At 67.8% G+C, this 904,468-nt stretch carries 804 protein-coding genes, 3 tRNA genes and 3 pseudogenes (1 of these 810 running past the window's edge); 362 read left to right on the top strand and 448 right to left on the bottom strand.

The window, feature by feature from the left end; genetic code table 11:
- From ACUDCK_RS13370 to ACUDCK_RS13360, 3 genes are all read right to left on the bottom strand, one after another.
- Window positions 1–161, bottom strand: partial view of a hypothetical protein gene (locus tag ACUDCK_RS13370; RefSeq protein WP_054502568.1) — the beginning only. 193 nt of this gene lie to the left of the window's left edge; the window shows 161 of its 354 coding nt (coding positions 1–161); it begins with the start codon at window positions 159–161; its stop codon lies off the left edge, out of view.
- A gap of 128 nt (window positions 162–289) precedes the next feature.
- Window positions 290–3,292, bottom strand: a complete 3,003-nt coding sequence (locus ACUDCK_RS13365; RefSeq protein ID WP_175167856.1) for a PAS domain S-box protein — start codon at window positions 3,290–3,292, stop codon at window positions 290–292.
- Between the two features lie 128 nt (window positions 3,293–3,420).
- Window positions 3,421–4,134: a DUF2325 domain-containing protein gene (locus ACUDCK_RS13360; protein ID WP_445659318.1), complete on the bottom strand. Its 714-nt coding sequence runs from the start codon at window positions 4,132–4,134 to the stop codon at window positions 3,421–3,423.
- 291 nt (window positions 4,135–4,425) lie between these two features.
- Here ACUDCK_RS13360 and ACUDCK_RS13355 point away from each other — a divergent pair, with 291 nt between their 5' ends.
- Complete coding sequence (locus ACUDCK_RS13355) at window positions 4,426–4,734, top strand: flagellar transcriptional regulator FlhD (RefSeq protein WP_054502571.1); 309 nt, start codon at window positions 4,426–4,428, stop codon at window positions 4,732–4,734.
- A gap of 75 nt (window positions 4,735–4,809) precedes the next feature.
- Here ACUDCK_RS13355 and ACUDCK_RS13350 read toward each other — a convergent pair whose 3' ends face one another.
- Window positions 4,810–6,093 (bottom strand): MFS transporter, encoded by a 1,284-nt coding sequence (locus tag ACUDCK_RS13350; RefSeq protein ID WP_175167858.1) that lies wholly within the window; start codon window positions 6,091–6,093, stop codon window positions 4,810–4,812.
- 106 nt (window positions 6,094–6,199) lie between these two features.
- Here ACUDCK_RS13350 and ACUDCK_RS13345 point away from each other — a divergent pair, with 106 nt between their 5' ends.
- Together ACUDCK_RS13345 and ACUDCK_RS13340 are read left to right on the top strand one after the other, a co-directional pair.
- The gene (locus ACUDCK_RS13345) at window positions 6,200–7,108 is read left to right on the top strand and encodes a LysR family transcriptional regulator (RefSeq protein ID WP_064527619.1); all 909 of its coding nucleotides are present in this window, start codon (window positions 6,200–6,202) and stop codon (window positions 7,106–7,108) included.
- Window positions 7,109–7,249: 141 nt separating this feature from the next.
- Window positions 7,250–8,893, top strand: a complete 1,644-nt coding sequence (locus ACUDCK_RS13340; protein WP_244976933.1) for a mucoidy inhibitor MuiA family protein — start codon at window positions 7,250–7,252, stop codon at window positions 8,891–8,893.
- 28 nt (window positions 8,894–8,921) lie between these two features.
- Here ACUDCK_RS13340 and ACUDCK_RS13335 read toward each other — a convergent pair whose 3' ends face one another.
- On the bottom strand, window positions 8,922–10,145 hold the full coding sequence (locus ACUDCK_RS13335) for an EAL domain-containing response regulator (protein WP_054502574.1): 1,224 nt from the start codon (window positions 10,143–10,145) through the stop codon (window positions 8,922–8,924).
- A 274-nt stretch (window positions 10,146–10,419) separates the two neighbouring features.
- Here ACUDCK_RS13335 and ACUDCK_RS13330 point away from each other — a divergent pair, with 274 nt between their 5' ends.
- On the top strand, window positions 10,420–11,547 hold the full coding sequence (locus ACUDCK_RS13330) for a 3-deoxy-7-phosphoheptulonate synthase (protein ID WP_054502575.1): 1,128 nt from the start codon (window positions 10,420–10,422) through the stop codon (window positions 11,545–11,547).
- A gap of 60 nt (window positions 11,548–11,607) precedes the next feature.
- Here ACUDCK_RS13330 and ACUDCK_RS13325 read toward each other — a convergent pair whose 3' ends face one another.
- The gene (locus ACUDCK_RS13325; protein ID WP_054502576.1) at window positions 11,608–12,843 is read right to left on the bottom strand and encodes an NAD(P)/FAD-dependent oxidoreductase; all 1,236 of its coding nucleotides are present in this window, start codon (window positions 12,841–12,843) and stop codon (window positions 11,608–11,610) included.
- 129 nt (window positions 12,844–12,972) lie between these two features.
- On the opposite strand from ACUDCK_RS13325, the gene ACUDCK_RS13320 reads away from it, so the two are divergent.
- The 9 genes from ACUDCK_RS13320 (at window position 12,973) to ACUDCK_RS13280 (ending at window position 22,755) form a co-directional block, all read left to right on the top strand.
- Window positions 12,973–13,575: a GNAT family N-acetyltransferase gene (locus ACUDCK_RS13320; protein WP_054502577.1), complete on the top strand. Its 603-nt coding sequence runs from the start codon at window positions 12,973–12,975 to the stop codon at window positions 13,573–13,575.
- Window positions 13,576–13,697: 122 nt separating this feature from the next.
- Window positions 13,698–14,204, top strand: coding sequence for a hypothetical protein (locus ACUDCK_RS13315; protein ID WP_054502578.1), 507 nt, complete (start codon window positions 13,698–13,700; stop codon window positions 14,202–14,204).
- Window positions 14,205–14,585: 381 nt separating this feature from the next.
- The gene (locus ACUDCK_RS13310; protein WP_054502579.1) at window positions 14,586–15,305 is read left to right on the top strand and encodes a response regulator transcription factor; all 720 of its coding nucleotides are present in this window, start codon (window positions 14,586–14,588) and stop codon (window positions 15,303–15,305) included.
- 4 nt (window positions 15,306–15,309) lie between these two features.
- The gene (locus ACUDCK_RS13305; RefSeq protein WP_175167859.1) at window positions 15,310–16,191 is read left to right on the top strand and encodes an HpcH/HpaI aldolase/citrate lyase family protein; all 882 of its coding nucleotides are present in this window, start codon (window positions 15,310–15,312) and stop codon (window positions 16,189–16,191) included.
- Window positions 16,192–16,430: 239 nt separating this feature from the next.
- Window positions 16,431–18,065, top strand: a complete 1,635-nt coding sequence (locus ACUDCK_RS13300) for an ATP-binding cassette domain-containing protein (RefSeq protein WP_175167860.1) — start codon at window positions 16,431–16,433, stop codon at window positions 18,063–18,065.
- A 106-nt stretch (window positions 18,066–18,171) separates the two neighbouring features.
- Window positions 18,172–19,119, top strand: coding sequence for a cupin domain-containing protein (locus tag ACUDCK_RS13295; RefSeq protein WP_054502582.1), 948 nt, complete (start codon window positions 18,172–18,174; stop codon window positions 19,117–19,119).
- 171 nt (window positions 19,120–19,290) lie between these two features.
- A complete protein-coding gene (gene asd / locus ACUDCK_RS13290) occupies window positions 19,291–20,157 on the top strand; it encodes an archaetidylserine decarboxylase (protein ID WP_054502583.1) in 867 nt (288 codons plus the stop codon).
- A gap of 97 nt (window positions 20,158–20,254) precedes the next feature.
- The gene (locus tag ACUDCK_RS13285) at window positions 20,255–21,460 is read left to right on the top strand and encodes an alpha-hydroxy acid oxidase (protein ID WP_175167861.1); all 1,206 of its coding nucleotides are present in this window, start codon (window positions 20,255–20,257) and stop codon (window positions 21,458–21,460) included.
- Between the two features lie 131 nt (window positions 21,461–21,591).
- Window positions 21,592–22,755: a metallophosphoesterase gene (locus tag ACUDCK_RS13280; RefSeq protein ID WP_054502585.1), complete on the top strand. Its 1,164-nt coding sequence runs from the start codon at window positions 21,592–21,594 to the stop codon at window positions 22,753–22,755.
- A gap of 47 nt (window positions 22,756–22,802) precedes the next feature.
- On the opposite strand, the gene ACUDCK_RS13275 is transcribed toward ACUDCK_RS13280, so the two are convergent.
- On the bottom strand, window positions 22,803–23,258 hold the full coding sequence (locus tag ACUDCK_RS13275) for an Lrp/AsnC family transcriptional regulator (protein ID WP_175167862.1): 456 nt from the start codon (window positions 23,256–23,258) through the stop codon (window positions 22,803–22,805).
- A 92-nt stretch (window positions 23,259–23,350) separates the two neighbouring features.
- On the opposite strand from ACUDCK_RS13275, the gene ACUDCK_RS13270 reads away from it, so the two are divergent.
- On the top strand, window positions 23,351–24,562 hold the full coding sequence (locus tag ACUDCK_RS13270) for an MFS transporter (protein WP_175167863.1): 1,212 nt from the start codon (window positions 23,351–23,353) through the stop codon (window positions 24,560–24,562).
- A 4-nt stretch (window positions 24,563–24,566) separates the two neighbouring features.
- Here the strand turns inward: ACUDCK_RS13270 and ACUDCK_RS13265 are convergent, their stop codons facing one another.
- Together ACUDCK_RS13265 and ACUDCK_RS13260 are read right to left on the bottom strand one after the other, a co-directional pair.
- Window positions 24,567–25,538, bottom strand: a complete 972-nt coding sequence (locus tag ACUDCK_RS13265; RefSeq protein ID WP_231133008.1) for a sensor domain-containing diguanylate cyclase — start codon at window positions 25,536–25,538, stop codon at window positions 24,567–24,569.
- A gap of 149 nt (window positions 25,539–25,687) precedes the next feature.
- A complete protein-coding gene (locus tag ACUDCK_RS13260) occupies window positions 25,688–26,509 on the bottom strand; it encodes a MetQ/NlpA family ABC transporter substrate-binding protein (protein WP_175167864.1) in 822 nt (273 codons plus the stop codon).
- 154 nt (window positions 26,510–26,663) lie between these two features.
- Here ACUDCK_RS13260 and rocF point away from each other — a divergent pair, with 154 nt between their 5' ends.
- The 4 genes from rocF (at window position 26,664) to ACUDCK_RS13240 (ending at window position 30,270) form a co-directional block, all read left to right on the top strand.
- Complete coding sequence (rocF, locus tag ACUDCK_RS13255; protein ID WP_064526688.1) at window positions 26,664–27,602, top strand: arginase; 939 nt, start codon at window positions 26,664–26,666, stop codon at window positions 27,600–27,602.
- Window positions 27,603–27,707: 105 nt separating this feature from the next.
- Window positions 27,708–28,769, top strand: a complete 1,062-nt coding sequence (locus tag ACUDCK_RS13250) for an alcohol dehydrogenase (RefSeq protein WP_445659317.1) — start codon at window positions 27,708–27,710, stop codon at window positions 28,767–28,769.
- A 137-nt stretch (window positions 28,770–28,906) separates the two neighbouring features.
- Window positions 28,907–29,284 carry a DUF423 domain-containing protein gene (locus ACUDCK_RS13245; RefSeq protein WP_054434041.1) on the top strand — a complete coding sequence of 126 codons (378 nt, stop codon included), beginning with the start codon at window positions 28,907–28,909 and terminating at the stop codon, window positions 29,282–29,284.
- A 77-nt stretch (window positions 29,285–29,361) separates the two neighbouring features.
- Window positions 29,362–30,270 carry a DMT family transporter gene (locus ACUDCK_RS13240; RefSeq protein ID WP_144657240.1) on the top strand — a complete coding sequence of 303 codons (909 nt, stop codon included), beginning with the start codon at window positions 29,362–29,364 and terminating at the stop codon, window positions 30,268–30,270.
- Window positions 30,271–30,344: 74 nt separating this feature from the next.
- Here ACUDCK_RS13240 and ACUDCK_RS13235 read toward each other — a convergent pair whose 3' ends face one another.
- Together ACUDCK_RS13235 and ACUDCK_RS13230 are read right to left on the bottom strand one after the other, a co-directional pair.
- Window positions 30,345–30,983: a glutathione S-transferase family protein gene (locus ACUDCK_RS13235; RefSeq protein WP_064526703.1), complete on the bottom strand. Its 639-nt coding sequence runs from the start codon at window positions 30,981–30,983 to the stop codon at window positions 30,345–30,347.
- Between the two features lie 5 nt (window positions 30,984–30,988).
- Window positions 30,989–32,161 (bottom strand): PQQ-dependent sugar dehydrogenase, encoded by a 1,173-nt coding sequence (locus tag ACUDCK_RS13230; RefSeq protein WP_175167865.1) that lies wholly within the window; start codon window positions 32,159–32,161, stop codon window positions 30,989–30,991.
- A 117-nt stretch (window positions 32,162–32,278) separates the two neighbouring features.
- Between ACUDCK_RS13230 and ACUDCK_RS13225 the strand changes: the two genes are divergently transcribed.
- Entirely contained in the window at window positions 32,279–32,893 is a 615-nt protein-coding gene (locus ACUDCK_RS13225; RefSeq protein WP_175167866.1) for a glutathione S-transferase family protein, read from the top strand.
- A 90-nt stretch (window positions 32,894–32,983) separates the two neighbouring features.
- Here the strand turns inward: ACUDCK_RS13225 and ACUDCK_RS13220 are convergent, their stop codons facing one another.
- Window positions 32,984–33,937, bottom strand: a complete 954-nt coding sequence (locus ACUDCK_RS13220) for a LysR family transcriptional regulator (RefSeq protein WP_054502593.1) — start codon at window positions 33,935–33,937, stop codon at window positions 32,984–32,986.
- 120 nt (window positions 33,938–34,057) lie between these two features.
- Between ACUDCK_RS13220 and ACUDCK_RS13215 the strand changes: the two genes are divergently transcribed.
- The 4 genes from ACUDCK_RS13215 to ACUDCK_RS13200 all read left to right on the top strand — a co-directional run bounded on the left by ACUDCK_RS13215 (window position 34,058) and on the right by ACUDCK_RS13200 (window position 37,824).
- Entirely contained in the window at window positions 34,058–35,038 is a 981-nt protein-coding gene (locus ACUDCK_RS13215) for a Bug family tripartite tricarboxylate transporter substrate binding protein (RefSeq protein WP_054502594.1), read from the top strand.
- Window positions 35,039–35,046: 8 nt separating this feature from the next.
- A complete protein-coding gene (locus ACUDCK_RS13210) occupies window positions 35,047–36,543 on the top strand; it encodes an N-acyl-D-amino-acid deacylase family protein (RefSeq protein ID WP_175167867.1) in 1,497 nt (498 codons plus the stop codon).
- A gap of 46 nt (window positions 36,544–36,589) precedes the next feature.
- On the top strand, window positions 36,590–37,279 hold the full coding sequence (locus ACUDCK_RS13205; RefSeq protein ID WP_233639140.1) for an aspartate/glutamate racemase family protein: 690 nt from the start codon (window positions 36,590–36,592) through the stop codon (window positions 37,277–37,279).
- 95 nt (window positions 37,280–37,374) lie between these two features.
- Window positions 37,375–37,824, top strand: coding sequence for a lysozyme inhibitor LprI family protein (locus tag ACUDCK_RS13200; RefSeq protein WP_240806502.1), 450 nt, complete (start codon window positions 37,375–37,377; stop codon window positions 37,822–37,824).
- A 572-nt stretch (window positions 37,825–38,396) separates the two neighbouring features.
- On the opposite strand, the gene ACUDCK_RS13195 is transcribed toward ACUDCK_RS13200, so the two are convergent.
- From ACUDCK_RS13195 to proC, 7 genes are all read right to left on the bottom strand, one after another.
- Window positions 38,397–39,098 (bottom strand): ABC transporter ATP-binding protein, encoded by a 702-nt coding sequence (locus tag ACUDCK_RS13195; protein WP_049073552.1) that lies wholly within the window; start codon window positions 39,096–39,098, stop codon window positions 38,397–38,399.
- Complete coding sequence (gene livG, locus ACUDCK_RS13190) at window positions 39,099–39,866, bottom strand: high-affinity branched-chain amino acid ABC transporter ATP-binding protein LivG (RefSeq protein WP_049073551.1); 768 nt, start codon at window positions 39,864–39,866, stop codon at window positions 39,099–39,101.
- Window positions 39,863–41,098, bottom strand: coding sequence for a high-affinity branched-chain amino acid ABC transporter permease LivM (locus ACUDCK_RS13185; protein ID WP_175167868.1), 1,236 nt, complete (start codon window positions 41,096–41,098; stop codon window positions 39,863–39,865). The genes livG and ACUDCK_RS13185 overlap by 4 nt, the downstream gene beginning before the upstream one ends.
- A complete protein-coding gene (gene livH / locus ACUDCK_RS13180; protein ID WP_049073549.1) occupies window positions 41,098–42,024 on the bottom strand; it encodes a high-affinity branched-chain amino acid ABC transporter permease LivH in 927 nt (308 codons plus the stop codon). The genes ACUDCK_RS13185 and livH overlap by 1 nt, the downstream gene beginning before the upstream one ends.
- 191 nt (window positions 42,025–42,215) lie before the next feature.
- Entirely contained in the window at window positions 42,216–43,331 is a 1,116-nt protein-coding gene (locus ACUDCK_RS13175; RefSeq protein WP_175167869.1) for a branched-chain amino acid ABC transporter substrate-binding protein, read from the bottom strand.
- A gap of 395 nt (window positions 43,332–43,726) precedes the next feature.
- Window positions 43,727–44,251, bottom strand: a complete 525-nt coding sequence (locus tag ACUDCK_RS13170; RefSeq protein WP_063581743.1) for a queuosine precursor transporter — start codon at window positions 44,249–44,251, stop codon at window positions 43,727–43,729.
- A 26-nt stretch (window positions 44,252–44,277) separates the two neighbouring features.
- Window positions 44,278–45,111 carry a pyrroline-5-carboxylate reductase gene (gene proC / locus ACUDCK_RS13165; protein WP_054416640.1) on the bottom strand — a complete coding sequence of 278 codons (834 nt, stop codon included), beginning with the start codon at window positions 45,109–45,111 and terminating at the stop codon, window positions 44,278–44,280.
- Between the two features lie 193 nt (window positions 45,112–45,304).
- On the opposite strand from proC, the gene ugpB reads away from it, so the two are divergent.
- From ugpB to ACUDCK_RS13145, 4 genes are all read left to right on the top strand, one after another.
- A complete protein-coding gene (gene ugpB, locus ACUDCK_RS13160; RefSeq protein ID WP_049073546.1) occupies window positions 45,305–46,618 on the top strand; it encodes a sn-glycerol-3-phosphate ABC transporter substrate-binding protein UgpB in 1,314 nt (437 codons plus the stop codon).
- Between the two features lie 233 nt (window positions 46,619–46,851).
- Window positions 46,852–47,733: a sn-glycerol-3-phosphate ABC transporter permease UgpA gene (gene ugpA, locus ACUDCK_RS13155; RefSeq protein WP_006386446.1), complete on the top strand. Its 882-nt coding sequence runs from the start codon at window positions 46,852–46,854 to the stop codon at window positions 47,731–47,733.
- An 18-nt stretch (window positions 47,734–47,751) separates the two neighbouring features.
- Entirely contained in the window at window positions 47,752–48,603 is an 852-nt protein-coding gene (ugpE, locus tag ACUDCK_RS13150) for a sn-glycerol-3-phosphate ABC transporter permease UgpE (protein WP_006386445.1), read from the top strand.
- A 48-nt stretch (window positions 48,604–48,651) separates the two neighbouring features.
- Entirely contained in the window at window positions 48,652–49,740 is a 1,089-nt protein-coding gene (locus ACUDCK_RS13145; RefSeq protein WP_054502599.1) for a sn-glycerol-3-phosphate import ATP-binding protein UgpC, read from the top strand.
- An 80-nt stretch (window positions 49,741–49,820) separates the two neighbouring features.
- On the opposite strand, the gene ACUDCK_RS13140 is transcribed toward ACUDCK_RS13145, so the two are convergent.
- The 5 genes from ACUDCK_RS13140 to ACUDCK_RS13120 all read right to left on the bottom strand — a co-directional run bounded on the left by ACUDCK_RS13140 (window position 49,821) and on the right by ACUDCK_RS13120 (window position 55,378).
- On the bottom strand, window positions 49,821–50,702 hold the full coding sequence (locus ACUDCK_RS13140) for a MipA/OmpV family protein (protein WP_116791204.1): 882 nt from the start codon (window positions 50,700–50,702) through the stop codon (window positions 49,821–49,823).
- Between the two features lie 83 nt (window positions 50,703–50,785).
- Window positions 50,786–51,889, bottom strand: coding sequence for a serine hydrolase domain-containing protein (locus ACUDCK_RS13135; RefSeq protein ID WP_054502601.1), 1,104 nt, complete (start codon window positions 51,887–51,889; stop codon window positions 50,786–50,788).
- Window positions 51,890–52,049: 160 nt separating this feature from the next.
- The gene (locus tag ACUDCK_RS13130; RefSeq protein WP_054502602.1) at window positions 52,050–53,342 is read right to left on the bottom strand and encodes an ATP-binding protein; all 1,293 of its coding nucleotides are present in this window, start codon (window positions 53,340–53,342) and stop codon (window positions 52,050–52,052) included.
- The gene (locus tag ACUDCK_RS13125; protein WP_054502603.1) at window positions 53,335–54,036 is read right to left on the bottom strand and encodes a response regulator; all 702 of its coding nucleotides are present in this window, start codon (window positions 54,034–54,036) and stop codon (window positions 53,335–53,337) included. Before ACUDCK_RS13125 ends, ACUDCK_RS13130 begins: the two co-directional genes overlap by 8 nt.
- Before the next feature lie 214 nt (window positions 54,037–54,250).
- Entirely contained in the window at window positions 54,251–55,378 is a 1,128-nt protein-coding gene (locus tag ACUDCK_RS13120) for a branched-chain amino acid ABC transporter substrate-binding protein (RefSeq protein WP_054502604.1), read from the bottom strand.
- Window positions 55,379–55,647: 269 nt separating this feature from the next.
- Between ACUDCK_RS13120 and ACUDCK_RS13115 the strand changes: the two genes are divergently transcribed.
- Entirely contained in the window at window positions 55,648–56,253 is a 606-nt protein-coding gene (locus ACUDCK_RS13115; RefSeq protein ID WP_054502869.1) for an RBBP9/YdeN family alpha/beta hydrolase, read from the top strand.
- A gap of 46 nt (window positions 56,254–56,299) precedes the next feature.
- Here ACUDCK_RS13115 and ACUDCK_RS13110 read toward each other — a convergent pair whose 3' ends face one another.
- The 14 genes from ACUDCK_RS13110 to ACUDCK_RS13045 form a co-directional block, all read right to left on the bottom strand.
- Window positions 56,300–57,463 (bottom strand): pectate lyase family protein, encoded by a 1,164-nt coding sequence (locus tag ACUDCK_RS13110; protein ID WP_054502870.1) that lies wholly within the window; start codon window positions 57,461–57,463, stop codon window positions 56,300–56,302.
- A 130-nt stretch (window positions 57,464–57,593) separates the two neighbouring features.
- On the bottom strand, window positions 57,594–59,525 hold the full coding sequence (locus tag ACUDCK_RS13105; protein ID WP_244976934.1) for a Vi polysaccharide transport protein VexE: 1,932 nt from the start codon (window positions 59,523–59,525) through the stop codon (window positions 57,594–57,596).
- Window positions 59,518–60,549 (bottom strand): hypothetical protein, encoded by a 1,032-nt coding sequence (locus ACUDCK_RS13100; protein ID WP_054502871.1) that lies wholly within the window; start codon window positions 60,547–60,549, stop codon window positions 59,518–59,520. Before ACUDCK_RS13100 ends, ACUDCK_RS13105 begins: the two co-directional genes overlap by 8 nt.
- Window positions 60,550–60,670: 121 nt before the next feature.
- Window positions 60,671–61,384 (bottom strand): ATPase, encoded by a 714-nt coding sequence (locus tag ACUDCK_RS13095; RefSeq protein WP_054502606.1) that lies wholly within the window; start codon window positions 61,382–61,384, stop codon window positions 60,671–60,673.
- A gap of 9 nt (window positions 61,385–61,393) precedes the next feature.
- Window positions 61,394–62,734, bottom strand: a complete 1,341-nt coding sequence (locus ACUDCK_RS13090; protein ID WP_175167871.1) for an ABC transporter permease — start codon at window positions 62,732–62,734, stop codon at window positions 61,394–61,396.
- A gap of 7 nt (window positions 62,735–62,741) precedes the next feature.
- On the bottom strand, window positions 62,742–63,902 hold the full coding sequence (locus ACUDCK_RS13085) for a polysaccharide biosynthesis/export family protein (RefSeq protein WP_054502608.1): 1,161 nt from the start codon (window positions 63,900–63,902) through the stop codon (window positions 62,742–62,744).
- Window positions 63,903–63,944: 42 nt separating this feature from the next.
- Window positions 63,945–66,008, bottom strand: coding sequence for a glycosyltransferase (locus ACUDCK_RS13080; protein WP_054502609.1), 2,064 nt, complete (start codon window positions 66,006–66,008; stop codon window positions 63,945–63,947).
- Window positions 66,005–68,485, bottom strand: a complete 2,481-nt coding sequence (locus ACUDCK_RS13075; RefSeq protein WP_064526642.1) for a hypothetical protein — start codon at window positions 68,483–68,485, stop codon at window positions 66,005–66,007. The genes ACUDCK_RS13080 and ACUDCK_RS13075 overlap by 4 nt, the downstream gene beginning before the upstream one ends.
- A gap of 40 nt (window positions 68,486–68,525) precedes the next feature.
- Window positions 68,526–69,755: a nucleotide sugar dehydrogenase gene (locus ACUDCK_RS13070; RefSeq protein ID WP_231133006.1), complete on the bottom strand. Its 1,230-nt coding sequence runs from the start codon at window positions 69,753–69,755 to the stop codon at window positions 68,526–68,528.
- A 724-nt stretch (window positions 69,756–70,479) separates the two neighbouring features.
- Window positions 70,480–81,159 (bottom strand): autotransporter-associated beta strand repeat-containing protein, encoded by a 10,680-nt coding sequence (locus ACUDCK_RS13065; RefSeq protein ID WP_445659316.1) that lies wholly within the window; start codon window positions 81,157–81,159, stop codon window positions 70,480–70,482.
- Between the two features lie 380 nt (window positions 81,160–81,539).
- Window positions 81,540–82,040 (bottom strand): Dps family protein, encoded by a 501-nt coding sequence (locus tag ACUDCK_RS13060; RefSeq protein WP_006386428.1) that lies wholly within the window; start codon window positions 82,038–82,040, stop codon window positions 81,540–81,542.
- Between the two features lie 120 nt (window positions 82,041–82,160).
- Complete coding sequence (locus ACUDCK_RS13055) at window positions 82,161–83,111, bottom strand: LysR substrate-binding domain-containing protein (RefSeq protein WP_054502614.1); 951 nt, start codon at window positions 83,109–83,111, stop codon at window positions 82,161–82,163.
- 81 nt (window positions 83,112–83,192) lie between these two features.
- Window positions 83,193–85,283: an ATP-dependent DNA helicase RecG gene (gene recG / locus ACUDCK_RS13050; protein WP_054502615.1), complete on the bottom strand. Its 2,091-nt coding sequence runs from the start codon at window positions 85,281–85,283 to the stop codon at window positions 83,193–83,195.
- Window positions 85,284–85,323: 40 nt separating this feature from the next.
- The gene (locus tag ACUDCK_RS13045) at window positions 85,324–85,710 is read right to left on the bottom strand and encodes a Rid family detoxifying hydrolase (RefSeq protein WP_054502616.1); all 387 of its coding nucleotides are present in this window, start codon (window positions 85,708–85,710) and stop codon (window positions 85,324–85,326) included.
- Window positions 85,711–85,894: 184 nt separating this feature from the next.
- On the opposite strand from ACUDCK_RS13045, the gene ACUDCK_RS13040 reads away from it, so the two are divergent.
- Both ACUDCK_RS13040 and ACUDCK_RS13035 read left to right on the top strand, forming a co-directional pair.
- Complete coding sequence (locus tag ACUDCK_RS13040) at window positions 85,895–86,368, top strand: YbjN domain-containing protein (RefSeq protein ID WP_116791208.1); 474 nt, start codon at window positions 85,895–85,897, stop codon at window positions 86,366–86,368.
- Window positions 86,369–86,504: 136 nt separating this feature from the next.
- On the top strand, window positions 86,505–87,749 hold the full coding sequence (locus tag ACUDCK_RS13035) for a hypothetical protein (RefSeq protein ID WP_175167873.1): 1,245 nt from the start codon (window positions 86,505–86,507) through the stop codon (window positions 87,747–87,749).
- Between the two features lie 37 nt (window positions 87,750–87,786).
- Here ACUDCK_RS13035 and ACUDCK_RS13030 read toward each other — a convergent pair whose 3' ends face one another.
- The gene (locus tag ACUDCK_RS13030; RefSeq protein ID WP_064522968.1) at window positions 87,787–88,701 is read right to left on the bottom strand and encodes a LysR family transcriptional regulator; all 915 of its coding nucleotides are present in this window, start codon (window positions 88,699–88,701) and stop codon (window positions 87,787–87,789) included.
- Between the two features lie 91 nt (window positions 88,702–88,792).
- Here ACUDCK_RS13030 and ACUDCK_RS13025 point away from each other — a divergent pair, with 91 nt between their 5' ends.
- From ACUDCK_RS13025 to ACUDCK_RS13015, 3 genes are read left to right on the top strand one after another with little or no spacing between them, the layout of a single operon-like run.
- A complete protein-coding gene (locus ACUDCK_RS13025) occupies window positions 88,793–90,151 on the top strand; it encodes an acyclic terpene utilization AtuA family protein (protein WP_054502620.1) in 1,359 nt (452 codons plus the stop codon).
- Window positions 90,148–90,531, top strand: coding sequence for an AtuA-related protein (locus tag ACUDCK_RS13020; RefSeq protein WP_175167874.1), 384 nt, complete (start codon window positions 90,148–90,150; stop codon window positions 90,529–90,531). Before ACUDCK_RS13025 ends, ACUDCK_RS13020 begins: the two co-directional genes overlap by 4 nt.
- Window positions 90,532–90,585: 54 nt before the next feature.
- A complete protein-coding gene (locus tag ACUDCK_RS13015; protein WP_064522970.1) occupies window positions 90,586–91,563 on the top strand; it encodes a Bug family tripartite tricarboxylate transporter substrate binding protein in 978 nt (325 codons plus the stop codon).
- 94 nt (window positions 91,564–91,657) lie between these two features.
- Here the strand turns inward: ACUDCK_RS13015 and ACUDCK_RS13010 are convergent.
- Window positions 91,658–92,886, bottom strand: a protein-coding gene (locus ACUDCK_RS13010; RefSeq protein WP_197487112.1) for an IS3 family transposase whose coding sequence is annotated in 2 segments (ribosomal slippage) — window positions 91,658–92,536 and window positions 92,539–92,886 — 1,227 coding nt in all. Because the reading frame shifts where the segments join, the coding sequence is not laid out codon by codon here.
- Window positions 92,887–93,004: 118 nt separating this feature from the next.
- Window positions 93,005–93,781 (bottom strand): ferredoxin--NADP reductase, encoded by a 777-nt coding sequence (locus ACUDCK_RS13005; RefSeq protein WP_026383518.1) that lies wholly within the window; start codon window positions 93,779–93,781, stop codon window positions 93,005–93,007.
- Between the two features lie 299 nt (window positions 93,782–94,080).
- Here ACUDCK_RS13005 and ACUDCK_RS13000 point away from each other — a divergent pair, with 299 nt between their 5' ends.
- The 3 genes from ACUDCK_RS13000 to ACUDCK_RS12990 all read left to right on the top strand — a co-directional run bounded on the left by ACUDCK_RS13000 (window position 94,081) and on the right by ACUDCK_RS12990 (window position 97,729).
- Complete coding sequence (locus ACUDCK_RS13000) at window positions 94,081–95,124, top strand: Fe(3+) ABC transporter substrate-binding protein (protein ID WP_175167343.1); 1,044 nt, start codon at window positions 94,081–94,083, stop codon at window positions 95,122–95,124.
- Between the two features lie 152 nt (window positions 95,125–95,276).
- Window positions 95,277–96,947, top strand: coding sequence for an ABC transporter permease (locus tag ACUDCK_RS12995; RefSeq protein WP_175167344.1), 1,671 nt, complete (start codon window positions 95,277–95,279; stop codon window positions 96,945–96,947).
- Window positions 96,948–96,952: 5 nt separating this feature from the next.
- Window positions 96,953–97,729, top strand: coding sequence for an ABC transporter ATP-binding protein (locus tag ACUDCK_RS12990; RefSeq protein WP_175167345.1), 777 nt, complete (start codon window positions 96,953–96,955; stop codon window positions 97,727–97,729).
- 95 nt (window positions 97,730–97,824) lie between these two features.
- On the opposite strand, the gene ACUDCK_RS12985 is transcribed toward ACUDCK_RS12990, so the two are convergent.
- Window positions 97,825–98,802 carry a Bug family tripartite tricarboxylate transporter substrate binding protein gene (locus tag ACUDCK_RS12985; RefSeq protein ID WP_175167346.1) on the bottom strand — a complete coding sequence of 326 codons (978 nt, stop codon included), beginning with the start codon at window positions 98,800–98,802 and terminating at the stop codon, window positions 97,825–97,827.
- Between the two features lie 418 nt (window positions 98,803–99,220).
- On the opposite strand from ACUDCK_RS12985, the gene ACUDCK_RS12980 reads away from it, so the two are divergent.
- On the top strand, window positions 99,221–100,357 hold the full coding sequence (locus tag ACUDCK_RS12980; RefSeq protein WP_175167347.1) for an RNA ligase RtcB family protein: 1,137 nt from the start codon (window positions 99,221–99,223) through the stop codon (window positions 100,355–100,357).
- Window positions 100,357–100,980 (top strand): peptide chain release factor H, encoded by a 624-nt coding sequence (gene prfH / locus ACUDCK_RS12975; protein WP_175167348.1) that lies wholly within the window; start codon window positions 100,357–100,359, stop codon window positions 100,978–100,980. The genes ACUDCK_RS12980 and prfH overlap by 1 nt, the downstream gene beginning before the upstream one ends.
- 57 nt (window positions 100,981–101,037) lie before the next feature.
- Here prfH and ACUDCK_RS12970 read toward each other — a convergent pair whose 3' ends face one another.
- Both ACUDCK_RS12970 and ACUDCK_RS12965 read right to left on the bottom strand, forming a co-directional pair.
- Window positions 101,038–101,943: a pirin family protein gene (locus tag ACUDCK_RS12970; protein ID WP_175167349.1), complete on the bottom strand. Its 906-nt coding sequence runs from the start codon at window positions 101,941–101,943 to the stop codon at window positions 101,038–101,040.
- A 77-nt stretch (window positions 101,944–102,020) separates the two neighbouring features.
- Window positions 102,021–102,719, bottom strand: coding sequence for a pirin family protein (locus ACUDCK_RS12965; protein WP_064522982.1), 699 nt, complete (start codon window positions 102,717–102,719; stop codon window positions 102,021–102,023).
- 180 nt (window positions 102,720–102,899) lie between these two features.
- On the opposite strand from ACUDCK_RS12965, the gene ACUDCK_RS12960 reads away from it, so the two are divergent.
- Window positions 102,900–103,814 (top strand): LysR family transcriptional regulator, encoded by a 915-nt coding sequence (locus ACUDCK_RS12960; RefSeq protein WP_175167350.1) that lies wholly within the window; start codon window positions 102,900–102,902, stop codon window positions 103,812–103,814.
- A gap of 72 nt (window positions 103,815–103,886) precedes the next feature.
- Here ACUDCK_RS12960 and ntrC read toward each other — a convergent pair whose 3' ends face one another.
- From ntrC to rdgB, 5 genes are all read right to left on the bottom strand, one after another.
- Window positions 103,887–105,389 (bottom strand): nitrogen regulation protein NR(I), encoded by a 1,503-nt coding sequence (gene ntrC / locus ACUDCK_RS12955; RefSeq protein ID WP_054502629.1) that lies wholly within the window; start codon window positions 105,387–105,389, stop codon window positions 103,887–103,889.
- The gene (gene glnL, locus ACUDCK_RS12950) at window positions 105,389–106,453 is read right to left on the bottom strand and encodes a nitrogen regulation protein NR(II) (protein WP_064522984.1); all 1,065 of its coding nucleotides are present in this window, start codon (window positions 106,451–106,453) and stop codon (window positions 105,389–105,391) included. The genes ntrC and glnL overlap by 1 nt, the downstream gene beginning before the upstream one ends.
- A gap of 190 nt (window positions 106,454–106,643) precedes the next feature.
- A complete protein-coding gene (gene glnA / locus ACUDCK_RS12945; RefSeq protein ID WP_049073515.1) occupies window positions 106,644–108,056 on the bottom strand; it encodes a type I glutamate--ammonia ligase in 1,413 nt (470 codons plus the stop codon).
- 184 nt (window positions 108,057–108,240) lie between these two features.
- Window positions 108,241–109,464: a radical SAM family heme chaperone HemW gene (gene hemW, locus ACUDCK_RS12940; protein WP_175167351.1), complete on the bottom strand. Its 1,224-nt coding sequence runs from the start codon at window positions 109,462–109,464 to the stop codon at window positions 108,241–108,243.
- Window positions 109,465–109,500: 36 nt separating this feature from the next.
- Window positions 109,501–110,124, bottom strand: coding sequence for an RdgB/HAM1 family non-canonical purine NTP pyrophosphatase (rdgB, locus tag ACUDCK_RS12935; RefSeq protein ID WP_054502632.1), 624 nt, complete (start codon window positions 110,122–110,124; stop codon window positions 109,501–109,503).
- Window positions 110,125–110,249: 125 nt separating this feature from the next.
- On the opposite strand from rdgB, the gene ACUDCK_RS12930 reads away from it, so the two are divergent.
- On the top strand, window positions 110,250–112,106 hold the full coding sequence (locus ACUDCK_RS12930) for an EAL domain-containing protein (RefSeq protein WP_231132851.1): 1,857 nt from the start codon (window positions 110,250–110,252) through the stop codon (window positions 112,104–112,106).
- 198 nt (window positions 112,107–112,304) lie between these two features.
- Here the strand turns inward: ACUDCK_RS12930 and ACUDCK_RS12925 are convergent.
- Window positions 112,305–113,690, bottom strand: a pseudogene (locus ACUDCK_RS12925) (methyl-accepting chemotaxis protein); the annotation flags it as partial.
- A gap of 233 nt (window positions 113,691–113,923) precedes the next feature.
- Between ACUDCK_RS12925 and ACUDCK_RS12920 the strand changes: the two are divergent.
- Window positions 113,924–115,084 (top strand): acyl-CoA dehydrogenase family protein, encoded by a 1,161-nt coding sequence (locus ACUDCK_RS12920; protein ID WP_175167352.1) that lies wholly within the window; start codon window positions 113,924–113,926, stop codon window positions 115,082–115,084.
- Complete coding sequence (locus ACUDCK_RS12915; RefSeq protein ID WP_175167483.1) at window positions 115,081–116,451, top strand: MmgE/PrpD family protein; 1,371 nt, start codon at window positions 115,081–115,083, stop codon at window positions 116,449–116,451. Before ACUDCK_RS12920 ends, ACUDCK_RS12915 begins: the two co-directional genes overlap by 4 nt.
- A 16-nt stretch (window positions 116,452–116,467) precedes the next feature.
- Here the strand turns inward: ACUDCK_RS12915 and rph are convergent, their stop codons facing one another.
- A complete protein-coding gene (gene rph / locus ACUDCK_RS12910; protein ID WP_445659315.1) occupies window positions 116,468–117,202 on the bottom strand; it encodes a ribonuclease PH in 735 nt (244 codons plus the stop codon).
- 179 nt (window positions 117,203–117,381) lie between these two features.
- On the opposite strand from rph, the gene ACUDCK_RS12905 reads away from it, so the two are divergent.
- From ACUDCK_RS12905 to ACUDCK_RS12895, 3 genes are all read left to right on the top strand, one after another.
- Window positions 117,382–118,311, top strand: a complete 930-nt coding sequence (locus tag ACUDCK_RS12905) for a YicC/YloC family endoribonuclease (RefSeq protein WP_054502637.1) — start codon at window positions 117,382–117,384, stop codon at window positions 118,309–118,311.
- A gap of 298 nt (window positions 118,312–118,609) precedes the next feature.
- A complete protein-coding gene (locus ACUDCK_RS12900) occupies window positions 118,610–118,954 on the top strand; it encodes a hypothetical protein (RefSeq protein WP_064522992.1) in 345 nt (114 codons plus the stop codon).
- Window positions 118,951–119,235 carry a helix-turn-helix domain-containing protein gene (locus ACUDCK_RS12895; protein ID WP_064522994.1) on the top strand — a complete coding sequence of 95 codons (285 nt, stop codon included), beginning with the start codon at window positions 118,951–118,953 and terminating at the stop codon, window positions 119,233–119,235. Before ACUDCK_RS12900 ends, ACUDCK_RS12895 begins: the two co-directional genes overlap by 4 nt.
- A 96-nt stretch (window positions 119,236–119,331) precedes the next feature.
- On the opposite strand, the gene ACUDCK_RS12890 is transcribed toward ACUDCK_RS12895, so the two are convergent.
- Window positions 119,332–120,915 (bottom strand): amino acid permease, encoded by a 1,584-nt coding sequence (locus ACUDCK_RS12890; RefSeq protein WP_277355994.1) that lies wholly within the window; start codon window positions 120,913–120,915, stop codon window positions 119,332–119,334.
- 160 nt (window positions 120,916–121,075) lie between these two features.
- Window positions 121,076–122,575: an AMP nucleosidase gene (locus ACUDCK_RS12885; RefSeq protein ID WP_369815833.1), complete on the bottom strand. Its 1,500-nt coding sequence runs from the start codon at window positions 122,573–122,575 to the stop codon at window positions 121,076–121,078.
- A 222-nt stretch (window positions 122,576–122,797) separates the two neighbouring features.
- On the opposite strand from ACUDCK_RS12885, the gene ACUDCK_RS12880 reads away from it, so the two are divergent.
- The 3 genes from ACUDCK_RS12880 to ACUDCK_RS12870 all read left to right on the top strand — a co-directional run bounded on the left by ACUDCK_RS12880 (window position 122,798) and on the right by ACUDCK_RS12870 (window position 126,104).
- On the top strand, window positions 122,798–123,151 hold the full coding sequence (locus ACUDCK_RS12880) for a hypothetical protein (protein WP_054502639.1): 354 nt from the start codon (window positions 122,798–122,800) through the stop codon (window positions 123,149–123,151).
- A 59-nt stretch (window positions 123,152–123,210) separates the two neighbouring features.
- Entirely contained in the window at window positions 123,211–125,298 is a 2,088-nt protein-coding gene (locus ACUDCK_RS12875) for a TonB-dependent receptor (RefSeq protein WP_175167354.1), read from the top strand.
- 212 nt (window positions 125,299–125,510) lie between these two features.
- Complete coding sequence (locus tag ACUDCK_RS12870; RefSeq protein ID WP_175167355.1) at window positions 125,511–126,104, top strand: C40 family peptidase; 594 nt, start codon at window positions 125,511–125,513, stop codon at window positions 126,102–126,104.
- A 469-nt stretch (window positions 126,105–126,573) separates the two neighbouring features.
- Here ACUDCK_RS12870 and ACUDCK_RS12865 read toward each other — a convergent pair whose 3' ends face one another.
- The 5 genes from ACUDCK_RS12865 to ACUDCK_RS12845 form a co-directional block, all read right to left on the bottom strand.
- Window positions 126,574–127,062, bottom strand: coding sequence for a contact-dependent growth inhibition system immunity protein (locus ACUDCK_RS12865; RefSeq protein WP_175167356.1), 489 nt, complete (start codon window positions 127,060–127,062; stop codon window positions 126,574–126,576).
- Window positions 127,063–127,067: 5 nt separating this feature from the next.
- Entirely contained in the window at window positions 127,068–129,854 is a 2,787-nt protein-coding gene (locus tag ACUDCK_RS12860; protein ID WP_175167357.1) for a hemagglutinin repeat-containing protein, read from the bottom strand.
- 518 nt (window positions 129,855–130,372) lie between these two features.
- On the bottom strand, window positions 130,373–138,334 hold the full coding sequence (locus ACUDCK_RS12855) for a two-partner secretion domain-containing protein (RefSeq protein ID WP_175167358.1): 7,962 nt from the start codon (window positions 138,332–138,334) through the stop codon (window positions 130,373–130,375).
- Window positions 138,335–138,372: 38 nt separating this feature from the next.
- Entirely contained in the window at window positions 138,373–140,076 is a 1,704-nt protein-coding gene (locus ACUDCK_RS12850) for a ShlB/FhaC/HecB family hemolysin secretion/activation protein (RefSeq protein ID WP_175167359.1), read from the bottom strand.
- A 240-nt stretch (window positions 140,077–140,316) separates the two neighbouring features.
- Window positions 140,317–141,087 carry an SDR family oxidoreductase gene (locus tag ACUDCK_RS12845; RefSeq protein WP_175167360.1) on the bottom strand — a complete coding sequence of 257 codons (771 nt, stop codon included), beginning with the start codon at window positions 141,085–141,087 and terminating at the stop codon, window positions 140,317–140,319.
- Window positions 141,088–141,447: 360 nt separating this feature from the next.
- Between ACUDCK_RS12845 and ACUDCK_RS12840 the strand changes: the two genes are divergently transcribed.
- The 5 genes from ACUDCK_RS12840 (at window position 141,448) to ACUDCK_RS12820 (ending at window position 146,380) form a co-directional block, all read left to right on the top strand.
- Entirely contained in the window at window positions 141,448–142,170 is a 723-nt protein-coding gene (locus ACUDCK_RS12840; RefSeq protein ID WP_054502645.1) for a c-type cytochrome, read from the top strand.
- On the top strand, window positions 142,167–143,096 hold the full coding sequence (locus ACUDCK_RS12835) for a c-type cytochrome (RefSeq protein ID WP_116791228.1): 930 nt from the start codon (window positions 142,167–142,169) through the stop codon (window positions 143,094–143,096). The genes ACUDCK_RS12840 and ACUDCK_RS12835 overlap by 4 nt, the downstream gene beginning before the upstream one ends.
- Before the next feature lie 84 nt (window positions 143,097–143,180).
- Window positions 143,181–143,813, top strand: a complete 633-nt coding sequence (gene gmk / locus ACUDCK_RS12830; RefSeq protein WP_020927510.1) for a guanylate kinase — start codon at window positions 143,181–143,183, stop codon at window positions 143,811–143,813.
- Window positions 143,814–143,859: 46 nt separating this feature from the next.
- A complete protein-coding gene (gene rpoZ, locus ACUDCK_RS12825) occupies window positions 143,860–144,063 on the top strand; it encodes a DNA-directed RNA polymerase subunit omega (RefSeq protein ID WP_006394760.1) in 204 nt (67 codons plus the stop codon).
- Between the two features lie 22 nt (window positions 144,064–144,085).
- The gene (locus ACUDCK_RS12820) at window positions 144,086–146,380 is read left to right on the top strand and encodes a RelA/SpoT family protein (RefSeq protein WP_006394759.1); all 2,295 of its coding nucleotides are present in this window, start codon (window positions 144,086–144,088) and stop codon (window positions 146,378–146,380) included.
- A 117-nt stretch (window positions 146,381–146,497) separates the two neighbouring features.
- Here the strand turns inward: ACUDCK_RS12820 and glnQ are convergent, their stop codons facing one another.
- The 3 genes from glnQ to glnH all read right to left on the bottom strand — a co-directional run bounded on the left by glnQ (window position 146,498) and on the right by glnH (window position 148,799).
- Window positions 146,498–147,226, bottom strand: a complete 729-nt coding sequence (glnQ, locus tag ACUDCK_RS12815) for a glutamine ABC transporter ATP-binding protein GlnQ (RefSeq protein WP_049073501.1) — start codon at window positions 147,224–147,226, stop codon at window positions 146,498–146,500.
- Entirely contained in the window at window positions 147,223–147,879 is a 657-nt protein-coding gene (gene glnP, locus ACUDCK_RS12810) for a glutamine ABC transporter permease GlnP (protein ID WP_035360348.1), read from the bottom strand. Before glnP ends, glnQ begins: the two co-directional genes overlap by 4 nt.
- A 167-nt stretch (window positions 147,880–148,046) precedes the next feature.
- Entirely contained in the window at window positions 148,047–148,799 is a 753-nt protein-coding gene (glnH, locus tag ACUDCK_RS12805; protein WP_006388205.1) for a glutamine ABC transporter substrate-binding protein GlnH, read from the bottom strand.
- Between the two features lie 165 nt (window positions 148,800–148,964).
- Between glnH and ACUDCK_RS12800 the strand changes: the two genes are divergently transcribed.
- The gene (locus ACUDCK_RS12800) at window positions 148,965–150,026 is read left to right on the top strand and encodes a C45 family autoproteolytic acyltransferase/hydolase (RefSeq protein ID WP_175167361.1); all 1,062 of its coding nucleotides are present in this window, start codon (window positions 148,965–148,967) and stop codon (window positions 150,024–150,026) included.
- Between the two features lie 30 nt (window positions 150,027–150,056).
- On the opposite strand, the gene ACUDCK_RS12795 is transcribed toward ACUDCK_RS12800, so the two are convergent.
- From ACUDCK_RS12795 to nudC, 3 genes are all read right to left on the bottom strand, one after another.
- Window positions 150,057–153,680 (bottom strand): hydantoinase B/oxoprolinase family protein, encoded by a 3,624-nt coding sequence (locus ACUDCK_RS12795; RefSeq protein ID WP_175167362.1) that lies wholly within the window; start codon window positions 153,678–153,680, stop codon window positions 150,057–150,059.
- A gap of 84 nt (window positions 153,681–153,764) precedes the next feature.
- Window positions 153,765–154,274: a winged helix DNA-binding protein gene (locus tag ACUDCK_RS12790; protein WP_006388202.1), complete on the bottom strand. Its 510-nt coding sequence runs from the start codon at window positions 154,272–154,274 to the stop codon at window positions 153,765–153,767.
- A gap of 200 nt (window positions 154,275–154,474) precedes the next feature.
- Window positions 154,475–155,245, bottom strand: coding sequence for an NAD(+) diphosphatase (gene nudC, locus ACUDCK_RS12785; protein WP_054502648.1), 771 nt, complete (start codon window positions 155,243–155,245; stop codon window positions 154,475–154,477).
- A 284-nt stretch (window positions 155,246–155,529) separates the two neighbouring features.
- On the opposite strand from nudC, the gene ACUDCK_RS12780 reads away from it, so the two are divergent.
- From ACUDCK_RS12780 to ACUDCK_RS12765, 4 genes are all read left to right on the top strand, one after another.
- The gene (locus ACUDCK_RS12780; RefSeq protein WP_116791231.1) at window positions 155,530–156,504 is read left to right on the top strand and encodes a TRAP transporter substrate-binding protein; all 975 of its coding nucleotides are present in this window, start codon (window positions 155,530–155,532) and stop codon (window positions 156,502–156,504) included.
- Window positions 156,505–156,511: 7 nt separating this feature from the next.
- Window positions 156,512–157,012, top strand: coding sequence for a TRAP transporter small permease (locus tag ACUDCK_RS12775; protein ID WP_049073496.1), 501 nt, complete (start codon window positions 156,512–156,514; stop codon window positions 157,010–157,012).
- Window positions 157,005–158,306, top strand: a complete 1,302-nt coding sequence (locus ACUDCK_RS12770) for a TRAP transporter large permease (protein ID WP_175167363.1) — start codon at window positions 157,005–157,007, stop codon at window positions 158,304–158,306. Before ACUDCK_RS12775 ends, ACUDCK_RS12770 begins: the two co-directional genes overlap by 8 nt.
- 335 nt (window positions 158,307–158,641) lie before the next feature.
- Window positions 158,642–159,712, top strand: a complete 1,071-nt coding sequence (locus ACUDCK_RS12765; protein ID WP_054502652.1) for a porin — start codon at window positions 158,642–158,644, stop codon at window positions 159,710–159,712.
- Between the two features lie 101 nt (window positions 159,713–159,813).
- Here ACUDCK_RS12765 and ACUDCK_RS12760 read toward each other — a convergent pair whose 3' ends face one another.
- From ACUDCK_RS12760 to ACUDCK_RS12700, 13 genes are all read right to left on the bottom strand, one after another.
- Window positions 159,814–160,521 (bottom strand): ABC transporter ATP-binding protein, encoded by a 708-nt coding sequence (locus ACUDCK_RS12760; protein ID WP_054502653.1) that lies wholly within the window; start codon window positions 160,519–160,521, stop codon window positions 159,814–159,816.
- A gap of 4 nt (window positions 160,522–160,525) precedes the next feature.
- On the bottom strand, window positions 160,526–161,248 hold the full coding sequence (locus ACUDCK_RS12755; RefSeq protein ID WP_054502654.1) for an ABC transporter ATP-binding protein: 723 nt from the start codon (window positions 161,246–161,248) through the stop codon (window positions 160,526–160,528).
- The gene (locus ACUDCK_RS12750) at window positions 161,229–162,218 is read right to left on the bottom strand and encodes a branched-chain amino acid ABC transporter permease (RefSeq protein WP_054472166.1); all 990 of its coding nucleotides are present in this window, start codon (window positions 162,216–162,218) and stop codon (window positions 161,229–161,231) included. Before ACUDCK_RS12750 ends, ACUDCK_RS12755 begins: the two co-directional genes overlap by 20 nt.
- A gap of 1 nt (window position 162,219) precedes the next feature.
- Window positions 162,220–163,071, bottom strand: coding sequence for a branched-chain amino acid ABC transporter permease (locus ACUDCK_RS12745; protein WP_064523012.1), 852 nt, complete (start codon window positions 163,069–163,071; stop codon window positions 162,220–162,222).
- 45 nt (window positions 163,072–163,116) lie between these two features.
- Window positions 163,117–164,367 carry an ABC transporter substrate-binding protein gene (locus ACUDCK_RS12740; protein ID WP_175167364.1) on the bottom strand — a complete coding sequence of 417 codons (1,251 nt, stop codon included), beginning with the start codon at window positions 164,365–164,367 and terminating at the stop codon, window positions 163,117–163,119.
- A gap of 296 nt (window positions 164,368–164,663) precedes the next feature.
- A complete protein-coding gene (locus ACUDCK_RS12735; RefSeq protein WP_054502876.1) occupies window positions 164,664–165,470 on the bottom strand; it encodes a putative hydro-lyase in 807 nt (268 codons plus the stop codon).
- 101 nt (window positions 165,471–165,571) lie between these two features.
- On the bottom strand, window positions 165,572–166,483 hold the full coding sequence (locus tag ACUDCK_RS12730) for a LysR family transcriptional regulator (protein ID WP_054502656.1): 912 nt from the start codon (window positions 166,481–166,483) through the stop codon (window positions 165,572–165,574).
- A 194-nt stretch (window positions 166,484–166,677) separates the two neighbouring features.
- Window positions 166,678–168,024, bottom strand: coding sequence for an amidase (locus ACUDCK_RS12725; protein WP_064523014.1), 1,347 nt, complete (start codon window positions 168,022–168,024; stop codon window positions 166,678–166,680).
- Window positions 168,025–168,116: 92 nt separating this feature from the next.
- Entirely contained in the window at window positions 168,117–168,800 is a 684-nt protein-coding gene (locus ACUDCK_RS12720; RefSeq protein WP_175142395.1) for a DUF2848 domain-containing protein, read from the bottom strand.
- 71 nt (window positions 168,801–168,871) lie between these two features.
- Entirely contained in the window at window positions 168,872–170,155 is a 1,284-nt protein-coding gene (locus tag ACUDCK_RS12715) for a TRAP transporter large permease (protein ID WP_006388187.1), read from the bottom strand.
- The gene (locus tag ACUDCK_RS12710) at window positions 170,152–170,772 is read right to left on the bottom strand and encodes a TRAP transporter small permease subunit (RefSeq protein ID WP_175167365.1); all 621 of its coding nucleotides are present in this window, start codon (window positions 170,770–170,772) and stop codon (window positions 170,152–170,154) included. Before ACUDCK_RS12710 ends, ACUDCK_RS12715 begins: the two co-directional genes overlap by 4 nt.
- Before the next feature lie 86 nt (window positions 170,773–170,858).
- Window positions 170,859–171,905, bottom strand: coding sequence for a TRAP transporter substrate-binding protein (locus tag ACUDCK_RS12705; protein ID WP_175167366.1), 1,047 nt, complete (start codon window positions 171,903–171,905; stop codon window positions 170,859–170,861).
- A 435-nt stretch (window positions 171,906–172,340) separates the two neighbouring features.
- Complete coding sequence (locus ACUDCK_RS12700) at window positions 172,341–173,249, bottom strand: LysR family transcriptional regulator (protein WP_054416693.1); 909 nt, start codon at window positions 173,247–173,249, stop codon at window positions 172,341–172,343.
- Window positions 173,250–173,335: 86 nt separating this feature from the next.
- On the opposite strand from ACUDCK_RS12700, the gene ACUDCK_RS12695 reads away from it, so the two are divergent.
- Both ACUDCK_RS12695 and fabV read left to right on the top strand, forming a co-directional pair.
- Window positions 173,336–174,286 (top strand): DMT family transporter, encoded by a 951-nt coding sequence (locus ACUDCK_RS12695; protein WP_064523016.1) that lies wholly within the window; start codon window positions 173,336–173,338, stop codon window positions 174,284–174,286.
- 100 nt (window positions 174,287–174,386) lie between these two features.
- Window positions 174,387–175,583, top strand: a complete 1,197-nt coding sequence (fabV, locus tag ACUDCK_RS12690) for an enoyl-ACP reductase FabV (protein ID WP_054502877.1) — start codon at window positions 174,387–174,389, stop codon at window positions 175,581–175,583.
- Between the two features lie 82 nt (window positions 175,584–175,665).
- Here the strand turns inward: fabV and serB are convergent, their stop codons facing one another.
- Window positions 175,666–176,400, bottom strand: a complete 735-nt coding sequence (gene serB, locus ACUDCK_RS12685; protein ID WP_175167367.1) for a phosphoserine phosphatase SerB — start codon at window positions 176,398–176,400, stop codon at window positions 175,666–175,668.
- Window positions 176,401–176,411: 11 nt separating this feature from the next.
- Window positions 176,412–177,320 carry a LysR substrate-binding domain-containing protein gene (locus ACUDCK_RS12680; protein ID WP_054502662.1) on the bottom strand — a complete coding sequence of 303 codons (909 nt, stop codon included), beginning with the start codon at window positions 177,318–177,320 and terminating at the stop codon, window positions 176,412–176,414.
- 243 nt (window positions 177,321–177,563) lie between these two features.
- On the opposite strand from ACUDCK_RS12680, the gene ACUDCK_RS12675 reads away from it, so the two are divergent.
- The 3 genes from ACUDCK_RS12675 to ACUDCK_RS12665 are packed head-to-tail and all read left to right on the top strand — an operon-like array spanning window position 177,564 to window position 181,306.
- Window positions 177,564–178,640: an ABC transporter ATP-binding protein gene (locus ACUDCK_RS12675; RefSeq protein ID WP_054502663.1), complete on the top strand. Its 1,077-nt coding sequence runs from the start codon at window positions 177,564–177,566 to the stop codon at window positions 178,638–178,640.
- Window positions 178,641–178,653: 13 nt separating this feature from the next.
- On the top strand, window positions 178,654–180,300 hold the full coding sequence (locus ACUDCK_RS12670; protein ID WP_049073477.1) for an ABC transporter permease: 1,647 nt from the start codon (window positions 178,654–178,656) through the stop codon (window positions 180,298–180,300).
- Between the two features lie 22 nt (window positions 180,301–180,322).
- Window positions 180,323–181,306 (top strand): ABC transporter substrate-binding protein, encoded by a 984-nt coding sequence (locus tag ACUDCK_RS12665; RefSeq protein WP_064523029.1) that lies wholly within the window; start codon window positions 180,323–180,325, stop codon window positions 181,304–181,306.
- 106 nt (window positions 181,307–181,412) lie between these two features.
- Here the strand turns inward: ACUDCK_RS12665 and ACUDCK_RS12660 are convergent, their stop codons facing one another.
- Entirely contained in the window at window positions 181,413–182,084 is a 672-nt protein-coding gene (locus tag ACUDCK_RS12660) for an ABC transporter ATP-binding protein (protein WP_049073475.1), read from the bottom strand.
- On the opposite strand from ACUDCK_RS12660, the gene ACUDCK_RS12655 reads away from it, so the two are divergent.
- The gene (locus tag ACUDCK_RS12655) at window positions 182,083–182,742 is read left to right on the top strand and encodes an arylesterase (protein ID WP_162876562.1); all 660 of its coding nucleotides are present in this window, start codon (window positions 182,083–182,085) and stop codon (window positions 182,740–182,742) included. The genes ACUDCK_RS12660 and ACUDCK_RS12655 overlap by 2 nt on opposite strands.
- A gap of 38 nt (window positions 182,743–182,780) precedes the next feature.
- Here the strand turns inward: ACUDCK_RS12655 and ACUDCK_RS12650 are convergent, their stop codons facing one another.
- Complete coding sequence (locus tag ACUDCK_RS12650) at window positions 182,781–184,751, bottom strand: SurA N-terminal domain-containing protein (protein ID WP_054502666.1); 1,971 nt, start codon at window positions 184,749–184,751, stop codon at window positions 182,781–182,783.
- A gap of 335 nt (window positions 184,752–185,086) precedes the next feature.
- Between ACUDCK_RS12650 and ACUDCK_RS12645 the strand changes: the two genes are divergently transcribed.
- From ACUDCK_RS12645 to ACUDCK_RS12635, 3 genes are all read left to right on the top strand, one after another.
- Window positions 185,087–186,382, top strand: a complete 1,296-nt coding sequence (locus ACUDCK_RS12645; protein ID WP_175167368.1) for a M20/M25/M40 family metallo-hydrolase — start codon at window positions 185,087–185,089, stop codon at window positions 186,380–186,382.
- A gap of 532 nt (window positions 186,383–186,914) precedes the next feature.
- Complete coding sequence (gene ugpQ / locus ACUDCK_RS12640; protein ID WP_006388171.1) at window positions 186,915–187,664, top strand: glycerophosphodiester phosphodiesterase; 750 nt, start codon at window positions 186,915–186,917, stop codon at window positions 187,662–187,664.
- A 12-nt stretch (window positions 187,665–187,676) separates the two neighbouring features.
- Window positions 187,677–188,567 (top strand): 23S rRNA (adenine(2030)-N(6))-methyltransferase RlmJ, encoded by an 891-nt coding sequence (locus ACUDCK_RS12635; RefSeq protein WP_054502668.1) that lies wholly within the window; start codon window positions 187,677–187,679, stop codon window positions 188,565–188,567.
- 85 nt (window positions 188,568–188,652) lie between these two features.
- On the opposite strand, the gene ACUDCK_RS12630 is transcribed toward ACUDCK_RS12635, so the two are convergent.
- From ACUDCK_RS12630 to ACUDCK_RS12610, 5 genes are all read right to left on the bottom strand, one after another.
- On the bottom strand, window positions 188,653–189,339 hold the full coding sequence (locus ACUDCK_RS12630) for a GntR family transcriptional regulator (RefSeq protein ID WP_116793577.1): 687 nt from the start codon (window positions 189,337–189,339) through the stop codon (window positions 188,653–188,655).
- Window positions 189,336–191,000: an HAL/PAL/TAL family ammonia-lyase gene (locus tag ACUDCK_RS12625; RefSeq protein ID WP_175167369.1), complete on the bottom strand. Its 1,665-nt coding sequence runs from the start codon at window positions 190,998–191,000 to the stop codon at window positions 189,336–189,338. The genes ACUDCK_RS12630 and ACUDCK_RS12625 overlap by 4 nt, the downstream gene beginning before the upstream one ends.
- Window positions 191,001–191,196: 196 nt before the next feature.
- On the bottom strand, window positions 191,197–192,633 hold the full coding sequence (locus tag ACUDCK_RS12620) for a dihydrolipoyl dehydrogenase (protein ID WP_175167370.1): 1,437 nt from the start codon (window positions 192,631–192,633) through the stop codon (window positions 191,197–191,199).
- Between the two features lie 204 nt (window positions 192,634–192,837).
- Window positions 192,838–193,566: a glutathione peroxidase gene (locus ACUDCK_RS12615; protein WP_175167371.1), complete on the bottom strand. Its 729-nt coding sequence runs from the start codon at window positions 193,564–193,566 to the stop codon at window positions 192,838–192,840.
- A 170-nt stretch (window positions 193,567–193,736) separates the two neighbouring features.
- Complete coding sequence (locus tag ACUDCK_RS12610; protein WP_064528716.1) at window positions 193,737–193,937, bottom strand: heavy-metal-associated domain-containing protein; 201 nt, start codon at window positions 193,935–193,937, stop codon at window positions 193,737–193,739.
- Window positions 193,938–194,102: 165 nt separating this feature from the next.
- Here ACUDCK_RS12610 and ACUDCK_RS12605 point away from each other — a divergent pair, with 165 nt between their 5' ends.
- Both ACUDCK_RS12605 and cueR read left to right on the top strand, forming a co-directional pair.
- Window positions 194,103–196,379: a heavy metal translocating P-type ATPase gene (locus ACUDCK_RS12605; RefSeq protein WP_175167372.1), complete on the top strand. Its 2,277-nt coding sequence runs from the start codon at window positions 194,103–194,105 to the stop codon at window positions 196,377–196,379.
- 26 nt (window positions 196,380–196,405) lie between these two features.
- Window positions 196,406–196,798: a Cu(I)-responsive transcriptional regulator gene (gene cueR / locus ACUDCK_RS12600; protein ID WP_020927477.1), complete on the top strand. Its 393-nt coding sequence runs from the start codon at window positions 196,406–196,408 to the stop codon at window positions 196,796–196,798.
- 62 nt (window positions 196,799–196,860) lie between these two features.
- On the opposite strand, the gene rlmD is transcribed toward cueR, so the two are convergent.
- From rlmD to surE, 7 genes are all read right to left on the bottom strand, one after another.
- Entirely contained in the window at window positions 196,861–198,366 is a 1,506-nt protein-coding gene (gene rlmD, locus ACUDCK_RS12595) for a 23S rRNA (uracil(1939)-C(5))-methyltransferase RlmD (protein WP_175167373.1), read from the bottom strand.
- Window positions 198,367–198,531: 165 nt separating this feature from the next.
- Complete coding sequence (locus ACUDCK_RS12590) at window positions 198,532–199,284, bottom strand: TorF family putative porin (protein WP_054502674.1); 753 nt, start codon at window positions 199,282–199,284, stop codon at window positions 198,532–198,534.
- A 347-nt stretch (window positions 199,285–199,631) separates the two neighbouring features.
- The gene (locus ACUDCK_RS12585; RefSeq protein WP_175167374.1) at window positions 199,632–200,237 is read right to left on the bottom strand and encodes a hypothetical protein; all 606 of its coding nucleotides are present in this window, start codon (window positions 200,235–200,237) and stop codon (window positions 199,632–199,634) included.
- A gap of 169 nt (window positions 200,238–200,406) precedes the next feature.
- Window positions 200,407–201,186 carry a 3'-5' exonuclease gene (locus ACUDCK_RS12580; RefSeq protein WP_445659314.1) on the bottom strand — a complete coding sequence of 260 codons (780 nt, stop codon included), beginning with the start codon at window positions 201,184–201,186 and terminating at the stop codon, window positions 200,407–200,409.
- On the bottom strand, window positions 201,183–202,037 hold the full coding sequence (locus ACUDCK_RS12575; protein ID WP_054502677.1) for a peptidoglycan DD-metalloendopeptidase family protein: 855 nt from the start codon (window positions 202,035–202,037) through the stop codon (window positions 201,183–201,185). The genes ACUDCK_RS12580 and ACUDCK_RS12575 overlap by 4 nt, the downstream gene beginning before the upstream one ends.
- Window positions 202,038–202,054: 17 nt before the next feature.
- Window positions 202,055–202,879, bottom strand: coding sequence for a protein-L-isoaspartate(D-aspartate) O-methyltransferase (locus tag ACUDCK_RS12570; protein WP_054502678.1), 825 nt, complete (start codon window positions 202,877–202,879; stop codon window positions 202,055–202,057).
- On the bottom strand, window positions 202,864–203,622 hold the full coding sequence (gene surE, locus ACUDCK_RS12565) for a 5'/3'-nucleotidase SurE (RefSeq protein WP_054502679.1): 759 nt from the start codon (window positions 203,620–203,622) through the stop codon (window positions 202,864–202,866). Before surE ends, ACUDCK_RS12570 begins: the two co-directional genes overlap by 16 nt.
- 190 nt (window positions 203,623–203,812) lie before the next feature.
- Between surE and plsY the strand changes: the two genes are divergently transcribed.
- The gene (gene plsY / locus ACUDCK_RS12560) at window positions 203,813–204,454 is read left to right on the top strand and encodes a glycerol-3-phosphate 1-O-acyltransferase PlsY (RefSeq protein WP_054502680.1); all 642 of its coding nucleotides are present in this window, start codon (window positions 203,813–203,815) and stop codon (window positions 204,452–204,454) included.
- A gap of 75 nt (window positions 204,455–204,529) precedes the next feature.
- Here plsY and tsaD read toward each other — a convergent pair whose 3' ends face one another.
- Window positions 204,530–205,561: a tRNA (adenosine(37)-N6)-threonylcarbamoyltransferase complex transferase subunit TsaD gene (gene tsaD, locus ACUDCK_RS12555; protein ID WP_175167376.1), complete on the bottom strand. Its 1,032-nt coding sequence runs from the start codon at window positions 205,559–205,561 to the stop codon at window positions 204,530–204,532.
- Between the two features lie 108 nt (window positions 205,562–205,669).
- On the opposite strand from tsaD, the gene ACUDCK_RS12550 reads away from it, so the two are divergent.
- Entirely contained in the window at window positions 205,670–206,962 is a 1,293-nt protein-coding gene (locus tag ACUDCK_RS12550; protein ID WP_049073458.1) for an NCS2 family permease, read from the top strand.
- An 84-nt stretch (window positions 206,963–207,046) separates the two neighbouring features.
- On the opposite strand, the gene ACUDCK_RS12545 is transcribed toward ACUDCK_RS12550, so the two are convergent.
- Window positions 207,047–207,403 (bottom strand): VOC family protein, encoded by a 357-nt coding sequence (locus ACUDCK_RS12545; RefSeq protein WP_049073457.1) that lies wholly within the window; start codon window positions 207,401–207,403, stop codon window positions 207,047–207,049.
- A gap of 314 nt (window positions 207,404–207,717) precedes the next feature.
- Between ACUDCK_RS12545 and ACUDCK_RS12540 the strand changes: the two genes are divergently transcribed.
- Both ACUDCK_RS12540 and ACUDCK_RS12535 read left to right on the top strand, forming a co-directional pair.
- Window positions 207,718–208,740: an LLM class flavin-dependent oxidoreductase gene (locus ACUDCK_RS12540; protein WP_445659313.1), complete on the top strand. Its 1,023-nt coding sequence runs from the start codon at window positions 207,718–207,720 to the stop codon at window positions 208,738–208,740.
- Window positions 208,741–208,936: 196 nt separating this feature from the next.
- On the top strand, window positions 208,937–209,311 hold the full coding sequence (locus ACUDCK_RS12535) for a thioredoxin family protein (protein ID WP_006388150.1): 375 nt from the start codon (window positions 208,937–208,939) through the stop codon (window positions 209,309–209,311).
- 33 nt (window positions 209,312–209,344) lie between these two features.
- On the opposite strand, the gene ACUDCK_RS12530 is transcribed toward ACUDCK_RS12535, so the two are convergent.
- From ACUDCK_RS12530 to ACUDCK_RS12500, 7 genes are all read right to left on the bottom strand, one after another.
- Window positions 209,345–209,932, bottom strand: coding sequence for an IMPACT family protein (locus ACUDCK_RS12530; protein WP_175167378.1), 588 nt, complete (start codon window positions 209,930–209,932; stop codon window positions 209,345–209,347).
- Window positions 209,933–210,004: 72 nt separating this feature from the next.
- Window positions 210,005–210,823 carry a transporter substrate-binding domain-containing protein gene (locus ACUDCK_RS12525; RefSeq protein WP_175167379.1) on the bottom strand — a complete coding sequence of 273 codons (819 nt, stop codon included), beginning with the start codon at window positions 210,821–210,823 and terminating at the stop codon, window positions 210,005–210,007.
- Between the two features lie 5 nt (window positions 210,824–210,828).
- Window positions 210,829–211,602, bottom strand: coding sequence for an ABC transporter permease (locus ACUDCK_RS12520; RefSeq protein WP_049073452.1), 774 nt, complete (start codon window positions 211,600–211,602; stop codon window positions 210,829–210,831).
- Window positions 211,599–212,597 (bottom strand): ABC transporter substrate-binding protein, encoded by a 999-nt coding sequence (locus tag ACUDCK_RS12515; RefSeq protein ID WP_116793052.1) that lies wholly within the window; start codon window positions 212,595–212,597, stop codon window positions 211,599–211,601. The genes ACUDCK_RS12520 and ACUDCK_RS12515 overlap by 4 nt, the downstream gene beginning before the upstream one ends.
- A gap of 73 nt (window positions 212,598–212,670) precedes the next feature.
- Window positions 212,671–213,441 (bottom strand): ABC transporter ATP-binding protein, encoded by a 771-nt coding sequence (locus ACUDCK_RS12510; protein WP_054417510.1) that lies wholly within the window; start codon window positions 213,439–213,441, stop codon window positions 212,671–212,673.
- A 111-nt stretch (window positions 213,442–213,552) separates the two neighbouring features.
- Window positions 213,553–214,770, bottom strand: a complete 1,218-nt coding sequence (locus tag ACUDCK_RS12505) for an MFS transporter (protein WP_116793051.1) — start codon at window positions 214,768–214,770, stop codon at window positions 213,553–213,555.
- Between the two features lie 123 nt (window positions 214,771–214,893).
- A complete protein-coding gene (locus tag ACUDCK_RS12500) occupies window positions 214,894–216,498 on the bottom strand; it encodes an ABC-F family ATPase (protein WP_054502686.1) in 1,605 nt (534 codons plus the stop codon).
- A gap of 259 nt (window positions 216,499–216,757) precedes the next feature.
- Between ACUDCK_RS12500 and ACUDCK_RS12495 the strand changes: the two genes are divergently transcribed.
- Genes ACUDCK_RS12495 through ACUDCK_RS12485 form a run of 3 tightly spaced genes read left to right on the top strand, consistent with a single transcriptional unit; the run spans window position 216,758 to window position 220,298 of the window.
- On the top strand, window positions 216,758–218,353 hold the full coding sequence (locus ACUDCK_RS12495) for a CHASE2 domain-containing protein (RefSeq protein WP_167517613.1): 1,596 nt from the start codon (window positions 216,758–216,760) through the stop codon (window positions 218,351–218,353).
- Between the two features lie 6 nt (window positions 218,354–218,359).
- Window positions 218,360–218,713 carry a hypothetical protein gene (locus tag ACUDCK_RS12490; RefSeq protein ID WP_049073447.1) on the top strand — a complete coding sequence of 118 codons (354 nt, stop codon included), beginning with the start codon at window positions 218,360–218,362 and terminating at the stop codon, window positions 218,711–218,713.
- On the top strand, window positions 218,700–220,298 hold the full coding sequence (locus tag ACUDCK_RS12485) for a M48 family metalloprotease (protein ID WP_238909852.1): 1,599 nt from the start codon (window positions 218,700–218,702) through the stop codon (window positions 220,296–220,298). The genes ACUDCK_RS12490 and ACUDCK_RS12485 overlap by 14 nt, the downstream gene beginning before the upstream one ends.
- A gap of 36 nt (window positions 220,299–220,334) precedes the next feature.
- On the opposite strand, the gene ACUDCK_RS12480 is transcribed toward ACUDCK_RS12485, so the two are convergent.
- The 10 genes from ACUDCK_RS12480 to ACUDCK_RS12435 all read right to left on the bottom strand — a co-directional run bounded on the left by ACUDCK_RS12480 (window position 220,335) and on the right by ACUDCK_RS12435 (window position 229,566).
- Window positions 220,335–221,390 carry an LD-carboxypeptidase gene (locus ACUDCK_RS12480; RefSeq protein WP_175167380.1) on the bottom strand — a complete coding sequence of 352 codons (1,056 nt, stop codon included), beginning with the start codon at window positions 221,388–221,390 and terminating at the stop codon, window positions 220,335–220,337.
- Window positions 221,387–221,878, bottom strand: coding sequence for a tRNA adenosine(34) deaminase TadA (tadA, locus tag ACUDCK_RS12475; protein WP_064527664.1), 492 nt, complete (start codon window positions 221,876–221,878; stop codon window positions 221,387–221,389). Before tadA ends, ACUDCK_RS12480 begins: the two co-directional genes overlap by 4 nt.
- A gap of 10 nt (window positions 221,879–221,888) precedes the next feature.
- Window positions 221,889–222,737 carry an HAD family hydrolase gene (locus ACUDCK_RS12470; RefSeq protein ID WP_054502690.1) on the bottom strand — a complete coding sequence of 283 codons (849 nt, stop codon included), beginning with the start codon at window positions 222,735–222,737 and terminating at the stop codon, window positions 221,889–221,891.
- A 114-nt stretch (window positions 222,738–222,851) separates the two neighbouring features.
- Window positions 222,852–223,355 carry a hypothetical protein gene (locus ACUDCK_RS12465; protein ID WP_372413505.1) on the bottom strand — a complete coding sequence of 168 codons (504 nt, stop codon included), beginning with the start codon at window positions 223,353–223,355 and terminating at the stop codon, window positions 222,852–222,854.
- A 228-nt stretch (window positions 223,356–223,583) separates the two neighbouring features.
- Complete coding sequence (gene mnhG, locus ACUDCK_RS12460) at window positions 223,584–223,922, bottom strand: monovalent cation/H(+) antiporter subunit G (protein ID WP_054502692.1); 339 nt, start codon at window positions 223,920–223,922, stop codon at window positions 223,584–223,586.
- Window positions 223,919–224,200, bottom strand: coding sequence for a K+/H+ antiporter subunit F (locus tag ACUDCK_RS12455; protein ID WP_006394683.1), 282 nt, complete (start codon window positions 224,198–224,200; stop codon window positions 223,919–223,921). The genes mnhG and ACUDCK_RS12455 overlap by 4 nt, the downstream gene beginning before the upstream one ends.
- Entirely contained in the window at window positions 224,197–224,679 is a 483-nt protein-coding gene (locus tag ACUDCK_RS12450) for a Na+/H+ antiporter subunit E (RefSeq protein ID WP_054502693.1), read from the bottom strand. The genes ACUDCK_RS12455 and ACUDCK_RS12450 overlap by 4 nt, the downstream gene beginning before the upstream one ends.
- Window positions 224,679–226,310, bottom strand: a complete 1,632-nt coding sequence (locus tag ACUDCK_RS12445) for a monovalent cation/H+ antiporter subunit D (protein ID WP_054502694.1) — start codon at window positions 226,308–226,310, stop codon at window positions 224,679–224,681. The genes ACUDCK_RS12450 and ACUDCK_RS12445 overlap by 1 nt, the downstream gene beginning before the upstream one ends.
- A complete protein-coding gene (locus tag ACUDCK_RS12440; protein ID WP_006227452.1) occupies window positions 226,307–226,651 on the bottom strand; it encodes a Na+/H+ antiporter subunit C in 345 nt (114 codons plus the stop codon). The genes ACUDCK_RS12445 and ACUDCK_RS12440 overlap by 4 nt, the downstream gene beginning before the upstream one ends.
- Window positions 226,651–229,566: a monovalent cation/H+ antiporter subunit A gene (locus tag ACUDCK_RS12435; RefSeq protein WP_054502695.1), complete on the bottom strand. Its 2,916-nt coding sequence runs from the start codon at window positions 229,564–229,566 to the stop codon at window positions 226,651–226,653. The genes ACUDCK_RS12440 and ACUDCK_RS12435 overlap by 1 nt, the downstream gene beginning before the upstream one ends.
- A gap of 551 nt (window positions 229,567–230,117) precedes the next feature.
- Here ACUDCK_RS12435 and ACUDCK_RS12430 point away from each other — a divergent pair.
- On the top strand, window positions 230,118–231,104 hold the full coding sequence (locus ACUDCK_RS12430; RefSeq protein ID WP_054502696.1) for a Bug family tripartite tricarboxylate transporter substrate binding protein: 987 nt from the start codon (window positions 230,118–230,120) through the stop codon (window positions 231,102–231,104).
- A 518-nt stretch (window positions 231,105–231,622) separates the two neighbouring features.
- Window positions 231,623–232,504, top strand: coding sequence for a hypothetical protein (locus tag ACUDCK_RS12425; RefSeq protein WP_054502697.1), 882 nt, complete (start codon window positions 231,623–231,625; stop codon window positions 232,502–232,504).
- A gap of 124 nt (window positions 232,505–232,628) precedes the next feature.
- Here the strand turns inward: ACUDCK_RS12425 and ACUDCK_RS12420 are convergent, their stop codons facing one another.
- The 5 genes from ACUDCK_RS12420 to ACUDCK_RS12400 form a co-directional block, all read right to left on the bottom strand.
- On the bottom strand, window positions 232,629–233,501 hold the full coding sequence (locus ACUDCK_RS12420) for a DMT family transporter (RefSeq protein ID WP_175167381.1): 873 nt from the start codon (window positions 233,499–233,501) through the stop codon (window positions 232,629–232,631).
- A 170-nt stretch (window positions 233,502–233,671) separates the two neighbouring features.
- The gene (locus tag ACUDCK_RS12415) at window positions 233,672–233,881 is read right to left on the bottom strand and encodes a hypothetical protein (RefSeq protein WP_175167382.1); all 210 of its coding nucleotides are present in this window, start codon (window positions 233,879–233,881) and stop codon (window positions 233,672–233,674) included.
- A gap of 168 nt (window positions 233,882–234,049) precedes the next feature.
- Window positions 234,050–236,677: an AAA family ATPase gene (locus tag ACUDCK_RS12410; RefSeq protein ID WP_175167383.1), complete on the bottom strand. Its 2,628-nt coding sequence runs from the start codon at window positions 236,675–236,677 to the stop codon at window positions 234,050–234,052.
- Window positions 236,674–237,801 carry a metallophosphoesterase family protein gene (locus ACUDCK_RS12405; protein WP_064527652.1) on the bottom strand — a complete coding sequence of 376 codons (1,128 nt, stop codon included), beginning with the start codon at window positions 237,799–237,801 and terminating at the stop codon, window positions 236,674–236,676. The genes ACUDCK_RS12410 and ACUDCK_RS12405 overlap by 4 nt, the downstream gene beginning before the upstream one ends.
- Window positions 237,802–237,982: 181 nt before the next feature.
- The gene (locus tag ACUDCK_RS12400; protein WP_175167384.1) at window positions 237,983–239,284 is read right to left on the bottom strand and encodes a D-amino acid dehydrogenase; all 1,302 of its coding nucleotides are present in this window, start codon (window positions 239,282–239,284) and stop codon (window positions 237,983–237,985) included.
- Between the two features lie 135 nt (window positions 239,285–239,419).
- Between ACUDCK_RS12400 and ACUDCK_RS12395 the strand changes: the two genes are divergently transcribed.
- The 6 genes from ACUDCK_RS12395 (at window position 239,420) to ACUDCK_RS12370 (ending at window position 243,941) form a co-directional block, all read left to right on the top strand.
- The gene (locus ACUDCK_RS12395) at window positions 239,420–239,887 is read left to right on the top strand and encodes a winged helix-turn-helix transcriptional regulator (RefSeq protein WP_006394672.1); all 468 of its coding nucleotides are present in this window, start codon (window positions 239,420–239,422) and stop codon (window positions 239,885–239,887) included.
- Between the two features lie 108 nt (window positions 239,888–239,995).
- On the top strand, window positions 239,996–240,679 hold the full coding sequence (locus tag ACUDCK_RS12390) for a DUF502 domain-containing protein (RefSeq protein WP_144655078.1): 684 nt from the start codon (window positions 239,996–239,998) through the stop codon (window positions 240,677–240,679).
- A gap of 34 nt (window positions 240,680–240,713) precedes the next feature.
- A complete protein-coding gene (locus tag ACUDCK_RS12385) occupies window positions 240,714–240,938 on the top strand; it encodes an RNA-binding S4 domain-containing protein (RefSeq protein ID WP_049073430.1) in 225 nt (74 codons plus the stop codon).
- Entirely contained in the window at window positions 240,935–241,510 is a 576-nt protein-coding gene (locus ACUDCK_RS12380) for a restriction endonuclease (RefSeq protein ID WP_175167385.1), read from the top strand. The genes ACUDCK_RS12385 and ACUDCK_RS12380 overlap by 4 nt, the downstream gene beginning before the upstream one ends.
- Window positions 241,511–241,623: 113 nt before the next feature.
- Window positions 241,624–242,016, top strand: a complete 393-nt coding sequence (locus ACUDCK_RS12375; protein WP_175167386.1) for a DUF2784 domain-containing protein — start codon at window positions 241,624–241,626, stop codon at window positions 242,014–242,016.
- A gap of 11 nt (window positions 242,017–242,027) precedes the next feature.
- Window positions 242,028–243,941, top strand: coding sequence for a tetratricopeptide repeat protein (locus tag ACUDCK_RS12370; RefSeq protein ID WP_175167387.1), 1,914 nt, complete (start codon window positions 242,028–242,030; stop codon window positions 243,939–243,941).
- A 96-nt stretch (window positions 243,942–244,037) separates the two neighbouring features.
- Here ACUDCK_RS12370 and ACUDCK_RS12365 read toward each other — a convergent pair whose 3' ends face one another.
- Together ACUDCK_RS12365 and ACUDCK_RS12360 are read right to left on the bottom strand one after the other, a co-directional pair.
- A complete protein-coding gene (locus ACUDCK_RS12365; RefSeq protein ID WP_175167388.1) occupies window positions 244,038–245,165 on the bottom strand; it encodes an acyl-CoA dehydrogenase family protein in 1,128 nt (375 codons plus the stop codon).
- Window positions 245,166–245,297: 132 nt separating this feature from the next.
- Window positions 245,298–246,203 carry a LysR family transcriptional regulator gene (locus ACUDCK_RS12360; protein ID WP_175167389.1) on the bottom strand — a complete coding sequence of 302 codons (906 nt, stop codon included), beginning with the start codon at window positions 246,201–246,203 and terminating at the stop codon, window positions 245,298–245,300.
- A gap of 134 nt (window positions 246,204–246,337) precedes the next feature.
- Between ACUDCK_RS12360 and ACUDCK_RS12355 the strand changes: the two genes are divergently transcribed.
- Window positions 246,338–247,222: an NmrA family NAD(P)-binding protein gene (locus ACUDCK_RS12355; protein ID WP_054502708.1), complete on the top strand. Its 885-nt coding sequence runs from the start codon at window positions 246,338–246,340 to the stop codon at window positions 247,220–247,222.
- Here the strand turns inward: ACUDCK_RS12355 and ACUDCK_RS12350 are convergent.
- On the bottom strand, window positions 247,197–247,637 hold the full coding sequence (locus ACUDCK_RS12350) for an Rrf2 family transcriptional regulator (RefSeq protein WP_064528104.1): 441 nt from the start codon (window positions 247,635–247,637) through the stop codon (window positions 247,197–247,199). The two genes, ACUDCK_RS12355 and ACUDCK_RS12350, sit on opposite strands and share 26 nt — an antisense overlap.
- A gap of 93 nt (window positions 247,638–247,730) precedes the next feature.
- Here ACUDCK_RS12350 and ACUDCK_RS12345 point away from each other — a divergent pair, with 93 nt between their 5' ends.
- Window positions 247,731–248,690, top strand: coding sequence for an NAD(P)/FAD-dependent oxidoreductase (locus tag ACUDCK_RS12345; RefSeq protein ID WP_116793175.1), 960 nt, complete (start codon window positions 247,731–247,733; stop codon window positions 248,688–248,690).
- A gap of 75 nt (window positions 248,691–248,765) precedes the next feature.
- Here the strand turns inward: ACUDCK_RS12345 and ACUDCK_RS12340 are convergent, their stop codons facing one another.
- Together ACUDCK_RS12340 and ACUDCK_RS12335 are read right to left on the bottom strand one after the other, a co-directional pair.
- A complete protein-coding gene (locus ACUDCK_RS12340) occupies window positions 248,766–250,121 on the bottom strand; it encodes a hypothetical protein (RefSeq protein ID WP_244976890.1) in 1,356 nt (451 codons plus the stop codon).
- Complete coding sequence (locus tag ACUDCK_RS12335; RefSeq protein WP_244976891.1) at window positions 250,118–250,753, bottom strand: DUF2971 domain-containing protein; 636 nt, start codon at window positions 250,751–250,753, stop codon at window positions 250,118–250,120. The genes ACUDCK_RS12340 and ACUDCK_RS12335 overlap by 4 nt, the downstream gene beginning before the upstream one ends.
- A gap of 90 nt (window positions 250,754–250,843) precedes the next feature.
- Here ACUDCK_RS12335 and ACUDCK_RS12330 point away from each other — a divergent pair, with 90 nt between their 5' ends.
- The gene (locus ACUDCK_RS12330) at window positions 250,844–251,296 is read left to right on the top strand and encodes a hypothetical protein (RefSeq protein WP_054502712.1); all 453 of its coding nucleotides are present in this window, start codon (window positions 250,844–250,846) and stop codon (window positions 251,294–251,296) included.
- A 68-nt stretch (window positions 251,297–251,364) separates the two neighbouring features.
- Here ACUDCK_RS12330 and ACUDCK_RS12325 read toward each other — a convergent pair whose 3' ends face one another.
- On the bottom strand, window positions 251,365–252,324 hold the full coding sequence (locus ACUDCK_RS12325; RefSeq protein WP_175167392.1) for an alpha/beta hydrolase family protein: 960 nt from the start codon (window positions 252,322–252,324) through the stop codon (window positions 251,365–251,367).
- Between the two features lie 61 nt (window positions 252,325–252,385).
- Window positions 252,386–253,630, bottom strand: coding sequence for a hypothetical protein (locus ACUDCK_RS12320; RefSeq protein WP_445659312.1), 1,245 nt, complete (start codon window positions 253,628–253,630; stop codon window positions 252,386–252,388).
- 158 nt (window positions 253,631–253,788) lie between these two features.
- Here ACUDCK_RS12320 and catB point away from each other — a divergent pair, with 158 nt between their 5' ends.
- Window positions 253,789–254,439, top strand: a complete 651-nt coding sequence (gene catB, locus ACUDCK_RS12315) for a type B chloramphenicol O-acetyltransferase (protein ID WP_054502714.1) — start codon at window positions 253,789–253,791, stop codon at window positions 254,437–254,439.
- Here the strand turns inward: catB and ACUDCK_RS12310 are convergent.
- Both ACUDCK_RS12310 and ACUDCK_RS12305 read right to left on the bottom strand, forming a co-directional pair.
- Window positions 254,414–254,776 carry a winged helix-turn-helix domain-containing protein gene (locus ACUDCK_RS12310; protein ID WP_175167393.1) on the bottom strand — a complete coding sequence of 121 codons (363 nt, stop codon included), beginning with the start codon at window positions 254,774–254,776 and terminating at the stop codon, window positions 254,414–254,416. The two genes, catB and ACUDCK_RS12310, sit on opposite strands and share 26 nt — an antisense overlap.
- Before the next feature lie 31 nt (window positions 254,777–254,807).
- Complete coding sequence (locus ACUDCK_RS12305) at window positions 254,808–255,113, bottom strand: DUF4148 domain-containing protein (protein WP_054431309.1); 306 nt, start codon at window positions 255,111–255,113, stop codon at window positions 254,808–254,810.
- Window positions 255,114–255,405: 292 nt separating this feature from the next.
- Between ACUDCK_RS12305 and ACUDCK_RS12300 the strand changes: the two genes are divergently transcribed.
- On the top strand, window positions 255,406–256,110 hold the full coding sequence (locus ACUDCK_RS12300; RefSeq protein WP_156330757.1) for a RipA family octameric membrane protein: 705 nt from the start codon (window positions 255,406–255,408) through the stop codon (window positions 256,108–256,110).
- 63 nt (window positions 256,111–256,173) lie between these two features.
- Here ACUDCK_RS12300 and ACUDCK_RS12295 read toward each other — a convergent pair whose 3' ends face one another.
- The 6 genes from ACUDCK_RS12295 to ACUDCK_RS12270 all read right to left on the bottom strand — a co-directional run bounded on the left by ACUDCK_RS12295 (window position 256,174) and on the right by ACUDCK_RS12270 (window position 262,206).
- A complete protein-coding gene (locus ACUDCK_RS12295) occupies window positions 256,174–257,904 on the bottom strand; it encodes an ABC transporter substrate-binding protein (protein ID WP_054502716.1) in 1,731 nt (576 codons plus the stop codon).
- A gap of 111 nt (window positions 257,905–258,015) precedes the next feature.
- Window positions 258,016–258,324, bottom strand: coding sequence for a DUF2160 domain-containing protein (locus tag ACUDCK_RS12290; RefSeq protein ID WP_054502717.1), 309 nt, complete (start codon window positions 258,322–258,324; stop codon window positions 258,016–258,018).
- Window positions 258,325–258,340: 16 nt separating this feature from the next.
- Window positions 258,341–259,153, bottom strand: coding sequence for a carbohydrate ABC transporter permease (locus ACUDCK_RS12285; RefSeq protein WP_020927431.1), 813 nt, complete (start codon window positions 259,151–259,153; stop codon window positions 258,341–258,343).
- Window positions 259,146–260,036 carry a carbohydrate ABC transporter permease gene (locus ACUDCK_RS12280; protein ID WP_006385278.1) on the bottom strand — a complete coding sequence of 297 codons (891 nt, stop codon included), beginning with the start codon at window positions 260,034–260,036 and terminating at the stop codon, window positions 259,146–259,148. The genes ACUDCK_RS12285 and ACUDCK_RS12280 overlap by 8 nt, the downstream gene beginning before the upstream one ends.
- A complete protein-coding gene (locus ACUDCK_RS12275; RefSeq protein ID WP_116793180.1) occupies window positions 260,033–261,121 on the bottom strand; it encodes an ABC transporter ATP-binding protein in 1,089 nt (362 codons plus the stop codon). Before ACUDCK_RS12275 ends, ACUDCK_RS12280 begins: the two co-directional genes overlap by 4 nt.
- Window positions 261,121–262,206, bottom strand: a complete 1,086-nt coding sequence (locus ACUDCK_RS12270; RefSeq protein ID WP_175167394.1) for an ABC transporter ATP-binding protein — start codon at window positions 262,204–262,206, stop codon at window positions 261,121–261,123. Before ACUDCK_RS12270 ends, ACUDCK_RS12275 begins: the two co-directional genes overlap by 1 nt.
- Window positions 262,207–262,436: 230 nt before the next feature.
- On the opposite strand from ACUDCK_RS12270, the gene ACUDCK_RS12265 reads away from it, so the two are divergent.
- Window positions 262,437–263,228, top strand: coding sequence for a DeoR/GlpR family DNA-binding transcription regulator (locus ACUDCK_RS12265; protein WP_054502720.1), 792 nt, complete (start codon window positions 262,437–262,439; stop codon window positions 263,226–263,228).
- Window positions 263,229–263,331: 103 nt separating this feature from the next.
- Window positions 263,332–264,930 carry a glycerol-3-phosphate dehydrogenase/oxidase gene (locus ACUDCK_RS12260; RefSeq protein ID WP_175167395.1) on the top strand — a complete coding sequence of 533 codons (1,599 nt, stop codon included), beginning with the start codon at window positions 263,332–263,334 and terminating at the stop codon, window positions 264,928–264,930.
- A gap of 169 nt (window positions 264,931–265,099) precedes the next feature.
- Here ACUDCK_RS12260 and ACUDCK_RS12255 read toward each other — a convergent pair whose 3' ends face one another.
- The 3 genes from ACUDCK_RS12255 to ACUDCK_RS12245 all read right to left on the bottom strand — a co-directional run bounded on the left by ACUDCK_RS12255 (window position 265,100) and on the right by ACUDCK_RS12245 (window position 267,592).
- On the bottom strand, window positions 265,100–265,714 hold the full coding sequence (locus ACUDCK_RS12255) for an HD-GYP domain-containing protein (RefSeq protein WP_054502722.1): 615 nt from the start codon (window positions 265,712–265,714) through the stop codon (window positions 265,100–265,102).
- 136 nt (window positions 265,715–265,850) lie between these two features.
- Window positions 265,851–266,531 carry a type 1 glutamine amidotransferase domain-containing protein gene (locus ACUDCK_RS12250; RefSeq protein ID WP_054502723.1) on the bottom strand — a complete coding sequence of 227 codons (681 nt, stop codon included), beginning with the start codon at window positions 266,529–266,531 and terminating at the stop codon, window positions 265,851–265,853.
- A 23-nt stretch (window positions 266,532–266,554) separates the two neighbouring features.
- A complete protein-coding gene (locus ACUDCK_RS12245; RefSeq protein WP_064528071.1) occupies window positions 266,555–267,592 on the bottom strand; it encodes an NADP-dependent oxidoreductase in 1,038 nt (345 codons plus the stop codon).
- Window positions 267,593–267,713: 121 nt separating this feature from the next.
- Here ACUDCK_RS12245 and ACUDCK_RS12240 point away from each other — a divergent pair, with 121 nt between their 5' ends.
- From ACUDCK_RS12240 to ACUDCK_RS12195, 10 genes are all read left to right on the top strand, one after another.
- Window positions 267,714–268,499: a TetR/AcrR family transcriptional regulator gene (locus ACUDCK_RS12240; RefSeq protein WP_175142424.1), complete on the top strand. Its 786-nt coding sequence runs from the start codon at window positions 267,714–267,716 to the stop codon at window positions 268,497–268,499.
- A 2-nt stretch (window positions 268,500–268,501) separates the two neighbouring features.
- Window positions 268,502–269,473, top strand: coding sequence for an HlyD family secretion protein (locus tag ACUDCK_RS12235; protein WP_064523332.1), 972 nt, complete (start codon window positions 268,502–268,504; stop codon window positions 269,471–269,473).
- Window positions 269,470–270,432 (top strand): ABC transporter ATP-binding protein, encoded by a 963-nt coding sequence (locus ACUDCK_RS12230; RefSeq protein WP_049073409.1) that lies wholly within the window; start codon window positions 269,470–269,472, stop codon window positions 270,430–270,432. Before ACUDCK_RS12235 ends, ACUDCK_RS12230 begins: the two co-directional genes overlap by 4 nt.
- Window positions 270,429–271,574, top strand: coding sequence for an ABC transporter permease (locus tag ACUDCK_RS12225; protein ID WP_054502728.1), 1,146 nt, complete (start codon window positions 270,429–270,431; stop codon window positions 271,572–271,574). The genes ACUDCK_RS12230 and ACUDCK_RS12225 overlap by 4 nt, the downstream gene beginning before the upstream one ends.
- A gap of 8 nt (window positions 271,575–271,582) precedes the next feature.
- The gene (locus ACUDCK_RS12220; protein ID WP_175167396.1) at window positions 271,583–273,064 is read left to right on the top strand and encodes an efflux transporter outer membrane subunit; all 1,482 of its coding nucleotides are present in this window, start codon (window positions 271,583–271,585) and stop codon (window positions 273,062–273,064) included.
- Window positions 273,065–273,207: 143 nt separating this feature from the next.
- Window positions 273,208–273,927, top strand: coding sequence for a response regulator transcription factor (locus ACUDCK_RS12215; protein WP_054502730.1), 720 nt, complete (start codon window positions 273,208–273,210; stop codon window positions 273,925–273,927).
- A gap of 88 nt (window positions 273,928–274,015) precedes the next feature.
- Window positions 274,016–274,504, top strand: coding sequence for a YbaK/prolyl-tRNA synthetase associated domain-containing protein (locus tag ACUDCK_RS12210; RefSeq protein ID WP_054502731.1), 489 nt, complete (start codon window positions 274,016–274,018; stop codon window positions 274,502–274,504).
- Window positions 274,505–274,520: 16 nt separating this feature from the next.
- On the top strand, window positions 274,521–276,512 hold the full coding sequence (locus ACUDCK_RS12205) for an FUSC family protein (RefSeq protein WP_445659311.1): 1,992 nt from the start codon (window positions 274,521–274,523) through the stop codon (window positions 276,510–276,512).
- Window positions 276,513–276,515: 3 nt separating this feature from the next.
- A complete protein-coding gene (locus ACUDCK_RS12200; protein WP_175167397.1) occupies window positions 276,516–277,325 on the top strand; it encodes an NRDE family protein in 810 nt (269 codons plus the stop codon).
- A gap of 77 nt (window positions 277,326–277,402) precedes the next feature.
- Window positions 277,403–277,837, top strand: a complete 435-nt coding sequence (locus ACUDCK_RS12195) for a carboxypeptidase-like regulatory domain-containing protein (RefSeq protein WP_064523924.1) — start codon at window positions 277,403–277,405, stop codon at window positions 277,835–277,837.
- A 71-nt stretch (window positions 277,838–277,908) separates the two neighbouring features.
- Here the strand turns inward: ACUDCK_RS12195 and ACUDCK_RS12190 are convergent, their stop codons facing one another.
- Entirely contained in the window at window positions 277,909–278,283 is a 375-nt protein-coding gene (locus tag ACUDCK_RS12190; RefSeq protein ID WP_054502733.1) for an MAPEG family protein, read from the bottom strand.
- Window positions 278,284–278,512: 229 nt separating this feature from the next.
- Between ACUDCK_RS12190 and ACUDCK_RS12185 the strand changes: the two genes are divergently transcribed.
- Window positions 278,513–279,364 (top strand): CPBP family intramembrane glutamic endopeptidase, encoded by an 852-nt coding sequence (locus ACUDCK_RS12185; RefSeq protein ID WP_175167398.1) that lies wholly within the window; start codon window positions 278,513–278,515, stop codon window positions 279,362–279,364.
- 49 nt (window positions 279,365–279,413) lie between these two features.
- Here ACUDCK_RS12185 and ACUDCK_RS12180 read toward each other — a convergent pair whose 3' ends face one another.
- The 3 genes from ACUDCK_RS12180 to arfB form a co-directional block, all read right to left on the bottom strand.
- Window positions 279,414–280,472 carry an alkene reductase gene (locus tag ACUDCK_RS12180; protein WP_054502735.1) on the bottom strand — a complete coding sequence of 353 codons (1,059 nt, stop codon included), beginning with the start codon at window positions 280,470–280,472 and terminating at the stop codon, window positions 279,414–279,416.
- A gap of 45 nt (window positions 280,473–280,517) precedes the next feature.
- Complete coding sequence (locus ACUDCK_RS12175) at window positions 280,518–280,859, bottom strand: ArsR/SmtB family transcription factor (RefSeq protein ID WP_054502736.1); 342 nt, start codon at window positions 280,857–280,859, stop codon at window positions 280,518–280,520.
- A gap of 99 nt (window positions 280,860–280,958) precedes the next feature.
- Window positions 280,959–281,375 carry an alternative ribosome rescue aminoacyl-tRNA hydrolase ArfB gene (gene arfB / locus ACUDCK_RS12170; RefSeq protein WP_049073397.1) on the bottom strand — a complete coding sequence of 139 codons (417 nt, stop codon included), beginning with the start codon at window positions 281,373–281,375 and terminating at the stop codon, window positions 280,959–280,961.
- A 537-nt stretch (window positions 281,376–281,912) separates the two neighbouring features.
- Here arfB and queE point away from each other — a divergent pair.
- The 11 genes from queE to ACUDCK_RS12115 all read left to right on the top strand — a co-directional run bounded on the left by queE (window position 281,913) and on the right by ACUDCK_RS12115 (window position 293,072).
- Window positions 281,913–282,545 (top strand): 7-carboxy-7-deazaguanine synthase, encoded by a 633-nt coding sequence (queE, locus tag ACUDCK_RS12165; protein WP_049073396.1) that lies wholly within the window; start codon window positions 281,913–281,915, stop codon window positions 282,543–282,545.
- Window positions 282,542–282,985: a 6-carboxytetrahydropterin synthase QueD gene (gene queD, locus ACUDCK_RS12160; RefSeq protein WP_054502738.1), complete on the top strand. Its 444-nt coding sequence runs from the start codon at window positions 282,542–282,544 to the stop codon at window positions 282,983–282,985. The genes queE and queD overlap by 4 nt, the downstream gene beginning before the upstream one ends.
- Before the next feature lie 176 nt (window positions 282,986–283,161).
- Window positions 283,162–283,635: a MarR family winged helix-turn-helix transcriptional regulator gene (locus tag ACUDCK_RS12155; protein WP_006387237.1), complete on the top strand. Its 474-nt coding sequence runs from the start codon at window positions 283,162–283,164 to the stop codon at window positions 283,633–283,635.
- A complete protein-coding gene (locus tag ACUDCK_RS12150) occupies window positions 283,632–285,683 on the top strand; it encodes an FUSC family protein (protein WP_175167399.1) in 2,052 nt (683 codons plus the stop codon). The genes ACUDCK_RS12155 and ACUDCK_RS12150 overlap by 4 nt, the downstream gene beginning before the upstream one ends.
- The gene (locus ACUDCK_RS12145; RefSeq protein ID WP_020927916.1) at window positions 285,680–285,892 is read left to right on the top strand and encodes a DUF1656 domain-containing protein; all 213 of its coding nucleotides are present in this window, start codon (window positions 285,680–285,682) and stop codon (window positions 285,890–285,892) included. Before ACUDCK_RS12150 ends, ACUDCK_RS12145 begins: the two co-directional genes overlap by 4 nt.
- Before the next feature lie 2 nt (window positions 285,893–285,894).
- Window positions 285,895–286,815, top strand: a complete 921-nt coding sequence (locus ACUDCK_RS12140; RefSeq protein WP_175167400.1) for an efflux RND transporter periplasmic adaptor subunit — start codon at window positions 285,895–285,897, stop codon at window positions 286,813–286,815.
- A gap of 55 nt (window positions 286,816–286,870) precedes the next feature.
- On the top strand, window positions 286,871–288,292 hold the full coding sequence (locus ACUDCK_RS12135; protein WP_054502741.1) for an efflux transporter outer membrane subunit: 1,422 nt from the start codon (window positions 286,871–286,873) through the stop codon (window positions 288,290–288,292).
- Between the two features lie 383 nt (window positions 288,293–288,675).
- Entirely contained in the window at window positions 288,676–289,539 is an 864-nt protein-coding gene (locus tag ACUDCK_RS12130) for a hypothetical protein (RefSeq protein WP_175167401.1), read from the top strand.
- Complete coding sequence (locus ACUDCK_RS12125) at window positions 289,523–291,256, top strand: thiamine pyrophosphate-binding protein (RefSeq protein ID WP_175167402.1); 1,734 nt, start codon at window positions 289,523–289,525, stop codon at window positions 291,254–291,256. Before ACUDCK_RS12130 ends, ACUDCK_RS12125 begins: the two co-directional genes overlap by 17 nt.
- Before the next feature lie 42 nt (window positions 291,257–291,298).
- Window positions 291,299–292,276: a Bug family tripartite tricarboxylate transporter substrate binding protein gene (locus tag ACUDCK_RS12120; RefSeq protein WP_047990922.1), complete on the top strand. Its 978-nt coding sequence runs from the start codon at window positions 291,299–291,301 to the stop codon at window positions 292,274–292,276.
- A gap of 1 nt (window position 292,277) precedes the next feature.
- On the top strand, window positions 292,278–293,072 hold the full coding sequence (locus ACUDCK_RS12115) for an SDR family NAD(P)-dependent oxidoreductase (protein WP_175167403.1): 795 nt from the start codon (window positions 292,278–292,280) through the stop codon (window positions 293,070–293,072).
- 30 nt (window positions 293,073–293,102) lie between these two features.
- On the opposite strand, the gene ACUDCK_RS12110 is transcribed toward ACUDCK_RS12115, so the two are convergent.
- Window positions 293,103–293,909, bottom strand: a complete 807-nt coding sequence (locus ACUDCK_RS12110) for an IclR family transcriptional regulator (RefSeq protein WP_175167404.1) — start codon at window positions 293,907–293,909, stop codon at window positions 293,103–293,105.
- Between the two features lie 10 nt (window positions 293,910–293,919).
- A complete protein-coding gene (ypfH, locus tag ACUDCK_RS12105) occupies window positions 293,920–294,639 on the bottom strand; it encodes an esterase (protein ID WP_054502746.1) in 720 nt (239 codons plus the stop codon).
- Window positions 294,640–294,800: 161 nt separating this feature from the next.
- Between ypfH and ACUDCK_RS12100 the strand changes: the two genes are divergently transcribed.
- Window positions 294,801–296,342 (top strand): amino acid permease, encoded by a 1,542-nt coding sequence (locus tag ACUDCK_RS12100; RefSeq protein WP_244976894.1) that lies wholly within the window; start codon window positions 294,801–294,803, stop codon window positions 296,340–296,342.
- Between the two features lie 64 nt (window positions 296,343–296,406).
- Here the strand turns inward: ACUDCK_RS12100 and ACUDCK_RS12095 are convergent, their stop codons facing one another.
- Entirely contained in the window at window positions 296,407–297,459 is a 1,053-nt protein-coding gene (locus ACUDCK_RS12095) for a methyl-accepting chemotaxis protein (RefSeq protein WP_175167405.1), read from the bottom strand.
- A 326-nt stretch (window positions 297,460–297,785) separates the two neighbouring features.
- On the opposite strand from ACUDCK_RS12095, the gene imuA reads away from it, so the two are divergent.
- The 5 genes from imuA (at window position 297,786) to ACUDCK_RS12070 (ending at window position 304,992) form a co-directional block, all read left to right on the top strand.
- Window positions 297,786–298,484, top strand: coding sequence for a translesion DNA synthesis-associated protein ImuA (gene imuA / locus ACUDCK_RS12090; protein ID WP_054502749.1), 699 nt, complete (start codon window positions 297,786–297,788; stop codon window positions 298,482–298,484).
- Window positions 298,414–299,883, top strand: coding sequence for a Y-family DNA polymerase (locus tag ACUDCK_RS12085; protein WP_175167406.1), 1,470 nt, complete (start codon window positions 298,414–298,416; stop codon window positions 299,881–299,883). Before imuA ends, ACUDCK_RS12085 begins: the two co-directional genes overlap by 71 nt.
- 7 nt (window positions 299,884–299,890) lie before the next feature.
- Entirely contained in the window at window positions 299,891–303,118 is a 3,228-nt protein-coding gene (locus ACUDCK_RS12080) for an error-prone DNA polymerase (protein WP_175167407.1), read from the top strand.
- A 153-nt stretch (window positions 303,119–303,271) separates the two neighbouring features.
- On the top strand, window positions 303,272–303,652 hold the full coding sequence (locus ACUDCK_RS12075; RefSeq protein WP_049073382.1) for an I78 family peptidase inhibitor: 381 nt from the start codon (window positions 303,272–303,274) through the stop codon (window positions 303,650–303,652).
- A 311-nt stretch (window positions 303,653–303,963) separates the two neighbouring features.
- Window positions 303,964–304,992: a MerR family transcriptional regulator gene (locus ACUDCK_RS12070; RefSeq protein ID WP_175167408.1), complete on the top strand. Its 1,029-nt coding sequence runs from the start codon at window positions 303,964–303,966 to the stop codon at window positions 304,990–304,992.
- A 138-nt stretch (window positions 304,993–305,130) separates the two neighbouring features.
- Here the strand turns inward: ACUDCK_RS12070 and ACUDCK_RS12065 are convergent, their stop codons facing one another.
- Window positions 305,131–306,030: a LysR family transcriptional regulator gene (locus ACUDCK_RS12065; protein WP_175167409.1), complete on the bottom strand. Its 900-nt coding sequence runs from the start codon at window positions 306,028–306,030 to the stop codon at window positions 305,131–305,133.
- Window positions 306,031–306,138: 108 nt separating this feature from the next.
- On the opposite strand from ACUDCK_RS12065, the gene ACUDCK_RS12060 reads away from it, so the two are divergent.
- The 5 genes from ACUDCK_RS12060 (at window position 306,139) to ACUDCK_RS12040 (ending at window position 311,185) form a co-directional block, all read left to right on the top strand.
- Window positions 306,139–307,011, top strand: coding sequence for an aldo/keto reductase family oxidoreductase (locus ACUDCK_RS12060; protein ID WP_175167410.1), 873 nt, complete (start codon window positions 306,139–306,141; stop codon window positions 307,009–307,011).
- Window positions 307,012–307,083: 72 nt separating this feature from the next.
- Complete coding sequence (locus tag ACUDCK_RS12055) at window positions 307,084–307,734, top strand: NUDIX hydrolase (RefSeq protein ID WP_064528147.1); 651 nt, start codon at window positions 307,084–307,086, stop codon at window positions 307,732–307,734.
- Between the two features lie 90 nt (window positions 307,735–307,824).
- A complete protein-coding gene (prs, locus tag ACUDCK_RS12050; protein ID WP_054502756.1) occupies window positions 307,825–308,697 on the top strand; it encodes a ribose-phosphate diphosphokinase in 873 nt (290 codons plus the stop codon).
- A 22-nt stretch (window positions 308,698–308,719) separates the two neighbouring features.
- The gene (locus ACUDCK_RS12045; RefSeq protein ID WP_175167411.1) at window positions 308,720–310,414 is read left to right on the top strand and encodes a nicotinate phosphoribosyltransferase; all 1,695 of its coding nucleotides are present in this window, start codon (window positions 308,720–308,722) and stop codon (window positions 310,412–310,414) included.
- Window positions 310,415–310,528: 114 nt separating this feature from the next.
- Window positions 310,529–311,185, top strand: coding sequence for a hypothetical protein (locus ACUDCK_RS12040; RefSeq protein ID WP_064523920.1), 657 nt, complete (start codon window positions 310,529–310,531; stop codon window positions 311,183–311,185).
- A 79-nt stretch (window positions 311,186–311,264) separates the two neighbouring features.
- Here ACUDCK_RS12040 and ACUDCK_RS12035 read toward each other — a convergent pair whose 3' ends face one another.
- From ACUDCK_RS12035 to ACUDCK_RS12000, 8 genes are all read right to left on the bottom strand, one after another.
- The gene (locus tag ACUDCK_RS12035; protein WP_157130042.1) at window positions 311,265–312,230 is read right to left on the bottom strand and encodes a LysR family transcriptional regulator; all 966 of its coding nucleotides are present in this window, start codon (window positions 312,228–312,230) and stop codon (window positions 311,265–311,267) included.
- A gap of 218 nt (window positions 312,231–312,448) precedes the next feature.
- Complete coding sequence (locus ACUDCK_RS12030; protein WP_054487540.1) at window positions 312,449–313,183, bottom strand: amino acid ABC transporter ATP-binding protein; 735 nt, start codon at window positions 313,181–313,183, stop codon at window positions 312,449–312,451.
- 62 nt (window positions 313,184–313,245) lie between these two features.
- Entirely contained in the window at window positions 313,246–313,935 is a 690-nt protein-coding gene (locus ACUDCK_RS12025) for an amino acid ABC transporter permease (RefSeq protein WP_006386294.1), read from the bottom strand.
- On the bottom strand, window positions 313,928–314,617 hold the full coding sequence (locus ACUDCK_RS12020; RefSeq protein WP_006386293.1) for an amino acid ABC transporter permease: 690 nt from the start codon (window positions 314,615–314,617) through the stop codon (window positions 313,928–313,930). Before ACUDCK_RS12020 ends, ACUDCK_RS12025 begins: the two co-directional genes overlap by 8 nt.
- 16 nt (window positions 314,618–314,633) lie before the next feature.
- The gene (locus ACUDCK_RS12015; RefSeq protein ID WP_175167412.1) at window positions 314,634–315,455 is read right to left on the bottom strand and encodes an ABC transporter substrate-binding protein; all 822 of its coding nucleotides are present in this window, start codon (window positions 315,453–315,455) and stop codon (window positions 314,634–314,636) included.
- Window positions 315,456–315,527: 72 nt separating this feature from the next.
- Window positions 315,528–316,787 (bottom strand): aminotransferase class I/II-fold pyridoxal phosphate-dependent enzyme, encoded by a 1,260-nt coding sequence (locus tag ACUDCK_RS12010; RefSeq protein ID WP_175167413.1) that lies wholly within the window; start codon window positions 316,785–316,787, stop codon window positions 315,528–315,530.
- The gene (locus ACUDCK_RS12005) at window positions 316,784–317,464 is read right to left on the bottom strand and encodes an RraA family protein (RefSeq protein ID WP_076469602.1); all 681 of its coding nucleotides are present in this window, start codon (window positions 317,462–317,464) and stop codon (window positions 316,784–316,786) included. Before ACUDCK_RS12005 ends, ACUDCK_RS12010 begins: the two co-directional genes overlap by 4 nt.
- Window positions 317,465–317,583: 119 nt before the next feature.
- On the bottom strand, window positions 317,584–317,913 hold the full coding sequence (locus ACUDCK_RS12000) for a hypothetical protein (protein WP_175167414.1): 330 nt from the start codon (window positions 317,911–317,913) through the stop codon (window positions 317,584–317,586).
- A gap of 537 nt (window positions 317,914–318,450) precedes the next feature.
- On the opposite strand from ACUDCK_RS12000, the gene ACUDCK_RS11995 reads away from it, so the two are divergent.
- Together ACUDCK_RS11995 and ACUDCK_RS11990 are read left to right on the top strand one after the other, a co-directional pair.
- A complete protein-coding gene (locus ACUDCK_RS11995) occupies window positions 318,451–319,647 on the top strand; it encodes a phospholipase D-like domain-containing protein (protein WP_175167415.1) in 1,197 nt (398 codons plus the stop codon).
- A 312-nt stretch (window positions 319,648–319,959) separates the two neighbouring features.
- Window positions 319,960–320,886, top strand: a complete 927-nt coding sequence (locus tag ACUDCK_RS11990; protein WP_175167416.1) for a hypothetical protein — start codon at window positions 319,960–319,962, stop codon at window positions 320,884–320,886.
- 309 nt (window positions 320,887–321,195) lie between these two features.
- Here the strand turns inward: ACUDCK_RS11990 and ACUDCK_RS11985 are convergent.
- Window positions 321,196–321,322, bottom strand: a pseudogene (locus tag ACUDCK_RS11985) (integrase core domain-containing protein); the annotation flags it as partial.
- Here ACUDCK_RS11985 and ACUDCK_RS11980 point away from each other — a divergent pair.
- Window positions 321,307–321,483 (top strand): annotated as a pseudogene (locus tag ACUDCK_RS11980) (integrase); the annotation flags it as partial. The pseudogenes ACUDCK_RS11985 and ACUDCK_RS11980 sit on opposite strands and share 16 nt — an antisense overlap.
- 111 nt (window positions 321,484–321,594) lie before the next feature.
- On the opposite strand, the gene ACUDCK_RS11975 reads toward ACUDCK_RS11980, so the two are convergent.
- Together ACUDCK_RS11975 and ACUDCK_RS11970 are read right to left on the bottom strand one after the other, a co-directional pair.
- On the bottom strand, window positions 321,595–324,732 hold the full coding sequence (locus ACUDCK_RS11975; protein ID WP_175167417.1) for a DEAD/DEAH box helicase: 3,138 nt from the start codon (window positions 324,730–324,732) through the stop codon (window positions 321,595–321,597).
- A complete protein-coding gene (locus tag ACUDCK_RS11970) occupies window positions 324,722–325,558 on the bottom strand; it encodes a virulence associated protein (protein WP_175167418.1) in 837 nt (278 codons plus the stop codon). Before ACUDCK_RS11970 ends, ACUDCK_RS11975 begins: the two co-directional genes overlap by 11 nt.
- 405 nt (window positions 325,559–325,963) lie before the next feature.
- On the opposite strand from ACUDCK_RS11970, the gene ACUDCK_RS11965 reads away from it, so the two are divergent.
- Window positions 325,964–326,170, top strand: coding sequence for a hypothetical protein (locus ACUDCK_RS11965; protein WP_175167419.1), 207 nt, complete (start codon window positions 325,964–325,966; stop codon window positions 326,168–326,170).
- 260 nt (window positions 326,171–326,430) lie between these two features.
- Here the strand turns inward: ACUDCK_RS11965 and ACUDCK_RS11960 are convergent, their stop codons facing one another.
- The 7 genes from ACUDCK_RS11960 to ACUDCK_RS11930 form a co-directional block, all read right to left on the bottom strand.
- Window positions 326,431–326,982: a cytochrome b gene (locus ACUDCK_RS11960; RefSeq protein ID WP_175167420.1), complete on the bottom strand. Its 552-nt coding sequence runs from the start codon at window positions 326,980–326,982 to the stop codon at window positions 326,431–326,433.
- Window positions 326,983–327,007: 25 nt separating this feature from the next.
- Window positions 327,008–327,985 (bottom strand): cation diffusion facilitator family transporter, encoded by a 978-nt coding sequence (locus tag ACUDCK_RS11955; protein ID WP_175167421.1) that lies wholly within the window; start codon window positions 327,983–327,985, stop codon window positions 327,008–327,010.
- Between the two features lie 125 nt (window positions 327,986–328,110).
- The gene (locus ACUDCK_RS11950; RefSeq protein ID WP_063568803.1) at window positions 328,111–328,296 is read right to left on the bottom strand and encodes a hypothetical protein; all 186 of its coding nucleotides are present in this window, start codon (window positions 328,294–328,296) and stop codon (window positions 328,111–328,113) included.
- 261 nt (window positions 328,297–328,557) lie between these two features.
- On the bottom strand, window positions 328,558–329,127 hold the full coding sequence (locus tag ACUDCK_RS11945) for a cysteine hydrolase family protein (RefSeq protein ID WP_175167422.1): 570 nt from the start codon (window positions 329,125–329,127) through the stop codon (window positions 328,558–328,560).
- A gap of 158 nt (window positions 329,128–329,285) precedes the next feature.
- Window positions 329,286–330,908: a methyl-accepting chemotaxis protein gene (locus ACUDCK_RS11940; protein WP_175167423.1), complete on the bottom strand. Its 1,623-nt coding sequence runs from the start codon at window positions 330,906–330,908 to the stop codon at window positions 329,286–329,288.
- A 243-nt stretch (window positions 330,909–331,151) separates the two neighbouring features.
- Window positions 331,152–331,511 (bottom strand): Rap1a/Tai family immunity protein, encoded by a 360-nt coding sequence (locus ACUDCK_RS11935; protein ID WP_054502767.1) that lies wholly within the window; start codon window positions 331,509–331,511, stop codon window positions 331,152–331,154.
- A gap of 77 nt (window positions 331,512–331,588) precedes the next feature.
- Window positions 331,589–332,209: a hypothetical protein gene (locus ACUDCK_RS11930; protein WP_175167424.1), complete on the bottom strand. Its 621-nt coding sequence runs from the start codon at window positions 332,207–332,209 to the stop codon at window positions 331,589–331,591.
- An 86-nt stretch (window positions 332,210–332,295) separates the two neighbouring features.
- On the opposite strand from ACUDCK_RS11930, the gene ACUDCK_RS11925 reads away from it, so the two are divergent.
- Window positions 332,296–332,835, top strand: a complete 540-nt coding sequence (locus tag ACUDCK_RS11925) for a hypothetical protein (RefSeq protein WP_155755508.1) — start codon at window positions 332,296–332,298, stop codon at window positions 332,833–332,835.
- A gap of 24 nt (window positions 332,836–332,859) precedes the next feature.
- Here the strand turns inward: ACUDCK_RS11925 and ACUDCK_RS11920 are convergent, their stop codons facing one another.
- The 11 genes from ACUDCK_RS11920 to ACUDCK_RS11870 form a co-directional block, all read right to left on the bottom strand.
- Window positions 332,860–333,684 (bottom strand): hypothetical protein, encoded by an 825-nt coding sequence (locus ACUDCK_RS11920; protein ID WP_006386271.1) that lies wholly within the window; start codon window positions 333,682–333,684, stop codon window positions 332,860–332,862.
- A gap of 37 nt (window positions 333,685–333,721) precedes the next feature.
- Window positions 333,722–334,330: an LON peptidase substrate-binding domain-containing protein gene (locus tag ACUDCK_RS11915; RefSeq protein ID WP_054502769.1), complete on the bottom strand. Its 609-nt coding sequence runs from the start codon at window positions 334,328–334,330 to the stop codon at window positions 333,722–333,724.
- Between the two features lie 9 nt (window positions 334,331–334,339).
- Entirely contained in the window at window positions 334,340–334,747 is a 408-nt protein-coding gene (locus ACUDCK_RS11910; protein WP_026384362.1) for a carboxymuconolactone decarboxylase family protein, read from the bottom strand.
- A gap of 110 nt (window positions 334,748–334,857) precedes the next feature.
- Entirely contained in the window at window positions 334,858–336,351 is a 1,494-nt protein-coding gene (locus tag ACUDCK_RS11905; RefSeq protein WP_175167425.1) for a M81 family metallopeptidase, read from the bottom strand.
- Window positions 336,348–337,001: an ANTAR domain-containing response regulator gene (locus tag ACUDCK_RS11900; protein WP_175167426.1), complete on the bottom strand. Its 654-nt coding sequence runs from the start codon at window positions 336,999–337,001 to the stop codon at window positions 336,348–336,350. The genes ACUDCK_RS11905 and ACUDCK_RS11900 overlap by 4 nt, the downstream gene beginning before the upstream one ends.
- Window positions 337,002–337,003: 2 nt before the next feature.
- Window positions 337,004–338,164, bottom strand: a complete 1,161-nt coding sequence (locus ACUDCK_RS11895) for a transporter substrate-binding domain-containing protein (RefSeq protein WP_175167427.1) — start codon at window positions 338,162–338,164, stop codon at window positions 337,004–337,006.
- 53 nt (window positions 338,165–338,217) lie between these two features.
- Entirely contained in the window at window positions 338,218–338,928 is a 711-nt protein-coding gene (locus tag ACUDCK_RS11890; protein WP_054502771.1) for an ABC transporter ATP-binding protein, read from the bottom strand.
- Entirely contained in the window at window positions 338,925–340,826 is a 1,902-nt protein-coding gene (locus ACUDCK_RS11885) for an ABC transporter permease subunit (protein WP_175167428.1), read from the bottom strand. Before ACUDCK_RS11885 ends, ACUDCK_RS11890 begins: the two co-directional genes overlap by 4 nt.
- On the bottom strand, window positions 340,819–341,652 hold the full coding sequence (locus ACUDCK_RS11880; RefSeq protein WP_054502773.1) for a branched-chain amino acid ABC transporter permease: 834 nt from the start codon (window positions 341,650–341,652) through the stop codon (window positions 340,819–340,821). Before ACUDCK_RS11880 ends, ACUDCK_RS11885 begins: the two co-directional genes overlap by 8 nt.
- Window positions 341,653–341,707: 55 nt before the next feature.
- Window positions 341,708–342,874, bottom strand: coding sequence for a substrate-binding protein (locus ACUDCK_RS11875; RefSeq protein WP_054502774.1), 1,167 nt, complete (start codon window positions 342,872–342,874; stop codon window positions 341,708–341,710).
- Between the two features lie 39 nt (window positions 342,875–342,913).
- Window positions 342,914–343,804, bottom strand: a complete 891-nt coding sequence (locus ACUDCK_RS11870; RefSeq protein WP_054502775.1) for a nitrilase family protein — start codon at window positions 343,802–343,804, stop codon at window positions 342,914–342,916.
- 264 nt (window positions 343,805–344,068) lie between these two features.
- On the opposite strand from ACUDCK_RS11870, the gene ACUDCK_RS11865 reads away from it, so the two are divergent.
- From ACUDCK_RS11865 to ACUDCK_RS11855, 3 genes are all read left to right on the top strand, one after another.
- Window positions 344,069–344,497 carry a VOC family protein gene (locus tag ACUDCK_RS11865; RefSeq protein ID WP_175167429.1) on the top strand — a complete coding sequence of 143 codons (429 nt, stop codon included), beginning with the start codon at window positions 344,069–344,071 and terminating at the stop codon, window positions 344,495–344,497.
- A 63-nt stretch (window positions 344,498–344,560) separates the two neighbouring features.
- Window positions 344,561–346,006 carry an MFS transporter gene (locus ACUDCK_RS11860; protein ID WP_175167430.1) on the top strand — a complete coding sequence of 482 codons (1,446 nt, stop codon included), beginning with the start codon at window positions 344,561–344,563 and terminating at the stop codon, window positions 346,004–346,006.
- 100 nt (window positions 346,007–346,106) lie between these two features.
- Window positions 346,107–347,282: a low temperature requirement protein A gene (locus ACUDCK_RS11855; protein ID WP_175167431.1), complete on the top strand. Its 1,176-nt coding sequence runs from the start codon at window positions 346,107–346,109 to the stop codon at window positions 347,280–347,282.
- 36 nt (window positions 347,283–347,318) lie between these two features.
- Here ACUDCK_RS11855 and ACUDCK_RS11850 read toward each other — a convergent pair whose 3' ends face one another.
- Complete coding sequence (locus tag ACUDCK_RS11850; RefSeq protein WP_175167432.1) at window positions 347,319–348,239, bottom strand: helix-turn-helix transcriptional regulator; 921 nt, start codon at window positions 348,237–348,239, stop codon at window positions 347,319–347,321.
- Window positions 348,240–348,450: 211 nt separating this feature from the next.
- Here ACUDCK_RS11850 and ACUDCK_RS11845 point away from each other — a divergent pair, with 211 nt between their 5' ends.
- From ACUDCK_RS11845 to ACUDCK_RS11835, 3 genes are read left to right on the top strand one after another with little or no spacing between them, the layout of a single operon-like run.
- Window positions 348,451–350,514 (top strand): TonB-dependent receptor, encoded by a 2,064-nt coding sequence (locus ACUDCK_RS11845; protein ID WP_175167433.1) that lies wholly within the window; start codon window positions 348,451–348,453, stop codon window positions 350,512–350,514.
- A gap of 22 nt (window positions 350,515–350,536) precedes the next feature.
- A complete protein-coding gene (locus tag ACUDCK_RS11840) occupies window positions 350,537–351,559 on the top strand; it encodes a class I SAM-dependent methyltransferase (protein ID WP_144658119.1) in 1,023 nt (340 codons plus the stop codon).
- Window positions 351,556–352,857, top strand: coding sequence for an MFS transporter (locus ACUDCK_RS11835; protein ID WP_175167434.1), 1,302 nt, complete (start codon window positions 351,556–351,558; stop codon window positions 352,855–352,857). The genes ACUDCK_RS11840 and ACUDCK_RS11835 overlap by 4 nt, the downstream gene beginning before the upstream one ends.
- Before the next feature lie 20 nt (window positions 352,858–352,877).
- Here ACUDCK_RS11835 and ACUDCK_RS11830 read toward each other — a convergent pair whose 3' ends face one another.
- Window positions 352,878–353,717 (bottom strand): IclR family transcriptional regulator, encoded by an 840-nt coding sequence (locus tag ACUDCK_RS11830; RefSeq protein ID WP_175167435.1) that lies wholly within the window; start codon window positions 353,715–353,717, stop codon window positions 352,878–352,880.
- 205 nt (window positions 353,718–353,922) lie between these two features.
- On the opposite strand from ACUDCK_RS11830, the gene ACUDCK_RS11825 reads away from it, so the two are divergent.
- Both ACUDCK_RS11825 and ACUDCK_RS11820 read left to right on the top strand, forming a co-directional pair.
- The gene (locus ACUDCK_RS11825; RefSeq protein WP_175167436.1) at window positions 353,923–355,575 is read left to right on the top strand and encodes a GMC family oxidoreductase; all 1,653 of its coding nucleotides are present in this window, start codon (window positions 353,923–353,925) and stop codon (window positions 355,573–355,575) included.
- Window positions 355,576–355,643: 68 nt separating this feature from the next.
- Window positions 355,644–356,978, top strand: a complete 1,335-nt coding sequence (locus tag ACUDCK_RS11820; protein ID WP_064524488.1) for an MFS transporter — start codon at window positions 355,644–355,646, stop codon at window positions 356,976–356,978.
- 40 nt (window positions 356,979–357,018) lie between these two features.
- Here the strand turns inward: ACUDCK_RS11820 and ACUDCK_RS11815 are convergent, their stop codons facing one another.
- The gene (locus tag ACUDCK_RS11815; RefSeq protein ID WP_054502886.1) at window positions 357,019–358,029 is read right to left on the bottom strand and encodes an aldo/keto reductase; all 1,011 of its coding nucleotides are present in this window, start codon (window positions 358,027–358,029) and stop codon (window positions 357,019–357,021) included.
- 171 nt (window positions 358,030–358,200) lie between these two features.
- Window positions 358,201–359,259 carry a serine hydrolase domain-containing protein gene (locus ACUDCK_RS11810; RefSeq protein WP_175167437.1) on the bottom strand — a complete coding sequence of 353 codons (1,059 nt, stop codon included), beginning with the start codon at window positions 359,257–359,259 and terminating at the stop codon, window positions 358,201–358,203.
- 190 nt (window positions 359,260–359,449) lie between these two features.
- Here ACUDCK_RS11810 and ACUDCK_RS11805 point away from each other — a divergent pair, with 190 nt between their 5' ends.
- A complete protein-coding gene (locus ACUDCK_RS11805; RefSeq protein ID WP_244976896.1) occupies window positions 359,450–360,469 on the top strand; it encodes a tripartite tricarboxylate transporter substrate-binding protein in 1,020 nt (339 codons plus the stop codon).
- Window positions 360,470–360,529: 60 nt separating this feature from the next.
- On the opposite strand, the gene ACUDCK_RS11800 is transcribed toward ACUDCK_RS11805, so the two are convergent.
- Window positions 360,530–361,090, bottom strand: a complete 561-nt coding sequence (locus ACUDCK_RS11800; protein WP_231132919.1) for a TetR/AcrR family transcriptional regulator — start codon at window positions 361,088–361,090, stop codon at window positions 360,530–360,532.
- A gap of 103 nt (window positions 361,091–361,193) precedes the next feature.
- Between ACUDCK_RS11800 and ACUDCK_RS11795 the strand changes: the two genes are divergently transcribed.
- A complete protein-coding gene (locus ACUDCK_RS11795) occupies window positions 361,194–361,664 on the top strand; it encodes a hypothetical protein (protein ID WP_064524485.1) in 471 nt (156 codons plus the stop codon).
- A 114-nt stretch (window positions 361,665–361,778) separates the two neighbouring features.
- Window positions 361,779–362,300 (top strand): hypothetical protein, encoded by a 522-nt coding sequence (locus ACUDCK_RS11790; protein WP_064524484.1) that lies wholly within the window; start codon window positions 361,779–361,781, stop codon window positions 362,298–362,300.
- Between the two features lie 99 nt (window positions 362,301–362,399).
- Here the strand turns inward: ACUDCK_RS11790 and ACUDCK_RS11785 are convergent, their stop codons facing one another.
- From ACUDCK_RS11785 to ACUDCK_RS11745, 9 genes are all read right to left on the bottom strand, one after another.
- A complete protein-coding gene (locus ACUDCK_RS11785) occupies window positions 362,400–362,726 on the bottom strand; it encodes a hypothetical protein (protein WP_054502790.1) in 327 nt (108 codons plus the stop codon).
- A complete protein-coding gene (locus tag ACUDCK_RS11780) occupies window positions 362,716–363,222 on the bottom strand; it encodes a DUF523 domain-containing protein (RefSeq protein ID WP_175167438.1) in 507 nt (168 codons plus the stop codon). Before ACUDCK_RS11780 ends, ACUDCK_RS11785 begins: the two co-directional genes overlap by 11 nt.
- A gap of 13 nt (window positions 363,223–363,235) precedes the next feature.
- Window positions 363,236–363,925, bottom strand: a complete 690-nt coding sequence (locus ACUDCK_RS11775; protein WP_175167439.1) for a VIT1/CCC1 transporter family protein — start codon at window positions 363,923–363,925, stop codon at window positions 363,236–363,238.
- Between the two features lie 58 nt (window positions 363,926–363,983).
- Window positions 363,984–364,421: a PaaI family thioesterase gene (locus ACUDCK_RS11770; RefSeq protein ID WP_175167440.1), complete on the bottom strand. Its 438-nt coding sequence runs from the start codon at window positions 364,419–364,421 to the stop codon at window positions 363,984–363,986.
- 1 nt (window position 364,422) lies between these two features.
- Window positions 364,423–365,313, bottom strand: coding sequence for a 3-hydroxyisobutyrate dehydrogenase (gene mmsB, locus ACUDCK_RS11765; RefSeq protein ID WP_175167441.1), 891 nt, complete (start codon window positions 365,311–365,313; stop codon window positions 364,423–364,425).
- 80 nt (window positions 365,314–365,393) lie between these two features.
- Window positions 365,394–366,569 (bottom strand): enoyl-CoA hydratase/isomerase family protein, encoded by a 1,176-nt coding sequence (locus ACUDCK_RS11760; protein ID WP_064524479.1) that lies wholly within the window; start codon window positions 366,567–366,569, stop codon window positions 365,394–365,396.
- A complete protein-coding gene (locus tag ACUDCK_RS11755) occupies window positions 366,566–367,720 on the bottom strand; it encodes an acyl-CoA dehydrogenase family protein (protein ID WP_054502796.1) in 1,155 nt (384 codons plus the stop codon). Before ACUDCK_RS11755 ends, ACUDCK_RS11760 begins: the two co-directional genes overlap by 4 nt.
- Before the next feature lie 209 nt (window positions 367,721–367,929).
- Window positions 367,930–368,277 carry an RnfH family protein gene (locus ACUDCK_RS11750; RefSeq protein WP_054472210.1) on the bottom strand — a complete coding sequence of 116 codons (348 nt, stop codon included), beginning with the start codon at window positions 368,275–368,277 and terminating at the stop codon, window positions 367,930–367,932.
- A complete protein-coding gene (locus ACUDCK_RS11745; protein WP_006385176.1) occupies window positions 368,267–368,701 on the bottom strand; it encodes a type II toxin-antitoxin system RatA family toxin in 435 nt (144 codons plus the stop codon). Before ACUDCK_RS11745 ends, ACUDCK_RS11750 begins: the two co-directional genes overlap by 11 nt.
- A 104-nt stretch (window positions 368,702–368,805) precedes the next feature.
- Between ACUDCK_RS11745 and smpB the strand changes: the two genes are divergently transcribed.
- Window positions 368,806–369,273: an SsrA-binding protein SmpB gene (smpB, locus tag ACUDCK_RS11740; RefSeq protein WP_006385177.1), complete on the top strand. Its 468-nt coding sequence runs from the start codon at window positions 368,806–368,808 to the stop codon at window positions 369,271–369,273.
- 1 nt (window position 369,274) lies between these two features.
- On the opposite strand, the gene ACUDCK_RS11735 is transcribed toward smpB, so the two are convergent.
- From ACUDCK_RS11735 to ACUDCK_RS11725, 3 genes are all read right to left on the bottom strand, one after another.
- Entirely contained in the window at window positions 369,275–370,465 is a 1,191-nt protein-coding gene (locus ACUDCK_RS11735; RefSeq protein ID WP_175167442.1) for a GGDEF domain-containing protein, read from the bottom strand.
- A 26-nt stretch (window positions 370,466–370,491) separates the two neighbouring features.
- Window positions 370,492–371,418, bottom strand: a complete 927-nt coding sequence (locus ACUDCK_RS11730; RefSeq protein ID WP_049074219.1) for an SPFH domain-containing protein — start codon at window positions 371,416–371,418, stop codon at window positions 370,492–370,494.
- A 150-nt stretch (window positions 371,419–371,568) separates the two neighbouring features.
- Complete coding sequence (locus tag ACUDCK_RS11725; RefSeq protein ID WP_006394517.1) at window positions 371,569–372,009, bottom strand: NfeD family protein; 441 nt, start codon at window positions 372,007–372,009, stop codon at window positions 371,569–371,571.
- Between the two features lie 156 nt (window positions 372,010–372,165).
- On the opposite strand from ACUDCK_RS11725, the gene ACUDCK_RS11720 reads away from it, so the two are divergent.
- Together ACUDCK_RS11720 and ACUDCK_RS11715 are read left to right on the top strand one after the other, a co-directional pair.
- On the top strand, window positions 372,166–372,903 hold the full coding sequence (locus tag ACUDCK_RS11720) for a glutamine amidotransferase (protein ID WP_169535749.1): 738 nt from the start codon (window positions 372,166–372,168) through the stop codon (window positions 372,901–372,903).
- Between the two features lie 111 nt (window positions 372,904–373,014).
- On the top strand, window positions 373,015–373,857 hold the full coding sequence (locus ACUDCK_RS11715) for a bifunctional transcriptional activator/DNA repair enzyme AdaA (protein WP_054507600.1): 843 nt from the start codon (window positions 373,015–373,017) through the stop codon (window positions 373,855–373,857).
- A gap of 187 nt (window positions 373,858–374,044) precedes the next feature.
- Here the strand turns inward: ACUDCK_RS11715 and ppsA are convergent, their stop codons facing one another.
- Window positions 374,045–376,408 (bottom strand): phosphoenolpyruvate synthase, encoded by a 2,364-nt coding sequence (ppsA, locus tag ACUDCK_RS11710; RefSeq protein ID WP_175167443.1) that lies wholly within the window; start codon window positions 376,406–376,408, stop codon window positions 374,045–374,047.
- 192 nt (window positions 376,409–376,600) lie between these two features.
- On the opposite strand from ppsA, the gene ppsR reads away from it, so the two are divergent.
- On the top strand, window positions 376,601–377,428 hold the full coding sequence (ppsR, locus tag ACUDCK_RS11705; protein ID WP_054502802.1) for a posphoenolpyruvate synthetase regulatory kinase/phosphorylase PpsR: 828 nt from the start codon (window positions 376,601–376,603) through the stop codon (window positions 377,426–377,428).
- A gap of 73 nt (window positions 377,429–377,501) precedes the next feature.
- On the opposite strand, the gene ACUDCK_RS11700 is transcribed toward ppsR, so the two are convergent.
- The 17 genes from ACUDCK_RS11700 to rpsB form a co-directional block, all read right to left on the bottom strand.
- Window positions 377,502–377,930 (bottom strand): hypothetical protein, encoded by a 429-nt coding sequence (locus ACUDCK_RS11700; protein WP_175167444.1) that lies wholly within the window; start codon window positions 377,928–377,930, stop codon window positions 377,502–377,504.
- Window positions 377,931–378,012: 82 nt separating this feature from the next.
- Window positions 378,013–378,801 carry a TrmH family RNA methyltransferase gene (locus ACUDCK_RS11695; RefSeq protein WP_144658124.1) on the bottom strand — a complete coding sequence of 263 codons (789 nt, stop codon included), beginning with the start codon at window positions 378,799–378,801 and terminating at the stop codon, window positions 378,013–378,015.
- Complete coding sequence (gene rnhB, locus ACUDCK_RS11690; protein WP_054502805.1) at window positions 378,798–379,406, bottom strand: ribonuclease HII; 609 nt, start codon at window positions 379,404–379,406, stop codon at window positions 378,798–378,800. The genes ACUDCK_RS11695 and rnhB overlap by 4 nt, the downstream gene beginning before the upstream one ends.
- A complete protein-coding gene (gene lpxB, locus ACUDCK_RS11685; RefSeq protein WP_054502806.1) occupies window positions 379,393–380,589 on the bottom strand; it encodes a lipid-A-disaccharide synthase in 1,197 nt (398 codons plus the stop codon). The genes rnhB and lpxB overlap by 14 nt, the downstream gene beginning before the upstream one ends.
- Window positions 380,586–381,380 (bottom strand): acyl-ACP--UDP-N-acetylglucosamine O-acyltransferase, encoded by a 795-nt coding sequence (gene lpxA, locus ACUDCK_RS11680; RefSeq protein ID WP_054502807.1) that lies wholly within the window; start codon window positions 381,378–381,380, stop codon window positions 380,586–380,588. Before lpxA ends, lpxB begins: the two co-directional genes overlap by 4 nt.
- Window positions 381,381–381,836 (bottom strand): 3-hydroxyacyl-ACP dehydratase FabZ, encoded by a 456-nt coding sequence (gene fabZ / locus ACUDCK_RS11675; protein WP_006385190.1) that lies wholly within the window; start codon window positions 381,834–381,836, stop codon window positions 381,381–381,383. It lies immediately after the preceding gene.
- 71 nt (window positions 381,837–381,907) lie between these two features.
- The gene (gene lpxD / locus ACUDCK_RS11670; RefSeq protein WP_175167445.1) at window positions 381,908–383,005 is read right to left on the bottom strand and encodes a UDP-3-O-(3-hydroxymyristoyl)glucosamine N-acyltransferase; all 1,098 of its coding nucleotides are present in this window, start codon (window positions 383,003–383,005) and stop codon (window positions 381,908–381,910) included.
- A gap of 14 nt (window positions 383,006–383,019) precedes the next feature.
- Entirely contained in the window at window positions 383,020–383,580 is a 561-nt protein-coding gene (locus ACUDCK_RS11665) for an OmpH family outer membrane protein (protein WP_054502809.1), read from the bottom strand.
- A gap of 110 nt (window positions 383,581–383,690) precedes the next feature.
- A complete protein-coding gene (gene bamA / locus ACUDCK_RS11660) occupies window positions 383,691–386,036 on the bottom strand; it encodes an outer membrane protein assembly factor BamA (RefSeq protein ID WP_054502810.1) in 2,346 nt (781 codons plus the stop codon).
- A 53-nt stretch (window positions 386,037–386,089) separates the two neighbouring features.
- Entirely contained in the window at window positions 386,090–387,421 is a 1,332-nt protein-coding gene (rseP, locus tag ACUDCK_RS11655) for an RIP metalloprotease RseP (protein ID WP_054502811.1), read from the bottom strand.
- Between the two features lie 71 nt (window positions 387,422–387,492).
- Entirely contained in the window at window positions 387,493–388,692 is a 1,200-nt protein-coding gene (locus tag ACUDCK_RS11650) for a 1-deoxy-D-xylulose-5-phosphate reductoisomerase (protein WP_054502812.1), read from the bottom strand.
- Window positions 388,689–389,546 carry a phosphatidate cytidylyltransferase gene (locus ACUDCK_RS11645; RefSeq protein WP_064524467.1) on the bottom strand — a complete coding sequence of 286 codons (858 nt, stop codon included), beginning with the start codon at window positions 389,544–389,546 and terminating at the stop codon, window positions 388,689–388,691. The genes ACUDCK_RS11650 and ACUDCK_RS11645 overlap by 4 nt, the downstream gene beginning before the upstream one ends.
- Window positions 389,547–389,610: 64 nt before the next feature.
- Entirely contained in the window at window positions 389,611–390,375 is a 765-nt protein-coding gene (gene uppS / locus ACUDCK_RS11640; RefSeq protein WP_054502814.1) for a polyprenyl diphosphate synthase, read from the bottom strand.
- Window positions 390,376–390,541: 166 nt separating this feature from the next.
- Window positions 390,542–391,102, bottom strand: coding sequence for a ribosome recycling factor (gene frr / locus ACUDCK_RS11635; protein ID WP_049074267.1), 561 nt, complete (start codon window positions 391,100–391,102; stop codon window positions 390,542–390,544).
- A gap of 15 nt (window positions 391,103–391,117) precedes the next feature.
- A complete protein-coding gene (gene pyrH, locus ACUDCK_RS11630; RefSeq protein ID WP_006394495.1) occupies window positions 391,118–391,834 on the bottom strand; it encodes a UMP kinase in 717 nt (238 codons plus the stop codon).
- A 97-nt stretch (window positions 391,835–391,931) separates the two neighbouring features.
- Window positions 391,932–392,810, bottom strand: a complete 879-nt coding sequence (gene tsf / locus ACUDCK_RS11625; protein ID WP_049074268.1) for a translation elongation factor Ts — start codon at window positions 392,808–392,810, stop codon at window positions 391,932–391,934.
- A gap of 181 nt (window positions 392,811–392,991) precedes the next feature.
- A complete protein-coding gene (rpsB, locus tag ACUDCK_RS11620) occupies window positions 392,992–393,741 on the bottom strand; it encodes a 30S ribosomal protein S2 (protein ID WP_054502815.1) in 750 nt (249 codons plus the stop codon).
- A gap of 823 nt (window positions 393,742–394,564) precedes the next feature.
- On the opposite strand from rpsB, the gene map reads away from it, so the two are divergent.
- From map to ACUDCK_RS11590, 6 genes are all read left to right on the top strand, one after another.
- Window positions 394,565–395,386: a type I methionyl aminopeptidase gene (gene map, locus ACUDCK_RS11615; RefSeq protein ID WP_054502816.1), complete on the top strand. Its 822-nt coding sequence runs from the start codon at window positions 394,565–394,567 to the stop codon at window positions 395,384–395,386.
- A gap of 19 nt (window positions 395,387–395,405) precedes the next feature.
- The gene (locus ACUDCK_RS11610) at window positions 395,406–398,012 is read left to right on the top strand and encodes a [protein-PII] uridylyltransferase (RefSeq protein WP_054502817.1); all 2,607 of its coding nucleotides are present in this window, start codon (window positions 395,406–395,408) and stop codon (window positions 398,010–398,012) included.
- 75 nt (window positions 398,013–398,087) lie between these two features.
- Window positions 398,088–398,801: a MarC family protein gene (locus ACUDCK_RS11605; RefSeq protein WP_144658129.1), complete on the top strand. Its 714-nt coding sequence runs from the start codon at window positions 398,088–398,090 to the stop codon at window positions 398,799–398,801.
- A 67-nt stretch (window positions 398,802–398,868) separates the two neighbouring features.
- Window positions 398,869–399,351 carry a disulfide bond formation protein B gene (locus tag ACUDCK_RS11600; RefSeq protein WP_054502818.1) on the top strand — a complete coding sequence of 161 codons (483 nt, stop codon included), beginning with the start codon at window positions 398,869–398,871 and terminating at the stop codon, window positions 399,349–399,351.
- Window positions 399,352–399,458: 107 nt separating this feature from the next.
- Window positions 399,459–399,758: a nucleotidyltransferase family protein gene (locus ACUDCK_RS11595; protein ID WP_244976897.1), complete on the top strand. Its 300-nt coding sequence runs from the start codon at window positions 399,459–399,461 to the stop codon at window positions 399,756–399,758.
- A 4-nt stretch (window positions 399,759–399,762) separates the two neighbouring features.
- On the top strand, window positions 399,763–400,263 hold the full coding sequence (locus ACUDCK_RS11590; protein WP_054502820.1) for a M48 metallopeptidase family protein: 501 nt from the start codon (window positions 399,763–399,765) through the stop codon (window positions 400,261–400,263).
- 32 nt (window positions 400,264–400,295) lie between these two features.
- Here the strand turns inward: ACUDCK_RS11590 and ACUDCK_RS11585 are convergent, their stop codons facing one another.
- The 7 genes from ACUDCK_RS11585 to ACUDCK_RS11555 all read right to left on the bottom strand — a co-directional run bounded on the left by ACUDCK_RS11585 (window position 400,296) and on the right by ACUDCK_RS11555 (window position 407,884).
- The gene (locus ACUDCK_RS11585) at window positions 400,296–401,717 is read right to left on the bottom strand and encodes an efflux transporter outer membrane subunit (RefSeq protein ID WP_175167447.1); all 1,422 of its coding nucleotides are present in this window, start codon (window positions 401,715–401,717) and stop codon (window positions 400,296–400,298) included.
- 10 nt (window positions 401,718–401,727) lie between these two features.
- Window positions 401,728–402,657 (bottom strand): efflux RND transporter periplasmic adaptor subunit, encoded by a 930-nt coding sequence (locus tag ACUDCK_RS11580; RefSeq protein WP_054502822.1) that lies wholly within the window; start codon window positions 402,655–402,657, stop codon window positions 401,728–401,730.
- Window positions 402,650–402,844, bottom strand: coding sequence for a DUF1656 domain-containing protein (locus tag ACUDCK_RS11575; RefSeq protein ID WP_054502823.1), 195 nt, complete (start codon window positions 402,842–402,844; stop codon window positions 402,650–402,652). The genes ACUDCK_RS11580 and ACUDCK_RS11575 overlap by 8 nt, the downstream gene beginning before the upstream one ends.
- Entirely contained in the window at window positions 402,834–404,846 is a 2,013-nt protein-coding gene (locus ACUDCK_RS11570) for an FUSC family protein (RefSeq protein ID WP_175167448.1), read from the bottom strand. The genes ACUDCK_RS11575 and ACUDCK_RS11570 overlap by 11 nt, the downstream gene beginning before the upstream one ends.
- Before the next feature lie 241 nt (window positions 404,847–405,087).
- A complete protein-coding gene (locus ACUDCK_RS11565; protein ID WP_054502824.1) occupies window positions 405,088–406,020 on the bottom strand; it encodes a LysR family transcriptional regulator in 933 nt (310 codons plus the stop codon).
- A 111-nt stretch (window positions 406,021–406,131) separates the two neighbouring features.
- Window positions 406,132–406,992: a DMT family transporter gene (locus tag ACUDCK_RS11560; RefSeq protein WP_054502825.1), complete on the bottom strand. Its 861-nt coding sequence runs from the start codon at window positions 406,990–406,992 to the stop codon at window positions 406,132–406,134.
- A gap of 7 nt (window positions 406,993–406,999) precedes the next feature.
- Window positions 407,000–407,884: an SIS domain-containing protein gene (locus ACUDCK_RS11555; RefSeq protein WP_116793427.1), complete on the bottom strand. Its 885-nt coding sequence runs from the start codon at window positions 407,882–407,884 to the stop codon at window positions 407,000–407,002.
- 74 nt (window positions 407,885–407,958) lie between these two features.
- Here ACUDCK_RS11555 and ACUDCK_RS11550 point away from each other — a divergent pair, with 74 nt between their 5' ends.
- A complete protein-coding gene (locus ACUDCK_RS11550; protein WP_175142471.1) occupies window positions 407,959–408,855 on the top strand; it encodes an oxidoreductase in 897 nt (298 codons plus the stop codon).
- A 265-nt stretch (window positions 408,856–409,120) separates the two neighbouring features.
- On the opposite strand, the gene purF is transcribed toward ACUDCK_RS11550, so the two are convergent.
- Genes purF through folC form a run of 4 tightly spaced genes read right to left on the bottom strand, consistent with a single transcriptional unit; the run spans window position 409,121 to window position 413,319 of the window.
- On the bottom strand, window positions 409,121–410,641 hold the full coding sequence (purF, locus tag ACUDCK_RS11545) for an amidophosphoribosyltransferase (RefSeq protein ID WP_175167449.1): 1,521 nt from the start codon (window positions 410,639–410,641) through the stop codon (window positions 409,121–409,123).
- A gap of 30 nt (window positions 410,642–410,671) precedes the next feature.
- On the bottom strand, window positions 410,672–411,160 hold the full coding sequence (locus tag ACUDCK_RS11540) for a CvpA family protein (protein WP_006385208.1): 489 nt from the start codon (window positions 411,158–411,160) through the stop codon (window positions 410,672–410,674).
- On the bottom strand, window positions 411,160–411,987 hold the full coding sequence (locus ACUDCK_RS11535; protein ID WP_175167450.1) for an SPOR domain-containing protein: 828 nt from the start codon (window positions 411,985–411,987) through the stop codon (window positions 411,160–411,162). Before ACUDCK_RS11535 ends, ACUDCK_RS11540 begins: the two co-directional genes overlap by 1 nt.
- 21 nt (window positions 411,988–412,008) lie before the next feature.
- Window positions 412,009–413,319, bottom strand: coding sequence for a bifunctional tetrahydrofolate synthase/dihydrofolate synthase (gene folC / locus ACUDCK_RS11530; RefSeq protein WP_054502828.1), 1,311 nt, complete (start codon window positions 413,317–413,319; stop codon window positions 412,009–412,011).
- 164 nt (window positions 413,320–413,483) lie between these two features.
- Between folC and ACUDCK_RS11525 the strand changes: the two genes are divergently transcribed.
- The 4 genes from ACUDCK_RS11525 (at window position 413,484) to ACUDCK_RS11510 (ending at window position 417,345) form a co-directional block, all read left to right on the top strand.
- Entirely contained in the window at window positions 413,484–413,900 is a 417-nt protein-coding gene (locus ACUDCK_RS11525) for a cupin domain-containing protein (RefSeq protein ID WP_054502829.1), read from the top strand.
- 78 nt (window positions 413,901–413,978) lie between these two features.
- Window positions 413,979–414,950: a Bug family tripartite tricarboxylate transporter substrate binding protein gene (locus tag ACUDCK_RS11520; protein ID WP_175167451.1), complete on the top strand. Its 972-nt coding sequence runs from the start codon at window positions 413,979–413,981 to the stop codon at window positions 414,948–414,950.
- On the top strand, window positions 414,947–416,179 hold the full coding sequence (locus tag ACUDCK_RS11515) for a CaiB/BaiF CoA transferase family protein (protein WP_175167452.1): 1,233 nt from the start codon (window positions 414,947–414,949) through the stop codon (window positions 416,177–416,179). The genes ACUDCK_RS11520 and ACUDCK_RS11515 overlap by 4 nt, the downstream gene beginning before the upstream one ends.
- Entirely contained in the window at window positions 416,179–417,345 is a 1,167-nt protein-coding gene (locus ACUDCK_RS11510; RefSeq protein WP_175167453.1) for an acyl-CoA dehydrogenase family protein, read from the top strand. The genes ACUDCK_RS11515 and ACUDCK_RS11510 overlap by 1 nt, the downstream gene beginning before the upstream one ends.
- Window positions 417,346–417,424: 79 nt before the next feature.
- Here ACUDCK_RS11510 and ACUDCK_RS11505 read toward each other — a convergent pair whose 3' ends face one another.
- The gene (locus ACUDCK_RS11505) at window positions 417,425–418,162 is read right to left on the bottom strand and encodes an IclR family transcriptional regulator (protein ID WP_054502833.1); all 738 of its coding nucleotides are present in this window, start codon (window positions 418,160–418,162) and stop codon (window positions 417,425–417,427) included.
- Window positions 418,163–418,305: 143 nt separating this feature from the next.
- Here ACUDCK_RS11505 and ACUDCK_RS11500 point away from each other — a divergent pair, with 143 nt between their 5' ends.
- The 7 genes from ACUDCK_RS11500 (at window position 418,306) to ACUDCK_RS11470 (ending at window position 423,557) form a co-directional block, all read left to right on the top strand.
- Window positions 418,306–418,683 (top strand): flagellar protein FlaG, encoded by a 378-nt coding sequence (locus ACUDCK_RS11500; protein WP_054502834.1) that lies wholly within the window; start codon window positions 418,306–418,308, stop codon window positions 418,681–418,683.
- Window positions 418,684–418,826: 143 nt separating this feature from the next.
- The gene (gene fliD, locus ACUDCK_RS11495; protein ID WP_054502835.1) at window positions 418,827–420,215 is read left to right on the top strand and encodes a flagellar filament capping protein FliD; all 1,389 of its coding nucleotides are present in this window, start codon (window positions 418,827–418,829) and stop codon (window positions 420,213–420,215) included.
- Between the two features lie 18 nt (window positions 420,216–420,233).
- Window positions 420,234–420,662: a flagellar export chaperone FliS gene (gene fliS / locus ACUDCK_RS11490; protein WP_054502836.1), complete on the top strand. Its 429-nt coding sequence runs from the start codon at window positions 420,234–420,236 to the stop codon at window positions 420,660–420,662.
- Window positions 420,663–420,709: 47 nt separating this feature from the next.
- Window positions 420,710–421,063: a flagellar protein FliT gene (locus tag ACUDCK_RS11485; RefSeq protein WP_035360316.1), complete on the top strand. Its 354-nt coding sequence runs from the start codon at window positions 420,710–420,712 to the stop codon at window positions 421,061–421,063.
- Complete coding sequence (gene fliK, locus ACUDCK_RS11480; RefSeq protein ID WP_175167454.1) at window positions 421,060–422,421, top strand: flagellar hook-length control protein FliK; 1,362 nt, start codon at window positions 421,060–421,062, stop codon at window positions 422,419–422,421. Before ACUDCK_RS11485 ends, fliK begins: the two co-directional genes overlap by 4 nt.
- Entirely contained in the window at window positions 422,421–422,735 is a 315-nt protein-coding gene (locus ACUDCK_RS11475) for an EscU/YscU/HrcU family type III secretion system export apparatus switch protein (RefSeq protein WP_054502838.1), read from the top strand. The genes fliK and ACUDCK_RS11475 overlap by 1 nt, the downstream gene beginning before the upstream one ends.
- A 24-nt stretch (window positions 422,736–422,759) precedes the next feature.
- Window positions 422,760–423,557 carry a flagellar brake protein gene (locus ACUDCK_RS11470; protein WP_054502839.1) on the top strand — a complete coding sequence of 266 codons (798 nt, stop codon included), beginning with the start codon at window positions 422,760–422,762 and terminating at the stop codon, window positions 423,555–423,557.
- A 176-nt stretch (window positions 423,558–423,733) separates the two neighbouring features.
- Here the strand turns inward: ACUDCK_RS11470 and fliE are convergent, their stop codons facing one another.
- Window positions 423,734–424,066, bottom strand: a complete 333-nt coding sequence (fliE, locus tag ACUDCK_RS11465) for a flagellar hook-basal body complex protein FliE (protein WP_035360311.1) — start codon at window positions 424,064–424,066, stop codon at window positions 423,734–423,736.
- A 347-nt stretch (window positions 424,067–424,413) separates the two neighbouring features.
- On the opposite strand from fliE, the gene fliF reads away from it, so the two are divergent.
- The 13 genes from fliF to fliR all read left to right on the top strand — a co-directional run bounded on the left by fliF (window position 424,414) and on the right by fliR (window position 435,696).
- A complete protein-coding gene (gene fliF / locus ACUDCK_RS11460) occupies window positions 424,414–426,087 on the top strand; it encodes a flagellar basal-body MS-ring/collar protein FliF (RefSeq protein WP_054502840.1) in 1,674 nt (557 codons plus the stop codon).
- Window positions 426,077–427,087, top strand: coding sequence for a flagellar motor switch protein FliG (gene fliG, locus ACUDCK_RS11455; protein WP_054502841.1), 1,011 nt, complete (start codon window positions 426,077–426,079; stop codon window positions 427,085–427,087). Before fliF ends, fliG begins: the two co-directional genes overlap by 11 nt.
- Complete coding sequence (gene fliH / locus ACUDCK_RS11450) at window positions 427,080–427,823, top strand: flagellar assembly protein FliH (protein ID WP_064523621.1); 744 nt, start codon at window positions 427,080–427,082, stop codon at window positions 427,821–427,823. Before fliG ends, fliH begins: the two co-directional genes overlap by 8 nt.
- Complete coding sequence (fliI, locus tag ACUDCK_RS11445; RefSeq protein ID WP_054502843.1) at window positions 427,820–429,295, top strand: flagellar protein export ATPase FliI; 1,476 nt, start codon at window positions 427,820–427,822, stop codon at window positions 429,293–429,295. Before fliH ends, fliI begins: the two co-directional genes overlap by 4 nt.
- Window positions 429,288–429,737, top strand: coding sequence for a flagellar export protein FliJ (fliJ, locus tag ACUDCK_RS11440; protein ID WP_054502844.1), 450 nt, complete (start codon window positions 429,288–429,290; stop codon window positions 429,735–429,737). Before fliI ends, fliJ begins: the two co-directional genes overlap by 8 nt.
- Window positions 429,738–429,757: 20 nt before the next feature.
- Entirely contained in the window at window positions 429,758–431,113 is a 1,356-nt protein-coding gene (locus ACUDCK_RS11435) for a flagellar hook-length control protein FliK (RefSeq protein WP_144658142.1), read from the top strand.
- Window positions 431,114–431,283: 170 nt separating this feature from the next.
- On the top strand, window positions 431,284–431,892 hold the full coding sequence (locus ACUDCK_RS11430; protein WP_035360305.1) for a flagellar basal body-associated FliL family protein: 609 nt from the start codon (window positions 431,284–431,286) through the stop codon (window positions 431,890–431,892).
- A 2-nt stretch (window positions 431,893–431,894) separates the two neighbouring features.
- Window positions 431,895–432,902 (top strand): flagellar motor switch protein FliM, encoded by a 1,008-nt coding sequence (fliM, locus tag ACUDCK_RS11425; protein WP_006394458.1) that lies wholly within the window; start codon window positions 431,895–431,897, stop codon window positions 432,900–432,902.
- The gene (gene fliN, locus ACUDCK_RS11420; RefSeq protein ID WP_144658143.1) at window positions 432,895–433,455 is read left to right on the top strand and encodes a flagellar motor switch protein FliN; all 561 of its coding nucleotides are present in this window, start codon (window positions 432,895–432,897) and stop codon (window positions 433,453–433,455) included. The genes fliM and fliN overlap by 8 nt, the downstream gene beginning before the upstream one ends.
- A gap of 13 nt (window positions 433,456–433,468) precedes the next feature.
- Entirely contained in the window at window positions 433,469–433,792 is a 324-nt protein-coding gene (gene fliO / locus ACUDCK_RS11415) for a flagellar biosynthetic protein FliO (RefSeq protein ID WP_116793262.1), read from the top strand.
- A 22-nt stretch (window positions 433,793–433,814) separates the two neighbouring features.
- A complete protein-coding gene (fliP, locus tag ACUDCK_RS11410; protein ID WP_020927351.1) occupies window positions 433,815–434,597 on the top strand; it encodes a flagellar type III secretion system pore protein FliP in 783 nt (260 codons plus the stop codon).
- A gap of 9 nt (window positions 434,598–434,606) precedes the next feature.
- Window positions 434,607–434,876: a flagellar biosynthesis protein FliQ gene (fliQ, locus tag ACUDCK_RS11405; RefSeq protein WP_025138879.1), complete on the top strand. Its 270-nt coding sequence runs from the start codon at window positions 434,607–434,609 to the stop codon at window positions 434,874–434,876.
- A 31-nt stretch (window positions 434,877–434,907) separates the two neighbouring features.
- Entirely contained in the window at window positions 434,908–435,696 is a 789-nt protein-coding gene (fliR, locus tag ACUDCK_RS11400; RefSeq protein WP_054502848.1) for a flagellar biosynthetic protein FliR, read from the top strand.
- A gap of 91 nt (window positions 435,697–435,787) precedes the next feature.
- Here the strand turns inward: fliR and ACUDCK_RS11395 are convergent, their stop codons facing one another.
- The 16 genes from ACUDCK_RS11395 to flgB all read right to left on the bottom strand — a co-directional run bounded on the left by ACUDCK_RS11395 (window position 435,788) and on the right by flgB (window position 454,808).
- On the bottom strand, window positions 435,788–437,383 hold the full coding sequence (locus tag ACUDCK_RS11395; RefSeq protein WP_054502849.1) for a methyl-accepting chemotaxis protein: 1,596 nt from the start codon (window positions 437,381–437,383) through the stop codon (window positions 435,788–435,790).
- Window positions 437,384–437,699: 316 nt separating this feature from the next.
- Window positions 437,700–439,430, bottom strand: coding sequence for a methyl-accepting chemotaxis protein (locus tag ACUDCK_RS11390; protein WP_175167455.1), 1,731 nt, complete (start codon window positions 439,428–439,430; stop codon window positions 437,700–437,702).
- A gap of 138 nt (window positions 439,431–439,568) precedes the next feature.
- On the bottom strand, window positions 439,569–440,042 hold the full coding sequence (locus tag ACUDCK_RS11385) for a hypothetical protein (RefSeq protein WP_054504566.1): 474 nt from the start codon (window positions 440,040–440,042) through the stop codon (window positions 439,569–439,571).
- A gap of 29 nt (window positions 440,043–440,071) precedes the next feature.
- Complete coding sequence (locus ACUDCK_RS11380; protein WP_175167456.1) at window positions 440,072–441,964, bottom strand: methyl-accepting chemotaxis protein; 1,893 nt, start codon at window positions 441,962–441,964, stop codon at window positions 440,072–440,074.
- Window positions 441,965–442,078: 114 nt separating this feature from the next.
- Window positions 442,079–443,989, bottom strand: a complete 1,911-nt coding sequence (locus ACUDCK_RS11375; RefSeq protein WP_175167457.1) for a methyl-accepting chemotaxis protein — start codon at window positions 443,987–443,989, stop codon at window positions 442,079–442,081.
- A gap of 143 nt (window positions 443,990–444,132) precedes the next feature.
- On the bottom strand, window positions 444,133–445,392 hold the full coding sequence (gene flgL / locus ACUDCK_RS11370) for a flagellar hook-associated protein FlgL (RefSeq protein WP_054504532.1): 1,260 nt from the start codon (window positions 445,390–445,392) through the stop codon (window positions 444,133–444,135).
- A gap of 48 nt (window positions 445,393–445,440) precedes the next feature.
- On the bottom strand, window positions 445,441–447,117 hold the full coding sequence (gene flgK, locus ACUDCK_RS11365) for a flagellar hook-associated protein FlgK (protein WP_175167458.1): 1,677 nt from the start codon (window positions 447,115–447,117) through the stop codon (window positions 445,441–445,443).
- Window positions 447,118–447,190: 73 nt separating this feature from the next.
- Window positions 447,191–448,174 (bottom strand): flagellar assembly peptidoglycan hydrolase FlgJ, encoded by a 984-nt coding sequence (gene flgJ, locus ACUDCK_RS11360; protein ID WP_054504534.1) that lies wholly within the window; start codon window positions 448,172–448,174, stop codon window positions 447,191–447,193.
- A 5-nt stretch (window positions 448,175–448,179) separates the two neighbouring features.
- Window positions 448,180–449,316, bottom strand: coding sequence for a flagellar basal body P-ring protein FlgI (locus ACUDCK_RS11355; RefSeq protein ID WP_054504535.1), 1,137 nt, complete (start codon window positions 449,314–449,316; stop codon window positions 448,180–448,182).
- 2 nt (window positions 449,317–449,318) lie between these two features.
- Window positions 449,319–450,011 (bottom strand): flagellar basal body L-ring protein FlgH, encoded by a 693-nt coding sequence (locus tag ACUDCK_RS11350; protein ID WP_054504536.1) that lies wholly within the window; start codon window positions 450,009–450,011, stop codon window positions 449,319–449,321.
- Complete coding sequence (gene flgG, locus ACUDCK_RS11345; RefSeq protein ID WP_006385244.1) at window positions 450,011–450,796, bottom strand: flagellar basal-body rod protein FlgG; 786 nt, start codon at window positions 450,794–450,796, stop codon at window positions 450,011–450,013. Before flgG ends, ACUDCK_RS11350 begins: the two co-directional genes overlap by 1 nt.
- 69 nt (window positions 450,797–450,865) lie before the next feature.
- Window positions 450,866–451,627 carry a flagellar basal body rod protein FlgF gene (locus tag ACUDCK_RS11340; protein WP_054504537.1) on the bottom strand — a complete coding sequence of 254 codons (762 nt, stop codon included), beginning with the start codon at window positions 451,625–451,627 and terminating at the stop codon, window positions 450,866–450,868.
- A gap of 38 nt (window positions 451,628–451,665) precedes the next feature.
- Complete coding sequence (locus tag ACUDCK_RS11335) at window positions 451,666–453,135, bottom strand: flagellar hook-basal body complex protein (RefSeq protein ID WP_054504538.1); 1,470 nt, start codon at window positions 453,133–453,135, stop codon at window positions 451,666–451,668.
- 70 nt (window positions 453,136–453,205) lie between these two features.
- Window positions 453,206–453,901, bottom strand: a complete 696-nt coding sequence (locus ACUDCK_RS11330; RefSeq protein WP_054504539.1) for a FlgD immunoglobulin-like domain containing protein — start codon at window positions 453,899–453,901, stop codon at window positions 453,206–453,208.
- Window positions 453,902–453,958: 57 nt separating this feature from the next.
- The gene (flgC, locus tag ACUDCK_RS11325) at window positions 453,959–454,378 is read right to left on the bottom strand and encodes a flagellar basal body rod protein FlgC (protein WP_054504540.1); all 420 of its coding nucleotides are present in this window, start codon (window positions 454,376–454,378) and stop codon (window positions 453,959–453,961) included.
- Window positions 454,379–454,400: 22 nt separating this feature from the next.
- A complete protein-coding gene (flgB, locus tag ACUDCK_RS11320) occupies window positions 454,401–454,808 on the bottom strand; it encodes a flagellar basal body rod protein FlgB (protein ID WP_006394438.1) in 408 nt (135 codons plus the stop codon).
- A 165-nt stretch (window positions 454,809–454,973) separates the two neighbouring features.
- Here flgB and flgA point away from each other — a divergent pair, with 165 nt between their 5' ends.
- The 3 genes from flgA to ACUDCK_RS11305 all read left to right on the top strand — a co-directional run bounded on the left by flgA (window position 454,974) and on the right by ACUDCK_RS11305 (window position 456,634).
- Complete coding sequence (gene flgA, locus ACUDCK_RS11315; RefSeq protein ID WP_054504548.1) at window positions 454,974–455,684, top strand: flagellar basal body P-ring formation chaperone FlgA; 711 nt, start codon at window positions 454,974–454,976, stop codon at window positions 455,682–455,684.
- A 127-nt stretch (window positions 455,685–455,811) separates the two neighbouring features.
- Window positions 455,812–456,105: a flagellar biosynthesis anti-sigma factor FlgM gene (gene flgM, locus ACUDCK_RS11310; protein ID WP_006394436.1), complete on the top strand. Its 294-nt coding sequence runs from the start codon at window positions 455,812–455,814 to the stop codon at window positions 456,103–456,105.
- Between the two features lie 52 nt (window positions 456,106–456,157).
- Window positions 456,158–456,634: a flagella synthesis protein FlgN gene (locus ACUDCK_RS11305; RefSeq protein WP_175167459.1), complete on the top strand. Its 477-nt coding sequence runs from the start codon at window positions 456,158–456,160 to the stop codon at window positions 456,632–456,634.
- Between the two features lie 76 nt (window positions 456,635–456,710).
- Here the strand turns inward: ACUDCK_RS11305 and flhF are convergent, their stop codons facing one another.
- The 16 genes from flhF to flhD all read right to left on the bottom strand — a co-directional run bounded on the left by flhF (window position 456,711) and on the right by flhD (window position 475,744).
- Window positions 456,711–459,626, bottom strand: a complete 2,916-nt coding sequence (gene flhF, locus ACUDCK_RS11300) for a flagellar biosynthesis protein FlhF (RefSeq protein WP_175167460.1) — start codon at window positions 459,624–459,626, stop codon at window positions 456,711–456,713.
- Window positions 459,623–461,743, bottom strand: a complete 2,121-nt coding sequence (gene flhA, locus ACUDCK_RS11295) for a flagellar biosynthesis protein FlhA (RefSeq protein ID WP_064528008.1) — start codon at window positions 461,741–461,743, stop codon at window positions 459,623–459,625. Before flhA ends, flhF begins: the two co-directional genes overlap by 4 nt.
- Window positions 461,744–461,746: 3 nt before the next feature.
- Window positions 461,747–462,901, bottom strand: coding sequence for a flagellar biosynthesis protein FlhB (gene flhB / locus ACUDCK_RS11290; RefSeq protein ID WP_054504543.1), 1,155 nt, complete (start codon window positions 462,899–462,901; stop codon window positions 461,747–461,749).
- A 197-nt stretch (window positions 462,902–463,098) separates the two neighbouring features.
- The gene (locus ACUDCK_RS11285) at window positions 463,099–464,649 is read right to left on the bottom strand and encodes a methyl-accepting chemotaxis protein (RefSeq protein ID WP_155755608.1); all 1,551 of its coding nucleotides are present in this window, start codon (window positions 464,647–464,649) and stop codon (window positions 463,099–463,101) included.
- A gap of 202 nt (window positions 464,650–464,851) precedes the next feature.
- Window positions 464,852–465,484, bottom strand: coding sequence for a protein phosphatase CheZ (gene cheZ / locus ACUDCK_RS11280; RefSeq protein ID WP_054504545.1), 633 nt, complete (start codon window positions 465,482–465,484; stop codon window positions 464,852–464,854).
- Window positions 465,485–465,492: 8 nt separating this feature from the next.
- On the bottom strand, window positions 465,493–465,882 hold the full coding sequence (gene cheY / locus ACUDCK_RS11275; protein ID WP_006387517.1) for a chemotaxis response regulator CheY: 390 nt from the start codon (window positions 465,880–465,882) through the stop codon (window positions 465,493–465,495).
- A 50-nt stretch (window positions 465,883–465,932) separates the two neighbouring features.
- Window positions 465,933–466,991, bottom strand: a complete 1,059-nt coding sequence (locus ACUDCK_RS11270) for a protein-glutamate methylesterase/protein-glutamine glutaminase (protein WP_054504546.1) — start codon at window positions 466,989–466,991, stop codon at window positions 465,933–465,935.
- A gap of 46 nt (window positions 466,992–467,037) precedes the next feature.
- Window positions 467,038–467,874, bottom strand: a complete 837-nt coding sequence (locus tag ACUDCK_RS11265) for a CheR family methyltransferase (protein WP_116793268.1) — start codon at window positions 467,872–467,874, stop codon at window positions 467,038–467,040.
- A gap of 26 nt (window positions 467,875–467,900) precedes the next feature.
- A complete protein-coding gene (locus tag ACUDCK_RS11260) occupies window positions 467,901–469,607 on the bottom strand; it encodes a methyl-accepting chemotaxis protein (protein ID WP_445659310.1) in 1,707 nt (568 codons plus the stop codon).
- 139 nt (window positions 469,608–469,746) lie between these two features.
- Window positions 469,747–470,247: a chemotaxis protein CheW gene (gene cheW, locus ACUDCK_RS11255; RefSeq protein WP_006387513.1), complete on the bottom strand. Its 501-nt coding sequence runs from the start codon at window positions 470,245–470,247 to the stop codon at window positions 469,747–469,749.
- 15 nt (window positions 470,248–470,262) lie between these two features.
- A complete protein-coding gene (cheA, locus tag ACUDCK_RS11250; protein WP_445659309.1) occupies window positions 470,263–472,407 on the bottom strand; it encodes a chemotaxis protein CheA in 2,145 nt (714 codons plus the stop codon).
- 29 nt (window positions 472,408–472,436) lie between these two features.
- Complete coding sequence (locus tag ACUDCK_RS11245) at window positions 472,437–472,817, bottom strand: response regulator (protein WP_054504153.1); 381 nt, start codon at window positions 472,815–472,817, stop codon at window positions 472,437–472,439.
- Between the two features lie 2 nt (window positions 472,818–472,819).
- Entirely contained in the window at window positions 472,820–473,809 is a 990-nt protein-coding gene (gene motB / locus ACUDCK_RS11240; protein ID WP_054504152.1) for a flagellar motor protein MotB, read from the bottom strand.
- A gap of 11 nt (window positions 473,810–473,820) precedes the next feature.
- Window positions 473,821–474,690: a flagellar motor stator protein MotA gene (motA, locus tag ACUDCK_RS11235; RefSeq protein ID WP_006387509.1), complete on the bottom strand. Its 870-nt coding sequence runs from the start codon at window positions 474,688–474,690 to the stop codon at window positions 473,821–473,823.
- A gap of 117 nt (window positions 474,691–474,807) precedes the next feature.
- Window positions 474,808–475,389, bottom strand: a complete 582-nt coding sequence (gene flhC, locus ACUDCK_RS11230) for a flagellar transcriptional regulator FlhC (protein WP_054504151.1) — start codon at window positions 475,387–475,389, stop codon at window positions 474,808–474,810.
- A gap of 31 nt (window positions 475,390–475,420) precedes the next feature.
- On the bottom strand, window positions 475,421–475,744 hold the full coding sequence (gene flhD / locus ACUDCK_RS11225; RefSeq protein WP_006219025.1) for a flagellar transcriptional regulator FlhD: 324 nt from the start codon (window positions 475,742–475,744) through the stop codon (window positions 475,421–475,423).
- A gap of 429 nt (window positions 475,745–476,173) precedes the next feature.
- Between flhD and ACUDCK_RS11220 the strand changes: the two genes are divergently transcribed.
- The 6 genes from ACUDCK_RS11220 to ACUDCK_RS11195 all read left to right on the top strand — a co-directional run bounded on the left by ACUDCK_RS11220 (window position 476,174) and on the right by ACUDCK_RS11195 (window position 484,221).
- The gene (locus ACUDCK_RS11220) at window positions 476,174–476,935 is read left to right on the top strand and encodes an RNA polymerase sigma factor FliA (RefSeq protein WP_006387507.1); all 762 of its coding nucleotides are present in this window, start codon (window positions 476,174–476,176) and stop codon (window positions 476,933–476,935) included.
- Between the two features lie 207 nt (window positions 476,936–477,142).
- On the top strand, window positions 477,143–478,741 hold the full coding sequence (locus ACUDCK_RS11215) for a class I SAM-dependent methyltransferase (protein WP_175167463.1): 1,599 nt from the start codon (window positions 477,143–477,145) through the stop codon (window positions 478,739–478,741).
- A gap of 192 nt (window positions 478,742–478,933) precedes the next feature.
- On the top strand, window positions 478,934–480,664 hold the full coding sequence (locus tag ACUDCK_RS11210; RefSeq protein ID WP_445659308.1) for a flagellin N-terminal helical domain-containing protein: 1,731 nt from the start codon (window positions 478,934–478,936) through the stop codon (window positions 480,662–480,664).
- A gap of 160 nt (window positions 480,665–480,824) precedes the next feature.
- Window positions 480,825–482,894 (top strand): hypothetical protein, encoded by a 2,070-nt coding sequence (locus ACUDCK_RS11205; protein WP_054504148.1) that lies wholly within the window; start codon window positions 480,825–480,827, stop codon window positions 482,892–482,894.
- Between the two features lie 147 nt (window positions 482,895–483,041).
- Complete coding sequence (locus ACUDCK_RS11200) at window positions 483,042–483,923, top strand: hypothetical protein (protein ID WP_175167465.1); 882 nt, start codon at window positions 483,042–483,044, stop codon at window positions 483,921–483,923.
- A 103-nt stretch (window positions 483,924–484,026) separates the two neighbouring features.
- Complete coding sequence (locus ACUDCK_RS11195; RefSeq protein WP_054431993.1) at window positions 484,027–484,221, top strand: putative motility protein; 195 nt, start codon at window positions 484,027–484,029, stop codon at window positions 484,219–484,221.
- Between the two features lie 62 nt (window positions 484,222–484,283).
- On the opposite strand, the gene ACUDCK_RS11190 is transcribed toward ACUDCK_RS11195, so the two are convergent.
- The 5 genes from ACUDCK_RS11190 to aceE (ACUDCK_RS11170) form a co-directional block, all read right to left on the bottom strand.
- Complete coding sequence (locus tag ACUDCK_RS11190; RefSeq protein ID WP_175167466.1) at window positions 484,284–485,192, bottom strand: LysR family transcriptional regulator; 909 nt, start codon at window positions 485,190–485,192, stop codon at window positions 484,284–484,286.
- Between the two features lie 169 nt (window positions 485,193–485,361).
- Complete coding sequence (locus ACUDCK_RS11185) at window positions 485,362–486,135, bottom strand: SDR family oxidoreductase (RefSeq protein ID WP_175167467.1); 774 nt, start codon at window positions 486,133–486,135, stop codon at window positions 485,362–485,364.
- A 182-nt stretch (window positions 486,136–486,317) separates the two neighbouring features.
- Window positions 486,318–488,090, bottom strand: coding sequence for a dihydrolipoyl dehydrogenase (gene lpdA / locus ACUDCK_RS11180; RefSeq protein ID WP_175167468.1), 1,773 nt, complete (start codon window positions 488,088–488,090; stop codon window positions 486,318–486,320).
- Window positions 488,091–488,102: 12 nt separating this feature from the next.
- The gene (gene aceF, locus ACUDCK_RS11175; protein ID WP_175167469.1) at window positions 488,103–489,764 is read right to left on the bottom strand and encodes a dihydrolipoyllysine-residue acetyltransferase; all 1,662 of its coding nucleotides are present in this window, start codon (window positions 489,762–489,764) and stop codon (window positions 488,103–488,105) included.
- 12 nt (window positions 489,765–489,776) lie between these two features.
- Window positions 489,777–492,485 carry a pyruvate dehydrogenase (acetyl-transferring), homodimeric type gene (gene aceE / locus ACUDCK_RS11170; RefSeq protein ID WP_064525520.1) on the bottom strand — a complete coding sequence of 903 codons (2,709 nt, stop codon included), beginning with the start codon at window positions 492,483–492,485 and terminating at the stop codon, window positions 489,777–489,779.
- Window positions 492,486–492,916: 431 nt separating this feature from the next.
- Here aceE (ACUDCK_RS11170) and ACUDCK_RS11165 point away from each other — a divergent pair, with 431 nt between their 5' ends.
- The 4 genes from ACUDCK_RS11165 (at window position 492,917) to ACUDCK_RS11150 (ending at window position 498,485) form a co-directional block, all read left to right on the top strand.
- The gene (locus ACUDCK_RS11165) at window positions 492,917–494,671 is read left to right on the top strand and encodes a PAS domain-containing sensor histidine kinase (protein WP_020927319.1); all 1,755 of its coding nucleotides are present in this window, start codon (window positions 492,917–492,919) and stop codon (window positions 494,669–494,671) included.
- Window positions 494,668–495,294 carry a response regulator transcription factor gene (locus ACUDCK_RS11160; RefSeq protein ID WP_020927318.1) on the top strand — a complete coding sequence of 209 codons (627 nt, stop codon included), beginning with the start codon at window positions 494,668–494,670 and terminating at the stop codon, window positions 495,292–495,294. The genes ACUDCK_RS11165 and ACUDCK_RS11160 overlap by 4 nt, the downstream gene beginning before the upstream one ends.
- A gap of 55 nt (window positions 495,295–495,349) precedes the next feature.
- Window positions 495,350–496,201, top strand: coding sequence for a bifunctional methylenetetrahydrofolate dehydrogenase/methenyltetrahydrofolate cyclohydrolase FolD (gene folD / locus ACUDCK_RS11155; RefSeq protein WP_024068618.1), 852 nt, complete (start codon window positions 495,350–495,352; stop codon window positions 496,199–496,201).
- Window positions 496,202–496,418: 217 nt separating this feature from the next.
- Window positions 496,419–498,485: a M3 family metallopeptidase gene (locus tag ACUDCK_RS11150; RefSeq protein ID WP_054444259.1), complete on the top strand. Its 2,067-nt coding sequence runs from the start codon at window positions 496,419–496,421 to the stop codon at window positions 498,483–498,485.
- Window positions 498,486–498,544: 59 nt separating this feature from the next.
- Here ACUDCK_RS11150 and ACUDCK_RS11145 read toward each other — a convergent pair whose 3' ends face one another.
- Complete coding sequence (locus tag ACUDCK_RS11145; RefSeq protein WP_081273498.1) at window positions 498,545–499,276, bottom strand: class I SAM-dependent methyltransferase; 732 nt, start codon at window positions 499,274–499,276, stop codon at window positions 498,545–498,547.
- A gap of 221 nt (window positions 499,277–499,497) precedes the next feature.
- Here ACUDCK_RS11145 and ACUDCK_RS11140 point away from each other — a divergent pair, with 221 nt between their 5' ends.
- Together ACUDCK_RS11140 and ACUDCK_RS11135 are read left to right on the top strand one after the other, a co-directional pair.
- On the top strand, window positions 499,498–500,112 hold the full coding sequence (locus ACUDCK_RS11140) for an SCO family protein (protein WP_054504173.1): 615 nt from the start codon (window positions 499,498–499,500) through the stop codon (window positions 500,110–500,112).
- 142 nt (window positions 500,113–500,254) lie between these two features.
- Window positions 500,255–500,506: a GlsB/YeaQ/YmgE family stress response membrane protein gene (locus ACUDCK_RS11135; RefSeq protein WP_049074432.1), complete on the top strand. Its 252-nt coding sequence runs from the start codon at window positions 500,255–500,257 to the stop codon at window positions 500,504–500,506.
- A 78-nt stretch (window positions 500,507–500,584) separates the two neighbouring features.
- On the opposite strand, the gene adeC is transcribed toward ACUDCK_RS11135, so the two are convergent.
- Genes adeC through ACUDCK_RS11120 form a run of 3 tightly spaced genes read right to left on the bottom strand, consistent with a single transcriptional unit; the run spans window position 500,585 to window position 506,462 of the window.
- Entirely contained in the window at window positions 500,585–502,075 is a 1,491-nt protein-coding gene (gene adeC / locus ACUDCK_RS11130) for an AdeC/AdeK/OprM family multidrug efflux complex outer membrane factor (RefSeq protein WP_175143099.1), read from the bottom strand.
- Window positions 502,072–505,254 (bottom strand): efflux RND transporter permease subunit, encoded by a 3,183-nt coding sequence (locus ACUDCK_RS11125; RefSeq protein ID WP_054504140.1) that lies wholly within the window; start codon window positions 505,252–505,254, stop codon window positions 502,072–502,074. Before ACUDCK_RS11125 ends, adeC begins: the two co-directional genes overlap by 4 nt.
- A gap of 14 nt (window positions 505,255–505,268) precedes the next feature.
- Complete coding sequence (locus ACUDCK_RS11120) at window positions 505,269–506,462, bottom strand: efflux RND transporter periplasmic adaptor subunit (RefSeq protein WP_049074437.1); 1,194 nt, start codon at window positions 506,460–506,462, stop codon at window positions 505,269–505,271.
- Window positions 506,463–506,798: 336 nt separating this feature from the next.
- Between ACUDCK_RS11120 and ACUDCK_RS11115 the strand changes: the two genes are divergently transcribed.
- Window positions 506,799–507,704, top strand: a complete 906-nt coding sequence (locus ACUDCK_RS11115; RefSeq protein ID WP_006394388.1) for a LysR family transcriptional regulator — start codon at window positions 506,799–506,801, stop codon at window positions 507,702–507,704.
- Window positions 507,705–507,793: 89 nt separating this feature from the next.
- Here the strand turns inward: ACUDCK_RS11115 and ACUDCK_RS11110 are convergent, their stop codons facing one another.
- Window positions 507,794–508,525, bottom strand: coding sequence for a pseudouridine synthase (locus ACUDCK_RS11110; protein ID WP_054504139.1), 732 nt, complete (start codon window positions 508,523–508,525; stop codon window positions 507,794–507,796).
- A gap of 126 nt (window positions 508,526–508,651) precedes the next feature.
- Here ACUDCK_RS11110 and ACUDCK_RS11105 point away from each other — a divergent pair, with 126 nt between their 5' ends.
- Window positions 508,652–509,272 (top strand): chorismate--pyruvate lyase family protein, encoded by a 621-nt coding sequence (locus ACUDCK_RS11105; RefSeq protein ID WP_064525540.1) that lies wholly within the window; start codon window positions 508,652–508,654, stop codon window positions 509,270–509,272.
- 76 nt (window positions 509,273–509,348) lie between these two features.
- Here ACUDCK_RS11105 and ACUDCK_RS11100 read toward each other — a convergent pair whose 3' ends face one another.
- The 10 genes from ACUDCK_RS11100 to ggt form a co-directional block, all read right to left on the bottom strand.
- Window positions 509,349–510,767, bottom strand: coding sequence for a DHA2 family efflux MFS transporter permease subunit (locus tag ACUDCK_RS11100; RefSeq protein ID WP_054504138.1), 1,419 nt, complete (start codon window positions 510,765–510,767; stop codon window positions 509,349–509,351).
- A 56-nt stretch (window positions 510,768–510,823) separates the two neighbouring features.
- On the bottom strand, window positions 510,824–511,522 hold the full coding sequence (locus tag ACUDCK_RS11095; protein ID WP_064525525.1) for an SDR family oxidoreductase: 699 nt from the start codon (window positions 511,520–511,522) through the stop codon (window positions 510,824–510,826).
- Window positions 511,523–511,648: 126 nt separating this feature from the next.
- On the bottom strand, window positions 511,649–512,248 hold the full coding sequence (locus ACUDCK_RS11090) for a TetR/AcrR family transcriptional regulator (protein ID WP_054504136.1): 600 nt from the start codon (window positions 512,246–512,248) through the stop codon (window positions 511,649–511,651).
- Window positions 512,249–512,368: 120 nt separating this feature from the next.
- A complete protein-coding gene (locus ACUDCK_RS11085; protein WP_175167470.1) occupies window positions 512,369–512,950 on the bottom strand; it encodes a hypothetical protein in 582 nt (193 codons plus the stop codon).
- A gap of 31 nt (window positions 512,951–512,981) precedes the next feature.
- Complete coding sequence (locus ACUDCK_RS11080; RefSeq protein ID WP_049074453.1) at window positions 512,982–513,518, bottom strand: YaeQ family protein; 537 nt, start codon at window positions 513,516–513,518, stop codon at window positions 512,982–512,984.
- A gap of 125 nt (window positions 513,519–513,643) precedes the next feature.
- A complete protein-coding gene (locus ACUDCK_RS11075; protein ID WP_116793293.1) occupies window positions 513,644–515,503 on the bottom strand; it encodes a dipeptide ABC transporter ATP-binding protein in 1,860 nt (619 codons plus the stop codon).
- A 14-nt stretch (window positions 515,504–515,517) separates the two neighbouring features.
- Window positions 515,518–516,396 (bottom strand): ABC transporter permease, encoded by an 879-nt coding sequence (locus ACUDCK_RS11070; RefSeq protein WP_054504133.1) that lies wholly within the window; start codon window positions 516,394–516,396, stop codon window positions 515,518–515,520.
- On the bottom strand, window positions 516,393–517,337 hold the full coding sequence (locus ACUDCK_RS11065; protein WP_116793295.1) for an ABC transporter permease: 945 nt from the start codon (window positions 517,335–517,337) through the stop codon (window positions 516,393–516,395). The genes ACUDCK_RS11070 and ACUDCK_RS11065 overlap by 4 nt, the downstream gene beginning before the upstream one ends.
- A 75-nt stretch (window positions 517,338–517,412) precedes the next feature.
- Window positions 517,413–518,927, bottom strand: a complete 1,515-nt coding sequence (locus ACUDCK_RS11060; RefSeq protein ID WP_175167472.1) for an ABC transporter substrate-binding protein — start codon at window positions 518,925–518,927, stop codon at window positions 517,413–517,415.
- A gap of 60 nt (window positions 518,928–518,987) precedes the next feature.
- Window positions 518,988–520,616, bottom strand: a complete 1,629-nt coding sequence (gene ggt / locus ACUDCK_RS11055) for a gamma-glutamyltransferase (protein WP_175167473.1) — start codon at window positions 520,614–520,616, stop codon at window positions 518,988–518,990.
- 105 nt (window positions 520,617–520,721) lie between these two features.
- Here ggt and ACUDCK_RS11050 point away from each other — a divergent pair, with 105 nt between their 5' ends.
- The gene (locus ACUDCK_RS11050; protein WP_054504129.1) at window positions 520,722–521,624 is read left to right on the top strand and encodes a LysR family transcriptional regulator; all 903 of its coding nucleotides are present in this window, start codon (window positions 520,722–520,724) and stop codon (window positions 521,622–521,624) included.
- 105 nt (window positions 521,625–521,729) lie between these two features.
- On the opposite strand, the gene ACUDCK_RS11045 is transcribed toward ACUDCK_RS11050, so the two are convergent.
- The 3 genes from ACUDCK_RS11045 to ACUDCK_RS11035 are packed head-to-tail and all read right to left on the bottom strand — an operon-like array spanning window position 521,730 to window position 526,119.
- Window positions 521,730–523,904, bottom strand: a complete 2,175-nt coding sequence (locus ACUDCK_RS11045) for a phosphocholine-specific phospholipase C (protein WP_116793297.1) — start codon at window positions 523,902–523,904, stop codon at window positions 521,730–521,732.
- A 37-nt stretch (window positions 523,905–523,941) separates the two neighbouring features.
- A complete protein-coding gene (locus tag ACUDCK_RS11040) occupies window positions 523,942–524,109 on the bottom strand; it encodes a hypothetical protein (RefSeq protein WP_167517661.1) in 168 nt (55 codons plus the stop codon).
- A 21-nt stretch (window positions 524,110–524,130) separates the two neighbouring features.
- Window positions 524,131–526,119, bottom strand: coding sequence for an alkaline phosphatase family protein (locus tag ACUDCK_RS11035; RefSeq protein WP_175167474.1), 1,989 nt, complete (start codon window positions 526,117–526,119; stop codon window positions 524,131–524,133).
- Window positions 526,120–526,382: 263 nt separating this feature from the next.
- On the opposite strand from ACUDCK_RS11035, the gene ACUDCK_RS11030 reads away from it, so the two are divergent.
- The 11 genes from ACUDCK_RS11030 to ACUDCK_RS10980 all read left to right on the top strand — a co-directional run bounded on the left by ACUDCK_RS11030 (window position 526,383) and on the right by ACUDCK_RS10980 (window position 535,047).
- Complete coding sequence (locus tag ACUDCK_RS11030; RefSeq protein ID WP_054504127.1) at window positions 526,383–526,829, top strand: type II secretion system protein N; 447 nt, start codon at window positions 526,383–526,385, stop codon at window positions 526,827–526,829.
- A 132-nt stretch (window positions 526,830–526,961) separates the two neighbouring features.
- Complete coding sequence (gspG, locus tag ACUDCK_RS11025) at window positions 526,962–527,333, top strand: type II secretion system major pseudopilin GspG (RefSeq protein WP_240317415.1); 372 nt, start codon at window positions 526,962–526,964, stop codon at window positions 527,331–527,333.
- Window positions 527,305–527,793 carry a type II secretion system minor pseudopilin GspH gene (gene gspH, locus ACUDCK_RS11020; RefSeq protein WP_054504125.1) on the top strand — a complete coding sequence of 163 codons (489 nt, stop codon included), beginning with the start codon at window positions 527,305–527,307 and terminating at the stop codon, window positions 527,791–527,793. Before gspG ends, gspH begins: the two co-directional genes overlap by 29 nt.
- Window positions 527,780–528,184 (top strand): type II secretion system minor pseudopilin GspI, encoded by a 405-nt coding sequence (gspI, locus tag ACUDCK_RS11015; protein ID WP_175167475.1) that lies wholly within the window; start codon window positions 527,780–527,782, stop codon window positions 528,182–528,184. The genes gspH and gspI overlap by 14 nt, the downstream gene beginning before the upstream one ends.
- On the top strand, window positions 528,181–528,801 hold the full coding sequence (locus ACUDCK_RS11010) for a prepilin-type N-terminal cleavage/methylation domain-containing protein (RefSeq protein ID WP_175167476.1): 621 nt from the start codon (window positions 528,181–528,183) through the stop codon (window positions 528,799–528,801). The genes gspI and ACUDCK_RS11010 overlap by 4 nt, the downstream gene beginning before the upstream one ends.
- Window positions 528,798–529,742: a type II secretion system minor pseudopilin GspK gene (gene gspK / locus ACUDCK_RS11005; RefSeq protein WP_175143088.1), complete on the top strand. Its 945-nt coding sequence runs from the start codon at window positions 528,798–528,800 to the stop codon at window positions 529,740–529,742. Before ACUDCK_RS11010 ends, gspK begins: the two co-directional genes overlap by 4 nt.
- On the top strand, window positions 529,739–530,731 hold the full coding sequence (gspL, locus tag ACUDCK_RS11000; protein WP_175167477.1) for a type II secretion system protein GspL: 993 nt from the start codon (window positions 529,739–529,741) through the stop codon (window positions 530,729–530,731). The genes gspK and gspL overlap by 4 nt, the downstream gene beginning before the upstream one ends.
- On the top strand, window positions 530,728–531,315 hold the full coding sequence (gene gspM, locus ACUDCK_RS10995) for a type II secretion system protein GspM (RefSeq protein WP_175167478.1): 588 nt from the start codon (window positions 530,728–530,730) through the stop codon (window positions 531,313–531,315). The genes gspL and gspM overlap by 4 nt, the downstream gene beginning before the upstream one ends.
- Window positions 531,315–532,082: a type II secretion system protein N gene (gene gspN / locus ACUDCK_RS10990; RefSeq protein WP_175167479.1), complete on the top strand. Its 768-nt coding sequence runs from the start codon at window positions 531,315–531,317 to the stop codon at window positions 532,080–532,082. Before gspM ends, gspN begins: the two co-directional genes overlap by 1 nt.
- A 257-nt stretch (window positions 532,083–532,339) precedes the next feature.
- Window positions 532,340–534,517, top strand: coding sequence for a TonB-dependent receptor plug domain-containing protein (locus ACUDCK_RS10985; protein ID WP_175167480.1), 2,178 nt, complete (start codon window positions 532,340–532,342; stop codon window positions 534,515–534,517).
- Entirely contained in the window at window positions 534,517–535,047 is a 531-nt protein-coding gene (locus ACUDCK_RS10980; RefSeq protein WP_116793304.1) for a TlpA disulfide reductase family protein, read from the top strand. Before ACUDCK_RS10985 ends, ACUDCK_RS10980 begins: the two co-directional genes overlap by 1 nt.
- Window positions 535,048–535,183: 136 nt before the next feature.
- Here the strand turns inward: ACUDCK_RS10980 and gspE are convergent, their stop codons facing one another.
- On the bottom strand, window positions 535,184–536,611 hold the full coding sequence (gene gspE, locus ACUDCK_RS10975) for a type II secretion system ATPase GspE (protein WP_054504116.1): 1,428 nt from the start codon (window positions 536,609–536,611) through the stop codon (window positions 535,184–535,186).
- Entirely contained in the window at window positions 536,608–539,229 is a 2,622-nt protein-coding gene (gene gspD, locus ACUDCK_RS10970; protein ID WP_175167481.1) for a type II secretion system secretin GspD, read from the bottom strand. Before gspD ends, gspE begins: the two co-directional genes overlap by 4 nt.
- 174 nt (window positions 539,230–539,403) lie before the next feature.
- Here gspD and gspF point away from each other — a divergent pair, with 174 nt between their 5' ends.
- Both gspF and ACUDCK_RS10960 read left to right on the top strand, forming a co-directional pair.
- Complete coding sequence (gspF, locus tag ACUDCK_RS10965; protein WP_175167482.1) at window positions 539,404–540,609, top strand: type II secretion system inner membrane protein GspF; 1,206 nt, start codon at window positions 539,404–539,406, stop codon at window positions 540,607–540,609.
- Window positions 540,610–541,243: 634 nt separating this feature from the next.
- Window positions 541,244–542,599 (top strand): IS110 family transposase, encoded by a 1,356-nt coding sequence (locus tag ACUDCK_RS10960; RefSeq protein ID WP_049073553.1) that lies wholly within the window; start codon window positions 541,244–541,246, stop codon window positions 542,597–542,599.
- A gap of 213 nt (window positions 542,600–542,812) precedes the next feature.
- Here the strand turns inward: ACUDCK_RS10960 and ACUDCK_RS10955 are convergent, their stop codons facing one another.
- From ACUDCK_RS10955 to ACUDCK_RS10945, 3 genes are all read right to left on the bottom strand, one after another.
- Window positions 542,813–543,151: a P-II family nitrogen regulator gene (locus ACUDCK_RS10955; protein WP_006386376.1), complete on the bottom strand. Its 339-nt coding sequence runs from the start codon at window positions 543,149–543,151 to the stop codon at window positions 542,813–542,815.
- Between the two features lie 138 nt (window positions 543,152–543,289).
- Window positions 543,290–545,356 (bottom strand): NAD(+) synthase, encoded by a 2,067-nt coding sequence (locus tag ACUDCK_RS10950; protein ID WP_064523773.1) that lies wholly within the window; start codon window positions 545,354–545,356, stop codon window positions 543,290–543,292.
- 93 nt (window positions 545,357–545,449) lie between these two features.
- On the bottom strand, window positions 545,450–546,781 hold the full coding sequence (locus ACUDCK_RS10945) for a mechanosensitive ion channel family protein (protein ID WP_054504113.1): 1,332 nt from the start codon (window positions 546,779–546,781) through the stop codon (window positions 545,450–545,452).
- A gap of 198 nt (window positions 546,782–546,979) precedes the next feature.
- Between ACUDCK_RS10945 and argH the strand changes: the two genes are divergently transcribed.
- Window positions 546,980–548,401, top strand: coding sequence for an argininosuccinate lyase (gene argH / locus ACUDCK_RS10940; RefSeq protein WP_020927273.1), 1,422 nt, complete (start codon window positions 546,980–546,982; stop codon window positions 548,399–548,401).
- 174 nt (window positions 548,402–548,575) lie between these two features.
- Complete coding sequence (locus tag ACUDCK_RS10935; protein ID WP_175168141.1) at window positions 548,576–550,615, top strand: PEP/pyruvate-binding domain-containing protein; 2,040 nt, start codon at window positions 548,576–548,578, stop codon at window positions 550,613–550,615.
- A gap of 173 nt (window positions 550,616–550,788) precedes the next feature.
- Here ACUDCK_RS10935 and lpdA (ACUDCK_RS10930) read toward each other — a convergent pair whose 3' ends face one another.
- From lpdA (ACUDCK_RS10930) to ACUDCK_RS10900, 7 genes are all read right to left on the bottom strand, one after another.
- Complete coding sequence (gene lpdA, locus ACUDCK_RS10930) at window positions 550,789–552,192, bottom strand: dihydrolipoyl dehydrogenase (RefSeq protein WP_054508127.1); 1,404 nt, start codon at window positions 552,190–552,192, stop codon at window positions 550,789–550,791.
- Window positions 552,193–552,194: 2 nt separating this feature from the next.
- On the bottom strand, window positions 552,195–553,550 hold the full coding sequence (locus ACUDCK_RS10925) for a dihydrolipoamide acetyltransferase family protein (RefSeq protein WP_175168140.1): 1,356 nt from the start codon (window positions 553,548–553,550) through the stop codon (window positions 552,195–552,197).
- A 1-nt stretch (window position 553,551) separates the two neighbouring features.
- Window positions 553,552–554,595: an alpha-ketoacid dehydrogenase subunit beta gene (locus ACUDCK_RS10920; RefSeq protein ID WP_054415994.1), complete on the bottom strand. Its 1,044-nt coding sequence runs from the start codon at window positions 554,593–554,595 to the stop codon at window positions 553,552–553,554.
- A 3-nt stretch (window positions 554,596–554,598) separates the two neighbouring features.
- Window positions 554,599–555,831, bottom strand: a complete 1,233-nt coding sequence (locus ACUDCK_RS10915) for a 3-methyl-2-oxobutanoate dehydrogenase (2-methylpropanoyl-transferring) subunit alpha (protein WP_006386387.1) — start codon at window positions 555,829–555,831, stop codon at window positions 554,599–554,601.
- A 206-nt stretch (window positions 555,832–556,037) separates the two neighbouring features.
- On the bottom strand, window positions 556,038–558,440 hold the full coding sequence (locus ACUDCK_RS10910; protein WP_372414558.1) for a TonB-dependent siderophore receptor: 2,403 nt from the start codon (window positions 558,438–558,440) through the stop codon (window positions 556,038–556,040).
- A gap of 61 nt (window positions 558,441–558,501) precedes the next feature.
- A complete protein-coding gene (locus tag ACUDCK_RS10905) occupies window positions 558,502–559,473 on the bottom strand; it encodes a FecR domain-containing protein (protein ID WP_175168138.1) in 972 nt (323 codons plus the stop codon).
- Window positions 559,470–559,982: a sigma-70 family RNA polymerase sigma factor gene (locus tag ACUDCK_RS10900; protein WP_116793314.1), complete on the bottom strand. Its 513-nt coding sequence runs from the start codon at window positions 559,980–559,982 to the stop codon at window positions 559,470–559,472. Before ACUDCK_RS10900 ends, ACUDCK_RS10905 begins: the two co-directional genes overlap by 4 nt.
- A 234-nt stretch (window positions 559,983–560,216) precedes the next feature.
- On the opposite strand from ACUDCK_RS10900, the gene ACUDCK_RS10895 reads away from it, so the two are divergent.
- Window positions 560,217–560,543, top strand: a complete 327-nt coding sequence (locus ACUDCK_RS10895) for a hypothetical protein (RefSeq protein ID WP_054504110.1) — start codon at window positions 560,217–560,219, stop codon at window positions 560,541–560,543.
- Window positions 560,544–560,599: 56 nt separating this feature from the next.
- On the opposite strand, the gene ACUDCK_RS10890 is transcribed toward ACUDCK_RS10895, so the two are convergent.
- Both ACUDCK_RS10890 and cadR read right to left on the bottom strand, forming a co-directional pair.
- Complete coding sequence (locus tag ACUDCK_RS10890; protein WP_116793315.1) at window positions 560,600–561,193, bottom strand: nitroreductase family protein; 594 nt, start codon at window positions 561,191–561,193, stop codon at window positions 560,600–560,602.
- 125 nt (window positions 561,194–561,318) lie between these two features.
- A complete protein-coding gene (cadR, locus tag ACUDCK_RS10885) occupies window positions 561,319–561,753 on the bottom strand; it encodes a Cd(II)/Pb(II)-responsive transcriptional regulator (RefSeq protein ID WP_006386392.1) in 435 nt (144 codons plus the stop codon).
- Between the two features lie 98 nt (window positions 561,754–561,851).
- On the opposite strand from cadR, the gene ACUDCK_RS10880 reads away from it, so the two are divergent.
- A complete protein-coding gene (locus ACUDCK_RS10880; protein WP_175168137.1) occupies window positions 561,852–564,320 on the top strand; it encodes a heavy metal translocating P-type ATPase in 2,469 nt (822 codons plus the stop codon).
- A 157-nt stretch (window positions 564,321–564,477) separates the two neighbouring features.
- Here ACUDCK_RS10880 and speG read toward each other — a convergent pair whose 3' ends face one another.
- Both speG and ACUDCK_RS10870 read right to left on the bottom strand, forming a co-directional pair.
- The gene (gene speG / locus ACUDCK_RS10875) at window positions 564,478–565,062 is read right to left on the bottom strand and encodes a spermidine N1-acetyltransferase (protein ID WP_049074529.1); all 585 of its coding nucleotides are present in this window, start codon (window positions 565,060–565,062) and stop codon (window positions 564,478–564,480) included.
- A 227-nt stretch (window positions 565,063–565,289) separates the two neighbouring features.
- A complete protein-coding gene (locus ACUDCK_RS10870; protein ID WP_054504107.1) occupies window positions 565,290–566,204 on the bottom strand; it encodes a LysR family transcriptional regulator in 915 nt (304 codons plus the stop codon).
- A gap of 169 nt (window positions 566,205–566,373) precedes the next feature.
- On the opposite strand from ACUDCK_RS10870, the gene ACUDCK_RS10865 reads away from it, so the two are divergent.
- Both ACUDCK_RS10865 and ACUDCK_RS10860 read left to right on the top strand, forming a co-directional pair.
- Complete coding sequence (locus ACUDCK_RS10865) at window positions 566,374–567,675, top strand: MFS transporter (protein WP_175168136.1); 1,302 nt, start codon at window positions 566,374–566,376, stop codon at window positions 567,673–567,675.
- Between the two features lie 18 nt (window positions 567,676–567,693).
- Window positions 567,694–569,187 carry a M81 family metallopeptidase gene (locus ACUDCK_RS10860; protein ID WP_175143078.1) on the top strand — a complete coding sequence of 498 codons (1,494 nt, stop codon included), beginning with the start codon at window positions 567,694–567,696 and terminating at the stop codon, window positions 569,185–569,187.
- Window positions 569,188–569,239: 52 nt separating this feature from the next.
- Here ACUDCK_RS10860 and ACUDCK_RS10855 read toward each other — a convergent pair whose 3' ends face one another.
- Both ACUDCK_RS10855 and ACUDCK_RS10850 read right to left on the bottom strand, forming a co-directional pair.
- Window positions 569,240–569,944, bottom strand: coding sequence for a riboflavin synthase subunit alpha (locus ACUDCK_RS10855; protein WP_175168135.1), 705 nt, complete (start codon window positions 569,942–569,944; stop codon window positions 569,240–569,242).
- A 110-nt stretch (window positions 569,945–570,054) separates the two neighbouring features.
- Window positions 570,055–571,488 (bottom strand): aldehyde dehydrogenase family protein, encoded by a 1,434-nt coding sequence (locus ACUDCK_RS10850; RefSeq protein WP_054504103.1) that lies wholly within the window; start codon window positions 571,486–571,488, stop codon window positions 570,055–570,057.
- Window positions 571,489–571,824: 336 nt separating this feature from the next.
- On the opposite strand from ACUDCK_RS10850, the gene ACUDCK_RS10845 reads away from it, so the two are divergent.
- Together ACUDCK_RS10845 and ACUDCK_RS10840 are read left to right on the top strand one after the other, a co-directional pair.
- On the top strand, window positions 571,825–572,628 hold the full coding sequence (locus ACUDCK_RS10845) for a FadR/GntR family transcriptional regulator (protein ID WP_064523704.1): 804 nt from the start codon (window positions 571,825–571,827) through the stop codon (window positions 572,626–572,628).
- 107 nt (window positions 572,629–572,735) lie between these two features.
- Window positions 572,736–573,512: a 3-oxoacyl-ACP reductase gene (locus ACUDCK_RS10840; protein ID WP_064523701.1), complete on the top strand. Its 777-nt coding sequence runs from the start codon at window positions 572,736–572,738 to the stop codon at window positions 573,510–573,512.
- 28 nt (window positions 573,513–573,540) lie between these two features.
- Here the strand turns inward: ACUDCK_RS10840 and ACUDCK_RS10835 are convergent, their stop codons facing one another.
- Window positions 573,541–576,882: a DEAD/DEAH box helicase gene (locus ACUDCK_RS10835; protein WP_175168134.1), complete on the bottom strand. Its 3,342-nt coding sequence runs from the start codon at window positions 576,880–576,882 to the stop codon at window positions 573,541–573,543.
- Between the two features lie 426 nt (window positions 576,883–577,308).
- Between ACUDCK_RS10835 and ACUDCK_RS10830 the strand changes: the two genes are divergently transcribed.
- The 4 genes from ACUDCK_RS10830 (at window position 577,309) to ACUDCK_RS10815 (ending at window position 578,955) form a co-directional block, all read left to right on the top strand.
- Window positions 577,309–577,623, top strand: coding sequence for a type II toxin-antitoxin system RelE/ParE family toxin (locus ACUDCK_RS10830; RefSeq protein WP_054504100.1), 315 nt, complete (start codon window positions 577,309–577,311; stop codon window positions 577,621–577,623).
- Window positions 577,620–577,931 (top strand): addiction module antidote protein, encoded by a 312-nt coding sequence (locus ACUDCK_RS10825; protein ID WP_054504099.1) that lies wholly within the window; start codon window positions 577,620–577,622, stop codon window positions 577,929–577,931. The genes ACUDCK_RS10830 and ACUDCK_RS10825 overlap by 4 nt, the downstream gene beginning before the upstream one ends.
- 95 nt (window positions 577,932–578,026) lie before the next feature.
- Entirely contained in the window at window positions 578,027–578,809 is a 783-nt protein-coding gene (gene xth / locus ACUDCK_RS10820; RefSeq protein ID WP_054504098.1) for an exodeoxyribonuclease III, read from the top strand.
- A 70-nt stretch (window positions 578,810–578,879) separates the two neighbouring features.
- Window positions 578,880–578,955 (top strand) — tRNA-Ala (locus ACUDCK_RS10815).
- Between the two features lie 77 nt (window positions 578,956–579,032).
- Here ACUDCK_RS10815 and ACUDCK_RS10810 read toward each other — a convergent pair.
- The 7 genes from ACUDCK_RS10810 to ACUDCK_RS10780 are packed head-to-tail and all read right to left on the bottom strand — an operon-like array spanning window position 579,033 to window position 584,047.
- On the bottom strand, window positions 579,033–579,692 hold the full coding sequence (locus tag ACUDCK_RS10810) for a hypothetical protein (RefSeq protein WP_175168133.1): 660 nt from the start codon (window positions 579,690–579,692) through the stop codon (window positions 579,033–579,035).
- Complete coding sequence (locus ACUDCK_RS10805) at window positions 579,667–580,050, bottom strand: thioesterase family protein (protein WP_054504096.1); 384 nt, start codon at window positions 580,048–580,050, stop codon at window positions 579,667–579,669. Before ACUDCK_RS10805 ends, ACUDCK_RS10810 begins: the two co-directional genes overlap by 26 nt.
- Entirely contained in the window at window positions 580,051–580,836 is a 786-nt protein-coding gene (locus ACUDCK_RS10800; RefSeq protein ID WP_175168132.1) for a hypothetical protein, read from the bottom strand.
- A gap of 58 nt (window positions 580,837–580,894) precedes the next feature.
- On the bottom strand, window positions 580,895–581,851 hold the full coding sequence (locus tag ACUDCK_RS10795) for an NAD(P)H-dependent flavin oxidoreductase (protein WP_175168131.1): 957 nt from the start codon (window positions 581,849–581,851) through the stop codon (window positions 580,895–580,897).
- A gap of 13 nt (window positions 581,852–581,864) precedes the next feature.
- The gene (locus ACUDCK_RS10790; protein WP_064523684.1) at window positions 581,865–582,758 is read right to left on the bottom strand and encodes a diiron oxygenase; all 894 of its coding nucleotides are present in this window, start codon (window positions 582,756–582,758) and stop codon (window positions 581,865–581,867) included.
- Between the two features lie 19 nt (window positions 582,759–582,777).
- On the bottom strand, window positions 582,778–583,026 hold the full coding sequence (locus ACUDCK_RS10785; RefSeq protein WP_054504092.1) for an acyl carrier protein: 249 nt from the start codon (window positions 583,024–583,026) through the stop codon (window positions 582,778–582,780).
- Window positions 583,027–583,057: 31 nt separating this feature from the next.
- A complete protein-coding gene (locus ACUDCK_RS10780) occupies window positions 583,058–584,047 on the bottom strand; it encodes a methyltransferase (RefSeq protein WP_144655095.1) in 990 nt (329 codons plus the stop codon).
- A 340-nt stretch (window positions 584,048–584,387) separates the two neighbouring features.
- Here ACUDCK_RS10780 and ACUDCK_RS10775 point away from each other — a divergent pair, with 340 nt between their 5' ends.
- Window positions 584,388–585,152, top strand: a complete 765-nt coding sequence (locus ACUDCK_RS10775; RefSeq protein WP_006386411.1) for a sulfite exporter TauE/SafE family protein — start codon at window positions 584,388–584,390, stop codon at window positions 585,150–585,152.
- A gap of 123 nt (window positions 585,153–585,275) precedes the next feature.
- Window positions 585,276–585,977: a YoaK family protein gene (locus tag ACUDCK_RS10770; protein WP_047992824.1), complete on the top strand. Its 702-nt coding sequence runs from the start codon at window positions 585,276–585,278 to the stop codon at window positions 585,975–585,977.
- On the opposite strand, the gene ACUDCK_RS10765 is transcribed toward ACUDCK_RS10770, so the two are convergent.
- The 3 genes from ACUDCK_RS10765 to ACUDCK_RS10755 are packed head-to-tail and all read right to left on the bottom strand — an operon-like array spanning window position 585,965 to window position 587,911.
- Window positions 585,965–586,168: a hypothetical protein gene (locus ACUDCK_RS10765; RefSeq protein WP_175143074.1), complete on the bottom strand. Its 204-nt coding sequence runs from the start codon at window positions 586,166–586,168 to the stop codon at window positions 585,965–585,967. The genes ACUDCK_RS10770 and ACUDCK_RS10765 overlap by 13 nt on opposite strands.
- Window positions 586,165–587,229 carry an Lnb N-terminal periplasmic domain-containing protein gene (locus ACUDCK_RS10760; protein ID WP_175168130.1) on the bottom strand — a complete coding sequence of 355 codons (1,065 nt, stop codon included), beginning with the start codon at window positions 587,227–587,229 and terminating at the stop codon, window positions 586,165–586,167. The genes ACUDCK_RS10765 and ACUDCK_RS10760 overlap by 4 nt, the downstream gene beginning before the upstream one ends.
- Window positions 587,213–587,911: a MarC family NAAT transporter gene (locus ACUDCK_RS10755; protein WP_080977447.1), complete on the bottom strand. Its 699-nt coding sequence runs from the start codon at window positions 587,909–587,911 to the stop codon at window positions 587,213–587,215. The genes ACUDCK_RS10760 and ACUDCK_RS10755 overlap by 17 nt, the downstream gene beginning before the upstream one ends.
- A gap of 182 nt (window positions 587,912–588,093) precedes the next feature.
- Between ACUDCK_RS10755 and ACUDCK_RS10750 the strand changes: the two genes are divergently transcribed.
- Window positions 588,094–589,488: a lysozyme inhibitor LprI family protein gene (locus tag ACUDCK_RS10750; RefSeq protein ID WP_244976959.1), complete on the top strand. Its 1,395-nt coding sequence runs from the start codon at window positions 588,094–588,096 to the stop codon at window positions 589,486–589,488.
- Here the strand turns inward: ACUDCK_RS10750 and ACUDCK_RS10745 are convergent.
- Window positions 589,485–590,867, bottom strand: coding sequence for an amidase (locus ACUDCK_RS10745; RefSeq protein ID WP_175168129.1), 1,383 nt, complete (start codon window positions 590,865–590,867; stop codon window positions 589,485–589,487). The genes ACUDCK_RS10750 and ACUDCK_RS10745 overlap by 4 nt on opposite strands.
- Window positions 590,864–592,204 carry an MFS transporter gene (locus ACUDCK_RS10740; protein ID WP_064523665.1) on the bottom strand — a complete coding sequence of 447 codons (1,341 nt, stop codon included), beginning with the start codon at window positions 592,202–592,204 and terminating at the stop codon, window positions 590,864–590,866. The genes ACUDCK_RS10745 and ACUDCK_RS10740 overlap by 4 nt, the downstream gene beginning before the upstream one ends.
- A 140-nt stretch (window positions 592,205–592,344) precedes the next feature.
- On the opposite strand from ACUDCK_RS10740, the gene ACUDCK_RS10735 reads away from it, so the two are divergent.
- From ACUDCK_RS10735 to ACUDCK_RS10720, 4 genes are all read left to right on the top strand, one after another.
- The gene (locus ACUDCK_RS10735) at window positions 592,345–593,385 is read left to right on the top strand and encodes a LacI family DNA-binding transcriptional regulator (RefSeq protein WP_144655100.1); all 1,041 of its coding nucleotides are present in this window, start codon (window positions 592,345–592,347) and stop codon (window positions 593,383–593,385) included.
- A 132-nt stretch (window positions 593,386–593,517) separates the two neighbouring features.
- Window positions 593,518–593,898: a DUF4180 domain-containing protein gene (locus tag ACUDCK_RS10730; RefSeq protein WP_054416029.1), complete on the top strand. Its 381-nt coding sequence runs from the start codon at window positions 593,518–593,520 to the stop codon at window positions 593,896–593,898.
- 211 nt (window positions 593,899–594,109) lie between these two features.
- The gene (locus ACUDCK_RS10725) at window positions 594,110–594,691 is read left to right on the top strand and encodes a TetR/AcrR family transcriptional regulator (protein ID WP_116793374.1); all 582 of its coding nucleotides are present in this window, start codon (window positions 594,110–594,112) and stop codon (window positions 594,689–594,691) included.
- 86 nt (window positions 594,692–594,777) lie between these two features.
- Entirely contained in the window at window positions 594,778–595,986 is a 1,209-nt protein-coding gene (locus ACUDCK_RS10720) for an MFS transporter (RefSeq protein WP_175168128.1), read from the top strand.
- Here ACUDCK_RS10720 and ACUDCK_RS10715 read toward each other — a convergent pair.
- Window positions 595,974–597,161 (bottom strand): MFS transporter, encoded by a 1,188-nt coding sequence (locus ACUDCK_RS10715; protein ID WP_175168127.1) that lies wholly within the window; start codon window positions 597,159–597,161, stop codon window positions 595,974–595,976. The genes ACUDCK_RS10720 and ACUDCK_RS10715 overlap by 13 nt on opposite strands.
- Window positions 597,162–597,350: 189 nt before the next feature.
- Here ACUDCK_RS10715 and ACUDCK_RS10710 point away from each other — a divergent pair, with 189 nt between their 5' ends.
- The 3 genes from ACUDCK_RS10710 (at window position 597,351) to ACUDCK_RS10700 (ending at window position 600,356) form a co-directional block, all read left to right on the top strand.
- Window positions 597,351–598,280: a LysR family transcriptional regulator gene (locus ACUDCK_RS10710; protein ID WP_175168126.1), complete on the top strand. Its 930-nt coding sequence runs from the start codon at window positions 597,351–597,353 to the stop codon at window positions 598,278–598,280.
- 241 nt (window positions 598,281–598,521) lie between these two features.
- Complete coding sequence (gene hutG / locus ACUDCK_RS10705; protein ID WP_054504084.1) at window positions 598,522–599,322, top strand: N-formylglutamate deformylase; 801 nt, start codon at window positions 598,522–598,524, stop codon at window positions 599,320–599,322.
- A 20-nt stretch (window positions 599,323–599,342) separates the two neighbouring features.
- Window positions 599,343–600,356 (top strand): LysR family transcriptional regulator, encoded by a 1,014-nt coding sequence (locus ACUDCK_RS10700; protein WP_054504083.1) that lies wholly within the window; start codon window positions 599,343–599,345, stop codon window positions 600,354–600,356.
- A gap of 22 nt (window positions 600,357–600,378) precedes the next feature.
- Here ACUDCK_RS10700 and ACUDCK_RS10695 read toward each other — a convergent pair whose 3' ends face one another.
- Together ACUDCK_RS10695 and ACUDCK_RS10690 are read right to left on the bottom strand one after the other, a co-directional pair.
- Window positions 600,379–601,566: an NAD(P)/FAD-dependent oxidoreductase gene (locus tag ACUDCK_RS10695; protein ID WP_175168125.1), complete on the bottom strand. Its 1,188-nt coding sequence runs from the start codon at window positions 601,564–601,566 to the stop codon at window positions 600,379–600,381.
- Between the two features lie 96 nt (window positions 601,567–601,662).
- Window positions 601,663–602,130 (bottom strand): winged helix-turn-helix transcriptional regulator, encoded by a 468-nt coding sequence (locus ACUDCK_RS10690; protein ID WP_231132876.1) that lies wholly within the window; start codon window positions 602,128–602,130, stop codon window positions 601,663–601,665.
- A 226-nt stretch (window positions 602,131–602,356) separates the two neighbouring features.
- On the opposite strand from ACUDCK_RS10690, the gene ACUDCK_RS10685 reads away from it, so the two are divergent.
- Window positions 602,357–602,776 (top strand): tautomerase family protein, encoded by a 420-nt coding sequence (locus tag ACUDCK_RS10685; RefSeq protein WP_116793335.1) that lies wholly within the window; start codon window positions 602,357–602,359, stop codon window positions 602,774–602,776.
- A gap of 86 nt (window positions 602,777–602,862) precedes the next feature.
- On the opposite strand, the gene ACUDCK_RS10680 is transcribed toward ACUDCK_RS10685, so the two are convergent.
- On the bottom strand, window positions 602,863–603,834 hold the full coding sequence (locus tag ACUDCK_RS10680) for a LysR substrate-binding domain-containing protein (RefSeq protein ID WP_064523640.1): 972 nt from the start codon (window positions 603,832–603,834) through the stop codon (window positions 602,863–602,865).
- Between the two features lie 93 nt (window positions 603,835–603,927).
- Between ACUDCK_RS10680 and cydC the strand changes: the two genes are divergently transcribed.
- Window positions 603,928–607,539, top strand: coding sequence for a thiol reductant ABC exporter subunit CydC (gene cydC, locus ACUDCK_RS10675; RefSeq protein ID WP_175168124.1), 3,612 nt, complete (start codon window positions 603,928–603,930; stop codon window positions 607,537–607,539).
- On the opposite strand, the gene ACUDCK_RS10670 is transcribed toward cydC, so the two are convergent.
- On the bottom strand, window positions 607,505–610,108 hold the full coding sequence (locus ACUDCK_RS10670) for a penicillin G acylase (protein WP_175168123.1): 2,604 nt from the start codon (window positions 610,106–610,108) through the stop codon (window positions 607,505–607,507). The two genes, cydC and ACUDCK_RS10670, sit on opposite strands and share 35 nt — an antisense overlap.
- Window positions 610,109–610,258: 150 nt before the next feature.
- On the opposite strand from ACUDCK_RS10670, the gene ACUDCK_RS10665 reads away from it, so the two are divergent.
- Window positions 610,259–611,221: a LysR family transcriptional regulator gene (locus ACUDCK_RS10665; RefSeq protein ID WP_175168122.1), complete on the top strand. Its 963-nt coding sequence runs from the start codon at window positions 610,259–610,261 to the stop codon at window positions 611,219–611,221.
- Here ACUDCK_RS10665 and ACUDCK_RS10660 read toward each other — a convergent pair.
- The 7 genes from ACUDCK_RS10660 to ACUDCK_RS10630 form a co-directional block, all read right to left on the bottom strand.
- Window positions 611,208–611,552, bottom strand: coding sequence for a hypothetical protein (locus ACUDCK_RS10660; protein ID WP_020927230.1), 345 nt, complete (start codon window positions 611,550–611,552; stop codon window positions 611,208–611,210). The genes ACUDCK_RS10665 and ACUDCK_RS10660 overlap by 14 nt on opposite strands.
- Before the next feature lie 74 nt (window positions 611,553–611,626).
- The gene (locus ACUDCK_RS10655; RefSeq protein WP_006387040.1) at window positions 611,627–612,019 is read right to left on the bottom strand and encodes a PPC domain-containing DNA-binding protein; all 393 of its coding nucleotides are present in this window, start codon (window positions 612,017–612,019) and stop codon (window positions 611,627–611,629) included.
- A gap of 2 nt (window positions 612,020–612,021) precedes the next feature.
- Window positions 612,022–612,585, bottom strand: a complete 564-nt coding sequence (locus tag ACUDCK_RS10650) for a PCC domain-containing protein (RefSeq protein ID WP_054504075.1) — start codon at window positions 612,583–612,585, stop codon at window positions 612,022–612,024.
- A 58-nt stretch (window positions 612,586–612,643) separates the two neighbouring features.
- Window positions 612,644–613,408: an SDR family NAD(P)-dependent oxidoreductase gene (locus ACUDCK_RS10645; RefSeq protein ID WP_064522867.1), complete on the bottom strand. Its 765-nt coding sequence runs from the start codon at window positions 613,406–613,408 to the stop codon at window positions 612,644–612,646.
- An 84-nt stretch (window positions 613,409–613,492) separates the two neighbouring features.
- Window positions 613,493–615,124, bottom strand: coding sequence for an acyl-CoA synthetase (locus tag ACUDCK_RS10640; RefSeq protein ID WP_116793341.1), 1,632 nt, complete (start codon window positions 615,122–615,124; stop codon window positions 613,493–613,495).
- Window positions 615,121–616,293 (bottom strand): acetyl-CoA acetyltransferase, encoded by a 1,173-nt coding sequence (locus tag ACUDCK_RS10635; protein ID WP_175168121.1) that lies wholly within the window; start codon window positions 616,291–616,293, stop codon window positions 615,121–615,123. Before ACUDCK_RS10635 ends, ACUDCK_RS10640 begins: the two co-directional genes overlap by 4 nt.
- 44 nt (window positions 616,294–616,337) lie before the next feature.
- A complete protein-coding gene (locus ACUDCK_RS10630; protein ID WP_244976958.1) occupies window positions 616,338–617,165 on the bottom strand; it encodes an IclR family transcriptional regulator in 828 nt (275 codons plus the stop codon).
- A 235-nt stretch (window positions 617,166–617,400) separates the two neighbouring features.
- On the opposite strand from ACUDCK_RS10630, the gene ACUDCK_RS10625 reads away from it, so the two are divergent.
- The 3 genes from ACUDCK_RS10625 to ACUDCK_RS10615 all read left to right on the top strand — a co-directional run bounded on the left by ACUDCK_RS10625 (window position 617,401) and on the right by ACUDCK_RS10615 (window position 622,618).
- A complete protein-coding gene (locus ACUDCK_RS10625) occupies window positions 617,401–618,414 on the top strand; it encodes a TRAP transporter substrate-binding protein (protein ID WP_064522872.1) in 1,014 nt (337 codons plus the stop codon).
- Window positions 618,411–620,303: a TRAP transporter large permease gene (locus ACUDCK_RS10620; protein WP_175168119.1), complete on the top strand. Its 1,893-nt coding sequence runs from the start codon at window positions 618,411–618,413 to the stop codon at window positions 620,301–620,303. Before ACUDCK_RS10625 ends, ACUDCK_RS10620 begins: the two co-directional genes overlap by 4 nt.
- A gap of 416 nt (window positions 620,304–620,719) precedes the next feature.
- The gene (locus ACUDCK_RS10615; RefSeq protein WP_175168118.1) at window positions 620,720–622,618 is read left to right on the top strand and encodes an ABC transporter ATP-binding protein; all 1,899 of its coding nucleotides are present in this window, start codon (window positions 620,720–620,722) and stop codon (window positions 622,616–622,618) included.
- Window positions 622,619–622,656: 38 nt separating this feature from the next.
- Here the strand turns inward: ACUDCK_RS10615 and ACUDCK_RS10610 are convergent, their stop codons facing one another.
- The gene (locus tag ACUDCK_RS10610) at window positions 622,657–623,286 is read right to left on the bottom strand and encodes a LysE family translocator (RefSeq protein WP_054504067.1); all 630 of its coding nucleotides are present in this window, start codon (window positions 623,284–623,286) and stop codon (window positions 622,657–622,659) included.
- Between the two features lie 135 nt (window positions 623,287–623,421).
- Between ACUDCK_RS10610 and ACUDCK_RS10605 the strand changes: the two genes are divergently transcribed.
- Window positions 623,422–623,904 (top strand): Lrp/AsnC family transcriptional regulator, encoded by a 483-nt coding sequence (locus tag ACUDCK_RS10605; protein WP_054504066.1) that lies wholly within the window; start codon window positions 623,422–623,424, stop codon window positions 623,902–623,904.
- Here the strand turns inward: ACUDCK_RS10605 and ACUDCK_RS10600 are convergent.
- Window positions 623,861–624,565 (bottom strand): DJ-1/PfpI family protein, encoded by a 705-nt coding sequence (locus ACUDCK_RS10600; RefSeq protein WP_175168117.1) that lies wholly within the window; start codon window positions 624,563–624,565, stop codon window positions 623,861–623,863. The two genes, ACUDCK_RS10605 and ACUDCK_RS10600, sit on opposite strands and share 44 nt — an antisense overlap.
- Here ACUDCK_RS10600 and ACUDCK_RS10595 point away from each other — a divergent pair.
- Together ACUDCK_RS10595 and ACUDCK_RS10590 are read left to right on the top strand one after the other, a co-directional pair.
- On the top strand, window positions 624,560–625,534 hold the full coding sequence (locus ACUDCK_RS10595) for a GlxA family transcriptional regulator (protein WP_082401991.1): 975 nt from the start codon (window positions 624,560–624,562) through the stop codon (window positions 625,532–625,534). The genes ACUDCK_RS10600 and ACUDCK_RS10595 overlap by 6 nt on opposite strands.
- Window positions 625,531–625,911, top strand: coding sequence for a hypothetical protein (locus ACUDCK_RS10590; RefSeq protein WP_054504064.1), 381 nt, complete (start codon window positions 625,531–625,533; stop codon window positions 625,909–625,911). Before ACUDCK_RS10595 ends, ACUDCK_RS10590 begins: the two co-directional genes overlap by 4 nt.
- 45 nt (window positions 625,912–625,956) lie before the next feature.
- Here the strand turns inward: ACUDCK_RS10590 and ACUDCK_RS10585 are convergent, their stop codons facing one another.
- Complete coding sequence (locus tag ACUDCK_RS10585; RefSeq protein ID WP_116793349.1) at window positions 625,957–626,679, bottom strand: SDR family NAD(P)-dependent oxidoreductase; 723 nt, start codon at window positions 626,677–626,679, stop codon at window positions 625,957–625,959.
- The gene (locus ACUDCK_RS10580) at window positions 626,676–627,680 is read right to left on the bottom strand and encodes a Bug family tripartite tricarboxylate transporter substrate binding protein (RefSeq protein WP_054504062.1); all 1,005 of its coding nucleotides are present in this window, start codon (window positions 627,678–627,680) and stop codon (window positions 626,676–626,678) included. The genes ACUDCK_RS10585 and ACUDCK_RS10580 overlap by 4 nt, the downstream gene beginning before the upstream one ends.
- A gap of 158 nt (window positions 627,681–627,838) precedes the next feature.
- Between ACUDCK_RS10580 and ACUDCK_RS10575 the strand changes: the two genes are divergently transcribed.
- The 4 genes from ACUDCK_RS10575 to ACUDCK_RS10560 all read left to right on the top strand — a co-directional run bounded on the left by ACUDCK_RS10575 (window position 627,839) and on the right by ACUDCK_RS10560 (window position 632,701).
- On the top strand, window positions 627,839–628,873 hold the full coding sequence (locus tag ACUDCK_RS10575) for a cyclase family protein (RefSeq protein ID WP_054504061.1): 1,035 nt from the start codon (window positions 627,839–627,841) through the stop codon (window positions 628,871–628,873).
- Between the two features lie 4 nt (window positions 628,874–628,877).
- A complete protein-coding gene (locus tag ACUDCK_RS10570; protein WP_175168116.1) occupies window positions 628,878–630,485 on the top strand; it encodes an AMP-binding protein in 1,608 nt (535 codons plus the stop codon).
- An 11-nt stretch (window positions 630,486–630,496) separates the two neighbouring features.
- Window positions 630,497–631,240 (top strand): GntR family transcriptional regulator, encoded by a 744-nt coding sequence (locus ACUDCK_RS10565; protein WP_064527991.1) that lies wholly within the window; start codon window positions 630,497–630,499, stop codon window positions 631,238–631,240.
- 174 nt (window positions 631,241–631,414) lie between these two features.
- Window positions 631,415–632,701, top strand: a complete 1,287-nt coding sequence (locus ACUDCK_RS10560; protein ID WP_420867718.1) for an ABC transporter substrate-binding protein — start codon at window positions 631,415–631,417, stop codon at window positions 632,699–632,701.
- A gap of 23 nt (window positions 632,702–632,724) precedes the next feature.
- Here the strand turns inward: ACUDCK_RS10560 and ACUDCK_RS10555 are convergent, their stop codons facing one another.
- The 4 genes from ACUDCK_RS10555 to ACUDCK_RS10540 all read right to left on the bottom strand — a co-directional run bounded on the left by ACUDCK_RS10555 (window position 632,725) and on the right by ACUDCK_RS10540 (window position 636,545).
- Window positions 632,725–633,324: a 2-hydroxychromene-2-carboxylate isomerase gene (locus tag ACUDCK_RS10555; protein WP_175168114.1), complete on the bottom strand. Its 600-nt coding sequence runs from the start codon at window positions 633,322–633,324 to the stop codon at window positions 632,725–632,727.
- A 7-nt stretch (window positions 633,325–633,331) separates the two neighbouring features.
- The gene (locus tag ACUDCK_RS10550) at window positions 633,332–634,660 is read right to left on the bottom strand and encodes an MFS transporter (RefSeq protein WP_175168113.1); all 1,329 of its coding nucleotides are present in this window, start codon (window positions 634,658–634,660) and stop codon (window positions 633,332–633,334) included.
- Between the two features lie 43 nt (window positions 634,661–634,703).
- Window positions 634,704–635,483 carry an aldolase gene (locus ACUDCK_RS10545; RefSeq protein WP_116793353.1) on the bottom strand — a complete coding sequence of 260 codons (780 nt, stop codon included), beginning with the start codon at window positions 635,481–635,483 and terminating at the stop codon, window positions 634,704–634,706.
- Window positions 635,484–635,669: 186 nt separating this feature from the next.
- Complete coding sequence (locus ACUDCK_RS10540) at window positions 635,670–636,545, bottom strand: LysR family transcriptional regulator (RefSeq protein ID WP_175168112.1); 876 nt, start codon at window positions 636,543–636,545, stop codon at window positions 635,670–635,672.
- A gap of 287 nt (window positions 636,546–636,832) precedes the next feature.
- Between ACUDCK_RS10540 and ACUDCK_RS10535 the strand changes: the two genes are divergently transcribed.
- The 3 genes from ACUDCK_RS10535 to ACUDCK_RS10525 all read left to right on the top strand — a co-directional run bounded on the left by ACUDCK_RS10535 (window position 636,833) and on the right by ACUDCK_RS10525 (window position 638,541).
- On the top strand, window positions 636,833–637,279 hold the full coding sequence (locus ACUDCK_RS10535) for an NUDIX hydrolase (RefSeq protein ID WP_064527988.1): 447 nt from the start codon (window positions 636,833–636,835) through the stop codon (window positions 637,277–637,279).
- A gap of 50 nt (window positions 637,280–637,329) precedes the next feature.
- Window positions 637,330–638,139: an aminoglycoside phosphotransferase family protein gene (locus ACUDCK_RS10530; protein WP_175168111.1), complete on the top strand. Its 810-nt coding sequence runs from the start codon at window positions 637,330–637,332 to the stop codon at window positions 638,137–638,139.
- A 150-nt stretch (window positions 638,140–638,289) separates the two neighbouring features.
- Window positions 638,290–638,541 (top strand): hypothetical protein, encoded by a 252-nt coding sequence (locus ACUDCK_RS10525; RefSeq protein WP_054504054.1) that lies wholly within the window; start codon window positions 638,290–638,292, stop codon window positions 638,539–638,541.
- A 55-nt stretch (window positions 638,542–638,596) separates the two neighbouring features.
- Here the strand turns inward: ACUDCK_RS10525 and ACUDCK_RS10520 are convergent, their stop codons facing one another.
- Window positions 638,597–639,355, bottom strand: coding sequence for an AraC family transcriptional regulator (locus ACUDCK_RS10520; RefSeq protein ID WP_144655124.1), 759 nt, complete (start codon window positions 639,353–639,355; stop codon window positions 638,597–638,599).
- 138 nt (window positions 639,356–639,493) lie between these two features.
- Here ACUDCK_RS10520 and ACUDCK_RS10515 point away from each other — a divergent pair, with 138 nt between their 5' ends.
- Window positions 639,494–641,653: a TonB-dependent siderophore receptor gene (locus ACUDCK_RS10515; RefSeq protein ID WP_054504052.1), complete on the top strand. Its 2,160-nt coding sequence runs from the start codon at window positions 639,494–639,496 to the stop codon at window positions 641,651–641,653.
- 119 nt (window positions 641,654–641,772) lie between these two features.
- A complete protein-coding gene (locus ACUDCK_RS10510) occupies window positions 641,773–643,167 on the top strand; it encodes a GntP family permease (RefSeq protein WP_020927202.1) in 1,395 nt (464 codons plus the stop codon).
- On the opposite strand, the gene ACUDCK_RS10505 is transcribed toward ACUDCK_RS10510, so the two are convergent.
- Window positions 643,146–644,066, bottom strand: a complete 921-nt coding sequence (locus ACUDCK_RS10505; RefSeq protein WP_175143009.1) for a LysR family transcriptional regulator — start codon at window positions 644,064–644,066, stop codon at window positions 643,146–643,148. The genes ACUDCK_RS10510 and ACUDCK_RS10505 overlap by 22 nt on opposite strands.
- A 110-nt stretch (window positions 644,067–644,176) precedes the next feature.
- Between ACUDCK_RS10505 and ACUDCK_RS10500 the strand changes: the two genes are divergently transcribed.
- From ACUDCK_RS10500 to ACUDCK_RS10490, 3 genes are all read left to right on the top strand, one after another.
- Complete coding sequence (locus ACUDCK_RS10500) at window positions 644,177–644,920, top strand: SDR family oxidoreductase (RefSeq protein WP_064527981.1); 744 nt, start codon at window positions 644,177–644,179, stop codon at window positions 644,918–644,920.
- Between the two features lie 26 nt (window positions 644,921–644,946).
- Window positions 644,947–645,843, top strand: a complete 897-nt coding sequence (locus ACUDCK_RS10495) for an SDR family NAD(P)-dependent oxidoreductase (RefSeq protein ID WP_064527979.1) — start codon at window positions 644,947–644,949, stop codon at window positions 645,841–645,843.
- 109 nt (window positions 645,844–645,952) lie between these two features.
- On the top strand, window positions 645,953–646,669 hold the full coding sequence (locus ACUDCK_RS10490) for a YiiX family permuted papain-like enzyme (protein ID WP_175168110.1): 717 nt from the start codon (window positions 645,953–645,955) through the stop codon (window positions 646,667–646,669).
- A 60-nt stretch (window positions 646,670–646,729) separates the two neighbouring features.
- Here ACUDCK_RS10490 and ACUDCK_RS10485 read toward each other — a convergent pair whose 3' ends face one another.
- Window positions 646,730–647,611 carry a dienelactone hydrolase family protein gene (locus tag ACUDCK_RS10485; protein WP_175168109.1) on the bottom strand — a complete coding sequence of 294 codons (882 nt, stop codon included), beginning with the start codon at window positions 647,609–647,611 and terminating at the stop codon, window positions 646,730–646,732.
- A gap of 204 nt (window positions 647,612–647,815) precedes the next feature.
- Here ACUDCK_RS10485 and ACUDCK_RS10480 point away from each other — a divergent pair, with 204 nt between their 5' ends.
- From ACUDCK_RS10480 to ACUDCK_RS10465, 4 genes are all read left to right on the top strand, one after another.
- Entirely contained in the window at window positions 647,816–648,610 is a 795-nt protein-coding gene (locus ACUDCK_RS10480; protein WP_054504164.1) for an enoyl-CoA hydratase, read from the top strand.
- Window positions 648,607–649,752, top strand: a complete 1,146-nt coding sequence (locus tag ACUDCK_RS10475) for a CaiB/BaiF CoA transferase family protein (protein WP_175168108.1) — start codon at window positions 648,607–648,609, stop codon at window positions 649,750–649,752. Before ACUDCK_RS10480 ends, ACUDCK_RS10475 begins: the two co-directional genes overlap by 4 nt.
- Before the next feature lie 73 nt (window positions 649,753–649,825).
- Window positions 649,826–650,770 (top strand): LysR family transcriptional regulator, encoded by a 945-nt coding sequence (locus ACUDCK_RS10470; RefSeq protein WP_175143004.1) that lies wholly within the window; start codon window positions 649,826–649,828, stop codon window positions 650,768–650,770.
- Between the two features lie 159 nt (window positions 650,771–650,929).
- On the top strand, window positions 650,930–651,913 hold the full coding sequence (locus tag ACUDCK_RS10465; protein WP_175168107.1) for a Bug family tripartite tricarboxylate transporter substrate binding protein: 984 nt from the start codon (window positions 650,930–650,932) through the stop codon (window positions 651,911–651,913).
- Between the two features lie 15 nt (window positions 651,914–651,928).
- On the opposite strand, the gene ACUDCK_RS10460 is transcribed toward ACUDCK_RS10465, so the two are convergent.
- The 3 genes from ACUDCK_RS10460 to ACUDCK_RS10450 form a co-directional block, all read right to left on the bottom strand.
- Window positions 651,929–652,249, bottom strand: coding sequence for a helix-turn-helix domain-containing transcriptional regulator (locus tag ACUDCK_RS10460; protein ID WP_024068535.1), 321 nt, complete (start codon window positions 652,247–652,249; stop codon window positions 651,929–651,931).
- On the bottom strand, window positions 652,230–652,574 hold the full coding sequence (locus ACUDCK_RS10455; RefSeq protein WP_054504163.1) for a type II toxin-antitoxin system RelE/ParE family toxin: 345 nt from the start codon (window positions 652,572–652,574) through the stop codon (window positions 652,230–652,232). Before ACUDCK_RS10455 ends, ACUDCK_RS10460 begins: the two co-directional genes overlap by 20 nt.
- Window positions 652,575–652,755: 181 nt before the next feature.
- Window positions 652,756–654,855 carry a TonB-dependent receptor gene (locus tag ACUDCK_RS10450; RefSeq protein ID WP_175168106.1) on the bottom strand — a complete coding sequence of 700 codons (2,100 nt, stop codon included), beginning with the start codon at window positions 654,853–654,855 and terminating at the stop codon, window positions 652,756–652,758.
- A 435-nt stretch (window positions 654,856–655,290) separates the two neighbouring features.
- On the opposite strand from ACUDCK_RS10450, the gene ACUDCK_RS10445 reads away from it, so the two are divergent.
- Window positions 655,291–656,175, top strand: coding sequence for a crotonase/enoyl-CoA hydratase family protein (locus tag ACUDCK_RS10445; RefSeq protein WP_054504043.1), 885 nt, complete (start codon window positions 655,291–655,293; stop codon window positions 656,173–656,175).
- A 21-nt stretch (window positions 656,176–656,196) separates the two neighbouring features.
- Here the strand turns inward: ACUDCK_RS10445 and pdeR are convergent, their stop codons facing one another.
- Window positions 656,197–658,194 (bottom strand): cyclic di-GMP phosphodiesterase, encoded by a 1,998-nt coding sequence (pdeR, locus tag ACUDCK_RS10440; RefSeq protein WP_054504042.1) that lies wholly within the window; start codon window positions 658,192–658,194, stop codon window positions 656,197–656,199.
- 303 nt (window positions 658,195–658,497) lie between these two features.
- Complete coding sequence (locus tag ACUDCK_RS10435) at window positions 658,498–659,493, bottom strand: tripartite tricarboxylate transporter substrate binding protein (protein WP_054504041.1); 996 nt, start codon at window positions 659,491–659,493, stop codon at window positions 658,498–658,500.
- Window positions 659,494–659,713: 220 nt separating this feature from the next.
- Here ACUDCK_RS10435 and ACUDCK_RS10430 point away from each other — a divergent pair, with 220 nt between their 5' ends.
- Window positions 659,714–661,489 carry an IlvD/Edd family dehydratase gene (locus ACUDCK_RS10430; protein ID WP_175168105.1) on the top strand — a complete coding sequence of 592 codons (1,776 nt, stop codon included), beginning with the start codon at window positions 659,714–659,716 and terminating at the stop codon, window positions 661,487–661,489.
- A gap of 17 nt (window positions 661,490–661,506) precedes the next feature.
- Window positions 661,507–662,190 (top strand): GntR family transcriptional regulator, encoded by a 684-nt coding sequence (locus ACUDCK_RS10425; protein ID WP_059269918.1) that lies wholly within the window; start codon window positions 661,507–661,509, stop codon window positions 662,188–662,190.
- Window positions 662,191–662,209: 19 nt separating this feature from the next.
- Here the strand turns inward: ACUDCK_RS10425 and ACUDCK_RS10420 are convergent, their stop codons facing one another.
- Complete coding sequence (locus ACUDCK_RS10420) at window positions 662,210–663,118, bottom strand: LysR family transcriptional regulator (RefSeq protein WP_064528485.1); 909 nt, start codon at window positions 663,116–663,118, stop codon at window positions 662,210–662,212.
- Between the two features lie 173 nt (window positions 663,119–663,291).
- Between ACUDCK_RS10420 and ACUDCK_RS10415 the strand changes: the two genes are divergently transcribed.
- Both ACUDCK_RS10415 and ACUDCK_RS10410 read left to right on the top strand, forming a co-directional pair.
- A complete protein-coding gene (locus tag ACUDCK_RS10415) occupies window positions 663,292–664,254 on the top strand; it encodes a 3-hydroxyacyl-CoA dehydrogenase family protein (RefSeq protein ID WP_175168104.1) in 963 nt (320 codons plus the stop codon).
- Window positions 664,251–665,105, top strand: coding sequence for a BKACE family enzyme (locus ACUDCK_RS10410; protein WP_175168103.1), 855 nt, complete (start codon window positions 664,251–664,253; stop codon window positions 665,103–665,105). The genes ACUDCK_RS10415 and ACUDCK_RS10410 overlap by 4 nt, the downstream gene beginning before the upstream one ends.
- Before the next feature lie 73 nt (window positions 665,106–665,178).
- Here the strand turns inward: ACUDCK_RS10410 and ACUDCK_RS10405 are convergent, their stop codons facing one another.
- The 7 genes from ACUDCK_RS10405 to ACUDCK_RS10375 form a co-directional block, all read right to left on the bottom strand.
- Window positions 665,179–668,367, bottom strand: a complete 3,189-nt coding sequence (locus tag ACUDCK_RS10405) for a tetrathionate reductase subunit A (protein WP_175168102.1) — start codon at window positions 668,365–668,367, stop codon at window positions 665,179–665,181.
- Window positions 668,368–668,404: 37 nt separating this feature from the next.
- Complete coding sequence (gene nrfD / locus ACUDCK_RS10400) at window positions 668,405–669,439, bottom strand: NrfD/PsrC family molybdoenzyme membrane anchor subunit (RefSeq protein WP_175168101.1); 1,035 nt, start codon at window positions 669,437–669,439, stop codon at window positions 668,405–668,407.
- A gap of 13 nt (window positions 669,440–669,452) precedes the next feature.
- Window positions 669,453–670,220: a sulfate reduction electron transfer complex DsrMKJOP subunit DsrO gene (gene dsrO / locus ACUDCK_RS10395; protein WP_175168100.1), complete on the bottom strand. Its 768-nt coding sequence runs from the start codon at window positions 670,218–670,220 to the stop codon at window positions 669,453–669,455.
- A 102-nt stretch (window positions 670,221–670,322) separates the two neighbouring features.
- Window positions 670,323–671,024 (bottom strand): molecular chaperone TorD, encoded by a 702-nt coding sequence (torD, locus tag ACUDCK_RS10390; RefSeq protein WP_244976957.1) that lies wholly within the window; start codon window positions 671,022–671,024, stop codon window positions 670,323–670,325.
- 26 nt (window positions 671,025–671,050) lie between these two features.
- Window positions 671,051–673,576 (bottom strand): trimethylamine-N-oxide reductase TorA, encoded by a 2,526-nt coding sequence (gene torA, locus ACUDCK_RS10385; protein ID WP_175168099.1) that lies wholly within the window; start codon window positions 673,574–673,576, stop codon window positions 671,051–671,053.
- A gap of 7 nt (window positions 673,577–673,583) precedes the next feature.
- Window positions 673,584–674,804: a pentaheme c-type cytochrome TorC gene (torC, locus tag ACUDCK_RS10380; protein WP_175168098.1), complete on the bottom strand. Its 1,221-nt coding sequence runs from the start codon at window positions 674,802–674,804 to the stop codon at window positions 673,584–673,586.
- Between the two features lie 38 nt (window positions 674,805–674,842).
- Window positions 674,843–675,007, bottom strand: a complete 165-nt coding sequence (locus ACUDCK_RS10375; protein WP_116793383.1) for a hypothetical protein — start codon at window positions 675,005–675,007, stop codon at window positions 674,843–674,845.
- Between the two features lie 413 nt (window positions 675,008–675,420).
- Here ACUDCK_RS10375 and ccmA point away from each other — a divergent pair, with 413 nt between their 5' ends.
- Genes ccmA through ccmI form a run of 9 tightly spaced genes read left to right on the top strand, consistent with a single transcriptional unit; the run spans window position 675,421 to window position 682,257 of the window.
- Window positions 675,421–676,047: a cytochrome c biogenesis heme-transporting ATPase CcmA gene (gene ccmA / locus ACUDCK_RS10370; protein ID WP_175168097.1), complete on the top strand. Its 627-nt coding sequence runs from the start codon at window positions 675,421–675,423 to the stop codon at window positions 676,045–676,047.
- Complete coding sequence (ccmB, locus tag ACUDCK_RS10365; protein WP_054504032.1) at window positions 676,044–676,724, top strand: heme exporter protein CcmB; 681 nt, start codon at window positions 676,044–676,046, stop codon at window positions 676,722–676,724. Before ccmA ends, ccmB begins: the two co-directional genes overlap by 4 nt.
- Window positions 676,725–676,726: 2 nt before the next feature.
- On the top strand, window positions 676,727–677,530 hold the full coding sequence (gene ccmC / locus ACUDCK_RS10360; RefSeq protein ID WP_420867717.1) for a heme ABC transporter permease CcmC: 804 nt from the start codon (window positions 676,727–676,729) through the stop codon (window positions 677,528–677,530).
- Window positions 677,527–677,736 (top strand): heme exporter protein CcmD, encoded by a 210-nt coding sequence (gene ccmD / locus ACUDCK_RS10355; protein WP_240806400.1) that lies wholly within the window; start codon window positions 677,527–677,529, stop codon window positions 677,734–677,736. The genes ccmC and ccmD overlap by 4 nt, the downstream gene beginning before the upstream one ends.
- Complete coding sequence (ccmE, locus tag ACUDCK_RS10350) at window positions 677,733–678,182, top strand: cytochrome c maturation protein CcmE (RefSeq protein WP_049074719.1); 450 nt, start codon at window positions 677,733–677,735, stop codon at window positions 678,180–678,182. Before ccmD ends, ccmE begins: the two co-directional genes overlap by 4 nt.
- Window positions 678,179–680,170, top strand: coding sequence for a heme lyase CcmF/NrfE family subunit (locus ACUDCK_RS10345; RefSeq protein ID WP_175168095.1), 1,992 nt, complete (start codon window positions 678,179–678,181; stop codon window positions 680,168–680,170). Before ccmE ends, ACUDCK_RS10345 begins: the two co-directional genes overlap by 4 nt.
- Window positions 680,167–680,700: a DsbE family thiol:disulfide interchange protein gene (locus ACUDCK_RS10340; protein WP_175168094.1), complete on the top strand. Its 534-nt coding sequence runs from the start codon at window positions 680,167–680,169 to the stop codon at window positions 680,698–680,700. Before ACUDCK_RS10345 ends, ACUDCK_RS10340 begins: the two co-directional genes overlap by 4 nt.
- A complete protein-coding gene (locus tag ACUDCK_RS10335) occupies window positions 680,690–681,253 on the top strand; it encodes a cytochrome c-type biogenesis protein (protein ID WP_082401990.1) in 564 nt (187 codons plus the stop codon). Before ACUDCK_RS10340 ends, ACUDCK_RS10335 begins: the two co-directional genes overlap by 11 nt.
- The gene (gene ccmI, locus ACUDCK_RS10330) at window positions 681,250–682,257 is read left to right on the top strand and encodes a c-type cytochrome biogenesis protein CcmI (protein ID WP_175168093.1); all 1,008 of its coding nucleotides are present in this window, start codon (window positions 681,250–681,252) and stop codon (window positions 682,255–682,257) included. The genes ACUDCK_RS10335 and ccmI overlap by 4 nt, the downstream gene beginning before the upstream one ends.
- A 118-nt stretch (window positions 682,258–682,375) precedes the next feature.
- Here ccmI and ACUDCK_RS10325 read toward each other — a convergent pair whose 3' ends face one another.
- The gene (locus ACUDCK_RS10325; RefSeq protein ID WP_049074728.1) at window positions 682,376–682,918 is read right to left on the bottom strand and encodes a DNA-deoxyinosine glycosylase; all 543 of its coding nucleotides are present in this window, start codon (window positions 682,916–682,918) and stop codon (window positions 682,376–682,378) included.
- Window positions 682,919–683,170: 252 nt separating this feature from the next.
- Here ACUDCK_RS10325 and ACUDCK_RS10320 point away from each other — a divergent pair, with 252 nt between their 5' ends.
- Window positions 683,171–684,034, top strand: coding sequence for a pirin family protein (locus ACUDCK_RS10320; protein ID WP_064522632.1), 864 nt, complete (start codon window positions 683,171–683,173; stop codon window positions 684,032–684,034).
- 229 nt (window positions 684,035–684,263) lie between these two features.
- Here the strand turns inward: ACUDCK_RS10320 and ACUDCK_RS10315 are convergent, their stop codons facing one another.
- The 4 genes from ACUDCK_RS10315 to pdxR (ACUDCK_RS10300) all read right to left on the bottom strand — a co-directional run bounded on the left by ACUDCK_RS10315 (window position 684,264) and on the right by pdxR (ACUDCK_RS10300) (window position 689,585).
- Window positions 684,264–685,274, bottom strand: coding sequence for a hypothetical protein (locus tag ACUDCK_RS10315; protein WP_175168092.1), 1,011 nt, complete (start codon window positions 685,272–685,274; stop codon window positions 684,264–684,266).
- Between the two features lie 190 nt (window positions 685,275–685,464).
- Window positions 685,465–686,508 carry a hypothetical protein gene (locus tag ACUDCK_RS10310; protein ID WP_175168091.1) on the bottom strand — a complete coding sequence of 348 codons (1,044 nt, stop codon included), beginning with the start codon at window positions 686,506–686,508 and terminating at the stop codon, window positions 685,465–685,467.
- Between the two features lie 267 nt (window positions 686,509–686,775).
- On the bottom strand, window positions 686,776–687,663 hold the full coding sequence (locus tag ACUDCK_RS10305) for a LysR family transcriptional regulator (protein ID WP_081273349.1): 888 nt from the start codon (window positions 687,661–687,663) through the stop codon (window positions 686,776–686,778).
- Window positions 687,664–688,166: 503 nt separating this feature from the next.
- Window positions 688,167–689,585 carry a MocR-like pyridoxine biosynthesis transcription factor PdxR gene (gene pdxR / locus ACUDCK_RS10300; protein WP_045953178.1) on the bottom strand — a complete coding sequence of 473 codons (1,419 nt, stop codon included), beginning with the start codon at window positions 689,583–689,585 and terminating at the stop codon, window positions 688,167–688,169.
- Between the two features lie 156 nt (window positions 689,586–689,741).
- Here pdxR (ACUDCK_RS10300) and ACUDCK_RS10295 point away from each other — a divergent pair, with 156 nt between their 5' ends.
- The 7 genes from ACUDCK_RS10295 (at window position 689,742) to ACUDCK_RS10265 (ending at window position 700,225) form a co-directional block, all read left to right on the top strand.
- Entirely contained in the window at window positions 689,742–690,188 is a 447-nt protein-coding gene (locus ACUDCK_RS10295) for a carboxymuconolactone decarboxylase family protein (protein WP_029580638.1), read from the top strand.
- 329 nt (window positions 690,189–690,517) lie between these two features.
- Complete coding sequence (locus tag ACUDCK_RS10290) at window positions 690,518–691,039, top strand: sigma-70 family RNA polymerase sigma factor (protein ID WP_175168090.1); 522 nt, start codon at window positions 690,518–690,520, stop codon at window positions 691,037–691,039.
- 16 nt (window positions 691,040–691,055) lie between these two features.
- On the top strand, window positions 691,056–692,051 hold the full coding sequence (locus ACUDCK_RS10285) for a FecR domain-containing protein (protein ID WP_175168089.1): 996 nt from the start codon (window positions 691,056–691,058) through the stop codon (window positions 692,049–692,051).
- 208 nt (window positions 692,052–692,259) lie between these two features.
- A complete protein-coding gene (locus tag ACUDCK_RS10280; RefSeq protein ID WP_244976956.1) occupies window positions 692,260–695,025 on the top strand; it encodes a TonB-dependent siderophore receptor in 2,766 nt (921 codons plus the stop codon).
- 284 nt (window positions 695,026–695,309) lie between these two features.
- Window positions 695,310–696,164, top strand: coding sequence for a hypothetical protein (locus ACUDCK_RS10275; RefSeq protein WP_175168088.1), 855 nt, complete (start codon window positions 695,310–695,312; stop codon window positions 696,162–696,164).
- 170 nt (window positions 696,165–696,334) lie between these two features.
- Window positions 696,335–697,867 carry a surface lipoprotein assembly modifier gene (locus tag ACUDCK_RS10270; protein ID WP_258955795.1) on the top strand — a complete coding sequence of 511 codons (1,533 nt, stop codon included), beginning with the start codon at window positions 696,335–696,337 and terminating at the stop codon, window positions 697,865–697,867.
- Window positions 697,868–698,596: 729 nt separating this feature from the next.
- Window positions 698,597–700,225, top strand: a complete 1,629-nt coding sequence (locus ACUDCK_RS10265; RefSeq protein ID WP_395757616.1) for a diguanylate cyclase — start codon at window positions 698,597–698,599, stop codon at window positions 700,223–700,225.
- Between the two features lie 50 nt (window positions 700,226–700,275).
- Here ACUDCK_RS10265 and ACUDCK_RS10260 read toward each other — a convergent pair whose 3' ends face one another.
- From ACUDCK_RS10260 to ACUDCK_RS10250, 3 genes are read right to left on the bottom strand one after another with little or no spacing between them, the layout of a single operon-like run.
- Window positions 700,276–700,890, bottom strand: coding sequence for a flavin reductase family protein (locus tag ACUDCK_RS10260; RefSeq protein ID WP_054504017.1), 615 nt, complete (start codon window positions 700,888–700,890; stop codon window positions 700,276–700,278).
- A 3-nt stretch (window positions 700,891–700,893) separates the two neighbouring features.
- Window positions 700,894–701,853, bottom strand: coding sequence for a carbon-nitrogen hydrolase family protein (locus ACUDCK_RS10255; protein ID WP_054504016.1), 960 nt, complete (start codon window positions 701,851–701,853; stop codon window positions 700,894–700,896).
- Between the two features lie 20 nt (window positions 701,854–701,873).
- Window positions 701,874–703,526 carry an MFS transporter gene (locus ACUDCK_RS10250; RefSeq protein ID WP_054504015.1) on the bottom strand — a complete coding sequence of 551 codons (1,653 nt, stop codon included), beginning with the start codon at window positions 703,524–703,526 and terminating at the stop codon, window positions 701,874–701,876.
- A 172-nt stretch (window positions 703,527–703,698) separates the two neighbouring features.
- Between ACUDCK_RS10250 and ACUDCK_RS10245 the strand changes: the two genes are divergently transcribed.
- Complete coding sequence (locus ACUDCK_RS10245; RefSeq protein ID WP_054504014.1) at window positions 703,699–704,544, top strand: IclR family transcriptional regulator; 846 nt, start codon at window positions 703,699–703,701, stop codon at window positions 704,542–704,544.
- Between the two features lie 85 nt (window positions 704,545–704,629).
- On the opposite strand, the gene ACUDCK_RS10240 is transcribed toward ACUDCK_RS10245, so the two are convergent.
- The gene (locus ACUDCK_RS10240; protein WP_175168086.1) at window positions 704,630–705,520 is read right to left on the bottom strand and encodes a LysR substrate-binding domain-containing protein; all 891 of its coding nucleotides are present in this window, start codon (window positions 705,518–705,520) and stop codon (window positions 704,630–704,632) included.
- Between the two features lie 115 nt (window positions 705,521–705,635).
- On the opposite strand from ACUDCK_RS10240, the gene ACUDCK_RS10235 reads away from it, so the two are divergent.
- The 6 genes from ACUDCK_RS10235 to ACUDCK_RS10210 are packed head-to-tail and all read left to right on the top strand — an operon-like array spanning window position 705,636 to window position 712,943.
- On the top strand, window positions 705,636–706,517 hold the full coding sequence (locus tag ACUDCK_RS10235; protein WP_049074737.1) for a hydrolase: 882 nt from the start codon (window positions 705,636–705,638) through the stop codon (window positions 706,515–706,517).
- Between the two features lie 60 nt (window positions 706,518–706,577).
- Complete coding sequence (locus ACUDCK_RS10230) at window positions 706,578–708,155, top strand: ABC transporter substrate-binding protein (RefSeq protein WP_175168085.1); 1,578 nt, start codon at window positions 706,578–706,580, stop codon at window positions 708,153–708,155.
- Window positions 708,156–708,162: 7 nt separating this feature from the next.
- Window positions 708,163–709,104: an ABC transporter permease gene (locus tag ACUDCK_RS10225; protein ID WP_445659307.1), complete on the top strand. Its 942-nt coding sequence runs from the start codon at window positions 708,163–708,165 to the stop codon at window positions 709,102–709,104.
- Entirely contained in the window at window positions 709,101–709,958 is an 858-nt protein-coding gene (locus ACUDCK_RS10220) for an ABC transporter permease (RefSeq protein ID WP_054416095.1), read from the top strand. Before ACUDCK_RS10225 ends, ACUDCK_RS10220 begins: the two co-directional genes overlap by 4 nt.
- Window positions 709,959–709,960: 2 nt before the next feature.
- A complete protein-coding gene (locus ACUDCK_RS10215) occupies window positions 709,961–711,592 on the top strand; it encodes an ABC transporter ATP-binding protein (protein ID WP_175168084.1) in 1,632 nt (543 codons plus the stop codon).
- A gap of 34 nt (window positions 711,593–711,626) precedes the next feature.
- Entirely contained in the window at window positions 711,627–712,943 is a 1,317-nt protein-coding gene (locus tag ACUDCK_RS10210; protein WP_175168083.1) for an aminotransferase class III-fold pyridoxal phosphate-dependent enzyme, read from the top strand.
- 53 nt (window positions 712,944–712,996) lie between these two features.
- Here the strand turns inward: ACUDCK_RS10210 and ACUDCK_RS10205 are convergent, their stop codons facing one another.
- Window positions 712,997–713,929: a LysR family transcriptional regulator gene (locus ACUDCK_RS10205; RefSeq protein WP_175168082.1), complete on the bottom strand. Its 933-nt coding sequence runs from the start codon at window positions 713,927–713,929 to the stop codon at window positions 712,997–712,999.
- Window positions 713,930–714,120: 191 nt separating this feature from the next.
- On the opposite strand from ACUDCK_RS10205, the gene ACUDCK_RS10200 reads away from it, so the two are divergent.
- From ACUDCK_RS10200 to ACUDCK_RS10185, 4 genes are read left to right on the top strand one after another with little or no spacing between them, the layout of a single operon-like run.
- The gene (locus tag ACUDCK_RS10200; RefSeq protein WP_175168081.1) at window positions 714,121–715,101 is read left to right on the top strand and encodes a Bug family tripartite tricarboxylate transporter substrate binding protein; all 981 of its coding nucleotides are present in this window, start codon (window positions 714,121–714,123) and stop codon (window positions 715,099–715,101) included.
- Window positions 715,101–715,886, top strand: coding sequence for an SDR family oxidoreductase (locus ACUDCK_RS10195; protein ID WP_049074757.1), 786 nt, complete (start codon window positions 715,101–715,103; stop codon window positions 715,884–715,886). Before ACUDCK_RS10200 ends, ACUDCK_RS10195 begins: the two co-directional genes overlap by 1 nt.
- Window positions 715,887–715,898: 12 nt before the next feature.
- Window positions 715,899–716,576 (top strand): RraA family protein, encoded by a 678-nt coding sequence (locus ACUDCK_RS10190; RefSeq protein ID WP_080977453.1) that lies wholly within the window; start codon window positions 715,899–715,901, stop codon window positions 716,574–716,576.
- Window positions 716,569–717,789: a mandelate racemase/muconate lactonizing enzyme family protein gene (locus tag ACUDCK_RS10185; protein WP_081273646.1), complete on the top strand. Its 1,221-nt coding sequence runs from the start codon at window positions 716,569–716,571 to the stop codon at window positions 717,787–717,789. Before ACUDCK_RS10190 ends, ACUDCK_RS10185 begins: the two co-directional genes overlap by 8 nt.
- Window positions 717,790–717,871: 82 nt before the next feature.
- Here the strand turns inward: ACUDCK_RS10185 and ACUDCK_RS10180 are convergent, their stop codons facing one another.
- Entirely contained in the window at window positions 717,872–719,029 is a 1,158-nt protein-coding gene (locus ACUDCK_RS10180; RefSeq protein ID WP_175168080.1) for an alpha-hydroxy acid oxidase, read from the bottom strand.
- Between the two features lie 172 nt (window positions 719,030–719,201).
- Between ACUDCK_RS10180 and ACUDCK_RS10175 the strand changes: the two genes are divergently transcribed.
- The 5 genes from ACUDCK_RS10175 to ACUDCK_RS10155 all read left to right on the top strand — a co-directional run bounded on the left by ACUDCK_RS10175 (window position 719,202) and on the right by ACUDCK_RS10155 (window position 724,371).
- Window positions 719,202–720,101 carry a LysR family transcriptional regulator gene (locus ACUDCK_RS10175; protein WP_049074773.1) on the top strand — a complete coding sequence of 300 codons (900 nt, stop codon included), beginning with the start codon at window positions 719,202–719,204 and terminating at the stop codon, window positions 720,099–720,101.
- Between the two features lie 126 nt (window positions 720,102–720,227).
- A complete protein-coding gene (locus ACUDCK_RS10170) occupies window positions 720,228–720,896 on the top strand; it encodes an RraA family protein (RefSeq protein ID WP_054416106.1) in 669 nt (222 codons plus the stop codon).
- Window positions 720,893–721,936, top strand: a complete 1,044-nt coding sequence (locus ACUDCK_RS10165) for a hydroxyacid dehydrogenase (protein ID WP_116793203.1) — start codon at window positions 720,893–720,895, stop codon at window positions 721,934–721,936. Before ACUDCK_RS10170 ends, ACUDCK_RS10165 begins: the two co-directional genes overlap by 4 nt.
- 77 nt (window positions 721,937–722,013) lie before the next feature.
- A complete protein-coding gene (locus ACUDCK_RS10160; RefSeq protein ID WP_064528063.1) occupies window positions 722,014–723,003 on the top strand; it encodes a tripartite tricarboxylate transporter substrate binding protein in 990 nt (329 codons plus the stop codon).
- A 300-nt stretch (window positions 723,004–723,303) separates the two neighbouring features.
- The gene (locus ACUDCK_RS10155; RefSeq protein ID WP_175168079.1) at window positions 723,304–724,371 is read left to right on the top strand and encodes an AraC family transcriptional regulator; all 1,068 of its coding nucleotides are present in this window, start codon (window positions 723,304–723,306) and stop codon (window positions 724,369–724,371) included.
- A 153-nt stretch (window positions 724,372–724,524) separates the two neighbouring features.
- On the opposite strand, the gene ACUDCK_RS10150 is transcribed toward ACUDCK_RS10155, so the two are convergent.
- The 11 genes from ACUDCK_RS10150 to ACUDCK_RS10100 all read right to left on the bottom strand — a co-directional run bounded on the left by ACUDCK_RS10150 (window position 724,525) and on the right by ACUDCK_RS10100 (window position 737,345).
- Window positions 724,525–724,947 carry a hypothetical protein gene (locus tag ACUDCK_RS10150; protein ID WP_175168078.1) on the bottom strand — a complete coding sequence of 141 codons (423 nt, stop codon included), beginning with the start codon at window positions 724,945–724,947 and terminating at the stop codon, window positions 724,525–724,527.
- Between the two features lie 12 nt (window positions 724,948–724,959).
- Complete coding sequence (locus ACUDCK_RS10145) at window positions 724,960–725,334, bottom strand: glutaredoxin family protein (protein ID WP_049074789.1); 375 nt, start codon at window positions 725,332–725,334, stop codon at window positions 724,960–724,962.
- 170 nt (window positions 725,335–725,504) lie between these two features.
- Window positions 725,505–726,398, bottom strand: a complete 894-nt coding sequence (locus tag ACUDCK_RS10140; protein WP_144655159.1) for a SphA family protein — start codon at window positions 726,396–726,398, stop codon at window positions 725,505–725,507.
- The gene (locus ACUDCK_RS10135) at window positions 726,395–728,023 is read right to left on the bottom strand and encodes a phytoene desaturase family protein (RefSeq protein WP_175168142.1); all 1,629 of its coding nucleotides are present in this window, start codon (window positions 728,021–728,023) and stop codon (window positions 726,395–726,397) included. Before ACUDCK_RS10135 ends, ACUDCK_RS10140 begins: the two co-directional genes overlap by 4 nt.
- On the bottom strand, window positions 728,023–728,526 hold the full coding sequence (locus ACUDCK_RS10130) for a flavin reductase family protein (protein WP_054432234.1): 504 nt from the start codon (window positions 728,524–728,526) through the stop codon (window positions 728,023–728,025). The genes ACUDCK_RS10135 and ACUDCK_RS10130 overlap by 1 nt, the downstream gene beginning before the upstream one ends.
- Window positions 728,526–729,767 (bottom strand): styrene monooxygenase/indole monooxygenase family protein, encoded by a 1,242-nt coding sequence (locus tag ACUDCK_RS10125; RefSeq protein ID WP_175168077.1) that lies wholly within the window; start codon window positions 729,765–729,767, stop codon window positions 728,526–728,528. Before ACUDCK_RS10125 ends, ACUDCK_RS10130 begins: the two co-directional genes overlap by 1 nt.
- A 68-nt stretch (window positions 729,768–729,835) precedes the next feature.
- Complete coding sequence (locus ACUDCK_RS10120) at window positions 729,836–730,624, bottom strand: SDR family oxidoreductase (RefSeq protein ID WP_175168076.1); 789 nt, start codon at window positions 730,622–730,624, stop codon at window positions 729,836–729,838.
- 363 nt (window positions 730,625–730,987) lie between these two features.
- Complete coding sequence (locus tag ACUDCK_RS10115) at window positions 730,988–732,343, bottom strand: IS110 family transposase (protein ID WP_049073553.1); 1,356 nt, start codon at window positions 732,341–732,343, stop codon at window positions 730,988–730,990.
- Between the two features lie 560 nt (window positions 732,344–732,903).
- Window positions 732,904–733,533, bottom strand: a complete 630-nt coding sequence (locus ACUDCK_RS10110) for a class I SAM-dependent DNA methyltransferase (protein WP_175167705.1) — start codon at window positions 733,531–733,533, stop codon at window positions 732,904–732,906.
- Between the two features lie 159 nt (window positions 733,534–733,692).
- Window positions 733,693–735,549, bottom strand: coding sequence for a phosphoenolpyruvate carboxykinase (GTP) (locus ACUDCK_RS10105; protein ID WP_116792111.1), 1,857 nt, complete (start codon window positions 735,547–735,549; stop codon window positions 733,693–733,695).
- Window positions 735,550–735,722: 173 nt separating this feature from the next.
- A complete protein-coding gene (locus tag ACUDCK_RS10100; protein ID WP_175167704.1) occupies window positions 735,723–737,345 on the bottom strand; it encodes an acyl-CoA synthetase in 1,623 nt (540 codons plus the stop codon).
- Between the two features lie 132 nt (window positions 737,346–737,477).
- Here ACUDCK_RS10100 and ACUDCK_RS10095 point away from each other — a divergent pair, with 132 nt between their 5' ends.
- Window positions 737,478–738,203 carry a TetR/AcrR family transcriptional regulator gene (locus ACUDCK_RS10095; RefSeq protein ID WP_175167703.1) on the top strand — a complete coding sequence of 242 codons (726 nt, stop codon included), beginning with the start codon at window positions 737,478–737,480 and terminating at the stop codon, window positions 738,201–738,203.
- Here the strand turns inward: ACUDCK_RS10095 and ACUDCK_RS10090 are convergent.
- Window positions 738,167–739,078 (bottom strand): SDR family oxidoreductase, encoded by a 912-nt coding sequence (locus ACUDCK_RS10090; RefSeq protein WP_064526324.1) that lies wholly within the window; start codon window positions 739,076–739,078, stop codon window positions 738,167–738,169. The genes ACUDCK_RS10095 and ACUDCK_RS10090 overlap by 37 nt on opposite strands.
- 135 nt (window positions 739,079–739,213) lie before the next feature.
- Here ACUDCK_RS10090 and ACUDCK_RS10085 point away from each other — a divergent pair, with 135 nt between their 5' ends.
- From ACUDCK_RS10085 to ACUDCK_RS10070, 4 genes are all read left to right on the top strand, one after another.
- Entirely contained in the window at window positions 739,214–740,005 is a 792-nt protein-coding gene (locus ACUDCK_RS10085; protein ID WP_144655166.1) for an enoyl-CoA hydratase/isomerase family protein, read from the top strand.
- Between the two features lie 89 nt (window positions 740,006–740,094).
- Complete coding sequence (locus ACUDCK_RS10080) at window positions 740,095–741,366, top strand: Zn-dependent hydrolase (RefSeq protein ID WP_445659306.1); 1,272 nt, start codon at window positions 740,095–740,097, stop codon at window positions 741,364–741,366.
- An 18-nt stretch (window positions 741,367–741,384) separates the two neighbouring features.
- The gene (locus tag ACUDCK_RS10075) at window positions 741,385–741,720 is read left to right on the top strand and encodes a thioredoxin family protein (RefSeq protein ID WP_049074821.1); all 336 of its coding nucleotides are present in this window, start codon (window positions 741,385–741,387) and stop codon (window positions 741,718–741,720) included.
- A gap of 62 nt (window positions 741,721–741,782) precedes the next feature.
- On the top strand, window positions 741,783–742,670 hold the full coding sequence (locus tag ACUDCK_RS10070; protein ID WP_445659320.1) for a DMT family transporter: 888 nt from the start codon (window positions 741,783–741,785) through the stop codon (window positions 742,668–742,670).
- Between the two features lie 114 nt (window positions 742,671–742,784).
- On the opposite strand, the gene ACUDCK_RS10065 is transcribed toward ACUDCK_RS10070, so the two are convergent.
- Both ACUDCK_RS10065 and ACUDCK_RS10060 read right to left on the bottom strand, forming a co-directional pair.
- Complete coding sequence (locus ACUDCK_RS10065) at window positions 742,785–743,672, bottom strand: DMT family transporter (protein ID WP_054503788.1); 888 nt, start codon at window positions 743,670–743,672, stop codon at window positions 742,785–742,787.
- Window positions 743,663–744,397 carry a GNAT family N-acetyltransferase gene (locus tag ACUDCK_RS10060; protein WP_049074824.1) on the bottom strand — a complete coding sequence of 245 codons (735 nt, stop codon included), beginning with the start codon at window positions 744,395–744,397 and terminating at the stop codon, window positions 743,663–743,665. Before ACUDCK_RS10060 ends, ACUDCK_RS10065 begins: the two co-directional genes overlap by 10 nt.
- Window positions 744,398–744,519: 122 nt before the next feature.
- On the opposite strand from ACUDCK_RS10060, the gene pdxR (ACUDCK_RS10055) reads away from it, so the two are divergent.
- Window positions 744,520–746,061, top strand: a complete 1,542-nt coding sequence (pdxR, locus tag ACUDCK_RS10055; RefSeq protein WP_172802750.1) for a MocR-like pyridoxine biosynthesis transcription factor PdxR — start codon at window positions 744,520–744,522, stop codon at window positions 746,059–746,061.
- 104 nt (window positions 746,062–746,165) lie between these two features.
- Here pdxR (ACUDCK_RS10055) and ACUDCK_RS10050 read toward each other — a convergent pair whose 3' ends face one another.
- A complete protein-coding gene (locus ACUDCK_RS10050) occupies window positions 746,166–746,798 on the bottom strand; it encodes a LysE family translocator (RefSeq protein WP_054503790.1) in 633 nt (210 codons plus the stop codon).
- 306 nt (window positions 746,799–747,104) lie between these two features.
- Here ACUDCK_RS10050 and ACUDCK_RS10045 point away from each other — a divergent pair, with 306 nt between their 5' ends.
- Window positions 747,105–747,935 carry a DUF72 domain-containing protein gene (locus tag ACUDCK_RS10045; protein ID WP_175167701.1) on the top strand — a complete coding sequence of 277 codons (831 nt, stop codon included), beginning with the start codon at window positions 747,105–747,107 and terminating at the stop codon, window positions 747,933–747,935.
- A gap of 66 nt (window positions 747,936–748,001) precedes the next feature.
- Here ACUDCK_RS10045 and gorA read toward each other — a convergent pair whose 3' ends face one another.
- Entirely contained in the window at window positions 748,002–749,360 is a 1,359-nt protein-coding gene (gorA, locus tag ACUDCK_RS10040; RefSeq protein WP_064526332.1) for a glutathione-disulfide reductase, read from the bottom strand.
- A gap of 262 nt (window positions 749,361–749,622) precedes the next feature.
- Between gorA and ACUDCK_RS10035 the strand changes: the two genes are divergently transcribed.
- Window positions 749,623–750,246, top strand: a complete 624-nt coding sequence (locus tag ACUDCK_RS10035) for a LysE family translocator (RefSeq protein WP_049074834.1) — start codon at window positions 749,623–749,625, stop codon at window positions 750,244–750,246.
- 8 nt (window positions 750,247–750,254) lie between these two features.
- Here the strand turns inward: ACUDCK_RS10035 and aceE (ACUDCK_RS10030) are convergent, their stop codons facing one another.
- Window positions 750,255–752,912, bottom strand: coding sequence for a pyruvate dehydrogenase (acetyl-transferring), homodimeric type (gene aceE, locus ACUDCK_RS10030; protein WP_175167700.1), 2,658 nt, complete (start codon window positions 752,910–752,912; stop codon window positions 750,255–750,257).
- A 256-nt stretch (window positions 752,913–753,168) separates the two neighbouring features.
- Between aceE (ACUDCK_RS10030) and ACUDCK_RS10025 the strand changes: the two genes are divergently transcribed.
- Both ACUDCK_RS10025 and ACUDCK_RS10020 read left to right on the top strand, forming a co-directional pair.
- Window positions 753,169–753,624, top strand: coding sequence for a MarR family winged helix-turn-helix transcriptional regulator (locus ACUDCK_RS10025; RefSeq protein ID WP_054503794.1), 456 nt, complete (start codon window positions 753,169–753,171; stop codon window positions 753,622–753,624).
- A gap of 21 nt (window positions 753,625–753,645) precedes the next feature.
- Entirely contained in the window at window positions 753,646–754,347 is a 702-nt protein-coding gene (locus tag ACUDCK_RS10020) for an aspartate/glutamate racemase family protein (RefSeq protein ID WP_175167699.1), read from the top strand.
- A 40-nt stretch (window positions 754,348–754,387) separates the two neighbouring features.
- Here the strand turns inward: ACUDCK_RS10020 and ACUDCK_RS10015 are convergent, their stop codons facing one another.
- Window positions 754,388–755,098, bottom strand: a complete 711-nt coding sequence (locus ACUDCK_RS10015; protein WP_049074844.1) for a Crp/Fnr family transcriptional regulator — start codon at window positions 755,096–755,098, stop codon at window positions 754,388–754,390.
- Window positions 755,099–755,559: 461 nt separating this feature from the next.
- Between ACUDCK_RS10015 and ACUDCK_RS10010 the strand changes: the two genes are divergently transcribed.
- From ACUDCK_RS10010 to ACUDCK_RS09985, 6 genes are all read left to right on the top strand, one after another.
- Window positions 755,560–757,197: an acyl-CoA synthetase gene (locus ACUDCK_RS10010; protein WP_175167698.1), complete on the top strand. Its 1,638-nt coding sequence runs from the start codon at window positions 755,560–755,562 to the stop codon at window positions 757,195–757,197.
- Between the two features lie 28 nt (window positions 757,198–757,225).
- The gene (locus tag ACUDCK_RS10005) at window positions 757,226–758,995 is read left to right on the top strand and encodes an acyl-CoA dehydrogenase (protein ID WP_054503798.1); all 1,770 of its coding nucleotides are present in this window, start codon (window positions 757,226–757,228) and stop codon (window positions 758,993–758,995) included.
- Entirely contained in the window at window positions 758,992–759,504 is a 513-nt protein-coding gene (locus tag ACUDCK_RS10000; protein ID WP_054503799.1) for a hypothetical protein, read from the top strand. The genes ACUDCK_RS10005 and ACUDCK_RS10000 overlap by 4 nt, the downstream gene beginning before the upstream one ends.
- 115 nt (window positions 759,505–759,619) lie before the next feature.
- Window positions 759,620–760,633: an ABC transporter substrate-binding protein gene (locus ACUDCK_RS09995; protein ID WP_175167697.1), complete on the top strand. Its 1,014-nt coding sequence runs from the start codon at window positions 759,620–759,622 to the stop codon at window positions 760,631–760,633.
- Window positions 760,630–761,448 (top strand): ABC transporter permease, encoded by an 819-nt coding sequence (locus ACUDCK_RS09990; protein WP_231891719.1) that lies wholly within the window; start codon window positions 760,630–760,632, stop codon window positions 761,446–761,448. The genes ACUDCK_RS09995 and ACUDCK_RS09990 overlap by 4 nt, the downstream gene beginning before the upstream one ends.
- Entirely contained in the window at window positions 761,436–762,176 is a 741-nt protein-coding gene (locus tag ACUDCK_RS09985) for an ABC transporter ATP-binding protein (protein WP_054416132.1), read from the top strand. The genes ACUDCK_RS09990 and ACUDCK_RS09985 overlap by 13 nt, the downstream gene beginning before the upstream one ends.
- A gap of 21 nt (window positions 762,177–762,197) precedes the next feature.
- Here the strand turns inward: ACUDCK_RS09985 and ACUDCK_RS09980 are convergent, their stop codons facing one another.
- Window positions 762,198–763,394 (bottom strand): MFS transporter, encoded by a 1,197-nt coding sequence (locus ACUDCK_RS09980; protein ID WP_175167713.1) that lies wholly within the window; start codon window positions 763,392–763,394, stop codon window positions 762,198–762,200.
- A 292-nt stretch (window positions 763,395–763,686) separates the two neighbouring features.
- Here ACUDCK_RS09980 and ACUDCK_RS09975 point away from each other — a divergent pair, with 292 nt between their 5' ends.
- Window positions 763,687–764,145 carry a winged helix-turn-helix transcriptional regulator gene (locus tag ACUDCK_RS09975; protein WP_054503970.1) on the top strand — a complete coding sequence of 153 codons (459 nt, stop codon included), beginning with the start codon at window positions 763,687–763,689 and terminating at the stop codon, window positions 764,143–764,145.
- 69 nt (window positions 764,146–764,214) lie between these two features.
- Here ACUDCK_RS09975 and ACUDCK_RS09970 read toward each other — a convergent pair whose 3' ends face one another.
- From ACUDCK_RS09970 to ACUDCK_RS09955, 4 genes are all read right to left on the bottom strand, one after another.
- Window positions 764,215–765,258 (bottom strand): pyridoxamine 5'-phosphate oxidase family protein, encoded by a 1,044-nt coding sequence (locus ACUDCK_RS09970; RefSeq protein ID WP_240317318.1) that lies wholly within the window; start codon window positions 765,256–765,258, stop codon window positions 764,215–764,217.
- 30 nt (window positions 765,259–765,288) lie between these two features.
- Window positions 765,289–765,918: a glutathione S-transferase family protein gene (locus tag ACUDCK_RS09965; protein WP_020927112.1), complete on the bottom strand. Its 630-nt coding sequence runs from the start codon at window positions 765,916–765,918 to the stop codon at window positions 765,289–765,291.
- Between the two features lie 101 nt (window positions 765,919–766,019).
- Window positions 766,020–766,907: a LysR family transcriptional regulator gene (locus ACUDCK_RS09960; protein WP_080684470.1), complete on the bottom strand. Its 888-nt coding sequence runs from the start codon at window positions 766,905–766,907 to the stop codon at window positions 766,020–766,022.
- Window position 766,908: 1 nt separating this feature from the next.
- Window positions 766,909–767,859, bottom strand: a complete 951-nt coding sequence (locus ACUDCK_RS09955; RefSeq protein WP_244976922.1) for a LysR substrate-binding domain-containing protein — start codon at window positions 767,857–767,859, stop codon at window positions 766,909–766,911.
- Between the two features lie 97 nt (window positions 767,860–767,956).
- On the opposite strand from ACUDCK_RS09955, the gene ACUDCK_RS09950 reads away from it, so the two are divergent.
- Complete coding sequence (locus ACUDCK_RS09950; protein WP_175167696.1) at window positions 767,957–769,291, top strand: MFS transporter; 1,335 nt, start codon at window positions 767,957–767,959, stop codon at window positions 769,289–769,291.
- Window positions 769,292–769,328: 37 nt separating this feature from the next.
- Here ACUDCK_RS09950 and ACUDCK_RS09945 read toward each other — a convergent pair whose 3' ends face one another.
- Complete coding sequence (locus tag ACUDCK_RS09945; protein ID WP_175167695.1) at window positions 769,329–770,213, bottom strand: LysR substrate-binding domain-containing protein; 885 nt, start codon at window positions 770,211–770,213, stop codon at window positions 769,329–769,331.
- Between the two features lie 125 nt (window positions 770,214–770,338).
- Here ACUDCK_RS09945 and ACUDCK_RS09940 point away from each other — a divergent pair, with 125 nt between their 5' ends.
- Entirely contained in the window at window positions 770,339–771,001 is a 663-nt protein-coding gene (locus ACUDCK_RS09940) for a flavodoxin family protein (protein ID WP_175167694.1), read from the top strand.
- Here the strand turns inward: ACUDCK_RS09940 and ACUDCK_RS09935 are convergent.
- From ACUDCK_RS09935 to hmpA, 7 genes are all read right to left on the bottom strand, one after another.
- Window positions 770,910–771,848, bottom strand: a complete 939-nt coding sequence (locus tag ACUDCK_RS09935) for an alpha/beta hydrolase family protein (protein WP_049074866.1) — start codon at window positions 771,846–771,848, stop codon at window positions 770,910–770,912. The two genes, ACUDCK_RS09940 and ACUDCK_RS09935, sit on opposite strands and share 92 nt — an antisense overlap.
- A gap of 121 nt (window positions 771,849–771,969) precedes the next feature.
- Window positions 771,970–772,779: a helix-turn-helix transcriptional regulator gene (locus ACUDCK_RS09930; RefSeq protein ID WP_049074868.1), complete on the bottom strand. Its 810-nt coding sequence runs from the start codon at window positions 772,777–772,779 to the stop codon at window positions 771,970–771,972.
- A 63-nt stretch (window positions 772,780–772,842) separates the two neighbouring features.
- Window positions 772,843–773,802 (bottom strand): proline dehydrogenase family protein, encoded by a 960-nt coding sequence (locus ACUDCK_RS09925; RefSeq protein ID WP_049074869.1) that lies wholly within the window; start codon window positions 773,800–773,802, stop codon window positions 772,843–772,845.
- Window positions 773,803–773,882: 80 nt separating this feature from the next.
- Window positions 773,883–774,797: a DMT family transporter gene (locus ACUDCK_RS09920; RefSeq protein WP_049074872.1), complete on the bottom strand. Its 915-nt coding sequence runs from the start codon at window positions 774,795–774,797 to the stop codon at window positions 773,883–773,885.
- A gap of 284 nt (window positions 774,798–775,081) precedes the next feature.
- Entirely contained in the window at window positions 775,082–776,329 is a 1,248-nt protein-coding gene (locus tag ACUDCK_RS09915) for a D-amino acid dehydrogenase (protein WP_054503808.1), read from the bottom strand.
- A 173-nt stretch (window positions 776,330–776,502) separates the two neighbouring features.
- Complete coding sequence (locus tag ACUDCK_RS09910) at window positions 776,503–776,940, bottom strand: Rrf2 family transcriptional regulator (RefSeq protein WP_054503809.1); 438 nt, start codon at window positions 776,938–776,940, stop codon at window positions 776,503–776,505.
- Window positions 776,941–776,959: 19 nt separating this feature from the next.
- Window positions 776,960–778,177: an NO-inducible flavohemoprotein gene (hmpA, locus tag ACUDCK_RS09905; RefSeq protein WP_175167693.1), complete on the bottom strand. Its 1,218-nt coding sequence runs from the start codon at window positions 778,175–778,177 to the stop codon at window positions 776,960–776,962.
- A 168-nt stretch (window positions 778,178–778,345) separates the two neighbouring features.
- Here hmpA and ACUDCK_RS09900 point away from each other — a divergent pair, with 168 nt between their 5' ends.
- Window positions 778,346–778,807, top strand: a complete 462-nt coding sequence (locus ACUDCK_RS09900; protein WP_054503811.1) for a GatB/YqeY domain-containing protein — start codon at window positions 778,346–778,348, stop codon at window positions 778,805–778,807.
- A 2-nt stretch (window positions 778,808–778,809) separates the two neighbouring features.
- A complete protein-coding gene (locus ACUDCK_RS09895) occupies window positions 778,810–779,949 on the top strand; it encodes a hypothetical protein (RefSeq protein WP_116792074.1) in 1,140 nt (379 codons plus the stop codon).
- Between the two features lie 22 nt (window positions 779,950–779,971).
- Here ACUDCK_RS09895 and dinB read toward each other — a convergent pair whose 3' ends face one another.
- Entirely contained in the window at window positions 779,972–781,054 is a 1,083-nt protein-coding gene (gene dinB, locus ACUDCK_RS09890; RefSeq protein WP_054503813.1) for a DNA polymerase IV, read from the bottom strand.
- 167 nt (window positions 781,055–781,221) lie between these two features.
- Between dinB and ACUDCK_RS09885 the strand changes: the two genes are divergently transcribed.
- The 4 genes from ACUDCK_RS09885 (at window position 781,222) to ACUDCK_RS09870 (ending at window position 795,186) form a co-directional block, all read left to right on the top strand.
- Window positions 781,222–781,647: a PaaI family thioesterase gene (locus tag ACUDCK_RS09885; protein ID WP_054503814.1), complete on the top strand. Its 426-nt coding sequence runs from the start codon at window positions 781,222–781,224 to the stop codon at window positions 781,645–781,647.
- 108 nt (window positions 781,648–781,755) lie between these two features.
- On the top strand, window positions 781,756–785,637 hold the full coding sequence (locus ACUDCK_RS09880) for a S6 family peptidase (RefSeq protein ID WP_175167692.1): 3,882 nt from the start codon (window positions 781,756–781,758) through the stop codon (window positions 785,635–785,637).
- A gap of 463 nt (window positions 785,638–786,100) precedes the next feature.
- Window positions 786,101–791,164: a S6 family peptidase gene (locus tag ACUDCK_RS09875; protein ID WP_175167691.1), complete on the top strand. Its 5,064-nt coding sequence runs from the start codon at window positions 786,101–786,103 to the stop codon at window positions 791,162–791,164.
- A 122-nt stretch (window positions 791,165–791,286) separates the two neighbouring features.
- Window positions 791,287–795,186, top strand: coding sequence for a S6 family peptidase (locus tag ACUDCK_RS09870; RefSeq protein WP_175167690.1), 3,900 nt, complete (start codon window positions 791,287–791,289; stop codon window positions 795,184–795,186).
- 62 nt (window positions 795,187–795,248) lie between these two features.
- Here ACUDCK_RS09870 and ACUDCK_RS09865 read toward each other — a convergent pair whose 3' ends face one another.
- Window positions 795,249–795,704, bottom strand: coding sequence for a BPTD_2524 family lipoprotein (locus ACUDCK_RS09865; protein ID WP_054503816.1), 456 nt, complete (start codon window positions 795,702–795,704; stop codon window positions 795,249–795,251).
- 163 nt (window positions 795,705–795,867) lie between these two features.
- On the opposite strand from ACUDCK_RS09865, the gene ACUDCK_RS09860 reads away from it, so the two are divergent.
- A complete protein-coding gene (locus ACUDCK_RS09860) occupies window positions 795,868–797,775 on the top strand; it encodes a S9 family peptidase (RefSeq protein WP_374700857.1) in 1,908 nt (635 codons plus the stop codon).
- Here the strand turns inward: ACUDCK_RS09860 and ACUDCK_RS09855 are convergent.
- Window positions 797,765–799,030: a GGDEF domain-containing protein gene (locus ACUDCK_RS09855; protein ID WP_175167689.1), complete on the bottom strand. Its 1,266-nt coding sequence runs from the start codon at window positions 799,028–799,030 to the stop codon at window positions 797,765–797,767. The genes ACUDCK_RS09860 and ACUDCK_RS09855 overlap by 11 nt on opposite strands.
- Before the next feature lie 585 nt (window positions 799,031–799,615).
- Between ACUDCK_RS09855 and pgaA the strand changes: the two genes are divergently transcribed.
- Genes pgaA through pgaD form a run of 4 tightly spaced genes read left to right on the top strand, consistent with a single transcriptional unit; the run spans window position 799,616 to window position 805,911 of the window.
- Window positions 799,616–802,093 carry a poly-beta-1,6 N-acetyl-D-glucosamine export porin PgaA gene (gene pgaA, locus ACUDCK_RS09850; RefSeq protein WP_244976919.1) on the top strand — a complete coding sequence of 826 codons (2,478 nt, stop codon included), beginning with the start codon at window positions 799,616–799,618 and terminating at the stop codon, window positions 802,091–802,093.
- A 7-nt stretch (window positions 802,094–802,100) separates the two neighbouring features.
- Window positions 802,101–804,134: a poly-beta-1,6-N-acetyl-D-glucosamine N-deacetylase PgaB gene (gene pgaB / locus ACUDCK_RS09845; RefSeq protein ID WP_175167688.1), complete on the top strand. Its 2,034-nt coding sequence runs from the start codon at window positions 802,101–802,103 to the stop codon at window positions 804,132–804,134.
- On the top strand, window positions 804,131–805,468 hold the full coding sequence (gene pgaC / locus ACUDCK_RS09840) for a poly-beta-1,6-N-acetyl-D-glucosamine synthase (RefSeq protein WP_054503820.1): 1,338 nt from the start codon (window positions 804,131–804,133) through the stop codon (window positions 805,466–805,468). The genes pgaB and pgaC overlap by 4 nt, the downstream gene beginning before the upstream one ends.
- The gene (gene pgaD / locus ACUDCK_RS09835; protein WP_024068435.1) at window positions 805,465–805,911 is read left to right on the top strand and encodes a poly-beta-1,6-N-acetyl-D-glucosamine biosynthesis protein PgaD; all 447 of its coding nucleotides are present in this window, start codon (window positions 805,465–805,467) and stop codon (window positions 805,909–805,911) included. The genes pgaC and pgaD overlap by 4 nt, the downstream gene beginning before the upstream one ends.
- 60 nt (window positions 805,912–805,971) lie before the next feature.
- Here pgaD and ACUDCK_RS09830 read toward each other — a convergent pair whose 3' ends face one another.
- Window positions 805,972–807,225: an MFS transporter gene (locus ACUDCK_RS09830; RefSeq protein WP_054503821.1), complete on the bottom strand. Its 1,254-nt coding sequence runs from the start codon at window positions 807,223–807,225 to the stop codon at window positions 805,972–805,974.
- A gap of 168 nt (window positions 807,226–807,393) precedes the next feature.
- On the opposite strand from ACUDCK_RS09830, the gene ACUDCK_RS09825 reads away from it, so the two are divergent.
- The 5 genes from ACUDCK_RS09825 to ACUDCK_RS09805 all read left to right on the top strand — a co-directional run bounded on the left by ACUDCK_RS09825 (window position 807,394) and on the right by ACUDCK_RS09805 (window position 815,373).
- Window positions 807,394–808,200, top strand: a complete 807-nt coding sequence (locus ACUDCK_RS09825) for an AraC family transcriptional regulator (RefSeq protein ID WP_175167687.1) — start codon at window positions 807,394–807,396, stop codon at window positions 808,198–808,200.
- Between the two features lie 214 nt (window positions 808,201–808,414).
- Window positions 808,415–811,123, top strand: coding sequence for a penicillin-binding protein 1A (locus ACUDCK_RS09820; protein WP_175167686.1), 2,709 nt, complete (start codon window positions 808,415–808,417; stop codon window positions 811,121–811,123).
- A gap of 119 nt (window positions 811,124–811,242) precedes the next feature.
- On the top strand, window positions 811,243–811,758 hold the full coding sequence (locus tag ACUDCK_RS09815; RefSeq protein WP_175167685.1) for a sigma-70 family RNA polymerase sigma factor: 516 nt from the start codon (window positions 811,243–811,245) through the stop codon (window positions 811,756–811,758).
- Window positions 811,745–812,743, top strand: coding sequence for a FecR domain-containing protein (locus ACUDCK_RS09810; protein WP_244976918.1), 999 nt, complete (start codon window positions 811,745–811,747; stop codon window positions 812,741–812,743). The genes ACUDCK_RS09815 and ACUDCK_RS09810 overlap by 14 nt, the downstream gene beginning before the upstream one ends.
- Before the next feature lie 143 nt (window positions 812,744–812,886).
- Window positions 812,887–815,373, top strand: a complete 2,487-nt coding sequence (locus ACUDCK_RS09805; protein WP_175167684.1) for a TonB-dependent siderophore receptor — start codon at window positions 812,887–812,889, stop codon at window positions 815,371–815,373.
- A 31-nt stretch (window positions 815,374–815,404) separates the two neighbouring features.
- On the opposite strand, the gene ACUDCK_RS09800 is transcribed toward ACUDCK_RS09805, so the two are convergent.
- Window positions 815,405–816,124, bottom strand: coding sequence for a metallophosphoesterase (locus tag ACUDCK_RS09800; protein ID WP_054503825.1), 720 nt, complete (start codon window positions 816,122–816,124; stop codon window positions 815,405–815,407).
- Window positions 816,125–816,313: 189 nt separating this feature from the next.
- On the opposite strand from ACUDCK_RS09800, the gene ACUDCK_RS09795 reads away from it, so the two are divergent.
- Together ACUDCK_RS09795 and ACUDCK_RS09790 are read left to right on the top strand one after the other, a co-directional pair.
- Window positions 816,314–817,489 (top strand): PepSY-associated TM helix domain-containing protein, encoded by a 1,176-nt coding sequence (locus ACUDCK_RS09795; RefSeq protein ID WP_054503826.1) that lies wholly within the window; start codon window positions 816,314–816,316, stop codon window positions 817,487–817,489.
- The gene (locus ACUDCK_RS09790; protein ID WP_054503827.1) at window positions 817,486–817,683 is read left to right on the top strand and encodes a hypothetical protein; all 198 of its coding nucleotides are present in this window, start codon (window positions 817,486–817,488) and stop codon (window positions 817,681–817,683) included. Before ACUDCK_RS09795 ends, ACUDCK_RS09790 begins: the two co-directional genes overlap by 4 nt.
- Window positions 817,684–817,755: 72 nt before the next feature.
- Here ACUDCK_RS09790 and ACUDCK_RS09785 read toward each other — a convergent pair whose 3' ends face one another.
- Window positions 817,756–818,583, bottom strand: coding sequence for an aldo/keto reductase (locus ACUDCK_RS09785; RefSeq protein WP_049074951.1), 828 nt, complete (start codon window positions 818,581–818,583; stop codon window positions 817,756–817,758).
- Window positions 818,584–818,874: 291 nt separating this feature from the next.
- Between ACUDCK_RS09785 and ACUDCK_RS09780 the strand changes: the two genes are divergently transcribed.
- Both ACUDCK_RS09780 and ACUDCK_RS09775 read left to right on the top strand, forming a co-directional pair.
- Window positions 818,875–820,677, top strand: a complete 1,803-nt coding sequence (locus ACUDCK_RS09780) for an ABCB family ABC transporter ATP-binding protein/permease (protein WP_175142953.1) — start codon at window positions 818,875–818,877, stop codon at window positions 820,675–820,677.
- Window positions 820,678–820,728: 51 nt separating this feature from the next.
- On the top strand, window positions 820,729–821,115 hold the full coding sequence (locus ACUDCK_RS09775; RefSeq protein ID WP_175142952.1) for a Rieske (2Fe-2S) protein: 387 nt from the start codon (window positions 820,729–820,731) through the stop codon (window positions 821,113–821,115).
- A gap of 4 nt (window positions 821,116–821,119) precedes the next feature.
- Here the strand turns inward: ACUDCK_RS09775 and ACUDCK_RS09770 are convergent, their stop codons facing one another.
- Entirely contained in the window at window positions 821,120–822,106 is a 987-nt protein-coding gene (locus ACUDCK_RS09770) for a bile acid:sodium symporter family protein (RefSeq protein WP_116792086.1), read from the bottom strand.
- Between the two features lie 108 nt (window positions 822,107–822,214).
- On the opposite strand from ACUDCK_RS09770, the gene ACUDCK_RS09765 reads away from it, so the two are divergent.
- Window positions 822,215–823,057, top strand: coding sequence for a LysR family transcriptional regulator (locus ACUDCK_RS09765; RefSeq protein WP_054503831.1), 843 nt, complete (start codon window positions 822,215–822,217; stop codon window positions 823,055–823,057).
- A gap of 72 nt (window positions 823,058–823,129) precedes the next feature.
- Here the strand turns inward: ACUDCK_RS09765 and ACUDCK_RS09760 are convergent, their stop codons facing one another.
- The 8 genes from ACUDCK_RS09760 to ACUDCK_RS09725 form a co-directional block, all read right to left on the bottom strand.
- Complete coding sequence (locus ACUDCK_RS09760; protein ID WP_064528671.1) at window positions 823,130–823,660, bottom strand: OsmC family protein; 531 nt, start codon at window positions 823,658–823,660, stop codon at window positions 823,130–823,132.
- A 69-nt stretch (window positions 823,661–823,729) separates the two neighbouring features.
- Entirely contained in the window at window positions 823,730–825,160 is a 1,431-nt protein-coding gene (locus ACUDCK_RS09755; protein WP_244976917.1) for a c-type cytochrome, read from the bottom strand.
- Entirely contained in the window at window positions 825,154–825,951 is a 798-nt protein-coding gene (locus ACUDCK_RS09750; protein WP_054503833.1) for an ABC transporter ATP-binding protein, read from the bottom strand. Before ACUDCK_RS09750 ends, ACUDCK_RS09755 begins: the two co-directional genes overlap by 7 nt.
- Window positions 825,945–826,964 (bottom strand): ABC transporter permease, encoded by a 1,020-nt coding sequence (locus ACUDCK_RS09745; RefSeq protein ID WP_054503834.1) that lies wholly within the window; start codon window positions 826,962–826,964, stop codon window positions 825,945–825,947. Before ACUDCK_RS09745 ends, ACUDCK_RS09750 begins: the two co-directional genes overlap by 7 nt.
- Entirely contained in the window at window positions 826,951–827,982 is a 1,032-nt protein-coding gene (locus tag ACUDCK_RS09740; protein WP_175167683.1) for an ABC transporter substrate-binding protein, read from the bottom strand. The genes ACUDCK_RS09745 and ACUDCK_RS09740 overlap by 14 nt, the downstream gene beginning before the upstream one ends.
- A gap of 109 nt (window positions 827,983–828,091) precedes the next feature.
- On the bottom strand, window positions 828,092–828,412 hold the full coding sequence (locus ACUDCK_RS09735) for a hypothetical protein (protein WP_064528667.1): 321 nt from the start codon (window positions 828,410–828,412) through the stop codon (window positions 828,092–828,094).
- Between the two features lie 144 nt (window positions 828,413–828,556).
- Window positions 828,557–829,435 carry an N-formylglutamate amidohydrolase gene (locus ACUDCK_RS09730; RefSeq protein WP_175167682.1) on the bottom strand — a complete coding sequence of 293 codons (879 nt, stop codon included), beginning with the start codon at window positions 829,433–829,435 and terminating at the stop codon, window positions 828,557–828,559.
- A gap of 2 nt (window positions 829,436–829,437) precedes the next feature.
- Entirely contained in the window at window positions 829,438–830,427 is a 990-nt protein-coding gene (locus tag ACUDCK_RS09725; protein ID WP_049074970.1) for a Bug family tripartite tricarboxylate transporter substrate binding protein, read from the bottom strand.
- Between the two features lie 148 nt (window positions 830,428–830,575).
- Between ACUDCK_RS09725 and ACUDCK_RS09720 the strand changes: the two genes are divergently transcribed.
- Window positions 830,576–831,508, top strand: a complete 933-nt coding sequence (locus tag ACUDCK_RS09720; protein ID WP_175167681.1) for a LysR substrate-binding domain-containing protein — start codon at window positions 830,576–830,578, stop codon at window positions 831,506–831,508.
- A gap of 95 nt (window positions 831,509–831,603) precedes the next feature.
- Here ACUDCK_RS09720 and ACUDCK_RS09715 read toward each other — a convergent pair whose 3' ends face one another.
- The 5 genes from ACUDCK_RS09715 to ACUDCK_RS09695 all read right to left on the bottom strand — a co-directional run bounded on the left by ACUDCK_RS09715 (window position 831,604) and on the right by ACUDCK_RS09695 (window position 834,861).
- Complete coding sequence (locus tag ACUDCK_RS09715; RefSeq protein WP_006388022.1) at window positions 831,604–831,819, bottom strand: hypothetical protein; 216 nt, start codon at window positions 831,817–831,819, stop codon at window positions 831,604–831,606.
- 102 nt (window positions 831,820–831,921) lie between these two features.
- The gene (locus ACUDCK_RS09710; RefSeq protein WP_175167680.1) at window positions 831,922–833,028 is read right to left on the bottom strand and encodes an AGE family epimerase/isomerase; all 1,107 of its coding nucleotides are present in this window, start codon (window positions 833,026–833,028) and stop codon (window positions 831,922–831,924) included.
- Between the two features lie 148 nt (window positions 833,029–833,176).
- Window positions 833,177–833,389: a hypothetical protein gene (locus tag ACUDCK_RS09705; protein ID WP_006218759.1), complete on the bottom strand. Its 213-nt coding sequence runs from the start codon at window positions 833,387–833,389 to the stop codon at window positions 833,177–833,179.
- Window positions 833,390–833,682: 293 nt separating this feature from the next.
- Window positions 833,683–833,907, bottom strand: coding sequence for a hypothetical protein (locus ACUDCK_RS09700; RefSeq protein ID WP_006394087.1), 225 nt, complete (start codon window positions 833,905–833,907; stop codon window positions 833,683–833,685).
- A 42-nt stretch (window positions 833,908–833,949) separates the two neighbouring features.
- Window positions 833,950–834,861 (bottom strand): DMT family transporter, encoded by a 912-nt coding sequence (locus ACUDCK_RS09695; protein WP_064528659.1) that lies wholly within the window; start codon window positions 834,859–834,861, stop codon window positions 833,950–833,952.
- A 160-nt stretch (window positions 834,862–835,021) separates the two neighbouring features.
- Here ACUDCK_RS09695 and ACUDCK_RS09690 point away from each other — a divergent pair, with 160 nt between their 5' ends.
- Both ACUDCK_RS09690 and ACUDCK_RS09685 read left to right on the top strand, forming a co-directional pair.
- Window positions 835,022–835,492 (top strand): Lrp/AsnC family transcriptional regulator, encoded by a 471-nt coding sequence (locus ACUDCK_RS09690; protein ID WP_006388018.1) that lies wholly within the window; start codon window positions 835,022–835,024, stop codon window positions 835,490–835,492.
- 100 nt (window positions 835,493–835,592) lie between these two features.
- Window positions 835,593–835,826, top strand: a complete 234-nt coding sequence (locus tag ACUDCK_RS09685) for a hypothetical protein (RefSeq protein ID WP_054432335.1) — start codon at window positions 835,593–835,595, stop codon at window positions 835,824–835,826.
- 104 nt (window positions 835,827–835,930) lie between these two features.
- Here the strand turns inward: ACUDCK_RS09685 and ACUDCK_RS09680 are convergent, their stop codons facing one another.
- The 3 genes from ACUDCK_RS09680 to ACUDCK_RS09670 form a co-directional block, all read right to left on the bottom strand.
- Window positions 835,931–836,524 carry a BPSL1445 family SYLF domain-containing lipoprotein gene (locus ACUDCK_RS09680; protein ID WP_054503841.1) on the bottom strand — a complete coding sequence of 198 codons (594 nt, stop codon included), beginning with the start codon at window positions 836,522–836,524 and terminating at the stop codon, window positions 835,931–835,933.
- Window positions 836,525–836,766: 242 nt separating this feature from the next.
- Window positions 836,767–837,021 (bottom strand): hypothetical protein, encoded by a 255-nt coding sequence (locus ACUDCK_RS09675; RefSeq protein ID WP_054503842.1) that lies wholly within the window; start codon window positions 837,019–837,021, stop codon window positions 836,767–836,769.
- Window positions 837,022–837,228: 207 nt separating this feature from the next.
- Window positions 837,229–838,092 carry a MurR/RpiR family transcriptional regulator gene (locus tag ACUDCK_RS09670; RefSeq protein ID WP_054503843.1) on the bottom strand — a complete coding sequence of 288 codons (864 nt, stop codon included), beginning with the start codon at window positions 838,090–838,092 and terminating at the stop codon, window positions 837,229–837,231.
- A gap of 156 nt (window positions 838,093–838,248) precedes the next feature.
- Here ACUDCK_RS09670 and ACUDCK_RS09665 point away from each other — a divergent pair, with 156 nt between their 5' ends.
- From ACUDCK_RS09665 to ACUDCK_RS09655, 3 genes are read left to right on the top strand one after another with little or no spacing between them, the layout of a single operon-like run.
- Window positions 838,249–839,247: a Bug family tripartite tricarboxylate transporter substrate binding protein gene (locus tag ACUDCK_RS09665; RefSeq protein WP_054503844.1), complete on the top strand. Its 999-nt coding sequence runs from the start codon at window positions 838,249–838,251 to the stop codon at window positions 839,245–839,247.
- Window positions 839,248–839,256: 9 nt separating this feature from the next.
- Window positions 839,257–840,210: a succinylglutamate desuccinylase/aspartoacylase domain-containing protein gene (locus tag ACUDCK_RS09660; protein ID WP_116792095.1), complete on the top strand. Its 954-nt coding sequence runs from the start codon at window positions 839,257–839,259 to the stop codon at window positions 840,208–840,210.
- Window positions 840,211–840,567: a hypothetical protein gene (locus ACUDCK_RS09655; protein ID WP_175167678.1), complete on the top strand. Its 357-nt coding sequence runs from the start codon at window positions 840,211–840,213 to the stop codon at window positions 840,565–840,567.
- 19 nt (window positions 840,568–840,586) lie between these two features.
- On the opposite strand, the gene ACUDCK_RS09650 is transcribed toward ACUDCK_RS09655, so the two are convergent.
- From ACUDCK_RS09650 to ACUDCK_RS09635, 4 genes are all read right to left on the bottom strand, one after another.
- A complete protein-coding gene (locus ACUDCK_RS09650; protein ID WP_049075011.1) occupies window positions 840,587–841,090 on the bottom strand; it encodes an ankyrin repeat domain-containing protein in 504 nt (167 codons plus the stop codon).
- A 53-nt stretch (window positions 841,091–841,143) separates the two neighbouring features.
- Complete coding sequence (locus ACUDCK_RS09645; RefSeq protein ID WP_049075013.1) at window positions 841,144–841,578, bottom strand: GNAT family acetyltransferase; 435 nt, start codon at window positions 841,576–841,578, stop codon at window positions 841,144–841,146.
- Between the two features lie 279 nt (window positions 841,579–841,857).
- The gene (locus tag ACUDCK_RS09640) at window positions 841,858–842,775 is read right to left on the bottom strand and encodes a PhzF family phenazine biosynthesis protein (RefSeq protein ID WP_445659305.1); all 918 of its coding nucleotides are present in this window, start codon (window positions 842,773–842,775) and stop codon (window positions 841,858–841,860) included.
- A gap of 135 nt (window positions 842,776–842,910) precedes the next feature.
- The gene (locus tag ACUDCK_RS09635; protein WP_006388009.1) at window positions 842,911–843,216 is read right to left on the bottom strand and encodes an NIPSNAP family protein; all 306 of its coding nucleotides are present in this window, start codon (window positions 843,214–843,216) and stop codon (window positions 842,911–842,913) included.
- Window positions 843,217–843,575: 359 nt separating this feature from the next.
- Between ACUDCK_RS09635 and ACUDCK_RS09630 the strand changes: the two genes are divergently transcribed.
- From ACUDCK_RS09630 to ACUDCK_RS09620, 3 genes are all read left to right on the top strand, one after another.
- Window positions 843,576–843,851 (top strand): hypothetical protein, encoded by a 276-nt coding sequence (locus ACUDCK_RS09630; protein ID WP_116792099.1) that lies wholly within the window; start codon window positions 843,576–843,578, stop codon window positions 843,849–843,851.
- A 242-nt stretch (window positions 843,852–844,093) separates the two neighbouring features.
- Entirely contained in the window at window positions 844,094–844,252 is a 159-nt protein-coding gene (locus ACUDCK_RS09625; protein WP_054503977.1) for a DUF6726 family protein, read from the top strand.
- 210 nt (window positions 844,253–844,462) lie between these two features.
- On the top strand, window positions 844,463–844,900 hold the full coding sequence (locus ACUDCK_RS09620; protein WP_240317321.1) for a hypothetical protein: 438 nt from the start codon (window positions 844,463–844,465) through the stop codon (window positions 844,898–844,900).
- Between the two features lie 81 nt (window positions 844,901–844,981).
- Here the strand turns inward: ACUDCK_RS09620 and ACUDCK_RS09615 are convergent, their stop codons facing one another.
- On the bottom strand, window positions 844,982–845,257 hold the full coding sequence (locus ACUDCK_RS09615; RefSeq protein WP_175167676.1) for a DUF2164 domain-containing protein: 276 nt from the start codon (window positions 845,255–845,257) through the stop codon (window positions 844,982–844,984).
- A 6-nt stretch (window positions 845,258–845,263) separates the two neighbouring features.
- Complete coding sequence (locus tag ACUDCK_RS09610; protein ID WP_054503849.1) at window positions 845,264–845,461, bottom strand: hypothetical protein; 198 nt, start codon at window positions 845,459–845,461, stop codon at window positions 845,264–845,266.
- 80 nt (window positions 845,462–845,541) lie between these two features.
- Here ACUDCK_RS09610 and ACUDCK_RS09605 point away from each other — a divergent pair, with 80 nt between their 5' ends.
- Complete coding sequence (locus tag ACUDCK_RS09605; protein ID WP_244976916.1) at window positions 845,542–845,868, top strand: hypothetical protein; 327 nt, start codon at window positions 845,542–845,544, stop codon at window positions 845,866–845,868.
- 189 nt (window positions 845,869–846,057) lie between these two features.
- Here the strand turns inward: ACUDCK_RS09605 and ACUDCK_RS09600 are convergent.
- The 10 genes from ACUDCK_RS09600 to ACUDCK_RS09555 all read right to left on the bottom strand — a co-directional run bounded on the left by ACUDCK_RS09600 (window position 846,058) and on the right by ACUDCK_RS09555 (window position 854,060).
- Window positions 846,058–846,134, bottom strand: a tRNA-Pro gene (locus ACUDCK_RS09600).
- Between the two features lie 177 nt (window positions 846,135–846,311).
- Complete coding sequence (locus ACUDCK_RS09595; RefSeq protein ID WP_054503851.1) at window positions 846,312–846,743, bottom strand: MerR family transcriptional regulator; 432 nt, start codon at window positions 846,741–846,743, stop codon at window positions 846,312–846,314.
- 57 nt (window positions 846,744–846,800) lie between these two features.
- On the bottom strand, window positions 846,801–847,139 hold the full coding sequence (locus ACUDCK_RS09590) for an integration host factor subunit alpha (RefSeq protein WP_006388001.1): 339 nt from the start codon (window positions 847,137–847,139) through the stop codon (window positions 846,801–846,803).
- 3 nt (window positions 847,140–847,142) lie between these two features.
- Complete coding sequence (gene pheT / locus ACUDCK_RS09585; RefSeq protein ID WP_175167675.1) at window positions 847,143–849,560, bottom strand: phenylalanine--tRNA ligase subunit beta; 2,418 nt, start codon at window positions 849,558–849,560, stop codon at window positions 847,143–847,145.
- A 14-nt stretch (window positions 849,561–849,574) separates the two neighbouring features.
- Window positions 849,575–850,597, bottom strand: a complete 1,023-nt coding sequence (pheS, locus tag ACUDCK_RS09580; RefSeq protein ID WP_054503853.1) for a phenylalanine--tRNA ligase subunit alpha — start codon at window positions 850,595–850,597, stop codon at window positions 849,575–849,577.
- Between the two features lie 77 nt (window positions 850,598–850,674).
- Window positions 850,675–851,034, bottom strand: coding sequence for a 50S ribosomal protein L20 (rplT, locus tag ACUDCK_RS09575; RefSeq protein ID WP_006387998.1), 360 nt, complete (start codon window positions 851,032–851,034; stop codon window positions 850,675–850,677).
- 17 nt (window positions 851,035–851,051) lie between these two features.
- Window positions 851,052–851,249, bottom strand: a complete 198-nt coding sequence (rpmI, locus tag ACUDCK_RS09570) for a 50S ribosomal protein L35 (protein ID WP_006387997.1) — start codon at window positions 851,247–851,249, stop codon at window positions 851,052–851,054.
- A 346-nt stretch (window positions 851,250–851,595) separates the two neighbouring features.
- Window positions 851,596–853,134 (bottom strand): YifB family Mg chelatase-like AAA ATPase, encoded by a 1,539-nt coding sequence (locus ACUDCK_RS09565; RefSeq protein WP_175167674.1) that lies wholly within the window; start codon window positions 853,132–853,134, stop codon window positions 851,596–851,598.
- Window positions 853,135–853,220: 86 nt separating this feature from the next.
- A complete protein-coding gene (locus ACUDCK_RS09560; protein ID WP_006394062.1) occupies window positions 853,221–853,472 on the bottom strand; it encodes an accessory factor UbiK family protein in 252 nt (83 codons plus the stop codon).
- A gap of 150 nt (window positions 853,473–853,622) precedes the next feature.
- Window positions 853,623–854,060 (bottom strand): DUF5339 family protein, encoded by a 438-nt coding sequence (locus ACUDCK_RS09555; protein WP_064526960.1) that lies wholly within the window; start codon window positions 854,058–854,060, stop codon window positions 853,623–853,625.
- 546 nt (window positions 854,061–854,606) lie between these two features.
- On the opposite strand from ACUDCK_RS09555, the gene ACUDCK_RS09550 reads away from it, so the two are divergent.
- Entirely contained in the window at window positions 854,607–854,945 is a 339-nt protein-coding gene (locus tag ACUDCK_RS09550) for a P-II family nitrogen regulator (protein WP_006218735.1), read from the top strand.
- Window positions 854,946–854,976: 31 nt separating this feature from the next.
- The gene (gene amt, locus ACUDCK_RS09545) at window positions 854,977–856,215 is read left to right on the top strand and encodes an ammonium transporter (RefSeq protein ID WP_054503856.1); all 1,239 of its coding nucleotides are present in this window, start codon (window positions 854,977–854,979) and stop codon (window positions 856,213–856,215) included.
- A 172-nt stretch (window positions 856,216–856,387) separates the two neighbouring features.
- Here the strand turns inward: amt and ptsP are convergent, their stop codons facing one another.
- The 7 genes from ptsP to rfbD all read right to left on the bottom strand — a co-directional run bounded on the left by ptsP (window position 856,388) and on the right by rfbD (window position 863,957).
- On the bottom strand, window positions 856,388–858,082 hold the full coding sequence (gene ptsP, locus ACUDCK_RS09540; RefSeq protein ID WP_175167673.1) for a phosphoenolpyruvate--protein phosphotransferase: 1,695 nt from the start codon (window positions 858,080–858,082) through the stop codon (window positions 856,388–856,390).
- A gap of 124 nt (window positions 858,083–858,206) precedes the next feature.
- Window positions 858,207–858,476, bottom strand: a complete 270-nt coding sequence (locus ACUDCK_RS09535) for an HPr family phosphocarrier protein (RefSeq protein WP_006387993.1) — start codon at window positions 858,474–858,476, stop codon at window positions 858,207–858,209.
- Between the two features lie 110 nt (window positions 858,477–858,586).
- The gene (locus ACUDCK_RS09530; protein WP_064526963.1) at window positions 858,587–858,988 is read right to left on the bottom strand and encodes a PTS sugar transporter subunit IIA; all 402 of its coding nucleotides are present in this window, start codon (window positions 858,986–858,988) and stop codon (window positions 858,587–858,589) included.
- A 17-nt stretch (window positions 858,989–859,005) separates the two neighbouring features.
- Window positions 859,006–859,986 carry a glutathione synthase gene (gene gshB, locus ACUDCK_RS09525; protein ID WP_175142939.1) on the bottom strand — a complete coding sequence of 327 codons (981 nt, stop codon included), beginning with the start codon at window positions 859,984–859,986 and terminating at the stop codon, window positions 859,006–859,008.
- A gap of 164 nt (window positions 859,987–860,150) precedes the next feature.
- The gene (gene infC, locus ACUDCK_RS09520; RefSeq protein WP_076410237.1) at window positions 860,151–860,702 is read right to left on the bottom strand and encodes a translation initiation factor IF-3; all 552 of its coding nucleotides are present in this window, start codon (window positions 860,700–860,702) and stop codon (window positions 860,151–860,153) included.
- A 20-nt stretch (window positions 860,703–860,722) separates the two neighbouring features.
- Entirely contained in the window at window positions 860,723–862,675 is a 1,953-nt protein-coding gene (gene thrS / locus ACUDCK_RS09515; RefSeq protein WP_049075048.1) for a threonine--tRNA ligase, read from the bottom strand.
- 367 nt (window positions 862,676–863,042) lie between these two features.
- Complete coding sequence (gene rfbD, locus ACUDCK_RS09510) at window positions 863,043–863,957, bottom strand: dTDP-4-dehydrorhamnose reductase (RefSeq protein WP_064526967.1); 915 nt, start codon at window positions 863,955–863,957, stop codon at window positions 863,043–863,045.
- Between the two features lie 290 nt (window positions 863,958–864,247).
- Here rfbD and ACUDCK_RS09505 point away from each other — a divergent pair, with 290 nt between their 5' ends.
- On the top strand, window positions 864,248–864,982 hold the full coding sequence (locus ACUDCK_RS09505) for a response regulator transcription factor (RefSeq protein WP_175167672.1): 735 nt from the start codon (window positions 864,248–864,250) through the stop codon (window positions 864,980–864,982).
- A gap of 53 nt (window positions 864,983–865,035) precedes the next feature.
- Here the strand turns inward: ACUDCK_RS09505 and hemN are convergent, their stop codons facing one another.
- Window positions 865,036–866,463 carry an oxygen-independent coproporphyrinogen III oxidase gene (hemN, locus tag ACUDCK_RS09500; RefSeq protein ID WP_175189103.1) on the bottom strand — a complete coding sequence of 476 codons (1,428 nt, stop codon included), beginning with the start codon at window positions 866,461–866,463 and terminating at the stop codon, window positions 865,036–865,038.
- 98 nt (window positions 866,464–866,561) lie between these two features.
- On the opposite strand from hemN, the gene ACUDCK_RS09495 reads away from it, so the two are divergent.
- Window positions 866,562–866,828, top strand: a complete 267-nt coding sequence (locus tag ACUDCK_RS09495; protein WP_054503863.1) for a hypothetical protein — start codon at window positions 866,562–866,564, stop codon at window positions 866,826–866,828.
- A gap of 43 nt (window positions 866,829–866,871) precedes the next feature.
- Here ACUDCK_RS09495 and ACUDCK_RS09490 read toward each other — a convergent pair whose 3' ends face one another.
- Window positions 866,872–868,296, bottom strand: a complete 1,425-nt coding sequence (locus ACUDCK_RS09490) for a glycosyltransferase family 39 protein (protein ID WP_064526968.1) — start codon at window positions 868,294–868,296, stop codon at window positions 866,872–866,874.
- A 353-nt stretch (window positions 868,297–868,649) separates the two neighbouring features.
- Here ACUDCK_RS09490 and ACUDCK_RS09485 point away from each other — a divergent pair, with 353 nt between their 5' ends.
- From ACUDCK_RS09485 to ACUDCK_RS09435, 11 genes are all read left to right on the top strand, one after another.
- Window positions 868,650–869,387 carry a FadR/GntR family transcriptional regulator gene (locus ACUDCK_RS09485; protein WP_175167670.1) on the top strand — a complete coding sequence of 246 codons (738 nt, stop codon included), beginning with the start codon at window positions 868,650–868,652 and terminating at the stop codon, window positions 869,385–869,387.
- A gap of 95 nt (window positions 869,388–869,482) precedes the next feature.
- Complete coding sequence (locus tag ACUDCK_RS09480) at window positions 869,483–871,198, top strand: thiamine pyrophosphate-binding protein (RefSeq protein WP_116793113.1); 1,716 nt, start codon at window positions 869,483–869,485, stop codon at window positions 871,196–871,198.
- 17 nt (window positions 871,199–871,215) lie between these two features.
- A complete protein-coding gene (locus tag ACUDCK_RS09475) occupies window positions 871,216–872,457 on the top strand; it encodes a Zn-dependent hydrolase (protein ID WP_144655218.1) in 1,242 nt (413 codons plus the stop codon).
- A 15-nt stretch (window positions 872,458–872,472) separates the two neighbouring features.
- Window positions 872,473–873,972, top strand: a complete 1,500-nt coding sequence (locus tag ACUDCK_RS09470; RefSeq protein ID WP_175167669.1) for an aldehyde dehydrogenase — start codon at window positions 872,473–872,475, stop codon at window positions 873,970–873,972.
- Between the two features lie 195 nt (window positions 873,973–874,167).
- Window positions 874,168–875,742, top strand: coding sequence for an ABC transporter substrate-binding protein (locus ACUDCK_RS09465; RefSeq protein ID WP_054503869.1), 1,575 nt, complete (start codon window positions 874,168–874,170; stop codon window positions 875,740–875,742).
- 93 nt (window positions 875,743–875,835) lie between these two features.
- The gene (locus ACUDCK_RS09460; RefSeq protein WP_006387978.1) at window positions 875,836–876,843 is read left to right on the top strand and encodes an ABC transporter permease; all 1,008 of its coding nucleotides are present in this window, start codon (window positions 875,836–875,838) and stop codon (window positions 876,841–876,843) included.
- Window positions 876,840–877,679 carry an ABC transporter permease gene (locus tag ACUDCK_RS09455; protein WP_006387977.1) on the top strand — a complete coding sequence of 280 codons (840 nt, stop codon included), beginning with the start codon at window positions 876,840–876,842 and terminating at the stop codon, window positions 877,677–877,679. The genes ACUDCK_RS09460 and ACUDCK_RS09455 overlap by 4 nt, the downstream gene beginning before the upstream one ends.
- A gap of 9 nt (window positions 877,680–877,688) precedes the next feature.
- Window positions 877,689–879,323: an ABC transporter ATP-binding protein gene (locus ACUDCK_RS09450; RefSeq protein ID WP_175167668.1), complete on the top strand. Its 1,635-nt coding sequence runs from the start codon at window positions 877,689–877,691 to the stop codon at window positions 879,321–879,323.
- Window positions 879,324–879,374: 51 nt separating this feature from the next.
- Entirely contained in the window at window positions 879,375–879,695 is a 321-nt protein-coding gene (locus ACUDCK_RS09445) for a cupin domain-containing protein (protein WP_064523301.1), read from the top strand.
- A gap of 16 nt (window positions 879,696–879,711) precedes the next feature.
- Window positions 879,712–880,770 carry a histone deacetylase family protein gene (locus tag ACUDCK_RS09440; protein ID WP_064523298.1) on the top strand — a complete coding sequence of 353 codons (1,059 nt, stop codon included), beginning with the start codon at window positions 879,712–879,714 and terminating at the stop codon, window positions 880,768–880,770.
- 8 nt (window positions 880,771–880,778) lie between these two features.
- On the top strand, window positions 880,779–881,675 hold the full coding sequence (locus tag ACUDCK_RS09435) for a DMT family transporter (RefSeq protein ID WP_054503873.1): 897 nt from the start codon (window positions 880,779–880,781) through the stop codon (window positions 881,673–881,675).
- A 7-nt stretch (window positions 881,676–881,682) separates the two neighbouring features.
- Here ACUDCK_RS09435 and ACUDCK_RS09430 read toward each other — a convergent pair whose 3' ends face one another.
- Window positions 881,683–882,708 (bottom strand): LacI family DNA-binding transcriptional regulator, encoded by a 1,026-nt coding sequence (locus ACUDCK_RS09430; protein ID WP_175167667.1) that lies wholly within the window; start codon window positions 882,706–882,708, stop codon window positions 881,683–881,685.
- Between the two features lie 130 nt (window positions 882,709–882,838).
- On the opposite strand from ACUDCK_RS09430, the gene ACUDCK_RS09425 reads away from it, so the two are divergent.
- From ACUDCK_RS09425 to ACUDCK_RS09410, 4 genes are read left to right on the top strand one after another with little or no spacing between them, the layout of a single operon-like run.
- On the top strand, window positions 882,839–883,381 hold the full coding sequence (locus tag ACUDCK_RS09425) for a TRAP transporter small permease (RefSeq protein WP_064523289.1): 543 nt from the start codon (window positions 882,839–882,841) through the stop codon (window positions 883,379–883,381).
- 32 nt (window positions 883,382–883,413) lie between these two features.
- On the top strand, window positions 883,414–884,694 hold the full coding sequence (locus ACUDCK_RS09420; protein WP_175167666.1) for a TRAP transporter large permease: 1,281 nt from the start codon (window positions 883,414–883,416) through the stop codon (window positions 884,692–884,694).
- A 59-nt stretch (window positions 884,695–884,753) separates the two neighbouring features.
- Window positions 884,754–885,770: a TRAP transporter substrate-binding protein gene (locus ACUDCK_RS09415; protein WP_116793102.1), complete on the top strand. Its 1,017-nt coding sequence runs from the start codon at window positions 884,754–884,756 to the stop codon at window positions 885,768–885,770.
- Between the two features lie 54 nt (window positions 885,771–885,824).
- Window positions 885,825–887,606, top strand: coding sequence for an IlvD/Edd family dehydratase (locus ACUDCK_RS09410; protein WP_054503878.1), 1,782 nt, complete (start codon window positions 885,825–885,827; stop codon window positions 887,604–887,606).
- Between the two features lie 9 nt (window positions 887,607–887,615).
- On the opposite strand, the gene ACUDCK_RS09405 is transcribed toward ACUDCK_RS09410, so the two are convergent.
- From ACUDCK_RS09405 to ACUDCK_RS09395, 3 genes are all read right to left on the bottom strand, one after another.
- The gene (locus tag ACUDCK_RS09405) at window positions 887,616–888,563 is read right to left on the bottom strand and encodes an alpha/beta hydrolase (protein ID WP_144655222.1); all 948 of its coding nucleotides are present in this window, start codon (window positions 888,561–888,563) and stop codon (window positions 887,616–887,618) included.
- A 158-nt stretch (window positions 888,564–888,721) separates the two neighbouring features.
- A complete protein-coding gene (locus tag ACUDCK_RS09400) occupies window positions 888,722–889,141 on the bottom strand; it encodes a YbaN family protein (RefSeq protein ID WP_205412712.1) in 420 nt (139 codons plus the stop codon).
- A 46-nt stretch (window positions 889,142–889,187) separates the two neighbouring features.
- Window positions 889,188–889,901, bottom strand: a complete 714-nt coding sequence (locus tag ACUDCK_RS09395) for a hypothetical protein (protein ID WP_054503880.1) — start codon at window positions 889,899–889,901, stop codon at window positions 889,188–889,190.
- Between the two features lie 131 nt (window positions 889,902–890,032).
- Here ACUDCK_RS09395 and ACUDCK_RS09390 point away from each other — a divergent pair, with 131 nt between their 5' ends.
- Both ACUDCK_RS09390 and ACUDCK_RS09385 read left to right on the top strand, forming a co-directional pair.
- Window positions 890,033–890,566 (top strand): phosphonate degradation HD-domain oxygenase, encoded by a 534-nt coding sequence (locus ACUDCK_RS09390; RefSeq protein ID WP_175167665.1) that lies wholly within the window; start codon window positions 890,033–890,035, stop codon window positions 890,564–890,566.
- A gap of 194 nt (window positions 890,567–890,760) precedes the next feature.
- Window positions 890,761–891,072, top strand: a complete 312-nt coding sequence (locus ACUDCK_RS09385) for a TM2 domain-containing protein (RefSeq protein ID WP_231132860.1) — start codon at window positions 890,761–890,763, stop codon at window positions 891,070–891,072.
- Between the two features lie 322 nt (window positions 891,073–891,394).
- On the opposite strand, the gene ACUDCK_RS09380 is transcribed toward ACUDCK_RS09385, so the two are convergent.
- The 12 genes from ACUDCK_RS09380 to ACUDCK_RS09325 form a co-directional block, all read right to left on the bottom strand.
- Window positions 891,395–891,471: transfer RNA gene (locus tag ACUDCK_RS09380), tRNA-Val, on the bottom strand.
- Between the two features lie 174 nt (window positions 891,472–891,645).
- On the bottom strand, window positions 891,646–892,299 hold the full coding sequence (locus tag ACUDCK_RS09375) for a phosphoribosylanthranilate isomerase (protein WP_240317394.1): 654 nt from the start codon (window positions 892,297–892,299) through the stop codon (window positions 891,646–891,648).
- Window positions 892,300–892,400: 101 nt separating this feature from the next.
- Window positions 892,401–893,495: a TRAP transporter substrate-binding protein gene (locus tag ACUDCK_RS09370; protein WP_064523276.1), complete on the bottom strand. Its 1,095-nt coding sequence runs from the start codon at window positions 893,493–893,495 to the stop codon at window positions 892,401–892,403.
- Between the two features lie 35 nt (window positions 893,496–893,530).
- Window positions 893,531–894,352, bottom strand: a complete 822-nt coding sequence (gene truA / locus ACUDCK_RS09365) for a tRNA pseudouridine(38-40) synthase TruA (RefSeq protein ID WP_064523274.1) — start codon at window positions 894,350–894,352, stop codon at window positions 893,531–893,533.
- A gap of 3 nt (window positions 894,353–894,355) precedes the next feature.
- On the bottom strand, window positions 894,356–896,152 hold the full coding sequence (locus ACUDCK_RS09360; protein ID WP_175167664.1) for a type IV pilus assembly protein FimV: 1,797 nt from the start codon (window positions 896,150–896,152) through the stop codon (window positions 894,356–894,358).
- A gap of 250 nt (window positions 896,153–896,402) precedes the next feature.
- Window positions 896,403–897,533, bottom strand: a complete 1,131-nt coding sequence (asd, locus tag ACUDCK_RS09355) for an aspartate-semialdehyde dehydrogenase (RefSeq protein WP_049075090.1) — start codon at window positions 897,531–897,533, stop codon at window positions 896,403–896,405.
- Window positions 897,534–897,764: 231 nt separating this feature from the next.
- A complete protein-coding gene (gene leuB / locus ACUDCK_RS09350) occupies window positions 897,765–898,841 on the bottom strand; it encodes a 3-isopropylmalate dehydrogenase (RefSeq protein WP_175167663.1) in 1,077 nt (358 codons plus the stop codon).
- 37 nt (window positions 898,842–898,878) lie between these two features.
- Window positions 898,879–899,529 carry a 3-isopropylmalate dehydratase small subunit gene (gene leuD, locus ACUDCK_RS09345; RefSeq protein ID WP_175167662.1) on the bottom strand — a complete coding sequence of 217 codons (651 nt, stop codon included), beginning with the start codon at window positions 899,527–899,529 and terminating at the stop codon, window positions 898,879–898,881.
- A 22-nt stretch (window positions 899,530–899,551) separates the two neighbouring features.
- Window positions 899,552–900,955: a 3-isopropylmalate dehydratase large subunit gene (gene leuC / locus ACUDCK_RS09340; protein ID WP_054503887.1), complete on the bottom strand. Its 1,404-nt coding sequence runs from the start codon at window positions 900,953–900,955 to the stop codon at window positions 899,552–899,554.
- Window positions 900,956–901,152: 197 nt separating this feature from the next.
- Window positions 901,153–901,992, bottom strand: coding sequence for a M48 family metallopeptidase (locus tag ACUDCK_RS09335; RefSeq protein ID WP_054503888.1), 840 nt, complete (start codon window positions 901,990–901,992; stop codon window positions 901,153–901,155).
- 42 nt (window positions 901,993–902,034) lie between these two features.
- Complete coding sequence (gene aroC, locus ACUDCK_RS09330) at window positions 902,035–903,102, bottom strand: chorismate synthase (RefSeq protein ID WP_054503889.1); 1,068 nt, start codon at window positions 903,100–903,102, stop codon at window positions 902,035–902,037.
- Between the two features lie 36 nt (window positions 903,103–903,138).
- Entirely contained in the window at window positions 903,139–904,404 is a 1,266-nt protein-coding gene (locus tag ACUDCK_RS09325) for a putative bifunctional diguanylate cyclase/phosphodiesterase (protein ID WP_445659304.1), read from the bottom strand.
- Window positions 904,405–904,468 lie beyond the last annotated feature (64 nt).

Here is a 904,468-nt window from a genome sequence, read left to right as displayed (position 1 = left end):
GCGGCCTGGCCCGGAGGGACCGGCCGGTTCGGCGGCACCGCCGTGCCGTCATTCGGCGCGGTGGACGGCGTCGTCGGACTGGCGGATTGGGCCCAGGCGGCGCCGGCTCCGCCCAGGCTGGCGGCGACAACGATGGCATAGGTCATGGCACGAATCTTCATGGTTCACTCCTTTTTCAGGTTGCCAGATCCATCCAGCAATTCGTATGCCCGGGATGATGCGCCAGGGCGGGCCCGCATCGCGACCGGCACTTTTTACCGTCCAGTGCAAACCTGACACCCGCACTCCCTCATTCGTCTCCCTCTCCCGTCCCGCGGGCATACGTCGATTCAAGCATGCGCTGGACGCGCGCGGTCAGCGCATCCAGCGCGAAAGGCTTCACAATCAGCTCCATGCCGACCTCCAGGAACCCGGAGCCACGCGCGGCGCTTTCCGCATATCCGGTCATCAGCAGGACCTTGAGCCCGGGATGCACGGCGCGCGCCGCGTCGGCCAGTTGGCGCCCGTTCAATCCCGGCAAGCCGACATCGGTCACCAGCAGATCGATATGAGCCGTGGCCCGCACTTGCTCCAGTCCGGCGTCGCCGTCGTTGGCGGTCAGCACCCGTATGCCCTGTTCGCCCAGGCATTCGCTGACCATATCGCGCACGTTCGCGTCGTCTTCCACCAGCACGATGATCGCCTGGTGCGACCGACCGCCGGGCGCGCGCGCCAAAGCCGGCGGCGCCACGGCATCCGCGGCGCTGCCCTGATGGCGGGGCAGGAAAATCCGGACCGACGTCCCGGTCCCCACGTGGCTTTCCAGCGTCACGACCCCGCCCGCCTGCTTGGCGAACCCGTAGATCATGGACAGGCCCAGGCCCGTGCCTTCCCCCTGCGGCTTGGTGGTGAAGAACGGATCGAAGGCATGCGCCAGCACGTCCGGCGTCATGCCACAGCCCACGTCCATGACCTGCACCTCGACGAAATCGCCCGCCGGCACGCCGGGATAGGGCCGCAGGAATGCCGGGTCCAGATGGATATTCCTCGCCGACACCGTCAACGGCCCGCCTTCCGGCATGGCATCGCGGGCGTTGATCACCAGATTGAGCAGCGCGTTCTCGAACTGGTTGCGGTCGCAGCGCACCGGCCACAGGTCCTGGTCCACGTTGAAGATCAGTGAGACGCCCTCGCCGGTATAGCGGCGGAACAGATCGACCATCGATTGCAACGTCGTGGCCACGCTGAACGGCTGCGGATCGATCGGCTGGCGCCGCGAGAACGTCAGCAGCCGCTGTGTCAGGTGCGCGGCGCGGTTGGCCGAGTCCATCGCCACGGTCACGAAACGCCCGGCCTGTTCCGGCACGCCGCTCGCCAGCTTGCGCTGGATCAGGTAGAGCGCGCCGGTGATCCCTTGCAGCATGTTGTTGAAATCATGGGCGATGCCGCCCGTGAGGCGCCCCACCGCCTCCATCTTCTGCGCCTGGCGCAGCGCGTGCTCGGTCGCCAGCAACGTCTCGGCCTGGGACTTCAGGTCCGTATCGTCGCGGCCGGCCATATAGAGGCTGTCCTGCGCCCACGACATGCTCCAGGTGATCCAGGCATAGCCGCCGTCCCGCTTGCGCATGCGGTTTTCCAGGTGCCGCACGCCCTGGGCCATCTCCGGGCGACGCGCGTGGGTCAGCGCTTCACGCGTCGTTTCGTAGTCGTCGGGATGGATCAGGTCGCGCAGCCCCATCGCCAGGAACTGTTCCGGGGTCCAGCCCAGGATCGGCCGCACCGCGGGGTTGACGCTGGCGAAGCGCCCCTGCCCGTCGACCACCGCCAGCAGCTCGGGCGACAGGCGCCAGATGCGGTCGCGTTCCGCAATGGCGCTCTCGACGCGCTGCTCCAGCGTGCGCGAATACTGCGAACGCTCGACCGCGGTGCACAGGCGTTCGGCCACGTCCTCGATGCAGGTCACGTCGCCGCGCTTGAGCCGGGTGCCGGCCGTCGGCCGCACCACCAGCGCGCCGCCGGGCCGCCCCCAACGGGCCGTCGGCACCACGATGGCGGACGGCATGATGTCGCCGTTGGGCTGGGCCAGCAACGGCTCCAGGAAAGCCGTGCGGCCGCCGCGCACGGCCTCGACGAAGGCAGAGTCGAACGTCAGGTCCAGGTCCGCGCAACCGTCGCGTCCCGGCCGCGGCCGCCAACAGGTCGACACCTGGGGCTCGGCGCCCTCGCCCGCTCCGTCCACCAGCGCCACCAGGCCCAGCGCCAGATGCTGGCCGAGGCTCTCGCAGGCCAACTGCTCGATCGCCGCCTGGTGCTGCTGTTCGCGCATGCGGTCGCCCAGCGCCAGCACGAAATGCTTGCGATGCTGCCCTTCCCACAATTCCGCCTCGGCGGTCTTGCGCGCGGTGACGTCCAGGAACAGCGCCATCATCTGGTTGTCGCCCTCGCGCCGCGCGCGGGCCTCGTACCAGGCCGGCTGCGGCGACGGCACCGCGAATTCGAACTGCGCCGGTTCGCCGGTTTCGACTACCTGCGCGAACGTGTCAAGGATCTGGTCCGGCACCCCGGGAATCATCTCGCGCAGGGTATGGCCCAGCGTATCGCCCTCCTTCATGCCGCTTTGCCGCTCGAACGCGGGATTGACCTCGATGAAGCGGAAGTCGACGATGCGGCCCTGCGCGTCACGCAGCGCTTCGCTCAGGAAGAAGGCTTCCTGCATGCCCTCGAACATGGCGCGCCAGCGTTCGCCGCTGCGGCGCAGCGCGACTTCGGTCAGGTGGCGTTCGATCGCCAGCGCGGCACTGCGCGTGACCACCGCGATGGCGTCGATATCGTCGGCCGACGGCGTGCGCGGCGAGCCGTAGTAATTCGAGAACACGCCCAGCAGGCGTCCATCGGGGGCCTTGATCGGCGTCGACCAACAGGCCCGCAGGCCGTGCGACAGCGCCAGGTCGCGCCATGACGCCCATGCCGGATGGCTGGCGATGTCCTCGACGTAGACGGGGCTGCCGGAATCCGCGGCCCTGCCCCAGGAGGCCATGTCCGGCCCGATCGGCGCACGGTCGACAGCGCTGTTGAACTCGTGCGGCAGGCTCGGCGCGGCGCCGTGCCGCAGGATCTTGCCGCTGTCATCGACCAGCGCGATCGAGGCGCGCAGTTCGACGCTGGATTGGGCCTCGATGGCGTGCAGCATATGGCCAAGCACCTCGGCCAGCGGCACGCCGGCGGCGATGCGCTGCAACATCACGCGCTCGTCTTCGAGACGCGCGAGGGTATTGGTCCAGGGGTGGGGCACATGGTCTCGCTGGGTCAGCATGGAATCTCCTGCAGGCTTCCCAGACTGTATTGCGGGCGCGGCGCGGCAGCCGCAACCCTCGGTAACTCGGCATTACATCTTGCCGGCGGCCCGCGGCGAGACATCGCCGATTGACCGCCTGGCCGCCTTCAGCGCGGCATGTCGACGCTTTCGCGTGCCAGCCCCAGCGCCGTCAACGCCTCGGGTTTGTCCACCAGCACGCACTGCTTGCCGGTGCGGGTGCAGTGGTCCTTGACGCGCCAATAGGCGCCGTGGCTGACGCAGCCGGTCTGGCAGATCACCAGGTCGGCGGCGACCAGGCTGGCTTCCAACGTATCGCCGTCGGCGCCTTCCGCGCCGCAGTGGCCCAGGTAGCGGCCACCGGCCATTTCCACTACTTTGCGCGTCAGCATCAGGGCCATGGCGTCCTCGCCGACGCACAGCACGGATTTCTCGCGCAGCGCCGTCGCGGCGATCACCGCGGGCGCCACGGCGGGTCCGGTGGCGGCGTCAAGCGAATGCGCGCGCGCCGCGGCGGACCGATCCTGCCAAGCCAGGCGCTCGCGCATCCGGCTCTGCACCCGTTCCATCAGTTGCGTGACGCGCCTGGCCAGCGCCACCCGCCTGGGCAGCCCCGGAACCGCGCCTTCGAATGCCGCGCGGTCTTCACGCGCCCAGGCCAGCGCGGTGTCGCGCTGGATCACCGCGGCCCGCAGCTTGAGGACCTCCCCTTCGAGGTGCTGGATGCGCTGCGCCTGGGCGCTGAGCAGGCGGCTGCAGCGGCCCTGCGCCTGCCCATAGGCGGCGAGCAGCGCCGCGTGCTCGCGCTGCAGCGAATTGGGCTCCTGGAATGCTAGGGTCATCGTGGGCCTCTCGGGTGACGGGCTACAGGCGGACGCGGATCATGCGCCGGCCAACGTGCAGGGCATTATAAATGAGAATGAGTCCGTTTCAATGAATGAGGATATGTCAATTCCGAGTACAGGGAAATCCATTACTGACGGCCCCTGATCGCTTAAATATGATCGACAAACCATATCGGCACGCAAGCCTTCGCGGGCTTGACTAGACGCCCATACAGGACGCCTCGCGCCTTGCCTGTCCTGGCCCGAGCACCCGCCGGGCCGCGGATTCAATGAAGTGAGGGGCACCCGATGCCGCGATCAACCGAGCTTCTGCGCGATATCCACGAAACCAATCTGATGTATCTGCTGCTGTTGCAGCGGATGGCCCGCGCCGGCAACCTGCCGGCCCTGGCGGGCATGCAGATATCGGAACGCGCCTGTCAGTGGCTGGCGGGCCTGCGGCACGAGGACGTGGCCCGGCTGGCCAAGAGCAGCGTGGTGCTGGCGCAGTTGAACCTGCCGCCGCACCTGCTGCTGGCGACGCTCAGCCAGGGCATGGAGGCCACCCTGGCCGCCGAGCCCCAGGCCGAGGCGCCCCCGGTCCGCACCCTCGCCTAGTCGGCGCCACCGGAAAGCCCGATGGCCGGGCGCGCGCGGCGGCCCGCGGCCGCCGCTTGCTCCCCTCAAACAGGCTCACGACGCGCCCCGCTCCACCGCCGCAGCCGACGGCACGCGGGCCGTGCGCCAGTAAAGCGCCGCGCTGATGGCCAGCGCCACCGTCAACAGGCTGCCGGCCATGGCCGCCACGCCAGGCCAGCCGCCATCGGTCCAGAAGTGGCCGCCCAGCGAGCCCAGCACACTGGACCCGACGTAGTACACCAGCAGGTACAGCGCGGCCGCCAGCGCCTTGTAGCCCCGCGACATCTGGCCGACCCAGCCGCTGGCCACCGCGTGCGCCGCGAAGAAGCCGAAGGTGAAGACCACGATGCCGGCGATCAGCACCGCCAAGGCGTCCGACAAGGTCAGCAGCAGCCCCGCCAGCGCGATGCCCGTGGCCGCCGCCAGCATCGCGCCGCGACCATGGCGGTCGGCCAGGCGGCCGAAATAGGTCGACGCGAAGATGCCGACCAGGTACACCACGAAGATGAAGCCAATGAAGGTCTGGCTCAGCGAGAACGGCGGCGCCACCAGGCGGAAGCCGACGTAGTTGTAGACGGTGACGAAGGCGCCCATCAACAGCCCGCCCATGGCGAACAACCCGCACAGCGGACCGTTGCGCAGGTGCGCCCCGATGCCGTCGCGCACGTCGCCGGCCACGCCGGCCCAGCCGCGCGAGCGCTGCGGCGTGAAACGGCGCGAGGCCGGCAGCAGCCAGATGAACAGCAGCGCCGCGACGATGCCCAGCAGGCCCAGCGTGCCCAGCGCCGCGCGCCAGCCGAAATGGTCGGACACCAGGCCCGTGATCACGCGCCCGGACAGGCCGCCGAAGGCGCTGCCGCTGATGTACAACCCCATGACGAAACCGAGCGTGTCGGGTTCGACCTCTTCGGCCAGGTAGGCCATGGCCACCGCTGGCACCCCGCCCATCGCCACGCCCTGCAACGCGCGCAGCGCCAGCAGGCTGTGCCAGTCGGGCGCCACCGCCGCCGCCGTGCCCAGCACGGCCGAGGCGAACAGCGACAACGCCATGATGCGCTTGCGCGGCAGCGCCTGCGAAAACAGCCCCACCAGGAAGATCGCCACGGCCAGCAGGCCGGTACAGAGCGACAGCACCAGGCTGCTCTGGGCCGGCGAGACGCCGAAGGCCTGCGTGAACAGCGGCATCAGCGGCTGCACGCAATACAGCAGCGAAAAGGTGGAAAAGCCCGCCGCGAACAGCGCCCACTGGGCGCGCCGCAAGGCCGGCGTGCCGCGCGCGAGGTAATCGGCCTGGGGCGCGGCGGGGGAAGGCGGAGGAACGACTGGGGCGGTGGACATCTCGCAAATCTCGAAAACATCGGGCAATGGACCCGTGCGATCAAGGTAGACTTTTCCCCTGCATATGTCCAATATATGAAACCGGCACTCGCTATATTTTAAAACGATGGAACTGAGACATCTGCGCTATTTCACCGTGGTCGCGGAAGAACTGCACTTCACCCGCGCCGCCGCCCGGCTGGGCATCGGCCAGCCGCCGCTGAGCCAGCAGATCCAGCAGCTCGAGCGCGAGATCGGCACGGCGCTGTTCCTGCGCCTGCCGCGCGGGGTCGAGCTGACCGAGGCCGGCGCGCAGTTCCTGGAGGACGCCCGCGCCATCCTGGCCAGCGCCGACCGCGCCATCGACACCGCGCGCCGACTGGGGCGCGGCGAGCACGGCGCCATCACCGTGGGCTTCACCGCCTCGGCCGTGTTCCACCCGTATCTGCCGCGCGCCATCCGCGCTTTCCGCGACCGCTATCCGGACGTGCGCATCAGCCTCACCGAAAGCAATACCGTCAGCCTGCTGCGCGGCCTGCGCGAAAATGCCGTGGACGTGGCCTTCGTGCGGCCGCCGTACGTGCTGGATCCGGAATTCGAGGCCGAACGCGTGCTGGACGAACCCATGCTGATCGCCCTGCCGCCCGACCATCCGCTCAGCCGCAAGCGCAGCGTGCCGATCGCCGCGCTGGCCGACCAGGATTTCGTGCTCTATCCCCGCCCCATCGGCGCCGGCCTGTACGACGCGATCCAGAACGCCTGCCTGCGCGCCGGCTTTACGCCGCGCGTCATCCAGGAGGCGCCGCAGATGGCCTCGATCGTCAGCCTGGTGGCGGCCGGCGTCGGCATCGCCATCGTGCCCGCCGCCATGCGCCACATGGGCGCCCAGGGCATCGAGTACCGGCCGATCAAGGGCGACGCGCCGCACGCCCTGCTGGACATGGCCTACCGCCGCCACGACCGCTCCGTCGCCGCCCGCAACGCGGTCGAGATGCTGCGACGGCTGGCGCACCCCGAGCCGTCCGCACCCGCATGAAAACAGGGCGGTATCGCCCTGTCGCTTTTGTCATCTTCTGTAAACCCGTGCACCGCCGCGCCCTGTAAATTGTCGCGCTATCGCCGCTGCGGCCCCGTTCACCGGAAGGCCGGCCGGCCCAACCTGCCTATAGGTGCACACGTGCAACGTACTCTTCTGGCGGTGGCCATCGCCACCCTCCCCGGTCTGGCCGCGGCGGCCGGGCTGGCCTCCTCCATCGGCGCGGTCACGGTCTACCAGGACCGCGCCGTCGTCACCCGCGCCGCCAGCAGCGACCTGCCCGCCGGCGAACACGAACTGGTCCTGGAAAAGCTGCCCGCCAGCCTGCAGGAGAATTCGCTGCAGGTCTCGGCCAAGAGCAGCGGCCAGGCCACCCTGCTGGATGTGCGCGTGCGCGATGCCTTCCAGGCCGACACCGCCAACGAGCGCGTCAAGCAGTTGGAAGACCAGATCCGCAAGCTGCAGGGCCAGCAGGCCGCGCTGGACGACGAAGCGTCGGTGCTGGACAACCAGCGCGAGCTGGTGGCGATGATGCAGCGCGGCGCCACCGAGCCGGCCAAGGATGGCCCGCGGCCGACGCTCGATGAGCTCAAGGCGATCCAGGCCCTCAGCGCCGACACCCTCAGCCGCACGCTCGCCGGCCTGCGCCGCGTGGCCGAACAGCGCGAGGAGCTCGAGCGCCAACTGTCCGCCGCGCAGGGCGAACTGGGCCAGTTGCAGGGCCAGCTTAACCGCCGCACCAAGACCGTCACGCTGCGCGTCAACCTGGCCCGCGCCGGCAAGCTCGACCTGAACGTCTCCTACGCCGTGGCCGGCGCGCGCTGGACCCCGTCGTACGATGCGCGCCTGCGTCCGGCCGACCGCAGCGTCGATCTCGGCTACTTCGGCGTGATCCGCCAGAACACCGGCGAAGACTGGAACAACGTCAAGCTGACCCTGTCCACCGCCCGCCCGGCGCTGGGCGGCGGCGCGCCCAAGCTGGATCCATGGATCATCGATGTGGCGGCGCCGCCTCCGCCGATGCCGGCCCCGGTGGCCGCGGCGCCGGTCATGCGTCCCGAGCCGCGGGCACGCCAGAGCGCCAAGTCGGCCTCCGCCGAGATGGCCGCCGGCGACATGGCGCCCGCCCTGGAAGAGGCCACGGTCGCGACCGCCGCGGTCCAGTCCGAGGCCACCAGCGCCTCGTTCCAGATCCGCACGCCCGCCACGCTGCCGTCCGACAACAGCACGCAGCGTGTCGCCATCACCACCGCCAAGCTGCCGGCCACGCTGCAATACCAGTCGACCCCGGCGCTGCGCGAAGCCGCCTTCCTGACGGCGCTGGCCAACAACAACACCGAATACCCGTTCCTGGCCGGCACGCTCAATACTTTCCTGGATGACGCCTTCGTGGCCGCCTCGTCCATGAAATCGGTGATGCCCGGCGAAAAGGTCGAGCTGGCGCTGGGCGCCGACGACGGCATTTCGATCAAGCGCCAACTGGTCAACCGCTACACCGAAAGCACCGGGTTCTCGGGCAATGGCAAGCGCGTGACTTACGAGTACAAGATCACGGTCAAGAACAACAAGGCCACCAAGGAACAGGTGAGCTTCAAGGACCGGTTGCCGATCTCGCGCAACGAGAAGATCGAGGTCAAGCTGCTGTCGCCGTCCGAGCGCGACATCAAGCGCGAAGACGACGGCGTGCTGGTTTGGAACTGGGAGATGGAGCCCGGCAAGTCGCGCGACGCGGTGCTCAAGTTCTCGGTCGACTACCCGGGCGACATCGACGTCGCCGGTATCTGAGCGGCGATGGCGACGCCGCCGGCCGGCCTCATTGCCGGCGGCAGAACGCGATGAAATCGGCGGGGGCCAGCGGCATCGAAATGCCATAGCCCTGCGCCAGCGTGCACCCCAACTCGCGCAGCAGCAGAATGTCGCGCTCCTGCTCGACCCCTTCGGCCACCACCCGCCGCCCCAGCACCCGCCCCATCTCGATGGCCGCCGCCACCACCGCGCGCGAGGCCGGTTCGCGGTGCATGTGGACGATGAAGTCGCGGTCGATCTTCAGTTCTGTGAACGGCATGGCCGAGAACAGCCGCATCGACGCGATGCCCGCGCCGAAATCGTCCATCGCCAGCTCGAAGCCGCGCACCCGCAGCAGGTTCAGGGCCGACGACAGCGCCAGCCAGTCGGTGACCGGCTCGTCTTCCGTCAGTTCGACCTTGACCAGCCGCGCCGGCAGCCCGGCCCGGGTCACCCGCTGCTCCAGGCTGTCCGGCAGCCCGGGCGCGCACAGCGTCGAGGCCGAGGCGTTGATCGCGATCGGCACCGCGATGCCCTCCGCGTGCATCTCGGCCAGCACCTCGACCACGCAGTCGGCGACACGGTTGAACAAGGTCTGGTCCAGCCCCAGACGGTGCGCCGCCGGCACGAAATCCACCGCCGGAATGACGCCCAGCGTCGGATGGTCCCAGCGCGACAGCGCCTCGGCCGCCACCGTGCGTCCCGTGCCCAGGTCCACCTGGGGCTGAAGCACCACGCTCATGCCGTCGCCGGAACTGAGCGCGCGCCCCAGTTCCGCCTCGATCACCTCGCGCCGCACCGCGGTGCGGCGCGGCGAGGCCGTGTCATCGTCCAGGCTGTGCAGCGCCGTCTTGATCGCATGCTGCATGGCGGTGCGCGTCACCGGCTTGGCCAGCGCCTGCGACGACGGGCAGCCGGCCTGCAGCGCCAGCCGCACATGCGATTGCAGCAGCTCGTCGGACAGGCTGCTGATCCAGACGATCGGCGGCATGCTCTTGAGCCGCCCCCCGTCGACCAGTTGGCGCAGTTCGTTGGGCAGGCGCGTGCCGTCGCCCTCGCCCATGACGATGTCGCTGATGACCACGTCGTAGGCCTGGCGCGCCAGGGCGGCGATGGCCTCGGCGCTGCTGCCCACGCCGGCCACCCGCCGGTATCCCAGGGCCAGCAGCATGTTCTGCAGATACGCCCGCTCCACCGGGTGGTCTTCCACCAGGAGGATCCGTCGAGAGGCGCCGGCGTGGAGTTTGGGCATCGGTCATGTCCTCGGGCGTGCGGCAGGCGGTGAGCCGGGCGCGGGGCGCTCGGCCTGGGGCGCGGTCGCGGGAACGCATGGCGTCATCGCTAAGGCGGTTGCGTCAATGCTAAGGCATCTGCCCCGACTGTAGCGCCACCGAACACGCCCTAGGCCCATTCGCCGCCCGGTCGCCATCGATCGTCCTAGGGCGCACGGGGACATAGCCCGGACGGACGACGCCGGCCGGTGCGATAATGATGGTCTTTTCCGCATCTACGGCACGGAGCTTCCCTTGACCCGCATTGACGATCCCCTGCACGACCGCGAGGTCGGCACGGCCGACGCCACCCAGGACAACACCCGCACGGACGACACCCGCATCAGCGCGGTGCGTCCGCTGATTTCGCCCGCGCTGCTGCAGGACGAGCTGCCGGTGTCGGCCGAGATCCAGACGCTGGTCGAGGACAGCCGCGCCCGCATCGCCGACGTGCTGCACGGCCGCGACGACCGCCTGGTGCTGGTGGTCGGCCCCTGCTCGATCCACGACCACGGCCAGGCGATGGAATACGCGCGCCAACTGCGCGCCGCCGCCGACCAGTACCGTGACGACCTGCTGATCGTGATGCGTGTCTATTTCGAGAAGCCGCGCACCACCGTCGGCTGGAAGGGCTACATCAACGACCCGCGCCTGGACGGCAGCTTCCGCATCAATGAAGGCCTGCGCCGCGCCCGCGAACTGCTGCTGGACATCAGCGGCCTGGGCCTGCCGATCGCCACCGAATTCCTCGATCTGCTCAGCCCGCAGTACATCGCCGACCTGATCGCCTGGGGCGCCATCGGCGCGCGCACCACCGAAAGCCCCAGCCACCGCCAACTGAGCTCCGGCCTGAGCTGCCCGCTCGGGTTCAAGAACGGCACCGACGGCGGCGTGCAGATCGCGGCCGACGCCATCGTCGCCGCCAGCGCCAGGCACGCCTTCATGGGCATGACCAAGATGGGCATGGCGGCCATCTTCGAAACCCGCGGCAATGCCGACACCCATGTGATCCTGCGCGGCGGCAAGCAAGGCCCCAACTACGACGCCGCCAGCGTCGACGCCTGTTGCGCGGTGCTGCGCGCCGCCGGCCAGCGCGAGCAGGTCATGATCGACTGCTCGCACGCCAACTCCAACAAATCGCACCTGCGCCAGGTCGACGTGGCGCGCGACATCGCCGCCCAATTGTCCCAGGGCGACACGCGCATCACCGGCGTGATGATCGAGAGCCATCTCGAGGAAGGCCGCCAGGACCTCAAGCCCGGCCAGCCGCTGCGTCATGGCGTGTCGATCACCGACGCCTGCCTGGGCTGGACCCAGACGCTGCCGGTGCTGGACCTGCTGGCCGACGCGGTGCGCCAGCGCCGCGCCAAGGCCCGCGCCTGACAACCCGCGCCGGTGCGCGCGGCATCGCGCCGGACGGCCGGGATTGCCCCGCAAAATGCGCTAGCGATTCAACGCATACGGCGCCGGATCCATGTCCGGCGCCTGTCCCGTCATCAGGCAGGCCAGCAGCTTGCCGGTCACCGGCCCAAGTGTGAAGCCGTGATGCGCATGGCCGAAGGCCAGCCACAGGCCCGCGTGGCGCGGCGCCGCGCCGATCACCGGGCGCATGTCCGGCATGCACGGCCGGCAGCCCATCCAGGGCGTTTTCTCCACCGCCTCGCCTAATGGCAACAACTGCGCTGCGAGCGCCCGCGTGCGGGTCACCTGCACCGGCGACGGCGGCGCGTCGCGCGGCGCGAATTCGGCGCCCGTGGTCAGGCGCAGGCCCAGCGTCATGGGCGACATCACGAACCCGCTGTCGATATCGGCCACCGGATGCGCCAGCGAGGCCCCGCCTTCCAACGCGAAATGCTGGTGATAACCGCGCTTGACCGCCATGGGCACGCGATACCCCAGCGGCCGCAGCACGTCGGGCGACCACGGCCCCAGCGCCACCACCGCCTCGCGCGCCTGGACGGGCCCCGTCACGCCGCGCACGCGCCAGCCGCCAGGCACCGCCTCGAGACTGCGCGCATCGCCACGCGCCAGCGAGCCGCCACGCCGCTGGAACAGCGCCGCGTAGCCGCGCGCCACCGCGCCCGGGTCCGACACATTGACCGGGTCGCGCCAGTGGATCGCGCCCACCATGCGCGGCGACAACGACGGCTCCAGCGCCGACAGGGCCTGGCGGTCCAGCAACTGGTAGTCCAGTCCGTACTCGGCCAGCGCGGCGGCCTCGGCCGCCGCGCGGTCCAGGCTTTGCTGGCTGCGCATGCCATCGATCCAGCCATTGCGGCGAAACAGCGCGCCGATGCCGGCGGCGTCCTTGAGCGCGTCGTGTTCGGCCACGCTGCGCTCGATCAGCGGCAGCATCGCGGCCGCGGCGCGCGCCAGCCGCGACGGCGCCGAATGCCACCAGTAGCGCAGCAGCCAGGGCGCGATGCGCGGCAGGAAACGCGCGTGGTAGCGCACGTCGGGGGTGCGGTTGCCGGCATAGCGCAGCAGGCTGCGCCAGTCGCGCGGAAAGGCGTAGGGAATGACGCTGGCGCGTTCGATCAGCCCGGCGTTGCCATAGCTGGTTTCCTCGCCGGGACCGCGCCGGTCCAGCAGGACCACCGAGCGGCCGCGCGCCTGCAGGTGCAGCGCGGTGCTCACCCCGATGATGCCCGCGCCCAGGACAACCACGTCAGTTTTCATGCGCCGCATTCTGCGCCCGGGCGCGGGGGTTCGGCAAGCCGCCGAGGGCGGGCGTAGAATCGCTGGGCGTCCGGGACGCCGCCATGACGGCGGGCGCCCGACCGCGACGCGTCCGCGGAGTCTCCCGTCATGTCTTCCCCCGCCCGCCTGCCGCCCGTCACCCTGGAAGGCGAGATCGTCCGGCTCGAGCCCCTGACCCTGGCACACGCCGCCGCGCTGGCCGAGGTTGGGCTGCACCCGGAACTGTGGCGGCTGCAGCCCGAACCGGTCGAATCCGCCGACGACATGCGCCGCTACGTCGAGCGCGCGCTGGACGGCCAGGCCGCCGGCGCCTGCCTGCCGTTCGCCATCGTGCGCCGCGAAGACGGCCGGGTCATCGGCACCACCCGTTATATGGATATCGCCCTGCCGCACAGGCGCCTGGAGATCGGCGCCACCTGGCTCACCCCCGCCAGCCAGCGCAGCGGCGCCAACACTGAAGCCAAGTACCTTTTATTGCAGCACGCCTTTGAAACAATTGGTATCATGCGGGTCGTGTTCAAGACGGAAGTGACCAACCTGCAATCCCGGCAGGCCATTCTCCGTATCGGCGGCGTCGAGGAAGGAGTCTTCCGCAAGCACCTCATCGCGCAGTCCGGACGCACCCGCGACATGGTCTACTTTGCCATCCTCGACGAGGATTGGCCCGCCGCCAAAGCGCGCCTGCTGGCGCGCCTGCGGCGCGCGCCGTAGCCCGGACGGGACCTTGCTCTTTGTTTGCATCAGGGCCGGCGCTCAAGTTCACCGGACGCGACGCCGTTAACGCAGTACCGCGGGGCAAGTTTCCACCCGCCCCCGCCTCTTTCAAGTCAGGTATGGATCGTTCTCCCCTCGCCCCGCCCTCGCCGCTCGGGCACAACCAGCGCACCATCTTCATCTACACCGAAGAGCAACGGGGCAACCAGTTGGTTGAATCATTGGTCATCGGCATGCTGTCGGACGTCTCGGGTTCGGACAAGCTCGTCGTGGTGCAGGACCCGTTCAGCGGCCTCAAATTCATCTACCGCATCGACCACGAAAGCAGCAATCTCGACGCCGCGGCGCTCACCGAACAGGACGAGTCCGCATTCAACGGCAAGACATCGGTCCAGATCAACTCGATGTCCTACAAGTTGGGAACCGCCGAGAACGCAATGAAGCTGCTGCGCGGCAAGACCCAATGGATCCAGGACAAGGGCGCGGTGCTGTCGGTGCTGCTGCAGAACGCCGCGGCCCGCAAGACGCGCTTCGCCCCGCCCCGCATCGAACGCGATCGCGTCCGCCGGGTGCCGCAGGGCGTGCCCGTGGAATACCTGACGGACCCGGCCGCGCCGCCGCAATGACCCGCGCGGCACGGCGCAATCGCTGAATCGATGCCGGGCGAATTTTTTATCCACAGTTTCTGTGGATAAAAAACTCACGGGCGCACGACTGCTGGCCGTTACGACGCCGCTACCGGGGCTGGTCATTTTTTGACCACCGGTATCGGCGCGGTTCGAGGCGCCCTGCGACGGCATTCGCTGCGCCGCAATATGCCGCGCCGCCGCAGCGGCGATAATGATATTCTCCGCGAAAGCGCCTCGAGGGGATCACACCGATGGCGCCGTATCCGGCCTGCGCCAGGCGGAGTCCTCCACACCAATAAGAAGCCGTAGCATGAAAGGAGCGGAAAGCGTGTTTGCCCTTGGAGCGCCTCGCGCACAACCGCTAGCTCGTCCGGCGCCGTGACCATCATCATCGTCGACGATCACGGGGACTGGCGCGACAGCATCGCCGAATTCATCCACGACCTCGGCCTGGGCGAAGCCATCCTCACCGCGGGGTCGCTGTCCGAACTCGACCAACTGCTGCTGAGCGTGACGCCCGGCATCCTGGTGCTGGACGCGATGCTGCCCGATGGCGACGGACTGGCGCGCGTGTCCCACCTGCGCACCACCTATCCCTCGATGGGCATCATCATGCTCACTGGTCGCCTGTTGAGCGAAGACAAGGTGTCCGGCCTGAGCCTGGGCGCCGATCATTACCTGACCAAGCCCGTCAACCTGGCCGAACTGGGCGCCACGCTGGTGTCGCTGTCGCGCCGGCTGAGGGTGGTGCCCGCGGCCGGCCCCGAAGCGCCCAGCGCCGAGATCTGGCGCTTCGATCCGGCGCGCCGCATGCTGGTCTCGCCCAAGCGCGTCCACGTCGACATCACCGATACCGAGAGCCGCCTGATCGGCGCGCTGATCCAGGCCGCGCCGCTGCCGCTGTCGCGCGGCCGGCTGGTCGAGGCGCTCGGCGCCAGCGCCGAAGCCTACGACACCCATCGGCTCGACGCCCACATGCACCGCCTGCGCCGCAAGCTGCGCGCGCAGGCCGGCGGCGACATGGGCATCCGCACGGTGTATGGCGTCGGCTACGTCTGCACCATGCCCGTGCAGGTCATCAGCAATCCCAAGAGTTGAATCCATGTCCCTCGCCGCCCGTCCCCGCCGTTCCGTCCTCTACATGCCGGGCGCCAATGCGCGCGCGCTGGACAAGGCCCGCAGCCTCGACGCCGACACGCTGATCCTGGACCTGGAAGACGCGGTCGCGCCCGACGCCAAGGCGCTGGCGCGACAGCAGGTTGCCGCGGCCCTGCGCGCCGGCGGCTATGGCCGGCGCGAATGCGTGGTGCGCGTCAATGCGCTCGATACGCCATGGGGCCTGGACGACGTGCGCGCCATCGCGCAGGCCGGCGCCGATGCGGTGCTGCTGCCCAAGGTGCAATCGGCGGCCGAACTGGAAGCCCTGGCGCAGGCGCTGGACGCGGCCGGCGCGCCCGCCGCGCTGCCGCTGTGGGCGATGGCCGAGACGCCGCTCGGTTTCCTGCGGCTGGACGCCATCGCCGGCGGCCACGCGCGGCTCGCGGCCATCGTGGTGGGCACGTCCGACCTGGTCAAGGACCTGCACGCCCGCCACACGCCCGAGCGCCACGAGACGCTGCTGGCGCGCTCGCTGGCGGTGCTGGCCGCGCGCGCCCATGGCCTGGCCGTGCTGGACGGCGTGCACCTGGGCCTGGATGACGACGCCGGGCTGGCCGCCGCGTGCCGTCAAGGACGCGACCAGGGCTTCGATGGCAAGACCTTGATCCACCCGAAGCAGATCGCCGCCGCCAACGCGGCCTTCGCCCCGACCGATGCCGAGCTGGCCAGCGCGCGCAAGCGGCTCGATTCCTGGCGCGCGGCCCAGGCCGCCGGCCAGGGGGTGGCGGTGGTGGACGGCGCGCTGGTCGAGAACCTGCATGCGCGCGAGGCCGAACGCCTGCTGGCCCTGGCCGACGCCATCGCCGCGCGTTCGGCCCCGGCCTGAGGCCGCGCCACGACTGGCTGAACCCGCCCTCGGGCGCGGGTCCGCGCGGCCGGCTACAATAGCGCCCGCGATCGGATGGGCATCCGCCCCGTCCGCCAGCCGCGCTTCGCGCGGCCCGCATGTCGCGCCGCCGGCGCGACCGCTCCACGGTTCCTTCTTTTTGCGCCGCACTTTGTGGCGGGAGCCTTGCCGCGCTTATTTCACGCCACCCCGGTCGGCTCCCTCCTGCCACACGATTCATGATCCGCTTCCAACAAGTTTCACTCATGCGCGGCGTCAAGCCCTTGTTCGACAAGGTCGACCTGCTCCTGAACCCCGGCGACAAGATCGGCCTGATCGGCGCCAACGGCGCCGGCAAGTCGAGCCTGTTCGGCCTGCTGCGCGGCACGCTGCATGCGGACCAGGGCGACCTGGACTATCCCGCCAGTTGGCGCATGGCCTACGTGGCGCAGGAAACGCCCGCGCTCGACCGCCCCGCCATCGAATACGCCATCGACGGCGACGTCACGCTGCGCAAGCTCGAAGCCGAGCTGGCTGCGCTGGAAGCGGAGCCCGAGAGCGCCGAGAACGGCCTGCGCATGGCCGACATCTACGCCGCGCTGGCCGATGCCGACGCCTACACCGTGCATTCGCGCGCCGAGCAGTTGCTGACGGGCCTGGGCTTCACCCAGGCGCAGATGCAGTTGCCGCTGACCAGCTTCTCGGGCGGCTGGCGCATGCGCCTGAACCTGGCGCAGGCCCTGATGTGCCCGTCCGACCTGCTGCTGCTGGACGAGCCCACCAACCACCTGGATCTGGACGCCATCATCTGGCTGGAAGACTGGCTCAAGCGCTATCCGGGCACGCTCATCGCGATCTCGCACGACCGCGACTTCCTGGACGGCGTGGTCAACGTCATCGTCCACATCGACGAGCGCAAGCTCAAGCGCTACTCGGGCAACTACTCGTCGTTCGAACGCCAGCGCGCCGCCCAGTTGGAACTGGCGCAAGGCATGATGGAAAAGCAGATGCGCCAGCGCGCACACCTGCAGTCGTTCATCGACCGCTTCAAGGCGCAGGCCAGCAAGGCGCGCCAGGCCCAGAGCCGCATCAAGGCGCTGGCGCGCATGGAAGAAGTGGCGCCGCTGCGCGCCGCCGCCGAATTCTCGTTCGAGTTCCGCGAGCCGCTGCGCGCGCCCAACCCGCTCTTGACGATGGACAAGGTCAGCGCCGGCTACCGCAACACCGACGAGGACAGCGGCGTCACTTGCGACAAGATCATCGTGTCGGGCATCGACTTCTCGCTGCAGGCGGGCCAGCGCCTGGGCCTGCTGGGCATCAACGGCGCCGGCAAGTCGACCTTCATCAAGACCATCGCCGGCGAGCTGCAAGCGCTGGCGGGCGAGACGCAATTCAACAAGGGCCTGTCGATCGGCTACTTCGCCCAGCACCAGGTCGAGATGCTGCGCCATGACGAATCGCCGTTGTGGCACATGACCAAGATCGCGCCCACGGTCCGCGAGCAGGAACTGCGCAACTTCCTGGGCAGCTTCAATTTCAACGGCGCCATGGCCACCAGTTCGATTGCGCCGTTCTCGGGCGGCGAGAAGGCCCGCCTGGCGCTGGCGCTGATCGTGTGGCAGCGCCCCAACCTGCTGCTGCTGGACGAGCCCACCAACCACCTCGACCTGGAAACCCGCGAGGCGCTGACCACCGCGCTGGCGCAGTTCGAAGGCACGCTGGTGCTGGTGTCGCACGACCGCCACCTGCTGCGCGCCACCACCGATCAGTTCATCATCGTGGCCGATGGCCGCTTCAGCCCGTTCGACGGCGACCTGGACGACTACAAGGACTGGCTCTACAAGACCAAGCTGTCGGCCAAGGCCGCGGCCTGACCGCGCGCCCCAACCGGCATAGAATCGCAAGCATGTCCCGCCGCGCCGCGGCGGCCCTCAGCGGGGCGGCCCGGCCGGGCGGCCCGCCCTCCTTCCCAGGGAGCCCATGGACAGTCTCAGCCAGCTCCTGTCGACCGCCGAGCCCGCGGGCACGGTGGACCTGCTGTGCCGCTACGGCGGCCGCTGGCGCGCCGATCATCCACAGGCGCCGGCCGGCCACGTGCCTTACCACGTCATCCTGCAAGGCGAAGGCGTGGCCCGCGTCGGCCGCGACGAACTGGCGCTGCGGGCCGGCGACATCCTGCTGCTGCCGCACGGCGCCTCGCACCTGCTGCGCGGCATCGACGAGCGCGCGCCGGCCGCCGCCGCGCCGCCCGACATCCGCCACAACGGCGTCCTGACCGAACTGACCCAGGAGGGCGCGGGTCCGCGCCTGGAAATGCTGTGCGGCGTATTCACGCTGGGCCGCGCCGGCAGCCTGCTGCTGATGGCGCTGCCGCAGGCGATGGTGCTGCGCGCCGCCACCCTGGGCGACAACACGGCGCTGGCCGCGCTGCTGGCGCTGATGCGCGCCGAGGCCGGACAGCCGCGGCTGGGCGGCGCGGCCATCATCAACCAGCTATCCACCGCCCTCTTCACGCTGGTGCTGCGCGCGCTGGTGCACGACGGCCAGCAGACGCGCGGCCTGCTGGCGCTGATGGCCGACCCCAGGCTGGCGCCCGCCGTGCAATCCATGCTGCGGTCCCCCACCGAACCGTGGACACTGGCCACCCTGGCCCAACGCTGCCATTTGTCGCGCGCGACCTTCGCCCGCCAGTTCGTGCGCGCCAGCGGCCTGACGCCGCTGCGCCTGCTGACCGCGATCCGCATGGAGCATGCGGCGCGCCAGTTGGAGCGGCTGAAGGAATCCGTGGCGCGCGTCGCCGCAGGCATCGGCTACCAATCGGAGGCCGCCTTTGCCCGCGCCTTCAAGCAGCACTTCGGCGTCGGCCCGGGCACGTATCGGCGCCAGGGCGCCGCGCCGGAAGGCGCGCCGGCCCGGGCGCGCGCCTAGGTGTGGCAAGAAAGCTGTCCGCGCCATGGTCCATTGGCGGGCCGGACGCGTTACAATCCCGCGAATTGCACGCCCGGCGCGATCTTCGACGCCACCTTCAACGGCCCCCGGGCGCGACAACCTCCAACCACGTCCCGCTGTCCGCGGGACGCGTTTTTTTAGCGCTCCTAGATGCCGATCAAAGACCAACTTTTCCTCGCCAGCCAGTACCTCGCGCCGCATCACCTGGTGTCGCGTTTCTTCGGATACGCCTCGGACTGCCGGGAACCCGCGGTCAAGAACTGGATGATCTCGCGCTTCGTGCGCAAGTACGGCGTGGACATGCGCGAAGCCGAGCAGGAAGACGCGCTGGCCTACGATTGCTTCAACGATTTCTTCACCCGCGCCCTCAAGCCGGACGCCCGCCCGCTGGACGATGAGCCCGGCGGCGTGCTGTGCCCGGCGGACGGCGCCATCAGCCAGATGGGCGCCATCGAGCATGGCCGCATCTTCCAGGCCAAGGGCCACAGCTATGGCCTGGCCGACCTGCTGGGCGGGGACAGCGAGCGCGCCGCGCCGTTCCAGGGCGGCGAGTTCGCCACCATCTACCTGTCGCCCAAGGACTACCACCGCGTGCACATGCCGGTGGCCGGCACATTGCGCGAAATGATCCATGTGCCGGGCCGCCTGTTCTCGGTCAATCCGCTGACCGCGCGCAACGTGCCGCGCCTGTTCGCCCGCAACGAGCGCGTGGTCTGCATTTTCGACACCGAGCACGGGCCCATGGCCCTGGTGCTGGTCGGCGCCATGATCGTCGCCTCGATCGAAACCGTCTGGGCCGGCCTGGTCACGCCGTACAAGCGGCGCGTCAAGGCCGTGCGCTACGACGACGCGGCGCGCGCGCCGATCCAGCTCGCCAAGGGCGCCGAGATGGGCCGCTTCAAGCTGGGCTCGACCGCCATCGTGCTGTTCGGCCCGGGCAAGGTGCGCTGGGCCGATACGCCGTCGGTGCGCGGTCCGGTCCGCATGGGAGAACTGCTGGCGCTGCCGCAGGCCTAGGGTCTATTTCCAAAAAAGCGAATAACCGCGTGCGGATTTATTCGCTTTATGCGATGAATCCGCCTGGGTAGATTGGCGGTTTTCCCCAGGCCCCGCCATGTCCGCCACGTCCCTGCCCGCTGCCGCCGCCCCCGCCACCGCCAGTCGTCCGTCCCGCGCCCTGATGCGCCTGCTGTCGCTGGACGACTTCGAGGCGGCCGCCCGCCGCCGCCTGCCCAGACCCATCTTCGGCTATGTCGCGGGAGCCGCGGAGGACAATCAGTCACTGCGCGCCAATCGCGAGGCCTTCGGCCGCTACGCCTTCCAGCCGCGCGTGCTGGTCGACGTGTCGCGCCGCAGCCAGCACGTCGAATTGTTCGGCCGCCGCTACGAATCGCCGTTCGGCATCGCGCCCATGGGCATCAGCGCGCTGTCCGCCTATCGCGGCGACATCGTGCTGGCGCGCGCCGCGCGCGAACAGGGCATCCCCGCCATCCTCAGCGGCACCGCGCTGATCGCGCTCGAAGATGTCATCAAGGAGGCGCCCGGTACCTGGTTCCAGGCCTACCTGCCCGGCGACCCGGTGCGCATCGACGCGCTGGTGGCGCGCGCGGCGCGCGCCGGCTACGACACCCTGGTGCTGACGGTGGACATCCCCGTGTCGGCCAATCGCGAGAACAACGTGCGCACCGGCTTTTCCACCCCGCTCAAGCCGAGCCTGCGGCTCGCCTGGGATGGCCTGACCCGGCCGCGCTGGCTCGCCGGCACCTTCCTGCGCACGCTGCTGGCCCACGGCATGCCGCACTTCGAGAATTCGTTCGCCACGCGCGGCGCGCCCATCGTGTCCGGCTCGGTGCTGCGCGATTTCAGCGCTCGCGACCATCTCAATTGGGAGCACGTGGCGCGCATCCGCCGGCAATGGCAGGGCGCCCTCATCATCAAGGGCATCCTGCATCCGGCCGACGCGCGGCTGGCGCGCGAGCACGGCGCGGACGGCATCATCGTCTCCAACCACGGCGGCCGCCAGCTCGACGGCGCGCTCTCGCCGCTGCGCGCCCTGCCCGGCGTGGTGGCGGCCGCCGGCGCCATGCCGGTGATGATGGACAGCGGCGTGCGCCGTGGTGGCGATGTCCTGAAGGCGCTGGCGCTGGGCGCGCGTTTCGTGTTCGTCGGACGTCCCTTCAACTATGCCGCGGCGGTCGGCGGCCAGGCTGGCGTGGCGCACGCGATCGGCCTGCTGCGCGCCGAGGTCGACCGCAACATGGCCATGCTCGGCATCAACCGCCTGGACCAGATGGACGCCAGCCTGTTGACCCCCGCGTGACGCCTGCCTGATGCCGCCGCCAGGCGCGCGGGTGTCATTTCCCTGCGGGACGCCGCGGCCGCAGGGCATAGAATGACGGTTCCTTCGCTATCGCCGGGCCGGCCTTCGCGCCGGCCCCCGCCCCGCCGCCCGTGTCCCTACGCCAATCCTCGTTTTTCCTGCGCTTTCTGACCCTGGGCGCGCTGGCCCACGTCTACGTCGGCGCCCGCCTGATTCCCGACGCCGGCCTGGACGGCCCGGGCTCGGCGACCGCGGTCCTGCTGCTGATCCTGTCGTGCATCCTGATCCCGCTGGGAATGCTGGCGCGCTCGTCCGTGCACCCGCCCTGGGGCGACCGCATCGCCTGGGTCGGCCTGATCGCCATGGGCCTGTTCTCATCGTTGTTCGTGCTGACGGTGCTGCGCGACGCGCTGTTGCTGGTGACGTGGCTGGTGAGCCTGGCGACCGGTCCGGGACTGCCCTGGATCGACTTGCGGCGCGTCAGCGCGATAGCGGTCGCCGCGCTGGCCCTGGCGGCCACGCTGGTCGGCTTCTACAACGCCCGCCGGCGCGCCCGCGTGGTGACGGTGGAGGTGCCGATCCGCGGCCTGCCGACCGACCTGGACGGCTTCACCATCGTGCAGATCAGCGATATCCACGTCGGGCCGACGATCAAGCGGCGCTACGTGCAGGCCATCGTCGACGCGGTCAACGAACTGTCCCCCGACGTCATCGCCATCACCGGCGACGTGGTGGACGGCAGCGTCGAGCAGTTGGCGGCGCAAGCCAGCCCGCTGGGCCAGTTGCGCGCGCCTTTCGGCGTGTACCTGGTGACCGGCAACCATGAATATTATTCAGGCGCCGCGCCCTGGGTCGCGGAATTCCGCCGCATGGGCCTGCGGGTGCTGATGAACGAGCATGCCGTGATCCATCCCGCCGGCCTGCCGGTGGTGGTGGCCGGCGTCACCGACTACAGCGCCGGCGCCTTCGATCCGCGCCAACGCAGCAACCCCGCGGCGGCGCTGGCCGGCGCGCCGGCCGACGCGTTGCCCAAGATCCTGCTGGCGCACCAGCCGCGCAGCGCGGCCGCGGCCGCGCCGCTGGGCTACACCCTGCAGTTGTCGGGCCACACGCACGGCGGCCAGTTCTTCCCGTGGGGCTTTTTCGTGCGCTTCCAGCAGCCTTATACGGCGGGCCTGCACCGCCTGGGCGACATGTGGGTCTACATCAGCCGCGGCACCGGCTACTGGGGGCCGCCCAAGCGCCTGGGCGCGCCGTCCGAAATCACCCGCCTGCGGCTGCGGCCGCTGCGCTGAATGCCGCCAGGCGCGGCGCGCAATCGCCGAGGCCGCGCCCCGGCGTCCTAGGCGTCGTCCGGCAGCGGGCCGCGCTCCAGGTAGCTGGTCAGCGCGATGTCGCTGGTGGTGTTGGTGATGCCCTCGATCTGGTGGATGCGCGCCAGCAGCGCCTCCAGCGCCTGGGTGTCGCGCACCCGCACTTTGAGCAGCATGGCGCTCTTGCCGGTGATGGTGTGGATCTCCTCGACCTCGGTCAATTCGGCCAGGCCGAGCACCTGCTGGGTAATGCTCCAGTTATTGGTATCCACATGCACGAACGCCAGCAGCGGCCTGCCGATGCGGGCGCCGTCCAGCCGCGCGGCGATGCCCTTGATGAGCCCGTCGCGCTTGAGGCGCTTGACCCGCTCGTGCACGGCGGGGGCCGACAGGTTCAGCAATTTGCCCAATTCGGCGTAGCTCGGCGAGGCGTCGTCCGCCAGCAGCGTTAATAGTTTTCGGTCGCGGTCGTCGAGATCTGACATTGGAATCTGGTTCTGCCTAACGGCATTCGAAGTTTTACGGGATAAAGGAATATCGGTATTAACCCTTATTTTATTCCAATAAAATTCCGCGGATGCAGAACCGCAACACCGCGCGCGCGCCGTCGCCCCGCCCGCCGCTTCCCCCCGCCATCCCCGCCTTGATGTTCGCCGTCAGCGTCGTCGGCTCGAACGGCCTGGCCCTCAGCCCGATCCTGTCGGACGTGGCGCGCTCGTTCGGCAGCACCGCGCTCACCGTCAGCACCGCCATTTCCGCCTACGGCGCGGCCACCGCCGCCAGCGCCTTTCTGCTGGCCGCCCGCATCGACCGCTGGGGCATCCGGCGCGCCCTGCTGATCGCCATGGCGGTGCTGATCGCGGCGCTGTCGCTGTCGGCCGCCGCGCCGCACTGGATCGTGCTGACCGTGGCCCAGGCGCTGGCCGGCGCCGCCGCGGGCGTGATCCTGCCGGCGGCCTACGGGTCGGCCTCGCTGGTGGCCGCCGCCGGGCAGGAAACCCGCGCGCTGGGCCGCGTGATTTCGGGCTGGTCGGTATCGCTGGTGGCCGGCGTGCCCCTGTCGGCGCTGATCTCCGACGCGGTCGGCTGGCGCGCCACCTACGCCGTGCTGGCGCTGTGCGCCGCGGTCGCGCTGGCCGGGCTGCGCAAGCTCCCGGAACGCCGCAGCGCCCACGCCGCCCCGCCCCGGCTGTCACGCCTGCTGGCGCCGCTGTCGTACCGCGACGTGCCGGTGCTGCTGCTGGGCTGCCTGGCGTTTTCCTCGGCCTTCTACGGGGTCTATGCCTTCCTGGCCGACCACGTGCGCACGCTGCTGGGCCTGTCGGCCGGCCAGGTCGGCTTCATCGCCTTCGCCTATGGCGCCGGCTTCCTGCTGGCCGGGCTGAGCGGCGCGCCGCTGATCGAACGCGTGGGCCCGCGCCGCGCCCTGCCGCTGGCCCTGGCCGCGATCGCCCTGGTCTACCTGGCGCTGCTGCCAGCCGCCCATGCGCTGACCGCCGTGCTGGCGCTGGCCGCGCTGTGGGGTGCGGCTTCGCAACTGAGCCTGAATCTGCTGGTGCTGTTGTTGTCGCGAGCCCGACCCGACGAGCGCGGCGCAGTGCTCGGACTGAACACCTGCACCACGTACCTGGGCGCCAGCGTCGGCACCGCCGTGGCCGGCGCGCTCTACACCCACGCCGGCTTCGAGAGCCTGGGGCTGGCCGCCGCGGCCGCCGTGGCGCTCGCCGCCCTGGCGCTGCGCTGGCGCCTGAACGGCCGCCGCGCCGGCGAACGCCGCGCCGCCGCCTGACGCCTCAGGCCGGCAGCACCACCGCGCAATCGCGCCCCGCGCGCTTGGCCTGGTACAACGCCTGGTCGGCGCGCCGCAGCACATCCGACATGCTGACGTCGGTTTCCAGGAAGCCGGTGATCCCCCCGCTGGCCGACAGCACCACCGCATGGCCGTCGATGTTGGCGGGATGCTGGCGCAGGCTGGCGCGCAGGCGGTCGCACACCGCCAGGGCCGCGTCCTGGTCGGCATCGGCCAGCAGCACCACGAATTCCTCGCCGCCCAGGCGTCCCACCGAATCGCCCTCGCGCAGGCAGGCCCGCAACTGGTCGCAGAAGTGCCGCAAGGCGGCGTCGCCGCCCAGGTGGCCGTAGCGGTCGTTGACCTGCTTGAAATAGTCCAGGTCCAGCATCAACGCCGTGTGGCCGGCGCCGCGCCGGGCAGCCTCCAGCAGGGTCTTCATGCGTTGCAGGATCTCGGCGCGGGTCCAGCAGCCGGTCAACCCGTCGACCTTCGCCAGCCGCGCCAGGGCGGCCTCGTTGCGGCGGTTCTCGGTCACGTCCATGCCGATGTTGACCACGCTGCCATCGGGCAGGCGCACGTTGGACCACATGACCGACAGGCACTCGCCGTCGCGTGCCAGCGGCCGCCATTCGCGAAAGCCCTGATGCGGCGTCGGCCCCACGCTGTCGAGGACGCGGGCGCGGACCTCGGGATCGGGGTAGAACAGCGCCAGCGGTTCGGGATGCCGATTGATTTCGTCGCGGGTCCAGCCGAAGCGGCGTTCGCAGGCGTCATTCCACAGCAGGCACTGGCCGTCTTCGTCGAAGGCGTTGATCAGCACGGGGGCGTTGTGGAACAGGGCCTCGTACTGAGCCACCACCTGGCGCAAGCGGGCCAGTTCCTCGTCGCGCGGGTCCGGCGCGCCCACGCCAGCCTCGCCGTCGAACCGCGACGGCGAGGCATTCAGGGCGTCATTCGAAGAAGCGAGTCGCATGGGATGGCGGGCGGGCAAAGGCGTCACGGCCGGGCCGCGGCGGCCCCGGGGATGCAAAGCGCGGCCAGTATACGTTCAAGGCCACGCGGCAACTGCCAAGAAACGTCAAGCCGCCCGGGGCGCCAGCCCGCCCCCGCCGCGGCGCGGCACTACCAGGGAAAACTGATCAGGTCGCCGTACAGGCTGCGCAGCCGGGCCTTGACCTCGGCCGACTGCTGATAGATGGCGATGAACTTGAGCAGCCGCGGGTCCTGCGCGCGGTCGGGCCGCGCGACCCAGCGGATGGCGTAGCGGCGCACATTGGCCGGGTCGGTATTGTCGAACGCCAGGCCGTCCTTTTCATCCAGGCCGGCCTGCTTGGCGAAGGTGGTGTACGTGACCGACGCGGTGACGTCATCGAACACCCGTGCCGACTGCGAGCCCTCGATCTGCACGAACTTCAGCTTTTTGGGGTTGTCGGTCACGTCCTCGAGCGTGGCCTGGTGCGCCACGCCGGGCTTGAGCTTGATCAGGCCGATGGACTCCAGCAGCAGCAAGGCGCGGCCGGTGTTGACCGGATCGTTGGGCACCGCGATGGTGGCGCCGTCCGGCAGCGGCTGGCCCTTCTTGAGCTTCTTGGAGAACAGGCCGATGGTGGTCGAATACCCATAGGCAATGGGCGTCAGGTTGGCGCCGCGACGGGCGTTGAACAGTTGCAGGAACGGTTCGTGCTGGAAGAAATTGGCGTCGACCGAGCCGTCGGCCACCGCGATGTTCGGCAGCACCCAGTCATTGAACTCGACCAGTTCCACCTCCAGGCCGGCCTTGCGCGCCTCGGCCACGGCCAGCTCGGTGGCGGCATTGGCCACGCTCGGGATCAGGCCGATGCGCAGCGGTTTGTCGGCCGCCAGCGCCGGACTGGCGCAGGCCAGCCCCAGGGCGGCCGCGGCGGCGCCGCGCGCCAGGGTCAGGAACAGGGATTGCAGAGACATGGGATCATCCGGAAAAGAATTCGATCGGCCCGGCTATTGTGCCGCAGCGCCGGCCCTGCCCGGCCAAAGGCCTTGCCCGCGCCATGGCGATCGCGTCACGCCACGGCGCTACACTCGACCCCGATACCGAAACCCTGCATGACGGAGTCCGACCTTGCAAAACACCGCCACCCTGCCCCCGCATGTCACCCTGATCGGCGCCCCCACGGACATCGGCGCGGGCGCGCGCGGCGCTTCCATGGGACCCGAGGCCCTGCGCGTGGCCGGCATCGGCCCGGTCATCGAGGCACAGGGATTTCAGGTCGCCGATCGCGGCAACCTCTACGGCCCGCCCAACCCCTGGCAGCCGCCCGTGGACGGCTACCGCCACCTGGACGAAGTGGCCGCCTGGAACCAGGCCGTGCACGACGCCATGTACGAGGCCCTGACGCAGGGGTCGCTGCCGATCCTGCTGGGCGGCGACCATTGCCTGGGCATCGGCTCGATCAGCGCGGTGGCGCGCCACTGCCGCGAGACCGGCAAGAAGCTGCGCGTGCTGTGGCTGGACGCGCACACCGACTTCAACACCAACGTGCTCACGCCGACCGGCAATATCCACGGCATGCCGGTGGCCTGCCTGTGCGGCCATGGTCCGGCCCAGATCACCGGCATGTCGGGCAAGACGCCCGACATCGATCCTGCCTGGGTGCGCCAGATCGGCATCCGCAGCGTCGACGACGGCGAGAAACGCCTGGTGCACCAGGCCGGCCTCGAAGTGTTCGACATGCGCTACCTGGACGAAATGGGCATGCGCGCGACGATGGAAGCGGCGCTGGCCGGACTGGACGCCGACACCCACCTGCACGTCAGCTTCGACGTCGACTTCCTCGACCCCGAGATCGCGCCCGGCGTCGGCACCACGGTGATGGGCGGCCCCACCTATCGCGAGGCCCAATTGTGCATGGAGATGATCGCCGACACCGGCCTGATGCGCTCGCTGGACGTCGTGGAACTGAACCCGGCCTTCGACGTGCGCAACAAGACCGCCGACCTCGCGGTGGACCTGATCGAGAGCCTGTTCGGCAAATCGACGCTGGTGCGGCGCGGCAGTTGACGCACGCTGGGCGGCGGCGGTGGCGCGGCGCGGGTTGCCGATTGCCACCGAACTGATTGAGAATGCCCCAGGTAGAACAAGAAACGCCCCCAGAGGAGACATTCCATGAAGTGCTATTGCGTCGTCAATTTCCGCGAACCGCTGCAGGAAGTGGATCAGCCCGTTCCCGTGCCGCAGGGCTCGCAGGTGTTGCTGAGGGTCCGCGCCGCGGGCGTCTGCCACAGCGACATCCACCTGTGGGAAGGCGGTTACGATCTCGGCCAGGGCCGCACCCTGTCGCTCAAGGAACGGGGCGTGACGCTGCCCCTGACGATGGGCCATGAGACCGTCGGCAGCGTGGTCGCCGCCGGCCCCGAGGCGACCGGCATCCAGACCGGACGCAACTACCTGGTCTATCCGTGGATCGGCTGCGGCGCCTGCCCCACCTGCCTGTCCGGTCAGGAAAACCACTGCACCGCCCCCGCCTGCCTGGGCACCCACCGCGCCGGCGGCTATGCCGAGCACATGCTGGTGCCGCACCCGCGCTACCTGATCGACATCGACGACCTGGATCCGGCCCGCATCGCTCCCTACGCCTGCTCCGGCCTGACCACCTATTCTGCGCTCAGGAAGATCGGCGAGACCGTCTACCGCGAGCATCCCGTGGTGATCTTCGGCGCCGGCGGCCTGGGCCTGATGAGCCTGACGCTGATCAAGGCGCTCGGCGGCAAGGGCGGCATCGTGGTCGATATCGACCCGGCCAAGCGCCAGGCCGCGCTGGAGGCCGGCGCGCTGGCCGCCATCGACGGCGCCGCGCCCGACGCCGCGCAGCAGATCATCAAGGCCGCCGGCGGCAAGCCGCTGCAGGCCGCTATCGACCTGGTCGGCGCGCCGTCCACCACCGCGCTGGCCTTCGACTTCCTGACCAAGGGCGGCAAGCTCATCATCGTCGGGCTGTTCGGCGGCGCCTCGTCATGGCCGATCGCGCTGATTCCGATGAAAGCCATGTCGATCATCGGCAGCTACGTCGGCAATCTGGCCGAACTGCGCGAGCTGATGGACCTGGTGCGGGCCGGCAAGGTGCCGCCGATGCCGGTGCACCGCTATCCGCTGCGCGAGGCCGACGGCGTGCTGGCCTCGCTGCGCGCCGGCAAGGTGCTGGGCCGCGCGGTGCTCACGGTGGATTGACCCTCCGCCGGGGCGCCGCGGCGGGTCGCGGCGCTCTCGGGGTCGGACGGATCGTCGGGCGTGCCTGGCCCCTGTCGCGAATGGGCCTATCATAGGCACCTGCGCAACCGCGCCCATCTTCCCGCAAAGGATCTCGCATGACCGACCGCCAGCTCACCATTCTCGCGGCCATCAACCTGCTGATCGCCGTCGGCGCCGGCGCCTTCGGCGCGCACGGCCTCAAGCGCCTGGTGACTCCCGAGCTGCTGGCGGTCTGGCAGACCGGCGTCATGTACCATCTGATCCACGGCCTGGGCCTGTTCATCATCGCGCTGCTCGGCGCGCGCTACGGTTCGCCACTGCTGTCGGCCGCCGGGTTGGTGATGTTCATCGGCATCGTGCTGTTTTCAGGTAGCCTGTACGTCCTGACCCTGACCGGCACCCACTGGCTGGGCGCGATCACGCCCGTGGGCGGCGCGGCCTTCCTGGCCGCCTGGGCGATGGTGGCGCTGGCCGCCTACCGCGCCCAGGGCTGAGCCCTCGCCGGGCCGCCGCCCGGCAACCCCGCATTACCTTCCTTGGCGGCCTCGGCCGCCTTTCCCGCTGAACCCCGATGTCCTCCTCTACCGTTTTTCCCGCCGCGCGTGACCATTCCGCCTTCGCAGGCATCGCCTGTGTCGCCGGCGGCATCTTCTTCCTGACGCTCAGCGACGCCAACGCCAAGTGGCTGGGCACCACCTACAACCCGCTGCAGATCCTGTTCCTGCGCGCGCTGATCGCGTTGCCGTTCGTCACCGCGCTGGCCGTCTGTCTGGGCGGGCGCCGAGTGCTGCGCACCGCCCATCCCGGCCTGCACCTGACGCGCGGCGCCATCAACGTGGTCTCGGCCTGTTGTTTCTACCTGGGGTTGCGCGCACTGCCGCTGGCGGAGGCCACCGCCATCGCGTTCGCCGCGCCGTTGTTCGTCACGGCGCTGTCGGTGCTGATCCTGAAGGAACGCGTCGATGGCCGCCGCTGGCTGGCGGTGCTGGCAGGGTTCGCGGGCGTGCTGATCATCGTGCGGCCCGGCACCGACGCGTTCCAGGCCGCGACCCTGCTGCCGTTGACCACCGCCTTCCTGTATGCCGTCATGATGATCACGGCGCGCGGCATCGGCCGCGGCGAAGGCATGCTGACCACCACCTTCTACATCGTTGCAGGCCAATTGGTGTGCAGCGCGGTGGCGCTGCCCTGGATCTGGCACACGCCGGCTCTGGCCGACCTGCCCTATTTCGCGGCGGTGGCGCTGTTCAGCACGCTGGGGCTGGCGCTGATCACGCAGGGCTTTCGCATCGCGCCGGCCTCCGTAGTGGCGCCGTTCGACTACACCGGCCTGATCTGGGCCACCCTGCTGGGCTGGATCTTCTGGCGCGAGGCGCCCGATGCCTACGCCTACCTGGGGGCGCTGTTCATCGCGGGCAGCGGCGTCTACATCGCGCTGCGCGAGGCGCGCGGCTCGCAGAAGCGGCGCGCCAAAGACTAGTGTGACGCGCCGCGGATACGCCCGCCCGCCGGGCAGCGATCGCCCCGCGCCCGTCGCCAGCGGCGGCGCGATGCCTACTCGGTCGGCGGCGGGAAATTGCGCTTGAGCGCGCGCGCCACGTTCGGTTCCTGGGCGGCCTGGCGCGCCACTGCCGTCAGCGCCGGACAGTTGGCCTCGAACCAGGCCTGGCCCGGCCGCCAGTGCGTCATCACCGTCACGTACAGGTCCAGCGCGGAAAAGCGGCGGCCCAGCATGTGCGGCGCGCCGGCCTGGCGTTCCAGTTCCTGCCACAGCTCCGCGCGCCGCGTATGTATCCGCTCGCGCAGCAGCTCGGCCGGGGCGCCCGGGGTGGTCCACTGCGGCGGGTCGTCGCCATACGTGAAGGTGGGATAGATCGCCGCCACCAGGCGCACCAGCAGGTTCAGGAAGCGCGTCCGTTCAGGCCGCGCAGGCTCCGGCGCCAGGCCCGCCTGCGGCGCGACGTCGTGCAGGTGCAGCACCATGGCCGCGCTTTCGGTCATCACCTCGCCGTCCGGCGTGATCAGCGTCGGCACCTGCCCCAGCGGATTCAGGTGCAGCAGCCGGTCGCGTTCGGGACCGGGCTTCAGATAAGGCACGTCGGTCAGCGTATGCGGCACGTTGGCCAGCGCCAGCGCCATTTCGACGACGGCCGAGCCGCAGCCCGGCGAGCCGATCAGTTCATACGTCTTCATGATTTTCACCCTCCCGTTTGCGCCGGCGCCAGCCGCAGCAACTCGCCCGGCGAGGCGTCGGTCAACACATAGACATAGCCGTCGAGTCCCTGCCGCACATCGCGGATGCGGGCCTTGCGCTCGCCCAGCAGGCGTTCCTCGGCCACCACCTTGTCGCCGTCCAGCGTCAGGCGGATCAGGTCCTGGTCGGCCAGCGCGCCGATGAAGAGCGAGTGGCGCCAGGCCGGAAAACGGTCGGCGTCATAGAACGCCATGCCGCTGATGGCCGGCGACTTGGCCCACCAGTACAGCGGCGACTCCATGCCCGGCAGCGTTTCGCCCTTGGCCTCGGGAATCGGCTGGCCGGAGTAATTAATGCCATACGTCGCCAGCGGCCAGCCGTAGTTCCTGCCGGGCTGTACCAGATTGATCTCGTCGCCGCCGCGCGGGCCGTGTTCGTTCTCCCACAGCGCGCCGGTCCAGGGATTGAGCGCCATGCCCTGCGGGTTGCGATGCCCGTAGGACCAGATCTCGGGGCGCGCGCCGGCCCTGCCGGCGAAGGGATTGTCGGTCGGCACCGAGCCGTCGACCTTCAGGCGCACCACCTTGCCCTGCAGCTTGTCCAGGTCCTGCGCGGTCGGGCGCTGGTTGTTCTCGCCCAGCGAGATGAACAGGTAGCCCTTGCCGTCGAAGACCAGGCGCGAACCGAAGTGCAGCCCCTGCGACAGCTTGGGCGCCTGGCGGAACAGCACCTGGAAATCCTCCAGCGCGCTGGCGTCGGCCGAGAGGCGGCCGCGGCCGACCGCGGTGCCGCTGCGCGAACCGTCGGATTCAGCATACGAAAGATAGACGTAGCGGTCCTGCGCGAAACCCGGCGACAGCGCCACGTCGAGCAGGCCGCCCTGTCCTTGCGCGGCCACCTTGGGCACGCCGGCCAGCGGCTTGGACAGGCCGCCCGGCGTGCGCAGCAGGCGCAGGGTGCCCGGCCGCTCGGTGATCAGCACGCCCCCTTCGGGCAGGAAGGCCATCGACCACGGATGATCCAGGCCGCCCACCACCACCGTCACCTGCGCGCGCGCGGCGGGCGGGTACTCGGGGCTTTTCTGCGGCGTGGCCCAAGCCGCGGCCGCGCACAAGGCGGCGCCGGCGAAGGCGATCAGGTACGAGGCGCGACGGATCGCGGACGGGCGTGACGGCATGGACATCTCCGGCGGCTGGGTGGGCGCGGCGGCGCTCGGCGGCGCCGCGCGGGTGGCGTACCATAGGAGCCAGCGACGGGTGGCCTCCCGTCCATTTCTCTCAGGAGACTCCCTTACATGAAACTGTACTACATGCCCGGCGCGTGCTCGCTCGCTTCCCACATCGTGCTGGAATGGATCGGCAAGCCCTACGACACACACAAGCTCAGCCGCGACGAACTCAAGGGCCCCGCGTTCCTCAAGGTCAATCCGCTGGGCGCCGTGCCTGCCCTGGACGACGACGGTTTCACCCTGACCCAGAACGTCGCGATCCTCGAATACCTGGCCGAACAGGCGCCGCAGGCCAAGCTGCTGGGCGACGGCTCGGCCCGCTCGCGCGCCGACGTGCGCCGCTGGCTCGGCTTCATCAACTCCGACATCCACAAGACCTTCTCGATGATCTTCGGCGCGGGTCGCTTCCTCGCCGAGGAAGCGCCGCAGCAGGAACTGGCCGCCTCCGCGTCCAAGCTGCTGACGCGCCTGTTCGCGCTGCTGGACGCCCAGTTGATCAACCAGCCCTACCTGGGCGGCGAAGCGCCGTCGGTCGCCGACGCCTACCTGTACGTGGTGCTGCGCTGGGCCCATGCCAAGCAGGTCGACCTGTCGGGTCAGGAGCACCTGGCCGCGTTCTTCAAGCGCATGCAGGACAACGCCGGCGTCAAGGCCGCGCTCAAGGCCGAAGGCCTGGAGTAAGCCTGCCAGGCCGGCATGAACGGCCGGCCCGAACGCCCCGCCGCCCTTGCGCGCCGGGGCGTTTTATCTTGCGCGCCGGCCTGATTGCCTTCAGCCGCCGACCAGCGCCGGCGCCGCGCTTTCCAGGACCTTCCTGACCGCCGCCAGGAAGCGCCGCGCCAGCAGCGGCGGCGCGCTCAGGTTTGAATGCGTGGCCCAGATCTCGACGCTGGCGCCCGGCGCGATCGGCCGCAGCACCATGCTGTCGGTCTGGTCGGGCGACACGCACCACGCGTCCACCAGCGCCGGCCCCAGGCCCTGCTGCACGAACGAACAGGCCGTCACCGGCGAATGCACCTCCACCGCCGCCGGGCAGGCCGGCGCGCCGCCGAAGAACGATTGCAGCGCGCGTCCCAGCGGCGTGTCGCGCGGATAGCCGATCCACGCCGCCGAAGCGAAATCCTCGGGGTGCACCACCTCGTGCGCGGCCAGCGGATGGCCCTTTGGCAGCGCGCAGATCACCGGCACCGTCGCCAGCCGGGTCGAGGCCAGGTTGGGATGATCGGGCGGTCGCATCGAGATGCCGATATCGGCCTGCCCCGACAGGAAATACGCCGCCAGTTCGTCGAACGTGACGCTGCGGTAATCGACCCGCGCGTCGGCGTTGCGGTCGCGAAAGCGCCCCAGCGCCATCGGCACCAGCCGCTGGCCATAGCTGGCGCTGGCCACGATCTTGAGCATGCCCGCGCCCGATTGCCCGAGGCTGGCCGCGAGATCGTTGACGCGCTGGATGCCGCCATAGACCTGCTCGACCTCGGCATACAGGCGCCGCGCCTCGGCGGTGGGCGAGAGCCGGCTCTTGACCCGCTCGAACAGGCGGTAGCCCAGGCGCGTCTCCGTCAGCGCCAGCACCCGGCTCACCGCCGGTTGCGACACATGCAGCATGCGCCCCGCGCCGCTGATCGAGCCGGCCATCATGATGGCGCGAAACACCTCGATCTGGCGCAGGTTCAGCGGCCGGCCGGCGCTCGGCCCGACCTCGTCGGCGTAGGCCTGCTCATCCATGTTGGTTCCCCTTGATCAATAACGGCGGATTATAGGTTTTCGACATTTTTCGATGACGCAGTGCCGCAATCCCGGTGCTAATCTGCCCGCCTCCACACAACAAAACAAGGGGAATCCAGCATGCAACGCACCTTCATCCGCAGCCTCGCCGCCCTGGCGCTGGCCGCCACCTTCAGCACGGGCGCGCAGGCCGCCGGCGCCTATCCCGACAAACCGATCACTTTCATCGTGCCGTCGGCCGCCGGCGGCTCGCCCGACGTGCTGTCGCGCCTGATCACCACGCAACTGGCCAAGGACACTGGCGCCACGCTGGTGGTGGAAAACCGCCCCGGCGCCGCCGGCAACATCGGCATCGCGCTGGTCAAGCGCGCCGCGCCCGACGGCTACACCGTGGGCTACGGCAACATCAATACGCTGGCCGTCAACCGCTCGCTGTTCAAGCGCCTGCCCTACGACGTCGACAAGGACCTGACGCCCGTGGCGCACATGTTCGACCTGTACAACGCGCTGATCGTGCCGGCGGATTCGCCTATCAAGAGCGTGCAGGACCTGATCGACCGCGCCCGCAAGGAGCCCGGCCGCCTGTCGTATGGCGCCTCGGGCGTCGGCACCACCGGCCACATGGGCGGCGAGCTGTTCAAGAGCATGGCCAAGGTCGACGTCATGTTCATCCCGTACAACGGCGGCCCGGCCGCCATCCAGGACCTGCTGGGCGGCCGCCTGGACTACCTGTTCGTCAACACCTCCGAGGCCACCCCGCTGGTCAAGAGCGGCAAGGTGCGCGCCATCGGCGTCAGCAGCCTCAAGCGCCTGGCGCTGATGCCCGACGTGCCGACGCTGGACGAAGCCGGCCTGAAGGGTTACGAAACCGTGGCCTGGGGCGGCGTGGTCGCGCCCAAGGGCACCCCGCCCGAGGTCGTGACCAAGCTCAACGCCGACATCCAGAAGGCGCTGCAGGCGCCCGAAGTGCGCACCGGCCTGGAAACGCTCGGCGCCGTGCCCGCCAGCGGCGCGCCGGATGAGTTCAAGCAACTGATCGATCGCGAAACCGCCAAGTGGAAGCAGATCATCGACACCGCCGGCATCGAGAAACTGGACTGAGCCCCGCCATGACGGACCGCAGCACCCGGATGAACCCCGCTCCGCAAGCCGACTTCATCGTGGCCGGCGCCACGCTCATCGACGGCAGCGGCGGGCCGTCGCGCCAGGGCGACCTGGCGGTGCGCGATGAGCGCATCGTGGCGCTGGGCGATTTCGCCCACATGCCGGGCGTGCCCGTGATCGATGCCCGCGGCCTGGCGCTGGCGCCCGGCTTCATCGACTCGCACACCCACGACGACGGCTACCTGCTGGCGCATCCGGACATGCTGCCCAAGGTCTCGCAAGGCATCACCACGGTCGTCACCGGCAACTGCGGCGTCAGCCTGGCGCCGCTGTCGCGCCGGGAGATCCCGCAGCCGCTGGACCTGCTGGGCCCGCCGGACCTGTTCCGCTTCGACACCTTCCGCGCCTGGCTCCAGGCGCTGGCCGAGACGCCCGCCGCGGTCAACGTCATCCCGCTGGTCGGCCACACCACGCTGCGCGTGGCCGTCATGGACGACACCGGCCGCGCCGCCACCGACGCCGAACGCCAGGCCATGCGCGCCCTGCTCGACGAAGCGCTGGCGGCCGGCGCCTTCGGCGTCTCCACCGGCACCTTCTACCCGCCCGCCAGCGCCGCGCCCACCGACGAGATCATCGACGTCTGCCAGCCGCTGCGCGGCCGCGCCGGCGCGATCTACGCCACCCACCTGCGCGACGAGGCCGACCGCATCGTGCCGGCCATGGAAGAGGCGCTGCTGATCGGCCGCGAACTGGAGTGCCGCGTGGTGTTCTCGCACCACAAGCTGGCCGGCGAACGCAACCACGGCCGCAGCCGCGAGACGCTCGACATGATCAGCCGCGCCGCCGCCACGCAGCGCGTCTGCCTCGACTGCCATCCATATCCGGCCACCTCGACCATGCTGCGGCTGGACCGCGCCCGCCTGGCCAGCCGCACCATGATCACGTGGTCAAAGGGCTACCCCGAGGCCACCGGCCGCGACTTCAGCGAGGTCATGGCCGAACTGGGCCTGGACGACGAAGCCGCCATCGCCCGCCTGGCGCCCGCCGGCGCCATCTACTTCCTGATGGACCCGGCCGACGTCAACCGCATCTTCAGCCATCCGCTGACCATGGTCGGCTCGGACGGCCTGCCCTTCGACCCGCACCCGCACCCGCGCCAATGGGGCACCTTCACCAACGTGCTGCGCACCATGGTGCGCGAACAACGGCTGCTGTCGCTCGAAACCGCCATCCACAAGATGACCGGCCTGGCGGCGGCCCAATACGGCCTGACCGAGCGCGGCCTGCTGCGCGAGGGGTATCATGCTGATCTGGTGCTGTTCGATCCCGCCAACGTCACAGACACGGCCACTTTTTCAGCTCCCATTCAGGTCAGCCAGGGCATCCACGCCGTGTGGGTCAATGGCAGGCAGGTGTGGGATGGGGAACGGACCGGCGCCGAACGCCCGGGCCAGGTACTGGCACCCGGTGATGCAATACCTTGGAGTCAACAAAGTGAATAGCTATTCCCAGGGCTGTTACCTGGGTGTTTTGGGCGGCATGGGCCCCATGGCCGGCGCCGCCTTCGCGCTCCGCCTCGCGGCGCTCACGCCCGCCGACGCGGACCAGCAGCACATCCCCACCCTGCTTCGCAACGATCCGCGCATCCCCGATCGTTCCAGCGCCTACATGGCCGGCGGCGAGAATCCCCTGCCCTACATGGTCGAAGGCGTGCGCTTCCTGGAACGCGCCGGCGCCCAGCTCATCGCCATCCCCTGCAACACCGCGCATCTCTGGTACGACGACATCGCCGCCGCCACCCAGCGCCCCGTGCTGCACATCATCCAGGCCGTCATCGACGACCTGCGCCGCCTGGGCCTGCAGCAGGGCCGCATCGGCCTGATGGGCACCGCCGCCACGCTCAAGCTCGGCCTCTACCAGCGCCACCTCGAAGCCCAGGGCTACGAATGCATCGTCCCCGACGACGATGAAGTCGAACGCTACTGCATGGCCTCGATCCGCGCCGTCAAGGGCAACCAGCTCGAAGCCGCCTTCGCCCCCGCCGCCGACTGCATCGCCCGCCTCAAGGCCCGCGGCGCCGACGCCGTCGTCCTGGGCTGCACCGAACTGCCCCTGGCCGTGCCCCACGCCCTGCGTCCCAGCCTCGGCATCACCCTGACCGACTCCATCGACGCCCTGGCCCGCGCCGCCATCGCCCACTACCTGGCCGACCAGCCCGAGCAACGCATCGCGGCATAGGCAAGGCCCGCGAGTTGCGCGACCGCGCGACAACCGGGAGAATCGATCCGTGGGCCACCCTGTCGGTGGCCCCGGACTATCCAGGAGTGAAGGACGTGCGCAACCCCGTTCTCGCGGCAATGCCGACCAGCATCATGAAAGGCCGGCGCCGGCAAAGCGCTCAAGGCAAACATGCGATCCTGCACGCGGCATTCTGCGCCGTCCTCGCCAGCGCCCCGTTCCTGCCAGTCAAAGCCGCCCACGCCGCGGGCTTCGACTGCAAGGCCGCGAAAACCCATGTCGAACATCTGATCTGCGCCGACCCATCGCTATCCAGGCTGGACGACCAGGTGAAGGATCTCTACGACAAGATCCAGGCCGAAACCGCAGGCCGTGACGGTGAAACCGGTGAATGGCGCGATCCCATGGCAAAAGAGCAGACCCAATGGCGCACCACCGTGCGCGACCGTTGCCCCGACGCCGCCTGCCTGAAATCCGCCTACGAGGCCCGCATCGCCGCCATGAAAAAGAACTGGGCAGAAGCGCTAGGCCCCGCGGACAAGTAATACGCGACGCGCTCCGGCGTCGTCGAATCCTGCTATTTGAAAGCCCAGGCGCCCCGATCCCAGTGCCAGAGATTGAAGGCTGCTAACCGTTGAATTCGATATCGTCCGAGCTCCATGCTCGGCGCAGTTCGGCAATCCCTCTCTCCCCCCTCCCCGGCGGGTCACCCCCTCCCCCCGCGCGCAGCGTCATCCTCCCGACGCAAACCCACCGCGTATGCAAAGATCGGCCGCCCGCGCGGCCGATCTTTGCGGGCCCCGCAAAACCCGCCCCTTACCCCACGCTCCAGCAGCGCGACAAGCCTCGCAATCCGCAGCCCGAGGCGGGTGGTGCCCTGGCGAGGCGCGCCGTCGATGCGCCCGAGGGAATCTGAAGGAGCAGCCGCAGGCTGTGACGAAGATGACGACGGGGCAGTCCGGAGCGAACGCTCCGGACCGCAATCGTTGGCGCGCCTCGCCAGGGCGCCGCCCGCCTCGGGCGACCTACGAAGACACGCCACTCCCAACGAAAAAAAAGGGCGCCCCTTTCAGTAGCGCCCAAATTTCCCTTCGCGGGGAATAAACCGTAATTCGAATCACCCGCCCAGATAAGCCTTCCGCACCTGATCATTGACCAGCAGATTCGCCCCCGTATCCTGCAGCACGACCCGCCCGTTCTCCAGCACATACCCGCGATCCGCCACCTGCAGCGCCTTGTTGGCATTCTGCTCGACCAGGAACACCGTCACGCCCTGCTCGCGGATCTCGCGGATGATGTCGAAGATCTGCGCGATCACCAGCGGCGCCAGCCCCAGCGTCGGCTCATCCAGCAGCAGCAGGCGCGGCCGCGTCATCAACGCCCGCCCGATCGCCAGCATCTGCTGCTCGCCGCCCGACATCAGCCCGGCGCGCTGGCTGGCCCGTTCCTTCAGGCGCGGGAACAAGCCATAGACGTGGTCGATGCCCGCCTGGATCTCCTCGCGCTTGGAGAAAAAGCCGCCCATCATCAGGTTCTCGGCCACCGTCAGATCCTTGAACACGCGGCGCCCTTCCGGCGAAATGGCGATGCCATTGCGCATGATGTGGTGCGTGTCCTTGTTGGTGATGTCCTCGCCCTCGAAGGTGATCTTGCCTTCCTTGGCGCGCGGATTGCCGCAGACCGTCATCAGCAGCGTCGTCTTGCCGGCGCCGTTGGCGCCGATCAGGGTCACGATCTCGCCCTTGTTGACGTCCACCGACACGCCATTGAGCGCCTGGATGGCGCCGTAGAACGTGTGAATGTTTTCCAGCTTCAGCATTTATTCCTCCCCCAGGTACGCCTTGATGACGCGCTCGTCGTTGCGCACCTGCTCGGGGGTGCCGGTAGTGATGGGCTTGCCGTGCTCCATGACCAGGATGCGGTCGGAAATGCCCATGATCAGGCTCATGTCATGCTCGATCAGCAGCACCGCCACGCCGAACTCGCGGCGCAACTGGTCGATCAGCGATTGCAGATCGCGCTTTTCCTGCGGGTTCAGGCCGGCGGCCGGCTCGTCCAGCATCAACAGGCGCGGCTTGGTGATCATGCAGCGCGCGATCTCCAGGCGGCGCTGGTGGCCATAGGCCAGGTTGCCGGCCTCGCGGTTGGCATACTCGCGCAGCCCCATGAAATCCAGCCACTGCGCCGCGCGCGACAGCGCGTCGGCCTCCGACTGGCGATAGGACTTGAGCTTGAGCAGGCCGGGCAGCAGGCGCGATTCGACCTGCGTATGCTGGGCCACCAGCAGGTTCTCCAGCACCGTCAACTGCTTGAACAGCCGCACGTTCTGGAACGTGCGCACCAGCCCGTGGCGCGCCACCTTGTGGCTCGGCAGGCCGGTGATGGACTTGCCGTCCATCACGATATCGCCGGCCGTCGGCGCGTAGAAGCCGCCCACGCAGTTGAACACGGTGGTCTTGCCGGCCCCGTTCGGGCCGATGATGGCGAACACCTCGTCGGATTTGACTTCGAACGCCACGCTATCGACGGCCAGCAGGCCGCCGAAGCGCATGGTCAGTCCGGATACTTTCAGCAATGCCTCGCTCATTTAGCCAGCTCCACGTGGGGACGCTTCATGGGCAACAACCCCTGCGGACGCCACATCATCATCAATACCATCACCAGGCCGAACATCAGCATCCGGTACTCGGCGAACTCGCGCGCCAGCTCGGGCAGCACCGTCAGCAGGACCGCCGCCAGGATCACCCCGATCTGCGAACCCATGCCGCCCAGCACCACGATGGCCAGGATCAGCGCCGATTCGATGAAGGTGAAGGATTCCGGGTTGACCATGCCCTGGCGCGCCGCGAAGAAGGCGCCGCCGAAGCCGGCGAAGGTCGCGCCCAGCGTGAATGCCGACAGCTTGATGCGGGTCGGGTTCAGGCCCAGCGAACGGCAGGCGATCTCGTCCTCACGCAGCGCCTCCCAGGCGCGGCCGACCGGCATGCGGATCAGGCGCGTGGAGACGAACAGCGTGATCAGCGCCAGCAGCAGCGCCATCATGTAGAGATAGATCACCATGTGCTGGTTCTGGAAGGTCAGACCGAAGAAGTCGTGGAACGTGGTGCCCCCTTCCGTGCTGGCGCGTCGCGTCATCTCCAGGCCGAAAACCGACGGCTTGGGAATGCCCGAGATGCCGTCCGGACCGCCCGTGAGCGTGTTCAGGTTGATCAGCAGCAGGCGGATCATTTCGCCGAAGCCCAGCGTCACGATGGCCAGGTAGTCGCCGCGCAGGCGCAGCACCGGAAAGCCCAGGATGAAGCCGAACAGCGCGGCCATGGCGCCCGAGAACGGCAGCGCCTCCCAGAAGCTCCAGCCGCCCCAGTGGTACAGCAAGGCGTAGGTATAGGCGCCGACGGCATAGAAGCCGACGAAGCCCAGGTCCAGCAGCCCGGCGAAACCGACCACGATGTTCAGGCCCAGGCCCAGCATCACGTAGATCAGCACCAGCGTGGCGATGTCGACCGAACTGCGGCCGGCGAAGAACGGCCAGGTCACGGCCACCGCCAAAATCAGCAGCATCAACAGCTTGTGGTTCTTGGCCGGCGCCGACGGCAGCGTCGGCAGGTCTTTCTTGAGCCTCTGGAACGGCTTGGCGATCCAGGGCCGCAGCAACTGGAACACGAACACGACCGCGGCGGCGATGGCCACCAGCGACCAATGCGACTCCATCGAGGTGCGCGCGCCCTGGCGGATCAGTTGCAGGCCGAAGACGGGGGTGACGATGACGGCGGTCAGCACCGCCGCCATGGTGGCGTTTTTGAGATTGTTGTTCGACATCAGACTTTTTCCACCTCAGGTTTGCCCAACAGCCCGGTGGGACGGAACAGCAGGATCAGGACCAGCAGCGAGAACGCCACGATGTCCTTGTACTGCGACGAGATATAGGCTGCCGCGAACGTTTCGGCCAGGCCCAGCAGCACGCCGCCCAGCATGGCGCCGGGGATGCTGCCGATGCCGCCCAGCACCGCCGCCGTGAAGGCCTTGATGCCGGCCAGGAAGCCGATGAAGGGATTGAGCTTGCCGATGGTGATGGCGATCAGCACGCCGCCCACCGCCGCCAGGATCGCGCCCATCACGAAGGTGAACGAGATCACCCGGTTGGTGTCGATGCCCAGCAGGTTGGCCATGTGCATGTCCTGCGAGCAGGCGCGCGAGGCGCGGCCCATGCGGGAATACTTGATGAACAGCGTCAGGCCGATCATCAGCACCACGGTCACCAGGATGATCATGATGCGCGAATACGGCACCGTCACATCGAAGTCGGATCCCATGTGGAACTGCACCGCGCCGGACACCAGCGAAGGCACCGCCATGTCGCGCGCGCCCTGGCCCAGGGCGACCCAGTTCTGCAGGAAGATCGACATGCCGATGGCCGAGATCAGCGCCACCAGGCGGGGGCTGCCCCGCACCGGGCGGTACGCGACCCGCTCGACGCTGAAACCGTAGATGCCGGTGACGACGATGGCCACCAACAGCATGGCGGCGATGATGAACGGAACCGGCAGGCCGCTGCCCGTGCCGATGGCCGTCAGGGTGACCAGGCCGACATAGGCGCCGATCATGTAGATTTCGCCGTGAGCGAAGTTGATCATACCGATGATGCCGTAGACCATTGTGTAGCCGATGGCAATCAACGCGTAGATCGCGCCCAGAGACAATCCGTTGAAGAATTGCTGGGTAAGTTGGGGTATGAGGTCGGACATTATTTCTCTTGCTCCAAATAGTTCCGGCTCCGGTAGAGAGACCCGGAGCCGGAAACCTGGGCGCATTTTAAGGGCCTGTGGTCACCGCATGCCGGCCGCACAGCGCTTTTGGCGCATCGCTACGCGGATTACGGCACAACGACGACGACAGGCCCTACGCGCCGGCAACACGCCGGCGGAATCGCGGGAGTTTACAGCTGGGTCTTCTTGCCGTTCTTGTCCCATTTGTAAACGGCGAACTCGAAGTTCTTCAGGTCGCCCTTGGCGTCGTACTCGACCTTGCCGATGCCGGTGTTGAACGTGGTCTTGTGCATGTAGTCGGCGACCTTGGCGGGGTCTTCGCCCACCGCGGTGATGCTGTCGGCCAGGATCTGCACCGCGGCGTAGGCCGGCATCTGGAAGGCGCCGTCCGGATCGCGCTTGGCGTCCTTGAAGGCCTTGACGATGCTTTCGTTGCCCGGCAGCTTGGTGAAGTCGGCGGGCAGCGTGACCAGCAGGCCCTCGATGGCCGGACCGGCGATCGCCACCAGATCCTGGTTGGCCGTGCCTTCCGGACCCATGAACTGGACCTTCAGGCCCTGTTCACGCGACTGGCGCAGCAGCAGGCCGAGTTCGGGGTGGTAGCCGCCGAAGTAGACCAGGTCGACGCCGGCCGACTTGAGCTTGGTGATGATGGCCGAGTAATCGCTGTCGCCGACGTTGATGCCTTCGAACAGCGCCACGTTCACGCCTTCCTTGGCCAGGGTGTCCTTGACCTGGGTGGCCACGCCCGAGCCGTAGGTCTGCTTGTCGTGCAGCACGGCGACCTTCTTGGGCTTGAGGGTGTTGGCGATGTAGCGCGCGGCGTACGGACCCTGCTGGTCGTCGCGGCCAATAGTGCGGAAGAAGAAGTGCGGCTTGATCGTGTCGGTGACCAGCGGCGACGTCGCGCCCGGGGTGATGCCGACGATGCCTTCCTGTTCGTAGACGTTGACGGCGGCCACGGTCACGCCCGAGCACGCATGGGCCACGGCGAACTTGGCGCCGGAATTGACCACGCGGTTGGCGGCCGGCACGGCCTGCTTCGGTTCGCAGCCGTCGTCGATGAGAATCGGTTCGAGCTTCTTGCCCTTCACGCCGCCCTTGGCGTTGATGGTCTCGATGGCAGTCAGCGCGCCAGCCTGGATCTGGTCGCCATACTGGGTGTTGGGGCCCGTCATGGGCTGCGGGATGCCGATCTTGATCGTATCGGCGGCGTGCACGGAACCTGCCAGGGCAAGCGCCCCGAATGCCATAGCTACCGGGGTAAGGCGATGCAGAAACTTCATGCGGAGTTCTCCAGCGAGGTTTTGAGCGGCTCTGTTCGATCCGGCCTGTCGGGTGGATACCCCGCAACCCGTATCGCGCGTCGCCGGCTTCTTGGGCAAAAACACGGTGTGGGCGGTATTCTGGAAGCAAGCCGACATACTGTCACTGCGTGTAATCCCCAATATTTCACGACAAACCTTTAATCGTGACGGATTACCGCGACAAGTGCGTGAAAACGCAGGAGAAATCCGCGCGGCGCCTGCGATAGCGCATGGCGCCGCGGGCAAAAACATGGCAGGCGGTTTATATGAATAATCATTAATACATCGTTTGACTTCGCATTTTCATACAGTGCTTACGCGAGTCTTACGGATAATGATTATCCCGTTAATAATAATCGCCGTTTTTTCGAAAATCAGGCGTTGGCCGGTTTGGCCAGGTTCCACATCAGGGCGCGGAACGGCGCCAGCATGCTGATATTGACGGCCAGCTTGATCGCCAGGTCGCCCATCATCCAGGTCACCCAGGGCGTGCCGGTGGCGGCGAAGGCCACGCTGAAGAACACCGCGGTGTCCAGGATCGCGCCCAGCACGCCCGAGACCAGCGGCGCGCGCCACCAGCGCTGGTCTCGCAGGCGGTCGAACACCTGGATGTCGACCAGTTGCGCGCAAATGTAGGCTAGGCCCGAGGCCAGCGCGATGCGCGGCGACGCCACCCACACCGACACCGCCAGCGCGGCGGCGAAACCGAACCACGCCACCCGGCGCGCGGCCGCGGGGCCGAAACGCCGGTTGAGCACGTCGGTCACCAGGAACGCCACCGGATACGACAGGCCGCCCCAGGTCAGCCAGTCGTTCAGCGGCACCTGCACCAGGATGTTCGACCCCACCACCACCAGCAGCATGCACAGCACGGCGATGCCGAACTGCGCCCGGCTCATGGGGGCAAAGCGCGCCTTGGCCACGCTCACTTGCCGAACTCCTCGGCCAGCTCGCGCGAACGCCGCGCGGCCGCGGCCATGGCGTCCTCGACGATGCCGGCGAAGCCGGCGGCATTGAACGCGGCCAGCGCCGCGGCGGTGGTGCCGCCCTTGGAGGTGACGCGCTCGCGCAGCACCGACGGCGGCTCGGACGATTCGGCCGCCAGCTTGGTGGCGCCCGCGAACGTGCCCAGCGCCAGCTGGCGCGCCTGCTCGGCCGTCAGGCCGACCTTCTGGCCGCCGGCGATCAGGGCTTCGAGGAACAGGAAGACATAGGCCGGACCGCTGCCCGACAGCGCCGTCACGGCGTCGAGCGCGGCATCGTCGGCCACCCACACCACCTCGCCGACGCTGGCCAGCATGGTGGCGGCCAGGTCGCGGTCGGCCTGCCCCACGCCATCCAGCGCCGCCAGGCCGGTGATGCCGGCGCCGACCAGCGCGGGAGTATTGGGCATGCACCGCACCAGGCGGCGCCACGGCGCCTCGGGCGTGCCCAGCCAGCCGGCCAGCGTATCGGCGCGGATGCCGGCCGCCACGCTTACCACCAAAGTGTCGTCGCGCAACCACTGACGCGTGGAAGCCACAACGTCTTTCATGTTCTGTGGCTTGACCGCGAACACCCACACGCGGCAGCGCGCCAGGGCCTCGTCCGGGGCGGTCGCGGTGGTCATGCCGCGGGCCTGCCAGGCGGCGTGCGAATCCTGGTTAATGTCAATGACATGAATGCTCCCGGCGGGGCATACTTTGCCCGCAAGACCGGAAGCCAGCGCGGCGGCCATGTTGCCGCCGCCGATGAACGCAATCGAAAGTTCGTTTTTCATAGCATGCGATTGTAAACCGGCCTGTTCCGGCGGGAAAAAAAAGAAAATGTTCGTTCGCGCCTAAAACGCGCAATTTGACAGGCGTTTTAAGTGATGTGAAAGTCACGGTTTTGTCACAAACAATTCATAAGGTGACGTGTTTTCCGCGCCCGGACAACCCGGTCGCGACACGCCCAACTGGAGGAAACCTCTCATGCGATCCCACCGAATTGCCCTCACCTTTGCCGCCGTCATGGCGGCCTTCGCGGGCGCTTCCGCGCACGCGGCCACCGAAATCACGTTCTGGCACTCGATGGAAGGCGCGCTGGGCGACCGCGTGAACGGTCTGGTCGACGAGTTCAACAAGAAGAACCCCGACTACCAGGTCAAGGCCGTCTACAAGGGCAACTACGGTGAGTCGATGAACGCCGGCATCGCCGCGTTCCGCGCCGGCAACGCCCCGGACATCCTCCAGGTGTTCGAAGTCGGCACCGCCACCATGATGTACGCCAAGGGCGCCATCAAGCCGGTGCAGCAGATGTCGGAAGAAGCCGGCAACCCGATCGACCCGAAGGAATTCATCGGCGCCGTGGCCGGCTACTACTCGTCGGCCGACGGCAAGCTGGTGTCGATGCCCTTCAACAGCTCGACCGTGGTGTTCTACTACAACAAGGACGCCTTCAAGAAGGCCGGCCTGGACGCCGACAAGCCGCCCAAGACCTGGGAAGAGCTGGCCGCCGCCGGCCAGAAGCTCAAGGCCGCCGGCCAGGAATGCGGCTACACCACCTCGTGGCCGTCGTGGGTCCAGCTGGAAACGTTCTCGGCCTGGCACAACGTGCCGTACGCCACCAAGGACAACGGTTTCGGCGGCCTGGACGCCCGCATCGCCATCAACACCCCGCTGCACGTGCGCCACCTGGAAAACCTGGCCAAGCTGGGCAAGGAAGGCATCTTCATGTACGGCGGCCGCGGCGACGAGCCGAACTCGCTGTTCATCAGCGGCAAGTGCGCCATGATCACCGGTTCGTCGGGCCTGCGCGCCAACATCGCCAAGAACGCCAAGTTCGAATTCGGCACCTCGACCCTGCCCTACTACGCCGACGTGCAGGGCGCCCCGCAGAACACCATCATCGGCGGCGCCTCGCTGTGGGTCTTCGCCAACAAGAAGCCGGAAACCTACAAGGGCGTGACCGCGTTCTTCAAGTTCCTGGCCAGTCCGGAAATCGCCGCCCGCTGGCACCAGCAGACCGGCTACGTGCCCGTCACCAAGGCCGCCTACGAGCTGACCAAGAAGGAAGGCTTCTACGACAAGAACCCGGGCACCGAAGTCGGCGTCAAGCAGCTGAACGTCGAAACCACCGCGCAGTCGCGCGGCCTGCGCCTGGGCTTCCTGCCGCAGATCCGTGAAATCGAGGACGCTGAAATCGAACGCATCGTGTCGGGCAAGGTCTCGGCCAAGGACGGCGCCGAGAACATCGTCAAGCGCGGCAACGAGCTGCTGGAAAAGTTCGAGAAGAGTGTAAAGTAACGCCCGTTGCAGGGCTTGCCGGCGAGTCCCGCGCCGCACAATTCCCTTTGTGCGACAAGGACTTGCCCAAGGCGAACAAGGCTTAAAGCCCTGGTTTTTTTGGGGCTTTAAGCCTATCGTGTTTTTATGAGTTCCGGCGCATTCGCGCCGCAGGCCGGCCGGCCCACCCCGGCGGCTGTTTCACCAGGCGGCGGTTAATCCAACCGCCGCTTTTCGTACCTTGGGTCCCCCCTATGGAAAAACGTGTTGTCTTCGGGCATAAGACGCTGCCCTATCTGCTGCTCCTGCCGCAGATCGTCATTACCGTGGTCTTCTTCTTCCTTCCCGCCGGCCAGGCCATGTGGCAGTCGATGCGGCTGGAAGATGCCTTCGGCCTGTCCTCCGAGTTCGTCGGTCTCGACAACTTCATGGAGCTGTTCTCGCAACAGGCCTACCTCGATTCCTTCCGTGTCACGGCGGTATTCTCGATCCTGGTCGCGGTGGTCGGCCTGGGCGTGTCGCTGCTGCTGGCCGTCATGGCCGACCGCGTGATCCGCGGCGCCGGGCTCTACAAGACCCTGCTGATATGGCCCTACGCCGTCGCGCCCGCCGTGGTCGGCGTGCTGTGGCTGTTCCTGTTCTCGCCCTCGGTCGGCATCCTGGCCGTGGCCCTGCGCCAGGCCGGCGTCGACTGGAACCCGCGCCTGGACGGCAACCAGGCCATGATCCTGGTGCTGATCGCCGCCGTCTGGAAGCAGGTTTCGTACAACTTCCTGTTCTTCCTGGCCGGCCTGCAGTCGATTCCGCGCTCGCTCATCGAAGCCGCCGCGATCGACGGCGCCAGCCCGTCGCGCCGCTTCTGGAGCATCGTCTTCCCGCTGCTGTCGCCCACCACCTTCTTCCTGCTGGTGGTCAACATCATCTACGCCTTCTTCGACACCTTCGCGGTGGTGGACACCACCACGCAGGGCGGCCCCGGCACCTCGACCTCGATCCTGGTCTACAAGGTGTACAGCGACGGCTTCCGCGGCCTGGACCTCGGTTCGTCCGCGGCCCAGTCGGTGGTGCTGATGTTCATTGTGATTGCCTTGACGGTCGTGCAGTTCCGCTACGTCGACCGCAAAGTGCAGTATTGATTTTCGAGGCAGATAACAATGGTTGAACGCCGTCCCTGGCTGGATATTCTGGCCCACGTCATCCTGCTGTGCGGGGTGGCCATGGTGGCCTTTCCGCTCTACGTCACTTTCGTCGCGTCGACCCAGACCGCGCAGGAAGTGGCCTCCGCGCCGATGTCGCTGATCCCCGGTCCGCACTTCGTCGACAACTACATGCAGGCGCTGTTCGGCGGCTCCTCCGGCGGCTCGTCCGGCGCGCCGGTGGGCCGCATGATGTACGTCAGCCTGATCATGGCGCTGGCGATTTCCATCGGCAAGATCGCCATCTCGCTGCTGTCGGCCTTCGCGGTGGTGTATTTCCGCTTCCCCGGCCGCATGTTCTTTTTCTGGATGATCTTCGTCACGCTGATGCTGCCGGTCGAAGTGCGGATCGCGCCCACCTACAAGGTGGTGGCGGACCTGGGCCTGCTCAACAGCTACGCCGGCCTGACGCTGCCGCTGATCGCCTCGGCCACGGCCACGTTCCTGTTCCGCCAGTTCTTCCTGACGGTGCCGGACGAGCTGATCGAGGCAGCCCGCATCGACGGCGCCGGCCCGGTGCGCTTCTTCCGCGACGTGCTGCTGCCGCTGTCCAAGACCAGCATCGCCGCGCTGTTCGTGATCCAGTTCATCTACGGCTGGAACCAATACCTGTGGCCGCTGCTGGTGACCACGCAGGAAGACATGTACCCCGTCGTCATCGGCATCAAGCGGATGATCAGCGGCGGCGACAGCGTGACCGAATGGAACATCACCATGGCCACCGCCATGCTGGCGATGATCCCGCCGGCGCTGGTCGTCATCCTGATGCAGAAATGGTTCGTCAAGGGTCTGGTCGACACTGAAAAGTGAAGATTGCCCATCACGCCTACCCGACAACGACTCCGATACGAATAACTCATGGCTACTCTCAGCTTTCGCAACGTAAAGAAAACCTACGCCGGCAACGTGCCGGTCATCCATGGCATCGACATGGATGTGAAGGACGGTGAATTCATCGTCATCGTCGGCCCCTCGGGCTGCGGCAAGTCCACGCTGATGCGCATGGTCGCGGGCCTGGAAACCGTGACCAGCGGCGAAATCGTGATCGACGACAAGGTCGTCAACAATCTCGAGCCGGCCGAACGCGACATCGCGATGGTGTTCCAGAACTACGCGCTCTACCCGCACATGACCGTGTTCGAGAACATGGCCTACGGCCTGAAGATCCGCAAGTTCTCCAAGGACGAGATCAAGAAGCGCGTCGACGCCGCCGCCCAGATCCTGGAACTGACCCACCTGCTGGACCGCCGCCCGCGCGCCCTCTCGGGCGGCCAGCGCCAGCGCGTGGCCATGGGCCGCGCCATCGTGCGCGAACCCAAGGTGTTCCTGTTCGACGAGCCGCTGTCGAACCTGGATGCCAAGCTGCGCGTGGCGATGCGCCTGGAAATCATGAAGCTGCACCGCCGCCTGGGCACCACCAGCCTGTACGTGACGCACGACCAGGTCGAGGCCATGACGCTGGCGCATCGCATGATCGTCATGTACCAGGGCGTGCCCGAGCAGATCGGCACGCCGATGGAAGTGTTCGAGAAGCCCGCCTCGACCTTCGTGGCCGGCTTCATCGGCTCGCCGCCGATGAACCTGATGGAAGTCAACGTGGCCGGCGACGGCACGGTGCAGACCGCCGACGGCCTGGCGCTGGAGATCTCGCCGCTGCAAGTGCCTTCGCCGGTGCGCGGCCGCAAGGTCATCATGGGCATGCGCCCCGAGCACATGCTGCTGAACACCCAGGGCGTGCCCGCCGAAGTCGAGATGGTCGAAACGCTGGGCTCCGAACAACTGGTCCACTGCCGCTGCGGCAAGACCACGCTGGTCGTGCGCTGCACCACGCGCCAACTGTCCGAGTCCTCGGCCAAGGTCGGCGACCGCGTCAATGTCGGTCCTGACGGCCGTCACCCGCTGCACTGGTTCGAGGCCGACACCGGCCGCCGCGTGCAAGGGCTGTAATCCATCGCGGCGGGGCCGGCGGCGATACGCCCGGCTGGCCCGCCCCGCCCTTTCCCGTCCGGGAAAGGGTCCCTTCCCGCTCAATACGTGTACGTCACCATGGTGCCGACAGAGTACTGGTTGCGCTCCTTCACGATGGGGCTGTCGGCCGCGTCGCCGTAAAGGCGGCGCGCTTCGCCCACCACCGACCAGGACCACGACTTGCTCAACGGCAGCGCCCAGGTCGCGCCCAGGCCGATGCTTTCCAGGCCGCCCTTGGGGTTGTAGCGGCGGTAGCCCGAGTTGGCGGACTGGCGGTCGCTCACGCCATACCAGGTGCGCATATAGTTGCCGTCGCCGAAGTTGCCGCTCAACGCCAGCGAGACCGAGCCGGCCGAGCCTTCGTACACCGTGGTGCTGGCGCCCAGGTTGAACAGCGTGTAGGCGCTGCCCACGTCGCGGTCGTCGCCCTTCTTGAACGCGTGCGCCACCGTGGCCGACAGCGTCACCGGACCCCATTGCGTCTCGGCGTCCATGCCGATCTGCGCGCGGCTCTTGATGTCGCCCATGCCGCGCAGCTTGTTCGACCCCTCGAAGCCTTTCTTGTGATCCTTGCGCGAGGCGCTGGGCGCGAGATAGAAGCGGAAGGTGCTGCTGAGCGCCTGCGTCTCCCAGCCCAGGCCGTGCGCGGTGTCCAGGAAGAACCCGTTCGGGCTGCGAATGCCCAGGCCGACGATCGGCAGGGCCGAGCTTTCATCGCTGCCGCTGTAGCGCGGCGCATAGCCGACGCCCAGCGTGCCGTAGAACTTCCACTCGTCGGCCGGTTTCTCGGTGCCGGTAGCGACCTCGATGCCGCGCGAGCTGGCGCCGCGAGAACCGTAGACCGAATTGTCGGCGACCTGCTGGCCGCCCGCGGCGAACGACAACACCGGCAGGCTGGCCAGCAAACACGCCGCGCCGGCGCGGCGCTGCATCAGGGACATAGGGAGATTTCGCTTCATAAGAACATCCGGGAAACGAGGTTGGGGGAAAAACTCGGTCACGCCGCGGCAATCGCGGCGCGTGCTTACTCTTGCGCCATGCCTTTGGCCTGGCGCATCAGGTTCATCGCGAGGGTCGAAACCGAGGCCACCAGCGGCTCGGCGCTGTCGGCATTGCTCATCACCAGCACCGCCAGCTTTTCGCGCGGCGCCAGCAGCCAGCGGGCATGGAAGGCTTCGGTGGCGCCGCTGTGTTCGCGCAGCGCGTCGCCTGCGATGTAGTCGGCATCGCAGGGCGCCGCCAGCCACGACAGCGCCAGGCGGCATTCCAGGTCCATGCCGTTGGCCACCGTCTCGAGATTGAGCAGCGTGAGCGCGGATTCGTCCTTGAGAATGCGGCGGCCCTGGTAGGCGCCGCCGCCAAACAGCATGCTGGAGAAGCGTGCCATTTCGGAGGAACTGGCCCACAGGCCTTCGGCGGCCTCGTTCGGCTGCGACTGTTCGATCCACGGCATGCCGCGGCGGTAGCCGGCCGCGCGCAGTTCGCGCGCGTCGTCGGCGGCGCCCGCGATCCGGAAGCCTGCGCGCGAGATGTTCAGCGGCTGCAGCAGCGTGCGGCGCACGTAGGCGTCAAAGGGTTCGTCGGCGGCGTGCGCCACCATGTCGCCGAGCATGGCGTAGCCCATGTCGGCGCGGGCCCGGCCCATGGTGTCTTCCAGCGTGTCGGGGCGCAGCGCCAGCAGGCGTCGCACGGTGAAGGGAGAGGTGCCCATCCAGTGCATGGCGGCGCGGCGCGGCTCCAGCTCCCATTGCGGCAGCGCCTGGGCCGCCGGAATGTCCAGCGACAGGCGGCCGTCGTCGGCGGCGCGCAGCACGCCCGCGGCGGTCACGAGCTTGGAGATGGCGCCTACGCGGTAGAGCGTGTCGCCGGTGGCGGTGCGATGACGCGCCGAATCGGCATAGCCGAAGCCGCTGCTCCAGACCGTGCGCTGATCATCGACGATGGCGATGGACAGGCCCGGCACCCGCTGCGCATCCAGGTCATAGGCGATGCGCTGCTTCAGATACGCCACCACCGCCGGATAGTCGCCCTTGGCGATCGCTGGCGGCGCGGCCGGCGCCCCGCCCTGACAACCGCCCATGGCGATCAGGAACATGGCGGCGGCAGCCAGGCGGGTGAGCGAAAACATGACGAACGGGCAACCCTCTTCTGAGAACTGCCGTCATGCTAGTGGGCGACGCGATCCCGATCTTTCCCGCTTTGTATGGAGTTTGTGAAGATTGGAAGGACAGATTGTTAAGTTTGTTAAAGGCGTGCCGGATGAATGCGGCCCGCCCCCGTCCCCGGCCTCAGGCCGCCTTCCAACTGACGATGAAACGGGCGCCGCCCAAGGGGCTGTCCGCGGCCTGCGCGGTGCCGTTGTGCCAGCGCGCCACGCGGCTGACGATGGCCAGTCCCAGGCCGGTGCCGCCGGTGCCGCGGTCGCGGCTCTCGTCCAGGCGGATGAAGGGTTCGAAAATGCGCTCGCGGTCGGCTTGCGGGATGCCCGGGCCGTCGTCGTCGACCATCAGCACGTACTCGCGCGGCGCGGGCGACACCAGGCTGACCTGGACCCGGCCGCCGGCATAGCGGATGGCGTTCTGCAGCAGATTCAGCAGCGCGCGCGTCATGTAGCGCTGGTGCAGGTGCACCTCGCGCACCTGGCACAGCACCACTTCGCAGCGCACGCCCGAGTGGTCCGCCTCGAAGCCCGCGTGCTGCACCACCGCGTCGAGCCAACTGCGGGCGTCCTGCGGCTGCAGCGCGACGCCGTCGCCCTTGTGCTCCAGGCGGGCGTACATCAGCAGTTCGGAGGCCATGCTGTCGAGCTCGGCGACGTCGCTCTTCATGTCGTCGATCAGGCGCTGGCGCTCGGCCGGCTCCTCGGCGCGGCTGATCATGTCGAGCTCGAACGACAGGCGCGCGATCGGCGTGCGCAGCTCGTGCGAAACGGCGTTGGTCAGCTCGCGCTGGTTGCCGATCAGCGCGGCGATGCGCTCGGACATCAGGTTGAAGGTGTCGCCCAGGTTGCCGATGCTGGAATGTCGCGACAGCCGCGCGCGGGCCTCCAGGTCGCCCTGCCCCATGCGCAGCGCGGCGGTCTTGAGCGCCTCCAGGTCGCGCCAGATCGGCAGCGCCCACACCAGCATGAAGGCGCACAGCAGCAGCCCCAGGGCCGAGTAGACCGCCGCCACCACCCACGGGCCGAACGACGGCTCGGGCGGCAGCTTGACCTCGAGCCACTGGTGGCCAGGGCCGGGAATCGCGGCCACGAAGGTCTGCATCTTGTCGCGGATGAAGAAATCGCCGCGAGCGACGATGCGCCGCTCGCTGTCGCTGGCGTTGTAGTCCGACGCGTTGAAGACGCGCAGGCCCAGGCCATAGTAGGGCTTGAGCTGCTTTTCGATGTAGGCCGCCCGCGCTTCGGGTTCGACCTTCGACAGTTCCAGCACCAGGCTGTGGATCTGCCCGCGCACCGACTCGCGGGTGTAGGCGTCGCTGACCGGCTCGAACAGGTAGTTGGCGGAACGGTCCACGACTTCGTTGGAAATCACGAAGCCAACCGCCAGCACCACGAAGAGCCGCAGGACGAATTTAATCATCGCCGCCCTCGTGCGCCTTGGGCGAGAACAGGTAGCCCTTGCCCCACACGGTCTTGATGCGCGCCGGATCGCGCGGGTCGTCGTCGAGCTTGCGGCGCAGCTTGCTGACGCAGACGTCGACGCTGCGGTCCAGGCCGTTGAACTCGATGCCGCGCACCGCATTGAGCAGATCGTCGCGGGTGAGCACCTGGCCGGCCTGGCTGGCCAGCGCCCACAACATCTCGAACTCCATCGTGGTCAGGTCGACCTCGACGCCGCCGTGAACCACCGCCCGGGTGCGCCGGTCGATGACCAGCGGCCCGAACTCCAGGCGCTCCGGCGGCTCCTCGAGCTGGCTGTGGCGCCGCAGCAGCGCGCGGATGCGAGCCAGCAGCACGCGCGGCTCGACCGGCTTGATGACGTAGTCGTCCGCGCCCGACTCCAGGCCCAGGATCTGGTCCAGGTCGTCCTCGCGGGCGGTCAGCATCAGGATCGGCGCCGACGAGAAAGCCCGCAGGTCGCGGCAGACCTGCAGGCCGTCGCGCCCGGGCAGCATCAGGTCGAGGATGGTGATGGCCGGGTCGTGGCGGCGGAACGCCTCCACCGCATGGTCGCCGCGGTAGGCCTGGGCGACCTGGAACCCGTGTTGCTCCAGGAACTGCGCAATCAGGCGCGACAGCTTCGGATCGTCTTCGACTAGCAAGGCCTTGGTCATGGGGTGTCCGGACAAAAAATGAGAGAGCGATTTCGCCGCATTCTACGCAAAACCGCGCGAGCGGCGTTCGACCCCACCGGCGCCGGCTCGGTTCCCGGCGGGCGGCGTGCACGAAAAAGCCGGGCGGGAAGACGTCGCTTCCGGCCCGGCCGAGGGGTCTGGCGGGTGGCGCGCGCCGGCGAACGGCAAAGCCGCCCGATCGCGCGCCAAGTCCTTATTTATAAACGGACTTCGAACCGTCCTTGTGCCACACAAACACGTCGAACTGGAAGTTCGTCAGGTCGCCCTGCTTGTTCCAGCTAACCTTGCCGATGGGCGTGTCGAACGAGTTGGCGTGCAGGTACTTGGCGACCTTGGTCGGGTCTTCGCTGCCGGCGCCCTTGATGCCGTCGGCGATGACCTGCGTGGCGGTGTAGGCCGTCATCTGGAACGCGCCGCTGGCGTTGCGCTTCTTGGCGGCGAAGGCCTTGACGATCTCGGCGTTGGCGGCGTTCTGGGTGAAGTCGGCCGGCAGCGTCAGCAGCATGCCTTCGACGGCATCGCCGGCGATGGCGTTGATGTCCGGATTGCCCGTGCCTTCCGGACCCATCCACTTGGCCTTCACGCCCTGCTCGGCCGCCTGACGCAGCAGCAGGCCCATTTCGGGGTGGTAGCCGCCGTAGTAGACGAAGTCCACGCCCTGACTCTTGAGCTTCGTGATGACCGCCGAGTAGTCGCTGTCGCCGGCGTTGATGCCTTCGAAGATGGCGACGGGCACGCCGCCCTTTTCGAGGTCGTTCTTGACGGCGGTGGCGATGCCCTGGCCGTACGACTGCTTGTCGTGCAGCACGGCGGCCTTCTTGGGCTTGAGCTTTTCCAGGATGAACTTGGCGGCGGCGGGGCCTTGCTGGTCGTCGCGGCCGATGGTGCGGAAGATGAAGTCGTAGTTCTTGCCGTCGGTCAGGGCCGGCGACGTGGCCGAGGGCGTGACCATGACCACGCCTTCGTTGTTGTAGATGTCGGCGGCGGCGATGGTGGCGCCCGAGCAGACGTGGCCCACGACGAAGCCGATCTTGCTGTTGACCACGCGGTTGGCGGCGACCGGACCCTGCTTGGGTTCGCAGCCGTCGTCGATGACCACGGTTTCCAGCTTCTTGCCGTTGATGCCGCCGGCGGCGTTGATGCGCTCCACCGCGGTGTCGACGCCTTCACGGACCATGTCGCCGTATTGGGTGACCGCGCCGGTGGTGGGGCCCACCACGCCGATCTTGATGGTCTGTGCCTGCGCGCCGGCGCTGAACGCCAACCCCGCGGCGACGCTGAGGGCCGCGATGACCGGGGTCAGACGAAATGCTTGCTTCATGAGTGCACTCCTTTAATGGCTTGTAATCGTTGGTTTTTGAACCGGGCGGACGGCCGGAAATGCATTGGTCACGCCCCGTTACGTTGCATTAGCACGGCAAGCATACACTGAAAAATAGCGGCTTTCGCAGGGGTTCCGGCCCGTCTTGCGCGGGGTTTCGATATTGCGGTGCCGCATCCGAGGGGCCGCCGCCCTTATGCCCGACACCGTATATGCAAAAGCGGATTTATTCGTTTGCGTTACTAAGCCGGCGCGGCATCATGGCCGCCATGAGACTCCAACCGATCATCGTCCCCGGATGGAAAGACTCCGGACCCGAACACTGGCAATCGCGCTGGGAGACCCTGTTGCCGCACGCGGTGCGGGTGCAGCAGCGTGACTGGCAGAACCCGGTCAGCGCGGAATGGATATCCACCCTTGCCGGCCTGGTCGACCAGGCCCGCAGCCCCGTGCTGCTGATCGCCCACAGCCTGGGCTGCCTGATCAGCGCGGCGCTGCCGGTGCCGCTGCGCGCCAAGGTCGCCGGCGCCCTGCTGGTGGCGCCGGCGGACGTCGAGCGTCCCGACGCGCCGGACTGTCTGCGCGGTTTCGCGCCGATCCCGCGCCACTCCTTGCCGTTCCAGAGCGTGGTGGTGGCCAGCGACAATGACCCCTACTGCCGGCTGGAACGCGCCCGCGCCTTTGCCGAGAGTTGGGGCAGCCGCGTGGTGGTGATCCCGGGCGCCGGCCACATCAACGCCGACAGCGGACTGGAAGACTGGCCGCAAGGCCTCAAGCTGTTCGGCGCGCTGCGCCGGCGCGCCTCGTGGCGCGTGTCGCCGCCGCCCGAACGCATCGCGCCGATTCCCGAGCGGCCGCTGTCGCACCAGGCCTGACCCCCGACTCGGGTTCCCCGCGCGCCGCGGCCTCGCCGCGCCGCCGCTATCTTGGGCAGCCCGCGCCCACCCGCGTCGCGGGCAGCGGCGTATCGCCGCTGGTGTTCCCCGCGTGCTTGCGGATCCGGTCCGCCAGTTCGGCCGAGGGCGTCTCATAGCCATAGCAATACGGCGGCGTCGGCGCGGCCTCGGGGCGGTAGTCCTGCAGCACGGGTTTCGCGTCTCCCAGATACAGGTTGTCCTTCAGGCGCAGGAACGCCTTGAAGTCGCGCGTATAGCCGTGCACCGCCTTCAGGTCCTGGTAGGCGCCCTCGTCCGACGCCCCGTTGTCCAGCGCGCTGCGCTTGGCGGCGGTGGGGATGTAGCGGCAGTAATTCACCTTCACCCCTTCCACCGTCGGGAAGAACTCGGGCTCCACGCATTGGCGCTTCGCATCGTTGTTGAAGATATTGCCCTCGACCAGCGCCTTGGCCTCCAGGCTGAAGCTCATGCCGTAGAAATCCCAGTTCTCCAGCAGGTTGTTGAACAGGTGGAACGTGCCGAACTGGCCCCGGGGATTGCGCTGCACGGTGTTGAAGAAATAATTGTGGTGCAGTGTCACGCGCGCGATGGAATCCCGGTCGTAGTTCGCGAACAGGTTCTTCGAGGTGATGTTGTTGAGCAGCATGACCTTGTTCGAGTTGTGGAACTTGGTCCACGAAATCGTGACGTCGGTGGAGCCGTTCTTCACGTTCAGCAGCCGGTCGGACATGCGCGACAGGTCCATGTGGTCCACCCACACGTCGCGGCTGTCGTTGGCGATGTTCACGGCCTGCGTCAGCCGGTTCAGGCGGCCATCGATGGTCAGGTGCGTGAGGATGACGTTCCTGCTGCCATACACACCCAGTCCGTCGTCGATCAGTGCCACGTGCCTGCCACGGCCGTCGATCGTGGTGTTGGACGGCACCCGCAACTGCGACTCCAGCACGATCGTCATGTCCGAGGCGAAGCGGATCCAGGTCGGCCCCTTCTTGGCCTGCGCCAGCGCCGCGCGCAGCGTGCCCGGTCCGGCGTCCTGGTCGGAGGTGACCTCGATGAACTTGCCGCCCAGCCCGCCCGTGGCCCGGGCGCCATAACCCTCGCGCTGCTGCAGCAGTTCGGAAACGAAGGGGCAGCGCTCGTCCGGACTGGCGCAGGATTCACTGGCGGCGGCCGCGCCGCCATACAGCATGCCCAGCGCGGGCAGCCAGGCCAACGCGCGCAGCAACCGGCGACGGACCGGACCGGCGCGCCTGCGGCGCGGCGCCTGCTCCGCCGCCGCTTGCCTTGAATTCGTTGTCGCTCTCATGGACATTCACTCCCTAACGCTGCGCGGACCGATCCGCGGACTGCACGTGACGCCAGATGCCGCCGCTCAGGCGCAGGTTTTCCGGCGGACCGGCCACGTGCGCCCGCAGATGCTTGAAATAGGCCGCCTGCCAGCGCGCCGCATACGCATCGGCGTCCTCGCCCGGTTCCACGGCGGGCAGCATCTCCAGCGTGTAGGCCACCTTGCCGTTCTCCCAGCGCGGCGTGTAGAACACCGACGGCACGCCCTGGCGGTGCGCCAGGTGCGCCGCGAAGCTGGAATAGGTCACGGACTGCCCTTCGAAATCCACGCGTGGCGCGGCCGGGTTGGCGGCGCCGTCCACGGCCAGGCACAGCACGTTGCCCGAGGCCAGCGCGCGCATGCAGGCCTTGGCGACCTGCGCCTCGGTCTGGTCGGCGGTGGAGATCAGGGCGGCGGCATAGCTGCTCTGGGCGATGCTGGGCGCGGTCGCCAGCCAGCGCGAGGGAATGCCCAGCAGTTCCAGCGCCATCAGGCCGGCATACATGGGCCCCACGTGCGCCGTGGCCACCACCACGCCCCGGCCGGTGGCCAGCAGCGGCGCGAAGAAACGCTCGCCGGTATCCAGTTCGCCCAGCACCTGCATGGCTTCCTCGACGCTGTCCTCGCGGCACTCGAGCCAGTCGAACAGCAGGTGATCCACCAGATGGCCCCAGCGCGCGCGCCGCTCCCATTGCGCACGGTCGGCCGAGGCGTCGTCGCGCAGCGACCAGGCCCAGTCCAGGCGGGCTTGCGGGATCGGGGCGGTATCCAGTTTGTGTTCCAACTGGTCCAGGGCTTCCTGGAAGGTCGCCGGCAGCGCCTGCCCGCGTTGCGCCACGTATCGCTCGAACAGGGCCTCGGCCTCCTGCTTGCGCCCGGCCTGCGACAGCGCGCCGATGGCCCCGCGCTGCCAGAGTCGCTTTTCGGGCGACTTCTCGACCAGCCGCAGCATCTGGTCGGCCGCCTCTTCATACTGCAGCGTGTAGCGCAGCGCGCGCGCGTACAGGGCGCGGGTCTGCTCCAGGTCCGGCGCCAGTTCCACGGCCTGGCGAAGCGGCGCCACGGCCTCCTTGTAGCGGCCGGCGCGCAGCAGGGTCTCTCCATGCAGCGTCAACAACCGCACGTCGGCCGGCGCCGCGCTCAAGCCCGCCTCGAAGTGCGCCGGGGCATGCAGCTTGCGGTCCTCGTCGGTGGCGCGCCGCAAGTGCGCCAGGCCCAGCGATGCGCGCAGCGCCGGGGCGTCGTGCCCTGCGTCCAGCGCGCCGTTGCCCAGCTCGATCGCCGCCTCGACCCGGTCGTCGTCCAGCAAGGCGCGCACAGCCACCGTCGCCACGCGCGCGTTCGGCAGATCGGCCGCCTGCAAGGTCATGGCAATGGCAGCCGCATCGGCCGAATCGTCGTTGCGCGCATGGGCCAGCATCCACCAATGCGCCTCGCCCGGATTGGCGCGCGCCACGGCAGCGGTCTGGCGCGCAACCTCGGCAGCCTGCGGAATGCGTCCGGCCTGCACGCGCAGTTGTATCCGCGCGGCCTGCAATGCCGCGTCCTGGGGCGCGATCGCGGCGGCGGCATCGGCCTGGGCGATGGCCCGGTCCCACTGCTCGGTGCGGCCCAGCAGGCTGGCGAGCAGGCGGCGGTCGTCGGTGCGCGTCGGATAGGCCTCGACCAGCCGCTCCAGCGCGGCGATCGCCGGCTCGAGCCGGCCCACCTTCACGAACGGCGACACCAGCAGGCGGCGCGCGTCGCGCCAGCCCTCCTCCACCCGCGCCAGCGCCGGTCCGAGCCCGGCCATCGCCTGCAACGGATCATCCGCCTCCAGGATCTGCTTGATGACGGCGCGCAGGCGGCTGACGCCATCGCTCGGAGCGGCCTGGGCGGCGGTCGGCGCCAGGGCGCCGGGGCGTTCTATCGTGGTATCAACCATGGCGCAATCCTCTCAGCAATGCCATCGCCGCGCGCAGCACGAACATGAGCACGAAGCCCAGCGCCAGCGCCTGCAGCAGCAACACCCCCGTGCGCGGGCTGCTGGGCCGGTCGGTGGAGACCGGTTGCGCGATGATGGACAGGTAACGCTGCAGGCGCAGGGCGTCCGTCACGGCCTGCTGGTAGGACTGCTGCGCCAGCGTCAGATTCGAATCGGCGAAGGCCTGCGTATTGCGCAGCGCCTCGTATGACTTGAGTTGTTTCGCTTCCGTGTTGCCCTCGCCGCTCAGGCGCTGGCGCACGGCGGCGAGCCGTTTCTTCAGGGCCACGACCTGCGTCTCGGCGGGCTTGAGCATGAAATGGTCCTTGTTGTTCAGCGCGCGGATCTTGTCCAGGTTGATCTGGGCGGTGCTCAGCTCCGCTTCCAACTGGCTCGACAGGTTCAGCAGCATGGCCACCGTCGCGGTCGGGTCGATGTTGCCGTGCGTGGTACGCCAGGTGGTCAGCGCTTCGCGGGCGCTCAGCGCCTTCTGCTCGGCCTGCCTGACCGATTCCTCGCTGACCCTGAGCTTGTCGGCCACGCCCTTTTCATTCATGGAGCTGACGAACTCTTCCGCCAGGCCGATCAGCGCCCTGGACAGGGTTTCGGCGTCCTCGGGCGAATACGCGCGCACGCGCAGCACGTCGATCTGCTCCAGCGCATTGAAGGAAACCTGCACCGAGGCCCGATAGGCGCGATACAGATCGTCCTCGCTCGAGTCCTCCGACAGATGGTTGGCCGGGTCCAGGCCCTTATTCAACAGGTATTGGCGCAGGCCGACCTTCTTGTCCAACTGCCGCATGCTGTCGCGCGACCTGAGGAAGTCGCTGACCGCCCAGCCGTCGACGAAGCCGCCGAGCATGCCGCCCGAGTTGCCGGTCGTGAGCAGGCTGGCCGCCATCGCGCCGCCGCCCTGCTGGCCGGAGCCCGACTGCACGAAGAAGCGCGATTCGGCTTCGTAGCGCGGCGTGGCGATGCAGAGCACGTAAACCAGCGCCAGGACCACCGGGGCGACGACGATGAGCGCGTTGATCCAGCGCCGGCGGCGTCGATCCTCCAACGCCGACTGCCGTTCGCGGCGCCGGCGCTCGATCTCGGAGCCGCTCTCAGAAGCCGAGCTGGCCCTCGTCGAATCCGCCGAAAACGTCGTCGCCTGTTCCGGATTCGCTTCGTGATCGTCGCGGGGGGAACTTCTGGATGCACTGGTCGAGGTCGTCTTCGATGCGGAGTGCGCTTCGTTCATAAATCAGGCCCTTCAGGCAATAGTCCGCCAATTGATTCTGGCGATAACTGGAAAGAATGAGCGTCCTGCCGACCAGCCGTTCTTCGAACAGCGCCAGCCAGAGACGGGTGAAACGGCAGGGCTCGAAGGGAATGGCCCCTTCGATCACGTAGACATCGAACGCCGGCGCCAGGGCCAGCGCGAACGAAAACTCCTGCCGCGCGAACAGCGGCCAATGCTCCATCGGCCGCGGCAGGCTCTTGGGGTCGGTAATCAGGTCGGCCACCAGTTCATAGGTGGCATCGGCGTCGAGCTCGTACATCTGGCTCACCAGCTCGATCATGTTCAGGCCGCTGGCCTTGCCACGGATGAAGCCCTGCCGGCCGATCGCCCACGACACGTTGCCGTCGTGCTGGACGAAGCCCTGGCGCGGCGGCCGCAGGCCGCACAGCAGGTCGATGATCTGGCGGTGCAGCTCCGGCGCCGGCGACAGCAAGGCATAGCGCCCGACGGGAATGTCGAGGCTGGCCTGGGCCAGCAACGCCTGCCGGTGGCCGAAGGCCAGGGGTTCATCCGTGACGCGATTGAGATGGATCATCGTCATTCCTCACATGGGCTGGATGTTGGGTCGGGCCAGCCGCTCGGCCGCCAGGGCGACCACCATCAGGAAAACCAGGCTGGTCAGGAAGTACCCCAGGCTCGCGTCCTGCGACGTATAGGAATCAAAGTAGGCCGAGCGCAGCAGTTGCATGCCATGCGAGAACGGCAGCCACAGCATCCAGGGCCGCAATTGTTCGGGCAACTGCTCCGAAACGAAAAAGACGCCCGAGAAAATCTGCAAGAAGCGTTCGATCACCGGCGCCAGCCGCAGGAAGAAGTGCCAGAACGTCGCGATCGCGCCGAACAGCAGGCCCATCGCCGCGGCGCAGCACGCCATCAGCACCACGTACAGCATGAAGCCCGGCCAGCTCTTGGGCAGCGTGATGAGATCGAGCGCATGGCCGGCGGTGATCAGGACCACGAACACCACCAGGTACACCGACACGTACAGCAGCGCCTGCACCATCGCGCACATCAAGGGCGACACGCCCTGGAAATTCAACAGGCCGCGCGCCGACACATACGCCGTGCTGCTGCGGAAGATGATCTGGCGGAACATGATCCAGGTCGTCGCGCCCAACAGCGAGAAGGTCTGCACGTCCATCCCCAGGATGTAGTGCGTGCCCATCAGGATGTAGAGCGACGAAATCAGCGTCAGCAGCACCACCGGGCCCACGAACGCCCACAACAGCGCGATCCGGCTTTCGCCATGCATCACATGCAACTGATAGACGAACAGCGCCAACAGCGTGCGTCCGCCTGGCCAGCCGCGGCCGGCGATATGCGGACGATGCCCGGCATGCAGGCCGCGCACCCGGTCCCGCAGGATCTCCAGGTCGCCGGCCTCGCCCGCCGGCAGCTCCATCTCCAGCGCGATATCGTTGCGCGAGGCACGGCGACGCGCCTCGCGCGCCTCGTCCTGCCTGCGCCGCTGCTCGCGCCGCTCCTGCGCCTGGGCCAGGCGCCGATCCTCCGCCACCAGCCGCGCGGGCATATAGCCCGGCGCGAACACCTCGACGCCGGCGCGGATGTCCTGCTCCAGCAGGCGCACGATGATGCGCAGGCGTCGCCGTGAAAAATCGGCCAGCGACTCATCGACCTCGGCGCGCGCGATCTCCGCGTCCAGCTCGGCCTGCACCGCCTCGTAGACCGCCCGCCGGGCGGCCACCGAGTCGTGCGGCTCGCCCTGCAGACGCGCCAGCAAGGGCTTGAACAGCACAGCCGGCTCCGCCTTGGCCTCGAACAGCGCGGCCGGGTCCAGGCGCCAGGCGGCGACGCCCGATCCCACCGCGTAGCTGCTGTCCTTTCTCCGCGAACGCCAACCCTTGATCCGATCCTCGTTGCTCATCGACACGCTACTGGCTGATGCCGTTGGAGGCGCCGGAGCCGGAGTCGGAGTCGATCGCCCGAGTGGCGCTGAAGCCGGCGCTCATGGTCACGCGGAACGCGGACAGCACCTTCTGCACCTGGGTGAACGGCGCGTCGGAGATATAGATCGCCTGGCCTTCCTTCACCGTGAATTCGCGGGCCAGCGCCACCTGTTCCGGACGCGTGAGATCGAACTGGTACACCACTGGCAACAGGTCCGGCTTGCCCTCGGCGCCTGCCTGCGCCGGCGTGAACAGAAACACCGAGCGCGGGTCGGCGGTCTGGTCGTCCAGCCCCTTGGCGTCGGCCAGCGCGTCCAGCACGCTGTAGTTACGCTTGCTGATGGCCACGCGGCCCTGGTTGCCGGCCGCGCCAAGCACGGTCAGGAACTCGCGCGATTCGTACGCGGTGATGACGTCGCCCGAGCGCAGCAGGATGTCGTTGTTCTGGTTGCGGTAAATGTCCGACAGGCGCACCGAGGCGACCTTGTTATCGCGACGCAGGCTGATGACGAGCTGCTCGGGATTGGTCTGCACCGGCGCCGCCTGCGCCAGCGCGCTGCTCAGGCGCTGGGACGTCTGCGTGATCGGGTACATGCCCGGCTTGGTCAGGTTGCCCTGCACGGTCACCATCTGCCCGCGCGCGTCGGTGGCGCGCGTCACGCTGACATCGGCGCCAGCCACCAGCCGGCTCAGCCGCGCCACGATGGCGTCATGCAGTTGACCCAGCGTCATGCCGCCCGCCTTGAATTTGCCGAGGATGGGAAAGGACACATAGCCATTGCGGTCCAGCTCCTGGTTGCCCAGGTCGCTCACCCCCGTCGGATCCGCCGCGAACACGCCCAGTCCGCCGCGTTCCCACACCTTCACGTTGATGCCATCGCCGGGCACCAGGGTGTCGAAGCCGGCCTCGGTCAGGTCGCGATAGCGAACGGGAAAATCGGACACCTCGGGCACCCGGCTCGCGCGCGCGAGTTCGCGCGACGCCGGCATCACGATGACGTCCTTGGCGTCGTGCGCGCCTGTCATCTCGCTCAACATGGGGCCCGAGCGCGGCAGTTGGCAGCCGCTGAGCATGAGTACGGTGATCAGCAGCAGGGCCGGCGCCGCAATGCGGCGCGGGCTCGCCGCCGGGACGTTCATTTGCATAACTTCCTTTATCTTCAGGACCAGGATGGGGCTGGCGGACGCTCAAGCCTGTTTGAGACGCATCGGGGGCAGTTCCATGCTCGCGTCGTTCTCCGACTCTGGCATGAGCGGCATGCACAGGCTCAGGAACTTGGCCAGCATCGCCTCCAGCGAAAACAGGGTCTGCGCCCGCTTGCGGCTTTGGGCTTTCAGGCTCTCGTCGGCGCGCACCCGATCGACGATCGAGGCGACTTTGTCGCAAGCCTCATGCAGGTCGGGATGCTCGACATCGCCCAGCAGGTGGCCCGTCTGGTCTTCCTCGAAGCACTCGCCCGCGCCGCCGGCCGGCGTCGAGACGACCGGCACCCCCAGCAACTGGGCTTCGATCAGCACGTTGGGCAGGCCTTCGTAGCGCGACAGCAGGACCTTGGCGTCCATTTGCGAATACCAGTAGCCCACGTGGTTCGACAGGCCGACGAGCAGCAGTCGATCCATCACGCGCAGTTCTTCCGCCAACGCCACGATGTTGTCGTGCAGCCGGCCATCGCCGACGATGACAAAGCGCGCACGCGGACGCTGTTTCAGGTACATGGCGGCCAGCTTGATCCAAAGCTGAGGGCGTTTGTCCGGCTCCAGGCGGAATACGCCGCCGATGGTTTCCGTGGCGTCGGCCGTGCTTTCCTGGAAGGCCCGCCACTTTTCCTGGTCGGCCTGCGCGGCGTCGGTGGTCAGGTCCGGCACGCCGTTGTACAGCACATGGAAGCGCACGATGGGGATGCCGAGCCACTCGGCATAGGCTTCGGCGGCCTTGCGGCTGTTGCTGACGAAATGCACGCCGGGCACCTGGGCCAGGGCCTGGTACAGCTCCGGGTACTCTTCGCGGAAGCGGTCCTTGCGGATGTTCGGCGGCAAGCCACGGAACACCAGGTGAATGGTTGGAGCGCCGGCCAGCAGCGCCGCCAGGGCGCCGAACAGGCAGGTGCCGTCCTGCCACAGGCTCACCACGTCGAACGTGCTGGCGCGCAGCACGGGCGCCAGCCGCGTCACGCCGTAGTGGACCGGCGGCGGCAACTGCTCCAGCAGGCGGCCCAGGCTGCCATCCGGCACCGACTGGTGAGCCACCGAGATCGCCGGCAACTTGTTGATTTCCGTGACCGGAATCCGCGCCTTGACCAGCACGGACAGGAAGAAGTCCAGTCCCTGCTTCTTGGTGGAACCGGCCGGCTCGGTGTGCTGCTTGACCAGCACTTCGACCTTTTCCGGCTTCATCGGCGCGTCGGCCGCTCCGGCATCGGGCGCGTCCGCCATGCGGGCCAGCTCTCCGGCCAGCCGCGTCAATTGGCGCTCGGCGCCGCCCGGGCCCAGGCTGCCGGTCACCAGGGCGACCGAAACCGGCTTCTCCGGAGAATATTCCGGGATCTGCCGATGACGGAAATGCAGGATGGCGTGCTTCATCGACACGATCCTGATGTCCTTTCCCGCCAGCGCGCTTTCGGGCTCCAGGCGCTGGTAGAAGGCGTAGTCGCTGGCCAGGCCGTTGGCCAGTTCCGCCGCCTTGCTGCCAGGCGCAAGGTGCCTGGCCACGGGCGCGATGACCTCGAACGCGTCCGCCAGCAGGCCGCGCTTGCGCAGGCGCTTGGCGAACTCGACGCGGATGTTGCGATCCGTATGCTGCAGGATCAGCCGGCGAAACAGCTCGTCCGACTGCGCGTGCGCGCGGATGTCGCTCAACAGCTTGGCGCGGGCGAACAGCCTGGAGGGATTGTCCGTGGATTCCGGCAGGTGCCGCTCGACCAGGGCCAGCGCCTCATCGACATGGCGCTCCTTGACCAGGCGGGTCGCCCGGTAGCGCACGATCTCCAGGTCATCGGGGCATTCGCGCAGCAGCGTGGCCCACTGTTCGGACATGCCCTCGTTCAGGCCCGCCGCCTCTTTCAACCTGAGCAGCAGGAAGCGGACCTTGGGGTCGGCCAGGTGGCCGCGCGCCAACGTCTGCGCGTCGGCCAGGTTCGCCTGCGCGACCTGGACCCGCACCGATGCCGCGACGATTTCCTCCAGCCGCGCCTGGACCTGCTGGAGCTCGGACGAGGCGGCTTCCTCGCGTTCGGTAATCAGCGGCGGATTCATGCGGCCTTCCTGCGGTTGGCCTTGTCGATCCACACCTGGCAGCGCTCGATGTAGTGATCGTACTGGGCAGGGTTGTCGGAACGCTCCTGAAGCGCGCGCCAGTAAGGCAGGGCCTGTTCGAAGCGGTGCAGGCGCATGGCGCCGACCGCGGCCAGACGCAGGCCGATGGGATCGTCGGGCACCAGTTGCAGGATGCGCTCGCCCAAGGCCAGGCGCTCGGTGGTGCTGGACGACTCCAGCGCGCGCGCTTCCGCGTACAGCACGGCCAGGATGCGCCGCTTCTCGTGGTCGACCTCCGGCATCCCGGGCCACGATTGCGCCACACGATCCAACAGGTCCCAGGCGGCCTTGGGATCGCCGGCCGCCAGGATTTCACGGGCGCCGCGAATGGCGCGCGGTCCGAGCCGTCCGAGCTGGCGCTCGGCCTCGTCCTTGGCGCTCTGGTCCGCCGAGGCATGCGCCAGGACCATCTTGTAGGCGTCGATGGCCTCGCCGAACCAGCCGCCGTTGAACGCCACCCGTGCGAAATGCAATTGCGTGCTGAACGGCGCGGATTCGTTTGCCGCGGCCTGCTCCAGGTGCCGCATGGCGGTCTGTTTGTCGCCCAGCGCGTCGGCCGCGCGTCCACGCATGGCGTGCAACTCGGGGAACTCGACCTGGGTATCGAGCGCGATGTCGGTCAGGTCGATCACTTCCTTGTGGTTGCCCGCCACCAGCGCGGCCCGCACGCCCAGGCGCATGGCGCGTTCAAAGGCGCGCTGCGCGCGCACGCCGGCCAGGGCGTCCGGATTGAGCAGGCGGTGCGCGCAGATGCGCTCGGCGGCATCGCGCAGCCGGCCTTCCTCCAGCGCCTGGGTGCCCTCCTCGGCCCACGCCGCGGACTGCGTGCGCAGCCAGCCGGAAATGTCTTCCTGTTCGCTGTCGGCCAGTTTGCACGACACGGCCAGCGCGGCCGCGGCCATGATGCAACCGCGCCAGGTCGCTTCCTTGACCAGTTCCAGCGCTTCCACGTCCTTGAGCGCGGGCGATTCAAAGGCCAGCGCGCGCAGGCCGGCGCGGTCTCCGGCGATCAGCCGGTCGCGCCACAGCATCGCGAAACTACGGCCATGCGACGGGATGGCGGCGCGCACTTCATGGACCCAGCGCAGGACGGCGTCCATATCGCTGCCCGCCTGCAGCAGCGACAGCACGGTGTCGGCCGCCTCTGTGGCGGTGGGATCCTGGGGCGAGGAGATGCGGAACAATTGCTTCCAGTTGCCCAGCGCCTCGTCCACGAACCCCAGGTGGCCGGCGGAGATCGCCGCGATGCGCACGATTTCCGGCGTTTCGATCTCGTCGCCCAGCAGGCCGGCGGCGAGCGAGTGCGCAAGCTCGTGGCGTCCCAGCTTGAAATGGTTGCGCATCAGGATCTGCTCGGCCTTGCTGCCGGTGGCCAGCGCGCCATCGGCGCCGTCCAGCAATGCCAGCGAGCCTTCGTAATCGCCCAGCTCTTCCTGGATGCGCGCGAACAGCAGCGTGTGGTCGGGCAGGCCTGGATGCCGGCGCAGCACGTCGCGCAGCCGGCGCGAGGCCTCGCGCAGTTCGCCGGCGTCCCAGAGCTTCTCGATGCGCTCGACGCTTTCCTCGGCGCCCAGCTTGGGCACGGCGGACTGCGGCGTGGAGGCGCTCATGCGCGGGCGCACGAAGGTCTTGAACCATTCGGTGTACAGGCGTTCGGCAAACAGCGGGGTGTAGTGCGTCAGGTCCAGCCCGCCGTCCTCCAGCGCGTCCGCCTGGCCGATCTTGTTCATCAGCGGGGTTGGGTCGTAGCAAGGCACGCCGATGTGCTGGGCGCTGGCGGTCACGGCCGCGATCAACTGCGCCCGCTGCTCGATCGGCACATTGTCGGGCGTCATGGCGTTGACGTGCGTGACGAACACCACCTTGTCGCGGCCCAGCAGATCGACCAGCGCCTGCATCTGCTGCGCGATCTCGTCATCCGTCTGTTCACGCTTGACGATGCGCGCGAGCAGGTCGCGGTTGTCCGCCGACAGGCTCTTGAAGACCGGATCCTGGTCCAGCCACGCGCGGCGCTCGGCCAGCCGCTCGTCGCTGGCCTGGGACCAGAACGTGCGGGTCCGCGCGCGGTCGGCGAAGAACTCGCTGAAGTAGCGCACCAGGTAGTTGGACTGGATGGGATAGCCGTCGACGGTCAGCAGCTTGCGCGAGGACAGTTCGACCATGTACAGGTCGGCCGGCTTGTGCACGCCGCGCCGGGCCTGCTCGCCGTTGGACGGACGGAAGATCACGCGCTGCACGTCGGCGGGAATCTCGGCCTGGCCAAACATGAAGCGGGCTTGCTGCAGCGCCTCGGCGCTGGTGTGCACGAAACCGTAGTTGCGACCAAGCTGCTGCTTGATCGGATAGCGACCCACGGCATCACGCAACGGCGTGTGGATGCGGCAGGTTCCAATCGGGGCAATGGTAAAGGCGGTCATTCCGGGCCTCTCCTGTGTTTGATGGGTTGCGGGCCTGGACTCAGAGCGTCCAGTACAAGAGGCCGGACGGCAGCCGGCGGCTGTCCAGCACGGACTTCAGGTCGCAGACCATGCCGTCGGCCTTGACCAGTTGCGGCAGGTCTTCCCAGAGGGTGTCCATGGTTTCGCGGTGCGGCACCGCCAGGATCAGCACATCCATGTCGCGGAACTCCTCTCGATTGACCAGGCTGATGCCGTACTCATGCCGCATCTGCTCGACGTCGACCATCGGGTCGCAGGCCACCGGCGTGATGCCGTACTCGCCAAGCGCGCGGTACAGGTCGACGACCTTCGAATTGCGGATGTCGGGCACGTTTTCCTTGAACGTCATGCCCAGGATGCCGACCCGGGTCGCGGCATTCAGGCGGCCATTGCGGGCCAGGGTCTGCACCACTCGCGAGGCCACGTGGCTGGCCATGCCGTCGTTGATACGACGGCCCGACAGGATGACTTCGGGGTGGTAGCCCAGTTCCTGCGCCTTGGACGTCAGGTAGTAGGGGTCGACGCCGATGCAGTGGCCGCCGACCAGCCCGGGCGTGAACTTGAGGAAATTCCACTTGGTGCCGGCGGCCGCCAGCACTTCGGCGGTGCGGATGCCGACCAGATCGCAGATCTTGGACATCTCGTTCATCAGGGCGATGTTGATGTCGCGCTGCGTGTTTTCCAGCACCTTGGCGGCTTCCGCCACCTTGATCGAGGAAGCGCGGTGCACGCCCGCATCGATAATCTGTTCGTAGACGCCGGCGATGATCTCCAGCGATTCCTCGTCCTGGCCGGACACGATCTTGACGATCTTCTCCAACGGGTGCTCGCGGTCGCCCGGATTGATCCGCTCGGGGCTGTAGCCGAGCTTGAAATCGACGCCGCAGCGCAGGCCCGAGGCCTTTTCCAGCTCCGGTCCGCAGATTTCCTCGGTCGCCCCGGGGTGCACCGTGGATTCGAAAACCACGATGCATCCGGGCCGCAGCACGGGGCCGATCGAGCGGCAGGCCCGCACCAGCAGCGAAAAATCGGGATTATTCTTTTCATCGACCGGCGTCGGCACGGCGACAACGAAGAAATCGCAGCCTTCCAGTTCGCTCACCTGGTCGGTGAACTGCATGGGGGACGCCAGCAATGCCTCACGCTCGATCTCGCCGGTCCAGTCCTCTCCCTGTTTCAGGCTCGTGATCCGCCGCTTGTCCACATCAAAGCCGACGACATCAAAGCGCCTGGAAAATGCCACGGCCACGGGCAGGCCGACATATCCAAGGCCGCATACTGCGATTCTCTTTACCACGGGGGACCTCACTGTTTTCGTCGTGTCGAATACATCAAAAAATCGACACCCAGGAACCAAATAACCCATGCGAAATCGAATCGCATATTGGCGGCTGGGTGGACGTCACATTCAAATTTGATTACAACTCGATACCCGGTCATACCGGTGGGCAGCGAGCCAACGAATCGTAGGCTGCGGCGGCAGCAAATTTTTTTCTAAAAGTTTTCGATGCTATGGAAATAAGTCGCCGCGGTCGTAATAAACGTGGGGAAATCCCTGAAATAATCTCTTTTTCCATACATATGGAAATAAATGAGACCTTTTGTCTTGTAAGAATATATTTAAAGTCGTTTTCTTATCTTGGTTTAATCAAACTGCAAGCAATGAGTATTCTCCGTGGGTATCTTTGGACGCCCCCAAGGGAAAATGTCGTTATTGCAACTTCAGGTCACTGATCGCGTCCGAAATAACCGGGGATATCGTGCTAGGGGTAAATCGGCACCCCCTATTCGCCATTGACCGCGCACCCCGTGTCATGGCATACGCGCGCGGCGCCAAAATGCCGTCGCACCCTGGCCGCGCAAATCTGTCCTGATATTGAAATGACTTCCACCCATGACAGGCCGGTGGATTACACATTTCAACAAGTGCGCCCCCTCTCGGGGCGCGCCTGGCGCGCCCCGAGAGGCCGGGATTAGAAGCGGAGCTTCAGGCTCACCCCGCCCTGCGTGTCGCGATAGCCCTGGCTACCATGGCGCTGCATCAGGTTCGCCGAGATGCTCACCCGCTCGTTCAGCTCGCCCTGCACGCCCGCAGACATCTCGACCACGTGCTTGCTCCCCTGGATCAAGACCCGGGTGTCGTCCACGCTGACGCCGTAGGGCCTGGGCGTGTGCACCCAGTTAACCTCCAGGAAGGTCTCGAACCCGCCCGCTTTTGCCGGGTCCGGCGACGCCTGCCGGCTGGTCATGGAGAATCGCGCGCCCAGACGGGTCTGCAGTTTGTCGCCCCCCACGCCCTTCACCGTCGTCCCGGTACGTTCCGTGTGCTCGCCGGCTTTCACCCCCGACCAGATGACTTGCGCCTGCGGCCGGACTGCATATCGGTTCTCCCTACCACCTCGGGTCGCATAGGCGCCCGTCTCCAGCACATAGCCCACTTCCACGGACCCGGTGATGCCTTGGCTCTTGTATTTCTCCGCGGCCAGACCCTCGCCCTTGACCGTATTGTCGAATCGGTTGTAGAGCGCCCAACTGTCCACATACAGGCCGCTGCGGGCCGACGCGTCCTGATACCAGGTCCCATACAGGCCCAAGCCATAGCCCACCACATCACCGCGGGATTGGTACCCTGACAGGCGGTTGCGAGTCTTGCTGCGGTGACTGCCGTAGCCAGCCATGACGCCCAACTGCCAAGCGTCTCGGCCGCCGAAAGCGCCCCCCGCGAACGATCCCCCCAGTTGGAGCATGCTCCGGTCCGCCGAGTACCGATTCTGCCCGTCCGACAGACTCCCGCGGCTGCGTCCGGAGGCCATTCTGGCCCAGCCGTGGCCGTGGGCGCCCGTAACGGGATCGACGGATTCCGCGCTCTGGCGGTCGCTCAGGCTCATATCGAACAGCGTACCCGCCGCGGCCATATTGGCGGCGTAGCTGCCCATTTCCGGGCGGTGGACACGAACCCTTCCAACGCCGACTCCCCCGCTCGCGTGATCGTCGCCCGGCTCAATGACGGGCTTGTCCGCCGGCGGTATCGCGGGCATATCGGCAGGCGGCACCCCAGGCGCCTCAACGGGCGGGACTTCCGGCTTGTCAGTGGGCGGCACCGACGGCGTCTCAACGGGCGGAACGTCCGGCTTGTCAGTCGGCGGTACCTCCGGCGCATCAACGGGCGGAACCTCCGGCTTGTCAGCAGGCAGCACCACGGGCGCATCAACGGACGGAACCTCCGGCTTGTCAGCGGGCGGCAACGACGGCGCCTCAGCGGGCGGAGCCTCCGGCTTGTCAGCAGGCGGCACCGGCGGGGCATCAACGGGCGGAACCTCCGGCTTGTCAGCAGGCGGCACCCCGGGCGCATCGACGGGCGGAACCTCCGGTTTATCAGCAGGCGGCACCACGGGCGCATCAACGGACGGAACCTCCGGCTTGTCAGTGGGCGGCACCACGGGCGCGTCAACGGACGGAGCCTCCGGCTTGTCAGTTGGCGGTACCTCCGGCGCATCAACGGGCGGAACCTCCGGCTTGTCAGCAGGCAGCACCACGGGCGCATCAACGGACGGAACCTCCGGCTTGTCAGCAGGCGGCAACGACGGCGCCTCAGCGGGCGGAGCCTCCGGCTTGTCAGCAGGCGGCACCGGCGGCGCATCAACGGGCGGAACCTCCGGCTTGTCAGCAGGCGGCACCGGCGGCGTCTCAACGGGCGGAACCTCCGGTTTATCAGCAGGCGGCACCACGGGCGCGTCAACGGACGGAACCTCCGGCTTGTCAGTGGGCGGCACCGACGGCGTCTCAACGGGCGGAACCTCCGGTTTATCAGCAGGCGGCACCACGGGCGCGTCAACGGACGGAACCTCCGGCTTGTCAGCAGGCGGCAACGACGGCGCCTCAGCGGGCGGAGCCTCCGGCTTGTCAGTCGGCGGTACCTCTGGCGCATCAACGGGCGGAACCTCCGGCTTATCAGCAGGCGGCACCGGCGGCGCATCAACGGACGGAACCTCCGGCTTGTCGGCAGGCGGGACCGGCGGCGCATCAACGGACGGAACCTCCGGCTTGTCGGCAGGCGGGACCTCCGGCTTGTCAGCGGGCGGCACCGACGGCGTCTCAGCAGGCGGAGCCTCCGGCTTGTCAGTGGGCGGTACCACTGGCGCATCAACGGGCGGAACCTCCGGCTTGTCGGCAGGCGGGACCTCCGGCTTGTCAGCGGGCGGCACCGACGGCGTCTCAGCAGGCGGAGCCTCCGGCTTGTCAGTGGGCGGTACCACTGGCGCATCAACGGGCGGAACCTCCGGCTTGTCGGCAGGCGGGACCTCCGGCTTGTCAGCGGGCGGCACCGACGGCGTCTCAGCAGGCGGAGCCTCCGGCTTGTCAGTGGGCGGTACCACTGGCGCATCAACGGGCGGAACCTCCGGCTTGTCGGCAGGCGGCACCGACGGCGCCTCAACGGGCGGAACCTCCGGCTTGTCGGCAGGCGGCACCGACGGCGTCTCAACGGGCGGAGCCTCCGGCTGGTCAGTCGGCGGTACCACGGGCGCATCAACGGGCGGAGCCTCCGGTTTGTCAGTCGGCGGCACCACTGGCGCATCAACGGACGGGACCTCCGGCTTGTCAGCAGGCGGCACCGGCGGCGCATCAACGGACGGAACCTCCGGCTTGTCAGCGGGCGGCACCGACGGCGTCTCAACGGGCGGAGCCTCCGGCTTGTCAGTCGGCGGCACCACCGGCCCATCAACAGGCGGGACCTCCGGTTTGTCAACAGGCGGAACCGACGGCTTCTCCGCAGGCGGCACCACTGGCGCATCGACAGGCGGGACTGCCGGCTCGTCGACGGGCGGCGCCTCAGGCTCGTCGGCAGGCGGCTCGCTTGGTTTTTCCGGCGGCGCGATGAAACTCGTCAGATACCAGTTGTTCTCGTTCTTCCCCGAAGCCGACCCCTTTTGCAGATGGTAGTCATAGGCGCCGGCGGCGATGCGGCCTCTTTGTACGAAGGCGTCCGCCGTGGAAGTCCCGGTCCGAATAAGTTCGATCCCCTCGATCGTCTGCGCGCCGGCCCCTCCCTCGTTGGTCACCACGACATAAGTCGTGCCGCTCGCAGCGCCACTGATCCGCAGTTGGTCCGTCTTGCTGGCGTCGCCGCCGAGCACCGTGCCGAAAGACACGGTGCCACCGTCTCCGACCCAGTCTCCGTCCTGTACGTAGACCTGGCCGGCGCAGTCGGCGCAAGTGTTCAGCATCAGCATGCCGCCGTGGCGCATGTTTCCGACCACCTGGATGCCGCCCCCGGCCGCGGGCGCGCCCTGGTCGTTGAACAGGATGATGCCGCGGTTGTCCAACTGGCGAATCGCCTGGTAGCCGGGTCCCCCCAGGTTGAGGATGGCGCCAGGCGCCACGGTCAGACCGGAGGACTGCGCGAATGCGTTCGCCACGCCGATCTTGAGCGTTCCCGCCTCGATGCGGGTCTCACCCTTATGGGTCGAGCCGTAGCGCAAAGTGAGGGTGTTGTTGCCGCGCTTGATCACGTCACCCGTGCCTGAGATCGCATTCGAGAAGGTCACCGCATCGCTGCGATCAAAGGCCAGGACGGCGTTGTTCACGATGGCGCCTCCCACCGACCCGCTCACCCTTCCGTCGCCAAGCTGCAGAACGCCTGCATTGATGACGGTGTTACCGGTATACGTGTTATCGCCGGACAGGATCAGGGTGCCGGCGCCATTCTTTTGAACCCCCACGCCGCCCCCCTTGATCACGCCCGCGTACTGCGACGCATCGCTGCGGTCAAACACCATGCTGCCCAGGCCCGTGAAAGTGACATCGCTGGCCAGGGAGCCGCTTGTACCGCCATCACCGATGCGCAGCGTGCCGCCTTCCACGGTGGTCAGTCCGGTGTAGGTGTTATCGCCCGCCAGCGTCAGGACATTGGGCCCCTTCTTCGTGACAACCCCCGCGCCCGAGATCACACCCGCGTAGGTTGCCGCGTTGGCACGATTGAAAACCAACGTGCCCCGGTTGGCGATATCGCCTGTGATCGAGCCGGTGTTGCCGCCCGCGCCCAACGCCAGCGTGCCGGCGACGATCGTGGTGTCGCCGCTGTAGATGTGATCGCCGGTCAGCGTCAGCATGCCGGCCCCTTGTTTGGTCAGGCTGGCGCCGTCCCAATGCGCGGACGGTTTCACATCCATCAACGACACGTCCACGGTATCCTGCTCGCCGGCGGCCAGGGTGAAGGTGCCATGCTCCAGCCCGTTGTCGGCCAGCCAGCTCAGGCCGTAACTGGCCAGGTAGCGTTTTTGGTCCTCGGATTTTCGGGTGACCACCGTCAGATAGTCGACCTTCTTCTGGAATCCGTCCGACCTGACGCGTGCAAAGTCGCCTTCGATGCCATCCGCCGCGCTGAACAGCACCTTGGTCTGGTTGGGCTTGTGCACGAAGCCGGACAGATCGAGCGAGACGTTATCGCCGATACGCACCTTGGAGGCCGTCAGATTGCCGAACGGCGCGCCGCTTTTCAGCGGGTCCAACATGGACAGCGTCGCCCCATTTTCGAGAACCACGGCGCCGGACAAGGCGACGGTCGCGGGCGCGTGCACCGACAACGTGGCGCCATCGGCCACATCGATCCCGCCGGCGAGCGTACTGACGGCCGCCGTGCCATTGCCGAACCGCAAAGTGCCAGCCCGGATCGCCGTATCGCCACTGTAGCTATTGCCGCCACCAAGCACCTGCACGCCGGCGCCGGTCTGGATCACCGTGCCCGTGCCCGAAATATCGCCCGTGTTTAGCGCTTCGCTGCCGTGGTCGAACACCAACGCGCCATTGTTGACGATGTTTCCGCGCACCGACCCGCCGCCGCCGCCGTCGCCAAGCTGCAGCGCGCCGGCGTTGATGACGGTGCCGCCGGTATAGGTATTGTCTCCCGACAGGACGAGCGTGCCGGCGCCGTTCTTTGCGACGCCGACAGCGCCGGAGACGACGCCCCCATACCGCGAGGCATCGCTGCGGTCGAACACCAGCGAGCCTGAGGCATTCTGGAAGGCGATGTCGCCCGCCAGGGCGCCGCTCGCGCCGCCGTCGCCCACCCGCAACGAGCCGGCTTCGATGGTGGTGCGGCCGGTGTAGGTGTTATCACCGGTCAAGGTCAGGGTGTTGCTGCCTTTCTTGGTGACCGTTCCAGCGCCTGAAATCTCGCCCGAATAAGTCACGGCATCGCCGCGATTGAAGACCAGCGCGCCCTGGTTGACGACATCGCCCGTCACCGAACCCGTGGCCCCGCCAGCGCCCAGCGCCAGCGTCCCGGCCGCGATCGTGGTGGCGCCGGTGTAGGTGTTGTCGCCGGTCAGGACCAGCGTTCCCCCTCCCTGCTTGGTCAGGCTGCTGCCGTCCCAACCCGTGGCGGTATTGGCGTCGGCGTTCGTGAGCGCGTCTTCAATGGTCTGCGCAAGTCCGGTGGCGATGGTGAACAGGCCGTCCGCCTGGCCATTGCCAAGCAGCCAGGTCAGGTCATAGTCCGCCAGGTACTGCTTGCCGTCGTCGGATTTGCGGGTGGTCAGCGTCAGGTAATCGACCGGCCTTTCGAATCCGTCCGTGGCGACACGCGAGAACTCTCCCTCGATGGCCTCGTCGGCGCTGAACAACAGCACGTCGCGCTGGATCTTGTGGGCGATGCCGGACAGCGCCAAGGTGACATCGTCGCCGATCGACACCTTGCTGGCCGCCAGGCCGGGGCCGGACGCGATGCCCTTCATGGCATCCTGCAGGGCCAGCGTGGACCCTTGCCGCAAGGCCACCTGGTCCGAAACACGGACGCTGGCCGGCACCTGGATCGCGAGACTGGCGCCGTCAGCCACGGCCACCCGGCCACCCAGCGTGTTGGCGGCGATTGCGCCACCGGCGAACTTCAAGGTGCCGGCATTGATGGCGGTCGAGCCGCCATAGGTATTGCTTGCGCCCAGCGTCAGGGTGTTGGCGCCCTGCTTGATGAGCTCGCCATTGCCGGAAATCCTGCCCGCGTACGTGACCGCATTGCCGCGGTCAAAGATCAGCGTGGCGTTGTTGACGATATTGCCCGCAACCGAACCGCCCGCGCCGCCATCGCCCAACTGCAGCACGCCGGCGTTGATGAGGGTGTCTCCGGTATAGGTGTTCGCCGCCGTCAGCAACAGGCGGCCGCCGCCGTCCTGGGTGACGCTGCCGCCACCTGAAACCACGCCCGTGTATTGCACATCGTCGCTGCGGTCGAAAACCAGCGCGCCGCTGTTGGAAATGTTCCCCACCACCGAGCCCGCGGTGCCGCCCTTGCCGATGCGTAGCGTGCCACCGTAGATCGATGTGCCGCCGGTATAGCTGTTGTCACCGGTCAGCGTCAGCGTACCGCCGCCCCCGCCGTAGAGATTGCCCTGTGCAACACTCCCTGCCCCGGAAATCACCCCACCGTATTCCAACGCATCGGAGCGCTGAAAGCCCACCGAGCCGGATTGAATGTGGATGTCTCCAGCCAGGGAACCGGTCGTGCCACGGTTGCCGATATAGAGCCTTCCGTTGTCGAGGGTAGTAAGACCGCTGTAGGAATTTTCGCCGACAAACGTGACAGCGCTGCTCGTCACCTTGACGCCGCCGGAGCCGGAGATCACGTCGTTGTACTGACCACTGACGGCGCGGAATTCCAGTGTGCCGTGGTCGATGATGTCCCCGGCCAGCATCGCCAGCGTGTATCCTCCATATCCGGAAGAGCCAACCTTCAGCGTGCCGCCCTCGATCGTGGTGACGCCGGCATAGCCCCGGCCATCGGCCCAGAGCGACAAGGTATTGGTCCCTTTCTTGGTGATCGTGCCCGCCCCTGCGATGGTGCCCATGAAAACCGCGACATCATCGCTATGATCGAAGACCAGCGCGGCGCCATCCTCGATGGACATGTTTCCCGTGACGACGCCCGCCGTGCCGCCGTCGCCGATGCGCAGCGTGCCCGCGCGCACCACGGTGCCGCCCCGGTAGCTGTTCTCGCCAGTCAGGGTCAGCGTCCCGAGCCCCTGCTTGGTCAGGCTGGCGCCATTCCAGCGCTTGTCCGGATCGGTACTGGCCGCCACATCCTTGAGCGCCTCACTGACCGTGTCGTCGGTATCGAGCGTGAAGGTGCCGTGCGACATGGAGGGGTGCGCATACCAGCTCAAGCCGTACCCGGCCAGGAAGCTGCTGCCCGATTTCCTGACGGTCAGCTTGCGATAGTCCGCCTCGGGCACGTACGCCTCGCCCAACACAACATGGGCAAAGTCGCCCCCGATGCCGCCAGCCGAACGGAACAACTCGACTTCAGCGGCAGGCCTGTCGACGAAGTTGGGCAGATGCAGGGTGGCGTCGGCGCCGATGTTCAGCGTGCCCATCGTCAGCCCCGGCGAAGACGAGGTGATTTGCATCGTGTCCCGCAGCAGCAGCGTCGAGCCCGCCCCGATCATCACGTTGCCGCCGACCCGTAGCGTCGCCGACGGGTCCCTGGCCAATGTCGCGCCCGGCGCGACCGTGATCCCGCCGCTCAACACATTGAGGGACGTGTCGGCGCCGGGCGCCCCGAATTGCAGGGTGCCGGCATCGACGCGGGTATCGCCGGAATAGATATTGGTGCCGGTCAGGATCAGCGTCCCGGCGCCGGCCTGCGTCAGGCTGCCTGTGCCGGACAGCCTGCCGCCATAGGTCAGGCTGTCGCCGCGGTTGAAGACGAGCGCGGCGTTGTTGGCGACATTGGCTTGCAGGGAGCCGGTGGCGCCGCCATCGCCAATCCGCAGCGTGCCGGCATTGATGGTGGTGCGCCCGGTGTAAAGGTGGTCGCCGGTCAGCGTCATCGTGCCGGCGCCGTTCTTGGCCACCGAACCCGAGCCCGAAATCTGCCCGGCGTACGCGGCCGCCTCGGCGCCATGGTCGAACACCAGCAAGCCCTCGTTGACGATGTCCCCCTGCACGCTGCCGGTGGCGCCGCCCTTGCCCAACTGCAACGTGCCTTCCAGGACGCGCGTGCCCGCGTCGTAAAGATTGTCGGCGCTGAGAACCAAGGTGCCGCCGCCGGCCTTGGTCAGGCGCCGGCCATCCCAGTCGGGATTGACCTGCGCCGTATTGTTCGAGAGCGCGCCCGTCACCTCGAAGGTCTTGCCATCGGCCACGTGGAACGTGCCGCTGGCCGCCGCATCCAACCCGTCCCAGCGCAAGGAGTACTGCATGTTGCGCCCGTCGGTGTTGAGGTAGCCGTACTCCGGAGCGGCCGAGCCGTTCACCAGCACCTCGCCGGCGCGCCATGCCCCCGTGATGCCACCGGTGGTGGTGATCAGCCTCACCGGGTGCTGATCCCACCCCGTCAGGCCGGCGGATACCGTGGCGCCCTCATCGAACGAAACCGCGCGCGCGCTCAGGCTGCTGCCCGGCTCGAAGGCCAAGGCGCCGGCCCCCAGCGCGGCGTCGCCGCTGAACGTCAATCCCTTGCCGGCCAGGGTAAGGCGGGTATGCGCGGCCGCCGTCAACGTGCCGCTCACCAGGGAATCGACATTGTTGACAATGCGCAAGGCAGTGAGATGATCCGCATCCGCGCCCGCGGACAGTTTCACGCCGCCGGCCATCCTGGCCCCGCGTTCGAGCGTCAGGGTATTGGCGCCGCCAGTCAGGACCAGCGCGCCATCGCCCGCATCGATGCTGCCGCGATTGGTGTTGGTGAAGGTCAGGTCGCTGCCGCGCAGGTCGGCGCCCGCCGTCCGGATGACGCCGCGATTCGTGAGCGTCGCGCCGGCGGCGAGCGTCTGCGAATGGCCGTCCAGGTTCCACTCCGCGTCGGCCCACACGGACAGCGCCGTGCTGTAGGCCATGGCGTCCGCCACCGCGGTATAGAGCGTGCCGGCGGTGATGGCGGTGGCGCCGGTGTAGGTGTTCTGGTTGCTCAATGTCAGGGCGCCGGTGCCGGCCTGCGTCACCGTGCCCGCGCCCGAAATCACGCCCGCGTAGGTCGCCGCGTCGCTACGCTCAAAGACCAGCTCGCCCTGATTGACGATGTTTCCCGCCACGGCGCCCGTCGCGCCGTTGTTGCCCACGCGCAGCGTGCCCGCCTCCACCACGGTATCGCCGCTGTAGGTGTTGTCGCCGCTCAGGATCAGCGTGCCCGGCCCCTGCTTGGTCAGGCTGTTGCCGTCCCAGTCATCGGTGGCCTCCACCTTGCTCAGCGCCGCGCCCACGGTAAACGCCTCGTCGTCACCGATCAGGAACGTGCCATGCGCCTTGGGCGGCGTGTCGAACCAGGCCAGCCGCCAGCTCCCCAGGAAATGCTCGCCGTCGTCGGACTTGCGGGTACGCAGGGTCAGATAGTCCGAGATCCATTGGGTCGGGTCGGCGGCGTCGTGCGCCGCCTTTTTCCCGCCGATGGCGACATGGGCGAAATCGCCTTCGATCTTTCCGCCCGTCGCGCTGAACAGCAACGCGTCCGTCGCGCTGCCCTGCCCGACCCCGGACAGGTTAAAGCCGACATCCGTACCGATGCTGACGGTTCTGGCCTGCATGCTTGCCGGCGATTCGCCCGACGGCGCGCTCGCCGACGTGATGGACAACATCGCGCCATCGCCCAACCTGACGCTGCCGTCCACTGTCATCGGATTGCCGGCGAATCCGGCATCGGCGCCCGCGCCGACGATGACGTCGCCCTTTACCCGGGCCGAGCTACCGCCTCGGTTGAGGATCGACAAGCGCGGCGCGCCCAGCGTCTTGTCGTCATGCGACAGCACGATATTGCCGTCGATGCTCGAGCCCGCTTCGAGCGTGAGGGAATTCTCGCCCCCCGTCAGGGAGATGGCGGCGCCGTCCCGGCCTGACTTAGCGATTCCCGTGCCAGCCCCGCCCGCGCCCTTTTCGATGTCGCCGCTATTGATGATGGTGAGGTTGCTGCCACTGATAGCGGTGCCGCCATCCCCCCCGGCAGCGCCACGCCCGGCAAGGGAAACCCTTCCACCCGCGCCCCCTGCTCCGCCCAATATCTGGGCGCCGCCAGCGTTGATGATTCGCAGGCCGTCACCCTGGATTCCATTCCCGCCCAAGCCGCCTGGAGCCGCGGAACTATAGGGTTGCCCCCAGCTGTAATAGTCCCCCATCCCTGAAGAACCCGAACCGCCCTGAATGACCAGACGGTTCGTGATGTTCAGGCGGCTTCCGCTGATTGCGCTTCCCGCCGAGGCAGCGGCGGTGACGTTCCATCCTGACCGAGCACTATCACCGCCGGAGCCGCCCAGAAGAATGCCCGCATTGGAAACGCTGAACCCCGCCCCCCGAATCGCGCTGCCTCCTGTCGTATACACCCCGCTCCCCTTGCCCCCCGTGACCACCGTGCGTCCATCGACGGACACCCGGTTCGCCTCGACATCGGCCCCGTCAGGGCTGCTGATCACATAGGCGGAGCTGCCCGTCGCGCCCAGCCCGTCCACCTCTTCCAGTGAATACGGATCCTCCTGGGCGGGCAGGCTGACGGTCTGCACGCCGGTCGCGGCGATCGCGGTGGAAAAGGAGCCAGAGACCATCAGGCCGGCGCAGAGCGCCGCGGTCGTCCGGTTCAGGCGAAACGGAACACGTGGCGCGGACGGCGTGCCGGCGGAATCTTTTTTCAAGGCCGCGCATGTCGCGAACGGCTCGGGCCAATGGGATATGGTCATGGTTGCCTACACAGGCGTCGAGCGTCATCGACGACGCTCGACGCACCTCCTCCGGAAATGAACGAACATGCGCATTGCCTGAGGGCAGACGCGATGAAAATTCTAGGTAGGCAAACAGGAGGAAAACCGGAGGCGGGCAGCAGTCACTTATACGTCGGCGGACCAGCCCGACATATCATCGATCCGGTATAGCGCGCTGCCGCCCCCGCAAAAATGCGGGACAGCCGCAAAGCGGACATTGCGCCGTTGCGTGGCCGCAGCCATCAATCGGCGCGCCATCCGCCCCGTGGCCCGGCCTTGTCCGCACGCAAAAAAAACCGGCGCCACGAGGCGCCGGCTTGGGGTGTCGCAGGCGCCCGCGGCGGGCGCCATCTCCATGCTTACTGCAGCAGGCTGCGCAGCATCCAGGCGTTCTTTTCGTGCACGTCCAGGCGCTGGGTCAGCAGGTCGGCGGTCGGCTGGTCGTTGGCGGCGTCGGCCTTCTCGAAGGCGGCGCGGGCGGTCTTGGCGACCGACTCATTGGCGTTGACCAGCAGGCGCACCATTTCCAGCGCTTCGGGCACGGATTCCGGCTCGGCGATGGACGACAGCTTGGCGTACTCGCGATACGTGCCCGGCGCGTAGTGGCCCAGGGCGCGGATGCGTTCGGCGATGCTGTCCAGCGCGTTCCACGACTCGGTGTACTGGGTCATGAACATCAGGTGCAGCGTGTTGAACATGGGCCCCGTGACGTTCCAGTGGAAGTTGTGCGTCATCAGGTACAAGGTGTACGAGTCGGCCAGCAGCTTGGACAGCTCGCCGGCGACGGCGGCGCGGTCCTTGTCCGAAATGCCGATGTTGATGCGCGGAACGCTGGGGGTCTTCTTGGAGGACTTTGCCATTGCTAGCTCCCTGTGGGGTTGGTAGACAAAACGAGGATAACACCGCGATTGCGACAATCCGGCGCTGCCGCCGGCCGCCGCCATGCGGCTTGATCGAGCGCAAATCCGCTCGTATTCTCTTCAGTCCTGCACGGCCGCGGCTTCGTCCGACAGCATCCGCACGCCAGGCAGTTCGCATTCGTACACCGCCTGGGCCAGCGCCTCGATCGCCGCCAGCCGCGGGAAGCTGCGGCGCCAGGCCAGCACCACGCGACGCTCGGGCACGTGGCCCTCGAACGGCAGGTAGCGCAGCAGGCTGTTGGCCGGCGGCTGCTCCGGCACCGCCGTCACCGGCAGCACCGTCACGCCGATCCCGGCCGCGACCATGTGGCGGATGGTCTCCAGCGAAGATCCCTCGAAGGTGCGCTGGATGCCGTCGCTGGCGGCCGAGAAGCGCGACAGCTCCGGACACACCTCCAGCACCTGGTCGCGGAAACAGTGGCCGCTGCCCAGCAGCAGCATGGTCTGCTGCTTCAGGTCCTGCGCGTCGATCGACTCGCGCTGCGCCAGCTCGTGGTCCTGCGGCACCGCCACCACGAACGGCTCGTCGTACAGCGGCTGCATCACCAGCCCCGCTTCGGGCAGCGGCAGCGCCATGATGGCGCAATCGATCTCGCCCTGGCGCAGCAGCTCCACCAGGCGCACGGTGAAGTTCTCCTGCAGCAGCAGCGGCATCTGCGGCGTGCGTCCGATCTGCACTGGCACCAGGCGCGGCAGCAGGTACGGGCCGATGGTGTGGATCACGCCGACCCGCAACGGACCGGCCAGCGGGTCGTGGCCCTGGCGCGCGATCTCCTTGATGCTGGCGCTCTCTTCCAGCACCTTCTGGGCCTGGGCGACGATGCGCTGGCCGATGGGCGTCACGCCCACTTCGGCCCCGCCCCGCTCGAACAGCGTCACGCCCAGCTCGTCCTCGAGCTTGCGGATCGCCACCGACAGCGTGGGCTGGCTGACGAAACAGGCCTCGGCCGCCCGGCCGAAATGGCGCTCGCGCGCCACCGCCACGATGTATTTCAGTTCGGTGAGAGTCATGGTGGACTACGCCCCCGGGAGTTGAGCGCGCGCCCGGCGGGCCGCGCTGGAAAATGAAAAGGTCATCGGAAAGCCCCTCCGCTAGGTGCGCAGGAAGTCTTCCCTGCCCCGCATCCAGCGGGCCAGGTGTGCCTCGACGGCGGCGGGATGTTCGGCGCGCAGCCACACCGCGGCGTCGCGCGCCTGCTCGGCGATCTCGGCGTCGGTTTCCAGATCGGCGAAACGCAGCAACGCCATGCCGGACTGGCGCGTGCCCAGGAATTCGCCCGGACCGCGCAGCTCCAGGTCGCGGCGCGCAATCTCGAAGCCATCCGAGGTTTCGAACATGGCGCGCAGGCGCTCGCGCGCCACCTGCGACAACGGCGTCTGGTAGATCAGGACGCAGACGGACTCAGCGGTGCCGCGCCCCACCCGGCCGCGCAGTTGGTGCAGTTGCGCCAGCCCGAAGCGCTCGGCGTGTTCGATGACCATCATCGAGGCATTGGGCACGTCCACCCCGACCTCGATCACGGTGGTCGCCACCAGCAGGTCGATCTCGCCCTCGCGGAAGGCCTGCATCACGGCGGCCTTCTCGGCCTGCGGCAGGCGGCCGTGCACCAGGCCGATGCGCAGGTCCGGCAGGTCGGCGCGCATGCCCTCGTAGGTGTCGACGGCGGTCTGCAACTCGAGGGCTTCGCTTTCCTCGACCAGCGGACAGACCCAATAGGCCTGCCGGCCGCCGCGCGCGGCCTGGGCGATATGGGCGATGACCTCCTCGCGGCGCGCGTCCGACACCAGCTTGGTCAGCACCGGCGTGCGGCCCGGCGGCAGTTCATCGATCACCGACACGTCCAGGTCGGCGAAGAAGGTCATGGCCAGCGTGCGAGGAATCGGCGTGGCGCTCATGTTGAGCTGGTGCGGCACGATGCGGCCGCGCACCGTCTCGCCCTTGCGCGTCAGCGCCAGGCGCTGGCCGACGCCGAAGCGGTGCTGCTCGTCGACGATCGACAGCCCCAGCCGGTGGAACTCGACGTGGTCCTGGATCAGGGCCTGGGTGCCCACCACCAGTTGCACGCTGCCGTCGGCCGCCGCGGCGGCGGCCTCGCGCCGCGCCTTGGCCGTCAGGCTGCCGCTGAGCCACGCAACGTTCACGCCCAGCGGCTGCAGCCACGACACCAGCTTGCGGAAATGCTGCTCGGCCAGGATTTCGGTGGGCGCCATCAGCGCCACCTGCGCGCCGCCGGCAATGGCCTGGGCCGCGGCGATCGCGGCGACCACGGTCTTGCCGCTGCCGACATCGCCCTGCAGCAGGCGATGCATCGGATACGGCCGCGCCAGGTCCGCCGAAATCTCGGCCACCACGCGCTGCTGCGCCCCGGTCAGCTTGAAGGGAAGCGCCTGGTACAGCCGGTCCACCAGGCCGCCCGGCTCGTCGCGCGCCGGCAGCGCCTCGGCTTCCTTGACGCGCCGCGCGGCGCGCGCCGCGGCCAGCGACAACTGCTGGGCCAGCAACTCATCGAACTTGATGCGGCGCCAGGCGGGATGCACGCGCTCCAGCAGGGCCGCCTCGGACTCGCCCTGCGCCGGCGTGTGCAACGCGCGGATCGCCGGCTCGAACGGCGCCAGGTCGTAACGCGCCAGCGCCTGCGGCGGCAGCGTATCGGACAGGTCGGCGCGGTCCAGCGCCTGCGCGATGGCGCGCCGCAGCGTCAACTGCGGCAGGCCCTCGGTGGTGGGATAGACGGGCGTCAGCGCGGTGGGCAGCGGCGCGTCGGCGTTGGTCAGGCGCGGATGCACCATCTCGCGCCCGAACAGACCGCCACGGACCTCGCCGCGCGCGCGCAGCCGCCTGCCGACCGTGACCTGCTTCTGCTGGCTGGGGTAGAAATTCAGCCAGCGCAACTGCAATTCGCCGCTGTCATCGGCCAGCGTCGCGGTCAGTTGGCGCCGCGGCCGGTACAGCACTTCGGATTTGGTGATCTCGCCTTCGACCTGGCCGGCGAAGCCCGGCCGTAACTGGCTGATCGGGATGACCCGGGTTTCGTCCTCGTAGCGCAGCGGCAGGTGCAGCACGAAGTCCTCGGGCAGCACCAGACCCAGGTTACGCAGCTTGCGCTCCGTATCCGTCATGGCTTTGCCGGCGCCTTTGGAATCGGCGCCGGATCGCTTGGTAGCCACTGCCGCGGCCGGCATATGGGAGGAAACCCCGGGGGAAAACGCGCGTGGGCGGGCGTTACAGGACCAGGACGGCCTCGACCTCGAACTGCGCGCCCTTGGGCAGGCTGGCCACGCCGACCGTCGAACGGGCCGGGAACGGCTGCGGAATGAGTTCGGCCATGATGGCGTTGGCGGCGGTGAACTTGCCCAGGTCGGTCAGGAACAGCGTCAGCTTGACCACATTGTCCAGCGTGCCGCCGGCCGCTTCGACCACGGCCGTCATGTTGGCGAAGGCCTGGCGCACCTGCGCATCGAAATTCTCGGAGACCAGGTCGCCGGTACCGGGCTCGAGGCCGATCTGGCCCGAAAGGTAGACGGTCTTGGTGCCAGTGACGGCAACCGCTTGCGAGTAAGGGCCAACGGCGGCGGGCGCGGCGTCGGTATGGATGATTTGCTTGCTCATGGGCGGAATCCTTCTGGTGACGGATAGCTACAACTATCGGATTTTAATCGGCAATAGGGTTTTGCGAAAGGCTCTATGCCAGGGAACCCCCGAACCGTCCATGTTACCCACACTTCGGGACGGAAAAACGCAATGCGGACCGCCCCGGCATCGCCCACCGGCATTCCCACCCAAGGAAAACATCATGGCCCAGGACTATCGCGTCACCCTCAAGGATTGGATTCGCCAGGCCACCGGCGCGCAAGACTCGGACGAATTCGAACAGACCGGCATCACGGTCTTGAGCATATCCCCGTTCCCGGAAGCCATCATCCTGGCCCACCCGCCCGAGAACAGCGAGGTGTTCATCCTGGCGGTCCAGGTCGACGCCCTGGATGCCGACGTCCACCCGACCCTGCTGCGCAACGTCCTGCAGCTCAATTGCGACCCGGATCTGCTGCCGGGCGCCTTCGCGCTGGAGCCGCAGGAACAGGTCGTGCTGTACCGCTGGGTTGTGGACCTGCCGGACATGGACGAAACCAGTTTTCAGAACGTCCTGGGCAATTTCGCCGTGCTGGCGGGCAAGGCGCTCGATGCCTATCGCGACGCCCTGCCCGTGGCCACCGCCGCCGCCAGCGCGGAGCCGTTCGGCCAGGCGCCCGGCGTCCTGCGCGCCTGACCCCGGGAGACCCGCCATGCAAAGCATTTCCCGACTCCTGACCAGCCAAACCCCCAAAATCGCGGACTCCGCCAGACGTGTGGTCACCAACCGCACCCAGAGACAAATCGTCTCGTCGTTCATGCGGCGCCAGAACTTGAGTACCCGCTCCCGGCCGGTGGGCACCCACATCCAGATGCGGCGCTACAGCTCGTCATCCATTCCGCCGGGGGGTACCGGACGCACCGGACACACCGGACACACCGGAGGCACCGGGGGCACCCGTGGCACTCGTGGCACTGGCTGCACGGGCACCACCACGGGCGGCATCCAGCGTTCACGCGGCCATTCGACCGCCGGCACCCAGGGCCACCGCACGCCGCCCAGTCCCGCCACGCCATCCTCGCAAGGCCCCGGCCTGCTGCGCATCGCGGTCGACGCCCTCGTCAACGCGGTCTCGGCCCTGTTCGGGCAGACCGGCACGGCCTCGCCGCCCTTGCCGACCGTCGCCCCCGAGCGCGCCAAAGAGGTCTACGCCTATCTGGGCGACCACAGCTTCAAACGCCCCTCGGCGCAACCCTTCCAGGGCGATGCCCAGGCGGCGGTCCGCTTCCACCAGCAACGCGCCAGCGAGACCGCGACCAGCCTCGGCGTGCCCAAGAGCGTGGCCGACCAGATGCCGCCGGAGGCGGATCTGGCCATGTGGATGTACCAGCAGGCGCAGACCGATGGCGGCAGCGTGGACGACAACCACGTGCCGCCCCCGTTCAACGGTCGCGATTTCAACCAGGCGCTACGCGGCGACGCGCCGCTCAGGACGGGAGAATCCCGCCCCCCGCGCGACACCCACGATGCCCGCGACATATCCCGCGAGAAACTGATCGCCGGGCTGGAACTGCGGGTGCTGACGCCCCCCACGCCGTCGGGCGAGCCCAAGGTTTATGCCCGCACCCTGGCCACCAACGACCACAACACCGAGTTGCTCAGGCGCCTGAACGCGGGCGAAGCGGTCACCGATGCCGGCGTCATCTCGGTCACCACCAAGCTGGACGCCGCGTCCCCCGCCATGTACCTGGTCTCCGTCGACAACGCCTTCGTCGACCCGCATGGTCCGGACGCCAATGACCTGGCGCGCGCGGAAGCCGAGCACATGGCGGTCGGGCAGGTACTGGTCAAGATCGGCGAACACAATGGCGTGCCGATCGTGGCGGCCCACGCGGACATGGCGGTCCATGCCAATGCGCTGGCCGACATCGCCCGTCACTTCACCTTCCAGGAAGGCACGCTGGAAACCGCCGTCCAGACCCAGGCCCGCACCGAACGCGCCGACGCCGCCCGCACGCGCATCGCCGAACACCCCGACGAACTGCTGGCCCTGGCTCGCGGCAAGCTGACGGCCTAGCGCCGCTCGCCCCATCCGGCGCCCTGCCCGCCCGGCGTCAACGGCGGTCCGCCAGGGGCGGGCCGCCGATCTCCGCCCGGCTGGCCCACAGCAGGTCGTACAGCGCCTGCGCCGCCAGCGGCAGGCTGCGGCCCTGGCGCCACACCAGATACAGCGGCCGCAGCAGCGCCTTGCCCGCCAGCGGCACGATGCGCAGGTCCGTGCCGCCGAAGTGGAACAGCGTCATCGCCGGCACCACCGCCACGCCCAGGCCGGCGCGCACCAGCCCGGTGACCGTGGCCAGGTGCTCGACCTCGAACACCGGCGGCGGCGCGTCGGCGCCGAAGGCCGCGTCCAGATGCTTGCGCACGCTGCTGTTGCGCGCCAACTGGATCACCGCGTAACGCGCCACGTCGCGCAGGCGCACCCGCGCCTGCGCAGCCAGCGGATGATCGGCGCGGCACACCAGGAAATAGCGATCGGCGTGCAGGAACTCGCTGTCCAGGTCGCTCATGTCCGGGCGTCGCGAAGCCACCGCGAAGTCCACCTGGCCGTCGCGCACCATGTCCAGGCACGGGTCGAGCAAGGCGTCGCGCAGGTCCACCGCGATGCCCGGATGCTGCTCGCGGAACCTCGCCAGCAGCGGCGGCAGCCAACCCGCCGCCAGCGACGGCAGCGCGGCCAGCGCCACCCGGCCGCGACGGCGGGCGGCGTGATCGCGCAGGTCTTCCATCACCAGGTCCATATCGGCCAGCAGGCGGCGCGCCGACGCGTCCAGCACGCGCCCTTCGGCCGTCAGCTCCACATTGCGGGTGTTGCGGTCGAACAGCCGCAGGCCGGCGCTGTCTTCCAGTTGCCGGATCAACGCGCTGAAGGCCGGCTGCGTCAGATGGCAGCGCTGGGCGGCGCGGGTGAAGTGCCTTTCTTCGGCCAGGGCCACGAAAGCGCGCAATTGCCGGGCGGATAGATTCATGGCTTTTTTGGATTAATTGATCCGATATTTCTATTTTACGGATGATCGGACGCTGCCTATAGTGGGCTCCGGCTTCCCTCACGCGACTTTTATGCCTTCCTCTCCCCTGCTCATCGGTTGCGCCTCCGGCTTCTCCGGCGATCGCAGCGACGGCGCCGCCGCCGTGGTGCGTACGCTGGCTGCCCGGGGCGGCGGCACGCTGATCTTCGAAACGCTGGCCGAGCGCACCCTGGCGCTGGCGCAACTGGCGCGCAATGCCGACCCGCGCCGCGGCTACGAGCCGCTGCTGGACGAACTGGTGGCGCCGGTGCTGGCCGACTGCCTGCGCCACGGCATCGCCATCGTCAGCAACTTCGGCGCCGCCAACCCGGTGGGCGCGGCGCGCCGCATTGCCGAACTGGCGGCGCAGCAGGGCCTGCCGGCGCCGCGCATCGCCGTGATCCATGGCGACGCGCTCGACACACCGGCACAGCGCGACCTGCTGCGGCAACGCCTGGGCGCGGCGCTCGACGGGGTCGAGGTGGTCAGCGCCACCGCGTACCTGGGCGCCAGCGAGATCGCGCAGGCGCTGGCAGCCGGCGCGCAGATCGTGGTCGCCGGCCGCGTCGCCGATCCGTCGCTGACGCTGGGCCCGGCGCTGGCCCATTTCGGCTGGGACGCGCAAGACTGGCCGCGCCTGGGTCGCGCCACCATGGCCGGCCACATGCTCGAATGCGGCCTGCAGGTCACCGGCGGCTATTTCTGCGTGCCCGGCCTGAAGGAAGTGCCGGACGTGCACGCCGCCGGCTTTCCCATCGCCGAGATCGACGCCGACGGCGAGTTCGTCATCGGCAAGGCCGCCGACACCGGCGGCGCGGTGAACGCCCGCACGGTCAAGGAACAGTTGCTGTACGAAGTGCACGACCCGGCCCGCTACCTGACGCCCGACGTGACAGCCGACCTCAGCCAGGCGCGGGTCGAGGAACTGGGCCCCGACCGCGTCGCCGTGCGTGGCATCACCGGCCACGCGCGCCCCGCGGAACTGAAGGTCAACGTCTGCCACCACGGCGGCTGGCTGGCCGAGGCCGAGATTTCCTACGCCGGCGTGCAGGCCGAGGCGCGCGCCCGGCTCGCCGCCGACATCGTGCGCCAACGCATCGGCTCGGCGCTGCGCCTGCGCGCCGACCTCATCGGCGCCATCAGCATCCTGGACAACGACGCCGGCGCCTTGCGGCAGGGCCAGGCGGCCGGACATGCCCGCGATGTGCGCCTGCGGATCGCCGGCGAGCACACCGATCGCGCCATCGCCGAACGCGTGCTGCGCGAAGTCACCGCGCTCTACACCTGCGGCCCGGCCGGCGGCGGCGGCGTGCGCACGGCGCTGCGCCCGCGCCTGAACATGGTGTCCTGCACCATCCCCCGCGATGCCGTGCCCAGCGGCTGGCGCTTCCTGGACGAGATCCCGCAATGAACACCCCGTCGATGACCGTCCCCCTGTACCGCCTGGCGCACAGCCGCTCCGGCGACAAAGGCGACACCTCCAACCTCAGCCTGATCGCCTGGGACCCCGAATGCTATGAAGTGCTGGCCGCGCAGGTCACCGAAGCGCGCGTGGCCGCCTGGTTCGCCTATCGCCAGCCGGCCCGCGTCACCCGCTACCTGCTGCCGACCCTGCACGCCATGAACTTCGTGCTCGAAGGCGTGCTGGACGGCGGGGTCAACGACGCGCTCAACCTGGACGCGCACGGCAAGAGCCTGTCTTTCCGCCTGCTGGACATGACGGTGCCGGTCAGCGCCACGCTGGCCGCCCGCCTGCCCGACATTCCGGAGGACCGCCCCGCCCCCGCCTGACCCCGCCGCACCACCACGACAACAACACACACAACACACGACAGGAGACACATCATGCGCTTTACCCTCAAGGGCCGGCTGGCCCTGCTGCTGGCCGCCATGCCGCTGACCGCCCTGGCCCAGGGCGCCGCCGCCAACGGCTTTCCGACCAAGCCCATCACCTTCATCGTGCCGTTCGCCGCCGGCAGCGCCACCGACCAGATCGGCCGCGCCATCGGCCAGGGCGTCACCGAACAGACCGGCCAGGCCGTGGTGATCGAGAACAAGCCCGGCGCCAGCGCCATGATCGGCGCCGCCGCCGCCGCCCGCGCCGCGCCCGACGGCTACACGGTGCTCATCACCACCAACACCACCCACGCCGCCAACGAACACCTGTACAAGACGCTGACCTACCAGCCGGTCAAGGACTACGCGCCGATCTCGCTGCTCGGCAAGGGCGGCCAGATCATGGTGGTCAACCCCAATTCGACCGCCAAGTCGGTCGGCGACTTCCTGGCGCAGGCGCGCCAGTCGCCCGGCAAGCTGAGCTTCGGCAGCGGCAGCTCCAGCAGCCGCATCGCCGGGGAACTGCTGCAGCAGATGGCCGGCGTTCAGTTGCTGCACGTGCCCTACAAGAGCAACCCGCTGGCCGTCACCGACCTGCTCGGCGGCCAGATCGACATGATGATCACCGACACCGCCACCGGGCTCCCCCAGGTCAAGTCGGGCAAGCTGCGGGCCCTGGGCGTGACCGGCCAGGCACGCTCGCCGCTGGCGCCGGACGTGCCCACCATCGCCGAATCCGGCGTGCCGGGCTACGAGATGGGCTACTGGTTCGCGGCCTATGCGCCGGCCGGCACCCCGCCCGACGTCGTCAAGCGCCTGAACGAACTGCTGGTCAAGGCCACGCAGAGCGCGCCGGCCAAGCAGTTCTACGCCCAGACAGGCACCGACCCGGCCAGCTCCACGCCGGACGAGCTGGCGCAGTTCCAGCAGGCCGAGTCGAAGAAGTGGGGCGACATCATCAAGAAGGCCGGCATCCAGCCGGAATGACCGTCCCGGGCGGCTGCGCGCCGCCCTGCTGGCGCCTTTCCCGCATGACCCGTCCTGCCCTAGGTTGACACCTACGGGACGGTATCCGTAGCGATTACGGACTGAGCACCCGATGAACTTCATCGGGTGTTTTGCATTGTAGGGACAGATGTGGGCGCTCGGTGTTGTAGATCTGGACAGACTGCCTGACCATGAGCCTGGCTTGGGCCAGATCAGCGGGTCTTTGGAGCAACAGCTCTCCCTTCAGGATGCCGTTGACCCGCTCGGCCAAGGCATTCTGGTAGCAGTCGTAGCCGTCGGTCATCGAGCAACGGATGCCATGGCGGGCGTGCAGGCGCTGGTAGTACGTCGAGCAGTACTGGATGCCTCGATCCGAGTGGTGCACCAACGGCTGACTCGAGCGCCGCGAGCGCAACGCCATCTCCAGCGCGCGGCGCACCCCTTCGGTCTGCAGATTCTCGGCCACGTGGTAGCCCACGATCTTGCGCGAGTAGGCATCGGTCACCAGGCTCAAGTAGGTGCACCGCTGGTCGGTCGGCAGGTAGGTGATGTCCGCCACCCAGACCTGCTCGGGGCCGGTCGCCACCACCTGGCCTTGACCCGCCTTGAGCAGGTTCGGGTGGCGCCGGAAGCGGTGATGGCTGTCCGTGGTCTTGTGATACGCCCGGCGCGGTCTGACCAGCATCCGGGCGCTGCGCAGGATGTCGAACAGCGCATCGCGCCCGGCCTTGATCCCCGCCTCGCGCAGCGGCTGGCGCAGCACGTGATGTAGCTTACGCGTACCCAACTTCGGTTGCCGGACCCGCAACGCCGTCACCATCGACACCACCTGGCAAGCCTGCTGCTGGCGCTCTCGCTCCCTGTGCCTGCCCTTGTAATAGGCCTGGCGGCTGTGCCCCATGTAGCGGCAAGCCCTTGCCACGCTCAACCCTTGGACGAGCTTTTGCGTGAGGACTTGCCCGAAGGCTTTTTTACGACGCGCACCCCGTAGTCTTTCTCCAGCACGTTGACCACGGCCTCGAACAACTGCGCCTTCTCGCGCGCCTCCTTGAGCTGAACCTCCAGCTCCTTGATCCGCTGCTCGGGCGTGAGTCCCTTGCCCTGACGATCCATATCCACTCCTCTGACCGTCGGCAAGCTCCAGCCACTCCAGCCCGGGCGACCATGCTTGCGCAGCCACACCAGCACCGTCGACCGGCCTTGGATCCCGTAGCGACGCTGCGCCTCTTTGTACGTCAGCTCGCCTTTTTCCACCTGCTCGACCACCGACAGTTTAAAAGCCAGGCTGTAATCCCGCTGGGTTCGCTTGATCCTTGATTCCAATTGACTCTCCTTTTTTCTCTCAAAAAGGTGTCAACCAAATTCAGGACGGGTCAGCAGAAACAAAAAAGCCCCGTCGCAGATGCGACGGGGCTTTTTGCTGGAGCGGATGAAGCGCGACTTATTTGTCGACGAAGGCGCGCTCGACCACGTAGTCGCCCGGCTGGCCCACGCCCGGCGACACCACGAAACCACGCTTGTCCAGCATGGCGCTGATGTCGGCCAGCATGTGCGGGCTGCCGCAGATCATGGCGCGATCGGTTTCGGGGTTGATCTGGGGAATGCCGATGTCTTCGCACAGCTTGCCGCTTTCCATCAGCTCGGTGATGCGGCCCTGGTTGCGGAACGGCTCGCGCGTGACGGTCGGGTAATAGACCAGCTTTTCGCGCACCACGTCGCCGAAGAACTCGTTGTTGGGCAGTTCGTTCTCGATGAAGTCGGCGTAGGCCAGCTCGCTGACCCAGCGCACGCCATGCACCAGGATGACCTTGTCGAAGCGTTCGTAGACGTCCGGATCCTTGATGATGCTCATGAAGGGCGCCAGGCCCGTGCCGGTGCCGAACAGGAACAGGTGCTTGCCCGGCTTGAGGTCGTCGACCACCAGCGTGCCGACCGGCTTGCGGCTCACCAGGATGGTGTCGCCTTCCTTCAGATGCTGCAGGCGCGAGGTCAGCGGACCGTTCTGCACCTTGATGCTGAGGAATTCGAGGTTCTCTTCGTAATTGGCGCTGGCGATGCTGTACGCCCGCAGCAGCGGCTTGCCTTCGACTTCCAGGCCGATCATGACGAAGTGGCCGTTGTGGAACCGCAGGGCCGCGTCACGCGTGGTGGTGAAGGAGAACAGGGTGTCGTTCCAGTGGTGCACGCTCAGCACGCGCTCGGTATTGAAAGCAGCCATGTCGTATCTAGTAAGGGCGGGACCAGGGGTCGACGGGAAACCGCGACGGCCTCGGCTCGTTCCGCGAGGGGTTCGCCATGGCGCACAAAAGACGCGCCCGGCATTAGGGTTGTCCCTATTCTACAGGGACTTGATGATAATTGCTCTCATTATTCCGTAATACCCTTATGCCGTATTGATGGGGATCAAGGGTCTTATGCGCAGTCTTACATTGAGTTGAATACGATAAAACTTCCTGTTATCGTCCCGCTCTGACTTGATAATCATTTTCGTTAGCAGACCGCTTTGCCGGAGTCCCTATGTCCAAGCGTCCCCAAATGACCACCCTGCTGCGCGCCCTGGCCCTGGCCGGCGCCGCCGCCTTCGCCGTCCCGGCCCACGCGGCCGAGGAAGTCAGCCTCTACACCACCCGGGAACCGAAGCTGATCCAGCCGCTGCTGGACGCCTTCACCAAGGAAAGCGGCATCAAGGTCAACACCGTGTTCGTCAAGGACGGCCTGCTCGAGCGCGTCAAGGCCGAAGGCGTCAAGTCGCCCGCCGACGTGCTCATGACGGTCGACATCGGCAACCTGCTCGACCTGGTGGATGGCGGCGTGACGCAGTCGATCAAGTCGCAGACGCTGGAATCCGTCATCCCCGCCAACCTGCGCGGCGCAGATGGCAAATGGTACGCCCTGTCGTTGCGCGACCGCGTGCTGTACGTCGAAAAGGACCTGAAGCTGGAATCCTTCCGCTACGAAGACCTGGCCGACCCGAAATGGAAGGGCAAGGTCTGCATCCGCTCGGGCCAGCACCCCTACAACACCGCCATGGTCGCCTCCATGATCGCCCATGACGGCGCCGAGGCCACCGAGAAGTGGCTGCGCGGCGTCAAGGCCAACCTGGCCCGCAAGGCCGCCGGCGGCGACCGCGACGTGGCCCGCGACATCCTGGGCGGCATCTGCGACATCGGCCTGGCCAATGCCTACTACGTCGGCCACATGAAGAACGCCGAGCCCGGCACCGACGCCCGCAAGTGGGGCGACGCCATCAAGGTGGTCCGCCCGACCTTTGCCAACGAAAAGAGCGGCGGCACTCACGTGAACGTCAGCGGCGCGGCCGTGGCGGCCCACGCGCCCAACAAGGCCAACGCCATCAAGCTGCTGGACTTCCTGGTGTCCGAGCCGGCGCAGGCCCTGTACGCGCAGGCCAACTACGAGTACCCGGTGCGCAAGGGCGTCAAGCTCGACCCGGTCATCGCCAGCTTCGGCGAACTGAAGGTCGATCCCCTGCCCCTGACCGAGATCGCCAAGTACCGCAAGCAAGCCAGCGAGCTGGTGGACAAGGTCGGTTTCGACAACTAAACGCGGCAAGGCGGCGCCCCCTGGCGCCGTCTCGCGGCTCTCAGGCCTGCCCTTGCTCGCCCGGAAAACTCCCGGGACGCGCGACGGCAGGCCTTGACGCTACTACAGGCGCCGCCCGCGCAGCGCCTTCCCCGCAGTAACTCTTGTGAAGCATGCATACAGATTCCCTGCCCCGGCCACTGCGTTTGCGCTGGACTGAACGCGGCGCTGGCTGGCTGGCCGGCGCCGCCCTGATCGGCCTGGCGGTGCTGGCGCCGGTGCTGACCCTGGTCTGGTGGGCGCTGGGCGGCGATCTGTCGCACTGGCGCCACCTGGCTACCTACGTGTTGCCGCAGGCGCTGACCAACACCGCCGCGCTGCTGGCTGGCGTCGGCGTGCTGGTGACCCTGCTGGGCACCGGCTCGGCCTGGCTGGTGACGGCTTACGAATTCCCCTCGCGGCGCACCTTGACCTGGGCGTTGCTGCTGCCGCTGGCGGTGCCGACCTACATCATCGCCTTCGCCTATCTCGACCTGCTGCACCCGATCGGCCCGATCCAGAGCGCCATCCGCGCGCTGCTGGGCTACGACAGCCCGCGCCAGTTCCGGCTGCCGGACCTGCGCTCGATACAGGGCGCGATCTTCGTGCTGGGCTTCGTGCTGTATCCCTATGTCTACCTGAGCACCCGCGTCATGTTCATGACGCAGGCGGCCAGCCTGCTGGAAGCGGCGCGCACGCTGGGCGCGGGCCGCTATGGCGTGTTCTTCCGGGTGGCGCTGCCGCTGGCTCGTCCGGCCATCGTGGTGGGCGTCAGCCTGGCGCTGCTGGAAACCCTGAACGACATCGGCGCGTCCGAATTCCTGGGCGTGCAGACGCTGACCGTCTCCGTCTACACCACCTGGGTCACGCGCTCGGACCTGGCCGGCGCGGCGCAGATCGCGCTGACCATGCTGGCCATCGTGATCGGCCTGATCCTGCTCGAACGCCATGGCCGCAAGCGCCAGCGCTACGCCAACACGCAACGCATGCGGCCGATGCAGCCGCGGCGACTGCGCGGCGCGGCCGCCGTGCTGGCGGCGGTGCTGGGCTGGATTCCCGTGATCATCGGCTTCGTGGCGCCGGCGCTGTACCTGGTGGTCGAGACCTACAAGCGCCTGCACCTGGTGGGCGGCGTTTCCAACCAACTGCTAAACGGCTTGGGCAACACGCTGATCGTGGCGTTCAGCGCCACCATTGTGACGCTGCTCTGCGGCCTGATCGTGGCCTGGGCCGGCCGCACGCTGCGCGAAAGCGCCGGCTTCAATCCGGGCCGCGCCTGCGCCCGCGTCGCCAGCCTGGGCTACGCCGTGCCCGGCACCGTCCTGGCCATCGGCCTGCTCACCCCCTTCGTCTGGATCGACACCGCCGTGGCCAAGGTCTTTGGCGGCGGCGGCCTGTTCCTGATGGGTTCGATGGCGGCGCTGGTGTGCGCCTATGCCATCCGCTTCCTGGCCATCTCCACCGGCGCGCTCGAAGCCGGCCTGGCGCGCATTCCGCCGTCGCTGGAACAGGCCTCGCGGCTGCTGGGCGAAAGCTCGGCGGGCACCTTGCGCCGCGTCCACCTGCCGCTGCTGCGCCCGGCGCTGGCGGCCAGCGCGCTGCTGGTGTTCGTGGACGCCATGAAGGAATTGCCGGCCACGCTGCTGCTGCGGCCCATGAATTTCGACACGCTTGCCACCTGGCTCTACGCCGAAGCGGCCCGCGGCACCTACGAGGAAGGCGCGGTCGCCGCGCTGGCGATCGTGCTGGCCGGCCTGCTGCCCGTCATCCTGCTGGCCCGCACCAATCTGAAAATGGGACATTGAACATCGTGCCCGATCTGCTTGAACTCGATCACATCTCGCTGGCCTACGACACCCCCAAGGGCCTGCGGCCCGTGGTGCAGGACCTGACGCTGGGCCTGCCGGCCGGCCACATCGGCTGCCTGCTGGGCGAATCCGGCTGCGGCAAGACCACGGTGCTGCGCGCCATCGCCGGCTTCGAGCCGGTGCGCGCCGGCCGTATCCTGCTCGATGGCGCGGTCATCTCCTCGCCCTCCGAGCAGGTCGCGCCGGAAAAGCGCCGCGTCGGCATGATGTTCCAGGACTACGCCTTGTTCCCGCACCTGTCGGTGGCGCAGAACGTGGCCTTCGGCCTGCGCCGCCTGGAGCGCGCCGAACGCACCCGCCGCGTCGAGGAAATGCTGGCGCTGGTCGGCCTGGCGCATGCCGCCAACAGCTATCCGCACGAGATCTCCGGTGGGCAGCAGCAGCGCGTGGCGCTGGCGCGGGCCCTGGCGCCCTCGCCCGACCTGCTGCTGCTGGACGAGCCGTTCTCGAATCTGGACGTCGACACCCGCGAGCGCCTCGCCTTCGAGGTGCGCGAGATCCTGAAGACCACGGGCCACACTGCCATCCTGGTGACCCACAACCAGGCCGAGGCCTTCGCCATCGCCGACCGCATCGGCGTCATGGCATCCGGGCGCATCGCCCAGTGGGACACGCCCTACAACCTGCACCACCACCCGACCGACGACTTCGTGCGCGACTTCATCCGCCGCGAAGCGCTGGTGGAGCAACGCGAGCAGGTCTTCGCGCGCGGGCGCTGATCCACGGGCCGCGCCCGGGCACGGGCGCGGCACGCGACGAACCGGCGATTGCGGCGGGTCCGGCCGGCGGCGCGGCCCGCGCCCTCGACGGCCGATCAGTCGGCCGACAGTTTCACCTTCTGCGACAGCGCCTTGAACGACTCGTACTGGCTGCGGGTCAGGCGCTCCACCTCCGCCGGCGTCGAGCCATAGGGCATGAAACCGGCCTGCTCCAGCTTGTCCTTGACGTCCGGCATCGCCAGCGCGGCCTGGAAGGCTTCGCTCAACGCGTTGGTGATTTCCGCCGGCATCCTGGCCGGGCCATAGACGGCGAACCACGGATCCACCACCGCCCCGCCATAGCCCAGCTCGGCCAGCGTCGGCACGTCCGGCAAGGCAGGCGCGCGCTTGCTGCCGGTAACCGCCAGCGCGTGGACCTTGCCCGACTTGATGTGCGGCAGCGAGGCCGGCAGGTTATCGAACAGGATCGGCAGATGGCCGCCCAGCAGGTCGTTCAGCGCCTGCGCGCTGCCCTTGTAGGGAATGTGCTGCATGCCGGCGCCGGTGAGCTGGTCGAACATGACGCCGGCCAGGTGCATCGAGGTGCCGGTGCCCGGGGTGCCGAAGGCCGTGCCGGGATGCTGCTTGGCGTAGGCCACCAGGTCCTTGACGCTGTCGGCCTTGAGCGACGGGCCGGTCTCCAGCACCACCGAGGACGCGCCCAGCATGCTGATGCCGGTGAAGTCTTTGGTCGGATCGAACGGCATCGACGGATAGACGAAGGGGTTCAGCGCATTGGTGGAGATGGCGCCGAAGCCGATGGTGTAGCCGTCCGGCGCGGCCTTGGCCACGGCGTCCATGCCGATGCTGCCGCCGGCGCCCGGACGGTTCTCGACGATGACCGGCTGGCCCAGTTTCTCGGCCACTTTCGCGCCGGCGGTGCGCGCCACCAGGTCGGTGGTGCCGCCGGCGGTGTACGGCACGATGAACACGATGGGCTTGGCCGGATAGCCGGCGGCCAGCGCGGCATTGGCGCCATGGATCAGCGCCAGCGCGGCCAGGCCGCGCAGCGCGTTCAGGGTAAAGCGTTGCATGATGTCTCCATCCCGATTGTTATCACGTTAGGGATGCGCATCATACTGTGTGGCGCAATTCAGACGCCATGACGAACGAAACCGCGGTTCTTCGCACGTGCGCGGATCAATCCGCCGCGATCGGTGATACAGTGCGGACTTCCCGGCAAGCGGCGCCCTGATTGCGCCGCGGCTTCGCCGGCCCCGAGGCGCCGCGCCCGATGCGCCGCCCTATCCCCACACACCGTACTGCACAGGAGGAAAGCACCATGCAACAACAGACTTCCCCCGTTGCAGGCCGCGTCTAGCACGTTCGAATTTCCTTGCCGCATCTTCGCGGCAGACCATTCGCATTGCCCAGGCCCGGACCTGCCTGACAGGGTCTCTCATTCGTATCGCAATGAGAGCGGCCCTCCTCATGACCTGATCTGGAATTTCCATGGGCAATTGCATTCAAGCACTGTCCGAGCGCGTCACATTGATCGCCTCGGACGACACCTGGATCGAAGGCAACGCGATCCAACAACTCCATACCACCGCCAGGCTCGCCGGCATGCGCCACGTCGCGGGCATGCCGGACCTGCATCCCGGACGCGGCTATCCGGTGGGCGCCGCGTTCTTCTCGCTCGGCCGCCTGTATCCGGCCTTGATCGGCGGCGACATCGGCTGCGGCATGGCGCTCTGGTCGACGCATCTCGAAAGCCGCAAAGTCGCGCCGGACAAGCTCGACAAGCGGCTGCGCAACATCGACGAACCGCTGGACGACTCGTGGCAGGCGCTGGTGTCGGAACTGGCGCCCGCCGGCGTCGGCCATCGGCAGGCGCTGGGCACCATCGGCGGCGGCAACCACTTCGCCGAGCTGCAGTGCATCGACGAAATCCACGATGCGCAGGCATTGGCGGCCTTGCGCATCGACGAGAAAAAGCTGCTGCTGCTGGTGCACAGCGGTTCGCGGGGCCTGGGCCGCTCGATCCTGGAGGAACACGTCCGTCGCCATGGCCATGACGGCCTCGAGCAGGACAGCGCCGCATGCCGGGATTACCTGGCGCAACACGACGACGCCTTGCGATTCGCGCAGGCCAATCGCCACCTCATTGCGCGCCGCATGCTGGCACGCTGGGGCGTGGATGGCGAACAGGTACTGGACGTCGACCACAACCTGGTAACCCCCGCCGTCATCGCCGGAGAAGCGGGCTGGCTGCACCGCAAGGGCGCGACCCCGTCCGACGGCGGACCGGTCATCATCCCCGGTTCGCGCGGCGACTTCAGCTATCTGGTGGCGCCGATCGCCAGCGAGGCCAGCCTGTTCTCGCTGGCACACGGCGCGGGCCGCAAGTGGATGCGCAGCGAGTGCAAGGACCGGCTGTTCAAGCGCTACAGTCCCGCGCAACTGAGCAAGACCCGGTTGGGCAGCCATGTCATCTGCCAGGACAAGCAACTGATCTATGAGGAAGCGCCGGAGGCGTACAAACCCGTGGACAGCATCATCGCCAGCCTGCAACAGGCGGGCCTGCTGACGGTGCTGGCCAGGCTGCGCCCGGTGTTGACCTACAAGACCCGGGGGGAGTGCTGCTGATGATGCTGCTACAGTTATCCGCGGCCCAGGGCCCCGATGAGTGCTGCCTGGCGGTCGCCAAGGCCCTCGCCTACCTGTTGCGCGAGGCCGAGGCCCGTGGCGTTGGCATCGATATCCTCGAACAGGAGACCGGCGTCCGAGCCGGCACCTATCGCTCGGTGCTGCTGGCCCTCGATGGTCCGGGCGCGGCCGGCCTGGCCGCGTGTTGGGAGGGATCGATCCAGTGGATCTGCCCCAGCCCTTATCGCCCTGGCCACCTGCGCAAGAACTGGTTCATCGGCGCGTTGCGTTGCGACCCGCCGGCCATCCGCCAGGACACGGAGATACGCTTCGAAACGACGCGCGCATCCGGGCCGGGCGGCCAGCACGTCAACAAGACGGAATCCGCGGTGCGCGCGACGCACGTGGCGACGGGCATCAGCGTGAAGGTGCAGTCCGAGCGCAGCCAGCATGCCAACAAGCGCATCGCCGCGCTGCTGATCGCGCATCGGCTGGCCCAACATGAGCAGGCCGCGCATGCCACGGAGCGGGCCCGGCGGCGCCAATTCCACCACGAGGTGGCACGGGGTGGTCCCGCGCGCGTGTTCAAGGGCGAGGCGTTCGAGTTGTTGAAAGCCGGATAGACGGCGAACCGGCCGGAGCCGCCAGGCGCATGTCGCCCGGCGCTCCGGCCGGGCGCGTCAAGCCCGCGGCGGCGGCAGCGGGATGAACTCGGTCTCGTCGCCCGGCACGGTCTGGCCGAAGCGGTTGCGCTGCCAGTCTTCCTTGGCCTGCTCGATGCGGTCCTTGCTGCTGGAGACGAAATTCCACCAGAGGAAGCGCGGGCCTTCCAGCGGTTCACCGCCCAGCACCGCGAAGCGCGCGTCGGTACAGGCGCGGATCTGCACCGGACGGCCCGGGGCGAAAACGATCAGGCGGCCGCTCTCGAACACTTGGCCATCGATCTCAACCGAGCCGATCGCCAGGTAGGCGGCGCGCTCTTCGTATTCCGCGGGCAGCACGGTGACGGCGCCGGCGCGCAACTGCATGTCGCCATAGAACAGCGGCGAGTGGGTCTTGACGGCCGAGGTCTTGCCGAACAGCGAGCCGGCCACGACCTGCGCGCGCACCCCCTCGCCCTCGACCACCGGCTGGGCGTCCAGGCCATAGTGGGTGAAACCGGGATCGGTTTCCTCGTGGGCCTTGGGCAGGCCGACCCAGATCTGCAGGCCGGCCAGGCGCTGCGCGGCCTGGCGGCTTTCGGGCGAGGAGCGTTCGGAGTGCACGATGCCGCGGCCGGCCGTCATCCAGTTCACCTCGCCGGGCAGGATGGTCTGGGTGTTGCCGGCGCCGTCGCGATGCACCATCGAGCCTTCGTACAGATAGGTGACGGTGGACAGGCCGATGTGCGGATGCGGGCGCACGTCGATGCCCGAGCCGGCCGTGAATTCAACCGGGCCCATGTGGTCCAGGAAGACGAACGGGCCGACGGTGCGACGCTGCGCCGAGGGCAGCGCGCGCCGGACTTCGAAGCCGCCCAGGTCGCTGCTGCGCGGCACCACCACGGTTTCGATCTGGCTGTCGCCGGCTTGGGACAAAGTGGACATGGGAATACTCCTGTAGGTTGGCCGTCTCGGGGCCATGTTAAGGCCGGGCGGATCGGCGATCCACCCGGCTGCCGGCCTCAAGCCAGATCGAACACCAGCACTTCGGCGTTGTCGCCGCCGGACAGCGCCACCCGCGTTTCATCGCTGATGGCGACCGCGTCGCCGGCCGCCAGCGCCACGCCGTTGACCGTCAGGCTGCCGCGGGCCACGTGCACCCAGGCGCGGCGGCCGGGGGCCAGTTCCAGCGTGGCCGACTCGTCGCCGTCGAACAGGCCGGCATAGAGCCGCACGTCCTGATGGATCGTCATCGAGCCGTCGACGCCGTCGCCCGACACCAGGGCTTGCAGACGGCCGCGCTTTTGCGCGTCGGTGAAGGCCTTTTCCTCATACTCCGGCGCGATACCGGTGACGTTCGGCTCGATCCAGATCTGCAGCATGTGCGTTTCCTTGTCGGCGCGCGGGTTGAACTCGGAGTGCATCACGCCGCGGCCGGCGCTCATCCGCTGCACGTTGCCGGGCTGGATGGTGGAGCCGCTGCCCATGCTGTCCTTGTGCGCAATGGCGCCGTCCAGCACGTAGGTGATGATCTCCATGTCGCGGTGGCCGTGGGTGCCGAAGCCGCGGCCGGCGGCGATGCGGTCGTCGTTGATCACGCGTAGCGCGCCGAAGCCCATGTGGGCGGGATCGTAGTAGTTGGCGAACGAGAAGGTGTGGAACGAATCGAGCCAGCCGTGGTTGGCGTGACCGCGTTCGGCGCTACGGCGGATGGTAAGCATGGTGACTCCTGTTTCAAATATGTGAATGGTTTCGCTTGGACCGGCGCCTGACTTTTTTCGCTTGGCGCTGGCTGCTCGACCGGCATGAGTGACATTGTGCGCGTACTCGCGCGCCAATTTGACGCTATGATTTGAAGAAACCATTCAGTTTTTTTGAACGATATTGCCCGGAGCTTCCCCATGCAGCCGATCACCCCCGAATTGCTCGTCCTGGTGGATGCGATCGCGCGCCACGGCAGCTTTGCCAAGGCGGCGCGCGAGCTGGACAAGGTGCCCTCCGCCGTGACCTACGCCATCCGCAAGCTGGAGGACGGGCTGGACGTGCTGCTGTTCGACCGCTCCGGGCACCGGGCGCTGCTGACGCCGGCCGGCGAGGCGCTGCTCAAGGACGGCCGCCACGTGCTGCAGTCGCTCGACGACCTGGCCTGCCGGGTCAAGCGCATCGCCACCGGCTGGGAGGTGGAGCTGCGCATCGCGGTAAGCGCGGTGCTGCCCTGGCGGCCGCTGTACGACCTGGTCGAGGAATTCCAGGCGCTGGGCAGCGCGACGACCCTGCGCTTTTCGACCGAGGTGCTGAGCGGCAACTGGGATGCGTTGACCTCGAACCGCGCCGACCTCGTGATCGGCGCGGGAGCGGCCGGCGAGCCGACCGGCCCCTACCGCTCACAGACGATGGGACAGGCGCAATTCGGCTTCTGCGTGGCGGCGCATCACCCGCTCGCATCGCTGCCGCAGCCGCTGAGCCGCGCCGACATCACGCGCTACTGCGCGGTGGTGGTGGCCGATACCTCGCGCAACCTGCCGCCGCAGTCGCGCGGCATCCTGGCAGAGCAGCCGACGCTGGTGATGCCCACGATGCAGGCCAAGATCGAGGCCCAGATTCGCGGGTTGGGATGCGGCTACCTGCCGTTGACGCTGGCCGCGCCCTACCTGGCGCAGGGCGTGCTGGTGGCCTGCGATACCGATGAGGGGATGTCGCTGACCGAGCATGTGGCGTATGCGTGGCGGGCGGAGGCGCCCGGCGAGGCGTTGAAGTGGTGGCTGCAGAAGTTGAAGTCGCCGCGCCTTTGCGAGGGCCTGCTAGGCATGGCCTGAGCGCGCCATTTTCCTCTGAAGGACGCCCCGCGGGCGGCGCAGCGGCCGCCCCGGGGTCCGGGCCAACGCGGCCTACTCGTCCTCGATGCCCAGCTCGCGCAGCTTGCGCGTGATGGTGTTGCGGCCGATGCCCAGCCTTGAGGCGGCTTCCACGCGGCGGCCGCGACTGGCGTCCAGGGCGCTTTGGAGCAGGATCTTCTCGAACTGGCGCGTCAGCGTCGCCATGACAGCGGGTTCGCCGCGCTCTAGGCGGTACTGCGCGTCGCGCAGCAGGGAGTCCTGCCAGTTGCGGGGCGTGGCTTCGTCGGCCGCGGCGGGCGCGGAGTGCTGGACCACGGTGCCGATGGCGGCAACGCCGGCGCTGGCGGGCGGTCGCGGCGATACGGAGCCGGCGGCCGGCGCGTGTTCCATCGCGCGGATTTCGGGCGGCAGGTCGGCGCGTTCGACGGTCTGACCAGGGGCCATGACGGTAAGCCAATGGCAGAAGTTCTCCAACTGGCGCACGTTGCCCGGAAAGTCGAACTTGGTCAGGACGGCCAGCGCTTCCGGAGTCAGCCGCTTGACCGGCACGCCAAGGGCGCGCGCGCTGGCGGTGAGGAAGTGGTTGGCGAGCGCGGGGATGTCCTCGACCCGTTCGCGCAGCGGGGGCAGGCGCAGGCGGATGACGTTCAGGCGGTGGAACAGGTCTTCGCGGAACAGGCCCTGCTCGACCCGCTGCTCCAGCGGCTGGTGGGTGGCGGCGACGATGCGCACGTCGACCCGCACCGGCTGGGCGCCGCCGACGCGGTAGAAGCTGCCTTCGGCCAGCACGCGCAGCAGGCGGGTCTGCAATTCGATCGGCATGTCGCCGATTTCATCGAGGAACAGCGTGCCGCCATGGGCTTCCTCGAAGCGGCCGCGGCGCAGCGTGTTGGCGCCGGTGAAAGCGCCGCGTTCGTGGCCGAACAGTTCGGCTTCCAGCAGATCGCGCGGGATGGCGGCGGCGTTCAGCGCCACGAACGGGCCGCCGGCGCGCATGCCATGGCCGTGCAGCGCGCGCGCCACCAGTTCCTTGCCGGTGCCGGACTCGCCGGTGATCAGCACGGTGACCTTGGACTGCGCCAGCCGGCCGATGGCGCGGAACACTTCCTGCATGGCGGTGGACGACGACTGCGTCATCATCCAGCGTTCGTTGTTCTGCGCCTCGCCCTGCCCTTCGGGACTCTCGGGCTGGGCCGATTCCTGCATGGCGCGCTGGATCAGCGCCACCGCTTCGTTCACGTCGAAGGGCTTGGCCAGGTAGTCGAAGGCGCCGCCCTGGAAGGCCGACACGGTGCTGTCCAGGTCGGCAAAGGCGGTCATGACGATGACGGGCAGGCCAGGATGGCGTTCCTTGAGCTGGCGCAGCAGTTCGAGGCCGTTGCCGCCGGGCATGCGGATATCGGAAACCAGGGCGACGGGCGTCTCGTGCGCCAGCGCGTCGAGCACGTCGGCGGCCTGGGAGAAACTACGGGTGGGGACACCGGCGCGGGCCAGGGCCTTTTCGAGGACCCAGCGGATGGCCTGGTCGTCGTCGACGATCCATACGGGTTTCATCAGAGTGCGGGCTCCATCGGTAGGACCAGGCGAAACTCGGTGCGCCCGGGTCGGGATTCAAATTCGATGATGCCTCCGTGCTGCTGCACGAAATCCTGGGCCAGGCTCAGGCCCAGGCCGGTCCCGCCGGCGCGGGCGGTGACCAGGGGATGGAAAATGCGGTCGCGGATATGGTCCGGCACGCCGGGACCGTTATCGATGATGGACAGCTCCAGCGCCAGGCGGTGCTGCCGATGCGCCAGCATGACCTGGCGCGCCACGCGGGTGCGCAGCGTGACGACGCCAGGTTCGAGTCCGGGCGTCTGCGGCCGCGCGACCAGTTCCTGCGCCGCGTTGCGGGCCACGTTCAGCACCGCCTGCATCAGGCGGGCGGCGTCGCCCTTCAGGTCGGGCATGGACGCGTCGTAGTCGCGCACCAGCGTGACGTCGTTGCGGAATTCGGCCTGGATCAGGGCGCAGACGCGCTCGCAGATCTCGTGGATGTTCACCGGCCGCGCGTTCAGCGGCACGCGTTGCGGGCCGCTCAGGCGGTCCACCAGCGCCTGCAGGCGGTCGGCTTCGGAAATGATGACCTGGGTGTACTCGGCCAGCGCCGCGCTCGGCAGCTCGGCTTCCAGCAGTTGCGCGGCGCCACGCAAGCCGCCCAGGGGATTCTTGACTTCGTGCGCGAGGTTGCGCAGCAGTTCGCGGTGCGCCTCGATCTCGTCGACCAGGCGATGGTTGCGATCGGCCAGCACGCGCTGCTCGATCTCGCGGGTCTCGATCAGCACCGGCCAGGCCTGGCCGCTCAAGCCGACCGTGGTCACCGCCACTTCCACCGATTCGGCGGCGCGGCGCAATGAGGCCAGTTGCCTGACGTCGGCATACCTGCCGGCCGCGGCGCGGTCGATGGACGATTGGATGTTTTCCGGATTGTCGAACAGCGTGGCGGCGGAGTGGCCGCAGAGCTGCTTGCGGGAACGGCCGAACAAATCCTCGGCGGCCGCATTGGCGTATTCGATATGCCCGCGTGCGTTGACCAGGAAAACGGACGTGGCAAGCAGATCGAGAGCTTCTACATTCATTTTCAACGTACCCGAATGACTACAAGGGGGAAATCGGCACACCGGTCCGGTGGCGCTTGCGTGCGCCGCCCTGCCCGCCGGCGCGAGGGCCGGCGGGACAGGCTGTCGGTCGGCGACCTGGCGGTGCGCGTGGTGTCGGCCCTGGTTTCTGCCTACATCATCGCGCTCCCCCAGCCACAACCCCTGGAAATCAGAGGCTGTAGTACATGTCGAATTCGACCGGGTGCGTGGTCATGCGCAGACGGTTCACATCGGCCATCTTCAGGTCGATGTAGGCGTTGAGCATGTCGTTGCTGAACACGCCGCCGCGGGTCAGGAACTCGCGGTCGTTGTCCAGCGCTTCCAGCGCCTGCTCCAGCGAGGAGCACACGGTCGGGATCTTGGCGTCTTCTTCCGGCGGCAGGTCGTACAGATTCTTGTCGGCCGGATCGCCGGGGTGAATCTTGTTCTGCACGCCGTCCAGGCCGGCCATCATCAGGGCCGAGAAGGCCAGGTACGGGTTGGCCAGGGGGTCCGGGAAGCGCGCTTCGACGCGGCGGCCCTTCGGGTTGCCCACGTACGGGATGCGGATCGAGGCCGAACGGTTGCGGGCCGAGTAGGCCAGCTTGACCGGGGCTTCGTAGTGCGGGACCAGGCGCTTGTACGAGTTGGTGCCCGGGTTGGTGATGGCGTTCAGGGCGCGGGCGTGCTTGATGATGCCGCCGATGTAGTACAGCGCGAATTCCGACAGGCCGGCATAGCCGTTGCCCGCGAACAGGTTCTGGCCGTCCTTCCAGATCGACTGGTGCACGTGCATGCCGGAACCGTTGTCGCCGACGACGGGCTTGGGCATGAAGGTGGCGGTCTTGCCGTAGGCATGGGCCACGTTGTGCACGATGTACTTGACGATCTGGGTCCAGTCGGCACGTTGCACCAGGGTGCTGAACTTGGTGCCGATTTCCAGTTGGCCGGCGCCGGCCACTTCATGGTGGTGCACTTCGACCGGCACGCCCATCTGTTCCATCAGCAGGCACATTTCCGAACGCATGTCCTGGAACGAATCGACCGGGGGAACGGGGAAGTAGCCGCCCTTGACCGCGGGACGGTGGCCGGTGTTGCCGCCTTCGAATTCCAGGCCGGTGGACCAGGAGGCCTCTTCCGACTTGATCTTGACGAAGGTGCCCGACATGTCGGTGTTCCAGGTCACGCCGTCGAACACGAAGAATTCGGGTTCCGGACCGAAGTAGGCGGTGTCGCCCAGGCCCGAGGCCTTCAGGTAGGCTTCGGCGCGCTTGGCCAGCGAACGCGGGTCGCGGTCATAGCCCTTCAGGTCCGACGGTTCGACCACGTCGCACGACAGGATCAGGGTCGGCTCTTCGCGGAACGGATCCAGGTTGGCGGTCGACAGGTCGGGGATGAGCAGCATGTCGGAGGCTTCGATGCCCTTCCAGCCCGGGATCGACGAACCGTCGAAAGCCTGCCCGCTTTCCAGCTTGTCTTCATCGATAGCGGAAGTGGGCACCGACACGTGGTGCTCGCGGCCAACCGTATCGGTAAAGCGGAAATCCACGAATTTGACTTCGTTGTCGGCGATCTGTTTCAGGACGTCTTTCGGGCTTGCCATGTCATCTCCATTAGATAAAAGGGTCGAGGGCTGTGCCGCTCGACTGGCATAAAAGAGGGAAGCAATAAGCGTGCCAGGTCTCACCCCCGGGATTGCCCGGGGAGGCCTGTGAGGTCATGGGGCAATGTAGCACCATCTTGGTGCAAATGATGGGGCATGATTGCCCCATCATGGTGCTTTATTGCTACAGGAACATTTCCTGCAGGTCGTTCAGGAAGCGCCAGCCCAGGGGCGTGGCCCGCAGGCGGGTGGGATCGGCGTCCAGCAGGCCCTTGGCGGACGCTGCCTCCAATTGGTGCGCGATGGCGGCCAGCGACAGGCCGGTGCGCTCGTTGAACAGCGTGGCCGCGACGCCGTCCTTCAGACGCAGGGCGTTCAGCATGAACTCGAACGGCAGCTCGTCGGGGCCGACCTGGCGGCTCTCCGCCAGGTGGCTGCCGTCGCCGGCGGCGGCCGCGCGCATCCAGGACTCCGGGCTGCGCAGGCGCGCCTCGCGCACGATGCGGTCATGGAACGACAGTTTGCCGTGGGCGCCCGGCCCCAGGCCGAGGTAGTCGCCGAACTCCCAATAGTTCAGGTTGTGGCGGCAGCGCGCCCCGGGCCGGGCATAGGCCGAGACCTCGTAGCGCGCCAGGCCGGCCGCGGCCAGCTCGGCCTCGACCGCGTCCTGCATGGCGGCGCTGGCGTCGTCGTCCGGCAGGTCCTCGGGCGGGAACTTGGCGAAGACGGTGTTGGGCTCCATCGTCAGGTGATAGAGCGACAGGTGCTCGGTGCCGAAGCCGATGGCCTGGCGCAGGTCGGCCACGCAGGCGTCCAGGGTCTGGCCCGGCAGCGCGAACATCATGTCCAGGTTGACGCGCGGCGCGGCGCGCTGGGCCATCTCGATGGCGGCGCGGGCCTGGGCCGCGTCGTGGATGCGGCCCAGCTTCTTCAACTGGGCGTCGTCGAAGCTCTGGATGCCCAGCGAGAAACGGGTCACGCCGCTGGCGGCGTAGTCGCGGAAACGGCCGGCCTCGGCGGTGCCGGGATTGGCCTCCATGGTGATTTCCGCATCGGGCCACATGTTCAGACAGGCGCGCAGCATGGCCAGCAATTCGTCCAGGCCGGCGGCCGACAGCAGGCTGGGCGTGCCGCCGCCGATGAACACCGAAACCACCTGGCGCCCCCAGATCGACGGCAGCGCCTGCTCCAGGTCGCTGCGCAGCGCGTCCAGGTAGGCGCGTTCGGGAATCTCGCCGCCGGGCGCGGCGTGCGAATTGAAATCACAGTACGGGCACTTGCGCACGCACCACGGCACGTGCACATAGACCGACAGCGGCGGCAGGCTGGCCAGGGTGGCGCCGGCCGGGGTGACCAGGCGCGAGCGGGCCGCGCCCATTTCGGAGCGGATGGGGATGGTGATGGACATTCGTGTTCCTGGCGGCGGCGCACACGCGCGCCGGGGTCAAGCCTGGTTCAGCTTGCTCAGCAGTTCGCGCAGCGCGCGGGCGCGATGGCTGATGCGGTTCTTTTCCTCGGGATCGAGCGCGGCGGCCGTCAGGCCCTGGTCGGGCAGGTAGAAGTGCGGATCGTAGCCGAAGCCGTTCTCGCCTTCCGGCTGGTCGATGATTTCGCCCTGCCACAGGCCTTCGCCGATCAGCGGGCGCGGGTCGTTTTCACCGCGCACCAGCGCCAGCACCGCCACATAACAGGCGCTGCGGTCGGTCGCCGACGCCAACTTGTCGACCAGCAGCGCGTTGTTGGCCTGGTCGGATTTCTCGCCGCCATGCATCTTGGCGTAGCGCGCCGAATACACGCCCGGAGCGCCGTCCAGCGCGGCCACGCACAGGCCGGAATCATCGGCCAGCGCCGGCAGCCCGGTCAGGCGGCTGGCATGGCGAGCCTTGGTCAGCGCGTTCTCGACAAAGGTGACGTGGGGCTCCTCGGCCTCGGGCACGCCCAGGTCGCCCTGGGGCACCAGCTCGATGCCGAGCGGGGCGAACAAGGCGGAGAACTCACGCAGCTTGCCCGGGTTGTTGGATGCCAGCACGACGCGGCGCAGGGAATCGGGAATCTTGGGGGAAGTCATGGCCAAATTGTATAGGGCGCGGTCACCGCCCCGGGCGGCATGTTACGTGTAAGCGCAACAACACAGACATATTTCGTCGTCAATATGGGCAATCTTGTCACTGATCGTATCTGAACGCCCCGGCGATGAACCCACTTCACGCTTTGCCACGGCCGGTTGCGGCCAGCGCGCCCACCCATTCCGCCGGCGCCGCTGCGCCAGCCCCCGTCAGCCTGGCCGGCATCCTGCGCGAACGGCTGCTGCGCCCCCGCTTCCAGCCGGTGATCGACCTCTCGCACAGCCGCATCTATGGTCATGAAAGCCTGATCCGCGGCCCGGTCGACACCACCCTGCACTTTCCCGACGCCCTGTTCGCCGAGGCCCGCCGCCAGGGCCTGCATCCGCAACTGGAGCTGGCCAGCTTCCGGGCCGGCGCCCAGGGCTTCGACCAGACCGCGGCCGCCGGCAAGCTGTTCCTGAACCTGTCGGGTTCGGCGCTGATCCACTACTGGACGCTGTGGGGCGACGAAATGCCGCTGCGCCTGCTCAAGGATTGCACGCTGGCGCCGTCCAACATCATCGTCGAACTGACCGAGCAGGATCCCCTGTCCGAGCACATGTCGACGCTGGGCAACGCCTTTGCCTGCCTGCGCGAATACGGCATGCGCATCGCCCTGGACGACTATGGCGTGGGCAATTCCAACCTGCAGTTGTGGGCCGAGATGCAGCCCGATCTGGTCAAGATCGACCGCTACTTCTTCAACGGCATCGGCCATGACGATCGCAAGCAGAACATGGTGCGCGCCATCCTCAAGGTGGCGCAGTACCTGGGCACGGCCATCGTGGCCGAGGGCATCGAGACCGCCGAGGACTTGGCGGTGGTGCGCGACCTGGAGATCCGCTACGCCCAGGGCTGGCTGCTGGGACGCCCCGACGAAGCCCTGCTGACCGAACTGACCCCGCCGCTGCGCGACTCGCTGCGGGTGCGGGCGCCCGCCCCACTGTCGCAGCGTTCGACCGGCGGCACCGCCGCCAGCCTGCGGGTCGAGGCTCCGGCCGCGCTGCTGCACAAGCACACCAACGACGACGTGCACCGCCTGTTCATCGAGCACAAGAGCCTGCACGCCGTGGCGGTGGTCGACGGCGACAACCGGCCGGTGGGCATCATCAACCGCCGCGACTTCTCCGAACACTACGCGCAGCGCTACACCCGCGAACTGTTCGGACGCGACGCCTGCTCGACCTTCATGAACGGCGAGCCGGTGCTGGTGGACCTGGACGTGTCGATCGACCAGTTGAGCCACGTGTTGATCTCGGAAGACCAGCGCTACCTGATGGACGGCCTCATCATCACCCGCGACGGCCGCTACGACGGCCTGGCCACCGGCGAGACGCTGGTGCGCTCGGTGACCGAGATGCGCATCGAGGCCGCACGCTACGCCAACCCGTTGACCTCGCTGCCGGGCAACATTCCCATCAGCCGGCACATCGCCACGCTGCTGGAGGACGCCGCCGATTTCACCATCTGCTACGGCGACCTGAACAACTTTAAGCCATTCAACGACGTCTACGGTTACTGGCGCGGCGACGACATGATCCTGCTCACCGCCGACATCATCAAGCGCCACTGCGATCCGCTGCGCGATTTCGTCGGCCACGTCGGCGGCGACGACTTCGTGGTGCTGCTGCGCAGCGCCGACTGGAACGAGCGCATCCAGCGCGTCATCGCCGAGTTCAACGAGCGCGCCATCGACCTGTACGACGACGAGGGCCGCCGCAACGGCGGCATCGAGGCCGAGGACCGTTACGGCGTGCCGCGCTTTTTCCCGTTCGTGACGCTGGGGGTCGGCGCGCTCACCGTCACCCCTTCCCTATGCGAGCGCATCCGCCCGGAGGACATCGCGTCGGCCGCTGCCCATGTCAAGCACAAGGTCAAGCATGGGAACCTGTCGCTGGTGACCGAGCGCTACAACGGCGGCGCCCTGCCGCAGCTCGTGCGCTGAAGCCTGCCCGGCGGCCTCCTGCGTCGCCTGGTCGATCTGGAATACCGACACCGCGCGCCGCAGGCCCTGGGCCTGCTGTTCCAGCGCGGCGGCCGCGGCGGCGGTCTGTTCGACCATTGCCGCATTCTCCTGGGTCGAGCGTTCGATATCCGCCACGGCGTCATTGACCGAGGCGATGCCCGCGGCCTGCTCGGCCGTGGCGCTGGAGATTTCCGCCACGATCTGAGTCACGCGGTCGACCGAGGCCAGCATGTCGCGCATGGTGTCGCCGGCCAGGTTGACCTGGCGCACGCCGGCCTCGACGCGCGCGGCCGAATCCTCGATCAAGCCCTTGATTTCCCTGGCCGCCTGGGCGCTGCGCTGGGCCAGCGAGCGCACTTCTCCCGCCACCACCGCAAAGCCCTTGCCCTGCTCGCCGGCGCGGGCGGCTTCCACCGCCGCGTTCAACGCCAGGATGTTGGTCTGGAAGGCGATGCTGTCCACCACCCCGACGATCTCGCCGATGCGGCGCGCGCTGTCGGCAATGCCCTGCATGCTGGTCACCACCTCCTGCACCGCCTGGCCGCCGCGCTGGGCCAGTTGGGTCGCGCTGAGCGCCTGGCGGCTGGCCAGATCGGCGTTGCCTGCGGTCATCTGCACCGTATGGGCCAGTTGCGTCATGTTGGCCGCGGCCTCCTGCAGCGAACCGGCCTGGCGCGCGGTGCGGTCCGACATGTCGGCGCCGCCGGCCGCGATCTCGCCCGAGCCCGTATGGATCTCCTCGACACCATGGCGCACCGACGCCACCGCCGCCGACAGGCCGGTCTGCATGCGGCGCATGGCCGAATACAGCACGCCAATCTCGTTGTCGCCATGGACGGCGATGTGGCCGGTCAGGTCGCCGTCGGCGATGCGGTCGAAATGCGCGCCAGCCTCGTTCAGCGGCCGCAGGATGCGGCGGCGAAAGCCCAGCCGGATCAACACCGCCAGCACCAGCACGAAGCCCAGCACCGCCGCGGCCACCACGGTCACGCGCTGCATGGTCTGGCTGGCCCCGGCCACCGCGGCCTGGCCCTGCTGGCGCGCATAGGCCTGGTAGGCGTCGGCCTGCTTCACGTAGGCCGAGCCGGATGCCGGCAACACCTTGTCGACCAATCGATTCACCTCGATGCCGTTCCAGCCCTTGATGGCCTTGAACATGGGCGCCAGCGTCTGGTCGGCAAAAGCGGCATAGGCCGCCAGCGCCTGGTCGAACAGCGGCGCGCCCTGGGCGCTGGTGTCGGGATTGGCTCGCAGCCGCGCCAGGCTGGCAGCGGCCTGCCTGAGCAGCGCATCGGCATGATTCAGCGACTGGTCGCGGGCTTCCTCCAGCCCGCCCTCCATGGCCGTCTTGGCGTCGGTCAGCGCGGCGCGCGCCTGGAACAGGCTGCTGGTCATGTCCGACAGGTCGCTGGCGCGCTCGATACTGCCCCGACCCAGCGCCTCGATGTCGGCGCGGTTTTCGCGCAGCACGAAGATCCCGGCCGCCGCGGCCAGCGCGAACAGCACCACAAACACTGCCAGAATGGCGGAAACCGCCGTCGTCACCCTGAGATTTTTCCGCATATCCATCCGTCTGTTGCATCGCCACACAGGCGCATCGGCGCGATTATGGGGATGCAGTTTGGCAATTTCTTGACACAACCCGGCCCCCCGCATGACGAACGGCCGTCACACAAATGCGCTTTTGCGAACAGGAACCCGGTATTAATGAATTGTGAATTGGCAGGCGCGGCGCCTTGCGGCACATTCGATCCTGTCCCGAATTCCATTTCACTGTCGACATCGCAGCCCACCCCATGCCTCACGCCTCCCACGCCTACCAGGACATCCGCGAAGCCGTCCGCGACCTGTGCGCCCAATTCCCCGCCGAATACTTCCGCAAGGTCGATGAAGAACGCGGCTACCCCGACGCCTTCGTGCGCGCGCTCACCGAAGCCGGCTGGCTGGCCGCGCTGATTCCCCAGGAATACGGCGGCTCGGGCCTGGGCCTGACCGAGGCCTCGGTCATCATGGAAGAGATCAACCGCAGCGGCGGCAACTCGGGCGCCTGCCACGGCCAGATGTACAACATGGGCACCCTGCTGCGGCACGGTTCCGAGGCGCAGAAGCGCGAATACCTGCCGCGCATCGCCGCCGGCGAGCTGCGCCTGCAGTCGATGGGCGTGACCGAGCCCACCACCGGCACCGACACCACCAAGATCAAGACCACCGCCGTGCGCCGCGGCGACCGCTACGTCATCAACGGCCAGAAGGTCTGGATCTCGCGGGTGCAGCATTCCGACCTGATGATCCTGCTGGCCCGCACCACGCCGCTGGATCAGGTCACGCGCAAGTCCGAGGGCATGTCGATCTTCCTGGTGGACCTGCACGAGGCGGTCAAGCACGGCATGTCGATCCGCACGATCCCCAACATGGTCAACCACGAGACCAACGAGCTGTTCTTCGACAACCTGGAGATCCCGGCCGACAACCTGATCGGCGAGGAAGGCAAGGGTTTCAAGTACATCCTGGACGGCCTGAACGCCGAGCGCACCCTGATCGCCGCCGAGTGCATCGGCGACGGCTACTGGTTCGTCGACAAGGTCACCGCCTACGCCAAGGAACGCATGGTGTTCGGCCGCCCCATCGGCCAGAACCAGGGCGTGCAGTTCCCCATCGCCCGCGCCCACATCAACGTCGAGGCCGCCAGCCTGATGCGCTACGAGGCCTGCCGCCTGTTCGACGCGCACGAACCCTGCGGCGCGCAGGCCAACATGGCCAAGCTGCTGGCCGCCGACGCCTCCTGGGAGGCCGCCAACGCCTGCCTGCAGTTCCACGGCGGCTTCGGCTTCGCCACCGAATACGACGTCGAGCGCAAGTTCCGCGAGACCCGTCTCTATCAGGTCGCGCCGATCTCGACCAACCTGATCCTGTCCTACGTCGCCGAACACATCCTGGGCCTGCCGCGCTCCTTCTGACCATGACCCCCGACACCTCCCACCCCAGCGCCACCCTCGCCGCCTTCGCCGCCAACCTGCGCTTCGAGGACATCCCCGCCCCGGTGCTGCGCCGCGCCGAAGACCTGTTGCTGGACTGCCTGGCCTCGATCCTGGCGGGCGCCGCGTCGCGCCCGGTGCTGGCCATCGACCGCTACGCCGCCGCCATGGGGCCGGCGGACGGCCCCAGCGAGATCCTGATCAACCGGCGCCGCACCTCGCCGGTGTTCGCCGCCATGGTCAACGCCGCCGCCGCCCACGTGGTCGAGCAGGACGACGTGCACAACGGGTCGGTGTTCCACCCCGCGGCCGTGGTGTTCCCGCCGGTGCTGGCGGTGGCCCAGGCGCTGGGCCGCAGCGGCCGCGACCTGCTGGTGGCGGCCGTGGCCGGCTACGAAGTCGGCATCCGCGTCGGCGAATTCCTGGGCCGTTCGCACTACAAGATCTTCCACACCACCGGCACCGCCGGCACGCTGGCCGCCGCCGCGGCCACCGGCCGCCTGCTGGGCCTGTCGCCCGCGGCCATGCTGGACGCCTTCGGCTCGGCCGGCACGCAAGCGGCGGGCCTGTGGGAGTTCCTGCGCGACGCCGCCGATTCCAAACAACTGCATACCGCCCGCGCCGCCGCCAACGGCATCGCCGCGGCCTACCTGGCGCAGGAAGGCTTCACCGGCGCGCGCCACATCCTCGAAGGGCCGCAGGGCATGGCCGCCGGCATGTCGAGCGACGCCGACCCGGCCCGCCTGACCGACCGCCTTGGCACGCGCTGGGCGCTGGCCGAAACCTCGTTCAAGTTCCATGCATCGTGCCGCCACACCCATCCGGCGGCGGACGCCCTGCAGCAGGTGCTGCGCGAACACAAGCTGGCCGAAAGCGATATCGCGCGCGTGGTGGCGCACGTGCACCAGGGCGCCATCGACGTGCTGGGGCCGGTGGTCGATCCGCGCACCGTGCACCAGTCCAAGTTCTCGATGGGCACGGTGCTGGGCCTGATCGCGCGCCAGGGTCGCGCCGGCCTGCCGGAATTCGACGCCGCGCTGGACGATCCGGCGGTGGCCGACTTCCGCGGCCGGGTCACGATGGAACTGGATCCGGAAGTCGACGGCGCCTATCCGCAGCGCTGGATCGGCAAGGTCACGGTGCATACCCGCGACGGCCGCGTGCTGCACGGCCGCGTCGACGAACCCAAGGGCGATCCCGGCAACACCCTGTCGCGCGACGAGATCGAAACCAAGACGCTGAGTTTGGGCCGCTATGCCGACGCCGCCACCGAGGCCGAGCTGCGCGGCCTGATCAAAGCGATCTGGGACCTGGAGCGGGCCGGCAAGGTGGGCGCCCTGCTGCCCTGAGGCCCGCGCCGACCGCTTACACCAGCGCCGCCCGCTGCGCCCGCACCAGGCCGGCGATGCCGCTCTCGGCCAGGCCCAGCATCGCGTCCAGTTCGGCGCGCGTGAAGGTCGCGCCCTCGCCCGTGCCCTGCACTTCCACGAAGGCGCCGCTGCCCGTCATGATGACGTTGACGTCGGCGTCGCAGGCCGAGTCTTCCTCATAGTCCAGGTCCAGCACCGGACGGCCCTGCACCAGCCCGACCGACACCGCCGCCACCGCGTCGCGGATCGGGTTCACGGCCAGGTCGCCGCGTTGCATCAGCAGCGCCACCGCGTCGGACGCGGCCACCCAGGCGCCGGTGATGCTGGCGCAGCGCGTGCCGCCATCGGCCTGCAGCACGTCGCAATCCAGGTGCAGCGTGCGCTCGCCCAGCGCCCGCATGTCGAACACGGCGCGCAGGCTGCGGCCGATCAGGCGCTGGATCTCCTGGGTGCGGCCGCTCTGCTTGCCGCGCGCGGCCTCGCGGTCGCCGCGGGTATGGGTGGCGCGCGGCAGCATACCGTACTCGGCCGTGACCCAGCCCTCGCCTTTGCCCTTGAGGAATGGCGGCACCTTTTCCAGCACGCTGGCCGTGCACAGCACGTGGGTGTTGCCGGCCTTCACCAGTACCGACCCTTCGGCGTAGCGCGTGAAACCGCGCTCCAGGCTGAACGGCCGCAGTTCGTCGACGGCGCGGCCCGACGGGCGGGCAATGGCGGTGGCAGAGGTCATGGCAAGGCTCCAATCAGATTCGGTTGGCGGCATTGTACGGGCTGCGGGTCGCGGCCCCGCCCGGGTTTGGAGTATCCTGCCGCGATACACGGGTTGCATATACCCGCCCGCGTCCGCGCACGACGGACAGGCGGAACCGGCGCGGCCCGATCCAAAACAAGCAACAGGATATCGACACCATGATTCGCAGTATGACCGCCTTCGGCAACGCCCGGGCAGACCTGGAACAAGGCACGCTGGCGCTGGAACTGCGCAGCGTCAACAGCCGCTTCCTCGACCTCTATTTCCGCCTGCCCGACGAGCTGCGCCACGTCGAGACGCCGCTGCGCGAACTGCTGACGGCGCAACTGGGGCGCGGCAAGGTCGAGATCCGCGTGTCCTACACCCGCAACGTCAGCGCCGACCTGTCCAGGCTGGACCCCGCCTGGCTCGAAACGCTGGCCGAACAACTGCAGGCCGCGCGCCGCGTCCTGCCCGACATCGCCGCCCCGCGACTGGTCGAGCTGTTCAACTGGCCCGGCCAGCGCGCCAACGACGCGCTCGACCCGCAGGTCTGGGGCGCCGCCTGCATGCAGGCCGCCCAGGAAGCGCTCAAGCAGTTGCAGGAAGGCCGCGCGCGCGAAGGCGAACGCCTGGCCGGCATGATGCGCGACTGTGCCGACGGCGTGGCCGCCATCGTCGAACTGGTGCAGAACCACCTGCCGCAGTTGCTCGCCGACCACCGCGACAAGCTCGCCGCCAAGCTGCGTGAAAGCGTGGAAACGGCTTTCCCCGGCGGTTTCACCCATATCTCGGGCGCCGAATTGTCCGAGCGGCTGTCGCAGGAAGCCAACCTGTTCGCGCTGCGCATCGACGTCGCCGAGGAACTGTCACGCCTGCGCTCGCACGTGGCGGAGCTGCGCCACCTGCTGACCGACGGCGGCGGCAAGGCCGAAGGCAAGAAAAACGCCGGCAGCGCCGGCAAGCGCCTGGACTTCCTGTTCCAGGAAATGAACCGCGAGGCCAATACGCTGGGCTCCAAGGCCGGCAGCATGGAAGTCACCCGCGCCGCCATGGACCTGAAGCTGCTGATCGAGCAGATGCGGGAACAGGCGCAGAACATCGAGTGACGGGTACGCAAGACTCACGCATCCGGATTGCCGATCTTTGTCGCTTCGGCTTGGCCGAGCCCCGACACCCAGCGCCGCAAATGGCAGGACTTCGGCCCTGCTTTGACCGGCAGTCCGGATGATCAACCTCCTCCTGCCGCCTCCTATTCCCGGGCTTGCCACCGACATTGGCTGCTCGCCCCAAAAGGGATGACGAATTGGTCTCAGGCCCGCCGATCGGCCCGCCGCCTATCCATACAATGCCAGTTGCTCTTGTATCAGCTAATCCAATGGATTAGGATAGGACTCACGCGAAGTCATGCACGGCCTTGTCGAACTGCCCTCTTATATTCGCTTGGCCGACAAGCTTCTGACCGAGCGGGAACGCCAAGACCTTATCGACTATCTGGCGGGGAATCCCAAGGCCGGAGACATCATGGAAGGCACGGGCGGCGTGCGCAAGCTGCGCTGGCGCCGCGGCGACCACGGCAAGCGCGCGGGCGTGCGCGTCGTTTACTACTATCACGATGACCAGATGCCCCTATATCTGCTGACGCTCTTTGCCAAAGGCGACAAAGGCAATCTGACCAAGGCGGAGCGCAATGATCTTGCCAGTCTGGTCGACGTCTTGACGAACCTCTGGAACCGGCGAGCGCAATCATGACCAGCACATTCAACAACATCAAGCAGGGCCTGCACGAAGCGATCGCCCATGCCGAGGGCGATACCCGGGGCGTGCGCGTGCACCGCCCCCGTCAAGTCGACGTCAAGGCGGTACGAGCCAAAGTGGGCATGACCCAGGAGCAATTCGCCGCCCGATTCGGCTTTTCCACCGCGACGTTGCGGCACTGGGAACGTGGTGACCGCTCTCCGCGAGGCCCGGCGCTGGTATTGCTCAACGTGATTGAACGGAACCCCGAAGCGGTGATGGAAGCACTGGCGTAAGTTGAACGTTTGTAGCGCTTCTGCTCGTGCGGGCTGTCGGCGACCCGCTGCCTCGGCGCCGTTCGTCGGCACCAGGACAACGGGGGAACCCGCATTTCAGCGGCCGCCAGTACTTGGTGTGGGCGCCGTCTCCGGCCCGACCGTGGCGGGCTCGCCGCGCAGGGCAGAATCCAGGTAGGCGCTGCGCGCCCGGGCGTCCGGGAACGTCATGTCCTTGTAGCTGACGAAGCGCGAGCCCTTGGCCAGGCGGTAGCCCAGCCAGATCAGCAGGAACAGCGGAATGCCGATGTAGGTGGCCGCGACGCCGCCCCAGTCGATGCGGTGTTCCAGGAAGGCCTGGTAGTTCTGCCCCAGCGTGATCACCAGGCACAGCACGAAAGCGAAGATCGGGCCGAACGGGAAGAACGGCGACACGTACGGCAGGTCGGCCAGGTTGCGGCCCTGCTTGACGTAGCCACGGCGGAACCGGTAATGGCTGATGGCAATGCCCAGCCAGGCGATGAAGCCGGTCATGCCCGAGGTGTTCAGCAGCCAGATGTAGACCGCCTTGGGGCTGAAGATGAACGAGAAGAAGCACAGCGCCGCCACCACGGTGGTGGCCAGCAGCGCCCACAGCGGCACGCCGTTGCGCGCCACCCGGCCGAAAATACGCGGCGCCTTGCCGTCACGCGCCAGGCTGTAGAGCATGCGGGTGGCCGCGTACATGCCGGAATTACCGGCCGACAGCACCGAGGTCAGCACCACCGCGTTCATGATCGAGGCCGCCGCCAGCAGCCCGGCGCGTTCGAAGATCAACGCGAACGGACTGACGCTGACGTCGGTGACGTCATTGCGCAGCAAGTGCGGATCGGTATAGGGAATCAGCAGGCCGATCACCAGGATCGCCATCACGTAGAACAGCAGGATGCGCCAGAACACCTGGCGCACGGCGCGCGGCAGGTTGCGCGCGGGGTCCTTGGATTCGCCGGCGGCGATGCCGATGAGTTCGGTGCCCTGGAACGAAAAGCCCACTACCATGGCCACCCCGATCAGGGCGGCGAAACCGCCGGCGAACGGCGCGTCGCCCACGGTCCAGTTGGCCACCCCGCCATCCTCGCCGCCGCGGATGATGCCCAGCAGCATCATCACGCCCATGGCGACAAACGCCAGCACGGCGATCACCTTGATCAGCGCGAACCAGAATTCGGCCTCGCCGAAGCCGCGCGCCGACAGCGCATTCAACCCGAAAGTGATGGCAAGGAACAGCGCGCTCCAGTACACGCCCGGCACGTCGGGAAACCAGTACGCCATCACCAGTTGCGCGGCCACCAGGTCCACCGCCACCGTGACGGCCCAGTTGTACCAGTAGTTCCAGCCCAGCGCGAAGCCGAAGCCATCTTCGACATAGCGCGCGCCGTAGGTCGAGAACGACCCGGACACCGGCATCGCGGCGGCCAGCTCGCCCAGGCTTGTCATGAGGAAATAGACCATCACGCCGATCAACACATAACCCAGCAGCGCCCCGCCCGGACCGGCCTGGGCGATGGTGGCGCCGGAGGCCACGAACAGCCCCGTCCCGATGGAGCCGCCCACCGCGATCATCGTCAGGTGGCGCGCCGACAGGGCGCGGCGCAATTCGGACGGTTCTGCCGCCCCCTTCTTGCCGCCGTCGCGGTGCTGGTCGTGTTCCGTCAATGCCAAAGTCGTGTTCCTTCAGAGCAAAAAAGCCCCCGCGGATTGTGCCCCCGGGCGCCGTGGGATTTCCACGCAACGCGCGAGCATAGCGCAACTGCCCCCGGTCGTCGAAACGGCCGGGGGCAGGCGTGGATCCGTCCCCGCGCGGGGGATATTCACGCCGGGGCTATTGAAACGCCGTTTCCATGAAGGTGCGCAGCTTGCGCGAATGCAGCCGCTCGGGCGGCATGTCGCGCAGGCGTTCGAGCGCCCGGATTCCGATTTCCAGGTGCTGATTGACCTGGCGGCGGTAGAACGCGCTGGCCATGCCCGGCAATTTCAATTCGCCATGCAGCGGCTTGTCCGACACGCACAGCAGCGTGCCGTACGGCACGCGGAAGCGGAAGCCGTTGGCGGCGATGGTGGCGGACTCCATGTCCAGCGCGATGGCGCGCGACTGCGCGAAACGCTCGACCAGCTCGACGTGGTCGCGCAATTCCCAGTTGCGGTTGTCGATGGTGGCCACGGTGCCGGTGCGCATGATGCGCTTGAGGTCCCAGCCGGACAGTCCGGCGACCTCTTCGACCGCCTGCTCCAGCGCCACCTGCACCTCGGCCAGGGCCGGCACCGGCACCCAGGTGGGCAGGTCGTCGTCCAGCACGTGGTCCTCGCGCACGTAACCGTGGGCCAGCACGTAGTCGCCCAGCCGCTGCGAATCGCGCAGGCCGGCGCAGTGGCCCAGCATCAGCCAGGCGTGCGGGCGCAGCACCGCGATGTGGTCGGTGATGGTCTTGGCATTGGACGGCCCCACGCCGATGTTCACCAGCGTGATGCCCGAATGGTCGCCGCGCACCAGGTGATAGGCCGGCATCTGCGGCAGGCGCTGCGCCTGGCCGTCGTCGGCCGGGCCGGATTCGCCGCGCCGCGTGATGCGGTTGCCCGGCTCCACCAGCATCTCGTAGTCTTCGTTGCCGCTGGCCATCAGCGCGCGGGCGCGGGCGCAGAACTCGTCGACGTAGAACTGGTAGTTGGTGAACAGCACGAAATTCTGGAAATGCGCCGGCGCCGTGGCGGTGTAGTGCTGCAGCCGGTGCAGGGAATAGTCCACCCGTTGCGCCGTGAAGGGCGCCAGCGGCTTGGGCTCGCCCTCCTTGCCGCGCCACGAACCGTTGACGATGGCGTCGTCGGTCACCGCCAGGTCGGGCACGTCGAACAGGTCGCGCAGCGGGCGCTTGAGCGCCTCGAGATGCTCGCCTTCGACATACGCGCCCTCGGGGAAAGCGAAGTGCAGCGGGATGGGCGAATCGGATTCGCCAACCTCGACCGCCACGCGGTGGTTCTGCAGCAGTTGGCCCACCTGTTCGATCAGATAGTCGCGAAACAGCGCCGGCTGGGTGATGGTGGTCTGGTAGATGCCGGGTTCGGCCACGTGGCCGTACGACAGGCGGGTATCGATGGGATCGTAGGTTTCCACCAGGATACGGATGGCCGGGTAATAGGCCCGGGCCCGTTCGCGGCCATTGGACGAGCCTTTCAGGACTTCGCGGAACGCCGCCCGCAGGAATGCCGTGTTGCGGGCGTAGATCTCCGCCAGCCGGTCGACCGCCGCCACCGCGTCTTGGTAGGGCTCGAAAGGAATGGCCTCGGGCCGGTTCATCGAGGACAAAGGGTGTACTGCGTTCATCATGCGCTGGACTCCGCTTTCTTATGGTCTTGTTTTCAGCGGCCGCTGTCGGCGATCAAACCGGCAAGGGCCGATGGCACCGATTATGCCCGACCCAATCGCTCGATGAAGTGCCATATTGGCCCGCCTGACCAGACGCCATCTGACGCCCGATCTCCGGCGCCAGGGTCGTCATTGCGATAGAAACAATATATCATTCCGTTTTTCCATTTTTACGCCCTGCCCATGCCGCCGGCCACCGGCTTTCGCCCCCGCCCGACTCAGCGCCTTGCCCGATGGGCGACGCTGGCGTGGCTGTGCGCCTGCCTGCTGCTGGCGCCGCTGGGCGGAGTCCGGCACGCGCTGGCGCACCTGTATGACGCACCCGAGTCCAGCCAGGACGCCGCGCATACCCCCGACAAGCTCGGCCACTGCGATCTCTGCCATATCTGGGATCTGCTGGACGCAACGCTGCCAGCCTCGTTTCCCGTCATCAACGGCAGTCCGCCCCGGCTGACGCCGCCGCCGCCCACCCCGCGCGGCGCCACGCTCGTCACCAGTCCCTGGTTCCAATCGCGCGCCCCGCCCGCCGCGGCCTGATCCCCTCGCGCCCGATTCCAACCGCCGCCGTCCATCGGCCGGCACCCAGGACTGCCACCATGTCTATTGCTTCTTCCTTTGCGGGGACGCGCTCGTCCCTGCGCGCCTTCACCCTCAGCCCGCTCGCCCTCGCCTGCCTGCTGGCCCTGCCGCAGGCCGCCCGCGCCCAGGCCGCCGCCGACGCCACCACGCTGTCGCCCGTCATCATCACCGCCAATCCGCTGGGCAGCGAAGCGCTCGCCTCGCCGTCGACGGTGGTGCAAGGCACCGGCCTCGACCTGCGGCGCGCCTCGAACCTGGGCGAGACCCTCAACGGGCTGCCCGGCGTCTCCACCACCACCTACGGCCCGATGGTGGGCCGCCCCATCATCCGCGGCATGGACGGCGACCGCATCCGCCTGCTCAACAACGGCGTCGGCTCGCTCGACGCCTCGTCCCTGTCGTTCGACCACGCGGTGCCGCAGGACCCGCTGTCCACCAACCGCGTCGAAATCCTGCGCGGCCCGGCCGCCCTGCTGTATGGCGGCAGCGCCATCGGCGGCGTGGTCAACACCATCGACAACCGCATTCCCACCGAACCCATCGACGGCATCCACGGCGACGTTGCCGGCAGCTACGGCGGCGCCAACAACGACCGCAACGGCGCAATCCAGCTCGAAGGCGGCGACGGCAACTTCGCCATCCACGCCGACGCCTTCAGCCGCAAGACCGGCGACCTGCGCATTCCCGGCTACGCCCGCACCTCGCAGCAACGCGCGATCGACGGCCCCGACCGGGACCAGCCGCGCGGCACCCTGCCCAACAGCGACGGCCAGGCCAGCGGCGGCGCGCTCGGCATGTCCTGGACCGGCGACCGCGGCTACGCCGGCCTGTCCTACAGCGGCTACGACTCGAACTACGGCTCGGTGGCCGAGCCGGACGTGCGCATCAGGATGCGCCAGGAACGCTTCGGCTTCGCCAGCGAGCTGCGCGACCTGGAAGGCCTGTTCACCAGCGTCAAGATGAACTTCGCCTACACCGATTACCAGCACAAGGAAATCGAGGACGGCGAGACGGGCACCATCTTCAAGAACCGCGGCTACGAGGCCCGGATCGAGGCCCGCCACGCCGACATCGGGCCGCTGCGCGGCGTGGTCGGCCTGCAACTGGGCCAGACGCGCTTCTCGGCGCTGGGCGACGAAGCGCTGGTGCCCACCACTGACACCGATTCCGCCGCGCTGTTCGCGCTGGAGGAATGGAAGATCAACGAGCGCCTGACGCTGAGCGCCGGCGCGCGCGCCGACCACACCCGCCTGACGCCGGGCGGCGGCGGCAACGAACGCTTCGACGGCTCCAACCGCCGCACCTTCACCGCCGGCAGCTTCTCGCTGGGCGGCATCTACAAGCTGGACAGCGCCTGGTCGGTGGCCGCCAACACCGCCTACACCGAGCGCGCGCCCACCTTCTACGAGCTGTACGCCAACGGCCCGCACGCCGCCACCGGCCAATACCTGCTGGGCGACCAGAACCTGGCCAAGGAACGCGCCTGGTCCGGCGACCTGTCGCTGCGCTACAAAAAGGACGCCGACAGCGCCAGCGTCGGCGTGTTCTACAGCCGCTTCTCCAACTACCTGGCCGAAATGAACACCGGCCGTTTCCGCAACGATAACGGCGACCTGGTCGCGGCCGGCGATGACGGCGCCCTGCCCGAGGCCCGCTACCAGGGCGTGTCCGCGCGCCTGTACGGCGTGGAAGCGGAAAGCAGCACGCGCGTGCTGCAATCGGGCGGCCACAAGCTGGACCTGGGCCTGTCGGGCGACTACACCGTGGCCCGCAACAGCGACACCGGCCGCTCGCTGCCGCGCATTCCGCCGCTGCGCCTGCGGGTGGGGTTGGACTACGGCTACGGCCCCTACAGCGCCGGCCTGAGCGTGTCCAAGGCCTTCGCCCAGCACAGCCGCCCGGACAACGACACGGCCACCGCCGGCTACTACAGCCTGGACGCCACCGCCGGCTACCGCTTCAAAGTCGCCGCGGTGCAATGGCAGGCCTACGTGCGCGGCATCAACCTGACCAACCAGGACATCCGCTACGCCACCTCGGTGCTGCGCGACGTCGCTCCCGAAGGCGGGCGCGCCGTGATGGTCGGCCTGCGCGGCAGTTTCTGAGCCCCACGCCTGGCGCCCGTTACCTTTTCCTGACGGCATGAGGTAACGGGCGCGACGGGGAAATGCTGCATTGCACTACAAATGTAATGAAACTTTATTCCATTACAATGCGATGGCAGTTCGTGAAGCTCAAGCCTCCCCTGCCCCCTTTCCGCCGGCTTGTCCCCCCGGGACAAAGCCATGCCGCCCACTCCGATTCCTGAAGTGACGTAATGACGCCGCCTACGCGAAAAGCACGATCCGCCCTGTTCCGCCTGCCCGCATTCCTGTCCGCCCCCCTGCTGGCCCTGACGTTCTCCTGGTTACCCGGCGCCGCCCAGGCGTCCATCCCCTCCGAACAAGCCCGCGCCACCCTGTCCGGCCTGAGCCTGGCGCAGGAACCCACCGTGCCCACCCTGCGCGAACGCGTGGTGCAAGCCGGCCTGGCCGCCATCGGCACGCCCTACAGTTGGGGCGGCGACGACGCCGCCGAAGGCTTCGACTGCAGCGGCCTGGTGCTGTACGTGTTTCGCGAGATCGCCGGCCTGGAACTGCCGCGCACCGCGCGCCAGCAGCGCACCCAGGGCGATACGGTCAGCAACAAGAAACAGCTCAAGCCCGGCGACCTGGTGTTCTTCGCCACCCGCGGCCGCGGCATCACCTCGCACGTGGGCATCTACATCGGCCAGGACAAATTCGTGCACGCCCCGCGCCGAGGCGCCAAGGTGCGCGTTGACGAGATGAAGAATCCGTACTGGTCCAAGCGCTATCTCGGCGCGCGCAGCTACATCGATACGGCCAAGGGCCAGATGCTGGCGCAGAAGTAGATCAGCCGCCACGCTGTGTGCCATGTGCTCGCGGCGCCGTGTAGGGAATGTCTTGTCATGAGGGCGCAGGCGCCGTCGCCCTCCCGCGAGTTCGAATCCGGCATTGCCATCACCTGATTGGCGGTCTTGCCGGTGCGATTCCGTTGGGCCTTGATACCGGCGGTCGACACGGCCGCACGGCAGATACCGTTGTGCGTCACGTTGCTTTGCTGTCCAGGAGCGTGCTCATGCCCGGCGCTGGCGCCGCCACCGAAGTTCCGGACGGCTCGCATCCCCGGTAACGCTGAAGCCGCACAACAGGCTCGCCCCGGGCACCTTGCAAAGGCTGTTGCTCTCGATGTCGCTGACGGTCAAGCTTCGCCTCGTCACGGCATTCCCCCATCACCGTCGCTTCGGACGAGCCTTGAGGCTGTAGACGCGCCCTGTTTGCGCTGAAACATCCGTTATGCGCTTCGGGCCGATGCGATCGTCATGTGCAGCGAGTAAATGCCTCCCGCAAAGCAAGACCCAGCTCCATGTCGCTGGCAGTCTGCGGGACGATTACTGGGACAAGATCTAAATTAGTACGCACCGTGAAGCCGTCCAGCCCTTTGCGGTGAGTCGGCTGGAATTCGATTCCCTCGCTCATCACGGAGACCGGACAAAACTTCATGCTCTTATATAAAGCCCGCTTGCCGGTATACCCAAACTTTCGCATCATCAACGAATCTTCTTCTTTGCCCCTTTTTTTAAGCTCACCCGAATTAATCATTTGGCTCACATACTCTCTAGGAACGGCTCTGCTCGTAGCAAGAGCCTGCCTGACAGCGCTGCCCAGTACTTCATCGTTTTCATCCGGCGGCAGAAATAACTTATATCCATCTGGATCACTAATTTCTATTAATGCAACTGCCAGGGAACTTACGCTGAAAAATTTGTCATTCGAAAGCACGATGGCAGATGGAATAAATTTTTTCATGCTCATTACCTCACTTTGGTTACAACGATATTTATATCGAACTGCTTTGCATATTCGATAGTTTTCGCGATGGCCGAAAACTGTTCGACAGTCGAGTTCGCCGGCACGGCAAGATGCATCTCGCGTCGCGCAAAAGAGCTCGCACGGATCATTTCTCCCTTTGCGCCATCCCTTCTGAACTCAACCATCGCATCCACGTATTTGTTGAGCGTTCTTGTGATCGCCGCAGGTTGTTGATAGCTCTTTGCCCCTGTATCCAGCGTTTTTGTGCTGATGGCTATTCCGTCCGGGGTGAGATGATCAAAAGTTAAGAAATTACTTTTGATCATATTCAGGTCGTCTGTTCCCGGAGGCAATTTCGCCTGAACGAAAGCTTCGAATGGCTTGCCTTGCTGAGCGATCCCCTTCCCCCATTGCATCCCGATCTCGCTCATCGAAACTGTACCGCCCAGGCCTTTGCCTTCAGCTTTCAGCAGTTGAGCGCCAAGCTTCATGACGTCCAGGGTCTTGGCACTTACGTTGATGCCTGCCTTTGCAAGTGCAATTCCCCCCTTTGCCGCAGTACCGACGCCAGTCACTGCGGTGCCAACCTGCCACGCCAGATTGCCGAGGTCCTCGCCAAGTTGAAGGGCATGGTCGGTGCCACCAACCTCAATGGCCTGACGCATCCGAGTGATCTTCGCGTCGAATTCGGCGACGAGCGAGTCGCCGAGTTGTTTCCGCATATCAGGATCGGTGATGAGCTCCTTGATTCCGTTCAATCCCGCGATCGGGTCGGACAGGAATGCCGCCAGACCCTTGACGTCATCCCAGCCCGCCAGGGCGAGACCTTTGCCAATGCCGGCAGTCGTCAGCACATCCTGCTTGCCCGATATGTAGACCCATTTGCCCTGAATCTTCAGGTACTCAAGCATGCCGTCGGCGGCCGCGAGTTCCTTGTTCATCTGGACGATCTGCTGGGTCGCTAGCCAGTTGTTGTCCACCGCGGTTGCCGCGGCGGTCGATGCCGGGGCTGCATCCAGGCCGCCTGCCGCACCGATGCCTGTCACGATGCTGACTATGAGATTGCGTTTGGCTTCGCGCTCAGTCGCTTTTTCATCGGGTGTCGTTTCGCCGAACAATCCTGTCAGAAGACTGCTGGCCGATGCTCCCAGCGCGGCGCTGGTGCAACTCTGGCTACTCGCCGCGGCGCCTGCGCAGGCCACTATCGCGTGCATCGACGCATGCAGCGCACTGCCTTCGGTCAGCGTTCCGTTGGCGACCAGTTTGCCGACGTAGCCCGCCCCCTGTTGCTGCACGTAGTTGACCAGCATGTTCTGAGCGAACTGCGAAGTCGTGCCAGTAACGTTGCCGCCAGCCGCAGCGGTAAGGGCGGCAGCAATCTGCCGGTACGTGCCGCCCGCCCCCCAATTGGCGTCAATGTTTCGTGCTTCGGCGTAGCTTGCCGCTGCCTGATCCCTGAGAGCCTGCCGTTGAGCATCCGAAAGACCATTGCCGGGGTCCGCGGCCATTGCTTCAGCCGCTTTGGCTTCGCTGACTCTGACATCGGCCTTCTTCGCCATATTGTTGAGCAGCGTGCCGGTTTCCCGCGTCAGCGCCCCCACGATCTCGAAGCCTGCCCTGATCTCCTGCTCGTTGAAGATGGGTTTGAGAGCGTTGGCGCCGTCTTGTCCGGTGAACACGTCACGGTTCAGTCCGGCCATCATTTCGTCGACCGACTGGCCTGACAGGTCCTGCTGAGCCAGTTCGTTGGTGATAGTGAGGCGCGCCCCGCTAATGCCGCTGCGGGTGGCGCTGGCACTGTTGCCGCTGGCGGCCATGACAACTGGCAGACTGGCGCTGAAGTTGCCCAGGGTCGGCAAGGTACTGCCGGGCACCTGGCCGCCGGTGGCGGCCTGCCCCTGCTGGTTGGTACCCACACCGCCGCCGGGGCCAGTTTCCTTCCTGTCGCCATTGCCAGTGCTGTACCCGCCGCCAACACTGATGCTGCTGGCGGAGTATTCGGCGTGGTTACTGATGTCACTCGTGGTGAGTGTGCCGGTGGTCAGCGTGTTGAAACCATCCCTGACCGCCTGTTCCGACGACGTGATGGCGGCTCCCCTGAGGTCGGTGTTGTCCCTGACTCTTATCTGGAACCCGCCCTCGCCGGCTTCGATGCGCGACTGTTCGGTGACGCTGGCATAGTCGCTGTGTATCTTCTGCTGGCTAAGGTTTACGCTGCCCGAGAAGCCCCCGCCCACGGTCACGCTGCCGCCAACGTTGGTGTCTTTGCTCCTGAAGGTACTGGTGTCCTGCAGGCTCTCGATGCTGAGGTTGCCGCCTACGTCGGCCATCACCTGCCTGCCGCTGGCGACCGCGCCGCGCAGGCGGGTGTCGCCGCCGGATCCCAGGATCAAACGTTCGCCGGCTGTTACGTGGCTGTTGGTCCAGGTGACATCCTTGCCTTCTCCCTTACCTCTGCCAATGCTGGCGTTCGCCGTGACGCCCATGGCGGCGCCGCCCTGGCCGACAGAGATCGCCACACCCACTCCCGCGCTGGAGTTGCTGCTGGTTCGGCGGGTTTCTATGGTGTTCTGCGCCGCCAGCAGATTGATATCGCCATCGGCCTTGAGCACCGCGTCGCCGCCCGCGCGGATGTCGCTGCCGCGCACGGTCAGGTTGGAAGCCGGGCCGCCGCGGGCGCCGATGCGCACATCGCCGCCCGCGGCCACGGCTGAACCGGCGGCCGTATCGGTGGTGGCGGTGGATTTGCTGTCGCTTTTACTGGCGCCAACGGTGATGGCGCGCGCCATCGCTCAAAACCTTTCTTGCCGCGGCGGTGAAAAATGCCGCGGTGGCGGGCGATCCCCCAGCGATTGCGGTGGCCACACGTCCGACGCCCAAGTTGGCCACGATACGCCATTTGGCGCTGGAGGCGGTGGGCCGCATCTTTCTAATTGGTAGCACGGGGGGACGAACTGGTAGCCCTTGTTCTGCATGCAGCGTTTAAGCTCATCGCTGAATGCCATTGACTCCCTACGATACCGTTCGTCATTAACAGTAAGCTTGTACGCGTCCTTAATATGGAAGCCCCCGTTTTTATCTCCACCGCACTCTTTCCAATCCACCCAACGGGTTTCCTCTGTTTGGCCATTTAGCGGCCAATACCACTCCATCGGTAGGACCTCGTGCTCAACCCACGCGCTCAACACGGGGTCGCAAAGGGTTTGCGACTCGGTGATGCTGCACAAATACCCCCTTTTGTTGATATAGAAGCAGCCAGTCACCGACAGCAAAAAAGCGGAGACAAAAAATAGCCTTATCGTCGTTTTCATCGCTTCATCCTCAACAAAATGTCCAGCGCTTTCCATGCCTGGGGCGGCAGCGCTTCCGATAACGCAAAGGGAGTGGCGGGCACCAGCGCAATACCGGTCCAGGTTTCATACATGAAATCCTGCACAGGCGTCAGACCGCGCCTGGCGTTGCCCTGCTCGTCGTAAAAGCCACTCAGGGTGCCGCCGATGAAGTCATGCGATCCGCCATAAGCCTCATGTGCAAGATCAAGAATTCCCCCAGGCGAATACGCAAAACCGAGAAGAGTTCCCGGTCCGCCCTGGTTCCCGCCAGTGGGCCCAGGCATTTCCTTGCCACGGTCGGTTTCGAGAAATTCGGCCATCGTCATCCCGACCTGGGATCGATCAAACTGGACACGCCCATTTCCATCCAACTCAAGTTTCGGAATACCGTTTTCATCCAGGATCTCCTTGCCTTGGAAATCCTTTTCTTTCTTGCACCGTTGATTTACTGGCCCACACAAAATATCCAACACCACCCGCGTCCCCGCCGTCTTAAATCCATCGCCCCGAATACCCGCACTTTCCCCGCTCTTGTTATCCAGCGTCGTCTCGCCATCGGTAATCCCCGCGAACTTCTCCGAGTCCGCGATCGTGTACCGCCGCATGCGGTCGGCCGCCTCCGACAAACCCGCTTGCAGCGCCGCCACGCCGCCCGAGCCGCCCAGCGCGCCCACCGCCACGTTCAGCAGCCGCTCCTGGGTATTGATCTCGTTGATCTGTGCCTGCAGCGCCTTGATCTTTTCCGGGTCTTGCGTGGCCTTGATCTGCTGGCGCAGTTCCGCGCGTTTCTGTTCCGCGTGACGTTCGATGGCGGCGCCGGCCTGCTGGCCGAACGCCGCGACGATTTCAGCTTCGGCCTGCACTTGCCGGCGCAGCTTGTCGCCGTCCCATTTTTTCGTCAGGCCACCAGCGCCGTCGCCCGCCCGCACGCGTCGATCCAGCATGGCCAGCACCTGATCGGCGGTCTTGCCGGTGCGTTCCCACTGGGCGTTCCTGTCGGTGATGGTCACGGCCGCGCCGCTGATGCCGCTGTGCGTCACGCTGCTTTCACTGCCCTTGCGCACGCTCATGCCTGGCGCGCCGGCGCTGACGCTGTTGCCGAAGTTCCGCGCCGACCAGGCGTCACCTTTGCCCGCGACATTGCTGGCCGCGGCCTCACCTGCCTTGCTGGCGCCGCCTTCTTCCTTGCCTGCGCTGCCTTCTTTCTTCGCGGCGGACGCCTTGTCATCGCCGACAACGCTGAAGCCTCCCGACAGGCTCACCCCTGTCGCCTTGTACCGGCTGCGGTTCTCGATGTCGCTAACGCTCAGGCTGCCTGTCATCACGGTATTCACTCCCCGCTCCACCGCCACTTCGGACGAGGCGATGGCCGCGCCCTTGAGGTCGGTGTTGCCCTGGACGCGGACCGTGAAGCCGTCGTCGCCCGCGTCAAGGCGCGATTGCTCGACGACGCTGGCGAAATCGCCATCCACCTTGTTGCTGGCGTAACTACCGCTGGCGGCGAACCCCACGCCCGCCGTCACGCTGCCGCCGATCTGGGTGTCGCTGCTCTTGAAGCTACTGGTGTCCTGCAGGCTCTCGATGCTGAGGTTGCCGCCTACGTCGGCCATCACCTGCCTGCCGCTGGCGACCGCGCCGCGCAGGCGGGTGTCGCCGCCGGACTCCAGGGCCAGGCGTTCGCCGGCAGTGACGTGGCTGTTGGTCCAGGTCACGTCCCTGCCCTCGCCCCGGCCCCTGGCCCCGCTGGCGTTGGCGGTCACGCCGAAGGCCAGGCCGTTTTGGCCCACGGATATCGCCACGCCGACTCCCGCGCTGACGCTGCTGCTCTTGCGGTCGGTTTCGAAGGTGTTGCTGGCCGCCAGCAGATTGATATCGCCATCGGCCTTGAGCACCGCGTCGCCGCCCGCGCGGATGTCGCTGCCGCGCACGGTCAGGTTGGAATCCGGTCCGCCGCTGGCGTCGATGCGCACATCGCCGCCAGCGGCCACGGCTGAACCGGCGGCCGTGTCCGTGGTGGCGGTGGATTTGCTGTCGCTTTTACTGGCGCCAACGGTGATCGAGATATTGACGCCGCCGGCCGACTGCGGGTCGGCCTGGACGGCATCGTAGGCGTTCTTGGCCGCCAGCCCCGTGGCCGCGCCTGCCAGCACCTGCATACGTCCGTCAGTCGTCTGGCCGGCAGCGCGCTTCATCTGCCCGGCGGTCTCAATGGCCGACAACACCGGCGCAGAAAGCGCCACGGTCAGGCCGGACTGGCGGAACTTGCTCTGTTCCACGCGCTTGCCGGTTTCCCGCGCGTCGACGATATCGACCTTCTTGGCGTGGATGTCGATAGCGCCCTTGGGCGCGAGGATATGGCTGCCGGTCTGCTGGTAGTGGCCGTCCGCCGCCAGGGTCACGTTGCCGGCCGTGGAGCCCGCGGTTGAGGCCGCCGCATGGGTACTGGCGTCCCGGCGGTCGCCGCTTTGCATCTGGCTGCCGATCGTGAAGGCGAGCCCCCCGTTGTAAAGGAAGCCGCTTTTCCGGTTTTCCTTGAAGTGGCTTTCCTGGCGGGCTTCGGTGGCGGCCAGCAGGGTCAGGTTGTTGTTGGCCACGATGGCCGTGCCGGCATCGGAGACGACGTTGCTGCCGGTGATGTTGACGTTCTCGCCCCGGATGGCGACGGTGTTGCCGCTGAAGGTGCTGGATAGCGCCGTGGTCTCTTCCAGGCTGTCGCGGGTCGTTTTGGTGCTGGAGCCCAGCAGGCTCCTGGACGAATGGCGACGGCCTTCGGCCCAGTTGCGGTTCGCTTTGCCTGCCAGGATATTCACGTCGCCCCGCGCAACGGCAACCAGGGCTCCCTGCTCGCTGGTGACAGCGCCCGCGGTGCTACTCAGATCGCGGCCAGCCTGCAGGCGCACGCCGCTGGCCGTGTTGATGGTGCTGCCGACATCCTGCTCGTAACCCTGCCTGAGATAGTTGCTGGCATTGCGTACGTTGTTCTCCTGCTCGGCAATCCTGACGGTGCCCAGCGTGAGGTCCCGGCCGGCGGCCATGGCGGTCTGACCATCCTTGCTGCGGTTGCCGACCCGGGCCGCGATCAGCTTGGCGTCACGCCCCGCCGAGGCCAGCAGGAGGCCATTCGGGTTGGTGACGTAGAGACCGGCCACGCGATCCAGGCTGGTCCGGCTGAAGTCGCTGCGTCCGACCCGCGTGGCGCCGCCGCGAGTGGTGCTGACCACGTTGAGGTCGCGTCCGGCACCGAGCCGCAGCGTCGAACCGGCATCCAGCGTGCCGCCGATGTTGTCGATGTCGGCGCGGGCGCTGAGCGCCACGGCATCGCCGGTGATGCGGCCGCCGAGAATGCGCAGGTTCTCGCCGCTGAGACTGACCACCGCGCGTCCCGCAATGGCGCCGGAACTAACGAGATCGCCTTTCAGGTTGAGATCGATGGAGTTGGCGGCCAGCAGGCTACCGTTGCCGTCAATGTCGCCAGGCCGTACGCGGACGTAGACCTGCGGCGCCAGGGCGCGTGTGATACTGCCATCGGCCAGCGTCACGTCGCGTTCGACCAGCCAGACGATATCGCTGGTGAGCTGGGCCATCTGCCTGGCGCTCAGCGCCACGCCAGGACGCAGATTCCATTCTTTCGCATAAGTGACGCCTGCGTCCAACAATGCCTGGAACTGCGCCTCGTCGCTGGCGTAGCCGCCGAGGAATCGGCGGCCAGTCAACTGGCCTATCTGGTCGCGGACCAGTTGCTGTTCGTAGAAGCCATCGCCCAGTCGCTTGTGCACGAGGGCCGGGTCATGGCCGAGCTGCGACAGCATGTAGTCGGAACTGAGCCAGTTGCGGTAGTCGGTGAAACGCGGATCGGTCTCGACCAGGTAACCCCTGGCGTTCGGGGCAACACGAAACAGGCTGTTGGCGGGCGCCGCCGTGTCCAGCCGCGCGGTAGCGAGACCGCTACCGCCGGCGGCATGTGTTCCTCTGTCGATTCCCGGCCCCTCGATGCGGGCTGCTTGCGCCCGGGGGTCCGTTATCCGCGCTGGGTCGGCATTGACGGCGGCACGGACGCCGCCGCCCACAATGGGGCCGACGCGATGGTCCTGGCGGTCGGTGACCGCGAAGCCGCTGCCTGCGCCCGCGGCGTTCTGCACAATGCGGGAAACACCGAGCTCGATGGTGGTCGACAGGTCGACCGGCGCGTAGGCGATCTTGCCGTCCCACTTGCGCTTGTGGTGGCGTTTGAAACCGCCGTGCCATTTCGAGTAGGTGTACTGGCTGGTTCCGACCCGGTTGATCGTGTGCTCGCCCAGGGCGGCCACGTTGTCGATTCGGTCCAGATCGCCGTGCAGGGCGCCGCCGGCCATGATCCGGCTCTTGTCGTTGACGAGCTGGTCGCCGCGCAGGGTCATGTTGCCGCCGGCGCGGATGAGCGCCGGCGCGCTCTCCATCACCTGCGTTTCATACTCGGTCTGCGCTATGTCGTATTGGGTCCAGTCGTGGATCTTCGCACCGGTTTCCCTGTGCCGATAACGTCCGGCCCTGCTCCAGCTTTCCCAGCGGTATTCGCCGGCATCGTGTTTTTCAGGATCGCCTTCAGGCTGGATGTACAGGTGCCGGGTCGGGCCGCTGATCCTTGCCAGTTCGGTGCGGAAGTGCAGGTTGCCATTGAACAGCCCAGCGCTGTCCAGGGTCAGCCCGCCCAGCGACTCGATGGTGGCGCTGTCGTTGCGGACGAGGTCGGCGCGCGCGGCCGCATGGCCGTTGACGTCCAGCGTACCGCCGATGTTCAGCGCATCGCCACCGCCGCCCGCGCTGAAAATCAGCGCCTGCTCGCGGTTGGTGATGAAGCGGGCGCCGATATCCAGGCGCTGACGCGCCGCGATGACGGCGGCGGCGCCCGCTTCTTCGCGATTGACGACGGTAGCCGCCTGGATGGCAAGCTGGTCGCCATAGAGCCGGCCGCTGCCGGCGTTATCGAGAGCGCCGGCTTCGATATGGGTCTGGTTGCCGTCGACAAGCCCCCGGTTGGTCAGGCTGTGTTGCGCGGCGACGGTGGCGCGTACGCCGTTCATCTTGCCGGTGACGCTGTTGATGATGTCCGCGCCGCGCACGTCGAGGTCACCGGCCTGCAACACGCCGTGGTTGATCAACAGGCCAGCGGTGCTGATGCGGGCGTGGCCATTGGCGGTGATTTCCCGGAGGTGGGTGAAGTCCTGCCGCAGGCTCAGGCGCAGATCCCCCCTGGACAACAGGCTGCCGTCACCGTCCAGGCTGTCGGCGGCGACGTTGAGCAATTTGCCGGCGATCAGCGTGCCGCTCGGATTCAGCACACGACTGACGGCCACATCGATGCTGCCGCCCGAAGCGATGTGACCGCGCGCGTTGTCGAGCTGGCCTGCGGCGTGCGCGCCACGGATGACGATGCGGCTGTCGGCGGCGACGATGCCGGCAGTGTTGTCGGTGCGACCGGCCGCCAGCATGACGCTGTCGGCCTGCAAGCCGAGCGGCTGGCTGTCTTTCGCGCCTTGCGTGTCGCGGTTGAGGATCTGCGAGGCGCCAAGGGTCAGGCCATGGCCCGCGACCATCAGGCCGGCGTCGTTGTTTGCGTGGCCGCGCAGGAATGCCTTCAGGTCATTGCCTGCCTGGACCCGGCCCCTGGCGTTGTCGATCGACGTCGCGCCGATATCGACGTCCGCGCGGCCGCCCAGCAGCCCGCCTGTGTTGTCGATGTCGCTGACCCGGGCGATGAGATCCTTTCCGCTGTGCACGACGCCGTCGCGATTGGTCAGATTGCCGCTGTTCAGTGCCAGCGTGGCGAGGCTGAGAATGCCGCCCGTGTCGCCGGCATCGGCATTGATCAATGCCTGACCGTGCGTATCCACGCGCATTCCCTGCCGGGACTGCAGGAGGCCGCCGGCATTGTTCAGCGCGCCGCTGTCGATGTCGAGCAGGCCGCCGGTGGTGGCGATGGTCCCGCGGGCATTGTCGAGCGCCGCCAGTCGTGTATCGACTGCGACGCTGGCGCCCAGCACCATGCCCCCGGCATTGCCGAATCCACCGTTGGCCAGAATGACGTTGCCCGCCCCCCGCAGCGCGCCGCCAGCGTTCCCGGTATGCCCGCGCGTAGCCACGCTCAGGTCGCCGTCGGTGGAAACGATCAGGCCGCCATCGCGGTTGTCCAGCACCGAGGCGATGGCGGTCATGTCACCGCCGGCCACAAGCAGGCCCCCGTCGCTGTTGTCCAGGCGCCCGTTGATCCTGATACTGGTATCGGACCTGCTGTCGTTCCGAAAAGTCCCGGCGCGGTTGGAGAAGTCCTGCGCGCTGACGGACACGGGGCCGTGCACTTGCATCAGCCCGACGTCGTTGCTGAGCAGGCTCGCGGCAATGCGCGCGCCGGCGGCAACCCGGATTTCACCCTGGCGATTGCTGAAATCGCCACCGCTCACTTCGAGCTGAAGCGCGCCCAGATGCCCGCCGTCATTGTCAAGGCCGCCGCTTGCGGTCAGGTCGATATGCCCGCCGGCCAGGATGCGGCCGCCGTTGTTGTCAAGCATGCCGGCGATCTTGAGCGCGCCATTGGGCATCGAGGCAAGCTCGGCGTCCGGCTGGGCGCCATTGCCGTCCGCGCCCTCCGCACCCGCTTGCGGCGCCTGCTCATTGCCCGAAGACGCGCCCGACCGCGGCGCCGCGAGACCGATACGGCCGCCATCCCGGTTACTAAGGCGGCCCGCATGAATCGCCAGGCTCAATGGACCGGTCTGCCCGATAACCCCTTCGCGGTTGGTCAGGGACTGCGCAGTGACGCCGATGCGCCTGGCGCTGAGCGTTCCGCCGCGATTGTCGATATCCTCGGGAGTGTCGAGCGCCAGTTCGCGGCCCGCGCTGAGCGTTCCGGCATTGGCAAGGCCGCCACTCGCGTCTATGCGCGTGTCGCTGCTGGCCTGCATCGTGCCGAGGTTTTCCAGGCGTCCGTCGGCGGTGACCAACAGTTGGCCAGCCTGAGCGCCCATCGTACCGGCGTTGCGCACCCCGACGCCATGCTCGGTTCCCACCAGGACGATCTTCTGGCTGTACATGCCGCCGAGCGCGCCGACATCCAGCGCAAAAGCTGGCGCATCGCCACTGGCGGCGATCTTGCGCACCTCCGCCTGGTCGGCGCTGAAATCATTGCCTCCGGTGGCGATCCGGAGCTGCCGCGCCCAGATCCCGGCGTTGGCTTCCACGGAGCGGGCGATCAGATCCGTGTAGTTCGCCGTGCTGGCATCCATGCCCTGGCCCGTAACGCGGATGGCGCCGCCCTGCACCCGATAGCGTTCCAGCGCCCCGCCGTTGATGACGGGCCGGCCGGTGGTGATGGTGGCCCGCTCCGCGTTGATGAAGCCGCAGCCATCGCAGGAAATGCCCGCCGGGTTGGCGATGACAAGCTGCGCCCGATCGCCCGCGACCTCGACATAGCCATTGAGCCGGCTCGGGTCGCTGGAGTTGACTTCATTGAGAATGACCCGGGCCGTACCGCGCGCCAGCCAAGGATTGCCCTGGACCCAGCCGCCAAGCTGTGTTTGCGCGCTGGTGCGGGAATTGTTGAGAATGACGCCCGGTTGCCCGACATCGAACTGGCGATAGGCATTGCGTGAAACGCCGGCTGCGCTCGGGGTCTGGATATTCACCAGCGGGACGCCGCTGGCCGCTTCCAATACCGTCGGTCGCTGATTGCCGGGGGCGCCGGGGTCGGCCACGACCTGCGCGTTCGCCAGGGGCACGATGACCACCAGGCCGAACGCGGATGCCACGGCAAAGCCCAACGGCCTGAGCGTGGCAACGAAACGGCTGCCGGCGGCGCTTGCCTCCCCGCCCTGGCCTGGGCCGTCACGCCGGGCAAGCTCCGTGACGGCCTGGAACAGGCCCAGCGCCCGATTGAAAACGATGCGGTGAAGGTTCCTGTTCATGCCATCGATACCGTTGCCTGCGCGCGATCCATGCGGCGTCAGCAGGACCAGTTGAGGCTGAAGCCGGTCGTCAGCGACCCGCTGCGAAAGCCCGCGGGCCTGGAGAGCGGCGTGCCGACAAACAGATCCCACCAGAATCCCGCGGCGCCGCCACGCAGACCGATGACCGCGCCTGCGAGGCTGCGTCCCTGCAACCAGCGCGTGGACGGGCCCGACACATGGCCGTAGTCGGCGCCGAAATAGAGTTCCTGTGCGGCGCCCAGTTGCAGACCGATTTCGTTGCGCCAGACCCAGCCACGCTCGCCCATGAGCGTCAGTTCGCCGTCAAAGCCGCGTACCGTGTAACGACCGCCGATCGAGAAGCGGTCCGGCGGCGCCAGCGGCGTGCGCGCCCATTGCGCGCGCCAGTTGCCGGAGTAACGGGCACGCTGCGATCCCGGCCGGAACGGAACCACCAGTTGCACGTCGGCGGTGAGGACCTTCATCCGCGAAGTGCCTTCCCCGAAGTCTTCCTCGGGCGCGGCCATCGCGTTGAAGGCGCCCGTGCCGCGCCGCCAGGCCAGACCCGCATCGAGCGTGCTTTCGTGCAGGAATTCGCGGTGGGTCAGCCCCAGCTCCCAACCGCCGGTGCGACGCCGTTGAACTCCGATTTCCGTGTCGTCGATGAAGTTGTTGGACCTGCGCATCCAGCCGCGTCCGTAGAACGAGGTCTTGCGGCTGGCATCCCGGTACACCACGCGCGACAGGCGCACTTCGGCGTTGTTGCTGGTGCCGCTGTAGAGGTAGTTCTGGCGGTATCCGGCAACGGTCTGGTGGTACCTGTAGCCGCTGAGGGTGGCGCTGATCGTCCAGTAGCCCCAGGGCGCGCCGTAGTGCGTGGTGTATCCCCGGGAGCCCTTGCCGCTGGCATTGAAGACGTCTTGACTGACGTTGATGTAGAACAGATCGTTCAACGAGAGTGGGGAATCGAGCGAAAGCGTGGCCGAACCCTGGAGCTTGCCGGTCGCCCTGCTGCCGGCGTCGTCCAGCGATAGGCTCAAGCGCACCGGAGGCAAACGCTGTCGCCAGAGGATCACCAAATCGCTGTCGCCGGGGCGCGCATCGTCAGCTTCAGCAGGCGTGATTTGCAGGTCGGCCGCTACGGTGGGGACGCGTCGGAAGTTTTCCAGCGCCTGTTCGATATCGCGCAGATTGAGCAGGTCGCCGCGCCTGGCCGGCACGGCATTCAAGGCAGTGGCCCGGGGCGACGTACCGGGCGCGAATCGGATGGCACGGACGCGGCCGGGCACGACGGTGAGCGTCAGCGTGCCGCCCTTCAGATCCTGGGGTGCGGCGAGAATGCGGGTGGTGACGAAACCCCGCGCGACGACGGCATTCTGCACGCGCGCCATGACCACGCTGATGCCCTCGGCGCCAAGGCAGCGCCCCGTGGCGGCGTCGTTCTCGGGGTCGGCGGCGCGCAAGGACCAGAGAAAGCGCTGCGCGTCCTCGCCATCAAGACGGATACGGTCAATCGGAAAGCATGGCGTCTCTTCCCGAGGCAACAGGTCCGGCGACGGCGCGCGCGCCGACCGCGCCCGTACATTCGGCGCCGTTTCCTGCTGTTTGCGCAACATCCTTTCGCGCTCCTGCTGGCGCAGCAGTTCCTGCGCGGCGCCAGCCTGCGTCTGTGCGGACGCCGATACCATGAACAGCAGCAGGCTGAACGAGATCCATACGCGCTGCGGCAACCACCCGACCATCCTCCCTCCCTATGTATCCGAGCCCGGTCATGCTTCGGCATTGGATGGCGGCAAGGCGGATATTGGGATGCGGCGAGCTGGTTTGTCGGACCAGGCGTTGGCCACCGCTCACGTTCTCGGATCACATAACCTATTGACGAGGAATGGCGACAGCGCCTCGCGTGATGCCCGGCAAGGAAAAACGGCAACCAAAGAAAAAAGCGCCCGAGGGCGCTTTTGTCATGGCCGGCGGAAACCCGGTCAGCCGCGGCCGACGAACGGCATGTTGGTCGCCATGATCGTCATGAACTGCACGTTGGCGTCCAGCGGCAGGCGGGCCATGGCGGCAACGGCCTGCGCGACGTGGGCGACGTCCATGCGCGGCTCGACCTTGGTGCTGCCGTCGGCCTGCAGGATGCCGGCGGCCATGCGCTCGGTCATGTCGGTGGCGGCGTTGCCGATGTCGATCTGGCCGCAGGCGATGTGGTACGGCCGGCAGTCCAGCGAAATCGACTTGGTCAGGCCGGTCACCGCGTGCTTGGTGGCGGTGTAGGCGATCGAGAACGGACGCGGCGCGTGCGCCGAGATCGAACCATTATTGATGATGCGGCCGCCCTGCGGCGTCTGCGCCTTCATGACCCGGATCGCCGCCTGCGCGCACAGGAACATGCCGGTCAGGTTGGTATCGACCACCTCGCGCCAGAGCGTCACCGGCAATTCCTCGATCGGCATGGCGGGCGCGCCGCGGCCGGCGTTGTTGAACAGCACGTCCAGACGGCCGTACTCGCGCTGGGTCGTGTCGAACAGTTCGCGCACCGCCTGCTCGTCCGACACATCGGTCGGCACCACCAGCGCCCGCACCCCGTCTTCGCCCGCCGCCGTGCGCGTGGCTTCGAGCGGTTCGCGCCGGCGGCCGGCCAGCACCACGCGATAGCCCTGCGCCAGGAACTCCAGCGCCACCGCCCGGCCGATGCCGGTGCCGGCGCCGGTGACCAGCGCGACGCGGGGAGGTTCGATCTCGTTCGTGTGCATCGCAAGCTCCTTGTTATCTGTCGGCGAAATGCTACCCGAATCATTCCGGCGATGCTGCAAGCGAACGTTCCATCGTTCTCGCCCGGCCGACCCTGGCTGCCCTCATCGGCAAGACGCCCGCTTCACGCCTTGCGCGCCAGGCGGGTGGCGTGCGCCAGGCGCGCCCCCGCGGCTGAAAACAACGGCCTCGAAAGCGCTATCGAACAACGCCCCTCGCCCATCGCCGCGCGGTCGAACGCCCTCGCCCGCCCCGGCTGACCTGGCGCAACATGCCATCAAGACTTTGCGCTGTCACAAATTTACATATAATTTTGGGAAATTAACTTATTACCAAAATTCCAATAAACCCCGGAGATACCCATGGCGTTACAGCCCTACCTCCCCCGCTGGGCGGGCGTGCTGGCCCTTGGCGCCAGCGGCCTGGCCGCCCTGCCTGCCGCGGCGCTCGCCGCCCCGGACGGCCGCCAGATCAGCACCCAGGGCGCCAACGGCGCGCCCGCCTGTATGACCTGTCACGGCGCCCAGGGGGAAGGCAACCCCGCCGCCGGCTTCCCGCATCTGGCCGGCATGGGCGCCGCCTACCTGGCCGAGCAGCTCGAGGCGATGGCCAATGGCTCGCGCGTCAGCCCGGTGATGGCGGCCACCGCCAAGGCGCTGGACCCGGCGCAGCGCCAGGCCGTGGCCCAGTACTACGCCGGCCTGCCGGCGCCGCTGAACATCGATCGGCTGGCCGCCACCGCGCGGCAATTGGCCAAGCCGGACGATACCGGCGCCTGGCTCGCCACGCGCGGCGCCTGGGACAGGAACATCCCCGCCTGCAACCAGTGCCACGGCCCGGGGGGCATTGGCGTCGGCGCCAACTTCCCCAGCCTGGCCGGCCAGCCCGCGGCCTACATCGCCGGCCAGTTGCGCGCCTGGCGCCAGGGCCAGCGTCCGCCCGGCCCGCTGGGCCTGATGCCGGCCGTGGCCACCCGCCTGACCGACGCCGAGATCGACGCGGTGTCGGGTTACTACGCCGGCCTGCCCAAGGCCGCCGACCTGCTTGCCACGCAAGCGAACGCCGCCGGGGGAGCCAAGCAATGACCTCGATCCGCAACCGAATCGCCCGCCTGCTGCTCGCCGCCGCGGGAACCGGCGCGCTGCTGTCGACCACGGCGGCCTTCGCCGCCGACGCGCGCCCCGAATTCACGCCGCCCAGCGCCGCGTCGCTGCCCGACAGCGAATTCGGCAAGATCGTGCGCCAGGGCGAACAGATATTCCTGCACACGCCGCAGAATGCCGGCAAGTTCGTCGGCAACGACCTGAACTGCGCCAGTTGCCACCTGGACGCCGGCCGCCGGCCCGATTCCGCGCCGATGTGGGCGGCCTACGTGCTGTATCCCGCCTACCGCGCCAAGAACGGCCACGTCAACACGCTGGCCGAGCGCCTGCAGGGCTGTTTCCGCTTCAGCATGAACGGCAAGCCGCCGGCGGCCGACGATCCGGTGCTGACCGCCTTGCAGACCTACATGTTCTGGCTCGCCAGCAAGGCGCCCACCGGCGTGGCGCTCAAGGGCCAGGGCTACCTCAAGCTGCCCAAGCCCGCGCAGAAAGCCGACTACGTGCGCGGCGGCGAGGTCTACGCCCAGTACTGCGCCGTCTGCCACGGCGCAGAAGGCAAGGGACAGAAGAACGGCGAGCACTGGGTCTTCCCCGCGCTGTGGGGGCCGGATTCCTTCAACTGGGGCGCCGGCATGCACCAGATCGGCAACGCCGCCGGCTTCATCAAGGCCAATATGCCGCTGGGCCAGGCCGGGATGCTCAGCGACCAGGAGGCCTGGGACGTGGCGTACTTCATGAATGCGCATGAACGGCCGCAGGACCCGCGCTACACCGAATCGGTCGCCAAGACCCGCGCCAAGTACCACGACTCGGACGATTCGCTGTACGGCATCGAGGTCAACGGCCACCTGCTCGGCAGCGATTCGCCCGCCCCCGGCGGCAAGCTGACGCAGGCGGCGGCCCGCTGACGACGCGGCGCGGCGGGTTTTCCCCCTGCCGCGCCGTGCGATTTGCTATCCTTCGGGTCTCGGCATCACACGCTCGTCACATTCATGCACGCCACCTCCGGCAATGTTTTCATGGTCGTCGCCCCCAGCGGCGCCGGCAAATCCAGCCTGGTCAAGGCCTTGCTGCAGCAAGACCCGTCCATCCTCCTGTCCGTCTCCTGCACCACGCGTGCCCCCCGCCCCGGCGAGGAAGACGGCCGCGAATACCGCTTCATCGGCATCGACGAATTCAAGCAGTTGCGCGACGAGCAGCGCCTGCTGGAATGGGCCGAGGTGCATGGCAATTTCTACGGCACGCCGCGTGACCGCATCGACGAAGCCACCCGCGAGGGCCGCGACGTGCTGCTGGAGATCGACTGGCAGGGCGCGCGCCAGGTGCGCCAGCGTTTTCCCGGCGCGATCGGCATCTTCGTGCTGCCGCCGTCCATCGAGGAACTCGAAAGCCGCCTGAAGGCGCGTGGCCAGGATGCGCCGCAGGTGATCGCGCGCCGGCTGATGGCCGCGGGCGGCGAAATCGCGCACGCGCCGGAATGCGAATATGTTATTATTAATCAAGAATTTAGCGTAGCCTTGTCGGAACTGACTCAAATCGTCAGCGCCGCGCGGCTGCGTTTTTCGTCTCAGGCCGTCCGCCACGCCGAGCTGTTCGCGCAGTTGGGCATCCCGGCGGCGCACTGAAACGAATCCGCATTCTCCCTATCCACCATCAGCACCAGGTGTCCTAATGGCTCGCATTACCGTCGAAGACTGTCTGAATCAGATCCCCAACCGTTTCAAGCTCACGCTGGCCGCGACCTACCGCGCCCGCGAGCTGGCGCAAGGCCATGCCCCGCGCCTGGACAGCAAAGACAAGCCCACCGTCACGGCCCTGCGCGAAATCGCGGGCGGCCTCACCGGCGCGGAAATGCTGCGTAAAGTTCCCACCTGATATTTTCCGGGGGGCGGCAAGCATGGCTTTTCCCGGGCTGAAGTACGCTTCATCAGGTCTGCTTGCCGCGCTACGTGCCGGCTCCCGTCTCGGGCGTCGCACGGGCAAGAAAGACAAGAATTCCCCCACGCCAGCCTCCGTCGCCGCGCAAGAAGCGGCGGACGCGACCGCCTCGCCGGTCGCCTCGCTGGCGCCGCTGACCGAAATCATCGGCAGCTATCTCGACAAGAAAGATGTAGAACGCGTGCGCGAAGCCTATCGCTTCGCCGACCAGGCGCACCTGGGCCAGTTCCGCGCCAGCGGTTCGCCCTACATTTCGCACCCCATCGCTGTCACGGAAATCTGCGCGGGCTGGAAGCTCGACGCGAACGCATTGTCCGCCGCCCTGCTGCACGACGTGATGGAAGACCAGGGCATCGCCAAGCACGAGCTGGCCGAGAAATTCGGCCCTGAAGTCGCCGAGCTGGTCGATGGCCTGTCCAAGCTGGACCGCCTGGACTTCGCCACCAAGGCCGAGCAGCAGGCCGAGAGCTTCCGCAAGATGCTGCTGGCGATGGCGCGCGACGTGCGCGTCATCCTCATCAAGCTGGCCGACCGCCTGCACAACATGCGCACGCTGGACGCGGTCAACCCCGAAAAGCGCCGCCGCATCGCCCGCGAAACGCTGGACATCTACGCGCCCATCGCCCACCGGCTGGGCCTGAACCTGCTGTTCCGCGAACTGCAGGACCTGTGCTTCGCGGCCATGTACCCGAATCGCTACCAGGTGCTGTACAAGGCCGTGCTGGCCGCGCGCGGCAACCGCCGCGAGGTGATCGGCAAGATCGCCGACTCGGTGCGCGCCGCGCTGCCGGCCGCCGGCATCGAGGCCGAGGTCACCGGCCGCGAGAAGACGCTGTTCGGCATCTACCGCAAGATGGTCGACCAGAAGAAGTCGTTCTCGGACGTGCTGGACATCTACGGTTTCCGCGTCATCGTCCACACGCTGCCCGAGTGCTACCTGGCGCTGGGCACGCTGCACCAGTTGTACCGGCCGGTGCCCGGCAAGTTCAAGGACTACATCGCGATCCCCAAGGTCAACGGCTACCAGTCGCTGCACACGACGCTGGTGGGCCCCTACGGCACGCCGGTGGAATTCCAGTTCCGCACCCGCGACATGCATCACGTGGCCGAGGAAGGCGTGGCCTCGCACTGGCTGTACAAGGGCGCCGACCTGACGCTCAACGACCTGCAGAAACGCACCCACCAGTGGCTGCAATCGCTGCTGGACATCCAGAGCCAGACCGGCGATTCGGGCGAATTCCTCGAACACGTCAAGGTCGACCTGTTCCCGGACGCCGTCTACGTCTTCACCCCGCGCGGCAAGATCATCTCGCTGCCGCGTGGCGCGACGCCGGTGGACTTCGCCTACGCCATCCATACCGACATCGGCAACCAGGCGGTGGCGGCCAAGGTCAACGGCGAGTTCGTGCCGCTGCGCACGGAACTGAACAGCGGCGACACGGTGGAGATCGTCACCTCCCCCGCTTCGCGCCCGAACGCGCAATGGCTCAACTACGTGCGCACCGGCCGCGCCCGCTCGGAAATCCGCCACTACCTGCGCACCGTCAAGTACGAGGAATCGGTAGCCTTCGGCGAGCGCCTGCTGGGCCAGGCGCTGCAGGAGCTGCACATGCCGCTGCCGGCCACCGACGATCCGGCCTGGCAGAAGCTGGCGCGCAGCACCGGCGCCAGCTCGCGCGAGGAAATCCTGGCCGACATCGGCCTGGGCAAGCGCCTGGCGGCCGTGGTGGCGCGCCGCTTCGCGCCGGAGCACCAACTGGTGGCCACCACCGCCGCCGCCGTGGACGAACTGACCTCGGCCCGCAGCGCCCCGATCCTGATCCAGGGCAACGAAGGCCAGGCGGTGCAACTGGCACCGTGCTGCGGCCCGCTGCCCGGCGACCCGATCATCGCCGGCATGCGCATGGGCCACGGGCTGGTGGTGCATACCGCCGACTGCCCGGTGGCCATGCGCCAGCGCCTGCGCGAACCGGAACGCTGGATCAACGTCGCGTGGGACGCCCACACCGCCAAGCACCTGGCCACGCGCCTGGACATCGTCACCCGCAACGAGCGCGGCGTGCTGGGCCGGCTGGCCGCGGAAGTCACGGCGGCCGACGCCAACATCATGCATGTGACGATGCACGATGATGCGGTCTCGACGGTGTCGCTGCACCTGACCATCCAGGTGGACAGCCGCAAGCACCTGGCGCAGGTGATCCGCGCGATCCGCCACGTGCCGCAAGTGCAGAAGATCGTGCGCGTGAAGGGCTGAGAGCGGAGCCCACCCCCGAAGCGCTGCGCGCTTCCCCCTCAAGGGGGCATGTCTACGGACCGGCGGAGCCGGATCCGTGACATCCCGCTTGGGGCGCGGTTCTGGGGCGATCCGCGCTCAGGCCACGTGTTGCAGGAAGTCCTTCAGGCGCTGGCTGGGCGGATTGTCCAGCAGCTCGGCCGGCGGACCGTCATGGGCGATCTTGCCGGCGTCGATGAAGATCAGGCGACTGCCGACCTTGCGCGCGAACTCCATTTCGTGCGTGACCACCACCATGGTCATGCCCTCCTCGGCCAGGTCGCGCATCACCTTCAGCACTTCGTGGCGCAGTTCCGGGTCGAGCGCCGAGGTCGGCTCGTCGAACAGCATCAGCTTGGGCTTGATGGCCAGCGCGCGGGCGATCGCCACGCGCTGCTGCTGGCCGCCGGACAGCTCGGACGGATAGTGGTTCATGCGCTCGCCCAGCCCGACCTTGCGCAGCAGTTGCTCGGCCAGTTCGCGCGCCTCGTCGCGGCCCTGGCCGCGCGTGTGGATCGGCCCGAACATGACGTTCTGCAGCGCGGTCATCTGCGGGAACAGATTGAACTGCTGGAACACCATGCCGGCCTCGCGCCGGATCTCGCGCACCTGGGCGGCCCCGCCATGCACGCTCAGGCCGTCGACCAGCAGGTCGCCGCCGTTGATCGTTTCGAGCACGTTGATGCAGCGCAGGAAAGTGGACTTGCCGGAGCCGGACGGCCCCACCACCACGACCACCTCGCCCGCGTCGATATTGAGCGAGATGCCGTTCAGGACCGTGGACTCGCCGAACGTCTTGGTGACGTCATGAAATTCAACCATGCTCATAGTATGCGCATCCTCTTTTCCACCAGGTGCAGGATCAGCGCCATCGTGCCCGTCAGGATCAGGTAGACGATGGCGATGGCCGACCAGATCTCGACCGCGCGGAAGTTGCTGGCCATGATCTCCTGGCCCTGGCGGGTCAGTTCCGCGACGCCGATCACGATGAACAGCGACGAATCCTTCAGGCTGATGATGCACTGGTTGCCCAGCGGCGGAATCATGCGGCGGAACGCCACCGGCCCGATGATGTGGAACAGGATCTTGTGAAACGGCAGGCCCATCGCCTGCCCGGCTTCCTTCAGGCCCTTGTGCACCGACAGCAGCGAGCCGCGCACGATCTCGGAGATATAGGCGCCCGAGTTGATGATGAGCGTGACGATGGCCGCCCACTCGGCGTCCACCCGGATGTTCGCCAGCAGCGGCAAGGCGAAATAAATGAACATCACCTGCACCACGATCGGCGTGCCGCGGATCACCGCGACGTACACCTGGGCGATGCCCGACAGGATCGGATGCCCGTAGGCCCGGGTCACGCCGGAGAGCGCCCCCAGCAGGAACCCGCCGAACAGGCCCCAGAAGGTGATCTTGATGGTCATCTGCGTGCCAACCCACAGGTTGGGCAGCGCATCCATCACTACATTCCAGTCAAAATCCACGAATTACCCCTCAATGGCGCGCCTCGCGCGCCGCATCATGGCGGAACGCCCGGCGACGCACGCGACTCGGGGCCGCCCCGTCCCGGGCCCGGCGCCGCCGGAGCGAAGCGCCGGGGCCCCAGACTGCCGGGCGGCCCCGAAATGCAACATCAATCCGGCGGAAAAGCTCAGGGCTTCTTGCCGAACCACTTCTCGTAGATGGCGTCGTACTGGCCGTTGGACTTGAGCGTGGCCAGGGCCTTGTTGACCTGCGGCACCAGTTCGCTGCCCTTGGGGAAGGCGATGCCGTAGAAGTCGCCGCTCTTGACCGAGCCGACCACCTTGACGCGGCCCTTGCCGGCCGTGTTGGCGTAGTACTGGACGTTGGGCGTGTCGTGCACGGCGGCATCGACCCGGCCGGTGGCCAGTTCCAGGTAGGCGTTGTCGATGTTGGGGAACAGCTTGAGCTTGGCGTCCGGCACCTGGGCCTTCAGGAAGTCCACCGTGGCCGTGCCGGTCTTGACCGCGACGGTCTTGCCGGCCAGCGACTTGGCGTCCTTGATGTCGGTGTTCTTTTCGCCGACCAGGATGGCCAGGCCGCTTTCATAGTAGGGATCGGAGAAGTCGATCACCTTCTTGCGGTCGTCACGGATGGTGATGCCGGCCAGCGCGACGTCGATGTTCTTGGTCTGCAGACCGGGGATGATGCCGTTGAAGTCCATCGGCTGCAGCTTGTACTTGACGTTCAGCTCCTTGGCGATGGCGGCCCACAGGTCGACGTCGAAGCCGGTGTAGGTGTTGCCCTGCTTGAACTCGAACGGCACGAACGCGGTATCGGTGGCCACCACCAATTCCTTGCCTTGGGCGTAGGCGCCGGAGGCGGCGCCGAACATGGCCATGGACAGGCCGACCAAGGCGGCGGCGACTTTACGTTTAATCATGAAACTCTCCTCTTGGGGCTGATAGCGCCCGGGGTTGCAGTTGGAACATGATGCGCGGGCCACGCCGGGATCGCCGGAGCAACTTACGGCGCATGTTAACGCATCCGTCCCCACCGCAGAGAGCTTAGAAAAATTACAATCCGCATGACACCCCGGAGAATCCCCATGCCCTACAAGTATGTACGCATCGCCGGCAACCGGCGCCAGGTCGGCGTGGCCCTCGGCAAACTGGCCCGCCCGCTGATGGCGACCTACCTGGACCAGAGCGCCACCTGGAAGGCGCTGCGCCCCTGGCGCGGCCATCCGTACCTGGACGAACTGGGCGAACAGGCCCGGCGCGCCCTGCCCGCCGTGTGGGACGAATTGGAGGGGCTGGCCGAGGGGCTGGGGATGCCGCTGGCGGACGTATTGCTGTGGAACTGCCGGGGCGACCTGCTGCACAGCAGCGGCAGCGGCGACGGCTGCACCTCGGTGGCGCTGAAGGCGGCCGATGGCACCCGCTGGATCGGCCACAACGAGGACGGCGATCCGTTCCTGTACGGCCGCTGCCATCTGGTCGACGTGGCGCTGGACGACGCGCCGGGCTACCTGAGCTTCTATTACCCGGGATCCCTGCCCGGCCATACCTTCGGGGCCAATCGCGCCGGCCTGGTGCAGACCATCAACAACCTGCGCACGCGCCTGCGCCAGCGCGGCCTGCCGCGCATGCTGCTGGCGCGCGCCGTGCTCGACTGCGCCACGCTGGACGAGGCCGTGGCGCTGCTGCGCGACGCGCCGCGCGCGGGGGGCTTCCACCATACGCTGGGGTCGGCGGCCGACGCCCGCATCTTCAGCGTCGAGGCGACGCCGGGCGCCGCGTCAGCGCAGGAGATCGGCACCCGGTATGGCCACGCCAACCACATGGTGCATCAGGCCAGCCGGGGGCAATCGCAGATCATCACCGACTCGTCGCGCGAGCGCCAGCGCCGCATCGAGGGCATCGTCGACACCTGGTCCCCCGCCACCATTGGCGCCGACCTGCTGACGGCGCTGCATGACACCGAGGGCGAGCTGCCGATCCTGCGCACCGATCCCAAGGATCCGGACGGCGAAAACACGCTCGCCACCGCGATCTTCGAAATCGGCGATGGCGAGGTGACGCTGCGGGTCTATGACCGCAAGGCCAAGGCGGACATTGTGCTGGATGTGATGAACGATCCGGACGATCCGGCGCCCGAACCCGCCTGAACGGGCTCGGGTGCCGATGACGGGCAGCGCTTAGACCGCCCCGTAGCCCCCGCCTCCCGGCGTTTCCACCACGAACACGTCGCCCGGATGCAGTTGGGCGCTATCCTGCGGGCCAAGCTCCTCGACCGTGCCGTCCAGCCTTTCGACATAGTTGCGGCCCATCGCGCCCGGCTCGCCACCGGCCAGGCCGAACGGCGCATAGCGGCGGTTGTTGGACAGGATCGCGGCGGTCATGTCTTCCAGGAAGCGGATGCGGCGCACGCCGCCGTTGCCGCCCGGATAGCGCCCCGCCCCGCCCGAACCGTGGCGGATCTCGTACGACTCCAGCCGCACCGGGAAGCGGAACTCCAGCACTTCGGGGTCGGTGAGGCGCGAGTTGGTCATGTGCGCCTGCACCACCGAAGTGCCCGGGAAGCCTTCGTCGTGGGGACCGGCGGCATCGATGCGCACGGGACCGGCGCCGGTGCCACCCGAGATGGTCTCGTAGTACTGGTGACGCGCGTTGCCGAAGGTGAAGTTGTTCATGGTGCCCTGGCTGGCGGCCAGCACGCCGAGCGCGCCGTACAGCGCGTTGACGATGCACATGGACGTTTCGACGTTGCCCGCCACCACCGAGGCCGGCGGGTTCGGGCGCAGCATCGAGCCTTCCGGCAGGATGATCGACAGCGGCACCAGGCAGCCGTCGTTCAGCGGGATGTCGTCGTTGACCAGGGTGCGGAACACGTACAGCACCGCGGCCACGGCGATGGCGCCCGGGGCGTTGAAGTTGTTGTCCAGTTGGTCCGAGGTGCCGGTGAAGTCGACCACGGCGCTGCGCGCCTGGTTGTCCACCCGCACCGCGACGCGGATGACCGCGCCGTTGTCCAGCGGATACTCGTAGCTGCCGTCCTTGAGCACCGAGATCACGCGGCGCACCGCCTCTTCGGCGTTGTCCTGCACGTGGCCCATGTAGGCCCGCACGACATCCAGGCCGAAGTGATCGCACATGCGCAGCAGTTCCTGCACGCCCTTTTCGTTGGCGGCGATCTGCGCGTGCATGTCGGCGATGTTCTGGTCCGGATTGCGCGCCGGCCAGCGGCCCGAGCCGAGGATGTCGCGCGCGGCCTGTTCACGGAACTCGCCGCCCTTGACCAACTGGAAGTTGGTGAACAGCACGCCTTCGTCTTCGACCGTCTTCGAATCCGGCGGCATCGAGCCCGGGGTGGTGCCGCCGATGTCGGCGTGGTGGCCGCGCGAGCCGACGTAGAACAGGATCTCGCTGCCCTTGCGGTCGAACACCGGCGTGATCACCGTGACGTCCGGCAGGTGGGTGCCGCCGTGGTACGGGTCGTTGACCACGTAGGCGTCGCCCGGCTGCATGCGGCCGGCGTTGGCGTTCATCACGGTGCGCACCGATTCGCCCATGGAGCCCAGGTGCACCGGCATGTGCGGCGCGTTGGCGATCAGGCGGGCCTGGGCGTCGAAGATGGCGCAGGAGAAGTCCAGGCGTTCCTTGATGTTGACCGAGTATGCCGTGTTCTGCAGGCGGTAGCCCATCTGCTCGGCGATCGACATGAACAGATTGTTGAACACCTCCAGCATCACCGGGTCGGCCTGGGTGCCGACAGCGCGGCGCTGCGGGCGGGCCTCGACGCGGCGGATCACGAAGTGGTCCTGTTGCGTCAGCTCGGCCTGCCAGCCGGGCTCGACCACGGTGGTCTGGTTCGGCTCGGAGATGATGGCGGGGCCCGCCACCACGTCGCCGCCGGCCATGTCTTCACGCACGTACAACGGCGTGTCGCGCCAGGCGCCGCCGCTGTACATGCGCACGGTGCGGCGCGGCGCCAGCGCGCCGTCGCGGCTGCGCGAAGCGGGCGTCTCGGTGACGCGCTCGCCGCCGCCGGTGGCTTCCACCGAGATGGTCTCCACCACCAGTTCGCGGTTGGGCATGAGGAAGGAATAGCGCTGGCGATAGGCCGCCTCGAAGTCCTTGCGGGCCTGGTCCAGGTCCGAATACGGCACTTCGAGCGCGGTGTCGGTGCCGCGGTACTTCAGGTGCAGGCGGCGCTGCACCTGGATGTCGCTGTCGGCCACATGCTGGCGGCGCAGTTCGCCCACGGCCTGCTCGGCCAGCGCGTCCAGTTCGCCTTGCAGCTCGGCCATCAGCGCGGCGTCGAGCGTTTTTTCGACGGTCTTCTGGCGCATGTCGGTCTGGTCGGCCAGGCCCATGCCGTAGGCCGACAGCACGCCGCCCAACGGGTGCGCGAACACGGTGGTCATGCCGAGCGCGTCGGCCACCAGGCAGGCGTGCTGGCCGCCGGCGCCGCCGAACACGGTCAGCGCATATTCGGTGACGTCGTGGCCGCGCTGCACCGAGATGCGCTTGATGGCTTCGGCCATGTTGCCGACGGCGATTTCCAGGAAGCCTTCGGCCAGTTGTTCCGGCGTCATGTCGCGGCCGGTAGCGGCGCGGACCTCGTCGGCCATGGCCTGGAAGCGCTGCACGACGGCGTCGCGGTCCAGTGGCTCGTTGGCGTCGGGGCCGAAGACCTTGGGGAAGAAATCGGGCTGGATCTTGCCGAGCAGCACGTTGCAGTCGGTCACGGCCAGCGGGCCGCCGCGGCGGTAACAGGCGGGGCCGGGGTTGGCGCCCGCCGAATCCGGGCCGACGCGCAGGCGCGCGCCGTCGAAATGCAGGATCGAGCCGCCGCCGGCCGCGACCGTGTGGATGCTCATCATCGGTGCGCGCATGCGCACGCCGGCCACCAGGGTCTCGAATTCGCGTTCGAATTCGCCGGCGTAGTGCGACACGTCGGTGGAGGTGCCGCCCATGTCGAAGCCGATGATCTTGTCAAAACCCGCTTGTTCGCTGGTGCGCACCATGCCGACGATGCCGCCGGCCGGGCCGGACAGGATGGCGTCCTTGCCGCGGAAGCGGTGCGCGTCGGTCAGGCCGCCGCTCGATTGCATGAACATCAGGCGGATGCCAGGCAGCTCGCTGGCCACCTGGTCGACGTAGCGCTTGAGGATGGGCGACAGGTAGGCATCGACCACCGTGGTATCGCCGCGCGAGACGTACTTGATCAGCGGGCTGACCTCGTGCGAAGCCGATACCTGGGTGAAACCGATCTCGCGCGCGATGCGGGCGGCGCGCTGCTCGTGGCCGGTGGCGTGCCAGGCGTGCATGAAGACGATGGCGACGGTGCGGATGCCGCTGTCGTACGCCGCCTGCATGTCGCGGCGCAGCGCCGCTTCGTCCAGGTCGCGGATCACTTCGCCATCGGCGGCGACGCGCTCGTCGGCCTCGACCACGGCCTCGTAGAGCATTTCCGGCAGCAGCACGTTGCGGTCGAACAGGCGCGGGCGATTCTGGTAGGCGATGCGCAGGCCGTCGCGGAACCCGCGGGTGGTGACCAGCAGCGTGCGTTCGCCCTTGCGTTCGAGCAGCGCGTTGGTGGCGACCGTGGTGCCCATCTTGACGCATTCGACCTGCTCGGCCGGCACCGGCTGGCCGGGCGCGATGCCCAGCAGCTTGCGGATGCCCGCCACCGCCGCGTCGCGGTACTGCTCGGGGTTCTCCGACAGCATCTTCGCGGTGGTGGTGGTGCCGTCGGGGCGGCGCGCCACGATGTCGGTGAAGGTGCCCCCACGATCAATCCAGAATTGCCACTTCATATTCATCCTCGGGTACAAGAAGCCGCCACGGCGCTGCCGGCCGCGGCGTGCGGGTGGTGGTACGGGAAGGATCCCGCGTATCGGTTACAGGGAGGTCGCGGCGCGCGCGGCCTGGTCGTACAGGCCGGACAAGGCGCGCAGCGTGTGCGCCAACTGGCGGCTGAATTCCAGGCCGCCCCCGCCCGGCGCGTCGAGGCCGGCGGTGAGGCATTGCTCGCGGATTTCGCCGTAGCGCTTGATGATCGCCGCGCCCTCGGGCGTGACGCTGTAGAACACTTCCTTGCTGGCGCGCTCGCCCTTGACCACGCCCAGGCGGTCGAGCTTTTTCAGCGCGTAATTGACGATGTGCGTGTCTTCGACATTGAGCGTGAAGCAAATGTCGGCCAGCTTCTTGGGACGCTGGCGGTGGAACACGTGGTGGAACACCATGACATCGGTGGGCGTCAGGTCAGGCAGGCCCGCCGCCGCCATGCAGCGCACGGTCCAGCGGTCAAAGGCGTGGCTGGCGATCATCAGGCCGAATTCGACTTCGGACAGATCGGGCGCGCTGCCCCCGGCCAGGTGGGCCGACGAGGCGATCAACGTGGAGGTCATAACGGCCGCGCAACGAGTTTATCTGCGCGAAATACTAATAATTTATCTATATTTCATCAATAAAAAATAAATCAGGGACATAAAAAAACCCTCGTTTCGAGGGAATACCCCTAGCTCCTGGCCCCCGCTGACAGAACCGTCCGGCCGCGCCAGGGCGTTCGCGGCAGACGCCCGCCGCGGCGCCTGCCCTGAACAAAAGACTACGGCGCGTCCCAGCCCGCCGGCAGATTCGCGCGGATCAGCGACCCCGCGATGGAGATGCGCGCCGCGATCTCGGGCATCGGATCGCCCGGGCCAAACCAGCGCGCATCGGCGATCTCGTCCTCCTGCACGCGGATGTCGCCGGATACGTACTCGGCCGTATAGGCCACCATCAGCGAATGCGGGAACGGCCACGACTGGCTGCCGAAGTACTTGAGGTTGCCGACCTTCAGGCCGACCTCTTCCAGCACCTCGCGGTGCACCGTCTGTTCGATGCTCTCGCCCGGCTCGACGAAGCCGGCCAGCGCCGTGTAACGCCCGGCGGCATTGGCGGTGTGGCGCGCCAGCAGGATGCTGTCGCCCTTGCGGATCAGCACCATCATGGCCGGCGAGATGCGCGGATAGGCCGAGAAGCCGCAGGCCGGGCAGCGCTGGCAGAACTCGCCGCTGACACGCGTGGTAGGCGTGCCGCAGGCGCCGCAGAAACGATGGGTGCGGGCCCATTCCGCGATCTGGTAGGCGCGCCCGGCAAGCGCCATGCGTTCCTCGTCCAGCACCCCGAACAGCGACCGCAGCTTCTTGAACGCGTAGCCGTGCGGCGCTTCGATGCCCGGCTCGACATGCGCGGCGCGGGCCGGCGATTCCGGCGCGGCCCAGACCGGCTGCAAGGCATCGGCCCCAAGCCCGGCGCGCACACAGGCGTCCAGATCCGGCAACACGCTGGTGGCTTCCTCGACCAGCAACTCGTCACGACGAAAAACGAAATTCACACGATCCTCTGCGGCACGACTGCGATGACGAGATCTTAGAAGAAAAAAGCCCCGCCGCAAGACTTCGTCCGGCCCGTGGGCACACTAGTTCAATCTTCAAGCAATCCGCGCGCGCCAGCCTAGGAATTACCCGTAAACGCGCATTTACAGGCACTTTGTGACCAATTGGCAACATAGAATGGCACGGCTTTTCAGCCTGGCGTCATGCCACGCCGCGCGCTCTTTTCGCAATGCCTAACCGGGCCAAGACGTCCCGCACTCCTCATTCGCAAAGAAGGACCATCATGTTCAAGAAGCTCTCGCTGTTGACCGGCAGCCTCATCGTGGCGTTCAGCGCCGGCGCCCAGGCCCAGACCAAGTGGGACCTGCCCAGCGCCTATCCCGCCAGCAACTTCCACGTCGAAAACCTGACGACCTTCATCAAGGACGTGGACACGCTGTCCGAAGGCAAGCTCAAGATCACGCTGCACAACAACGCCTCGCTGTACAAGGCGCCCGAGATCAAGCGCGCGGTGCAAGGCAACCAGGCCCAGATCGGCGAGATCCTGCTGACCAACTTCGCCAACGAAGATCCGATCTACGAACTGGACGGCCTGCCCTTCCTGGCCACCGGCTACGACGCCTCGTTCAAGCTGTACCAGGCGCAGAAGCCGTTCCTGGAAAAGAAGCTGAACTCGCAAGGCATGACGCTGCTGTACGCGGTGGCCTGGCCGCCCCAGGGCATCTTCGCCAACAAGAACATCAAGCAGATCAGCGACATGAAGGGCCTGAAGTGGCGCGCCTACAGCCCGGTGACGGCCAAGATCGCCGAGCTGGTCGGCGCCCAGCCGGTGACGGTGCAGCAGGCCGAACTGTCGCAGGCCCTGGCCACCGGCGTGATCGACTCGTACATGTCGTCGGCCTCCACCGGCTACGACACCAAGACCTACGAGTACATCAAGAAGTTCTACGACACCCAGGCCTGGCTGCCCAAGAACGCCGTGATCGTCAACAAGAAGGCGTTCGACGCGCTCGATCCGGCGACGCAGGAAGCCTTGAAAAAGGCCGGCGCGCAGGCCGAGGAACGCGGCTGGAAGCTGTCGCAGGAAAAGAACAAGTGGTACCAGGAAGAACTGGCCAAGAACGGCATGGAAACCATCAAGCCGACCGTCGAGCTCAAGGAAGGCCTGTCGGTGATCGGCAAGCGCATGCTGGATGACTGGCTCAAGAAGGCCGGCGCCGACGGCCAGGCCATGATCGACGCCTACCGGAAGCAGTGATACGACCATGCGCCGCTTTCTGGATGGACTTTACGGCGCGGCCGGCCTGCTGGCCGGCCTGTGCACGATCGGCGTGCTGGTGGCGGTGCTGGCCGCCATCATCGCCCGACAACTCGGCCTGAACATTCCCGGCACCGACGCCTACGCCGGGTATTTCATGGCCGCCGCGGGTTTCCTGGCGCTGGCCAGCACCTTCAAGCATGGCGAGCACATTCGCGTGACGCTGCTCCTGAACGCGCTGTCGCCGGCCGCCAGCCGCCGCCTGGATATCTTCGCGCTGGGCATCGGCTGCCTGATGGCTGCCTCTTTCGCCTTCTTCAGCGTCAAGCTGGCCTACGATTCCTGGCAGTTCAACGACATGTCCACGTCCAACGACGCCACGCCGCTGTGGATTCCGCAGCTGAGCATGGCCGTGGGCACGGTCCTGTTCCTGGTCGCCCTGCTCGATGAGCTGGTTCGCCGTTCACGCGGCCTGGCCGCCGCCACCTCGCAGCAAACCCATGAATGAACTTCTCGTCATTACCCTGCTGGTCGTCTCGATCTTCGCGTTCCTGGGATGCGGCGTCTGGGTCGGCCTGACACTGGCGGGCACCGCCTGGATCGGCATGGAGATCTTCTCCAGCCGTCCCGCCGGCGATGCCATGGCCGTCACCATCTGGGGCGCCTCGTCGAGTTGGACGCTGACCGCCCTGCCCCTGTTCCTGTGGATGGGTGAAATCCTGTTCCGCACGCGCCTGTCGGAAGACCTGTTCAAGGGCCTGGCCCCCTGGCTCAACCGGCTGCCCGGGCGCCTGCTGCACACCAACGTGATCGGCTGCGCCATCTTCGCGGCGGTGTCGGGCTCGTCGGCCGCCACCTGCGCCACAGTCGGCAAGATGACCATCCCCGAGCTGACGCGCCGCGGCTACCCCGAATCGAAGATCCTGGGCACGCTGTCGGGCGCCGGCACGCTGGGGCTGCTGATCCCGCCGTCGATCATCATGATCGTCTACGGGGTGGCGGCGGACGTGTCGATCGCCAAGCTGTTCATCGCCGGCATCGTGCCGGGCATCCTGCTGGCGCTGCTGTTCATGGGCTACATCGCCTGGTGGGCGATCCGCAACCCGGACGAAGTGCCGGCCGCCGATCCCGGCCTGACGTTCATGCAAAAGCTGTCGCGTTCGCGCCACCTGATTCCGGTGATGCTGCTGATCGGCGCGGTGCTGGGCTCGATCTACACCGGCCTGGCCACGGCCACGGAAGCGGCGGCGGTGGGCGTGGTCGGGGCGTTGATCCTGTCGGGACTGCAAGGCTCGCTGAACCGTTCCACCTTCATGCAGTCGCTGCTGGGCGCCACCCGGCTGTACTGCATGATCGCGCTGATCCTGGCCGGCGCGCAGTTCCTGACGCTGGCAATGGGCTACATCGGCCTGCCGCGGGCGCTGGCCGAATGGATCGGCGGGCTGGGCCTGTCGCAGTTCGGGCTGATCATGGCGCTGATGGTGTTCTTCATCGTGCTGGGCTGCTTCCTGGACGGCATTTCCATCGTGGTGCTGACCATGGGCGTACTGCTGCCGACCGTGCAGGCGGCCGGCATCGACCTGATCTGGTTCGGCATCTTCATCGTTTTCGTTGTGGAAATGGCACAGATCACGCCGCCGGTGGGCTTCAACCTGTTCGTGCTGTCGGGCATGAGCGGGCGCGAACTGCCCTACATCGCGCGCGCCTCGCTGCCGATGTTCTTCCTGATGATCCTGGCGGTGCTGCTACTGTACATGGTGCCCGGCATCGCCACGTGGCTGCCGCTGCATATGACGCTATGAGCCCGTAGCGCCCCCCAGAAACCCCGTTCTCGCAACGGGGTTTTTTTGGAACAATCGCCTGATTGTTTCAACCATCGCCTTTTTTGTAATTCTGTAAACCCAGGGAAAACGCGAAAAAGATAAACGCACTACACAAGCCGTAACTTTTTTAGAATCCCCGTGGCGTTCCAGTGCGCACCAAGATGGCGCACAAACGCAACCAGGGCCAACGCTCCGGACCCGCGCCAACCCCTGGCGTCGGTGCAGCGGCCCCGCTCCGGGCGAACCGCCAGGCGCATCCCGTCGAGTCAAAAGCCCGACGTACGCAAAGAACAGAAACATTAGGAGAAGCCTTCGTGAAACGCATCACCCTCTCGCTCGCCGCAGCCGGTCTCGGCCTGGCCGCCGGCGCCGCTTCCGCGGAAACCAGCGTCACCCTGTACGGTATCGCCGACGTCAGCATCCGCTACGTCAACACCAGCGACGGCGCCACCGGCCAGGACGGCAGCCGCATCTCCATGGCCAACGGCGCCATCTCCAACAGCCGTTGGGGCCTGCGCGGCTCGGAAGACCTGGGCGACGGCAACCGCGCCTTCTTCCGCCTGGAGCAAGGCTTCAACGTGCAGAACGGCAAGGCCTCCGACACCAGCAAGACCTTCAACCGCCTGGCCTACGTCGGCCTGGATGGCGGCAAGATCGGCGCGCTGACCCTGGGCCTGCAGAACACGGTGATCCAGGACCTGATGGCCGACTACTTCGACCCGCTGACGGTCGGTAACTACAACGAAAACTCGTGGCTGCCCGCCGCCATGGGCCGCGTGCGCAACAACAACTCGTTCCGCTACTCGAACACCCTGGGCGACCTGAACGTGATCGCGCAGTGGGCCAACGGCGACAAGTGGTCTGACCGCAAGGCCGGTCAGCAGATGGGTGTGAGCCTGCGCTACACCGTCGGTCAACTGGGTCTGGGCGCCGCGTACCAGAACACCTACGAAGGCAACGATTCCGACCTGCGCCAGCGCGTCTGGAACTTCAGCGCCTCGTACCAGTTCGAAAGCGCCAAGATCTTCGCGGGCTACTTCAACGGCCGCGACCAGACCGGCTGGGTCAACGCCGTCATGGGCGGCACCACCACCGCCCAGCTCGACCGCAAGGACAACGGCTACTTCGCCGGCGTGACCTGGCAGGCCACCCCGCGCTGGGCCATCACCGGCGCCGCCTACTACGACCAGAGCAAGAACGTGGTCGAGGACGGCGACAAGGGCAAGCGCTACGCCCTGGTGGCCGTGGCCGAGTACTCGCTGTCCAAGCGCACCCAGGTGTACGGCACCGTGGACTACAACAAGGTCCGCGACGCCGCCACCGGCGAAATCGCCGGCCGCACCAGCCAGGTCGGCGCCGGCGTGGGCATCCGCCACATCTTCTGAGTCCTTCGAGACTGTCGGCCCGCCCCCGGCCGCCTATCAAGAAAAAGCCCGTCGCCTCGCGCGACGGGCTTTTTTTCGCCTGGCGGAAAGCGGCCGACGGGCTACATCCCGAGATACGCCTTGCGCACCTCGTCCGACGCCGCCAGCTCGGCGGCATCACCCGACAGCGCAATGCGCGCGCTCTGCATCACATAGGCGCGCGACGCCACTTCCAGCGCCTGCGTCATGTTCTGCTCGACCAGCAGCACCGACAGGCCATCGTCGCGGTTCAGCGCGGCCAGGGCGTCGAACACCTGTTCGACCAGCAGCGGCGACAGGCCCAGGCTGGGCTCGTCGATCAGCAGCAGCCGCGGCCCGCTCATCAGGGCGCGGCCGATCGCCAGCATCTGCCGCTCGCCGCCGGACATGGTGCCCGCGAGCTGTTCACGGCGCTCCTTGAGCCGCGGGAACAGCGTGTAGACCTTGTCCAGCCGCTCCTGGTAGATGCGCTCGTCGCGCACGGTGTACGCCCCCAGCCGCAGGTTCTGCTCGACCGGCTGGCGCGCGAACACCCGCGCGCCTTCCGGAATCATGGCGATACCCTGCTTGACCAACTGGTCCGGCGGCGTTCCCGTGATGTCGCGCCCTTCGAAGACGACCCGGCCTTCCCTGGGCTTGACCGAGCCGATGATGGCCAGCAGCGTGCTGGACTTGCCGGCGCCGTTGGCGCCAAGCAGCGCGGCGATTTCGCCTTGCCGCACTTCCAGCGACACGTCGCGCACGGCCTGCACGCCGCCGTAGGCCACGCTCAGGTTGTCGACCTTCAACATCGCATCAGGCACGGTGCTTCCTCCCCAGATAAGCCTCGATCACGGCGGGATGGCGCACGATGTCCTGGGGCGCCCCTTCCGCGATCATCTGGCCAAAATTCAACACCAGCACCCGTTGCGCCAGCCGCATCACCACCTCCAGCACGTGCTCGACGATGATCAGCGTGACCCCGGCGGCATGGATGCCGCGCAGGATCTCGGCCAGCGCGATGGCCTCGGCCGGATTGAGGCCGCCGGCCACTTCGTCCAGCAGCAGCATGCGCGGCTCGGTCGCCAGCGCACGCGCCAGCTCGACCCGCTTCTGCCCTGCCACGTTCAACTCGGCCGCCAGCGTATCGGCGCGGTCGGCCAGGCCCACCAGCTCCAGCACCCGCGCCGACGCGCGACGCGCGTCGGGCAGGCGCGGATGGCGCAGCAGCGCGCCGACCATGGCGTTCTCCAACACCGTCATCTGGCCGAAGCTGCGCGGGATCTGGTAGGTGCGCACCAGGCCCATGGCCGCGACCTGCTCCGGCCGCCGGCCGATCATGGACTCGCCGGCGAACGCCACCGTGCCCGAGGTCGGCTCGTGATGGCCGACCAGGCCGTTGAACAGCGTGCTCTTGCCCGCGCCGTTGGGACCGATGATGGCGACGATCTCACCCGCCTCGACCGACAGCGAGATGTCCTTGTTGGCGACCAGGCCGCCGAAGCGCTTGGTCAGGTTCTTAACGTCGAGCAGAGCCACGGCGCCTCCTCAATGTCACCAGACCGCCTGGCAGGAACAGGGTGACGAGCAGGATCGCCAACCCGAAAATCAACAGGTCCAGGCCCAGGCCCGAACTGCCCCACAGCACCCGCGTGCCTTCCGACAGCGGCAGCAGCACCGCGGCGCCCAGCCACGGACCGACCAACGTGCCGACCCCGCCCAGGATGGCCACCAGCACCACCTGCACCGACATCGTCAGGCTGAACATCGACTCAGGATCGATGAAGCCCACGTACATGGCGAAGAAGCCGCCCCACACCCCGGTCATGCCGGCGGACAGCACGAACGCCAGCATCTTGTAGCGGTCCGCCGGCACGCCCAGGCTGCGCGAGGCCGCTTCGTCGCCATTGATGGCGCGCCAATAGAAGCCGGTCTTGGAATGCACCAGGAAGTACGTGGCGCAGAACGTCAGGAACGCCAGCCCCACCGCGATCCAGTAGTACGGCACCTTGCTGCGGAACAGCAGCATCCAGGCGGCGTCGCCGATCGGCGCCTCCAGCCCGACCGCGCCGCCGGCCCAGTCCCAGTTGATCATCAGCAGCAGCCCGATCTGCAACAGCGCGATGGTGGCCATGGCGAAATAGTGGCCGGACAGGCGCAGCGTCGGCCCGCCCACCAGCCAGGCCAGCGCCGCGCTGATCAGGCCGCCCAGCGGAATGCCGAGCAATGGTGTCAGCTTCAGATGATGCAGCAGCAACAGCGTGGTGTAGCCGCCCACGCCCACGAACACCGCGTGGCCGAAGGAAATGCGCCCGAGAAAGCCGCCCACCAGATTCCAGCACGCGCCGAGCGCGCCGAACATGATGGCCAGCAGCAGCACCTGCAGGGTGAACGAGTCGGTCACCACCAGCGGCACCAGCGCCAGCAGCACCGCCGCCGCCAGGGCCACGGCCACCGGCCATTTCGGCACGCCCGAGGCCGCGCCGTCCTTTTTCTGTGTCGTCGTCATGTCACCACCGCCCGAACAGGCCGCGCGGCCGATACCAGAGAACCAGGATGAAGAGGATGAAGACGCTGACCGTCTTCAGCGCCGGCGCCACGAAGTAGCCCGTCATTGCCTCGATGATCCCGATCAGGATGCCCGCGATGAAGGCGCCCGGCAGCGAGCCGAAGCCGCCCATGCAGACCGCCACGAAAGCCAGCAGGCCGAATACCGTGCCCACCGATGGGAACACGTAGAAGAACGTGGTCAGCAGCGCGCCGGCCAGGCCGACGGCGGCGCTGCCCAGCATCCAGACCTGGGCGTTGACGCGGTCGGGCGAAATGCCGACCAGCGCCGCCACCTGACGGTCTTCGGCCACCGCCTGCAGCGCATGGCCCCAGCGCGTGCGGTACACCAGCACGAACAGCGCGACCACCATCACCAGCGCGATCAGTCCGGTCACCACCTGCGGCCGGCCCAGCGAGATGCCCGCCACGGTGACGCTGCCGGACACCAGGGTGTCGGGCAGGCTGCGGTAGTCGGGGCTGAAGGCGATGAACGCCAGTTGCCGCAGCACCAGGCCCAGGCCGAAGGTGGCCAGGATCACCGCCATGGCGGGACCTTTCTGCAGGCGCTTGATGATCAGCGCATAAGTGAGGAAACCAACGAAGGCCAGCACGATGGCGACCAGAGGGGCCGACAGCGTGGGGTCGATATGACCCAGGGTATAGAGCCAATAGGCGGCATACATGCCGAGCATCAGGAATTCGCCATGGGCGAAGTTGATGACGTCGGTGATGCCCCAGATCAGCGCCAGCCCCACAGCCACCGCGGCATAGATCAGGCCGTTGAACAGGCCTGCCGAGAGAGCTTCAAACATGGAGTGCTCCTGTGGCGGGCCCCCGCGGCCCGCCACGGCTGATGATTACTTCCAGGAGAACGGCAGCGTGGGCAGCGTCTTGTCGGTGCGGTACTTTTCCGGCCAGACCGTCTGGTAGGACGAGCCCTTCAGTTCCAGGATCAGTCCCGAACCCTTGGTGTTCTGGCCCTTGTCGTCGAACTTCACGCCGGCCCAGGGCATGGCCACTTGCGCCTCGCCCAGGTCGGTGGCCGCCAGCGCCTTGCGGATCGCTTCCGGATCGGTGGAACCGGCGCGGTTGATGGCATCGGCCAGCACCAGCACGCCCTGCATCGAACGGGCGTTGTTGCCGTTCAGGTCCTTGCCGGTCTTGGCCTTGTACATATCGTTGATCTTCTTCAGGCCGGCCTTGGCGGCGGCGACGTCGTTGCCCCACACGTCGCGCGTCAGCACGCCCTGCACCTGCGGGCCCACTTCCTGCACGAAGCGCGAATCGATGAAGCCGGCGTCGTTGGCCAGCAGCACTGGCGGCGCGTACTTGCTTTCGCGCATGGTGCGCACGAACAGCATGGCGTCCGAGGTGTAGCTGGCGAAGATCGCCACGTCGGGCTTGGCGGCGGCCAGCTTCTGCACCTCGGCCGTCACCGAGGCCGAACCGGCGCTGTAGGCGATGTTGGCCACCACCTGGCGCTTGTACTGCTTGGCGAACTTCTCGACCGCCTTGTAGGTGTTGACGCCAAAGTCGGTGTTCTCGTAGACCACCGCGATCTTGGCGGTCGGCGTGCCCTTCACGCCGTCCAGGAACTGCATCATGTTCTCGACGAAGGTGTCGTCGTTGGGCGAGGTGCGGAAGAACCACTTGTAGCCGCGCTCGGTCAGGTCCGGGCTGCTGGACTCGCCATTCAGGTAGGGAATGCCGCGCTGCTCGGCGATGCGGCTGGCGGTCTTGGTGACGGCCGACTGGTAGGCGCCGGTGAGGGCCACCACCTTTTCCTGATCGATCAGCCGTTGCGCGTCGGCCAGGCCCACTTCGGGCTTGCCCTGCGAATCGCCGAACACGACCTCGATCTTGGCGCCGCCCAGCGCCGGCAGGCCGGCGCCCGCGGCCAGCGGGATCCCTTCCAGTTCGGGATGCGGATTATTGACGATGTCCACGGCCAGTTCGACCGCGGCCTTGATCTCGGCGCCGGTGGACGCCAGCGCGCCGGACAGGGGATAGATCGCGCCGATCTTCACGGTCTTGACCTGGGCCTGCGTCGGCGCGGCGGCCAACAGCGCCAGACTCGCGGCGACACACGCAATGAGCTTCATCTTCATTACCTGACTCCTGGAGAAATTCCACTGTGAAAGCAATGCAAAACGCGGGGCGCATGGCCCCGGGCCCGGGAAATCCGGGCCTGCGGCGACCCGCCACCCGTGCGCAGTCCGACGGGTGGTGGATCTTGAACTCTTGTCGCCTTTTCCCCTTGTCCTGTCATGGATCTTTCTGGAGGCAAAACCAAAGCTGCTGACGCGTCCGACCATGGACGCTTTGTAATGGGTACTGCTAGTGCGTGAAGACTGTGATTTCTAGCGGTTTTCCGCTGACGGTTGACTGAGAATCGGAGCGCGGCCTACAGGATCGCCATGCGGCTGTTGACCAGGTCGGTGACCAGCATATGCCCGGGCGCGTGGGTGATGCAGAAATCGGGGCGCACGGCGGCCACCACCGATTGCGGCGTCACGCCGCAGGCCCAGAACACCGGCAGCTCGCCGGCGCGGATCTCCACCGCGTCACCATAATCCGGTCGGTCGATATCGGCAATCCCGATCAATGCGGGGTCGCCGATGTGCACCGGGGCGCCGTGCACCGAGGGAAAACGCGAGGTCACCTGGATGGCGCGGATGGCGTCGGCGGCCTTCAGGGGCCGCATCGACACCACCAGCGGGCCGCCGAAGACGCCGGCGGCATGGGTCGGGATATTGGTGCGGTACATCGGCACATTGCAGCCCTGCTCGATGTGGCGCACCGGCAGGCCGTTGTCCAGCATCGCTTCCTCGAACGAGAACGAGCAGCCGATCAGGAACGACACCAGGTCATCGCGCCACAGGTCGCGCACGTCGGTCGGCTCGGCCACCAGCTCGCCGTTCTGCCACACGCGATAGCGCGGGATGTCGGTGCGGATGTCGATGTCCTGGCCCAGTTCGGGCAGGGAGGGATCGCCCGGCTCGGACATGGCCAGCAATGGGCACGGCTTGGGATTGCGTTGGCAGAAATGCAGGAAATCCGCCGCCAGCGCGCGCGGCAGGATCGCCAGGTTGGCCTGCACGTGCCCCGGCGCCAGGTTGGCCGTGGGACCGCTCAGTTTGCCGCTGCGGGCGTCGAGCCTTGCGCGACGCGCCAGTTCCACGCTGTTGCGGGCCGCCGAATCCAATGCCATGTCCATTCCCCTGAAGCCAGTGTTGGTATGGCGCCATTGCACCGGAACTCGGGCCCGGCGTCTAATCACATGTTGCGATAGACCCCGATCAGAATTCCTTATCAGGGTTTTGCCGGATGGCGCAGCGCTTCTTCACGCGCAATGTGCTGGGCGGCCTCGGCCACGGTGCGCGGCACCTGGCTGTCGGGGCCCTGCATCCAGCAGGCGGTGTAGTGCAGCGGCGGCAACGCCGGCGCCTTGACCTCCAGCACCCGCAGCTCGCCCTGGGTCAGCTCCTTGCGCAGGATCACCGGGGCGATCACGGCGGTGCCGATGCCGTCGAGCGCCATGCGCACGATCACGCTCAGCGCCGAACTGCCATACATGCGCGGCGCGTCCACGCCGGCCTGCTGCAGCAATTGCCGCACCGCGCGGTGCGGATCGGTGGTGGACGAATAGGTGATGACCGGCCATTCCCCCAGCCGCTTCAGGCTGATGGGCTGGCGTCCCACCTTCAGCTTGGGGCTGGCGACCCAACTGAGCGGGTAATTGCACAGGTACAGGTTTTCGATGCGCGGCTCTTCCATCGGCCCCAGCAGGAACGCCAGGTCGATCTGGCGCGAGGCCAGTTGGGTCTTGAGCACGGTGGTGGTGTCCACCTGGATCTCGACCATCAGCGCCGGGTAGGCGTCGTGCAGGTATTCCATCAGCGTCGGCAGCCAGGTATGCACGATGGTCTCGGACACGCCCAGCCGCAGGGTGCCTGTCATCACGCTCTTGGCCCGCGCCGCTTCCTGCATGTCGCGGCGCAGTTGCAGCATGCGCTCGGCGTGTGACAGCAGTTCCTGGCCCTTGCCGGTCAGCTTGATGCCGCGCACGTCGCGGTCGAACAGGCGGATGCCCAGGTCGGATTCCAGCGACGCGATGCGCTGGGAAATCGCCGGTTGGGTGGCGTTGAGCTTTTCGGCCGCGGCGCGAAAGCCGCCCAGCGTGGCCACCCAGAAAAACGTCTCGATATTGCGCAGATCTATCATGGCGCCCGTATCCTGCCCCGTTGCGCGGCATGTCCAGCCTGGATGTTAGCGTCAGGGGGACGGTTCCGATATGGCGGAAAACACCGCCCTGCCCGCCCGCGCGGCCGCCATCCCCACCCGACAGCCGTCCCCGCGAAGCAAGGCCCGACGGCGGGCGGCCCGGGGCCGTGAGCGGGCGCGGCCCGGGCCCGGGTTCAACCCGCGAGCAGTTCCTCGACCGCCAGGCCGATGGCCAGGATGCGGCGGTCGGCGCCGTTGCTGCCGGCGATCATCAGGCCGACCGGCGCGCTGCCGTCGGCGTGGCAAGGCAGCGACAGCGCGCAGCCGTCGAGGAAGTTGATCAGCGTGGGATTGCGCAGGATCAGGCCGTTGGCGGCGTAATAGGCTTCATCCGAGGCCGTCAGGTCGGCCACGGCCGGCGCCACGATCGGCGTGGTCGGCAGGATCAGCGCATCGTAGCCGGCGATGCGGCGGTCGACCGCGGCGACCCAGGCTTCGCGCGCGTCCAGCAGGTCCAGGTAGTCGGCGGCGCTCATGTCCTTGCCGCGCATGATGCGCGACACCACGCGCGGATCGTAACGCTTGCCGGCGCGGGCGATCAGGTCGCGATGCCAGGCCCAGGCCTCGGCGGCGGTGAAGCCGCCCTTGGCGTTGATGCCGGCCAGCTCGGCGAATTCCGGGATGGCAACCTCGTCGACCAGCGCGCCAGCCTCTGCCAACCGCGCCACGGTGCGCGCGAAGGTGTCGGACACGTGCTTGTCCATGGCGTCCAGCGCCAGCGTCTGGGGCACCGCCAGGCGCAGGCCGCGCAGCGGCAGCGCCTCGGGCACCGGCCCGCCCTCGCCCGACAGGATGGCGTCGAGTTCGGCGCAGCAGCGCACGCTGGCGGCGATGGGGCCGATGGAATCCAGGTTGGCCGACAGCGGCAGCACGCCTTCCATCGACACGCGCCAGGCGCTGGGCTTGAAGCCGGTCAGGCCGCACAGCGCGGCGGGAATGCGCACCGAGCCGCCGGTGTCCGAACCGATGGCGGCCACCGCCATGCCGTCGGCCACCGACACCGCCGCGCCCGACGAGGAGCCGCCAGGAATGCGGCCCGTGGCGCGGTCCCAGGGGTTCAGCGGCGTGCCGTAATGGGGATTGATGCCCAGGCCCGAATAGGCGAATTCGGTCATGTTGGTGCGGCCGATGATGACCGCGCCGGCGGCGATCAGGCGCTGCACCACTTCGGCGTTGGCGTCGGCCGCCGGTTCGCCCTCGCGCGCCACCGAGCCGGCCATGGTGGTCTCGCCCTCGATGTCGAACAGGTCCTTGATGCTGATCGGCAGGCCCTCGATGGCCGAGCGCACGATGCCGGCGGCGCGCAGCGTGTCCGAGGCGCGGGCCTGGGCCAGCGCCGCCTCGGCATACAGGCGGGTGAAGGCGCGGGCGCCCTCGCCGGCCGGATCGTTGGCGCGCGCCAGGGCGGCCTCGGTCAGTTCAACGGAAGTGGTGCGGCCGTCGTTGAGGGCGGCGGTCAGGTCATTCAGGGTCGAAAGCATACGGTTCCAGGGGGCCGCGGGGCGGCATGAAAGGTGTTGGACCGGCGCGCCCCGCCGGGGCGCGTCATGGCAATCAGGGCGCCTGCCGGGCGTCAGGCCACCACCGGCAGGATCTCGACATGATAACGGTGGCGCAGGCTGCGTTGGCGGCGCGGATCGAACAGTTCCATGGTGAATTCGGCCGACGGGCGGATGCCGCCGATGGCGCCGACGGTGCCGCAGGTCATGCCGGCGCCTTCGGGCAGCGTGGCGCCGCCGCCGGTGTAGCCGGCGATCAGGTCCTGCGGCGTGCGCAGCGAGGCCAGCGGGCCTTCCTGGTACAGCACCTCGGCGCCGTTCTCGACGATGTACGAACGGATTACCAGTTCGTCCCAGTATTCGGCCACGTCGGCCAGGCGCCACGCCGAGGTCGCCACCGGCTTGACGCAGACCTGCTTGGACATGGCCACACTGACCGTCTCCAGCTTGCGGTCGGTGTGGTCCGAGGCAATGCTCACGTACATTTCGCCGTCGGCCGCGAACACGAAGGTCTCGACCTCGCCGGACGAATCGCCGCCCACCGCCTGCACCCGTTCGGCCTGGGTCAACTGGTTGTCGGCGATGCGGTAGTACAGCGGCACGCTGGTGGGACGCGGCACGCCGATGGCGGCCAGTTCCTCGATGTGGTGCTCGATGGCGGCGATGTCGCGCCCGGCCCAGCCGGCCACGATGAGGGTATTGAAGTCCACCTCGACCTGGCGGGGGGAATCGGCTTCGATCTGGAATACGGCTTTCATGAAAAGTCCTGCGGAGGTAAACGGGAAAGAATGGGCACGGCCGCGCGGCCGTGCGCGAAGGGATACCGGGGCTAGCCGAACACGCGCGGCAGCCACAGGGCCAGGTCGGGCCACCACGCCAGCAACGCCAGCATCACGAACATGGCCAGCACGAACGGCAGGCTGCCGGTGATCACGGCGCTCATCGAGCCGCTCTTGCGCAGGCTCTGCACCACGAACAGGTTCAGCCCCACCGGCGGCGTGATCAGCGCGGCCTCGACCAGGATGATGATGATGATGCCCAGCCAGATCGGGTCGTAGCCCAGCGCGATCATGATGGGCGCGACGATGGGGATGGTCGTGATCATCATCGACAGGGTCTCCATGAAGCAGCCCAGCACCAGGTAGAACACGATCACGATCAGCAGCATCCAGCCCGGCGACAGGCCCAGCCCGGTGATGGACTGGGTCAGCGCGTCGGTCAGGCCGGTGGCGGACATGACGAAGTTCAGGAAGCTGGCAGCCACCACGATCAGCATGATCATGGCGGTCGAGCGCATGGTGCCTTCCATCGCCTCGCGCAGCATGGTCCAGGTCAGGCGGCGGAACCAGGCGGCCAGGATCAGCGCGCCCAGCACGCCCAGCGCGGCGGCCTCGGTGGGCGTGGCCAGGCCGGCGTAGATCGAGCCCACCACCAGCAGGAAGATGCCCATTGGCGGCGCCAGATGCACCAGGCTGGCGAAGCGCTGGCCCCAGGTGGCCTGGATCTTCTTGCCGCCCCAGGACGGCTTGACCACGCAGGCGATCATCACCGTCAGCATGAACAGCGCCGCCATGGCGAAGCCCGGGATGATGCCGGCCAGGTACAGCTTCGGCACGGACGAATTGGTCAGCACGCCATAGATCACCAGGTTGATCGACGGCGGGATCAGGATGCCGAGCGTGCCGCCGGCGGCCAGGCTGCCCAGGAACAGCGGCTCGTTGTAGCCATACTTGCGGATCTGCGGAATCGCCACCGTGCCGACCGTCGCGGCGGTGGCGACGCTGGAGCCGGAGGTGGCCGAGAACAGCGTCGAGGCGCCGATGTTGGCGTGCATCAGGCCGCCCGGCAGCCACGACAGCCACAGGCTCATGGCGCCGTACATGCGTTCGGCGAAGCCGGCCCGCAGCAGCACCTCGCCCAGCATGATGAACAGCGGAATGGCGACCAGCAGGAATTCGTTGTTGGTGCTCCAGGAGATCTCGCCGATCGCGCGCGACAGCGGCAGCATCGAGAACATCGGGTCCAGGATCAGGCCCAGCACCCCCAGGGCCGCGCCCACGGGGATCGACAGGCCGATCAGGACCAGCAACAGAGTCAGGGCGGTGGCGATCATGCGGCGGCTCCCTTGACCATGCGCTCGCCGGCGGCGGCTTCCTCGTCGGCTTCTTCCTGCGCGGAACGCACGCCGCAGATTTCCTTGACCAGTTCGATGTCGCCGGTCACCAGGGCGGCCGAGGCGCGCGCCAGCATCAGGGCGACGGTAATGCACATCCAGGCCAGGCCCAGCAGCCACAGGCCTTGGGGAATCCACAACGGCGTAGCCAGCGGCGTGTTGGCGGCGGACTTCTGCGCCCACGACATCTGCACCACTTCATAGGCGTAATAGGTCAGGAACACCATGAAGACCGCCAGCGCCACCATGGAAACCCAATCGAGCACGGCCGACACGCGCACCGGCAGCTTCTGGTAGAGCACGTCCACCCGCACGTTGGCGCGCTGCAGCGTGGCAAAGGCCAGCGCCCAGGAGGTGCTGATGGCGAAGGCGTAGCTGGACAGTTCGTCGGCGCCGCCGGTGTTGAAGTCCAGAAACTTGCGGGCCAGCACGTCGAAGGAAATGAGCAGCACGCTGGCGATGGTCAGCGCGCCGCCCGCCCACACCGCGACGCGCGAGAAGGTCTCGGCGCGACGCAGCAGCCCGCCCAGCAGGCGGAAGTGTTCGGTTCGGGTCATGGGAAAAACCTCTGCGGCCGGATACGGCCTCGATGATGAATCGCAGGCGCGCCGCCGCTGCAACGGCGGACGGCGCGCGGTCTCGCTTACTTGCTGGCGGTCACGCCCAGCGTCTTGCCGACGGTGGCGTTGAAGTCCTTGACGCACTGCGCCGAGCAACGCGCGGCCCACTTGGGCAGCACGGCTTCCTGCGTCACCTTCTTGAGCAGTTCGCGGTCGGCGTCCGAAGGCTGCACCAGCACCATCTTGCCCTTGACCGGGAACGGGCACGCGGCCGCGCCGGTGTTGCAGTCATAGCCTTCCTGGGTCTGGCGCGCCGCGGCATCCCAGATGTTGTCGACCAGCGTCTTGACGTTGGCCTGCAGGAAGGTGCGCACGTTGGGATCGAGCTTGTCCCAGGCCTTCTGGTTGACGGCGTGGATCTGCTGGTTCCAGTTGATCGGCAGCGCCACCAAATGGGTCGACACTTCGTACCACTTGGCCGAGTAGCCCGACAGCGAGCCGGTGATGGCGCAATCGACCACCTTGTTCTGCAGCGCCGGCACCACTTCGCCGAACGCCATGGTGACGCTGGAGCCGCCCAGCGCTTCCACGAATTCGGCGGTGGTGCGGCTGCTGGTGCGGACCTTCTTGCCCTTGATGTCGGCCAGGCCCTTGATCTCGGCGTTGCAGAACAGCACCTGCGCCGGATAGGTGGAGATGCCCAGCAGCTTGACGTTGCTGCCTTCGCCATAGAGGCGCGCGTAGACCGGCTCGAAGGCGTTGGTCACCTCGCGCGCCGTCTTCACGTCCGGCGCCAGGCCGGCCAGGTCGATGGCTTCGTTGATCGGGTTGTCGCTGGCGAAGTACGACAGCGTGGCGGTGCCGAACTCGACCACGCCGGTCGACATCAGGCGCAGCAGTTCCGGGCCCTTCAGGCCCATTTCATTGAAGCCCTTGATGTCCGCGGTGACCTGGCCCTTGGACGCTTCCGGAATGGTCTTGGTCCAGAACGGCTTTTCGTAATCGTTGTAGGCGGTCAGGTTGGACAGGCCGCCGACCACCTTCAAATGGGTCTTGGGCAGGTCTTGCGCCTGGGCGGTGCCGGCCAACAGGCTGGCGGCGACGGCGGCGAGAGCGAGCGACTTCTTCATGGAACAAACTCCTGGCTGGCGGGATGGTCTGGCGCGCGCGGGTCCCCGTTACCTTGAGCGCGCGGGTAGAAATCGGAACGTCAGAGGAGCAAAGTTTTTCCCCCGCGCCTGTGTTTCCAGGCGATCTTCTTGATGTGCCGCCATTGCAGCGTCAGGGGCGCCGAGCGTCCAATCGTATGTTGCGATGTGGGGGTATAAATATTTCTTGGGTCTCGCCGGCGGGCCGCCCGGCGCCGGCCGCAGAGCCAGCAACCATGCGGCCTGGCGCGGGATCGCGGGGTCGGACGCGGGCGCGCCGCGAGCGCTTCGCATGACCGCCCGCGCGCGCGGCGCTGGGGAAAACACCTAGGCGCGCGCGCCCCGGCGGATCATGATGCGTGCCGTTGCCGGCGCGGCCCGGGGTCCGTGCGCGGCTTGCTTTCGTGCGGACAGGCGCTAGGACGACGCCACGCCGTCGCCCGCCTGCGCGGCCACTTTCTGCGCCATCTGCGCGATCAGCCGCGCCGCGTGGCTGTCCGGCCCCTGCACCCAGGTGGCCGTGAAACTCAATTCGGGCAGCGGGTCGGCATCGACCCGCAGGATGCGCAGTTCGCCGCGCGCCAGTTCCTTGCCCAGGAACACCGGCGCGATCACGCTGGTGCCGATGCAGTCCTGCGTCATCCGCACCACCATCGACATCGAGGCGCTGCCGTACATGCGCGGCGACGCCACGCCGGCGCGCGTCAGCATGTCGCGCACCACACGATATGGCGCGCTGTTGGACGGATAGGTGACGATGGGCAGGCGGCCGATGCGTTCCAGCGTCAAGGGCTCGGGGCCCAGTTCCAGCAGCGGACTGGCGACCCAGGCCAGCGGATAGGTGCACAGCGGCAGGTTCTCGACCCGCGCCTCCAGCACCGGCCCCATGAGGAAAGCCAGGTCGATCTGGCGCGACATCAGGTGCGAGCGCAGCACGTGGGTGGTGTCCACCTCGATCTCCAGCACCAGCGCCGGATACGCGGCGTGCACCAGCTCGATCAGCGTCGGCAGCCAGGTCTGCACGATGGTCTCGGCCACGCCGATGCGCACCGTGCCCGTCATGACGTTCTGCTCGCGCGCCGCCTCGAACATGTCGCGCCGCACTTGCAGCATGCGCTCGGCGTGCGACAGCAGTTCATGGCCCTTGGCGGTCAGCTTGACGCCGCGGGCGTCACGCTCGAACAGGCGCACGCCCAGATCGGCCTCGAGCGAGGCGATGCGTTGCGATACCGCCGGCTGCGTGGTGTTGAGCTTGTCGGACGCGGCGCGGAAGCTGCCCAGCGTGGCGACCCAAAAGAATGTTTCTATATTGCGTAGTTCGATCATGAACCTTTCCCCTTGCCGCGATGAGCGTATCATGTCAGCCGCCCCGTGGCCCCTCCACGGCCCCATCGCGCACAAGGAGCCTGTCCATGTCCCCGGCCGATACCGGTCGCCCGCGTCCCGCCCCCAGCGGCCCGCTCGTCGGGATCCTGTTGCTGGTGCTGTCGATGTGGACGCTGTCCTGCCTGGACGCCAGCGGCAAATGGGTCATGAACGCGGGGGTGCCGCTGCTGGTGCTGTCGTGGTTCCGCTACGCCGTGCACCTGCTGCTGGTGCTGGCCCTGGTGCTGCCCACGCGCGGCATGGGCATCCTGCGCAGCAAAAAGCCGCGTGAACAGCTCCTGCGCGGCGGCTCGATGTTCCTGGCCACGCTGATGTTCTTCACCACGCTCAGCTACATTCCCCAGGCCGAAGCCACCGCCATCAACTTCCTGGCGCCCTTGCTGGTGCTGTCGCTGGCGCCGTGGATCCTGAAGGAGCCGGCGCGCATGTCGCGCTTCGTGGCCGCGGGCATCGCCTTCATCGGCGTCATCATCGTCATCCGCCCGGGCGGCGGCCTGCATCCGGTCGGCACCATTTTCGGGCTGCTGACGGCCTGTTGCTTCGCGGCCCAGTTCATCGCCACGCGCCGCGTCGCGGGCGACGATCCGTTCACCTCGCTGATCTGGAGCGGCGCGGTCGGCACCGGCTGCCTGACGCTGGCCCTGCCCTTCATCCTGCCGCCCGCCCTGCCGGTGCTGCAGGCGCTGACGCCGCTGGACTGGACGCTGCTGATCTCCACCGGGGTCACCGGCGGCCTGGGTCACCTGTTCCAGATCGCCGCCTATCGCCGCGCGCCGGCCTCGACCCTGGCGCCCTTCATCTACCTGCAGATCATCAGCGCCACCACGGTCGGCTGGCTGGTGTGGGACCACTTTCCGGATCCCCTGACCTGGCTCGGCATCGCCATCATCTGCGCCAGCGGCATCGGCATCGGCCTGGTGGAGTGGCGCCGCAGCCGCGTCCAGGCGGCCGCGCCGGCCAGCGCCAGCGCGCGCTGACACGCCCCCGGCGGCCGGCGGCCGCCCCGCCTCCCGTACAATGCCCGGCGCCGCCCGCCTGCGCGGGCCGTCTTCCCCGCATTTCCAGAACGAGGGCTCCATGATCATCAAACCCCGCGTGCGCGGCTTCATCTGCGTGACCACCCATCCCGTCGGCTGCGAAGCCAACGTCAAGAACCAGATCGACTACGTCCGCGCCCAGGGCCCGATCAGCGGTGGCCCCAAGCGCGTCCTGGTGATCGGCGCCTCCACCGGCTACGGCCTGGCGGCCCGCATCAGCGCCGCCTTCGCCTGTGGCGCCCAGACGCTGGGCGTGTTCTTCGAGCGCCCCGGCGAGGCCGCCAAGGCCGGCACCCCGGGCTGGTACAACAGCGCCGCCTTCGACAAGTTCGCCAGCGCCGAGGGCCTGTACGCCAGGAGCATCAACGGCGACGCCTTCTCCGACGCCATCAAGGCCCAGACCATCGCCGCCATCAGGCAGGACCTGGGCCAGGTCGACCAGGTCATCTACAGCCTGGCCGCGCCGCGCCGCACCCATCCGGTCAGCGGCACGGTGTTCAACTCGACCCTCAAGCCGGTCGGCCAGGCGGTCACGCTGCGCGGCCTGGATACCGACAAGGAAGTCATCAAGGAATCGGTGCTGGAACCGGCCACCCAGGAAGAGATCGACGCCACGGTGGCGGTCATGGGCGGCGAGGACTGGCAGATGTGGATCGACGCCCTGCTTGAGGCCGGCGTGCTGGCCGAGGGCGCCACCACCACCGCCTTCACCTACCTGGGCGAGAAGATCACCCACGACATCTACTGGAACGGCTCGATCGGCGCCGCCAAGAAAGACCTGGACCAGAAGGTGCTGGACATCCGCGCCAAGCTGGCCGCGCGCGGCGGCGACGCCCGCGTCTCGGTGCTGAAGGCGGTTGTGACCCAGGCCAGTTCGGCCATTCCGATGATGCCGCTGTATCTGTCGCTGCTGTTCAAGGTCATGAAGGAAAAAGGCACGCACGAGGGCTGCATCGAGCAGGTCTACGGCCTGTACCGCGACAGCCTGTGCGGCGCGGCGCCGATCCTGGACGACGAAGGCCGGCTGCGCGCGGACTACCTGGAACTGGACCCCGCCGTGCAGGCGCAGGTGCAGGCGCTGTGGCACCAGGTGACCGAGTCCAACCTGTATGAACTGACCGATTTCGCCGGCTACAAGCGCGATTTCCTGCGCCTGTTCGGGTTCGAGATCGATGGGGTCGATTACAACGCCGATGTCGACCCGGATGTGAAGATCCCCGGACTGATCAGCGCCTGAGGCGGGTTCGGGTCCGCCGGGGGCCGCGTTCGCGCCTCGCTCGCGCCTCTTTCACGCCCCCTCGCGCCGCGGTGGCGGCCCGTCAGCGCCGCGCCTGCGCCTTGCCGGCGCTGAACAGCCGCAACAACTGGTCCAGCCCGCCCTGGTCGATCGCCACCCTGGCCTCGCGCCGCACCGCCGGCTTGGCGTGATACGCCACCGACAGCCCGGCGATGCGCAGCATCGGCAGGTCGTTGGCGCCGTCGCCCACCGCGATGGCGCGCTCCGGTCCGACCCCCAGCGCCGCGCACACCTCCAGCAACTTGCGGCGCTTTTCCTCGCCGTCGCACAGGTCGCCCCACGCTTGCGGCAGCAGCCGCCCAGTCAGGCGGCCATCGACGATCTCCAGCACGTTGGCGCGCACGTCGTCCAGCCCCAGGCGCACGCGCAGCCGGTCGGTGAAGCAGGTGAAGCCGCCCGTCACCAGCAGGCAGAACAGGCCGGCGGCCTTGCAAGCCGCGATCAGCGTTTCCACGCCCGGGTTGAGCGCCAGGCGGTGTTCATACACCTCGTCCAGCGCCGCCGCCGGCATGCCGGCCAGCAGCGCCACGCGCTGCCGCAGGCTCTGCTTGTAGTCGACGATCTCTCCCTGCATCGCCGCCTCGGTCAGCGCGGCCACCTCGGCCTTTTTCCCCATCAGGTCGGCCATCTCATCCAGGGTCTCGATGGCGATCAGCGTCGAATCCATGTCGAAGGCGATGACCTTGTAGTCCGACAGTGTCAGCGGCGGCTCGATACCGCGCCAATGCAGGCCGGCGTCGCTCTGGAAATCTTGCATGGGCAATCCTTCTATTGCTCGGGTGGCGGATGGCCGGCCTCGCGGCCCAGCCAGTCGATGAAATGGCGCGCCGCGGCCGCGGCCGGCGCGTCCGGGCGGAACAGCGCATGCACGCCGGCATTGGGCAGGCGCGGCTGCAGGAACAGCGGCCGCAGCCGGTCGGCGCGCAGGTCGTCCTGCAGCAGGCACCACGGCGCCAGGGCGATGCCCAGGTCGTTCATGGCGGCCTGCATGCACAGGAATTGATGGTCGAACACCGGCCCGGGCAGTTGCGCCGGCACGTCCACCCTGGCCAGCGCGAACCAGCGCGGCCAGTGGTCCATGCCGCCCGCGACCTTCAGCAAGGGGTGCCCCAGACAGTCGGCCGGCGTGGCCAGGCGGTTGCGCTCGATGAAGCGCGGCGACGCCACCGGCACGTGGAAGTCGTCCAGGCAGTGCACGCAGCTCATTTCGGCGTGCGCCACGAAGCCATGGCGGATCAGCACGTCGCCGCCGGCCTCGTCGCCGCGATCCAGGAACGAGCGCCCCTGCGTGGTCAGTTGCACGTCGATGCCCGGATGCAGCGCCTGGAACGCCGACAGCCGGGGAATCAGCCATTTCATGGTCAGCGACGGCGTGGCGCTGACGCGCAGCACGCCGCCATGGCCGGGCGAGCGCAGCTTGGCGGTGGCTGCCGCGATGCGCTCCAGGCTGGCCTGGACCTCGGGAAAATACGCCTGCGCGCACGGCAGCAGCGTGACGCCGCGGGCCTCGCGCGCGAACAGCGGCTGGCCGACGTAGTCTTCCAGGATGCGGATCTGCTGGCTGACCGCGCTATGCGTGATGCTCAGTTCGTCGGCCGCCGCCGTGAAACTGCGCAGGCGCGCCGCGGCCTCGAATACCCGCAAGGCTTTCAGCGGCGGCAGGCTCGGGCCCGCCATCTCAGGCGCCGTCCGCCCGTGCGCGCCCCTGGCGCAAGGCTTTGCTGCTAATACCCACGATTTCCCTTGTCGTCTGTTTTTTGCCGGCGCCGCGCGAGGCCGCGCCGTGGCTATGAGCCGCATTCTAGGGGATTGCGGCGCCGCCGACCTCTTAGAAAAACTAACGCCAGCCCTTAAAAAACACCGCTGGTGGCAGCGCGGCCGGGTTCCTATGATGCGTCCAATCCCAGGCAGGAACCTTTCATGGCATCGATCACCGTAGACGGCATCATCAAGACATTCGGCGGCCAGCAGGTGCTGCGCGACCTGTCGCTGCACATTCCCGACGGCGGGTTCTACACGCTGCTGGGTCCCAGCGGCTGCGGCAAGACCACCCTGCTGCGCTGCATTGCCGGCTTCTACGCGCCCGACGGCGGCCGCCTGCTGTTCGACCAGGACGACGTCACGCACGTGTCGGCGCACCGCCGCGACATCGGCATGGTGTTCCAGGACTACGCGCTCTTTCCCGACAAGACCGCCTTCGACAACGTCGCCTACGGCCTGCGCGCCCGCGGCGTGGCCCGCGCCGAAATCAAGCGCCGCGTCGACGAGGCGCTGGACAAGGTCGGCCTGGCGGCACTGGCCGACCGCTACCCGGCGCAGATGAGCGGCGGCCAGCGCCAGCGCGTGGCGCTGGCGCGCGCCCTGGTGATCCGGCCGCGCGTGTTGCTGATGGACGAGCCGCTGTCGAACCTGGACGCCAAGATGCGCCTGCAGATGCGCGACGTCATCCTTGACCTGGTGCGCGAGGCCGGCATCACCACCGTGTTCGTCACCCATGACCAGGAAGAAGCCCTGGCCATGTCCGACCGCATCGCCATCATGGACCACGGCCGCATCGCCCAACTGGGCACGCCCGAGGAACTGTACGGCACGCCGGTCAACGCCTATGTGGCCGACTTCATCGGTTCGGCCAACGTGATCCCGGTGCCGGCGCGCGGCGGGCTGCCCGGCGCGCCGGCCGGCCACGTGCGCTACGAGCTGTGCGGCCTGGGTTTCGACGGCACGCTCGGCAGCGACACGCTGGCCGAACGCGCGGTGCTGATCGCCCGCCCCGAGGAACTGGCCCTGATGGCGCCGGCGCCCTACGTGCCCAACACGCTGCCCGGCAAGGTGCTGCGGCGCCAGTACCTGGGCTTCAAGACCGCCTACCGCATCGCGCTGCAGGACGGCTCGGAGATCCGCGTGGAGCTGCACGCGGGCAACATGGTGGCGCAGTTCCAGCCCGGCGAGGCCGTGCAGGTGCTGATTCCCGCCGACAGCCGCGTCGTCAACGCCTGAGGACCGCCACGCCATGAAAATCAAATGGTGGCCCTGGGGCATCCTGACGGCAATCAGCCTGGCGCTGCTGCTGTTCTTCGTGCTGTATCCGCTGGCGGTGCTGTTCAGCAACAGCGTCACCGGCCAGGACGGCGGTTTCTCGCTGGAAGGTTTCCGCGCGCTGCTGGCCGACTCGCAATACCTGGAGGCCTTCGGCAACACGCTGGTGCTGGGGCTGGTGGTGACCGCCTGCACCATCCTGGTGGGCGTGCCGTTCGCCTACATGGTGGCGCGCTACGACTTCCCGCTCAAGAACCTGGTGGCGATCCTGCCGGTGCTGACCATCGTCATTCCCGAGATCATCGTCGGCCAGTCGTGGCTGCTGGTGCTGGGCAACAACGGCATCCTGACCAATCTGCTGGGCGACGCGGGCATCTCGCTGCCGTCGTTCTACGGCTGGACCGGCATGGTGTTCTCGATGACGCTGGTCTACTACACCTACATCTACCTGGGCGTGCTGGCCGCGTTGCGCGGCTTCGACGGCCAGTTGGAGGAAGCCGGCCTGAGCCTGGGCACGCCGCCGCTGCTGACCCAACTGCGGGTGCTGGTGCCGGTGCTGCTGCCGGCGGTGCTGGTGAACGCGCTGGTGGTGTTCACGCTGGTGGTGGGCAACTTCGCGCTGGCGATGCTGCTGGGCAGCCGCGTGCCGCTGCTGTCGGTGATGACCTACAACACCTTCGTCAGCGAAATGGGCGGCAGCCCGACGCTGCAGAGCGCCATGTCGGTGGTGTCGATCGCCATCGTCGCCATCGTGCTGTTCGTGCAGAAGCGCGTGGTCGAGCGCAAGGTCTACACCATGACCCAGGGCCGCGCGCCGGCGGCGCGCCGGGTGCGTTCGTGGCAGGCCATCCTGTACACCGGCGGCGTCGGCCTGGTGATCCTGCTGTCGCTGCTGCCGCTGATCGTGGTGTTCATCGCCGCCTTCACCAAGACCAGCGGGCCGGTGATGCACTGGGGCTCGTGGTCGCTGGCCAGCATGCAGCGCGCCCTGCACGGCGCGCCCGAGCCGATCCTGAATTCGCTCAAGTTCGCCTCGCTGGCCACGGTGACGGGCGTGGCCTTCGCGGTGCTGGTGAGTTATCTCACCATCAAGAAGCGCAGCGCCTTCACCCAGGTGCTGGACTACATCGTGGTGCTGCCGCTGACCATCTCCGGCACGGTGCTGGGCATCGCGCTGGTGCAGACCTTCAACACCGGCTGGCTGGTGCTGGCCGGCACCTCCGGCATCATGGTGCTGTGCTACGCGGTGCGGCGCCTGCCCTTCGCGGTGCGCAACGCCTCGTCGGTGCTGTTCAACATACCCGACTCGATCGAGGAAGCCTCGATCAGCCTGGGAGTATCGCCGCTGATGACCTTCTTCAAGGTCATCCTGCCGGCCATGAAGGCCTCCATCATCTCGGCCGCCATCCTGATGTGGCTGACCACGATTTCCGAGCTGTCGGCCTCGATCGTGGCCTACAGCGGCGGACTGGAGACCATGCCGATCGCCATCTTCCGCCAGGTCGACGGCGGCCGCCTGGGCATGGCCTCGGCCTACGGCGCGGCGCTGGTCACGGTGATCGTGCTGCCCATCATCGTGTCGGTCAAGGCATTCCGCATCAAGCTGTTCTCCGGCAAATAACCCGCATCCACAAAGGCTAACCATGCACCTCAAACACTTCCTGCAAACCGGCCTGCTGGCCGCCACCCTGGCCGCGGGCGCCGCGCAGGCGCAGAACGTGGTCCTGTACTCGTCCAACAACACCGAGACCATCGAGACCGCGCTCGACGCCGTCAAGAAGCAGTCGCCCAAGCTGAACGTGCAGCCGGTCACCGGCGGCACCGGCACCATGATGAAGCGCATCGAGGCCGAGGCCCAGAACCCGCGCGGCGACCTGTTCTGGAGCGGCGGCTTCGGCACGCTGGGCGCCTACCGCCAGCACCTGCAGCCCTACCGTCCGGCCGACATCGACAAGATCCCGGCCGAGTTCCGCGGCCCGGACGATCTGTGGGTCGGCACCAACGTGCACATCATGGTGCTGATGGTCAACGAGCGCCAGTTGAAGGGCCTGGCGGCGCCGGCCACCTGGTCCGACCTGATGCAGCCGCAATGGAAGGGCAAGTTCGCCATCACCGATCCGTCCAAGAGCGGCACCGCCTACATGCTGGTCTACGGCCTGTACAAGCAGTTCGGCCAGGAAGGCCTGGACAAGATCGCCGCGAACGCCGTGGTCACGGCCTCGTCCGGCACCACCTACAAGGGCGTGGCGGCCGGCGAGTACGCGGTCGGCATGACGCTGGAATACGCCGCCCAGGAATACGTGGCCGGCGGCCAGAAGGAGATCAAGCTGGTCTACCCGACCGAGGGCAGCTACCTGGCGCCGGAAGGCATGTTCATCATCAAGGGCGCCAAGAACATGGAGGCCGCCAAGGCGCTGTACGACGGCCTGCTCAGCAAGGAGGCGCAGGAAGCGCAACTGGTGAAGAACTTCCGCCGCCCGACCCGCAGCGACATTGCGGTGGCCAGCCTGACCACCCTGCCCGACTTCAACAGCATCAAGATCTTCCCGGTGAGCCAGGACGCGGCCGCCAAGGAGTACGAAGCCGTCGTCGCCGCCTGGAACCAGGCGGTGGCCAAGGCCAAGTAAGGTCCGCGCCAGAGGTTTGCGCCAAGCAAGAACGCCACCTTCGGGTGGCGTTTTCGTTTCAGGCTTGCGCCGCTGGCGCGGGCCGCAGCGGCCGGTCGCGTCCCGCCTACGCGGCCATGCGTCCCGCCGCCAGCACCACCTGCCGGCCGCAACGCGCCGCCAGTTGGGGATCGTGCGTCACCAGCACCAGCGTGGTGCCGTGCTCGCGGTGCAGGTCGAACATCAGGTCGATGACGGTGACGCCGGTGGCGGCGTCCAGGCTGCCCGTGGGTTCATCGGCGAACAGCAGGTCGGGCTGCACCACGAAGGCGCGCGCCAGCGACACGCGCTGCTGCTCGCCACCGGACAGGGTGCGCGGATAATGATGCAGGCGCGCCCCCAGCCCGACGCGCTCGAGCATGGCCTGGGCCGCCTCGCGCGCCGGCTGGCCCGCCAGTTCCAGCGGCAGCATGACGTTTTCCAGCGCGGTCAGGTTCGGCAGCAACTGGAATGACTGGAACACGAACCCCACGTGATTGGCCCGCAGGCGCGCGCGGCCGTCCTCGTCCAGGGCGAACAGGTCCTGCCCGGCCAGGCGCACGCTGCCCGCGCTGGGAACATCCAGCCCGGCCAGCAGTCCCAACAGGGTGGACTTGCCCGACCCGGAGCTGCCGGTGATGGCCACGGCGCTGCCCGCCGCCACCGTAAAATCGATGTCTTCCAGGATAGACAGCGTCCCGCCGGCATCGGCCACCCGCTTGCCCAGCCCTTTCACCTCGATCGAATTCTTGCTATCCATGCGCCTGATTCCCCTGATTCGCCGTTCACTACTGATATCCACGCTGGCCACGGCCACCCTGATGGCGCCCGCCCACGCTCAGACCGCCCCGGCAGCCCAGGGTTCCGCGCAACGCACCGTGCTGGTGGTGGGCGACAGCCTGGCCGCCGAGTACGGCATCAAGCGCGGCACCGGCTGGGTGCCGCTGCTGTCCGCGCGGCTTTCCGAACAATACCCGAAGTACAAGGTGGTCAACGCCAGCATCAGCGGCGACACCACCAGCGGCGGCGTCGCCCGCCTGCCGGCGCTGCTGCGCCAGCACAAGCCGGCGGTGGTGGTGCTGGAGCTGGGCTCGAACGACGCCCTGCGCGGGCTGCCGCTGAACATGACGGAGCAGAACCTGCGCGCCATGGCGCAGGCGGCGCGTAAAGCCGAGGCCGAGGTGGTCATCGTCGGCATGCAGATCCCGCCCAACTACGGCCGCGACTACACCCAGCGCTTCGCCCAGGTGTTTCCCACCGTCGCCAAAGACGAAAACGCCCGGCTCGTGCCCTTCCTGATGGAAGGTATCGCAACGAACCGGGCGATGTTCCAGGCCGACGGCATCCATCCCAACGAGGACGCCCAGCCCCAACTGCTGGACAATGTGTGGCCGGCGCTGCGGCCCTTGCTGCAATGACGCGGGCCTGAGCGGCCCGCGACCTGCCGCGCGGCCGATCAGCCCGCCGCCTGCTGCGAGGCGTCGCCGCCGCGGATGGCGTCGGCGGCCGCCGGCAGCACCTGCACCTTGTATTCCTCGCGCAGCATGCGCACCAGCGCTTCGCTCTCGGCCTGGCCCCAGGCGCCCGCCAGTTGCTGCGCCAGGCGTTCCTTGTCTGCGGCCTCGACCGTGCCGGCCTCGACCTTCTCCAGGCGCACCAGCGTGTAATCGGCGCCCGACTGCACCCCGGTATAGGCCGGCAGCTTGGCGGCCGGCAGGCGCATCACGGCGTCCAGCACCGAGCGCGGCAGGTTCTTGGGATCCTGGCGCGACACCACCAGCGGACCGCCGAAGCCTTCCGGCGCGGCGGCCGGGTTGGCCTGATCGGCCGCCAGCGCGGCTTCGCCGGCCTTCTTGGCGGCTTCGGCCGAACGCTCGTCCAGCAGCTTGGCGCGGATCGAATCGCTGACCTTCTCCAGCGCCGGCACGTGGGCCGGTTCCACGGCGGCCACGCGCACCGCCAGCATGGTGTCCGGCGACAGCTCGATCACGCCGGAGTTCTGCTTTTCACGCAGCACGTCGGGCGAGAACAGCACCTGGCGCACGCGCGGGTTGTCCAGCAACGCCGCGTCCGGGCTGTCCACGGCGGAGCCCGGGCCGGCCTGGTCGGCGGGCAGCAGGCCTTCGCGCGTCACGCCCGAGGCGGTGCGCAGCTTCAGGCCGACCGCGTCGGCGGCCGGCTGCAGGCTGTCGCGCTGGTCATAGACCTGCTTGTTCAGTTGGCTGGCCATTTCCGAGAAACGCACGGCGGCCAGTTGCTTGCGCACTTCAGCGGTGATCTGGCTCTTGACCTCGGCCAGCGGCTTGATCGAGGCCGGCTGGATCTCGGTGACCTTGATGACGTGGAAGCCCGACGGGCTTTCGACCACGCCCGACACCTGGTCCTTGGACTGGCTGAAGATCGCCTTTTCCAGCGGGCCGGACAGCATGCCCGGCGCCAGCCAGCCCAGGTCGCCGCCATTGGCGGCCGAACCGGCGTCCTGCGAATTTTTGCGGGCCAGCTCGGCGAATTGCGCCGGGTCGGCGGCGGCCTGCGTGGCCAGAGCCTCGGCCTTGGCGCGGGCGGCCTTGCGCGCATCGTCCGAGGCGCCGGCCGGCACTTCGATCATGATGTGGCTGGCGCGGCGGCGCTCGGGCTGGCCGAAGCGGTTCTTGTTCTGCTCGTAGTACGAGGCCAGGTCCTCGTCCTTGACCTGCACACCCTCGGTGGCGGCGGCTTCGTTCAGCACCAGGTACTGCACCTGGACCTGCTCGGGAATCTGCAATTGCTGCTTGTTGGCGTCGTACCAGGCCTGGATGTCGGCCGGGGTGACCGTCACTTGCGAGCGGAAATCGGCGGCGGCGAAGCGGCGCAGTTGCACCGTGCGCTGCTGCGTCAGGGCGGTTTCGAGCGACGCCACCACTTCCGAAGGCGCGCTGGCCGACTGGCCGACCGGCTCGAGCACGCGGGCCACGGCCAGATCGCGGCGCAGGCCGGCTTCGAACGACGTCGGCGACATGCCCTGGGCCGCCAGCACCTGGCGGTAGCGCTCGGGCGAGAAGCGGCCGTTGTCCTGCACTTCCGGGATCGCGGCAATGGTATTGCGCAGCGTTTCGTCAGACACCGAGAAGCGGTTGTCCACGGCCACGTTCGCCAGCAGGCGCTGGTTGATGAGCTGGTTCAGCAGCGCTTCGCGCAGTTGCGGCGTGTCGATCACGGCCGGGTCGAACTGCGCGCCCAGGCGCTGCCGATATTGTTCAAGCTGGTTGCGGTGCGCCTGGTCGAACTCCGAGCGGGAAATGGGCTGGCCGGCGACCGTCGCCAGTTCCGGCTCCTTGCGCATGAAGCTCTCATAGCCCTGAATCCCGACGAGGAAGAAGGAAGGCACAATCAGAAGCAGCAGGATGAACTGCATCCAGCGCCGGTGGCTGCGAATAAATTCGAACATGGAATCCCTGTTGCCGCACTCGGGAGGAGACTTCCGCCCGGGCCGCACGAAAACGCATAAAAAAAGGCGAATCTCATTCGCCCTATTCCCATACCGGTCAAACCGGGTCAGCGGGCGGATTTTAGCATTTCTCATTCGTCCCGCAGCGTCTGCTTACATCGACCCGCCCGGCGCCCCCGCGCGCCCGACGACGAGGCTTGCCACCCCCACGGAAGCCGGCCCGGGTCAACCCGGGAAACCCCGGTTTTCGCCTTCCGTCCCCCCTCGTATCGTGACCTTCGGGCCGCCACGCCACGCCCGCCGTCTTCCTTCCTTTCTCACAGAGGTGACTTTCCATGCCGTTCCCGCTCTCACGTCCGCTCGTCCTGCGTGCCGCGCTCGCCCTGGGCTTCCTGGGCAGCGCCTCCTTCGCCGCGCTGGCCGCGCCCGTCGCCGCCGTGCATGAAGCCGCCGAGCAGCAGAAACAAGGCATGCTCGACACCATGCGCGACCTGGTCAACATCGAATCGGGCAGCAGGGACGTGGAAGGCGTCGAACGCATCGCCGCCCTCATCGGCGAACGCTTGAAGGCGCTGGGCGGCACCGTCGAGATCCTCCAGCCCACCGACATCTTCCGCCTGGACGACACGCCGGAGCGCGTCGGCCCCATGGTGCACGCCGAATTCAAGGGCAGTGGCCAGAAAAAGATCATGCTGATCGCGCACATGGACACCGTCTACCGCAACGGCATGCTCAAGGACCAGCCCTTCCGCATCGACGGCGACCGCGCCTATGGCCTGGGCATCGCCGATGACAAGCACGGCGTCGCCATCATCCTGCACACCGTGGCCCTGCTGCAAAAACTGGACTTCAAGGATTACGGCACCCTGACCGTGCTGATCAACGGCGACGAGGAAATCAGCTCGCCAGGCGCCCGCGCCACCATCACCCGCCTGGGCGCCGACCAGGACGCCGTCTTCTCCTTCGAAGGCGGCGGCGCCGAGGGCCGCCTGACCCTGGCCACCAGCGGCATCGGCGCCGCGTACCTGACCGTGCAGGGCAAGACCTCGCACGCCGGCGCCCGTCCCGAGGGCGGCGTCAACGCCCTGACCGAGCTGTCCCACCAGATCCTGCAACTGAAAGACCTGTCCAAGCCCGAGGAAGGCCTGAAACTGAACTGGACCGTGGCCCAGGCCGGCACCAACCGCAATGTCATCCCCGGCCAGGCGACCGCCCAGGCCGACGCCCGCGCCCTCAAGGTCGCCGACTTCGACGCCCTCGAACGCACCTTGCAGGAACGCATCCAGAAGAAACTGCTGCCCGAGGCCAAGGTCAGCGTCAAATTCGAAGTGCGCCGCCCGCCGCTGGAAGCCACCCCTGCCTCGCGCGCCCTCGCCAACCACGGCGTCGCCATCTACCAGGAACTCGGCCTGCCCATGAAAGTCATCGACCGCGCCAGCGGCGGCGGCACCGACGCCGCCTTCGCCGCCCTCAAGGCCCGCGGCCCCGTCATCGAAGGCATGGGCCTGAGCGGCTTCGGCGCCCACTCCAACGACGCCGAATACATCCAGATCCCCTCCATCGTCCCCCGCCTCTACCTGGCCGCCCGCATGATCATGGACGTCTCCCAGGACAAGGCCCCGATGAAATAAGCGCCGGGCGCCTCCGGCGGCGCAACCCTACGAAGGCCGCCCCTGCCCCCAGGCGGCAGGCTCCCCGCCCCCAAATCCCACCTCCCACCCCCGGATGCGCTCGCGCGAGCAGCCGCAACGTATGTCCGACAAGGCCGCGCAGGGCGGCCTCGTCGGACGGGCGCCAGCAAATCTTTCAGCCCCCCCCACTCCTTCCCACAAAGCCCAAGCACACCGCCCACCCCAGCGACGCCCCGAACTTTCCCCACCGCGAGCGGCTGCGGGGCCGTGGCGCGGGGCCGGGGCGTGTAGAGGCGCGCGCGATGGAATCCGAAGGAGCCGCAGGCGACGAGGATGAGCACGCGCTGTCCGGCGCGCAGGCGCCGGACAAGCCTCGTAGCCCCGGCCCCGCGCCACGGCCCCGCAGCCGCGCCAAAAGAACCGAACCCGCGACACAGGCACGAAGCAAGCCCCCCCCGCACGACAGGAAAGGAACCCCCAGAACAGAGTATCCTTCCACCCTGTCCCAAAGAACCCCAAAAGCATCAAAGAAATGACCGCATCCCTCCCCACCTGGCCCTATTCCCGCCACATCGCCCACCGCGGCGGCGGCCGCCTGGCCCCGGAGAACACCCTCGCCGCCATGCGCGTCGGCGCCGAACACGGCTTCACCATGTTCGAATACGACGTCAAGCTCAGCCGCGACAACGTCCTCGTCCTGATGCATGACGACGACGTCGACCGCACCTCCAACGGCCACGGTCCCGCCGCCGCCAAGACCTTCAGCGAACTGGCGCAACTGGACTTCGGGAGCTGGCACTCCGCCGCCTACGCCGGCGAACCCCTGCCCACCTTCGCCGCCGTGGCCCGCTACACCGTCGCCAACGGCATCGCCAGCAACGTCGAGATCAAGCCCTGCCCCGGCCGCGAAGCCGAAACTGGCGCCGCCGTCGCCCTGGCCGCCCGTGAACTCTGGAAAGGCGCCGCCGTGGCCCCGCTGCTGTCCTCCTTCGCCGAGGAAGCCCTGCAGGCCGCCAAGGACGCCGCGCCCGAACTGCCGCGCGCCCTGCTGGTCGAGAAGGTGCCCGCCGACTGGCTCGACCGCCTGGTCAAATACGACTGTGTCGCCCTGAACATCAACCAGAAGGACGCCACGCGCGAACTGATCGACGCCGTGCACGCCGCCGGCTACCGCATCGCCGCCTGGACCGTCAACGACCCCGAGCGCGCCCGCCTGCTGCTGGATTGGGGCATCGACGGCATCTTCACCGACGAACTGGCCGCCATCCGGCCGGCCGCCTGAGGCCCCCGCCCCGTGTTCAGCTATCGCCACGCCTTCCACGCCGGCAACCATGCCGACGTGCTCAAGCACGCCATCCTGGTCCACACCCTGGACTACTTCAACCGCAAGGACGCGCCCTACTGGGTCATCGACACCCACGCCGGCGCCGGCCTGTACAGCCTGGACAGCGACTGGGCCGCCAAGACCTCGGAATTCGCCGACGGCATCGGCCGCCTGTGGGAACGCGACGACCTGCCGCCCCTGCTGGCCGACTACGTCGCCCGCATCCGCGCCTTCAACACCAACGGCCGCCTCAAGCGCTACCCCGGCTCGCCCTGGCTGACGCTGGACGCGCTGCGTCCGTCCGACCGCCTGCGGCTGTTCGAAATGCACCCGACCGAGATCGACACCCTGGTCGGCAACCTCGAACACATGGACCGCACCGCGCAGCGCCAGACCACCATCTACGGCGACGACGGCTTCGAAGGCGTCAAGGCCCTGCTGCCGCCGCCGACGCGCCGCGGCATGGTGCTGATCGACCCGTCCTACGAGGACAAGAACGACTACCGCCGCACGCTGATCACCGTCAAGGAATGCGTCAAGCGCTTCGCCACCGGCACCATCGCCGTCTGGTATCCGCTGGTGCAGCGGCGCGAGGCCAGCGAAATGGCGCGCCACTTCGAGAACCTCAAGGTCAAGAGCTGGTTGCACGCCACGTTGACGGTCAAGAAGGCCACCATCGACGGCTACGGCCTGCACGGCAGCGGCATGTTCCTGATCAACCCGCCGTGGACGCTGCACGACGCCCTCAAGCAGGCCATGCCCTACCTGGCGCGCGAACTCGGCCAGGACGAGCGCGCCGGCTTCACGCTGCAGTACCGCGAGAATCCGTTCCCCGTGCCGAAGAAGCAGTCGGACGACTGATTGCCGCCCGGCAGCGCATGAAAAAACCGGCCCCGCGTTGCACAACGCGGGGCCGGTTTTTTCATGCAGGGCGCGCGCGGCCCGCTCAGGATTCGCCGACCACCGTCAGGCGCCAGATTTCCAGCCCGCGCACCAGGATCTCGCCCGCCTCCGCGATATGCGCCTCGAGCAGCCGGCAGGCCCGCTCGACCTCGCCATGGCGCACGGCGTCCAGCAGCTCCAGGTGCTCGCGCTGCGAGCCTGGATCCCATGCGACGCACGACGCCGTCACATGCATGTAGCGCGTGCGCGATTCATGCAGCATGTCGATCGTCGCCAATAGCCGCGGCATCGCGCACGGCCGGTACAGCGCCTCGTGGAAGGCGCGGTTGGCCGCCTCCCAGTCGCGCATGTCGCGCGCCTGGTCGCCCGCGTCGATCGCGGCCTGCGCCCGCGCCAGGTCGCCGGCGCTCATCGCCGCCATCGCATGGCGCAGCGCCAGCGATTCGAGCGCGCCGCGCATCCGCGTGATCTCCACGATCGACGCCTCGTCCAGCGAACTGACCCGCACGCCCTTGCGCGGCTCGCTCACCAGCAGTCCGCGCGCCTCCACACGGCGGAACGCCTCGCGCACCGGCACATGGCTGGCGCCGAACTCCGCCGCCAGCGCGTCCTGACCCACCCGCTCGCCGGGCCGCAACTGGCCTGTGATGATGCGCTCGACCAGCGCGCGCGCGATGCGTCCAGGCAAGGTGTCGTCGTCGTCGCGCGAGGCGCCGTGGGCCAGGGTCATGCCGCCTCCCGCGCCTGCCAAAGCGGGCCGCAGGCGGATTGCGTGGCGGCGGCCAGACTGCCGTCCGCGACCCGGGCGCGCAATAGCGCGATGTCGTCATGGACCCAGCGGTCATCGCCAAGCATTGGCGGCACCACCGCCCGCACCGCGGACCAGGCCGCGGCTGTGCCCGCGCCGACCGGATAGGCGGCCAGATCGGGCTCGGCCAGATCCAGCGCCTGCGCGGCCAACAGCAGCTCGACAGCCACCACCGCCTGGCTGTTCTCGACCACGGTGCGCGTGCGGCGCGCCGCGAAACACGAGTTGCTGATGTGGTCCTCGGTATTGCCCTTGGCGGGCAGGCTGGTGGCGCTGGCCGGGCCGCACAGGCCCATGTTTTCCAGCACCAGCCCCGTGCCCATGCTCTGTGCCACCGAAAAGCCGGTATTGATGCCGGGGCGCTGCGCGATCAGGTTGGCCGGCAGGCCGAAATTGCAGGCCGGGTCGACCAACCGCGCGCTGCGGCGGTCGCAGATCGCCGACAGGTCGGTCACCGCCAGCGCCAGCAGATCCATGGCCTGGGCGATGTATTGCCCATGGAAGTGGCCGCCCGAGACGATGGCGTAGCCCGCGTCTTCCGGGAAGATCAGCGGGTTGTCGGTGGCGCTGTTCATTTCGGTCGCGAGGATGCCGTCGACGTAGTCCAGCGCGTCCAGCACCGGTCCGTAGACCTGCGGCACGCAGCGCAGCGAATAGACGTCCTGAATGCGCGGGGCCAGCGGCGGCGCGTGCGGCGTGCCCGCCTGCGCCGGATCCAGGCCGGGCGTCCCGCGCAGGCGCACCTGTCGGGCCGGCTCGGTGCAGCGCCGGCTGCCCGCCACCAACTGGCGAATCGCCGCGGCCACCCGCCGCTGGCCGCGATGCGGACGCGCCAGCATGACGCGGTCCTCGAAACACGACAGTTCGCCGCGCAGCGCCTCCAGCGTCATGGCCATCGACAACGTCGCGCCGCCCAGCAGCTCGCGCGCGTCGTGCGCGGCCAGCACCGCGTAGGCGAGCGAGGCCGTCGCGCCGTTGATCAGCGCGGTCGCGTCCTTGGCCTGCACGTCCATCGTGGCGGCCATGCCGGCCTGTTCGAAGGCGCGCGCGGCCGGCATCACCTCGTTCCGGTAGGTGACGCGCGATTGCGGCAAGCCCATCAGGGCGCCGCTCATCAGGGCCAGGGGCGCCAGGTCGCCGCTGGCGCCGACGCTGCCCTTGGACGGCACCACCGGCGTGATGCCGTGGTTCAGCATGGCGATGAGCCGGTCGATGATCGCGACCCGCACGCCGGAATGATTGCTGGCGAAGGCGTTCACGCGCAACGCCATCATGGCCCGCACCACCTCGTCCGGCATCGGCTCGCCCGTGCCGGCCGAATGCGAACGCACCAGGCTGGCCTGGAATGTGGCGATCTCCGCCGGCGCGATGCGTTGGCTCTTGAGCGCCCCCACGCCGGTATTGAAGGCGTACATCAGCGGCGCGGCGTCGTTGAGCCAGTGCGATTCGATGTAGCCGCGCGTGGCGTCCAGCGCTTGGCGGGCGGCGTCGGCCAGGGCGACGGTGGCGCCGCCGCGCGCGATGGCAACGACGTCCTCGGCGCGCAAGTGCGCGCCGTCCAGCGAAATGACGGGAGTGTTCATGGGCAGGGGCCTGGTCAATTTTTATAGATTATCTATAAAATTTCCTGACGTGACAAGAAATCCACGGTCCGTGCGAGGCCCCCTCTCTTCCCCGGCCCGCCCCGCGCCAGTCGCGCCAACTGCGCCTGCCCGGACGGCCGCTCAAGACGAAGAAGAGGCTGCCCCGCGGGCAGCCTCTTCCATGCATGGCTCGCCCTCAGGCGGCCGCGCCTTCCGCTTCCACCTGGCGCAGCGCCTCCTGCGCCCGCGCCAGCTTGGCGGCCGCGTCGCGCAGCGCGGTGCGCAGGCCTTCCTCGATGACCGGATGGTAGAACGGCATTGCCAGCATGCGCGCCACGGTCAGCTCCTGTTGCACGGCCCAGGCCAGCAGATGACCGATGTGCTCGGCGCTGGGGCCGACCATTTCCGCGCCCAGGAAACGGCCGGTGGCGATATCGGCGTACACGTGCAGCAGGCCGCGGTTCTTCAGCATCACCCGCGAACGACCCTGGTCGCCGAAATCGACCTCGCCCGTCACGAAGGTGCCCGGCGTCAGGCGGGCATGGCCCTGCCCGGCCAACGCGATCTGCGGATCCGAGAACACCACCGCCAGCGGCGCGCGGCGCAGGCCCTGGCGCACTTCCGGATAACGCGCCGCGTTCTCGCCGGCGATGCGGCCTTCGTCGGCCGCCTCGTGCAGCAGCGGCGCGTCGGCGTTGGCGTCGCCGGCGATGAAGATCGCCGAATCGCCCGCCTGCATGGTGTCGCGGTCGAACAACGGCACCCCTTGCGCGTTCAACTGCAGCGAGGTGTTCTCCAGGCCCAGGCCGTCCACATTGGGGCGGCGGCCGGTGGCCACCAGCGCGTAGTCGAAGCGTTCAGTGCGTTCGGTGTTGTCCAGCGCCACGTAGCGCACCTCGACCTCGTCGCCCACTCGCTGGGTTTCCAGCACGCGCGCATCCGGGTCCAGGTAGAACTCCTGCTGGAAGATCTTGCGGGCGCTGTGGCGTACCTGCGGATCGCTGATGCCGCCCAGGCTGCCGCTGACGCCGAACACGCGCACCTCGACGCCCAGCCGCGCCAGCGCCTGGCCCAGTTCCAACCCGATCACGCCGGGGCCGAACACCGCCACGCGGCGCGGCAGGTCATCCCAGGCGAACACATCGTCGTTGAGCACCAGGCGGTCGCCCAGCCCCCGGAACGGCGGCGGCACCGACGGCCGCGAGCCGGTCGCGATCACCACGCGGGACGCATGGATCTCGGTGTGGTCGTCGACCCGCAGCACCGTATCCGATTCGAAGCGGGCGTAGCCGCGGATCTTGTCTTCGGCCGGGATGTTCTCCACGCCCTCCAGCACGAAGCCGACGAAACGGTCGCGCTCGCGCTTGACGCGGTCCATCACCTCTTCGCCGTTGACCGTGACCTCGCCCTCGACGTGCACGCCGAACGGCGCGGTATGCGCGGCGTGATACGCGGCCTCGGCGGCGGCAATCAGCAGCTTGGAAGGCATGCAGCCGACGCGGGCGCAGGTGGTGCCATAAGGACCGCCTTCGATCAGCAGCGCGCGCTTGCCCGCGGCCTTTGCGGCGCGGTAGGCGGCCAGGCCGGCGGTGCCGGCGCCGAGGACGGCGATATCGGTGTGCAGAGTCTTCATGAGTGGGATCCCCCGGTGTAGCGTGGAGCAGACATTGTCAAAGGCGGATTCCGCCTTGTTGCGCACCCTCAGGGACGAACGCCGTCCCGCGGCGCCCGCCGGGGCCGCGCGAAGATGCGGAAAAAGGGAAACCGGCGCGCCGGACCGCTCCTCGCGGGAGCGGCCGCGGCAAGGGAAAGGGAGCGCGTCCCCTTCCCGCCAGCATCAGGCGAAGTGCGCCTTCAGGTCGTCCAGGCCGCCGATCAGCGAACCGTTGATGAACACCTGCGGAGCGGTGCCCTTGCCGGACACGGCGCCGATCACGCGGCCGCGCACCTTGTTCTCCAGCGGGATCTCGATCGGGGCATAGCCCTTGTCTTCGAGCAGCGCCTTGGCTTCCACGCAGAACGGGCAGCCGGGCTTGGAGAACACCACCACCTGGTCGGGCTTCTTGGCCGTCGGGGCGAAGTGAGCCAGCATGGTGTCGGCGTCCGACACTTCAAACGGGTCGCCTTCCTTCTCGGGCTCGATGAACATCTTCTGCACCACGCCGTCCTTGACGAGCATGGAGTAGCGCCAGCTGCGCTTGCCGAAGCCCAGGTCGCTCTTGTCGACCAGCATGCCCATGCCGGCGGTGAATTCACCGTTGCCGTCGGGCAGCAGCGTGATGTTGGACGACTCCTGGTCCTTGGCCCATTCGTTCATGACGAAGGTGTCGTTGACCGACACGCAGACGATGCTGTCGACGCCGGCGGCGGCGAAGGCCGGAGCCAGTTCGTTGTAGCGCGGCAGGTGGGTCGACGAGCAGGTCGGCGTGAAAGCGCCGGGAAGCGAAAAGACCACGACCGTCTTGTTCTTGAACAGGTCGTCGGTCGTGACCTTTTTCCAGGTGTTGCCCTCGCGGACGGGGAACGTTACGTTGGGAACACGTTGGCCTTCACGGTTTTGCAGCATGCAATCTCTCCTTGGGGTAGCGGGGTCTTGTTCAACCACCATGGAAAGAATGATAAACGTCAGCTATCAATTATTCAAATTTAATTAATTTAATTGATTGATAGCTTAAATCAATAACCTAATGACCACCGCCAGGCTTTTTCTATCATACGCCTGGCGGCGGCGGGCCATCACACGCGCTGCGGCTCGTAGCCGGCATCGCGGATCGCGGCCTCGACCTTATCGGCCTGGTCGGTGCCCGTGACGGTGACGCGATGCGCGGGCAGGTCCACCGCCACGCTGGCGCCCGGCGCCGCCGCCGTCACCGCGCCGGTGATGGTCTTGACGCAGTGGCCGCAGGTCATGTCGGGGACTTGGAATTCGATGCTCATGGTGTTCTCCGGGGGGATCAGGGGGGATTGCCGCACCGCCTCCGGTGCCAGCTCAACCCCAGCTTAGACCTTCCCATTATAGGAAGGTCAAGCGTAGAATAGTCCTTGACCTTCCCATCATGGGAAGGATGAAACTGGGGTCTTCCTACCTCAACCGAGACAGCCATGAGCGTTGCCAACCCTTCCGTCGAGCTTGAACTTGCCATCGAAGGCATGACCTGCGCGTCCTGCGTGAAGCGCGTGGAAAAGGCCCTGACCCGCGTGCCGGGCGTCGCCCAGGCCCAGGTCAACCTGGCCACCGAACGCGCCCTGGTGGCCTATGATCCGGCCGCGGCCCAGCCCGATGCCCTGGTCGCGGCCGTGGTCAAGATGGGCTACGAGGCCCGTCCGATCGCCGCCCAGGACGACCACGCCGAACGCCAGTCCGAAGCGCGCGACGCCGAGGCACGGCGCCTGCAGCGCGCCTTCATCGCCGCCCTGGCGCTGACGCTGCCGGTGTTCGCGCTGGAAATGGGCTCGCACCTGATCCCCGCCATGCACCACTGGGTGCTGGCGAACATCGGCCAGCAAAATAGCTGGCTGCTTCAGTTCGTGTTGACCACGGCGGTGCTGGCCTGGCCCGGCCGCCACTTCTTCAGCAAGGGGCTGGCGGCCTTGTGGCGCCGCGCGCCCGAGATGAACTCGCTGGTCGCGCTGGGCGCCGGCGCGGCCTGGGGGTATTCGGTCGTCGCCACCTTCGCCCCCGCCTGGCTGCCGGAGAGCGCCCGCAACGTCTATTACGAAGCCGCCGCCGTCATCGTCACGCTGATCCTGCTGGGCCGCACGCTGGAAGCGCGCGCCAAGGGCAAGACCGGCGCCGCCATCAAGCGCCTGATCGGGCTGCAGCCGCGCACCGCGCGCGTCATGCGCGACGGCCAGCCGCGAGACATCGCCATCGAGCAGGTGCGCAAGGGCGACATCGTGGTGGTGCGCCCTGGCGAAAAGATCCCGCTGGACGGCGAGATCATCGAGGGCAGCTCGTACGTCGATGAATCAATGCTGACCGGCGAACCAGTGCCCGTGGAAAAGCAGCCGGGCATGCAGGCGACCGGCGGCACGCTCAATACATCCGGCAGCTTCACGCTGCGCGTCACCCACACCGGCGCCGACACCATGCTGGCCCGCATCATCCGCATGGTCGAGGCCGCCCAGGGCGCGCGCCTGCCGATCCAGGCGCTGGTGGACCAGGTCACCGCCTGGTTCGTGCCGGCCGTCATGGGCATGGCGCTGCTGACCTTCCTGGCCTGGTTCTTCCTCGGCCCCACGCCGGCGCTGTCGCATGCGCTGGTCAACGCAGTGGCGGTGCTGATCATCGCCTGCCCCTGCGCCATGGGCCTGGCCACGCCGACCTCGATCATGGTCGGCACCGGCCGCGCCGCCGAAATGGGCGTGCTGTTCCGCCAGGGCGACGCCCTGCAGACGCTGCGCGACGTGCAGGTGGTGGCCTTCGACAAGACCGGCACCCTGACGCTGGGCAAGCCCACCCTGACCGAACTTGCGCCGGCCGCCGGCTTCGCCGACCGCGACGTGCTGCAATGGGTCGCCTCGGTGCAGGCGCGCTCCGAACATCCGATCGCGCTGGCCATCGTGGCGGCCGCCGCCGAACGCCAGATCGACCTGTTGCCGGCGGAAGGCTTCGCCGCCATCACCGGCGCCGGGGTCGAAGCCAGCGTGGCCGGCAAGCGCGTGCTGGCCGGCGCCGACCGCCTGATGGCCGAGCGCGGCATCGACGTCAGCGCCTTCGGCCAGCGCGCCGAACAATGGGGCGACGAGGGCAAGACGCCGATCTACGTCGCCATCGACGGCCAGGCGGCCGCCATGATGGCCGTGACCGACCCGGTCAAGCCGTCGGCCGTGGACGCCATCGCCGCGCTGCACGCACAGGGCCTGAAGACCGCCATGATCACCGGCGACAACCGCCATACGGCGCAGGCCGTGGCGCGCCAATTGGGCATCGACGAAGTACGCGCCGAGGTGCTGCCCGACGGCAAGGTCGAGGCCATCGCCGCGCTGCGCGCCGGCGGCCGCAAGCTGGCCTTCGTCGGCGACGGCATCAACGACGCGCCGGCGCTGGCCGCGGCCGACACCGGCATCGCCATCGGCACCGGCACCGACGTCGCCATCGAGGCCGCGTCCGTGGTGCTGATGGCCGACGATCTGCACGGCGTGCCCAACGCCATCGCACTGAGCCGCGCCACGCTGGCCAACATCCGCCAGAACCTGTTCTGGGCCTTCGCCTATAACGCCGCGCTGATCCCGCTGGCGGCCGGCGCGCTGTACCCGGCCTACGGCCTGTCGCTGTCGCCGATCTTCGCGGCCGGCGCCATGGCGCTGTCCAGCGTCTTCGTGCTGGGCAACGCGCTGCGCCTGAAGACATTCCGCCCCCCGCGCGCCGCGCACTGACGCGCCGTTCTTCCAGGAGACCGCATATGAACATCGGACAAGCCGCGCAGGAATCCGGCATCTCGGCCAAGATGATCCGCTACTACGAGAGCATCGGCCTGATCGGCCCGGCGCTGCGCAAGGACTCGGGCTACCGGGTCTACAGCGAGCACGACCTGCACACGCTGCGCTTCGTGCGGCGCGCGCGCGACCTGGGTTTCTCGGTGGAACAGATGAACGAGCTGCTGGCGTTGTGGCGCGACCGCAGCCGCGCCAGCGCCGACGTCAAGCGCATCGCGCTCGAACACGTGGCCGAACTGGAACGCAAGGCCTGCGCGCTGCGCGACATGGCCGCCACGCTCAAGCACCTGGCGCACAACTGCCACGGGGATGATCGACCCGACTGCCCCATCCTGGAAAACCTGGGGCGCTCCCAGTAAGAAAAAGGGCAAGCCAACCGGCTTGCCCTTCTTGCATGCGGCCCGGCCGACGCCGGGGCGGGTCACGCCTGGCTTTGCGCCGGCGTCTCGCCCTCGGCCGCGACGCGGGCGTGGTAGGCCTCGGTGGCCGCCTGCTTGGACGCGGCCTTCTCGGCGGCCGCGGCGGCCTTTTCCGCTTCCGCGGCGGCCGCATCGGCCGCCTGCTGCAAGGCGCGCTGGCGGGAGCGCTCCTGCACTTCGCGCACGCCCTCGGCATCCAGCGATTCGAACACCGCGATCGACTCCACGTGCCCGGTGTGCGGGAACATGTTGATGACGCCGGCGCTCTTGAGCAGGTAGCCGCCCTCGTGCACCATGATGGCGGCGTCGCGCGCCAGCGTGGCGGGATTACAGGACACGTAGACGATGCGACGCGGGCGCTCCTCGGCCTTCAGTTGCGACAGCGCCTGCGCCACGGCCTGCGCGCCTTCGCGCGGCGGATCGATCAGCATGCGGTCGAAGAAGCCCAGGCCGCGCAGCCATTCGACGTCCACCTCGAACAGGTTGAGGGTGGCGAAACGGGTGCGCTCGCCCAGCCCGTGGCGCGCGGCGGCCTCATGGGCGCGGTCGGTCAGCGCCTTGCTGCCCTCCACGCCCACGGCCTCGCGGCCCTGGGTGGCCAGCGGCAGCGTGAAGTTGCCCAGGCCACAGAACAGGTCGGCGACGCGGTCCGTCGGCTGCACTTCCAGCAGCGTGAGCGCGCGCGACACCATGGAACGGTTGATGGCGTGATTGACCTGGGTGAAGTCGGTCGGCCGGTACGGCATGCGCAGGCCGAATTCGGGCATGGTGTAGGTCAGCGCGTCGCGATGCTCGGGCACCAGCGGATGCACCGTGTCCGGGCCCTTGGGCTGCAGCCACCATTGCACGTTGTGCTTGTCGGCGAAGGCGCGCAGCACGGCGATGTCGTTGTCGGTCAGCGGCAGCAGGTGGCGCAGCACCAGCGCGGTCACGCCGTCGCCCAGCGACACTTCCACCTGCGGCAGGCGGTCGGGCGCGGACATCGACGCGATCATGGCGCGCAGCGGCATCAGCAGGTCGCTGACGTGGCGCGGCAGCACATGGCATTCGCGCATGTCGGCCACGTAGCTGCTCTTGCGCTCGTGAAAGCCCACCAGCACCCCGCCCTTCTTGGGCACCACGCGCACCGACAGGCGGGCGCGGTAGCGATAGCCCCAGGTCGGGCCATGCAGCGGCGCCAGGATGCGGGCCGGCCGCAGCTTGCCGACATGCCAGAAGGTGTCTTCGAGCGAACGCTGCTTGATCGCCACCTGCGTGGACGGTTCGAGATGCTGCATGGCACAGCCGCCACAGACGCCGAAATGCGGGCAACGGGGCGCCACGCGCTGCGACGAGGGGCGCATCACCTGGTCGACCCGCGCGATTTCATAGGACGGTTTGCGGCGCACGGTGGTCGCCGTGACCCGCTCGCCGGGCAAGGCGCCTTCCACGAACACGACCTTGCCATCGCGACGGGCGATGCCCCGGGCTTCCAGGTCCAGGGATTCGATACTCAAAACGTCAGACATCTCACGCAGTCCAGAAAATTCACGCAACCCGGCATTGTAAGAGGATTCGGCAGCGCCCCGCCCGCGCCCGAAAAAAAGGGGGACTTGCCGGAGACGGCCCGCCGGGCAGTCTCCATCAAGCCCCCCAAAAGCCGGCGCCGGTCAGGGCGCCGCCACGGATGGGAATCAGAACGAACGCGACACCGAGAACACGGCGCCCAGGCGGCCCGACGGATGGCCGTACTTGGTCGGCAGCCAGTTGTCCTTGGTGGCGCCGACGGCGGCCAGGCCCAGCACCCAGCCCTTCAGGTCCTTGGTCACGCCGAGCTTGTAGTCGACGTAATGGCCGATGGAGTCGCCGTCCATGTTGACCTGGTTCTTGAGCTTCTGGTAACCCAGATGGCCCACCAGTCCCCAGCCGTCGCCCAGGTCGAAGTTGGCGGTGCCGTCCAGGTACCAGGTGCCCTTGCTGTCGGGCGTGCTGAAGAAGTCGCTGGGCGTGTAGGAATACTTGAGGGTGTAGTTGGCGTAGGTCGCGGCCAGGTACAGGTCGGTGTTGTTGTAATTGCCGCCCTTGGGCGAGCTGGAGCCGGGATAGTAGTAGTGCAGCACGCCGGCATCGAGCGTGAAGCCGCCGCCGACGTCGCCCTTCCAGCCGCCGTAGAAGTCCATTTCCAGGTTGCCGTCGGTGAAGACGAAACTGGATACGTTGGAGTTCCAGTTGCCCAGGTAGAAACCGGAGCTGTGGGTCAGATCGATGCCGAGTTGGGCCGCGGGCCGGAAATCGGTCTGCGAGTAGCCGCGGAAGCGATAGTCGCTCGCGATGGTGGCATTGCCGCTGAGCGAGAAACCGCCGCCCAGGTCGGTGGGTTCGGCCTGGGCCGTTGCGATGAAACAAGCGGCGAGCACAACGGGCAAGGCTAGCAACGTCTTCTTCATGGTGCGATGTCCTGATCGGATTTGACGAGGAGGAAGGCCGAAGGCGCATCCATCGGGCCGGTCCTGCAACGGCGGATGCCGGCTCCTTCCCCATCAAGCAAGGTCCGTGCCAGGTTTCAATTGCATCTCAACGGGCTGGCGCCGCGCTGAACGGGCATGCTGGTCGCACCAGGACGGTGCATCACGCCGCGCATGCAGGCGGCGGCGCATCAAAATGGGGCTGGCGCCCCGTGATGGCGCCGGGCACGAAAAAAACCCCGGCCCGCACAAAAGCGGGTCGGGGTCGCGCGGCGCCGCCCGCGATGGGCGGGCCGCCAGGCGGCGAATCGGGGGCCGCCCGGAGCGCCTCAGTTGGCGGCCGGAGCGGGCGGCGGCGGCACGGCGCCCGGCGCGTTGCCCGGGCCCTTGCCGTGGCGCCCTTCCATGCGCGCGTGGCGCTCCTGCATCTTGGCCTGGCGGTCCTTGAGCATCTGGGTCACCTGGGTGCGCTGGGCGTCGTTCAGGCTGTCCCACACGGCCAGCCATTGATCGCGGACCTGCTTGGCCTGCGTGCCGAACTGGTCGCGCGACTTGTCGGATTGCTCCAGCAATGCGCGCGGATCGAGCTTGCCGCTGTCCAGTTGCGCCTTGAGCAGATCGTGGCGCTGGTCACCGGAAGCGCGCATGGCTTCATGCAGGCTGCGCTGGCCGTCCTGCGCGGTCTTGACCAGGGCCTGCTGCTTGTCGTCCAGCTTGAGCTGATCGAGCTGCGCCTTGGACACGGGGCCCAGGCCCGGGATCCACAGGCCGTCGCGCATGCCCTTGTGGAAGCCGCCATCACGGGGGCCTTGATGCATCGCGGCGGGACCACCGTCGGCGGGCGCCGCCGCCATGACGGGACCGGCCAGCAAGCCGCCGGTGGCGGCGACCATGGCCAGGGCAGCCAGGTTGGAGCGGAGTGCGAATCGGGACATGTAGGTCTCCTGAAAGTGAAGAAAGCGAGGCCATTGTGCGATCCGCCCGGTTTCATCCAGGTTTCGTCCCCGCAAGCTATGTTTCAGTCGATTGCGCCTGCGCCAGGCGTGAAAACGGGGCCCGGCGGGCCCCGTCTGTCGAGCATGCCGCGCCAACCGCGCGCGCCGCTCAACTGGCGTCCCAGGCCGCCATGTACTCCTTCCAGTGCGGCGCATCGCTGGCCGTCAGCGTGTCGCGCACCAGCGCGATCTCGGCCTCGTAGGCCGTGCGGTCGAGTTCGCCGCGCAGGAAGCGGAAGCGGCAATACACCAGCCAGGTGTTGACCACGTCCGTTTCGCAATAGGCGCGGACCTCGTCGGCACGGCCCTGGCTCCAGGCCTCCCAGACCTTGCTGCCATCCATGCCGAGCTTGCCCGGAAAGCCGCACAGCTTGGCCAGTTCGTCCAGCGGCGCGTTGGCGCGGCCGTTGTACTTGGCCAGCAGGTCCATCAGGTCGGTGTGGCGCGAGTGATAACGCGAGATGTAGTTGTTGAACTTGAATTCGCGGTCTTCCTCGCCCATGTCCCAGTAGCGCGGCGCGGGCACGCCCTGGATCAGGCTGCGGTAGTGCAGCACCGGCAGGTCGAAGCCCGAGCCGTTCCAGCTAACCAGCTTGGGCGTGTAGCGCTCGATGGTCTTGAAAAAGCCGGCCAGCAGAGCGGCTTCGGGATCGTCGGGCTGGCCCAGCGTCTTGACGCGAAAGCCCTGGTCGTCGCGGAACACGCAGCCCACCACCGCCACCTTGTGCAGGTGCAGCGGCAGGAAGTCGTGGCCCACGGCCTCGCGGCGCGCGGTGAGCGCGCGCTCGACCACTTCGGCATCGGGCACGTCGGCGCTCCAGCCGTTGAGCTTGCGCAGGCCTTCCGCGTCGGGAATGGTCTCGAGGTCGAATACCAGGGTGGGCGTCATTTGGCGGGCAGGTACTGCATCGGATCCACGGGCGTGCCCTGGCGGCGGATCTCGAAGTGCAGGCGCGGCGAGGTGGTGTCGCTCTGGCCGATCTCGGCGATCTTGGCGCCGCGCTTGACGTCCTGGCCGGTCTTCACGAGCAGCGTGCGGTTGTGCGCATACGCCGTGATGAAGCCGTTCTGGTGGTTCACGATGATCAGGTTGCCCAGGCCGCGCACGCCGTTGCCGCTGTACATGACCTTGCCATCCGCGGCGGCGGTGACCGGGTCGCCCAGCGCGCCGGCGATATCGATGCCCTTGCTGTTGTTGTTGAAGCCCTGCATGATCTGCCCGCTCGCCGGCCAGGCCCAGTTGATCACGCCGGCATCGGCCGCGCGCGTGGCGGGCTTGGTCTCGGCCGGAGTCGGGGTGGGCGGAGGCAGCGACGCCGTGGCGGTGGCCGAGGTGTCGTTGGGCTGGTCCAGCGGACGCGGTTGCGGCTTGCTGCTGGCAATCGGCGCCGGTTGCGCGCCGCCGCCCGACGAACCGGACATCTTCAGCACCTGCCCGACCGAAATCTGGTTGGGATCGGTGAGGTTGTTCCAGCGCTTGATGTTCTCGACGTCGACATTGTTGGCGCGCGCGATCTTGTAGAGCGTGTCGCCCGGCTTTACGACATAACTGCCGCCCGGCTGGGCGGCGGCGGACGGCTGGCCGCCGGCCAGGTCGACGACCGGGGCGCGCGTGCCTTTGGATGCGCAGCCGGCCAGGATGGCCAGGCTGAGGACGCCAGCCACGAAAAGCGGGCGGCGCAGGCGCGTCATGGACACGCCGAGGGTCATATCGGTCAGTTGCAACTGCCCGTTGAGCATACGTTTCTCCTGTTTGCTCAAGATTGTATTCCGGCACGCAGCGGCACAAAGCGCACGGCCTCTAATTCGGTTCGTTTCCAGCTGGCCGCGCCCGTGCGTTCGATCAGCACCAGGCGCTGGTTCGAGCCCCCTTCGGGGGCGATCAGGCGTCCACCCGGCGCCAGTTGCTGGAGCAGCGCTTGCGGGATGGTCAGGCCGGCGGCAGCCACAACGATAGCATCGAACGGCGCCACGCCGGGCAGGCCCAGCATGCCGTCGCCGTAGATCAAGCGGATTCGCGTGGTCAGCCGCAAGGCGCGCAGATGCTCGCGCGCCAGCTCATAGAGACCGCGAATGCGCTCGATGGAATGGACCTCGCGCACGAACTGCGCCAGCACCGCGGCCTGGTAGCCGCAACCCGCGCCGACTTCGAGCACGCGGGTCGGCGCGCGGTCTTCGCAGACGGCCGCGATCATGCGCGCCACCACCCAGGGCTGCGAGATGGTCTGAGAATGGCCGATGGGCAGCGCCGCATCCTCGTAGGCCCGACTGGCCAGCGCCTCGTCGACGAACAAGTGGCGCGGCACCACGGCCATGGCGTTGAGCACGCGCTCATCGCTGACGCCCTGCCCGCGCAGGCGCTGCACCATGGCCTGGCGCAGGCGATCGGAATTGAGCCCCAGATTGCCGCCGGCCGTCGGCGTCGGCGCCTTGGCCTGGCTTTGCAGCGTGGCGGCCGAAACGCGGGTGTTGCTGTTGGCCGGTGTAACGCCGGGGCTGAGCCGTCCGGAGTCGTAGCGGACGGGACTGGGCCGACCGGGCACGGCCTGGGAGACGTCCGGCTGGCTTATGCGTCGGCGCATAGCGGCTCTGCCCAGGTCCGGATTTCGTCGAGCTGCCCGTGCTGGGTCAGGTCCAGCCGCAGCGGCGTAACCGACACCCTGCCCTGCGCCACCGCGTGGAAGTCGGTGCCTGGCGTGGCGTCGGCGGCCTGCCCCACCGGCCCGATCCAGTAGACCGTGTCGCCGTAGGGGGTGGTTGTGCGCACCACCGGCTGCGACGGATGGCGCTTGCCCAGGCGGGTGACCTGGAAGCCATGCATGTCGTCGAAGCGGCGGCTGGGAATGTTGACGTTCAGCAGCACCGGCGCGGCCAGTGGCTGCGCCAGGTGGCGCTCGACCACCAGGCGCGCGGCGCGGGCGGCGGAGTCGATGTGTTCCCACCCCTTTTCGGCCAGCGAGAAGGCGATGGCCGGGATGCCGAACAGGTAGCCCTCGCTGGCGGCGGCCACGGTGCCCGAATAGAGCGTGTCGTCGCCCATGTTGGCGCCGTTGTTGATGCCGGACACCACCAGGTCGGGACGCGCGTCCATCAGCCCGGTCAGGGCGACGTGGACGCAATCGGACGGCGTGCCATTGACGGCGATGAAGCCGTTGGAGGCGGTGCGCACCGACAACGGGCGGTTCAGCGTCAGGGAATTGGACGCGCCGCTGTGGTTGGTCTCGGGCGCGACGACGGTCAGATCGCCCAGGCCTTCCAGCGCCTTGACCAGCGCTTCGAGGCCAGGGGCCGAATAACCATCATCGTTCGAAACCAGAATTCGCATTGTGCATCCGAAAGAAAATAAAACGCGGGTGGACCGGCTGGATTGTACCGTCCGCGGAAGGCGCCGGCATGTCCGGCGCCAGCCGTCTCCGATCGTCCGCTCGCTAACCCGTAGGCGGGTCGGCCGGCGACCGGGGTAGAATCCGCAGCCATCGAGACAATTGCAAGATAACAACGGACTTCCTTACAACATGGCGATTACCGAACCGTCCCTGGCGTTTACCGCGGCCCTCATCCTGCTGGCCTACCTGATCGGCTCCGTGCCGTTCGCCGTGGTGGTCAGCAAACTCATGGGACTGCAGGACCCCCGCAGCTACGGCTCCAAGAACCCCGGCGCCACCAACGTGCTGCGCACCGGCAACAAGACCGCCGCCGCGCTGACGCTGCTGGGCGACGCCGCCAAGGGCTGGTTCGCCGTCTGGCTGGCGGCCAGGCTGGCCCCTGGCATCGCCCCCGGCCCCCTGGCTGCGGTGGCCGTGGCGGCCTTCCTCGGCCATCTGTATCCGATCTTCCTGGGCTTCAAGGGCGGCAAGGGCGTGGCCACCGCGCTCGGCGTGCTGGTGGCCATCCAGCCGTGGCTGGCGGTCGCCACCGCGGCCACCTGGCTGATCATCGCGGTGTTCTTCCGCTACTCGTCGCTGGCCTCGCTGGTGGCGGCGTTCTTCGCCCCGGTCTATTACGTGTTCGGCTCCGGCCTGGCGTGGTACGCCCAGCCGGCCATGGGCATCGCCCTGGCCATCATTGGCGTGCTGCTGTTCTACCGCCACCGCGCCAACATCGCGCGCCTGGTGCAAGGCACCGAAAGCCGCATCGGCGGCGGCAAGAAGAAGTGATCCGCGGGCCGGCGCGGGCGCCGCGCGCGGAATGAAAAAGGGGGCCTCGGCCCCCTTTTTCATTGCCCGTCCCGGTCAGGCGATATCGGCCAGGTCCCAGCGCGGCCGCACGGTGAAGCCGTGCGCGTCCGGGTCCAGCGTCACCAGCCCCGCCTTGACCCGCTCGGCCGCGGCGAAGGCGATCATGGCGCCGTTGTCGGTGCACAACGACAGCGGCGGAAAATAAGCCTGGGCCTTCAAGGGCTTGAGCGCGGCGGCCAGCCTGGCGCGCAGCAACTGGTTGGCCCCCACCCCGCCGGCCACCACCAGCCGGCGCAGGCCGGTCTGCTTGAGCGCGCGGATCGACTTGGCGGCCAGCACCTCGACGATCGCGGCCTGGGTCGCCGCGGCCAGGTCGGCACGGGTCTGTTCGTCCAGCCCGCCGTCCTGCTCGGCGGCCTTGACCCGGGTCAGTACGGCGGTCTTCAGGCCGCTGAAGCTGAAATCCAGGTCGCCGCTGTGCAGCATGGGACGCGGCAGGTCGAAACGCGCGGCATCGCCCTGCTCCGCCAGCCGCGCCAGCGCGGGGCCGCCCGGGTAGCCCAGCCCCATCAGCTTGGCGGACTTGTCGAAGGCTTCGCCGGCGGCGTCGTCCAGGGTTTCGCCCAGCAATTCGTAGCGCCCCACCCCGTCCACCCGCATCAATTGCGTGTGGCCGCCGGACACCAGCAGCGCCACGAACGGAAAGTCGGGCCGGGGATCGGCCAGCATCGGCGACAGCAGGTGGCCTTCCAGGTGATGAATGGCGATGGCGGGCAGATGGCGCGACCAGGCGAACGACTGCGCCACGCTGGCGCCCACCAGCAGCGCGCCGGCAAGGCCGGGGCCGGCGGTGTAGGCCACCGCGCCGATGTCCGACATTTCCAGGCCCGCCTCCTGCAGCACCTGGCGGGTCAGCGGCACCACGCGCCGGATATGGTCGCGCGAGGCGAGTTCGGGCACCACGCCCCCGTATTCCTGGTGCATGGCGATCTGGGTGTGCAGGGCGTGCGCGAGCAGGCCGCGTTCCGTACAGACGGCTGCGACGCCCGTTTCGTCGCAGGAGCTTTCAAAGCCGAGAATAATCATGGCGGCAGAGTTTACAACTGATGCGAAAATACGCCCGTTTACAAAATGACCGGGGGCGGCCAAGCCCCCTTCTCACCAACCAAGCCTGCAAGCACCCTGGGGACAAGAATGCTGGAGAAGCTATTCAACCTGCGTGAACACGGCACGACCGCGAGAACCGAGATCGTGGCCGGCCTGACGACATTTCTGACGATGTCGTACATCATCTTCGTGAACCCGGACATCCTGTCGTCCACCGGCATGGACCGCAGCGCCGTGTTCGTCGCCACCTGCCTGGCGGCCGCGCTGGGCTCGCTGGTGATGGCGCTGATCGCCAACTGGCCGATCGGCATGGCGCCGGGCATGGGGCTGAACGCCTTCTTCGCCTTCACCGTGGTCAAGACCATGGGCTACACCTGGGAGCAGGCGCTGGGCGCCGTGTTCATCTCGGGCGTGATCTTCCTGATCCTGACCATCTCGGGCATCCGGGTCTGGCTGGTCAAGGGCATCCCGCATTCGCTGCGCAGCGCCATCGCCGCCGGTATCGGCTTGTTCCTGGCCATTATCGCGCTGTCGAGCGCCGGCATCGTGGTGGCGCATCCCGCGACCAAGGTGACGCTGGGCGACCTGACCACGCCGGGGCCGCTGTTCGCCATCCTGGGCTTTTTCATCATCGCCTCGCTGGACGCGCTGCGCGTGCGCGGCGCCATCCTGATCGGCATCCTGGTGGTCACGGTGCTGTCGATGGCGCTGGGCTACAACGAATTCAAGGGCGTGTTCGCCGCGCCGCCGAGCCTGGCGCCGACGCTGTTCAAGATGGACATCCTGGGCGCGCTGCACACCGGCTTCGTGCACGTCATCCTGGTGTTCGTGCTGGTCGAGGTGTTCGACGCCACCGGCACGCTGGTGGGCGTGGCCAAGCGCGCCGGCCTGATGCCGGAGGGCCGTCCCAACCGCCTGGGCCGCGCGCTGTTCGCCGACAGCACCGCCATCGTCGCCGGCTCGATGCTGGGCACCAGCAGCACCACCGCTTATGTCGAAAGCGCCTCGGGCGTGCAGGCCGGCGGCCGCACCGGCCTGACCGCGCTGGTGGTGGCCCTGCTGTTCCTGGCCGCGCTGTTCATCTCGCCCCTGGCCGGCGCCGTGCCCGCCTACGCCACCGCGCCCGCCCTGCTCTACGTGGCCGGCCTGATGATGCGCGAACTGATCGACATCGACTGGAACGACGTCTGCGAAGCCACCCCGGCCGCGCTGACGGCGCTGGTCATGCCCTTCACCTACTCCATCGCCAACGGCATCGCCTTCGGCTTCATCAGCTACGTGGTGCTCAAGACCGCCACGGGCCGCGTGCGCGACGTGCATCCGGCCACCTGGCTGGTGGCGATCCTGTTCGTGATCCGCTACGCGTTCTTCCCGGAATAACGCCGGCAAGGCATGCATGCAAAACCGCCGCGCTTCCGGTCCGGAAGGCGGCGGTTTTTTCATTGCCGGCGCTCGTGCCAGCCATCAGGCCGTGGCTGTCCAGACCGCCAGCTCATAACCGTCCAGGTCGGTGAAGTGGAAGCGGCGGCCGCCGGGGAAATCGAAGGCCTCGCGGCTGATGCGGCCGCCCGCCGCCGTTACGCGGCGCTGCGCGTCGCCCAGGTCGTCGGCGTACAGGATCACCAGCGGCCCGCCCGGGCGCACCGGCTCGCCGGTGGTGAGGCCGCCCTTCAGCCGGCCATCGGTGAATTCCGTGTAGGTTGGCCCGTAGTCGGTGAACGACCAGCCGAAGGCCTCGCCGTAGAAGCGCTTGCTGCGCGCGATGTCCGCGACGTTGAATTCGATGTTGTCGATCTGGTGGTTGTTGCCGGTGGCGCCCATGCGTGTCTCCCGAGGATATTGAAGAAAACCGCATCATCCCCGATTCGCGGGGCCATGTCTTGGGGCGGGACTGGGGCCATGGGAACAATGCTTGCGGAGTCGAAATGACCACCATACCGGTACCACCGCCAGGGTGCCGGGCCGTGCGGCGAATCGTCGTCATTGAGCCCGGCTATCAACCCGCCGGCCCGCATGGTTGCTGGCGGGAGCGGTTGAATTCGCCGATACACTCCCCATGTATATAAGACCATGGAGCCGACCTTGTCCCACCCCCACCCGCATTCCTGTCCCCGCCGCCACCGCGAGCCCCGCGTATGAGCACCCTCGCCCGCATCCCCTTCTCGGTGCTGGACCTGGCGCCGATCGTGCAAGGCCGCGACGCCGCCGACGCCTTCCGCAACAGCGTGGCGGTGGCGCAGCATGTCGAGCGCCTGGGCTACAAGCGCTTCTGGCTGGCCGAGCACCACAACATCAACGGCGTGGCCAGCAGCGCCACGGCGGTGCTGATCGGCCACATCGCCGGGCACACCTCGACCCTGCGCGTCGGCTCGGGCGGCGTGATGCTGCCGAACCATGCGCCGCTGATCATCGCCGAGCAGTCCGGCACTCTCGAAACGCTTTACCCCGGCCGCATCGACCTGGGCCTGGGCCGCGCGCCCGGCAGCGATGGCGCCACCCAGCACGCGCTGCGCCGCGGCCCGCGCAGCGGCCTCGAATTCCCGGCGCTGGTCGAGGAGCTGCGCGGCTTTCTCGCGCCCTCGCGTCCCGGCCAGCCGGTGCGCGCGATTCCCGGCGAAGGCCTGGACATCCCCATCTGGCTGCTGGGTTCGAGCGATTTCAGCGCGCGGCTGGCGGCCGAACTGGGCCTGCCGTTCTCCTTCGCCGGCCACTTCTCGCCGGAAGGCATGGCGGCCATGCGCCTGTACCGTCACCTGTTCAAGCCGTCCGAGACCCTGTCCCGACCCTACGCCATGATCGGCGTGCCGGTCGTGGCCGCCCCCACCGATGAAGAGGCGCAGCGCCTGTCCACCACGCAGCAGCTCAAGTTCCTGTCGCTGGTGCGCGGCAACCGCCTGCAACTGCAGCCCCCGGTCGATAGCATGGACGGGCTGTGGAACGAATGGGAGCGCGAGGCGGTCAATCAAAGACTGGGCGCCGCGATCGTTGGCGGCCCCGAGACCGTCAAGCGCCGCCTGGAGGCCCTGGTGGCCGAGACGGAAGCCGACGAAGTCATGATCGTGTCGGATTTTTACGATATTGCCGACCGCCTGCGTTCCTTCGAGATCGTTGCCGCGCTCAAGCAGCGCGACGGCGTACCCACAACAACCGCGGCGTGAGGCCGGCGGCCCCGCCGCCGGCCCCACAAGCTCCGCAGACCGCGCTCGCCACAGCGCCAACCATTGCGACGCGACCGGTCCCCGCTCTACTATGGACCGGCAGGACCGGCAACCGCGTCGCCGCATCCGGTCTGGGCAGGCGTCCCCGGGCCGCTGATACCGACACTTTGCGCCGCGCCAGCGGCAAGGATCCAAAATGAGTATTGTTGAACTCACCAAAGACAGCTTCCAGGAAGCCATCACGCCGGACGGCACCTTGATCGTGGACTTCTGGGCCCCCTGGTGCGGCCCGTGCCGTGGCTTCGCGCCGGTTTTCGAGCAGGCCGCCACCGAGCATCCCGACGTCACCTTCGCCAAGGTCAACACCGACGTGGAACAGGAACTGGCCGGCGCGCTGGGCATCCGCTCGATTCCCACGCTGATGGTGTTCCGCGAGAAAGTCCTGCTGTTCTCCCAGCCCGGCGCCTTGTCCGGCGGCCAGCTCAATGAGCTGCTCGCCAAGATCAAGGAAGTCGACATGGAAAAGGTCCACCAGGAAATCGCCGCGGCCCAGGACAGCCAGGACGCGTGATGCACAAGGGCCCTTCGGGGCCCTTGTCGCATGTCACGCCAATTGTTCCCACGCCGAGCGGCCGCGCGTGATGTTGGCCGCCGTCATATCCAGGTCGGCCACGGCGCCGCGCGGCACCGTGAAGCGCAACGCCACCCCGTCCGCGCTGAAATCCTCCTGCACGATCACCGCGCCGGCCTGCGCCAGCCGCGACTTCAGCAGCGGCAGCTCGGCGAAGCCGCAGGCGCACGCCACCGTGGCCAGGTCCACGATCTCGGTGCGCGGGCCGTTGCGCAGGCAGTTGGCGGCACAGCCGCCATAGGCCCGCACGAGTCCGCCCGCGCCCAGCTTGACGCCCCCGAACCAACGCACGACCAAAACCGCCACGCGGTCCATGCCCTGCCCCTCGATCGCCTGCAGGATCGGACGCCCTGCCGTGCCGCCGGGCTCGCCGTCGTCATTGAAGCGGTATTCCTGGCCGATGCGGTAGGCCCAGCAGTTGTGGGTGGCTTCGGGCTCGCTGTGCGCCGCGAAGAACGCCATGGCCTCGTCGACGGTGGCGACGGGCGCGGCGTGCGCGACGAAGCGGCTTTTCTTGATGTCTTCCTCGTGCGAGCAGACGGCGGTCAAGGTGGTGGTCATAGCCCGGCATTGTAAGGGCGCGACCCACGCCGCGCTGGCACGGCCAGGGCGGACGGATCCGGCGCGCGGGCCTCAGCCGTGGCAGTCGGCGACTTCCTGGTCCAGGTAGACGTCGAAGGCCACGTCGCGCGCCCACTTGGCGGGCAGGGCCTTCCAGGCGCCGGCCCGCGCCCATTCGCGCATCCGCGCATCGAGCCAGGCCTGCGTGGCCGTGTCGGCCGCCGGCAGCAGCCACACGCGCTCCTGGCTGGCCCCCTCGGCGCCGAGCGTGGCCGAGAACTTCTTCCATTCGGGGAAACGCATCAGCGGCTCCCACGCCGCGTCATCGATCAGGCCGATGTCGCAACTGCCCTCGCGCACCGCCACCAGTGCGTCCGACGGCACGCGGTAGGTGCGCACCACCGCGCCCCAACTGCGGGCCAGCGCCTGCGCGCCGACGGCGGCTTCGGCCATGCAGACGCTGCGGCCGCGGGCATCGCTGCCCTGGCGCATGCGGGTATCGCTGCGGATCACGGCCTTGGGACGCGCGGCGTAACCGGTGGCCACCGCCGCCAGATCGCCGGGCAGCGCCTGGGCCGGCGACACGCGATCGGCCAGCACCACGTCGACTTCCCCCGCGGCCAGCAGCCGGGCCGCGTCGGCCGCCGCCACCTGCCGCAGGCTGAACGGCAAGCCCAGGTCCTGGGCCAGCTTCTCGGCCATGGCGACATCCAGGCCTTCGGGCGTGCGGATCTTGGCGCCGGCCGCCGGCGCGGGCGCCAGGTACGGCACGCCCACCACCAGTTCGCCACGCTGGCGCGCGGCCGCCAGGCCGTCGGGCGGCGCCGCGCCGCTGGTGGCGGACAGCAAGGCCAACAGGCAGGCCACGAAACGCAGACCGCGCCGCATCATGGGTCTCACACGTACTGGTAGCGCAGCAGCCGGTGCTTGAGGTTCTCGAGCACGAACTGGTCGATCAGCGCGGCCAGCACCGCGATGACCAGAATGTTGGTCATGACGCCGGTCATGTCGGCGATCTCGCCCGAATAGGCCAGCGAGCGGCCCAGGCCTTTGCCGAAGCCGATCAGCATCTCGGCCGATATCAGCGCGCGCCACGCGTTGCCGAACGCCAGTTGGGCGCCGGTGATCAGCTCGGGCATGACGGCCGGCAGGTAAACGCGCTTGACCAGGCCCCAGGGCGTGGCGCCCATGACGCGGGCGGCCGACACGTGCACGCGCTGTACCGACTCGGTGGCGTTCATCACGCTCAGGGCCGCCGGGAAGAACGCCGACAGCGCCACCACCACGATGATCGGCGTGCTGCCGAAACCCATCACGATCAGGAACAGCGGCACCCAGGCGATCGACGGGATCGACTGCAGGATGACGATGGCGCTGCGCAGCACTTCGCGAAAGAAGAACAGCACCGCCGCCACCAGGCCGAAACCGATGCCCGCCGCCAGCGCCAGGCCGTAGCCCGCGCCCAGCCGGCCCAGCGTGCCCATCAGGCTCTGGTGGAACGATTGCTTGCCGAGGTCTTCGAACAGGCGTTCGAGCACCGCCGGCACGCCCGGCATCAGGAAATCGGGCAAGGCGAACGCCGCCGCCTGCCACAGCGCCAGGATGAACAGGACGCCCAGCACGCCCGCCAGATGCTTGCGGGCGCCGGTCACACGGGTCGATGCGCTCAAAGCTTGCGAGCCTCTTGCCAGGACAGGTCGACGATGCTGGAGACGTCATACGGCTTGCCGTCGCGCGTCTTGAGCGAGCCCTGGGCCTGCAGGATGTCGGCGATCTCCTGCATGCGCTTGGTGTCCTTCTCGGTCAGCTTGGGCGTGAACACCTGCGTGCTGATGGCCTCGGCGATCACCGTCTCGCGCGGCAACTCGCCACGGTTCAGGGTCTTGAGCGTGGGCTCGGCGATGAAGTACGAGGCGATCAGCTTGGAGGCCTGCGCCGGCTCCTTCTGCAGCAGCGCGATGGCCTGGTTCTGCGCGTCCAGCGCCTTCCAGACGTCGTCCTTGCGCTTGGCCAGCGTCTCGCCCGAGGTGATCACCACCATGCACGGGAACGGCCAGGCCTGGCCCACTTCGTAGATCTGCTTGACCGGCGCCACCAGTTGCGCGATGCGGTCGTAGGGTTCGAACAGAAAGGCCGCGTCGACGCGCTTGCCCACCAGCGACTGCACCGCCACCGCCGGGCTCACGCCCATCACGTTGACGTCGTCCGCGCCCAGGTTGCCCTGCTTGAGCACCACGCCCTTGAGCACCACGTCGGCGGTGCTGCCTTCGGCCTGCGAGGCCAGCGTCTTGCCCTTCAGGCCGGCAATGTCCTTGATGCCCGAATCGTCGCGCACGATCAGCGAGTGGTAGCCCTGCTGCGCGCCGCCCACCACTTTCAGGTCCGCGCCCTTGGAGGCCCAGGCCACGGCGTTGGTGAAGCCCAGCACGCCGATGTCCAACTGGCCGCCGACGATGGCCTTGATCAGGTCGGTGCCCGACTTGAACTCGATCAGCTCGGAATCCAGGCCGGCCTTCTGGTAGTAGCCGCCCTCCTGCGCCACGATGGCCTGCGCGTCGTCCATCACGCGCAGGTAGCCGACGCGGAATTTCTCGGCGGCCATGGCGGGCGCCGCGGCCAGGAGCGCCGCGGCCAGCGGCAGGGACAGCCATTGCTTGAATTTCATGGGAAAGGCTCCAGGGAATCGAGGATGGCCGACGCCTGGTGGCGCCGCCCGTGAACCGGAAAATCGAAGGAGATCAGGCGGCCAACGCCAGATCGGAATGCGCCGCCGCGCCGTCGACCGCGATGCCCAGCAGGCGCAGGATCTCGCGCTTCTCGGCGGCCAGGTCGGACAGGTCGTGGCTCTTGGCGCGGTGCGCCAGGTTGAATTCGCGCAGCACGCGCGCCGGACGCGGGCTGAACACCACGATGCGGTCGGCCAGGAACAGCGCCTCATCGACGTCGTGGGTCACCAGCAGCACGGTGGGTTTTTCCTGCGCGATCAACTGGCGCAGCACGTCCTGCAGCGCCAGGCGCGTCAGCGCGTCGAGCGCGCCGAAGGGTTCGTCCATCAGCATGGTCTGCGGCTGCGCGATGAAGGCGCGGGCCAATGCCGCGCGCTGGCGCATGCCGCCGGACACCTGGTGCGGGTAATAGTGCTCGAAGCCGGCCAGGCTGACACGCGCCAGCCATTCGCGCGCCGCCTCGCGGGCGCGCTTCTTCGGGGTCTTCTGGAATTCCAGCGCCAGCGCCACGTTGTCTTCCAGCGTCAGCCACGGATACAGCGCATGTTCCTGGAACACCAGCGTGCGGCTGGGATGCGGGCCGGTCACGGCCTTGCCGTCGGCCAGCACCTGCCCTTGCGTCGGCTTCTCCAGGCCGGCGGCCAGGTGCAGCAGGGTCGACTTGCCGCAGCCGGACGGGCCGACCAGCGCGACCAGCTCGCCGGTCTTGAATTCGCTGGTGAAGCCGTCGACGACCGGCAGGTCGCCGAAGTGCTTGTGGACGTGGTCGAAAGTCAGGTTCATGGAACGAATCGTGGCGCGCGTGGGGAACGGGCCTAATCTAACAATTCGTTATATGAATCCAAACGATCAATATCGCATGTTCTTAAGACTTTTGGTTATGAACAAAGTACCTCAGGCCGCCGCCTGCGCGCGGCTGGCGTGGCGCTGCAGTCCGAATGCGATCAGGAAGCCGAGCAGCACCGCCACCGCCGCCGACAGGAAGATCGCCGGATAGCCGAAGCCGCCCGAGATATAGCCCGCCACCGGGCCGGTGGCGCCCAGCGCCAGGTCCAGGAAGGCCGAATAGGCCCCCAATGCCGCGCCGCGGCTGCCGGCCGGCACGCGCGCCACGGCCTCGACGCCGATGGCCGGGAACACCAGCGCGAAGCCGCAGCCGGTCAGGGCCGCGCCCACCAGCGCGGCGCCGGGATTGGGCGCCAGCCACAGCAGCGCCAAGCCCGCCGCTTCCACCAGGAACGACACCTGCGCCACCTTGAAGCCGCCAAAGCGCGTGATGGTGCCGGCGAACAGCAGGCGCACCCCGATGAAGGCACAGCCGAACGCGCTGAGCGCGTGCGCCGCGCCCTCCCACGAGAAGCTGGCGTAGTACAGCGCCACGAAGGCGGCCAGCGTGCCGAAGCCGACCGAGCCCAGCCCCAGCGCCATGCCGTGCGGGAACACCCGCAGCACCACGCTCTTGAAGGCCATGCGATGCCCGCCGACGATGGCCACCGCGGCCCGCGCCAGCGCCAGCCCCAGGCCGGCCAGGCCCAGCAGCAGCACCGCGCCGCCCAGCGCGCCCATGCTCCATTCGGTTTCCAGGTAGACGCCCAGCGGCGCGCCCAGCGCCAGCCCGCCGTAGGTGCAGATGCCGTTCCAGGAGATCACCCGCGCCGTGTGCAGCGGACCGACCCGGGCAATCGCCCAGGTGGCCGAGCCGGTGCCGACCCAGCTTTCGCCAAAGCCCAGCGCCAGCCGGCTGACGATGATGGCGCCCAGGCTGAGCCAGGCGCTGCGTTCAAAGGCATAGGCCAGCAGCAGGAACACGCCGCTGGCGGCGCAGGCCGCCATGCCGATGACCACGGTCTGCTTGGGCCCGACCGTGTCGGCCATGCGGCCGGCGTGCGAGCGGCTCAGCAGCGTCGCCAGGTACTGCACGCTGATGGCCAGCCCCGCCAGCACCGAGCCGTAGCCGAGCTGGCCATGCACGTAGCCAGGCAGAACCGCCAGCGGCAGGCCGATGGCGAGATAACAGATGAAGGTGAAAAAGGCGATCGCGACGATGCGCGCGGTCAAGGCGAACGTCCCGATGGGCTGGCCATCGGGCGTGGTATGCGGTGTGGGAGACATGTCGAACGGGGTGGAGCCTGGCGCAACGGGCCAGGGTTTACCCGGATGATAGCCCAGCAGGATTGCGGCAGGCTGAACGGACGCCAGCCCGCCGCATGGGCGCGGGGCTCAAGGCCCCGGGTGTCAGGCTTCGATGCCGCGCGAGGACAGGTAGTCTTCGTAGCCGCCGCGGTAGTCGACGATCTCGCCCGAGGGCAGGATTTCGATCACGCGGGTGGCCAGGCCCGACACGAATTCGCGGTCGTGCGAGACGAAGAACAGCGTGCCTTCGTACTTTTCCAGCGCGAACTGCAGCGATTCGATCGATTCCATGTCCAGGTGGTTGGTCGGCTCGTCGAGCAGCATGACGTTGTGACGACCCAGCATCAGGCGGCCGAAGGTCATGCGGTTCTTTTCGCCGCCGGACAGCACCTTGGGCGCCTTGGGCAGGTCGTCCGCCGAGAACAGCAGGCGGCCCAGCACCGAACGGATCGACTGGTCGTCGTCGCCCGGCTGGCGATGCTCGCCCATCCAGTCGAGCAGGTTGATATCGGTCTGCAGAAACTGATCCGAAACGTCCTGGGCCATGTAGCCGAGGTCCGCGTTATCCGACCACTTGACCGTGCCGGCGTCGGGCGCCAGGTCCGTGGCCAAGAGACGCAGCAAGGTGGTCTTGCCGACCCCGTTGGCGCCGATGATGGCGATCTTCTCGCCGGCGTCGACCATGGCCGAGAAGTTGCGGATCACGGGCGCGTCGTAGGACTTGGACAGATTCTCGACCGTGACCGCCAGGCGGTGCATGACCTTGTTCTGCTCGAAGCGGATGTACGGGTTCTGGCGCGACGACGGCTTGACCACGACCTGCTCGGCCTTGATGCGGTCGATCTGCTTCAGGCGCGAGGTGGCCTGGCGCGACTTGGACTTGTTGGCGGCGAAGCGGCGCACGAAGTCCTGCAGTTCGGCCACGCGTTCCTTGGCCTTGGCGTTGTTGGCCACCAGGCGCTCGCGCGCCTGCGTCGAGGCCAGCATGTAGTCGTCGTAGTTGCCCGGGTAGATGCGGATCTCGCCATAGTCCAGGTCGGCCATGTGGGTGCAGACCTGGTTCAGGAAGTGGCGGTCGTGGCTGATGATGATCATCGTGCTCTGGTAGCTGTTGAGCACGTTTTCCAGCCAGCGGATGGTGTTGATGTCCAGGTTGTTGGTCGGTTCGTCCAGCAGCAGCACGTCCGGGTTCGAGAACAGCGCCTGCGCCAGCAGCACCCGCAGCTTCCAGCCCGGCGCCACTTCGCGCATCGGCAGGTTGTGCTGGTCCACGGCGATTTCCAGGCCCAGCAGCAGCTCGCCGGCGCGGGCTTCGGCGGTGTAGCCGTCATATTCGGCGAACTTGGCTTCCAGGTCGGCCGCGCGCATGTAGTCGTCTTCCGACGCTTCCGGGTTGGCGTAGATCGCGTCGCGCTCGGACATCGCGGCCCACATCTCGGTGTGGCCCATCATCACCACGTCCAGCACGCGCAGGTCCTCGAAGGCGAACTGGTCCTGGCGCAGCTTGCCCAGGCGAACGCCCGGCTCCAGCGAGACGTTGCCGGCCGACGACTCCAGGTCGCCGCCGATGATCTTCATGAACGTCGACTTGCCGGACCCGTTGGCCCCGATCAGCCCGTAGCGGTTGCCTTCCCCGAACTTGACGCTGACGTTCTCGAAAAGGGGCTTGGGACCGAACTGGATGGTGAGATTGGCGGTGGATATCACGGTGGTGTCTTGGGGGGAATCTTGGTTTTGAGGTCGCGCAGCGGCCAAAGCGGATGCGGCGAAACCCGATAGTGTACCAAGCCCATCTATCCGGAGCTTGCCAGGCAAGCGCACGGGCGTGGCGCTCGGGCTCCCGCCGAGTGCCATTTGTTATCTTAAAGTAAAAATTTGTATTAAATGAGGTACCATTGCGCCCTCGACACGCGCGCTTCCTGCCCGCCGGGCCATGGAGGCTGATTCAACCCCTCGCCGCCGTCCCGTGAACGATTCGCCCCCGCCTTCCGGAAACGTCAGGTTCTATTTCCGCTCATTGATCATTGCCGCGCTGGTCGCGATCACCATGCTGTGGGCGACGCCCCGACTGACGCCCAGTTCGGATCTGCTGACCTACGCCATTGCCCGCCTGCAGGCGCGGCTGGTGGGCGGCTATTACAGTCCCGCGCATCGCAACGACACCACCGTGGTGCTGATCGACGACGATTCGCTCGATCCACAGAAAGGCGCCTGGCCCGTCTCCTACCGCACCCACGCGCGCTGGCTGCGCAATATCGGCCTGATCCACCAGCCTCGCGCCATCTTCCTGGACATTACCTTCGGCCGCGAACGGGACGACCCGACCTTGCCGGAGCTGGTTTCCGCCCTGTGTGACCTGCGCGATGCCGGCGTGCCGGTATTCCTGGCCGCGCTGCCTGGCGACGATGGCGGCCTGCGGCTGCGCGATGGCCTGGCCACGCCGGCCGGCGAGCCGCCCTGCTTCACGATGGTGGACGTGCGCTACGCCGCCAGCAAGGTCGACCGGCTGGTCTGGAGCTATCCGCTCTGGTCCGAAGGCGGCACGCGCAGCGCGGCGCTGGCCATGGCCCAGGACGCCGCCGGTATCCCGCTGACCCGCGGTGGCGAAGCCATGGCTCTGACCTGGGGGGTGGACAACCTGGACCAGCGGCGTTTCTCGCCCGACTGCCGCCAGGCGCGCGGCGGCTATCCGGAAATGCTGCCGGGCTACGTGCGCCGGCTGCTCAATGGGTCCGAGGCGGACAAGCCGATCTGCCCCTACACGCGCACGCTGACGCTATCGGAACTGCGCGCCGCCGACGCCGACCAGGCACGCCTGCAGGATCTGCTCACCGGGCGCTACGTCATGATCGGCGCGGCGTTGAGCGGTTTCAACGATACCGTGCTGTCGCCGGTGCACGACGTGATCCCGGGCGTGTTCATGCATGCCATGGCGCTGGACAACTTGCTGACCTACCGCGACCACTACAAGCGCGCGCTGGAATGGGAAATCTGGCCGCCCAATGTCCTTTGGCTGCTGGGCATCCCCATCGTCATGGCCGCGCATTTCCTGCATTGGTTGGCGCAATGGCTGGTGCTGCGCCTGCGTGGGCTCACGCCCTGGACCCGCCGCTGGCTGGTGCCGCCGCAACAGTGGCGCTTCTCGGCGGCGCCGCTCGCCGATGGCGCCGCCGACCCGCCACCGCCGCTGCGCGCGCTGAGCACGGCCCACGGACCGCTGGCGCAGGGCCGCCTGCTCAGGTCCGTCTTCGCCGACCGCGCCTCCCGCCGCTGGCTGTCGCTCAAGACCGCTGAAAAACTGGTGATCGTGGCCGCCCTGACACTTCGCAAGGCGGCCACCATCCTGCTGTCCTCGATGGTCGTCATGTACATCGTGCTGGTCGCTCAGGAATGGGTGGACGTCGGCACCCTGCCCATTGTCGACCTGGCGGTCATGGCGCTGGCCGCGCACTGGCTCGGCTGGACCGATACCGTCACCAAGTTTCTCGGCGGCAAGCCCAAGGCGGACGCGACCACACCGCCCCAGGCGCCCCCGCAACCTTCCGCCAAACCTCAGGAGTAGAACCGCATGATCCAGCCTTCCTCCATGATTGCCGCCGCCCTCGCGGCGCTGGCCCTGTACGGCGCGCCGGCCCTGGCGGCCGACCAGATCGTCGGCGCCAGCCTCAAGCCGCTGCCGCTCTATGCGCAGCCGGGCGGCGGAACGCCGGTCGCCAAATCCGATGGCCAGGGCATGCCGTGGCCGGTACTGGAAAGCCGCGAAGAGTTCTACCGGGTGACGGTGGACGGCGCCGACTACTGGGTGGACAGCATGCAGGTGCGCGTGGCGCGTAATTCGTCGGCGCAGTGCGGCCCGGTGGTCAAGCGCGTGCCCGGCCCCACCGGCTCCACCGCCGGCGCCGGCGAAAATGCCTGCCGCTGACATGGCGATGCCCTTCCATCCCGCGCCCCGCCTCGCGGCCCTGACCCTGGCGATGGCTCTGGCCGGCTGCGCCAACATGCCCGGCGCCGGCCTGTCGTTCAAGACCGGGGAATTGCCGCCCGCCCCCACCGACCGCAAGTGGCCCGACGCCGACCGCGACGCCCGCAATCAGCGCGCGCAACACATGGGCCTGGTTGCCATGCCCGAGATGCAGGGCTACCTGAACGGCCTGCTCGGCCGCATCAAGGATGCCGCTGGCGTGCCCGGCTGGCCGGGTGCCGTGTACGTCACCGCGTCCCCAGCCCTGGAGGCCTACAGCACTGGCGCGGGCAATATCTACCTGTCGATCGGATGGCTCTCGTCTGCGGAGTCCGAGGACGAGATTGTCGCCATCCTGTCGCACGAATTTGGCCACATCTACCTGGACTATCACCAGCTGGAAGCGGCCAATACGACCAGCGACCAAGTCGCCACGCTGGCGGCGCTGGGCGTGGCCCTGGCGCAAAAGGCCGGCAGCGCGACGGGCTGGAGCCCGGTGGACAGCGTGATCGCTTCCTATGCCTTCGGCAAGGACGTGTTGGTCCCCGCCTGGAACCGGCAGCAGGAGGAAAACGCCGATCGCTTCGGCGCCACCGTCAGCCTGCGGCTGGGCTATTCCTACACGCAAGGGTTCAAGGCCTTCCTGGAGCGTCAGGCCACCTGGGAAACGGACAACGCCAGGATCCAGGAAGAAGACCGCAAGCGCATGGTCGAGCAGATCAAGCAGGCCGCCGCGCAGGATGCGCGCAGGCAGGCCACGGCCTCGGGCAACAAGGTCGCGCCGCTGACCGAGATGCAGGCGTCGCTGAGTTCCGGCCTCGCTGGCGCCAGCGAAGACCTGCGCAATGGCCTGGACGACATCTGGAAGAAGCTGACCGTCAGCCATCCCAGCACCGAAGCGCGGCTGACCTCGTTGACCGGGCAGGTCACGCCGCTGATGGCCGGAAAGCCTCGCCCCGCGGCCACCATCGCGCCGTGGAACAAGGCGCGCGCGCAACGTCGCAGCGCGACCGTGCTGAAGAACTATCAGAGCGCCAACGCCGCGCAACAGGCGCTGCAGGCGCAGGACTATGTCCAGGCGCGCAAGCTCGCGGCCCAGGCCGCCTCCGGCCCGACCGCACAGCAGGCGTTGCCGCTGCTGGCGCTAAGCATGGCGCAAGGCGAACCCGGCAAGCCGTCCGCCCGCGCCGCCGCCCTGCTGGACCGCAACCTGCAATCCGAGGGCGACCGCGCCTGGCGCATTTATGTCCTGCGCGCCAACAATCTGCTGGGCTCCGGCCAGCGCGCACCAGCCACCGCGGTCATGAACCAGGGCTTCGAGTATTTCAAGGATGCCGGCCTGGCCTGGCCGGAGGCCATTGCCTTCTACGGGCAGACCGACAGCTGGGACAGGGCGCGCAAGCTGGCGCAGGAATGCGCGTCGCGCTTTCCCAGCTATGCCGGCGCCTGCAACAAAGCCGCGCAGACACCCGCCGAGCAGGCCGAGGCCAAGCGCCGCGGCGAGCAGAAGGCGCAGTCGTTGGTCGACAGGCTGTTCAAGAAGTGAAGCACGCCACGCGGCGGGCCTTCCGGCCCGCCTGCGTCAGTGATGGTGTTCGTCCAGCACCAGGTGGGCCAGGCCCTTTTCGGTGGCGATGCCGACCTTCTGGCCGATCGGCAGCGTCGCCTTGGTGGCCACGTGGCCGTACGGCAGGCCGGTCACCACCGGCACCTTGACCGTCTTGCGCAGCCAGGCCACCACTTCGTGCAGGTCGTAGCCCTTGTCGTGCGGCGCCAGCTTGTAGTCCGAGAAGCGGCCCAGCACGATGGCCTTCTGCTTGCCCAGAATGCCCGCCTGCCACAACTGGATCAGCATGCGCTCGATGCGGTACGGATGCTCGGCCACGTCTTCCAGGAACAGGATGCCGCCGCGCACCTTGGGCATGTAGGGGGTGCCCGCCAGCGAGGTCAACATCGCCAGGTTGCCGCCCCACAGGATGCCGCGGCAATCGACCGGGTCGGCGTCCTGGGTCTCGAAGCTGAGGATTTCCAGCTCGCCGCGCATCACTTCGCCGAACAGCGCTTCGGTCAGGTCGTCGACCTTCTTGCCGCCGAAGTCGTAGATGGCGGTGGCGCCGGTGTAGCTGACCGCGCCGGTCTGCGCCAGCAGCGCCAGGTTGAACGCGGTGAAGTCGCTCATGCCGACGAAGCGCTTGCCGCTGTCGGCCATGGCCTTCCAGTCGATCGCGTGCAGCAGCCGGCCCATGCCATAGCCGCCGCGCGTCACCATGACGATCGGCAGTTTCTGCTTGGCGGCGCGCGTCAGGCTGGCCAGGCGCTGCGCGTCGGTGCCGGCAAAGCGCTGATGCTCGGCCAGCGCGGTGCGGTCCAGCGCGGTCTTGAAGCCCTGCGCGGCCAGGCGCTCGCGCGCCACTTCGACGGTCTGCGGGTCGCGCACCGCCGACGACGGCGAGATCAGGTAGATGCCGCGGGCGTCCGGGAAGCCGTGGACGTGGCCCGGCTCGTGGTCGTGGCTGTGATCGTGGCCGCAGGCCTCGTCGCATTCGTGGTCGTGATCGTGCGCGTGGCTGGCGTGGTCATGCGCCGGGGCGGCGGCCGCCTTGGCGGCGCGCGCCTTGGCGCCTCGGGTGTTGCTCATGCGATGGATTCCTTGGCGCGGCGTTCGCGGAAGAACCGGCGCAGCAGCTCGCCGCAGGGTTCCGCCAGCACGCCGCCGGTGACTGAAGTGTGATGATTGAGTTTGGGCACCGAGCCCACGTCCAGCACGCTGCCGCAGGCGCCGGTCTTGGGGTCGTAGGCGCCGAACACCACCCGCGCCAGGCGCGCGTGCAGCATGGCGCCGATGCACATGACGCAGGGCTCCAGCGTGACGTACACGGTGATGCCCGGCAGGCGGTAGTTTTCGAGCGCGCGCGCGGCGCCGCGCAAGGCGACGATCTCGGCGTGCGCGGTGGGGTCGTGGTCGATGATGGTGCGGTTGTAGCCGCGCCCCAGGATGTCGCCCTGGGCCGAGACCACCAGCGCGCCCACCGGCACCTCGCCGATGTCATAGGCCGCCTGCGCCTGTTCCAGCGCCAGCGTCATGAACTCGGCATCCTGCGCGGTCCAGGGCGGCACGGCCGCCATGGCGATCGGCTCAACCACGGTACACCCGCGATTTGAGCGCGATGCGGCCGGCCAGGCTTGTCACGGCCTCTTCCAGCCACTGGTAGAGCTCGGCGTTCTCGTCGTAGCGCGCCTGGTTCAGGTTCGACACCCGGCCTTCCTCGATGAAGCCCCAGGCGCGGCTGCGCTTGTCGCGGTGCTTCGGATCCCAGACGCCGAAGGCGTAGCCGCCGGCGCGCCGGATCAGCGAGAAGCACGGGATGTCGGTGTAGCCGTCGCCGACGAACACCATCTGGTCGAACGGCACCCGCAGGCGGTCCTCGGGCACCTTGCGGTTGACCTCGAACGGCTTGTTGCGGAAATCGCGGCCGATGATGCCCTTCTGGATGTGGAACAGGTAGCGCGTCTTGTCGGTGAAGCTGACGATGCGGCGCGGAAACTCGATGCCGCCGTCGGCGCCGTAGGTGAATTCGGAGGCCCAGATCTCGGTGAACTCGTGCGCGATGGGCGTGGAGCGCACCACGTCGCCGATGCCGCTGGAGATCAGGTAGAACTCGAGCTGCACCTGCGGCTGCGCCGCCCGCACCGCGGCGCGCAGGCGCTGGAACAGCGTGGCCACGCCGTCGTGCAGTTCGAGGCGCGCGCCCCAGTCGCGCAGCCGCTGCTGCGTGATGAGGCCGTGCTTGCCCTCGCGCGAGAGCTGGATCATCTGGTAGAGATAGGCCGGGACCGGGTCCCAGTCCTGGTGGGACAGCAGCGGATCGACCTGGTCTTTCCAGAAGGACGCCGTGTCCACCCCGATGCTGTCCAGGAAACCGGACGTGCTGTCCGAGGCCAGCGTGTCGTCGAAGTCGAAAATCAGGGCGATGACGTCGGACATGGATATGCGTGAGTAAGGGCGACAGCCGCCATTTTGCCTGATTGTGGCGGCGGCTGGGCCCCGTGGCCGCGGGGAAAGGACGCGCCGCGCCCTCCCCTGGCCCGCCCAGCGTCGTTACTGGCGCATCGGCGCGGGCGGCGGCGGCGCCATGCCCGGGGCCGGCGCCATGCCGGGCGCGGTGGCCGGCGGCGGAGGCGGCGGCACCGTGCCGGCGGTGCCGGCCGGCACCTGGATCACGGTTTCACGCAGCACGCCGCCACCCTGCACGCTGCCGCGCACCTGGGTCGGCGAGGTCATCTGCGTGATGCAGTCCTGGCGCGAATCGGCGGGCAGGCGGTTGCAGCGATCCAGCATGTTCTGCTGGTGCTGGTCGGTGGTGCCATCGCTCAGTTGCTTGCGCATGGCTTCCTGGCGGGCGGCGCCAGCCTCGCGCATGCAGGCGGAGCGCTCCTGTCCGGTGCTGCCGTTCTTGCAAGCCGCCACATCCTGTTCGTATTGCGCCTGGATGCCGGCGCGGCCGATCGGGTCGGCCGCCTGCGCCGCTCCGGCGGCCAGCATCAGGCCAGCCGCGCAAAGGGATGCCGCAAGGCGTTTGGTGTGCATGGGACGTACATTCATGGCCAGCTCCTTGGAGAAAGAGGATTGAACCCGAACGGCGCGGGCCTGGCTGGGCCGGCACCGTCTGCTTGATACAACTATCCCACGATGGCACGACGGGGACATGTCCAGCAACGTGCAATCGTAAGCTGAAGTTTCCGCTGCTGCGGCGCAATATTCCTTGCGCCGGCGCAATTCGTCCCTAAAAAACGCCGATACGTCCCCGTGTATCCGGCGCCGCCCTGCCCGCTACCTCGCGTCCAGATCGGCGTCGGCCTTGGTCAAACGGTTACGGTAAACCGCCGCGCGCATCAGCAGCATCGCTGTCACCGGCGACGACACGATCAGCAGCAGCGTGATGATCACCTCATGGAACACGGGCCGCGACGATAGCGCCGAGAACACCAGGATCGACGCCGCCAGCACGCAGCCGCAACCCAGCGTGTTGCCCAGCGTCGGCGCATGGATGCGGGCGTAGAACGTCCGAAAGCGCAGCAGGCCGGCCGATCCGGTCAGGGCCAGCAGGCCGCCCAGCACCAGCAGCACGCTGGCCGGGATGCTGGCCCACAGGGGCAGGTTCTCGATCATGGCTCGATCACCTCGCCGCGCAGCAGGAAGCGGGCCATGGCTGTCGAGCCCACGAATCCGAAAAGCGCGATCAGCAGCGCAATATCGAAGTAGACCGATGTGCCCGAGCGGATGCCGAACACCAGCATGGTCAGCATGCCGTTGATGTAGAGCGTGTCCAGCGCCAGCACGCGATCCTGCGCGGTGGGGCCGCGCAGCAGGCGGATGGCGGCAAACACCATGCCCAGCGCGAAGCACACCAGGGCAAAGGACGCCGCCCAGTAAAGTATGGCGTTCATTCGAAGATCTCCATCAAGGGGCGTTCGTAGCGATCCTGCACCAGGCGTACCCAGTCTTCCTCGTTCTGCAGGTCGAGCACGTGCAGCTTGAGGCGGTGGTCGTCGCCCAGTTCGACCCAGACAGTGCCGGGCGTGTAGGTGACGATGCAGGCCAGCATCGCCAGGCCGTGCGGATCGCGCATGGTCAGCGGAATCTTGATGAACCCGGGCGAGAAATCATTGCGCCGCGGATTCAGGATCAGCCTGGCCACCGCGATGTTGGACTTGATGATGTCCACGGTCACGTGCAGGAACAGCGGAATCGCCTTCCACAGGCGCCGCGGCCGCGCCTTCAGCGGCCGCAGGCGCGAAGCGGCCCAGGTGAACCACAGGGCCAACGCCACGCCCAGCGCAATCTGGCCGGCCGACAGGCTCTCATTGAGCACCAGCCACAGGACGAACAGGAACACCGGCAGGAAGAGGAAATACAGGCGGCGCATCAGTTTCCTCCCGGCGTGGCGCGCACCGTCTGCGCGGACATGACGGCATCGATATAACTCTTGGGCTGGTCCAGCGAACGCGCGGCGTCGTCCAGGTAGGCCGACACCGGGCCCGCGCCCGCCGCCAGGCCCACGCACAGCAGCAGCAGAACCGCCACCGGCCCCGCTTCGATCAGCCGCAGGCGCGGCGTGCTGCGGTCGTCGCTGGCCCAGAACACGCGGATGCCGGTGCGGCCCAGGCCGATCAGGCCCGCCAGGCCGGACACCAGCACGGCTGCCACCAGGATCCAGGCGTCCATCGGCGGCGCCGATTCGTTGGCCGCTGAAACCGCCGCCGACAACAGCGAAAACTTGGCCACGAAGCCCGACAGCGGCGGCAACCCGGTCACCAGCAAGGCGCAACAGATGAAGGCCAGGCCAAGAAAGGCCATGGCCGCCGGAATGGCGACGCCGACCACGTCATCCGAACGATTCACCGAGGTCGGGTCGTCCAGATCGAAAGCGTCCAGCGTCACCGCCAGCACGTTGGCGCCGAAGCTGCGGGTGCGTTCGATGAGCTCGGCCAGCATGAAGAACGCGCCCGTGGTCAGCACCGAACTGATCAGGTAGAACAGCGCCGGGCCGGTCAGCGTCACGCCGGGCATGCCCAGCGCCGTCAGCAGCGTGCCGGCCGAGACGATGACGCAATAGCCCACCATCTTCTCGAGCTGCTGCGTGGCCAGCAGGCCCAGGCCGCCAAACAGCAGCGTGGCCAGGCCGGCCGCGAACATCCAGTCCAGGCTGAACGCCGCGGGCGCGCCGCTCGGCAGCAGCAGCGAACCGATGCGCAGCAGCGCGTAGATGCCGACCTTGGTCATGATCGAGAACATGGCGGCGATCGGCGCGCCGGCCGAGCCATAGCCCTTGACCAGCCAGAAGTTCAGCGGCCAGGCGCCCGCCTTCACCAGGAAGGCCACGCCCAGGATGGCGGCGCCGGCCTCGAACAGCATGCGGTCCGAACCGGTCAGGTCGCCGGCGCGCAGCGCCAGGTCGGCCATGTTGAGCGTGCCGCTCACGCCGTAGATCAGCGCGATGCTGATCAGCAGCAGGAACGAGGCCACCAGGTTGACCGCGATGTACTGCAGGCCGGCGCTGACGCGCGCCACGCCCGAGCCGTGCAGCAGCAGGCCGTAGGAAGCGGCCAGCAGCACCTCGAAGAACACGAACAGGTTGAACAGGTCGCCGGTCAGGAAAGCCCCGTTCAGGCCCATCAGCAGGAACTGGAACAGGGAATGGAAATGCACCCCGGCCCGGTCCCAGCGGGCCAGCGCGTAGGTCAGCGAGGCCAGGCCCAGCACCGCGGTCAGGGTCAGCATGACCGCCGCCAGGCGGTCCACCACCAGCACGATGCCGAACGGCGCGGGCCAGTCGCCCACCAGGTAGACGCCGACCCCATGCGGCCAGACGTCCGGCACGGCGCCGCCGGCGACCGCCAGCAAGGCGATGGCCGCGGCCAGTTGGGCCAGGGTCGACAGCATGGCGATGGCGCCGCGCGTGTAGCGGCGGGTGTCGCCCAGCAGCAGCATCGCGGCGCCGGCCAGCAGCGGCGTGACGATGGGCAGGACGGGAAGGTGTTGCAGCCAGAAACTCAAGATTGGGACTCCCGTCCATCGACGTGGTCGGTGCCCGTCAAGCCGCGCGAAGCCAGCAGCACCACCAGGAACAGCGCGGTGGTGGCGAAGCCGATCACGATGGCCGTCAGCACCAGGGCCTGTGGCAGCGGATCGGCATACCAGGAAGGATCATGGGCCATGGCCGGATCCACCACCGGCGGCCGGCCCGAGGTCAGGCGGCCCATGCCGAAGATGAACAGGTTGACCGCGTACGAGACCAGCGACAGGCCCATGATGAACTGGAAGGTGCGCGGCCGCAGCAGCAGCCAGACCCCCGAGCCCGCCAGGACGCCGATCGCGACGGCATAAATCAATTCCATCAGGCTTCCCCCGTTTGTGCGGCGGCCGCCTGGCTTTCGGCGGCTGCCTTGCGTTGTGCGCGCAGCGATTGGTGGGCCAGCGCCACCAGCACCAGCACGGTGGATCCGACCACCAGCATGTAGACGCCCAGGTCGAACAGCAGCACGCTGGACAGGTGCACGTGGCCCACCAGCGGCAAGGCGATGTCCCACGCCAGCGCGGCCAGGAACGGCTTGTAGGCGAGCCAGGCCGACACCGCCGCCGTGCCCGCGAACAGCAGGCCGATGCCGATCCAGTTCTGCGGGTTCAGGCGGCTGCGCGATTCGACCCAGTAGACGCCGCCCACCATGTACTGCAGGATCACCGCGGTGGCGAAGATCAGCCCGCCGACGAAACCGCCGCCGGGCTGGTTGTGGCCGCGCAGCAGGAAATACACCGAGATCAGCGCCGCCGTCGGCAGCAGCAGTCGCACCAGCACCGTCGGCACCATCATCGGGCCGGTCGGCACGATCGTCTTGATGTCCGGCGTGGCCGGCACCGGGCCGTCCTGGTCGATCTGCTGGCGCGGCAGGTCGGCGCTTTCGGCGGCCGGGCGGAAGCGGCGCAGCAGCGCGTACACCGTCAGCGCCACGATGCCCAACACCGTGATTTCGCCAAAGGTATCGAAGCCGCGGAAGTCCACCAGGATCACGTTGACCACGTTGGTGCCGCCGCCGTCAGGCAGCGCGCGGTCGACGAAATATGACGAGATCGTGTCGGTCTGCGGCCGCACCAGCACCGCGTACGCCAGCGCCGCCATGCCGGTGCCGGCGGCGGTCGCCATCAGCAGGTCGCGCAGGCGGCGGCCGCGGGCGCGCAGGGTCGCCCCCAGCCCCTCGTCCTCGTCCTGCTCGATGCGGCGCGGCAGCCAGCGCAGGCCGAGCAGCAGCAGCACCAGCGTCACCACCTCGACCGACAACTGCGTCAGCGCCAGGTCGGGCGCCGAGAACCAGACGAACGTGAGACAGGTCACCAGGCCGGCGCCGCCGGCCAGCGCCAGCGACGCCAGGCGGTGATACTTGGCCTGGTAGGCCGCGGCCACCGCGCAGACGCAACCCACCAGCCACAGCAGGGCGAAGGCCGGATCGACCTCGGCCGCGCGGCCGGTGCCCTCGAGCCAGCCGCCGGCGCGCAGCGGCAGCCAGGCCACGAACAAGGTGCCCAGCACGATCAGCAGCATCTGCACCTGCAGGCGCGACGACGCGAGCCAGCGCAGCAGCCAGGCGGCGGCCACGCTGGAGCCGTCCAGCAACGCCTCGAACGAACGGCGGCCGTCCAGGCGGTAGATGAATGGCACCCGGCCCGGGTTGGCGCGCTGGTGCGCGCGCAGCGCCAGGTAGAGGATCACGCCAGCGGTCATGGCCACGAAGCTCATCACCAGCGGCAGGTTGACGCCGTGCCACACGGCCAGGCTGTATTCGGGCATGTCGGCGCCCAGGATGCTCTGCGCGGCGGTGGCCAGGAACGGGCCGAGCGTCAGGCCCGGCAGGATGCCCACCACCAGGCACATCAGCACCAGCAGGCCGCTGGGCAGCAGCATCCAGCCGGGCGGCTCGTGCGGCGCGCGCGGCAGGTCGGTCGCCGGCGGGCCGAAGAACACCTGCAGGATGAAGCGCAGCGAATAGGCCACGCTGAAGGCGCCCGCCACCGTGGCCGCCAGGGGCAGGCCCACTTTCGTGATCATGTCGCCGCTGACGAAGGTGGTCTCGGCGAAGAACATTTCCTTGGAGATGAAGCCGTTGAGCAGCGGCACCCCGGCCATCGAGGCCGCCGCCACCATGGCCAGCGTGGCCGTGATCGGCATGGCCTTGTACAGTCCGGACAGCCGGCTCAGGTCGCGCGTGCCGGTCTCGTGGTCGACAATGCCCGCCGCCATGAACAGCGAGGCCTTGAAGGTGGCGTGGTTGACCATGTGGAACACCGCCGCCACCAGCGCCAGCGAGCTGTTCAGCCCCAGCAGCAAGGTGATCAGACCGAGGTGGCTGATGGTCGAGTACGCCAGCACCCCTTTCATGTCCTGCTGGAAGATGGCCGCATAGCCGCCCAGCACCAGCGTGATCAGCCCGGCGCCGCCGATGATCCAGAACCATTCGTCGGTGCCGGACAGCACCGGCCAGAAGCGCGCCAGCAGGAACACGCCGGCCTTCACCATGGTCGCCGAGTGCAGGTAGGCCGACACCGGCGTGGGCGCGGCCATGGCGTTGGGGAGCCAGAAATGGAACGGAAACTGGGCGCTCTTGGTCAGCGCGCCCAGCGCCACCAGCACCAGCACGGCGGGATACCACGGGTCGGCGCGCACCAGGTCGCCGGCGGCCAGCACGCGGTCCATGTCATAGCTGCCGACGATGTGGCCCAGGATCAGCACCCCGGCCAGCAGGCACAGCCCGCCGGCGCCGGTCACCGTCAGCGCCATGCGGGCGCCGCGGCGGGCATCCAGGCGGTGATGCCAGTACGCAATCAGCATGAACGAGGCCAGGCTGGTCATTTCCCAGAACATGACCAACTGGATCAGGTTGCCCGACAGCACCACGCCCAGCATGGCGGCCATGAAGGCCTGGAAGAAGGAGAAGAAGCGCGGCACCGGGTCTTCCGGCGACATGTAGTAGCGCGCGTACAGCACCACCAGCGCGCCCATGCCGGAGACGATCAGGGCGAACAGCCAGGCGTAGCCGTCCATGCGCAGGGTGAACTGCAGGCCCAGGGCGGGCGCCCAGGGAATGTCGACGCGGACCACGCCGCCGCCGGCGACCTGCGGATAGAGACTGGCGACCAGAACCGCGCAGGCCAGGGCGATGATGCCCGCCAACCAGGCCTCGGCATTGCGGGCGTTGGAAGGCAGCAGCGCGGCGCACAGGCTGCCGGCGAACGGCAGAGCGAGGATCAGTATCAGCGACATGGCGTTCCGAGAATGTCCGGGCCCCCTCCCGCCAGCGCAGCAGCGAGAGACGAAACAGACCGGGGATTGAAAAACGGACGGAACCCTGGCCCGGTGCGTCGCTGCACTACACGTTGCCCCGCGGGGACGTCAACCTACGCCATTGAACGGCGCGGACAGAAACAAACGCAATAGTTTTCTTGCAAGACCGGCCAAGAATCTCATCCGAAAAATATCAGATTCTTGTAAGTTATGCAGAGATTTATGCGCGTACCGGGGGGATGACGACATGATCGCTGCGCAATCATTACGCATCGATGACTGGCCCCGATTTCGTTCAAGTTCTTGTCAGCATACGATTTTTTGCGCCATCGTCGCACTTCTGGCGGGCTTCTTCCGGGGTAAAAATACCCACACGCGATGCAGGGGGAATACGGATTGACCGGTTCCCCGTAACTGTGTGGAATGGCGCCCACGAAGCGTCGGCCAGGCCAGCATCCGAGCCCGGCGCGCTTCGCCGACGCCGGCCATCGTAGCCGGCCGGCTCGGATTCAATAATATGGAGAAGACTCTTGACCGTGCTGTCCCAAGCCAAGGCCGTCCTGGCCACCGCCCTCGCCGGCCTCTGTCTCAGCGGCGCCGCGCAAGCCGCTGACGCCTACCCGAACAAACCCATCCGCCTGATCGTGCCGTTCGCGGCCGGCGGCACCACCGATATCGTCGCCCGCGTGGTGGCCGAAGGCCTGGGCCGCGAACTCGGCCAGGCGGTGGTGGTGGAGAACCGCGGCGGCGGCGGCGGCTCGATCGGCGCCGACGCGCTGGTCCGCTCCGCCCCGGACGGCTATACCCTGGGCGTGGCCACTGTCAGCACCATGGCCACCAATCCGGCCACCAACCCCAAGAACCCGTACAACCCGCTCAAGGACTTCGCGCCCATCACCAATATGGTGAACGTGCCCAATGTGCTGACGGTGAACCCGGCGGTGCCGGCCAAGAACCTGGCCGAGTTCATCGCCCTGCTCAAGGCCAACCCCGGCAAGTACAGCTACGCCTCGTCCGGCGCCGGCGGCATCGGCCACCTGGACGGCGAACTGTTCAAGTCGCTGACCAAGACCGACATGGTGCACGTGCCGTACCGCGGCTCGGGCCCGGCGCTCAACGACGTGATCGCCGGCCAGGTCAACGCCCAGTTCGACAACCTGCCCTCGTCCATGCCGCACATCCAGGCCGGCAAGCTGCGCGCCCTGGCCGTGGCCGCGCCCAAGCGCCTGCCCGCCCTGCCGGACGTGCCGACCTTCTCGGAAGGCGGCCTGCCGGAAATGGACAACATGGCCTGGTACGGCCTGGTCGCGCCCGCCGGCACGCCCCAGGCGGTGATCGACCGCATCCACGACGCCGCCGTCAAGGCGCTGAAGGATCCGAAGATCATCCAGCGCCTGGCCGACGGCGGCTCGCTGGTCGACGGCAACACGCCGGCCGAATACGCCGCGCAGATCAAGCGTGAACTGGAGCTGCGCCAGCGCATCGCCAAGGAGCGCAACATCCAGTCGACGAACTGAGGCTTGTCACGCGGCATCGCCGCGTGACCCGGGCGGCCAGTCCGCCTGCCCGCCGCCACGCCGTGCCGGCGGGCCCTTTCCGAGGCCGCCGGCGCAATGCGCGCCCTGCGCGGCGCCAGATTCGGACCGTCCCACGCCACATCGGCGATCGCCGGGCATATGACGCGCCCGCGCTCTGCTACCATTTCGCCCGTGCGAATCGATTTCTCCCATCCTTCCGACACCGCTTGCGTGCTTTGCGCCCTGCGCTCGACCCTGTTGAGCTCGCAGGAAGTCGCCGCGCGTTCCGCCTACGCGCGTTCCAAGCCCGGCTAATCGCCGGCATCCCCCCTTCCCGCTTTCCGTCACCGGCCCGCCGCCGGCCGCCTGCACGCCCGTACCCTTGTCGCGCGCGGCGCGGTTCGAGGCCGGCCGGCGCGACCGCCCTGCCGCATGGTCGGGCGGTCTTGCCACGTTTTCCGTCCGCGCGCCGACTGTGACCGGCGGGCGGCGCCACGCCTTGATTGCCACCGAACGCCATGCAACTCACCAAGAAATTCGTCAAAGCCAAGAACCCCTGCGCGGGCGGCTACAAATGGTTCCTGCGCGACCACAACGGACAGGGGGACTATCAGGCGGTCCTCGATGCCCTGGTGGCCGACGGGCGCGTCGGTGACGCCTGCTGGCTGCTGGACCAGTTCGGGCCGACCGACGCGGTGTTGAAGCTGGACACGCTCGACGCCCACGCCATCGTCTTCGCCGGCACGCTGGAAGTGCGCATGGGCATCAACGTCGACAGCGTGGTGCGGGCCGGACGCAGCATCATCACCGGCGGCGGCATCCGCGCCGGGGAATCGATCGTGGCCGGCGAAAACATCACGGCCGGCGCCAACATCGCCAGCGCCGGCGATCTGCGCGCGGGCGGCGACGTGTCCGCCGAATGGGGCATCGAGGTCGCCACCGCCTTCGACTGCCGCGGCAACCTGCGCGCCAAGTGGGACATCTGCGCCGGCCAGGACCTGGCCGTGACCGGCCACTTGCGGGCCGGGCAGGACGTGCAGGTGCAAGGCGCCCTCAAATGCGGCCAGGGCATCAAGGCCGGCGGCGGCGTCCAGGCCGCCAAGGACATCGATGCCGCCTGCGGCATCCAGGCCGGCGCCAGCATCGCCTGCGGCGGCCACCTGGCCGCGGGCTGGGGACTGATCGCGGGCGAAGACATCCGCGCCGACGGCTCGATCCGCGCCGGCGAAGGCGTGCAGGCCGACGGCCGGATCGAGGCGGGCGACGGCCATGGCGTCTATGCCGGCCTGAACGTGCGCCTGGACGCCTGGGCGGTCTGCGCCCGGGTCCAGGCGCGCGAACGCCCGGCGCAACTGGTCAGCGGCCACTGGGCCGGCCAGGAAGAAGCCGCGCACGCGTAGCGCGGACGAAGCGGCAGGACGGCCACGTCCCGGAGCGCGCCCTCGCCCCGCCCGCGCGCGCGCGATGCGCCCCCGAGGTGTGCGCCGCGCGGCGAACATCCCGCGACGCGGCGGCAAACCGCGATCAGCCCCCCGAGCGCGCCGCCGGCGTGCGCAACACCAGCATCAGCCCCAGCAGGATCCCGGCCATGCCGCCCAGGCTCAGCAGCGACAGGCGGTTGCCCAGCACCAGGTAATCCAGCGCCGCGGTGCCGGCCGGCACCAGGTAGAACAGGCTGGTGACGTTGACCAGGTTGCCGGACTGGATCATGCGGTAGAACAGCAGCGTCGCGCCGACGGAGATCACCAGTCCCATCCACAGCAGCGGCAGCACGAATCCCGGGCTCCAATCCACGTGCAGCGGCTGGAACGGCGCGAACAGCAGGCACAGCGCCAGGCTGGCCACGTACTGCAGCGGCATCACGTCCGTCGGCGCCTGGCGCACGCGCTTTTGCAGGATGGCGCCGGCGGTCATGCTGAGCAGCGCCGCGAACGCGAAGGCCATGCCGGCGAGCGAGAAACGCGCCATGCCGATGCTCTGGAACATCACCATGCCCAATCCGCACAGGGCCAGCAGCAGCCCCGCCAGCCGCAGCGGCGGAAAGCGGCGCTCGAGCAGCGCCAGGGTCAGGATGGGTTGCGCCCCCAGCAGCGTGGCCAGCACGCCGGGCGTGATGCCGTGGTCCAGCGCCAGCAGATAGCAGATGGAATAGCTGCCGATCAGCAGCAGCCCGGTCAGCGCGACGATGCCGCGCGTGCCGGGCGCCGGCAGCCAGCGCCGGCGCCCAACGCAGAGCGCCAGCAGGACGACCAGCGCCAGGACGAAGCGCCACAGCAGGAAACCGAAGGCCGAGGCGTGCGCCAGGCCCCATTTGGCGAAGATCGCGCCGCCGCTCCACAGCAGCACGAACAAGGAAGTGGAGCCGTAGGCGGCCCACGCATTGCGATTGAAAGACATGAAGATTTCTACCTGTCGGGTATGGAACAGGCTCCCGCGGCGTGCACGCGTCTTGCGGCGCGCGAACGGATCAGGCGTGGACGCGCGGCGGGCGGGCGCGAACGCAAACGCGTCGGCGCATCAGCGCGGCGGATCCAGGCGATAAGGCGGGAGCGGGAAGTGTGCGGCGGTCAGCCGACGACGGCGGCCACGGGCGGATAGGCGCCCGCGACACCGACGACGACATCGCACGGCGGCGAAGCCACCGGCGGCGATACGACCGTCGAGACGACAGGAGAAACAACGGGAGGCGACACGCCCTGCCGCCGGCTTGCGCGCAGGCCGGCGCCGGCTGCGCGGGCAGCGAAGGCGGATTCGGCGGAAGGCGTGAGGTCGGGCATGTGAAGCGCGTCGGGTTCGGTGATGAACCCGTGTAGGCTACCGGCGCCGCGCGCCAGCGTCAAGTTGCGGGGCGCCCGCACGCAGCCGGCGACGCGCTTGACGACACCGGTCCGCACGTGCGGGGGCAGTTTGCACGTGCGGACGCGGCTCGCACCGCCGCCAAGGCGTCAAGCGCCGATGCGGCGCTGCTCGACGCCCAGGTCGCGCCAGGCCTCGCCGTGGCAGGTGAACATCAGGATCTGGTGGCGCGTGGCGGCATCGAACAGCGCACGCTTCATCAGGTCGCGCCGCTCGTCGTCGGTGTGCACCAGCGCATCGTCCAGCAACAGCAGCGTCGGCCGTCCGGCCTCGCGCAGCAGGTCGGCGTAGGCGAAGCGCGCCAGGATGCCCAATTGCTCGCGCGTACCGAAGCTGAGCGCGTCCAGCGGATCCTCGCCGCCCGCGCGTTGCAGGGCCGCGGGCAGCAGCGCCTCGTCCAGCCGCAGCGCGGACTCGGGGAACAGCAGCGCCAGATAGTGGCCCAGGCGCCGCGCCAGCGGCGCCTGCAGGCGCTGGGTGGCGGCGTCGCGCTTGCCGGCCAGCAGGGTGGACAGCAATTCGAGCGCCTGGGCGCGGCGCTGGAATTCGTCGCGGCGGCGCTGCAGGCGTTCGCAGGCGGCCTCGGCTTCGGACAGGCGTTCGCCCAGGCCCTGCGCGCCGGCCTGCTCCAGCTTGCCCAGCAACTGCTGGATCTCGCTGTGGCGCTTGTGCTGGGCGTCGCGTTCGATGGCGGCGGACTTTTCGTAGCGCTGCGCGTCCTGCTCCAGCAGCTCCGGACGCAGCGCCTCCAGCGCGGCCTGCGCCTGACGCAGGCGCTGTTCGAGCAGGTCGTGGCCGCTGCGGGCCTCGGCCAGCCGGCCGGCGCGGGCCTGGCGCTGCGCCGCGCGTTCGGGCGATTGCAGGTCGGCGCCGCGCGCGGCGGCCTGGGTTTCGAGCAACTGGGCGCGGGCGCTGTCGGCATCCAGGGCGCGCTGCGCGGCCGCCAGGGCCTGCTCGGCCTGCGCCGCGCTGGCCTCGGCATCGCGCAGCGCCTGGCGCGCGGCGGGCGCATCGGCATCGCCCGCCTCAGCCGCCGGCGGCAGCAACGCCAACCGCTCGGCCAGTTGCGCGCGCCGCGCCTGGGCTTCGTTGCGTTGGCCGCGCAGCGCGTCCACGCCCTTGGGCGCATGGATCGCCAGCGTCTTGCGCATGGCCTCCAGTTCGCGCTGCAGGTCGACGCCGCGCGCATGGCGTTCCTCGGCCTCGGCCACGTGCGCCACGCCCAGGCGCGACAGCAAGGCCGCGCTGGCCGCCTGCACGTCGGCCAGTTCGCGCTTGAGCGCCGGCAGGTCCTGGCCGCCCGGCTCGATGCGCAGCCGGCCCAGGCCGGGCAATTCGAGTTCAGCCGCCGCGGTCAGCAGCAACTCGCCGTTGCCGGCCAGCGCGGCGCCGTCCAGCCGGGCCTCGCGGCCCGCGTCCAGCGCGTACGACAGGCGCGTGGCGATGGCCTGCTGGCGCAGTTGCAGGTCGCCCAGCGCGCGTTCGCTCTTGCGCAGGGCCTGGATGTCGGCGTCGGCGATCTCGATGCGCACGGCTTCGGCCTTCAGGATCGTGCCCTGCTCGATCAGGCGGGTGGCTTCTTCGAGCGCGCCGTCCAGGCGCTCGATGTCGCGCGCCAACTGGTCGATCTGGTGTTCGAGGTCGCGCCGGTCGGCCACGGCTTGCACCGCAGCGACCCGCTGGCGCGCCTGCTCGGCGGCGGCGGCGTGCGTGTCGCGCAGCGCGCGGGCCCGGGCCAGCGGCTCCTGGGCCTGCTGGACCGCGGCGCGGGCGGCCCGCGCCTGCGCCGCCAGGGCCTGCAATTCGGATTCGTCCTGCTGGTCGCGGCGCACCTGTTCCTGCAGCACGGCCAAGGTTTCGGCCGCCTGGCGCTGTTCGCGTTGCAGCCCTTCGAGCGCCTCGCGTTCCTTGGCCACGGCCGCGAGCCGGGCGCGCGCCTCGGCGGCGCGGGCCTCGAAATCCTTCCAGGGCTGGCCGGCCTCGGCGCGCGCGTGCTCGGCGCGCAGCGTCGCCAGCCGGTCGACGTCGGCGTCGAGCTGGGCCTTGGCCTGGGCGCATTGGTCGCGCTCGGCCAGGGCGGCGGCGAGCGCGTCCTCGGCGTCCTTGTAGATGCCCTTGGGGCGGCCGTTGCGCGCATCCAGCAAGGCGGCGCGCTCGGCGGCGACGCGCTCGTAGAGCCGGTCGCCGTCGCCGGAGGCCAGCTCGCCCGACAACTGCGTCAGGGCCTCGCGCAGATGCCCGCCGGCGTGGCCGGCCGCGGCTTGCAGGTTCTGGCCGTCGCCCTGCTGGATCCACAGCAGGCCCGGCACGCCGGCCAGGTCGGGCTTGCTCTGGCCGCGCGCGGCCAGTTCGAAGCCCAGCAACGCGGCCAGTGCGTTCTCGGCTTCCTCGCCATCGAGCCGTTGCGCGCCGTCGTCGATCAGCAGTTCGCAGCGGGCCCGCGACAGGAAGTGTTTTTTCAGCAGGTAATCGTGGCCCGCATGGCTGAACGCCAGTTCGACGCCGGGGCGTGCGCCGCTCTCGCCGCGCGGCGCCAGGTCGGACACGGTACGGGTGCTGTAGCGTTCCAGGAACGCGGCGCGGATGGCCGCGGCCACCGTGCTCTTGCCGGCCTCATTCGGACCGACGAACAGGTTCAGGCCGTCCTGCAAGCCATCCAGCACCAGGGGCTGGCGGAATTTGCGGAATTCTTCCAGGGCGATGCGCGTGAGCTTCATTGCGCGCCTCCCGCCGCCGCGCCTTCGCGCTGGAACCGCAGCAGCAGCCGCAGGGCCTCGCCGGCCACCGCCGCCTGGTCGGGATCGGCCTGCATGGCCTGCAGTTGCGCGGCCACTTCGCCGACGTAGCCGCTCGCGCCCAGTTGCGCCAGGTCGGCCTCGTCGGGTTCGAGCAGCAGGCCGGAGAAGTCCGGCAGCACCGCCCTCGCCTGCGCCGCCGCCTGGTCCACGGCGCGTTGCAGCGCCTCCCAGGTCGGCACGTTGACGTGGCCCTGCAGTTCCAGCCGCAGCACGTCTTCGGCGCGCAGCGCCGCCAGGCGGTCGGCCAACGCCTGGGCGTCGGTCGGCAGGCTCAGGGTTTCGGTCCAGGCGGACCAGCGGTATTTGCCGGTGGCCACGCGTTCGACGCGTGGCGGGGCGCCCGGCGCATCGATGCGCACGTCCAGCGCATAGCCGGGTTCGTTGCCGCGAAAGCGGTCTTGCTCGGGCGTGCCGGCGTACCAGGTGCGTTCGTCGATGGCCAGGCAGCCGTGCCAATCGCCGAGCGCCAGGTAGTCGAGCCGCGCACGGGCGGCGCGGTCGGGCGCGATGGGGTTGGTGGCGTCGATGGTGTCGGGCAGGCGGCCGGCGACACTGCCATGGGCCAGGCCCACGCGGACGCGGCCGGGTTCGGATTCCAGCGCGTCGAAGGCCTGGGTGACGTCGTCGTAGGTATGACGCTGGGTCAGCGGCGCGGCCAGCACCGCGAGGTTCTGCGCTGGCAGGTCGACCACGCCAGTACGCAACGGCACCCGCACGTTGGGCGGGATGCAGCCCAGTTGCGCGGCGCGGCTCCAGACGCTGTCGGCCAGCGCCGCGTCGTGGTTGCCGGCGATCATGACCCACGGCCCGGCGTAGGCGGCCAGCGCGGCGAACAGGCGGCGGATGGTGCGGTCGGACACCGCCTGGGTGTCGAACACGTCGCCGGCCACCAGCACCGCGTCGACCTGGCGCTCGGCGGCAAGCGCGGCGATGCGCGCGACGACATCGAAGCGGGCCTCGGCCAGCAAGGCGGCGTCATCGGTTTCGAACTGGCCGTACTGACGGCCGATCTGCCAATCGGCGGTATGCAGGAAATGGGTCATGCCGCCGATTGTAGAGGCCGGCGTCGATTCCCTGTGGCCTCAACGGGCCTGCAAGTGTCGCGGCAATGTCGCGCCGCGCCCGCTGGAACAACGGCCCGGCCGGCATCGTGCGCCGGGCGGGCCGTCGGGACGCCGGCTTGTGGCCGGCGCCGGAGGCAAGGATGCGGGCAACAGGCCGGAATCAGGCGCCCTTGCCGCCCAGCACCAGCGGCCGCTCGGCCGAGGCCTGGCGGTCGTAGCGCGACAGAGCCAGGCCGTCGGTGCGGATCTGCGGGCGCTGGCCCAGCACCTGGTCGGCCACCAGCTTGCCGGAGCCGCAGGCCATGGTCCAGCCCAGCGTGCCGTGGCCGGTGTTCAGGAACAGGTTGCCGTAGCGGGTCGGGCCGACCACGGGCGTGCTGTCCGGCGTCATGGGGCGCAGGCCGGTCCAGAACTCGGCGCGGGCCACGTCGCCGCTGCCGGGGAACAGATCGTTGACCACCAGTTCCAGCGTCTTGCGGCGCGCGTCCTTCAGGCGCAGGTCGAAGCCCGACAGCTCGGCCATGCCGCCGACGCGGATGCGGTCGTCAAAGCGGGTGACGGCGATCTTGTAGGTCTCGTCCAGAATGGTGGAGACCGGCGCGGCGGCCTCGTCCTTCATGGGGATGGTGAGCGAATAGCCCTTGACCGGGTACACCGGCAGGTCCAGGCCGAGCGGCTCCAGGAAGCCGCGGGTGTAGCTGCCGAAGGCCGCGACGTAGCGGTCGGCCGTCAGCACCTCGTTGCCGACACGCACGCCGGTCACCTGCCCGCCGGCGGTGTTCAGGCCGGCGACGGACTGGTTATAGCGGAACTCCACGCCCAGCGCCGCGGCCATTGCGGCCAGGCGGGTGGTGAACAGGCGGCAGTCGCCGGTCTCGTCGTTGGGCAGTCGCAGGCCGCCGGCCAGCTTGTGCAGCGAGCGCGCCAGCGCCGGCTCGGCGCTCACCAGGCGGTTGCGGTCCAGCAGCTCGTAGGGCACGCCGACCTCTTCCAGCACCGCGATGTCGCGGCGCGCGGCTTCCATCTGGGCCTCGGTGCGGAACAACTGCAGCGTGCCGCGGGTGCGCTCTTCATAATGGATGCCGGTGTCGGCGCGCAGCTCGCGCAGGCAGTCGCGGCTGTATTCGGCCAGGCGCAGCATGCGTTCCTTGTTGACCGCGTAGCGCTCGGCCGAACAGTTGGCCAGCATCGCCGCCATCCACTTGAGCTGGTACAGGCTGCCGTCCAGGCGGATCGCCAGCGGCGCGTGCTTCTTGAACAGCCACTTGATGGCCTTCAGCGGAATGCCGGGCGCGGCCCAGGGCGTGGAATAGCCCGGCGACACCTGGCCGGCGTTGGCGTAGCTGGTCTCCTGGGCGGCGCCGGGCTGGCGGTCCAGCACCGTCACTTTGGCCCCCTGGCGGGCCAGGTAATAGGCCGTGGTGGTGCCGATGACGCCGCTGCCGAGGACGATGACGTGCATGATTCGTTCCGAAGTTTGGATTTGGTCAGGAATTTCGGTAGTCTATGAGCCTTATCACAGTGAAAATCACTGAAGATTTTCATTCGGCAGTGGTTTTTCCCGGCCAAGCTCCTTTTTTCGACCGCCAGAAGTGAAATGCGCGATCTCGATCGTATCGACCTGAAAATCCTGGATATCCTGCAGCGGGAAGGCCGTATTTCCGTCACGGAACTGGCCGAGCGCGTCAGCCTGTCGGCCACGCCCTGCTCCGACCGCGTCAAGCGCATGGAGCGCGAAGGCGTGATCTCCGGTTACCATGCGCGCGTCAACCCGGCGGCGCTCGGCAAGAACCTGCTGGTGTTCCTGGAGATCAAGCTTTCGGCCAAATCGGGCGACGTGTTCGACAAGGTCAAGAAAGAGCTGCTGTATGTGCCCGAGGTCATGGAGTGCCACCTGGTGTCGGGCGACTTCGACTACCTGGTCAAGGCCCGCCTGACCGAGATGAATGAATACCGCCGTCTGCTCGGCGAGATCCTCAAGCGCCTGCCCGCGTCGGCCGAATCGCGCAGCTATGTGGTGATGGAGGAGATCAAGGAGACGCTGTACCTGCCCGTCGACCGGTAGCAATTCCCGCGTCTTGTTACCGGACTTTGCGCCGCCTGCTGCTATGCTTTCGGCCCTTCCGGTCCGCCGGCGCGCAGGACCCGACCCCGATTTCCTGGCTTCATGACTATGACCCGTCTCTACAAGTACTTCTTCCGCGGCCTGATCACCGTGCTGCCGCTGGCGCTGACGATCTACCTGCTCTACATCTTCCTGGCCTGGACCGAGGCGGTGGCGCTGACCTTCCTGCGCCCGTTCATCGGCGGCTTCTATTTTCCGGGCCTGGGGCTGCTGCTGGGGATCCTGGGCATCCTGGCGATCGGCTACCTGGTGTCCAAGGAGCGCGTCAAGCGCGTGATGGCGCTGCTGGAAATGCCGTTCACCAACCTGCCGGTGGTCAAGAGCATCTACTCGTCGCTCAAGAGCTTCGCCGACTACTTCTCGCCCAGCTCCAAGGCCACCGCCCAGCAGGTCGTGATCCTGCGCATCCCGGGCCAGCAACTGGAGCTGGTCGGCCTGGTGACGCGCCGCAACCTGGACGGCCTGCCGGAAGGCTTCACGCAGGGCGACCGCGTGGCGGTGTACCTGCCGATGGGCTATATGATCGGGGGCTATACCGTATTCGTGCCGCAGGAATGGGTGCAGCCGATACAGATGTCGGTCGAGGAAGCCATGCGCTCGTCGCTGATCGCCTGGATGGCGCGCGCAGAAGCCCCCAGCGACCGCCCCGTGGCGCCCGCCGACGTGCCCCCGGCGCCCCCCGCGCCGCCGGCCCCGCCCGTTGGCGGCAACGCCCCCGGCGGCCAGGCCTGAACCGCCCGATCCCCATTCAACGCCCGTCCGTGCCATGCCCATCATCGAATTCACGCTTGCCGAAGGCAGCCCCTTTATTGAAGTCAACCAGTTGCTCAAGGCCACCGGCGTCTGCGACAGCGGCGGCGCCGGCAAGATGCTGGTGGCCGAAGGCCACGTGAGCGTGGGCGGCGTGGTCGAAACGCGCAAGACGGCCAAGATCCGTCCCGGCCAGATCGTCACCTGCGGCGACGTGCGTATCGTGGTGCGCGCGTCATGAAGTTCAAGATGTCGCAGAACTCCATCTTCGCGGTGCTGCTGCGCTCGCCGTGGTGGATGAGCGCCGGCGTGGCGCTGCTGCTGGCGGTGGGTGGATTCGCCGCGCTGCCGCTGGAGTATGCGGCCATGGGCGTGTTCGCCGCCGTGCCGTTCGCGGTGATCGCCATCATGGCGGCCTACAAGCAATTGCGCGCGCCGTCGGGCGCCCGCGTCGAGGCCGTGGCGCAGGCCGCCGCGGCCATGTCGTGGCAGCAGTTCGCCGCCACGGTCGAGGCCGGTTTTCGCCGCGATGGCTGCGAGGTCGAACGGCTGCAAGGCCCCGGCGCCGATTTCGCCTTGGCCAAGGACGGCCACGTCGCCATGGTCAGCGCCAAGCGCTGGAAGGCCGCGCGGGTCGGCGTCGAGCCGCTGCGCGAACTGCAGGCGGCGCGCGAGAAGCGCGGCGCGCGAGAAGCCATCTACATCGCGTTGGGCGAGGTGTCCGACAACGCCCTGCAATACGCCCGCGCCGAGGGCGTGTCGCTGATGACCGCGCCGGAACTGGCCAAGCTGCTGCGCGACCTGAAACCCTGACGACCGGCGCCGGCGCCATCCGCGCCCGGCGCCCCTTCCGCCCGTCGCCACGAACGCGTCGTGTCGGCCCCGTCGCCCCGGCGACAGCGGATGCCCACCGGAGGAATGCCCGCATGATCCCTCGCCTGCTGGCCGACGCCGTCCTGATCATTCACGGCCTGTTCGTCGCCTTCGTCGTGTTCGGCGGCCTGCTGGCGCTGTGGCGCTGGCGCCTGGCCTACCTGCACCTGCCGGCGCTGGCCTGGGGCGCGATGGTCGTCGGCATGGGCTGGATCTGCCCGCTGACGCCGCTGGAAGTCTCGCTGCGCCAGCAGGCGGGCCAGCAAGGCTATGCCGGCGGCCTCGTCGAGCACTATATCCTGGCGCTGATCTACCCGGACGGCCTGACGCGCGGCGTCCAGGTCGCGCTGGCGCTGCTGCTGGTCGCCGGCAACCTCGTCATCTACACCCTCTGGGCGCGTCGCCGCCTTGCCCGCCGCGTCCGCGCGGCGGGCGCCCGAACCTAGGAACCGACCCGATGAGCTTTCTGAAGAAACTGCTCGGCAAGCAAGCCGCTCCCGCCGACGCCGCCGCGCACGCCGATCAGCCCGCGCCGCAGCCCGCAGACGCGGCGGCCGCTGACACACAGGCGCCGCAGGACGCCGACATGATCCGCGCCTACGACGCCTACGGCCGCGAGATCTTCGTGCCGCGCGACCAGTGGCGCGACAACGTGCTGGCCGGCGCCATCGAGCGCCATTGGGACGACCCCGACTCGCTCGCCGGCCTGATCATCCAGTCGCTCGGCGACGGCTTCATCGATGAAATGGTCAGGCCCGCCGACCGACTGGTCGAACTGCAACCCGGCGCCGAGCGCGGCGTGGTGCTGCAGGCCATCGTCTACATGAAGACCGGCCGGCTCGACGACGCCGAACGGGTGCTGCGCGATTTCATGGCCGCGCACGGCGAGACCGGCATCGTCCTGACCAACCTGGCCAAGATCCAGGACGAGCGCGGCGACGAGGCCGGCGCCCTGGCCACGCTGTGGCATGCGCTGGAGCTGGATCCCAACCAGGACAACGGCCTGGGCTGGTACGAGGCGATCCACCGCGAACACGGCGGCGACGCCGCCGGCGTGGCCGCCATGCGCAAGGTCGCCGCCCTGCCCGGGAGCTGGCGCGCGCAACTGTGGCTGGCGCACGGTGAACTGGGCGCGCACAACCTGTCCGGCGCGCTCGCCATGTATGAAGAATCGCTCGCCCGCGCCGGCACGCCCGCGCCCGCCGACCTGCTGGCGCAGATGAGCGGCGACCTGGGCAACGCCGGCGCGATCGAGCCGATCGTGCAACTGGCCGGGCCGCGCTTCGAGGCCGCCCACCACGGCATCCAGGTCGGCAACAACCTGATCCGCGCCTACGTCGAACTGGGCCGCCACGACGAGGCCCGCGCCATACTCGACCAGCTCTACGCGCAGCAGCGCCCCGACTGGAAGGACAACCTGGGCTATTGGGACACCGAACTGGCGCGCGCCGCGCTGGGTGACGGCGCCACCGAACCGGCGCAGATGCGGCTGGCGATGCTGCTGGGCCGCGGCCCGGTCTGGCTGACGCCCGATTCGCCCGCGGCGGCGCTGTTCACGCCGGTGACGCCCGACCGTCCGCTGGTGTCGTTCCTGGGCGGCTCGGCCGAGATCGGCGCCGCGCCCGAAGGCGCCGAGCGGCAACTGGCCGACGCCACCGGCCGCCTGAGCCGCGCGCTGCCGCTGTACTTCAACGAACAACTGGCGCTGCGCTGCGGCCTGCGCACGCAGACGCTGGTGCCGTGGCTGACCGAGCCGCATCCCGGCTTCCTGCTGAGCGGCGCGGCCTGGGACGACACCGACGCCATCGGCTACGCGCAGCAATGCGAGGCGCAGAGCGATTACGTGGTGATCTCGCACCTGGTCACCGTGGCCGAGCCGTGGCGCGCCGAGGTGCGCCTGGTGCGCACCGAGGACGCCGAGTGCATCGGCGCGTTGTCGGCCGAATTCCCGATGGCCGATCCGACCGCCGCGATCCAGCGCCTGACCGAGGAACTGGTGGCGCTGGTCGGCCGCGCCACCGCGCAGGCGCCGCTGGCGGCGCCTGCCAACTACACGGTGCCGGACGGCGCCGCCTTCCCGTACTACCTGTTGCGCCTGGAACAGTTGCTGGCCGTGCGCTGCAACGGCGCCGACCCGGACCAGCCGGGCCAGCTCAATGGCGAACGCGAGATCATTGACGGCAACCTGCGCCAGTGCCTGGACTTCCCGCGCAGCGTCAACGCGCGCCTGCTGCTGGCGCAGACGGTGCGCGCCATGAAGAAGGTGCGGCCGGATGTGGCGGGCGAGTTCGAGGAAAAGATCGCGCGGCTGCAACGTGAACAGCCGCTGGCGGCGCCGGCGCAGGCCGCCGTGCAGGCCTTGTTGGACTGAGCTCCCGGCAGGCCCTGCCGGCGCGCAGCGTCAACCATGCCGCCGGCGCCCGCGGGCCGCCCGCCTGGGCCGACACCGCCCACGCGTCGCGCCGTCCTACAAAGCGCGCGCGATCACCAGCCGCTGGATGTCGCTGGTGCCTTCGTAGATCTGGCACACGCGCACATCGCGGTAGATGCGTTCCACCGGGAAGTCGGCCAGGTAGCCGTAGCCGCCCAGCGTCTGGATGGCGGCCGAGCAGACCTTCTCGGCCATCTCGGAGGCGAACAGCTTGGCCATCGAGGCCTCGGTCAGCGCCGGCCTGCCGGCCTCGCGCAGCGCCGCCGCGTGCAGCACCATCTGCCGCGCGGCGTGGATCTGCGTGGCCATGTCGGCCAGCCGGAACGACACCGCCTGGTGCTCCATGATGGGCTTGCCGAAGGCCTGGCGGTCGCGCGCATAGTCGCGCGCGCATTCGAACGCCGCGCGCGCCATGCCGACCGACTGCGAGGCGATGCCGATGCGGCCGCCCTCCAGGTTCGACAGCGCGATCTTGTAGCCCTCGCCCTCCTCGCCCAGCCGCCACGCGGCGGGAATGCGCATATCCTCGAAGGCGATCTGGCAGGTGTCGGACAGGTGTTGGCCGAGCTTGTCCTCGACCCGCACCACCTGGTAGCCCGGGGTGTCGGTCGGCACGATGAAGGCCGAGATGCCGCGCTTGCCGGCCTGCGGATCGGTCACCGCGAACACGATCACCAGTTGGCCCGTGCGGCCCGAGGTGATGAACTGCTTGGCGCCGTTGAGCACGTAGTGGTCGCCGTCGCGCACCGCGCGGGTGCGCAGGCTGCTGGCGTCGGAGCCGGCCTGCGGCTCGGTCAGGGCGAAACCGCCGATGGCCGCGCCCGTGGCCAGCGGCCGCAGGAACAGGTCTTTCTGCGCGTCGCTGCCGTACTTCAGGATCGGCATGCAGGCGACCGAGTTGTGCACGCTCATGATGGTCGAGCAGGCGCCATTGCCCGCCGCGATCTCCTCGAGCGCCACGGCGTACGACAGGTAGCCGCTGGCGTTGCCGTCCCATTCCTCCGGCACCAGCATGCCGAAGAATCCCAGGTCGGCCATCTCGCGAATGGCGTCGGCCGGATAGTGGTGTTCGCGGTCCCAGCGCTCGGAATTGGGCGCCAGGCGTTCCTGGGCGAAACGGCGCGCCATGTCCTGGACGCTGAGCTGTTCTTCGGTCAATAGCATGTTCGATGTCTCCTGGTCGGGCAGTGCCGGACTGGCGCGGGTGGCCGCCGTCCGTGTTCTCTTGCGCGGGCCGGCGTCCGGGATGCGGGGCGGGCTCGCCTGCGAGGATACACCGGCGGCCGGCGGCGTGCCCTACCCCGCGGGATCGTCCAGGATGCCGACCACGAACTCGATGAACGCGCGCACCTTGGCAGCGGGCAGATGGCGGGAAGGATACAGCGCGTAGAGGGCGTAGCGGTCACCGACATAGTCCGGCAATAACTCGACCAGCTCGCCTTTGCGGATCAGTTCACGCACGCCGCTGGCCTTGAAACGGGCGATGCCCGCGCCCGCCAGGCACGCGCCCAGCATCGTCCAGCCGTCGGACAGGTGCAATTGGCCCGAGGTATGCGCCTGCGTGGTCCGACCGTTCTTGCGGTACGACCACGCCAACGGCTGGCCGGTCATGGGACTGCGCATCTGGATGCAGGCATGACGCGCCAGATCGGCCGGCGTCGCGGGCGCGCCATGCTTGCGCACATAGGACGGCGCGGCCACGGTCAGCGAACGGGTATCGAGCAGCTTGCGCGATACCAGCGAGGAAGACGGCGGCTCGCCGAAGCGGATCGCCACGTCGAAGCCCTCGGACACCAGGTCTCCCAATTGCTCGCGCGTGGCCAGATCGAGCGTCAGCTCGGGATGCGCCTGCAGAAACCGCCCCACGTGGGGCGCCAGGATCAGACGGGCGAAAAAGGCATCGGCGTTGACGCGCAGGCGGCCCTTGACCGCCACCGACGCGCCGCTGGCGCTGTCGATCGCTTCGCCGATGCCGGCGACGAGCGGATTGATCTGTTCGTACAGCCGACGCCCCTCTTCGGTCAGCGCCACCGCCCGCGTGGTGCGGTCCAGCAGTCGCACGCCAACGCCGGCCTCCAGCCGGCTCACGGCGCGGCTGACCCCGGAGGCTGTGATTCCGAGCGTTTGCGCCGCGCGCGCGAAGCTGCCGCTTTCCACCACGGCGGCCAATACGCCGATATTCGCCAATATGCGGCCATCCATCGAGACATTCCAGATAAGTGAGCAAACGTCATGAATGTTATGACTGAATTGCCATTCTCTCAATGATCGCCAGCGCCTACGATGCGTTCCGGCGTGATCGATCCGCATCCCGCCCCCCACCTGGAGAGAATCCCATGTATGCCATTACCGGAATCAGCGGCAAGGTCGGCGGCGCGCTCGCCGCCTCTTTGCTGCAAGCGGGCCTGCCCGTGCGCGCCGTGCTGCGCAACCCCGCCAACGCCGCCGCCTGGATCGCCCGCGGCTGCGACGTGGCCATCGCCGACATGACCGATGCCGACGCCTTGGCGCGCGCCTTCGCCGGGGCCGACGGGGTATTCATCCTGCCGCCGTCCGAATTCGATCCGAGGCCCGGCTTTCCCGAGGCCCGCGCCGTCATCGACGCGGTCACCTCCGCCATTGCGCTGGGCCAACCCGCCAAGGTCGTGTGCCTGTCGACCATCGGCGCCCAGTCCGACCAGCAGAACCTGCTGACCCAGCGCACCCTGATGGAACAGGCGCTGCGCCGCCTGCCATTGCCGGTGACGCTGCTGCGCCCGGGCTGGTTCATGGAGAACCTGGCCTGGGATGTCGCCAGCGCGCGCGACCAGGGCGTCATCGACTCGTACCTGCAACCGCTGGAGCGCGCCATTCCGATGGTGGCCACGGCCGACGTCGGCCGGGTCGGCGCGCAACTGCTGCGGGAAGACTGGACCGGCCTGCGTGTGGTGGAACTGGAGGGCCCGCAACGGGTCAGTCCGCTCGATGCCGCCCGGGCCTTTGCCGAGGTGCTGGGCCGGTCGGTGGCCGTCCGCGCCGTGCCGCGCGAGCGCTGGGGCGCGCTGTTCACGGCCCAGGGCATGCGCGATCCGATCCCCCGCATTCAGATGCTGGACGGCTTCAATGAAGGGTGGATCGACTTCGAAGGTCCGCGCGACCGGATCATCAAGGGCCAGGTCGCCCTGGTGGATGTGGTGCGCGCGCTGACGACCGCCGTCAGCCGCAATGCGGATGCTGCTTGAGCCGTTCCTGGAAGTCCCGCGCCAACTGATCCATGCGGATGGTCGCGAAGTGTTCCAGCAGCAGCCGGCGCGACTCGGCCATCGCGCCTTCCAGCCCGGCGTTGACGGCCTGCTCCACCAGGCACTTCGGTTCGCTCTGGTCCAGCCCGAGCGCGAAGATCGGCGGCTCGCCCAGCGCCTGGTAGACGTCCAGCAGCGTCAGCTCGGACAACGGGCGCGTCAGCACCCAGCCGCCGCCGTGGCCCTTTTCCGATTGCACGTAGCCGCGATCGCGCAGGCCGGACATCATGCGCCGCACCACCACGGGATTGGTGCTCAGCATCTTGCCGATGGTCTCGGAAGTCAGCGGCGCGTCCTGCTCCGCCATGTGCAGCAGCACGTGCAGCATGCGGGACAGGCGGTTATCACTGCGCATGGAAAGACTCCTGGTTCATGGTTTGAAACATTATAAGTTGCATGACCGGGCGGGATCGCCGTATCATGCAACTTTTAAAGTATCGATATAGCGATGAAGCCCGAAAAACTGCCCCCCTGCTACGACGCCATCATCATCGGCGGCAGCTTCGCCGGCCTGTCGGCCGCGATGCAGTTGGCCCGTGCCCGCCGCCGCATCGCGCTGGTGGATGCCGGCCTGCCACGCAACCGCTTTGCCGCGCATTCGCACGGGTTCCTGGGCCAGGACGGCAAGACGCCGGCCGAGATCGTCGCCGTTGGACGCGCCCAACTGGGCGCCTACCGCACCGTGGACTTCATTGACGGCGCCGCCGCCAGCGCCGCCGGCGAATCGGGCCGCTTCCTCGTCACCATGGAAGATGGCCGCGAACTGCGAGGCGCCCGCCTTATCCTGGCCATCGGCGTGCGCGACGAACTGCCCGCGCTACCCGGCCTGCGGGAACGCTGGGGCCGGACGGTGCTGCATTGCCCCTACTGCCATGGCTATGAAGTGGCCGACCAGCCGCTCGGCGTGCTGGCCGCCCACCCTATGTCCTCGCACCAGGCCGCGCTGCTGCCCGATTGGGGCCCCACCACCTATTTCACCCAGGGCGAGTTCGAGCCGGACGCCGAGCAGGCCGCGCTGCTGACCGCCCGTGGCGTGCGCATCGAGCGCACCCCGGTGACGCAGTTGCTCGGCCCGGCGCCGCGCATCGACGCGGTGCAGTTGGCCGATGGCCGCCGCCTGCTGGTCAATGCATTGTTCGTCGCCAGCCGCGTGCACATGGCCAGCCCGCTGGCAATGCAGTTGGGCTGCGCCTTCGACGAGGGCTTGCTGGGGCCTTACCTGCGGGTCGACGATTTCAAGCAGACCACGGTGCCGGGCGTCTACGCCGCGGGCGATGCCAGCCTGCAGATGGGCAATGCCACGCTGGCCAGCGCCTCGGGCGTGATGGCTGGGATCGGCGTGCACCAGTCGCTGGTGCGCGATGACCCCGTCAAGTGCTGGCGCGCGCAGGCCAGCCGGCCGGTGTAGGCATGCGCGCGGTCCGCGTCGCGTACGCAGTGAAAGGCGCGGCGGGGATCCCGGCTGATGCCGGCGGCGCGACGTTCAGGTGCATTGCCACAGATGCGCGCTGACGCGGCAGTGGCCGCACCAGAAGCTGTAGTTGCAGCCGCCGCTGCCCCACATCCAGTCGCCGCCGTCCGCCTGCGGCAGGTCGGAATCGAGCTGCATCGCGAACGACATGCGCTGGTCGCAATCCGGACAGGCGGGGTAGTCCGCCGACTGCACCCAGCTGGGCGGGCCGCCGACACGGCTCAGGTTCTGGCGGCCGTTGGAATCGCCCCAGTCCTGCCAGGCCCAGCGCGACGGGGCCTGGAACAGGGCCACGTCGGCCTCGCGCAGCGGTTCGGCGGGAAACTCCGGCGTCACCGGCTCGGCCCGGCGCTGCGACGGATGCGCTTGCGGCGCGCCGTCGCCGTCGTGTTGGAAGAAGAGGATCGGGCCGTCCTGTTCCCACCCCTGGCACGACAGGCAGGTGGCCAGCGTCAGCGGTGTGGCGCAATCGATACCGGCCACCTCGGGCCGCGGCAAGGTCAACAGGCGATGCAAGGGTCCATGGCACAGGCCGCAGGCGGCCGCGAGCGCGCCGCCCATCCGGCCCGCCGTCACGGTGGCCATCGGCGACGCGGGATCCGGCGCCGGCGAACCCCAGGTGGGATGCAGGCGCTGGATCTCGCGCCGCCACGCGGGTTGCGAGGCCGTCATCTGCTTGCGTTGCGCCGCGTCGAAACGGATGTGCAGGGGCTGCTCGCCATGCAGCGCGCGCGCCTGGCCGCCGTCGTCGGCATAGCCCACTTCCATCAGCCAATAGATGGCGTCGGGATCCACGCCTCCCCCGAAGCCCTGGCGCCAGGCGCGCGACACCGTCCGCGGCTGGCGCGAGTGCAACAGGGCGCGGGCGCGTAGTTGGTCCGGGGAATCCGCTTCGATCGTCGGCGGCAGTTGCGCCAGCCACGCCCGCGCCGTCTCGGCGTCCAGCGCGCGCCACGCCCGGTCGATATTGAAACGCGGGCCGCCCGCGCCGGCTTCCGCCATGGCCAGCAGCGCCGGCCAGTGGCCCGCGAACAACTGCGGCCATTGCAGCGCGGCTGAATCCAGCACTTCCGCCACGCCTTCCGAGGCCGGCCCGCGCAGCGCCCGCTGCCACGCCTGCCGCAACGTGGCGGCATAAGTGGCGTCGTCCATCAGGTCGAGCGCGGCGTCGATGAAGGTGGCGTGCTTGAGGCCGCGATCCAGGAACCGCGTGACCAGTTCCCCCAGCGCCGCCGGGTCATCGCGGCGCAGCCGCAACACCTGGCCCATGGGGTCGTTGTTCGTCCAGCCCAGCCGCTCAAAGGCGTCGACGATCTGCGCCGGCGACAGCGCGGCCTGCGCGGCCATCTTGTCGTTGCCGTCCGTCATGCCGGCTCCTTGCGGCCGGCGCTGGCGAATTTCTTCCAATCCTCGTTCTCGACCAGCGTCGAGCGGAACACGCGCAGTTTCTCGCAGCCCTTGATCGACTTCAGCACCTTCTTGACCTGGTCGCACACGGTGGCGGGCAGCCACGGGCTGAGCGTGACGCGCTTGATGGTCGCGGGTGCCACCGGAATGCGCAGCACCGGCGTATCGCGCGTCCTGCGGCAGACGAACAGGCGGAATTCCTTTTCATCGCGGAAGGCGTGGCGCTTGAGGAACGGCAGGTCGGCCTCGACGGGCGGCTGCTCGCGCAGCGACTTGATGGTGCGGTACTGCACCGCCTCGGCCCGCAGGTCGGGCACGGCTTCGACCTGCTCGATCAGCTTTTCCTTGTCGAACTCGATGCAGACCCCGCCGCTGCCGTGGGAGAACACGCGCCAGTGGTGATAGGTCTCGGAGGCCTCGGCCAGGCACAGCGCATAGATGCCGAGCAGGCGCTTGGCGCGGGCGTATTCCTCGATGTAGAACGAGTCGTTGCGGTCATCCCACGCCTTCGGATTGAGCAGCGCCAATTCGCCCGTCTGCAGGTAGTCGATCAGGTAGGGAAGCTCGGTGTATCTGCGCAACGAGGTGGCCAAGGCGGTGCTCCGGTGTGTACCCAGCCGCCAGTCTACCCGCATCGCCGCCGGCACGACGTTACACTGGCCCCTTGGCAAAAAGGAGACTCCATGCAGCAGAACAATGGTGAAGGAAGGCAAGCTCCCCGGCGTCACGCGCCTACCAGTCAGCGGTTCTGGTACATCGTCCTGGCGGGCACGCTGGTCACCCTCAGCTATGACCTCATGCCGCTGCTGCGCGGGCAGCTCTCGCCCCTGCTCAAGCTGATCATTCCCGGGCTGCTGCTGGCCGGGCTGTACCGTGGCAGCGAATGGGCGCGATGGCTGCTGATGGTATCGTTGCTGGGCTTTGGCGTGCTGGTCATGTACCTGACGACCTCGCTGATGCCCTACTCGATCGACATCTGGCTGCACCGCTTTGTGTGCAGTGCCGCCATGATCGCGACGGGGCTGTACCTGGCGCTGGCCAGGAAGGACTTCCAGCGCTATTGCAGCTACGTGGCGTTTCGCGACGGCCCCAAGGCCGCGGCCAGGAAGCGGGCCGCCGCCGACGCCCGCCGCTAGCGCCCGGCACGCCAGGGCGCATCGACCGTCAACCGCTCACGCCGGCAGGCCGGCGCTTCCCGGCGCGTTCAGCGCAACGCGGTCTTGAAGAACGCGACCACCGCCGCGTTGAAGTCACGGTGCCACGCCGCGCGGTCGAAACCCGGCGCGTCGCGGCAGATCGCCGGCGCGGCCTCGGCCTGCGCGGCCGAGCACGGCGCCAGGAACGCGAAGTGCCCGGCGCCAGCCACCGGGCGGAACTCGGATGCCGGCAACCCCTCGCGCACCGCCTCGACACTGGCCGGCGTGACGCCGTCGCCGCCCCGCTCCGAGGCCCACAACTGCACCGGCATCGACACCGCCTTGAGCGCATCCGCGCCGAACGCGTTGAGCGGGTCGGCGATGACCAGCGCCCTGATGCGCGCATCCTTCACATAGGGTTGCGCCGGCACCTTGCCGTCGCGGATGTCGCGGCACATCGGCAGTGACGGTTCGCCGCCGCAGAGCGCCAGGCCGCGCGTGAAATCGGGCGTCGCGCCGGCCAGCACCAGGCCGGTGTAGCCGCCGCGCGAAAAGCCGAAGAAACCCACCGCGCCGTCCAGTTGCGCCCGCTGCGGCCAGGCGCCGGCCAGGTAGTCGATCAGCCGCTTGATCTCGCGCGGCCGGGTCGAGAAGATCGACAGATAGCCCTGGCGCGAGCGGTCCACCGCGTTGTCGCCGACATGGTTGATCGCCGCCACCACGAAGCCGGCGTCCGCCAGCGCCGCGGCGGTGTCGTGATGGCCCAGGTACGAGCCGGCCGATCCGTGCGACATGACGATGAGCGGCTTGCGCCCGTCGCTCATCGGACAGTCCGGCGTCGCCGCGAGGGTGACGCGGCCGATGGCCACTTCCCTTGGCGGCGCGGCGCACGGATACCAGATGCCGCCCTGCAGGGCCGGGCCGTTCATGTCCATCGGCAGGTTCAGGCGCTGGAACCCCGCGGCGTGAACGCCGCCCCCGAAGGCGAACGACAGGACGAGGCAGCAGCGCAGGAAGGTCTTGAACATGGAATCGCAAGGAAATGGCGGCTTCGCGCCGCCGCGCCGGCCGCCCGAAAAGAATTTCATCCTAAACCTCCTCGATCACCGCCGTGGGCGCGAACGGCGTGCCCAGCCCCAGCGCGCGATAGATGCGCTCCAGGATGCGCTGGCGCCGCGTCGGCCTGCCCATGCGCCAGCGCGTGTCCAGGATCAGCAGCGGCAAGGCGACGCAAAGCCAGGCCACCAGCAGAAACACGAACGCCACCGCGGCCAGTTCGGGCGCCGTCTCGCGACTCGACGGCGAATCGGAGGAGGACAGCACCGCCACCACCACCAGCCAGCTCACCAGGAGCAGGATCGCCAGCAAAGACAGCATCGGCACGCGCTGCCTCAGGCCCACGCCCACGGGCGCGATGTCGGTGAAGGCGGCGCGGAAATAGTGGTGGCAGACATAGACGCGGCCGTCTTCCAGGTTGCGCAGGCCGTAGACCAGTTGCTCGGGCCCCGCGCCGGCGATCTGGCCGGCATAGGCGGCCACCTCCACCTGGTCGCCTTCGGCCAGGAACGGCAGCGCGTCGCCGAAATTCTCGGCGACGTACATGATGAAGCGGCGCGCGCCCACCTGAAAGCGATAGACGCCATAACTGGGCGCGGTGCGGACCGACGGCCTGGACTCGTGCGTCAGCGACGCCAGGACGCCGCGTATCAGCAGGATCTCGGGCGACGCGTCGGCGATCAGCGTCTCGCCCTCGCCTTGCGGGTGCGAGACGGACGCCTGCGCCGTCGGCGCGACGTGCCGCACGGGGGTCTGCAGCAAGTCGCGGTACAACGCTTCGCTGCGCAGGATCGCCGCCCGATGCCGGCGGTTGTCCCACAGGCCGTAGAGCGAGTAGCCAGCCAGCAGCACGGCAACCAGTGCCACCGTCAGCGCCAGCACAAGCAACAGCACCTGCGCGAACGACGACAGGTCCAGCAGGCTGGCGCCGGCGCCGGCCACCGCGGCCACGGCCAGGCTGATGCCGATGCCGCGCCATCCCCGGCGGCGCTGATCGACGTAATAGCGCGGCGGGATGCCCTGGCCCTGCCCCGCGTTCAACCAGGAAAAATGACGCAATCCCCGAGGGCCGCCTTCGAGCACGCCGACGCGCACCGGCGTGGCCTGTTGCCGCAAGCCCTGCAGCGTGCGGATATCGGCCGGGTCGTCGAAGGTGCCGTTGACCGCCACGCCGTTGACCCGGAACCACACCTGGCCGCGGACGAAAGGCACCGCGACCCGCATCGCGTCGATGCGGCCTTCGACCGTTGCGGCCACCGTGTTCGTGCGTCTGGACATGCGCGCTGACGGGCCGCAACGCGGGCGGCCAATGTTGGAAAGCGCCCAGCATACCGCAAGCCGCGGCGGGCTCGGGAATGTGCGATCATCGACGGTTGCGAGCCGCTCCGCCAGCCGCCGCGACACCACGCGGGCCGGAGCCGGCCACCGAGACCGCCATGACCAATCACTTCGAAAGCCCCTTCAAAGGCAAGCTGCTCTCCGACGACGTCACCAACAGGAACATCAAGGTCGGCCGCTACAGCTACTATTCCGGCTACTACCACGGCCATTCGTTCGACGACTGCGCGCGCTACCTCATGCCGGACCGCGACGATGTGGATCAACTGATCATCGGCAGCTTCTGCTCCATCGGCTCGGGCGCCGCCTTCATCATGGCGGGCAACCAGGGCCATCGGTACGACTGGGCGTCGTCGTTCCCGTTCTTCTACATGAGCGAAGTGCCGGCGTTCGCGCAAGCACGCGACGCGTTCCAGAAGGCCGGCGACACCGTCATCGGCAACGACGTCTGGATCGGTTCCGAAGCCATGATCATGCCCGGCATCACGATCGGGCACGGCGCCGTGATCGGCAGCCGCGCCCTCGTCACCCGGGACGTGGAGCCCTACACGATCGTCGGCGGCAATCCCGCCAAGCCGATCAGAAAGCGCTTTGCCGATGACGATATCGACTTGCTATTGGAAATGCAGTGGTGGGACTGGCCCGAGGACAGGCTGGCCGGCGCCATGCCCCTGCTGTGCTCGGGCGATATCAAGGGCCTGCACCGGTATTGGCGCGACGGCGTCACAACGGCGCCGCGGCCGGCATGAAGCCGCCGCCGCGGATCACGTGCAGCCATCGAGGGCGGCTGCCGCCATCGACCTTCCTGCGCAGGCGGCGCATGGCGATCGCCACCGCCTGGCACTTGACGTGCCCCGCGCCCAGGCCCGGCGCCTTGGCCTGCCAGACCGATTCGGCCAATTGCCAACTGGAGAACACCGCGCCCGGGCTGCCCATCAGCATGGCGAGCAGCCCAAACTCCTTCGGCGTCAACAGCAGTGGCTCTCCATCCCGGTAGGCGCGGCAGCGCAACAGGTCCAGCTCCAGGTCCGCGAAGTGCAGCCTGTCGCCGGACTCGGGAATGCATGTCAACAGGACGTGCCCCATGACCGCGGATGCCCCGATGCCGCGGGCGCGGCTATCGGCGGCTCTCGTTCTGGCGCTGCACTTCGGCCTGGTAGTCCGGGCCCGAACGCAGGCGCACGTATTCCGAGAACGCCGCCTTGTACTCGGGGCTGTAGATGTCCGGCGTGGCCTCGCCGCGCCAGAACCGGTCCACGCCCGCCCGCTTCCACAGCGCCAGGTCGGCCAGCACCTCGGCGCGCGAGAGCGACGCGCCGTAGGGGCTGGTCAGGGCCGTGGACGGCGCCTGCTGGGCCAGCGCCGTACCGGAAACGCCCGCCGCCAGGGCCAGGATCAGTGCGGTTTTACGAAGAATCTGCATGCTTCACTCCTATGAATCGTGGGGGGTAGTGCACGGGATTCATTCTAGGAAGGCGATGCAGACAGAAAGCGTATAAGCGGATTACGTTTTTGAAATATTTGACTAGAGCAAGGCACTGGCCTAACAAGATTTCCAACAAGACAAAGGTCGTAAAGCGCTATTATCACGTACACCTATCATCAAAGCACCAAAAACAGCTTTACCAAAAACCAAATCCATATCAAAAGATCGAATCCACCAAAGCGGGATTACACTAAGCCTCCAAACAACAACTTATCAGTCAAAAAATTACATGCTCACCCAAAGCAAGTATGATGAAATTTTTAAGAGCAATAGGAAAGTCCACAAGAAGGCTCTTAAACAAGCCTATGAAATAAGAAAATTCGAGATAGATCTTTATTGGAAAAGAGCCGCATATTTCTGGACGTTTATTGGCGTCGCGTTTGCGGGTTATGCCGCCGCATACAGCACCGAAACCAAAGGACATGCATATACCCTTGCAGACAAAGAGCTTTTATTAATAATAATTTCTTGCATAGGGGTAGTTTTCTCAGTTGCCTGGCATTACGTCAATAAGGGCGGGAAATTCTGGCAAGAGAACTGGGAGAATCACGTCGAACTCTTAGAGAACGAAATATTCGGCCCCCTCTATAAAACAATAGCTAAAAGACCAAAACGCGCCAGTATTTCATGGAAATCCATCTCCGACCTACTCACCAAACCGGAGCCGTTCTCGGTATCAAAAATAAACCAAATTGTCAGCACATTCACCGCCCTCATCTGGATATCGATGCTTGTCAAATCCAGCTTACCAATTTGCTTCGAAGCATGCTTCGTTGATTACAAAAAAGCTGTTCCAATATCATTGACTATCGCGACATGCTTGGCAATTCGCTTTGCAGGAAAAAGCCACCAAGACTCACACCACCCGACAGTTAGCGGTCGAACAGCAACAATTGAGGTTGAAAAACCTGCCTCCAACAGCATTAAGAAATAGCCAATAAGAAAAAGCGCCACGGACACCGTGGCGCTTCGGGATCGCGAAGATATCGCGCGGTGCTTACCGCACCTTCCCTTCCTTCCAGGCCTCCAGCAGCTTCTCGTACGCCACCGTTTCGCCCTTGGGCTTTTCATTGGCCAGCTTCTTCCACGGCGCGTGCTGGTCCGACAGCCACTTGTTCGGATCGCCCTTGGCGTTCAGCTTGGGCGCGCATTGCGCCATGCCGGCCCGCTCCAGCCGCGCCATCACCTGGTCCATTTCGTTGGCCAGGTTGTCCATCGCGGCCTGCGGCGTCTTTTCGCCGGTGACGGCGGTGGCGACGTTCTTCCACCACAGTTGCGCCAGCTTGGGATAGTCGGGCACGTTGTTGCCGGTCGGCGTCCAGGCCACCCGCGCCGGGCTGCGGTAGAACTCGATCAGGCCGCCGTAGTTGGCCGCGTTCTTGCTGAAGTAGTCGCTGTGGATGTCGCTGTCGCGGATGAAGGTCAGGCCGGTGATCGACTTCTTCAGCGACACCGTCTTGGCCGTGACGAACTGGGCGTAGAGCCAGGCGGCGGCCATCTTGTCGGGGTTGGTGGACTTGAAGAAGGTCCACGAGCCCACGTCCTGGTAGCCGTTCTGCATGCCGTCCTTCCAGTACGGACCGTACGGCGACGGCGCCATGCGCCATTTGGGCGTGCCGTCCTCGTTGACCACCGGCAGGCCCTTCTTGGTCATGTCGGCGGTGAAGGCCGTGTACCAGAAGATCTGCTGGGCGATCTGGCCCTGGGCCGGCACCGGACCGGACTCCGAGAACGTCATGCCCATGGCCTGCTGCGGCGCGTACTTCTTCATCCAGTCTACGTACTTGGTCAACGCATAGACCGCGGCCGGGCTGTTGGTGGCGCCGCCGCGCGCCACCGAGGCGCCCACCGGCGTGCACTTGTCGTCGGCCACGCGGATGCCCCACTCGTCCACCGGCATGCCGTTGGGCAGGCCCTTGTCGGCGGCGCCGGCCATCGACAGCCACGCGTCGGTGAAGCGCCAGCCCAGCGACGGGTCCTTCTTGCCGTAGTCCATGTGGCCATAGACCTTCTTGCCGTCGATCTCCTTGACGTCGTTGGAGAAGAAGTCGGCGATGTCCTCGTAGGCGGACCAGTTGGTCGGCACGCCCAGCTCGTAGCCGTACTTGGCCTTGAACTTGTCCTTCAGGTCCTGGCGCGCGAACCAGTCGGCGCGGAACCAGTAGACGTTGGCGAACTGCTGGTCGGGCAACTGGTACAGCTTGCCGTCCGGCGCGGTGGTGAACTTGGTGCCGATGAAGTCCTTCAGGTCCAGGCCCGGGTTGGTCCATTCCTTGCCGGCGCCGGCCATGTAGTCGGACAGCGGCAGGATGGCGCCGTAGCGGTAGTGGGTGCCGATCAGGTCGGAGTCGGAGATCCAGCCGTCGTAGATGGACTTGCCCGACTGCATCGAGGTCTGCAGCTTCTCGACCACGTCGCCTTCCTGGATCAGGTCGTGGTTGACCTTGATGCCGGTGATCTCGGTGAAGGCCTTGGCCAGCACCTTGGACTCGTACTCGTGGGTGGTGATGGTTTCCGACACCACGTTGATTTCATTGACGCCCTTGGCCTTGAGCTTGGCGGCGGTCTCGATGAACCACTTCATCTCGGCCATCTGCTGGTCCTTGGACAGGGTCGACGGCTGGAATTCCGAATCGACCCACTTCTTCGCCTCCGGCTCGCCGGCCCAGGCCCCTGACGTACCGATCAGGGCGATGGCGGCCGCCATGGCGTGCATGCGCAATTTCATGACCTGTCTCCTCGATAAGTCCTCCCCTGGGGTGCTGCGGACTTCTGGCCGGGGAAGACACTGGCCGATCGTCCTTCCAAACCGCTGATATCGCGCGGGGTCTGCGCCCCGTCAGCCTTTCCTCATGATGAAGGCCAGCAGCAGCATGGACAGCACGAAGCTGATCCACACCGATGGCGGCTCATCCAGCGAAAACCATTCCACCGCCTTCTGCCCGAATCCCAGGAACGCCAGGTTGAGCCAGGCCGCGGCCATCAGGCCGATGAAGAGGCGGTCGCCCCGGGTCGTGCGCAGCGGCAGGAAGCCCTTGCGCTCGACCGTGGGCGATTTCAGTTCCCAGACCGTCATGCCGACCAGCATCAGCACGATGCAGGAGAAGAACACGGCGACGGGGGTGGTCCATACCATCCAGCTCAACATGTTGCGCCCTCCCCCCTCAGACCCGGCCCATCGCGAAGCCCTTCGCGATGTAGTGCCGCACGAACCAGATGACGATGCCGCCGGGCACGATGGTCAGCACCCCGGCCGCCGCCAGCACGCCCCAGTCCATGCCCGAGGCCGAGACCGTGCGCGTCATGGTGGCGACGATGGGCTTGGCGTTGACCGAGGTCAGCGTGCGCGCCAGCAGCAGCTCGACCCAACTGAACATGAAGCAGAAGAACGCCGCCACGCCCACGCCCGACTTGATCAGCGGCAGGAAGATCGTCAGGAAGAAGCGCGGGAACGAATAGCCGTCCACGTAGGCCGTCTCGTCGATCTCGCGCGGCACGCCGGACATGAAGCCTTCCAGGATCCACACCGCCAGCGGCACGTTGAACACCAGGTGCGCCAGCGCCACCGCCAGGTGCGTGTCCATCAGCCCGAACGAGCTGTACAACTGGAAGAACGGCAGCAGGAACACCGCCGGCGGCGTCATGCGGTTGGTCAGCAGCCAGAAGAACACGTGCTTGTCGCCGATGAAGCGGTAGCGCGAGAACGCGTACGCCGCCGGCAGCGCCACCGCCAGCGAGATGACCGTGTTGATGACCACGTAGATCAGCGAGTTGATGTAGCCCGAATACCAGGCCGGATCGGTGAAGATGGTTCGGTAGTGCTCCAGCGTGAACTCGCGCGGCCACAGCGTCAAGGTGCTGACGATCTCGGTATTGGTCTTGAACGACATGTTCAGCATCCAGTACAGCGGCAGGATGGCGAACACCAGGTACAGCGCCAGGAAGGCGCCGCGCCACCAGGTCGATTGCTCACGCATTGGCGCGCTCCTCGTCGAAACCGCCGGTGGTGCCGGCGCGCTGCATCCAGTTGTACAGAATGAAGCAGAGCAGCAGGATGATCAGGAAGTAGATGATCGAGAACGCCGCCGCCGGGCCCAGGTCGAACTGGCCCACGGCCTTCTGCGTCAGGTACTGCGACAGGAAGGTGGTGGCGTTGCCCGGCCCGCCGCCGGTCAGCACGAACGGCTCGGTGTAGATCATGAAGCTGTCCATGAAGCGCAGCAGCACCGCGATCATCAGCACGCCGCGCATCTTGGGCAGCTGGATGTAGCGGAACACCGCCAGGCGCGAGGCGCCATCGATGCGCGCGGCCTGGTAATAGGCGTCGGGAATGGCGCGCAGGCCGGCATAGCACAGCAGCGCCACCAGCGGCGTCCAGTGCCAGACGTCCATCACCAGCACCGTGACCCAGGCGTCGAGGTCGTTGCCGGTGTAGTTGTAGTCCACCCCCAGCCACGACAGCGTCGCCCCCAGCAGGCCGATGTCGGTGCGGCCGAACACCTGCCAGATGGTGCCCACCACGTTCCACGGGATCAGCAGCGACAGCGCGATGATGACCAGCACCGCCGAGGCGCGCCAGCCGCTGGCCGGCATCGACAGCGCCAGCAGGATGCCCAGCGGGATCTCGATGGCCAGCACCGCCAGCGAGAAGCCGATCTGGCGCAGCAGCGCGCCGTGCAATTCCTCGTCCTGCAGCACGGCGGCGAACCATTCGGTGCCGACGAACACGCGGCGCTCGGGCGAAATGATGTCCTGCACCGAGTAGTTGACGATGGTCATCAGCGGCAGGATGGCCGAGAACGCCACGCACAGCACCACGGGCAGGACCAGGAACCAGGCCCGGTGATCGATCGGTTTCATCGGATCAGCTCCTCGTCGCGGTAGAAGCAGGTATGCGGATTGAGCGCCGACAGCCAGACCGTGGCGCCGGGCGCGATGGATGCCGCGTCGGTGCCCAGACGGGCGCGCAGCGGCGTGCCCTCGAAGTCGGCCAGCAGCAAGGTGTAGGTGCCCACGTCCTGCACCCGCTGGACCGTGGCCGGGATGGCGCCAGGCGCGTTGGCGTCGGCCAGGCGCAGGTATTCCGGGCGCACGCCCAGCTTGACCGGGCCGGCGTCGGCCAGCCGGGTCGCCATCGCATCCGGCAGGCCGTCGACGCGGCGCTGGCCCACCATCAGGCCGCCGTCGCGCCATTGCGCCGGCAGGAAGTTCATGCCGGGCGAGCCGATGAAATGGCCGACGAAGGTATGCGCCGGCCGCTCGAACAGGTCGTCGGCGCTGCCCACCTGCACCGCGCGGCCGCGCGCCATCACCATCACCTGGTCGGCGAAGGTCAGCGCCTCGGTCTGGTCGTGGGTGACGTAGATCAGCGTCAGCTTGAACTCGTGGTGGATTTCCTTGAGCTTGCGGCGCAATTCCCACTTCAGTTGCGGGTCGATCACGGTCAGCGGTTCGTCGAACAGCACCGCCGACACGTCGTTGCGCACCAGGCCGCGCCCTAGCGAGATCTTCTGCTTGGCGTCGGCCGTCAGGCCGCTGGCGCGGCGCTCCAGCACGTGCGACATCTCCAGCATCTCGGCGATGCGGCCGACGCGCTCGCGGATCTGCTTGGCGGGCACGCCACGGTTGCGCAGCGGAAACGCCAGGTTCTCGGCCACGGTCATGGTGTCGTACACCACCGGGAACTGGAACACCTGGGCGATGTTGCGCGCCTGCGGCGTCTTGTGGGTGACATCCTGGCCGTCGAACAGGATGCGGCCGTGCGAGGGCCGCAACAGGCCCGAGACGCAATTGAGCAAGGTGGTCTTGCCGCAGCCCGAGGGACCCAGCAAGGCGTAGGCGCCGCCGTCGCGGAAGGTGAACTTGAGCGGCAGCAGCGCGTAGTCCTCGTCGGCCTGGGGATTGGCGACGTAGGAATGGGAGAGGTCCAGCTCGATCTGCGCCATCAGGCGATCCCTCCGCTGGCGTGGGGTCGGGCGGGGGCCGCCAGCAAGGCGCCGTCGGCGCCGAAGGCGTAGGTCTGGGCCGGGTCGAAGTACAGCGTCAGGCGCTGCTCCAGCGTGTAGCGATGCACGCCCGGCAGCTGCGCGACCACGTCGCCGGCGGCCGTCTCGGCGTGCACGAAGGTGTCGGACCCGGAGATCTCGGCCAGCTTGACCACGCCGTCCAGGCCGATGTGGCCAGGGCGCGGCGCAATGTCCAACGCGCCCGCCCGCAAGCCGGCGGTGAGCGCCCCGCCCGCGCCCGGCGGCAGTGGCCGCGCGACCGCGATGCCGCCCTGCAGCGTGAAGCCGTCGGCGTCGCGCTGCGCGGCGAACAGGTTCATGGGCGGATCGCTGAAGGCGCGCGCCACCCGGATCGAATTGGGCCGGTGGAAGACCTCGGCGGTCGGGCCGTACTGCAGCAGTTCGCCCGCGTCCAGCACGGCGGTGTGGCCGCCCAGCAGCAACGCTTCGCCCGGCTCGGTGGTGGCGTAGACCACGGTCGAGCGGCCCTCGGCGAACAGGGCCGAGAGCTCGTCGCGCAGTTCCTCGCGCAGCTTGTAGTCCAGGTTGACCAGCGGTTCGTCCAGCAGGATCAGCGGCGCGTCCTTGACCAGGGCCCGCGCCAGCGCCACCCGCTGCTGCTGCCCGCCGGACAGTTCAGAGGGATGACGGGCCAGCAGGTGGTCGATGTGCAGGCGCGCGGCCATGGCCCCGACCTTGTCGGCGATACCCGACGCGCCGCGCAGCTTGAGCGGCGAGGCGATGTTGTCGAACACCGTCATGGACGGATAGTTGATGAATTGCTGGTACACCATGGCGACGTTGCGCTGGCGCACCGGCACCCCGGTCACGTCGACGCCGTCGGCCAGCACCCGGCCCTCGGTGGGCCGGTCGAGCCCGGCCATGATGCGCATCAGCGATGTCTTGCCCGCCAGGGTCACCCCCAGCAACACGGTCATGGCGCCCGGCACGGGGGCCAGGCTCATGGGATACAGGTGCGTCTGCGAGCCGGCTCGCAACGCAATCCTGTCCAGGGTCAGCTGCATCTGGTCTCCTCTGCCTTTAATACGTCCCCGGTTTATCAACCGGACTTCGGTACATCGGGTACAGCGGCCCTGCGAGCGCGCAAGAACGCGCCGGTTCGGGTTTTTCTTTCAGATCGCTTTCGTTTTTTGTGCGTTTTACTCAAGAAGCGAAAAAAATACAATCTTGCAGCGCGTCATTATTTTTCGCTTTTGTTGTTTTATGATGCGACTGTGACACTCCATACGCCAACATGACACTCAATCCCAGACAAAGCGCCTTGATCGAAATGGTGCGGGCCCAGGGCTCGGCCACGATCGAAGAGCTGGCCAAACGCTTCGACGTCACGCTGCAGACCGTGCGGCGCGACGTCAACATCCTGTCCGAAGCCGGCCTGCTGTCGCGCTTCCACGGCGGCGTGCGCATCGAAGCGTCGACCATCGAGAACATCGCCTACCGCAAGCGCCAGGGGCTGCACGCGGCCGGCAAGCAACGCATCGCCGAGGCCGTGGCCCGCGCCGTGCCCGATGGCTGCTCGCTGATCCTGAACATCGGCACCACCACCGAGGCCATCGCCCGCGCCCTGCTGCGCCATCGCGGCCTGCGCGTCATCACCAACAACCTGCACGTGGCCGACATCCTTTCCGACAACCCGGATTGCGAAGTCATCGTCGCCGGCGGCGTGGTGCGTTCGCGCGACCGCGGCATCGTCGGCGAGGCCACCATGGACTTCATCCGCCAGTTCCGGGTCGACATCGGCCTGATCGGCATTTCCGGCATCGAGGCCGACGGCACGCTGCGCGACTACGACTTCCGCGAAGTGCGCGTGGCCCGCACCATCATCGAACAGTCGCGCGAAGTGTGGCTGGCCGCCGACAGCAGCAAATTCAAGCGCCAGGCCATGGTGGAGCTGGCGCACATCTCGCAGATCGACCGCTTCTTCACCGACGCGCATCCGCAGGAACCGCTGGCGCAAGTGCTGCTGGACGCCGGCGTGCGCTGCGAAGTGGCCGCCGCGCCGAACGCGGCCAAGGTATCCGCCTGACCGGCTTGACCCGGACCGGAGCAAGGCGCTTGCGCCCCGCCCGGCCGGCACGAAAAGAAACGAACACCGCACCGAACCCTAGCGGCCCCGCCGCCCCACGCATATGAACCAACCGCTCGCCACCGTCACCCCGCCCGACCGCAACCGCCTGCTGGCGCAACTGGACAACACGCCCGCCTGGGACGTGATCGTCATCGGCGGCGGCGCCACCGGCCTGGGCACCGCCGTCGACGCCGCCAGCCGCGGCTACCGCACCCTGCTGATCGAGGCCGCCGACTTCGCCAAGGGCACCTCCAGCAAGGCCACCAAGCTGGTGCACGGCGGCGTGCGCTACCTGGCGCAGGGCAACATCAGCCTGGTGCGCGAAGCGCTGCACGAACGCGGCCTGCTCAACCGCAACGCGCCGCACCTGGTGTGGCCCCTGGGCTTCGTGGTGCCGGCCTACAACCTGCTGGACCAGCCCTTCTACGGCATCGGCCTGAAGATGTACGACATGCTGGCCGGCAAGCTCAACCTGTCGCCCAGCCGCTGGCTGTCGCGCCGCGACACGCTGGCCAACGCGCCGACGCTGGCCGAGAACGTCAACGGCCGCGGCCTGAAGGGCGGCGTGCTGTACTACGACGGCCAATTCGACGACGCGCGCCTGGCGCTGAGCCTGATGCGCACCCTGTTCGACCTGGGCGGCACGGCGGTCAACTACGTGCGCGCCACCGGCCTGACCACCACCGGCGGCAAGGTCGACGGCGTCACGGCGCAGGACGCGCTGGGCGGCGCCAGCTTCACCTTGCGCGCGCGCTGCGTCATCAACGCCACCGGCGTCTGGGTCGACAGCGTGCGCCGCATGGAAGACAAGAACGCGCCCACCATGGTGGCGCCCAGCCAGGGCGTCCACCTGACGCTGCCGCACGACTTCCTGCCCGGCAAGCGCGCCATCCTGATCCCCAAGACCGACGACGGCCGCGTGCTGTTCGTGGTGCCATGGAACGGCCACACCATCGTCGGCACCACCGACTCGCCGCGCAACGACCTGCCGCTGGATCCGGAAGCCGGCGCCCAGGACGTCGATTTCATCCTGAGCACCGCCGCGCGCTATCTCAGCCGCAAGCCGACCCGCGACGACGTCACCAGTGTCTGGGCCGGCCTGCGGCCGCTGGTCAAGGCCACCGGCGACGCCGCCACCAAATCGCTGTCGCGCGAGCACACCATCCTGGTGTCGCAGGCCGGGCTGGTGACGGTCACGGGCGGCAAGTGGACCACCTACCGCCGCATGGCGCAGGACGTGGTCGACACCGCCATCCAGCACCAGTTGCTGACGCAGGCCAGTTGCCGCACCGAGTCGCTGGCGCTGCATGGCGCCAACGGCCTGGCGCCGTCGCAGGAACACGCCGGCACGCCGGACAGCTACTACGGCAGCGACCTGACCACGCTCAAGGCCCTGCCCGGCGCCGAGCGCATGCTGGTCAAGAGCAGCGGCCTGTCCGAAGCCCACGTGCGCTTCGCCGCGCGCTTCGAACTGGCGCGCAGCGCCGAGGACGTGCTGGCGCGCCGCAACCGCGCGCTGTTCCTGGACGCAGAGGCCGCCATGCTGGCCGCGCCCGAAGTGGCCCGCATCCTGGCCGAGGAACTGGGCCACGACGCCGCCTGGCAGCAGCGCACGCTGCAGGAACTGGCCGGCGTCGCCGCGCACTACCGCCTGAAATGACGCGCTGAAAAGTGACGCGCCGACAATCGACGCGCTGAAGCCGCGCGCCCGGGGCGCGCCGTGATTGTCCGCACCCGCAACGCCGCACCCGCAACGCCGCGCCGGCATGGCGCGGCGTTGTCGCATGGCGCCGGAGCCTGTGCAAGGCGCCTTGCAGGGAAAACAGGCCCTAGGGCACGCGCAGCGGACTGGACTGGATCATGGTCTCGAACACGCGCAGCAGGTCCGGATCGCACTTGGCCCCGGCCTCGCGGTTGAGGATGCGCATGATCTCGGCGTGCGTGCGCGCCGGATGATAGGGCCGCGCGTCGCCCAGCGCATCGTAGGAATCGGCCAGCGAAATGATGCGCGCGTGCAGCGGGATGTCGTGCCCCGCGAGTCCGTCGGGATAGCCCGAGCCGTCGAAATGCTCGTGATGATGGCGCACCGCCAGCGCGATGCGCTCGCGCTGGGGCATGTTGCTGTGCAGGATGATGTCCGCACCCACGGCGGCGTGCGACTTCATGATCTCCCAATCCTCTTTTTCGAGGCGCTTGGGCGAGAACAGCACGCGATCGGGGGTGCCGATCTTGCCCACGTCATGCAGGCGGGCGGCCACGGCCACGGCGTGTTGGTCATCTTCGTTCAGGCCGCAGGCCCGCGCCAGCGCCACGCTCAGCGCGACGACGCGGTGGCAATGGCGGCCGGTGGCGGCGTCGCGGGCCTGCATCGCGGCGAACAGCGCCGCTTCACAGGATCCTGCGGCCTGCGCGGCAGGCGCGCTTGGGGGGACATCTGGAGGCATCGGTCTTGGCGCGCGCGGTTGCAACGGAACCGCGCGCCTGTGTCAGAAAGTATCAATTCTGACACAAGCACGTACCGTTCCGACAACACGCCGCGCCCCTGGACGTGGACGCCCGTAACCATGCCCTGCCTTGCGTTCAGGCCCGCAGGCGTTCCAGCAGCGCCTGCGCCACGCCGACCGACGATGCCGGATTCTGCCCGGTGATCAAGAGGCCATCGGAGACGATGTGCGGTTGCCAGTCGGCGCCCTTGCTGTAGAGGCCGCCCAACAGCGCCAGCTCGTCTTCCACCAGGAATGGCACGACGGCGGTCAACTGCACCGCCGCCTCTTCCGTGTTGGAAAAGCCGGTCACCTGGCGGCCCTGCACCAGCGGCTTGCCGTCGGCGGTCTTGGCGTGGCGCAGCACGCCCGGCGCGTGGCAGACCGCCGCCACGGGCTTGCCCGCCGCCAGCATGGTCTCGATCAACGCCACCGACTTGGGGTCTTCGGCCAGGTCCCATAGCGGGCCGTGGCCGCCGGGATAGAACACCGCGTCGTAATCGGCGGCCTGCACCTCGGCCAGCCGGCGTGTGCTGGCCAGGCGCCGCTGCGCCTCGGCATCCTGGCGGAAGCGGCGCGTGTCATCGGTCTGGGCGTCGGGATCGTCACTCTTGGGATCGAGCGGCGGCTGCCCGCCCTGCGGCGAGGCCAGTGTCAGCGTGGCGCCCGCGTCCAGGAAGGCGTAGTACGGCGCGGCGAACTCCTCCAGCCAGAAGCCGGTCTTGCGGCCGGTGTCGCCCAGCGTGTCGTGGGAAGTCAGCACGATCAGGATATTCATGTTGCGCTCCTCATGTTGCGTTCCTATTCATCCGGCCCGACGCGCACGATGCGCTTGCCGGCGTTCTCGCCCTTGAGCAGGCCCATCAGCCCGCGCGGCGCATTCTCCAGGCCATCGACCACGTCTTCGCGGTACTTGATGCGGCCGTCGCGCAGCAGCTCCTGCATGGCCGCGCGGAACTCGCCGAAACGCGGCGCGTATTCGTTGAAGATGATGAAGCCCTGCATCTTGATGCGCTTGGTCAGGATGGTGCGCATCAGCAGCGGCAGGCGGTCGGGGCCGTCGGGCAGGCTGGTGGCGTTGTAGGCCGAGATCAGGCCGCATACCGGCACCCGCGCGCGCGGATTGAGCAGCGGCAGCACGGCGTCGAACACCGCGCCGCCGACGTTCTCGAAATACACGTCGATGCCCTGCGGCACCGCCTTGGCCAGCAGGTTGGCCATGGCCGGATCGCGGTGGTCGATGCAGGCGTCAAAGCCCAGTTCCTCGACCACGTAGCGGCACTTGTCGGGGCCGCCGGCGATGCCCACCGCCTTGCAGCCGTGGATCTTGGCCAACTGGCCCACCACCGCGCCGACCGCGCCGCTGGCGGCGGCCACCACCACGGTTTCGCCGGCCTTGGGCTGGCCGATGTCCAGCAGGCCCATGTAGCCGGTGAAGCCGGGCATGCCCAGCACGCCCAGCGAATACGACGGACGCTCGGGCGCCGAACCCAGCTTGAGCAGGCCGCTGCCGTCGGAGACGGCGTAGTCCTGCCAGCCGGACTGGGACAGCACCCACTCGCCCACCGGATAGTCGGCGTGGCGCGAGGCCACCACCCGGGCCACGGTGCCGCCCACCATGGGCTGGCCGACCTGCACCGGCTCGGCGTACGAAGGCGCGTCGCTCATGCGGCCGCGCATGTAGGGATCGAGGGAAAGATAGACCGTGCGCAGCAGCAGTTGGCCCGGCCCGGGTTCGGGGACCGCGCCGGTTTCCAGGCGGAAATCGCTGTCGGCGGGTTCGCCGCTTGGCCGCGAGGCCAGGACGATGCGGCGGTTGAGGGAGGACGATTGCGGCATGGCGTGCTGACTCCTTCTGTTCCGATCAGCTCATTACACCACCTCCGCCGGCCGGCCCGCCCGCCAACCCTGCCAGCCGCTGCCCTTTTAATTAATTAAGTATTTAATTAGAATCTGCCTCATGCCTGCCAAGCCATCCCCCGCGCGCCGTCCCGGCCGCCCCGCCCGCCCCGACAGCGCCGCCGTGCGCGACCAGTTGCTGGACATCGCCACCGACCTGTTCGCCACCCAGGGCGTGGCCGCCACCCGCCTGGCCCACATCGCCGAACGCGCCGGGTTCACCTCGGCCATGCTGCACTACTACTTCAAGAGCCGCGACCAGTTGCTGGACGCGGTGGTGCTGGAACGCGTGGTGCCGGTCATCGGCTACGTCTGGAGCCCGGTGCCGCAGACGGCGCGGCGCCTGGACGGTTCGGCCGACACGGCGCGCATCGTCATCACCGAGATCGTCTCGCGCATCGTGCGCTGCGGCACCGACCGCCCCTGGCTGCCGTCCTTGTGGATGCACGAGGTCGTCAACGAAGGCGGCCAGTTGCGCGAGCGCGTGCTGCGCCACCTGCCGGCCCAGCGCCTGCAGGTGTTCGCCGGCCTGATCGCCGACAGCCAGCGCGCCGGCGCCATCACCCCGGGCGTGGAGCCGCGGCTGGTGTTCCTGTCGATCCTGGGCCTGACGCTGCTGCCGCTGGCCACGTCCAGCCTGTGGCGCCGCATCTGGCAGAACGATCCGCAGGTCCAGGCCATCGACCACGACGCCATTGCCGCGCACGCCATCGCCATGCTCACTGGCGGGCTGTTTTCCCCGCCGGCCCCGGGGCCCGAGGCCCCCGGCACGCCCGCCGCGCCGGCACAGCGGACCCGGCGCGCCAAGCCGGCCGCCACCACCGAACCGCCCGCCACAGGACGCTGACCATGCGCACCCCTTCCCTCCCGCGCTATGCCCTGCCCGTCGCCGCCGCGCTCGGCCTGTCGCTGCTGGCCGCCTGCGGCAAGCGCGACGATGCCGTCTACCAGGGCTACGTCGAGGGCGAGTATCTCTACATCGCCTCGTCCGAGGCCGGCCGGCTCGACACGCTGTCGGTGCAGCGCGGCCAGCAAGTCGCCGCCGCCGCGCCGCTGTTCGCGCTGGAGGCGACGCGCGAAATCGCGGCGCGCGACCAGGCCGGCGCGCAGTTGGCGGCGGCCAGCGCGCAGTTGGAAGACATCGCCACCGGCAAGCGGCCGCCCGAGGTCGATGTCGCCCGCGCCCAACTGGCCCAGGCCGAGGCCGCCAGCCGGCGCTCGGCGGCGCAACTGGCGCGCGACACCGCGCAGTTCCGCGCCGGTGGCGTGGCGCGGGCGCAACTGGACGACAGCCGCGAGCAGGCCCGGTCGGACGCGGCCCGGGTGCGCGAGCTGCGCGCCCAACTGGAAGTGGCCAACCTGCCCGGCCGCCAGGACCAGCGCCGCGCCCAGGCCGCCCAGGTCGAGGCGGCGCGCGCGACGCTGGCGCAGGCCGACTGGACCCTGGCGCAGAAACGCCTGGCGGCGCCCACCGCCGCCCTCGTTTTCGACACGCTGTACCGCGTGGGCGAATGGGTGCCGGCCGGCAGCCCGGTGGTCAGCCTGCTGCCGCCCGGCAACATCAAGGTGCGCTTCTTCGTGCCCGAAACCGTGGTCGGCGCGCTCAAACCCGGGCAGCAGGCCACCGTGCGCTGCGACGGCTGCGGCGACCCCGTGCCGGTGCGCATCGACTACGTCTCGCCGCAGGCCGAGTACACGCCGCCGGTGATCTACAGCCGCGAAACGCGCGGCAAGCTGGTCTACATGGTCGAGGCCCGCCCCGCGCCGGATGCGGCCACGCGGCTGCATCCGGGCCAGCCGGTCGAGGCGGCGCTGCAATGAACGGCGCCCCCGCCCGCCCCGCCGCCGAGCCCGGCTACGTCATCGACGTGCACGGCCTGAACAAGCACTTCGGCAACAAGCACGTGGTCAACGACGTTTCGCTGCAAGTGCGCGAAGGCGAGATCTTCGGCTTTCTCGGCCCCAACGGCAGCGGCAAGACCACCAGCATCCGCCTGATGTGCGGCCTGCTCACGCCCGACTCGGGCAGCGGCACCTGCCTGGGCTACGACATCCTCAAGGACAGCGCCGAGATCAAGCGCCACGTCGGCTACATGACGCAGAAGTTCTCGTACTGGGACGACCTGACCATCCGCGAAAACCTGGACTTCGTCGCCCGCATGTACGGCATGCCGAACCGCCGCGAGACCGTTGACCGCGCGCTCGAGGACCTGGGCCTGCAGACCCGCGCCAACCAGCTCACCGGCGCGCTGTCCGGCGGCTGGAAGCAGCGCCTGGCGCTGGCCGCCTGCCTGCTGCACGAGCCGCGCCTGCTGCTGCTGGACGAGCCCACCGCCGGCGTTGACCCGACCGCGCGGCGCGACTTCTGGGAACAGTTGCACGAGCTGGCCGCGCGCGGCATTTCGGTGCTGGTCAGCACCCACTACATGGACGAGGCCGAGCGCTGCCACAAGCTGGCCTACATCTCGTACGGCAAGCTGCTGATCCAGGGCACCGCCGACGAAGTCATCGCCCAGCAGCGCCTGACCACCTGGGCCATCCACGGCCATGACCTGGTGCCGCTGGCGCAGCGGCTGCGGGGCGCGCCGGGGGTGGACCAGACCGTGGCCTTCGGCACCGCGCTGCACATCAGCGGCCGCGACGCCGCCGTGCTCGAACGCACCTTGCGAGACGTCGTGGCCGGCCAGGACCTGCGCCTGGAACGCATCGACACCAGCCTGGAGGATGTCTTCATCTACCTGATGAACCGCTCCGACGACAACTACGCGAGCGCGGCATGAGACGCCACCTGGAGGGTTTCTCGTGGTCGCGCTGGTGGAGCATGGTGCTCAAGGAATTCCTGCAGCTGCGGCGCGACCGCATCACCTTCGGCATGATCGTCGGCATCCCGATCATGCAACTGGCGCTGTTCGGCTACGCCATCAACACCAACCCCAAGCAACTGCCGACCGCCGTCATCGTGGCCGACCACAGCCCGTTCACCCGCAGCTTCGTGGCGGCGATGACCGCGTCCGACTACTTCGACATCGTCGAGACCCTGCCCGACGAAGAGGCCGGCCGCGCCGCGCTGGCGCAGGGCCGGGTGCTGTTCGTGCTGACCATTCCACCGGACTTCTCGCGCCAGTTGCTGCGCGGCGAGCGGCCGGCGCTGCTGATCGAGGCCGACGCCACCGACCCGATGGCCACGGGGCTGGCGATCGGCTCTGCCACCCAACTGGCGCAGGCGGTGGCGCGCAAGGACCTGACCGGCCCGCTGGCGCACCTGGCCGGCGGCCAACCGCCGTTCGACGTGCGCGTGCACCAGCTCTACAACGAAGAACAGATCTCGCAATACAACACCGTGCCCGGCCTGATGGGCGTGATCCTGACCATGACGCTGGTGATGATGACCGGCCTGGCCATGACGCGCGAACGCGAGCGCGGCACCATGGAAAACCTGCTGGCCATGCCGGTGCGGCCGCTGGAGGTGATGACGGGCAAGATCGTGCCCTACATCGCCATCGGCCTGATCCAGTCCACCATCATCCTGCTGGCGGCGTATTTCGTGTTCCACGTGCCGTTCCTGGGCAGTTTGGTGACGGTGTACCTGGGCGCGCTGATCTTCGTGGCCGCCAACCTGACCGTCGGCATCACGCTGTCGTCGCTGGCGCAGAACCAGTTGCAGGCGATGCAACTGACGATGTTCTATTTCCTGCCCAACATGCTGTTGTCCGGCTTCATGTTCCCGTTCCTGGGCATGCCCAAATGGGCGCAGTACCTGGGCAACCTGCTGCCGCTGACGCACTTCAACCGGCTGATCCGCGGCATCCTGCTCAAGGGCAACGGCTGGTGGGACCTGTGGCCCGCCATCTGGCCCATGCTGCTGTTCACCGTGGTCGTCATGACCGCCGCCGTGAAGTTCTACCGCCGCACCCTGGATTGAAGGCCGCCATGCCCCGCCCCCACCTGCCCTTCGCCCGCCGCGCCGCGCTTGTGGCCGCCTGCGCCCTGTTGCCCGGCTGCGCCGTCGGACCGGACTTCGAGCGACCCGCCGCGCCGCCGGTCGCCGCCTACACGTCGCCGACCGACAGCGCCGCCCCCGCCAGCGGCGCCCAACCGCGCCTCACCGGCGCCGACATCCCGGCCCAATGGTGGCGCCTGTTCCGCTCCGATGCGCTGGACACGCTGGTGCGGCAGGCGCTGGAGGCCAGCCCGACCCTGGAACAGGCCCGCGCCCGGCTGCGCCAGGCCGGCGAGGATCTGAACGCTGAGACCGGCGGCCGCCTGCTGCCGGCCGTCAACGCCAACCTGTCGGCCACCCGGCAGAAGGTCGATCCTTCCGCCTACGGCGTGCCGGTGACCGAGCAGCCCGCGCCGTTCACGCTCTACAACGCATCGATTGACGTGTCCTACACGCTCGATGTGTTCGGCGGCAACCGCCGCGCGCTGGAGGGGCTGGCGGCGCAGGTCGACTACCAGTCGCACGAACTGCAGGCCGCGCGCATGACGCTGGCCGCCAACGTCGTGACCACCGCCATCCGCCAGGCCGACCTGGCCGCGCGCCTGGCCGACACCCGCGAGCTGCTGGCGGCCCAGCAGCGCCAGCGCGACATCATGGCGCAGCGCCTGCGGGCCGGCGGCATCGCCGAGGCCGACCTGCGCAACCAGGAACTGCTGCTGGCGCAGACCGCCGCGACCGTGCCGCCACTGGAATACCAACTGGCCCAGGCCACGCACCAGTTGGCCACCTACCTGGGCCAGCCGCCCGCCGCCTGGCAGGCGCCGCCGCTGCGCCTGGCCGACCTGGCGCTGCCGGCCGAGATTCCCACCGGGGTGCCGTCGGCGCTGACCCGCCAGCGGCCCGACATCCTAGCCGCCGAGGCCCTGCTGCACCAGGCCTCGGCCAACGTCGGCGTGGCCACCGCCAACCAATACCCGCGCTTCACCCTGACCGCCAGCTTCGGGTCGCAACGCACCCGGGCCGGCGATATCACCGATGGCGTCAATGTCTGGAACCTGGGCCTGGGCCTGGTGCAACCGCTGTTCCATGGCGGCGAACTGCGCGCCCGCAAGCGTTCGGCCGAGGCCGCCTACGAGGCGGCGGCGGCCGGTTATCGGCAGACCGTGCTGGATGGTTTCCGCCAGGTGGCCGATGCGCTGCGCGCGGTGCAGGCCGACGCCCGGGCGTATGACGCCTACGACACCGCCTGGCGTCGCGCCGACGACGCCGCGCGCATCGCTGACGCGCGCTACCAGGCCGGCGGCATCAGCCACCTGGCCCTGCTGGACAGCCAGCGCCAGTTGCTGCAGACGCGCATCGCCCGCGGCGCGGCCGACGCGGCGCGCTACGCGGACACCGCCGCCTTGCTGCAGGCGCTGGGCGGCGGCTGGTGGAACGAGCCGCCGGACAGTCTGGCCACTCCCGCCCGCTAGCCCGCAAACCCGCGCCAATACATACATTGCCCGGTCATGTCCGAGAATTCGGGTCAGAAAGTGGCGTTGTGCGACGTTTAGGAATCCGTTGTATCCGATGCATCATGCATGCGCTGAAGCTGCACTGATCCCGACAACGATTCATGAATGACTTACTAGACCTGATCGTCTTCTCACCCGATGCCCACCAACGCGCACGCCGCTGCGACGCGCTGGCGGGCATGGGCTTCTCGCCGCGCGGATGCGAGGACTCCAACGGCCTATTCCGCCTGTTTCAGGCGCGCCGCACGCCGCTGCTCGTGATGGAAGCCGAGCTGACCGATCTGTGCATGGCCGTCGCCGGCCTGCGCGCCATGGACACCACCGCCGGCATCGTCGCCGTCTCGACCTTCGATTCGCCTGAAAACCGCATCCTCGGCCTGCACTGCGGCGCCGACGCCTGCTTTCCGCCCGACGTGGCCACCGCCGAGATCGCCGCCGCGCTGCAGGCGCTGGTGCGCCGCGTGCCCGTGAGCGGTCGCCGGCCGGCCGACGCCGAGGCGCGCCCGGCCGCCGCCGCCCCCGCCGAGGCCACCGGCAAATGGCAGTTCCAGGATGCCGCCTGGACCCTGGTCAGCCCGCGCGGCACGCGCCTGCCGCTGACCCAGGCCGAACGCGACTTCCTGCTCAAGCTGACCACCAGCCCCGACAAGCGCCTGCCGCGCGGCGACGTGCCGCCCGGCGATCCGCAGGCTGGCCGCGAATCCGTGCGCCGCACGGACGTCGTGGTCAGCCGGCTGCGCCGCAAGGCGCAGGAGACCGACATGGAATTGCCGATTCGTACCGTCTGGGGCTGGGGCTACGCCTTCACTGGCGACATCTAGCCCGCGCCGCCGGCCCGGTGGCGGCGTATCATGCGGCATGGCCCGCCGGATCCCCGGCGCCGGCCTTGCCAACCCACCATTTCCCGCCATGGAAGTCTACGACCGCCTGCAGGCCCTGCTGACCGAGCACCAGGCCCGCTACCGCCTCATCTCCCACCCCGCCGCCGGCCGCTCCGTGGAAGTCGCCGCCGTGCGCGGCACCGCCGTCAGCCAGGGCGCCAAGGCGCTGGTCTGCCGCGTCAAGATCTCATCCAACCAGCGCCGGAACGTGCTGGCGGTGTTCCCCGCCGACCAGCAGGCCGACCTGGACGCCATCGCCCGCGCCGCGGGCGGCAAGAAGGCCTCGCTGGCCTCGCAGGACCTGGCGCGCGAGCTGACCGGCTGCGAGATCGGCGCGATCCCGCCCTTCAGCTTCAACCCCGACCTGCACCTGCTGGTGGATCCCACCCTGCGCCAGCGTCACGATGAAATCGTGTTCAACGCCGGCCGTCTCGACGCGTCCATCCTGATGGCCACCGCCGATTATTTCCGCCTGGCCGCGCCGCAGGAAGCGCCGCTGATCAAGGGCCAGGGTTAACCGGCCCGGGACCGCCGTGCCGCACTCAGCCGCCTCCCGCGAAAACCGCCGCGCGCGCGCCTCCAACATGCGCTGGCTCATGAGCCTGGCGCACATGGAACCGTCGCCGGTCAGCCGCTGGGTGGCGCTGCGCGCCGCGCTGGCCATCGGCCTGCCGACCGCCGCCGGCCTGCTGCTCGACCAGAGCGCGGCGGCCGCGCTGGTGGCGCTGGGCGCGCTGCCCGCCATCACCGGCGACAACGGCGGCCCCTACCGCAACCGCGCGCTATCCATCGGCAGCACCGTGTTCGGCGGCGCGCTGGGTTACTTCCTGGGCACGCTGCTGGCCGGCCACGGCCTGTTCAGCGTCGCCGGCATGACGCTGCTGGTGCTGCTGGCCAGCCTGGTCGGCACCTTCAATAACATCGCCGCCGTCGCCACGCTGCAATTCGCCACCTACGTGATCGTCGGCGCCAGCCTGACGTCGCCGCTGCCGCCCTGGCTGCCGCCGGCGCTGGTGGGCGCGGGCGGGCTGTTCGGCCTGGCGCTGACCCTGCTGGGCTGGGTGGTGAACCCGATCGCGCCGGAACGGGCGGCGGTGGCGCTGGCCTATCGCAAGCTGGCGGCCATGTTCGCCGCCATTGGCACCTCGCGCATCATGACGGCGCGGCGCGACATGGAAGCCGCCATGGCCGGCGCCTACGACACGGTGCTGGCGGCCCGGCGCCGCGCCGCCGGTCCCTCGCCGCGACTGGCCCGGCTGGCCGCGCAATTGCAGGCCTGCACGCCGCTGTCGGATGCGGCGCTGGCGCTGGCGCGGGCCGGCCGGGTGCTGCCGCCCGAGTGCGCGCGGGCCATGAACCGGCTGGCCGACCATGTCGAGAACGCCACGCCGCTGGCGCCGGGCGACGACATCGCGGCCGTGCGCCGGGCCGGCGCGACCGCGCTGGCCGACGCGCTGGAGCAGGCGCGGCCGTTGCTGGAAGGCAGCGGCCCGGCGCGGCCCGACGCTTTCCCGGCCCTGCCGCCGGCCCGCCCGCGCACGCCATGGCGAGTGCTGGCGCGCACCTACCGGCCCGGTCCGACCACGCTGCGCTACCTGGCGCGGCTCGGCCTGTGCCTGGTCGTCGCCGAGGCGGTGGCTCACACCCTGGCCTTGCCGCGCTCATACTGGGTGCCGCTGATCGTGGTGGTGGTGTTCAAGCCCAATTTCGGCTCGGTCTTCGCCCGCGCGCTGCAAAGCTGCGCCGGCAGCGTGGTAGGCGTGGCGATCAGCGCCACGGTGCTGGCGCTGGACCGCAGCGGCGTGGTCAGCCTGCTCACCGTGACCGCCCTGGCGGCCTTGCTGCCGTGGTCGATCCGCCGCAACTACGGCCTGTTCTCGGCGATCCTGCTGCCCATCCTGATGCTGCTGATCGGCGCGCTGCAGCCGGGCAGCTGGCCGATCGCGCTGGCGCGGCTGGAGGACGTCGCGGTGGCCGCCGCCATCGTGCTGGCGGTGGGCTACCTGCCCTGGATGCGGATCGAGCGCCACAACCTGGACCAGGCCGTGGCCACCGCCATGGACACCCTGGCCGCCTACCTGAACACCGTGTTCCAGGCCGATTCGGCGGCCCGCCACGACCTGCGCACCCAGGCCTATGCGCGCCTGTCCGACCTGCGCATCGCCTTGCAGCGCGGCCTGTCGGAACCCCGGCTGGTCAGCCGCCGCGCGCTGGCCTGGTGGCCGGTCGAAGTGGCCCTGGAACGCGTGGCCAACGCGGTCTCCGACAGCGCCTGGTCGCTGCCCGTGGGCCAGCCGCCGCCCGACCCGGCGGCGGTGGCGCGGCTGGCCGAGACGCTGCAGGCCATGGCGCGGGCCGTGATTCAAGGCATGGCGGTCCCCGCCACGCCCGTGACGACCGACACGCCCGCGCTGCGCGAAGCCGCCAGCGCCATCGAAGCCCTGCGCGCGACCCTGGCCGGCCCCGGCTTCGCGGCCGAACCGGGCCGTGTTCGCCCGCCTTCCCCGACCACCCAACCGGACTGAACCATGTGCCTAGCCGTCCTCGCCCTGCATACCGTGCCGGGCATTCCCGTCCTGATCGCCGCCAATCGCGATGAGTTCCACGCGCGGCCGACGCTGCCGGCGGCGCAGTGGGCCGACGCCGCCCACGTGTACGGCGGCCGCGACGCGCTGGCCGGCGGCACCTGGATGGGCGCCACCACTGGCGGGCGCTATGCGCTGGTCACCAATTTCCGCGAGCCCGGCCGCGTGGTCGCCGACGCCCCCTCGCGCGGCGCCCTGGTCGAGGACTTCCTGCGCGGCCGCGCGCCGGCCGCCGACTACATCGCCGCCGCCCATGCCGCCGGCCAGGCCTACAACGGCTTCAACCTGATCGTCGGGGACGCGCAGGGCGCCTGGTACGCCAGCAACCGCGACGGCGCGCCGCGGCCGCTGGCGGCCGGCGTCTATGCCCTGTCGAACCACCTGCTGGATACCCCCTGGCCCAAGCTGGCGCGCACCAAGGCCGCCTTCGAGCGGGTGCTGGCGCATGCTCCCCAGCCCGACCTCCCGGCGTTGTTCGAGGCGCTGGCCGACCGCAGCCCGGCCGACGACGCCGACCTGCCCGCCACGGGCCTGCCGCCGGATCGCGAAAAACTATTGAGCAGCCCCTTCATCGTCAGTCCGAACTATGGCACCCGCAGTTCCACCGTGCTGGCGCTGCGCGACGACGGCACCGGCCAACTGGTCGAAAAGCGCTTTGCGCCCGATGGCGCCGCCAACGGCGAGAGCGTGCTGGCATTCGCCTGGCGCGACCCCGGCGCGAGCGATACGCTTGGATCGTCCACGCCCCGGTAAAACGGGCAGCGCCGGCGAACTCGGCGCGCATATGCCGGTCGAATTTCCTGCGTGATCATCCCTTCAAGGAGAATTGCATGAACAAGCGCATCGAACGTTGCACCCTGGCCGCCGCGATGGCGGTGGGCACCATGGCCCTGGCCGGCTTCCTGACCGCCGCGCAGGCGGCGCTGCCCGCGGTGCAGCACCAGGGCAGCGTGGAATACGTCAGCGGCGGCATCGGCCTGGACGAATCCGAAGCCATGAAGGCCGCCGCCAAGGACTACCCGCTCTCGCTGACCTTCGCCGCGCAGCGCGACGGCAAGGCCGACTATGTGGCCAACGTCGCCGTCGTCATCAAGGACGGCCACGGCAAGCAGGTGCTGCAGGCCGAGTCCCAGGGCCCCTACATGCTGGTCAAGCTGCCCGCCGGCAGCTACAAGGTCTCGGCCACCTTCAACGGCAAGGCGCAGGAACGCGAAGTCAGCGTGCAGAACAGCGGCACGGCGCGCGCCGTGTTCGAATGGAAGTGAACCCCTGATGGCCATGCCGCCTGGCCAGGCGCGCGGGGCGCCCGGTGCCAGGCCGGGACCGCGTGGGCGCGCTAGACGCCCGCAAACAGGATGGCGATGACAAAGCCCACGCTGATCGTCCAGACCAGCGAGCGCAGCGCGCCCCAGCCCGCCAGGTACATCGCCAGGTAGCCCAGGCGCACGCCCAGCCAGCAGGCCATCAACGTGGCCACGTGCGCGGGCGCCGCCTGGTTGTACAGCGCGAACAGCACCGCCGCGTAGAAGAACGGCAGCGCTTCGAACGTGTTGGCCTGCGCCGCGTTGGCGCGCGCGCGCCAGCCTTCCTGCCGCGCCAGCCAGGCGCGCGGATCATTGTTGTCGAACTTCCTGCCGCCCGCCTTGGCGACGATCGTGCAGACGAACGGCAGGATCGCCGCCGCCAACATCAACCATGCGATCAATTTCATTGCAGCTCCTTGCGCGGAACGAGCCTCTTCCCGCCACCGGGCGGGACGCGCCGCTGCGGCATGGTCGCCCGAAAGCGCGGAAATGAAAAGCCGCCGGCGCGAACGGCAAACGCCTATCGGCCGCCCGCAAACGGCGGCCTCAAGATGCGGCGCTTACACTTGCGGCTTTGAGCGCCTCCCGCGCACGCGATGCCGGTGACGCGCCGCCCGTTGTCTCGCAGGAAGAACCATGCCTCTCGCCTCTCCCGGCTCCCTGATGTTCCTGGCCGCCGCCCTGCTGTGGCTGCCTGCCACCCGCCGCTGGGCCCTGCTGCCACTGGCGCTCGCCTATGCCTGGGCCTGGACGCAGGGCGGCATCGAGCCCGTGGCGCTGGCCTGGCCCGCGTTGCTGGCGCTGGCCGCCGTGCTGGCGCGGCCGACCATGGCGGCGCCAGCTCGCGCCACTGGCCATGCGCTGTTCCTGATCCTGGCGGTGCTGCTGTTCCTGCACTGGCTGCCCGGCTACCACAACCCGCTGGTCATCCCGCGCGCCGCGCTGACGCCCGATGCCGTGCCCTTCGCCATGTACCTGAACCTGGACAAGCCGCTGGTGGCGTTCTGGGTGGTGCTGGTCGCCGCGCCCGCCATGGCCGGCGCCAGCGCGCGCGCCACGCTCACGGCGGCGCTGGCCGCGTGCGCCGGCGCGATCGCGGCCTGCCTGGGGCTGGCCCTGGCGCTGGGGGTGGTGGGATGGGCGCCGAAGTGGCCCGACTCGGGCTGGCTATGGCTGATCAACAACGCGCTGCTGGTGACGCTGGCCGAGGAAGCCCTGTTCCGCGGCTACGTGCAGGAACGGCTGACGCGCGCCTGGCGCGGCCGCCCCTGGGGCGCCACGGCCGCGCTGCTGGTCGCCGCGCTGCTGTTCGGGCTGGCGCATTATGCCGGCGGCTGGCAATGGATGCTGCTGGCCGGCCTCGCCGGCGTTGGGTACGGCATGGCCTACCGCCACGGGGGCCTGGCGGCCGCGGTGCTGGCCCACGTGGGCCTGAACGCGGCGCACTACGGTCTGTTCACCTACCCGATGCGCGCCGCGCTGCATTGAAACGCCCATGCCGCTGCCGACCCGTCGTGGCCGGCAACGGCGCGGCGCTTCAGGCCGTCGCCAGGGCCGGATAGTCGGTGTAGCCCGTCGCGCCCGAGGCGTAGAAGGTCGACGAATCCGGCGCGTTCAACGGCGCGTTCAGCGCAAAGCGGCGCACCAGGTCGGGATTGGCGATGAATTGCACGCCGAACGCCACCGCGTCGGCGCGGCCCGCGGCAATCGCCGCCTCGGCCGATTCGCGCGTGAAGCCCTCGTTGGCGATATACACGCCGCCGAACGATTCCTTGAGCTGCGGCCCCAGGCTGTCGGCGCCCTCATGTTCGCGCGCGCACAGGAACGCCAGGCCACGGCGGCGCGCCGCCCGCGCCACGTAGTTGAAGGTCGTGGCCGGATCCGAATCCCCCATCGAGTGGGCATCGCCACGCGGCGACAGGTGCAGGCCGACGCGGCCGCCGCCCCACACGCTGACGCACGCATCCACCACTTCCAGCATCAGGCGCGCGCGTGCTTCGAGCGAACCGCCATAGCCGTCGGTGCGATGGTTGGTGCTGTCCTGCAGGAACTGGTCCAGCAGATAGCCATTGGCGCCGTGGACTTCGACGCCGTCAAAACCGGCTTCCTGCGCCAGTTGCGCGCCGCGGCGATAGGCCTCGACGATGCCCGGGATCTCATCGGTCTCAAGGGCGCGCGGCACCACATAACCGCGCTTGGGACGCACATGGCTGACATGGCCGCCGGCCGCGATCGCGCTCGGGGCCACCGGCAGTTCGCCATTGAGGAACACCGGATCCGAAATGCGGCCCACGTGCCACAGTTGCGCGAAGATACGGCCGCCGGCCTCGTGCACCGCCGACGTCACCTTGCGCCAGCCCTTGACCTGCTCCTGCGACCACAGCCCCGGCGTATCGGCATATCCCACGCCCTGCGGCGTCACCGAGGTGGCCTCGGTCAGGATCAGGCCGGCGGACGCGCGCTGGACGTAGTACTCGACCATCAGGTCGTTCGGCACCCGGCCCTCGCTGGCGCGCTGGCGCGTCAACGGGGCCATGATGATGCGGTTGGGCAGGGTCAGTTCCCCCACTTGCAAGGGTTCGAACAGCAGGCTCATAACAATCCTCGTGCCCGGCGGGCGGGCGTGGGTAGCGGCGGCAGGCTACATGTCTTGATTCAATTGCCGCAGGAACGCGGCAATCACGGGTTCATTGCGACGGAAGAACACCCACTGCCCCACCTTGGTGGCCGAAATCAGCCCCGCGCGCTGCAGCACCGCAAGGTGCGAAGACACGGTGGACTGCGACAGCCCGCAGCGCCCATCGATATGGCCCGCGCATACCCCGTGTTCGAAGGTATGCCCCGGACGCTCCTCGAAGTGCGCCTGCGGCGTCTTCAACCACCCCAGAATCTCGCGGCGCACGGGATTGGCCAACGCCTTGAGAATGGCGTCGACATCGATCTCCGTGGTGGCCTCGGCGGCGGGGGCAGCAGTGGTCGTCATATTGAAATATCGCAATTTATCGAATCTTATATCGAGACATCCCGATATATCGTTATACCCCTGCCGACCGAGGGGCCTTCTTCGGAATCCGAGGGACCATCACTCCCCCTGCACCCGCCCCCGCAACCGCTTCACCTCGCCATGCAGCACCTTGCGCTGCACCCGCCGCCGCTGCGACGCCCGCGTCGGCTTCGTCGCCCGCCGCGGCTTCTCCACCTTCGCCGCCGCCCGCACCATATTCACCAGCCGCTCGATCGCCTCCGCCCGGTTCTTGTCCTGGCTGCGGAACGACTGCGACTTGATGACGATCACCCCCTCCTTCGAAATGCGATGGTCGCTCATCGCGCACAACGCATCCTTGATATCCGCCGGCAACGACGACGCCCGCACATCGAACCGCAGATGCACCGCGCTCGACACCTTGTTGACGTTCTGCCCGCCCGCGCCCTGCGCCCGGATCATCGAGAACTCAATCTCGCGCTCGTCGATATAGAGAGAATCTTGAACATGAAACATAGCGCGAGAGTATATAAGCCTTCGCCAGGCGATAAACCCTCCGCTCCCCCCAGATCCGCCCCCCTCGCGCATCCGCCACGCCTGCGCGCCAGCGAACCCCGCCCAACATCCCACACCGCGTATGCCTGGAGCGGCCGCCCGGGCGGCCACTCCAGGCGGGCCCAGCAAGACTTTCCAGAACCCTGAGGCCTTGCAGCACCACCACCCAAGACGCTCGCAGCCCTGGGCGCGGGCGGGTCGGGAGGCGGGCAACCTCGATGCGCCCGAGGGAATCCGTAGGCAGCCGCCGTCAGGCGGCAACGAGGATGACGCAGGGGCAGTCCGGAGCGAACGCTCCGGACCGCAATCGTGGGCGCCCGCCTCCCGACCCGCCCGCGCCCAGGGCGACCTACGAAGCCCCCGCCAACGTCACGCAACCACCTCAACAAACGAGAAAAAGCCCACGACATCAAGGACATCCCAGCCCCCCGCAACCAAGACCGACTAAAATGACGCCCTTTTGCCCCTCCCTGGCGCGCCACCCAGCGCCACTCCCCCATGACCTACACCGCCAAAGAAATCTTCAAAACCCTGCAAGGCGAAGGCGCCCACGCAGGCCGCGCGGCGGTCTTCTGCCGGTTCGCGGGCTGTAATCTCTGGAGCGGCCGCGAAAGCGACCGCGCCAGCGCCGCCTGCACCTTCTGCGACACCGACTTCATCGGCACCGACGGCGACGGCGGCGGCAAATTCGCCACCCCCGAGCTGCTCGCCGACGCCATCGAAGCCGCCTGGGGCCCCGACACCGCCAACCGCTACATCGTCTTCACCGGCGGCGAGCCCCTGCTGCAACTGGACGAAGCCTTGCTGGCCGTCGTCCACGCCCGCGGCTTCACCGTCGCCATCGAAACCAACGGCACCGTCCAGCCGCCCCCCGGCATCGACTGGATCTGCGTCAGCCCCAAGGGCACCGCCCCCGTCGTCATCGAACGCGGCAACGAACTCAAGCTGGTCTACCCCCAGGCCAACGCCCTGCCCCCGCGCTTCGAGCACCTGGACTTCGACCACTTCTTCCTGCAACCCATGGACGGCCCCGCCCGCCTGGCCAACACCGAACAGGCCGTCCAGTACTGCATGCAGCACCCGCAATGGCGCCTGAGCCTGCAGACCCATAAATACATAGGCATTCCATGATTTCCGTGACCCGCAGGCTTGAATTCGACGCCGGCCACCGCATTCCCGACCACCGCAGCCAGTGCCGCAACCTGCACGGCCATCGCTACGTGCTCGAAATCACGCTGACCGGCGACATCGTCCAGGCCCCCGGCGAATCCGACAACGGCATGCTGATGGACTTCGCCGACATCAAGCGCATCGCCAAGACGCATATCGTCGACGTCTGGGACCACGCCTTCCTGGTGTACGAAGGCGACACCGCCGTGCGCGGCTTCCTCGACTCGATGCCCGACCACAAGACCGTGGTGCTGGACCGCATCCCCACCGCCGAGAACCTGGCCGCCGTCATCTTCGAGATCCTCGCGCCGCACTATCACGGCCACTACGGCGCCGACCTGCGCCTGACCCGCGTGCGCCTGTACGAAACGCCCAACTGCTGGGCCGACTGCAACGGTTGATCGTCCAGGGCGGCCAGCGTGGCCGCCCCGCAAGGCGATGCGACAGCATGGCCTTGCCGCCCCGCCTTTCCATCCACGGAAAACCCACCCCTGATTTTCCCGATTGAAAAAATCAATGGAGATCTTCGCCATTTTCAATTAATAGTAAGCTAATAGATAGGATACAATCGATTTCCATGGACACCCCCACCGACTCCCAACTCATGGCCACCACTGCCAACCTGATGGTGCTGTCGCGCGCCTACCGCGGCGCCGCCGACAAGGCCCTGGCCGACTACGGCCTGTCGCAAGCCACCGCCTGGCCCGTGATCCTGGCCGGCCGGCTGGGCGACGGCGTGCGCCAGGGCGCGCTGGCCGAGGCGCTGGGGGTCGAGGGTCCGTCGCTGGTGCGCGTGCTCGACCAACTGGTCGCCGCCGGCCTGATGGAACGGCGCGAAGACCCGCATGACCGCCGCGCCAAGACCCTGCACCTGACCGACGCCGGCCACGCCCTGCGCAAGCAGGTCGAGGACGTGCTGGTGGAACTGCGCCGGCGCCTGTTCGACGGCGTCAGCGAAGCCGACCTGCAGGCCTGCCTGCGCGTGTTCGACGCACTCAAGGCCGCGCTGGGCCGCAGCGCCGCCGGGGCCCAGGAGGACCCGCGGCCATGAAACTGCCCAACGTCCGCGAGACGATCTTCTCCCTCAAGAGCTACCTGAGCGCCATCATGGCGCTCTATCTTTCGTACAGCATCGGCCTGCCACGCCCGTTCTGGGCCATGACCACCGCCTACATCGTGGCCCAGCCCTGGTCCGGCGCGGTGCGCTCGAAGGCGCTGTACCGCCTCGTCGGCACCTTCTGCGGCTCGGCCATGACCGTCTACATGGTGCCGCGCCTGTCCAATTCGCCCGTCGTCATGACCGCCGCCATGGTGGCCTGGGTCGGCTTCTGCCTGTACCTGTCGGTGCTGGACCGCACGCCGCGCTCGTATCTCTTCATGCTGGCCGGCTACACCGCCGCCATGATCGGCTTTCCCAGCGTCACCGACCCGTCGCAGGTGTTCGACACCGCGCTGGCTCGGGTCGAGGAAATCAGCCTGGGCATCGTCTGCGCCACGCTGGTCCACAGCATCGTGCTGCCGCGCGGCCTGGCGCCCGCCCTGACCTTGCAGTTGGACAAGGCGGTGCGCGACGCCAAGCTCTGGATCCACGACACCCTGAGCGGCAAGACCGCCGAACAGAAAGACCGCGACCGCCGCGAGCTGGCCAACGACATCACCCAGTTGCGCCTGCTGTCGACCCACGTGCCGTTCGACACCGGCAACCTGCGGTGGACCGCCGGCGCGGTGCGCGCCATGCAGGACCAGATCGCCGCGCTCACGCCCGCCGTGTCCGCGGTCGAAGACCGCATGCGCGCCCTGCAGGCCAACGGCCAGACGCTGCCGGAGCCGGTCTCGCAAGTGCTGGCCGCCATCTCCGAATGGATCAACGCCGGCGCCAAGGCCACCCACGAAACCGCCGTGCAGTTGCGCGCCGCCGTCTCGCGCCTGACGCCCGCCATCGACAGCCGCTCCGGCTGGCGCGACGCGCTGCTGGCCAGCCTGATGACGCGGCTGCGCGAGCTGATCGACACCTACGACGAATGCCTGGCGCTGCGCCGCGAGATCCGCGCCGGCCTGGCCGGGGCGCCGCTGCGCGGCACGCGCGCCCCCGCCCGCACCGCGCCCAGCCGCACGCTGCACCGCGACCGCGGCATGGCGCTGCTGTCGGCGGCCGCCGCCGGCGTCGCCATCTCGGTCGTCTGCCTGTTCTGGATCGGCACGGCCTGGAGCAACGGCGCCACCGCCGCCCTGATGGCCGCCATCTTCAGTTGCTTCTTCGCCTCGCAGGACAACCCGGTGCCGGGCATCATGCAGTTCCTGACCTACACGGTGTATTCGATCCCGCTATCGGCGCTGTACCTGCTGGGCATCATGCCGGCCATCCATTCGTTCGAGATGCTGGCGCTGGCGATGCTGCCCACCGCCTTCGTGCTGGGCATCTTCATCGCGCGGCCGGCCTCCACCGGCAAGGCCATGGCGGTGCTGTTCGGCTTCCTGGGCACCATGGCGCTGCAGGACACCCACACCGCTGACCTGGTGTCGTTCATCGACACGCAGGTGGCGCAGTGCATGGGCGTGGCCACCGCCGCCATCATCGCCGCCATCTTCCGCACCGTCAGCGCCGACTGGAGCGCGCGCCGCATCCAGGCCGCCAACTGGAACGAACTGGCCACGCTGGCCAGCTCGCCGCGCGCCCCGGCCCGCCACACTTATGCCGCCCGCATGCTCGACCGCATCGGCCTGCTGCAGCCGCGCCTGGCCATGGCCAAGCGCCCCGACGATCTGGTCGCCGCCGACGCGCTCAAGGACCTGCGCGTGGGCCGCGACATCACAGAACTGCAACGCGCCCGCCGCCACCTGCCCATGGCCGACGCCACCATCGCGCCGGTGCTCGACAGCCTGGCGCGCTTCTTCCGCCAACGCTCGGCCTGGCGCGGCGGCGACAAGGCGCCGGAAATGCTGGCGCAGATCGACCGGGCCCTGGCCAGCGTCAGCGCCACGCCCGGCACCGTCGCCGCGCGCGACCGCGCCGTGGTGGCCCTGGTGGGCCTGCGCCGCGCTTTCTTCCCCGACGCGGCCGATTACCAACCCGCCCATCCCACGCTGGAAACACCATGATCGGCGAATTCAACCTCTATGGCATCTACTTTCCCTGGCTGCTGGTGCTGGGCGTGGTCACCCTGGGCGTGGCCTGGGCCGTGCGCCGCGTGCTGGCGCGCGCCGGGCTGTATCGCCTGGTGTGGCACCCGGCGCTCTTCGACCTGGCGCTGTTCATCGTGCTGCTGTATGGCGTCTCCCTGATTTCCCCTTATTTTCTGCAGAGATAGGTATGAAACTCCCCAATGCCCTGCGCCCCGCCGCCATCGGCAAATTCGCGGTGACCGCCGCCGTGGTCGCGGCCGCCGTCTACGCCGGCTGGCAACTGTGGGTGCACTATGAAGTCGAGCCCTGGACCCGCGATGGCCGCGTCAAGGCCTACGTGGTGCAGGTGGCGCCGGACGTGTCCGGCCTGGTGACCGCCGTGCCGGTGCACGACAACCAGGACGTCAAGGCCGGCGACGTGCTGTTCGAGATCGACCGCGCGCGCTTCCAACTGGCCTACGACCAGGCCCAAGCGTCCGTGCGCTCGCAACAGGTGGCGCGCGAACAGGCGCTGCGCGACGCCAAGCGCAACCGCTCTCTGGGCCAGTTGGTGGCCGCCGAGGCGCTGGAACAGAGCCAGACCAAGCTGCAGCAGACCGAGGCCGCGCTGGCCCAGGCCGAGGTGCAACTGAACACCGCCCGCCTGAACCTGGAACGCAGCCGCGTGCTGGCCGTGACCGATGGCCGCGTCACCAACCTCGACCTGCGCGCCGGCTCGTACGCCAGCGCCGGGCGCGGCGTGATGGCGCTGGTCGACGCCAGCTCGTTCTACGTCGAAGGCTATTTCGAGGAAACCAAGCTGCCCGGCATCCACGAAGGCGACCCCGTCACCGTCACGCTGATGGGCGACAACCGCCAGATCCGCGGCCACGTCGAGAGCATCGCGCTGGGCATTGCCGACCGCGACCGCAGCACCGGCGCCAACCTGCTGCCCAACGTCAACCCGACCTTCAACTGGGTGCGCCTGGCGCAACGCATCCCGGTGCGCGTGAAGATCGACGAAGTCCCCGCCGGCGTGCGCCTGGTGGCCGGCCAGACCGCCACCGTGGCGGTCGGCGCCGCCGCCGCGCCCGCGCAGACGCGGACCGACACGCGCCAACCCTCTTGAGCACGCGCTTTCACCCACTCGTCAACCACTTAGACAACGCCAAGCCGTAACCGCCATGAACACCAGATTCCTCCTGCCGCTGATGCTGTCCGCCGCGCTGGCCGGCTGCGCCGCCGTGGGCCCTGACTACCAGGTGCCCGCCGACGCGGCCGCCGCCCGGCCAGGCGCGCAGGCGCCATTCGCCGAGGCGCGGGAGGGCGTGTTCCAGCGCGACCAGGTGCCCGGCCACTGGTGGCGGCTGTACAACGATCCGGTGCTGGACGGCCTGGTGGAGAAAGCCCTCGCGGCCAACACCGACCTGCGCGTGGCCAGCGCCAACCTCGAACGCGCCCAGGCCGCCGTGCGCGAGACCGAGGCGCAGCAGCAGCCCAGCCTGGGCGTGAACGCCTCGCCCACCTTCGGCCACGTCTCCGGCATCCAGGAACTGGCGCCCGGCATCGATCCGCCCAACCGCTGGTCGTACTCGGCCGGCGCCAGCATGTCGTACCAGGTGGACCTGTTCGGCCAGATCCGGCGCGCCGTGGAAGCGGCCGGCGCCGACGCGCAGGCGGCGCAGGCCGCCTACGACGCCACCCGCGTCACGGTGGCGGCCGAAACCGCCCGCGCCTACGCCAACCTGTGTTCGGCCGGCATGCAACTGGCCTCGGCCGAGCATTCGGTGAAAGTGCAGCAGGAATCGCTGGACGCCGTCAGCCGCCTGCAACGCGCCGGCCGCGGCACCGCGCTGGACGTCACCCGGGCCCGCAGCCAGTTGGAACAACTGCGCGCCAGCCTGCCGCCGTTCCAGGCGCAGCAACGCACCGCGCTGTACCGGCTGGCGGCGCTGACCGGGCAGACCCCGGCCGAGATTCCGACCACGCTGCTGCAATGCGCCGCCGCGCCGCAATTGAGCCAGACGATCCCGGTGGGCGATGGCGCCGCGCTGCTGCGCCGCCGTCCCGACATCCGCCAGGCCGAACGCGCGCTGGCCGCCGCCACCGCGCGCATCGGCGTGGCCACCGCCGACCTGTACCCGAAGATCACGCTGGGCCTGTCCGGCGCCTCGGGCGGCCCGGCCGCCATGTTCGGCGATCGCGGCACCTTCAGTTGGAGCGTCGGTCCGCTGATCTCCTGGACCCTGCCCAACACCGGCGCGGTGCAGGCGCGCATCGCCGAGGCCGAGGCCAACACCAAGGCCGCCGTGGCGCGCTTTGACGCCTCGGTGCTGAATGCGCTGCGCGAAACCGAGAGCGCGCTGGTGGTGTACGCGCGCCAGCTCGATCGTCAGGCGGCGCTGCAAGCGGCGCGCGACCAGGCGGCGCAGGCCGCGTCACAGGCACGCCAGTTGTTCCAGTACGGCAAGACCGACTACCTGACGGTGCTCGACGCCGAACGCACGCTGGCCAGCAATGAAAGCGCGCTGGCCGCCGGCCAGGCCGAACTCAGCAACGACCAGATCGCCGTGTTCCTGGCGCTGGGCGGCGGCTGGGAAAAGTAGGCGCGGCAGGCGATACCCGGGCGGCCAGGTCGCCGCCCGCCTGTTGTTTCCCTCCGGCGCGTGGCGCCGACCTCCCCGAACGGGCCGACGCGCCCGCTTCTCCAGGGCTTCGCGCCCTTCCCCCCCCTCCTTCGCATGGATCGCGCGCGCCCGCGATGCGCGGCCGTACCACGCGCCTTTGCCCCGCGTCGGCGCGCCTGCCTCCCCGATGGATGGCGCCCCTCATTTTCAAATAGCTTCCACAATATGGAGACAGGATTGTTGGCGCCGCCCATAGCCTCTTAGAATCGGTCTCACATCATTATTCCAATTCAAGCAGAGACAGATCGATTTCCTGGCGGCCTCCCGTGGCGCCACCAGGAATCAAAACAAACATCCATAATATGGAAGAACAAAACAACGCCGAACCCGCCCGCGTCATGGACAGCATCACCAAGCTGCGCGCCGAAGACGCCGGGCGCGTGGTGATCGCCGGCTCCCATGGCGGCAGCTACGCCGCCTATTGCGCCGCCCGCGGCCGGGTTCGCGCGGTGGTGCTGAACGACGCCGGCGTCGGCTGGCAACAGGCCGGCATCGCCGGGCTGGACGAACTGCAGCAGTGGGGCGTGGCCGCCGCCACCGCCGACTACCGTAGCTGCCGTATCGGCGACGGCGCCGACATGGCGCGCCACGGCATCATCAGCCACGTCAACGGCCTGGCCCATGCGCTCGGCTGCCGGCCCGGCATGGCCGTGGCGCAGGCCGCGCGGCGGCTGGCCGATGCCGACATGGCGCCGACCTGGCCGGCGCCGCGCCACGAGGCCCGCGCCGTCCTGGCCACGGCTGCCGACGGCACGCCGCGCGTGATCGGCGCCGACTCGGTCTCGCTGCTGGAGCCGGCCGACGACGGCCTGATCGCCGTCACCGCCTCGCACGGCGAACGGCTGGCGGGCCTGGCCACCGACGGCGTGCGCCCTCGCCCCTGGCTGGTGACTTTCAACGACGCCGGCATCGGCAAGGACAGCGCCGGCATCGGCCGCCTGCCCCTGTTGCAGCAGCGCGGCATCGCCGCGCTGACCGTGTCGGCCCACAGCGCCCGCATCGGCGACGCGCGCTCCTGCTACGAGGACGGCGTGGTCTCGTGCGCCAACGCCCGCGCCCGCGAACTCGGCTGCCGCATCGGCGCCCCCCTGAAATCCTTTATTGACGCCCTGCTGGCCGGGCGCGCAACCCACCTGGAGCATTCCCCGCATGTCGGAAACCCTTGAAATCACCGGCGGCGAAGCCATCGCCCGCATGTTCGCCGCGCATGACGTCGGCCTGATGTTCGGCATGGGCGGCTTCCAGCTACTGCCGTTCTACGACGCCGTGCGGCGCCTGAAGCTGAACCACAACCTGATCAACGACGAACGCTGCGCGGTGTTCGCCGCCGACGCCTACACCAAGGTCAGCGGCCGTCCCGCCGTGTGCGACGCCACGCTCGGCCCCGGCGCCACCAACCTGGTCACCGGTCTGGCCGAGGCCTACAACGCCGGCACCGCCATGGTGGCGCTGGTGGGCGACTCGCACCGCATGCATTCGTGGAAGAACATGACGCAGGAGGCGCGCCAACTGGAAGTGCTGCGCCCGGTGGTCAAGGACGTGCTGCGGGTCGAGAAGATCGAGCGCATTCCCGAACTGGTGCGGCGCGCCTTCGCGGTCGCCACCAGCGGCCGGCCCGGCCCGGTGGTGCTGGACGTGCCCGAGGACATCGCGCATGAAGTCCACGCCTTCGACGCCGCCGCCTTCCACGCCAGCGAGACCTACCGCCGCGCGCCCGCGCTGCGCTGCCGCCCGGATGCCGACGCCCTGGCGCAGGCCGCCGCCATGCTGGCCGGCGCCGACCGCCCGCTGATGCTGTGCGGCGGCGGCGTGCACATCAGCGAGGCCGCCGAGGCGGTGCAGGATTTCGCGCGGCGCTACAACATTCCGGTCGCCCACACCATGAGCGGCAAGGGCGCCATCGCCTGCGACGATCCGCTGAACGCGGGCCTGTTCGGCCGCTACAGCCGCATCGCCAACGACCTGATCGCCAAGGCCGACTGCCTGTTCGTGGTGGGCTGCAAGCTGGGCGAAGTGGCCACGCGCCGCTATGACCTGCTGGCCACCGGCGCGCCCATCATCCACCTGGACATCGTGGCCGAGGAATTCGACCGCACCACCACGCCGGCGCTGCGGCTGTGGGGCGACGCCCGCGCCACGCTGGCTGAACTGGACCAGGCCCTGGCCGCCCAGCCCGACAACGGCGGCGCCCGCCGGGAAGGCTACGCCGCCGAAGTCGGCCAGGCGATGCACACCTGGCGCGAATCGGTGCGCGCCAAGCTGACCTCGGCCGACCGGCCCATCGGCATGGCGCGCCTGATGCACGAGATCAACGCCAGCCTGCCCGAAGACGGCGTGCTGGTGGCCGACGGCGGCTTCGCCGCGCACTGGGGCGGCCTGCTGTTCGACACCAAGCGCGCCGGGCGCGGCTTCGTGCCGGACCGGGGCTTCGCGTCGATCGGCTACGGCATCCCCGGCGCCATCGGCGCGGCCGCCGCCGCGCCCGGACGGCAGGTGGTGAGCCTGACCGGCGACGGCGGCTGCAACATGTCGCTGGGCGAGCTGGAAACCGCCGTGCGCATGGGCCTGGCCTTCACCCTGGTGGTGGTCAACAATGCCGCCTCGGGCTATATCAAGGCCTTGCAACACCTGATGTACGGCAGCGGCAGCTACCAGTCGTCCGACCTGGCCGAGACCAACTACGCCAACGTGGCGCGGGCGCTGGGCTGCAACGGCATCCGGGTGGAGGACCCGGCCGAGATTCCCGCCGCGCTGGCCGCCGCCTACGCCTGCAAGGACCGCCCCACCGTGCTGGACGTGGTGGTGACGCGCGACCCCGCGCACATGCTGCCCGGCGTGGACAGCCGCGCCGCCAAGATCAAGCCGGGCGACCGCATCGCCTGAGCCTGAATAACAACACAGACATCCCAAGCGAGGAGACAACCCATGAAGATCCGTACCTGGCTGACCGTGGCGGCCGCCGCCCTGGCCACCGTGCTAGCGCCGTCCGCCGGCGCCCAGAGCAACTATCCCGACCGTCCGATCCGCCTGATCGTGCCCTTCCCGCCCGGCGGCACCTCGGACGTGGTCGGCCGCATCTTCGCCGAGGCGCTGGGCAAGCAGATCGGCCAGCCCGTGGTGGTGGAAAACCGCGGCGGCGCCGGCGGCACGGTCGGCTCGCGCGCGGTGGCCAGCGCGCCGGCCGACGGCTACACGCTACTGCTGGGCACCTCCAGCACCAACGGCACCAACTCGGCGGTCTACAAGAACCTGCCGTACGACGCGGTCAAGGACTTCACCCCGGTCACGCAGATCATCCGCGTGCCGGGCGTGATCGTGGTCAACAAGGACTTCCCGGCCAAGGACTACGCCTCGTTCGTGGCGCTGATCAAGGGCGCGCCGGGCAAGTATTCGTATGCCTCGTCGGGCAACGGCGGCGCCACCCACATGGCGATGGAATACTACAAGTCGCTGTCGGGGCTGGACATGATGCACGTGCCGTATCGCGGCACCGGCCCGGCGCTCAACGACGTCATCGCCGGCCAGGTGCCGATCCTGTGGGACACGGCGGCCTCGTCGATGGCGCACATCCAGTCCGGCAGCCTGCGCGCCATCGTGGTGGCCGCGCGCAAGCGCCTGCCGCAACTGCCCGACGTGCCCACCTTCGCCGAGGTCGGTCTGCCGACGTATGACGCCGAAATGTGGAACGGCCTGCTGGCCCCGGCCGGGCTGCCCGCGCCGATCCTGGCCAAGCTGGGCGAGGCCTCGCGCCGCGCGCTGGCCGACCCCGAGGTGCAGGCCAAGTACGCCGGCGTGGGCGCCTACGTGGTGGCGGACAAGCCGGAGGCCTTCGCCGCGATGATCAAGGAAGACGTGGCCAAGTGGAAGAAGGTGGCCGAGTTCGCGCACATCTCGGTGGACTGACATGGGCCAGCGCATGCAAGGCAAGACCGCGCTGGTGTTCGGCGCGGGTTCTTCCGGCCCGGGCTGGAGCAACGGCCGCGCCGCCGCCGCGCTCTACGCCCGCGAAGGCGCCCACGTGTTCGCGGTCGACCTGCGCGCCGATTCGGCCGAGGAAACCCGCCGCATCATCGCCGAGGAAGGCGGCCGCTGCACCGCGCTGGCGGCCGACGTGACCGACAGCGCGCAGATCCTGGCGGCGGTGCGGGCCATGCTGGCCGAGGCTGGCAGCATCGACGTGCTGCACAACAACGTCGGCATCACCGAGATGGGCGACCCGATCGAAGCCAGCGAGGAGAGCTGGCACCGCGTCATGGACACCAACCTGACCGGCGTGTTCCTGACCTGCAAGCACGTGCTGCCGGTGATGCTGGCCCAGGGCGGCGGCAGCATCGTCAACATCTCGTCGCTGGCCTCGATCCAGGTCAACACCTACCCGTACACCTCGTACTACGCCGCCAAGGCCGGCTTGAACCATCTGACCCGCGCCCTGGCGGTGCGCTATGCGCCCGACAACATCCGCGTCAACGCGGTGCTGCCGGGCGTGATGGACACGCCGCTGATCTACACCCAGATCGCGGGCCAGTTCGAGGACGTGGAGGAAATGCGCCGGCGCCGCCACGCCGCCAGCCCGATGGGCCGCATGGGCGACGCCTGGGACGTGGCGCACGCGGCGCTGTTCCTGGCCAGCGATGAAGCGAAGTACATCACCGGCGTGTGCCTGCCGGTGGACGGCGGCAAGTCCTGCGCGGGGCGATAGCCGGCGGCGCGGGCCGGCCTGTGCCGCGCTTCAGGCCGGGCGCGGCGCCAGTTCGGCGCCCAGTTCCGTGGCGGCGCGTTGCAGCGCCGCCACCACTTCCTGCAGCCGCGCCCCCGACAGCCGCGAGCGGATCGCGGCCACGCTGAGCGCGGCCACCACGTGCTGCTCGCGGTCATACACCGGCACGCCCACCCCCAGCATGTCCGGGATGATGCGCCCCGGGTTCAGCGCATAGCCATTCTTGCGGGCCGCGGCGATGTCCTCGCGCAGCATCGCGGTGGACGGCAGGTCGGGCGCGGCCGAGGCGTCGTAGCGCGCCAGCACCCGCTCGATGTCGTCGTTGGGCAGGAACGCCAGCAGCGCCAGGCTGCCCGCCCCCACGCCCAGCGGCCGGCGGTGGCCGACCTCCAGCGTCAGGATCTTGATGGGAAAATCGCCCGTCTTGCGGTCGACGCAGACCGCCTCGTGGCCCGACCGCACCGACAGGAAGCTGGTGTCGCCGGTCGATTGCGCCAGCCGCAGCACCGCCGATTCGGCGATCGCCTTGATGCCGTGGCGGCTTTCCGCCGCCAGGCCCAGGATGTACGACTCGCGGCCCAGGCTGTAGGTCTTGAGCTTGGGATTGAGCGCCAGGAAGCCCTCTTGCAGCAGGGCCGACAGCATGCGGTGCGCGGTGGGCGGCGTCAGGCCCAGGTCGCGCGCCACGTCGGTCAGGCCGACCCCGCGCGCGGGCGCGGCGCCCACGTACTTGAGGATGCGCAGCACCCGGAAGATGCTTTGCGCGCCGCCGACCGGATCGGCGTCGCGCGCGGTGGCGGAGGATTTGGCGGGGCTCACCGGCGCGCCTTCAATGCACCGTGGTGCCGTCGGGCGGCGACTGGTTCAGGCCCAGCGCCGCTTCCCAACTGCGCAGCGGCACGCAGGTCTGCAGCCGCTCGATGGCGCGCTGGATCAGCGCCGGATGCAGCTCGTGGCCGACCTGCGAGGCCACGTCGATGGTGGCGTCGCCGTGCAGCTCGTCCAGCCGCGCCTGCGCCGCCTGGATGTGCGCCACCGGCATGACGGCGTCGGCCGCGCCGTGCAAGAGATGCAGCGTGGTGTACTGCGGCGCGGCCTTGGGCAATTGCGCATAGCGGCCAGAAAAGGCGATCACGCGGCCGGCCATGCCGTCATGCGCCTGCACCAGCTCCAGCGCCATGATGGCGCCCTGCGAGAAACCCGCCAGCGCGGTGTCGGACTGCAACAGGCCGAAGCGGGCCTGGGCCCGCTGCACGTAGGCCTCCAGCGGCGGCAGGGCCCGGGCCACGCGTTCGGGGCGGTTTTCCTCGGTGACGCCGCGCACCGAGAACCATTGCCGGCCGGCGCCGCCGCCATCGAAGGGCTCGAAGCCCTCGGGGATCAGGATCGCCGCCGCGGGGAACGCGGCGCGCACGGCCTGGGCCAGCGGCAGCAGGTTGTCGGGCGCGCCGCCGACGCCGTGCAGCAGGATGAAAAGCTGCCGCACCTCGGTGCCGGGCTCGGGCAGGAATTCGATTTCGTGGGGGGACGCGGGGGAAGAAGTGGCCATGCTACGGCTCCGGACAGGCACTGGATGGCCCCATTGTAAAATGCCCGTCATACGCAATCCTAGGCAAAGCGCCCCCCGGGCCGGCTCGTGCCCCCGGTGTCCACAAGGCGCCCAGGGGCGTGCGCGGTCGGCGCGGGGCTTTGCATCAACCTGTGCATTCCATGAAAACACCGACGACAGACTCGGGAACCCCGCCGGCCGGCAAGAACCAGTTGCACCGCGTGCTCAAGGCGCGCCACCTGACCATGATCGCCCTGGGCGGCGCCATCGGCACCGGCCTGTTCATCGCCTCGGGCGCGGCCATCGCCCAGGCTGGCCCGGGCGGCGCGCTCACGGTGTACCTGCTGATCGGCCTGATGGTCTATTTCATCATGACCAGCCTGGGCGAACTGGCCACCTTCATGCCCGTGTCGGGCTCCTTCTGCACCTATGCCTCGCGCTACGTGGACGGCGGCTTCGGCTTCGCGCTGGGCTGGAACTTCTGGCTCAGCTGGGCCACGGTGGTGGCGGTGGACGTGGTGGCCGCCCAACTGGTGATGGCGTACTGGTTCCCCGATACCCCCGGCTGGATCTGGAGCGTCGCCTTCCTGGCGCTGACCTTCGGCCTGAACGCCTTCTCGGCGCGCAGCTTCGGCGAGGCCGAGTACTGGTTCGCCATCATCAAGGTGGTGGCGGTGCTGTGCTTCATCGTGCTGGGCCTGGCCATGCTGGTGGGCATCATCCACAGCGACGCGCCGGTCGGCGTGCGCAACTGGACCGTGGGCGAGGCGCCCTTCGTCGGCAACGCCGCCACCTGGGTCGGGGTGGCCATGGTGGTGGCCTATTCGTTCCAGGGCACCGAACTGGTCGGCGTGGCCGCCGGCGAATCCGAGAACCCGCGCCGCAACGTGCCGCGCGCCATCAACCACGTGTTCTGGCGCATCCTGCTGTTCTACGTGCTGGCGATCCTGATCATCGGCCTGCTGATCCCCTATACCGACCCGCAACTGCTGCGCAACGAGGTCGAGGACATCGCCGTCAGCCCGTTCACGCTGGTGTTCCAGCACGCCGGGCTGCTGTCGGCGGCCACCGTGATGAACGCGGTGATCCTGACCTCGGTGCTGTCGGCCGGCAATTCGGGCATGTATGCCGCCACGCGGATGCTGTTCAACATGGCGGTCGAGGGCCAGGCCCCGGCCGTGTTCAAGCGCCTGACCGGCAACGGCGTGCCGCTGTACGCGCTGCTGGCCACCACCGCGCTGGCCTGCCTGTGCATGTTCAGCGTGGTCTACAGCCCCAAGGCGGTCTATATCTGGCTGCTGAATTTCGCCGGCATGACCGAGTTCATCGTCTGGCTCAGCATCGCCGTCAGCCACTACCGCTTCCGCCAGGGCTACGTGAAGCACGGCTACGACACCGCCAACCTGCCCTACAAGGCCGGACTGTTTCCGTTCGGGCCGCTGTTCGCCTTCGTGCTGTGCCTGCTGGTCACGCTGGGCCAGAACTACCAGGCCTTCCTGGACGAGCGCATCGACTGGATCGGCGTGGTCTCGACCTACCTGGCGATCCCGCTGTTCCTGGCGTTCTGGATCGGCCACCGGCTGGTGAAGAAGTCGCGCTGGATCAGCTACGAAGACATGCAGTTCTACGGCTTCGAGGCCGACCGCGCGGCGGGCGTGCCGCAGGACGAACCGGTAGCCGCCGGCCAGGCCGCGCGGACCTGAGCCGCGTGCGGGCCCGGAGGCATCCGGGGCCACGCGCCCGGCCGCCGTCCGGCCCGCGCCGCCCCTATTCGAAGCTGTCGCGCGGACGCTGCGCGATGACGCCGTACCAGCCCAGGCCGGCATAGGTTTCATAGCCCGGCGTCAGCGCGAACCCCACCAGGCCGCGATCGGCGTTTTCGTAGTAGCCGCGCGGCCGCTCGTCGTGGCGCAGCACGTACCGCTCTTTCAGCGATACCGCGCCATCCGAGGCGGCGATGACGCGCTGGCGGCTGTCGACCAGCAGGCAGCGGGTGCGTCCCCATTCCTCTTCCGACAGGCCCACCGACTTGACGATACTGTCGGCCTGCTGGCTCCAGTCGAAGAACACCCCCAGCACGCCCAGCGGTTCGCCCTGCTTGTCGGCGTCGCGCCGGATCGCGGTGGCGTAGGTGGCGACGTGGGCGCCCTCCAGCAGGCGCTCGCTGTCGATGTCCATGGCCACGTACTCGCCGCCGTCGGCCGTGGCCATCCCGCGCCGGAACCACTCGGCCTGGCTGACGTTGGCGCCGCGCGCCTGCGGATAGCGGTCGGGACGGCCGTTGGCCACCACCCGCCCCTGCGCATCGGCCACCCACAGGTCCAGGTAGACCGTATAGCTGTCCAGGATCACGCCCAGCCGGCCGCTGGCGTGGCGGGCGCTGTCGGCGCCGGGTTCCTGCAAGGCCCGCACCACCGACGAATCCGTCGCCCACCAGCGCACGTCGCAGGAACGCTCGTACAGGTTGCGGTCCATGGTCTCGATCATGTTCAGCGCCAGGTCGCCCAGGCGGCGGCCCTCGTAGCCGCGGATCTCGTGCAGGGTGTTTTCGCCGATGCGGATCAGGTCGGCGATGGACCCGGCCAACTCTTCCTTGAGCGCGTCGGCGATGCCGGTGATCTGCTCGGACACGTACTGCACCTGGTTGGCCACCACCGCGAAACCGCGTCCCGCCTCGCCCGAGCGCGCGGCCTCGATGCGCGCGTTCAGCGACAGGTACTTGGCCTGCTGGTTGATGTCGACGATGCTCTCGATCTTCTCGTTCGAAATGCGCTCGACGCGGCGCGACAGTTCGACGATGCGTTCCGGTTGATGGGCCATGTTCAGCACTCCTTTTGTTGGACGTTGTTGCGTGAGGAGACGGTGACATGGGGACAGAAGCAGGAAGCGTGCCAAGCCCTGCACGGGTTAACGACCGGCGCCTTCCAGGGGCGTGGCGGGGATGGCGACGGCGCATCGCGCCTCGAAGCGGGCCTTGCGGCGCGCACCAATACGGTGCAAGCGACAGATACATCCGGTGCCTTCCGGGTCGGGTAAAATACTGTATATTCATACAGCAATAAGCGATTCCGGCCAGGCGCCTCTCCGCCCGGCCGTGCCGCCACCCACCGAATCTTCACCCAGGAAAACCGGGTCGTCCGCCCGCCATGCCGTCGCCAGAACAGATCCACCCCGCGTTGTGGCGCGCCACCCAGTTGGCGCGCGGCGCCGCCCGCAGCCTGCCCACCGGCCACGCCGCCCTGTCGGCCGAGCTGCCGGACGGCGGCTGGCCGCTGGGCTCGCTGATCGAGCTGCTGGCGCCGCAACCCGGCATCGGTGAAATCCGCCTGCTGCGCCCGGCCCTGGCGCAGCTCGAAACGCGCCGCGCCATCGCCCTGGTGCAGCCGCCGCACGCGCCGCACATCGCCAGTTGGATGAGCTGGCGGCTCGACCCGCGCCAACTGCTCTGGGTCGCCCCCGAAAAACCGCTGGACGCCCTCTGGGCCGCCGAGCAGATCCTGAAGAACGGCAGTTGCGGCGCCCTGCTCTGCTGGCTGCCGCACGTGCGCCCCGAATCGCTGCGCCGGCTGCACCTGGCGGCCCAGGCCAGCGACCTGCTGTTCGTCGCCCTGCGCCCGGCCAGCGCCGCGCAGCACGCCACCCCCGCCCCCTTGCGCCTGGCGCTCGCGCCCGCGCCGGGCGGGCTGTCCGTCCATATCCTCAAGCGCCGCGGACCGGTCTGCGAGGCCCCGCTGTACGTGGGCCTGGAGCCCGGCGTCCTGGCGCCCACCCGCCATGCGCCTCTGGATCGCCGCCTGCCTGCGCTGCCTGCCGCTGGACGCACTGCGCCCGCACTGGCCGCTTGAGGCGCAGGCCTACGCGGTCCTCGACCAGGAACGCGTCGCCGCCCTCACGCCCGCCGCGCGCCAGGCCGGCGTGCGCGCGGGCATGCGCCGCGGCGGCGCGGCCGCCATCGCGCCCGAGGTCGAACTGCTGGCGCGCGACCCGGTGGCCGAGGCCGACACCCTGCAGGGCGCGGCGCTGGCGCTGCTGCAATACACCCCCGAGGTCGCGCTGGCGGACGCAGACACCGTGCTGCTCAACGTCGGCGCCAGCCTGCTGTTCTTCCGCGGGCCACGCGCGCTGCACCGGCGCGTGGCCGCCACGCTGGCCGCGCTGGACCTGCGCGTGTCGCTGGGCATGGCGCCCACCGCCGCCGGCGCCTGGCTGCTGGCGCATCGCGGCGGACGCCGGTCGCCGCGCCGGGTGCTCACCCCGCGCACCCTGGCGCGCCGGCTCGACGCCCTGCCCGTGGCCCTGCTGCCCCAGGCCCTGCCGCGCCTGGACTGGCTCAACGACATCGGCTGCCACACCCTGGCCGACCTGCGCGCCCTGCCGCGCGCCGGCCTGCAACGGCGCAGCGCGCCCGAGCTGCTGCAAGCGCTGGACGCGGCCTACGGCCAGTCGCCCGAACTGCATCGCTGGATCGAGCCGCCGCCGCGCTTCGAGCGCCGCATCGAGCTGATGGAATACCTCGAACACACCGACGCGGTGCTGGCCGTGGCGCGGCGCCTGGCCGAACAGTTGGGCGGCTGGCTGGCGGCGCGGCAACTGGCGGTGCGGCGCGTGCTGCTGCGCCTGGACCACGAGCGCGGCCGCCACGCACGCCCGCCCACCGAGCTGGAACTGGCGCTGGCCCAGCCCGTCTGGCAGGCGCCGCAGATCCTCAACCTGCTGCGCGAAAAGCTCGGCCGCCTGACGCTCGAAGCGCCGGTGATCGCGGTGACGCTGCTGGCGCCCGACACCACCGAACAGCCCGCCGCCAGCACCACGCTGTTCCCCGAACCCGGCGGCACCGCCGCCGACCACGCCCGCCTGCTGGACCTGCTGACCGCGCGGCTGGGCCGCGAGCAGGTGCGCCACGCCTGTCCCCTCCCCGACCACCGGCCCGAGGCCGCCAACGCCTGGGGCGACGCGCTGGAACCGCCGCAACGCCCCGAACCGCTGCCCGAGCCCCTGGACCGCCCCTTCTGGCTGCTCGATCCGCCGCTGCCGCTCAAGCTTGCCGGCCACCGCCCGCAATACGCCGGCCAGGCGCTGCGGCTGATGCGCGGCCCCGAGCGCATCGAAAGCGGCTGGTGGGATCCGGTCCTGACCGTGCGCGACTACTTCGTGGCCGAGGACGCCGCCAGCGCGCGCTACTGGATCTACCGCGAGCGCGACGACGCGCACGCGCGCTGGTACCTGCACGGGCTGTACGCCTGACCCCGCCATGCACGCGCCCGACGATCCCCATGACGACGCCCCCGGTCCGCCTGCCGGACTGCCCGGCTACGCCGAACTGCAATGCCAGTCGAACTTCTCGTTCCTGCAGGGCGCCTCGCACCCCGAGGAACTGACCGCCCGCGCCGCCGAACTGGGCTATGCCGCCCTGGCCATCACCGACGAATGCAGCCTGGCCGGCGTGGTGCGCGCCCACGTCGAGGCCAAGACCCAGAAGCTGCCGCTCATCATCGGCGCCACCTTCCGGCTGCGCGCCGGCCCCGAGGCCGCGCCGCTGGACCTGACCCTGCTGGCGCAGACCCGCGAGGGCTACGGCAACCTGTCCGAACTCATCACCCTGGCCCGCACCCGCGCCCCCAAGGGCGAATACCGGCTGGCGCCCGAGGACTTCACCGCCCCGCCGCCGGGCTACGAACACCTGCGCCACCTGCCCGAATGCCTGGCGATCCTGTCGCCCGTCTACGGCGACGACCCCGACCGCATGGCGCAGCAGGCGCGCTGGCTGGCCGCCACCTTCCCGCGCCGCGCCTGGGTCGGCCTGACCCTGCTGTACCGCTCGCGCGACGACCTGCACCGCGCCGCCGTCGACCGCGCCGCGCGCGCCGCCGAACTGCCGGTGGTGGCGCTGGGCCAGGTGCAGATGCACGTGCGCTCGCGCAAGCCGCTGCACGACACCCTGACCGGCATCCGCACCCACCAGTGCGTGTCGCAATGCGGCTACGCGCTGGCGGGCAACGCCGAGCAGCACCTGCGCACCCGCATGCGGCTGGCCAACCTCTATCCGCCCGAGGCGCTGGCGCAGACGCTGGTGGTGGCGCGGCGCTGCGCCTTCTCGCTGGACGAACTGCGCTACGAATATCCCGACGAGATCATCCCGCGCGGCCACACCCCCGCCACCTACCTGCGCCAGGAAACCCTGGCCGGCGCCGCGCGGCGCTTTCCGGGCGGGACGCCGGACTACGTCAGCGAGCAGATCGAAAAGGAACTGGCGCTGATCGCCGACCTGCAATACGAGGCCTACTTCCTCACGGTCTACGACATCGTGCAGTACGCCCGCGACCACGGCATCCTGTGCCAGGGGCGCGGCTCGGCCGCCAACTCGGCGGTGTGCTACTGCCTGGGCATCACCGAGGTCGATCCGCGCCGCGGCAACAACCTGTTCGAGCGCTTCATCAGCAAGGAACGCAACGAGCCGCCCGACATCGACGTCGACTTCGAACACCAGCGGCGCGAGGAAGTGATCCAGTACATCTACCGCAAGTACGGCCGCCAGCGCGCCGCCCTGACCGCCGTGGTGATCTCGTACCGCCCGCGCAGCGTGCTGCGCGACACCGGCCGCGCGCTGGGCGTGGACCCGGGCGTGATCGACGCGGTGGCGCGCGCCCACCAGTGGTGGGACAGCAAGCAGGAAATGCTGCGCACGCTGGGCGCCTGCGGCCTGGACCCGGAATCGCAGGTGGCGCGGCAGTGGGCCGCGCTGGCCCAGACGCTGATGGGCTTTCCGCGCCACCTGTCGCAGCACCCCGGCGGCTTCGTCATCTCGCGCGGCAAGCTGTCGCGGCTGGTGCCGATCGAAAACGCCGCCATGGCCGACCGCAGCGTGGTGCAGTGGGACAAGGACGACCTGGACGCGCTCAAGCTGCTCAAGGTCGACGTGCTGGCGCTGGGCATGCTGTCGGCGCTGCGCCGCACCCTGGAACTGGCCGGCCAGCGCCGCGGCCAGCCGCTGCGGCTGCAGGACATTCCCGAAGGCGACGAACCCACCTACGACATGATCTGCGAGGCCGACACCATCGGCGTGTTCCAGATCGAATCGCGCGCCCAGATGACCATGCTGCCGCGCCTGCGGCCGCGCGAATACTACGACCTGGTGGTGCAGGTGGCCATCGTGCGGCCCGGCCCGATCCAGGGCGGCATGGTGCATCCGTACCTGCGCCGCCGCCAGGGCAAGGAAAAGGAAAGCTACCCCAGCGAGAAAGTGCGCGGCGTGCTCAGCCGCACCATGGGCGTGCCGATCTTCCAGGAACAGGTGATGCAGATCGCGGTGGTCGCGGCCGGTTTCTCGCCCGGCGATGCCGACCAGTTGCGGCGCTCCATGGCCGCCTGGCGGCGCAAGGGCGGCGTCGACAAATACCGCGTCAAGCTGGTGGGCGGCCTGCTGGCGCACGGCTACACGCTGGACTTCGCGCAGGCGCTATTCCGCCAGATCGAGGGCTTTGGCGAATACGGCTTTCCCGAAAGCCACGCCGCCAGCTTCGCGCTGCTGGCCTACGCCAGTTCCTGGCTCAAGCGCCACGAACCCGAGGCCTTTCTGGCCGCGCTGCTCAACTCCCAGCCCATGGGCTTTTACGCGCCGGCGCAACTGGTGCAGGACGCGCGCCGCCACGGCGTGCGGGTGCTGCCGGTGGACGTGACCGTCAGCGGCTGGGACGCGGCGCTGGAGCCCGCGCCCGCCGACGCGCCGCCGCGCCGGCCCCATCCTCACGCGCCCTCGCCGGACGAAATCCGCCCCGCCGTGCGCCTCGGCCTGAGCCTGATCCAGGGCCTGCACCAAGACAGCGCCCGCCGCATCGAGGCCGCCCGCGCCGAGGCCCCCTTCACCAGCACCGGCGACCTGGCCCGCCGCGCCGCCCTGACGCGCCACGACCTGAACGCCCTGGCCGCCGGCGACGCCCTGCGCACCCTGGCCGGCCACCGCCGCCAGGCCAGTTGGGAAGCCGCCGCCAGCGTCCACAGCCGCGACCTGCTGCGCGACGCCGCCATCCACGAAACCGAGATGCCGCAACTGGCCGCGCCGACTGAAAACCAGACCGTGGCGGCCGACTATCGCAGCGTCGGCCTGACCCTGCGGCGCCACCCCGTCGAGCTGCTGCGGCCGCAACTGGCGGCGCGCAACTTCCAGCCGGCCAGCGTGCTCAACGGCTACCCCGACAAGCGCGTGGCCCGCGCCTGCGGCATCGTCACCGTGCGCCAGCGGCCGCAGACCTCCAAGGGCGTGATCTTCGTCACGCTGGAAGACGAAACCGGTCCGGTCAACGTGGTGGTGCGCCCCGAACTGATCGAACGCCAGCGCCGCGAGCTGCTCGGCGCCACCCTGCTGGGCGTGTATGGCTCTTGGCAGAGCGTGGACGGCGTGCGCCACCTGATCGCGCAGCGGCTGGTGGACCTGTCCGAGCTGCTGGGCGGCCTGAGCACGCCCAGCCGCAATTTCCACTGACGGCAGTGCGCGGCGGCCGGCGACGCTCCGGGAATCGACCGGACGCCACGGCCAAGCGCCGCGCGGGCGGCTGGTCTATGATGGATTTTCCGCGCCGCCCGCCGGCCCCGCGCCGGCCGCGCCGTGGAGACGTTTTCTATTTCAGGAGTGATCATGATCCGCAAGCTGATTCCCGTTCTGCTGGTTGCCACGCTGAGCGCCTGCGCCAACACCGGAGCCCCGCGTTCCTCATCCTCATCCGCCGCCTCCAGTTCCGCCAGCTCGCCCGCCGCGTCCGACAGCTCCTCCGGCGCATCGTACGGATCACCCTCCGCCCAGGCCGGCGCCCGCAAGACCTGCGACGCCGCCGCGCTGCAATCGCAGATCGGCCAGAAAGCCACCCAGTCCGTCCTGGAAGACCTGCGCACCCGCAGCGGCGCCGCCACCGCCCGCATCCTGCGCCCGGGCCAATTGGTCACCATGGAATACAACGACACCCGCCTGAACCTGATCGTCGACGACAAGGACGTGATGACGGCGATCCGCTGCGGCTGACGTCCCGGCATTCACGGCAAGACGGGCGCAACGGGCACTCGCCCGGCGCTCGCTTCTTCCAGACGGCGCGGTTGCCCGGGTCGTCCATGGACATCTTCCCGGGGCCGCCCCGCCCGCGGACAACCATCCCCAAGCGAACGACCGGCCAGCCCCACAGGCTGGGCCGGGCCGGCGCGCCAGCAAGCTTGCCGGCGCGACCGCCCCCTGCACGCCCGGCCCACGAATCGATCCACAAATCGATCCGCCAACGCTTGACCCTTACGTAACGTCATGCCCAAAAGTTCGGCCTGCGCCATTCACGAAGGAACCCCATGCGACTGAAAGTAGGAGAACTGGCCAAGCGCAGCGGACTGACGGTCCGCACGCTGCACCACTATCACGCGATCGGCCTGCTGACGCCTTCGGCGCGCGCCGACAACGGCTACCGGCTCTACGGCCGCGACGACATCGCCCGGCTGCACCAGATCCAGGCATTGCGTCGCTTCGGATTGCCGCTGGCCGAGATCGGCGCCTACCTGGACCAGCCCGGCACGCCGCTGGACGAGATCATCGCCAGACAGATCGCGATGCTCGACAGCCAGATCCAACACGCCACCCGGCTGCGCGAACGCCTCGCGCAGTTGCAAGGCCAATTGGCGATGGGAGCGGAGCCGGAACTGGCCGATTGGCTGACCACTCTGGAACTGATGAACATGTACGACAAATATTTCTCCCAGGAAGAACTGGCGCGTCTGCCCATGTACCGCCGAGGCCCGAACGACGATGCCGGCTGGCTTGCGCTCATCGCCGACGTGCGCCGGCAGATGGACGACGGCGCCCCGCCCGAGGACCCGCGTTCGCAGGCGCTGGCCCTGCGCTGGATGACGCTGCTGCTGCGCGACACCAACGGCGATGCGCGCCTGCTCGTGAAGCTCAACCAGATGCACGAACGGGAACCGGCCATGCAGGAACACATCGGTATCTCGCCCGCCATGCGCGACTACGTGGTGCGCGCCTTCTCCGAAAGCAAGCTGCGGCTCTACGAAAAACACCTGACGCCGGACGAGGCCCGGTTCATGCGGGCGCATTATCACGACCGCGCCGGCGAATGGCCGGCCCTGATGGCGCGGGTGCGCGACGCGATCGATGCCGGGCAGGCGCCCGACTCGGCCGCCGGCCGCGAACTCGCGCGGCAATGGCTGGAACTGTTTTGCAGCTACGCCGGCAACGATCCCGCGACCCACGCGAAATTCCGCCACGCCCTGATGACCGAGCCCGAACTGACCGCCGGCACCTGGGCCGATGACGCCACGCTGGCTTTCATGCGCCAGGCCATGGGCGCATTGGCGGCGGCGCGCTAAGCGGCGTCGGCGTCCGCGGACACGGACGCCGACGCGGTTACGGTCGAGGTCGTCGTCGCGGTCGAGGTCACGGTCGAGGTCGAGGTCTCGGTCGCCGTCGCGGTGACAGTCGCGGCGACAGTCGCAGCCGCGACCGCGCTACCAGCGCGCCGCCTGGACGAAATCCACGAAGGCGCGCAACGGCGCCGGCAGATAGTGCCGGCCCGGAAAATACAGCAAGGGGCCGGTGAAGCTGGGCCACCAGTCCGCCAGCACCGGCTCCAGTTCGCCCCGATCCAGGTACGGCTGCAGCCAGTCCTCGAACAGATAGACCACTCCGGCGCCCGCCACCGCCGCATCGACCGCCAGGTCCACCGCCGCCCCCAGGCTGACGATCAGCGGACCATCCACCTCCACCGTGACGGACTGGCCGTCGCGTTCAAACGCCCACGCCGGCATCGCGCCGCTGGTGAAACGGCCGCGCAGGCACAGGTGCTGGCGCAGGTCTTGCGGATGTTGCGGCCGTCCATGCCGGGCCAGATACCCCGGCGCGGCCGCCGCCGCCATCCGCTGGCGCCGCGGCCCGATCGGGACGGCCACCATGTCCTGGTCCATGCTTTCCTCGTAGCGGATGCCCGCGTCGCAGCCCGACTGCAGCAGCTCGACAAAACGATCGTCAACGATCACCTCCAGCCGGATCTCCGGATACTGCGCCAGAAACGGCGGCACGATGCGCGGCAGCACCAGCCGGGACGCCGCCAGCGGCACATTCAGCCGCAGCCGGCCCGCCGGCCGGTCACGGAAATTGTTGGCCACGTCCAGCGCCGACTCGACCGCGTCCAGCGCGGGCGTCAGTTGCTCCAGCAGGCGCTGCCCGGCCGCCGTGGTCGCCACGCTGCGCGTGGTGCGGTTCAGCAGCCGCAGGCCCAGCCGGGCTTCCAGCCGGCGCACCGCCTCGCTCAACTGCGACGCGCTGGTCCCCGTCTGGCGCGCCGCGCCACGAAAGCCCCCATGCGTGGCCACCGCGACAAAGGCGCTGATGTCTTGAAGGTTGGACACGGCAAGCCCCAATTGTTCGCTATTCCGCACAAGCTGTGCAATTACCAGGGATTGTCGCACGCCCCGCGCCGCCCTAGACTCGCTGTCATTCCCTCCCTGGAGCACGTCATGACCTCGATTCAACAAGCCGGCGCCTATGCGCTGGGCGACCTGACCGTCAACCGCCTGGGCTACGGCGCCATGCAACTGGCCGGCCCGCACGTATTCGGACCGCCCAAGGACAAGGCGCAAGCCCTGGCGGTGCTGCGCGAAGCGCTCGAACTCGGCATCAACCACATCGACACCAGCGACTTCTACGGCCCGCACATCACCAACCAACTGATCCGAGAAGCGCTGCACCCCTATCGCGACGATCTGGTCATCGTCACCAAGGTCGGCGCGCGCCGGGGCGACGATGCCTCGTGGCTGCTGGCCAATTCCCCCGCCGAACTGGAATCGGCCGTGCACGACAACCTGCGCAACCTGGGCCTGGACGTGCTGGACGTGGTCAACCTGCGCCTCATGTTCGACGTGGCCGGCCCCGCCGAAGGCGACATCGAACAGTCCTTCACCACCCTGGCCGAATTGCAGCGCAAGGGCCTGATACGCCACCTGGGCCTGAGCAACGCCACCGCGCGCCAGGTGGCGCAGGCGCGCGGCATCGCCGACATCGTCTGCGTGCAGAACCAGTACAACATCGCGCACCGCGCCGACGACGCGCTGATCGGGCAGCTTGCGCAAGATGGCATCGCCTACGTGCCGTTCTTCCCGCTGGGCGGCTTCTCGCCGCTGCAATCGGCCACGCTGGAGCGCGTGGCCGCCGACTGCCAGGCCACGCCGATGCAGACCGCGCTGGCCTGGCTGCTGCAACGCGCGCCCAACATCCTGCTGATCCCGGGCACCTCGTCGATCGAACACCTGCGGCAGAACGCCGCCGCGGCCAGCCTGGCGCTGCCGCCGCGGGCCGTGGCCGAACTGGACGGGATCGGCGCCGTGGGCTAGTTCAATGGGCGCGGTTGACCAATCCGCCGCATAGTGGCACCTTACCCCGAAGTGCCACGCCCGGAACCCCACTTGGACCACCCACAGCCCCTCGTCACCGTCGACGCCGTCCTGCTCACCCTGCGCGAGACCGGCCTGGAAATCGCCCTGCACCCGCGCGACCGCGCGCCGTTCAAGGGCGCCATGGCCTTGCCGGGCGGCGTGGTTCACGTGGACGAAGACGCCAGCACCGAAGCCAGCATCCGCCGCGTGCTGCGCGAGAAGACCGGCTTCGAGCCGCGCTACCTGGAGCAGTTGCAGGTGTTCTCCGGCCCCGACCGCGACCCGCGCAAGTGGTCGCTGTCGGTGTCCTACGTGGCGCTGGTGCCGGCCGCCGAACTGGAGGCCGCCCCGGCGGGCTTTCGCTTCGTCAGCGTGGACGCGCTGCCGCCGCTGGCCTTCGACCACGCCGGCATCGTCGCCGCCGCCGTGGCCCGCCTGCGCGGCAAATCCAGCTACTCCACCCTGCCGTTCTTCCTGCTGCCCGAACGCTTCACCCTGACCGAGCTGCAGCGCACCTACGAAGCCATCCTCCAGACCACCCTCGAGAAATCGAACTTCCGCCGCAAGATGGAAGCCTGGGACGTGCTCGAAGCCACCGACGACTACGCGCTCGGCGCGCAGCGTCCCGCCCGCCTGTACCGCCTGAAAGACTTCGCCCTGTTCGACCGCAGCGTCGGCTGACCTCGCGCCGAACTCCACTTAGTTGCAAACAAACAATAAGTAGGCTTATACTTGCCTCACTTAGTTTTAATCTGCCACTAAGGCCACATCATGTTCACTCTTACCGCGGTAGTAGCAGGACAACGCCACACCGATACGCCCAGCGCGTTCGTGTTCCCCGGCGGCGAAAGCCAGGTCACCGTGCCGGCGGCCTTGCAGGCCCGCGCCGACGCGGCCAGCGAATTCCGCATCCACGCCCTGCTGAAGTCGGCCGACGACGTCATGCAGTTGCTGCTGCTGACCGACGCGCTGCGCCGCCTGAACCCGGCCGCGCCCGTGCACCTGGACCTGCCCTACGTGCCCTATGCCCGCCAGGACCGCGTCTGCAATCCGGGCGAGGCGCTCGGCGCGGCGGTGTTCTGCAAGCTGATCAACGACCAGCAATACGCCACCGTCACCGTGGTCGAACCGCACAGCGACGTCACCCCCGCCCTGCTGCAACGCGTCCGCGTCATCGACGCCGCCGCCTTCCTGAAGAACGCGCTGGCCAACCCCGCCTTTGCCAACGGCGTCACCCTGATGGCGCCCGACGCCGGCGCCCGCAAGCGCGTGCAGGCCCTGGCCAAAAAGCTGGGCGTGGCCGACGTGCGCTACGCCGAAAAAGTCCGCGACCCGCAAACCGGCCGCATCACCGAAACCCGCGTGCCCGACGACATCCCCGCGCAACCGGTGCTGGTGGTCGACGACATCTGCGACGGCGGCCGCACCTTCCTGGAACTGGCCAACGCCCTGCGCGACAAGACCGACCAGCCGCTCTACCTGTACGTCACCCACGGCCTTTTCAGCAAGGGCCTGGCCGAGCTGAACGCCCGCTACGCCGGCCTGTACACCGCCTACGACTGGACCGCCGCCGAAGGCCCGGCCGCGCCCGTCATCGTCAACCCGATCGTAGCCGCCGACGCGCTCGCCACCGCGGCCAACTGAACATCAAGCAGGAGTCCACGCCATGAATGCCCCCGCCCCCGTCGCCACCAAGAACGGCATCAACCCTTTGCTGCAAGCCGACTTCTACAAGACCGGCCACCCCTTCCAGTATCCCAGGGGCACCAACAGGATCCTGGCCAACTTCACCCCGCGTTCGGCCCGGCTGGCGCCGGTGCTGCCCGAACTGTTCGACAACAAGATCGTCTGGTTCGGCCTGCAAGGCTTCATCAAGGAAATCCTGATCGACCTGTTCAACCGCGAATTCTTCGGCAAGCCCGCCGGCACCGCCGTGCGCCAGTACCAGCGCCGCGTCGACAACGCGCTGGGCAAGGGCGCGGTCACCGTCGATCACCTGCAGGCGCTGTATGACCTGGGCTATCTGCCGCTGGAGATCCGTTCCCTGCCCGAAGGCGCCCGCGTCGACATCCGCGTGCCGCCCGTCACCTTCATCAACACCAAGCCCGAATTCGCCTGGCTGGTCACCTACATCGAAACGCTGTTCAGTTGCGAATCGTGGAAGCCGTCCACCGTGGCCACCATCGCCTTCGAATACCGCAAGCTCCTGACCTACTTCGCCCGCCTGACCGGCAGCCCGATGGACTTCGTCAACTGGCAAGGCCACGACTTCTCGATGCGCGGCATGGCCGGCCTGTACGACGCCCGCAAGAGCGGCGCCGGCCACCTGCTGTCGTTCACCGGCACCGACACCATTCCCGCCATCGACTATCTCGAAGACCTGTACGGCGCCGACTCGGACCGCGAACTGGTCGGCGGCTCGGTGCCCGCGACCGAACACTCGGTCATGTGCCTGGGCAGCAAGGAAGGCGAAATCGAGACCATCCGCCGCCTGGTCACGCAGGTCTATCCGGCCGGCATCGTGTCGGTGGTGTCGGACACCTGGGACTTCTGGCAAGTGGTCACCGACTTCGCCGCCGCATTGAAGTCGGAAATCCTGGCACGCCAGCCTGATCCCTTCGGCAACGCCAAGGTCGTGTTCCGCCCCGACTCCGGCGATCCCGTGAAGATCCTGACGGGCTACTTCTGCACCGACGTGCCCAGTGTGGAAGACGCCGCAGCCCTGGCCGCCGCCCGTCGCGACGGATTCGAAGCCGTGCGGGATATCGAGACTGGCCGCTACTGGCGCCTGGACGACGACGCCCGCGCCGGCCAGGCGCTGCGCGAGGCCGAAGTCAACGGCGCGGTGCAATGCCTGTGGAACATCTTCGGCGGCGTCGTCACCGAGCGCGGCTACAAGCTGCTCGACCCGCACGTCGGCCTGATCTACGGAGACTCGATCACCCTGGCGCGCGGCCGCGACATCCTGGTGCGGCTGGAAAGAAAGGGATTCGCGTCGGGCAACGTTGTGCTTGGCATTGGCTCGTACACCTATCAATACCTGACCCGCGACAGCTTCGGCTGGGCGCTGAAGGCGACGTATGCCGAGGTCAATGGCGAACCGCAGGAACTGGTGAAGGACCCGGTCACCGACTCCGGCGTGAAACGGTCGGCCAAGGGCTTGCTGCGAGTCGATGAGACGGCGACGGGGTATGTGTTGCACGACCAGCAGACGCCGGAGCAGGCGGCCGGCGGCGCGCTGGTGCCGGTGTTCCGGGATGGGGTTCTGCTGGTGGAGCAGGATCTGGCGCAGATCCGGGAACGGTTGCAGGGGTCGTGGGTTTGTCCGGAGCCGGGGAGCATTGAATGGGGACGGCGTTGATGAGGCATACGAAGCACCCGGGACTCTGTCCGCGATAAATCTGGGAAAAATGGAAAAACTGAAAAAATTGGCTAAGCTGGCAATCAACCTGACTGTTCGCCTGAGGAGGTGACCATGGGCCTGCCCACCCGAAAGTACCAGGCGACTCCCAAAGATGTCCGGGCGATTGTCAATGGAAGCTATCCAGGCGATCCCCACGCAGTGATCCAAAGCATGGCGTCCACGCTGGCCAAGGAGCTTTCCCCGCTCCAAAAACCTGGCCACACGGATGCCCTGCTGAGCATTCTTGTGCGACAGCTCGAAGACTGGTTGGGATGTGACGCAAATCTAGCGCTGCCTGAAGAAAAGGCGACCGCGCTGCCAGTTACCATGTGGTCTCCCGCCGAGGTGGTGGCCAAGCAAAAGCTGAGCGCGTTGACGACCCTGTATCGATACGACAAGGCCGGCAAGCTCTATTGCGTGAAGCCGTCAGCGAAGCAGAACGGGCGCATGTTCCCGGCCTGGCAGTTCGTTGATCCGGTTCCCAGCCTTTTGCCGCACGTCATCACCGAGTTGCGTGGAGTGTTGCAGTTCGAGCTTCATGCTTTTTTCGTTACCCAGCAAGACGACCTCAATGAACTATCACCCGCGGAAATGCTGGCGGGGCTGCCGTTTGAAAATCGAGGCGCAGTATCGCCCGCACAGGCGCGACTGCTCTCGCTTCCAACGGCAGAACGGTTGCAGCGGGTTCTGGCGCTTGCACGGTATGCAGGAAGGGGCATGACTGATTGAAATCGGTCGTATGCGATTTGATGAACCAACGCGTTACGAGCCGCCGTCTCACCTACAGGCACTAGTTCCCAGTACCGCCCTACTCCCCGCCCGCCCCCACCGCCGGCGGCACATGCGGCAGGAACGCCCCCGCCACCTCGAACGCGCATTCCTCGCGCGCAATATCGATCACCCGCGACACCACCGGATTGACGATGCTCTTCTTGTGCACCGCGTAGTAATTAATCGTCGGCAAATCCGGCTGCACATCCAACTGGCACAGCGCCCCGCGCTCGACCAGCGGCGCGAAATACGCTCCCGGCAGATAGCTGATGCCCAATCCCAGCATGGTCAGCTGCGCCATCATGCCCAGGCTGTTGCAGGTCAGCACCCGCTTGACCGACAGGCCCTGCTCGGCGAACCAGGCATCGTACAGATGCGACAGCGCCGAATTGGTCGGCTGTGAGATCACCGGGTACGGCGCCAGGTCCTGCGGCGCCAGCCTTGCCGAGAAATCGATGTCCAGCGACGGGCTGGCCATCCAGACGTTGGTCACCGCGCCCAGATGGACGCAGTCGTATTGATAGCTCCAGAACGGCCCCGGCATGATGGCCAGGTCCAACTGGTCCTGCTCCAGCCGCTCATACAGCGTGATGCCGCCATCGATCTCGGGCATCAACTGCACCTTGGGATAGCGCAGGCTGATCTGGTTGACCAGCCGCGCCAGCCAGGTCATGCCGACCAGCTCGGTCACGCCCAGCCGCACCACGCCCTCGAAACTGGCCGGGTCGGCCATGTTCTGCACGATGCGGCTGTTCAGGTCCAGCATCTCGCGCGCCAGCTCGAACAGCTTGCGGCCCTGCGCCGTCAGCGCCAGCTTCTTGGCGCGGCGCTCGAACAGCGGCGCGCCCGCGAAGGCTTCCAGTTCCCCCACCCGCTTGGCGACCGCCGACTGGGTGGTGTGCAGCTTGCGCGAGGACGCGCTGAAGCTGCCCAGTTGCGAGCTCCAGTAGAACGCCTCCAGCTGTTTGAGGGTGTACATCGCGGCGGTGGACGTGAAATGCATGAAGAACCCTCACATTATCGTCGACAGGCGCGCGGCTGCGCGCCGTCCGGTCCGCGACCGAAACGTCGGTCGGCAGAAACGTCGGGCGGCCGAACCGGGCCGGTCGGCGCCGATCCGCCCCCGCCGGCACCGACGCATCCAAGTCAATGCCACCGCATGCCCACTCAGTCGTTCCCTGCCGGACGCAGCGGGTATCCCGCCACGCCCGGCACGGGCCCCTACCCCCGCGGATGCAGGATATCCGCCAGAAACCGCTGCGCCCGCGGATGCCGCGGCGCGCTGAAGAAGCGCTCCGGCGTATCCACCTCCAGGATCTCGCCCGCATCCATGAACACCACCCGGTCGCACACATCCCGCGCGAACCCCATCTCGTGCGTCACGCAGACCATGGTCATGCCGTCCTTGGCCAGGCCCTTCATCACCTGCAGCACCTCGCCCACCATCTCCGGGTCGAGCGCGCTGGTGGGCTCGTCGAACAGCATCACCGGCGGTTGCAGCGCCAGCGCCCGGGCGATCGCCACGCGCTGCTGCTGGCCGCCCGACAGCGAACCGGGATAGGCGTCGATCTTGTGCTCCAGCCCGACCCGCGCCAGCAGTTGGCGCGCCAGTTCGGTGGCCTGCTTGCGCGGCTGCTTGCGGATGTTGACCGGCGCGAACACCACGTTGTCCAGCACGCTCATGTGCGGAAACAGGTTGAACTGCTGGAACACGAAACCGATCTTCTGGCGCAGCGCGTTCAGGTTGACGCCCTTGCCGTAGATGTCGGCGTCGTCGATCAGGATGCGGCCCTTCTCGATGGGTTCCAGCCGATTGATGGTGCGGATCATGGTGGACTTGCCCGAGCCCGACGGCCCGCACACCACCAGCACCTCGCCGCGCGCGACCGACAGGTCCACGTCCTTCAGGACGTGATGCGCGCCATACCATTTGTTGACTTTCTCAAGCTTGATCATGATGAATTCCGATAAGCGCCGGCTCAGGGCCTGTTCTCGCTAAAAGGGGCCTCGCACGGGCCCTAGGCCATGGCGCGCTGGCGGCGGATGCGCAGGTCCAGCCAGGACAGGCCGCGGCTCAGGCTGAAGCACACCAGGAAATAGATGATGGCCAGGATGCCGAACACCTGCAGCGGCTTGGTCAGCACCAGGTTGTTGACCTGGTTGGCGGCAAATGTCAGTTCGTTCACGCTGATCACATACCCCAGCGAGGTCTCCTTGATGGTGGAGACGAACTGGCTGGTCATGCTGGGCAGCACGTTGAACAGCGCCTGCGGCAGCACCACCCGGCGCATCGTGGTCCAGTAGCCCACGCCCAGCGAGCGCGACGCCTCGATCTGGCCGCGCGGCACCGCCTCGATGCCCGAGCGGATCACCTCCGACAGATAGGCGCTCTCGTACACCACCAGCGCCGCGATCAGCGTCCAGAAGCCGCTGATCACCTGCCCCGTCAGCTTCGGAATGACGAAGTACGCCCAGAAGATCAACATCAGCAGCGGCATGCCGCGCACCACGTTCACCAGCGTCTTGCTGGCCACGCGCAGCCAGCCAAACGGACTGACCCGCGCCAGCGCGATGGCCAGCGCCAGCGGCAACGACAGCGCCAGGCCGCACAACGCCAGGATCAGCGTCAGCGCCAGGCCGCCCAGCGGCCCATTGGGGTATTGGCCGACCAGCAGCGTCGGCCAGTATTGCGACAGGAGATCAAGCACCGTGGCCTCCCCGGTTCAGGCGGTAGCGCGCATAGATGCGCGAGCCGATCAGCATGATGAGGAAGGATCCCAACAGATACATGAGGGTCGCCGCGCCAAACGTGGCGAAGGTGCGGTAGGTCTCGTTCTCGATCTCGCGCGCCTGGTAGGTCAGCTCCATCACGCCGATGGCCATGGCCACGCTGGTGTTCTTGAACAGCAGCAAGGCGCGGCCCACCAGCGGCGGGATGGAAATCCGCACCGCCTGCGGCACGATCACGAAGCGCATGCATTGCAGATAGCTGGCGCCCAGCGCCCGGGCCGCCTCGAACTGCGTGCCAGGAATGGCGCGCAGCCCGCTGCGGATATCCTCGGCGATATAGGCGGCCGACCCCAGCGCCAGCGCGATCGCCGCCAGCGACATCTCGGCGTTGTGCTGGTACAGCCACATCCGGAAACCCTCCGGCAGCAGCTCGGGCATGCCGAAGTACCAGAACAGCACCTGCACCAGCAGCGGCACGTTGCGGTGGTATTCCACATAGGCGTCGACCAGCCAGCGGCACGGCGCCAGGTTGGTGGCGCGCACCACGACCAACGTCACCGCGATCGTGAACGCCATCACCCAGGACACCAGGAACAACTGCAGCGTCACCACCATGCCGCTGGCCAGCAACTGGTATTGCGAAGCGTCAAGTAGGCTCATTGCGCGGTACCGGCGTTCAGCCCGCGATGGGGCCGATCTTGAAACCGCGTTCGAGCTTGTACGGCGTCTGCGCGCCGAACCACTTGTCGAACAGCTGCGCGGCCACGCCCGAGCTTTCCGCCTCGTCCAGCGCCTGGTTCACCACCGCCAGCATGCCCGGCTCCGACTTGCGCACGCCCAGGCCCCACGGCTCGTCGAACACCGACTTGGCGATCACGCTGACCGGCGCCGTCGGCGGGCTTTGCAGCACCAGGCGCACCAGCACCAGTTCCGACGCGAACTGCGCATCCACCTTCTTCTGCTGCAGGGCCAGATACGTGGCCGAGCTGTCGCCGTAGCCGATCACCTGCGACTTATCAAGAATGCGCTTGATCTCGCGCTCCGAACTGGAACCCTTGGTCGCGCCGATGCGGCGGCCGTTCAGCGACTCGATCGTGTCCAGTCCGGAATCCTTGCGCACCAGCAGCTTCTGCGGGCTGACGTAGTACGCGTGGCTGAAAGCGATCTGCTGGGCGCGGTCCGGCGAATAGCCCAGGTTCGCCGCCAGGATATCGACACGGCCCTCGTTCAGCTCCGGCACGCGCGCCGCCACCGACAGCAGCTTGTAGCTGATCTTCACGCCCAGCTTGTCGGCCACCAGCTTGCACACGTCCACGTCATAGCCCACCAACTGGCGCGTCGTCGCGTCCTGGAAACTGAACGGCTGCGACGTGCCCAGCGTGCCGCAGATCAATTCGCCGCGGGCCTTGATGTCCGCGACCTGGTCGGCGCGGGCGCCAGCGCCCAGCGACAACGCGGCCAGGCCCAGGCAGGCGGCGATAAGTGAATGGCGTTTCATGGTGATTCCCCTTGTGTTGTGGTTTGAACAGAAAAACGGAACCGGCCCGCTCGTCGGCGGGCCCGGGAACAACTAGACGAGCTTGGCGCAGGCCTCGCGGATGCCCGCGCAGCCCTGCCGGATATCGTCCAGCGAAGCCGCGAACGACAGCCGGAACGTGCCCGGCGCGCCATAGGCATGGCCGTCGATCACCGCCACGCCTGCCTCGCGCAACAGGTAATGCGTCAGGTCGGTATCGGTGCGGATCTCGACGCCTGCCGGCGTGCGCTTGCCCAGCAGCCCCGAGCAATCCGGAAACACGTAGAACGCGCCCTGCGGCACCACGATCGCCAGCCCCGGCGTGCCGGACAGCTCCGCCACCGCCAGATCGCGGCGCTCGCGGAACACCCGCGCGAACTCCGTCACGCAGTCCTGCGGCCCCGACAGCGCCTCCAGCGCCGCCGCCTGGCTCACCGACGACGCGCCCGACGTGCTCTGCGACTGCAGAATCGCCATGGCCTTGATCAACTCGTCCGGCCCGGCGCCGTAACCGATGCGCCAGCCCGTCATCGCATAGGCCTTGGACACGCCATTGACCACCAGCGTGCGCGCCGCCAGCGCCGGCGCCACCTGCAACGGATGCACCGTCGGCGCGTCGGTGAAGTTCAACCGCGCATAAATATCGTCCGTCATCAGCCAGACATGCGGATGACGCTCAAGCACCGCGGTCAGCCCGCGCAGCTCGTCGGCAGTGTAGACCGAGCCCGTCGGATTGCTGGGCGCGTTCATCATCAGCCACTTGGTGCGCGGCGTGATGGCGCGCTCCAGCGCCTCGGGCGTCAGCTTGTAATCCGTGGCCGGCGAGGCCGGCACCGTCACCGGCACCCCGCCGTTGACCAGCACCATGTCCGGATACGACACCCAGAACGGCGCCGGAATCAGCACCTCGTCGCCCTCGTTCAGCGTCGCCGCCAGCCCGTTGAAAATCACCTGCTTGGCGCCCGTGCTGACAATGATGCGCGCCGCCGGGTAATCGACGCCGGTCGCTTCGAGCAGATGCGCCCGCGCCGCCTTGCGCAGCGCCACCGTGCCCTGGGCCGGTGGATACTTGGTCTCGCCCCGGTTCATCGCGGCCGTGGCCGCCTGGCGAATATGCTCCGGCGTCGAGAAATCCGGCTCGCCGATCGTCAGGTCGATAATGCGCCGGCCCTGCTCGCGCAGCTCGGCAATGATCGCGCGCGCCGCCACGCTGGGCGACAGCTTGATGCGCTTGATGCGGTCGGCGACGATGCTGGCGGCTTGCGGGGGCTGGGTTTGCGGCTGGGTCGGGGTTTGCGTCGGGGCTTGGTTCACTTCGCGGCTCCCGTCTTCTCGGCCAGGGTCTTCTCCAGCCAGGGCTTGGTGTAGGTGCCGGCGCGCAGCTTCTCCTTGGCCACCGCCTCGTCGGCTTCCTTCTTGACCGCCAGCGCCAGCACCGCCGCCGCATGCTCGGCGGGAATCACCACCACGCCGTCGGCATCGCCGACCACCACGTCGCCCGGGTTGACCACCTGGCCGCCCACCGACACCGGCACATTGATCTCGCCCGGGCCGTCCTTGTACGGCCCCTTGTGCGACACCGCGCGCGCAAAGCAGCCGAACTGCCCCTGCGCGAACACGTCCAGGTCACGCACCGCGCCGTCGATCACAAACCCGGCGATGCCGCGCCCCTGCGCGTCCATCATCATCAACTCGCCGACCAGCGCATTGCTGGTATCGCCAGCGCCATCGACCACGATCACATCGCCCGCGCCACCCAGCGAAATCGCCTTGTGGATCATCAGGTTATCGCCCGGCCGCGTCTTCACGGTCAGCGCCAGGCCAACCGTGCGCTCGTTGCCGGCGTGCAGCGGACGCAGCCCGCTCACGCCGTACAGGCGGTTCATGCAATCGCTGATCTGGGCCGAGCCAATGGCGGCAAAACCGGCCAGCACGTCAGCGGCGACGGCCGGCGCGGGCCGGGGAAGAATGCGGTATCCGATGGGATTCATAGCGAGGAATTTTCTTGAAGGCGTGAACGGCAATAAGCGAACACGCATTACAAGGCCTCGCGGGGCGATCCTCAAAACGATATAAATTCCCGGTTATGTAGGAATTATTTTCGTGGATGTTATTGGATCGCGGGGGGAGCGTTGTGGGTGGGGTTGGGGGCTTCCCTTTCGTCGTCCGGTTGCAGGGCCTGGTCGAGCATGGCTTCGGTCAGGGTGCCGAGGTGCTCGCAGAGGCTTTCGACGCCGCCCATCAGGGCGGTGATTGCCCAGGGGTCCAGAGGTGGGGAGCCGGTGGCGTCGGGTTCGGACGCGCTGTTGCCGACCATGCGGGCGATGGTCTGGATGGCGTAGCGGGTGCGGTCTAGTTGGTGGAGGTGGGACAGGGAGACGGGGCCGGATTCGCGGTCGGTGTCGATTAGCCAGGGGTTTTGGGTGAGGGGGTGCAGCATGGGGGCTGCCTCCTATAGCGAGTAGAGAACCCGCCTCCCCGCTTCCAAACGGGGCGGGCGGGCACAAGACAGGGTTGGAAGACCGGAGCTATAGGACCCGGCGTGCGCAAGCGCACCCCCGTCCAGGCCCGCCCATAGGGACGTGCGTAGACGCTGGACATGAAAATGCCGCCTGAGCGGCGGCTGTCCCGCCTATAGCTTACCCGGCTTCCATTCCGGGACTACCGTTGGTGCGGTAGTGGGGGGAGTATACGGGAGGGAGGGGTGAGGGGTGGCGAAGAGAGGACCATTTAGCCACTATCCGGGGCGCTCAAATCTCACTTTCGGCCAAAGCATATATATCAACTTAATTCTAATGTATTCTTAATGCTACTTACTGAGGCTCATTCGACAATATGCTCGGCGGCTAACGTAGCGTTCATTGGCTCCATCGCGCGTCAGCCACTGATTCATCCGCCACCAGCTATGTCATCTTCAATTGCTGGTACCAGCGGAGGCTAGGAACATTAACAAAAGGAGGAACAAGTGGGATCCGATATGCAATTGGTACTCAATGGCGAACAAACCGGGCACGCAGACGCTCTTCTCGGATCGTTTATGCAAGCGCGTCACCTAGACTGTTTGGTGGCGTTTGCGAAAGGTTCGGCTCTCAAGCTGATGCTCCAAACACTGAAAGAATCCCTTATTCGAGGCATGACGGCTAGGTTTGCGATCGGGCTAAGCTTTCACCTCACTGAGCCAGCGTTGCTAAGGAGCCTTTTTAGACTTTCCCGAATCCACTCCTTGAAGCTATACCTGAGCAACACGGAGGAAACCTTCCATCCCAAGATCTATGCATTCGCGCACCCGAGTCGATCGAGAGTCTTCGTTGGGTCAGCCAACTTGACAGCCGGAGGTCTTTCAAGCAACTACGAGGCTTCACTCCGTGCTAATGATGCAGACGGCGGGCTTGTCGCTGAGGTGGCGGAGTATTTAGATAAGTTGATTGCAAACAAGGTCGTTGTGCCTGCGACTAAGCAGGGGATCGACGACTACGCTCGAGAATTCGCCGTCCAAAGGGCCTGGCGCGACATGGCCAAAAAACGTGCCGACAAGATCAATCGCGGAGCGGTTCCTGATCCGAGCGTGCTTGCCTACCAGTTAGACGAAATGAAGCGAGACACATCGGAACACGGCTTCGCTGCGCATCGGACCATCCGAGCTCGACACGTCGCCGAAGCAAGAGTGCGTATTCAAGAGCTAGCGGCCATGCAAAGGCCGACCTCGACGGCCTTTCTTCCCATGTACGAAGGCCTATATCAGCGATTCCACTCGGGTGGTCTACATAGACAGAAGACTAGGATAGAGTCACAGGCGTCACGCTTTGTGGCTTCCTTGGCTGACATCCTAGAACGTACCAAGCCCCAACCAGCAGAGGCCTTTGAGATACTTCGGGAACACTTTCTCAGTATAAAAGGCGCAGGTGTAAATCTACTGACAGAGGTTTTGCACGCGATCGACAATAAACGGTATGCGGTCATGAATCAGAACGCCGTGGCGGGTATGGCCAGTGCGGGGTTTTTCAACTACCCTCAGCACCCGAACAAAACCGCAGTTAGCGGCGAACTGTATGCCAGCTTTTGCCGGGAAGCCCTAACTGTTCAGCGGCAGCTTCGCCTGGACAACTTTTCTGAACTCGATGCCTTGTTCAACTATATCTACTGGCAGGAAGGCGAGGATGAGGCGGATGCATAGCCGAACACGATTGAGCAGCACGATAGATACCGTCGTTAAAAGCAGGTTCGGCAACGCGGTGACACGTAGCATTGACTGGCTATCCTATTCCTCCTGCTGGCTTGCAATGACTCGAGTAGGGTCGTCGATGAAGACCTTGGGAAGAACTAACCATAGCAAGTGACCACCCTCAGTCACGAATAGGCCAGAAACCATTTAATTTGAAAATACCATTTTTACCCCGCCCCCTCTTCCTCACTTCTTCTTGCGCTGGCACAATGGTTTATCGAGACTAGCACACTCCGCGACATTAAAATAACTGACAAAAGCGCCATGACAGACAATAGCTTCGAAATTTTCGAGAAAATTTCCCAGCAACCTTTTCCGGTTACTTATCTCAACTTCCGTTCAGTCGATCGCTTCCTTTACCGAATTCGAGATATAGGAAATCTACACCACCACATACCCAAAGAGCTAATCGAACGGCTAGACAAGTGCCATCTCTACATGATCTGTAAACGGCCACGTTTGTCGTTGATTCCAGGTACCATTGCATGGACGGCCGATTTCATTTCCCTCAGAGTCTCCTGTGCCTGCAAGGGTGTGCAATCTGAAGTCGATGCTCACATTACGCGACCTCCCGAACTATCCCACGCCAAGGCTTTTTCTGCTTCGCCCTACCCGCATCGTGAACTACTTGCTCTAGACAAAGACGGCCAAGTTATTCAAGAAATTCTGTTCGCGAACTTTGCTCATCTAGTTGTCTCGCTCCCCGCATTTGCCAAACAACTTGAAGTACTTTATATCGGAAAGGGATTATCTCGAAACACACAAGACCGCCTAAAAAATCATGGGACGCTTCAAAAAATTCTTGCAGAAATAAGCTCCGATGATCCTGATTCCGAAATTTTTGCTCTCGTCTATCGTTTTGACTATAGAAGATCAGCCGTCGGAATTATCACCGACAAAGCCGATGCAATGAAGCGCCTGCATAAGAATACAAAACCATACAAACCCACATTAGACGATCAAGTAAGTCTCATTGAGGCCGCCACCATAGCGTACTTTCACACCGAAAAATACAACTCACACTATATAAATTTCCCCAAAACCGACACTGATGCGGCACGACGCTCTCGTGAATCTGGCGCAGATTACATAGTCATTGAAATAAGCACCGAGAACATTGGTGGCGTTCCAATTTACTCACAACGGATTGAGCCAAGCGCTATGCATCTTGTCGTCCATCGAGTCGGTTGATAACTTTCAATAAACTTAACCTCGGCAGGCAAGTGTAAGAGCATCCCTGTGAAGTAGACAGTGGCCGACAAAGATTCGGAGCATGGTTTAACCGGGGCAAGTACTGCGACGGCGGGATGCAGCCCAGCACTTCTTCCTGACGGCATTCGTTGTAGTTGCAGCCACTCTCCAGTTTTGAACTGTCCACTTTGCGGGGAAAGGTCATAGTCGACCAGCCATTGGGCGTGACCTGCTCGGATTTTTCACGCCACCGGGATGTGGGATCTAGCTTCAGCTAGTAATCCTGCGGCAGCGACCTGAGCGGCCTGCCGCGTTGTAATGCTCGCGCCAGTCTTCGATCACGATGCGCCTCGGTCCGGCTGCGAAACCATTCCATATTCAGGCACTCGTCGCGCAGCTTAAAACTCTCGGTCGTGCCGTTCTGCCTGGTCTTGCCACACCATGCGCAGTACAGAAGCCTCCCCGATCTACCGTCGGACGAAGAATCCTCGGGAGGTACAGTCGCTAATTGGGCATACGAAGCTGGAAAGCACAGTTCGCTATCTCGGCATTGAGGTCGACGATGCTCTTGAGATGGCAGAGCAAACCGAGCTTTGATGCATCCGGCCTGAGGGCGCCAAGAGGATACTGGACTTTTTTTAAAAGCATATCGACCATATTAAATCCCCTTCCCGAGAATATGAAAGTAGGTAGCGGTTAGCATACAAATCAAAGGCTCTCAAGCACAGCGCCGAAGTAAGATGGGTAGGCTGCTAGCACACCCCCTACCATCTCGCGGTACTCGGGCAAAGCTGCGCGAAAATTTTGCCCATCGTAACCAGCCAACCCGAGTCCGATGGCGACGCCCTGGGCAATGTGCCGGTCAGCCAGCCCGGACTCGTACGTTGATACCGCAAGCCTGCTCGGTAGGCCATAGGCCAGAGACTTTTGGAATTCACTCAGTACTCCGGCCTCCTCGCGGTTGAGCCCCGCCGCCCCGAAAAGAAACAGACCGACGGCAGCGACGACCAGCGGGCAGTCAAAGCCGAGACAACCTTCCAAGAACTGAAGGACGTCAGCTTCGTTAAGGTTGCGTCGGCCAACCTCCCCCCAAGGTTTGGAAGCGTTGGCATCCTTGGCCATGTCTATCAGCTGCCGATATGAGTTCCCGCTCATCCATCCCCGCGCAAGCTGCAGGGAGATGCCAGGGGGTTCCATACTCGTCAGCAACTTGTCGTCGACCACGAGATTAAATAGCGGCCACACTGCCTGCAGCCATTCATCCGTACTCACGAGAGCCTGCAGTGTATCTGCCCGTTCCTGAACCCAGGCTTCAATCGTTGTTGAATCGGCTGCACTCAGCAGCGTCTTTGCGTACGCCGCCTGCCGCGCGGGGTCGGGCACCAATTGCTCAATATGCGTGGCTGCCGACTCAAAGAGCAGCACAAGTGATGCCTTCGTATCTTCATCTGCTAGGGAATAGGCCAGAGTCGAGGCTGCCAACTCGCGTACCCTGAGTAACATGTGGTCAAAACTCTCGACGCCACGGTTGGCCATTAAGTAGCTCTCGAGAGCGGACAGCAGTTTTTGCCTACTCGAAATTTCCTTCGCTAGGTACCGGTGGTTGAATCCAAGTTGCAGGTGATTATTAGCCATCTCGGCGGCCCAGGCCTGTAACTCGTCACCTCGCCTAAAGTAGGCCCGCAACACCTCGGCCGTCGAGACCGGCAACGCGTTCCTTCCATCGGGCGAAAAAATGGGTGCTAACAATTCGAGTAGAGAGCTTGAAGTCTCCTCAGAATTCTCTGGCTTCAATAACCCAACTGCCGCCTGGAGGCGCCAACGCTCCGTTCGTGTGTTATCAATCACCTTGGGATCAGCAAAAAGGATAAGTCCCTCTGTATGCATTCCGGCGCGACCGGCGCGGCCAATCAAGTTTTGGAAATCTCGCGTCTTGATGCGTTCAGCACCCTGATTTACCCCAGAGACGATGAGGTAGCGAATCGGCAAGTTAACGCCTTGTGCCAAAGTCGAAGTGCAAATTACCAGTTTGATGAGCTCGCCCTGCATCGCATGCTCAATGGCTAGCCGCAATCCTTGTGGCGTCGTTCCGTGGTGAACAAACACACCAAGTGCTGCAGCTTTCGTCACTATGGATTGCGCGCCAAAGTGCTGCGTTGCCAAGTGGGTTAAGCCTTGAATTTCGTTAGCGTCAGACGCCGCCGCAGGAGATGGTAAAGCGAACCCCCGGTCGTACACTTCTACCGCTCGTTCCGCCAAGCCACTCGCGGTGTCCTTTCTACCGCAGAACACGGCCACGGCGCCGTTCGGGGCCAAACGAATTCCGAGGTAAAGCGAAACGTCTTTCCAGGCATCGTTGCCCTTCTGCGGAAATAGTCGGACCTTTCGTTCCCTCCCACGTATTTGTAATTCTTGAGCCTCAATACTCCTAGGTACGAAGTAGTCCGGGCGCGTGTAGCTATCTGATTCAAAGAACAATAGTTGCCCAAGTCGCTCGCTCCAAGTAGTAAACGCAATCGATCGCGCCGTCGACAACAGTCCGGTACCATCAACGACGTTGGGCTCAGCACCGATAAGCCAAGTGCCGACAGCGACGGCGTTCTTGATAACAGCGGATATAAGAACCGTCTGCGCAGACGCTTGAAGCAGTTCCTTAATCTCCGTCAGCAGCAGTTCGTAGGTAATGCCGCGTTGTCCAGTGTCGAACTGGTGCCCTTCGTCATAGATCACTACCCCGATTTGCGCTATCAAGCTGGGCTCCTGTCTGAGCACATATAGCAGCTTCTCTGGCGTTAACACCATCAAATGACGGGTTGTGGGGGTAGCTTGGCCGAATAACTCGGCCAACTGGTCGACGAAGTCCATTTGCAGAGCATCGGAAAGTTCATTGACCTTGATGTCCTCGCCCATGAATGCTCGGCGCAGTGAAGTGGCAACCTCATGGCACAGGGCGCGGAACGGTGCAACGAGTACTGCGACCCGCGTCCTTTCAGCCAGGAATGAGCTGCGGAGAATTACTTCGACAGAGCGCGTTTTGCCTGCGCTTGTGGGCATTTGGACCACACCGGACCGTCCGAAGAAGAGCCCCGCCTGACCTAACAGTTTTTGCGACGGCCAGAGTTCTTTCGGAAAACCGGTACGACGGATTGAATCACTCCAAGTATTAGCGTGAAGCCCACTGAACCCGGGCAACAAATTCCAGGCTGAGCTCGCTAGGCGAAGCCTGACCACGGCCGATGCCACCTCCGCAAGAACCACTTCCCTAGACGTACCGCTGGCGTAAGTCAAACGACGCAGTTCGCTCAACAACTCGACGACCAGCTCGGACGACGTACCGTCGTTGAAGTGGCCCATCAAACGAAAGGCAAGCTCGTTAAGCAGTCCGTCGAGCCAGTGCGCAGCCAGATTGGGAGAGTGACGCCAGTCAGCCTGCAATATCCAGACTGTAAAGTGCTCAATAGCATTGGCGCTTTCTGCCTGAAGGCGTCTGGCAAGCACTAAGCTGCTTCCCGGACGCTGGCCCAGAAAATAGCTAGCAGATGCGAGCAGCGTGACTTCCCGCGATACTTCAGCATCGAACCGAGAGCCCAAGTAGGCATCAAAGAAGCTCGCTGCAAAGCCGATGTCGCCCCGCAGGTCCTCGGTCAATGCGCCCGGAACGTCAAGAGCGTCATTCAGCGCTGCCGCAGCATCCACCAGCGTTCCGATAGACAACGGGAACAAGGCGGCAGGTTCTACCTCTTCCGGCACGGCGATATGAGACTCTTCAGGCAGCCCCAACTCGTACATCTTCTCCTTCGAGCGAGTAATGCCAAAGTACCGTCGACTGTTGGATTCAGGCTTCATTCGCCGCTCGCTGGTAAAGGGCATGGGCAAGCGTCATCAGGTCTTTGCCCTTGATGGCAATCAGCTGCAGGTTACCCGCATTGTTGTGTCCAGCGATCATGGTTCCTGTGATGCCATTTATATCAAATGCCGTATCGGAAAGAATGGCTGCTGCACCTGAGAGAAGCCGGTAGGGTCGGTCAACAGCGTTCTGAAATCGCTGAACAACCAACATCGACGCACGCTCGCCGGCCATATGCATACGACGCTTCATTGCAGCCAGCGTTTCGCCGGCTCGCAGATAGTCTTTGCCCGAGTCATTAACTGCGACCTGCAGACGGTCCTTGTACTTGCCACCCCCGAGCTGAGCCTTCGCCTCAAAGGCCAGCATCTCGTCGGTCGGCTTCGGCTGCTCCGGGTTGGGGCACTGAAAACCCACGATGTCGACGCCTTTGACTGACTCGTCTCGGCTTCCCTTCTCCGCGTACTTGCCGCGTGGAACCCAATACCCGAGGACGAACTCGACGTAGTCCGAGACTAGCAACTCCGCAAAATCACCTGAGCGGATAGCAGGCCCAGGCGGCACATTCTTGTCCGGGAAGACTAGATCCAACAGATATTCTGATCGCGATTTTCCAGTACCTTCGCGCAGGATGTCGATATCACTGTCGGGACAATATGTCTGCCGGAATCGGCTGGCCCACTCGCTGAGACACGCGGCGTCATCGGGGACCGCAAGTTCCCAAACTTCGCAGGTCCCCCCGCTACTCAACATCAGTGATTCATCCTGCACCAGATGATCAAGGTATGCTGGCGAAGCCATTGGTTTTTTCTTGATATGTGTCATTCAGGTCTAACGTTCAATCTGGCCATCAGGTCGGGAATTTTTGATTCTTCAACCCCAGGTAACAGAAGGCACAAGCTCCGAAGCCAACCGGACGAGCCTTTGCGCAGGGGCATTATCTTCAGATTGAATCAGCCAGCGTGTACTAGCTGATTCGAAGCTTCCTTATAAATTGCTTTGATAGTTCGACCGAAGAAAATTCACTTGAAGATTAATACTCGCGAACTCACATTCTTGGCTGGGCAGTGGCCAAGCTGACCGCCACTGCGGACACCGTAAGCAAATATAACGTTTTTTTGTCTGCAATGTCCTCCAAGCGCATTGTCGATTTGGACAGCAGGGTATGGCACTGGGCTCACCATGCGCGCACTCTTCCAAGACGATCCGACTATAAAGGTGGAAGTGCGAATGGTCGCACATCTGAAATCCAAGACCGGCGATCTTTCAACGAACGACGCTGCGGATTGGCTGCAATTTTATAAAGCGATTCCATACTTGGACTGCCTCGTCGCCGAGAAAGCCGCGATCTCGCTTGCCAAGCAGGCCGGCGCGATTCGAAATTATGTTTGCCCTGTCCGGCCTCTGGAAGACCTAGTGACGCTTTACGTCAGCTAACGAATCCACTCTTTTTGAGCAGTGGCTATTCTCTTCGGTCACGTTACCGATGGTTAGGAAAAAGGATTTAGCTGGCAGATAAGCACTGCCAAGGTTGCTGAGCGTCCTCCATTGGCCGATCACGGACAAGGGAAAAAAGACGTTCAACTTGCATTGACGGTGAGTCACCATTTAATTACTGGGCAAGGGCACCTTGCATTCGCGGGTACTCTCCCCTCCCTAAATCACGCTTACCTCGCGCCCTTCAGCCCGAAGCAACCTCACCGCCTCCCCGGCAACATCCGCACCAACGTGTTATCCCGAAACACATAATGATGCAGCAACGCCGCAGCAGCATGCAGCCCCACCAGGAAATACCCCACCGTAGCCAAGGTCTCATGCAGCTCCTTGACCCGATCCGCCAAGGCCTTATCCGGCCCCACCAGCGCCGGAACCTCCAACCCAAACAACGGAATCACCTTGCCCCCCGCGCTGAGCGTCAGCCACCCCAAAATCGGCGTGACGATCATGAACGCATACAACGCGTAATGCATCACCCGTGAAAGCACGTCCTGCCACCTCGGCATCGGCGGCCGCACGCCTGGCGCCGCCCCCGAAGCCACCCGGATAACCACCCGCAAAACCACCAACCCGATCACACACAACCCGAGCGAAAAATGCAGCGCCTTGATGTTGTTGTACAGATCGGTGCCTTTGGTGGCCAGCCCGCGCAATTCCATACAGGCGTAGACCAATGCCAGGACCACGAGCATGAGCCAGTGCATGGTGATCACCAGGCCTGCGTACTGAGTATCGGAGTTCTTGATTTTCATGTTTTTTCCTTGTCGTCAAAACGCGCTACGGACAGCCTGGTTCGATAATCGCCCTGCCCTCGGCGCCCTGCTTGGGCGCGTCGGGAGGTCTCCAGGGATCAACATGGGTCATCACGTTCAATACACGATGCCGCTGCATGACGCGTTGGCGCGCTTGCACGGCGATCTTGTGGCCTTCGTCGACAGTCAGCCCGGCGTCGATTTCCAGGTGAGCGTCTACGACGATCATATCCCCCATTTTTCGGGTGCGTAGATCGTGCACGCCTTGAATTCCCGGGGTGTCCAGCAGGGTGCGCTGGATCGCGGCGGCTTCGCCTTCGTCGATGGCGCGGTCCAGCAGGTCGTGCAAGGCGTCCCAGCCGAAGCTCCAGCCCATTCGGGCCACCATGAAGCCCACGATGGCCGCGGCGATGGGGTCCAGTATCGGGTAGCCCAGTAGGTTGCCGATGATGCCCAGGCCCACCACCAGCGACGACGCCGCGTCGGAGCGCGCATGCCAGGCGTTGGCCACCAGCATGCTGGACTTCACGCGCTTGGCCACCGCAAGCATGTAGCGGAACAGGGCCTCTTTGATGACCAGGGCGGCACAGGCCACCCACAGCGCGACGAGGTGGACCTGCGGGATCGCGTCGGGCTGCTCCAGCTTGGTCACGGCGGACCACAGCATGCCGCCGCCGACCAGCAGCAGCAAGACGCCCAGCGCCAGGGACGCCGCGGTCTCGTAGCGATAATGGCCGTAGTGGTGGTCCGCGTCGGCTGCTTTCTGGCCATGGCGGTTGGCCAGCAGCACGATGAAGTCGGCGATCAGATCGGAAGAGGAATGAATACCGTCCGCGATCAGGCCTTGGGACTTCGAGAAAATGCCGATGACAATCTGCGCGGTGGCGAGCACCACGTTCACGCCCACGCTCACCCAGGTGCTGCGGGCGGCGGCGGCGGCGCGTTCGGCCGGGCTGTGTTCATCGTCCTCCGGGTCTTCCAGCGGAGGCGGAAAGGCGGTCATGGTTCATGCTCCCGTTCTTGCAATCTAGCCTTGCGGCATGCGGGCTGGAGCATAAGCACCGAACCCTGAACGGATGATGAACGTGGAGAAACCGGGCGCCGCCCCCGGTCGCAACGAAGCCTGCCCTACGTTGCGCTCATCTCCTTCTCTTTCTCTTTCTTCATCTTTTCCTTGTCCTTTTTGGCGCCTTCGTGGTGCGACTTGATGGCGAGAAACATGCCCGTGCCCAACACGAGGATCTTGAACGTACCGAAGATTACAGGGACCCAAAAATTCATCATTTCCTCAAAACGCTGCTGCGGCAGCTGCATTTACTGCGCGTGGGCCGGGCAAAGCCAAACGGGCGACGGACGCGAGAACCACGAAACGTATCAGCCCGATTCAGCGCGGTGAGCGCCCTGCTCCCTACAAGCGTCAAATTCTACCGCCGAATCCATACAAACTCTTGAATGATTCGCTATGTATGTTTTTTATGAGCCAAACATGGCTTAAAAATCCATACATTTGGGCCGCGCGGCGAAAAGCGGCGACTCGAACCGGGCATGGCGCGCTGCCCAGAGCGGCAACTGCGTTCAGCGCAGAGCGCGTAACAGCGCATCCGCGGTGACGACGGTGCAGTACTCGCCGTCCAGGTTGGCGAGCGACATGGCGTGGACATCCTCGGCGCTTCGCGCCGCCCCATTCCAGTCGATCCGGGCGAAGGTGAAACAGCCGTCGGCCACGAGCCACGCCTGCAAGCCAAGGTTGCCAGCCATGCGCACCGTCGCCTCGACGGAATTGTTCGTGATGACGCCCGCCACGACCAACGTGTCGTGGCCATGGGCGCGCAGCCGCTTTTCCAGGTCGGTGCCGATAAACGCGCTGTTCGTCTGCTTGGGAATGATCGCTTCCCCCGCGATGGGCGCTGTTTCCGGCTTGAAGGCATGCCCTGGCTGGCCCGGCCGATAGTGAGACGCGGGATCCGTGGAGTCATGCCGGACGTGCCAGACCGGCCACCCCTGGGCGCGCCAATGGGCGAGGAGCCGACCGACCTGGCGCTCGGCATCGGGATTGTTGCGCTCGCCCCAACTGGGATCGTCGATCGCGCACTGCAGATCGATGAGCAGAAGGACGGCGCCGCGTGGGGCAAGTGGGGAGCGCATGTGGACAGGCCGGGGATTTTCGAATCGCTTGGCGGGTCGAGACGGGGCCGAAAAGCCGAGCGACGCCGACTATACCGCAGGCCAACCACGGTCACCGTGCGGCCCTTCGGACGCGCCCAACGGCTTTGGGCGCGAAGTCCAGGGCCTTCGTCGGGCGATCAGGTCAACATCAGCGCGCCGCGCTCGCGCGGCCGGGCGCCGATGTCCTCGCGCCGCGCGGCATCCTCGCGCAAGCGGAACACGCCGACCGCCCCCACCAATGCATGCGCCTGGTCCTGCATCGAGCCCGCCGCGGCCGCGGCTTCTTCGACCAGCGCGGCGTTCTGCTGGGTCACTTCGTCCATCTGCGACACCGCGCGGTTGACCTGCTCGATGCCGGTGGCCTGTTCCTGCGATGCCGCGGCGATCTCGCCCATGATGTCCGTCACGCGCTTGACCGAGGCAACCACCTCCTGCATCGTGGTGCCTGCGTTTTCCGCGTGGCCCGCGCCCTCGGCTACCTTGCTGACGGACGCTTCGATCAGCGTCTTGACCTCGCGCGCGGCCTGCGCGCTGCGTTGCGCCAACGACCGCACCTCGCCCGCGACCACCGCGAAGCCCTTGCCCTGCTCGCCCGCCCGGGCCGCTTCAACGGCGGCGTTCAGCGCCAGGATGTTGGTCTGGAATGCGATCCCGTCGATGACCGAGACAATCTCGGAAATCTTGCGCGAGCTGGCGGAAATATCGCCCATCGTGCTGACCACCGCCGACACGACGGCGCCGCCGCGCTGGGCGACTTCGGAGGCGCTTGCCGCCAGTTGATTGGCCTGGCGCGCGTTGTCGGCGTTCTGCTTGACGGTCGACGCCAGTTCTTCCATCGATGCGGCGGTTTCTTCCAGCGACGCGGCCTGTTCTTCGGTCCGGCTGGACAGGTCCGCGTTGCCGGCCGCGATCTGCCTCGCTGCGCTGGAGATGGTTTCGGACCCGGCGCGAATGGTGCGAACGGCGCCGGCCAGCTTGTCCTGCATATCGTGCAGCGCGCGCAGCAGTCGGCCGGTTTCATCGCGGGTGACGGCGTGGATGGGTTGCCCCAGGTCGCCACGCGCCACGGTCTCCGCCACCGACACGGCCTGGGCAAGCGGCGCCGTGATTGACTTGGACACCCGCCACGCGAACAGGCCGCCCAGCACGACGGCCAGGCCCGACAGGATCAGGTTCAACATGCCCGCGTTGTCGATGACCTCCCGGCTGTCGGCGCTGGCGTCCGCCATCTCGGCCGCTTGAATCCGCGAAATCTCGATGATGTGGTCTTGCAGGCTGTCCAGAAGCGGAAGGGTCTCTTCCAGCAAGCGCTGGCGGGCGGCGTCGCGCTCGCCACGCTTGAGGAGCGCGCCCACGCCCTGGAATGACTTCACGTAGCGGCCGCGCACGTCTTCCAATAGCCGCAGTCGCTGACGTTCGTCTTCGGTGCTGAACAACGGCCGCAGGGTCTCCAGCGCCTGGTCGATCACCTTCCGATTGGTGTCGATGTGGGCAAACAGCGCTTCAGCGGCGCGGGGATCGGTATTGACGATCAACTCGAGGTTCGCGCGCGCATTGGCGCGCGTCGTGACGTCAATCCTGTTGATGGCACTTGCCTCGGCCCAAGTCTGTTCTGTGATCGCCCGGTTGATGCCGCCGATGTGGGACAGCTCGTATTGCGACAGGCCAGTGAGCGCCAGTAGCAGGACAAGTACGGTGCCGAAGCCCAGCGTCAGCCGGGTGCCAATGGAGAGGTTGCCAAGAGTGAGACGCGAGCGCATGAATTTGTATTACGACAAAGGGAAAACCCCTAGTTTAAATTTCATGTCACATATAGCAATGGTTTTGTAATGGAAGTTTGCGATTTCGCATGGCGGGGCGGAATTTTTTGTGGCTGCCAGCCGCTTCGGTATTCGGGGCGGCCGCACGCCTTTTTGCTTTTTCCTACGCCCGTGCGGGTGGCAGAAGGCCCGCGGCCCTTCCCCGCTAAGTGTCGCCGGAAGGCGTATTCGCGGAAATGAACCCTACCGGCAAGCGAAAGACTGATGGAGCGCCTCGCTCACCAGCGGGCCGGCATTTTCCGCGAGACGGCTCGCCGGCAGCTTGGACAAGTAGCTGTACACCCTGTCTTTCAATTCGTGAGGAAGGACGCCGGTAGGGGCGCACCAGACCGTGCCTTGTGTCTGGTCGGCGATGCCGACGACGTAGGCCTGCGCATAGGAGGAAGCAAATTGGCGGCGAAGCGATGCATCGCGGAACTCCGAGGGCATCCGGCCTTCAAGGGCCGCGGCCAGCTCGGCGCCAGTAAAGTGCCAGGTCCTGGTTCCCTGCGCCTGGCAGACCGCGCAAGCGGACAGCATGATAACCAGTGGTAGCAATCGCATTGGAAATTCTGCCTCTTTGGCCCGCCTGGCGGCCCTGTCGTGTGTACGCGTTGTCCCTGCTGGACGCAGGTCCGGTCTCAGAGATGGTCGAGTTGATTGCGCGGGTGGAACGCCGGGTCCTCTTTGCCTTCCAGCATCGCGTCCACCATGGCCTCGAATGCGCCTGCGGCTTGGCCGAGTGCTTCGGACGCCAGGAATACGGAGCCGCCGTTTGCGGCGAGTTCCAGCGCCGCCACCGTTTTTCGTTCGTCTTCCTCGCCCCAGAGATAGTCGTGAACCACCGCAAGGCCACGGCCATCCGCCTCGAGAAAATCGGCCGCTCCGCGCGCTATCGAAAAAAAGACGATGAGGTCGTAGAGGTTTTCGGAATAGGTCAGCGAGCCTGCAACGAAGCGCGTTCCTGTACGATCGTAGGCCGCCACTTTGATGTTCTCGGCCTCCGCGGATGCCAGGATGGCCCCCAGGGCCGCGCGGTTGTCCGGATGGCGAGCCAGCATGGCGTCGCATTCCGCAATGAGCCTGCCCAGATCCTGATTGCTGGAGGCAGCCAGATCCTTGCCTTCGGAGAGATACCACTGGCCGCCAATGGCACGCCAGTCCGACCATCTTGATGCCGCCGGCGCCGGGGCAGCGAGCCATCTGGCAAGATTCTCGCGGGGCATCTGGAGGTTGAGAAAGGCGGAATAGGGTTCGGACATGGCAGCCAGCGATTCCTCAGGTTCTGATCAACTTTGCTTTTACCAAATAAGGGCTGTCAGGCCAATTCTCGACAAGATTGCAACCGATGAGCGACTCCCCGATCTACATCGTCGATCTCGATGTCACCCTTGAAGACGCGCCCGCCTTCGCCGACAGCGGCATGCGTTGGATGGAAGCAATGGGCATTGCTGTTCGTTCCACTATTGCCGAGGTCGCCTTTTCACCTGTCAGCCACGCGCCTGGCCCGGGCATCGCTCGATGGACCGATTGGGTAAACGAGCACAGCAATAACGGGATAGGGGCAATCGTGGGGCGCCGTGTCTACAACGCCGGACCGCAAAGCGTCGAGGGGCTGCGCTGCCCATGCTGCGCGGTAGAGCATGACGCAGCTTCTCTCCCTTGGAGAAAAATGATTTCCGCCTGGTATTCGGGCGAACGTGGCGCGCTCGAGTGCCCAAGCTGTCGACACTCGGACAGTATCAATCAATGGCGATTCTTGCCGCTCGCATGGGGATTGGGAAACCTCGCGTTTGGGTTCGATGGTCCTGGCGTAGGGGACGCACTTGCCCTGGAACTGGGAAAAGTCCTGGGGCATAGGATGGTCGTCGTGTTTGATAAGTTCTAGCCGCGAATAATTAATATGCGCCCGTCAATCGTCCCCTGCCCCCGCCGACGCATTCCTGGCCTCGGCCAGCGCCACCGTCAGATGCATCACCTTCTTCTTCAACTGATCCCGCTCGTCCGTCAGCCGCGCCAGCAACTCCCGTAGCCGCGCCACCTCCGCCGGCAAATCCGCGATATTCTCGATCGGGATATCCGGCACCGCTTCTTTCGGCGGCGGCGCCTTGGCCTGGCGCACTTCGCGCGCCGCCTGCTGCAATTCCTTTCTGCCGCCCGCCACCGCCGCGGCCTGCCGCTCGGGCGGCAACGTCGCGACCGCCGCCGCGGCGTTGATGGAAATCGCCCCATCCTTCACCGCCCGCACCAGTTCCGGCGCGGCGGCCTTCTGGATCTTCTCGATCTGCCCCAGCGTGTTGCTGCTGATGCGCGCCTCGCGCGCCAGCGCCTGACGGCTCAGCGCGGCGGCCGGCGGGATGGGCGGCGGTTCAGGCGGCGGCGTGCTGCCGTCGTCTTCCCACGGCGGCACGCTGCGGGATTGCAGGATCTCTTTCTTGCGCAGCGCCAGCACCCCGCGCTGGAAGTCCGACACGCTGCGCCGGCCGAGGTGGTTCTCGATCATCCACAGGTGCACGTCGTCCATCGACTTGAACGAGGTGTTCTGGCGCGTTTCGAACGGAATGCCGTGCTTCATGCACAGCGCGTAGCGGTTGTGGCCGTCGATCAGCAGGTCGCCCCACAGCACCAATGCGTCGCGGCAGCCTTCGGCCAGCAGGCTGCGTTCGAGCGCCTCGCGCTCGTCGTCGGTCAAGGGGTCAATATAGGCGCGCAGGCCTTCGTCAATCCTGATATCCATGGTGTCCAAAAAACATTCAAGCGCCGCCCGCCGCTGGCTAGGCCTGCGGCCCTTCCAGCGCGATGCGCACGGCCTCCAGGCGAACGCGGGGGTCCGTCAGCGCCAGCAGCCGGGTCTTGTCGACCGCCGGCAGCGGCAGCAGTTCGCACCAGCGGTCGGCCACCCAGGCGCATTCATCCAGCCGGTACGGCGGCGCCACCGGCATGCGGTCGGCGGGCACGCCTTCCTGCTGCCATTGGGCCACCAGCCTCCCCAACGCGTCGGCGCAGGGTTGCAGCGGCGCCGGCACGGGCAGCGGCGGGTCGTCGGGGATGGGTTCGATTTCGCCCATCCAAAGACCGTATTTTGCCAGTTGGCTGGAGACCAGGCGGAAGCGGCTCGTCCCTACGCAGCGCAGTTGCAGCAAGGCGGGCATGGGCGCGTCCCAGGCGTCGACGCGGGCCAGGGTGCCGGTGTCGGCCAGGACCTCCTGGCCTTCGGGCGAGCGGACCTCGTTGCCGGACAGCAGCGCGACCACGCCGAACTCGGCGCCGTCGGCGATGCAGCGGCGGATCATGTCCAGGTAGCGCACTTCGAAGATGCGCAGGTGCAGCACGCCGGCGGGGAACAGCGCGTTGGACAGCGGGAACAGCGGAATGGTCGCCATGGCGGCGCCCTACTTCACGGTGAAGGCGTCGTCGACGGGCACCTGCATGGCGGTGACCAGCGCGTTGGTCTGGGCGGCCATGCCGATGACGGCGAGCAGTTCGGCGTGCTGGCCGTCGGTCATGCCCTTGGCGCGGGCGGCGGCGGTGTGGGAATGGATACAGTAGCTGCAGCCGTTGGCCGTCGATACCGCGATGTAGATCATCTCGCGCACCAGGGGCGGGATTTCCCCGTCGGCCATCATGACCTGCTTGAGCTGCTCCCAGACGCGCTTGAGCTGGGGCGGGTCGTTGGCCAGGGCGCGCCAGAAATTGTTGACGAAATCCGACTTGCGGGTGGCGCGGATGTCTTCGAACACCGCCCACGCCTCGGGGATCCTGCGCGCTTCTTCATCCGACAGCAGATGCACCGTAGCCATATGCCACTCCAACGGGTAAGGGGCCGGGCGGCGGCGTGCCGCCCGCGCAATGTCCCATTGAACTGGAAAGCCCGGCGCGGTTCAAGGCGCGGGGCGACATCCGCCCCACCCTACGCCGACATCTGCGCCGGCTTGAACGGATCGAGCGGATAGCGCGGCCGGTTGCGCCGCTGGTAGGGGAATAGCGAGAAGTCCGAGCTGGTGACGCCGGGGCTGTCGCATTCGATCAGCGCGCACGAGATGGGCACGAACACCGGGCGGCAGTACATGCGCGACTTGACCAGGATGAAGCGGGCGGCGCGCGGGTCGATGCCCAGGCTCTCGAAAACGCCCAGGTCCCAGGGTTCGTGGGTGCGTTCGGTGATGACCAGTTGCGCGGCGCCGATGTCCAGCACGGCGCTGCGGCCCATGCAGGCGGTCTGGCCGGTGTAGGTGGGGCCGGTGATGACGTAGCTGCCGTCGGTGATGGCGCGCACCACGCCGGTCAGCGTCACCGGCGCGGCGGGCCGGCCGATGGCGGGGATGGGCAGCTTGTTGCCGACCGGCAGTTCGACCCGGGCGCCCTGCCCGGCCGCGATCATGGCGGCGACCGCTTCGGGGTCGCAGTACAGGCCGGCGACGATGCCGGTCAGGCCGGCGTCGACGGCGGCGACCAGCACGTCCATGGTGTCGCAGGTGCCGCCGGACATGCAGTTGTCGCCGTGGTCCAGCAGCAGCACGGGGCGGTCGGCGCCGCGCGCCAGGGCGGCGGCGCGGTCAAGCGAGGCGGCCAGGGGTTCGGCCTCGTAGACGAAGCCGTCGCGGTCGTCCCAGATGGCGGCGGCCAGGCCCGCGGCGACGCGCTCGGCGGCCTCGGCGTCGCCGGCGGCGACCACCACCACGCTCAGGCACGGGTCGGGGATGTCGGCCAGGGCGAAGCCGGCCAGCACCGACACGGCCAGCATGCCGCCGGCCTCGGCGCCGCGCGCGGCCTGCACGGCGCGGCGCATGGCGCCTTCGGCGGTGTTGCTGCGCAGGGTGTGGCTCATGAGCGGCAGGCGGCGCCAGGCCAGGCGCGGGCGCGGACCGCCCGCGAGCCAGTCGAACAGGAGGCGGCCGGCGTGCTCGCCGGTTTCGTACATGTCGATGTGCGGGTAGGTCTTGAAGCTGACGATGACGTCGGCGTTGTCGATCATCTTCTGGGTGACGTTGCCGTGCAGGTCCAGGGCGACGGCGATCGGCACGCCGGGGGCTTGCTGGCGCAGGCGTTCGAGCAGGTCGCCTTCGCCGTCGTCGGTGGTTTCGACGGCCATGGCGCCGTGCAGGTCCAGCAGCAGCGCATCGCAGCCGGCGGCGGCGGCGACGATGCGGTCGCACAATTCACGATAGGCCTGGCCGTCGACGCGGCCGCTGGGGTAGGCGGTGGCGGACACCGGCGTGACCAGCGTGGCGCCACGCGCTTCGGCCAGATCGATGAAGGCGGACATGGCGGTGCGCTTGCCGTGGTTCTCTTCGTAGGCGGCGCGGTCGTAGGTGGGGCCGTCGTTGCCGAAGGCGGACAGCGGCGTGGGCACCGGCGAAAAGGTGTTGGTCTCGTGGTTCATGCGGGCGATCATGACTTTCATGCCTTGCCTCCGTTGTTGCTGTTGTTGTGCGGGTCGGGGCGCGCGCCGCCCAGGCCCAGTTTTTCCATGGCTTCGCTGGCCTCGACGATCATGGCGGCGACCTCGGCCACGCTGACCCGCAGGCCGGTGGCGCGGGTCCGCATGTGTTCGTAGGCGGCGCGTTCGTCCAGGCGCTGGTGGTCCATCAGCACGCGGATCGCCTTTTCGATCACGCGGCGCGCCTTGATGGTGCTTTCCAGCTTGTCGATCTTGTTCTGCTGGCGCGTCTGGAACTGCTTGGCCGAGCGCGCCAGCACCAGGGTGCTGAGGATGCCGGCCGAGCGGAACGGCCGCGTCAGCACGCCGTGGGCGTTGGTCTTGAGGAGTTGCTTCAAGGTGGTGGGGGTTTCGTATTCGGACAGCGCGATCAGGGTGGCGTCGACCTCGCTGGCGGACCAGGCGAACGAGTTCTGGCCGCATTGCGAGACCTGGAAGAACACCACGTCGGCGCCCGCCGGCGGTTTGTCGGGGAACGGCCAGACCAGATGGATGCGGCAGCCGATGCGCTTGAGCTGTTCGACCAGCAGGTCGCGGTCTTCGCCGGGCGGATAGGCCACGGCGACGGCCACGCTGCGCAGGTCTTCGTAAAGGCGGCGGAGGCTATGGTCCATGATCACGCCAACCAGAACTCGTCCAGGCCGAAAGCCGTCAGGTAGGGGTCCGGCTTGACCGGTGCGCCGCTGGCCCAGACGATGTCGAAGCGGCCGTCGACGCGGCAGACGCCGATGCGCGGCGTCAGCACGCTGTGGTTGTTTTCGGCCAGGATGGTCAGGCGGCCGCCGGGTGCGTCGAAACCCACCTGGTGCACCGCCTGCGCCAGCTTGCGCGTGTCCAGGCTGCCGGCGCGCTGCAGGGCGCGCGCGAACAGGTGCATCTGGCTGTAGCAGGCCTCGGCGTAGACGCTGGCCGGGCGGTCGCCGAAGCGGGCGCGCCAGCGGTCCAGGAAATGGGCGTTGGCGGGCGAATCGACGGTATTGAAGTAGGTGGCGGCGGTGATGTGGCCAGTGCACAGGGCCGGGCCGATCTCGGCCACCTCGGATTCGGCCATGGTGAGGCTGGCGATGGGGATGTGCGGCGCGCCCGGGTCGGCCTCGCAGGCGGCGTGGTAGCGTCGGTAGAAGCGCTGGGCGTCGTCGCCGATCAGGGTGGAGAACACCACATCCGGCCTGATTCGGCGGATGTCGCGCACCACGTCGATGATCTCGCCTTCGTCGCAGCCCAGCGGCAGGTAGGTTTCGTCGAGGATCTCGCCGCCATGCTCCTCGACGGTGTCGCGCATGATGCGGTTGGTTTCGCGCGGATAGATGTAGTCGGCGCCCACCAGGAAGATGCGCTTGCCGCAGTGCTGGATCAGGTAGGCGGCCAGTTGCATGCTGCCCTGGTTGGGCGCGGCGCCGGTGTAGATGATGTTGGGCGAGTATTCGAAGCCTTCGTAGACCGAGGCATACCAGAGCAGCGCATTGTTGCGCTCGACCACCGGCAGCATGGCCTTGCGGCAGTGCGAGGTGCAGCCGCCGAAGATCACGTTGACCTCGTCGTCCAGCAGCAGCCGCGCGGCCAGGCGGCGGTATTCCTCGGCGTCGCTGCGCGGGTCGTAGACCACCGGTTCCAGCGGCCGGCCCAGCACGCCGCCGAGCGCGTTGATTTCCTCGACCGCCAGCACGGTGCCGAAGAAGTGCTGCGATTCGGTGGTGCCGGTCACGCCGCTGCGCGAATACAGCACGCCGATGCGCCATCCCGGCGTGGCGGCGTCCCTGTCAGTGCGGGAGGTCATAGGAGCTTCCTTCTGCAAGATCGTGGCGGGCGCGCCGCGGGCGCCGGGACGGTTCATACCTTCAAGTGGTCCATGATATGGCCGGCGGCCCCGGGCGCGCCAGCCTCGCCCTGGTCGACGATGGCGCCCTGCTTGAGCACCAGGTAGCGGTCGGCCACGTCCAGCGCAAAGGCCACGTTCTGTTCGACGATGAACATGGAGGTGCCGCGCCGCTCGCGTTCCCAGTTGAGCGCCCGGCCGAGCCGCTCGATCACCGAAGGCTGCAGGCCTTCGGTGATCTCGTCCAGCAGCAACAGGGCCGGCCGCTGCATCAGGCCGCGCGCCACCAGCAGCATCTTCTGCTCGCCGCCCGACAGCGTGCCGGCATGCTGGCGCAGGCGGCTGGCGAAGACCGGAAACAGGTCGGCGATCTCGCCGAAGCGTTCGTCGAACAGGCGGTCGTTGGCCAGGCCCAGGCGCAGGTTGTCGCGGATGTTCAGGTCGGGGAACAGCGGCTGGTCCTGGGCCGCGTAGGCGACGCCGCGGCGCGCGACTTCGTGCGGCCGCAGGCGGGTGGCGTCGACGCCGCCCAGGCTGACGGTGCCGCGCAGCTTGGGCAGGTAGCCCATGACCGTCTTGAGCAGCGTGCTCTTGCCCATGCCATTCTTGCCCAGCAGCGCCACGCAGGCGCCGCCGGCCACCGACAGCGAGATGTCGTTCAGCACCACGGCGCCTTTGTAGCCGCTGGCGACGTTTTCCAGGCGCAAGGCCGGGGCGGCGTTCATGGTTGGGCTCCTTCGGGCGGGATGGACGGGGTTGCGGGTTGGGCGCCTTGCTGCGCGGGTGGCTCAGTGGCTTGCCGACTAGCTTGCCGGGTGGCTTGCGCGGTCTTGTTCGCGGCCGGCGCGTTGCCGGCGTAGATGGTGCGCACCAGTTCGGATTCGGCCACTTCGCGGAAGCTGCCGTCCATGACGATGCGGCCCTGGTGCAGCACGATGATGCGGGTGGCCACCTCGGCCACGAAGTCCAGGTCGTGCTCGACCAGCAGGCAGCACAGGCCGTGGGTATGGGCCAGGGCCGACAGCACCTGGCCGATGCGGGCGCGTTCGTCCTTGCTGAGACCCGCGGTGGGTTCGTCCAGCAGCACCACGCGCGGCTCCAGCGCCAGCACCATGGCCAGTTCCAGCGCCTGCTGCTGGCCATGCGACAGGTCGCGCGCCACGCGGTCGAGTTGCTGGTCCAGGCCGGTCATGCGCAGCACCTCCAGCGCGTAGGCCGGCAGCGCCAAGACGGGCGCGCGGCGTCGCCATGACGGGCGCTCGCGCAGCGTGGTGGCGATGCGCAGGCTTTCGGCCACGGTCAGCGTGTCGAAGATGTTGGCGTTCTGGAACTTGCGCCCCAGGCCGTAACGCACGCACTGCTCCGGCCCGTCGCGCCTGACGGCGTGGCCGCAGAGTTCGACCGTGCCCTCGCTGCGCTCGGCGCCGTCGGCGATGCAGCGCATCAGCGTGGTCTTGCCGGCGCCGTTGGGACCGATCAGGCCCAGCAGCTCGCCGCCGCGCGCCCGCAGGTCGATGCCTTCCAGCACCTTGAGGCTGCCGAAGCGCTTGGCCACGCCGGCCAGGACCAGGCCGCTTTCGGCGGCGGCCTGGGCCGGCGCGCGCGCCACCAATTCCGGCACCGGCGCCGGCCGCCGGCGGCGCCACGGCGCCAGCAGTAACGGCAGCAGCCCGCGCGGCAGCAGCAGGATCACCAGGATGAAGGTCACGCCCAGCACCAATTGGTACAGGAACGGCATGTTGCCGCTGAGGTACGAGCCGGCCACGTTGATCAGCACGGCGCCCAGGACCGGCCCCCAGACCGTGCCGCGTCCGCCCAGCGCCACCCAGATGATGAGTTCGGTGCCGAACACGAAGCCGGTCAGTTCCGGCGCCACCACGCCGCTGAAGGCGCCGTAGCCGAAGCCCGCCAGGCTGGCGACCGCGCCGCACACCACCAGCAGCGCGATGCGCCAGTGCGCGGTGTTCAGGCCCAGGTAGCTGCAGCGGCCCTCGTTGTCGCGCAGCGCGGCCAGGATGCGGCCGCCGTCGCTGCGCACCGCGACCCAGGCCAGCAGCGCCACGATCGACAGGCCGCCGGCGGCGATGACGTACCAGGCCTCCAGCGACAGGTCGAAGGTGTCGTAGCCGGTCAGGCCGGACGACGAACCGGTGTAGGTGCCGCCCGACAGCGCCACCTGGGTCAGCACTATGGGCAATACCAGCGAGATCACGGTGGCGAAGAACGGCGAGGCGCCGCGATAGAACGACAGCCAGCCGGTGGCCAGCGCCAGCAGCATCGCCGCGCCCACCGCCACCAGCGCGGCCGCGAGCGCGATGCCCGGCGAGAAGCCGTAGTGCGTGAAGGCCAGTCCGGCGGCATAGGCGCCGACCCCGAAGAAAGCCGACTGGCCGAAGGTCAGGTAGCCGGTGTAGCCCCACAGGATATCGACCGTGACCGCCGCCACGGCGAAGAACAGCGCCTTGATCAGCACGTTCAGCAGGTAGGTGTCGAACAGCCAGGGGCCGGCCACGGTCAGCGCCAGGCAGGCGATAGCCAGCCACAGCAGGTCGCGCCCGCGGGCGGCGCGGCGCGGGTCGGCGCGGGTCGCCAGCGCCGGTTGCGCAAGGGAGGAATCAGTCATGGGCGAATCCTTTGGGACGCAGGCGCAGGGTCAGGGCCGCAAGCACCGCGATGGTGACGCCGCCCAGGATCGGGCTGATGAACACGCCCACCAGCACCTGGCAGGCGCCATAGACCAGGCAGGTCAGGAGCAGCGCGGTGATCGAGTTGCCCGACACCATCACCAGCATGAAGGCGCTGACCAGCCACGGCAGCCCCATGTTCGGATCGACGCTGGACAGCGGCGTGATGAGCGCGCCGGCCAGCGCCCCCAGCCCCGCGCCCAGCGCGAAGGTGGTGAAGCGGATGCGTTCGGCGTTGATGCCCAGGCCGCGTGCCAGGTCCTCGTTCATGATGACGGCGCGGGTCCGCACGCCAAAGCGCGTGCCGTTCAGCAGCAGCGTCAGCGCCACGTACAGCAGCAGCGCGCCCGGCACCAGGAACAGCCGATAGGCCGAGTATTCGGTGCCCAGGAACGGCACCGCGCCCTGGATCGGCGCATCGGCGAACTGCACCTCGCGGCCGAAGGCCATGGTGATGAGTTGGCCGATCACGATGCCCAGGCCCCAGGTCGCCAGGATGGCGTCCAGCGGCCGCTTGTACAGCGGCTGCACGATCAGGCGCTCGACCAGCATGCCCACCAGCACGCCCGCCACCAGCGCGCACGGCAGCGCCAGCCACGGGTCCAGCCCCAGCCGCGTCACCACCAGGGCGGCGTAGCTGCCCAGCGTGATGATGGCGCCGTGGGCGAAATTGACGATCTTCATCACGCCGAAAATGATCATCAGCCCGGCCGTCACGATGAACAGCATGGCGGCCGTGCTCAGGATGTCCAGCATCAAACCCATTGTGTTCTCCTGCGCCGCCGGCGGACCGGCGGCGCGCAGGGTGTGGCTTACCGCGTTACTTCAGGTCGGGGCACTGCGCGCCCGGATCGACCTGGTCGAAGGTCTGCAGGATCTTGATGGAGCCGTCCGGCTGCACCTGGCCCAGCCGCATGGTCAGCGCGGCGTGGCGCTGGCGGTCCATCTTGACCGGGCCGCGCGGGCCGTCGAACGACACTTCGCTCAGCGCCTGCACCACCTTCTGCGGATCGAGGCTGCCGGCCTTCTCGACCGCCGCCTTGTACAGGAAGAAGGCTTCGTACTGCGGGCCCGAGAACTCGTTGGCGGTCTTGGCGTCGGCGCCGAACTTGGCCTTCAGGCCGTCGAGGAACTTGCGGTTCTGCGGCGTATCGATGCTGGTCAGGTACGAGGCCGACAGGTACATGCCGACCGCCGTGTCGCCCATGGTCTTGGCGGTGGCTTCGTCGATCGCCAGGTTGCCGTAGGGCATGGTCAGGCCGGCCGCCTTGACCTGCTTGGCCAGGCTGACGTTGGGTCCGCCGCCGGCGGTGGAGCTGATCAGCGCGTCCGGGTTGGCCGAGCGGATCTTCGACACAACCGGCGTCCAGTCGGAGCCGTCGATGGGCAGGTATTCCTCGCCCACCACGCGCCCGCCCTGCTTCTCGATGTATTCGCGGGTGAACTTGAGCATGCCGCGGCCGAAGGCGTAGTCGCTGCCGACCAGGAAGAAGGTCTTGGCGCCGCGTTCCTTCATGAAGTGGTCCACCACCGGCGCCACCTGCTGCTCGGGCACCCAGCCGTTGACGTGCATCCAGCGGTTGCACGAGCGGCCTTCGTAGAACGAGGTGTAGATGTACGGCACCTTGCCGCGCGAGACGATGGGCAGCGCGGCGTTGCGCGCCGCGCTGGTTTCCATGGCGATGATGGCGTCCACCTTCTTCTGGAACACCAGCGTGTCGTAGGCCTTCTGCGCGCCGACCGCGCCCGAGGCGTCGTCGGCGATCTCCAGCACCACCTGGCGGCCGAGGATGCCGCCGGCGGCGTTGATTTCATCGGCGGCCAGTTGCGAGGCCTGCACCACGCCGGGCGCGACCACGCTGTTGGCGCCGGACAGGCCGACCGGCACGCCAATGCGCAAAGGGTCGGCCGCGTGCGCGCCCGCCGCGCCGGTCAGCGCGGCGATGAAGGAAAGTCGGATGAGGAAGCTGCAAGTGGGTTTTTTCATGGGGATTTCTCCTTGGGGGCCGGCTGTCCGCCGTTGTAGTCAACGCTGCCGCGGCGCCTCGGCGGCGCCCAGCAGTTCGTCGTAAAGGTCGCGGCGCCGATCGCGCAGCACGTGGTTGAAGTCGTTCAGTTGCCGGGCGCGGCGCGAGGCGGCCAGGTCCACCGGCGCCACCAACACCTCTTCGCGGTCGTGGCTGGCGGGGCCGGCCACGGTCCAGCCCTGCGAGCCGACGATCAGACTGCGGCCGACGAAGGGCTGGCCGCGCTCGACGCCGACCCGGTCGGCGCACACCAGCGTCAGGCCGTTGCTGTGGGCGCCGGCCGCCGCCAGCGCATGCGCCATGGCCGGTCCGTCGGGCGTCTGCCCGGGCATCGGCACCCAGTTGGTCGGCACCGCGACGATGTCGGCGCCGCGCAGCGCCAGCAGGCGGTAGACCTCGGGGAACCAGCCGTCGTAGCAGATCGCCACGCCCAGCCGGCCGAATTCGGTATGGAACACCGGCAGGCCCAGGTCGCCCGGCTCGAAGAACAGGTTCTCGTCGCCCCACAGGTGCAGCTTGCGGTAGGTGCCCAGGTAGCCGTCGGGGCCGGCGATGATGGCGGCGTTGTACAGCCTGCCGCCGCTGCGCTCGGCGATGCCGGCCACCAGGTAGATGCCCAGGCGTTGCGCCAGCGCGATCCAGGCCTGCGAACTGGGGCCCTCGGGCACGGCTTCGGCCAGGGCGTGGGCCTCCTGGCGGCTGGCGAACACGTAGCCGGTGTTGGCCAGCTCGGGCAGCACCACCAGCCGCGCGCCCTGCGCGGCGGCCTGCTCGACCAGTTCGATGGAACGGGCCACGTTGGCGGCGACCTCGCCCATGACGGGGGCCGTCTGCACACTGGCCACGTGGATCGCGGACGCGGCGGCGTCCGGCGGCGGTGATACTTGCATGCGATCTCCCTGCAACGTTTTGGAAAACAAAAAAGCCCCCGACCACGCATTGCGTGTGAGTCGGGGGCTTCTATAGCCAGACGAAGGTTCGGGCAGCAATCATTGCTGCGGGGCACTGCCGCACCAAGCCGTGCCGGTGCGTGCGGATCAGTCCTGATCCTGTGGCGAATCATAGGGATGCGCGCGGACCGGCGGCAATAAGAGGTTTCCCGGACGGCGCCATGGGTGCGAGAATCAGGGTCGGCCATCAAGGAGGAACCCGCCATGCCCCAACTTTCCGCCTACCTCAGTTTCGACGGCAACTGCGCCGAGGCCATGCGTTTCTACGAACGCGTGCTGGGCGGCCGCGTCGAGGCCATGGTGCGCTACGCGGATGCGCCCGCCGATGCCGCCATGCCGGCGCTGTCGACCGAAGAATCCGAACGCATCATGTACGCCCGCCTGGCGCTGGACGAACAGGTGCTGATGGCCAGCGACGCGACCGCCGGCCATCCCTACCCCGGCAAGCAGGGCATGGCGCTGTCACTGGCCTACCCCACGGTCTCGGACGCGCAACGCGTGTTCGATCTGTTGGCAGAGGGCGGCAGCGTTACCATGCCGCTCCAGAAAACCTTCTGGGCCGACGCCTACGGCGCGCTGATTGATCGCTACGACACGCGGTGGATGGTCAGCGGCGGGCGGCTCAGCCACTGACACCCCCAACTGACAACCCCACTGACAACCGCATCCGCCACCCGCGGATGGAGCGAGACATCCATGACGCATGGCATACAGGGCAGGCAACGTTGGTGGGCACTGATGGTGCTGTGCCTGGGCGTATTGATGATCGTGCTGGACACCACCATCGTCAACGTCGCCCTGCCCTCGATCCGCGAAGACCTGCATTTCACCGAGACCTCGCTGGTCTGGGTGGTGAACGCCTACATGCTGACCTTCGGCGGCTTCCTGCTGCTGGGCGGGCGGCTGGGCGACCTGCTGGGCCACCGGCGCATGTTCCTGGCCGGCCTGGTGCTGTTCACGGTGGCCTCGCTGGCCTGTGGGCTGGCCCGGGGCCAGGGCCTGCTGATCGCCGCGCGCGCCGCGCAGGGGTTGGGCGGCGCGGTGGTGTCGGCGGTGTCTTTGTCGCTCATCATGAATCTCTTCACCGAGGCCGGCGAGCGCGCCCGCGCCATGGGCGTGTACGGCTTCGTCTGTGCCGGCGGCGGCAGCCTGGGCGTGCTGCTGGGCGGGCTGCTGACCAGCAAGCTGTCGTGGCACTGGATCTTCCTGGTCAACATTCCGATCGGCGTAGCCGTCTACGCGCTGTGCCTGCGGCTGTTGCCGGCGGCGCGCGGCGCGGCCGGCGGCGGCAGGCTCGACGTGGCCGGCGCGCTGGCGGTCACCGCATCGCTGATGCTGGCGGTGTACGCCGTGGTCAACGGCAACGAGGCCGGCTGGACCTCGGCGCAGTCGCTCGGCCTGCTGGGCGCGGCCGCGCTGCTGATGGCGCTGTTCCTGGCGATCGAGGCGCGCGTGGCCGAGCCGCTGATGCCGCTGGCGCTGTTCCGCCTGCGCAACGTGGCCACCGCCAACGTGGTCGGGGTGCTGTGGGCCGCGGGCATGTTCGCCTGGTTCTTCGTCTCGGCCTTGTACATGCAGTTGGTGCTGGGCTACGACGCCATGCAGGTGGGGCTGGCGTTCCTGCCGGCCAACCTGATCATGGCGGCGTTCTCGCTGGGGCTGTCGGCCAAGCTGGTGATGCGCTTTGGCATCCGCGGGCCGCTGGCCACCGGGCTGCTGATGGCGGCGCTGGGGCTGGCGCTGTTCGCGCGCGCCCCGGTCGACGGCCACTTCGCGGCGGACGTGCTGCCCGGCATGCTGCTGCTGGGCCTGGGCGCGGGCATCGCCTTCAACCCCATGCTGCTGGCCGCCATGAGCGACGTCGAGCCGGGCCAGTCGGGCCTGGCGTCCGGCGTGGTCAACACCGCCTTCATGATGGGCGGCGCGCTGGGGCTGGCGGTGCTGGCCAGCCTGGCCGCGGCGCGCACGGCCGCGCTGGCCGGCGCCGGCGCGGCCCCGGTGGCGGCGCTGGCGGGCGGCTATCGCGTGACCTTCCTGGCGGGCGCGGTGATCGCGGCCGTGGCGGCGGCGCTGGCCGCCGCGCTGGTGCGCTCGCGCAACCGCGAGCTGGGCGGACACGGCGACGCGCCGGCCGGCCACTGAGGCGTCGCGGGCGCGCCACGTCTTTTGAATTCTTTACGATTGGCCGGCAAGGCCGGGAGTAATCTGGCGACGCCCCCTCCACCGGACAGGAAGCGCCGCCATGCCATTTCTCGCCAGCGCCCATCTGCTGCGTCACCGCGACGGCCATGAGGCCCGTGTCACCTTCGTCGAGCTGTTCTTCGACCTGGTCTACGTCTTCGCGGTCACTCAACTATCCCACAGCCTGCTGCACGACCTGACCCTGATGGGCGCGGTGCACACGCTGGTGCTGTGGTTCGCGGTGTGGCTGGGCTGGCAATACACCTGCTGGGTCACCAACTGGTTCGATCCCGACGCGCTACCGATGCGGCTGATGCTGTTCGGCGTGATGCTGCTAGGGCTGGTGGCCGCCGCCGTGCTGCCCGGCGCCTTCGGCGAAAACGGGCTGATCTTCGCGATCTGCTACGTGCTGATCCAGGTGGGCCGCACGCTGTTCGTGGTGCTGCACCTGGGGCCGTCGCATCCGCTGGCGCCGAATTTCCGCCGCATGCTGGGCTGGCTGTGCATCTCGGCGGTGTTCTGGATCGCCGGCGGTCTGTCTTCGGGCGACACGCGGCTGGCGTTGTGGATCGTGGCGGTGGCCTGCGAATACCTGTCGCCCATGGCCGGCTTCTGGCTGCCCGGCCTGGGCCGCTCCAGCACCCGCGAATGGACCATCGAGGGCGGCCACCTGGCCGAGCGCTGCCAGTTGTTCGTGATCGTGGCCCTGGGCGAGACGCTGCTGATCACCGGCGCGACGCTGGGCGAGCACCCGCACTGGGACATCCCCACCCTGATCGCGCTGCTGGCCGCGTTCCTGGGCACGGCGGCGATGTGGTGGGTGTATTTCGACACCAGCAGCAAGGACGGCAGCGAGGCCATCGCGCACCACGCCGATCCGGGCCGGGTTGGGGCCTACTTCCATTACGTGCACGTGATCCTGATCGCGGGCGTGATCGTCTCGGCGGTGGCCAATGAACTGGTCATCCTGCACCCGGACGGCCGCATCGTCACGGCGGCCGCCGCCGCGCTGCTCGGCGGCCCGGCGTTGTACCTGCTGGGCAACGGCATCTACAAGACAGTGGTGTATGGCCGCTTCCCGCTCTCGCATGTGGCGGGGCTGGTGCTGCTGGCCATCCTGGCGCCGATCGCGTTCTTCACCGACAACCTGATGGTCGGCGGGCTGACGACGCTGATCATGATGCTGGTGGCCGGGTGGGAAAGCGTGTCGCGGCGGCGGATGCGGGTGGCGCACTAGAGCGGCCAGGGGCCAACGGCATCGTTGCGCGCCGCATCAACGCCGCTTGCCGAACACCGACTTCGGCGCGCGGCCATGGAAGCGGGTAAACGCAGCGCTGAAATTGGCCGGGTGGCGGTAGCCGACCCGGTAAGCCGCCTGCGCCACCTGGCAGCCGGTCTCCAGCAACTCCCAGGCGCGGCGCATGCGCATCTCGGTCAGCAGCCGCATCGGGCTGTTGCCGTACAGCGCCCGAAAGCCCTGCTTGAGCTTGAATTCATTCAAGCCGGTCGCCAGGCACAGGTATTGCACCGTCAGTTCGCGATCCATCTGTTCGCGCATCAGCGCATGGGCCCGCTCCAGCCGGGCAATGTCGGCCTGGCTGAACCGGCCCGCCGCTGGCGCCGGCGCCAGCGCGCGCAACTGGCGTGACAACAGGGTCAATGCCTTGATGTGGATGTCCAGCGGGTCGCTGGCCCGCGCCAGTTCGGCCGCGACGGCGGCCAGGTCGGCGCTGGTGCGGCCCTGCGCCAGCCGCCGCAGGCCGCCGGCGCCGAACAGCGCTTCGGCCTGGGCATGGCCGGCGTAGCGGCGCAGCGCCGCCTCGCCCACCAGCAGGCGCAGTTGCGAGACGGTACTGCCGCCCAGGTAGCGGCGCTCGCCCAGGTGACGGCGGAAGGCGGTCACCGTGGTCTGGCCGCCGCGGAAATCCAGCTCGGCGCCATCCGCGCCGCGATAGGCCGAGACGCCGCCCAGGGCCAGCGTGATGACCAGCGTGCGCCCGCCATGCGCGGCGGCATTCTCCTCGATCAGGTCGCGCACGGGGGTGTATTGCGAATGCACCAGGGCCAGGCCCTCGCCCAGGTCCAGGCGGTCGGCCACGCACTCGCCCAGATCCGCCGGCAGCGCCAGCCGCGACCAGCCGGGACGGACGGCCGGACCGGGTTGGGCGAGCGTGGCGGAGATGCGCAGGGACATGGTTTCGACGGGAGGTGACGGGTGGCGGGACGGAACCGGGATGGCGCCGGGACGGGTGCCTGAAATCGGCTCAGGCGCGGCTGCGCCGGCATGCATACGAATCCATCCGGTTCGCATATGAATGCTAATGATAGGCGTTCGCATAAAGAAATACCATCTTCGGGACGGCGCCGCGCGTTCGGCCGCCGTGACTGCTTGCACAGGAATCCCGATGAATCGCCCTCTTCCCCACCCTCGCGCCGCCTGGGTTGTGCTGTGGCTTTGCGCCACGCCCGCCGCGCTGGCGCAGCCCGCCGTGCCTTCGGCGGCGCCCGCCTCCCCGCACTCTTCCGCGCCTTCCGCCGCGTCAACGCCGGTTGCCGCCGCCGCGCAACTGCCCGCCATCACCGTCACCGCCGACAAGCAGGAACGCGCCCTCGAATCGCTGCCCGGCAGCCTGTCGGTGTTCGACGGCGACATGCTCGAAAGCCAGGGCGTCGTCGACCTGGAGGGCCTGCAGCGCATCACGCCCGGGCTGACGTTCCAGCCGTTCGGCCAGGCCGGCGTCAATGCGGCCGTGATGCGCGGCCTGTCGGCCAATTTCTTTTCGTTCTCGACCTCGACCCTGCTGGTGGTGGACGGCGTGCCCACGCTGATGGCGCAGGGCTTCGACGACCAGTTGCTGGACATCGACCGCGTCGAAGTGCTGCGCGGCCCGCAATCGGCGCTCTATGGCCGCAACGCGGAAGCCGGCGTCATCAACGTCCATACCCGCCAGCCGGGCGACAGCCTGCGCGGCAGCGTCTCGACCACCGTGGGCAGCCGCGACCTGCGCATGCTGCGCTTCGACCTGAGCGGGCCGATCGTCGACGACACGCTCTACGCCAGCGTGGCCGGCGCCTGGCGCGGCCAGGACGGCTTCATCGACAACACCTACACGGGCCGGCGCGAGGACGACCGCGAACTGCGCAACGGCAAGCTGGCGCTGCGCTGGACGCCGTCGGCGCGCACCGACGCCACCTTGCGCTATGCGCAGATCAACTACCGCGACGGCGCCGCGCTGTGGGGCTCGCCCACGGCCTCGCGCGCCACCGTGGCGTCCGGCACGCCGAGCTGGAACCGGTCCATCGGCCGCAGCGCCTCGCTGTCGCTGCGCCACGACCTGGACGACGGCCTGCGCCTGACGTCGGTGACGGCCTGGAACGATCTGCGCGACCGCGTGCAGCAGGACACCGATTTCCAGCCCGCCGACCTGCTGCACATCGCCCGCGACCACCATTTCCGCAATCTGTCGCAGGAGCTGCGGCTGGAGGGCGCGCTCGGCCGCGCCCACTGGCTCGTGGGGCTGTACGCCGACGGCGACGACCATGACCTGCGCAACACCCAGAAGATGCCGCGCGGCCTGACCGAAAGCGTGGTGCGGCTGCGCGGCCAGTCCGGCGCCGCCTTCACCCACTGGACCGTCCCGCTGGCCGAGCGCTGGACCCTGGAGGCCGGCGCCCGCGTCGAGCGCGACGCCGTGCGCTTCACGTCGCAAGGCGACAGCGCGCGCCGCGCCGACTGGACCCGCGTCACGCCCAAGCTGGCGCTGCAATACGCCTTCGCGCCGCGCCAGCAGGTCTATGCCTCGGTCGCGGATGGCTTTCGCGCCGGCGGCTACAACGTGTTTTCGCCAGCGGCGGACTACGCCGCCTACCAGCCGGAAACGCTGCGCGCGTACGAGATCGGCGCCAAGGGCTGGCTGCCCGGCAACCGCCTGCGCTACGCCGCCGCGTTCTACGTGATGACGGTCGACAACATGCAGGTGCAGCAGATGCCGCTGCCGGGCCTGGTGTACGTCACCAACGCCGCGTCGGCGCGTTCGATCGGGGCGGAATTCGAGCTCGAATACCTGCTGGGCCGGGGCTGGTCGTTGCAGACCGGATTGGGCCTGAACCGCACCCGCTTCAGCCACTTCCGCGACGGCGCCAACGACTACAGCGGCAACCAGAACCCGTTCGCGCCGCGCCTGAACGGCCACCTGACCGCGCGCTACGACGCCCCCGCCGGCTGGTACGCGCAGGCCTCGCTCAGCGGCACCGGCCCGGTCTACCTGGACGCCGCCAACCGCTACCGCCGCAACGGCTACGCGCTGGTCAACCTGGCCGCCGGCGTCACCGTTCGACAGGTGGAAATCGCCGCCTACGTCAACAACCTCGCCAACCGCCGCTACGACGCGGTGGGCTACCAGAACGGCATCGTCACCGTCTACAGCCCGCCGCGCGAAGTTGGCCTGCGCCTGACCTGGCGCCTTTGATCGTCAACACAAGGAACACGCCATGCCGACTTCCCCCCTGCCCCTGCAACGCTATTGGGACCTGGCCGCCGCGCCGGTCGAAACCGCCGCGCTCGACGCCGCCCTGGAACTGGACCTGTTCGCGCACCTGGTCGCGCCGGCCAGCGCCGCGCACGTCGCGCAGGCGCTGGCGCTGCGCCCCGCCGCCGCCGAGCACCTGCTGGACCTGCTGTGGAGCCTGCGCCTGCTGCACCGCATCGCCGGCGAGCCGCCGCTCTACCGCTGCGGGGTCACCGCGCGCGACCACTTCGTGGCGGGACGGCCCCACTACTGCGGCGACGCCTGGCGCTACCGGCGCCGCGCGCTGGCGCAGTCCGGCGAGCAGTTGATGCAACGGTTGCGCCAGGATCCCGCCGCAACACCCGCCGCCCCGTCCGAGGCCGGCGCCTGGGCCAACGCGGCGCGCGTGCAGATCGGCCAGGAGCAACGCGCCCTGGCCGTGGCGGCGGCGCGCGAGGCGGTCGCCTGCGTGCCCGGCGCCGACGCGGCGCGCCGCATCCTCGACCTGGGCGGCGGTCCGGGCCTCATCGGCATCGCGCTGGTGCAGGACCGCCCGCAGGCCAGCGGCGTGGTGTTCGACTGGCCCGAGACCGCCGCCGTGGCGCGCGAGAACATCGCCGCCGCCGGGCTGGCGGCGCGCATGGTGGCGGTGGGCGGCGACCTGGCCACGGCCGATATCGGCGCCGGCTACGACCTGATCTGGTGCTCGTCGGTGCTGCATTTCGTGCCCGACGCCGCCGCCACGATCCGCAAGATGCACGACGCCCTAGCACCGGGCGGGCTGCTGGTGATGGCGCATGCCGAGGTCCCGGACGACGCCGACGCCGCCGCGCGCGTGTTGCGCTATTACCTGCCGATGCTGCTGCTGGGGCGGCGCGTGACGCGCCAGGGCCAGTTGGCGCAAGCGCTGCGCGCCGCCGGCTTCGCCGACGTGCGCGGCTTCGATTCCGACCGCTTTCCGCTGGCGCCGCTGCATGTGCTGTCGGCGCGCCGGACCGCGCCATGACGCCGCGCCTGCGCCACGGCCTGGCCCAGGCCCTGTTCGGCTGGCTCAACCTGGCGCTGACCGCGCCGGGCGTCTATCTGTGGCTGGGGCTGCCGCTGGTGCTGCGCCAGCACGGCTGGTCCGGCACCGCCCTGGGCCTGTTCCAGCTGGCCAGCCTGCCGACCGTGTTCAAGTTCCTGCTGGCGATGCCGCTGGACCGGCGCGGCGCGCGCCATGGCGGCTACCGGCGCTGGACGGTGGCGCTGCTGCTGGCCTACGCCGCCGTGCTGCTGGCGCTGGGCTGGCGCGACCTGCTAAATGATGGCGTTACGCTGTTCGCGCTGGCGGCCGCCGCCGCGCTCGCCGGCACCTGGGCCGACGTGCCCGTCAACGCGCTGGCGATCCGCGTGCTGCCTGCGGCCGGCCGCGCCTCGGCGGGCGGCATCCGCTCGATGGCGCTGTGCCTGGGCGCCATCGCCGGCGGCGGCCTGATGCTGCTGGCGCAGGCGCGCTGGGGCTGGCAGGCGCCGTTCCTGATCATGGCGGGCGCGCTGGCGCTGGGCGCGGCGCTGACCTTGCTGCTGCGGGAGAGCATGGATGCCGGGCGAGCCGACGACGGCGCGATTGCCTCGCGCGACGAACACCTCGACACGAACGACGCGGCGACACTGGATGAAACAAAGGGGCAACCCCGCTCGCCCCCGCAAGCCGCCGACACCACCTCGACCACGCGCCACGCCATCGCTTACCTGCGCCTGCCCGCCAGCCGCCGCTGGCTGCCGCTGCTGGCTCTGCTGTTCCCCTTCATCGGCGCCGGCTGGTTCTATCTGAAGCCGCTGCTGCTGGACCAGGGGCTGGCGCCGCAACGCGTGGCCTGGCTGGTCGGCGTCGCGGGCGGCGCGGTGGGCGCCGTGGCCAGCATCGCGGGCGCGCGGCTGCTCAAGCGCCTGGGCGCGGGCCGCGCGGTGCGGCTGCATGCCGGCGCCGGGGCCGCCGCGTTGCTGGCGTTGACGCTGGCAATCGGCCTGAACGCGGCGCCGGCCGTGCTGGCGGCCTGCGCCATGATGGTGGCCGCGGCCATGGGCGCCACCGCCGCCCTGGCGTTCGGCCTGATGATGTCGCATGCCAGGCCGGGCCTGCAGGCGCTGGACTACGGCATCCAGTCCAGCGTGTTCGCACTGACGCGCATCGCCGCGCCGCTGGCGGCCGGGATCCTGCTCGACATGGCCGGACCGGTCGCGATGCTGGCGGCGTTGACGACAGGCGCGGCGGCGGTGCTGGCGCTGGCTTGGCGGCGGGCGGCCGCGCTGCCGGGCTAGGGGTTCGCGGCGCGGCGCCCTCAACCGCCCGGCCGGTGCCCCGCCAGCACCGCGCTCATGGACTGCGCCGCGCCCTGCAAGACCGGCACCGCGCGCAGCAGGTCGTCGAGCATCAGCCGCGCGGTGGGCGCATGGCACGCCACCGCCGCCACCACGCGGTCCTGCGCGTCGCGCACCGGCACCGCCACCGCGCTCATGCCGCGCACGAACTCCTCGTTGTCGATGCCGATGCCGCGCGCGGCCAACCGTTCCAGTTCGTCTTCCAGCCGCGCCGGATCGGTCAGCGTGCGCGGCGTGTTGCGCGTCAGCGGCAGGCGCGCCAGCACCCGGCCGCGTTCGAGCCGGTTCATCGACGCCAGGAACAGCTTGCCGCTGGCGGTGCAATGCATCGGCACGTGGCTGCCGACGGCGAAGAACAGGCGCAGCGGTTCGGTGGTCTCGACCCGCTCCATGTAGATCACCTGGTCGCCGTCGGGCGCGGTGAGATTGCAGGTTTCACCCAGCTTGCCGACCAGTTGCGCCAGCACCGCGCGGCAGGCGCGCGTGAAGGCCGAGGCGTGCAGCGTCGCCAGCGCCAGCGCGGTGGCCTGCGGCCCCGGCACGAAGCCGTTTTCAGTGGGCGTGGCGGCGACAAAACCGGCGCGCTGCATGGCCGCCAGCAAACGCATCAAGGTGGACTTGGGCATGTCCAGGCGCTGCGCCAGTTGCGCCAGCGTGGGCGGATGCTGGGCGCGGGCCAGGTAGTCCAGCACCAGCAGCGCGCGCAGCGAACGCGCGGCATCCTGCGGCTCGTCGGCGTCGTGCCTCCGCGCCGATGCTGCACTGCGATTTTGAAACCGAAGATCCATGTTCTGTGCCATTTCGCCGTTCCCGCGCTTGCCGCGCTTTCTTTCCCGTGGCGGCTTCCTAGAATCGCCACAGATACGGAACCTTTGCGCGTCGCCGCGCCCCCCTCGCATCAGGCCAGTATATAAGTGCGCGGCGATGCGGCAAGCAGGGTAAACGCGCCGTCCGGACGAGGGACTCCCCGCGTCACGGCACGGCCAGGCCAAGGAGGAAACAGACATGTCCGATGCCGTGGACTACATCGTGGTGGGGGCCGGTTCCGCCGGCTGCGTGCTGGCGAACCGCTTGAGCGCCAATGGCCAGCACAGCGTGTGCCTGCTGGAGGCGGGACCGCCGGACCGCTCGCCGTGGATCCACCTCCCCATCGGCTACGGCAAGACCATGTTTCACAAGGTGCTGAACTGGGGCTACTACACCGAGCCCGACCCCAACATGCTGGACCGCCGCATCTACTGGCCGCGCGGCCGCACGCTGGGCGGTTCCAGCGCCATCAACGGCCTGATCTACATCCGCGGCCAGCGCCAGGACTACGATGCCTGGGTCGCCGCCGGCAACCCGGGCTGGAGCTGGGAGGAATGCCTGCCCTACTTCCGCAAGCTCGAGAACAATGACCTCGGCCCGGGCGCCACGCGCGGCACCGAAGGCCCCCTGAACGCCACCTCCATCAAGACGCCGCACCCGCTGGTCGAAGGCCTGATCGGCGCGGCGCGCGCGCTCGGCCTGCCACACGTGACCGACTTCAACAACGGCGACCAGGAAGGAGTGGGCTACTACCAGCTCACCACCCGCAATGGCCGCCGTTGCTCCACCGCGGTGGCCTATCTGCGCCCGGCACGCGGCCGCGCCAACCTGCGTGTCGAGACCGGCGCGCACACGATGGCGGTGCTGTTCGAGGGCAGCCGCGCCTGCGGCGTGCGCTACCGCCAGGACGGCCAGGTGCGCACGCTGCGCGCCCGCCGCGAGGTGATCCTGTGCGCCGGCGCGCTGCAATCGCCGCAACTGCTGCAACTGTCGGGCGTAGGGCCGGCCGCGTTGCTGCGCCGCTTCGGCATCGGCGTGGTGCGCGACCTGCCCGGCGTGGGCGAGAACCTGCAGGACCACCTGCAGATCCGCCTCATCTACGAGACGCGCCGCCCCATCACCACCAACGACCAACTGCGCACGCTGCACGGCCGCGCCGCGATGGGGCTGCAATGGCTGCTGTTCCGCGGCGGGCCGCTGGCGGTGGGCATCAACCAGGGCGGCCTGTTCTGCCGCGTCGATCCGGCCAGCGCCACGCCCGACACCCAGTTCCATTTCGCCACGCTGTCGGCCGACATGGCCGGCGGCAAGGTGCATCCGTTCTCGGGCTGCACCTATTCGGTGTGCCAATTGCGGCCGTCCTCGCGCGGCACGGTGCGGCTGCGCAGTGCCGATCCGTTCGAGGCGCCCGCCATGCAGCCCAACTACCTGTCCACCGAGCTGGACCGGCGCATGACGGTGGCGGCGGTCAAGTACGCGCGCCGGCTGGCCGCCACCGAACCGCTGGCCGGCCTGATGAAGCGCGAATTCCGGCCCGGGCCCGAGGTGCGGAGCGACGACGAGATCCTGCACTTCTGCCGCGAGTACGGCGCCACCATCTTCCACCCGTCGGGCACCGCAAAAATGGGGCCGCGCGAGGACCCCATGGCCGTGGTCGACGAGCGCCTGCGGGTGCACGGCGTGAGCGGGCTGCGGGTGGTGGATTGCTCCATCATGCCGACGCTGGTCTCGGGCAACACCAACGTGCCGGTGGTGATGCTGGCCGAGCGCGCGGCCGACTTCATCCTGCAGGACCTGCACGCGGCGCGGCCGCGCGCGCAGGCGCAACCGGCATTGCAACAGGCGGCATGACATGAGCTGACCGCAACCCGCGGAGCGGCGCCGCAGAGCGCCGCCCGCTTCCCCCAAAGGAGACAGGCATGGCCAAGCAGAACGAAACCGCGGTGAGAAAAGTCGTCGCCGCGTCGCTGATCGGCGCCACCATCGAGTGGTACGACTTCTTCCTGTACGGCGTAGTCGCCGGCATCGTGTTCAACAAGCTGTACTTCCCCACCGGCGACCCGCTCATCTCGACCATGCTGGCCTACACCACCTTTGCGGTGGGCTTCATCACCCGGCCGCTGGGCGGGCTGGTGTTCGGGCATTTCGGCGACCGCATCGGCCGAAAGAGCATGCTGGTGGTGACGCTGATGATCATGGGCGTGTCGACCTTCCTGATCGGCCTGGTGCCCACCTATGACAGCATCGGCCTCTGGGCGCCGATCCTGCTGCTGCTGTTGCGCGTGTTCCAGGGCATCGGGCTGGGCGGCGAATGGGGCGGCGCGGTGCTGATGGCCTACGAATACGCCCCGCCCGACAAGAAGGGCTTCTATGCGTCGCTGCCGCAGATCGGCCTGGCGATCGGCCTGTGCCTGGCGTCCGGCACGGTGGCGCTGCTGTCGACGCTGCTGACCGACGCGCAGTTCATGGCCTGGGGCTGGCGCCTGGCATTCCTGGCGTCGGCCGCGATGGTCGGGGTCGGCATGTACATCCGCCTGAACATCAAGGAAACGCCCGAGTTCACCGCGGTCAAGCGCGACAACGCCGAAAGCCGCATTCCGTTCATGGACATGATCCGCCGCTATCCCGGCAACGTCGCCAAGGGCATGGGCGCGCGCTACATCGACGGCGTGTTCTTCAACGTTTTCGGCGTGTTCTCGATCTCGTACCTGACCCAGACATTGCAGATCACGCGCACGGAAGCGCTGACCGGGGTGATGGCGGCGGCGCTGGTGATGTGCTTCACCATCCCCTACTTCGGCCGGCTGTCCGACCGCATCGGGCGCACGCGGGTGTATTTCTGGGGCTCGCTGGTCACGGCGGTGGTCGCCTTCCCCGGCTTCTGGCTGATGCTCAACAGCCAGGGCAGCGTGATGCTGGTGTGGCTGGCCATCATCATTCCGTTCGGCATCTTCTACGCCGCCGTCTACGGGCCCGAGGCCGCGCTGTTCTGCGAGCTGTTCGACGCCAAGGTGCGCTACACCGGCATCTCGTTCGTCTACCAGTTCTCGGGCATCTTCGCCTCGGGCATCACGCCCATCATCGCCACCGCGCTGCTCAAGACCGGCAATGGCCAGCCGTGGCTGATCTGCCTGTACGTGCTGTTCTCGGGCGTGGTGTCGGCGTTGTGCGCCTGGCTGATCGGGCGCGGCGGGCGCACCGCGGCGCAGGACGGGCTGGCCCCGCCGGCCAGCGCGACCCTGCGCAAGGCCTAACCGGCGCGCGGGCGGCGCCACGCGCCGCCCCTGCCCGCCGTCAGGCCACTGTGACCGGACGGCCGTGGAACGGATAGTTGGGATCGTTGTAGCCGTGGGTCGAGGCGTGGCCCGGCGTGACCCAGCTATCCACCAGCGCCTCGTCCTCGGGCGTGATGGTGACGTCCAGCGCGGCGTAGTAATCGTCCATTTGCGCCAGCGTGCGCGGGCCGGCGATGACGCCGGTGACGATCGGATTGGCCAGCACCCAGGCGGTGGCGAAATGGCCCGGCTGCACGCCGCGGGTAGCGCTGTGCTCGACCAGCCGCTGCGCGATCCGCAACGACTCTTCCCGGAACTCGGTGGCCAGGATGCGGCGGTCGCCGCGCCCGGCGCGGGTGTCGGCGGCCGGCGCCTGGCCCGGCAGGTACTTGCCGGTGAGCACGCCGCGCGCGATCGGGCTGTAGGGCACCACGCCCAGGCCGTAGTGCTGGCAGGCCGGCAGGATCTCGACCTCGGGGCCGCGATTGAGCATGTTGTAGTACGGCTGGCACACCACCGGCTGCGGCACGCCCAGTTTTTCGCACAGGCGCAGGGTTTCGGCGATGCGCCAGCCGCGGAAGTTCGACAGCCCGAAGCTGCGCAGCTTGCCGGCGCGGATCAGGTCGCCCAGCGCCCACAGCGCTTCTTCCAGGTTTTCCTCGTGGTAGTCGCGGTGCAGGTACAGGATGTCCAGGAAATCCGTGCCCAGCCGCGCCAGGCTCTGCTCCACGCCGCGGATCAGCCACTGGCGCGAATAGTGCGACTGGTTCGGGCCCTTGCCCACCACGTTGCCGATCTTGCTGGCCAGCACCCAGTCGTGGCGCTGCCCTTGCAGCAGCTTGCCCACCACTTGCTCGGAACGGCCGTCGTTGTAGACGTCGGCGGTGTCGATGAAATTCAGGCCGTGGTCGCGCGCGGATGCGACGATGCGGGCGGCCTCGTCATCGGGCGTCTGCTCGCCGAACATCATGGTGCCCAGGCACAGGGGGGATACGCGAAGGTTGCTTGATCCGAGACGGCGGTAGTTCATGGCGAAATCCTTGGTCGGCGCGCGGGGTGCGCGGGGGAAGCGAAACAGGAAGCGGTGCGGCGCGCCCGGGGCGCGGCGGGGCAAAGGGTCATGTTGCCAGAAGCCGGCCGGCATGCCGCTGAAAATCCCTGCCCCGGGCAGGGACTCCACCGGCGACGCGCCGGCGGCGTGTCAGGCCGGCTGGGCGTCCACCGCCGCCAGGATCCTGCCGAACAGCGCGTCCGCGTGCGCCGAATCGAGCCAGCGCACGATCGCCACCAGTTTGCGTTCGGGCTCGACCCAGGTGAACGAACTGCCCGCGCCCACGCCGAAGAAACTGGACGCTGGCACGCTCGGAAACACGCGGCCCTCGTGGTTCAGCCAGATCAGGTAGCCATAGTACGGCGCGATCGCGCAGGGCTGGCGCATGGCGTTGATCCATTCCGGCGACAGCACCTGGCGGCCGTCGGCCGCGCGGCCCTGGTTCAGCAGCATCTGGCCGATCAGCGCCTGGTCGCGGGCGCTGATCGACATGCCGCCGCCCCAGTGCGAGCCGCCCGGCACCGACGGCATGCGCTGGCCGTCGATCTCGACCCAGGCGTTGTCGTAGCCGACCCACTGCCAGTTCTCGCTGGCGCCCAGCGGCCGCGTGACGGCCTCGCGGAACACCTCGGGCAAGGGCCTGCGGAACAAGTGCAGCAGCGCATACGACAGTTGGTTGATGCGCACGTCGTTGTATTCCCAGTACGTGCCCGGCGCCTGCAAGGGACGGGCCTCGCCCTTTTTGCCGTCGGGCGGCACGCCGAAGGTGACGGCGCGATAGCGGTCGGCCTGGTCGGAGACGCCGAAGCGCTCGCCTTCCCATTCGCTGGTCTGCTGCAGCAGATGACGCCAGGTGATGTCGGCGTTGCGTCCATGATCGAAGCCGATGCCGGGCACGCGCTTGCCCACCGGCTCGTCGACGTCCGGCAGCACGCCGCGGTCGTGCGCCAACCCGGCCAGGATCGCCAGGTACAGCTTGGCCACGCTGAAGGTCAGGTCGGCGCGGTCGGGATCGCCCCACGCGGCGATCTCGCGGCCCTCGCGCAGCACCACGCCCGACACCGGGCCCCGGTCGTGCAGCGGGCCCAGCAGGCGGTTCCAGGGCGGCGGATCGTTCTGGTGCACGCCGAAGACCCCGTTGACGCTGCGGTCCCAGGCGGTTTCGTGGTCGTTGGCGAACTGGATCGCCTGCTGCATGAGCGCGTTCATTGTTTTCCCTTGCGTCGTCGTCGGGTGTTGGCTGATGGCGCTAGCGAGTATATCCACCCGGCCGCGCTGCAGCGCCCGTCCGCGCGTTATGGCCACGGGCAATAAGCAACTCGGGAATCAATCGTTGGCGCGCGCCGCCGCGAACGGTAGAGTCCAACGCCCCGCATCCCTCGATGACATTTTCCGCCTCATGCCTGATCGCTTCATCTCTATCGCCGAGCGCGCCGCCCGCGCGACCTTGCCGGCCCTGCGCGGCGCCCGTGTCCGCCTCGGCGCCGCCTTGCTGGCGCTGGCCGCCTGCAGCGGCGCCGCGCACGCCGAATCGCGCGTCGTGCGCATCGTCGTGCCGTACGGCACCGGCGCGGTGCAGGACACCATCGCCCGCGCCATCAGCGACGAACTCGGCAGCGCCCTGGATGCGTCCATCGTGGTCGAGAACCGCGCCGGCGCCGGCGGCACCGTCGGCACCGCGCAAGTGGCGCGCGCGGCTCCCGACGGCAACACGCTGGTGCTGGCCGCGGCCAGCCACCACATCGCCGGCTACCTGTACAAGAACCTGAGCTACGACCCCTACAAGGATTTCACCGGCGTCGCCTACCTGGGCAACACCGGCTACATCCTGCTGGCGTCCTCGACGCTGAAGGTGGCCAACACCGCCGAATTCATCCAGGCCGTCAAGGCCAAGCCCGACGCCTACGACTACGCCTCGGCCGGCAACGGCAGCGCCTCGCACCTGGGCATGGCCTCGCTGCTGGCGGCCGCCGGCGCGCGGATGCAGCACATCCCGATGAAGTCCACCGGCGACGCCGTGACCGAGCTGCTGGCCGGCCGGGTGCAGGCCGTCACCGCCGCCACCATCGGCGTCACCGGCTACCGCAACGATCCCCGCGTGACCTTCCTGGCCTACACCGGCAAGCAGCGCTCGCGCTTCGCCCCCGACCTGCCGACCGTGGCCGAGAGCGGCCTGCCCGGGTTTGCCTTCGATTCGTGGCTCGGATTGCTGGCGCCGGCGGGCATCGCCCCGGCCGAACGCGACCGCATCAACGCCGCCGTCAACCAGGCGCTGTCCGATCCCAAAGTACAGGCGCGCCTGGCGGCGCTGGGCGCCGAAGCCGAAGCCAAATCGCCCGCGCAATTCCAGCAGTTGCTGAAAGCGGACTGGGAGGCCACAGGCGGCCTGGTGGCCGCCTCCGGCGCCCGCGTCGAATAGGCGGAACGAAGATGTTCCCGGCAGGCCGCCGGCAGCGGCCGCTCGGCCGGGATACGCCGGCTAGCGCTGGCGCACGCCTTCCAGGAACATATCCGTGATGAAATCGGCCAGCGCCTCGCGCTCTTCGGCATTGGGCTCGCGGCGCGTGAAGCGCTCGATCACCCCCATGAACGCGTGCGACAGCCATTCCGGCGGAATGTCCTTGCGGAACACGCCCGCGCGCTGGTCGATGCGCACGTTCTCGGAAATCATCTCGACCAGCTCGTCCTTGAGCGCCTCGGCCGCATCGACCTGGAAAAAACCGATGCGCGTCAGGTTGGGGTCCTCTTGCAGGATCGCCAGCCAATTGCTGACGCCGCGGCGCACCCGCACCTCGACCGGCAGGTCCTGGTCGTCGGACAGCCGCGCCTGGCAGACCTCCTGCCGCAACCGCTGCGCGAACATGCCCACGAGCTCATCGTACGCCGCCTGCTTGCTGGCGAAATACTGGTAAAAAACGGGTTGCGTCACCCCCGCGCGGGCAACAATATCGCTGATCCGGGTGTGCTGGAAACCGCGCTCGGCGAACTCCGCCGCCGCCACTTCCAGCAGTTGCAACCGGGTGCGCTCACCTTTCGTCAAACGCTTTTCTTGCGGTACAGATGGGGGTATTGCCGTCGTCATCGCGTGAAAATACTCTCATTCCGGCTTTTTTGCCATACATTCCTGCATACATAGGATCCTGATGCGCCGACTATCGCGCCCGCTGCACGCTTTCTGCGCCGCCGTGCTCCTGCCGGCCCTGGCGGGCTGTGTACCTTACCCCACTTACAAGACCCTGCAGCCGCGTGCGGCCATCGCTGTGCAGGACGAAGCCGGGCAACCACTGGCCGGCGCCCGCGTGGTGCTGATCGCCGGCGCCTACCCCTATGGCTACGACCGATACCGAGTCGAACAGCGCACCGGCGCCGACGGCCGAGCGGACTTCGATGCGCGCCATGAATGGCGGGTGGAGGTGCTGGCCATCCATGGCTCGGAACAGTTCTTCTGGAACTGGTGCGTCGAAAAGGCCGGCTACGAGACTTACGCCACCCACGACCGCAATGCCGAGGCCTTCGACGCCAAGGCGGTCGTCCGGCTCAAGGCCGGTGTGTCGCAAACCTGCGACAACCCCAATGGTTCGCCGTTCATGCGCGAGACCCGCACAAGCCCCTGAAATCACTTGAAATCTTCGTAATTCTTGACACAACTATTGCGTCGCCTCGGCGTTACAGTACGGTATCGTCGGCCGCCGCAGCACGTGGACGTCCGACGGCTCAGGAGCAAGATCATGAAGCGGTTTACAGGTCGTATGGTCGGCGTCGCGCTGGCACTGGCCTTGGCAAGTTCCCCCGCGCTGGCGGGCGGGTATCGTGGCGGCTATCACCATCACCACGGCGGTGGCGGCGGCAACGGCTGGTGGATTGGTGGCGCGTTTGCGCTCGCGGCCACCGGGCTGATCCTGGCGGCCAATAACTCCGGACCGAGCTACGTACAGACCGGCGTCTACGCCCCGGGCGTGGCCTACTACCCGCCCCCGGTGTACACGGCGCCCGTGTACGAAGCGCCGCCTGTCTATGAAGCGCCGCCCGTCTACCAGGCCCCGGCACAATACGCTCCGGTGCAGTACGAACCGGCCCCTCCGGTCAACCGGGCGCAGGCCAGCGCCTCGGCCGACTGCCAGCGCTGGGCCATGAACCAGAGCGGCTACGACCCGGCAACCATTTCGCAATGGACCACCCAGGTCATGGTGGACACCTACAACCGCGCGCTGGATTCCTGCATGAACAGCCGCGGTTACCGGGCCAACTGACGACCATCGCGCCCACGGCGCGTCAGCCAGGGAGGAGCCCCGCCAGGGCCTCCTCCCTGTTGTTTTCACGGCCGTTGACGCCCGCGTGCATGGCGCCCCTCAACCGCGCCCGCCGCCCCATCCGCGCCAGGCGAAAAACGCCCCGGCCAACAGGGCCAGCGCGGCCGGCAGCACCCAGACGAAGCCGCTGTCGGTGTAGACAACCCCATCGACCGGATCGTAGTAGCGGCCCAGCTCGTTGAAATCCCACTTCAGGTACTGCGCGTACCAGAGCCAGAAGAAGAACGCCGACAGCGCCAACGACACCACCGCCCCGGCCCGCGCCAGCAGGCGCCCGCGGCCGGTGCCCGCGATCAGCCGCCAGGCCGACAGTACGCCGGCCGCCACGGCTACCAGGACCAGCCAGTCGCCGACGTTAAAGCCCATGCCCCGCCTCCAGGCGCGCCAGGCAGGCAGCGGCGTCCGCCCATTGCCCTTCGCTGAAGACGCGCACCCCGGCATCGGCCAGCAATTGCGCGGTCACGCCCACGCCCGGCCGCCGCTGCCTCGAAAAGCTGCCGTCGTAGACATACCCGCTGCCGCAGGACGGACTGCCCTCCTTGAGCACCGCAATGCGGATGCCGCGCTCGCGCGCAGCGGCCAGCGCCAGGTGCGCGCCGCGCAGGAACGGCACGGTGGCATCCTCGCCCGACACCGCCATCACGCGGGCGCGACCGCCCAGCACGTCAGCGGCATTGGCGCCCGGCTCGATCTCGGCGGGCGGGCGCGGAATCGGCATGCCACCCGCCACCTCCGGACAGACTGGCACGACCCGGCCTTCATCGAGCCAGCGCGCCAGGATCGCGTGGCCTCGCGGCGCCGAGCGGCCGTCGTAGCGCACGGGGTGGCCCAACAGACAGGCGCTGACCAGGACGTATTGCATGAGCGGGAAACTCCTAGACCACGGTGCCGAACAAGGCGCCGACGCCAGCCGTCACTGCCATCGCCAGCGCGCCCAATATCGTCACCCGCACCGCCGCCGGCCCCTTGGGCGCGCCCCCGGCGCCAGCCGCCAGGGCCCCCAGACAGGCCAGACAGGCCACGGACGCGCCGATCACCCAGCCGATAAGCTGCGGCAACGGCACCACCGCGGCCACCGCAAGCGGCAACGCGGCGCCGCCGGCGAACGAGGCGGCCGAGGCCACCGCCGCCTGCACCGGCCGGGCGCGATTGTGGATCGAGATGCCGAGTTCGTCGCGCGCATGCGCGTCAAGCGCGTCGTGGCGCGTCAGTTGCCGCGCGACCTGCTCGGCCAGGTCCCGCGACAGCCCGCGGCCGACGTAGATCTCGACCAGTTCCTCGAGCTCTTCGCCCGAGTTGCGCTTGAGCGAACGCTGCTCCATGCGCAGGTCGGCGGCCTCGATATCGGATTGCGACCGCACCGAGACGTATTCACCCGCCGCCATCGACAGCGCCCCGGCCACCAGGCCGGCCAGGCCCGAGGTCAGCACCGCCTCGTGCGAGGCCTGGGCGGCCGCGACGCCGGTGATGAGGCTCGCGGTGGAGACGATGCCGTCGTTGGCGCCGAGCACCGCGGCGCGCAGCCAGTTGCTGCGGAATATCCGGTGATGTTCTTTGGAAGGCATTGCCGTGGACCCGTTCAAGGCGCGACAAGGCTGGCGGCGGACGGCCGCCGCCAGCGGCTCAACGCGGCGTCACGCGCACCGCGGTGAGCAAGCCTATCACGCAAAGCGTGGCCTGTTCGCCCTCGTAGGCATGCACTTCGACCTGGCAGATCGACAGGCGCTTGCCCGGCTTGACCACGCGGCCGCTGGCCACGTAGCGCTCGCCCTTGGCGGGCGCCAGGAAGTTCATCTTGAACTCCGAGGTCAACACGTCCTCGCCCGGGTGGAACAGGCTGAAGGCGGCATAGCCGCCGGCCGAATCGGCGATGGTGGTGGAGATGCCGGCGTGCAGGAAACCGTTCTGCTGGCACAGATCGGCGCGGTACGGCAGCACGATGTCCACCCTGCCCGGCTCGACCACGTCCAGGCTCGCGCCGAGCAGCCGCATGATGCTCTGCCGCTCGAAGCTCGCCTGGACCCGCCCGGCCGGATCGGCGCAAGTGGCGGGCGCGGCCATGTCAGTCCTGGTCGCGCTTGACCAGATTGACGATGCTGGAGAAGTCCAGCCGGCCCGAGCCGCCCGCGCTGTGCAGCGAATACAGGTTGCGCGCCAGTTCCCCCAGCGGGATCGAGGCGCGCGCCGACAGCGCCGCCTCGGCCGCCAGGCCCAGGTCCTTGAGCATCAGGTCGACGCCGAAGCCGCCGGCATAGCCCTTGGAGGCCGGGGCGTGTTCCATCACGCCGGGCCACGGGTTGTACAGCTCGGTGGCCCAGTTGCGGCCAGAGCTCTTGGCGATGATGTCCGACAGCACCTTGGGATCGAGGCCGTTGGCCACGCCCAGCGCCAGCGCCTCGGAGGTGCCGGCCATGAGGATGCCGAGCAGCATGTTGTTGCAGATCTTGGCGACCTGGCCGGCGCCCGCGGGCCCGGCGTGGAAGATGTTCTTGCCCATCTTCTCCAGCACCGGACGGGCGCGCTCCAGCGCGGCGGACTGGCCGCCGACGATGAAGGTCAGCGTGCCCGCGGCGGCGCCGCCGGTGCCGCCCGAGACCGGCGCGTCGATCATGGCGATGCCGCGGACCTCGGCGGCCTGCGCCACCTTGCGGGCCGAGTCCGGCGCGATGGTGCTGCACTCGATCACGAGCGCGCTGGACGCAATCTTGCCCAGCAGGTCCTGGTCCAGGTACAGGCCTTCGACGTGTTTGCTGGCCGGCAGCATCGAGATCACCACCTCGGCCCCCTTGACCGCCTCGGCGGCCGAGGCCGCCGACTTGGCGCCCGCATCGGTCAGCACCTTGACCGCCGCCGGCACCAGGTCGAACACCGTCAGGCTGTGGCCGGCCTTGACCAGATTCAATGCCATGGGCGCGCCCATGTTGCCCAAACCGATAAACGCGATACTGCTCATGATGTCCTGTCTCCTGTTGCTATTGCTGTAGGTATGAAATCAGTGTTGCGACGCGATGCCGGCCCGCTCCGCGGCGGACGTCAGCGGCCTTCCTTGCCCAGGTCGTCCAGCGGATGCGGCTGGCCCTCGGGCCAGGGCTCGTCGAAGAACTTCTGCACCCAGGCCTCGGTGGCCATGTCCAGCACCGCGGGGTTCCAGCGCGGCGTCTTGTCCTTGTCGATCAGCAGCGCGCGGATGCCCTCGGCGAAATCGCCATGCGCGGTGCAATGGAGCGCGGCGATGTACTCCGCGCGGAACACATCGTCCAGCGACCGCAGCCGCATGCGCTGCTGCAGCGCGAACGACAGCCGCAGCGAACCGGGCGAACCGGCCAGCATGGTGGCGGCGGCGCGCGCCAGCCACGGGTCGGCATGGTCCTTCAGGCCGGCCAGTTCCTCGTAGATCTCGTCCAGGCGGTTGCCACTGCACAGGCTGTTGATCATGAACGAGTGCTGGCGCAGGTGACCGCCCTCCAGCGGCGTCTGCGGTTCGAGCGCCGTCAGCGCCCGGCGCAACAGGCCGTCGTTGATCGAGCGCGGCGGGATCGCATCCTCCGCGCCGCCTGCGGCCTGGCCGGCCCAGGGCTGTTCCTCCAGCGAAGCCAGCAGCTTGGGCCAGTCTTCGTGGTTCAGGCGGAAGTCCGCCAGGCCGGCGAAAAACGCGTCGGCGGTATTGATCTGCGCGCCGGTCAGCGCCAGGAACACCCCGATGCGGCCCGGCATGCGGTTCAGCAGCCAGCTACCGCCGACATCGGGAAACAGGCCGATGGAGATTTCCGGCATCGCCAGGCGCGAGGTCTCGCTGACCACGCGGTGGCTGGCGCCCATCATCAGGCCGATGCCGCCGCCCATGACGATGCCGTGGCCCCAGCACAGCACCGGCTTGGGGTAGCTGTGGATGCGGTAGTCCAGGCGGTATTCATGCTCGAAAAAACGGCGCGCGTAGGCATTGCCCCACGCGCCCTTGCCGGCGTTCTCGGTCATGCTGCGGTACAGGCCATGCAGGTCGCCGCCGGCGCAGAAGGCCTTCTCGCCCGCGCCCTGAAGCACCACCAGCGCCACCGCCGGATCGCGCGCCCAGGCGTCCAGGCGCTCTGCCAGCAGGTCGACCATCTCCAGCGACAGCCCGTTCAGGGTCTGCGGCGAATTCAGCGTCGCGATCCCGAAGCGCATTCCATTGGCGGCGGCCCTTTCTTCGAACAGCACCGGTGCATTCATCTTATGTCGGCTCCTTTTTCCAACAATTGGCGGGCGATGATCACGCGCATGATCTCGTTTGTCCCCTCCAGAATCTGATGTACGCGAGTATCGCGCACCAGACGCTCCAAGGGATAGTCCCGCAGGTAGCCATAGCCGCCGTGGATCTGCTGGGCGTCCAGGCAGATCTGGAAGCCCATGTCGGTGGCAAAGCGCTTGGCCATCGCGCAGTAGGTGGCCGCGTCGGGCGCGCCGGCGTCCAGCTTGCAGGCCGCCAGCCGCACCATCTGGCGCGCCGCCACCAGGTGGGTGGCCATGTCCGCCAGCTTGAATTGCAGCGCCTGGAATTCCGCCAGGCGGCGGTTGAACTGGCGCCGCTCGTCCATGTAGCGGCGGGCCGCGTCCAGCGCGCCCTGGGCCGCGCCCACCGAGCAGGTGCCGATATTGATGCGGCCGCCGTCCAGGCCCTTCATGGCGATCTTGAAGCCCTCGCCCTCCTCGCCCAGCAGGTTGCCGGCGGGCACACGCACGTTCTCGAACACAATCGGACGGGTGGACTGGCTGTTCCAGCCCATCTTCTCTTCCTTGCGGCCGTAGCTGATGCCCTCGCTGTCGGCGGGCACGGCAAAGGCGCTGATGCCGCCCGCGCCCTCGCCGCCGCTGCGCGCCATCACCACCAGCAGGTCGGTATCGCCGCCGCCCGAAATGAAGGCCTTGGCACCATTGAGCAGGTAGTGGTCGCCCTGGCGCTGCGCCCGGGTCGACAGCGACGCGGCGTCGGAGCCGGCGCCCGGTTCGGTCAGGCAGTACGAGGCCAGCTTCTGGCCGCTGGCCAGCAGCGGCCCCCAGGCCTCGCGCAGGGCCGGCTGGCCCCACTTGCCGACCATCCAGGTGGCCATGTTGTGGATCGTCAGGAACGCGGTGGTCGACGGATCGACGGCGGCCATTTCCTCGAACACCAGGGTGGCGTCCAGGCGCGGCAGCCCCAGGCCGCCGATGTCCTCGCTGGCATAGATGGCGCAGAAGCCCATCTCGCCGGCGCGCGCGAACGCCTCCTTGGGGAAGATGCCCTCGGCATCCCACTGCGCCGCATGGGGCGCCAGTTCGCCCTCGGCATAGTCGCGCGCGGCCTGCGCGAACGCGCGCTGCTCGTCGGTCAGTTCCAAGTCCACAGCCTGTCTCCTGATGTCATCGGTATTGTCTGTTGGCGTTGCTGCCGTCTCGTGAACGTCAGCCGGATCATTTTGACATGACGTTGACGTAAACGTAAGGGTGCGGCGCCGTCAATGTTACGCCGGAAGGGCCGGCGTGATTTGTCCTGATGATGACAATGTGGCGGCAGCCCGCCGGGCTCCGGCGGCGCGCGCCCCGGGGCCGACTGCTACAGCAATCCGGCCGGACGCACGCGGCCGTTGCGAGCGGTCCTGGCGCGCCGGTGCTCGGCGCGGCGGCGGCGCGATTCCTTGGGATCGAAGCTCAGCCCGCGGTAGATCTCCACCCGGTCGCCGTCCGCCAGCGGCGTGGCGGCCTCGACCGCGCGGCCGAACACGCCCACGCCCCGCTCCCAGGGCTGGACCACCGGGAAGGCCTGGGCGAAGCCGCTGGCGCGCAGGGCGTCCGCCACGGTCGCGCCGGCCGGCAGCCGCACCTCGCGCAGCCAGACCTGGGCCGACAGGGCATAGCAGACCGACACGGCGATCTGCCCGTCGGCGGACGGCTCATTCCCCATACTTGGCCTGCGCGCGCTTGGTGAAGGAATCGATGAAGCTGGTGGCGATGCGGTTGAACACCGGCCCCACCACCATCTCCAGCGCCCGGTTGGAAAAGGCGTATTCCATGGTGAACAGCACCTTGCAGGCATCCTCGGCCAACGGCTGGAACTCCCAGTGCCCCACCAGGCTGGAAAAAGGGCCATCGACCAGTTCCAGGTCGATGCGGTCGGGGTAGACGTGCCGGTTGCGCGTGGTGAAGCGCTGCTTCATGCCCGCGAAACTGATCAGGATGGACGCCTGCATGCCGTGCTCGTCGCGCGTCTGCACCTCGGCGCCGCCACACCACGGCATGAACTCGGGGTACTTTTCCACGTCGGCGACCAGGTCGAACATCTGGGCGGCGCTGTAGGGCACCAGGACGGATCGCTGTACTTTGTGCATCGACTATCGCAAATGGCTAGAATGATAGGATTTTACCGGCACTGCGCCGCCGGGGCGCAAACGAGCACAAACGAAGAACAAACGGGCATATTGGGCCCCACAAGATGAGCATTATCGATAACCGCAAGGCCACGCACGACTATTTCATCGAAGACCGCTACGAAGCCGGCCTGGTTCTCCAGGGCTGGGAAGTCAAGGCGATCCGCGATGGCCGCGTGCAGCTCAAGGAAAGCTACGTCATCGTGCGCGATGGCGAACTGTTCCTGCTGGGCATGCACGTCAGCCCCCTGCCCACCGCGTCCACGCACATCCACCCGGACGCCATGCGCACCCGCAAGCTGCTGCTCAAGGCCGAGGAAATCAGCAAGCTGATCGGCAAGGTCGAGCAGCGCGGCTACACGCTGGTGCCGCTCAACCTGCACTACAAGAACGGCCGCATCAAGCTCGACTTCGCGCTGGGCCGCGGCAAGAAGCTCTTTGACAAGCGCGACACCGCACGCGAGAAGGACTGGCAGCGCGAGAAGGAGCGCATCATGAAGCACGACACGCGGGCGTCGCGCAAAGACAGTTGAATCAGGCGGCCGCCGGCAGCGGCACGCGCTCGGCCGGCTGCATGCCCGGCCCCAGCACCCGGTTGCGGCCGCCCTGCTTGGCCGCGTACAGCATGCGGTCGGCGCGCTCAAAAAAGGCCTGCAGGTTCTCGCCCGGCAGCCACTCCGCCACCCCGGCGCTGAACGTATAGGCAATCACGCTGCCGCCATGGGCGCAGGGCGTGCGCTGCACCGAGTCGAGCAAGCGCTGCGCCACGTCCATCACGGCGTCGCTGCGCAAATCGGCGAACAGCACGCTGAATTCCTCGCCCCCCACCCGGCCGACATGATCGCCGGTTCGCAACGTGGCCGTGGCAAGCAGGCCGAAATGGCGTAGCACCGCGTCGCCGGCGGCATGGCCGTGCGTATCGTTGATCCGCTTGAAGTGGTCGATATCCAGCAGCATCAGGGACAATGGCCGCCGCGTGCGCAGCGCCTGGGCGCAAAAGCGCTCCGCCTGCAGCCACCATGCCTTGCGCGACATCAACCCTGTCAGGAAATCGGTGCTGGCCTCGTGCTCGCGATCGGCCAGCATGCGGTCGTGGATGATCATGATCGTGCCCAGCGTCAGGCAGGGCATCGCCAGCACGCCCAGCGTCATGAACACAATGTTCCAGTTGGTCGGTTGCAGCAGGAAATCGGCCCAGGCCACGCCGGACGCGAACAGCACCGACCGCAGCGCGCAGGTCAGGCCGGATATCATCGCCACCGACCAGACGAAGTAATAGCTGTAGCGCGAACGGTTGGCGGGCAGTCCCCGCCACACCGCCGCCGCCACCGCGAACATGAAGCCCATCTGCAGCGTCGACATGGCCACGATGCGGGGCGCCACCTGGTTGTCCAGGTAGGTATATCCCGCCAGCACCAGCCAGGCCGCGCCGCAGGCCAGCCCCATCAGGTGGCGCGGCACCCGCTGCCCCAGCAGGCGCCGGATACCGGTGTAGTAGGCGCACAGCGCCAGCCCGATCAGCACATTGGGCAGCACGATCGACAGCCAGCGCGGCGCCTCGGTGGCCTGCAGCCCGAACAGAAAAAACGCCAACAGCGTGAGCAGGTTGGCGCGTATGGTTTCGCGGATCCCGGCCATGCCGCTGCGCGCCAGGGATCCCAGCACGCACAGCGATAGCACTCCCGTCAGTACTGCGATCGACAGCAAATGGACGGGAGCGATCATGGGCAATGCGCCAGGCGGCGCGCGGTTCAGCTGTTGCGGGTGGATTTGACGATGGTCATGGCCGAGGCGATCATGCCGCCCACGTCCGCCAGGTTGGCCGGCAGGATCAGCGTGTTGCCTTCCTTGGCCACGTTGCCGAAGGCCTCGACGTAGCGCTCGGCCACCTTCAGGTTGACCGCTTCCATGCCGCCGGGCTGGCGCACGGCGTCGGCCACCTGCGTGATGGCCTTGGCGGTGGCTTCGGCAATCGCCAGCACCGCCGCGGCCTCGCCCTGCGCCTGGTTGATCTGGGCCTGCTTCTCGCCTTCCGAACGGGCGATGGCCGCTTCGCGTTCGCCGGTGGCGATGTTGATCTGCTCCTGGCGGCGGCCTTCCGAGGCCGCGATCAGCGCGCGCTTCTCGCGCTCGGCGGTGATCTGCGCCTGCATCGAGCGCAGGATCTCGTTGGGCGGGGTCAGGTCCTTGATCTCATAGCGCAGCACCTTCACGCCCCAGTTCAGCGCCGCCTCGTCCAGCGACGACACGATGGTGCTGTTGATGGCGTCGCGTTCCTCGAAGGTGCGATCCAGTTCCATCTTGCCGATCACCGAGCGCAGCGTGGTCTGCGCCAGCTGCGTGATGGCCGAGATGTAATTGGACGAACCGTACGACGCGCGCATCGGGTCGGTCACCTGGAAGTACAGCACGCCGTCCACCTGCAGTTGGGTGTTGTCGCGCGTGATGCAGACCTGGCTCGGCACGTCCAGCGGGATTTCCTTGAGCGAATGCTTGTACGACACGCGCTCGATGAACGGGATCACGAAGCCGGCGCCCGGCGACAATACGCGGTCGAACTTGCCCAGCCGCTCGACCACCCAGGCGTGCTGCTGGGGGACGATGGCGATCGCCTTGATGACGATCAGGATCGCCAGTGCGACGATAACAAGCAGGACGATAGTGGAAGTGTCCATCATGGTGTAGTGCCTCTTCTGGGGTGAATGCGGTGACGCGCCTGTCCGCGATAGCCAGGGCGCCTGCTGCGGCCGGCCCGTCTGCGCGGGTCCGGGTCCTGCCTTGGAACGGGCCGGCGCGCAAAGGCAAGGAGCCTTCCACGCCGCCACGCCCTAGCGCGTGGCGCCGGTCGCGTCCCCCTTCGGAGTCAGGACCAGGCGCGTGCCGCGCATTTCGGTGATGATGTGTTCGCCGCCGTGGGCCGGCTGCCCCTCGGCCAGTTCCGCCTGCCAGTGCGCGCCGCGGTACCAGACGCGCGCGGTGCCGTCCTGGCTCCAGGCTTCCACCTTGACGGTCTGGCCGATGTCCAGGTTGACGTCGGCGTTGCGCGAGGCGTCGACCTCGCGCTTTTTCAGGACGCGCGTCTTGCGCAGCACCAGCAGGCCCAGCAGCAGCACGACGCCACACGCCACCAGTTGCCACTCCAGGCCCGCCAGCAGCCAGGCGGCGACGCCCCCCGCGGCCAATCCCAGCGCCACCAATAGCAGGTAGAAGGTTCCTGTCGCCAGTTCGCCGATGAGCGCCAGCGCGGCCAGCCCTAACCAAATCCACATAGTTACGTTTGCCTGAAAGGATGAGTCGGTCAGCGGATTGTACGTATTTCCATGACGCCGCGGTGACGCCCCCGCCCACCTCGGACAATCGCCTGGATTATGATGTGCGCTGGCTGCCGTCCCCGGCCGCTGGCATTTACCACGCATACACCCCCAATGACCGCTGCAATCTCCCCCGCCCGTCCCGTCCTCATCCTGCACACGGGCGACCCGGACGATACGCTCAAGAGCCAGTTCGGCGGCTATGCCGAACAGTTGGCGCGGGCCTCCGGCCTGGCGCCCGACGCCCTCGAAGTGGTCGCCGTCCACGCCGGCGAACGGCCGCGCGCGCCGGACCAGTACCGCGCCGCCCTGATCACCGGGTCGCCGGCCATGGTCACCGACCTGGAGCCCTGGAGCGAAGCCACCGCCGCCTGGTTGCGCGAAGCCGCCGCGGCCGGCCTGCCGATGTTCGGCATCTGCTACGGCCACCAGCTCCTGGCGCACGCCCTGGGCGGCAAGGTGGGCTACAACCCCGCCGGCCGCGAAGTCGGCACCCAGACGGTCGAGCTGCTGCCCGCCGCCGCCGGCGACAAACTGCTGGCCGGCCTGCCGCCCACCTTCCCGGCCCAGATGCTGCATGCGCAGACCGTGCTGCAGTTGCCGCCCGGCGCCGCCGTGCTGGCGCGTTCCGACCTGGATCCGCACCAGATGATCCGCATCGGCCGCAACATCTTCTCGACCCAGTTCCACCCCGAATTCGGCCCCGATTTCGTGCGCGCCCACCTCGAACGCTTCGGCCGCCGCTACGCCGCCGAAAACCTCGATGTGCCCGGCCTGTCCGCCAACGTGCGCGCCACCCCAGTGTCGGGCGAACTGGTGCGCCGCTTCCTGGACGCCTACGCGCCCGCCTGAGGCCCCGGCCAGGGGCACAGGCCGCTCCCGGCAACAACCGGAGTGCGGCGCGGGCAGGCCTTTGAGAACATGGTCGAAAGCGCGCAAACCGGCGCGCCCCTGGAGCCCGACATGACCCACGCCGCCCCCTTGAGCAAACAGCACGCCGCCGCCGTCGAACGCGCCTGCCGGGCGCTGGAGGCCGAGCAGCCGCCGGACCTGAACACACTGGCCGAACAGGCCGGCATGAGCCGCTTCCATTTCCACCGCATCTTCAAGGCGGCCACCGGCATCACGCCCAAGGCCTACGCCAACGCGCTGCGCGCCGACCGCGCCCGCCAGCAACTGCGCCAGAGCGCCAGCGTCACCGACGCCATGTACGGCGCCGGCTTCAACTCCAGCGGCCGCTTCTACGAGGCGGCGCCGGCCATCCTCGGCATGACGCCCACCGCCTTCCGCAAGGACGGCGAAGGCGTCGAAATCCGCTTCGCCGTGGGCCAGTGCGCGCTGGGCGCCCTGCTGGTGGCGGCCAGCGACACCGGCATCTGCGAAATCGCGCTGCACGAAGACCCCGAACAACTGGTGCGCAACCTGCAGGACCGCTTCAAGGCCGCCCGGCTGATCGGCGCCGACCGCGAATTCGAGCAATGGATGGCGGCGGTGGTCGGTTTCGTCGAGAATCCCGCGGTGGGCCTGCACCTGCCGCTGGACGTGCGCGGCACCGCGTTCCAGCGCCGCGTCTGGGAAGCGCTGCGCGAGATCCCCGTCGGCACCACCGCCACCTACACCGACATCGCCGAACGCATCGGCTCGCCGCGCTCGGTGCGCGCGGTGGCGCGCGCCTGCGCCACCAACAACATCGCGCTGGCGATTCCCTGCCACCGCGTGGTGCGCACCGACGGCTCGCTGGCCGGCTACCGCTGGGGCATCGAACGCAAGCGCGAACTGATCGAGCGCGAGGCCAAGGCGGCCTGAGTCCAGGGCGCGCCCCCACGCGGCGCGGTCGGCCGCGGCGCCCTCCTCTTCCAACGCCGCGCGCGCCAGGCGCAAGCCTCGCACGCGCCGCCGTACCCGAAGCGACGTTTTCACCTTGGGACGGCCGGATGGCAAAAAAAAACCCGCGCCATCCCTGGCGCGGGCCTTTTTGCATGCGGACCGGCGATTACTTCGCCAGGCGCTGCCAGGTGTCGACCACCGTGTCCGGGTTCAGCGACATCGACAGGATGCCTTCGTCCGTGAGCCACTGCGCGAAGTCCGGGTGATCGCTGGGGCCCTGGCCGCAGATGCCGACGTACTTGTTGGCGGCCAGGCAAGCCTTGATCGCGCGGCGCAGCATGAACTTGACGGCGTCGTCGCGTTCGTCGAAATCGGCCGCCAGCAGTTCCATGCCGGAGTCGCGGTCCAGGCCCAGGGTCAACTGGGTCATGTCGTTCGAACCGATCGAGAAGCCGTCGAAGTACTGCAGGAATTCGTCGGCCAGGATGGCGTTGGACGGCACTTCGCACATCATGATCAGCTTCAGGCCGTTCTCGCCGCGCGCCAGGCCGTGCTTGGCGAGCAGGTTGACCACCTTTTCCGCCTGGCCCAGGGTGCGCACGAACGGCACCATGATCTCGACGTTGGTCAGGCCCATGTCATCGCGCACCTTCTTGAGCGCTTCGCATTCCATGCGGAAGCACTCGGCGAAGTCGTCGGCGATGTAGCGCGAGGCGCCGCGGAAGCCCAGCATCGGGTTCTCTTCCTCGGGCTCGTAGCGCGAACCGCCGACCAGCTTGCGGTACTCGTTGGACTTGAAGTCCGACATGCGCACGATCACGGGCTTCGGGTAGAAGGCCGCCGCGATGGTGGCCACGCCTTCGGCCATCTTCTCGACGAAGAAGGCGCGCGGGCTGGCATGGCCGCGGGCGGCCGATTCCACGGCCTTCTTCAGCTCGCCGTCGACGTTCGGGTAGTCCAGCACCGCCTTCGGGTGGATGCCGATGTTGTTGTTGATGATGAATTCCAGGCGCGCCAGGCCGACGCCGCCGTTGGGGATCTGGGCGAAGTCGAACGCCAACTGGGGGTTGCCCACGTTCATCATGATCTTCAGGTCGATGGCGGGCATCTCGCCACGGCGCACTTCCTCGACTTCGGTCTCGATTAGGCCGTCATAGATGCGGCCTTCGTCGCCCTCGGCGCACGACACGGTCACGGCCTGGCCTTCCTTGAGCACGTCGGTGGCGTTGCCGCAGCCCACCACGGCCGGAATGCCGAGTTCGCGCGCGATGATGGCCGCGTGGCAGGTACGGCCGCCACGGTTGGTCACGATCGCCGAGGCGCGCTTCATGACGGGTTCCCAGTTGGGGTCGGTCATGTCGGTGACCAGCACGTCGCCGGGCTGCACCTTGTCCATGTCGGAGATGTCGCCGACCACGCGCACCGGGCCCGAGCCGATCTTCTGGCCGATGGCGCGGCCGGTGATCAGGACCTGGCCGGTGGCCTTCAGGCGGTAGCGCTGCTGCACGTCGTTGGCGCCCTGCTGCGACTTCACCGTTTCCGGACGCGCCTGCAGGATGTAGATCTTGCCGTCGACGCCGTCGCGGCCCCACTCGATGTCCATCGGGCGGCCATAGTGCTTCTCGATGATGACAGCGTAGCGGGCCAGCTCGATGACCTCGTCGTCGGTCAGCGAGTAGCGGTTGCGCTCGGACACCGGCACGTCGACCGTGCGCACGGCGCGGCCTTCCGGACGCTCGGGGTCGAACTCCATCTTGATCAGCTTGGAACCGATGCGGCGGCCGACGATGGGGAAATGGCCCTGGGCCAGCGTGGGCTTGAAGACGTAGAACTCGTCGGGGTTGACGGCGCCCTGCACCACGGTTTCGCCCAGGCCGTACGACGAGGTGATGAACACCACGTCCTGGAAGCCCGATTCGGTGTCGATGGTGAACATCACGCCGGCGCTGCCCTTGTCCGAACGCACCATGCGCTGGATGCCGGCCGACAGGGCCACATCGGCGTGAGCATAGCCCTTGTGCACGCGATAGGAGATGGCGCGGTCGTTGTAGAGCGAAGCGAACACGTGGCGGATCTTGTCCAGCACGTCGTCGATGCCGACCACGTTCAGGAAGGTTTCCTGCTGGCCGGCGAACGAGGCGTCGGGCAGGTCTTCGGCAGTGGCGGACGAGCGCACCGCGAACGAGCCCTTGCCATCGGCGTCGAGCTTGGCGAAGGCGTCGCGGATCTGCGCTTCGAATTCGGCCGAGAACGGCGCTTCGACGATCCATTGACGGATCTGCGCGCCGGCGTTGGCCAGCTCGCGCACGTCTTCGGGGTTCAGGGTGGTCAGGCGTTCGGCGATGCGCTTGTCCAAGCCGGAGGCCTTGAGGAAGTCGCGGAAGGCGTCAGCGGTCGTGGCAAAGCCGCCCGGCACGCGGACACCCGCGCCAGACAACTGGCTGATCATTTCGCCTAGTGATGCGTTCTTGCCTCCTACCGAGTCCACGTCCGTCATGCGGAGCTGCTCGAACAAAACAACGTACGACATTGAAGTCACCTTTTACAATGGAATGAAAGCGAGTTTGGTCAATGCAGATTCGACGCCGGCTTACCGCCCGGATTTCGCCGATCCGCCTGCGCTGACCAAACTGGCCTTGGACCGCCCTTGGGGTGACTTATAGGGGCCTGATTGTACTCGGAGGAGCACATCCGGCCATCCGCCTGGTTGGAATTTTTACATATGACATCTACCCCGATCGTACGCACGGTATACATCGTTTCCGACAGTACCGGTATCACCGCGGAAACCTTCAGCCAGTCGGTGCTTTCCCAGTTCGAACAAGTCGATTTCAAGCCGGTGCGGCTGCCGTTTGTCGACACGCTGGAAAAAGCCGCCGAAGTGGCCATGCGCATCGACCGCAGCGCCCAGGAAGCCGGGGTGCCGCCGATCGTCTTCAGCACCCTGGTCAATCCCGACATCCTCGCCCGTGTTCGCCAGGCGAACGGCATTTTCCTCGACCTGTTCGGCACCTTCGTCAGCCACATCGAGCAGGCGCTGGGGCTCAAATCCAGCCATTCCATCGGCCGCTCGCACATGCAGGCCAATTCGGAAAAGTACCGCAACCGGATCGACGCCATCAACTTCAGCCTGGCGCACGACGACGGCCAGTTCGTCAACCAGCTCGACCAGGCCGATGTCATCCTGGTGGGCGTGTCGCGCTGCGGCAAGACTCCGACCAGCCTGTACCTGGCCATGCAGTACGCCATCAAGGCCGCCAACTTCCCCCTGACGCCGGACGATTTCGAGCGCGGCACCCTGCCCTCGACCATCGCGCCGCACCGCGCCAAGCTGTTCGGCCTGTCGATCCAGCCCGAGCGCCTGGCCGAGGTGCGCAACGAACGCCGTCCCAACAGCCGCTACGCGCAACTGGAGCAGTGCCGCTATGAAGTGGCCGAGGCCGAGCGCATGATGCGCCGCGAGGGTATCTCCTGGCTGTCCACCACCACCAAGTCGATCGAGGAGATCTCGACCACGGTGCTGCAGGAAGTCGGCCTGGATCGCGGCTGAAAATGACAGGGTCCGGCCATGGGCGCCGGGCCCACTCGGTCGCGCAACCGGCGATCGCCGGCCGCGCGCGCCGTCACTGCCGCACCGCTCCAGGCAGGACGACGGGGCGGGACAGCTCGATGTAACTGCTGTCGGCCGGCAGGTAGAACCCCACCAGCTTGCCGGACGAGGCCACCAGATAGGCGTCCGTGCGGCGCGGCAAGTCAATCGCGAACGGACCGCCCAGCGGCCGGAACACGTCGCCCTGCACGATGGCGCCGGCCCGCCGCCATTGCGAGCCGGAAGGCAGCGTCACGGCGGCGTCGTTGGGCAGCTTCGCCACCACCTCACGCGACAATTGCAGCCGGCCGGCCGATTCGGTCATGTCGACCGGCACCAGACTGACCCGTTGCGGTGCGCCCGAGGCGCATCCGCCCAGCGCCAGCGCGCACAGGCAGGCGGCAAGCAATGACTGGCAGCGGGCGCGGCCTGGCAGGGAGTGAGCGACCGGCAATGACGCCATGGAACACCTAGGGAGCGGCAAAGCGTCGAGTATATGCCGGCCCGGCGCCCGCCTGGCGGGTCAGACACGCACCAATGCAGAATCAGCGCGCCGCGTCCGCCAGCGCCTGGCGGCGCTGCTCGAACAGGCAGATGGCGGCGGCGGCGCCCACATTGAGCGACTCGACCGCGGCCATGTCGTGGGGAATGCGCAGCCTGAGCCGCGCCGCCGCCAGCAACTCGGCCGCGACGCCCTGGCCCTCATGGCCGAAGACCCAGGCGCAACGCTCGGGCAGGCGCCCGGCATACAGGTCCTGGGCGCCTTCCAGCGCGGTCGCCACCAGCGGCACGCGCAACCGGGGCAGCAGCGCCTGCAGGTCCACGTGCTCGTGGATCGCCAGCGCGAAATGCGCCCCCTGGCCGCTGCGCAACACCTTGGACGACCACGCGGCGGCCGTGCCGGTGGCCAGGAACACGCGCTTGACCCCGGCCGCGGCACAGGTGCGCAGCAAGGTACCGACATTGCCCGGGTCCTGGATGCGATCGAACAGCACGCAATTCTCGTCCACCGCCTCGGGCAGGGACGGCAACGGCGGCGTCACCACGAAGGCCACGCCCTGCCCGCTTTCCACGCTGGCCAGCGCCTGCATCAGGCGCGCGTCCAGCGCCAGGCAGCGGGCATCCGGCACGGCGGCCGCCAGCGCCGCGATATCGGGCTGCGACAGGCGGTCGACGTCGAAGATGGCCTGGTCCGGCGCGCCATGGTGCTGCAACCACGCCTGGCACAGGTGCACGCCGTCCAGCAGCACGGGCGCGCCGCGCTTGCCCGCGGTGCCGGCGAGCTTGACCAGCGCCTTGACCGCGGGATTGTCGCGGGAACTGATGTGTTTCATGAGACCAGGCCGAAGGCCTTGATGGGCGCGAAACTGCGGCGGTGCTCGACACAGGGACCGTGCTCGCGCAGCATCTGCAAGTGCAAGGCGGTGCCATAGCCCTTGTGCTGGTCGAACGCATACTGCGGGTACAGCGCATGCAGGCGCAGCAGATCCGCGTCGCGCGCGGTCTTGGCCAGGATCGACGCGGCGGAGATCGCCGGCACCAGGGCATCGCCCTTGATCACCGTCTGCACCGTGCAACCCAGCTTGGGGGCCTGGTTGCCATCCACCAGCGCCAACTGAGGGGCCGTCGACAGGCCCTCGACGGCGCGGCGCATCGCCAGCAGGGTGGCGCGCAGGATGTTCAGGCTGTCGATTTCGGCCACGCTGGCGCTGGCCACGCACCAGGCCAGCGCATGCGCCTGGATCTCGAGGGCCAGCGCCTCGCGCGTGGCGGCCTTCAGCACCTTGGAGTCGGCCAGGCCGTCGATGGGCCGGGCCGGATCCAGGATCACGGCGGCCGCGTATACCGCGCCCGCCAGCGGACCGCGGCCGGCTTCATCGACGCCGGCCGTCACCAGGGCCGGCTGCGCCGGCGCGGCAAACAGGTCAGGCTGCTCCACCGGCCACCTCCAGGATCGCCTGGGCCGCGAGCGCCGGCGTGTCGCGCAGCAGCTCCTGGTGCAGCGCCGTGAAGCGGGCCTCGATACGCGCCGCCAAGGCCTCGTCGGTCAACGCCGCCCAGGTGGCCTCGGCCAGCTTCTCCGGCGTGGCGTCGTCCTGCAACAGCTCGGGCACCGCGAAGTCGCGCAGCAGCACGTTGGGCAGCCCCACCCACGGCAGATAGGGCCGTTCCTGGCCGGACTTCCAGGCCATGATGCGACGCATCAGCGGCGACAGCACGTAGGAAATCACCATGGGCCGCTTGTACAGCGCGGTTTCCAGGGTGGCGGTGCCGCTGGCCACCAGCACCGCGGTGCTGGCTTCCATCACCGACCATGCCACTGGCGCCTGGCGATCGCCATCCGCGCCGTGCAGATCCTGCGCGGTCACGCAGCGCAACCCCGGCACGGGATACTTGGCCAGGATCGCCTGGAATTCGGCGCGGCGCTGGTCGTTGACCATCGGCACCACGCATTGCAGCGCCGGATCGCGCTTCTGCAGCATCTGCGCGGCCTGCAGGAAGCGCGGCGCCAGCAGGCGAATCTCGGACGAACGGCTACCCGGCAGGATCGCCAGCACGCGCGCGTCCTGGTCGATGCCCAGCCGCGCGCGCGCCGCCGCGCGGTCCGGCTGCATCGGCACCGCGCCGGCCAGCGGATGGCCGACATAGGTGACCGGAATGCCTTCCTTGCGGTAGATCTCTTCCTCGAACGGGAACAGCACCAGCATGTGCGACACCGATTCGCGGATCTTGTGGATGCGATCGTAGCGCCAGGCCCAGATCGAGGGGCCGACGAAATGGACGGTCGGCGTGCCGGCCTGGCGCAGTTGGTGTTCCAAACGCAGGTTGAAATCGGGCGCGTCGATGCCCACGAACACCGACGGCGGCTCGGCCAGCCAGCGGCGCGACACGTCGCGATAGGTGCGCAGCAGACTGGGCAGACGCTTGAGCGCGTCGACGTAGCCGAACACCGTCAGCGCATGCATCGGATGCCAGGTATCGAAATCGCGGGCCTGCATCTGCGGGCCGCCAATGCCCTCGCACAGCACGCCCGGGGCGCGCTGCTGCAGACCGGCAATGATGCGGCCGGCCAGCAGATCGCCCGAGGGCTCGCCGGCCACCATGCCGATCCGCATGTTCATGGACGGATGATGCCGCGCGACGCGACGTCGAGGAAATCCAGCAGCGTCTGCAGATGCTCGGCGACTTCGGGCTCGGCCTGCTGGCGGGCGCGCAGTTCGGCCCGGGCCGTGTCCAGCGGCAAGCCGCGGCGATAGATGATCTTGTAGGCGTCGCGCAGCGCCGACACCTGGGCGGGCGTGAAGCCGCGGCGCTTCAGGCCTTCGACGTTGATGCCGACCGGCCGGCACGGATTGCCCGCGGCCAGCACGAACGGCGGCGTGTCCTGCATCAGCGAGCTGTTGCCGCCGGTCATGCTGTGCGCGCCGATGCGCGAGAACTGGTGCACGCCGGTCAGGCCGCCCACGATGGCCCAGTCACCCACATGGACGTGGCCGCCCAGTTGCACGGAGTTGGCCAGGATGGTGTTGTTGCCCACGTGGCAATCGTGCGCGATGTGCACGTAGGCCATGATCCAGTTGTCATCGCCCAGCGTGGTGGCGCCGCCATCCTGCACCGTGCCGGTGTTCAGCGTGACGAATTCGCGCACCGTGTTGCGGTCGCCGATGATCAGCCGGGTCGGCTCGCCCTTGTACTTCTTGTCCTGCGGCATCCCGCCGATCGAGCAATACCGATAGAAGCGGTTGTCGCGTCCGATGGTGGTCACGCCATCGACCATGCAATACGGGCCGAGCTCGGTGCCGGCGCCGATCGTCACATCGGGGCCCACGACGCAGAACGCGCCGATGACCACGCTGGGGTCGATTTTCGCCGCCGGATCGACGACGGCGGTAGGATGGATGTTTCCTGCCATTTACTCTTCCAGGCTGCGGATCGCGCACATGAGCTTGGCCGACGCCACTTCCTGCCCGTCCACCGTGGCACGCGCTTGGTATTTACAGATGCTGCGGCTCAGGCGCTCGGCTTCGACCTCGATGCGCAACTGGTCGCCCGGCACCACCGGGCGGCGGAAACGCGCGCCGTCGATGCCCACTAGGTAGTACGCCGTCTTGGCGCCTTCGCACTTCAGGCCGCCGTTCTCGTCGGTGAACGAGAACAACGCCGAAGCCTGGGCCATGGCTTCCACGATGAGCACGCCCGGCATCACCGGATGGTGGGGAAAGTGGCCGTTGAAAAACGGTTCATTGATCGAGACGTTCTTGATGGCGACGATGGATTTGCCGGGCACCATTTCGACGACGCGATCAATCAGCAGCATCGGGTAACGATGCGGCAGCCTCTCCATGATCCCCTTGATGTCGAGTTCCATTTTTCTGTGAATTCCTGCGTAATGAATTAAATCTGTCGGCGCCGCGAGCGCCAGGGCGGCATGGCGGCGCCCTAGTCTTTTTCCAGCGTCCGCAAGCGGCGGCGCAATTGCGCCAACTGTTGTATCACGGCGGCGTTGCGCTGCCATTCGCCATGTTCCGCATACGGGTACACCCCGGTATAGCGGCCAGGCTTGGAAATATTGGACGTCACCGCGGTGCCGCCCGAAATGTGTACGTCGTCGCCCAGCGTCAGGTGCCCTGACAGCATGGCCGCGCCGCCGATGGTGCAGCGCTCGCCGATGGTCGTGGACCCCGCCACGCCGACGCACGCCGCGATCGCGGTGTAGGCGCCGATACGGCAGTTGTGGGCCACCATGATCTGGTTGTCGAGCTTGACGCCATTGCCCACGACGGTGTCTTCGAGTGCGCCGCGGTCGATGGTCGTATTGGCCCCGATTTCGACGTCGTCACCCACCGTCACCCCGCCCAACTGGGGAATCTTGCCCCAGGCGCCCTTGCCCAGCGACGGATCCGGCGCGAAACCGAAGCCGTCTGCGCCGAGCACCGCGCCGCTGTGGATGATGGCGCGCGCGCCGATCTTGACGCCTTCGTACAGCGTGACATGCGCATGCAGGCGGCTGTCCGGGCCGATCGACGAGCCAACGCCGATGACGCAGCCAGCGCCCAGCACGCTGCCGCGGCCGATGCGCGCGCCCGATTCGATCACGCAATTCGGACCGATACGCACGTCTTCCTCGATGTGCGCATCAGGCGCGACCACGGCCGAGGGATGCGTGAACGCGGGCAGGGCCGGACGCCGCGCGGCGTCGAACCACTGCGCCACGCGGGCGTAAAGCAGATACGGATGCTTGCAGACGACCAGCGTGAAACGCGGCCGATCGGCGCCGGCGGCTTCCAGCGTCTCGGCCACGTCGGCCGAGACGATCACCGCCCCCGCCTGCGTGGCGGCGAGCTGGCTCTGGTACTTGGGATTGGCCAGGAAACTGATCTCATGGCCGCTGGCCGAAGCCAGGGTGCCGATGCCGCAGACTCGCAAGGGCTCTGCGCCGGCGGGCGCGCTGATGCGCCAGTCCATGCCCTGGGTATTGGCGGCGCTCAACAGCGCTTCGAGCGTCGGCGCGCGGGCAAGATCCAGTAGAACCGGCATACGGCGACTGCAGCTTACTTGCCCAGGCTCTGGATCACCTTGTCGGTGATGTCGATGCGCGGGTTGACCGTGACGGCGTCCTGGATGATCAGGTCGTAGTTTTCCTGTTCAGCGATGCGCTTGATGGCCTCGTTGGCCTTCGTCACGATGCTGGAAAACTCTTCGTTGCGGCGGCGGTTGAAGTCTTCCTGGAATTCGCGGCGCTTGCGCTGCAGGTCGGTATCCAGGTTCGACAGCTCCCGCTGGCGCTTGACGCGATCGGACTCGGACAGCACGGGCGCATCCTTGTCGAACTTCTCGGCTTGCGAACGCAGGCTGGAGTTCAGACGCTGCAGTTCGTCGTCACGCTTCTTGAATTCGGCTTCGATCTTGCTTTGCGCCGTCTTGGCCGGACCGGATTCACGCAGGATCCGCTCGGTGTTGACGAAGCCGATCTTGGTGTTCTGAGCCTGAGCGGGCACCGCCGCGACGGAACCGAGAATGAGCGCACCCACCAGGGCAATGGAGCCGCCCAGCTTGCCACGACGATTAACGCGCGGCGAATTCGATGATTTAAGTGCGAAGTCAGACATCATGAAAATCTCACCTTCCAGTAAGGCAAAGCCAAAGTATGTATTGTGCCACTAAACGACAAGGGAGCCGGGCCAGGAGGCCTCTCCCTTGTTTTCAAGCGTAACGCCAGCGCTTAGAACCCGGTTCCGATCTGGAACTGGAAGCTCTGCTTGTCGTCGCCCGGCTTGGCATTGAGCGGACGCGCGTACGACAGTTGCAGCGGGCCCATCGGCGACTGCCACGACAGGCCGATACCCGCCGAGAAACGCCAGCCGCAAGGATCGTCGACCTCGCTGCCCGGCTTGCCGTTGGTGCACGACAGGCCGCTGCCCGCGCCCACCTGGCCCGCATCGCTGAAGATGAACCAGCGCAGCGTGCGGTCCTTGGATGCGCCCGGGAACGGCAGGTACAACTGCGCGTTCGCCACGATGCGGCGCGAACCGCCCAGGTAGTCGCCCGTGACCGGATCGCGCGGACCCAGCGACGAACCTTCGTAGCCGCGCACCGTGCCAATACCGCCGGCGTACACGTCCTTGATGATCGGGTAGTCCTTGCCGCCGTAGCTCTGGCCCCAGTCGACCATGCCGTTCAGCGCCAGGGTGTACGAATTGCCCAGCGGGATGAAGTACTGCTGCTGACCGGTGAGCATGTAGTACTTCAGGTCGACCGTCGAGAAGTCGCTCTTCAAGCGGGTGTACGAACCCTTGGTCGGCGCCAGGGCGCTGTCGCGGGTGTCGTTGGACCAGCCGGCGGTGAAGATCACCGAGTTGGTCGCATCGCCGTACTGGTCGACGAACTTGCGGTAGGCCAGCGGCGAATTCGAGAACAGATCGATCTGGTTGCGCTCGAGGTTGGCGCCCAGGAAGATCCGGTCGTACTCGGAGATCGGCACGCCGAAGTTCATGCCCAGGCCCATGGACTTGACGCGGTAGTCGCCGTCGTTGTTGTTCCAGGGCTCGGTCACACGGTAGTAAGCGGACGTGGTGCGGCTGATGCCGTCCTTGGTCCAGTACGGGTCGGTGTGCGACAGCACCACCGCGCGGTTGCTCTTGCTGGTGTTCAGTTGCAGCGTGAGGTTGGTGCCGCTGCCGAACACGTTGTCTTCGCTGATGCCGGCCGACAGGATCGCCTTTTCGGACGAACCGTAGCCCACGCCCAGGTTGATCATGCCGGTGGGCTTTTCCTTCACGTCGACGTTGACGTCGACCTGGTCGGGCGAGCCCGGCACCGGATCGGTCTTGACGTTGACGTCGCTGAAGTAGCCCAGGCGGTCGACGCGGTCGCGCGAGGTCTTGATGTCCTTGGCGTCGTACCAGGCGGCTTCCTGCTGGCGCATTTCGCGGCGCACGACTTCGTCGCGCGTGCGGGTGTTGCCGCCGATCTGGATGCGGCGCACGTAAACGCGGCGGCTCGGATCGACGTAGAACGTCAGGTCGGCCTCGTGCTTGGCGCGGTCGAGCTGCGGGTTCGGGTTGACGTTGGCGAAGGCGTAGCCCAGTTCACCCAGGTAGTCGGTGATGGCCTTGGCCGAATCGTTGGCCTTGGCCGCCGAGAACGTTTCGTCGGGCTTGATCTTGACCAGGTTGTTGATTTCCTGGTCCAGGCCGATCAGATTGCCCGCCAGTTTGACGCTGCGCACCTTGTACGGCTCGCCTTCATGGACCGTGATGGTGATGCGGATGTCCTTGCGGTCGGGCGAGATCGTCACCTGGGGCGGCTCGACCGTGAATTCCAGGTAGCCGCGGTCCAGGTAGAACGAACGCAGGCGTTCGAGGTCGCCTTCGAGCTTTTCCCGCGAGTACTTGTCGGTATCGGTGTACCAGGTCAGCCAGCCCGGCGTGGTCAGCTTGAATTCGTCGAGCAGGTCGCTTTCCGAGAAGGCCTTGTTGCCGACGAAGCGGATTTCCTGGATGCGGGCGACCGAGCCTTCGAACACGTCGAAGCTCACGCCAACGCGGTTGCGCGGCAGCGGCGTGACGGTGGAGGTGACCTCGACGCCGTACTTGCCCTTGGACAGATACTGCTGCTTGAGTTCGTATTCGGCGCGCTCGAGCATCGAGCGGTCGAAAATCCGGCCTTCGGCGAAACCCACCTGCCCCAGCGACTTGGTAATGGCCTTGGAATCGAACTCACGCATGCCGTTGAAATTCACGGATGCAATCGTCGGACGCTCCTGGACCACCACGACCACGACATTATTGTCGGTCTGGATCTGCACGTCGGTGAAAAATCCCGTGCCGTACAGGCGGCGAACGGCCTCGGTGGCCTCTTCCTCGGTGAATTTCTCACCGACCTTGACGGGCAGATAACCGAAGACGGTGCCGGCGTCGGTTCGCTGGATCCCCTCTACGCGGATATCCCGCACGACAAAAGGGTCGAAGGCGTGAGCCATGCCTGGCAGCAGCAATGCGGCGATCAGACTCGGCACTACGCCCGGCAGTACACCCTTTTTGTGATGAAACATCCGGCGAAAAGACATCCTTGAGTATCCTCGGTCGTGCAAATGGCGGGGGATTTTATGCTAATTGGCGCTTAAGTGAACAAGCGCGTGAAATCATTGAACAACGCAAGCCCCATCAGGCTTGCCAATAAACCAATGCCTGCGCGCTGTCCGATATCGATCCACCGTGCGGGCGGCGGACTGCCCCGCACAATTTCGACGAGATAGTACAGCAGATGGCCACCGTCCAGCATAGGAATGGGCAGCAAATTTAGTACGCCCAGGCTGATGCTGATCAACGCGATATAGGCGATATACGCAACAATGCCGATGCGGGCGGTCTGGCCGGCATAATCGGCGATCGTGACCGGGCCGCTGACATTGCGCCAGGAAACGTCCCCCGTGACCATGCGGCCCATCATGCGCAGCGAAAACAGGGCGGTGTCCCAGGTGCGGACGGCGCCGCGCCAGAGGCTGTCGAAGACGCCGTAGCGCACCGTCACCATGGGCACGTCGCCGCCTAGCTGGACGCCGAGCCGGCCGATGACCTGGCCGTTGACCGTTTCGGCGCGCGGCGTGACATTCACGGAAATCTGGGCGCCATCGCGCGCCACCGTCAGGGCCAGCGTCTTGCCCGCGCTGTCCTGGATCTGCTTTACCAGCGCGCCGGTGTCCGGCGTGGGCTGGCCATCGACGGCCAGGATCAGGTCGCCCGCGCGCAGGCCGGCCGCCTGCCCTTCGCCGCCATCGTTGACGACGCGCACGGCGGGCTTGGGTTGGGCCAGGCGGATGCCGGCGGCCAGCAGCGGATCGCCGCCGGCCGGATCCATGGCGTTGGCCGGCAGGGTCAGTTCCCGTTGCTGCGATGCACCACCGGGGGTGCCGACTTCGATCTGGGTGCGGCCACCCGTGGCCATCACGTCCATCAGGCGCCAGCGGGCGTCCGACCACGACGCGACCTCCTGGCCGTCGATGGCCAGGATGCGGTCGCCCGCCACCAACCCGGCGCGCGCCGCGGGCGTATCGGCAGCGGGTTGGGCGATGACAGCCACCGGCTCCTCGGTGCCCGCCATGTTCAGGCCGGCATACAGGAAGACCGCGAGGATGAGATTGAAAATGGGACCGGCGGCAACGATCGCGATGCGCTTGCCGACCGATTTGTTGTTGAAGGCGCCTGCCGCTTCGGCCGGGCTGGCGCCCGCCGGGGCATCGTCCTGCATCTTGACATAGCCGCCCAGGGGCAAGGCCGACAGGGCCCATTCGGTGCCATGGCGATCGGTGCGGCGCAGGACCACCTTGCCGAAGCCGACCGAAAAGCGCAGCACCTTGACGCCGCACAGCCGCGCCACCCAATAGTGCCCCAACTCATGGAAAATGATCAGGGAGCCAAGCGCAACGGCAAAGGCCAGCAGGGTGAAAAGCATCGGGGTCAGGAAATCAAGGAATCAACGCACGGGAAAAACGGCGCACGGTCCGGGGAACGATCCATGCGCCATCACGCCAGGCCGAGATTGCCGGCGTAAACGCGCGCGGCGGCATCCAGCGCCAGCACATCGTCAAGACTATTGAGCGTAACAGATGATTGCCCCCCCTGCCACTCCAGGGTCGCCTCGATAACCCGCGGTATCCAGGTATACCCCAGACGGCCCGCCAGGAAGGCGTCCACCGCCACCTCATTGGCCGCGTTCAGGGCGATGCAGGCGCCCTGCCCGGCACGCAGCGCCTCGAACGCCAGCGCCAGGCACGGGAATCGCGCCAGGTCCGGCTTTTCGAAATCGAGCCGGCCCAGACGGGTCAGGTCCAGCGGCCCCACGCCGCTGTCCAGGCGCTCGGGAAAGCCCAGGCCGTAGGAGATCGGCGTGCGCATGTCGGGCTGACCCAATTGCGCCAGGATCGAGCCGTCGTCGTATTCAACCATGGAGTGAATCACGCTCTGCGGATGCACCACGACCTCGATGCGGTCGGCCGGCATGGCAAACAGCCAGTGCGCCTCGATCACCTCCAGGCCTTTGTTCAGCATGGTGGCGGAATCGACCGAGATCTTGCGGCCCATGCTCCAGTTGGGATGGGCGCAGGCCTGCGCCGGCGTCACCTCGTGCAGGTCCTCCAGGTCGCGGCCCCGGAACGGGCCGCCGGAGGCGGTCAGCAGCAGTCGGCGCACGCCCGGCGCCGGCGCATCGGGCGCCCCGGCCCGGCCGCCATGGGGCAGACACTGGAAAATCGCATTGTGTTCGCTGTCGATGGGGAGCAATTCGGCGCCGTTGTCGCGAATTGCCTGCATGAACAGCGAGCCGGCGGCGACCAGCGCTTCCTTGTTGGCCAGCAAGACCCGCTTGCCGGCACGCGCCGCGGCCAAGGCCGCGGGCAGGCCGGCAGCGCCGACGATGGCCGCCATGACGGCGTCGCACTGCGCATCCGCCGCCGTATCGGCCAGGGCCTGCGCGCCGATCCGGATTTCCGGCGCGGCCTGCCCGGCCGGCCAGGCCGCCACGAATTTGTCACGCGCCTTGGCATCGGGCACCACGACCACCGCGGCGCGGCTGGCCAACGCCTGCTCGGCCAGCCGTTCCATGCGACTGTAGGCAGACAGGGCATACACCGCCAGGCGATCCGGATGGCGAGCGATCACGTCCAGCGTGCTCTCGCCTATCGAGCCGGTCGATCCCAGCACCACGACGCGTTGAAAAGCCGTCAAAACAACACTCCAGACAAGATTAGCGCCAACGGCGCGACCGGCAGGATCGCGTCGATACGGTCATAGACCCCGCCGTGCCCCGGCAGCAGTGCGCTGGAATCCTTGCGGCCCGCGCGGCGCTTGAGCAACGACTCGAACAGGTCGCCGATGATGGACAGCACGCCCAGCAACGCCGCGATCGGCAGCGCCAGCCAGAACGACCAGTGCGCCACCAGCGCATGGCCGAACGTTCCGTCCCACAGGCTCGACAGGCCGATCCAGATGACGGCGCCCAGCACGCCGGCGACCGCGCCGGCCACCGTCTTGCCGGGGCTGACCCGCGGCGCCAGTTTACGCTTGCCGAATGCGCGGCCGGCGAAATAGGCGGCGATATCGGCGACCCAGACCAGGGCCAGCAACGACACCACGAAGGCGGCGCCGCGCGCCATGAACATCTGGGCCAGCACCGCCCAGGCGGTGAACGCGGCGGGGACCGAAAACAGCGACCACCCCAGATTCGCCGGCGCCGCGTCGGATCGGCCGCGCACCACGGCGGCGGTGGCCCCGAACAGCCAGACCACGGCAACCAGCGGCGCGGCGTAGCGCAGGATCCAGGACGGATCCGCGATGCCGTCGCGCTGGCCCGACAACCAGGCCGACGCCAGGGCCAGCATGGCCGCGAACAACAGGACGGGAATGCCCGCGGCGATCATGGACGACGGCGGTTGCGGCAGCGTCAGGCGCAGCCACTCCCAATTGGCGCAGGCCGCCGCCAGCGCGAGCAACGCCACGAACCACCAGGGATTGGCGCTCATCATTGCGGCCGCCAGGACGGCGAGCAGGACGATGGCGGTAACGATACGCTGGCCCAACATGGTGACGATCTCCTCGGGTCGACCCACAGCCGCCGCGCGCGGGGCACGGCGAGCCGCGGCCGGACTATTTTTCGCCGGTTTCGGTGAGCTGGGCGCTGGTGCGGCCGAAGCGGCGCTCGCGCGTCCGGTACCAGTCAAATGCCTGGCGCAGTTCGTCGGCGCCGAAATCCGGCCAGTAGCGGTCCGTGAAATAGAACTCCGCGTACGCCATCTGCCAGATCAGGAAATTGGAAATGCGCTGCTCGCCGCCGGTGCGGATGAACAGGTCGGGCTCGGGCGCCCAGGACATGGAAAGATGCCGCGCCAGGCGCTCTTCGTCGACCCGCTCCGGATGCGCCGCCAGCTCGGGCTCGGCCGCCAGCATCGCGCGGGTGGCCTGCAGGATGTCCCAGCGACCGCCGTAGTTGGCGGCCACCGTCAGGTGCAGGCGGTCATTGTGGGCGGTGCGCGCCTGGGCGGCGAAGATCAGTTCCTGCAGGCGCGGCTCGAACGCGGACAGATCGCCGATGACGTGCAGGCGCACGCCCTGCTCTTCCAGCTTGCCGACTTCGCGCTCCAGCGCCTGCACGAACAGGCGCATCAGCAGCGACACCTCCTCGGCAGGCCGGCGCCAGTTCTCGGAACTGAAGGCGAACAGCGTCAGGTAGCGCACCCCCGCGCGGCCGCAGGCCTCGACCACGCGGCGCACCGCCTGCACCCCCTTGGCATGCCCGGCCGTGCGTGGCAACAGCCGCCGCGTCGCCCATCTGCCGTTGCCATCCATGATGATGGCCACGTGCTCCGGGATGTCGCGGGTATCGGGAACCGCCTGGGTAGAACTGGTTGCCATGGGTCTGGGGAGCGCCGTCGACCGGCGTAAAACAGGGAATACGGGGAAAAACCCGCGCCGTCGATCCACCGCTGCGTCAGTGTGCTGCGAAGCAATGGATAGGACGGCGCGAAGGCAAAAATCCTGGGACCGGGGCGGCTTGCTGCCCGCTCCGGCTCTGCAAGGATTATACGGTCATGATTTCCGCTTCTTTTTGGGCAACCATCTTGTCGATGTCGGCCACGTTGCGGTCGGTCAGCTTCTGGACGTCGTCCTGGGCGCGACGCTCGTCGTCCTCGGAAATTTCCTTGTCCTTGACCAGCTTCTTCAAGGTGTCGTTGGCTTCGCGGCGCAGATTGCGCACGGCCACCTTGGCGTCCTCGCCTTCGCTGCGCACGACCTTGGTCAGGTCGCGGCGGCGCTCTTCGGTCAGGGCCGGCATCGGCACGCGGATGGTATCGCCCATGGACATGGGGTTCAGGCCCAGGTCCGATTCGCGGATGGCCTTCTCGATCGCGGCGGCCATGCTCTTTTCGTAGGGCTGGACGCTGATGGTGCGCGCGTCAATCAGGTTCACGTTGCCGACCTGGCTGATCGGCACGGGCGAACCGTAGTACTCGACCTGCACGTGGTCCAGGATGCCGGTGTGGGCGCGGCCCGTGCGGATCTTGGCCAGGTTGGTCTTGAGCGTGTCAAGCGACTTGGCCATCCTGGCTTCGGCGGATTTGCGGATTTCTGCGACGCTCATGGATTTTCCTTTTCTTTAAACGTGTACCAACGTGCCTTCGTCTTCGCCGCTGACGACGCGCTTGAGCGCGCCCGACTTATTGATCGAAAACACCTTGATCGGCAGCTTCTGGTCGCGGCACAGGGCGAACGCCGTGGCGTCCATGACTTCCAGGCGGCGGACGATGGCCTCGTCGAAGCTGATGCGCGCGTAGCGCGTGGCGGAAGGATCCTTGTTGGGATCCGCGCTGTAGATGCCGTCGACCTTGGTGGCCTTCAGCACGATCTCCGCGCCGATCTCGGCGCCACGCAGGGCGGCCGCGGTGTCGGTCGTGAAGAAGGGGTTGCCGGTGCCCGCGGCGAAGATGACGACCTTGCCTTCTTCGAGGTAACGCAGGGCCTTGGGGCGGATGTACGGTTCGACGACCTGGTCGATGTTCAGGGCCGACTGCACGCGGGTGTCGATACCCTTGTGCTTGAGCGCGTCCTGCAGGGCAAGCGCGTTCATGATGGTGGCCATCATGCCCATGTAGTCGGCGGTGGCGCGGTCCATGCCCTGCGCACCCGGGGCGACGCCACGGAAGATGTTGCCACCGCCGATGACGATGGCCAGCTCGACGCCAGTGGCGGCGACTTCGGCGATCTCATCGGTCATGCGGACGATGGTGGCGCGATTGATGCCGAATGCATCGTCGCCCATCAGCGCCTCGCCGGAAAGTTTGAGAAGAACCCGTTTGTATGATCTGCTGCTCATAGGTGATATCCCGAAGAACATTCCGACGAAAGTGTAAGACAAGAAATAGGCCGGACTAGAAAATATCTAGCGCCGGCCTGTAAGGACTACCCCGAGATCAGGCGCGGCCGGCGGCGGCGGCGGCAACCTCAGCGGCGAAGTCGCTGGTCTTCTTCTCGATACCTTCGCCGACGACGAACAGCACGAACTTGGTGATCGAGGCGCCCTTGGCCTTGAGCATCTGTTCGACGGTGTTCTTGTCGTCCTTGACGAAAGGTTGCGACAGCAGCGTGACTTCCTTCAGGAACTTCTGCACCGAGCCTTCGACCATCTTGGCGACGATTTCAGCCGGCTTGCCCGATTCGGCGGCCTTCTGCTCGGCGACCGAGCGTTCGGCGGCGATGTCGGCCGGGTTCACGCCGTCGGCGTTCAGGGCCTTCGGCTTGGTCGCGGCGATGTGCATCGCCAGGTCCTTGCCCACTTCCTCGGCGCCGGCGTATTCCACCAGCACGCCGATCTTGCCGCCGTGCACGTAGCTGGCCAGCGCGTTCGGGGTCTGGATGCGCTCGAAGCGGCGGATCGAGATGTTTTCGCCGATCTTGCCGATCAGGGCGGTACGGGTCGATTCGATGGTGCCGTCGCCGTAGGGCAGCGCCGACAGGGCGGCCACGTCGGCGGGGTTCTGGGTGGCGACCAGCTCGGCCAGCTTGTTGACGAAGGCGACGAAGTCGTCGTTCTTGGCAACGAAGTCGGTTTCGCAGTTCACTTCGATGACGGCGCCTTGCTTGGCGTCGGCCGAGATGAACAGGCCGATCAGGCCTTCGGCCGTGACGCGGGCGGCAGCCTTGCTGGCCTTGTTGCCCAGCTTGACGCGCAGGATCTCTTCAGCGCGGGCCAGGTCGCCTTCGGCTTCCGTCAGGGCCTTCTTGCACTCCATCATGGGCGCATCGGTCTTTTCGCGCAGTTCCTTGACCAGGGCGGCGGTAATTTCAGCCATGTTAGCTCCAAATTTTGCTAAGACATGCCCCGGCGGGCCGGGGCATTGGTGTGATTCGATGAGACGTCCGCAAGCTGCGGATGAGGAAGGCGGGAGTCCGCCTTCGCACTGCCGGCGAGGCGGGGGCACGCCGCATTCCGCGACCGCCCCCTGACACTAACCGCCGGACATGACAGCAGGCTTAGGCCTGGTTGTCCTGCACTTCGACGAACTCTTCCTGGCCTTCGCCGATTTCCTCGACCAGACCGTTCAGGTTCTGTTCGCGGCCTTCCAGCACGGCGTCGGCGATGCCCTTGGCGTACAGCGCGATGGCCTTGGCCGAGTCGTCGTTGCCGGGGATCACGTAGTCGATGCCGTCGGGCGAGTGGTTGGTGTCAACCACGGCGACCACGGGGATGCCCAGGGTCTTGGCTTCGGCGATGGCGATCTTGTGGTAGCCGACGTCGATCACGAACATGGCATCGGGCAGGCCGTTCATGTCCTTGATGCCGCCGATCGACTTGTTCAGCTTTTCCAGTTCGCGCTGGAACAGCAGGCCTTCCTTCTTGATCATGCGCTCGGCGCCGCCTTCGGCGACCACGGCTTCCATGTCCTTCAGGCGCTTGACCGAGGTCTTGACCGTCTTGAAGTTGGTCAGCATGCCGCCGAGCCAGCGGGCATCGACGTAGGGCATGCCGCAACGGGCGGCTTCGGCGGCGACCAGCTCGCGGGCGGCGCGCTTGGTGCCGACGAACAGGATGTTGCCACCGCGAGCAGCAAGCTGCTTCACGAACTTGGTGGCTTCCTGGTACTTATCAACCGTCTTTTCCAGGTTGATGATGTGAATCTTGTTGCGATGGCCGAAGATGAAGGGGGCCATCTTGGGGTTCCAGTAGCGGGTCTGGTGACCGAAGTGGACACCCGCTTCCAGCATTTCGCGCATCAAAGACATAACTTTCTCCAAGGGTTGATTTCTTGCGCCGCACCTGCATCAGCCTGTGGCTGACACCCTGGGTGGTGTTGCGCGCGATTTCCCGCACCTGCGGGATGAACAGAATTTTAACCGGGCCGGCCGATCACTGCCGCACTACTCCGACGTGCCGGGCATGTGCCCTGCGCGCCTTGCTGCCACGCTGCCGCGATAAACCCAGACGGCCGCCACGACGAAGCGCCTGGCGCCGCTTGCACGCATCGCGCCGTCCGACCCGCCAGGAAATTCCTGGCAGTTTCTTCCAGCGCACCCGGACCTGTTTTGTTGGCAGCGAAATCCAGTTCATTCGCGCCATGGCTTTTCAACCATTGCGCGCATCAGTCGCCGGGGGCGGTTCTTCAGGAAAACCTCCAGGAACTGGAAACCTTCCAAGAACTTAAGCCGGCAGCCACCTTGAACCTGCATCGCTGCTCGAAAACGTGACCGGGCTTGCGAGCACGCAGCGCCCCGACCTGTGTCGATGCAACCATCCCACCGCCCCGGCCCGCCGCCTTCTCTCATCCGCTGTGCCGCCGTGCCTCCCGGAACCTGGCGACTGGCCCGAACCCCCACCACAACCTTCGCTTGCGATGAAACTCCGAAGCCCGCCACCGATCTCACAAGAAGCGGCGCGGCCCAACGTACGTAAATCAGACAACCAACCGGGTGTGGCCTGGATGATTCCATCCCCACCCGCCGGGATCGGCGCTTGCCGCTACCCAGATTGCTCCCCAAAATTTTAGGGAAGCCTATAATTCTACTATTCTTTCAAGCAGACATTCAAGCGAGATTCGTCAGTCATTCCATGGGCACCATTACCAATCCGGCCGACCTGGCCAAGATGCGCGCGGCCTGCCAGGACGCCGCCAAAGTCCTCGATTTCATCACCCCCTACGTCAAGCCTGGCGTCACCACCGGGGAACTGGACCGCCTCTGCCTGGAATACCTGACCGACGAACTCAAGGTGAAGTCCGCCACGGTGGGCTATGCCCCGCCCGGCTACCCGCCCTTCCCTGGCGCCATCTGCACCTCGGTCAATCACCAGGTGTGCCACGGCATCCCGGGCGACAAGGCCTTGAAAAACGGGGACTCCCTCAACATCGACGTCACCATCATCAAGGACGGCTGGTTCGGCGACACCAGCCGCATGTACGCCGTGGGCGAGCAGTCGATCCTGTCGCGCCGCCTGACCGACATCACCTTCGAGTGCATGTGGAAAGGCATCCAGCAGGTCAAAAACGGGGCCACATTAGGCGACATCGGCAACGCCATCCAGAAGCATGCCGAGTCCAACGGCTTTTCGGTGGTGCGCGAGTTCTGCGGCCACGGCATCGGCCAGCGCTTTCACGAAGACCCGCAAGTGCTGCACTACGGCAAGCCGGGCACCGGAGTGAAATTGGTGACGGGTATGCTGTTCACCATCGAGCCCATGATCAACGCCGGCCGCCGCGAGATCCGCCAGTTGTCCGACGGCTGGACGGTCGTGACGCGCGACCACAGCCTGTCGGCGCAATGGGAGCATGCTGTGTGCGTCACCGACACCGGCTACGAGGTCCTGACCCTGTCGCCCGGCATGCCCAAGCCGCCTGCCTTCATCACCGAACCGATCGTCATCCCCGCCGTCTGACCCCGGCCCGTCCGCCACCATGACCGCCGACATTCTCAGCACCCTGCGCGAACGCATCCAGGAATCCCGGCGCGCCGCGGTGGCCCAGTTCCGCGAGCACGAACGCCCCGATACGCTGCTGGGCGAACTGCGCCGCATCGTGGACGCGGCGCTGCGCGACCTGGTCAAGCACTATCCCCTGCCCGCCGGCGCCACGCTGGCCGCGGTGGGCGGCTACGGCCGCGGCGAACTGTATCCGCACTCGGACGTCGACCTGCTGATCCTGCTGCCCCACGCCCCCACCGCCGACGACGAATCCGCCATCGAGCAACTGGTCGCCTCGCTCTGGGACCTGGGCCTGGAGCCCGGCCACAGCGTGCGCACCATCGAGGACTGCGAGCGCGAGGCCGACGCCGACATCACGGTGGAAACCGCGCTGCTGGAATCGCGCTGGCTGGCCGGCAGCCGCGCGCTGATGAAAAAGTTCGAGGCCGCCACCCAGTCGCGACTGGACGCGCGCGCGTTCTTTCGCGCCAAGCGCGTCGAGATGCAGCAGCGCCACGCGCGCTACCAGGACACGCCCTATGCGCTCGAACCCAATTGCAAGGAATCGCCCGGCGGCCTGCGCGACCTGCAGGTGATCCTGTGGATGGCGCGCGCGGCCGGCTTCGGCGAGAACTGGCGCGCGGTGGCGCAGGCCGGTCTGCTGACCCCGTCCGAGGCGCGCGACCTGCGCAAGGCGGAACAGGCTTTCAAGCGCCTGCGCATCGAATTGCACCTGCTGGCCAAGCGGCGCGAGGACCGCGTGCTGTTCGACCTGCAGCCGGCCCTGGCCGAGGTCTACGGCATCCACGCCACGGCCACCCGGCGCGGCAGCGAACTGCTGATGCAGCGCTACTACTGGGCCGCGCGCCTGGTGACGCAGCTCAACGGCATCCTGGTGCAGAACATCGAGGAACGCCTGTTCCCGCGCCCCGACAGCGATGCGCGCGACATCGACGACGATTTCCGCAACCTGCGCGACCGCCTCGACATCATTCGCGACGACGGTTTCGAGCGCAACCCGACGCTGTTGCTGCGCGCCTTCCTGGTGATGCAGCAGCATCCCGAGCTGACCGGCATGTCGGCGCGCACACTGCGCGCCATCTGGCACTCGCGCCATCGCATCGACGCGCAGTTCCGCCGCAACCCGGTCAACCGCAAGCTGTTCCTGCAGATCCTGCAGCAGCCGCGCGGCGTCGTGCACGAGCTGCGCCGCATGACCATGCTGAACATCCTGCCGCGTTACCTGCCGGTATTCCGCCGCATCGTCGGCCAGATGCAGCACGACCTGTTCCACGCCTACACGGTGGACCAGCACACGCTGGCGGTGGTGCGCAACCTGCGCCGCTTCACCATGCCCGAGCACGCCCAGGAATATCCGCTGGCCAGCCAACTGATCGCCGGCCTGGACCGCCATTGGCTGCTGTACGTCGCGGCGCTGTTCCATGACATCGCCAAGGGCCGCGGCGGCGACCACTCCGAGCTGGGCGCGCGCGAGGTGCGCAAGTTCGCCCACGACCATGGCATGGAGCCGGAAGACGCCAAGCTGGTTGAATTCCTGGTGCGCCAGCACCTGCTGATGTCGGCCGTGGCGCAAAAGCGCGACCTGTCCGATCCCGCCGTGATCCAGGACTTCGCCGCCACGGTCAAGGACGAACGCCACCTGACCGCGCTATACCTGCTGACAGTGGCCGATATCCGCGGCACCAGTCCCAAGGTCTGGAACGCCTGGAAGGGCAAGCTGCTCGAGGACCTGTACAAGCTGACCCTGGCCGCGCTGGGCGGCGCCCATGCCGACGCCCACACCGTCCTGACCGAACGCCGCGAGGAGGCCGCGCGCCTGACCCGCCTGGCGGGCCTGCGCGACGACGCGCGCGAAGCGTTCTGGAGCCAGCTCGACGTGGCCTACTTCCTGCGCCACGACGCCTCCGATATCGCCTGGCATACGCGCCACCTGTATCACCAGGTGGCGCCGGCCCACGCGGTGGTGCGCGCCCGCCCCACCGAACAGGGCGAAGGCCTGCAGATCATGGTCTACACGCGCGACGTGCCCGACCTGTTCGTGGCCATCTGCGGCTACTTCGACGCCAAGTCGCTGTCGGTGCAGGACGCCCGCATCCACACCACCCGCCACGGCTGGGCGCTGGACAGCTTCATCGTGCTGCTGCCCGAAGGCGCCAGCGACCTGCGCGCGCAGGCCACGCTGGTCGAGCACGAACTGGCCGAGCGCCTGAAGGACGCCAAGACGGCCGCCCAGGCCCCCGCCGCCCGCGGCGGCTACTACGGCCGCGGCCGCCAGTCGCGCATGTCGCGGGTGTTCCCGATCATGCCGCAGGCCGAGCTGCAGCCGGACGAGCGCAGCACCTCGTGGCGCCTGTCGGTCACCGCGACCGACCGCCCCGGCCTGCTGCACGCCCTGGCGCGGGTCTTCGCCCAGCATGAAGTGAACCTGCTGATGGCCAAGATCATGACGCTGGGCGACCGCGTGGAGGACGTCTTCATCGTCGATGGCGCGACGCTGACGCGGCCGCGCAGCCAGATGCAGTTCGAGCGCGACATCCTCGATGCGCTGGCCGGCGACGAGGTCCGGCAACAGGCCGCCTGAAGCCGGACCGGCGCCCCATCGCCAGACAGCCGCCGACCGCATACAATCCGGTTTTCGGCTTGGCGATACCGTGCGATGGAGCTAAACGAATACCTGCGGGTGCTGGGAACCAGCTTCTTTTTCGCGCTGGCGACGCTGCTGCCGTTTCTGAACCCGCCGGCGATCGCGCCCATCTTCCTGTCCCTGACCGAAGGCGCCTCGTCCGCCACCCGCACGGTGCTGGCCAAGCGCGTCGCCGTCAACGTCGGCCTGATGCTCATCGTCGCCATGGTCGCCGGCAACGTGCTGTTGGGCTTTTTCGGCATTTCGCTGTCGATCGTGCGGGTGGGCGGCGGCATGCTGGTCATCGCCAGCGCCTGGCGCCTGGTCAATTCCCCCGATGCCGACACCGAGCGCGTGGCCCGCATGGCCGAATCCTTCACCCCGGAAATGGCCAAGGCGCGCGCTTTCTACCCGCTGACCTTTCCCATCAGTTGCGGTCCCGGCTCGATCGCCGCGGCCATCACGGTAGGCGTGTCGCTGCGCGACCAGAACCACGTGCTGAGCCTGCTGCGCCTGGGCGGTTCGATTCCCGGCATCGTGGTCGTTTCGCTGACCTTGTACGTCTGCCTGCGCTTTGCGGCGCAGATGCTGCACCGGCTGGGCGATAATGGCACCGCCGTTTTCATGCGCATGTCGGCCTTCATCATGCTGTGCCTGGGCGTGCAGATCTTCTGGGAAGGCTCGCGCGAGCTGCTGCTGGGGGTATTGCAGCAGGTCATGCAACCAATTCCGATTCCCAAGGCCTAACGCCTGGCGGCCGGACCGGCCATCCCCCGGGGCCCCGCCCCCGCGAACCCCTTACCTTGCAACAACCATGACTTCTCGTTCAGAACGCCTGCTCCGCCTGATCGCCCTTTTCAGCTTCGGCGCCGTCGGCATCGCCCTGATTTCCCAGTACGTCTTCGACATGCCGCCTTGCGCCTGGTGCGTGATGCAGCGCCTGATCTACCTGGTGATCGGCGTCATCGCCCTGATCGGCGGTTTCGGCGGCGGCCGCGCGCTGACGCGCATCTGCGCGTCCCTGGCCGCCCTGCTGTCGATCAGCGGCATCGCCGCGGCCTGGTACCAGTACACCGTGGCCGCCAAGATGCTGTCGTGCGACCAGACTTTCGCCGACCGCTTCATGACCGGCATCGGCCTGGACGGCAGCGTGCCGTGGCTGTTCGGCATCTACGCCACCTGCATGGACGCGGTCGTGCCGGTGCTGGGCATCGAGTATGCGCTGTGGAGCCTGGCGCTTTTCGTGATCCTGCTGGTCATGGCGCTGGCCGCGGCGTTCGGCCGTGGCCGCGCCTGAGCCGCACGCCTCGCCATTGGAAGCGCCCCACGCCGAACGCCTGCGCGCCCTGGTCCGCTATCGCGCACCGCCTGGGCGGCGCCGCGCCGGACGCGCCCTGGGAGGTGGTGAACCAGGCGCGGGTCCACCTGTGGCGCCGCGACGGCTGCATTGCGCCGCCCCCGCTGGCGTCGCTCGCGGCCGGCATCGCCACCTGGCCGGAGACCGCCACCTGTATCGGCGTATCGCTGGACGCCGGCGATCACCTGCGCATCCTGGCGCCGCACGGCCTGGAGGACCTGTTCGACCTGGTGCTGCGGCCCAGCCCCGGACTGCGCGACCCCGCCCTCTACACCCAACGGCTGCGGGCCAAGCGCTACACCGAAAAATGGCCGCGCCTGCGTGTGCGGCACCTGCCTCTTTCCTGACGCGATGAAATACCTGACCGGCTATCCGGAAACGCTGCTGGCGCAGGCTCGCGCGCTGCTCGACCAGGGCAAGCTCGGGCCGGCGTTGCGGGCCCGCTATCCCGCCGGCGCGCATGGCGTGCGCACCGACAAGGCGCTGTACGACTACGTGGTGGACCTGAAGAACACCTACATCCGCAACGGCGCGCCGCTCAGCAAGATCGCCTTCGACAGCAAGATCCACGTGATCCAGCACGCCCTGGGCCAGCATACGTTCATCTCGCGGGTCCAGGGCGGCAAGCTCAAGGCCAAGCACGAGATCCGCGTGGCCACGCTGTTCAAGACGGTGCCGGAGGAATTCCTGAAGATGATCACGGTGCACGAACTGGCGCACCTGAAGGAGAAGGACCACAACAAGGCCTTCTACAACCTGTGCCGCTTGATGGAGCCGCAGTATCACCAGTATGAATTCGACCTGCGGCTGTACCTGACCCACCTGGAGGCCAGCGGCGAGAGCCTGTGGTGAGGCCAGCAAGAATGAGGCAGCAATGCCGTGCCCTACCCTCCCGCGCCCAGCGCCTTGTACAAGGCAATGCCTGCTTGCAACTGCGCCAGTTGACTGAGGGCAAGCGACTCGCGCGCCTGGTTCAGGCTGCGCTGGGCCAGCAGCACCGGCAGGTAGGCGCTTAACCCACGCGCATAGAGCCGGGTCGCCTGTTGCAGGGCCTGTTGGCTATCGGCTGCGGCCTTCTGCAACGCGGCTTGCCGCTGGCGCTCGCTGGTCCATGCCGTCAAGGCGTCTTCCACGTCACGCAAGGCCGCACGCACGTCCCGCTCGTAGACGCGCCGCACGGCGTCGGCGTTGGCCTGCGCCGCCGTCACGCCTGCCTTCGCGCGGCCGGCGTCGAAGAGGGACTGGCTGCCTTGCATCGCCGCCGACCACGCCAGGCTGGCGCCCGAGAACAGGTCGTGGATAACGCTGGCGGTGGTGCCGAACCCCAGGGGAATGCGGAACGAGGGAAAGCGCGCGGCCTCGGCCACGCCGATCTGCGCGGTGGCGGCGGCAAGGCGTCGTTCGTCCGCACGCAGGTCGGGGCGTTGGCGAATGAGGTCCGAAGGCAGTGACAGCGGCAAGTCTTTCGGCATGCGCAAAACGGGCGCGGGCGTTGCGAGGTCGGCATGCCAATCGCCGGGAAATCCGCCCGTCAGCACACCGATGGCATGGCTGAAACGGGCGATGTCCGCATCCAGCAGAGGTGGTAGCGCCTCGGCCGCTTCGCGCTCGGCGCGGGCCTGGGTGACGTCGGCCAGCGTGCCCAGGCCGCTGCGGTGCGCCCATTCGGCCAAGCGCTCGGCTTCGGCCAACGTGCGGATATTGTCCTGCGCGATGGCCAAACGCAGTTGCGCGGCGCGCAGCCCGGCGTAATCGGATGCCAGTTCGGCCACCAGGCTCACTTGCAGCGCGCGATGGTCCTCCGCCAGCGCCTGGATGCCGGCATCGGCGGCCTCGACCGCGCGGCGCGTGCCGCCGAATAGGTCCAGCTCCCAACTGGCATCGAATCCCAGGCGCCAGGTTCGTGCCTGCCCGCCGGGCTGCGCGCCGAGCGCCTTGCTGCCGCGCACGGCCTCGCCGGCGGCGCCGACCGAGATTTCAGGCATGGCGGCCGAGGCGATCTGCACGCGTTCGGCGCGGGCCTGACGCAGGCGCGCCAAGGCAATATCCAGGTCCTGGTTATGTGTCAGGGCCTGATCGACCAGGCGGTCGAGCAAGGGATCCTGGAAGGCGCGCCACCAGGAACGCAGGCCATCATGGTCGCCATCGGACATGGCGGCGTCGGCCTCGATCCAGTGCGCGGGCACGTCCAGCACCGGCGGGTGGTAGTCCGGACCCACGGCGGTGCAGCCGGTCAGGGCCGCCAACAGCGAGGCCAGCATTGCCTGTCGAAGGTGCGGCGGCGTGCGAGGGACGGGTGCATGCATGGCTTTGTCCTCACATCCAGCGGTGCAGCAGCGAAATCAGCCGGCCCTGCGGTACCGGCGTGCCTGCGGAAGGCGTGACCTCAATGCTGCCGGTCATGCCGGCGGCCAGCACGACCTCGCGCGGGACATGCTCGAACTCGACGCGCACGGGAATGCGCTGCGCCAGCCGGACCCAACTGAAGCTGGGCTCCACACTCGGCAGACCCTGTGCGTCGGCCTGCTGGTTGCTATCGGCGATGCCACGCCCGATGCTGGCTACCCGCCCTGGCAATACCTGGTCGAAGCCCATCAGGCGGATGCGCGCTGCCGCGCCGGGCTGGATGCCGCGCAGCTTGGTTTCCTCGAAATAGCCGGTGATCCAGAAGCTGTGGGCGTCGATCAGGGCGAGGTTCGGCTGGCCCGCCACGGCGTAGTCGCCCTTGTTCAAGCGCAGGCGCGTGACGTAGCCATCGGTCGGCGCACGCAGTTCGGTACGCGCCAGATCCAGCTTCGCCCTGTCCACGGCGACCCGCGCACCGCGCAGTTCGGCCTGGGCAATGGCAACGGCCTGATTCGCCCGCTGGATGTCCTCGGCAGGCACCAGGCTTTCCATGCCCCGGCGCCGCCGCGCCTCCTCGGTTTTCTGGCGCAGGGATGCCTCGGCCGCTGCCAGCCGCGCCTCGGCCTGGGCCAATTCCAGCGTGAAGCTGGCATTGTCGATGCGATAGAGCACCTCACCCCGATTGACGTATTGGTCGTCCGCGACCGAGACTTCGGCGACGGTGCCTGACACTTCGGGAGCGATGCGCACGATCTGCGCGCTGACGCGGCCATCACGGGTCCATGGGGCGACGACGTAGGCACGCCACAGCGCGCTGACCAGGAACCCCGCGGCAACGACCACTGCGAGAGTGAGTCCTGCCCGCAGCAGGCCCCGGGCGGGAAATGAACGTTCAGACATAAAGCACCAACAGGGAAACAAGGCAAAGGGAAAGGGCGAACTCGAACAGGCCTGGATGCCACACCCAGCGCAGCATCCCGCTGCGCGCCAGCACGAACCGAAGGCCCAGATAGATCGGCAGAGCCAGGCAGGCGTAGGCAAAGAAGGGCGGCAGGTAGATGCCGGCCAACGAGAATTCACTGAGCATGGGTTTGGCCTCCAGAGGGGGACTGAGCGTCGTTTGCATGGCGCTCCAGCAGCGCGGCGATGTCGAGCAGCACGGCTGTCACGCGCCGCGCGTCATCCATCGAGGCGCCGGACCGCGCCGGCAAACGCGCCAAGGAGGCCGCCGCGCGGCGGGCATGGCGCGCGGCCCGCAGCGGATCACCGGCCCGCTGGCGCATATGGCGCAGCGCGCGTGCCGCCAAGCGCGCCCACTCGGCGTCCTGGGGCGCCTGGCCAAGCCAGCGTCGCAGGCGCAGGACTTCCCGGCCCAGATGCAGGCTGGTCAGCGCCCGGGCAATAGCACGATCCATCGCCTGCGGCTGAGTTTTGAGCAAGGCGCCGAGTTGCGCGATGCGATGCTGCTGGCGCCATTGCCAGGCCGACGCGTCTGCCGGGTCGCCGCCCAAGGCGCCCAGCGCCGCGTCGCGGATGCGCTGGCGCAGGCGCGTGACGTCGCGAGCCCCGTTGCGCGGCAGCACGATCCTGAAGCCCAGCAGCGTGAAACACGTCGCCAGGATCCAGGCGACGGCACCATTGAGGAACAGCGCAAAGTCGTAGCGCATCGGGTTGTCGGCCGCCGCCAGCGTCGTGAACGCCACCAGGTAGGCCACGCCCGCCAAGGCATGGCGCGGCATCGTGGTGGCATACACACCGGGCAGCCAGAACAGGCTCAGGATCACCAGCAGCAGCGGCAGGCCCGAGACGTGAGGCAGCACGATGAAGGTGCACAGGAAGGCCATCGCCACGGCGGCCACCGTGCCCTTGATGAATTCGACCGCGCCCAACGCGGGATTGGGCGCGGTGGACAGCAGCGCGCAGGCCGCCGCCAACCCCGCCAGCATCATGTTGCCTTCCGTCCAGCCGGTGGCGATCCAGAAGGCGCCGCCCATCAGCACGGTCAACAAAGCGCGTACGCCGTTCTGAAGGGCTGCCACCGTGTCGCGGTGGAATGGCACGGACACGCGCGCCGGCGTCGGCCTGGGTTGGTGGAAACGCTCGTTGCCTTCGAGGGCTTGCTGGTAATCGTCGAGTTGCTCGAGCAAGCGATCGCCCGCGATCATTAGTGTGGCCTGCTCGGAGGCGTCGTCGAACGAGGTGGCGGTGAGCGCGGCCACCAGCCGGGCGCGCAGGTCGGTCAACAGCCGGATGGCACGCGCTCTTCCGGCCGAGCCAGGCTCCTGCGCCAGCGACTGGCCCACCTCCCGCCATGCCCTTTCCCAGTCCGGCTGCAACGCTCTCAGTACAGCGAGACTGGCGCTTTGCCCGCTCAGGGGCGGCGCACCGCCCACAAGAGCGGAAAACAACGACACCATTACCTGCCGCACCGTGCCGGCACGATGGGCCAGGTCGGCGGATTCGGCCTTGCCCAGCGCCAGCAGATCGTCCACGCCATAGACCTCGGTGATGAGAGAGCGCCGTCCGGCATCGAGGGGCTTGGCCTCTGCGGCGTCGCTGCCTTGAATGGCCTGGTGATGCGTCGCAAGCACTCCCGCCGTGGCGACCGCAAGACGGTCGAGCGCCGCGGCCAGGCGGCTGTGCACGCTGCGGCTGCTGAAGAGAGCCGAGACCAGCGCCAGGCAGACCACGCCGATCATCACGGATGCCCCGCGTCCCATTACTTGGTCGAAGGTGCGCTCCGGGTGCTGCATGGCGCCGTAGGCCGCCAGGCCCACGGTATAGCCCGCCAGCGCGGCGCCATAGGCCCGGAAATGACGCAGCAGGGTCATGCCCACCACGCACACCCCCAGCCACAGGCCGAAACCGAGCAGGAACAGCCAGGGCATCTGGCCGAAGGCGCTCATCAGCACGAAGGCCGCCAGCATGCCGATCAGCGTGCCCAGTACGCGCCACACCCCCTTGCCCATCACGCCTCCCTGGACGGGGTTGATGACCAGCAGCACGCTGGAAGCCGCCGCGTAGGGCGCGTGCAGTTCCAGCAGATAGGCCACCACCAAGGCCAGGCAGGCGGCCAGGAGCGAACGCATCACATAGGTCGCCCGCGGGGTGGTCAGATCGAGATAAGGCAGGCCATGCGCCAAGCCCTCACGAAGCCGAGAGCGGCGTAAAGAGGCGCCTGAATCCGCGTCAGGCACGTTAGCCGAATGCACGATGCAACCCTTCCACAGTGATCAATACGCGTCACTGTAGGCAAGGCTGAGCATTGCTAAAAGTGAATTTATTGCACTCGGATGATTGCTCAAAACGCACGCATAGCGCGGCGATCGGTCAGGGCTTGACGCGCTTGGCGGCCTGCGCGTGGTCCTCGTTGCAAAGCGTATGGATGGTCTGCCGCAGCCACTGATGGGCCGGATCGCCTTCAAGGCGCGGGTGCCAGGCCTGGGTCAGCAGCACCGTTTCCAGCGGTGTCGGCAGGTCGAACACGCGAATACGCAAGCCCGCCGACAGCGCGGTACTGGCCAGATGCCGGGGCAACGGCAACAGCAGATCCGAATCTTGCAATGCGAACAGCGCCGTGTACGGATTGGGCAGCACCAGGGCGACGTGTCGGCGCAGCCCCTGCGCCTCCAGTGCGGCATCGACCGGCCCGGCGGCCTTGCCACGCCGCGACACGTTGATGTGCTCCCAGCGCGTGAGGCGCTCGGGCGTGATTTCTTCGTCGAAGATGGGATGATTGACGCGCGCGACGCCCACGAACGTCGTGGTGAACAGGGCTTGAACCCGAATTTCCGGTCCGAGCTTGCGCGAGGCGCTGATGAACAGGTCGATGCGGCCGCTGCGCAGCGCCTCCTCGTCCACATCGTCCTCCTCTGGCGAAAAGCGCAGCATCGCCCGCGGCATGTCCCGTGCCATTGCATCCAGGAGATGACCCAGATGGATGCTCACGAACTCATCGGTGGCGCGGACGCTGAAACGCCGATCCAGCGATTTCAGGTCGATCTCGGCATCGGCAGCGAACACCTGCGAGGCCTGTTCGACCGCCAGCCGCACCTGCTCACGCATTGCCAGAGCCTTGGGCGTGGGTATGAGCTTGCGGCCGACCTGGACGAACACCGGGTCGCCCAACGCCTCACGGATACGGCCCAAGGTGCGGCTCATCGCCGGCGCGCTCAGATGCATGCGGCGCGCGGCACCGATGACGCTGCCCTCGTCGAGCAGCGCATCCAGCGCCAGCAGGAGATTGAGATCAGGACGCGACATGGCTGGCCCTATGATTTACCTTCATGCAATCATAGGCTCTTCCGAATAGCGAATGAAGCATTCAACGGCAAGCCTGTATTCCGTTCATCATCAACTGATGAACAACAGGCATTACAGACTGATCGCCACGATTCCGATCAGCACGATGCCCGCACCCACGATGCGGCGCGCGAGATGGCCCTCACGAAAGATCAGATACGCGAAGAGGGAACCGACGATGATGGACGACTCGCGCAAGGGGGCGACGAGCGCAATGGGAGCCGCCTGCATGGCGTTCAGCACCAGGATGTAGGCCAGTGGGGAGAAGACAGCCACAATGAGAATAGGCGCGGCATTGGCACGAAGTGCCGCAGGCATGTGCCGCCGATGCCGCAGCGCGCCCGGTGTCAGAGCCAGGCTTTGCAGCAGAAGCGTCCCCGCGTAGTAGCTTACTGGCGCGACATGCAGCGACGTGACCGCGTAGCTGTCCCATAGGGTGTAGCTGGCGATGGTGGCACCCGTGGCGGCCCCCCAGAGCATCCCCTGGAGTGGACGGGGACTGCCGCTGCGGAATGGGTTGCCAGTGACGACAAGCACGCCTGAAACGACCAGGAGCGCGCCGAACACCGCGACGACGTTCAGCCGCTCGCCCAGAACGAGAATCGCGAACAGCATCGTCAGCACCGGCCCCGTGCCACGCGCGATCGGATAAACCACCCCAAGATCGGCGCGATCGTAGCCGGCCTGCAAGGTCAGCGAGTACGCGATGTGCAATGCCGCCGAAACAGCCGCGGCCATCGCGAGCTGCCCATCCATCGTCCGCAGCCCGTGCGCCATGAGACCGACCGCGATAGGGATCCACAACAGTGTCGACGCGAAGCTGTACGCCCAGACGAACAGCAAGGTGTTCCCCTGTTTGTACTTCGACGCCAGGTTCCACACCGCATGCGCTACCGCTGCGGCAAGAACCATGGCAATGGTGTCGGGCTGCATCAGGGCATCAGGAAATGTCAGGCAGATCAATGCCTGCCCGCTCGGCCAGGCGGCTGCGATCTGGATCGCGCAGCGCGAGGGTGGCGACCAGCGCGTCAAGCACGACGAGTTGGGCCAACCGGCTTGCCGCAGCGGCCATCTGTGCCGGTAGCGGCGCGCCGCCGACGACAAGCGCGACGTCCGCGAGGGCTGCCAAAGGCGTGTCGTACTGGTTGGTGATGGCAATCAGCGAGGCGCCGGCCGATGACGCCGCATCGGCAACGGCAAGCGTGGATGACGTGCGGCCAGTCGAACTGACGGCGATGACGACGTCCTCGGCGCCCAGGAGCCGCGCCGCAATCATGGCCGACAAGTGATCGGTGATGCCTACCGTCATCACGCCGACCGCGCGCAGACGGAAGACAGCATCGGCGGCCACCGTCGAGGAAGGGCCGGCACCGAACGCAAAGACCTGCCGCGCGCGCTGGATCAAACCCACGGCCTTATCCAGCGCAGGGAGTTCGATGGCCCCGCCCAGCGCAGTGAGTGCATCGGCGCCGGCACGGATGGAGGTTTCCAGCACGGAGCCCGACGTCGCATCCGCGCTGAGCACTTCGGGCGGAGCGAAGAACCGGGCTGTGCCGCGGGCACGGGCTATCTCGATCTTCAGCTCGGCAAAGCCGCTGAACCCAAGCGCACGCGCCGCGCGGATCACCGTTGGCGGCGAAACGCCGGCCTGGGCGGCAACCTGAGCGGTCGTGCTGACGCCAACAAACAAAGGATCGGTGAGCAGCAGATCGACAACCTTCGCCTCGCTCGCGGCGAGGTCGCCGCTTCGCGCTTGAATGCTGCCGATCCATTGCTGCAATCGGCGCTCGCCTTCTGTAATAGAATTACCATTATCTTTATTCATAGGTAATATATTACATGCACCGCATGAGGGGCACAACGGCCCATGCACAGATGGCGTTAAAGGAATCCGCGTTCATGAACACTGAAATCAACACTGCTGTCGCCATCGTGGGACCCGGTGCGATCGGCACCACGGTCGCGGCGATGCTGCATGAGATCGACTGCACGCCCTTGCTGTGTGGACGGACTCCCCGCGATCACCTGACGCTGCTGGAAGACGGCCGCACCATCAGCGTCCCCGGCCCGGTTCGCACGAGCCCGAAGCAGATCACTCGCCCGGCTGATCTTGTGTTTCTGGCAGTCAAGGCCACGCAGATCGAGGCGGCCGCAGACTGGCTTGCCGCGCTGGTCGGGCCGCAAACCGTGGTGTGCGTCTTGCAGAACGGTATCGAACAGGTGGAGAGGGTTCGCTCACACGTGCCAAGCGGGCACATCGTTCCCGCTGTCGTGTGGTTTCCGGCCCAGGCGCAATCCGATGGCTCGGTCCGCCTGCGCGGCGAGGCACGCCTGACTCTGCCAGACACGGCTGCCGCGCGTGTCGTGGCGCGGGCACTGCAAGGCACGCGGTGCGCCGTGGACTTGGCGGAAAACTTCAGCGCGCTCGCCTGGCGCAAGCTGTTGCAGAACGCGGTGGCGGGCCTCATGGCGCTCACGCATCGTCGCTCGGGCATGTTCAGCCGCGCCGACATTGCCGGGCTGGCGTTGACCTATTTACGCGAATGCCTGGCCGTGGCACGCGCAGAGGGCATTGAACTCGGCGAGGACGTATCGCAAGAGATCCTCGGCAAATTCCAGTTGGCCCCTGCCGACATGGGCACCTCCATCCTCACTGACCGGGAAGCAGGCCGGCCACTGGAATGGGATATCCGCAACGGCATCATCGCGCGTCGCGGCCGGGTTCATGGCGTTCCGACGCCGATCAGCGACATCCTGGTGCCGCTGCTCGCGGCCGCGAGCGACGGCCCAGGCTGACATTACCGCCCATGCTCTCGCTATCGCTCGGTTTCCTCCTCGCTCTTGGCGCAGGCGTCTTCTTTGCCCGGCATGGCGATCGCCTCTCTGTTCGGCAGTATCGAACGAGTGATCCCCTCGCGGCATGAAATTTGTTGGCGACCGGTGCCTGCCTGCCCGCTGACCGGCGTTTTCTCAGCCGCGTCAGGCGCGCGATGACAGCGTCATCGTGAAACAAAAAAAAGCCGCTCCCCGGGGAGCGGCTTTGGCATGGAGCGCGTCGAACTCAGGCGTCGTTGGCGGCATAGCCCATGTTGAACTGCAGGCCGCTGGCGCCTTCGCCGTCGCCCGACTCCGCGCGCGACTGACCCAGGCGAGCCAGGTATTCCGCGGTGATGTCGCCGGTGATGTACTCGCCATCGAAGCACGACGCCTCGAAGCGCGAGAGCTTCGGGTTGAGGTCGCGCACCGCATGCTGCATGTCGTGCAGGTCCTGGTAGACCAGGCTGTCGGCGCCGATCGCGCGGGCGATTTCCTCGTCGCTGCGGCCGGTGGCGATCAGTTCGCTCTGCGTCGGCATGTCGATGCCGTAGACGTTGGGGAAGCGCACCGGAGGCGCGGCCGAGGCGAAGTACACCTTGTTGGCGCCGGCGGCGCGCGCCATGTCGACGATCTCGCGGCTGGTGGTGCCGCGTACGATGGAGTCGTCCACCAGCAGCACGTTCTTGCCCTTGAACTCCATGCCGATGGCATTGAGCTTCTGGCGCACCGATTTACGGCGCACGGCCTGGCCGGGCATGATGAAGGTGCGGCCGACGTAGCGGTTCTTGATCAGGCCTTCGCGGTAGTCCAGGTTCAGGCGCGCGGCCAGTTGCATGGCGGCCGGACGCGAGGAATCGGGGATCGGCATGACCACGTCGATGTCGCCCAGGCGCATGTTGCGCGCGACCTTGTCGGCCAGGTACTCGCCCATGCGCAGGCGCGCGTCGTACACCGACACGCCGTCGATCAGCGAATCGGGACGGGCGAAGTAGACGTATTCGAAGATGCAGGGCACCAGTTGCGGATTGTCGGCGCACTGGCGGCTGACGAAGCGGCCGTCCAGGTCGACGAACACCGCTTCGCCCGGCTCGACGTCGCGCACGAAGGCGAAACCGCTGCCTTCCAGCGCCACGGATTCCGAGGCCACCATCCACTCGACGCCTTCGTCGGTTTCCTGGCGGCCGATGCACAGCGGACGGATGCCGTTGGGATCGCGGAACGCCAGCAGGCCGTAACCGGAAATCTGCGCCACCACGGCGTAGGCGCCACGCACGCGCTTGTGCACGGCGGCAACGGCGCGGAACATGGCGTCGTCATCGAGCGAGACGCCGCTGGCGGCCGATTGCAGCTCGTGGGCCAGCACGTTCAGCAGCACTTCCGAGTCGGAATTGGTGTTGATGTGGCGGCGGTCGACGCGGTAGAGCGACTCACGCAGCTCGCGCCAGTTGGTCAGGTTGCCGTTGTGGGCGAACATGATGCCGAACGGGGCGTTGACGTAGAACGGTTGGGCCTCTTCCTCGCTGGCGCTGGAGCCGGCGGTGGGATAACGCACCTGGCCCACGCCCGAGGTGCCCGGCAGGGCACGCATGTTGCGCGTGCGGAATACGTCGCGCACCAGGCCGTGCGCCTTGTACATATTGAACTGGTTGCCTTGCGACGTCGCGATGCCCGCGGCATCCTGCCCGCGATGCTGCAACAGCAGCAAGCTGTCATAGAGCAGCTGGTTGACCGGCCCGCGCCCGATGACCCCTACGATTCCACACATGGTGAGATTTCCTGGTTGATGTGAAGCTAATCAATACGGCAGCCATGTCGCCAGGGACGGCGGCAGCCACGTCTTGATATGTTTGATGGCCTCGATGGCCGAATGCGAAAACATGGCGTCCTGCCACCACGGCTCCTGCGGCAACGGCGTATAGCCGGCGGCGGCGACCAGCGCCAGCACGATGAGCAGCCCCCGGGCCAGTCCGAACATGCCGCCCAGGCCGTGATCGGCCGGGCTCAGCCCGGTGCTGCGGATCAAGGCGGCAAGCGTCATGTTGACCAACCCCACGCCGAGCAGCACGATAATGAAGACCACCGCGTACGAGACACCCATGCGCAGCAGCGTTGTTTCGATATAGGGCTCCAGCCAGGTATAGACCGTGGGCCCCCACCAGATCGCGGCCACGAAGGCCAGCAGATACGCGACCAGCGACAGCACTTCCTTGAGCAGGCCGCGCACCAGGCCCAGCACACCCGATACCACCAGGATGGCCAGCACGACGAAGTCGAAGCCGGTCACTACTGGGCGGCGATGAAACCGTTGTCATAGCCCAGGGTGCGCAACCGCGCCTGGGCCGCCTGGGCCGCCTCGCGCGAGGGGAACGGCCCCACCCGCAGACGGTACTGCTGCTTGCCCCCGATGGAAGCCTGCTCGACGAACGCGTTGGTGACGCCCGCCTGATGCAGCTTGCTGCGCCGCGACTGGGCGTCCTCGGACGTCGTGTAGGCGGCGATCTGCAGCACGAAATTGCCCTTGGCGGCCTGCGGCTTGGGCGCCGACGTCGCGGCGGGCGCGGAACGGCCTTCGAGCAACGCCAGGGCGCGGGCGCCGTCGTCCGAGCGGGTCTCGGGCTTGGGCGTGGCCGGCTTCGGCTCGGGCTTGGGTTCGGGCTTGGGCGGCGGGGTGCGCGGCGGCGTGGCGGCGGGCGGGGTCGTGGCGGGCGGCGTCGTGACCGGCGGCGGCGTCGTGGTGGACGGCGTCGCGGCCTGCGGCGCGGCGGCTTGCGGCGAGGTCACAGGCGGCGGCGTCGCGACACCGGACGACTCGCCAGGCGTGGCGCCTTGCGTCGGCGCGGCGGGCGCGGTCGCCTGCGGCTCGCTCACCTGCGGCTGGAATGGCGTGGTGCGTTCCGGCACCTTGATGGGGATGTTGTCGGCCACGGGCGTCGGCTGGGAATCCAGCACCATCGGCAGGACGATGACGGCCGCCAGCACCAATGCGATGGCGCCCGCGAGCCGGCGACGGGCGCGCCCGCGCAACTCGGCCGCCTGAACCTCGCTCGGCACGGCCGCTCGCTTGGAGGGTTGCGCCTGGTCGGCAGGATCCTTGCGTTTGAAAAAACCCATGTTTGCCTATGCCGCTCTTGCCTACGCCTTGCGACCCAGAGACTGCAAAACCGAGGCCACGGTGAGAAATGATCCGAACACCACGATTCTATCATTCTCCCCTGCCCGTTCGCGCGCCGCGGCAAAGGCCTGGGCGGGATCGGCGTAGGCCGAGACGCCCGGCGCCTCAGCCCCGGCGGGCGCGGCTGGCAGGCCGGCCGCCACCCGTTCGGCCAGGTGTTCGCCGGAGCCGCCGCGCGGTCCCGGCAGGCCGGCGCAGAACCAGTGGTCGATGCGCGTGCCGATCTTGGCCAGCACACCCGCCAGGTCCTTGTCATTGAGCATGCCGAACACCGCATAGGTATACGGATGGAAACCCATGTTATCCAGGTTCTGGGCCAGCACCGCGGCCGCATGCGGGTTGTGCGCCACGTCCAGGATCACCGTGGGTTGGCCCGGCAGGATCTGGAAACGGCCGGGCAGCGAGGCCTGCAACAGGCCCTGGCGCACCGCCTGCTGCGGCACCGGCAGGCGGTCGCGCACCGATTCCAGCGCGGCCAGGGCCGCCGACGCGTTCAGCAACTGGTTGGCGCCGCGCAGCGCGGGATAGGCCAGCGCGCTGCGGCGCTGTTCGCGGCCGCCATAGGCCCACTGCTGACGGTCGCCGGAATAGTTGTAGTCGCGGCTGAACAGCCACAGGTCGGCGCCGATCTGCTCGACGTAATCAAGCAGCGACTGCGGCGGCACCGGATCGGCACAGATGGCCGGCCGGCCGGCGCGGTAGATATGGGCCTTTTCGAAACCGATCTTCTCGCGCGTGTCGCCCAGGTACTCGATGTGGTCCAGGTCGACGCTGGTGACGATGGCACAGTCGGCATCGATGATGTTGACGGCGTCCAGGCGGCCGCCCAGGCCGACTTCCAGCACCACCGCGTCCAGCCGCGATTGCGAGAACAGGCGCAGGATGGCCAGCGTGGTGAATTCGAAGTACGTCAGGGACGTCTCGCCGCGCGCGGCCTCGACCGCGATGAACTGCTCGATCAGGGCCTCGTCCGAGGCGATCTGCCCATTGACGCGCGCGCGCTCGTTGAAATCGATGAGGTGCGGCGAGGTGTATAGCCCGACCTTGTAACCCGCGGCCAGCAGGATCGACTCCAGCATCGCGCAGGTCGAGCCCTTGCCATTGGTCCCGCCCACCACGAACTTCACGCCCGGCAGTTCCAGGTTCATCCGGGCAGCCACTTCCCGCACGCGCTCCAGGCCCATGTCGATCGCGGTGGCGTGGATCGATTCCAGGTACTGCAGCCAATCGGACAGGGTGGCGCCGGCGGCGGGCTTGAGTGCGGAAGACATGAGGCGGGATCGCAAAGGTGAACAGCCCATGATTTTAGCAGCGCATGCCCGGTGTTTTCCCTAATCCCCCGGGGACGCCGCGGGATCGCCGGGAAAACCCGCTTGCCGATGTTTTTCTCATACGTGAAAATGAATTCACATATGAAAACTAACAAGGATGAGACATGACGCAGCGCAAAACCCCCGCCTGGCTGGTCCGCGAGGCCGAGGTGCCCGGCTACCACCCGGCCAACCATACCGGCACCCTCAACCGCCGCCTGATCGGCCCCGACACGGTGGGCTCGCGCGGCGTGGAAGTGCTGCTGGGCGTGATCGACAAAGGCCAGGGCGCGCTGCCGCACGCCCACCCGGGCATCGAGCAGGTCTGTTACCTGCTGTCGGGCAGCGCCCGCGCGCAGGTCGGGGACGAATGGGCCGACATGGGCCCGGGCGACTGCTGCTATTTCCCGCCGGACATTCCGCACGTATTCACCGTGACCAGCGACGAGCCCGCGCGGCTGCTGGTGATCTACACGCCGCCTTACGAGGAATCCCCGGACCGCGTGATCCGCGGTTTCCCCGCATCGACCGCTGGCGCCTGAAGGCGCCACGGAGACCGGCCCATCCCGGGCAGCGGCCGCAGAAGCCGCGCCCGCTTCGCATCCCCCTGGAGACAAACCATGCGACTACTACGCCTGCTGGGCGCCACCCTGGTCGGCGGCGCCATCGCCCTGGCCCTGCCAGCGGCACACGCCGCGGACTATCCGAACAAACCCATCACCCTGATCGTGCCGTTCCCCGCCGGCTCCGGCACCGATGCGGTCGGCCGCATCTTTGGCGCCGAACTGTCGACCATCCTGGGCCAGCAGATCGTGGTGGAGAACAAGCCCGGCGCCAACGCCACCATCGCCGCCAGCTACGTGGCGCGCGCCAGGCCGGACGGCTACACGCTGTTCGTGACCACCAATACCTCGCATTCGGCCGCCCCCTGGCTGATGAAGAACATCCCCTACGATCCGGTCAAGGATTTCACCCCCATCGCGCGCGGCGGCAACCTGCCCTTCATCCTCGTCGTCAATCCCAAGCGGCCGTGGAAGACCGTGGCCGACCTGGTCGCCGACGCGCGCCAGCACCCCGGCCGCATCACCTACGCCAGCGGCAACAGCACCGGCATCGTCGCCGGCGCCACCCTGGCCAACCGCGCCAAGATCGACATCCTGCACGTGCCCTATAAAGGCACGCCGCAGGGCCTGACCGACGTAGTCGGCGGCCAGGTCGATTTCATGTTCACCGACCTGGCGTCCGGCCTGCCGTTCGTGCAGTCGGGCCAGTTGCGGGCGCTGGCGGTGTCCACCGCCGAGCGCAGCGCGATCGTGCCGGACCTGCCTTCCATGGCCGAGTCGGGCGTGCCGGACTTCGACCTGAATTCGTGGAACGGCTACTTCGGCCCGGCCGGGATGCCGCCCGAGGTGGTGGCCAAGCTCAACGACGCCATCAAGCAGGTGGTGGCCAAGCCAGACGTGCGCAAGCGCCTGGCGGGCCTGGGCTTTGACGCGTTTTCCAGTTCGCCCGAGGCCTTCGGCCGGTTCGTCGGCGAGCAACGCGACCTGTGGGGCAAACTGATCCGCGACGCGGGGATCGAGCAGCAATGACAATGTCCGCCGCCGCATCCCCGCAGGCCGCCGGCCCCCTGTCCGGCGTACGCATCCTGGACCTCAGTTCGGTTGTGATGGGTCCTTACGCCACCCAGGTGCTGGCCGACCTGGGCGCCGACGTCATCAAGGTCGAGTCGCCCGCCGGCGACAACATGCGGGCCGTCGGCCCGATGCGCAACCCGGGCATGGGCCACCTGTACCTGCACCTGAACCGCAACAAGCGCTCGGTGGTGCTGGACCTGAAGACGCCGGAAGGCCGCGAGGCCTGCCTGCGCTTGGCCGAGACCTGCGACGCCCTGCTCTACAACATCCGCCCCCAGGCCATGACGCGCCTGGGCCTGTCGTACGAGGCGGTGGCGGCGCGCAACCCGCGCATCGTCTACCTGGGCGCCTACGGCTTCGGCGAGGCCGGCCCCTACGCCGGCCGGCCCGCCTACGATGACCTGATCCAGGGCCAGACCGGCATCGCCGCGCTGGCGGCGCAGCAGAGCGGCGACGTGCCGCGCTACGCGCCGCTGACGCTGGCCGACCGCGCCGTGGGCCTGCATGTGGGCATCGCGCTGGTGTCGGCGGTGCTGCACGCCCGCGCCAGCGGCCAGGGCCAGCAGGTCGAGATCCCGATGTTCGAGGGCATGGCGCACCTGGTGCTGGGCGACCACCTGGGCGGCGCCACCTTCGAACCGCCGCTCGGCCCCACCGGCTACGCCCGGTTGCTGGCGCCGCACCGCCGGCCCTACGCCACCGCCGACGGCTACATCTGCCTGCTGATCTACAACGACAAGCACTGGCGCAACTTCTTCGCGCTGATCGGCCAGCCGGAACTGGCGCAGGATCCGCGTTTTCACACCCACGGCGCCCGCGCCGCCCATATCGACGAGGTCTACGCCTTCGTCGCCGACGTGATCCGCACCCGCGCCAGCCAGGACTGGCTGCGCGAGCTGGCGGACGCCGACATCCCCGCATCGCAGCTCTACACGGTCGACGACCTGCTGCAGGACGAGCACCTGGCCGCCACCGGCTTCGTGCAGGACCACCAGCACCCGACCGAGGGCCGCCTGCGCACCCCCGCCCCCCTCGGCCGCTACCAGGGCACGCCGACCGCCATCCGGCGCCCGGCGCCGACGCTGGGCCAGCACAGCCGCGAAGTGCTGGCCGAGGCCGGCTACGACCCCGCCGGCATCGACGCGCTCTTTGCCAATCGCATCACCCAGGATGGAACCGACTGATGGACTTTGCATTCACCCCCGATCAATTGGCGCTGCGCGACGCAGTATCCCGCATCTGCGCCCGCTATCCCGACGAATACTGGCTGGAACGCGACCGTGAAGGCGGCTTCCCTGAACCCCTGCACGCCGACCTGGCGCGCGACGGCTGGCTCGGCATCGCCATGCCGCCGGAGCATGGCGGCGCCGGCCTGGGCATGACCGAGGCCGCGCTGATGATGCAGACCATCGCCGCCTCGGGCGCGGGCTTCACCGGCGCGTCGGCCGTGCACATGAACATCTTCGGCCTCAATCCCGTGGTCGTGTTCGGCAACGACGAGCAGCGCGCCCGCTGGCTGCCGCCGCTGATCGCCGGTCAACAGAAGGCCTGCTTCGCCGTCACCGAGCCCGACGCCGGCCTGGACACCACCAAGCTCGGCACCCGCGCCGTGCGCCAGGGCGACGAGTACGTGGTGCATGGCCGCAAGATCTGGATCTCGACCGCCCAGGTGGCCGACAAGATGCTGCTGCTGGCGCGTACCACCCCGCTGTCCAAGGTGGCCAAGCCGACGCAGGGCCTGTCGCTGTTCTACACCGACCTGGACCGCGGCAAGGTCGAGGTGCGTGAAATCGAGAAGATGGGCCGCAAGGCGGTGGACTCGAACATGCTGTTCATCGACGGCCTGCGGATCCCGCTGGCGGACCGCATCGGTGAGGAAGGCCGCGGCTTCGAATACATCCTGCATGGCCTGAACCCGGAACGCATCCTGATCGCGGCCGAGGCGGTCGGCATCGGCCGCGCCGCCCTGGAGCGCGCGGTGCGCTACGCCGGCGAGCGCCATGTATTCGGCCGGCCGATCGGCCAGAACCAGGGCATCCAGCACCCGCTGGCGCAGGCCTGGATGCAGTTGGAGGCGGCCGACCTGATGGTGTTCAAGGCCGCCAGCCTGTATGACGCCGGCCAGCCCTGCGGCCCCAGCGCCAACGCCGCCAAGTATCTGGCGGCCGAGGCCGGCTACAACGCCTGCCAGACCGCGGTAATGACGCTGGGCGGCATGGGCTACGCCAAGGAATATCACGTGGAACGCCTGCTGCGCGAGAGCTTCATCCCGCGCATCGCGCCGGTCAGCCCGCAACTGATCATGTGCTTTATCGCGGAAAAGGTGCTGGGCCTGCCCAAGTCCTATTGAGGCCCCTGCCGGCCGGCGCGCACGCCGGACGCGCCGGCCGCCCGGGCCACGCGCCTTGCGCGCCGCCCCCGGCGCCCTCTCAGGACTGCTGTTCCAGCCCGGTGCACGCCGCCCGCAGGATGCGGGCGTATTCCTCCTGGCACGGCTCGATCCGGTAGATGGGGCCGCCCACGGAGATGGCATAGTGCTCGCCCGAGAGCGTCACCGGCCAGGCGATGGCGCCGACGTCGGGAATCGACTCGCCGCTGTTCATGAACCAGCCGCGCTGGCGCGACAGCGTCAGATCCTGCAGCACCGCTTCGCGCGTAACCAGCGTGCGCTCGTTGTAGCGCGTCAAGGGGCCGCTGCCGAGCAGCGCGTCACGGGCCGGCTCATCCATCAGGGACATGAGCGCCTTGCCCAGCGAATTGGCGTGTACGTCCTTGAACTCGCCGGCAACCGGCGCGTATCGGATCGTGTGCGGCGAATCCAGCACGTCCAGGTAGACCACCCGGCCGTCCTGCGTCAACTTGGCGAATACGACGGTTTCCCGGGTTGCATCCCTTAATTCAACCAGGCTCGGATAGACCCTGTCCAGCACCGGGTCGGCGCGGGCGATGCGTTGCGCCATCGCCAACAGGCGCCCGGTTGGGTAGTAGCCCTGGCGGCGGCCGGTTTCGTAGAGATAGCCCAAGCCGGTCAGGGTGCGGATCAGGGCCAGGCAGCTTGATACCGGCACGTCCAGCAGCCGGGCCAGTTCCGACAGGGGCAGTGCGCGCTTTTCCCGGGCATAGGTTTCGATGATTTCGATGACTCGCAACGCCGTCTTGACACTCATTGCCCGATCCCAACTTGTTAGCACATGAAACAGCCCGCTGTGACGAGGGCTAAAGTTCCCTGCGGCGCTGCCGTAATCGTAGCTGAGAATTCCCTGAAAACAGCGCGTTCCTCCGAGACGCCCGCACCGCCGCTGGAGTGATCATGGCCGTAACCCCCTTAGCCCCCGCTACGTTCGCACCGGCGCCGGTCGCGGCCGTGCCAGTCGTCGCAGATCCATCCGTCACCGTCGCCCCGCCCGCCGCCAGCACCAATGGCAGCGGCACCGATTCCGCGACGTCGGAGCAGTCGAATTCGCAGAAGCTGCCGCTCGACAAGGCGCTGGACGAAATCAACGAGCAGATGAAGGCCTGGTCGACCCAGTTGCAGTTCGAGGTCGACCCGGACGTGCACCAGGTGGTGGTATCGGTGGTGGACGCCAAGTCCGGGGACGTCATTCGTACCATCCCCAGCGAAGCTGTGCTCAAGATCGCCAAAATGATCGTGAACATGCAGGGAAATGGCATCAAGACCTCGGCTTGACATGAATTCCCGTACTTTCTTCTGTGCCCGTTTTGGCGCCAATCGATGATGGAATCATCGAATTAGGCCCGCCTTATGCCCTTACCCGGCCAATCGCCGGCACCCTATTTTTGACAGAATCGCATCGCTAGGAAGGATTTCACATGGCCTCTATCACTAACCTCGGTTCAGTTTCCGGCTTGCCCCTGGAAAAGATCCTGTCGGACCTGCAGGCCGCCGAGGACAAGAAGCTCTCGATCTACACCACCCGCGCCTCCAGCTACAAGACTCGCATCGACGCCTACGCGCAGCTGCAAAGCTCGCTGGAAGCCCTGCAGAAGTCGGCTGCGGTACTGGGCAAGACCGAGACGATGGCTGCCATCAAGGGCAGCGTCACCGGCGGCACCGCCTTGACGGCCACTGTGGCCGCCGAGGGCGCCGTCGCGGGCCAATACGTCATCGAAGTGAACAACCTGGCGCGCGCCCAGAGCCTGCAATCGGGCGCCGTGGCCGACCGCACCGCCAAGCACGGCGACACCGGCTCGTTCGAAATCGAGCTGGCCGACGGTACCAAGCGCACCATCGACCTCAAGGGCGACACCTCGCTCAACGGCATCGTCAAGGCCATCAACGCCGACGACAAGTCCGGCCTGCGCGCCACCGTCATCAACGACGGCAGTGGCAACAACTACCTGATGCTGACGGCCAAGGACACCGGCGTCCAGGCCTCGGTCAAGAACATCACCGTCACCGGCGACCAGTCGCTCAAGGACATCCTGTCCTTCAGCACCGCCGCCGACGGCACCACCACCGGCATGGCCAACACCAAGGCCGAAGACGCCCAGCTCACCATCAACGGCCTGGCCGTCAAGAGCGGTTCGAACAACGTGGCCAACGTCATCGACGGCGTCACGCTGAACCTGACCGACAAGACCGAGGCCGGCAAGCCGATCACGCTGAAGCTCGAATCCGATACGTCGGTCGCCAACAAGGCCATCCAGGACTTCGTCAAGACCTACAACGCGCTGCAGACGACCATCAAGAACCTGACGGCCTTCGACGCCAAGGCGGCCACCAACCAGCCGCTGACCGGAGACGGCACCACGCGTTCGATCCAGTCTTCGGTGACCGGCGCGCTGCAGGCCGTGCTGGGCTCGGGCACTGTCCGCTCTCTGGCCGACCTGGGCATCACCACCGATCCGCAGACGCGCCAGCTCAAGCTCGACCAGACCAAGCTGGACAAGGCACTGAGCGGCAGCCCGGCCGACGTCACCAAGCTGCTGACCGGCGACAACGGCCTGGCCAAGAATTTCGAAAAGGCGTTCAAGGACGTGTTGGGCAGCACCGGTTCGCTCAAGACGCGCACCGACGGCCTGACCAAGTCGATGAGCGATCTGGACGCCCAGCAAAAGCGGGCCAAGGCCGCCAGCGATGCCGAGATCGACCAGATGCGTACCCGCTTCGTGGCGCTGGACAAGTTCTACATGCAAATGCAGACCACCGCCAACTACCTGACCCAACAATTTGCGGCGATGAACAAATCGAGCAAATAACCTGTAGAAGATGCATTAATGACTTACGCCGCCCGCCGCCCCACAGGGTCCCAATCCGTCCGCTCCTACGCCGATATCGGCCTGGAAACCCAGGTGCTGGGCGCGAGTCCCGAGCGGCTGATCACCCTGCTGTACATGGGTGCCCGGGCGGCGATCGGGCAGGCACGCATCCACCTGCAGGAAGGCCGGGTCGCCGAGCGCGGCGCGGCCATCTCGAAAGCGATCAAGATCGTCGATGAAGGCTTGAAGACCGGGTTGAACATGGAGGCCGGCGGCGAGATCGCCGCCAACCTCGCCCGGCTCTACGATTACATCGTCCGCACCTTGCTGACGGCAAATCTGAAAGCGAACGCCGAGCAACTCGATATCGCCGACCGCCTGCTGGCGGATCTGGCCGAGGCTTGGCAGACTTCCGTCGACCGACCGGCTGGCCTCACCCAGCCCTGATGGCCAAAAACACAAATCCAGCCAGCCATCGAACGCCCGAGATTTCCATGACGTCCCTTACCCAGTACTCATCCCCTATTCTGGAACACTACCAGGAGATCGCCCTCATCACGGGCGAGATGTTGACGGCCGCCCAGGCCGGCGACTGGGATACGGCGATGGCCCACGGGCAGCAATACTGCGAGCTGGTCGAACGCCTGCGGATCGCGGAGCCGACCGCGCCGCTGGACGAAGCCGGCCGCGCCATGAAGTACGACCTGCTGGTGCGCATCCTCGAAAACGACGCGCTCACGCGGGACCTGGCGCTCCCGCAACTGGCCCGGCTGGGCGAACTGCTGGGCCGCATGAAGCGCCAGCAGACGCTGTTGTCGGCCTACGGCTACCAGGCGCCTGAAGCATGAGCGTAGGTCCCGCGGCACTCGGCAACGTCCTAGTGCAGCGGTTGGACGCCGTGCTTGGCACGACGATGTCCGCCGCCAGCGCCAACCAGGTGTCGGGCGCGCGGCCGGATGCGGTCAGCCAGCCCGGCAACCTGGACAAGCCCGGCTCGGCCGACGGCTCCAATCGCGACCCGCGACAAGGCATCCAGACCGGCGGCGCCCGCGGCGACCGCCCGCCCACCGTCCTGGACGCCAAGACCGCCGCCGCGCTGGCGCTGGCCGCCCGCGGCCTGGTCACCAGTAGCGACACCACGGCCTCGGCCCCCACCACGCTGGGCACGACCGCGCGCGCGATCCTGGCGTTGCTGGCCCAGTATCCCGACGCGGCGCCGCCGGTGCAGGGCCGCGCTCCCTTGTGGTCGGCCAACGCGCCGGCCCAGCCTGGCACCGACCAGGCCGCCGCACAGCCGGCGCAACCCGGACAACCCCAGCCCCCCGCCACCGGCGCGGCGGCTCCCGCCACGACCCCGGCCACCAGCGCGGCCGCGGCCCTGGCCACCGCCGCGGCAGCCACCGCCGCGGCAGTCAGCGCCGACCTCGAAGCCGATACCCCGCTCGGCGCCAAGCCCGGCCGCCCTGGCGGCGCGGCCGACGCCTCCGGCGGCGCCAAGGGCGCCGACGCCACGGCCCACGCCAGCCTGGCGGCGGCCGGACCGTCCGCCCGCGCGCTGGGCCAGGCGCTGCGCGCGGCGCTGCAGACCAGCGGCCTGTTCTACGAATCGCACCTGACCGACATGGTCTTCGGCCGCAGCAATCCGGCCCAATTGCAGCAGGAGCCGCAAGCCAAGCTCACGCGCAGCGGCGTTCCCAGCGAAGCCGACCTGGCCCGGCCGCGCGCCGACAGCGCCGGCACCTCCGCCAACCGCGCGGGCGGCGAGGCGCCGACGACGGGCGGCGGCGCCCACACCCCCGCGCCCGGCACGCCGGTCAGCGGCATCCACCAGGATCTCACCGTGCTGGTGCGCCAGCAGCTCGACGTGCTGGCCAACCAGGCATTGACCTGGCAAGGCGAAGCCTGGCCCGGCGCCCCCATGGAGTGGGAAGTCGAACGCGAGCCCTACGGCGGCGACCCGGAATCCGGCGTGCCCACCTGGGCGACCCGCCTGAAGCTGGACCTGCCCCGCCTGGGCCTGGTGGACGCGCGCCTGAACCTGGCCGGCGATCAGATCGTGCTGCAATTGGTCGCCCCCCATGGCGCGGCCGAACTCAATGAGTCCTCGGACCAACTGCGTTCGCGCCTGCTGGCCGCCGGCCTCACGCTCAGCCACCTGGTGGTGAACGTGGTCGATCCGCGTCCCGTCATGCCCACGGATTTCTGATGCGCACCGCCCCGCCTCCCGACCAGGGTCCCAACGCCAACCGCAACGCCGCGGTCGCGCTCTCGTATGACGACAAGGACGCCGCTCCCCGCGTCGTGGCCAAGGGTTACGGCCAGTTGGCCGACACTATCGTGCGCGCCGCCGAGGAAAACGGACTCTATGTCCACGAGTCGCGCGAACTCGTCGGCCTGCTGATGCAAGTGGACCTGGATGCGCATATTCCTCCCCAACTCTACGTAGCGGTGGCAGAATTGCTGGCCTGGCTGTACCGCCTCGAATCGCGCGAGCTTCCCGACGCCGCGCCGCCAGCCTGACCCCTATTTTCCAAGGACATCACTGTGTTGGATGCCAGCGATCCGGAATTCCTGCTCACGCGGCCGGAAGACATGCGCGCCGCCCTCTTCGAACTGACGCACCCGGACAGCCATATCCTGGTGCGCGACGCCGCCGATCGCGAGATGGCGGTACTGGTGCTGGGCGCCGACAAGCAGACCCGCCAGTTCTTCTGGCGCCCGCGCGACTACGCCGGGGCCGACTTCGAACAGTCCGACAGCATGGGCCTGCTGAGCGGCACGACCTTCCATTTCCACGCCACCGCCTACGGCGGCGTGCAGATCCGCTTCCGCGTCGAGCGCCCCGAAGTCATCCATTTCGATGACGGCAGCGCCGCCTTGATGTCGCCCTTCCCCGAACACCTTGCCCGCATCCAGCGCCGCAAGATGTTCCGCGCCTCGCTGATCAGCAACGCCAACCGCTGCCAGGCGTCGTGGCAACCCGACCCGGCCGAGAAGCCGATCAGTTTCTCGGTGCGCGATCTGTCGGTGGACGGCGTCGGCCTGCGGGTGGAACTGGCGGTGCAGGCCCTGCCGGAACGCGGCTCGGTGCTGGAGGACGTGCGACTGGACTTCGGCGACCTGGGCAAGCTCAACGCGCACCTCGAAGTGCGCAATGTGTACCCGATTTCGGGCCAACCCATGGTCCAGTCCGATAACCCCGACGAGCCGGCGCCGCCCCATGTGTCGCTGACCGGCGAACCGCCCATGAGCCACCTGGGCGCGGTGTTCCTGAACCTGGACGCGCGGCAGGAAAACTGGCTGCAACAGGTCGTCTGGCGCCTGGAAAAAAACGCAAGGTAGTGTTGCCCCCACGCGGCGCGTGTTGTGAGCCCCCACGCGGCGCACGCTACGCGTGCTTGCTGCCCCCCCGAGGGGGCTGCCCCGCCTACGGGCGGCCGGGCGGCGGGGCGGACGTTCTGGCCTAGATTGGGTTATGTTCTAGCCGAGGCAGGGCCGTTCTGGCCCTGCCTGCGCCGTTACACGGCCATCGACGAGATTTCCTTGTAGGCCGCGACCAGCTTGTTGCGGACCTGGACGGCCGTCTGGAAGCCGATGCTGGCTTTTTGCAGGTCGATCATCACGTCGTTGAGCGAGACGTCGGGCGCGCCCATTTCGAATGCCTTGGCCTGCGCCGTGGCGGCATTCTGCGCGCCGGTGACGCGGCGGATGGAGCGTTGCAGCTCGGCGGCAAAGCCGTCGGGCTGGGCCACCGCCTCGCCGGCGGCGAGGTTGCCGGTTTCGGCCTTGGTGACGGCCACGCGCATCTGCTGGAGCATGCTCTCGATGCCGGACAAGCCTGATACAGCCATTACGTTATTCCTTGCAGGTGGGGCGTGGACTACGCCAACAATGCACGCAGCGTAACCCGGCAACCCCGGCGTCATAGCGACTAAAAGCCGCCAAAACACCCGATATTTCCCCGAATGCGCCGCCCCCGCCGGCGCGCGCCGCCACCCCGCCCGCCCCACCGCCACGGTCGCTTGTCTACATAGGGGATAAGTAACGCCAAAAAACCGCTGTTTTCGACGATTGGGTTTGCTAACGCAGCAGCAATAATCCAGGCTCTCCCCAGACCAGAAGCACGTTGCATGTGTAATCTGCCCTACCCGAACATGAAGTCCTTTTCCCTGCTCCGCGAAGCCAGCGGGAGCCGCCAATGAATCAGCAGGCTACCCTGAGCGCGTCGCTTCTGGCGAAGTTTCCCGTGTTGGAAAAGATCCGCGCCCTGCCCAAGCCGGTCCTGCTGGGCGCGGCAGCCGCGGTGGTCGCGCTCATCGTCGCCGTGGCGATGTGGAGCAGCGAGCCCAAGTACAAGGTGCTGTTCTCGAATCTGGACGACCGCGATGGCGGCGCCATCGTGACGGCCCTGGGCACCATGAACGTGCCCTACAAGTACAACGACACCGGCACCGCCCTGCTGGTGCCGGCCGACCGCGTCTACGACGCCCGCCTGCAACTGGCGTCCCAGGGCCTGCCGCGCGGCGGCTCGGTCGGCTTCGAGCTGATGGACAATGCCCGCTTCGGCGCCAGCCAGTTCGCCGAGCAGATCAATTACCAGCGTGGCCTGGAAGGCGAGCTGGCGCGCTCGATCGAATCCATGCACACCGTGCAGCACGCCCGCGTGCACCTGGCCATGCCGCGCCAGTCGCTGTTCGTGCGTGAACGCCAGCCGCCCACCGCCTCGGTGCTGCTGAACGTCTACCCCGGCCGCAGCCTCAGCGACGCCCAGGTCTCGGCCATTTCGTGGCTGGTCGCCTCCAGCGTGCCGGAACTGACCGCCGAGAACGTCTCGGTCGTCGACCAGAACGGACGCCTGCTGTCCTCGCCGCTGGGCGAAGGCCGCGGCATGGATGCCGACCAGATGCGCATGGTCCGCGAAACCGAACAGCGCACCGTCGAACGCATCCTGACCATCCTCAATCCGCTGGTCGGCCCGGGCAACGTGCACGCCCAGGCCAGCGCCGAAATGGACTTCGCCCGCCGCGAGGAAACGTCCGAGGTTTACCGTCCCAACCAGGAACCCGGCCAGGCCGCCATCCGCAGCCAGCAGACCAGCGATCAGAACCAACGCGGCATCAATCCCGCCCAGGGCGTGCCCGGCGCACTGTCCAACCAGCCCCCGGGCAACGCCCAGGCTCCCATCGCCAATCCGCCGCAAACCCAGCCGCCGCGCCCGGGCCAGCCGCAGCAGCAAGGCCAGCAACAACAGCAGCAACAGACGGCCACCGGCGCCCAGAACGCCGGCGGCACCATCAACGATCGCCGCGACGCCACCACCAACTACGAAGTCGACCGCACCATCAGCCACATCAAGCAACCGGTCGGCACCGTCAAACGCCTTTCGGTCGCCGTGGTGGTGAACTACGTGCGCGACAAGGATGGCGACCTCAAGGCCCTGCCGCCCGAGGAACTGAGCAAACTGACGAACCTTGTGCGCGAGGCGATGGGTTACTCGGAAAGCCGCGGCGATTCGCTGAACCTGGTCAACAGTCAGTTCAACGACGGTCCGCCGGCCCTGCCGATGTGGCGCGATCCGGAAATGATCTCGCTGTTCAAGACCATCCTGGCATGGCTGGTCGGTGGCGTCCTGGCCCTGTGGCTGTACCGCAAGGTGCGCCGTTCGGTGGGCGACTACCTGTACCCGCCGGTCGATCCGGAAGTGGCCGAGGCCGAGCGCATCGAAGCCCAGCGCGAGGCCCAGGACCTGGCCCGCGCCAAGGAAACCGACCGTTACCAGGACAACCTGGAACGCGCCCGCACGATGGCGAACAAGGATCCGCGCGCCGTCGCGATGGTCCTGCGCACCTGGATGACCAAAGATGAAAAATGATTCCAAGCCGATGGACGGCATGACGCGCAGCGCCGTCCTGATGATGTCGCTGGGTGAAGATGCTGCCGCCGAGGTCTTCAAATACCTCTCCGCCCGCGAAGTCCAGCAGGTCGGCGCCGCCATGGCCAGCCTCAAGCAGGTCACCCGCAACGACGTCGCCGTGGTGCTGGAGGAATTCCGCCAGGAAGCCGACCAGTTCATGGCCGTCACGCTGGGTTCGGACGACTACATCCGCACCGTGCTGACCAAGGCGCTGGGCAGCGACCGCGCCGCCGGCCTGATCGAGGACATCCTGGAAGCCGGCGAAGGCGGCAGCGGCATCGACGCCCTGAACTGGCTCGATCCGCACACCGTGGCCGAGCTGATCGGCGACGAGCACCCGCAGATCATCGCCACCATCCTGGTGCACCTGGAGCGCGACCGCGCCGCCGGCGTGCTGGCGCTGCTGACCGACCGCCTGCGCAACGACGTCATGCTGCGCATCGCCACCTTCGGCGGCGTGCAGCCCGCGGCGCTGTCGGAACTGACCGAAGTGCTCAATTCGGTGCTGGCCGGCCAGGGCGCCAAGCGCAGCAAGATGGGCGGCGTGCGCACCGCGGCCGAGATTCTCAACATGATGAATTCGGCCGAGGAGGAAACCGTGGTCGCCAGCCTGCGCGAACGCGACAGCGACCTGGCGCAGAAGATCATCGACGAGATGTTCGTGTTCGACAACCTGCTCGACGTCGAGGATCGCGCCATCCAGCTCATCCTCAAGGAAATCGACAACGACACCCTCATGGTCGCGCTCAAGGGCGCCCAGGAAGAGCTGCGCGCCAAGTTCCTGCGCAACATGTCCAGCCGCGCCGCAGAAATGCTGCGCGAAGACCTGGAAGCGCAAGGCCCGATCCGCATGTCGAAGGTCGAGACCGAGCAGAAGAAGATCCTGCAGATCGCCCGCCGCCTGGCCGAGAGCGGCCAGATCGTGCTGGGCAACTCCGGAGACGACGCGTATGTCTGAAGCGGATACCGGCCAGTCGACGCTCATCTCGCGCAGTGCCGCCTGGCGGCGCTGGCAGATGCTGTCGTTCGACGAGCCGCCGCCCGTCGAAGTCGAACCCGAGCCCGAACCCGATCCGGGCCCCGACCCGGAAGTGGTGATGGCCCAGCTGCGCGCCCAGGCCATCGCCGAGGGCCGCGAGGAAGGCTACGCGCAGGGTCATGCCGCCGGCCTGGAAGCGGGCCGCGCCGAAGGCCATGAAGCGGGCCTGGCGGCCGGTCGCGAAGCCGGCTATGCCGAAGGCCTGGCCCAGGCGCGCGAACAAGGCGCCCAGGAAGCGCAGCAGTTGCACGCGCTGATGCAGGCCTGCGCCGAGTCGGTCGGCTCGCTGGAAGAAAAGATGGGCCAGAGCCTGCTGACGCTGGCGCTGGACATCGCCCAGCAGGTCGTGCGCACCACCCTGGCCGAGCAGCCCGACACCGTGGCCAGCGCCGTCCGCGAAGTGCTGCACATCAACCCCACCGCCGGCGGCCAGATGCGCCTGTGGGCCAACCCCGCCGACATCGAGCTGATCCGCCTGCACCTGGCCGACGAACTCAAGGAAGGCCACTGGCGCGTGCTGGCCGACGAATCCATCGCCCGCGGCGGCTGCCGCGCCGAGACGCCGTTCGGCGACATCGACGCCACTTTGCAGACCCGCTGGCGCCGCGTCGCGGCCTCGCTGGGCCGCAACGTCCACTGGGAGGATCCGGCGTGAGCGCCAATCCGGCCCCCGCGCAGCCCGGCCAACCGGCCGTGCCCGTGATCGACCGCTGGCAGACCCAACTGCAGATCGGCTCGATCCGCGCCGCGTCGACCGACCCCTGGCTGGTCAGCGGCAAGATCACGCGCGCCACGGGCCTGGTGCTGCACGCCACGGGGCTGCGCCTGCCGGTGGGCGCCGCCGCCCGTATCGAGATCGCCCGCGGCCACGACCACTGGGCCGACGCCGAAGTGGTCGGTTTCGACGGCCACACCCTGTACCTGATGCCGCAGGCCGACATTTCCGGCCTGCCGCCCGGCGCCCGCGTGGTGCCCGGCGAACCGCCCGTGCAGCGCCAGATCCCGCTGCCGCGCAAGGCCGAACTCAATGGCAACGCCAAGCCCCAGTTGGGCCGCCACTTGCCGGTGGGCAACGCCCTGCTGGGCCGTGTGCTGGACGGCGCCGGCCGGCCGCTGGACGGCCTCGGTCCGCTGACCGGCGCCGAACTGGCGCCGCTATCGGCGCAGCCGATCAACCCGCTGTCGCGCGCCCCGATCGACACCGTGCTCGATACCGGCGTGCGCGCCATCAATGGCCTGCTCACCGTCGGCCGCGGCCAGCGCATGGGCCTGTTCGCCGGCTCCGGCGTCGGCAAGAGCGTGCTGCTGGGCATGATGGCCCGCTATACCAAGGCCGACATCATCGTGGTCGGCCTGATCGGCGAGCGGGGCCGCGAAGTCAAGGAATTCATCGAGCACAACCTGGGCCCGGAAGGCCTGGCGCGTTCGGTGGTGGTGGCCGCCCCGGCCGACGTCTCGGCACTGTTGCGCCTTCAGGGCGCGGCCTATGCCACGCGCCTGGCGGAACACTTCCGCGACCAGGGCCTGGACGTGCTGCTGATCATGGACTCGCTCACCCGCTACGCCATGGCACAGCGCGAAATCGCGCTGGCCATCGGCGAGCCGCCCGCCACCAAGGGCTATCCGCCATCCGTGTTCGCCAAGCTGCCGACCCTGGTCGAACGCGCCGGCATGGGCGCGCCCGGCCCCAGCGGCAAGGCCGGCTCGATCACCGCGTTCTACACCGTGCTGGCGGAAGGCGACGACCAGCAGGATCCGATCGCCGACTCGGCCCGCGCCATCCTGGACGGCCACGTGGTGCTGTCGCGCCATCTGGCCGAAGCCGGCCACTACCCCGCCATCGACATCGAGGCCTCCATTTCGCGCGCCATGACCTCGCTGATCACGCCGCAGCAGTTCTCGGTGGTGCGCCGTTTCAAGCAGACGCTATCGCGCTACCAGCGCAACCGCGACCTGATCGCCGTGGGCGCCTACGCCGCCGGCAACGACCCGCAACTGGACGACGCCATCGCCCGCTACCCGCGCCTCGAAGCGTTCCTGCAACAGGATATCGGCGAGAACGTCGGCTACGAGGACGCGGTGGAACAGTTGCGCGCCAGCTTTGAATTGAGGGACACCTATGCCTAGCCAATTGCCCCTGGACATGCTGATCAACCTGGCCAAGGAGAGCACGGACGAAGCCGCCCGCCTGCTTGGCCGCCTCAGCACCGAGCGCACCAATGCCGAACGCCAGCTCGGCATGCTGCAGGACTATCGCCAGGACTACCTGGAACGCCTGCAGCAAGCCATGACCACCGGCATGTCCGCCAGCGATTGCCACAACTACCAGCGCTTCATCGGCACGCTGGACGACGCCATCAGCCAGCAGCAAGGCGTGCTGCGCCAGGCCGACGATAACCTGGCCAAGGGCCGGCTCTACTGGCAGCAGGAAAAGCGCAAGCTCAACTCGTACGACGCCCTGGCGCAGCGCGAATTGCGCGCCCAGGCCGTGGTCGAATCCCGCCGCGAACAGCGCGCCAACGACGAATACTCCGCCCGCCTGGTCCAGCGCCGGGCCGGGATGCATTAATTGCCCACAGGAAGCCCGCCATGACCGCTCCCCTGCCCACCCCCGCCATCGCGCCCGCCGCGCCGGTCTCGATCGCCGACACCCTCGGCGCCAAGGCCGCGCCGGCCACAGCCAAGAAAGGTCCGTCCTTCTCGGACGTGCTGGCCCAGCAACGCCCCAATCCGTCCGCCGACGCGCGTCCCGCCGCCAACGGCGGCGCCAAGACGCCGGCCAGCGGCAAGAGTTCGGGTGGCGCCGCCGGCAACGCCGAGGATGCCGCCGCGCAGGCCATCGACAATGCCGTGCAGACTGCCGCCCAGGCCGAAGCGGGCGCGCTTGCCGTCGCCGCGCAGCAGCCGGCGGCGCCGGTGCTGCCGCAGCAGGCCCTGGAGATTGCCGCCCAGGCCGCCGAACAGACGCAGTTGGCGCGCGGCACCGCCCAGGCCGCCGCCACGGCCATCAGCGCTGGCGCCGCCGTGGTGCAGGCCGCCCTGACCGCCAACGATGCGATCGCCACGCCGCGCGCGCCGGTGCCCGCCACCGCGCAACAGGCCGAAGCCGCCGCCGCCCTGGCCAGCCGCGATGCCCAGGCCGCCCTGCCGGTGGTCACCGCCGCGGCCAAGCCCGGCTCCGCCCCGGTCGCCGAGATCGCCGCCAAGGCCGCGCCCGCCGGCGAATTGCCGCGCCCCGCGCCCGAACCCGCGCAGCCCCGCGCAGCCGACGTGCGCGTGGCCGCCGAACCGACGCCGGCCGCCCCCCACCATGTGCGCGCCGAAGAGGAATCCGACGCGCCGGTGCTCAGCACCGCGCAGCAGTTCCAGGTTCCGCAGCACGCCGCCAACGCCCAGGATCACCTGGCCCAGGCCATCGCCGCCGCCTCGCAGCGCCAGCAACCCGCGCCCATCGCCAACCCCGCCAGCATCGCCGTGCCCAACGTGCCGGTCGTGCTGCAGGTCGCCACCCCCGTGGGCGGCACCCACTGGGGCACCGAACTGGGCCAGCAGATGGTCGTCATGAGCAACAACGTGCGCCAGGGCACCCAGACCGCCGAACTGCGCCTGGATCCGCCCGATCTCGGCCCGCTGCGCGTCAGCATCAACCTGGCCGACGGAGTGGCCAGCGCGTCGTTCGTCTCGGCTCACGCCTCGGTGCGCCAGGCCATCGAAACCGCCATCCCGCAGTTGCAGCAGGCGCTGGCCCAGGCCGGCATCTCGCTGGGCCAGACCAGCGTCGGCGAACAGGCCGCGCAACAGGAATTCGCGCAGCAGAACGGCGGCGGTTCCCAGCGCCAGGGTGGCGGCAACGGCGCTGCCGTGGCCGACGGCGCGATCGATGGCCAGCCGGTCGCCGTGACGGCTTCGCGCAACGCCAATGCGCTGGTCGACACCTTCGCGTAACAATCGCGCGGCCCGCGGCCGGCAACGGTTGCGGGCGGTGCAGCAATAGCTTGAGATACACGGCTTTCGCCCTGTTTTTCGCCTCCAAGCCGGGGGCGCATTTCGGGCAGAATGCTTTCATCCACTAAGAATCCGTTTTCATCAGCGGCAAAACACGCATCGACACCGAGATGGCGACTTCCAAACCCACAACCATGCCGCCACGCGGCGCGCTTCCGACACGCTCCGGCGGCATTGGCCGAATCCTTCGTCCGTTGCTCATGATATTGGTGCTGTTGCTGGTGGCGGCCGCGAGTGCGGGCGCGACCTGGTTCGTCGCGCAGCGCATGCAGCCGCAAGGCGGCGCGCCGGTGCAGTTGGGCGTCGGTCAGACCGGCGGCCAGCCGGGCCAGCCCGGCGCCGCGGGTCCGCAAGCCACGCCGACCACCTTCGTCGCCCCGCCCACCACTCCGGCCGCGGTGCCCGCGCCGATCTTCGTGCCGATCGAGGCCTTCACCGTCACGCTGCAGAACGCCGACACCGAACGCATCATGCACGTCGGCCTGACCCTGCGCGTCAGCGACGAACAGACCCGTATCCGTCTCGAAAAGTACATGCCTGAAGTGCGCAGCCGCATCCTGATGGTGCTGTCTTCGCAATCGCCCACCGGCGTGCAGACGCAACAGGGCAAGACCGACATGGCCAACGCCATCAAGCAAGCCGTCAACCGCCCGTTCGCGCCCCTGCCGGACGGCCAGTATGTCACCGACGTACTGTATACGGCGTTCGTGGTGCAATAAGCATGGCCTACGAGGCGTTTCTTTCGCAGGACGAAGTCGACGCGCTGCTGGCCGGCGTCACGGGCGAGAGCGACAGCAAAAAGGAATCCGCGGGCCCCAACGACGGCGCCCGTGCCTATGACCTGAGCTCGCCCGACCGCGTGGTGCGCCGGCGCATGCAGACGCTGGAACTCATCAACGAACGCTTTGCGCGCCAGATGCGCAGCGTGTTGCTGAACTTCATGCGCCGCAGCGCGGACATCACCGTCGGTTCCATCAAGATCCAGAAGTACGCGGACTTCGAGCGCAACCTGCCCGTGCCCAGCAACCTGAACATGGTGCAGATGAAACCGCTGCGCGGCACGGCCCTGTTCACCTACGACCCGAACCTGGTGTTCCTGGTCATCGACAGCCTGTTCGGCGGCGATGGCCGCTATCACACGCGCGTCGAGGGCCGGGACTTCACCACCACCGAACAGCGCATCATCCGGCGCCTGCTCAACCTGACCCTGGAGAGCTACGGCAAGTCCTGGGACCCCGTCTATCCGATCGAGTTCGACTACGTCCGCTCGGAGATGCACACCAAGTTCGCCAGCATCACCGGCAACAATGAAGTGGTGGTCGTCACCTCGTTCCACATCGAATTCGGCGCGACCGGCGGCGACCTGAACATCTGCCTGCCCTACTCCATGATCGAACCCGTGCGCGACCTGCTCACGCGACCGCTGCAGGAAACCACGCTGGAAGAAGTGGACCAGCGCTGGTCGCAACAGCTTTCGCGCCAGGTGCGCAGCGCCGACATCGACGTGGTCGCCGAATTCGCGCGCATTCCGTCCAATATCCGCGAACTGATGCGCATGAAGGTTGGCGACATCCTGCCCGTGGATGTGCCGCAGACCGTCATTGCCCATGTCGACGGCGTGCCGCTGATGGAATGCGGTTACGGCGTCTTTAACGGCCAGTACGCCCTGCGCGTGCAGAACATGTTTACCTACGATACCGAATCTAACGAGGCCCCCGACCATGACTGACAAGAACGAGCCCGGCTCCGGCTCGTCCCCGGCCGACGACTGGGCCGACGCGCTCGCCGAACAATCCCGCGCCAATCCGCCCACCCAGGCGGATGGCCTGAAGCCCGCTCAGGACGACTGGGCCGCCGCCATGGCCGAGCAGACCGCGGCCACGCCGCCGGCCGCTGCCGCCACCCCGGCGCCTGCCCCGGCAGCGCCCGCCACGCCCGCCCCGGCCGCGCCCGCCGCCCAATCGGCCGCGCAGTCGGTGTTCAAGCCGCTGGCCGGTGCCGCATCGGGCGCCGGCACCGATATCGACCTGATCATGGACGTGCCCGTCCAACTGACGGTCGAGCTGGGCCGCACCCGCCTGACCATCAAGAACCTGCTGCAACTGGGCCAAGGCTCGGTGGTCGAGCTGGACGGCCTGGCCGGCGAGCCGATGGACATCTTCGTCAACGGCTACCTGATCGCCCAGGGCGAAGTGGTGGTGGTGGAAGACAAGTACGGCATCCGCCTGACCGACATCATCACCCCGTCCGAACGCATCAACCGCCTCAACAACCGCCGTTGAAGCCACGCCCGTGATGAACGATTCCGCCCTGCTGCGCGTCATCATCGGCCTGGTGCTGGTGCTGGCGGCCATCCTGGCCGCGGCCTGGCTGGCGCGCCGCGCCGGCCTGACGCAGCGCGGCGGCGGTAACCTGCTCAAGCAGGTCGCCAGCCTGCCGATCGGCGCGCGGCAGAGCATCGTCGTCGTCGAGATCGAGAACACCTGGGTGGTCGTGGGCGTCAGCCCCGGCCAGCTCAACACCCTGCATACCCTGCCCGCCGGCGAACTGCCGCAAGCCGCGACCTTGCCCGCCGCCGCCTTCGCGGCCAAGCTGGGCCAGGCGCTCAAGCGCCGCTAGCCGGCGCGCGCATTTCCACACCATGAGCTTGCCCAACTCCCCTCGCGCCCGCCGCGGTGCGCTCCCCCTGCTGGGCGCCGCCGCCCTGCTGGGCCTGGCCCTGTTCCCCGCCGGCGTGGTGGCGCAGGCGACCCTGCCGGCCCTGACCGCGACGCCGGGCCCGGGCGGTTCCGAAACCTATTCGCTCAGCATGCAGACGCTGCTGCTGATGACATCGCTGTCGTTCCTGCCGGCGGCGCTGCTGATGATGACCGGCTTCACCCGCATCATCATCGTGCTGGGCCTGCTGCGCAGCGCCATGGGCACCGCGATGTCGCCGCCCAACCATGTTCTGATCGGGCTGGCGCTGTTCCTGACCTTCTACACAATGTCGCCGGTGTTCGACAAGATCTACACCGACGCCTACAAACCGCTGTCCGAGGGCTCGATCCAGTTCGAGGCCGCGGTCGAGCGCGCCGCCGGCCCGCTGCGCACCTTCATGCTGCACCAGACCCGCGAGAACGACCTGGCGCTGTTCGCCAACCTGGCCAAGCAGCCGGCGCTGGAGGATCCGTCGCAGGTGCCGCTGCGCATCCTGGTGCCGGCATTCATCACCAGCGAGCTCAAGACCGCGTTCCAGATCGGCTTCACCATCTTCATCCCGTTCCTCATCATCGACCTGGTGGTCGCCAGCGTGCTGATGGCCCTGGGCATGATGATGGTGCCGCCCGTGACCGTGGCGCTGCCGTTCAAGCTGATGCTGTTCGTGCTGGCCGACGGCTGGAACCTGCTGATGGGCTCGCTGGCCCAGAGCTTCTATCAATAGGGAATCGCCATGACCGCCGAAACCGTCATGACCATGACCTACCAGGCGATGAAAGTCGCGCTGGCGATGGCCGGCCCGCTGCTGATCATCACCCTGATCGTGGGCCTGGTGATCAGCATCTTCCAGGCCGCCACGCAGATCAACGAAATGACGTTGTCGTTCATCCCCAAGCTGCTAGCCATGTGCGGCGTGCTGGTGCTGCTGGGCCCCTGGCTGATCGGCATCATGGTCGACTACATCCGCCAGCTCATCGGCCAGATCCCCGGCCTGGTGTCGTAGCGGCGCGCCGCCGGCCCCGGGACGCGTCGCCATGTTCTCCTTCACCATCGAGCAGCTCAATGGCTGGATCGGCCAGTTCCTCTGGCCGTTCGTGCGCATCCTGGCGCTGGTGGGCACCGCTCCCCTCTTCTCCGAATCGATCATCCCGGTCAAGGTCAAGATCGGCCTGGCCTTCGTGCTGGCGGTCGCCGTCAGCCCGGCGCTCGACCCCGCGCCCCCCATCGCGCCGGGCTCGTTCGCCGGCCTCTGGATGGTGATGCAGCAAGTGCTGATCGGCATCGCCATGGGCTTTTCCATGCGCCTGGTGTTCGCGGCGGTGCAAACCGCCGGCGAATTCGTCGGCCTGCAGATGGGCCTGTCGTTCGCCTCGTTCTTCGATCCCAGCACCGGCGCCAACACGGCGGTGCTGTCGCGCCTGTTCAACATCGTGGCGATGCTGACGTTCCTGGCCCTGGACGGCCACCTGCTGGTGCTGGCGGCCCTGGTGCGCTCGTTCGACACCCTGCCGGTGGCGGCGATCCAGTTGCACCAGAACGGCTGGGGCGTGGTGGTGGAATGGGGCAAGACCGTGTTCGTGTCGGGCCTGCTGCTGGCCCTGCCGCTGATCTGCGCGCTGCTGACCATCAACCTGGCCATGGGCATCCTGAACCGCGCCGCGCCACAACTGTCGGTGTTCTCGGTGGGTTTTCCGGTCAGCCTGATCGTGGGCGTGGTGCTGCTGACCGTGGTGCTGCCCAATTCCGGCCCGTTCCTGGAATCGCTGTTCGAATCCGGCCTGTCGGCGATGAGCCGCGTGACGGACGCGCTGGCGGGCAGATAGCGCCACGACCGACGCCGCCGGCTTTGCCACGCGCAACGCGCCATGAAAAAGCCGGCCCGAAGGCCGGCTTTTTCATGCGTCTTTCGCAGACCTACTGCTGTCCGGTCAGGCGGAAAACCCGGATGGTCTCGCGCAAGGTGCCGGACTGGTTGCCCAACTGCAGCACGGCGCCGCCCAGCTCCTGCACCAGCGCGGTGTTCTGCACCGTCATCACGTCCATCTGCGATACCGCGCTATCAACCTGCTCGATGCCGCTGGACTGTTCCTGGGACGCCTGCGAGATCTCGCCGATGATGTCGGTGACGCGATGCACCGCCGCCACGATCTCTTCCATCGTCGCGCCGGCCTGCTCGGCCTGGGCCGAGCCTTCGGTCACGCGCTCGACCGAATCCTCGATCAGGCCCTTGATCTCCTTGGCGGCCTGGGCGCTCTTTTGCGCCAGGCTGCGCACTTCGCCGGCCACCACCGCGAAGCCCTTGCCGGACTCGCCGGCGCGGGCCGCTTCGACCGCCGCGTTCAGCGCCAGGATGTTGGTCTGAAAGGCAATGCCCTCGATGATGCTGACGATGTCGACGATCTTGCGCGAGCTGTCGGAAATGCCATGCATGGTGCTGACCACCTGGCCCACCGCGACACCGCCGCGACGCGCCACGTCCATGCTGCTGGCCGCGAGCTGGTTGGCCTGGCGGGCGTTGTCGGCGTTCTGGCGCACGGTCGAGGTCAACTGCTCCATGCTCGCCGCGGTCTGCTGCAACGAGGCGGCCTGCCCCTCGGTGCGTCCGGCCAGTTCCTGGTTGCCGCGGGCAATGTGCACCGCGGCCTGAGTCGTGCCCTCGATGCCGCGGTACACGTCCTGCGCGATGCCGATCAAACTCTTGCGCATGACCTCGAGCGAGAACTTCAGGCTGCCGATCTCGTCATCGGAGTCGGCCACGATCTGGGTGGTCAGGTTGCCGGCGGCGACCTGGCGCGCCATGTTGGCGGCGTCGACCATCGGATCCAGCAGCGAACGGCTCAGGCTCCAGCCCAGGCCGAAGATTCCGGCCACGCCCAACGCCAGCAGGCCACAGGCCAGGCCGGCGCCGGCGGCATCCAGCGAGGCCCAGTTGGCGTTCAGGCCATAGGCGCCGGCCGCCACCACGATGCCCGACGACAGCAGCGCGTGCCGGAACATGCGGCTGCGCACGTTGCGCTTGAACGGGAAGGCCAGCAAGTCCAGGCTGCGGCGCCAGCCGGCGCGCACCGGCCGGCCCCGCACGATGCGCACGCCGCGGGCGCGGCCTTCGCGGATGCGTTCGTACAGCGCCTCGGCCATCTCGATCTGTTCGTCGCTCGGCCGCACGCGCACCGACGAATACGCCACCACTTCGCCGTTCTCGACGATCGGCGTGGCATTGGCGAGCACCCAGTAGTAGCCGCCGTCCTTGCGGCGGTTCTTGACCAGGCCGAGCCAGGACTCGCCGGCTTCGAGCGTCTGCCACAGGTCGGCATAGGCTTCCGGCGGCATGTCGGGATGGCGCACAATGTTGTGCGCCTTGCCGATCAGTTCCTCGCGGGAGAATCCGCTGACTTCGATAAATGCCGGATTCGCGTAGAGGATGCGGCCCTTGGTATCGGTACGCGAGATCAGGTATTGATCCTCTCGCAGCTTGGTTTCCACGTCATTGACAGGAAGGTTTACGCGCACAGCTTGTCTCCGGTTGCATCATGGTGCAGCGAACGATCCGCGAAGGTCGACCCGGACCGGGTGCCCCGCCGCACCGCGTCCGCGCCGTGCCCCGGGGGCTGCGCATGCCGATGCGCGGCGCGACCTGGGCCGGTTCACTGCCCTTGTCCTGGGCGTTATGACCATGAACGGCAATATTTTCGAAAACTTAAGCTGTTCATGACAAAAATCAGACCCACATAAGACATTCGACCCGGCGGCCGCGAACGGGCGCCGGGTCGGCGGAAGCCGCGGCCAACAGGCCGGGCTTCGCATTGCGGGGCTCGCGCCCCGATGATCAGTCCTGCGTCAGCGTCGGCGCCTGGTAGCCGCCCAGTTGCTGGGCCGGCACTTCAATCACTTCGCCCGCGTTGATCTTGAACACGGCCACCGCTTCGGCCAGCCGGTGCGCCTGTTCCTGCAGCGAGCCGGCCGCGGCGGCCGCTTCTTCCACCAGCGCCGCGTTCTGCTGCGTCACCTCGTCCATCTGCGACACCGCGCGATTGACCTGGTCGATGCCGCTGGACTGCTCCTCGGACGCCGCCGAGATCTCGCCCATGATGTCCGTCACGCGCTTGACCGACGCCACGATCTCCTGCATCGTCGCGCCCGCCCGTTCGACCTGCTGCGAACCCGCGCCAACCTTGGTCACCGAGTCCTCGATCAGGCCCTTGATTTCCTTGGCCGCCTGCGCGCTGCGCTGCGCTAGCGAGCGCACTTCGCCCGCCACCACCGCGAAGCCCTTGCCCTGCTCGCCGGCACGGGCCGCTTCCACCGCCGCGTTCAGCGCCAGGATGTTGGTCTGGAAGGCGATGCCGTCGATCACCGACACGATCTCGGAGATCTTGCGCGAGCTGGCCGAGATGCCCTGCATCGTGTTGACCACTTCGGCCACCGCCGAACCGCCGCGCTCGGCCACGTCCGACGCGCTGGCCGCCAACTGGTTGGCCTGGCGCGCGTTGTCGGCGTTCTGCTTGACCGTCGAGGCAAGCTCTTCCATCGAAGCGGCGGTCTCTTCCAGCGAAGCCGCCTGCTCTTCCGTGCGGCTGGACAGGTCGGTGTTGCCGGCCGAGATCTCGCGCGAACCCACCGTGATTTCATCGACGCCGCGGCGCACCGTGGCCACCGTGCGCGTCAGGCTTTCCTGCATGCGCTTGAGCGCGGCGAACAACTGGCCGATTTCGTTGTGCGAACGCACTTCGACGCGGCTGGTCAGGTCGCCGGCGGCGATCTTGTCGAAATGCTGGCCGGCCTCGACCAGCGGACGGACCACCAGGCGGCCGAACAGCACGCGGCAGAACACCATCAGGGCCAGCGCCAACGCCACCGCGACGGCAACGGCCACCATGGCGCGGTTGAAGTTGTCCTCGGCCTGCTGGATCGTGGCTTCCTGCTGGTCGGCAATGTACTTGCTGAATTCGCCGATGGCCTCGATGAAGGCGGCGCTGCGCGGCGTGCCGTATTCATTGTTGACCATGTAGAAGGTCGAGTAGTCCTCGCTGCGCAGCGCTTCCACCATGGTGTCGACGCCGTCATCGATATACGAACGGTAGCGGCGCACCAGGTTCATCGATAGCTGGCGGCCGGTGTCATCCTGAAGCATGTTCTTCTGGAAGTCGGCGAAGCGGCTGCGCACGCCGGTCAGCAGATCGGTGGCGCCCTTGAGCGCCGCGGCCGCGTCGCGCGCCGAGTTCTCGCCGCTGCCCCAGCCCGACTCCTGCAGGTGGCGGGCCGCGACCATCAGGCTGACGCGGGCGCGCAGCATGTCGCTGTTGATCACATCCACTTGCTTGGAGCGCTCGGTCAGCGCATTGACCTCGCGGATGGACTCGTAGTTATGCTGCAGGAAGAAGGCGGCCAGGCCGCCCACCGCCGCGATCAGCACCGCGAAGAATGCCATGACCCACAGCAGCATCGTGCCGACGCGTGCGTCGCGCAGTCTCAGCTTGCGTTTCACCTTGGGCGCACGCGAGGCCTTTTTCTTACCGACCTTGCCTGACTTCGCTCCGGATTCCAGACTCGCTTCCATATTCTTTCCCCATCCCTCAGGTACAGCTCTGACCAAATGAAAAACCACCCTGGCGTGCCTTCCTGGCGGAAGTGGCACGCATCAGGGCGACGTACGCGGCGGCCTCCGGGGCCGGCACGCTCTCCGCGAAAACGGGACCTAACGGCCCTGGCGCATCGGCTCGGGCGACACGACGGCCGGCCCCGGTATGACGATGGTTTCCACCTGGACCTCCGGCGCGGGCTGCTGCGCCCATTCCTGACTGACGTCAGGCACAGGCGCGGGGCCCAGCAACTTCTGGCGTTCCCAGGGTTCCAGCAGAATATTGGTGCTGTCCACGAGGCGCATCAGGCGGCCGTCGGGGCCGAACTGCAGCAGCGCTTCCTTGCGGCTGTACAAGCCGTCCGGGACAAACGTGATCTTGAAGGACCAGAGGGCGAGGAAGGTGCCGTCGGTCTGCTTGTAGAACTTGTCGGGCGGGGCGGTGAGCGCCCGCGAGGCTTCTTCCAGCGTCGTCTGCCCCGGCGTCAGGGTCGACAGCTTGCCGGGGTCGAAATTGTGGCCCGTCGCCGAGCAGCCGACGATCAATGCCGTGATCGCCGCTGCCGCCAGAAGATGTAGATAGCCTCGCATACCTGCCCATTTACCGGTCATTGCCGGCGTCAAAAAGATTCCCAGTCATCGTCTGCCGGCGCCTGGCGGCGGGTCGCCGCCGGCGTCGCCGGTTTGGCGTCGTTTGCCGCGGTCGTGGCCGTGCCGGCGCGCGGCGCCGGACGGCGCAGCGGACGCGCCGCGCTCGCCGCCTCCGCCCCGGACGCCGGCTTGGCGCGGGGCGCGGTGTGCGTCAGGCGGACAGCCGGCGCGGCCTGGCGCGGCGCCGGCTCGACGGGCGCCGCAGCTTTCTGTTGCGCGGGCGCCGTTTCCTCGACCGTCGGCGCAACCACGCGCGGGGCGCTGCGCTGCTGCGCCAACTGGCGCGCCGGCACCTCGATCACGTCGCCGGCGTTGATCTTGAACACGGCCACCGCTTCGGCCAGGCGCTGCGCCTGTTCCTGCAGCGAGCCGGCCGCGGCCGCCGCTTCTTCCACCAGCGCCGCGTTCTGCTGCGTCACCTCGTCCATCTGCGAAACCGCGCGATTGACCTGGTCGATGCCGCTGGACTGCTCCTCGGAGGCCGCCGAGATCTCGCCCATGATGTCCGTCACGCGCTTGACCGACGCCACGATCTCCTGCATCGTCGCGCCCGCCCGCTCAACCTGCTCGGAACCCGCGCCGACCTTGCTCACCGAGTCCTCGATCAGGCCCTTGATTTCCTTGGCCGCCTGCGCGCTGCGCTGCGCCAGCGAGCGCACTTCGCCCGCCACCACCGCGAAGCCCTTGCCCTGCTCGCCGGCACGGGCCGCTTCCACCGCCGCGTTCAGCGCCAGGATGTTGGTCTGGAAGGCGATGCCGTCGATCACCGACACGATTTCCGAGATCTTGCGCGAGCTGGCCGAGATGCCCTGCATCGTGTTGACCACTTCGGCCACCGCCGAACCGCCGCGCTCGGCCACGTCCGACGCGCTGGCCGCCAACTGGTTGGCCTGGCGCGCGTTGTCGGCGTTCTGCTTGACCGTCGAGGCAAGCTCTTCCATCGAAGCGGCGGTCTCTTCCAGCGAAGCCGCCTGCTCTTCCGTGCGGCTGGACAGGTCGGTGTTGCCGGCCGAGATCTCGCGCGAGCCAACGTTGATCTCGTCGACGCCACGGCGCACGGTCGACACCGTGCGCGCCAGGCTTTCCTGCATGCGCTTGACCGCCGCCATCAGGGCACCGATCTCGTTAGTCGATTGCACCTCGACGCGAGTGGTCAGGTCGCCGCCGGCGATCCGGTCAAAGCTCTCGCCGACAGCCCGCAGCGGCCGCAGCACGACGCGGTTCATGAACAGGAAGGCGCCCAGCGACACGGCCAGGATTACCAGGACCAGCGCGAGGTAGACATACGCCATGACCGCGCCCTCCGAGCGCGACGCCGCCACCCGCTCTTCGCTATAGGTGGTGATCGCGGTCGCGAATTCGGTCAACTGCTTGGAAAACGCGCCGCTGGCCGCGGCGGTCTTGGTGTTCTTCAGGTTCAGGTATTCGGCGTTGTCCCCCCGGTCCAGCGCGCCCAGCATGGCCTGCAGGCCTTCGGCAAAGCCGTTGAACGAGGCCAGCAGTTGGCCTTCGGCGGCGCGGCCGATATCGGTGGTCTTTGGAATCGCCTTGAACTTCTCGAGCTTGGCCTTGCCGTCGGTCAGCAACTGCTGGACGATGCGGGTGTTCTCGGCCGCGCCCGCCTTGTCGCCGGCGGCGCGCTGGGCCGCGGCGATGTCCGCGCGGATGGTGGCGCGCAGCATCTGCACATAAGAGTCCTTGACCAGATTGCTCTGCTGGACGCTCAGGCTATCCAAAGCGTTGATCGCTTCGGCGTTGGATCGCATGCTGTTCCAACCCAGGGCGATGGCAACCAGCGCGGCCACGGCGACTGCCAATTGGGCAAGCATCAAACCCGTGCGCACCTTCAGATTGCTTAACATTTTCCGATATTTCCGGTAACCGCCGAGGCGACATGTTGACGTCGCCCCGTCGTAAAAGGGATGTGTTTTCTACTACCTATTCAATGCAACAAAAAACCTTGGCCGAACACGCCGTCAGAAGGATTCCCAATCGTCATCCGCCGGCGGCGCTCGGCGCGAGGATGCCGGGACCGGCTTGACCGCCTTGACGTCGGTGGCGTCGCTGGTCTTGACGACCGGGCGTCGCAGCGGCCGCGCCGCGGTGGCGCCGCTATTCGGGGTGGGCCGGGCGCGGGCCGGCTGGGCCAGGCGCGGCGCCGGCGCGGCGGCGGGCTTGGCCGCACGCTGGGCCGGTTCAGCCGCCGCTTCCGGCCTCGCGGTCGGCGCAGCCACGGCCGGAGCCGCTGCCGCAGGCGCGTTTTCTTCCTTCGGCGCCGACACACGCGGGGCGCTGTGCTGCTGCGCCAACTGGCGCGCCGGCACCTCGATCACGTCGCCAGCGTTGATCTTGAACACGGCCACCGCCTCGGCCAGGCGCTGCGCCTGTTCCTGCAGCGAGCCGGCCGCGGCCGCCGCTTCTTCCACCAGCGCCGCGTTCTGTTGCGTCACTTCGTCCATCTGCGACACCGCGCGGTTCACCTGGTCGATGCCGCTGGACTGCTCCTCGGACGCCGCCGAGATCTCGCCCATGATGTCCGTCACGCGCTTGACCGACGCCACGATCTCCTGCATCGTCGCGCCCGCCCGTTCGACCTGCTGCGAACCCGCGCCAACCTTGCTCACCGAGTCCTCGATCAGGCCCTTGATTTCCTTGGCCGCCTGCGCGCTGCGCTGCGCCAGCGAGCGCACTTCGCCCGCCACCACCGCAAAGCCCTTGCCCTGCTCGCCGGCACGGGCCGCTTCCACCGCCGCGTTCAGCGCCAGGATGTTGGTCTGGAAGGCGATGCCGTCGATCACCGACACGATCTCGGAGATCTTGCGCGAACTGGCCGAGATGCCCTGCATCGTGTTGACCACTTCGGCCACCGCCGAACCGCCGCGCTCGGCCACGTCCGACGCGCTGGCCGCCAACTGGTTGGCCTGGCGCGCGTTGTCGGCGTTCTGCTTGACCGTCGAGGCCAACTGCTCCATCGAGGCCGCGGTCTCTTCCAGCGAGGCCGCCTGCTGTTCGGTGCGGCTGGACAGGTCGGTGTTGCCGGCCGAGATCTCGCGCGAGCCGACGTTGATCTCGTCAACGCCACGGCGCACCGTGGCCACCGTGCGCGTCAGGCTCTCCTGCATGCGCTTGACGGCGCCGAACATCTGGCCGATCTCGTTGGTGCTGCGCACATCGATGCGGCCGGTGAAATCGCCGCCGGCAATCTTCTCGAAATGATCACCCGCCTCGTGCAAGGGGCGCAGCACCGTGCGATTGATGAAGATCCAACAGCCGATCGCCAGCAGCGCCGCGATAACGAGCAGCGCGATCGTGACACTGCGCGAGATGTTGTGGTCCACCTGGGCTTGCGCCGCCAACTCATCGGTGCGTTTGTCGACGAAGTCCAGGTACTTTTCGACGGCTTCGCGGAACTTGGTGTTGACGTTGCTGGCGGCGTCGTTGAGATTCAGGTAATCCTGGATCGCCATGTTCGCCAGGGCCTTGGCCTGGCCCTTGAGCACTGCGTCGTATTCCTTGAGCGCGACGTCGACCGCCTGCCCCAGGGCTTCCGTGCCCGGCAACTGGGGCGCCTTGCGGAACTCGTCCATCATCTTGAAGGCATCCTGCATCAGGCCTTCGGAACGCTTGGCCTGGGCGGTCGCCTGTTCGGTCTTGCCCTGCTGCATGTCCATCAACGAGGTGGACAACAGCAGGCGCGCGCGCAGGAAGACGGTATAGGCACGAGTCAGCGGCACCGCCTGGTCGGTGTAGGCCGCGTTGATCTGGTCCAGCTTGTCATTGCTGGAATTCAATCCCATCCAGGCCACGCCATTGGATGCGAACATGGCACCCGTGAAGAGCAACAGCACCAGGATGATGCAGGTGCGAACTTTCAAATTGACAAGCATGAAATATCCGAGCGTTAAGCGTGTGAAACGACAAAATTCCTACCCTGTACGCACACACGGACGCTCCGGCATACCACCGGAAGCGTCCGTAAGGGCGCAACATGCCGAGCCCGCCATCGGGCACGGCCTATGGACTCACCGCATTATTTGCGGCTGAAAAGACTCGACCCCTGGATCGTCATGAAGGCCGCCGACGCCGCCTGCAAAGCCACCTGCCGCAAGGCCAACTGGCTGGCGCCCGAGTAGTAGTCGAGGTCTTCGAGGTCGGACAGCGACTTCGAGTACGACAGGCCCTTCTGCGTACCGGTGGCGTCCAACGCCTCCAGTTCGTTCATGCGAGCGCCGACGGACGCGGCCACGGTCTGCACGTTGTCGTAGTTGGTCGACAGCTTCTTGTTCGCGGTGGCCAGCTCGTTGTTCAGCTTGGCCAGCGCCACGGGGTCGCCGGCGATCGGCGAGTCCAGCGTCTTGATAAGGCTGTCCAGGGTGTTGAATATGTCGACGTCGGCGGACTGCACGCTTTGCACGTCGATCACGTCGCCGTTTTGCGGCGTTCCCTTGACCACGACCGAGACACCGCCGAAGTCGATCGATGCATCCGGCGTGTACGCGGTCGGGGCGGCCGGCGGCGCGGGCGTGGTAACCGGCGGCACCGGCGGATTGGCGTTGGGATCGGTCGTGATGACGCGATAGCCCATGTTGCCCGTGGCCGGATCCGACTCGAACTGCAGGCTGAAATTCTTGCCGATGTTGGGGCTGCCCGGCGTCACCGACACGGTGCTGAACTGCGCGGTGCCCGTGTTGTGCGCGGCGGCCGTGCTGACGTAGGCCTGCGAACCCGGATTGGCGCGATTGAAGATGTCGCTGCCGATGTCGCTGGTGGACATCTGGCGCGACTGGTCGACCTGCACTGTGCGCTCGCCGGTGGCGCCGCTGTAGACGATCTTGCCAGTGGCGTCCTGGGCGTAGGGGATGACGCCGCCCTGGTAGCCGGAGAACAGGTACTGGCCATTGCCATCGGTGCTGTTGGCCAGGCCCAGCAATGCGTCGCGGGCATTTTTCAGCGCGGTGGACAAGGCCTGGCGATCGCTGTCGGCGAAGGTGCCGTTACCGGCCTGCACCACGCGGGTGCGCACGTCGGCCAGCGCCGTCGTGATCGAATCCAGGACGTTGTTTTCCTGGGACAGGTTGGTCTTGGCGGTGTTGCGGTTGAGCTGGTACGTCGCGTTCATGCTCTGCGTCTGCGCCACGTTGATCGACAACGAGGCGGCCAGCGGATCATCCGCCGGCGTCAGGAACTTCTTGCCGCTGCCGACCTGTTCGACCAGGCGGTTCATGTCGGATTCCTGAGCGAGGACGCCCTTGAGTCCGTTCGAGTACATCATGGAGGTGCTCAGGCGCATGGGGATACTCCGAATTTGTCTTGATGGGTCACGATGTCAACGATCCGATCAGCCGCGCAGGCCCAGCAGCGTATCGAACAGCGTGCTGGCGACGTCGATGATGCGGGCGCTGGCCTGGTATTGCTCCTGGTAGAGCGACAGGCTCACGTATTCTTCGTTCAGGTTGACGCCCGACACCGCCTGCTGGGCCTCGAGCTTCTGGGCGACGAGGTTGGACTGGGCGGTGTTGGCCGACTTGATCTGCGCGGTCTGCACACCAACGGTGTTGACCACCTGCGAGAACATCTCGTTGATGCTCATCGTGCCGTGGCCCAGCACCTTCTTGGTCTGCAGTTGCGCCAGCGCCAGTGCGTTCTTGCCGTTGGCGTCGCCACCGGCAGCGTCTGCCGCGGCGACCTTTTCCGGATCGGTGATCAACACGTTGATGTCACGGGCGGCGTCGCGCGTGGGCGACAGCGACCACTTGTCGCCGGCTTGCGGCGGCGAGTCGATCGTCAGCGTGACGCCCATTTCAGCGCTCAGGTCCAGCGTGGCGGTGGGCGGGGTGCCGGTTGCCGGGCCGTTGTACACCTGGGTGCCTTCGGGCAGGCGCGTCACGCGGTAGTTGGCGCCGTCGAAGCTGATTTCGTAGTCTTTGGCATTGATGTTGTTCACGTCGGTGAACGTGCCGCTGATCTGCGCGCCGCTCTTGTTGGCGGCGTTCGGCACGCCTTGCGGCGAGCCGATGCTGAAGAAGTCCGTGCCCGGGTTGCCGGCGGTGTCCAGGCCCTGGCGGTGCTGCTCGTTGAACGACATCGCCAGGCCGACGGCCATCTGGCCCAACTGGGCCTGCATGACGTCCAGCGACGAGGCGCGGAACTGCAGCAGGCCGCCCAGCTTGCCGCCGGTGACGTCGGCGTCGTTCAGCTCGACCGACACGGTCTTGCCGCCCGAACCGGCCGGCAGCGTGTAAGCGATGACGGTGCGGCTGACGTCCTTGGACGACGCCACGGCCTGCAGCGGATAGATGGTGTTGCCCGACAGCAGCGCCTGGCCGCCCGAGGCCAGCGAGATGTTGAGCTTGTCGCCCTGCTCGTAGGTCGTGATGCCGACGAGCTGGTTCAGTTCCGACACGGCCTGGTCGCGCTGGTCCAGCAGGTCGTTGGGCGGATTGCCGCCAGCCTTGGCGCGGGCGGTGGAAATCTGGTTGTTCAGGTCGTCGATGCGGGTCAGGTAGCTGTTGACCTGGTCGACGGTGGTCGAGATCTGCGTGTTCAGGCCCAGGCGCTGGTTCTGCATTTCCTGGTAGGCCGAGCGGATCTGGGTGGTCAGGCTGTTGGCCTTGCCCAGCAAGTCCTGGCGCGCGGCGGGATCCGCCGGCTTGCTGGCCACGGTGTTCATGCTGGTGAAGAAATTCGACAGGCCCGGGGCGATGCCCACGGTGCGGTCGGCGAACAGGTTGTTGACCTGGGAAATCTGGTCGAACTGGGTCTGAAGCTGGGCGCTGCTGCCCTGCGCGCCGACGAGCTGCTTGTACAGGAAGCTGTCGTAGCTGCGCACCACGGTGTCCACCTGGACGCCGCGACCGATGAAGCCATTGCTGGTGGCCTGGGCGCCGGCGGTCGAGATCATGACGCGCTGGCGGTTGTAACCGACCGTGGTGGCATTGTTGATGTTGTGGCCGGTGGTTGCCAGGCCCGCCTGGGACGCGTTCAGCCCGCCCAATGCCAATTTGTACAGATTCATGCTGACAATGCCCCGTATGTAACCGCGACTGATATTTCTGGATACCCGATTAACGGCAGCAGGTAGTCCAAATTTAGAGTCCTTCCAACATCTGACGCGAAATATCGACCTTGGCGGCCGCGCCCCGCAACTGGCTCATGACGCCGATCAATTTCTGCGCGTACTGCGGGTCGGTGGCGTAGCCGGAACTCTGGATGCGGCGGGCCGCCTCGATTTCGTTGCGCGCCTGCGTCACGCTCTCGTAGCGCGGGCTGGTGCCGATCAGGCGGGCGTAGTCGGCGAACGATTCCTCGTAGGACGAGTAGGCCCGGAAGGGTTGCGTCACCTTTTTCGCCACGCCGCCTTCGTATTCGGTGGTCAGCACATTGACGACCTTGCCCTTCCAGCTCGGCCCCGCCTTGATGCCGAACAGGTTGTAGCTGGTGCGCCCGTCCTCGTGCTTGATCTCGCGCTGGCCCCAGCCGGACTCCAGGGCCGCCTGGCCCATGATGAGACGGGCCGGCACGCCGCTCTGCTGCGAGGCCAGGGTGGCCGCGCGCGACATCTTCGACACGAAATTGATGACGTGCTCGGGCGCGCCCTCGGCCGCCGCCAGGGCGCGGTCGCTGGCGCGGTTGTTGCGCATCACGTCCATCAGCGCCGACACCTGGCGCGAGCCGCCCGTCTGGAAATCCAGGTCGGTGCCCTGCCCCAGGCGTTGCACGGCCTCGGCCGGCAGGTCGCCGGGCTTGCCCTGCTGCATCTGCGCCAGGATCGATTGCGACAGGCCGATGCCCGGCGTGGCCAGGTGCAGCGCCAGTTGCTCGTCGGCCATGGATTGCAGCATCTGGGTCTGCTGCGAGTCGAACAGCCCTTCCTTGGGCGTCGCCTCGCGCATCCGCTTGAGCATCATCTGCAGGAACAGGGCCTCGAACTGCTTGGCCACCTGCTTCTGCTGCTCGGTGCCGGGATTGGCCGGGTCCTTGGTCACATCGCGCTTCAGATCCGACAGGCGACCCATGTCGAACACGGAATCCTGGCGACTGCCCAGGGCCGCGGAGGTGTTGGTGTAACCCATGGCGGTCAGATGATTTCCAGCTCGGCGCGCAGGGCGCCGGCGCTCTTCATGGCCTGCAGGATCGCCAGCAGGTCCTGCGGCGTGGCGCCCAGGGCGTTCAGGCCCTTGACCACGTCAGCCAGGTTGGCGCTGGTGCTCACGCGCTGCAGCGAACCGTTTTCCTGGCGCACCTCGATCTGGGTGTTGGGCACCACCACGGTCTGCCCCTCGGTGAACGGCGTATCCGGTTGCGACACCTGGTTCTGGCGGTTGATGATGACCGACAGGTTGCCGTGCGCCACGGCGGCTTCCTCGATCATGACCGTGCGGTTCATGACCACCGAGCCGGTGCGGGCGTTGATGATGACCTTGGCCACGGTCGGCGCGCGCGCCACCTGGAGGTCCTCGACCTGCGACAGGAAGCGCGCCTGCGCCGATTGTTCCATCGGGCTGCGCACCTGCACCACGCGGCCGTCAAGCGCCGTGGCCGTGCCCTGCCCGAACTTGCGGTTCAGCGCCGCCACCACGTTCTGGGCGGTGCCGAAGTCGGTGTTGTTCATTTCCAGGTAGATGTAACCGTCGCGGGCGAAGGTGGTCGGCACCCCGCGCTCGACGATGGCGCCGCCGCTGATGCGGCCGCCGTTGAGCTGGTTGATCTGCACGCTGGAACCGCCGGCCGAGGCGCCGGCGCCGCCGACCAGGATGTTGCCCTGGGCGATCGCATAGACCTGGCTGTCGGCGCCCTTGAGCGGCGTCATCAGCAGCGTGCCGCCGCGCAGGCTTTTGGCGTTGCCCATGGAGGACACCACCACGTCGAGCGTCTGGCCCGGACGGGCGAACGCCGGCAGGGTCGTGGTGACCATGACCGCCGCCACGTTCTTGAGCTGCATGTTGCTGCCGGCGGGAACGGTGATGCCCAGTTGCGACAGCATGTTGGTCAGGCTCTGCTGCGTGAACGGCGTCTGGCGCACCTGGTCACCGCTGCCGTCCAGACCCACCACCAGGCCATAGCCGATCAACTGGTTGCCACGCACACCCTGGATGGATGCCAGGTCCTTGAGCCGCTCGGCATGCGCCGCCGAGGCGCCGGCCAGCAGCCCCGCCGCGACACAGACACGCGCCAGCAGGGACAACATGGCGGAAATCGGAGTGGGTTGTTTCATGGTCAGAACGGCGAGGCGATCAGGAAGAAGCGTTGCAGCCAGCCCATGGTCTGGACCTCATCCATGACGCCCTTGCTGCGGTATTCGATGCGGGCGTCGGCCACCTGGGTGGACGACACGGTGTTCGTGCCGGTGATCGAGCGGGGATCGACCACCCCCGAGAAGCGCACGTACTCGCTGCCCCGGTTGATGGCGATCTGCTTTTCGCCGGCCACTTGCAGGTTGCCGTTGGACATCACCCCCACCACCGTGGTGGTGATGGTGCCGGTGAAGGCGTTGTTGGCCGTGCTGTCGCCCTTGCCCTGCGACACGTTGCCGCCCTTGGCGTCGGTGTTCAGGTTGGCATTGGCCCAGCTATCCATGAACGACGGCGCGGCGGCGATGCCCAGGCTGGCATTGCCGCTGCGGTTGGTGTTGGTCGCGACGTTCTTGGAGGCGTTGGTCTTCTCGTTCAGGACGATGGTGACGATGTCGCCGACGTTGCGCGGCCGGCGATCCTCGAACAGGGGGTAGTTGCCGTAAGTCGTCGGCTGGTAGATCGAGCCCGTGGGCTGCGCCGTGGGCATCGGCGGCGGCGGCGGCGCGGCCGTCGTCGGCCCCGTCACGATGGGCTCGGGCGGGATCATGGCGCAGCCGGCCACCAGCAACGCCAGGGCCGCACACGAAACCAGACGCAGGACAGACGACATAGGCATCACAGTTGAGTCAGGCGGGCCAGCATTTCGTCCGAGGTCTTGACGGCTTTGCTGTTCATTTCGTAGGCGCGCTGGGTCGTGATCATGTTGACCAGTTCCTCGGCCACGTTCACGTTGGAGGTCTCGACGTAGTTCTGCATGAACGTGCCGGCGCCGTCGACACCCGGCTGAAGCAGGTTCGCCGGACCGGAGGCATCGGTTTCCAGGTACAGGTTCTCGCCGACGCTCTGCAGGCCGGTCGGGTTGATGAAAGTGGCGATCTGCAACTGGCCGATCTGCACGTTGACGCCGGCCGCGCCGGGCTGCGTCACCGAGACGATGCCGTCCTTGCCGATGGAGATCGACAGGGCATTGTCGGGCACGTTCATGGGGGGCTGGATCACGTAGCCGCTGACCGTGGTCAACTGGCCGTTCTGGTCGCGTTGCAGCGCGCCGTCGCGGGTATAGGCCTGGGTGCCGTCCGGCAGTTCGACCTGCAGGAAGCCGCGGCCATTGATCGCCACGTCCAGCTCGCCGCCAGTGTTGTTCAGGCCGCCGGTGGTGTGGATGCGCTCGGTGGCGGCCACGCGGGCGCCGGTGCCCAACTGCAGGCCCGACGGCAACTGCGTGGCGTCGCCGACCTGGGCGCCGGGCTGGCGCAGGGTCTGGTACATCAGGTCCTGGAATACGGCGCGACCGCGTTTGAAGCCGTTGGTCGCGACGTTGGCCAAGTTGTTGGAAATCACGTCCATCGAGGTCTGTTGACCTTCCAGGCCCGTCTTGGCAATCCACAGCGAACGCATCATGATGAAGTACTCCTGGTGCGGCGGCCCGGCCGCGCGCGAAAATTATTGGGTTCGGATCGGCTGACCGGATCAGGAAACCGAGAGAATGCCGTTGGCGCGCTCGGCGTTGCGGTCCGCCTGCTGCACCACCTGCATCTGCTGCTCGAAGCGGCGGGCGTTCTCGATCATGCCCACCATCGCCGCCATGGGATTGGTGTTGCTGCCTTCCAGCACGCCGGACAACACCCGCAGGCTGGGATCAGCGGGGGCCGGCGGGGCCGGCTGGCCGTTGACCGGCGCCAGGCGGAACACGCCGTCGTCGCCGTGCACCAGTTGCGCTTCCGGCGGGTTGGCGAGCTTGATGCGACCCAGATTGAGGATGTTGTTGGGGGCATCGCCGGCGCCGATGGCGGTGATGGTGCCATCCGAGGTGATCGTCAGCGCCGCCTGGTCGGGCACGTCGATGATGCCGTTCTGGTCGGACATCACGGGCTGGCCCAGCGAGGTCTGCAGCAGGCCGTTGATGCCCACCTGCAGGCTACCGGCGCGGGTGTAGGCCTCGCCTTGCGGGGTCTGCACGGCGATCCAGCCGTTGGAACTGGCCAGGGCCACGTCCAGGTCGCGGCCCGTGGTCTGCATGTTGCCCATTTCAAAGTTGTTGCGGGGCGTCGACGCCACCGTCGAAACACGCGTCGGCAGGCTCACGCCGTCGTTCACCGGAACCGACCGGTACAACGCGATCTGCTCGCGAAAGCCCGGCGTGTTCACGTTGGCCATGTTGTTGGAGAGCGCGGCCTGGTGTTCCGTGATCCGCGCTGCGCCATTCATGGCGGTGTAGATGATTCGATCCATTGCCTATTCCGTCGATGTCGTCGCGTGCCCGTCAGCCATTACTTCAGGTTCATCAGGACTTGCATGATCTCGTCCTGCGTCTTGATGGTCTGCGAGTTGGCCTGGTAGGTGCGCTGGGCGATGATCATGTTGACCAGCTCCTTGCTCATGTCGACGTTCGAGGCTTCGGTCGCCTGGCCCACCACCTTGGACATGCCGTTGCTGCCCGGCTGGCCCAGGATCGGCTGGCCCGACGAGGCGGTTTCCTTCCAGGCGTTGTTGCCCACCGGCTGCAGGCCCTGGAGGTTGGCGAAGTCGGCCAGCACGATGGTGCCGACGATCGAGGTCTCGCCGTTGGTGTAGCTGGCCACCAGGCTGCCGTCGGCGCCAATGTTGATGCCGCGGAACTCGCCCGAGGTGTAGCCGTCCGGCTGGGCCTTGAGCGCATAGGCGCTGCCGTACTGCGTGGTGCCGGTGTAGTTCACGGCGACCGCCAGCGGATCGGCCGGGGTGGTGCCACCGCCCGGCGTCGCGAACGACAGGTTGACCGTGGCGGCGCTGGTCATCACGCCGGCCTTGTTGAACGTGAACTGGGTCGGGTTGCCCCACACGCCGGCCGCTTCGGTGGTCGGCGCCATGGCCTGGCCGTCGATCGTGTAGTAGACGTCGTAGACGCTGTTGCCGGCGGCATCGGCGGCGCGCTTGGCGAAGTACTGCATCACCTGGTGCGAGTTGCCCAGCGAGTCGTAGACCGTCATGGGCGAGGCGTTGGTGTAGCTGCCGGGAACCTTGGGGTCGAACGGCTTGCCGACTTCGGTCACGGCGGCCGTGTAGTCGACGAAGCCGGGGATGACGTTCAGGTTGCCGGCGGTGACCTGGCCGGTGCCGTCGATGGTGACGGTATTGGGCGCGGTGCCGTAGGTGGCCGCCGGCGGGTTGCCCGGGGTCCAGGTGATCGCGCCGCCGGGCGCCTTGGTGAAGGTGTAGGCGGTGCCGCCGAGCGTCACGGAGCCGGGCACGGCCGGCGAGGTCACGGTGTCGACCTGGTAGATGACCTTGGCGTTGGCGTCCAGGTTCGCCACGGTGGTCGCGGTGGAGGTGGCCTTGGGCGCCACGTTGGCGGTCGGCAACTGCAGCTCGACCGGGTTGGCGCCGATGCCGCCGTTGGGGTAGCCCGTCAGGCGATAGCCCTGCGCGTTGACGATGAAGTTGTTCTTGTCGACCAGGAACTCGCCGTTGCGGGTGTACATCACGGCGCCGCTCTGGTCGGTGACGCGGAACATGCCCTTGGCGCCATCGATGGCGATGTCATATTCGCCGCCGCCGCCGTTGACCGTGCCCACCGTGAAGCGCTGGGTGATCGCCGACACCTTGGTGCCCAGGCCGACGCGCGAGCTGGCGTAGACGTCCGCGAACGACGCGGTCGACGACTTGAAGCCGACGGTGCCCGAGTTGGCGATGTTGTTGCCGATGACGTCCAGGTTCTGCGCCGCGGCGTTCAGGCCGCTCAATCCTTGTCCGAAACCCATGTTTTCTCTCGCTAATCTTTAAGGGGGAAACCGCCGCCGTGGCGCCGGCTGATAATCAAACCGGCTGGCCTCAGCCGATCACCTTGCGCACATCCAGCATGCTGGTCTGGCCATCCAGGCCCATATCCAGACGCAGGCCGTTGGTGGAGTAAGCCACGCTCTTGACCTTGCCGTACTTCAGCACTTCGGCGGCCACCTTCTTGTCGTCGCCATCCGTGGCCAGGACGGACACGGTGTAGGCGCCCGCTTCCAGCGCCGCGCCGGCGTCGTTCTTGCCGTCCCAGTCCAGCGTGTACACGCCGGCCTTCTGCTCGCCCAGCTCGATGGTGCGCACGACCTGACCGTTGGCGTCGGAGATGCGCACCTGAACCTTGGCGGCATCCTTCTGCAGGTCGATGCCGTAGGGCGTGACCACGCGCTCGGAGGGATGCTCGGCATCCACGCCGACCTTGACGTTCGAACCGGGAACCAGCACGCCCTTGCCGATCATCGCGACCGCGTTCATGGACTGCGACACGTCGATCTGGCCGCTGATGGCCAGCATGGTGTTCTTGAGGTTGGTGATGCCTTCCACCGTGGAGATCTGCGCCAGCTGCGAGGTCAGCTCGGCGTTCTGCATCGGGTTCAGCGGATCCTGGTTCTTGAGCTGCGTGACCAGCAGCTTCAGGAACTGATCCTGCAGGCCCTGGGCGGTGCTGGTGCCGTTGGCGCCGCTTTGCGCCAGGCCCAGGCCGGTCTTGCTCGTGGATTGGTCGACGGTGGTCATGGTTTCACTTCTTCAAAAACTTCCGCGCGGGCGGCGCGGCGCGCGGAATCAGACGGGTCAGGATTGGCCGATGGTGAGGGTTTTCTGCATCAGGCTCTTGGCGGTGTTCAGCACCTCGACGTTGGCCTGGTACGAACGCGACGCCGCGATCATGTTGACGGTTTCGGCGACGGGATCGACGTTGGGCATGCTGACGTAGCCCTGCGCGTCGGCCATCGGATGCTTGGGGTCGTAGACCTGCTTGAGCGGGGACTGGTCCACCACCACCCCGGCCACGCGCACGCCACCGATCTCGCGGCCCTGCGCCTGGCCGGCCGGCGGGTTGACCTGGAACACCACCTGGCGGGCCCGGTACGGCTGGCCGTCGGGACCGACCACGCTGTCGGCGTTGGCCATGTTGCTGGCTGCCACGTTCATGCGCTGTGACTGCGCGCTCAGCGCCGAACCGGCGATATCGAAAATGCTCAACAAGGACATTGCCTGCGGTTCCCTATGAAAATCAATCCTGGATGGCGGCCATCATGGTCCGGATGCGACCCGACAGCAGTTGCATCGTGCTCTGGTAGTGCAAGGTGTTGTCGGCGAACTGGACCCGCTCGATGTCCATGTCGACCGTGTTGCCGTCCATGCTGGGCTGGTACGGCAGGCGATACAGCAGATCGGTCGGCCCCTGCGACACGGCCTTGGCCGGAATGTGGCGAGCCGACGTCAGGGTCAGCGAGGTGTCCGGCAGGCGCTTGGTGCCTTCCATGGCGTTCTGCATCGCCGTCTTGAAATCGAAGTCGCGCGCCTTGTAGTTGGGCGTGTCGGCATTGGCGATGTTCGAGGACAGCACTTCCTGGCGCTGCGCGCGCAGCCCCAGGGACTGCTGGAAGAAGCGGAAATCTTCGTTAAGCCGGTCTAGCATCGGATCGCCTTCAATACGGATGGAGTCCGGGACAGCGGACGCACCGTTATCCCATTGGATGACGGCATCATAGGGGCGGGTGGCAGAACACAATCAGCCAAATAACCCGTCATTTCTCATCCAATTCACGTATTGCCAAGCGGCGCGGGCTTCTACAATTCGGACATGAGGAAATTCCCCGCAAATCTCCGCGCGCGCGCCGCCTGCCTGGCCGCCCTGCTGCTGGCCCCGGCGGCCCAGGCGCAGGACGCCGCCGTCCAGGCGCCCGAGGCGATCATCATCGCCGCGCAGACCTATTTGCTGGAACAACTGGCCTCCCTGCCCGGCCAGGCCTCGGTGAGCATCGATCCGCCGCGGGCGGAGCGCCTGGCGCCGTGCGATACTTTGTCCCCATTTATGCCGTCCGGCATGAAGCTGCGCTCGCGCATGACGGTCGGCGTGCGCTGCAACGCGCCCAAGCCCTGGACCACTTACGTGCAGGCCACGGTCAGCGTGCCGGGCTACTACTATGTCGCGTCGCGCATGATCGCGGCGGGCCAGGCCCTGACGCCCGCCGATCTGGCGCCGCGCGACGGCGACCTGGTGGCCCTGCCCCCGGGGGTCATCACCAATCCCGATACGGTGGTCGGCATGACCGCGGCCTACCGGATCAACGCCGGCCAACCGGTCAAGGGCGCCGCCCTGCGCAACGCCCAATCGGTGGTGCGCGGCTCGAACGTCCGTATCAACGCCCGCGGCAAGGGTTTCGTGGTCAGCAGCGAGGGGCAGGCCCTGGACAATGCGGCGCCGGGCGCCACGGTCCAGGTCCGCACCGCCAACGGACAGGTGGTCAGCGGCGTGGTGCGCAACGCAGGCCTGGTCGAAATACAACTTTAGGTAATGTTACATATCGCGTTGCGGCTAGCGCCCTCCTACCCTAAAGTTCCTTCCGACCCGGTCGTTACAGAGACATAAGTAGGCGGAGCCGTCGCAAACCGACCCAGGACGCCCTGCGGAGAAAACCTTGAAAATCAATTCGACAACCAACCGGCCCATCTCGGCAGATGCGGTCAGCCCTCGCGCCGAGTCCGCGGTCGCTCAGGCCTACGGCGCCGGCAGCGGCAGTGGCGCCAGCAGCTCGCAGGTCGCGCTGAGCTCGGCCTCGCGCAAGATGCTGGCCCTGCAAGACGGTTCGAACGACATCAACGTCGAGCGCGTCGCCGCGATTCGCGCCGCCATCGCCTCGGGCCAGCTCAAGATCGACACCAGCCGCATCGCCGATGGCCTGATCGCCAGCGCCCGTGACCTGCTGAAGTAATACTGCCTTTGCAAGATCGCCGTTTTTTCGACCCGTCCGCCCGAGTATGACCATGAGCCCTGTCGAATCCCTGCAAGCCTGCATGAAGCAGGAAGATGCCCTGATCACCGAGTTTTCCGCCATCCTGGAAGAAGAAACCAAGGTGCTGGTCGGGCCGGGCAACGTCGACGCGCTGCATGACATCACCGAGCGCAAGGGCAATATCGCCCAGCAGTTGGTCGACCTCAGCCACACGCGCGATGGCCTGCTCGCCGAAATCGGCCTGCCCCCCGGCCATGCCGGCACCGAGCAGGCCGCCGTGCAGCACCCACAACTTTCCGACGTCTGGCAGGCGCTGCTGGCCAAGTCGGCATCGGCCAACGAAATCAATATGCGCAACGGCGCCCTGATCGACGTGCACCTGCGCTATACCCAGCAATCGCTGGACGCCCTGCGTCAGATCGGCGGCCTGGGCGGCACCTCGACCTACGACGCCCAGGGCCGCGGCGCCCGCGCCACGCCGGGCCGCAAGCCCATCGTCGCCGGCTGAGCCGGATCCCGACGTCCCAATACAAACAGCCCGCTTTCGCGGGCTGTTTGTATTGAAGGCCCCGCGTCGAAGCGCCCTAGACGCCGCCGGCCATCTCCAGCATCGCGAACATCTTCAACAGCGCGACCGGCAGCAGGCGTCCGGACAGCTTGCGCTCCGGGCTGACGACGCCGGCCAGGGTGGCGCGCACGCCGTCCGCCGCCGAGGCATGCGCCAACTGCCAGCAGGCCGCGCCCAACTGGCCGGCCATCAGCGACTGCCGCGCCAGCGTATGCGCGCCATCGACCGCGGGCAGCGCCTGCCAGGCATTGGCCATGTAGCGGAACCCGGCGCGCGCCTCTTCCTGCAGCACCAGCCAGCGCGCCACCGTGGCGGCGTCCGCCTGGCCGGCGGCAAGGTTGGTCAGGCCGAACAACTGGCCGGCCACTTCGCCACTGGCGGTATCGATCAGGCGGGCGCACACCAGGCGGAAGCGGGTTTCGTCGCCGCGGCCAGGCAGGCCGATCTCGGTGCCCGAGGCCCACAGCGCCAACGGCGCCGGACGGGTGCCGGGCACGGCGCGCAGGCCGGGCATGTCGCCCGGCTGGCCCACCGGCAGATAGCCGACACTCTTGCCCACCGCGTTCAGATTGGTCGGACATTCGTCCTGGATCACGCGCATGCCGCCCGGGCTGCGCGCCACCCACGACACGCCCTGCTCGCTCAGGCTCTGCCACAGCGCCGAGGTGCCGGCTTCCAGCATGTGCACGGCCGGCACCTGGGCCAGTTGTTCGTTCAGCCAGCGCACCCGCGCCTCCAGGGCCAGCGCCGTGTCCGGCTGCGCGGCGGCGGCCGGCGCGAACGACGACAACATGCCATGGGGCAGCACCAACTGCTGCGCAGGCGCGGCCAGGGCCGCGCCGCGATCGCTCATCAGCACCGCGCTCAGCAACGTGCCCCCGGGCAAGGCCTCGCCCTTCATGCTGGCCTTGCCGTGCATGACCAGCAGATTGCGGCTGCAAGTGGTTGAGAATTCGCGCCGCACCATCGCCAGCGGCGTTTCGCCCAGCGCCGCGAGGCTCGACCCCGCGCCGTCGCTGACATACTCGCGCCACGAGGCGCGGGCCTGCACGCAGGCAGGGTCGCTGTCGAGCCAGCTCAGGGTGTCGTCCAGGTTCTGCGCGGCTTCGATCGTGCCGGCGCCGCCCTGCGGACGCAGGATCGCCGAAGCCAGCAATTGGCGGCGGCGCGCGGGATCGACACTCGCTTCGGTCTCGCGCGACGTCGACCACAGCGACGCCATGTCGGCCTCGCTGGGCGAATACAGGGCGCGGGCGCGCTCGACCATGGCGAAGGCGCGATCGATGAGCGCGTCGGCGCGCGCCAGCTCCAGGTGCTCCGGCACCTTCTGGCCGATCGACGAATAGTGGATGGGCAGGCGGTGGCGGATCGCCGTGTCCAATGCCGCACCCAGGCGCGAAGCCTCGTCGAGCTTGGTGATGATGCAGCCGGCCACGTCCTCGCCGACGCCGTTGCGATAGGCGTGGGCGACTTCGTCCAGCGTGTCGCCCTGGCTGGCGGCGTTGAGCACCAGCAGGCGGCGCACCGGCTTGCCGGCGTTGCACAGCATCGCGGCCTGCTCGGCCACCTGGCGGTCGCGCTGGCTGATGCCGGTGGTGTCGATCAGCACGATCTTGCGGTTGCCCAGCTCGGCCAGGACGCGGCGCAGTTCGCCGGCGTCGCGCACGGAGTGCGCCGGCACGCCCATCAGGCGGCCGTAGATCTGCAGTTGTTCGAGCGCACCGATCCGGAAATTGTCGGTGGTCAGCATGGCCACCTGCTCGCGGCCTTCGCGCGCGACGCAGCGCGCCGCCAGCTTGGCCAGCGTGGTGGTCTTGCCGACGCCGGTCGGGCCGACCAGCGCGTACACGCCGCCGCCCAGGAATTCATCTTCCGATCCCAGCACCGGCAGGTGCGTGACCAGTTCATTGCGGGCCCAGGCCAGCGCGGATTCGGCGCTCATGCCCTGCGGCATGCGTTCGACCAGCGCGCGGACCAGCTTGGTGCTGAAACCGGCGTCCAGCAGGCTGCGGAACAAGGCAGCGCCCGCCGGCTCGCGGCCAGGCCCCTGGCGTCCGCCCCACAGCAAGCCGTCCATGCGGCTTTCGAGCGCGCCGCGCAAGGCGCTGATGGCGTCCTGCAAGCCCGCCGCCGCATCGCTGGGCAGCGCCGCGGGCGGCACCCCCGGACCATTGCGCAGCGGCGCATCCGGCATGCGCGCCATCGGCGACGGCGCCACGGGCGGCACCTCTCGGGCAGGCGGCAAGGCCGGCATTTCCATCCGCACCGGCGCGGCGGGCGCCATCACCGCGGGCGCGGCCGCTTCCGCCGTCACGGCGGGCGGCGCCTGACGCGCGACGGGTTCCGCCGACACCTCCGGCTCGGGCTGAGACTGCGCGGCGTAGGCCGACTGGTAGGCGGCGATCGAACGCGACGGCACCGCGTAGGCGGGCTGCGCATCGGCGACGGGCACAGGCGGCGCTCCGTAGGCCGGTTGCGAGACGCTCGGCGCCGCACCATAGGCGGGTTGCGGCGCTGCGGCAGGCGGCGTGCCGTAGGCGGGTCGCGGCGCGACCGGCTGCGGCGCGGCGGCGGCCGGCGCGCCATAACCGGACTGCGCGCCATAAGGCGGTTGCGAGGCCGTGGCCGGGGTGGCGCCATAGGGAGGCGGCGCCAGGTTGGCGGGCGCGGCGTGACCGTACGGCGCGGGCGCCTGCGGCGGCACCGGCGCGGCCGGAGCGCGAGCCGGCGCGTGGCCGTCGGCATACCCCTGCGGCGTCGGCGTCGGCGCCTGCGGCGACGCGTCGTCGAACGCGCCCTCCACCGTGGCCAGCACCTCGATGCCGCCATCGACGCTGCGGTTCGACACGATCAGCGCGTCGGGACCGAGCACCTGGCGCACCTGGCGCATGACGTCACGGCTGTTCGCGCCAAAGAAGCGACTTATTTTCATTGACCATTACCTCCGCCGATGAGCGCCGTCACACGGACCATGCGCTCATCCGGAATTTCCGTATTCGACAACACGCCCAACTGCGGCAGGTGGTGGCGCAGGAAGCGCGACAGCGGCGCGCGCAGCACCGGCGACACCAGCAGCACCGGCGCGTTGCCCTGCGATTCCTGGCGCTCGACCGCCGCCTGGGTTTCGCGCAGCAGGGTATCCGCCAGGCCAGGCTCCAGGCCGCCGCTGGTGGTGAGCGCCTGCGACAGCACGCGTTCGAGCTTGACGTCCAGGCCGATCACGCGCAGTTCGCCCTCGCCCGGGAACCATTGCTGGGTGATGGCGCGACCCAATGACCGGCGCGTCAGCGCGATCAGCTCGTTGATGTCGGGCTGGCCGCCCGTGCCGGCTGCCAGCGCCGCCAGGCGCGGACCGTGCTCGGACAGGGTGTCGATGATGGTGCGCATGTCGCGGATCGGCACTTCCTCGGCCAGCAGGCCCTGCAGCACCTTCTGCAAGGCGGTGAGCGACAGCGTCTTGGGCACCAGGTCTTCGACCAGCTTGGGCGCGTCGCGGCCGATGCGGTCCAGCAACTGCTGCACTTCCTGGCGGCCCAGCAGGTTGGAGCCGTGGCGGTGCATCAGGTGGTTCAGGTGGGTGGCGACCACGGTGCCGGCATCCACCACCGTGTAACCGACCACCTGGGCCTGGTCGCGCAGGCTGCCGTCGATCCACAGCGCCGGCAGGCCAAAGGCCGGGTCGGTGGTGGGCGTGCCCTTGATCTGCATGGTCACGCCGCCCGGGTCGATCGCCAGCCACTGGCCCGGCATCGCCACGCCGTGGCCGATCTCGACGCCGGACAGCAAGATGCGGTAATCGTTGGGCTTGAGTTCGAGGTTGTCGCGGATATGCACCACCGGCGGCAGGAAACCCACGTCCTGGGCGAATTTCTTGCGCAGGCTGCGGATGCGGTGCAGCAGCTCGCCGTTCTGGGCGTGGTCGACCAGCGGGATCAGGCGGTAGCCGACCTCTAGGCCAAGCTGGTCCACCATCGAGACGTCATCCCAACTGGCTTCGGCCGCGGCGGCCTGCGCCTGCGTCACGGCCTGTTGCGGCACCTCGCTGGCCGCCACCTCAGCGGCCTTGCGCCGCTTGTGCATCGCCCAGCCGCCCCAGGCCAGCGTGCCGGCCAGCGTCAGGAAGGCGATGTGCGGCATGTTGGGGATCAAGCCCATGATGCCGATGATGCCGGCCGTCAGAAACATCACGCTGGGGTTGGAGAACAGTTGGCTGATGATCTGCTGGCCGATGTCCTGGTCGGTCGACACGCGCGACACCACCACGCCGGCGGCGGTCGAGATCACCAGCGCCGGGATCTGCGCCACCAGGCCGTCGCCGATGGTCAGCAGCGTGTAGACGCGGGCCGAGTCGCTCATCGACATGTCGTGCTGGGCCACGCCCACGATCAGGCCGCCGATGATGTTGATCGCCATGATCAGCAGGCCGGCGATGGCGTCGCCGCGCACGAATTTGCTGGCGCCGTCCATCGAGCCGAAGAAGTCGGATTCCTGCGACACCTCGGCGCGGCGCTTGCGGGCCTCGTCCTCGCCGATCAGGCCGGCGTTCAGGTCGGCGTCGATAGCCATCTGCTTGCCCGGCATCGCGTCCAGGGTGAAACGCGCGCCGACTTCGGCGATCCGCCCCGCGCCCTTGGTGATGACGATGAAGTTGATGATGGTCAGGATGATGAAGACGATGATGCCGACGGCGAAGTTGCCGCCCACCAGGAAATGACCGAAGGCCTCGATCACCTTGCCCGCCGCGTCCGGGCCGGTGTGGCCGTGCAGCAGCACCACCCGGGTCGAGGCGACGTTCAGCGACAGGCGCAGCAGCGTGGCGAACAGCAGCACGGCCGGGAAGGCGGCGAAATCCAGCGGCTTGCGGGTGAACATGGCCACCAGCAGGATCATCACCGACAGCGCGATGTTGAAGGTGAACAGCAGGTCCAGCAGGAAGGTGGGCAGCGGCAGCACCATCATGCCCAGCACCATCACGATCAGGATGGGACCGGCCAGGAGCCGCGCGTGCGTGGCTCCGTTGCTTTTCAACATGGTGAGCAGAGCGCTCATTCCTTAAGCTCCTTGTGCTGCGGTCTTTGCCTGCGGGTCCAGCGCGGCCGGCACGGGCAGGGACTTGGGCGCCGTCGGTTCGACCCCCCATCCCGAGCGCCACGAGCGCAACTGGAAAACCCACGCCAGCACTTCCGCGACCGCGGTATATAGCTCGGCCGGGATTTCATGCCCCAGCTCGACGTGTTGATACAGGGCGCGCGCCAGGGGCGGCGCTTCCAATGTGGGAATGCGATGCTCGGCGGCCAGTTCGCGGATCTTGGCCGCCACCAGCCCGGTGCCCTTGGCCAGCACTCGCGGCGCGCCGTTCTTGTCTTCCTCGTACTTCAGCGCCACGGCGTAGTGGGTCGGGTTGGTCACGACCACGTCGGCCTTGGGCACCTCGGACATCATGCGGCGGCGGGCGGCCTGGCGCTGCTGCTGGCGGATGCGCGCCTTGGTGTGCGGGTCGCCTTCGCTTTCCTTGTGTTCCTGGCGCACGTCTTCCTTGGACATGCGCAGCTTCTTCAGGTGGCTCCAGATCTGCCACGGCACGTCCAGCAGCACGATCACCAGCAGCGAAGCAACGATGAAGGCGCTGCACATCGCCACCAGGCTCAGCGCCTTGGTCAGGGCGGCGGCCGGCGCCACGTGCATCAGGCCCAGCATGTCGTCGTGGTAGCGCCAGATGATCCACACCGCCACGCCGCCCACCAGCAGGGCCTTGGCCAGCGCCTTGATCAGCTCGACCACGGTCTGCGACGAGAACATGCGCTTGAGGCCGGCGAACAGGCTGAGCTTGGAGAAATTCGGCGACAGCGGCTTGCCCGAGATGACAATGCCCCCCAGCAACACGCTGGACAGCACGGCGATCACCGCCAGCAGGCCGAAGATGGGCAGAATCACCATCAGGGCCTGGCCGAAGCCGTTGACGGCCTGCTCGACCATCACGCCCGGGTCGGCCACCACGCGCTGGTCGAACGCCAGGCCGTTGCGCAGCACCCCGCTCAGTCCCTTATAAATCGTGCCGCCGCCGGCCCAGATCGCCGCGACACCGGCGGCCAGCATCATGAACGTGCCCAGTTCCCGGGAACGCGCAATCTGCCCCTCCTCGCGCGCCTTTTCCAGGCGCCTGGGAGAGGCGGCTTCGGTTTTCTCGAGGTCGCTTTCTTCGGCCATGCTCTGCGGTGTCGTTGCGGCTCGCGGATTGACGGATTACGAGCTGCCCGCCGAGATTCTAGGAGGCCTGGGCCTTGGGCGATAAGCCAAGAAACGGGGGGAAAGCGGCGCTATTCCCGGATGCGCCCGGGCCGGGCCGGCCAGGGCGGGCCGGCGACCGGACGCCCTGCCCCGCCAGCCTGGCGGATCGGTCTGGTTCAGCCGGCCGCCGCGACCACCGGCCGCGCCGATCCGCCGGCGTCCAGGGTGGCCTGAAAACGCACGTAATCGAGCCCGATCCGCACTGCGCCCCAGTGCTCGCCGCCCAGGAACAGGGGCACGGAGATGTCGTTGACGATCTCGCCGGTATCACGGGAGTAGGTCTGAAACAGCAGGGTTTCGGTGTTGGCGGCCAGCCGCGCTCCGACCGGGTCGTCGAAGATGCGCTTGTGCCGCACCCGGGCGATGTCCTGGGCCGGATCGCCGCTGGGCGGGTGCGAATAGCGGCTGTTGTGCGCCGGGGCATACCCGCGCGCGTCCACCAGCAGCGCATAGCTGCCGCCGGGCACGGCCTCCAGCACGCGGTCCAGCAGGCGGGTCAGCGCCTCGTCGATGCCGCGGTCGTAGGCGGTGTGGTAACGCGGGGGATCGCTGCCCGCGATCCGCTGGTAATGGCGGTCGAACACATCCAGGCCGCGCTCACGGGCATGGTCGAGCAGCCGGATCGCCGCCAGCCGGAAGCCCTCCAGCGTCTCGGACAGGCGGTCGAAGGCGGTATTGCCGGTGCGCATGTCCGATAGCACCTCCTGCACGCTCTCAGTCTGGCGCCGGATGCGGTCGATCTCGCCGGACATGCTGGCCACCCGCTCGCGCACGTCGGCGCTCAGCGCGGCGATGCGACTGACGTCCTGGCTCATGCCGTGGTTGGTGGCGTCGACCTCGCCGATCGCCTGCACCACCTCGCCCACTTGGCGGTTCATGCTGTCGAAATCGCGTACGAAGTGCTGGAAATCCTGGCGCGTCTTGTCCAGCACCGCGCCGGACGCGTCCACGTCCTCGCGCAGGGCGCCGGTCTGGCGCTGGGTCGAATCGACCAGCTCCAGCATCTCGCCGGTATGGCGGCCGATGTCGCTGGTGGCGGCGTTGACCCGTTCGGCCAGCCGGCCCACCTCGCTGGCCACCACCGCAAAACCGCGCCCGGCGTCGCCGGCACGGGCCGCCTCCACCCCGGCGTTCAGCGCCAGCAGTTGGGTCTGCAGGGCGATGTCCTTGATGAGCTTGCTGATGTCGCCGACCGAACGCGCCCGGCCGGTCAACTGCGCCACCACGTCGGTGAACGCCGCCATCTCGCGCGTCATGCGGTCAACCCGCTCCTTGACCTCGGACAGCTCGGCCAGCGCCTGCTCGGCCGCCCGCAGGTTCTGCCCGGAGACCTGGGCGATCTCGCGCGCATGGGTCGAGGTGGACGCCGACAGCGCCGCGATCTGGGCGCCGCTGGCAGCCAGGGCCTCGGCCGCGCGCGCCTGCTCCTGCGCCAGCAGCGCGCAGCGGCCGGCCTGGAACTGGGTCCGGGCGGTGTTGAGGGCGATCTCGATGCTGGACTGCCGCACCGTGCTGACCCGGCTGCGGATGCCGGCCAGGAAGCGGTAAAGCGGCCAGGCGGCCGGGCTGAGGGACAACGGGCGTTCGGACAGCGTGGCGCGGCCACGGTTGAGCCGGCGCAACAACCCCCAGATACCTCCGAATCGGAATGTGGATCTGGCCAACATGGCACCTCCTTGTGCGGCCCGGATTGCCTTCTGTGGGCATCCATTGCCTGGGCGCGATGCGCCCTGTCTCCTGCTGCGGCCCCGATTCTTGTTGTGTTGCAGTCTACCCAAGGGCGCGCGTTCGCACCCTTAGGGAATACGACCATGCCCGACCAGCGGGCATGGCGGCAGGCGGGCCCGCGCGGCCCGTCGCCCGGCGGGCTCAGAAGCCCAGGCTGGCCAGCAGGTCGTCGACCTGGTCCTGGCTCGTGACCACGTCGGTCTTGCCCTGCGGGCTGACCTGCGGACCGTTGAGCAGGCTGTTCGCCTCGTCGCGGCGCTCTTGCGGCACGTTGTCCAGCAACACCTGCAGCAGCTCGCGCTCGATCGCGCCGACCACGTCCATCATGCGCATGATGACCTGGCCGGTCAGATCCTGGAAGTCCTGCGCCATGATGATTTCCATCAGCTTGGACTGGGTCTGCTGCGTCTGCTTGGGCACGTCCTGCAGGAATGCGCGCGTGTCCTTGACCAGCTCGCGGGCCTCGGGCAATTCCAGCGGCTGGTCGTACCATTGCTGCCAGCGAGCATCCAGGGCCTGCGCCGAACGCGACATGCCGTCCTGGATCGGACCGGCTGCCTCGGTCGCGTTCAGCACGCGGTTGGCAGCCTGTTCGGTCATCTGCGCCACGTAGCGCAGGCGGTCGCGCGCGTCGGGAATGGCGTTGGCTGCGTCCTTGATCGCCTGGTCCAGGCCGAGCTCGCGCATGCTGTCGCGCAGCATGCGGGTCAGCGAGGCGATGCGGTGAATCAGGTCCGGGGATTCCGCCGAGTCTTCATTCTGCGTCGTGCTCATTGCACACCTCAGCCGCCAATTTTCTCGAAGATCTTGACCAGCTTCTCTTCCAGCGTCGCCGCGGTGAAAGGCTTGACCACGTAACCGTTGGCGCCGGCCTGGGCCGCCGCGACGATGTTTTCCTTCTTGGCCTCGGCCGTCACCATCAGCACCGGCAGCGAAGCCAGGCTGGCGTCGGCGCGGATCTGCTTGAGCATTTCCAGGCCGTCCAGATTGGGCATGTTCCAGTCGGAGACGACGAACTGGAAGCCGCCGTTGCGCAGCTTCTCCAGCCCGATCGCGCCGTCTTCGGCCTCATCCACGTTCTCGAAACCAAGCTCCTTGAGCAGGTTGCGGATGATCCGCCGCATGGTGGGGAAGTCATCCACCACCAGAATCTTGATGCCCTTGTCTACCATCTTTTACTCCAGAAGAAATTTGCTTGAGACCGATCGGGATCACAGCCGCGTCAAACGCGGTGTCCCCGGTCGCCCAGGCGAGTCAGAATGCGCTCACTCATTGCCGACAGCGGCACCACTTCGTCAGCCGCACCGATTGCGATGGCCTCCCGGGGCATGCCGAAGACCACGCAACTGGCTTCATCCTGCGCGATGGTATGGGCGCCGGCGCGGTGCATGGCCAGCATGCCGGCCGCCCCGTCCTTGCCCATCCCGGTCAGGATGACGCCGATGGCGTTCTTGCCCGCTGCCACGGCGGCGGAATTAAACAACACATCCACCGACGGGCGGTGGCGATTGACCGGTTCGCTGGCCTCCAGCTCGATCACGTAGTTGGCGCCACTACGGCCCAGGCGCATGTGCATCTCGCCGCCCGGGGCCAGGTACACGTGGCCCGGCAGCACGCGCTCGCCGTGCACGGCCTCGCGCACCGTCACCGCGCACAGGGCATCCAGGCGCTGCGCGAACGAGCGCGTGAAACCGGCCGGCATGTGCTGCGTGATCAGGATGGCCGGGCTGTCCGGCGGCAGCGGTTGCAGGACCTCGCGGATGGCTTCGGTGCCGCCCGTGGACGCGCCCACGATGACCAGCTTTTCCGAGCTGGCCAGCGGCCGGCGCAACATCGGCGCCGGGGCGGGCGCCGGCGCGTGCGGGCTCGGCGCCCGCAGCTTGGCGCGCGAGGCGGCGCGGATCTTGTCGGCAATGATCTCGGTGTATTCCAGCAACCCGTCGCGGATGCCCAGTTTGGGCTTGGTGACGAAGTCGATGGCGCCCAGCTCAAGCGCGCGCAGCGTGATTTCGCCGCCGCGCTCGGTCAGCGACGACACCATCACCACCGGCATCGGCCGCAGGCGCATCAGCTTTTCAAGGAAATCCAGCCCGTCCATGCGGGGCATTTCCACGTCCAGCGTCAGCACGTCGGGATTGTGCTTTTTGATCAGCTCGCGCGCCACCAGCGGATCGGGCGCGGTCGCAACCACTTCCATATCCGGCTGGCTGTTGATAATCTCGGTCATCAGTCCGCGCACGAGCGCGGAATCATCCACACATAGAACTCTGATTTTCTGCATTGTTTACCGCCTCAGGCGGACCTGGAATCCGTCGTCACCGACAGCTCTAGGCCTTGCCAGCGCATTCGTAGACTGTCTGCCCGCGCAGACGGAAATCCCGACTGATATAGGTGAAGTTCTCCGAATGGCCCGCAAACAGCAGGCCGCCCGGCTTGAGCAGCGGCACGAACCGCTCAAGGATCTTCGCCTGGGTCGGCTTGTCGAAGTAAATCATCACGTTGCGGCAGAAGATGACGTCGAACTTCTCGCTGATCGGCCAGGAAGGCGCCAGCAGGTTCAACGTCTCGTACCGCACCATGTCGGCAATCTCGGGACGCACCCGGACCTGTCCGGCGTTGGCGCCGCGGCCCTTCAGGAAGAAGCGCTTGAGGCGGCTCTCTTCCATCTTGGCCACGCGCTCGGCCGGATAGACCGCCGTGCGCGCCCGGTTCAACACGTTGGTGTCGATATCGGTCGCCAGCACCGAGCAGGCGCTGGCGCGCGGGCCCAGGGCCTCGGCCAAAGTGATCGCGATGGAGTATGGCTCTTCGCCCGTGGACGCCGCACAACACCACACCGACACCGGGCCGCCGCGCTTTTGCGCGAAGTCGGCCAGGATCGGGAAGTGGTGCGACTCGCGGAAGAACGCGGTCAGGTTGGTCGTCAGGGCGTTGACGAAATCTTCCCATTCGGCCGCGTCCGGCTCGTTCTCCAGTTGGTCCAGATAGCTGGCAAAGTCCTGCCGGCCCAGCGCGCGCAGGCGCCGCGCCAGCCGGCTGTAGACCATTTCGCGCTTGTGCGCGCCCAGCGAGATGCCGGCACGCGCGTGAATCATCTTGCGCACGCGGGTGAAGTCCGCGTCGCGAAAATCGAATTGGCGGTCCACCGGAATGGACGGCGCCATGTTTGCTGCTGTCGCCACTGCCGCCCTCAGCGCTCAATAGCAAGCGCGTCTGGCGCTTGCAGCCGTGAATCGTCGCCGGCGGCGGAGCGACCCGAAGACAGGCGATGGGCCGGCACTTCGATCACTTCGCCGACGTTGATCTTGAACACCGCCACCGCCTCGGCCAGGCGCTGCGCCTGTTCCTGCAGCGAGCCGGCCGCGGCCGCCGCTTCTTCCACCAGCGCCGCGTTCTGTTGCGTCACTTCGTCCATCTGCGACACCGCGCGGTTCACCTGGTCGATGCCGCTGGACTGCTCCTCGGACGCCGCCGAGATCTCGCCCATGATGTCCGTCACGCGCTTGACCGACGCCACGATCTCCTGCATCGTCGCGCCCGCCCGTTCAACCTGCTCGGAACCCGCGCCGACCTTGGTCACCGAGTCCTCGATCAGGCCCTTGATTTCCTTGGCCGCCTGCGCGCTGCGCTGCGCCAGCGAGCGCACTTCGCCCGCCACCACCGCAAAGCCCTTGCCCTGCTCGCCGGCACGGGCCGCTTCCACTGCCGCGTTCAGCGCCAGGATGTTGGTCTGGAAGGCGATGCCGTCGATCACCGACACGATCTCGGAGATCTTGCGCGAACTGGCGGAAATGCCGTGCATGGTGTTGACCACTTCCGCCACGGCCGAACCGCCGCGCTCGGCCACGTCCGACGCGCTGGCCGCCAATTGGTTGGCCTGGCGCGCGTTGTCGGCGTTCTGCTTGACCGTCGAGGCCAGCTCTTCCATCGAAGCGGCGGTCTCTTCCAGCGAGGCCGCCTGCTGCTCGGTGCGGCTGGACAGGTCGGTGTTGCCGGCGGCGATCTCGTGCGAACCGGTATTGATCTCGTCGACGCCCCGACGCACCGAGGCCACCGTGCGCGTCAGGCTTTCCTGCATGCGCTTGAGCGCGGCGAAAAGCTGGCCGATCTCATTGGTGTTGCGGACTTCGACGCGCGCGGTCAGGTCGCCGCCGGCGATGCGGTCAAAATGATGGCCGGCGTCCTTGAGCGGCTGCAGCACGCGGCGGCGCAGGAACACATAGGTGGCGAACACCAGCAGCGCGGCGATCACGCCGCCCGCGCTCACCGCCAGCAGCACGAACTGGTAGCGCACCTGGGCCACCTCGAACGCGTCCAGCATCTTGCTGGCGCGCCAGAAATCAAAGCCTTCGACAGCGCGGGCGAAGCGCCCTTCGAGCGCATCCTGCACCTTCTGCACCTGCGCCTGGTAGGCCGGCATGTCGGCCTTTTCAAGCGCGGCGGTCAGCGGCACCACGCCCTGCTGCACCAGCGCGCCATACGAGTCCTCGACTTCCTTGAGGGACTCGGCCGCCTCGGCCGGTCGCGGCAGGGTCTTGAAATAGTCGAACTCCGCCTGGCCCTTGTTCTGCGCCGCCTTGGCGCGTTCCAGCAAGCCGGCTGCCTCGCTCGACAGGCCCTGCGCCAGCAGCGTGGGCTGACCGACGCTGCGGACGATGTCGCCATAATTGGACGTGGCCGCGCGGCCCAGGCCATTGAGGGTGTCCTTGTAGCTCAAGACGACACGGCCCAGCGCGTCGTTCAGTTCTTGCGATTGCTTGATTTCCGCCAGCGTCGCATTGCTGATGCGCAACGACAACACGCCCAGTGCGGCTCCGATCACCAACATGAATGAGAAGAACGCCAGCACCCACAACAGGCTGCTGCGTATCGTCATGTTCGCGAGAAACTTGCGCATCACAAGCACCACTCCTGACTGCAAACGTTAAGGAAAAGCGCCATATCGATTCCACAATATGGCGCGCCCATCTCCCTGGGAGGTCGCCACCGCCGGGGCTCCGCCCCGCCGGTCGCGCATCCGGGTCCGGTCCTTCCGATCAGGAAGCGACCTTCTCCACCAGGGCCATTTCATCGCTGGTCATCATCTTCTCGATGTCGACCAGGATCAGCATGCGTTCATCAACCGTGCCCAGGCCCGTCAGGTATTCGGTGGACAGGGTGGCGCCGAACTCCGGCGCCGGGCGGATCTGGCCAGCGTTGAGCATCAGCACGTCCGACACGCCATCGACGACGATGCCGACCACGCGGCGATCGAGGTTCAGGATGATGACGACGGTCTGCTCGTTGTATTCGACGCTGCCCAGGTTGAACTTGATGCGCAGGTCGACGATCGGCACGATGATGCCGCGCAGGTTGGTCACGCCCTTGATGAACGGCGGAACATTGGCGATGCGGGTCACCGTGTCGGCATCGTAGCCGCGGATTTCCTGCACCTTCAGGATGTCGATGCCGTACTCTTCGTCGCCCAGCGTGAACACCAGGAACTCGTTGCCGACATCTTCATTGCGCGCGGCTTGCGCTTGCGGTTTGGCTGCCATGGGGCTATTTCTCCATCAATTCAGAATGGCTTCGGGCTGCGACCAACGCTCACGGTTGGCGCGCGCAAGCGCAAATACGTCGACGATCAGCGCCACGCTGCCATCGCCCAGGATGGTGGCGGCGGAGATGCCGGGGACCTTGCGGTAATTCGACTCTAGGTTCTTCACCACCACCTGGTGCTGGCCGATCAGGTGATCCACCAGCAACGCGAAACGGCGGTCTTCGGCCTGCATGATGACGGCGATGGCCTGGGTCGGGTCGGTCTGGGCCTCGCTGACCGAGAACACGCGGTGCATTTCGACCAGCGGCAGGTACTCGCCGCGCACGTGCATGACGCGCTCGTTGCCAGCCACGGAGTAGATCTGGTCGTTGGTCGGCTGCAGCGATTCGGTCACGTGGTTCAGCGGCAGGATGAAGGTCTCTTCGCCCACCCGCACCGACATGCCGTCCAGGATCGCCAGCGTCAGCGGCAGCACGATGCGCGTGGTGGTGCCGTTGCCCGGCTCGCACGACAATTGCACGTGGCCGCCCATGTCCTGGATGTTCCGGCGCACCACGTCCATGCCGACGCCGCGGCCGGAGATGTCGGTGACCTTCTCGGCCGTGGAGAAGCCCGGCGCGAAGATCAGTTGCCAGATTTCGTCGTCCGGCGAGTTCTCGTTGACAGGCAGGCCCTGGGCCATGGCCTTCTTGAGGATCTTCTCGCGATTCAGGCCGGCGCCGTCGTCGCTGACCTCGATGACGATGTTGCCGCCATTGTGCTGGGCAGACAGCACCAGTTGGCCGACCGGATCCTTGCCGGCGGCGACGCGCTTCTCGGGCGTCTCGATGCCGTGGTCCAGGCTGTTGCGCACCAGGTGCGTCAGCGGATCGATGATGCGCTCGATCAGGCTCTTGTCGAGTTCGGTGGCGCGGCCGTAGGTCTGCAATTCGATCTGCTTGCCCATCTTGCCGGCGATGTCGCGCACCAGGCGCGGGAAGCGGCTGAAGACGTAGTCCATCGGCATCATGCGGATCGACATGACGGCTTCCTGCAGGTCGCGCGCGTTGCGCTCGAGCTGCTCCATGCCATTGAGCAGGCGGTCGTGCAGCACCGGGTCCAGCGTCGACGCGGTCTGCGCCAGCATGGCCTGGGTGATGACCAGTTCGCCCACCAGGTTGATGACCTGGTCGACTTTTTCCACGCCGACGCGGATCGAGGTGGATTCCTTGTCGACGTGGGCAGGAGCCGCGGCGCGGCTGGTGCGCGAGGCCTGCGAGATGGCTTCGGCAGCGGCGGCCGACTCGGCCACGGCGGGCGCGGCAACAGGCGCCGGCGCGGGTTCAGGGGCCACCGCCGGGGCCACGGCGGGCGCCGCGGCCGCGACGGGCGCGGGCGCCGCCTCTGCCGCGCTGGCCGGCGGCGCTTCACGGGCGATGTTGAGCTGGTCGGCGTCGACGATGAAGCAGCAGACGGCCTCGATGTCGTCCGGGGTGCAGGTGCTGTCGACCCAGACGGTCAGGACGCCGTTGGCACGCTGGCTGGCCTTGACCTGGCCGAGGTTGCCCATCTCTTCGAGCAGCGACTCGGCGTCCTTGTCCGACACCTTGGTGATGCGCACGCGCAGCGGCAGGCCGGCGGCATCGGCGGCAGGAGCCGCCTCGACCACGGGCGCGGGCTCGACCACGGGCGCGGCCTGCACCGGCGGCGGGGCGACCGGCGCAGGCGCGGCGGCCGGCGCAGGCGCGGCGGCCGGGGCTGCGGCAGCCGCGGGATCCTTGTGCTCGAGGGCGAGCTGCCTCAACACCGCGCAGATGCGCTCAAACACGGCTTCATCGGGCTCTTCGGAGGCCCGGTAGGCATCCAGTTGGCTTTTGAGCACGTCTTTCGTTTCCAAGAAAATATCAATCATGTCCGTACGCAGCGCCATTTCGCCGCGACGGATCGCGTCCAGAAGGTTTTCAAGCAGATGGGTGGTGCCCGCCAGCTGGTTGAAGCAGCCGAACGTCGCCGCGCCGCCCTTGATCGAGTGGGCCGCGCGGAAAATGGCATTGAGCTGCTCGATGTCGGGCGCGCCGACGTCGAGCTCGAGCAGCAACTGCTCCATTTGCGCGAGCAGTTCGTCCGCCTCGTCGAAAAAGGTCTCGTAAAACTGACTGAGGTCCAAACCAGAACTCATGACCCGTACGCCTTCATAAATGAACTTGCCTACGCGCCGGATTGCTCATCGAGCAATTCGGACGCCAATTCCACCAGCACATCGGGATCGACCGGCTTGGACAGCCAGCCGCATACGCCCAGATCCCGCGCCGCCATCTTGCTGTCCACGTCGTCTTCGGTGGTCAGCACCAGCACCGGCACGTCCAGGTACTGTTCCTGTTCGCGCAGGCCCTGGATCAGTTGCAGGCCGCCCATCACGGGCATGTTCCAGTCGCTCACCACCAGGTCCACCGGATGGTTTTTGGCCACCTCCAGCGCTTCCTGGCCGTTGCCGGCCGTCAATACCTTCCATCCCGCGCCCGTCAGCGTCGCCTGGACGATCATTCTCATCGTCGCCGAATCGTCCGCCACCAGAATCGTTGCCGCCATTGCTATCGAGCCCCTTCGGCGGGCGGCGTTGCCGCCGCGTCGCCCTGCTTGGTTGCCGTCGTGGCCTGGGCGGCGGCGTTCACCGCCTCCACGGCCGTTCCAACCTCGCGGGCATCCTTGGCGCTGACGTCCGCGGCCGCGGCGTTCTCGCTTTCGATGCGCCGCTGGGTGCTCTGGTTGAGCACCACTAGGCTGATACGTCTATTAACGGCCGCATATGGATCATCTTTAACGAGACTCATGCTCGAGGACAGACCCTGGATGCGCATGACCTTGCTTTCATTCATGCCGCCGGCCACCAGTTCCTGGCGCGAGGCGTTCGCACGATCGGCCGAAAGTTCCCAGTTGCTATAGGCGCGCTCGCCGCGGGCGTACTGCGACGCGTCGGTGTGGCCCGAGATGCTGACCTTGTTGGGCAGCTCGTTCAGAACCGGCCCCAATTCCCGCAGGATGTCGCGCATGTAGGGCTGCACCTCGGCGCGGCCGGTGGCGAACATGGGGCGATTCTGGTTGTCGATGATCTGGATCCGCAGACCTTCGGTGGTCAGGTCGATCAGCAATTGGGGCCGGAAGCTCTTGAGCACCGGACTGTTCTCGATGACGTTTTCCAGCCGCCTCTTGAGGTTTTCCAGGCGGTGCTGGTCGCGCCGTTCGGCATCACCCATCGGCTGGGCCTCGACCCGGTTGCCCTGGGCGCGGCGCTCGTCGCCGTCGCTGCGCAGCGGGTCGCGGCCGCCCCCGGGGACCGCGCTGGTCTCGGCCGAGCTGCTGGGACCGCCGGTCAGCGCCACGCGCAGGGGCATGCGGAAGTATTCGGCGATGCCCTTGAGTTCCTCGCGCGGCACGATGCTGATCAGCCACATCACCAGAAAGAACGCCATCATCGCCGTGATGAAGTCGGCGTAGGCGATCTTCCAGCTTCCGCCGTGGTGTCCGCCGCCGTGGACTTTCTTGCGGCGGATCACCACACGGTGGTTGTTTACCGTGCTCATGGCTCGCTCCGTCAGGCCTTGGCAGTGGACTTGGTCTGCCGGACGTGCTCTTCCAGCTCACCGAAAGTCGGCCGCACCGACGAATACAGCACCTTGCGGCCGAATTCGACCGCGAGCTGCGGCGGGTAGCCGTTCATGCTGGCCAGCAGCGTGGTCTTGATACATTCCAGCACCTTCATGGCCTCGTCCGTGCGGCGCTCGATGCGCGAGGCCAGCGGACCGACGAAGCCGTAGGCAAGCAGAATGCCCAGGAAGGTGCCCACCATGGCCTTGGAAATCAGGTCGCCGAGAATGGCGGGCGGCTGATCCACGGCGGCCAGTGCCTTGATCACGCCCAGCACCGCGGCCACGATACCGAACGCGGGCAGGCCGTCGGCCATCTGCCGGATCATGCTGGCAGGCACTTCGCGCTCGTGGCGGTAGGTTTCGATTTCCTCGTCCATGAGCGTTTCGATCTCGAACGAGCTCATGTTGCCGCTGATCATGATGCGCAGGTAGTCCGTGATGAACTCCATGAGCTTCTCGTCCTTGGCGATGCGCGGATACTCGCTGAAGATCGGACTGGAGGCAGGATCCTCGATGTGCGATTCGATCGCCATCAGGCCTTCGCGGCGCGCCTTGTTCAGCAGCACGTACAGGAGCGCCATGAGCTCCATGTAGACGTCCTTGCCGTAGCGCGAGCTTTTCAGCGTGTCGGGCAGCGCCTTCTTCACGAGCATCAGCGATTTCTTGCTGTTGCCGGCCAGGAAGGCGCCGAAGGCCGCGCCGAAGATCAGCGTCAACTCGAACGGCTGGTAAAGCGCGCCCATGTGGCCGCCCAGCGCTACGAAGCTGCCGATGACCGACACGATCACCACTAGAAAACCGATAACAATCAACACATCAGGCCCCTGCCAACGAAGTCTAAAACCGGCGTCAATGATCCCCTGTTCCCCCCGTCCCAAAAAGGCGGGTTACGGGGAGTTTTCCAGGGCTTTTGATGTATTTGGACGCGCCGCTCAGGAACGGGCGGCGTCTACGGCTGGCACGGATCGGCTGCCCGCGCGCGCCTTGGCGGCGGCACGGGTCTTGCCGGCCCGGGGTGGCGGACGGCAGATTGCGCACACGAAATCCGACTGCGGATCATGCGCGTGCGCAATGAAATGCCCGCCACACTGGCGGCAGGCGGAAAGCTGCAGCATGCCGCTATCGAAGAACCGCACCAGCATCCAGGCCCGGGTGAAGCTCAGCACGGGCTCGGCGGATTCGGCGTTGTCCACGCCGGCGTTCTCGAGATAGAGGCGGTACGCGTCGATGATGGCGCGGATGCCCTTGCTGCTGGTGCGCGTGTTCAGGAACGAATACACGTTGTAGAACAGCGAGGAATGGATGTTCGGCAACCAGGTCATGAACCAGTCGACCGAAAAAGGCAGCATGCCCTTCGGTGGCGAGCAACCGCGGATTTCGCGGTACAGACGTGCCAGGCGGTCATGGCTGAGGCTGGTTTCAGCCTCCAACACCTGCAGCCGCGCGCCCAGAGTGATCATGGAGCTGGCTAGCAGGATGTCATCCGCTTCCTGCGAAACGCTCTTGGTGGCCATTACGCGTGTCCGAGTGGGAATCGACAGGCCGTCAGGCCAGTTCTTCAACAGGTTGCTTGGCCAGCAGGATCGTCGCGTGCGCTTGCTGCAGCGCACCGCCCAGCACGTCGTGGGTCAGGGCCGACAGCAGGCTGTAGTCGTCGAAACGGAAACGGCACAGGAGCGAACTGGAGCTGGCCAGCTTCACCAGCTGAGCCGGAGAAAGACGCATCAGGATATCGGCAACCTCGTTGCTGAAACCCAGACGGAACATCGATGCAGCATAGTCATCGCGCAGCATGCGCTGCGCGAGAAGCAGGTAGGACAGATTCACCTCACGGATATCTGCCAGCAAAGAATTTTCGACTTGTTGCACGCCCGACTCCCTATTCCCTATCCCACCGAAGGGGCTTGATAACCAAGGACAATGGCAACGTTTGTTGCACAGTGTCCGCTGCATCCTGTTTTAATGCGAAATGTATCATTTGTTCGCAATTTAAGTAAAATTTACCACAGGTCATGTCATTTTCTATGACTTATATGACAAATCTTTGTTGATATCGCGCAACTTGAGACTTTAGATACACCTTGACATAGAAAGTCCTGACAAATGTACGTCAATTTGGCAAATAAGCATTCAAAACGTTGCGTGCTTTAAGGAATGAAATACCGGCTTTTGCCGACAATGACACCTTTCGATCACAAAATATTGCTAGCTTTAGCGTAGCCGCGCGTTTGTCGACAATGTCGCAAATTGACAACAACCGACAATGCGTCACGATGGACACCGCCTGACACTCCCGCAATGCCCCACGCAGATGACAGCTTGGTCGAATATGCCCCGCTAGTGCGGAAGCTGGCCCTGCAATTGCTCGCCCGGCTGCCGGCCAGCGTCGAACTCGACGACCTGATCCAGGCCGGCATGATCGGCCTCTTGGATGCGGTGCGCCGCTACCAGGAGACCGCCGACGCCCAGTTCGAGACCTACGCCACCACCCGCATCCGCGGCGCCATGCTCGACGAACTGCGTGGCCAGGACTGGCTGCCGCGCAGCGTGCGCGCCAAGGCACGCAAGATCGAACAGGCCATCCAGTCGCTGGAACAGCGACTGATGCGCGCGCCCACGGAAGCCGAGATCGCCCAGCAGATGGAGATCCCGCTGAACGAATATCAGACGCTTCTGCACGACGCGCAGGGTGTGCAGATCGTTCACTACGAGGATTTCGCGACCGAACCCGATACGGGCTCGGGCTCCGGCCAGTCCGACTGGACCGCCACGCTGAACCACGGCGCGGCCAGCGGCAATCCGCTCGATTCCCTGCTGGCCGGCGATTTCCGCCAGGCGCTGATCCACGCCATCGACTCGCTGCCCGACCGCGAGAAGCTGTTGTTGTCGTTGTGCTACGAGCAAGGCCTGAACCTGAAGGAAATCGGCGCGATCATGAACGTGACCGAGGCCCGCGTCTGCCAGTTGCGCTCGCAGGCCACCGCCCGCATCCGCGCCAAGCTGCGCGAACAGGCCTGGCAGGACCTGCCCCAGGAAGGGCAGATCGCGCAGATCATCTGAAGCCGCGCACGTTCGTGCCGATGTGGTCCGCACAAATCCGGGACCAGTCTGTATCGGCCTCCCACCCGACGAAACCCGGGCTCTTTCCGCCCTTTTTCAAGCCTTCCGCATCCACCATCGGCTGATAGGCTGTCGCCTGCACAATGCCTTTGCCTACGCGCGCGACCAAGCGGCCAAAGTTGCGGCCGCCTCGACACGGACTCCAAGATGACCGAACCCGATCTGTTGAACCAGGCGATTTCCAACGCCTACGACGAAACGCCCTATGTTTCAAACGCCATCTCCCATAGCGCGCCAGGCCAACTGCGGGCGGTAGCCCATCTGTTCGGACACGCGGCGCCGCCGCTCGATCAGGCGCGCGTCCTGGAAATCGGATGCGCGGCGGGCGGCAATCTCCTGCCTTTCGCGGCTGCCCACCCCGACGCAAAAATCGTCGGCGTGGACCTATCCTCGGCACAGGTGTCGGAAGGCCGCCAGGTCATCGAGCGGCTCGGGCTGCGCAATATCGAGTTGCTCGCCATGAGCCTGACAGACATCACCCCGGATTTCGGCCAGTTCGACTACATCATCACGCACGGCGTCTACAGTTGGATTCCCGCGGAGGTTCGCGAGGGGCTAATGCGAGTCTGCCGCGAGAATCTGGCGCCGGCCGGCGTAGCGTATATCAGCTACAACACTTATCCCGGTTGGAAAGTCTCGGAGGTGGTGCGCGACGCGCTCGTGCTGGGCACGTTCGGCGCCAGCACCAGCGCAGAAAAGCTGACCAAAGCGCGGGAAATACTCTCCATGCTGGAGCACGGCACAGCTGAATCCAATGCGCAAGCGATTGCGATACGCCACCTTGCCCAACATTTGCGCTCACAACCCAACCATTATCTACAGCACGAGTACCTGGAAGCGGTAAATTCGCCCTGCTACTTCCTGGAGTTCGTTGCCCAGGCACAGCAACACGGCCTGGCCTATCTGGCTGATGCAATGCCGGAAACGTCGATATCGACCAACTACGGCAACCACGTTGCCGCGCACCATCAACAGGTATCGCAAGGGTTCGACCGTGCTGTGCGCGAGCAATTTCTGGATATCGCGATCGGGCGCCAATTCCGACGCAGCCTGCTGGTCCATGCCGAACAAGCGGCCAACGCGCTGGAACAACCCGAAGCCAGCGGATTTGCCGATATGCATTTCACGGCGCTGCTGGACCTGGCGCCCTCCGGCGCCGCGGACGCGCCCCAGGACGAGCACCGTTACCAAGGTCGCACGGGAAAAACCTTGACGACGTCCGATCCCGGCCTCATCGCGCTGGTCGACCGCCTGCGCCTGGCGTGGCCGGCCACCGTTCCTTTTTCCGAATTACGCAGCCTGGTTCGCCCCCATGCCGCCGGACTCAGCGAAGAGGATCTGGACACGACCATCTATGTACACCTGGTGACGCTGCTCAATATGGGCGCCTTGCAGTATCGACTGGAGCCGGCCCCGTACCAGGACAAGATATCCGCCAAGCCCCGGCTCATCCCCGGACTGGCCACCCTGCTTGCGACGCAGCAAACGCAACTGGGGGCGTACAACCTGTGGCACCAGACATTGAATCCGCCCACCGACGAGATCATCAAATTCGTCATGGGCCGGCTGGACGGCAAGCAGACCCTGGTCACGCTGCGCAATCAGTTGCGCACCGCGCTGGCCGCCAACAAGCTGCGGCATCCCAGCGGCCAATCCGTGAAGAACGCGACCAACCTGGACGCGATCGCCCAGGATCTGCTCAAGCAAGTCCTGGCCAATCTGCAAAAAATGGCGGTCCTGCACTGACGATCGAGGCTTCGTCAGGCCCGGCCCCCGAAAAATTTGAGAATTCTTGAGTTTTGCCCTAAAGAACGATCCTGGGGCGCCGTAATCCTGGCAACGGAAGAACTATCGCATCAAAAATGCGTATTCCCGTTACACAGTTGGGCGGCCTAGCTGCCCGGTTTGAAGAAGCCTTTCTCTCTTGGGAGCCTAAACATGGCTGCAGTCATTAACACCAACTACTTGTCGCTGGTTGCCCAGAACAACCTGAACAAGTCCCAGTCCGCCCTGGGTACCGCCATCGAACGCCTGTCGTCGGGCCTGCGCATCAACAGCGCCAAGGACGACGCCGCCGGCATGGCCATTGCCAACCGCTTCACCGCGAACGTCAAGGGCCTGACCCAAGCCGCTCGTAACGCCAACGACGGTATCTCGCTGGCCCAGACGACGGAAGGCGCCGCCTCCGAAGTCAATACCCACCTGCAGCGTGTCCGCGAACTGGCCGTGCAGGCTGGTAACGGCAGCTACTCGCAAGAGCAGCTGGATTCGATGCAAGACGAAATCAACCAGCGTCTGGCCGACATCGACCGCATCTCGCAACAAACCGACTTCAACGGCGTGAAGGTCCTGTCGGGTTCGGCCAAGCCGCTGACCCTGCAAGTCGGCGCCAACGACGGTGAAACCATCACCCTGAACCTGTCGGAAATCAGCGTCAAGACGCTGGGCCTGGACGGCTTCAACGTCAACGGCAAGGGCGTGGTGCAAAACCGCGCCGCCAACGTCAACGACCTGACCGGCCCGAACGTCGCCGCTGGTCCCCTGCCCAACCAGTACGACGTCACCACCAAGAACACCAGCGCTTCGGCCGCTGACGTGCTGGGCAAGCTGAGCGACGGCAACACCGTTGTGGTCGAAGGCGCCACCGCCGCCGACGACGTCACCTACAAGTACGACGCCGCCGCCGGCAACTTCACCTACAACAAGGTGGACACGGGCGCCAACGTCGCCACGGCGATCACGAGCAAGATCGGCTCCACGCCGGCCACCGCCACGTACAAGAACAACACGCAAGAAGTCAGCATCCAGATCGCCTCCGACGGCAAGATCGCCGATGCCAATGGCAATGCGCTGTATTGGGACACCGCCGGCAACCTGTCGACCACCGACAACGGCAGTGCCTGGGCCCAGGCGAACGTGACCAATCTGACGACCTTCATGGGCACCGCCGGCACCCCGGCTGGCGTCGAACTGAGTGTCAACGGCACGACGTACAAGAGCCAAGCGGCCGCTAACATCACGTTCCAGACGACCGCCACCACCGCCGAAGTGCTCAGCAAGATCGACGGCCTGGCCACTGGCAAGTCCGCTACCGTTACCATGGGCTCGGGCGTGCTGGCCGCAACCGTCACGGTGGACGACGCCGGCCTGGTGCAGCAAGGCACCCTGGACCTGTACGTCAACGACAAGCAGGAACTGTCGACGACGTCCAAGACGGTTCAACGCTTCGAATTCGACCAGATCTCGGGCAAGATCCAGGCCATCGCGGGCGGCAACACGTTCACCTCGGCAGGCGCCACCGGCGTGGACCCCAACGCCGACAGCATCGGCAAGCAGCTGTTCGTCAACAGCGCCGGCAAGATGACGTTCGAAACCACCAGCAAGGGCGACAAGACCACCGACCCGCTCAAGACGCTGGACTCCGCCTTCACCAAGCTGGACAAGCTGACGGGCGAACTGGGCGCTGTGCAAAACCGCCTGGAATCGACCATCGCCAACCTGAACAACGTCGTGAACAACCTGTCGTCGGCCCGCTCGCGTATTCAAGACGCGGACTACGCCACGGAAGTGTCGAACATGTCGAAGGCTCAGATCCTGCAACAGGCTGGCACCTCGGTTCTGGCGCAAGCCAACCAAGTGCCGCAAACCGTTCTGTCGCTGCTGCGTTAATCACGCCGCAACGCCTGACGGTTGGGCGAGGCAGGCCGCAAGGCCTGTCCCGCCCGCCTCACGCACCAGGTCCTTCGCACCTGGTCGCACAACAAGCCGGCGCAAGCCGGCTTGTTTGCATTTGTGCCCTCCCATTCTCCCGCCGTCGAGTCCCCTGAACATGCCAGAACCCACACCCCCGCGCGACAACCGCTGGTGGGAGAACTATGCGGTCCGCTATCTGCTTCCGACCTTGACCGGCATGCTGTTCCTGCGCTGGTTGCAGCTGACCACGAAAGGGTTCTTCTCACCGATCCTACCGCCAGCGGGGGACCTGGCCGGGCCGACTCCGTTCAAGGACCTCGGCATGCCGGAATTGCTGGTGTGGGCAGGGGCAGGCTTCGCTTTTGCCTATGTCGCTTCGCTCCCCATCCTGGTGTTCCATGCCACGCGTTCACTGGAAGCCAATGGCCTGCGCAAGCCGCGCCGATTGTCGCCGTCCACGATTACCACGGGGCTGCTCTGCGCGACCATCGCATTGGCCCTGGCCCGGCATTTCTGCGACGGCTGGCCCGGCCTGCCATTCATTGCCTTGCTCATCGCCGGTGCATTCTGCCTGGCGCAGCGCCGTCGCATCAAGGCCGCGTCCTTGGGACGCGTCCCGGTGGTTGAATATGCCCGGGCGCTCGCGCGCAAGCGGGCCGGTGCGAGCGACCCGTCCCAACGCTGGGTCGATGAGTACGTCACTTCTTATCGCCACCTGAGGGAACACGGCAATGCCGCGTTCATCCTCTTGCTGCAGGTCATCCTGTGCACGCTTGTCTACATCTGCCTGACCGCCGTGCCGGGCTACGAGCGGTGGACCTGGGACACGATGCACGAGGGACAATGGATGGCTTTTGCCATCTGCTTTCTCCTGCTGGTGCTCTGGATCGCCCCCGCGGTGAGCGTGCATCAATTGAGCCAGAAGCTCGAAGCGCACCTGACGGCTGGCCGCGGTCCTGGCAGCCCCGAGACCGCCATGGCGCCCGCGCCCCGGCCGTCCGCTCCCCGCCAACCGTCGCAGCACCCCGCCTCCCCTGTCGCGCAGCCGTCCGCCGCCTCGCCCGCCCCTGCCCGGGCAACAACGCCACGCCTGCTGGCACGCATGCTCAAGACCGTATCGCAATGCTCGCCGTGGCTGCTGCCGCTGGCCTTCTGCCCGCCCATCCTGTTGCTCTGGTTCCACCTGCAGAATCTGCATTACCCGGCCCTGCTGATGTCCGCGATCAGCAGCACGGCAGGCCTGGGCGCCTTGCTGCTCCTGGGCGGACTGGTGTGGCTGTTATGGCTGTTGAGCCTGGCGTTCCCTTCGCTGCTGGTCGCCGCGAGCGCATCGCTGTACCAACCGGGCGGCGTTCCCGTCCGGCTGGTGTATGCCTGGATCGGGGTATGCCTGTGCGCGGCGGGAGGAAGTTTCGCCGCGATCCAGCTGACGGCGACCCTGCCAGGCTGGGCCTTCCATCTGATCTACGCCACACTGGCCCTGCCCGTCGGACTGGCCGCCTGGAGCCGTCCTCCCACCCCGCTCATCCCGCCCCGCAATGACAGCGTCCGGCGCGTTCAGGCGGTTCTTTCCGGTGGGTGGTTTTTTCTGATTGCGCTGCTGGCGCTTTACCTGCTGTTGCTGCCCCTGTATCTGGTGAGCCGGGCGTACGCGAAAGAACCCGACAGCCTGTACCTTGTCACGGGCGTGGTCGGCTTTTCCTTTCTGGGCGCCTTGTTGCCCGGCATTGCATTCGCCTGGCGTTGCAGGCGGGACGCACACGGCGGCCGCAAACCGATGTCGGCCAGCGGATTCGCCGTCCTGTTGCTGATCCCGCCTCTGCTTTCGACCCTGTATCTCTCCGCCATTCACAAGCAGCTCAGCTATCTGACGCTGACGGCCGCCGGAATCGTCGACAAGGGCGGATCGGACGCTCGGCCCAAGCTCTTGCGCCTGCCGGACAATTGGCGTGAACACGACCGGCAACTGACTGCCGGCTTTCCACCGTTGACGCAATGTGCCGCGACGGAGGCCGCCGCACCAGAGAAGTCCGCCTGGCTGTGCGGTTACACGAACTTCGCGTTCGGCAATACGCAATTGATCTGCGACAAGTCCTATGCCGACGACCGGGGAGGCTATGTGAGTGAGGCATTGACCTGCCTCGTGTTCGCCGGCAACCAGGTCGTCAATCTGGTGAAACTACCCAAGCCCGGACTGCGCCGCTGAAGGCTGCATTCCTCCGGGTGAAGGGCTCGCCTTGCCTGATCAAGCGGGTGTGGAAGGTGGCTTTTTGCCACCTTCTCGCTTTTTTGAGACCCACAACGCCCCCTCATAATTGCCGTCGCACGTTTTTGTATCTATATTTTTCGTAACATGACCACCACGCCTCCCGATCCACTCGCTACGCGGCATGACGGCACCACGGATCCAGACGACCAGGCGCCGGTGGATCCGCACACCCAGCGCCTGCGCGACGAGAACCGCGCCTTGCGCGAGCTGCTGGCGGCGCAGGTGCAGGCCTCGATCCCGCGGCCCAGCCTGTTCAAGCGGCTGGGCTGGGCGCTGATCAGCGCGCCCGGCGCCGCCCTGGTGCGCTGGCGCAGCCTGATCGGCCGCGAGGACGCCACCCCGATCACCGGCAAGCGCGTGGGCTACGCCACCCTGACCGTCCTCTACACGCTGGCGATCTATGGCGCGCTGGTGTTGCTGGTGGTGTCGTGGAGCACGCCGAATGCCGCGCGCACCGGCGTGAACGCCGCCGGGCCGGTGCGGGTGCCGCTCGATGCGCCGCCGAGCGCGGGCCAGGAACCGGCGAGCCCCGCCGCCGCCCCGACCGACCGGCACAGCGGCGACGGCGCCGCCACGCCCCCCAAAGAAACCGAGCCGCCGCCCTCCCCGGAACAGGCGCCGCACGGCGCGCCCCAGGAGGACGCCCCGGAAACGACCGCGCCGGAGGCCCCCACCGACGGTCCGGTCGCGCGCCCCGCCAGCGCCGCTGGCGGCAATGCCATGCCGGCCGCGGCCCGCGACCCCGCGCCGGCGGCCGCGCCCGGCGCGCCCAAGCCGACGCTGCGGATCACCGAGATTCCCGCCGAGAATCCGCTGGCCTGGCTCGACAGCCTGAAAACCGAGCTGGCGCGCTGCGCCACCCTGGGCTTTTTCGACCGCCCCGATTGCGCCTGGGCCGCGCGCAAGCAATATTGCGGCCCCAACCAGGGTTGGGGTGCGGTCAAGGAATGCCCGCCGCAGCCTTGACGCCGACGCCGACGCCGGAAAATTCTGCCGCGATGCCGCAAACTTTGCGATAATCGCTGAACCCCGGGCTTCGGCCCGGACAGCCTTCCACAGGACACCCGCCATGGATCTTTCCATCAGCAACACCGTGAACACCGGCCTGGCCATGCGCGACGCGCAACTGATGCAGGAAGTCCAGGCCCGCGTCACCAAGAAGGCCATCAACGCCCAGGCCGACACCGTCGCCACGCTGATGCAGTCGCTGCCGGTGGTCGCCATCGACGGCAAGATCGGCACCCGCATCAATACCCAGGCGTAACCGCCCCGGCGCGCGCGGCCGCGCCTCTCCCTTCCGCTTTTTCCCGTCTTCGCCAGAGGCCGTCAGGCCTCCAGGTGCCCGCGCATCAATTCCTCGAACCATTCCAGAAAGACCGCCAGCCGGCGTGAACGCTGCCGCCGGTGCGGATAGAGCAGCGTCACCGGCATGGGCGCGGCGCGATGCGCCGGCATGACTTCCACCAGTTCGCCGGCATCCAGCAGGCCCTGCACGTCGAAGCGCGGAATCTGGATCAGCCCGAGGCCCGCCAGGCAGCAGGCGATATAGCTTTCAGCGTTGTTCACCACTACCCGACTGGGCACCGCGAGGACCTGGCGGCCGCCATCGCCGTGCGCCACCTCCCAGGGCAGTTCGCGGCCCGTGGTCGGCGAGGCGTAGCCCACCATCCAGTGCTCCGCTGGTAGCGCGTCCGGCGCCCGCGGCACGCCCTGCTCGCGCAGGTAGGCGGGGCTGGCGCAGTTGATCAGGGCGATGCTGCCCAATGGCCGTGACACCAGGCTGCTGTCATGCAGCGCGCCGATGCGCACCGCGCAATCGACGCCTTCCTGGATCAGGTCGATGGCGCGGTCGCTCGAACCCAACGCCAGTTGCAGCCGGGGATGGCGCCGCAGCAGGCCCGGCAAGGCGGGCGCCACCAGGCGGCGCGCAATGCGGCTGGGCACGTCGACGTTGAGCCGTCCGGACACCTGGCGCTGGCTCTGCTGGAACAGATGGTCGATATCCTCGACCTCGGCCAGCAGGGGCCGCACCCGTTCCAGCAACTGGGCGCCATCGGCGGTCAGGCGCACCTGGCGTGTGGTCCGGTGCAGCAGCCGCGCGCCCAACTGGGCCTCGAGCTGCTGCACGGCGGCCGAGACCGAGGCGCGCGGCAGCTCCAGCGCGTTGGCCGCCTTGATGAAGCTGCCCATCTCCGCCACCTGCGCGAAGACGCGGTACTGTTCGAATCTGTCCATGCTCCCCCGGGAGTCCCCCAGCGCCGGCGGCACGACGCCGCCCGTGACAGCATAGCCGGTTCGCGGGACATCGCAGACACCGGAAATGGCGCTCCCGCCGGACAGGCCCGGCCGGATCCACGCGGCCTCGGATCGCAGGGGCCGGGCGGGCCCAGGGCGGCCGGGCCGCTTACTTGGTGGTGTAGCCGCCGTTGATCAGGATGGTCTGGCCGGTGATCCACCAGCCATCGCTGACCAGGTGGCGGATGAACGGCACCACGTCCTCGATGTCGGTCAGGCCGGTCTTGGAGAACGGCGACAGCGCGGCGGCGGTCTTGTGGTACGCCACGGCATCGGCGCCTTCGGCCGGATAGAAGAACGGCGTGTCCATCGGGCCGGGGCCGACGGCCGTCACCGAGATGCCGCGCGCGCCGAATTCCTTGGCGGCCGCGCGCGTGTAGTGCTCGACCGGCGCCTTGGCGCCGGCATAGGCGGCGTAGAACGGCGTGAACGCGCCCAGCAGCGAGGTCACCAGGGTGCAGACCTTGCCGTTGTCGTTGACGTGGCGGCCGGCCTCTTTCAGAAAGAAGAACGCCGACTTGGCGTTGACCGCGCTCATCTCGTCGTATTCGGCTTCGCTGATTTCGGTCAGCGGCTTCTTGAGCACCTTGCCGACGGTGTTGATGGCGATGTCGGGCCGGCCCACCGCCGCGACCGCGTCGGCGAACAGTTTCTCGACGGCGCCGGCCGTGGTCAGGTCGGCCTGGAATGCGACGCCCCTGGCGCCGGCGGCCTGGATCGCGGCCACGGTGGCGTCGGCGTCGGCCTTGGACGCCGCGCTGTTGTAGTGGATGGCGACGGCCTTGGCGCCCTGTTGCGCCAGGTCACGCGCGATCAGGCCGCCCAGGTTCTTGGCCCCGCCGGCGATCAGGACGACTTTGCCCTTGATGGAATGGTCTGCCATGGAAAATCTCCCGCATGTGTGTCGATGGAGATTCGATTCTAGGCAGCGGCGCGACCGGGATCAGCCGGGCATGGCCGGATGGATTATCCAGAAAAACGTCCCAATGAAAAACAGCCCGAAGGCCGGGAGGCGCTTCGGGCTGCGGTGCCTGCGTCCGGATGCAAGATCCGGCCAGCCAGGGTTTACTTCTTCTTCATCGGCGGCAGGTCGGTGCACACGCCTTCGGCCACTTCGGCCGCCATGCCCACCGATTCGCCCAGGGTCGGGTGCGGGTGGATGGTCTTGGCGATGTCGATGACGTCCGCGCCCATTTCCACGGCCAGCGCCACTTCGCTGATCAGGTCGCCGGCGTGGGTGCCGACGATGCCGCCGCCCAGGATGCGGTGCGACTCGGCGTCGAACAGCAGCTTGGTGAAGCCTTCGTCGCGGCCGTTGGCGATGGCGCGGCCGGAAGCGGCCCACGGGAACACGCCCTTCTCGACCTTGATGCCCTGCTTCTTGGCCTCGTCTTCGGTCAGGCCGACCCACGCCACTTCCGGATCGGTGTAGGCCACCGACGGAATCACGCGGGCGTCGAAGAACGACTTCTGGCCGGCGGCGGCTTCGGCCGCCACGTGGCCTTCATGCACCGCCTTGTGCGCCAGCATCGGCTGGCCGACGATATCGCCGATGGCGAAGATGTGCGGCACGTTGGTGCGCATCTGGCGATCGACCTCGATGAAGCCGCGGTCGGTCACGGCCACGCCCGCCTTGTCGGCGCCGATCTTCTTGCCGTTGGGGCTGCGGCCCACGGCCTGGAGCACCAGGTCGTAGCGCTGCGGTTCCTTCGGCGCGCCCTCGCCCTCGAAGGTGACGTAGATGCCGTCTTTCCGGGCTTCCGCGCCGACCGTCTTGGTCTTGAGCATGATGTTGTCGAAGCGGCCGGCGTTCTTCTTCTGCCAGACCTTGACCAGGTCGCGGTCGGCGCCCTGCATCAGGCCGTCCAGCATTTCCACCACGTCCAGGCGCGCGCCCAGCGTGGAGTACACCGTGCCCATTTCCAGGCCGATGATGCCGCCGCCGATGATCAGCATCTTCTTGGGGATTTCACGCAGCAGCAAGGCGCCGGTGGAATCGACGATGCGCTCGTCCTGCGGCAGGAACGGCAGCTTCACCGACTGGCTGCCGGCGGCGATGATGGCCTGCTTGAAGCGGATGGTCTGCGACTTGCCGTCGGCGCCCTTGACCGCCAGGTGGTTGGCATCGGCGAATTCGCCCACGCCCGTCACCACGGTCACCTTGCGCGCCTTGGCCATGCCGGCCAGGCCGCCGGTCAGCTTGGCGACCACGCTGTCCTTGTAGCCGCGCAGCTTGTCCAGGTCGATCTTGGGTTCGCCGAAGCTGATGCCGTGGGCGGCCAGCTCGCGCGCCTCGTCGATGATGGCGGCGTTGTGCAGCAGCGCCTTGGACGGGATGCAGCCCACGTTCAGGCAGACACCGCCCAGCGTGGCGTAGCGTTCGACCAGCACCACGGACAGGCCGAGGTCGGCGGCGCGGAAGGCGGCCGAATAGCCGCCGGGGCCCGCGCCCAGCACCAGCATGTCGTACTCGGCGTCGGCCGAGCCCTTGAAGGTCGCGGCGGCGGGGGCCGCGGCGGCCGGCTTGGCGTCGGCCTTGGGGGCCTCGGCCTGCGGCGCGTCGGCCTTGGGCACTTGCTTGGCGGCCGGGGCGGCCTCGGTCGCCTCGACTTCCAGCACCACCGAGCCTTCGGCGACCTTGTCGCCGACCTTGACGCTGATGGACTTGACCACGCCGCCCGTGGAGGCGGGGATTTCCATCGAGGCCTTGTCGGACTCGACCGTAATCAGGCTCTGCTCGGCCTTGATGGTATCGCCCACGGCGACCAGCACTTCGATGACTTCGACTTCCTTGAAGTCACCGATGTCCGGCACTTTGATTTGAACGGTATTGCTCATAGGGCTCCCCGTTTACAGCGCGATGCGGCGGAAGTCGGCCAGCAAGGCGCCCAGATAGGCGTTGAAGCGGGCAGCGGCGGCGCCGTCGATGACGCGGTGGTCATAGGACAGCGACAGCGGCACGATCAGGCGCGGCACGAACTGCTTGCCGTCCCAGACCGGCTTGTGCGACGAACGCGACACGCCCAGGATGGCCACTTCGGGCGCATTGATGATGGGCGTGAACGAGGTGCCGCCGATACCGCCCAGCGAGGAGATCGAGAAGCAGCCGCCCTGCATGTCGGCCGGCGAGATCTTGCCTTCGCGCGCCTTCTTGGACAGGTCGGTCATTTCCTGGGCGATCTGCAGGATGCCCTTCTTGTCGGCATCGCGGATCACCGGCACCACCAGCCCGTTGGGCGTGTCGGCGGCGAAGCCGATGTGGTAGTACTGCTTGAGCACCAGGTTGTCGCCATCCAGCGAGGCGTTGAACTCGGGGAACTTCTTCAGGGCCGCGACCACGGCCTTGATCAGGAAGGCCAGCATCGTGACCTTGATGCCCGACTTCTCGTTTTCCTTGTTCAGCGTGACGCGCAGCGCTTCCAGGTCGGTGATGTCCGCTTCGTCGTTGTTGGTGACGTGCGGGATCATGACCCAGTTGCGGTGCAGGTTCGCGCCGGAGATCTTCTTGATGCGCGACAGCGGCTTGGCTTCGACCGGGCCGAACTTGGTGAAGTCGACCTTGGGCCACGGCAGCAGGCCCAGCGCGGCGCCATCGGCCGAGCCACCGGCGGCGGCCACCGGGCCGGCGGCCAGCGCCTGCTTGACGAAACCGCGCACGTCGTCGGCGGTGATGCGGTCCTTGGGACCGGTGCCCTTGACCTTGCTCAGGTTCACGCCCAGTTCGCGGGCGAACTTGCGCACCGACGGCGAGGCGTGCGGCAGTTGGCCGGGCTTGAGGTTGGCGTCTTCCAGCGCGGCGGCGGGAGCCGGACGCGAGCCGGCGGCGGGCGTGGCCGGGGCGGCGGGCGCTTCCGCCTTGGCGGCCGGGGCTTCCGACTTGGCCGGCGCGGCCTCGGCCTTGGCGGCCGGCGCGGCGGCGGCGGGCGCGCTGCCCTCCACCACGACCACGACCGAGCCCTTGGCGACCTTGTCGCCGACCTTGACCTTCACTTCCTTGACCACCCCGCCCTGCGAGGCCGGGATCTCCATCGAGGCCTTGTCGGACTCGACGGTGATCAGGCTCTGCTCGGCCTTGATGGTGTCGCCGACGGCGACCATGACTTCGATGACTTCCACTTCCTTGAAGTCGCCGATGTCCGGCACTTCGATCTCGACCGGACCGCCGCTGGCGGCCGGCGCGGCGGCCTCGGCCTTGGCGGCGGGCGCGGCGGCGGCAGCCTGCTTCGGGGCTTCGGCCTTGGGCGCTTCCTTGGCGGCCGGGGCGGCGGCATCGGCCGCTTCGACCTCCAGCACCACCGAACCTTCAGCGACCTTGTCGCCGACCTTGACGCTGATGGACTTGACCACGCCCCCGGTGGAGGCGGGAATTTCCATCGAGGCCTTGTCGGACTCGACGGTAATCAGGCTCTGCTCGGCCTTGATCGTGTCGCCCACCGCCACCAGCACTTCAATGACTTCCACTTCCTTGAAGTCGCCGATGTCGGGAACCTTGATTTGCACGACGTTGCTCATGTCTCTTTACCCTCAGGCGTATTGCGGGTTGGCTTTGTTCGGGTTGATGCCGTACTTCTTGATGGCTTCGGCCACCTTGGCAACCGGCACCTTGCCTTCGTCGGCCAGCGCGCGCAGCGCGGCGACCACGACGAAGTGGCGGTCCACTTCGAAGTGCTCACGCAGCTTGGCGCGGAAATCCGAACGGCCGAAACCGTCGGTGCCCAGCACCTTGTATTCGCGGCCCTTGGGCACGAACGGACGGATCTGGTCCGCAAACAGCTTCATGTAGTCGGTCGAGGCGATGATCGGGCCTTCCGTCTTGGCGAGCTGTTCCGTGACGTAGGCCACCTGCGGCTTCTTCTCGTCGGGGTGCAGCATGTTGTGGCGCTCGGCGTCCAGGCCGTTGCGGCGCAGTTCGGTGAAGCTGGTGACGCTCCACAGGTCCGAGGCCACGCCCCAGTCGGCTTCCAGCAGTTCCTGGGCGGCCATGACTTCGCGCAGGATCGTGCCCGAGCCCATCAGTTGCACGCGGTTCTTGCCCTTGCCGTGCGACTTGAGCTTGTACATGCCCTTGATGATGCCTTCCTCGTCGCCGGCGGTCAGGCCAGGCTGCGGGTAGTTTTCGTTCATCACCGTCAGGTAGTAGTAGACGTTTTCCTGGTCTTCCACCATGCGCTTGAGGCCATGCTGGATGATCACGGCCAGTTCGTGGCCGAAGGTCGGGTCGTACGAGACGCAGTTGGGGATGGTCGAGGCCAGGATGTGGCTGTGGCCGTCTTCGTGCTGCAGGCCTTCGCCGTTGAGCGTGGTGCGCCCGGCGGTGCCGCCCAAGAGGAAGCCGCGCGCCTGCATGTCGCCGGCGGCCCAGGCCAGGTCGCCGATGCGCTGGAACCCGAACATCGAGTAGTAGATGAAGAACGGGATCATGATGCGGTTGTTCGAGGAGTACGACGTGGCCGCCGCGATCCACGAGCTCATCGCGCCCGCTTCGTTGATGCCTTCCTGCAGGAGCTGACCGTCGGCCGCTTCCTTGTAGTACATGACCTGGTCCTTGTCGACCGGCACGTACTTCTGGCCTTCCGGCGCGTAGATGCCGATCTGGCGGAACAGGCCTTCCATGCCGAAGGTGCGCGATTCGTCGGCCAGGATCGGCACGACGCGCGGACCCAGTTCCTTGTCGCGCAGCACCTGGTTCAGGATGCGCACGAAGGCTTGCGTGGTGGAGATCTCACGGCCTTCGGCGGTGGGTTCCAGCACGGCCTTGAAGGCGTCCAGGGCCGGGGCCTTGAGCTGCTCGTCGGCCTTGGCGCGGCGGCGCGGCAGGTAGCCGCCCAGCGCGGCGCGGCGCTCGTGCAGGTACTTCATTTCGGGCGAGTCTTCCGCCGGCTTGAAGTACGGCAGGTCGGCCAGCTTGTCGTCCGGGATGGGGATGCCGAAGCGGTCGCGGAATTCGCGGATCGAGTCCAGTTCCAGCTTCTTCTGCTGGTGGGTCGGGTTCTTGGCCTGGCCCACGTGGCCCATGCCGTAGCCCTTGATGGTCTTGGCCAGGATGACGGTCGGCTGGCCTTCATGCTTGGAGGCGGCGTCGAACGCGGCGTAGACCTTGTGCGGATCGTGGCCGCCACGATTCAGGCGCCAGATGTCCTCGTCGCTCATGCGCGAGACGGCTTCCAGCAGCTTGGGGTGCTTGCCGAAGAAATGCTCGCGCACGAACTTGCCGTCGTTGGCCTTGTACGCCTGGTACTCGCCGTCGACGGTTTCTTCCATGATCTTGCGCAGGATGCCTTCCTTGTCGTGCGCCAGCAGCGGATCCCAATAGCCGCCCCAGATCAGCTTGATCACGTTCCAGCCCGAACCGCGGAAGTCGCCTTCCAGTTCCTGGATGATCTTGCCGTTGCCGCGCACCGGACCGTCCAGGCGCTGCAGGTTGCAGTTGATGACGAAGATCAGGTTGTCGAGCTTTTCACGGGCCGCCAGGGCGATGGCGCCGAGCGACTCGGGTTCGTCCATTTCGCCGTCGCCGCAGAACACCCAGACCTTGCGCTTGCTGGTGTCGGCGATGCCGCGGGCGTGCAGGTACTTGAGGAAGCGGGCCTGGTAGATGGCCATCAGCGGACCCAGGCCCATCGACACGGTGGGGAACTGCCAGAAGTCCGGCATCAGCTTCGGATGCGGGTACGAGGACAGGCCCTTGCCGTCCACTTCCTGGCGGAAGTGGTTCAGTTGTTCTTCGGTCAGGCGGCCTTCGAGGTAGGCGCGGCCGTACATGCCGGGCGAAGTGTGGCCCTGGAAGTAGACCAGGTCGCCGCCGTGGTCTTCGGTTTCGGCATGCCAGAAGTGGTTCTGGCCGCAACCGATCATGGTGGCCAGCGAGGCGAACGAGGCGATGTGGCCGCCCAGGTCGCCGCCGTCCGGCGGGTTGTGCTTGTTGGCCTTGACCACCATGGCCATGGCGTTCCAGCGCACGTACGAGCGGATGCGCGATTCCAGTTCCAGGTTGCCCGGATGCGCCGGCTCCAGGCCGGGCGGGATCGTGTTGACGTAAGCGGTGTTGGGCGAGAACGGGATGTGGGCGCCGGAACGACGGGCTTCGTCGATCAGGCGTTCCAGCAGGTAGTGCGCGCGCTGCGGTCCTTCGCGATCAAGGACTGCCGCCAGGGCTTCGAGCCACTCCTGGGTTTCTAGGGTGTCTTCGTCGTTGGCAGCCTGCACGGCGCCAGCCTGGGCGAAAGAGGACATCGTGTGTCTCCTGTTGGGGTTCGTTCGTGACCGCACCCGCTTATTTATCTACTCGCGGACACGCCATGGTAGTCGGGATCATCCGGGCTACCATGCCATGCATGGGTCGGGGTGTTGTGCTAGAGACCAGCTACTCGGGAGCGGTTTCCCTATCAGCCGGCATTCTAAGAAAGAAGATTAACCGGTCGCAAGGAAAATTTCATGTTGCGGTACGGCATTTCATAATGCGAAAATATGAATGGAAGCTGAAAAGGATGGAAGGCACTTTTTTAGCCCATCTCCCTTCTGAAGGGCTTGATTCCCGGCAATTCCCGCCGACACGCACTAAAATGCCCCCCACGCCGCGCCTTCGGCTTGCTGCCCCGCGGGGGCGTTTTCATCTTGAGGCGGCCCGGCGATGAAAAATGCCCGGCCTATCCGGCCCAAATTACATGTCCAGCGCGCCCAAGTCCAATATACCCACGCCGTTCCACGACCACGCCCGCACGCGCCGCCGCGGGGTGTACTGGGTCACGCCCGCGATGGTGCTGATCCTCTATATCTGTGTGATGGGGGTGTTCTTCTGGTTGCAGCGCATCCATGACGACAGCGTCATGTTCGTGACCATCGACCAGGAAATGCGGCAGCAGCGCCTGATCTGGGTCGTGCTGGCGCTGTCGTGCGTGATCGTCATCAGCCTGCTGATGCTGTGGCGCTATACGCGCTTCCGTTCCGCCGCCGAGGCCGCCCTCATCGCCGAGACCGGTTTCCGCCGCGCCATGGAGAACTCCATGTCCACCGGCATGCGCGTGCTGGACATGGAAGGCCGCATCGCCTACGTCAATCCGGCCTTCTGCCGCATGATCGGCTGGAACGAGGCCGACCTGATCGGCCGCAGCCCGCCCTTCCCCTACTGGGTGCCGGGCCGCCATGAACAGCACCAGCACACCCTGGACGTGCTGATGTCCGGCAAGACGCCCAGCAGCGGCCTGGAAGTCGAGGCCCAGCGCCGCGACGGCTCGCGCTTCACGGCGCGCATGTACGTGTCGCCGCTGCTCGACCCCAACGGCAACCAGATCGGCTGGATGACGTCGATGACCGACATCACCGAGCCCAAGCGCATCCGCGAGGCCCTGACCGCCGCGCACGAGCGCTTCATGACGGTGCTCGAAGGCCTGGACGACGCCATCTCGGTCACCGCCGACACCCACGACGGCCTGGAGCTGCTGTTCGCCAACCGCACCTACCGCCGCGTGTTCGGCGCCCAGACCGGCGGCCACGACGAGCTGCTGGCGGGCCGCCGCGGCCGCTTCACGGATGAATCCGTGGAAGTCTTCGCGCCTTCGGTGCAGCGCTGGTTCGAAGTGCACCACCGCATGCTGGCCTGGACCGACGGCCGCCGCGTGCGCATGCAAGTGGCGCGCGACATCACCGAACGCCGCACCCACGAAGAGGCCTCGCGCGTGCAGCAGGAAAAGATCCAGCTCACCAGCCGCCTGACCACCATGGGCGAGATGGCCTCGTCGCTGGCGCACGAACTGAACCAGCCGCTGACCGCCATCGCCAACTACAGCATGGGCGCGGTGGCGCTGGTCAAGGCCGGCCACACCAGCCCCAACATGCTGCTGCCGGCGCTGGAAAAAGCCGCCTCGCAGGCCGAGCGCGCCGGCAAGATCATCAGCCGCATCCGCGAATTCGTGAAGCGCAGCGAGCCGCGCCGCCAGCGCGTGGCGATCGGCCGCATCGTCGACAACGCCATCGGTTTTGCCGAGATCGACGCCCGCAAGCGCCGCATCCGCATCGACAGCTTCGTGCCGTCGAACGCCCCGGACGTGCTGGCCGACCCGATCCTGATCGAACAGGTGCTGCTGAACCTGCTCAAGAACGGCCTGGAAGCCATGGAAAAGAGCGAGTCCGACGAGCTCAAGGTGGCCGTGATCCTGCACGAGCAGCACATCGAGGTCGCGGTGGTCGACCGCGGCCATGGCCTGGCCGAGCCGGAACGCCTGTTCGAGCCCTTCTTCAGCACCAAGACCCAGGGTCTGGGCATGGGACTGAATATCTGCCGTACCATTATCGAATCGCACCACGGCCGCCTGTGGGCGGACCCGAATCCCGCCGGCGGTACTATTTTCCGCTTTACCCTGCCCTGCGCTGCGTCTCAGACGCAGGCCCAGAATGATCAGTCCGAGGAGTTGCACGCATGAACACGCCCCACCTGTCGAGCACGGTATTCATTGTTGACGACGACGAAGCGGTCCGCGATTCGCTGCGCTGGCTGCTGGAGGCCAATGGCTACCGGGTTCGCGCCTACGCCAGCGGCGAGTCGTTCCTGGAAGACTATGACCCCAGCCAGATCGGCGTGCTGATCGCCGACGTGCGCATGCCCGGCATGAGCGGCCTGGAGCTGCAGGAACAACTGATCGCCCGCAACGCCCCCCTGCCCATCGTCTTCATCACCGGCCACGGCGACGTGCCGATGGCCGTGTCGACCATGAAGAAGGGGGCCGTCGACTTCCTCGAGAAGCCGTTCAACGAATCCGATCTGCGCGAAATCGTGGCGCGCATGCTGGAGCAGGCCACGCAGCGCGTGAGCAAGCACCAGGCCCAGAAAGACCACGAAGCCATGCTGGCGCGCCTGACCGCGCGCGAGCAGCAGGTGCTGGAGCGCATCGTCGCCGGCCGCTTGAACAAGCAGATCGCCGACGACCTCGGCATCAGCATCAAGACCGTCGAGGCGCACCGCGCCAACATCATGGAAAAACTTGAAGTGACCACTGTTGCCGACCTGATGAAAGTGGCCCTGGCCAAACCGGAGGCGCATGCATGAGCCGCCGGGCCGTTCCCAAGGCGAATACCGTAGCGCACCGCGCGGAGGGTGCCTAATGACCGCTAGGATCATCGACGGCGCCGCCCTGTCGCAGCGCATTCGCGAAGAAGTCGCCCAACGCGTCGCCGCCCTGGCCGCCAAGGGCACCCGCCCCGGCCTGGCCGTGGTGCTGGTGGGCGAAGACCCCGCCTCCCAGGTGTACGTGCGCAATAAAGTCGCGGCGTGCGAGAAGGCCGGGCTGCATTCCGTCAAGGAACAGTACCCCGCCGACATGACCGAGGCCGAACTGCTGGCCCGCATCGACAAGCTGAACCGCGATCCGTCCATCCACGGCATCCTGGTGCAGTTGCCGCTGCCCAAGCACATGGACGCGCACAAGGTCATCGAAGCCATCGCCGCCGAGAAGGACGTGGATGGCTTTCACGTCAGCAACGCCGGCCTGCTGATGACCGGCCAGCCGCTGTTCCGCCCCTGCACGCCCTACGGCGTGATGAAGATGCTGGAATCGGAAGGCGTGGCCCTGCGCGGCGCCGAGGCCGTGATCGTCGGCGCCAGCAACATCGTCGGCAAGCCCATGGCCATGCTGCTGCTGGCCGCCGGCGCCACCATCACCATCTGCAACTCCAAGACCCGCGACCTGGCGGCCCAGACCCGCCGCGCCGACGTGCTGGTGGTGGCCACCGGCAAGCCCGGCATGATCGACGGCTCGATGATCAAGCCCGGCGCGGTCGTCATCGACGTGGGCATCAACCGCGGCGCCGACGGCAAGCTGTGCGGCGACGTCGACTTCGCCTCCGCCAGCCAGGTGGCCGGCGCCATCACCCCCGTGCCGGGCGGTGTCGGCCCCATGACCATCGCCATGCTGCTGGTCAACACCGTCGAAGCGGCGGAACGGGCCGCGGCCTGAAGACCGGTCCCGGGCCCCGCCGTGGCACCCCTGTGGGTTTGCCCCGCGCCCTTCCGGGGGCCGGGGGCAAACCCACAGTCGTCTCTGGACCCGCCGCGCGGAACCGGGCGCGCCCAGGGCCGGCCCTTGCTTTTCGGCCTGCCGCCCCAACCTGATCCTTATGCCTGCCGGCGCGCTCGCTTGCTGCCCGCCCTCCTCTCACGCTATTGGTAACACCATGACCCAGAATCCCTTGCTCGCCCCCGTCTCAGAACTGGTCGACTACCAGGCGGTCAAGCCCGCTCACGTGGTGCCCGCCATCGAGGAACTGCTGGGCGTCGCCCGTCAGGCCGTGGACCGCGCCGCCGATCCGGCGCTGGCGCCCACCTGGGAAGCCGTGGTCGAGCCGCTGGATACCGCCTCCGAACGGCTGTGGCGCGCGTGGTCGGTGGCCGGCCACCTGAACGCCGTGGTCAACACGCCCGAACTGCGCGAGGCCTACAACGCCGCCCTGCCCCTGGTGACCGAGTTCTCGACCTGGGTCGGCCTGCACGAAGGCCTGTACCAGCAGTACCAGCGCCTGGCCGCCGCGCCCGATTTCGCGTCGTGGTCGCCGGTGCGCCGCCGCATCGTCGAGATGGCCCTGCGCGACTTCCGCCTGAGCGGCGTCGAACTGCGCGGCGCCGACCGCGAGCGCTACGCCGCGATTTCCGACCGCGAAGCGCAGGCCTCGCAGAAATTCTCCGAGAACGTACTGGACGCCATCGACGCCTGGTCGCTGCTGATCGAGGACGAGGCCCGCCTGGCCGGCATTCCCGCCGACGTGCGGGCCGCCGCGCGCGCCGCCGCCGAGGAAGACGGCAAGCCGGGCTGGAAGCTGACGCTGAAGATGCCCTGCTACCTGCCCGTCATGCAGTACGCGCAGGACCGCTCGCTGCGCGAGGCGCTGTATCGCGGCTACGGCACGGTGGCGTCCGAACAGGGCGATGCCCGGTTCGACAACTCGCCCCTGATCGAGGAACTGCTGTCGCTGCGCGCCGAGGAATCCACCCTGCTGGGCCTGGGCACCTTCGCCGCGCTGCGCCTGCAGACGCGCATGGCGCGCGACGCCAAGGAGGTCACCACCTTCCTGCGCGACCTGGCCGCCCGCGCCAAGCCCTACGCCCAGCGCGACCTGGCCGAGCTGAAGGCCTACGCCGCGGCCGAACTCGGCCTGGCCGAATTGCAGCCGTGGGACGTGGCCTATGCTTCCGAGCGCCTGCGCGAGTCGCGCTACGCCTACTCCGAAGACGAGGTGAAGCAGTACTTCACCGAGCCGCGCGTGCTGGCCGGCCTGTTCGAAGTGATCGAGACGCTGTTCGACGTGCGCCTGGCCGAAACGCCGGTGTCGTCGTGGCATGCCGATGTGCGCGGCGTGCGCGTCGAAAGCCCCCAGGGCGACCTGATCGGCTACCTCTACCTGGACCTGTACGCCCGCGCCGGCAAGCAGAGCGGCGCCTGGGTCGACAGCGAGCGCACGCGCCGCGTGGTCGCCGGCCGTGTGCAGACGCCGATCGCCTACCTGACCTGCAATTTCTCGCGCCCCAACGGCGACCGCGCCGCCGTGCTGACGCACGATGACGTCATCACCCTGTTCCACGAAACCGGCCACGCCCTGCACGCGCTGCTGTCGGAGGTGGACGAGCCCGGCGCCGCCGCCTTCGCCAGCGTCGAATGGGACGCCATCGAACTGCCCTCGCAATTCATGGAGAACTTCTGCTGGGAATGGGCCGTGGTGCAGAAGCTGTCGGCCCACGTCGACAGCGGCGAACCGCTGCCGCGCGCGCTCTACGACCGCCTGGTCGCGGCCCGCAACTACCAGAGCGGCATGCAGACCGTGCGCCAGATCGAGTTCGCGCTGTTCGACATGTTGATGCACGACCGCGCCAAGGGCGCCAGCATCAGCGAAGTGCTGGCCCTGCTGCAGGAAGTGCGCGCCGAGGTCGCGGTGCTGTTCCCGCCAGCCTGGCACCGCCTGCCGCATGCCTTCTCGCACCTGTTCGCGGGCGGCTACGGCGCCGGCTACTACAGCTACAAGTGGGCCGAGGTGCTGTCCGCCGACGCCTACGAGGCGTTCGAGGAAGCCGCGGCCAGGCAGGCCGGCAACGCCCTGGGCACGCTCGATCCGGCCACCGGCGCGCGTTTCCGCCGCGAAGTGCTGGCCGTCGGCGGCTCGCGTCCCGCGGCCGAGTCGTTCGCGGCCTTCCGCGGCCGCGCCCCGCGCATCGATGCGCTGCTGCGCCACAGCGGCATGAGCGCGGGTTGATCGATTCGCGCATGATTCATGGCCCGCTTGCGAGCGGGCCATTTTTTTGGCTGGCCGCGCTAGCGCTCCCCCGGCCGGCGCGCCGATACCACCAGCCAGTTCCCATGCGCCGACGGTTCCGAGCCGGCCTGGCGCCAGAAGTGGCGGCTGTCCTCGTCCTGCGCGTGTTTCAGGCGCGCCCGGCAATAGCGCCGCGCGGGCCAGGCCAGCAGATGATCGAGCCAGCGCCCTTGCCTGGTTTCGGCCACGGAATGCAGGGTGATGTCGTGGAATCCATGGTGCGCCAGCAATTGATGCAGTTGGGCAAAGCCCAGGGGGAACAGCGCGCCTTCCGTGCGCGCCGCGGCGCTCCAGGGATCGACGTGCACACCGCGCAGCAGCGCCCGCAGGCGGACCCGCACGCGGCCCGCGTTGGGCGTGGTCAGAACCAGCGTGCCGCCCGGGCGCAGCGCGTCATGAAAGCCGCGCACCAGCAGTCCGGGGTTGGACGCCAGGTGGATCGCTTCGCTGCAGACCACGGCGTCGTAGGGCACGGCCGCGGGCAGCGGCGTTTCCAGGTCATGCACGGTCAGGCGCCGGTAGCCATTGGCCGAGGCCGGCAACCCGGCCGGACCGATGCCATCGAGTTCGACATCGCGTCCGGTCGCCGGGCGCACCATGTCGCCCAGCCAGCCGCGGTTGCAAGGCGCGTCCAGCACACGCCCCGCCAGGCGGCTGCGCAGGATGTCGAGCACCACGGGGTAATACGGAAAATAGGGATAGCCCAGCGCATGACTGGCCGCGGTGTTCATAGAGTGGCACCTCGCCGGTAACTGACAATATCCTGACTGTAGCTGTCAACAACCGTTCGCATGGCCCGATTTGCCACTTCTCCAACAATATTTCGACAAAGCTTCACAAGTGCGCCGCACGCGCCTTGCGGCGGGACAAACACCAGCGTTGGCGGCGCGCGGCCAACGCGCCGCCAACGGGTAGAATCGACGGGTTTATCCCCCAACCGGCGATGGAACCCATGCGACACCTGCTTACCGGACGCGCCTGGCGCGGCCTCTTCCTGGCCCTGTGCATGCTGCTTGCCGCCTGCGGCGACCGCAATGTCGATTGGACGCTCTACAACGTCAAGGGGCACCTGCCCGACCTGAAGTTCTCGTTGCCGGGCGCGGGCGGCAAGACCGTCAGCAGCGACGACCTCAAGGGCAAGACCGTGCTGCTGTTCTTCGGCTACGCCAGTTGCCCGGACATCTGCCCCACCACCATGGCGCAGTTGACGGCGGTGCTGCAGAACCTGGGCGACAAGGCGCGCGACGTGCGCATCGTGTTCGTCAGCGTCGACCCGCACCGCGACACGCCGGATATCCTGCAGGCCTACGTCAACGCCTTCAACAGCAACGCCATTGGCGTCACCGGCAACGAAAAGCAGGTGGCCGACCTGGCGCGCCGCTACCGCGTGGCCTACCAGATCGAAAAGCCCCGTCCCGGCGATGACGCCGACCAGTACGAAGTGACCCACAGCCGCGGCGTGTACATTTTCGACAATCAGGGCCGCGCCCGCCTGCTGGCCTCGGACACCGACAGCATCGAGGCGATGACCAAGGACCTGCGCCAGTTGATCGACCTGACTTCGTAAGGCGAGGTGCAACATTGCTGCATGGGCCATGCGGCGCAGCATGTTGCGTCCAGACCCCAAACACCAGTTGTTACAGCCCCGCTGGCGCGCGCGTGGGTAATATCAGGGCACATCGCCCTTTACCCTCGCAAGGAGTACGCGCATGAGCATCATCATCATGATCATCGTCGGCTTCATCGTCGGGCTGCTCGCCCGCGCGATCATGCCCGGAGACCAGAACATGGGGATCATCATGACCACCATACTGGGCATCGTGGGCGCGGTCGTGGCCGGCTTCCTCGGCCAGAAGCTGGGCTGGTACGCCCCGGGCGAACCGGCCGGCTGGATCGGCTCGGTGGTCGGCGCGATCATCGTCCTGTTCGTGGTCGGCCTGATCGCCAAGAAACGCACCTGACGCGCCGCGCGCGCACCACGCAAAGCGGGCCGATCGAAAGATCGGCCCGCTTTTTTTCGCTGTCGGACTGCCCGGGGATCAGCCCCGCTGGCCGTTGGCGGCGGGCGCGGCGTCCGGCGCCGGCTGCGCCGCCGTGACGGTGCGCTCGGTCCAGCCGCCGCCCAGCACCTTGTACAAGGTGACCAGGTTCGACAGCCGCGCCAGGCGCGTATCGACCAGCGCCTGCTGCGCGGTATAGAGCGAACGCTGCGAATCGAGCACCGTCAGGTAGTCGTCGATGCCCTGGCGGAAGCGCTGCTCGGACAGGTCATAGGCGCGCTGGTTGGCGGCCACCAGCAGTTGCTGCGCCTGGATCTGCTCGTCCAGCGTGCCGCGGCCGGCGAGCGCGTCGGCCACTTCGCGAAATCCCGTCTGGATCGTTTTCTCGTACTGCGCGACCTGGATGTTCTTCTGCACCTTGGCCAGGTCCAAGCCCGCCAGCAGCGAGCCGCCGGCGAAGATCGGCACCGTGATCTGCGGCACGAAGCTCCAGGCGCCCGAACCCGCGTTGAACAAGCCGCCCAGGCTGGCGCTGGCGGTGCCGGCGTTGCCCGTCAGGCTGATGGTCGGAAAGAATGCGGCGCGGGCCGCGCCGATGTTGGCATTGGCGCCCTTGAGCTGGTGCTCGGCGGCGCGGATGTCCGGACGGCGCGCCAGCAGCTCGGACGGCAGGCCGGCCGGCAGCGCGGTCGGCAGCATGCCGTCGTCAAGCTTGACGGCGTTGTCCAGCGCCGCCGAGATCTCCGGCGACAGCGGCTGGCCCACCAGCAGCACCAGCGCGTTGCGGTCCTGCGCGGCCTGGCGCGTGTACTGCGACAGGTTGCGCTGGGCGGTGCGCAGCGACACTTCGGCCTGGCTCAGGTCGAGCGCGGTGGACAGGCCCTGGTCGTAGCTCTGCTTGGTGAGCTTGTAGGAATCATCCTGGCTCTTGAGCGTGTCGCGCGTCAGGCTCAGCAACTCCTGGTCGGCGCGCAGCGTCAGGTAGGCGTTGGCCACTTCGGCGATCAGCGTCAGTTGGGTCGCGGTGCGGGTTTCGTCCAGCGCCAGGTACGATTCCAGCGCCTTGTCGCTCAGGCTGCGGATGCGGCCGAACAGGTCCAGCTCCCACGAGGACAGCGCGGCGCCGACCTGGTAGTTGTGGCTGGTGGTGGCCTGGCCGCTGGGCGACAGGTCGGCCGGCGTGCGCTGGGCGGTTTCCTTGCCGGCGATGCCGACGCTGGGCAGCAGGTCGGCGCGCTGGATGCGGTACTGGGCCCGCGCGGCCTCGACGTTCAAGGCCGCCACGCGCAGGTCGCGGTTATTGGCCAGCGACTGCTCGATCAGTTGCTGGAGCAAGGGATCGGCGAAGAAGTCGCGCCAGCCGATGTCGGCGGTGGCCACCGGACCGGCGGCATCGGCCTTGTAGGCCGGGCCGGCCGGATAGGCCGCCGAGACCGGCGCGTCGGGCCGTTCGTAGGTCGGGGCCAGCGAGCAGCCCGCCAGGGCCGCCGCCAGGGAAAGGGAAACCAGGGTTCTCATCTGCAGCTTCATTGCGGTTTTCCTTCGACGGACACGTCCTGCGCGTCGTTGGCGCTGGGGTCGTGCGGATCGCGTCGCGCGCTCATGCGTTCCACCTTGAACAGGCGCAGCATGATCACGAAGAACGCGGGGACGAAGAAGATGGCCAGGAAGGTCGCGGTCAGCATGCCGCCGATCACGCCCGTGCCGATGGCGTTCTGGCTGCCCGAACCGGCGCCCGAGGAGATCGCGAGCGGCACCACGCCCAGGATGAACGCCAGCGACGTCATCAGGATCGGGCGCAGGCGCTGGCGGGCGGCGTGGATCGCCGATTCCGTCAGGCTCGCCCCGGCCTCGTAGTGCTCCTTGGCGAACTCCACGATCAGGATGGCGTTCTTGGCCGCCAGCCCGATCGTTGTCAGCAGGCCCACCTGGAAGTACACGTCGTTGGACAGGCCGCGCAGCAGCGTCGCGCCCAGCGCCCCGATGATGCCCAGGGGCACCACCAGCATGACCGCGGACGGAATCGTCCAGCTTTCATACAGCGCCGCCAGGCACAGGAACACCACGATCAGCGAGATCGCGTACAGCGCCGGCGCCTGGGCGCCCGACAGGCGTTCTTCGTACGACATGCCGGTCCACTCGAAGCCCACGCCGGTGGGCAGCTTGCTGGCGATGCGTTCCATCTCGTCCATGGCCGCGCCCGAGCTGTAGCCCGGCGCCGCGCCGCCCTGGATGTTGTACGAAGGCACGCCGTTGTAGCGGTTCAGCTTCTGCGGGCCGAAGCTCCAGGTGGCCTTGGCGAACGCCGAGAACGGCACCATGTCGCCATCCTTGTTGCGCACGTACCATTTGTCCAGGTCTTCGGGCAGCATGCGGGCCGAGGCCTCGCCCTGCGCGAACACCTTCTTGACGCGGCCGCGGTCGATGAAGTCGTTGACGTACGACGAACCCCAGGCGGTGGACAGCGTGCTGTTGATGTCCGACACGGCCACGCCCAGCGCGCGCGCCTTTTCGCGGTCGATGTCGAGCTGGTACTGCGGCGCGTCCTCGATGCCGTTGGGGCGCACGCCCTGCAGGATCTTGCTCTGCGCCGCCTCGCCCAGCAACTGGTTGCGCGCGGCCAGCAGTTTTTCATGGCCCACGCCGGCGCGGTCCATCAACTGGAAGTCGAAACCGTCGACGTTGCCCAGTTCCATCACCGAAGGCGGCGGCACCACGAACAGTTGGGCGTCGCGCTCGGTCTTGCGGAAGTGCGCATTGGCGCGCGCCGCCACGGCGGCCGCCTTGAGATTGGCGGCGCCGCGGTCTTCCCAGTCGCGCAGCTTGATGAACAGGATCGAGGCATTCTGGCCGCGGCCGCCGAAGTTGAAGCCGTTGACCGCGAACACCGAGGTGACGGCATCCTTCTCTTCGGTCAGCAGGTAGTTGGTGGCCTCGTCGATGACGGCCTTGGTGCGCTCGGCGGTGGCGCCGGCGGGCGTCTGGATCTGGGCGAACAGGATGCCCTGGTCCTCGGCTGGCAGGAACGCGGTCGGGATGCGGGTGAACAGCCAGCCCATGGCGATGACGATGGCCAGGTACACCACCATCAGGCGCTTGGTGCGGCCCAGGCCGCGCGCCACGGTATTGGCGTAGGCGTGGCTGCTGCGGTCGAAACTGCGGTTGAACCAGCCGAAGAAGCCGCGCTTGGTGCCATGGTGGCCCTTCGGGATGGGCTTGAGCAGCGTGGCGCACAGCGCCGGCGTGAAGACGATGGCGACGATCACCGACAGCACCATCGAGGACACGATGGTGATGGAGAACTGGCGATAGATCACGCCAGTCGAGCCGCCGAAGAACGCCATCGGGATGAACACCGCGGCCAGCACCATGGCGATGCCGATCAGCGCGCCGGTGATCTGGGTCATGGACTTGCGCGTGGCCTGCTTGGGCGTGAGGCCCTCCTCGGCCATCACCCGCTCGACGTTTTCCACCACCACGATGGCGTCGTCCACCAGCAGGCCGATGGCCAGCACCATGCCGAACATGGTCAGGGTGTTGATGGAATAGCCGAACGCGGCCAGCACGCCGAAGGTGCCCAGCAGCACCACCGGCACCGCCAGCGTCGGGATCAGTGTGGCGCGGAAGTTCTGCAGGAACAGGTACATCACCAGGAACACCAGGATGATGGCTTCCACCAGCGTCTTGAACACTTCCTCGATCGACAGGCTGACGAACGGCGTGGTGTCGTACGGATAGACCACGTCCATGCCCGGCGGGAAGTACGGCTTCAGGTTGTTGATGGTGTCACGCACCGCCTGCGCCGTATCCAGCGCGTTGGCGCCGGGGGCCAGCTTGATCGCCAGGCCCGAGGCGGGCTTGCCGTTGTAGTAGCTGTCGATGGCGTAGGTCTGGCCGCCCAGTTCGATGCGAGCGACGTTGGCCAGGCGCACCTGGGAACCGTCGGCATTGACCTTGAGCAGGATGCGGCCGAAGTCTTCCGGCTTTTCCAGGCGCGAGGGGCCGATGATGGTGGCGTTGAGCTGCTGGCCGCGCACCGCGGGCAGGCCGCCCAACTGGCCGGACGACACCTGGACGTTCTGTTCCTTGATGGCGTTGACCACGTCGACCGTGGTCAGGCCGTAGTTCACCAGCTTGGCCGGATCCAGCCAGATGCGCATGGCGTACTGCGAGCCAAACAACTGGAAGTCACCCACGCCCTGCGTGCGGCTGATGGGATCCTGGACGTACGAGGCGACGTAGTCGGCCAGGTCGTCCTTGGTCATCGTGCCGTCGGTGGACACGAAGCCCGCCACGATCAGGAAGTTCTTGGTGGCCTTGGTGACGCGGATGCCCTGCTGCTGCACTTCCTGCGGCAAGAGCGGCTGCGCCAGCGACAGCTTGTTCTGCACCTGCACCTGCGCGGTGTCGGGGTTGGTGCCCTGGCGGAACGTCAGCGTGATGGACATGCTGCCGTCGGCGTTGCTTTCCGAGGAGATGTACTCCAGGCCGTCGAGGCCGTTCATCTGCTGCTCGATCACCTGCACCACGGTGTCCTGCACCGTCTGCGCCGAGGCGCCCGGGTAGGTCACCGCGATGCCGATGGCCGGCGGCGCGATGTTCGGATACTGCGAAACCGGCAGCTTCAGGATGGACAACGCGCCGGCCATCATCAGCACGATCGCGATCACCCATGCGAAAACCGGTCTATCGATAAAAAACTTTGCCATGCAAGGCTCCCTGACTACTGCTTGGCCGCCGCGGCGCCCGCCTGCGGTTGCTGCGCCGGCTTGGCGCTGGCTTCAGAGGCAACCACCTCGACGCCCGGGCGCACCATCTGCACGCCTTCCACGATGACCTTGTCACCGGCCTTCAGGCCGTCGGTGACCAGCCACTGGTCGCCAATGGCGCGGTCGGTCTTGATTTCACGCAGTTCCACTTTGTTCTCGGCATTGACCACCAGCGCCGTCGGCAGGCCGCGCTGGTTGCGCGTCACGCCGCGTTGCGGCACCAGCAGGCCGTCGGCGGCAACGCCGTCGACCAGGCGGGCGCGCACGAACATGCCGGGCAACAGGCGGCGGTCCGGGTTGGGGAACACCGCGCGCAGCGTGACCGAGCCGGTGCCCGGGTCGACGGTGACTTCGGAGAACTGCAGCTTGCCCTGCTGGGTGTATTGCGAGCCGTCTTCCAGCGTCAGCGTGACCAGCGCGGCCTGCTCGCCCTCGGCCTTCTTCAGTTGACCGCTGGAGAGCGCGTTCTGCAGGCGCAGCAATTGCACGCTGGACTGGGTCACGTCGACGTAGATGGGGTCGATCTGCTGCACGGCGGCCAGGGCCGTGGCCTGGTTGGCCGTGACCAGCGCGCCCTCGGTGACGGAGGAACGGCCGATGATGCCGCTGATCGGCGACAGCACCTTGGTGTAGACCAGGTTGATGCGCGCGGTGTCGAGCGCGGCCTTGGCCGACAGCACGTCGGCGACGGCCTGGTCGCGCGCCGCCACGGCGTTGTCGTAGGTCTGCTGGCTGACGGCGCGGGTGGCCACCAGCGGCTTGTAGCGTTCGGCCAGCAGCGCGGCGGTCTTCTGCTGCGCCTGGGCACGCGCCAGGGCGGCCTTCTGGCTGTCGAAGCTGGCCTGGTAGAGCGCGGGGTCGATCTGGTAGAGCTGGTCGCCGGCCTTGACCTCGCCGCCCTCGGTGAACAGGCGCTTCTGCACGATGCCGTTGACCTGCGGCCGCACTTCGGCGACGCGGAACGGCGAGGTGCGGCCCGGCAATTCAGTGGTCAGGGAAACCGGCTTGGTGGTGAGCGTGACGACCGTCACCTGCGGCTTGCCCGCCTGGGGTGCTTCCTGTTTCTTGCCGCAAGCGGCCAACGTCAGGGCCGATGCCGTCAGCGTAAGCACCGCCGCACCGCGCCACATCGCGCTTTTCTTGTTCATAGATTGCATTCCCGATTTCCAACTAAAAAGGTAGCGTCATACCCGCCCGCCGTGGCCTGCGCCCGCGGGGCGACCGCGGTGTCCGCCGGGCAACCGGCGACAGCAACGGCGCCACCCGGACCGCGCATCGTTGCGGCTCGTGAGGATTGACTGGGGTGTGGTTTCGCCTCAGACATTCAGGCAGGGCTTCGACGCTTTGCTGCATTGCAGAATCGGCATTTTGCGTTATCCCGCCCGAGAAACAAAGAGGCATATTGAGAAAACATCATTCCAGATATGGGACAATAAATCGCCCCATCGTGTGACAGAATCCCTTCCATGAAACGTCTACAAGGCATGGAACTCTTCGTGGAAGTCGCCAAGACGCACAGTTTTAGCCGTGCGGCGGCCGCCCTGGGGGTGCCCAAATCGACATTGTCTCGCCAGGTGGCCGAACTGGAACGGTCGGTGGGCCTGCGCCTGCTCAGCCGCACCACCCGCAAGGTGGAGCTGACCGACGCCGGCCGGCTGTATTTCGAGCGCTGCCAGCGCATCGTCGCCGAGGCCCAGATCGCCCACGAGGAACTGCAGAAGCTGGTCGACACGCCGTCCGGCCCCCTGCGGGTGAACATGCCGGCCGATTTCGGCACCGATTTCCTGGCTGAATCGTTCATGGAATTCTCGCGCCGTTATCCCGACGTCACGTTTTTCCTGGATCTTGCCAATCCCGATCACGCGCAGCGCGTGTTCCAGACCTGCGATATTTCCATCGAGATCGGCGAACTGCCCGATTCGACGCAGATCGCGAGACTGCTGGGCATGCTGCCCGCCCATCTGTACGCCTCGCGCGAATACCTGGAGAAGCACGGGGAACCGAAGCACCCCAGCGACCTGACCCGCCACGAGTGCATCGAGTTCCGCGCCGAAGGCGCCGGCCGCGTCACCCGCTGGCCGCTGAACAGCGGCGACCAGCACATCCAGTTCACGCCCGGCAACCGCTTTTCCGTGAACGGCGTGGCCATGGCCCGGCGCCTGGCGATGCTGGGCGCCGGCATCACCGTGCTGGTCGGCGGCCAGACCGCCGAACAGAAATCGGGCCAGTTGCGGCGCGTGCTGCCGGACTGGCAGTTGGGACCGTTCCCGGTGTATGCCGTCACGGAAACCCGGCTGCTGCCCGCCAAGACCCGGATCTTCATCGAATTCCTGATGGAGCGCCTGGGCGGAGACGGGCAGGCGAAGGATACCGCGCCGTTCATGAAATGACGGCGGCTCGGAAACAGACTGAAAAACTTGCTCGCGGCCGGGCGGCGGCGGCCCGGCAAGCGCGCGCCGGCGCCGGGCCGGCGCCGCGTTCAGAAGCGTTCGTCGTCGCGCAGGTAGCGCCACTGGCCCAGCGGCAGGTCGCCCAGGGCCACGCGGCCGATGCGCACGCGTTTCAGGCCCACCACCTTCAGCCCGACCAGTTCGCACATGCGGCGGATCTGGCGTTTCTTGCCCTCGCGCAGCACGAAGCGCAACTGGTCGTGGTTCTGCCAGCGCACCTGGGCCGGCTTGAGCGCCTTGCCGTCCAGCGACAGGCCGTGGTTCAGCAGCGCGAGACCGTTCTCGGACAGTTCGCCCTGCACCCGCACCAGGTATTCCTTGTCGATGCTGGAATCTTCGCCGATCAGCAGCTTGGCCACGCGCCCGTCCTGCGTGAGCACCAGGAGGCCCTGCGAATCGATGTCCAGCCGCCCGGCCACGGCCAGGCCGTCCAGGTGGCCGCGCTCGAAGCGCTGCGGGCTGCGGTCGCCGGCAAAGCGCGAGCGCGCGTCGATCAGCGCCACCGCGGGCGTGTAGCCCTTTTCGGCCTGCCCCGAGACGTAGCCCACCGGCTTGTTGATGAGGATGGTGACGCGCGATGTCTGGCGCGCCTGCGCGGCGCGTTCCAGCGTAATGACCTGGTGCGGGAAGGCGCGCGCGCCCAGCTCGGACACCACCTCGCCGTCGACCCGCACCCAGCCGCGCTCGATATAGCTGTCGGCCTCGCGGCGCGAACAGAGTCCACGCTCGGACATGAGCTTGGAGATTCGTACTTTTTCCATGGCCGGTATTGTATGCGCAGGCCCCGCCCGCGCCGCCGCCCTGCGGCCGCCGGCGCCCCTGCGGCAATCGGCCACAGGCCGCGACGGCCAGGCCGCGCGCCGGCCTTGGCATAATACGCAGCCATGATGACCTCAGCAGCAGCACATCGCCCTCCCCTGGCCGCCGGCTGGCTGGCCAGCGCCCCGCCCGTCCTGACCCTTGCCCAGCGCCATTGGCTGTTCCGTCCCGGCGCCCTGACCGCCGGCCTGCGCCAGGTCGGCCAGGTGCGCCTGCGGGTGCTGGCCGAGTACGCGGACGGCGCGCCCGCCGACGAAGCGCACGCCATGCGCATCGCGCCCGGCGCGCCCGTCTGGGTGCGCGAGGTGCTGATGTCGGTGGACGGCATCGACAGCGTGCCGGCGCGCAGCCTGACGCCGCTGCGCGCCTCGCACGGCGCCTGGCAGGGCATGCGGCGGCTGCTGACGCGGCCGTTGGCGGACATGCTGTATCACGACAGCACCGTGATCCGTTCGCCGTTCGCGTGCCGCCGGCTGGCCTGGCCGGTGCCGTTTCACGCCACCGCCGCTGGCGCGCTGGCCGCCAATGGCCGCCCGCGCGACGCCGAGCGGGTCTGGGCGCGACGCTCGGTGTTCTGGCGCCAGGGCCAGCCGCTGCTGGTGGCGGAATGCTTCCTGCCGGATTTCTGGCGCCTGGTGGCCGGCCGCGCGGCGCCGCCGCTGGTGCCGCACCAGCGTACGCCGCGCTAGCCGCGAGGCGCCGCCGGGCGCCGCGCCGCACGCCTCCGCCCAGCACACCCCCGCCTCGTTCCCGCCGCGCAGGCGCTTACGCATGCGCGGGGCGCGGCCGGGTGTCCACCGCCAGGCAGAGCAGGCCCGTCAGCAGCGCCAGCCCCACATGGCCGATATACAGTGGATCGAAGTCCGCGTGGCTCAGTGCCCCCTTGCCCAGCAACAGCACCGTCAACGCCACCCCCAGCACCGCGCCGATCTGGCGCGTGGCCTGGTTGACCGCGCTGCCGACCGCGTAGTGCTGCGGCGGCAGGCGGTTGACGGCGGCGCCGGCCAGCGACGGCAGCACCAGGCCCACGCCCAGCCCGCTCAGGATCAAGCCGGGCAGCCAATGCGCCAGGTAGGCGGGCTCGGCGCCCGGCACCAGCAGGAACCACAGTCCGCTGGCGGCGTACACCAGCGAGCCGCCCACCAGGAACGGGCGATGGCCCAGGCGCGCCGCCAGCTTGCCGGTGATGATCGCGGTGGGCATCACCAGCAGCGGGCCCGGCGTCACGGCCAGGCCCGCGCGCGGCAGACTATAGTGCCAGACGCCGGTCATGTAGAAGAAGAAGGCGAAGAACATCATCGCGAAGGCGATGCCGAAGCTGAGCGTGGCCAGGTTCACGTAGCGATAGGTGCGATGCTTGAACAGCGCCAGATCGACCAGCGGATGCGGCGTGCTGCGGGCCCAGCCCACGAAGGCCGCCAGCGACACCAGCCCCATCGCCGCCACCATCCACAGCTCGCCACGGCTCCAGTGCGGGGATTCCGACTGCACGATGGCCAGCGCCACCGCGCCCACGCCCACCATCAGCAGCGCCATGCCGACGCCGTCGACGCGCCGCCGCGCTTCGGGCCGCACCGATTCCTTGAGGCGGCTGGCGCCGAACCAGAGCGACAACGCGCCCAACGGCAGGTTGATGTAGAAGGCCCACGGCCAGCCGGCGGCATCGACCACGAACGCGCCCAGGCTGGGACCGACCGCCGCCGCCAGCGCGGCCACCGCGCCCCACAGGCTCACCGCCACCGAGCGCTGCGAGGCCGGGAAGGCGGCAAGCACGATGGACAGCGAGGCCGGCGTCAGCAGCGCCGCGCCGACCGCCTGCGCCACGCGCGCCGCGATCAGCCAACCGACGCTGCCCGCCAGGCCGCAGGCAGCCGAGGCCGCCAGGAACAGCAGCACCCCGACCATGAACATGCGCTTGCGTCCATGCGTATCGGCCAGCCCGCCGGACGGGATCAGCATGGCGGCGTAGACCACCGTGTAGGCGTTCAGCACCCAGGACATGTCGGCGGCCGAGGCCTGCGGAAAGCCGGCGCGCATGGCGCCGAACGCGGCATAGAGCATGGTCGCGTCCAGGGAAACCAGGAATACGGCCACGCTGGCGATCCAGAAGATCGGCCAGGGAGATTGGGCCGCGAGCGGCGCGGCGGCGGCATGGGGAGCCGCGGAGGTGGCATTGGAATGCATGTCGATCGGACTCGGAAATGGCGTCGGAAAGGTCGCGAGGGCGTAGCGTCCGCGGCTCATGCCTGCAGGTAGACGGGCGGCTCGGCCGCGAGGCCCTGCTTGACCCGGCGCGTGGCGTCGTCGGCCAGCACTTCCTCGGCCCCGGCTTCGAGCGCGTCGAAGGCCTGGCGCACCACCGAGTCAGGAGTGCTCTTGGGCGCGTCCAGTCCCCGCGTCAGGTCGGTATCGACAAACCCCATGTGCAGGCCAAGCACCTGCGTGCCCTGCTCGCGCAGTTCGTGGCGCAGGCCGTTGGTCAGGGCCCAGGCGGCCGACTTGCTCATGCCGTACACGCCCAGCATCGGCCGGTTGATCCAACTGGCGATCGACAGCACGTTCAGCAGCGCGCCGCCGCCGTTGGCCGCGAGCACCGGCGCAAAGCCCTGCGCCACGCGCAGCGAGCCCAGCAGATTGGTTTCCAGGTGGCGGCGCGCCGATTCGATGCTGCCTTCGGCCAGGAAGCCGCCCATGGCGGCGATGCCGGCATTGTTGATGACCAGCGTGACGTCCTTGGCCAGCGCGGCCGCGGCGGCCACGTCCTGGTCGCTGGTGACGTCGAGCTGGATGGCCTGCACGCCCGGCAGCGTGACGCTGGCCGGATCGCGCGCGCCGGCGTAGACCTTGCGGGCGCCGCGGGCCAGCGCCTCGCGGGCGAAGGCCAGGCCGATGCCGCGGTTGGCGCCGGTGATGAGGACGGTGGCGTTCTTCAGTTGCATGATGTCTTTCCTTGGGTGCTGCGTTCTGGCGGGGGGGCCGGAAACACCGGCCGGTTATATGAATATGACGATCATCATATTCATGGAGTGAAGAAAGGCCGCGCGCGGCGGCCCGGAAAAAGGGGTTCAGTGGGCGGCTTGACGGCCCTCGCTGTCGTACTGGTCCAGGATCGACTGGCGCGCGGCCGCCAGCATGGCCCGGCCCTGCTCGTTGTCGCCGAGCGCGCGGGCCAGTTGCATGGCGCCGACCAGGTTGCTGGTGATCGCCATCGCCGCGTGCGGGCCGGCGTCGGCCGGCAGCGCCTGCCGCACCACGCCGACCAGGCCGGACACCCGGCTGGCCGAGATGTCGCGGACCTCGGGCGACTGGCGCGGCATCTCCGAGGCGAGCGCCGAAATCGGGCAACCGCTCTCGCACCCCAGCAGATGCTTCTCGGACAGATAGCTTTCGACCAGGGCCCGCAGCGGGCTGGCGCCTTCGGCGCGGCGCCGCGCCATGCCCTGCGCCATGCGCGCCGCGCCATCCCGGCCGGCGCGTTCCATCGCCGCCACCAGCATGGCATCGCGCGACGGGAAATGCGCGTAGAAGCCGCCGTGCGTGAGCCCGGCCTCTTTCATCACGTCGGCCACGCCGACGCCGGCGTAGCCTTCCCGACGAATGGCGCGCGCGGCCGCTTCCACGATGCGGTCATGGGATATCTCTTTGCGGGAAGCGGGGCCGGCCATGGTCGGGACTCCGAAATATGATGGCCATAATATAAACCTGCCCCGCACACTTTGCACGCTTTTTTTGTTGCGATGCAAGATCGGGCGCGGAACGTTCCCTGGGCGCGGCGGAGAAGCCCCTCAGGGCGCGCTGAAGCTGTCCAGCACCTTGCGGAACGTCCCGGCCGTGCGGTCGAACCCCTCCCGGGCGACGCCCGGGTGATAGGCTCCAGACGAGCACATGAGGGACCAGGTGTAGCCGTCCGCCAACCGCAGCCGCACCAGCGCCACCTGGCGGTCGTCACCCTGGGTGAGGGTCAGCAGGGCCTGGTGCGCCGGCAGCCCGGCCAGGGTCGACACCCCGTTCTCGAGCACATTCACCTGCTGGTCGGAATACATCATGCTCCAGGCGACTTCGGGCAGGACGGCATCCTGCTCGCCCAGCGGCTCCGGGGGATCGATGGTGCGCAGCGAGACCGAACACGTCTGGTTGTCGGCCGCGGTGGCGCCAGGCTTGGCGATCATGATCATTTCCTGGCCAGCCTGCGCCGGCCCCTGCGCCAGTTCCCACCCCGCCGGGACCAGCACCTTCTGGCCGCCGGCGAACACGTGCATGCGGTCCGTGGCGGCCGTGGCCGGCTCCCCGGCCGGCGCCGCGACCGCCCGCAGCGAAAATACCACCAGCGGCAATGCCGCCCATGCCAATGTTCGGGTCTTCCTCATCCCTACGCCTCCAGGAAAGGGCCTGGCGGTATCAGCGCCAGACTTCGGGTTCGATGCTGACTTCGCCCTTGTCGGCCGAGAAATACACCACGCCGTCCGAGATATTGGCATTCAACTGCATGGTGCGTTCGGCCAGATTGGCCAGCGCGCGCGTCTGCTCGGACGGCAGGTTGATGACCTTCAGGTTGCGGGTGCGTTCCAGCTTGTTGCGCACGCCGTCCCACCAGATCCTGCTGGCCGAGCCGCCGTAGCAGTAGACGATGACCTGCTCGGCGCGGCCGCAGGCGCGCAGGATGCGGCGCTCTTCGGGCTGCCCGACCTCGATCCACAGGGTGATGGCGCCGGTCAGGTCCTTGACCCACAGGTCCGGCTCGTCGGTGTCGCTCAGCCCCTTGGTGAAGGACAGCTCTTCCTGGGCCTGCAGCGCGTAGGCCACCAGGCGCACCATCATGCGCTCGTCGGTTTCGGAGGGATGGCGGGCGACCGTCAGCGCGTGGCTGCCGTAGTAGTGCCGATCGGTGTCGGCCACGTTGAGGTCGGCCTTGTAGATAGTGGCGCGCAGGGCCATGGCGAGAAAATCCGTTGAATGGGGCGAATGACTGAAGGCCGCCATGATACCGCCTGCGGCGCGATCGGCCCGCGCGGCCCGCGGCGAGGGCCCGCCGCTTTGCCGGCAGGCACCCCCGCCACGGCTCAGTACACGCCGACGGAATGACGCGCGACGTAGTGCCCTTCCCCGACCCGCACCAGCGGCTCCACCAGGGGATCGTCGCCCAGCTTGCGCATCGGGCTGGGGATTTCGTCGACCAGCAGCGAGCGCTCGCGGTGGCGGCGCTGCGGATCGGCGATCGGCACCGCCGCCATCAGCTTCTTCGTGTAGGGATGCTGCGGGTTCTCGAAGATGGCGCGGCGCGGGCCGATCTCGACGATCTGGCCCAGGTACATCACCGCGACGCGGTGGCTGACCCGCTCGACCACCGCCATGTCGTGCGAGATGAACAGGAACGACACGCCCAGCTCGCGCTGCAGGTCGAGCAGCAGGTTGACGATCTGCGCCTGGATCGACACGTCCAGGGCCGACACCGATTCGTCGGCGATCACCACCTTGGGGTTCAGCGCCAGGGCGCGCGCGATGCAGATGCGCTGGCGCTGCCCGCCCGAGAACTCGTGCGGATAACGGTCGATCATCTCGGGCACGAGGCCGCACTTGTCCATCAGCCAGCGCACCCGTTCCTCGGCCTTCGCGCCGCTGGCGACGCGGTGGATCAGCAGCGGCTCCATGATGGAGTAGCCGACCGTCATGCGCGGATCGAGCGAGGCGAACGGATCCTGGAAGATGAACTGGATGTGCCGGCGCAGCGTCTGCATGGCGCTGCCGCGCAGCGCGCCGATGTTCTGGCCGTCGAATTCGATCGAGCCGCCACGGCTCTTGACCAGTTGCAGCAGCGAGCGGCCGGTGGTGGTCTTGCCGCAGCCGGACTCGCCCACCAGGGACAGCGTCTCGCCGGGATACAGGTCGAAGCTGACCTTCTCCACGGCGTGGACGCGCTTTTGCACGCGGCCGAGAATGCCGCCGGTGATGTCGAAGGTGGTGGTCAGGTCGCGCACCTTCAGCACCGGGCCGTTCTCGCGGCGCACGGTGGACGGCGCCGCCATGGCCGGCTCGGCGGGCGCGGCCTGGCGCGCGGCGTCCTCGACCTTGAGCAGCGGGAATGGCGCCGGTTCGTCGGTGCCATGCATGGCGCCCAGGCGCGGCACGGCCGACAGCAAGGCGCGGGTGTAGGCATGTTGCGGCCGCGCGAAAACGTCGTCGGAACCGCCCTCCTCGACCTTGTCGCCGCGATACATCACCAGCACCCGGTCGGCCACTTCGGCCACCACGCCCATGTCATGGGTGATGAAGATGACGCCCATGTCCATTTCTTCCTGCAACTGGCGGATCAGTTGCAGGATCTGGGCCTGGATGGTGACGTCCAGCGCCGTGGTCGGTTCGTCGGCGATCAGCAGTTGCGGCTTGCAGGACAGCGCCATGGCGATCATGACGCGCTGGCGCATGCCGCCGGACAACTGGTGCGGATAGCGGTCGAGAATGGCGCGGGCTTCCGGGATGCGCACCCGCTCCAGCATGCGCAGCGTTTCGGCGCGCGCCGCGGCCGCGTCCAGCCCCTGGTGCAGTTGCAGGGCCTCGGCGATCTGGTTGCCGGCCGTGAAGCTGGGGTTGAGCGAGGTCATCGGCTCCTGGAAGATCATCGCCACGTCGGCGCCGCGCACGCGCTGCAGCGTGCTGTCGGGCGCATTGACCAGGTCCAGCACGTCGCCGTTGCGCCGGCGCAGCAGCATGCCGCCGTTGACGATGCGGCCGCCGCCGTACTCCACCAGGCGCATCAGCGCCAGCGAGGTGACCGATTTGCCCGAGCCGGACTCGCCCACGATCGCCAGGGTCTCGCCGCGGTCGACGTGGAATGACACGTTGCGCACCGCTTCGACGACGCGCTCGGGGGTTTTGAAGCGCACGGTCAGGTCGTTGACCTGGACGACGCGTTTGGGATCCATGGTTGCCATGATGATTACTTGTCCTGACGGGGATCCAGCGCGTCGCGCAGCCCGTCGCCCAGCAGATTGAAGCCCAGCACCACCAGGAAAATGGCCGATCCGGGGAAGATCGACATCCAGGGCGCCTGGGTCATGAAGTTCTTGGCGGTGTTCAGCATCGAGCCCCACGACGGATTCGGCGGCTGCAGGCCCAGGCCCAGGAACGACAGGCTGGCCTCGGCGATGATGGCCGTGGCGATGGTGATGGTGGCCTGCACGATCAGCGGCGGCATGACGTTCGGGAACACGTGGCGGCAGATGATGCGCAGGTCCGAGGCGCCCAGCGCGCGGGCGCTCTGCACGTAGTCCTCGCTCTTGACGGCCAGCACCTGCCCGCGCGTGAGCCGGATGAACTTGGGCGCGGCCGACACGCCGATGGCGATCATGGCGTTGGTCAGGCTCGGGCCGAGGAAGGCGGCCAGCGCGATGGCCAGGATCAGGAACGGGATCGCCAGCAGCGCCTCGGTGGCGCGCGAGATGCAGCTATCGGTCCAGCCGCCGAAATAACCGGCGGCCAGGCCGAACGGCACGCCCACCACCAGCGCGATCAACACCGACACCAGGCCGGCCATGAGCGAGGCGCGCGCGCCATAGACCATGCGGCTGAAGATGTCGCGGCCGAGCTCGTCGGTGCCCAGCCAGTAGGACGCCGACGGCGCCTTGCGGATGGTGGTGAAGCTGGTCTGGAACGGGTCGTGGTTGGCGATCAGCGGCGCCAGCAGCGCCAGCAGCACGAAGAACAGCACGATCCCCAGGCCCAGCATGGCGACGTGATTGCGTTTGAACTTGCCCCAGGCGCGGTTGCGGCTGCGGGGCGGCGTGACGGCAGCGGCCGTTGCGGGAATGGCGCTCATGCGTGCCTCAGGCGGGGATTGACCAGGATGTAGAGGATGTCGGCCAGCAGGTTCATCAGGATGAAACCCACAGCGACGCAGAGCACCACGCCCTGCACCACCGCGTAGTCGCGCGTGAAGACCGCGTCGACCACCAGCTTGCCGAAGCCCGGGATGGTGAAGACCTGTTCGGTCAGCACCGCGCCCGCCAGCAATTCGCCGAACAACAGCGTCACCAGGGTGACGATCGGCATCAGCGCATTGCGCAGCGCGTGCCGCAGCACCACGCGGCGCGGCGATACGCCCTTGGCGCGGGCGGTGCGCACGTAATCGGCCGACAGCGCCTCGAGCATGGCCGACCGGGTGTGGCGCATGAGATAGGCGGCAATCGCGGTGGACAGCACCAGCGACGGCATCAGCATGGTCTTGATCGACAGCCAGAAGTCCTCGGCCGGCGACACGTAGCCCGAGGCCGGCAGCAGCTTCCATTGCACCGACACCACCATGATGAGGATGATGCCGAGCCAGAAATTGGGAATCGACATGCCTGACAGCGCGGCGATGTTGGCCCCCATCTCGACCGGCCTGCCCTTGCGCACGGCGGCCACGATGCCCATGGGGATGCCCACCAGCAGCGCGAAGAACATGGCCATCGCCGCCAGTTGCAGGGTCACCGGCAGCTTCTGGGCGATCAGCGTGGTCACCGGCACGTCGGTGCGCAGCGACTTGCCCAGGTCGCCTTGCAGCACCTGCCCGGCCCAGGCGGCGTACTGCATCGGCAGCGGATCGTTGAGACGGTATTTGTCGCGCAGATAATCCAGCACGGCGGGATCGCGCTCTTCGCCGGCCAGGGTCAGCACCGGATCGCCGGGCAGGATTTTCTGCAGCATGAAGACGATCATCGACACCAGTATCAGGGTCGGTATCGCGACGATCATGCGGCGCAAGATGAGTTTAAGCATGGGGAAAAACCGTAGAAAACAAAAGGCCACGCGCGCGTGGCCGGCGGGCGCGGCGGCGAACCGCCGCGCACCGGTTTACTTCTGGGCGAACGTCACGCCCTTCAGGCGGATCATGCCGTCCGGATACGGCACGAAGCCCTTGACCTTCTTGGCCAGCGCGAACGGCCACGGCTGGTAGTAGTTGTACACGCCGGGCAGTTCGTCCTGGATGATCGTCTGCGCCTGGTCGTAGATGGCGCGGCGCTTGGTTTCATCCGGCACCGTGCGGGCCTCGTTGAGCAGCTTGTCGACTTCCGGGTTGCAATAGTGGCCGTCGTTGAGCGCGCCCTTGCAGGTCACGAAGCTATGGATGTTGCCGTCCGGATCGACCCGTCCCGACCAGCCCAGCATCACCACCTGGAAGTTGCCGCCGGCCGATTCCTTCTGCAGGGCGGCGTACTCGGTGGGCCGCAGCGACAGGTCGAAGCCGGCCTCGGAGGCCATGGCCTGCACCATCTCGGCCACCGACGAGGTGGTGGTGTTGTTGCCGAACATGACCTCGGCCTTGACGCGGTCGAAGCCGGCCTGCTTGAGCAGCGCGCGGGCCTTGGCCACGTCGCGCTTGGTCATGGGGAACTTGTCGCTATGGTAGGGGCTGGCGGGCGGGAACGGCTGCTGCGCCGGTTCGAAGATGCCGCCGCCGGCCACTTCGTTGATGGCGTTGCGGTCGATGGCGAGCTGGAACGCCTGGCGCACCAGCTTGTTCTTGAACGGATTGTCCTCGGCGCGCTTGCCGTTGGCGACGTTGAACATGAACTGCTGGAAGCCCAGGCCGGCCACCGGCGCGAAGGTCAGGCTGGCGTCGTTCTTGACCTGCGGCGCGTCGGACGGGTTCAGGCGCTCGAGCAGATCCAGGTCGCCGGCGCGCAGGTTCGACAGGCGCACGGTGGTATCGGGGATCGGCAGGAAGGTGATGCGCTTGAAGGCGTAGTCCTTGGCGTCGTAGTACTGGTCGAATTTCTCCAGCACGACGCGGTCGTTCTGGATGCGCTCGACGAACTTGTACGGACCCGAGCAGATCGGCTTGCGACCGACCGCGGCCACGTCGGCGTCGGCGAACGACTTGGGCGACAGCATCATGCCGGCGCGGTCGGACAGTTGCGCCAGCAGCGTGGCGTCGGGCTGCTTGAGGGTCAGCACCAGGGTGCTGGCGTCGGGCGCCTCGACTTTCTCGACCGAGGCCAGCTCGCCCTTGCGCAGGCTGTCGGGCAGCGTCATGGCGCGTTCCAGGTTGGCCTTGGCGGCGGCGGCGTCGAACTTGCTGCCGTCATGGAACAGCGCGTCTTCGCGCAGCTTGAAGGTAAGCACCTTGTTGTCCGGGCTGAACGACCACGAGGTGGCCAGTTGCGGCACGAAGTGCAGCTTGGGATCGATGTCCACCAGCTTGTCGCACAGCGAGGTGAAGACGATGCGGCCGACGTAGGTGCGGGCGCGGTGCGGGTCCAGCACGTCCGGATCTTCCTGCAGGCCGATGCGGATGTTCTGCGCGCAGGCGGCGCCGGCGGCCAGCGCCAGCACGCTGGCGCCGAAGGTCATGGTCAAGCGTTTCATTGTGTTTATTCCCCTTGTGGCTGCAATGCCTGGCTGCGATGCCAGGCGGCAAGGCGCGTATCAGAAGCCCACGGCTTGGCCGTCGCGGCGGCTGTCGCTGGCGGCGACGTAGCCAAGCTCGTTGTCGCTTTCGGACATGCGCCAGATGAATTGGCCGGCGCCGAAGTCCATGTACGGATCGTCCACGGATTTCAAAGCATGCCCGAGGTCTTTCAGGCCCGCAATAGTGGAAGCCTTCATATTGGTCTCGATATCCAGCGTGAAATCGCGGTTGACCTTCCAGCGCGGCGCGCAGCAGGCGGCCTGCGGGTTCTGGTGGTAGTCGACCATGCGGATCACGGTCTGCAGGTGGCCCTGCGGCTGCATGTCGCCGCCCATCACGCCGAAGCTCATGACAGGCTTGCCGCCGCGCGTCAGGAAACCCGGGATGATGGTGTGGAACGGCCGCTTGCCGCCCTCGACCACGTTGGCCGACTTGGGATCCATCGAGAAGCCGACGCCGCGGTTCTGCAGGCTGATGCCCGTGCCCGGCACCACCACGCCCGAGCCGAAACCCATGTAGTTGGACTGGATGAACGAGATCATCATGCCCTTCTCGTCGGCGGCGGTCAGGTAGACGGTGCCGCCGGCGGCCGGGCGGCCCGCGCCGAAATGGGTGGCGCCGTCCAGGCGGATCAGCTTGGCGCGGCTGTCCAGGTAGTCGTCCGACAGCATCTGCTCGGGCGTGACTTCCATCGAGCGCGGGTCGGCCACGTACTTGTAGAGGTCGGCGAAAGCCAGCTTCATGGCCTCGATCTGCAGGTGCTGCGACTGCACCGAGTCGACCGGCATGTCGGCAATGTTGAAGCGTTCGACGATGCCCAGGGCGATCAAGGCGGCGATGCCCTGTCCGTTCGGCGGGATCTCATGCAGCTCGTAGCCGCGGTAGGAACGGGAGATCGGCTTGACCCATTCCGGGCGGTAGGCGCGCAGGTCTTCCAGCGTCATGGCGGCGCCGCATTCCTGGCTGAAGGCGGCGATGCGCTCGGCCAGCTCGCCTTCGTAGAAATCGCGGCCCTTGGAGGCGGCGATGCGGCGCAGCGTGTTGGCCGCGTCCGGAAAGCGGAAGTGCTCGCCGACCTTGGGCGCGCGGCCCTCGGGCATGAAGGCCTGGGCGTAGCCCGGCTGGTTGCTCAGTTCATTGGCGGCGGCGGCCCACTTGTGCGCCACCACCGGCGGCACGGCATAGCCGCGCTCGGCGATCTCGATGGCCGGTTCGAACAGTTGCTCGAACGGCAGCTTGCCGAGCTTTTCGTGCAGCGCGGACCAGCCGGCCACCACGCCCGGCACCGTGACCGCGTCCCAGCCGCGCTTGGGCTGGATCGCCAGGCCGTCGGCGCCGACGCCGTACTTGCGCTTGAAGTATTCGACATTCCACGCGGCGGGGGCCACGCCCGAGGAATTCAGGCCATGCAGTTCCTTGCCGTCCCAGACGATGGCAAAGCAGTCGCCCCCCAGGCCGCAGGAGACCGGCTCGACCAGCACGATGGCGGCGGCGGCGGCGATGGCGGCGTCGACCGCGTTGCCGCCCTTGAGCAGCATGCGCAGGCCAGCCTGGGCCGCCAGGGGGTGCGACGTGGACACCACGTTACGCGCGAACAGCGGGATACGGATGGAGGGATACGGGTTGACCCAGTCGAAGGATTTCATGGCGCCTGTCTCATAGAGGTAAGCAGGCGAAGGTACTCCCGTGATCTAATTAAATCAATTTGATTTTTTGTTCAGTAATAAAAGAAATTTTTGTGAATTGACCCCATGAGCACCATCCGTTTCCTGCGCACCTTTCTGGCCGTCGCCCACCATGGATCCTTCTCCGAAGCGGCCGAGCAGGTGGCCCTGACGCAGGCCGCCGTCAGCTTCCAGATGCGGTCGCTGGAGGCCGAACTGGGGCGCGAGCTGTTCGACCGCAGCGGCCGGCTGGCCATCCTGAATGCGGCGGGCCGGGAATTGCTGCCGGAAATCAAGCACTTGCTGGATTTATACGACCGCATGCGGCTGCCGCGCACCGTGCCGGGCGAACTGGCGGGGTCGGTCTCGGTGGGCAGCATCGTCTCCTGCATGGGCACGCTGTCCAAGGTGGTGTCGGGCATGAAGAAGTCGCACCCCAGGCTGGACGTGCGCATCCTGTCGGGCAAGGCCAGCGAACTGGCCGGCAAGGTCGAGGACGGCGAACTGGACGCGGCCTTCCTGGTGGAGGCCGGCCGCAAGATGGCCAGCACCCGCTGGACCCCGCTCTATGAAGAACCGCTGGTGGTGATCGCCCCGCCCTCGGCCGCCGGCCACGACGCGCGCCAGGTGCTGGCGGGCAACCCCTTCCTGCGCTTTGACCGCACCCAGCGCACCGGCCTGCAAATCGACCGCCTGCTGCGGCGCCTGGCGGTGCCGCTGGACGAATTCCTGGAACTGAACGCGATCGAGACTCTGATCGAACTGGTGCGCCAGGAGGTCGGGGTGACGCTGCTGCCGCTCATCAACGGCTCGAACTGGCGCGACAGCCCGCAGTTGCGCATCCTGCCGTTGCCCGACGACCTGGGGCCGTCGGCCCGCGCCATCGGCATGCTGGAGCGGCGCGAGCATGCCCGCCAGGGCATCACCACGGCCATCTGCGAGGCATGCGCCGCCGCATTCCGGGCGCGCGAGCCGCAGGCCATCCCGTAACCGGCGCGCCGCACGCAAGCACGCCCCGCCTCGCGCCCCGGGCGGGAGCGAGGCGGGGCATTGCGCCCGGCGCGGCCGCTGCCGGTCCGCCGCGGGGGGGCGCGCTTACAGGCCCATCGCCGGATCGGTGACCGACGGCTTGCCCGTCTCCACCCGGCCGGCGAAGCGGCGGAGATAGGCCGGATCCTCGTTCAGGCGCGCGGTGAAGTCGAACCAGGCGCCGCTCGCCTTGAGCGACCACGACTGCTCGACCTGGCTGCCCGCCGGCACCGTCAACGTCCACTTCTCGTTGTTGGTGTAGTAGGCATTGGGCGTGATGACGAAGGTGCAGGCCTTCTTGCCGTTGTTGATGAAGCTGGTATAGACGTCGCCGTTGGCGATGTCGTAGCAGACACGGATTTCCGCGCCCAACTGCTCGGTGCGGGCCAGCGCCAGGTCGCCGGCGAAATGGCGCAGGTAGCCGTTCGGGCCCATCACCCACAGGTCGTACTTGCCGCCGTCCGCGGCGGCGTCCCAGCTACCTTCCAATTGCTTGCCCGGCTCGACCGCGTAGCGGCGCGGCAGCCGATCCAGGTGCAGGCGGTCATAGACGTGGAACACCGCGGCCGCGCGGCCGGTGTTGGCGAACACCAGCCACATGGCGCTGGTGCCGGGCTGGGCGCGGCCGCTGGTGTGCAGTTCGTAGGGCAGCGCGCGCGAATAGCGCACGCCGGTTTCCTGCTTAGGCTTGACCTGGGTACTGGTGTCCGGCAGCGGCACCTGCGCCAGGGCCTGCTGATCGGCGCGGGTCTGGTCGGCCTGGGCCTTGGTCAGCAGCGTCAGGTCGGGCAGTTGCTCATTGTTGGGCGTGGCGAAGTTGAAGGCCGAGGTCAGGTCGCCCAGCACCGCGCGGCGGTAGGCGCTGATGTTCTTTTCGGCCACGCCGAAACGCGCCTCCAGGAAACGCAGCACCGAGGTATGGTCGAAGGCCTGCGAGTTGACCCAGCCGCCGCGGCTCCAGGGCGAGACGACGTACATCGGCACGCGCGGACCGGGACCGTACACTCGGTTGTCGGCCGCGTCCTGCAGCGACGGTTTGACGTGGCGTTCCAGGTCGGTGTTGATGGTCGAGGCGCCCGCCATCGAACCGTCCGGATTGAGCGACGGCGCGGCCGGCGACGGCACATGGTCGAAGAAGCCGTCGTTCTCGTCGAAGTTGACCAGCAGCACGGTCTTGCTCCAGACGTCCGGATTGGCCGTCAGGGCGTTGAGCGTCTCCTGGATGTACCAGGCGCCCTGCACCGGGCTCGACGGGCCGGGGTGCTCGGAATAGGCCGCGGGCGCCACGATCCACGACACCTGCGGCAGCGCGCCGTTGGCCACGTCGTCGCGCAACGCCTGCAGGAAGCCGCCATCGGGCATGGTGTTGGCCGTGCCTTTGTACAACGGGTTGGCGGCCTCGGATGCCGGCGTCCAGGCCGGCGGGTTGGGGTCGACATTGGGATCATTGCCGGCCAGCTCATAGGCCTTGCGGAACTGGCGGAAGCCGGCCAACGGATTGTCGGTGAAATTGTCCGGCAGGTTCTGGTAGACCTTCCAGCTCACGCCGGCTTCCTGCAGGCGCTCGGGATACGTCTTCCAGGTCCAGCCGATCGTCGACGGGCCCAGGTCGTCCCATTGGTTGCGGGTCGAGGGGCCGTTGCCCTGCGCCAGCGGATCGTTGGTTCCGGTCCAATGGAACAGGCGATTGGTGTTGGTGCCGCCGTGCGAGGAACAGTGGTACGCGTCGCACAGCGTGAAGGCCTCGGCCAACGCATACTGGAACGCCAGCTCCTGCCGCGTGTAGTAGCCCATCGACTGGTTCTGCTTGTAGCGCGGCCATTGGTACAGGCGGCCGCCGTCCCAGGCGTTCTGGGCGTCGAGATAGTCGTGCGGGGTGCCTGACACGCGCTGGGCGTTGCCTTTGGTGCTGTCCAGGTGATACGGCAGCACTACGCGGGTGCCGTTGGTCTGTTCCCAGACCGAGCGGTTCTGGGGCAGCGGCACCGTGATGCGGTCGCCGAAGCCGCGCACGCCCTTGAACGAGCCGAAGTACATGTCGAACGAGCGGTTCTCCTGCATCAGGATGACCACGTGCTCGACGTCATTGATCGTGCCGGTGCGGTTGTTGGCGGGAATGGCGAGCGCCCGGCGGATGGCCGGCGGGAACATCGACAAGGCGGTCAGGCCGGCGCCGGAGGCGGCGGCGTTGCGCAGGAAGCGGCGCTTGCCGGCGTGGATCGGTTCTTTATGGGACGTCACGGATGCGTTTCCTTGAATGCTGAAAAATGGCGCGGCGTCAGGGCGCGCAACGCAGGAGGGGCTTGGCGGGCTGGGTCGGCGTGTCGGGCTGGCTGCCGGTGTCGTCGTCGTCCTTGTCGCCGCCGCAGGCGGTCAAGGTGGCGGCCAGCATCAGCATGGCGCCCAGGCGCAGGAAGGCGCGCAGGATCGGGGAAGCGGTATTCATGTCGTGTCTATCCTCGGGACATCAGGGGAACAATTCGGAAACCGATTTGCCGGACATGGCCAGCGACTTGACCTCGGTTTCGGTCAGGGCGCGCGACCAGAAGGCCAGGTCGTCGAAATACATGGTGTAGGGGCCCTTGGTGCCGGCGCAGCACACGCCGTAGGTCCCCTTGCCGTCTTCGTTCAGGCCCAGGTGCGGGCCGAACACCCCGGCGATCTGGGCGAAGTTGACGGCGCCTGTGGAAATCGAGCGGCTGAACCAGCCCATTTCCGTGTCGTAGACATAGGCGGCCATGGTCTTGGCGGTCTTGTCGATGACCATCGCCACGTAGACCGGTTTGTTGGCCGTGAACTTCACGCCGTTGATGTCGACGCGGCTGCCGCCGGCCAGGTTGAAGCGCAGCTCGGGGCCAGCCCACTGGGCGATGGTGATGCCGGGGTTGCCGCCGGAGTTGTAGTCCTTGTTGCCCAGGATGGAGCGGTCGTTGGCGGTGCCATCGGACTGGTACCAGAAGCCGATGGTGAACGCCTGGACGCTGTCGAGCAGGCCCGCCGGATAGTCCAGCCTGAAGGCGCCGGTCGGATCGCCCGAGCGCTGGTTCTGGAACATCTTGCCGAACACCCCGCGGTCGCTGAACGCCGGCGCCTGGACGCCGTCGTACGGCGTGATGGCGCCGCCGCCGGCGGCCTTGTCGGTCAGGTTGCCCTCGAACGGGAACAGCATCGCCAGGCCGGTGCGCAGCGACGGCAGCAACGGCACCGGCGCCGTGTAGACCACGGTGGCGCGCACCGCCGTCACGGCGTTGCCGACCGAGATGGCGTAGTTCAGTTCATGCAGCCCTTCGGTGGTGAAGGTGAAGCCCGTATCGGCGTAGTCGGTGGCGGTGCCCGGCAGGCGCGCGATTTCCGTGCCGTCGCGGGTGATCACGATCTCGCCGGTGGGCGTGCCGACGCGCGTCCAGTTCAGCGCCACGCTCTTGTTGTCCATTGACGTGCGGCTGGTCGCGCGGCGCAGCGCCACCGGCTCGAACAGCGAGGCGCCCGCCAGGTCGTACTGGCCGGCCGCGGGCGACGCGCCCAGGTGCGCCAGGATGGTCGGCGCGGCGTCGGCGCCGCTGGGCAGACCGTACCAGGCGATATTCCAGGCGCCGTCGAACGAGGCGTCGTCGGCGCTGCCGCCCAGCATCTGCGGGCGGTTCATGGCCAGCAGCGTGGTCTTGTTAAGCGACAGCGGCAGGCCGTCGCTGCCGCCGGTGCGATCCAGGCCATGGCTGGAGGCCACCACCACGAGCCAGTTCTCGTCCGGATGGGTATTGCGGCGATCGGCCACCTGCGCCAGCAGCGCGCCGATGGCGGCGTCGGTCTGGCGCAGGATCGCCTGGTAGCCGGCGCCGAAACCGCCGCTCGCGGCGGCGCGCTCGGCCGCGCCGAACTGCGCCAGCACCACGTCATACCCTTCGGTGATGCGGTCGCGCGCCTGGCTGGCGACGCAATCGTCGACGCCGCCGCAGTCCGTCAGGCTCTGCAGGAAACCCGCGTCGCGGTCATTGCCCGTCAGGCTGGCCAGCAGCGACGAGTTGAATGCCGCCGCGGTGCGCGCGGCGGGCTTGGCCGTCCGCACGCGCTGGAACAGCGTCGGGGTCTTGGGCGCCTGGCCCAGCGCGTTGCTGCGCACGCCATGCTGGTCCGCCCACTGGCCGGTCAGCAGCGTGGCCCAGCCGGGCGCCGACAGCGTCGGCTGTTGCGTGACCGCGCCGGTGACGCCGCCGGTCCACGACCGGGTCGCCGTCAATTGCGCCAGGTTGGGCAGGGATTTGTCCGCCGCACCCTGGCGATAGGCGTCATAGGTCAGGCCGTCCACGCCGATGAACAACACCTTGGCGGCCGAGCCGCCGCCCGCCTGCGCGGCCGGCGCCGGCGTGTCGTCGTCGCTCTTGTCGCCGCCACAACCGGCCAACGCGCCCAGGGTCGCCAACGCGACGCCCCAGCGCTTCCAATTCGATACCTGCATGTCTTTCCCTTTCCAAACCCGCTTTGTGAGTGGCCCACATAGTGGCGTCGCAAGGTGAACGACCGATGAAGCAAAGAAAGGAATCGTTGATCGACGGATCAGCTTTTTTTCCCAGTGCGATACAGACGGCAACAAAGCCAGGGGACCAGCCAGCCGGTCCCCTGCAGGCGGCCCACGCGCTTTCGCGGACTTGTCACGATCGGCTGTTAGAGTCGGGCGCATCGTGGCGCTTGCGCGCCAATCCTCTTTCCGCCGTTTCATTGATGCCTTTGTCCCTGCGCCTGTCCCCGCCCGCGGCTCCCGCCGTCTGCCGTGTCGTTGCCATGCTGGCGTTGGCCGCCGGGCTGGGTGCCTGGGGCGCGGTGCTGCTCGCGCCCAAGCCCCCCGCCCTGCCCGCCGCCGTATCCGCGCCGCCCCCGCGCGCCGCCGACAACATGCCGGTGGCGCTGTGGTTCGGCCGCGATGAAGTGCTGCGCACGCAGATCAGCGTGCTCGGCGTGATCGCCGCCGGCGCCGACGGCGCCGCGGTGTTCAGCGTCGACGGCGGCCCGCCCGCGGCCTGGCGCGTCGGCGACGAAGTCGCGCCGGGCATCGTGCTCAAGGAGGTCGGCGCCGACGCCGTCACGGTCGAGCAAGGCGGCCGGCCCAGCCGGCTGGCCGCGCCCGCCTCGCCGGCGCCGGAAGGCGGCATCACCCGCGCCGCCAAGTGATCCCCGCGCCTCATATTGCTGTCATATTTCATGTCCACAATCGCACGCTTCTCACTGAAATACCGGAGTCGTGAAGTGCGACAGTCATCGCGCGGGCTCGCCCGCCAGCAAGGTTTCACCCTGATCGAGATCATGGTGGTCATCGTGATCATGGGGATTCTTGCCGCCCTGATCGTGCCGCGCGTGCTGGACCGTCCCGACCAGGCCCGCCAGGTCGCGGCGCGCCAGGACATCGCCGGCATCATGCAGGCGCTCAAGCTGTACCGACTGGACAACGGCCGCTATCCCACCACCGCCCAGGGCCTGCGCGCGCTGGCGGAAAAGCCGGAAGGCGCCTCCAACTGGCGTGGTTACCTGGACAAGCTGCCCAATGACCCCTGGGGCCATCCGTACCAATACCTGAATCCCGGCGTCAAAGGCGACATCGATGTGTTCTCGTTCGGCGCCGACAACAAGCCCGGCGGGGAAGGCGGCGATGCCGACATCGGTTCGTGGGAACTCTGAGCGCGGTTTCACGCTAGTCGAAGTCCTGGTGGTGCTGGTGATCGTCGCCATCGCCGCCAGCATGGTGAGCCTGTCCATCGGCAAGCGCGCCGACCCGTTGCGCGACGACGCGCAACGCCTGGTCGACGCCTTCACGGTGGCCGAAGGCGAAGCCCGCAGCGATGGCCGATCGATACGCTGGCAGCCCGCCAGCGGCGGCTGGTCGTTCGAGCGCCAGGGCCGCTCCAATGCCCCCTCCGCCCAGGACGACACGCCCTTGCCCGTCGACACGCTTGAGCGCGACGAGGCCCTGCGCCCGCAGGCCTGGCTGGCGCGCCAGGTGCGGTTGCGGCTGTCGCCCGACCGTCCGCTGGTCTTCAACACCGAATGGGTGGCCGACCCGTTCAGCGTGCAACTGCGCGCGGGCGATTCGCTCGTGACGGTGACGCGCGACGCCGCCGGACGCTATGAGATCCGCTGAATTTATTCCCATCCGCCCCCCGCGGCGCCGACGCCAGCGTGGCTTCACCCTGATCGAGGTGCTGGTGGCGCTGGCCATCATCGCCGTGGCGATGGGCGCGGCCTTGCGCGCCACCGGCGTCATGGCCGCCAACAACCGCGCGCTGCAGGACAAGACGCTGGCGCTGCTGGCCGCGCAGAACGCGCTGACCCAACTGCGGCTGGAGCAGACCCTGCCGCGCGCCGGTTCGCAGACCGTTCCCTGTCCGCAAGGCGGCCTGGCGCTGCAATGCGAACTGGTGTTCACCAATTCCCTGAACCGCAGCTTCCGCCAGGTGTCGGTCAAGGTCCGCGACGCGGGCAATGGCGCGGCCCTGCTGCAACTGGACGGCCTGCTGTCGAGCCTGCGATGACCGCCTGCCGCTGCCGCGCCCGCGCCCGCGCCCAGGCGGGCTTCACCCTGATCGAAGTGCTGGTGGCACTGGCGCTGATGGCGCTCGTCAGCCTGATGGCCTGGCGCGGCCTGGACAGCGTCTCCAGCGCGCGCGACTGGATCGCGCAGCAGGCCGACGACACCGACGCCATCGTGCGCACGCTCGGCCAGATGGGACGCGATGTCGAACTGGCCTACAACGGCCCGTCGTTCGCCGCGCCGGGCATCGACGCGCACGTCTTCACGACGGGCGTGCGCCTGTTGCGCGACGCCGCCGGCGCGCAGCGCCTGGAGATCCTGCGGCCCGCCGCGGATGGCGACGGCCGCTGGCAACGGGTGCAATGGTCGGTGCGCAAGGACGGTCTGTGGCGCGCCAGCGGCCCGCCGGCCGAACAGGGACCGCTGCCGCCCGTCGGCAATGGCGCGCTGCTGCTGCCCGGCGTGCGCGCGCTGACGCTGCGCGGCTGGGTGCCGGGCGCGGGCTGGATGGACACCCGCGCGCCATTTTCCGCCACGCCCAGCGGCATCGAGATCACGCTCGACCGGGGCCCGGCTGGCGACGCGCGGCGCTACAGCCGCATCCTGGAGCTGCCATGAAAACGGCCCCGCCGCGCGAACGCGGCGCCGCCGTCGTCAGCGCGCTGATCATCGTCGCCATTGTCGCGGCGCTGACCACCAGTCTGTTCCAGCGCCAGACCGCCAGCACGCGCCGCATCGAGAACGAAATGGCGCGGGTGCAGGCGCGCATGCTGCTGGCCGGGGGCATCGACTGGGCCCGCCTGGTGGTGCGCGATCACGGCAAGCGCGAGTCGACCACCCGCGGCGACCAGATCTGGGCCACGCCGGTGCTGGACACCCGCATCGAGCGCCCCGGCGACGACCGCGTGGCGGTGTTCTCGGGCAAGGTGCAGGACGAACAGGGCAAGTACAACCTGACCAACCTGGCCAGCAACGGCGTGCCGCAACCGGAACAGGAGCGGGTGTTGCGGCGCTTGCTGGGCGCTCTGCGCCTGCCGGACACGCTGGCGGGACGCATCATCGAGGTCATCGCCGCCAGCCAGCCGCCGGCGCCGGCCGCGGGCGCGCCCACGCCGGCCCAGGGCGGCCAGGCGCCGGATGCGCGCGCGCCGCTGCCGCGCGGCATCGACGACGTGGCCGCGCTGCTGGGGCTGGAGCCCGCCGCTCGCGGCGAACTGCGGCGCACGATGACGGTGCTGCCCAGCGCCACCAACGTCAACGTCAATACCGCGCCGCCCGAAGTCATCGCCGCGCTGGTGACGGGCCTGTCGCTCAGCCAGGCCCGCGCCATCACCGGCGAACGCGACCGCGGCAACTGGTTCAACAACGCCGGCGACTTCGCCAACCGGCTGGCCGCCACCGGCGTCAAGACGCCCGCGCCCGCCGTCAGCACGACCAGCGGCTGGTTCCTGGCCAGCGGCGCCGTCGTCTACGAACGGGCGCGGGTCTCGATGCAGGCGCTGATACGCAGCGCGCCGCCCGCCGCGCCCGACACCATCTGGACAAGAGAAGCCCCTTGAAGAATTCCTTGCGTATCGCGCTGGCCCCACTCGCCGAACTCGGCCCGGGCTCGCTGCTGCCCTTTGCCTGGTTCGATCGCCGCGGCCGCTGCGCGCGCCAGGGCGAGCTGACGCTGCACGCCCTGGGCCAGGCCTACCCGCAGGCCGCCTGCGAGGCCGTGCTGCACCCGGCCGACGTCATCGCCGCCACCGTCCAGGTGCCGGCGGTGGCCAAGGCCCGCTTCGCCGCCGCGGTGCGCGGCGCGCTGGAGCCGCTGGTGCTGAGCGACCTGGACGACCTGGCGATCGGCCATGGCCCGCGCGACGCCCACGGCAACGTGGCGCTGGCCTGGGCGCCGCGCGAACCGGTGCGTCGTGCGTGGGGCCTGCTGAACGCGCAGGGCTTGCGCGCCCACGCCCTGATCGCGCCGCAGACGCTGGCGCCGGACGACACGACGCCTCTGCGCGATCCGGCCGACCCGCGCTGGCAGGCGCCGTCGCCTTCATGGTCGCTGGCGATGCCCCAACTGGCGCCGGCGCGCGTGTCGCGCTGGCGGCCGGCTTGGCGCTGGAGCGCCGTCGCGGCCGCGGTCTGGATCGGCGGCCTGAACCTGCATGCGGCGCAACTGCGCGGCGAGGCGCAGTCGCTGCGCGACGGCATGCGCCGCCAGGTGCTGGCGGCGTTTCCCGAACTGCCGGTGGTGCTGGACCCCGCGCGCCAGGCGCAGCAAGGCCTGGACGCGCTGCAGACCCGCCGCGGCGGCGCCAACGCCGGCGACTTCCTGCCGCTGGCGCGCGCCGCCGCCCAGGCGCTGCCGTTCGCCGCCGACAACGTCGCCCGCCTGTCCTATGCCGACCAGGCGCTGACCCTGCAACTGGCCGATGCCGGCGCCCAGGCCCAGCGCGTGGCCGAAACGCCCGCGCTGATCCAGCAGGCAGCCTCCCAGGGCCTGAAGCTGGAACGCGGCGACACCGACAACACCTGGCGCATCACGCGCAGCCAACCATGACGCCCACTGAACGCCTGAACGCCGCCTGCCGCGCCGTCCTCACCTCGCTGGCGCCGGCCGCCGACCGCGCGCGCCAGCGATACCAGGCCCTGGCGCCGCGCGAACGGCGGCTGGTCAACGGCGCCGGCGCCCTGCTGGGCGCGATGCTGGTCTTCACCCTGCTGGTCGAACCCGCGCTGGACTCGGTGCGCAAGCTGCGCGAGGAACTGCCGCGCCTGCGCAGCCAGGCCGCCGCCGTGGCGGCCATCACCACGCAGGCGATGGCCCTGCGCGGCAGGGCCGCCGCGCCGGCCGCCGCCCTGCCGGCCGTCGCCGACATCGGCGCCAGCCTCGAACGCGCGGGCCTGCCGGCCGACCACTGGAAGCTGGATCATCCCGGCCAGGGCGACAGCGTCACGCTGGTCGTGACCGAAGTGCCCTCTTCGGCGCTGCTGCCATGGCTCGAGCATGCCGCCGGCGATTGGGGCCTGGCGGTCAGGCAGGTGGAGCTGACACGCGCCGCCAACGTCAATGGCCGGCCATTGCCCGGCCTGGTCAACGGCATCATCAAGCTGGCCTTGCCGGCCCCGCGGGCCCGCTCCTGATGCGTCCGCCGCGACGCCCCCGCCTCCTGCCCAGGCGCAGCGGCCTGGCGCTGGCCTGCGCCGCCTGCGCCCTCACGGCCGCGGCCGCCGTGCTACCGGCGCGCTGGCTGCTGGCCTTTTTGCCCGCCGACGCGCCGGTGGCGCTGGCCGACGCCGCCGGCACCGTCTGGAACGGCAGCGCCTGGCTGGCGCTCGGCCCGCCCGGCGCGCGCCGCATGCTGCCGCTGGCCCTTCACTGGCAGTGGCGCTGGTCATCGCTGACGCTGGAACTGTCGCACCCCTGGCTGCGTGGACCGGTGCGCGCCGGCCTGGGCTGGGACGGCCTGTCGCTGTCGGCGCAATCGCTGCGGTTGCCCGCCACGGTGTTGCCGGCGCTGGGCGCGCCCTGGAACACGCTGGCGCCCGAAGGCACGCTGGAACTCGACTGGCAGACGCTGCGCCTGGGCGGCGCCCTGCCCGACGCGCCCCTGGCCGAACTGCGCTGGCGCGACGCCGCCACCGCCTTGTCACCCGTGGCCCCGGTCGGCACCTACGTACTGCGGGTGCGCGGCAACGGCCGGGCCGGCGCCACGCTGGCGCTCAGCACCGAGAGCGGTCCGCTGGCGGTCACAGGCCAGGGCAGCGTCAATGCCCGCGGCGTGCGTTTTCAGGGCCAGGCGACCTTCGCGGCCGGGACCAGCGAGGCCGAGCGCAGCGCGCTCGACGGCCTGATGTCGACCCTCGGCCGGCGCAGCGACGACGTGGTGGTCTTCGGCATCGGCAAGTAGTTTCAGTGTCACGGCCCTGGCGGACGCCCTCGCCGCGGCGCACCGCTCACTATCAGACCGGCTGACGTTGACGCAAATTTTCATAAACCATAACGTTTTGAATTCTTTGCATCACGACAGATCCGCGTCATCCCATGGGCATGCCATCCCGCCTCACGGTCCCCTCCTGTATCAACTGAACGCGCCGCGGCGCGGACGCGCTGCGTCCGCCGCCCGATCGTTCGCACCAGGAAACCGTTCGCCCGATGCCTCCCGCCATGCCTTCCGTCTTCTCCTCTCGCACGCCGTCCCGTTTCCGGCTAGCCGCCCTGGCGGCGGCCCTGACCACCGCCGGCGCCGCCCAGGCCCAGGCCCCATCGGCCGCCGACAACACCGCCACGCTACCCGCCATCACCGTCATCGACCGCTCCAACCAGGGTTCGATGCGGCCCGGCGCCTTGCGCGACGAACTGGTCAAGACGGAATCCATCAGTGAACGCGCCATCGCCAAGGCCGGCGCCACCAACATCAACGAAGCGCTCGACAAGAATCCCGGCATCGCGGTGCAGGTGGAATGCTCGATCTGCAATGTGCGCAACGTGCTGTTGAACAACCTGCCCGGCCGCTACACCACGATGATGATCGACGGCGTGCCGATCTTCTCCTCGGTATCGTCGGCCTATGGACTGGACAGCGTCAGCGTCTACGGCGTCGAGCGCATCGACGTCGCGCGCGGCGCAGGCGCCAGCCTGATCGCCCCGGAAGCCCTGTCCGGCTCGGTCAACATCGTCACCAAGCGCCCCACAGAGGCCGAGAACCGCGCCCGCGCGCAGATCGGCAGCTACGGTTCGCGCCAGGGCGACGCCTACCTGGCGCGACCGTTCGAGGGCGGCGCCATCACCGCCACGCTCAACTACAACAAGCACGACTCGGTCGACGCCGACCACAACGGCATCTCGGAATACACCGGCTACGACCGCAGGCTGGGCGGCATCGGCTTCTTCCTGGACGACGCGGGCGGCTTCAAGGTCCGCGGGCGGATCGACGTGGTCAACGAAAAGCGCGGCGGCGGCGCGCTCGGTACTGATTATTCAGCCATCAAGCACAGCACCACGGGCAACCCCTTCAACTGGAGCGGCGGCGTACACGGCTCGCCCGACCGCAACGGCTGGGTCAGGCCGGAAGACGGCACCATCGTTGACTACGACGAGGGCCCGGACGGCGATCGCGGCGGCCGCGGCGGCATGTCCGAGATCATCTTCACGGATCGCGTGCAGTTCATCTCCACCGGTGAAAAGCACTTCGGCGACAGCCTGTTGCGCCTGGCCGTCGGCGCGGCGGAGCACAAGCAGGACAGCTTTTACGAGCTGGCCACCTACATCGCCCGCCAGAAGCAGTATTACGCCGAAGCCAGTTGGCAGACGCCCATCGCCGGCTGGTTGACCACCACCGGCGCCAACTTCCGCTACGAAGACCTGAAAAGCCACGGCAGCATGGAAGACGGCACCGCCGTGCGCGGCGTCGACGACTATGCCTATCGCACGCCCGCGCTGTTCGTGCAGGCCTACCGCGCCTTCCTGGACGACGCGCTGGAAATCAACGGCTCCGTGCGCTATGACCGCCACAACGTCTTCGGCGGCATCACCTCGCCGCGCCTGAACGCGCTCTATCACCACACGGCCGAGCTCTCCAGCCGCTTCAGCATCGGCAAGGGCTTCCGCGCGCCCACCAGCTTCTTCGAGCAGGAGCACGGCATCCTCAACACCATCCGCATCGACCGGCGGATCACCAAGCCAGAGGAGTCCCTGAACGCCAGCTATGCGCTCAACTACGCCGACGACCGGCTGGCGGTGACCGGCTCCTACAACTACAACCGCATCAAGAACTTCGCCATGCTCGATCCGAGCCAGATAGATGCCAACGGCGACCCGATCACGGTGTTCAGCAGCGCGCGGCAATCCGTCATCGTGCAAGGCGTAGACGTGACGCTGTCCTACCTGGTCACGCCCGCCCTGTCGGTCATGGCCGCCGCCGAAGGCTTCAACTACCGCTTCCCGGCGGGCTCGCTGATCTTCGCGCGGCCATACGCCAAGGCTTACCTCGGCCTGGACTACGACCGCGGCAGCCTCGACCTGAACGCCAAGCTGGTCTGGACCGGCCCCATGAACCTGCGCAAGTTCCACGGCGACGGCTCGGACGGCCCGAACCGCTACAACCTCGACGGCACGCCCAAGCGCGACAAGAGTCCCGGTTTCTTCACGCTCGACCTGCGCGGCGAATACGCCATCAACAAGAACTTCACCTTCTACGCCGGTGTCGACAACGTGTTCGACTACAAGCAGTCGGACAAGGAAAGCCCGCTGTTCGTCGACAGCGCGGGCGATATCGACGTGACGCAGTTGTGGGGGCCAAGCCGCGGGCGCTACCTGTACGCCGGCACCAAGATCAGCTTCTGATGCGCCGCGGACTGCTGCACGCCTGCCTGGCACTGTGCGCCGCGCCGCTCATGGCGGGCGCCCAGTCGCCGCCGGGGTCGCCTCTGCCGGCCGGGCGCGCCTGGGACTTCTCGCTGCCAACGCTGGCCGGCGACCGCTTCGTGCGGCTGGCGGCGTTGGACGGCCCGGTCCTGGTCAATTTCTGGAGCCGCGACTGCCCGCCGTGCGTCGCCGAGCTGCCGCGACTGCAGGCCTTCGCCGCCGACCATCCGGCGTGGGCCGTGCTGCTGGTCAGCACCGATACGCCGGCCGTCGCCACGGAATTCGCGCGGCGCCACGACATCACTCTGCCGGTATTGCGTCCGGGCGGCAATGTCCTCGCCCTGATGCGCGCCGCCGGCAACCGGGGCGGCGCCCTGCCATTCACGGTGGCGACCCGCGCCGCCCACATCTGCGACGGACAGCTCGGCGCGCTGTCCACGGCGGATCTGCAACGCCTCACGGCGCGCTGCGCAACGGCGCCGGCTGCGCCCGTCGCGCCCGGCCCGTGACGCCGCCGCGCCGGGCGCGACGGGCGCGCCATGCGCGCATTGGCCGCCGCCGGTCACGCGGCGCGCTGCATGCCACGCGACACCCGCACCGCCCCGCCTGCCGGCAGGGACGGCCCGGCCGCCATGGCGTGGCCGGCTAGGCGTCGCGTGTCACCCGCAGGATCTCTTCCGGCGAGGTCTCCCCGCTTTCGACCCAGCGCGCGCCATCCTCGCGCATGCTGAACATGCCGGCAGCGCTGGCGGCGCGGCGCAGTTCGCGCTCGTCGCTGCCTTCGTGGATCAGGCGACGCGCCTCGTCATCCACGGTGAACAGTTCATGGATGCCGGAACGGCCGGCGTAGCCGGTATGGTTGCAGGCTTCGCAGCCCACCGGCTGGAATACCCTCGCACCGTCCCGCATCGACGGCTTTTTGCAGGCCGCGCACAGCTTGCGCACCAGCCGCTGGGCCAGCACCCCCAGCAGCGACGAGGACAGCAGGAACGGCTCCACACCCATGTCGGTCAGGCGCGTCACCGCCGACACCGCGTCGTTGGTGTGCAGCGTGGCCAGCACCAGGTGGCCCGTCAGCGACGCCTGCACCGCGATCTGCGCGGTCTCCAGGTCGCGGATTTCCCCGATCATGATGACGTCCGGATCCTGGCGCAGAATGGCGCGCAGCGCCAGCGCGAAGCTCATGTCGATCTTGGCGTTGACCTGGGTCTGGCTGATGCCGGGCAGGTCGTACTCGATCGGGTCTTCCACGGTCAGGATGTTGCTGGTGGAGGCGTCCAGCCGGCTCAGCGCGGCGTACAGCGTGGTGGTCTTGCCGCTGCCGGTCGGGCCGGTCACCAGCACGATGCCATGCGGCTGGCGGATCAGCCGGTCCAGTTGCCGCAGCACGCCGGGCGCCATGCCCAGCTTCTCCAGCCGCAGGCGGCCGGCTTCCTTGTCCAGCAGGCGCAGCACCGCGCGCTCGCCATGCCCGGTGGGCAGGGTCGAGACGCGCACGTCGATCGGCCGGCCGCCTACCCGCAGCGCGATGCGGCCATCCTGCGGCAGGCGCTTTTCGGCAATGTCCAGATGGGCCATGATCTTGATGCGCGAGATCAGCGCCGCGTGCAGCGCCTTGCGCGGCGAGACCACGTCGCGCAGCGTGCCGTCGACCCGGTAGCGCACCACCGAATGGGTCTCGAACGGCTCGATGTGGATATCGCTGGCGCCGTCGCGCGCCGCCTGCGCGAACAGCGCGTTGATCATGCGGATCACCGGCGCGTCGTCCTGCGCATCCAGCAGGTCGGCAACCTCGGGCATGTCCTGCAGCAGTCGGTCCAGGTCGATCTCGTTCTCGGCCACGCCCATCACCGAGGCGGCGTCCTCGGCGTGGCTGTAGGCAGCCGCCAGCAGCGTTTCCAGGGCGTCGTCGTCCACCCGCGCCACGGCGATGTCGCCATGGCAGCGCTGGATCTCGCGCACCGCCCATTCGGGCGTGCGCGGGCTGACCGTCAATTGCGCGTGGCCGGCGCGCAGCGACAGCACCGCCCGCTGCGCGCGCGCCCAGGCGTAGGGCAAGGGATGCGCGCTCATAGATGCGAGACCAGTTCGCCCTTGAAGCCCAGTTCCTTGAGCAGCGCCGTCGCGGTGGAGATCGTGCCGGGGTCCTTGGACACCTGGCTGCGCACCACGTAACCCATGCCGCCCGGCCCCGTCTGCACGTAGGCCTGCAGCCCGCTGGCCTGCACCCGCTGGGCGATGCGGTCGGCCTCGGCGCGCGTCTTGACCGAGGCGAACTGCAGCGTCGCGCTGGCGCTCTCGGCTTCGCCGTAGAGCGAGGACGGATCGCGCGCCACGCTCACTCCCAGCGGCAGGCTGGCGCGGATCGGCTGCGCCGGATCGCTGGTCTGGCGCGCCGCCGGGTACTGGCGCACCGCGAACGACTCGACCGTCGTGGGCGGCGGACGCCGCATGGTCTCGGCCAATTGGTCGGGACGCATGTCATAGGCATTGTTGGACACCGACGGCGCCGACCCGGGCGGCGGCAGCATCGGCGCCTGCATGTTCGGCAGCAGCCAGTGGTCCCCCGGTTGCGCGCCGCCCTGGGCGCGGCGCATGTAGTCGTAGCGGTCCATCGTCACGCCCGCGCTCTGGCGCGCATCGCGCACCACGTAGGGCCGCAGGAACACCATCAGGTTGGTCTTGGTGCGCTTGCGGCTGTCGTACTTGAACAGCGAGCCCAGCACCGGAATCGAGCTCAGGCCCGGCACGTTGTTGGAGGTCAGCGTCACGTTGTCTTCGAGCAGGCCGCCCAGCACGATGATCTGGCCATCGTCGATCAGCACGCTGGTGTCGATGGCGCGCTTGTTGGTGACGATGCCGGTGGTCGCCGACGAACTGCTCTCGTCGATGCTGCTGACTTCCTGATAGATGTCGAGCTTGACCGCGCCGCCTTCGGAAATCTGCGGCCGGATGTTCAGCTTCAGGCCGACGTCCTCGCGCTGGATGGTCTGGAACGGATTGGAGCTGCCATTGCTGCCGCTAGTGACGTACTGGCCGGTCACGAAAGGCACCGTCTTGCCCACCAGAATGCTGGCAGACTGGTTGTCCAGCGTCAGCAGGTTCGGCGTGGACAGGATGTTGGCTTCGCCGCTGTTCTGCATCGCGCGGGCCAGCACGCCCAGGTTGATGACCTTGTTGCCAAGCACGTCAACCGTGCCCTTGACCACGCCCAGGCTCAGGCCGCCGCCCAGCGCGTCGATCGAGGTCGGGCCCTTGCCCGACAGGCCGCTGCCGCCAAGGTTGGTGCCGCCGATGAAGCTGGTGCCGCCGCTGTTGATGTTGCCGGCCCCGGTCATCCACTGGATGCCGAATTCGGCCGCCGCCTGCTCGCTGACCTCGACGATCAGGCTTTCGACCAGCACCTGCGCACGGCGCTGGTCGAGCTGATCGATCACTTCCCGCAGGCTGCGGTACAGCGGCTCGGGCGCCGCGATGATGAGCGAGTTGGTGGCCGGATCCGCCTGGATCGTCGCGCCGCCGGCGGAGTAGGACACGGCCTGATTGCCCGAGTCATCCCGCGCGATGCGGTCCTGGTCGCCGGACAGGCCGCCCTTGCCATTGCCGGACCCATCTGGCGTATTGGACGACATGCCCAGGCCCGAAGCGGGATTGGCGCCGCCACCGGACGATTGCGACGGGCGATTGCCGCCGGCCTGTCCGGAATTGCCGCCCGCGCCAGCGGTGTTGGCGCCGGGCGCCGAATTGGCCTGACCGGCCAGCAGCCCGCCCAGCACCTCGGCGATACGGGTGGCCTGCGCGTTGCGCATGTAGACCACGTGCAGGTTGCCGGCGCGGTTCTGCTGCGCGTCCAGCTTGGTGATGAGATCGCGCGCCAGGCGCGTGCGCGCCGGACTGCCGGCGCGGACCAGCACGCTGTTGCTGCGCGGATCGGCCACCACTGCGATGCGTTGGGTCGGATCGCTGCTCTGCGTGTCAAGCAATTGCGACGCCAGGATGGCGATGTCGGAGGCGATGCCCGAACGCACCGGCACCACGTCGGTATCGATCGAGCTGGGCACGTCGATGCGCGCGATCACGGCCGCGATGCGGTCGAGGTTGTCGGCATAGTCCGTCACCACCAGCGTATTGTTGCCGGGATACGCGTTGATCGGGTTGTTGGGCGGCACCATCGGGCGCAGCACCGGCACCAGGTTGGCCGCATTCTCGTACTTCAGCGGGAACACCCGCGTCAGCATCTCGCCGCTATTGCCCGAGCGGCCGCGCGCGAAGTCCGCGACCGGCACCGGCGCCTTGCCCGCGCCGCCGGCGGCGGGCGCCGGGCGCGGATCGCCCACCACCGCGCTGCCCTGCAGCTTGGCGTCGGCCTCCGGCACCACGCGGGTCACGCCGTCCACATCGACGATCGCGAAGCCTTGCAACCGCAGCGCGCCGGTCAACATCGACAGCGCCTGTCCGCTATCGACCGGCCGGTCCGACACCAGCGTGAGCTTGCCCTTCACACGCGGATCCACCAGGAAATTGCGCTTGGTGAACAGCGACAGCGCACGCAGCACGGCGGGGATGTCCGTGTCCACGAAGTTCAGGCTGACACGATTGTCCGCCTGTTGAGCATGGGCCAGACTGGCCGCGGGTCCGAGTTGGCTTGCCGCTAGCAAGACCGCAAGGCTGAGTTGCGCGAGATGACGCATGACGAGATGTGCCTGAGACGTGAAGTCGTGTGAAAAAACGTGAAAGCGCGTCGGAGTATACGGGGTGACACTGCAACACTACGGTCATAATCCAGAGGCAAGGTGACGGGCTGCAAAGCCTTGATTTACGGGCCTTTCCGCCAATCGGCGACGGCCCCGAGCCACCTTCCCACCATGCCATCCTTTCGTTACGAAGCGACTGACGCGCTCGGCAAGATCGTGCACGGCACGATCGACGCCGACAGTGAACGCGGCGCCCGCAACCAGTTGCGCGGCCGCGGCCTGCTGCCCCTGTCCACCACCCCCGCCGCGCGCGTCGAAGGCCTGGGCGCCGCGCTGCGCACGCGGCTGTCCGATGCCGACCTGGCCTGGCTCACGCGCCAGCTCGCCAGCCTGCTGGCCGCCCGCCTGCCGCTGGACGCCGCGCTCGGCGCCACGCTCGAACAGGCCGAGAAGAAACACATCGCCGCCACGCTCGAAGGCGTGCGCGACGATGTCCGCGCCGGCCATCGCCTGTCCACCGCGCTGGCCTCGCGCCCGCGCGACTTTCCCGAGATCTACCGCGCCCTGATCGGCGCCGGCGAGGAATCCGGCGACCTGGCGCAGGTCATGGAGAAACTGGCGGACTACATCGAAGAACGCAACACGCTGCGCAGCAAGGTCATGACGGCGTTCATCTATCCCGCCGTGGTGGCCTGCGTCTCCGTCATCATCGTGATCTTCCTGCTGGGCTACGTCGTGCCGCAGGTGGTATCCGCCTTCAACCACGCCAAGCAGCAACTGCCGCTGCTGACCCGCATCATGCTGGCGCTGTCCGACTACGTGCGCGACTGGGGCCTGGCCACCGGCGCCGTCATCGCGCTGGCCATCGTGCTGTGGCGTTACTCCCTGCGCGCGCCCGCCACCCGCCGCGCCTGGCACGCCCGCGTCCTGCGCCTGCCCCTGGCAGGCCGCTTCGTGCTCGGCGTCAACGCCGCCCGCTTCGCCTCGACCCTGGCCATCCTCTGCGGCAGCGGCGTCGCCCTGCTCACCGCCCTCGACGCCGCCCGCCGCACCCTCGGCAACGACGTCCTGCGCGGCGCCGTCGACGAAGCCGCCGCGCGCGTGCGCGAAGGCGCCTCCCTGTCAGCCTCGCTGGCCGCGCAGAAAGCCTTCCCCTCGCTCCTCATCCACCTGATCGCCAGCGGCGAAAAGACCGGCCAGCTCCCCGAACTGCTGGACCGCGGCGCGCAGAACCTCTCACGCGACCTCGAACGCCGCGCCATGGCCATGACCGCCCTGCTCGAACCCGCCCTCATCCTGCTGATGGGCGGCTTCGTCCTGCTGATCGTGCTGGCCGTGATGATGCCGATCCTCGAAATGAATCAACTGATCCGCTAGACGCACAAAAGGAAAAGGCCCGCGTCCACCCGCGGGCCTCACAGATCAAACACGAACGCCAGCAGGCACATCGACGCAGCGAACGAAGCAGCCGCGCGCAAACAAGCAGAAAGGCCCGCGCACCAAAGAAATAGCAGCGCCCCAAAAGCCGCCGTCCTCCCATCCCCTCTCTCTTGCCCCCTGCGCGAAGCGCCCCCCTCCCAACGCCCCTCCACCGCGTATGCCCGGGACGGCCGCCCGCGCGGCCGTCCCGGGCGGGCCCCGCACCCCCCACGCAGGCAGCCGCCGCAGCAGCGCTTCATTTCTCAATGGTGCGAGCCCGGCGCGCAGGCGCAGCGGGTGCGGGCGCCGTCGATGCGCCCGAGGGAATCTGAAGCCCAATAGTCGTCATTCACGACGCCCGTGACGAAGAAACTGTCTTCGTGGCTGCACCTGTGGCAAGGTGGAATGCCGCTCAGGTAAAGACCGACCTTCCAATGGTGCGTGTTTGCCCACGCCCGTACTGAAGCATGGCCCCGGGTGACGTCACCGACATTGGCGAGCACACGCTTAGCGCGTGCATCCCGTTTGAGAGAGTGAGTACAACGACGTACCCATGCCTGGCGGCATTCCGTTAGCGATGATGGAGCAAGCCATGTCACCTCGCAAGTCCGATGCAACCCTAAGCCTGGCCCATCCCGATGCCGCGGGCATCGACATCGGGTCGGCCAGCCACTTCGTTGCCGTGCCTCATGACCGCGACGACCAACCTGTCCGCGAGTTCAAGAGCTTTACGGCCGATTTGTATCGCCTAGCGCAATGGCTCAAGGACTGCGGCGTTACCGCCGTGGCCATGGAGTCCACCGGCGTTTACTGGATCCCGCTTTATGAGCTGCTCGATAGCCAGGGTTTCACCGTTTACCTGGTCAACGCCCGTCACGTGAAGAACGTCTCGGGCCGCAAGTCCGATGTCCTGGACTGCCAGTGGCTGCAACAGCTCATGAGCTATGGCCTGTTGGCCGGCGCCTTCCGTCCCTCTGACGAGATTTGCGTCTTGCGCGAGTTCTCGCGCCAGCGCGAGATGCTGCTTGCCTCGCAGGTGCGCCACGTGCAGCACATGCAGAAGGCACTTGCCCAGATGAACATTCAGCTCACGCAAGTGCTGTCGGACGTGGTCGGGGTCACCGGTCAGGCCATCATCCGCGCCATCGTCGGTGGCGAGCGCGACCCGCATGCACTGGCCCGCCTGAAGAAGCGCCAGGTCAAGGCCAGCGAGGACGATATCGCTGCCGCGCTGCAAGGCAACTGGCGTCACGAGCACTTGTTCGCGCTGCGGCAAGCGCTGGCCCTGTACGACACCTATCAACAACTGCTCAACGATTGCGATCAGCACATCCAAGCCGAACTGCACAAACTGCACCGCCATGACGGCGATCCGGGCAAGTCGCAGCGCCGCTGGCCCAAAAAGGCCATGGCCTTCGATCTGCGCACGCATCTATTTGCCATGTGCGGCGTGGACCTGACCCGCATCAACGGCATCGACGAGATGACTGCCTTTACCGTCCTGGCCGAGGTCGGTCCGGACATGAACCGCTTCCCTTCGGCCAAGCACTTCGCTTCGTGGTTAGGCTTGTGCCCGGGCACACGCATCTCCGGAGGCAAGGTTCTGAACGGCGCCACCAAACGCTCACCCAACCGCGCCGCACAGGCCCTGCGTCTGGCGGCAATGGCGCTACGTCACAGCCAGTCCGCTTTAGGCGCCTACTACCGAAGGCTGTGCGCTCGCCTGGACAAGCGGCGCGCCATCACCGCAGCCGCGCACAAACTGGCTCGACTGATTTACACCCTACTGACCAAAGGGTCCGAATACGTCGACCAAGGTGAGCTGTACTACGAAGAACGCCACCGCCAACGCGTCCTGCATCACCTGACAAAACGTGCAGAGACCATGGGCTACAGCTTGGTGCCGTTAACCGCCTCAGGAGAAACCAATGAGGTATCAATGACTTAAGTGGAGTTTCTTGAGAGGCAGTCGCCGAAGGCGACAACGAAGATGACGAAGGGGCAGTCCGGAGCGAACGCTCCGGACCGCAATCGTTGGCGCCCGCACCCGCTGCGCCTGCGCGCCGGGCGCCTCAAGAACGCAACCGCCCGCCCCAAAAAACTTCGGGGAGACCATAACGATCCCCCCGACAGTCAACCCAAAACCGAATCCAGCGCAAACTCAAAGCGCCTCTTCGTCGCTCTCCCCCGTCCGAATCCGGATCGCCTGCTCCACCGGCGTCACGAAGATCTTGCCATCCCCGATCTTGCCGGTACGAGCCGCCTTCACCACCGCCTCGATCGCCGCCTCGACCTGGTCATCCGGCAGCACCACCTCGACGCGGATCTTCGGCAGGAAATCCACCACGTATTCCGCCCCGCGGTAGAGCTCGGTATGCCCTTTCTGGCGCCCGAACCCCTTCACTTCGGTCACGGTCAGCCCGCTGACGCCGACCTCGGCCAGCGCTTCGCGGACTTCGTCGAGCTTGAAGGGTTTGATGATGGCGGTGACTTGTTTCACGTTGGTCGTCCTGATTGTTCGATCTGTTGCGGCGCCCCGGGGTACATATCGGACCAGGGCACAATGATTGAGAGAATACCACCGGCGCCCGGCCCGCCAAGCCCGGCGCCTCGCCTGCCGGGAAAACCCGCAGACCGGTCAGGCCGGCGGCGTCTGGTCGGGAATCCGGTCGGCGTCGCGCATCCACACCGCCGACTCCGAATCGCTCGGCGCGCGCCAGTCGCCGCGCGGCGACAGCGACCCGCCCGAGCCCACCTTGGGCGCGTTCGGCACGCAGGTGCGCTTGAACTGGCTGAGCCGGAAGAACCGGTCCAGGAAGATCTTCAGGTTGCGCTTGATCGCCGCCAGGTCGTATTGGTTGCGCGCCACGTGGCCGCCTTCCGGCCAGGCGCCGGCATCGCGGTCGCGCCAGGCCGCCAGCGCCAGGAACGCCACCTTGGTCGGCGCGAAACCATAGCGCAAGGTGTAGTACAGGTTGAAATCCTGCAGCTCGTAGGGCCCGATCGTGTCTTCGCTCTTCTGCGTCGGCTTGCCATCATCGCCACCCGGCACCAATTCGGGGCTGACGTCCGTGCCCAGCACGTCCAGCAGCACCGCCGCGCCGGCTTCGCCCAGGCGGCCGGATTCGGCCACCCAGCGCACCAGGTGCGTGATGAGCGTCTTGGGCACGCTGGCGTTGACGCTGTAGTGCGACATGTGATCGCCCACGCCATAGGTGCACCAGCCCAGCGCCAGCTCGCTCAGGTCGCCGGTGCCAATGACAATGGCGTTGTTGAAATTGGCGATGCGGAACAGGTGGTTGGTGCGTTCGCCGGCCTGCACGTTCTCGAAGGTGATGTCGTACACCGGCTGGCCAGCGGCATAGGGATGGCCGAGATCCTTGAGCATCTGCAGGCAACTCGGACGGATGTCGACCTCGGAGGCCGTGCAACCCACCACCGCCATCAACTGGCGCGCCTGCTGCAGCGTGCGCGTACTGGTGGCGAAACCCGGCATGGTCACGGCCAGGATGTTGGCGCGCGGCAGCCCCAGCGTGTCCATGGCCTGGGCGCAGACCAGCAGCGCGTGGGTCGAATCCAGCCCACCCGAGATGCCGATGACCACCTTGGACATGCCGCTGGCCGAGAGCCGCTGCGCCAGCGCCTGCACCTGGATGTTGTAGACCTCCTTGCAGCGCTCATCGCGGCGCCGGGGGTCGGCCGGCACGTACGGAAAGCGCGCCACGCGCCGCTCCAGCGGCAGCTCGGCGTCCTCCAGCGGCGCCGCGACCGGCACCAGCACCTGGCGGAACTTGCGCACTTCGTCGCGGTGACGGCGCGCCGACTGGCCGAAGGTGGTCTGGTGCATGCGCTCGCGCGACAGGCGCTCCAGGTCGACGTCGGCAAACAGCAGGTGAGATTCGTTCAGGAAGCGCTCGGATTCGCCGAGCAGTTCGCCGTTTTCGTAGATCAGCGCCTGGCCGTCCCAGGCCAGGTCGGTGGACGACTCGCCGCGGCCGGCCGAGGTATACATGTAGGCCGCCAGGCAGCGCGCCGACTGCTGCGCCACCAGTTGGTGGCGGTAGGCCGACTTGCCGACCACGATGTTCGAGGCCGACAGGTTCACCAGCACCGTGGCGCCGGCCAGCGCCGCGAACGAGGACGGCGGGATCGGCACCCAGACGTCTTCGCAGATCTCGACGTGGAACTGGAACAGCGGCAGCTTTTCCATCTGGAACAGCAGCTCGGCGCCGAACGGGACGGTCTGGTCCAGCAGGCGGATCTCGGTGGCGACGGCGCAATCGGCCGCGCTGAACTGGCGCGCTTCGTAGAATTCGCTGTAGTTGGGCAGGAAACTCTTGGGCACCACGCCCAGGATGCGGCCGCCGGCGATGACCACGGCGCAGTTGTACAGTTGGTGCGCCACCCGCAGCGGCGCGCCGACGATGACCGCGATATCCAGCTCGGCCGTGGCCCGCGCCACCTGGTCCAGCGCCGCCTCGCAGGCGTCCAGAAGGGCCTTCTGGTGGAACAGGTCGTCGCAGGTATAGGCGGACAGGCCGAGTTCGGGGAACGCCACCAGCACGGCGCCGCCCTGGGCCGCCTGCTGCGCCAGCGCGATGGTCTGCGCGGCGTTGAAGGCCGGGTCCGCGACCTTGCACTCGGGCACGCCCACGGCGACCCGGGCGAAGCCATGGGAATACAGGTTGAAGAACGGGTTCGACATCGGATCCATCGCCTGGGGCGCCTTGATACGGAACTGCACGAAACGGGCCTGCTGCAGGCCCCGGGAATCCTACCTGGCGATTATCTCACGGCGTCATGCGCCGGACGGCGGCGCCAGGCGCTCCGGATCGGCCCGGTGATGCGCGCCTTCGGCCGCCAGCGCCGCTTGGACGGCGCCCTCGCGCAGGTAGCTGCCCATGGCGCCGATGTCCGCGCCAGACGGCTGCTGGTACAGCCGCAGGCCCAGTTCCGGCAGGATCGCCAGCAGATGGTCGAAGATGTCGCCCTGGATGCGTTCGTACTCGACCCAGGCGGTGACGGCCGTGAAGCAATAGACCTCGACCGGAATGCCATCGGCGGTGGGTTCCATCATGCGCACCATCATCGCCATGTCCTGGCGCACCTCGGGGTTCTGCTTCAGGTAGGCCAGGCCGTAGGCGCGGAAGGTGCCGATATTGGTCAGGCGGCGGCGGTTGGCCGGCACGCTGGCCAGCTCGCCCATGGTCTGGTTGGCCTGGGCGATGTCCTGGGTCTTGACCCGCAGGTAGTCGTGCAGCAGCCGGAAGCGCATCAACTGCTGGGCTTCCTCATCGGTCAGAAAGCGCACGCTGCTGGCGTCGATGCGCAGGGTGCGCTTGATGCGCCGGCCGCCCGATTCGAACATGTGGCGGTAGTTGCGGTAGCTTTCCGAGAACAGCTTGTAGGTCGGCACCGTGGTGACGGTGTTGTCCCAGTTCTGCACCTTGACCGTATGCAGCGCGATGTCCTTGACGAAGCCGTCGGCGTTGGACTGCGGCATCTCGATCCAGTCGCCGATGCGCAGCATGTCGTTGCTGGTGAGCTGGGTGCTGGCCACCAGCGACAGCAGCGTGTCCTTGAACACCAGCAGCAGCACCGCCGACAGCGCACCCAGGCCGGAGATCATCCACAGCGGCGAGCGGTCGATCAGGATCGACAGCACCAACACGGTGCATACCGCCATCAGGATCAGCTTGCTGATCTGGATATAGCCCTTGATCGAGCGGGTCTGCGCCCGGGTGGTGGCCGAATAGGTGTCCTGCCAGGCGCTCAGCACCCCGGAAAACGCCACGAACACGCAGATCCAGGCGCCGGCGTGGGCCAGCCGCCCGACCAGCGTGGCCGCCTTCTCGACGTGCGGGACCAGTTCGATTCCCACCGACACCACCGCGAACGGCACCGCGTACCACAGGTTCTGATAGGCGCGACGGCGCTGCAGCGCCTTGTCCCAGTCCTCGTGGCCGCTGACCACCAGCAGCCGGTGCGCCAGCAGCAGCACCACCCGCGCGACCACCCACTGGACGAACAACGCCGTCAGGATCAGCACGCCGATGCCGACCAGCGTTTGCGCCCACGGCTGGTGCGGCATATAGGTATCGAGTTCGGTGGCCAGCTGTTCCCATTCCATGGGCATAGGTCGTGTGCTCTCTTTCAGGTGACGGGGGACGTTCTCATCCTTAGGCGGCTCGGCGATGGAAAAACGCCGTAGACCGCCGGATATGACCCTGAATTATCCGACAACTCGCGCCGCCGCGCGTTTCCAGCCGCAACAGCGTCGCGCCGGATTCGTCAGGCGCCCGAGGCAGGCCCTATAATCCCCGCCATCATGGCAAACACTCCCTCCCCCGATCAAAACCAGTTCGCCAACAAGGCGCAGGCCTGGTCCGCCCGGTTCTCGGAACCGGTTTCCGAACTCGTCAAACGCTACACGGCGTCCGTGGACTTCGACAAGCGCCTGGCGCGCGTCGACATCCAGGGTTCGCTGGCGCACGCCGACATGCTGGCGGCCCAGGGCATTATCGGCGCCCAGGACCTGGCCGACATCCAGCGCGGCATGACCCAGATCCTGTCGGAAATCGACGCCGGCAGCTTCCAGTGGCTGCTCGACCTCGAAGACGTGCACCTGAACATCGAGAAGCGCCTGGTCGAGCTGGTCGGCGATGCCGGCAAGCGCCTGCACACCGGCCGTTCGCGCAACGACCAGGTGGCCACCGACATCCGCCTGTGGCTGCGCGGCGAGATCGACACCCTGATCGACCTGCTGCGCCAGTTGCGCCACGCGCTGGCCACGGTGGCGCTGGACAACGCCGCCACCATCATGCCGGGCTTCACCCACCTGCAGGTGGCCCAGCCCGTCACGTTCGGCCACCACCTGCTGGCCTACGCCGAGATGTTCGGCCGCGACGCCGAGCGCCTGGCCGACTGCCGCCGCCGCGTCAACCGCCTGCCGCTGGGCGCCGCCGCCCTGGCCGGCACCTCGTTCCCGATCGACCGCGAACGCGTCGCCAAGACCCTGGGCTTTGACGGCGTCTGCCGCAATTCGCTCGACGCCGTCTCCGACCGCGACTTCGCCATCGAGTTCTGCGCCGCCGGCGCGCTGATCATGACGCACGTCTCGCGCCTGTCCGAAGAACTGGTGCTGTGGATGAGCCCGCGCGTCGGCTTCATCGACCTGGCCGACCGCTTCTGCACCGGCAGCTCGATCATGCCGCAGAAGAAAAACCCCGACGTGCCCGAACTGGCGCGGGGCAAGACCGGCCGCGTCAACGGCAACCTGGTCGCCCTGCTGACCCTGATGAAGGGCCAGCCCCTGGCCTACAACAAGGACAACCAGGAAGACAAGGAAGGCCTGTTCGACACCGTCGACACCGTGCGCGACACGCTCACGATCTTCGCCGACATGGCGGCCGGCATCAAGGTCAAGGCCGACAACATGCGCGCCGCCGCGCTGCAGGGCTTCGCCACCGCCACCGACCTGGCCGACTACCTGGTCAAGCGCGGCGTGCCGTTCCGCGATGCCCACGAAGTGGTGGCCCACGCCGTGCGCGACTGCGAACAGCGCGGCTGCGACCTGGCCGACCTGTCGCTGGACGAACTCAAGGCCTATCACCCGACCATCGGCGACGACGTGCACCAGGTGCTGACGCTGGAAGGCTCGGTCGCCGCGCGCAAGCACGTGGGCGGCACCGCCCCCGAACGCGTGGCCGAGGAAGCCCGCCGCGTGCTGCAGGAAACGGCGGCGCAGTAAGCCCGCGGTTCCCTCGCTCGAAAACAGGCGGCCCCGGATTTCCGGGGCCGTTTTCTTTTGTGGCCACGCTACGCAAATTACCTGTCACGGCGTGTCATTCCTCGTTTCCGATCTCGCACGAGCGGCGGGGACGGGTTCGCTATGATGGGCGCTTTTCCACTCAGCCCCTGCCCCATGCCAGCCCTGCGCGCGTCCTGGTTTCCGTCGCCCCTGTCCCGTCCGGCCATCCTGACGACCGCCTGCCTGCTGGCGCTTGCCGCCCTCCCCGCCGCCCAGGCGCAGACCGCGCGCAAGCCGTCGCCGTACGAAAACAACGTCATCGAGCCCTTCAGGGCCCCCCGGCCGCTGACCCCCGAGGAGATCGCGGCGCGCAAGGCCGAGGACGCGCGCCGCGGCGGTCCCGCCTTCATGGCCCGGATCGACGACGAAGCCGCGTTCCGCCAGTTGGCGCGCGTCTACAACGCCGGCACGCCGCTGGAAATCCCGCACGTGCTGTTCGTGATCGACCGCCAGCGCGGCAACCGCATCCATTACCTGGACACGCCGCGCTACGGCCTGCACGAGACCTTCGCGCGGGAGCGCCGCCTGCTGCCCGGCAAGGACAAGGCCGCGCTGACCGCGCAATACAAGGATCCCAACCGCCGCCTGCTGTTCGGCACCCTCAGTTGGCAGCGCGACCTGCCCGGCTACACCTATGAATTCTGGGAAGGCGACCGCCTCACCCCCGAACTGCTGAAGCTGGCCGACGAGGTGGTCGCCAAAAGCTTCTATGCCCCGGTCCGCTTCAAGACCAACTCGACGCTGCACGAACAGGCCGCCGCTACCGCCGGCCTGACCTTCGTGACCCAGGAAGCGCTGCTGCGCGAACAGGCGTTTCTGCCGCTGAACCCCGGCAGCGCGCAGGGCCGGCTGCGCATCGTCGCCTCGGTCGAGGCCACGCCCGACCTCAAGCGCGACGACATCGTGGTGCTGGACGAAGTGCCGATCGCCATCCCGCCCGTGGCCGGCCTGATCACGCAGCGCCCGTCCACGCTGCTGTCGCACGTCAACCTGCTGGCCAAGGGCTGGGGCATTCCCAACGCCTACGTGCGCGACGCCACCACCGCACTGCGCCAGTACGACGGCCAGTGGGTCACGCTGACTGTCAGCGGCAACGACTACCAGGTGCGGCCCAGCGACAAGCCCGCCAACCAACCGCCGGCCACGCCGCCCAAGCCGCGCGCGCAACTGCCCAAGCCGGACCTGACGGTGCAGGCGCTCAAGCCGCTCGATGCCCTGGCCGTGCGCGACAGCCGCCATTGCGGCGTCAAGGCCGCCAACCTGGGCGCGCTCCGCTCCGCATTGCCGCCGGCCGCCAGCGTGCCGGACGGCTTCTGCATCCCGTTCGCGCAATACGCCGCCTTCATGAAGCGGCTGAACGTGGCGCAACGGGTGGCGGCGCTGGAACAGCGCGCCGACTTCGTGGCCGACGCCGAAGTCCGGCGCAAGGAACTGGCGGCCCTGCGCCAGGACATCATGCAGGCCGCCGTCGACCCGGCGCAGGCCGAATCCTGGCGGGCGCTGTGGCAATCGCGCCTGAAGGGCGCGGGCGTGTTCGTGCGCAGCTCGTCCAATTCCGAGGACCTGCCCGGCTTCAGCGGCGCCGGCCTGTACACCACCGTGCCCAACGTCACCCAGCCGGACGCGCTGGCCAAGGCGGTGCAGACCGTGTGGGCCTCGGTCTACAACTTCGACGCCTACGAGGCGCGGCGCGCGGCGGGCATCCCCCAGGACGCGGTGGTGATGGCCGTGCTGGTGCAATTGGCGGCGCCGTCCGACAGCTCCGGCGTCATGATCACGCGCGATCCGTTCGACGCCAGCCGCCGCTACGTGACCTACATCTCGGCCAAGCGCGGCCTGGGCATCAAGGTGGTGGAAGGCAAGCGCCAGGCCGAGCAGGTGATGTATTCGAGCTGGTCCAAGGCGGTGCAAGTGCTGAGCCGCTCGGCCGAGGACACGCAGTTGGTGGCCGACGCCGGCGGCGGCGTGCGCGAAGTGCCGATCGCGGCGGACGCGCGCCAGGTGCTGAACGACGCGCTGGTGGCGCGGCTGGCCGCCGTGGGCCGGCAGGTCAAGCAGCGCCTGGGCCAGGTCGACCAGGACATCGAATGGGCGGTGGTCGGCGACAGGATCATCATCCTGCAGGCGCGGCCCTACATCGACGCGCGCCGCTAGCGAGCACGCACGCGGGCGTTCCAGGCCTGTTGCCTTGAACGCGTCCGCGCCGCGTGTCCTGCGCGCATCACGGGCAACCCATGCCGTCCGGCAAACGGGCCCGCACAGGAAAAAGCCGCGGCGGCGGGCAGGATGCCCACCACCACGGCTCCGGATACGCCGCGACAGCTTCTCTAGATGTGCAGCGCGTGCCCCAGCGCCTTGAGCGCGGCTTCCTGCACCGCTTCGCCCAGGGTCGGATGGGCATGGATCGTGCCCGCCACGTCCTCCAGCGTCGCGCCCATTTCGAGCGACTGGCCGAACGCCGTCGACAGTTCCGACACGCCCCGCCCCACCGCCTGCCAGCCCACGATCAGGTGGTTGTCGCGACGGGCCACCACCCGCACGAAACCGTCGGTGGACTCCAGCGTCATGGCGCGGCCGTTGGCGGCGAACGGGAACGAGGCCGCCAGGCAATCCAGCCCGGCCGCTTCGGCCTCGGCCGGCGACAGGCCGGCCACCACGACTTCGGGATCGGTGAAGCACACCGCCGGGATCGCGGCCGGCTGGAAGTGGCGGCGCTTGCCCGCCACCAGCTCAGCCACCATCTCGCCCTGCGCCATGGCGCGGTGCGCCAGCATCGGCTCGCCGGCGAGGTCGCCAATGGCCCAGACGTCGCGCATGGAGGTGCGGCACTGGTCGTCGATGCGCAGTGCGTTGCCCTTGCGGTCAAGCTGCAGATTTTCCAGGCCCCAGCCCTGCGTGCGCGGACGCCGGCCGACGGCGATCAGCACCCGGTCGGCCGGCAGCGCGGTCTCGGCGCCGCTGGCATCCTGGATCCGCACCGCCGTGCCTGCGCCATTCAGCCCCAGCACCTTGCGGCCCAGGTGCAGCTCGACGCCCAGCCTGGCCAGTGCGGCGGCGACGGGCTTGGTGAGTTCCGCGTCGTAGGTCGGCAGAATGCGGTCCTGCGCCTCGACCACGGCCACCTCGGCGCCCAGCTTGCGGTACACCGTGCCCAGTTCCAGGCCGATGTAGCCGCCGCCCACCACCACCAGCTTCTTCGGGATGTCGGCCGGCGACAGCGCCTCGGTCGAGGACACCACCATGCCGCCGAACGGCACCGAGGGCAGCGGCGTCGGCTCGGAGCCGGCCGCCAGCAGCAGGTGCTCGCACTGGATGCGCTGGCGGCTGCCGTCGGCGCCCTCGACCTCGACGGTCTTGCCGTCCAGCAGGCTGGCCCAGCCCTGCACCACCTGCACGCCGTTCTTCTTGAGCAGCGCGCCCACGCCGCCGGTCAGCTTGCCGACGATGCCGTCCTTCCAGGCCACGGTGCGGCCAATGTCGATGGCGGGCGCCGACACCGAGATGCCCAGCGCCGACTGGCCGGCGTAATGCCGCGCCTTGTCGAATTCCTCGGCCGCGTGGATCAGCGCCTTGGACGGAATGCAGCCGATGTTCAGGCAGGTGCCGCCCAGCCGGTCGCCCTCGACCAGGATGGTGGGCACGCCCAGTTGCCCGGCGCGGATCGCGGCCACATAGCCGCCAGGCCCGCCGCCGATCACCAGCAGGGTTGTCGTCTTGGTAGTCTGGCTCATGCTTACTCCACGAAAAGCAGCGCGGGTTGTTCCAGCAGCGCGCGCACGGCCTGGATGAAGCGGGCCGCGTCCATACCGTCGACCACGCGGTGGTCGAACGAGGACGACAGGTTCATCAGCTTGCGCGCCACCACGGCGCCATTGCGGAAGGCGGGCCGCTCGACGATGCGGTTCACGCCCACGATGCCGACCTCGGGATGGTTGATGACCGGCGTGGTGACGATGCCGCCCAGCGGCCCCAGGCTGGTGATGGTGATGGTCGAACCGGACAGCTCGTCGCGTCCGGCGCTGCCGGCGCGCACCGCCTGCGCCAGCCGGCCGATCTCGGCCGCCATCGACCACAGGTCGCGGGTTTCGGCGTGGCGCATCACCGGCACCATCAGGCCGCCGTCGCTCTGCGTGGCGATGCCGATGTGCACGGCGCCATAGCGCGTCACCTGGCCGGCCTCGTCGTCATAGCGGGCGTTGATCTGCGGGAAGTCGCGCAGCGCGATCACCATGGCGCGCGCCAGCAGCGGCAGCAGCGTCAGCTTGCCGCGCGACTCGCCGAACTTCGCGTTCAGGCTGACGCGCAGGTCCTCGAGCTCGGTGACGTCGATTTCCTCCACGTAGCTGAAATGCGGAATGCGGCGCTTGGACTCGGCCATCTTCTGCGCGATCTTGCGGCGCAGGCCGATCACCGCCACCTGCTCTTCGTCGTTGCGCTCGGCGTAGGCCGGGCCGCGCGCGGTCGTGGCCGCGCCCTGCCCTTGCAGGTAGGCGTCCAGGTCCTCGTGCATGACGCGGCCGGCCGGGCCGCTGCCGTGCACGTAGCGCAGCTCGATGCCCAGGTCCCAGGCGCGCTTGCGCACCGCCGGCGAGGCCAGCGGCTTTTCGCCGGGTTCGCGGGCCGCGGCGGGCGCCTGGCGCGCGGCGGCCGGACGGCTGGACGGCGCGGAGGGCGCTTGCGGCGCGGCGGCGGACGATTGCAGCGACGCGGCGATCTGGCCGGCAACGCCGCCGGCCGGGGTCTTGTCGGCCTTGGCCGGCGTCGACTCGGCGGCCGGCGCGCTTGCCGCCGGCGCGGGCGCGGCCTGCGGTTTCTGCGCCGCCGCGTCACCCTTGAGATTGCCTTCGCCTTCCACTTCCAGGCGGATCAGTTCGCCGCCCACGGCCATGACCTGGCCGACTTCGCCGCCCAGCGCGACCACGCGGCCGACCACGGGCGACGGGATCTCGACCGTGGCCTTGTCGGTCATGACGTCGGCCAGCGGCTGGTCCTCGGCGACCGTGTCGCCCACCTTGACGTGCCAGCCCACCAGTTCGACCTCGGCAATGCCTTCGCCGATGTCGGGCATCTTGATGACATGAATCCCCATCTCACACCTCCATCGCGCGCTTGAACGCTTCGCCGACCCGGCGCGGGCCGGGGAAATACGCCCATTCCTGCGCGTGCGGATAGGGAGTGTCCCAACCGGTCACGCGCTCGACGGGCGCTTCGAGGTGATGGAAGCAGTGTTCTTGCACCAGCGCGATCAGTTCGGCGCCGAAGCCGCAGGTGCGCGTGGCTTCGTGCACCACGACGCAGCGGCCGGTCTTCCTGACCGAGTTGACGATAGTCTCCAGGTCCAGCGGCCACAGGCTGCGCAGGTCGATGACCTCGGCATCGATGCCGGTTTCCTCGGCCGCGGTCAGCGACACGTGCACGGTGGTGCCGTAGGTCAGCACCGTCAGCGCGTTGCCCGGCCGCACGATCGCGGCGGTGTCCAGCGGCACGGTGTAGTAGCCGGTCGGCACCACGCTGCCCGGGCGTCCGGTCCACGGCGTCACGGGACGGTCGTGGTGGCCGTCGAACGGGCCGTTGTACAGGCGCTTGGGTTCCAGGAAGATGACCGGATCGTCGTTTTCGATGGACGCGATCAGCAGGCCCTTGGCGTCGTACGGGTTGGACGGCATCACCGTGCGCAGCCCGCAGACCTGGGTGAACATGGCCTCGGGGCTCTGGCTGTGGGTCTGGCCGCCGTAGATACCGCCACCGCAGGGCATGCGGATGGTCATGGGCGCGATGAATTCGCCCACCGAGCGGTAGCGCAGGCGCGCCGCTTCCGACACGATCTGGTCGGAAGCCGGATAGAAATAGTCGGCGAACTGGATCTCGCACACCGGCCGCAGGCCGTAGGCGCCCATGCCCACCGCCACGCCGACGATGCCGCCTTCGGAGATCGGCGTGTCGAACACGCGCGAGCTGCCGTACTTGGCCTGCAGGCCCTCGGTGCAGCGGAACACGCCGCCGAAATAGCCCACGTCCTGGCCGAACACCACCACGTTGCCGTCACGCTCCAGCATCACATCCATGGCCGAGCGCAAAGCCTGGATCATGGTCATCGGCGCGGACGCCGGACCAACATTGTTATCGATAGCCATGACTCACACTCCGAGCTGCTGACGTTGCCGGCGCAGGTGCTCCGGCATGTCCTTGTAGACGTCTTCAAAGATGCTGGCGGCGCTGGGGACGTGGCCGTCCACCAGGGTGCCGTAGCTTTCCGCTTCCTTCTGCGCCGCCTGGATCTCGGCGTCGAGCTCGGCGCGCACCGCGTCGTGCTCGGCCTCGGACCAGATGCCACGCAGGATCAGGTGCTTCTTGAAGCGCTCGATCGGGTCGCCCAGCGGGAAGTGGCTCCAGTCGTCGCCGGGACGGTACTTGGAGGGATCGTCGGAGGTGGAGTGCGGGCCCGCGCGGTAGGTCACCCATTCGATCAGGGTGGGGCCGAGGTTGCGGCGGGCGCGTTCGGCGGCCCAGCGCGAGGCGGCGTAGACCGCCAGGAAATCGTTGCCGTCCACCCGCAGCGAGGCGATGCCGCAGCCGACGCCGCGGCCGGCGAAGGTGGCGCCCTCGCCCCCGGCGATGGCCTGGAAGGTCGAGATGGCCCACTGGTTGTTGACCACGTTCAGGATCACCGGCGCGCGGTACACGTGGGCAAAGGTCAGCGCGGTGTGGAAGTCCGCCTCGGCGGTGGCGCCGTCGCCGATCCAGCCCGACGCGATGCGGGTGTCGCCCTTGATGGCCGAGGCCATGCCCCAGCCCACCGCCTGGATGAACTGCGTGGCCAGGTTGCCCGAGATGGTGAAGAAGCCGTTCTCGCGGTCGGAATACATGACCGGCAACTGGCGCCCCTTGAGCGGGTCGCGCTCGTTGGACATGAGCTGGCACATCATGGTCACCAGCGACACGTCGCGCGCCAGCAGGATGCTCTGCTGGCGGTAGGTCGGGAAACACATGTCGCCCTGCTCCAGCGCCAGCGCGTGGGCCGAGCCGATGGCTTCTTCGCCCAGGCTCTGCATGTAGAAGGAGATCTTCTTCTTGCGCTGGGCGGTCAGCATGCGGCCATCGAAGATGCGCGTCTTGAGCATGGTGCGCATGCCTCGGCGCAACAGCTCGTCGCTGATCTCCGGCGCCCACGGGCCGACGGCGCGGCCGTCGTCGTCGATGACCCGCACCAGGCTGTAGGCCAGGCTGCCGGTGTCGATCGCGGCGACATCAATGGGGGGCTTGGGCACCTCGCCGGGCGGCGACAGGCGCAGGTAGGAAAAGTCGGTCTTGCAACCCGGACGCCCGGTGGGCTCGGGGACGTGCAACTTCAGCGGCCCGTATTGGCTCATGAATTGTCTCCACGCTTGATCGTGTCATGCGCATTCTTCTTACCAAGACACTGCCCGGGGGGGTGACCTCGGACATTGCCATCGTCGGCCTGTGCAAAGGGATGAACATGCACGGCCGGGAGCCAGAGTAGCACAGGGCGCGGCCCCGAGACAGGGGCCGCGCCGGCGCGCGCGGCAGGGGATTGCACTCCCCTGCCGGCCCGCTATCACCAGCGGTAGGTCGCCGTGCCGATCACGCGGCGCGGCTCGCCGTAGAAGCAACCATAGGTGCAGTTGCCGATGTAGGTCTTGTCGGCCAGGTTGGTGGCGTTGAGCGCGAATCGCCATGGCCCGGAGGTGTAGCTGACCATGGCGTCGAACAGCGTAAAGGATGGCACCTCGACCGCCGTGCCGTGCGCCAGGCCGCGCGTGCTGCCGACGTAGCGCACGCCCGCGCCGATCCGCAGCCCCGGCAGGCCGAAGGCGCCGAAGCCGTAGTCGCCCCAGACCGAGAACTGGTTGAACGGCACCGAATTCAGACGCTTTCCGACCTCGTCCGGTTGCAGCGGGCTGGCCTTGAGGGTGCGCGCATCGGTGTAGGCGTAGGCGGCGATCAGGTTGGCGTGGCGGCCGAGGCGGGTGCGCGCTTCCAGCTCCAATCCGCGGGCGCGCGCCTGACCTGCCTGGATCTCGTAGTTCGTGTCGAACGGGTCGGTCACGTTCACGTTCTTGCGGGTGAGCTGGTACACCGCCGCCGACAGCATGGTGTCCGCCCCCGCCGGCTGGTAGCGCACCCCGGCTTCGTACTGCTGACCGGTGGTGGGCTTGAAACGGCTGCCCTGGCGATCCTGGCCGCTGGTCGGCTCGAACGATTCGCTGTAGCTCAGGAACGGCGCCAGGCCGTTGTCGGCCAGGTAGACGATGCCGGCGCGGCCGGTGAAGGCCTGGCTCTTTTCATTGTCCGCGATCTTTTCGCCGGTGAAGAAATTGCGTTCGTTGACCGTGACCCAATCGTGCCGTCCGCCCAGCAGCACCACCCACTTATCGGCGATCTTGACCTGATCCTGCAGGTACACCCCCAGGCGCTTCATGTCGGTTTTCGAGGACGACCGCGGGAACGGCGTGGCCGGTCCCAGGGGGACGCCATAGACCGGGTCATAGAGATCGATATTGGTATTGCTGCGCAGGTAGCGCTCGGTCTCGTGCCTGGGCAGCGAGTAGTCCAGGCCCGCCAGCAGCGTGTGGCGCAGCGGGCCGGTCGTGGCGTCGTACTGCAGCGAGGTATCGGCCACAACCGCCGAAGACCGATCCCAGCGCGGCATCGCGCCGCGATCGGCGGTGTGGCGCTGGTCGGCCTGTAGCTGCCAGATGTCGGTGGAGAAATAGGTGCTGTCCGCGTGGAAGTAGCGCACGCTGTTGCGCAGCTTGAGCTGGTCCGTGAACGCGTGTTCGAACAGGTAGCCGATCGAATAGCGCTTCATGATGAACTTGTCGAAGCCAGGTTCCCCCGTGAATCGATTGCGGGGAATCCTGCCGTTGGGATTGGGCAGGACCGTGCCCTGGCCAGGCAGGCCGTAGACGTAGGCCGTGCGGTCCTCCTGGTATTCCGCCAGCAGGGTCAGCGAAGTGGCATCGCTGGGTTGCCACTTGAGGGCCGGGGCCACGTAGGTCCGGTCGTCCGGCACGTGATCGATGAAGGTGTCGCTGTCGCGCTTCAAGGCGGTCAGGCGGTAAGACCATTTACCCTCGTCATCGAGCGCGCCGCCGAAGTCGCCGGAGATCTGCTTGCGGCGGAAGTTGCCCGCCTCGACGTTCAGTTCATGCAGCGGCTCGGTCGTGGGCCGCTTGCTGACCGTGTTGATGACCCCGCCCGGCGGCGCCGCGCCGTAGAGCACCGAGGCGGCGCCCTTGAGGAACTCGACCCGTTCCAGCCCGTACAGTTCCTGCCGTCCGTTGTAGATGTTCACGGTGTACAGCGTGCCATCGCGATAGTAGCTGCCCTGACTGCCGCGAAAGCCGCGCAGGAACAGGCTGTCGGAGGTGCGATCCTGGCCTTCCGCGCGGCTCACGCCCGCCACGTAGCCCAGCGCGTCCTGCAGGCTCTGCGCCTTGAGCGTCTCGATTTCCTCTGCGCCGACCACCGTGATCGACTGCGGCGTCTCGATGATGGGCGTATCGGTCTTGGTGCCGGTGGCGCTGACGCGGGCGGCGTAGCCATGCAGCGGGCCGGAGGGCGATTCGGCCGCGCCGGTCACGCGCACCGGCGCCAGCAGGGTGGCGTCGCCCGCCTGCGGCAGGGGCCGCGCGCTGAACGTGCCATTGGCGGTGACGCGCAATTCCAGGCCGCTGCCCGCCAGCGCCTGGCGCAAGGCCTGCTCGGCGGTGTAGGTGCCGGCCACGGCCGGGGCCTGGCGGCCCGCCACCAGCGCCGGATCGACCGACACCGCCTGGCCGCTCTGGCGCGCGATACGGGTCAGGGTCTCGGCCAGCGGCGCGGCGGGCAGATCGTAGCGCTGCGCCATGGGCGCGCCCGATTGGTCGCCCGCCTGGGCCTGGGCGATACCGGCCGGCGCGGCCAGGGCGATGAGGAACGCGGCCGCAAGCTGCGGCGCGGGACGAACGGGGAACATGGAATCTCCTGCGACAAGGGGGTGCTTCAGGAGGTATGTCCAGCGAGCCCGCCGCAAGCGATCATTTTTTTTTGGCGGCATCGGCGCGCAGGTCGATGCTGACCAGCCAGCCGCCCAGCGTGGCGACCTCGATCGGCAGCGTCTGGCGCAGGGATTCCAGCACGCGGTCGGTGTTGTCCAACGGAAACGCGCCCAGCACCCGCAGCCGGGCGGCCTCGGGAGAGATGCGCAGGAAGCCGCGCCGGTATGGCCGCAATGCCGCCACCACCTCGCCCAGCGGCTGGTCGCGCACCACCAGCATGCCGTCTTGCCAGGCGGCGGCCTCGGCCAGCGCGGCGTCTGGCGCGCCGATGCCATCCGCGCCGAAGCGCGCGCCCTCGCCCGCCGCCAGCGTGCGCCGCTGGCCTGCCGCGCGGATCTCGACACTGTGCTCGATCACACAGGCGACACTGCCCCGCGCATCGCGCGCCACGCCGAACACCGTGCCCAAGGCCTGCACCTCGCCATCGCGACTGGCGACGATGAAGGGCCGCTCGGCGTCCGCCGCCACCCGCACGTAGACCGCGCCCTCGCGCAACCGCAGCACGCGGACGCGGTCATCGAACTGCAGGTCGACGGCGGAGCGCGCGTTCAGGGTGACCACGCTGCCGTCCGGCAGCGGATAGGCACGGCGTTCGCCAGTGCCGGTGCGCAGGTCCGCGGCCAGGGTCCGCAACGGCGTCTGGCGATCGACCAGGGCGGCCAGCCCGCCGGCCGCCAGCGCCAGCATCAAGGCATTGCGCAGCGCCCGGCGGCGCGAGGTCGGCGCCAGCAGCGCCGCGCCGGCCGCCCGGGAGGAGGCGCCCTCGCCCAGCGGCGCAAAGGTGCTGTCGAGGGCGCCGGTGACCAGATCCCAGGCGGCGGCGTGGCGCGAGTCGATCCGGTGCCAGGCCTCGAACCGGGCGCGGTCGGCGGCGCTTGCCTCGCCCGACGACAGCAGCACCATCCAGTCGACCGCCGCCTCGACGGCGGCCGGCAGCGCGGGCGCGCTCATGCGGCCAGGCGCGCGGCCACGCACAGCGTGATGGCCTGCTTCATGCCGCGCCGGACGGTGATGGCCGACACGCCGAGCTGCTCGGCGATCTGCGGATAGGTCAGTTCGTGCAACTGGCTCAGGAGGAATATCTGGCGGGCGCGCGCCGGCAGGCGTTGCAGGGCGCGGTCGATCTGCATCAGGGCCTCGACCACCAGCGCGCGCTGTTCCTCGCTGGGCGCGCAGGCCTGCGGCAGGGATTCGAGGCTGTCGAGATAGGCGCGCTCGAGCTCGCGGCGGCGCCAGAAGGTATACAGCGTGCGCTGCGCCAGCGTGGTCAGGAACGCGCGGGGTTCGTGGATCGGCTCGGTCTGGCGCCCGGCCAGCACCCGCAGGAAGGTATCGTGCGCCAGGTCGGCGGCGTCATGGCGGCAGCCCAACCGGCGCCGCAGCCATTCCAGCAGCCACGGATGATGGGCCTCGTACAGCTGGGCGGCGGGGTGCGGCGTCGGCTGCGCGGGATGGGACATGGCGGGGAATGGGAGGGCGGGCTAATCAACAATAAGAATTATTGTCATTTATTGGCGGCCGCGCAAGCCTGCCCGGTGCAGCCGGATGGCGAGCAACATCGGCCTGGCTCGGTGTCGTGGCTCGGTGTCGTGGCTCGGTGGCTTGGCTGGGCGGCTTGGCTGGGCGGCTTGGCTCGCTGGACCGCATCTGGCCGACCTCTATACTTGCGGCTTCCGATTCCCCTGGAAACCGACGTGCCTCGATTGACTGCCTCGAAAGGGTTCAGCTGGACCGGCATCGTGTTTGCCGCGCTTTACCTCGCCATCGTCATCCTCTGCATCGCCGGCGCGCTGTCGGCCGACGGCGACGACAAGGGCCGCTTCGTGCTGCTGCAATTGCCATTGGCCTTGCAGCTTGCGCTGCTGCACGAACTGAACCTGGACCGGCTGCTCGGTGAGCTGTCCTGGGTCGGCGGCTACCTGCTGATCGGGCTGCCGACGCTGGCCCTCTTCTATGCCGTGGGCTGGGGCCTGGAGAAACTCGTGCGCGCGGCCTTCCGGCCCATCGCGTCGCAACGGTAAGCGACGCACGCAAAAAAAACCGGCCAGCAGCCGGTTTTTTTGCGCCACGACGCGCCTCAGACCGGACCGGTCCACTCGGTGACGAACTCGCGGTAGTCCGGGCGGTTGGCCGGCGGCACCGCGCACGCCGGCGTGCCGATCGCCAGGAAGCCGAGGAAGCGGTAGTCGAGCGAATCCAGGCCCAGCGCCGCCTGCACGTCTTCGACGTAGGTGCCGATGCCGGTGCTCCAGAACGCGCCGTAGCCCAGCATGTGGGCGGCGTTCAGGATGTTCATGGTGGCGCAGCCGGTGGCCAGCAGTTGCTCGGCCTCGGGGATCTTGGTGTTGTCGTGGGCGATCTTCTGCGCCACGGCGACGAATAGCGGCACGCCGGCCATCCACTCGCGCACCGACTTTTCCTTTTCCGGCGTCATGCGCGGATCGCCGCTGCGCTTGACGGCTTCCAGCGCCACGTCGGCCAGCTTGCCGATGGCCTCGCCCTGGATCACCACGAAGCGCCACGGGCGCAGCGCGCCGTGGTCGGGGGCCGACATGGCGGCCTGCAGGATCTGTTCAAGCTCGGCGGGTTTGGGCGCCGGACCCCGCAGGAACTTCACGGAACGGCGCGAGGTGATGGCATGCAGGGGCGTGGCGGTGGCGGTCTGGGTCATGGAGTCAGGCACAGGTAACAGGATTCTGGCGGTTTCCCAAATGGGAAAGAGAAGGGTTCTCATATTACGCCATGGCCGCGCGGGGGACGGCTATCCCCCTGCCCGGCGCATGGCGACTGGCGGATTCAACCCAGGTGGGTATGGCGTTCCTGGCGTTCCTCGACCTGCATTTCCGACAGGCCGTGCAGGATGCCGCAGTCTTCCGCGTCGGGCCGCGCCGACAGGCAGCGCTGGCGCAGATCGGTCAATTGCGTCTTCAACTGGGTCAGCTCGGCGATGCGCTCGTCCACGTGGGAGATGTGCTCATCGAACAGTTCATTAATGGGGCCACATCCTGCCTGGTGATTGTCGGCCAGCGACAGGATGGCGCGGATCTCGTCCTGCGTCATGTCCAGCGCGCGGCAGTTGCGGATCAGCCGCAGGCGCTCCAGGTGGGGCTGGCCGTAGCTGCGGTAGTTGTTCAGTCCCCGTTCCGGGGCGGGCAGCAGCCCTTCCTTTTCGTAATACCTGACGGTTTCGACCGTGGTGCCGGCCGCCGTGGCCAATTCGCCGATACGCATCATGCCTCCCGGACGCATCCGATGGATTAAAGGGGGTTGACCCTATAGTAACTCCAAGGTGTGGAATACGGTCAATGGCTTACGAAAAGGCAACGCGAATGTCTTGCGCAACGAACAAACATACCGATCCCACCGCTTCCGGACGACCGGACGCCTGCTGCGGCGCCAAGACCCCGGCTGCGTCCGGCGGGCATGACCACGCCGGCGCATGCTGCGGCCCCGCGCAAGGCAAGGCCGCCTCGGCCGCCGGCCATCGCCACGAAGGCGCCGGCCATGATCACGATCACGGCCACGATCACGATCACAATCACAGCCACGACCACGACCGCGATCACGGCCATGCCCATGCGCGGACGCATGACCACGGCGCCTCGGCCTGCTGCGGCCACGATGCCGGCAACATCCAGATGTCCGCCGGCGGCGCGGCCGTGCTGCAGGCCGGCCCGGGCCAGTTGCTGGCGCGCCTGCGCATCGGCCAGATGGACTGCCCGACCGAGGAAACGCTGATCCGCAAGAAGCTCGACAGCGTCGACGGCGTGCACGCGCTGGACTTCAACCTGATGCAGCGCATCCTGACGGTGGTGCACGCCGAGGGCGCGCTGGACCGCATCACCGCGGCCATCAAGTCGCTGGGGATGACGCCCGAACCGCTGGCCGACGACGCGCCGCGCACGCCGGCCCCGGCCGCCGCGCGCGTGAACTGGTGGGCCATCGGCGGCGCCGGCGTGCTTGCCGCGCTGTCCGAAGCCTCGCACTTCGCCGGCATGCACTGGGGCGTCACCGCCGCGCTGGCGGTCGCCGCCATCCTGGCCTGCGGCATCAGCACCTACCGCAAGGGCTGGATCGCCGTGCGCAACGGCAACCTGAACATCAACGCGCTCATGAGCATCGCCGTCACCGGCGCGGTGCTGATCGGCCAGTGGCCGGAAGCGGCCATGGTGATGTTCCTGTTCAATGTGGCTGAACTGATCGAGGCCCGTTCGCTCGACCGCGCCCGCAATGCCATCCGCGGCCTGCTGGACCTGGCGCCCGAAACCGCCACCGTGCGCCAGGCCGACGGCGGCTGGCAATCGGTGCCGGCGGCGCAACTGCAGATCGACGACGTGGTGCGGGTGCGACCGGGCGAACGCATCGCCGCCGACGGCATCATCGTCAGCGGCCGCTCGGCGGTGGACCAGTCCCCCATCACGGGCGAAAGCCTGCCGGTGGAAAAGGCCGAGGGCGATCAGGTGTATGCGGCCACCGTCAACACGGCCGGCTCGTTCGACTACCGCGTCACCGCGGCGGCGGGCAACACCACGCTGGCGCGCATCATCCACGCGGTCGAACAGGCCCAGGGCGCGCGCGCGCCAACCCAGCGCTTCATCGACCGTTTCTCGCGCATCTACACGCCTGCCGTGGTGGGCGTGGCGGTGCTGGTGGCGGTGCTGCCGCCGCTGCTGTGGGCGCAGCCCTGGTTCGACGCGATCTATCGCGCCCTCGCGCTGCTGATCATCGCCTGCCCCTGCGCCCTGGTGATCTCCACGCCGGTCAGCATCGTCAGCGGCCTGACGGCGGCCTCGCGCCGCGGCATCCTGGTCAAGGGCGGCGTGTACCTGGAGGAAGGCCGCAACCTGAAGTGGCTGGCGCTGGACAAGACCGGCACGCTGACCCATGGCAAGCCGGTGCAGACCGACCAGCAGGACTGGGACGTCTCCGACCTGACGCGCCAGCCCGCTGCGCGGATTGCCGCCAGCCTGGCGGCGCGCTCGGACCACCCGGTCTCGCTGGCCGTGGCCAACGCCGCGCGCGACGCCGGCCAGGCCCTGCTGGACGTGGACGACTTCACCGCCCTGCCCGGCCGCGGCGTCAGCGGCAAGGTGGACGGCGTGCTGTTCCAGTTGGGCAACCGCCGCCTGATGCGCGAGCTGGGCGTGTCGGACGAAAAGCTGGAAGCCCGTTTCGACGAACTGGAACAGCAGGGCAAGAGCGCCATCGCGCTCAGCGATGGCCAGCGCGTGCTGGCGCTGGCGGCGGTGGCCGACACGGTCAAGCCCACCAGCGCGGCCGCCATCGCCGACCTGCACGCGCTGGGCGTGCGCACCCTGATGCTGACGGGCGACAACACGCCCACGGCGCAAGCCATCGCGCGCCAGGTCGGCATCGACGAAGCGCGCGGCGATCAACTGCCGGAAGACAAGCTGGCCGCCATCGAAAGCAAGCTGGCGCCCGCCGGCAAGGTCGGCATGGTCGGCGACGGCATCAACGACGCCCCGGCCCTGGCCCGCGCCGATATCGGCTTCGCCATGGGCGCGGCCGGCACCGGCACCGCCATCGAAACGGCCGACGTGGCGCTGATGGACGACGACCTGCGCAAGATCGGCACCTTCCTGCGCCTGTCGCGCGCCACCCACCGCGTGCTGGTGCAGAACATCGCGCTGGCGCTCGGCATCAAGGTGGTGTTCCTGGCGCTGGCGATGACCGGCAACGCCACGCTGTGGATGGCGGTGTTCGCCGACGTCGGCGCCAGCCTGCTGGTGGTGGCCAACGGCTTGCGGCTGCTGCGGGCCGCCCCGGCAGCGCCCTGATGCGAAACGCCCCGGCAGGAATCTCCTGCCGGGGCGTTTTTCCACATCGGCGCGGCGCCGCGCTCCCGCGCCGTCTGATCGTTCAAGCCGCACTGCCCGGGAAGGCGGCCGGGGCCGCCTCGATCATGCGGCGATGCAACGCCGATCGCGCCGCGCGTCAGCCCGTCTGTTCTTCCTGCGGCCAGTCGCGCAGCACCGGCGCGTCCGGGGCGCCCGGCCCGACCTCGCGCAGGTGATCGTGCTGCAACAGCGCCATGCGGTAGGCGTCGCGGTAGGCGCCGTTGGAAAAGAACTCTTCCTTGAGCAGCCCTTCGATCTGGAAGCCGCAGCGCTCGTAGATGTGCACGGCGGCGCGGTTGTCCTTGTCCACCACCAGGTAGACCTTGTGCAGGTTCAGCACGCGGAAGGCGTAGCCCACCGCGATGCGGGTGGCGGCCTTGGCGTAGCCCCGGCCCTGGTAGCTGGGCGCGATGATGATCTGGAATTCGGCGCGGCGGTGGATGTAGTCGATCTCCACCAGTTCCACCAGGCCGGCCGGCTGGCCGGTGTCGTGCTCGATGATGAAGCGCCGCTCGTTCTGGTCATGCAAGTGGCGGTCATAGAGGGCGACCAGTTCGTCGTAGGCCTCGTAAGGCTCTTCGAACCAATAACGCATGATGACGTCGTTATTGTTGATCTTGTGCACGAAGTGCAGGTCGCCGCGCTCCAGGGGGCGTATTTTGATATCGGATATTACCGACATAGAAACCTCCGAAAGTGCTGCCATTGTAGCTGACACCACCCCGAAAAGCCCATTACATGGCGATTTCACCAGAAGAATGGCTTGTTTATTGACCTACAGCAGAAAAATGGCTGAAAAAGCGCATGAATACTGGAACTTTCAATATTCACGCGCCGCCATCCGTAACGAAATCCACCCGCAGCCCGGGCCGGGCATTGCCCCCCCTGCCCTTGGCACACATGCCGCCATTACGGCGCCGCGAATGCCGGCAGGCGCTGTTCGATGCGCCGCACCACCTCGTTGGCGGCCGATGACAGCGGCCGCCCCAGACGCAGCAGCATCTGGCACTCGGGCGCGCTCAGGATCGGATGCGCGATCGGCAGCGCCACCAGTTCGCCGCTGGCCAATTCGTGATGCACGCCCAGGTTCGGCATCAGCGTCACCCCGGCGCCGCTGATCGCGTACTGCTTGAGCACGCGCAGCGAATTGGTGGTCAAGCTCGGCGTCAGGTGGATGCGTTCCGTGAACTCCAGCAGGTCGACCGCCTGGCGCAAGCCATACGGCGCGGACATCAGCGCGAATGGATACGGCAGGATGTCGGCGATGGTGAGCGGCGCGCGGCGCCGCGCCAGCGCATGGCCTGGCGGCGCCAGCAGGCAGACCGGATGCTTGCGGCTGGCGCGGCAGCGCAGCCGCGGATCGACCGGCGGGTTGTAGGCCAGGCCGATGTGCGCGGCATCCGTGGCCACCGCCTCGACCACCTCGTTGACCGAGCCGACGTTGACGCTGACGTTGATGCGCGGGTGTTCGATGCAGAACGGCCCCACCACGTGCTCCATCAGGCTGTCGATGAAGCCTTCGCTGATCATCAGATGGACGTTGCCGCGCCGCATGCCGCGCAGTTCCTGCAGGCGCGTGTTCAGGTGTTCCTGCTGCGCGCGGCAGGCGCGATGGTATTCCAGCAGCATGTCGGCGGCCTCGGTCGGCGTCAGTCCGCGCGCGCGGCGCTCGAACAGCGCCACGCCCAGTTCCTTTTCCAGCAACTGGATCTGGCGGCTGATGACCGAGGGCGCGGTGCCGAGCTTGTCGGCCGCGCCGCGGATCGAGCCACAGGCCACGACCTCGTTGAAGTACTTCAGCCGCGTCTGGCTGATTTCCGCCATGGTTTCCCCTTTTGTTTTCCGTTGCTCTGAAGGCAACGACAATTTATCACCCAGGTCATTGTTTCGAACACAGTGTGCTCGCAATATGGACGCCGCGCGGACCCGCCCGGGCCCCGCCGCCATCCCACCCACCGCGGCGGGCGCAGACCCGCCCGCGAGGAGACACGCAATGCCCCATCAGGCCACGCCAGGCGCCGATCCGCGCCTGGGTCCGCTATACCGCAAGATCACCTGGCGGCTGCTGCCGTTCCTGCTGCTCTGTTATGTGTTCGCCTACCTGGACCGCATCAACATCGGCTTCGCCAAGCTGCAGATGCAGCAGGACATCGGCATCTCGGATGCCGTCTACGGCCTGGGCGCCGGCATCTTCTTTCTCGGCTACGTGATGTTCGAGGTGCCCAGTAACCTGCTGCTGACGCGCATCGGCGCGCGCCGCACAATCAGCCGCATCATGGTGCTGTGGGGCCTGACCTCGGCCTCGATGCTGTTCGTGCAGGGCGAATGGAGCTTCTACGTCCTGCGCTTCATGCTGGGCGTGTTCGAGGCCGGCTTCGCCCCCGGCATGATCTTCTACCTGACCTACTGGTACTCGCAGTCGCGCATGGCCGGCGTCATGGCGGTGGTGATGCTGGCCGGCCCGATCGGCGGCATCGTCGGCGGGCCGGTCTCGGCCTGGATCATGACGGCCTTCTCCGGCGCGCACGGGCTGGATGGCTGGCAATGGATGTTCCTGCTCGAAGGCCTGCCCTGTGTGCTGCTGGGCGTCATCGCCTTCCGCTACCTGGACGACAAGCCGGCCGAGGCGCGCTGGCTCAGCGCCGAGGAAAAGGCGCTGCTGGCCGCCGACCTGGACAGCCGCGGCGCGCACAAGAAGCACGCCTTCGCCCAGGTGCTGCGCGACCCCGCCATCTACGGCATGGCGCTGACCTACTTCTGCCTGATCTGCGGCATCTATGCGGTCAGCTTCTGGCTGCCGACGCTGCTCAAGCTGGCCGGGGTGCAGGACACCATGCAGATCGGCCTGTACTCGGCGATCCCGTACGTGGCCGCGGCGGTCTTCATGCTGGGGTTCGCGCGCAGTTCCGACCGCCTGCGCGAACGCCGCTGGCACACGCTGGTGCCGGCGCTGCTGGCCGGCGTGGCGCTGTGCATCGCCACCGCGGCGCCGACGCAATTCGCGCTATCCCTGACGGCCATCACGCTGGCCACGGGCTTCATGTGGGCCGCCTACACGGTATTCTGGGCGATTCCGTCGCAGTACCTGCAAGGGGAAGCCGCGGCGGGCGGCATCGCGCTGATCAACAGCATCGGCCTGCTGGGCGGCTTTCTCAGCCCGTCCATCATCGGCTGGGTCAAGGAATCCACCGGCAGCCTGGCTGGCGGCCTGTACGCGATCTCCGCCCTGCTGGTGGCCGGCGCCCTGCTGCTGCTGGTGAACCGTCCTCCCCAATCCGCGCCCGCGCGCGCCTGACGCTCAAAGGAATCGATCATGCACATTCTGGTGGCTGGCTTCCAGCACGAGACCAATACCTTCGCGCCGTCCAAGGCGGCCTATGAGAACTTCGTGCGCGGCGAGGGCTTTCCCGCCATGGTGCGCGGCGAGGACATGCTGGCGCTGCGCGAGGTCAACATCCCCGCCGGCGGCTTCATCAACGCCGCGCTGGCGCAGGGCCACACCGTGCGCACGGTGATCTGGGCCGGCGCCAGCCCGTCGGCCCACGTCACCCGCGACGCCTACGAACGCATCGCCGGCGAGATCGTCGACGCGGCGCGCGCCGGCGGCTTCGACGCCATCTACCTGGACCTGCACGGCGCCATGGTGGCCGAACACCTGGACGACGGCGAAGGCGAACTGCTGGCGCGGGTGCGCGCGCTGGTCGGCCCCGGCGTGCCGGTGGTCGGCAGCCTGGACCTGCACGCCAACGTCACCGTGCGGATGCTGCGCGAGGCCGACGGCCTGGCCGCGTTCCGCACCTACCCGCACGTGGACATGGCGGTGACCGGCGAGCACGCCGCGCGCCTGCTGGCCGCGCGCGTCGCGGCCGGCGACAAGTGGGTGCGCGCCGAACGCCGGCTGCCGTTCCTGATCCCCATCAACGGCATGTGCACGATGCTGCAGCCGTCGCAGGGCGTGTACGAAGAACTCGAACGCCTGGAGCGGACGCCGGGCGTGGCCTCGATCTCGTTCGCGCCGGGCTTTCCCGCGGCCGACTTTCCCGAATGCGGCCCGGTGGTGTGGGCCTACGGCACCGACGCCGACGCGGTCGAACGCGTGACCGAGGCGCTGTACCAGCGCGTGCTGGAACTGGAACCGCAATGGTCGCCCGACTTCCTGGCGCCGGCCGACGCCGTCAAGCGGGCCCAGGCGCTGGCGGCGGGCGCGTCGCGCCCCGTGGTCATCGCCGACACCCAGGACAATCCAGGCGCGGGTGGCGACGCCAACACCACCGGCATGCTGCGCGCGCTGGTCGAGGCCGACGCGCAGAACGCCGCGCTGGGCCTGTTCTACGATCCCGAGGCCGTGCGCCAGGCGACCGCCGCCGGCATCGGCAGCAAGGTGAAGCTGCGCCTGGGCGGCCAGTCCGGCGTGGCCGGCGACGCGCCGTTCGAGGGCGAATTCGTGGTCGAGACGCTGTCGCCGGGCAAACTGCGCTTCGATGGCCCGATGATGAACGGCATGGACGTGGACCTGGAGGCGGTGGCCGGGCTGCGCCTGGGCGGCGTGCGCGTGGTGGTCAGCGCCACCAAGTCGCAGATGCTGGACCGCAACCTGTTCCGCGTCGGCGGCGTGCAGCCCGAGGAGATGGCGATCCTGGTGGTGAAAAGCTCGGTGCACTTCCGCGCCGACTTCCAGCCCATCGCGCATGAGGTGCTGGTGGCCAAGGCCCCGGGCCCGATGCAGGCCGATCCCGCCGACCTGCCCTGGACCCGGCTGCAACCGGGCATCCGCATCAAGCCGATGGGGCCGGCATTCGCGGCTTGAATTCGCGGCCTGGTCTTGAACGGAACGCGGATGGGACGCGGACGGCCGCGTCCTACTTGAGCTTGCCCTGCGGGCTGACGAAATCTTCCAGCGTCAGCCCTTTTTCCTTGAGAATGGCTTCCAGCAGCGGCTGCAGCTTGCCCAGGCTTTCCTGGACCGTCTCGCGCACGGTGTCCACCACCACCTGGGTGCTGCGCTCGATCTCGATGTTGACGTGGTCGCCCACCTGCTTGTCCTCGAACACCGTCATGCGGCGGGTCTCGGGGATCAGCCAGACTTCGAACCAGCCTTCGGCGCGGTTGACCTCGGACACGGTCAGGCTGGCGCCGTTGATGGCGATGTAGCCCTTGGGGAACACGTACTTGCGAAAGGCCTCGGGGATACTGAAGCGCATCAGGCGATTGGTGTCCGAGGACTTCACCATCACCACTTCCGAGGTGAAATCGACGTGGCCGGAGAGCGGATGCCCGCCGATCTCGGCGCCATCCTTGGCGGCGCGCTCGACGTTGGCGCGGTCGCCTTCCTGGTAGCTGCCCAGCGTGGTGATGGCCAGGCTTTGCAGCATGACATCGAAGGTGGCCTGGTTGGCGTCGAGGATTTCGGTGACCGTCAGGCAGACGCCGTCGGTGGAGACGCTGGCGCCGACCGTCAGGTCCTTGCAGAAGCCGTCGGGAAACGCCAGCGTAAACGTGCGCAGGCCTTCGCGGTCCGCGATTTTCGCGATCTTCGCGGTGCCTTGGACAATACCGGTGAACATGCTGATCCTGGATATGGGGCGTGGCGCCCCTGGCAAAACATCAAAGGTAACCGATATTTTGCCACCGGGCGCCCGCCCCTGTCGGGGCGGCACGCCCGGCCGCCGCCGGATCAGTGGCGGATGGCGATGGTCTTCAGGGTGGTGAAGCCGTACAGCGCCTCGAAGCCCTTTTCACGGCCGTAGCCCGACTGGCGCGAACCGCCGAACGGCAGCTCGACGCCGCCGCCGGCGCCGTAGTTGTTGACGAACACCTGGCCGGCGCGCAGCTTGCGCGCCAGGCGCAACTGGCGGCCGCCGTCGCGGGTCCAGACGCCGGCCACCAGGCCGTAGAGCGTGCCGTTGGCGATTTCCAGCGCTTCCTCCTCGGTGTCGAACACCATGGCGGCCAGCACCGGGCCGAACACTTCTTCCTGCGCCAGCCGGCTCTTGGGCGGCACGTCGCGGAACAGCACCGGCGGCTGGTAGAAGCCGCTGTCGGGCGCGCCGTCCTTGAGCTTGCCGCGCGCGGCGACCTTCAGGCCCTCGGCTTCGGCCTCGGCCAGGAAGCCGCGCACGCGGTCGTGCTGGCGGGCGCTGATCAGCGGGCCGACGTCCAGGTCCTGCGCGGCCGGGCCGGTGACGGTGGCCGAGAACGCCTCGCCCAGGCGCGCCAGCACTTTCTCGTAGACGCCGCGCTGGATCAGCACGCGGCTGCCGGCCGAGCAGGTCTGGCCGGCGTTCTGGATGATGGCGGCCAGCAGCACCGGCATGGCGGCGTCCAGGTCGGCGTCATCGAACACGATCTGCGGCGACTTGCCGCCCAGTTCCAGCGTCACCGGCACGTGGTTCTCGGCGGCGGCGTGCGCCACCATCTTGCCGGTCTGCGGCGAGCCGGTGAACGAGATGTGGTCGATGCCCGGGTGCGCCGACAAGGCGGCGCCGGCCTCGTGGCCGTAGCCGGTGCAGATGTTCAGCGCGCCGGCTGGCAGGCCCACCTCGGCGGCGATCTCGGCCACCTTGAGCAGCGACAGGCAGGCGTCCTCGGCCGGCTTGACCACGCAGGCGTTGCCCGCGGCCAGCGCCGCGCCGACGCTGCGGCCGAAGATCTGCAGCGGATAGTTCCACGGCACGATGTGGCCGGTCACGCCATGCGCTTCGCGCACGGTCAGCACGGTGAAGCCCGGGGTATAGGGAATGGTCTCGCCGTGCAGCTTGTCGACCGCGCCGGCATAGAACTCGAAATAGCGCGCCACGGCGGCCGCGTCGGCGCGGGCCTGCTTGATCGGCTTGCCGGCGTCGGCCGATTCCAGTTGTGCCAGTTCTTCCTGGCGATCGAGCAAGGCGAAGGCGATGCGCATCAGCAGGCGGCTGCGGGCGGCCGGAGCCATCTGGCCCCACTCGCCCTCGAAGGCCGCGCGCGCGGCGACCACGGCGCGGTCCACATCCGCCTCGCCCGAGCGGGCGATGGCATCGAACGCCTTGCCATCGGAAGGGTTCAGCACGGGGATGGTTTCGCCGCTGGCGGCGGGCACCCATTGGTTGGCGATAAAGTTCTTCTGAGTCACGGTGTGCGGAGTAAAGTAGCGGCCGTTGGCCGATTGCGGAACGCGCGGATGCGGGGGTCTCCTGGCGCGGCCGGCGAAGCCGGATCGCGCCACCCGGGCGTCGGTGGCGCGCGGTGTGGTTATGGGGGTGCTGCGGATCCATCCAAGGTAAGGGAGCGCCCCACAATTTGTCAATTGAATTGACAGCTTTCGTCCCACGCTTCAGGATATTTTTCGTCCAACTCGGGTTATCCCTAGGATTTCAAAACCATAAGGCGTTCGTCCCACGGCGGGACGCCTGGTCAGATTTGTCATGACACCGAACAAACCCGGCGCCCGCGCCATGGGAGCAAGTCAATGAGCAAAGTGCGCGATCCGCAGCTGGACAAGCTGCTCACCGCGGCCAGCCGGCCGCGGCCGGAACTTGAGGTCCTGGCCGAAGTGGCCTCGGGCCTGGGCTACGTGCGCGCCGAACGCTTCGCCGAACGGGTCTACGAAAGCCTGTTCTACGCCATCGCCACGGGCAAGATCGCGCCGGGCGCCAAGCTGCCGACCGAACTGGAACTGGCCGCGCTGTTCGAGGTATCGCGGCCGGTGGTGCGCCAGGCGCTGGACCGCCTGCGGGAAGACCAGTTGGTCGAGTCGGTGCGCGGCTCGGGCAGCTACGTGCGCGCCAAGCCCGACCTGATGGGCGGCATGCCCGCCGTCGACCCGGCGCGCCGCGTCGGCCACATCTTGGAAGGGCTGGAATTGCGCATGGTGATCGAACCGGAATGCGCCTACCTGGCCGCGTTGCGCCGCACCGACGACGACCTGCTGGAAATGGACCGCATGCTGGCCGGCTACGAAGCCGCCGACGCCGCCGGCGCCATCGCCCACCATCACGACTATGGCTTTCACCGCGCGATCGCGGCGGCCACCGGCAACCAGCGCTTCGTCCAGGTGCTCAAATCACTGGAGTACGACGTCAGCCACGCCGTCAACATGATGCGCCACCTGGTCCACAGCGAACCCTGGAAGCGCACCCGCGCCGCCATCGACGAACACCGCCAGATTTACCGCCTGATCCGCGAACAGGACGCCGAGGGCGCCCGCAACATCATGCGCGCGCATATCGAAAAAGCCCGCAGCCGCATGCTCAACAGCGGCTCGGAACATTGAGGCGGCGCCGGCGCTGCCCCGTCCGCGCGGCGGCTCATGCGGTCCGTCCGGCGCCACCGCATTTTTCCTGACCCGATTCACTGCCTGATTTCCGCCTGATTCCCACCATGCCCAGCCTTCCCCTCCCCCTGGACCAGCAACTCGTCATCGTCACCGGCGCCAGCCGCGGCCTGGGCGCGGCCATTGCCCGCGCCTTTCTGCGAGAAGGCGCGCGGGTGGTCATCAATTATCTGAACAGCGACGCCGCGGCGCGCGAACTGGCCGCCACCGCCCCGGACCGCGCGCTGGCCGTGCAGGCCGATGTGCGCGATGGCGAGGCCGTCGCCGCCATGGTGGCGCGCGCCAGCGAACATTTCGGCCGGCCGGTCGGCACCGTGGTCAACAACGCCCTGCCCGCCTTCCAGTTCGACGGCGACGCCCGCCCCCACGCCGACACGCTCGACTGGGCGCGCATGAACGCGCAACTGGAAGGCAGCGTGCGCGCCGCCCTGAACACCACCCAGGCCGTGCTGCCGTCGATGCGCGCCGCCGGCGGCGGCCGAATCATCAACGTCGGCACCAACCTGGTCCAGAACCCGGTGGTGCCGTACCACGACTACACCGCGGCCAAGGCCGCTCTGCTGGCGTTCACGCGCACGCTGTCGCACGAGCTGGGGGCGGACGGCATCACCGTCAACATGGTGTCCGGCGGGCTGCTGCGCACCACCGACGCCTCGGCCGCCACCCCGGCCGCGGTGTTCGACCTGATCGCCGCCAGCACGCCGCTGCGCGAAGTGACCACGCCCGAACAGTTCGCCGACGCGGTGCTGTTTTTCGCCAGCCCGTGGTCGCGCGCGGTGACGGGGCAGAATTTGATTGTGGATGGAGGGCTGGTCAAGGGGTGATGCGGCCGCGTCGCGTCGACGAATGTGGTTAATGCGAGGGCGGCTCGCTGCCGATACCAAGGCGCTGGTCAAGAACGCGGAAATAGGGGCGTTGGCCCCAAGCGGCGCGATCGCCGATCACATACAGCCGGGCCTTGGCCCGGCTGACCGCCACATTGAGCAGGTTGGGGCTTTGCGCAGCCCAATCCTTGGCCCCCGGGCGCTGCGGGTTGCCGCCCAGCACCAGGATAACGATTTCGGCCTCCTTGCCCTGGGTCGTGTGCACCGTCCCGGTCTTGGCAGGATCGAGTCCCAGCATCCGGGCCATCGCGCGCAGTTGCGTCGCCGCATCCTTGAACGGCGAGATCAGGAAAATGTCCTTGGGCGCGACCTGATGCTCAGCCTGCAACGACCGCAATAGCTTCCTGGCAGCCTCCCCTTCCTCGGGCACCCAATTGCCCACACTGGTTTGCGCGCGTACGTCGATCCAATGGCAATGCGGCCACGAATGGGCGGACGGCGATTTCCCTTGAACCATCAGCCCGTCATAAGCAATGTCGTTGCTGATGGAAAACATCGGATCATCGCAACGGCGGTGTACACGCAGAGGCGAACCGACCCAGACTTTCCCGTTCTCCTTGCCAGGCAGCCAGGTCCCCATCGACATGCTCTGATCCGACAGGCACTGCGCCGATGTGAAGCTGGGCCACCAATCCCGAGGTACTTCATAGTGCCGAGCCAGTGCGCCCTCGACCGCCGCCGGCATGCCCAGCACGGGTTCAAGCTGGTTGGGATCGCTCACCACGACGGTGCGCGCCGAGCGCCAAATGGCGCCGGCGGCCTGTTGTGGCAGCGCCTGGCCGGCTTCGTCGATCAAAAGCCAGCCGATCGACTCCCGGCCAAGCGAATGGAACATGCGAGGAATCGAGGCAAAGGTCGTGGAAATCACCGGCACCACGAGCGCGAGGCTACCGAGCGCCACCCGCGCCATGTCTTCAGGCATGCCCTTACCTTGGAGCCAGTTCGAGGCCAAGCCAAGGTTGTCGATGATCTCCTGGGGATGTGACTCGATGAAAGCGCGATGCACATCCAATCCGGCCAGAAACAGATCTTGCCGCGCGCGGCGCCAAGCCGGCGTTGACCAGGGCGAAGACAATTCGCGGGCGGCGTCATCGGCGCTGGATTGCGGCCAGTACGCCCCCAAGCGTTGCATTGCCTGCAGACATGCATGCCTGGCAGCGTCAAGCCGGTCCAATGCCTCCTGATGAGCGACCTGCTTTTGCCGCAAGGCTGTCCTAAGCTTCTCGTCCCCACCGGCCGCATCCTGATGAGCCGCCTTGGCCTTCTTGCACTCCGCGGCCAGGGCATCGTGATCGGCCCTGGATTGCCTGACTTGAGCATCGATCTGGCTGCGTCTGTTCCACCAATCCCGGTGCGAGCGTCCCCAGGTCGAAAGCCAGATCAGCAATCCAGGCCTGGCCCGATCGTGGCTGGCCAATTCAGCTTGTGCCGCCGCACACTGCTTAAGCGCGCCGGCCATCCGCGCTTGCAGGTCGTCGACGCACTCCCGTAGCGTCGGCAGCGCGGCCTGTCGCGCCGCGAGTTCGACCTCGATAGCTCGCGCGCCACGCTCTAGTTCCTCGGCCTGAGCGCGCGCCTTGACGACGGCCTCCGGAAGTTTCGCGTTCGCCTCCAAGACGCTTCGGCATTGACGTTCGGCCTCCTGCGCCTGTTCGAACCGGGCCACGGCCTGTGCCCAACCGATCACCGGCTTGCGTCCGCCGTCGATGATCCGGCTCAGGTGATAGCGCAGCCCTTCCCCGCCCTCGACAAAGGGATTGGCGTCCCATCGAGCCAGAAGCGCCGCTTGCGTGGGATCGTCTTGCGCGTCCGGCTGATTTTTCCTGGAATAGACGCCAGGGGGATTCTTCCACCAGAAGCTGTTCATGAACGCGCCACGGTTGGCCTTCGATCCCATGCGCGCGGCCAGGAGGCCCCAGGCGGCATTGCCCAGGACGTTGCCGGCCAGGCACTGGTAATAACCATCCGGATGCGCACTGCGCCCGGCCGCATCGGCGGGTACGGCCTTGACGCCAGGCAGTTCCAGCGAAATGTTCTCCACCGCGCCGTTGTTGGCCGAGGCCACAACGATGGCGAACCCGCTCAGGTCAGCGTGCAACGGTCGATAGTTGCACCAGAATTCACCCAGTTTCTTTGTCGTCCGCCCGGCAAAGGCCTGCCCTCCCAACCGGGCAAGGTGCGCCGCGCGCGCCGTGACAACCGCCGCCACCACATCGCGTAGCAAGGTGGTCTTGCCCGTGCCCGGCGGTCCATTGATCGCAAAAATTCCAGGCTTGGCTTCGAGCTGGCGCCACAGTTCGTTGACGGCCAGTTGCTGGCTGAACGCAAGCGGATGATCCGAAGGCCAACTTCCCGCAGGAAAAGCCGGAGGATTCAACGCCGCGAAGGCAGTCGCCACTCCATGAGCCTCGCGCAGATCCACGCGCGCAGGATCCACCTTTGCCGCCGCCTGGATATATTCGGCCAGCCCTTTCCCGACATTGCCATCGACCCAGGCTCGGCGCAGCGCGTTGAGATCGCCCACAAAGAAACTATTCAGCAGATCATCGCCCGGCTGGGGATCGGACGTGCCCTGATCTCCCGTCGCGTCGGCTCTCTTGACCTGGACGCATTTGGCGGCGTGGGTCGAGGAGATCATCCCCTCGGGCAGTAGACAAAGGGCGGCAATGCGCCCGCTCAACGCATCGAGCCAGGCACGGGTGGGCGGCGCTTTTTTCTCTCGCGCCGCGGCCGTGGCGCCGACGAGCCACTGCATAAGCCGGCGGACCAGCATGTCGAAGCCCGCATAGCCGCTGTTCGGGCTCGGGATCTCGGGATTGGCCTCTGGCAAGCCGGCGGTGACGATCCTGCCGCCCTCTTCCAGCACCGCGATGCCGTCAGGGTAATGCAGGATCTGCCCTGCAGCCCAACATGCCAGGGACAGCACAAAACTCTGTGGCAGAGGATAGCCGTCTTCGTCGAAAGCCAGGTCAAAGAGGCGGCCTTGGCCACTGGGGCGGCGCTCGTCGAATACATCCTCGTGCGAACCAACCTTGACTTCCAGCAATGCCGCAAACCGCTCGATCTCGTAGAGCCCCGCCTGCAGCGTGTAGCGCCAGGCAAGGCGCGGCGCAATGCGTTTGGCCCGGTGTTTTGGATCGAACCAGGGCAAGGACTCGTCCGCGCGCAACCGGTAGACAGGCTCGGTGAGGTGGGAGGGATTGGCTTTCTCGGCCTTTTGCGGGACGCACGCCTCGACGGCGCGCCAGAACCCTAGTATTCGCGGGGCTTGAGATATCGCAGGCTGCCGGCCCTGCTGTTGTTCTGCCATTGTTTTGTTCTCTTTTGAGGACTGCGGAACTTCCGATAAAAGTCGGATATTGGCGTTCTTTAAATTATACAAATTGATAATAATTTATACGGATGCGGTGGCTTTCCGGTTTGAACGGAACCCGCCTTTTGTTCGCGCAAATTACAGAAAGGAGTGAACCATGCGTGAAGCGCTGCCCGTCAACGCTTCCCACGGTTTCGGACGCCCAGAAGGGACGACTCGCCAAAACTCACTGCTTCCGTTGCTAGACTGCCGACAGGGCATTAGTCACCCGCAGGTTCAATGCCTTGGCTCGCGCATTGGCCACACCTTCCAGTGGTACGCGACTCATTCGAGCGCTACCCGCAGGCATCTCGTGCAGGTCAGGCACCGGCATCACTTCGCCGATCCGCTTGTCAAAAAAGTATCCGATCGAATACACTACCCATGTACCACATAAAGCCGCTGCCAGAGTTCGACGCTTGGTTCGACACCCTGACAGACCCGACTACGCGGGCCCGCCTGATCCGCAGGCTTGAAAAGGCCGCACGGGGTTTGCTGGGCGATGTGAAACCGGTCGGAGAGGGCGTGAGCGAGATGCGCGAGTTCTTTGGCCCCGGCTGGCGCATGTATTACGTCGAACGGGGCAATGTGCTGATCGTCATGCTGGGTGGCGGCACCAAGGGCACACAAAGCCGTGACGTCAAACAGGCCAAGGAATTGGCGCGGGCCCTGAGAAACGACGAAGAAGACCAATCATGAGCAAGAAAACGATCAAGGTTTCCGAACTGCCCACCTTCGACCCCGCGCGTTACCTGCGCGACGACAAGGACATCGCCGCCTACTTGACGCAGGTGATCGAGGACGGAGACTTCAGTGAGCTTGCCCAGGCGCTGGGAGTTGCCGCGCGCGCTCGTGGCATGACGCAAATTGCCGAGACGACTGGCATTGGCCGAGAATCGCTATACAAGGCCCTGCGCGCTGGCGCGAGCCCGCGCTTTGACACCATCGCCAAGGTATGCAAGGCATTGGGCGTGCGTCTCGTCGTCCAGGCCAAGCATCCGGCCTAGGCACGCATGACGAGCGTGGCCGGGCCAGTAGCCGGAAACCAAGATTTCCTAGAGAATCCCTCCCACCTTCCGCAACGATAAACTGCATTCCCCCCATGAAATTAGCCACCTGGAACGTCAACTCCCTGAACGTGCGCCTGCCGCAAGTGCTGGACTGGCTGGGCGCCAATCCCGTCGACGTGCTGTGCATCCAGGAACTGAAGCTGACCGACGACAAGTTTCCCGAGGATGCCTTCAAGGAAGCCGGTTACCACGCCGTCTGGGCCGGCCAGAAGACCTACAACGGCGTCGCCATCGTGTCGCGCGTGCCAGGCACGTCCATGGTTCGCAACCTGCCCACCTACGAAGACCCGCAGCAGCGCGTGCTGGCCCTGACCTTCCCCAGCGCCGACGGCGACGTGCGCGTGGTCTGCGCCTATTGCCCCAATGGCCAATCGGTCGGTTCCGACAAGTATGCCTACAAGCTCGAATGGTTCGCCGCCATGCGCGCCTGGCTGGCCGACGAGATCAAGCAGTACCCGCGCCTGGCGGTGCTCGGCGACTACAACGTCGCGCCGGCCGACGAGGACGTGCACAACCCCGAGAAATGGGAAGGCCAGGTGCTGGTCTCCGAACCCGAGCGCCAGGCGCTGCGCGAACTGATCGACCTGGGTCTGGCCGACTCCTTCCGCCTGTTCGAGCAGCCCGAGAAATCGTTTTCGTGGTGGGATTACCGCCAATTCGCGTTCCGCCGCAACGCCGGCCTGCGCATCGACCACATCCTGCTGTCGGCGCCGCTGGTCAAGCGCTGCACCGCCTGCGTGATCGACAAGGAGCCGCGCCGCAACGAGCAGCCGTCCGACCACGCGCCGGTGGTGGCCACGCTGACGTTCGATTGAGCCAAAAATCTTGCGCGCCGGCTTGCACGGCGCGCGGAAATTCCTGTATAGTTGCGCTCTTGCTTGATTTGGGGCGGTAGCTCAGCTGGGAGAGCGTCGCGTTCGCAATGCGAAGGTCGGGAGTTCGATCCTCCTCCGCTCCACCAATTCAATCTCCAGAGTGATCTGGGCAAGTCCGGAACAGCGCCTTAAGGCGCTGTTTTTGTTTGGTCGCTTGGCCTGACTATTTCCGGCCAGCGCCCAGGATCCGGCCAGTCCCCACGACTGAAAGGCTGGCGGCCGTTGGGCTGCCGGCCACGGGACTACCGACCACGGGACTACCGGCCACGGCGCCGGCTGCGCCAAGGCCGGGCTGCAGCAAGGATATGGCGGGCTTGCCATATTCCTCCCGGTAACCCACACATAGCAGCACCCTGCCGACACGCTCGCACCGCGCGACGAATCGCCAGCGGCTCAATACCAGGCCGATTTCTTGCGCCCCGTCCTGGCCGCAAGGCCGGACCCAGGCGATGGACAAGCGCGGCAGCGCGTGCAGCAGCCCCAGCCCCACGCTTTTTGCGCAAGCCTCGCGGGCGACCCAGCCGGCCAGGAAGTCCACCACGACGAGGTCCCGCCGCGCCAGCCAAGCCGCCAGGCGGCGTTGGCGGGCGGCCAGATCGGGCCGGTCCAGATGCTCGATATCAATGCCCACATACTTGCGATTGGCATATAGCCGCGCCTGCACGCCGGCACTGTGGCTCACGCCGAAACCGGCAAGGCCGGGAAGGTACGGCTTGCCCAACCGGGTGCGCAGGATCGGGGCGCGCGCGGCCCGCCCGACCAGCACCGGATCGGGACGACCCAGCACTACCGTGACGTCAAAGTTCGACGAGGGTGCGGTCATGCGTGCCGGTCGCGATCAGGGTGTCGGCCTCGCCCGCCACGGCGCGGGCGCTGAACCGCAGGGAATGGCCGAACATCGCCTCCACCGTGATCGTCAGCCGCACCGCGCTGCCCGGGTGCGCGGGCGCAACGTGGCGCACGCTGACCGCATGCCCGACCGACCCGCAGCGCCCGTCGCCCGCCAGCCGGATGCACTCGGTCGCGTAAGACTCGATCCAATAGACTATCACCGGGGTGGCCAGCACATCCCGATCTCCTCCATAGTTCAATGCGCTTGCGGCGGCATCGACCATGCAGGTTTTCGTGAACTGCTGTCCCGTCTCGAACAGCGCCTGCGCCTGTAGCGTCGGGCCATCCATCTAGGCGCGCTCCAGCGCGGCGAGCGCATCCGCCGCATTGCCGAAACGATCCTTGAACATGGAGATCCATCGCTCCAGCCCAAACGCGACACAACTGGTATGCACGAAGCTGTCGGCCAGGCGGATATCGAACTTTTCTCCGAAGTAGTTGCGGTGATAGTTCAGCGACGACACGGCGTGGCCGTCGAACACCAGCTCACGCTTGGTGGGCGTCAGCGCCGACAGGCGCGCCACGGCGCTGCCGGAATCAAAGAAGGGATCGTTGGCTTCTTCACAACCCGCGCTGATCCCAAGTTGCGCGAACAGGGAGAACAGGCGGTCGTACCCCGCTTCCAGGTGCGCCTGCGCGCCCTGCGCGGTGCCCAGGTACACGTATTCCTTCATGGTGAAGTTGAAAGCGCGGTAACGATCCAGCGCCTTGTCCTCGTGCCGGAAGCAGCGCGCGATGCAGGACTCCACCCGCGCGTCTTCGAGGTGCTGCCCTTGCAGCCCCAGGTAGACCTTGTAGCAGGTGGCCGGCAACAGCGCCACGTCGGCGCAAAGCGCCTTGAAATCCTGGTCCAGCTTGCGCTGGCCGCGCGCGAACCCCAGCAACTCGCCCTTTTCTATCGAGCACATGACGCAGGTCAGATGCGGGAAATTGCGCACGTAACCCAGCGCATTGATCTCTTCATGGGCCAGCAAGCTGTCGAACTCGGTGGTGGCGTCGGGCGCAATCGAGAATATGTCGTCCAGTTTGGCCTGCAGCACGTTCTTTACCCGGTGCCATTGCTTTTCGATGATCACGATCAAATCTCCTGAAAATCCCTGAAAGCACTTGAGTGGATGCGTGCACGACCCGGCCTTACGCCGTCAGGTCAGCCAGCACCTGGCGGACGGTTCGGATGGAATGCGTGTCCTTGCAGGACGTGCCGCAATACAACGCCATTTCCTCGATCAAACCCTCGGTGTGCACGGTGGGTACCGCAACGCTGTAACGCAGAATGGGATAACGCTTGCCAAAGTAATGCGCAGAACCGATGACACTGGCCGGCAGCGATTGCTCGCAACTTGCATTGCGGATAACCCGGTGGCGATGGGTGTGCCAGCCGATGCTGAAGCGGTCGGTGACCACGGTATCGCCGGGCGTGGCGTTCACGATCGCCTGCTTGTAGCGCTCGTGCGCGGCGGACTCCCGGGCGGCCGCGAATACGGTGCCGCACAGCGCGCCGGAAAATCCGGCCTGCACCACCTGGCGCAACTCCGCCGCGTTGCTGATGCCGCCGCTTAGAAACACCATGCGCCTGTCGACGCCATGGCGGCCGGCCTGGTCCAGCGCCTGTCCGCGCGGAGTCGAGCCCAGGTGATGGCCGCCCGCCTCCGTCGTCTGCAACACGCCAAAGCGCGCGCCGGCATCGAACCCCGCTTCCAGCTCGTCCCAGGTCCCGCCTTGCACGCCATATTCCATGCCGGCCGGCAAGGCCCGCAGCACGGTCGCATCCGGCAGGCCGAAGAAGGTCACGACCGGCCGCTCCGGACGGTCCGCCAGAAAGGCGAGCCGCTCCAGCAACGCGTCCGCGTCCAGTACGAAGGGCACCAGATTCACGCCGAAGCGCGCGCGGGTCAGTTGGGCCGTGCGCGCAAGCAACGCGCCGATCTCGTCGAGCGTGTGGCGATACAGGCCTATCATGCCGAACGCGCCCGCCTCGCACACGGCGGCCGCCAGTTCCGGCTGCGCCACGCCGCCCATGCCGGCCTGCAGGACAGGCAAGCACGCGCCAAAAAACGCCTCCACCTCGGGACTGCTGGCAATCCGCGCCATGGTGAGCCTCCGCCTATAGCGCAGCCAGATTCAAGTCCGTCACCAGCCCCTGTTTGGTGAAGTAGGCGGCGCTACGCTTGAACCATTGCTCGTGGATGGCCTTGCGCGCCGGATGCGACCGCAGCGCGTTGCGCATGGCGTTGCCGTTGCGAAACCCCAGCGGCTCGTAGACCTTGGCATCATCATAGACGGCGGGGTTGTACATCAGGCTGATGAAGTACCGGAACATATTCGTTACCGTGCGCGCCACCTCCGCCCGCGTCGCGTCGGGATCGCCGCTGCGCTCCAAGGCCAGCCGATACAGGCGCGGCACCATTTCCCGGCCGAAGGACACGTGGCGGGACTCATCGACATGGTGCTGGTAGTTGATCTGCTTGAGGATCTCGGTGATGCCGTCCGTGGTGCCGACCTTATGGTTGTAGTAGTCGACAAACTCCTCGAAGATCAGCGTGCTGGCGAACATGTACAAGTCGTCCAGCTCTGGCGTGGCGGCCTGCGCATCGCCCTGCAACTGAATGGATGGATATATCTTTCCCGCATAATCCAGGCAGGCCTTGGCGAAATACCACATATGGAAATTCTCTTCGCCCATGAAGACATGCAGGTATTCGGAGACATCGGCATAGCGCTCTTCATAGATGCAGCGGCTGACAAAGCCCAGCACCCCTTTGATGCCATGCACGTTCAGGCTGAAGAAATTGACCGCCTCCCACTTGCTGAGCCGTATCTGCTGCGCGGCGTCCAATTGCTCCTGCAAGGGCGTTCCATAGGTGGTGAGCAAGTCATTGCTGCACCAGGGCTGGTCATCCGGGATACGGGCGGGCCACTCGAAACGCTCGTAGGGATCATGCGAACGCCCCTTGGATAGCGTCTTCAGGCGTTCGATTCTTGAGTAGTCGAATGTCATGGTGCGCTCCTCGCTCGGCCTAGCGCTGTGCCTGGACGAAGTTGACGATGGCATCCACCGTGCGCAGGTCGTCGACGGTGATGGCGGTCGAGACATCACGCCCGACCAGTTCGCCCAGGAACATGATGAAATCCAGGAACTGCATGCTGTCCAGGATGCGCTCTTCGATCAGGTTCTTCTCTTTGATGCCCTCCACCTGCGCATTGCGGTTTTCCTTCAGCCAGGCGATCACTTCGGCTTCGGTATCGGTGACGGTCTGTGTGGACATAGGGACTCCGGTTCAATAGGTGGATAACGCGTCAGACCTTGACGGCCGACAGCAGGCAGAACCCGCTGCTCTCCTGGCGCAGCACGGCCTGGCGCTCAAACCCCGCACCCGCGATCCGCGCCTGCATGTCGCCCACCGTCCAACTGCGCCCGCCGTCCCACAGCGCCAGCGCGGACAGGTTGTGCAAGGTGGTGAACAACGGCGCGCGCCGGTCCTCGGCAAGGAAGTAGCCTTGCACCAGCAAGGTTCCGCCCGGGCGCAATGCCTGCCTTGCGCGGTCCAGCATCGATCGGCACACCTGCGCGCTCTCCTGATGCAGCACGTTCGAAAAAAGCAGCGCGTCGGCCGCCTCGCCAAAGCCGTCCTGCCGATAATCGGCCACCTTGGCGCTCACGCGGTCCGCCAGGCCGGCTGCGCGCACGGTTTCGCGCGTGATCTCGACAACCGGCGCCAGATCCAGAACCTGCGCGGTTACATCGGGCCGCGCCGCGCACAAGGCAATCGAATACGTGCCCGCGCCCCCGCCCACATCCACCAGATGGCGAATGGGCACGTCTTGCAGGGCCTGCGCGAACGCGGGGCCGGAACGGGACGCGAACTGGTGCATGCCCAGGATGAAATCGCGCATGAACTGGGGGTCCTCGCCCAGCCACTTGGATTGGTTGTCCACCGCCTCGCCTCGCCGCACCGCCTCGGCCAGTTGCGTCCAGGGCTGTTTCCAGCGCGCCATGACGCGCAGCCAGCACAACAGGGATTCGGGGCTGTCCTCGGTGAGGAAACGCGCACTGAGATCGGTATTGGCGTAGCGCTCGCCGTCGCATGCCAGCAGCTTTTGCGCGACCGCGCAGTCCAGCAAGCGTTCCAGCGGCTCGGATTCGCAACCGATTTCCCGAGCCAGCTCGGCGCAGGTACGGGGTTCGGTCAAACGCTGGGCAATCCCCAGATCGGCCAGGGCATACAAGGGTTGCCCCTCCCAATGCCCGAATGCCAACCGGGAAAACGCCATGAAGCTCACATCCATCGAGATTCCCTCCTGATTCAACGGTGATGGCCCGCAGGGCCAGACAGGTGAACACGCAACAACTCCGGGGACGGAGTTGGAAACCAGCGATCAGGACGGGATACACGCAAAGCCGATGCAGATCCGGCCGCATGCGCCATCCTGGGGAGTGACAGCGATCTTGCGGGGGCGGCTAAAAGGCGTCGCCGGAGTTTCAATATGGTCCATATATTGGACCATTATTTATTGTTTAATTTTCGAGCATTCTATACCCACGCAGAAAATAGGCAATAATAAATTTCACCCGATATTTTGGTCCATTATATGGACCATAAACATTGTTTAACGAAGAGGTGTGGGCATGGAGTGGACCATCGCGGCACTGCTGGCCGGCGCGGGCACGCTGGGCGGCGTCATCAATGCGCTGGCGGGCGGCGCCACATTGATTACCTTTCCCGCGATGGTGGCGGCGGGCCTGCCGCCCGTCATCGCCAATGCCTCCAGCGCGGTCGCCATCTCACCCGGCCATATCCTCGCGGCGCTGGCGGATCGTGAAAATCTGCCCGCTCCCGATCGGCGCTTCTGGCTGTTATCCATCGCCACCACCGCGGGCGGCGCGCTGGGCGCATTCATCCTGCTTGCCATTCCCCCCGCCTATTTCATCCTGCCCGTGCCGGCCCTGATCGCGTTCGCCACCCTGCTGTTCGCCTTTGCGCCCCAGGTGCAGGCCTGGAGCGCGCGCCGACGCGGCGGCCAGGCGCAGGACGGCCCCGCGCGCGGCGTGCTGCCGATCGCGCTGGCCTCCGTGTATGGCGGTTTTTTCGGCGCCGGGCTGGGCGTGATCCTGACCGCGGTGATTTCCATCACGGATCCCGGAAACCTGCGCGCCATCAAATCGCTGAAAAACCTGCTGGCCACGTTTGTCACCGCCGCGGCAATCGTCATCTTCATCGTGCAGGGTTCGGTGCATTGGCCGGCCACGCTATGCATGCTGGCCGGCGCGCTGGCGGGCGGCTACCTGGGCGGCCACTTGATACGCGTCCTGCCGGCTTCGGCCATCCGGGCGTTCGTGATCGTCACGGGCGCCGCCATGACCGTGATCTATGCGGCGAAGTACTGGTTCTGAACGCCCCGCGCCATCGCCGGCCCGGGCGCATCACCGGCGTCATCGGAACATCGTCCTGCGTGCGTGAACGCCGCAACTGCGATACAACGGTAGGCACTCTGCCGTCACCCGGATGGAACACCGATGCCCGCGCCCGCCACCGCCGCTCCCCCTGCCGCTCCCGCCGGCGAACGCCTGCCGCTGCTGCTGAGCCTGAACGCGGGCTACGTCGACACCCTGGGGTTCATCGCGCTGCACGGCCTGTTTTCCGCGCACGTGACGGGCAACTTCGTGACCATCGGCTACGCGCTCGGCAACGGCGCCTCGGGCGCCTGGACCAAGCTGGCGGCCCTGCCGATGTTTTGCCTGGGCGTGTTCCTGGCGCGCCTGTATGGCCAGGCGCGACGCGACGCGGGCAAGCCGGCGTTCATGCGGTTGCTCACGGCCAAGACGCTGCTGCTGTGCGTGGCGGCCGCGCTGGCCCTGGCGCTGGGGCCGTTTCCGATGGGTGATAGCTGGGGGCTGTTCGCCACCGGCATGACGCTGGTGCTGGCGATGTCGATCCAGAACGCGGTGCACCGCGTCCACCTGGGCGCGGCGCCGCCCTCGACGCTGATGACTGGCACCACCACGCAGATCATGCTGGATCTGGCGGACGCCGCGCGCGGCCAGGCCGACGAAGCGGTCAAGCGCCGCATGGGGCGCATGGGACGGGCTGTGCTGGCGTTCGCGATCGGTTGCGGCGCGGCGGCGCTATTGCACGTGTCGATCGGATTGTGGGCGTTCGTGCTGCCGCCGCTGGTGTCGCTGGCGGGACAGGCGCTGGCGCGGCCCTACCCCGGCTGACGCGCCTGGCTGGCGCGCCGGGCCTGGGCGCCCTTGCCCTGCGGGCGCGGATCGCGCGGCGCCTGGCCGGCCCGCCGGCCGCGCAGGCGGCGGGCAATGGCGTCATAGAGCCGCACGCCGGGCGTGCGCATCAGCAGGAACACCAGCACGCCCGCCGACAGGAGCCACAATACGGCGCGCAGCGAGATCATGGCGTGCCTCCCGCCGGTTCGGCGCGCAGGTGGCGCCGGATCGACCGCGAGAAACCGATCGAGTCTTCGCCCAGGATCGGCGGAATGCCGACAAAGCCGCGTTCACGCAGCGTCTGCAGGGGCTGTCGAGTATCGAGTCCGCCCTGCTCATAGAGATATTCGGGCAGGTAGCCCGACAACAGGATGCGGTAGTCCAGCGGCAGCCCGGGCACGATGGCCCGCACCATGCGATAGACCAGCGTGGTGCAGTTGGCGGTGACCGTATGGTAGAAGCGCGGCGTGTCGGCCAGCTCGTTGGCGGTGCGCACGTACGACAGGAACAGTTCGCGCATGGCATCGACCGGCATCTGCACCGGGTAGATGTAGACATTCTCCGCGCGCGGGCCGGCGCGCACGTAGAGCACGTCACGCTCGTCGGCGGCCACCACGCTCAGTTCGAATTTCTTGAAGAAGCCGCCCAGTTCGGAGAACTGTTCGCCGCGTTCCTTGCGGATCTCGACCGAGAACACCACATGGCGGCCATCGGCGAAACCGAACGAGACCAGGGTGTGGGCGATGGCCGGACCGTCCCAGTACGACAGCACCATGTCCACCGAGCGCAGGTCGTTCAGGTCGTAGACCCGGGTTTCCCAGCGCTGCGTGTAGTCGCTGTCCGAACGCCACTTGAAGTCGCGCACATTGTCCAGCGTGACGATGCTGCCCGCGACACTGCCGCGCAGGGTGCGGGCCACGTCGTCGGCCCAGACCCGGTCATTGGAGGGCGCGATGCCCTGCCACCACGCCGCCAGCGCGATCACTGCCAACAGGTAGGCCCACAGCGCCGGCCGGCGCCGCAGACGGCCAACGCCATGCCACAGGCGCAGCAGCGCATACAGCCCCAGCGCGACCCAGGCCAGCATCAGCACCGCCCTGGCCCAGACGGCCCCCGGCCCCTGATACCAGAACGCCAGGCAGGCCCATGCCATCGAGAACAGCATCAGCAGGCTGAGCGCCAGGCGCCCCGCCAAGCGCAGGCAGCGCCAGGCCCAGCCGGCGCGTTCGCGGTCAGGCACCGGCGCCATGTTGACTCACGATTTCCAGCACGCCATTGATGACGAACTGCACGCCCATGCACACCAGTAGGAACCCCATGATGCGCGAGATGGCCTCGACCCCGCCGTTGCCGATCAGGGCGACAATGCGGCCGGCCGAACGCAGGCAGATCCAGAACAACAGGCCCAGCAGCGAAAAGACGATGATCGGCGTGACGGCGATGGTCCAGGCGGGATACTCGCTGGCGGCCTGGCTGCCAACCGTCGAGGCGGCGCTGATGATCATGGCGATGGTGCCCGGGCCCGCCGTGCCCGGCAGCGCCAAGGGCACAAAAGCAATATTGGGCACCTGGCGATGGATCGCGACATCGGCGGCCACGTCAGCCTCGCGCTCGTCGCTGGCGGCGCTGGCCGCCGCCGGAAACAGCATGGTGAAGCCGATGCTGACCACGATCAGCCCGCCGGCGATGCGCAGACCCGGGATCGAGATGCCGAACGTGGCCATGATCCAGGCGCCGGCGTAGTACGTCACCAGCATGATGCCCACGACATAACAGGCGGCCTGCCGGATCTGGCGTTCGCGTTCTTTGTAGGGAATGTGCTGCCCGAGAGACAGCAGCATGGTCATGGAGGTCAAGGGGTTGGCCAGCGGCAGCATCAGCGCCAGGCCCAGGCTGACCAGCTTGCCCAGTTGAACCAGATCATCAATCATCGCGGCGGAGGAAAAAACGGCGGGTCGGAACGGCTGCGCGGCGCCGTGCCGCAAGGGGCATCAACCACGCTACACCGCACAGTGTAATGTAAGCAAAGGAAATCTCCCGTAATTACCCGGGCCCGCGCTCCGGTACGATGCGCCCTTGGCCGCCTCCGGCCCGTCACTGACAGGAGTTTTCCGTGCCCCTCCTCCGTTTGCGCGCGCTGCCCGTCGCCCTGCTGCTCGCGCTCACTCCCTTCGCTGCGTCCGCGGCAGCCGGCATGGATTGCGGCCAGGCGCGCACGCCCACCGAAAAAGCGCTGTGCGCCGACGCCGCACTGCACCGGCTCGACGCCGAGCTGGGCGCGGTCTACGGCAAGCTGCGCGCGGCCCGGCCGCAACAGGCCGATGCCTTGCGCCAGACCCAGCGCGGCTGGCTGAAGCAGCGCGACCTGTGCGGCGCCGATGGCGACTGCCTGCGCCAGCGCTACGAGACCCGGCTGGCCGAATTGCAGGGCCAACTGCGGCGCGCCCAGGGCTACCAACCCGACGCCACCGACAAACTGGCGTTGGAGGACCTGCGCCAGGCGGTGGCCGCTGCCGCCCGGAAGGACCCGGAGATGCCGCTGGAATCCGTGCTGGCGGCGTTGTCGACGCGGGCCGAATCGACCACGTTCGCCAATGTGCGCGCCGCGGATGGCGACGGCCAGGCCCGCCTGCCCGACCAGCGGCCGCCGGGCGTGACAGAGGACGAATGGCGCGCCGTGCTGGCGTCGGGCCTGGACACCGATAGCGACGCCGAAGGCGGCAACGTCTCCTATACCCTGCTGGACCTGGACGGCGACGGCCAGCGCGACCTCGTGGTCGATACCTACATCGGCGGCACCGGCCTGTTCTCCGCCATCGGCGCGTTGCGTCGCGACGGCGCGCGCTTCGTTCCCGCCGATGCCAACGGCGCGCCGGACGCCGGCGGCTCGCTTTACACGATCAACGGCCGCGGCGCCAATCAGTCGGGCGACTGGATCCGGCTGCGCGGCCGGGTCTATGCCACCTACCGGGTCGGCAGCTACGGAGAAGACCGCTTGTATCTATTGCGGCCGCTGCACCTCGTGGGCGATGTGCCGACGCTGACCGTCCGCTACCGCTACGACCTGTCGGTGCCACGGCAGCAGACGCGGCAGGACACGGGCGCGGCCAGGACGCTGGACGAAGCGCTGCACGCGGCATTGACCCGGGCGCTGGCCGGCCTGCCGCCGGGGCCGGCCAAGGGCGACGCGCCTGGCAGCCAGCCGCTGTGCCCGGTGCCGGCCGGCACGCGTCGGGACGAGCGCGAGGCCTACAACGGCTACGGACCCGGGCATTACAGCTACGAGACGGTCGGCGACCTGACGGTGCAGGTCGGCCCGCGCTGCTACATAGGCCGGGTGGTGGACTGGTTCGGCGACTACAGCGCCAAAGGCGGCCTGTCCGCGCAGCTCTGGATTCGTGATCCGGATCCCGCCGGCAAGCAGGACGCGTTCGACCTGCGCGGCAAACGCCGCGCGGTCGATATCGAGACGTCGATCGGCCCGGTGCAGGGCGACAACGGCGTCTAGGGCCGGCGCCAGTGCCGCGCCGCCAGCGCCAGCAGGCGCGCGTCGGCGCCTTCGGCGGCCACCAGTTGCAGCGCCACCGGCAGGCCGTCGACGAAGCCGGCCGGCAAGGCGATGGCCGGCAGACCCAGCAGGTTCCACGGATTGGTCAAGCCCAGCAGCGTCTCGCGCACGGCGGCGCTGCCCGGGCCGGCCACGCTGCGCTGTTGCAGCGCCGGAGCGGTGATCGCCACCGCCGGCAACGCCAGCACGTCGACCCGCTCGAACAGGCCCGCGAACACGCCCCGCAACTGCTCGCGCGTATTGCGCGCTCGGACGTATTCCCAGCCCTGTACCGGACGCGAGGCGCGCAGGCGCTCCAGCACTTCGGGATCGAACTTGCCGGGCTCGTCCTCCACCCGCTCGGCATGCACCGCATAGGCTTCCGAACGCTGGATGGCGCCCAGCGCCGCCTGCAGCGCGCGGGCGTGGCGCGTGACCTCGGCGCCATCCACCAGCTCGCCGCCAAAGCCTTCGGCGGCGGCGCGGACGCGCGCCGTGACGGCCGCCTCGCCGATCGCGAACGGCGCGTTCGGCACCCACATCATGCGCGGCGCGGCCAGGCCGGGATCGGCCGCGTCGGCATAAGCGCCGATGGCGCCGCCGGACACCGCCTGCATGAACGCCTGCGCGTCCTCGACGCTGTTGGCCAGCACACCGACATCCTCGATGCTGGGCGCCAGCGGGAACACGCCGCGCGCCGACACGCGGCCGTGGGTCGGCTTGAAACCGACCACGCCGCACAGCGCGGCGGGCACCCGCACCGAGCCGCCGGTGTCGGTGCCCAGCGCCAGCGGCACCATGCCGGCGGCCACCGCGGCGCCGCTCCCCGCGCTGGAACCGCCGGTGATCTGGGTGGTGCGCCACGGATTGCGCGCCGCGCCCTGGACGCTGCGGTCGCCGGTGGGACCGTAGGCGAATTCGTGCGTAAGCGTCTTGCCGATGACGATGGCGCCGGCCGCGCGCAGCAAGGCCACGCACTCGGCATCGGCGGCCGGCCGGTGCCCCAGGAAATGCGCCGCGCCCATGGTGGTGGGCATGTCGCCGGTGTCGACGTTGTCCTTGATGGCGACCGGGATGCCATGCAGCGGCCCGCGCACCTGGCCACGGGCCCGCTCGGCGTCCAGCGCGCGGGCGGCGGCCAGGGCGGCATCGACGTCCACATGCACGAAGGCGTTCAGTTGCGGGTTCAGGCGCTCGATGGCGGCCGCCGCGTGGCGCACCAGCGCTTCGGCGTCAAGCGCGCCCTGGCGCATGGCGTCCTGCAGCTCGGCGACGGTGCGGCCCGCGAAAAAGCCGGGTTCGACGGCCAGCGCCGGAATGGGGTTCGATTGCGGATTCATCGGGTGGCTCCCTGGTAATTGGCGGGCAGGCGCGGGCCGACGCCCGGACGCACCTGCAGCATGGCGATCATGCCGACGGCGGTGGCGACGGAGGCGGCCACGAACATCACGGAATAACCATGGCGCGCCGCCAGATAGCCGGTGAGCGTCGGCGCCAGGATCGAAGCGATATTGGCGAAGAAGTGCATCAGGCCGCTGAAGGTGCCGACGCGGCTGGCCGGGGCGGTGTCGATCACCACGGCCCAATAGACCGAATTCGGCATGGCGTTCAGGGCATTGGCCAGCGTCATCAGCGCGATCACGGCGAACACCGACTGCGCCTGCGACACCATCAGGAAGCACAGCGTGGTGGCCAGCAGGCAGCCGGCGGCGAACCAGCTACGGGCGATCTTCAGGTTGCCGGTGCGCCTGGCCAGCATGTCCGAAATGCGGCCGCCCAGCAGCACGGTGACGCAGGCGCCGGTCCAGGGAATCATGCCCATGTACCAGAGCGAGGACAGGCTGTAGCCGAAGGTGTCCTGCAGGTACTTGGGGGTCCAGGTCAGCAGCAGGAAGTTGACGTAGTTGAACGAAAAATAGCCCAGCGTGTTCAGCAGCAGGGTCTTGCTGCGAAAGAAGCTCCACCACGGCAGCGCCGGCGCGTCGCCGCCCTGCCCGGCCGCCGCCTGCTCGGCGCGCGCCGCCTGGATCTCGCGCAGTTCGGCCGGGGACACGCGCGGGTTGGTGTCGGGGCGGTCGGTGAAGATGCGCATGAACAGCACCAGCACGATCAGGCCGGCCGCGCCCAGGATGTAGAACATGGCGCGCCAGCTACCGGTCAGGCTCAGCAGGCCCACCGCCACCGGCGCCGTCAGCAGCGCGCCCAGCGGCGTGCTGAGCAGGCCGAAGCCGACCACGAAGCCGCGTTCGCGCGGGGTGGCCCAGTTGGCGATGGTCTTGTTGATGATGGAGTACGCCGGGCCTTCGGCCGCGCCGAACAGGATGCGGATGGTGGCGAAACCCGCCAGCGCCGAGCCGCCCAGGAAGGCCAGGCCGAAGTCGCCGGCCCAGGCGGTGGCGATCTCGAAGATCGACCAGGTCACCCCGGCCACGATCCAGACTTTGCGCGGGCCGAAACGGTCGGCCAGCATGCCGCCAAACAGCGCGCCGACCATGTAGCCGTAACCGAAGTAGCCCAGCACGGCGCCCCAGTCGCCACGATCCAGGCCATATTCGCCGGTGATATGGGCGGCGGCATAGGACATGGCGCCGCGGTCGATGTAGTTGATCAGTGCCAGCAGCACGACCATGGTGAAAATTCGGTAACGGAACCGCGAGTTCCGGGATTCAAGCGTCATTGCGATCCATCCAGTCGATTTACCCAAACGTTTGGGTTGCGCAATGCTAAGGGGTCGGAAAACAAAAATCGACACCGTGTAAACCCTAGGTTGCCGCCAAAGACCCTGAGACGGTATTCGTGCGTGTATCCTCCAGCCCCATGAACAAATCCCGCCCTGTCACGCTGCAAAGCCTGGCGCGGCAGCTCGGTCTGAACGTGTCGACCGTCTCCCGCGTCCTCAACGGTTCCGAGGATGACGCGCGCGCGGCCGCCGCGCCCGACACGGTCAAACGGGTCCGGGCGCTCGCCGCCGAGTTGCAATATCAGACCAATCCGCACGCGGCCAGCCTCAAGACGCGCCGCAGCCGCACCATCGGCGTGCTGGTGCCGAGACTGTCGGACATGGTGCTGGCCACCATCTACGAAGGCATCGACGAAGCCGCCGCCGAACACGGCTACCTGACCTTCGTTTCCAACACCCAGGACGCGCCCGACAAGCAGCGCAAGCTGATCGACATGGCGCTGGCGCGGCGCGTGGACGGCCTGATCCTGGGCGACGCCCACAGCCACGAGGGCGCGGCGCCCAATCCGCTGCTGGCCGACCTGGCGCAACGCGACGTGCCGTTCGTGCTGGTCAGCCGCCACGCCGATGACCATTGCGCCGTGACCTGCGATGATCTCGAAGGCGGACGGCTGGCGGCGGAGCATCTGTTGGCGATGGGCCATCGGCGCATCGCGGTGATGGTGGGCGAACCCTTCACCAGCACGGGCCGCGACCGCTCGGCGGGCTTTTTCGCGGCCTGCGCGCGGCACGGGGTTCAGGTGCCCGCCCAATGGCGCATCGAAAGCCCGTTCGATACCGACGCCGGCCGCCTGGTCGGCGCCCGCCTGCTGGCCGGTCCCGACCGCCCCACCGCCATCTTCGCGGTCAACGATTTCCTGGCGGTGGGGGTGATGGGCGCGGCGCGCGAGCACGGCCTGGAGGCCGGCCGCGACGTGGCCGTGGTGGGCTACAACGACACGCCGCTGGCGGGCGCCCTGCCCATCGGCCTGACCACCATCCATTCACCCATGCACGAGATGGGGCGGCTGGGGCTGGAACTGCTGCTGCAGAAGATCGACGGCGGCGCCCCGCGCAGCGTGCGGCTGGCGCCGTCGCTGGTGGTGCGCGGCAGCAGCGATCGGCCGATACCGGGCTGAACCGCGCCTGCGGGCCGAGGCCCCGACCGTGGCCGCGGTTCGGCCCGGGCGACCGTGGCTGGCGGTCTTCGTGGGCACCAGGGATATCATGTTCGCCCCAAGACAACACATGCCGATACTGCCATCCACGCCATGATCAATTCTTCCACGCTCGTCGATATCGGCGGCAAGCGCGTCCTGCAATTCGACGCGACCGGCCCCGCCCTGGCCACCGGCCAGGACACCAACGACCTGATCAGCGCCGCCTGGGAACACGAGGCCGAATGGCTGGCGCTGCCCGCCGCGCGCGTGCATCCCGATTTCTTCCGCCTGGAAACGCGCATCGCCGGCGAGCTGATCCAGAAGTTCGTCAACTACCGCCTGCATTGCGCGGTGGTGGGCGATATCTCGGCCTATCTGGCGGACAGCAAGTCGCTGCGCGATTTCGCCTACGAGACCAACCGCGGCCGCGTGTTCTGGATGCTGGATGACATGGCGGCGTTGACCGCGCGATTGACGGCAAGCCAGGGCTGAACGGGTCATAGCCGGCTGTCTGGCGTGGCCCCCGGCCGGCGAGCCCGCGACGCGGCTAACGGTTATGACTGGCATGGATAAAGCGGAAGTTCAAGGAAAGCCGCCAAGCCCGGCCCAATGCGCAAAGCCCCTTCGGCGCGAACGGTCTTGCTTGACGCAGCACCGCTGCGGACCGTATCGTTATTTGAACGATCATTCCAAAAACAACGCCATGCGTACCAAGGATTTCGACCCCGACGACGTCGCCGACGCCGCCATGCAGGTGTTCTGGCGGCGCGGCTACGCCGCGACCTCCGTGCAGGACCTGGTGGACGGCACCGGGCTGGGACGCGGCAGTCTCTACAACGCCTTCGGCAGCAAGCAGGGCCTGTACGAAGCCGCGCTGCGGCGCTATCACGAACTGACGGCCGCCAACCTCGACCTGCTCGCCCGCCCCGGCAATGCGCGCGAGCGCATCGGCCGGCTGCTCGACTTCATCGCCGACGACGAACTGCGCGAGGCCAGCCGGCGCGGCTGCCTGGTGGCCAACGCCTCGCTGGAAATGGCGGGTCAGGATGACGTGGTGGCCGAACTGGTGCGGCGTAACTTCCAGCGCCTGGAAAAGGCGCTGGAGAAGATCCTGGCCGAAGGCCAGGCCAACGGCGAGATCGACAGCGGCAAGTCGCCGCGCGCGCTGGCCCGCTTCATCGTCACCACCATCCAGGGCCTGCGCGTGGTGGCCAAGGGCAGCAATGCGCGCGAACGCCGCCAATGGCTGGGCGACGTGGTCTCGGTGGCGCTGGGCGCGCTCTAGGCATACCGCGGCATTTCCGTGCCGCCGGTTTTTTTTGGTCTTTTCTGGAACGATCGTTCCATTTCAACCGCAACCGGAGTTTCCGAATGAGTTTCACCCCACCCCTGCCCGCCGGCGCCTGCCCCCAGGAGGACGCCGACGGTTTGCCGCTGGGCAAGCTGCTGGCCCTGGCGCTGGCGGGTTTCATCACCATCATGACCGAGACCGTGCCCGCCGGCCTGCTGCCGCAGATCGGCCAGGGCCTGGGCGTCTCCGAGGCGCTGGCCGGGCAATTGGTCACCCTGTTCGCGGCCGGCTCGGTGCTGGCGGCGATCCCCATCATCGCCGCCACCCGCGGCTGGAACCGCCGACCGTTGCTGTTGCTGGCGATTGCCGGCCTGTCCGCGTTCAACGTGGTCACGGCGCTGTCGACCCATTACGCGCTGACGTTGGCGGCGCGCTTTGCCGGCGGCATGGCGGCCGGGCTGCTGTGGGGCCTGTTGGCCGGCTATGCGCGCCGCATGGTGGCCTCGCGCCAACAGGGCCGCGCCCTGGCGGTGGTGGGCACGGGGCAGCCGCTGGCCCTGTGCATCGGCGTGCCCGCCGGCGCCTGGCTCGGCGGCCTGATGGACTGGCGCGGCGTGTTCTGGCTGATGGCCGCCGTGTCGCTGACGCTGCTGCTCTGGGTGCGCGCGGCCGTGCCCGACTTCGCCGGCCAGGCCACGCGCCAGCGCCAACCGATCGCGCGCACCTTCCTGCTGCCGGGCATCCGCCCGATCCTGTTCGTGCTGTTCACCTGGATCCTGGCGCACAACGTGCTCTATACCTACATCGCGCCGTACCTGATCCACCTGGGCAAACCGGCCTCGGTCGACCTGGCGCTGCTGGTGTTCGGCGCCAGCGCGGTCGCCGGCCTGTGGCTGACCGGCATGCTGGTGGACCGGCGCCTGCGCCTGCTGACGCTGCTTTCGCTGGCGCTGTTCGCGCTGACCGCCTGCGCGCTGGGCCTGGCCGGCGGCAACCCGGCGGTGCTGTTGACCGGCGTGGCGTTGTGGGGCTTGAGTTTCGGCGGCGCGCCGACGCTGTTGCAGACCGCCCTCGCCGATGCCGCCGGCGAGCATTCCGACGTGGCGCAGTCGATGCTGGTCACGATCTTCAACCTCGGCATCGCCTGCGGCGGCATGCTCGGCGGCGCCCTGCTGGACACGGCCGGCGCCGGCTCCTTCGCCTGGACCGTCGCCGCGCTGGCCGCGATCGCGCTGCTGGCCGCATGGCGCGCGCGCGATCACGGCTTCCGTCCCGGTCACCGGCGGTAGCGTCGGGCCACCGCCGCCAACGCCGCCAGCATGCAGGCGGCGGCCGCCAGCAGCGTGGCGGGCAAACCCCAGTGATCGACGCTGACCCCGCCCGCCAGCGCGCCCAGCGCGATGGCCAGGTTGAACACGCCGACGAACAGCGACGTCGCCGCTTCGACCGCGCCGCGCGCGGCCTGCATCACCCAGGTCTGCAAGGCGACCGAGACGCCGCCGTACGACAGCCCCCACAGCAGCAGCAAGGCCGCGGCGGCGCCGCGCAGGTCGCCCAGCCAGGGCAGCAGCGCCAGGGTCGCCAGCAGGCCTAGCGTGATCGCCAGCAGCGTCGCGCGCGGATGCCGCGCCGCCGCGCCGCCCGCCACGAAGTTGCCGGCGATGCCGGCCACGCCGTAGGCGAACAGCAGCGGGCCGATCCAGTCCGCCGCGAACCCCGCCATCGTCTGCAGCACGGGACGCACGAAGGTGTAGGCCATGAAATGTCCCGCCACCAGGAACAGGGTGATGAACAGCCCGCGCCGCAGGCCTGGATTGCGCAGTTGATCCACCAATTGGCGCGCCGTGACCGACTGCGCCACCGGCAGCGGCGGCAACGCCAGCGCGGCGAACAGCAGCGCCGCCGCGCTCAGCGCCGCCATCGCGCCGAAGGCGCTGCGCCAGCCCGCCAGATTGCCGATCAACGCGCCCAGCGGCACGCCCAGCACCGACGCCACCGCCACGCCACCGAAGATGACCGCGGTGGCCATGCCGACGGACCCGGCGGGAACCAGCCGGCCCGCCAGGCCGCCGGCCACCGCCCAGATGCCGCCAATGCAGAGGCCGACCAGGACGCGCGCGGCCAGGAACCCTGCCAGGCCCGGCGCCAGCGCGCTGCCCAGGTTGGCAAGGGCCAGCAACAGCAGCAGGCCGCACAGGATCCGGCGCCGGTCGATGCCGCGCGCGCCGACCACCACCAGCGGCGCGCACAGCGCGGCCAGCAGGCCGGGCGCCACCATCAGCCAGCCCACGCGGCCCACCGACACGTCCAGGCTGGCGGCGATCGGCACCAGCAGCCCCACCGGCAGCATCTCCGTGGTGACGACACAGAACGTCGCGATGCCGGCCGCCAGCACGCCTGCCCAGGCGCCGCGGGACGATTCGCCGCGCGCGGCGGCCGGGTTCAGGGAAATACCGCGGGTCATGGAAAGCCTCTCGCCAAACAGGAACAGGAAAAGAACGCCGGGCGGGCGCTCGCGCCAGGCCGTCCGACGGCCCTGGCCCGGCCAGTCTACTGTTTCCATTTTGCTGATAAAGTAGGCTTTCAAAGAAACAAAAGGGACAAATCGTCGCCAATACGCCGCAACATCGCCGCCCCGCCCTGGAGCCGTTCCATGACGCCATCCGCCCCTCACACCGGCATCGACCACCTCGGCGATGTGATCGCCTTCATCCGCGTCGCCGACGCGCAGAGCTTCACGCTGGCCTCGGAACGCCTGGGGCTGTCGCGCTCGGCCATCGGCAAATGCATCGCGCGGCTCGAACAGGGCCTGGGCGCACGACTGCTGCATCGCAGTACCCGCAGCGTCAGCCTCAGCGACGAAGGCCGGCTGTTCTACGAACACGCGCAGCGCATCGTGGCCGAGGTCGACAACGCCACCGGCGCCATGGCCAGCCGCCAGGAAACGCCGCGCGGCCGCTTGCGCATCGACCTGCCGGTGGCCCTGGGCCGGTTGCACATCCTGCCGCTGGTGGCCGACTACTTGCGGCAATGGCCTGAGGTCGAGGCCGACATCAGCTTTACCGACGACTACACCGACCTGGTGCGCGACGGCATCGACGTCGCCATCCGCATCGGCGGCGAGGTCGACAGCCGGCTGGTGCGTCGCGTGCTGGCGCCGCACCGGCTCATCACCTGCGCCGCCCCGGACTACCTGGCGCGCCACGGCGCGCCGGCCTCGCCCGACGACCTGGCGCGCCACCAGACCCTGGCCTTCACCCACATGGGCGCGCCAGTCCCGTGGCGCTACGCCGGCTCTGGCCAGGAACGCGCTGTCGCAGTCGCCGGCCGCCTGCGGCTGGGCAACACCGAGGCATTGCGCGATGCCGCATTGGCAGGCGCGGGCATCGTCCAGCTTGGCGCCTTCCTGGTGGGCGACGACCTGCGGCAAGGCCGCCTGGTGGCCGTGCTGGAGTCCCACGCGCCACCGGGCGCGCCCGTCTGCGCCGTGTATCCGCACCGGCGCCACCTGGCGCCCAAGGTGCGGTTGCTGATCGACGGCATCGTGGCGCGCTGGCAACACGGCGCGCCCTGGCCGGCGTGAGCGCCGCGCGTGCCGGCATGGCAATTGGGCTTCGGGAACAAACGTCCGGATGCGCACGGCGCCGCCCTCATTTGCATCAGCGATACCGATCATCTATATCCACTAAACTGATGCAAAACCTCTGGCGGGTGGTCCTGTCTAGAGTGCTGTCCGGTCTCCGCGGGACAGCGCTCCGGCGCAAGGGCGCCCGCCATCCGCGGCCCAGCCCGCGGTGCCTTGCCCTTGCCACCCGGAGTTTTTCTTGAGCGACATCTACCACTTCAGCCGCGGCACCGCCCCGCTGCTGATCTCCATTCCCCACCTGGGCAGCCAGCTTCCCGACGCCCAGCGCGCCCGCATGACCGCCGCCGGCCAACAGTCCGGCGACACCGACTGGCATCTGGACACGCTGTACCAGTTCGCCGACGCGCTGGGCGCGTCCGTGCTCGGCGCCCGCTATTCGCGGTACGTGATCGACCTGAATCGCTCGCCCGACGACGAAAGCCTGTACCCCGGCCAGACCAAGACCGGCCTGTGCCCGACCCATACCTTCCGCGGCGAGCCGCTGTACCTGAACGACGCCAGCCTGACCGACGACGAGCGCTCGCACCGCCTGCAGACCTACTGGCAGCCCTATCACGCCAAGCTGCGCGAAGAGCTCGACCGTATCCGCGCCGAACACGGCACGGTGCTGCTGTGGGAAGCCCATTCCATCGCCAGCGTGCTGCCGCGCCTGTTCGAGGGCAAGCTGCCCGACCTGAACCTCGGCACCGCGGACGGCGCCAGTTGCGCCCCCGACATTCTCGAGGCCATCGCCGAGCGCCTGCCGGACTGCGGCTACACCTCGGCCGTCAACGGCCGTTTCAAGGGCGGCTACATCACTCGCCACTACGGCTCGCCGGCCGAGGACATCCACGCGGTGCAACTGGAAATGTGCCAGTCGACCTACATGGACGAGTCCTACCCCTATGGCTACCGGGCCAACGCCGCCGCCAAGGTCATCCCGGTCGTGGAAGGCATGGTGCGCGCCGCGCTGGCGCAGACGCTGGCGCGCAAGCGCTGACCCGCCACCGGACCGCGCCGATGCAGCGCCTGCCGTACCGCGACGCCGACCCCTACCCGGAGTGGAGCCTGCTGCTGACCTGGGTGGCGGTGGTGCAGGCGGCGTCGGTATCGGGCGCGGCGCAGTTGCTGGGCCTGTCGCAGGCCGCGGTATCGCAGCGCATCAAGCAGCTTGAGGCCGCGCTGTCCACCGACCTGCTCGACCGCAGCACGCGCCCGGCCCGCCCCACGCCGGCGGGCGACCTGCTGTTCGACCACGCGTCGCGACTGCTGGCGCAGGCCGGCGACATGACTGAAAGCGTGCGCAACCTGAGCCGCGCGCGCCGCAACATCGTGCGCGTCGGCTGCGTCGACTCGTTCGCGGGCACGCTCGGCCCCACCCTGATCCACGGGCTGTCCGGCACGTCGCGCCAGATCCGGCTCTGGTCGGGCATCACACCGGTACTGGACAAGCAACTGGAAGAACGCCTGCTGGACCTGGTCATCAGCACCAGCGCCGCCGCCGAGCCAACCGCCATCCGCAAGCTCGGGCTGTTCAGCGAGCCCTATCTGCTGGTGCTGCCGCGCGCCCTGCCGTGGGAGGGCGCGCCGTCGCTGGCGCAACTGGGACGCCGCAGCCAGTTCATCCGCTACAGCGCGCGCTCGCACATCGGCGCGGCCATCGACCGCCTGCTGGAAGCGCGCGGCATCGTCATTGAACGCACGTTCGAATTCGACAATACCGATCCCCTGCTCAGCCTGGTCACCGCCGGCCTGGGCTTTGCCATCAGCACGCCGCTGTGCATCTGGCAATCACGCCATTTCATCGACCAGCTACGGGTGCTGCCGCTGGCGCCCTGGCTGGACAAGGCCCGCGCCGACGACCCCGACCTGGCGCGCGCCTTCTATCTGGCGGCGCGGCCGCAAGAGGCAGGCAAGCTGCCGGCAGAGGCCCGCAACGTGATCCTGGTGGCGGTCGAGCGCCTGATGCAGCACGACATCGCGCCGGCGCTCGGCCTGCCGCCGGCCTCGCTGTGGCGCAGCCTGCGGCGCTGACCTGTCCGGACCGCCACGCCGCTCACGACACCGCGCCCCGGCCGTACCTGCCGGTCAGCAACGCCCCGCGCGCGAACCGTGCCAGCGCGTAGGGCGCTAGCGGCACATCCGTCGCCAGTCCCAGGGCTTCCTGCGCCAGCACCCGGCCGACCGCGGGCGACAGCTTGAAGCCGTGGCCGGAAAACCCGAATCCCGCCACCAGCCCCTCCACGCCGTCGATGCGGCCCAGCACCGGATTCCAGTCCGGCGTCACGTCGTACACGCCGGTCCAGGACGATGCCAGGCCGGCCTCGGCATACGCCGGAAAGCGCGCCGCCACCTGCTCGCCAACCGCCGCCACGTAATCCAGCGGGATGTCGCCCTGCTCGGTCTGGCCGGACGCCAGCGTTTCACCGGCCGTGCCCTCGCTGACCAGCATCTGGCTGCCGCCATAGCTGCGGCAGTACAGCATGCCGGGCGAAGCCAGGTCCTTGTAGACCGGCATGGAATAGGCATAGGGCGCCGCCGCGCATTCCAGCGCCAGCACCGCGTGGCGCTCGGGCGCCAGCGGCAGCGCCAGGCCGGTCCACGCCGCCAGTTCGGCGCTCCAGATGTTCTGGGTGCTGACGACCACGCCGCAGGCGTAGTCGCCCTCGGATGTGGCCACGCCGGTCACGCGCCCGCCTTGCCACGACAGGCCATGCACGGCGACGTTCTCGCGGATCGTGACGCCGCGCCGGCGCGCCGCCCGGGCAAAGCTGGTGGCGACCAGATAGGCGTCGGCGAAGCCGGCGTCGGGCTCGAAGCCGATCAACGCGGCGTCGCGGAAATCGGCGATCGGAAGCAGATCGCGCGCCTGCGTCGCGTCCAGCCGCTGCACCGGAATGCCCTGCGCCTGCTGCTGCGCCAGCGCCTCGGCCAGCGGCGCGCGCTTGTCGTCGTCGGCCGCCGCGATCAGGTAGCCGCAGCGCACCAGGCCGCTGGCCGCGTCTTCGTCGCCGACATAGGCGGCGAAATCGGTGAAGGCGCCCCACGAGCGCCGCGCCAGCTCGACGTTTTCGCGCACCGAATAATGGGTGCGCAGGATGCCCGATGACTGCGCCGTGGTGCCGGCGCCGACGGTGGCGCGGTCCAGCACCAACACGCTGTTCGCGCCCAGGGCCGCCAGGTGGAAGGCGACCGAACTGCCGACCACGCCCGCGCCGATCACAATCACGTCATAACGCTTCATGCCCACGCTCCCCAGGGAAGAATGGCGGCAGTGTGACGCCGGCGGCGGCCGGCGGCCTCTACATCAGCGCGACAAATATTGAATAAAAGCGCGGCTTCATGCGCGCTCCGTCTTCTGCGACAGCCGCCAGCGCATCAGGTCGTCCGCGCCGGGGCCGGCTTCCACCCGCAGGTCCTGGTGGCGCACGCGCGCGCCGGAGCCTTCCTCGACCAGCCCCAGTTCGACGCGGCGGCCGGTCTGCGCGTTCATGAAGCGCAGCGGCGATCCGCCGTCAGGCCGCCATTGGTCGCCGACCTGGGCCAGCGCCTGCAGCACCAGCGCGATGTCGCGGCCCTTGGCGGTGGGCAGGTATTCATGGCGGTCGGGACCGCTCTGGTACAGGCGGCGCTCGATCAGCCCGTTCTGTTCCAACTGCCTGAGCCGGTCGGCCAGCGTCGCGTTGGCGATGCCGGTCGAACGGCGCAGGTCGTCGTAGCGCCGCAGGCCGAGCACCAGATCGCGCAGGATCAGCATGGCCCAGCGGTCGCCGACGGCATCGAGCACCGTGGCGATGGAGCAGACCATTCCTTCAAAACTCTTGGAGCGCATGGATTCCCTTTGCCGTGCCGCCGGAGCGCGGCCATCGCAGTATCGCAGCCGCGCGGACAACGCTCAAGCGTCCCTGCCGCGGCCTTTGCTTTACAACTTCAATAATTGAAGTCAATAATTATACCTACTGCTCGACACAGCCCTTTTCCCCTGCCGCCCTTGCCGGACGGCCTTTGCCCCTTCCCCGAAAGGAACCCCCGCCATGCCGCTCTGGAACATCTATCACCCGCAGGACGCCTTCTCCGACGAAGACAAGCAGGCCATCGCCGAGCGCATCACTGCGCTCTACACCGACCTGCCGAAGTTCTACGTCGGGCTGGTATTCCATCCCGTGCCCAGGTCCTCGTTCTTCATCGGCGGCGAACGCGCCGACGACTTCGTGCGCATCTCGGTCGACCATATCGCCCGCCAGATCCACGAGGACGAGACCCGGCGCCGGTTCCTGGCTGCGGTCGGCCGGCTGCTGGCCCCGTATGTCGCGGACCGCGGGCTGCGCTGGGAAATCCATATCGATGAAACGCCGTTCGGCCTGTGGACCATCCAGGACATGCGTCCGCCCGTGCCCGGCACGCCGCAAAGCGAGCAATGGCGCGCCGACAACCGGCCGACCGCGCCAGCCTGACGGCGCCGCTCCCGGCGTGACCGCAGCAGCCTGCCGCGCTCGGATGCCTTGTGGTTCCGCCGCTGCGGCGCGTCGGCGCGGCCGCGCTAGCGCGCGGCGATGACCGGGTCACGCCACGCCACCGTGGCCCCGCGCCCTTCCTCTGCCAGGAATTCCACCAGCGCCGGCAGCGACGCGTCCATCGGCCGATTGGCGTGGATGCGCATCACGTAGCCCCACGAGCCCGGCATGCGCAGGCCCGGCGTCAGCGCCACCAGCCGGCCGCTGGCCAGTTCCTCGTCGATCAGCGGCGCGCGTCCCAGCGCGATCCCGACGCCGGCCGCGGCCGCCGCCACCACCGTGCTCAGGCCGCTCAGCACCAGCGGATCCTGGCCGGCGCTTTCCGCCAGGCCCAGGCGTGGGCGCCAGGTGCGCCAGTCGGTCTCCGGGCTGTCGATGTGCTTTTCCTCGAGCCAGCGATGACGCGTGAAGACGGCGGGATCGTCGCGCTCGTCAGGCGCGACCAGCGCCGGGCTGCACACCGGCACCACGGTTTCCGTCATTAGCGGAATGTCGCCGGGCGCGGCCAGGTGCGGCCCCAGGGCGCGCACGTGCAGGAACGCCAGGTCGATGTCCTGAGCCTTCCAGGCCGGGTCCTGGCTGGCGTGCAGGAACACCTGGATGTCGATGTCGGGGTGCAATTCGATGAAGCGGCCGATACGCGGCGCCAGCCACAGCGCCGCCAGCGACGGATTGGCCGACACGTTCAGGTTGTAACGCCGTTTGCCGCGGGCGCTGGCCCGGGCATTGCGGCAGGCGGTCTCCAGCAGGGTCAAGGCCTGTTGTACCGAAGCCAGCAACGCGGCGCCGGCCTCGGTGGTTTCCGCGCGGCGCACCGTGCCGCCCCGGCGCAACAGGCTCACGCCCAGGTCGGCCTCCAGCGCGCGCAACTGGTGGCTGACGGCGCTCTTGGTGACATTGAGCTCGGCCGCGGCGCGGCTGAGGCTGCCCAGGCGGGCGACGGCCTCGAAGGCGCGCAGCGCCGCCAGCGGCGGCATATGGGTGGGCAGGGTCGACATGGGTTGAGTTTATCTCAACCCATGATTGAATAACTATCGCTATCGCCAGCGCGCCGGATGCGTGACCATGCAGGCTCTGGAGGGAGCATTGATATGTATTTCGATTCGAGGCTTTGGCAACTGACCGCGGGGCTGCGCGCCGGCATGGCGGGCGGCATTTTCCTCGGCCTGCTGGCATTGGCGGCGGGCATCGCCCGCTATGTGTTCCTGGGCCAGTTGCTGGCAAGGGTGTTCGACGGCGCGCCCTGGCAGGACTGGCTCGCGCCGGCCCTGTGCGCCGGCGCCATGGTGCTGCTGCGCGCCCTGCTCGACCACCTGCGCACGGTGCAGGCCAACCGCTGCTCGGCCCAGGTACAGCAGACGCTGCGCGCGCGGCTCTACGATCGCATCGTCGCATTGGGGCCGGCCTGGTTCGCCAACCAGCGCACCGGCGGCGTGATGCTGACGGTGGTGGACGGCGTGGAGCAACTGCAGACCTTCTTCGGCCAGTACCTGCCGCAGGTCGCCATCGCCGCGGCCGCGCCGTTCGCCATCTTCGCCGTCATCGCCTTCTGGGACGTGCCGACCGCGCTGGTGTTCCTGGTGGCGGCGCTGTTCGCGCTGTTCGGGCCGATGGCCGTGCACATGCTCGACCGCCGCGCCAGCCTGGCGCGCACGCGCTCGCTGAACGAGTTCGGCGAGGAATTCCTGGACGCCGTCCAGGGCCTGCCGACGCTCAAGTCGTACGGCCAGGGCAAGACCTTTGGCCAGCGCCTGGCCGCGCGCGCCCGCGCCCTGTCGGACAACACCTTCTGGGTGCTGTCGGTGAGCCTGCTGACGCGCGGCATCAGCGACCTGGGCGTGGCGCTGGGCGCCGCGCTGGCGCTGACAGTCGGCGCCTGGCGCGTGGCCGCTGGCGACATGAGCGTGGAAGCGCTGCTGATCGTGCTGATGGCCGGCACCGAGATCTTCCGCCCGCTGCGCGACCTGCGCTCGGTGCTGCACCGGGGCATGCTGGGCCAGTCGGCCGCCGCCAGCATCCACGCGCTGATGGACGCGCAGCCGCTGACCGCCGCCCCCGCCGTGCAGGCGGGCGCCGCCCCCGCGCGGCTCGATCCCACCATCGAATTCGACGCGGTGGCGTTCTCGTATTCGCCGCAACGCCCGGCGCACCAGGGCCTGTCGTTCCGCGTCGCCGCCGGCGAACGCGTCGGCATCGTCGGCCCCAGCGGCGCCGGCAAGTCCACCATCGTGCGCCTGCTGCTGCGCGAATGCGTGCCGCAGGCCGGCGCCATCCGCGTCGGCGGCCACGACGTCAACCAGCTCGACACGCAGACGCTGCTGGGCCAGATGGCGCTGGTCAGCCAGGACATCACGCTGTTCCATGGCACCATCGATGAGAACCTGCGACTGGGCCGGCCCGACGCCAGCCACGAACAGGTACGCGCCGCCGCCCGCGCCGCCAATATCGACGACTTCATCATGGCGCTGCCGCAGGGCTACGCCACCCGCATCGGCGAACGCGGCCTGCAACTGTCGGGTGGCCAGCGCCAGCGCGTGGCGATCGCCCGCGCGCTGCTGCGCGACGCGCCCATCCTGATCCTGGACGAGGCGCTGTCGTCGGTCGACACCGAGAACGAAGCGCTGATCCAGCAGGCGCTGGACCGCCTCATGGCCGGCCGCACCACGCTGATCCTGGCGCACCGCCTGGCCAGCGTGATCGGCGCCGACCGCTGCCTGGTGCTGGACCAGGGCCGCGTGGTCGAGCAAGGCCCGCATGATGCGCTGATGCGCCAGCATGGCCTGTACTACCGCCTGATGCACGAACAGGCCCTGGCCTTGAGCGCGCCGAGCGCGCCGCTCGTCGCCACGGCGCGCGACACCACGCCCGCCGCGCACGCCACTGACGATGAATCCGGCGGCCAGGGCCCGGCGCTGCGCCCGCTGGACGCCGACGCCGAACAGGTCGGCTGGCGCGCCACGCTGGCCACGCTGCTGTCGGTGGTGCAACCGTGGCGCGGCACCCTGATCGCCACCATCCTGCTGGGCGTGGCGCGCGTGGCCGCCTTCATCGGCGTCGGCGTGCTGAGCGCGCTGGTGGTGGCCGCCATCCGCGACGGCCGCGACACGTCGGCGCTGATCATCGGCCTGCTGATCGCCGCGCCGCTGGCCGCGCTGTTCCACTGGCTCGAATCGTGGCTGGCGCACGCCATGGCCTACCAGTTGCTGGCGGACATGCGCGTCAAGCTCTACGACAAGCTGGAGCGGCTGGCGCCCGCCTATCTGCTGCAACGCCGCTCGGGCGACCTGGTGGCGCTGGCGACGCAGGACGTGGAGATGGTCGAGTACTTCTACGCCCACACCATCGCCCCGGCCATCGTCTCGGTGCTGGTGCCGCTGTCGGTGCTGGGCTTCCTGGCGTTCTACAGTTGGCCGGTGGCGCTGGCGCTGCTGCCGTTCCTGGCCTATGCGCTGGTGTCGCCGGTGCGCGGCCGCCGCAAGGTCGACGCGCTGGGCGACCGCGCCCGCCACGCCCTGGGCGAGATGAGCGCGCACACCACCGACACCATCCAGGGCCTGGCCGACCTGACCGCCTTCCAGGCCACCGGCCGCCGCCGCGAGGAATTCCTCAGGGTCGCCGACCAGTACCGCGTGCGCCGCCTGGACATCCTGCGCGACCTGTCGCGCCAGACCGCCTGGTTCGAGACCGCCATGGGCCTGGGCGGGTTGGCGGTGGCCGTGGTCGGCGCGCTGCAGGTGTCGGCCGGCGCCCTCTCGGCAAGCATGCTGCCGCTGCTGGTGCTGATCGCGCTGGCGACCTTCCTGCCGGTGTCGGAGATCTCGCAGGTCAGCCGCCAACTGGCCGACACCATCGCCGCCACCCGCCGCCTGCACGTGGTCAACAACGAACCCGAGCCGGTCACCGACGGCCCGCTGCCGCCGCCGGCGGCGCCGCACGGCCTGTCGCTGGCGTTCGACCACGTGTATTTCACCTATCCCGGCAAAAGCCAGGACACGCTGCGCGACCTGAGCTTCACCGTGCCGGCCGGCGCCACCGTGGCCGTGGTCGGCGCCTCGGGCGCGGGCAAGAGCACCGTGGCCAGCCTGCTGCTGCGCTTCTGGGATCCGCGCCAGGGCGCGGTCAAGCTCGACGGCGTGGACGTGCGCCAACTGCGGCTGGACGGCCTGCGCGAACGCGTCGCGCTGGTGACGCAGGACACCTACCTGTTCAACGACACGCTCGAAGGCAACATCCGCCTGGCGCGCCCCGACGCCAGCCCCGAGGAACTGACGCGGGCACTGGAACAGGCCGCGCTCGGCGATTTCGTGCGCAGCCTGCCCGAAGGCCTGGCCACGCGCGTCGGCGAGCGCGGCATGCAGTTGTCGGGCGGCCAGCGCCAGCGCATCTCGATCGCGCGTGCCTTCCTGAAGAACGCGCCGGTGCTGATCCTGGACGAAGCCACCTCGCACCTGGACACCCTGTCGGAGATGCAGGTGCGCGGCGCGCTGGACGTGCTGATGCGGCACCGGACCACGCTGGTGATCGCGCACCGCCTGGCCACCATCCGCGACGCCGACCTGATCCTGGTGCTGGACAACGGCACCCTGGCCGAGGCCGGCACCCATGACCAACTGCTGCGCAAGCAAGGCGCCTACGCCCGCCTTGCCAGCCACCAGGGCGCGCGCGACCTTACCGCCGGTAGCGCAACGTCTCTTCCGACGTAGCGTTGCGCCGCACCTCGTCCGCCGTGAACCACACCCGCTTGCTGCCGAAGGTGTTGTACAGGTCGAACTGGTCGCGGGTGTGCGGCGACGGGGTGCCGTCCGGGGCGACGAAGCCGCTCTGCCCCGGCGCCACCACGTCCACCGCCCGCACCGATTTGCCGTCGAACACCGTCATGTTGTTCTCGGTGCCGCGGTTCTGCGTGGCCGGGTAGCTCAGCACCGCCTTGGCGTCGGCCTGCGGCACGCCCAGGAAGTTCTTGGGCGCGAACACCATCGGCGGCGCCGGGATCCTCCATCCGGCCGGATCCTGCCCATAGGCCTGGCGCAACGCCGCCAGCGCATCGTCCAGCGCCGCCAGGATGACGTCGTCGGCGCGCGCGCCGTTGAAGAAGTCATAGCGCTGCGGCACCCCGGCCTCGGGGCCGGCCAGGGCGTTGAACAGCACCTTGACGCCGGCGGTCAGGTTGAGCGAACCGGTGGCCGGCGCCTGCGGCGTCGGGTAGCCGGTGGCGCTGTACCACTTGAAGAAGTCGGCCGGCATCTCGTCGGCCAGCGTGCGCTTGAGCATGGCGCGCAGCCAGGCGTCCATCACCGCCGGACCGGCGTTGTCGAAGTAGCCCGGCTGGCGCTCGCTGGTCGCCATGCCGTCCCACGCCGCCAGCCCCGCCACCAGCCGCGCGCGCGGATCGTCGGCCGGCAGCCCTTGCACCGCGCGCTGCAGGAACGGCAGGAAGTGGCGGCGGTTGACGTCGGCGTAGCTGGTGGTGCGGATCAGGTCCCACATCTGCTGCGCGCTGACCTTGCCGCCGTTGGCAGTCATGGCCTTCAGGCGCGTCTCGATCTCGGCGTAGCGGTCGGCCTGGCCCCAGACGATGGCGAACAGGTCGGTGGACGGGTAGCCGCGCATCGGCTGGTTGTTCCAGTTGGCGATGAAGCCCTGGCGCGGGTTGTAGACCTGCGGATTGGTCGAGAACGGCAGCAGGCCCTGCCAGTCCATCTCGCCCGTGCCCGGCACCGGCAGGCGCGGGTCGTGGCCCGGGCGGCGCCTGGGATAGAAGCCGGTATGGGCGTAGCCGATGTTGCCGCGGTCGTCGGCGTAGTACCAGTTGATGGTCAACGCGTGGCGCGCCGCCTGCGCCTTCCATTGTTCCCAGTTGGCCGACTGCGTCTTGCGGGTCCAGGCCATCAGCGACTGCAATTCGAAGCCTTCCCAGGCGCGCGCCTTGGCGTAGGCCACGTGCTGCGCGTCGTCGAACTTGACGATCAGGCCGTGCACGCTGCGGTACACGTCCAGCGTCACCGGCGCCGCGTCTTTCACCAGGATCAGGTCGGTGCGTTTTTCCAGCGTCTTCCATTGCCCGTCGTGGAAATAACGGGTGCGGTCGGCCGGATCGAGCTTTTCCGCGAAGATGTCGACGTCATCGCCGAAACCGGCGGTCGAGCCCCAGGCCACATGCGCGTTGTGGCCGAACAGGATGCCGGGATAGGCGAACGGCGTGTTGCCGACCACGTCGAAGCCGGCGCCGTGCAGGCCGATGCCGTAGGTGTAGGCCGGATTCCACCAGCCGAACTGCGGGCCGTTCAGCAGGATCGAACGGGCGTCCTTGGCATGGTCGCGGCCCACGATCCACATGTTGCTGGTGGTGGGAAAGCCGGCGATGCCCGGCTGGCCCGATTGCGCGTACTGCTCGGCCAGTTGTGCCCGCAATGTCGCCGGCGCGCCATCGACCACGCCGCGCGTGGCCGGATCGCGCACCACGCGTTCGAGCATCGGCGGCGTGCCGTCGTAGCGCGGCAGCGCGTAGGCCAGCCTGTCCGCGCCGTCCGGCTGGAACACGGCCGGCTGGTAGCTGCCCGCTTCGGGCGGCACCGTGGTCGGCGCGCGGCTGTCGGTCAGCCAGCGCAGTTGGTTGAAGATGCGCATGGCCTCGGCGTCGCCGTGCCTGTCCTTGAGCGCCGTCAGCAGCGCCAGGTTGTCGATCTCGCTGTTGGCGTCCGAGAAGCGGTTGGCCATGGTGCCGATGAAGATCATCGCCACGTCGTAGGCGGTCCAGTCGGCCGGCGCGAAGCCCAGGTCGTTGAACTCCTTGGGCATCAACGTGCCGGGCTCGGCCCGCACCCGCGCCAGCCAGGCGTTCATGCCGGCCGCGTAGCCGTCCAGCACCTGGCGGTCCGAGGCCGGCAGCGCCGCCAATTGGCGTTGGATGCGCTCGGGCGAGAAATTGGCGCGGATCGACTTGTCGAACCCCACCATCGACGCGCCCAGCACCTCGGCCACCCGGCCCTGGGTACTGCGGCGCGCCATCTCCATCTGGAACAGCCGGTCCTGTGCCACCGCGTAGCCGTAGCCATAGAAGATGCCGTACACCGTGTCCGCATAGACGTGCGGCATGCCATAGGCGTCACGCCGGATCGTGACCTTGCCATCGGCGCCCTGCGGCGGCGCCGCGACGGCCTCGGCGGCCTGTCCGGCGGCCGTCGCCACGGGTTGCGCCACGGCCTGCGCCGCCATCGCGGGCAGGCACGAACTGGCCGCCAACAGGGCGGCCGACAACACATGCTGCTTCATTGAATCTGTCTCCGTATCGAATGGGACCGCGCCGCGAGCCTGCCGCGGGCGATGGCGGCGCCTCTGCCGGGCGCCGTCCGCGGACCATCATACGGAGGCCCAATCTATAATTCCAATGCATTTGATTCATATGATTCATGCGGTTGGAACATGGACTTCCAGAAACTCAAGCACCTGCTCGCCGTGGTCGAACACGGCACGTTTTCGCGCGCCGCCGACAAGGTCAACCTGTCGCAACCCGCGCTCAGCCGCAGCATCCAGGCGCTGGAGGCCGAGCTTGGCCTGCCGCTGCTGGACCGCGGCACCCGCCAGGTGCGCCTCACGCCTTACGGCGCCTGCGTCGCGGAACGCGCCCGCCGCATGCGCTACGAAGAAGCCGAGCTGCGGCGCGAGCTCAAGACACTGGCCGGCGGCGAATCGGGCACCCTGTCTATCGGACTCAGTCCCACCCCCGCCTCGCTGTTGCTGACGCCGTTCCTGGCGCACATGGCCGCTCGCCATCCGCAGGTGCGCGTGGCGGCCGAACTCGGCACCACCGCCACCCTGCTCGATCTGCTGCGCGCCGAACGCATCGACGCCATGGTCTGCGACGCCCGCATGCTGTACGGCGCCGCCGACATCGAGACCCGGCCGCTCGCGCCCCTGCGCGCCGGCATGGTCTGTCGCAAGGATCACCCCATCCTGGCCCACCGCCGCCCCACCATCGATCACATCCGCCAGTACCCCGTCGCCTCCAGCACCCTCAGCCCCGAGGTCGCCCTGCGCCTGGCCGAAACCCTCGGCCCCGCCGGCGCCCCCGAGCAGATGGTCAGCGTGCGCTGCGAAAGCCTGGCCCCCCTGGTCCACCTGGCCCTCGCCACCGACACCCTGCTGCTGGGCGTCATCTGCGTCACCCGCCAGGAGCAGCAGGCCGGCCAGCTCGTGGAAGTGCCGCTGCCGCCCGATCCCCAGCGCCAGGGCCACTACGTCCTCGCGCGGCTGGCCGGCCGCAGCCCGCTGAAGGCGCAGGACGCGCTCTACAGCTACACGCAGCAGTGCTGGAGCGGCTTTGCCGGATTTCGCGCGAAGCAGCCGGCGGCTCGGCCGCGGCCAGGGCCGGTCAAGGACCCGTGACGCGCGTGATCCAGTACGGCGCGAGATAGCCGAGCAGGACGCCCAGCGCGACAGCCAGCAGGTAGCCGTCGATGCCGGCGCCGAGCAGGGCCGCGACCAGCAGGCATCCCGCCACGGCGCAGCCGACCTGCCACAGCGCCGGATAGCGGAACGCTTTCGGCTCGATGGCCGGCGCCCCGATCGCGCCGAAGATGGCGCCGGTCAGCGCCAGCCAGATCACGCTTTCCAACGAATAGCCCGTGGTCCAGCCGCCGACGACGGCAAACAGCGCGGCGAAGATCAGGCAGGCCGCAAGGGCCAGTCTGATGCCGGCCGACAGGGTGCGTTTCATGTCATTTTCCTTGGCGCATGGGTGGCCAAGTGTATCCGTCCCGGCCGCCGCATCGCGCCTCACCCGTCCGCGCCTCAGCCGCCGTCCGGCAGCCACTCCTCCAACGTCACCTCGAACGTCATACAGACAGGGTTCGCCCCAGGGACGAACACCCCGCCGTGCACCCGCCCCGCCGGGTCCGCCACCACCCCCGACAGCGAGGCCACCACCGACCCGTCCGCCTGCGCGCGCACCTCTCCCGCCAGGCTCACGATCTCCACCGCCGGCCCCTCAAGCTGCCGCACCTCCCCGCCCCGCGCATACAGGCAGGCATCCACCAGGCTCCCAAGCGCGCCGCGCACGAAGGCATTGCGAAACCCCTCCGCCAGGCACAGCTTCTCGACCCCCTGCACCAGATCCTCGTTGGGCCCGATGCGCGCATACGCCACCCGCCCCATGCTTCCGCTTTCGACCTCGGCCGGCATCATCGTCAGATCTCCCGCGGCTGCAGTAGCCGCAAATTGGTTTCCGCGTCATAAGTGGCGCGCAGTTCGAAGCCTTCCAGCGCCGTCACCAGCACCGTCACCGGCCCCGCGCCCACGATCGATGTCTGCGGAATCAGGTGCCCGCCCAGCAGCGCCCCGCCCTGATCGCAGAACGCGGCGTGACAGTGCACCAGCGGCTCGCCGTTGTCGCCCTTGCCCAGCGTGGCGTTGCCGAAGATCAGCGTGGCCGCGCCCGCCGCGATCGGCGCGGTGTACGCCACCACCCGCAGATGCGCCGGGTCCGGCGGCGCGGTGCAGTAGTCGAGATGGCTGAATTCGCCGCTCAGCAGCGTCATCGAGGCGTTCTCCACGCCCAGCGGCGCCAGGCCATTGACCAGCGCCTCGAACAGGCTGGCGCCGGGCTGCAGCGTCAGCCGGACATGGCGGCCGCGCCGCGCGCAGCGGCTGTGTATCCGTACCGGGTTGAAGGCTCCCGGGTGTATCAGCGTCCTGGGGCGGGGCAATACCGGTGATCCCCGCAACGAACGATCCACGGTGGTGGTTCGCATGATGTGCACTCCGTGCGCTTGTGGCGCAAGATGGGAATGAAAGCTGAAAACGCGGGCGTCAATGCACCGCCGGCAGCATGCCCGCCGCGGTGAAGCCGCCGTCCACACAAATCACCTGCCCCGTCACGTAGCTGGACAGCGAATCGTCGAGCAGCCAGCCGATGGTGCCGTTCAGTTCCTCCGGCGCGGCGTAGCGATGCTGCGGCACCACCTGGCGCCAGGCCGCGCGCGCCTCGTCGGTGTGCATCTGCCCCACCAGCGGCGTCTCGATCGGCCCCGGCGCCACCGCGTTCACGCGGATGCCGTACGCGGCCAGTTCCACCGCCATCACCCGCGTCAGCGTCACCACGCCTCCCTTGGAAGCGCCGTACGCCGCGCGGCCCGCGTTGCCGCGGATGCCCGACACGGACGCGATATTCACGATCGAGCCGCGGCCGCGTTCGCGCATGCGCCGGGCCGCCTCGCGCGCCACCACGAACGAGCCCACCAGGTTAACTTCCAGGATCCGCCGCAGCAACGCCGTGTCCGTCTCCAGGAACGGCACATCGCGGCCGATGCCGGCCGAATTGACCAGCCCGGCGATCGGACCGAAATCGGCTTCCAGTCGCGTCATGACCTCGGTCACCTGCGCCTCGTCGGATACGTCCAGCCGCACGCACCCCAGGCGTTCCGCGGGCGCCAGGCCCCGCACCTCGTCCAGCCGTTCCTGCGACACGTCCGCCACCAGCACCCGGCGTCCCGCGCCCAGCAGGCCCCGCGCGACGGCCAGGCCGATGCCCGACGCGCCCCCCGTGACCAGCACCGCTTCCTGCGCTTCATCCATGATTCGGTCTCCTCGTTGTCTGCTCGCAATGTGTTCGCGATGTCCGCACCCTCTTGCGCGGCCGCCGCGCGGCGGCCCCGTTTCCTAGGCGGGCGCCAGGCAGCCCCGCTCGCGCAGGGCCTCGCGCACCAGCTTCTTGGTGATCTTGCCGTAGCCCGACCGCGGCAGCGCATCCCAGAAGAACACCTGGCGCGGCAGCTTGTAGCGCGCCATGCGCGATCCGAGCCAGGCCAGCAGGGCCTCCTCTTCCAGTGTCTCGCCGGGTCGCAGCACGCACACCATCACCCCCACCTCGCCCCACACCGGATCCGGCACCCCCAGCACCGCCGCCTCCGCGATCGCCGGATGCGCCAGCACCTTTTCCTCGACCTCGCGCGGATAGATATTGGAGCCGCCCGAGATGTACATATCGGATTCGCGGCCGGTGATGTAGAGGTAGCCCGCGTCGTCCAGGTAGCCCAGGTCGCCGGTGCGGAACCAGCCGTTGCGGAAGGCCTTGGCATTGGCGCCCGGGTTGTCGTAATAGCCGGCGAACACCGCCGGCCCGCAGACGCAGATCTCGCCCGTCCGGCCCGCCGGCAACGGATTGCCGGCCTCGTCCTGGATGCTGACCTGCATGCCGATGCGCTCGTAGCCGCAGGTGCCCACGCGCGCCTCGGGGCCGTCGCCGTCATGGTGCTGCTCCGGCGGCAGCACGGTGATGTTGCCCGTGACCTCGCCCAGCCCGAAGTACTGCACCAGCACCCGGCCCAGCTTGGCCAGCGCGCGCTTCTGGTCTTCGCGGTACATGGGCGCGCCGGCGTAGATCACGTAGCGCAGGCTGGAGTGGTCGAAGGCGTCCACCGCCGGGTGCTCGACCAGCAGCTTGACGATGGTCGGCACGGTGAACATGTTGGTCACCCGGTGCGCCTGCACCAGGCGCCAGGCCTCTTCCGGGTCGAAGCGCTCGCCCTCGGGCAGCACGGTGGCGGCGGCGCGCGCCACCTGGGTCAGGAAATGGATGCCCGCGCCATGCGACAACGGCGCCACCACCAGGCTGACGTCGTGCTCGGTGGTGCCCGGCATCAGATCGCACAGGTGGTTGGTCAGCACGAAGGCCATCTGCCCATGCGTCAGCACCGCCGCCTTCGGATGGCCGGTGGTGCCGGAGGTAAAGAAGAACCAGCAGGGATCGTCATAGTCCACGTCGGCGCAGGCCGTCGGCGCGTCATCCAGATGCGCCGCGATCAGGGAAGCGGTGTCGGCCTCGCCGAACTCGCCGGGACCCAGCCGCGCCAGCAAGGCCAGGTCGGGCATGGCCTGCGCCACGGCCGCCGCGTGCCCGGGGGACTGGCCTTCGCACAGGAAGGCCTTGACCCCGGCCGCCCGCGCCAGATAGACCGCCTCGTCCGGCGAGATGCGGCAATTGGTCGGCACCCAGACCGCGCCCAGCCGCAGCACGGCGAACAGGGTTTCGGCGAACGCGAAGCTGTTGCGCGCGTGCACCAGCACCCGGTCGCCCTTGCCCACGCCGCGCTCGGCCAGCGCCCGCGCCAGGGCGGCCGTGCGCGTGTCCAGCTCGCGCCAGTTCAGGCGGGCCTCGCCGCAGACCAGCGCTGCGCGCGTGGGGTGGCGGCGCGCCGCCTGCACCAGGAAATGCGCCAGGTTCATGGCCCGGCGCGACACCGGCGCCACCCCGCCCGGCGGCGCCAGGGCCTGCTCCAGCGGGCCGCTCATTTGACGCGCTCCAGGATGCTGACGTAATTGGCCACGGCCGCGCCGCCCATGTTGAAGACGCCGGCCAGCGTCGCGTCCGGCACCTGCATGGCGCCGGCCTCGCCGGCCAGTTGCAGGCACGCCATGACGTGCAGCGACACGCCGGTGGCGCCCACCGGATGGCCCTTCGCCTTGAGCCCGCCCGACGGGTTGACCGGCAGGCGTCCGCCCTTCTGCACCCAGCCTTCCCGCAGCGCCCGCACGCCGTGGCCGCGCGGCGCCAGGCCCATGGCCTCGTACTCGATCAGTTCGGCGATGGTGAAGCAGTCATGCGTCTCCACCAGGCTCAAGTCGTCCAGGGTCGCGCCGGCATCGGTCAGCGCCTCGCGCCAGGCGCGCGCCGCGCCCTCGAACGCGATCGGATCGCGCCGGCTCAGCGGCAGGAAATCATTGACGTGGCGCCGGGCGCGAAAGCCGATGGCGCGGCGCAGGCCCGCCGCGGTTTCCGCGTCGGCCAGCACCAGCGCCGCCGCGCCGTCGGAAATAGGCGAGCAATCGGTACGGCGCAACGGCGCCGCCACATAAGGGTTTTTCTCGGAAACGGTATTGCAAAACTCGAAGCCCAGGTCCTTGCGGATCTGCGCGTAAGGGTTGTCCAGCGCATTGGCGTGGTTCTTGGCCGCGATGCGGGCCAGCGCCTCGCCGTGGTCGCCATGGCGCTCGAAATAGGCGGTGGCGATGCGGCTGAACACGCCGGCAAAGCCGCCCGGCAGGTTGGCCTCTTCCTTGCGATAGCTGGCATTGAGCAGAATGTCGCCGGTGTCCTCGGTGGAACGCGCGGTCATCTTCTCGGCCCCCACCACCAGCGCCACGCGGCCGCGTCCGGCCTCGATGAAATCCATGGCCGCGTACAGCGCGGCCGAGCCGGTGGCGCAGGCATTCTCCAGCCGCGTCGCCGGCACATACGCCAGCGCCGGCTCGGCCAGCGCCACCAGCGCCGCCTGGAAATCCTGTTTCTGGAAACCGCTGTTCATGACGCCGGCATAGATGCCGTCCACCGCCTCGGGGCTGATGCCCGCGTGGTCGAGCGCGGCGCCGGATACCCGCGCCATCAGGCTTTCGGTGTCGGGGTCGTCGAGTTTGCCGAACGGGGTGTGCGACCACCCCACGATGACGGCACGCTTGCTCATTGCTGTCTCCTCTGTTGGCAGCCCCGCCCCGCCGGCACGGCGGATCAGGGCCTGGGCTTGGCGGCCTGCGGGCGCGCCCGCGCCTCGCGGCCTGCCGGGTTGGCCTGCGCAAGCAGGCGTTTGGCCTCGCGTGACAACAGCTTGGCCAGTTGGAACTGTCTTTCCTCGTCCATGCGCGATTCGACCGCGGCGATGCTCAGGGCGCCCAGCACGTGGCCCTGCTCATCGCGCAGCGGCATGCCGATGCCCCACGAGCCCGGCACCACCAGGCCGCGGTTGACGGCATAGCCCTGCTCGCGCACCTCATCGACCAGCGTGCGGATCAGCGCCACGGAGTAATGCGGATAGCGCCGCTCGATCAGGGCCGCATTGGCCTGCAGGCAGGCATCGACCTCGTCGTCGGGCAACGCCGCCAGGATCGCCAGGCTGCCGGCGCCGATGCCCAGCGGATGCCGGTCGCCCGGCAGCAGCACGTGGGTCTTGAGCGGATAGTCGCCATCCTCGCGCAGCACGCAGACCGCGAACACGTCGCGGCGCAGTGAAAAGAAGGCGGAATCGCCGCACTCGTGCGCCAGTCGCGCCACCACCGGCGCGGCCAGCCGGTTGATGCCGAAGCGCTCGCTGGCGATGTTGCCCAGCACGTGGCATTCGGGGCCCAGAAAGTAGCGGCGGCTGGCCAGGTCCTGTTCGACCATGCCTTCGGCGGCCAGGGCGGCCAGGATGCGGTGCACGGTGGGCTTGCTCATGCCCGTGTCGCGCGTCAACGCCAGCAGGCCCGCGCCTTCGCCGCGGGTGCGCGACACCGCGCGCAGCACCAGCATGGCGCGGGATATCGCCTGAGTGCCACCGACCTGGGATGAGGCCTCCGTCACGTCTCCGCCTGTGTTTTCATCAGGTCCATTTTGTGGACCATCAATATGATTTTGTTTTTTCATTCTGCACCAGTTTTATTGATTTACGCTAGTGAATCAATGTGATTAAATGAATTTAAGGGTAGTACGTAGGTCCACATAATGGACCTCATGCAAAGATAAAGCAACAGGCCTGGCAAGGCGCTTTATCCGGCCGTCCTCGACGGCGGCCGGATCTCATAACCAAGGAGACAGCATGAACACGACTCGACGCAACCTCATGCGCGCCGCGGGAGGCGGCGCGCTGCTCGCCCTGGCCCCGTTCCAGCGCACGCTGGCGGCGCCCCAGTTCCGTTACAAGTACGCCAACAACCTGCCCCCCTCGCACCCGATGAACCTGCGCGCCAACGAGGCCGCGCAGAACATCCTCAAGGACACCGGCGGCCGCTTCGAACTGGCGGTGTTCCCCAGCAGCCAGCTCGGCTCGGACACCGACACCCTGAGCCAGTTGCGCGCCGGCGCCGTCGAGTTCTTCACCCTGTCGGGCCTGATCCTGTCGACCCTGGTGCCCAGCGCCTCGATCAGCGGCGTCGGCTTCGCCTTTCCCGACTACGCCGCGGTCTGGAAGGCCATGGACGGCGACCTGGGCGCGCACATCCGCGCCGACATCAACGCCAAGGGCCTGTTCGTCATGGACCGCATCTGGGACAACGGCTTTCGCCAGGTCACCACCAGCTCGCGCGCCATCAGCGGCCCCGGTGATTTCCGCGACCTGAAGATCCGCGTGCCTGTCAGCCCGCTGTGGACCTCGATGTTCAAGGCGCTGGGCTCGTCGCCGGCCAGCATCAACTTCAACGAAACCTATTCCGCGCTGCAGACCCGCGTGGTGGACGCGCAGGAAAACCCGCTGGCCATCATCCAGACCGCCAAGCTGTACGAAGTGCAGAAATACTGCTCGATGACCAACCATATGTGGGACGGCTTCTGGTTCCTGGGCAACCGCCGCGCCTGGGAAAAGCTGCCGGCCGACATCCGCGAGGTCGTCGCCAAACACATCAACGCCGCCGGCATGGCCGAGCGCGCCGACGTGCTGGCGCTGAACAACCAACTGCAGGCCAAGCTGGCCGAGGAAGGCCTGACCTTCAACACGCCCGACCCCGCGCCCATCCGCGACGCGCTGCGCCGCGCTGGCTTCTATGCCGGCTGGAAGGAAAAATACGGCGACAAGGCCTGGGGCCTGCTGGAGCAGGCGGCCGGGAGTCTGTCATGAGGGCTGCGCTGACGCATCCGGCGGCGCTGCGGGCCGAGGCGGGTCCGGCGCCCGGCGCGCGCCGCCCCTGGGCCATCACGCTGGACAACGCCCTGGGCCACCTGGTGGAGATTCCCGCGGCCATCCTGGTGGTCGCGGAGATCGTCATCCTGTTCTCGGGCATCGTGGCGCGCTACGTGCTGCACACGCCGCTGGTATGGTCCGACGAACTGGCCTCGATCCTGTTCCTGTGGCTGGCCATGCTGGGCGCGGTGATCGCCTTTCGCCGCGGCGAGCACATGCGCATGGGCGCGCTGGTCAACCGCGCCTCGCCCGGCGCCCGCGCGCTGCTGGACATGGTGGCCGTGGCGGCGGCGCTGGCGTTCCTGCTGCTGCTGCAGGCGCCGGGCTACGAGTACGCCTCGGAGGAACAGTACGTCACCACCGCCGCGCTGGAAATCCCCAACGTCTGGCGCGCCGCCGCCTTGCCGGTGGGCACCGCGCTGATGCTGCTGATCGCGCTGCTGCGGCTGGTCGAACGCGCGCAGTGGCGCGTCACCGGCCTGGCGCTGCTGCTGGTCGGCGGCGTGGTGGCCGCCATGACGGCGCTGCAGCCGGTGCTGGCGAGCCTGGGCAACCTCAACCTGCTGATCTTCTTCGTCGGCGTGGTGGCGGCCACGGTGTTCGCGGGCGTGCCGATCGCCTTCTCGTTCGGGCTGGCCACCTTCGGCTATCTGTCGCTGACCACCGACGTGCCGATGATGGTGGTGGTCGGACGCATGGACGAAGGCATGTCGCACCTGATCCTGCTGGCGGTGCCGCTGTTCGTGTTCCTGGGCGTGCTGATCGAGATGACCGGCATGGCCAAGCGCATGGTGGCGTTCCTGGCCAGCCTGCTGGGGCATGTGCGCGGCGGCCTGTCGTACGTGCTGATCGGCGCCATGTACGTGGTCTCGGGCATTTCCGGCGCCAAGGCCGCCGACATGGCGGCGGTGGCGCCGGTGCTGTTCCCGGAAATGCGCGAGCGCGGCGCCGACGAGGGCGACCTGGTGGCGCTGCTGTCGGCCACCGGCGCGCAGACCGAGACCGTGCCGCCCAGCCTGGTGCTGATCACCATCGGCTCGGTCACCGGCGTGTCGATCACGGCGCTGTTCACGGGCGGCCTGCTGCCCGGGCTGGTGCTGGGCGTGATGCTGTGCCTGGTGGTCTGGTGGCGCAACCGCCGCGAAGACCTGAGCGCGGTGCGCAAGGCCAGCGGCCGCCAGATCGGGCGCGCCCTGCTGGTGGCGCTGCCGGCGCTGGCGCTGCCCTTCGTGATCCGCGCGGCCGTGGTCGAGGGTGTGGCCACCGCCACCGAGGTGTCCACCATCGGCATCGTCTATGCCACGCTGATCGGGCTGCTGGTCTACCGCTGCTTCGACGCCAAGCGGCTCAAGCCCATGCTGGTCGACACCGCCTGCCTGTCCGGATCGATCCTGCTGATCATCGGCACCGCCACCGCCATGGCCTGGGCCCTGACGCAATCGGGCTTCTCGACCCAGCTCGCGCAGGCCATGGCGGGCCTGCCCGGCGGCGCCGCCACCTTCATGGCGGTGTCGATCGTCGCGTTCGTCATCCTGGGCAGCGTGCTGGAGGGCATCCCCGCCATCGTGCTGTTCGGGCCGCTGCTGTTCCCCATCGCGCACCAGATGGGCATCCACGAGGTGCACTACGCGATGGTGGTGATCCTGTCGATGGGCCTGGGCCTGTTCGCGCCGCCGTTCGGGGTGGGTTACTACGCCGCCTGCGCCATCGGCCGGGTCGCGCCCGAAGCCGGCATCCGGCCCATCCTGGGCTACCTGGGTTCGATGGCGGTCGGCATCGTGGTCATCGCCGCGGTGCCGTGGATCTCGACCGGGTTCCTGAAGTAGCCCGCCTGGTCGGCCGCCGCGCCTTCGCGGCGGCCGCCCCTTCAGCCATTGCGCCTGGCGGCCGGACGCCATCGCCGTGGGGAAAAACCCACACGCCGGCAATCCCCCACCGTCCGCGCGGTTGATCCGCCTACACCACTTCTATAGAATCTTCAATTCGGGCCTGTGCCCATTCTTTTTTCCCTTCACCTACACCTGGGAGGCGCAAGATGATGAATCCGCATACCGCCATCCCGCGCGTATCTCCGCGACGCCATTAAGTCGTCGCCCGCGCGGCCCCATCGCCAGATTACCTGGCGACTGGTCCGCCGTGCCCGCCCCAAACCCCTGAACGCAATGCCCGCGCCCTGAGGCGCAGGTCGTATCACCTTCTTCCCACAAGGAAACCGGCGCCTTCGCGTTGCCGGGCGATCGCAATGAATCGAACAAAAATCGATCTGCGAGGACAAGCCTTCAAGGACGTCCTCGGCTTTACCTTCCGCTATTGGCGCGCCCAACCCTGGCGCACCGCGTTGATCGTCGGGCTGGCGCTGCTGTCGGCCCTGGCCGACGTGCTGACGCCGCTGTACGCGGGCCGCCTGGTCGATGCCGTGGCATCCGGCGCCGCGGCCGACCGGCAGGCGTGGAGCGCGGCCATCACCGCCTTCTGGCTGCTGATCGCACTGGGCATCGGCGGCACGCTGCTGCGTCAGGGCGTGTTCCAGAACATCATCGTCTTCACCCTGAAGATGATGAACGGCATGGTGTCCAACGCCTTCTACCGGGTGCAGCGCTTTTCGACCGACTGGCACGCCAACAGCTTCGCCGGCTCGACCGTGCGCAAGATCACGCGCGGCATGTGGGCGGTGGACCTGCTGAACGACACGCTGCTGGTGGCGCTGCTGCCCTCGGTCATCATGCTGGTCGGCGCCACCGTGCTGCTGGGCATCCACTGGCCGGTGATGGGCCTGGTGGTCGGCCTGGGATCGGTGCTGTACATCGCGGTCACGGCGGCGCTGTCGCTGGGCTACGTGGCGCCGGCGGCGCGGCTGGGCAATGCCTGGGACACGCGCATGGGCGGCGCGCTGGCCGACGCGGTGAGCTGTAACCCGGTCGTCAAGGCCTTCGGCGCCGAGACGCGCGAGGAAGCGCGGCTGGAGCGCGTGGTCGACAAGTGGCGCCGGCGCACGCGCCGCACCTGGATCCGCGCCACGATCAACGGCGGCATCCAGGGCGCGATGCTGGTGGCGATGCAGGCCGGCATCCTGGGCGCGGCGCTGCTGCTGTGGTCGCGCAACCAGGCCAGCGTCGGCGACGTGACCTTCGCGCTGACGATGTTCTTCATGCTGCAGGGCCACCTGCGCGACGTAGGCATGCACATCCGCAACCTGCAGCGCTCGGTCAACGACATGGAGGAACTGGTGGCGCTGGAGAAGCAGCCGCTGGGCGTGGACGACCGTCCCGGCGCGGGCCGGATCCGCGTCACCGCCGGCGAGATCCGCTTCGAGGACGTGACCTTCCGCTACGGCCGCCACGAGGCGCCGCTTTACGACGGCTTCTCGGCGCGCATCGCGCCGGGCGAACGGGTCGGACTGGTGGGCCATTCGGGATCGGGCAAGACCACGTTCATCAAGCTGATCCAGCGCCTGTATGACGTCAACGGCGGCCGCATCACCATCGACGGGCAGGACATCGCCCAGGTCAGGCAGGCCTCGCTGCGCAGCCAGATCGCGATCGTGCAACAGGAGCCGGTGCTGTTCCACCGCACGCTGGCCGAGAACATCGCCTACGCCCGCCCCGGCGCGACGCAGGCCGAGATCGAGCAGGCGGCGCGGCTGGCCAGCGCGCACGACTTCATCATGGCGCTGCCCAAGGGCTACGAGACGCTGGTGGGCGAGCGCGGCGTGAAGCTGTCGGGCGGCGAGCGCCAGCGCGTGGCGATCGCCCGCGCCTTCCTGGCCGACGCGCCGATCCTGATCCTGGACGAGGCCACCTCGAGCCTGGACAGCGAAAGCGAGGTGCTGATCCAGCAGGCCATGGAACGCCTGATGGTGGGCCGCACCACGCTGGTGGTGGCGCACCGCCTGTCGACGGTGCGCGCGCTGGACCGCCTGCTGGTGATGGACCGCGGCCGCATCATCGAGGAAGGCAGCCATGACCAGTTGATCCGCTTGAAGGGCGGCCTGTACCGGCGCTTGTTCGAGCGCCAGGCCCTGGAGCTGACCAAGGGCCTGACGCAGGCGGAGATGCTGGCCGACGGCGCGCGTCCCCTGCCGGCACGCGCCGACGACGAGGACCAGGACGAGGACGAAACGTCCCTGGCCTTCGGCAAGTAGGGAAAGGCCTGGCGCGGGTCAAGCATGTGTCGGCCCGCTCAGCGGCTCAGCGTCAACCGCAGGCCGAAAGCGATCAGGGCGCCGCCAAACGCGGCGCCCTGCCATTTCTGCACGCGCGGATGGGCCGCCATCCAGCGCCCCAGCGCGCCGCCAGCCAGCGCGCACAATACGTCGAACGCCAGGCCCAGGCTCACCAGGATCACGCCCAGCAGGGCGAACTGCCGGCCGATCGGCCCTTGCGCCGGCGAGATGAATTGGGGCAGCAGGACCGAGCAGAACAGCAATGCCTTGGGATTGAGGAAGTTGGTCAGCACGCCGCTGAAAAACGCCGCGCCCAGGCCCGGCCCGTGCGCGGCCGCCTGCGCCGCGTGCGCCACGCCATAAGAGAGCGGCCCGGCGCGCAGCAATCGCGCGCCCAGCCAGATCAGATAGCAACCGCCCACGGTGCGCGCCGCGTCGAAAGCCCAGGGATGGGCCTTGAACAGCGCCGCCAGCCCCAGCGCCGCCAGCGTCACGTGAGCGGCGCGGGCGACCGCCAGCCCCCCGGCCACTGCCAGCGCCTGGCCGCGCCCGCGCAGGGCGCCGGTCTCGAGCAGCAGGATCATGTCCGGCCCGGGCACCACATAGACAATCAACAGTGCCCCAAGAAACAACGCCATATCGGCCATGATGCGCCACGCTCCGTGCTGCGGGAAATGGCGATCATTCTAGGGAAAAGGCACCGGCATGTGCTTGCTATTCATGCCAACCTGGATAACATGATTGGCATACTGAACCAATCAATCCTGCCTAATCAAAATTTCATGCCAAAACGCCAATTGGACGCCTATGATCGGCGCATTCTCGAGGCCCTGCAGCACAACGGCCGCCTCACCAACGTCGAGCTGGCCGAACAGATCGGCCTGTCGCCTTCCCCCTGCCTGCGGCGGGTACGGCTGATGGAAGAGGCCGGCGTGATCCAGGGCTACGAGGCCCGGCTGGCGCCGGACGAGGTCGGGCTGGGCCTGACCGTGTTCGTCGGCGTCAAGGTCGAACGCCACCACGAGCGCGACGCCGAGCAGTTCCGCAAGGAAGTCTGCGCCCTGCCCGAAGTGGTGGCGGCCCATCTGGTGTCAGGCGAATCCGACTTCCTGCTCCAGGTGGTGCTGCCCGACCTGCGCGCCTATGAACGCTTCCTGCTCGGCACGCTGCTCAAGCTGCCCGGCGTCAAGGACATCCGCAGCAACTTCGCGATCCAGACCGTCAAGCCACAGAGTCCGCTGCCGCTGGACCACCTCGGACATTGAGCGCCGCCTGCCGCACCTTGGCGCTGCGCTGTTCGAAACGCGCCTGCGACTGCGACAGGTAGCGCTGCACGATGGCCGGCTCCGAGGTCCTGGGCGTGCCGCCGGGAAATGGCGGCTGCGGGTCGTATTCGATCTGAAGCTGGATCAGCTTGGCGACCTCGTCGCCGCACAGCGTGGCCACCACTTTCAAGGCCATGTCGATGCCCGAGGTGACGCCGCCGGCGGTGAAAACGTTGCCGTCCACGCACAACCGCGCATCGGTCGGCACGGCGCCGAAATGCGCCAGCAGTTCGCGCGCGCGCCAATGACTGGAAGCGCGCTTGCCGCGCAGCAAGCCGGCCGCGCCCAGCAGCAGCGAACCGGTGCAGATGCCGAAGACGTAGCGCGCGCCCAACGCCTGCCGGCGCGTGAAGGCTACCCAGTCCGGGTCGAGGATGGCATCATCCGTGCCCGGCCCGCCGGGCACCACCAGCAGATCGCAGGGCGGCGCCGACGCCAGGGTCTGGGTCGGCACGAAACGCAGGCCGCGGTCGCTGCGTACCGGATCGGGCGTTTTTGCGACAAAATCGACGCTGAACCCGGGCGCGGCGGCGAGCACCTCGTATGGCCCGGTCATATCGAGCTGGGTCAGCCCTTCGAACAAGAGAATATTGACATGCACGACGATGCTCCTTCGCAGAACGGAACCGCCAGCGTAGCCCCAGGCGCCGGCGCGCGTGCGCCAAATACCCCCAAGATCGCGCCAAAACGCATCGTCTTCCTGCTCTACGACGGTTTCCAGCCACTCGACCTGGCCGGCCCGTGGCAGGCCTTCAGCGGCGCCAACGAGGAAGGCGGCGCGGGCTATCAGTTGAGCACCGTCGCGGCGGCGCCGGTGGTCGCCACCTGGGACCAGGGCCTGCGCATGCAGGTCGACGCCACCTTCGCCGAGGACGACGACGCGCCGATCGACATGCTGTTCGTGCCGGGCGGCCCCGGCATCGATCAGGCCAGCGCCCATGGCGAGACACTGGCCTGGCTGCGCCGCCGCGGCCCGCAGGCGCGCCGCACCTGCAGCGTCTGCACCGGGGCCTTCCTGCTGGCCGCGGCCGGCCTGCTGCACGGCCGCCGCGTCACCACCCACTGGCGCTCGGCCGACCGGCTGCGCCAACTGTATCCGGGCCTGCGGGTGGAAGACGACCGCATCTTCATCGAAAGCGGCGTCGTCTGGACCTCGGCCGGCGTCACCGCCGGCATCGACCTGGCGCTGGCCCTGATAGAGCGCGACGTCGGGGCGCAGGTTTCGCAGGACGTGGCGCGCCGCCTGGTGGTGTTCATGCGCCGCAACGGCGACCAGCGCCAATACAGCCAGACGCTGCGGCTGCAGGATCGCGTGGCCGCGCCGTTCCGCGACCTGGTCGAGAAGATCGAGGCAAGCCTGTCGGCGCGCTGGTCGGTGGACGACATGGCCGATGCCTGCCACATGTCGCGGCGCACCTTCCAGCGCAAATTCGCGGCGCATTTCGGCGTGACGCCGAGCGAGGTGCTGCGCCAGTTGCGGCGCGAACGGGACGGCGCGCTGCGCGCCGCGGGCCGGACCTCCGACAGCGGGCCGCGCCATGTGTTCCGGGCCGCCCCACGCACGCCATGACCCCGCCCGCCTCCCCCTGTCCCGAATGCGGCCAGCCCCAGGTCATCAGCGAACAGGGGCTGAGCCTGATCGCGCGCTGTAGCGGCTGCGGCTGGATGGTGGCGACCACCAATCCGAACCACCCGATCATGGACCGCACGCCTTACACGCTGCGGGCGCGGCCCGGCGCCCTGGCCACGGCCAGCGCCATCGCCCGCCTGGCGGTGGCGCTGGGCATCGGCGTCAAGCGGGCGCGCGAGCTGATCGCCCAGGACCTGCCGGTGGCCGAGAACGTCCTGGCGCTGGAAGTCATCCGGCTGCACGGGGTACTGGCCGGCGCGGGGCTGCAAGTGGAGATCACGCCGGCCTTCCGCTGGCCGCTGGACCCGCGCGACTGACGCGGCGCCGCCTGCCCGAGCCGCCCCCGGCTCCCCGTGGCGGTCCTACCCCGCCAGCCCCACCGACATGCCGCCGCAGACGTACAGCACCTGCCCGGTCATGAAACCGGCGCGCCGGTCCAGGAACGAGGACACGGCGTGCGCCACGTCCTCGGGCCGGCCGATGCGGCCGACCGGAATGGCGGCTTCCAGCGCCACGGTCCTGGGGTCGCCCGGGGGGTTGGACTGGTCGAACAGCTCGGTGGCGATCGGCCCGGGCGCCACGGTGTTGACCGTGATGCCGGCCTTGCCCAGCTCCAGCGCCCAGGTGCGCGTCATGCCCACCAGGCCGGACTTGGTGGCGCCGTAGACCGTGCGGCCCGGCTTGCCCAGGCCGGCACGGCTGCCGATGTTGACGACCCGGCCGTAGCCGGCCTGGCGCATGCCGGGCAGCAGCGCCTGCATCAACAGCAACGGCGCGGTCAGGTTCACCGCCACCATGCGCGCCAGTTCATCCTGGGTCACGGCTTCGATGTCGGCGACCTGGATCATGCCGGCGTTGTTGACCAGGTGCAGCACCGGCCGCGCCGCCGCCAGCGCGGAGGCCGCCGCGGCCGTGGCGGCGGCGTCGCCCAGGTCCACCGACTGGAAGCGCTCGCCGGGCAACGCCGATTCCGGCGGCCGGCGGCTGAAATTGACGACCTCGAAGCCGTCCTGCAACAGGCGCGCGACGATGGCGCGGCCGATGCCCCGGCTGCCGCCGGTGACCAATGCGATGGGGGTTGTCATTGCGCGCTGATTCCCTTGTCCTTGATGAGGCCGCCCCACTTGGCGCGCTCCTGGCGCTCGAACGCGGCCAGATCCGCGCCGAACAGCGTGCCGGGCCGGGCGCCCATGGTAGCGAAATTGGTGGCGATGGCGGGCGTGGCCAGGCCGCTGCGCGCCGCCTCGATCAGTTGCCGCACCACCGGCTCGGGCGTGCCGCGCGGCGCGTACAGCGCGAACCACGCCGTCACGTCGAAACCCGGCAGGCCGGACTCGGCCACGGTCGGCAGGTCCGGCAGCGACGGATCGCGCGCGGCCGACGTGACCGCCACGCCGCGCACCAGGTTGCCGTCCTTGATCTGCGCCAGCGCGCCGGGCAGGTTGTCGAACAGCAGGTCGACCTGGCCGCCGGCCACCGCCGGCAGCGACGCCGAGGTGCCCTTGAACGGCACGTGCAGCATCGTCACGCCAGCCATGGCCTCGAAATAAGCGCCGGTCAGGTGCACCGACGACCCCACGCCCGGCGAGGCGTAGGTCAGCTTCCTGTCCCTGGACTGGCGCGCCGCCTGGATCACGTCGGCCACCGTCCTGTAGGGCGACTTGGCGCTGACGGCAATGACGTTGGGCGTGGTCGACACCAGCGCGATCGGCACCAGGTCGCGCTCGGGATCGAACGTCATGTTGCTGTAGAGGAACTGGTTGATGGTCTGGGTGCCGATGGTGCCCAGGCCCAGGGTGTAGCCGTCAGCCTTGGCGCGCGCCACGTAGGCCATGCCGATGTTGCCGCCCGCGCCCGGCTTGTTCTCGACCAGCACGGTCTGCTTGAGCGCCGGCTGCAGCGCATTGGCGATGGCGCGGCCAAAAATATCGGCGCCGCCGCCCGGCGGATACGGCACGACCACGGTGACGGGATGCTCCGGATAACCGGCCGCCTGGACCGCAGGGATCGGGGCCGCGGCCAGCACGGCCAGCGCCGCCGCGGCCAGCGCGCGCCGCCCGGCGCGCCTGTGCAGGGAATGCGTCATGGATCTGTCTCCTCGCGAATCCGCTCGGGGCGGATTTCTTCTGGCTCCGCCTGGGGGCGGATGCTGTCGATGGGCGTCCGCGGGATGCGGACACTTCCTATAGTACGTAAATACGTACTATATTCACAAGAACACGAAAAACCCATTGGAGACAGACCATGAAACGCTGGACGCGCCGTCCCGAGGGATCGACCTGGGGCGACTTCGGGCCGGACGACGAGATCGGCCGCCTGAACCTGCTGACCGAAGAGAAAGTGCTGCAAGCGGTGCGCGAAGTGCGGGCTGGCAAGGTCTTCTGCCTGTCGCTGCCGCTGGACCTGCCCGGCGGCAACGTGCTCAACCCGCGCCGCCATCCACCGCAGCTCAAGCCGACCTTCCGCGACGGCACGCCCTACCTGAACTTCGCCATGGCGCGCCTGCAGCCCGAGGCCGTGGACGTGCTGTCGGATGACCAGGTCACGCTCAGCCTGCAATACTCGACCCAGTGGGACGGCCTGTGCCACGTCGGCGCGCAGTTCGACATCCAGGGCGACGGCCAGGCCCGCCGCGTCTACTACAACGGTTATGCCGCGGGCGTGGACGTGTTCGGCGGCGATGATGCCGCGCCCGACGCCTGCTGCCCGCCGGGTGGCTCGTACGCGCGCAAGCTCGGCATCAACCGCTACGCCGAGAAAGGAATGCAGGGCCGCGGCGTGCTGGTCGACCTGGCGCGCGCCTTCGGCCCCGGCCGCACCCTGGTGGGCCATACCCAGCTACAGGCGGCGATGCGCGAGCAGCGCGTGGTGGTCGAGCCGGGCGACATGCTGGTGCTGCGCACCGGTTTCGCCGAGACTCTGGTGGAGATGGACGGCCAGCCCGACCCGCACCGCCTGGAGCAGACCGGCGCGGTGCTGGACGGCGCCGATCCGGCGCTGCTGGAATGGATCACCGACAGCGGCATCGCGGCGATCTGCGCCGACAACTACGCGGTCGAGGCCTATCCGGCCCGCACCGCCGGCCCCGGCCATTCGATCCTGCCGCTGCATCATCACTGCCTGTTCAAGCTGGGCGTGCCGCTGGCCGAGCTGTGGTACCTGAAGGCGCTGGCCGACTGGCTGCACGCGCAGGGCCGCACCCGCTTCCTGCTGACCGCGCCGCCGCTGCGCCTGCCGGGCGCCGTGGGCTCGCCCGTGACCCCCATCGCCACGGTGTAGGCCCATGACGTCGCTCCCCGCCCTGTTTTCGCGGCACCTCGACGCGCTGGCCGCGCACCACCCCGACCGCCCTGCCCTGATCGACCGCGACCAGGCCATCAGCCACGCCGACCTGCGCGCGCGCAGCCGCGCCCTGGCCGCCGGCCTGGCGCGCATCGGCGTGCGGCCCGGCCAGCGCGTGGCGGTATGGCTGCCCAACTGCGCCGCGTGGGTCGAGACCTTCCTGGCCTGCGCCCACCTGGGCGCGCTGATGCTGGCGGTCAACACCCGCTTTCGCGCGCGGGAACTGGCCGACATCCTGGGCCGCGGCGGCGCCGACTGGCTGGTGTTCTGGCCCGGCTTCAAGGGCATCGACTTCCAGGGCATCCTGGACGGCGTCGCGCCCGAGTCGCTGGCGCGGCTGCAAGGCATCGTCGCCGTGTCCGAGACGGACGAGCCCATCGCCGCAGCGCTGCGCGGCAAGCCGGTGCACCGCTATGCCGAGCTGCGCGCCTGCGCCGACACGCCCCCGCCGCCCCAGCCCGACGCGGGCGTGCTGTGCTTCACCACGTCCGGCACCACCTCGCAACCGAAGTTCGTGCTGCACGACCAGCACACGCTGCTGCGCCATGGCGCCACCGTGGCGCAGGCGTTCGGCTACGACGAGCACAGCCGCGTGCTGGCCAGCGCGCCATTCTGCGGCGCGTTCGGCTTCGCCACGCTGGCGGGCGGGCTGGCGCACGGCGTGCCGGTGGTGTGCGCGCCGGTGTTCGACGCGGCCGAGTCGGCCGCCGCGATCCGGCGCCACCGGGTCACCCACACCTACGCCAACAACGAAGCGCTGGTCGCCATGATGCGCGCGGCCGCGCCAGGCGCATTCGCCTCGGCGCGGCTGTTCGGCTTCGCCAGCTTCACGCCGGCGCTGGACCACATGCTGGATCTGGCGCGCGAGGCCGGCGTGCCGCTGACCGGGCTGTATGGGTCAAGCGAACTGATCGCCCTGGTCGCCGGCCAGCCGCGCGACCCTGCCGAGGGCGATGTGGCCGCGCGCCACCAGCCTGGCGGCACGCTGATCTATCCCGAGGCCCGCGTGCGGGCGCGCGACCCGGCCAGCGGCCAGGTGCTGCCGCACGGCGAATCGGGCGAGCTGGAAATCCTGTCGCCCAGCCTGATGCGCGGCTACCTCGACAACCCCGAGGCCACCGCCCGCGCCTGCACCGACGACGGCTACTTCCGGACCGGCGACCTGGGCTACACCCTGAACCCGCGCCAGTTCGTGTTCCAGACCCGCATGGGCGACTCGCTGCGCCTGTCCGGCTTCCTGGTGAACCCGGTCGAGATCGAGCAGATGGTGGAGTCGCTGCCCGGCGTGCGCGCCTGCCAGGTGGTCGGCGCGACCCGCGACGGCAAGACCGTGCCCTACGCCTTCGTGCTGCTGCGGGACGGCGCCAGCGCCGATGCGCCCGGTTGGACGGCGGCCTGCAAACAGGCCATGGCCGGCTTCAAGGTGCCCGCCGGCTTCACGGTGCTGGACGCGTTCCCCTCGGTGGAAAGCGCCAATTCGGTCAAAATCCAGAAACACCGGCTGCGCGAGATGGCCGACGCCCTGCTCGCCGCCCCCGCCACCTCCTGACCGATCCGACCATGCCCGCGCGCCCGCTTTTCTCGCACAGCCCCCAACCGCTCTACCTGCAGGCCGCGGCGCTGTTTCGCAGCCATATCCAGAACCGCACCTGGCGGCCGGGCCAGCAGATCCCGCCGCTGGAAGCGCTGATGGAAACCTACGGCATCTCGCGCGCCACCATCCGCCAGGCCCTCGGCCAACTGGAACAGGACGGCCTGATCCGGCGCTCGCGCGGCTCCGGCACCTTCGTCAACGCCGACCTGCCCGAGACGCCGACGCTGCTGATTCCCAAGACCTGGGCCGAAACCGTCGAACTGAGCAACCAGCTCGGCACGGTATCGCTGGTGGAGTCGAGCGCCGACTCGCCGCTGCCCGACACCCTGGGCATGCCGTGCGCGGCGGACCGTGGCGGCCGTTTCCAGTACCTGCGGCGCGTGCACACCACCGAGGCCGGGCCGTTCTGCTACAGCGAGGTATTTTTGGAAAGCAGCCTGTTCCGCAAGCACCGCGCTCGCATCCAGAAAAGCACCGTGGCGCCGGTGCTGGACCAGTTCTACGGCGCCCGCATCAGCGAGGCGCGCCAGGTGCTCAACGTGACCGAGGCCGGCCAGGAATCGGCCGAATCGCTGCGCATCCCGGTGTCCTCGCCCGTGGCCGAGCTGCGCCGCTACGCCTGCATCGACGGCCGCGTGGTGTATTTCGCGCGATTGGAGTTTCCCTTCCGCAAGGTGCGCATGGAGTTCGACCTGTTGAGCCAGCGCTAGGCCGCATCGCATCGAGAGGAACCAGGCCAGACACGCCAGGCGGCCGCGGAGGGCACCCCGGCTTTGCCCGCCCGCCATCCGATCATCCCACTATAAAAGCGCCGCCCTCCAGCCAAGCGCCGCAGTACCCGCAAGCATCCGGCATAACCATAAATGGAGACAACCATGACCCCCATGCCCCGGATTTCGCAGCAACGCAGCAACCCGACAACCCGCATCCCGCTGGCCAAACCCCTGGCGGCCGCGGCCGCCGCCTGCGGCGCCAGCCTGCTGCTCAGCAGCGCGGCCCTGGCGCAGGCCGCGCCCGCCGCCATCTCCGACGACACGGTTCGTCTCGGCCTGATCCTGGACATGAGCGGCATCTACGCCGACGTGACCGGCAAGGGCAGCGCCACCGCCGCGCAGATGGCCATCGACGACTTCGGCGGCACCGTGCTGGGCAAGAAGATCGACCTGCTGGTGGCGGACCACCAGAACAAGGCCGATATCGCCGCCGCCCGCGCCCGCGAGTGGTACGACACGCAAAGAGTCGACGCCATCATGGACGTGGCCGGCTCGGCTCCGGCGCTGGCGGTGCTGGAAGTGGCGCGCGAGAAGAAGAAGATCGTGGTCTTCAGCGGCCCCGGCACCGAACGCATCACCAACGACCTGTGTTCGCCCTATTCGGTGCACTACACCTACGACACCTGGTCGCTGGCCAACACCACCGCCCGCGCCACCGTCGACCGCGGCGGCAAGAGCTGGTACTTCCTGACCGCCGACTATGCATTCGGCCACACCCTGCAGGCCTCGGCCACAGAGGTCGTCAAGGCCCGCGGCGGCACGGTGCTGGGCGCCGCGCGCCACCCCATCGGCACCAGCGACTTCGCCTCGTACCTGCTGCAGGCGCAGGCCAGCCGCGCCCAGGTGGTCGGCCTGGCCAATGCCGGCGGCGACACGGTCAACGCCATCAAGGCGGCGCGCGAATTCGGCCTGACGCAAAGCGGCCAGAAGATGGCCGGCCTGCTGCTGTACATCAACGACATCCACGCCATCGGCCTGGACGCGGCCGCCGGCCTGATGCTGACCGAGGCCTTCTACTGGGACATGAATGACCAGACCCGCGCCTGGTCGCAGCGCTACTACGACAAGCTCAAGAAAATGCCCAACATGAGCCAGGCCGGCACCTATTCCTCGGTGATGCACTACCTGAAGGCGGTGCAGGCGGCCGGCACCGATGCCCCGGACACGGTGATGAAGCAGATGAAGGCCATGCCGATCAATGACTTCTTCGCCGCCAACGGCCGCATCCGCGAGGACGGCCGCATGGTGCACGACATGTACCTGTTCGAGGTCAAGACCCCGGCCGAATCCAGGCGGCCCTGGGACTACTACAAGCTGGTGGCGACGCTGCCGGGCGACGAGGCCTTCATGCCGCTGTCCAAGTCGACCTGCCCGCTGGTGAAGGCGGCGGCGAAGTGAACGATCGGTCGCCCCGGGGCGGCTCAGGCCGCCCGGGCGACCGCCTCTTCCAGCATCTCCAGCCGGTCCTGGCCCCAGAACAGCTCGCCGCGATAGAGGTACGACGGCGAACCGAACACGCCGGCAGCCACCGCCGCGTCGGTATTGTCGCGGTAGGCCTGACGCGCCGCCGGTTGTTCGGCGGCGGCCATCAGCGCCTCGGCGTCCAGCCCCTGCTCCCGCAGGATGGCGCGCAGCGTGTCCGGCGACGAGATATCCCGGTCCTCGCACCATTCGGCCGCCAGGATGGCCTTGTACAAGCCCGCCACCGGCAGGCCTCGCGCATCGGCCGCGATCACGATGCGCGAGGCCAATCCGGCGTCCGGGCACATGTAGGCCGGCGTCGGATTGACGTGGATGCCCAGCTTGCGGCACCAGCGCGCCAGCTCGACCACCCGGTAGGCCTGGCGCTCGGGCGCGCGCTGGCCCAGCAGCACGCCGCCGGTGCGTGCGTAGACATCGGGCAGGTCCACCGGCAGGTAGCGGATGCGCGCCTGGTGGCGCGCCGCCAGGGCCTCCAGCCGGTCCGCGCCCAGATAGGCCCAGTCGGAATTCATCCAGAAGTAATAGTCGATGGTCTTCATGTCTTCCTCAGGTCCGCGCGCCGGCAGGCACGGCCAGCGCGGCCCGCGCCGGCGCGTCGCCGCGCATGCGCCAGGCGCTGAACACCGCGACCACGCCCAGCGCGCTCAGGTACCACACCACGTATTTCGGATCGCCGCCGGCGCGCGCCAGCAGCCAGGTCGCGACGATCGGCGCCAGGCCGCCGCCGATCGCTCCCGACACCTGCACCGCCAGCGAAATGCCGGTGTAGCGCACCTCGGCCGGGAACTGGCTGGAGAACAGCGTGCCCTCCGGGCCGTACAGGCAAGCGTAGACCAATCCCACCGCCAGGCATACCGCGACGATGATCCAGCCGGTCTGGCCCGTGGCCAGCAACTGGAAGAACAGCGGCGCGCACGCCAGGATGCCGACCGAGCCGGCCATGAACACCCACTTGTGGCCGACGCGGTCGCCCAGCATGCCGAACAGCGGCATGGTGAACAGCGCCAGCGCCGCGCCCCAGATGGTGGCGTCCAGCATCACCGAACGGGGGATGCCCAGCGTGCCGGTGGCGTAGGCCAGCGAAAACGTGACCACGGTATAGAACCACGTGACTTCGGCCAGCCGCGCGCCCACCACCGTCCACAGCGCGCGCCGGTGATGCTTGAGGACTTCGGCCACCGGCACCTCGACCTTGGCGCCCTGCTCGCGCATCCGCTCGAAGTCGGGCGACTCGGCCACCTTGACGCGAATAAACCAGCCCACCGCCAGCAGCACCACGCTGGCCAGGAATGGCAGGCGCCAGCCCCAGGACAGCATGTCCTGCTCCGGCAACCCGGCCACCGCGCCCATCGCCAGCGACGACAGGATCAGGCCCGGCGCCACGCCGGCTTGGGGCAGGCTGCCGAAAAAGCCCTTCTTGCCCTCGGGCGCGTGCTCGACGGCCATCAGTACCGCCCCGCCCCACTCGCCGCCCACGGCAATGCCTTGCAGGAAGCGCATCAGCACCAGCAACACCGCGGCCCAGTAGCCGATCTGGTCATAGGAGGGAATCAGGCCGATCAGGATGGTGGGCACGCCCATCAGCAGCAGCGTGATCAGCAGCATCGATTTGCGGCCGATCTTGTCGCCGTAGTGGCCAAAGATCACTCCGCCCAGCGGCCGCGCGAAAAAGCCCACCGAATAGGTGGCGAACGCCGCCAGCGTGCCGGTCAGCGGATCGAACGACGGAAAGAAGATCTTGTTGAAGATCAGCGCGGCGGCCGTGCCGTAGAGAAAAAAGTCGTACCACTCGATGGTGGTGCCCATCATGCTGGCCAGGCCGGCCGTTACGTAGTCCCGGCGCGAACGCGCGCGCGGCGTCTTGGTCGTCATCATCGTGACTTCCCCTTGAAAGTATCGTTATGGGTACGGCTGGGTATCAGCGGGCCGGCAGCGGCGCGATGCCGTGGGTCTGGCGGCACCAGTAGTCGAAGGTGGCGCGCACGATCGAAGGCTTGAGCAGGTAGTCGTGCGCCTCGCGCGCCAGCGCGTCGTCCACCGGCGTCAGCGGCCCGAAGGCCTGCGCGCGGATCTGCAGGCGCGCCGCGCGCTCCAGGTAGACCGACAGGTAGGTCGCCTCCTCGCACGAGGCGCCCGCCGTCAGGTAGCCGTGGTGCGCCAGGATGATGGCGCGCTTGGCGCCCAGCGCGCCCGAGATGATGACGCCCTCCTGGTCGGCGATCGGCACCCCGGGCCATTCGCCCAGGAAGGCGCAGTCGTCGTGCAGCGGCGTCATGTCCATCTGCGCGATCACCAGCGGCTGGCGCGCCGCCGCCAGCGCCGAGGCCCAGGGCGAATGGGTGTGGATGATGGACTGCACGTCGGGCCGCGCCTCGTAGACCCACAGGTGGAAACGCGTCGCCGGATTGGCCATGCCCTCGCCCGTGAGTGTGTGCAGGTCGCGGTCGACCTCGATGAAGTCGGCCGGCGTGGCCTCGTCGAAGCCCAGGCCGAAGCGCAGCGTCCAGTAGGCGCCGGGGCGCTCGGAACGCACGCTGATCTGGCCGGCCAGGCCGGCCTCCTGCTCGGTCATCGCCAGGATGCGGCAGGCGTAGGCCATGGTCTCCTGGATGCTGCGCGGCACGGCGCGCAGGTGCTGCGCCATCTCCTGGGTGGCGCGGGTGTCGAAGTACGCTTTTTCGCGCAGGGTGTTGTCCATGCGGCTGCCTCCTGATGCGGTTCGGGATGGCGCGGACGGATACCGCGCCTTGCCGCACAGTATGGAAAGCGCCCCCGCCTCGAGCCATGCAGCCGGGCTCATAGCAGCTATTCGACGCGGCCGCGCCAGGGGACGACGGCGCGGCCCAAGGGTAAACGAGGATCCCGCGGACGCAACCGGACGGACTCAGTCCCGCGCGATGCCGCGGGCGCAGTCCAGCAGCTCGCGCACCAGCGGCAGCGGCTCGCGTTGCGCCAGCGTGATGGCGACCACGCGCCGGCGCAGCACCGGGCTGCCAATGGCGACCTGGCGCAGTCCATAGTCGGTCAGCAGCTTTTGCGGGATGCGCGAGGGCAGGATACAGGCGCCCACCCCCGAGGACACCAGCTTGAGCATGGCGTCGATGGTCTCGGCCTCGGCCACGAATTCCGGCTGCAGGCCGGCGCTGTGGATCATCTTGCGCAGCGCGTAGTGCGAGGGAAAGCCCACCAGCCGCAGCGCCATCGCGCCCAGGTCGACGCCGTCCTCGGCCGCGACGCCGTCGCGCACGATCAGGCACATATCGTCGTCGAACAGCGGCGTCGAGGCCAGCGCGTCCGAGGCCACGGCGGCGTCGTAGACGAAGCCGATATCGGCCTTGCCGCTTTCCACCAGCGTCACCACCTCGGGCGAACTGCGGCCCATGACCGACAGGTTGACGTGCTCGCGGCTGCTGACGAACTGCGCCACCACGTCGGCCATGAAGTAGTAGCTGAGCGTGTGGACGGTGGCCAGCCGCACCGATCCCTGCGTCACGCCCTCGCGCTGGCGCACCGCCTCCAACGCCTGGTCGATGGCGCGGTAGGCCGGCTGGATGCCTTCCAGCAGGCGCGCGCCCGCTTCGGTCAGTTCGACCCCGCGCCCGGTGCGCACGAACAGCGGCTTGCCCACGTGGGCCTCCAGCGCCGCCAACTGGCGGCTCAGGCCGGACTGGGTCTGGTCCAGGTCCTCGGCGGCGCGCGAAAGCGATTTCAATTCGGCAATGCGCACGAAATAGCGCAATTGCCGGTCCGGCGTGTCCATGCGGCTTCCCCAACGGGCCCGCGCGGGCCCTGTCGTTATTCATCGCGCTCGAATCGGCGCGGCAGGGACAGTGTGCATCAAGGGCCGCGCCGCCACTACCGGGATTTGCGCTAACGCCTGTTCAGCCGGGCAGGAAGGCATAATTCATCAAGCCGGGCCGGAACGTTCATGGCCCAATCGCAGCGCGATGCCGCCACCGCCAACGCGCTCGAATGCCTCGACGAAGTGGGCGTGGACGGCGGGGCTCCCCGCCCAGCGCCAACGGCCCACGTCCAAGGACAACCGACATGACAACCCCCGCCTCGCGTCCCATCCCCGCCACCATCGCCGCCGTGGTGCGCGATGGCCATGTGCTGCTGGTGCGGCGCGCCAACCCGCCCGACCAGGGCCGCTGGGCCTTTCCCGGCGGCAAGATCGAAGCCGGCGAACGGCTCGAGGATGCCGCCGCGCGCGAACTGTTCGAGGAATGCGGGGTGCGCGCGCGGCCGCTGCAAGTCTTCGACGCGGTCGACGTGTTCGACCATGACGAGGCCGGCGCGCTGCGGCGGCACTACATCCTGATCGCGATGCTGTGCCGCTGGCAGGCCGGCGAGCCGGTGGCCGGCGATGATGCGATGGACGCGCGCTGGGTGCCGCTGGCTGAACTGGACGGCCACACCCTGGCCACCAGCTTCGGCGTCGCGGCGCTGGCGCGCAAGGCGGCGGCGCTGGCCGCGGAGGCCGGCATTCTCTGATACCGTAGCCGTTCCGTTGCCGACGATCCGGCGCCCTCCGCGTCCGCCCCATGTTCGAACCCTACCTGTCCCGCTGGAACCTCGTGCCCGACGGCGCTCCCATCACGACCCATGCCGCCCGGCTGCTGCCAGTGCGCCAGGCCGGCGTGCCCGCGATGCTGAAGGTCGCGGTCGAGGAAGACGAGCGCCAGGGCGGCGTGCTGATGACCTGGTGGGACGGCCACGGCGCCGCGCAAGTGCTGGCGCACGAGGGCGACGCGATCCTGCTCGAACGCGCCATGGGCACGCGTTCGCTCGCCGAATACGCCCGCAACGGCCGCGACGACGAGGCCACCCGCATCCTCTGCGGCGTGCTGCGCGAACTGCACGCGCCGCGCGCCCGGCCGCTGCCGCCGCTGCGGCCACTGGAGGAATGGTTCGTCGAACTGTGGCCGATGGCGCGGGCCCGCGGCGGCATCCTGGCGCACAGCGCGCGCCACGCCCGCGCGCTGCTGGACGATCCGCGCGACCCGGTGGTGCTGCACGGCGACGTGCACCACGACAACATCCTCGACTTCGGCGCGCGCGGCTGGCTGGTGATCGACCCCAAGCGGCTCCATGGCGAGCGCGCCTTCGACTACGCCAACATCTTCTGCAACCCCGACCTGGCCGACCCGGAGCCGCCCGTGGCCATCGTGCCGGGCCGTTTCGAACGCAGGCTCGGGATCGTGCTGGAGGAGTCGGGACTGGAGCGCCGCCGGCTGCTGCAATGGGTGGTGGCCTGGTGCGGGCTGTCGGCGGCGTGGTACATGGGCGACGGCGACGACGCCGCCATCGACCTGGAGATCGCGCGGCAGGCGCTGTCGTTGCTGGAGGGCTAGCGCGGCCCGTCAAGGACGCGCGCGCCGCGGGCGCGGAAATACGATGAAACGACCAGCCGGTGTGATCCGGCGCGTATTGCGAGTAAGGTATGGAAAAGCGGCCTTGATTGCCTGGCACGTCGGCCGGTGCCGCCAGCAGGAACCCGAATCATGAATACCCTACGTTCAACACTGCGGCCCCTCCTCGCGGTGATCGCCTGCGCGTCGATCACCGCGTGCGCGAGCCGGCCGCCCGCGCAGACCGACCTGCAATACCGCAGTCGGCCGGCCCCGCAGGCGCAGGGCGCGGCCGGCGCCCCGGGCGCATCGGACCAGCGCCTGACCATCCAGTCCGGCGAGGGAGAACGGCTCAACCTGCCCTGGTTCATCCGCGACACGCAGGAATGGATCAACACCAACTGACCCGGGCCCGCCCACCTGAGCGCGCCGGTCACGCGGCGTCCGTCCCGCCCGAGGCTCATGCGCCCGCGATCTGCTCCAGATACCGCGTCGGCGACACCCCCATCGCATTGCGGAACATATAGACGAAGGCGCTGGCGCTGGCATACCCCAAGGCTCGCGCCACGCTCACCACCGACTGCCCCTGCAGCAGCCGGCAGATGCCCTCGTCGATGCGCACCTGCAGGCGCCAGTTGTGAAAGCTCATGCCGGTCTCGTCTTTCATGCGCCGCGCCAGCGTGCGCGCGCTGGCGCCCATCCGTTCGCCCCACTGCTCCAGCGTGTCGTCGTTGCCGGGCGATTGCAGCACGGCGGCGCAGACCTTGCGCAGGCGCCGGTCGAACGGCAGCGGCAATTGGCGATGCTGCCGCTCGGTGCCGGCCAGCAGGTTCAGCAGCAGCTCGGCGCTCAGGCGCTGCACCGGCCCGTGGCGCGCCGCCGGCTGGTTCAGCGCCAGGATCAGTTCGCGCATCAGCGGCGCCACGTCCAGCGCGCAGGTATCTTTCCACAGCCAGGGCGCGGCGTCCGGCGCGATGAAGGCCGAACGCATCGTCACCTGGCCGACCATGCGCACCTCGTGCGCCACGCCGGGCGGAATCCACAGCGCACGCATCGGCGCCAGCAGCCAGGCGCCGTCCTCGGTCATGACGCGCATGATGCCGGTGGGCGAATACATCAACTGGATGCGCTCGTGCGAATGCGGCTCTTGCCGCTGGCCATCTTCGTAGTGGAACGAGCGCGCCACCACCGGCGGCGCCTCGACGGGAAACTCACGCATTGGCGGGATTTCGATAGCAAGGATTGATCGGCCCGCAATCCAGCCAGTTATGTCCGTTTTTCGACATTTTCTGTCCAGCAAACAGGGAACTTGCTTTTTATCATTAATGCAAATGATTCCCATTGTTTTCAAAAGAAAATGACGCCCCCCGCACTTCCCCCTGTCGCATTTGCCCCACGCCGCCTTCCCGCCTTCCGCCTGACCCTCGCCGCCGCCCTGCTGGCCCAGGCCGGCCTGCCCGTCCTGGCCCGCGCCGCCGACGATGTCCCGCAACTGAGTCCCGTGCGGGTCACCGGCACGGCCGAGAAACTCTCGGATCCCGGCCAGACCGAGGGTTCCCAGTCGTACACCGCCAATACCGTCACCGTCGGCAAGACCGGCGCCAACGTGCGCGACATCCCCAACTCGGTGTCGGTGGTGACGCGCCAGCGCATGGACGACCAGAACATGGTCACGGTAGAGGACGCGCTGCGCGAAACCACCGGCGTCAGCGCCATGACCTATGGCGACGGCACCGCCTACTTCACCGCGCGCGGCTACGAGACCGACGTGCAGTTCGACGGCGTTCCCGCCAACGGCGCGCTGCAATACCTGCCGCAGTTCGACCTGGCGCTGTACGACCGCGTCGAGGTGCTGCGCGGCCCGGCCGGCCTGCTGCAGGGCTTCGGCAGCCCGGCCGGCACCGTCAACCTGGTGCGCAAGCGGCCGCTGGACACCTTCAGCCTGACCGGCGCGGTGATGGCCGGCTCGTGGAACAACTACCGCACCGAGCTGGACGCGACCGGCCCCGTCACGGCCGACGGCCGGGTGCGCGCCCGCGCCGGCTTCGCCGCGCAGGACCGCGACTTCTTCTTCGACAAGGCCCACAATCGCCAGGGCCTGGCCTACGGCTCGCTCGAATTCGATCTGACCGCCAACACCACCCTGACGCTGTCGGCGGCCTACCAGCGCCAGCGCGAGGCGCCGTTCGACTACGGCCTGTCGATCTACTCGAACGGCCACATCATCGACTCGCCGCGCAAGGGCTTCTACGGCACCGACTGGTCGCGCGGCGACACCACCCTGTCGGAAATCTATTCGGAACTGAGCCACCGCTTCGCCAATGGCTGGACCGGCCAGGTGTCGATGAACTACCGCTCGACCGACATGGACAGCCGCTACGGCTACGTCAACGGGCCGGTCAATCCCGCCAACGACCGCGCCGGCTACCGCCTGCAGGTGCAGAAGGACCAGATCCGCTGGATCGGCTTCGACACCCATGCCTCGGGCCCCTTCAGCCTGCTGGGCCGCACCCACCAGGCCATGATCGGCGCCAACTACGCCGAACGGCGCCAGGACAGCCGCTCGGGCGGCATGAGCCTCGGCAACGTGTCGATCTACGACATCGACGTGCCCAATCCGGACCTGCCCTACACCTCGGGCGACGACTCCAAGTCCAGCCAGATGGGCGTCTACGGCCAGTTGAGCTTCAACGTGGCCGACCCGCTCACGCTGATCGTGGGCGGACGCCAGAGCTGGTACCGCAACGCCACCCAGGCCATCCTGCCGGTGGCGGGCGACACGCAGCGCGATCCCGAGGTGCGCAAGTTCGTGCCCTACTATGGCGCGGTGGCGCAGTTGAATTCGTGGCTGTCGGCCTACGCCAGCTATTCGGACATCTACGCCTTCTCGGAAGCCTGGCAGATGACGGCCGACGGCAAGCCGCTCAAGCCGCGCACCGGCAAGCAGTACGAGATCGGCCTGAAGGGCCAGTTCCTGGACGGCGCGGCCAATGCCTCGCTGGCGCTGTTCCGCATCCGCGACAAGGACCGCGCGGTGGCCGACGACGCCAACCCGGGCCGCTACCTGGCGCAGGGCGAGGCCCAGAGCCAGGGCGTCGAGGCCGAGGTCAGCGGCCGCCTGCTGCCGAACTGGGACCTGTACGCCGGCTACACCTATCTGCAGACCCGCTACCTGTCCGACCCGACGCAGGAAGGCCAGATCGTCAACCCGGAAACGCCCAAGCACCTGTTCAAGGTCTGGACCACCTATCGCTTCACGCCCGACGTGCTGCCGGGCTGGCGCGTCGGCGGCGGCGTGCGCACGCAGAGCCGCACCAGCCGCAACAACGTCTCGTGGCAAGGCGGCTACGCGGTGGTCGACGCGCAGATCGGCTACAAGGTCAATCGCAACCTGGACGCCTCGCTGACGCTGAACAACGTCTTCGACCGCCACTACTACGCCCGCGTGCCGTCCAACTTCTACGGCATCTATGGCGAACCGCGCAATGTGATGCTGACGCTGCGCGCCACCTACTGACGCGTGCATGGGGTCCGGTCCGACAACGGGCCGGCGCCCCGCCCTGTCAAACGGACGCCGGGAGCGATCGGTTAAGGTGTAGCCCCACACCCCTTAACCCTTCATTCCTGGAGTAATGAATGACCGGATTGATTATCGTGGTGGCGGCGCTGGCATTCCTGATGCTGGCGGCGTATCGAGGCTACAGCGTCATCCTGTGCGCGCCCATCGCGGCCATGGGCGCGGTGCTGCTGACCGACCCGTCGGCGCTGGCGCCGGTGTTCTCGGGCATCTTCATGGAGCGCATGGCGGGCTTCGCCAAGCTCTATTTCCCGGTGTTCCTGCTGGGCGCGGTGTTCGGCAAGCTGATCGAGCTGTCCGGCTTCTCGCGCGCCATCGTGCAGGCGGTGCTGCGGCTGATCGGCGCCGAGCGCGCCATCATCGCCATCGTGCTGGTGTGCGCGGTGCTGACCTACGGCGGCGTATCGCTGTTCGTGGTGGTGTTCGCGGTCTACCCGTTCGCGGCCGAGATGTTCCGCCAGGGCGGCATTCCCAAGCGCCTGATGCCGGGCGCGATCGCGCTGGGCGCGTTCACCTTCACCATGACGGCGCTGCCCGGCACGCCGCAGATCCAGAACATCATCCCCACCACCTTCTTCGAGACCACCACCTGGGCCGCGCCCTGGCTGGGGCTGATCGGCGCGGCCTTCACGCTGACCGTCGGGGTGGCCTACCTGGAATGGCGCCGCAAGCGCGCCGCGCTGGCGGGCGAAGGCTACGGCACCGAGCTGCGCAACGAGCCGGACACGCCGGCCGGCGGACGCGAGCATCACCCGCTGGTCGCGCTGCTGCCGCTGGTGGTGGTGGGCGTGGCCAACTACCTGCTGACGCGCTGGATTCCCGGCTGGTACCCGGCCGGCTCGCAGGTCGAACTGCCCGGCCTGCCGCAGCCCCTGCCGGTCAACGCCCATGACCAGGTGGCGCTGTGGGCGGTGATGGGCGCGCTGATCGCCGGCATCGCCACCATCCTGCTGTTCTCGTTCTCGCACATCAAGGCGCATTTCGCCGAGGGCAGCAAGAGCGCGGTCTCGGGCGCGCTGCTGGCGTCGATGAACACCGCCGCCGAATACGGCTTTGGCGGCGTGATCGCGGCGCTGCCCGGCTTCCTGATGGTGGCCAGCGCGCTCAAGGCGATTCCCGACCCGCTGGTGGGCGAGGCGGTGGCGGTAACCTCGCTGGCCGGCATCACCGGCTCGGCCTCCGGCGGCATGAGCATCGCGCTGGCGGCCATGGCGCAGACCTTCATCGATGGCGCCCAGGCGGCCGGCATTCCCATGGAAGTGCTGCACCGCATCGCCGCCATGGCCTCGGGCGGCATGGACACGCTGCCGCATAACGGCGCCGTCATCACGCTGCTGGCCGTCACCGGCCTGACGCACCGCCAGTCCTACGGCGACATCTTCGCCATCACGCTGATCTCGACGCTGTCGGTGTTCCTGGTGATCGCCGTGTACTACCTGACCGGCATCGTCTGAGCGGCCGGCCCGAAGGCCTGGCCGAAGATCTCGGCCAGCCACTGGCTGAACACGCGTACCCGCGCCGACACCTGGCGATTCTGCGGGTACAGCACCGACACGGGCATCGGCGCCGGCGGCAGGTCGGGCAGCACCACCCGCAACCGGCCCGCCGCCAGCGCATCGGCCACCCGGTAGCGCGGCACCTGCGCCAGGCCCAGCCCGGCCAGCGCCGCGCTGGCGTAGAGTTCCGCGCCATTGACGCTGACCACCGACCCGGGCCGCGCCAGCACGTTGCGGCCATCCACCATGAAGTCCAGCGGCAGGCTGCGGCCGGTGGATGACGAGATGTAGTCCACCGCCCGGTGGCCCTCCAGGTCTTCCAGCGTGGCCGGCTCGCCGTAGCGCGCCAGATAGGCCGGGCTGGCCACGGTGACCTGCGGCATCAGGGCGATCTGACGCCCCACCAGCGACGAGTCCTGCAGCGTGCCGGCGCGCAGCACGCAGTCCACGCCCTCGCGCACCAGGTCGACCAGCCGATCGTCTTCGCCCAGGTGCAGCACGATGTCGGGATAGCGTTCGAGAAAGGCCGGCAGGCCCGGCATGACGAACACCCGCGCCAGCGTGCCTTGCAGGTTGACCCGCAGCAGTCCCTTGGGCGCGGTGTTCAGGAAGGCGCCGTCCGCCTCCTCCAGGTCGGCCAGCAGGCGCACGCAGCGCCGGTAATAGGCCTCGCCGTCATGGGTCAGCCGCACCTGGCGCGTGGTGCGCTCCAGCAGGCGCGCGCCCAGGCGTTTTTCCATGCGCTTGACCAGGTTGGTGACGGTCGCGCGGGGAATCCGCAGGTCTTCCGACGCCTTGGAGAAACTGCGCCGTTCGGCGATGCGGACGAATACCTGCATTTCCTGGAAGCGATCCATGCGCCCCTCTATTATTAATGTAGATGAAATTATGTTAGCAAAATCCGGATAATTATCTTTTGTTTGGAATAGTCCATGATTCGTCTCACCCACTCACCCCAGGACAATCCATGACTTCCCAAGCTTCCCAACGCGTCGCCCTGGTCACCGGCGCCTCGCGCGGCATCGGCGCCGCCATCGTCCGCCGCCTGGCCGCCGACGGTTTTGCCGTCGCCATCAACTACGCCTCCAGCGCGGCCGAGGCCGACGCCCTCGCCGCTGAAGTCCGCCAGGCCGGCGGCCGGGCCCTGGCGGTTCGCGCCGACGTCGCCAAGGCCGCCGAGGTGCGCGCCATGTTCGACCAGGTCGAAGCCGGCCTGGGACGCATCGACGTGCTGGTCAACAGCGCCGGCGTGCTCAAGCTGCAGACGCTGGCCGAGGCCACCGACGAGATCTACGACCAGACCTTCGACATCAACACCCGCGGCACCTTCAACACCCTGCGCGAGGCCGGCGCGCGGCTGGCCGACGGCGGCAGCATCGTCAACGTCTCCAGCACCACGCTGGCGCTGAACATGCCCACCTACGGCATCTACATCGCCAGCAAGGCCGCGGTGGAAAGCTTCACCCGCGTGTTCGCCAAGGAACTGCGCGGCCGCCGCATCACGGTCAACGCCGTGGCGCCCGGCCCCGTCGCCACCGACCTGTTCAAGCAGGGCAAGAGCCCGGAACTGATCGAGCATTTCGCCAAGATGCCGCCGCTGGAGCGCCTGGGCGAACCCGAGGACATCGCCGGCGTGGTGTCGTTCCTGGCCAGCGCCGACGGCGGCTGGATCAATGGCCAGGTGCTGCGCGCCAACGGCGGCCTGGCCTGAGCGCCGGCCCGTTTCCGGAGACTTCCATGGCATCCGTCATCCTCATCACCGGCGCCGGCAGCGGTATCGGCAAGCTGTCCGCCGAAACCCTGGCCCGCGCCGGCCACACCGTCTACGCCACCATGCGCGACATCGCCGGCCGCAACGCCGGCCGCGCCCAGGCCATGCGCGACTGGGCCGCGGCCCACGGCGCCGATCTGCATCCGCTGGAACTGGACGTGCTGTCGCAGGCGTCCGCCGACGCCGCCGTGGCCGCCATCGTGCGCGAACAGGGCCGGCTCGACGTGGTCATGCAGAACGCCGGTCACCTGGTGATCGGCCCGACCGAGGCGTTCACCGCCGAAGACATGCAGCACGCCTTCGACACCAACTTCTACGGCGCCCAGCGCGTCAACCGCGCCGCCCTGCCGCAACTGCGCCGGCAGCAGTCGGGCCTGATGCTGTGGATCAGCAGCACCACCACCAAGGGCGGCTTCCCGCCGTTCATGGGGCCGTACGGCGCGGCCAAGGCGGCGATGGATTCGCTGGCGGTGAGCCTGTCGTACGAACTGGCGCGCTTCGGCATCGAGACCTCGATCGTGGTGCCGGGCGCCTTCACCCGCGGCACCGAGCACTTCCCCAGCGCCGGCAAGCCCAGCGACCAGGCCCGCGTGGCGGCCTATGCGCGCTACGACGGCGTGATGGACCAGGTCGGCGCGCGCCTGAGCGCGCTCACGCCCGACGACGCCACGCCGCAGGCGGTGGCCGACGAGATTGCCCGCATCGTCGACCTGCCGGCGGGCAGCCGGCCGGCGCGCTCGGTGGTCGACTTCGTCGGCGATGGCGCCGAGGAGGTGCTGGCGCTGGCCGAGGAACTGCGGATCGCCTTCGCCGAACGCATCGGCATCGCCGACCTGCTGCGTCCGTCGACGCCGCGCGCTTGAAAAAAGCGGCGCCCTGGCCGCGCGGCAACCCGGGCGGGAACGGTAGAATCCCGCATCCCTCGCGCTTGCTCGACGACGCGCGACGAATGGCTTTTCATGGGGAACCGCCATGCCGGCACCGCAACCATCCGCATTGCCACAAGACCGCCGCGCCGCGCGCGACGAGCGCCAGGAACAAGCCCCCGCGTGGCCACGCATCGGACGACGCAAGCCGGCCGGCGCGTGGGCCGGCGCCTTCGTCGCGGCCGCGCTGTGCGCCGCGTCCTGGGTCGCCCGCGCCGCGCCGGACGTGCAGACCGGCGACCTGATCTTCCAGCAATCCCGCTCCGCCCAGAGCCTGGCGATCCAGCAGGCCACTCATTCGCCCTACAGCCACATGGGCATGATCGTGATGCGCCAGGGCGCGCCCTACGTGCTGGAAGCCGCCGCCACGGTCAGCTACACGCCGCTGGCGCAATGGGCGGCGCAGGGCGAAAACGGAAAATACGTCGTCAAGCGCCTGCGCGACGCGTCGCGGCTGACGCCCGAGACGCGCGAACAGTTGGCGGGCACCGGCGCGCGCTATCTCGGCAGGCCGTACGACGCGGCCTTCGGCTGGTCGGACGACCGGATCTATTGCTCCGAGCTGGTCTGGAAGATCTACCAGCGCACGCTGGGCCTGCAGATCGGCGCGCTGCAACCCCTGAAGCAGTTCGACCTGAGCTCGCCCACCGTGCGCGCCACGATGCAGGCGCGCTACGGCAAGGACATCCCGTGGGAGGAACCCATCATCTCCCCGGCCGCGATGTTCGACTCGCCGCTATTGGCCACGGTCCCGGACCGCTGAGGCGGCGGGCGGCGCGGCCGATCGCGCAATCGGCGGCGCCGCCGGCCGCTTGGGCCACGCCTATTGCGGCATGTCGAAGCCCTGCTCGCGCAGGTATTTGGCCACCACCGGCTGCCACTTCTGCGGCGCGTGCGTGAACAGGCTGTGGCCGTTCTCGCCGTCCGGCCCCATGGGCACGAAGGTGGCGCGGCCGCCGGCCTGGTTGTAGGCCTCGACCCAGCGCCTGGGCCAGTCCGGCCCCCAGTACAGGTCGTTCTCGGTATAGATCCACAACATCGGCAGCCGCGTGGCCTGGCCATAGCCCGCGTACGTGGCCTGCAGGCGCTCGGGACCGCACGGCTTGCCGGGCGAGCGCACCGGATCGCCACCCGAGCCGCCCGCGAAGTTGATGGCGGTCTTCACCCCCGCGGGGTTCTGCGCCGCCAGCGCCACGGTCGAGCCGCCGCCCACCGACTGCCCCAGCACCACCACCCTGGCCGGATCCACGTCCGGACGCTGCGCCATGACCCGCAGCACCTGGTCGATCTGGCTGGCGGCGCGGTCGAACATCGGGGTGAAGCGGCGCTCGCCGCAGGGGCCGCTGTTCTCCAGGTCCGGCCCGCCGGTGACGCCATAGCCCAGGCGCACCGGCAGCGCGACCACGAAGCCGGCATCGGTGAAGAACCTGGACGCCGCCGCGTAGCGCGCCCGTCCCAGCTTGGCGCGGCCGGCGGCGTCGCCGGCCCGGCCATGGTTGATCACGATCAGCGGATGACGGCCCTCGCCCGCCGGCGTGAAGACGGTCACCACGACTTCGCCCGTGGCGGTGCCGCCGTTCTCCAGCGCCACCCGCACCGGCACCTTCTGCACGCTTTCGTTGGCGGCCAGCTTGGGCGGCGGCGCGGCGCACGCCGTCAAGAGTCCCAGTCCGCCGATCATCGTGATTCTTGCCAGAACACCCATGTTGCCCCTCGTCAGGAATAGGCTCGCCGCCCGGGTGAGCGCAAGATACTCCGAGCGCGCCCGCCCCGCCATCGTCGCGAACCCGGCCCGCGGCGATTTATTCCAGGCCGGACTCATTCCATGAAAATTACTTGTTTGTCGTGATCAACGGCCAGCCCTAGCATGAGCGGCATCGCCCACGATTCCAATGGAGACAGCAAGCCCATGAGCGCCCCGATTCCCGCCTTTCCCCACAGCCACATCGAGCGCGACGCGCGCGGCGTCTACACGCTGCGGATCGACGACGCCAAGAGCCTGAACATCCTGGCCTCGCCGGTCACGCTGGGCCTGACCGCCGCCGTGCGCTGGATCGCCGCGCAGGCCGACGCCCGCGCGCTGGTGCTGCGCGGCAGCGGCGACAAGGCCTTCGTCGGCGGCGCCAACATCCATGAAATGGCCGAGCTGGATCCGGACGGCGGCCGCGCCTTCATCACCCGCCTGCGCGACCTGTGCGAAGCGGTGCGCGCGGTGCCGGTGCCGACCATCGCCCGCCTGCCCGGCTTCTGCCTGGGCGCCGGCATGGAACTGGCGGCGGCCTGCGACATCCGCCTGGGTTCGCGCGACGGCGTCTTCGGCATGCCCGAAGTACAGGTCGGCATTCCGTCGGTGATCCACGCCGTGCTGTTGCCGTCACTGATCGGCCCGGGCGCCACCCACTGGCTGCTCCTGACCGGCGCCACGGTCGATGCCGAGCAGGCGCTGCGCTGGGGCTTCCTGCAATTCCTGTGCGAGGCCGGCGAGCTGGACGCGCTGGTCGAGCGCACCGTCGCGCCTATCGCGGCCAGCGGGCCGCTGGCGGTGCGCTCGCAGAAGGCGCTGCTGCGCTACTGGGAGACCTCCACGGTCGAGGCCGGCCTGGACCGCAGCGTGGACGCCTTCGGCGCGGCCTTCGCCACCGACGAGCCGCGCCGCTACATGGCGCCGTTCCTGGCCCGCAAGCGCGCGCGGGAGGCGCAATGACGGCCCCGGCCAGCGGCCCGCTGGCCGGCGTGCGGGTGGTCGACATGACCTCGGTCGGCATGGGCCCCTACGCCACCCAGATCCTGGGCGACATGGGCGCCGAGATCATCAAGGTCGAAGCGCCCGAGGGCGACGTGTTCCGCGCCTCGGCGCCGGCCGCCTCGCCCGGCATGGGCGCGGTCTACCTGAACCTGAACCGCAACAAGCGCAGCGTCACCCTGAACGCCAAGGACGCGGACGACCGGCAACGGCTGCTGCGGCTGGTCGACGGCGCCGACGTCTTCATCTCCAACGTGCGGCCGCGCGCGCTGGCGCGGATCGGCCTGGACGCCGCCAGCCTGCGCGCGCGCAACCCGCGCCTGATCTATTGCTCGGCGGTGGGCTTCGGCCAGGACGGCCCCTACGCCGCCCGGCCGGCCTTCGACGACATCATCCAGGCCATGAGCGGCCTGGCCGACCTGCAGGGCCGCAACAGCGGCGCGCCGGCCTACATCAACACCATCATGGCCGACAAGGTGGCCGGGCTGACGCTGGCCTACGCCATCCCGATGGCGCTGTACGAGCGCGAGAAATCCGGCCAGGGCCAGGCCATCGAGGTGCCCATGTTCGAGACGCTCGTGTCCTTCACCCTGATCGAGCACCTGGGCGGGCGCACCTTCGACCCGCCGCGCGGCGGCATGGGCTACAGCCGCGTGCTGTCGCCCGAGCGCCGGCCCTACCGCACCCGCGACGGCTTCCTGGCGCTGCTGCCGTATACCGACGCGCAATGGCAGCGCTTCTTCACCCTGGCCGAACGCGCCGACCTGGCCGCCGACCCGCGCTACGCCAGCGCCCGGACCCGCGCCCGCCACTTCGACGCGCTGTACAGCGACCTGGCCGCCATCGTCGCGCTGCGCGGCACCGACGACTGGCTGGCGCTGCTGGCGGACGCCGACATTCCTCATTCGCACGTCAATCCGCCCGAGGCGCTATTCGACGACCCGCACCTGGCCGCCACCGGCTTTTTCCAACGGGTCGAGCATCCCACCGAGGGCACGCTCACGGCCACCGCGATCCCGGTGCGCTTCTCGCGCACGCCCGGGTCGGTCCGCCGCCTGGCGCCACGCCAGGACGCGGATCGCGATATGCTCGATCCGGATTGACCCCCCGGAACGTGGCGGATGCGGGCTTGCGCGCGCCGGCCCCCGGGGCGCCCGCCCCCTTTTCGTCCGGACCATGAACATCACCCTGAAGCAGTTGCGCGTGTTCTGCGCGCTCTACGAGTTGCGCAGCTTCACCGCCGCCGCCCGCGCCGCCTTCGTCACGCAATCGGCCGTCAGCAAGCTGTGCGCCGAACTTGAAGCCGAGGTCGGCCAGCCCTTGTTCGAGCGCTCGACCCGCAGCGTCACGCCGTGCGAGGGCGCGGCCGACTTCTATGCCTATGCCCAGGAGATACTGGGCACGGTGCGCGCGGCCGAGCGCAGCATGTCCGGCCTGCGCTCGCTGGAGCGCGGCGTGGTCGGCGTGGCCTGCTCGCCGATGATGATGGTCGGCCTGCTGGGTGGCGTGATCGCGCGCTACCACCGGCGCCATCCGGGCGTGAAGCTGGACCTGTTCGAACTGAACACCGACGAGACCATCGAGCATGTGCGGCACGGCCGCGCCGACTTCGGCATCGTCTCCACCGACATCGACGGCGACGAGCTGGCCGCGCGCGTGATCTACCGCGACACCATGCATGCCGTCTTCGCGCCCGACCATCCGCTGGCGCGCCGCAAGCAGGTGCGCTGGGCCGACCTGGCCGCCCACGAACACATCACGCTGCGCAACGTCTACAGCGTGCGCCGCGCGGTGGACCGCATCAGCGGCGAACTCAGCCTGCAATTCCAGTCCGGCATCGAGGCCGGCATGCTGACCTCGGTGCTGAACCTGGTGCGCGCGGGCCTGGGCATCACCGTGGTGCCCGGCTACGTCTGCGCCTTCGCGCGCCAGTTGGGACTGGCCACCGCGCCCATCGGCGGCGCCGGCCAGCGCGGCCACGCACTGTGGCTGATCCAGCGCCACAACGCGCGCCTGTCGCGGGCGGCGGACGCGTTCCTGGCCGACCTGGAGACGACGCTGCGGGCGCGCGAGGCGGCGCCCGACCCGACCCGCTACGACGAGGACGCCGCCGGCCAGTGAGGCCGCGCCGGGCCGAGGCGCACGGCGCGGGACTTATCCGGATACGGAATAGGTCTATGAAAATTAGTCCCTTGTTGCGATAAGCCGCGCGGCCGCATGATGGCGGAAATCGCGGCCGCCACCTGCCATCGCGGCCGCAGAAAAACACAGGAGACTTTCATGACCCGATCCCCGCAACGCAGCCGCACGCGCCAGTTCGCCGCCTGCTGCGCCCTGGCCCTGGCCGCCGCCACCGGCGCCGCGCAGGCCAACGACGCCTACCCCGACAAGCCCATCACCATCGTGGTGCCGTTCTCGCCCGGCAGCGCCACCGACACCAGCGCCCGCATCCTGACCGAAAAGCTCGGCCCGCGCCTGGGGGTGCCGATCGTGATCGAGAACAAGCCCGGCGCGTCCGGCACCATCGGTTCCTCGACCGCCGCGCGCGCCGCGCCCGACGGCTACACCCTGATCCTGACCAGCAGCTCGACGCACTCGGCCACGCCGGCCCTGTTCCGCAAGCTGCCGTACGATCCCACCGGCGATTTCATCCACGTCATCCGCATCGCCACCATCCCGATGATGCTGGTGGTGCGCGCCAATTCGCCCTACGGCTCCGTGTCGCAGCTGGTGCAGGCCACCCGCGCCAGGCCGCTGAACTATGCCTACGGCTCGCCCACCAGCCAGATCGCCGGGGCCACCTTCAACAGCGTCGCCGGCGCCGCCGCCAACGCGGTGCCCTACAAGAGCCAGCCGCCCGCCGTCACCGACCTGCTGGGCGGCCACGTCGATTATTTGTTCGCCGACCTGTCGGTGGTCACGTCGTTCATGCACGGCGGCAAGCTCAGGGGCATCGCCTTCACCGGCCAGGCGCGCTCGAAGGACTTCCCCGACGTGCCGACGCTGGCCGAACTGGGCTACAGGAATTTCGACCTGGTGGTATGGGTGGGCGTGGCCGCGCCCAAGGACACGCCGGCGCCGGTGGTCGAGCGCCTGAACCGCGAGATCACGCGCATCCTGAGCGAGCCCGACAGCATCGCCAAGTTCGAGGCGCTGGGCATGCAGGTCGCGCCCAACACGCTGGCCGAACACCAGGCCTTCGCCCAGTCGCAGCGCCAGATCTGGACCCAGCGCGCGATCGACGCGAAGATCGAGCCGCAATAACCGCGCCCGGCGGCCTCAGCCCATCCGGACCGGGGCGGCCGCATTGGCCAGCGGCATCACGGCCAGGCGCAGGCCCATCGCCTTGAGAATCGCCAGCAGGCTGGCCAGCGACGGATTGCCCTTGGGCGACAGCGTGCGGTAGAGCTGGGTCGGGTTCAGCCGCGCCTGCTCCGCCACGGCCTGCATGCCGCCGAACGCCTGGGTCATCTGGCGCAGCACCACCAGCAGTTCGCCCTGATCGCCATCGGCCAGGATGCTGTTGATCGTCTCCAGCGCAAGGGCGGGGTCGCTGCGATAGACCTCGACCATTGCTTCATCATGGGGCTTGCTTCTCATCATCCGTTCTCCGTTGCCAGTCATGCCAATATTCCACCGCGCGTTGGATGTCGGCATCCTGCGTGCGCTTGCTGCCTCCGGCCAGCAACAACACCAGCCGTTCACCGGACAGCGCGTAGTAGACGCGCAGGCCCGGCCCCGTATCGATACGCAATTCCCACACGCCCTCGCGGCAGAACCGGTGATCGCCGAAATTCCCCGATGCCAGACGCGCTACACGGCGGATGACCGCCACCTTGTCGCGCATGCCACGCAGGCCGCGTAGCCAGGTGGCATAGGAATCCTTGAGTTTTCCAGGAGTGAGGTAGTGTTCGATTCGGTACATACGATATTCGTCCATAGACGAATTCCAGTCAAGTCAGCGCAGTCAGTTCGCCAACAAGATAGGACACTCCCTTGGTTCCTGCTGGACGGTGCGTGATCTTTTCCTCCCCCACTCATGCCTTCTCCCAACAAAAAACGGGCGCCAAAGCGCCCGTCCGTCCTGCCTGGATCCTGCCTACCCGTCAGAACCGATACTGCGCCGTGGCGATCACCGTGCGCGGCTCGCCCACGCGGATCTGGCCGGCGCTGGTGGCCGAGGCGTAGTAGGTCTTGTCGGTGATGTTGCGCACCGCCAGGCGCCAGTCCCACTGGCCGGCGCGGTAGCCGACCAGCGCGTCCCAGGTGGCATAGCCGGGCAGCACCGCCGTGTTGGCGTTGTCGGCGTAGCGCTGGCCGACGAAGGTCAGGCCGGTCTCGCCATACAGGCCCTCGGCCGGCTTGTAGGTCAGGAACACGCTGCCGTTGCGCCGCGCCACGTTGCTGACGCGGTTGCCGGCCAGACCGTTGTTGTCCTCGACGATGGACGCGTTCTGCAGGCCGATGCCGCCGCGCAGGTACCAGTTGCCGGTCAGGCGCCCTGCCGCGGTCAGCTCGATGCCGCGCGAACGTTGCTTGCCGGTCAGCAGCACGATGGTCGGATCGACCGGATCGGAGGTGCGGCGGTTGTAGAGCTCGAGCTGGTACAGCGCCAGGGTGGTGCTCAGATTCCCGTCCAGCCAGTCGCTCTTGACGCCCACTTCGTACTGGCGGGTCTGCTCCGGATCCACGTCATTGGTATTGCCGCGCGCGTTCGGCGTGATGCCGATGAGGCTGCCGCCGACCGGCGAGAAGGTCTTGCTGTACGACGCGTAGAACGAGTGATCGCGCGCCGGCGTCCACACCACGCCGGCGCGCGGGCTCAGGCCACGGCTGTCGCGGCGGGCCGAGAGGTCCAGCATGCGGTTGGTGGAATCGACGCTGAAGCGGTCCATGCGCAGCCCCAGCAGCACCTGCCAGGCGTCGTCCAGCTTGATCTGGTCCTGCACGTAGTAGCCCTGGCTGCGGGTCTTGTGACGGGCCGAACTGCTGAGCGTCATGGCGCCGTTGTGCTGCTGGGACAGGTCCGGGTCGTACAGGTCCAGCGTCGGCACCGGCTGCGCGCCCGGGCCCCGCGCCAGCGTGGTGTAGAGGTCGGGCGTGCGCGCCTGGTTGGCCACGTCCACGCCGAACAGCACCCGGTGCTCGATGGCGCCGGTATGGAACAGGCCCTCGGCTTCCAGGTTGTTGCTGATGCTGCGGGTGGTCAGGTCCTGCTGCCAGCGGGTGCGGGAGACCTTGCCGGTGGCGGCGTTGTAGCCGGTCAGGTAGGTGTTGTCGAACTTGCTGTCGAGCGCGAACACGCCCAGCGTGTAGCGCAACTGCCAGCCCGGCGCCAGCGTGTAGGCCAGGCGCGAGCGGAACGATTGCGCGCGATCGTCGATGTAGTCGCGGTCGGGATCGCCGTAGACGGTCGATCGGCCGACGTCGGCGGGCCGGCCGTTGACGCTGGGGATGCCGCGATCCGGAGTACGGTCATAGCGGCTGTATTCGTATTGCACCAGCCAGTCCAGGTCGGGCGTGATGCGCCAGTTCAGCGACGGCGCCACCAGTTGGCGGGTGCCGCCGATCTTGTGGCGGAAGCTGTTGCTGTCCTCCTGGCCGATGTTCAGGCGCACGCTGACGTGCTCGCCGGGATCCGCGCTCAGGTCGCCGTAGAAGCTGCGCAGGTCCCAACTGCCGGCCTGGGCCTCGAGCGTGGACTCGCGGCCCGGCTGCGGCGCCTTGCTGATACGGTTGACGATCCCGCCCTGGCTGCCCCGGCCGTACAGCACCGCGGCCGGGCCCTTGAGCACGTCGATGCGCTCGATGTTGTGCAGGTCGCGCACGTACTGGCTGTCGTCGCGGATGCCGTCCAGGTAGAAGTCGTTGCTGGCGTCGAAGCCGCGGATGCGCAGCGAGTCGAAGCGGGTGTCCGAGGCGTTGCTGACATTGGGGATGCCGGACAGGGCCTCGCCGAGGGTGCTGATGCCGTAGTTCTGCAGGTTCTCGACCTTGACCGTGTCGATGGCCTGCGGCACGTAGCGCGCGGCGGTCTGGGTGCGGGTGGCGGTGGTGACTTCGGGCACCCGTGGATCGTCGGCGTTGGCGCCTTCGACGCTGATGGCGGGGAGATGGATGGGGTCGGCGTGGGAGGGAACGACAGGGGCCATCAGGGCCAGCGCGGCCCCCAGGGTCAGGGCGCGCGGGACGGGAAAAACAGGCATCGCAAGCTTTCTGTAAGTTTTATCGAGCCGCGATCATATCGACAATGAATCTCATTTGTATATGAGATTGTTCTCATTGCCCGCAAAGCCGCGGCGGATGTTGCTGTGTCACAACGACCCGGCCCGGCCGGGCCGCCGGCGCCCCGCCCCCGCGCCGTCGCCCCCGCCATTTGCATGAGTCCGGCGCGCCGGCGGCGGCCGCGCCAACCCTCGCGAATTTGCGACGGTCCTCATCCAACCCGGCGAGGCGCGCGTCATCCAGGCGGACGACGGCGACATCATCATCGCCGTGTTTTTCCAACAATCACTCCGATGTTTGCCCTACGGATAACTCTGGCCGGTCGGACGAGGTTTGCATGAGCGGAACGGGGCGCCGGCTGTATTAGGCTGGCCCCGCAGTACTCCGACTCACCTTGATCGATTGGACGAAAGCAAATGAATCAACTCATTCATCCGGACTGCCATCCCTTTACCGCCGCAGGCAATTTGAAGCAAGTCTCCGCGTTCTATGAGGAAGGACGACGTGTCATGTGGATGATGCTGCGCGCCCAGCCGCGCCCCTGCTTCAATCACGAACTGATCGACGAAATCATGACCCTGGCGCGCGCCGCCAGGGACTCCGGCCTGCCCATCGATTTCTGGGTCACGGGCTCGCTGGTGCCGCAGATCTACAACGTCGGCGGCGACCTCAACTTTTTCGCCGAGGCCATCCGCACGGGCCGCCGCGAGGCGCTGCGCGCCTACGCCCGCGCCTGCGTCGATTGCGTGCATGCCGCCACCCGCGGCTTCGACACCGGCGCCGTATCGCTGGCCATGATCGAGGGCACCGCGCTGGGCGGCGGCTTCGAGGCGGCGCTGGCGCACCACTTCGTGCTGGCGCAGAACAACGCCCGCATGGGCTTCCCCGAAATGGCCTTCAACCTGTTCCCGGGCATGGGCGGCTATTCGCTGGTGGCGCGGCGCTCGGGCATGAAGCTGGCCGAGGAACTGATCGGCAGCGGCGAATCGCACACCGCCGAATGGTTCCAGGCGCGCGGCCTGGTGGACGTGCTGTTCGAGCCGGGCGACGCCTACAAGGCCACCCGCACCTTCATCGACGTGATGCGGCCCAAGCTCAACGGCATGCGCGCCATGCTGCGGGCGCGCCAGCGTGTGCTGCAACTGACGCGCTCGGAACTGATGGATATCACCGAGGACTGGGTCGACGCCGCCTTCTCGATCGATCCGAAGGACCGCGCCTACATGGAACGGCTGGTGATGGCGCAGAACCGTCGGTCACCCGCGGGCCCCGATGGCCTGATCGACGCCACCATGCATTGAGGTCGGCGCGCGCCGGCCGCGTCAGGCAATCAGATGCAGCCGGCGCCGCTGCGCCAGCCAGGTGGTCAGCTCGGCAGCCGGCATGGGCTTGGCATACAGGTAGCCCTGCTTGGCGTCCACCCCCAGCGTATCCAGGAAGGCGGTTTCCTCCTGGGTCTCGACGCCCTCGGCGATCACCTTCAGCTCGAGCGTGCGGGCCACCGCGACGATGGCCCGCGCCAGCGCCTGCGACACCGGGTTCTCGTTGACGCCGCGCACGAAGCTGGCATCCAGCTTGATCGCGTCCAGCGGAATGCGGGCCAGTTGCGACAGTGACGAATAGCCCGTGCCGAAGTCGTCCAGGTGCACGCACGCGCCCAACTGGCGGAACTGCTTCATCAGCTCGATCGCGGCGACCTCGTCCTCGATCAGGCAGCTTTCGGTGAGTTCAATGTCGAGCAGGCAGGGATCGAGGCCGGCATCGTTGACCGCGCGCATGAATTCGCTGACCACGCCCTTGTCGTCCAGTTGCCGCGCCGACATGTTGATGGCGACCCGCAGGTCCAGGCCCTCGCGCTTCCAGGCCGCGGCCTGGCGCGCCGCTTCGCGCATCACCCACACGCCCAGTTGCGAGATCAGGCCGGATTCCTCCGCATAAGGAATGAAAACGCTGGGGCAGATCATCCCGCGTTCGGGCGAGCGCCAGCGCAGCAGCGCCTCGACGCCATCAATCTCGCCGCCGCGGCCGGTGAGCTTGGGCTGGTAGTACAGCATCAAGTGGCCTTCGGCCAGCGCCTTGCGCAGGTTGGTGTCGAGCCAGACATAGTCGGCGTTGCGCCGGTCCATCTCGGGCTGGAACACACGGTAGGTATGGCGCCCGGCTTCCTTGGCCACGTACATGGCGATGTCGGCGCTGCGCACCACGCTGTCGAGGTCGTCGCCGTGCTCGGGGTACATGGCGATGCCGATGGAGCAGCTTGTGTAGACCTCGATCAGCTCCTGGCGGAATGGCTCGCGCAGGCGCTCGATGATGCGCGCGGCGGTGGCCTCCAGGTGCCAGGCCTCGGCGCCTTCCTGCAGCACCAGGAATTCGTCGCCGCCCAGCCGCGCCAGCGTCTGGCCGGGCGACAGGCAACTGGAGATCGCCACCGCCACCGACTTGAGCAGGCGGTCGCCGAAGCCGTGGCCGTAGTGGTCGTTGATGCGCTTGAAATTGTCCAGGTCCAGGAACAGCACGCCGCCGCTGGCGCCCTCGCCTTCGGCCAGCGCCGCTTTCAGGCGGGTGGTGATGGCGTGGCGGTTGGGCAGGTTGGTCAGCACGTCGGTGTTGGCCAGCACCCGCAGGCGTTCCTGCGCCTGGCGTTCCTCGGTGATGTCGGTGCCCGAGCAGATCAGGTAGACACGCTTCTCGCCGCTGCCGCTGGTGACGAACTTGTTGCGGAACAGGAACAGCCGCGGGCCCTTGACCGTGTTGATCAGGCGCTCGACCTCGTACGACTGTCCGCGCTTGTAGAACTCGGCGATGTTGCGACGCGAGGCCGCGGCCTCTTCGCGCGTCATGAACATCTCGAACACGCTGCGCCCGACGATGTCCTGCTCGCGTTTGCCGGTGTATTCCTCGCTGACCTTGTTGAAGCGTTGCACGCGGCCGTGCTGGTCGACGATGACGATGACCGAGTTGGCCTCGGACACCACGGTCTCGGCGAACGACAGGCCTTCGACCAGGTCGCGCGCGACCGAATCGGTGTCAGTGTGCGCCGACGCCGTGCCGGCCCATTCGGTGGGGTTGATCTTGCGGCCGACCAGCCGCAACTGGATGGGATCGCCGTACAGGACGATGTCGATGCGCAGGCTGGCGGTGATGCCGGTCAGGGCGCGAATGGCCTGCGCCTGCTCGGGCTGCAGCGCCAATGCAATGTTGGTTGCGCCTTTGACGGCGGCCAGTTCGATCGCGTTGCTGTCGGCCGCCAACCGCCAATAGGGGCTGGACGTACCGAAATGCAGGTACAGGATCGATTTTTCGTCCTGAGTCTCAGTCATTGGTGTCCCCCGCCATCCCAGGAAGGCCTGCGTGAAACATACGGCCTAGTCAGTTCGGGGTCAACCACCCGCCGGAACGGCGTTCGCGCTGTATTGCGGATTATTTCAACTGGCTTGGCAACTGTCTTCCCCTGCCCTCATGCGGCGCTACGCCCGTTTCGCGCGAGAAAGGCAGGCTTGGCAAGCGTTGCGCATACGGCGGCGCAGCATGCAAACAATATCGTCGAAAATTTGTGACCATTTCCTGCGCGTGGCGTAAAAGAAGCAACAAGGGGGGACATATGTCCCCCTTGTCCATATCGCTTATTCCGGCTTGACCCCGGCTTCGTCGATGACCTTGGTCCAGCGCGCCAGTTCGGCGGACACGCGGGCGCCGGCATCGGCGGGCGTGGTCCACTCGGCGATGGCGCCCTGGTTCAGCAGCGACGCCTTGACCGTCGGCTTGGCCAGGATCTTCTTGAGCTCGCCGTTCAGACGGTCGATCACCGGCGCCGGCGTGCCGGCCGGCGCCACGATGCCGAACATGGAGCTGACCTCGAAGCCCGGCAGGCCGGCCTCGGCCGCGGTCGGCACGTCCGGCAGCGCCTCGACGCGTTGCGCCGAGGTCACCGCCAGCGCGCGCAGCTTGCCGGCCTTGATGCTGGCCTGCGAGGCCGGCACGGTCTCGATCATGCTGAGCACCTGGCCGCCCATCAGATCGGTCATGGCCGGGCCGCTGCCCTTGTAGGGCACGTGCAGGATATCCACGCCGGCGGTGCGCTTGAACATTTCGCCGGCCAGGTGCTGCGGCGAGCCGTTGCCCGCCGACGCCATGGTGACGTAGCCCGGACGCGCCTTGGCCAGCGCGATCAGTTGCTTCAGGTCATTGGCCTGCACCGACGGGTTGACCACGAACACCAGCGGCACGGTGCCGACGATGGACACCGGCGCGAAGCTCTTTTCCACGTCGTAGGTGACGCGGCCGCGGTACAGCGCCGCGTTGATCGAATGGCTGGTGAGCGCGCCCATCAGCAGCGTGTAGCCGTCGGGCTGGGCCTTGGCGACCTGGTCGGCGCCGATGTTGCCGGCGGCGCCGGCGCGGTTCTCGACGATCACCGACTGGCCCAGCGCGCCGGTCAGTTCCTGCGCCAGCACGCGGCCGATCACGTCGGTGGCGCCCCCGGGCGGGTACGGCACGATCAGGCGGATGGGCTTGTCGGGATAGGCGTCGGCGGCCACGGCGGGCGCCGCGGCCCCGGTACACAAGGCCAACAGGGAAAGCAGCAAGGCGCGGCGGGGCCGCAGACGCAGGTCTGACATGTAGGTCTCCTGCCGGGATGGGTATAGGAATGGAACGGACGCCCGGCTCGTCAACGGCGCCAGTGTAGGAGGCCAATCTTGATTGATTAATCAGAATTTTTCTATCGACTGATCTTTTTATTAGATCAATAAAAATTCCGATGAAAAACGCTTGCCTGGCATTTCCAAGGGTGGATATGATCGCAGCCCTGGATTATCAATAATATTATCGGGAAGAAAAATGACGGACGAGACCAAGGGCGGCAAGCCCGCCAAGGGCCCCTTCGACAGCGACGGCGCGCGCAGCACCGGCGTGGCGCGCGGGCTGACCAACTACGGCGACACCGGCTTTTCGCTGTTCCTGCGCAAGGCCTTCATCAAGGGCGCCGGCCTGTCCGACGACGCGCTGGCGCGTCCCATCATCGGCATCGTCAACACCGGCAGCAGCTACAACCCGTGCCACGGCAACGCGCCGCAACTGATCGAGGCGGTCAAGCGCGGCGTGATGCTGGCCGGCGGCCTGCCGATGGACTTCCCCACCATCTCGGTGCACGAGAGCTTCTCGCAGCCCACCAGCATGTACCTGCGCAACCTCATGTCGATGGACACGGAGGAAATGATCCGCGCCCAGCCGATGGACGCGGTGGTGCTGATCGGCGGTTGCGACAAGACCGTGCCGGCGCAGTTGATGGGCGCTTCGTCCGCCGGCGTGCCCGCGATCCAGTTGGTGACCGGCTCGATGCTGACCGGCTCGCACCGCGGCGAACGGGTCGGCGCCTGCACCGACTGCCGCCGCTACTGGGGCCGCTACCGCGCCGAGGAGATCGACGCGCCCGAGATCGCCGACGTCAACAACCAGTTGGTGGCCAGCGTCGGCACCTGTTCGGTGATGGGCACCGCCAGCACCATGGCCTGCCTGACCGAGGCGATGGGCATGATGGTGTCGGGCGGCGCGTCCGCCCCGGCCGTCACCGCCGACCGCGTGCGCGTGGCCGAGCGCACCGGCGCCACCGCCGTCGCCATGGCGGCCGCGCGCCTGACGCCCGACCGCATCATCACCGGCAAGTCCATCGAGAACGCGCTGCGCGTGCTGCTGGCCATCGGCGGCTCGACCAACGGCATCGTGCACCTGACCGCCATCGCCGGCCGCCTGGGCATCAATATCGACCTGGCCGGGCTCGACCGCATGAGCCGCGAGACGCCCGTGCTGGTGGACCTCAAGCCCTCCGGCCAGCACTACATGGAAGACTTCCACCACGCTGGCGGCATGCTGGCGCTGCTGCGCGAACTGCGCCCGCTGCTGCACCTGGACGCGCTGACGGTGTCGGGCCGCACCCTGGGCGAGGAACTGGACGACGCCCCCGCGCCGTTCGAGCAGGACGTGATCCGCAGCGTCGCCGCGCCGATCTATCCGGTAGGTGGCCTGGCCGTGCTGCGCGGCAACCTGGCACCCGGCGGCGCCATCATCAAGCAGTCGGCCGCCAATCCCAAGCTGATGGAGCATGAAGGCCGCGCCGTGGTGTTCGAGGACGCCGAGGACATGGCCCGCCGCATCGACGACGAGGCGCTCGACGTGACCGCCGACGACGTGCTGGTGCTCAAGCGCATCGGCCCCACCGGCGCGCCCGGCATGCCCGAGGCCGGCTACATGCCGATCCCCAAGAAGCTGGCGCGCGCCGGCGTCAAGGACATGGTGCGGATATCCGACGGCCGCATGAGCGGCACGGCGGCAGGCACCATCGTGCTGCACGTCACCCCGGAGGCCGCGATTGGCGGACCGCTCGCCTACGTGCAAAATGGCGACCGGATCCGCCTGTCGGTGGCGCGGCGCGAAATCGCCCTGCTGGTCGAGGATGCCGAGCTGGCGCGCCGCATGGCGGCCGGCCCGGTCGAGCGTCCGGCGGCCGAGCGCGGCTACCGCAAGCTGTTCCTGCAGACCGTGACGCAGGCCGACCAGGGCGTGGACTTCGACTTCCTGCGCGCCGGCGCCACCCGCGACACCGTGCCCAAGCAATAACGCTTTTCCTCTCGCCCATGAACGCCATCAGCCCCGCCGCCCTCGAACCCCAAGCGCCCGACGCCCTGGCGGCGGCGGTCGCCGCGCTGGAGGAAGACATCGTCTTCGGCCGGCTGCATCCGCGCGAGCGGCTGACCGAGGACGAGCTGATGGCGCGCTTCGACATGAAGCGCCACGCGGTGCGCCAGGTGCTGGTGGAGCTGGAGCTGCTGGGGGTGGTCGAGCGCAAGCGCAACGTCGGCGCGGTGGTGCGGGCTTTCTCGGCGCGCGAGGTGATGGAGCTGTATGCGCTGCGCGAAGTGCTGGAAGTGCATGCCGCCAGCCTGATGCCGCTGCCGGTGCCGCCCGCGCGGCTGGCGGCGTTGACGGCGGTGCAGCGCGAGCACGACGCCGCCGTGGCCGATGGCGACGCGCGCCGCGTGTTCCGCAGCAACCAGCGCTTTCACCGCGAGTTGTTCGGGCTGCTGGACAACGCGGTGCTGGGCCAGGCCATCGAGGAATACGCGCGCCGCACCCACCCGATCCGCTTCGGCTCGCTGGCGGCCGCCAATTACCGCGAACGCGCCCGCCAGGAACACTGGGCCATGATCCACGCCCTGCGCGACGGCGACCGCGCCGCGCTGATGGCGCTGTGCCGCGAGCACCTGCTGCCGTCGCGCGACGCCTACCTGGCGTCGGAACAGGCGCGCCGCGGCGCCTGACACCATACCCGCCGCGACCTCACCGCGCCTCTTCAGCCAGATACTGCCGCAGCATCGCCACCAGCGCCGCGGCCGCCGGCGGCAGGCTGCGGTTGCGCGCCGTCACCAGCCCGATCGAGCGCTCGGCCACCGGACCGATCAGCGGCCGCTGCACGATGCCGTTCTGCGCCACCGCGCCCGCCGCGATCTCGGGCAGCGCCGCCACCCCGAAACCGCACTCCACCATGGCCACGATGGTGGTCAGGTGCTCGGCCTCGAAGGCCGGCGTGAAGCGGATGCGGTTCTGCAGGAAGGCCCATTCGGTGTACTGGCGCACGCTGCTCGGGTGCACCATCGACACGTGCGCCGCGCTGGCCGTGTCGGCCCAGCGCAGCGGCCCCCGGGCGCGCGCCAGCGCATGCCCCTCGGGGATCAGCAGCAGGAAACTGTCGGACATCAAGGGCTGGTAATGCAGGTCGGCGTGCTGCGGATCGGCGGCGGTCAGCGCGAAGTCCACGTCGCCGGCGCGCACCAGGTCGAAGGCTGGCCCCGACAGCGTGTCGCGCACCTTCAGCGCCACCTGCGGATGCGCCTGGCGGTAGGCCATCAACACCCGCGGCAACAGGCGCGCGGCCAGCGACGGCAGCGCCGCCACCGACACCTGGCCATGCTCGGCGCTGGCGATGCCGCTGACCGCGGCGATCGCGTCGCGAAAGGCCACCTGCAGCGCGGCGGCCTGCTGCATGAAGACCTCGCCCGCCGCCGTCAGCCGCACGGTGCGGGTGGTGCGGTCGAACAGCCGCACGCCCAGCGCGTCCTCGATGCGCTGGATCTGCGTCGACAGCGCCGATTGCGACAGGTGCAGTTGCGCCGCCGCCTGGCGGAAGTTGAGGGTGCGGCCCAGCACCAGGGTGGTGTCGATGTCGCGCATCGAAAGATTGATCTGCATGCCGTCCAGCGCCTGGCTCATTGATCCGATTCGTCGATCATTCTATCCAAAAAATCTGATTCATCAATCAAACAAGCTTCTCTACACTCGGCGCCCAATACGGTCATGCGCGCAGACACAAGCGCGGACACAGACGAGAGAAGCAACAGCGGTTTCAGAACAAGGAGCAAACCATGCAGACGGACGCGAAGGCCCTGCCCAATCCGGGCGCGGCGCATGCGGTGGTGGTGGGCGGCGGCACCATGGGCGCCGACGTGGCGGTGGTGCTGACGCGCGCCGCCTGCCGCACCACGGTGATCGAGCCGGACGCGGCGCGCGCGGCCGCCCTGCCGGCGCGCGTGGCCGACAATCTCAGGACCATCGGCCGCGAGGCCCAGGTGGCGCAACTGGCCACGGCGGCCAGCCTGGACCAGGTGGACTGGGCCAGCGTCGACCTGGTGATCGAGTGCGTGCCGGAGCGGCTGGACATCAAGCAGGCGCTGTTCGCCGAGCTGGTGCGCCGCGCCCGGCCCGACACGATCCTGGCGAGCAACAGCTCCAGTTTCCCGATCAGCGCCATCGGCCAGGGCCTGGCCACGCGCGAACGCATGCTGGGCCTGCACTTCTTCATGCCGGCGCACCTGGTGCCGCTGGTCGAAGTGGTGATGGCCGAGACCAGCGACGAGGCCCGCGCCGACGCGCTGATCGCCTTCATGCGCCGCTGCGGCAGTGTGCCGGTGAAGGTGCGCCAGGACCTGCCGGGTTTCCTGGCCAACCGCCTGCAGCACGCGCTGTCGCGCGAGGCCTTCAACCTGATCGACCGCGGCATCGCCTCGCCCGAGGACGTGGACGCGGCGGTGCGCTTCGGCTTCGGCTTCCGCTTCCTGGCGGCCGGGCCGGTGATGCAGCGCGACCACGCCGGCATCGACGTGCACGCGGCGGCCGGCGCGACCATGTACCCGACGTTCTGCAATGACGACCATCCGGCGCGCTGCCTGACCGAGCGCGCCGCCGATGGTCGCCATGGCATGAAGGCGGGCGAAGGCTTCTACGCCTGGACACCGGACACCATCGCCGCCGAACGCGCGCGCTATGACCGCCTGTTGCGCGCGGGCCTGGACCTGATCGCGCCGGAACTGCCGGAGATCCAGCCATGAACGCCGTGGACATCCCCCGCCCTGCCCTGGCCGAGTCGCCCGTCATCGTGACGGTGGCGCCCAACGGCGCCTACAAGAAGGCCGCCGACCACCCGGCCGTGCCGCTGACGGCCGAGGCCCTGGCGCAGGAAGCCCGCGCCTGCCTGGACGCGGGCGCGGCGATGATGCACATGCACGTGCGCAAGCCGGACGGCAGCCATCTGCTGGACGCGCAGGCCTACCGCGATGCGCTGGCGGCGGTGCGCCGCGCGGTCGGCGACGAGCTGCTGGTGCAGGTGACGAGCGAGGCGGCTGGCGTGTACAAGGCGGCCGAGCAGATGGCGCTGGTGCGCGAGCTGCAGCCGGAAGCGGTGTCGATCGGCCTGCGCGAGATCGCGGTGCCGGAGATTGCCGAAGGCGAGCTGGCGGCGTTCCTGGCCTGGGTCGCCGAGCGCCGCATCATGACGCAGATCATTCTGTACGACGAGGGCGACGTGCGGCGCTGGCTGTCGCTGCGGGCGCGCGGGCTGGTGCCGCCGGGCGCGTGGTCGGTGCTGTTCGTGCTGGGACGCTACAGCGTGGGGCAGACCTCGTCGGCCTATGACCTGCTGCCGTTCCTGGCGGCCTACGATCATTCGCTGCCCTGGGCGGTGTGCGCGTTCGGGGCGCAGGAGAACGCCTGCGTGACGACGGCGGCGGCCTTCGGCGGGCATATGCGGGTGGGGTTCGAGAACAATCTGAAGCTGCGGGACGGAAGCATCGCCAGCGGCAATGCCGACCTGGTGCGCCAGGCCGTCGAGGGCGCGCGCGCGCTGGGACGGCCGTTGGCGGACGCGGCGCAGGCGCGCCGGATCTACGGCGCGATTGCCTGACGCCAGGACAAGCCCCCGGGGCGGTGGCGCGCCAAACACCCCGGCTGGCCCTGTCAGCCCGGCCGGGCTCGCCCTAGGCACGCTCGATGCGCGCCGGCAACCCCTGCCGCACCGCCGCGCCCGAGACCCAGTCGATCCAGACGTTGGCGTGCTCGCCGCGCGTCGCATCGCCGAAGCCCAGGTCGTTCAGGTTCACGCCGGCCGCCAGCGCCGGATCGTGCGGCATCGGCTTGCCATCGATCAGGTGGGCGCGCGCGCCCAGTTCGGTGTGGCCATAGCCGTGCTCGACGCCGACCGCGCCCGGCTGGATGCCGTCGCGCAGCAGCGCCAGGCCGGTCACCGACCCGCCCGGCGTGACGATGCGCACCCGATCGCCGTTGCGCAGGCCCAGCCGCTCGCCGTCCTGCCGGTTGATCGACACCGGATTGTGCGGATGCACCTGGCGCAGCCGGTCCACGCCGATGGACATCGAACTCATCAGGTTGGACTTGAACGAACTCAACAGGAACGGCCAGTCGGCGCGTGGATACTGCTGGCGCACGTCGCGCCCGTCGGCCAGCCGCGCCGGATACCAGGTGGGGCAGCCGCTGTAGCGCTCGCCGGTCATGGCATGGCGAAAGCCCGCCAGTTCCTCGCTCCATATCTGCAAGGGCTTGGCCCAGGCCTGGCGGGTCTGGCCGGCGTCGCTCCAGGCGTCGCGCACGCGGTCGAAACGCCCGCCCCGGCTCATCACCATCGCCACGCGGCGCCACTCCTCGGGCTTGAGCTTGCCCTGCAGCGCGTCGCGATAGCGCGCCACGCCGGTCAGTTCAAGATCGTCGTCGCTGGCCTCGGGCACCGGCCGCCCGGCGCCGAAGGCGATGTTGGCGATGCCGCGCAGGAAGAAGTCCTCGGCCGTGTCCAACGGATAGCGGTTGCCGTCCGCATCGGCGATGGCGTTGGCGCCAAAGCCCGGCATGCCGATGCGCTTGGCGCAGGCGATCAGGAACGACTCCAGGCACACCGGCGCGCCGTCGGCGCTGCGCGCCACGCGGGGTTGGACCGCCGGCCAGCGCACCGTCGACGCCTTGGCCACCACGTCGGCCCACGGCGCCGACACGCCCCAGCTTTCGTAGGTGACGGTATCGGGCACGATGTAGTCGGCCAGCGCGTTGGTCTCGTTGATGAACGGATTGATCGACACCGCCAGCGGCAGGATCTTCGGGTCCTTCAGCTTGTCCAGCAGCACGTTCCTGAACCCGGCAATGCCGTAGACCGGGTTGCTCATGTGATTGAACCAGACCTTGGCGCGGTACGGGTAGCCGGCCAGCGCCGACGCCAGCATCTCGGAACTGAGGCCGCCGGTGGCCGGGTACCAGGGCGCGGCGGCCGGATAGACCGGCTGGCCGGCGGCCTGCTTGCGCTTGAACTCGCTCGACTTCTCGTAGGGAAAGCGGTTGCGCGACAGGGCCACGCCCTTGGGCGTGGCTCGGTTGGCGAAGCCCGCGATGTTGTAGCGCGGCCCCGCGCCATAGGGCGGGAAAGGGCCGGCGTCCAGCACCAGGCCGCCCTCGACGTTGAGGTTGCCCACCAGCGTGTTGAGCATGGCGATGGCGTAGGCGGTGTAGAAGCCCGCGCCGCTCATGGTGCCGCCGTGCGCATCCGCCACCGCGCGCTTGCCGTGGCTGGTGAAGCGCTCGGCCAGTTCGGCGATCTTGGCCGCCGGCACGCCGCACAGCGCGGCGTATTCGTCCAGCGACTTGCGCTGCGCCTCCTGGCGCAGCAGCGACAGCGCGCTGCACACGCGCAGCGCGGCCGGCGCGCCCGCCAGGCCCGGCGCCGCCACCGCCTCGTCAACGAACAGCGTGGCCGGCGTGGCGCCGGTATGCGGGGCCAGCGTGCCGTCCTCCAGCCGCACCACGTACACGTCCTCCCACTTTTCACCCGCATCGGCCGGCCTGGCCCAGTCCAGGTCGGCGCCGCGCAGGAAAGTGCCCTGGCGCGCATGCCCTGGCTCGGCGATCACCAGGTGCGTGGCATTGGTCCACGCCGCCTCGCCCGCCGCCTTCATGGCCGCCGGGCCGGGCTGCGCCAGCGCGCGCGCATCGAAGCGCTCGTTGTCGAGAATCCAGCGGATCAGGCCCATCGCCAGCGCCAGGTCGCTGGCCGGATTGACCGGCACCCATTCATTGCCCGATCCCGCCGACAGGCTGGAGGACGCGGGTAGCATCGGCGCCACCACCACATAGGTGAAGCTGGCCTCCTCGGGCCGGGTGCGGGCCTCGGCCAGTTGGCGCGCCTGGCGCTGGAACGGGTTGCCGGCCTGCGCCGGCGCCGCGCCGATGAACAGGCCGAAGCGGGCGTTGTCCCAATCCGGCTTGCCGTGCGGCATGCCCTTCAGGTCGCCCAGCGCCGCGCCCGCGCCGACGCGGAAGCTCTGGCCACAATAGGAACCGTGGTTGCTGAAGTTGACGGTGCCGAACGACTGGCCGGCAAAGCGCTGGATGAGCGGCGTGCGGCCTTCGTTGGACGCGTCGGTGAACAGGAACTGGTTGACCTTGGCCCCGTACTCCGGGTTGGCCGGATCCAGCGGCGTGTCGCGGTCGAAGATGGCGCGCAGGCCATCCACGTGGCCCTCGCCGAACAGGTCGCCGCCTTCGCACACCTCCTGCACCAACTGCTCGAAGGAAATCGTCTGCCACTTGCCTTCGCCGCGGCCGCCGACGCGCTTGAGCGGTTGCAGCACGCGGTACGGGCTATGCAACTGCTCCAGCATGGCCGAGCCGCGCGCACAGGACGTGGCGCGCCCTTCCAGGCCGTTGTCGCCGCCCAGTTGCGCGTAGGTCTCGCGCACCGGCGCGTCCATCGCGGCCGGGCGCGTGGTGGCCAGCGGATGATACGGGTTGCCGGCCACCCGCAGGATGCGGTTGGCCTTGGTATCGACGCGCAGCCGCACGCCGCACTGCGTCCAGCAGCCCAGGCAACTGGAGGGGCTGACGGTCTGGCCCGGCTGGGTCGACAGCAGGCCCGTGACCGGGTCGATGCGGAATTCCGGCGTCAGCGAGTTGCCGCGCACGGCGTGCGCGGTGGGCACGCCGGCAGTGCCTTGCGCCAGGCCCTTGACGGCCTTGCCAACGGTTTCGCCGTAGCCGGCCGCGAACGCGGCCAGGCCGCCGGCGACCACGCCGCCGCGCGCGATCAGCTTGCGGCGCGCGGCGTTGTCGGGTTGATCGGGTCCGTCGGCGTGGGCGTCGGGCGTGTCGTCTCGGTGTTGCTTGTCCATGGTCATCTCGATGCGAATTCTTGTCGGGGCCGGCGGCTCAGGCCGCCAGGCCGCGGGTGCGGGCCGGGAACCGTTCCAGCGCATAGGTCACGGCGGCCATCAGCGCGGTGCACAGGCCCAGCACGCCGATCATGCCGAGCAGGCCGTCGCTGCCCCAGGGCATGTCGTACAGGTACAGGCCGGCGCCATACTTGGGCACGCCCTGCACGCTCATGAACACGACCCAGCGGAAGATCCAGGCGGCGGCCAGCATGGTCAGCGCCAGCACGGCCGACGGCAAGGGCGCCGCCAGGGTGCGCGGCGCGCGCTGCAACAGCGCGATCATGCAGAACGCGGTGGCCACGGCGCCGGCCAGGCTGGCGCGCCATACCGGGAACTCGCCGAACAGGCGCAACGCGGCCTCGAACGACGGGTCCGCGCCCAGCAGTCCCAGCAGGATCCACGCGCCCACGCCAATGGCCATCATCACCACCGCCGTCACGCTCAGGCGGCGCAACAGGTCGACCGGCAGCGCCTTCAGGCCGCCGGGCAGCCAGCGGCCCACCAGGAACATCGCCCCCAACGCGCCCAGCCACGCGGTCAGCGCGAAGTTCAGCGGCAGGAACGGCGTGTGCCACAGCGGACGGGCGCGCAGCACCATCACCTCGGCGCCGGTGTAGACCAGGATCGACACCGCCGACAGCGCCAGCGCGATGCCCAGCAGCCGTACCCAGACCATGCGCCCCCACCACCAGGCGGCGCAGAACAGCACGGCCAGCCCGGTGAAGACCGGCAGCAGCAGCGCCCCCAGCCACATCCACGACCACGGCGTCAGCCGGGTATAGAAATGCCAGAAGCGGCCCGGCTGGTGCAGGTCGGCCAGCAGCGACACGGGCGCGGCGATGGCGCACACCAGCAGCACGGTCACGGCCGCCGGCAGCAAGCGGCGGGCCGGCGAGCCGGCCTCGCCAAACGCGGCGCCGGCCGCCGTCAACGCGGCAGTGGCGGCGATGCCGATAAGAAAGAAATACTGCACCGCCCACGGCAGCCAGGCGGCGTCATAAACGGGCGTCAGCAATTCGGTGATCTGCATGCGCGTCCCCTTCTCAATGGCCGCCGGCCAGGCGCACGCCGGCCTGGCCGTCAATGTGGTGCACGAAGGCATCGGGCAGGCCGATGTAATAGACGTGCGGGTCGGTCTTCATCTCCGGCTTGAGCACCTTGATGTCGGCGCGATGCTCGGCCATCAGCCGCGAAATGGCGCTGTCCGGATCGTTCAGGTCGCCGATGACACGGGCGCCGCCCACGCAGCTTTCGACGCAGGCCGGCAGCAGGCCGGCTTCGAGCCGGTGCTCGCAGAAGGTGCACTTGTCGGCGGTCTGGGTGTCGTGGTTGATGAAACGGGCGTCGTACGGACAGGCCTGCACGCAATAGCCGCAGCCGACGCAGCGCTGGTTGTCGACCAGCACGATGCCGTCCTCGCGCTGGAACGTGGCCTGCACCGGACACACCGGCACACAGGGCGGGTTGTCGCAGTGGTTGCACAGGCGCGGCAGCATCACCATGGCGCAGGGGCCGCCATTGTCGGCCTGGACTTCGTATTGCAGGACGGTGGTGCGGAACTGACCGACGGGCGGCAGGTTTTCCAGCGAACAACTGACCGTACAGGACTGGCAGCCGATGCATTTGCGCAGGTCGACCAGCATGCCGTAGCGCTTGCCAGGGATGCCGGGACGACGAGGGGGTTGCTGGTTGATGCCGGTGCCGGCTTCGGCACGGATGGGGATGATGGTGGCCGCGGCGCTCAGGCCGAGCAGGTTCTTCAGGAAACCACGTTTGCCCGGGAGGGGGACTTCGGGTGGGGGGTGAGGCACAGACTTCTCCGCGAATTATGTCGTTGTGCCATTAACTTATCGCTTTTAGTTATATAGAGAGTTGATGCCGATCAATGGGGGACGGGTTTATTTCAGACGTTCTTATGCCTCCACCTCGAAAGACCGCAGGAAGTCGCGATCCTGGCGCAAAAACGCGGCCAGCAGCGCGCCGACGGCCGGATAGAAACGGAACGTCAGGGACTTGATGGCGTGCATGCGCGCCAGCCAGGCGTCGATCCAGGACAACAGGGCTGATTCAATGAACGCGGCCTGCTCCCGCGCCTGGCTCGAGAGGTCGGCGGGCCGATCGCAGGCCCTGGCCCAATGGGACATCAATGCCAGCATGACGGCGAGATGGTCTTCCGGCTCCTTGAATGGTTCGTCGAGCCGCAACCGATTGGACGCCAGCATCGCGCGCATCAACAGCGCCGGTTTGCCGTACAACTGTCCGCCGCCATCCAGATAGTGCGAGGCGTAAGGAAGCGGGCAGGCACGGCCCTCCATCAGGAACAGGGTGGCGAAGTCGGCGGCGTTCTCGACCGCGGCATCCGCGTGCCGCGCCCACTCCTGGAACACGCCAGCCACGGCGTCCGCCTCGCACCCCATTCCGAGTTCGGCGAGGACGGCCATCATGTCCGCGGCGCCCCCTCCCTGGTAAAGCGCCATGGCGTCCCGCCCCAGCTCCCGGGCAAATAGGGTGGAAAACCATCCATACAACTGCGACCGCAAAGAGGACGCCGCCACCCATTCCGGGTCGATGTGCTCGCTGTTCAACTGCTGCTCCGCGAAAAAGAGAGAGGGCAACACGCCCTCCCCGGCTCTCCCAGCTCTCAGAGGCTGGCCATGAGCTTGCCGTCGATATCGACTTCGGCCGGACCGCCGAATGCCGTCACCGCCGGCGCGACGCCCTTGAACAGCTCGATTTCCACCAGGCAGGTATTGGCGCTGGTCGCCTGCGCCAGCTCGGATGAGCCGATGTCCAGCGTCAATGTATTGGGATCGCCGTAGGTATCCAGCGCGCCGATCTCGGGTCCGGTCGGCCCATACCAGGCGCCCTCGTGAATGCGGACCACCCCGGGCGGGAAGTCGCTGGAGATGGCGGCCCCCGCCAGTAATTGCCCGCGGTCGTTGAAGACCCGCACCAGGTCGCCCTGGCGGATGCCGCGCTGCCGCGCGTCCTCGGGGCTGATATAGACGGGCTCGCGCCCCTGGATGGTGTAGGTCGCCCGCCGCGACGGTGATTCGCACGTCTGCGAATGCAGGCGCTCGTTGGGATGCGAAGACTGCATCCAGAGCGGGTACTTGTCCGAACGCGGACCGTTGTGCGACCGCTCGGCCTTTTCCATCCAGAGCGGATGCCCCTTGCAGTCGCGGTAGCCGAAGCTGGCGAGCTTGCGGCTGTAGATTTCGATGAACCCGGACGGCGTGCCCAGGGCGTTGACTTCCGGATCCTCGCGGAAATCGGCATGCCGCACCCACGGCTTGCCCTCCGGGAACAGCACGTAGCCCTGTTCCCAGAACTGCGCGAAGGGCGGCATGGCGAAGCCCTTGCCGGCGTTCTCCTTGCGGCACTCCTCGTACAGGAATTCGACCCACTGCATCTCGTTCATGTTGCGGGTGTATTCCACATCGCGCTGCATGCGCTTGCAGAAGTCGGTCCAGATGTCGAAATCCGAACGCGAGTGAAACAGCGGATCGACCAGCTTGTGCATGGCGATCACGCCCCGGTTGGAGAAGGTCCCGTAGGCATCGATGTCATTGCGCTCGAACGGCGTGCAGGCCGGCAACACAATGTCCGCGAAGCGGCAGGTGGCCGTCCAGTTGTAGTCGATCGCGACCACCGTCTCCAGCTTCTGGTAGGCCCGCTTCATGCGATTGCGGTCCTGCTGCCGGTGCCACTGGTTGCCGCCCGAGAAAATGGCCATCTTGTAGGGCGGCAGCTTGACCTTGTGGCCGTTGTAGTTGATTTCCTTGCCCGGCTCCAGCAGCGCGTCGATCACGCGGGCCACCGGCACCACCGCGCTGTAGCCTTGATAGTCGTCGTTCTCGTGCCGCGGTTTGCGGCCCGGATCCAGGTTCAGCGGGAACGAGCCCGGCATCGACGCCCCCGAAGCCGGCACGCCCGCCGAACTGTAGTGGTGGACGTAGCTGATGCCGCCTCCCGGCAAGCCGATCTGGCCCAGCATCGTGGCCAGGATCGCGGCCATCCAGTATGGCTGTTCGCCGTGCTGCTGGCGCTGGATCGCCCAGCCGAAGATCAACTGCGTGCGATTGCCCGCCATCAGGCGCGCCAGCTCGCGGATGCGCCCGGCCGGCACGCCGCAGATGGACTCGGCCCATTCGGGGGTGCGCTCGATCTTGTCCTCGGTCTTGCCTTCGACATAGGCGATGAATTCCTCGAAGCCCACGGCATAGGTCTCGATGAATTTCTTGTCGTACAACGCCTCTTTCCACAGGGTATGGATAAGGCCCAGCATCAGCGCCACGTCCGTCATGGGGTTGACGTACTGGTGTTCGCAGCCCAGGTAGTTGCGCGTCTTGCTTTTCACCGGGTCGACGCTGATCACCGAGATCTCGCCGCTGGCCACCTTCTGCTTGAGCCGCGCCAGATGCTCGTAGGCCTCGTGCGTTTCGGTGTTCCACCCCACCTGCAGGTTCTTGATCGGGTCGCTGGCCCAGAACACCAGCACCTGCGTCTCCTTCAGGATGATCTCCCACGACGTGCCCTGCGAGTACACCTCGGTCGACCCGAGCACATAGGGCAGGATGGTCTGGCCGGCGCCGGTCGAGTAGTCGCCTGCCGTGCCGACGCTGTTGCCGTGCATCCCCATCGCCCGCAGCATATGGTTGCCGCAGCTATGCATCAGGCCCACCGCGTGCCAGCCGACGTTGCCCACGTGCAGCGCCCACGGACCGTAGTCTTTCTGGATACGCTCCAGCTCGTCATAGACCAGGTCCAGGGCTTCGTCCCAGCCCACCCGGATGAACCGGTTGTCGCCCCGCGACGCCTGGCCGGCCTGGCTCGGGGCCGCCCCCGCGCGCCGGTTGCGATACCAGTCCAGGCGCACCATCGGGTATCGCACCCGCGATGGGCTGTACAGCACGTCGAGCGTGCCGTCCATAATCGGCGTGGGGTGCTTGTCGAACTCGAACGGCTTTATTTCCACCACGTGGCCGGCCACGACCCGGGCCCGGAAGGCGCCCCAATGCGCGCCCGAGAACTTCCAGCGGCCAGGATCGGCCGCGGTGGCGCCCGCGGCCCGCACGACATTGCCATTGCGCAGAAGCGGCGGCACCACGATGGAACCCAGTGAAGCGGCGACACCGCCCATGAAACGTCGACGGGAGATTTTCATTTCTTGCTCAGTGGGCCGAAGCCACACCGTCCTTGGCTACGAAATCGGAGGAATGCAACTGCAGGTACTTCAGGACCAGCCTGGCGGTCGGGTCATCCATGTTGGTGAAGCCGACCATGCCGCCGAACAGCCCCGGCCATTGGTTGGCGTCGTGCGAGGCCTCGTTCGGCTGGCGATGGCACACGCTGCAGCTTTGCGAATAGCTCTTGCGCGCCACCGCCCAGATCGGCTCGACGTCAGCCACCAGGCCGCCGCCGCGCAGCCAGACCGTCGCGGAGATCTTCTGCCACTGCAGGCCGGTCACCTCGTCGATCCGGCTTTCGATCACGTGGACCACGCCGTCGTCGCGCGACACGTCCTGGCTCAGCACGGCGCTGGTGATATTCATGCCGAACCGGCCGTACAGCACGCGGGCGTAACCCTTGTTCTTTCGCCAGAGCTGCAACTCGACCTGCACCGCGTCCTTTTTCTTCTGCAGCACCTTCACGCCGGTGGCGATCTCGATGGCGCCGATCTCGCGGGCCAGGCCCTCGTCCGCGTAAATCGGCTGCGGCATGACGCTGTAGTAGTCGCGGCCGGCGTCGATGGCGGCGCCGCGAGCGTCGGCGGTGAGCGCCGCCAGCGCCGGGTTGCCCTGCGACTTGACCTCTGGCAGCCGGTGCGCGATGCCCTTGTGGCAGTCGACGCAACTGGCATCGCGTTCGGCCGCGCCGTGCATGGTGGTCTGCGAGGTCACCCGCATCTTGTCGAAATCCATGCTGGCGTAATCATGGCAATTGCGGCATTCCTTGGAGTTGTTCGCCTTGAAGCGGGCCCACTCGCGCGTGGCCAGCACGATGCGGTGTTCCTGGAATTTCTCGGGCGTGCCGATGGTGCCCATCAGGTGCCCCAGCACTTCGCGCGAGGCCTGCATCTTGCGCGCGACCTTGGAGGTGAAGTCATGCGGCACGTGGCAGTCCGGACAGTGGGCGCGCACGCCCGAGCGGTTCTTCCAGTGCACGCTCTGCTGCAGCTCGGGCAGCACCGTGTCACGCATCGAGTGGCAGGAAATACAGAAGGCCTCGGTGTTGGTGGCGTTCATGCCGGTATTGAACAGGGCCAGGAACGTCACGCCGCCCAGGAACCCGCCGATGACCAGCACGCCCAGGCCGATGCGGGTGGCGGGACGCAGCAGCAGCGCGCCCGTCCATTGGATGATGGATTTGGCGATCTTGAAGGGATTTTTCATGTCGGTGGCTCAGGCTGCGGCTTTGTAGAACGGAGCATTCATGCCGGCGGCCCCCAGAACAGGATCTGCCCGAACCAGACGACGAATCCGTAGATGCAGATCATCAGGAACGCCACGACGGGACACGCCACAAAGGCCAGCGACAGGAACTTTGCCCACTCGGCCCCACCACCTTTACTGCTGTGCTTGGGTTTGCTTTTCACGGAGTACAACTATTTGGATATGAACGGCGACTGCGTCGAACCGCGTCGCGGCACAAGCAAGGCCGGCGGTCCCCGCGAGGGCCGTTGGCGGTTCGATGCCTTTTCATGATCGACGCGCGGCCGACCCTCGCATGTTGATCTCCGTCAAGCGCCGCAGGTCGCACGCGCCATCGCGCCCATTACTCAGACCGATCCGAAACCACGGCCGGGTGACCTCCGAAAAACGCATATCGTGGCGCGGCGATCTGCACCATGGTGAGGCCGACGGTAAACGCGTCCGACATAAATCCAAATGCGCCGCGGCCAAGCAAAACGGCGATCCGGATTCATTAATATCCGATCCCGTTGTCGGCTTCGCGCCGCCCTTGATGCAGCGGGGATTGTTGTCATGACTATCTGGATGGGCACCAGCCATGCTTGAAGCGCAGGGGCTCACATGTTCGAAAGGAACCCTTCTGCTGTTCGAAGACGTGTCGTTCCAGCTATGCGCGGGGCAACTGCTGCGCGTGACCGCGCCCAACGGCCATGGCAAGACCAGCCTGCTGCGCATCCTGTGCGGCCTGGCGCACGCCGACGCCGGCACGGTGTGCTGGCGCGGGGCCGACATCCACCGCCTGGGGCCGGCCTACCGCCAGCACCTGCTCTACCTGGGCCATGCCGACGCGCTCGCCGATTCCCTGACACCACTCGAAAACCTGCGCTTCCTGTGCCAGGCCCAGGCCGATGCCGTCTCCGCGGCGGCCTGTCGCGACGCGCTGTGCCGGATGGGCCTGGCGGCGATGCTCGACCTGCCGACGCGCCTGCTGTCGCGCGGCCAGCGGCGCCGCGTGATGCTGGCGCGGCTGTCGCTGCGCCCGGCGCGGCCGCTGTGGATCCTGGACGAACCCTTCAACCTGCTCGACGCGGCCACGGTGGCGGCGCTGACGCGGACGCTGGCAAACCATTGCGACAACGGCGGGTGCGTCCTCCTGACCACGCACCAGGAGGTGGCCTTCGACCGGCCGGTGCGCACCCTCGATCTTGGTCCAGGCGCGCCATGACGCGGCCGGCCAGTCCCTTCTTCGCCGTCCTGCGGCGCGATCTGCTGCTGCTTGGCCGAGGCCGGGCCGACGCCGTCGTCTCGCTGCTTTTCTTCGTGCTGGTCGCCTGCCTGTTCCCGCTGGGCGTGGGCGCCGATGCGGCCTTGCTGCGCACGCTCGGGCCCGGCGTTCTATGGGTCGCCGCGCTGCTCGCCGCGCTGTTGTCGCAGCATCGACTGTTCGCGCAGGACCACGCCGACGGCACGCTCGAACAGCTACTGCTTTCGCCGGGCGCCGCCACGCTCTGGGTGCTGGCCAAGATCACGGCGCACTGGATCGGAACCGGTCTGCCTTTGATCGCCCTGGCGCCCGTCATGGGCCTGCTGTTTGACCTGGGTCAGTGTTCGCGCCTGACCCTGTCGCTATCTTTCGCGCTGGGAACGCCGGTGCTGGCCCTGGTCGGCGCGATCGGCGCCGCGCTCTCCCTCGGGATGCGCGGCGGCGGCGTGCTGCAGGCCCTGTTGCTGCTGCCCTGGTTCGTGCCGGTGCTGATCTTCGGCGCGGGCTCGGTGGCCTCGTGTGGCACCGGCCAGCCGCCCGCCACCCCGTTCCTGCTGCTTGGCGGCGCGCTGCTGGCGGCGCTGGCGCTGGCCCCGCCCGCCTGTGTCCTGGCGCTGCGCTTCGCCGTCGAAGAATGAAGATGCCTCCCATGCCTGCCCTCCCGCCCGCTCCTCCCGCCCGCCGCGCCACCCGTCTGCTGCGGTTCGCCGCGCCACAGGCCTTCTATCCGCTGGCGGGCAGGCTGGTTCCCTGGTGTGGCGGGCTCGCCATCCTGCTTGGCGCATGCGGCCTGGCGATCGGCTTTTTCGTCGCGCCCACCGATGCCACCCAGGGCGAGGTCTACCGCATCATTTTCATCCACGTCGCCGCCGCGTGGATGTCGCTGTTCATCTATCTGCTGATGGCGTTCTGGTCCGCGCTCGGCCTGATCCTGCGCACCCGACTGTCGTTCATCATGGCGCGCGCGCTGGCTCCCACCGGCGCGCTGTTCTGCTTCGTCGCGCTCTGGAGCGGCGCGCTATGGGGCCGGCCAACCTGGGGCGTTTACTGGGTCTGGGACGCGCGGCTCACCTCGCAACTGATCCTGGGATTCCTGTACCTGGGCTACCTGGCGCTGACCGCCCTGACCGTCGATCCCCATCGCGGCGACCGCGCCGGGGCGCTGGTGGCCCTGGTGGGCGCCATCAACGTACCGGTCATCTATTTCTCGGTGTCCTGGTGGAGCACGCTGCACCAGGGCGCTTCGGTCAGCCTGACGCGCGCGCCGTCCATGGCGGCGACCATGCTGGCCGCCATGCTGCTCATGGCCCTGGCCGCGTGGGCCTACACCGCCGCCGTCGCGCTGGCGCGCGCGCGCGTCATGATGCTGGAGCGGGAGTGGCCGGCCGGCTGGGTGCGCGAGCTGGCGCGCCGCGAGACGGCGATGCGCAAGGAGCCGGCATGATGCACTGGCAATCCTGGGCCGCGTTCTGGCACATGGGCGGGCGCGCCGCCTTCGTCTGGGGCAGCTACGGCATGCTGGCCCTGCTGGTGCTGGCCGAATGCGTGTCGCTGGCCCGGCGGCGGCGGCGCGCGCTGCGGCGCCTGGCGGCGCTGGCTCGCGCCACCCCGGCGGCCGGGCGGCCATCACAGGACGGAGGACCGGCATGACTTCCCCCCGCCGCCGGCGGCTGCTCCTGCTGCTCTGTGCGGTCGCGCTGTTGAGCGCGGCTGCCGCCCTGATCCTGACGGCCATGCGCCAGAACCTGGTGTTCTTCCACACGCCCAGCGAAATCGCGCGCGGCGAGGCGCCACGACAGCGGCTGTTCCGCGTCGGCGGCATGGTGCTGGCCGGCTCGCTGCAACGCGAGGCCGACGGCCTGGGCGTGCGCTTCATCGTCACCGACACCGCCCACGAGGTCCCCGTGGTGTATCGCGGCGCCCTGCCCGACCTGTTCCGCGAAGGCACGGGCGTGGTGGCGCAGGGCACGCTGGACGCCGACGGCGTGTTCACCGCGACCAGCGTGCTGGCCCGCCACGACGAGAACTACACGCCGATCGAAGTGCGCGACGCCATCGCGCGCGCCCACGACGCCAGCAGGACGGTGCGGCCATGATCGCCGAAGTCGGCCACTTTTCCCTGGTGCTTGGCTTCGCGCTGGCGCTGGTGCAGGCCATCGTGCCACTGTATGGCGCCTGGCGCGGCCGCGCGGCGCTGATGGCGGTCGGCTGCGGCGCCGCGCGCGGGCAACTGCTGTTCGTGCTGCTGTCATACGCCTGCCTGCACCTACTGTTCATCGCCAATGATTTCTCCGTGCGGCTGGTGGCGGACAACAGCCACAGCCGCACGCCGCTGATCTACCGGATCACCGCGGTCTGGGGCAATCACGAGGGCTCCATGTTGTTGTGGATCGTTTCGCTGTCGCTGTGGACGGTGGCGGTGACGCGCTGGAGCCGCGGGCTGCCCGAGGTCTTCACGGCGCGCGTCCTGGGCGTGCTCGGCGCGGTCGGCGCGGGCTTCACCGCCTTCACGCTGCTGACCTCCAACCCCTTCGCCCGCATGCTGCCCGCGGCGCGCGAGGGCCGCGACCTGAACCCGCTGTTGCAGGACCCCGGCATGATCATCCACCCGCCCTTGCTGTACCTGGGCTACGTGGGCTTCAGCATCGCCTTCGCCTTTGCCATCGCGGCCCTGATGACGGGACGCCTGGATGCCGCCTGGGCGCGCTGGTCGCGGCCCTGGACCGTGGCCGCCTGGGTGCTGCTGACCGCCGGCATCGCGGTGGGATCGAGCTGGGCCTATTACGAGCTGGGCTGGGGCGGCTGGTGGTTCTGGGATCCGGTCGAGAACGCCTCGTTCATGCCGTGGCTGCTGGGCACCGCGCTGATCCACTCGCTGGCCGTGACCGAAAAGCGCGGCGCGTTCCGCGGCTGGACCGTGCTGCTGGCGATCGGCACCTTCTCGCTATCGCTGCTGGGCACGTTCCTGGTGCGATCCGGCGTCGTCACCTCGGTGCACGCCTTCGCCACCGACCCGGCGCGCGGCGTGTTCATCCTGTGCCTGCTGGTGACGGTGGTGGGCGCATCGCTGTTGCTATACGCCTGGCGCGCCCCGCGGCTGCAGGGCGGCGGCCACTTCCAATTGGTATCGCGCGACGCCGCCTTGCTGGCCAACAACGCGCTGCTGTCCGTGGCCTGCGCGGCGGTGCTGCTCGGCACCCTCTACCCGCTGTTGCTCGACGCCCTGGGCCTGGGCAAGATTTCGGTGGGACCGCCCTACTTCGACACCACCTTCGTGCCCTTGATGACGCCGGTGCTCGCGCTGCTGGTGCCCGGCGCCGTGGCGCGCTGGAAGGCCGACACCTGGCAACGGCTGGCGCGCCGCCTGGGGCCGGCCGCGCTCGCCAGCGCGCTGCTGGGCCCGGCGCTGGGCTACGGGCTCGGGCACTTCACCTGGCGCGCCTGCCTGGGCCTGGCGCTGGCGGCCTGGATCGTGCTGGGCAGCCTGCACTTGCTGGCGGAGCGCCTGCGCGGCGGCGGGCGGGCCGACATCGCCACCCGCCTGCGCGGCATCCCCGGGAGCTGGTGGGGCATGTGGCTGGCGCATCTGGGCCTGGGCGTGTTCATCATCGGCGTCACCATGGTCAACAGCTTCCAGTCACAGCTCGACGTGCGCATGCTGCCCGGCCAGACAGCCCATCTGGCCGGGTACGCCTTCACCTTCGGCGGCGTCGAGCAGGTCGCCGGCCCCAACTGGATCGCCGCGCGCGCCACCCTCGACGTCGCGCGCGGGGGCAGGCATGTCGCCACGCTGCGGCCGGAGACCCGCCACTACGTGACCCAGGCGATGCCGATGACGCAATCGGCCATCGACGTCGGCCCCTTGCGCGATCTCTACACCGCGCTGGGCGAAAGCCTGCCCGACGGCGGCTGGATCGTGAACCTGTTCCACAAGCCGTTCATCAGTTGGATCTGGGCCGGCTGCGCGCTGATGATCCTCGGCGGCCTGGCCGCCGCCGCCGACCGCCGCTACCGCAAGCCGGCTTCGCGGCGCGACGCCGCGCCCACGGGCCACGGCCGGCCGCCTCAAAGCGAACAGCCATGAAACTACGATCCCTCGTGCCCCTGCTGTTGTTCCTCGGGCTGGCGGTCATGCTTGCAATCGGCCTGGGCCTGGACCCGCGCGAGCTGCCCTCGCCCCTGGTGCGCCAGCCCGCGCCGCCCTTCACGCTGGCGCGGCTGGACGCGCCGGGAAGCCAGTTCGGGCTGGACGACATGCGCGGCCGGGTCTGGCTGCTCAACGTCTGGGCCAGTTGGTGCGTCGCCTGCCGCGTCGAACACCCCGTGCTGCTGCGCGCCGCCCGCGAAGGCCGCATTGCCATCGTCGGGCTGGACTACAAGGATGAAGACAGCGCGGCGCGCGAATGGCTGGCGCGCCTGGGCAACCCCTACACCGCCACGGTGCTCGACCCGCGCGGCAGACTCGGCATCGACTATGGCGTGTACGGCGTGCCCGAGACCTTTCTCATCGACGCCCAGGGCGTCATCCGCTACAAGCACGTCGGGCCGGTCACGCAGGACGTGCTCGACAACATCCTGATCCCCCGGGCGCGGGAGGCGCTGAATGAACCCTGACATCCCCCGCCAGCCTCGCCCCACGATACGACGCACCGCCGTGGCCAGCGGTTGGCACGCGACCGGCCGCGGCATCGCGCTGGCGCTATTCATTGCGGCCCGGGCCGTGGCCGGCGAGGCGCCCGCCGCCGCGTCCGACCCCGCCCTGGAAGCGCACGTCCAGGCCTTCACGCGCGACCTGCGCTGCCTGGTGTGCCAGAACGAATCCCTGGCGGACTCGCGCGCGCCGCTGGCGCGCGACCTGCGCGACGAAGTGCGTCGCCTGTTCCGCTCGGGTCAGGACGAGGTCCAGGTGCGCCAGTTCCTGGTATCGCGCTATGGCGACTACGTGCTCTATCGCCCGCCGCTGAAAGCCCGCACCGCGCTGCTGTGGATCGGGCCCGGCGTGCTGCTTGCCGGCGCCATGGGCGGCCTGCTGTGGCGTTTGCGGCGCCATGCCCGCGCGCCGGAGCCGCCCTTGCCCGCGCCGCAAGCGCAGGCGGCCCGGGCCCTGCTGGCCGAGCCCCCGCAAGACGCCGCGCCGTCCGCCGCCAGCGGAGAGCGCGCCCCATGATCCTGTTCTGGCTCCTCGCGGCCGGCATGGTCGCCGTCGCCCTGCTGTTCGTGCTGCCGCCCCTGCTGGCGCCAGAAGCCGCCGGCCGGCGCGGCGGCTCGCACCAGGCGCAGGCATCGCTGGCGGTGTTGCGCGAACAACTGGCGCAATTGCAGGCCGACCATGCCAGCGGGCGAATCGCACCGGACCACTATGCCCAGGCGCGCGCCGAGATCGAGCGGCGCGCCCTGCGGGAAGGATGCGCGGCGCCGGACCGCCTCGATACCCGGCCCGCGCCCCGTTGGGCCCTGGCGGTGGCCTTGGGGCTGGGCGCGATCAGCGTCGGCCTGTACGCCGCGCTCGGCGACCCGGCGGCCCTGACGCCGGCAGACGCCGACCCGCACGCGTCGCCCTCCGCCGGCGCCGGCCACGACCCCGGCGATCCCATGGCCGAACGGCTGGCTGGCTTGATCCAGCACCTGCAGGCCCACCCGGACGACGCCGAGGGCTGGATGACATTGGCCCGCACCTACGCGACGCTGGGGGATTTCGCCGGCGGCGCGGCAACCTGGGCGCGCATGGGCGCCCGGGCGCCGCAGGATCCCGGCGTGCTGGCGGACTGGGCCGACCTCCTGGCCACTGCGGCGGACGGGGATTTTTCGGGCGAACCCGACCGCCTGATCGGCCGGCTGCTGGCGCTTGCGCCCGACGACGTGAAAGGCCTGGCCCTGGCCGGCACCAGCGCGTTTTTCCGCGGCGACTTCCACGGCGCCATCGACGCCTGGGAACGCCTGCTGCCGCTGGTCGACCCGGATGGCCCCGTCCACGAGCAGATCCAGGCCAGCCTGGCGCAGGCCCGCCGGGCGGCCGAGGGTGCGGCGGCTGATGGTGGGGCGACCGATGGTGCGGCGACCGATGGTGGAGCGGCTGATCGTACAGCGGCTGATCGCGCGGCGGCCGGCGCGGAAGGCCCCGCCTTCCCACCGGGAGCTCGCGCCAGTGGCGGCCGCGGCCGGCAGGATTGACCGTCCGCATTCCTCACGGCCAATCCACGCCCGCCTCCCGCTGTTCCCGTTGCCCCTTCGGCGCGAGATCTCCCGCCGTGCGTCGCTGCCCGGGCGACGCCAGCGCCCGGGCGCAGGATCAGGCAGGCACCGTCAACGCCTCGCGCCAGGCGGCCAGCTTCTTCTCGAACGACGCGGCCGCGTGGGCCGGGCTGGTGGATGGCAGGTCGACGTACTCCAGCGGCCGCGCCGGCAGGCGCGGCAACACATGGCGGCGGTACAGGCTGGCCGCCTTGGCGCCGTTGAAGCAGACCCGCACCAGGCGCGGATGCGCCAACAGGAACGCCGCGAAGTCGTTGGGCACCAGGGTATCGCCGCGGATGTCCGCATCCAGGCTGCCCGGCCGTTCGCAGGCCTGCAGCACGTCCCAGAGCGCGACGCCGGCGGATCGCAGCGCTTGCAGGCGCCGCGGGTAGTCGGCGGCGGGATCGAACCCCAGCACCTGGCCCGCGATGGGCCAGAAGGCGTTGCGCGGATGGGCGTAATAACGCGCCTGCCGCAGCGAGGCGACGCCGGGCATGGAGCCCAGCACCAGGATGCGGGCGTCGGCGGCGGCAACCGGGGCGAAGCCCTGGACGTGGGCATATCGGTCGGCCACGGTGGTATCGGCAATTCGTTGCATGGCGCAAGAATACCCGGGTTCGCGGGCCTTCCGCCGCCGCCCGCGCCGGCCACCGGAACGGGTCCGGGCCCGGATTCCTCCCGGCGCCGCGCGTGCCTCACTGGCAACACCTGCCCAGGTCTGGCGCTATCAGTGTCCTATTCCTGGAACAGTGCTTATCGATGGCGGGGACTACCGAAAGCGGCCTCCCGCCCTTATCTTGACAGGTATGACGAACGGCCCCGCAGGGGCCGCGCAACAGGAATGACGATCATGAAGAAGATTCTGGGTGTGCATGCCAGCCCGCGTCCCCACTGGGTGGGCGACGGCTTTCCGGTGCGCTCGATGTTCTCGTACAACGACAAGGGCAAGAACGTCAGCCCGTTCCTGCTCCTGGACTACGCCGGCCCGGCGCAATTCGCGCCGGCCACGCAACCGCGCGGCGTCGGCCAGCATCCGCACCGCGGCTTCGAAACCGTGACCATCGTCTACAGCGGCGAGGTCGAGCACCGCGACTCCACCGGCAACGGCGGCGTCATCGGGCCTGGAGACGTGCAGTGGATGACGGCCGCCTCGGGTATCCTGCATGAAGAGTTCCACTCCCCCGCGTTCACCCGCCAGGGCGGCGAGCTGGAGATGGTGCAGTTGTGGGTCAATCTGCCGGCCAAGGACAAGAAGGCGCCGGCCGGCTACCAGAGCCTGCTGAACGCGGATATCCCGGTGGTGTCGCTGCCTGGCGATGCCGGCTCGCTGCGCGTCATCGCCGGCAGCTACGGCGGCCAGACCGGTCCGGCGCGCACCTTCACGCCGATCGACGTGTGGGACGTGCGCCTGTCCGCCGGCAAGACCGCGACCTTCGCGATCCCGACGGGCCGCAACAGCATGCTGGTGATGCTGCGCGGCACGGTGCTGGTCAACGGCGAAGCCGTGGCGCGCGACGCGCAACTGACGCTGTTCTCGCAGGATGGCGACGAGATCACGGTCGAAGCCAACAACGACGCCGTGTTCCTGGTGTTGAGCGGCGAGCCGATCGACGAGCCGGTGGTGGGATACGGGCCGTTTGTGATGAATTCGCAGGCGGAGATCGTCGAGGCGATCCAGGACTTCAATGCCGGGAAGTATGGGCAGATGCATTAAAGGGCGGGACCGGCGATAGCTGGTCGGTCCTGCTGGATGAGGCCGCGTTTCCTGGGTTGGGGAACGCGGCTTTTTGTTGGGCAACGGAGTGGCGTGGGAGTCGCGTTACGACCCAAAGCGGAAGTTCGGCGGATCAAAGTGCTGCTTAGCGGAGATGGCTAAGCGAGGTCAGACCAGACTGAATAAACTGCCCGACGTCCCTTTTTTTTCATCTAAGTTGTGACTGTGTTCATGCGCACCCCGAAGGTGGGATTTTCCCTAAGTAGTCCTGAAGATCTCTATGAAAATCTGGCCCATGCTGTCCAAGTAAGAGATACGCGAAAATCTCCCGGAGGGACCGCCGTAGGTGCGGAATATCGTCATGCATGATTGGCGCATAGGGCGTGTCGCCATACCTATTCGACGGATGAAGTGTCATTACACGCTGTTCGTAAAACTCACCAAAATATCTCTCTGTGTCGTCTGGAGCACTTAAGCCAAATGGAGCGTCAAAGTGCTGATGAAGCCACATTGCGGCATCATGAGCGGATGGATCCTTGATTCCGAGGCCATGTAGATGGCGCTTCACCAAACTGAACGATGCATCGAGTGCTATGTAGAGTGAGCCTATAGCTTCCTCGTTGAATTCGTAGTGCTGTCGAAGCATGTCGGCCTTGATAAGCGTATAGATTCCTCGAAAGAAGACAAAGCTCGCATCATTAAGGGCTTCCCAAAACGCTAACAATCGGTCAAAGCCATATCGTCCCGCAGGGATGGTGTTGTACTTCTTGCTGAAGACTCCGCGAAGCAACGCATGTTGACCAAAAGAAGTATTGGCCTCCGTGGCAGTTTTCAACAGAAGTTCCCTCACGCGATGTACGGTTAAAGGGCAAGTCAGATCGAGTTCGTTTGCGTCGAGTCGAGGGCTGTATCGCACGACGGGATACAAGCTGACATAAGGTTCGTCCCGAAGTTCACATAGGACTAACGACGCCATTAATCGAAGCTCTTCTGGCGAAGCCCAATCGAACTCAGAATAGGGTGCATCTTCTACTATGTCTGCCCAATCGCCACCATGCACCACAGAAAAAGCGATATCTTCGTCAGCGTAGAAGAACCCTAAGGGCACATGCTGAATCCCACGCGGATAAGTCCCTCGTGGATCCATCACCATCACTCGATAAGTCGGGGTGCCTCTCCGAGCGATGACTTCTTTCCATGGTAGAAACGTTATCGGTTTGGTTACCAGTGCGCGGTCCATTCAGCTCCTTTACAAAGCGGCCAGCCGGTCAAAGTTCACGAATGTACATTCTGGCCGCGGGCAGTCGTCCAGCGGCGGCATCTTTCGACCCGAAACGGTCGTGCCTTGCGAAGACAAACGGTCTGATAGCATTACCCAAAACTGACGGCACGCAGCGCTAAAAAATGAAGTTGGACGTACGCAGGTTATTTTATCGGGTACGGTCTTTGGCTTCTCTCATGGATCCTTGTGAGTTGCGTACACCCAGGGGAGTGTAAGTGGTCGTAGGTACACCGCCGGCAGCTTTATGCGCCCGCAGCGCACGTTTTATGCGTCCGGATGACATCGGAATACTTGCCGGTGCCGCGCGTTGCACCAGTGCTTGGCCCCAATATTCTTCATACATGTCGCGATGAAGTTGGTGAAGCTGTGATCGAGATAGTCGGTCAAAAAATCCAGTTCTGGCCAGAAGGTCTCGGAGCCGGGTTCGACTCGGATGAGAGAGTGCTACTAAGAAGACATAGCGACACTCGAGGAATGTGATTTGAGCGAATACTAGCTCTTTATAGGCGTCAATAAGTAGATGGTCCGGCGCTCCCCTAAGCATCTGCTCAAGTAGCACTTCAAAGGTGTCTATCAGGCGAGTTTGGGGATGAATTTCTGTCGCGACAATCTTGAAATTTCGGAAATGGAGGTAGTCGATACATCGCCTGTCCTCCGTTGTGAGCGATCCGCTATCTCGCCTACTTGCAATTCCGCGCGATAGACCATTCACCCCTTCCTCTATGAGAGCGGCGTCCACTCTGCTCAGGGCATTTTTCAGCACCGCGCGCCCCGTCGTCTCACCAACGCGGACCTCTGAAAGAGTTTGTCGATAGATATCTAAAAGCCTGAACAAGACTTCTTCATATCGCCTTTTTTCGTCATTCTGACGATTTTGCCTGGCATCTTCTTCCTGAGCGCGGATCTGGCGTTGCTGTAGCAGCAAGGTGATGACTAGGCCGCCGAATCCCAAAGCAGTGAACAACGAAGTGACTCGGCCAAAGCTATCTCCATAGACGCCAAAATGCTCGACGGTCTGTTCAGTTGGATGCGGAATTTCATTTGCTAAATAGGACCAAAGTACGCCCACTGCAACTAATGCCACGAATGGTCCCCAAATGCTTTTGATGAACCGGGCAAGCGTTGCACGAGGATTGCTTCTGAATCCGCGGACTCGCGACGGAATGGCGATTGTTTGATCTTCCATTTTCATACGCCGTAGGCTCCTCCAGTCGGAATAATGAGACCTTCATTCGTTGGAGCGACCTGCCTTTCTGGCTATGTCGCGCTAATTCTCGCCATCAGAGAGATGATTATGGGCGATCTAACAGTCAACGTCGACAGGCCGCTCCTGGCCGTATGCCGCCCTGGATCGCCGGCCGATGACGACCCGTTGCTGCCAATGCCCCCCAGTGCGGTAGTTCGCATTGCGGGTCAATAACTCAGGAGGAAATTTCGTGGCCTCTCGGGATCGCACGTGTTAGGTAGCGAACTCTGCTAGGACTTCCAGAACAGCAGCCATAGCCTCACTGGGAGCTGGAAAGCTTCGATGCGCTACGGCCATCGGGCGCATGAGCCGCGGGTGAAGAGGGCGAACCGATATGTCTGGCGTCCGGTGTTGATCGTCCACTTCTTCCAAGGGCAAGATCGCGGCGCTCTGGCTGGCACTGGCCAAGCTCTTCAATGCGCCGGGGTAGCTCAGAGTCAAATAGGGGCGGGGGTTTAGGCCAGCCTGCCCGAACCACGACGCCACAAGGCCATACATTTGGGTGCCCGGCGCGAAACAGGCCCACCGCTTCGTGGACAACCATTCTGGTGTCACTGTTTCGGGAACCTCCCAGGAAGCAGGTATCAGTGCAACCATTGGGTCGTTTCGCCAGGGAACGAGCGCAACACGCGCGACGGCAGGTTGGGGGCTGGCCACGATGCCGATATCGAGAGTCGCGGCATGTAGCCGTTGCATAGCCTCGGCTGATCCTACTGCCTCCAGCTTCAGTTCCACCCCTGGTTTTCGCCGCTTAAGGGCATCGAGCATCAGCGGCAGTCGTCGCATTCCGACGCCGACCGACACCCCAATCTTTACCACGCCGTCACCGCCGGCTGCCGTGCTGCGTACGAGATCAATCAGATCGTCACTCGAGGCAAGTAGCTTGCGCCCCTCTTGCACCAGTGCCAACCCTGCTGGCGTCAGCGCTGTTTGCCGTCTACCGCGCTCGAGCAGGTTTGCCTGCATGCGAGATTCCAGTTCCTTGACATGCAAACTGATTGTCGGAGGAGCAAGGTGAAGTGCCTGGGCGGCAGCTGCGAACGTGCCTAGATCTGCAATCGCTATCAGCGTTTGAAGTTGGTCCAAATTCAAATTGCGCATCAGTATTCCTGACCATATAGATCAGTAAGGTCAACTTTACGGATGGTAAGGGATATTCGAACATCTCGCTCATGGAAAACAAGACATCCGAACAACAAGACAACGCCGCCCAGGCTCCTGCCGACATGGCACCGGGCCACCCGAAAAAGTACGTTTCGAGATGGATAGCGGAGACGATCTCTCTACTTCAAAAGGCCGAAAAGAAGATCATTGAGAGCTTTCGAGTGCCTCCGAATGGCGGTTAATCCAAGGCGTATCCCAAGGTAGCGTTCCCCGTGTTTTTGCAACTGCGCGATAGTGGGCCGACTCGATCGCCTTTACCTTCTGACCGTGGACTTCCAACTGAGAGTCCTGACTCTTTCGATCCAAGCCCCAGGCAAGCGTTCGAACGGCCGCTACTGGCCGTCGGCGGAACTTCGCCGACGACCGCGGACGTCAGTTTCCGCGAGAACCGGACGCTCCGACGCCGCGTGCATGATCCACGGGGATATGCGGTCCAGGATTCAATGAGACGCAACGATTCTTGCAAGCGTCACGCATGCGGTTTCTATGTTGTGGGGGTGCAGGTTCGTCACGCTGAGTAGCAAGCCACGTTGAGCGTACCCGCGGCTAAGGTGCCAAGCGGAGAGCGCCGAGGGCGCGAGGCCATGTGCGCGGGCGATACGCACCACGGCGATGTCGTCGGCAATCTGTGGCAGCGGTGCGATCACGCCCAGGCCAGCCGCCAGCGTGCCCGGCAGAAGCCTATTTACATGCGTTAGCGCGAGGTTGCGGCGCTCGGCATAGAGAGCCTTCATCTGCCGCAGGTGCCGCAGGAAGTGCCCATTGGATAGAAACTCCATAACAGCCAACTGGGTGATCCGGTTCGGAGCCGGGGCCAACACGGCGGCAACCTCGACCAGACGTTCCGCCAGCGAACGTGGGGCGACGACGAAACCGAGGCCGAGCGTCGGACTGAGCGTTTTGCTGAACGACCCGATGTGGATCACACGCTCGGCGCCTGCGCCTGAGGCAAGGGCCGGTGCAGCCCTACCGTCGAGCTGAAGTTCCCCAAGATAGTCATCTTCGATGATCCAGGCGCCACTTGACGCCGCCCAGTCGAGCAAGGCGTGTCTTCGTGCGCGCGATAGGGTCACGCCTAGCGGTGCGTGTTGGCCTGGGGTGACCAGTGCCAGCATGGCGTCTGGGGCCCGGGCGATGCCATCGTCCACGCGCAGCCCCTCGGCGTCAACAGCCACAGGTTCGAGCGTGGCGCCGATTAGCTCGAGCCCGCGCCTTCCCAGCGGATAACCTGGCTCTTCGATCCACGCCTTGCGCCCTTGGGCGCGTAGCGCCGTGAGGGCAAGCAGCAGGCCCTGCCGGTATCCACCGGTGACGATGATTTGATCGGGATGGCATTGCATTTGTCGGCTGATGGCAAGGTGGCTCGCGATCTGGGCCCGCAGCACGGGTTCGCCTCGCGGGTCAGCGTAGGCCGTGTTAGTGCTCGCGTCGTCGCGTAGGGCACGCGCTCGCATGCGGGCCCACAGCTTGGCTGGAAAAGCGTCATGAGCGGGTACGCCCATTTGGAAGGGCCGTGGGGCGCTCGAAAATGGACGGTTGAAAGCCGCCAAAGGTCCGTCGATTGGCAAGTCGTCGACCGCTTCGATGGTAGGCGGCCGAGCGCTTACGCGCGTTCCAGCGGGGCCGGCACCGAATACCAGGTTCTCGGCGATTAGCCGATCGTATGCCACGCGGATTGTGCCGCGCGCGACACCAAGCTGCGCGGCGAGGTCTCGACCGGAAGGCAAACGCTGTCCTGGCGCAAGCCGGCCGTCGAGGATCGCCTGTCGCAGGCTCGCATGGATCTGCTCGCCGATTGCCGCGACGGCGGCTCGGTCCACCTGAATCGACAGTGCATCGAACGTACTTAAGTCAGTCATCTTGGGTCAGTCGTTTCGGCAGTTTTTGGGTCTGTTTCTCCAACAGCCGGTGGAGTAACGTCTGCTTATGTCATGGATCGCGGTCGAAGTCGATAGGCGGCCTTCGGGGCGCGCTGGCCGCGATCCGACAATCATAAACAACAGCAAAGGACTGTGATGACCCGTTTGAACTGGCAAGAGATCGCACCTGAAGGCGCAAAGGCACTTTTCGGTATCCACCACTATGTCACGAGGAGGACGAACCTTCCGGAGGAACTCGTGCACCTCGTGTTCCTCCGCGTTTCGCAAATCAATGGCTGCGCACACTGCATCGATATGCATAGTCGCGATCTAAGAAAAACCATGTCGATCGACAAGATCAGTTTGGTACCGGTATGGGACGAGGTGCACCATTTGTTCTCTGAGCAGGAGCGCGCCGCGCTAGCCTGGGCTGAAGAGGTGACCCGTGTCAGCGAGACGCACGCGTCTGATGAAGCGTATGCCGCCGCCTCGGCACAATTCGCGCCCAAGGATCTGGTTGATCTCACGATCACGATCGCCGCAATGAACGCGTTCAATCGGCTGGGAGCGCCATTTCGAGTTCCTGTCGCTGCCCAGTCGTGATATGGTTTCCACACGCAGATTGGAAGTGATGCTTCACGGGCTCGAAGATTGCAGAATCCTGGGCGTCGATGATGCATTTCAGTCTGAGCTGCGCGGAGGGCAGCTTTGGAAAATCGCCTGCGAGCGTCTGCTTCTGGCCGGCAGCGGTCGTTGCCAAATCACATCAGTGACCCACATTAAGCTGACCAAGCACTTCCCCGACAGCCACGACGCCGCCCTCCCACCTCAGACAAACCCGATTTCCCCCAGCCCCCCGCCCATCCCCCTACCCCATCGACTATAAAAACAAAACACTTCCCATTCGCACTTCACTCCCCGCCGTCCCCACCATGAAAAAGTGCCTCGCCCCCACCGCCCACCAGGTCGGTGGCCTCTACCGCGAGCATCACGGTTGGCTGCGCAACTGGCTTCGCACTAAAGTCCGCCGCGCCGAAGACGCCGACGATCTGACCCAGGACACTTTCGTCCGCGTGCTGTGCGCCGCCACTCCCCTCCACATCGACACCTCCCCCCTGCGCGAACCGCGCGCCTATCTGGCTACCGTGGCCGGACGGCTGGTGGCCAATTTCTACCGGCGGCAGGCGCTGGAAATCGCCTATCTCGAAGTCCTGGCCTCCCTGCCGCATCAGCAGGTGCCTTCCCTCGAAACCCAGGCCCTGGTGCGCGAGGCGTTGTTCGAGTTCGATCGCATGCTCGACGGCCTCGACCCGAAGGTGCGGCAGGCCCTGGTGCTATCGCAGTTCCAAGGGTTGCCCTACACGCAGATCGCCGTGAATCTGAATGTCTCGCTGCGCACGGTGAAGAACTACATCGCGCGCGCCATGGCGCACTGCTGCCTGGCGGCCTTCTGATCCCCCGGCAGGTTGCATGGCCGAGTCCCGCCCGCCGTCGTCCGCCGAGGAATCGGCCGTACACGAAGCCGCCCGCTGGTTTGCCTGCCTCATGGCCGAAGACGCGACGCCGCGCGATCGCGTTGACTGGCAGGCCTGGCTCGACGCCAGCCCCACGCATCGCCAGGCCTGGGAACGACTGCAGAAGATGCGGGGCGCCTTCAGCCGCGTGCCGGCTAATGTCGCCACGGCCGTGCTCACCCCGTCCGCGCGCCGGCGCGCGCAGCGCCGCAGCCTGCTGTCGTTGATGGGGATGGGCCTGCTGGCCACTGGCGCCTATGGCGTCATGCGGTCAGGGGAGTCGGACATCTGGCAGACCGCGACCGGCGAGCTGCGCCAATTTCAACTGGACGACGGCTCGCAGCTCTATCTAAACACCGCCACCTGCGTGACGCTGGATTTCAGCGACGCGCGGCGTCGGGTGGTGCTGCGTGCCGGCGAGATCCTGATGCAGGTCCATCAGGACCAGACCTCGCGGGCCATGCCGCGCCCGTTCGTCGTCAGCACGCCGCATGGCGACATCCTGCCGCAGGAGGCCCGCTTCACGGTGCGGCTGGATACCCGCGACACGCGGGTGCAGGTGTTGCAACAGTCGGCCACCATCCTGCCTGGCCAGACGCAGAATCACCCTTCGATCCGCATCCCTGCGGTGCTGCTGCGCGCCGGTCAGGCGGTGTCGTTCGATGCCGACGGCGCGGGGCCGGTGGGCGCCGCGTCCGTGGATGCGCAGGCTTGGCTGCATGGCCGTCTGGTGGTGGAGGATCGGCCACTGGCCGAGGTCGTCGCCGAACTGGCGCGTTATCGGCCCGGCATTCTGCGGTGCGATCCGGCGGTGGCCGATCTGAAGGTCTCCGGGGTCTTCTCATTGCGGGACACCGACGAGGCGCTGGAAGCAATCTCGGACAGTTTCCCTGTGCAGGTGCGGCGGCATACGCGCTACTGGGTGACGGTGCTGGCGCGCCCAGGGGCGTAGCCGGCGCGGTGGCGCAGGCGGCGGCCCTCGTGCCTGACGCCACGGGTCAAGCGCAAAAGCGATCACATAAGTATTTTTTTCAATCGCATTTGCACTTTCGTAGTACGTCGCGTGTCCTCAATGACGATGGCGCTCGCCATGGACGCGAACCGAACCGGTTCCGGCCATGGCCTCGCTTCCCGTTCAATCACTATGCCGCGATATGTCCATGCACGATCACCCCTCCACTTCACCGGCCTGCGCGCCTGGCCGCTCCTCGCACCCTGCCGCGCCGGGCGCGCGCCAGTTCACGCTGAATCTCACGCTCATATGCCTGTTGGCCGCCTTCACGCCGCTGCGCGCCGCCCACGCGCAAACGCCCTCGGCAGCCCTCGCCGCCAGCACCTTGCAGGTGGACATCCCGGCCGGTCCGCTGACCACGGTGCTGAACCAGTACGCGCAGGCGGTCGACGTCAGCCTGTCGTTCGACGCCTCGCTGCTTGCGGGAAAGGAATCCGCCGGGTTGCGGGGGAGTTTTGAGGTCGAGGCGGGTTTCCGCCGCATCCTCCAAGGCAGCGGATTCGAAGCGGTGGCGCGTGCGCCGGGGCGCTACATGCTGCGCGGCTTGCCGAAGGCGGCAGGCGCGGACGCCACCGATGTGACCCAGCTGAACGCCGTCACCGTCAGCGGCTACCGCGAAGGCGACGCGCCCAACCGGGGCTACACCGTCAGCAGCACGTCCAGCGCCACCAAGCTCGACCTGGCGCCGAAGGAAACGCCGCAGAGCATCACCACGTTCACGGCGCAGCAGATTCAGGATCAGGGGTTGTTGACGGTCAGTGAAGTGCTGGACCAGACGCCGGGCATCACACTGATTACCGCCGGCGTGGCGGGCGCCGGGAACCAACCTGTCTATTCACGGACTTTTCCGGTCACTTCGGTGCAACTGGATGGCGTCATGGCCAGCAGCTACATACTGTCCGGCTCCGCCAACGGCAACATCGGGCTGCAGGATTCCTTTCTGTACGAGCGCATCGATGTGATCCGCGGCTCCAATAGCCTGACGGGCGGCGAAGGCGATGCGTCGGCCAGCCTGAACTTCGTGCGCAAGTATCCCTACCTGGATCGTCACCTGTCGGCGAATTTGAAATACGGCAGCTGGAATAATCGCCGCGCCGAGCTGGACCTCTCCACGCCGGTCAACGACCGGTTCCGGGTGCGGCTGGCGGCAGCCATGCAAAAGGGTAATCACTGGGTCGAGCGGGTCAAGAGCGATCGAGGCGCGGTGTCGCTGATCGGGCAATTGGATGTGACGGAGAACAACCGCATCAGCGCCGGCGTGACGCAATTCGACTTCAAGCTGGACGGGGCCTCGCCGCATGGCTTGGCGAGGTATTCGGAAGTGTCAAACAACAGATTCCGGCCTGGAGAAAAAGAATTTCTACCGGAGGGCATACGCGACCTGCCACCAGGCGACAGCGTATTGCCAACCAGAGGCGTCTCGCGCGACTTCAATAACGCAACCCCTTGGTCACACACCCATCGTAATTACACCAATCTGTTTCTCACCTGGGACCATGATTTCAACGACGACTGGTCATTCAAGGCCAGCTACAACCATGCCAGCAACATGGACGACCAGTTGTACGGGGAAATGGGATCCCGCTATTACGTGCCCCAAGCGGGGTTGGCCAGCTACATTGCCAAACGCGACCATCAAGAGAACATCGTCAATGCCGTGGATGTTCACCTGAAAGGCCGTATTGAGGCATTCGGCCGAGACCAGGAATTCGTCGTGGGCGCCAATGCCTATAACGTGAATCACATGGTCTACGGTGGCTATGATTCCTTCGGGACGGCGGAATACCCCCTACTCGCGTTCGAGTCATGTGGCCGCCGCAATCGCTCTTGCCTCCCACCGAGGTCGCCCATGGATCGCACGTCGATAGGTGCCATTCCCATCGAAGGCTGGACCGCTCGCCTTCCCGAGGAATCAGAGTTGGCCGGCTCCCGCAGGGACATGTACAGCGCCAGGGAACGATATATCACCAAGCGCCGGCAAACTGGGTACTACTTCAGCAGCCATTTGCGACCGATTTCGCGCGTTCATCTCATTCTGGGCGGGCGTTGGGCCAAGGATGTGGAGACGGACCATGTCGACACCGACTGTCTAGTCGACCACTGCAACTCCACCCACTTCCTTCCCAATTCCACCAACCCCACCATGCGCCCGAAGTTCCTGCCTTATGGCGGTCTGATCGTCGAACTGACGCCGCAGATCAATGCCTACGGCAGCTATACAACCTCCTACGTGCGCGACCCCGTCTATAACGGTTCTAACGGTGGCACCAACGCCATTACCGGCGATTACCTCCCCCCGGTGCGCTCGATCACCGAGGAGGGAGGCCTCAAAGGCGCATTTTTCGACGAACGCCTCAATATCGCAGCATCCTACTTCAGGATGACACAAAAGGACTTTCCCTTTCAAAGCTACGACCCCAACGCCCCGACTACTGACAACAACGGCTGGCGCGTCTATGGATGGGAATTCAATGCCACCGGCGCTATCACGAAAGACTGGAATATCGCCGTGGGCTACGTCAAACAAAAACAGGTCCTGCCGCCATTCAAGGGGGAGATCATGTTTTCGGCGGTTGACGACCTGACCGGCAGCTATCGCGCGCCCGAACAATCCTTCAAGTTGTTCACCACCTATCGCGTCAAACGCCTGACCATTGGCGCGGGCGTGCGCTGGCAGAGCCGCACACAGTCCGCCTGGATTCCCATGGACTTAGAGCACCGCAAGCAGGACTACCTGATGCGACAGGACGCCTACTACGTCGTCGACCTAATGGCGCGCTACCAGATCGACCGGCACTTCAGCATGCAACTGAACGTCAACAACATATTCGACAAGGTCTACTACCAGCATGAACGCTCCTTTAATTCAGCACCGCCACGGAATGCGTTGCTGACCTTGAGCTACCGCTTGTGAAGGTATCCGGATCATCCGACGCGCAGCCGTCCTCTGCCGCATATAACCGAATCGGACGAAAGGCTGCATGGGTTTGGCACACGGCGTGCACTTTCACCACTGGTCGCGTGTCCTCCTAGATGTGTGGATCCTAGCCGATCAGGTCGCAGTCCTGGCGACAACGCTGGCTGCCGGGTTCACCCAGGTCCCCAAAAATCAACCCTTGTTGCCACTGGGGATCGTTCATCATCCCTTTTCAAGGACACGACCATGCGCAAACTCGCCTCACTTTCCGCTGCTTGCTGATGACCGGATCCGCCGGCGTCGCCTCCGCAGGCTGGAACCAATTGGACCTCGACCAACCCAGCAACCTGGAAGAACAAGCGAATGTCGTTTACCAGGGCTCGTTCAATTACAACGGTCAGACCTACGGTCCCTCCACTTCCGCGGCCGTTCCGACTCAGGCCAGCACAGGCATTTCCAACGTATTCGATCTGAACTCCCTGCAAGCCTTCACCCTGTACGGCAAGAACGGCCCCGCAGGCACAGGTCGCAACGATGATCTGAGCCTGACCTCCAATGACAATTCCGCGGCCGCCGGCGTCAAGTCTCCGGTGGTATACCGCGTCTACCGCCAGAACTATTCGGCGGCGGTGGTCAACCTTGCACGTGGCACAGTGGGCCGCCACTTCGTCAAGAGCATCGTCGGCGAACAGACCGTGCCGGACACGCTGGTAAATGGCACCTACAACTACGCCGGTGTGACCTTCTCGAACTTCCCGCGTGGCATGTTCGATTACCAGGTCACGGTAACGGGCCCCAGCTCCGCCACGGGCCAGGGGTCATTCTCGTTGGACGAGATCAAGATTCCTGCCAAGATATCCTCGACCGGCAAGGACATTGTCTTCAACATCAATAACGGCAAGCTGGATCCGACGGCTTTGGATGCGACCGGCAACGGTCTGGTCTTCGCCGGAGACGTGACTATCACCACGAACGACGTCAGCAATCCCGACGCGTGGAAGGAAATCGGTGGTCTCGTAGCGAAGCCGGAATATGACCTGACGCTCTTTGGCCCCAACGGCGCGGAAATCGCAGGCGCCATCAACGGTCTGCCTGACCGCGTCGGCTCTGTCGCGGTCATCGGCGCAAAACAGTAACCGCTACTAGAAGGGCGGAGCAATATCTCTTCAACATCAAATAGATAGCGACCCAAATCGGACTGCTATTTGATATTGGCCGCCATTGAATTGCGATCGCTCCCATCACGGACTGCAGGGATTCCCCTGCAGTCCTTTTGCCTATTCAAGCCGCCGCATCCGGAAGACCCGTGCCGCACCCTCTCTGGTCCAACCCCTCTCGCCGTCATTCACTGTTCACGGCAATCGTCGTCAGCCTGTTGGTCACGGGCTACCCGCTTACGCTCCAGGCCCAACCCGCCACGCCGTCACCCGCCGTCCTGCCCGCTCCCGTCCGCCCCCTGGAGCCGGACACCCCGACGCTCCCCCCTCCACCTCGCCCCACGCCCGCCATCACGCACCGCCAGCCCACCCAACCAGCCCAGCCCCCCGTCGAACTGACCGACCAGGACCTGGCCGACGACCTCAAGCTGACCGAACGCATCCTCAACCAGGCGATGTTGCAAGAGGACTGGAGCACCCTGCGTCGGGTGATGCGCTTCTACCCCTGGATCGCCGGCGTCGATCCGATCCTGCGCGACTACGTGCATGGCGCGCTGCTTCGCCACGACGGGCGGCTGGCCGAGGCCATCGCGTTGTACCGCCAACTGGTGGCGCAGCATCCCGACCTGGGCTACGTACGGCTGGAACTGGCCACCATGCTGATGGAGGATCGCCAATTCGCGCAGTCCGACGCCGAGCTGGCCGACCTGCGGCTGGGGTCGCTGGAGCCGGCGGCGCAGCGCAGCGTCATGCTTTACCGTCAGGCATTGGCGCAGCAGCGCCGCTGGAATTTCCGCCTGGGCGCGGGCACGGTCTACAGCAACAACGTCAATTCGGCCAACCGCGACCCGATGCTGTACCTGCCGGTCGCGACACGGCAAGGTCCCTTGTGGGTGCCGTTCGCGAAGGGCCGCGACGCGTTGCCCAAGGCGGATTGGGGGTTGAAATACAGCAGCAGCGCCAATGTCGAACGCAATCTCGGCGGGCATCACTACTACACGCTGGGCGCGGATATCGACGGCACCGCGTATCGCGTGCAACGCGACTACAGCGACCGCTCCCTGACCTTGCGCGGCGGCTACAAGTGGCAGGATGCCACGCGCTGGTTTGCCGCGACGCCCCAGGCGGGCCGCAGCTGGATGGGCAGCCGGCGCTATAGCCACAACCGCGGCTTGAGCCTGGAGTACGGGTGGCGGCCAACGCCGGGGTGGCAGTTGATGGGGGCCTGGCTGTGGCTCAAGCGCGGCTATGACGATCGGGCCTATGCCGCCTATGACGGCCATCTGGACGTGCTGTCGCTGACGGCCATCCGCGTGTTCTCGCCAGCGCTGTTGGCTTACGCCAGCGTCGGGCTGCAGCGCGAGGCGGTGGCGGCGGGCGAATACACCTATCGCTTTCCCTGGGCGCAGCTGGGCGTGGTCAAGACCTTTGGGCAAATGTTGGGCACGCGCTTGAGCGCCCGCTATGGCCGCCAGGCGTATGAGGCGCCCTACGCCCTGTTCCTGAACCAGCGGCGGCGCGATCATGAACTGCGCGTGGACGCCTCGGTCTGGAGGACGGACCTCAAGATAGCCGGGATGGAGCCGAAGCTGAACCTCAGTTACCTCAAGATCACCAGCAATCTGCCCATGTATGCGCGGGACCGGACCGAGGTCAGCCTGATGCTGGAGAGGCGGTTCTAAACAGCATCCGTGTCGGCGACCAGGGCAACAATCCGTCCACGCTCACACGTTCTGGCCCTTTCTCACTGCCATGGATATCTCCTTGAGCATCCAGGCGAAAGTCGTCGCGGCGCGAGTCCCCCCTGCTCCCTTCGGCCACGGCAAGCGGAGTTGTCGAAACAATTCCGGCTGCGTGATAGGGACGAAATTGCCGCGCCCGAAGCCCGTCGCCGCCGTTTCAGGAACGATGTCCCAAGCTGCCCATCCCCGGAGACCGCCAGGAGCGACTCCGTGCTATCCGTTTCCGCCGCTATCGGCAATTGCACATTGGCGGCCTTGAACGCGTCTTCGATCAGCATGTGCGTCGAGAATTTCGGCGGGAACAGGGCTAACGGAATCGAAGCCAGAACGGTCTCCGGTCCGTACTTTCACGCCGATCGAGGCCGTTTGTGATGAATTCTCAGGCGGAGATCGTCCTGGCAATCCAGGATTTCAATGCCGGAAAGCATGGGCAAATGCACTGGGAGGCCGGATCGGCGTTGACGCGCCAGCGCGCCTCGGCCGGGTAGTCTCGGCCAGAAAGTCTCATGACGCGCCCCGAATCACTGCCAAAATGATGCAATTTTCGCGAGGAACGTGACAGAATATCGGGCACCCGCGTCACGGCTGTACCGCCGAACCCCGTATTGATCAGGTCCTGAAATGCCCGTTATCGGCGATCCGCCTCCAACCCGACCTCCTGGCGAGGGCGTGGGCAGCGGCCATGGCGGGTCCGACGGCGCCCTGGAGCGGCTGGCGCGCCTGGCGCGGCGACTGTTCAATGTCGACACGGCGATCGTTGCCCGCGCCGACGCCGCGGGCGCATGCGAGGCGATGGCCGGCACGCCCCCCGCTTCGCCGCAGCCATGGTCCATGCAATCCCCCATCCGCGCCGCCGACGGACGCGTGCTGGGTAGCGTGCGCCTGCTGCACGGACAGGATCGCGCTTTCACGGATGAAGACAGCCGGAACCTGCAAGACCTGGCGGACCTCGCGGCGACCGCTATCGCCCCCCAAGCGCGCGAGCGCGCCGACGAAATCGCCTGGCGGGAGGAAGCCAGGAAGTTGTCGCTGGCCATCGCCGGTAGCGGCACGGGGGTCTGGGACCGCAACGTGGTGACCGGCGAGATCACCTATTCGCCCGGCTGGAAGGCCTTGCTCGGCTATTCCGAGTCCGAACTCACGACCCGCATCGAAGACGCCTACCAGCGCCTGCACCCGGACGACCTGGGTTTCGTGCAAGCCGCCATGCAGGACCATTTCGACGGCAAGACCGAAAGCTACGAGGTCGAGCACCGCATCCGCTGCAAGGATGGCAGCTACAAGTGGATCTGCAGCCGGGGCAAGGTGGTCAGTCGCGACGAGGCCGGCAAGGCGCTGCGCATGATGGGCACCACCACCGACATCAGCGCGGTGCGCGCCCTGGCGGAACGGCTCAAGCTCACGGCGGACCTGGTCGTCAACCTCACCGACGCCGTGCCCGGCCTGGTCTTTCAGTGCCAGGCCGTGACCGAGGGCGGCGCGAGGTTCTCGTATGTCAGCGCCGGCATCCGCGACATGTTCGAGCTGACCGCCGACGACGTGCGCGCCAGCGCCACCGCGATCGAACAGCGCGTCCATCCCGAGGACCTGCCCGCCTACCGGGCATCGCTGCAGCAGGCGACCGCCGCGCTCACGCGCTGGCACCTGGAGTTCCGCGTTTGCCTGCCGCGACAGGGGGTGCGGTGGCGGCTGGGCGACGCCAGCCCGAGCCGCGAGGCCGGCGGGGGCGTGGTCTGGCACGGCTTCGTCACGGACATCACCGACCGCAAGCGCGCTGAACTGGAATTGCGCGAACTCGCCGCCACCGACGCGCTGACCAGCCTGCCGAACCGCCGCCATTTCATGTCGCGCATCGCCGCGGAGCTTGCGCGTATCAAGAGCGACGGCGGCCACGGTTCGGCGGTGCTGATGTGCGACCTGGACCACTTCAAGCACATCAACGACACCTGGGGCCACGCCATCGGCGACGGCGTGCTGCAGCACTTCGCCCGCATGCTGCGTGCCCAGTTGCGCGAGATCGACCTGGTGGGCCGTATTGGCGGCGAGGAATTCGCCGTCGTGCTGCCGGACACCGACATCGAAAGCGCGCACCTGTTCGCCCACGACGTACAGCGCCGCATCGCGGATACGCCCTATCTGACGGGCGGACAGCGCATTCCGCTGACGGTCAGCATCGGCATTTCCGCGCTGCATACGCACGACGACGACGCGGAACTGGCGCTCAGCCGCAGCGATCGCGCGCTGTATTACGCCAAGCAACGCGGCCGGAACAGGATCGAATCGGTGTTTTTCAGGTAGCGCCAGCCCGACGCATGGGTTTGCCTGACCCGCAGGTTCCGCGGAGCCAATCAAGGAGAGGACGGCCGCGTCAACTGAAAGCGGTCAGTACTACGAGCGTACCAGCCGCCGCCATGCATGCGCGCGACCAGCCCCATCGCCGGGGTATCCACGTGCCCTCGCTGTGCGTCCAGCACATAGGCATCGGACACATGAGCACCCAACACCCGGCCAATCACCACCAGCTGGCGAGGCCCCGTGACGATCGTTGCCTGACTGATGCATTCGAGCGCCACCGGGCAGCCGTCTATCAAGGGAGGCGCCACGCTTCGCGCGGGCCTGGCCGTCAGCCCGGCCGCGGCCAGCTCATCGACGTCGGCCGGATAGTCCGCGCAAGTCTGATTCATCTGCTCGATCAGCGGCTCGGGCACAAGGTTCACCACGAACTCGCCGTTTTCGATGATGTTGGCGCTGGAGTCCTTCAGTTCACCGCTGGAATGACGCATCAAGCCGATCGCGACGGTCGGCGGCTGATGGCCCATGACATTGAAGAAGCTGAATGGCGCCGCGTTTACCACTCCCTGGCCGGACAGCGTCGTCAACCAGGCGATCGGGCGCGGGGTGACGGTGGATGTCAGCACGTTATAGACCGTCTGCGCCGGCAGCGCGCTGAAGTCGAAATGCATGAATCAGGCCTCCTGTTGGCGAACGGCGCAATGACTGGAAACCGCACGCTTTTCGCCGACATCGACATGCAACTGGAACACGTCGGGACGCGCGTAATGGCCCGCCACGTCGAAGTCGTATTTGCCGCGCAGGATCTGATTGGGATCGATGTCGGCGTACAGGATGGTCTCGGCATCGAAATCCGGCCCCGCCACCACTTCGCCCAGAGGATCGATGATGGCGCTGCCGCCACGCATCAGCACGGTGTCGGGCGCGTCGCCCAGCGCACACTCGAAGTCCTCGGGATAAGCGTTGCGACGCAGGTGCTGGCATGCGGTCAGGACATAGCAGCGCCCCTCCAGTGCGATGTGGCGCATGCTGGGAATCCAGGAATCACGATCATCCGCGGTCGGGGCGCAGTACAGCGCCACGCCCTGGCTGTACATGTACATGCGCAGCATCGGCATGTAGTTTTCCCAGCAGATGACGGCGCCGACCTTGCCGAACGGAGTGTCCAGGACGGGCAAGGTCGAGCCGTCGCCGAACCCCCAGATCAGGCGTTCGCCGGCGGTGGGCATCAACTTGCGGTGCTTGCCCGCCAGGCCTTCACGGCCGTTGAAATACAGGACCGTGCAGTACAGTGTGCCGCCATCGGCCTCGATGCAGCCCATCACCACGACACTGTCGGTGTCCGCCGCGGCCTGCGCCACCAGCGCGACTTCCTCGCCGTCCAGACGGATGGCCTGGCTGTGATACCGGGAATAGGCATCGCGGCCTTCGGGCTTGCGCATGCCGATAGGGGCGCCGAAGGAATTTCCCTTGGGATACCCTCCCAGGAAGGCTTCGGGAAACACCAACACCCGCGCTCCCCGCTGCGCCGCCTGACGGATCAATGACGCCGCCTTTTGCGCGCTGGCAATGCTGTCTGTCGGAATGGAAGCCGCCTGAATCACGGCAGCCTTGAAACGCTGTTGCTGGGACATGTTTTTCCTTTTTTATCGGTTCAGTGCGCGGGGTCTTCGTCAATGGCACGAGCGCGGGTGTTTGGCAGGAACAGCGTGCCGACGATACCGACCACCGCGGTCACGATGACGGGATACATCAGGCCGCCAAAGATGTCGCCGCTGGCCTGGGCCAGGTAAGTGGCAGTGAAGGGCACGATGCCGCCGAATATGCCGGCACCAATGTGATACGGGAAGGACAGCGCGGTATAGCGGATGCGGGCCGGGAACAGCTCAACCAGGTAGGATGCGACCGGACCGTAGACCATCGCCACAACGGCGGTCATCAACACCAGGATCAAGATGATGGTGGCGCGATCGACGCGTGCGGGATCCGCACGGTCGGGATAGCCGGCAGAGGTCAGCGCGCGGGCATAAGCGGCGCGGTCAAAGCCGTTGACCGTGGTGGCCCCCACGCTCATGGCAATGGACTGGCCAGGCAAGGGCGCGGCGTACTCAAAACTGATGCCCTTGCCAACCAGGAATTTCTTGGCTTGCACGCAAACCTTCTTATGGTCTGCGTGGCTGCCGATCATGGCGGCTTGCAGCCCGAAGTCGCAGGCCCCGCCGCTGGCGTCGGCGTGTATGCGCACCGGCGTGCTCTGCATGGCTTGCGCCAAGGCGGGGTTGCCAGCCTTGAGCAGCGCGTCGAACATCGAGTGATAGCCGATCGCCGCAATGAACAGTCCGGCCATCATGATCCACTTGCGGCCTATGCGGTCGGACAACCAACCGAACAGCACGAAAGTCGGCGCACCAATGATGAAACCGATCAGGATCAGTGTATAGACGCTGGTCTGATCCAATTGCACGGCCTGCTGCATGAAGATCATGACGTAAAACTGGCCGGTGAAATACGTCGCCCCCTGCCCCGCGGTCACGCCCACTAGCGCCAGCAGCACCAGTTTCAGGCTGGGCCATTGGCCGAAGGTCTCCTTGACCGGATTTCGGGACAAACGGTTCTGCTGCTTCATGCGGGTGAACACAGGCGACTCGTGCAACTTGGCCCGCACGTAGATCGAGACGGCCAACATCACGATCGACAGAATGAACGGCAAGCGCCAGCCCCATTGACGAAACTCCTCCACGCTCATGGAGGCCTGAGTGCAGAGAATCACGACCAGGGACAAGATCAGTCCCGCCGAGGACGTGATCTGGATCCATCCGGTCAGCAGCCCGCGACGCTTCGGCTCGCAGTGTTCCGCCACATAGATCACGGCTCCCCCGTACTCGCCACCCACGGCCAGGCCCTGTACCACACGCAAAGTCAGCAGCAGGATCCACGACAAGTGTCCCGCCGATTGATAGCTGGGCAGACAACCGATCAGCACCGTCGCGCCGCCCATCATCACCACCGTGATCAAAAAGGTGTACTTGCGGCCCAACTTGTCGCCCAGATAGCCGAACATGACCGCGCCCAGTGGCCTGATGATGAACCCCACCGCCAGCGCACCCAACGCCGCCAGCAACGCGACAGTGGGATTGTCCTGCGGAAACAGCACTTGGCTCATGAAGACAGCCAGGGTCCCGTAGATGAAGAAGTCATACCACTCGAACAGCGTGCCCAGTGTCGACGCCACAACCACCTGGCGTTCTTCCCTTCTGCTGAGCATCGAACCCGTGCCGGTCCCTTGCATCGCGACGTGCGCTTCCATGCGTGTATTCCCCGAAGTTATAAATTGATAATGCTGTATCGCTTAACTATTATCAAACTCGCGAACGGCTTTTCAGAACTAGGGGAAACCCCTGGCAGCCACAAGGGCCCCGCGCGGAACGCGCCTGGGTCACTGTTACACTTCTCGCCACAGGATTCGAGGAGGGGGGTGCATGGCCAAGTCCGCCATTACGGCGAAAAACGATTCGGAACAGGCGACGGCCCCGGGTCGCCGAGGTATTCAATCGATAGAAGTGGGCTTTCGTATCCTTGACGTCATCCGCAAGGCTGGCCGCCCCACGCCCCTGAAGGACATCGCCGACGCCTGTGACCTGACCGTGCCCAACGTCCATTACTACCTGGTGAGCTTCCAGAAGGTGGGCGTCGTCCAGCAGCACGCCGACACAGGCCACTACGGCCTGGGGCCGTATGCCCTGCGACTGGGGCTGGCAGCCCTGGAGCAATTCGATGTGTTCAGCAGTGCGCGCCCGATCATGGAGGAAGTCGCCGCGATCACCGGCCACACGGTATTTCTGGGCGTGTGGGGCAACAAAGGCCCAACTATCGTTTATCGCGTCGAAGGCGCCCGCAGCCGTCCGTTGCTGGAACTGCGCGTGGGCAGCGTGCTGCCTCTGTTGTCATCCGCGCTGGGGCGCAACTTTCTGGCGCACCTGCCGGCGGCGAGTACGCGCGAACTCCTCGACATTGAAATGGAGACGCCGGCAGACCGCTATGACGCACAGGCCGCGCATCGCTATACGCCCCAGGAGGTCGAGGCGATTCGCGAAGAAGTGAGAAAACATCACATCAGCCGCTGCCGACATGCGCTGCTCCCGCATTTCACGTCCTTGTCGGCGCCTGTATTCGACATGCTAGGCTCCATGACGGCCGGCATCACGCTGATGGGGCCGGTGGGCGCGATTGATGACGACTTGGCGTCCGATACGGCGCAGTTGCTGCTCGAAAAGTCCCGCGCCATTTCCAGACTGGCAGGGTGGACCGAAGACGCGGCGCCCTGAGTACGTCGGACGTCCGCCTCTCAAGCGCCCCGGCAACGGCCGCCGTGGGGTAACGCCTGCTTGCTGCCTGGGCCAGAGACGCGATCTAGGGCGAGCCGCGCAGGTCGAAAGCCATGCGCAACAACCTGTTGATTTCGCCAGTCAGATGGCGTTTGCGCCCCTGTTCCACGATGCTGATGCTGCGAAACTCCTGTGGCCCCGGCAACGGCAGCACTTTCAATGCCGGGTCTTTGTTCCAATGGACGTTTTGCAACAACGGCACCAAGCTGACGCCCACTTGCTGGCGCACCAGCGCCGCAATGCCAAGAATCGAGTTCAGCTCCAGGATTTCCTGCGGTTTGACTCGCAATCGGTGCAGCACCCGATCGGCTTTGGAACCGGTGGCGGTATTGCGGTCATAGCGGATGTAGGGCTGAGTGGCCAGCAGCTCGGTGATGTCCGGCGTTTTTGCATGGGCCTGCGCGCTGGCCAGCAGGATCAGCGGTTCGTCATAGAGCCGCGAGCAGCTCAGCCCTTTGAATTCCTGCCGGGGCGACTTCACCACGACCGCCGCGTCCAGCTCGCCGGCCAGCAGCAGCGGCGCCAGCTCATCAGAACGCGCGCTGGTCAGCGTGACCGACACTTTGGGATGGATGGCCTTTAGCTGCACCAGGCAATTGGCCAGCAGCCCCATGGCCGAAATGATGCCGCCCAAGGTGATTTCGCCTTCCATGCGCAAATCCCGATCCGGGTCTTCAAGCATTGCTTCGTAATCGGCCACCAGGCGCCTGGCGCGCGGAAGCAGCAGCGTACCGTCGCGACTCAAACTCGTCTGTCTGTGATTGCGTTCGAACAACGTACGGCGCATTTCGTCTTCAAGCGCGCGCATTTGCTGGCCGACGGCGGCGCTGGTCAATGCGACCCGGTCGGCCGCGGCGGCAAAGCTGCCCTCCTCCGCGACGGCAATGAATGTTCTGAGAAACCGGATGCTGCTCATGGCGCGAGGCGATTTTTAGATAAAGATTTACTTTACTCCAATTAAAACTAAATTAGATTTTCTTTGTATATGCACTGGCGGATACTGCGGGTCTTCTCATTGAATGGTGTAGACCATGAGCACTGCGACCCCGGATTCCCAGGCCGACCTGCTGGCGCGGCAAAACGCGCGGCGTCTATACGACCAAGGGCCGACAACAGTCTATGCCCATGCGGGCGACAAACGCTTCGCCTATTGTCTTTACGTTCCCGAATCCATCGAAGACGCAACGCGTCCGGTGGATCTCGTGGTGGTCGTGCATGGGTCCAACCGCGCGATGGAAACCTACCGGAACAGCTTTGCCGAGTTTGGCCGCTGGAACGACTGCGTCATCCTGGCGCCGCTGTTTCCGGTGGGCGTGCTGGGCGATGGCAACGGCGACGGCTACAAGCAGATTCTTGAAGGGGATATCCGCTATGACCAGATCCTGCTGGATATGGTCGCCGAGGTCGGCAAGAAGTACGGCCGCGACTTCGACACCTTTGCCCTCTTTGGCTATTCGGGCGGCGGCCAGTTCACCAATCGCTTCTGCTACCTGCACCCCGACAGGCTCTGGGCCGCATCGATCGGCGCGCCGGGTTCGGTCACGCTGCTGGACACCGCGCGCAAGTGGTGGGTGGGCGTCGCGGACATGGAGACGCGGTTTGGCAAGGCGCTGAACCTTGATGCGCTGCGTCAGGTCCCCATCCACATGGTGGTCGGCGCGGCGGATCTCGAAACCTGGGAAATCACCCATCGCCCCGGCGGCAAGCACTACATGGAAGGCGCCAACGACGCCGGCCGCACCCGGCCCGAGCGGCTGGAACGCCTGCGCGCCAGCTTCGAAGCGGCGGGCGTGAGCGCCACGCTGGATCAGATTCCCAACGTGCCCCACATGGGCATCAAAGTCATGCCGGCCGCGCAGAAATTCTTCGCGGCGGTGTTGCGCGAACGGCGGGCTCGCCAGGCGCAGCAATAAGCACAAGCGGCACGGCCAGGTCCTGGCCGCGCCGCCCACCCATTGAAGGAGGATTACTTCATGCGCAACAGTGTAAAGGCCGCCCTGGGGTACGCCGCGCTGGCGTTGACGCTGGCAACGGCCGGAAGTCACGCCGCCGAGCCATCACGGATTCAGGTCGGCATCAGCGGTGATATCCGCAGCACCGACCCCGGCGTCAACCGGGACGAGAACACCGACGCCGTCGTCATGCATATAGTGGAAGGCCTGGTGGCCTACCGCGAAGACGCGACCGTGGGGCCGTTGCTGGCCGACTCGATCACGGTTTCTGATGATGGACGCAGCTACCGCTTCAAACTGCGCGAGGGCGTGCGGTTTCATAACGGGGCGCCGCTGACCGCCGCCGAAGTCTTGTGGACCTGGCGCCGCTACCTCGATCCCAAGACGCAATGGCGCTGCCTGGGCGACTTCGACGGCCGCGGCTTGCTAAAGGTGCAGGACATCAGCAGCCCGGACCCGATGACCGTGGTGTTCACCCTGGAACAGCCCAACGCCTTGTTTCTGGCGACGATGGCCAGAACCGATTGCGGGGGCACGGGCATTCTGCATCCGGATTCGCTGACGCCGGAAGGCGCGTGGCGCTCGCCGGTGGGAACCGGGCCGTTCAAGCTGGGGCAATGGCAACGCGGGCAATATGTGGAGCTGCAACGCTTTGCTGACTATGCGCCGCGTGCCGAGGCAAAGCCTGACGGGTATACCGGCAACAAGGCCGCGCTGGTGGACCAGGTGCGCTTTGTCGTGATCCCCGACAATGCGACGGCCAAGGCCGCGCTGATGGCGCGCGGCGTCGATCTGCTGCCCGACGTGACGGCGACCGACGCGGCTGACTTGAAGCAGGTCAAGGGGTTGACCGTCCAGGTCAGCCCGGCAATGTCCATCAACGGCCTGCTGTTCCAGACCCGCGACCCTTTGCTCAAGGATGTGCGTATCCGCCGCGCCATTGCGCTGTCGCTGGACTACGGCCAGATGGTGGCCACGCTGTCCAGCGGACTGTCCAAGGTCAACAATTCGGCCGTGCCCAGCAGCAGCACCTACTATGACGCGGCGACGGCCAAGGGCTACCGCACCGATCTGGCCGAGGCCCGCGCCTTGCTGAGCGCGGCCGGCTATCGCGGTCAGCCGATCAAGATGATTGTGAACAAGCGCTACCCGCAGATGTTCGATATGGGCATTCTGAGTCAGGCCATGCTGGCGGCCGTGGGCATCAACATCCAGATGGAGACGCTGGAGTGGGGCACGCAGCTTGAACGCTACCAGAGCGGCAACTATCAGATGATGGCGTTCTCGTATTCTCCCCGCTTCGACCCGGCCTTGAGTTTCGAGCAGATACTGGGTGACAAGTCCAGGGAGGCCCGCAAGGTCTGGGACAACGGTGAAGCCATCGACATCCTGCGCCAGGCCATGCGCGAAGCCGATCCGGCCAGGCGCCAGGCGCTATTCGATCGGTTGCACGACATGCTGATCAAGGACGTGCCCATGGTCATCATCTACAACGGGACCGCCATCGGCGCCTTCCGTGATGGCGTCCAGGGCTATCGAACCTGGCCGATTTCCAAGCCGCGCCTGTGGGGCGTGTCTTTGGCGGCGACCACGAAATAGGCCCGTCATGTTGCGATTCTTCATTCAGCGCCTGGGCATGGCGCTGCCCACCCTGCTGCTGATCTCGATCATGGTTTTCGGCCTGATCCGCTTCATCCCGGGCGACCCCGCCCTGCTGATGCTGGGGGATATGGCGGACGCGCAAAGCCTTGCCGACATGCGCAAGGCCCTGGGACTGGATCAGTCATTCGTGACCCAGTACCTGATCTGGATACGGGCGGTGCTGGGCGGCGACTTCGGCTTGTCGATCAGTAGCAGCCAGCCGGTGCTGGGCCTCCTGGTCGAGCGCTTCAGCGTCAGCGCCGTCATCGTGCTGATCTCGGTGGGACTGGCAGTGCTGCTGGCCGTTCCCGTGGGCCTTTACGCCGCCTGGAAGCAGAACAGCCTGATGGATCTGGGCCTGGTCGCCGGCGCCACCCTGCTGCTGTCAATTCCCGCCTTCTGGCTGGGCTTGCTGCTGCTGTACTGCTTCGGCATGACGCTAGGGTGGCTGCCCATCGTCGGCTACGTCAGTGTCAGCGCGGATCCGTTGCGCGGCCTGAGCTATCTGGTCCTGCCGGTGGTGACGCTGACGCTCGTGGAGTTCGGCTCCATCGCCCGCATGGCCCGCGCCAGCACGATCGAGGTCTTGCGGCTGGAATACATCGCCCACGCCCGCGCCAAGGGCCTGTCGGAATCGGCGGTGCTGTGGGGCCATGCCTTGCGTAACGCCTTTGCGCCGACCTGGACGCTCGTGGGCCTGATCCTGGGCAATCTGCTGGGCGGCATTGCGGTGTTGGAAACCGTCTTCACCTTGCCCGGCATCGGCCGACTCATGGTGGATTCGATCTTTGCCCGTGACTATCCGGTCCTGCAGGGGTGTCTTTTGTTGATCACCAGCATCTATGTGGTGGTGAATTTGATCGTTGACCTGCTGTATCCGGTCTTTGATCCCAGGGTGAAACTATGAATGGCGACGTCATCTCCTTGCCGGCCGCCCCCGTGCGGCGCCGCGGCCTGCCCGCGCTCAATGCCTTGATTGGCGGCGGCCTTCTGCTGGGATTGGTCGCGCTGGCGCTGCTGGGCCTGGTGTGGACGCCGTACGACCCGCTCAAGCTCGATCTGAGCCTTCGGCTGCAGGCGCCTGGCGCGCGGCACTGGCTGGGCACGGACGAGTTCGGCCGCGACGTCCTGAGCCGGCTGATCATCGGCGCATCGACCAGCCTGTGGATCAGCCTCCTGTCCGTGGCGGTGGCGTTGGGATGCGGCACCCTGATCGGTATGCTGGCCGGCTACCTGCGCGGCTGGACCGACCGCATCCTGATGATGTTCAACGACGCCCTGCTGGCCTTTCCCGGCATTTTGCTGGCCCTGGGCATTATGGCCGTGCTGGGCGCCAGCCAGTACAGCATCGTCCTGGCGTTGGGCATGGCCTACACGCCGTCGGTGGTGCGGGTGGTTCGCGGCAGCGTGCTGTCGCTGCGTGAGCGCGAATTCATTGAGGCGTCCCGGGTCATTGGCAATTCCGAGCTATACACGATGTTCCGCCACGTCGTTCCCAACTGCCTCGCGCCCGTGTGCGTGTTGGCCACCAGCATGTTCGGCTGGGCCTTGCTGTCCGAAAGCGCACTGAGCTTTCTCGGACTGGGCGTACCGCCGCCCGCGGCCACCTGGGGCAGCATGCTGGCGGCCAGCCGTCCCTACATTGCGTCGGCCGCATGGCTGGGCGTGTTTCCCGGTGTGCTGATCAGCATGGCCCTGCTGGGTATCAACCTGTTTGGCGATGCCCTGCGTGATCGCCTCGATCCGCGCATGAGGAAATGAACATGACCGAGAACGCATCCCTGTTGTCTGTGAAGCACCTGAAGATTCGTGCCGGCGTGGATGGCCCGCTGGCCGTGAACGATGTCAGTTTCGAGCTGGCTCCCGGCGAAATCCTGGCGCTGGTGGGAGAGTCGGGCAGCGGCAAAACCATGGCGGCGCGCGCCGTCATCGGCCTGTTGCCCGCCCCCATGCAGGTGGCGGACGGCAGCATCGGCTTCAAGGGCCGGACGCTGGACACGCGCAATGCCCGCGCCTTGCGCCGGGTTCGCGGGGCCGAGATCGGCATGGTTTTCCAGGAACCCATGGTGTCGCTCAACCCGGCACTGACCATCGGCCGTCAAATGAGCGAAGCGCTCAAGCTGCATACGCGGCTCGGCGCGGCCGAGATCCGCCAGCGTTGTCTCACCATGCTGGAGCGCATCGGCATTAAGGCCCCGGTACGCTGCCTGACCGCTTATCCGCATGAGTTCTCGGGCGGCATGCGCCAGCGCATCATGCTGGCGTCCGTCATGCTGCTGCGTCCGGCGTTGCTGATCGCGGATGAGCCCACCACGGCGCTTGACTGCCTGGCCCAGCTCGATGTCATCGAACTGATGCTGGAGCTCACGCGTGAACAAGGCACGGCCGTGCTGTTCATCAGCCATGACCTTTCGCTGGTGGCGCGCTATGCCCACAAGGTTGTGGTCATGCGAAATGGGCAGGCGGTCGAACAGGGGCCCACGGCCTCGATCCTGTTGAACCCGCGAGCCGAATACACCCGTCAGTTGCTGGAGGCACTGCCCCGCCGCGGTGTCCTGCCGCCCTTGCCCCATGCCAGCGCACCGCTGGTCGAGGTCAAAGACGTATGCGTCGAGTACCCCGGTCCGCGCAGCTTCTGGCAGCGCGGCGCCGCCTATCGCGTGGTGCGCGGCGTGGACCTGAGCATCGCGCCAGGTGAAACGCTGGCGCTTGTCGGAGGCAGCGGTTCCGGCAAGACGACGCTGGGGCGCGCGGTAGCCGGATTGGTCAAACCCCGCGCCGGGAGCATCAGGTTCGAAGGCGTGGACCTGCTCAAGTCCGTCAACCGCCGCGCCCGCCTGCAATGCCAGATGATCTTTCAGGATCCGTATTCCTCGCTGGACCCGCGCATGCGGATCGGGCAGATCCTGGCCGAACCCCTGCGGCATTGCGATGACTTGAACGACGCGCAGCGCCGCGCGCGCGTGGCTGAAACGCTGAGCGACGTCGGCCTGAATCCGTCGTTCCGGGACCGCTTCCCACATCAACTGTCTGGCGGCCAGCGTCAGCGTGTGGCGATCGGCCGCGCCCTGGTACGCCGGCCGAAGATGGTCATTGCCGATGAGCCGATCTCGGCATTGGACATGACCATCCAGAAGCAGATTCTGGATCTGTTCGAGCGTCTGCAGCAGCAATACGGCTTTGCCTGCCTGTTCATCTCGCACGATCTGGCCGCGGTTGAACGCATCGCGCATCGCGTGGCGGTGATGAGCCAGGGCGAAATTGTCGAAATCGCCGCCCGCGACGCCTTGTTCGACACGCCGCAACACCCTTACACCCGCAAATTGCTGGCCGCGGCCAGCCCGCTGGAAAAGCTGGCCAACGGGGGCTATCGCATCCGCCCGGCCCAAGCCTGAGCCAGCCGCCGGCTCAACCCATCAAGGAGATTCCATGACCGACGCCAGTCCCGTTTCCAATGCCTTCTGGGCGCCTTTCACCCCGATGCGGCAGTTTCAACAACAGCCCATGATGTTCGACAGCGCCGAAGGCATGTACTACCGCACGCCCGACGGCCGCCAGATTCTCGACGCCATGGCCGGCCTGTGGTGCGTCAACGCCGGCCACGGCCAGGCGAGCATCGTTCAAGCCATTCAAGAGGCCGCCGCGCGCCTGGACTTCGTTTCCTCGTTCAAGATGAGCCATCCGGGCGCGCAGGCCATGTCGGATGCCTTGATTGCCCTGGCGCCCGAGGGCATGACCAAAGTGTTCTTCACCAACTCTGGCTCCGAAGCCGTCGACACCGCCTTGAAAATTGCGCGCGCCTATCATCAGGCTCGTGGCGACAGCCGCCGCACGAAGTTCATCGGCCGGGCCAAGGGCTATCACGGCATGGGATTTGGCGGCTTGTCCGTCTCGGGCATCGGGCGCCAGAAGCGCGACTTCGGGCCGCTGCTGGGCGAGGTCAGCCATTTGCCCCTACCGTATGACGCCAGCATGCGCTTTAGCGCCGGGCAACCGGATCATGGCGCCAACTATGCGGAAGCGCTGGCGCAGTTGCTGGACATCCAGGACCCCGGCACGGTGGCCGCCGTCATTGTCGAGCCGGTCACCGGTTCCGGCGGCGTGTATCCGCCCCCGGTCGGCTACCTGCAACGCTTGCGCGAGCTGTGCACGCAACATGGCGTGCTGTTGATCTTTGACGAAGTGATCACCGGCTTTGGGCGCGTGGGCGGCAACTTCGCCTCGCAGGTGTTTGGCGTTACCCCAGACCTGATGACCGTGGCCAAAGGCCTGACCAACGGCGCGGTGCCCATGGGCGGCGTCATCGTCGGCGGCGCCGTCTACGAAGCGTTCATGGCCGGACCGCCGCAGGTGGTGGAACTGATGCACGGCTACACCTATTCCGCCCATCCGCTGGCATGCGCGGCCGGCCTGGCGACGCTGCGTCTGCACCAGGACCTGGAGATCAACGCCCGGGTGCGGCAGATCAGCTCCCATTGGCAGTCGCAAGCGCTGGCGCTCGAAGGTCTGCCGCATGTGAACGATGTGCGCAGCATCGGCCTGCTGTGCGCCGTCGACCTCGCGCCGCGCGCCGGCGCGGCCGGCATGCGGGGCGCGGATGTCGCCCGCCATTGCTTTGAGCAGGGCGTACTGGTGCGGGCGTCCGGCGACATGATCGTCATTTCGCCGCCGCTGATCATCAGCCCTGCCCAGGTCGAACAGATTTTTGAATGCTTGCGACGAGCGCTTCTTGTTGACGGCATCTGACCGGGCCGGCGGCTGATGCGAAGAACATGGAGCAGCGATAAAAAACGAACGCGTCACAACCCCGGCGGCGGATCTGAAGCGTATCCCTTCAAATGGGCAAGAAACGCCCGGGAGGCCACAGTAAGCGTGTCCTCCAGATAGACAACCTCCAGACTGGTATCGAGCAATTTGCTTGGGTCGCGTAGCGCCACCGCGACCACATCTTTCCGGGCGGAGCGCGCCGCGGTGGACGGAACCAGCGCCACGCCCAATTTTCCGGCGACCAGCGCGATGATCGTGTGGATATGCGCCGCTTCCTGAACGATCTGCGGTTGGAATCCCGCTTCGAGGCACGCGGCGCTGATGCGTTGGTGAAAGGCTGGCACGCGACTGGCAGAGAAAGATACGAATCGCTCGTCACTGAGTTCAGCCAGACGGATCGCTTTGCGAGAAGCAAACGGATGCCCGCGAGGCAACAGCGCCACCAGGCGGTCTCGAGAGACCGGGAAATGAAGGCTTCCGGCAGGATAGGGAACGGGCGGCGTCAGCACCCCCAGGTCGATTTTGCCCTCGTCCACCATTGAGGCGATCTCGATGGATACGCCTTCAACCAATCGAAGCCGTACTGCCGGGTGAGACGAAGAGAACCGCGCCAAGACTGCGGGAAGCAGGTCGACCATCGCCGACGTGATGAACCCAACCCTGACCTCTCCGAGTTCCCCGCGTCCGACCGCGCGAGCCATGTCGAAAGCGCGAACGCCGTGCGCGATCAGCTTTTCCGCCTCCCCTTTAAGCACAACCCCGGCGGCGGTGAGCTGCACGCCCACCGCGGAACGCACGAACAGCGACGTTCCCACGGCCTGCTCCAACTGCCGCATGGCGACACTGAGCGGAGGCTGTGACATCCGCAACGCTTCCGCTGCCTTGCGCAGGCTTCCACACTCGGAAACCGCCAGGAACTGGCGTAACACCCGAAGATCCGGGATGGCTGAGGGTATATGTCCCATGTATCGCCTAGATCATGAACGATATTAGACGCGATGATCCCATCCACGTAAATTGCTTGCAAGCACCAAAGGCGCCGCACTGGATCGACGGCTTGGTGCGAAGCAACATCCAAGCCAGTATTCATGAAAGTTACCGCGACCCTTGAAGAGTTGCCGTCCGAGAGTTGCTGTCCGCTCATATGGAGCCATACATGCGCTTTGCTCCCATCGCTTTGTCCGTAATTTGCACGTTTTCCGTGTCGGTGTCGTTTGCACAGGGGGAAACCTATCCGGCAAAGCCCATTCGTATTGTTGTTGCGACCCCGCCCGGTTCGACCCCCGATGTGGGCGGGCGGCTCGTGGCTGCGCGCCTGTCGGCCGATCTGAAACAGGCCGTGATCGTTGAAAACCGTCCCGGCGTCAATGGACTGCTCGCAGCCCGCGAGGTGCTCCGCAGTGCCCACGACGGCTACACGCTGCTGCTCGCGCCATCGAGCACCATGGCGATCTCTCCCTACATCCACCCCAAACAGGCGGGATCACTCCCCGCCGATTTCGCCGCCGTCAGCCAGATATACAAGACGGACTTCAGCCTGATAACGCGCGCAGGATCGGGGCTGGAGTCCGTGTCCGACCTCATCGCCGCAGCCAAAGAACGGCCTGGAAAGCTGGTCGGCGCGTTTGCCGCGGTGGGCAGCGCCTCGCACGTATCGCTTGAGCTTTTCAAGCAGATGGCCGGTGTCGATATCTACGCGGTGCCCTTCAATGGCAGCCCGGCCGCGTCCCTGGGCGTCGCGTCTGGCGAGGCGGACCTCCTTTTTGAGACGGTTCCATCCACCGAACCCGTGGTGTCTTCCGGAAAGGCGCGACGCATCGCCATGACGGGCCCGGAGCGCTTCGCGTTGGCGCCGTCAATCCCGACGGTGGGCGAAAGCGGATTGCCGGGCTTTGTGGTAACGACCTGGGCAGGAATCTTCGCGCCGAAGGACGTGCCAGCGGACCGGATTCAACGGATATCGGATTCGATCGACAGCGTCTTTCAGGACGCGGCTGTCGTGCAGCAGATGGCGGCATCCTCGCTGCTGCCAGGCGAGCCCTCCTCCACGCGATTCCAGGCGATCTGGCTGTCCGATCTTGAAATGTCGAAAAAGGTGGTGGCAGCCGCCCCGGAACTACAGCAGGAGAACAAGTGATGGATTTGGGAATTGATGGCAGGACCGCCCTGGTGATGGGTGCTGGGGGTGGGCTGGGTAGCGCCATTGCCAAAGCGCTCGCGCAAGAGGGGTGCCGCGTGATTCTGGCCGATGTGGATCTTGCTTCGGCGCAGCGGGCGGCTTATGCGATTGCCGAGCTTGGCGGGATCGCGCAGCCCGTCGCCTGGGATCTGTCGGATGTCGGGTCGATCAGCCGCCAAGTGATGCTGATGAAACAGGAGAATGGGCCGATCGATATCCTGGTGAACAATTCGGGCGGCCCCGCGCCTGGCATGACCCACGACATCACCGAACAGCAATGGCATCGCTACTTCGATTCGATGGTGCTGTCGTTGATGACGCTGACCCGGCTGCTTGTGCCGGAGATGCAGGCGCGGCGCTGGGGACGGGTGATCACGTCAACCTCCTCGGGAGTCGTCACTCCGATACCGGGTCTTGCGGCTTCCAATGCCTTGCGGCTCGCCTTGGTGGGCTGGTCGAAATCGCTGGCGCAGGAAGTGGCGAAAGACGGGGTGACCGTCAACGTGGTGATTCCCGGGCGCATCGCCACCCAGCGAATTGCCGCGCTCGATCAGTCTCGCGCCAAAGCGGCCGGGCTGACGCAGGAGATGGTCGCCGCCAGCAGCACATCGACCATTCCGGCTGGCCGCTACGGGGAGCCCGCCGAGTACGCCAACGCCGTGGCGTTTCTTGCAAGCCAATGTGCGTCCTACATCACGGGGACGTCGCTGCGCGTGGACGGCGGGCTGATTCCCGCCATTTGAACGAGAGAAGACATGACTATTGATGCACAAAGCCGACGCGAGATCCGCGCGCGATTCTTGAAGGTTGACACCGCCAATGTGGCGGACGTCATGGACACCATGGGCCTGATGGACCAGAGTCTTTCGCCAGAGTTCAGGCAATTCACCGGCACGGACAAGCTGGCGGGCTGGGCGTATACCATCCGCGGCCAGATGGTCCCCGGCCCGCTCGGCGGCGACGAACAGAAGATGCAGGCCTGCCAACAGGTGTCCGAGGATGAAGTGACCGTCTGGAGCGGCGATGGCAAAGGCGTCTGCTACTTCGGCGAACTGATCGCCCTTGGCATGCGGGAGCGGGGAGCCGTGGGGGCTTTGATCGACGGGGGAATCCGCGATATTCATTGGCTGCACAAGATGAACTTTCCCATCTTCGCCAAATACCGGACGCCGACGCAATCCATCGGCCGCTGGCGCGTTACCGGGTTTCGCGAGACCGTCTACCTGGCGGGAGCCACCAGCACGCTCGTCCCCGTCAGCCCGGGCGACTTCATTCTTGCCGACGCCGACGGCGCGATCGTCATTCCCGCGCGGCATGTCAACGACGTGCTCGCCGAGGCGGAACGGCTCACCGCCCAGGAACTGCAACTGCGCGCCGAGCTGAACCACGGCCTTACCCTGTCGGACGCCCTTGCCAAGTACGGACATGTCTGAGCTTTCGTTTCGCCCCCGCCATGCAGACGAGTCCATCGGATCCGCGCGGGCGACCGCGGCCACAATGGTTTCCGCGCTGCCGACCACGACCGTGACTGGCGTTTCGCTCTATGCGTACGTCGCGCCGGCCGAGTCGATCGCGTCGTCCTTTGGCGTACGCAGCGAACGCGGCGCCGTTCTGATCCGGGTCGAGGACGCATCCGGATCCTTCGGTTGGGGCGAAGTGTGGTCGGGCATGCCGGCTTCCGGCGCCCTGCACCGGCTGAATCTGCTTCGCGAATTCGTCGCCCCCGCGCTGGTGGGCACAACATTCCAGGCGGTGCAGCCAGCCATCGCACGCCTGCGCAGCCTGACGCTGCCGATCATTCGCCTGGCGGGAGAGCGAGGGCCTGTCGCGCAGATTCTTGGCGGCATGGACACGGCGCTCTGGGATCTCCAGGCCAGGCGAATGGGTCTGCCCCTGTATCGCGTACTCGGGGGCACGCAAGCCCGCATGCGCTGCTATGCGAGCGGCCTGGCCCCGGACACGCCGGCCGCTCGCCTGGATGTCTTGCGGCAGGCGGGATATAACGCATTCAAGTTCAAGGCCGGATTCGACGATGCCAGGTCTATCCCGCTATTGCTCCGGCAACGGCGGGCGCTGGCGCCAACAGAGGCGATGATGCTAGATGCAAATTGCGGGTGGGATCTCGCCACTGCCACGCAAGCGCTGGCGCAGTTGGATGACGGCGATTTTTCCTGGATCGAGGAACCGCTGGGCCCGGAATGTCCCGCCGCCGAATGGCAGGCGCTCAAAGCCAGGACGCGAATCCCGATTGCTGCCGGTGAGAACCTTGCCGATATCGACGAATTCGTCGCCGCCCTGTCCTGGCTCGATGTCATTCAACCCGACGTGGCGAAATGGGGAGGAATCAGCGGCGCTCACGAAGTCGGACTTCGCGCCATCGCCGCGAACAGGCAGTTCTGCCCCCATTCGTTCGGAACCCAGGTCGCCGCCATTGCGTCCGCTCACGTCCTCGCGGCGACGGGAGGGGGAGGATACCTGGAGCTGGACGTCAACCACAACCCGCTTCGGGCCACGTCCACTTACGGGGAATGGATCAAAGACGGCGTGCTGTCGCTGACTGAAGCGCCCGGCTTGGGATTCGAACTTGATCTGCGCGGTATCGAACCTTACTGCCGCGCTTCCTGCGTGATCGGCGCGAACGCATGAAGGACGGCCCACCGCACGGTATCTGACTGGCGCGCGGTGTCGGACAAAAAGCGCCCAACGTGGCCTGGCACCGTCCGCACGGCTATCGGCAGCGTTGCAACAAGCTCTCGTTGATCTCCCGCAGATCGATGATACCCAGCAAGCCCATGTCGCGCCTGATTTCCTCGGAGATCAGCGCGATGGCATGGGCCACGCCGCGCTCGCCCGCCACCGTGGCCGCATAGTTGAACGGCCGGCCGACGAATACGCAGCGCGCGCCCAGCGCCAGCGCCTTCAGCACGTCCGTGCCGCGTCGCACGCCGCTGTCGAGCATGACGTCCATGCCGCCCGCGGCGTCCACGATCGCGGGCAAAGCCTGCATGGGCGCCAGGCTGCCGTCCAGTTGCCGCCCCCCATGGTTGGACACGATGACCGCGTCCATGCCGTGCGCGCGCGCGGTGCGCGCGTCGTCCGGATGCAGGATGCCCTTCAGGACCATCTGGCCCTTCCAGGTCTTGCGTATGGCGGCGACGTGCTGCCAGTTCAGGTGCCCGCGATCGGAAAAATCGCGCAGCACATGCCTGGACAGGATCGGCGCGCCGCGCGCGGCGTAGTTGTTTTCGAAGTGCGGCATACCGTGGCGGGCCAGCGTGCGCAGCAGGGTCCCGATCAGCCAACGCGGGTGCGTGATGCCCTGCCAGGCCAGGCCTATGCTGGGTCGCAGCGGGGTGGAAAACCCCGCCCGCACGTTGTTCTCGCGGTTGGCGGCCACCGGCGTGTCGACCGTCAGCACCAATGTTTCCACGCCGGCGGCGGCGACACGGTCGATCAATGCGGCAATCTGGGCGCTGTCGCCGGGCAGGTAGGCCTGGAACCAGGTCCCCGGGGCCGCCGCCATCACGGTTTCCAGGCGGATCAGCGAGGACCCGCTCATGATGCAGGGCACGCCCGCCGCGGCCGCGGCGCGGGCGAGCGCCACGTCCCCGCGATAGCTGGTCAGCGCCGCAATGCCCATGGGCGCCACGCCGACGGGCGCCGCATACTCGCGGCCCAATATCGTGCAGCGGGTGTGGCGGCGCGACACGTCCACCAGCACCTTCGGGCGGAACCCGTATTCGCCGAAGGCCTGCCGGTTGCTCCGCTCGGACTGCCCGTCTTCCACCGCGCCCGACACATAGGCATACAGGGGCTTGGGCAGGATCCGCCGGGCGGCGGCTTCGAAGTCGTGCAGGCTGAGCATGCGGCGCAGCGGGTCTGGCATGGCGGGGGTTCCTGGCGGGGCCCGGCGGACCATCCGCCGCGCAAGGGTCATGGGTAACGGCGAACGAATATAGGCCGGCCCGAGGTTTGAATAAAGTGACTTTATTGATGTTCGTTATTACACTTTTCCTCGCCCTCAATCGCCTTGCAGTCGCCCCGACCCTTCACTTCCCATGACTCTCAAGCAACTCGAGGCCTTTTACTGGGCCGCCACCTGCAAGAACTTTGCCATCGCCGCGAATCGCCTGAATATTTCGGTGTCGTCGTTGTCCAAGCGGATCGGCGAGCTGGAATCCTCGATCGGCGCCGCGCTGTTCAGCCGCAGCGCCCGCAGCGCCACCCTGACCGCGCTGGGCGAGCAACTGGTGCCCCATGCCAAGGACCTGCTGCGCAACGCGGACCAGTTCATGCAGCAGGCCAGCAACAACCTCAGCTACTCCGGCCGTTGCCGCTTCGGCGCCGGAGAGCTGACCGCCATGACGTGGATGGCCGGGCTGATCGCCGTCATCCAGCAGGCCCACCCCAACCTGCTGGTCGAGCCCTTCGTGGGTGTGGGCGAACTGGTCGAGCGCGGACTGGAGGAAGGCGAGCTCGATTTCGCGGTGATCGCGGGCCCGTCGTCCCGAGCGTCGCTCGCCTCGCGCGTGATCGGCAGCGCCCATTTCGAATGGGTGGTATCGGCCCGGGCCGTGCCCGACGCGGCCTCGCTTGAACCGGCCGATCTGCCGGGCCTGACGCTCATCACCCTGCCGCAAAGCTCGGGCGCGATCCGGATTCTCGACGACTGGCTGACCGAGCAGCGCGTGTCGCCCGGCCGCAATCAATGCTGCAATAGCTGGCCGGGCATCGCCGCCATGCTGCGGCAAGGGCTGGGGCTGGGCTTCCTGCCTGCCGCCTGGGCCCAGGTGTTGATCCAGCGCGGCGACTTGCAGCCGCTGTCGCGCTTTCCGCCCTTGCGCCCCCTGGCCTATACCTTCCAGTGGCGCCGCGACGACACCCGGCCCATGCTGGAAAGCCTGCGCACGCACGCGCAGGCCTGCCTGGACTTTCACGCCCCTGCCGGAATGCTCTAGCCCGGGCGCGAGCCGCACGCGACACTTTCCAAAAAGCGTTGTTTTCGAGATCAAATTATTCGCTTTAAACCGCCATGAGCCCGGCGTAGAGTCCCCCCGGACAAACATCCAAGGAGACAAAGCGCCATGTCGGAGTTCGGATTCACCCTGCAGGCATGCCCCGCCGGCCCCAGCCGCGAAACGCTCGCGGCCTATCAGGCGTTGGCCGTGGCCAACATCAGCGACGCGATGAGCCGCGCGACCGGCACCTCGGCCCTGCGCCCGATGCATCGCTCGCGCCGCATCCTCGGCCGCGCCTACACCGTGCGCACGCGGCCGGGCGACAACCTGATGGTGCACAAGGCGATCGATTCCGCCGAGCCGGGCGACGTGATCGTGGTCGATGCCGGCGGCGACATGAACAACGCCATCATCGGCGAGATCATGGTTGGCTGGGCCGCCCGGCGCGGGCTGGCCGGTTTCGTGATCGACGGCGCCATCCGCGATAGCGAAACGATCGGCGCGGGCGATTTTCCCGTCTATGCGCGCGGGGTCGCGCATCGCGGTCCCTACAAGGACGGCCCCGGCGCCATCAACGTGCCGATCGCGATCGACGGCATGGTGGTCCTGCCCGGCGACCTGCTGGTGGGCGATGCCGACGGATTGCTGGCCATCCGTCCCGACGAGGCCCCCGCCATCGCGGAGCGCGTGCGCGCGATCGCCGCGGCGGAAGCCCGAGTGCTGGAGGACATCGCGCGCGGCGCGCTGGACCGCGCCTGGGTCGACGCCACGCTCAAGGCGCGGGGCGTGCTGTGAACGCGGCGTCTTCCCCCCAGACCGCCCGGCTCTGCCGCCTGGACCTCTGGCTCAATCCGGTGTTCGACGAGATCATCGGCGCCGCGCCCGGCGTCTCGCTGTCGGTGCTGCCGGCAAGGGGCGACGATGCGCGCACGCTGGCCGGCCTGAAGTCGGCCCATGCGTATCACGTATCCGCGGCCAAGGACGAACTGCCGCGGCAATGGTTCGTCAATGCCGATCTGATCGCGCAATGCCCGGACCTGGTGTGCGTCTCGTCCGGCGGCGCGGGCTACGACACCATCGACGTGGCGGCCTGCACCGCGGCGGGCATCGCCGTGGTCAACCAGGCGGGCGGCAACGCGGAATCCGTGGCCGAGCACACGTATGCGCTGCTGCTCGCCGTGCAGCGGCGCGTGGTGGAATCGCACCAGCGCCTGCGCCACGATGCCGGCTTCACGCGCGAGGATCTAATGGGCCATGAAATCCATGGCCTCGTCCTCGGCCTGGTCGGCATCGGCAAGATCGGTACCAGCGTCGCCCGCATTGCGCGCGGCTTCGGCCTGCGCGTGATCGCGCACGATCCGCTGCTGTCCGCCGACGCCATCCGCGACCGCGGCGCCGAGCCGGTGTCGCTGGACGAGTTGCTGGCGCGGTCCGACGTGGTGTCGCTGCATTGCCCCCTGGACGCCTCCACGCGCGGCCTGTTCGGCGCCAAGGCCTTCGCGGCCATGAAACGCGATGCGGTGTTCCTCTCGACCGCGCGCGGCGGCATCCACGACGAAGCGGCACTGCACGACGCCCTGCGCGCCGGGCATCTGCGCGGCGCCGGGCTGGACGTCTGGGAACAGGAGCCGCCCGAACGCGACGCCCCGCTGCTGGGCCTGCCCAACGTCGTCGCCACCTTCCACACCGCCGGCGTCACCCACGAAGCCCGGCGCAACGTCGCCCGTTCATCGGCCACGCAGCTCGTTGCGATGCTGCGCGGCGAACGCCCACCGCAACTCGTCAATCCGGAGGTCTGGCCGCTGGCGGCCGAACGCATCGCAAATCTGGCATGACTACACGGCTTGAGCCATCGCCGGCATCGCAACGCACGATGCAGGCAGGCCCCGGCCACATACCAAGGAGACAAACCATGCAAAAACACAATAAACGCGGGACGCTGCGCGCGCTTGCAGCCTTGCTGGCGGGCGCCGCCCTGTTCAGCGGCGGCGCGCAAGCGGCCGGCTACCCCGAACATCCGATCAACCTGATCGTGTCTTACGGGCCGGGCGGCGGCACCGACCTGGTGGCCCGCATGATGGCGCCCTATCTGCAGAAATACCTGGGCGGCGATGCCCGCATCGTCGTGCTGAACCGCCCCGGCGCGGGCGGCGCGATTGGTTTCTCGGAGCTGGCGCGAGCCCAGCCCGACGGCTACACCATCGGCTTCATCAACACGCCGAACCTGTTGACGATTCCCATCGAACGCAAGACCAGCTTCACCTGGCGCAGCTTCGATCTGCTGGGCAACCTGATCGACGATCCCGGCGCGTTTTCGGTGCTGAACGACAACCCGATCAAGACCCTGGCCGACCTGTCCGCCTACGCCAAGAAGAACCCGGGCAAGGTCACGGTGGGCACCACCGGCACGGGCTCCGACGACCACCTGGCCATGCTGCGCTTCGAACGCGTGTCCGGCAGCAAGCTCAGCCACATCCCCTACAAGGGCGCGGGCGAGGTGCGGGGCGCGCTGGCCAGCGGCGAGATCACGATCGGCGCCATCAACGTGGGCGAAGCGCTGCAGTACCAGAAAGGCGGCACCCCGTTGCGCATGCTGGGGCAGATGGGCAAGACGCGTTCGGCGGCGCTGCCGGACGTGCCCACCTTCAAGGAGCAGGGCTTCGATTTCGAACTGGCGTCGCTGCGAGGACTGGCCGCGCCCAAGGGCTTGCCCGACGACGTGCGCGCCAAGCTCGTCGCCGCGCTGAAACGCACGGTGGACGATCCGGAGTTCCAGGCCAAGGCCAGGGACATGTTCGCGCCGCTGCGTTATCTGGCGCCCCCGGAGTACGCCAAGGAACTGGCGGCCGGCGAAGCGGAATTCCAGGCGCTCTGGAAGGAAGCGCCCTGGCTCGATAAGTAGGCGGTTCGAGGGCTGGCGCGGGCGGGTTCCCGCGCCAGCCCGCCGGCTGACCGAACCGGTGTCCATCTGCCTCGAGCGTTAACGGCCGGCCGGCGCCGGACGTTTTCCCGCACGCCCTGGACAGCCAGCGCAAAAAACGGATAGTCCCATGCCCGGCGGGACGGGTTTTCCAGCAGTCCCGCCCGGGGCGCGGCGTTTTACTATGAGGACCATCATAAAGGCGCGCCACGGACGTGGCCGCCAGGGGAACCGGCGGCCGCTGCCCGCCGGACATCAGGACCTGAGCAAGGAATCCCGGCCATGCTGAACACGACGCAGTCCGATGCCGAGACATCATGGCAAGCCGCCGGGCCGCGCGCGGCCGCCGGGGCCATGGCCGGCGCCGCGGGGTGGCGCATCGACACCATCCTGGCGACACCCGCGCAGCAACTGTTCGCCTCGGGCGACCTGGACGAAGCACGCGCCATGGTGGGCCGCGTGATGCGGCCGCACCACCTGGGCGTGGTCGGATCGACGCAGCGCCTGAATGCGCGCATGCATCACCAGCCGCTGGGCGAAGTATCGCTGAACCGGCTGCGCTACGGCGCGAACGTCGAGATCCGGCCGGGCCCGCTGGAGGACTTCTTCCTGGTGCAGATGCCGCTGTCGGGCGCCGCGCTGATCGAGAGCGGGCCGCAGCGCGTGGATTCGACCCCGGACGTGGCATCGGTGGTGAGCCCGGATGACGACTTGGCGATGCATTGGGCCGACGACAACGACCAGTTCATGTTGCGGGTGGGCCGCTCCCTGCTGGAACGCACCCTGGTGGGCCACCTGGGCTGTACGCTGGATCGGCCGCTGCGCTTCCAACTGGGGTTCCGCTGGCGCGAGTGTCCGGCCTGGCGCTGCCTGATGGCGTATCTGCTGGACTGTTCCTCGCAGCACGCCGACCTGGCCGAGCACAAGCTGATCGTGCACCAGATGGAACAACTGGTGGCGGCGACGCTGCTGTCCGCCCTGCCCCACAACTACAGCGCCACGCCGGCGGGCCGCCGCGGCGCGGTGCTGCCGCGCCACGTGCGCTGCGTGCAGGATTACTTGCAGGCGCATGCGCACGAGCCGGTCAGCGCCGAGCAGTTGGCGCGCATCGCGGGAGTCAGCGTGCGCAGCCTGTATGCCGGCTTCAAGGAATTCCTGGGCATCAGCCCCATGCACTATCTGCGCGATCTGCGCATGGAGCGGGCGCGCGCCGAACTGCTGTCAGGCGAATGCCAGAACGTCGCGGGCGTGGCGTTGCGCTGGGGTTTTGCGCACCTGGGACGTTTCAGCGCCGGCTACAAGGCGCGTTACGGCGAAAGCCCCAGCCAGAGCGTGCGCCGGCACGGCTGACGCGGCAACTTTGTCAGGACTGGCCAGGCCCTGCGTTCAGACAACCCTGGGGATGGCCAATCGCAAACGATCGTCCGCTCACGCTGACGGCGTTCATTGCGGCATTCCGTTCGGCATTCAACGTGGCGTTCAGTGCGACGTTCAGCGTGGCGTTCAGCGCGGCTTCCAGGTCAGCCCGTCGGTCGAGCGGTATTCCGGGGTGCCGGCGCAGCAGCCGCCGGCGCCGAACGCCTGGCGGCCGATGAAGGCCTGCACGAAGCCCTTGCCCGCCGTCAGTTCCTGGCGCACGCAGAGCGTGGGCAACAGGGAGAAATCGCCTTCAAGCACCTGCGTCCAGGCGACGTTATCGCCTTCCGCCGGTTCCACCTTGTAGACCTTGCATTCATGCATGAGCAGGTGGATGGGCTTGCCCGCCAAGGTGCCCTTGAACTGGCGTTCGGGCGGCGTTTCCTGGGTGGCCAGGGTTTCCGCCGTGAGCCTGGACCCGGCGGGCGGCGGCGGCAGCGACGAGTCGCAACCCGCCAGCGCCACCGACGCGCACAGGACGAGAACAGTCAGGCGGGCGGGGCGTGTCATGGAGCCGCCGCGTCAGGCCACGTTCGCGTAGCGTTGTTCAAGGTAGGCGATGATGTCGCTGGACTCGTACATCCAGCGCGTGCCGCCCGCTTCCTCGATGCGCAGGCACGGCACCTTGACCTTGCCGCCGCCGGCCTGCAATTCGGCGCGCGCCTGGGGATCCCCTTTGGCATCGCGCAGCGCCACGGGCACGTTCAGGCGGTGGATGGCGCGCCGCGTCTTGACGCAGAACGGGCAGGCATGGAACTGGTAGAGCGACAGCGCGGCCGCCTCGCGGTCGACGGCGGCCTGGCCTTGGGCCGAGCGTTGCCGCGGGCGCGGGCGCGTCAGCGCATCGCCCAGGACAATCAGTTGACCCACACCGGCACGCAAGGCTTTGACAATCATGGATGGCTGCTTGAAACGAAGAGAGCCTTGAGTCTAGCCCATTCGCGGCGGCGGGCGGCCGGCGCCCGCCTTGCCATCGCCCCCTTTCCCCGCGGCGGGCCCGCTGCCGGGCCGGCCCGCCGCACGCAGCCCCAGGGCCTGTCTATCCTGAAAGGAGCCGGGCGCGGGCCCTAGAACGGAATGGCCAGTTTGACGTACAACTGCGCGCCCTCCGGCCGGTTCTTGACCTGGAATTCCTGCTGCCACTTGGCGGTGAACAGCCAGCCGCGGTCGTTCATGTAGCGCACCGACGGCCCCACGCCGAAGGCGCGGGCGCGGCCGGCGGCGCTGTTGGGGCCGTTGTCGTCGGTGACCTGCTGGAAGGCATGCCCGCCCACGCCCAGCACCCAGCCCTTGCCCACGCCCCAACCCACCGCGTAGTCGGCGTGGATGGCCTGGCCCGAGCGGGTGTCGGTGGCGGTGTTGCGGAAGTTGAAGTCGTACATCAGCTTCAGATCGGCATTGAAGCCGTCCGGGCTGATGCGGCTGAGCGCGAACACGGGCTGGGCGGTCCAGTAGTTCTTGCCGAGGCTGGACGGGTCCTTGCGGTCGTATTCGCCGGTGGGCGCGTACATGTCCAGGCCGACCACGTAGTGCAGCGATTCGGACAGGTGATAGCCCAGCGCCACGCCCAGCGTCATGTCGCCCAGGCCGGTGCTGCGGTAACGCTGGCCGCCGGCCTTGAAGGTCACGTCCAGCAGCGGCGCGATGGCATGGAAGGCCAGTTGGCCGCCCAGCACCTGCTGCGGCGTGACCCAGATCAGGCGCGGGGCCAGCACGTTGACGTCGACCTTGAAGTCCGGCACCGGCAGGCGCTCGCCGTCGTTGCCGCGCAGCTTGTCGTAGCGCGCGCCGCCGCCGTAGACCAGCATGTGCACCCCGGGCGGCGGCAGCGCGCCCGACATGAAGTTCTCCAGGCCGTCCGGATAGATGCCCAGGCCGCCGCCTTCGGTGGCTTGCGCCACGCCGCCGGCCAGCGCCAATGCCGCGGCGCAAGCCAGCCGGCGTGTCAGGTGTCTCTTCATGTTCCGCTCCTGCCCCCGCGGGGCGCGAGATGTTGTGCGACGAGATAGCCGGAACCGCCGCCCAGTCCGGGACCCGGGTGGGTGGCGGCGCCGATGTGGAAAAGGTTGCGCAGCGGCGTGCGGTGGCCACGCGCGCCCTGGCTGCCGGCGAACGGGCGCAGCCAGAAGAACTGGTCGGGCGAACAGATGCCCGCGTAAGGATCGCCGCCCACCAGGTTGCAGTTCAGCGCCTCCAGGTCGGCCGGCGAGTAGCTGCGGCGGCCGACGATGCGTTGCGCCAGGCCGGGCATGACCGGCTCCAGCCGCGCCTGCACGCGATCGGCGACGGCCTCGCGCAGGGCCTCGGTCCAGCGGCCGTCGGCGGGCGTGTCGATCAGGCCGGCGGCATCGCCCTTGACGCGCGCCGGCAGCTCCTGCATCTGCACCCACAGGATCCAGCCGCCGGCCGGCGCGCGCGACGGATCGACGGCGACCGGCTGGCCGATGGCCAGCGTGGGCCGCGCCGGCAACAGGCCGTTGTTGGCCTCGGTGACCGACGCGCAGACCTGCTCCATGCTCTCGGTCAGGTGCACCAGCGGCACGTGGCGCAGTTCGGGCGTGCGCCAGCCGGGCGGCGCGTCGAGCGCGAAATGGATCTGCATGCCGCCGCGGCCATGGCGGTAGCCGGCGGCGCGGCGCCGCACCGGCTCGGGCGCGTCGGGCAGCAGCGTGCCGTACAACTGGCCGGGCGTGACGTTGCAGACCACGGCCTCGCCGGCGCGGTACTCGCGGCCGGCGGCCACGACTCCGACGGCGCGCCGGCGGCGGCCTTCGCCATGCGTCAGGATGCGTTCGACGGCGGCGCCGGTCCGCAACCGGCCGCCGTGGTGCTCGATGACCTTGACCAGGGCGTCCACCACGCCCTGGCTGCCGCCCTTGACCACCGGCATGCCGCCGGCCACCACCGCGGCGAAGGTCAGCTTGCCGATCAGCGCCGAACAGGCGTCGTCCGGTCCCAGGCCGGTGTGCAGCACCCAGGGCGCGATCAGCGCGCGCGCCGCGTCGGATTGCAATTCACGGTCCGACCAGCGGCGAAAGCTCTCCAGCGAATCGGCGGCGAACGCCATCAGCCCGTCCAGGCCGCGCCGGCGCCACTCGCCGAACAGCAGCTTGAGCATGCCGGCGCCATAGGGGTTCTGGCCCAGCAGGCCGAAGGTCAGCGCGGCGTCTTCGCCGAACAGGCGTTGCGCCATGGCGCCGAACGCGGCGCCGTCGCCGGGCGCCCACGCGTCCAGGCGCCGCGCGCTGTCCGCGATGTCCTGCTTGAGGGCGATGCCGCTGCCGTCGGGCAGCGCCAGGCCGGTGGCGTAGTCGCACTGGGCGAATTCCAGGCCGGCCGCCTGCAGGGCCGGCTTGAGGGCGGCGTAGGCGGGACCGCCGACAAACAGCGGATACCAGCTCGACAGCACGTCATGGCGGTAGCCGGGAAACAGTTCCTCGGTGCGGATGCAGCCGCCCAGGCGGTCGTTGCGCTCCAGCACCAGCACCGATTTGCCGCGCTGCGCCAGCAGCGCGGCGCACACCAGCGAATTCATGCCGCTGCCCACCACGATGATCTGGGCGTCGGAGGCGGAAGATAAGGGCATCATAGGGTCAGCGCCGTGAAGCGTCCCGCGTGAAACACCAGCGGCGTGGCCTCCAGGCTGGCCACGCGCAGCACCCGGCCGAACAGCAGCAGGTGGTCGCCCGCCGGACTCTGCTGGTCGTTGGCGCAGACCAGCGTGGCCACGGCGCCGGCGATGGCGGGCACGCCCTCGGGCACCTCGTGCAGCTCGGCGCCTTCGAACTTGTCGGGCACCGCCGGATCGGCGAAGCGCCGCGCCAGCGCCTCCTGGCCGCAGGCCAGCACGCTGATGGTGAAGTGGTCGCAGTCGCGGAACGCCGCCAGGTTGGGCGAGCGGTTCACCAGGCTCCACAGCACCAGCGGCGGATCGAGCGACAGCGAGGCGAAGGAGTTGATGGTCAGCCCGACCTTGCGGCCGTCCGGACAGCGCGTGGCGACGATGGCCACGCCCGTCGGATAGCTGCCCAGCACGCCGCGCAGGACCTTGGGGTGCAGGTCGGTGCTGCCCCAGTCCAGGGCCGCCATCACGCCGCCGCCCGGGTGGATTTTTCGGCGATGAAGGCCTCGCAGGCGGTGGCGTCGGTCCACCACGGAAAGAAGTTGGGCGGATGGTTGAAGCCGTTGGCGATGGCGCTGGCCAGCGCGGGCGCGTCGCCGGCGGCCTGCAGCAGGTGCAGCAGATGCGGCGGCGGCGGCAGCAGCATCGAGTTGGTCCAGTCGACCACGGCGCTGGCGTAGTCCCAGAAGCGCTCGAAGGTCTGCCGCATCCAGTCGGCGGTGAAGGGCTGGTCGCCGCGCGCCAGGATCGCCTCCAGGTAGACGGCGCAGGCCTTGGTGGCGTTGTTCGAGCCCTGGCCGGTGATGGGGTCGTTGGTGACCACGGCGTCGCCCAGGCCGAACACCAGGCGGCCGGACGGCAGGGTCATGACCGGCTTGCGCACCGTGGGCGCGAAGCTGCCGGCCAGGATGCCGTTGGCGTCGGTCAGTTCGACCGATGCGCAGCGCTCGGCCTCCCAGGGCAGGAAGGTGCGCAGGATGTCCAGGCTCCTGGCCAGATGGTCCTGCGGCGTCTTGATATCGCGCCAGCAGTCCATCGGGCCGCCCGGCACGCCTTCGAACACCATGATTTCGCAGGGGCCGGTGGTGGTGAGCGCGGGAAACACGAAGTACTCGCCGACGCCGGGAATCAGGTTGAAGGCGACCCGCGAGAACACCGGCGCCGGGCGCATGCCGTGCACGTAGGTCAAGGCCAGCGCGCGCTGCGGCTTGTCGAAGCGCGAGCGCGCGGTGTCGCGCTCGAACAGCCTGACCACGTCGCCCTTGCCGGCGGCCAGCAGCACCAGGTCATGCGAGGCGGCCAGCAGCTCCAGCTCGGCCACGCCGCCATCCTGGATCAGCAGGCGGCCGCCGCGGGCGGCGAACAATTCCATCCAGGCCGGCATCTTGATGCGCTGGTCCACCGCCTGCGCCGGGCGATCCAGGCGCGCGGCCCAGTCGATCAGCTTGTGGCCGGGGCGCTCGGGGTGCGGCACGGCCAGGCCGATGCCTTCGACCGGCGGACAGTCGGCCTCCCACTGGTTCAGGCCCAGGTCGCGTTCGATCTGCAGCGAGGCATCGAACATGCACTGGCTGGACATGACCTTGCCGCGGCGGATGTCATCGGGCGCGCGGTTGGTGACCACGGTCACCTCGTAGCCCTTGTCCAACAGGCCCAGGGCCAACGGCAGGCCGGCCTGCCCGCCTCCGACGATCGCGATTCGACGCATGATGCTTCTCCTGTTTGGTGTGCGGGTCCGCCGGGTGCCTGGCGGGCCGATGAGCGGTAAGGCCGGCCTTATTCGGCCAGGCGCGGGATGGCGGGACGGGCCTGTTCGGGGCCCATGGCGGAATAGCCGCCGTCGACGGCGTAGTCGGCGCCGGTGACGAAGCTGGCGTGGTCCGACAGCAGGAAGGCGACCACCTCGGCCACCTCGGCCGGATCGCCGGCGCGGCCCAGCAGGTGGAAGTCGGCGGCGACCCGATCGGTCTTGGCGCGGTCGCCCTGGGTCAGTTCGTCCATGACCCGCGACCAGGTCCAGCCGGGCGACACGGAATTGACGCGGATGCGGTCGCCGGCGTAGTCCATCGCCAGGCTGCGGGTGACCTGCAGCAGCGCGGCCTTGGAGACCGGATAGAGCCAGCGGCCGGTCTGCGCCACGCGCGACGAGATGCTGGTGAAGTTGACGATGGCGCCGCCGCCGGCGGCCACCAGGTGCGGATGCACGGCGCGGGCGGCCATGACGGCGCTGACGACGTTGATGTCCAGGGCGCGCAGCCAGTCGGCGCGGCCGGAGGCGGCGCCGTCGTCGAGGTAGGTGGCGGCGAGGTTTACCAGGTAATCGATGCGGCCGAAGTGGGCGGTGACCTCGGCGACGGCGCGGGCCAGTTGCGCGTCGTCGGTGATGTCGAGCGGCCAGGCGCGGATGCCGTCGGGGTCGGTGGCGGCGACGCGGGCGGCGCCGTCGGCGTCGATGTCGAAGATGGCGACGCGCACGCCGTTGGCGCGCAGCGCGGCGACGACGCCGGCGCCGATCAGCGTGGCGCCGCCGGTGACGATGGCGGTTTTTTGGGCCAGTCCCTTCATTTGCTTGCCTCCTGGATTGCTGAGATCGTGAGGCGGATGTTGCGACTGGGCGCTTGCTGGGGGGTAGCCGGATTTGGCGGTGGGTATCCGGGGAGTGCGGGTATTGCGGGGGGGGTTGATGGCCGTCAGGGGGGGATGGCCGGTGGCTGCGGTGGGTATCCGGTTTGTGCTTTGCTTTGTTCGCCTGGGAAGGGGGTGGTCAGGGTGATGGGCTTCGTAGGCCGGCTCTGCTTCGTAGGCTGCCCCTCGGGCGGGCGCAGTCGGTGGCGGGCGCCCACGATTGCGGTCCGGAGCGTTCGCTCCGGACTGCCCCGTTGTCATCTTCGTTGTCGCCTGCGGCGACTGCCTCTCAAGAAACTCCACTTAAGTCATTGATACCTCATTGGTTTCTCCTGAGGCGGTTAACGGCACCAAGCTGTAGCCCATGGTCTCTGCACGTTTTGTCAGGTGATGCAGGACGCGTTGGCGGTGGCGTTCTTCGTAGTACAGCTCACCTTGGTCGACGTATTCGGACCCTTTGGTCAGTAGGGTGTAAATCAGTCGAGCCAGTTTGTGCGCGGCTGCGGTGATGGCGCGCCGCTTGTCCAGGCGAGCGCACAGCCTTCGGTAGTAGGCGCCTAAAGCGGACTGGCTGTGACGTAGCGCCATTGCCGCCAGACGCAGGGCCTGTGCGGCGCGGTTGGGTGAGCGTTTGGTGGCGCCGTTCAGAACCTTGCCTCCGGAGATGCGTGTGCCCGGGCACAAGCCTAACCACGAAGCGAAGTGCTTGGCCGAAGGGAAGCGGTTCATGTCCGGACCGACCTCGGCCAGGACGGTAAAGGCAGTCATCTCGTCGATGCCGTTGATGCGGGTCAGGTCCACGCCGCACATGGCAAATAGATGCGTGCGCAGATCGAAGGCCATGGCCTTTTTGGGCCAGCGGCGCTGCGACTTGCCCGGATCGCCGTCATGGCGGTGCAGTTTGTGCAGTTCGGCTTGGATGTGCTGATCGCAATCGTTGAGCAGTTGTTGATAGGTGTCGTACAGGGCCAGCGCTTGCCGCAACGCGAACAAGTGCTCGTGACGCCAGTTGCCTTGCAGCGCGGCAGCGATATCGTCCTCGCTGGCCTTGACCTGGCGCTTCTTCAGGCGGGCCAGTGCATGCGGGTCGCGCTCGCCACCGACGATGGCGCGGATGATGGCCTGACCGGTGACCCCGACCACGTCCGACAGCACTTGCGTGAGCTGAATGTTCATCTGGGCAAGTGCCTTCTGCATGTGCTGCACGTGGCGCACCTGCGAAGCAAGCAGCATCTCGCGCTGGCGCGAGAACTCGCGCAAGACGCAAATCTCGTCAGAGGGACGGAAGGCGCCGGCCAACAGGCCATAGCTCATGAGCTGTTGCAGCCACTGGCAGTCCAGGACATCGGACTTGCGGCCCGAGACGTTCTTCACGTGACGGGCGTTGACCAGGTAAACGGTGAAACCCTGGCTATCGAGCAGCTCATAAAGCGGGATCCAGTAAACGCCGGTGGACTCCATGGCCACGGCGGTAACGCCGCAGTCCTTGAGCCATTGCGCTAGGCGATACAAATCGGCCGTAAAGCTCTTGAACTCGCGGACAGGTTGGTCGTCGCGGTCATGAGGCACGGCAACGAAGTGGCTGGCCGACCCGATGTCGATGCCCGCGGCATCGGGATGGGCCAGGCTTAGGGTTGCATCGGACTTGCGAGGTGACATGGCTTGCTCCATCATCGCTAACGGAATGCCGCCAGGCATGGGTACGTCGTTGTACTCACTCTCTCAAACGGGATGCACGCGCTAAGCGTGTGCTCGCCAATGTCGGTGACGTCACCCGGGGCCATGCTTCAGTACGGGCGTGGGCAAACACGCACCATTGGAAGGTCGGTCTTTACCTGAGCGGCATTCCACCTTGCCACAGGTGCAGCCACGAAGACAGTTTCTTCGTCACGGGCGTCGTGAATGACGACTATTGGGCTTCAGATTCCCTCGGGCGCATCGAGGTTGCCCGCCACCGACTGCGCCCGCCCGAGGGGCTACGTGCGTCTTGGTCTGTCGCGCTGCAGGACCTGTGGTCAGGGAAGGGAATTTTCAGGGCTGCCAATCCTGGCCGCGCGGGCGGCCAAGATTGGCGTCCAGGTATTTGAAGGGGTGGCGAATGCGCTGCGCGCCGGTGATCGATGCATATCCATCTTCCGCAACTTGCTGGGAGATAGAGAGAGGTTGGCCATTTCACCGATGCGGGGAGCGGAAGGTGACGCGTGTATCGCGTCGTGCGGTCAGTCCGCCCTTCTCCACACACTGGCGAGCCAGGCTTGTTGTTCGCGAGGGAGGCCGTCGGGGCGGTAGTAGTGTTCGAGTTCTTCGAAGCCCGCGGCTTGCAGCAGGGTGCGCCAGCCGGCCAGGTCGTGGTAGGCGCCGTAGCGGCCGCGGTTCCAGCCTTCCTGGTTGCCGCCGCGGGGGTTGGAGCTGAAGAGGACGCCGCCGGGTTTGAGGGTGGCGCGCAGGTCGCGCAGGACGCGGGGCAGTTCCTGGGTGGGGACGTGGAACAGGACGGCGTTGGCGAAGATGCCGTCGAAGCGGGCCGCGGGCAGTTGCAGGCGCAGGAAGTCCTGGTGCCAGACTTCGCGGCCGCTGGCGGCGCGGGCCATGGCGACGAAGCTGGGGGTGCCGTCCAGGCCGACGGGGCGGTGACCAAGGGCGGCGAAGGTCTTGAGGTCGCGGCCGGGGCCGCAGCCGAGGTCGAGGATGTCGTAGGGCGGCTCGCCGTCGATATGGCGCAGCAGCGCGGCGATGTTCTGGCTGACGTCGTGGTCGCGCGTGCCGGCCTCGAAGGACTGGGCGCTTTCTTCGTAGTGGGCCAGGGTCAGTTCGGTGATCTTGGCGAGGTCTTCGGCGTCGAGGTGCATGGAACGATTGTGCCGTAAAAAAACCCGCGCACGTCACCCTGCGCGGGTTTGGGGTCGGGCGCGGCCGGCTCAGGCGTGGCCGGCTGAGGTGCGGCCGATATCAGCGCGACCGGCGCAGACGCGGGCGGCTGACCTGCGGTCGCCCGCGGCGCGGCAGGCTCAGGCGGCCAGACGGCCTTCGATCCGGGCCTTGGCGGCGGGCAGGTCCTCGGGCAGGCCCTGGGCCAGTTGGCCGAACAGCTCGTCGTGCAGCGCCAGTTCGTCGCGCCAGGCGCCGTCGTCGACCGACATGACCTGTTCAAACTTGTCGGGGCTGAATTCCAGGCCGGTCCAGTCGATGTCCTGGTAGCTGGGCGAGATGCCGAACACCTGGTCGACGCCGCCGGCCTGGCCGTCGATGCGGCCCAGCATCCAGCGCAGCACGCGCATGTTCTCGCCGAAGCCGGGCCAGACGAACTTGCCGTCCGGACCCTTGCGGAACCAGTTGACGCAGTAGATGCGCGGCAGCGTGGCGCCGGCGGCTTCGAGCTGCTTGCCCAGCTTGAGCCAGTGCGTGAAGTAGTCGCTCATGTTGTAGCCGCAGAACGGCAGCATGGCGAACGGATCGCGCCGCACCACGCCCTGCTGGCCGACGGCGGCGGCGGTGGTTTCCGAGCCCATGGTGGCGGCCATGTAGACGCCTTCGACCCAGTTGCGCGCCTCGGTCACCAGCGGCACGGTGGTGGAGCGGCGGCCGCCGAAGATGAAGGCGTCGATCACCACGCCCTGCGGGTTTTCCCACTCGGGGTCGATCGACGGGCACTGCGCCGCCGGGGCGGTAAAGCGCGCGTTGGGGTGGGCGGCCTTGCGGCCGGTTTCGCGGGCGATGGCGGGCGTCCAGTCCTGGCCCTGCCAGTCGATCAGGTGCGCCGGCGGCGTGTCGGTCATGCCTTCCCACCAGACGTCGCCGTCGTCGGTCAGCGCGACGTTGGTGAAGATGACGTTGGCCTTGAGCGTGGCCATGGCGTTGAAGTTGGTCTGCTCGCTGGTGCCCGGGGCTACGCCGAAATAGCCGGCCTCGGGGTTGATGGCGTGCAGGCGGCCGTCGGCGCCCGGCTTGATCCAGGCGATGTCGTCGCCGATGGTGGTGACCTTCCAGCCGTCCATGCCCTGCGGCGGGATCAGCATGGCGAAGTTGGTCTTGCCGCAGGCCGACGGGAACGCGGCGGCGACGTGGTATTTGCGGCCCTTGGGCGAGGTCACGCCCAGGATCAGCATGTGTTCGGCCAGCCAGCCCTGGTCGCGGCCCATGGTGGAGGCGATGCGCAGCGCGAAGCACTTCTTGCCCAGCAGCGCATTGCCGCCGTAGCCCGAGCCGAAGCTCCAGATCTCGCGACTCTTGGGGAAGTGAACGATGTACTTGGTGGCGTTGCAGGGCCAGGCCACGTCGGCCTCGCCGGCGGCCAGGGGCTTGCCGACCGAGTGCACGCACGGCACGAAGTCGCCGTCGGTGCCGAGCACGTCATAGACCTGCTTGCCCATGCGCGTCATGATGCGCATGTTGACCACGACATACGGGCTGTCGGACAGTTCGACGCCGATGTGGGCGATGTCCGAACCCAGCGGACCCATCGAGAACGGCACCACGTACAGCGTGCGGCCGCGCATGGCGCCGTCGAACAGGCCGTTGAGCGTGGCGCGCATCTCGGCCGGGTCGGCCCAGTTGTTGGTCGGGCCCGCGTCCTCGGGACGGTCGGAGCAGATGAAGGTGCGGTCTTCGACGCGCGCCACGTCCGACGGGTCGGAACAGGCCAGGAAGGAATTGGGCCGCTTGGCCGGGTTGAGGCGGCGCATGGTGCCGGCCTGGACCATCTGTTCGCACAGGCGATCGTATTCTTCCTGCGAACCATCGCACCATTCGACGCGGTCCGGCTTGGCCAGCGCCACGACGCTGGCGACCCAGTCGATCAGGCCGCGATGCTTGACGTACGCGGGTACGTTCAAGGCCGCCAGGCCCCCGTCCAAGGGTTTATTCATCAGGGTTATCTCCATACTAAGGCTAATGGCGATACGGCCCCGTTTGACTGGGGCCGTATACATGTTTGCGCCATCATACTTGCAGCGCCGGGCAGCCCGTCAACCCGACCAAACGGACGAGTTTGTCACCGGGTTTGTCACTGTTTCAGGGGCGCTTGTCGCGTCCGCCGCCCTCATGCATAGCTGCCGTCGCGCAGCGAGCGGCGGATGATCTTGCCGGTGGCGGTGGTCGGCAAACTCGTTACAAAGCGGATGCGGCGCGGGTATTCATGGGCCGCCAGGCGGCTGCGCACGTGCGCCTGCAAGGCCTTGACCAGCGCCTCGTCGCCGGCCACGCCGTCGTGCAGCACCACGTAGGCCATCACCACCTCGGTGCGCTCGGCGTCGGGCACGCCCACCACGGCGGCCATGCGCACCGCGGGGTGGCCCAGCAGGCAGTCCTCGATCGGCCCGGGGCCGATGCGGTAGCCGGCGCTGGTGATGACGTCGTCGTTGCGGCCGACGAAGCGGATGAAGCCGTCGGCGTCGCGCACGCCCATGTCGCCGGTCAGCAGGTAATCGCCGGCGAATTTCTCGGCGGTGGCCTGCGGGTTGTTCCAGTAGCCCAGGAACATCACCGGATCGGGCCGCAATACGCCGATATTGCCTTCCTGCCCATCGGCCATTTCGGCGCCCTGCCCGTCCACGATGGCGACCCGGTGGCCGGGCGCGGCGCGGCCGATGCTGCCGATGCGCGGCTCGAACAGGGATGAGCACGATGACACCAGCATGTTGCATTCGGTCTGGCCGTAGAACTCGTTGATGGTCACGCCCAGCACCCGGCGGCCCCAGTCGATCAGCTCGGCGCCGAGCGATTCGCCGCCGCTGGCCACCGAGCGCAGCGCCAGCGCGCCGGGCGCGGGCGGATGGGCCACGCCGCGCATCATCTTGAGCGCGGTGGGCGGCAGGAAGGTGTGGGTGACGCCATGGCGCGCCATCAGGTCGAAGGCCGCGGCGCCGTCGAATTTCTCGAAGCGCCGCGCCAGCACCGGCACGCCGTGGTGCCAGGCCGGCAGCAGCACGTCCAGCAGGCCGCCGATCCAGGCCCAGTCGGCCGGCGTCCACATCAGCGTGGCGTGCTCGGGAAAGAATTCGTGCGACATCTCCACGCCCGGCAGGTGGCCGAGCAGCACGCGGTGGGCGTGCAGCGCCCCCTTGGGCTTGCCGGTGGTGCCCGACGTGTAGATGATGACGGCCGGGTCGTCGGCCGCGGTGGGTTCGGCTTCGAACTGCGCGGATTCGGCGTCGAGCGAGGCGTGAAACGGCAGCGCCCCGCCCTCGCCCGGACCGTCGATGCAATAGACCGTCCGCAGGGCCGGCAGCGTGGCGCGGATCTCGCGCAGGCGGCGGCAGCCCTCGGCGTCGGTGACCAGCGCGGCGGCGCCGCTGTCGGCCAGCCGGTACTGGATCGCGTCGACGCCGAACAAGGTGAACAGCGGCACCGCCACCGCGCCCAGCTTGTACACGGCGATGTGGGTCACGGCGGTTTCGGGCGCCTGCGGCAGGTACACCGCCACCCGGTCGCCGCGCCGCACGCCCTGGCGCCGCAGCGCGTTGGCCAACTGATTGGCGCGCGCCTTGATGTCGTCGAAGCTGTAGCGCGTCTGGCTGCCATCGTTTTTCTCGTGGATCAGCGCCAGGCGGCCGCTGCCGTCGGCCCACTTGTCGCAGGCGTCCACGCCGATGTTGTAGGCCGCCGGCACGCGCCATTGGAAGGAAGACGCCAACTGCGCGTAGGTTTCGGTTCTGGACAGCATGATGCTCGGGTCTCCGTGTCGCGGTTCTTGTGTTCGCTGTTCTTTTGTATTCGTGGCGGGGGCTTTGAGGCGCGGCGCCGCGGGTCGTTATGATAGTAAGCCCTGGCCACTTCCCATCGCCCCGCCGCCCCCATGGAAAAAACCGCCGCCGTCCCGATGCGCCGCCCGCCGGCCAGCGCCAAGTCCGAGCAACGGATACGGGACATCCTGCGGGTCGCGCGGCAGGTGTTTTCCGAGGCCGGCTTCCAGGCCGCCACCACCACCGAGATCGCGCAGCGGCTGGGCGTGTCCGAAGGCACGGTGTTCACCTACTTCGGCGGCAAGCGCGAGCTGTGCGTGCGCGTCATCAGCGACTGGTACGACGAGATCATCGCCAAGGTCGAGGACTACCTGCCGCACGTGCAGGGCGCGCGGGCCCAACTGCACTACCTGGTGCATGCGCACCTGCGCCACCTGCTGGCCGAGGGCACCGGGCTGTGCGCCTTCATCCTGTCCGAAGGCCGGGCCCGCAACGACGATTTCGGCGAGATCTACGCCGGCCTGCAGCGGCGCTACACCGCGCCGTTGATGCGCATCCTGGCGCAAGGCCAGGCCGACGGCCACATCCGCGAGGACATGCCGCTGCGCCTGCTGCGCTCGGCCATCTATGGCCCGATGGAACACGTGCTGTGGGACGCCATCCTGCGCGGAACGCGGGTCGACGTGGCGGCCACCGCCGACCAACTGGTCGACTTCCTGTGGCAGGCGCTGCAGCCGCCGCGCCGCGACGCGCTGGCGCTGGCGCGATTCCGGGGCGAGGTGCAAGACGCCCTGCATCGGCTTCAGTCCGCCGAGAACAAGGACGGCGGCGCGTACTGAGGAAAGCCGTCGTAGGTCTCGCCGCGCGCGGCTGGCGGCAGGGTCCAGGAGTGGCGCGCGTTGGGCACGCCGCCATCCACCCGGATGACACTGCCGTTGATGAAGGCCGCCGCCGGCGACAGCAGGAACACCACCGCCGCCGCCAGCTCGGCCTCGGTGCCGAAGCGCTGCAACGGCACCTTGGCGGCCAGCCCGCGCAACACCGCGCGGTAGTCCTCGTCGTAGCTGTCCATGCCGCTGGAGGCGATCCAGCCCGGCGCCACCGCGTTCACCCGCACGCCGGCGTGGGCCCATTCGCAGGCCGCCGTTTCGGTCAGGTTCCAGACGCCGGCGCGGGCCGCGCCGGAATGCCCCATGCCGGGCATGCCGCCCCAGATGTCGGCCAGCATGTTGACGATGGCGCCGCCATGCTGGCGCATGTGCTGGATATAGACCTCGCGCGCCATCAGGAACGTGCCATGCAGGTTGTTCTGCACCACCGCGTTCCAGCCGTTGAAGCTGATCTGGTCCAGCGGCGCGGGGAACTGGCCCCCGGCGCAATTGAACAGGCCGTCGATGGCGCCATGCGCGGCCAGCGCGTCGGCCACCGCACCCCGCACGCCGGTTTCGCCGCGGATGTCGCAGGCGTGCAGCGTGATGCGGCCCGCGGCCTCGGGATAGATGCGCGCCAGTTCATCGCGCGCGGCCTCCAGCTTTTCCGGCTTGCGGCCCACCAGCGCCAGTCGCGCGCCCAGCGAAGCCAGCTCGTGCGCGGTGCAGCGCCCCAGGCCGCTGCCGCCGCCCGTGACCATGACGGTCTTGCCGTCGAACAGGCCCGGCCGGAAGACCGACGCGTAGCGCGACGCCGCGGCGGCGCCGTCGGGGGATGGGTTCATGTCTCGCTCCATTATTTTTTTGAGGATAACTCAATAACCTGAAAATAAGTGCGTCTTTTAGGCGTATAACCCTATGGAAACAATGCATCGATTCAGGCTATTAGTTGAGCCTTTATCAATAATTCGGAGACCCGCATGAGCACGCCGACCCCGCTGCTGGTGGACCGCGACGGCCCCGTCGCCCGCCTGACGCTGAACCGCCCGGACATGCGCAACGCCTTCGACGAAACGCTGATCGCGGCGCTGACCACGGCGGTGCGCGAGGCGGCGGACGATCCGGCCGTGCGGGTGCTGCTGCTGACCGGCGCGGGCAAGGCGTTCTGCGCGGGCGGCGACCTGAACTGGATGCGCAGGATGGCCACGCTGACCGACGCCGACAATCGCGCCGACGCCGATCGCCTGGCGCGGATGCTGCGCGCCATCTGGTCCTGCCCCAAGCCCGTGGTGGCGGCGGTCAACGGCGACGCCTATGCGGGCGGCATGGGCCTGGTGGCGGCCTGCGACGTCGCCATCGCCGCCGATCACGCGCAGTTCTGCCTGTCGGAAACGCGCCTGGGCCTGCTGCCCGCCACCATCAGCCCCTACGTGATCCGCGCCATGGGCGAACGCGCCGCCAATCGTTACTTCCTGACCGCCGAACGCTTCGACGCCGCCGCCGCGTACCGCATGGGGCTGCTGCATGGCATCGTGCCGCTGGCGCGGCTGCAGGACGAAGCCGACGCCGTCTGCCGCGCGCTGTGCGACAACGGCCCGCAGGCAGTGCAGGCCAGCAAGCGGCTGGTGCGCGACTTTGCCGGCCGGCCGCTGGATGACGCGCTGGTGGCCGATTCGGTCGAACGCATCGCCGCGGTGCGTGCGTCGGATGAAGCGCGGGAAGGCGTCAGCGCGTTCCTGGAAAAGCGCCCGCCAGCCTGGCGCGCGTCCTGAGGCAAGGCGAGGCGGCGCGTCCGCGCCGCGGCGAACATGGCGGCCGTATCCCACATGCCATAATCGCCGATGCAAATCCTGGAATCTCCATGCCCACCGCCTTACCCGTTTTCCCCCCATTGAATGCCGAGCGCCTGTGGTCGCGCGTCGAGACCCTGTCGCGCTACACCCTGCCCGACCAACCCTGGACCCGCCGCGCCTTTTCGCCGCTGTTCCTGCAAGCGCGCGAGTGGCTGCGCGGCGAGTTCGAGGCCGCCGGCCTGGCCTCCCGCCTGGACGCCGGCGGCAACCTCATCGGCACGCGCGCCGGCCGCAACCCGCAACGCAAGCCCATCGCCACCGGCTCACACTGCGACACCGTGATGAGCGGCGGCCGCTTTGACGGCATCATCGGCGTGCTGGCCGGCATCGAAGTCGCCCACACGATGCGGGAACACGGCATCGAACTGGAGCACCCGTTCGAGGTCATCGACTTCCTGTCGGAAGAACCCAGCGACTACGGCATCTCCTGCGTCGGCAGCCGCGCCCTGAGCGGCCAACTCAGCGCCGACATGCTGGCCGCGCGCAACGCCGACGGCGAGACGCTGGCGCAGGGCATCGCCCGCATCGGCGGCGACCCCAGCGCGCTGACCCAGCCACTGCGCGGCCCGGACGGCACCGCCGCCTTCGTCGAACTGCACATCGAGCAAGGCCCGGTGCTGGAAAGCCGCCAACTGCCCATCGGCGTGGTCACCAACATCGTCGGCATCCGCCGCGTGCTGATCACGGTCGAAGGCCAGCCCGATCACGCCGGCACCACGCCCATGGACATCCGCCGCGACGCCCTGGTGGGCGCGGCCCGCATCATCGACGCCGCCAGCCGCCAGGCCAGCGCCGCCAGCGGCAACCCGCACTACGTGGTCGCCACCGTCGGCAAGCTCGCCATGACGCCCAACGCCGCCAACGCCGTGCCCGGCCGCGTCGAGCTGACGCTGGAAATGCGCAGCGACAGCAACGCGGTGCTGGACGCCTTCCCCGAAACCCTGATGGCCAGCGTGGCCGCCGACCTGAAGGCCCTGCGCCTGACCGCCGGCTTCGTGCAGTTGAGCCGCGCCCAGCCCACCGACTGCATGCCGCTGGTGATGGACGCGGTGCAGGCCGCCGCCGACCAGCTCGGCTACGCCAATATGCGCCTGCCCAGCGGCGCCGGCCACGACGCCGTCTACATGGCGCCCACCGGCCCCATCGGCATGATCTTCATCCCCTGCCTGAACGGGCGCAGCCACTGCCCCGAGGAGTGGATAGAGCCGGCGCAGTTGTTGGACGGCACCCGCGTGCTGTATCAGACCGTGCTGGAACTGGATCGCCGGCTGTCCCGATAACCCCACCCTGATGCCGCCATGGAACAGATAGAACTGAACGACAGCACCGCCGACCGCTACCTGCTGGACACCCCCGGCCTGACGCTGCTGGTGTTCCACAGCCGCACCTGCGGCACTTGCCGCATCGCGCGCGAACAGTTGCCCAAGCTGGACCTGCCGGTGGAACGCGTGTGCTGGGTCGATGCGGGCGAGAACGGCGGCCTGGTCGAACGCTACGAGGTCTTCCACCTGCCGGCCATGTTCGTCACGCGCGACGGCGCCTTCTTCGGCCCGGTGCAGGCCAGCCTGGCCGAATGGGATCTGCGCCAGCAGATCGGACTGGCGCTGGACAGCTACCCGGCCGAACTGCCGTGAGCGCCGTCGCCGCCCTCGCGGCCCCTACCCGCCGTCCGCTGGACTCGCTGGCCACCGGCGTGATGCTGCTGCTGTGCGTCTGCTGGGGTTTCCAGCAGATCGCCATCAAGCTGGTGGCCGCCGACATCTCGCCCATCATGCAGGTCGGCCTGCGCTCGGCCTTCGCGGCGCTGGTGCTGGGCGCGGTGGTGTGGCGCGCCGAAGGCTCGCGCGCGCTGCGCGATGGCACGCTGGGCGCGGGCGTGCTGGTGGGCCTGCTGTTCGGCTTCGAGTTCCTGGCGATCGCGCAGGGGCTGGTCTACACCACGGCCTCGCACATGTCGGTGTTCCTGTACACCGCGCCGATCTTCACCGCGCTGGGCCTGCACTGGCGCGTGCCGGAAGAACGCATGGCGCCGCTGCAATGGCTGGGCGTGGCGGTGGCCTTCGGCGGCATCGCCGTGGCCTTCCTGGGCAACGGACAGCCGCAGGCCGCGGCTGCCAGCAACATGCTGCTGGGCGACAGCCTCGGGCTGCTGGGCGGGCTGCTGTGGGGCGCCACCACGGTGGCGATCCGCCGCACCGCGCTGTCGGAAGCGGCGCCGTCCAAGACGCTGTTCTACCAGATGGCGATCGCCGCGCTGGTGCTGCTGGTCTATGCCGCGGCCACCGGCAACGCCGGCATCCGCTACACGCCCTCGGCCGTGCTGAGCGTGGCGTTCCAGTCGGTAGTGGTGGCGTTGTCGAGCTACCTGGCCTGGTTCTGGCTGCTGCGGCGCTATCTGGCCTCGCGCCTGTCGATCCTGTCGTTCATGACGCCGCTGTTCGGGGTGTCGTTCGGCGTGCTGATCCTGGACGAACCGCTGGACGGCGCCTTCGTCATGGGCGCGCTGATGGTGCTGGCCGGCATCTCGCTGGTGAGCGGCGCCGGCCTGCTGCGCGAGAAGCTGCGGCGCGGCCGGCGCCCCTGAACGGCGCGGAGGTAACCGTAGTGGAGTGACAGGCGTGGGCCGGGTCGCGGGCTGACCCGGCGCCTGGCGCGCCGGCCATTGCCATGACCGGCGCGCGTTCGGGGCGCCGGCCCTTCAGGCCCGGCGCGGGCCGCCCAGGTTCAAGACGATCAGCGCCGCGCCCGCCAGCACCAGCGCGAAGCCCCACCAGTCGGCCACGGCGGGGCGATCGCCCACCAGCGCCATCGCGCCCAGCACGCCGACCACCGGCACCATCAGCGTGGTCAGGGCCGCCACAGTGGCGCTGACCCGTTCGCTCAGCACGAACCACAACCAATACGCCACCGCCGTGCCCAGCACGATGTGGAACGTCAGCGCCGCTGCCACCCGGGGGCTCCAGCCCTGCGTTGGAAAGGTCTCGCCCGCCAGCAGCATGCCGGCCAGCGCGCAGGCCGCGCCCACCGCCAGTTGCCATGCCGTCACCACGATGCGGTGCCCCGTCACCGGCCAGCGCTTCAGGTAGACCGTGCCGGCGGCCCACCCGAAGGCGGCGGTGAGCGGAAACGCCAGGCCGCGCGCGGCGGCCAGGTCGTGATCGGCGAAGATGGCGCGCAGCACCGGCCAGGCCAGCACCGCCACGCCCAGCCCGCCCAACAGCAGCGCCAGGCCGCGGCGGCGGTCCAGCCGTTCGCCCAGCACGGCCCAGGCCAGCAGCGCCGACATCATCGGCATGGTGAAGGTCAGCACCGCGGCGCGCGAGGTGCTGGTGCTGAGCTGGGCCCAGGCCACCGCCAGGTTGAACACCGCCACGGCCAGGATGCCGCCGATGACGATGCCCCGCCACGAGGCGCGCGGCGGCAACAGCGCCAATCCCTTGGCGCGCGCCAGGATCAGCAGCAGCGCGGCGCCGCTGCCCAGTCCCAGCAGCCGCAGGGTGAACGGCGGGCAGATCGACAGCACGATCTTGACCGCCGGCCAGTTCAGGCCCCAGAACAGCGCCAGCGCAACCGGGATCAGGCGCACGCGGCCTTTTCCCGGGCGATCAGGTCCGCCAGGCCCTGGCGCTGACGGCCTTCGGCGTCGAAGTTGGCGGGATCGAGCCAGCTTTCGTAGGCGGCGCGCAACGCCGGCCATTCACTGTCGATGATGGAGAACCAGGCGGTGTCGCGGCTGCGGCCCTTGTAGACCGTGGCCTGGCGGAAGATGCCTTCAAACTGGAAACCCAGCCGCGCGGCGGCGGCGCGCGACGGCGCGTTCAGGCTGTCGCATTTCCATTCGTAGCGGCGGTAGCCCAGCTCGTCGAAGGCGCGGCGCATCAACAGGAACTGCGCCTCGGTGGCGATGCGGGTGCGCTTGAGCAACGGCGAAAATGCCACGAAGCCGACTTCGATCACGCCGCTGGCCGGGTCAATGCGCATCAGCGACAGCGAGCCGATCGCGCGGCCGCTGGCCAGGTCGATGACGGCGTGGTGCATCGGGTCGCTGGCGGCATGGGCCTGCGCCTGCTCGGCGAACTGGCGGTAGGCGGCGGCGTCGGCAAAGGGGCCAACGCTCATGTAGGTCCAGTCGCGGCCGTCGGGCGCCTGGCTGAAGGCGGCATACAGGTCCGCCGCGTGGCGCTCGGCCGATAGCGGTTCGAGGCGGCAGTAGCGGCCCTGCGCGGGGGCCAGCGGCGGTCGCGGACGCGGTGTCCAGCCGGACAGGTCGGCGCCGATGGGTTGTTCGAATGCGTTGACGCGGGGTTGCATGCTGCGAGGCCTCATCCTGGTTGGAAGCGGGTTGGGGAAAGCGCCGCCGCCAAGGCGGACGCGCGCCAGGGTTTTTCGTCGTGACAGGCCCTGGCATGCTCCCACGATAGCCAAACCGTGGCATGATAAAAAGCACCACGATTCCTGAATTTAATAGAGCCATGACCGACCAAGCCGCCCTGCTCTCCAGTCCGCTGGCGCGCGGGCCGGGCGCCCCGCCGCGTCAACGCCAGCTGATCCAGCGGCTCAAGCAGGCCATCCTGGCGGGGCAGCTGCCCGCTGGCGGCAAGCTGCCAGCCTCGCGCGTGCTGGCCGACGAGCTGGACATCTCGCGCAACACGGTGCTGATCGCCTACGAACAGTTGACCGCCGAAGGCTACGTCATCGCCGACCGCCAGGGCACCCGCGTGGCGCCGTTGTCGGCCGCCGCCGCCAGCGCCGCCCGGCAGGCCGTGCGACAAGCCGCCGCGCAAGCGGCCGGACAGTCGGGCGCAGCCGACGCGCCGGCCTTGCGCACCGCCACGCGGCTGTCGCGCATCGTCTCGACGCGCGCCCCCAACGACGGCTCGCTGCCGCTCACGCCCGGCACGCCGGCGCTGACCCAGTTTCCCATCAATGCCTGGCGCCGGGCCCAGGACCGGGCGCTGCAGGCCGCTCCCGCCGCCACGCTGGGCTACGGCCCGCCGGTGGGCGAACCGGCGCTGCGCGAAGCCATCGCCCAGTATCTGCGGGTGTCGCGCGGGGTTCACTGCGACGCCTCGCGCATCGTCATCACGGAAGGCGCGCAGGGCGCGCTGGCGCTGTGCGTGCAACTGCTGACCAATCCCGGCGACACCGCCTGGCTGGAGGAACCCGGCTACCGGGGCGCCAAGTCGGCCTTCCACGCGGGCGACCTGAACGTGGTGGCGATACGGGTCGACGCCGACGGCGTCGCCATCACCGACGAAGACTGGCGCACCCGGCCGCCGCGCCTGATCCAGACCACGCCGACGCACCAATACCCCACCGGCGCCGTGCTGTCGCTGGCGCGCCGCCTCGACCTGCTGGAGCGGGCGCGCCGCGCCGGCGCCTGGATCATCGAGGACGACTACGACAGCGAATTCCGCCACCAGGGCGAGCCGATCGCCGCCATGCAGGGCCTGCTGCCGGACGCGCCGGTGCTGTACGTGGGGACCTTCAGCAAGACCATGTTCCCCGCGCTGCGGCTCGGCTTCCTGGTGCTGCCGCAGTCCATCGCCGGGCCGGCGATGCCGTCGATCACGGAAATGCTGCGCGGCGGGCACCGGCTGGAACAGCTGACCATGGCCGCCTTCATCGACAATGGCCAATTCTCGCGCCACCTGGGCCGCATGCGGCGGCTGTACCGCGACCGCCAGGCCGCCCTGCGCGACGCGCTGGCGCGGCACCTGGGCATCGATCACGAGGTGCTGGGCGGCCACAGCGGCCTGCATCTGACGGTGCGGCTGCCGCCGGACGTGCCCGATCGCGCCATCGTCGAACAGGCGCGCCGGCTGGGCATGAACCCCAACGCGCTATCGACCTTCGCCATCAACCCGCAACCGCAGGACAACGGCCTGGTGATCGGCTACGGCAACACCAGCGCCGACCGCTTCCCGGCGCTGGTCCGGCAACTGGGCAAGCTGGCCGCGACGCTGCGGACCTGAATCGCGGCCGGCGGCATTGCGGATTCGCCCCCCGGCCGGCGGCACGCATCGTGCCCCGGTCCGTCGACCGGGCGCGGCCAGGCGTGGCGCCGCGGCGCCCCGCATCAGCGCCGCGAATCGAGCGCCATGCGCACGGCCAGGCCGGCCAGCACCGTGCCCATCAGCCAGCGCTGGATCACCATCCACAGCGGCCGGCCGGCCAGGAAACCGGCAATGGACCCGGCCATGATGGCGATGACCGCGTTGACCGACAGGCTGATGGCCACCTGCGTCAGCCCCAGCGCGATCGACTGGGTGAACACGCTGCCATGGTCGGGCTGGATGAATTGCGGCAGCAGCGACACGTACAGCACGGCGATCTTGGGATTGAGCAGGTTGGTCACCAGCCCCATGGTGAACAGCGTGCGCGGGCTGCTGGCCGGCAGCTCGCGCACCTGGAACGGCGAGCGGCCGCCCGGACGCACCGCCTGCCAGGCCAGGTACAGCAGGTATAGCGCGCCGCCGAAGCGCAGCGCGTCGTAGGCATAGGGCACCGACATCAGCAGCACGGTCAGGCCGAAGGCCGCGCACAGCACGTAGAAGATGAAACCCACCGCCACCCCGGACAGCGAAATCAGGCCGGCCTTGGGGCCCTGCGAAATCGAGCGCGACACCAGGTAGATCATGTTGGGCCCGGGCGTGAGCACCATGCCCAGGGCGACCAGGGCGAACGTCAGGAGATTGGCGATGTCAGGCATGATGCGCCGGCGCGGGCCGGTCGGTAGTGGCAGGATGATGCATCACATTATCTGAAATCTGTATCGGAACAGCGGGGTTTTTCGTGGCCGCGGCGCGCGTGTTGCGCGCCCGCCGCAGGCCTGGCCGCGCCGGCGGCGACGGCCGGGTTCAACGACCACGCCGCCGGGATACAACAACTGCGCCACTTTTAAATGTGCCCGGATGGGAGCGGCGGCTGGACCGGGATACAGTGGTCGGATCGCCCCGCCCGCAGGACGCGCGGGCGGCGCCGTTGAATGTCGACTCGATCCAGGGAGGATCCGCCCATGCCGCCACGATCATCGTCTTCGTCCGCCGCCCGCGCCGGCGCCATCCGCGTCGGCATCGGCGGCTGGACCTACGCGCCGTGGCGCGGCCCCTTTTACCCGGAAGGCCTGCCGCACGCGCGCGAGCTTGAATACGCCAGCCGGCAGCTCACCGCCATCGAGATCAACGGCACCTATTACAGCAGCCAGAAGCCGGCCACCTTCGCCAAATGGCGCGACGAGACGCCCGACGATTTCGTGTTCTCGCTCAAGGCGTCGCGCTACGCCACCAACCGGCGCGAACTGGCCGGCGCCGGCGAATCCGTGCACCGCTTCGTGCACGGCGGCATCGCCGAACTGGGTCCCAAACTGGGGCCGATCGTGTGGCAGTTCGCGCCCACCAAGGCGTTCGACGCCGGGGACTTCGGCGCCTTCCTGGCGCTGCTGCCGGACCAGGTCGACGGCCTGCCGCTGCGCCACGTGATGGACGTGCGTCACGCCAGTTTCGCCTGCCAGGCCTACCTGGACCTGGCGCGGCGCCACGGCGTGGCCACGGTCTACACCGACAGCGAGGACTTCCCGTCGCTGGCCGATCGCAGCGCCGATTTCGTCTATGCCCGGCTGATGCGGGCCAGCACCGTCTTCAAGGCCGGCTATGCGCCCAAGGTGCTCGATGCGTGGGCCGACCGGCTACGCACCTGGGCGCGCGGCGGCGACCCGGCCGATCTGCCGCGGGTGGACCCGCGCAAGCCCGCTGGGGCGACGCACCCGCGCGATGTGTTCGCGTTTTTCATCAATGGCGCCAAGGAACGCGCGCCGGCGGCGGCGCGCGCCATGATCGAACGCCTGTAGCCGACGCGCCGCGCCGGCCTGGCCTTTGGCGGCAAGGCCGGCCCCGGGAGACGGCCGGCAACCGCCTCAATCGGCGACCGGCGTGCGCAGCGTCACGAACTCTTCGGCGGCGGTCGGGTGGATGCCGATGGTGTCGTCGAACACGCGCTTGGTGGCGCCGGCCTTGAGCGCGATGGCGATGCCCTGCACGATCTCGCCGGCCTCGGGGCCGACCATGTGCACGCCCAGCACCTTGTCGGTGTCGGCGTCCACGATCAGCTTCATCAGGGTCTTTTCCTGCGATTCGGTCAGCGTCAGCTTCATGGGGCGGAAGCGGCTTTCGAACAGTTTGATCTTGTGGCCGGCGGCGCGCGCCTCTTCGGTCGTCATGCCGACGGTGCCGATGTTGGGCAGGCTGAACACGGCGGTCGGGATCAGCTTGTAGTCGACCTTGCGGTATTCCTCGGGACGGAACAGGCGGCGCGCCACCGCCATGCCCTCGGCCAGCGCCACCGGCGTCAGCGGCACGCGGCCGATGACGTCGCCAATGGCCAGGATCGACGGTTCGCTGGTGCGGTATTCGTCGTCCACCGCGACAAAACCCTTGCCGTCAAGCTTGACGCCGGTGTTCTCCAGGCCCAGGTTGTCCAGCATCGGCCGGCGGCCGGTGGCGTAGAACACGCAATCGGTCTCGACCACGCTGCCATCCTTGAGGGTGGCGGCCAGGGTGCCGTCGGCGCGCTTGTCGATGCGCGCCACGTCGGCGTCGAACTTCAGGTCGATGCCCTTCTTGACCAGTTCATCGCGCAGGTGCTCGCGCACCGCCTGGTCGAAACCGCGCAGGAACAGCGGGCCGCGGTAGACCTGGGTGGTCTGCGCGCCCATGCCGTTGAAGATGGAGGCGAATTCGACCGCGATGTAGCCGCCGCCCACCACCAGCACGCGGCGCGGCAGCGCCTTCAGGAAGAAGGCCTCGTTCGAGGTGATGGCGTGTTCCTTGCCGGGGATGTCCGGCACCTGCGGCCAGCCGCCGGTGGCCACCAGGATATGCGCGGCGGTGTAGGACTTGCCGTCCACCTCGACCGTGTGCGGATCCTTGATGCGCGCGTGGGCTTCCAGCAGCGTCACGCCGCTATTGACCAGCAAGTTGCGGTAAATGCCGTTAAGACGCTCGATCTCGCGGTTCTTGTTGGCGATCAGCGTGGGCCAGTCGAAGCGGGGTTCGTCCACGCTCCAGCCGAAGCCGTGGGCCTGCTCGAAGTCTTCGCTGTAGTGCGCGCCGTAGACCAGCAGCTTCTTGGGCACGCAGCCCACGTTGACGCAGGTGCCGCCCAGGTAGCGGCTTTCGGCCACCGCCACGCGCGCGCCGAAGCCGGCCGCGAAGCGGGCCGCGCGCACGCCGCCGGAGCCCGCGCCGATCACAAACAGGTCGAAATCGAATGCCATGGTGTTTCCTTCGCCGTCCCGCTGCCGGGACGCGTTCACTGTCGGGAGAAGCGCTATTTTGCACCAGTGCGCCGGCGACCGCCGGCTTGCCCCCACGGCCAACCGGCGGTCAACGGCCGGTGGGGCAGCGCCGGAAGCGGGCCCACGTTGCGCAGACGCGCCCGCTCGGGCGGCCGCAATCCTCCCTGGCGCGCGCCACCTTGGGCTACAGTAATCGCCCGGGGCGCGGTCGCCGCCCCTCCCTCTCCCTGGAGTCGTCCCGATGTCGCTTGAAACCTGGCTGGCCTTCCTCGGCGCATCCGCCCTGCTGCTGATGCTGCCCGGCCCCACCATCCTGACCGTCATCAGCTATTCCCTGACCCATGGCAAGCGCGCCCGCCTGCCGTTGGTGCTGGCGGTGGCGCTGGGCGACTCCACCGCCCTGGCGCTGTCGCTGCTGGGCCTGGGCGCGCTGCTGTCGGCGTCGGCCTTCTGGTTCACCGTGGTCAAGACCGTGGGCGGCCTTTACCTGCTGTACCTGGGCTTCAAGCTGCTGCGCGCCGGCGTTTCGCCCGCCACGCTGCCGCAGGCCGGCGCGGCCGGATCGCGCTGGAAGCTGTTCGCCAACACCTACCTGGTGACGGCGCTGAACCCCAAGGGCATCATCTTCTTCGTGGCCTTCCTGCCGCAGTTCATCGACCCGGCCGGCGACGTCACGCGCCAGCTATGGATGCTGTCGGCCACCTTCGTGACCTGCGCCGGCATCAACGCCACCGCCTACGCGCTGTTCGCCGGCTCGGCGCGCCGTCTGCTGGCATCGCCGCGCGCGCAGCGCGGCTTCAACCTGGGCGGCGGCGCGCTGTTGTCGGCCGCCGGGGTCTGGGCATTGCTGGCGCGTCGCGCCTGACACCTGCTTCAAGGCAAGGCCGCCGACGCCGCTTCCGGATCCAGGCCGTAACGCCGGATCGCCTCGGCCGCCCGCTCGGCCGGCAATGCGCCCTCGTCCGACAGCGCCTTGAGCGTGGCCAGCACGATATGGTGCCGGTCCACCTCGAAGAATGCCCGCAGCGCCTGGCGCGTGTCCGAGCGGCCGAAGCCGTCGGTGCCCAGCGTCACATAACGGCGCCCCACGAAAGGCCGGATCTGCTCGGCCACCGTCTTCATGTAGTCGGTGGCCGCGATCACCGGCCCCCGCGTATCGGCCAGGCTCGTCTCGACAAAGCCCTGGCGCGCCGCGTCCAGCGGATGCAGGCGATTCCAGCGCTCGGTCTCCTGGCCGTCGCGGCGCAGCTCGGAATAGCTGGTGACGCTCCAGACGTCGGCCGCCACGCCGAAGTCCTGTTGCAGCAGGTCTGCGGCGGCCAGGGTCTCGCCCAGGATGGCGCCGCTGCCCAGCAGTTGCGCGCGGACCTCGCCCGGCGCGCCCTCGCGCAGGCGGTACATGCCCTTGAGGATGCCGGCCTCGGCGCCTTCCGGCATCGGCGGATGGGCGGTCTTCTCGTTGATCAGCGTCAGGTAGTAGAAGACGTCCTCTTCCTCCTGGTACATGCGGCGCATGCCGTCCTGCACGATCACGGCGATCTCGTAGGCATAGGCCGGGTCGTAGGCGATGCACGACGGGATCACCGAGGCCAGCACGTGGCTGTGGCCGTCGTCATGCTGCAGGCCCTCGCCTTCCAGCGTGGTCCGGCCCGAGGTCGCGCCCAGCAGGAAGCCGCGCGCGCGGATGTCGCCGGCCGCCCAGGCCAGGTCGCCAACGCGCTGGAAGCCGAACATCGAATAGAAAATGTAGAACGGAATCGTCGCCACGCCGTGGGTGCTGTAGGCGGTGGCGGCGGCGATCCACGAGGCCATGGCGCCCGACTCGTTGATGCCTTCCTGCAGGATCTGGCCGCGCCGGTCCTCGCGGTAGACGCTGAGCTGGTCGGCGTCCTGCGGCGTGTACAGTTGGCCCACGTGCGAATAGATGCCGACCTGGCGGAACATGCCGTCCATGCCGAAGGTGCGCGATTCATCCGGCACGATGGGCACCACGCGCGCGCCGATCTGCGGGTCCTTGAGCAGTTGCGCCAAGATGCGCACGAACGCCATGGTGGTGGAGAATTCGCGGCCGTCGCTGCCCTTCAGGTGCGTGGCAAAGGCTTCCAGGCCCGGCGTGGCCTGCGGGCCGGGGCCGGCCGGACGCAGCGGCAGGTGGCCGCCGGCGCGGCGGACGGCGGCTTCCAGGTAGGCCTGTTCGGGGCTGCCGGATTCCGGCTTGATGTAAGGGATCTCCTCCAGGCGCTCGTCCGGCACCGGCAGGTCGAAGCGGTCGCGGTAGGCGCGCACCGCCGGGTCGGCCATCTTCTTCTGCTGGTGGTTGGTGTTGGCGGCCTCGCCGGCCGCGCCCATGCCGTAGCCCTTGACCGTCTTGGCCAGGATCACCGTGGGCTGGCCGCGATGCGCCAGCGCCGCGGCGTAGGCGGCGTGCATCTTGACCGGATCGTGGCCGCCGCGATTGAGCGCGCCGATCTCCTCGTCGCTCAGGTGCGCCACGCGTTCCAGCAGCACCGGGTCGGCGCCGAAGAAGTGTTCGCGCACATAGGCGCCGCCGCGCGCCTTGAAGACCTGGTATTCGCCGTCCACGCATTCCATCATGCGGCGCCGCAGGCGGCCGTCGTGGTCCTGCGCCAGCAGCGCGTCCCAGCCGCCGCCCCAGATCACCTTGATGACGTTCCAGCCGGCGCCGCGATAGACGCTTTCCAGCTCCTGGATGATCTTGGCGTTGCCGCGCACCGGACCGTCCAGGCGCTGCAGGTTGCAGTTGACCACGAAGATCAGGTTGTCGAGTTTTTCGCGGCCGGCCATGGCGACGGCCGCCAGCGTCTCGGGCTGGTCCTGCTCGCCGTCGCCCAGGAAGCCCCACACGCGCCGGTCCTGCGCCGCGATCAGGCCGCGGTCTTCCAGGTAACGCATGTAGCGCGCCTGGTAGGCCGCCATCAGCGGGCCCAGGCCCATCGACACGGTCGGGAACTGCCAGAAGCCGGGCATGGTGCGCGGGTGCGGATACGACGCCAGCCCGCCGCCGATCTCGCGGCGGAAGCGGTCCAGCTCGGCCTCGGACAGGCGCCCTTCCAGATAGGCGCGGGCGTAGATGCCGGGCGCCGAATGGCCCTGGATGTAAAGCATGTCGCCCAGGTAGTCCGGCGTGGCGGCGCGGAAGAAATGGCGGTAGCCGGTTTCGTACAGCGTGGTGGCCGAGGCGTAGGTGGCGATGTGCCCGCCCACGCCCGAATGCTTGCCGGCGCGCAGCACCATGGCCATGGCGTTCCAGCGCAGGTAGGCATCCAGCCGCGCCTCGATGCGGGTGTCGCCGGGGAACGGCGCCTGGGCCGGCAGGCCGATGGTGTTGACGTAGGGCGTGACGCCGGCCGCGGCATAGCCGCCGCTGCGGGCGCGGTCCTGCTCGATCAGGCGGTCCAGCAGGTAGTGCGTGCGCGGCAGGCCTTCGTGCGCCAGCACCGCCTGCATCGCGTCCAGCCACTCGCTGGTTTCTTCGGGGTCGATGTCGACGCAGTCGATCTCGGGTTCCATGGGCATCCTCCTTGTGGTGCGCAAGCGGCGCCTGGACACGGAAAGGCCGGCGCCATCATTTCACATCGTGAATTGCATTTGCATAATGTGCAATTGCAATCGTAGGGAGGTTTTCGAACAATTGCAAGTGCAACTATTAAGGAAAATGGCGGCTCGCGCGCGGCATGAATGCGCGTGACGGACCCCCGCCGCGCGCCACGGCCGCAGGGCCTCTACAATCCCGGACAACGAAATCCCTGGAAAAGGAAGCGACCGCATGGCCACGGGCAAGCCCGACGCGTGGAGCCTCTTTCTCACCGCGCATGCGCTGGTGGTGGAAGAGATCGAAAAACGACTGTCCGCCGCCGGCCTGCCGCCGCTGGCGTGGTACGACGCGCTGTGGGCGCTGGAACGCGCGCCCGACGGCACCGCGCGCATGTTCGAGATGGCCGAGCGCATGGTCATCGCGCGCTACAACCTGACGCGCCTGATGGACCGCATCGAGGCCGCCGGGCTGGTCGAGCGCTTCCGTTCCGACGAGGACCGCCGCGCCACCTATGCCCGCATCACGCCGGAAGGCCTGGCGCTGCGCCGCAGGATGTGGAAGGTGTATGGCCCGGCCATCGACGAACTGTTCCTGTCGCAACTGCCGCCGGCGCAGCAGGACGCCATGGCCGAGCAGTTCCGCCAGATCGCCCGCCATGTGCGGGCCTTGTCCAGAACCCCGGCTTGACCTGACCGCCACGGAGTCCACATGCCCGTCCGTCCGCCCCTGCACATCGGCATCGTCGCCTGCTCGGCCGAGGGCGCCGCGCTCTGCTACCGCACGATCTGCGCCGAAGGCGCGCAGCGCCTGGGGCCGCACGCGCACCCCGAGGTGTCGCTGCACAGCCTGTCGCTGGCGGACTACGTGGCCTGCCTGGAGCGCAATGACCTGGCCGGCGTCGGCGCGCTGATGCTGACCTCCGCCGATCGGCTGGCGCGCGCCGGCGCGGATTTTCTGATCTGCCCCGACAACACCATCCACCAGGCCCTGGGCCACGTGCTGCCGCAATCGCCGCTACCGTGGCTGCACATCGCCGAGGAAGTCGCCGCCCAGGCCGCCGCGCGCGGGCTGCGCCGCATCGGCATCCTGGGGACGCGCTGGCTGGTCGACAGTCCGGTCTACCCCGACAAACTGCAGGCGCGCGGCCTGGACTACGTGCGTCCCGCGCCGGCCGACCGCGATCTGCTGGCGCGCGTCATCATGGACGAACTGGTCTACGGCGTCTTCAAGCCCGAATCGGTCGCCTTGCTGCAAGGCGTGGTGGCGCGGCTGCGCGATGCCGGCTGCGACGCGGTGGCGCTGGGCTGCACCGAACTGCCGCTGGTGCTGAACGACGCCAACTGCGCCTTGCCGACGCTGGACTCGACCCGCATCCTGGCGCGCGCCGCCCTGGACCGCGCGCTGGCCTGACGCCTGAACTGGCGTCCCGCCCCCTGGGCCCCGCCCGCGGTCAGAGCTGGTCCAGCCCGTACTGGCGCAGGCGATCCAGGTCCAGCACCTTGATCTGGTTGTACGACAGCGCCAGCACCCCTTGGTCCGCCAGCGTCTGCAGCGCCTGGTTGACGCGCTGGCGCGACAGGCCGGTCAGGTAGCCCAGTTCTTCCTGTGAAATCGCCAGCGTCAGGTCGGTGGACGGATAAAGTTGTGGATTGAACAATTGCGCCAGCGACTGCGCCACGCGCGCATCGGCGTCCAGCAGTCGATGGTTCTGGATCGAGGCGATGAACTCGCCCATGCGGTCATTCAACTGGCCGATGACGAAATGCGAGAACGGCAGGCTGGCCGCCAGCAGCGCATGGAAGGTGGCGGCCGGCACCAGCAGCACCAGCGACGGCTGGATCGCCACCACGTCGTACTTGCGCAGCTCGCGCTTGATGACGCTGCCCTCGCCGAACCAGCCGCCCGGCGGCACCCCCGAGAACGTGCAACTGCGTCCCGACTCGTTGTAGATCGCCAGCTTCAGCAGGCCGCTGTGCACCCCCAGCCAGTAATCCGACGGCGCATTGCGGCGCGCGATCCAGGCGCCGCTGGCCACGTGTTCGGCGCGCGCCGTGGCCAGCACCAGGTCCTGGTGCGGCGCGTCCAGCGCGGCGAACCAGGCGCAGCCGCGCAGCAGTCCGGCCAGCTCGGTCTGGGAAACAATGTTTGAAACATCGGACATGGAAAGAACCGTGTAAAACTGCGGGTTGGGCGCCTGGAAAAAGGTCTGTCATGCAGGCGACAGACACCATTTTCCGGCGGCCGATAAGCTAGGGGGCACCAACCTTCACAGGAGCCTCGCACAGGCAGGTAATCGGCCGCCAGGCCAGGCGTGGTCGCCGCCGCGTGGCTTTGCCACGCAAGGTGAGCGCAACGACGCCTGGCGGCCGATTACCTGCCTGCCCGTAGGGTGAGCGCCAAAATGAGCGCCTCTCTACGTTGCGAATGCTCGCCGTGGTCCCGCCACGACTGCGCTTCGCGCCTTGATAGTCGCTCATTTTGGCACTCATGCGAGGCTCCTGTGAAGGTTGGTGCCCCCTGGCAAGCAGCGGGATTCCGGCTACAGATCAATACCGGCGATCCAGATCAAGTTTCCCGCATAAAAGCATATCCGGGCGCCCCCGCGCCCCACAGGAGACAAGCATGCGCAGCCTGTTCGACCACGGCCTGGCACGCCGTGACGCCAACTACGAGCCCCTCACCCCGGTCGACTTCATCGCCCGCGCCGCGCAGGTCTATGGCAACCGCCTGGCCGTGGTGCACGGCGCCGTGCGCCGCACCTGGGCCCAGACCTACGAACGCGCGCAACGCCTGGCCGGCGCGCTGGCCGCCGCCGGCGTCCAGCGCGGCGACACGGTGGCGGTGATGCTGCCGAACATCCCCGCCATGGTCGAGGCGCACTTCGGCGTGCCGATGCTGGGCGCGGTGCTCAACACCCTCAACACCCGCCTGGATACGCCCAGCGTCCTGTTCATGCTGGGCCACGGCGAGGCCCGCGCGCTGATCGTCGACACCGAATACGCCGAGCTGGCGCAGCGCGCCCGCGCCGAATTCCCGCACCTGAAAGTGATTTCGGTGCACGACCTGGACGGCGCCCCGGCCGCCCTGCCAGGCGCCACCGACTACGAGGCCTTCCTGGCCGCCGCCCCCGCGACCTTCGACTGGCGCCCGCCGGCCGACGAATGGGACGCGATCGCGCTGAACTACACCTCCGGCACCACCGGCGATCCCAAGGGCGTGGTCTACCACTACCGCGGCGCCTACCTGAACGCCGTCAGCAACATCCTCGAATGGGACATGCCCAAGCATCCGGTCTACCTGTGGACGCTGCCGCTGTTCCACTGCAACGGCTGGTGCTTCGCCTGGACCGTGGCGGCGCGCGCCGGCGTCAACGTCTGCCTGCGCAAGTTCGATCCCAAGACCGTGTTCGACCTGATCCGCGCCGAGGGCGTGACCCACTACTGCGGCGCGCCCATCGTGCAAAGCGCGCTGGCCAACGCGCCGGCCGAGCTGCGCGCCGGCATCCGCCACACCGTGCGCACCATGGTGGCCGGCGCCGCGCCCGCGCCGGCGGTGATCGCCAAGATGAAGGAAATCGGCTTCGAGCTGACCCACGTCTACGGCCTGACCGAGGTCTACGGCCCGGCCGCCGTGTGCGCCCCGCAGGAAGCCTGGAACGACCTGGAGGACGAACAGCGCGCGCTGCTGACCGCGCGCCAGGGCGTGCGCTACCACCTGCAGGCCGGCGTCTCGGTGCGCAACCCCGACACCATGGAGGAAGTGCCGGCCGACGAGCAGACCGTGGGCGAGATCATGTTCCGCGGCAACATCTGCATGAAGGGCTACCTGAAGAACGAACGCGCCACTGACGAGGCCTTCGGCGGCGGCTGGTTCCACACCGGCGACCTGGGCGTGATGACGCCCGACGGCTACATCCGCATCAAGGACCGCAGCAAGGACATCATCATCTCGGGCGGCGAGAACATCTCCAGCATCGAGGTCGAGGACGCCCTCTATCGCCATCCGGCCGTGGCCGCCGTGGCGGTGGTGGCCATGCCCGACCCGAAATGGGGCGAAACGCCCTGCGCCTTCGTCGAGCTCAAGCCCGGCCACAGCGCCACCGCCGAAGAGATCATCGCGCACTGCAAGCTGCTGCTGCCCGGCTTCAAGGTGCCGCGCGCGGTGCGCTTTGGCGAACTGCCCAAGACCTCGACCGGCAAGATCCAGAAATTCGAACTGCGCGCCGCGGTGGGTTCCACCCGCGCCATCGACGCCACCTGATTCCCTTCCTACCCGGAGCTCCGACGCCATGACGTACCAAGCCCCCGTGAAAGACATGCTGTTCGTGCTGAACCACCTGGCCGGCCTGCCGCAGGTGGCGGCGCTGCCGCAATATGCCGAAGCCACGCCCGACACCGCCCAGGCCGTGCTGGAGGAAGCCGCCACCTTCGCCGGCGACGTGCTGGCGCCGCTGAACCACCCCGCCGACCGCGAGCCCAGCGCCTGGCGCGACGGCGCGGTCACCACCTCGCCCGGCTTCAAGCAGGCCTTCCGCCAATATGCCGAAGCCGGCTGGCAGGGCATGACGCACCCGGTCGAATACGGCGGCCAGGGCCTGCCCGGCCTGCTGGGCGCGCCCTGCTCCGAAATGCTCAACGCCGCCAACCTGTCGTTCGCCCTGTGTCCGCTCTTGACCAACGGCGCGGTCGAGGCGCTGCTGACGGCCGGCTCGCCCGAACTGCGCGAGCGCTTCATCGGCCCGATGCTGTCGGGCCGGTGGACCGGCACCATGAACCTGACCGAGCCGCAGGCCGGCTCCGACCTGGCGCTGCTGCGCACCCGCGCGCAGCCGGTCGGCGACGGCACCTACCGCATTTCCGGCACCAAGATCTTCATCACCTACGGCGAGCACGACCTGGCCGAGAACATCGTCCACCTGGTGCTGGCGCGCCTGCCCGATGCGCCCGAGGGCGTCAAGGGCATCTCGCTGTTCCTGGTGCCCAAGTTCCTGGTCAACGACGACGGCTCGCTGGGCGCGCGCAATGACGTCGCCTGCGTGTCGATCGAGCACAAGCTGGGCATCAAGGCCAGCCCCACCGCCACCCTGCAGTTCGGCGACGCGGGCGGCGCCATCGGCTACCTGGTGGGCCAGGAAAACCGCGGCCTGGACGCCATGTTCATCATGATGAACGCGGCCCGCTTCGCCGTCGGCGTGCAGGGCATCGCGGTGGCCGACCGCGCCTACCAGCACGCGCTGGCCTACGCCGCCGAACGCGTGCAGAGCCGCCCGGTGGACGGCTCCTCGCGCGAGGCCGTGCCGATCATTCAGCACCCGGACGTGCGCCGCATGCTGGGCACCATGCGCGCCCTGACCGAGGCCGGCCGCGCGCTGGCCTACTACACCGCCGGCCACGCCGACCTGGCGCACGCCAGTGCCGACCCGGCCGCCCGCGCCCGCCACCTGGCGGTGCAGGAATTCCTGGTGCCGATCGTCAAGGGCTGGTGCACCGAGGCGTCCATCGACGTCGCCAGCCTGGGCGTGCAGGTGCACGGCGGCATGGGCTTCATCGAGGAGACCGGCGCCGCGCAGTATTACCGCGACGCCCGCATCCTGACCATCTACGAAGGCACCACCGCGATCCAGGCCAACGACCTGGTCGGCCGCAAGACGCTGCGCGACGGCGGCGCGGTGGCGCAGGCCCTGATCGAAGAGATCCGCAAGACAGAAGAAGCGCTGCAAGCGCGCAGCGAACCGGCCGCCCGGCTGGTGCTGACGCCGCTGCGCCAGGGCCGCCTGGCGCTGGCCAACACGGTGGACTTTGTGGTGGCCAATGCCGCCGCGCATCCCAATGCCGTGTTCGGCTCGGCCGTGCCCTACCTGCTGCTGGCCGGCACCGTGCTGGCGGGCTGGCAGATGGCGCGCGCGCTCTTGGCGTCGCTGGACCACCAGGCCGAAGACCCGGCCTTTCACCAGGCCAAGATCGCCACGGCCCAGACCTACGCACTGCACAAGCTGACCCAGGCTCCCGGCCTGGCGGCGGTGGTGGCGGGATCGAACGAGTACGCCGTGCAGCCATGAGCGTGGTCGACGCCGGATCGCGCATCGACGCGCTGGTGGCGCTGGGCGCGTCGGCGCCGCTGGTCCGGCTGGCCAGCGGCGACTGCGTGCATCCGTTGCTGCGCGGCGCGTGCCTGGGTCCGCCGTTCCACTCCTATCACGGCGCCCGCGCGCCGCAAGGGGCGCCGCTGGCGCCGCTGTGGGACGATGGCGACCAGGTCTACGCCCTGCGAGGCACGGCGACCGGCCGCGAGTTCATCCGGTTCAGTATCGAAGACCCGCAATCCGTCGACGTGCTGGCCCTGACGGAACAGGGATTCTGGGCGCACCGCTTCGACTTTCTCTATGAAACCGATGCGCCGCTGGACGACTTGCGGGCCGCCGCCGGCGCGGTGCAATTCCGCCACGTCGAGGCCTACCTGGCCGCGCGCGAGGCATTCGAAGACCCGCCGGGCCACGTCCCGACGCATCGGGATTGGCTGACGCGGACAATCGCCAGCATCGACCGGCGCGCGCGGTTAAACATATAACCAAAAAGAATAAATAAAAGAAATAAACATATCTAAAATTATTAAGCGGACATCGGAAATCCTGCCCGCAGGCAAGACGCCAGCCGTACCAAGGCGTAGTTCAGGACCCTTCCCCATGCTTCGCAAGCTGCTTTCCGCCGCGCTCATCGCCACCGCTTTCGCCGTTGCTCCCGCCCACGCCGCGCCGCCCGCGCTGGAAATCGGCTACCTGCCGATCCTGCCCGACGCGCAATTGTTCGTGGCGCTGGAGGAAGGCACCTTGCAGGCCAAGGGCGCGCCCGCGCCCAAGCTGGTGCAGTTCCAGAGCGGCCCCGCGCTGACGCAGGCGCTGCTGGCCGGCCAGTTGGACGTGGCTTACGTGGGCATCGGCCCGGCGCTGGTGGCCAGCGCCAAGGGCGCCGGCATCAAGGTGGTGGCCTCCAACATCGTCGAGCAGGTCAACGTGGTCGCGCTGGGCGCACTGGCGCCGTATTTCGCCTCGGGCGATCCGGCCACCGCGTTCGCCCGCTTTGCCAAGGACAAGGGCAGAAAGCCCGTCATCGCCAGCTACCCCAAGGGCGCCGTGCCCGAGGCCGCGCTGCAATACTGGCTGCGCAACCGCCTCAAGGCCGCCCCGGCCAGCCTGGAACTGATCTACCAGGGCGAGGCGCAGATCCAGCAGTCGCTGCTGACCGGCGCCATCGACGGCGCCGCCATCCTCGAACCCACCGTCACCACCGTGCTGACCCGCGCGCCCGATTCGCGCGTGGTGGCGCGCGGCTCGCAACTATTCCCGAACCAGCCCGGCGCCGTGCTGCTGGTGCGCGACAAGCTGATCGCCGAGCACCCCGAGGCCGTGCAGCAACTGGTCGACGCCCAGCTCGCCGCCACCGCCCTGCTCAAGAACGATCCGGCCCGCGCCGCGGGCCACGTGCAGAAATACGTCGGCGGCGGCCGCCTGGATCGTGCGCTGGTCGAAAAGGCCATCCGCAATTCGCATGACCAGTTCGTGGCCGATCCGCACGCCATCGTCGACGCCACCGCCGAGCTGCAGACCTTCCAGGCCAGCCTGGGCACGGTCGAGGCCGCCAAGGTCGACGTCAAGCAGTTGTTCGACACCCACTTCTACGACAAGGCCGGGAAGCCATGAGCCAGACCGCCCCCGCCCTGGCCGCGCCCGCGCCGCAGGCCCGCAAGGGCGCGCCGCCGGGGTTCGCCGCCGTGCGCCGCGCGGCTTACGGCATCGGCGGACTGGCCCTCTTCATCGCCATCTGGAAGGCCGCGCTGATCTGGCAATGGGCGCCCGCGGGCACCCTGCCCGATCCCTTCGCGCTGCCCGCCACGCTGGTCCAGGAATGGCAGTCGGGCCGGCTGCTACCGGCCATCGGCTCCAGCCTGGTGCATTACTTCTGGGGCCTGGCCGCGGGCACCGCGCTGGGCTTCGGCGTGGGCCTGGCGGCCGCGACGCTGCCGCGCTTCGACCTGGCGCAAGCCTACCTGGCGCGCATCCTGCGGCCGATCCCGCCGCTGGCCTGGGTGGTATTCGCCATCGCCTGGTTCAAGGTCAGCCATGCCGGCGCCGCCTTCGTCATCGCCATCGGCGTGTTCTGGGTCAACTACTTCGCCACTTACAGCGCGGTGCGCAACGTCGATCCGCGCTATTACGAACTGGCGCGCGCCTTCGGCCACGGCGGCTACCTGGCGCGCGCGCTGGGCGTGACGCTGCCGGCCATCGCGCCCGGCGCGCTGTCGGGCGTGCGCACCGGCATCGGCCAGGCCTGGATGACGCTGATCGCCGCCGAACTGCTGGGCGTGCCCGGCATGGGCCAGGAAATGAATGCCGCCGCCGGCGTCGGCGCCTACGACGCGGTGGTGGTCTACATGCTGATCATCTCGCTGGTCTACACGCTGTGCGACCTGGCGTTCTCGATGGTCGAAAGCAAGGTGCTGCAATGGCGTCCGTGATCGAATTCTCGAAACTCTCATACCAACATCCGGGCGCCGACGCGCCCGTGATCCAGGGCCTGTCGCTGGCGATCGAGGCGGGCAGTTTCGTGGCCGTGGTGGGCGGCTCGGGCGTGGGCAAATCCACGCTGCTGCGCGCGGCGGCCGGCCTGGCCGACCCCGCCAGCGGCGAAGTGCGCTTCCAGGCGCCCGCGCGCCCCGGGCGACGCAGCCGCGCCGTGGTGTTCCAGGACAGCCGCCTGATGCCGTGGCGCACGGTCGGCGGCAACGTCGGCTATGGCCTGGAAGGATTGGGGCTGGACCGCCAGGAACGCCAACAGCGCATCGATGCCGCGCTGCAACTGACCGGCCTGGGCGACTACGGCCGCCGCTGGCCGCACCAGTTGTCCGGCGGCCAGGCGCAACGCGTCGGCATCGCCCGCGCCTTGGCCGTCAAGCCCGACCTGCTGCTGATGGACGAACCCTTCAGCGCGGTCGACGCCATCACCCGCCGCAACCTGCAGCAGGAGCTGATCCGCGTGTGGCAGGCCTCCGGCGCGGCGGTGCTGTTCGTCACCCACGACATCGAGGAAGCGGTGTTCCTGGCCGACAAGGTGGTGGTGCTGGGCGGCCGCCCGGCCAACATCGCGGGCCACTACGACATCGACCTGCCGCGGCCGCGCGACCGCGCCGATCCGGCGTTCGCGCGGCAGGTGGCGGCCATCGCCCACACGCTCGAACATCACTGAGCGGACCGCGCCGGCGTTCCGTCACGCCCGCGGCGCAACCGCGCAGCCGGGCGCCGGCGCCGCCTTGCGCGGCAGCGTCAGCGCCCAGAACAGCGTCGCCGCCAGGCTCAGTCCCAGGCCCAGCGCGCACACGCCCAGCCAGCCCGCGCGCGCATAGACGAAGGTCGAGGCGATCGACCCGAGTCCGCTACCCACCGCATAAAACATCATGTAGCCGCCGACCAGCCGGCTGTGCGCCTGCGCGCTGATGGAAAAGATCATGGCCTGGTTGGTCACGTGCAGCGCCTGCGCCGCGATGTCCAGCACCAGCACGCCCAGCGCCAGCGCCCACAGGCTGCGGTCCAGGAAGGCGATCGGCACCCACGCCAGGCACAGCAGCGCCAGGCCCGCGCCGGTGGTCAGTTGCGCATGGCCGCGATCGGCCAGCCGCCCCGCCCGCGCCGCCACCAGCACCCCGGCCACGCCCACCAGCCCGAACGCGCCCACCGCGGTGTGCGTCAGTGAATACGGCGGCGCGCTCAGCGGCAGCACCAGCGCCGTCCAGAACGCGCTGAAGACGGCGAACATCAACAGCGCGATCATGCCGCGCACCCGCAGCACCCGCTCGTGCGCCAGCAGCGTGAACATCGAGCGCAGCAGCGCGCCGTAGCCCAGTCCCGCGGCCGGCAAGGCGCGGCGCGGCAGCCAGCGGGCCAGCGCCAGCGCCAGCAACGCGGCCAGGCTGGCGGACACCAGGTAGACCGCGCGCCATCCCCACAGGTCGGCCACGGCGCCCGCCAGAGTCCGCGCCAGCAGCAGGCCGATCACCACTCCGCCCTGCACCGCGCCGACGACCCGCCCGCGCTCGTGCGGCGCGGCCAGCGCCGCCGACAGCGCCAGCAAGCCCTGGGTCATCGCGGTGCCGAGCAGGCCCAGCGCCAGCATCCCGGCCAGCAGCCACGGCGCGGCGGACGCCAGCGCCACCGCGGCCAGCGCCAGCACCAGCAGCCCCAGTTGCGCCAGCATCAGGCGGCGCCGGTCGAGCAGGTCGCCCAGCGGCACCACCAGCACCAGCGCCAGCGCGCAGCCCAGTTGCGTCGCGGTGACGACGATGCCCACCGCGCCCTCGTCCAGGCGGAACTCGCGGCCCATGGCGTCCAGTAGCGGTTGCGCGTAGTAGACGTTGGCCACGCTCAAGGCGCAGGCCACGGCCAGCAGCAGCACCAGGGCGGCGGGCAGGCGATCGGCGGATGGCGTGGCGGGCGCAGATGCGACAGATGCCGTGGATGCAGCGGATGCCGTGGATGCCGCAGAGGCCGCGGATGCCGTGAGTTCCTTGGACGCCGGCGATGAAGTAGATGAAGGCGATGAAGGAGATGGCGGAGCAGCAGGGGCAGGATCGGTCTGGTCTGGCATGATGGCCTCAAGTGGTTTCATTACAAAACCAGAATGCTAGACCTTGAGGTTTTATAATGCAACCAAACATTCGACATCTTTCCCCGCCGCGATGCGCGGCAAAGGTCAGGACGACATGGTCAAACGCACCAGTCTCGAAGGCGCCGCCTGCCCGGTGGCGCGCGCGCTGGACGCCATCGGCGACTGGTGGTCGCTATTGATCGTGCGCGACGCCTTCGACGGCGTGCGCCGCTTCGGTGAATTCCAGAAAAGCCTCGGCGTGGCCAAGAACATCCTCAGCGACCGCCTGCGCACCCTGGTCGCGCACGACATCCTGGCGGCCGTGCCGGCGTCCGACGGCAGCGCCTACCAGGAATACGTACTGACGGAAAAAGGCCAGGCGCTGTTTCCCGTCATCGTCGGCCTGCGCCAATGGGGCGAAGACCATTACTACGGCCCCGCCGAGCCGCACTCCACACTCATCGACCGCAAGCGCGGCCAGCCGGTGCGGCGCCTGGAGATCCGCGCCCAGGACGGCCGCGCGCTGGCGCCGGACGACACCGTGGTGCGCAAGGTCGGCGCCGACCGCGCCTGACCCTGGCGCCCCCCCGCCATTGGCCGCTCAAGCAGTCGCCGCGCGCGGCGCCCGGCGAGCGGCCCCGCGTCAGGCCGTGGCGGCCTGCGGCCACTGCCCCGTGGCCAACGCGGTCGGCGAATAGCCGCCAAAGCGCCAACGCAGCGCCAGCGCGCCCGGCCTGGCCCGCACCCGCCGCACGTGGACGCGCCACAACCGCTCGGCCCCCGCGAAGGTGGCGATCTCCGGACTGTCCAGGATCACCTCGGCGCGCCCCGACACCTGCAACACGTCGCCGCGCTCGAAATCGATGAACAGCAGCCCGGCGCGCGGATTGAGCACCATGTTGCCCAGCGTATTGAAAAAGCGGTTGCCGGAGAAATCCGGGATCGTCAGCGTGTCGCCGTCGACGCGCACGAACCCCGGCATGCCGCCACGGTGCGAGACGTCGATCCGGCGGCCGGCCTCGTCGGTGTCGGCATAGGTCGCCACGAACAGCGTGTCGGCGCGCGCGATCAGCGCCCGGTCGGCGTCGGCCAGACCGGTCCGCTCGCGCGCCGCCCCCGGAAAACGCAGGGACGGCGAGCGCGAGAAATGGAAATCGCGCGCCTGGATGTACTGCGGGCAGTTGCCGAACGACTCGGCCACCGTGACCGCGAAACGCCTGCCGTCCCAGGCGGTGATGCGGCCGTTCATGCGGTTGCGGCGGCGCGTGTGCAGTTCGATGCCCAGCAGGCCCACCGGCTGGTCCGGCCCCAGGCCGGCGCGCAGCGGATCATCGGCATCCGGCAGCGCGGCCACCTGCAGGGTCTGCGGGTCCGGCGACACGGCGAAGCCCGGCTCGCCCTCCAGCACGCCGGCCCAGGGATCGCCCTGGCCATCGACCGCGCCCGCCACCAGGAACGGCAGTTGCGCGAAGAAGGCGCGGTGCTGGTCCGGCATGTACGGGCGGATCACTTTCGCGCCCACCTGCGCCATGCGCTCGGCCATGCCGATATGCGCCTGCAACCGCAGTTCGCCCGCGTGCCAGGGCGTCGCGGGCGCGGCCGCGGCCGGCTGGCCGGTCGCCGTCGTGGCGGCCGTCGAACCGCCGGCCGGCGCGGCGCCAAGCGGACTCGTCGTGGTCGTATTCATGTCAGGCTCCTTGCGCGCGGGCGCTTGCGTTCACGCCGCCCGCAATCCCACGGGAGACGCCACCATCGGCACGAAGCGCGGCAGCGCCTCGATCCGCGCCAGCCAGTCGCGCACCCGCGGATAATCCGCCAGCGACACGTTGCCTTCCGGCGCATGCGCCACGTAGGTGTAGCAGGCCACGTCGGCCAGCGTCGGCGCGGCGCCGGCCAGGTAGCCGGTGGCCGCGAGCTCCCGCTCCATCACCGCCAGCAAGGCATGCGCGCGCGCCAGCGTGGCCGGCACGTCATACGGGGCGCCGAACACCGTCACCAGCCGCGCCGCGGCCGGGCCGGCCGCCAGCGGGCCGGAGGCGGCCGACAGCCAGCGCTGCACCGCCGCCGCGCCCACCGCGTCCTCGGGCAGCCAGGCTTGGCCGTTGTAGCGCTTGCACAGGTACACCAGGATCGCGGTGGAATCGGCCACCACCACGCCGTTGTCGTCGATCACCGGCACCTGGCCGAACGCGTTCAGCGCCAGGAACTCGGGCCGCTTCTGCGCACCGCTGCGCAGATCGACTTCGACATTGCGGTGCGGCACATCCAGCAGCGACAGCATCAGGGCCACGCGGTGCGAATGGCCGGACAGGGGAAAACTGTAGAACGTCAGGGGAGCGGCGGACATGGGGTATCTCGGATAGAGGAAACAGGCCTCCATCTTGAACCGCCCGCGCCCGCCGGGGAACGGCCACGGCGCGCAAGACACCATTGCCGCCAGTGAAAGGATCAAGCCGGCAGGGCCGCCAGGTCGCGGCGCAGCGCGTCGACGCAGAAGTCGACGAAGCTGCGCACCTTGGCCGAACTCTTGCGCCCTTCCGGATACACCACGTGCACCGGCAGCGGCGCCATTTCGTAGTCGCGCAGCACCACCTGCAAAGCGCCGCTGGCCAGGTCGCGCGCCACCTGGTAGGACACCACCTGGGTCAGCCCCCAGCCCTCGCAGGCCGCCGCCACCGCGGCCTGGAACGAGGTCACCGTCAACTGCGATGCCAGCGGCAGGCGCCGCGGCTGGCCGTCCTGCAGGAAACGCCATTGCGCGCCGCGCCCTTCCATTGCCGCCGTGATGGTGCAAAAGCGCGCCAGCGCGTCGGGGCTGTCGGGCGTGCCGTGGCGCTGCAGGAAGTCGGGCGAGGCACACACCACCCGCCGCACCTGCCCCACCGGCACCGCCGTCAGGGTGGAGTCGGGCAAGGCGCCGATGCGCACCGCCACGTCCACGCCCTCGTCCAGCAGATTCACCACGCGGTCCACCAGCAGGGCGTTCACCGATACCTCGCGGTGCTGGCGCAGGTAGCCCAGCACCGCCGGCATCACGTGCAGTTCACCGAAGCGCGCCGGCGCGGTGATGTGCAGCGACCCGCGCGGCGCCGCCATCGCCCCCGCGGCGGCGTCGTCGGCCTGCTCCACGGCTTCAAGAATGGCGCGGCAGTCGGCCGCGTAGCGCTGGCCGGCTTCGGTCAGGCGCAGGCTGCGGGTGGTGCGCACCAGCAGCAGCGTGCCCAGCCGGCGCTCCAGCGCCGCGACGCTGCGCGTCACGCTCGGCGCCGACATCGCCAGCCGGCGCGCGGCGGCGGCAAAGCTCTGGGCCTCGGCCACCGCCAGGAAGACAGTCATTTCATGGAATCGGTTCAAGGCGCTCGGCCTCCTCGGAAGGGATGCGCGCCGGCAGGCCCGGCATGGCCGGCAGCGCCGCGACGCTGTCGCGCACGCAGCGCCGCACGATATCGGCCAGGGCCGCGGCCACCGGGCCGGGCCGGCCTTGCGCGTGATACAGCGACAGCGACAACGGCGGCAACGACGGCAGGCCCTGCTCGCCCGGCGCCATTACCCGCAACCCGGCGGGCAGCCCCAGCGGCGTGCGCACCATCAGCCCCAGCCCCGCGCTGACCGCCGCCCACAGGCCCGCCAGGCTGGGGCTGATGAAAGCCGAGGTCCAGGCGATGCCGGCGCGGTCCAGGGCATCGGTGGCGCGGCTGCGGAACAGACAGGGCGCCTCGAACGCCACCAGCGGCCAGGCGCCATCGGCATCGCGCGCCAGGCCCGTCGCGGCCGGACCGATCCAGCACAGCGGCAGTTCAGCCAGCCGCTGGCCATGCGGCCGCGCCGCGTCATGGTCCCAGGCCAGCGCCAGGTCCAGTTCGCCCGCCGCCACGCGTTCGAGCAGCTCGGCATTGCGCGCCACCCGCGCTTCGATCCGCACCTGCGGATGGGCGCGGGCGAACTGGCCCAGCACGCGCGGCAGCAGGATCTCGCCGAAATCCTCCTGCAGCCCCAGGCGCACCCGCCCCTGCAAGCGCGTGCCGCGCACCGCCACCGAAGCCTGATCGTTCAGATCCAGCAGCCGGCGCGCGTACGCCAGCATGGTCTCGCCCGCGTCGGTCAGCGCCAGGCCGCGACCGGCCTTGCGCAGCAGCAGCACGCCAGCCTGTTCCTCGAGTTTTTTCAACTGCGCGCTGACGGCCGAAGTCGAGCGCCCGAGGCGGTCGGCCGCGCGGCCGAAGCTGCCCAGCTCCACCCCCGCGACGAAGCTGCGCAGCACGTCCAGGTCAAAGGTGACAGGCCTGATCATCCTGTTTTTCAAAACCTTTAATTAAAAATTTCCCGATTTTCAGAATGATGTTACGGGCGCAGACTTTGCCGCGTCAATCCCATCTGGAACCGTCATGTCCCTGCCCGCCTCCGCGCTCTCCGCCCCAACCCCTGCCGTGCGCCCCACCCACCGCTGGAAGGTGCTGGCGGTGGGGGTGGCCGCCAATGCTGCCTTCTCCGCGGCGGCGGCCGGCCTGCCCGCCACCGCCGTCTTCCTGCGCGCGGACTATCAACTGGACAACGACGCCCTGGGCCTGGCGCTCGGCGTGCTCGGCCTGGGCGTGGCGTTGTTCGAGCTGCCCTGGGGCCTGCTGGCCGACCGCTGGGGCGACCGGCCGGTGCTGCTGGGCGGCCTGGGCGCGACGGCCGCGGCGCTGGCCTGGATGAGTCTGTTCGCCGCGCCGGCCCACGGCGTCGCGCCCGCCTTGTGGCTGCTGGCGCTGGGCCTGCTGCTGGTGGGCGTGATGGGCGGCAGCGTCAACGGCGCCAGCGGTCGCGCGGTGATGGCGTGGTTCGACGAAGGCGAGCGCGGCCTGGCGATGAGCATCCGCCAGACCGCCGTGCCGCTGGGCGGCGGACTGGGCGCGCTGGTGCTGCCCTGGCTGGCGTCGCGGGCCGGTTTCGGCGCGGTCTTCGGCCTGCTGGCCGGCCTGTGCGCGGGCGCCGCGCTGCTGACGCTGGGATGGCTGCGCGAGCCGGATCGGGCGCACCCCGCCACGGCGGCCGGCTCCACCGCAGCCTCCCACGCCGGCGACAACACCCCGACAACCTCCCCGCGCTCCCGAGCCGCCACCCACACGCCGATCGCCGCCGCGTCGAGCCCCCTGCGCGACGCCAGGGTATGGCGCGCGGCGGTGGCGATCGGCCTGCTCTGCTGCCCGCAATTCGCGGTGCTGACGTTCGCCACCGTATTCCTGCATGACTTCAGCGGCGCCGGCATCGCCACGCTGACCGCCGTGATGGTGGCGGTGCAACTGGGCGCCATGGTGGCGCGCATCGCCGGCGGCCGCTGGACCGACCGCCACGGCAATCGCCGCGCCTACCTGCGCGGCTGCGTCTGGCTGGGCTGTGTGTTGTTCGTGGCGCTGGCGGCCGCGGCCTGGCTCCAGGGCGCGATCCCCGGTAACCGCGCGGCGCTGCTGGCCGTGCCCGTGCTGCTGGCCGCCGCCGGCATCTGCGCCTCGGCCTGGCACGGCGTGGCCTACACCGAACTGGCCACGCTGGCCGGCGCCGCCCGCGCCGGCACCGCGCTGGGGCTGGCCAACACCTGCGTCTACCTGGGATTGTTCCTGACGCCGCTGGCGCTGCCGCGGCTGGTGGCGGCCGCGTCCTGGCCGCTGGCCTGGCTGGCCGCCGGCGGCGCCATGCTGGCAATCTTGCCGCTGTTGCCGCGACCGGCACGGCCGTGAATGCGCGTCGACCGGCACGCATCGACCAACGCCGCCGCTAGTCCTTGAATTCCTGCCGCAGCCACGCCAGGAACGCCTTGACCGGCGGATGGCGCTCGCGCCCCGGCGCGCACAGCGCGGTGTAGGCCGCGCCGACCACGCTGACCTCGGGACGCAGCGGCACCAGCGTGCCGGCCGCGACACTATCCGAAACCATGACCGAACTGGCCAGCACCAGTCCCTGGCCCGCGATGGCCGCCTGCAACGCGTAGTGCTCTTCCGCATAGGCGTGCAGCGCCGCCGGTTTGCGCCAGGCCGGCAGCCCGGCCGCCTCGCACCACTGCAGCCAGCCCTCGTCATACAGCGCCGAATCGCGCCAGCGCACGGTCACCAGCGCGGGGCGCGCCCGCCGCGCCTGCGCCACCACCGCGGGCGCGCCGTAGACCCCGAACCGCTCCTGCAGCGTGCACGCCGCGTGCAGCAGGGGATAGCGCTGGCGGCTGTAGCGGATCGCCACGTCGACGCTGGCGTCCTGCAGCAGGTCGATCGTCTCGGCCTGCGCCTGCAGGCGCAATTGGTATTGCGGATAGGCCTGGTAGAAGCGGCCCAGCCGCGGCACCAGCCAGAGCGCCGCGAACGAATGCGTGGTGGACAGCGTCAGCGCGCCGGCCGCGCTGGCCGGCCGCAGCGCATCCAGCGTCTGGGCGATATCCAGCAAGGCGCCGTGCGCGCTGGCGAACAGCCGCGCGCCGGCGTCGGTCAGGCGCACGCCCTGCGGCACCCGGTCGAACAAGGCCACGCCGGCGTGGCGCTCCAGCGCCTTGATCTGATGCGAAACCGCCGTGGGCGTCACGGCCAGCTCGGCCGCGGCCGCCTTGAAGCTGCGCAAGCGCGCGGCGGCCTCGAAGGCGCGCAGGGCGGTGACCGGCAGGGAAGCAAACATGGCGCGCCATCCAGATGAATTCAACTCATCTTAGCCAAGAAATCCTCGTTTGTCCCGATGCGCGCCGCTGCGTAAATTTTGCCTCGTATCTTCCCTTTTCGTTTCACTCATCGAGGCATCCAAACATGAATACAGCTCATCAATCCAAGCGCCTGCTGATCCTGGCCGGCAGCCCTCGCCGCGACGGCAACAGCGCCGCGCTCGGCGCCGCGGCGCAACGCGGCGCGCAGGCCGCCGGCAGCCACGCCAGCCTGCTGTTCCTGGACGACTACATCAAAGGCTTCCTGCCGGACCTGCGCCATGCCTCGGCGCCCGACGACCGCTACGCCGAGCTGTTCCTGGAACACTTTCTGCCCGCCGACGGCGTGCTGTTCTGCACCCCGCTCTACTGGTACGGCATGTCGGCGCAGACCAAGGCATTCTTCGACCGCTCGTTCACGCATTACGCCGGCACCGGCCCCGAACCCGAGGCGGTCAAGGCGCGCATGGCCGGCAAGCGCCTGGCCCTGGCGGTGGCGTCCGAGGAAACCTATCCCGGCGCGATCCTGGGCGTGGTGCACCAGGTGCAGGAATTCGCGCGCTACACCCTCGCCGATTTCGTCGGGGTGGTCCACGGCGCCGGCAACAGCCGCGGCGAGATCGCGGCGGATCCCCGCAATCCGTTGCTGGCGGCCGAAACGCTGGGCGCGGAGTTCTTCACGCGGAAATACTCGGACTATCGGCTAGAGACGCCACGCAGTCACAACGTATGGGCGTCGCCCCCGCCAGCCGCCGCTCCCCGCGGCTGAGCCAGCCCAGGGCGATCGGCCACAGCGTGTCGCGAAAGCGGTCATGGAAAAAGGCGAAATGGCCGATCGCGTCCAACCCCAGCGAGGCCGGCGCCAGACGCAGGTGGGTGCGGGCGCTGCCGGTGAAATACGCCAGCAGCCGGGCGATGGCGGCCTCGGTGCCGAATTCGTCATCGGTGACGCTGAGCGCCAGGATCGGGGCGGTCACCGCCGCCATCGCGGCGACGCGGCGATCCGGCCCGCCGCGCCCCTCGAAGCGCGCGCCCATGAAACTCCAGTCACGCACCACCCCGCGCGGCGTGTCCTCCAGCCAGCCCAGCCGACGCCCGGGGAAGTAACCCAGGCAGGCGGCCAGCAGCGGCATCACCACATGCCACTTGGCCAGCATGCGCAGGCGCTGGCCGGCGGCGTAATCGCGCCAGTAGGCATATTGCGCCCCCATGGTGAAAATCCGCCGCAACCCGCTGGCCGACGGCGCCAGCCCGGTGACGAAGCCGCCGATGCTGTGCGCCACCACGTCCACCGGCTGGCCCGGAAAATGGTGGCGCACATACCCCAGCACCGCTTCGAAATCCTTCTCGCCCCAATCCATCCAGGACGCCCGGAAACCGCGCAGCGACGCCGGACGCGACTCGCCGATGCCGCGATAGTCGTAGGTCAGCACATCGAAACCGTGTTGGTGCAGGTAGGCCGCGAAGCGCGCGTAATAGCGGCAGCGCACCGAGGTGGCGGCATTGATGACCACCACCGGACGCGGGCCGGCCGGATCGGGGTCGGCGTGGCGCCACACGTAGCCTCCCAGCGGCACGCCGTCCGCGGCGCGCAGCGTGATGCGTTGCGAGTCCATCTTCACATTCCCATGAATCAATCAATACGGCGTCAACGGACGCCACATGAAGCGATTAAATCCGGTAAAAACTCCTGATTCAACCGATCATTCATCGCTCATTACATGAGCTGTAGGAATGTCACTCGGCCGGTTTGCGGGCCGCCGATCGACGCAGCACGCCGGGCGGACTGCCATAGACCTGCTTGAACACGCGCGTCAGGTGCGCCTGGTCGGCAAAGCCCACCGCCAGCGCCGCCTCGGCCAGCGGCAGCCCGCCGCGCAGCAGCGCGCGGGCGCGCGCCACCCGCCAATTGCGCAGCCAGGCCTGCGGCGGCAGACCGTAGCGGCGCGCGAACTGCTTGACCAGGGTGCTGCGGTGGCGGCCATCGGCCCGCGCCAGCGCCTCCAGGTCGGGCGCGCAGGCGGGATCGGCCCGCATCCTTTGCCACAGCAGTTCGCACACGTCGGCGCCATCTCGCGCCGCCTCGGCGGGCGCTCGCCCATGCGCCGCCAACAGCCGGAACAGCGCCGCCGACAGGTCGCCGCGGCGCGCCGCGTCATCGGTATGGTCAGGCGCCAGCGCGGCCAGCCATTGCGCGCACAGGGACGCGTCGCGAATCACCGGCCCGGGCAGGTCCAATCCGCCCTCGCGCAGCGCCAGGGCGTGCTGCTGGAACCAGGCCGGCTCGATGTACGCCATGCGGTAGGCGAGCAGGCCGGCCGACGTGCCGCCGGTATGCACCTGGCCCGGCGCGATCACTACCAGATCGCCCTCGCCCGCCTCGAAGGGGCGGCCGTGCACCGTGAAGGCGCAGCGCCCGCGCGCGATGGCGCCGATCGACCAGGCGTCGTGGAAATGCGCGTCGTACCGGTAGGCGCGCAGGTCGGCGATCAGCACATCGCCGGGCAGGCCGGCGCCGCAATGCCAGATATGTTGGGAAACCGCCATCGGAAAACCGCCAGTGAAAAACGCTCGGGCGCGGCCTCGGCAAGCCCGGCCACTGGCGACAGGCTACCCGAAATAGTCCCCTTCCGCGGCCAACGACCGCGCCAGCAGCCACGCATTGCGCGGATGCTCGCCCACCCGCCGGACCGCATACGGCCACCAGTCCGCCCCGAATGGCAGGTACACCCGGACGGCGTAGCCCAGGCGCCGCAGCGCCAGTTGCCAATCGGGCCGCACGCCATAGAGCATCTCGAACTCGAACTCGTCCGCCCCCCACCCCCGCTCGCGCGCCAAGGCCATGATGGCGCCGGCCAGGCGGTCGTCATGGGTGCCGAAGACCGGAAGGAAGCCGGCCGCGCGCGCCTGGGGCGACAGCATGATGGCGGCCGCGTCCAGATAGGCCTGGTCGATATGGGCGCGGCCGGCATGATCCAGCGCGCGTTCCGGGAACGCCCCCTTGACCAGCCGCAGCGAGGTGCGCTGGCCGATGGCCCAGGCCAGGTCGACCGGCGTGCGGCGTCGGCGCGCCTGCAGCGTCAGGCCGGCGGGCAGGCCGGCGCCCAGCAGTTCCGCGTGCAAGGCGCAGGTGCGTTCGCGCAGGCCCGAGTCCTCCATGTCCAGCACCACCCAGTCGCGCCCGCCACCCGCGGCCTGGCGCGCCGCCGCCGCGATGCGCCGGGCATTGCCGCGCCCCAGCGCATCGTCGCGCATGTAGCCAATGGCGGTGGGATCGATCGACACGTGCACGTCCAGCCCCGCCCGGCCCAGCGCGGCGCAGGCCTGCATGGCCTGCTGCGTGTTGTGTTCGATCGCCGCCGGGTCGGCCACGTATTCGCCCAGGTAGAACAGCGAAGCGCGGATGCCGTGCGCCTCGCGCAGCCGCGCGGCGGTGCGCACCGCCGCCTCGACATCGGCGCCGCCGACGAAGCGGCGCGCCAGCGAGGTGCGCGCGGCCAGCGCGCGCATGGCGCGCCCGGCGCCCGGGCTGCGCGCCAGGGCGATGGCGGTTTTCTGGAAAAGACTCATGGGCTCTCCGTTCAAAGAGAGCCACTATGCGGCGCCGGCCTCGTCCCGTCTTGAACGGGAGTGAACCGCGCCGGCGCGCGTCACGCCTTGCCGGCAGCCAGCGCGGCGGCCCGGGCGCGGCCGAACAGCGGCCGCTGCACCGTCTGCGCCAGCAGCACGCCCAGCAAGGTCACCGCGCCGCCCAGCAAGTGGTAGGAATGCAGCTGCTCGCGCAGCAACACGAACGCGGCCAGCGCGGTGAACAACGGCAGCAGGTTGATGAAGATGCTGCAGCGGTTCGGCCCCAGGCGGTGCACGCCCTCGATCCACAGGAACGACAGCAGCACCGAAGAGAAAATGCCGGCATACAGGATCAGCGGAATCGTCTTCATGTCCAGCGCCGCCTGCGCGGCCGGCACCCGCAGGTACAGCGGCAGCATGTACAGCAGCGCGAAAATCGACTGCACGAAGGTCGACTGCCACGCCGGCAGCGGCACTTTCCAGTGGCGCAGCAGCACGCCGTACAACGCGTAGGAAAACGCCGCCATCAGCATCAGGCCGTCGCCCACGTGGATGCCGTGCTGAAACACGCTCAGCATCTCGCCCTGCCCCACCAGGTACAGCAGGCCCAGGAATGACAGCGCGCCGCCGGCCGCCATGCCCAGGGTCAGCGGATCGCGCAGGATGACCACGCTCAGCAGCATGCTCAGCAGCGGGATCAACGCGGTCAGGATCGCCATGTTGGTGGCGGTGGTGGTCTCGGCGGCGCGGTACGACAGCGCCTGGAACAGCGCCGACGACAGTCCGCCGTACAGCGCCAGCTTGGGCCAGTGGCGCAGGATCACATGGCGGTTGCGCCAGGCCGGCACGGCCGTGAACAGGCCCATGATCGCCAGCGCCAGGATCAGCCGGTAGAACGTGATGGCGGTGGGCGAAATGGCGCTGGCCGCCATCTTCGAGACGATGACATTGCCCGCCCAGAACAGGATGGCGAACAATGGAAACAGGTAGGACATGATGGGTTCACTCGCGGAAGGGGAATCGGCTCTCCGCCGCGGCGCGCGGCGCCGCGCAGGTGGCGGATGACCGGTATCCTATTGAGCGTGCGAGCGCCCGTCTGCCGATGAACAGGCAGGGACTATCTTGAAATGGACATTCCCGAGGCCGCCATATCCCAGGCCGTCGTGGGCGGCGAATGCAGCCCTGGGAAGCAGAGACCCAGGCAGCCGAGGCCCGGGAAATACAGGCCCGCGAAGTGCCGACCCGCGAAGCGCAGCCCCCCCGCGGCGCGGCCCCACCCTCACGGTCTGAACGGCAGCGGATCCAGCGGCGTATCCAGCCCCGCCATCTGCGCCGTCAGCAGCGCCGCGCTGCCGCAGGCCAGGGTGAAGCCAAGCGCGCCCTGGCCGATGTTCAGCCACAGGTTGTCGGCGGCGGAACTGCGTCCGATCAGCGGTTTGCCGGTGGGCGTGGCCGGGCGCAGCCCGGCCCAGGGAATCGCCTGCGCCAGGTCGAGCGCCGGAAACGCCTCGCGCACCTGGCGCTTGAGCAGCGCGATGCGGGCCGGATCGATGTCGGCATTGGCGCTGCCGATGTCCACCATGGCCGCGATCCGCAGCACCCCGCCGACCCGCGCATAGACGATGCGGCGCTCGTAGTCGGTGACGCTGATGCGCGGCGCCACGGTATCGTCGTCCGCCAGCGGCACGGTCAGGCTGTAGCCCTTGAGCGGATACAGCGGCACATCGTGGCCCAGCGGTCGCAGCAAGGCGCGCGTGCCGATGCCCGTGGCCAGCACCACCGCGTCGGCGCCGATGTCGCCGTCCTGGGCGTGCACCGCGACGATGCGCCTGCCCTCGCGCTGCAGGCCGGCGACGGGATTGGACATGGCGCAATGCACGTTGGGCAGCGCTTGCAGCCGCTCGAACAGCGCCTGCGTGAATTGGCGGCAGTCGCCCGCCTCTTCGCTCGGGGTGTAGATGGCGCCGGCCAGGCTGGCGCCCATGCCGGCCAGCGCCGGCTCGCGCTGCAACGTCTGGGCGGCGTCCAGCACCTGCTGCTCGGCGCCGTGGGCCGCCTGGTAGGCGACCAGCGCGCGCGCCTTGTCCAGCAGGGCCGCGCTGCGGTAGGCGATCAGCTTGCCGTTGCGCAGATGGCCGAATTCCAGGTTTTCCTGTTCCAGCAAGGCATGCATGGCGTCGCGGCTGAGAAAGGACAGCGCCTGCAATTGCGCGGTGGACTCGCGCGCCACCGAGGCGCGACAGGCCAGCGCGAAGCGCAGGCACCAGCGCCACTGATGCGGGTCCAGCCGCGGCCGGAAACGCAGCGGCGAATCCTCGCGCAGCAGCCAGCCCGGCACGCTCGGCAACACGCCCGGCCCGGCCAGCGGCGCGACGTAGCTGTAGCTGAGCTGGCCGCCGTTGGCGTAGCTGGAAACCTCGGCCGGATGGGCGTGGCTGTCGACCAGCACGACCTCGTGGCCCTGGCGGGCAAGGAAATAAGCCGAGGTCACGCCCACGACCCCGGCGCCGATCACGCATACCCGCATAGCCTGCATCCCGATAAGAAAATGGCGACGGTCTTATTCTGAAGCGGGGGACGGATGACCGCAAATCACCAAAGCCCCAGCACCCATAACCGCGGCTCATGGACGGCGCTCATGGCCCGGCCTCGCCGCCAAACGTCACGCCCACGGCCACCGGCGAGCCGCCGGCGCCGCCGTCAGGCGGCGCGATGCAGCCTGATGATGGCCGCGGCGGTCGGATCGCGCACCAGGTCCGCCAGGGTATAGCCATTGAGCGCGTCGTAGAACGCCTGCAGGGTCTGCGCCAGCACCCCCGCCAGGCGGCAGGCGCCGTCCAGCGCACAGGGCGGCTCGCGGCAGTCGATCAGCGGGCCCTGCTGTTCCAGTTCGCGCACCAGGTCGCCCAGCCGGTACTCGCCGGCCGGGCGCGCCAGCGCCAGGCCGCCACCCTTGCCGCGCGCCGTGCTGACCCAGCCGCGCTGCGACATGAAATGCACCACCTTGACCAGGTGGTTGCGCGACAGGTCGAAGCGCGTGGCGATCTCCGGAATGGTGACCGCCGCGGGCCGGTCGCGGCACTGCGTCAGATACATCAGCACGCGCAGGCCGAAGTCGGTGAATCGGGTCAGTTGCATGGGCGCCAGGATACACCGGTCAGGCCGGCGCGCCGCCGCTGCCGAAGGCCTCGGCGTGGATGCGGTCCGGCGCCACGCCCAGCGCCAGCAGCGTTTCGCGCTGCGCCCGCATGAAACCGGACGGGCCGCACAGGTAGTAATCGGCATCCGGCACGATGGCCTCGTCGCGGATGGCGCGCAGGTCGACCCGGCCATGATGGTCGTAGTCGCGGCCCGGGCGGTCGGCGTCACCGACTTGCTCGTAGAACACCGCCTTGCGCACGTTGCCGCGGCTCGCGGCGATGTCGTTGACGTGGTCTTTCATGGCGTGCACCGCCTGGTTGCGACAGCCATGCACAAAGCGGATCTGGCGCGGATCGTCCGTCGCCACCAAGTGGTTCAGGATCGACACCATGGGCGTCAGCCCGACCCCGCCGCTCAGCAGCACCACCGGCGCGTCGCCGTCCTCGCGCAGGTGGAAGTCGCCCTGCGGCGGCGCCACGTCCAGCACGCCGCCTTCCTCCAGGCGGTCGTGCAGCGCATTGGACACGCGTCCGGCCGGACCGTGCGCGCCGCCCGCTTCGCGCTTGACCGAGATCCGCAGGCGGTCCTGGCCCGGCGCGTCCGACAGGCTGTACTGACGCGGCTGCATCAATCCCAGCTCCGGCACGTAGACGCGCACCGACACATACTGGCCGGGGAGATAGGCCGGCACCGCGCCGCCATCGGCCGGCGCCAGGTAGAACGAGGTGATCTCGGCGCTTTCGGGCTGCTTGCCGACCACGCGGAACGCGCGCCAGCCGGTCCAGCCGCCCGGTTTGGCGGCCGACTCGGCGTACAACCGCGCCTCGGCGGCGATCAGCATGTCGGCCAACTGGCCATAGGCGGCGGCCCAGGCGTCGACCAGTTCATCGGTGGCGGCCTCGCCCAGCACTTCGCGGATCGAGGCCAGCAGGTGCTTGCCGACAATGGCGTAGTGCTCGGGCCGGATGCCCAGGCTGACGTGCTTGTGAACGATGCGCGTCACCACCGGCGCCAGCACCGACGGGTCGTCGATATGCTCGGCGTAGGCCGCGACCGCGCCGGCCAACGCCTGCTGCTGCTCGCCGCCCGCCTGGTGCCCCTGGTTGAAGATGTGCTTGAGTTCCGGATTGTGCTGGAACATGCGCGCGTAGAAATGGCGCGTCAGGGCCTCGCCATGGGTTTTCAGGACGGGGGCCGTGGCCTTGACCAGGACGCGGATCTGCGGGCTCAACATTGACTGCTCCTTGCGCTGCGGACGGCGCCTGGGCCATCCTTTTTAAAGATTCATTAATAATACATGTTTAAAAAGGAGGCGCAAAATCCGCGCCCGCCGGGGCCGCCCCACGGATCACCGCCCCACGGTTACACTGCGCCTTTGACGCAACACCACAAAGGTTCCCCCATGAGCACCGCTACGCTCAAGACCCGCCTCTCCGACGCCGTCAAGGACGCCATGCGCGCCAAGGCGGCCGAGCGCCTCGCCACCCTGCGTTTCCTGCTGGCCGCCGTCAAGCAGAAGGAAGTCGACGAACGCCGCGACCTGACCGACGCCGAGATCACCGCCATCATCGAGAAGCAGGTCAAGCAGCGCCGCGAATCCATCGCCGCGTTCGAGCAGGCCGGCCGCACCGAGACCGCCGAGCAGGAAAAGGCCGAACTGGTCGTGCTGCAGGAATTCCTGCCGCAGGCCGCCACGCCCGAGGAAGTGTCTGCCGCCATCGACGCCGCGCTGGCCGAAGTGGCCGCGCAGGGCGTCACCGGCGCCCCGGCCATGGGCAAGGTCATGGCGCTGCTCAAGCAGTCGCTGGCCGGCCGCGCCGACATGACCGCCCTGTCGCAGCAGGTCAAGGGCCGGCTCGCCTGAGCATGGCCGGCGCCGCCGACACGCTGGACGCCCTGGCCCCGCCGCTGCGCGGGGCGATCGGCGACTGCGTGGCGGCGATCAACCTGGCGCGGCAGCATTTCGAGTCGCGCTATGACGCCACCCTGTCCGATCCGCTGCAGGCCGACCCCGCGGCCCTGCGCCGCCTGTCGGACGCCATCGCGCCCGTGATCGAACGCCTGGCTGCCGAGCCGGACAACGGCCACGGCTGGGGCGCGGGCGGCGGCTCGGCGCTGGGCTACCGCGAGCCGCGCCCAGTGACGCTGGGCCTGTGGCGCGGCAGCCATGGCCGCCCCGGCGACGCCGATGGCACGCTGGATTACACCCGCTGCCTGTACCTGCTGTTCCAGGCCACCCGCCTGGCGCCCGCCGCGATGGCGCAGGCCATCGCGCCGATGCGCGACGACATCGTCTTCAATCACATCACCCTGCACATCATCGAAGACGCGCTGGCACTGGCCCTGCACTCGGGCGCCAGCCAGGCGGCGCGCGCCGCCGCGGCCGAACCCTACATCCAGCAGTTGCGCGTCACCCATATCTTCCGCGAGGAAGACAACCGCTACCAGGGCTACCGCATCCTGCTGCGCGACGCGGCCGACCATGGCGACGCCGCCGCCGCGCTCAAGCTGCTGCCCCAGTGCAACACGCGCAGCGAGCGCCACGAAATCGATACGATCAAGAGTCGGCTGGTGGCCGCCGTCAGCGCCCGCGACGGCCTGCAGGCCGCGCTCGATCTGTGCGCCAACAAGCGCATCGGCCCGGCCTGCCGCGAATATGCGCTGCAGCCTTTCATCGACGCCGGCGACTACGACGCGCTGCGGGCCGCGCTGGCGCAACACCCCGATCTGGCCACGCCCGACAACGGCGACGGCCTGAGTGTCCTGGTGCCCGCCTTCTGCGTCCGAGAAAAAGGCGCCGGCGCCTCGCGCGATAGCCAGGAATTCGACGCCCTGTTCGCGCGCGTCGATGCCATGGATCCCAGGCTCAAGCACGGCGACGCGCGGCTGCGCGACTGGCTGCTGCTGGAACTGGGACTGGCCTGCGCCAACGACCCGGCCTACGTCGCCCGCTGCCGCAAGGCCATCAAGAACGCCTCGATCAAGCGCGAACTCGACGCCGCCTGACAGCGCGCGCTGCCCCCGCCCCTCAGAACGCGCCGCCGAACAGATCCGGCTGGCGCGTCTGCTCCTGCGGGTCGGCGAAATTGCTCATGCCCACGCCGGCCAGCCGGTACAGCGTCTGCGCCGGCAGGTCGACACGCTCGCACAGCAGCCGCGCCAGCGCCGCCAGTTCGGCGGCCGACGCCGGCGGATGCGGGCTGGTCTGGCTGCGCGTCAGGATGCGGAAACGGTCGGTCTTGAGCTTGAGCACCACCGTGCGGCCCAGCGCGCCTTTTTTCAGCGCCTGGCTCCAGACCTTCTCGGCCATGCGGTCCAGGGCCTCGCCGATCGCGTCCAGCCGCACGTCTTCGGAAAACGTGGTCTCGGCCGACACCTGCTGCAGCGGCTGGTCGGTCTGCACCTCGCGCTCGTCGATGCCGCGCGCCAGCTCATACAGGCGGCGGCCGTAGCGGCCAAAGTAGTGTTCCAGTTCCTGGACCCCATGCGTGGCGAGGTCGCCCACCGTCTGGATGCCCAGTTGCTCCAGACGCGCCTGCGTCACCTTGCCCACGCCCGGCACCTTGCGCACCGGCAGCGGCTGCAGGAATTCCAGCACCCGGTTCGGACGGATCACGAACTGGCCGTCCGGCTTGTTCCAGTCGGATGCGATCTTGGCCAGGAACTTGTTGGGCGCCACCCCGGCCGACGCGGTCAGGCCGGTCTCGGCGCGGATCTGCTGGCGGATCACCTGCGCCACCTCGGTGGCCGACGGCAGCCCCAGCTTGTTGACGGTGACGTCCAGGTAGGCTTCGTCCAGCGACAGCGGCTCGATCAGGTCGGTATGGCGGGCGAATATCTGGCGGATCTGGCGCGAGACCTCGCGGTAGCGGTTGAAGTCGGGCGGCACGTAGACCGCCTGCGGACAGAGCCGCTGCGCGCGCACCGCCGACATGGCCGAATGCACGCCGAAGCGGCGCGCCTCGTAGGACGCCGCGCACACCACCGAGCGCGGCCCGGTCCACGCCACCACCACCGGCTGGCCGCGCAGTTCGGGGTTGTCGCGCTGTTCCACGGAGGCGTAGAACGCGTCCATGTCGATATGTACGATCTTGCGGGTGACGTCGCTCATGTCGGCGGAAATCGGATCGGCGACCGCATGGCGCGCACACGGGCGCGAAAAGTACGGTCACCGAAAAAAACGGCCATGGCCGCCGCATCCTCGCGGGCCGGCGGCGTAAAAGTGGATATTATGACCGCCAAATTCCCGTCGTTCCCTTTCCCTGCGTGCCCACCTCCATGACTGCAACCGCAACCCCCGCCACCGGCGAATATTTCGGCCTGGCCATCCCGTTCATGAGCTTCATCGGCCTGGTGCCCGAAAGCATCGCGCCGGCCTACGCCCGCACCTCGCTGCCCTGGCGCCAGGACCTGACCAACAGCCGCGGCGACGTGCACGGCGGCACCCTGATGAGCGTGCTGGACTTCACCCTGAGCGCGGCCGCGCGTGGTTCGGCCGATGCCACCGAGGGCATGGCCACCATCGACATGAACACCACCTTCCTGTCGCCCGGCACCGGCGACCTGGTGATCGAGGCGCGCTGCCTGCGCCGCGGCGGATCCATCGCCTTCTGTGAGGGCGACATCCGCCGCGCCGACGGCGAACTGGTGGCGCGCGCCACCGCCACCTTCAAGATCATCCGCCGCCGTCCCGGCGGCGACTGAAGCGGCGGCCCGGGCCGCGGCGGGGTCCGGACACCGCATTATCGGACTCGCCGTGAGACGCCAATCCATGACAATGAGCGCTCCCGAATGCCTCATTAAAAGCGCCGCATGGATTGCAAACACAAGCCGCCCAGCATCCGCCACGTCACCGCCAAGGCCCCCGGCGGCCGCTTCTGCGACAGCCTCGGCCCGTTCCTGGGCCGCGCGTCGATCGTGATGGCGGCGCTGGGCGCCACGCCGCTCCATGCTTCCGTCGTCGGCACCGACCTCCCCTATCAGACCTATCGCGACTTCGCTGAAAACAAGGGCGCCTTCCAGCCGGGCGCCCGGGACATCCCGCTGTACGACAAGGCGGGCAAGCCCTATGCCAGCTTGAATCGCGCTCCCATGATCGATTTCGGTTCCGTGGACCGGACCGGCGTCGCCACCCTGGTGTCGCCCGGACACATCATCAGCGTCAAGCACAACCGCGGCTATCGGCGCGTGATCTTTGGCAATCGCGACGACACCACCTACACGATCGTCAACCGCAACGAACATGCGCGGCTCGATTTCCATACGCCCAGGCTTAACAAGATCGTGACCGAGGCAGCGCCCCTGGACATGACCCGCGCCGGCAGATTGCCCGTCTATGGCGACCAGACCCGCTTTCCCGTCTTCTATCGCGTGGGGGCCGGCCACCAATACCTTCGGGACCGGACCGGCAAGATCACCGACCTCCAGCGCGCCTACTTCTACCGCACGGGCGGCACGGTCGGAAGCCCCCTTTTTTCGTTCTGGACATTCCTTTCCCATTCCGGCGACCTCTACGACCCGGCCCAGGGACCGATGGCGTCCTACGGCGTGCCCGGCGATAGCGGATCGCCGCTCTTCGCCTGGGACGCCCGCGACGGCAAATGGGTCGTGCTGGGCGTGTTGAGCGGCTATACCGAGATAACCGGAATCACCACCCACCATACGGTGATCCCCCTCGAGGACATCCTCGACGTCATGCAGCAGCGGACCGCGGCGCCCGTCATCACGGCCCCCGCCGATGGCGACCTCCTCTGGACCCACGACGAGGCCACCGGCGCCGGCGCGCTGACCCAGGGCCCGGCCTCGTGGGACGTGCGCGGCCGGCTCGACGCCGCCGGCCCCGACGCCCTGGACAACGGCCAGGACGTGACGTTTCAGGGCGGCGGCACTATCGTCCTGGCGCAGCCGGTGGACCAGGGGGCCGGCGCGCTCACCTTCGACGGCGACTACACCGTCAAGCCCGCCGATATCCAGACCTGGCGGGGCGGCGGCATCGTCGTAAACGAAGGCAGCACGGTCAACTGGCAAGTCAACGGCGTCGAGGCGGACAGCCTCCACAAGCTGGGCGCCGGCACCCTCAGGATCGCCGCCACCGGGGCCAACCCCGGCAGGTTGAATGTCGGCGACGGCACGGTCATCCTGGCGCAACAGGCGGATGCGGCCGGAACGCAGCAAGCGTTCAGCGCCGCCCGCATCGTCAGCGGTCGCCCCACCCTGGTCCTGACCGACGGCCGGCAAATCGATCCCGACAACATCAGTTGGGGTTACCGCGGGGGCAAGCTCGACATCAACGGCAACGACCTCGTCTTCCATCAATTGAACGGCGCCGACGAAGGCGCCATCCTCGCCAACAGCGGCCCGCTGGCCACCGTGAACCTGGACTTCAGCCGGCCCGGCGTCACCAACGCCGCCACCATGTGGCATGGCCATTTCGCCGGCAACATCAACATCGCCAATACCGTCGATGCGAGCGCCCACGACAGCTTCGCCATCGATGGCGGTATCGACACCACCGGGACGGTCGTCCAGCACAACGGCCAGCTTTACCTGCAGGGACACCCGGTCACCCATGCCGCCAGCACGGTCGCCATCGCGAACAAGCTCAAGGCCACGGGCGATGATTCGGTGTTGACCCAACCCGTGTCCTTAACGCAACCCGACTGGCAGACACGCCGGTTCCGCATGGCGTCGCTCGAACTGCGGGACGCGGACTTCCATCTTGGCCGGAATGCCGACCTCGCCACCGATATCCATGCCGACCGCTCCTCCGTCACCCTCGGCAGCAGCTTCGTGTACATCGACCTGAACGACGGCAATGGCATCAAGACCACGCCGACTGCCGGTGAATCGAAGGCCGGCGACGATGCGGATCGCAGCCGGTTCAAGGGGCGGGTGACGCTGGCGAACCACTCCACGCTCCACATCGCGGATTACTTCAGCGGCGGCATCGATGGCAGCGACAGCGAAACGTACATCGCTTCGGCCCACACGGTGCTGGACCGCCCCAGCCGGTTCGCCGGTTCCCGGGTGCGCCTGCAGGACAACGCCAGGGTGACCAGCCATGCCGGCATCATTTCCGATGGCGTGGTGCAAGTGGAAACCGCTGCCGCGCTGTCGATGCTGGCCGCGGCCGCCGCCGATGCGCCCTGGACGACCTACTCGGCCGCATCCTGGGCCCTGACCGGCCAGGACAGCCGCCTCGATACCGGGTCCCGTACCCGCCTGTTCGGCGACATTCTGTCCAGCCACGCCGCGCACATCGACCTGGGCGGCAGCGAACCCGCCACCCAGGACGGGCCGCGCGCGGCCTATGCCGGTGACATCGCGGCGCCGGCCTCCGACGTGGCCATGCGAAACCTGTTCTGGCAGGTGAAGTCGGCATCGTCGGCAAAATCGGCGCAGCTCGACCGCGTCCAGGTGGATATGGCCAGCGGACCCGGCTTCACGTCCCTCAGCGTCGATTCGCTTGCCCTGGACGACAGTCGGGTGTTCATGGCCACCGACGGCCAGTCCGCCGACCGCATCACGGTATCGCAGTCCCTGACCGGCCAGAACAACGCGCTGCATGTCCGGCTGGCCCCCTCGCTGGCTCCTGCCCTGACCCGCTCCTCGGCCAATCCCGCCGCGCCCGTCGTCCTGGTCGCCGCGCCCAAGGGCTCCCGCAACGACGTCTTCACCATCAGCGCGCCCGAGCGGGAGTTCGCCTTCCATCGCCTGATCCCGCTGGTGGGCGTCGTCGAGACCGACACCGCCACGCAATGGGTGCTGCAAGGCGTCGACAGGCGGCGGGTCGAAAAAAACGTCGACAACGGCCGCAACTTCATGGACGTCCACTATCGCAATTTCCTGACCGAAGTGAATCACCTGAACCGCCGCATGGGGGACCTGCGCGACGCCCCTGGCGAGACCGGCGGCTGGGCCCGCGTGATGAGCGGTTCCGGTTCGGCCCGGACCGGCTATTCGAACCGCTATACGCTTCTGCAGATCGGCGCCGACCGCAAATTCACGTTCAGCGGGGCCAGCGTCTTCGCCGGCGCCACCTTGACCCACACCGACAACCGCTACAGCGGCGACGCCTTCTCCGGCCAGACCCGATCCACCGGCGGCGGCCTCTACGCCTCGACCCTGTTCCGCTCCGGGCTGTATATCGACGTGATCGGCAAATACCTGCGCAACCTCGACCGCTACGCCATGCCGGCGATGGGCCTGTCGCGTCAGGAGCGCAGCTCGCATTCCTGGTATCTCGGCGCCGAAACCGGATGGCGCCTCGCCGTCGCCAAGGGCATGTACGTCGAACCCCAGGTCGAACTGGTGTACGGCGCAGTGCCCGGCCACCGCTTCGACTGGCAGCACAACGCGTCCAACGTCAGCGTGCGGCATGGGCGGGACAACCCGTTGATCGGGCGCGTCGGCGTGGCGGCCGGCAAGACGTTCCAGGGCGCGCACTGGGAACTGACCTCGTTCGCGGGGCTCAGCTACCAATACGACCTGCGCGCCCCCGGCGTGACGGTACTGCGTGACGATGCCGGCGAAACCCGCGTCAGCCACGGCAAGGATGGCCGGATGCTGATGGAGCTTGGCGTGAACGCCAGGATCAGGAAACACACCCGGCTCAGCCTGGGCTTCGAACGCTCCGCCTTCGGCAAGTACAACGTCGACAAGGCGGTCAACGCGAACATGCGCTACGCCTTCTGAGACGCGGGCATGCAAAATCATCCCTCGCCCCGCCCCCTGGGGCGGGCGACTGGCCGGGCAAGCGAGCAGCAACAATATAGGACTCGCGCGCCACATTATCGGACCCGCGGTGGGACGCTATTCCCCGACAATGAGGGCTCTTCATCAAGCCTCATTGACAGCGTCCCATGGATTGGACACACCCGCTACTCGCCGCCGCCGCGGCACCTCCCGCCCCGGGTAGGCGCACCCCGTCCCATGCGGGCGGCCCACGCCCCTGCCCCGTGATGCCCCCGCGCGAAGGGCAACTCCGAGCGATGCCGGCCAAGCCGGGCTGACGTCTGCGCCCTTGCCGGCGCCCGCGCATCCCCAACCTCCGCAATCCGCTTCAACACTCCCGACGCTCAACGGCGCCGGGGCGAGCGCGTGCGCCCATTTTTCCTCGCGTCCGCGCCCAGGAGAGGCGCAATAACCGGAAAGCAGTATGAACAAGATCTACGCACTGAAGAAAAACGCCAGGCAACAAGTCGTTCCGGTCGCCGAGATTCGGCGCGGCGTGAAAAAGACCGGCCGTTCAAGGCGCCAGCGAAAAGCGCTTGCGCTGTGCGGCGTGTCGATCCTGGCCAGCATGTTGGGCTCCCTCCCGCTTCACGCATCCATCGTCGGCACCGATCTCCCCTACCAGACCTATCGCGATTTCAGCGAGAACAAGGGCGCATTCCAGCCCGGGGCGACAAATATCACCCTGTACGACAAGACCGGCGTTCCTTATGCCGTCCTGGATCGCGCGCCCATGATCGATTTCAGCGGCGTCGACCGCAAGGCCATCGCGACGCTGGCATCGCCGCAGTACATCGTCAGCGTCAAGCACAATACCGCTTACGGCAGCGTCAACTTCGGTTATGCGGACGATACGCTCTATCGATTCGCAAACCGCAATAATGACGATTACGCACGCGATTTCCATAGTCCCCGGCTGGTCAAGATCGTGACCGAAGTGGCGCCGATGCCCCTGACAGCCGCCGGCACCGCGCAGGGCACCTACCAGAACAAGAATCGCTTTCCGGTGTTCTACCGGGTAGGGACGGGGTACCAGTATGTCAAGAACCGGGACGGCACGCTGACGAATCTCCAGGGCGCCTACCAGTATCGGACCGGCGGGACGATTGGTTCGCCCAGTATTTCCGATTGGAGTATTGTGTCGAGCCCCGGCAACACCTACAACCCCGCTCAAGGCCCGATGGCGTCATACGGGGCCCCCGGAGACAGCGGTTCCCCGCTATTCGCCTGGGACGCCAAGGAGAACAGATGGGTGCTGGTCGCTGTCACCAGAACGTACAGCGAGCCGCAGGGAGCCGCCAATTCGTTCGTGGTCATCCTCGTCGACGAGTTCAACGCCGTCATGGCAAAGAACCGCGATGCCCCCGTCGTCACCCAACCCACCCTGGGCGACATCCTCTGGTCCTATGACGCCGCCCAGGGCACCGGCAGCCTGACGCAGGCAGACAATGCATGGGCGATGCATGGCAAGCATGGCGCCACCATCACGGCGGCGCTCGACCACGGCAAGGACCTGATCTTCAGCGGCGGTGGCACCGTGATCCTGCAGAACTCGGTGGACCAGGGCGCCGGCTCGCTGACCTTCGATGACGACTACACCGTCAAGCCCGTCGATAGCCAGACCTGGATGGGCGCCGGCATTTTCGTCAACGACAATCACGTCGTCGATTGGGGCATCAACGGCGTGCCCGCCGACAGCCTGCACAAACTCGGAACCGGCACGCTGCGGATCAATGGCGTGGGGATGAATCCCGGGAAACTGAGCGTCGGCGACGGCACCGTCATTCTGGCGCAACGCGCCGATGCCGAAGGGCGGGTCCAGGCCTTCGATGCAATCCATATCGCCAGCGGCCGTCCGACCGTCGTTCTTGGCGATGCCGGGCAGGTCGACCCCGACAACATCAACTGGGGCTATCGCGGCGGCCAGCTCGATGTCAACGGCAACGATATCACCGCTCACCGTCTCAACGGCGCCGACAAGGGCGCGATCCTGACGAACCGCGGCGCGCAGGCGACGCTCAACCTTGACTTCAATCGCACGGATACCGTTGCAACCGATACCGCGGCAACCGATACCGAGGCAACGGCCACCGCTGCCATCGCCAATATCTGGCACGGCCATTTCACTGGCAATCTGAACGTGGTGAACCGCGTCGAAGCGGGCACGAAGAACGATTTCGCGATCGACGGCGGCACCCGGATCGCCGGCGCCCTGCACCAGACCAATGGACAACTCTTCCTGCAGGGCCATCCCGTCATCCATGCCGTCAACCAGAAGCCGATCGTCGCCAAGCTCAGCAAGATGGGGGACGACTCACTGTTGACCCAACCCGTCTCCTTCGACCAGGACGACTGGGAAACGCGGCATTTCACGATGGAATCCCTCGTCCTGAAGGACGCGGGGCTGCACCTTGGGAGAAATGCCACGCTCGCCGCAAACATCCTGGCGCAGAACGCCAACGTGACCTTGGGCAGTGACGAACTCTACATCGATCTCGAAGACGGCAACGGCGTGCAGACCCGGCCCGTACTGGGCAAGTCGAAGGCGCTCGCCCCGGCTGACCAAAGCCGTTTCGAAGGCAGGGTGCAACTGACGGACGGATCCACGCTCAGCATCAACCACTCGTTCATTGGCGGCATCGACAGCGTCGACAGCGCCATCCGCGTGGCCTCGACCCAGGCCGAGCTGACGCAGCCCAGCGAGTTCACCCGCTCCTTGCTGGCGCTGGCCGACGACGCCAGGCTGACGAGCCGCGCCGCCCTCCATTCCGACGGCGACGTGCAGGTTGGCTCGGACGCACTCCTGTCAATGCAGGCAGCGCCGCAAGATGCCGCGTCGTGGACCACCTACAGCGCCGCCGCTTGGCGATTGCAAGGCGCCCATGGCGCCCTCGACGCCGGCGCGGGCACCCGCCTGTTTGGCGACATCGTCGCGGATGACGACGCCAGCATCAACCTGGGCGGCGGCGATGCCGCCATCACGTCCGAGTCCACCGCTGCCGCGGTCTACGCTGGCGCTGTCAGCGCCAGCCAGGCGGGCATGCGGATCCACGATGACGGCCACTGGTTCATCACCGGGGACTCGGCCTTGAATCGGCTACAGGCAAGCAACGCGCTACTGAGTTTCGGTGACAGCCGCCTGCTCGACCGCGATTTCCCGCCGCAGGCGAATTCCGCCAAGGCGTTGGCCATGGGCCTGATCGAGGCCACGCCCGCGAATCCGCCTCATGCCCTGACGGTCGACACGCTTGCCGCATCCGACAGTGTCTTTGTCTTTCGCGTGGATCCCTATAGCGGCGCCCATGACGAAATGACCGTCACCGCGCTGCTCGAGGGCAGCGGCAACCGCTTGCGGGCCGCCTATTCCGGCCAGGCGCAAGCCAGCGGTCCGGCACAAGCCAGGGAAACCCTGGTGTTCAGCGCACCCGCCGCCACGCCCGCGGATCGCTTTGCGCCGGAAAAGTACTTCGTCAAGAGCGATGCCTCCGACACCCCTGCGTCAAGCGATCCCTGGCGCAGCGGCCTGGCGGTCAGCCATGCGGCCGATCAACGGCAATGGTGGCTCATCAGCATGAGCGACGAAGCGCCGTGGAAGCTGACGGAGAATCGCGAGTTCGACTTGTTGCACCTGCCGACGGCGGAAAGGGTGGAGTTGTCGCAACCCGGACCGGCATGGACCCCGCATGCACTGCGGGTCGACACGCTGATTGCCAGCGGCGTGCGCTTCGCCATGACCGCCAGGCCGCAGACCCACGAAAGCGACAGTATCCATATCGCCTCCTTGGCGCAGGGCGGCGACAACCGACTGGACCTTACTCTCCTCGTGCACGATCCGGTCCCCGCCGACGACAGCGGTGTCTTGCTGTTGGCGACAGCGCCCGCGGCCACGTTGGACAGCTACTTCAAGTCGGGTCCCGTCACGCAGGGACTCACGCTCTACGTGCCCAACCTTGAGATCGTCAGCACCGACACGGAGAAAAGATGGCAATTGACGTACAGGGCGGTCGAACCGGTCGTCACGCCCGACCAGACGCCGCCCCCCGACGACGCACCTGATGCGGCCACGCCTGACGAGGGCAATTCTGCCGAAAAACCGGCGGAGCCGCCGGTCGAAAAGCCCGTCGACCCGCCCGCCGAAAAACCGGCGGAGCCGCCAGTCGAGAAGCCCGTCGACCCGCCAGTCGAAAAACCTGCGGAGCCGCCAGTCGAAAAGCCCGCTGACCCGCCCGCCGAAAAACCGGCGGAGCCGCCAGTCGAAAAGCCCGCGGACCCGCCCGCCGAAAAACCGGCGGAACCGCCGGTCGAAAAGCCCGCGGACCCGCCCGCCGAAAAGCCGGCGGAGCCGCCAGTCGAGAAGCCCGCTGACCCGCCCGCCGAAAAACCGGCGGAACCGCCAGTCGAAAAACCCGCTGACCCGCCAGTCCAAACCCACAGGCCACACGCCGGGGGACTGTCGCTGTTCACGCCGTATTCATTGAGGCTGTCCGAACTGGGCATCCTGCGGTCGCGCGACGAGATCATCGGCCGCTTGCGCCAAGCCGGCATCGTCGCGGACGACGACATCGTCAACCAGATCAACGCGGTACGCCAGCAAATCAACCGCACCGCCGCGTTGGCCAGCCTGCCGAAGATCGCGTTCGTGCTGGAAACCAACCAGCTCAACAAACGCCTGGGCGACGTGCGTCAATTGCACGAAGCAGCCGGACTATGGATCAAGACCAGCCATGGACAGGCCGATTATCAGCAAGTGCGCCTGAAGCACGATACGCTGCAGTTGGGCGTGGACCGCATGGATGGCATGCAGTTGTACGGCGTCATGGGAAGCTATACCCAAGGCTCGGGGCATGGCGATGCGGGCCTGTCGGAAAAGCACACCACCGGCGGCATCGGCGTCTACTATGCCTTGATCAACGAGGACGGCCCCTTCGTCGACTTCATCGCTAAGTACCTGAGGACCAACCATACCTACCACATGCCCGCCAATCTTCGCATCGAAGGGCATGGCGCGCACTCGAATTCGGTGCTGGCCAGCGTGCAGGCGGGATGGCGGATGAACCTGTTCAATGATCGCGCCTTCATTGAACCGTCAGTGGAAGTGGTCACGGGCTATACGAGCGGCTACACGCTGCATGGCGACAAGAGCACCGTCGACGTACGGGTCAATGCCAGCGCGCCGGTCTATGCCAAGATCGGCGCCGCCGCCGGGTTGAATTTCCAGTCGGACGAACAACGCGGACTGACGCTTTCAGCCGGGCTGTTCCGGCTTCAGAATCTGCGGCGCGGCGGCAGCGTCGATGTCCTGAACAACAGCGTCCGAGGAGATATGCTGCGCACACCGATGGCTGACGACAGCCGCTATCTGGTCAATGTATCGCTCAATGCCAGGCTGTCGCCCAACTGGCGTTTCTATAGCCAGGTGGAAAGCAGCTTTGCCGGCAAACTGAAACACGACTACAGCGGCCAGGTCGGCGTGCGCTATCAGTTTTGAGGCGGAAAGGTTGGCCGGTCGGTCGGGCGGGCGCGGGCCCTGCGGCATCCCATTATCAGACCTGGGTTCGGACCCTGATCCATGACAATGGGCGCTTTCGCTTATCGTGTTGAAAGCGCCGCATGGGCTGGAAATCTCTGTCACCTGGCCGCAACGCCCTCCCCTCCCTCCCGGCCAGCCCGGCAAGACCTGATCCACGCGACAAGCCGGGCCGCCATGGCGCGCCCCGCCTGACCTTCCGGCCAATCTGCCACGGGCTGTCGATCCTGGCGGGTCTGCTGGCAGCGGCGCCGTTGCAGGCCGCCATGGTCGGCACGGATCTGCCTTACCAGACCTATCGCGACTTCGCGGAGAACAAAGGGGAGTTCCGGCCCGGCGCGCAGGGCATCCCGCTGCATGACAAGGCCGGAGCGCCCTACGCGATCCTGGACCGCGCGCCCATGATCGATTTCAGCGTGGCCGACACCTCGGGCATCGCAACGCTGGTGGCGCCGCAATACGTCGTCAGCGTCAAACACAACGGCGGCTACGCCGGCGTGGCCTTTGGCTATCGCGGTGATACCCGCTATACCCTGGTCAACCGCAACAACCACCGTTGGGAGGACTTCCATTCCCCGCGCCTGAACAAGGTCGTGACCGAAGTGTCGCCCATCGCCATGACCGACGCCGGCGATGCCGCCGGAACCTATACTGACCTGTCCCGCTTCCCGGTGTTCTACCGGGTCGGCTCCGGCGTGCAGCGGGTCCAGGACCGGTCCGGCGTGCGCACACGCATCGCGGGCGGCTACGCCTACCTGACCGGCGGCACGGTGGGATCGCCCGAGGATTCCTACTGGTTCCTGAGGGCGCTGCCGGGCGCCACCTACTCGCCCAAGCAGGGTCCAATGGCCTCATACGGCGGGCCCGGTGACAGCGGCTCTCCGCTGTTTGCCTGGGACGCGCAACGCGGGCGGTGGACCCTGGTAGCGGTGCAGACCGGCTGGTCTGGCGAGGCCGCGACGCTCAGCGCGTTCAATGTGATTCCGGTCCCGGACGTCATGGATGTCATCGACGGCAAGACCGATGCGCCGGTGGTCACCCAAAGGCCCGATGACGAGATTCATTGGACCTACGACAGGGCCAGCGGAACCGGCGCATTGAGCCAGGCGGAGAACGCCTGGACCATGCATGGCAGGTTCGGGGCGAATCAGGCCGCCGCGCTGGATCACGGCAAGGATCTGGCCTTTCGCGGCGGCGGCATCGTCACGCTGGAAAGCACGGTCGACCAAGGCGCCGGCGCCCTCACATTCGACGGCCGCTACGCCGTCAGGCCCACGGATACCCAGACCTGGAGAGGCGGCGGCATCACGGTGAACGCGGAAGCGTTCGTCGACTGGCAGGTCAACGGCGTGGCGGCCGACAGCCTGCACAAGCTGGGCGCCGGCACACTGAAGATCAGCGCTTCAGGGATCAACCCGGGCACGTTGAACATTGGCGATGGCACCGTCATCCTGGCGCAACGCGCCGATGCCAGCGACCGGGTTCAGGCCTTCGCGGCGGTCCGCATCGTCAGCGGCCGCCCAACCCTGGTGCTGGCCGACAGCCGCCAGATCGATCCGGACAACATCCAGTGGGGATTCCGTGGGGGCAAGCTCGACATCAACGGCAACGATCTCACCTTCCATCGATTGAACGGCGCCGACGCCGGCGCCGTGCTCGCCAATAGCGGTTCCCCCGCCACGGTGAACCTGGCCTTCGACCCACCCGGCGGCGCCAATGCCACGACCCTCTGGCACGGCCATTTCACCGGCAATCTCGACATCGCCAACACCGCCACGCCTCAGAGCCGCTTCGCCATCGACGGAGGTATCGACAGCACTGGCGCGTTCATCCAGCAGAACGGCCTGCTGTACCTGCAAGGGCACCCGCTGGTCCACGCCGCCAATACCGCCGCCATCGCGGACAAGCTCAAATCCATGGGCGATGACTCGCTGCGGACCCGCCCCGTCTCCTTCGCTCAGCCCGACTGGGAAACGCGCCACTTCCGCATGGCTTCGCTGCAACTGCGCAACGCGCGCCTCCATCTCGGCCGCAACGCCGCGCTCGCCACCGATATCCTCGCCGATAATTCCATCGTCACCCTGGGCAGCGCCTCTGTCTTCATCGACCTGAACGACGGCACGGCCATCAATACGGCGCCGGCCGCCGGCGAATCGAGGGCTGGCACAGACGCCGAGACAAGCAGATTCGAGGGAGGGGTGACCCTGGCGAACCACTCCACCCTGCACATCGCGGAGCGCTTCAACGGGGGCATCGACAGCGCCGATAGCGAAACGCATGTCTCTTCCCCCCACGCGGTGCTCGACCGCCACAGCGTATTCACCCGCTCGCTGCTGAACCTGCGCGAGGACGCCAGGGTGACAAGCCATGCCGGCCTCGCCTCGGATGGCGAAGTGCGCGTGGGGGCCCGCGCCATCCTGTCGATGCGGGCGGCGGCGGTCCCCGCCCTTCCCGCAACGACCTACTCGGCCGAATCCTGGAGACTGAATGGTCCGGATGCCAGCCTCGAGGCGGGAGCCGGCACCCGCCTTGCCGGCAATATTGTGTCCGACGATGCCGCGCACATCCGCCTTGGCGGTGGCGAATCCGTCGGCCCGACCGCGCCGCGCGCCGCTTACCTCGGCGACATCGCCGCGCCCGCGTCCGACGTGACCATGCAAGACCTGTCCTGGCAGGTGAGGTCCACGTCGTCGGCGAAATCGTTGCGGCTCGATCGTGCCGACCTGGCTCTCGCTGGTGCGTCCGACTTCAGATCGCTGGACGTCGACGTCCTGACCATGGACGACAGCCAAGTGTTCATGCGGACCGACGGGCTGTCCGCCGACCGCATCACGGTCAGGCAGTCCCTGGCCGGCCGGAACAATGCGCTGCACGTCCTGCTGGCCCGGTCGCTGGCCAGCCTAACCCCCTCGCCCACGCCCCTGGTGACAGCCCCGCCCGGCACCCGTGGTGACGTTTTCACCCTGGACGCGCCCACGCGCGAACTCGGCTTTCATCGCCTCACCCCGCAAGTCGCAGTCGTCGCCAGCGACACCGCGACACAATGGGTGCTGCAAGGCTTCGCGCTGAAGCGGGACGAAGCCGCCGTCCAGGGCGGCACGGGACTGACGGATGTCGGCCGCCAGAACTTCCTGACCGAAGTGAACAACCTCAACCGGCGCATGGGGGATCTGCGTCACGCCCAGGGCAATGCCGGCGGCTGGGCGCGCCTGATGAACGGCTCAGGCAGCTCGGCGCGCGGGGGATCCACGAGCCGCTATACCCATTTGCAACTCGGCGCCGACCGGAAGTTCGCTTTTGCCAGGGCCGACGTCTACGCCGGCGCCACCATGACATTCACCGACAACCGCCATAACGGCCGGGCCTTCTCGGGCAAGACCCGATCCTCGGGCGGCGGTCTTTATGCCTCCGCCCTGTTCGATGCCGGATGGTATGTCGACGTGATCGGCAAATACGTGCTCAACCGCAACCACTATGGGATGCCGGCCATGGGCCTGGCGGCGCAGGATTACGGCGGGCATTCCTGGTATCTGGGCGCGGAAGCCGGACGGCGCATCACCCTGGTCGACCGCGCGTTCGTCGAACCCCAGGTCGAGCTGGTGTACGGCACGGTGCCCGGCCATCGGTTCGATTGGCAATACCACGGCGCCAACGTCAGCGTACGGCAGGGACGCTTCACCCCCCTGATCGGGCGCGTGGGTTTGGCGGCCGGCAAGTCCTTCGAGGGCACGGCGTGGCAACTGACCTCGCTGGCCGCCCTGAGTTACCAATTTGACCTGCGCGCCCCCGGCGCGACGTCGTTGCGCGACGATCTGGGGCAGATCCACGCCAGCCACGGCAAGGATGGCAGGATGTTGATGGAGTTGGGAGTGAACGCCAGGATCAGGGGCGGCACCCGCCTCAGCTTGAGCATGGAACGTTCCGCCTTCGGCAGATACAACACCGACAAGGCGATCAACGCGAATATCCGCCACGCCTTCTGATCGGCGCCAGGCCGGGCGGCGGCCTGACCGCGGCCGCCGCGATCGGGCCGCCGCCCGCCGCGTTACTTCGGCAGGTCGCGCGACGGCTTGACCGGCGGCCGCGGATCCAGCGGCATGTAGCTGGCGCACGAGCTCATGCCGTAGTAGATCGCGTCCTGCATGGCGCGCATCGCCGCGGCGTCCCAGGTGCCCTTGCCCCACATCACGATGCGGGTTTCGGTGGTCTTGGGACCGGCGGCCTTCAGGTCGACCCGCGTCATTTCATTGTCGCTGTACGGGGCCAGCACCCGCACCACGGCGGACTGGGCGCCCTCGTCCAGGCTCGAGACCACGCGATAGGCGTTGTCGGTGCTGCGCAGGCAGGCGTTGGCCTGGCGCACCGTGGTGGCATAGGCGTCCTTGAAGGCAACGGGCGCCTTGAACTCGCTGTGCGGCGACGAGCCATCCTGCGAAATGCCCAGCGAGCAGCCCGCCAGCCCCAGGGCCAGCGCCGACGCCACGACCAGATTCCGAACCATGTGTTTCTCCAGATTGATAGCCGCGATTATCCCGCAAACCGGCCACCGGCATAAGTGGCCGGGGCGGTTCGACACCCCGGCCGAGGCTATGGCATTATCGATCAGTAGTCCGGCGGCGCCCGCGGCCGGGTGGAATCGTCGGAGGTATGCCTTGCTCTCATTCATGAAACACACCATCCTGGCCGCCGGTATCGTCGGCGCCTCCCTGGGCGCCAGCGCCGCCGCGCAGCCGCCCCGGGCCTACCCCCTGAAAGACTTTTTCCGCAATCCGGAACGCGGCTTCTTCCGCCTGGCCGACGACGGCAAGACCCTGGGCTTCATGCAGCCCACCAGCGTCGACGGCAAGCCGCCGCGCATGAACATCTACGTCCAGGCACTGGAAGGCAGCAAGCCGGTGGGCGAACCGCGCAAGCTGACCAGCGAGTCGGCCCGCGACATCAGCAACTTCTTCTGGAAAGGCCCCGACGTGGTGCTGTACCAGAAGGACTTCGGCGGCGACGAGAACTTCCACGTCCTGGCGGTGGACGCCAAGACCGGCAAGGTCACCGACCTGACCCCCTACGACGGCGTGCGCGCCAGCATCGAGGACGACCTCGAAGACGACCCCGACCACATCCTGATCAGTCACAACCAGCGCGATCCGCAGGTGTTCGACGTCTACCGCGTCAACGTGCACACCGGCGCCGGCGTGCTGGTGGCGCAGAACCCCGGCAATATCGTCGGCTGGCAGACCGACCACGCCGGCAAGGTGCGCGCGGCCGTCACCAGCGACGGCCTGAACACCACCCTGCTCTACCGCGACAACGAGGCCTCGGAGTTCCGCCCGCTGTTCACCACCGACTACCGCACCAGCGTCAGCCCGGCTTTCTTCACCTTCGACGACAAGAAGTTCTACGCTCTGTCCAACCGCGGCCGCGACAAGCTCGCGCTGGTGGTGATCGACCCGGCCAGCCCCGACAAGGAAGACGAGATCTTCACCCCGGACACGGTCGACCTGGACGCGGCCGGTTTCTCGCGCAAGCGCCGCGTGCTGACGGTGGCCTCCTACCAGACCGACAAGCCGCAGTACAAGTTCTTCGACGCCGAGACCGAAACCCTGTTCAAGAAGCTGTCAGCCCAGCTCGAGGGCTACCAGTTCGCCATCCAGGGCGCCAACCGCGACGAAGACAAGTTCATCGTCGCCGCCTACAACGACCGCACGCCCGGCTCGCGCTACATCTACGACGCCCGCGCCGACACCCTCAGCAAGCTGGCCGACATCAACCCGGCCATCCCCGAGGCCGACATGTCGCGGGTGCAGCCCATCAGCTACCAGAGCCGCGACGGCCTCACCATCCATGGCTACCTGACGCTGCCGGCCGGGCGCGACCCCAAGAACCTGCCATGCATCGTCAACCCGCACGGCGGCCCGTGGGCGCGCGACGGCTGGGGCTACAACCCCGAGGTGCAGTTCCTGGCCAACCGCGGTTTCTGCGTGCTGCAGATGAACTTCCGCGGCTCCACCGGCTATGGCCGCGCCTTCTGGGAAGCCAGTTTCGGCCAATGGGGCCTGAAGATGCAGGACGACATCACCGATGGCGTCCAATGGCTGGTCAAGCAGGGCATCGCCGATCCCAAGCGCATCGGCATCTACGGCGCCAGTTACGGCGGCTACGCGACGCTGGCCGGCGTGACCTTCACACCCGACCTGTACGCGGCCGCCGTCGACTACGTCGGCGTGTCCAACCTGTTCACGTTCATGAAGTCGATTCCGCCCTACTGGAAGCCGATGCTCGACAAGATGCAGGACATGGTCGGCGACCCGGTGCGCGACAAGGACCGCCTGGCCGCCACCTCGCCGGCCCTGCACGCCGACAAGATCAAGACGCCGCTGTTCATCGCCCAGGGCGCCAAGGACCCGCGCGTCAACAAGGACGAGAGCGACCAGATGGTCAAGGCGTTGAAGGCCCGCGGCGTCGAGGTGGAATACATGGTCAAGGACAACGAAGGCCACGGCTTCCACAACGACGAAAACAAGTTCGAGTTCTACGCGGCCATGGAAAAGTTCTTCACCGAGCACCTCAAGCCGTAAGGTTGGAGCCCTCCGCGGCCAACGCGCCCCCCTCGGGGCTGGCGCCTTCCCGCGCGGCGCCTTCCTCCCCCTGCTCCCGGGCCGCCTGCGGGCGGCCCGTGGCGCGTCCGCTCCAGGCCATCTCGACGCGATCGCGGCCCAGCTCCTTGGCCTTGTACAACGCCAGGTCGGCGCGGGCCAGAATGCCGTCGGCGGTGTCGCCTGGCTGGAATGTCGCCACGCCGCCGCTGACGGTCATGCGCAACGCCTGCCCCTGCAGGTACAGCGGCGAATCGCGCAGGGCATCGCAGACGCGCTGCGCCTGCACTAGCGCATAGGCGGCGTCGCAGCCGTACATCAGCAGCACGAATTCCTCGCCGCCCAGGCGGCCGAAACGGTCGCTGGCGCGCACGGCCTTGGGCACCGCCTGCGCAAAATGCCGCAGGGCGGCGTCGCCGGTCGCATGGCCGTGACGGTCGTTGATCGACTTGAAGTGGTCGATGTCCAGCACCAGCACCGCCAGCCGGCCGTCGCCGCGCTCGCAACGCAGCAGCTCATGCTCCAGCTCGTCGAGGATGCTGCGTCGGGAATAGGCGCCCGTCAGGCTGTCGAAGGTCAGCGCCGCCTGCATTCTTTCCGACAGCGCGGTCTGGATCAGCAACAGCAAGGCCAGGAACAGCGCCGGCACCGTCACCGACCCACAGACGATGAAGAACAGGCCCCAGGGCGCCGGATCCAGCAGCGACGACACCGGCACCCACCCACTGCCATACACCGCCACGCGCAGGGCATGCAGCAGCGCCAGGCCGGTCATCGCCAGCAGCACGTAGAGCACCACCCCGGGGGTCTGGATCTGCTTGCGCTGGCGATACACCACGCCGCCCGTGGCGAGCATCAGCCCACAGGTGAAGGTGGAGAACACCACCATGCGGCCCACCAGGTAGTCCTGCCGGTACAGCATGGCCGCCATCGCCACGATACACAGCGCCGCCGCCAGGCCCACGCGCGCGCCCTGCGGCCGCAGGCCGAAGAACTGCCGCACGCCCACGTACACCAGGCTTACGGACGCCAGCCAGGCGGCGTTGGACACCATCACATAGGCGCCGGGCGGCATGATTTCGGACGACGCGTAAGCCAGCATCGACAGCACCGCCAGGCCGTTGGCGATTGTGAACGCCTGCACGCCGCCGACGCCGCGCGTCCGCAGCGGCAGCAGCAAGGGTAGCGCCAGGGCCGTCGCCAGCCCCCACACCAGGAAAAATAAGGAAGTCGTCATGTTGTTTACCGGCTCGCGCGTTCGCATGCGCTCGCCGTCGCTAGGTGTTGCACCGGAGGCAGTGTCGTAGTCACGTTACAGACCTGCACTTTTGACGTTTTTTGTTACTTTCAGGGCGAACCATGTGAACCCATTCCGTCGCGCGCACAACGTTCCGTGCCCGGGTTGCCCCAATACCGGCATACCGCCACGACGGTTGCGCGGTATGCGACAGAGAATACGTCAAGCTTCGTAACAACGGCGCCGCCCTTTGCACTAATTGACAGTTGGATTGACCGAAAACCCATAAAGTTCGGGCTGTTGACGGCGCCGCCAGAAGCGTCGCAACCACGCCCCACGGGCGTGGCGCGTACTAGCCATGCACTCCCTCGTGCGAGTGCGAAGGTCCCCGCAGCGGGCGCCGCGCAGTCACTACCCAACGCTCTCCCATCCGCCGCCGGCGCCCTTGCTTGCGTCCGTGCCGCGCCTTCGGCGACGCGCCCTGCGCGTCCGGCCGGCGGAGCCGTGAGCGCCCTCGTCGCAACTGCGGAAGTACTACGGATGCTGAAAGGAACAATGCCCCCCCGGGGCCACGCGGGCCCCGACATGGCGACCGCCACGCAGGCGGCCCCGCGACAGCGCGCCGCCGCCACGGCCGTGCGCGCCTTCACGGCCGGCGCGCTGCTGGCTCCCGCCCTGGCGCTGGCCGCCCCTGGCGCCGACTATGACGCCCTGATCACGCGCGCCCGCGCAGGCGACTACGAGCCGGCGCTGGCCATGCTGCGCCAACAAGGCGCGGGCGCCGGCCGCCAGGCGATCTACGACCACATCGTCATCGCCGGCTGGGCCGGCCGGCCCGGCGAGGCGGTCGCCGCCTACGAATCCCTGCCCCGGGCCGCCGCCGTGCCCGCCGACATCCAGTTGGCGGCGGCGCGCGCCTACCGCGACCTGCGTCGCTGGCCCGAGGCCCTGGCGGCCTACCGCGCCGGCCTGAGCCGCCATCCCGGCCAGAGCGCCTTCGCCGCCGGCGAGATCATGACCCTCGCCGACGCCGACCAGACCGAGGCCGCGCTCGCCGCCGGCCAGGCCTGGGTCAAGCGCGCGCCGCGCGACGCCGACGCGCGCCTGGCGTTGGCCTATGTCCATGCGCGGCTGCGCCAGCCGTATGAGGCCCTGCACCAGGCCGACCAGGCGCTGTCGATCGCGCCCGGCACGCCCTACGTGCTGCGCGAATATATCGACGCCCTCAGCCGCGCCCGCCTGGCGCGGCCGGCGCTGGATCTGGCCCGCCAGCATTCCGACCTGTTCGACGCCGCGCAGTTGCGCCGGATGGAGGGTGACGCGCTGGCCCAGCAGGTCCGGCTGGCCGCCATGCCCACCCGCACCGAGGCCGGGCGCTTCGCCATCGCCGACCGCGCGCTGGCCCGCTACGACGCGCTGATCCCCGCCTGGCAAGCCCTGGGCGAGCCGGCGCGCCAGGACGTGCTGCGCGCCCGCATCGACCGTCTGCACGCGCTGCATGCGCGGGTCCGCATGGCCGACGTGGTGCGGGAATACGAGGCCCTGCGCGCCCAGGACGTGGCGGTGCCACGCTATGCGCTGAATGACGTCGCCTCGGCCTACCTGTACCTGCGCCAGCCGGAAAAGGCCCGCGACCTCTACCGCCAGGTCGGCGCCGACGGCGCCAGCCGCGACGACGATGCCGAAGACCGACTCAACACCGAGACCGGCCTGTACTACGCGCTGGCCGAAGCCGAGGAATTCGACCGCACCGATGCCGTCACCGACGCCATCGAATCCGGCTACGCGCCCTGGCTGTACTTCAAGGGCCAGGCCACCCGCAACCCCAACGACCTCAAGCTCGAAAGCGCCCAGACCGTGGCCGCCGCGCGCCAGTTGGCCGACGACACGGTCGCCGCCGAGCAGCGCCTGCGCGGCATGGTCGAGAACGCGCCCAACAACTCGACGCTGCGCGCCGACCTGGCCTCGCTGTATCGCCGCCGCGACCTGCCGCGCGCCTCGGAACGCGAACTGAAGATGGCCGAAACCCTGGCGCCGCGCGCGCTGCAGGTCGAAAACGGCCAGGGCTTCACCGCCATGGACCTGCAGGAATGGCGCCAGGCCGAGGCGTTGTCGGCCGACACCCTGGCGCGCGCCCCCGAGAACCTGACCAGCCGCCGCCTGGCGCGCGAATGGGAAGTGCACAACAAGGCCGAGCTGCGCATCAGCGGCTACCGCGGCCTGGCCTCGGACAGCCCGGTCAACGGCAATGGCGACTTCGGCATCGACGCGGTGCTGTATTCGCCGCCCATCGACTACAACTGGCGCGCCTTCGGCGGCGGCGGCTACGCCACCGGCGACTTCGAGGAAGGACGCGGCAACTACCGCTGGTTGCGCACCGGCGTGCAATGGCGCGGCCGCGACCTGACGGTCGAAGGCGAAGTCTCGACCCACAGCTACGGCCACGGCGTCAAACCGGGCCTGCGCCTGTCGGCCGCCTATGACATCGACGACCACTGGCAGGTGGGCGGCTCGGGCGAGCTGCTGTCGCGCGAGACCCCGCTGCGGGCCTTGACCAACGACATCACCGCCAACCGCCTGACCGGCTTCGTGCGCTGGCGCGCCAACGAGCGGCGCGAATGGACCCTGTCGCTGTCGCCGTCGCGTTTTTCCGACGGCAACCAGCGCTGGGAACTGGGACTGGACGGGCGCGAGCGCGTCTACACCGCGCCGCACCTGAAGGCCGACCTGACGCTGGACCTGTCGACCCAGCGCAACAGCCGCGACGACGCGCCCTACTACAACCCGCGCTCGGACCTGATGGCGCTGCCCGGCGCGCGCGTCACGCACACGCTGTACCGCCGCTACGAAACCGCCTGGGAACAGATCGGCACCATCGGCGCTGGCACCTACACCCAGCAGGGCCACGGCACCGGCGGCGTCATCGCCCTCGGCTATGGCCAGCGCTTTCGCGCCAACGACGTGCTCGACATGGGCGCGATGGTCACCGGCATCAGCCGCCCGTACGACGGCCAGCGCGAGCGCGAACTGCGCATCGTGTTCGACCTTGCCTACCGCTTCTGAGACCGCCATGTTGCTCAAGCTATCCACCCGACTCCTGCTGGCGGCCCTGCTGCTGCTGGCCATCCTGGCGCTGACCGCCTGCGCCAAGGACATCCCGGTCTACACGCCGCCGTCCGAACGGCCCGTGGCGGCCGCCGAACAACCCTGGGTCCAGGGAAATTTCCTGGCCCTGGCCTACCACGACGTCGAGGACGACGACCCCGACCAGGGCTTTCTGAGCGTGCGCACCGACCGCCTGGTCGACCAACTGGCCTGGCTGCGCGAAAACGGCTACCAGGCCGTCTCCGTCGACCAGATCCTGGCCGCGCGCCAGGGCGGCAAGCCGCTGCCCGAGCGCGCGGTGCTGCTGTCGTTCGATGACGGCTACCGCAGCTTCTACACCCGCGTGCTGCCGATCCTGAAGGCCTACCGCTGGCCGGCGTTGCTGGCGCCGGTGGGCACCTGGATGGATACTCCCGCGGACAAGCGCGTGGACTTCGGCGGCAGCCCCGAGCCGCGCCAGCGCTTCCTGAACTGGGACGAAGTGCGCGCCATCTCGCAGTCCGGGCTGGTCGAGATCGCCGCCCATACCGACGCCTCGCACTACGGCGCGCTGGCCAACCCGCAGGGCAACACCGAGCCGGCCGCCGCGATCCGCGCCTACGACGCCAAGACCGGCCGCTACGAGACCGAGGCGCAATTCAAGGCCCGCATGGGCGGCGACGTGCGCGCCATCAGCCGCAAGATCGAACAGGTCACCGGCAAAAAGCCGCGCGTCTGGGTCTGGCCCTACGGCGCCGAGGGCGGCAGCACGCTGCGCATCGCCGCCGACAACGGCTACCAGTTGGCGCTGACGCTGGAAGACGGCCCCGGCCGCCTCGGCCGCCTGATGTCCACGCCGCGCATGCTGCTGGCCAGCGACCCGCCGCTCAAGCCGTTCGCCAACAGCATCGTCGGCATGGAAGCCACCCCCTTCATGCGGGTCGCCCACGTCGACCTGGACTACGTCTACGACCCCGATCCGGCGCAGACCGACCGCAATCTTGGCGAACTGGTGCAGCGCATCCTCGACCTGCAGATCAACACCGTGTTCCTGCAGGCGTATTCGGACCCCACCGGCGACGGCCTGGTGCGCTCGGTGTACTTCCCCAACCGCTGGCTGCCGGTGCGCGCCGACCTGTTCAACCGCGCCGCCTGGCAGTTGCACAACCGCGCCAACGTCATGGTGTACGCCTGGATGCCGGTGCTGGCCTACGACCTGGACGCCTCGATCCCGCGCGTCACGCGCTGGCAGCCCGGCCAGGCCGAGGCGCGGCCCGATCCGGACCAGTACCGCCGCCTGTCGCCGTTCGACGCCACCGCGCGCGCCCGCATCGGCGACCTGTACGAGGACCTGGCGCGCCACGCCATTTTCGACGGCATCCTGTTCCACGACGACGCCGTGCTGTCCGACTTCGAGGACGCAAGCCCCGGCGCGCTGGCGGCCTACCGCGCCGCCGGCCTGCCCGGCGACATCGGCCAGTTGCGCGCCGACCCGGACACGCTGCAACGCTGGACGCGCGTCAAGAGCCGCGCCCTGGTCGACTTCACCGCCGAGCTGACCGACCGCGTGCGCGCCGTGCGCGGCCCGCAGATCAAGACCGCCCGCAACATCTTCGCCATGCCGATCCTGGAGCCGCAGTCGGAAACCTGGTTCGCGCAGAACCTGGACGACTTCCTGGCCGCCTACGACTGGACCGCGCCCATGGCCATGCCGCTGATGGAGAACGTCCCCAAGGGCCAGGAAAACGCCTGGCTCGACCGGTTGGTCGACGCCGTGGCGCGGCGCCCCGGCGCGCTCGACCGGACCGTGTTCGAGTTGCAGGCGCGCGACTGGCGCACCGGCCCCGGCCGCCCCGAGGCCACGCCCGTCGACACCGCGGTGCTGGCCGGCTGGATGCAACGCCTGCAACTGCGCGGCGCCCGCAGCTTCGGCTACTACCCCGACGATTTCTCGCAAGACCAGCCCCGGTTGCAAGGCATCCGGCCCGCCATCTCCGAAGCCTGGTATCCCCTCCGATGATCGACCGTCTGATTGCCCTGATTATCCTGCTGGCGGTGCTGGGCGCGCCGTTCGGCTTCACCATGATGCTGACCGGCCAGGCGCTGCTGGGCTTCGTCTTCTTCTACCCGCTGTTCATGTCCGGCATGTGGATGGCCGGCGGCCTGTACTTCTGGTGGCATTGGGAACGGCGCTGGCAGTGGGGGCCCGGATCGGCGCCGCCGGCGCTGGCCGGCGATCCGCTGGTGTCGATCCTGGTGCCCTGCTACAACGAAGCCGACAACGGCGAAGAGACCCTGCTGGCCGCCCTCAACCAGCGCTATCCGAACATCGAGGTCATCGCCGTCAACGATGGTTCCAGCGATGGCACCGGGGCCATGCTGGACCGCCTGGCTGAACAGCACCCCCGCCTGCGCGTGGTGCACCTGGCGCAGAACCAGGGCAAGGCCATGGCGCTGCGCATGGGCGCGCTGGCCGCGCGCAGCGAATACCTGGTCTGCATCGACGGCGACGCGGTGCTCGATCCGGACGCCGCCGCCTACCTGGTGGCGCCGCTGATCGACAACCCGCGCGTGGGCGCCGTCACCGGCAACCCGCGCATCCGCACCCGCTCGACCCTGATCGGCCGCGTCCAGGTGGGCGAGTTCTCCTCCATCATCGGCCTGATCAAGCGTACCCAGCGCGTCTACGGCCAGGTCTTCACCGTGTCGGGCGTGGTCGCCGCCTTCCGCCGCGCCGCGCTCGACCGGGTCGGTTACTGGAGCCTGGACATGATCACCGAAGACATCGACATCAGTTGGAAGCTGCAGCGCGACCACTGGTCGATCTTCTACGAACCGCGCGGCCTGTGCTGGATCCTGATGCCCGAGACGCTGCGCGGGATCTGGAAGCAGCGCCTGCGCTGGGCGCAGGGCGGCGCCGAGGTGTTCCTGAAGAACCTGCGCTCGATCTGGAGCTGGCGCCACCGCCGCCTGTGGCCGCTGATGCTGGAATTCTGCCTGTCGACCGCCTGGGCCTTCGCCTTCGGCATCTCGGTGCTGCTGTGGCTCATCAGCCAGATCGTGACCCTGCCCAACAACATGCACATCGCCAGCCTGATGCCGCCCGCCTTCACCGGCATGATGCTGGCGATGGTGTGCCTGCTGCAATTCGCCATCAGCATCCTGATCGACCGCCGCTACGAGCCGGGCCTGTGGCGCGCGCTCTACTGGGTCATCTGGTATCCCCTGGCCTACTGGATGGTGAGCCTGCTCACCACCCTGGTCAGTTTCCCCAAAGTCATGCTGCGCAAGCAGGCCGAGCGCGCGCGCTGGACAAGCCCCGACCGCGGCATCAAATCACCGGACGCATCATGATCATCACGACCAAACGCTCGCGCGCGGGCTATCTGTTCGACCTGCTGCTGACCGCGGTCGGCTGGCTCGCCTTCGTCTACCTGTTCGGCGCCGGCATCGTCGCCATCCTGCGCGGCGCGGCCAGCGGGCCGCAGGCGCCGCTCTGGCCGACCTTCCTGCCGACGCTGCAGACGCTCGGCAGCTACGCCGTGCTGGCCCTGCTGAATGCGGCGGTGCTGGTGCTGTGGGCGGCCTACAACCACCTGCGCTTCGGCGGCAAGGACCGCCGCCAGCCCATCGCGCCGCTGGACGATCACCGGCTGGCGCTGAGCTTCGCCGTCACGCCGCGCCAGATCGCCCAACTGCGCGCCGCCCGCGTCGCCGTCATCCATCATGGCGGCGACGGCGAGATCCAGGCCATCGAGGCGGCCCGCCCGCGCCTGGCCGCCGTGCCGGCGGCCTGAGGGCGGATAGCGCCCGGAGCGCGCGGGCGGCCGTCACGGGCCGTCGCGCGCCCCCGCTCCTCAGGCGCGCTTGCGCTCCACGTCCGGCAGCAGCACCGCCACGATGCCCAGCAGCGGCAGATAGGCGCACACCTGGTACACATAGCCGATGCTGGTGGCATCGGCCAGCTTGCCCAGCGCCGCCGCGCCCAGCCCGCCCATGCCGAAGGCGAAGCCGAAGAACAGGCCGGCGATCATGCCGACCTTGCCCGGCACCAGTTCCTGCGCGTACACCACGATGGCCGAAAAAGCCGACGCCAGCACCACGCCGATGATCACCACCAGCACGCCGGTCCAGAACAGGTTGGCATGCGGCAACAGCAGCGTGAACGGCGCCACGCCCAGGATCGACACCCAGATCACGATCTTGCGGCCGATGCGGTCGCCCACCGGCCCGCCCACCACCGTGCCCACCGCCACCGCGGCCAGGAACAGGAACAGGTACAACTGCGCCTCGCGCACCGACAGCGCGAACTTGTCGATCAGGTAGAAGGTGAAATAGCTGTTCAGGCTGGCCAGGTAGAAGTACTTCGAGAACACCAGCAGGCCCAGCACGCCCAGCGCGCCCAGCACCTGGTTGCGCGTCAGGCCGTGGCCGCTGCCCTCGCGCCGGGCGCGCGGCTTCAGGCGCACGCGGTTGGCGCTGTACCAGCGGCCGATGCCGGTCAGCACCACGATGCCGAACAGCGCCGCCAGCGAGAACCAGGCCACGCTGCGCTGGCCGTGCGGAATGATGAACAGCGCCGCCAGCAGCGGCCCCAGCGCCGAGCCGACGTTGCCGCCCACCTGGAACAGCGACTGCGCCAGCCCGTGGCGCCCGCCCGAGGCCATGCGCGCCACCCGCGACGACTCGGGGTGGAACACCGACGAGCCCGTGCCCACCAGCACCGCCGCCACCAGCAGCCAGCCGAACGACGGCGCCACCGACAGCAACAGCAGCCCCGCCAGCGTGAAGCCCATGCCCACCGGCAGCGAATACGGCTTGGGATTGCGGTCGGTGTAGAAGCCGATGAACGGCTGCAGCAGCGAGGCCGCCAACTGGTACACCAGGGTAATCAGGCCGATCTGCGCGAAGGACAGGCTGAACGAATCCTTGAGCATGGGATAGATGGCCAACAGGATCGACTGGATCATGTCGTTCATCAGGTGCGCCACGCTGATCGCGCCCAATACCGCGAACGCGGTGGAAGGATCGGCAACGGCGGGACTCGGCGCGGGCGCGGCGGACGCGGTGCGGTCCGGCAACGCGGCGGCGGGATTCTGGGCGGAGTTCATGGATAGGGAACGAAAAAAGAAAACGGGAATGCGTCCGACCTCACGCCGGGGCCTGGCCAGTGTAGGAACGGCGCGCTTCCAGCGTCTGACATTTTTCGTCGAGAAAGTGACAAAATAGCGTTTCCCCCACCATGAAATCGGCTTCCTCCTTTTGTCGGAAGTGACACCATGCCCACCCGGCCCGCGCGCCTCGACCCGGCTCGCAGCATCGACGCCCAGGACTACCAGGACCGCCCCCGCGACGTGACGGCGATGGCCAAGGAATTCGCCGCCGGCGCCCGCACCGGCGCCCACTCCCATCCGCGCGCCCAACTCATCTACGCCGTCGAAGGCGTGATGCGCGTCACCACGCCAAGCGGCTTCTGGGCCCTGCCGCCGCTGCGCGCGCTGTGGGTGCCGGCCGGCGTGCCGCATGGCGTCGACATGATCGGCGCGGTCTCGATGCGCTCGCTGTACATCCATGCCGACGCCGCGCGGGCCTATTGGCCGCAATGCCAGGTGATCGAGGTCAGCGGCCTGCTGCGCGAACTGATCCTGGCGCTGACCGCCGAGCCCATCGACTATCCGCTGGGCGGACGGGCCGGGCAGGTGGCCGCGCTGATCCTGTCCGAACTGACCGCCGCCCGCGTGGTGCCCATCCAGATCCCCTGGCCGCGCGACCGCCGCCTGCAGACGATCTGCGAGGCCATCCTCGACCGGCCCGGCCTGCAACGCGGCATCGAGGGCTGGGCCGGCGAGGTCGGCGTCAGCGCGCGCACGCTGATCCGGCTGTTCCAGGCTGAATTGGGACTGAATTATCGGCAATGGGTGCAGCAGGTCCGCCTGGCCGACGCCGTCTGCCGCCTGTCGCTGGGCGTACCCGTGGCGCGCATCGCCGCCGACCTGGGCTATCGCAGCCCCAGCGCCTTCAGCGCCATGTTCCACCGCGCCCTGGGCGCGCCGCCGCAACGCTATCTGCGGGCGAATGTCGCATGACACTGCAACCGGCCTTGCCGTTTGTCACGGCGCGCAATACATTTCAGCGCGCGCTTGCAGCCGGCCGCTGCGCGAAACCCGCGCGGCGCGTATGCTCAAACCCGTCCCCATATGCCTTGCCCGTGGCGCGAACCGTCCCCGCGGGCAAGTTTGGTTACCGAAACCTTCCGGCCCCGTCGCCGGTCTATAGCGTTCTGCCCTAGAATCGCCAGCAATGAGCACCCCCCAGCAATCCTCCGCCAACCCGGGCGGCAAATCGGGCTTTCCCTGGAAACGACTCCTGATCAAGGCCGGCGTCGCCGTCGCCGGCCTCGGCGTCTGCGGGGCGCTGCTGGTCGGCCTGGCGCTGGCGATCGCCTGGCCCAGCCTGCCGGACCTGCACGCCATGACCGACTACCGGCCGCGGGTGCCGCTGCGCATCTACACCGCCGACAAGGTCCTGATCGGCGAATACGGCGAAGAACACCGCAACGTGCTGCGCTTCGACGAAATCCCGGCGGTGATGCGCCAGGCCGTGCTGGCGGCCGAGGACGACCGCTTCTACCAGCACGGCGGCGTCGACTGGATGGGCATGGTGCGCGCCGTGCTCGTGAACCTCGTCAAGCAATCCAAGACCCAGGGCGGCAGCACGATCACCATGCAGGTGGCGCGCAACTTCTACCTGTCGTCCGAAAAGACCTATTCGCGCAAGTTCTACGAACTGCTGCTGACCTACAAGATTGAATCCGAGCTCACCAAGGACCAGATCCTCGAGCTCTACATGAACCAGATCTACCTGGGCCACCGCGCCTACGGCTTTGCAGCCGCCTCGCGCACCTACCTCGGCAAGCCGCTGTCCGAGGTCACGCCGGCCGAGGCCGCGATGCTGGCCGGCATTCCCAAGGCGCCTTCGCGCTTCAACCCCATCACCAACTTCCCGCGCGCCGAGATCCGCCAGCACTACGTGCTGGGCCGCATGAAGACGCTGGGCTACCTGACGCCGGAACAGACCGAAGAAGCCCTCAAGCAGCATGTGGTGATCCGCGGCGCCGACGGCGCCAGCCTGCGCGGCTTCGCCATCCACGGCGAATACCCGGCCGAACTGGCGCGCCAGTTGATGTACGGCGTGTTCCAGGAGCAGACCTACTCCAAGGGCATCGACGTCTACACCACGATCGACTCCAAGGACCAGGAAGCCGCCTACCGCGCCGTGCGCGACGGCGTGCTGGACTACACCCGCCGCGCGCCCTACCCCGGGCCGGAAGACCAGATCGAGCTGCCCGACGGCGTCGAAAAGGATGCCGCGGCATTCGACGACATCCTCGACGGCGTGCAGGACAAGACGCCCGACAGCGAAGACCTGCTCACCGCCGTGGTGCTGGCCGCCAGCCCGCAGGAAGTGACCGTGGCGCGCAGCGCGCGCGAGATCATCACCATTTCCGACAAGAAGGCGCTGGCCGTGGTGGCGCGCGCCCTCAACCCCAAGGCCGGCGACAGCCAGCGCATCCAGCGCGGCTCGGTGGTCTACATCCACAAGAACGGCAACGGCTGGGAAATCATCAACATGCCGGCGCTGCAGGCGGCGCTGGTGTCGATGGTGCCGCAGGACGGCGCCATCCGCGCCATGATCGGCGGCTTCGACTACAACCGCGGCACCTTCAACCGCGTCACGCAGGCCTGGCGCCAGCCGGGCTCGAACATCAAGCCGTTCGTCTACGCCGCCGCCCTGGAGCGCGGCCTGACGCCCGCCACGCAGATCTCCGACCAGCCCTTCATGCTGACCGCCGCGCAGACCGGCTCGAAGGACTGGCAGCCCAAGAACGACGGCAACCGCTACGAGCCGATGCTGACGCTGCGGCAGGGCCTGTACAAGTCCAAGAACATGGTCACCATCCGCATCCTGCAGGCCATCGGCCCGCAGTACGCGCAGGACTACCTGACCCGTTTCGGCTTCGACAAGGCGCGCTGGCCGGCGGTGCTGCCGCTGGGCCTGGGCGCCGGCGGCGCCACGCCGCTGCAGGTGGTCAACGGCTACAGCGTGTTCGCCAACGGCGGCTACCGCGTCACGCCCTACCTGATCGACAAGGTCACCGACCGCTCGGGCAATGTGCTGATGCAGGCGCAGCCGGTGGTGGCGGGCGACGCCGCCGCGCGCGCCATCGACCCGCGCACCGCCTGGGTCATGGACGACATCCTGCGCGGCGTCACCACCAGCGGCACCGCGGCGCGCGCGCACCAGGTGCTCAAGCGCAACGACATCGGCGGCAAGACCGGCACCACCAACGAAGCGGTCGACGTCTGGTTCTCCGGCTTCACCCCCACCCTGGCCACCACGGTCTGGATGGGCTTTGACCAGCCCAAGTCGCTGGGCACCAACGAATTCGGCAGCGGCCTGGCCCTGACCACCTGGCTCGACTACATGCAGCCGGCGCTCAAGGGCGTGCCCGAGGCCAAGCCGGCGCCGCGTCCCGACGGCCTGCTGGTGGACAACGGCGAATACTATTTCAACGAATTCCCGCCGGGCCAGGCGGTGGCCTCGCTCGACCTGTCCAGCGGCGACCCGCTGACCGACTTCCTCAACAACAACCGCTCCACCGACGGCGTCGACAACTCGGTGCGGCCCCTGCCCGCGCCGGGCGCGACGCTGCCGCCGGCGACTCAGCCCCAGGCGGGCGCGCCGCAGCAGACGCCCGTGCAGCAGACGCCCGCACAGCCGGCGCCGGGCCAGCAGGCGCCGGTGGCGCAGCCGATTCCGATCCCGGCCGCGGGCAGCGGCACGCTGGGTGGCGCCTTGGGTGGCGCTTCCGGGGGCAACCCGGGCGGCGACGGCGGCAACACCCCGATCCCGCCGATCCCGGTGCCGCGCGTCGACGCCGACATCCCGGCCCGCGCCCGCGCCAGCGCCGTCAACGGCACCGGGCCGCTGGCCGCGCGGCCGCTCTAACCCCCCCGATCCGCCCGGGAAAGACCGGCTTGCCGGTGCGCGCGCGGATCAACTATGATCCGGAATAATTCGCATTCCGGATCATGGGATGCGCCGCGCCAACGCCACGCCAGTCCATCATGTCCGCGACCGGGACCTCCCCCCATCCCATCGAAGTGCTTTACGGTGACCACCACGGCTGGCTGCGCGGCTGGTTGCGCAAGCGGCTGGGCAACGCCTTCGATGCCGCCGATCTGGCGCACGACACCTACGTCCGCATCCTGGCCTCCGGCGCCACGCCGCAGCCGGACCAGTCCCGCCGCCACCTGACCCAGATCGCCAACGGTCTGCTGATCGACCTGTATCGCCGCCGCGGCATCGAAGCCGCCTACCTCGAGGCCATCGCCGCGCTGCCGGTGGCGCTGGCGCCGTCCGAGGAAGTCCGCGCCCTGGCGGTCGAGGCCCTGATCGAAGTCGACACCATCCTGCACAAGCTGCCGCCCAAGGCCCGCATGGCGCTGCTGCTGTGCAAGCTCGACGGCCTGAGCTACCGAGAGATCGCCGAACGGCTGCACGTGTCCGTCTCCTCGGTCGAGAAGTACGTCGCGGCGGCGCTGCTGGCGTGCTACCAGGCCCTCTACGATGGCGCGCACTGACGCGGCCGCCGGCCAGGGGCCGGCGATCGATCCCGCGGTCGTGCGCCGCGCCTCGGCCTGGATGGCGCGGCTGTGGTCGGGCGAGGCCAGCGCGGCCGATCGCGCGGCCTGTGACGCCTGGCTGGCCGCCCATCCCGATCACCTGCGCGCCTGGCGCCGCCTGCAGGTCATGGACGCCAAGCTGGCCGGGGTCTCCGAGCCGGCCTCCCGCACGGTGCTGCTCGACGCCCGTCCGCAGGCCTATGCCGCGCGCCGCAAAGCGCTGCGGACACTGGGCATCGCGGCGGCCGCCACCGCCGGGGCTACCCTGCTCTGGCGCGAAAGCGGGCGCTGGGGCATGCTGACCGCCGACCACCGCAGCGCCGTCGGCGAGATCCGCGACATCACCCTGGCCGATGGCTCCCGCGTCGTGCTCGACAGCGGCTCGGCCATCGACGTGCGCTTCGACCGCCACGAGCGCCGCATCCTGCTGCTGGCCGGGGAAATCCTGGTGTCGACCGCTGTCGATGCCCAGGGCAGGCCGTTGCGCGTGCAGAGCCGGCAAGGCGTGGTGCAGGCGCTGGGCACCCGCTTCACCCTGCGCGATGCCGGTCCGCAGGCGCACCTGGCGGTCTACCAGGGCGCGGTCGACGTCTATCCCGGCGCGGCCACCCAGGCGGTCCTGCGGGTGCACGAGGGCGAGCGCACGCGCTTCGACCCGCAGCGCGCCGAGCCGCCCGCCGCGGCGCGCGAGGCCGACGCCGCCTGGACGCGCGGCGTGCTGCTGGCCGAGGACATGCGGCTGGCGGACTTCACCGCGCGGCTGGCCCGCTACCGCAGCGGCTTCCTGCGCTGCGACCCGGCCGTCGCCGAGCTCCGCGTCACCGGGGTCTTCCCCCTGCGCGACACCGACCGCGCCCTGCACAACCTGACGCTGGGCGTGCCGGTCGACATCCACACGTTCAGCCGCTATTGGGTCACCGTCGGCCCCCGGGCAGCACGCTAGGGCGCATCGACCGCCAGAAGCGCCCCGCGCAAACCCTGGCCCCTGTTGCAATTTTTGTTGGCGCGGCATTGAGGAAATCGCCCGCTCGGCCGGAAGACATAGCAGTCGCAACACTTTCTTCCGTACTTTCTGGGATCGACCCGATGGCGAGCCGCCACCTTTCCTCTCCGTTCCGCATCACCGCGCCCCTCTCCGCGCGGCCCACCGCCTCCCGCCTGCTCCCGCGCCGCGCCGCGCTCTGCCTGGCGCTGGGCGGCGCCCTCCTGGCCACCTCGCCGGCGCCAGCCCAGGTAGCGCCTGCGCCCGCCGGGACGCAGACACCGGTGCGCACCTACCAGATCCCATCCGGTCCGCTGGACCAGACCCTGACCCGCTACGCCAGCGAGGCGGGGATCGAGCTGTCGGCCGACGGCGCCCTGACCCGCGGCAAGACCAGCCCCGGCCTGAACGGCGCCTATTCCGTGCAGGACGGCTTCGCCACCCTGCTGCAGGGCCAGGGCCTGCGCGTCGTGCGCGGCGCCAACGGCGCCTATGCGCTGCGTCCGGCGCCCACCGCCGACAGCCCCGCCACGCTGCCGGCCGTCACCGTCACCGGCCGCCCCGAAACGGCCTGGAGCCCGGTGGACGGCTATGTGGCCAGCCGCAGCGCCACCGGCACCAAGACCGACAGCAGCATTCTCGAAACGCCGCAGTCGATCTCCGTCGTCACCGCCGATTTCATCCGCGAAACCGGCGCCTCGCGCCTGAAGGAAAGCCTGGCCTACACCCCGGGCATCAACACCCTGCCCTGGGGCGCCGACACGCGCTTTGACTGGACCATCATCCGCGGCTTCGACGCGCAGACGCCGGGCTACTACCTGGACGGCCTGCAGCTGCGCAACAACAACAGCTGGGCGGTCTGGCAGACCGAGGTCTACGGCGCCGAGCGCATCGAGGTGCTGCGCGGCCCGACCTCGGTGCTGTACGGCCAGAACGGCGCGGGCGGCATGATCAACGTCGTCAGCAAGCGCCCCACCGACGAACCCCTGCACGAACTGGAAGCGCAGGTCGGCGACCATTCGCGGCGCCAGGTGGCCGGCGACTTCTCGGGCCCGCTGGATGACAACGGCAAGGTGCTCTACCGCATCACGGGCCTGGCGCGCGACGCCGAGCTGCCCGCCAGCGGCCTGCCCAACGACCGGTTCTTCATCGCGCCGGCGCTGACCCTCAAGCCGTCGAGCGACACCACCCTGACCCTGCTGTCGCACTATCTGCGGGTGCGCGACGGCAGTTCCTACGGCAGCTTTCCCGAGATCGGCACGCAGCTACCCAATCCGAACGGGAAATTCTCGCGCAATACCTATGTGGGCGAACCGGGCTTCGACCGCTTCAACCAGGAACAGTGGATGGTCGGCTATCTGCTGGAACACCGCCTGAACGACACCTGGACCGTGCGCCAGAACACGCGCTACGGCTACACCAGCGTCGATTACCGCCAGGTCTACGTGCGCGGCGGCTTCGCCACGGTCAACCCCGCCAACCCGGACGACCCCGCCAACTTCCGCCTGCTGGAACGGTTCCCGTTCGGCAGCCAGGAAAACGCGCGGCTCTTCACCATCGACAACCAGGCGCAGGCCAAGGTCGCCCTGGGCGACTGGACCCACACCTTCCTGTTCGGACTGGACTACCAGCGTTCGCGCAATTACCAGCGCACCTACAACGACGGCGTGGTCGCGCCCATCGACGGCTATTCGCCGTCCTACGGCAGCCCGGTCGAGACCGCCGCGCCCTGGTTCGACGCCACCACCCGGCTGGCCCAGACCGGCTTCTACCTGCAGGACCAGATCAAATGGGGCAACTGGGTGGCCACGCTCGGCGGCCGCTACGACAAGGCCAGCGCGGACGTGGACAGCAACATCGACGGCTCCCGCACCAAGATCTCCGAGCACTATTTCAGCAAGCGCGCCGGCCTGGTCTACCTGCATCCGAGCGGCATCGCGCCGTACTTCAGCTACGCCGAATCGTTCTCGCCCACCGCCACCATCGACCCGGCGACCAACAGCCCGATGCGGCCGGAAACCGGGCGCCAGTACGAACTCGGCATCCGTTACGAGCCGCCCGGCGGGCGCAGCCGCTACAGCGCGGCGGTGTTCGACCTGCGGCGCCACAACTACATCACCTATACGCCCGAGTTCCTGCCCAAGCAGACCGGCGAGGTGCAGGTGCGTGGCCTCGAGCTGGAAGCCGCGTTCCGGCCGCTGCCGCAGATGAACGTGGTGGCCGCCTACACGTACACGCCCAAGGCCGAGGTCACGGCCAGCAGCACGCCCAGCGAAGTCGGCAAGCAGATGCAGGCGGTGTCGCGCAACCAGATCGCGCTGTGGACCGACTACCGCTTCGCATCCGGCATCAAGATCGGCCTGGGCGCGCGCTACACCGGACCGAACTGGGGCTACCAGGAGTCGGCCGCGGAGAAGCTGCCGGGCTACACGCTGTTCGACGCGATGATCGGCTACCAGGTACAGGGCTGGAACCTGGCGCTGAACGTGCGCAACCTGGGCAACAAGACCTATCTCAGCAATTGCAGCGCTGGCGCCTGCCGCTATGGCGATCAGCGCACGGTGCTGGCGACCGCGACCTACCGCTGGTAGGCGCGGCCGGATCGAGGGCGCGCGGCCCGCGTCAGCGGACCGCTTCCGTATCCGGCTCGGTCACCACCGCGCGCGGCCAGGCCTGCAGCGTTGCCAGGTCGAGGAAGGTGAAGTAGCCGTCCTTCCAGCCCTCGGTATCGATGTGATAGACGTTGCCCAGCGCCAGCGGCGCGGCCACGGGCGTGTGGCCCGCCACCACGGCGCGCACGCCGCGCACCCCGGTGCGGTCCAGTTGCCGCAGCCGCTCGCGCGACCACTGGCAGGCCGCGCTGGTGCGCTTGTAGCGGTCCTGCAGCGCCGATTCCAGGCGTGGCCAGAACAGCACCGGACAGTCCGCGTGCAGCAGCCCCACCGGACCGGCCGAGGTGTCCACCTCGATCGCGATGGGCAACTGCCCGAAGGCTTCCGCATAGACCTGCTGGCGGTCGGCAGGCAGGTCCAGGAACCAGCCGCCGCCGTAGCCGCGCCAGTTCACCACGTCCACCTGCCCGGTGCGCACGTGGCGCACGGCATAGTCCTCGTGGTTGCCCTGCACCGCGTAGAACCAGGGCTGCGCCAGCCACTCCAGCGCGGCCTCGCTCTCCGGCCCCCGGTCGACCAGGTCGCCAACGGAAAACAGCCGGTCGCGGCTGGCGTCGAACCCCATCCGCCCCAGGCTGTCCTGCAGGCGGGTAAAACAACCGTGCACGTCGCCCACCGCGAAATCACGGCCCAGCTCGTTGCGCGGCACTTTCAGAAAACGTTGCTGCATGATGATCCAGCCCGCCCAATCGGGCCCATGTTTCTTTTTAACCCGCTTTTATACGTCCCCGATTACACCTGGCTTTCACTCGCGCATTCGCAAAAATTGCGTTACGAGAATAGCTATTATTCGTGATAATGTTCCGTCTTTCCCAAAATCCATCCTGAAGGGGGCCGCGCCAGCCGCCCCGCCGTCGCCATGACCGCCGCCTCCACCATCAAAACCTGGTACCTGGTCCACAAGTGGACCAGTCTGGTCTGTACGATCTTCCTGCTCATCATCTGCCTGACCGGCCTGCCGCTGGTGTTCCACCACGAAATCGAGCACTGGCTCGACGATGCCAAGCCCTTGTCGGACGTGCCCGCCTCCACCCCGCCGGCCAATCTGGACACCCTGGTCGAGCGCGCCAAGTCCATGTATCCGGGCGAAGTGGTCGACTACCTGTTCTTCGATCCCGACGAGCCCCAGGTCTACGTTGGCATGGCCAAGAAGCCTGGCGACGGCCAGGTCTCCGGCCACGCGGTGCGCATGGACGGCCGCACCGGCGACGTGCTGCTCGATGGCCCGCTCTACACCGAAGACAAGTTCTCTTTCATGGGCATCATGCTGGCCCTGCACGTCGACCTGTTCGCCAGCCTGCCGGGCGAGCTGTTCCTGGGCTTCATGGGTCTGCTGTTCTGCATCGCCATCGTTTCCGGCGTGGTGCTGTACGGCCCCTTCATGAAGAAGCTGGAATTCGGCACCGTGCGCGCCGGCCGCTCCACCCGCCTCAAATGGCTCGACCTGCACAACCTGCTCGGCATCGTGACGCTGGTGTGGGCCTTCGTGGTGGGCCTGACCGGCGTCATCAACGAACTGTCCACGCCGCTGTTCCGCCTGTGGCAATCCACCGAACTGGTGCGCATCCTCGAACCCTACAAGGGCCAGGGCGTGCCCGCCGAACTGTCGTCGGCCCAGAGCGCGGCGGACACCGCGCGCAAGGCCCTGCCCGGCAACGAAGTGTCGTTCATCGCCTTCCCCGGCAACGCCTTCGGCAGTCCGCACCACTACATCACCTGGATGCGCGGCGCCACGCCCCTGACCTCCAAGATGAACACGCCCGTGCTGATCGACGGCCGCAGCGGCGAGCTGACCACCATCGCGAAAATGCCCTGGTACCTGACCGCGCTGGAATTGTCGCGTCCGCTGCACTTCGGCGACTACGGCGGCCTGCCCCTGAAGATCATCTGGGCCGTGCTCGATCTGATCACTATCGTGGTGCTGGTCAGCGGCCTCTACCTGTGGCTGGCGCGGCGCCGCGCCACCGAAGCCCGCATCGCGGAACTGGTGCGCAAGCACCAGGCCGCCGCCACCCCGCAACGGAGTCCCGCATGAACAAGAAATCCCCGCGCGGCTTCCTGTTCGTCTGGGGCGTGCCGATCCTCCTGGGCGTGCTCAGCATCTTCGGCCTGCTGGCGGCGCTGCTGGGCACCGGCGCCTGGCACTGGGCCTCGTGGACGGCACTGACCATCCTGCTGGTGGTCATCGTGCGCTACTGGTTCTTCCCGCCCAGGCAACCCGAGGCGTAGGGCCGGTCGATACGGGAATCCGCCTCGCGCAAGCCCCAGGCACGCCGGCGGCGCCCGCCGCCCGCGTCCGTCCTACTTGCCGAACTTCTCCGGATCGGGTCCCAGGCGAGGCCCTTCCTTGATGGCGTCGATCGCCGCCATCTCCGCGCCCGACAACTCGAAATCGAACACGTCGATGTTCTCGCGGATGCGCGCCGGCGTCACCGACTTCGGGATGACGATCAGGCCGTGCTGCAGATGCCAGCGCAGCGTCACCTGGGCCGGCGACTTGCCATGCTTGCGCGCCAGCTCCAGGATGGTCTTGTCCTGGGTGATCTTGCCTTGCGCCAGCGGACTCCAGGACTCGGTGGCGATGCCATGCCTGTCGTGAAAGGCCCGCAACTCGCGCTGCGCGAAGCCCGGATGCAGTTCGATCTGGTTGACCGCCGGCGTGACGCCGGTGGCATCGATCAGCCGTTCCAGGTTGGCCTGGGTGAAATTGGACACGCCGATCGAACGGGCGCGGCCGTCTTCCTTCATCTCGATCATGGCGCGCCAGGCGTCCACGAACTTGTCGCTGCCCGCCACCGGCCAGTGGATCAGATACAGGTCCACGTAGGCCAGGCCGAGCTTTTCCAGGCTTTCATCCATCGCCTGGTGGGCGGCATCGAACCCGTGCCTGTCGTTCCACAGCTTGGTGGTGATGAACAGATCCTTGCGCGCCACGCCCGCCGCGCGCAGCCCGGCGCCCACGCCGGATTCGTTGCCGTAGATCGCGGCGGTGTCCACCGAACGGTAGCCGGCCGCCAGCGCTTCCTTGACGCTGGCCGCGGCCTGGTCATCGGGCACCTGCCACACACCCAGGCCCAATTGCGGAATCTTGCCGCCGTCGTTCAGTTTCACTGTGGGTACCTTCGCCATAACACCCTCCGAAGCTTGCGACGCGACGCTCGCACGGCGAAATCGCGCCAGGTCGCGCAGCCAGGGATGTTGCCGGGCGTACCCCTGGCCTACCGTTGATAACGGGCCCGCCCTGCTGCGCCCGTATGGAAAAACCATGCGAAAACCGGATGGAAAACCCCCGGGAGTGATACGTCCATCCCAGGGGTTTTCAACTAGATCATAGCGCTGGTGCCCGATAATGGGCCTTTTCGGGGCCTGTCACCCCCCACTGGAACCCTGGCCCGCCCCGCCTGAGCAGCTCTCGCCCCCATGACCGCACCTGATTCCCGCACGCCCGGCCGCGGTGGCTTCGCCACCCTGCGCACCCTCTTTCCGTACCTCTGGCCGCCCGGCCAGGCAGGCCTCAAGGCGCGCGTGGTGGCCGCCCTGCTTTGCCTGTTCGCCGCCAAGGCGGCCACCGTGTACGTGCCGGTGCTGTACAAGCACGCCATCGACGCACTGGGCCAGGGCGCGCCGAGCGCGGTGACGGTGCCGCTGGGCCTGATCCTGGCCTATGGCGGCGCGCGGGTCCTGTCCCTGCTGTTCTCGGAACTGCGCGATGCCCTCTTCGCCCGCGTCGGCCAGCACGCCATCCGTTCGGTCGGCCTGCGCATCTTCCGTCACCTGCACGGCCTGGCGCTGCGTTTCCACCTGACACGCCAGACCGGCGGCCTGACCCGCGCCATCGAGCGCGGCACCAAGGGCATCCAGACACTGCTGTCGTTCCTGCTGTTCAACATCCTGCCGACCTTCTTCGAGATCGGCCTGGTCTGCATCGTGCTGTGGCGCATGTTCGACGCCTGGCTGGCGCTGGCCACCGGCGCGACGGTGATCCTGTACATGGCCTACACGCTGGCCGTCACCGAATGGCGCGCCAAGTTCCGCCGGCTCATGAACGAAACCGACTCTGAGGCCAACACCAAGGCCATCGAGAGCCTGCTGAACTACGAGACGGTCAAGTACTTCGGCAACGAGGAACACGAAGCGCGCCGCTACGACGCCTCGCTCACCCGCTACGAGCGCGCCGCGGTGCGCAGCCAGGTGAGCCTGTCGATCCTCAACGTCGGCCAGGCCATCATCATCTCCGCCGGGCTCACGCTGGTGATGTGGATGGCCGCCAACGGCATCGCCGCGGGCCGCTACACCCTGGGCGACTTCGTGCTGGTCAACACCTACCTGCTGCAGTTGTACTCGCCGCTCAGTTTCTTCGGCTTTATCTACCGCGAAATCAAGCAGGCCATGATCGACATGGAACGCATGTTCGAGCTGCTGGGACAGGACCGCGAAGTGGCGGACCGCCCGGACGCGCAGCCGCTGCGCGTGGAAGGCGGCGCGGTCGAATTCCGCGACGTGCGCTTTGGCTACGACGAACGCCGGCCCATCCTCAAGGGCGTGAGCTTCACGCTGCCGGCCGGCAAGACCGTGGCCGTGGTCGGCACCTCGGGCGCGGGCAAGTCCACCATCGCGCGGCTGCTGTTCCGCTTCTACGACGCCGACGCCGGCGCCATCCTGGTCGACGGCCAGGACATCCGCGACGTCACCCAGTCCAGCCTGCGCGCCGCCATCGGCGTGGTGCCGCAGGACACCGTGCTGTTCAACGACACCATCCGCTACAACATCGGCTACGGCCGTCCCGGCGCCACCGACGCCGAGATCGAGCACGCCGCCCGGCTGGCGCACATCCACGACCTGATCATGGCCATGCCCGACGGCTACCAGACCATGGTGGGCGAACGCGGCCTCAAGCTGTCCGGCGGCGAAAAGCAGCGCGTGGCCATCGCCCGCACCCTGCTCAAGGACCCGGCCATCTTCCTGTTCGACGAGGCCACCAGCGCGCTCGACACCCGCACCGAGCGCGACATCCAGGCCAACCTGCGCGAAGTCAGCCGCGGTCGCAGCACGCTCATCATCGCCCACCGCCTGTCCACCGTGGCCGATGCCGACGAGATCATCGTGCTGGAGGATGGCCGCATCGCCGAACGCGGCCGCCACACGTACTTGCTGGCCGCGGGCGGCCTGTATGCCGCGATGTGGGCGCGGCAGCAGGAAAACACCGCCGCGCCGGCCGATTGACAAGCCCCGCCCCCTGACCCAAGATCGCACCCTTTGATTCCAAGGCCTTCCATGCAGGATTCCCGTATCGCTCCCGAAGTCCGCGTCTGCGCCGCCACCGACCTGGTCAATGGCGGGCTGGGCGTCAAACTGCCGGTCTCCGACAGCGCGGGGCAGACCACGGCGTTCTTCGTGCGCTACCAGGACCGGGTCCATGGCTATCTGAATCGCTGCGCCCACGTGGGCGTGGAACTCGACTGGGAAGGCAGTTTCTTCACGCGCGCCGGCGACCTGATCATGTGCGCGCGCCACGGCGCCACCTACCAGCCCGACACCGGCCTGTGCGTGGGCGGTCCCTGCAAGAACGGGCGCCTCACGGTGCTGACGGTGCAGGAGCGCGACGGCGCCGTCTACTGGCAGCCCAGCGGCAAGGTCCAGCCGCTGGCCAGCGGCGGCTGATACGTCAGGCGCGGGCCGGTTCGGCCGCCTGCGCCGGTTCGGCGCGATCGGCATAGCGGCGCGCCAGCACCGCGCAGACCATCAACTGCATCTGGTGGAAGATCATCAGCGGCAGCACCACAATGCCCATCTGCGAGGTGCCGAACAGCACGGTGGCCAGCGGAATGCCGGACGCCAGCGACTTCTTTGAGCCGCAGAACACCAACGTGATCTCGTTCTCCTTGGACAGTCCCAGCTTGCGGCTGCCCCACGTCGTGATCAGCAGCACCGCCCCCAGCAGCAACGCATTGACCAGCACCATGGTCGCCAGGTCGATCGCCGGGAACGCGTGCCAGATGCCCTGCGCCACCGCTTCGCTGAACGCGGTATAGACCGCCAGCAGGATCGAACTGCGGTCCACTTTCGACAGGATGCGGCTGTTGCGCTGCGCCCAGGCGCCGATCCACGGCCGCAGCAGGCTGCCCACCGCGAACGGCAGCAGCAGCTGCAGCAGGATGCGGCCGGCATCGGCCAGGCCGTGGCCCCCGCCCTGGCGATGCAGCAGCACCGCCACCAGCAGCGGCGTCAGCACCGTGCCCAGCAGGTTGGAGGCAGTGGCCGCGCAAATGGCGCCCGGCACGTTGCCACGCGCCATCGACGTGAAGGCGATCGACGACTGCACCGTGGAGGACAGCGTGCACACGAAGATCACGCCCAGCCACAGCGACGGCGTCAGCAGCCCGGGAAACACGGCCCGCAGCGCCAGTCCCAGCGCCGGGAACAGGATGAAGGTGCAGCCCAGGATCAGCGCATGCAGCCGCACGTCCTTGACCCCGGCCACGATCGCGTCCGTCGACAGGCGCGCGCCGTGCAGGAAGAACAGCAGCGAAATCGCCACGTTGCTGGCCACCATCATGAACGACGCGCCCTTGCCCACGGCGGGGAAAAAGCTGGCGAACGCCACGGTGGCGATCAGGATGAGGGTGAACTGGTCAGGCAGGAAGCGGCGCATGGCGGGAGGTTTCCGGGAAGGTTGCGGAAACTATAGGCGCGCCGCTTGCTATCGTGAAGGCCGCTGGTTACTTTAGCTGCTATCGGACTTTCCTATAAGCAGGCCGCCATGCTCAATCCGCTCTGGCTCAAGACCTTCGCCGCCGCCGCGGGCGCGCCCAGCTTCAGCGAGGCGGCGCGCCGCCTCGGCCTGACCCAGCCCACCGTCAGCGAACACATCCGCCAACTGGAGCTGGCGCTGAACCGCCGCCTGTTCCTGCGCGACACCCACTCGCTGGCCCTGACCAGCGACGGCCGCAGCCTCTTGGTGCATGCCGAGATCATCCTCGACGCGCACGAGCGCGCCGAACGGCTGTTCGACGCCCCGCGGCTGCGCGGCCGCGTACGGCTCGGCACCTCCGACGACCTGGCGATGGGGCCGCTGCCCGACGTGCTGGCCGCGTTCCGCCAGGCGCATCCCGAAGTGGAACTGGACATCACCATCGGCGTCACCAGCGACCTCTACCGCCTGCTGGACGACAACGGCCTGGACGTCATGATCGGCAAGCGCCGCCGCGGCGACCGCCGCGGCCAGACCCTGCACAAGGAGGCCCTGCTGTGGCGCGCCAAGGAAGGGCTGCGCCTGGCGCCCGACGCGCCGCTGCCGCTGATCCTGCTGCGCGAGCCGAGCGTCACCCGCACCCTGGCGCTGGATGCGCTGGCGCGCGCCGGCCGCGGCTGGCAGATCGTCTGTACCAGCACCAGCTATGCCGGCTGCCAGGCGGCCGCCCGCGCCGGCCTGGGCATCACCGTGCAGCCTTCGCACCTTTCCACCGCCGGGCTGGCCGCGCCGGCCGGCGCGCTGGCCCTGCCGGCGCTGCCGCAGGTCGAATTCATCGTCATCTCGGCGCCCACGCCCAACAAGCCCACCCGGGCCTTGACCGAGATCCTGATGCGCAGCTCGCTGACCTGAACCCCTCTCCATCGGCCTGGCCTGGCGTCCCGGCCCGGCCGGCGCGCCACGCGCAGCGCGAATGGCCGCCGCTCAAGCCCCCGGCCGGGTGTGCCGCACGCTGCCTTGCAGCGGCTGCGGTTGCTTGAGCAGGTTAAGGATCGGGCACCACTGCTCCACCGCCTCATGCACCGCCCGCACCGCCTGCGGATCGGCCGGCGACACGATGTGCGCCGTGTAGCGGATGTTGTGCGGGTAGAACGGCACCTTCTCATAGCCCGGCTTGCCGCCGCGCGGATCCAGGTCGCCTTCGATCTCGACTTCCAGCGAGTCCAGCGGCAACTCCAGCTCGGCCGCCTTGATCAGGAAGATGTGCGTCAGGCAACTGCCCAGCGATCCCAGCAGCAGCTCCGGCGAACTCGGCCCCAGGTCGTAGCCGGCGAAATCCGCCGGGCTGTCGCTCACCACCTGATGGTCGCGGATGCGTATGCGGCGCACGCCGCTGCGCCCTTCGGCGCTGACATGCGCGCGCAGCTTCACCGGCGTCACCGTGCCCGGATCACGCGCATTGCGCGCCAGCACCGCCTCGCGCTTCTGGCCCAGGTATTCGTTCAACGTACTCATCTTGCCTGCCTCGCGGTAGTAAAGGGTGAAAGGAAAAGATGCCCGGCCGCCACGCCGCGCGATGGCGCGTCAATGCCTGCGCCGCGTATCCGGAATATCGATGGGGGAACGATCCATCGCCTGCAACAGCGCGCCCAGTCCCTGGGCCGAGGTGTTCTCCATGCGCCCGCCCGGACCGCAGACGTTGTCCGCGCTGGTCCAGGCCGGCGCCGCGCCCGGCAGCCGTCGCGCCCGCAGCCAGCCGCGCCGGTCCACCATGAACTGCGCGCCCGCCAGGTCGGCCGGCGCCACGCCCGCGGCCAGCGCATAGGCCTCCCACGCCGCCTCACTCGCCGCCACGCAATCGGCTTCCGCCGCCGGCGTGCCGCCGCGCGTCAATGCGACGGTCAGCAGGCGCGGATCCAGGGGCTCTGGCGGCGCGTCGGGGCGGAAGGCCGCCACCCGCACCGGCAGGCCGCGCAGCTCCGACAACGTGACGGCGCGCCCATCGCGGCAGGCCAACGCCACCACCGGCGCCGGAATCGCCGGCATCCCCGCGCCGCCGCTGACGCCATAGGCCTGCACGCGAAGATAGTCCAGCACCAGCCAGACCTGGTCCGGCGACAGCGCCTTCCCTGGCGCCACCGCGCCGCCGTGCGCCGCGCCCTCGCGCGCCAGGCGCGCATGCAACTCGCCCTCCAGCCGGTTGTCGAACAACGCCGCGCCCAGCACGCTGGGCCAGGCGGGCAGTGCGGCCGCGAGCACGCCGCGCCCATCCGCCCGGACCCCATGGCAAGCCGCGCAATGCGCCTGGTACAGGCGCGCGCCCCGCAGCAGGTTGTCATCCGAAAACACCAGCGGCGAACGCTGATAGGACGTGTGCGTCGCCTCCGTCAACAAGAGCCGCGGCGCGGGCCAACTGGCGCTGGCCAATAATCCCGCGGCGGCCGTCAGCAATACCAGCCTGCCGCGCCGCGCGAACAAAGCCGCGGTCAGCAGCGCCAGCGCCACCAGCGTCAATCCCAGCGCCAGCCACAGGCGGCGCCAGGTGTGGCCGCTGACCGGCAGGTCGGCGTCGTAGCGCCACGCGAACGGCCAATGCGCGATCGCCAGCGCTTCATCCGACTGCCAGGCAATCGCCACGGCCAGCAACGCCGCCAGCAGCGCCATCGTGCCCAGCAGCGTGGCGCCGGCCCGGCGCCACTCGGCCCGCGCCGCGCGTTCCGGCGCGCGGCTATGCAGCCAGGCGGCGGCCAGCCCCGCCAGCAACAACAACGCCGCCGCGGCCAACGCCAGGTGTCCGAGCCGAGACCCCAACAGCCCGGGCGCCCCCTGCGTTCGCTGCCAGCCCAGCGCCACCACGCCAATCGCGGCCGCCAGGGCCAGCGCCGCCAGCACCGGCAACGGCAGGCCGGCCGTGATCGCCTGACCGTCGGCGCGTCGGCGAGCGGCGGCCAGGCACGCCAGCATGCTGGCCGGCGCCAACGCGACAGCCAGCGCCAACCCCGCGTTGCTCACCACGTCGCATCCAGTCCCAACAACGCCAGCGCGCGGCGCCGCAGCTCGGCCAGGCGCGGATCGCCGCGATGGCGCGGATACGGCAGGTCATTGACGATCTCGTCCTTGATGCGCGCCGGCCGCTCGCTCAGCACGATGATGCGCGATGCCATGAACAGCGCCTCTTCCACGTCGTGCGTTACCAGCAAGGCGGTGAAACCGCTGCGCTGCCACAGTTCCACCAGCTCGGACTGCATCGCGATCCGCGTCAGCGAATCGAGCTTGCCCAGCGGCTCGTCCAGGATCAGGATGCGCGGATCGTTCACCAGCGCGCGCGCCAATGCCGCGCGCTGCGCCATGCCGCCCGACAGTTGGTGCGGATAGGCCTGGCCGAAGGCCGCCAGGCCCACGCGCTGCAGCGCGTCGTCGACGCGGGCGCGCTGCGTCTTCAACAGACCCCGCGCCTGCAGGCCGAGCGCCACGTTGTGCCAGACCGTGCGCCATGGATACAGCGTCGGATCCTGGAACACCACGATGCGCGATGGCGATGGCCCGTCTATCGGCTCGTCATCGGCCAGCAGATCCCCCTGCGCCGGCGGCTCCAGCCCCGCCACCAGCCGCAGCAGGGTCGACTTGCCGCAGCCGCTGGGGCCCAGCAGCGCGACGAATTCGCCGGGCCGCACCTCCAGGTCAATGTCGTCCAGCACCGGCAACGCCGCGCCGTCCAGCTCGAAACGATGGTTTACGCCGCGCACCGCCAGCGCCGCGCCGCGCGCCGCGGATGCCGCAGTGCCTTCCAGTGCCGCCACTACCATTTCACCACTCCCTTCTGCCAGGCCAGCAGGCGGTCGCGCCCCGCGAACAGCAGCGTGATCAGTCCCGAGAACACCAGCGCCATCACGATCAGCGCGCCGTACATGTTGGCGTACGAGGCCCACCCCTGCGCCCACGACAGGTACCAGCCCAAGCCGGACTTGACGCCCATCATCTCGGCCGCCACGAGCACCGAGAAAGACGCGCCCAGCCCCATGAACAGTCCGACGAACACCTGCGGCAACGCCGCTGGAATCGCCACCCGCAGCACCAGAAACCACTCGCTCGCGCCCATGGTGCGCGCCACGTCGTAATAGGCGCGGTTCACGCCGGCCACGCCCGACCACGTCAACACCGTGACCGGAAACCACGTCGCCAGGGCGATCAGAAACACCGCCGCCGACCAACCCGACGGAAAGAAGAAGAACGCCATCGGCAGCAGCGCCGTCGACGGCACCGGCCCCAGGAACCGCAGCACCGGATGCACCCAGTATCCCAGGCCGCGCGACCAGCCGATCGCCACGCCCGTCAGGAAGCCCGCCGCCGCGCCCAGGCCGAAGCCATTGAGCAGCAGCCACAGCGAATTGCCCAGGCTGTCCGCCAGCCGCTTGTAGTCGGTCGCGTAGACCTCGATCAGCGACTGCGGCGGCGCGAAGAACGGGCTGGGCAGCAACGCCAGCTTGGCCGTCGCGATCTCCCACGCCCCAACCGCCAGCGCCAGCAGCACCAGCCACGGCCCGCCGCGATGCAGCGCACGCGCCGGCCGGCGCCGGCCAGCGCCGGCCACCGCCACCAGCAGCAGCAATGCCGCCAGCACCAGCGCCGCGATGCCGAATTCCCGCGTATACCCCCACGAAACGAAACCCACCTCGACGTTGGGCCAGCGCAATGTCACCGCGCCCACCGCGGCCCACAGCGCCGCCGCGACCACGCCGGTCTTCCACAGGCGCCAGGGATGCGCGGCGGCCGGCGCGCCGCGCAACGCGGCCACCGCCAGCGCGTCAGCCGAGGACATTGGGCACCACCGCTTGCGCGTACTTGTTGATGTCGAGGTTGGCGCTGAGCACCTTGATCGTCTTCAGGTCCTTGGCATAACCCACGATCTCGTCGCGCAGCGCTGCGCCGGTCGACGCATGGCCATGGCTGTGGCTGCGCAGAATCGCCGCCACGCGCTCGGCCGGCACCTTGCCCGGCACGTACGGCGCGAAGATGCGCGCGGTCTCGTCGGGGTTGGACGCGGTCCAGCGTTGCGCGTCGATCACGGCGCGCGTGATGGCCGCCGCCGACTCGGGATCATTGCGGACCAGGTCGCCGCGCAAGCCCAGCACGCAGCAGGTGCGATTCTCGTAGTCGCCCTCGATGTTGGTGGCGATCTCGCGCAGCTTGTTGTCCTCGCGCAGCGTGTAGATCAGCGGATCATCGCCCGCGATCGCATCGACTTCCCCCTTTCTCAGCACCTCGCCGAACAGGTCCTGCGGATACTGGCGCCAGTCCACCGATTCCGGATCGATGCCCAGTTGCGCCACGCGGATCGCGAAAAAGTTCTTCACCGGGCTGGCCTGGTCCGACACCGCGACGCGGCGGCCCTTCAGGTCCTGCACGCGCTTGACCGGCGAATCCGCCGCCGTCAGCAGGCGCATGCAGCCGCCATGCGTGCCCACCGCCAGCTTGACGTCGAAGCCCTGCTCCAGCGGCTTGAGCCAGCGCAGCGCCATGCCGATGCCGCCGTCGGCGTGGCCGGTGGCGATGGCTTCGAGCAATTGATCGGTCGAGCCGCTGAAATTGATGCGTTCGACCTTGAGGTTGTACTTGTCGAAGAAGCCGCGCTCCAGCGCCACCGAGACTGGCGACTGGCACACCGCGGTCTGGCTCCACGCGATCTTATAGGTGCGCGGCGCGCCATTGGCCGCCAGCACCCGCGATCCCAGCATGCCGAGCGGCGCGGCCAGGCCGGCCACGGTCGCCGCGCGCAGCAACGAGCGGCGCGAAATACCGCGCGCCGGATTGGCGCGCGCTTGGACGTTCGTATTCATCAACCTTCCTTTTGAGCAGACTGTGAATGGCGATGCTTGCCATGCGGCATCATCGGCCCGTGCTCAGGCGTTCGACAAATACAAAGTGGGGATAACAATATGGGCTGCGTCAGTCCGGCAGGTGATCCGGCACGCCGTGCTCATCCACGGACTTGACGCGATCCAGCGCGTTGCGCGCCGCCGACATCGCTTCGACCGCGCCGCGAAAACGGCGCGTCACGAAGATCTCGAAGGCCAGGCTTTCCGGCTCATCCGCGTCATCCTGCGTCTGGCCGTCCTCGTCCTGATCCGCTTGCGGCGCAGGCTTGGCCGCGGCATCGCCCTTGGCCGGCAACCGTCGCGTTTCCAGGAAGGCGCGCGCCGGGATGCGCCCCTCGGGTTGTGTCGCATACGCCACGACGGAAAAACCATTGATGATCTTCTCGGCCATACCGGTTTCCTTTAGGCCGCGCCAATCGGCGGCGCAGCTCGTTGTTAGCGACAACGGCCCGGCGTCGGGAAACTTAAGCGGAGGCGCGGCCGCGATTGATTGATCTCAATCGCGGCCGAGCGGCCACACAATATTCAACCGAGTCTATTTTGTCGACGATACGGCGGCCATGCGCGAGCGCACATATTGCGCCACTTGCGCCAGTACCTGCGACAGGTCCGCGCGCAGCGGCTCGAAGCCCTCATTGCGTTCGCGCGTAACCTCGTCCATGTACAGCGGACGCCGGATCTCGATCTGCAGGCTGTGGCGGTTCAACGCCGGCTGGCCGATCTGCGCAATCAACTGCACGCCCTTGTAGGGATCGTTGCGCGCCACCGTGTAGCCGCGGTCGCGCAGCGCCGTCTCGATCAGCGCGATGAATTCCGGTTCGCAGGTGGTGCCGTCGCGATCGCCCAGCACGAAGTCCGCCAGCGGATGCGCGCTCTCCCGGCCCAGGCGTTCGTAGGCGTCGTTCGGCATCGAGTGCAGGTTCAGGTGCCAAACCGCGCCAAAATCGCGTTGCGCGGTTTCGATGGCCTGCGCCAGCGCCGCGTGGTACGGCTCGTAATACGCCTGGATGCGGTGGCGCACTTCGGCCAGCGACAGCTTGCGGTCGTAGATCGGCGTGACCTTGTCCATGCGGCGCCAGATCAGGCCCTTGCCCAGGCGGGTCTTCTCGCCGGGGTCGAGCGGCTCGGGCCAGGGCTCGGCCAGCAGCTCCGGATCCAGATCGCGCAGCGTGCGGTTGGGATCGATGTAGACGCGCGGAAAGTGCGCCGCCACCAGCGTGGCGCCCAATGCCGGCGCCGCCGACCACAAGGCGTCCACGTGCGTGTCCTCGCCCTGGCGCAGTTGCGCCAGGCTGGCCGCGGCGCCGAAATCGGCGGGATATCGCTCGCCGCTGTGCGGCGAATCACACACCAGCGGCAGCGCCGGCGCGGTCGGGGCATGCACGGAAACGGCTTGGAAGTCGGCGTTCGTCATCGTCAGTCAGCCTGGATGTTGGCGGCCTTGGCGACTTTGGCGTAGCGCGCCAGGGCCTGTTCGATCTGGACCTTGAATTCCTGCGGCGTGGTCGGCATCAGCGTACCACCGACGTCCTCGGCCTTCTTGCGGAACTCCGGATCCTGCATCGCCGCGCGCACGGCCTGGTTCAAGCGCTCGACCACCGCCGGCGGCGTGCCGGCCGGCGCCACCAGGCCGAACCAGCCGCCCGTGCCCATGTCGGGATAGCCCAGTTCGATATAGGTCGGCACGTCCGGCAGCAGCGGCGAGCGTTCGGCGCCCAACACCGCCAGCGGCCGCAGCTTGCCGCCCAGCACCTGCGGCAAGGTCGAGGACAGGTTGTCGGTGATGGCGTCCACCTGCCCGCCCATCACGTCATTGAGCGCCGGGCCCGCGCCGCGATACGGCACGTGCAGCAGCTTGATGCCGGCCAGCATCATGAAGTTCTCGATGTTCACGTGCCCCAGCGATCCCACGCCCGGCGAGGCGAAGCTGTACTTGTCCGCCTGGCCCTTGGCCAGGGCGACGAACTCGGCCATGTTCTTGGCGGGGACCTGCGGATTGATCGCGAAGATGCTGGGCACGGCCAGCACGTTGGCCACCGGCTCGAAGTCCTTGAGCGGGTCGTAGTTCATCTTGCGGTAGACCGCCGGATTGGAACCGTGCGTGCTCATCGTCGCCATGCCGATGGTGTAGCCGTCGGCGGTCGAACGCGCCACCTGCTCCATGCCGAGCGAACCGCCCGCGCCAGCCTTGTTCTCGACCACGATGGTCTGCTTCAGGTCGCGGCCGGCGTACTCGGCCACCAGGCGCGCCACGATGTCGGTCGAACCGCCCGCGGCGAACGGCACCACCAGCTTGATGGGGCGGGAAGGATAGTCGGCGGCGTGCGCCGGACCAGCGAAAGACAGCGCGGCGCAGACGCCGGCAAGCGCGATGCGCGCGGAACAGCCGAAAAAGCGGCGGGACATGGAGCGACTCCGGAAAAGGTGCAGGGCTTGCTGCGAGGCCGCCAGTGTCCGAACTTTACGATCCGCTTTCAAACGACTATATTGCACGCCTTCATTACCAACGCTCATGCTAGGGCCGCGCTCGCGCCCTGCTGGAACCCGTCGCGCCATGCGCCTGCATTCGCCGTCCATGTCCGAACTGCACGCCTTCATGACGGCGGCGCGGCTGGGCAGCTTCACGCAGGCGGCCGAGACCCTGTGCGTGACCCAGGGCGCCGTCAGCCGCGCCATCGCGCGGCTCGAAGCGCATTTCGGCCAGCCGCTGATGCGCCGCAACGCCCATGGGCTGACCCTGACCGAAACCGGCCGCAAGCTCTACGAAGGCGGCCTGGCGCCGCTGCAGGCCATCGAGGCGCTCAGCGCCGAACTGCGCGCCGACGACCGCCGCCTGCGGCTGACGCTGTCCAGCGTGCCGACCCTGGCCAGCGCGTGGCTGGTGCCGCGCCTGCCCGACTTCCACCGGCGCCATCCCGAAATCCAGTTGGATTTCGCGGCCTACCGCCGCACCGAGGATTTCTCGGGCGCCACGCCCGACGCCAGCATCCTCTCGGGCGTGGCCGGCCAATGGCCTGGCTGGCAGGCCGACTACGTGATCGGCCGCGAAATGATCGCCATCTGCAGCCCCGCCCGGTTGGCCGCCCGTCGTGCCGCGGGCCTGTGGGACAGCCCCGCGGGCCTGCTCGGCGAGCCGTTGCTGTACCACGCCAACGGCCAGGACAACTGGGACCGCTGGTTCGAGGCCGCTGGCGTGCGCCGAGCCCCGCTCAAGCTTGCCAGCGGTTTCGACCAGGTCAGCATCCTGGTGCGCGCCGTCATGGCCGACATGGGCATCGCCGTGCTGCAACGCTGCCTGGTGCAGGACGACCTGCAGGCCGGCCGCGTGGCCGCCCCCTTCCCCGATCTGCGCATCGCCATCGCGCGCGGCTATCACCTGTGCGCCCCGCCGCAACGGCGCGACCACTACGCCCTGGCCTGTTTCCGCGAGTGGCTTCTCGATACCGCCGGACAGGATCCCGAAGCCACAGTCGAGCCGCCGGCCTGAAATTACGACGATACGTTACAAAACAAAACGGGCCCCGACAGGGGCCCGATCATGACAGGCGATTCGCGGCCTCTCGGCCGGCGTGTTGCGGCGCGTCAGGGCGCCAGTTTGAATCCCAGGTCCACGCCCCACTTGTCCGTCTCGCGCAGCCACTTCGCGCCGCAGTTCAAGCAGCGAAAATGGTCCTCGCGGCTTTCCTCACGGCCCTTCTGAGTCGGGTTGGTGAATCCCTGATGCCCCAGGTGCGAATGCGGTGCGACACCCGCCAACCCGGGGTTGATGCGTTGGCAAGCCAAGCACATAACGCTCATTGATGCTTCCCCAATAACTTGGTTACCAAATTGTAAGGGATTTCACCAATTTTTTTCTATAAAAACCTATTCCCGGTTAGACAAAAATTGTTAACGGCGCAATTAAACAACGGCTGGCAAGGCCGCCAGGCAGGTTGCGAGGTGGTAGGGGGAGGTCGACGGCATATCCGCCCGCGCCACCGCGTCCTCACGGTCCAGGCATTCGTACCAGCCGCCGGGGTGCAGGAAACGGGCGCGAAAGCCGGCCAGCGCCTGGTTCAACGCCGGCAGGTCGCCCAGCACCGCCAGCACGCGCAGGTACTCGGTCTGCGCCCAGATCCGGCGGGTGTCGTCCAGCACCGCGCCCCGCTCGTCCAGTGCGGCCAGCACGCCCCCCGCGTCCACGCCGTGGCCACGGGCCCAGTGCACGCCGCGCGGCAGCGACTCCAGCAGATCGAGGCCGTCGAACACCTCGGCCGACTCGCGCACCAGCGACAGCCACTCGAACTGGTGGCCCGGCTCGATGCGATTGCCAGGCGTGCCCTGCGGCAGTTCGGCAATGCACTGCGTCGGCGCGCTCAGGAACACCTGGCTCATGACCTGCGCCAGGCCGCGCAGGCGGGCCGCGAACAGCGCCGGCTCAGCTACCTGGGCCGCGGCCAGGTAGGCCTCGGTCAGGTGCATCATGGGATTCTGTGCAGGCCCGCGCAACGCCTCGCCCCAATCATGGCTCAGCGCGGCTTGATAGCGCCCGTCGCTCATCCTGAAGCGCGATTCGATGGTCTCGGCCGTGGCCAGCAGCAGCTTGCGCGCCTGCGCGTTGCGCGAACGGCGGAAATACGCGGCGCAGGCGAACACAATGAAGGCATGGGTATACAGGTCCTGCGTCGGGTCGAGCGGCCGGCCGTCCGCATCCACGCTGTAGCGCCAGCCGCCATGCTCCTCATCGCGGAACACGCGGCACATCGAGGCGAACAAGCGGTCGGCATGCGCGCCCGCGGCGGCGCCCGGCGCGCCTGCATACACATACAACTGACGCGCGCAGGCCATGGCGCGATAGCGCTCGGCGGGCAGCGGCTCGCCGGTGGCGGCATCCAGGGATTCGAAGGGAAGACCCAAGGCGTCATTGAAGCCCCGCCCCATCCACATGGGCAGGATGACCGAGTCGAAATGCTCGTGAAAAGCGTTGATGTGCTCCGCCAGCGCGGAATTGGTCTGTGCGGCAGTCATCTTGGAATGACGCAGGCCCGATGAGAGCCATTTGTTTTGAAGCAGCGACGATAACCGAAATTTCCGCCGCCATCTCTGGAACGCCATTCTGAGCGTCATGCGCACACAGACCGGTACAGCCGTTCAGCTTCCTTCAAGCGCGGAGCGCCTATCGGAAGATGTTTTCCTCGACCCAGTTCTGCGCGAATATTTCCGCGCGATCGCGTGCTTCGTCCAACGAAGCGCAGTTGCCCAAGTGGGAAAACGCGGCATCCACTTCGGTGCCGCCCTCAGCCGTTACCGTCAGCAATACGCCATATCCGCCGGTATCCATGGCCGCTGTGGAAACGTCGATCAGTACTTCCTGGTCACGATGCTGCATGTGCTACCTCCCAGTCGGTTACCTAAACGCGTGAACCACGCGTGACGTAGCGGGTGCAGAATTCCCGCGCAAATGAATAGACCTGAATTCGTCACGCAAGTTCATCTTACCGGCGACATGCTGGCGGCGATACGTCCGGACGCTGCCAAATCGAACAAACCGTCTCAGGAGATTCCCGTAGCCCATCTGGATGAGCCCGGCCGCGCGCTCGATTGGAACGCGCAGACATTCGCAATAAATGCACCAATTCGTGACGCGCCAACGCCGTCACAAACATGCAGTGGAAATCGGGATTAACGCAGATGGATGGCGCCGGGCTCTTCCATGCGCAGCGCCAGCTTGCCCTTTTCAGTGATCCGCCAGGCGCCGTCGGGGCCGGGATCGATACAGCGCAGCGTCTGCAAGGCTTCGGCCACATGCGCGGGCACGGTGGTCTGGACGGCGCCCGGTTCCGAATTGTCGGCAACGATGCGCAGCCAATGTCCCAGTTCGCCTTTCTCGAAACGATGCAATGCCATGCGTGACTCTCAGTTCAATACCGCAACGATAGCATGCCGCTCCTACGACGGCCGCAGCGCCAGCGGACGTTTCACGCGCGCCGCCGCGGCCGACGCGGCCACGCTCAGCGCAATCAATCCCAGGCCCAGCATCAGGTCTGGCGAGAGGTGTTCATGGAACACCACCGACGACACGATCAGGCCGATGACAGGCACGCAGAGCATCGCAATCGAGGTCGCCACCGGCGGCAGTTTCTGCGTCATGCCCAGCACCACGATGAAGGTCAGCGCCGTGGCCAATGGCCCGGTGTACAGGATCACCGGCCAGGCGTCTGGCACGCCCAGGAATGCCGGAGCGCCGTCGCGCAGCCAGGCCAGCGCGGCCAGCGGCACGGTGGCGATCGCGGTCTGCCACGGAATCATGTCGGCGCCCAGGCGCACGTGGCGATTGCCGCGCAACTGGATGATGTTGCAGGCCCAGGCAAACGAGGCGCCCAGCAGCATCACCAGGCCGATGACGGTATGCGCTTGCCACGGGCTGAAGGCCGGCGCGACGATCACGCCGATGCCCGCGTAGCTGAGCGCGGTGGCCAGCCACTGCGCCGGCGACAGCCGTTCCTTGAGCACCAGCGACGACAGCGGAATGACCCAGATCGACGTGGCGTAGGCAATCACCGATGCGCGTCCCGGCGCCACATACTGCAATGCCCACAAGGCCAGCGCGGTGAACGCGCCCATCTGCAAAAGGGCCACGCCCGCCACCAGCGGCCATTCCTGGCGCGTCGGCAACCGCAACCGTCCCAGCAGCGCCAGCACCGCCGCGCTGATCAACGCGGCCGACCCGAACCGGCTGGCCGCCAGCCACAACGGGCTCATGTGCGCCAGGCCCAGTTTCATGACGGGCCAGTTGCCGCCCCAGATCATGACCGCCCCGGCCAGGGGCAAGAACTTGCGCAAGGTACTGTGCTGACTCATCGCTACTGCTGCTACCGCTTGAATATTCCGTGCTTTGGCCGATTCGCCAAAGAAAGCGGTAGTCTATAGGGTAAACCCCAGCATATTTCACCTCAATTTGCCGCCATACCATGCATACTCAGCACAAGTGCATGGTTCTCTACACAATTACAGGTCTCTTATGCCGGATATCAACCTGGATGCCACCGACATCCGTATCCTCAACGAACTCCAGCGCGACGCGAGGCTCACCAATGTCGAGCTGGCCGCGCGCGTGAATCTGTCGGCCTCGCCCTGTCTGGCGCGGGTGCGCCGGCTTGAAACCGAAGGCCTGATCGACCGCCGCGTCACACTGCTGAACGCCCGCAAGCTCGGCTTGAAGGTCAACGTGTTCATCCAGATCTCGCTGGACAAGCAGCGCAAGGCCGCGCTCGACGTGTTCGAACGCGAAATCGCGGTGCTGCCGGAAATCATGGAGTGCTATCTGATGTCGGGCGACGCCGACTACCTGATCCGCGCCCTGGTGCCCGACGTCGATGCGCTCGAGCGGCTGATCGTCGAACACATCACGCGCATTCCCGGCGTGGCCAGCATCCGCTCCAGCTTCGCGCTCAAGCAGGTGCTCTACACCACCGCCGTGCCGCTTGGTTGACGGCGCTTGCGGGATCGCCCCGGCCAGCCCAAAATGAAAAGGTCCGCCGCCGGTTCCGGCCGGCGCCGGCGTCCCTCCATCGCTTAGCAAGGAGCACACCATGCCTGAAACCGAATGGTTCCCCGGCAGCACGCTACCCGATCGTCAGGGCTACTTCGAAGTGGCGTTCGACACCGGCGAAACCGAGATCACGCGCTACGGCATCCTGGGTTGGGAACCCGCCGAGGAACGCGGCCGCATCCTGCGGTGGCGCGGCCTGGATCCGAAGATCGAAGCCGCGGAAATCGAACGCGAGAGCGCCGTGCGCAATCACGGCGACGACATCCTGCGCTGACGCGTCGACCCCGCACAAAAAAATGCCGCGGCTGGCCACCGCGGCATTTTTTTCTCACAGGCATCGGCATGGCCCGGACGTGACTATCCGGGCATCGATGATCCTTACATATCGATCTTCGCGATCTTGGTGCCTTCCAGCGACACGCCCGCCATCAGGCCGCCGTTGTTGAGCACGAAACCCACCACCGGCTGCTGCGCGGTGTTGGTGTCGATACGGCCGTTGGCACCGATGTTCACCACCGCCACCGTGGCGTCCGCGCCCACCGTCCAGCCATTGCTGTTGCGGAACTTGTTCAACGCCTCGTCCGTCATGAACAGCACGAACATCGCCTTGGACTGCGCGCCCGCCTGGAAGCCGATCGAGCCGGCGGTGGTGCTGTAGTAGCCGGCGTTGGCGCCGCCCACGCGCAGCACGCCCTTGCCGTGTTGCGCGCCGATGAAGAAGCTGCCGCTCAACACGTCAGGGAAGATCAGCACGCCCTTGGCGCGCGCGACCAGATCCTTGGACTGCGGCGCGGCCTGGTAGAGCTTGCCCAGCGATGCGTTGGCCGCGCTGTTGATGGATTGCCGTTGTTCGGATGCCGTGGCATTGGACTGCGGCGTGGTGGTGGTGCAACCGGCGAACAGCAGGCCGGCGACGCTGATTGTCGCGGCGGCCATGCCGACGCGGCGGAAACGAGGAAAAGTGTCGAACATGGAACTCTCCTTTTTGTTGTCATCCGTTGTCCACTGTACCGAGCGCACACAAGGGCGCAAGGCACATCTTGTGATAAAGGAAACAAAACCTACCGTGCCGCCATCCGCGAAATCGTGCCGAGCGCGGCGGCGGCGCATGACGGCACATGCATGCGCCACGCCGCGCGCGGCAACATTTGGTATGTCAATCTTCGTCTCGATACCAGACTGCAAGCCAATCGACACCGCTTGGCGACCACGCGCTACAGAATGCCGTAGCGCGGCTCGCCCGTCGCCGGGTCGACCGACACGATGCCGGACAACACCAGTTCCGCGTGCCGACGGGCAACACCGGCGTCCACGAACGTCACGAAACGCGGCAAGGGCCAACGCTGCTGGAAGTCCGTTTCGCCGGGCCGCGACACACTGACCTCTATCGCCAACGCCCCGGCATCGAGACTGACCACCTCACACATCACTTCGAAGCCGTCAATGTGACGTTGCGGCCACGGGTTCATTCCTGCGCTCCTGAATCTGCTTTGCCCGGCCGCAATATGCCAAAAATAATTTGGCTTGAAAAGCAATGTTTTCAAGGGGTTATGGCGTACTAGATGAGCTGGTGCCGATGCACCTGGACAAGCGCGAAAACCCCTTGAATCCGGGGCAATTCGAGGCATTTCAGGATATGCGCGCCAACCGGCGCGCGTCATGCAAAGCGCGGCGCGTCAACGCGCCGGCGGGTGAATCCACTGCGAATCCCACAAGGCCTCGCCGCGCTCCAGCGTCGCGGCCAGTTCCTTTTTCCGGCGCAGGGCCACCGCCGCCAGCAACGCATTGCAGATCGACAGCGCGGCCACATGGGAATCGAACGGCGATGCGCTCGACGTGCGCGCCAACAGCACGTGGTGTGCCTGCGCGGCAGCGGGCGCGGCGGCGGAATCGGTGATCAGCACCACTTTGCCGCCGCGTTCGCGGAACACCTTGACGGCATTGGCCGCCGCCACCGAATAGCGCCGGAAGGTGAACGCCAGCAGCACGTCGTGCGGCTCCAGCCAGAGCAACTGGTCTTCCAGGAACATCGACCCCGACGCGGCCATCGCCTTGACGTCGGGCAGGCACAGGTTGAGATAGAGCGCCATGTGATTGGCCAGCGGCGCCGCCTGGCGCAGGCCCAGCACATGCACCCGGGCGCGGCGCTGCGTCAACAGCCGCACCGCTGCCTCGAACGCCGCCACGTCGATCGAGGCGAAGGTCGTCTCCAGGTTGTGCTGGTCATGCAGCAACGCATTGCGCAGGCATGCCTGCGCCGACGGATTGTCGACGCTGACGGCATCGGCGCGCTCGCCCGGCGAGGCCAACAGCGCCGTGAGTTCGGCGCGCGCCTGCATTTGCGCCTGGGCATAGCTGTCGTAGCCGAGCTTGGCCAGCAGGCGCACCACCGTCGATGCGCTGGTGCCGACGTTGCGCGCCAGCGCGGTCGCGGATTCGAGCAGGCCCTGCGGGTAGCGCGCCTGCATGTCCTCGACCAGGCGCCGTTCGGTCTTGGTCAGCTTCCGGTCGTAGGCGGCGATGCGTTGATGCAGATTCATGATGGCAAGGTCCCTGGGCCGGTTTCCACCTTGGAATGCCTCGCACGGGCCCTAGGTGATAACCCCAAATTCAACAACGTTCATTGCAGACTATATTTAGTTCTGCAATATTCTTTGCAGAATAGACTGAACTGTTCATCACCACAAGAGAGCTTCATGAAGCACCCATCCGAGGCCGCGTCGCCCGCCCGCCGCAATCTGCTCATCGCGGGCATGGCCGCCGCCCTGCTGCCGCTGTCCGCGCGCGCCGACGCCTATCCGTCGCGCCCCATCTCCCTCGTCGTGCCCTTCCCCGCCGGCGGCTCGGTCGACCTGGTCGGCCGCCTCTACGCCGAAGTGCTGGGCAAGATCCTGGGCGTGACCGTGGTGGTCGAGAACCGCGATGGCGCCGGCGGCGCCATCGGCAGCCAGCGCGTGGCGCGCGCCAAACCTGATGGCTACACGCTGGTGGCGTCCTCGCAGAGCTCGCACCTGGCCAATCCGCTGATGCATCCCAACCTGGGCTACGACCCGATCAAGGATTTCACGTCCATCTCGCAGTTGGCGCGCACGCCCAATGTGCTGGTCACCAGCGCCGCCCTGCCCGTCAAGGACTTCGCGCAATTCGTCGCCTACCTGAAGGCGCATCCGGACGATGTCCACTTCGCCACGGCCGGCGTCGGCAGCATGGGCCAGTTGAACGCCGAGCTGCTCAAGCACACCCTGCAACTGCGCGCGGTGCACGTGCCCTATCGCGGCGGCGCGCCGCTGCTGAATGCGCTGCTGGCCAACGAGGCCCAGTTCGCGCTGGACAACCTGGCCCCCTTCCTGCCGCACATCCAGACCGGCAAGATGCGCGCGCTGGCCGTGGCCGCGCCCACGCGCCAGGAGGCGCTGCCCGACGTGCCCACCTTCGCCGAACTCGGCTACCCGGTGCTGAACGCGATGTCGTGGATCGGCCTTGCCGCTCCGGCCGGCACCCCGCCCGAAATCACCCAGAAACTGCTGGCCGCGGTGCAGACCGCGGCGCGCCAGGACAGCACCGTGCAGTCGCTGGAAAAGAGCGGCGCGCTGCCGCCCGAACTGCAGACGCCCCAACAATTCACCGACATGATGTCGCAGCGCCTGGCCTTGTATAAAGACCTGATCGACCGCGCCGGCATCCGTCCGGAATAGGATCCCCACATGACCCACCCCGCTTTCGCCCCCGACACCGCGCCCCTCGAGGTCCTGCCGCGCGACCTGTCCGCCTACCGCCAGGGCAACACCGGCATCGACTACGTGCACCGCTTCGAGTCGGGCAAGCCCGGCCCGCATGTGCTGGTCAACGCTCTGACGCACGGCAACGAGATCTGCGGCATGGTGGCGGCCACGCACCTGCTCGATACGGGCGTGCGCCCGAAGATCGGCACGCTCACCGTGAGTTTTGCCAACATGGAGGCGTACAACGCCTTCGACATTGATAATCCCTACGAAAACCGCCAACTGGTTCACAACCTGAACCGCATCTGGTCGCCCGAATGGCTCGACGGCAGCGAGCAGAGCCCGGAGCTGCGGCGCGCGCGCGAGTTGCGCCCGGTGCTGGACGCGGCCGACTACGTGCTCGATATCCATTCGACGCGGGCGCCGGTGCAGCCGTTCTGGGTTTATCCGGAAATGGACCGCAACACCGCGCTGGCCGCCGCCGTCGGCGCCCCCGCGGTGCAACTGGTGATGCCGGCCGGCCGCTTCCCCGGCACCGGCGTGCTGAACTACGGCCGTCATGGCGACCCCGCTTCGGACAGCGGCGGCGCGCTGGTGGTCGAATGCGGCCAGCACTTCGCGCAATCGGCCGCCCTGCTCGCCACCGACGTCACGCTGCGCTTCCTCGCGCACCTGGGCCTGATCGACGCCCCGGCCAACAGCGCGCCCGCGGCGCCCGCGCAGCCGTTCCGGCTGCTCGAGGTGCACATGGTCAAGTCCGAGGACTTCACCTTCACGCGGCCGCTGCTGGGCTTCGAGGTGTTCAACAAGGGCGAGCTCATCGCCATCAACGCCGGCGAGGAAATCCGCTCGCCGTGCGACAACTGCACCATCTTCATGCCGACCCGCATGCCCATCGTCGGCCGTGAAGCGGTGTACCTGACCGAGCCGATGTAAATGTGGGAGCCCCATCCCTGGGACCTGGACGACGCCGCCGCTGACATCCAGCGGCAGGGTTTCCATGTCCGCGGGATGGTGGCCGTCGGCTGGCAAAGCATCCCGTTCGGCGACTTGCCGGCCGAGGGACTGTTCGGCCTGACCGCGGATCAACTGCGCTCGGCCGAAGCCGTCTGCCATGCCACCGTGCAGGACGAGCATTGGGTGCTGACCCAACGGCTCTGGCATGGCTTTCCCGATCCGCCCGAATGGGGACTGTGGACCCGACCGCGGGACGCAGCCGGACGACCCTGGACCTCCTGGGGGCAGTTCGCCGCCCTTCCGCCGGCGTGGCGCCTGCCGCCCGGCGTTGATTGAGCGCGCGGGGCGACGGGCTTTACGCCTCGGGGAACGCCGGCTCGGCGCCCGCCTTCTCCAGCAGATCCGCCACGTCCTGCGCGCCCTTCTCGATGGCCCAGGCCCAGGCGTTCCAGCCTTCGTCGTCGCGGCGGTCGGCCTCGGCGCCATGCGCCAGCAGCAACGCGGCGATGGCGGCATTGCCGCGCGCCGCGGCCGCCATCAAGGGCGTGCCGCCGTCGTCGGATGCGGCATCCACCTGTGCCCCCGCCTCCAGCAGCAAGGCCACCAGTTCCAGGTGCTCCCAGCCCGCGGCCTGATGCAACGCGGTCAATCCATGCCCCGCCCGGCAGGCCGTGTCCGCGCCCTGCGCCAGCAGCAGGCGCGCCGCCTCGGCCGCGCCTGCGGTTGCCGCGCAGAACAGCGGCGTGGCGCCGAACGCATTGCGCGTGTCCACCCCCGCGCCAAGCGCCAGCGCCTGCGCCACGCCCGGCGCGTCGCCGGCCGTCGCCGCCTGCAGCAGTTGTTCGTCTGGTGTCGTCATGAAAAACCCGTCATCGGAAAGGAATCGAAGGCGCCCATTAGACACCGCCCGGCTCACAGATCGGGAATCAGGCGCTTGCCCAGGCTGATCACCTCGTCCTGCTGGAACCCCAGGCTGGCATAGAAGTCCTTGACCGCCAGGTTACTGGCGCGGATCAGCAGGTTGATCTTGGGGCAGCCCATCTCCAGGAACTTGCGCTCCAGCGCCCGCATCAACGCCGAGGCATAGCCGCGGCGCTGATGCGCCGGCGACACCGCCAGGTAATTGACCCAGCCGCGGTGGCCATCGTAGCCACCCATCAGCGTGCCGACGATGACGCCGTCCGCCTCGCCCACCAGGAACAGGTCGGCTTGCACGGTCAGCTTGCGCGCCACGTCCTTGCGCGGATCGTTCCAGGGGCGCGTCAGCCCGCAATCGGTCCACAACTGGATGATGGCGGCTTCGTCCGCCGGATGAAAAGACCGGATGGCCAGTTCGGGATGCTTCATGCTTCGTTCCTCTTAAAGGAAAAACGAAGGCCGGGCGCTACGCCTCGATGGCTGGAAAGCAAAGCGCGCATGCCGCGCAAACAAAAAGGCCACGAGGGGTATCGTGGCCTTCTGGAGGGAACACCGGGGATCCGGCGTTCGAACACGGCTTGCCACTCAACGCAGGCGTCGAGTGATTCGTCGGTTGTCTGCCCGGGCCGGCGCGGCCGGCGGGGCAATGAGAATGCGGTTCATGGCGGGCAGCATACACGACCCCGGCCCGCCGCGCCAAGCGGCCGCTTAGACCGCGGCGGGCGCCGGCAGCGTGCCTTCCATCACCACCACCGCCTGGCCCGCCACGCCGGCCCACACGCCGTCATCGCGGACCTCGGCGTGCGCCAGCAACAGGCTGGCGCGGCCCATGTCGACGCCCTGCGTCACCCGCAGGCGCAACTCGCCCTTGCCGCGCAGGGCCGCCCGCAATGCCGTGGCGGCGCCAGTCGCGCTGCCGGTGGCCGGGTCCTCGGTCATGCGGCCGGTGAACATGCGCGCCTGGATGTCGGTCGGCCCCAGCGGCGTCTCGGCGCCGCAATCGGTGGTGTAGGCATAGATGGAACGGGCGCCGTCCAGCGGCAGCAATGCCGCATAACCGGCCGGATCCGGCCGCGCACGGCGCAACGCATCGCGGCTGGCCAGTTGCACCACCAGGAAGATCAGGCCTACGGACACCACCTGGGGCGCATGCTCGGACAACAGGATATCGTCCGGCGCCAGGCCAAGGGCGCGCGCCGCGGCCTCGGCCGTCACCTGGCTGGCGCGCGTCAACGGCTGCGGCGCGGCCAGCTCGGCACCGAGCAGGCGGCCGTCCGCGCCATAGCGCAGGTCGATGCGCACCAGGCCCGCCTCTTCCTCGAACACGAAGCGCGCCGGGGCCGGCTTGCCGGCCGCGATCATCTCGCGCGCCAGCACCACCGCCGTGCCCACGTTCGGGTGGCCGGCGAACGGCACCTCGCGGTCGGGCGTGAAGATGCGCACCCAGGCCGTGTGTGCGGCATCGCGCGCCGGCAGCACGAAACTGGTTTCGGAATAATTGAATTCGCGGGCGACGCGCTGCATCTGCGCGGTATCGAGGCCCTCGGCCTCCAGCACCACCGCGAGCGGGTTGCCCTGGTAGGCATGCTCGGTGAAGACATCGGCGGTGACGTAGCGGTAGCGCATGCGGGTTCCTTCAAAGGGATGGCGGATGCGGAAAATTATCCGCGCCGCCCGCCCCGCGCGACAGACACAGAGCCGCAGAAATCCGGGCATAACAGGCGCGTGGTCGGATCAGGCCCGCCACGCGCCGCGCAATGCTCAGTCGAACACGGGGCGAAAGAAGCTGCGCTCATAGCTTAGGATGCAGCGCGTGTCTTCGGCGTACTTGAACGCCGCCTGGCATTGCGCGTCCTGCATCGACTGCTGGCGATAGCGCTCGTATTCGGCCAGGCTGGGAAACGTGAACAAGGCCAGCGCGATGTTGTTGGCACCTTCGGACGGCAGGAAATAGCCATGGTGCGTGCCGCCGAACTTCTCGACCAGCGGAATCCACATCTTGCCGTAGGCTTCGAATTCCTTGAGGCGGCTGGGGTCGATGACGTAACGCAGATAGCAGGTAACCATGAAGACTCCATGAGGGTAGAAGGGAAAGCGGATGCCGACCCGGCGCCGGCGCCTGCATGGCCTCCCAAAGGGCACTCGCAGGCCCTAGGCAGTGCAGCGACGGCCTGGGACAATCCCACAACCCGCCCCGCGCGTCAACGCGGCGCTGCGCCGCGCCGCCGCCCTGGGCGGCGCCGTGCTGTTCCCCAAGGCCCCGGCGGGCGATTGGCTGGTGGCCGAGATCCGCGACAGCGAGGGCAACCGCATCGCGCTGCAGGCCAGGATTGACTCCGCCCGGCCAAAACGGCCGAAGTGGGTTAAAAATACCGCTCTGTGCCCGGCCCCGTCGCGACACATCCCGTCCATCCGGAGACGCCTCGTTGGCTTACTTTCTCACCCAGCTCCTGGAACCGCGCCTGTGGGTCCTGACCCTCGCCGTGCTGCTGGCACTGCGCTGCGTGCCATTGCGCGGCTGGCGCGGCATCGCGGCCACCGGCTTCACCGCCGGCATGGTGTTCGACACCATCCAGTTCCGCGTCGGTCCGCCGCGGCTATGGGACAACATGGTGCTGGACTCGATGCTGGCGGCGCTGTGCATCGCCGTGGTCCTGCAGCTCGCCCTGTCGGCGGCCGCCAGGCTGCGGGCGCGGGGCTGACATATACCCCTCCAGGGTAGCGACAACGGCCCGAAGACGGCGGAGCCAGCATGGGCGCCGCCACTTCGCGCCAGGCCCGTAAAGAGAGGCAGGCCGGCGTTCCGAGTTACATCCTGTCCGAGGCCGCGCAAACGTCATTACATTCGCCGCTCAATTCCCCACTATTCACGAGCTGCCCGCGGCGCAGAATCCAGGCATTGCGTCCCGGCCGCTATCGCGGCGCCGATCCCTCGCCGAATGCCATGAAGTGGTTGCTGATTTCCCTGCTCTGCCTGCTCTGTACCGGCTGTGGCCTCGCCGCAGCGCCCTGCCGTGTCACGTCCGCGGTCATCAAGATCGTGCCGGTGGTCGGCGGCGTCGCCGCAGCTCCGACCGATGCCTGCGCGGAGGTGATCGACTGACCGCCATTGCGCCAACCGGAGCGGAAAACACGCGTGGAGATCGCCCGCGCCAGGCGAACAAACGCATAAGAATATCCGCCTCAGCCTGACGGCCTTCTGACTATTGGAACGAAACTTTACCGATGTACTCAGCGGGTTTTTTTGCCTTCCCAAAGGCAAAAAGCGCTGCCTATACTCGCGCACCCAATGTGCCCGACCCAAGGCTTCCAAATGCTAAAAAGCATCTGCCGCATTGCGCCCGCCGCGCTCCTGCCTTTCACGCTATCCGCGTGCATGGGCCTGTCCATCTACTCGCCCACGCGCAACAAGCTCGATGCCCAGGTGGGCAAGAACATCAGCGAGATGTTGCCCGCCTGGCCGCCGGAAACCGGCGCCAAGCCGTTCGTGAACAAGGTGGATGACGAGACCACGAGCTATACGTACGTCTATGGCTACCACCCCGGTCACTACGAGGGCCGGGGCTATTCCACCAACGGCCCGATGGGCACGACATACGGCTCGTACAGTGCCTACGTTCCCGAATACACCGACTGCGCGGTGATCTTCTATACCGACAAGGCCGGCACCGTGCTGCGCTATGACATGAAGACCAACGGCAAGATCAGCTACAACTCGTGCGGGGAATACATCAGCGGATTCCGCTTTTGATGGTGCGCACCGGGTTGCGCCCGGAATTTAGTTTCTGACTCACGCCCGCGCGGCCTTGGCCCTCCGCCCATGCAGGCCACATCACTTGCGGCCTGACTTGCCGGCTTCGTGCTTGCGCCAATAGGCGAACTCCTCTTCGTGGACCTCCAGGTCCAGTTCGGAGACACGCTCTTGAAGCCGCTCCTGCACATCCGCGACCGCCTGGTTATAGATGCTTGGTCCGATCTCTTCCAGGATGAATCCAAGCAGCGCGCCAGCCGCGATATTGCCTATGCTCTCCTCCATGTTCTGGTCGAAGTAGCGCTGAATGGATGCAATGGCGGTGTCCCGGACTCCGCGTTCAAGCTCGATGGCCATGGGGCTTTACCTCAGCTTTTGATTGAAGAGCTCTTGCGCCGCAGCCAGCGACGCGCGCATGCCGTAGATCGTGCCACCTTCGCCGCGGCTGAACCACAACTCGTACTGCCACATGCCGTCCACGAACACGCGACAGATCGTCCAGCCCGATGGGCCGGTCCAGTAGTACTCGTTCCTCTGCACCCATTCCGCTGCGTCCGCCATGCGCCGCCCCCGATGGCCGAAATCGGGGCCTAATTGCACCGATCTCAGACCAAATTATACTGTACAAACATACAGTATTTTTGAGCAAGACCGTGCAATTCCAGTGCAGCGTGCTACGCACCCACCATCTCGGCGAGCGCCGCCGCGACAATGATCCCGGCCAGCCCGTAGTGGGCCTGGTCCGTATGTATTCGATGCTTCACAAAGGCCTGAATCGGCACGTTCCGCGCATGACCATGGATGCGCTGGCGAAGTTCGGCGCCACGGTGCCCAGCGCCATCCCCGACCTACTGGAACCCCAACTCCTGACCTTCGCTTCCGACCGCGGCACGATGGTGGTCGGCTTCGAGGAGATTGCAGGCTGTAGGTACTACCAAGGGTGGTGGATACAGTGGCTGGACAAGTGACCCAACTTGGCGGACTGGCTGCTGCTATATGCCGAGAATGTCATCCGAGCCGGCTTCGCCGCGCTTCCTGCGTCGACAGCGCCCCGCCTTGACGAAGAGTCCCGAGATAGCCCCAGCGAAGTCCCCGCAAAGTCCCCAAAATGAGAAAGGGGGTTAGTGATTTTCATCACTAACCCCCTAGGGTATTGCTGGTCGGGACGGCGGGATTCGAACTCGCGACCCCTTGCACCCCATGCAAGTGCGCTACCAGGCTGCGCTACGCCCCGAAAGAAAAAGAGTATAGCAGACCTAAAAATTGTTTGCACGCATTGGTGCAAAAAAAGTGCCGAATACTCAAAAAAATTTGCGTGCCTTACGCGATGCCGGCAACACTCACAGGCAAGGCTCGCGCATGGCGCGGGGCCATCAACTCGGATAGACGACGGTGCAATGCACCGCCATGCTCAGGCCGTGGCGTTGACGCTCACCGCATTGTCGTTCGAAGCCGTCGCGGCCGAACCCAGGGCCTCGGCCAGCATCGCCGACACATCGCCCAACTCGTTGCGCAGGGCCTGCATCTCGGCGCCAGTCAGACGCACCGCGGCGTCCTGATCGTGCGGCGTGTCGCGCGCATCGCCCAGGCGGTTGCGCGCGCCGCTGATGGTGAAGCCCTGCTCGTACAGCAAGGAACGAATACGACGGATCAGCAGCACTTCGTGATGCTGGTAGTAGCGGCGGTTGCCGCGCCGCTTGACCGGCTTGAGCTGCGTGAACTCCTGCTCCCAATACCGCAGCACATGCGGCTTGACGCCGCACAGGTCGCTGACCTCACCGATGGTGAAGTAACGCTTGGCGGGAATGGGCGGTAAGGTAACGGTGGATTCGGTACGTGTCATAAGAGAATTCTATGCCGCGATGCGTCGAGTGCCGATAACAATTACCGACAAAGCGTATCACTCCTCGGCATCTGGCGCTGCGGGAGTGGCCTGCTCCACCACGCTCTTGAGTTTCTGACTTGCGTGGAACGTGACCACGCGGCGTGCGGCGATAGGGATGGTCTCGCCGGTCTTGGGATTGCGCCCCGGGCGGGGCGGCTTGTCGCGCACCTGGAAATTTCCGAAGCCCGAAAGCTTGACGGAATCTCCGCGCGCCAAGGCGTCGCGGATTTCCTCGAAGAAGGTGTCGACGATGTCCTTGGCCTCGCGCTTATTCAGGCCGACCCGCTCAAAGAGCAGTTCGGCCAGCTCGGCCTTGGTCAGGGTACGCGGCTCGGCAAGCATACTGTTCCCCATGGTTCAAGCGCGCTGGCGCGCGCCGTGGGCACTGACCAAAGCGTCTTTGATGCGCGCCAGGCAATCGGCCACTCGGGCTTCGTCCAGTGTGACCTCAGTGTCCTGTAGCCAGAAACGGAACGCAAGGCTTTTCTCGGCCACGGGCTGTTCGCCCTGGGCCTTTTCGCGCCAGACGTCGAACAGGCGCACGTCCTGCACCACGGCCAGTTGCGGATCGGCCTTGACCGTCGCCGCCACCGTGTCCAGCATGGACTGAACGGTCACGGGCGCGTCGACCCAGAGGGCCAGGTCGCGCACCACCACCGGCTGGCGCGACAATTCGCGCACCTCCGGCAGTTCGCCTTCGGACAGGGCGTCGACGTCCAGCTCGAACACCACCGGCGCGTGTGCCAGGTCTGCCTGCTGCGCCCAACGCGGATGCAGCTCACCGATCCAGCCGACCTGCTTGCCATCCAGCGTGACGCGGGCGCTGCGGCCCGGATGCAGCGCGGGATGCGCCGCCGCTTCGAAGCGCAGGCGCGCGCCGCGGGCGCCGAACAACGCCTGGACGTCCATCTTCACGTCGAAGAAATCGACCTGTCGGGTGGGTACGCCCCACTGCTCTTCCACCGACGGGCCCCACGCGGCGCCCGCCAGCTTGAGCGGCTGGCGCACGCCGGCCACTTCCAGCGGACCGTCCTGCGCCGCGTCATCGCGCGCGAAGACGCGGCCAAGCTCGAACAGGCGCACGCGCGTCTGCTTGCGGTTGGCGTTGTGGCGGATGTTGGCCACCAGGCCGGCGATCAGGCTCGAACGCATCACCGACAGGTGGCTGGCGATCGGGTTGACCAGCTTGACCGGCGTGTCGTTGCCCGCGTAGTCGCGTTCCCACTCGGCTTCGACGAAGCTGTAGTTGACGACTTCCTGGTAGTCCTGCGCGGCGGCCAGGCGGCGCAGCGCGTGCGGACCGCGGCGCACTTCGGGTTGCGAGAACATCTTGGCGCGCGCCAGCGGCGGCACCGTGGGAATGTTCTCGAAGCCGTAGATGCGGGCCACTTCTTCGATCAGGTCTTCCTCGATCTCGAGGTCGAAGCGATACGACGGCGGAGTGACGATGAAGTCATCGCCATCGAGCGTGAATTCCAGCCCCAGGCTGCCGAAGATCTTGGCGACTTCGGCCTGCGTGACGGGCACGCCCAGCACGCGGTGGCAGCGCGCCAGGCGCATGCGAACCGGCTCGCGCTTGGGCAGGTTGACGATCTGGTCGTCCAGCGGACCGGCCTGCCCGCCGCAGATGTCGACGATCAGGCGCGTGATGAATTCGATGTGCTGCGGGATCGTGGCGAAGTCCACGCCGCGCTCGCCGCGGTGGCTGGCCTCGGAACTGAACTTGAAGCGGCGCGCGCGGCCGGCCAGCGATTGCGGCCACCAGAACGCGGCTTCCAGGTAGATGTTCTGCGTGTCGAGCGTGACCGCCGTGGCCTCGCCGCCCATGATGCCGGCCAGGCTTTCGACCTGATCGCCGGCCACCACCACGCCGACCTTCGAATCCAGCGTGACGGTCTGGCCGTTCAGCAGCTCGAGCGTCTCGCCTTCGCGCGCCCAGCGCACCGACAGGTCGCCATGGATCTTGTCCAGGTCGAACACGTGCGAGGGACGGCCCAGTTCCAGCATGACGTAGTTGGAGATGTCCACCAGCGCCGACACCGAACGCTGGCCGGCACGCTCCAGGCGCGTCTTCATCCACGCGGGGGTCTGCGCGCGGGCGTTCACGCCGCGGATCACGCGGCCGCCAAAGCGGCCGCACAGGTCGGGCGCCTCGATCCTGACCGGACGCAGCTCGTCCAGCGTCACGAGCACGGCCTTGGCGGTCGGCACCGACAGCGGCGCGCCGGTCAGCGCGGCGACTTCGCGCGCCACGCCCAGGATCGACAGGCAATCGGCGCGGTTGGGCGTCATCTTCAGCGTGAAGAGCGTGTCGTCCAGGTCCAGCGCTTCGCGGATCGACTGGCCCGGCGCCATATCGGCCGGCAGCTCCAGCAGGCCGGCATGGTCCTGCGACAGGCCCAGTTCGCGCGCCGAGCACAGCATGCCCGACGATTGCACGCCGCGCATCTTGGCCACGCCGATCTTCATGCCACCGGGCAGTTCCGCGCCGACGCGGGCCAGCGGCACCTTCAGGCCGGCGGCCGCGTTGGGCGCGCCGCAGACGATCTGCAGCAGCGCGCCGGAGCCGTCATCGACTTGGCAGACGCGCAGCTTGTCGGCGTCGGGGTGCGGGGCGATCTCGACGATGTGCGCGACCACCACGCCCGTGAACGCGGGCGCGGCCGGCACGGTGTCTTCGACTTCCAGGCCGGCCATGGTGAGCCGGTGCGCGAGTTCATCGGTTGCGATCGGAGGATTGACCAGCGTACGCAGCCAGGATTCGGGAAATTGCATGATCTAGCCGTCTGTTATTCGTTGAACTGGCGCAGGAAGCGCAAATCGCCTTCGTAGAACTGGCGCAGGTCGTTGACGCCGTAGCGCAGCATCGTCAGGCGCTCCAGGCCGGAACCGAAGGCAAAGCCGATGTAACGCTCGGGGTCCAGGCCGAAGTTGCGCACCACCTGCGGGTGCACCTGGCCCGAGCCGGAGATCTCCAGCCAGCGGCCGCGGTTCGGGCCCGAGGTGAACATCATGTCGATTTCGGCCGACGGCTCGGTGAACGGGAAGAACGACGGGCGGAAACGCACGACGAGATCGTCGCTTTCGAAGAAGCAACGCAGGAAATCGGTGTACACGCCCTTCAGGTCGGCGAACGAGATATCCTCGGCGATCCAGAGCCCTTCCACCTGGTGGAACATGGGCGAGTGCGTGGCGTCGCTGTCGACGCGGTAGGTGCGCCCCGGCGCGATGACCTTGATGGGCGGCTTGTGCATGCGGGCGTAACGCACCTGCATGGGGCTGGTGTGCGTGCGCAGCAGCAGCGGCAGGCCGTCGGCGTCTTTCATGTCGACGTAGAACGTGTCCTGCATGGAACGCGCCGGATGGTCCAGCGGGTTGTTGAGCGCGGTGAAATTGGTCCAGTCGTTCTCGACTTCGGGGCCGTCGGCCACGTCAAAGCCGATGGAGCGGAAGATCTCTTCGACACGCTCCCAGGTGCGGATGACCGGATGGATGCCGCCCGGCACGCGGCCACGGCCCGGCAACGATACGTCAATGGTTTCGGACGCCAGTCGGGCATCCAGTTCTGCTTGCACCAGGGCCGCGCGGCGCAGGTTCAGGAGCTCTTCGACCTTCTGCTTGGCCTGATTGATGCGGGCGCCCATGTCGCGCTTCTGCTCGGGATCGAGCTTGCCCAGGCCCTTGAGCAGGACCGTCAGCGCGCCGTCCTTGCCCAGGAAGCGGGCCTTTGCGTTTTCGAGCGCGGCGGCATTGTTGGCCGCGGCGAACAGTTCCTGCGCCTGGGAAACCAGGTCGTCAACCGATTGAGTCATGAAATCCAGCCTTCAAAACGCAAACGGGGCCATTACAGCCCCGTTTGCAGCGATGCGCGATGAGTTAAAGCGCGCGATCAGGCAGCCAAGGCAGCCTTGGCTTGCTGCACGATGGCGGCAAAGCCGGCCTTGTCGCGCACGGCCAGATCGGCCAGGACCTTGCGGTCGAGTTCGATCGCAGCCTTCTTCAGGCCGGCGATGAACACGCTGTAGCTGACGCCGTGTTCGCGGACGGCGGCGTTGATACGCGTGATCCACAGCGCGCGGAACGTGCGCTTCTTGTTGCGGCGGTCGCGGTAGGCGTATTGGCCAGCGCGCATGACCGCTTGCTTGGCGATACGGAACACATTACCGCGGCGGCCACGGTAACCCTTGGCGGCGGAAATGACTTTCTTGTGACGTGCGCGGGCGGTAACGCCGCGTTTGACGCGAGGCATAGTAGATCTCCCTTATATCAAGCGAAAGGCATCATGGCTTTCACGGAAGCCACGTTGGTCTCGTGAACCGCCGCCGAACCGCGCAGTTGGCGCTTGTTCTTGGTGGTCTTCTTGGTCAGGATGTGACGCTTGAACGCCTGACCACGCTTGATGGATCCGCTGCCGCGAACCTGAAAGCGCTTTGCGGCGCTTTTCTTGGTTTTCATCTTGGGCATGATGATTCCCTAAACTGAACACTATTGTTGATTTACATGACGCGAGGTGCTTGTCGCAAGGCGGTTGGCGCCGCGCTCGACCATCAAGGCGAGCACGTTCGACCTACACCATTGCGGCAAAACTTGATGACCTCTTGCCACTTCTGGGGGTACTTCCACTGCTGAGGTACTGCAACTTTCCCCGATGGCCCGGGCGAAAAAAATTGCCTGGATCCGGGAAAGCCTTTGATTATATGGTGATTTCCCTGGTTTTGTCGAGCCGGATCGGGTCTGGCGGGCAGGCGCACGGAAACATTCCGGGACGGAACCCATCCTCCCTGCCGACGGCAATGGCCTGCCCTGCGCATCATGCCCCCGGGCGCCGGTATTGCACCGCCTGCGCGACATGGTGCGTCGCCAGTTCGTCGGCGGCCTCGAGATCGGCGATGGTCCGGGCGACACGCAAGGCGCGATGCATGGCGCGGCCAGAGCCCGCCAGCCGACGCATGGCCTGCAGCAACAGGTCGCGGGCCGGCGGCTCCAGCGGGCAGTGGCGCTCCAGTTCCGCGCCGGCCAACGCCGCATTCGGCTTGCCCTGACGCGCCATCTGCCGCTCGCGGCAACGCGCCACGCGCGCCCTGACCGGCTCGGACGCCTCGCCGGGCGGCCCCTGCAGGCCTTCCAGGTCGGCCGGCGGCAACGCCACATGCAGATCGATCCGGTCGAGCAGCGGGCCTGAGACCTTACCGGCGTAACGCGCGACCTGGTCGGGCGTGCACTGGCAGGCCCGGCGCGGATGGCCGCGCCAGCCGCAGGGGCATGGATTCATCGCGGCCACCAGTTGGAAGCGGGCGGGAAACTGCGCCGTCTGCAGCGCCCGGGCGATGACCACCCTGCCCGTCTCCAGCGGCTCGCGCAGCGCCTCCAGTGTGCGGCGGCTGAATTCCGGCAGTTCGTCGAGAAACAGCACCCCGTGATGGGCCAGACTGATCTCCCCCGGCCGGGGCCGTCCGCCACCGCCCACCAGGGCGATGGCGGACGCCGAGTGGTGCGGCGCGCGGAACGGCGGCGTGCCCATCCTGACCGGTGGCGCGCCCGCCAGCGCGGCCAGGGCCGCGACCTCGAGCGCCTGCGCGCGCGCCAGCGGCGGCAGCAGGCCCGGCAGGCGCGCAGCCAGCATGCTTTTGCCGGCCCCGGGCGGCCCTATCATCAACAGGCTATGGCCGCCCGCCGCCGCGACTTCCAGCGCGCGCCGCGCCCCGGGCTGCCCGCGCACGTCCGCCAGGCAGGGCATCGGCGGCGCCTCGGGCCAGGTGTCGGGCAAGGCGTCCGGCAGACGGCAATGACCCGCCACGTGTGCCGCCACGTCCGCCAGACTGCGCGCCGACAGCACGCGCAGGCCCTCGACCCAGGCCGCCTGTCCGGCGCTGCCGGCGGGCAGGATCAAGGTGGCGCCGGGGGATTCCCGCGCCACGCTCAATGCGATCACCAGGGCCGCCGCGACCGGCACCAGCGCGCCGGTCAGGGACAGCTCCCCGGCGAGCACCAGACCGGCCAACAGTGGATCCGGCGCCGGCATGTTGGCGGCCTCGGTTGCCGCCCCCTCGCCCGGCGGCGCCAGTTGCCCCGCGGCCAGCAACAGGCCGACGGCGATGGGCAGGTCGAAACGGCCCGATTCCTTGGGGATGTCGGCGGGGGACAGGTTGACCGTGATGCGGCCCGCGGGAAAATTGAAGCCGCTGTTGATGATGGCCGCGCGCACCCGCTCGCGGCTTTCGCGCACCTCGGTGTCGGGCAGGCCGACCACGTTGAAGCTGGGCAGTCCCGGCCCCAGGTGGGTTTCGACCCGCACCGCGTGGGCGTGCAGGCCGCTGAGGGTGCGGCTGGCGATTACGGCTAGGGTCAAGGCAGTCTCCGATGGCAGTCGAAGACGAGTATGGCGAAAACAAAAACGGCCGCGCAGGCGGCCGTGGCAAAAGTGTCCCGCGCGGATCACTTGTCCAGGGCGGACAGGCGCGACTCCAGTTGCTCGACGGTGGCAGCCAGTTGATCAACGCGGGCACGCGTGCGCGCCAGCAGATCGGCCTGCACATCGAATTCCTCGCGAGTGACCAGATCGAGCTTCGAGAATGCCTGCGTCATCATGGCGCGGACGTTGCGCTCGACATCCGCGGCCGGGCTGCGGGCGATCAGGTCGGAAATGTTCTTCTGGATGTCTTCCATCCACTGGGTGCGATTGTTCATAGCGGCCTCACGATGTTCTTGGTGCCTCAAGTGTAGTGCTTTCCACAAGCCGGGCAGCGGGCAAAAAAAGGGCGGGCCGCATGCGGTGACCGCCCATCAAAGCACAGGAGAAAACCGGGCCGCCTTGGGGGCAGCCCCCTACCAACATCGTTACTCGCAGCCCATCTGCTTGGCCGACTGCGCGAACAGGTCGGCCGATTGCTTGCACTGGGACGCCAACTGCGTCTTGTCGCTGATCGTGGCCCACTGCGTCTTGGCCGCGTCGAGCTGCTGCTTGAAGCTGGCCGCCGCGGGGTTGGACGCGCCCAGCTTGTCCATGCACGCGCTGACTTTGGTCAGGTAGGCATCGCATTCGGCGGGCAGGCCGGCGGTGGAACTGGCGGCCGGGGCCGAACTGGACGGCGCGGGCGTGGAGGCCGGCGGCGTGGCGGCCGCGGGCGGCGTACCCGGCGTCGTGGTCGACGGCGCCGGCGTGGTCGATGCCGCGGGCGGCGCGGCCTTTTCATCGCTCTTGTTGCAGCCGGCCAGGGCGGCCAGCGCGGCGGTCAGCGCCAACACGGCAAAGGTCTTGCGTTGGATCGTCATCATTCCTCTTTCCTTTCTTGCTTTTCGTCTTTGTTCAGAGAGCCGCGACGCCGGTGTCTTTTGCCGCGGCCGATCAGGCCCAGATACCGCCATGAGCTGGACTTGATTCTTCTTCAGCCTACCTTTGGCAACAAGCTTATGCGTGTAAACCCTCGTATCACGCCCCGCCCCCGTTTTGACGGTGCGTCCGAACCGCTTTCAAACGCCTGACATCTGCGCCATGCGCCGCCCGAAGCCCGGCCAGCAACGTTCAGCGGCCTGTCGGGGCAGACCGCGGCCACGGTCGCCACGCATCCGGCAAACGCGACAAAGGACTACCGCGCCGGCATCAACTCGCAACAAATGGCGGCGGCAAAACATATTCCGTTGCATTCCTCACTTTGCCCGGCCGTGCACCAACTTGAGGCTGATGTCGAGTGCATGAAGCACTATATTGGTGCAATCAGGCACAACAAATGCGCCTGCCTTTCCGCTTTCCGGGCACCGGACCGTATGGCATGGAATTTGCTTGATTGACGATGCCAACGTGCAACCATGAGAGGAAATGCCATGAAACTCATCATCGCCATCATCAAGCCCTTCAAGCTCGACGAAGTGCGGGTGGCTCTATCCGGAATCGGCGTCCAGGGCCTCACCGTTACCGAAGTGAAAGGGTTCGGGCGCCAGAAGGGCCACACCGAGCTGTATCGCGGCGCGGAATACGCCGTCGACTTCCTGCCCAAACTGCGTGTCGAGGCCGCCGTGCCCGACCATCTGGTCGACCAGGTCATCGAAGCCATCGAACAAGCCGCCCGCACCGGCAAGATCGGCGACGGCAAGATCTTCGCCGCCCCCCTTGAACAAGTGATCCGTATCCGCACGGGCGAAGCCGGCGAAGCTGCGCTGTAGACAAATAAGAAAGACTCATTGGAGCCTGAAAATGGATAAAGCAGATATCTCCTGGTTGCTCGTCTCTACCCTCCTCGTATTGATGATGGCCGTACCCGGTCTGGCGATGTTCTATGGCGGCCTGGTACGCAGCAAGAACGTGCTGTCGGTACTGCTGCAAGTGTTGTGCACGTTCGTGCTGGGCCTGGTCCTCTGGTTCATCTACGGTTATTCCCTTGCCTTCACCGAAGGCAATGCGTTCTTCGGCGGCCTCTCGCGCGCCTTCTTCTCGGGCATGTTCAACCCGGCGGACGGCAAGTACGCCATGTCGAACTCGCTGACCGAACTGCTGTTCGCCTCGTTCCAGGCCACGTTCGCCGGCATCACCTGCGCGCTGATCGTCGGCAGCTTCGCCGAACGCGCCCGCTTTTCGGCGGTGCTGGTGTTCACGGTGATCTGGTTCACCTTCGCCTATATTCCCATCGCGCACATGGTCTGGTTCGCGTCCGAAACGGCCCCGGGCCTGCTCAACGCCAAGGGCGCGCTGGACTTCGCCGGCGGCACCGTGGTGCACATCAACGCTGGCGTGGCCGGCCTGGTGGGCGCCTATGTGGTCGGCAAGCGCGTCGGTTATGGCCGTGAAGCCATGCAGCCGCACAACCTGCCGATGACGTTCGTCGGCGCCGCCCTGCTGTGGGTGGGCTGGTTCGGCTTCAATGCCGGTTCCGCCCTGGCCGCCAACGAGAACGCCACCCTGGCCTTCTTCAACACCATGATCGCCACCGCCGGCGCCGTGCTGGCCTGGCTGTTCACCGAATGGGCCATCAAGGGCAAGCCCTCGATGCTGGGCGCCGCCTCCGGCGCCATCGCCGGCCTGGTGGGCATCACCCCGGCGGCCGGCCTGGTCGGCCCGGTGGGCGCGCTGATCATCGGCGTGATCGCCGGCATCGTCTGCGTCTGGGGCGTCAATGGCCTGAAGCGCCTGCTGCGCGCCGATGACGCGCTCGATGTGTTCGGCGTGCACGGCGTGGGCGGCATCGTCGGCGCCCTGCTGACCGGCATCTTCAACGCCCAGGTCCTGGGCGGCCCCGGCCTGGCGGAACCCGGCATGATCCTGGGCCAACTGTGGGTGCAGCTCGAAGGCGTGCTGCTGACCATCGTCTGGTCCGGCGTGGTCGCCTGGATCGCCTACAAGATCGCCAACGCCCTGTGCGGCCTGCGCGTGCCGGAAGACCAGGAACGCGAAGGGCTGGACGTCACCAGCCACGGCGAATCGGCCTACCACAGCTGATCGTCTCCCCCGCCCGCTGCCGGGCGGGACCATGGAAAGCCCCCTCTTCGCAGGGGGCTTTTTTTCGTCAGGGCGATCCTGTTTGGAGGGCCGGGCCCGCCGACGCAAAAAAAACCCGGCGCATGCGCCGGGCTTTCCGTTCGTCGGAGCCACGCCCCGGCACCAATGGCCCTCAGGCCGGATCGAGCGTATCCAGATCCACCGGCAAGGCCCGGTTCAAGGCGCTGGCCACCTTCACGCGCAGCGCGTTGGTATGCGCCCGCCGGACCTCCCGCTTCACGTCCAGCAGTTGCTGCGGATGCATGGAAAACTCGGTCAGGCCGAGCCCCAGCAGCAACCGCGTCATGCGCGAATCGCCGGCCATTTCGCCGCATACCGCAACCGGCTTGCCGGCTCGCTCGCCAGCATTGATGGTGTGGGCCACCAGCCGCAGCACCGCCGGATGCAGCGGATCGTAAAGGGACGCCACGTCGTGATCGCCGCGGTCGATGGCCAGCGTGTACTGGATCAGGTCGTTGGTGCCGATCGACAGGAAATCCAGCGCCTGCGCGAAGGGTTCGATGGCGATGGCGATGGCCGGCACCTCGACCATGGCGCCCACTTCCATGTGCGCCGCGTAGGCCTGGCCGCGCGCATCCAGCTCGCGCCGCGCCGATTCGATGGCGGCCCGCGTCGCCACCACCTCGTGCATGTGGGCGATCATCGGGATCAGCAGGCGCACCGGCCCGTGGGCCGAGGCCCGCAGAATGGCGCGCAACTGCGTCGCGAACATCTCGGGCCGCGCCAGGCAGTAGCGGATCGCGCGCTGCCCCAGCGCCGGATTGGTGGCCACCGTGGCCTCGCCGTCCAGCGTCTTGTCCGAGCCGATGTCGAGCGTGCGGATGGTAACGGGACGGCCGGCCATGACCTTCACGACGGACGAGTAAGCCTCGTACTGCTCTTCCTCGCCCGGCAGATCCGGACGCCCCATGAACAGGAATTCGCTGCGGAACAGGCCGATGCCGTGCGCTCCGGCAGCCAACGCCAGCGCGGCCTCTTCCGGCAGCTCGATGTTGGCGTGCAACACGATATCGATGCCATCGAGGGTGACGGACGGCTCATCGCGCAGCAAGCTGAGTTCGGCGCGCTCGTCGGCGTAGGCGGCCTGGCGGCGGCGGTATTCCTGCAGGATGCGCTCCGACGGATTGACCACCACGGCGCCGGCGGCGCCGTCGATGATCAGCATGTCGCCGTCGCGCACCAGCTCGCGCACGTTGCCCATGGCCACCACGGCCGGCACGCCCATGCTGCGCGCCACGATGGCGGTGTGCGAGGTCGGCCCGCCCAGGTCGGTGACGAAAGCGGCGAAGCGCCCGCCGCGCAGGCGCAACATGTCGGCCGGCGAGATGTCGTGCGCCACCACCACCAGCGCCTCGTCGCCGCCCATGTGCGACATGTCCGGCAGGATGGCCGAGGTGCCGGACAGCACGTGCAGCACCCGCTCGATCACCTGGCGCACGTCCGCGCCGCGTTCGCGCAGGTATTCGTCTTCCATCGCGTCGAACTGCTGGCCCAGGATCTGGCCCTGCGTGGTCAGCGCCCATTCGGCGTTGTAGTGCCGCTCGGCGATCAGCGCCAAAGTCTGCTCGGCCAGCAGCGGATCGCCCAGCAACAGGCTGTGCACATTGAGCATCGCGCCCAGCTCGCGCGGCGCATCGGCCGGCAGGGTGTCGGCCAGTTGCCGCAATTCCTGCTGGGCCGAGGCCAGCGCCTCGGTCAGGCGGCTGCTCTCGGCCGGCACGTCCTCGGGCGCGATGCGGTAGTGCGCCACTTCCAGCGCCGCCGCGCCCATGACCACCGCGCGGCCGATGGCATAACCGCGGGCCACGCCTTTGCCGTACAAACAAATAACGGGGCTGGCAGAGCCAGCCCCGTCGTGCTTGTCGACCGCGGCGCCGGCCGCGGACATGCCGGCCCCGACATTGTCAGGGCCGGCGGATTCGGAAGCGCCGCTATTCCTGTTCACCGAATTTGCTATCGAACAGAGTTTCAATTTCGGAGAGCGCCTGCTCGGCATCGCTGCCCGAGGCCTCCAGCTTGACCGTCACGCCCAGGCCGGCGGCCAGCATCATGACCCCCATGATGCTCTTGGCATTCACGCGCTGCGCGCCGCGCGAGATGAAGATCTCGCTGGAAAACTTGCTGGCCAGTTGCGTCAGTTTGGCGGCCGCCCGCGCATGCAAACCCAGTTTATTGCTGATGACAATGTCTGTATTAGGCATAGGATTTATGGTGACCGCGGCATCACACCGCAGTTGGTGATTGCAGCAAATTGTCCAAGCGCTCTTCGGCTTGAAATATTAGCCGAAATAATAGGACAAGTTCCTGCCCGTCAGTCTACCCGCAAGACCCCTTGCACCCCGCCCGCCAGCGCCTTCTCACGGGTCTCGGCCAGCGAGAGATTCCGGTAGGTCAGCGCGCGCAGCAACATGGGGGTATTCAGGCCCGCCAGCACACAGCACTGGATACCCTGTGCCTGGGCGTCGGCCACCGCCCGCTTCGAGATATTGGCGGGCGTCGCGCCGATCAGGTCGGTCAGCACCAGCACGCCAGCGCCGTGGTCCTGCTCGAGGATGTCCTTGAGCACCGCCGGCGCCAGGTCGTCCGGCCGGTCCTCGGGCTGGATGTCGTGGATCGCCAACATGCCGTCGAGGTTGCCCATGACGTGGCTGGCGCATTCGCGCATGGCCGCGCCCAGGGGCGCGTGCACGACAATGACAATACCCGTGGTCATGACAGGTTCCAGGAAGGTCAGGCCGCGGCCGGAACCGAGGCGCCGGCCGCCACCGCTTTTTCGAGCGCCTGGACGAACATGCCCGCGACGTCGAAACCGGTCTGTTCGGCGATTTCCACGAAACAGGTGGGGCTGGTGACATTGACCTCGGTGACGTAGTCACCGATGACGTCCAGGCCGACCAGCAGCAGGCCGCGCGCGGCCAGCTTGGGCGCGACGGCCTCGGCGATCTCGCGGTCGCGCGGCGACAGCGGCTGCGCCACGCCCCGGCCGCCAGCGGCCAGGTTGCCGCGGGTCTCGCCGGCCAGCGGGATGCGCGCCAGCGAATACGGCACCGGTTCGCCGCCGATCAGCAGGATGCGCTTGTCGCCCTTGACGATCTCGGGAATGTAACGCTGCGCCATGATGGTGCGCGCGCCGTTGTCGGTCAGCGTTTCCAGGATGGCGTTGAGGTTGGGGTCCTTGGGCTGCAGGCGGAACACCCCGGTGCCGCCCATGCCGTCCAGCGGCTTGACGATGACGTCGTGGTGCGTGTCGTGGAAGGCCTTCAGGCGCGCCATGTTGCGCGTCACCAGCGTCGGCGCGGTGAACTCGCTGATCTCGGTGATGGCCAGCTTCTCGGGATGGTTGCGGATCGCCGCGCCGCTGTTGAACACCTTGGCGCCTTGCGCCTGGGCGTATTCGAGCAGATGGGTGGAATACACGTATTCCATGTCGAAAGGCGGGTCTTTGCGCATAACCACCGCGCCGAAATCGGCCAGCGGCAGATCCTGGGGCGCCGATTCGCGCCACCAGTCATGGCCGTGCAGGTCGGCGTCTGCCACCAGCTCGATGGGCGTGGTGACGGCCTTGACCGTGCCGGTCTCGATGTACAGGTCGCCCTGCATGGCCACGCTGAGCGTATGGCCGCGCGCCACCAGGGCACGCATCATGGCGACAGAACTGTCCTTGTACGCCTTCAAGAGCGGCAAGGGATCCAAAACGAACAAAACATGCATCGCGACACCCCGAACGTACGCCGCCTTCCCTTTCGGGAAGGCGGCTATCTATGACATCGTAGCGCAGAGCCGCCCAATAAGCGAACCCGCCGAACATGGGCTGGACGGCGGGTCGCGGGGCAAGAGCGGCCAGGCCTTCCCGGACGGGAAGGCCGGCAGGAGCCTTATGCCGCCGATTCCGGCTTGCCCGCGGGGGCAGCCTTCTTCTTGGGCGCCAGCACCATGACCATCTGACGGCCTTCGAGCTTCGGCATGGCTTCGACCTGGGCCAATTCCAGCAGATCGTCGCGCACACGCTCAAGTACCCGCATGCCCAGTTCCTGGTGAGCCATTTCACGGCCACGGAACCGCAGCGTCACCTTGGCCTTGTCGCCTTCCTCGAGGAAGCGGCGCAGGTTGCGCAGCTTGACCTGGTAGTCGCCCTCGTCGGTGGCCGGACGGAATTTGACTTCCTTGACCTGGATGACCTTCTGCTTCGAACGAGCTTCGGCCTGACGCTTCTGCTCTTGGTACTTGAACTTACCGTAGTCCATCAAACGGCAGACCGGCGGCTCGGCGTTCGGCGCGATTTCCACCAGATCCACGTCGTTTTGCTCGGAAAGACGGAACGCGTCGGCAATCTTGACGATGCCCAGCTGTTCTCCGTCCAGACCTATCAGGCGCACCTCGGGGACGCGGATTTCACCGTTGATGCGATTGGCTTTTTCAGTGGCGATGTTGAAAGCTCCTAGAAATGTTAAGCAGCGCTGCCATCGGGTTGATTGACGTCGCGGCGGGTGGATACGTCTTCGGACAGGCGGGCGACGAAGTCGTCGAACGCGATGGCGCCGAGGTCCAGACCGCCCAATCCGCGTACGGCGACGGTACCGTTTTGCTTCTCCTTGTCGCCGACGACGAGGATGTACGGCACCTTCTGCAGGCTGTGCTCCCGAATTTTACGAGTGATTTTTTCACCGCGCAAATCGGACTCTACTCTAAAGCCTTGTTTTTTCAGGCTTTGCGTGATTTCAGCCGCATAATCGGCCGAAGGTTCGGAAATGCAGCACACCACGGCCTGCACCGGCGCCAGCCAGGGCGGCATCGCGCCGGCGTGGTTTTCGATCAGCATGCCGATGAAACGCTCGAGCGAACCCAGGATGGCGCGGTGCAGCATCACGGGCGGACGGCGCTGGTCGTTCTGGTCCACGTACTCGGCGCCCAGGCGCACGGGCATGGAGAAGTCGACCTGGATCGTGCCGCACTGCCAGTGGCGGCCGATGGCGTCCTTCAGCGTGTATTCAACCTTGGGGCCGTAGAACGCGCCCTCCCCCGGGGAGATCTCGAATTCGCAGCCGGTGCGGCGCAGGCTTTCCATCAGGGCCTGTTCGGCCGTGTCCCAGACCTCGTCCGAGCCGATGCGCTTTTCCGGACGCGTGGCGACCTTGTACAGCACTTCGGTGAAGCCGAAGTCGCGGTAGACCTTCTGCAGCAGGGCCGTGAAGTCGGCGCATTCGTCCTGCAACTGTTCTTCGGTACAGAAGATGTGGCCGTCGTCCTGCGTGAAGCCGCGCACGCGCATCATGCCGTGCAGCGAGCCGGACGGTTCGTTGCGGTGGCACTGGCCGAATTCGCCGTAGCGCAGCGGCAGTTCGCGGTACGAGTGCAGGCCGGCGTTGAAGATCTGCACGTGGCCCGGGCAGTTCATGGGCTTGAGGCCATAGACGCGGTTCTCGGACTCCGTCGTGAACATGTTTTCACGGTAGTTGTCCCAGTGGCCCGTCTTCTTCCAGAGCGAGATGTCGAGGATCTGCGGCGCCTTCACTTCCTGGTAGCCGTTGTCGCGGTAGACGGAGCGCATGTACTGCTCCACCTGCTGCCACAGGGCCCAGCCCTTGGGGTGCCAGAAAATCAGACCGGGTGCTTCATCCTGGAAGTGGAACAGGTCGAGTTCGCGGCCGATCTTGCGGTGATCGCGGCGCTCGGCCTCTTCCAGCATGTGCAGGTAGGCTTCCTGTTCTTCCTTGGTGGCCCAGGCCGTGCCGTAGATGCGCTGAAGCATCTCATTCTTGCTGTCGCCGCGCCAGTAGGCGCCGGCCACCTTCATCAGCTTGAAGACCTTCAGCTTGCCCGTGGACGGCACGTGCGGGCCGCGGCACAGGTCGATGAAGTCGCCTTCGCGATACAGGCTGAGCGGCTCGTTCGACGGGATCGAGGCGATGATCTCGGCCTTGTACTTTTCGCCGATGCCCTTGAAGAACTCGACGGCGTCGTCGCGCGACCAGACTTCGCGCGTCACGACTTCGTCCTTCTTGGCCAGCTCGGCCATCTTCTTCTCGATGGCCGTCAGGTCTTCGGGCGTGAACGGGCGCTTGTACGAGAAGTCGTAGTAGAAGCCGTTGTCGATCACGGGGCCGATGGTGACCTGCGCGTCCGGGAACAGCTCTTTGACGGCGTAGGCCAGCAAGTGGGCCGTGGAATGGCGGATCATGTCCAGGCCGTCGGCGTCCTTGGCGGTCACGATGGCCAGGCGGGCGTCGCCCTCGATGCGGTAGCTGGTGTCGACCAGCGTGGAATCGGCGCCTTCAAAGGTCACGCGGCCGCCCAAGGCGGCTTTGGCCAATCCCGCGCCGATCGATTGCGCCACTTCGGCGACCGTGACCGGTCCCGGGTATTGGCGCTGCGAACCATCGGGCAATGTGATCTGTACCATCGGGAGTGCTTCCTGGGGTTCTTGGGAAAATACGAAATTCAGAAACGACAAACGCGGCTGGTAGCCGCGTTCATTTGGTTGTCTTGCTGAGTCTTACCGCTGACCTGACACGGTGAAACCCGACGCACGAAAAACTAACGCGACATAGGGCGAAAGTTCCGGGTCGTAGTTCGTGCCAGCGGGAAAAACATGATGCTCGGGCCTTCGGGATTGACTTGCGGTGCGCAGCGCCGGGATAAATGGCGTGCTTATCGTTGCCGATTGTAGCACCCTTTGGGGCTATTTCGTGACATTTGCGCGACAAAAGGGGCGGCTGATGGCGCGAACATGGCCCGTCGGCGAGCGCAGGAGGGAGCAACCGAGCCCCTCAGGCCAGGTTGCGGCTGTCGGCGATGGCGGCCAGCGCATGCAGCACGCCCTCTTCCCAGTGCGGCGCGCGCAGCCCGAAGGTGCGCTCCAGCAGGCGGCAGTCCAACCGGGAATTCAGGGGCCGACGCGCCGAGGTGGGATATTGGTCGGACGACACCGCCTGGATATCGCCCGGCGTCAGCGTCACCGCCAGACCGGCGCGCCGGGCCTGCTGCGCGATGAAACAGGCGTATTCGTGCCAACTGGCGTCGCCGGTGGCCGCCATGTGGTACAGGCCGAAGGGAAACTCTCCCCCGGCCGGCCGCGCCAGATAGCGCGCCACGACCTGCGCGGTGGCATCCGCGATGTACGCGGCGCCGGTGGGCGCGCCGCGCTGGTCGCTCACGACGCGCAGCGCTTCCGGCTGGCGCAGCGCCATCAGCATGGTCTTCAGGAAGCTCTTGCCGTACACGCCGTAGACCCACGACGTGCGCAACACCAGGTGGGCCGGGTTCAGCGCCCGCACCGCCTGCTCGCCGGCAAGCTTGCTGCGGCCATAGACGTTCAACGGCGCGGGTTCGTCCCGCTCGTCGTAGACGCCCGCCTTGGCACCGTCGAACACGTAGTCGGAAGAATAGTGGACGATGAGGGCGCCGCGGTCGGCCGCCAGCGCGGCCAGTTCGCCCGCGGCCTCGGCGTTCACGCGCATGGCGCGTACCGCGTCTTCCTCGGCGCGCTCGACCGCGGTATAGGCGGCCGCGTTGACGATGACGTCAGGCTTCTCGCGCCGCACCAGGCGCGCGATCTGCAGGGGATAGGTCAGGTCGCAGTCGGTCCGCCCGACCGCCGTCACCACGCCCAGCGGAGCGAGGCTGCGCCGCAGCTCGAAGCCGAGCTGGCCGTCCCTGCCGATCACGAGAATTTTACTGGGCATCCGCCGTCCGCCGCCTCGCCAGTCCTGCGCCACGGGCTGGCAACAGGCCGGCCCGGAAATGCTGCGATTTTATGCCTTGCGGGCAAGCCCTCGCGAGGCCGATTTAACGTCGCGCATCGCGACCTCTTGCATCGCTTAGTCTGATTCTCTCTTAGTTTTCGTCTGTATGGCGCCGTAAGACCATAAGCTTCGCACTCGAATTTCGGACTGGTTACGGCGTGTGCGCGGCCCCGCCTCTTGGGCGCCCCCTCTGCGCACCGATGTGTGCCTTTCCATTCTGTGGAGCCTAGATGAATACTCCCTCAGCGCCGGACAACGCCGTCTCGTCCGAGCCGCGATCCCCCGATGCGGTTGACCGCCCCAATTCCCGCAAGCACCTGCTGCTGTCACGCCCGCCCCCCGTCATCCGGGTGGCGATCCTGGACGACCACCCCGTCGTGGCGCTGGGCCTGGGCGCCTACCTCGACGCCCGCCCCGGCTTCCGCGTCATCCACCAGGAAACCTCCGCCCGCCGGCTGCTCGACAAGCTGGCGACCACGCCATGCGACATCGCCCTGATCGACTTCTACCTGCCGCAGGAACCGTGGGACGGCGTCAACTACCTGCGCCGGCTGCGGCGCTACCATCCGAATCTGGCGATCATCACTTTCTCGGCCGGCAACCGCCAGGAAACCCAGTACGCCGCCTTCCGTGCGGGGGCCAACGGCTACCTGGCCAAGCAATGGGCCATGCTGCTGCTGCCCGAGATGATCCACGGCGTCCTCAGCAAGAAGAACCCGTTCCTGTCGGTGCACGAAGGCAAGATCCGGCCAGTGTCGCCGCGGCCGCCGCACGCCTTGCTGACGACGTCGGAAGTTGAAGTGCTGCGTCACATCAGCCAGGGCATGTCGGTCACGCAGATCGCGATGCGCCTGAAGCGCAGCAAGAAGACCGTCAGCACCCACAAGCGCCGCGCCATGCGCAAGCTGCAGCTATCGGACGACCTGGCGCTGGCCCTGTACCTGCGGGAAAAGTTCGCCGAATAGCAACGTGGCCGACGCAAGGTCGGCCACCGTTTCATGGCGAGGCGCCAGGCGTCTCAGATGATGCGCGAATAGCTGGCGCTGGTGCTGACCGTACGTAGATAGCCGTCGAACGCCATCGCCACGGCCCTGACGAAGTACCAGCCCAGGCCGGTCACGCGCAGTTCGCCGGCCCGCAGGTTGACCAGGCCGAGCTCGGCGAGGTTGGCCACCTGTGACAGCTCCGGCCCGAAGTAGTCGCCGAACCGCAGGCCATGGCGCGCCTCGACGCGGGCGAAATCCACCCGCCCCTGGCACATGATGTCCATGATGACTTCACGTCGCGCGAGGTCGTCGGCGCTGAGCGCCAGGCCCCTCTCGATGGCGAAGCGGCCGGACTCGATCGCGGCGTAGTAGCCGTCCAGGTCCTTGGCGTTCTGGCTGTAGGTGTTGCCAATGCGGCCGATGGCCGATACGCCCAACGCGACCAGGTCGCGGTCGGGCTGGGTGCTGTAGCCCTGGAAGTTTCGGTGCAGCTCGCCGCGCTGCTTGGCGATGGCCAAGGCGTCGGTGTTGAGCGCGAAATGATCCATGCCGATGTAGGTGTAGCCCTGCTTGAGGAAGCCTTCGATGGCGGCGCTCAAGAGGCCGACGCGCGTGGCGCGGTCGGGCAGGTCCAGCGGATTGATGCGGCGCTGCGGCTTGAAGCGTTCGGGCAGGTGGGCGTAGGCGTAGAGCGCGATGCGGTCAGGCCGCAGCGCGCTGACCTGCGCGATGGTTCGGGCGAACGATTCGGTGGTCTGCAGCGGCAGGCCATAGATTAGGTCGACGTTGACCGAGGCATAGCCCAGCGTGCGGGCGCTGTGCATCAGGTCGCGCACGTCCTCGAACGACTGCACGCGATGGACCGCGACCTGCACCTTGGCATCGAAATCCTGCACGCCGAAACTGAGCCGGTTGAAACCCAGCTTGCGCAGCCGCTCCAGCCGCTGGGGCGTGGCGGTGCGGGGATCCACCTCGATGGAGATTTCGGCATCGAGCTCGAAGCGGAAGGCGCCGCGCAGGTCCGCCATCAGGCGATCGAGCTCTTCGTCGGACAGGAAGGTGGGCGTGCCCCCGCCGAAATGCAGTTGCGATACCGGCACGCCGGGACCCAGCTCGGCCACGTGCAGCGCGATTTCCCGCGCCAGCGCGTCCAGGTAGCGGGCGGCACGGTCGTGATGGCGGGTCACGACCTTGTTACAGGCACAGTAGTAGCAGACCGAGTCGCAGAACGGGATGTGCACGTAGAGCGACAGCGGCTCGGTCGTACAGGAATCGCGGCGCTGGCGCAGGGCCTGGCGGTACTGCTCGACGCCGAAATCGCCGCGGTAGCGATCCGCCGTGGGATAGGAGGTGTAGCGGGGTCCGTTCTTGTCCAGGCGCGCCAGCAACTGGGGCGGAAAGAAAGGTTCGGCGGCGGCGGCCGCAGGATCGGCGAAGGCTGGGCGTAGGGCGGCTTGCATACCTCGAATTATTCGCTTGTGCCGCCCCACCCGCCTTGATCTTGCGCAAACGCGCCGCCCCGTAGAATGGCGGGATTCTTCATTACAAGGACATCCTCGTGGAAACCGAACTTGACGGCCGCCTGCTCGCCCTGCGGCAGGCGATGGCGATCGCCATCGCCCTCTCCACCCGCGGCAGCCCCCAGGCCACCGACATGGCGCTGGAACTGCTGGGCGACCTGAAGACGAACCTGGACAACGCGCCGTCGGACAGCCCTTTCGAGCAACCCGAATGGGTGCTCGGCGCGCACGACGAACTGGAAGGCATCGCGCGCCTGGTGCGGGCCTTCACGCAGACGCCCGAACCGGACAGCGACGGCGCGTAAGGCCCCCTCCGCCTGGCCATTTCCGCGCCACCTCGCCCCGCGGCTAGCGCTCGGGGCCGGCGCCGCAGGCCGCGACAGGCGGCTTGACGCGCCAATGCAGATTGGGGAACCCGCCCCCGACCGGCTCGAACCCCTCGGGCGACACCCGCGCCTTGCTCAACTCCAGCGCGCCGCAGTCAGCCACCAGGTGGGCGCCGACCCACGGACTGAATCGCAGTTGCCCGTTGATCAGCACCAGCGGCCTTTCGGGCAGCCGCAGCGACAACGCGCCCGATTCTTCCCAGGGACCGGAAATGACCCGGACCGGCCCGCCCAGCGCACTCACGGCGCGGTCATGCAGCGCGTCCGCCAACGCCTGCGCATCGAAGTAGCGCCAATCCGTCGGGCGCCGCAGCAGGCCCGCGCCATTGGGCGCCGTCAGTTCCACCCGCAGCATCAGCAGCAACTGGATGACGCTGAACACCAGCGCCACGCGGTACGGCCGGAAGGGCCCGCGCCAGGCCGGGCGCGCCCATTCCATCGCGGCCGGCACAATGAAGAGCAGGAACGGCGTGCCCCAATGCAACTGGATGTGCGATCCCGAGATCAGGGCCATGACGCTGACAAACACCAGCGGGGTCAAACCGAACGACAGCAGCAGGGCGCGCCCCGGATCGCCCGCGACGGCGTCCGGCGGCGCGGCATGGCGTCGTCGCTCGCGGCTGCCCGCCAGCCACAGCACTCCCAGGAACAGCCAGGCCGGCAGGGCCCGGTTCAGCAGTTGATCACCCCACCACTTGGCGACCTCCTGCCCTCGGGCGAGCCACGGCAGGCCAGCCGCCAGCGACGATGACATGGCGTAGTTCAACGGCTCGAAGTCATGATGGATCAGCCAGATCAGATGCGGCGCGAACACCGCCAAAGCGGTCAGGCCCGCCACCTGCAGGCCGAAGACGTGCATGGGATCGCGCCACGCCTTGCGGATGCACCAGAACACCAGCACCGCCAGTCCGGCGACCGCGATCTGGTACTTGGCCAGCGCGCCCAGCCCCAGGCAGGCGCCCAGCGCGAGCCACCAGCCGATCTTGCGAGTCGTGTAGGCCTTCCAGCAGGCCAGCGCACAACCGGCCACCAGCGGGATCAGGACGATCTCGTGGTTGTAGAAGTACAGCCGGCCGTTGTAGAAGGTGACGCACAGGCCCGCCAGCGCGGCGGTGGCGGCATGGGCCTCGCCGCGCATGTCGCGCAACAGGCGCCACATCAGCGCGAACGCGCCCAGCGCACAGGCCGCGCCCATGACATACGTGGCCCAGGCGGTCCCACCCAGCAGTTGCACCACCGGCCACAACAGCCAGGTCGGCAGCGGCGGATGCTTGTAGTAACCCCACTCCAGGCTGCGCACCCAGATGAGTTGCTCGATGTTGTCCGTTGGCGGGGCCAGCACGGCCCGGTCCAGCAGCCAAAGCCAGGCACCCGCGAACACCAGCATGCCGATTCCGACCCGCCAAGGATTCGGCTTCCAGGCCTCTTCGCCATTCCGTCGCACGCCACACTCCCCGTCATGGCGTCCGCAAAGCCCCGCCGCCTCGCCCCGGTTTCCGGAACGCAGGGATTATCGGATCCGGACCACGTCACGACGTTGACGATTTGTCCGGCAATTGTTCGAAAACTGTAAAGCGCGGGGCCGGAACCCCATCGCCTAACTGGCCTGACCACTGGATAGGAAGAGGGGGAATCCCTCTGATCGTTTTCCCTCAATAAAGCGATTTTTACTTTTATTTCAAGGACACGATGCCTATATTGGTGGCCTGACCACCAGACCATTCGTACCGCATCACCACGATGAACACCTTCCAAGCCGTTGCCGTCACCCGGCTCTATCGCATGATCGCCGACCAGATCGCCGGACGGATCCGCGCGGGCGATTTTCCGCGCGGGGGCCGGCTGCCGTCGGAGCGCGAGCTGGCCGAGCAATTGCAGGTCAGCCGCGCCTCTATCCGCGAGGCGCTGATCGCCTTGGAAATCGAAGGCTATGTCGAGGTGCGCGTCGGCACCGGCGTGTTCGTCACCGCCACCCGTGAAAGCGCCGCCCTGCCCGCCATGGCCGGCCAGGCCGCGGCGCAGCAGGACGACATCGGCCCCTTCGACCTGCTGGAAGCGCGCATGCTGATCGAACCCGAATGCGCCGCGCTGGCGGCGCAGCAGGGGTCGGCCGCCCAGCTCGCCGCCATCCGCGGCGCCCATGAGGCCATGTCGCTGACGGATGCCCCGGGCTGGCATGATCGCGAGTTCCACGGCGCCATCGCCGCCGCCTGCGGCAATGCGGCGCTGGCGGCATCGGTGGCCCACCTGTGGAACCTGAGCCTGGCCAGCCCCGTGTTCAGCCGCATGCAGGACTACTTCGTCAACACCAAGGTGTGGGCCGTTGCCCACGCCGAGCACCAGCGCATCCTGACCGCCATCCTGGCGCGCGATCCGATCCGCGCGCGCCATGCCATGCATGCGCACCTCATCGGCATCCTCGCCCGTCTGCGGGAAGACTTCGGCGACGACGACGGGAGCATCCGGCCCGATATCTAGGCTCAACACCGCGACCCGCCGGCGGCGCCGTCCGCCCCCTGCCACGAAACCCAAACCCGCGCCCGGCGCGGGCAGCCCCTCCCGGGAGTGTTTGCATGACGGTTGTATCCCCCCTGCCGCGCAACGGCGGACAGATCCTGATGCAGCAACTGCGCATCCACGGCACGCGCCGCATCTTCATGATTCCAGGCGAGAGCTACCTGCCCTGCATCGATGCGCTGAACGAGCACCGCGGCGCCATCGAGCCGGTGGTGTGCCGCCAGGAAAGCGGCGCTGCCTACATGGCCGAGGCCTACGGCAAGCTCACCGGCGAGCCCGGCGTGTGCTTCGTGACCCGTGGCCCGGGCGCCACCAATGCCAGCATCGGCGTGCATACCGCTTTCCAGGATTCGACGCCGATGATCCTGTTCGTCGGCCAGGTCGGCAACGACTTCTACGAACGCGAAGCCTTCCAGGAGATCGACTATCGCCGCATGTTCGGCCAGATGGCCAAGTGGGTGGCGCAGATCGATCGCACCGACCGCATCCCGGAATTCGTGGCGCGCGCCTACGCCACCGCCACCAGCGGCCGCCCCGGCCCGGTGGTGCTGGCGCTGCCGGAAGACACGCTGTGGGGCACGGCGGCGGTGGCCGACATGCCGCGCTACCACCGCGTCGCCGCCGGCCCTGGCAAACCCGACCTGGACCGCATGCGCCAACTGCTGGACCAGGCTGAACGGCCCGTCATGGTGCTGGGCGGCAGCGGCTGGAACGCCGACGCGATCCAGCAGGTCGCCGCTTTCGCCGAACGCTTCGAATTGCCCGTGGCGACCGCCTGGCGCCGGCTCGAGTGCTTTGACCAACGCCATCCCAACGCCGCCGGCCAGATGGGCTGGGGCATGACCGACGCGCTGCGCGCCCGCATCAAGGCGGCCGACCTGATCCTGGCGGTCGGCACGCGCCTGGGCGAAGCCACCACCGAGGGCTATCAACTCGTCGAGAGTCCCTTGCCGCGCCAGGCGCTGATCCATGTCTATCCGGACCCCCAGGAGCTGGGCCGCGTCTTCGCGCCGACCCAGGCGATCGTCGCCAGCGTCGCCGGCTTCGCGCAGGCGCTGGCCACGCTGCAACCGGCCCACGCCACGCCGCGCGGCGCCGCGGTACGTGCGGCCCACGCCGAATACCTGGATTCGCTCGAACCGTTGCCGTCGCCCGGCCCGCTGGGCCTGGATGCCGTGGCCGCGCAGGTCAACCAGCGCCTGGCGCCGGACGCCTGCGTCACGGTGGGCGCGGGCAACTACGCGCTGTATCCGCACCGCTATCGCCAGTTCACCGGCCCGGGCACCAGCCTGGCGCCGACCGTGGGGTCGATGGGCTACGGGCTGCCGGCGGCCGTGTCCGCCAAGCTGGAGCACCCCGATAAGACCGTGGTCTGCTACGCCGGCGACGGGTGCTTCCAGATGAACCTGCAGGAACTGGGCGTGGCCCAGCAGTACCGGCTGGGCATCGTGGTGCTGGTGTTCAACAACGGCATGTGGGGCACGATCCGCGCGCATCAGGAGCGCGAATTCCCGGGCCGTCCGATCGCGCTGGATTTCGACAATCCCGATTTCACCCAGATCGTGCGCGGCTATGGCGGCTACGGCGAGGCGGTCGAACGCACCGAGGACTTCGCCGCGGCTTTCGACCGCGCGCTGGCTTACGCCGAGCGCGAACGCCGGCCCGCGCTGCTGGAAATCCGCTACGACGCCGACGGCATCGCCCCCGGCCAGACGCTCACCGCCATCCGCGAGGCCGCGCTGGCGCGCCAGGCCGCCGCATCCACCCACTGACCCGAACGAGGCTCCCCATGACTTCATCCCTGTCCGTCAACGGCAACCGGCTCTGGCAATCCCTGATGGATCTGGCCGAGATCGGCGCCACGCCCAAGGGCGGCAACTGCCGCCTGGCCCTGACCGCGCTCGACGGCCAGGGCCGCGATCTGGTCACCGGCTGGATGCGCGACGCCGGCCTGACGATCCGCGTGGACCAGGTGGGCAATATCTTCGCGCGCCGCGCCGGCCGCAACGACGCGCTGCCCCCGGTGATGACCGGCAGCCACATCGACACGCAGCCCACCGGCGGCAAGTTCGACGGCTGCTTCGGCGTGCTGGCCGGCCTGGAAGTGATGCGCACGCTGAACGATGCCGGCGTGCAGACGGAGGCGCCGCTGGAGCTGGCCATCTGGACCAACGAGGAAGGCTCGCGCTTCGTGCCGGTGATGATGGGCTCGGGCGTGTTCGCCGGCAAGTTCCCGCTGGAGACGGCGCTGAGCGCGCGCGACGCCAAGGGACTGGCGGTGCGCGACGAGCTGCGGGCCATCGGCTACGCGGGCACGGAACCGGTCGGCGGCCGCCCGGTGGATGCCTATTTCGAGGCTCACATCGAGCAGGGTCCGATCCTGGAGCACGAAGAAAAAGTGATCGGCGCGGTGACCGGTTCGCTCGGCCTGCGCTGGTACGACGTCACCGTGACCGGCATGGAGATGCATGCCGGCCCCACGCCCATGGGCATCCGCCGCGACGCGCTGTTCGCCGCCAGCTACCTGGTGCAGGCGGTCATCAACATCGCCAACGCGCACCAGCCACACGGGCGCGGCACCGTGGGCGAGATCCATGCCCACCCCGGCTCGCGCAACGTGATCCCGGGCCAGGTGCGCTTCACCACCGACCTGCGCCATGAGGACGAGGCCACGCTCACGCGCATGGACCAGCAATGGCGCGAGGCCTGCCGCGAGATCGCCGACAGACACGGCGTGCAGGTGGACGTGAAGGACGTGCAGTACTTCCGCCCCACCCCGTTCGATCCCGATCTGGTGGAGAAGGTGCGCCAGGGCGCCGCGCGTCGCGGCCTGCCGGCCATGGACATCGTCACCGGCGCCGGCCACGACGCCGTCTACATGGCGGCGGTGGCGCCCACCGCCATGATCTTCGTGCCGTGCAAGGACGGCATCAGCCACAACGAAATCGAAGACGCGCAGCCCGCGCACCTGGAAGCCGGCTGCAACGTGCTGCTGGACGCCATGGTGGCCCGCGCCAACGCCGCGCGCTGAACCGAGGACCTCGTCATGACCCTGCATACCCTCGACTACTGGCAAGCCCGCGCCGCTGCGCTGACGCTGCGCGGCCAGGCCTACATCGACGGCGCCTACGCCGACGCCGCCGACGGCGCCACCTTCGCGGCCACCAGCCCGATCGACGGCCGCAAGCTGGCCGATGTGGCCGCCTGCGGCAAGGCCGATGTCGACCGCGCCGTGGCGGCCGCCCGCCGCGCCTTCGAGGCCGGCGTCTGGTCCGGCCTGGCGCCGCGCGAGCGCAAGACGCGCCTGGTGCGACTGGCGCAGCTCATCACGGAACACAGCGAGGAGCTGGCGCTGATCGAGACCCTGGACATGGGCAAGCCGATCCGCGACGCGCTGGCCTTCGACCTGCCCGAAACCGCGCATTGCTACGCCTGGTATGGCGAGGCCATCGACAAGCGCTACGACGAGATCGCGCCGACGGGCGGCAATGCCCTGGCCACGGTCACGCGCGAACCGCTCGGCGTGGTGGCCGCCGTGGTTCCCTGGAACTATCCGCTGCTGATGGCGGCCTGGAAGGTCGCGCCGGCACTGGCCGCGGGCAACAGCGTGATCCTCAAGCCGGCCGAGCAGTCGTCGTTGAGCGCATTGCGGCTGGCGGCGCTGGCCGAGCAGGCCGACATTCCCGCCGGCGTGTTCAACGTGGTGCCTGGCACCGGTCCGGTCGCCGGCAGCGCGCTGGGCCTGCATCCGGACGTGGACTGTGTGGCCTTCACCGGCTCCACCGCGACCGGCAAGCGCTTCATGAGCTACTCGGGCGAATCGAACCTGAAGCGCGTGTGGCTCGAATGCGGCGGCAAGTCTCCCCATATCGTCTTCGAGGACTGCCCCGACCTGGATCGCGCCGCGCTGATCGCCGCGCTGGCGATCTTCTCGAACCAGGGCGAAGTGTGTATCGCCGGCTCGCGCCTCTACGTGCACGACGCCATCTACGACACCTTCATGGAGAAGGTGGCCAGGCATGCCGCCGAGATGCGGCCGGGTAATCCGCTGGATCCGGCCACGGCGCTGGGCGCCATGGTTGACGAACGCCAGACGCGCTCGGTCATGGCGCGCATCGCGGCCGGCCAGGCCGAGGGCGCGACGCTGCGCATCGGCGGACGCCAGTTGCACACGGACAGCGGCGGCTTCTACATCGAGCCCACCATCTTCGATTGCGCCGACGCCTCCAGCGCGTTGATCCGCGAGGAGATCTTCGGCCCGGTGCTGGCGGCGCAGCGCTTTCATACGGAAGACGAAGCCATCGCATTGGCCAACGATTCCTCGTACGGCCTGGGCGCTGGCCTGTGGACCGCCAACCTGGGCCGCGCGCATCGCCTGTCGCGCCGCCTGCGCGCCGGCCTGGTGTGGGTCAATTGCTATGCCGACGGCGACATCACGGTCCCGTTCGGCGGCGTCAAGCAGTCGGGCTTCGGCCGCGACAAATCGCTGCACGCGCTGGACAAGTACAGCGACCTGAAAACCACCTGGATCGACATCACCCAATAGCGCGGCCGCCGTGCACCTCGTCTATCGCCGCATTGGTGCGCGGCGCCGTCTCTGCACCCATACGCAGCATTGTTGTAGCAGCTCCACCCCGCAGTTCCCCGAGAAACAGGTGGCACGAGGTTTGCTTGTCATAGCCGGCACACGCCGCGTGACGCGCGGCCACCTGATAACCCTCTTCCAGCCCGGAGGCTCGCAGTGAAATCGAAGACTTGGTTCTCCCTCAGCATCGGCGCCCTGATCCTGGCGGCCGCCTTGCCCGCCACGCAGGCGCTGGCCCAGACCAAGGGCGGCACGCTCAACATGATCGTCCAGCCCGAGCCGCCCGTGATCGTCACGGCCATCAACCAGCAGGGTCCGACGCAGTTCGTCGCCGGCAAGATCTATGAAAGCCTGCTGACCTACACCACCGACCTCAAGCCGCAACCGGGCCTGGCCAAGTCGTGGGAGGCCTCGAGCGACGGCCTGACCTACACCTTCCACCTGCAGGACAACGTCAAGTGGCACGACGGCAAGCCGTTCACCGCCGACGACGTGGTCTTCACGCTGTCTGACATGCTGCCCAAGACCCATGCGCGGGCCCGCGTGATCCTGAACAAGTTCGTCGACTCGGTGCAGGCCACCGACCCGAAGACCGTGGTCATCAAGCTGAAGTCGCCGTTCCCGGCCTTCATGCTGATGTTCGAGCCGGGCTTCGCGCCGATGATGCCCAAGCACATCTACGCCGGCACCGACTACATGACCAACCCGGCCAACCAGAAACCGATCGGCACGGGCCCGTTCATGTTCAAGGAATGGAAGCGCGGCGAATACATCAAGCTGGCGCGCAACCCCGATTACTGGAAACCCGGCAAGCCCTACCTGGATGAGCTGGTGTTCAACGTGATCCCCGACGCGGCCTCGCGCGCGGTGGCGTTCGAACGCGGCAGCGTCGACGTACTGCGCGGCGGCGACGTCGACAACGTCGACATCAAGCGCCTGCGCGCCCTGCCCAAGGTCGAGTACACGACGGCCGGCTGGGAGATGTTCTCGCCCCAGGCCTACCTGATCTTCAACATGCGCAAGCCGCCCTTCGACAACCTGAAGGTGCGCCAGGCGGTGATGGCCGCGATCAACCGCAACATGGTGGTCAACAACATCTTCTTCGGCCTGGGCAAGGTCTCGACCAGCCCGTTCGTGACCACCGAGATGTTCTACGACAAGAACATGCCGCCGATGCCCTTCGACATGAAGAAGGCGCGCGCGCTGATCAAGGAATCGGGCATCAAGCCTGGCGACTACACCATCCGCCAGTTGAGCTTCCCGTACGGCTCGACCTGGGACCGCCTGGGCGAATACACCAAGCAGGCGCTCGAGCAGCTGGGCTTCAAGGTCAACCTGGAATCGACCGATGCCGGCGGCTGGGCCAGCCGCACCGGCAACTGGGACTTCGACCTGACCACCAACTTCACCTACCAGTACGGCGATCCGGCGCTGGGCGTGCAGCGCCTGTACATCTCGTCGAACATCGTCAAGGGATCGCCGTTCGCCAACGTGCAGGGCTACAGCAATCCCGAGACCGACAAGCAGTGGGAAGCCGCCGCGTCCGAGGTCGACCCGGCCAAGCGCCAGGCGCTCTACACGCAGTTGCAGACCACGCTGGTCAATGAAGTCGCCAACGGCTTCCTGGTGGACATGGAGTTCCCCACGCTGTATCGCGCCAACGTCAAGAACCTGGTCAAGACGGCCATCGGCCTGAACGAGTCGTTCGACGACGTCTACATCGAGAAGTAAGCGCCGCAAGCCGCAAGCGCAGCCAACCCCGGCTCGCTTGCGGCGCCCGGCCGCGCGACGGACGTCCGCGCCCGTCCACGGAGGACCCTGAGCATGAAATTCCTGTCTTTCCTGGTTTCGCGCATCGGCAAGGCCCTGGTGGTCGTGCTGGGCGTGGTCATCATCAATTTCTTCCTGATCCGCCTGGCGCCCGGCGACCCCGCCGCCGTGCTGGCGGGCCAGGCCGGCGCGGGCGATGCCGCCTACGTCGAGCAACTGCGCGTCGCGTTCGGACTGGACAAGCCGGTGCTGACGCAGCTGTTCCTGTACCTGAAGGGCGTGGTCCAGCTGGACCTGGGCTTTTCCTACCGCAACCATGTTCCGGTGCTGGACCTGATCGTCGAACGCCTGCCCGCCACCTTCCTGCTGATGTCCTGCGCCTTCGTCTTCTCGATCGTGCTGGGCGTGCTGCTGGGCGTGGTCGCGGCCAAGGCGCGCTACCGCAACAAACGCCGCTGGATCGACAGCTCGGTCATGACGGGCGCGCTGCTGCTGTATGCCACGCCGCTGTTCTGGCTGTCGTTGATGGGCATCCTGCTGTTCTCGGTGGTGCTGGGCTGGCTGCCGGCCTTCGGCATGGAAACCGTGGGCGCCGGCCTGACCGGCTGGGCACGCGCGGCCGACATCGCGCAGCACCTGATCCTGCCGACGGTGACGCTGGGCTGCTTCTTCATGGCGGTGTACGTGCGCCTGACGCGCGCCTCGATGCTGGAGGTGATCGGCATGGACTTCGTCAAGACCGCGCGCGCCAAGGGCGTCAGCCCCGGCCGCGTGATCCGCGCCCACGTGCTGCGCAACGCGCTGCTGCCGGTGATCACCTTCGCTGGCATCCAGCTGGGCCAGATGGCCGGCGGCGCGGTGCTGACCGAGACCGTGTTCGCCTGGCCCGGCATCGGCCGACTGATGTTCGACGCGCTACTGCAACGCGACTACCAGCTACTGCTGGGCATTTTCCTGGTGACCTCGATCATGGTGGTGGTGTTCAACCTGTTGACCGACGTGCTGTACCGCCTGATCGATCCGCGCATCAGCGCGGGCGCGCAACAAGGAGCCGCGGCATGAAGCAATTCGCCCGACGCTATATGCGCAACTACGGCGCGGTGGCCGGACTGGCCATCGTGCTGGCCGTGGTGATCGTGGCGCTGGCCGCGCCGCTGCTGTACGAGGATTCGCCCTGGATGATGGTGGCCGATCCGCTGATTCCGCCCTTCACCGACGCGGCCTACCCCTTCGGCACCGACATGCTGGGCCGCGACATCACCGCCGGCCTGGTGTGGGGCGCGCGGGTCTCGCTGATGGTGGGCCTGCTGTCGACCGCCGTGGCCCTGGTGTTCGGCATCGTCGTGGGCGCCATCGCCGGCTACTGCGGCGGCCGCGTCGACGACGCGCTGATGCGCTTCACCGAGTTCTTCCAGACCATCCCGCAACTGGCGATGGCGGTGGTGCTGGTGGCGATCCTCGGGCCCTCGATGTATTCCATCATGGGCGCGATCGCGGTGGTGTCCTGGCCGCCGGCGGCGCGGCTGGTTCGATCCGAGTTCATGACGCTCAAGCAGCGCGAATTCGTGCAGGCCGCGATCGTCATCGGCCAGACGCCGGCGCGCATCGTCGGCACGCAGATCCTGCCGAACGCCATGTCGCCCATCATCGTCTCGGCCTCGTTCATGGTGGCCACCGCCATCCTGACCGAATCGTCGCTGTCCTTCCTGGGGCTGGGCGACCGCAACGAGATGAGCTGGGGCTTCATGATCGGCGCGGCCCGCACCATGATCCGCGAAGCCTGGTGGATGAGCGTGTGGCCGGGCGTGGCCATCCTGCTGACCGTGCTGGCGATCAACCTGATCGGCGAAGGCCTGAACGACGCCCTCAACCCGCAACTGCGCAAGCGCGGCGAATAGGAGACCGGCATGAACGCTTCCCCGCCCCTGCTGTCCATCCAGCACCTCAGCATCGCCCTGCCCCGCGGCGGCGACCGCCCGTTCGCGGTGCAGGATGTGTCATACGACATCCACGCCGGCGAGATCCTCTGCATCGTCGGCGAATCCGGCTCGGGCAAGTCCATGAGCGCCAACGCCATCATGGGCCTGCTGCCCGACTACCTGACGCCGCAACAGGGCCGCATCCTGTTCCGCGGCACCGACCTGCTGCGCCAGGACGAAGCCACCCTGCAAGGCATGCGCGGCAGGGACATGGCCATGATCTTCCAGGAACCGCTGTCGGCGCTGAATCCGCTGATGACGGTGGGCGAACAGATCAACGAGGTCATGCGCGTCCACAACGCCTACCCCGGTCCGGAACGCATGCGGCGCACGCTGGAACTGCTGGCCTTCGTCGGCCTGCCGGATCCGGCCACGCTCTACCACGTGTACCCCTTCCGCCTGTCGGGCGGCCAGCGCCAGCGCGTCATGATCGCCATGGCGCTGGCGCTGGAACCGGCGCTGCTGATCGCCGACGAGCCGACCACCGCGCTGGACGTCACCACCCAGGCCCAGATCCTGGCGCTGATCGCCCGCATCCAGAAGGAAAAGGGCATGGGCGTGATGTTCGTCACCCATGATTTCGGCGTGGTGGCCGAGATCGCGCACCGGGTGGCGGTGATGGAAAAAGGCGTGCTGGTCGAACAGGGCCCGGCCGAGGAGGTGCTGAACCGCCCGCGCCATCCCTACACCCAGCGCCTGATCGCCGCGGTGCCGCACCGCCGCGGCGAGGAACGCGCCGCCGCCACGCCGGAACAACCGGTGCTGGAGGTGAAGGACCTGAGAAAGACCTACGTCGTCGGCCATGGCTGGCTGGGCGGCAAGCGCGAGGTGCATGCGGTCGACGGCGTCAGCTTCAGCGTGCGGCGCGGCGAGACGCTGGGCATCGTCGGCGAGTCCGGCTCGGGCAAGTCGACCATCGGCAAGTGCCTGCTCAAGCTGGTCGGCATCAACGGCGGCCAGTTGATCTTCAACGGCCAGGACATCGCCGCCATGCCGGAGTCGCGCTTCCGGCCGCTGCGCAAGGACATCCAGATGATCTTCCAGGATCCCTTCGCCTCGCTCAACCCGCGCCATACCGTGGGCCGCATCATCAGCGACGGCCCGGTCGCCAACGGCGTGCCGCGCGCCCAGGCCGAGGCCCGCGTGCGCGAGCTGCTGTCGCTGGTGGGTCTGGATCCGTCGGCGTTCGACCGCTATCCCAACCAGTTCTCCGGCGGCCAGCGCCAGCGCATCGGCATCGCCCGCGCCCTGGCGCTGGAACCCAAGGTGCTGGTGGCCGACGAATCGGTATCGGCGCTGGACGTGTCGGTGCAGGCGCAGGTGCTGCAACTGCTGCACGACCTGCAGCAGCGGCTGAAGATCGCGCTGGTGTTCATCACCCACGACCTGCGCGTGGCCGCCCAGATCTGCAATTCGGTGCTGGTCATGCACCGGGGCAAAGTGGTGGAATACGGATCGCCCAGCCAGATCTTCGACAACCCGCAGCACGCCTACACGCAACAACTAATCGCCGCCGTGCCTGGCCAGCACTGGGATCCGACCCAGGCGCAGGCCGCGGCGTGAACCGCATGACCCGCCGCGACGCTCGCGGCACACCCCAACCAGGAGACTCGCATGCAACGCCCGCCCGCCGTGCCCACCGTCCAGATCGACAACGAGCAGGTCACCGTCACCGAATGGCGCTTTCCGCCCGGCGGTGAAACCGGCTGGCACCGCCACGGCATGAACTACGTGGTGGTGCCGCAGACCACCGGTCCGCTGCTGCTGGACACGCCCAACGGCCAGGTCACCAGCCAGCTCACCACCGGCGTGTCCTACTACCGGCCGGTGGGCGTGGAACACAACGTCATCAACCCGGGCGACACCGAGTTCGTCTTCGTCGAGATCGAGATCAAGCAGCCGGGGCAGGCCGCGGCCGGCGGCTGCTCGCACTGACGCGCAAAGGAACACCATGAAGGCGTTTTTCTCGGAAGAACAACTGCTGCACACCCCCCAGCAGTTCATGCGGCTGGGCCGCATCAGCGCCCCCACCGACCTGCCCTCTCGCGCCCACAGCCTGCAAGGCGCGCTGGCCACCCGCGGCATCGCGGTCGAGACGCCGCCCGACTACGGCCGCCAGCCGCTCGAGGCCATCCACAGCGCGGACTACCTGGACTACCTGGAAACCGCCTTCGCCCGCTGGCAGGCGCTCAAGGCCCCGGGCGTCGACCCCGGCCCCGAAGTGCTGCCGAACCTGTCGCCCTACTACAGCGGCCGCGTCGAAGCGGCCGGGCGCGGCCCCTGCCCGTCGCCGTCGATCGTGGCGCAGACCGGCTACTACCTGAGCGACCTGTCCTGCCCCATCGGCCCGCACACCTGGCGCTCGGCGCTGCGCTCCACCCACAGCGCGGTGGCCGCGGCCGAGCACGTGGCCGCCAGCGGCGGCGCGGCCTATGCCCTGTGCCGGCCATCGGGCCATCACGCCCATCGCGACCGCGCCGGCGGCTTCTGCTACCTGAACAGCAGCGCGGCCGCCGCCGCCCGGCTGTTGCAGAGCTGGTCCAAAGTGGCGGTGCTGGACGTCGACGCGCACCATGGCGACGGCACCCAGAACATCTTCTACCAGCGCGCCGACGTCATGACGGTGTCGCTGCATGCCGATCCCGCCGGCTACTACCCGTTCTACACCGGCTATGCGCACGAACGCGGCCACGGCGCCGGCGAAGGCTGCAATCTCAACCTGCCGCTGCCTCACGGCGCCGGCAACGACCCGTTCCTGCGGGCGCTGGACACGGCGCTGGCGGCGCTGGCCGGCTACGGGCCGCAGGCGCTGGTGCTGGCGCTGGGGTTCGACACTTACAAGGACGATCCCATCAGCGTCCTGAAACTGGACATCGACGCCTACCGCGACATCGGCGCGCGCGTGGCCAGCCTGGGCGTGCCCACGGTGGTGGTGCAGGAAGGCGGCTACATGGTGCAGGCCATCGGCCCGGCGCTGGACGCATTCCTGCAAGGCCTGGCCCGCGCCTGAACCCCGCCATGGCCATCACCTCCGCCACGGCGCCCGGCGCCATCCCGGCCGCCGGTTCACGGCGGGCCGGCATCCTGCTGTTCTTCGCGGCGCTGGTGGCCTTCGCCACTTTCGACGCCGGCTCCAAGCAGATGCTGATGCGCTACCCGGCGCCGTTCCTGAACATCATGCGCTATCTCGCCGTGGCGACGCTGGCGCTGGGGCTGCTGTGGCGCCATGGCTGGCCCGACCTGCGCGCCGCGCCGCAAAAGCCCCTGCTGATCCTGCGCGGCCTGATGCTGGCCACCGTCGGCACCTGCTTCATGACGGCGCTGATCTGGATGCCGCTGTCCGAGGCCACGGCGATCTACTTCACCTCGCCCCTCATCATGGTCGCGCTGTCGCCCTGGCTGCTGGGCGAACGGGTGCGGCCGGTGCAATGGATGGCGGTGGCGGCCGGCTTCGCCGGCATGCTGCTGATCGTGCGGCCGGGCGCCGATCTGCCTGCGCTGGGCACGCTGCTGATGGCGGTCTCGGCGATCAGCTACGCCATCTTCCAGGTGCTGACCCGCAAGCTGTCTGGCAAGGTGGCCGGACCGGTGCAATACGCCTACACCGCCTTCATCTGCCTGATTGTCACCGCCCTGCCCGCGCCGTTCTTCCTGCCGGATCCCTGGCCCGACCTGACGGACATGGCCTTGATCGTGGGCCTGGGCGCCTGCAGCGGACTGGCGCAGATCCTGCTCATTGCCGCGTTCCAACGCGTCGCGGCGGCCACGCTGGCGCCGCTGAACTACTTCCAATTGCTGCTGGCGGTGGCCTTCAGCACCTTCTGGTTCCAGCGTCCGCCCGACGCGCTGGCGCTGACCGGCATCGCCATGATCATGGCGTCCGGCGTGTTCCTGGCGCTGCGCCGCGCCGGCTGAGGCGGAATCAGGTGGTTTCGCGCCGCACCAGCGTGAAGCCCAGGTCGATGTGGCGCTGCGCGATGGGCTGGCCGGCCAGGTGGCGCATCAGCAAGAGCGCCGCCTCGCGGCCGATCTCGTAGCGCGGCGTGGCGATGGTCGACAGCGGCGGCGTGGTCCAGGCCGTGCCCGCGAAATCGTGGAAGCCGACCAGCGCCATCTGGTCCGGCACGCTCACGCCCAGGCGGCCGCACTGGAACACCGCGCCCTGCGCCAGGTCGTCATTGCAGAAAAACACCGCGTCGCAATCGGGATGTCCGGCCAGCAGCGTTTCCAGCAGCGCCGCCCCCAGCGCGATCGACGACTTCTCGGGCGTCATGATCTCCAGCGCCGGATCGTACAGGCCGGCGTCGCGCAACGCCTGCCGGCAGCCTTCGCAGCGCCGCAGCGAGCGCGGATCGAGCTGGGCGCCAACGATGCCGATGCGCTTGCGGCCGCGTTCGACCAGGTGACGGCCGGCGGCGTAGCCAGACTCGAACTGAGAAAACCCGACGCTCATGCCGTCGCTGCCTTCGAGCGTCTCGATGGTGTGGACCGTGGGCATGCCCTGCGCCCGCAGCAGTTCCCAGACCCCCGGGTTGTGGTCGATGCCGGTCAGGATCAGGCCATCGGGCAGGTGCTGCAGGTACTTGCGCAGCAACACCTCCTCGGCATCGGGCGAATACCCGGTGACGCCGATCAGCAGGTGGTAGCCCTGCTCGTCCAGCACTTCCTTGATGCCGCTGATGATGTCGACGAACACCACGTTGCTCAATGACGGGATCAGCACCACGATGGTCTGCGAGCGCGCCGACGCCAGCGCACTGGCCGCGTGGTTGGGCACGTAACCGAGTTCCTGGCAGACCTCGGCGATGCGCTGGCGCACGGCCTCGGCCACTTTGTCGGGGGTACGCAAGGCGCGCGACACGGTGATCGCGCTGACCCCGGCACGGCGCGCGACCTCTTGCATGGTCACGCGCCCGGCGCGGGTGCTGCGGGGCTTTCGGATGGACATCGGCCGTTCTGAGCGGTTGGCGAGCACGTAGTCTGACCTAAAGATCGGGGCTTGCCAAACCAAAAATGTTAGCGCTAACATCAGCCTCGCGATATCCATAAGAATTCCGGAAAACGGAGAGGAGACAAGCATGCATGGTTCCCCCAAGGGGCGGCCCGGCGTCGCCCCGTTGGCGCGCGCGGCCGACTGGTGCGCCAGGTTGCAGACCTGGCTGATGGCCGCCTGCCTGGTGGTCATGGTGGTGTTGCTGTTCGGCAATGTCGCCATGCGCTACCTGTTCAATTCCGGCATCAACGTGTCCGACGAAATCTCCCGCCTGGCCTTCGTCTGGATGATCTTCCTGGGTTCGGTGCTGGCGTTGCGCGACCACCAGCACATCGGCGTCACGATGCTGGTGGACCGCTTCGGCCCCGCCGCCCGCCGTGTCTCGCACGTCGTCTGCCAATTGCTGGTGCTGTGGATGCTGTGGCTGCTGGCCGATGGCGGCTGGGCACAGACCGTGATCGGCCTGGACACCCGCCTGCCGGTGACCGGGATGCCACTGGCGGTATTCAACGCCGCCGCGCTCTATGCGGCCGTCGCGATGGGGCTGTTGACCCTGGTCGACCTGATCCGCGTGCTGGCCGGGGGCCCGTTGCGCGCCGAATCCAGCCCCGAAGACCCGCTGGTCTGACCCTTCCCCGCCCCTCGCTCGGACCCGCCCACATGATCCTGACCGTCTTCCTGCTGGTGCTGCTCGGCTTCATCGCCCTGGGCATGCCGATCGCGTTCGCGCTGCTATTGAGCGCGATCGCCATGATGTTCCAACTCGATTTCTTCGACACCCAGATCCTGGCGCAGAACATGCTGTCGGGCGCCAACAGCTTCACGCTGATGGCGGTGCCGCTGTTCATGCTGGCCGGCGAACTGATGAACGCCGGCGGCATCTCGCGCCGCATCGTCAACCTGGCCAGCATGTTCGTCGGCCATATCCAGGGCGGGCTGGGCTACGTCGCCATCTTCGCCAGCGTGCTGCTGGCGGCCCTGTCCGGCTCGGCCGTGGCCGACGCGGCCGCGCTCGGATCGCTGCTGATCCCGATGCTGCGCGAGAAAGGCTACGACCCCGGCCAGGCCTCGGGGCTGATTGCCGCGGGCGGCATCATCGCGCCGATCATCCCGCCGTCGATCTCGTTCATCATCTTCGGCGTCGCCACTAACGTCTCCATCACCAAGCTGTTCTTCGCCGGCATCGCCCCCGGTCTGATGATGGGCATGACACTGGTGGCGGTGTGGACCTGGGTGGCGCGCAAGCACGGCGCCATCAAGCCCGCGCCGCGCCAGCCCTGGAGCGCCCGGCTGCGGGCGCTGCGCGAATCGGCCTGGGCGCTGCTGCTGCCCGTCATCATCATCGGCGGCCTGCGCGGCGGCATCTTCACCCCCACCGAAGCGGCGGTGGTGGCCGCCGTCTACGCGCTGCTGATCAGCTTGTTCGTCTATCGCGAGATCGGCCTGCGCCACCTGCTGCCGCTGTTCATCAACGCCGCCCGCACCACCGCCGTGGTCATGTTCCTGGTGGCCGCCGCCATGGTGTCGTCCTACATGATCACCCTGGCCGACATGCCGCAGGACCTGATCGCGCTGCTGGAACCGGTGCTGGACCATCCCAAGCTGCTGATGTTCGCGCTGCTGGTGCTGCTGACACTGGTCGGCACGGTCATGGACCTGACGCCCACCATCCTGATCCTGGCGCCGGTGCTCATGCCGGTCGTCACCCAGGCCGGCATCGACCCGGTGTATTTCGGCGTCATGTTCGTCATGGTGGGCTGCGTCGGCCTGCTCACGCCGCCGGTCGGCACGGTGCTCAACGTGGTCTGCGGCGTCGCCCGCATCAACATGGAAACCATCTGCAGGGGCGTGTGGCGCTACGTCGTGGCCTACACGCTGCTGCTGGTACTGCTGGTGATCTTCCCCGAACTGATCACCGTCCCCGCGAGCTGGATGCACTGAGGCCCGTACACAGAGGCGCCGACCCGGCGCCATTCAGAAGAAGCCAAGGAGGAACAACCATGAACATCCGTTTCAAGACCCGCCTCATCGTGCTGGCCACGGCGCTGTCCTGCGCCTTCGCCGGGGCCGCCGCGGCCGCCGACGTCAAGCCGCGCCTGATCCGCTTCGGCTACGGCCTGAACGAGGACAGCGTGCAGGGCCGCGCCGCGCGCCATCTGGCGCAGGAGCTGGAGAAGATCAGCGGCGGCAAGCTCAAGATGAAGACCTTCGGCTCGGCCAACCTCGGCTCGGACGAACAGATGCAGGGCGCGCTGGTCGGCGGCGCGCAGGAAATGATGGTCGGCTCCACCGCGCCGCTGGCCGGCATGGTCAAGGAATTTGGCGTGTTCGACCTGCCGTTCCTGTTCAACAGCGAAAAGGAAGCCGATGCGGTGCTCGATGGGCAGCTTGGGCAGGACCTGCTCAAGAAGCTGGAAGCCAAGGGCCTGGTGGGGCTGGTGTATTGGGAAAACGGCTTTCGCAACATGACCAACTCCAAGCACCCCATCGTGCGCGCCGAGGACATGCAAGGCATCAAACTGCGCGTGATGCAGAACCAGATCGCGCTGGGCGTCTTCAACACCCTGGGCGCGAACGCGGTGCCGATGCCGTTCTCGGAATTGTTCACGGCGCTGGAAACGCGCACGGTCGATGGCCAGGAAAACCCCATCACCACCATCCAGAGCAGCAAGTTCTACGAGGTGCAGCCCTATCTGACCATCACCCGCCACGTCTACACGCCCTGGGTGGTGATGGCATCCAAGAAATGGTGGGACAAGCTGTCGCCCGACGAACAAAAGCTGGTGCGCCAGGCCGCCGAAGCCTCGCGCGACTTCGAACGCAAGGACAGCCGCGCCGATTCGCTCAAGGCGATGGGCACGCTGGAAAAGGCCGGCATGAAGATCAACACCGTGTCGCCCGAGGAGGTGGCGCGGATGCGCGAGAAGGTGCAGCCCGTGGTCGACAAGTACACCCAGGAACTCGGCCCGGACCTGGTCCGGCAACTGAACACCGAGATCAGCAAGGCACGCAATTAGGTCCCCGGCGCGCCCGCTGGCGCGCCACGCATCACCGAAGCACACGAGGCACCCATGACCGACACTCCCCGCAAGCTGCGCAGCCAGAAATGGTTCGACGATCCCGCCCACGCCGACATGACGGCGATCTACGTCGAGCGCTACCTGAACTACGGCCTGACGCGCCAGGAACTGCAATCGGGCCGCCCCATCATCGGCATCGCCCAGACCGGCAGCGACCTGGCGCCCTGCAACCGCCACCACCTGGCGCTGGCCGAGCGCGTCAAGGCCGGCATCCGCGACGCCGGCGGCATCCCGATGGAGTTCCCGGTGCATCCGCTGGCCGAACAGGGCCGCCGCCCGACCGCGGCGCTGGATCGCAACCTGGCCTACCTGGGCCTGGTCGAGATCCTGCACGGCTATCCGCTGGACGGCGTGGTGCTGACCACCGGCTGCGACAAGACCACGCCCGCCTGCCTGATGGCGGCGGCCACCGTCGACATCCCCGCCATCGTGCTGTCGGGCGGCCCCATGCTGGACGGCTGGCACGACGGCCAACGGGTCGGCTCCGGCACGGTCATCTGGCACGCCCGCAACCTGATGGCGGCGGGCAAGCTGGACTACGAGGGCTTCATGACGCTGGCCACGGCGTCTTCGCCGTCGGTGGGCCACTGCAACACCATGGGCACTGCGCTGTCCATGAACTCGCTGGCGGAGGCGCTGGGCATGTCGCTGCCCACCTGCGCCAGCATCCCGGCGCCCTATCGCGAACGCGGTCAGATGGCCTACGCCACCGGCCTGCGCATCTGCGACATGGTGCGCGAGGACTTGCGCCCGTCCCATATCCTGACGCGCGAGGCCTTCGAAAACGCGATTGTCGTGGCCTCGGCGCTGGGCGCGTCCAGCAACTGTCCGCCGCACCTGATCGCCATGGCGCGCCATGCCGGCATCGACCTGAGCCTGGACGACTGGCAGCGGCTGGGCGAAGACGTGCCACTCCTGGTGAACTGCGTGCCCGCCGGCGAACACCTGGGCGAAGGCTTCCACCGCGCCGGCGGCGTCCCCGCCGTGATGCACGAATTGCTGGTCGCCGGCCGCCTGCACGCCGAATGCGCCACCGTGTCCGGCAAGACCATGGGCGAAATCGCGGCCAACGCCAAGACGCACGACACGGACGTCATCCGTGGCTGCGACGCGCCCCTCAAGCATCGCGCCGGCTTCATCGTGCTTTCCGGCAATTTCTTCGACAGCGCGGTCATCAAGATGTCGGTGGTGGGCGAAGCGTTCCGCCGCGCCTATCTGTCCGCGCCCGGCGACGAGAACGCCTTCGAGGCGCGCGCCATCGTGTTCGAGGGCCCGGAGGATTACCACGCGCGCATCGAGGACCCCGCGCTGAACATCGACGAACACTGCATTCTGGTCATCCGCGGCGCCGGCACGGTTGGCTACCCCGGCAGCGCCGAAGTCGTCAACATGGCGCCGCCCTCGCACCTGATCAAGCGCGGCATCGACTCACTGCCCTGCCTGGGCGATGGCCGCCAGAGCGGCACCTCGGCCAGCCCGTCGATCCTGAACATGTCGCCCGAGGCCGCGGTGGGCGGCGGCCTGGCCCTGCTGCGCACTGGCGACCGCATCCGCGTCGACCTGAACCAGCGCAGCGTGATCGCGCTGGTGGACGAGGCCGAAATGGAACGGCGCCGGCAGGACCCGCCCTATCAGCCGCCAGCGGCGCAGACGCCGTGGCAGGAACTCTACCGGCAACTGGTGGGCCAGTTGTCCACCGGCGGCTGCCTGGAGCCGGCGACGCTGTACCTCAAGGTGGTCGAGACCCGCGGCGACCCGCGCCACTCGCACTGACAGCGGGCGTCAAGCCTTGAAGAACTGATTGAACGCCGCCCATTGCGTGAACAGGGCGGGCCACGCATGCACCAGCGAGTCCGGCTTGCCCATGCCCCAGCCGTGCTTGCCGGCCGCGAAAATATGCATCTCGGCCGGCACGCCCAGGCGCCTTAACGCGCCGAACATCAGCAGGCTGTTGTCCACCGGCGCGATCGGATCGTCCTGCGCCTGCGCCAGGAAGGTCGGCGGCATCAGCGCCGTCGCCAGATGGTCCACCGAGAACGCCGCGCTCTGCTCGGCGGAGGGGTGGTCGCCGACGATCGAACGGCGCGCATGGGTATGGTCGAACGGCGGCATGAACGTCAGCACCGGATAGATCAGCCCGGCAAAGTCGGGCCTCGACGACAGCTTGTCGGCCTCGTCGACCGGCTGGTAGCGCGCCACGCCCGGGGTGGCGGCGGTCATGCCCGCCAGATGGCCGCCCGCGGAAAACCCCAGCACGCCAATATGTCCGGTATCCAGGCCGAACGCCTGCGCCGACGCGCGGATCACGCGCATGGCGCGCTGGCCGTCCTGCAGCGGCGCCACGGCGGGCCAATGCTCGCCGGGCAGGCGGTACACCAGTTCAAAGGCGGTCACGCCCTGCGACTGCAGCCACAGGCTGGCGGGTGTGCTTTCCGTGCCCCGCTCGATGTGGGCATAGCCGCCGCCCGCGATCACCAGCATCGCGCTACCGTTGGGACGCTCCGGCCGGTACACCACCAGCCGTGGCCGCGACACCCGCGTGACCGAGCCCTTGGCGCTGACCTTCTCGGCCTCTTGCGGACCGGGTCCGCCGGGTGCGCGATTGTCCGGCCACAGGTCGATGCTTTGCTGGCCGCTGGGCGCAGCGATGGCCATCGCTGGTTCGGTCATCATGCCCAACGCGGCGCTTGAAAGGCCGGCCAACAGGAGTTCTCGTCGTTTGATATGCATGGATCTTCCTCGCGCGCCCACAGGGCCGGGCGGGCGACACACCCGCCGGCCCGGCGGCGCTGCAAGCCATTTAAGCAGAGAAAGACACCCGCCAAGGCAGGCGGCAAAGTCAGGTTGGTTTCGACGCGTTACGCGCGTCGCCAGCTTTCAATAAGGCCTCAGGCGCCTGCCGCCGGGCCATCCCGATCGACGCGGGTTTTCATTTCGGAATCAAGCGGTTGCGGCCGGGGACGCGTCAGCACATAAGCGGCGCTTGCAAGGAAAAACAGCCCCACGCCGGATGCAAGCCAAAGCGACGGCTTCGCGCCCCACCAAAACAGGCCATAACCCACCGCCATGCCGAGCGACGCATAGCATTTGCCCTTGCGCGACACCGCGCCCTGTTCGCGCCAGGCGCGCAGCGACGGCCCATACGTCGGACTGTCCAGCAGCCAACGCTCCAGGCGCGGCGACGAACGCGAAAAGCAACCCACCGCCAGGATCAGGAAAATCGTCGTCGGCATCACCGGCAGGAAGGCGCCAATCACGCCCAGCGCCAGCATCACGCAACCCAGGATCAGCCACAGTGCTCTCATCATGATGAGGTGCAGGATAACGCAGTTGCATGCGCGCGCCACGACGCCGTCAGTGCTGCGCGGGCTCCGGCATCTTCGCCCGCAGCATCTCCAGGAACTGCGGATTGCCGCGCCCGCCCGCCTGCCGCGCCTTGGCGACCATGGTCCAGGCATCCGCGTACTGGCCGTTCCAGTAGTACGCCGTGGCCCAGGAGTAGTACAGATAGCCCTTGTCCGGCTCCACCCGCTCGCCATTGCGATACAGGGCATCCGAACGCGCGATCATGGCCGCGCGCTCCGGGCCGGTCAAGGTCGGATCCTGCGCCGCGCAACGCGCGGCGATGCGTCCGGCATCGGCATAGATGCCACGGAACGACGGCGGCTTCAGGACCAGCGCTTTCTCCATCATTTTCATCGCGTCGCAGAACCTGTCCTGGTCGTGCAGCACCGCCGCGAATCCCGTGTAGACGCCGGGATTGTCCGGATTCATCAGCCAGGCCTGGTTGAAGCGCCGCGTGGCCATGCCCAGTTGGTCCGCCTGGTAGAACCGGAAGCCCTGCTCCACCCACGCCTGCGCCGCGCTGGCGCGCGAGCCGAAGGCGCTCGTCGCGTCCGCGATCAGCTTGTCATCCGCCGCCTTCACCGCCGGCGCGGAACGATCGACACCGCCATACATCGGAATCTCGTCCGCGCGCGGCTGCTGCGCGACCGGCGCGGTGGCCACGCATCCCGACAGCGACAGGCAGGCGCTCGCGACGGCAAGCTTGAACGGTAAGACGCGCATTGATTCCCCCTGGTGAGGCCCAAGACTATCACCGAAACCGGCGCGGCTGGATTGCGCCCGGCGCGCTCTAGTCATCTAGATGTCACCAGGGAGCGATATCGTCGCTCGCTCCCTGTCCACGAAGGCATCCCATGCTCACCCTGCCCATCATCGAGAACCTGTTCGCCCACCACGGCGCCGCTTACTACGGCGGCGAGGCCATCAGCCAGACCGAGCACGCGCTGCAATGCGCGCAACTGGCCGAGCAGGCCGGGGAGCCCGAAGCCGTGATCGTCGCCGCACTGCTGCATGACATCGGCCACCTCATGCTCGCCGAGAGCATCACCGCCGACATGCGGCACCAGGAAATCGCCGCCGACGCCCTGGCCCCCCTGTTCGGCAACGATGTCACCACCCCGGTGCGCCTGCACGTCGCCGCCAAGCGCTACCTGGGCGCGATCGAGCCGGCCTACCTGAATACATTGTCGCCAGCATCCGTGCAAAGCCTCGAACTGCAAGGCGGCGTCTTCACGCCGGTCCAGGCCGAAGCCTTCGCCACCCAGCCGCACGCCCTGGATGCCGTGCGGCTGCGTCGCTACGATGACCAGGCCAAGGTGGTCGGTTTATCGACGCCGAGGCTGGGACACTACATGGAAATGGCGGGGCGCTGTTTGCGGACGCGTTGAACGGCCAACGCGCGCCGGATTGAATGACAACCCTGGCGCACGTTATCCCCGGACTGTCTGCGGGTCCGAAATATGGTCCCCTTATATGGCAGGCCATGAAGAAAGAACCAATCATTTGACGCGGCGTGGATCCGACCAAACGCCAATTCAAATCGCGCCGTTCAAAACGCGCCCAGGTTCTTTCCGGAGATAACGTGAACAATCCCGCCCTGCAAACCATGATGTACGACGCCAATCGTAAAAGCGTCGGCGTGGCCTATCTGCTGTGGTTCTTCCTGGGCGGCTTTGGCGGTCATCGTTTCTATACCGGCAGGGCCGCCAGCGCTGGCGCCATGGTCATCCTGACACTGCTGGGCATCGCGCTCAGCGTGCTCGGCGTGGGTTTCATCATGCTGCTCGCCGTCAGCGCCTGGGCGATCGTGGATGCCTTCCTGATTCCGGGATGGATCCGCAGCATCAACATGGAACTTGCGGCGAAACTCACGAGCGGAGCGTTGCCCCGATGACAGCGCATTTGGCCGGCAGCGCATTTGGCCGGCAGCGCATTGGGCCGACAGCGTATTGGGCCGACAGCGTATTTGCCAGCGGCACGACCCATGCGCATCGAAAAATCCCTGTTGACCGGCGGCCATCCTTCTTTATCGGTAAATCTCGACAAAGCGGGCTCGACGAAACGAGCTCGATAATCACGTGATTGATATTGCCGCCGTCGCGGGACGAGGCGGGAAATATCCAGGCAAAAAGCAAAAAGCCGCGAAAGTCTCAGACTATCGCGGCTTTTCAGGTGGTGCATGACTAGCTCTATCACGCACTCACTTTGCAGGAATTTGGTAGGCGGTATTGGAATCGAACCAACGACCTCCACGATGTCAACGTGGCGCTCTAACCAGCTGAGCTAACCGCCTGCAAAGAAGAAGAATTATATAGTGCTTTTTTAAACTCTGCAAATCGTCTTTTCAGATTTTTTGCTGTTTTTATTGCGTTTCATAAGCGTCGCGAGCGTTCACTCGCATTATCTTCAAACGCATCGGCCGGGCTCGAAAACGCATTTCCACGCACCCGCCAGCACTACAAACTTCCTATCTCTTCGCGTCTGCGGCATGCACCGCAGCAACGAAGAACGAGATTCTATCAGAACTTTTTATTCCTTGCTCGACTTCGACGCCACTGCTCACATCGACCGCCCACGGCCGCACGGATTGCACCGCGGCGGCGACGTTGTCGGGGTTCAGCCCCCCGGACAGGATGAGCGGACGGGACACGGAATCGGCCTTCACGTCGGCGAGCAGGCTGTAGTCAAAGCCATGGCCGCTGCCGCCATAACCCGCGCTGTAGCTGTCGAACAACCAGCCGGCCGCTTCGCCATAGGCGCGGCAATAGGAGGCCAGGTCCTCGGGCGTCGCCAGGCCCGGCGCGCCCGCGCGAAACGCGCGCATATAGCGGCGGCCATAGCGGGCGCACTCCTGCGGCGTCTCATCGCCGTGGAACTGCAGCAGTTCCGGACCGGCCTCGTCCAGCACGGCCTGCACATCGGCCGGATCGGGATTCACGAACAGCGCCACCACGTCGACGAAGGCCGGCACGGCGCGGCGCAGTTGCGCGGCGCGGGTCGGCGTGACATAGCGCTTGCTCTTGGGATAGAAGACGAAACCGATCGCATCGACGCCGGCTGAGACGGCAGCGTCGATGTCTTCTTCGCGGGTCAGGCCGCAGATCTTGATGCGTGTGCGCATGGAGTTCATCGCTTGCGTCGCCCAGCGCGACGGATGCGGTCAGTATAAGGCGAGCCGGCCCGCGCCCCGACGCCTGCCGGGTCAAGGCAACCCGCCGGGCCTTACCCTCCCGGCTGCGCCAGGTTGGCCATGAGCGAATCGAATCCGCCCTCGGCCACGCGAAACCAGGGAATGTCCTTGTCACGAAAGGCGGTCATGCTCTCGTACAGCTTCTTGAACATGGGGTCCTTGGCGCTCAATTCCTGATAGAGCTTGAGCGCGGCCTCATGCGCGGCCTGCAGCATCGGTTTGGGAAAGGCCTTGAGCTGCGCGCCGCGCTGCACCAATCGGCGCAGCGCATCGGGGTTGCCGGCATCGTACTTGGCGATCATGTTGGCGCTGGCCATCTGCGAGGCCAACCCGAGCGCCGCCTGGTAGGCCTTGGGCAGCTCGTCATGCGCGGTCTGGTTCACGTAGAGCGACAACTGCAACGTGCCCGCCCACCAGCCGGGAAAATAGTAGTTCCGAGCGACCTTGTAGAGCGCCAGGCTCTCGTCGTCGTGCGGACCGATCCAGGCCACGGCGTCGACGCCGCCCTGCTCCAGCGCCGCGTAAGTCTCCGCGATGGGCAGGTCGACGGGCTCGGCGCCCATGCGGGCCAGCACCTGGCGGGCAAAGCCGCCTGCCTTGATCTTCAGGCCGCGCAGGTCGTCCAGCGTCTTGACCTCGCCCCGGAACCAGCCTCCCATCTGCGCGCCGGTGAATCCGCAGGGAAAGTTCAGGATGCCGTATTTGTCGAACAGTACCCGCGTCAACGCCAGCCCTTCGCCCTGGAGCATCCAGGCATTCATCTGCCGGGTGTTCAGGCCGAACGGCACGCCGGCATCGAAGCACAGCGCAGGATCGGTGTCGAAAAAGCGCGTCGACGCGGTGTGGCCGCAGTCGACGATGCGATGCTGGACCGCGTCCAGCACCTGGCCGGCGTCGACCAGGTCGCCGGCCGGGAAAATCTCGATGCGGAACTTGCCATCGGTGACGTCGCTGACGTAACGCGCCACGTCCTCGGCGCCAGCGAACAGGGTCGGTGATTCGTTCGGAAAGCTGGAGGCCAGCCGCCACGAGACGGCAGGCGCTTCCTGCGCGTAGACGGGCGCGGCAATCACCACGCCGCTCGCGGCCCCCAGGGCGGTTCGCTTCAAAAACGCACGGCGTTGCATGAGACAGTCCTCCTGTGGGCGCCCGCGGCGTCCGGCTAGGACGCGCTGCCCGGCGCCTGCGTGAAGGGCGCCAGCAGCACAGCCCCGCCGTCCAGGTCATCCAGGCCGAATTCGTCCGGATACTCGATGGCCGACAGATACAGGCCATCGGGGGAAAAAGTGGGCGCGCCGCGCCGGCGGTCGCGCCACGACAGCAACTGCGCCATCCAGTCCACCGACTCGCGGCCCTGGCCGATCTGCAGCAGCGCGCCCATGATGTTGCGCACCATGTGATGCAGGAACGCGTTGGCGCGCAGCGTGAACACCAGGAACGGTCCGCGTTCTTCGATATCGAGCCGGTGCATCACGCGCACCGGATGCTTGGCCTGGCACTGCGACGAACGGAAACTGGAAAAATCGTGCTCGCCCAGCAAGGCGCCGGCGGCCGCGCGCATCGCCTCGACATCGAGCGGGTGGTGGCACCAGCCGGCGCGGCCGGCCCACAGCGCCGGACGCACGCGCCCGCGCCAGAGCAGGTAGACGTAGGTGCGGGCACGGGCGGAGAAGCGAGCGTGAAAATCGTCCGACACCGCCTTGGCCCATTGTACGGAAATGGTCGGCGGCAGGAACGCGTTGACGCCACGTACCCACGACTCCATGCGGCGCTGCAGGAGCGTGTCCAGATGAACCACCTGCATCGCGCCATGCACGCCCGTATCGGTGCGACCGGCGCAAATGGTGGGTACCGCCTCCGCCACGCCGCAGAACTGCGCCAACGCGGCTTCCAATGTGTCCTGCACCGTCTGCCGGTGCGGCTGGGTCTGCCAACCCTGCCAGGCGGAGCCGTCGTATGCCAGCCCCAATGCAACTCTAGACATCGTTCAAACCCGAGGACCGCTGACCGGGCGCGGTTCGTCCGTGGGCGGCTCATCCAGGTCGAGGCTGATGGAATCGAGCTTGCGGTTCAACGCCGCCGTATCCAGCGCCGGCTCGTTGTAGGCGTAGGTTTCCTCGTCATCGTCGCCGCGCCGCGCACCCGCGCGCCGCAGCACCCAGGCGATGGCGAAGGCGATCAGCGCCAGGACGGCGGTGACGATAACGAGAAGATTGTCGGCCAGCCAGGCCGGCATGGAAGAAGTCAAATCCTTATCCTTGGTGTTGCTGGCCGCCGCATCCGCGGCCGCCTTGTCTTGTTGCGCGGTGGCCGTCGACGCGCCGGGGGTACCGGCGGCGCCTGGAGCACCCGAGGCGCCAGGCGTGCCTGCCGCGCCCGTGGCGCCGGTTGCGCCAGCGGCCCCCGCGATTCCCGTGGCGCCGGCCGCCCCTGCGGCGCCTGTCGCGCCCGATGCGCCCGAAGTCCCTGTCGTGCTGGTCGCGCCCGAAGCGCCTGCTGTTCCGCTTGCGCCGGCCGGACCAGGAGCACCTGCGGCGCCGCTTGCGCCTGTCGCCCCCGGCGCACCAGCGGCACCCGTCGCGCCCGGCGTGCCAGTCGCTCCAGCGGCGCCCGATGCGCCCGTTGCTCCCGAGGCCCCCGCAGCGCCAGCCGCTCCGGCCGCGCCCGTGGCCCCGGCAGCGCCGGTCGCCCCCGTGGCGCCCGTGGCCCCGGCAGCGCCAGAGGCGCCGCCGCCCGACCCGGACGCGCCCTGCCCGCCCACGGCCTTGTTCAATTCATCGACGTTGCTCTGCAACTGATTCACGCGCCCCTCGGCATCCGCCATGGCGCGCTGGTTGGACGTGCGCTGATCCGCCCGCGCATCGGCCTGCGCCGCCGCGCCATCCTGCGCCTGGCCCGAGGACAGGCGCACCCGGTCCTGCGGCGGCGAGGCGCTCGCCACGCCGGTGTCGCCGGGCTTGGTCACCGTGCCGGACGCCGCGTCCTGCCCCTTGACCACCGACGGATTGGCGCCGGCCGCCGCGCCGATGCGCGCGCGGTAGCGGGCGAACGCCTCGGCATGTTCATTGAAGATGCGGCGCGCTTCGGCCGGATCCACCGCGCGGACCGTGGCCGCATCGGGGATCACCAGTTTCTGACCCGCGCGCACCAGATTCATGTTGTTCTGGATGAAGGCGTCGGGATTGGCGCGCCACAGCGCCACCAGCATCTGGTAGATCGAGGCGTTCGGCACCGCATTGCGCTGGGCGATGGCGAACAGCGTATCGCCCGACTTGACGTTGACCGCCCCCGCCGCGCCACCCGCCCGGCCCGGCGTGCCCACGGCGGCCGGCGTGACGTCGGCGCCCGCGCCGCGCAGCGGCACCAGGATGCTGACCTGCACCTGCCGCTGGCCCGAACTGGAACTGATGTCGAGCAGCAGGTCGACCGCGCCGCCGGCCGGCGCCTGCGTCGACCGCACCCGCAGGTTCTTGCGGGTCGGGTCCAGGCCATCCTCGACCCGCACCACCAGACTGGCCAGCGGCGCCGGTGGCTTCAGGCCGGCGCGTTGCCAGGCGGCCTCGTCGGCCACCGACACCCGCAGCGACGACACCTCGTCGGGCGTCAGTTCCTGCAGCCCGACCAGCGCCTGCAACGGCGTGCCCGGCGCCGACACCACCCGCGAATGCCCCACCCGCATCGCCAACGCCGGACTGCAAGCGCCCGCGCCGATCGCCAGCGCGATCGCCCACTGGAGGGCCTTCAAACGGCGGGCATGCTTCACTTGGCGCGAACGCTGGGTCATAAGCTGGAATTCCGTTCTTATCGTCGATTTTCGGGCGGGACCTGTTCGTCGCCATTACGTGAGAACAAGCCTCAATTCACCGGAAAAGTGTAATGGATCGAGCGCGTTTCACAAACCTGAAAGGCGCATCGGCGTTGGCTGGCGGGCACATTGGCGCCCGGTCCGATACGCTGCAAACGACAAAGGCACCCGCGGGTGCCTTTGTCGAAGCGGCCTACGGGGCAGGACGGCATGCGCCGCCCGCCAGGCCTCAGGCTTCGGCCAGCGCGATGCGCAGCATGCGGCGCAGCGGCTCGGCGGCGCCCCATAGCAACTGGTCGCCGACGGTGAAGGCGCTCAGGTATTGCGGGCCCATCGACATCTTGCGCAGGCGGCCCACCGGAATGTCCAGCGTGCCCGTGACCGCGACCGGGGTCAGCTCGCGGATGGTTTCTTCCTTGGTGTTGGGGATCACCTTGGCCCACTGCGTGCCTTGGGCGATCAGCGCTTCGATCTCGTCCAGCGGCAGGTCGCGCTTGAGCTTGATGGTCAGCGCCTGGCTGTGGCAGCGCATCGCGCCGATGCGCACGCACAGGCCGTCGATCGGGGTGGCGGCGGTGCCGAAGGCGGCGCCGCGGCCGAGGATCTTGTTGGTCTCGACCTCGCCCTTCCACTCTTCCTTGGACATGCCGTTGCCCAGGTCCTTGTCGATCCACGGGATCAGGCTGCCGCCCAGCGGCACGCCGAAGTGCTCGTGGGGCAGCGCCGCGTCCTTCTGCTTGGCCAGGATGCCGCGGTCGATTTCCAGGATGGCCGAGGCCGGATCGTCCAGCAGCGGCTTGACGGCGTGGTTCAGCTCGCCGAACTGGGTCAGCAGCTCGCGCATGTGCTGCGCGCCGCCGCCGGAGGCGGCCTGGTAGGTCATGGTGGTCATCCACTCGACCAGGTCGTTGTTGAACAGGCCGGCCAGGCCCATCAGCATGCAACTGACCGTGCAATTGCCGCCGATGAAGTTGCGCACGCCGCGCTTGAGCGCCGCGTCGATCACGGGACGGTTGACCGGGTCCAGCACGATGATGGCGTCATCGGCCATGCGCAGCGTGCTGGCGGCGTCGATCCAGATGCCATTCCAGCCCGCGCCGCGCAGCTTCGGGTAGACCTCGGAGGTGTAGTCGCCGCCTTGCGCCGTCACGATGATCGGCAGTTTTTTCAGAGCGTCGATGTTGTAGGCGTCTTGCAGCGGGCCCGCGCCAGTCGCCCAAGTGGGGGCGGCGCCGCCAGCGTTGCTGGTGGAGAAAAACACCGGTTCGATCAGTGCGAAGTCGTTCTCGTCGCGCATGCGTTGCATGAGCACCGAGCCGACCATACCGCGCCAGCCGACAAGGCCTACTGCTTGATTCATTTCAATCGCTCTTTAAAGGTGGGGACAAGGTGTGGTGAAAAAACGTGCAGGAATCCAACAATTTATCAGAATGCACGCAGGGATGTTGCGGCGCAGCTTGAAAAAACGGGGCCACAATGAAAGCCAACCCGCTTTCGCGGCGCGGCGGCAACACCGGCATGAAAAAAGGGCCGCCCCGCGGGCGGCCCCTGGAATCGGGACCGCGCCGCAAGGGCGCGTCCCTTGCAGGCATCAGGCCAGGGCTTTGAGGACGGCGTCGCCCATGCCCGAGGTGCTGACTTTGGTGGTGCCGGGTTCGAAGATGTCGGCGGTGCGCAGGCCATCGGCCAGCACGCGGCGCACGGCGGCTTCGATACGGTCGGCCTGCGGCGCCAGGTTCAGCGAGTAGCGCAGCAGCATGGCGGCCGACAGGATGGTCGCCAGCGGATTGGCGATGCCCTGCCCGGCGATGTCCGGGGCCGAGCCATGGCTGGGCTCGTACAGGCCCTGGCCGCCGGCATTCAGCGAGGCCGACGGCAGCATGCCGATGGAGCCGGTCAGCATGGCTGCCTCGTCCGACAGGATGTCGCCGAACAGGTTGCCGGTGACGATCACGTCGAACTGGCGCGGGTTGCGCACCAGTTGCATGGCGGCGTTGTCGACGTACATGTGCGACAGCTCGACGTCCGGATACTCGCGCGCCACTTCGATGACGATGTCGCGCCAGAACTGCGAGGTCTCGAGCACGTTGGCCTTGTCCACGCTGCACAGCTTCTTGTTGCGCTTCCTGGCGGATTCGAAGCCGATGCGGGCGATGCGGCGCACTTCCGATTCAGCGTAGCGCATCGTGTCGTAGCCTTCGCGTTCGCCGCTGAAGGCGCCATCCGGCGACGAGCGCACGCCGCGCGGCGTGCCGAAATAGATGTCGCCGGTCAGTTCGCGGATGATCAGGATGTCCAGGCCGGACACGATCTCGGGCTTGAGCGACGAAGCGCTGGCCAGCTCGGGATACAGGATGGCGGGACGCAGGTTGGCGAACAGGCCGAGCGCCTTGCGCAGGCCCAGGATGGCCTGCTCGGGGCGGAATTCGCGCGGCAGGCTGTCGTACTTCCAGTCGCCGACGGCGCCGAACAGCACGGCGTGCGACTCCTGGGCCAGCTTCAGCGTGGCCGGGGGCAGCGGGTGCTCGAACTCGTCGAACGCCGCGCCGCCGACGGCGGCCTGCTTGATGTCGAACGGCACGTCCAGCGCCTTCAGGACGCGCACGGCCTGCTCGACGATTTCGGGGCCGATGCCGTCGCCCGGCAGGACTGCGATGTTGTGAGTCATGGAAAAAACGATCCTATGGTCGATGGGATGAGTCGGATCAGGCGATCGGACGGCTTTCCAGCCAGGGATGACGGGCCAGGCGCTCGGCCTCGAAGGCGCGGATCTTGTCCGAATGGCGCAGGGTCAGGCCGATGTCGTCGAAACCGTTCAGCAGGCAGTACTTGCGGAACGGCTCGATGTCGAACTTCATGGCGCGGCCGTCGGCCGCCACCACCACCTGGCGATCCAGGTCGATGTTGAGCTTGTAGCCCGGGAAGGCCTTCACTTCGTCGAACAGGCGCGCCACTTCGAGCTCGGACAGCGCGATCGGCAGCAGGCCGTTCTTGAAGCTGTTGTTGAAGAAGATGTCGGCGTACGACGGCGCGATGATGGCGCGAAAGCCGAACTGCGTCAGCGCCCAGGGCGCGTGCTCGCGGCTCGAGCCGCAGCCGAAGTTCTTGCGCGCCAGCAGCACCGAGGCGCCCTGGTAGCGCTGCTGGTTCAGCACGAAATCGGGGTTGAGCGGACGCTTGCTGTTGTCCATGCCCGGCTCGCCGTGGTCCAGGTAGCGCAGCTCATCGAACAGGTTCGGGCCGAAGCCGGTGCGCTTGATGGACTTGAGGAACTGCTTGGGGATGATGAGGTCCGTGTCGACGTTTTCGCGGTCGAGCGGAGCCACCAGGCCTTCGTGAGTGGTGAATGCTTGCATGATGTCGGTACTCGGTGGGCGCTTAACGGAACGTGCGGACGTCGACGAAATGGCCGGCCACGGCGGCGGCGGCGGCCATCGCCGGGCTGACCAGGTGGGTGCGGCCACCCTGGCCCTGGCGGCCTTCGAAGTTGCGGTTCGAGGTCGAGGCGCAGCGCTCGCCCGGCTCGAGCCGGTCGGCGTTCATGGCCAGGCACATCGAGCAGCCCGGCTCGCGCCATTCGAAGCCCGCCTCGATGAAGATCTTGTCCAGGCCTTCGCGTTCGGCCTGCTGCTTGACCAGGCCGGAGCCCGGCACCACCATGGCCTGGCGCACGTTGGAGGCCACGCGCTTGCCGCGCGCCACGACGGCGGCGGCGCGCAGGTCCTCGATGCGCGAGTTGGTGCAGGAGCCGATGAATACGCGGTCCACGCGGATGTCGGTCAGCGGCGTGTTGGGCTTGAGGCCCATGTATTCCAGCGCGCGCTCCATGCCGCTGCGGCGCACGTCGTCTTTTTCGCGGTCGGGGTCCGGCACGCGCGAATCGACCGGCAGCACCATTTCGGGCGAGGTGCCCCAGGTGACCTGCGGCTTGATGTCGCGGGCGTTGACGTTGACCACGGTGTCGAACCTGGCGCCTTCGTCGGTGTGCAGCGTGCGCCAGTAGGCCACGGCGTGATCCCACAGCACGCCCGACGGCGCGAACGGACGGCCGCGGAAGTATTCGATGGTCTTGTCGTCGACGGCGACCATGCCGGAGCGGGCGCCGGCTTCGATGGCCATGTTGCAGACCGTCATGCGGCCTTCCACCGACAGCGCGCGGATGGTGCTGCCGGCGAACTCGATGGCGTGGCCGGTGCCGCCGGCGGTGCCGATGATGCCGATGATGTGCAGGACGACGTCCTTGGCCGTACAGCCGAACGGCAGCTCGCCTTCGACCTTGATCAGCATGCTCTTGGCTTTCTTCATGAGCAGCGTCTGCGTGGCCAGCACGTGTTCGACTTCGGAGGTGCCGATGCCGAACGCCAGCGCGCCCAGCGCGCCGTGCGTGCTGGTGTGCGAGTCGCCACAGACCACGGTCATGCCCGGCAGGGTGGCGCCCTGCTCCGGCCCGATGACGTGGACGATGCCCTGGCGCAGGTCGTTCATGCGGAATTCGGTGATGCCGTACTTGTCGCAGTTGGCGTCGAGCGTGTCGACCTGCAGGCGCGAGATCGGATCGTCGATGCCCTGGGCGCGGTTCATCGTGGGCACGTTGTGGTCGGCCACCGCCAGGTTGGCGCCGTTGCGCCACGGCTTGCGCCCGGCCATGGCCAGGCCCTCGAACGCCTGCGGGCTGGTCACTTCGTGCAGCAGGTGGCGGTCGATATAGAGCAGACAGGTGCCGTCTGATTCCTGGTGGACGATGTGGGCGTCCCAGAGTTTGTCGTAAAGGGTTTGGGCCATGGATGCGCTCAGCAAATAGACAATCCGGCTCGTGCCTCGCATGGAGCGAATCCCTCGCATCCACGCCGGCCGCTGCGGCATGTGAGGCATTATGCCCAGCCTCTGAACCTAGTACAATCACACCGAATATACTAGTACTGACAATACCATGGTGAGTCCCCGAGACGGCAGGACGCCGCCCGGGGCGCAACCAATGCCTAGCGCGACGCGCGGCCCTTGGATTGCTCGTACAGCGGCAGCACCTGTTGCGCCGCCGCCTGCAGGTCGGTGATACGCGAGGCGGCCGACGGGTGGGTCGAGAGGATCTCGGGCGGTGCGCTGCCGTTGTCCGCGGCCCCCATCTTCTGCCACAGCGTGACTGCGGCGCGCGGATCAAAGCCGGCCCGAGCGGCCAGTTCCACGCCCATGCGGTCGGCTTCGGTTTCGTGGGTGCGGCTGTTGGGCAACGTGAACATCACGTCGCTGAGCTTGCCGCCCAGATCCGAGGCGGCGCTCGATCCGGTAGCGATCGACAACACCTGCAACCCGAGGTTGGTGGCCATCTGCTGCGAGACGCGCTCGCGCGCGTGCTCGCGCAGCGCGTGAGAAATCTCGTGGCCCAGCACCGCGGCCAGCTCATCATCCGTCGGCTTGATCTTGTTGATCAGGCCGGTGTAAACGGCGATCTTGCCGCCCGGCATGCACCACGCGTTGATCTCGTCGCTGGTCAGGACGTGCACTTCCCATTTCCAGCCGGACGCGTCGGGGCGGAAAACGCCGGTCTGCGCGATCAGGCGCTGCGAGATCGCTCGCACCCGCGCCACCTGCTGAGCGTCGCGATCCAGCAGGTTCTTGGCCTGCGCCTGCTTGAGGATGTCGGCGTACTGCTGGTTCGCTTCCTGCTCCAGCGCCTGAGACGGCACCATGCTGGACATGTACTGCGTCCGGTTGACGCCGATGGCGCCCGACTGGGTGGTGTTCATCCCGGTGCAGCCCGCCAGGGCAGCCAGGAACAGCGCCGCCGCCAAGCGGCGCAACGGATAGCGATTACGGCTCATGTCAGCCTCCAACAGTCAGGAACAACGGGACGCGCGCAGGCCTCAACCCTGATCGCCGCACTGGCCGCGGTGGCGCAGGGCGTGGTCGATCAGCACCAGGGCCAGCATGGCCTCGGCGATTGGCGTGGCGCGAATGCCGACGCAGGGGTCGTGGCGACCGAGCGTCTGCACCATCACCGGCTCGTTGGCGCGGTTCACGGAACGGCGCTCGACCCGGATGCTGGACGTGGGCTTGATGGCCAGCGACACCGTCACCGGCTGGCCCGTCGATATGCCGCCCAGCACGCCGCCGGCGTGGTTGGTGACGAAGCCGTCGGGGGTGATCTCGTCGCCATGCTCGGAACCGCGCTGCGCGATGCAGTCGAAACCGGCGCCGATCGACACGCCCTTGACGGCATTCAGGCCCATCATCACGTGCGCGATGTCGGCATCCAGGCGGTCATAGATGGGCTCGCCCCAGCCGGCCGGCAGGTTCTCGGCCACCACCTCGATACGCGCGCCGACCGAATCGCCGTCGCGGCGCAACTGGTCCATGTAGGCCTCGAGCTCCGGCACGATGTCGGCGTTGGGCGCGTAGAAGGGATTGTTCGGCACCTCGTCCCAAGAGACGAAGGGAATCGGGATCGGGCCCAGTTGGCTCATGTAGCCGCGCACTTTCACGCCGTATTGCTCGGCCAGCCACTTCTTGGCCACGGCGCCCGCGGCCACCGTCGGCGCGGTCAGCCGCGCGGACGAACGGCCGCCGCCGCGAGGATCGCGCAGGCCGAACTTGCGCCAGTAGGCGTAGTCGGCGTGGCCCGGCCGGAACGTGTCGGTGATATTGGAATAGTCCTTGCTGCGCGCATCGGTGTTGCGGATCAGCAGCCCGATGGGCGTACCCGTGGTCAGCCCCTCGAACACGCCGGACAGGATCTCGACCTGGTCGGCTTCCTGGCGCTGGGTGACGTGACGCGAGGTGCCGGGGCGGCGGCGGTCCAGTTCGTGCTGGATGTCGGCCGCTTCCAGCGGCAATCCGGGCGGGCAGCCATCGATGACGCAACCGATCGCCGGCCCGTGGGATTCGCCAAAATTCGTGACGGTGAACAGGGTACCGAGGGTATTGCCGGGCATAGGAAATCAACAGGTGGGGTTTGCAAGCAACCCCGATTATGACACCGCCGACGCCAAAGCCTGAATTTCCGCGGCGGGCGCGGGACGTCCCAGCAGGAAACCCTGCATCACACGGCAACCCAGCGACTTGAGGATCTCGCGCTGCCCTTCGGTCTCGACGCCTTCGGCCACCACCGGCAGGTGCATCGCCTGGCACAATCCGAACAACGCCGACACCACCTCGCGGCTGCCGGCATCGGACTCGAGAGCGGAGATGAAGCTGCGGTCGATCTTGACCCAGTCGATCGGCAGGTGCCGCAGATGGTTCAGGCTGGAATAGCCGCAGCCGAAATCGTCCAGCGCCACGCCGATGCCCTTGGCCCTCAGCGTGTTCAGGATCTTCACGTGGCGCTCGTAGTGCAGGATGAAGATCGATTCGGTGATCTCCAGCACCAGCTTGCGCGGCGCCAGCTTGGTCGCGGCCAGCACGTCGGAGACCAGTTGCACCAGGCCGTCCTCGTTCATCTGCTTGACCGACAGATTCACGTGCACGCGCCACGCCGCCGGCCACAGCGCCGCCTGTGAGCAGGCGCGTTCCAGGATCCAGGCGCCCAGGGGCACGATCAGCCCGCTGCGTTCGGCCAGCTCGATGGTCACGGCCGGCGATACGCTGCCCAGCTCGGGGTGATGCCAGCGCAGCAACGCCTCGCAGCCCTGCACCACCCCGGTGCCGCTGTCGCAGACAGGCTGGTAGTACAACTCGAATTGGTCCATCGAGGCAGTCGTCAGGGCCAGCCGCAGGTCATTCTCCAGACCCTGCTGGTCACGCTGACGCGCCAGCATGCGGAAGTCGAACATGTTCCAGCCGGGGCCGCCACGCTCCTTGAGCGGCACCATGGCCACCTGCACGCAACGTTGTAATTCCTCGACACTGCGACCGTGGTCCGGATACAACGCCGCCCCCACGCGGAACACCGCGATCAGGGGGCGGCCACCCAGCTCGTAAGGCACGGAAAGGTCCTCGAGCAGCTTGGCCGAGACCTGGGCCGCGCCCTCCTCATCGACGTCGGGAATGCACACGGTGAAGGTGTCGGTGCCCGTGCGGGCCACCATGCCGCCCAGCGCGCGGGTCAACAGGCTGAGCCGATCGGCCACCATCACCAGCAGGGCCTGGTCTTCGCCGGCCCGCAGCATCGCGCTGATCTCGGCGTACTGGTCAAAACTGACCAGGAAAAACGCGCCAATGCCGCGCGAGCCCGAACGGGCGCGCGCGATACCCAGGGACTCCTGGTGGTCCTGCGCCGGTCCGCCAGGGCCGAACACCCCCCCGGCCAGCCTGCCGCTCCGACTGGACCAGCCACGCGCGCGCGCGGCGATGCAGCTCCCG

It is taken from the genome of Achromobacter sp. CF-sbj1-Ac2-l, assembly GCF_052698165.1.
Note: the sequence above shows the minus strand (reverse complement) of the source record. Positions and strands in the feature narration are given on the sequence as shown.

Excerpts from the sequence above, each read along its gene's own strand:
- ACUDCK_RS09975 (WP_054503970.1), top strand. The coding sequence starts at position 763,687 with ATGGTCAAACGCACCAGTCTCGAAGGCGCCGCCTGCCCGGTGGCGCGC.
- ACUDCK_RS09480 (WP_116793113.1), top strand. The coding sequence starts at position 869,483 with ATGACGGTTGTATCCCCCCTGCCGCGCAACGGCGGACAGATCCTGATG.
- ACUDCK_RS12610 (WP_064528716.1), bottom strand. The coding sequence starts at position 193,937 with ATGAGCATCGAATTCCAAGTCCCCGACATGACCTGCGGCCACTGCGTC.
- lpdA (WP_054508127.1), bottom strand. The coding sequence starts at position 552,192 with ATGAGCCAGACTACCAAGACGACAACCCTGCTGGTGATCGGCGGCGGG.
- rseP (WP_054502811.1), bottom strand. The coding sequence starts at position 387,421 with ATGCTTTTCACCCTGCTGGCCTTTGCCGTTGCGCTTGGCTCCCTGATC.
- ACUDCK_RS11930 (WP_175167424.1), bottom strand. The coding sequence starts at position 332,209 with ATGTCCGAACCCTATTCCGCCTTTCTCAACCTCCAGATGCCCCGCGAG.
- ACUDCK_RS12015 (WP_175167412.1), bottom strand. The coding sequence starts at position 315,455 with ATGAAACGCCATTCACTTATCGCCGCCTGCCTGGGCCTGGCCGCGTTG.
- ACUDCK_RS10690 (WP_231132876.1), bottom strand. The coding sequence starts at position 602,130 with ATGGTCTGCTCCATCGCCACGGTGCTCGATGCCGTCGGCGACCGCTGG.
- thrS (WP_049075048.1), bottom strand. The coding sequence starts at position 862,675 with ATGGTACAGATCACATTGCCCGATGGTTCGCAGCGCCAATACCCGGGA.
- ACUDCK_RS10290 (WP_175168090.1), top strand. The coding sequence starts at position 690,518 with ATGAAAAAGTGCCTCGCCCCCACCGCCCACCAGGTCGGTGGCCTCTAC.
- ACUDCK_RS09560 (WP_006394062.1), bottom strand. The coding sequence starts at position 853,472 with ATGAACAATCGCACCCAGTGGATGGAAGACATCCAGAAGAACATTTCC.
- lpxA (WP_054502807.1), bottom strand. The coding sequence starts at position 381,380 with ATGGCAGGAAACATCCATCCTACCGCCGTCGTCGATCCGGCGGCGAAA.
- ACUDCK_RS10155 (WP_175168079.1), top strand. The coding sequence starts at position 723,304 with ATGCTGAACACGACGCAGTCCGATGCCGAGACATCATGGCAAGCCGCC.
- ACUDCK_RS10840 (WP_064523701.1), top strand. The coding sequence starts at position 572,736 with ATGCCCAGCCTTCCCCTCCCCCTGGACCAGCAACTCGTCATCGTCACC.
- ACUDCK_RS09435 (WP_054503873.1), top strand. The coding sequence starts at position 880,779 with ATGGCCATCACCTCCGCCACGGCGCCCGGCGCCATCCCGGCCGCCGGT.
- ACUDCK_RS12550 (WP_049073458.1), top strand. The coding sequence starts at position 205,670 with ATGCTGGAGAAGCTATTCAACCTGCGTGAACACGGCACGACCGCGAGA.
- ACUDCK_RS09785 (WP_049074951.1), bottom strand. The coding sequence starts at position 818,583 with ATGGCGAAGGTACCCACAGTGAAACTGAACGACGGCGGCAAGATTCCG.
- ACUDCK_RS11195 (WP_054431993.1), top strand. The coding sequence starts at position 484,027 with ATGGATCTTTCCATCAGCAACACCGTGAACACCGGCCTGGCCATGCGC.
- ACUDCK_RS11070 (WP_054504133.1), bottom strand. The coding sequence starts at position 516,396 with ATGAGCGCCATTCCCGCAACGGCCGCTGCCGTCACGCCGCCCCGCAGC.
- ACUDCK_RS11565 (WP_054502824.1), bottom strand. The coding sequence starts at position 406,020 with ATGTCGCGTCCTGATCTCAATCTCCTGCTGGCGCTGGATGCGCTGCTC.
- ACUDCK_RS10520 (WP_144655124.1), bottom strand. The coding sequence starts at position 639,355 with ATGCGTGAGTTTCCCGTCGAGGCGCCGCCGGTGGTGGCGCGCTCGTTC.
- ACUDCK_RS10125 (WP_175168077.1), bottom strand. The coding sequence starts at position 729,767 with ATGCGTCGAATCGCGATCGTCGGAGGCGGGCAGGCCGGCCTGCCGTTG.
- ACUDCK_RS09645 (WP_049075013.1), bottom strand. The coding sequence starts at position 841,578 with ATGAAGCATCCCGAACTGGCCATCCGGTCTTTTCATCCGGCGGACGAA.
- ACUDCK_RS09655 (WP_175167678.1), top strand. The coding sequence starts at position 840,211 with ATGTGGGAGCCCCATCCCTGGGACCTGGACGACGCCGCCGCTGACATC.
- ACUDCK_RS10710 (WP_175168126.1), top strand. The coding sequence starts at position 597,351 with ATGACGCCATCCGCCCCTCACACCGGCATCGACCACCTCGGCGATGTG.
- ACUDCK_RS11515 (WP_175167452.1), top strand. The coding sequence starts at position 414,947 with ATGACAATGTCCGCCGCCGCATCCCCGCAGGCCGCCGGCCCCCTGTCC.
- ACUDCK_RS12125 (WP_175167402.1), top strand. The coding sequence starts at position 289,523 with ATGTCGGAAACCCTTGAAATCACCGGCGGCGAAGCCATCGCCCGCATG.
- ACUDCK_RS12245 (WP_064528071.1), bottom strand. The coding sequence starts at position 267,592 with ATGCCGCAATCGTCCTCCCTCAACCGCCGCATCGTCCTGGCCTCGCGG.
- ACUDCK_RS12745 (WP_064523012.1), bottom strand. The coding sequence starts at position 163,071 with ATGTTTGAAGCTCTCTCGGCAGGCCTGTTCAACGGCCTGATCTATGCC.
- ACUDCK_RS12145 (WP_020927916.1), top strand. The coding sequence starts at position 285,680 with ATGATCGGCGAATTCAACCTCTATGGCATCTACTTTCCCTGGCTGCTG.
- ACUDCK_RS10525 (WP_054504054.1), top strand. The coding sequence starts at position 638,290 with ATGAATACCCTACGTTCAACACTGCGGCCCCTCCTCGCGGTGATCGCC.
- ACUDCK_RS11860 (WP_175167430.1), top strand. The coding sequence starts at position 344,561 with ATGACGCATGGCATACAGGGCAGGCAACGTTGGTGGGCACTGATGGTG.
- ACUDCK_RS13065 (WP_445659316.1), bottom strand. The coding sequence starts at position 81,159 with ATGACCATATCCCATTGGCCCGAGCCGTTCGCGACATGCGCGGCCTTG.
- ACUDCK_RS12095 (WP_175167405.1), bottom strand. The coding sequence starts at position 297,459 with ATGGCCCATCAACCGGAACGCATCGTCGAACTGTCGCGCCGCGTCGAG.
- ugpQ (WP_006388171.1), top strand. The coding sequence starts at position 186,915 with ATGACCGCATCCCTCCCCACCTGGCCCTATTCCCGCCACATCGCCCAC.
- ACUDCK_RS13295 (WP_054502582.1), top strand. The coding sequence starts at position 18,172 with ATGGACAGTCTCAGCCAGCTCCTGTCGACCGCCGAGCCCGCGGGCACG.
- ACUDCK_RS10115 (WP_049073553.1), bottom strand. The coding sequence starts at position 732,343 with ATGTCACCTCGCAAGTCCGATGCAACCCTAAGCCTGGCCCATCCCGAT.
- ACUDCK_RS12885 (WP_369815833.1), bottom strand. The coding sequence starts at position 122,575 with ATGATGAACGCAGTACACCCTTTGTCCTCGATGAACCGGCCCGAGGCC.
- ACUDCK_RS10085 (WP_144655166.1), top strand. The coding sequence starts at position 739,214 with ATGAGCACGCCGACCCCGCTGCTGGTGGACCGCGACGGCCCCGTCGCC.
- ACUDCK_RS10415 (WP_175168104.1), top strand. The coding sequence starts at position 663,292 with ATGCAGACGGACGCGAAGGCCCTGCCCAATCCGGGCGCGGCGCATGCG.
- ACUDCK_RS13260 (WP_175167864.1), bottom strand. The coding sequence starts at position 26,509 with ATGTCTCTGCAATCCCTGTTCCTGACCCTGGCGCGCGGCGCCGCCGCG.
- ACUDCK_RS11960 (WP_175167420.1), bottom strand. The coding sequence starts at position 326,982 with ATGAAAATCAAGAACTCCGATACTCAGTACGCAGGCCTGGTGATCACC.
- ACUDCK_RS11210 (WP_445659308.1), top strand. The coding sequence starts at position 478,934 with ATGGCTGCAGTCATTAACACCAACTACTTGTCGCTGGTTGCCCAGAAC.
- ACUDCK_RS12710 (WP_175167365.1), bottom strand. The coding sequence starts at position 170,772 with ATGACCCGAACCGAACACTTCCGCCTGCTGGGCGGGCTGCTGCGTCGC.
- ACUDCK_RS11040 (WP_167517661.1), bottom strand. The coding sequence starts at position 524,109 with ATGAATACCGCTTCCCCGATCCTGCGCGCCTTCCTGCGCCTGGGCGCC.
- ACUDCK_RS13110 (WP_054502870.1), bottom strand. The coding sequence starts at position 57,463 with ATGCTGTATGGCGGCGCGGCCGCCGCCAGTGAATCCTGCGCCAGTCCG.
- cheW (WP_006387513.1), bottom strand. The coding sequence starts at position 470,247 with ATGGCAGCCAAACCGCAAGCGCAAGCCGCGCGCAATGAAGATGTCGGC.
- ACUDCK_RS10785 (WP_054504092.1), bottom strand. The coding sequence starts at position 583,026 with ATGTCCACACAGACCGTCACCGATACCGAAGCCGAAGTGATCGCCTGG.
- ACUDCK_RS09735 (WP_064528667.1), bottom strand. The coding sequence starts at position 828,412 with ATGGCCGAGAAGATCATCAATGGTTTTTCCGTCGTGGCGTATGCGACA.
- queE (WP_049073396.1), top strand. The coding sequence starts at position 281,913 with ATGACCTACACCGCCAAAGAAATCTTCAAAACCCTGCAAGGCGAAGGC.
- ACUDCK_RS11105 (WP_064525540.1), top strand. The coding sequence starts at position 508,652 with ATGACCTCAGCAGCAGCACATCGCCCTCCCCTGGCCGCCGGCTGGCTG.
- ppsA (WP_175167443.1), bottom strand. The coding sequence starts at position 376,408 with ATGTCGTACGTTGTTTTGTTCGAGCAGCTCCGCATGACGGACGTGGAC.
- ACUDCK_RS11520 (WP_175167451.1), top strand. The coding sequence starts at position 413,979 with ATGCGACTACTACGCCTGCTGGGCGCCACCCTGGTCGGCGGCGCCATC.
- ACUDCK_RS09505 (WP_175167672.1), top strand. The coding sequence starts at position 864,248 with ATGAATACTCCCTCAGCGCCGGACAACGCCGTCTCGTCCGAGCCGCGA.
- map (WP_054502816.1), top strand. The coding sequence starts at position 394,565 with ATGGGCACCATTACCAATCCGGCCGACCTGGCCAAGATGCGCGCGGCC.
- ACUDCK_RS10950 (WP_064523773.1), bottom strand. The coding sequence starts at position 545,356 with ATGTCGAACCCGTTCTTCAACCTGTATTCCCATGGCTTCGCCCGGGTC.
- ACUDCK_RS10555 (WP_175168114.1), bottom strand. The coding sequence starts at position 633,324 with ATGAAGACCATCGACTATTACTTCTGGATGAATTCCGACTGGGCCTAT.
- ACUDCK_RS09740 (WP_175167683.1), bottom strand. The coding sequence starts at position 827,982 with ATGAATACGAACGTCCAAGCGCGCGCCAATCCGGCGCGCGGTATTTCG.
- ACUDCK_RS10235 (WP_049074737.1), top strand. The coding sequence starts at position 705,636 with ATGAGCACTGCGACCCCGGATTCCCAGGCCGACCTGCTGGCGCGGCAA.
- ACUDCK_RS12585 (WP_175167374.1), bottom strand. The coding sequence starts at position 200,237 with ATGTCCCGATTCGCACTCCGCTCCAACCTGGCTGCCCTGGCCATGGTC.
- ACUDCK_RS13240 (WP_144657240.1), top strand. The coding sequence starts at position 29,362 with ATGTCCTCCTCTACCGTTTTTCCCGCCGCGCGTGACCATTCCGCCTTC.
- livH (WP_049073549.1), bottom strand. The coding sequence starts at position 42,024 with ATGTCCGACCTCATACCCCAACTTACCCAGCAATTCTTCAACGGATTG.
- ACUDCK_RS11205 (WP_054504148.1), top strand. The coding sequence starts at position 480,825 with ATGCCAGAACCCACACCCCCGCGCGACAACCGCTGGTGGGAGAACTAT.
- ACUDCK_RS12060 (WP_175167410.1), top strand. The coding sequence starts at position 306,139 with ATGACCTCGATTCAACAAGCCGGCGCCTATGCGCTGGGCGACCTGACC.
- ACUDCK_RS13175 (WP_175167869.1), bottom strand. The coding sequence starts at position 43,331 with ATGAAGTTTCTGCATCGCCTTACCCCGGTAGCTATGGCATTCGGGGCG.
- ACUDCK_RS13320 (WP_054502577.1), top strand. The coding sequence starts at position 12,973 with ATGTCTTCCCCCGCCCGCCTGCCGCCCGTCACCCTGGAAGGCGAGATC.
- ACUDCK_RS12740 (WP_175167364.1), bottom strand. The coding sequence starts at position 164,367 with ATGAAGATGAAGCTCATTGCGTGTGTCGCCGCGAGTCTGGCGCTGTTG.
- ACUDCK_RS10445 (WP_054504043.1), top strand. The coding sequence starts at position 655,291 with ATGAATCAACTCATTCATCCGGACTGCCATCCCTTTACCGCCGCAGGC.
- fliD (WP_054502835.1), top strand. The coding sequence starts at position 418,827 with ATGGCCTCTATCACTAACCTCGGTTCAGTTTCCGGCTTGCCCCTGGAA.
- glnQ (WP_049073501.1), bottom strand. The coding sequence starts at position 147,226 with ATGAGCATGGTTGAATTTCATGACGTCACCAAGACGTTCGGCGAGTCC.
- ACUDCK_RS10640 (WP_116793341.1), bottom strand. The coding sequence starts at position 615,124 with ATGAGCGGCCCGCTGGAGCAGGCCCTGGCGCCGCCGGGCGGGGTGGCG.
- ACUDCK_RS12190 (WP_054502733.1), bottom strand. The coding sequence starts at position 278,283 with ATGAAATTGATCGCATGGTTGATGTTGGCGGCGGCGATCCTGCCGTTC.
- ACUDCK_RS11600 (WP_054502818.1), top strand. The coding sequence starts at position 398,869 with ATGACTTCTCGTTCAGAACGCCTGCTCCGCCTGATCGCCCTTTTCAGC.
- ACUDCK_RS10830 (WP_054504100.1), top strand. The coding sequence starts at position 577,309 with ATGTACCACATAAAGCCGCTGCCAGAGTTCGACGCTTGGTTCGACACC.
- ACUDCK_RS11135 (WP_049074432.1), top strand. The coding sequence starts at position 500,255 with ATGAGCATCATCATCATGATCATCGTCGGCTTCATCGTCGGGCTGCTC.
- ACUDCK_RS12900 (WP_064522992.1), top strand. The coding sequence starts at position 118,610 with ATGCACGGCCTTGTCGAACTGCCCTCTTATATTCGCTTGGCCGACAAG.
- ACUDCK_RS13095 (WP_054502606.1), bottom strand. The coding sequence starts at position 61,384 with ATGATCCATCTCAATCGCGTCACGGATGAACCCCTGGCCTTCGGCCAC.
- ACUDCK_RS10280 (WP_244976956.1), top strand. The coding sequence starts at position 692,260 with ATGCACGATCACCCCTCCACTTCACCGGCCTGCGCGCCTGGCCGCTCC.
- ACUDCK_RS10655 (WP_006387040.1), bottom strand. The coding sequence starts at position 612,019 with ATGATGCCGGCCGAGGTCGAAAGCGGAAGCATGGGGCGGGTGGCGTAT.
- mnhG (WP_054502692.1), bottom strand. The coding sequence starts at position 223,922 with ATGATCGAGAACCTGCCCCTGTGGGCCAGCATCCCGGCCAGCGTGCTG.
- pdeR (WP_054504042.1), bottom strand. The coding sequence starts at position 658,194 with ATGACTGAGACTCAGGACGAAAAATCGATCCTGTACCTGCATTTCGGT.
- ACUDCK_RS09445 (WP_064523301.1), top strand. The coding sequence starts at position 879,375 with ATGCAACGCCCGCCCGCCGTGCCCACCGTCCAGATCGACAACGAGCAG.
- ACUDCK_RS10075 (WP_049074821.1), top strand. The coding sequence starts at position 741,385 with ATGGAACAGATAGAACTGAACGACAGCACCGCCGACCGCTACCTGCTG.
- asd (WP_054502583.1), top strand. The coding sequence starts at position 19,291 with ATGCCGATCAAAGACCAACTTTTCCTCGCCAGCCAGTACCTCGCGCCG.
- ACUDCK_RS10325 (WP_049074728.1), bottom strand. The coding sequence starts at position 682,918 with ATGCAACGAATTGCCGATACCACCGTGGCCGACCGATATGCCCACGTC.
- ACUDCK_RS11390 (WP_175167455.1), bottom strand. The coding sequence starts at position 439,430 with ATGGAAGCGAGTCTGGAATCCGGAGCGAAGTCAGGCAAGGTCGGTAAG.
- ACUDCK_RS13195 (WP_049073552.1), bottom strand. The coding sequence starts at position 39,098 with ATGCTGAAGCTGGAAAACATTCACACGTTCTACGGCGCCATCCAGGCG.
- ACUDCK_RS10790 (WP_064523684.1), bottom strand. The coding sequence starts at position 582,758 with ATGACATTCGACTACTCAAGAATCGAACGCCTGAAGACGCTATCCAAG.
- argH (WP_020927273.1), top strand. The coding sequence starts at position 546,980 with ATGGCAAACACTCCCTCCCCCGATCAAAACCAGTTCGCCAACAAGGCG.
- ACUDCK_RS10550 (WP_175168113.1), bottom strand. The coding sequence starts at position 634,660 with ATGATGACGACCAAGACGCCGCGCGCGCGTTCGCGCCGGGACTACGTA.
- ACUDCK_RS10920 (WP_054415994.1), bottom strand. The coding sequence starts at position 554,595 with ATGGCTATCGATAACAATGTTGGTCCGGCGTCCGCGCCGATGACCATG.
- leuD (WP_175167662.1), bottom strand. The coding sequence starts at position 899,529 with ATGCAAGCATTCACCACTCACGAAGGCCTGGTGGCTCCGCTCGACCGC.
- ACUDCK_RS12210 (WP_054502731.1), top strand. The coding sequence starts at position 274,016 with ATGGAAGTCTACGACCGCCTGCAGGCCCTGCTGACCGAGCACCAGGCC.
- ACUDCK_RS10060 (WP_049074824.1), bottom strand. The coding sequence starts at position 744,397 with ATGCAACCCCGCGTCAACGCATTCGAACAACCCATCGGCGCCGACCTG.
- ACUDCK_RS10770 (WP_047992824.1), top strand. The coding sequence starts at position 585,276 with ATGCCCGCGCCCGCCACCGCCGCTCCCCCTGCCGCTCCCGCCGGCGAA.
- ACUDCK_RS13085 (WP_054502608.1), bottom strand. The coding sequence starts at position 63,902 with ATGCAAATGAACGTCCCGGCGGCGAGCCCGCGCCGCATTGCGGCGCCG.
- ACUDCK_RS10980 (WP_116793304.1), top strand. The coding sequence starts at position 534,517 with ATGCGCCGCGGACTGCTGCACGCCTGCCTGGCACTGTGCGCCGCGCCG.
- pheT (WP_175167675.1), bottom strand. The coding sequence starts at position 849,560 with ATGCAATTTCCCGAATCCTGGCTGCGTACGCTGGTCAATCCTCCGATC.
- ACUDCK_RS11875 (WP_054502774.1), bottom strand. The coding sequence starts at position 342,874 with ATGAAAAAACCCACTTGCAGCTTCCTCATCCGACTTTCCTTCATCGCC.
- ACUDCK_RS10500 (WP_064527981.1), top strand. The coding sequence starts at position 644,177 with ATGACTTCCCAAGCTTCCCAACGCGTCGCCCTGGTCACCGGCGCCTCG.
- ACUDCK_RS12730 (WP_054502656.1), bottom strand. The coding sequence starts at position 166,483 with ATGATAGATCTGCGCAATATCGAGACGTTTTTCTGGGTGGCCACGCTG.
- ACUDCK_RS12255 (WP_054502722.1), bottom strand. The coding sequence starts at position 265,714 with ATGCCTCCAGATGTCCCCCCAAGCGCGCCTGCCGCGCAGGCCGCAGGA.
- ACUDCK_RS10570 (WP_175168116.1), top strand. The coding sequence starts at position 628,878 with ATGACGTCGCTCCCCGCCCTGTTTTCGCGGCACCTCGACGCGCTGGCC.
- ACUDCK_RS11795 (WP_064524485.1), top strand. The coding sequence starts at position 361,194 with ATGCGCCGACTATCGCGCCCGCTGCACGCTTTCTGCGCCGCCGTGCTC.
- ACUDCK_RS12660 (WP_049073475.1), bottom strand. The coding sequence starts at position 182,084 with ATGGATAGCAAGAATTCGATCGAGGTGAAAGGGCTGGGCAAGCGGGTG.
- ACUDCK_RS11355 (WP_054504535.1), bottom strand. The coding sequence starts at position 449,316 with ATGAAACAACCCACTCCGATTTCCGCCATGTTGTCCCTGCTGGCGCGT.
- ACUDCK_RS11905 (WP_175167425.1), bottom strand. The coding sequence starts at position 336,351 with ATGAAAGTCATGATCGCCCGCATGAACCACGAGACCAACACCTTTTCG.
- ACUDCK_RS11915 (WP_054502769.1), bottom strand. The coding sequence starts at position 334,330 with ATGGCGACCATTCCGCTGTTCCCGCTGTCCAACGCGCTGTTCCCCGCC.
- ACUDCK_RS10455 (WP_054504163.1), bottom strand. The coding sequence starts at position 652,574 with ATGTACCGAATCGAACACTACCTCACTCCTGGAAAACTCAAGGATTCC.
- ACUDCK_RS11950 (WP_063568803.1), bottom strand. The coding sequence starts at position 328,296 with ATGCAGCTGCCGCAGCAGCGTTTTGAGGAAATGATGAATTTTTGGGTC.
- ACUDCK_RS10795 (WP_175168131.1), bottom strand. The coding sequence starts at position 581,851 with ATGGCGCGGATTGCCAGCAGTCCCGAGGTGGAGGCGTTTTTTGGCGCG.
- ACUDCK_RS10810 (WP_175168133.1), bottom strand. The coding sequence starts at position 579,692 with ATGACCGCACCCTCGTCGAACTTTGACGTCACGGTAGTGCTGGGTCGT.
- ACUDCK_RS13115 (WP_054502869.1), top strand. The coding sequence starts at position 55,648 with ATGAGACTCCAACCGATCATCGTCCCCGGATGGAAAGACTCCGGACCC.
- ACUDCK_RS12625 (WP_175167369.1), bottom strand. The coding sequence starts at position 191,000 with ATGAACACTCCCGTCATTTCGCTGGACGGCGCGCACTTGCGCGCCGAG.
- cheY (WP_006387517.1), bottom strand. The coding sequence starts at position 465,882 with ATGGTAGACAAGGGCATCAAGATTCTGGTGGTGGATGACTTCCCCACC.
- ACUDCK_RS13015 (WP_064522970.1), top strand. The coding sequence starts at position 90,586 with ATGCGCTTTACCCTCAAGGGCCGGCTGGCCCTGCTGCTGGCCGCCATG.
- pgaD (WP_024068435.1), top strand. The coding sequence starts at position 805,465 with ATGATCATCACGACCAAACGCTCGCGCGCGGGCTATCTGTTCGACCTG.
- ACUDCK_RS11790 (WP_064524484.1), top strand. The coding sequence starts at position 361,779 with ATGAAGCGGTTTACAGGTCGTATGGTCGGCGTCGCGCTGGCACTGGCC.
- hemN (WP_175189103.1), bottom strand. The coding sequence starts at position 866,463 with ATGCAAGCCGCCCTACGCCCAGCCTTCGCCGATCCTGCGGCCGCCGCC.
- ACUDCK_RS12470 (WP_054502690.1), bottom strand. The coding sequence starts at position 222,737 with ATGTCCGACGTCATCGCCCTGATTTTCGACTTCGACGACACGCTGGCC.
- ACUDCK_RS09910 (WP_054503809.1), bottom strand. The coding sequence starts at position 776,940 with ATGCAACTGACCCGATTCACCGACTTCGGCCTGCGCGTGCTGATGTAT.
- flhC (WP_054504151.1), bottom strand. The coding sequence starts at position 475,389 with ATGGCCACCAAGAGCGTTTCGCAGGAAGCGGATGACATCCTGCTAGCC.
- ACUDCK_RS10740 (WP_064523665.1), bottom strand. The coding sequence starts at position 592,204 with ATGACGCTTGAATCCCGGAACTCGCGGTTCCGTTACCGAATTTTCACC.
- ACUDCK_RS10275 (WP_175168088.1), top strand. The coding sequence starts at position 695,310 with ATGACCGGATCCGCCGGCGTCGCCTCCGCAGGCTGGAACCAATTGGAC.
- ACUDCK_RS09625 (WP_054503977.1), top strand. The coding sequence starts at position 844,094 with ATGAAGTGGTTGCTGATTTCCCTGCTCTGCCTGCTCTGTACCGGCTGT.
- ACUDCK_RS12130 (WP_175167401.1), top strand. The coding sequence starts at position 288,676 with ATGGAAGAACAAAACAACGCCGAACCCGCCCGCGTCATGGACAGCATC.
- ACUDCK_RS10535 (WP_064527988.1), top strand. The coding sequence starts at position 636,833 with ATGACAACCCCCGCCTCGCGTCCCATCCCCGCCACCATCGCCGCCGTG.
- ACUDCK_RS12630 (WP_116793577.1), bottom strand. The coding sequence starts at position 189,339 with ATGACCCTGGCCCACGGCGCCTCGCGCGACGACGACGACACCTTGCCT.
- leuB (WP_175167663.1), bottom strand. The coding sequence starts at position 898,841 with ATGACTCACAACATCGCAGTCCTGCCGGGCGACGGCATCGGCCCCGAA.
- ACUDCK_RS09405 (WP_144655222.1), bottom strand. The coding sequence starts at position 888,563 with ATGCATATCAAACGACGAGAACTCCTGTTGGCCGGCCTTTCAAGCGCC.
- ACUDCK_RS12045 (WP_175167411.1), top strand. The coding sequence starts at position 308,720 with ATGAATGCCCCCGCCCCCGTCGCCACCAAGAACGGCATCAACCCTTTG.
- ACUDCK_RS12150 (WP_175167399.1), top strand. The coding sequence starts at position 283,632 with ATGAAACTGCCCAACGTCCGCGAGACGATCTTCTCCCTCAAGAGCTAC.
- ccmB (WP_054504032.1), top strand. The coding sequence starts at position 676,044 with ATGACGCGGCCGGCCAGTCCCTTCTTCGCCGTCCTGCGGCGCGATCTG.
- ACUDCK_RS10585 (WP_116793349.1), bottom strand. The coding sequence starts at position 626,679 with ATGACAACCCCCATCGCATTGGTCACCGGCGGCAGCCGGGGCATCGGC.
- ppsR (WP_054502802.1), top strand. The coding sequence starts at position 376,601 with ATGACATCTACCCCGATCGTACGCACGGTATACATCGTTTCCGACAGT.
- ACUDCK_RS12655 (WP_162876562.1), top strand. The coding sequence starts at position 182,083 with ATGCGCCTGATTCCCCTGATTCGCCGTTCACTACTGATATCCACGCTG.
- ACUDCK_RS09915 (WP_054503808.1), bottom strand. The coding sequence starts at position 776,329 with ATGCGGGTATGCGTGATCGGCGCCGGGGTCGTGGGCGTGACCTCGGCT.
- ACUDCK_RS12390 (WP_144655078.1), top strand. The coding sequence starts at position 239,996 with ATGACCCGTCTCTACAAGTACTTCTTCCGCGGCCTGATCACCGTGCTG.
- ACUDCK_RS09880 (WP_175167692.1), top strand. The coding sequence starts at position 781,756 with ATGGATTGCAAACACAAGCCGCCCAGCATCCGCCACGTCACCGCCAAG.
- ACUDCK_RS09775 (WP_175142952.1), top strand. The coding sequence starts at position 820,729 with ATGCAGGATTCCCGTATCGCTCCCGAAGTCCGCGTCTGCGCCGCCACC.
- ACUDCK_RS09665 (WP_054503844.1), top strand. The coding sequence starts at position 838,249 with ATGAAGCACCCATCCGAGGCCGCGTCGCCCGCCCGCCGCAATCTGCTC.
- ACUDCK_RS09930 (WP_049074868.1), bottom strand. The coding sequence starts at position 772,779 with ATGGCGGTTTCCCAACATATCTGGCATTGCGGCGCCGGCCTGCCCGGC.
- arfB (WP_049073397.1), bottom strand. The coding sequence starts at position 281,375 with ATGTTTCATGTTCAAGATTCTCTCTATATCGACGAGCGCGAGATTGAG.
- ACUDCK_RS10465 (WP_175168107.1), top strand. The coding sequence starts at position 650,930 with ATGACCCGATCCCCGCAACGCAGCCGCACGCGCCAGTTCGCCGCCTGC.
- ACUDCK_RS10130 (WP_054432234.1), bottom strand. The coding sequence starts at position 728,526 with ATGGCGGCCCTGGACTGGGGCAGCACCGACCTGCACCCCAAGGTCCTG.
- ACUDCK_RS11510 (WP_175167453.1), top strand. The coding sequence starts at position 416,179 with ATGGACTTTGCATTCACCCCCGATCAATTGGCGCTGCGCGACGCAGTA.
- ACUDCK_RS13105 (WP_244976934.1), bottom strand. The coding sequence starts at position 59,525 with ATGGTTGATACCACGATAGAACGCCCCGGCGCCCTGGCGCCGACCGCC.
- ACUDCK_RS09485 (WP_175167670.1), top strand. The coding sequence starts at position 868,650 with ATGAACACCTTCCAAGCCGTTGCCGTCACCCGGCTCTATCGCATGATC.
- ACUDCK_RS10660 (WP_020927230.1), bottom strand. The coding sequence starts at position 611,552 with ATGAAACGCACCCTGTCGGCCGGCATCAGACTGGCCCTTGCGGCCTGC.
- ACUDCK_RS09660 (WP_116792095.1), top strand. The coding sequence starts at position 839,257 with ATGACCCACCCCGCTTTCGCCCCCGACACCGCGCCCCTCGAGGTCCTG.
- ACUDCK_RS09765 (WP_054503831.1), top strand. The coding sequence starts at position 822,215 with ATGCTCAATCCGCTCTGGCTCAAGACCTTCGCCGCCGCCGCGGGCGCG.
- fliM (WP_006394458.1), top strand. The coding sequence starts at position 431,895 with ATGGCCTACGAGGCGTTTCTTTCGCAGGACGAAGTCGACGCGCTGCTG.
- ACUDCK_RS11570 (WP_175167448.1), bottom strand. The coding sequence starts at position 404,846 with ATGCGTTCGCTCCTGGCCGCCTGCCTGGCCTTGGTGGTGGCCTATCTG.
- ACUDCK_RS11435 (WP_144658142.1), top strand. The coding sequence starts at position 429,758 with ATGACCGCTCCCCTGCCCACCCCCGCCATCGCGCCCGCCGCGCCGGTC.
- ACUDCK_RS12515 (WP_116793052.1), bottom strand. The coding sequence starts at position 212,597 with ATGAAATTCAAGCAATGGCTGTCCCTGCCGCTGGCCGCGGCGCTCCTG.
- ACUDCK_RS13040 (WP_116791208.1), top strand. The coding sequence starts at position 85,895 with ATGGCCCAGGACTATCGCGTCACCCTCAAGGATTGGATTCGCCAGGCC.
- gspH (WP_054504125.1), top strand. The coding sequence starts at position 527,305 with ATGCCGACATCGGTTCGTGGGAACTCTGAGCGCGGTTTCACGCTAGTC.
- ACUDCK_RS12545 (WP_049073457.1), bottom strand. The coding sequence starts at position 207,403 with ATGGGCGCCACCGGCAACAACCACCAGATCGACAACATCGAATTCAAC.
- ACUDCK_RS13185 (WP_175167868.1), bottom strand. The coding sequence starts at position 41,098 with ATGTCGAACAACAATCTCAAAAACGCCACCATGGCGGCGGTGCTGACC.
- ACUDCK_RS09985 (WP_054416132.1), top strand. The coding sequence starts at position 761,436 with ATGGCGTCCGTGATCGAATTCTCGAAACTCTCATACCAACATCCGGGC.
- pyrH (WP_006394495.1), bottom strand. The coding sequence starts at position 391,834 with ATGAGCAGCAGATCATACAAACGGGTTCTTCTCAAACTTTCCGGCGAG.
- ACUDCK_RS12405 (WP_064527652.1), bottom strand. The coding sequence starts at position 237,801 with ATGACCCATTTCCTGCATACCGCCGATTGGCAGATCGGCCGTCAGTAC.
- ACUDCK_RS11855 (WP_175167431.1), top strand. The coding sequence starts at position 346,107 with ATGCCATTTCTCGCCAGCGCCCATCTGCTGCGTCACCGCGACGGCCAT.
- ACUDCK_RS09360 (WP_175167664.1), bottom strand. The coding sequence starts at position 896,152 with ATGACCCAGCGTTCGCGCCAAGTGAAGCATGCCCGCCGTTTGAAGGCC.
- ACUDCK_RS10345 (WP_175168095.1), top strand. The coding sequence starts at position 678,179 with ATGATCGCCGAAGTCGGCCACTTTTCCCTGGTGCTTGGCTTCGCGCTG.
- ACUDCK_RS10080 (WP_445659306.1), top strand. The coding sequence starts at position 740,095 with ATGCCCACCGCCTTACCCGTTTTCCCCCCATTGAATGCCGAGCGCCTG.
- ACUDCK_RS11605 (WP_144658129.1), top strand. The coding sequence starts at position 398,088 with ATGGAGCTAAACGAATACCTGCGGGTGCTGGGAACCAGCTTCTTTTTC.
- ACUDCK_RS12665 (WP_064523029.1), top strand. The coding sequence starts at position 180,323 with ATGCACCTCAAACACTTCCTGCAAACCGGCCTGCTGGCCGCCACCCTG.
- ACUDCK_RS13145 (WP_054502599.1), top strand. The coding sequence starts at position 48,652 with ATGGCTACTCTCAGCTTTCGCAACGTAAAGAAAACCTACGCCGGCAAC.
- ACUDCK_RS09990 (WP_231891719.1), top strand. The coding sequence starts at position 760,630 with ATGAGCCAGACCGCCCCCGCCCTGGCCGCGCCCGCGCCGCAGGCCCGC.
- ACUDCK_RS10700 (WP_054504083.1), top strand. The coding sequence starts at position 599,343 with ATGCAGCGCCTGCCGTACCGCGACGCCGACCCCTACCCGGAGTGGAGC.
- ACUDCK_RS12705 (WP_175167366.1), bottom strand. The coding sequence starts at position 171,905 with ATGAAGAAGTCGCTCGCTCTCGCCGCCGTCGCCGCCAGCCTGTTGGCC.
- ACUDCK_RS13080 (WP_054502609.1), bottom strand. The coding sequence starts at position 66,008 with ATGAATCCGCCGCTGATTACCGAACGCGAGGAAGCCGCCTCGTCCGAG.
- mmsB (WP_175167441.1), bottom strand. The coding sequence starts at position 365,313 with ATGAGCAGTATCGCGTTTATCGGTTTGGGCAACATGGGCGCGCCCATG.
- ACUDCK_RS11485 (WP_035360316.1), top strand. The coding sequence starts at position 420,710 with ATGACGTCCCTTACCCAGTACTCATCCCCTATTCTGGAACACTACCAG.
- ACUDCK_RS11850 (WP_175167432.1), bottom strand. The coding sequence starts at position 348,239 with ATGTCCCTGCGCATCTCCGCCACGCTCGCCCAACCCGGTCCGGCCGTC.
- ACUDCK_RS12820 (WP_006394759.1), top strand. The coding sequence starts at position 144,086 with ATGGCTTTTCCCGGGCTGAAGTACGCTTCATCAGGTCTGCTTGCCGCG.
- ACUDCK_RS11475 (WP_054502838.1), top strand. The coding sequence starts at position 422,421 with ATGCGCACCGCCCCGCCTCCCGACCAGGGTCCCAACGCCAACCGCAAC.
- ACUDCK_RS12175 (WP_054502736.1), bottom strand. The coding sequence starts at position 280,859 with ATGACGACCACTGCTGCCCCCGCCGCCGAGGCCACCACGGAGATCGAT.
- ggt (WP_175167473.1), bottom strand. The coding sequence starts at position 520,616 with ATGAAATCCTTCGACTGGGTCAACCCGTATCCCTCCATCCGTATCCCG.
- ACUDCK_RS11925 (WP_155755508.1), top strand. The coding sequence starts at position 332,296 with ATGAGCGACTCCCCGATCTACATCGTCGATCTCGATGTCACCCTTGAA.
- ACUDCK_RS12265 (WP_054502720.1), top strand. The coding sequence starts at position 262,437 with ATGACACTCAATCCCAGACAAAGCGCCTTGATCGAAATGGTGCGGGCC.
- ACUDCK_RS10005 (WP_054503798.1), top strand. The coding sequence starts at position 757,226 with ATGACGTACCAAGCCCCCGTGAAAGACATGCTGTTCGTGCTGAACCAC.
- ACUDCK_RS10865 (WP_175168136.1), top strand. The coding sequence starts at position 566,374 with ATGCCCCATCAGGCCACGCCAGGCGCCGATCCGCGCCTGGGTCCGCTA.
- ACUDCK_RS11305 (WP_175167459.1), top strand. The coding sequence starts at position 456,158 with ATGAGCCCTGTCGAATCCCTGCAAGCCTGCATGAAGCAGGAAGATGCC.
- ACUDCK_RS12440 (WP_006227452.1), bottom strand. The coding sequence starts at position 226,651 with ATGGAATTGATTTATGCCGTCGCGATCGGCGTCCTGGCGGGCTCGGGG.
- ACUDCK_RS10695 (WP_175168125.1), bottom strand. The coding sequence starts at position 601,566 with ATGAAGCGTTATGACGTGATTGTGATCGGCGCGGGCGTGGTCGGCAGT.
- ACUDCK_RS10315 (WP_175168092.1), bottom strand. The coding sequence starts at position 685,274 with ATGGACCGCGCACTGGTAACCAAACCGATAACGTTTCTACCATGGAAA.
- ACUDCK_RS09815 (WP_175167685.1), top strand. The coding sequence starts at position 811,243 with ATGTCCGCGACCGGGACCTCCCCCCATCCCATCGAAGTGCTTTACGGT.
- gspE (WP_054504116.1), bottom strand. The coding sequence starts at position 536,611 with ATGAGCGCGCATCCCTTGCCCTACGCCTGGGCGCGCGCGCAGCGGGCG.
- ACUDCK_RS11805 (WP_244976896.1), top strand. The coding sequence starts at position 359,450 with ATGCCTGATCGCTTCATCTCTATCGCCGAGCGCGCCGCCCGCGCGACC.
- ACUDCK_RS10145 (WP_049074789.1), bottom strand. The coding sequence starts at position 725,334 with ATGATTGTCAAAGCCTTGCGTGCCGGTGTGGGTCAACTGATTGTCCTG.
- hemW (WP_175167351.1), bottom strand. The coding sequence starts at position 109,464 with ATGTCCATCACCATCCCCATCCGCTCCGAAATGGGCGCGGCCCGCTCG.
- ACUDCK_RS09745 (WP_054503834.1), bottom strand. The coding sequence starts at position 826,964 with ATGTCCTCGGCTGACGCGCTGGCGGTGGCCGCGTTGCGCGGCGCGCCG.
- ACUDCK_RS13125 (WP_054502603.1), bottom strand. The coding sequence starts at position 54,036 with ATGACCAAGGCCTTGCTAGTCGAAGACGATCCGAAGCTGTCGCGCCTG.
- pheS (WP_054503853.1), bottom strand. The coding sequence starts at position 850,597 with ATGACTCAATCGGTTGACGACCTGGTTTCCCAGGCGCAGGAACTGTTC.
- ACUDCK_RS13025 (WP_054502620.1), top strand. The coding sequence starts at position 88,793 with ATGCCTTCCTCTCCCCTGCTCATCGGTTGCGCCTCCGGCTTCTCCGGC.
- ACUDCK_RS12535 (WP_006388150.1), top strand. The coding sequence starts at position 208,937 with ATGAGTATTGTTGAACTCACCAAAGACAGCTTCCAGGAAGCCATCACG.
- ACUDCK_RS12275 (WP_116793180.1), bottom strand. The coding sequence starts at position 261,121 with ATGGCGCAGATCGAGCTGGACCTCTCCCATTCCTACGTCGCCAATCCC.
- ACUDCK_RS13300 (WP_175167860.1), top strand. The coding sequence starts at position 16,431 with ATGATCCGCTTCCAACAAGTTTCACTCATGCGCGGCGTCAAGCCCTTG.
- purF (WP_175167449.1), bottom strand. The coding sequence starts at position 410,641 with ATGTGTGGAATCGTAGGGGTCATCGGGCGCGGGCCGGTCAACCAGCTG.
- ACUDCK_RS11575 (WP_054502823.1), bottom strand. The coding sequence starts at position 402,844 with ATGCTCAGTGAATTCTCGTTGGCCGGCATCTACCTGCCGCCCTTCTTT.
- ACUDCK_RS09690 (WP_006388018.1), top strand. The coding sequence starts at position 835,022 with ATGCCGGATATCAACCTGGATGCCACCGACATCCGTATCCTCAACGAA.
- ugpB (WP_049073546.1), top strand. The coding sequence starts at position 45,305 with ATGCGATCCCACCGAATTGCCCTCACCTTTGCCGCCGTCATGGCGGCC.
- rph (WP_445659315.1), bottom strand. The coding sequence starts at position 117,202 with ATGACCTCTGCCACCGCCATTGCCCGCCCGTCGGGCCGCGCCGTCGAC.
- ACUDCK_RS12650 (WP_054502666.1), bottom strand. The coding sequence starts at position 184,751 with ATGTTCGAATTTATTCGCAGCCACCGGCGCTGGATGCAGTTCATCCTG.
- ACUDCK_RS10470 (WP_175143004.1), top strand. The coding sequence starts at position 649,826 with ATGAACATCACCCTGAAGCAGTTGCGCGTGTTCTGCGCGCTCTACGAG.
- ACUDCK_RS12310 (WP_175167393.1), bottom strand. The coding sequence starts at position 254,776 with ATGGGGCACGTCCTGTTGACATGCATTCCCGAGTCCGGCGACAGGCTG.
- gspF (WP_175167482.1), top strand. The coding sequence starts at position 539,404 with ATGCCATCCTTTCGTTACGAAGCGACTGACGCGCTCGGCAAGATCGTG.
- ACUDCK_RS13250 (WP_445659317.1), top strand. The coding sequence starts at position 27,708 with ATGAAGTGCTATTGCGTCGTCAATTTCCGCGAACCGCTGCAGGAAGTG.
- ACUDCK_RS11035 (WP_175167474.1), bottom strand. The coding sequence starts at position 526,119 with ATGCAGGTATCGAATTGGAAGCGCTGGGGCGTCGCGTTGGCGACCCTG.
- ACUDCK_RS11095 (WP_064525525.1), bottom strand. The coding sequence starts at position 511,522 with ATGCAACTGAAGAACGCCACCGTCCTCATCACCGGCGCCAACCGCGGC.
- ACUDCK_RS10545 (WP_116793353.1), bottom strand. The coding sequence starts at position 635,483 with ATGGACAACACCCTGCGCGAAAAAGCGTACTTCGACACCCGCGCCACC.
- ACUDCK_RS10320 (WP_064522632.1), top strand. The coding sequence starts at position 683,171 with ATGAAGAAGATTCTGGGTGTGCATGCCAGCCCGCGTCCCCACTGGGTG.
- ACUDCK_RS12480 (WP_175167380.1), bottom strand. The coding sequence starts at position 221,390 with ATGAGCAACACCCGAGGCGCCAAGGCGCGCGCCGCCAAGGCGGCCGCC.
- ACUDCK_RS10150 (WP_175168078.1), bottom strand. The coding sequence starts at position 724,947 with ATGACACGCCCCGCCCGCCTGACTGTTCTCGTCCTGTGCGCGTCGGTG.
- ACUDCK_RS11695 (WP_144658124.1), bottom strand. The coding sequence starts at position 378,801 with ATGAAACACATCAGTTCCCGCGACAATCCCGCGGTCAAGGCGCTGGTC.
- ACUDCK_RS12790 (WP_006388202.1), bottom strand. The coding sequence starts at position 154,274 with ATGACCTCCACGTTGATCGCCTCGTCGGCCCACCTGGCCGGGGGCAGC.
- ACUDCK_RS09970 (WP_240317318.1), bottom strand. The coding sequence starts at position 765,258 with ATGAATACGACCACGACGAGTCCGCTTGGCGCCGCGCCGGCCGGCGGT.
- ACUDCK_RS10595 (WP_082401991.1), top strand. The coding sequence starts at position 624,560 with ATGCACGACGATGCTCCTTCGCAGAACGGAACCGCCAGCGTAGCCCCA.
- ACUDCK_RS12385 (WP_049073430.1), top strand. The coding sequence starts at position 240,714 with ATGCCCATCATCGAATTCACGCTTGCCGAAGGCAGCCCCTTTATTGAA.
- ACUDCK_RS11080 (WP_049074453.1), bottom strand. The coding sequence starts at position 513,518 with ATGGCCCTGCGCGCCACTATCTACAAGGCCGACCTCAACGTGGCCGAC.
- ACUDCK_RS12360 (WP_175167389.1), bottom strand. The coding sequence starts at position 246,203 with ATGGATGGCCGCATATTGGCGAATATCGGCGTATTGGCCGCCGTGGTG.
- ACUDCK_RS13225 (WP_175167866.1), top strand. The coding sequence starts at position 32,279 with ATGAAACTGTACTACATGCCCGGCGCGTGCTCGCTCGCTTCCCACATC.
- ACUDCK_RS10095 (WP_175167703.1), top strand. The coding sequence starts at position 737,478 with ATGGAAAAAACCGCCGCCGTCCCGATGCGCCGCCCGCCGGCCAGCGCC.
- ACUDCK_RS12355 (WP_054502708.1), top strand. The coding sequence starts at position 246,338 with ATGTATGCCATTACCGGAATCAGCGGCAAGGTCGGCGGCGCGCTCGCC.
- ACUDCK_RS12225 (WP_054502728.1), top strand. The coding sequence starts at position 270,429 with ATGAGACGCCACCTGGAGGGTTTCTCGTGGTCGCGCTGGTGGAGCATG.
- ACUDCK_RS10900 (WP_116793314.1), bottom strand. The coding sequence starts at position 559,982 with ATGTCCCATCCCGCGCAGCCGACGCCGCACCCCGCCGCCCAGCTGTAC.
- ACUDCK_RS11895 (WP_175167427.1), bottom strand. The coding sequence starts at position 338,164 with ATGACCTCCCGCACTGACAGGGACGCCGCCACGCCGGGATGGCGCATC.
- ACUDCK_RS09710 (WP_175167680.1), bottom strand. The coding sequence starts at position 833,028 with ATGACTGCCGCACAGACCAATTCCGCGCTGGCGGAGCACATCAACGCT.
- ntrC (WP_054502629.1), bottom strand. The coding sequence starts at position 105,389 with ATGAAACCCGTATGGATCGTCGACGACGACCAGGCCATCCGCTGGGTC.
- ACUDCK_RS11115 (WP_006394388.1), top strand. The coding sequence starts at position 506,799 with ATGGAACTCTTCGTGGAAGTCGCCAAGACGCACAGTTTTAGCCGTGCG.
- ACUDCK_RS10495 (WP_064527979.1), top strand. The coding sequence starts at position 644,947 with ATGGCATCCGTCATCCTCATCACCGGCGCCGGCAGCGGTATCGGCAAG.
- lpxD (WP_175167445.1), bottom strand. The coding sequence starts at position 383,005 with ATGCCGGTTCTACTGGATCTTGCCCGCGCGCCGACGCTCGAAGCGCTG.
- ACUDCK_RS09700 (WP_006394087.1), bottom strand. The coding sequence starts at position 833,907 with ATGGCATTGCATCGTTTCGAGAAAGGCGAACTGGGACATTGGCTGCGC.
- gmk (WP_020927510.1), top strand. The coding sequence starts at position 143,181 with ATGCACGCCACCTCCGGCAATGTTTTCATGGTCGTCGCCCCCAGCGGC.
- ACUDCK_RS10985 (WP_175167480.1), top strand. The coding sequence starts at position 532,340 with ATGCCTTCCGTCTTCTCCTCTCGCACGCCGTCCCGTTTCCGGCTAGCC.
- ACUDCK_RS12370 (WP_175167387.1), top strand. The coding sequence starts at position 242,028 with ATGAGCTTTCTGAAGAAACTGCTCGGCAAGCAAGCCGCTCCCGCCGAC.
- ACUDCK_RS13045 (WP_054502616.1), bottom strand. The coding sequence starts at position 85,710 with ATGAGCAAGCAAATCATCCATACCGACGCCGCGCCCGCCGCCGTTGGC.
- ACUDCK_RS10650 (WP_054504075.1), bottom strand. The coding sequence starts at position 612,585 with ATGCGAACCACCACCGTGGATCGTTCGTTGCGGGGATCACCGGTATTG.
- ACUDCK_RS11160 (WP_020927318.1), top strand. The coding sequence starts at position 494,668 with ATGAACACGCCCCACCTGTCGAGCACGGTATTCATTGTTGACGACGAC.
- ACUDCK_RS09935 (WP_049074866.1), bottom strand. The coding sequence starts at position 771,848 with ATGGACTCGCAACGCATCACGCTGCGCGCCGCGGACGGCGTGCCGCTG.
- folC (WP_054502828.1), bottom strand. The coding sequence starts at position 413,319 with ATGTCTTCCGCACTCAAGCCCGCCGCCGGCGCCACCCTGTCCGATTGG.
- ACUDCK_RS11335 (WP_054504538.1), bottom strand. The coding sequence starts at position 453,135 with ATGGGTTTCGGACAAGGATTGAGCGGCCTGAACGCCGCGGCGCAGAAC.
- ACUDCK_RS12345 (WP_116793175.1), top strand. The coding sequence starts at position 247,731 with ATGAAGCCCGAAAAACTGCCCCCCTGCTACGACGCCATCATCATCGGC.
- ACUDCK_RS10420 (WP_064528485.1), bottom strand. The coding sequence starts at position 663,118 with ATGCAGATCAATCTTTCGATGCGCGACATCGACACCACCCTGGTGCTG.
- ACUDCK_RS09400 (WP_205412712.1), bottom strand. The coding sequence starts at position 889,141 with ATGATGAGAGCACTGTGGCTGATCCTGGGTTGCGTGATGCTGGCGCTG.
- ACUDCK_RS12375 (WP_175167386.1), top strand. The coding sequence starts at position 241,624 with ATGATCCCTCGCCTGCTGGCCGACGCCGTCCTGATCATTCACGGCCTG.
- surE (WP_054502679.1), bottom strand. The coding sequence starts at position 203,622 with ATGCGAATTCTGGTTTCGAACGATGATGGTTATTCGGCCCCTGGCCTC.
- ACUDCK_RS10805 (WP_054504096.1), bottom strand. The coding sequence starts at position 580,050 with ATGGATGGCCCGACGCTACAGGCGCAGGCGCTGTTCGAGACGGGACAG.
- recG (WP_054502615.1), bottom strand. The coding sequence starts at position 85,283 with ATGCCGGCCGCGGCAGTGGCTACCAAGCGATCCGGCGCCGATTCCAAA.
- ACUDCK_RS11890 (WP_054502771.1), bottom strand. The coding sequence starts at position 338,928 with ATGAACGCCGCCCCGGCCTTGCGCCTGGAAAACGTCGCCAGCGGCTAC.
- leuC (WP_054503887.1), bottom strand. The coding sequence starts at position 900,955 with ATGGCCCAAACCCTTTACGACAAACTCTGGGACGCCCACATCGTCCAC.
- ACUDCK_RS12615 (WP_175167371.1), bottom strand. The coding sequence starts at position 193,566 with ATGCTGCAAAACCGTGAAGGCCAACGTGTTCCCAACGTAACGTTCCCC.
- ACUDCK_RS09590 (WP_006388001.1), bottom strand. The coding sequence starts at position 847,139 with ATGGGGAACAGTATGCTTGCCGAGCCGCGTACCCTGACCAAGGCCGAG.
- ACUDCK_RS10735 (WP_144655100.1), top strand. The coding sequence starts at position 592,345 with ATGAACAAATCCCGCCCTGTCACGCTGCAAAGCCTGGCGCGGCAGCTC.
- prfH (WP_175167348.1), top strand. The coding sequence starts at position 100,357 with ATGATGCTGCTACAGTTATCCGCGGCCCAGGGCCCCGATGAGTGCTGC.
- ACUDCK_RS12965 (WP_064522982.1), bottom strand. The coding sequence starts at position 102,719 with ATGCTTACCATCCGCCGTAGCGCCGAACGCGGTCACGCCAACCACGGC.
- ACUDCK_RS12140 (WP_175167400.1), top strand. The coding sequence starts at position 285,895 with ATGAAACTCCCCAATGCCCTGCGCCCCGCCGCCATCGGCAAATTCGCG.
- flhA (WP_064528008.1), bottom strand. The coding sequence starts at position 461,743 with ATGAGCGCTCTGCTCACCATGTTGAAAAGCAACGGAGCCACGCACGCG.
- ACUDCK_RS11835 (WP_175167434.1), top strand. The coding sequence starts at position 351,556 with ATGACGCCGCGCCTGCGCCACGGCCTGGCCCAGGCCCTGTTCGGCTGG.
- ACUDCK_RS12295 (WP_054502716.1), bottom strand. The coding sequence starts at position 257,904 with ATGAAATTGCGCATGCACGCCATGGCGGCCGCCATCGCCCTGATCGGT.
- ACUDCK_RS11725 (WP_006394517.1), bottom strand. The coding sequence starts at position 372,009 with ATGTGGATTTGGTTAGGGCTGGCCGCGCTGGCGCTCATCGGCGAACTG.
- ACUDCK_RS10835 (WP_175168134.1), bottom strand. The coding sequence starts at position 576,882 with ATGGCAGAACAACAGCAGGGCCGGCAGCCTGCGATATCTCAAGCCCCG.
- ACUDCK_RS12905 (WP_054502637.1), top strand. The coding sequence starts at position 117,382 with ATGATTCGCAGTATGACCGCCTTCGGCAACGCCCGGGCAGACCTGGAA.
- ACUDCK_RS10620 (WP_175168119.1), top strand. The coding sequence starts at position 618,411 with ATGAGGGCTGCGCTGACGCATCCGGCGGCGCTGCGGGCCGAGGCGGGT.
- ACUDCK_RS11585 (WP_175167447.1), bottom strand. The coding sequence starts at position 401,717 with ATGCATGCACCCGTCCCTCGCACGCCGCCGCACCTTCGACAGGCAATG.
- ACUDCK_RS10000 (WP_054503799.1), top strand. The coding sequence starts at position 758,992 with ATGAGCGTGGTCGACGCCGGATCGCGCATCGACGCGCTGGTGGCGCTG.
- ACUDCK_RS09860 (WP_374700857.1), top strand. The coding sequence starts at position 795,868 with ATGAAACACACCATCCTGGCCGCCGGTATCGTCGGCGCCTCCCTGGGC.
- ACUDCK_RS09965 (WP_020927112.1), bottom strand. The coding sequence starts at position 765,918 with ATGTCCGCCGCTCCCCTGACGTTCTACAGTTTTCCCCTGTCCGGCCAT.
- aroC (WP_054503889.1), bottom strand. The coding sequence starts at position 903,102 with ATGCCCGGCAATACCCTCGGTACCCTGTTCACCGTCACGAATTTTGGC.
- ACUDCK_RS11770 (WP_175167440.1), bottom strand. The coding sequence starts at position 364,421 with ATGGCCGCGCCCGCCACTTGCGCCGATCCGGCCGGGCGGGTCCAGGCG.
- ACUDCK_RS10215 (WP_175168084.1), top strand. The coding sequence starts at position 709,961 with ATGACCGAGAACGCATCCCTGTTGTCTGTGAAGCACCTGAAGATTCGT.
- pgaA (WP_244976919.1), top strand. The coding sequence starts at position 799,616 with ATGGCGACCGCCACGCAGGCGGCCCCGCGACAGCGCGCCGCCGCCACG.
- ACUDCK_RS10685 (WP_116793335.1), top strand. The coding sequence starts at position 602,357 with ATGCCGCTCTGGAACATCTATCACCCGCAGGACGCCTTCTCCGACGAA.
- ACUDCK_RS11090 (WP_054504136.1), bottom strand. The coding sequence starts at position 512,248 with ATGGCCGGCCCCGCTTCCCGCAAAGAGATATCCCATGACCGCATCGTG.
- ACUDCK_RS09335 (WP_054503888.1), bottom strand. The coding sequence starts at position 901,992 with ATGAGCCGTAATCGCTATCCGTTGCGCCGCTTGGCGGCGGCGCTGTTC.
- ACUDCK_RS10050 (WP_054503790.1), bottom strand. The coding sequence starts at position 746,798 with ATGCCTGACATCGCCAATCTCCTGACGTTCGCCCTGGTCGCCCTGGGC.
- ACUDCK_RS13350 (WP_175167858.1), bottom strand. The coding sequence starts at position 6,093 with ATGTCCACCGCCCCAGTCGTTCCTCCGCCTTCCCCCGCCGCGCCCCAG.
- ACUDCK_RS09875 (WP_175167691.1), top strand. The coding sequence starts at position 786,101 with ATGAACAAGATCTACGCACTGAAGAAAAACGCCAGGCAACAAGTCGTT.
- ACUDCK_RS10230 (WP_175168085.1), top strand. The coding sequence starts at position 706,578 with ATGCGCAACAGTGTAAAGGCCGCCCTGGGGTACGCCGCGCTGGCGTTG.
- glnA (WP_049073515.1), bottom strand. The coding sequence starts at position 108,056 with ATGGCAAGCCCGAAAGACGTCCTGAAACAGATCGCCGACAACGAAGTC.
- ACUDCK_RS13265 (WP_231133008.1), bottom strand. The coding sequence starts at position 25,538 with ATGCGACTCGCTTCTTCGAATGACGCCCTGAATGCCTCGCCGTCGCGG.
- ACUDCK_RS12985 (WP_175167346.1), bottom strand. The coding sequence starts at position 98,802 with ATGCAACGCTTTACCCTGAACGCGCTGCGCGGCCTGGCCGCGCTGGCG.
- ACUDCK_RS11200 (WP_175167465.1), top strand. The coding sequence starts at position 483,042 with ATGACCACCACGCCTCCCGATCCACTCGCTACGCGGCATGACGGCACC.
- ACUDCK_RS09750 (WP_054503833.1), bottom strand. The coding sequence starts at position 825,951 with ATGGTAGTGGCGGCACTGGAAGGCACTGCGGCATCCGCGGCGCGCGGC.
- ACUDCK_RS10485 (WP_175168109.1), bottom strand. The coding sequence starts at position 647,611 with ATGGGTGTTCTGGCAAGAATCACGATGATCGGCGGACTGGGACTCTTG.
- ACUDCK_RS11840 (WP_144658119.1), top strand. The coding sequence starts at position 350,537 with ATGCCGACTTCCCCCCTGCCCCTGCAACGCTATTGGGACCTGGCCGCC.
- proC (WP_054416640.1), bottom strand. The coding sequence starts at position 45,111 with ATGAAAAACGAACTTTCGATTGCGTTCATCGGCGGCGGCAACATGGCC.
- ACUDCK_RS12340 (WP_244976890.1), bottom strand. The coding sequence starts at position 250,121 with ATGACGGACGGCAACGACAAGATGGCCGCGCAGGCCGCGCTGTCGCCG.
- ACUDCK_RS10425 (WP_059269918.1), top strand. The coding sequence starts at position 661,507 with ATGAACGCCATCAGCCCCGCCGCCCTCGAACCCCAAGCGCCCGACGCC.
- ACUDCK_RS11165 (WP_020927319.1), top strand. The coding sequence starts at position 492,917 with ATGTCCAGCGCGCCCAAGTCCAATATACCCACGCCGTTCCACGACCAC.
- ACUDCK_RS10580 (WP_054504062.1), bottom strand. The coding sequence starts at position 627,680 with ATGACGCATTCCCTGCACAGGCGCGCCGGGCGGCGCGCGCTGGCCGCG.
- fliS (WP_054502836.1), top strand. The coding sequence starts at position 420,234 with ATGACTTACGCCGCCCGCCGCCCCACAGGGTCCCAATCCGTCCGCTCC.
- ACUDCK_RS13220 (WP_054502593.1), bottom strand. The coding sequence starts at position 33,937 with ATGGATGAGCAGGCCTACGCCGACGAGGTCGGGCCGAGCGCCGGCCGG.
- ACUDCK_RS11945 (WP_175167422.1), bottom strand. The coding sequence starts at position 329,127 with ATGCGCTCCCCACTTGCCCCACGCGGCGCCGTCCTTCTGCTCATCGAT.
- ACUDCK_RS12875 (WP_175167354.1), top strand. The coding sequence starts at position 123,211 with ATGTCTATTGCTTCTTCCTTTGCGGGGACGCGCTCGTCCCTGCGCGCC.
- ACUDCK_RS12855 (WP_175167358.1), bottom strand. The coding sequence starts at position 138,334 with ATGAACAGGAACCTTCACCGCATCGTTTTCAATCGGGCGCTGGGCCTG.
- ACUDCK_RS09855 (WP_175167689.1), bottom strand. The coding sequence starts at position 799,030 with ATGACGACTTCCTTATTTTTCCTGGTGTGGGGGCTGGCGACGGCCCTG.
- ACUDCK_RS12000 (WP_175167414.1), bottom strand. The coding sequence starts at position 317,913 with ATGCTGCACCCCCTCACCCAAAACCCCTGGCTAATCGACACCGACCGC.
- ACUDCK_RS09595 (WP_054503851.1), bottom strand. The coding sequence starts at position 846,743 with ATGACACGTACCGAATCCACCGTTACCTTACCGCCCATTCCCGCCAAG.
- ACUDCK_RS11780 (WP_175167438.1), bottom strand. The coding sequence starts at position 363,222 with ATGCAATACGTCCTGGTCAGCGCCTGTCTGTTGGGCCACCCCGTGCGC.
- ACUDCK_RS11120 (WP_049074437.1), bottom strand. The coding sequence starts at position 506,462 with ATGAACAAGAAAAGCGCGATGTGGCGCGGTGCGGCGGTGCTTACGCTG.
- ACUDCK_RS10185 (WP_081273646.1), top strand. The coding sequence starts at position 716,569 with ATGTCTGAGCTTTCGTTTCGCCCCCGCCATGCAGACGAGTCCATCGGA.
- ACUDCK_RS11220 (WP_006387507.1), top strand. The coding sequence starts at position 476,174 with ATGCCCCACGCAGATGACAGCTTGGTCGAATATGCCCCGCTAGTGCGG.
- ACUDCK_RS12425 (WP_054502697.1), top strand. The coding sequence starts at position 231,623 with ATGCAACTCACCAAGAAATTCGTCAAAGCCAAGAACCCCTGCGCGGGC.
- queD (WP_054502738.1), top strand. The coding sequence starts at position 282,542 with ATGATTTCCGTGACCCGCAGGCTTGAATTCGACGCCGGCCACCGCATT.
- rplT (WP_006387998.1), bottom strand. The coding sequence starts at position 851,034 with ATGCCTCGCGTCAAACGCGGCGTTACCGCCCGCGCACGTCACAAGAAA.
- ACUDCK_RS10510 (WP_020927202.1), top strand. The coding sequence starts at position 641,773 with ATGACCGGATTGATTATCGTGGTGGCGGCGCTGGCATTCCTGATGCTG.
- catB (WP_054502714.1), top strand. The coding sequence starts at position 253,789 with ATGACCAATCACTTCGAAAGCCCCTTCAAAGGCAAGCTGCTCTCCGAC.
- ACUDCK_RS11995 (WP_175167415.1), top strand. The coding sequence starts at position 318,451 with ATGCAATTGGTACTCAATGGCGAACAAACCGGGCACGCAGACGCTCTT.
- ACUDCK_RS10340 (WP_175168094.1), top strand. The coding sequence starts at position 680,167 with ATGAAACTACGATCCCTCGTGCCCCTGCTGTTGTTCCTCGGGCTGGCG.
- ACUDCK_RS10765 (WP_175143074.1), bottom strand. The coding sequence starts at position 586,168 with ATGATCTCGCTGCGCGCCGTATTGTGGCTCCTGTCGGCGGGCGTGCTG.
- ACUDCK_RS12220 (WP_175167396.1), top strand. The coding sequence starts at position 271,583 with ATGCCCCGCCCCCACCTGCCCTTCGCCCGCCGCGCCGCGCTTGTGGCC.
- ACUDCK_RS11750 (WP_054472210.1), bottom strand. The coding sequence starts at position 368,277 with ATGGGGAATGAGCCGTCCGCCGACGGGCAGATCGCCGTGTCGGTCTGC.
- ACUDCK_RS10435 (WP_054504041.1), bottom strand. The coding sequence starts at position 659,493 with ATGTCAGACCTGCGTCTGCGGCCCCGCCGCGCCTTGCTGCTTTCCCTG.
- ACUDCK_RS10915 (WP_006386387.1), bottom strand. The coding sequence starts at position 555,831 with ATGAGCCAATACGGGCCGCTGAAGTTGCACGTCCCCGAGCCCACCGGG.
- ACUDCK_RS13345 (WP_064527619.1), top strand. The coding sequence starts at position 6,200 with ATGGAACTGAGACATCTGCGCTATTTCACCGTGGTCGCGGAAGAACTG.
- flgG (WP_006385244.1), bottom strand. The coding sequence starts at position 450,796 with ATGATGCGTTCGCTGTGGATTGCCAAGACGGGCCTGGAAGGTCAACAG.
- ACUDCK_RS13170 (WP_063581743.1), bottom strand. The coding sequence starts at position 44,251 with ATGAGCCGGGCGCAGTTCGGCATCGCCGTGCTGTGCATGCTGCTGGTG.
- ACUDCK_RS10945 (WP_054504113.1), bottom strand. The coding sequence starts at position 546,781 with ATGGAATGGGAACAGCTGGCCACCGAACTCGATACCTATATGCCGCAC.
- ACUDCK_RS13020 (WP_175167874.1), top strand. The coding sequence starts at position 90,148 with ATGAACACCCCGTCGATGACCGTCCCCCTGTACCGCCTGGCGCACAGC.
- serB (WP_175167367.1), bottom strand. The coding sequence starts at position 176,400 with ATGCAAGATTTCCAGAGCGACGCCGGCCTGCATTGGCGCGGTATCGAG.
- ACUDCK_RS13120 (WP_054502604.1), bottom strand. The coding sequence starts at position 55,378 with ATGAAGCAAGCATTTCGTCTGACCCCGGTCATCGCGGCCCTCAGCGTC.
- ACUDCK_RS09780 (WP_175142953.1), top strand. The coding sequence starts at position 818,875 with ATGACCGCACCTGATTCCCGCACGCCCGGCCGCGGTGGCTTCGCCACC.
- fliE (WP_035360311.1), bottom strand. The coding sequence starts at position 424,066 with ATGGCTGTATCAGGCTTGTCCGGCATCGAGAGCATGCTCCAGCAGATG.
- ACUDCK_RS12020 (WP_006386293.1), bottom strand. The coding sequence starts at position 314,617 with ATGAGCCTACTTGACGCTTCGCAATACCAGTTGCTGGCCAGCGGCATG.
- ACUDCK_RS12300 (WP_156330757.1), top strand. The coding sequence starts at position 255,406 with ATGCTCACCCAAAGCAAGTATGATGAAATTTTTAAGAGCAATAGGAAA.
- asd (WP_049075090.1), bottom strand. The coding sequence starts at position 897,533 with ATGAATCAAGCAGTAGGCCTTGTCGGCTGGCGCGGTATGGTCGGCTCG.
- ACUDCK_RS10285 (WP_175168089.1), top strand. The coding sequence starts at position 691,056 with ATGGCCGAGTCCCGCCCGCCGTCGTCCGCCGAGGAATCGGCCGTACAC.
- fliR (WP_054502848.1), top strand. The coding sequence starts at position 434,908 with ATGTTCTCCTTCACCATCGAGCAGCTCAATGGCTGGATCGGCCAGTTC.
- ACUDCK_RS10960 (WP_049073553.1), top strand. The coding sequence starts at position 541,244 with ATGTCACCTCGCAAGTCCGATGCAACCCTAAGCCTGGCCCATCCCGAT.
- gspI (WP_175167475.1), top strand. The coding sequence starts at position 527,780 with ATGAGATCCGCTGAATTTATTCCCATCCGCCCCCCGCGGCGCCGACGC.
- ACUDCK_RS13285 (WP_175167861.1), top strand. The coding sequence starts at position 20,255 with ATGTCCGCCACGTCCCTGCCCGCTGCCGCCGCCCCCGCCACCGCCAGT.
- ACUDCK_RS13235 (WP_064526703.1), bottom strand. The coding sequence starts at position 30,983 with ATGAAGACGTATGAACTGATCGGCTCGCCGGGCTGCGGCTCGGCCGTC.
- rfbD (WP_064526967.1), bottom strand. The coding sequence starts at position 863,957 with ATGCCCAGTAAAATTCTCGTGATCGGCAGGGACGGCCAGCTCGGCTTC.
- ACUDCK_RS09820 (WP_175167686.1), top strand. The coding sequence starts at position 808,415 with ATGAGCACCCCCCAGCAATCCTCCGCCAACCCGGGCGGCAAATCGGGC.
- ACUDCK_RS13355 (WP_054502571.1), top strand. The coding sequence starts at position 4,426 with ATGCCGCGATCAACCGAGCTTCTGCGCGATATCCACGAAACCAATCTG.
- ACUDCK_RS12860 (WP_175167357.1), bottom strand. The coding sequence starts at position 129,854 with ATGGCGCGCGCCATCACCGTTGGCGCCAGTAAAAGCGACAGCAAATCC.
- cydC (WP_175168124.1), top strand. The coding sequence starts at position 603,928 with ATGTATTTCGATTCGAGGCTTTGGCAACTGACCGCGGGGCTGCGCGCC.
- bamA (WP_054502810.1), bottom strand. The coding sequence starts at position 386,036 with ATGTCTTTTCGCCGGATGTTTCATCACAAAAAGGGTGTACTGCCGGGC.
- ACUDCK_RS12365 (WP_175167388.1), bottom strand. The coding sequence starts at position 245,165 with ATGCTATTGACCGAAGAACAGCTCAGCGTCCAGGACATGGCGCGCCGT.
- ACUDCK_RS10860 (WP_175143078.1), top strand. The coding sequence starts at position 567,694 with ATGCACATTCTGGTGGCTGGCTTCCAGCACGAGACCAATACCTTCGCG.
- ACUDCK_RS10255 (WP_054504016.1), bottom strand. The coding sequence starts at position 701,853 with ATGTCCCAGCAACAGCGTTTCAAGGCTGCCGTGATTCAGGCGGCTTCC.
- fliO (WP_116793262.1), top strand. The coding sequence starts at position 433,469 with ATGAACGATTCCGCCCTGCTGCGCGTCATCATCGGCCTGGTGCTGGTG.
- ACUDCK_RS09925 (WP_049074869.1), bottom strand. The coding sequence starts at position 773,802 with ATGAGTCTTTTCCAGAAAACCGCCATCGCCCTGGCGCGCAGCCCGGGC.
- ACUDCK_RS11910 (WP_026384362.1), bottom strand. The coding sequence starts at position 334,747 with ATGGCTACGGTGCATCTGCTGTCGGATGAAGAAGCGCGCAGGATCCCC.
- ACUDCK_RS12080 (WP_175167407.1), top strand. The coding sequence starts at position 299,891 with ATGCACGCGCCCGACGATCCCCATGACGACGCCCCCGGTCCGCCTGCC.
- ACUDCK_RS11760 (WP_064524479.1), bottom strand. The coding sequence starts at position 366,569 with ATGAATGCACCGGTGCTGTTCGAAGAAAGGGCCGCCGCCAATGGAATG.
- lpdA (WP_175167468.1), bottom strand. The coding sequence starts at position 488,090 with ATGAGCAATACCGTTCAAATCAAAGTGCCGGACATCGGTGACTTCAAG.
- ACUDCK_RS09950 (WP_175167696.1), top strand. The coding sequence starts at position 767,957 with ATGTCCCTGCCCGCCTCCGCGCTCTCCGCCCCAACCCCTGCCGTGCGC.
- ACUDCK_RS12005 (WP_076469602.1), bottom strand. The coding sequence starts at position 317,464 with ATGAATCCCATCGGATACCGCATTCTTCCCCGGCCCGCGCCGGCCGTC.
- pdxR (WP_172802750.1), top strand. The coding sequence starts at position 744,520 with ATGATAAAAAGCACCACGATTCCTGAATTTAATAGAGCCATGACCGAC.
- ACUDCK_RS12570 (WP_054502678.1), bottom strand. The coding sequence starts at position 202,879 with ATGCGCCGACGCATAAGCCAGCCGGACGTCTCCCAGGCCGTGCCCGGT.
- ACUDCK_RS10590 (WP_054504064.1), top strand. The coding sequence starts at position 625,531 with ATGACCCCGCCCGCCTCCCCCTGTCCCGAATGCGGCCAGCCCCAGGTC.
- gspD (WP_175167481.1), bottom strand. The coding sequence starts at position 539,229 with ATGCGTCATCTCGCGCAACTCAGCCTTGCGGTCTTGCTAGCGGCAAGC.
- ACUDCK_RS11375 (WP_175167457.1), bottom strand. The coding sequence starts at position 443,989 with ATGCTTGTCAATTTGAAAGTTCGCACCTGCATCATCCTGGTGCTGTTG.
- ccmA (WP_175168097.1), top strand. The coding sequence starts at position 675,421 with ATGCTTGAAGCGCAGGGGCTCACATGTTCGAAAGGAACCCTTCTGCTG.
- ACUDCK_RS11745 (WP_006385176.1), bottom strand. The coding sequence starts at position 368,701 with ATGCACAAAGTACAGCGATCCGTCCTGGTGCCCTACAGCGCCGCCCAG.
- ACUDCK_RS10855 (WP_175168135.1), bottom strand. The coding sequence starts at position 569,944 with ATGTTCACCGGTATTGTCCAAGGCACCGCGAAGATCGCGAAAATCGCG.
- ACUDCK_RS09670 (WP_054503843.1), bottom strand. The coding sequence starts at position 838,092 with ATGAATCTGCATCAACGCATCGCCGCCTACGACCGGAAGCTGACCAAG.
- ACUDCK_RS09685 (WP_054432335.1), top strand. The coding sequence starts at position 835,593 with ATGCCTGAAACCGAATGGTTCCCCGGCAGCACGCTACCCGATCGTCAG.
- ACUDCK_RS11885 (WP_175167428.1), bottom strand. The coding sequence starts at position 340,826 with ATGACTGATTCCTCCCTTGCGCAACCGGCGCTGGCGACCCGCGCCGAC.
- ACUDCK_RS10515 (WP_054504052.1), top strand. The coding sequence starts at position 639,494 with ATGACGCCCCCCGCACTTCCCCCTGTCGCATTTGCCCCACGCCGCCTT.
- ACUDCK_RS10905 (WP_175168138.1), bottom strand. The coding sequence starts at position 559,473 with ATGAGCGCGCCCGCGCTGCCGGCCGCCGTCGAGGCGGCGGTCGACTGG.
- ACUDCK_RS10175 (WP_049074773.1), top strand. The coding sequence starts at position 719,202 with ATGACTCTCAAGCAACTCGAGGCCTTTTACTGGGCCGCCACCTGCAAG.
- plsY (WP_054502680.1), top strand. The coding sequence starts at position 203,813 with ATGGCGATTACCGAACCGTCCCTGGCGTTTACCGCGGCCCTCATCCTG.
- ACUDCK_RS12260 (WP_175167395.1), top strand. The coding sequence starts at position 263,332 with ATGAACCAACCGCTCGCCACCGTCACCCCGCCCGACCGCAACCGCCTG.
- ACUDCK_RS10015 (WP_049074844.1), bottom strand. The coding sequence starts at position 755,098 with ATGTCCGATGTTTCAAACATTGTTTCCCAGACCGAGCTGGCCGGACTG.
- hmpA (WP_175167693.1), bottom strand. The coding sequence starts at position 778,177 with ATGTTGAGCCCGCAGATCCGCGTCCTGGTCAAGGCCACGGCCCCCGTC.
- gspM (WP_175167478.1), top strand. The coding sequence starts at position 530,728 with ATGACGCCCACTGAACGCCTGAACGCCGCCTGCCGCGCCGTCCTCACC.
- ACUDCK_RS12450 (WP_054502693.1), bottom strand. The coding sequence starts at position 224,679 with ATGCGCCGCCTGTATTTCCTCTTCCTGCCGGTGTTCCTGTTCGTCCTG.
- aceF (WP_175167469.1), bottom strand. The coding sequence starts at position 489,764 with ATGAGCAACGTCGTGCAAATCAAGGTTCCCGACATCGGCGACTTCAAG.
- ACUDCK_RS10665 (WP_175168122.1), top strand. The coding sequence starts at position 610,259 with ATGGACTTCCAGAAACTCAAGCACCTGCTCGCCGTGGTCGAACACGGC.
- nrfD (WP_175168101.1), bottom strand. The coding sequence starts at position 669,439 with ATGCAGATCACCGAATTGCTGACGCCCGTTTATGACGCCGCCTGGCTG.
- ACUDCK_RS10725 (WP_116793374.1), top strand. The coding sequence starts at position 594,110 with ATGCGTACCAAGGATTTCGACCCCGACGACGTCGCCGACGCCGCCATG.
- ACUDCK_RS12770 (WP_175167363.1), top strand. The coding sequence starts at position 157,005 with ATGAATGAACTTCTCGTCATTACCCTGCTGGTCGTCTCGATCTTCGCG.
- ACUDCK_RS09620 (WP_240317321.1), top strand. The coding sequence starts at position 844,463 with ATGCTAAAAAGCATCTGCCGCATTGCGCCCGCCGCGCTCCTGCCTTTC.
- ACUDCK_RS09725 (WP_049074970.1), bottom strand. The coding sequence starts at position 830,427 with ATGTCCCGCCGCTTTTTCGGCTGTTCCGCGCGCATCGCGCTTGCCGGC.
- ACUDCK_RS12510 (WP_054417510.1), bottom strand. The coding sequence starts at position 213,441 with ATGAACCTGACTTTCGACCACGTCCACAAGCACTTCGGCGACCTGCCG.
- ACUDCK_RS12865 (WP_175167356.1), bottom strand. The coding sequence starts at position 127,062 with ATGAAAAAATTTATTCCATCTGCCATCGTGCTTTCGAATGACAAATTT.
- ACUDCK_RS11870 (WP_054502775.1), bottom strand. The coding sequence starts at position 343,804 with ATGCAAGTATCACCGCCGCCGGACGCCGCCGCGTCCGCGATCCACGTG.
- ACUDCK_RS10450 (WP_175168106.1), bottom strand. The coding sequence starts at position 654,855 with ATGCCTGTTTTTCCCGTCCCGCGCGCCCTGACCCTGGGGGCCGCGCTG.
- ACUDCK_RS12490 (WP_049073447.1), top strand. The coding sequence starts at position 218,360 with ATGATCCAGCCTTCCTCCATGATTGCCGCCGCCCTCGCGGCGCTGGCC.
- ACUDCK_RS12540 (WP_445659313.1), top strand. The coding sequence starts at position 207,718 with ATGAGCACCCTCGCCCGCATCCCCTTCTCGGTGCTGGACCTGGCGCCG.
- glnL (WP_064522984.1), bottom strand. The coding sequence starts at position 106,453 with ATGAATGTAGAAGCTCTCGATCTGCTTGCCACGTCCGTTTTCCTGGTC.
- ACUDCK_RS13360 (WP_445659318.1), bottom strand. The coding sequence starts at position 4,134 with ATGACCCTAGCATTCCAGGAGCCCAATTCGCTGCAGCGCGAGCACGCG.
- ACUDCK_RS09635 (WP_006388009.1), bottom strand. The coding sequence starts at position 843,216 with ATGGTTACCTGCTATCTGCGTTACGTCATCGACCCCAGCCGCCTCAAG.
- ACUDCK_RS09555 (WP_064526960.1), bottom strand. The coding sequence starts at position 854,060 with ATGATGACGATCCAACGCAAGACCTTTGCCGTGTTGGCGCTGACCGCC.
- ACUDCK_RS09760 (WP_064528671.1), bottom strand. The coding sequence starts at position 823,660 with ATGAGTACGTTGAACGAATACCTGGGCCAGAAGCGCGAGGCGGTGCTG.
- ACUDCK_RS12995 (WP_175167344.1), top strand. The coding sequence starts at position 95,277 with ATGCATACAGATTCCCTGCCCCGGCCACTGCGTTTGCGCTGGACTGAA.
- ACUDCK_RS10305 (WP_081273349.1), bottom strand. The coding sequence starts at position 687,663 with ATGCGCAATTTGAATTTGGACCAACTTCAAACGCTGATAGCGATTGCA.
- ACUDCK_RS13055 (WP_054502614.1), bottom strand. The coding sequence starts at position 83,111 with ATGACTCTCACCGAACTGAAATACATCGTGGCGGTGGCGCGCGAGCGC.
- ACUDCK_RS11975 (WP_175167417.1), bottom strand. The coding sequence starts at position 324,732 with ATGAAGCCTGAATCCAACAGTCGACGGTACTTTGGCATTACTCGCTCG.
- ACUDCK_RS10195 (WP_049074757.1), top strand. The coding sequence starts at position 715,101 with ATGGATTTGGGAATTGATGGCAGGACCGCCCTGGTGATGGGTGCTGGG.
- ACUDCK_RS11955 (WP_175167421.1), bottom strand. The coding sequence starts at position 327,985 with ATGACCGCCTTTCCGCCTCCGCTGGAAGACCCGGAGGACGATGAACAC.
- flgL (WP_054504532.1), bottom strand. The coding sequence starts at position 445,392 with ATGCGCCTGAGCACCTCCATGATGTACTCGAACGGACTCAAGGGCGTC.
- tsf (WP_049074268.1), bottom strand. The coding sequence starts at position 392,810 with ATGGCTGAAATTACCGCCGCCCTGGTCAAGGAACTGCGCGAAAAGACC.
- aceE (WP_175167700.1), bottom strand. The coding sequence starts at position 752,912 with ATGGAACCCGAGATCGACTGCGTCGACATCGACCCCGAAGAAACCAGC.
- ACUDCK_RS09410 (WP_054503878.1), top strand. The coding sequence starts at position 885,825 with ATGACCGACACTCCCCGCAAGCTGCGCAGCCAGAAATGGTTCGACGAT.
- ACUDCK_RS11940 (WP_175167423.1), bottom strand. The coding sequence starts at position 330,908 with ATGCGCTCGCGTCTCACTCTTGGCAACCTCTCCATTGGCACCCGGCTG.
- ACUDCK_RS10090 (WP_064526324.1), bottom strand. The coding sequence starts at position 739,078 with ATGAACCCATCCCCCGACGGCGCCGCCGCGGCGTCGCGCTACGCGTCG.
- flhB (WP_054504543.1), bottom strand. The coding sequence starts at position 462,901 with ATGGCCGAAGAAAGCGACCTCGAGAAAACCGAAGCCGCCTCTCCCAGG.
- ACUDCK_RS11430 (WP_035360305.1), top strand. The coding sequence starts at position 431,284 with ATGGCGACTTCCAAACCCACAACCATGCCGCCACGCGGCGCGCTTCCG.
- ACUDCK_RS10925 (WP_175168140.1), bottom strand. The coding sequence starts at position 553,550 with ATGGGGATTCATGTCATCAAGATGCCCGACATCGGCGAAGGCATTGCC.
- ACUDCK_RS09830 (WP_054503821.1), bottom strand. The coding sequence starts at position 807,225 with ATGAACTCCGCCCAGAATCCCGCCGCCGCGTTGCCGGACCGCACCGCG.
- ACUDCK_RS12485 (WP_238909852.1), top strand. The coding sequence starts at position 218,700 with ATGCCTGCCGCTGACATGGCGATGCCCTTCCATCCCGCGCCCCGCCTC.
- ccmE (WP_049074719.1), top strand. The coding sequence starts at position 677,733 with ATGACTTCCCCCCGCCGCCGGCGGCTGCTCCTGCTGCTCTGTGCGGTC.
- fabZ (WP_006385190.1), bottom strand. The coding sequence starts at position 381,836 with ATGGAACTCGACATCAAGGGGATCATGGAGAGGCTGCCGCATCGTTAC.
- ACUDCK_RS10730 (WP_054416029.1), top strand. The coding sequence starts at position 593,518 with ATGATCAATTCTTCCACGCTCGTCGATATCGGCGGCAAGCGCGTCCTG.
- ACUDCK_RS09615 (WP_175167676.1), bottom strand. The coding sequence starts at position 845,257 with ATGGCCATCGAGCTTGAACGCGGAGTCCGGGACACCGCCATTGCATCC.
- ypfH (WP_054502746.1), bottom strand. The coding sequence starts at position 294,639 with ATGGCCACTTCTTCCCCCGCGTCCCCCCACGAAATCGAATTCCTGCCC.
- ACUDCK_RS12155 (WP_006387237.1), top strand. The coding sequence starts at position 283,162 with ATGGACACCCCCACCGACTCCCAACTCATGGCCACCACTGCCAACCTG.
- ACUDCK_RS10010 (WP_175167698.1), top strand. The coding sequence starts at position 755,560 with ATGCGCAGCCTGTTCGACCACGGCCTGGCACGCCGTGACGCCAACTAC.
- ACUDCK_RS10045 (WP_175167701.1), top strand. The coding sequence starts at position 747,105 with ATGCCGCCACGATCATCGTCTTCGTCCGCCGCCCGCGCCGGCGCCATC.
- ACUDCK_RS10260 (WP_054504017.1), bottom strand. The coding sequence starts at position 700,890 with ATGCATTTCGACTTCAGCGCGCTGCCGGCGCAGACGGTCTATAACGTG.
- ACUDCK_RS10190 (WP_080977453.1), top strand. The coding sequence starts at position 715,899 with ATGACTATTGATGCACAAAGCCGACGCGAGATCCGCGCGCGATTCTTG.
- ACUDCK_RS09425 (WP_064523289.1), top strand. The coding sequence starts at position 882,839 with ATGCATGGTTCCCCCAAGGGGCGGCCCGGCGTCGCCCCGTTGGCGCGC.
- ACUDCK_RS09865 (WP_054503816.1), bottom strand. The coding sequence starts at position 795,704 with ATGGTTCGGAATCTGGTCGTGGCGTCGGCGCTGGCCCTGGGGCTGGCG.
- ACUDCK_RS11145 (WP_081273498.1), bottom strand. The coding sequence starts at position 499,276 with ATGAACACCGCGGCCAGTCATGCGCTGGGCTATCCCTATTTTCCGTAT.
- ACUDCK_RS11185 (WP_175167467.1), bottom strand. The coding sequence starts at position 486,135 with ATGGCAGACCATTCCATCAAGGGCAAAGTCGTCCTGATCGCCGGCGGG.
- ACUDCK_RS11125 (WP_054504140.1), bottom strand. The coding sequence starts at position 505,254 with ATGGCAAAGTTTTTTATCGATAGACCGGTTTTCGCATGGGTGATCGCG.
- ACUDCK_RS09470 (WP_175167669.1), top strand. The coding sequence starts at position 872,473 with ATGACCCTGCATACCCTCGACTACTGGCAAGCCCGCGCCGCTGCGCTG.
- ACUDCK_RS12870 (WP_175167355.1), top strand. The coding sequence starts at position 125,511 with ATGACGCCGCCTACGCGAAAAGCACGATCCGCCCTGTTCCGCCTGCCC.
- ACUDCK_RS12715 (WP_006388187.1), bottom strand. The coding sequence starts at position 170,155 with ATGATCGCCACCGCCCTGACTCTGTTGCTGGTCCTGATCGGCCTGTCG.
- pgaB (WP_175167688.1), top strand. The coding sequence starts at position 802,101 with ATGTTGCTCAAGCTATCCACCCGACTCCTGCTGGCGGCCCTGCTGCTG.
- ACUDCK_RS10295 (WP_029580638.1), top strand. The coding sequence starts at position 689,742 with ATGACCCGTTTGAACTGGCAAGAGATCGCACCTGAAGGCGCAAAGGCA.
- rpmI (WP_006387997.1), bottom strand. The coding sequence starts at position 851,249 with ATGCCCAAGATGAAAACCAAGAAAAGCGCCGCAAAGCGCTTTCAGGTT.
- ACUDCK_RS10430 (WP_175168105.1), top strand. The coding sequence starts at position 659,714 with ATGACGGACGAGACCAAGGGCGGCAAGCCCGCCAAGGGCCCCTTCGAC.
- ACUDCK_RS09370 (WP_064523276.1), bottom strand. The coding sequence starts at position 893,495 with ATGCAACGCCGTGCGTTTTTGAAGCGAACCGCCCTGGGGGCCGCGAGC.
- ACUDCK_RS10210 (WP_175168083.1), top strand. The coding sequence starts at position 711,627 with ATGACCGACGCCAGTCCCGTTTCCAATGCCTTCTGGGCGCCTTTCACC.
- ACUDCK_RS10070 (WP_445659320.1), top strand. The coding sequence starts at position 741,783 with ATGCTGCTGCTGTGCGTCTGCTGGGGTTTCCAGCAGATCGCCATCAAG.
- ACUDCK_RS12270 (WP_175167394.1), bottom strand. The coding sequence starts at position 262,206 with ATGCAGCTGACCCTGGACAGGATTGCGTTGCGAGCCGGCTCGCAGACG.
- ACUDCK_RS13005 (WP_026383518.1), bottom strand. The coding sequence starts at position 93,781 with ATGGCTGCTTTCAATACCGAGCGCGTGCTGAGCGTGCACCACTGGAAC.
- prs (WP_054502756.1), top strand. The coding sequence starts at position 307,825 with ATGTTCACTCTTACCGCGGTAGTAGCAGGACAACGCCACACCGATACG.
- ACUDCK_RS13275 (WP_175167862.1), bottom strand. The coding sequence starts at position 23,258 with ATGTCAGATCTCGACGACCGCGACCGAAAACTATTAACGCTGCTGGCG.
- ACUDCK_RS12415 (WP_175167382.1), bottom strand. The coding sequence starts at position 233,881 with ATGCCCGACCTCACGCCTTCCGCCGAATCCGCCTTCGCTGCCCGCGCA.
- ACUDCK_RS11880 (WP_054502773.1), bottom strand. The coding sequence starts at position 341,652 with ATGGGTTTGATGCTGGACATCCTGAGCACGGCCGCCATGCTGTTCATC.
- ACUDCK_RS11065 (WP_116793295.1), bottom strand. The coding sequence starts at position 517,337 with ATGCTTAAACTCATCTTGCGCCGCATGATCGTCGCGATACCGACCCTG.
- ACUDCK_RS10720 (WP_175168128.1), top strand. The coding sequence starts at position 594,778 with ATGAGTTTCACCCCACCCCTGCCCGCCGGCGCCTGCCCCCAGGAGGAC.
- ACUDCK_RS11775 (WP_175167439.1), bottom strand. The coding sequence starts at position 363,925 with ATGCCTTCCAAAGAACATCACCGGATATTCCGCAGCAACTGGCTGCGC.
- gspN (WP_175167479.1), top strand. The coding sequence starts at position 531,315 with ATGCGTCCGCCGCGACGCCCCCGCCTCCTGCCCAGGCGCAGCGGCCTG.
- ACUDCK_RS09375 (WP_240317394.1), bottom strand. The coding sequence starts at position 892,299 with ATGCGCACACGCATCAAGATCTGCGGCCTGACCCGCGAAGAAGACATC.
- ACUDCK_RS12930 (WP_231132851.1), top strand. The coding sequence starts at position 110,250 with ATGAACCCACTTCACGCTTTGCCACGGCCGGTTGCGGCCAGCGCGCCC.
- rdgB (WP_054502632.1), bottom strand. The coding sequence starts at position 110,124 with ATGACTTCCCCCAAGATTCCCGATTCCCTGCGCCGCGTCGTGCTGGCA.
- ccmC (WP_420867717.1), top strand. The coding sequence starts at position 676,727 with ATGCCTCCCATGCCTGCCCTCCCGCCCGCTCCTCCCGCCCGCCGCGCC.
- frr (WP_049074267.1), bottom strand. The coding sequence starts at position 391,102 with ATGAGCGTCGCAGAAATCCGCAAATCCGCCGAAGCCAGGATGGCCAAG.
- ACUDCK_RS12420 (WP_175167381.1), bottom strand. The coding sequence starts at position 233,501 with ATGTCTTTCAATCGCAATGCGTGGGCCGCCTACGGCTCCACTTCCTTG.
- ACUDCK_RS12280 (WP_006385278.1), bottom strand. The coding sequence starts at position 260,036 with ATGAAACCGATCGATCACCGGGCCTGGTTCCTGGTCCTGCCCGTGGTG.
- ACUDCK_RS11075 (WP_116793293.1), bottom strand. The coding sequence starts at position 515,503 with ATGGATCCCAAACGCGTCGTCCAGGTCAACGACCTGACCGTGCGCTTC.
- ACUDCK_RS12320 (WP_445659312.1), bottom strand. The coding sequence starts at position 253,630 with ATGTCCAGACGCACGAACACGGTGGCCGCAACGGTCGAAGGCCGCATC.
- tadA (WP_064527664.1), bottom strand. The coding sequence starts at position 221,878 with ATGGCGGCCGTGCCGCCCTGGACCGCGCAGGATGCCGAGTTCATGACG.
- ACUDCK_RS09900 (WP_054503811.1), top strand. The coding sequence starts at position 778,346 with ATGAGCACCGCTACGCTCAAGACCCGCCTCTCCGACGCCGTCAAGGAC.
- ACUDCK_RS11735 (WP_175167442.1), bottom strand. The coding sequence starts at position 370,465 with ATGATCGCTCCCGTCCATTTGCTGTCGATCGCAGTACTGACGGGAGTG.
- ACUDCK_RS12085 (WP_175167406.1), top strand. The coding sequence starts at position 298,414 with ATGCGCCTCTGGATCGCCGCCTGCCTGCGCTGCCTGCCGCTGGACGCA.
- ACUDCK_RS11030 (WP_054504127.1), top strand. The coding sequence starts at position 526,383 with ATGCCTTTGTCCCTGCGCCTGTCCCCGCCCGCGGCTCCCGCCGTCTGC.
- ACUDCK_RS10575 (WP_054504061.1), top strand. The coding sequence starts at position 627,839 with ATGAAACGCTGGACGCGCCGTCCCGAGGGATCGACCTGGGGCGACTTC.
- cueR (WP_020927477.1), top strand. The coding sequence starts at position 196,406 with ATGAACATCGGACAAGCCGCGCAGGAATCCGGCATCTCGGCCAAGATG.
- ACUDCK_RS12135 (WP_054502741.1), top strand. The coding sequence starts at position 286,871 with ATGAACACCAGATTCCTCCTGCCGCTGATGCTGTCCGCCGCGCTGGCC.
- ACUDCK_RS11260 (WP_445659310.1), bottom strand. The coding sequence starts at position 469,607 with ATGCGCAAGTTTCTCGCGAACATGACGATACGCAGCAGCCTGTTGTGG.
- ACUDCK_RS11935 (WP_054502767.1), bottom strand. The coding sequence starts at position 331,511 with ATGCGATTGCTACCACTGGTTATCATGCTGTCCGCTTGCGCGGTCTGC.
- ACUDCK_RS11825 (WP_175167436.1), top strand. The coding sequence starts at position 353,923 with ATGTCCGATGCCGTGGACTACATCGTGGTGGGGGCCGGTTCCGCCGGC.
- ACUDCK_RS11645 (WP_064524467.1), bottom strand. The coding sequence starts at position 389,546 with ATGTTGGGCCAGCGTATCGTTACCGCCATCGTCCTGCTCGCCGTCCTG.
- ACUDCK_RS10775 (WP_006386411.1), top strand. The coding sequence starts at position 584,388 with ATGGAGTGGACCATCGCGGCACTGCTGGCCGGCGCGGGCACGCTGGGC.
- folD (WP_024068618.1), top strand. The coding sequence starts at position 495,350 with ATGACCGCTAGGATCATCGACGGCGCCGCCCTGTCGCAGCGCATTCGC.
- ACUDCK_RS10910 (WP_372414558.1), bottom strand. The coding sequence starts at position 558,440 with ATGTTCCCCGTTCGTCCCGCGCCGCAGCTTGCGGCCGCGTTCCTCATC.
- ACUDCK_RS10200 (WP_175168081.1), top strand. The coding sequence starts at position 714,121 with ATGCGCTTTGCTCCCATCGCTTTGTCCGTAATTTGCACGTTTTCCGTG.
- ACUDCK_RS10645 (WP_064522867.1), bottom strand. The coding sequence starts at position 613,408 with ATGGATGAAGCGCAGGAAGCGGTGCTGGTCACGGGGGGCGCGTCGGGC.
- ACUDCK_RS12290 (WP_054502717.1), bottom strand. The coding sequence starts at position 258,324 with ATGTTGAGCTGGATGGTATGGACCACCCCCGTCGCCGTGTTCTTCTCC.
- cadR (WP_006386392.1), bottom strand. The coding sequence starts at position 561,753 with ATGCGTATCGGCGAATTGGCCACGGCGGCCGGCACCACGGTCGAAACC.
- ACUDCK_RS12435 (WP_054502695.1), bottom strand. The coding sequence starts at position 229,566 with ATGTCGCTGATACTGATCCTCGCTCTGCCGTTCGCCGGCAGCCTGTGC.
- ACUDCK_RS10870 (WP_054504107.1), bottom strand. The coding sequence starts at position 566,204 with ATGGCGGAAATCAGCCAGACGCGGCTGAAGTACTTCAACGAGGTCGTG.
- tsaD (WP_175167376.1), bottom strand. The coding sequence starts at position 205,561 with ATGATTATTCTCGGCTTTGAAAGCTCCTGCGACGAAACGGGCGTCGCA.
- ACUDCK_RS12215 (WP_054502730.1), top strand. The coding sequence starts at position 273,208 with ATGAATGACTTACTAGACCTGATCGTCTTCTCACCCGATGCCCACCAA.
- fliK (WP_175167454.1), top strand. The coding sequence starts at position 421,060 with ATGAGCGTAGGTCCCGCGGCACTCGGCAACGTCCTAGTGCAGCGGTTG.
- ACUDCK_RS11265 (WP_116793268.1), bottom strand. The coding sequence starts at position 467,874 with ATGGCGCCGTCCATTCCGGTGGACCGCCAATTCGATTTTCGCGACGCG.
- ACUDCK_RS10140 (WP_144655159.1), bottom strand. The coding sequence starts at position 726,398 with ATGAAGAGACACCTGACACGCCGGCTGGCTTGCGCCGCGGCATTGGCG.
- ACUDCK_RS09455 (WP_006387977.1), top strand. The coding sequence starts at position 876,840 with ATGAAGCAATTCGCCCGACGCTATATGCGCAACTACGGCGCGGTGGCC.
- flgB (WP_006394438.1), bottom strand. The coding sequence starts at position 454,808 with ATGCTAGACCGGCTTAACGAAGATTTCCGCTTCTTCCAGCAGTCCCTG.
- ACUDCK_RS09805 (WP_175167684.1), top strand. The coding sequence starts at position 812,887 with ATGGCGAGCCGCCACCTTTCCTCTCCGTTCCGCATCACCGCGCCCCTC.
- ACUDCK_RS12075 (WP_049073382.1), top strand. The coding sequence starts at position 303,272 with ATGATCCGCAAGCTGATTCCCGTTCTGCTGGTTGCCACGCTGAGCGCC.
- ACUDCK_RS13000 (WP_175167343.1), top strand. The coding sequence starts at position 94,081 with ATGTCCAAGCGTCCCCAAATGACCACCCTGCTGCGCGCCCTGGCCCTG.
- ACUDCK_RS12465 (WP_372413505.1), bottom strand. The coding sequence starts at position 223,355 with ATGAATGTACGTCCCATGCACACCAAACGCCTTGCGGCATCCCTTTGC.
- ACUDCK_RS12195 (WP_064523924.1), top strand. The coding sequence starts at position 277,403 with ATGAACAAGCGCATCGAACGTTGCACCCTGGCCGCCGCGATGGCGGTG.
- ACUDCK_RS10505 (WP_175143009.1), bottom strand. The coding sequence starts at position 644,066 with ATGGATCGCTTCCAGGAAATGCAGGTATTCGTCCGCATCGCCGAACGG.
- ACUDCK_RS10715 (WP_175168127.1), bottom strand. The coding sequence starts at position 597,161 with ATGACCCGCGGTATTTCCCTGAACCCGGCCGCCGCGCGCGGCGAATCG.
- ACUDCK_RS13130 (WP_054502602.1), bottom strand. The coding sequence starts at position 53,342 with ATGATTAAATTCGTCCTGCGGCTCTTCGTGGTGCTGGCGGTTGGCTTC.
- ACUDCK_RS09695 (WP_064528659.1), bottom strand. The coding sequence starts at position 834,861 with ATGAGTCAGCACAGTACCTTGCGCAAGTTCTTGCCCCTGGCCGGGGCG.
- uppS (WP_054502814.1), bottom strand. The coding sequence starts at position 390,375 with ATGGCAACCAGTTCTACCCAGGCGGTTCCCGATACCCGCGACATCCCG.
- ACUDCK_RS11010 (WP_175167476.1), top strand. The coding sequence starts at position 528,181 with ATGACCGCCTGCCGCTGCCGCGCCCGCGCCCGCGCCCAGGCGGGCTTC.
- ACUDCK_RS09650 (WP_049075011.1), bottom strand. The coding sequence starts at position 841,090 with ATGACGACACCAGACGAACAACTGCTGCAGGCGGCGACGGCCGGCGAC.
- fliG (WP_054502841.1), top strand. The coding sequence starts at position 426,077 with ATGAAAAATGATTCCAAGCCGATGGACGGCATGACGCGCAGCGCCGTC.
- cheA (WP_445659309.1), bottom strand. The coding sequence starts at position 472,407 with ATGAGTTCTGGTTTGGACCTCAGTCAGTTTTACGAGACCTTTTTCGAC.
- fliQ (WP_025138879.1), top strand. The coding sequence starts at position 434,607 with ATGACCGCCGAAACCGTCATGACCATGACCTACCAGGCGATGAAAGTC.
- ACUDCK_RS12035 (WP_157130042.1), bottom strand. The coding sequence starts at position 312,230 with ATGCATTTCACGTCCACCGCCGCGATGTACACCCTCAAACAGCTGGAG.
- ACUDCK_RS11060 (WP_175167472.1), bottom strand. The coding sequence starts at position 518,927 with ATGAAACGCTTGACCATGACCTTCGGCGCCAGCGTGCTGGCGCTGGCC.
- ACUDCK_RS12330 (WP_054502712.1), top strand. The coding sequence starts at position 250,844 with ATGCAGCAGAACAATGGTGAAGGAAGGCAAGCTCCCCGGCGTCACGCG.
- fliH (WP_064523621.1), top strand. The coding sequence starts at position 427,080 with ATGTCTGAAGCGGATACCGGCCAGTCGACGCTCATCTCGCGCAGTGCC.
- ACUDCK_RS10680 (WP_064523640.1), bottom strand. The coding sequence starts at position 603,834 with ATGTCGACCCTGCCCACCCATATGCCGCCGCTGGCGGCGCTGCGCGCC.
- ACUDCK_RS09715 (WP_006388022.1), bottom strand. The coding sequence starts at position 831,819 with ATGAGCGTTATGTGCTTGGCTTGCCAACGCATCAACCCCGGGTTGGCG.
- ACUDCK_RS11350 (WP_054504536.1), bottom strand. The coding sequence starts at position 450,011 with ATGCCTATGTCGTCTGTCCTGCGTCTGGTTTCGTGTGCGGCCCTGGCG.
- ACUDCK_RS10490 (WP_175168110.1), top strand. The coding sequence starts at position 645,953 with ATGCCGGCACCGCAACCATCCGCATTGCCACAAGACCGCCGCGCCGCG.
- ACUDCK_RS11900 (WP_175167426.1), bottom strand. The coding sequence starts at position 337,001 with ATGGACCATAGCCTCCGCCGCCTTTACGAAGACCTGCGCAGCGTGGCC.
- ACUDCK_RS09790 (WP_054503827.1), top strand. The coding sequence starts at position 817,486 with ATGAACAAGAAATCCCCGCGCGGCTTCCTGTTCGTCTGGGGCGTGCCG.
- flgK (WP_175167458.1), bottom strand. The coding sequence starts at position 447,117 with ATGAATCTGTACAAATTGGCATTGGGCGGGCTGAACGCGTCCCAGGCG.
- ACUDCK_RS11245 (WP_054504153.1), bottom strand. The coding sequence starts at position 472,817 with ATGGCGGCAACGATTCTGGTGGCGGACGATTCGGCGACGATGAGAATG.
- ACUDCK_RS10020 (WP_175167699.1), top strand. The coding sequence starts at position 753,646 with ATGCCCGTCCGTCCGCCCCTGCACATCGGCATCGTCGCCTGCTCGGCC.
- ACUDCK_RS10745 (WP_175168129.1), bottom strand. The coding sequence starts at position 590,867 with ATGAATCCGCAATCGAACCCCATTCCGGCGCTGGCCGTCGAACCCGGC.
- ACUDCK_RS11970 (WP_175167418.1), bottom strand. The coding sequence starts at position 325,558 with ATGACACATATCAAGAAAAAACCAATGGCTTCGCCAGCATACCTTGAT.
- ACUDCK_RS09800 (WP_054503825.1), bottom strand. The coding sequence starts at position 816,124 with ATGCAGCAACGTTTTCTGAAAGTGCCGCGCAACGAGCTGGGCCGTGAT.
- ACUDCK_RS12400 (WP_175167384.1), bottom strand. The coding sequence starts at position 239,284 with ATGCACGTCATCGTCCTCGGCAGCGGCGTCATCGGCACCACCACGGCC.
- dinB (WP_054503813.1), bottom strand. The coding sequence starts at position 781,054 with ATGAGCGACGTCACCCGCAAGATCGTACATATCGACATGGACGCGTTC.
- ACUDCK_RS11665 (WP_054502809.1), bottom strand. The coding sequence starts at position 383,580 with ATGATGTCTGACTTCGCACTTAAATCATCGAATTCGCCGCGCGTTAAT.
- lpxB (WP_054502806.1), bottom strand. The coding sequence starts at position 380,589 with ATGAACATGCGGATCGGCATGGTGGCCGGCGAGCCCTCGGGCGATCTG.
- ACUDCK_RS10250 (WP_054504015.1), bottom strand. The coding sequence starts at position 703,526 with ATGGAAGCGCACGTCGCGATGCAAGGGACCGGCACGGGTTCGATGCTC.
- ACUDCK_RS11330 (WP_054504539.1), bottom strand. The coding sequence starts at position 453,901 with ATGACCACCGTCGACCAATCCACGAGCAAGACCGGCCTGGGCCTGGCG.
- ACUDCK_RS13270 (WP_175167863.1), top strand. The coding sequence starts at position 23,351 with ATGCAGAACCGCAACACCGCGCGCGCGCCGTCGCCCCGCCCGCCGCTT.
- ACUDCK_RS10565 (WP_064527991.1), top strand. The coding sequence starts at position 630,497 with ATGCCCGCGCGCCCGCTTTTCTCGCACAGCCCCCAACCGCTCTACCTG.
- ACUDCK_RS10170 (WP_054416106.1), top strand. The coding sequence starts at position 720,228 with ATGTCGGAGTTCGGATTCACCCTGCAGGCATGCCCCGCCGGCCCCAGC.
- gshB (WP_175142939.1), bottom strand. The coding sequence starts at position 859,986 with ATGCATGTTTTGTTCGTTTTGGATCCCTTGCCGCTCTTGAAGGCGTAC.
- ACUDCK_RS13335 (WP_054502574.1), bottom strand. The coding sequence starts at position 10,145 with ATGCCCAAACTCCACGCCGGCGCCTCTCGACGGATCCTCCTGGTGGAA.
- ACUDCK_RS12575 (WP_054502677.1), bottom strand. The coding sequence starts at position 202,037 with ATGCTCAACGGGCAGTTGCAACTGACCGATATGACCCTCGGCGTGTCC.
- ACUDCK_RS12720 (WP_175142395.1), bottom strand. The coding sequence starts at position 168,800 with ATGAAAGCCGTATTCCAGATCGAAGCCGATTCCCCCCGCCAGGTCGAG.
- speG (WP_049074529.1), bottom strand. The coding sequence starts at position 565,062 with ATGTCGGTAATATCCGATATCAAAATACGCCCCCTGGAGCGCGGCGAC.
- ACUDCK_RS11270 (WP_054504546.1), bottom strand. The coding sequence starts at position 466,991 with ATGCAGAAAATCAGAGTTCTATGTGTGGATGATTCCGCGCTCGTGCGC.
- ACUDCK_RS10755 (WP_080977447.1), bottom strand. The coding sequence starts at position 587,911 with ATGATTGATGATCTGGTTCAACTGGGCAAGCTGGTCAGCCTGGGCCTG.
- fliJ (WP_054502844.1), top strand. The coding sequence starts at position 429,288 with ATGCCTAGCCAATTGCCCCTGGACATGCTGATCAACCTGGCCAAGGAG.
- ACUDCK_RS12780 (WP_116791231.1), top strand. The coding sequence starts at position 155,530 with ATGTTCAAGAAGCTCTCGCTGTTGACCGGCAGCCTCATCGTGGCGTTC.
- ACUDCK_RS09390 (WP_175167665.1), top strand. The coding sequence starts at position 890,033 with ATGCTCACCCTGCCCATCATCGAGAACCTGTTCGCCCACCACGGCGCC.
- ACUDCK_RS12775 (WP_049073496.1), top strand. The coding sequence starts at position 156,512 with ATGCGCCGCTTTCTGGATGGACTTTACGGCGCGGCCGGCCTGCTGGCC.
- ACUDCK_RS12380 (WP_175167385.1), top strand. The coding sequence starts at position 240,935 with ATGAAGTTCAAGATGTCGCAGAACTCCATCTTCGCGGTGCTGCTGCGC.
- ACUDCK_RS10180 (WP_175168080.1), bottom strand. The coding sequence starts at position 719,029 with ATGCCAGACCCGCTGCGCCGCATGCTCAGCCTGCACGACTTCGAAGCC.
- ACUDCK_RS13245 (WP_054434041.1), top strand. The coding sequence starts at position 28,907 with ATGACCGACCGCCAGCTCACCATTCTCGCGGCCATCAACCTGCTGATC.
- ACUDCK_RS09440 (WP_064523298.1), top strand. The coding sequence starts at position 879,712 with ATGAAGGCGTTTTTCTCGGAAGAACAACTGCTGCACACCCCCCAGCAG.
- ACUDCK_RS10890 (WP_116793315.1), bottom strand. The coding sequence starts at position 561,193 with ATGACCCAGACCGCCACCGCCACGCCCCTGCATGCCATCACCTCGCGC.
- ACUDCK_RS09960 (WP_080684470.1), bottom strand. The coding sequence starts at position 766,907 with ATGACTGTCTTCCTGGCGGTGGCCGAGGCCCAGAGCTTTGCCGCCGCC.
- ACUDCK_RS12700 (WP_054416693.1), bottom strand. The coding sequence starts at position 173,249 with ATGATCGAACTACGCAATATAGAAACATTCTTTTGGGTCGCCACGCTG.
- ACUDCK_RS10530 (WP_175168111.1), top strand. The coding sequence starts at position 637,330 with ATGTTCGAACCCTACCTGTCCCGCTGGAACCTCGTGCCCGACGGCGCT.
- ACUDCK_RS12240 (WP_175142424.1), top strand. The coding sequence starts at position 267,714 with ATGCCTGCCAAGCCATCCCCCGCGCGCCGTCCCGGCCGCCCCGCCCGC.
- gspG (WP_240317415.1), top strand. The coding sequence starts at position 526,962 with ATGGTGGTCATCGTGATCATGGGGATTCTTGCCGCCCTGATCGTGCCG.
- ACUDCK_RS10615 (WP_175168118.1), top strand. The coding sequence starts at position 620,720 with ATGAATCGAACAAAAATCGATCTGCGAGGACAAGCCTTCAAGGACGTC.
- ACUDCK_RS10110 (WP_175167705.1), bottom strand. The coding sequence starts at position 733,533 with ATGCACCTCGACGCCGAAGACCTCGCCAAGATCACCGAACTGACCCTG.
- ACUDCK_RS10780 (WP_144655095.1), bottom strand. The coding sequence starts at position 584,047 with ATGGATGTGAGCTTCATGGCGTTTTCCCGGTTGGCATTCGGGCATTGG.
- ACUDCK_RS09770 (WP_116792086.1), bottom strand. The coding sequence starts at position 822,106 with ATGCGCCGCTTCCTGCCTGACCAGTTCACCCTCATCCTGATCGCCACC.
- ACUDCK_RS10105 (WP_116792111.1), bottom strand. The coding sequence starts at position 735,549 with ATGAATAAACCCTTGGACGGGGGCCTGGCGGCCTTGAACGTACCCGCG.
- ACUDCK_RS10540 (WP_175168112.1), bottom strand. The coding sequence starts at position 636,545 with ATGGACACGCCGGACCGGCAATTGCGCTATTTCGTGCGCATTGCCGAA.
- ACUDCK_RS12970 (WP_175167349.1), bottom strand. The coding sequence starts at position 101,943 with ATGTCCACTTTGTCCCAAGCCGGCGACAGCCAGATCGAAACCGTGGTG.
- ACUDCK_RS11785 (WP_054502790.1), bottom strand. The coding sequence starts at position 362,726 with ATGGGCTTTAACGTCGGCGACTGGCTGGTCCTGGTAGCCGTGGCGGCC.
- ACUDCK_RS09810 (WP_244976918.1), top strand. The coding sequence starts at position 811,745 with ATGGCGCGCACTGACGCGGCCGCCGGCCAGGGGCCGGCGATCGATCCC.
- fliN (WP_144658143.1), top strand. The coding sequence starts at position 432,895 with ATGACTGACAAGAACGAGCCCGGCTCCGGCTCGTCCCCGGCCGACGAC.
- ACUDCK_RS10410 (WP_175168103.1), top strand. The coding sequence starts at position 664,251 with ATGAACGCCGTGGACATCCCCCGCCCTGCCCTGGCCGAGTCGCCCGTC.
- ACUDCK_RS10610 (WP_054504067.1), bottom strand. The coding sequence starts at position 623,286 with ATGGCCGATATGGCGTTGTTTCTTGGGGCACTGTTGATTGTCTATGTG.
- ACUDCK_RS09450 (WP_175167668.1), top strand. The coding sequence starts at position 877,689 with ATGAACGCTTCCCCGCCCCTGCTGTCCATCCAGCACCTCAGCATCGCC.
- ACUDCK_RS10335 (WP_082401990.1), top strand. The coding sequence starts at position 680,690 with ATGAACCCTGACATCCCCCGCCAGCCTCGCCCCACGATACGACGCACC.
- rpsB (WP_054502815.1), bottom strand. The coding sequence starts at position 393,741 with ATGTCTTTGATGCGCGAAATGCTGGAAGCGGGTGTCCACTTCGGTCAC.
- ACUDCK_RS11715 (WP_054507600.1), top strand. The coding sequence starts at position 373,015 with ATGACCCACGCCGCCCCCTTGAGCAAACAGCACGCCGCCGCCGTCGAA.
- ACUDCK_RS12675 (WP_054502663.1), top strand. The coding sequence starts at position 177,564 with ATGGCATCGATCACCGTAGACGGCATCATCAAGACATTCGGCGGCCAG.
- ACUDCK_RS11920 (WP_006386271.1), bottom strand. The coding sequence starts at position 333,684 with ATGGATATCAGGATTGACGAAGGCCTGCGCGCCTATATTGACCCCTTG.
- ACUDCK_RS12580 (WP_445659314.1), bottom strand. The coding sequence starts at position 201,186 with ATGACGCCCACCCTGGTATTCGACCTCGAGACCATTCCCGACGCGGAA.
- ACUDCK_RS11555 (WP_116793427.1), bottom strand. The coding sequence starts at position 407,884 with ATGAATAAAGATAATGGTAATTCTATTACAGAAGGCGAGCGCCGATTG.
- ACUDCK_RS12735 (WP_054502876.1), bottom strand. The coding sequence starts at position 165,470 with ATGGCATTGGATTCGGCGGCCCGCAACAGCGTGGAACTGGCGCGTCGC.
- ACUDCK_RS12895 (WP_064522994.1), top strand. The coding sequence starts at position 118,951 with ATGACCAGCACATTCAACAACATCAAGCAGGGCCTGCACGAAGCGATC.
- amt (WP_054503856.1), top strand. The coding sequence starts at position 854,977 with ATGGATAAAGCAGATATCTCCTGGTTGCTCGTCTCTACCCTCCTCGTA.
- ACUDCK_RS13230 (WP_175167865.1), bottom strand. The coding sequence starts at position 32,161 with ATGCCGTCACGCCCGTCCGCGATCCGTCGCGCCTCGTACCTGATCGCC.
- ACUDCK_RS09420 (WP_175167666.1), top strand. The coding sequence starts at position 883,414 with ATGATCCTGACCGTCTTCCTGCTGGTGCTGCTCGGCTTCATCGCCCTG.
- ACUDCK_RS10475 (WP_175168108.1), top strand. The coding sequence starts at position 648,607 with ATGACGGCCCCGGCCAGCGGCCCGCTGGCCGGCGTGCGGGTGGTCGAC.
- ACUDCK_RS10100 (WP_175167704.1), bottom strand. The coding sequence starts at position 737,345 with ATGCTGTCCAGAACCGAAACCTACGCGCAGTTGGCGTCTTCCTTCCAA.
- ACUDCK_RS10220 (WP_054416095.1), top strand. The coding sequence starts at position 709,101 with ATGAATGGCGACGTCATCTCCTTGCCGGCCGCCCCCGTGCGGCGCCGC.
- ACUDCK_RS11830 (WP_175167435.1), bottom strand. The coding sequence starts at position 353,717 with ATGGCACAGAACATGGATCTTCGGTTTCAAAATCGCAGTGCAGCATCG.
- ACUDCK_RS13140 (WP_116791204.1), bottom strand. The coding sequence starts at position 50,702 with ATGTCCCTGATGCAGCGCCGCGCCGGCGCGGCGTGTTTGCTGGCCAGC.
- ACUDCK_RS12800 (WP_175167361.1), top strand. The coding sequence starts at position 148,965 with ATGCCCTACAAGTATGTACGCATCGCCGGCAACCGGCGCCAGGTCGGC.
- ACUDCK_RS12230 (WP_049073409.1), top strand. The coding sequence starts at position 269,470 with ATGAACGGCGCCCCCGCCCGCCCCGCCGCCGAGCCCGGCTACGTCATC.
- ACUDCK_RS10625 (WP_064522872.1), top strand. The coding sequence starts at position 617,401 with ATGAACACGACTCGACGCAACCTCATGCGCGCCGCGGGAGGCGGCGCG.
- ACUDCK_RS10880 (WP_175168137.1), top strand. The coding sequence starts at position 561,852 with ATGTCTTGCGCAACGAACAAACATACCGATCCCACCGCTTCCGGACGA.
- ACUDCK_RS13030 (WP_064522968.1), bottom strand. The coding sequence starts at position 88,701 with ATGAATCTATCCGCCCGGCAATTGCGCGCTTTCGTGGCCCTGGCCGAA.
- glnH (WP_006388205.1), bottom strand. The coding sequence starts at position 148,799 with ATGATTAAACGTAAAGTCGCCGCCGCCTTGGTCGGCCTGTCCATGGCC.
- ACUDCK_RS09430 (WP_175167667.1), bottom strand. The coding sequence starts at position 882,708 with ATGTCCATCCGAAAGCCCCGCAGCACCCGCGCCGGGCGCGTGACCATG.
- ACUDCK_RS09610 (WP_054503849.1), bottom strand. The coding sequence starts at position 845,461 with ATGGCGGACGCAGCGGAATGGGTGCAGAGGAACGAGTACTACTGGACC.
- fliP (WP_020927351.1), top strand. The coding sequence starts at position 433,815 with ATGAGCTTGCCCAACTCCCCTCGCGCCCGCCGCGGTGCGCTCCCCCTG.
- ugpA (WP_006386446.1), top strand. The coding sequence starts at position 46,852 with ATGGAAAAACGTGTTGTCTTCGGGCATAAGACGCTGCCCTATCTGCTG.
- ACUDCK_RS12845 (WP_175167360.1), bottom strand. The coding sequence starts at position 141,087 with ATGCACACGAACGAGATCGAACCTCCCCGCGTCGCGCTGGTCACCGGC.
- ACUDCK_RS11500 (WP_054502834.1), top strand. The coding sequence starts at position 418,306 with ATGGCCGTAACCCCCTTAGCCCCCGCTACGTTCGCACCGGCGCCGGTC.
- ACUDCK_RS13325 (WP_054502576.1), bottom strand. The coding sequence starts at position 12,843 with ATGAAAACTGACGTGGTTGTCCTGGGCGCGGGCATCATCGGGGTGAGC.
- ACUDCK_RS09945 (WP_175167695.1), bottom strand. The coding sequence starts at position 770,213 with ATGTTTGCTTCCCTGCCGGTCACCGCCCTGCGCGCCTTCGAGGCCGCC.
- ACUDCK_RS11865 (WP_175167429.1), top strand. The coding sequence starts at position 344,069 with ATGCCCCAACTTTCCGCCTACCTCAGTTTCGACGGCAACTGCGCCGAG.
- fliF (WP_054502840.1), top strand. The coding sequence starts at position 424,414 with ATGAATCAGCAGGCTACCCTGAGCGCGTCGCTTCTGGCGAAGTTTCCC.
- ACUDCK_RS09920 (WP_049074872.1), bottom strand. The coding sequence starts at position 774,797 with ATGTCCTACCTGTTTCCATTGTTCGCCATCCTGTTCTGGGCGGGCAAT.
- ACUDCK_RS09995 (WP_175167697.1), top strand. The coding sequence starts at position 759,620 with ATGCTTCGCAAGCTGCTTTCCGCCGCGCTCATCGCCACCGCTTTCGCC.
- ACUDCK_RS11340 (WP_054504537.1), bottom strand. The coding sequence starts at position 451,627 with ATGGATCGAATCATCTACACCGCCATGAATGGCGCAGCGCGGATCACG.
- rpoZ (WP_006394760.1), top strand. The coding sequence starts at position 143,860 with ATGGCTCGCATTACCGTCGAAGACTGTCTGAATCAGATCCCCAACCGT.
- ACUDCK_RS12250 (WP_054502723.1), bottom strand. The coding sequence starts at position 266,531 with ATGAATATCCTGATCGTGCTGACTTCCCACGACACGCTGGGCGACACC.
- ACUDCK_RS09885 (WP_054503814.1), top strand. The coding sequence starts at position 781,222 with ATGACTGCAACCGCAACCCCCGCCACCGGCGAATATTTCGGCCTGGCC.
- ACUDCK_RS11150 (WP_054444259.1), top strand. The coding sequence starts at position 496,419 with ATGACCCAGAATCCCTTGCTCGCCCCCGTCTCAGAACTGGTCGACTAC.
- ACUDCK_RS10670 (WP_175168123.1), bottom strand. The coding sequence starts at position 610,108 with ATGAAGCAGCATGTGTTGTCGGCCGCCCTGTTGGCGGCCAGTTCGTGC.
- ACUDCK_RS12835 (WP_116791228.1), top strand. The coding sequence starts at position 142,167 with ATGACCTCGATCCGCAACCGAATCGCCCGCCTGCTGCTCGCCGCCGCG.
- ACUDCK_RS11610 (WP_054502817.1), top strand. The coding sequence starts at position 395,406 with ATGACCGCCGACATTCTCAGCACCCTGCGCGAACGCATCCAGGAATCC.
- ACUDCK_RS12395 (WP_006394672.1), top strand. The coding sequence starts at position 239,420 with ATGCGCGATCTCGATCGTATCGACCTGAAAATCCTGGATATCCTGCAG.
- ACUDCK_RS11140 (WP_054504173.1), top strand. The coding sequence starts at position 499,498 with ATGCGACACCTGCTTACCGGACGCGCCTGGCGCGGCCTCTTCCTGGCC.
- ACUDCK_RS10760 (WP_175168130.1), bottom strand. The coding sequence starts at position 587,229 with ATGGCGCCGGTGCCTGACCGCGAACGCGCCGGCTGGGCCTGGCGCTGC.
- ACUDCK_RS11525 (WP_054502829.1), top strand. The coding sequence starts at position 413,484 with ATGACGCAGCGCAAAACCCCCGCCTGGCTGGTCCGCGAGGCCGAGGTG.
- ACUDCK_RS10310 (WP_175168091.1), bottom strand. The coding sequence starts at position 686,508 with ATGAAAATGGAAGATCAAACAATCGCCATTCCGTCGCGAGTCCGCGGA.
- ACUDCK_RS09475 (WP_144655218.1), top strand. The coding sequence starts at position 871,216 with ATGACTTCATCCCTGTCCGTCAACGGCAACCGGCTCTGGCAATCCCTG.
- ACUDCK_RS11100 (WP_054504138.1), bottom strand. The coding sequence starts at position 510,767 with ATGCATTCCAATGCCACCTCCGCGGCTCCCCATGCCGCCGCCGCGCCG.
- ACUDCK_RS09490 (WP_064526968.1), bottom strand. The coding sequence starts at position 868,296 with ATGCTGGTGTTCGCGGGTGCCTGGCTTTGGCTGCTGGACCGGGCCGTG.
- ACUDCK_RS09535 (WP_006387993.1), bottom strand. The coding sequence starts at position 858,476 with ATGCCTAATACAGACATTGTCATCAGCAATAAACTGGGTTTGCATGCG.
- ACUDCK_RS12840 (WP_054502645.1), top strand. The coding sequence starts at position 141,448 with ATGGCGTTACAGCCCTACCTCCCCCGCTGGGCGGGCGTGCTGGCCCTT.
- ACUDCK_RS12070 (WP_175167408.1), top strand. The coding sequence starts at position 303,964 with ATGCGACTGAAAGTAGGAGAACTGGCCAAGCGCAGCGGACTGACGGTC.
- ACUDCK_RS13365 (WP_175167856.1), bottom strand. The coding sequence starts at position 3,292 with ATGCTGACCCAGCGAGACCATGTGCCCCACCCCTGGACCAATACCCTC.
- ACUDCK_RS09550 (WP_006218735.1), top strand. The coding sequence starts at position 854,607 with ATGAAACTCATCATCGCCATCATCAAGCCCTTCAAGCTCGACGAAGTG.
- ACUDCK_RS12100 (WP_244976894.1), top strand. The coding sequence starts at position 294,801 with ATGAAAACACCGACGACAGACTCGGGAACCCCGCCGGCCGGCAAGAAC.
- ACUDCK_RS11505 (WP_054502833.1), bottom strand. The coding sequence starts at position 418,162 with ATGAGTGTCAAGACGGCGTTGCGAGTCATCGAAATCATCGAAACCTAT.
- ACUDCK_RS10560 (WP_420867718.1), top strand. The coding sequence starts at position 631,415 with ATGCCCCGGATTTCGCAGCAACGCAGCAACCCGACAACCCGCATCCCG.
- ACUDCK_RS10460 (WP_024068535.1), bottom strand. The coding sequence starts at position 652,249 with ATGAGAAGCAAGCCCCATGATGAAGCAATGGTCGAGGTCTATCGCAGC.
- ACUDCK_RS10025 (WP_054503794.1), top strand. The coding sequence starts at position 753,169 with ATGGCCACGGGCAAGCCCGACGCGTGGAGCCTCTTTCTCACCGCGCAT.
- flhF (WP_175167460.1), bottom strand. The coding sequence starts at position 459,626 with ATGAAAATAAGTCGCTTCTTTGGCGCGAACAGCCGTGACGTCATGCGC.
- ACUDCK_RS12040 (WP_064523920.1), top strand. The coding sequence starts at position 310,529 with ATGGGCCTGCCCACCCGAAAGTACCAGGCGACTCCCAAAGATGTCCGG.
- ACUDCK_RS12880 (WP_054502639.1), top strand. The coding sequence starts at position 122,798 with ATGCCGCCGGCCACCGGCTTTCGCCCCCGCCCGACTCAGCGCCTTGCC.
- ACUDCK_RS11965 (WP_175167419.1), top strand. The coding sequence starts at position 325,964 with ATGGTCGCACATCTGAAATCCAAGACCGGCGATCTTTCAACGAACGAC.
- ACUDCK_RS09395 (WP_054503880.1), bottom strand. The coding sequence starts at position 889,901 with ATGCGCGTCTTACCGTTCAAGCTTGCCGTCGCGAGCGCCTGCCTGTCG.
- ACUDCK_RS12455 (WP_006394683.1), bottom strand. The coding sequence starts at position 224,200 with ATGAACGCCATACTTTACTGGGCGGCGTCCTTTGCCCTGGTGTGCTTC.
- truA (WP_064523274.1), bottom strand. The coding sequence starts at position 894,352 with ATGTCTAGAGTTGCATTGGGGCTGGCATACGACGGCTCCGCCTGGCAG.
- ACUDCK_RS12115 (WP_175167403.1), top strand. The coding sequence starts at position 292,278 with ATGGGCCAGCGCATGCAAGGCAAGACCGCGCTGGTGTTCGGCGCGGGT.
- ACUDCK_RS11810 (WP_175167437.1), bottom strand. The coding sequence starts at position 359,259 with ATGAACGCGCTCATGCAGCAGGCGATCCAGTTCGCCAACGACCACGAA.
- fabV (WP_054502877.1), top strand. The coding sequence starts at position 174,387 with ATGATCATCAAACCCCGCGTGCGCGGCTTCATCTGCGTGACCACCCAT.
- ACUDCK_RS13210 (WP_175167867.1), top strand. The coding sequence starts at position 35,047 with ATGACGGACCGCAGCACCCGGATGAACCCCGCTCCGCAAGCCGACTTC.
- ACUDCK_RS12530 (WP_175167378.1), bottom strand. The coding sequence starts at position 209,932 with ATGACCACCACCTTGACCGCCGTCTGCTCGCACGAGGAAGACATCAAG.
- ACUDCK_RS10135 (WP_175168142.1), bottom strand. The coding sequence starts at position 728,023 with ATGCCCTTATCTTCCGCCTCCGACGCCCAGATCATCGTGGTGGGCAGC.
- ACUDCK_RS13315 (WP_054502578.1), top strand. The coding sequence starts at position 13,698 with ATGGATCGTTCTCCCCTCGCCCCGCCCTCGCCGCTCGGGCACAACCAG.
- ACUDCK_RS09940 (WP_175167694.1), top strand. The coding sequence starts at position 770,339 with ATGAATACAGCTCATCAATCCAAGCGCCTGCTGATCCTGGCCGGCAGC.
- ACUDCK_RS09675 (WP_054503842.1), bottom strand. The coding sequence starts at position 837,021 with ATGAACCCGTGGCCGCAACGTCACATTGACGGCTTCGAAGTGATGTGT.
- aceE (WP_064525520.1), bottom strand. The coding sequence starts at position 492,485 with ATGTCCTCTTTCGCCCAGGCTGGCGCCGTGCAGGCTGCCAACGACGAA.
- ACUDCK_RS10605 (WP_054504066.1), top strand. The coding sequence starts at position 623,422 with ATGCCAAAACGCCAATTGGACGCCTATGATCGGCGCATTCTCGAGGCC.
- ACUDCK_RS12850 (WP_175167359.1), bottom strand. The coding sequence starts at position 140,076 with ATGGTCGGGTGGTTGCCGCAGCGCGTATGGATCTCGTTCAGCCTGCTG.
- flgJ (WP_054504534.1), bottom strand. The coding sequence starts at position 448,174 with ATGGGTTACACCAACACCTCCGCGGCCCTGGGCAGTCGCCAGGATTCC.
- ccmD (WP_240806400.1), top strand. The coding sequence starts at position 677,527 with ATGATGCACTGGCAATCCTGGGCCGCGTTCTGGCACATGGGCGGGCGC.
- pdxR (WP_045953178.1), bottom strand. The coding sequence starts at position 689,585 with ATGACTGACTTAAGTACGTTCGATGCACTGTCGATTCAGGTGGACCGA.
- ACUDCK_RS10405 (WP_175168102.1), bottom strand. The coding sequence starts at position 668,367 with ATGGACAAGCAACACCGAGACGACACGCCCGACGCCCACGCCGACGGA.
- ACUDCK_RS11845 (WP_175167433.1), top strand. The coding sequence starts at position 348,451 with ATGAATCGCCCTCTTCCCCACCCTCGCGCCGCCTGGGTTGTGCTGTGG.
- ACUDCK_RS12760 (WP_054502653.1), bottom strand. The coding sequence starts at position 160,521 with ATGTTGAAGGTCGACAACCTGAGCGTGGCCTACGGCGGCGTGCAGGCC.
- ACUDCK_RS12350 (WP_064528104.1), bottom strand. The coding sequence starts at position 247,637 with ATGCGCAGTGATAACCGCCTGTCCCGCATGCTGCACGTGCTGCTGCAC.
- ACUDCK_RS10205 (WP_175168082.1), bottom strand. The coding sequence starts at position 713,929 with ATGGGACATATACCCTCAGCCATCCCGGATCTTCGGGTGTTACGCCAG.
- ACUDCK_RS11085 (WP_175167470.1), bottom strand. The coding sequence starts at position 512,950 with ATGAGGAAGACCCGAACATTGGCATGGGCGGCATTGCCGCTGGTGGTA.
- ACUDCK_RS09870 (WP_175167690.1), top strand. The coding sequence starts at position 791,287 with ATGGGCTGGAAATCTCTGTCACCTGGCCGCAACGCCCTCCCCTCCCTC.
- ACUDCK_RS11815 (WP_054502886.1), bottom strand. The coding sequence starts at position 358,029 with ATGAACTACCGCCGTCTCGGATCAAGCAACCTTCGCGTATCCCCCCTG.
- flgA (WP_054504548.1), top strand. The coding sequence starts at position 454,974 with ATGAGGAAATTCCCCGCAAATCTCCGCGCGCGCGCCGCCTGCCTGGCC.
- ACUDCK_RS12670 (WP_049073477.1), top strand. The coding sequence starts at position 178,654 with ATGAAAATCAAATGGTGGCCCTGGGGCATCCTGACGGCAATCAGCCTG.
- cheZ (WP_054504545.1), bottom strand. The coding sequence starts at position 465,484 with ATGAGCACGACGCAGAATGAAGACTCGGCGGAATCCCCGGACCTGATT.
- flgC (WP_054504540.1), bottom strand. The coding sequence starts at position 454,378 with ATGTCCTTGTTGAGCATTTTCGATATCGCCGGTTCGGCGCTGAGCGCG.
- ACUDCK_RS12030 (WP_054487540.1), bottom strand. The coding sequence starts at position 313,183 with ATGATCAAGCTTGAGAAAGTCAACAAATGGTATGGCGCGCATCACGTC.
- ACUDCK_RS10225 (WP_445659307.1), top strand. The coding sequence starts at position 708,163 with ATGTTGCGATTCTTCATTCAGCGCCTGGGCATGGCGCTGCCCACCCTG.
- adeC (WP_175143099.1), bottom strand. The coding sequence starts at position 502,075 with ATGAAGCTGCAGATGAGAACCCTGGTTTCCCTTTCCCTGGCGGCGGCC.
- pgaC (WP_054503820.1), top strand. The coding sequence starts at position 804,131 with ATGATCGACCGTCTGATTGCCCTGATTATCCTGCTGGCGGTGCTGGGC.
- gspK (WP_175143088.1), top strand. The coding sequence starts at position 528,798 with ATGAAAACGGCCCCGCCGCGCGAACGCGGCGCCGCCGTCGTCAGCGCG.
- ACUDCK_RS11730 (WP_049074219.1), bottom strand. The coding sequence starts at position 371,418 with ATGATGGACACTTCCACTATCGTCCTGCTTGTTATCGTCGCACTGGCG.
- ACUDCK_RS11535 (WP_175167450.1), bottom strand. The coding sequence starts at position 411,987 with ATGGGTTTTTTCAAACGCAAGGATCCTGCCGACCAGGCGCAACCCTCC.
- ACUDCK_RS10845 (WP_064523704.1), top strand. The coding sequence starts at position 571,825 with ATGAGCAAAGTGCGCGATCCGCAGCTGGACAAGCTGCTCACCGCGGCC.
- ACUDCK_RS11380 (WP_175167456.1), bottom strand. The coding sequence starts at position 441,964 with ATGTTAAGCAATCTGAAGGTGCGCACGGGTTTGATGCTTGCCCAATTG.
- ACUDCK_RS12120 (WP_047990922.1), top strand. The coding sequence starts at position 291,299 with ATGAAGATCCGTACCTGGCTGACCGTGGCGGCCGCCGCCCTGGCCACC.
- ACUDCK_RS10245 (WP_054504014.1), top strand. The coding sequence starts at position 703,699 with ATGGCCAAGTCCGCCATTACGGCGAAAAACGATTCGGAACAGGCGACG.
- ACUDCK_RS12695 (WP_064523016.1), top strand. The coding sequence starts at position 173,336 with ATGTCCCCGGCCGATACCGGTCGCCCGCGTCCCGCCCCCAGCGGCCCG.
- ACUDCK_RS11580 (WP_054502822.1), bottom strand. The coding sequence starts at position 402,657 with ATGTCTGAACGTTCATTTCCCGCCCGGGGCCTGCTGCGGGCAGGACTC.
- ACUDCK_RS13305 (WP_175167859.1), top strand. The coding sequence starts at position 15,310 with ATGTCCCTCGCCGCCCGTCCCCGCCGTTCCGTCCTCTACATGCCGGGC.
- ACUDCK_RS12285 (WP_020927431.1), bottom strand. The coding sequence starts at position 259,153 with ATGCGTGAGCAATCGACCTGGTGGCGCGGCGCCTTCCTGGCGCTGTAC.
- ACUDCK_RS12305 (WP_054431309.1), bottom strand. The coding sequence starts at position 255,113 with ATGCAGATTCTTCGTAAAACCGCACTGATCCTGGCCCTGGCGGCGGGC.
- ACUDCK_RS11990 (WP_175167416.1), top strand. The coding sequence starts at position 319,960 with ATGACAGACAATAGCTTCGAAATTTTCGAGAAAATTTCCCAGCAACCT.
- ACUDCK_RS11110 (WP_054504139.1), bottom strand. The coding sequence starts at position 508,525 with ATGGAAAAAGTACGAATCTCCAAGCTCATGTCCGAGCGTGGACTCTGT.
- ACUDCK_RS12505 (WP_116793051.1), bottom strand. The coding sequence starts at position 214,770 with ATGTCTCCCACACCGCATACCACGCCCGATGGCCAGCCCATCGGGACG.
- ACUDCK_RS11560 (WP_054502825.1), bottom strand. The coding sequence starts at position 406,992 with ATGCAGCCCGACACCATTGCCATGGTTCTTGCCGCAGCGGTAGCGCAT.
- ACUDCK_RS09530 (WP_064526963.1), bottom strand. The coding sequence starts at position 858,988 with ATGACCACGGGTATTGTCATTGTCGTGCACGCGCCCCTGGGCGCGGCC.
- ACUDCK_RS13075 (WP_064526642.1), bottom strand. The coding sequence starts at position 68,485 with ATGACCGCCTTTACCATTGCCCCGATTGGAACCTGCCGCATCCACACG.
- ACUDCK_RS10120 (WP_175168076.1), bottom strand. The coding sequence starts at position 730,624 with ATGAAGGGACTGGCCCAAAAAACCGCCATCGTCACCGGCGGCGCCACG.
- ACUDCK_RS10160 (WP_064528063.1), top strand. The coding sequence starts at position 722,014 with ATGCAAAAACACAATAAACGCGGGACGCTGCGCGCGCTTGCAGCCTTG.
- ACUDCK_RS12620 (WP_175167370.1), bottom strand. The coding sequence starts at position 192,633 with ATGAAGACTCTGCACACCGATATCGCCGTCCTCGGCGCCGGCACCGCC.
- ACUDCK_RS12920 (WP_175167352.1), top strand. The coding sequence starts at position 113,924 with ATGCCTCACGCCTCCCACGCCTACCAGGACATCCGCGAAGCCGTCCGC.
- imuA (WP_054502749.1), top strand. The coding sequence starts at position 297,786 with ATGCCGTCGCCAGAACAGATCCACCCCGCGTTGTGGCGCGCCACCCAG.
- ACUDCK_RS12680 (WP_054502662.1), bottom strand. The coding sequence starts at position 177,320 with ATGGCGGGCCCGAGCCTGCCGCCGCTGAAAGCCTTGCGGGTATTCGAG.
- ACUDCK_RS12325 (WP_175167392.1), bottom strand. The coding sequence starts at position 252,324 with ATGTTCAAGACCTTCCTGCGCTGCTGCCTCGTCCTGTCGTTCGCCTTC.
- ACUDCK_RS09895 (WP_116792074.1), top strand. The coding sequence starts at position 778,810 with ATGGCCGGCGCCGCCGACACGCTGGACGCCCTGGCCCCGCCGCTGCGC.
- ACUDCK_RS12200 (WP_175167397.1), top strand. The coding sequence starts at position 276,516 with ATGTGCCTAGCCGTCCTCGCCCTGCATACCGTGCCGGGCATTCCCGTC.
- gorA (WP_064526332.1), bottom strand. The coding sequence starts at position 749,360 with ATGGCATTCGATTTCGACCTGTTTGTGATCGGCGCGGGCTCCGGCGGC.
- ACUDCK_RS11590 (WP_054502820.1), top strand. The coding sequence starts at position 399,763 with ATGAAATACCTGACCGGCTATCCGGAAACGCTGCTGGCGCAGGCTCGC.
- ACUDCK_RS13215 (WP_054502594.1), top strand. The coding sequence starts at position 34,058 with ATGCAACGCACCTTCATCCGCAGCCTCGCCGCCCTGGCGCTGGCCGCC.
- ACUDCK_RS11285 (WP_155755608.1), bottom strand. The coding sequence starts at position 464,649 with ATGTTGGCCAGATCCACATTCCGATTCGGAGGTATCTGGGGGTTGTTG.
- ACUDCK_RS11700 (WP_175167444.1), bottom strand. The coding sequence starts at position 377,930 with ATGGCGTCATTGCCGGTCGCTCACTCCCTGCCAGGCCGCGCCCGCTGC.
- ACUDCK_RS13060 (WP_006386428.1), bottom strand. The coding sequence starts at position 82,040 with ATGGCAAAGTCCTCCAAGAAGACCCCCAGCGTTCCGCGCATCAACATC.
- ACUDCK_RS11385 (WP_054504566.1), bottom strand. The coding sequence starts at position 440,042 with ATGCGAGGCTATCTACATCTTCTGGCGGCAGCGGCGATCACGGCATTG.
- ugpE (WP_006386445.1), top strand. The coding sequence starts at position 47,752 with ATGGTTGAACGCCGTCCCTGGCTGGATATTCTGGCCCACGTCATCCTG.
- ACUDCK_RS12235 (WP_064523332.1), top strand. The coding sequence starts at position 268,502 with ATGCGCACCCCTTCCCTCCCGCGCTATGCCCTGCCCGTCGCCGCCGCG.
- ACUDCK_RS12185 (WP_175167398.1), top strand. The coding sequence starts at position 278,513 with ATGCCTCTCGCCTCTCCCGGCTCCCTGATGTTCCTGGCCGCCGCCCTG.
- ACUDCK_RS10035 (WP_049074834.1), top strand. The coding sequence starts at position 749,623 with ATGTCGCTTGAAACCTGGCTGGCCTTCCTCGGCGCATCCGCCCTGCTG.
- ACUDCK_RS13135 (WP_054502601.1), bottom strand. The coding sequence starts at position 51,889 with ATGTTTTCGCTCACCCGCCTGGCTGCCGCCGCCATGTTCCTGATCGCC.
- ACUDCK_RS11190 (WP_175167466.1), bottom strand. The coding sequence starts at position 485,192 with ATGGACAGATTCGAACAGTACCGCGTCTTCGCGCAGGTGGCGGAGATG.
- ACUDCK_RS13090 (WP_175167871.1), bottom strand. The coding sequence starts at position 62,734 with ATGAGCAACGAGGATCGGATCAAGGGTTGGCGTTCGCGGAGAAAGGAC.
- ACUDCK_RS09460 (WP_006387978.1), top strand. The coding sequence starts at position 875,836 with ATGAAATTCCTGTCTTTCCTGGTTTCGCGCATCGGCAAGGCCCTGGTG.
- ACUDCK_RS13205 (WP_233639140.1), top strand. The coding sequence starts at position 36,590 with ATGGCCGGCGCCGCCTTCGCGCTCCGCCTCGCGGCGCTCACGCCCGCC.
- ACUDCK_RS12645 (WP_175167368.1), top strand. The coding sequence starts at position 185,087 with ATGCCGTTCCCGCTCTCACGTCCGCTCGTCCTGCGTGCCGCGCTCGCC.
- ACUDCK_RS10935 (WP_175168141.1), top strand. The coding sequence starts at position 548,576 with ATGCCAGCCCTGCGCGCGTCCTGGTTTCCGTCGCCCCTGTCCCGTCCG.
- ccmI (WP_175168093.1), top strand. The coding sequence starts at position 681,250 with ATGATCCTGTTCTGGCTCCTCGCGGCCGGCATGGTCGCCGTCGCCCTG.
- ACUDCK_RS12960 (WP_175167350.1), top strand. The coding sequence starts at position 102,900 with ATGCAGCCGATCACCCCCGAATTGCTCGTCCTGGTGGATGCGATCGCG.
- ACUDCK_RS10825 (WP_054504099.1), top strand. The coding sequence starts at position 577,620 with ATGAGCAAGAAAACGATCAAGGTTTCCGAACTGCCCACCTTCGACCCC.
- ACUDCK_RS10480 (WP_054504164.1), top strand. The coding sequence starts at position 647,816 with ATGAGCGCCCCGATTCCCGCCTTTCCCCACAGCCACATCGAGCGCGAC.
- ACUDCK_RS09795 (WP_054503826.1), top strand. The coding sequence starts at position 816,314 with ATGACCGCCGCCTCCACCATCAAAACCTGGTACCTGGTCCACAAGTGG.
- ACUDCK_RS12980 (WP_175167347.1), top strand. The coding sequence starts at position 99,221 with ATGGGCAATTGCATTCAAGCACTGTCCGAGCGCGTCACATTGATCGCC.
- torC (WP_175168098.1), bottom strand. The coding sequence starts at position 674,804 with ATGAAAAATCCCTTCAAGATCGCCAAATCCATCATCCAATGGACGGGC.
- ACUDCK_RS11720 (WP_169535749.1), top strand. The coding sequence starts at position 372,166 with ATGACCGCTGCAATCTCCCCCGCCCGTCCCGTCCTCATCCTGCACACG.
- xth (WP_054504098.1), top strand. The coding sequence starts at position 578,027 with ATGAAATTAGCCACCTGGAACGTCAACTCCCTGAACGTGCGCCTGCCG.
- ACUDCK_RS09705 (WP_006218759.1), bottom strand. The coding sequence starts at position 833,389 with ATGCAGCATCGTGACCAGGAAGTACTGATCGACGTTTCCACAGCGGCC.
- ACUDCK_RS12795 (WP_175167362.1), bottom strand. The coding sequence starts at position 153,680 with ATGAAGTGGCAATTCTGGATTGATCGTGGGGGCACCTTCACCGACATC.
- ACUDCK_RS12750 (WP_054472166.1), bottom strand. The coding sequence starts at position 162,218 with ATGACGACGACACAGAAAAAGGACGGCGCGGCCTCGGGCGTGCCGAAA.
- ACUDCK_RS11820 (WP_064524488.1), top strand. The coding sequence starts at position 355,644 with ATGGCCAAGCAGAACGAAACCGCGGTGAGAAAAGTCGTCGCCGCGTCG.
- ACUDCK_RS12590 (WP_054502674.1), bottom strand. The coding sequence starts at position 199,284 with ATGAAGAAGACGTTGCTAGCCTTGCCCGTTGTGCTCGCCGCTTGTTTC.
- ACUDCK_RS11050 (WP_054504129.1), top strand. The coding sequence starts at position 520,722 with ATGAGCACCATCCGTTTCCTGCGCACCTTTCTGGCCGTCGCCCACCAT.
- ACUDCK_RS09720 (WP_175167681.1), top strand. The coding sequence starts at position 830,576 with ATGCGCCTGCATTCGCCGTCCATGTCCGAACTGCACGCCTTCATGACG.
- ACUDCK_RS12180 (WP_054502735.1), bottom strand. The coding sequence starts at position 280,472 with ATGAGCCTGCTGTTCGAACCCTTGCAAGTGGGGGAACTGACCCTGCCC.
- ACUDCK_RS09415 (WP_116793102.1), top strand. The coding sequence starts at position 884,754 with ATGAACATCCGTTTCAAGACCCGCCTCATCGTGCTGGCCACGGCGCTG.
- livG (WP_049073551.1), bottom strand. The coding sequence starts at position 39,866 with ATGAGCGAGGCATTGCTGAAAGTATCCGGACTGACCATGCGCTTCGGC.
- motB (WP_054504152.1), bottom strand. The coding sequence starts at position 473,809 with ATGAGCACGGTAAACAACCACCGTGTGGTGATCCGCCGCAAGAAAGTC.
- ACUDCK_RS09680 (WP_054503841.1), bottom strand. The coding sequence starts at position 836,524 with ATGTTCGACACTTTTCCTCGTTTCCGCCGCGTCGGCATGGCCGCCGCG.
- ACUDCK_RS12525 (WP_175167379.1), bottom strand. The coding sequence starts at position 210,823 with ATGATGCGGCGCGGTCTGCGTTTCGTGGCCTGCCTGTTGGCCTTGCTG.
- smpB (WP_006385177.1), top strand. The coding sequence starts at position 368,806 with ATGAGCATTATCGATAACCGCAAGGCCACGCACGACTATTTCATCGAA.
- rlmD (WP_175167373.1), bottom strand. The coding sequence starts at position 198,366 with ATGTCTGACGTTTTGAGTATCGAATCCCTGGACCTGGAAGCCCGGGGC.
- ACUDCK_RS11215 (WP_175167463.1), top strand. The coding sequence starts at position 477,143 with ATGACCGAACCCGATCTGTTGAACCAGGCGATTTCCAACGCCTACGAC.
- ACUDCK_RS12410 (WP_175167383.1), bottom strand. The coding sequence starts at position 236,677 with ATGAAGCTCACGCGCATCGCCCTGGAAGAATTCCGCAAATTCCGCCAG.
- ACUDCK_RS12725 (WP_064523014.1), bottom strand. The coding sequence starts at position 168,024 with ATGCTTTCGACCCTGAATGACCTGACCGCCGCCCTCAACGACGGCCGC.
- torA (WP_175168099.1), bottom strand. The coding sequence starts at position 673,576 with ATGAAAATCTCCCGTCGACGTTTCATGGGCGGTGTCGCCGCTTCACTG.
- ACUDCK_RS09825 (WP_175167687.1), top strand. The coding sequence starts at position 807,394 with ATGCCCACCCGGCCCGCGCGCCTCGACCCGGCTCGCAGCATCGACGCC.
- ACUDCK_RS12605 (WP_175167372.1), top strand. The coding sequence starts at position 194,103 with ATGAGCGTTGCCAACCCTTCCGTCGAGCTTGAACTTGCCATCGAAGGC.
- ACUDCK_RS10635 (WP_175168121.1), bottom strand. The coding sequence starts at position 616,293 with ATGAGCAAGCGTGCCGTCATCGTGGGGTGGTCGCACACCCCGTTCGGC.
- ACUDCK_RS10240 (WP_175168086.1), bottom strand. The coding sequence starts at position 705,520 with ATGAGCAGCATCCGGTTTCTCAGAACATTCATTGCCGTCGCGGAGGAG.
- ACUDCK_RS09640 (WP_445659305.1), bottom strand. The coding sequence starts at position 842,775 with ATGCGCTACCGCTACGTCACCGCCGATGTCTTCACCGAGCATGCCTAC.
- ACUDCK_RS09730 (WP_175167682.1), bottom strand. The coding sequence starts at position 829,435 with ATGACGAACGCCGACTTCCAAGCCGTTTCCGTGCATGCCCCGACCGCG.
- ACUDCK_RS11550 (WP_175142471.1), top strand. The coding sequence starts at position 407,959 with ATGAACACTGAAATCAACACTGCTGTCGCCATCGTGGGACCCGGTGCG.